We start from the raw sequence: 912,096 nt of genomic DNA, 5'->3' as shown, positions 1-912,096 counted from the left end.
GGGTGCGAATCAGACGATTGACGGTGACGCCCACCTGTTCGAACAGGCGCCGCACTTCCCGGTTGCGCCCTTCGTGCAGCAGCACGTAATACCAGTGATTGACGCCCTGCCCGCCGCCGTCGACGATGTCGTCGAAACGGGCCGGGCCGTCGTCCAGCTGAACGCCGGCGCGCAACTGGCGACGCGCCTCGTCGGAGAATTCGCCCAGCACGCGTACGGCATACTCGCGTTCGATCTCATAGGAGGGGTGCATCAGGCGATTGGCCAGCTCCCCGTCGGTGGTGAACAGGATCAGGCCGGAGGAGTTAATGTCCAGGCGACCGACGACGATCCAGCGGCCGTTTTTCACCGGCGGCAGCTTGTCGAATACCGTGGGTCGGCCTTCGGGATCGTTGCGGCTGCAGATTTCGCCTTCGGGTTTGTTATAGAGCAGGATGCGGCGCGGGGCGAGATCGAGGGTGCGGCGCACCGGCTTGCCGTTGAGCCGGATCTCGTCCTCCGCTTCGACCCGGTCGCCGAGTTTGGCCGGCTGGCCGTTGATTTCAATGCGGCCCTGCTCAATCCAGGATTCGATTTCCCGGCGTGAGCCGTAGCCGGCCTGGGCCAGGACTTTCTGTACGCGTTCGGCCATGGGACGTCAGTGCTCGGCGCTCACTACCCGGGAGGATCGGCTTGCTTCCTGCCCGGTTTCCTCCTCGCTGTCGACATCGGCTTCAAAGTCGGTATCGGCGTCTTCATCCTGCAATGCCGCTTTCGCCGGCTGTTCGGCCTCGGCGACAGTTTTGGCTTCGGCTTCGGCTTCGGTTTCGGTTTCGGTTTCGGCTTCAGCTTCGATGTCGGTGTCGGTGTCGGTGTCGGTGTCGGTGTCGACGTCAGTCTCGCTGTCCGCCCCGGCGACGTCATCCAGCGTCGATGCTTCCGACTCGCTGTCAGCGGCGTCAGCCTGTTGCCCCTCATCGCCCCAGTCGAGTTCGGCGTTGATGGAGTCGATATCCCGCAGCTCGGCCAGCGGCGGCAGATCCTGCAGGCTCTTGAGGTTGAAGTAATCGAGAAACTCGCGGGTGGTGGCATACAGGGCCGGCTTGCCCGGCACATCCCGATGGCCCACCACCTTGACCCATTCACGCTCCTGCAGGGTCTTGATGATCTGGGTGCTGACGCTGACCCCGCGCACTTCCTCGATCTCCCCGCGGGTGATCGGCTGGCGATAGGCGATCAGCGCCAGGGTCTCAAGCACGGCACGCGAATAGCGGCTCGGTTTCTCTTCCCAGAGCCGGGAGACCCAGTTGGCATAATCCTGTTTAACCTGAAAGCGATACCCGGAGCGGATCTCGCGCAGCGCCAGACTGTGTTCGGCGTAATCTTCCTGCAGGGCGGCGATCGCCGCCTTGATCGCCTCGGCGTCCGGCCCGTCGTCTTCGGCGAAGACCGCCTGCAACTGACTCAGGTTCACCGGATCGTCGGCGGCAAACAGTATGGCTTCGATAATGCGTTTGAGTTCCTGTTCAGTCATGGATCGCTTCGGCCCTGTTATTCCTGGTTATTCTCGGCTTGTTTGGCTTTGACATGAATCGGCCCATAGGCTTCGGTCTGGACCATTTCGATCAGGTGTTGTTTGAGCAATTCGAGGATCGCCAGCAGGGTGACGACCACGCCGCTGCGTCCCTCTTCGAGGGTAAACAGCGCATTGAAATCGGTAAAGCTGTCGGACTTGACCGCCCCCAGCACCCGCGACATGCGTTCGCGCACCGACAGCGGTTCCATCTTGATATGATGGTGTTCGTACATGGAGGCGCGGCGCATGACATCGGTAAACGCGGCCAGCACATCCTTGATATCGACCTCCGGCGGCGTGCGCACCACCTTGAGATCGGGCGCCTTGACCTCGGCGGGAAACACATCGCGCCCCACCCGCGGCAGCTCGTCGATATCCTCGGCGGCCTTTTTAAAGCGTTCGTATTCCTGCAGGCGGCGCACCAGTTCGGCGCGTGGATCGCCCTCTTCCTCCTCCACGCTCACCGGTCGCGGCAGCAGCATGCGCGATTTGATCTCGGCCAGCATGGCCGCCATCACCAGGTATTCCGCCGCCAGTTCCAGGCGCAGCTCGGTCATCAGGCCCACATATTCCATATACTGGGCGGTGATGGTGGCGATGGGCAGATCAAGTATATCCAGGTTCTGACGTTTGATCAGATAGAGCAGCAGATCCAGCGGCCCGGCGAAGGTTTCCGCGAGAAAGATTTCCAGGGCATCGGGCGGAATATAGAGATCCCTGGGCAGCGCGGTCATCGGCGTGCCCTGCACCACGGCGAAAGGCATCTCCTGCTGCTCAGGTTTTTCCTGGCTGTCGTGGTGCTCGATGGTCTCGGTCATGAATCAGCGATACTCCAGGCCCATGGCCTGCCGGACTTCCTGCAATGTCTGGCGCGCCGCATCCCGGGCCTTGTCACAGCCTTCGTGGATAATCTTGCGCACCAGCCCCGTATCCTCTTGATATTCCCTGGCACGTTCGTGGATCGGCGCCAGCTCCGCCCGGATCGCGTCGATCACCGGCCCCTTGCACTCCAGGCAGCCGATACCGGCGCTGGTGCAACCCTGCTGTACCCACTCGCGTACCTCGTCGTTGGAGTATACCTGATGGAGTTTCCACACCGGGCATTTTTCTGGATCGCCGGGATCGGTGCGTCGCACGCGGGCCGGATCGGTCGGCATGGTGCGCAGTTTTTTCTCGACTGCGTCGGGATCTTCGCGCAACGAGATTGTATTGTGATACGACTTGGACATTTTCTGCCCGTCCAGACCGGGCAGCCTGGGTGCCGGGGTCAGCAGGCTGTCGGGCTCGGGCAGGATAATGCGACCGCCGCCCTCCAGATAGCCGAACAGCCGCTCCCGATCGCCCAGGGAAATATTCTGCTGATCGTCCAGCAGCGCCCGGGCGGTGTGCAGCGCCTCGTCGTCGCCCTGCTCCTGGTAGCGGCGGCGCAGTTCCTGATAGAGTTTGGCGTTTTTCTTGCCCATTTTCTTGATCGCCGCCTCAACCTTTTCCTCGAAGCCCGGCTCGCGGCCATATAAATGGTTAAACCGGCGCGCGACCTCGCGGGTCAGCTCCACGTGGGCCACCTGGTCCTCGCCCACCGGCACCAGGCCGGCCCTGTACATCAGGATGTCGGCGCTTTGCAGCAGCGGATAGCCCAGAAAGCCGTAGGTGGCCAGATCCCGCTCCTTGAGCTTCTCCTGCTGGTCCTTGAAGCTGGGGACCCGCTCCAGCCAGCCCAGCGGTGTGATCATCGACAACAGCAGATGCAGCTCGGCGTGTTCCGGCACCCGGGACTGGATGAACAGCGTGGCCGAGCCCTGATTGACCCCCACCGAGAGCCAGTCGATGACCATCTCCCAGACACTCTGTTCGATGATCTGCGGATCCTCGTAATGGGTCGTCAGGGCGTGCCAGTCAGCGACAAAAAAGTAGCACTCGTACTCATGCTGCAGTTTGATCCAGTTTTTCAGCACCCCGTGGTAATGGCCCAGATGCAGGGCACCGGTCGGCCGCATGCCGGACAGCACACGTTGTTTCTGATTGGGCAAGGCAGTCAATTCAGGCTCCAGAATCGCAATCGAAGATCAGTTATATGGCACATCAGGGCAACGGTCGGGCCACCGGGGATGCCACCGGGGATGCCACCGGGGATCATGGGGGCCGTCATCATTATCGTTATTCTCGTCTCGGCGCTGCCGATCCCGGTTGCCGGCAGGGCGGGCATTATACCCTGTTGGCCCCGCCGGCAGGCAAATCGGCTTGCTCAGCCCCGCTCGAAGGGTTCGCTCTCGCCCTTGCCGCGGCGCACCACCCGGGGGACCTCGTCGGTCATGTCGACCACGGTACTGGGCTCGAAACCGCAGTGGCCGCCGTCGATGACCAGATCCACCTGGTGCTCCAGCTGCTCGCGAATTTCCTCGGGATCAGTCAGGGGCATGGTCTCGCCGGGGAGGATCAGGCTCGAACTCATGATCGGCTCGCCCAGCTCGGCCACCAGCGCCTGGGCGATGGCGTTGTCGGGGATGCGAATGCCGATGGTGCGCCGCCTGGGGTGCAGCAGCCGGCGCGGCACCTCGCTGGTGGCGTTAAGAATAAAAGTGTACGGCCCCGGTGTGTGGCTGTTGAGGATCCGGAACAGGGTGTTGTTGGTCAGTTTGGCGTAGGCGCTGATCTGGGAGAGATCACCGCACACCAGGGTGAAGTTGTGTTTGTCGTCCACCTGGCGAATGCGGCGGATCCGATCCATCGCCTTCTTGTCCTCCAGATGACAGCCCAGCGCGTAGGCCGAGTCGGTCGGATAGACGATGACCGCCCCCTGGCGCAGCAGCTCCACCGCCTGGCGAATCAGCCGCGGCTGGGGGTCGACCGGATGAATCTGGAAAAACTGGCTCATGCCGCCACCCCGGTGCAACGGGCCCAGGCGTCGCACTCCCAGACCGGTCGGCAGCCGGGCGGCAACTCGGGCAGGCGGCCGATATCCCGGTAGGGATTCTCCGGGCCGTGGTAGTCGGAGCCGCTGGAGGCGGCCAGATTCCAGGTCTGGCTCAACTGGCCAAAGCGCAGCATGTCATCCCGGCTGTGGCTGCCCGAGACCACCTCCAGCGCCGCCCCGCCCAGCTCGGCGAATTCACCCAGCAACTGGCGCAGCCGGGTGGCGCTCAATTTGTAGCGCGCCGGATGGGCGATCACCGCCAGGCCGCCGGATTGCTGAATCCAGTCCAGCGCCTGCGCCAGCGTCGCCCACTCGCCCGGCACGTGACCCGGCTTGCCCCTGACCAGATAGCGCTTGAACACCTGCTTGAGGTCCCGGGCATGGCCCTGTTCCACCAGAAAGCGGGCAAAGTGGGTGCGCCCCACCAGCTCACCGCTGGCGTACTGGCAGGCGCCGGCGTAAGCCCCGGCGATGCCGGCCTTCTCCAGCCGCCGGCCGATCTCCTCGGCCCGCCAGCGGCGAAAGCCCAGCTGGGTCTCAATGCCCCGGCGCATCGCCGGATGGGCCGGATCGATATGCAGCCCGACCACATGCAGGGTCTGGTGCGCCCAGCTCACGGACAGCTCGATGCCGGGGATCAAGCCGATTCCCTGCGCGCGCGCCGCCGCCAGTGCCTCGTCGAGACCGGCGGTGGTGTCGTGATCGGTCAGTGCCAGCTGATCGACGCCCTTCTCCACCGCCGTGGCCACCAGCGCGGTGGGACTCAGGGTGCCGTCGGAGGCGGTGGAATGGGTATGCAGATCGAATCGGTATGTCATGGTGGCCTGTCGCAAAGGTCTGATCCAGGTCGGGACAATCACGCCCGACACCGGTGTTCAACAACGGGCCTAGTGTAACGCGTCCGCCCCCCAAAGCGAGACCCCCATCGATCCGGGCCCACCGGACGTCGGCTGCCGGGAGCGCGTGCCTGTGTTAAAATGGTTGACCTGATGAGTAAGCGAAATGCGAACCGCGAATGAGTGTTGTCGAGATCGATCTGAATGCCCTGGCCGACGTAGTGGATGAAGTCACCGCGGCGCTGGAGCAGGCCTATGCCGAAAATCCGATCCGCCCCAGCGATCTGGCGGATCCGCACCAGATCGGCGAGAACCTCAAGCAGTTCGCGCAAACCGTCCAGCAGGTCGATGCCCAGTATCATGGCAACAGCGATGGCAAATCCCGCGAGGCCCTCACGGATAAGCTCGACGATCTCGGCCAGCTCGGCGATTACGGCCTCGCCCAGCTCAACGCCCTGAGCCGGTGGGCGGGACTGCTCGAACTGGAAGAATTGCAGGTGACTCTGGACGAGCTGGCGATTCCCATCGCCCTGTGGACCGCACGCAACATCGGCAGCCTGCAGGAGTTGCGCAATGTGGTCGATGCGCTGTCACGCATCGCCAACCAGACCCAGGACCCCGACTTTCTCGCCGAACTAAGCGGCATCATGGATGAGATCGCCAACGCCGCCGCGCCCGTGGTCAAGGAAGACCGGGACAAGAGCCATGCCGGGCGCCCCTGGCGCGTGCTAAACCTCAATCACGGCGTCGTTGCCACCCGGACCCATGATCCGGCGATCATGGAACCGGTCTTCGAACAGATCCTGCTGCGCCTGCCCGAGGACGCCCCGACCTTTTTCCGCGAGGGCATGGAACAGATGGACGTGATCGACTACCCGGGGCATGTGCGGGAAGTCATGGAAAAATATTACAAAATGACCAATAATCCGACGCTGCACTGATACCCTCTTAACCCTGACGCTCATCCAGGCTGGACCGCCATGAAGTTTCTGTTCGATTTTTTTCCCATACTGCTGTTTTTCATCATCTACAAGCTGTATGGCATTTACCCGGCTACCGCCGTGGCGATTGCCGGCTCCATTTTGCAGAACGCCTTCTACTGGTATCGGCATCGCAAATTCGAAAACATGCATCTGGTGACACTCGCGCTGATCATTATTCTCGGCGGCGCCACCCTGCTGTTCCAGAACAAGGCGTTTATTATGTGGAAGCCCACCGCGGTCTACTGGGCTTTTGCCGTCGCCTTTATCGCCAGCCAGTTCATCGGCGAAAAACCGCTGATCCAGCGCATGATGGGGCACGCCATCGAGGTGCCGGCGCGGATCTGGCGTAACGCCAATCTCAGCATGGCGCTGTTTTCGGTGCTGCTGGGGGTGGCCAATCTGTATGTCGCCAACTTCTATTTTGTCGCCGAACAGGCGCTGCTGGCGGCCAGCGATCAGGCCGTCAATCTGGAAAACTGCGCCGCCACCTACAGCGGCGCGGCGGTGGAACTGTGCCAGCAAGCCAAATCCATGGAATCGATCTGGGTAAACTTCAAACTTTTTGGTATGCTGGTACTCAGCGTGATTTTTCTCATCGGACTCGGTGTCTACCTGTCCCTGCACGTCACGGAGCCTGAAGAGGCCAACCCGTCACCCGAACCCGGCAACGACAGCTGAATGTTATACGCCATCATCGCTCAGGATAATGCCGACAGTCTGGAACCACGCCTGGCCGCGCGCCCGGCGCATCTGGAACGTTTGCAACAACTCAAGGACCAGGGGCGTCTGATCCTGGCCGGTCCGCATCCGGCCATCGACAGCGAAGACCCCGGTCCGGCCGGCTTCAGCGGATCGTTAATCGTCGCTGAATTCGCCTCGCAGGCAGACGCCCGACAATGGGCCGATGCCGATCCCTATGTCGCCGCCGGCGTCTATCAATCGGTTACCGTCAAACCTTTCAAGAAAGTGTTTCCGTAACTCCCGTTCCCATCAAGAAAGGAAGATTTATTATGTTTAAACGCAATCTCATATCATTATCCGCCGCCGTCATGGTGTCCGGACTGCTGCTGAGCAGCGGCGCCCGGGCCGCCGATCCCGTTGCCGTCGTCAACGGTGAACCGATCTCGCAACAAACCTACGAGCGCTATCTCAAATACCGTTCACAGCAGCAAAACGGTCAGTCCGGCGAGATCGACCGCGAGGCGCTGATCAATGAACTGGTTAACCGCGAGCTGCTGTTGCAGGAAGCCAAAAAACAGAACCTGGACGAGAATCCGGCTGTCGCCTTCCGTCTCCAGCAACTGCAGGCCGATGCCCTGATCCAGGCGCTGATTCAAAAAGAAGCACAAAGCAAACCGGTTAGCGAAAGCGATCTGAAAAAAGAGTATGAGCAGCGCGTGGCCGCCAGCGATGCCAAGGAGTACAAGGCCAGCCACATTCTGCTCAAAAGCGAGGACGAAGCCAAAGCCATCATCAAGGAACTGGATGGCGGCGCCGTCTTCGCCGACGTCGCCAAGGCCAAATCCACCGGCCCCACCGCCAAAAACGGCGGCGACCTTGGCTGGTTCAACGCCAATCAGATGGTCCCGCCCTTCACTCAGGCCGTGGCCAAGATGAAAAAAGGCGCCTACAGCAAAACGCCGGTTAAAACCCAGTTCGGCTGGCACGTCATCAAGCTGGAAGACGAACGCAAGGTCACCCCGCCCAAGTTCGAAGAGGTCAAGGATCAGCTGCGCAGTATGAAATCCAGCCAGATCATCCAGCAATACGTCATCCAACTTCGACAAGACGCCAACGTCGAAATCAAGTAAACCAAAAAGCCCCGCAATGCGGGGCTTTTTTCTATCCTCAGTCGGTCGCGGCAACAACCGTTTCAATAACGCCTTTTAAAGCGCAAGATACTGATGACGCAGTTCGGTATTATCCAGTACCTCCTGGGCCGAGCCATCGAATACGACCTGCCCCATATCAAGAATGACTGCCCGATCGGCCAGCTCCAGTGCGGCAATGGCATTTTGCTCCACAATGATGGTGGTAATGCCCAGTTCCTTGATACTCTGGACGATCTTTTCGATTTCCTTGACGATAACCGGCGCCAGCCCTTCGTAGGGTTCATCCAGCAGGAGCAGCTTGATGTCGCGGGCCAGCGCGCGGGCCACTGACAGCATCTGCTGTTCTCCGCCGGAGAGCGTGGTGCCCTCCTGCTGGCGACGCTCGCCAAGGCGCGGAAAATGATCATAGATACGTTCCAGCGACCAGCCAACGGGTTTGGCGATCTGCGCGAGTTTGAGATTCTCCTCCACCGTAAAACCGGGAATGATGCGCCGGTCCTCCGGCACCAGGCCGACACCGGCTTGTGCCGCCTGATAGGATTTCATGGTATGCAGCGGCTGGTGATCCAGCCAGACTTCGCCATGACGCAACTGAGGGGAACCGATCTGCGCGATGCTGCGCAGTGTCGAGGTTTTGCCCGCCCCATTACGCCCCAACAGCGCGACGATTTCCCCTTCGCGCACATCGAAGTTGACCCCCTGCACGATATAGCTCTCGCCGTAATACGCATGCAGGTTCCAGCAGGAGAAAAAGGCCGGATCGGAGCCGGTACCGCGAACGGTATGTTTTTCAGCCTGTTTACTCATTGTGGGTACCTCCCAGATAGGCTTCCTGGACCCTGGGGTTGCCACGGATCTCATCCGGTGTTCCTTCGGCGATAATCTGGCCCTGTGCCAGTACCGAGATCTTGTCCGCCAGGGAAAACACCACCTGCATGTCGTGCTCGATGATCACCTTGGTCATCCCCCGCTCCTTGATGTGCTGCAAAGAGGCGATGGTCGCATTGGTGTCGGCGCGCGACATGCCGGCAGTGGGCTCATCCAGCAAAAACAGTAGCGGATGCTGCACCAGGCCCATGGCCAGTTCCAGGCGACGCTTGTCGCCGCGCGACATGGTGGCCGCGTGCATGTGCTTTTTCTCGAGCAGGTTCATCTCCTTGAGGGCCTGCTCCGACTCGTGCAGGATATCGGTTTCGGCATCCATGCGCACAAACGGATTGAGTTTGAACGAGCCATCGCGTCTGGCCAGCGCCGGAATCATCACATTCTCCAGTACCGTCAGATCGTGGAAGATCTCCGGCGTTTGAAACACCCGTACTACCCCGGCCTGATTGATCTCGTGAGCGGATTTGCCGGTAATGACCTCGCCGTTAAATGTCACGGTACCGCGATCCGGTGCCAGCCGACCGATACAGACATTCAACAGGGTGGACTTGCCGGCCCCGTTGGGGCCGATAATGGCGTGGGTCTTGCCTTTTTCCACTTGCAGATTGACATCTTTCAGGGCATGCAGCCCGCTGAAGCTCTTGTCCACGTAGGCAATGTTTAAAACGATATCCGATGCCATGGGTCAGTCCTCCACCTGTGAGCTGTCCGCTTCATCGGACCCATGTTTTCTCGCTCGCCAGCGTCTGGCGATACGTGACAGACCATCCATCAGCCCCCCGGGCAAAAAGATCACGATAATCATGAACAGCGCACCGAGTGTCAGATGCCAGCCTTCGCCAACAAAGGGGTGAACGATGGTGACAAGGAAATTCTCGATAAAGCCCGGCAGGAACGAGAAAGCCTCGTGCAAGGCGGACTCATTGAATGCGGAAAAGATATTTTCCGAGTATTTAATCAAAGCCGCACCGATGATCGGGCCGAGCAGGGTTCCCGTTCCACCGAGGATGGTCATCAACACCACTTCACCGGAGGCGGTCCACTGCATGCGCTCGGCTCCGGCCAGGGGATCGGTCACGGCCAGCAGCGAGCCGGCCATCCCGGCATACATGCCGGAGATGACAAACGCCCACAGCAGATACGGCCGGGTGTTGTAGCCGGTGTACTGCATGCGGCTTTGATTGGATTTGATCGCACGCAGCTTGAGACCGAAGGGTGAGCGGAAGATCAATACCGAAAGATAAAATCCTAAAATCAACATCACCGCCGAAAAATAAAAGGCCGGATAACCCTGCATGCCGATGCCAAACAGCGAACCGATGGGTGAACCATCATGAGCAGTGCCCAGCATGTTGTCGATGATCCGCGGATCGTCGCGCAGCACGCGCAGTCCGGTTTCACCATTGGTAATGGGAGTCAATACCGAATAGGCCAGTTTGTAACTCATCTGCGCGAAGGCCAGAGTGAGGATGGCAAAATAGATGCCACTGCGGCGCAGACTGAGAAAGCCGATCACCACCGCAAACAGCCCGGCCAGCAGGGTGGCCAGGATCACCGCCGGAATGACATTCAGCGAGAGCAGCTTGAAAGACCATACCGTTGTATAGGAGCCTACCCCGAGAAAAGCCGCGTGACCGAAGGAGAGGTAACCGGTCAGGCCGAACAGGATATTGTAGCCGATCGCAAACAATCCGAAGATGGCAAACTTCTGCAGCAGATCGGGATAACCCGCACCGAAGGGTTGCAACCACAACGGCGCCAGCAGGACCACGGCGGTGAAGCCCAGCATCAACAACCTGTCATTACGTGAAAGACTGAACATCTTCACCGCTTAATCCTCCATTACACCTTTCTGGCCCATCAACCCGCGCGGGCGAACCAGAAGCACAATTACGGCAATTAAATAAACAATGATCTGATCCAGACCGGGTAACAGAGACTTGATCTCGTTCATGGAGGCAAAGGACTGGAGAATGCCCAGCAGAAAACCGGCTGCTACCGCCCCGGGCAGGGAGCCCATGCCGCCCACTACCACCACAACGAAGGACAGCACCAGAAACTCCATGCCCATGTGATAGTCCGGTGGCACGATGGGTGTATACATCACACCGGCCAGGCCGGCCACCACCGAGGCAATACCGAATAATATGGTAAATCTCCGCTCCACATTGAGCCCCAGCAGGCTGACCGTCTCCCGATCCGACATGCCGGCACGCACCACCATGCCAAAAGTGGTATAGCGCAGAAAAGCAAATACCAGCCCGATAACCAGCAGGGAAAACAGGAAGTACACCAGCCGCCAGTACGGATAGGCCACCGATTCCCCAAGGCCCAGCCAGACACCAATCGGCGCGGTACCCGACAACATTGCCGGTGCCGGGGTGGGAATGGGGTTGGCACCGTAAAAGGTCTTGATGACCTCCTGTATCACGATGGCCAGACCGAAGGTCACCAGGATCTGTTCGGCATGCGTGCGCTTGTAAAAGAACTGATACAGACCACGCTCAAGCACCAGACCAATCAGCAACATGACCGGTATAGCCAGAAAAATCGACAGGGGCACCGCCCAGTCGATAATCATGCTGCCGGTATCGCCCCACCATATCTCCAGGTAGGGGACCTCCTTGTAGGCATCGAAGAAGGTGACGCTCTCGTCCTTTACCTTCCTGGAGATGGTCAACAGCTGCTGGAAACTGACAGCGCAAAACGCCCCCAGGGTGAATTTGGCGCCATGGGCAAAGTTAACCACACCCAGACTGCCAAATACCAGAGTCAGCCCCAGTGCGATCAGGGCATACGCACTACCCTTGTCCAGGCCATTGAGGATCTGCAGTACAAATGCATCCACGTTACATTTACCGATTTCGTTAAGCTGACAACGATGACCTGTCGGCTTATACCGGCAGGTCGCAAATAATCAGACACCGGCCCGCAAATCGGGCCGGTGCCTCGGGGTAAGACCGCAAACGTTTTATTTGCAGCTACCCAGTTCCCCGCCGAAGATGGAGGGATCGTACATGACCTGCTCGGTCGGTACCTGTTTGACCACCTTCAACAGGTCGAACTGGTTGGAGGGGTTATCGTTACCCTCTACCACCAGCACCGGCTTGAAGCACTGATGGTCAGCACCACGATACAGCGTCGGGCCGTTGCCCAGGCCGTCGAACTGGAAGTCCTCCAGCGCACTGATCACCTCACAGGGATAGAAGGTGCCTGCGGTTTCCACGGCATTGGCATACAGCAAGGTCTGCACATAGCAGGTATGCGCCGCCTGCGAGGGCGGAAAGCCATACTCCTGGCCGAAGGACTTGACGAAGGCCTGTGAAGCCGCGTCCTGCAACGCCCAGTTCCAGTTAGTACTGCCAAGGATCCCCTTGATGTTCTCGCCGGCACCCTGTGCCATCAGACGTGAGAACAGCGGGACCACGATCTGGAAGTCCTTACCGTTGACCTGCTTGTCGCGCAGACCGAACTGCACGGCCTGGGTCAGGGAGTTGACCATGTCCTTGCCGTAGTGGTTGAGGATCAGCACGTCCGCACCGGAGTCCAGCACCGGGGTAATGTACTGGGAGAAGTCACCGGCACCCAGCGGCGTGCGAACGGTTTCAACCGTCTGCCAGCCCAGCCCTTCGGTAGCGTTCTTGATGGACTCCTCCTGGGTCCAGCCCCAGGTATAGTCGGCCGTCAGATGGTAGGCCTTGCGATCAGTGCCGTAACGCTCCCCGAGCACCGGTGCCAGGGATTGGCCGGACATATAGGCATTGAAGAAATGACGGAAGCCGTATTTACGCTTGTCCTTGCCGGTGGTGTCATTGGAATGGGTCAGACCGGCCATGAACATCACCCCGGCCTCGTGACACAGGGACTGTACCGCAACGGCCACGCCCGACGAGGAACCACCGCTGATCATCAGGGCGCCGTCTTTTTCGATCATGCGCTTGGCCGAGGCACGTGCCGCGTCCGACTTGGTCTGGGTATCGCCGGTCACATAATTGACCTTCTTGCCCAGGATACCGTTGCCCTGCAGGGCCATCGGTTTCATGGTATTGAGCATACCGCCGTCGCCTTCACCGTTGAGGTGTTTGACGGCCAGCTTGAAGGCGCGCAACTCGTCAGCCCCCTCATCGGCATAAGGCCCGGTCTGCGGAACATTAAAGCCCAGGGTGATCGCCGCGGCTTTGCCGGGGTTATTGACGAAATCCTGCGCCCAGGCATTGCGAACAAAAACGGTTGGCGCCATACCCGCGACACCGAGTGCTGCCGTTGACTTGAGAAAGTCACGACGCTTCTTGTTGAAATCATCACTCATAGTCTGGTTCTCCTCCAGCTGATGTGGATTGGTAAATATTTCCTCCTGCCCCGAGGTCACGAGAAATACAAGCGACGAGCCCCGGTGTGTGGCGATATTGCTCCGCAACTGTAGAGCGGCCTGTAAACTAAAGCAATAACTGTTTGATATAAAAGCCAATACATTGTAAATTGATGGCTCGAATTTTCGACTCTTATGTAAATAATTGACAACTTTCGCGAGGCGATACCGCTCATGACTGCAGCTGCGATTGGTTACAAGATCCGCGAGCGACGCAAGGAACGGGGTATAACCCAGGCCGCCCTGGCCAGTGAGCTGGGAATTTCCGCCTCTTACCTGAACCTGATCGAGGCCAACAAGCGCGCGGTCGGCGGTCGACTCGCCACTCGACTTGCCGCCGCCCTGGGCCTGGAGGTGGGGGAACTGACCGGCATCACCGAACAGCGCCTGCGCGATGATCTGCATGAACTTGCCGCAGACCCGGTGCTGGGTCATATCGATCTCGAGAGCAACTATGCCGATCAAATCATTGCCCGTAATCCCAACTGGGCCCGCCTGATTCTGGCACTGTATCGCGCCTACCTGGACAGTAACCAGGCGCTCTCCCTGTTGAACGATCGCCTGAACCAGGATCCGTGGTTGCAAGCCACCATGCATACCATCCTCACCCGGATCACCAGCCTGCGCTCCATCTCCGAGATCCTGGTCAGTGACGGCACGATTGACCCGCCGCAGCGCAACCGGTTTGAAACCATGCTGCATAACGAGAGTACCCGCCTGACCGACACGACCCAGGAACTGGTTGCGCATTTCGAAGAGCAAAACAATCTGGATCCCTCGCTGGCCGCTGCCGAGCAGGTGGACGATTTCATCATTGGCGAGCGCAATTACTTTCCGGCAGTGGAAGAGGCCGGGCTGCAACTGCGAAGGGAACTGGAGCGCCTCGACAGAAGCAACATTGATGCGGCACTGGTGAAGTATCTCGAAGAGAAGTTTGCTATCCGAATCCGGACCAGCGCTTATGATCAGTCCCCTGACGCACTGTGGCACAACCAGAGCTATTTCGATAAAGACAACCGGGTGCTCTGTTTTCTGGCCAACGCTCCGCCCACCACCCGGCGTTTCCAGACCATGCGGGTTGCCGCGCAACTGAGCTTTGAGGATACCCTGAATTCTCTGGTCGCCGACCCCAGACTGACCACCGACGCCGCCCGGGCCCGGGCGCGGGGGGCGCTCGCCAGCTACATGGCCGGTGCCGCGCTGTTCCCCTACACACCCTTTTTGGAAGATGCACAAACCCAGCATTATGACATCGAGATACTGCGTCAGAAATACGAAGCCGGCTTTGAGCAGATATGCCACCGGCTGACCACACTGCGGGCGCCCGGGGCCGAAGGGGTGCCGTTCGCGTTTTTGCGCGTCGATCCCTCGGGCCATATTTCCAAACGTTTCCCCCTGTTTGGTCTTTCCCTGCCGCGCTTCGGTCATGCCTGCCCGTTGTGGCCCGTGTTCAGCGCCTTCCAGACACCCGGTCGGGTGGTTCGTGAGCTGGGGGAGTTCCATAACGGCAACCGTTTTTTAATGATCGCGCGGACGGTCACCAAACGTGCCGCCACCTTCCGCGCCCAACCGGTGATGTTCTCGGTCATGCTGGCCTGTGAAGTGCTGTATGCCGATCGGACGATCTATGCCGAGGGCATCGACCTGCGTGCCCCCGGGGCGGCCGTGCCGGTGGGGTCAACCTGTCGCCAGTGCCAGCGGCTTGACTGCCAGCATCGCCAGGAACCTCCCATCACGTCGGGGCGTGGGGCCGCCCAGGCGGGCTGAACAGGAGTTCCCAAGACCGGCGCGGAGAGATTACATCTTCACGTTGTGACTGCAGTGACACCACTATTTTCGGACATCGTGCGCGAGGCCAAAGCTATCTTTTGAACAAAGTCTTCGGGCATTCAAATCGAACGCGGTTGCTGATAGATTATGTTGACAGACACCCGCCTTTGGCAGGTCGATCGCAAAAGCAAAATAAAATCGAATAATGATAATTCAAACAGGGAGACCGTGTGTGAGCGGACAAATACTCATTGCTGAAGATGAACCTTATATCGTCGATGCACTCAGCTTTATCCTGCGTCAGGCCGGCCACACGGTGACCGCCGAATCCGATGGCAGCGCGGTGCTGGAGGCGTTGCGCAAGACCCGGCCCGATCTGCTCATCCTGGATATTATGCTACCGACCAGAAATGGATTCGAGATACTCAAGGAACTCAAAGCCGACGAGGAATTCAGACAACTACCGGTACTGGTCCTCACAGCCAAGGGGCAGGCCAAGGATCGCGCCATGGCCGAGCAACTCGGCACTGATGCTTTCATTGCCAAACCGTTTTCCAACGCCGAGGTACTGCAGTGTGTGGAACGACTGGTCGGACAGTCACAGAGCGCGGCGTATGATCACTAGAGCCCCCAAAAGTGCGGCATCGCTCCTCGCGCTGGGTATTGTGCTGCTGCTGCCGCCGCTTGCGCTGATTTTTGCCAGACAGATTACTCTGTGGGGGATCCCGTTGCCTGTATTTTATATCTTCGGGCTCTGGCTGGTATTGATCATCGGGATATGGCTGATATCGCGACAGCTGAAGTCCGACTCCACCGGCTAAGCAGTTAGCAGAACATGCTCAGTACCAACTTCGTCCTGCTTATTGCTCTCGCCTATGTGGTGATATTATTCGCTCTGGCGTTTATCAGTGAACGTCGGGCCCGGGCCGGCCGTGATCGGCTGTTGCGTTCCCCCCTGGTGTATACACTTTCAATTTCTGTCTATTGTACGTCCTGGACGCTGTTTGGTGCCGTCGGCTCCGCGGCCCGCAACGGACTGGAATTCGCCACGATCTATCTGGGACCAACACTGGTGTTCGTCGGCTGGTGGTTCCTGCTGCGAAAGCTGGTGCGAATCGGGCATGCATACCGCATCACCTCGATCGCCGACTTGATCTCTTCGCGCTTTGGCAAAAGCGCCGTACTGGGCGTTCTGGTGACCTGTATTGCCGTGATTGCTGCAACCCCCTACATTGCCCTGCAGCTCAAGGCGGTAACAGCCAGCTTCGAAGTATTCAATCTGGCCAGCGACAACAGTGCTTCCACTTCCATCATTGCCGATACCGATCCGGGTTTTTGGGTCGCACTGACCATGGTACTGTTCACCATCCTGTTTGGAACTCGAAACCTCGATGCCAATGAACATAACCCGGGAGTAGTGGCGGCCATTGCCTTTGAAGCGATTGTCAAACTCTTCGCCATTCTGGCCGTGGGCCTGTTTGTTGTTTTCGGGATCGCCGGCGGGGTGAATGAGGTCTTTCAATTGCCCACGGCCGAGCGCATCATTTATGACAATGAGCTGTTCGGCTGGCGCTGGATTAACATGATGGTGCTCTCGGCCATCGCCATTGTTTGCCTCCCGCGCCAGTTTCAGATTACCGTGGTGGAAAATTCCGATGAAAACCACCTGCGCACCGCGGCATGGGCCTTTCCCCTGTACCTGTTTTTAATCAGCCTGTTCGTGTTGCCCATCGCCATTGTCGGGACCGCCCTGCTGCCGCAAGGAACGAACCCGGATATGTTTCTGCTCACTCTGCCATTGTCGGCTGATCAGAATCTGCTGGCATTACTGGCCTTTATCGGCGGCTTCTCCTCGGCCACTTCCATGGTCATCGTCTCGAGTATCGCCCTGTCCATTATGGTCTCCAATCACATTATCGTGCCACTCCTTCTGCGTATGCCACGCCAGAACCTGAATACCAGTGGAGACATCAAACATCTCATGTTGATTACCCGACGCATCTCTATCGCGGTGATCCTGTTACTCGGTTATCTTTATTTCCATCTCAGCGGCGAATCCGACGCGCTGGCGGCCATGGGACTGATCGCCTTCGTCGGTGTCGCCCAGTTCTTCCCCGCCATGCTGGGTGTGTTGTACTGGCGTAATGCCACCACCAGAGGAACGATTGCCGGCCTCTCGGTCGGCTTTATCCTGTGGATCTATACCTTGTTCATCCCGAGTCTCAGCGAAGCCGGCGGTGCGCTGGCCTCACTGGTCGAATACGGTCCATGGGGGATTGAACTGCTCAAGCCCCAGGCGCTGTTCGGACTGGAAGGCATGGACCCGCTGGTTCACTCGGTATTCTGGAGCCTGGGCAGCAACGCCGCGCTGTTTGTCCTGGTGTCGGTGTGGACGACGCACCGGCCACTTGAGAAACTGCAAAGCGCATTATTCATTGATGTATTTCGCAATCTGGTGGGCAGCGAAGCCCAGGTGATACACCGCCACGCGGCAATCAAGGATCTATACAAACTCACCCAGCGCATTCTCGGCCCGGCGGAGACCCACAAGCTTTTCGAGGAACTCACCGGCGGCGAGTTGATCCTGCAACAACTCCCCCCCCTGGATGCCAAAGGCATCGCGACTATCGAGCGGCGTCTGGCCGGTAATATCGGCGCCTCAACAGCGCACGCACTGGTCTCCCAGATTGCCACCGGTGAAACTATCAGCATGGACGAGATCATCAAACTGGTGGATGAAACCCAGCAGGTCGTCGAGTACAGCCACCGCCTGGAACAACAATCAATACAACTGCAAGCCACCGCCGATGAGCTACGCAGCGCCAATCTGCGCCTGCATCAGCTCGACGCCCGGAAGGACGAATTTCTCAGCCAGGTCAGCCACGAAGTCCGCACCCCAATGACCTCCATTCGTTCTTTCGCCGAGTTGTTGTTGAACAACGACACGCTGTCCAACGAACAATCCCAACGGTTCATCCGCATCATTCATGAGGAAAGCCTGCGACTCACCCGACTTCTGGATGAAATCCTTGAAATGAGCCACCTGGAACAGGGCCATCTGCAGATCGAATCGACTCCCATCAACCCGGAAACCATCATCGATCGCGCACTGGAGACCTGCCACGGCCTGGCAGAACAACATCGGGTAACGCTCAATAGCGGTGAACGCGCCACGGTTGCACAGGTGCGCGGCGATGCCGAGCGACTCTATCAGGTACTCATCAATCTGTTAACCAACGCCGTTCTGTATAACACCACCCCCCGGCCCTGGGTCCTGGTGGAAAGCCGAAACACCGGCAGTCACTACGAACTGGATATCAGCGACAACGGCCCGGGCATTGCTGATACAGAACAGGTATTCGAAAAATTCAGCCGCGGAAGCGAAAATGCCGCCAATCAGAACGGCAGCGGACTCGGCCTTGCCATCAGCCGCCGCCTCGTCCAGAAAATGCACGGTGAGTTGGCTATCGTTAACAGCAGCAACCAGGGAACGCGTTTCAGATTGCGACTCCCCCTGGTCGACGAGAATACCAACGACCCCTGATATTTTTGAACAATCCCTGGCCAAGCCCAGGCCCTTCGGGCAGTGGCGAAGAACGAGTGGCGAGGAAAGGCAAGAGAAAGTAATGCCAGCCTACTCACTTGGGCCGGGCAAAATTAATCAGGCACGTTAGTCGTCAGCCATTATCGGCTAAACGGTCCTTCAGGGTAAAGGTTCTGTCGCATCCGGCTTGCCTGTTTTGAGTTGCCAGAACATAAACAGAAGTGCACCCACCAGCAATATCGCGGCCAGCGCGTGAAAAAATGCACCTATCGCTTCGGCCCGGTACAGAACACCCCATTTCGCAAACAGGAAATTCCAGTCATGCACGCCGCCACCGACCAGCGGGATCCGCATGTCACGCGCATCGCTCATGTAGTGTGCTGCATACATGAGGCTCTCCGCGAACCAGACACCCCCGATACCGGCCTCGAAGGCTTTGCCATGTCGCCAGAAGTAGACCGCAATCGCCACCGGAAAAAACAACTGACCTATCGTGCCACCAAGAAAATGCCAGGTCTTCCCGAACGGCGTAAGGATCAGATGACCCGCCTCGTGGAACGCCAGATTGACATTATCGATAAAATGGTACTCATAGGAAAATATCAGCCAGATCGAATACGGCAATAACGCGATAAAAACAATCCAGCGAAACATGGCTTGTCCATAACTTGTTTATAAATGAACAGCGAATCCGGACAGCATACCTGTCACCATCCAGGTACAGCTTCGTGTCAAGAAATAAGTATACTATCCGGAATTCACATGTAATTTAAAATCAAAAAAGGCAAAAAGAAAGACCTGCCCCTGGCTCTCTGCAAGTTTTAAATGCAAAATTATGCAACAACACCAAAAATTCTGCCTACTCCTGCCGTCAGCGCCATTGCGAGTGCACCCCAGAATGTAACTCTGATAGCACCGGCAGTTATTGATGCGCCACCTGCACGCGCCGCAATACCGCCAAGAAGAGCAAGAAAAACCAGAGAAAACACAGCAACAAGAAGGATCAGCAAGTTAACCGGCGCCACCCATGCAACAACTAACGCAAGCGCGGCACCAATTGAAAAGGTTCCTGCTGAAGAAAACGCGGCTTGAACTGGCCGCGCATTACCACTCTTTGAGATACCTATTTCATCTCTAGCATGCGCCCCAAGAGCATCATGCGCCATAAGCTGCTCAGCCACTTTTTGTGCCAGCAATGGCTCAACACCTCTTCCTTCATATATTGCGGCAAGCTCATCTTTTTCAAACTCGATATCTTCTTCTAATGATTCTCTCTCAAGTTCAAGATCTGCATTTTCAGTATCAGACTGGGAACTGACGGATACGTACTCACCAGCAGCCATAGACATAGCGCCTGCAACCAGGCCGGAAACACCGGCTAAAAGAACTCCTTCATGTGCAGTGTTTGCAGCTGCAACACCAATAATAAGACTTGCAGTTGAAACTATTCCGTCATTTGCCCCGAGCACGGCCGCACGCAACCATCCTACTCGGTGTGATCTGTGGATTTCTGCGTGACTCATATGATCTCCCGTTGATTATAATCACAGCTAACAGCAGTTAAACAGACACCTGTCTTTTACGGTTACAGGCAGACGTCCGCCTATCAAGATTATTGTTACATTCAGGAATCTATTAATACTAGCAACTGATCATGGGATCTTCGAGGCAAGCATTGATGATCTGGCTGGATATCAGCAGTTTCCCTCACGTCGGCTAATCGGTTTTTGATCCCGGCTGACGCCGCCGAGCATCGCAGTGGAAAGAGGATTAGCCCGTCAGGGTGCGCGCAGGGTGCCCTGACCTATCGAAGACAGGTAGGGTTGCCCTGACGCTGTAAGCGCAGGGTACTCGCAATGAACCCGGAGGGGTTCTATGAGACAAGCCGCGCACTCACCAGTCGACACACGGAGGTGCCATCTGGCGAGCCCGACTGGAACGAGAAGCGCAGGGAACCGGTTCAGCCATTGGAAATGGCTGGACCGGCGGCGTCTTTCGGGCGCGTTTCCCTGGTTCGTTTCGTTGTCGCGTGACAAAGACAAATTCGTCGGGAACGAATTTGGGCAGCCGGAGGCTGCACGAAGTGCGAAGACCATGGACGGTCTTCGTCAGATAAACCCGAGGCACGCTGGCGGGTCAGCGCTTTCAAAATTTAGCCCGCCCGGAGGGCGATCATTTAGATAGAAGCTGGATGCTTGATCGCCCCTCCCCCACATCAAGTGCGGGACAGGCTCTAACCTTTATGCCCTCGGGTGTTCCCTTGGTGGGGAGGGAGTAAGATGAAAGCCCGATACCGCTTCGCTATATCGGGCCTACTCCCCCTTCGGGGAGGAGCGAGATACGAGGAGCGAGTAACGAGGTGTGTATCAGCTTATGCCGGCATACTGTTAACTGAGCAACCTGTCTACGGCTTCACGTGAATCAATGACTGTCGTCGTCTTCATGCAAATAACCAAAATAGTCATAAGCCATGAATTCGTCGACACCTTCTTCGTTGATCGCCTTTAATGCGGTGTTTATTGCATTCTGTGCTGACGAAAAGTTTTCATCCCAGTGGGTCGTCACTCCTTTTTCATTCTGAACGGATAATGACCATTGAGAATCGCCCTCGAAGCAGGCGTGGACAGTCAGCAAATGGCCTTCAATATATAATTTCTTTTCAACATCTTTGCTGTTGTTACTAACATCATCCATGATTAACCCCCTTTCAGCTCCCTATAGAAACGAAGTCTAGCTTATCAGTTTCTGAAACGCTCCCTCGTCCAGAATCTCCACGCCCAACGATTCCGCTTTGTCCGCTTTGGAGCCGGGATCCGCTCCGACCACCACGTAGTCGGTCTTTTTGGAGACGCTGCCGGTGACCCTGGCGCCCAGCGCCTGCAAGGCGGCCCTGGCCTCGTCACGGCTCATCTCCTCCAGCGTGCCGGTCAGCACGAACGTCTTGCCATTGAGCGGCAGCTCTTCGGCGGGTTTGACCTCGATGTCTTCCCAGGTCACACCCGCACGGCGCAGTTTGTCGATGACCTCCTGATTATGCTTTTGCTTGAAGAAGGTCAGGATACTCTCGGCGACGATCGGCCCGATGTCTGGCACCGCCATCAACGCCTCCTTATCAGCATTCATCACGGCCGCCAGTGAACCGAAGTGATTGACCAGCGAGCGCGCGGTTGCCTCGCCCACATCGTGAATCCCCAGAGCATAGATAAACCGTTCCAGGGTCGTCTTGCGGCTTTTCTTGAGTGCATTTTTCAGGTTCTGCGCCGACTTGTCGGCCATGCGTTCCAGCTTTACCAGTTGGTCTTTCTCCAGGCAAAACAGATCGGCCGGATCATGCACATAATCTTCATCCACCAGTTGATCCACCAGCTTATCACCCAGTCCCTCGATATCCAGGGCACGACGTGAGGCGAAGTGTTTGAGCGCCTGCTTGCGCTGGGCGGCACAATAGAGGCCACCGGTGCAATAGGTGACCACCTCGCCTTCATGACGCACGGTTTGCGAGCCGCAGACCGGGCAGGTTCTGGGCAGGTGGTATTTTTTCAGCTTACCTTCACGTTTGGACGTGACCACGCTGACCACCTGCGGAATCACATCCCCGGCGCGGCGAATGATCACCGTGTCGCCGACGCGCACATCGAGACGATCGATCTCATCCTGGTTATGCAAGGTGGCGTTGCTGACGGTCACGCCGCCGACATGTACCGGTTCGAGGCGCGCAACCGGGGTCAATGCCCCGGTGCGCCCGACCTGCACGTCGATACCAACCAGTCGGGTCATCTCCTCCTGGGCGGGAAACTTGTGGGCAATAGCCCAGCGTGGCGCTCGGGAGACAAACCCCAGTTGTTCCTGCTGATCCCGGCGATTGACCTTGTAGACCAGCCCGTCGATTTCGTAATCGAGCTTGTCGCGTTTTTCCTGCATCGTCTGGTAGTAATCCAGGCAACCCTGGATCCCTTCGACTACCCGGGTCTCGGGGTTGGTGCGCATGCCCCATTCACGTAACTGATCCAGAGTTGCACTGTGACGATCCGGCAGCTCGGCGCCCTCCACCAGCCCCGCGCCGTAACAATAAAACGACAGCGGCCGTTTGGCAGTGAGTCGCGCATCGAGCTGGCGCAGACTGCCGGCGGCGGCGTTGCGCGGATTGGCGAAGGTTTTTTCCCCGGCTTGTTCGCGCGTTTTGTTGAGCTGCTCAAAATCCTGTTTGGCGATAATGACCTCGCCGCGTACTTCCAGGCGTGCCGGGTAATCGGAACCCCGCAGCTTTAACGGAATGGTCTCGATCGTGCGCACGTTCTGGGTGACGTCCTCGCCGGTGGTGCCGTCACCGCGGGTGGCCCCGCGTACCAGTTTGCCGTTTTCATACAACAAACTGATGGCCAGTCCATCGAGCTTCGGTTCCACGGCATATTCAATGGTCTCGACCTGCAGCTTCTCCCGGGCCCGGCGATCGAATGCCCGGACCTCGCCCTCATCAAAGGCATTGCCCAGCGACAGCATCGGCAGTTCGTGTTTGACTTCCTCAAAGGCGGATAACGGCGTGGCACCAACCCGCTGGGTCGGGGAATCGGGGGTAACCAGATCGGGGTGTTCGGCTTCCAGCTCCTCGAGCTCGCGCATCAGGCGATCATATTCCGCATCCGGGATCTCGGGATCGTCCAGCACGTAATAGCGATAATTGTGATAATCAATCTGCTCGCGCAGCTCGTTGATCCGTTTTTTGACTTTCTCACTAGCACTCATAACAGACCGCACTTAAATTCTAGAAAAGATTCACCGCAGAGACGCAGAGAACGCAAAGTTAAATTACAAGTTTATTAAATTTAAAATAAACCAATATTCATATAGCTCTAAAAGTTTGATGATTTTTTCAATCAAACTTGTGTAATTTTTATATAAATACTCTGCGTCCTTTGCGTCTCTGCGGTAAGATTTCTTTTTGGCTTATTTGCGGACCTTATCAGACCGCTGTTTCTGGATGCTGGCCATTTTGCGACGGAATAAAAAGGACTCGATCTGTTCCTTGAGGTGGCCGATGGTTTGCAGGGTGAGGACGTTGCGCCGCTCGTCGCACAGATCGCCGCCGAGCTGTTCGGCCAGGTTGCGGCCGGTTTTGAGCATCAGCTCGAAGGCTTCGCGTGAATCCATTGGCCCGGGCAATTGCATGAACAGCGACAGACCGGGCGTCTGGAGCTGATCGAGGGTGTTCAGATCGAAGGTTCCGGGCTCCACGGTGTTGGCCAGGCTGAAAACGGGTCGCCCATTTGCGGCGCCATCGGGATAGCGGTGGAAAATCTGCATCTCGCCGTGCTGCAGCTCGTCGGCGCGCAGGGCCGCGAGTACGTCGTTGCCGGGGAAGTAGTGGCCGGATTTGGCCATGATGTTGAGCACGATCACCAGCGACTCGCCCGCCTCTTCGTCATCGGCGTCGACCGCGCTCAGGCCACCCAGGTTGGCCATGTCGACGTCCTCATCACGCCGGGCGTGCCACGACATTTGCGACAGGGCCTGCAGATCCTCGTCATCCAGATCCTCGTACCAGGTGTCGCGTGAGTTTTGTTCGGGAAAAGCGTTTTCTTCCTCACCGGCGGGACGCCGCAGTGAGGGTAAACGCAGGGCGGAAAAACGCAGAAAACCGGGCCAGTGCAGCCCCTGACCGGAGCGGATACGCATCACCAGATAGAAAATCGCGATAAACGCGACACCGATTGCAAGCAGGGTCAGCCGCAGCGGATCCATATCAGCACGACCTTATCATCATAATTTAAGTTGAAGCGCATGCCTATGCCGTCCCCTGGAGTAGCTCGTCAGAGACAGAATAAAGCATAAACCACCGAAAACACTGAGCACACCGATAAAACCGCCCATGCAGTGGTTCTTTCAGTGCTTTCGGTGTCATCGGTGGTTCTGTTTTCAACCAGCCGACAAACCATCCCACCCGAGACGTTTCAGGCAGAAGCCAGTTTGGCCGCCTCGTCCACGTCCACCGCGACCATCCGCGACACACCCGGTTCGTGCATGGTGACGCCGCTCAGGTGGTTGGCGACTTCCATGGTCACTTTATTATGGGTAATGAAAATAAACTGTGTCCTGTCCGACATGTGCTGCAAGAGATCACAATAGCGGGTGACGTTGGCATCATCCAGCGGCGCATCGACCTCGTCAAGCATGCAGAACGGCGAGGGATTCAGCTCGAAGATGGCGAATACCAGGGCCACCGCGGTCAGGGCCTTTTCGCCGCCGGACAGCAGGTGAATGGTACTGTTGCGCTTGCCGGGTGGACGCGCCATGACGGTGACGCCGGTCTCCAGCAGATCCTCGCCGGTCATCTCCAGATAGGCGTGCCCGCCGCCGAACAGGCGCGGGAAAAGATCCTTGAGCCCGCTGTTGACCTTGTCGTAGGTCTCCTTGAAACGGGTGCGAGTCTCCTTGTCGATCTTGTGGATCGCCTCTTCCAGGGTCTTCAGCGCCTGTACCAGATCCTCGTTTTGCGCATCCAGGTAGGCCTTGCGCTCTGACTGCTGCTCGAACTCCTCGATGGCGGCCAGGTTGATGGGACCCAGACGCTGGATCTTCGCCTCCAGCTGTTCGACATGCTCCTGCCACTGGCTGACTTCGGCCTCCTGCGGCAGCTCTTCGAGCAACTGGGCCAGGGCAAAGCCCGATTCGTTGATCTGCTCTTCCAGGGTCTGACGACGAACCTTGAACTCCTGTTGGCTGATGCGGATCTGTTCCAGCTCGCCGCGCAGGGTTTGCGCCGCCTGCTCGGCGGCGACCCGCTGCTCTTCGAGCTCGCGCAGTTGATGCTCGATCGCCTCCATCGCCTGGCGCGCTTCTCCCAGTTCGGTCTCCACCGCCACACGCTTGTCGAGTTTGTCCGCCAGCTCCTGCTCCATCTCCCTGAGCGGCGCCTCGCTTTCGCCCAGGGCCTTTTGCAACTCGTCACGGCGCCCGGAAAGCTGGGTCAGTTGGTTGTCCAGTCGCTCCAGCGCCTGGCGGGTGGAGCTAAGTTCGGTGCGCTGTTTTTCCGCCCGCAGTTTGATCTCATGCGCTTCGCTGCGCACCTGCCGGGCCTGGGCGCGGGCCTGTTCCAGGGCCTGGCGCAGTTCATCACGCCGGCTGTTGAGCTGTTCACGTTGCTGTTCCAGGCCGGACATGGTGTCCAGATGTTCCTGCAGGCGACCGCGGCTGGCTTGCAGCTCCTGTTGATCCCGTTCCAGTTCCGCGCGCAACTCCTGTTGTTCATTTTGCAGTGCCTGCTGGCGGGCCTGGACCTGTTCCATCTGACTCTGGCGCGCCTTGAGATCCGTTTGTTGCTCTGCCTGGCGACGGCTGGCCTGATTCAGTTGCCCCTGGGCATCGTCACGTTCCTGCTCCAGCTCGCGCAGGCGTTCGCGCTCCTGTTCCATCTGCTCCTGCAGCGCCTGGACCCGGGCGTTCTCCTCCTGGATCTGGCTGTCCAGGGTCTTGAGTTCCTGTTCGCGCTTGAGAATGCCGGTTTTTTGATCCTGCGCCTGATCCTTGACCACCCGCAGCCAGTTGGCACCCAGCCAGATCCCCTCGCGGGTCACCACCGATTCATGTGCCGCCAGCTGTTCGCGCAGTGCCAGCGCTTCGGCCAGGGATTCGGCGGCATAGATGCCGCCCAGCAGGGCATCGAGTTGCCACGGCGCGCGGACCTTGTCCAGCAACGGCGTGCCGTGTTGTGCGGCACCGGTCGGACCGGAGACGTTAGTATCGAACAGGGTCAGGGTACCTTCCTGGAGGCTACCGAGCATGTCAGCCAGCGGATCGACGCCGGCCACGCAGACCGCCTCCAGGTGCGCGCCCAGTACGCACTCGACGGCCCGCTCCCAGCCGGCATCCACCTCCATCTCCTCGGCCAGGCGCGGCGCATCCTGGAGTTGCTGGCCGCTCAGCCAGTCATTCACCGCGCCCTCGTCCTTGCCCAGGGCCGCCTGTTGCAGCGCCTCGAGCGAGGCGCTGCGTCCGCGCAGATCCTGCAAGCGGCTGCGGGCCTGATCCAGATCGGTATTTACCTGATGACTGGACTCGCGCAGCGTGGTGATCTGTTCCTGTTTGTCCGTCAGCGCCTGCTGGGCCTGGCTGACCTGTTCGCCGGTCTGTTCCAGCTGCTGTTGCAGCTGATCGACTTCCTGCTGCAGCCGTTCGGGAGACTGCTGTTGCAGATCCTGCTCGACCTTTTCCAGCCGCTGCTGCAACTGGGTCAGTTTCTGGTCCAGATGCTGGATGCGGGTGCGTTCCACCTCCGCCTGGCGCGCCGGCTCGGCGGACTGCTGATTGAAGTCGTCCCACGCCTGTTGCCACTCCTGCATCGCCTGTTCGGCGCGTTGCAGGCTTTCGTTGGCGCTCTGTTCGCGCTGCTCGGCGCTTTGCAGATCCGGTTCGATCGCTTTTAAGCCGGCTTCCAGTTCTTCAATGCGCTGCTTGTCGGCATTGACGTGGATCTGGGCGTCGTTCCAGTCTTTTTCGATCTGCTGCAGATCCTGGTCCTGCTGGGTGCGACGCTCCCTGGCGTGCTGGATAGACTGCTCCAGCCGGGCGATGTCGGCGCCGATGCTGTAAAAACGGCTCTGCACCTCGTTAAACTTGTCGCTGGCCTCGGTATGCAGACCGCGTTGCTGTTCGATCTCGGTTTCGATATGCCGCTGTTTGGCCACCGCCCCTTCCAGCGCGGTCTCCTGTTCGCGGATTTTGTTGTCGCTCTGCGTCGCCTGCTCATCGATGCCCTTCCAGCGCAGGGCTTGCAGCTGGGCGCGCAGCAAACGCTCCTCCTCTTTCAAGACCTTGTAGCGCTCGGCGGTCCTGGCCTGGCGTTGCAGACGGGAGAGCTGTTTGTCGAGCTCCTCGCGCAGATCGTTGAGTCGATCCAGGTTCTCGCGGGTGTGGCGAATGCGGTTTTCGGTCTCGCGGCGGCGCTCCTTGTACTTGGAGATACCGGCGGCCTCCTCCAGGAAGACCCGCAGCTCTTCCGGCCTGGCCTCGATAATACGCGAAATGGTGCCCTGTTCGATAATGGCGTAACTGCGCGGCCCCAGGCCGGTACCCAGAAAGATGTCGGTGATGTCCCGGCGACGGCAACGGGTACCGTTGAGATGGTAAATGGACTGCCCGTCGCGGGTGACCGTGCGCTTGATGGAGATTTCGCTGTAATTGGCGTACTGCCCGCCCAGGCTGCCGTCGCTGTTGTCGAACACCAGCTCCACCGTGGCCTGACCGACCGGCTTGCGCGAGGTGGAGCCGTTGAAAATGACATCGGCCATGGAATCCCCGCGCAAATGCTTGGCGGAAGACTCGCCCATCACCCAGCGCACCGCGTCGATGATATTGGATTTACCACAACCGTTGGGCCCCACCACCCCGACCAGCGAGCTGGGCAGCGGAACGGTAGTCGGGTCGACGAAGGATTTGAAGCCGGAGAGTTTGAGTTTGGTCAGTCGCATCGGGGAAAGATACAGTAACCTTATATAAACAGGCAAGATTGACAATCGCACAAAACCGGCGCCCAAATTTTCCCGCCGTGCGGAGCCTGAAGATGACTTCACCGCAGAGATGCAGAGATGCAGAGGGGCGCAAAGGATTTCAATGCGTTAGCGAAACAGGCCCGAGGTACGAGTGACGAGGGACGAGGGACGAGGGACGAGGGACGAGGGACGAGGGACGAGGGACGAGGAACGAGGAAAAACTCTCAAAATCAGACATTGTGGGAGCGCCTTTGGCGCGATGGTCGTCTCGGGCTCAAAAGATCTATCGCAGCGCAGCCGCTCCTACCAAACCCTCGATGTTTCTCTTCCTCGTTACTCGTCCCTCGTACCTTGGCCCTCCCGCCCGGGCGGGCTTGCCCGGGCGGGCAGGTTGGGGTATGGTTTCGCGCCATGCCCAGCCAGCCCAGCAAAACCCTCGAAACCTTCGACAATCCGATGCCGGAACGGGATTATACCATCCGCATCGAGGTGCCGGAGTTTACCTGTCTGTGTCCCAAGACCGGCCAGCCGGACTTCGCCACGCTCTATCTGGAATACGTACCCGAGGCCAAATGCGTCGAGCTCAAGTCGTTGAAGATGTACGTCTGGACCTATCGCGACGAAGGCGCCTTTCACGAAAAAGTCACCAATACCATTCTCGATGATCTGGTCCGGGCGACCGAGCCGCGCTTCATGCGCCTGACTGCAAAATTCAATGTGCGCGGCGGTGTCTATACTTCCGTCATCGCCGAACACCGCCAGCCCGACTGGCAAGCACCCGAGGCCGTCAAGTTACCTTGACGGCAGTGCCGAGGGACGAGTAACGAGGTCCGAGGTATGACTTCTTCACATTCCGACAACCGTCACACTGCACTCTATGTAGGGATTGATCTGGGGACGTCCGGTTGCCGGGCGACGGCGATCAATCGGGACGCCACGATACTCTACACGGCCAGCACCGATCTGCCTCCTGCCATTGCCGAGGGCAGTGCTCGGTTTCAGGATCCTTTGCTCTGGTGGCAGGCAGTGGAACGGGTGCTGGATGAACTGTTTGAGCAGATCGATCCCACCCGGGTAAAACGCATCGCCGTGGACGGCACCTCGGGTTCGGTGCTGGTGACCAATGCCGCCGGCGAGCCGTTACGCGAGGCGTTGCTCTACAACGATCAGCGCGATCCGGTTTACGTCGAACACCTCAAGGCGATGGCGCCGCCGGATAACCCGGTGCTCAGCCCCAACGCCGGGCTGGTCAAGCTGTTGTGGCTGAGCATGCACGTCGATAAAAGCGCCCTTGCCCACTGTCTGCATCAGGCCGACTGGATTGCCGGCAAACTCACCGATCGTTACGGCATCAGTGATGTCAACAACTGCCTCAAAACCGGCTTCAATGCCGAGCACCATACCTGGCCACGCTGGATGGATACCCTGCCGCTGGACAACGCCTGGTTGCCGAAGGTGCAACAGCCCGGCGCGCCGGTCGGCCCGATCAGCGATCATATGGCCAAACGTTTCAATCTGTCAGCGGAGACATTGATCGTCAGCGGCACCACCGACAGCACCGCCTCGTTTATCGCGACCGGTGCCGGCAAGCCGGGCGAGGCGGTAACCGTGCTGGGCTCCACGCTGGTGCTGAAAGTCCTCGGTCCCACGCCCATTCTCTCGGCCGACTACGGTGTTTACAGTCAGCCGCTGGGCGACTTGTGGCTGGTGGGCGGCGCCTCCAACAGCGGCGGCGCGGTATTGAAACACCATTTCAGTGATGTACAACTGCAGGCGATGACGACACAACTGGATCCGCAACAGCCAACCGAACTCAACTACTATCCCCTGCCGGCTCAGGGGGAACGCTTTCCCATCAACGACCCGCACCTGAGCCCGCAACTGGAACCGCGTCCCGACGACGATGTCACGTTTTTTCAGGGCATGCTCGAAGGTATCGCGCGCATCGAAAAACAGGGCTACGAGCGGCTCGCCGAACTCGGCGCGCCCTTCCCCAAACGCATCCTCACCGCCGGCGGCGGCAGCGTCAACGAGGCCTGGACACAAATACGCCAGAATCTGCTGGGTATCCCGGTGGAAACCGCACCCAACACCGAAGCGGCCTACGGCAGCGCACTCATCGCTCTACATTCTGAAGAACAGTGCTAACCACCAAGACACTAAGACACTAAGACACCAAGTAAAATAATCAAATACTACCCGCAAAGCGGGTAGTATGATGAAAGCCCCTGTAGGGGCTGTATAAGAAATTTAATTACTTGGTGTCTTTGTGTCTTGGTGGTAAAGCTCTTCTCTGTCAGGAGGTACTATGATCAGTAATCCATTTACCGGCGCCGGTTATCTGCTGCGCGGCCTGAGCCTGATTGGCAAGCCCGGCGTGAAACGCCATGTTGTGTTTCCCCTGATTATCAACATTCTGATCTTTGCCGGTTTGATCTGGCTGCTGGCCGCGCAATTCGAAATACTGCTGGAGTGGCTGATGCCGACGTTGCCTGACTGGCTGGCCTGGCTGGACAGCCTGCTCTGGTTTATTTTTGCCATCACCACAGGCATCGCGGTGTTCTTCAGTTTTACCGTGCTGGCCAACCTGATCGGCTCGCCGTTCAACAGTTTTTTATCCGCCGCGGTGGAGAAAAACCTGACCGGACATTCGCCCATCAGCGAGGTAGGGGTGTTCGAGGAGACTGTCAAGGCCCTGACCGGTGAGGTCAAAAAGATGCTGCTCTTCGCCGGCATCGCCATCGTATTGTTGATCATCACCCTGATTCCGGTAATCAACCTGGTTGCGCCGGTGCTGTGGGTGATCTTCAGCGCCTGGATGCTGAGCATCGAGTACCTCGACTACCCGCTGGGCAATCAGGGATTGAGTTTCCCGGACATCCGTCGGGTAATCCGGCAAAAACGTTTTTTATCACTGGGCTTCGGTGGCGCGGTGATGCTGGCCACATTGATTCCGGTATTAAACTTTCTGGTGATGCCGGTTGCGGTTGCCGGGGCGACGGCTTTGCGGGTCGAGCAATTCAAACGTCATCCGGCGGGATAGCAACAACACTATTTGTAGATGACCGGATCGGGCTTTCGGTGAAACGAACGACACCTTTACCCGCTACCCGACCATGGCAGGTTAATCAAAAAAGCCGGACAATTGTCCGGCTTGTATCAAGTTATCTGATGCCGTGTTCTCCGGCGTCCTTTTGATCCTGGTACTGGTTATAAGCGATCTCGCTCTGTTTTCTGGCTTCCACGGCCAGATCGATCGCCTTGCCCAGCTCACCTTCACCCGCGGCCTTTTCGGCAGCCTTCATCAGATCTTCCGTATCCCGCCAGGCGTATTCCACTTCACGAACTCTCTCATAAGCGGCTTTGGCGGCGGACATTTCTTGCTGATATTGCTGTTGTTTTTGTTCAGAGGACATTCCGCCGGCACAGCCTGCAACCAGCCATGCCGTTGCAACAAAAACGATCAAAGTCTTGATATTGCTCATCGGTCTTCTCCTTTACTCTCCCGGTGATAATTCTGCTGATCTCAATGTCAGTTCCAATCCAACCAATCCGAAACTGGCTGGGTAACATATTATTTAGACCATAGTGGAGTAAGGAATATTCATCCGATTCACATTTCACGCGTTTATTTTTTACTCGTGACAATCGAATATTACGATTGATAAATAATATTTATTTGTCCCCATAAACAAAATGGCCTGTTTGGCAACTTACTACTTCACCTCGTTGGGCAACTTCTCGGGTTTCAGGACGATCTCAGTGTCCTCAATTTTCTTGTAAATTTCCTCTTCCACCAACGAGCGTTTATTCACTGTCACCGTCTCGCCCTCCTTGATCATTTTACTGGTCAGAGAGTTGTGAATCTGCTCGCCCTCGGCATCCTTAAAGTTAATCGTCACCATGGTGTAGTAGACTTCCTCGCATTGATTACGAATCCGTGCTTGCCACTCCACCCAGATTTGACCATAACTGGATTCATCCGAAACGATTTCATGATCCACCGCCTGCAGGCAATCGGCAACAGCCTGCCCGCCAGCAGCGGCCAGCATTAAAACCCCGATAATCTGTCCAATTCTCATTTCAACTCCGGTCCAATCGGCAAATTTTTGCGTTAAAAATTATAATAAACGACTCATTCATTAATGTGACCCATAGAGGGGCAATTCCCATGCCAGTACGCGCCACGTGGACGGATTATTAATTATCAACGTACTGATCATGTCGTGCCGCGCGACTTGCCGGGATTCCAGCTCGGTTCAGCATGCCGCACATGATAAACTGACCGCGACAAACAGCGAGAAGGCGCAGGGTGAAAGCGGGCTTTTCCCGCCGAAAGACGCTCATGTGCCAAAACGACTCACTCAAAACTTTGCGAGGCATTGTGTCGCCACGACGTTATAACCTGCGTACCGCCCTGCTGATGTTTGTCCTGTTGCCCTTGCTGGCGTTCAGTGCCATCGCCGGCTGGTATTCCTTTCGCGTCCTCGAATCCCAGACCCAGGAGCGCATGGAAGAAGAGATCGAGCTGGTGGCCCGGGCGATTCGCCAGCCGTTGATCTATGCCATAGAGCAGGGACGGGAGGGTGCGCTGGTCCAGGCACTGGAGTCGACCCTGCGCATCAGCCGCGTTTATGGCGCCTATGTCTACGATGCCGACGGCAACCGCCTCGGTACCAGCGGTCCGACCAAGCCGGCCGCCACCAGCGGCCGGGTCGCGCAGATGGTCACCGAAGGCGATCGGCGTGAAGAGTACAACCGCGTTACCGGCGGCGAGGATGTCTATTCCTATTTTTTACCCTTGTCCAACGATGCCGGACAGATCACCGGCATGTTGCAGGTCACCCGCCGGGCCAGCGAATTCGAATCCTATATTACCCGCCTGCGTTATCAGGGTCTGGCCGTTTTGATCATTACCGCGCTGCTGTTGACCGTGGTGATCTATTACGGCCATTACAAGGCCTTCGGTTCTCATATCAGTGCCATGCTTAAAACCATTGGCCAGATCGGCGCCGGCAAGCGAGAGCAACGGGTGCCCACCGACGGTCCGCGTGAGCTGCAGGAACTGGCCGTCGGCCTGAACCGGATGCTGGAAAATCTGATCAGCCAGGAGGCGGTGGTGGTACGCCAGAAACAGGAGCAGGCGATACTCGAAGACCGCCTGCAACGCTCGGAGCGCATGGCGGCCATCGGCCAGCTGGCCGCCGGCGTGGCCCACGAACTGGGCACACCTTTGAATGTGGTCGACGGCAAGGCCCAGCGTGCGCTGCGCCACACCGATCTGGAGCCGGCAGTCACCGAATCACTGCAAGAGATTCGTCATGAAGTGCGACGCATGAACTTTATCGTGCGCCAGCTGATGGACTTCGGGCGCAGCAATCCCTTGCAGTGTCAGCCCGAACGCGCCGATCGGGTGATTCGGTCCGTCCTCACCCAGGTCGCCAGCGACGCCCGTTACCGGCATATCGATGTCAGTATGACCGAACATGCACCCGCGCCGACACTGATGATCGATCGCCTGCGGATGGAACAGGCGCTCTCCAATCTGCTGCACAATGCCGTGCAATCCGCGACACACCGCGTACAAATCGGCTGGTTCGCCAATGAGGAACAGGTCGGCTTTATGATCGATGATGACGGTCCGGGTATTGCCGACGCGGATCGGGAACGTATCTTCGAGCCGTTTTATACCACCAAGAGTGTCGACGAAGGCACGGGACTGGGGCTGGCCGTCGCCCATGCCGCGGTCAGCGATCATGACGGCCGGATCGAAATCGAGACCAGTCCGCTCGGGGGCGCCCGTTTTCGCGTTGTGCTGCCCCGGCCACAAACCGGAGATGACAATGACTGACACGACAAATTCGCCTGACATCCTGGTCGTGGAAGATGATGCCTCGTTGCGCAAATTACTGATCGAGGAGTTACAGGATGCCGGCTATCAAACAGCAGGGGCCCCCGATGCCGAGCAGGCCTGGCAATGGCTCAGGGACAGGCCGGTGGATCTGGTTATCAGTGATCTACGCCTGCCCGGCGCCGACGCCATGGCCTTGCTGCAGCAGACCCGACAGCTGCAGGTGGCACCGGGGTTTATCATTATCACCGGCTTTGGCACTGTCTCCCAGGCCGTGGATGCGCTCAAGGAAGGCGCCGACGACTTTTTGACCAAGCCGGTGGATTTGCAACATCTGATAATGAGCGTGCAACGGGTCAACGAAACCCGCCGCCTGCGTCTGGAGTTGACCCGCTACCGCGAACTGCTGGGTAGCGGTGACTTTTATGGCCTCATCGGCCGCAGCGCCCCGATGCAACGCCTGTATACCCAGATCACGCAAATCGCCCGGGCCGCCGGCCCGGTGTTGATAGAAGGTGAAAGCGGGGTTGGCAAGGAGCTGGTCGCACGCGCCCTGCACGCCGAAAGCGAGTATGCCGACGGCCCGTTTATCGCCGTCAACTGCGCCGCGATTCCCGCCGAACTGCTCGAAAGTGAACTGTTCGGCCATGCCGCGGGCGCCTTCTCCGGCGCGCAAAAGGCACGCCGCGGGCTGTTTCTGGAAGCCAGTGGCGGCAGCCTGTTACTGGATGAGATCGGTGAGCTGCCGATCGGCATGCAGGCCAAGTTATTGCGCGTCTTGCAGGAACAGCGTCTGCGACCGGTCGGGGCCAATCGTGAGGAGCATGTCGAGGTACGGATTCTGGCCGCCACCAACAGCGATCTGGAACGTGAAGTCAGTGAAGGTAACTTCCGCGAGGATCTGTTTTATCGGTTGAACACCTTTACCCTGCATGTTCCGCCATTGCGCGAACGCGGCGAGGATCTGGGGCTGCTGACCGCCCGCTTTATCGACGAGTTCAGCGCCCGCTTCGACCATCCCATTCAGGGCATTACCGATCGCGCCCTGCAACAACTCAAGGCCTATCCGTTTCCGGGGAATGTGCGTGAGCTGTCCAACATTATCGAGTGGGCCGTCACGTTTTGTCATGCCAGTCAGATCGATACCGAACACCTGCCCGACCGCCTGCTCAAAAGTACCGAGATCAAAATTGACGCACGACTGCCCGACATGCTGGCCGGCAATGAGACGGAACTGTTGCCACTACAGGAACTCGAGCGTCGCTATATTGAACACGTTATCAAGCACGTTGACGGCAACAAGCGACGAGCCGCGGAAATCCTCGGCATCGGTCGGCGCACCCTTTACCGTCGTCTTGGTGAAAATGATGAGAACTGAGTCCACCCTGTGCGCTCGACACCTCGACACATGTGTCAAATCGTCACACCAGACCGGCCATCGTTAGCGGTAATTAATCTTCTTAACGCCCGCTTTGATTCCCTGGCTCGTATGCCAATGTAAAGACAAACTTTACACTCCTGCCAGGTAACTGGTGTGCCTCAATTTTTTTAGCTTTACGCGGTTTTGCAAAAAGTTCCCGATCACCCGGCATAGTGCTTGCAACCTGTTCGGGCGTAAGCAATTAAACCGAGGAGTTTGTATTATGTGGATTAACAAAAAATCACTGTTGGTTGCACTGTTTGGGATGGGCCTGACCTTCGGCGCCGGCACCACTGCCTACGCCCAGGGCGGCGCGCAGCAAGGACAGCCCCCGCAGCAACAGGGTGGTCAGGCCGCCGAGGTAGATGACGCATCGCTGAATAAATTCAAGGACGCTTTTGCCGAAGTCAACAGCATTCGTGAATCCTTTGCCGGCAAGCTGGAAAATGTTGAAGATCCGCAGAAGGCCCAGAAACTGCAGCAAGAGGCCCAGAAGAATATGGTCAGCGCTGTCGAAGACGCCGGTCTGTCTGTTCAGGAGTACAACCAGATCTTCGCGGCAGTTCAGCAGAACCCGGAACTGCAGCAGAAGGTACTTGGCGATCAGTAATTTTCCTCGCCACTGACCTGAAGACGATAAAATGCCCCGCACCGCGGGGCATTTTTTATCGGCTGAACAAAGCTATCGCCAGCGCAATGATCAACAGCAGCAGTATGGCTGTCTCCCAACGTGCAAGACGGGTCTCCAATGTCTGCCAGAGCGTCAATTGACCCAGTCGCTGCCAGCCCTGCTGTACTCGCAACATCAACATACCGCGCCCGCGTGGTAAAACAATCTCTCCCAACCAGTGCCCTCCTCGCACGAGGCGATTCAGAACAGGGCGTATCACCACCAGAATGTCACCCGGTGGCAGGTTCGCCCGGCCACGCCCCAACCTGCCGATCAACCATCCCGCCAACGCCGCGCCGAACAGCCAGCCGATCGCCGGCCACACTGTTTCAAGTGAAAGGCGCAGCCCACCAGCAAGCCAGCTCACCGCGGCCGCATTGAGCAGTAGCCATACCGTGATCGCGGTTCCGCGGGGCATTGCCCGGGTCGTCAAGCGTTGCACAGTGAGCGCCTGCATGGCGAGTATCACCACCGCCATCCCGCCAGTGTAAAGCGCAACGCTGGATAGATCACCGTTCGCCGGAACGACCGCCAGCAGGATCAACACGGCCATGACGAGGTTCACCACGGCGAAGACGGCTAGCGTTGCCGGCGCGCGGTACTGGCCGATCAGTGCCAGCGCTCCCAGCGCCGGCACGCAAGCGAGCAGGACAAAATGCCAGACCGGTGCGAAGGCCGCGATCGAGCCGGGCCGGGTCAACAGCATCGCCAGCACGGCAAGCCACAAGCCGATCCACAACAGCACAACATGGGCCCAGCGTGCCGCCTGCCGCGATTGCATCAGTCCCGTGATAAGGGCATAGCCAATCATGACCAGCACCAGCCACGGCAAGAGCTGCCCGGCAGCCGGCCAATGCAGTTGCCCCAGCGGCAGCAGACGCAACCACGCCAGCAACCCGGCGCACAACATGAATGCCAGTACCGCCAGTCGCAGCAAGGGTCTTGCAGTCACCCAGACAGGAGCGAGCCAGAAATGCAGACCGACCACCCCCGCCTTGATGCCGATCCCCGTCAGCATCAGTATGATCAGTGTACTCTGCTCGCGCATGCCGGCCAGTGCCTGGCGCAGTTGCACAAATGCCAAAGTGACATCGAATTTCGCCAACAGCAGCAACAGCTCGAAGATCACCAGATCACTGATTACCAGCAACACCACCAGCACATGCCCGGCCCGTCGCCCGGCCGTTGACGCGCCACACACCAGCATGCCGTAGAGGGCATAACCGGCCACCGTCGCCGCGGTGAAAAACAGCAATACACCGGCGGACAAGACCAGCACCTGCAACCCCGTGATAAACAGCAGCAATAGCAGTTCAAATAACAGGCGCCTGTCATGCGAACCTTGCGCCGCCGGCACCTGCAGGATAACCGGACTCAACAGCAATACGATCACAAATAAAAACAGCCGCGCCGTGGCGTCACGCGCAAGTGCACTGTCCAGCAACACACCGGGCAGAGGCAATACGCTCCCGGCACCCGGCAACAGTACCAGCAACACGGCCGGCAACAAGGTCAGCGGTAACAGGCGACGCGCCAGCTGACAGGTTGGCGGGTACACCAGCAACAGTCCCAGCACGATCGGCCACAACAATGCCAACGCCATCAACATATCAAGTAACAGGGTCATGGCAGATAGAACTCCCGTTCGGCGATGAGTGTGGCCCAGGCCAGCGGACTGAATGGCGTGGCCGCCAGTATCCCCACCAGCAACGCACTGCCGGCCGTCACCAGCGCGGGGAGCAACAATGCCCAGGCGGTTTCACGGCGTCCAAAGTCACGCGCCTGCGGCCATTGTTCGGGAGGCGGCCCGAACCAGGCGGTATACAACACCGGCAGAAAATAGGCGGCATTGAGCAGGCTGCTGATCACCAATACCCCCACGACCCAGTCATGTCCGCTCTCCAGCGCACCCAGACTCAGATACCATTTGCTAATAAACCCGGCCACCGGCGGCAAACCGATCATGCCAAAGGCGCCGATGGTAAACGCCGCCATGGTCCAGGGCATGCGCCGCCCCACCCCCGACATCTCGCTGATCTTGTGAATGCCCAGGGTTTCGGCCAGGTTGCCGGCGCAGAAGAACAGGGTGATCTTCATCAGCCCCTGATGCACCAGATGCACCATGCCGCCGATGGTGGCGAGCGGTCCGGCAATCGCCACCCCGATCACAATGTAGGAAACCTGACTCACCGTGGAAAACGCCAGCCGCCGTTTGAGATCGTCCTGAAACAACGCTCGCACGGAACCATAGATAATGGTGATCGCCGCAACGATCGCCAGCGGCACGGTGACCCCCAGCGTGGCGGCAAACTCCACGCCGAACACTTCATACACCACGCGCACTATCCCGAACGCCCCGGCCTTGACCACCGCCACCGCATGCAACAGTGCGCTGACCGGCGCCGGCGCCACCATCGCCTGCGGTAACCAGCCATGTAACGGCACCAGTGCCGCCTTGACCCCCAGTCCGGCGATCAACAGAATGAAAATCAGTATCAGCGCCGGGTGATGGCTTGCATCCAGATCGGCCACGAAGCCACGCGGGGTGAACTCCAGATTCCCGGTCAGGGTGTATAACCAGACCGTGCCCAGCAACAACAACACGCCACCGACGATGGTGTAGATCAGATAGCTTTGTCCCGCACGGCGTGCCCTGTCGCTGCCGCGGTGCACGACCAGAGGATAAGTGGACAGGGTCAGCAGCTCGTAAAACAGCAGGAAAGTAAACAGATTGCCGGCCAAGGCCACCCCGACGGTGGCGGTCACGCACAGGCTGAAGAAGCCAAAAAAGCGGCTGCGATGCGGCGCGCCTTCCAGGTAGCCGATGGCATAGATCGTGGTTAACAACCACAATACGCTGGACAGGGTCACAAACAGCATGGCCAGCGGCCCGACCCGCAATACCAGATCAAGCCCGGGCAACAGGCTCAACCGGGTTTCAAAACTCTCGGCATAATCGAAATAGACATGCCGCAGGATCCAGGCCACCAGCAGGATCTTGAACACCGCACCGGACAGGTTGAGAATCGTGCGCAGGCGTACGCTGCGTTCCGGCAAAGCAAAGATCAACAGACCCGGCAACAGCGAGCTGCCCAGCAACCACAGCGGGATCCAGTCATTCCATTGGGTCATGATCCCGCTCCGGTAACCGGCGGCAGACCCAGCGGCGTGCCAATCGCCAGCCAGCCCAGCGGCCCGCTCACCATCAACCCCAGCAATACCGTTCCTAACGCGAGCAGCAGCGCGATCCACTCCATTCCTGCCGGCACGGCATTCGCCTTGTGGGATACCGGCGCCCGGGTAAAGGCGAAACCGACCACCCTGAACAGATAGGCCGCCGCCAGCATGCCACCAAGCAGGATAACCGCCACCCACCACCACTGGCCGGCTGCAATCGCCGCCTGCAGCAACAGCCACTTGCCGATAAAGCCGCCGCTCGGTGGCAATCCCATGATACTGATCCCGGCAATCGCAAACGCCGCCAGACTCACCGGCAAACGCTGCACCACCCGGTCCAGATCGGCGATGCGATCATGACCGCCAAACTGCAGGATATTGCCGGCCGCCATGAACATGGCCGCCTTGGCCAGAGCATGGGACAGCGCCAGATAGATCACCGCCTGCCAGGCCGCGGGACCGACCGCCGCCGCCAGCGGAAAGCCGAGAAACAGATACCCCAGCTGTGCCACCGTCGAATAGGCGATCAATAATTTGAGGCGGGTCTGGCGCAGCGCCTGCAGCGAACCCCATAACACGGCGACACCGCCCAACAGCCCGAGCAGTTGTGTGAACCCCCAGCCGAACTCCAGCGGCTGGAAAATCTCCAGCCACAGGCGAAGCAATATATAAAAAGAAGCCTTGACCACCAGCGCCGACAACAACGCGCTGACCGGCGAGCTGGCACTGGCATGCGCCGGCGGCAACCAGAAATGAAACGGAAACAGTGCCGTCTTGAGTATCAGCCCGCTGGTCATGAGCACCAGCGCGGCCAGGCTCACCGGCTGTGCGCTTATCCGTTCGCCGAGGAGCGCAATATCCACGCTGCCATAAGCGTGATACAACAGCGCCACCCCCAGCAGATAGAGCAACGATCCCAGCAGGCTGACCAGCAGATAACGCATCGCCCCGCTCAGGGCCGCGGCGCCCCCGCCCAGTGCCGCCAGCGCCACCGCCGACAGGCCGAGCAACTCCAGGGTGACATACAAATTGAAAATGTCCGCGGATAAGAACAGCCCATTCAGCGCGGTCCACAGGCCCAGCCATAGCGGCCAGAACGCGCGCGCAATTTGCGGCTTGCTATAAAAATAATAACCGGCGTACAGGCTGATCCCCAGACCGACCGTGGCGCTCATCAGCAACATGATCAGGCTCAGCCCGTCCACCACCAGATCGATCCCCAGCGGCGCGCCCCAGCCGCCGACGGGATAGCGTTGCGGCTGCGTCAAACTGAACGCCAGCGCGACGGCGATGACAAACACGCCAGCGGCGCTGGCGATACCCGGCCAGACGGCCTGACGGCGAAACACGAAACTCAGCAGCGCACCAGCCAGCGGCAGCAGAATCAGCAGCACAGGCAACAGACTGACACGGGCCGCATCCATGCGCGGTTACTCGCTGTCGGGATCCGGCAGGCGGGCCTGCCCGGTGGTTTCGACCACCCGGCGCAGCAGCACCAGCGCCAGCGCGGTAGCCGCCACCGCCACCACGATGCCGGTGATCACCATGGCGTGCGGCACCGGGTCGGGCATGCCCCCGGGCGCCCGGCGGGCCAGCGCGGTCAATACCAGGAATACCCCGCTGCCCATGATGTTCAGCGCCAGGATCTTGCGCAGCAGATGGGGCTGCACGATCAGGGCATAGAAGCCCAGGCTGAACAGCCCGAGGCCGGTCACGGCATACAGCAGCGCCGCGCTCATTGTGGCGCGCCCGGTTCGCCGCCGAGAAACAGCGCCACCAGCGTGGTGCCGATGGCCAGGGTGGCCAGCGCCTCGATCAGCAGGATCAGGGCGCCCGCGACGGACAGCGGGTAGGCCAGCAGCAGCCCACTCCAGGGTACGACCGCCAGGCCGACCAGCACAAACATCGCCACGCCGCTGACCAGCAGCAAGCGCAGCGGCCAACCCTGCCAGCGCGCAGGCAGGCGCCAGCCCGCCAGCAACAGCAGGACCCCGGCGGCGCCCAGGACTGCGCCGGCCTGAAAGGCTCCGCCGGGCCCGTCTGCGCCGCGCCACAACAGGTAGCCGGCCACCAACACCATCAGGGGCACCAGCCGCCGCGGCAGATTATCCAGCATCATACCCGGCGCCTCCGTGGTTGGCGGCACGGCCGGCGCCAGCGACCAGACGCCCAGCCCCGCCAGCAGCAGCACGGCCAGCTCAAGCAGCGTGTCATAGCCCCGAAAGTTCAGCAGCACGGCCGTCACCGGATGGTTCACCCCGCTGGCCGCCATCTGCGCCGTCACCGCCGGGCGCAGACCGGCACTGTCCGGCGGCAGTCCCAGCACCACCCAGGCCAGGGCAGCGAACAGGGCCAGCAACAACAGCGCGACGCTGATTCGTAACAACGGTGATGGGCCGTACGACGTCATGACGGCTCCTCCGTTGACCCGTCCTCGTCCTGCTTCGCACCGAGGGTATCCAGCCGCGCCAGGGCCGAGAGCAGCAGCGCGCCGGTCAGCCCCGCGCCAATGGCGGCTTCGGCAAGGGCCACGTCCGGCGCATCCAGCCGCACCCAGACCAGCGACAACACCAGCCCGAAAGCGATAAACAGCACCACCGCCTTGAACAGGCCCTCACAGGCCAGGGCGCGCCACGCCAGCCACAGCAGCACCAGCATTAACAGCCCATCCAGCATCCAGGCCAGCAGCGTCGTCATTGCCATGGTCTTACCCCCCGCTGGCGCGCGGTACGCGCGATAAGATGGCAGGCCACGGTCGAGGCCACCAGCACCAGCAGCCAGACCAGCAGCAACTTGCCGGCGCCGCTCCAGGAGTCCGCTTGCAGCATGAGGGCCGCGACCACCAGCCCCAGACCGACGTTATCGGCCTTGGTCAGGGCATGCAGGCGAGTATAGACATCGGGAAAGCGCAACAGTCCGAGGGTCCCGGCCAGAAAAAAAAGGCCGCCGGCGATCAGCAACAGCAGCGTTGTCACATCAATCAAGGTCATGATCCTGCTCCGCATCGATACGCCAGTTACGGCGCACGAAGGTCACCACCGCCACCACGGCCAGCAACGCGAACACCAGCGCCACATCCCGCAGCGCGGGTGCCCCGTCCGCCTCGGCCAGCAGCAACAGGCAGGCCACCGCGGTGGTGCCGAACAGCTGCGCCGCCAGCATGCGATCCGCCGCACCCGGTCCGCGCAACACCCGCCACAGTCCCGCCACCAGGGTGGCCAGCAGGAACAGGGCGACAACCAGGTAGACGGCCGTCACGTGTGAGTCCTGTCGAGCTGGCGTTCATGACGAAACAGCCTGGCGACCTTGCGCTCCAGGACTGTCAGCTCGCCCTGAATATCATTGCGTTGATCCAGAACGTGTACCCACAGTTTGTCGTCCTGCACTTCAACGCACAGGGTCCCCGGCAGCAGGCTGATCACACCGGCCATGAACAACCGCGACTGGGGTAACGTCAGCGCAAGAGGATATTCGATCATGGCCGGTTGCAACGGCATGGCGGGCGAGAAAGCCCGTTTTGCCACATCGACGCCGCCAACCAGGGAGTAACGGACAAAAAACGGCATGAAGCGCAGTAACCCCGATAGCGACCAGCCCACCGGCGGGGCCAGTGACAGACTGAGTGCGGCCCCGACCAGCACCAGCAACGCGCCCATCCCCCAGGCATCGGCCCGGCCCTCCGTCAGCAGCCACCAGATCAGGGCAAACAGCAAGGCACGTTTGACAAATGCCACCGCCCTCGCGCCGGGGGATGCATACACAGTCTGTTGTTGCATCGATTGGACTTCCTCGTCGGTGTGTCTTTGCCGTTATCTGATCGGCTTTATCATAATAGCCCGATCGGATGCAGCCCCGGATACCGTTTACCCTGTCCGACGACCGCACAACCTAGTCGGATTTGAACAGGCGTGGATTACGATCGGTGAATTTGCGTATCCAGTCGACAATAAAAGACCGTTCTCCGCGTTTCATATACCACCAGCCAAACACACTGATCAACAGGCCGCCCAGCGCATCCACAATCAGATCCCACATGGTGTCGGTCAGTCCCGAATCGTCGCCGAGCATCGGTTTTTGCATATTGGTACCGACAAGCTGATCCATGGAAAATTCAAAAATTTCCCAAAGCGCCCCGGCCGTCACCGCAAACAGGAAGGCAAACAGTGCCATAAAACCCGGACGCAAATGCAGTTCGATACGCCGGTTCTCATTGAGCACGTAAATCAGCAAAAAACCGAGCAGACCCAGCAACAGTCCCGAACTGGTATGCAGCGCGATGTCCCACCACCAGATCCGATCGTAATAGCGGCGTATTTCCCCTAAAAATAACGATGCGAAGACAAACAACACGGCAAGCAACTGAAACTCCGGCGGGACCGTGACTTGAAAATGGCGTCCCACTACCGCGGGTGACAAAATAACTATCATGATCGCCATGACCAGAACGGCGTTGATCCACAAACCGTTATACAGGGTCAGCAGCAGTTCCACGGCCATCAAGAACAGCAGCACGATGACCGTGCGCCGATAAATTCGCGCCGAGCGTTGATCCCTGTACGGGGTAACCGGATTTGTCCGAGAGGCATCAGCCATCTGGAACCAGCCGTTTTTGCAAGCGGCGTACGCCCTCTTTCAGTCGATCCAGCGAGTTCGTATAGGCAAAGCGCACATGCCGTTCCGGTTGGTTGTCACCAAAATCGTTGCCCGGGGTGATCGCCACGCCGATCTCCTGCAACAGGCTCCGGGCAAAGACAAAACTGTTATCGGTAAACCGACTGCAATCGGCATACAGATAAAACGCGCCTTGCGGCTCGACCTTGATATCAAAGCCGATTTCGCGCAACGCCGGCAGCAGAAAATCGCGGCGCTGTTCGAATGCCTCGCGCCGCTGCTCGAGAATCGCCAGGGTCTGCGGTTCGAACGCCGCCAGGGCAGCATGCTGGGCCGGTGTCGAGGCGGACAGGAACAGGTTCTGCGCCAGCTTGTCGAGTGCGGGAATCTGATCGGCCGGCGCGACCAGCCAGCCGATGCGCCAGCCGGTCATACTGAAATATTTGGAGAAGCTGTTGATCACAAAGACCCGATCGCCACAGGCCAGCGCGGTGGGCGGCGCGTCGCCATACACCAGGCCGTGATAGATCTCATCGACAATGACCGTGCCCCCCTGGTGCTCGACCCAGTCGATGATCGCCCGAAGCTCGTCGGGCGGGATCAGGGTCCCGGTGGGATTGGCCGGCGAGGCGAGCATCACCACCCGGGTGTCGGTCTGCCAGTGCTGCTGCACCTGCGCCAGGCTCAGCTGATAGCCGGTGTCAGCCTGCACCGGTACCGGCTGTACGCGGGCATCGAGAAAATGGGCGAAGTTGCGATTACAGGGATAACCGGGATCGGCCAGCATCACGCCCTGTCCCGGTTCCAGCAATACCCCGAGGGCCAGCAGCAACGCCCCGGACGCCCCCGGCGTGACCACGATCCGTTGCGCCGGCAGCGACACGCCATAGCGGTCCTGATAAAAACCGGCAATGGCCTCGCGCAGGGCAGACAGACCCACCGCGGGGGTGTAGTGCACCTCGCCCTCGGCGATGGCCCGGGTGGCCGCGGCGATCACCGGCGCCGGGGTCGGAAAATCGGGCTCGCCGATCTCCATATGCACAATGTCCCGGCCCTGTTGCTCCAGCTCGCGCGCCTCACCCAGCAGGGCCATGACCCGAAAAGGCTGGATACGATCGATACGACGGAATGGCGTTTCAGACATAGCTGAACTGTAACCTTGTTACAAGCGCACCGAAACCCCGGACAAATGCGCCGCCATGGTACCTCGATGAGACGGCAATCCGGTTAACACCGCAGACATCGAACTTTTCCTGACAGACTACCTGCATCACACGACGACTGAGTCGGTAAGTTCGGTGTCTTCAGTGTGTTCAGTGGCTATTGCATGGCTTCGTTAGCCACAATGCACCCGTTTAACCAGCGCCATGTCCAGGTACTCGGCACCATTCAGAATAGCCGGCGCTCCGAACAAGACCCGAAACGGCTGTTGTGGTTCACCGAAACTGTCCAGCACCAGCTCGGCATTGTCAAAATCGTGATCACGGGTGTAGTCGTTCACCGTGATGATGGTCTTCAGCCCGGCGCCCTTGCTCGCCAGTATGCCGTTATGCGAATCCTCGAAGGCGAGGCACTGCGCGGGGGTAAGAGCCATTTTTGCCATGGCGTAATCATAAATATCCGGGGCCGGTTTTTTTGCCGGCACCACGTCACCGGCGGCGATGACCTCGAACCACTGTACCGCGTCGGGCCCCACGGCGTTCTCCAGCAGGGCGGTCACATTGGCCGGGGTGGTGGTGGTGGCAATCGCCAGCCGGTAACCGGCTTTGCGCGCCTCGCGCAATAGCCGCTCGACACCGGGGCGCAACGGAATGCCGCCTTCGCCCAGCAATGCTTCGTAATGCCGGGTCTTGGCCTGGTGCAGCCCGGCAATCCACTCGGCCGGATCGCCCGGCAACCGCGCTGCCGGTTGATACTGTTCGAGGTAATGGCGCATCCGCTCCTTGCCGCCGGTGATGCTCAAAAGTTCCCCGTAGGTGGCCACATCCCATTCCCAATCGAGTCCGGCCTCAGCGAAGGCCCGGTTGAAGGCCACCCGGTGACCATCCCGCTCGGTATCCGCCAGGGTGCCGTCCACATCAAATAACAGTGCTGTCAGTTCCGCCATCGTTCTTTGCTCGCTGCTCCAAAAGCGCGCCAGCTTACCTGAAAGCGGCGCTTTTGCCACCTGTCACGGCCGGCACATTTCCATGAATTTCATGCGGTTAAACATTTCCCTGGCCTCGCGGATCAAAAAAACCGCACCGGGAAGCGCCGGCTTTATTGCACCCCGGAGCGGATTCTGGTAGAAAAGCGCGTTATTTTTACGGAAGAGTGTCCGCCAGGAGACAATTGCACATGGCCGCAAAGAAAAAGACCGCGAAGAAGAAGACCGCCAAGAAAGCGACGGCGAAGAAAAAAATCACCAGGAAAAAGACCGCCGCGAAAAAATCCACGGCGAAAAAGAAAACCGCGGCCAAAAAGAAGACCGCCGCGAAGAAGTCAACGGCCAGGAAAAAGGCGGTAACCAAGAAAAAGCCCAGCGCCAAAAAGACCGCGAAGAAAACCGCGAAGAAAACCGCTAAAAAGAAGGCTCCGCGCAAGTCGGTTACCGAACATGCCGGTGAGATTACGCCCTACCCGATAAAAAAGGGCGAGGAGTACATGAACGAGCCGATGTCGCAGCACTTTCGTGAAATATTGCAAAACTGGAAACGCGAGCTGATGGAGGAAGTGGACCGGACTGTGCATCACATGCAGGATGAGGCCGCCAACTTCCCGGATCCCAACGATCGCGCCAGCCAGGAGTCGGATTTCGCCATGGAGCTGCGCACCCGGGATCGCGAACGCAAGTTGATCAAGAAGATCGACGAGTCGCTGGTCAACCTGGAAAACGGCGAGTACGGTTACTGTGAAGAGTGCGGTATTGAAATCGGCGTACGGCGTCTCGAAGCCCGCCCCACCGCCACGCTCTGTATCGACTGCAAGAGCCTGGATGAAATCCGGGAACGTACCCGCGCATAACCAACAAAGGGGCCACCGGCCCCTTTTTTACCTCTCTTTTCACCGTTTTGATCACAAACGCGGAGTTCGCGGAGCCGTTTATGCCCGTCGTTTGGGTGCAAAGACGCAGAGATTTAAAATCTGTTTCTTGTGTTGTCAGCGCAGGAGTGCGGCATCCTGGAATACACAATTTCAATACCCGGGACGAACAGAAAAATTTATCTTCTCCGCGCCTTTGCGCCTCCGCGTCCTTTGCGTTAATTTACCGATAATCATTTTTACTCGAACCTGGTATCTGTGACATGTCTGTAGCCGTTTATGAAGCGATTCGCCAGCGCCATTCCATCCGCGCCTATCTGGACAAACCGGTGGCGCGCGAAACGATCGAGGCGATACTGGATACCGCCCGCTGGGCGCCTTCCGGGGTCAACACCCAGCCCTGGCAGGTCTGCGTCGTCCAGGGCGACACCAAGCGTCAACTCGGCGATACTATTATTAAGGCCCGCGACAGCAGCCAGAAAGAGAACCCCGATTACCAGTATTACCCGCGCGAATGGGTGTCACCTTACAAGGATCGGCGTAAAGCCTGTGGCCTGGCCCTGTATCAGGCGCTGGATATCGGCCGCGAGGATCGCGACAAACAGAAAGCCGCCTGGTATCGCAACTACCGGTTTTTCGACGCCCCCGTCGGCCTGTTGTTTTTGATCGATGCCCGACTGGAAAAGGGTTCCTGGCTGGACATGGGAATGTTCATCCAGAACGTCATGATCGCCGCCAAGGGCCTTGGCCTGGACACCTGCCCCCAGGCCTCGCTGGCCGAGTACCCGGACATCGTCCGCCAGCAGCTCGATCTTCCGACCGATTTACAGGTCGTCTGCGGCATGGCCCTCGGTTACGCCGATCCTGATCACCCAATCAACCAGTATCGCCTTGAGCGATTGGCCGTCGACGAATTTACCCGGTGGTATAAGTAACAGGTCCGAGTGACGAGGGACGAGTAACGAGGGAAACAACCTGTTTCATTCCGGTGTGTAATTCGCGCTCAACGATGAATCAGCATCTTCCGACATGACTGACACGCAATCTTCCTCTTCTCCTCGTCACTCGTCCCTCGGCCCTCGTCCCTTTTTTTATAGAGGGCGCTTCGCGCCTTCCCCCACCGGCCCGCTCCATTTCGGCTCGCTGATCGCCGCTGTGGGCAGTTATCTGCAGGCCCGGCAGCAGGGGGGACAGTGGTGGTTGCGAATCGAGGACATCGATCCGCCACGCGAGGTGGAAGGCGCGGCCGAGGCGATCATTGCGTTGCTTGGCGCATATGGCTTCGAGTGGGATGACCTCCGTTACCAGAGTCGGCAACAATCAATCTATGCCGAGGCGCTGGCCCAGTTACAACATCAACATCTTACCTACCCCTGCACCTGCACCCGACGTCAGTTGCGTGAGCTGCAGGGGGATAACCCGGGACCGTTGATTTATCCCGGTACCTGCCGTTCGCGCCGCTTTCCCTGTCAGGAGCGACATGCCATACGCCTACTGACGACAGACACGCTGATTGAATTTACCGATCGCCTGCAGGGGACGCAGATCTGCGAGCTTGGAAAAGAGGTCGGCGATTTTGTGCTGCGCCGGGCCGACGGCTATATCTCCTATCAGCTGGCGGTCGCCCTGGATGATGCCGAACAGGGAATGACCGAGGTGATGCGCGGCAGCGATCTGCTGGATTCGACGCCCCGCCAGATCCATGTGCAACAGCAACTGGGCCTGCGCTCACCGGATTATGCGCATCTGCCGGTGGTACTGGGCCCCGATGGGCAAAAACTGAGCAAACAAACCGGCGCAAAACCGCTCCCTCCCGGGCAACCGCTTGTCCCGCTCGTCAACGCCATGCAGTTTCTCGGTCATCCGGTCCCCGAAGAGATTCAACATGGCAGTTTGCAGGGTTTCTGGGACTGGGCGATCGGTAACTGGTCGCCGGTTCAGATACCGACGAGCGGCACAGGCCACTATGAACCCGATAACCCTCTTTCTGTTCCGGAACGTTGATCGCTCGCCGCTTCTGCAGTAAGGATCCCGGACGCCGGTCGTCTGATTTAATGTTAAAATTCCATCCGTAATGCTGATATTAAGGAAACGTATGACAGAATCACAGCCCACATACCTGCAGGCCTTTCGCGGCAGCTTCACCAGCATGCTGCGCTGGCCGCAGCTGGATCAGTTATGGCAAACCCTGCGCAATCAGGAGAAGGCCTGGTACATCTATGCCGTGGGCGAAGTCCCGCCGGAACAACCCGTCGATACCCGACAACTCGACACCTTTATTAATGAAATCGACAAATTGTTGCGCACCGAACATGACGAGGATTACTGCGGCATTGTTTATGTCGACCAGCCGGACGATCCGGGCTTTATAAAAATCTACGATCCCAACAATCTCGGTGTCTCCTGCGGCTTCAGCAACAATCCCCCGCTACCCGGCTGGGTGCTGTCGTTGATCAAGCCGGTTGATCTCAAGGCCGCCTTACCACCGCCGGGTAATCGTCGCCGCTGGTGGCAAACACTGTTCAAGGCCCGGGATACGGCGAGTTAACGATTACAGCCTTATCGGGTTCAACCGACTTTGCCGGGTGGTCCGCCAAAGCTTCTCCGGATAGCGTTGCCAACCCCGTATTCGCATCCATTTGCAAGTTGCTGTTTTGTGAAGTCCTTCCCCGACTTGCCGCAAACACCTTCATCCGCCACAAAGTATTAGTACATTACAATTTTCCGAAATACTTAACCGCTTGTTAATTATTGCTGGGGGATTGCGAAATAACTGCTAATGTTGAATCATGCACTATGGCTTTTACTTTTGCCCCAGGGATGTGCATAGTTAAGGCAGAAAATTCGGACTGCAACGGTCCTTGAACAACAACAATCCACCATACCTACTATAAAAGGGGGTAACGTAATATGGATGCGAAAATTATTTGGCTATTCATATTCGTTGCACTGTACTGGGGTTACTGCATCTTCTGGGGTATCAGGGGTGCAATGACCGCCAAAACCGCGTCGGACTACTTCATCGCAGGACGAAGTATTTCGTTGTGGGTTTTTGTACTGGCTGCAACGGCAACATCCTTCTCCGGCTGGACCTTCATGGGCCACCCCGGACTGCTGTATCGCGACGGGTTCCAGTATGCCTACGCCTCGTTCTATGCCATTACCATTCCCTTCACCGGGGTGCTGTTCCTCAAGCGGCAATGGATCCTGGGCAAACGCTTTGGCTTTGTGACACCGGGGGAAATGTTCGCCAACTATTTCAAGACCGATTCGATCCGGTTACTTGTTGTACTGGTCGCCCTGATCTTCTCGGTCCCCTATCTGGGTCTGCAGCTGCGCGCTTCCGGCTTCCTGTTCAACGTGCTGACCGACGGTATGCTGGGCGTCGAAGTCGGGATGTGGCTGTTGTCCGCGGTGGTGCTGATCTACGTCGCCTCCGGCGGGCTGCGCGCGGTGGCCTATGTGGATACCCTGCAGGCCATTATGCTGGCGGTGGGGATCGTCGCCATTGGTCTTATTGCGCTCAATTATGTCGGCGGCTGGGATCGCCTCAACGACGGGATCGCGGCCCTGTCGCAGTTTGATGAGACGCGAACACCGGCGGGCTACAGTCACTACATTGCGATTCCCGGCGTGATTCAGTTCGTCTCGGGACTCGGGGTGGAAAACCCGGTCGGCGGCGCCTGGACCGCGATTATGGTGCTGACCTACATGTTCGCGCTGATGGGGATCCAGTCCTCGCCGGCGTTCTCCATGTGGGCCTTCTCCAACCACAATCCGAAGCCGTTCGCCCCGCAACAGGTCTGGGCCTCGTCCTTCGGGATCGGCATCATCCTGATGGTCTTCACCGCCATTCAGGGCCTGGGGGGCCACTTCCTGGGTGCCGATACGGCGTTCCTCGCCGCCCATCCGGAATTGGTCAATAACGCCATGGCCGAAGGCCTGCACGGTGTCGACCTGATGGACTCCGAGGGCAAACAGGGCATGCTGATACCCCAGTATATCTATCTGCTGGGTGAAGCGACGCCCTGGTTTGCCGGCCTGCTGGCGGTCTGTGCACTGGCGGCCATGCAGTCCACCGGCGCGGCCTACATGTCCACCGCCGGCGGCATGCTGACCCGCGACCTGCTCAAGCGCTATGTGCTGCCCAACGCCACCCATGCCCAGCAGAAACTGTGGGGCCGGATCGGTGTGGCCATCATCGTGCTGGCAGCTCTGGCGGTCGCAACTACCGCAACTGATGCCCTGGTGCTGCTCGGTGGTCTGGCAGTGGCCTACGGCTTCCAGATGTGGCCGGCGCTGATGGCGGTCTGCTACTTCCCGTGGCTGACCCGCCAGGGTGTTGTGCTGGGGCTGATCGCCGGTCTCATCGCCGTGACCCTGACCGAGAAAATCGGCGCGGATCTCATGCCGTGGGGCCGCTGGCCGTGGACCATCCACTCCGCCGGCTGGGGTATCATCTTTAACCTGGGCATTGCCGTCATTGTCTCCTTCTTCACCCAGAACAAGGCAGACCATGACCACAAGATGACCTACCACAGCTTCCTGCGCGAACATGCCACCATCCCGGCCGCCAAGAAGAAGCTGGTACCGACGGCCTGGATCATCACCCTGGTCTGGTTCTTCTTCGGCATCGGCCCAGGTGCGGTGATCGGCAACACCATCTTCGGCAACCCGAACGATCCCAGCACCTGGCTGTTTGGCATGCCCTCTATCTGGGCCTGGCAGATTCTGTGGTGGGCACTGGGCGTGTTCATGATGTGGTTCCTGGCCTACAAGATGGAAATGTCGACCGTTCCCAAGAAGGAAGTCGAAGTCCTGCATGAAGACATCGGCGATATTCATATGGACGTGGATAAACCGTAAACTTCATTACAGGCAACAGACAAAGGGAGGGCTTTTGGCCCTCCCTTTTTCTTTCCCCTTCCCGATTTTTGTAATACGATGTGATGCGTATGCTCTATTTTATTATCTCAGTACTGGTACTTGCCGGCCTGCTGTTTATTCCCGTCAGCAAACTGATCTGGGTGTTCAGCGTACGGCGTCTGCAACGCAAGACCAAAACCAAATTGAGCCAGGCGGAGATCGACGGGCAGCTCAATCGCGCCCGGTTTCTTAGTATTTTTCTCTGCCTGATATTTTCTTTCCTGTTTAATCTGCAAATCACAGGACTACCGACCAATGGATGATCCGGTTTACCGCACCCTTAAAATGCTCGCTATCGGCCTGGGACTGCTCTGGCTGGGCTGGATGGTCTACGAAGGGCTGGCGCGCGAACATGTGCCCGGCGAGAAGGCCTACGAGGCGGCCAGCCGCCATTTTGAAGACGGCCGTTTTGACGACGCCATTGCCGAATATGATCATGCGCTGCAGGAAAACAGTGAACTGTTACCGGCCCTGCGTGGCAAGGCGCGCAGTCTCATGCAACTCAAGCAATACGACAAGGCTCTTCCCCTGTTCAACCAGGCTATCGAACAGGATCCCGAGTTTGCCCCAACCTATGCCAATCGCGGCATCCTGCACGATCGCATGGGGCGCTTCGAAGAAGCGATCAAGGATTATGAAAAGGCGCTCGAACTCATGCCGGAACTGGCGGACGGGCCCAGCTGGATCACCCGTTTTTTAAGGCTGCAGCCGGATAAACCGCCGACCATCGACGATCGGGCCAGCTATCTGAAAGAACAACTGGCACTACCGGAAGAAGAACGCAAACTGCGCGATCCCGAACAGGATGAACAGCAGCGCAGTTACAAGATGTGAGCTTCAGACAACCCCGATAATATCGACCAGCAACACCCGCACGCAGAACAGCAGGGCGATGGAGCCGAACAGCAGATGGCCAATCTCCGTCTCCCCGCTTTCATCCCGATACGTCAGACCGTGATAGGCGATCAACGCGGTAATCAGGACAAAAAACCAGTCAAGCATGGGTAACCCCCGTGAATTATTATTCTAAGTCTGCCCGGGCAACAATACACCGTTCAAGCCAATACGACCAGCCTGGTAACAGCCTTTGTCATCCGCCCGCGTCGTGACTTTAGCGGAACTGGCTATATTGAATTTTTTCGGCTCTGACAAACAGCCGTGTCATAATCGTCGAAGTCACTGAAACAACCCTGCCACCGCCAAAGCGGCTATTCATCCCGCTGTTTTCAGCGCATTCAGTGCTATAAAACCTGCGTACACTTACGAGGTAGTGGTCTTAATAACAGGGCGGGAAGTGACACTCCTGGCCGAGCAGCATCCATTCAGGGGAGTGGCTGGCGAGGACGATGAGAAACACCAGCAGGAAAACCAGGCCTGAAAACAGGCGCAGTCCCCGGCGTAATCCGGCGCGGCTTGCCGGCAAACAAGCCCCGCCCATTACTGACGTATCCAGCTGGCGTCGATCTGCGGCTTTTAATACGCGCCGGGCGTAATGCCGGACCCAGAAAGGCACCTCTTCCCGGTACATATAACGGGCAAACGCACATTCCAGCTTTTCAGGACTCGCCGGCTCGCCATACCAGGCCTCATAGGCCAGCTCAAACAACCTGAATTCACTGATATCCAGCAACCCGACGGCATCCAGCAGCACCTGCAGATCCGGGGGAAGCGGTTTGTCAGGGAAAAGAAACATGCGGGCACCTGTGCGGCCGGTTTGGTCATGTTTCTGTCAGTATAGTATATTCAGTTAAAATTACCGGTGACCGAGTGCATGGGCGATCCTGCCAAGACACAACTGAGTACCTTGCCATTGCTGCGCGATTTGCCCGGCGAGGATCGGGGCGCCTTGCAACGCAAGGGCTCCCGACACCGGCTCGAGGGCGGTGCTATCCTGTTCCGGGAAGGCGATGCCTATCCGGGCAGACTCTATTTGCTGATCGAGGGACGCATCGGGATCCGTCGTCAGGACAACCTGCAATTTGAAGTTGCCCCCGGCGAATTGCTCGGTCTCTCCAACTACCTCGACAAGAGCCCTTACCACTCCACCGCCACCACCCTCACCCCGGTGGAACTGCTGGAAATTCCGGATACGGCCCTGAAGCAACTGGAAAACAGCCATCCGGCTATTGCCGATCTGATCAGCCGGACCATTGCCGAGCGCATTCGGACCCGTTCCTGGCGCAGTCAGGTCGAACAGGGGCCGCTCGCCCAACCGGTGCGAACCATCATGAAATCCCCGTTGTCGACCTGCCACACCGGCCTGAGCCTGCGTGAAGCCTTTATGATCATGCAGGATCGCAAAATCGGCAGCCTGGGCGTGCTCGACGACAATAACGAGCTGTTCGGTGTGCTGACCTATGCCGGACTGGCCGAGGCCCTGGCGCTGAAAGGCGCCAAACCTGATCACCCGCTGGATGAAGCGGCTTGCGATACACCACGCACCATCGCCGCCACGGCGCCCGTCTGGCAGGCCCATGATCTGCTCTCAAGTTACAATACCAAGTACCTGATCGTGACCGAAAACGCGCGCCCGGTGGGCCTGGTCTCCCAGACCGATCTGCTGCGCTCGCTGATCAATGCCGACAACAGTCTGCTCGAGCGCATCGATCAATCCCGGACGCTGGATGAATGCCGCCGGCACTATGATAATCTGTACCAGTACGCCAGTCAGTGCCAGCAGACCAACCGTTATGCCAGTCAGGCCGTGCGCCTGTTAAGCCATGCCCACCTGCATCTGCAACGCCGGGCCGTGGAACTGACCCTGGCCGAGATGGCGAGCGAACAGGGTCCGCCGCCGTGTCGTTATGCCCTGCTCATTATGGGTTCCGGCGGCCGGCAGGAGATGCTGCTCAATCCGGATCAGGACAACGGTCTGATCATCGACGATCGCGACGGGCCTCCCGATGCCAGGGCCCTTAAATGGTTTGAACAATTCGCCGAAAAGCTCAATCCCAACCTGGATCAGGCGGGCTACATTCTCTGCCCCGGTGATATCATGGCGCGTAACCCGCTGTTTCGTAAAACGCTCTCCCAGTGGCAACAGCAATTCAGTCATCTGGTGAACAAACCCAATCTCAAGGGCGCCGTCTGGTCCAATATCGTGTTTGATTTTGACACCCTGTACGGCGATGACAGTCTCACCTATACCCTGCGCCGGCATCTGTTGAGTTCGCTGCAGGAAAATACCCGATTGCTGGATTACATGGTCGAACACGATGCCGAGGGCAAGCCGGCCATCGGGCTGTTCAACCGACTGGTGACCTCGGACACGGAACAGGACAAGGGCAGTATCGATATCAAACGCAATGGCCTGCGGATTATCGCCGATGCCGCCCGCGTCTATGCCCTGGCTAACGGTATCACGCAGTGCAATACCCTCGATCGGCTCAAGGCACTGGTACACCGTGGCGTACTCAGTGCCGATCTGGTGGATGCCGTAAGCTTTGCCTATGAGGAGCTGCTGGATATGATTCTGCAAAACCAGATTCGGCAGAAACAGACACAACAGCCACTGGATAAACGTATTTATCCGGAGCAACTCACCGACCAGATGCGCTCCATGCTGCGCATGTCCATGCGCGCCATCAAACGCCTGCAGGACCGCTTGCAGGGTCAGTTCGGGCGCGCCGCGTTCTAGACATGGCCACGCCCTCGCTACTGCAGAGCCTGTATCAAAAGCTGTTCGGCCGCCGGGGCCCGCCGGAAGATCCCCGCTTGCGCCGGCTGTGGGATGCCTGTCGCCTCACGACCCGCCGTTCGCTGCTGAATACCCCCGTCAACCAGTGCCGATTTGTGGTGATGGATACCGAAACCACCGGCTTTCATGCCTACGCCGGGGATGAAATTGTCTCCATCGCCCTGCTCGAATATGACGGCCTGCAACCGACAGGCCGGGAATATTACCAACTCATCAATCCCCAGCGCCCGATTCCGGATGAATCGCACCGGATTCACGGTATCAGTGAAACGGATGTCAAAAATGCCCCCACTATCCGGCAGGCGCTGCCCGAGATTATCGAATTCCTGCAGGACAGTGTGCTGGTGGGACATCATTTACAATTCGACCTGCGCTTTCTAAACCGCACGCTGCACGAATGGTTGGGGTGCAAGCTCCGCCACCCCACCCTGGATACCATGTTGATGTATCAGGCCTGGAGCGGGCGCCTGGCCCATTACGAACTGGAGCAGGTTGCCAAAGCCTGTCATATCGAAGTCCTGCAGCGGCACACGGCGCGCGGCGACGCGCGCACCGCCGCCGGGATTTTCGAAGCGCTGGCCGGACGCCTGGTCGACCCCGGGGCTCCGGTAAAATCGCTTATCAATCAACAGATTACAAACGAATAACGGTTTCTGCCCCGGACCGAAACGCTTGAAGCGCCGGAGCAGTCCTGTTAAAAAGAATACATGAGAATGTCACTCACAGAGACGCTCTTGCACCATCCGTTGAGCCGGCGAGTCGGCTGGATCGGGTACGCCATCGTGTTCTATATGAGTGGCGAAAGTTTCGTCATCTGGTTGCTGGAGCCGCACAACTTCGAATAACAATTATCAGGAGTCACTCATGTCCCAAGAGAAGATATATGACATCCCCGCTGAGTTCGCCGCCCAGGCCAACATCAGCGAAGCCGATTACCAGGCCATGTATCAACGCTCGATCGATGATCCGGAAGGCTTCTGGGCCGAACAGGCGGAAAAGTTTCTCAGCTGGTACAAGCCCTGGGACAGGGTACTGGACTGGAGTTATGACGCCGACAACCTCTATATCAAATGGTTTGAAGGCGGCAAACTGAATGTGGCTTACAACTGCATCGATCGACACCTTGAGCAACGCGGCGATCAGACCGCGATCATCTGGGAAGGCGACGATCCGAACGATGCCAAACACATCAGCTACCGTGAACTGCACGAACAGGTGTCAAAACTGGGGAATGTACTCAAAGAGCGCGGTGTCAAAAAGGGCGATCGCGTCTGTATTTACATGCCCATGATTCCCGAAGCCTGCTATGCCATGCTGGCCTGTGCCCGTATCGGCGCCGTCCATTCGGTCGTGTTCGGGGGCTTCTCCCCCGAGTCGCTCAAGGATCGGATTCTGGACTCCGACTGCCGGGTGGTGATCACGGCCGACGAAGGCGTGCGCGGTGGCAAGGCCGTCCCGCTCAAGGCCAATACCGACAAGGCACTGGAAGCGTGCCCGAATGTCCACACGGTCCTGACCGTGCGACGTACCGGCGGCAAAACCGACTGGCACGAACAACGCGACATCTGGTATCACGAGGCGGTTGAACAAGCCTCGGCCGACTGTCCGCCGGAAGAAATGGATGCCGAGGATCCGCTGTTCATTCTCTATACTTCCGGCTCCACCGGCAAACCCAAAGGGGTGCTGCATACCACCGCCGGCTATCTGCTGTTCACCGCCATCACGACCAAATATACGTTCGATCTGCATGAAGGGGACATCTACTGGTGCTCGGCCGACGTCGGCTGGGTCACCGGCCACAGTTACCTGGTCTACGGGCCGCTGGCCAACGGCACCACCACTCTCTCTTTCGAGGGCGTGCCCACCTATCCCGATGCCTCGCGTTTCTGGGAGGTGATCGACAAACACAAGGTGACGGTTTTCTATACCGCCCCGACCGCCATCCGTGCCCTGATGCGTGAAGGCGAAGCGCCGGTCAAGAAAACCTCGCGCCAGTCCCTGCGTCTGCTGGGCACGGTGGGTGAACCCATCAATCCCGAAGCCTGGGAGTGGTATTACAAGGTAGTCGGTGACAACCGTTGCCCGATTGTCGATACCTGGTGGCAAACCGAAACCGGCGGCCATCTGATTACGCCCCTGCCCGGCGCCACCCGGCTCAAACCCGGCTCCGCCACCCGGCCCTTCTTCGGCGTCAAACCCGGGATCATCGATACCGAGACCAACAAGTTGATCGAGGGCGACGGCGAAGCCACCGGTGCGCTGGTGATCACCCAACCCTGGCCGTCGCAGATGCGCACGGTGTATGGCGATCACCAGCGTTTCGTCGACACCTATTTCAAGACCTATCCCGGTTATTACTTCAGCGGTGACGGTGCCCGGCGCGATGCCGACGGCTATTACTGGATCACCGGGCGCATGGATGACGTGCTCAATGTCTCCGGCCATCGTATGGGTACCGCCGAGGTCGAATCGGCGCTGGTATTGCACGAGAAAGTCGCCGAGGCCGCGGTGGTCGGTTATCCCCATGACATCAAGGGCCAGGGGATCTATGCCTATGTCACCACCATCAAGGGCGTGGAACCCAGCGATGAACTGAAGGCGGAACTGCTGGATCTGGTGCGCCAGGAGATCGGTCCCATTGCCAAGCCCGATGTCATCCAGTGGGCACCGGGACTACCCAAGACCCGCTCCGGCAAAATCATGCGTCGTATTCTGCGCAAGATTGCCGAAAACGATCTGGATAACCTGGGCGATACCTCAACCCTCGCCGATCCGGCCGTGGTCGACGATCTGATAGAAAATCGGGCCAACAAATAGTCACATACGGATTATTTGCATCCGCGAACAAACGTTTATGCCCTTTGGGTGCGAATGGCCGCAAATATGAACTACGCATTTCTTTTCTATTGGCGTCCATTCGCGTACATTAGCGGACTGTTCTCTTGCCGGGCAAATGGCGCGCAAATGTCGAAGAACCCGCATCTTACGTTGTTTGCGAGCTGTTTGCTCTGTCTGCTCACGCTTCCGGCCGCGGCCATCGACAGAAACAGTCTGCCGGACAAACTCGAACTCAGTGAGTGGGAAGTACCCTGGGACGGGCGTCCCCGTGACCCTTATGTGGTACCGAACGGCAAGGTCTGGTTCTAATGAAATTATTCAACCGGGCACAGGAATATCTGTTCAATACCCTCTGGGAGGTTGATTCGGAAAGCCTCTCACCCTGGCGCCAACGCGGTATCGGCGTGCTGCGAATCGCCTACCTGATCGGCCGGGATCTGGCCACCGGCGAACTCAATCTGCGCGCCATGAGTCTGGTCTATACCACCTTGCTGGCGCTGGTCCCGCTGCTGGCAGTCAGTTTTTCGGTACTCAAGGGGTTCGGGGTACACAATCAGCTGGAACCCATATTGCTGAACCTGCTGACTCACCTGGGCGATCGCGGTCCGGAGGTCACCGAACGGATCATCGGTTTTGTGGAGAACGTCAAGGCGGGCGTGCTCGGTTCGGTCGGAATGGTCTTCCTGCTGTATACAGTGATCTCACTGATGCAGAAAATCGAACGGGCCTTCAATTATACCTGGCAGGTGAGTGAAAACCGCTCCATGGCACGGCGCTTCAGTGACTATTTCAGTGTCATTCTGATCGGCCCGTTGCTGATATTCACCGCGATAACCCTGACCGCCTCCATTACCAGCAGCACCCTGTATACCCGTCTCGAACAGACCCCCATCATCAGCTGGCTACTGCAAAGCTTTAACCAGTCGTTACCGTATCTACTGGTTATTCTGGCTTTCAGCGTGATTTATGTGTTGGTCCCCAACACCCGGGTACGGATACGTTCCGCCCTGGTCGGTGCGATCGTCGCCGGCATCCTCTGGCAGACGGTCGGCTGGGGTTTCGCCGAACTGGTCACCTCATCACCTCGCCACATCGCCATCTATTCGGCCTTTGCCACGCTGTTCATGTTCATTATCTGGCTCTATATCAGCTGGTTAATCCTGCTGATCGGTGCCAGCATCGCCTTCTACCACCAATATCCGGAGCGACGCTGGCGCGAATCCCGTCAATTGCGGCTAAGCAACCGGCTCAAGGAGAAACTGGCACTGGCGGTTATGATCAACATCGGTCGTCGCTATTACCAACAGCAAGCGGAGTGGACTCTGCCGGAACTGGCACGTCGGCTGAATATTGTTGAACAGAGCCTGCATCCGATCATGGACAAACTGGTCGAGGCGCAACTGCTGCTTCGCACCGACCACGATCCTCCCCGCTATATCCCCGGTCGCACACTGGAACAGATCGATCTATCAACCATTATCGACTGCATTCGCCAGGCCGATGAAGACAAGATCGCCAATCCCCAACGCCTGCCGGCGGATCCGGTTATTGATCAGGTCTTCGACGACTATCAACGCGCCGCGACCGATGAACTCAAAAGCAAAAGCCTGCACGATCTCGTCAGCACCAATTAGCGGGAGCTTGTGGCAACCTGATGCATTCCCCTCTATTTATGATTTGTGTTAATAACGTGGAGACGGCAAAAAATGGCACAAAAAAAGGCCCGAAGGCCCTTTTTTATTCAGCAAGTGACGGTCACCCTTACTGACCGACGGCCTTCATGCTCAGGCGGATGCGGCCCTGTTTATCGATCTCCAGGACCTTGACCTTGACCATCTCGCCTTCCTTGAGCTTGTCGCTGACGTTCTCGACCCGCTCCTCACATATCTGCGAGACGTGGACCAGACCGTCCTTGCCGGGCAGGATGGTGACAAAGGCCCCGAAGTCCATCAGTTTGGCCACCTTGCCTTCGTAGACCTTGCCCACTTCCACATCGGCGGTGAGCTGCTCGACCTGGCGGCGGGCCTCCTCCGCGGCGGTCTGATCATTGGAAGCGATTTTGACCACGCCGTCATCGGTAATATCGATGCTGGTGCCGGTCTCCTCGGTAATCGCCCGAATGGTCGCGCCACCCTTGCCGATCACGTCGCGGATCTTGTCCGGGTTAATCTTCATGGTGATAAAGCGCGGCGCGTAGCTGGAGAGCTCCTCACGCGGCTTGTCGAGGACCGCATTCATCTTGCCCAGGATGTGCAGGCGGCCTTCTTTGGCCTGCTCCAGAGCGGCTTCCATGATTTCGCGGGTGATGCCGTCGATCTTGATGTCCATCTGCAGGGCGGTGACACCGCTCTCGCTGCCCGCGACCTTGAAGTCCATGTCCCCCAGGTGATCCTCGTCACCCAGGATGTCGGTCAGCACGGCAAATTTGTTCTCTTCCTTGATCAGACCCATGGCGATACCGGCCACCGGCGCCTTGAGCGGCACCCCGGCATCCATCATGGCGAGACTGGAACCGCAGACAGAGGCCATGGAGCTGGAACCGTTGGATTCGGTGATCTCGGAGACCACGCGCAGGGAATAGGGATACTCTTCCATATCCGGCATCACGCCCATGACGCCCCGTTTGGCGAGACGCCCGTGGCCGATTTCACGTCGACCGGGCGTGCCGGTACGACCGGTTTCGCCCACGCAGTAGGGGGGGAAGTTGTATTGCAGCATGAACGGCTCCCGATAGGTGCCTTCCAGCGCGTCAACGACCTGGGAATCGCGATCGGTCCCCAGCGTGGTCACCACCAGTGCCTGGGTCTCGCCACGGGTAAACAGAGCCGAGCCATGGGTGCGCGGCAACACACCGGTTTTCACGGTGATATCGCGCACGGTGCGGGTATCCCGACCGTCGATACGCGGCTCGCCGTTGATGATCCGGCCACGGACGACCTTCTTCTCCAGCCTGCCGATGGCGCCCTGGACGTCCGATTCGCTGTAACCGCCCTCCTCGTTGGAGGCCAGTTTTTCCAGTATCTCTTTACGAATTTCACTCAGGCGATCATAACGGGCCATCTTTTCCTTGATGGTGTAGGCTTCGTTGAACCTGGCCTCGCCCGCTTCGGCGGCCGCTTTATGCAGCGCTTCGTCCACGACCGGCGGCTGCCAGTCCCAGGCGGGGGTTCCCACCTCGGCGGCGAGTTCCTTGATGGCCTGAATGGCGGTCTGCATCTGCTCGTGACCGTGCATCACGGCCCCCAGCATGACCTCTTCGCTGAGCAGCTGGGCTTCGGATTCCACCATCAGCACAGCGTTTTCGGTGCCGGCGACCACCAGATCCAGCTCGGAGCCTTCCAGCGCCTCGGTGCCCGGATTCAGCAGGTAGTTGCCGTCCCGGTAACCCACCCGGGCGGCACCGATCGGGCCGTTAAATGGCACACCGGAGACGGCCAGCGCGGCCGAGGTGCCGAGCAGGGAAACGATATCGGGCGCCGCATCCGGGTCCAGCGAGAGGACCGTGGCGATAACCTGGACTTCGTTGGCAAAACCTTTGGGGAACAGCGGGCGGATGGGGCGATCGATGAGGCGGCAGGTGAGGGTTTCGGTTTCCGACGGTCGTCCCTCGCGTTTGAGGAAGCCGCCCGGTATTCTGCCCACCGCGTAGGTTTTTTCCTGGTAGTTGACCGTCAGCGGGAAAAAGTCGCGGCCTTCGATGGCCTCTTTTTCCACCACCACCGTGACCAGCACGACGGTCTCGCCCATGGTGATTTTGACGGCACCAGTGGCCTGGCGGGCAATTTCCCCGGTTTCCAGCGTTACGCTGTGATCACCATATTGGAATTCTTTTTTGATAACTGCCATGAATAGTCCTTCTGCTGGCGTGATTACTTGCGCAGACCCAGATTCGAAATCAACTGACGATAACGTTCCAGATCCCGGTTCTTCAGATAGTCGAGCAATTTACGCCGCTTGCTGACCATGCGCAGCAGCCCCTGACGGGAATGGTGATCCTGCTTGTGTGTTTTGAAGTGGTCGGACAGTTCAGTAATCCGCGCCGTCAGCAGGGCAACCTGGACTTCCGCAGAACCGGTATCACCGGTAGAACGGGCGTATTCGTTCACAATCGTGGACTTATGTTCGGCGCTTAAGGCCATTCGCAAGCTCCTGTTATACAATCATTTTGTCTAAAAATCAGAGCGCGTATTCTACCCGCGCCCCAGCCGGTTGTACAAGTATTCGTGAACAAAAATGCCCGCTTTTTTAATTCAGCGTCGCTGTCATCAAAAACCGATAAACGCCTCAACCGGCGTGGCTGACCAGCCGCTGCGGCGCAACCCGGCCATCGGCCAGAACCCGGCCGACACCGATAAACCGGTGCTGATCCCCGACGAACAGCCGCACCAGGCCGCTGGTCGGCGCCTGGGGAATCTGAACCGCCTGCCCCTGACGCAGGTAATAGGCGGTATTGTCGGTCAACACCAGCTGTGGCCAGTCTCCCAGCGCCGCCTCGACCGGCAACAGCGCCTGATCCAGCGCCGCCAGGCCGGACTCCGCCAGACGTTCCAGCTCGTTCAGCGCAACGGCCTGCTCGATAGAGAACGGCCCGGCACCGCTACGTCGCAGCGCCGAGAGATGGGCCCCGCAGCCCAGCTGACGGCCGATATCCTCAGCCAGGGTGCGGACATAGGTCCCCTTGGAACAACGCACATCCAGGACCAGCTCATCGCCGTCCAGGCTCACCAGTTCCAGTGCATAAAGGGTGATGCGCCGCGGTTCCCGGGCAATCTCCTTGCCCTGATGGGCCAGCTTGTATAAGGGCTGGCCGTTGACCTTGATCGCCGAGTGCATGGGCGGAATCTGCTCGATATCACCCACAAATCCGGCCAGTACCGTCTCGACCTCGGCCCGGCCGTAATGCCCGACCGGTTTACGCTCCAGCACCTCGCCTTCGGCATCGGCACTGGTGGTGGTCACGCCCAGTTTGCAGGTGCCGATATAGTGTTTGTCGGAATCCAGCAAAAAGGCGGAAAACTTGGTCGCTTCGCCGAAACAGAGCGGCAGCAGACCGCTGGCCAGCGGATCCAGGTTGCCGGTGTGACCGGCCTTGGCGGCCTTGAACAGCCGTTTAACCTGTTGCAGCGCGGCGTTGGAGGTCAGTCCGACGGGTTTATCAAGTAACAAAATGCCGTTGACGGGACGGCCCTGGGGACGACGTCTTGCCACGCACTACCTCACTCGTCGTGTTGTTTGTCGGATTTGACGGCTTCATCGATCAAGCGTGACAGTTCGTTGCCCCGGGCCATGGATTCGTCATACACAAAACGCAGCGCCGGCACCGTACGTAAAGTCATGGACCGGGCCAGTTCGTGACGCAAAAAGCCGCTGGCCCGGTTGAGAATATCCAGGCTGACAGCGATCTCCTGCTTATCGTCAAAAACGGTAATAAAAACTTTGGCGTGCGACAGATCCCGGGCGACCTCGACCGCCGAGACAGTCACCATGCCAAGGCGCGGATCCTTGATCTGTTGCTGGATCAAGGTTGCCAGCTCGCGCTGCATCTGCTCGCCAATACGCCGGGTGCGGCTGAAGTCTGCCATGATGCGTGTTTATCTCCGGGTATCAGATTGGCGGCTGATCAAAGCTGACGGGCGACCTGGGTCCGTTCATAGACCTCGATCTGATCGCCGGTTTTAACGTCGTTATAGTTCTTGACACCAATACCGCACTCCATGCCCTGTTTCACCTCGTTAACGTCATCCTTGTAGCGTCGTAGCGACTCCAGCTCGCCTTCATAAATCACCACATTGTCACGCAGGACGCGGATCGGACTGTGTCGCTTGACCACACCCTCGGTCACCATACAGCCGGCAATGGCGCCAAGCTTGGGCGAACGGAACACATCGCGCACTTCGGCCAGCCCGATGATCTCTTCTCTGGTCTCGGGCGAGAGCATACCGCTCATGGCCGCCTTAACCTCGTCGATGAGATCATAAATGACGCTGTAGTAATGCAGATCGACGTCTTCTTCATCGATCAACCGTTTGGCGACCGCATCGGCACGCACGTTAAAGCCGACCAGGATGGCGTTGGAGGCCACCGCCAGATTGACATCGGATTCGGTAATGCCGCCCACACCGCTGGCGACGATCTTGACCTTGACCTCGTCGGTGGACAGTTTTTCCAGCGCGTCGGTAATGGCTTCGACCGAACCCTGCACATCGCCCTTGAGCACGACGTTGACAACACCAACCTCGCCCTCTTCCATTTGCGAGAACATGTTTTCCAGCTTGGCGGCCTGTTGCCGGGCCAGTTTGACGTCCCGGGATTTGCCCTGACGGTACATGGCCACTTCACGCGCCTTGCGTTCATTGGGTACCACGACCGCTTCATCACCGGCATTGGGTGTACCGGACAGGCCGAGAACCTCGACCGGAATCGAGGGGCCGGCCTCTTCCACCTGTTCGGCCTTTTCGTTGAGCATCGCCCGCACACGGCCGTATACCAGACCGGCCAGCAGGATATCGCCTTTGCGCAGCGTTCCCTTTTGTACCAGCACGGTCGCGATGGGACCGCGGCCCTTGTCGAGGCGTGATTCAACGATCACCCCTTGCGCGTTACCCTCGCGGGTCGATTTGAGCTCCAGAACTTCGGAGACCAGCAGGATCGCTTCCAGCAGACTTTCGATGCCCTCGCCGGTTTCGGCGGAAACATGGACAAACATGGTGTCGCCGCCCCATTCCTCGGGAATAACGTCCAGCTGGGCCAGTTCATTCTTGACCTGGTCGGGATTGGCTTCGGGCTTATCCATCTTGTTGACCGCCACGATCAGCGGCACGCCGGCCGCCTTGGCATGCTGTACCGCTTCCTTGGTCTGCGGCATCACACCGTCATCCGCGGCAACCACCAGGATAACGATGTCCGTTGCCTGGGCGCCACGGGCACGCATGGCGGTAAACGCCGCATGGCCCGGGGTATCAAGAAAGGTGATATCGCCGTTTTCCTGTTCAACATGGTAGGCACCGATGTGCTGGGTGATACCACCCGCTTCGCCGGACGCCACCTTGCTGCGTCGAATGTAATCCAGCAGCGAGGTTTTACCATGATCGACATGGCCCATAATGGTCACGACCGGCGCACGGTGAACCGCTTCGCCTACTTCATCCTCGACGACCAGATCTTCTTCAATCGCATCGGCCTTGAGCAGCTTGACGTTATGCCCCATTTCATCAACAACCAGCGCCGCAGTATCCTGATCCAGCACCTGGTTGATAGTCACCATGGTGCCCATATTCATCAGCACCTTGATGACTTCGGCAGCCTTGACCGACATCTTCTGGGCCAGTTCGGAAACGGTAATCGTCTCCGGCAGGGCGACTTCATGCACAATGGGCGCGTTCGGACGTTGAAAGCCGTGTTCCCCGGAGGGCGTCGCCGAAGGCCGGGGTCTGCCGGCGCGTTTTTTGCGCTTGCCTGATTTGTCGGCAGTAACATGCAGTTCCTGGCGGCCGTAGCGGGTTGCCCGATCCTCTTCTTCACGGGTGCGTTCCTTACCCTTTTTGGCCTTGCTCGGACGCGCGCCCGGTTTGGTTTCCTTGGCTTCTTCAGCCTGCTTGCGGGCGATCTCTTCCTGCTGGAGGCGCGCGGCTTCTTCTTCCTCCGCCTTGCGCTTGGCCTCGGCTTCACGGGCCTTACGCTCTTCTTCCTCGGCACTGCGTTTGGCCTGCAGATCCGCCTCACGTTGTTTTTCAGCCTCTTCAGCCTGACGGCGTTCATCTTCCAGCTTGGCTCTTTCCGCCAGAACCTGCTCGGCCTTTTCATGCTCCTGTTCAAGTACGGTGCTGCGCTTGACATAAGTGCGTTTCTTGCGCACTTCGACAGTGACTGATTTACCTTTACTGTGTCCGCCGGTCTGCCTGAGCTCGCTGGTGGATTTGCGACTCAAGGTGATTTTCTTCGGCTCTTTAAGGCCATCGCCTTCAGCGCCGTGTTTGTTACGCAGAAACGACAACAGTTCCATTTTTTCGGCATCCGTAATCGTCGCATCAGCATCGGATACCGGGAGGCCTGCCTCTTTAAATTGATCCAGCAGCCGATCTACCGATATGCCTACTACTTCAGCGAACTGTCGGACGGTTACATCTGCCATATACTCTCTCTCCTGCTCCTCAGCGTTCCGGTTTGTCTCAGTTACTCTGTTCTTCGGCAAACCAGGGTTCACGCGCTTTCATAATCAGTTGCGCTGCTTTTTCTTCATCCATCTCGTCAATTTCCATCAGCTCATCCACTGACTGCTCGGCCAGATCTTCCATGCTGCAGATTCCCTTGGCGGCCAGTTTGTAGGCCAGGTTCTGCTCCATGCCTTCCATGTTAAGCAAGTCTTCGGCCGGCTCGGTACTGTCGACGGTTTCCTCGCTGCTGATGGCCCGGGTCAACAGGACATCCTTGGCCCGACCGCGCAGCTCTTCGACAATCGAGTCGTCGAACTCCTCAATTGCCAGCAATTCATCCATCGGCACATAGGCGACTTCATCAATGGTGGTAAATCCTTCCTGCACCAGGATAGATGCCACTTCTTCATCCACATCCAGCAGTTCCATAAACTGTTTCTGAACGCGCACCGACTCCTCTTCGCTCTTGGATTCCATATCCGCGACGGACATGACATTCAAGGTCCAGTGCGTCAATTCACTGGCGAGTTTGACGTTCTGGCCACCGCGGCCGATTGCCTGGGACAACTGTTCCTCGGCAACGGCGATATCCATGGTGTTGGTATCTTCGTCCACCACAATGGACTCCACATCGGCCGGCGACATGGCGTTGATAACAAACTGGGCGGGATTCTCGTTCCACAATACGATATCGATGCGTTCGCCGGCCAGCTCGTTGGAAACGGCCTGAACCCGTGATCCGCGCATGCCGACACAGGCACCGACGGGATCGATGCGTGAATCATTGCTGCGTACCGCGATCTTGGCCCGTGAGCCGGGATCGCGCGAGGCCCCCAGAATGTCGATCAGGCCTTCACCGACTTCCGGAACCTCAATCTTGAACAGCTCGATCAAAAACTCGGGCGCGGTGCGACTGACAAACAGCTGCGGGCCGCGTGCTTCCGGACGAATCTCCTTGAGATAACTGCGGATGCGATCGCCGGGACGCACGGATTCACGCGGGATCATGTCCTCGCGCGGAATAATGGCGTCGGCGTTGCCACCCAGGTCAAGGTACACGTTACCGCGCTCGACCCGTTTGACGACCCCCATCACCAACTGACCGATCTTGCTTTCGTATTCCTCAATGACCTGCGCTCGCTCGGCTTCACGCACTTTTTGCACGATAACCTGCTTGGCGGTCTGCGCGGCGATACGGCCGAATTCAATCGAGTCGACCTGCTCCTCGACAAATTCGCCAAGCTGGATATCCGGATCTTCATACTGAGCGGCGCTCACTGTCGTCTCGCGTTCCGGATGCTCCATAGCATCATCTTCCACCACTTCCCAGCGACGAAAAGTTTCATAATCACCGTTGGATTTATTGATGCTGACGCGCAAATCGACATCGGTGTTGTAACGTTTCTTGGTGGCAGTTGCCAGTGCACCTTCGATGGCCTCAAAAATGACGTCCTTGTCCACGCCTTTTTCGTTGGACACTGCATCAACTACCATCAGAATTTCTTTGTTCATAACCCAGCCTCTAGAAGCAAATCAAAATGCATACTTAACTGTTCGAGTTCATTGTCAATCTTTTTCCGCCAGCGATTAATGACTGTGAATAATCGCATCGTAATCCGGCACCAGATTGGCCTTTTCGATCTCATCCACTGTCAGCTCATATGTCTGACCGGCATCGTCCGTTATATGGATAATCTCGCCTTCCACCTTGTCGATACGCCCGGCCAGCTTGCGGCGCCCCTCAACGGCCTGGCGCAGCCGCAGCTTCACCTTCTCACCCAGAAACCGGGTATAGTGTTCCGGCGTAAACAAGGGCCGATCCAGTCCCGGTGAGGAAACCTCAAGATTATACTGGCCGCGGATCGGGTCCTCGACATCGAGCACACCACTGATCTGGTGACTGACCCGTTCGCAATCGGCCAGGGTAACGCCCTCTTCCGAATCGATGAAAACCCGGACCACGGAATGCTTTCCCTGGGCCTGATGCTCAACCCCCACCAGCTCGTAGTCCAGCGCCTGCACGGCGGAGGCGATCAGCGTGGTCAGCCTGTCTGTTGCCTGTCCCATTTTTCGTTACACCCGTAAACAAAAAGTGGGCGCGAGGCCCACTTCCTGAATAACACCAAATTCGTGCCGGATTGTAACACCTTATATATAAGCCAGGCAATCCTGCGGGACGAAATTTAACGCGTCAGGACGCGTCCCGCAAGGGCTCAGGGCGGATACCCGTAACCCGGTTACTGTTGGGTTGCCCCGTTTTCGGCGGAAGCCGGATCGCCGCCCGGCGCACACCGGGCGCCCCAAGACAGCGTTTCAGGGAAAAGCCGGGATGGTCGGTTCTACGTCGCGGATCTCGGCTTCGGGGTGGTGCTCCTTGACCCGCGCCGAAATGGTTTCCACCTGTTCCACCGGCACATCCACCATCATCAGCAGGCGGCCCTGCTCAAGCTGGCTGGAAAATGCCCTCAATCGGCTGTTGGGGATATTCACAGCCACCATGGTGGAGGCAAACAGACCGATCAGCGCACCACCAACGGTGATCGAGCCGACCGACCAGACCTCCAGGCCGGAGACGATATAGCCCAGCATGACCGCCAGCGTGCCGAGCAGCACCCCGGCAAAAGCGCCGATAATCGCGCCCAACTGGGCACCATGAACCAGATCGCTCTTTTGCAACAGGGATGCTTCGGGCAGATCGGCCAGATCTACATCCTCGCGCGCCAGCACGTGAATGTGCCGTTCCTCGATTTTCGACAACAACAACTCATTATGGACCGTCTGGGCCGACTTGACGTCGGGGAGAATGAAATACATCCGCCTTCTCATCGCGCACCTCCTTCCTCAGGATTTGAGGGTTGGCCGGGCGGAGAACCCGGGCATTGGAGAAGGAACCTGTCTATTAAAATCAAGTATAGTTGACAGCAGCGCTTTGCATAGCCTCAGCGGGCGCCTGATTATTATTTTTTTATCTTTTCAATCAATATGATAGGCTGTTTTTATGGCAAGTTTACAATTTCTCGGCGCCACCGGCGAAGTCACCGGCTCGGCCTATCTGCTGCGCAGCGCGAAGACTACTATCCTGCTGGAGTGTGGTCTGCATCAGGGCCGGGGGGCCGACGAGGCCAATCAGGCGCCCTTTGAGTTCAGCGTGAATGCGATCGATGCAGTGGTGCTCTCCCATGCCCATCTGGATCACAGTGGTTTACTTCCCCGTCTGGTCAAGGAAGGTTATCGGGGTCCCGTTTATATGACCCGCGCAACCCACGATCTCATCGATATTATGCTCCACGATGCCGCCTTTTTGCAGATGAAAGACACCGAGTGGGAGAACAAGCAGCGCCACAAGGCGGGCAAGACACCGCTTGAGCCGCTGTATACCGACCAGGACGTCGCGGCCACCCTGCAGCTGCGCCAGACCCTCGACTACCGGCAGCACACCCCGATTACCCCGGATGTCCAGCTCCGGTATCATGATGCCGGCCATATCCTCGGCTCGGCGATTGTGGAGCTCAGTGTCGAGGATGCCGGCACCACCCGGCGACTGGTCTTCTCCGGCGATCTGGGCAACATCCACCATCCGTTGCTACAGAACCCCGAATATCTACAGCAGGCCGATACCCTGCTGCTTGAATCGACTTACGGGGATCGCAACCACCGTAGTTACGAGGAGACGGTGGAAGAGTTTCACCAGGCCCTGCAGGCGGCGGCCGACGCCGGCGGCAATGTCCTGATCCCCGCTTTTGCCGTCGGGCGCACCCAGGAGATCCTGTTCTGGCTGGGCAAGTTTCATCGCCAGGGACGACTGCCCCAGCAACAGATTTTTCTCGACAGCCCGATGGCCATTGCCGCCAGCGAACTCTATTTTCGCTATCTGCACCTGTTCAACGACGATGATGCGCAAGCCTTTGTCGATACTGTCCGGCATCGTTGGGAGGAATGGCTACCCAATCTGCGCTGTACCCGAACGGTCGAGGAGTCGATGCAGATCAACACGATCCACGGTGGCGCAATTATCATCGCCGGCAGTGGCATGTGTACCGGCGGACGCATCAGCCATCACCTGAAAAATAACCTCTGGAAAAACAATACGCACCTGATCATCGTCGGCTTCCAGGCCGCCGGGACCCCCGGCCGCGCCCTGGTCGACGGGACAGAACGGCTCAGGCTGTTCGGTCGCGAGGTCAATGTCAAAGCCCGTATCCATACCCTTGGCGGGTTCAGCGCCCACGCCGACCAGCAACAACTGCTCGAATGGGCCGGCCACTTCCATCCCCGGCCCAGGCTCTATCTGGTGCACGGCGAACAGGATAAACGCGAAATCCTGCAGGAACAGTTCCGGCAACAATACGACTGGAATGCCCACCTTCCCGCCTTCAAGGAAAAAATCGAGCTGTAGATCTAATCCCTTTTCCCGCACACGAAAAATAACGCAGAGTTCGCAGAGTCGCAGAGAACGCAAAGGAACAATTTATTGCTTGCTTGATTCCACTATCCGCCGAGATAACAATGCCTGTCCGCATGCCTCATTATGCGTCCCTTGCCACTGTCCGCAAGGATGGTGCGTGGTGCGTATCCTACCCTGTCTTTTAAATCGCGGCGCAGCCGCTCCTACCGCTGTCAACTGCCATCTGATATCTGCCAACTTTTACAAATTTTCTCCGCGCCTCTGCGACTCTGCGAACTCCGCGTTTTATTCCAGAGCGTTTGAAAAGTGGCCTGCTGCAGGAAGATTCTCATTGCCGGCCCGGCTGTGCTAAGTTAATAACATCATTTTCAAACGGACGGGAATACTCATGCGCATTGCACTGATTGGTCTGGGCAAGATGGGGGCCAATATGGCCCGGCGGCTGTTGCGTCAGGATATCGAGGTGGTCGGTTATAACCGCTCGCCCGATATCGTCAACCAGCTGGCGGAAGAGGAAAACCTGCTCCCCGCCGAGAGCCTGGAAGCGGCCATCGCGCAGCTGTCGGCACCGCGTATCGTCTGGCTGATGCTGCCGGCCGGCGAGGTCACCGAGCAAACTATTCAGGCCCTGCCCGGCCTGTTGCAACCGGGGGATATCGTGGTCGATGGTGGCAATGCCAATTACCACGACAGCCAGCGCCGCGCGGCCATGCTGGCCGAACACCAGATTGGTTTTGTCGATGCCGGGACCTCCGGCGGGGTCTGGGGCCTGGATGAAGGCTATTGCATGATGGTCGGCGGCGAACGGGCTCACGTGGAACCCCTGCTGCCGGTACTCAAGACGCTGGCGCCTTCCCCCGATAATGGCTGGGCCCATGTCGGCCCGCCCGGCGCGGGCCATTTCACCAAGATGATTCACAACGGGATCGAATACGGCATGATGCAGGCCTATGCCGAGGGCTTTGCCTTGCTGCAGGGCAAAAGCGAGTTCGAACTGGATCTGGCCCAGATCAGCGAGCTGTGGCGCCACGGCTCGGTAGTGCGCAGCTGGCTGCTGGATCTGAGTGCCGATTTCCTGCAACAGGATCAGCAGCTGGCGAACATCACCCCCTATGTCGCCGATTCCGGCGAAGGACGCTGGACCGTCATGGAGAGCATCGATCAGGGGACCGCCGCCCCGGTGCTGGCGTTGGCACTGCACATGCGTTTTGCCAGTCAGGACGACACCGCCTATGCCAACCGGATTCTCGCCAAGATGCGTGAGGCCTTCGGCGGTCATGCGGTGAAATCAGAATGATCGATCTGGATCCCTGTACCTTTATCGTCTTCGGCGCCACCGGCAATCTGGCGCGCACCAAATTACTGCCCGCACTTTATCATCTGGAGGAGGCCAATCGCCTGCCCGCCGACATGTGTATCGTCGGCTTTACCCGGCAGGCGATAACGGAAGCGCAATGGCATGCCGAGGTCACCGAACTGCTGCGCGAGCGGGCCCGGGACGGACTCAACAACGAAGTACTGCAACGGCTGATCGAGCGACTGCATGTATTCAGCGGCGACATGACCAGCCGCGAGTCATTGCAGGATCTCAAGGCGTATCTTGAATCCAGTCCGCAAATCCCCACCAATCTGGTGTTTTACATGGCGATCCCGCCCTCCTATTACTCGCGCGTCAGCCAGGCGATCGCTGGTGCCGGGTTGAATAACGAGGATCAGGGCTGGCGCCGGCTGGTGATTGAAAAACCCTTCGGCTATGACGTGCAAAGCGCCACCGTGCTGGATGAAAATCTGCAAAAGTGCTTTCACGAAAAACAGATATTCCGCATCGATCATTACCTCGGCAAGGGCATGGTGCAGAACGTCCTGGTATTCCGTTTTGCCAATCTGCTGCTGGAGCCGTTATGGAACCGCAATTATATCGATCATGTGCAGATCACCCATTCGGAAACACTGGGGATTGCCGGGCGCGCGGCATTTTATGATCAGGTCGGCGCCATGCGCGACATGATCCAGAGCCATCTATTGCAGATGCTGACCCTGGTCGCCATGGAACCGCCTGCCAACCTGGACGCCGAGTCGCTGCGTGACGAAAAAGCCAAGGTGCTCAAATCCATTCGCCCGATTCCCAGGCGGGCTATCAATGCCCAAGCCTATCGTGCCCAGTATACCCAGGGCATGCTGGACAAACAGAGCGTCCCCGGTTATGTGGACGAAGATGGCGTGCCATCCAACAGCACCACTGAAACCTATGCCTCACTCAAGCTCTATATCGATAACTGGCGCTGGCGGGGTGTGCCGTTCTATCTGCGTACCGGCAAGCGACTGGCCCAGAACAGTTCCATGATCAGTATTCGTTTCAAGCACCCCCCCCAACAGCTGTTTCGCAAGACCCAGATCGAAAAACTCAAGCCCAACTGGATCCTGCTCGGCATCCAGCCCCAGGAATGCCTGCGCATGGAGCTGCAGGTTAAGGAACCCGGCCTGGAACTGCAGACCCATACAACCCGACTGGATGCCAGCTATTGTGGCGTCCAGGGTTACTCACTGGACGCCTACGAAACCCTGCTGCTGGATGTAATTGAAAACGACCGCTCCCTGTTCCTGCGTTACGATGAAATTCAACTGGCCTGGGAGATCGTCGATCCCATCGTCAAGGCCTGGGACAGCGAAAGTGAATACATTCACACCTACCCCGCCGGCAGCTGGGGCCCGCCCGAAGACACCCGCCTGTTCGACCACGAAGACCACTACTGGCGCAACTCGCTGGATGAAGAGTAAATCCCCACAGTGCACATTCACCTACAGTTCGGGAACTGTTCCTGCACGGTGGAATATAACGCAGAGGACGCGGAGCCGCAGAGACGCGGAGGAGAAATGATTTTTTAAATACCCCTTTTTATATCTTCTCCATTCCCTCTTATACGAAACCCTATCATACATAGAGTACTTATCATGCATCGTGCTCCCACTTGGAACGCGTTAGCAGCGCATGGAAAACATCTAATCTGCTGATCAAAATACCAAAACTCTGCGACTCCGCGCCTCTGCGTTCTCCGCGTTGGTTACCAGTCTGCTGAAAAAAGAACGCTACACATGAGAGTACAAAGTAATGTTTATCGGTTTCCGGCATACCACGCGGCGCCGAGCAGGCCGGCGTGTGGATTGGTAATCACTTTAACAGGCATGTTTTGTAATAATTCGCTCATGGGTGGCTTGTTGTTAAAGGCGGCGACAAACCCGCTTTGGCCGAGCGGCTTAACCAGGCGGGCGGCCATTCCACCGGCCAGATATACCCCGCCGGTCGCCAGACCGATCAGCGCCAGGTTGGCGGCGCAACTGCCGTAAAGGCGAAAAAACAGTTCCAGGGCATGCGCGGCCAACGGATCCTCACCACTTAGCGCACGACGGCTGATCGCTGCTGCCGGATCAGTTGCCTTGCTGACCATCCCGGTATCGACCTGCTGGCGGCTGGCAACATAACGATAGATCCGCAACAACCCGGGACCGGACAATACATGCTCATAACTGACTCGCACGAGTTCCTGATGCATAAAATGCAGCAACTCGTCCTGCTCTTCGTCGACAGGCGCGAAATCCATATGCCCGCCCTCGGACGCCCGGACCTGAATTTTCCCCTGAACATCCGCAAGCAATGCCATGCCCAGACCGGTCCCCGCCCCCAGGATTACCCGGTTGCCGGAAAGGGACTCGCCTGCCTGTATTTCGTAATAATCCCTCTCACCAAGCACAGTCAGACTGTAGCCGTTGGCCGCAAAATCGTTGATCAGATGCACTTGCGAAATGCCAAAGCGCTGTTGTAACTGCTGACTGTCCAGTGTCCAGGGCAGATTGGTTAATGTCGCCCGCTGTGAGCGGATGGGACCGGCGATGGCAAAACAGGCTGCTTCAATGGTCTCACCAGCAGCATGCTCCTGAATAAATTGTCCCAGTGCCGTTTCAAAGTCCGGAAAATTCTGCGCGGGATAGTCAATCTGCTGGCGGAGAGTAACGCTACAGGCATCGACTTGCGCCAGGGCCAAACGACAATGGGTCCCGCCAATATCACCGGCGATAATCTGTTTCATGTCGATTCGGACAGCTGGCTCGCTGCCGCCTGATCCAGGTACCACTCGGCCCGGCCTTGTGGTGCCAGCTTCTGGACCGGGTAATTCTCGTCACCGTCCCCCCCCAACACCTGTGCGACAATCGGCGCCTTGGCCTCGCCGGTCACCAGCAGCATCAGATTCCGGGCGGCATTCAGTACCGGGTAGGTCAGAGTCACTCGCCAGCTGTTGAGCTTCTCCACATAGACACTGACTACCGCGGTATCGGCGACTGTCAATGCTGAACTTTCGGGAAACAACGAAGCAATATGGCCGTCATCCCCCATACCGAGCATGACAAGATCAAAACAGGGTAAGCCGTTGGGACTGCGGTGTACATTGCCCAGAACCTGGCGGTATTCCTCGACAGATTTTTCAATATCCGCCTGGACCCCGATCGGGTGAACATTATCGACCGGAATGGGAACATGATCGATCAATGCCTCTTTTACCATCAAATAGTTGCTCTCGGGATGATCTGCGGGAACGTCCCGTTCGTCACCCCAGTAAAGATGGACCTTGTCCCACTCAAGCTCCTCTTGCTGTAACAAATGATAAACCGGCTTCGGCGTCGAGCCGCCGGCCAGCGCCACATGAAAACTGTTGCGGGCACGGATAGACTCCCGTGCCAGTTCCACCCAGCGCCGTGTTGCGGCGCGTTCGAGTTGCCCGGGTTCGAGATAAATCTGATAGTGGTACTGTGATTTCAAAACGCCCTCTTGTGTGCGTTGCTTCGCTGCTCAAATCGACATAAACTGTAATGCAAATCTATAGCTATAACTTGGCGAGATCCCACTACAATGTCAAGGCAGCAAAACCAGAATAAAAACCAGGCGCAGGGTTACCAAAAAGCCTGCGAACTGCTGCATCAATGCCGAACCCGGGTCGGCTTTCTTGCCAGCCCCAACGATAGCGACAATTACCGACGTATATGGTCCCGTGACGGAGTCATCCTGTCCCTCGCGGCCCTGTTGACCGACGAACCGGAATTGGTCGAATCAGCACGCGAAACACTGGATACCCTGGCCCGCAACCAGGGACCCCATGGTGAGATTCCCAGCAATGTGGATCCGGCCTCACGACGGATCAGCTATGGCGGTACCACCGGCCGGGTTGACGCGAGTTTGTGGTTTGTAATCGGTTGCGGGGAATACTGGAAAGCCACAGGGGACAGGCAATTTATCGAAAAGATGGTGCCGGTACTGGAGAAAGTCCGTTTCTTGTTGGGTGCCTGGGAATTCAACAATCGCGGATTGCTTTACGTGCCGCAGGCCGGCGACTGGGCCGATGAATACCTGCATTCCGGTTATGTGCTCTATGATCAATTGCTCTATCTACAGGCTCTGCGGACACTGCGAACCGTGCATCAGGATCTGCAAGCTACCGTCGACCACACCTTGCAGGAGCGCCTTGCCCATCTCAAGCACCTTATTCAGGCCAACTACTGGCTGCATGACGGGGACGGCATTCCCGATGATGTCTATCATGAAATCCTGTATCAAAAAGGCCGCGAGGCGGCACCCGGCTGTGCCGGGCTCTACTGGATGCCCTTTTTCTCGCCCACGGGCTACGGTTACCGGTTTGACGCCTTTGCCAATATCCTGGCCTCATTATTTGATATCGCTGACACAACCCAGTCCGAAGCTGTAGACCACTTCATCAAAGAGATTACTCCGCAGGATCTGGCCCTGGTCCCGGCATTTCATCCGGTCATACACCCGCCAGACAAGGACTGGAAAGAGCTGCAGATAACTTTCTCCTACACATTCAAGAACAAACCCTATGAATACCATAATGGTGGATTATGGCCGATGCTGACCGGATTTTATGTGGCCGATCTGGTCAAACGCGGCAAACAAAACCTGGCGAATGACTACCTGCACGGAATTCACCAGGCCAATGCACTCGCCTGTGACGAACAGGAATGGTGTTTCCCGGAATTTGTTCACGGCAAGAAACTGACTCCCGGGGGAACTCATCTGCAAGGCTGGAGTGCCGCCGCGGCGATTATCGGCAGCCAGATGCTACAGGGCAAAAATCTGTTTCGTATCGACCATGACTGAACCTGTTCTAATCTGCACTGATCTGGATCGCACCCTGATCCCCAATGGCCACTATCCGGAATCCGCCAATGCACGACCGTTATTTCGCAAAATAGTGGCAAGAGACGATGTCTTTCTGGTGTATGTCTCCGGACGTGACCAGGTCCTGCTTGAGGAAGCCATAATCGAGTGGAAACTGCCGCTACCTGATTATGCCATCGGTGATGTTGGCACCTCGATATACACAGTTCATAACGGTAACTGGGAACTTCTGGAGAGCTGGCGAAATGTAATCAGCCGGGATTGGGGAAGCTACCAGCGGGGTGACATTGCACAGTGGCTGGCGGGAATCGATATTCTGACATCCCAGGAAGAAAGCAAACAAAATGATTTTAAACTCAGTTATTATGCTCCTGTCGGCGTGACGGTTCCAGCGCTGTTGGAGGATATCCATCAGCGCCTGAACAAGCACCCGATCCGCTATAATGTTATCTGGAGTATTGATGATACCAAACAGATCGGCCTGCTCGATATCCTCCCGCAACGCGCCAACAAGCTTCAGGCCATCCATTTCCTGATGCAACAACACAGTTTCGATTCGGCCAACACCGTCTTCTCCGGTGACAGCGGTAATGATCTGGAGGTCCTCTGCAGTGATATCCGGGCCACGCTGGTTCATAATGCAAGTTATGCGATCAAACAACAGGCCCGCCAGCTGGCTGATGAAAAGGGGTATGCCGATCGCCTGTATATCGCCCAGGGCGGTTTTCTGGGCATGAATGGCAATTACGCCGCCGGCATCCTTGAAGGTCTTGCGCATTACATCCCGCAAACTCTCGGATGGATGACGGAAAGTTCTAATTAGCCCAGCGGATAATGAGCTTATTCACCACAGAGGTCACAGAGTATCTTATTCAGAAACCTCCGTGCTCTCTGTATCCTCTGTGGTTAAATATTTCAATCATTAGGTATGCGGATTTTGTCCAGGAAGTTGTAGTATTCGATCCCTTCAATAATCCCGTCGGCATAACTGTTTTCGCTGAAATAGATCCGCGGCTTGTCGCGTAGCTTATCCAGTTCCGGGCTGTGGTTGGCAACAACCACGCCGAGGGTGCTGCCCTGCAGCATCTCTTCATCATTACCTGAATCTCCGACCACCAGGATCCGATCCAGCGGAATTCCCCATTTCATTGAAAGATAACGTATCGCCAATCCCTTGGAAGCACGGATGGGCAATAAATCCAGATGGGTTTTCTCCGACAGAATCGCCTTGGCATGCAGATCGTGGCGTCGCAAGTGGCGCTTTATTTCCCGCACGCTCGGAGCCTTTTCGGGATCGATCTTGTAGCTTATCTTGTGTTCGCGTTGTTCACTTTCCGGTGCCAGTTTAACGCCCGGACATTTACGCATGGCCTTGCGCAAGACTCGCGGCTCCCAGCGATAATCCAGATTCCGTCGCCAGAGATTGTCTTCTACAATACGTTCATTCTGATGTGCGTAATGAATTTCCGTACCGACCGATGTCACCAGAATGTCCGGCGTCGGCAGGTTATAACGCTTGAGAAAATTCAGCGTCGAGTCCAGGGTTCGTCCGGTAGCCAGTCCCAAGCCGATATATTTGCCGTTTTCTTTCAGGTAGGCCAGCAGGTGCTTGAGTGCGTTTTTGTCGCCGAACAGGGCATTGTCGATGGCGGTGAACCCAATCCGATCCAGTGAAACCAGACGCGTTTTGCCTGTTGGCACAAAAGGCGCACGATAATGGTGCTCACGAAAGCCGCTGATTTTCTCCAGATAGGTTTTGGTATGGCCTTCCCAGCTATAGTGCCGATGGGATCCTTCATAGCCCTGTTTTGACCAGTGACGCCATTGTTTGCGGTCCGCGAGAACCGTGAGCAGCGCATCGGCAATCCCCTGGCTGTCATGGGGATCGATCAAAACGCCATTCTGGCAATTGGTAATGATCTCGCTCGGTCCGCCGTCATTGGTCGCTACAATCGGCAGGCCACTGGCCGCTGCTTCTATCAGGGTCAAGCCAAACGGCTCGGTCAATGCCGGATTAACAAATATTCCGTATGTCTGTGCCGCCAAGCGATAGAGTGCCGGTACATCGTCGGAACTGTGATGTTTGGGATAAGCAACCTTGCCGTAAAGATCATACTTGTCAAACAGCAACAGCAGCTCTTTGAGCACCTCTCTTGGACCTTTTTCCATCTGGGTAATATCATCCCGGTTGCCGGCGATAATCACCAGATTGGCTTTTTTCTGCAGTTCCGGTGACTCCCCGTATGCCTTGACCAGTGTTGTAATGTTCTTACGTTCATCAGCACGAGAGAGTGCCAGTATCATGGGTTTGTCGGACTTGAACAGAAAACGCTCGAGTTGTTGAAATATTTTCGGCCGTTCTTCGTTCTTTTTTGGCGGGCGATAACGACTGATATCCACACCTGGGGGGATCACTTCCATCCGTGAGGGATGATAATTGTCGTACTTGGCGTACTGCTCCTCGACCTCCTGATGTGTACTGGCCACAATCATCGCCGCCGTGCCCAGGGCAACTTCCTCGGCCTCAATCCGTTGACTGAGATTGTACTGGGATTCAATCTTTTCCGGCTTGATACCCTTACTCAACAACTGCCGATGCTTCTCGCGACCCAGAGAGTGTCCGGTAAAGATCATCGGCGATCCCAGCAGACCGGCCACCCGGGCGGCAACCAGCCCGGCATCAGCATAGTGTCCATGAATAAAGTCCGGCACCTGACCAATCGAACGAATATGTTGCAGGGCATGATCGATAAATTCATCCAGATGGGGCCACAGAACCTCCTTTCTAAGATAACGCCGGGGGCCGCAACGCAAACGGATCAAATTGGCCTTGTCCGATAATTTCTCTTGTGGCCGGGTGTAATCAGACGAAACCTTTGGGTCTTCTACCAGCCGGGTAAACAGATCAACCCGGGCAACATCATCGCGAGCGGCCAGCGCCCTGGCCAGCTCAACCACATACAAACTTTGTCCGCCGGTATCGGCATCCCGTCCAAGCTCAAGGTTTTTGGCCCTGATCAGACCATGTACGCTGATCAACACAATGTAAAGCTGGTCTGAATTATCCGTTTGATGGTTCATAACATCCAGTGATAGTGATAATAGTGATAAAACTCTTTATCCTGGCTTACAGCACCGCGCAGCTGGCAAATTGCCGCCGAGAATTCGACCGCCCGTTGCAGTGTCAGCTCATAGGACCAACCCCGGAGCAGGCCCGCCAGCCAGATAGCACTGAATCCGTCACCCGCCCCCACCGTATCAACCAGGCGATTCACCTCGACGGGGGCGACATTCAGGCTCTTCCCGGCGGTCATCAGCATGGCACCCTCTGCGCCACGGGTCACAATCAGTGCCTGCAGATTATATTTTTCAAGAATAGCACGTGCGCTCTGCTCAATAAGTTGATTTTCATCAATGGAACCGCCGGTCAAGGTTTGCAGTTCCGTCTCATTAAGCTTGAGCCAGTTTATGCCCTGCAAGAGCTCATCTATTTTCTCTTTGCTCCACCAGGGGGCACGCAAATTGATATCGACAAAAATCGAAGGCGTCATCTGACGCAACAGGGAGAGACTCTGTGCCGAGGTCGGCATTCGGTATATGAGCGAGCCATGATATAGCATGGCATAAGCGGAATTAGCATACAGGCGCCTGACCATCGCCGCTTCGATATGGTCGTAGGCGACGTCCTGTACGATATCGAAGGAAGGCTGCCCGTCCTGCAGACTTACCTGCACGCGGCCGGTGGGATGATCGGGGTCCTGGAAAACCGCCGAGGTGTCCATCGTCCATTCATCCATCGCCTGCAGGATCCGGTCACCCAGCTTGTCCTGTCCCACGCGACTGATAAACAGCGGCGACAGCCCCAGTCCTTGCAGGTGCCAGGCGACGTTGAACGGCGCCCCGCCGAGCACAGCGGTGCCGTCCGAAAACAGGTCAAACAGCACTTCACCAAAAATGACAGGGCGCCGAGAGCCTGATAACCTCGTCATTGCCTGCTCCGACCACGAATCAGACAATCAATACCGGCATACGACGCGCACACGGAGCGTTTCCTTTGCATTCCATTTTTCTGGCACAATAATTGTAAGGTATTTGCGATAATCGAACACGTCGTTATAATCATAAATCATTCAATTCCTGACCACTCGATTCAAGCATCCATATATGTCCATAGAACACATCATAGAACGCGCTTACGATATTCTCAATCAGTCGATTGTCCATTACCAGGGCAAACCGATCGGCACGGTGGCGGCGCTGAAACATACACACCTGGCCGCCGCCAACTACGAGGAGTGCTTCATTCGCGACTTTGTCCCGTCCGCGCTGGTATTCCTGGCCGATGGCAAGCCCGAGATCGTCAGGAATTTTCTCGAAGCGGTGCTGGAACTGCGGACCAGCGAGCGCACCGTCGCGGGCCACGAAATTCAGCCCGGCATCATGCCAGCCAGTTTCACCGTCGCCACCGATTTCGATGGCAATGAGCACCTGCAGGCCGATTTCGGTGAAAAGGCCATCGGACGGGTCGCCCCCGTGGATTCCATGATGTGGTGGCTGATCCTGCTGTTTATCTACACGCGCAGCACCGGCGATGACTCGCTGGCCAAGCGGCCGGATTTCCAGCAGGCCATGCGGCAGATCCTGCATCTGTGCCTGAAGGACTCTTTTGAAGTCAGCCCCGCGCTGCTGGTTCCCGACGCCTGCAGCATGATCGACCGTCGCATGGGAATCTACGGCCACCCGCTCGAGATTCAGTCGCTGTTTTTTGGCGTGCTGCGCATTATTCATTCCCTGCTTGAGGAAAAAGATCCGGAAAGTGATTCCTCGCTTGTCAACACGGCCATGGCTCGCGAACATGCCCTGCAAAGTTATGTCCGTCTGTTTTACTGGCTGGATCTGCAACGTCTGAACGAGATCCATCGCTATACCACCGAAGAATTCGGGCACGACAGTGTCAATGTACTGAATGTCTATCCCGAATCAATTCCCGACTGGGTCATCGAATGGATGCCGAATGACTGTGGCTATCTGGTGGGCAATATCGGTGTTGGTCGTATCGATTTTCGCTATTTTTCCCTGGGCAACCTGCTGGCCATTATGTTTGGTCTGGCCTCCGAGGAGCAGTCCGAACGGATCATCCGCCTGTATGAATTGCGTTGGCCGGATCTGGTCGGCGCGATGCCCCTCAAAATCATCTACCCCGCCATGGAGGGGCTGGAGTGGCAGGTGCGTACCGGCAGTGATCCCAAAAACGTACCCTGGTCCTACCAAAATGGCGGAAACTGGCCGGTCCTGTTGTGGCCCTTTGTTGCCTCCACGCTGAAGGCCGGGCGTGGTGACCTGGCCGAACGAGCCTTCCAGATTGCGCTGAATAAACTACCGCTGGATGAGTGGCCGGAATATTACGACGGACGTTCCGGGCGTCTGATCGGGCGACGCTCCAACAAACACCAGGTGTGGACGGCCGCCTCCCTGATTATCTCCTACAAGATGCTGGAAAACCCGAAAATGCTGGATCTGTTCCCGCACTGAGCCGGTTCCGGACAAATTGCCCCCGGGCGGGGAGCGAGTCTGCTAAACAGCATCCAGGATGCTGTCCACTCCTTCCCTCGGGACAGCGCCGGTCACATCCGGTATAATCCGTTTTTTTCGGAAAACAAGCTCGTTGTGATGTCAGATAAACCGGTTGAACTCAATGCCACTGAACTGCGACAGAAACTGAACCTGGAGACCGGGCAGTTACCCTGGTCCGAACTGCAGCGTTATTTCGCCCGTGGCGTGGTGGTGGTTGCCGATTCGCAACTGGATCTGATCGAGGTCGCTGCCGCATTCGCCGAAGACGACAAGGCCCGCATCGAACAGTGGATTCAGCACGAGCAACTAGCCCGCGCCAACGACGAACACGCCCTGAACTGGAGTGAGCAGCAACCGGATTTCTGGAGTGTGGTCGTGGCGCCCTGGGTGATCGTCCAGGCGATCACACGGCACTGAGAACGCCGCCCGCAGGCGGTCTATACCCGATACTCAATGTCCTCGCGCAATACCTGTTTAAGTACCCCGATCACCTGCTCGAGCAAGTCAGCATCATAGGGACGGGCGGGAACTTTGCCCCACACCGGTGCCGGCCAGGCCGGATCCGACCGATGACGCACAATGTGATGCAGATGCAGTTGCGGAACAACATTACCCAGCGCCGCGATATTCAGCTTATCCCCCATAAACCCCGTCATCAGGGATTCGCCCAGTAGAGATGACTCATGCAGCAATTGCTGCTGATCTTCGGAGGATAATTGATAGATCTCCTGAATATTCACCCGATCCGGCACCAGAATGAACCACGGATAATTGGCATCCTGCATCAACAGCAGATATGAGAGAGGAAATTTACCCAGCAACAGACAATCGTCTGCCAGTTTCGGATCGATATCAGTCATAAGCGACATCCACTGTCGGGGATGTGGACTGCGCAATCAGGGCCAGTTTCTGCGTCCGGCTGAGTTTTTTTATCGCGGCCTCACGACTTGCGGCCGTTGTGCGACTGGCGCAATACTCCTGATACACCAGGGTAACGGGCCGTCGTCCGCGAGTATACCGGGCCGCCAGCCTATCATCTCCATTGTGCTCTTCCACTCGCCGCTGCGGCTCGACAGTGATACCGGTATACAAGCTGTTGTCACTGCACTGCAGGATATAGACACACCACCGATGCGCTCTATCATTATTGTTATCTTGCTGCATGAATAAAACGATTCGCTAATACGCTAATACATTGGTTCGACGCGAGATCGATTATGCCTTATCTTACTGACTCTGGCACGCACACAAACCAGACATATCCCTGCCAGCTCAACTGACTGTCAGGCATCCGCCATTTCAGGCAAGTGGGCATTGGGTGCGGACGACTCTTCAAAACGGCCGAAGAGTTTCTCCTTGGCCTGTGCGTATTGAGCCTGAGCGATGACCCGGTTTTTGCTCAGACGCCTTAACATGCGCAGTTCGCCGGATAACTGTTGTTGCGTGGACAGTTCGAAGTCATTGGCCAGTCTGGTGATACGCTGTTCCAGGTGCTGGACAAATTGTTCAAATTCGTTGCGCGAAGGTTGATTCACCTGAAGCTTTAACAGAGGTATGTTGGCATGTCGGGACACGAAAACCTGTTGCCGGCTACTGTATTTCCAGAACAGATAGAGTTGTCCCATTATCAACAAACTACCCCCCACCAGGGTCAGGAGTAAATAGCCGTCGGCAGTGTCGGGCAGATAGCGCGGGAACCACCAGAACAGAAAAAGCACGCCTAACAGGGTCAGTCCACTCCCCATCAACCAGGGCCGGGACAAAGCAAGTTGGCGCTGGCTGCCTGGAGCCAGCGCCAACAGGTCAATACTATATTCGCACTGTCGTTTATTGCGTTTTTCGCGGATCCGCAGCGCGCGATCGTCCAGCAGTTGAATCTTCCGTTGTTGGCCTGACAGGTCGGTCTGCGCAAACTTCATCGTAATCTGATGCGCCATAAGATCCTCTCACTCGAAGGTTTCGCAATACCTTGACCCTGGTAACCCTCACCCCACTGTCAAAATCAGTGCATTGATCTCGGGTCAGCGTCCGCGGCGGCCGCTCACGGTATCAATTATCAAGTATGGCAGGAGATCAAAATAATTCCAGAAAAAAAGAGTGATTACATCGGCAGTTTTGCGCGCGATAGCTTACACACTGTAAACGCGATACCCCTTCAAATAACCTGAGAATTCAGCCAGCACCGCGATGCCGGTCCGTTCGGCCTCGGCACACCATTGCTGCAGCCAGTGCAGGCGCAGCGCGGGAGTCTCCGCCGAGCGGATCCAGAGCTCCTTGAGCCGCTGCTTGAAGCGATAGACCGTCTCCAGGGTCTGGTTTTGTTCCAACGCCGTGGCCAACACCTGGTTATCATAGGCATCCAGCTGCACATCCTCACGGGTCATCCAGCGACGCAGACGCCGATACAGCTTGCGATAGGATTGATGATCCAGGCTGCCGCGTTCGGCCCGCAATACCGGTTTGACAACCTGGTGGCCGTAGAGCTTGAGAATATGAAAGCGGTTGCGCACGATCGCGCGAACCGTCTCCATGTCCAGACCGTGCTGGTCCGCCCGGCTTTCGGCGCGCGGCGCCACACTGCGCACCCGGGCGAGTCCGAAAGCGCTTAACAAGCGAATATAGACCCAGCCGATATCCAGTTCCCACCATTTATTCGACAACCTGGCCGAGGCGGCATAGGCATGATGATTATTGTGCAACTCCTCCCCGCCAATCAACACACCCCATGGGACGATGTTACGCGAGGCATCAACGGTTTCGAAATTGCGATAACCCCAGAAATGGCCGATCCCGTTAATTACGCCAGCAGCCCAGATCGGAATCCAGAGCATTTGCACGGCAAAGATGGTGAGGCCGAGCGGTCCGAATAGCATGATATTGATCAACAGTAACAGCATGATGCCGGCAAACGGATGGCGGGTGTAAACATGGCGTTCCAGCCAGTCATCCGGGGTGCCCTTGCCATACTGTTGCAGGGTTTGCTGATTGATCGACTCGGCGCGATACAGCTCACTGCCCTCCAGCAACACCTTACGAATACCCCTGGTCTGCGGACTGTGAGGATCTTCCTCTGTTTCACATTTGGCATGATGCTTGCGGTGAATTGCCACCCACTGACGGGTCACCATCCCGGTGGTCAGCCATAACCAGAAACGGAAAAAGTGGCTGACCAGGGGATGCAGCTTCACACTGTTATGTGCCTGGGCGCGATGCAGGAAGATTGTCACACTGGCGATGGTGATGTGGGTAACGATCAGCGTCCATACCACCAACTGCCAGGGCTGTAGTGGCCAGATGCCTTCAAGATAATTTGTCATAACATTCTCTCATCAGATGGCACGAAGAGTTAGGCGACGGACAACGGAGTAAACCCCGGTAATCCTGTACTAAACGGGATTTGAAAAAGGCTTTATTAACAGGCAGATAACCATTCATAGACGCATCAGAGATGAAAAGCGGGTACAGAAAAGCGGGTTAAATAGTATATCTTCAATACTGCAAACTCTGGACTGTAAATATCGTTTAACCTGACCTTTTAACAATATAGCGCCCTGCATACCAAAAACAACCACCTGGCACAGAGAATTTTTATCAATATAAAACAGCTTATTTACCACGCCACTGGACATTGTAGAGGTCGTGACGACGATCATGCAGATTCTGGACCGTGCCGCTGTTGCGCGCTACCTGCAGGGTTTCCGGTCGCAAATCGGCGATCGCGACTGTCTCGACATTGGGGGTAGTATCGGCGGCGATCCCGTCGCGGGCAAACGGGAAATCACACGGTGTCAGTATGCAGCTCTGGGCATACTGGATATCCATATTATGGACATTCGGCAGGTTACCCACATTGCCGGACATTACCACGTAAAACTGGTTTTCCACCGCCCGGGCCTGGCAACAATAACGCACCCGCAGATAACTCTGGCGCTCGTCGGTGCAAAACGGCACAAACAGGATCTGCACACCCTGATCGGCCAGATGGCGGCCCAATTCCGGAAACTCCGAGTCATAACAAATCAGGACACCAATGGGGCCACAGTCCGTCTCGATGGCATTGACCGCCCGGCCGCCTTCGATATTCCACCAGTAAACCTCATTGGGTGTGGGGTGGATTTTGGCTTGTTCATACACCCGACCATCCCGCAAAAAAACATAGGAGATATTTTCCACGCGCCCGCTTTCGACCCGGGTCGGGTGGGAGCCTCCGATAATATTGATGTTGTAACGCAGCGCCATCTCGCGCAAGGCCTGCACAAAGTGCGGCGTATACTTGGTCAACGCCTCGATGGATTCGGACGGACGCAGCTGCTGATCTTCGATGGAGAGTAATTGCAGGGTAAACATCTCCGGAAATACCACGAAATCTCCCTGATAGTCTGCCACTACATCGACAAAGTATTCGACAATCCCGAGAAACTCCTCGAAGGAACGCACTCGCCGTTGCATGTACTGCACCGTGCCGATGCGTATCGTGTCGGGCAGGCGTTCGCCGTAGCGCTTGCTGCGTTCCTGCTCTTCCTCCTGCTGAACTTTGGGATTATGCCAAGCCAGATGAACGGCATAACCTAATGAATCGCGATCCGAGTCGAGGTAATTCTTGATGATTCCGATAATCTCAAAACCGTTGCGCAGTTGAAAAGAGAGTACCGGATCGCGCAGCTTCTTCTGCTTGACCTGCTCAACGTATTCTTCGACGGAACCAAAACGCTTGATACGCTTTGCCAGTGTCGGCAACCGACCGGCGAATACAATCCCTTTCAGCCCCAGGGATTCGCAAAGTTTCTTTCGTTCGTTATAAAGCCGGTTGCCGATTCGATATCCGCGATAATCGGAATCGACCACAACTTCCATGCCATACAGCCACTCCCCCTTCGGATCATGCCGCGAGGCATAGCCGTTACCGGTAATTTCCGCCCAGGTATGCGGGCGCAACGCCACCTTGCCGGCAATCCGGAAGGTGGCACAATAACCCACCACCTTGTCGTCCACCAGCACCACAAACTGTCCGTCCGGATAGTTGTTAATCTGGCCCCGGATCGAGCCTTCCGAATAGCCCGACTGGCCGGTGCTGCTGTTGTAGACCCGATCCGTCAGGGCGGCGATTGCCGGCACATCCTGATTGGTCGCGTTGCGCACCGTCAGGTGACTGCGGGGATTTTTAAACGGGGTCGAGCCGCCTTTTTTATCTGCCATAAATTGAATACCTGTCAATGCCGTTGGGGGATATCATGCCCCCGATTTCGTTTCGGAATTATTGCATGTAGGCATAGTTCTCTTCCCGTTGCAGGCGAATGATCTCGGCATCGGCCATCGGTACCATCTGGACAAACCCGTGAATATCTTCCGGGTCATAACCATGCCCCCGGGCGGCAATCCGGCACATGCGAATCTCGATCACATCGCCCACTGTCAGGCTCTGGGTACGGGTAACCAGCTCCTTGTTCTTGAGATAGTTCTTAATCGCAAAAAACGAAATTTCATCTCCATGCAGGACCAGCACGATCGAGGCGGCAAACGGATCGGCATGATAGACCTGGCTGAGATAACTGGCGCGGTCCAGTACCTGTTCGAACTGCTTGCGGCTCGATACAGACACATCATAGACAACCTTTTGTGGTTGATAATCGTACTGCTGTGCCTCGGCCCTGCCCCATGGCGCCTGTTCGGCGGCAACAACATGCCAACTGGTTAATAACAGCACGATTAGCGGTAGCATTCGATTCATAACAGGTTCCTTTCGCTGATATACCGTGAATGATTCTAGCATCTTGAGAAAGTCGGAAGACATGGACAACGGTGTCGATTTCAATAGCCTGTCAGGCCCGGGGCAAAGTCCGCTTGTACATTCGTCAGGACGGCATCGACTCACCCACACGGGCGTTTTCACGGCGTGTCCTCGAAGGCTCAACGGCACTTCTGAATGACAAAGGGATCGCGTATTCCAAACACCTGATTTAGCCGTACCAGGGTGGACATTCGGCCGGCGCCCGCTCACCGGCCAGCTCCTGCAGGCGGGCCTGCCAGTCTTCCAGGCCGGCTTTCCAGTCGGCCACAAACTGTTCCAGCGATTCGACAAATTCGGGCTCGTGCTGCTGTCGGTTGATAGTGCAATGAACCACGACCTGACCCGGGCGTCGGTCCGCGTCGGCGGTCACGGTCCATTGCAGGACATTTGGACAACCCGGCAGGGTGAAACGCACGCCGTCACGTAGAATTTCCTGGTGAATGGCAAACTCGCCCCAGAGGCAATAAATACGTCCCCGCTCTCCCTGGTGGGACAGTACCGTCTCGATCGACGCACACCATGATGGCAGGTTGTCGATACGCAAATAACGTTGCAATTCGTTAGGAGTAAACGGCAGGCGGGCAGTAGCGTAAAATTCCATAATACCCTGTCTGAACAGTCGAAAGTGTCGTTGTTGTTATCCGGTCCGGGCGACCGCGTTCATCATAACAAAGCCGCTCCCAAATACCAGCCTCGACCAATGCCCCCTGCGCGAATTACCGGTAAAATAAATCCCGCACAGACCTTCAGGGACTGCCCGCAACCGGGCATTAAAGGGTAAACTACCCGCTTTTTCAGCGGTTTAACCCATCATGTCCGATTACGCCCTGTTCGTCACTGCCCCCCTGCACCTGGAATCGCTCCTGACCGAAGAGCTGCACGCGCAGGGCATCGACCAGGCCCGGGAAACCCGTGGCGGGGTCAGCTTCCACGGCACACTCGAAGAAGCCTACCGGGTCTGTCTCTGGAGCCGGGTGGCCAATCGTGTCCTGCTGGAACTGGGCAGCTTCACTGCCGATTCACCCGAGGCCCTGTACCGGGGCATGCAACAGATCGACTGGCGCGACCATTTCGGCGTTGCCAATACCTTCGCCGTCCAGTTTCAGAGCAGCCAATCCACAATCACACATAGTCAGTATGGTGCGCTCAAGGCCAAGGATGCCGTGGTCGATCAATTCCGGGATCGGGACGGCGAGCGTCCGTCGATCGATACCGGCTGGCCCGATGTACGGATCAATGTCTATGTGCATCGCGACCAGGCCAGCGTCAGCCTGGATCTCTCCGGCGATTCCCTGCATCGACGGGGCTATCGGCGCGCCGGTGGCGCGGCACCGCTCAAGGAGAATCTGGCGGCGGCAATTCTGTTGCGTGCCGGCTGGCCGCAGATAGCCCGGGAACAGGGCACTCTGCTCGATCCCATGTGCGGTTCCGGCACCTTGCTGATCGAGGGCGCCTGGATCGCCGCCGATATTGCTCCGGGGCTGCTGCGCGAGTACTGGGGATTCAGCGGCTGGCGCCAGCATGATCCGACGCTTTGGCAAAACCTTTATGACGAAGCCCAACAGCGCCGCCAACAGGGTCTGGCCCGCCTGCCGGCGATCCACGGCTATGATATCGATGCGCGGGCCATTGCCGGTGCCGAACAGAATGTGCGGGAAGCGGACCTCGCCGGGCTGATCCAACTCGAGTGCCGTCCTCTGGAGGCCATTCGCCCGCCGCTGGATGCCGTTCCGGGGCTGGTGGTGGTCAATCCGCCCTATGGCGAGCGACTGGGCAGTGATTCGGACCTGCCGCTGCTCTACCGACAGCTCGGCCAGACCCTCAAACAGCATTTCAACGGCTGGCAGGCGACGCTGTTTACCGGCAACCCGGAGCTCAGTGGCCAGTTGCAACTGCGCACGCTGCGCCGTCACAGCCTGTACAACGGTCCCATCGAATGCAAGTTGTTCCATTACCGGATAGAGCCGGATTATGACATCACGCCGCGCGGCTACCCCCGGCCGTTACAGCCGGCGGAGTTCACGGACAATGCGCGCATGCTCGCCAATCGGTTGCAAAAGAACACCCGGCAACTGTCCCGCTGGCTCAAACAGGAAAATATCAGTTGTTATCGCCTCTACGACGCCGACATGCCGGAATATGCCCTGGCCATTGATGTCTACGAGACGGAACAGCGTTACGTGCATGTGCAGGAATACGAGCCGCCGCGCAGCGTCGACCCGGAGAAGGCCCGGCAACGCCTGCGTGAGGCACTGGGGGTTATTCTCGACACGCTGGCGATTTGCGAACAACAGCTGTTTTTCAAGGTCCGACGCCGGCAAAAAGGCAGCGCCCAGTATGAGAAGCTGGCCGAGGAGAAACATTTTTACAGCGTCCAGGAAAACGGCTGCCGGTTCTGGGTCAACTTCGAGGATTATCTCGACACCGGCCTGTTCCTGGATCACCGCCTGGTGCGCAGGCGGATCGGCAAGCTGGCCGCCAACGGCGACTTTCTGAATCTGTTTGCCTATACCGGCACGGCCAGCGTCTACGCCGCCCATGGCGGCGCCTGCAGCACCACCACCATCGATATGTCAAAGACCTATCTCGACTGGGCGCGACGCAACATGCACCTGAACGGTTTTGACGGGGGCGAACATCGCTTTATTCAGGCCGATTGCCTGTTCTGGCTTGAAGAAGGCGTTAACGCTCAACAATATGATCTGATTTTTCTCGATCCCCCCAGCTTCTCTACCTCCAAGCGCATGCAGGCGACCCTGGACATCCAGCGCGATCATGTCGCGCTGATCCGCCAGGCGATGAAACGGTTACGTAAAAATGGCGTACTGCTGTTTTCCACCAACTTGCGTAACTTCAAGCTGGATGAAACATCCATTGCCGCTTTGGAAATAACAGATATCAATCGTGAAACGCTACCCCGTGATTTTGAGCGCAACCCGAAGATCCACCACTGCTGGGAGTTTCGTCATCGCCGCAAAACAGTATTGTCGTTGAAGAACACTGACGATAAATGAGTGTTCCAGATCGCCGATCATTTGGACTATTCGGGCGTTATTTTTGCGCCTGCAGAACCGTCGACCAGAGAGATGAGCATTGAACCTGCAGGGCGGATTCACGGCGTGTCCCGAAAGGCGCCGGGGTATTTCGCACCGGTACTGGTATCAGGAATGCCCGGATTTAGCGCATGCCTGCCTGATTCTCACAATGGCCGATCTCTTCACTGCTCTTGCCAAATGCCTCTTGCAATCCGTCAAACACGCAACTGGCATATCCTACGGCAGAATCATTAAAGTTGTCCGCCGTGAGAATGGCGGGTAATGCCGCACTGCATGTCTCGACCAGCTGATTGACCTGTCGGGTACATTGCGCTTCAGTGGTGCCAAGACAGTTGACAAATGCCTCACTCTGACAGGGCGCCAGCAAATCGTCGTGTGATTGCGCCACATACTGGTCACGACTCATCTGTTCCTCGGCAACCAGTTCCACTGACGCTCCAAGCAATATCAGGCACAGCATTATCCCGAATATTATCAGGGACCTCGCGGGGAAACGGCTCGTCGACAACCCACCGTCGATGTCATGTTCTTGTCTCATTCGTTTTTCCATGGTTTTTTTTCTGTCCGGTACCTGTCGGTCGAAAACAGCGGCCGGAGCGGCTATGCTTGGTGAAGGAATTTGCGAGTAACCTTCAACATGTGGAAAGCCGCTCAACGATTATTGTCTCTGCTTTTGCTGCTTATAATAGCCGCACCGGCGATAGCTTCGGACACCTCATCGGCCCGAACCGTACTTCAACTCAGCATCAATGATGTCATCGGTCCCGCCACGGAGGATTATATCACCCGGGCCATCGACAATGCGCCCGCTGAACAGGCCGGGTTGATTCTCATTCGCATGGACACCCCGGGCGGACTGGATAGCGCTATGCGGGGCATTATCAAAAGTATCACCAGCTCGCCGATTCCGGTTGTGACCTATGTCGCACCCACCGGCTCACGCGCCGCCAGCGCCGGCACCTATATTCTCTATGCCAGCCATATCGCCGCCATGGCGCCCGGCACCAACCTGGGGGCCGCCACGCCGGTGAAACTCGGCGGTCCCGGTCAACCAGATGACGAGAAACCGAAATCGGAGCAAGAGCAAGAGCAGGATCAACCGAGCCAGGGAAAATCCGCCGGCGAACGCAAGGCGATCAATGATGCCGTCGCCTATATCCGCGGCCTGGCCGAATTGCGCGGTCGCAACGCCGACTGGGCGGAACAGGCCGTACGCGAGGCTGCCAGCCTCTCCTACCGTGAAGCTCTGGAGAAAAACGTTATCGATCTGGTGGCGCGCAGCAATGCGGATCTGCTACAGCAGCTGGATGGCCGCGAAATCGAGATCTACGGCCAGCAACAGGCTCTCAACACCCTGGATATGCGCATCCAAGTCCAAAATCCGGACTGGCGCAGCCGTTTACTGAGCGTTATCACCAATCCCAACATCGCCTATATATTGATGCTCATCGGTATTTACGGGCTGATTTTCGAATTTTCGAATCCCGGCGCGATTGTCCCGGGCACGGTCGGCGCCATCGCCCTGCTGCTGGGCTTGTATGCCCTGCAATTACTCCCCGTCAACTATGCCGGTATGGCTCTGATAATACTTGGTATTGCATTAATGATTGGCGAGGCCTATCAACCCAGTTTCGGCGTCCTGGGTATCGGTGGGGTAATTGCGTTCGTATTCGGCTCGATCATCCTGATCGACACCACTGCGCCCGGCTACGGAATCAATCCCGGTGTCATCGCCGCCTTCGCCCTCAGCAGTGTCTTGATGTTTGTCATCGTAATCGGTATGGCATTACGCTCCCGACGACGACCGGTCGTCAGCGGCATGGAGCAGCTTCTCACCGGAACCGGCAAGGTGATCAGCGTCGATGATCATCGAGCGACGATTCTGATTCACAGCGAACACTGGCAAGCGGTGAGTGATCAACCATTGCAACCAGGCCAACGAGTTCGGGTTACCAAGGTTGACGGTCTTACTTTAACTGTCGAGCCCCTGAACGATTCTATCGAAGAGGAGAAATAACATGACGGATTACACGCTCTATATCATTATCGCCCTGGTCGTCATCTTCCTGTTCAGTGCGATCCGCATTCTCCGCGAATACGAGCGGGGAGTGATTTTCACCCTGGGACGTTTCTGGAAAGTCAAGGGACCCGGCTTCATCATTGTCATCCCGTTAATCCAGCAGATGGTCAAGGTAGATCTGCGGATTATCGTCATGGATGTCCCCAGCCAGGATGTGATTTCCCAGGATAATGTCTCGGTGCATGTCAATGCCGTGCTCTATTTCCGGGTCGTCGATCCGGAACGGGCCATCATTCAGGTAGAGGATTACTATTCGGCCACCAGCCAGCTGGCCCAGACCACCCTGCGTTCCGTGCTGGGGCAGCATGAACTGGATGAGATGCTCTCCGAACGCGACAAGCTTAACGCCGATATCCAGAAAATCCTGGACGAACAAACCGACGCCTGGGGTATCAAGGTTAATAACGTGGAAATCAAACATGTCGATCTGGATGACAGTATGATCCGCGCTATTGCCAAACAGGCCGAGGCGGAACGGGTGCGGCGCGCCAAGATTATTCATGCCGAAGGCGAGCGCCAGGCCGCGAATGAACTTGCCAACGCCTCCGAGATACTGGCCAAACAGCCGTCAGCCCTGCAGTTGCGTTATATGCAGACTCTGACCGAGATTGCCGGCGACAAGACCAGCACTATTGTCTTCCCCATGCCGATGGATATGCTTGAAACACTGAGCAACGCGCTTAAAAAATAGGCACCGGGAATCCGGCAATCTTTCCACCCGACTCAGTTTCAGGATGAGATTCACACGCCTCAGGGACGATTGGCACGACATTGAAAGGCCCCGGACACACTGAAGCACTGAATACAAAAACCGGAAAGTCACACTGTTCCTGTTCAGGTGCTTTCCGTGCCATTGAACTCTTTGGAGTTCCCTTGCCGGTTTCTCCACGGGATTCCATACACGGGATCATGAAAGTCACGGTCGTCAGAAACGCGATTTGCACAGTGTCTCGTATGCCGCATTGATAGTCTGTAGACGCCGCGCCTCACCGCCCCTGTCAGGATGGTGCAGCATGGCCAGACGCCGATAAGCCTGTTTGATTGTCGTTTCATCCACCGGATCAGCCAGGCCCAACTCGGCCAGCGCCGCCACCCGGTTATCAAAACGGGTGTATTCACGCCAGAAGGTGGCAAGTAATGCTTCAACATCCTCTGTAGATGTATTATCCAGATTAGCCAGATCCAGATAATAGGCGGCGAGATTGTCCGGTGTGGTCAGCGCAGCCTCACCGGGTTGATAATCCCGTAAACAGATATTCAGTGGCCCGATATCGATAAAAGCCTTTTTCTCGAAATAACAGGTTTTCTGCAATCGATAGAGCGCATGAAACAACAGAAAGTGCGCCTTGAATAACGCATCCGGTGCCGCCGGCCTATCTGATAAAAAAGCAAAATAGCCGCGGGCTTTCAGCTCTTTTAGCAGGGCATATTCACTGATACCGTCGGGATAGCGTTTAAGCTGCACTTCCAAATCGATATAAAAGGCATCCGGAAGGCGCCCTTCGGTACTGGTGTGATGAACAGGCATCTGACCGGTGCGCAGCTATTTTTGATCCAGCTTCAATTGCAAGTTAACCCCCTGCGGATTATGGTCGATCTGAACAGTGTTAAGTGCAGGTATGCGTTGTGCCAGATAGGCAAAGGCCGCGGTAATCATACCCTGATCATCCTTCTCGAATGCCTGTAAAAGATGCATAGCGACATAACGGGCACGTTGCAGACTGTCCGGTTCCGGAACATACTTTTCCGCCAGGCGGATACCCTGGCTCATATCCTCGTCCATTTTGTCCAGAAATTCCCGCTGCCTGCCTGGCAGACGGGTATTGCGATCAAATTCCAGCATGATCTTGCCGTCGATTTTAAGAGTCAGTAATGATTGCATAACTTTATCTTGTCAGCACAATACGACGGCACCGGCCTGATCCTCCGCTGCGCGGCCGCTCAGGCGTTGACGTTCATGTCCCAGAAAGCATGTTGTTTATCCAGAAACTCATCATAGGGGATATAGTGCGAACCATCACAGGAGAATGTCAGACCGACCAGACCATTGAATATATTCAGAGTCCCTGAACGTAAATATAATGTTTCATCCATAAAGCGCAACTGTTTGAACGCCTTCAATACTTCACTGATCTGGGAGGCCGGTACCGCGGCCTCGGTCGAATAGGCCTGATGCGGGTAGGCCAGACAGATATCAGGGTCGATCAACGAATCGATATCAAGCAGCCGGTAACGATAGGGGTCCTCCATTTGCCAGATAATGGCACGACTGCTGGAAAAATGCAGAATCACATGAAATACGCCATGCCCGGTCATCAACTCCTCGACAACTGACAAAATCGTGTCTAACTGCTTGTCCATTTCACTATCGACCCGTGACTGATGAAACACCGTGCCACGAATGGAAGGATCCCCCTTGATTTGTTGCCAGTAACGCGGCTCCTCGTAAAGTTCACGGGTCAGCGGCAGATCACGCAGATCGAAGTCGGCACCAAGGAAACCCAGTACCTTGCCGTCACTGTTTCTCACCAGCTGAATTGCCGTCAGTGAGGGCCGCATGGCGCGCAGGCTGATATAGGCATCGGACAACAGGAAACCGGAGCTGGGTACCGCTTCACACATATAGGGACGCGAGGAACGATCCCGGCCGTAATCATTTTCAACAACCCCGTCAGGCGAGACATTGTCGCTGATCTGGATAGCATCGGTGTCCAGGACATACAGGAATTTGCAGTGGGGCACCGTCTCCAGTTTTTCCTGCAAGACCGCATCCAGTGCCCGCCGATCCCCCCAGACGCGGCTGCAGGCCTCGGCAATGGCATACAAGGGAGATTGCAGCAGTTTTGTCAGCGATTCGCGCTGACGAACAATACTCTCTTTAAGAGCGGCTTTGGGATCAGTCACAACACTATCCGGTCAGGTTATTAAAATGATGATTCAAGCTGGCGCAGGCGTGAGCGTAATTCGCTGACCTCGTCCAGCAGCTCCAGGGCCAGTGCCACGCCGGCCAGATTGAGTTCCAGATCATGATACAGATGCATGGCCTTGCGCACACGAGGCAGCTGCGTCGCCGGAAATTGCCATTCGACCGTTCGGCTTTCCAGCGGTTCGATAATCCCCTCTTCGACCAGGGCCACGATCAGATCGACCTGTACCTCGCAGGCACCACTGAGCTCATTCAGACTCAAGGTCGTGCTCTCGTCAAGAATAATACCGGATAGGGTTTCCTGATGCTCCGTCATGCTTCACACTCCCAGACCCGCCCGCGGGTTGAAATCAAACTCCTCGGCCATTTTCTGATAAAACGCCTTCGCCTTGTCGCTGTCAGCCGCCGGTTGGACGATGTTCAGGATGACATAGAGGTCCCCGGGTGTTTTGCCCGGAATGCCCCGTCCCTTCAATCGCAACTTGCGTCCGCTTTGCGAATTGGGCGGAATCCGCATATCGACTTCGCCATCGGGGGTTGGCACCTTGACCCGGGCACCCAGCGCCGCTTCCCAGGGCGCCAGGGGCAGATCCAGATAGAGATCCCGCCCCTCGACGCGGTACAGGGGGTGCGGCTTGAAGTCGACCTCCAGATAGAGATCCCCCGCCTGGCCGCCCCCCATACCGGGATGGCCCTGTCCACTCAGCCGGATGTGCTGGCCCTGACGCACCCCTTTTGGGATGCGCACATTCAGGTTGCGTTCACGGGTGCGCACATGCCCCTGCTCATCCACTTCCGGCGCATGCAGGGTCAGATTACGCACCGTGCCCTGAAAAGCGTCCTCCACATCGATCAATACCCGGGCATGGTGATCGTCGCCGCGGCTGCGAAAGCCGCCGCCGCCCATGCCTCCCATTCCACCGCGCTGGCCGAACAGGGTTTCGAAAAAGTCACTGAAGGACGCGGCATCGGCGGCGCCACCACCGAAGCCGCCACTGTATTCGAAGCCGGCATCCCAGTCCGGCGGCGGCCGAAAATCCTGGCCGCCCTGCCAGTTGGCGCCCAGCTGATCATAGGCGGCACGCTTTTCGGGATCCTTGAGCGCTTCGTAGGCTTCCGCCATCTCCTTGAAACGATCCTCGGCATCCGCTTCCTTGCTCACATCGGGGTGATACTTGCGCGCCAGCTTGCGATAGGCGCGTTTGATCTCATCCTGTGTGGCGTCCCGCTCGACGCCCAGTATCTGGTAATAATCCTTATATTCCACCTTCGGCTCCCGTTAAATACATACAGCTTTCTTATGACTAGGGGGCGCAGGATGATTTTTCAAGCAATCGCGGCATTATTCTCAAGACCATTGTCGACAGCAGTGTCAGGAAGAGTCCTTCACTCTGGCAAACGCGGCGGCTATAGCGGTATTGGCCTGTTTGCTGTCCGCTCTGGCAGGCTTTTTGGCAGACGCGGACTTGCCCCGGGGTTTGCTCTGCCGCGGCTTTGGTGTCGCCGGCTTGCCGGGCTCATCGGCCAGGCGCATCGACAATCCCACCCGCTTGCGGTCAATGTCCACCTCCATTACCTTGACCTTGACCACCTGACCGGCCCTGACCACCTCGCGGGGATCGCGCACGAACCGATCGGCCAGGGCCGAGATGTGGACCAGGCCGTCCTGGTGGACGCCGATATCGACAAAGGCCCCGAAGTTGGTCACGTTGCTGATCACCCCTTCGAGCAGCATGCCCGGTTGCAGATCCCTGAGGGTCTCCACCCCGTCCCTGAAACTGGCAGTCTTGAACTCGGGGCGCGGATCCCGTCCCGGCTTGTCCAGCTCGGCGATAATATCGCGCACCGTCGGTTCACCAAACTGATCATCGGTATAGTCATTGGCCGCCAGCGTGTTGAGAAAAGCACTGTCGCCGATCAGCGAGTGAATATCCCGGCCGCTGTCCTGCAGGATGCGTTCGACCACCGGATAGGCTTCGGGATGCACCGCCGAGGCATCCAGCGGATTGCTGCCGTCGCGAATCCGCAAAAACCCGGCGGCCTGCTCAAACGCGCGGGGTCCCAGGCGCGTCACCTCGAGTAACTGCTGGCGATCCGCGGATGCGGATCGCCTCTTGCTCGGCGCTCTGGCCACCAGCCGGCCCCTGTCCCAGAGCCATTCGCGCAGTTGTGCGACCAGATCCGCCTGCTCGGCGGCGCGCTCCATGAATATCTGCCGGGCCCCTTCCAGCGCCGCTTCGGCTTCCGCCACCCCGGCCTCGGGATTGAGATACGCGTCGGCCAGCGGCAACGGATCCCGCGTGGGATCCTCGAGCAGCGCCTCGAGCAACGGCTCGAGTCCGGCTTCGCGCGCGATCTGTGCCCGGGTCCGGCGTTTGGGTTTGTAGGGCGCGTAAAGATCTTCCAGCCGGGTCTTGGTCTCGGCCTGCGCCAGGGCTGCCTGCAACTCCTCGCTCAGCTTGCCCTGTTCGCGAATCGATTCGATGACGCTGGCACGGCGATCCTCCAGTTCCCGCAAATAGCCCAGACGCTCGTCGAGTTGGCGCAACCGGGTATCGTCGAGGCCGGCAGTGGCCTCCTTGCGATAGCGGGCAATAAACGGCACCGTCGCCCCGTCGCCCCGTCGTCCCGTCGTCCAGTAAACGTACCGTGGCCTCGATCTGGGCCGGCCTGACGCCGAGCTCTTCGGCAAGTCGTTGGATAATGTTCATGCAGCAGACAACCCTGGTGAGATCAGTGAAACAACACACGTCGATCTTAACAAAGCCACCTGCGGTGCAGGTTTTTAAATCCGCTTGATCTGATACCCCAAACACGCTAGCTACAAGACGCCACATGGCTTGAAAGACGCCGGGTGTTGATCTAGATCCGGGATAGTGGCGATACACAGTGCCAAGTAAGGAGGTGCACCATGACAGAAGAAACCAATAGCCTGACGCTGCGTCCCGGAAAACACGACAAGCTGGGCCTGTATCATTGTGGCGTGACTTATGAGGGTTTTATTGTCGCCGGTGGCGAGCCGCGTAACATCGAAGACGGCGAGGAGATCACCATCCAGCGCGTGCCGCTCAAGGTGAAGCGCAACGGCAGTGACTACACCTTCAAGCGCGCGGCCTGATCCGATCCGCTGCCAGGCGAGGTTGCCAATATTTCAGATTACAGGCCGCGAACATACTCGCTCATTCGCCGGCGCAGCTTCGCATCCGGCAGGCGTCCGTAACCGGCCCCCATGTTCTCGCGCATATGGGCCACCTTCGAGGTGGCCGGAATCGCACAGGTGATGGCCGGGTGCGAAATAATGAATTTGAGGAAAAACTGGGCCCAGTTTTCGCAGTCGATCGCCGATGCCCAGTCCGGTAACGGTTGTGAAGCAAAACGACTGAACAACCCGCCGCCCTGAAACGGCCGGTTGGCCAGCACGGCAATGCCACGCTCCTGTGCCAGCGGCAACAGATGTTGCTCCGCCTCCCGGTCTAGCAGATTGTAGGTCAGCTGCACAAAATCGAGCGGCTCCGTTTCCATAATCCTGGCCAGTTCCGAATGACGCCGCCCGTGCGACGTGGTCACGCCCAGATAACGAATCCGTCCCGCCGCTTTCCACTCCTTGAGCGTTGCCAGGTGCGTCTCCCAGTCGAGCAGATTATGCACCTGCATCAGATCCACTCGCTCGACACCCCAGAGCACACGCGAGCGCTCCATCTGCCGCACACCGGCGCGCCAGCCCGAGGTCCAGACCTTGGTGGCGGCAAACAGATCGGGCGTCTCGTCAAGGCGCGCCAGACATTTTCCAACGACCTCCTCCGCCGAACCGTACATGGGTGAGGAGTCGATCAGCTCCCCGCCCAGTTCGAAAAAGGTATGCAGAATTTTCTCCCGCACGCGCATTTGCGAAGCGTCATCCGGATCGATACCAAAGGTCAGCCAGGTTCCCATGCCGATCGCCGGGACAGTTTCATTATTAGAAGGTATTCGCCGCAGAATTTTTTGCGATGTATCGGCCCACCCCGTGCGCGGCAAGTTCAGGTTAAAACCCAGAGCCAATGCAACAACCTGTTGTAACAGGCGTCGCCGGGTCAGGGAAAAGTTGCGGTTTTGCATCGACACACCTTTAGCCGGGGTTTCAATACACCGGCATCACTGATTGCAAAAGTTCTTCCTGCAGATGATCGATCCTGGCCAGGCGCTCGCGAGCGATCGCCTCCACCGGGGCGCGAACAGGTGCCAGTTCCGCGCCCGCCGCCAGCTGCAGTCGGACTTCCAGTAACCAGGGCTCACGGATCGGCTGGCCGATCCGACTGACCAGAAAACACTCCGCTGCTGCCACCTCCGGCAAGGCGTCCACCAGATCACGGGCCATCGCCTGAGCGGTCAGGTTATACAGTTTACCCACATGGGTGACCGGATTTTTTCCCGCTGCCGCTTCCATATTCATCGGTCGACAGGGCGTAATCAGGCCGTTGGTGCGATTACCCCGGCCGACTTCACCGTCATCCCCGGCCTCGGCGGAAGTCCCGGTCACGGTCAGATAGAAACTCCCCTGCTCCGGCGCATCGGCCATGTTGACATTAACCTGCAACGGCAGTTCGCTAATTCCGACCGCCTTGTTGCTGACCAGTTCCGCGATCGTTTTCTTGTGAGCCAGATACTCATCGGCATCGCGGACATGGCGATCCACCAGTGCGCAAGCAATCGTCAACTCGATGCACTCTCGCTGTCGAACCCCCATTACCTTGATATCCTCGCCGAACGCAGGATAACGGAGTTTGATTTGCGAACTGTTGAGATGCCGCTCTGTGGCGTAAACCAGCTGCTCGAGTTCATCCAGCGGCGCATAGCCGACACCGCAGGACGTATCATTCGCCAGGGCCACACCGGTGCGCTGTTGGCGTTCGTACAGATCCACCAGTTCCACGGAACCAGATCGGACAAGGTGATGAATCACCGGTGCCGGTTCATGCTGCAGGGCATGCAGATTCTCCTGCAACCAGCGCTGCACCGTCTCCTCGGCCAGTTCGCCAATTGGCACATTGACACCTTTATAGCTGGAGGTTGCCCGGCCGGCCAGAAAAATCTCCATCGGCGCGACAATCTCGCCACCGCCGAAAGCGGGATTGGATTCACCGCCCCATAACAGCGCCTTGTCCACGTTATGGTGCAGAATCAGGCCGAAATGATCACGATAATAACGACACAGGGCCAGGCTGAGCTCCTCGGCCAGCGCGTCGCAGATGGTATCGGGATGGCCCTGCCCCTTGCGTTCAACCATCTCCACGGCAAACCCGGCCGGGCTCAGATCCTCCCGGGTTGTTATCACTGTCTCAACCATCCTCGCCTCCTGTTATCTGCTTCGAGATCATCACCGTAATGGGCGGATGGCTGCAATAAGATTAAAACGCCGTCTTGAACGCCTGAACAAATGCGTCGTATTGCTCTTCCGGCAAGTGATTGATGCCGGCCGCCGCCTTACGTCCGCCACCGGTATCAAACTGTCGACACAATTCATCCGCGCCGCGCTTGTTGTTCAGCGGTGCTCGCAGACTGACCAGAAACCCGCCCTCGGGCCGAATGCTCAGCATGGCGTGAGCGCGATCCGGATACTGTTGTGCCAGATCATTGGCATAGATCCCGCTAACCCGGCGCGCCCAATGAGCATCCGGCAGTACATACAGCGCATGATGTGCATCGACATAGTCGGGCGTAAGCGCCTTCACACGCTCAAAGTCCGAGTAATAGGCCTCCTGCAAACGGGCGTAGCCGGGTTCCTCGTGAATAAAGGCGAACGGATCGGCGTAGCCGGCGACAAGCCGATACAGATCATCCGGCGTATAAACCAGATCCGACAGGTTTGCACCGTAACCATTATAGTTCAGACAGGTTCCCAGTAACTTGAGTTCTTCCAGCTGTTCGCCGTTCAGATTCAACGGCGACGCCGCCTGTTGGGCCGCAGTGAACAGGTTATCACCAAAGGCGGCGACAACCGCCCAGGGCAGATAGGCGTTTTCCAGATAACGATTTACCAGCAAGCCGCTGCATATGTTGGCATCGGTATCAATATGGGTCTCGAGCGCGGAATGTTGCGGTATCTCGCCGGCATAGTGGTGATCAAAATAGAGAACCCCGGCACCGGCATCGAGAAGTCGAATCAGCTCGTCGCGATTTTTATCCAGCGAGATATCCAGTATCGTCACCTGGTCACCGGTGACGGCTTCGACTTTTTTCAACAGTTCAATATCTCGCTTGATGCCGGTTACCAGCTGGCTTTTCTTCGGGTTCGCCAGACGCAACTGCTGCAAAGCACAGATGCCATCGGCATCACCGTTAAAGACGTCGATATACGCCATAATGTTCCTTTTTTGTTATTAGCAGATAAAATCAGTCGGCAAGCGACTATTCAAAAAATTCTCGTTCCATTTCCCGATAAATATAATTAACGTTGGCGCGATGGTTCTCTTCATATAACCGGGTGCCCTCCCAATCATCAAAGTGACTGTTATTGACCGCATCCTGCAGGGACACTCCCTGTTCCACCGCTTCGCGCATTTCCCTGCGCAAGCGTTGTACGTAATCGCGGGTTTTGTTCACCATCGGAAACGGTTCAGTCTGCGGCCCCCCGTGGCCGGGGATCATCAACCGCGCATTGGCGAAGTTATCCTTCAACCACTTCTGCCCTTCCAGGATCTGCTCACTGTCCCCGTCACCCATGTAGGTCGTACGCTGGTTAAATGCCAGATCGGAGATCCAGACAAGCTCCTCGGCTGGTTGGTAAATCACCAGATCACCGTAAGAATGATGCCGGCCGGTATTGTAGATTTCAAATCGTTGCTCGCCCAGCTCGATAACCTTTTTGTCAAACCGGGACTGCTCGATATACTGGTCCGCCTCGGGCGGTGAAAAACCCTGCATGTCCTCAGCCAGCTGTTCACGCCGATAGGCTACCGACTCTTCCAGTGTCGAGGAATTGTTGTATTCGCGGGTACCCGGATGGGCAATGATCGTTACCGCATCCAGTGACTGGAAAGCCGCGGCACCATAGGCGTGATCGGGGTGATTGTGGGTAATAATCAGGTATCGGATCGGTTTGTCCGTTACACTGCGTACGGTGGCAATCAACCGCTGGCCCAACCGCGGTGTTCCCAGGGTATCGATCACGACCACGCCCTCGTCGGTGACGACAAAACCGGCGTTACCATTCCAGCCCCGGTTATCCTCATTCAGAGTCGAGATCGTCCCGAACAGAAAATAGGTGTGCCGGGTCAGCTGATATACCGGCAGCGGTGTGTCAGCGTCATTCTCGCTTTGCAGCGAAAAACGCGGCAACTGCCGGGTATCGATCACGTTTTTTGGAAAATTCCACGTCGGGACCACACTCTCGGGATTGGCCAGTTCGCCCTGGAGCATTTCGGCCCCGGCGGTACCTGCCAGACAACCCATCAGAAACAGCACGCCGGTCAATTGCCGCATTTTCCAATATCCTTTGCACATAATACTTCTCTGATTTGATGGTTCCTGATGACAGGGTCGTCTCGCAGCCGGAGAATTTCAAGCGCAACAAGCCAGAATCACCCCATTGTCACCATGAGGATTCTTGTTAAACTGAGGCGAAACGGCCCAGGGCGAGCAGCCCGGGCGAGACAGATAGCCTATATTCGTAGAGTGGATTCAGAATACGGGCAGGAGAAAACATGCATATCAAACAACTGTTAAATGAATGGGCCGGCAGCGCACGCCCCGAAGAACCGGTAATACGCAGCACAATTGAATTACCGCTGGAACAGGGCGCCCGGCTGCTGGCCTTGCAGGAGATGTACCCCGGTCGCACACAGGAGCAACTGTTGCTGGATCTTCTCACCACCGCACTGGATGAGCTGGAAGCCGCCCTGCCCTATGTCCCCGGTGACAAAGTCATCAGTGAAGACGATTACGGCGATCCAATTTACGAGGATATCGGGCCGACTCCCCGCTTTCTGGCGCTGACCCGCAAGTATCGGGAGCAGCTACAAAACCGTGACGCCGATACGTCGCCGCCGGCTCGCGGTTAAAACCGCGCGTTTATCTGTTGCGGCGTCATCTCGACCACCATATTTATAGTATAGTGTACTGTGTGACAGTCCACCGCAGTTTACGATGCCGCCGCCTCCCCGCAACGTCCAGTCCCGATAACCATGTTTGCCAACGAGCTTACCACCACACAGATTATCGCCATTGCCATTTTACCGACCCTGTTCGGCATCGTGGTACACGAGGTCGCCCACGGCTGGATGGCCAATCGGCTCGGGGATCCGACGGCCGCCATGTTGGGCCGACTCACCTTAAATCCCCTCAAGCATATCGACCCGGTCGGCACCATCCTGGTCCCGCTGATACTGATCCTCACCGTCGGCTTCGCCTTCGGCTGGGCCAGGCCGGTCCCCGTTAACTGGGATAATCTGCGCCATCCCCGACGGGACAGCGCCTGGGTGGCCGCCGCCGGTCCCGGCGCCAACTTTCTGATGGCCATTGGCTGGGGCATTATCGGCAAACTGGCCACGCTGTTGCCGGCCGGGCTGGAGAGCATCGCCCTGCCGCTGATCTATATGGGCATGTTCGGCATGTTCATTAATATTCTGCTGATGGTGTTCAATCTGATCCCGTTACCCCCGACCGACGGGGGCCGCATTGCGACCAGCCTGCTGCCCCCGCCGCTGGGCAATGCCCTGAGCCGGGTGGAACCTTTTGGTATTCCGATTCTGCTGGTACTGCTGCTGACCGGCGTGTTGTGGCGAGTCATCACCCCGTTTATCAGTGCCATACTGGGGTTGATTCAGCGCCTGCTTGGTGGTTGAGTAGCAGGGGGTAATAGGCCGCCGCATCACGCCAGCCGTTGATTCCTACACACCCCTTGTTTTCAACGCCAGCGTCCCGATATTGATCACACGAACTTTTATCAGGAGAGTATCCATGGCAACCCAGGCACATTTTACCCTCGGCCAGGTCGTTCATCACCTTAAATTCGACTATCGTGGCGTCATAGTGGACGTGGATCCGGTGTTCGAGGGCAGCGACGAATGGTACGAACAGGTCGCCCGTAGCCAGCCGCCCAGGGATCAGCCCTGGTATCACGTTCTGGTGGATAACGGTGACCACATGACCTATGTGGCCGAACGCCATCTGGAAGCCGATGAGAGCGGGGATCCGATCCGCCATCCGGCGCTGGAGAGTTTCTTTACTGATTTCAACGGCAGCAGCTATCGGCCCCGCCAATCGCTGAACTGAATACCACCGCCGGACGCGTCGCCGTGAACGATGCCAATACGCACACCCTGCGTCGCGCCACGGCGGCGGATCTGCCGGCAGTCAATAGCGTGATCGAGGCGGCCGTGATGGGCTGGGCATTGCCCGAACGGGTCAAGCGTCTGGCAATGCCCAGTTATCGTTATGACACCCATGATCTGTCCCATCTGCAGCTCTGGGTTGCCGAGACAGCCCGGGGTATCGTCGGCGTGGCAGCACTGGATACACCCGGGCCGCGTGAATTGCCCGCCACCGCCACCAGTGGATTGCTGTTGCACGGCCTCTATGTGCATCCCGATCACCAGCAGCGGGGCATCGGCGCACAGCTTTTACAGACGGCCGAACAACAGGTCCAGACACGCCGGCTCGACGGCCTGCTGGTGCGCGCACAGCGCGAGGCCGGCGACTTTTTCATCCATCAGGATCTGCAGCCGCTGGATACGGACGATCATGAACAGGATTATCAGCATCGCTACTGGAAACCGCGTCGTGCGTAACTCCGTTTCTTTATCTCCCTCAGACAGTCTCATTCCGACGCGTTGAACAGTGCAAAGACCTTTGGACATAAAGGGCAAATATTTTGCCCTCGAGGCGGCGCACAACTCCCCTTGCGGCAGGCTGATTTGTTATGCTGAGCGCCGTTTAAAACCCCGGTATCTGTAATAATGAAATGGTTGATTCGTTCCTTTTTCAAGACCCTGCGCGCGGTGCTTGCGCCCGTTATCCTGCTGCTCAATAAACTGACCACCCCGCGTGGCATCATCCGCGATCCCGAACAGCAGCAACAGATCGACGCGGCCACCCGGCAGCTGGCGCTCTATCAGTTTCGCAGTTGTCCGTTTTGCATCAAGGTGCGCCGCGCCGCCAGGCGCCTGTCACTGAACATTGAACAGCGGGACGCCCTGCACGATCCGACCCATCGCACCGCCCTGCTCGAAGGCGGCGGCGAGGTCAAGGTCCCCTGCCTGCGCATCACCGAAAACGATGGTCAGGTGCGCTGGTTGTACGAGTCGGACGACATCATCGCCTATCTACAGACCCGCTTTGCCGCCTGAGTCTGAACAAACTTCCACTACGGCGCCGAACGCCCGGCATCGTCGCCATTCTCGATCCCGTCATCAATGAGGGGCACAAAGGCGACCCCGAGCACCTTGCGGTGCTCGATTTTGCCGGCCGCATCGCGGCTGACGATCATTAATACCTGATAACCATAGGGCGGGCCAACCGGGATCACCAGCCGGCCGCCCGGTTTGAGCTGTTCCACCAGTGCCGGTGGAATTTCCCGGGCCGCGGCGGTGACAATGATCCCATCGAACGGAGCTTTCTCCCGCCAGCCGTTATAACCGTTGGCACAACGCACTTCGATATTGGTGTAACTCAGTTGCGCAAACCGCTCCTGCGCCGCCTCGGCCAGTGTGCAGAATCGCTCCAGGCTGTAAACCTGGCGGGCCAGTTGCGCCAGTACCGCCGCCTGATAGCCCGAGCCGGTGCCGATCTCCAGCACCACGCTGTCGGGCGTCAGATCCAGCAGATCGGTCATCAATGCCACGATATAGGGCTGGGAGATGGTCTGGCCGTCACCTATCGGCAGCGGGCCGTTGTCATAGGCACGATCCCGGTAGGCGGGCGGCACAAACGCCGCCCGATCCACCCTGGCCAGCGCCTGCATCACCGCGGCACTGAACCGGCTGCGCCCGGTATAGTCGGCGGTGTAGCGCGCCTCGGCCGCGATGGTATCGAGCATCTGTTGTTGGGCATCCTGCATTGTCAGCTCGCTCAGGTACCTTCCTGCCAGCTGGCCAGATAGGCCTGCTGGATCGGTGTCAGGGTATCGATTTAAATTTGCATGGCGGCCAGTTTGCGTCGGGCGGCATGAATGTGCCGGTAATACGCGTCGTGCGATTCCCCGCGCCAGGCGAAGACCGGAATATGCTCATGCTGCACCAGAGAGGCCGCCACATCATCCTGGGTACTCAGTGGATTACTGGCGCACAGCACCCGTTCGGCGCCGGCGGCCTTGAGCGTGCGGGCCAGGTTGGCGGTTTCGGTGGTAATGTGCAGACAACCGCTAAGACGTAAACCCTGCAAGGGTTTTTCCTGCGCCAGCTCCTGCATCAGATCCCGGATAACCGGCATCTCGGTCAATGCCCAGTCGATACGCGCGCGACCGACATCAGCCAGATCCGGATTGGCAATTTCCGCCATGGGTTATTCCCTCGCCTGTTGCCCCAATCTTTTTGAGTATAGCGGCTTGACCGATCTGTGCCCAAAACGCCGCCTGTTTGACTGCAATTCGTTGCAATAACCCGGTTGCGTTTTACGTTATCGGTTGCCGCCATCGCCGCAAGACAAATCGACGGCAAAAGCGAACTGTGACTATCAAATCCCACCCATAATACCGATACTTGAGATACACCGTGATATCCCCCAAATAGACATAGATAAAGCGGTCAATTTAATCTTTAATTTACTTACCGGAGTAAAACTCCGACAACCCGGGTTAAACATGGTCAGTGTCACGCGCAAACATCCCGAAATCGCTGCCGACAGTCCGGTGGATATCGACGCGTGGCTGGACAGTTTGCAGGCCAACTACAGCGCTGCGGAACTGGACCAGATCCGGCAGGCGGCCGCCCTGTCACGCCAGGCTCATGAAGGCCAGAGCCGGGCCTCGGGGGAACCCTATTTCATGCACAGCCTGGCGGTCGCCCAGATCCTGACCGAGCTGAATCTCGACGCCAGCAGCATCAGCGCCGCCATTTTGCATGATGTCGTGGAAGATACCCGTTTTACCCTCGAAGAACTGCAAGCCCGGTTCGGCGAGGATGTCGCGCATCTGGTCGACGGGGTCACCAAGATGGATATCATCGCCACCCTGCGCGGCGGCGATCTGCAGGAACAAAAAGAGCACCTGCAGGCCGAAAACCTGCGCAAGATGCTGCTGGCCATGGCCGAGGACGTTCGCGTGGTGCTGATCAAGCTGGCCGATCGCCTGCATAACATGCGCACCCTCTCCGCCCTGCCTGGCGAAAAACAGCGTCGTATCGCCCGCGAGACCATGGACATCTTCGCGCCGCTGGCCAATCGCCTCGGCATCTGGCAACTCAAATGGGAGCTGGAGGATCTCGCCTTCCGTTATCTGCACCCGGCCGACTATAAACAGATCGCCGCACATCTGGCCGAGCGTCGCAATGAACGGGAACACTATCTGACCCGGTTTGTTCATCAGCTGCAAGCGGAATTGGACAGGGCCGGGATTCAGGCCGAAGTCAAGGGCCGGGTCAAGCACATCTACGGCATCTGGAAGAAGATGCAGCGCAAGCAACAGGCCTTTCACCAGATTTACGACGTACGTGCCGTCCGCGTCTACGTGGAGACGCTTCCGGCCTGTTATGCGGCACTGGGGATTGTCCACACCCTGTGGAATTATCTGCCCGGCGAATTCGACGATTACATCGCCACCCCCAAGGAAAACAACTACCGCTCGATCCACACCGCGGTAATCGGTCCGGAAGGCAAAACCGTAGAAGTCCAGATCCGTACCTGGGATATGCACCAGGAATCGGAATATGGCGTGGCGGCGCACTGGCGCTACAAGGAAGGCATCCGGAGCAATCAGGCCTTCGATGAGAAAATCGCCTGGCTGCGTCAGTTGCTGGAATGGAAGGAAGATATTGTCGAGGCCGGCGAATTTGTCGATCAGTTCAAGTCCGAAGTGTTTACCGATCGGGTTTATGTCTTCACCCCGAAGGGCAACATCATCGATCTGCCCGCCGGCGCCACGCCGCTGGACTTTGCCTACCGGATTCATACCGAAGTCGGTCATCATTGTCGCGGCGCCAAGGTCAACGGTCGCATGGTCTCCCTGATTCATCCGCTGCATACCGGCGATCAGGTGGAAATACTCAGTGTCAAAAAAGGCGGACCCAGTCGCGACTGGATGAATCCGCAGCTGGGCTACCTGGTGACCAGCAAGGCGCGCCAGCAGGTGCAACGCTGGTTCCGGCTGCAGAATCTCGATCAGAATATTGCCGATGGCCGCAGTATTGTCGAGCGGGAGCTCAAACGGCTCGGCTTCAGCGATATTGGCTATGAAAAGCTGGCCAACCAGATGGGTTACAAACAGGTGGATGAGTTTCTCGCCGCGCTGGGGCGGGGGGATATCAAACCCGGACGCATCGCCACCGCGGCCCACCACCTCAGCGAACCGGCACCACAAAGCGAAACCGAAGCGCCCCTGCTGCGCAAACCCCGAGCCCACCCCGGCACCTCGGACATCGAAGTCCATGGTGTCGGCGATCTGCTGACCAAATTCGCACGCTGCTGCAAGCCGGTCCCCGGTGACGCCATTGTCGGCTTCATTACCCAGGGACAAGGCGTCTCCATACACCGACGTGACTGTCACAACGTGCTGCGCGCTATCGCCGAGCACCCCGAACGCTTCGTCGAAGTGGAATGGGGACGACGCTCCAGTGGCAGCTACCCGGTGGATATCGAAATCCAGGCTTACGATCGCCAGGGGTTGCTGCGCGACATCACCACTTTACTGGCCAATGCCGGTGTCGATGTCACCGCGGTCAACACCCAGTCACACAAACAGAGACACACCGCCACCTTGACCATCACCGCCGAAGTCCCCGACATCGACGCCCTGAGCACCGTACTGGCCCGCATCAACCAGCTCAATAACGTCACCGAAGTCCGGCGCAAGACAAAGTAAAATTATTCACCGCAGAGACACAGAGGAACGCAGAGAAATATTAAATAATCTGTAATCAGGTTCCCTGCACTTGTATCCGTCAGGGTAAAAGCCGGAAGCCCGTTACGCTGGCAAAAAGGCTTTTAATTCAACATTCACAATTCAAAATTCAACATTAAAAATATCTCTGCGTCTCTGCGGTGAATATTTTTTCAGAACAGCCCCATCTGGTCCCCGCTTCTGGGCGGAACCCGGAATTTCGAGCAGTCCAGTTCCAGAGTGCGCCGGTTAAGGCCGTGTTTTTTGCAGGCCAGCGCGAACCGTTTCGCGATCAGATCGGCATACTGCCCGCTGCCGCGCATGCGCTCGCCGAATTCGCTGCGATACGCCTGCCCGCCGCGCAGATCGCGGATGCGGCTGATCACATGCTCGGCCTTGAGGGGGTAGTGTTCCTGCAACCACTGAACAAAAAGATCTTTGATCTCATGCGGTAAACGCAGAATGACATAACTGGCTGATTCGGCGCCGGCCGCGGCACACTGGCCCAGCAACTGTTCGATCTCGTTATCATTGAGCACCGGAATAATCGGCGCCATCAGCACCCCGACCGGGATACCGGCCTGGCGCAAGCGGCGCACGGTCTCCAGGCGACGTTGCGGTGCGGCCGCACGGGGCTCCAGTCGGCGCCCCAGCGCCCGATCCAGGGTGGTGACCGAGATAAAAACCTTGACCAGCCCCGTTTCGGCCATCGGCGCAAGCAGATCGATATCCCGCTCGACCAGTGCGGATTTGGTAATAATCGACACGGGATGCTGGTGTGCTTTCAAAACCTGGATGATCTCACGGGTAATACCCAGCTGTCTTTCCAGCGGCTGATAGGCATCAGTATTGGCACCCAGGGCAATCACTTTGGGAACATAACTGTGCTTGCCAAGCTCTTTTGTCAGAAGCCCGGCCGCATCGGGTTTGGCAAAGATTTTACTTTCAAAGTCCAGCCCCGGCGACAGATCCAGATAGGCGTGAGTAGGCCGGGCAAAACAGTAACAACAGCCGTGCTCGCACCCCTTATAGGGATTGATCGAGTAAGTAAAAGGCACATCCGGGGAGTTATTCGAACTGATGATGGTACGACTGGTATCGGTAAACAGCTCGGTGCGTAGCGGCGTGCGCTCCGCCGGTTCCCAGCCATCATCGACGGCTTCCCGTTTGAGCTCAACAAAGCGTGAGACAACATTGCTGCCGGCGCCGCGCCCTTTGGGATGTGAGGAGGTATTCGATGACATCGTTAATCGGTTTATAATTCAAAGCTGCAACAAGATTCTTCAGCGCTGTGTCGCATCCGCCAGAGCCTGCAGCGGCTCGCCGCGCAGACGGAATATCTGCCACTCTTCCTTGGCAGTGGCACCCAGTGCTTCATAAAAGGCAATCGCTTTTTCATCCTCTCCCAATACCCACCATTCAAGGCGGCTGCAACCGCGCTGCAATGTCAGCCAGGCCAGATACGAAAGCAGACGCTTGCCGATGCCATGCGCGCGCCACTGCGGCCGCACATACAAATCTTCCAGATGCAGGCCACAGCGCCCCCGAAAAGTGGAGTAGTTGTTGTAAAACAGGGCAAATCCGGCCGCCGTCTCATCAATGTACGCCAGGACAACTTCCGCCTGGGGTTGCGGACCAAACAGCGCATTATGCAGATCCTGCTCGGTTGCCACCCGTTCGTGACCCAGCTGCAAATGCATCGCCAGATCGTCGATCATGGCGTGGATAATGGAAATATGCTCTGGCCTGGCCTCTACAATCTGTATGTCTGTGCCATGAGTCATAACTCAATCCTGCCGGCCGCTGAAGCGTCAATCACCGTCAGTTTTCCTGAGCGGCCTGGACCTTGTGCTTGGTTTTCAGCATATCCTTGTGCGAGACATACAACAGATCGGAGATTTTACGGATCAGATACTCTTCATGGGCATCCAGTTCATTGTCCGCATAGGCAATCGTCCAGAGATACTCCACCACCTTGATCTTTTTTTCTTCCGGAAAATGGCTGTGTATCAGGCGGGTGAACTGATGAAAGTCCGTCGCCTGTTTCGCCTCTTCCCGCGCCAGGTCAAACAGGGTCCGGGTCTCCGACTCGCTCAGCTCGAATTTGATCCCCAGCGCGGACTTGACTGCCTGAATCTCATCTTCGGTGGTTCGGCCATCCTGCTGCATCATCTCGATCAGCAGTGCGGCGGTCGCCAGCTTCAACTGGTGTTCGGTATCGTCCGGTTGTTCCGGCGAAATATTCTGTTCAAAAAACTGTTTTATCGCATTAAGCATGGCATATCGACTTTATTAATAACCCGGATAAAATTTGACCGTACTCGAGGTCTTAACTCAGTCTATCAAAGGTCTTACACCAGAAAAAGTAATCCAGCAAAACCCCTGTGTCGCTTTTGACGTGTTCTACATGGACTATACTGGGTATATCTGACTATTTGCCGTATACACAGAGGTGTATCATGACAATGGCACGCACGCTGCAGGAGTATCTCGCCCACAAAGGTATCGCCTATGATCTGCTGCCACACAGACGCACGGATACGAGTATCAACAGCGCCCACAGTGCTCATATCCCGGCTGATCGACTGGCCAAGCCGGTGATTCTGGAGGATGAAGACGGTTATGTCATGGTGGTAATCCCGGCCAATCGACATGTGCGGATCGGGCGACTCAATCAACTGCTTAACCGGCGCATGGGACTCGCGACCGAGGCCGAGTTAACGCCGTTATTCGGCGATTGCGACCCTGGCGCTGTGCCGCCATTGGGGGATGCCTACGGCATTGCCACGGTGGTGGATGAAAGCCTCGACCAGTGCCCGGATGTGTATCTGGAGGCCGGGGATCACGAGGATCTGATCCATTTAAAAGGTTCGGCCTTTCGTCGACTGATGCGCGGTTCTCAACACGCCCGTCTTTGTAAACCCAGAGAAACCTAAAGAAAATAAGGAAAAGGCGGGTATTGGGGCAAACGGCAAGACTGGCAGCGAACGCCGCCAGCCTGCCTACGGTTTAATATACGATAGCACGCGCCAGGACGATCATCAGCACAAAAAAGCCAAACAGGCCGGCGAAAAGATAGGTCAGGGTGCGTTTAACGGCTTTATCTTCCATTGGCAAATCCTCATTATTAAATAGTTACGGTTCACCGACACGCGTAACACGCATCCCGGAACCCCTTGAAAGCGGTCATCAGTTTAGGGATTGTCTCCTGACAAGGACACTTCATATATTTAATTCATGGATAAGCCAATTCTTGAGTAAAATACTAGGGTATTTTATGGGGAATTGCATCTTCAAGGGAAAGCACTACACTGTGAATAGCCAACCACAGAAATTCAATCAGGAGGAAACATGAATCCAAACATGGGGACTGTTGACCGGACCATCCGGATCATCATTGCCGTCGTTATCGCCGCGTTATATCTGACTGAGGTTATCTCCGGTACCCTGGCGATTGTACTGGGTGTTATTGCGCTGGTGTTCCTGCTCACCAGTATCATCGGCTTCTGCCCCGTTTATGCACCACTGAAGATATCCACCAAAGGCAAGAATTGAACATTCCAGCGATGCCACTCTACTGAGAAGATTCTGCTGACGCGGGGCACGCTTTGCCCCGCCCGGCGGACTACTTCACCACCAGTTCGATAGTCGCATCGACTGTCACACGCAAGGTTTGTTTTCCCGGCTCTAGCTGCGGTGCCGCCACCTGACTCTCCTGCATCACCGACAGACTACGCATTCGCGTCGGGCGAATCGTTTGCTCCTGCGTATTGATATTCATCGGGATGGTCGAGGGCAGCACCGCCCACCGCCAACGCTGGCTGCGGAACATGACCCGCCTGGGACGGGCAGCTCGCTAGCGGTCCAATATATTGCCCGCCCCCTCTTTTCCGACTGCGGGGTATGCTATCATCGCGCCCCTCTTTGTACACTCTTTACCCCGGAAGCCTCCCTTGATTACAACCGCCAATATCACCATGCAGTTTGGGGCCAAACCCCTGTTTGAAAATATCTCTGTCAAATTCGGCAACGGCAATCGCTACGGCCTGATTGGCGCCAACGGCTGTGGCAAATCCACGCTGATGAAAATACTCGGCAACGATCTGGCTCCCAGCTCCGGCAACGTCTCGGTGGATGAAAACGAGCGGGTCGGCAAGCTGCGCCAGGACCAGTTCGCGTTTGAAGAATACACCGTGCTGGATACGGTCATCATGGGCCATGACCGGCTGTGGCAGGTGAAGCAGGAGCGGGATCGCATCTATTCCCAGGCGGAAATGAGCGAAGAGGACGGCATGCAGGTGGCCGAACTGGAGGTCGAGTTCGCCGAACTGGACGGCTATACCGCCGAGGCCCGGGCCGGCGAATTGCTGCTGGGGCTGGAGATTCCCGAACAACAGCACACCGGCCCGATGAGCGCCGTGGCCCCCGGCTGGAAACTGCGCGTGTTGCTGGCCCAGGCGCTGTTTGCCGATCCGGACATCATGCTGCTGGACGAGCCGACCAATAACCTGGATATCAACACCATTCGCTGGCTGGAACGCGTGCTCAACGAACGCAACAGCACCATGGTAATCATTTCCCATGATCGTCATTTTCTCAACAGCGTCTGTACCCACATGGCCGATCTGGACTACGGCGAACTGCGTGTCTATCCCGGCAATTACGACGAGTACATGACCGCAGCCACCCAGGCCCGCGAGCGGCTGTTGAACGAAAACGCCAAGAAAAAGGCCCAGATCGCCGAACTGCAGACCTTCGTCAGTCGCTTCTCGGCCAATGCCTCCAAGGCCAAACAGGCCACTTCGCGTGCCAGACAGATCGAAAAAATCGAACTCGAAGAGGTCAAACCCTCCTCCCGACAAAGCCCGTTCATCCGCTTTGACCAGGCCAAGAAACTCTATCGCAACGCGCTGGAGGTCAATGATCTGAGCAAGGGTTTCGATGACGAAATCCTGTTCGAAAACCTGAATCTGCTGATTGAAGTGGGCGAACGCATCGCCATAATCGGCCCCAACGGCATTGGCAAGACCACCCTGCTGCGCACCCTGGTCAATGAGCTGACGCCTGACAGCGGCACTGTGAAATGGTCGGAGAACATCAACATCGGTTACTGTGCCCAGGATCATACCAGTGACTTCAGCCACGATCAGTCGCTGTTTGACTGGATGAGTCAGTGGAAACAGACCGGCGATGACGAGCAGGCCGTACGTGCGGTACTGGGCCGGATGCTGTTCTCCCAGGACGAGATCAAAAAATCGGTCAATGCCCTCTCCGGGGGCGAACAGGGTCGCATGCTGTTCGGCCAGCTGATGCTGCAAAAACCCAATGTGCTGGTGATGGACGAGCCCACCAACCATCTGGACATGGAATCCATCGAAGCACTGAACCTGGCGCTGGAGAATTACACCGGCACGTTGATCTTCGTCAGCCACGACACCGAGTTCGTCTCCTCGCTGGCGACCCGGATCATCGAACTATCCGCCAGGGGCGTGACAAATTTCAGTGGTACTTACGATGAATACCTGCGTGATCAGGCTGACGCCGGGGTAGCACCCCGGCAGGGGCTAGGGGCCAGGGGCTAACCTTGTCGATCACGCTGGCGATAGCCTGCGTGACACCCCTGCCGATGCGGAGAATGTCAGGTAGCGCTGTGCGCAACCTGACATTCTAAATCGAGTCACACATGATCTCTGGGTTTTGTGCGTACTTTAAGTTCATCGGATAATTCTTGGATATCCACCTCATCAAGAAATCCTTCCTGGCGTAGCATCATAAGTTGTATTTCAGCTTTTGACCGACTATGGTCATCAAAGAGTAAAGCAACCTGCTTATTGTAGTTCACAATTGTTTTATACAAATAAAGATATTTTCCATGGCTTGTTGGAATATCACTACTCGCCAACCCCTCCGAAATATCTTGTAATATACCCCCGCAGAAGCGCTCCAAAGCCGCTTCTTTTATTGTCTTGAATTTCTTCCAGTCCGATTCAGAGATCATTGTGTGTTTATATGCGTAACGTTAGAATTGTGAGGGCGGATAAAGCGCGCGGCGCTTTAGACGGTCCAACACGAATGACTTGTTATGCAACTGTGTTTCGATAACATGAGATCTTATATTTACTTGCATAGTTTAGTGTAAATTTCAACAAAGCGATCAATATCATTTACAGTTGCTGCCCCTGTAAGTAAAAGCGCAGCAAAATCTTCTTCGCCTGCTTTTTGCGCACTCTTTTGTAATTGCTTTTTTTCTTCGAGAGTTTGTTTAAACTCATTAACTAATGAAACGCAATATTGATTTATAAACTGATCAGCCTGTTTTTTAGTGGTTATTTCAGCGAATGAATTTCCACTAAGAAAAAAATAACAGAATGCGACGAAAAATATTTTTTTTATTATCTGATACCTCAGTCAATATAAGGTGCATAACAGTGATTTAGACAGACGTCTGTCTTTTACGGTATTAGGCAGACGTCTGCCTATCCCAGGCTAAAGCCTGAAAATACAGATACCCCTAATCCTAGCAAGCATTCCCCGGTTTTTTCGACACACGACACACGAGACACGAATTTTCTCGTGATATCAGGGTTTTCCCCTACTATCGCTAGACTGTTTTGGTCCCGTCAGACGCCGCCGAGCATCGCAGTGGAGGGAGGATCAGCCCGAAGGGTGGCGGCAGGGATGCCGCCACTCGGCAGTCGGCACACGGAAGTGCCGTCTGCCGAGCCCGACTGGAGCGAGAAGCGCAGGGAACCGGTATAGCAATTGATAAATTGCTATACCGGCGGCGTCTTTCGGGCGCGGTTTCTTTGGTTCGTTTCTTTATCGCGTAATAAAGAAATGAACTCGCCGCGCGGGCGCGAGAGCCCGCTTTCAAGATTCAGCTCGCCCGCAGGGCGATCATTTTAGTGAGGATTGGGGATCAGCATCGGGAGATTGCTTCGCTTTGCTCGCAATGACCACTCATAGTCAGATTATTGCGAGGGATAAGCTGACGAGGCCATCGTTTTGAACAAGGATTCAAAACTTTTATTCAGGCACGCGGGCAAACCAGATGATGTGCCGCGCCCCCTTTTTGCCGTGGGCGCGCACCTTGACCTCGTCCACCTCGAAGCCGACCTTGTGCAGTCGCTGCATAAACTCCGGCGCCGCGCCGGCCGACCAGACCGCCAGCACCCCGCCCGGGCGTAATGCGCCGTACATCGCATTCAGGCCATCCATGCCATACAGCCAGTTATTCTTTTTATGGGTCAGTCCTTCCGGGCCGTTATCCACATCCAGCACGATCGCGTCATAATACTGCTCGCCACGCGTTATCTGTTGCGCCACATCCCCTTCCTGCACGCTGACCCGGGGATCCCGCAGGGGATAGCCGGCACAGACGCCCAGCGGCCCGCGATTCCAGGCCACCACCGCCGGCACCAGCTCGGCCACCGTGATCGCGGCCTGCTCGCCGCAATGGGCCAGTGCCGCGGCCAGGGTAAAACCCATGCCCAGACCACCAATGAGTACACGGGGATTGGCCGTCCCCAGGCGGGAACAGGTCTGTTCGGCCAGCGCCTCTTCGGAGCCGTGGACCCGGCTGCTCATCAGCTCGCCGCGACCGGCAAGCTTGATCGAGAATTCATCGCCGCGCTGATACAGCTGCAACTTACCGCCATTACCGGGCACGGTGGCGCTGTCGAGCAGCTTCCAGGGCGTCACAGAAAACGTGTCAGGTCAAAGACACGGGGACGAAACTCGCTACTCATTTTTATCGTCCAGCAAGGACTTGAGATCGGCGAAGGGATTGTATGTGGCACCGGCAGTCCTGTTACTCGAGCCGGAACCGGTCCCCTGTTGCGCCTCCAGCTGCCGCTGATGTTCATTATCGTGGCAATACAGGCACAACAACTCCCAGTTGCTGCCATCGGGCGGGTTATTATCATGATTGTGGTCGCGGTGATGGACTGTCAGCTCACGCAGATTCTTGCCGCTGAACTCGCGGCCGCAACGCCCGCAAACATGGGGATACATCTTCAAAGCCTGTTCGCGATAACCCTGCTCGCGCTGCTCGCTGGCACGGCGTGCCTCGGCCACGATCTGTTCCAGTTTACTGTTGTCTGATTTTGCCATCAAATTCTCCATCTATCGGGAAAGCCGGGTATGCTTGCCACCCGGCAGACTGACTATAGTCAGTCTGCCCGATAACAATCAACCTCATCACACCGCCCCAGAAGCATGTTAATAAAAGTATGACGGACCCCGGCGCTGCTGTCACGGAAGAAACGGTAATCGACATGCTGCTGTGGCTGTTTGGGATCGATCACGATGCCCCACAACGGCCGAACACTGTTGGGCAACATGCTGTAGCGCATATCGCCGAGGACATTCTCCTGCTGTGGATCGAACGCAACGAAACCATCGGAAAACCGTTCGAAACGGCGGATATCCCCGGCCAGGGTTGTCTGCGGTTCCAGTTGCGGCAGATCGCGATGTTGAATGAAGCGGGCCACCGAATCGCCGGGAAAAATCAACCTGTCGGCCAGCAGGCCGACCCGTACCGCATCCACATAAATCCGCCCATCATGCACATACACCGAACGCCATAACAGCAGGTTGCCCATGGTCGGTTTCACCACCTGTCGTTGCGGCACGTGGGAGCGCGCGGCAGTCACTTCTGCCATCACATTCTGCGCACGCTGTTGTTGCACGCCGGCGAAGCCCAGATAACCGGCACCCAAGATCAGTGCACCCAACGCCAGCCGCCGCTCGGGGAGTCTGAGACCCAGCAATAGTCCCAGCAGCAGGATCAAGGTAAATACCGGATCGACGATTGCGATGAGATTCAGCGCAACCCGCTGTTCGGAAAAAGGCCAGAACAGCATTGTACCGTAGCTGGTCAGTGCATCCAGCACCCCGCTGAGGCTGAAGCCGGCAAGGCAGAAAAGATAGAGTCGCTTGAGTGATAGATGGCGACGCAGCAACGGCCACAGAATCAGAGCAGCAATAGCCCCACCGGGGGGAATGAACAACAGCGAATGGGTAAAATGGCGATGAAACTCGATATTCAGCAGCGGATCGTCTGCCGAATGGATCAGAATATCCAGATCCGCAAGCAGACCGGCAAACAGGCCGGCCAGTGTCGCCACTTTTTTCTCGCCTTTGCGGGCGATCGACTGCACCAGCACACCGCCAAGCAGACCCTGGGTCAGAATATCCATAGCCGGTAACTATACCTGAAAGTCTTAATGCCGTTAATGTCAGATACTCTGCAAATACCTGATAACATATGATTACCATCATCGGTCCAAATGACGCTTGAGATCGACCCGACCTGCTGTGCTCACACCAGCTTGCATGTCGGACTGACTGATAAAACAGACCAGCACCGTTAGTTATGCCGCGCCCTCACGCAAGGTGGCAATCGGTGGGTGGGTTAACACGCTGCGAGTCCCGAGCAGACCTGCGCTCGCGACGATCAGGATACCGCTGACAACGCCAATCAGTACGATGCTGATGTCAAACCGATAATCAAACCCGAACAGAAACTCGGCCAGCACCCAGGCCAGTGACGTCGCGGAGAGGCCCGCCAACAGCCCCGACAGCGCACCCAGGACAGTAAATTCGGAAAGCAGTCCAAACATCAATGTGCGTTGCTTGGCTCCCAGGGTCCGCAACACCGCATTTTCGAAACGCCGCTCATCCTGGTTGGCCTGGATCGCGGCGTACAGAACAGCCAGCCCTGCCAGCAGGGTAAACAGAAAAATAAATTCGATCGCCTGCGATACGCGATCCATAATGTTGCGTACCCGCAACATGATGGTTTCCACATCGATCAAGGTCACATTTGGAAATTCACGCACCAGTGTTCCCAACTGTTGACGCTGCTCCTTATTCAAGTACACACTGGTGATCCAGCTGGCCGGTTTGTCTTCCAGAAAACCGGGTGCAACCACGGTAAAGAAATTGATATTGAAACTGTCCCACTCCACCGCGCGCAGATTATAGACAGTCAAGTCGACTAGCTCCCCATTGACATCAAACCCCATGACATCATTCACACCGAGTCCCAGGGTCTCGGCCAGGCCCGCTTCCAGTGAAATCAGCGGTTGACCAATATCCTCCTCGCCCCACCACTGCCCCGCCACCAGAGTATTGTCCCGTTGCATTTTCTCTGCCCAGGAAAGATTAAACTCACGGCTCACCATGCGTTGTGCACGGTCATCCTCATAATCCGAACGCTCTACCGGTTCGCCATTAATTTCCACCAGCCGCGCACGCACCATGGGATATAAACGGGTATTTTTGACACCGCGCTCGGAAAAAAACTGTTGAATTTCCTCGGTCTGATCCGGCTGGACGTTAATAACAAAATGATTGGGCGCATCCGCCGGCAAACTGCGTTGCCAGTCTTCCAGCAGATCGGAGCGTACAGTGGACAACAGTAACAACACCATGATTCCGATACCAAACGCCACGATCTGGACAACACTGCTGGCGGGACGTCGGGAAATATTGGCAAGCCCAAAGCGCCACGCGACGCCGACCTGCCCGCGCAAACGATTCACCAGACGAATCAATCCATATGCCGCGCCAGTCAGTACCAACAATGTCACCAGCATGCCGCCAAACACCAGCGCCACCAGTTTGAGATTACCAATCTGCCAGTACAGCAACAACACCATGCAGATCACCACCGCCAGATAGAGTATCCAGCCGCTCACCGGTTGAGGCATCATCTCCTTGCGCAATACCCGCAATGGCGGCACGGCGCGTAGCGCCAGCAGTGGCGGCAGGGCAAAGCCCATCAACAGGACAATACCGGTCGCATAACCCGGCAAAATCACCTTGAAGGAGGGAGGCGGCAGCCGGGCGATTAACAACTGATCCAGTAATTCGGTAATCACATACTGGGTGAAGAACCCCAGCACACAACCAACCGTACTGGCCAGCAGAGCCAACCAGATCATCTCCAGACTGAACAGTGCAATGATGGTACGTTGCGCCGCACCCAGGCAACGTAACATGGCACTGGTATCCAGATGCCGACGGGTAAAACGGTACGCCACGGTGGCAATCGCCACGCCGGCCAGCAGTACGCTGATCAGCGCCGCCAAACCCAGGAACTGCCGGGCCCGTTGCAAGGCGGTGTTGAGCTCAGGGCGCCCCTCTTCGACCGTTAATAGTCGCTCGTTGTCACGCAGGCGTTGCTCCAGATTCCGACGATAATCCTCAATCTGCTCACGCGAACCGGCAATCAGTACACGATAGCTAACCCGCGAACCGGTGCCGATCAGACCGGTAGCATCCAGATCCCGACTATTCATCAACACCCGTGGTGCCACGCTGAACATATCGCCACCACGATCCGGCTCGTAGCGTAGTACTTTGCGCAGGGTAAAACGCTTGTTCCCGAGACTGACCTTGTCGCCCATCTCAATATCCAGCAGTGGCAACAGGCGCGCATCCACCCAGATATCCCCTTGGGCCGGAATTGTGGTTGTCGCCTGATCCGCGGCAAAGGGCGTATCACTGACGCGCAGAGTCCCGCGCAGAGGGTAACCTTGCGAGACCGCCTTGACTTCAACCAGTTGCGGGGTATCAGTACTCAATATCACACTGCGAAACTCTTGGGTTGTCGCAACCTGTAGCTGGCGTTCACGGGCGGATTCGAGGTAGTCAGTCACCCGGACCTGTCGTGAGCGGATTACCAGATCAGCGCCGATCAGTTCGGCGGATTGTTCCTGCATACCACGTTCTATGCGATCGGTAAAAAAACCCACGGCAGTGATGCTGGTCACCGCAATCACCAGTCCCAGCGCGAGAATACTGAGTTCACCACCACGCCAGTCACGCCACAACATGCGCCATGAGTTGAACCAGTAGAATGCCGCTCCCAGAGATTTCTCAGTCATGCGGATCAATTGCAGGCGAGTCAATGATGTGTCCGGCATCCAGGTACAAGCGCCGGTGACACATTTTCGACAAATTGTGATCATGAGTGGCCATAATCAATGTAGTACCGTGCTCACTGTTGAGTTCAAACAACAGCGCGATGATCCGCTTGCCGGTCTTGCTATCGAGATTGCCGGTCGGTTCGTCGGCGAACAGGCAGCGGGGTTGCGTGGCAAAAGCGCGGGCAATGGCACAACGCTGTTGTTCGCCGCCGGATAATTGATTGGGGTAGTGGTGCAGGCGCTCGCCAAGCCCGACGCGCACCAGCAGTTCACTGGCCGTTTCGCGCGGATGCGGCGTCTGTGCTAATTCAAGGGGCAACATCACGTTCTCCAGTGCGGTCAGACCAGGCAACAGCTGAAAGTTCTGGAACACAAAGCCGACCAGCTCAGCCCGTAGTTGAGCACGACCGTCTTCATCAAAGGTATTCAGGGCCTGACCATCGAGGATTACCTCACCTTCGGTCGGTGTATCCAGGCCCGCGAGCAACCCCAGCAAGGTAGTTTTGCCCGAGCCCGAAGTACCTAAAATGGCCAATGACGTTCCCGCCTCGACGCTAAAATTGATATCATGCAACAGAGTCAGTACCCCGTCGCGGGTAATGACCTGTTTACCCAGGTTCTGAGCTTCGACAAAGGCACGGGAAATACGTTCTGACATGATGACAACAATCTCTCGATTAATTCTGCCCGCACTGGTTTGCGTGCTAATGGCCGCCAACCATAGCGCGTACAGCGAAAATAAAAAACAGGAAAATATTCTGGTCTTGGGAGATAGCCTTAGCGGCGCTTACGGCATCGACCGGGAACAGGGCTGGGTCGCGCTGTTGCAGAGAAAACTGGCAAATCAAGGCTATGATTATACAATTATCAATGCCAGTGTCAGTGGAGACACAACCCGGACCGGACTCAGTCGTATTGATTCGGCCTTGCACAACCATAAACCGGCGATTGTCATTATCGCACTTGGCGGCAATGACGGCTTGCGCGGCCTGCCCTTTTCCGAGATCAAAACCAGTCTGGCGAACATTATTGAACGGAGTCAGGAACAACACGCCCGGGTCCTGCTGGCCGGTGTGCGCCTGCCACCTAACTATGGTGCCGCTTATAATGCCCGATTCGCGGCACTGTATCAGGAACTCGCCGAACGCTACAACATCCCTCTGGTTCCCCGAATTCTCAATCAGGTTGCCGACGACGCCTCACTGATGCAAAACGACGGCATTCACCCGACGGCAGAAGCCCAACCGAGCATCATGCGCAATGTCTGGGAAGAACTGGTGCCGCTGCTGGAACCGACCCACTGATGCATTATCCCGGCTGGATAACAGACCTGCTGCAGCAACCTGACCTGGCGCCCGGCAACGCCAGGCAATTCATGCCACAGACATTGTTCGATGTTTTTTGCGAAAGTTGCCAAAATTCAAACAGGAGCGTGCAATGAGCCTGGCCCTGCTGGTCATCGTCATCAGTCTCGCGTTATTAATCTGGAGCGCGGACCGATTCGTGGAAGGCTCGGCCGCGGCGGCCCGCTACCTTGGCATGCCGCCGTTACTGATCGGTATGGTCATTATCGGCTTTGGGACCTCCGCACCGGAGATGGTAGTCTCGGCCCTGGCTGCCTGGCAGGGCACTCCGGGGCTGGCACTGGGCAACGCCTACGGCTCCAATATCACCAACATCGCCCTGATCCTGGGACTGACGGCTCTTCTCAGTCCAATTGCGGTGCACTCTCAAGTTTTACGCAAGGAACTGCCGATTCTCACTCTGGTTACCGCGCTGGCCGCCTGGCAGTTGTGGGATGGCAGGCTGAGTCGACTGGATGCGGGAATATTGCTACTGGTATTCGGCGGCCTGATGGGCTGGTCCATTTACCAAGGACTGCGAGCGCGTAGTGACCCCCTTGCAAATGAAATGGAGGCCGAACTGGCTTCTCATCCTTTGCCGCTTAAGCGGGCACTAATCTGGCTTTTTATCGGTCTGGTGCTGTTGATTGTCAGCTCCCGGGGACTGGTATGGGGAGCCGTGGAGATCGCCCGGGGATTTGGTGTTAGCGATCTGATCATCGGTCTGACGGTTGTCGCAGTGGGAACCTCTCTGCCGGAACTGGCCTCATCCCTTGCCGCGGTGCGCAAAGGCGAGCATGACCTTGCGCTGGGCAATGTACTCGGCTCTAACCTGTTCAATACTCTGGCGGTAGTCGGCATAGCGGGGATGATTCAACCGATGGCGATCCCGGGCGAGGTTCTGACACGTGACATACTGGTCATGGGAGTGTTGACTCTATCGCTGTTTCTATTCGGATATCGTCTACACGGTGGCGGTCGCATTAACCGGCTGGAAGGAGGGCTGCTGCTAACGGCATTTGGGGGATATACAGGCTATCTTGTCATATATGTGGCAGGAGCCGGCTAACAAGACGGTTGACAGTTACTCCTGTTCGCCCCTTGCCAATACCACCCGGTTTTTGCCGCCACGCTTGCCCTGGTACATCGCCTTGTCGGAAAATTGAATGGTTTTCTCGACACCCTGCGCATCACTGTACTGGCACGCGCCGAAAGTAATCGTTGCTGCATGCATAACGCAAACTCCTTTAACAACACATCGCCGGTATGATGGCCAAAACGGTCATCAATATTCTTGAAATCATCGATATCACCCAGCGCCAGAACAAAGGGCTTTTTGAACCGACGGAAACGACTGACCTCATCTTCTATCGCCTGCATCATCGCATGACGATTAAGTAATCTTGTTAGTGAATCATACGTAGCAAGCTCTTTATACGCTTCGGTCAGCTTCTGGAGCTGCCTTTCCGAGTCATTGACCCCCTTGGAGTAATAATGCGCCAGATAGGCCACCAGCGCCACGGTGGCAATTAGATTACCGATATGCAACAGGTGAATAGCACGAAAATCCAAATGATATACCGGGAACATTCCAAGCGGGTCGGTATAAAGCACAATCATCAACCCGACAGGAACAGCGGACAGAATAACTTCAAAATCACCTCGATGTAGGTCAACCACAAGGCCAGATAATAATGGCCATTGCGGTTGAGATAGAGCGCCAGGGAAAATATTACCAGGCTGAAAGATTAGAACATTTTAATCGTTTTCGACAGGCACTGACCGAAATTCCACTCAGAAAAAACCTATGTAGTTGCTCGGTAAACACGCCGCCGTGGCAGCAACCCGCCTCCTGTGCGGCGCCGATCAGCCGCGCTTGCTGTAGTCGCCGTTGTCGGATAACCCGCCAGTCACCCGGCAACGGCACTGTTCCGCCTCCCTGTTCCCAATCACACCCATCGATCGCGCCAGGCAGCGCTGATCGCGCAGTGCGTCACCAACTTCACGATCAGCGGGAGTCGTGGAGTGCGCCTCCTACTCACTGACTCGCCTGGGTAGCAGCCAAATGGTCTTTTTCACCATACAGCGACAGATAAAAAGATTGAAAAAGCGCCGCGTGTCGCGGCCAATTTTGACATGATTACCGCATAGATAGAGCGGTTTTTGTTCTTCGCACCATTAGCGTGCAGGAAAGTCCGGAACGTTCCAGGCGGGTGCGAAAACCTAACACCGGGCGAGTCAATTCAAATAAATCAAACCCGGAGCAATAATGTATTTCATTTAAATACAGTGACTTGCCTCAATGAAGCACTACGGTCATTCGGCTGGCATGATTGTTGAAAGAGGTTTGTTGTAGCGCGTGTTCACAAGACTCAATCAAACCCTGGAGGTGAGCCGTCATGAACAGTCAGTTTAATTACGCCACGTTCGTTGAGTTATTTTTGAAGTCCGACGAAGACCATGAGCCTTACGGCGTTAGCCAATCCGTCCCGCCAGCGGCCACGGAGCCGGTTGCCGCTGATAACGTGTTATCTCCTCCCGCCTGATGGTGGAAACCTCGATGCGGATTCAACTCCGCCTTTGGCGCAGTCTTCCCCGGGCTGTGCCTTTTCTTTTTCCGGAATCCGCAAATCGGGTCTATACTTTGCCTTCCCTTACCGGGTTTGCCACATGGATGGCATAACCCGGATCCAGACTTGTCCATAACGGGTCGCTCAGGAGATAAGCTATGCAAATACAGGATATCCGGCAAATCGCCAAACAGCACGGTCTGAAGACCTCGCGCCAGAGCAAGGTTGAGCTGGTACGGCAGATCCAGTCGGCGGAAGGCAACTTCAACTGCTTTGCCACCGCCGTCAACGGGATCTGCGACCAGCAGAGCTGCCTGTGGCGAGAGGACTGTTTTGCCGCAGCGAAGAAACGTCTGAATTAAAAAGCCCGCAAAATCAGGGCGTACGACTATCCCGTAGAGCCTGTTCGTACAATTCGGTGTAGGCCGACGCACTGCGTTCCCAGGAAAAATCCCGTTGCATGGCAAACTGTTGCAGCTGTCGCCAGCTCAGCGGGGTCTGATAGCGCCGTACAGCCCGCTGCAGGCTTGCCTGCAGTGCCGCTGTGCTGACCTCCCGCATGACAAATCCGCTGGCCTCACCCCGTTGCAGCGCCTCACCCGCGGCATCAATAACGGTATCCACCAACCCGCCGACAGCGGTGACTAACGGCAGGGTGCCATAACGTTGACTGTACATCTGGTTGAGCCCGCAGGGCTCAAAGCGCGAGGGCATTAAAAACAGATCGGCACCCGCTTCGATGCGGTGAGCCAGTTTCTCGTCATAGCCAATCGTTACTGCTAACTTTCGGGGATATTGCTCTATCGCCTGTTGTAGTACCCGTTCATATCGTTTGTCGCCACTGCCGAGTATCACCAGTTGCACAGGAAGGCTGAATAACCGTGGCAGGCTGTCGAGGACAAGATCAATCCCCTTCTGTTCCACCAGGCGGGAAACCATACCTATCAACATGGACTCGTCGGTTTGCGGCAGCCCAAAGTGCGCTTGCAGGGCTGCCTTATTGGCCTGTTTGTCTGCCAGATGCCGCCGGTTGTAGCGCTTGACAATAAAGCGATCGGTACCCGGGTTCCAGGTACGGGTATCAATTCCGTTGAGTATACCACTGAGCCGATCGGACCTGTGTGCCAGAACGCCTTCCATACCATGACCGAATGTTGCAGTCTGGATCTCCCGGGCATAGGTCGGACTGACGGTGGTAACCCGATCGGCATACACCAGTCCACCTTTGATGAAGGAAAAGCGGCCGTAATATTCGAGACGGCTGAAGTGCCACAGGGACTCGGGCAGGCCGAGTTCTTCAAAAGCTGGACGATCGAAAATACCCTGATAAGCCAGATTGTGTATGGTAAACACGCTGCCGGGTCGGTCGGGCTGCGATTCAAGATAGACCGGAATCAAACCGCATTGCCAGTCATTGCCGTGGATAATATCCGGCTGCCAGTCGAGACCGGGTTGACCGACAGCCAGGCGAGCTGCTACTTGATCAAACAGTGCAAACCGCTGCGCATTATCAGGCCAGGGTTCGCCATCGGCATCATGATATGGATTACCGGGACGATCGAACAGCGGCGGGCAATCCACCAACCAGGTAACAACCCGACTGCCGGGCAAGGTTGTCTGCCATAGCACCACCGGATAGTTATCAATCGTCAATTCAATCAGGTGACGTGGTCGATGAGAAAGATTCTGCAACAGGTCACGATAAGCCGGTAACAACAGACGCACATCGTGCCCCAGTTGTTGCAAAGCGCGCGGCAGACTGCCGGCCACATCGCCCAGACCACCGGTTTTGATCAGCGGGTAAGCCTCACTGCTGCAATACAGAATGCGCCTTGAGACCATTAGTCAGCGATATATTCAAGTATAATCCCGGCCAGCGGCGGCAGGGTCAGTGATAGTGAATCTGGCCTCCCCATCCAGCTCACGCCGGTGGTATGCAACTCACCCAGATTGCCGACATTACTGCCAGCGTAAAATTGTGAATCGGAGTTATGAATTTCACGATAACGCCCCGCCTGCGGCACGCCAATGCGGTAGCCCTCGCGTGGTATCGGGGTAAAATTCAACAGCACGATCACAAAACGATCGTCACTTTTACGAATAAAACTGATAATTGATTGCTCCGAATCGTGGCAGTCGATCCAGTCAAATCCCTGATAATCAAAATCGTAAACGTGCAATGCCGGTTCACGCCGATACAGGCTATTGAGATCGCCAACCAGTTTTTGCAACCCGTGATGTACCGGGTATTCGAGCACATACCATTGCAACTGTTCTTTGGCATTCCATTCGGGACCCTGACCGAACTCACAACCCATAAACAGCAATTTCTTTCCCGGATAGGCGTACATAAAGGTATATAACAATCTCAGATTGGCGAATTTCTGCCATTCGTCACCGGGCATTTTGTATAGCAATGACGACTTTCCATGCACGACTTCGTCGTGGGAAAAAGGCAGAATAAAGTTCTCAGTAAACAGATAGAGCAGACCAAAGGTCAACTTGTCGTGATGATAGCGGCGATGGATCGGGTCCTGGGCGAAGTATTCCAACACGTCATGCATCCAGCCCATATTCCATTTCATGGAAAAACCCAGCCCGCCCAGCTCCACGGGTCGGGTCACCTGCGGCCAGGACGTCGACTCCTCGGCCATGATCAAGGTACCGGGGACTTCCCGATGGGTCACGGTATTCATTTCACGCAAAAACTCCAGGGCCTCGAGGTTTTCGTTACCGCCGTGGATATTGGGCAACCACTCCTCCTGCTTGTCCTTGGAATAATCGAGATACAGCATCGAAGCCACAGCATCGACCCGTAGCCCGTCGAGATGATACTCCTGTAGCCAGAAAACGGCGCTGCTGATCAGAAAATTACGCACCTCGTTGCGCCCGTAATTGTAAATCAGTGTCCCCCAATCCGGATGCGCGCCACGTCGCGGATCTTCGTGTTCGTACAGGGCGCTGCCGTCATACTGTGCCAGGGCAAAGGCATCACGCGGAAAGTGAGCCGGTACCCAGTCGAGCAACACCCCGATACCGTGTTGGTGACAGTAATCGACAAAATAGCGAAACTCATCAGGACGACCAAAACGGACGGTGGGCGCAAAATAGCCGGTAGTCTGATAACCCCAGGAGTCATCGAAGGGATGCTCGGTAATCGGCAACAGTTCAATGTGGGTAAAACCCAGCTCGCTGACATAATCGACGATCCGGTGTGCCAGCTCCCGATAATCCAGATAACCGCCCTGTTCATTACGCTGCCAGGACCCGAGATGAATCTCATAGATGCTCATCGGCCGGTGCAACCAGTCATGGGCCTGACGTTGCGCCAGCCATGTGTCGTCCTGCCAGCGATACTGGCTCTGGAATACGACTGAAGCGGTACTTGGCCGCAGTTCCGCTTGTTGCGCGTAGGGATCGAACTTCTGCTTTACCTCGCCGCTGTCGCGATTGCGAATTTCGTATTTGTACAGCTCGCCGACCGACAGCCCGGGAATAAACAGCTCCCATACCCCGCTGCTGTTTCGCGAGCGCATTGGATGACAGCGGCCGTCCCAGCGGTTGAAGCTGCCAATGACGCTGACCCGTTCGGCATTGGGCGCCCAGGTAGCAAAACGGATGCCGTCGATGCCGTCGATATTGCAGGCATGGGCCCCCAGGATACGATAGGCATGCAGGTGTTTACCTGCTGAAAACAGATTGAGATCATAATCGGACAATAATTGACCAAAAGCATAAGGATCATGAATCAGGCGAGTAATGCCGTCGCTGTCGATCTGTCGCAGGCGGTAATAACGGGGCACCTGGGTGGCATCGCCCCGCCACTCAAAAATATCACTGTTACCCACCCGTTGAAAAAGCGCGTCATTATCATCCAGTCTGAGCTCCCGGGTATGCGGCAGCAGAACACGAATAAACGTCTCTCCGCCCTGTTCATGGCGTCCCAGTACAGCAAAGGGATCGTGATGACGGGCCTGCAACAGGCGCTGCAGATCGGCAGTGACGCCTGACTGCTTATCGGCTCGCATACCCGTATTCGATGTATTTGATATCATTCAATGCCCGGAATTGCCTGCTGCATTGGCACAGCCACGTTTCCATTAAAGCATAGGTGATTCGGTGGCGAAACGAAATCCGGATCATCGCCGGGCGGATACCGTCATATTTCTGTCAATTTTGACTCACTTGAATATGCCTTTTCGGCCTCCACCCGGGTTAACAGGCAAAAAGCCGGATAATCTGCTTTTCAAGCCGCGCAATGGCGATTATGCTTGAATTGTATGCCGCTATGGTGATGCCGTGCGCATGGCAATACAGCACCTCAGCCCGGATGCGCTGGTCGATCGTCTCGGTTGGCTTCCAGCTGGCGCATGAATTGCTGTGAGGAATATCGGCAGGCAACCGGAGGCGCGCTGCTGGACCGGGAAAACCGGTTTAGGGGGTCAATCATCGAATAAGGAAGCTGTTATGCGTCAAGGCCGTTCACCCCGTTTTGTCAGTCGTCTCACCCGTGACACCCTGGCGTTGATTATGGCCGGAGGGCGCGGCAGTCGGCTCAAGCAATTGACCCTGTGGCGCGCCAAACCGTCAGTCCCTTTCGGGGGCAAGTTCCGGATTATCGATTTCCCGCTTTCCAATTGTATCAATTCCGGTATCCGCCGTATCGGGGTTCTGACCCAGTACAAGGCCCATTCACTGATTGTCCATATCCAGCAGGGCTGGGGGATGCTGCGTGGCGAGTTTGGCGAGTTCGTCGAACTGCTGCCCGCCCAGCAACGCATCGAGACCTCCTGGTACGCCGGCACCGCCGATGCCATCTACCAGAATATCGACATCATCCGCAATCATGACCCTGAATATGTCCTCGTTCTGGCCGGCGACCATATCTACAAGATGGACTACGGCGCGATGCTCGCCTTTCATGTGGAACAGCAGGCCGATATTACCGTCGGCTGCCTTGAGGTTCCGATCGAGGATGCCTCCAGCTTCGGGGTCATGGATATCGATAAGGAGCATCGTATCCACCACTTTCTGGAAAAACCGGAACATCCCCCCGCCCTGCCCGACGACCCGAGCAAATCGCTCTGCTCCATGGGCATCTATGTCTTTAACAAGGACTTTCTGATCGAGCGCCTGCTGGAAGATGCCGACGATGTCCAGTCCAGTCACGACTTTGGCAAGGATGTAATTCCCGGCCTGATTGACAACTACCGGGCCTCAGCCTATGCCTTTCGCGATCCGGTCAGTGGCAACAAGGGCTATTGGCGGGATGTCGGAACAGTGGACGCCTTCTGGGAGGCCAATATGGAACTGATTGGCATTACCCCGGAACTCAATCTGTATGATCTGGATTGGCCCATCTGGACCTATCAGGAACAGCTACCTCCCGCCAAATTCATATTCGATGAGGACGGGCGCCGCGGTGAGGCCATCGACTCGATGGTTTCGGGTGGCTGTATTATCTCCGGGTCGACCGTACGCCACTCGCTGTTATTCTCCAGCGTGCGAGTGGAGTCCTACTCCCTGATCGAGGACTCACTGATTCTCCCCGAGGTTGAGATCGGCCAGCATTGCAAGATTCATCACGCGATCATCGAAAAGGGCTGTGTCATTCCCGATAACACCCAGATCGGAGTCAACCCAGAGGAAGACGCCAAACACTATTATATTACCCGAAAGGGCGTGGTACTGGTCACGCCGGAGATGCTGGGACAACAGATTCATCATGTCCGCTAAGCCCATCAATGTTGTCATCTACTGGCATATGCATCAGCCTGAATATCGTGATCTGCGCACCGGTCACTACCACCTTCCCTGGACCTATCTGCATACCATCAAGGATTATGTCGATATGGCGGCACACCTGGAAGTCAACCCGGCAGCACGGGCGGTGGTCAACTTCACTCCAACCTTGCTGGAGCAGATCGACGACTATGCCGAACAGATAGAGAATTTTTTCCTGCATGGAACACAAATCCGGGATCCGTTGCTCGATGCGCTCGCCCAGCCGATCATGCCCAGCGACCGGGAACAGCGTCTATCGCTGATCAAACAGTGTTTGCGAGCCAATGAAACCCGGCTGATCAATCGTTATCCCAACTATCGACGCCTGGCGGAGTTCGCCAGCTGGCTGGATGAGCACCCCGATGCCATTCTTTATCTCCATGATTATTTTTTGACGGATATTCTCACCTGGTTTCACATCGCCTGGCTGGGCGAGACCGTGCGCCGCAATAACCCGCAGGTACAGACCCTGATCGACAAGGGCACCAGTTTCAACCAGCATGACCGTCGCACTCTGTTGCGAATTATCGGCGATCTCTGCCGGGATGTGATCGGACGTTATCGCCGGCTCGCCGAGCAAGGCCAGGTAGAACTGTCGATGACCCCCTACGCCCACCCGATTGTCCCCCTGCTTCTGGATATCCATTCCGCCCGCGAGGCACTGCCGGATGTTGAACTCCCGACAGTGGAACAGTATCCCGGTGGCAAGGAGCGGGTTGACTGGCACATAGAGAAGGGGTTGGCGGTATTCGAGCAACACTTCGGTTTTCGACCTGCCGGCTGCTGGCCGTCAGAAGGCAGTATCAGTGAGGCGACCATTCACACTCTCAGTGATAAGGGGTTTGCCTGGCTGGCCAGTGGCGATACAGTCCTGCATAACAGTCTCCAGTCATCCGAAACACGGATTGACACACAATGCCTGCATACCGGTTACCGCTATAACGACACCTCGACCTGTTGTTTCTTCCGCGATGACGGCCTGTCCGATCTGATCGGATTTGATTACGCTACCTGGCATGCCGACGATGCGGTAGCCAACCTGATTCACCACCTGGAAAATATCGCCGGGGCTTGTCAGCAACACGCCAATCCGATCGTCTCGATCATTCTGGACGGGGAAAACGCCTGGGAGTTCTATCCGGAAAATGGCTATTATTTTCTGGATGCCCTGTATGCCGGCCTGGCTGAAAACCCGGCTATACATCTGACCACCTACAGCGCCTATCTGACGGATCAACCCGAGGTCACACCCCTGGATCGCGTGGTCGCCGGCAGCTGGGTCTATGGCACCTTTTCCACCTGGATTGGCGAAGCCGGAAAAAACCGCGCCTGGGAACTGCTGGTAGACGCCAAGCAGGCCTGCGATCAGCAATTGGCTGCCCGGGAGTTCACGCCTGAGATCCGGGAGCAGATTGCGATTCAGCTGGCAATTTGTGAAGGCTCTGACTGGTTCTGGTGGTTCGGCGATTACAATCCGGCCGAGTCGGTACGCGACTTTGATCACCTGTATCGTATCCAGCTATCCAATCTGTACAACTTGCTGGGTCTGGAACCCCCGGAGAGTCTGGGCGAGCCGATCTCCCTTGGCGGTGGCCAGCCCGCCGCCGGTGGCACCATGCGACGCGGCCAGGAAGAAAACTGAGTGCATCCGTTGTACCGACAACGTCGGGGCGGTGTTCTGCTGCATCCGACATCACTGCCCGGTCCGTTACCCCGCGGTCAGATCTGTCATGACGCCTATCGCTTTATCGATTTTCTGCAGCAGGCTGGTATCACTATCTGGCAAATGCTGCCACTGGGCCCTACCCATGCTGACGGTTCCCCCTATCTGGCACTCTCGGCACATGCCGGTAATCCCGAGCTGATCAGTCTTGACTGGTTGCAGGACCGCAAGCTGCTGGACAACCCGGCGCAGGTCACGGACTTCGTGCAACACCGCCAGCAACTCGAACAGGCCTGGAAGCGGTTCAACAGGCAAAGACCACGCGAGCTGTTTGCGGCCTATGAAGCGTTTGTTGCCCAGCAGGCCCACTGGCTGAATGATTACAGCCTGTTCATGGCCATTCGTGAATCACAACAGCATCGCGCCTGGACCGAATGGCCGCCTCCCTTGCGAGACCGCGAGACTTCCGCCCTACAGCGTAGCCGGAGCGAGCTGGCAGAAAGAGTCGAGTTCCAGTGCTTTTGCCAGTTTATCGTCTCTCAACAGTGGCGCGATCTGAAACAGTACGCCAACGAGCATGATGTAAAACTACTGGGCGATATACCGATTTATGTCTCCCTCGACAGCGCCGATGTCTGGGCGCAGCGGGAGCTGTTTACCCTGGACTCCGCGGGTCATCCGCAACAGGTCGCCGGTGTACCACCCGATTATTTTTCAGAAACCGGGCAACTCTGGGGGAACCCGCTTTATCGCTGGGCTGTCATGCAACAGGATAACTTCCTCTGGTGGCGGCAGCGCCTGCAGACCCAGTTGGCGCTATTCGATATCGTACGCATAGATCATTTTCGGGCTTTACGCGCGTTCTGGGCTGTCCCTGCCGGTGCAACAACCGCCATGGAAGGGCACTGGGTCGAAGCCCCCGGGGACGCACTGTTGGAGACACTGCACGAGAGCTTCCCCGAGCTCCCGCTGGTTGCCGAGGATCTGGGGATGATCACCGAGGAGGTCCATGCGCTGCGTAAGAAGTTCGGCCTGCCCGGCATGAAAATTCTGCAATTTGCCTTTGATGGCGACCCCAACAACCACTACCTGCCCCACCAGCACGAATTCGAATCATTGGTCTATACCGGAACCCACGACAATGACACCACCCTCTCCTGGTATCGACAGCTGAATGAACAGAGCCGCCGTCATGTCCGGGAGTATCTGGGACTGAGTGACGATACAACGATGCCCTGGCCATTAATCCGCAGCGCACTGGCCTCGGTCAGTTGCCTGGCGATCGTTCCAATGCAGGATCTCCTGGGGCTGGGCAGTGAACATCGCATGAACACCCCCGGCACACTGGAAGGCAACTGGCAATGGCGCTTCGACTGGGAACAACTACCCGTCGATCTCACCCAAAAACTCCGCCACCTATTACATTTGTATGGGCGACTGTGACCTGCAAAGAAGAGAATGACGCAGAGGCGAAAAGAAAGTAATAATTTTTAATTTTAAATGTTGGATTTTGAATGAAACCCTGTTCTGAAACTCAAAATTTAAAATTCAACATTCAAAATTATATCCTTTCGTCTCTGCGTTAATACTCTCAGATCCAGAGCATATACCCCATTTCAAAAGAATGGCTTAACAGTTCGTGCCAGGGATAGATTCGAAGCTTATAGTGATTCAGGCCGGGATTATTCGGTTTTAGATTCAGCTCGAAAACATGCTCATCATCCTGCAAGCCAGTATGCCTGAACTGATGTTGCTCGGAGGAAACAAACTTTCCGTCGTCATCCCTGTTTCCCACAATACACTCGACAACAACATCCTCGGCAACCAGTCCGTTGAGTCTGGCATGGACGATAATCGGTAAAGACTCGCCGTCGTGTATTTGTTGACGCACTTCGTCAACTCGACGAATACTGATGCCTTTCCAACTCTCGCGAATTTTTGCCTTCCATTCAGACAGTTTCCGTGCCGGGGCGCAATTATCATCGGATAAACGTGAATATTGATAACGCGCTGGAGCGTAAAAGTTTTTCACATAATCCACCACCATTCGCTGTGCATTAAAGCGCGGCAGGCAGCTTTTCATGGAGGCCTTCGACAGCCTCACCCAGCCCGACGAGTAACCCTGACTTCCATAGTCGTAATATAAGGGAATAACCTCGTTTTCCAGAATATCCAGCAGATCCGCAGATTCTTCCTGATCGCGCAAAGTGTCATCGGCATTACTGGCATGGGGATGAATCGCCCAGCCGTTCTCGCCATCGAAACCTTCGCCCCACCAGCCGTCCAGCACACTCAGGTTTATTACGCCATTGATCGCGGCCTTTTGCCCTGAGGTTCCACTGGCTTCGAGGGGATACTCCGGCGTATTGAGCCAGACATCGACACCGGTAACCAGCTTGCGGGCCAGCGCCATATCATAACCCTCGAGCATAATGATCTTGCCGATAAACTCGGGACGCAGGGAGTATTCATGTATGGTGCGGATCAGCTCCTGGCCGGGATTGTCCCGGGGATGGGCCTTGCCGGCAAACACAATCATCACCGGACGCTTTGGATTGTTCAGCAGTCGTGCCAAACGCTGTATATCGGAAAATAACAGGGCAGCGCGCTTGTAGGTCGCAAAACGACGGGCAAACCCCAGCACCAGGACATTTTGTTCCGGCTCACTGGTATAGCTTGTCAGGCGTTTCAGCTGTGCTTCGCTGAAGCCGGCGCGCTGGAAGCGCCGACGCGTACGCTTGTTAACATCCTCCAGCATCTGTGCTTTCAGCTCCTGGCGCAGACTCCAGTACCGATGGTCAGGAATGGAATCGATACATTCCCAATATTCCGGTTTATTCAGTTCACTGCGCCATTCACGAAAGCGCATGTCAAACAGATTGACCCATTCCCGGGCCAGAAAGGTGGGCACATGCACACCGTTTGTCACATAGGAAATCGGATTTTCATTGGCCGGTATCTGTGGCCAGACATACCCTTCCATATTTGAGGCCACGCCACCGTGAATCCGGCTGACACCGTTATGATAACGTGACCCACGCAGTGCCAGTGCGGTCATATTGAAGCTGCCGTTATTATTGGGTGAATCACCCAAAGCGAGAAATGTTGCCGGTTCGATATTCAACGATTTCACGTAATTCCTGAAATAACGGGTCATCTGATCAGCGTCAAACATATCATGCCCTGCCGATACCGGTGTGTGAGTCGTAAAAACCGTCCCGGCCGCAACCAGTTCCAGCGCGCTGTTGAAGTCCATGCCTTTATCAATATATTCCCGACACCGCTCTGGTATCTGAAATGCAGCATGTCCCTCGTTGATATGCCAGATTGTCGGCTCAATACCCATCGCCCGCAGGGCACGCACCCCGCCGATGCCGAGCACGATTTCCTGCTGAATACGTGTCGTACTGTCGCCGCCATACAGTTGGAAGGTGATACTGCGATCTTCGGCGCTATTCACTTCCAGATCGCTGTCGAGCAGATACAACTGGATATGACCGGCAGATGCCACCCATACCTTGAGTTTGACTCTACGTAACTCTATCTCCACCTGGACGCAAAACTCGTTCCCATCACTGTCACAGGCCGGCTGAACGACCAGTTCGTCAAAATTGGTTGGCGTATACTGCGCCAATTGGCTGCCACTGCCATCAATAAACTGGGTAAAGTAGCCTTGCCGGTACAGCAGCCCGACGCCAACAAACGGCACCCCCAGATCACTGGCGGCCTTGCAGTGATCACCGGCAAGAATCCCCAGCCCTCCGGAGTAAATCGGAAAACTCTCATGCAAACCGAACTCGGCACAAAAATAGGCAACCCGATCCTTTTCCGAATCCAGGTGCGCGGTTATTTCCGGGCTGACACCTTTTTCATGGTAGGTTCGAAAGGACGACATCACCCTTGAGTACTCTTCCATGAACAGATGATCCTTGATGGCCTCATCCAACTTGTTCTGGGCGATGCGGCGCAAAAATACCTTGGGATTATGATTGCAGGTTTCCCAGAGTTCATCATCCAGGCGATAAAACAGTCCGCGCACGTCGCGATCCCAGCTATACAGCAGATCATTGGCCAGATCCTGCAGCCCGCGGAGTTTCTCCGGCATATTGGGTCGGACTTCCAGCTGGAATAGTGTCTCGCTCATAAAGGGGTTCCTTACCTTTTATCGTAAAGGTGAATTTTCCAACAAGTATAGAACATCAGGTAATCACATTCGGTCCGCTGCGGCCGGTTTTTCGGCAGACCGGCAGCAGGCTTTCTCCTGCCTCCACCAAAGGTTGCAGAAATTCTTCCGTGAACAGACCCAGTTGGCCGGTCGGTGGCTCATACTGCTCGAAATAGAGCCGCAAGGTCGCCCCTTCGGTACCGGTGCCCGACAAACGCACCACAATCCGCGCCTGCTCACCGAAGAACAGGCGGATGCCCTGGTGCTCACTGAGGCTACCGTCCACCGGGTCCTTATAGCAGAAATCGTCCGCCCGGGTGATGACAAAATCGGCAATCCGCTGTCCGGGCAACTCCATCAGCCGTCCACGCAGCTCGCTGACCAGCTGTTCGGCAATAGCACTGTCGATATTTTCATAATCGTGCCGGGTATAATAGTCCCGGCCATACTCTTGCCAGTGTGAGGCGACGATCGCCGCCACCGATTGCTTGCGAACCGCCAGCAGATTCAGCCAGAACAGAACGGCCCAGAGCCCGTCCTTTTCGCGAATATGCCCGGACCCGGTGCCGAAGCTCTCCTCCCCGCAAAAGGTAATCCGTCCGTCATCCAGCAGGTTGCCGAAAAACTTCCAGCCGGTGGGCGTCTCGTAACAGGTCACACCCAGCCGTTCGGCAACCCGATCAACCGCCCGGCTGGTCGGCATGGAGCGGGCCACACCGAGGATGCCGTCGCGATAGCCGGGGATCCGATGCGCGTTGGCCACCATCACCGCGAGGCTGTCACTGGGCGTGACAAAAAATTGACGACCCAGAATCATGTTCCGATCACCGTCTCCGTCCGAGGCCGCACCCAGCTCCGGGGCGCCTGAATCCCGGTTCATGATAGCCAGCAGCTGATCGGCATGGACCAGATTGGGATCCGGATGTGCGCCACCAAAATCGGGCAGAGGATCGGCGTTTAACAGGCTGCTTTGCGGGGCGCCCAGGCGCTGTTGAAAAATCTCGCGGGCATAGGGACCGGTAATGGCATGCATGGCATCATAGGCGATATGCAATTCTCCGGCGGCAAACTGCTGGCGGATAAGTTCAAAATCAAACAGTTGCTCCATCAGGTCGCTGTAATCACCGACCGAGTCGATAATTTCGATGCAACTGTCGCCAAACTGATAGGTTGTGCACTCGTGGAGTGGCACGGCATCCAGCTCGGCAATATGGTATTGCTCCAGAGTGGAAGCCAGCTGGTAAATCCGGTTGGTAATATTCTCCGGCGCCGGCCCCCCGTTACGGGTATTGAACTTGATACCGAAATCGCCCTGCGGCCCACCCGGATTGTGGCTGGCGGAGAGGATAATACCGCCATCGAGCTGATACTTGCGGATCAGCAGTGACGCCGCCGGCGTGGACAAATAGCCGTGCCGCCCCACCACTATCCGGCGAAAACCGTTACCCAGCGCCATGCGCAAGATGGTCTGAATCGCCGTATCATTGTAATAGCGGCCGTCACCGCCGATCAGCAGGCTGCGGCGCTGATCCGGTGCCAGGCTGTCAAAAATCGACTGGGTAAAGTTCTCCAGATAATGGGCTTGTTGAAAATGCGTCACCCGCTTGCGCAAGCCCGAGGTGCCGGGGGCCTGATCCTGATAGGCTCGGGTATTCACCGTTTTAATTTGCATACACTCATCTCTGGCTGGGTAAATTTCAGGACCGGGATCCGACCGGGAACCGAGGACGCTTTATAACACGATTTGCGCGCAGGCACCCTATCCGTACCGTCGGGGGAACAGAGTGCTGAGCACCGTTCTGCGCCCTGTTCGGGAGGGTCCCAGGGCCCCACAAGCCCCCGGGCTCGGCTCCGGCAGAGACGTTTTGCCAGACCGGGAAGCTACCGCCCCCCCCCTGAAATCCGTTTCAGTCTGTGCTAGGATCGCGCATTATTAACGCAATCGGGCTTCTTTCATTCCCACTTCGCAGGCTCCCTGACCGTATTGGTGTTTGAACGACAGTACCTCCAAAAATCAACAGAATTTCCAAGGAATACCTATGCAAATCTCCGAAAACAAGGTCGTCACAATCGACTATACCCTCAAAGATGACACCGGCAACGTGCTGGATTCCTCTCAGGGCGGCCCCGGCCTGGCCTATCTGCATGGCGCTGGTAATATTATTCCCGGCCTGGAAAACGCCCTGGTGGGCAAGAGTGAAGGTGATTCACTCAACGTCAGTGTGCAGCCGGATGACGCCTATGGTCAGCGCGATGACAGCATGATCCAGACCGTCCCGAATGACATGTTCGAAGGCACTGAAGTCCAGGTTGGTGCGCAGTATCAGGCCATGACCCCGGAAGGCCAGCCGCTGACCATTACCGTGATGGACATCAAGGATGACGGTGTGGTCATCGATGGCAACCACCCGCTGGCGGGCCAGGCCCTGCACTTCGACGTGACCATCACCGAAGTCCGTGAACCCACCCAGGAAGAGCTGGACCACGGCCACGTCCACGGTCCGGGCGGTCACGAGCACGAATAAATCAGCCGACTGCGACCATGAAAAAAGCCGGGCACTGCCCGGCTTTTTTGTTGTAGGGTGAGTCCAGGCTGTGGAGAAACCACTGAAGACACGGAAAACACCGAAGTCACCGAAGAACTCAACTACCCATTTCAGTGTGTTCAGTGCTCTCGGTGTGTTCGGTGGTAGGCTTTGACGTACCTGGGAACTTCAATCAGGCGGAGACCTGCTGACTGGCCTTGAGTGCCCGAACCTGCTGTTTCATCAGGTCGACGATAGCATAGATACCGACATGACGGTTTGGCGAGAGGTGTTCATCGAGCTTGAGCTTTTCAAAAAACTCGTCCACATCCAGCGCCTCGATCTCGTCCGCCCTGCGATCCTCGACAAGTTGGATTAACAGAGCCAATACCCCCTTGATAATACTGGTATCGCAATCACCATGGAAACGAATCAGTTCGGGATTGTCCGGGCTGGGATAGGCGTGGACCCAGACCTGGCTCATACAGCCCTTGACCTTATTGTCCTCAATACGGGCTTCTTCCGGCAGAGGTGGCAATTTTTCACCCAGCTCGGTCAGGTATTGATAACGCTGATCCCAGTCCCCCAGTAATTCAAAGGTATCGACGATATCGTCAAGCGACGTCATGCGTGCTCCTGCCGGTGGGTTCAGACGCTGAAGGATTCACCGCAACCACACATATCCTTGATATTCGGGTTGCGAAATTCAAAACCTTCGTTAATGGCATTGGTTTTCATGTAGTCCACTTCTGTCCCATCGATATTACCCAGGCTCTGCTTGTCCACAACAACCTTTACACCGTGACTTTCGAAGACGACATCGTCATCACTGACCTCGTCGGCATAATCGACGACATACGCAAAGCCGGTGCAACCCGATTTGCGGGTAGCCAGACGCAGTCCGACGCCACTGCCGCGCTTGCCCAGCATGGCTTCAACGTGTTTGGCGGCACTTTCGGTTAATGCAACAGCCATAAATTACCTCCTGTTTACAACAAGCCCAATGTTAAACGTGCTTCTTCAGTCATGCGATCGATGGTCCACGGTGGATCCCAGACCAGCTCGACTTCGGCATCGTTGACACCTTCAACACTCTTGACGGTTTGTTCCACCTGCCCCGGCATGGAGCCGGCAACCGGACAACCCGGCGTAGTCAGGGTCATAGTGACAAAAACCTTGTTATCCTGATCGATATGCAGTTCGTAAATCAACCCCAGCTCGTAAATATTCACCGGGATTTCCGGGTCATAAATCGTCTTCAGTGCTTCGACGATTCGCTCTTCCAGGGGGGCGTCACTGTCTGCAACGGGACCACCTCCGCTTGTCTCGACCTGTGGCTGGAACAAAACTCGTCTGGCGCTCATTATGCCACCTCTTCAGCTTGCAACTGTTCATTTACCACCTGCTCCAGGGCTCCATGCAGTCTTTCCTGTACATGCTGGCGCAGGGGCTCGATTTCAATGGTATCGATAATTTCGTCTGCAAAACCGAGGCACAGCATTTTCTGTGCCGTGGCGGTCTCGATGCCGCGTGAACGCATGTAGTAGATCTGCTGCGGATCCAGCTGACCAACGGTAGTGCCGTGACTGCACTTGACGTCATCCGCATAGATTTCCAGCTGGGGCTTGGTATCCACCTCGGCGGTGCGGGTCAGCATGAGATTGGCGTTGTGCAGATGGGCATCGCTCTTCTGGGCGTTCTTGTCGACCAGAATACGGCCATCGAAAACGGCCCGGCCTTTGCCATACAGAAGACCGCGAAAATTCTCCTCACTGGCACAATGCGGCCTGGCATGATCGATATCCAGATGAAAATCGGTCAATTGTTTCTCACCCACTGTATACAGCCCGTTGAGACGGCATTCCGCTTCCTCATCAAGGAATTTAACCTTGTATTCGGTCCGCGCCCAGGCACCACCCAGTGCCACTGCCGTGCCACGGTAGCGGCTCCGTTTCTGTTGGGAGAGAAACAGATTACTCAGATGATACGCCTGGCTGCTTTCGTCCTGAACCCGATGATGAGTCAAGGACGCGGATTCATTGAGAATGATCTCGCTCAGATTGTTGTTGAAATAAACGGACTGGCCGGTGCTGACAAAGCGCTCGATCAGGGTCGCCTCGCTGCAGGCGTCCATCACCACCAGATTACGGGGATGGGCAACCACGGCATCTTCCAGCGCCAGACTGAGATACAGAACCTCGATGGGCTTGTCCAGCTTCACATTGGATTCGACATGAATAAAGACGCCATCGTTGATCAAGGCGGTATTCAGAGCCGTGAACAGATGTTGAGAGTGATTGGCCGTTTGACCGAACCAGGTTGCCAGCAGATCCGGATCGGTCGTCAATGCCGCGCGCAGGCTGCCGACGCGCACACCTTCGGGTAATTCGCTGGTCCGGGAAAGGTGCGGAACACAACGGCCGTTGGCGAAGACCAGCCGATAACAATCCATCTCCGGCAGCAGCCAGTCCTCCAGATCCACCGACTGCAGCGCGGTAAACGGGTCATTGGCCGGCTGGAATTCCTGCTTCAGCAGGCCATCGATGCTGGTATAGCGCCACTCCTCCTGCTTGCGATACGGCACCGGCAGGGTGTTGATAGCCTGACGCGCCTGTTGCCGGGCATCGTCGAGCCAGCCGAGCTTTTCGCTCGGCAGCTCAACCTGACCGGATTGTGCCAGTTTCTCAAACCATTGACGGGACTGTTCGTTGCCTGCACTCATGCGGCTGCTCCCTCTTTGAGCCAGCTGTAGCCTTTCTCTTCGAGTTCGTGCGCCAGCTCCTTGCCGCCGGACCGTACGATGCGACCTTCGGACAGTACATGCACATAATCCGGCTGGATGTAGTCCAGCAGACGTTGATAATGCGTGACCAGCACCACGGAGCGTTCCGGGCCTCGCAGTGAATTGACCCCTTCTGCAACAATCCGCAAGGCATCGATATCCAGTCCGGAGTCGGTTTCATCCAGCAGCGCCAGCTTTGGCTCCAGCAGGGCCAGTTGCAGAATTTCGTTACGTTTTTTCTCACCACCGGAGAAACCGGCGTTGACGCTGCGCTTGAGCAGTTTCTCGTCCAGCTCGACCAGTTTGGCCTTTTCCTTGACCAGTTGCATGAACTTGACCGAGTCCAGCTCTTCTTCACCGCGTGCGCGGCGAATCGCGTTCAGCGACTCTTTGAGAAACACCATGTTATTCACGCCGGGTAATTCCACCGGGTATTGCATGGCGAGGAACACGCCCTTGTGGGCCCGCTCCTCGGTTTCCAGTTCCAGCAGGTCTTCACCCTCGTACAGGATCTGCCCGTCGGTAACTTCATAGCCTTCGCGCCCGGAAAGGACGTAAGACAGGGTACTTTTTCCGGAGCCGTTGGGGCCCATGATGGCATGGACCTCGCCAGTACCGATTTCCAGGTTGAGGCCGTTAAGTATCGGCTTGCCTTCGATACTGACGTGCAGGTTTTTAATTGACAACATGTCGTTATCCTCCAAACTTGATTGGGTTAACCGACGGCACCTTCCAGGGTGACGTTGAGGAGCTTCTGTGCTTCGACAGCAAACTCCATGGGCAATTCATTGAAGACTTCCTTGCAGAATCCGTTGACGATCATCGACACGGCGTCTTCTTCAGACAGGCCACGCTGCCGACAATAGAACAACTGGTCTTCACTGATTTTCGAGGTGGTCGCTTCGTGTTCCATCTTGGCGGTGGGATTACGCACCTCGATATACGGATAGGTATGCGCCCCGCAGGTATCGCCAATCAGCAGCGAATCACACTGAGTGTGGTTGCGCGCGTTCTCCGCCCTGGGTGTCATGCGTACCAGCCCGCGATAGCTATTCTGGCCCTGGCCGGCGGAGATGCCCTTGGAGACGATGGTGCTTTTGGTATTGCGCCCCATGTGAATCATCTTGGTGCCGGTGTCAGCCTGCTGGCGACCCCGGGCCACGGCCACCGAGTAAAACTCGCCGGTGGAATCGTCACCGCGCAAAATGCAGCTGGGATACTTCCAGGTGATGGCCGAGCCGGTTTCCACCTGGGTCCAGGAGATGTGCGAACGATCGCCGCGGCAATCGCCACGCTTGGTCACAAAGTTGTAGATCCCGCCCTTGCCTTCGGCATTGCCGGGATACCAGTTCTGGACGGTCGAATATTTGATCCTGGCGTCGTCCATGGCAACCAATTCGACCACGGCGGCATGCAGCTGGTTCTCGTCGCGCATCGGCGCGGTGCAACCTTCCAGGTAACTGACATAGCTGGCTTCTTCGGCCACGATGAGGGTGCGTTCGAACTGGCCGGTGTTGGCCTCGTTAATCCGGAAATAGGTGGACAGCTCCATCGGGCAACGCACGCCCTTCGGGATATACACAAAGGTGCCGTCGGAGAAGACCGCCGCATTCATGCAGGCGAAGAAATTATCCGTATGCGGCACCACAGTACCCAGGTACTGCTTGATCAGATCCGGATAGTCCTGAACGGCTTCAGACATGGAGCAGAAGATCACGCCGGCTTCGGACAGTTTCTCCCGGAAGGTGGTGGCCACCGAGACGCTGTCGAATACCGCATCGACGGCGACCCCGGCCAGAGCCATCTGCTCTTCCAGCGGAATCCCCAGCTTGTTGTAGGTTTCGATCAGCTCCGGGTCGACCTCGTCCAGACTCTGGGGGCCGTCGCCGGCTTTTTTCGGCGCGGAATAATAAGAGATAGACTGATAGTCGATCGGCGGATAGTCCAGATGAGCCCAGCTGGGCTGCTCCAGGGTCAGCCAGTGCCGATACGCCTTGAGGCGCCACTCCAGCATCCACTCGGGCTCGTTCTTCTTGGCCGACAGGGCACGAATGACGTCTTCATTGAAACCCGGCGGGAAGGTGTCGGACTCGATCTCGGTGATAAAACCGTGCTCGTAACCACGATCAATGAGTTCATCCACTGTATTGGGTGTCGCCGTCATCCTCGATAACCTCCGGACTATTTCCGAGTAATTTACTAGGTTTTATACTGGCCTGGTGATGAAATTTCAACGCCTTATCTTGTAAGGTTATATGTTGAGTATTTTACTTGGTTTTTAACCGGAAAGCAGCCTCACCAGGACAATTTCTTGATCTGGGGGCGACACACGCCTGTTTAAAGACGAGAGCACCCTGCAAAATCGAGTCATTTATCCGGTAGCAACAGGAAGCCGACTCGGTAAAGGTATCGGCCCATTGACGACGGGGCTCCTCCAGTCGCGATATGCAAAAGCTATTTTACCTTGGGGAAAGCATTATTGCGAATACACGAAGCGGCTTTGTCCCGCCTGGCGCGTGGCTAGCGAGAACAACAGTCCCCGTTTTCCAGACTTACACTCTTTGGCCAAACGAGTGGCCGATCATCAGGGTCAACGAACCCACTTCCAGTGCAAGATAACAATGAAACCCAACCGCCAGAGACAAAGAAAGCCGGAAAAACCGGCCTTTTTGTTGTTTGGTAGCGGGGAGAGGATTTGAACCTCTGACCTTCGGGTTATGAGGGGTCCCGGTTTTTCTTTTTCATCAATGACTTAGAGCGTTTCTTTTGGGGAAAACCAGTACTATATTTCCCCATTTTATGCGGGTTTCCGAGTGCTTTTGGGGAAATCAAATCGTGCAAATATGGCGCCCTCTCCCCGACCATAATCCCTTATAAAAAAGTTTTGTGATATCTGATTCAATCCTCCCAGATCGACACCTACTCTTATCAGCCGTTATTATTATTTTGCTCTGGGACGGAATCCACCAGCCAGGACCGCCTTCCCCTTCTTGCGGAGAACGACCCACCTATTATCCGCGCAATATGCGGAGAATAGTGACTGGTCGCATCAATTAGGCCACCGCGTTATGCGGAGGAATACCAACCCGCAGTTGAAATACTACGGCATCGGCGCGGCGATGCTTCAATGAGGCCTCCGCGTTATGCGGAGGAATACCTGCCGGCCGGTTGTATAAGCTGGGAATCGATCCGGAAGCTTCAATGAGGCCTCCGCGTTATGCGGAGGAATACCTTTCGCCAGGGTGTCGGCATCGTCGAATTGCTGGCGGCTTCAATGAGGCCTCCGCGTTATGCGGAGGAATACAACAACGGCTGGTGCGCCCACTGCTCAACGCCAAGATGCTTCAATGAGGCCTCCGCGTTATGCGGAGGAATACAATACTGACCAACCGTGACATAGCCACCTTTGACCTTGCTTCAATGAGGCCTCCGCGTTATGCGGAGGAATACATACGTCCACGATTAAAAGAAAGCACAATATAGCCATGCTTCAATGAGGCCTCCGCGTTATGCGGAGGAATACCTACCTCCTAAACCACAAATTTCCTACAGAGCAGCAGCTTCAATGAGGCCTCCGCGTTATGCGGAGGAATACCAGATATGCAATGCACTATTTGGGAGGTGGGACGATGCTTCAATGAGGCCTCCGCGTTATGCGGAGGAATACCTCATTCGCTCATCATGTGTCTGGTTCGTATGCTCGCTTCAATGAGGCCTCCGCGTTATGCGGAGGAATACCTGGCACAGGAGATGGCAAAATGAATGATGTAGTGATGCTTCAATGAGGCCTCCGCGTTATGCGGAGGAATACTTGACCAGCCCCGCACCCTTGCTGTTCTTGATAGCGCTTCAATGAGGCCTCCGCGTTATGCGGAGGAATACTTAACCGGCTGGTGGATGGGTTGTGTGTGCAATGCCGGCTTCAATGAGGCCTCCGCGTTATGCGGAGGAATACCAGCGGCGTATTTTGCCGGAGGACGATGAAATACGGGCTTCAATGAGGCCTCCGCGTTATGCGGAGGAATACGGAAATCGAGGGCGGACTACCAAGAGACCAGGCCGAGCTTCAATGAGGCCTCCGCGTTATGCGGAGGAATACATGACTCACCTCCGTCTTTCTTGGTCAGCTTCTTACGCTGCTTCAATGAGGCCTCCGCGTTATGCGGAGGAATACGGGACACTTGCTGCTGAAGGGTACTATTATTCTGACGCTTCAATGAGGCCTCCGCGTTATGCGGAGGAATACGAAGGCCGTATCCAGACAGACAAGTGGACTGACAAGGCTTCAATGAGGCCTCCGCGTTATGCGGAGGAATACGAAGCCTACTTCGACCGTATCGTTGACGCCGGACAGGCTTCAATGAGGCCTCCGCGTTATGCGGAGGAATACCTTCCTCACTCATGCCGATCCAACATATCCACGATTGCTTCAATGAGGCCTCCGCGTTATGCGGAGGAATACCTTGAGGCGCTGGCCGACGAGGTAGGGGCCAACAAGCTTCAATGAGGCCTCCGCGTTATGCGGAGGAATACGTCCATCATCGCCATCGCATTCACATGCACACCACGGCTTCAATGAGGCCTCCGCGTTATGCGGAGGAATACAACAGCACACGCCAGTTGTCGTGCTGCGCCAGATCGCTTCAATGAGGCCTCCGCGTTATGCGGAGGAATACAGTCCCTTTGCAATCCCTTGCGCCAGGCGGCTTTGCGAGGCTTGGTGCGAGTAGTGATTAATCCTATACTCAACCCTGCCGCTATTCAAATCCATAACCATTTCTACCCTGGATTTCATACTGGTAATCAACAGGTTACACATCGCGAGCGCTCCCCGGGGTTTTGGCCAGCGTCCCAGCCCTCGCGACGCGCCGGCACAAAATTTACACGACGATCGGTTCACGCTGTACCGGCTCGAAGCCCGATTTGCCGAGGCTGACAACTTTGGGCGTGACAGCCGTCACCAGTCCCAGGTCCATCAGCAAAACATGATCTTCCTTGTGATGAATTATCTCGTCAAGCGTGGCCACCAGATCGGCGTGCCGCTGGCGGGTCAGCCGGCATTGAAAAACGGATAGTTGCAGCCATTCGCCATAGCCTTCCATCAGCTTGAAGACCGCGCGCCACCGTTTCGGGCAGGCAATGTCGTAGGTAATGATATAGATCCGTTCATCCATTGTGTTCACCGTGTCGTAAAGTTCGGATAGTCGTCCAGATCGTCCAGTAGATAGCGCCCCAGCAGTCGCGCCTGTAGTTCCAATAAGCGACGATAACTGACTTTGTAACCAAACAGCGGATGGGTCACTTCCTGGGCCATGCGTCGTTCGAAGGCGGTGATGAAGCGCTTGCGCCCGTCCGGTGTCAGGTTGACGCTGCCGGCGGCGCTGACAAAATCACTGGGACGTACCTCGCCGTTGTTGATTGCGGTCAGCACACTGGAGTCGGCCAGCAGGGGCCGAAACGGCTCCATCATATCCAGTGCCAGGGCCGGCCGACCGTAACGGGGTTGATGATAAAAACCGCGATAGAGGTCGAACCCCACCGCCGTCAGGGCCACCGACCAGCTCCGGGTCAGCAGACTGTAGGCATAGGAGAGCATGGCATTGACCGGGTCGGCCGGCGGACGACGGTTACGGCGGGTGAAGTCAAAGGCGAAACTGGCCGCGTCGCTCTCTTTTTTGATCAGATGCGTAAAGGCGCCGAAGTAGCGCGCGGCGGCCGTGCCTTCAATGCCCAGCAGTTCCGATAATGCATCGACCCGCAACGCCGCGTCGGCATCCCGCTTGAGCGCGGCGACAATCTCGTCCGGCAATTCCTCGCCCCGCCAGTTACGCCGCAATAAGGTCCGACTGTTGAGGATCTTGGCCCGCACCAGGCCTCGGGCCAGATGCAGGCAGGTTTTGTGGTCGAAACTGGTTTTGTATTGCGCGGTGCGCAGCTCGACGTTCTTGTGCCCCAGGCCCACCGTATGGCCGAGAAACCAGCCGCCGTAGGAGTGCCAGCTTATTGGTATCTCCCGGCGCATGAGTTCGTGCAGGGTCGGGGTGGTCACATAGACATTGCCCATCAGCACCAGTTGGGATACCTCGCCGAGACGGGCGTCGGTGACCTTTTTGTCATCCACCGACACCTCCAGCCGCTCGCCTTTTTTGGAGACCTTGGCGTGGGACGCCTGCACGTACAACGGCAGGGCGTGATCGTGGCCCACCGACATGGGCCGCGGCTCGATTTGCTGACCCTGGCGCAGGTAGTTGACCTCGTCGGGCAGGCAGATACTCACCAGCGAACAGCGCGGGCATTTGGGGCTGTCCTCCAGCGGCGGCGGCATCTGCCCGCCGGCGGCGATCAGCCGCAGGCCATCCACCGCCGCCATGGTTTGGGCGCGCAGCTCCTCGTCGAACACCACTTTGACCCGTTCCTTCGAACCGGCGAAGTAGAGCACCCCTTCGGGGCAGTGGTAGCCATGCTCTTCGAGAACCAGCCCCTGGATACAGAGCTGCACCCGCTCCGGATCGTAGGCCCCCTTCGCCACGTGGGGCCGCTTGCCGCGCTTGTAATCCACGGGAGTCACCGTGTCCCCCTCGGCCTCGACCAGATCCATTTTGGCGATCAGCCCCAGGCGGTTGGATGAGAGCGTGATGGAGCGGGCATGGAGTTTCTCCCCGTCGCCCTCCTCCTCCTCCCCGGCCGCAGGCAGATCGCCCGAGGGCTTGTCCACCCGTTTGTGCACATGTCGCCCCTGAACCGTGTCGGCCGAGTCGGCCCACTCGCCCTGCACCCACTCCAGATAGGCCAGCCGGGGACAGTAGCTGTACTCGTTCACCATCCGCGCCGGCAGCAGCGGCAGATCCCCGCTCAGTTCGGGAAACGGCAGCGGCAGTTCGCTTTGTTGCTCATCCATACCCGGCTCCCTGTTTGGCCAGTAACCTCTTAAAATATCGGAGAAATCGTCCCTCTCTTTAATATTCTGATCTTGAGGAAGCCCCGCTAGCCGTCCACAAACCCCATGACGCTGGGTAACACTTGCTCACGATCATTGTTTGCGCTAAATTATGTAATACATATCGTCATACATGGTGAACCACATGAGCGCAATCAGCCTCCGCCTGCCGGAAGAAATCGAAACCCGTCTGGCCGAAGAAGCCCGCGCCGAAGGCCGTCCCCGTTCCGAAGTGATTCGCGAGGCCATCGCCGAGTACCTGACCCGCCACGAGCGGGAACGGTATATGACCCGGATGGTCGAAGCCGCCCGGGCAATCGCCGAAGACCCCGCCGCCGGTGCCGAGACAAAGGCACTCGCGGAAGAAGCCATTGAGTCAGGCAACGAGGCGATGGATAGCGCGGAAGGCCGCCAACCGGGTGCGCCCTGGCCGAAGGAATCCGATGAAAACTGGTGGCGCTGATGCGCCGGGGCGAAATCTGGATCGCCAGGCTCAATCCCAATCAGGGCGCCGAAGCAGGCAAATTGAGGCCGGTCATCATCCTGCAGGATGATGCCCTGCTCGCCAGCGAACTGCCTACCGTCATCGTCATTCCGCTTACGACGCAATTCCGTCCCGCCTTCGAGCCTCTGCGGCTGCGGATCGCCGCTCGCGACCGGCTACTCAAGGATTCCTACGCCATGGTGGAACAACCCCGCGCCCTGGATCGCAGCCGCTTCGGCGATGGGCCACTGACCACACTCAGCCCGGAAGAAATGGCCGCTGTCGAAAAAAGCCTCAAGGCCGTACTGGGGATAGCAGAAACAGCATATTTACAATGAGGCCACCGCACCCCGCCCCGAAGGTGCGGTGGAAAATTTAGATTCCGAATTGTTAAAGAGCGTTCAAACCTTATTCGGTTGGTTTGAACAGACCCAGACCGAAGTGGCAGCCAAAACCGAGTGCCAGTGGACCTTCGATCGGTTCCGCAAAGATCAATCGCCAGAACCCGCCAAGCCGATCCGGTTGCTGCAGTCCCCGTTTGGTGCGAAAACGCTGGAAATGAATTGGCCCTCGTTGACGTCGACCAACTCGGATACTTTCAATTCGTTGTAATTCGACTAGCTCCGGAAGTCCCCGCTTGCGGCATTCGCGACGCATCTGCTCCTCGACGCCGAAGCCTTTTTTTGCATGCCACGGGTGCAGATATGGTGTTAATGATATCCAAGCAGCTGATTGCGAAGATAACGGTTCTGTAGAGCTATCGTCACCGATACTTTCCAGTATCAGCCGCCATTCATGTCCGCCTGGCTGCCAGATTTTGCGTAATCCCTCAATAGTATGCCGGGCTTCGCTCCCAAATCCTGCAGGCACATGAATCAGCACGCGATCGATTCGACCATCGCCATCGGCATCCCAGGGCAAATAAAAGGCATGTTCGTGGCGACTATCCGCGGGCAACCCGTGACCAGAGAATTGCGGTGGCGCCAGATGATTTCCTTTTTCATCCTTGCCGAAGCGAGACATCACCGCACGGCGGACAAGCTCCCCGATTCGCACACTTTCTTCTACACGTGGCAACGGTTTACCCACCACCAAAAAGCGCGCGGTCGTAACTGTCGGTAACGTTGTCTGGCGTGGACGACGAACCGGCCGCAATGCATCGGTAGGCCTCACATAACTGATCTTTTGCGCCGCTGGCGGCAGGTTCCAGCCTGCTTTTTGTAAATCGGCGTTTTCCACGCAGAGGGCGTTGAGCCATTGCTCCGGCAAGGTCACGACAAGTTTCTTGGACTGTTTTTTACCCGAAAGAAAATGTTGCCGTCGTTCGTTATAATTTGCAGGGGATAATGCTGCCTGCAATTCAATCACCTCCCCAAGCAATTCTCCCGTACTGCGGTCAACGGTATTATCGCCAGGAACACAATTGGGCTCGGGCGGTTCCTCAACGCGTTGCGCCTCCACCCAGGATTCTGCCCGCCCCAAATAACCGAGGTTTTCCAACAGTCTGTCGAGCAGGCCGAGTTGATCTTCCGATAATTCAAGATCCGGCCAGATGCAATACAACGGCGAGTCCCGACCCACCACTGCAAAAGCATCGAATACCAGCGAAGTATCCCCCGCTTTCCATTGCGGCAAATAGTGCCGTGTATGGCTATGACTGGCGGGTGGCAGTGCATACTGTGGCGGTGTGGTGGCAAGCTGCTCAAGCAATGCGATGAGAGTTTGCTCATCGTCTTGCACCTGATTTGCAAGCTTGTGGTGCCAGGTGGCGATCAGCGCACGAAGCAGCCGCCAGGGTTCCGGCGGCCACGCCACATCGCCTTCATTGACATGCCGACCCCAGGGCGTGGCGTGGTAGCGACCGGCCGGGAAAGTAAAACGCAGCGCGAGCATGAGTTATTTCCGGTAGGTGACGGTGGTGGTCTTAAAATCCGCCCCGGCCTGGCGTGCTGCCTCGATCATGCCCGGTAACTCGGCCTCAAGGGTTTCCAGTTCGGGCAACACAAAACCCTCGGGGCGCTGCACTTCTACCTGTTCACATTCCAGATCACAGGCAGTGCGCAAGCGAAGGCCCGTGTTCAGAAAACGCCGCATCTTGAACAGGGACAGTGCCACCAGTAGATGATAAATCGGTTCGGCGAATCCATACCCCCGCAACTGGGCCAGATCCAAGTTGAAATAGGCATTGATGGAGGGTGCCACATATTCGTCTCGGGAAAAGGGCACGTTACCATAGCCTTTTGACGTATCGCCGCTCGGATTGACCACGTCATTTTTAACGCCGCCACTGGCTGCGACTTTCACATTCTCCGCTTCGATGAAGCCTGACAGCGCGCGCGGCAGACGCAATCGTCCACCCGCCAGATCTTTCTTGGCCAAAAACACGCCATGCAGCAGTGCATTAGAATCAAGCATCAGCAGAACCTCACCCAATCGGCGTATATTCACGATCCCCTCTTCCATCGAGGCCAGTTCCGATTTCAATTGGTCAAAAACCGATTTGTCCTTCCCTTCCAGTATGTAAGGGGAATTGATGCGGTGTGCCTCGAGCACGGAGTTAGTCAGCGTCTTGCCATCCTTGTCCAGCACCTTGACAACGGACAGGCCCTTGAGTGGGGCAACCCAGTCATCTTCAACGGTATCCCAGCAGACCGCCTCCAGCCGGTTGGCAATGCTCTGGGCCGATTCGACCAGCAACATCGGTGTGCCATCGGGCCCCTCGTATTCGGCCGCGCCGATTTCGGGGAAGCCGGTCGGTTGGAAGCGCGTTCCCTGCACGGGCCGTAAGGCGGCCCTGAGCAACAGGCGGGGGCTGTTATCGAGGTTATTCAGTTCAAGGCTCATGATGTTCTCCTGTGTAATAATCTAATGTATGTTTTTCAGGCCGACTCGGCGACTTCAGACTGTTTGAGCTCAAGTAGTGTCCTCGCCAATTTGCCAGTAGCGCCATAACTGAGCGGAATGAGCAACGCCGCTGCCACTCGACGCGGGTCGATGCCATTAAGTTGCGGGCAGTTTGTCAAAGGCATGGCAGGGGCCAGACCGGAGCCGCGCAAGCGACGCCAGGCCGACTGTACCGCGCGCTGCGCCTGAGCCGGGTTGCCACTTTCAAGCAATCCCACCAGACCAGGTGGGACCGGCACCTTTTGGTCTTTTGGAAGAGAAGCAACGCCGCGTAACTTTTTGTCAGCGGTAAATACAAGCTTGAGCAACCCGAAGGCCGCCGGCAGCGTCTCGCCACCTGCAGTTTTTTCCGTCTCCGGAATCTCACTGATTAGAGAAAAACCAGGTAATAGGAAGGCAATGGTCTGATCCATATCCGATTCCACCAGGAAGTCATGCAAATCATCCAGCCCAACGCCAGCAGAGGCATTCAAAGGCTTGTCGTCCAACTCCAACTGCTCTGCCAGCCACAACCGACGCTCCAGTAGTTGACCAAGCGATCTGACAAACCGGCCGCTCCAGGGAGTCGTCAGACGAACACGACAGGCCGGATCCTTGTTTGATCCGTTGGCATTGCAGGCTGATTCAATCCAGTCATACCGAGAGGGGTGAACAGGGAAAAGCTGTGCCCGCAACGATAAAGGTCGATTTTGCTCGCCATGCAACGAAGCCAGCGCCCGAGCGATACGGTAAGCCGAGCTCCCATCATCCGCTCCCATAATCCAGCGTGCCGAGAGCAACGGGACAGGACCCACATTCGCCTCATGCGCTTTGGTACTTTGTGATAGAGCAAACTGAATTTCGCCGAGTAAAGCAAGCAGTGACTGCACCTGTGTCGGGAACGCATGCTTGCCGGCAAACTCAAACAGGGCATCTTCCAGACGTTTGCGCAGCATAATAAAGCGCCGAGCCACCTGCTCGCCCTGGGCAAACCGCCGAAAGCGGGAGAGCCACTCATGTTGTTCGAGTTCATCGATCCATTCCACCTGGGCGTTTGGTCGCACTGAAACGCGCTGCAAAGGGGTGGCGATATAGGCCTTGCCTGATCGCCTTAGCAAGCCATAGCGCTGAAAACGATCCACACCACGATAGGCCCCCAATTGATGCACGGCGCGAATAAAATCGAGTGCATCCCGAGCCTGTCGGCGTCCGACCGCTACACGACCTTCTGAAAGCAACGTACGAATCTCGGAAAATGTGGTGAATGCAGACCAAAGGGGCATCCACAATTCACCACGCGACGAGTCAGCGTCCTCGACACCAAGATTCCCGGCACCGGCGGCCACGGCGCGCACAGTGAAGGGATAACTCAATACACCCGGTCCTTCCTCGGCAGCGCGACGAACCACGGCTGCCGCAAACCCCAGCGCACCTTCTATCATCAGAACAAAATCCCAAGGATTGATTCGTCCCTTGTCTTCATAACCGGTGGTTGAATTCGGGCCACCTACCTGCCCGGGTGAGAATTGGCCGATCGCGCTTTTGATCATTGCGGGTGCAGGTTCGGCGAAAAGCGACATGGCGAGCCAGTCACCAGACTGCGACGTGGGCGCGCCGCTTTCGACGTCCATAATATCGATAATCCGTTGCATGAAATTGTTGGTAAAGTCGAGTCGCCCATCATTGCCTCCGGTTCCCAACAGTGGCGGAAACTTGAGACCATCGCCCGAAATCATGACCGCCGCATCAAGCCAATCCAGAACAGTGTCCGGCAGCATGCCTCGCAGGCGTGTCAACAATCCTTGCTTTTCTTCATTTTTTGGACTCTCACTTCGATTAACACCTTCCAGAGCTGTCTCAACTGCTTTCAGTACCTCTCTATACTCCGCCAATCGCGCTGAATGGCCTGATTGAATCGCCTGCAGTGCTCCTTTGTTGTCTTTTTCGTAAAAACCGCTTCCGCCATTCCATGGCGCCAGGATGGGCGTAGGTTGATATTGATGCAGCAGATAATCGCATATCTCTTCAGAGGTTATTTTTGTGCGAATAACAAAATGTTCGCCCAGCCAGGCGCCACGTAATGTTGCATCGGCGCCTGTCAATATTCTCAACAGACCAATCGCCTTGAGGTAGTTTGAAAGCGGAGTCGCGGTGCAACCGGACAGGACAATCTCATTCATCTCTCTTCCCCTTTTTGCTCATTGGCTGAGGCACGCCAATCGGACAGTCGCACCAGCGTCTCCAGCCAGGCCAGCCGGAACGGACCGTGTTCGGACAACAACACCTGGACCCGTTCCGTCCAGGAATGGCCCTGCTCGCCTTCGCCAAGTTCCATCAATGCCAGCCGCAGCGTGGTTGTATCACTATGCTCGCCGTCAAAATCCAGGGCCGGGAGGACGTCCCCTTCCCACACACCGCGCGCGAAGCGCTTCATGTCCGGGGCCGCTGCTTCTGTGGGCATGGCACGCAGACTCATGCGCACCTTGCCATGGTGTGCGACTATTAAATAGGCAATCAGATCGGCATCTTCTTCGCCGTCGTGCTGATCCAGCCAGGCCAGCATGGAGGCCAGTTCATGCCGAAAATATTTCCGATCGTGGCGACCCCGACAAGGCGATTTGGCCAGATATCCTTCGGGGGCCTTGTCACAGCGATGCATGGTGGCATCGAATACGTCATGAGCCTTGCCCAAATCATGCCAGCGCCCCGCTCTGACAATGGTCTCCTGTTTCACCGACTCACCAACTGCTTCACACAGCTGTCGTGCCTGCTCCGCGACATGGGCAAGATGCTCGGGCAATCTGACCGGTACAGATTGTTGCGAACGCCAGTCCTCGTCATAAACTTCAGGTGTCGTTCCATTCTCTGGAGTAATGATTTCAACCGGCAACTTGTCGAGACCGATATTAAAACCAATCTGTGAGTCATAACCACCATCGATGGCGCGCAACAGCAACGTCATTCCTGGTCGCGGTTCCCGGTTCATTTTGACCCAACGTCCGATAAGAGTGTCCCAGCGCCAGGCACCATGCTTATGCAGGCCCTTGGCCTGGGCGATGGAGATGGGACACAACTCGTGGCGATCCGGTGCCGTCTGGGCTTGCGACTGATTGGGATCGTCGAACTCGCGCCAGTACACCTGCAGACCGGGCACACCACTGTCGCGGATATAATCCGACACATCGATATCATAACCAGACAAATCCGGTTCGGTATTGAACAGCTCGAGTATATCCTTGCGACGCAGAACCGCATTGAGAGGCCGTTGATTATCAGTTGGCGGCAGGTCACCGGGGCTAGCACTGGTGATTTTCGAGACTTTGTCCCGTGCCGCCTTCAATGTTTCATCCTGATAGGGAAGAAGATCCGCATCGTCTTCAATATCGATCCAGATTATGTTTGCACCTCCGGTGGTATTATGTTCGCCATAGCGATTACAACGGCCAAAACGTTGGGCCAGTGACGACCACGGCGCCAATTCGGTAAACAGTATCTTGGAAGAGACATCAACACCGGCCTCAATCGCCTGGGTTGCAACGATAATCCGGTCTGTGCCCGGCTCATTTAACAAGCATCGGTTTTTTGCCTCGCGTTCCGCGCTGCGGAACCGGGCGTGAATCAACATATCCCTCGATTGAGGCCTCCGTTCCCTTATCAGTCGAAACAACCCTTGCGCGCGCTCCACCCTGTTAACAATAACCAGGGTTTGAGTTGATTCGTCGTGATTTTCCAGTACCGCATCACACAGTGCTTTCAGGTAGGCATCCAATCCCGTCTTGTTGCCGGCACTTTTATCAAGGATGAATGGTGCCTTCTTGACTTTCTTGATGGCATCGAGTCGATCACCGGCCTGTTCTCTATCCATATCGCCTATCATCAAGCTATTAAATGACGGGATATGCGGCTTGAGATCGACGGTCGTCAACCAGTCGGGGTTCAGCGTGGCTGAAAGCCACAACGAGTGACTGCCTGAGGCTATGGGAAACGTTCGCCGGAAGGCCTCCAGTTGAGCGGAGGTGGAAATCCCCGCTCCCATCAATTGCACCTCGTCAAATACCCATAGTGCGTCGTTATGCAACAAGGCAAAGTGCATTGGCCACTGGTAACGGCTCATCCCGTAGCCCCGCATCAACGCACGGGAGAGCAACATATCCTGCGTGCCAATAAGGATCATATCGGCTTCCGGGTGCTCCGCCCACTGGGCTTTTGTTACCGCTTCACTTCCCCCCATAAGGACATGGACAGATATTTTTCCGTGCTCTCCCGCCTCACCCAGCAGTCCGAGATTGCTCAGCCATGTCTCGATACTGCTCTGCGTCTGCTCGACAAGCACTCTCATCGGCAGACACCAGATCAGACGCCGGGGCGTATCCGAATTGTGTTTTATCTTGCGCTTGTAAACCCAGGCCAGTGTCGCCGCTGCCGTTTTCCCCATACCGGTAGGCACATTCAGCAGTTCTGGCCAGGGCTCATTCGCCAGTCTGTTCTGGTAGGGATATGGTTCCGAAGAGATACCCGTTGCTTTTCTAAAAAAATCGTCAAATTCCATGCCCAATATGCCTATTTATTATTGTGCCAAAACAGCTGTTTATTAATTAAACTTAAAGGCAAATCCTTATCGCAGCATTAAACATTAACAGTCGATAAAGGTTTCCAACTAATAATATACGACCATCTATTCGCACCTTTCACACTTACCTACCTCATGCCATACGTTAAATATTCCATATTGCATGAAATTGTCTATCGATATTATTCATAAACTTGCACCGTTTTTTTGAGTATCCCCCGTACCCGCACACGGAGATTTTTTGGTTCAAGGACTTCCACATCCGGTCCAAATTTCAGAATATCCATCAGCAACTCCCGTGGATCGCTAAACGGAACGCTCAACTGATAGTAACCCGCCTCATCAAATCTACCTTCCTGATCTGGATGCCATTGTTCCTCGGCCACCCAGCGCGCCCGCTCTGGACTAAACCGTAACACGGCCCGCTCATGCGGTGAGCCGGCGAAGATACCGTAGCTGTCGCCCAGTTGCCCGTCGAGCAGCTCGGGGGCCATCTCCTCGGCCGGTTCGCTGCCCAGGCGCACCTGGCGGATGGATTCCAGGGCAAAGCGGCGGAACTCCTGGCGGGTGTGGCACCAGGCATCCAGGTACCAGTTGTCCCGGTAGTACAGCAGCCGCTGGGGCGAGAGCTCGCGCTCGGTGGTTTCGTCCCGGGCCCGCACGTAGTAGCTGACCGTGAGCCGGTGGCGGGCCAGCACGGCGCTGCTGATGATCTCGAAATAGCGCGGCTCGACCGGCCGCCGCCCCTGCGGCAGGATCCGGATGCGCTGGCGCACCTGTTCATACGAATGGTCCCCCGAGTCCAGCAAGGTATGCAGCCGGGTCATCAGCGGCTCGATGTGCGGGGTCAACAACCCCGGCTGGACCTGGCTCAGCAGATGCTGCATGGTCAGCAGCGCGTGCAGCTCCGTGGCGTTGAACCACAGCCCCGGCAGCACATAGCGATCCCCGTCCGCCAGATCGTAGCGGTAGCCGCGGCGTACCGGATCGTAGACGATGGGCGCCTGGAGGCGATCGCGCAGGTACTCCAGATCGCGCTTGAACGTCGCCTCGGAGACGGCCAGCTCCTCCAGAAACCGCGCCTTGCTCACCGCCCGCTGGCTCTCAAGTAATTGCTGAATTTTGTAAAAGCGTTCTGTGCGATCCACCGGCTGACTCCCCTCATTCCCCCATCCTGACGCCCCTGCTGGCTCACAGCATGAGCTACCGGTCACTGTATCCAAGTCGAACACGTTATTGTATTGGGGGATTCCCCTAGAAACGGGGAAATATTAAGCCATGATCGGCAGACACAGCGGATTGAGACGAGACAGCGTGTCAAAGCGCCCTGCGCAAACCCGGTAGATTATCCCGGCCTGTTTGCGGACTCAAACACCTGCTTGAGATACGCGACAGCCTGGGCGTGAATCCCCGGACAGCGATGCTCACCGGGGCCGGCAATGTTCAGGGTTTGAATGGCGTGGGTCGTGGCCCAGGCGTGGACCGCTTCGGGGTCCCCGCTCTGCTCGAGATCGATGATAAACAGCGGCTTGTGATGCTTGCGGGCCAGATTGGCTGTCAGGCGGCTGCCGCCGGCGAGCTCGCCCCGGTTGAGGATCAGGGTGCCATCGGCCATTTTGACGTTTTTCACCGTGCGGACCCGATAGCCCCCGGAAACCTCACGCAATGGGTAATGTGCCGCTATGGGGCCATCCTCCGCCATCCGACCCTGTGGGCACCATCCACCACAGGCCAGGCCCAGTTCGAGCGCGACATCCAGGGCGGCGCGGTCCACGCCTGTCTGGCCGCCGGATATCAGACAGTTGAGGTAGCGTATGGTCAAAACAAGCTCATTTGCTGTCGCTGCCCCGCTATCACCAGCCACGCTTCAATGGCATCCCAATCCAGGCGATGTTCCTGCAGTAGTGCGTCGGCGAGCACCTCGATACGTTCCCAAACACGACTGTCCATCACCCAGGTTTCGACTTCGCCCTGTAATCCCAACAGCCCCTGCGGGACGTGTTTGTCGAATAATTCCCGGACATGCGCCTGCGCCAGAATCTCATTGATCATGTCATGATCGACAAAATAGGCCGTACCCGGACCATAGTGCGGTAATTTGCGCACTTCATATTCCGCGGCAGGTCCCGCCAACAGGACATAAATACGTTTGAGAATGCAATGCAGTCGTTCAACGGGCGATACAACCGCCTGCGAACCGGTTTGACAGTGCAGATAGGGTACGTGTGACTGGCGCATTGTCACATACCCCGTCGATGGCGTAATCACTGCGATTTGTGCTATCGAAAAATTACACTCGAGCGCCATCACGGCATGCCCTGCTTCATGATAGGCGGCAACCAGCATGTCATAGCGCATAACAGGTTCCTTGCTGACAGTCAGGACTGCTGCTTGCACGCCGATCTGATTTTTCGTCTCCAGGCATCATAGTCTTTGTACAATTCAGCATAGTCGGGGTTATCCAGGAACCAGATACACCCGTCTGCCTCGAAAAAGTAACAAAACAGCCGCAATTCTCGGGTGTCGCATCCCGGCTCGAACCAGTATTTTGCCGCCGTTATCATCGCAGACCAGTATGATATAGGACCACCCAGGCGCTCTATCATCCAGTGTTTGATGGGCCCAACGCCGGTCAGTACCGATGGATGTCTGTCACCGCTTGGGGGATACTGATAGTCAGGGTGCGTGGCCAGATACTCCTCAAGCAAGTACTCGATACCTGTTTTTTGTGTCACCGTATCATCCCCCGCTTCTCGCTTTGCTCGCCGATATCTTCCCCAAGGTTTTATCCCTGATTAGACAAACGGTCAATATCGAGACCAGGGCTGCGACGGCCAGACACCTTTTACTCGGGATGTTAAATCGTCCGGAGTCACGATACTGCCCTGACAGGCTCATGGGGTGAGACAGGGCCCATGCTGCCGAAATGGAGGCACACTGGATATAGGGGGTTTCCCCTACATTAGTAGTTGGCAGCCCCGGAGCCTAATATAGATAGAGTAACTGCCTCTTGGCGTGCGCCGGGTTGACGGAAAATCCAGATACAGAAGCAACGGCATAAAAACCCGGGCAGGCAGGGCTTTAAGTTCTGACAGAGGGGGAAGCTGAAACACTGGACCCCGGCCCCGGCTTAGAGCATGCCGGGGCAGGCTCTAAGTCGGGTGACAGGAAATCCAGGTGTCGAAGCCGAAGCCATAAAAAAAGCCCTGAATATCAGGGCTTTAATCAATGTTTGGTAGCGGGGAGAGGATTTGAACCGCTGACCTTCGGCCCATGATTCGATCCAGCGAGCCCGACGAGCGCATCGCGAGACGGGTTCATGACCCGAAGCCATAAAAAAAGCCCTGAAAATCAGGGCTTAATCGAATTTGGTAGCGGGGAGAGGATTTGAACCGCTGACCTCCGGCCCATGATTCGATCCAGCGAGCCCGACGAGCGCATCGCGCGGCGGGTTCATAACCCGAAGGCATAAAAAAAGCCCCGATAATCAGGGCTTTAATTCATATTTGGTAGCGGGGAGAGGATTTGAACCTCTGACCTTCGGCCCATTAGAGAACCAGCGAGACCGACGAGCGTGTAGCGCGTCGGGTTCATAACCCGAAGGCATAAAAAAAGCCCCGATAATCAGGGCTTTAATTCATATTTGGTAGCGGGGAGAGGATTTGAACCTCTGACCTTCGGGTTATGAGCCCGACGAGCTACCAGGCTGCTCCACCCCGCAATCGATGGCGCGTAGTCTAACCACTGCTCAGGATCTTTTCAAGAAAAGATGCAAAAGTCCCTGAATAAAAAAGAAATTTCCGTATTGACCCGGGTCGCCACCGGCGTGAGCGCCGATCCTTCTTCGCAGCTGGTCCGGGGTTGGTTGCGGTACGGATTCTGCAACCGGGTGCGGTGCAGTTTGCAGTCCCTATTCCCCATTTTCATAACGGTATTTTTCTATCTCGTTGTTTTTACTGGAGTATAAAACATGGCATGAAAGCTGCACATAGATATTCATAAATTATGACACAACACGCGATACACCATCATGAGGATTAAATTTATGCAGCATACACGTCGTCTCTTCCTCAAGGGTACGATGGCAGCCGGCACCCTGGCCGTCGCCGCGGGCGCCAATCTGCTGACACCAGGCAAAGTTCTGGCGGCCTGGCCGGAAAAAGCCTTCACTGCCGAGAAAATGGACTCTGCCCTGTCAGAGATGGAAGGCAAAACCGAACTGGTTAACAGTGACAAGATCACCGTCAAAACCCCGGATATCGCCGAAAACGGCGCGGTAGTCTCGGTAACCGTACGGACCGAACTGCCTGATGCGGAGAATATCTCGATTTATGTCCCGGTCAACACTTTCCCGTTGACCGCCAGTTATGAGCTCACCGACAAGTTTGGCGGTGAGATCACCGGCCGTATCAAGATGGCCAAGACCTCCGATGTGATTGCCGTGGTCAAGGCCGGCGGCAAACTCTACACCGCGAAAAAAGAGGTCAAGGTCACTCTCGGCGGTTGTGGCGGTTGATCCCGCGTCAGACTAAACAGATTTCAAGGAGTCCATACTAATGGCAAACGACATCAAAATCCGCGCCTGGATCGACAGCGGCAAGGCCAACGTCAAGGCGATCATCTTCCATCCAATGGAAACCGGTTTGCGCAAGGATAAGAAAACCGGCGAAAAGATTCCGGCACATTACATCACCGAAGTCCATTGCGAGCACAACGGTAACGTCGTACTAAAATGCAACTGGGGACCCGGGGTCTCTAAAAACCCGTTCATGGCATTCACCTTCAAAGGTGCCAAAGCGGGGGATACTTTCAAACTGCGCTGGAAAGACAACCAGGGCACATCCGGCAGCGAAGAAACCAAGATAAGCTGACCCACGCTTTACCGCTCTTCTTCAGGTGAAGTTCTGGCGTACCTTTCTCTCCGGGTACGCCTCTTTTATAACAGGGGCGAGGGGCGAGGGACGAGTAACGAGGAACAATCTATTTTTCGACCTCTGTACGAATTACCGTTACACCATCATACTTCAAAATATAATCCCTGTATCTTTTACCCTTCCGCGTAACCTGCAGGGATGTACTCATGTCACAGATTGATAAAAAAACGGGCGCCGATGGCGCCCGTTTTTTTCGTTGTTAAGCCTGTTACTTACGGCTTAACGTACAGGTAACCCTTCTGCTGCAGGTGGGCAACGTGCGCGACACCGGAGGGAATAACTTCCGCATAAGAGCTGACCTTGTTCTTGTCGATCTTCTTGCCCCGAATGGTGTTGGCGCAGATCTGGAACTTCACACCACGGTTGGCCAGGCCGGCGACGGTATCCCGGAAGTCATAGACCTTGCCATCACTGTCTTTCTTGCCCATGGAACCGTCGACCAGTGAGAAGGCACCGCTGCTATGGGTGACCACGATCAGTTCAATGTTTTCGTCGCCAATGGCGTTCAGGTGATTTTTGACGTTACGCAGAGCGCCGGTCGCTGTGTGGATATTATTAACATGGTAGACGACCTGTTGCTTGTCATAACCGTTTTTAGCGCTGCCCGCCTGGGCGGTGGCAGCCAGTCCCAGCAGGGACACACCCAGTACCAGGCTCGTTGAGAGGCTAGATTTCATCATACTCGTTCTCCTCATGGTTTTAGAGTAGTTATGTGTACTCTATACATAGCAAGTATCATTCCATCTGCGTCAAAAAGTAGCTTGTTCATTGTTTTCAACAACTTATATAAAAAGCATATTGCTATACAATAATTTACTTATAACCATATGTTGCAGAATGCAGAATAAGAAGAGCCGGGAGAGTGTAATTTACACCGCTTCTTCGGTCTCGATGCGGCGCAACTTCCGCCACAGCGTCGTTTTGTCAATTCCCAACACTTCGGCGGCCTTGGTCTTTTTGCCATTGAAGCAGCGCAACACATGGTGAATGTACTCTTGTTCCAGTTCATTGAGTGAAAAGAACTCCTCCTCGGAGAAATGGACCGGCAATTGCGAGTCGGACTTCTGCGTATTCCCGCCTTCCCAGGACAATATCGGGCCCTCTGCCAGAATCACACTGCGCTCAATGGTATTGCGTAACTCGCGCACATTACCCGGCCAATCGGCATCACACAGACGCTGCAGGGAAGCCTTGTCATAGCCCTGGACCTGTCGGCAATAACGATCGGCAAACTCCTGCACCAACGCTTCAACCAGTGCCGGAATGTCCTGACGCCGTTCGGAGAGAGACGGAACATGAATATTGACCACATTCAGACGGTGATAGAAATCGTGGCGCAAGTGCCCCTCTTCCACCATCTGCTCCAAATTGCGATTGCTGGCGGCAATCACCCGCACGTCCACCGGCACCGGGGTATTGGCGCCGACGCGCGTCACGTTACCGCTTTCGAGTGCACGCATCAGCTTGGTTTGCATGGTATCCGAGATGTTGCATATTTCGTCGAGAAACAGCGTGCCACCGTCAGCCTGTTCCATCAGGCCGTATTTTCGTTGGGTGGCGCCGGTAAATGCGCCCTTTTCGTGACCGAATAATTCGCTCTCCAGCAAGGTGGTGGTCAACGCGCCGCAGTCAACTGCAACGAAGGGGGCATCCTTGCGCGGACTGTAATCGTGCAAGGCCTTGGCAACCAGTTCCTTACCGGTACCGGAATCACCGGTAATAATGGCGCTACAACTGACTTCGGCGACTTTCTCGATGGTGTTAAACAGCGTTTTCATTGCCGGGGTGTCGCCAATCATGCCAAAGTGATGACGCTTGTCACCCAGCCGTTTTTTCAACAGTCGATTTTCATTGCGCAGGCGTGCCGATTTGAGTGTGCGCTCCACCAGCAGCCGCAACTCGGTGAAATCAAACGGTTTTTTGATAAAGTCCGAGGCGCCACGTTTCATGGCCTCGACCGCATTCTCCACGGAAGAATAGCCGGTCATCACCAGCACCGGTACATCGCTATCGACTTTGCGAATTTCACTTAACAATTCAAAACCGTTCATCCCCGGCATGCGCAAGTCGGTAATGACGACATCCGCACCTTGCTTGTTGAACAGCGCGAGACAATCCTCGCCATTTTGAAAAACTTCACAAGCATAATCGGCATTGACACAATTACGCTGCATGACCCGGCAAGTCACCATGTCATCATCGACAAACAGAATCTGTGGCGCCTTATCCGACATGTCTCGCCTCCAGTATTTCAAAGGTATCCAGTTCCTGAAGTTCACTGTGTCTGGGTAATTTGATATGCACACGCACGCCGGCATGCCGGGAGTTTTCCAGCGTAATGCTGCCTCCATGGCGTTTTATGATGCCGTAACTGACAGACAGCCCCAGACCGGTCCCCTTACCTTCCGGCTTGGTGGTGAAAAACGGGTCGAAGATCTTGGAGAAGTCTTCAGCCTTGACCCCCTCACCTTCATCGATAATCTCGATATCGATATGCTCATCGCTCGAACGGGCAGAGATGTGTAATCGGCATTTAGGCGGCGTGGCCTGAATCGCATTGAGAATGATATTGACCAGCACCTGCTGCAACTGACGTCCATCGCCTTCCATCATCAACGGCGTTTCTATCAAGCTTTGCAACTCGATCTCCTCTGACTCGAGGCGATGGCGCAGGAGTTCCAGCGTCTCGTTCAACAACACCGCCATATCAAATTCTTCAAACTTCGGTTCGCTCTGGCGTGCAAAATTCAGAATCCCCTGGACAATACGGGCGCAACGTTGTCCTTCTTTTTGCAACAACTTCAAATCGTTGCGTTTCTCGGCGTCGCTCTCGGGCAATGACTCTTCAACCAGGGAAGCGAGTGACATGATGTTCATCAACGGATTGTTGATTTCATGACCGATTCCGGCCGCCAGCTGTCCAAGTGCCGCCAGCCGTTCCGACTGACAGGCGGCACGCACGGCGGTTTCGCGTTCTTTTTCAGTACGATCCAGGCTCTCGGCCAGATAGTTGAACGCCTTGCCGGCCTGGCCGATTTCATCGGCGCGACCGGCGTTGACCCTGACCCTGGCTTCACGCTGGCCATCGGCAAAACGCCGGATAATCTCGGCCAGTTGGTGAACCGGGGCGGTCAGACGGCCCGATGCCCAGACGGCGAGTAACAGGCTGATGAATACCAGCGCACCGAGCAGAAGCCAGATGGATTTGCGCATGTTATTAATCGGCGCAAACACTACCGCAGGATCCGCCTCGATCACCAGTAACCACTGAGTCGGCTTGTCCGGATACGGTGCCAGTTTCTGATAAAACAGCATGCGCTGACTGTTACGCAACAGCGATCCGCTCTTCTCCCCTGCCTTGATCGTCTGCCAGTCGGCCGGGTCCAGTTTACTGGTCAAGCGGTGCTGAGAACCGAGCTGATCGGCGAACCGCTTGTCATCATCGGGATGATAGAGATAAATCCCGTCGCGCTTGGCATTGGGTGACAGCTCGACAATATAGGTCTTGCCGGGAAATCCGCCCAGGGAGGAGGTCATGGTGGAATCGAGCCGGGAACCCCACATGTTGACCACCAGAACTCCCTCAAAGTCCCCCAGTTCGTCCAGCAACGGCACCGAGTAGCGCACCATGGCCGGACAAAAATCCGCATCCTTGGCCACCTGTCCCAGTTCAAAATCAGACATAATCACCCGGTTACCGGCTGTTTTCGCCTCCTTGAAAAACGGCCGGTTGGACTGGTCGGCAATAAACCTGTGTCCGGCGTCCTGTTCGGAATAGACCGGCTCGACCGACTTGCCTTCCTTCACCTTGACCAGAGTTTTGCCGTCGGTATCAATAAAGCGCACCGCCTGGATACTGGGAACGGAATCCTGATAACCGAGCAGGAACTGCTCCAGCGCCTCGGCACGCTGCTGGTAGGTGTCGTTATCAAACCGCTGCGGATAACGGGCCACCGCAGCGAATTGCCGCACGACCGGGATCCGACCCAGACCGCTGGCCACCGATTTCTGGTTTTCCAGAATCAACTGCAGTTCGCTGGCCATCTTGTCGAGGGAGCCGTGCAACTGGGTTTCAGTGCGAATGGTCACTTCCCGTTCCATGCGCTCAACCACGCCAAACAGCAGGATCAGCAGGGGAATGCTGGTCAGCAGGGAAAGAACAATAAAAAACTTATGTCGCAGATGCATGGCTGCAAATTACCAAATCCGGTGCAGGATGCAGTAATTATGACAGAACCGCCACCGACGGCAAGTTCAATCTGGGGAAATTTTGTACATTAACAAGCGCTAATGTACTGGTGATGGCAGAGTCTGTTGCAGAATGCACCTATCTGGGGTGATGACGTTGCAACAACGGCCGAAGCTGATAGCGATAGACAAAACCGGGGATCGCAAAGACCACGAACAGGCAAAGGGTAACGACATAAAACTCCCAGTCCTGCGCATAACGCTCACCAGTGGCTTTCTGCTCCAGGCCGACCGCGACCAGTCCGACCAGCACATAGAGCACCAGCCATTCGAGCAGCCGCATCCAGGCCCGTTTGTCCTCACCGCCCGGCGGCTTGAAAAAGAAGAAGAACCGCTCACCAATCCAGGGCAGGTTGGCGGCGACGATGGCACTGATGAGTAAAATCCAGATGAAAACTGCTGACATAAGACCGCCTGCGAAAGTGAGCCGCCATTATGACCCAGACAGCGCGGCCAGGCAAAGGGCCAGCAGACCGCCGGGGAAGAGTCCCAGCAACAGGACACCCAGTCCGTTGGCACTGAGCAGCAGGCGCATGTCCAGCGCAACTTCCAGCCTGGCGGTATCCACGGGCTTGTCGAAATACATCAGCCGGATCACCCGCAAATAATAGAAAGCCCCGATAATCGAGAAAAGCACCGCCACCACGGCCAGCCACACCATGTCCGCCGCGATCACTTCCTTGAGCACGGACAGTTTTGCCCAGAAGCCGATGAACGGCGGTACCCCGGCCATGGAGAACATGACTATCAACATCATGAAGGCGAACCAGGGACTGCGCTGGTTGAGGCCCTTGAAATCATCCAGTTTGTCGGCCTCGAAGCCCTCCCGGCTCAGCAGGATAATCATGCCAAACCCGCCCAGGGTCATCAGGACATAGGCCAGGGTATAGAACATCGCCGCGGCATAGCCTTCGGCGGTGCCGGTCAGCACACCCAGCATCAAAAACCCGACATGTGAAATGGTGGAGTAGGCCAACATGCGTTTGATGTTGCTCTGGGCGATGGCGACGATATTCCCCACGCCCATGGAGAGCACCGCCAGAATGATGAGGATGTCCTGCCACTGGGCATGCAGGCCGCCCAACCCGTCCACCAGCAGACGCATCAGCATCGCAAACGCGGCGATCTTGGGCGCGCTGCCGATAAACAGGGTCGTGGGGGTGGCCGCGCCGTGATACACATCCGGCACCCACATATGAAACGGCACCGCGCCGAGCTTGAACGCCACCCCGACGATCAGAAAGACCAGCCCGAAAGTCAGTAGCAGCTGTTTTTCCGTATCGGGGATCTGCCGGGCCACTTCAGCCAGATCCAGGGTGCCGGTCACGCCGTAGATCATGGAAATGCCGTACAGCAGCATGCCCGAGGCGATGGCGCCAAGAACGAAGTACTTCATCGCCGCCTCGGAGGCGGTGACCGAGTCGCGCTGCATGGCGACCATGGCGTACAGCGACAGCGACAGCAGTTCCAGACCCAGGTAGATGGTCAGGAAGTTGTGCGCCGAGGTCAGGATCATCATCCCCAGAATCGCAAACAGGCCCAGGACAAAGAATTCACCTTTGAATATCTGGCGAGTCTGCAAATAATCGCGGGAATAAGTAAACGTCACCAGCCCGGCAATGAAGATACAGGCCTTGAGCACATCAGCCATGGGATCGCGGACAAAGGTGTCGCTGAAGGTCAGCACCCTGCCCTGACTGAAATCCGTCACAATCAGAATGAACGCCACCACCAGTGTCGCCTGGGTCAGCAGATAGGTCACGAACCGCTGGCGATCCGTCAAAAACAGATCAATCACCAGAATCAGGCATGCCATCGAGAGAATGAATATCTCGGGCAGTGCCGGGGCAATATTGGGCATAGTAAAAGTCATCATCACTCTTGCCGTTATTATTGAATGACCTTGGACTGGGTCATATGCAGTAACAGGTTCTCGACACTGGCATCCATCACTTCGAGCAACGGCGCCGGCCAGATCCCCAGGGTCAGGACCGCCACGGCCAGTATCGCCAGGATCAGGAATTCGCGCCGGCCGATATCCTGCAGCGCCGCCACCTGGTCATTGGCCACGGCCCCGAAGATCACCCGTTTGACCATCCACAGGGTATAGGCCGCACCGAGGATCAGGGTCAGTGCCGCCAGGAAGGCATACCAGAAATTGGCCTTGAAACTGCTCAGGATCACCATGAACTCGCCGACGAATCCGGAGGTGCCCGGCAGCCCGGCGTTGGCCATGGCAAACAGCACCATAAAGGCGGCGAAGACCGGCATGGTGTTAACTACACCGCCGTAATCGCTGATCTGCCGCGAGTGCATGCGGTCATACATCACGCCGACACAGAGGAACAGCGCTCCCGAAACAAAGCCGTGGGAGATCATTTGCACAATACCGCCGGAGATCCCCATCGCCGCGCCGCTATAGCTGCCGGTATTGTCGTAAATCTGCCAGGCGATAAAGAAGCCGAGCGTCACGAAGCCCATGTGCGAAATCGAGGAATAGGCGATGAGCTTTTTCATGTCCTGCTGCACCAGCGCGACAAAGCCAATATAGACCACGGCGATCAGCGACAGGGTAATCATCAGCCAGGCCAGCTCCTGGCTGGCATCCGGGGTAATCGGCAGCGAAAAGCGCAGAAAACCGTAGGCACCGAGTTTAAGCATGATCGCCGCCAGGATCACCGAGCCGCCGGTGGGCGCCTCCACGTGCGCATCCGGCAGCCAGGTATGCACCGGCCACATAGGCACCTTGACCGCGAAGGCGATCAAAAACGCCAGGAAGATCAGTATCTGCGGCGTCATGCCCAGCGGCTGTTGATGGAAATCGAGAATCGCAAAACTGCCGGTCTGAAAATAGAGATACAACAGCGCAACCAGCATGAAGACCGAGCCGAAAAAGGTATACAGGAAAAACTTGATCGTCGCATAGATGCGATTCTGCCCGCCCCAGACACCGATGATAATGAACATCGGGATCAGCATCGCTTCCCAGAACACGTAAAACAGCGCCGCATCCAGTGAGGCGAACACGCCGTTCATCAGCCCTTCCATAATCAGGAATGCCGCCATGTACTGGGCGACGCGCTCCTTGATCACTTCCCAGCCGGCGATCACCACCAGCACGGTCATGAAGGTCGTCAGCAGGATCAGGGGCATGGAGATGCCGTCGACGCCCAGGTGGTAGTAAATCCCCCAGGATTCGATCCAGCTGATTTTTTCGCTGGTGAACTGCATGGCCGCGGTGCCGGTATCAAATTCGGTATACAGCGGGATCGAAATCAGGAAGGTCACCACCGACCAGAATAGCGCCGTCAACCGGGCCAGCGGCGCCTGCTTGTCACTGCCCGTAACCAGTACCAGGATCCCGCCCAGAATGGGGATCCAGATCACAAGGCTTAACAATGGCCAGTCTGAGAACATGCGTACGACCCTTTTTATTTATTCTTTATTGGTTAAGAAACACAAACAGCCCGAGCAACACCACCACGCCGATAATCATGGCAAAGGCATAGTGATACAGATAACCGGTCTGGACATGACGAATACGTCCGGCGAACCAGCCCACCAGCGCAGCCGAACCATTGACCACCAGGCCATCGATCAGTTTGACATCACCGATGCGCCACAGCTTCTGGCCCAATTGACGCCCGCCACCGGCAAACACGATCTCGTTGAAACGATCCGCGTAGTATTTGTTATCCAGCAGGGTATGCAGCCACTGGAAGCGATCCTGAATCCGACCGGGAATGTCCGGGCGTTTCATATACAGGAACCAGGCGGTAAACACGCCGGCGGCCGCCAGCCAGAACGGCCAGGTCACAAAGGCATGCAGCGCCATCGCCCACCAGCCGTGGAATCCGGCGGCCCACTCGCCCAGTGCGTCGTGCTCGGGCAGTACGAAGATCGCCTCGCCAAAGAAATCTCCGGCGATCATGTCGCCCATGAAGATGGCACCGATGATCACCGAGGGGATCGCCAGCAGGATCAGCGGGATAGTCACCACGGGCGGGGTTTCATGCAGGTGCTCGCGAGTGTGTTCGTCCATGCGCTCCTTGCCATGGAACACCAGAAAGTACATACGGAAACTGTACAGCGCGGTAACGAACACGCCGGTCAACACAGCAAAGTAGGCAAAGCCGGAACCGGCAATCTGCGAATGGGCCACCGCCTCGATGATCGAGTCCTTGGAATAGAAGCCGGCAAACAGCGGTGTGCCGATCAGTGCCAGCGAACCGATCAGCGAGGTGATCCAGGTAATGGGCATGTATTTACGCAGCCCGCCCATCTTGCGCATATCCTGCTCGTGATGCATGGCGATGATCACCGAGCCGGCGGCCAGGAACAACAGCGCCTTGAAAAAGGCGTGGGTCATCAGATGGAAAATCCCGGCAGCATAGGCCGAGGCGCCCAGCGCCACGGTCATGTAACCCAGCTGCGACAGGGTGGAATAGGCCACCACCCGTTTGATGTCGTTCTGCACCAGCCCGAGGAAACCCATGAACAGCGCGGTAATGGCACCGATCACCAGCACCACGGTCAGCGCGGTCTCGGAAAACTCGAACAGCGGTGACATGCGCGCCACCATGAAGATACCCGCGGTGACCATGGTCGCGGCATGAATCAGTGCCGAGATGGGGGTCGGGCCTTCCATGGAATCGGGCAGCCAGACATGCAGCGGGACCTGGGCCGACTTACCCATCGCGCCGATGAACAGCAGGATGCAGATGACGGTAATCACCGACCAGGCGTTATCCCCGAACAGGGTGATGGTCTGACCGTCAACCTGCTCCACCTGGCCGAAGACGGTCGCGTAATCGAGCGAGCCGAAGTACATCAATACGGCGGCGATCCCCAGCAGAAAACCGAAATCCCCCACCCGATTGACCAGAAAGGCCTTGAGATTGGCGTAGATGGCGCTGTCGCGGGTATACCAGAAACCGATCAATAAATAGGAGACCAGGCCCACCGCTTCCCAGCCGAAGAACAGCTGCAGGAAATTGTTGGCCATCACCAGCATCAGCATCGAAAAGGTGAACAGGGAAATATAGCTGAAAAAGCGCTGGTAACCGGGATCCTCGTGCATATAGCCGACGGTATAGATATGTACCATCAGGGAGACGAAAGTTACCACCACCATCATCATGGCAGTCAGGTTATCGATCAAAAAGCCGATCTCAAAACGAATGCCTTCACTCACCATCCAGGTATAGAGCGACGCGTTATAGACCTCGGCGCCGTCGATCACCATGTGTTTGAAAGTGATCGCGGAGAGTACAAAGGCGACGGCCACGCCGATGATGGTCACCCAGTGGGCACCGGCGCGACCGACTTTTCTGCCGAACAGACCGGCGATGATCGCCCCGATTAACGGTGCCAGCACGGTCCAGAGATAGACATTTTCCATATTATTCATCAGCCTAGCCTTTCATGCTGTCCAGTTCGGTGACGTTGATGGTGCGCTTGTTACGAAACAGCACCACCAGGATCGCCAGCCCGATGGCCGCCTCGGCCGCCGCCACCGTCAGAATAAAGAACACGAACACCTGGCCCGCGGTATCGCCCAGAAAATAGGAAAAGGCGATGAAATTCATATTCACCGCCAGCAGCATCAGCTCGATCGCCATCAGCAGGATAATGATGTTTTTGCGGTTAATGAAAATCCCGGCGATGCTCAAACCGAACATCACGGCACCCAGAATCAAAAAGTCGGATAACGCTAGCATCGCACTCTCACCTATTTCTTCTCTTCGGACTTCATTTTGACCATTCGTACCCGGTCATCGCGCTTGACCGAAACCTGGCTGTCCGGATTCTGGTATTTGGTTGTGGGCCGTTTGCGCAGCGTCAGGGCAATCGCGGCAACGATTGCCACCAGCAGAATGACCGCGGCAATTTCGAAGGGGTAGACGTACACGGTATACAGGACGTTACCCAGTTCACGGGTATTGCTGTAATCGGCGCCATGGCGTTCCGGCGCCGCCATCTTGTCCAGACTGAAGTTGTCCGGTCCGACCACGCCAACCAGCATCACCACCAGGAGGATGGCGACGCCAATCCCCACCGGCAGATAGCGGATGAAGCCTTCCTTGAGCTGGGCCGTGTTGATATCCAGCATCATCACCACGAACAGGAACAACACCATGACCGCCCCGACATAGACCAGCACCAGGGTAACGGCGAGGAATTCCGCTTCCAGCAACATCCAGATGGCGGCACTGGCGAAAAAGGTCAACACCAGAAACAGCGCCGCCCGCACCGGGTTGCGCACGGTGATCACCATGGTGGCGCCAAAGACCATGATGATGGCAAATACGTAAAAGATTAATTTTTCAACCATATCGTTATTATCTTTTAATTGTCTTTCATCGTTAGCGGAGCTTAACGGTAAGGCGCATCGTCGGCCCGGGCCGCGGCAATTTCTTTTTCGTACTTGTCACCGACCGCCAGCAGGCGATCCTTGGTCATGTAGAGATCACCGCGTTTTTCGCCGTGATACTCAAAAATATGCGTTTCTACGATGGAATCCACCGGACAGGACTCCTCGCAATAGCCGCAGAAAATGCACTTGGTCAGATCGATGTCATAGCGCGTGGTGCGCCGGGTGCCATCGTCCCGTTGTTCTGACTCAATGGTAATCGCCAGCGCCGGGCAAACGACTTCGCACAGTTTGCAGGCGATACAACGCTCTTCCCCGTTGGGATAACGGCGCAGGGCATGCAATCCCCGAAAACGGGGTGACAGCGGGGTGTGCTCTTCCGGATATTGCAGGGTGACCTTGCGTACGAACAGGTGTCGCCCGGTCAGTCGCATCCCCCTGAACAACTCCAGCAGGAACAGACTTTTGAGAAACCGTACTGCGGTGTTCATCATGAGCGCCTCCTGTTCCTAGTCAAACCACCAACCGAAACCGGTCAGAATCATCAGGCCCACCACCATCAACCAGACGATAGTGATCGGAATAAAGACCTTCCAGCCCAGACGCATGATCTGGTCATAGCGATATCGCGGGAAGGTGGCGCGGAACCATAAATAAAAGAACAAGAAAATAGCCGTTTTAATCAGCAGCCAGTGGACACCGTGTCCCAGTAACCAGCCGATACCGATGATTTCAAACCAGGCCTCGGGTACCCAGCCTTCAAACGGCGACAACCAGCCGCCCAGGAACAGCACCGCGGCCAGGACCGAAATCAGAATCATGTTGGCGTATTCGGCCAGGAAGAACACGGCGAATACCATGCCCGAGTATTCCACATGAAAACCGGCTACGATTTCCGATTCCCCCTCGGCCACGTCAAACGGGGCGCGGTTGGTCTCGGCCACGCCGGAGATAAAATAGATCACGAACATCGGCAATAGCGGCAGCCAGAACCAGTGCAGCGGACTGCCGGCCTGGGATTCGATGATGGTGCCGATATTCAGACTACCGGCAGCCATGACCACCGTGACCAGCGCAAAACCCATGGCGATTTCGTAGGCGACGATCTGCGCGGCGGAGCGCATGGCGCCCAGCAGCGCATATTTGGAGTTGGAGGCCCAGCCGGCGATGATGACGCCGTACACCCCGACCGAGGTAATTGCCAGAATATACAACAGACCGGCATTGATATCCGCCAGTACGTATTCCGCATTGAAAGGAATCACCGCCCAGGCGGCCAGGGCCGGCCCAATAGACAGAATCGGGGCAATCACGAACAGCACCTTGTTGGCGCCGGTGGGAATGATAATTTCCTTGAAAATCAGCTTGAGCGCATCGGCAATGGGCTGCAGCCAGCCGCGCGGACCGACCCGGGTCGGTCCCATGCGCACCTGCATGGCACCGATAATCTTGCGCTCGGCAAAGGTCAGATAGGCTACCGCCAGCATCAGCGGGCCGACAATCATGACGACCTGCAACAAAATCAGCACCGCCGGCTGGGAAAACCACCAGACCGTGAAATCGGCAACTGATTGATATGTTGAATTAAGCCATTCCATTTGTTTCGTCTTAACCCCGTTGCAATTCAATCGGCCCATAGGCGCGGGTCAATGTTTCGCTGCCGGCGACGCCATAGGGAATCAGCACACATTGCGCGGGTACCGCCTCGTCAATCACCAGAGGCAAACGCACTTCGCTGTTGTCCTGTCGTACCAGAACATACGCCCCATCACTGACCCCGGCCTCATTGGCGGTTTGCTCATTCATATAGGCCGCCGCGGCAATGGCATCGACCGAGTCCTGAAGCGGTTGCGCCCGACGCACCAGAGAATCCACCGCATAGATGGGCAAGTGCCCGATGCGCTGTAAACCGGAACCAGACGGTGCCAGTTGCGGACATTGCCAGGCACTTTGATTGTCCATGGGCGGCTGGCCGCTGATACCCCGCAGCTCGTCGCGCACCTCCTCGGAGGTCACCTGGTCGAAGCCGTCAAACTCAAACAGATTGCCCAGCACGCGCAGAACCTTCCAGGCGGGCTTGGCTTCCTCCACTGGGTCGACCGCGGCAGAGAAACTCTGCCAGTTACCCTCGACATTAATAAAGGTTCCCGACATCTCGATAAACGGGGTTATTGGCAGGATGACATCGGCACAGGCTTTGAGACTGTCACTGACGTAAGGCGACAGCGTCACCACAAAATCACTCTCCTGCATGGCCTTGAACGCCTGACTGCCATAGGCCGAGTCGAATTCAGGCTCGACATTCAGCAACAACATGGCGCCCTGGGGTTGTGAAAGCATCTCGCCGGCGTGGCGTCCCGGCGAAGCAAGCGTTTCGCCACCGGCCTGACGATGCGGCACGGCACCGGCCAGCCAGGCGCCGGCGCTGTTGGCCCCTTCGGTCAGATAACCGAACTTCGCGCCGGCCAGACGTCCGATCAGTTCGGCCAGATTCTGCAGTTCGCCGAATTCGATCTGACCCATGGCCTGTGTCCCAAGCAGCACGAGCGCGTTGTCGGCACTGTACAGGTGTTTGGCGATCGCCAGATGATCATCGTGGCTGGTGATATTTTCCAGTTTGGCCCCCAGATCCGCCGGGGCCGATTCGCCGCTCAAGGTCAGCAATGCCCTGGCGATCCCGGCCAGGGTTTGTGGCATGTTAGCCGGTGCGGTCACAATGGATTCGGCCAACGGGAAGTTGACATCATAGTCGATCGCGTTGACCGACATGATGTTGGCCCCGTTGAGGGCCGCCTTGCGCAGCCGATGGGCGATGATCGGCTGGTCCTTGCGCACACAGGAACCGATTAATAATCCCGCCTCGATCTGTTCCAGTTCGGCAATCGTGCAACCCAGGGAGGGATAACGCGATGCTATATCACTCTGGGAGAAATCGAGCTGACGCAGTCGGTAATCAATATTGTGACTCCCCAGACTGCGCAACAGTTTTTGCAGCAGATACATCTCTTCCAGGGTCGCACTGGGCGAGGTCAGCGCGCCGATCTGTTCACTGCCACTACCCTGTTGCACCGTTTTGATGCCCTCAACGGCGTAATTCAGCGCAATCTGCCAATCCACCTGCCTCCATTGATCGCCCTGTTTGATCAGGGCATGACGCGTCCGTTGTTCGTGATACAGACCGGTATAACTGAATCGATCCCGATCCGACAGCCAGGTCTCATTGATGGCTTCATTCTCGCGTGGCAGGACACGCATTACCGTATTACGGCAAACTTCCACTTCCAGGTTGGAACCGACACAATCGTGCGCGGCAATACTGTCGCGTTGCTGATTTTCCCAGGGGCGGCCACGATAACGATACGGTTTGGAGGTCAGCGCCCCGACCGGGCAGAGATCGATCACATTGCCGGACATCTCTGAAGAAACAGCGCTCTCCATATACGTCCCGATTCGGACATCCTCGCCCCGTCCGTAGGCGCCCAGCTCCATGATGCCGCCGATTTCCTGACCGAAACGCACGCAACGGGTGCAATGAATACAACGCGTCATGTCGGTGGCGATCAGGGGGCCGATATTCTTGCTCGGCACCACGCGCTTTTTCTCGGCAAAGCGCGACACATCCTTGCCGTAGCCCATCGCGATGTCCTGCAGATCGCACTCGCCACCCTGATCGCAAATCGGGCAATCCAGTGGATGGTTGATCAGCAGAAACTCCATCACGCTCTTTTGCGCCTCGAGAGCGAATTCGGACTTGGTGAAGACTTTCATGCCCTCGGTGACCGGCGTGGCGCAGGCGGGCAGCGGCTTGGGCGCTTTTTCCACTTCCACCAGACACATGCGGCAGTTGGCCGCCACCGACAGTTTCTTGTGATAACAGAAACGCGGAATGGTGATCCCGGCCTCATCAGCCGCCTGGATCACCATCGTGCCCGGCGCCACCTGAAGCGGCATTCCGTTGATTTCAATGTTGATATCGTCTGACATTCAAGCGTTGCCTGTTAACGTTATGAGCGTCCACCGACCAGGCATTTGCCATGATCGATGTGATACTGAAATTCCTCGCGAAAATGCTTGAGAAAACTCTGCACCGGCATTGCCGCCGCATCCCCCAGGGCGCAGATAGTTCGCCCGGCAATGCGCGAGGCGACATCATCTAGCAGTTCCATATCTTCCTGTTTACCCTGACCGTGTTCGATGCGATGTATCACCCTCGACAACCAGCCGGTGCCTTCGCGACAGGGTGTGCACTGGCCGCAGGACTCTTCGAAATAAAAGTGTGACAGCCGCGCCAGCGCGTCCACCATGCAGGTGGTTTCATCCATCACGATCACCGAGCCGGCGCCGAGCATACTGCCCGCCTTGGCCAGCGAGTCGTAATCCATGTCGGTGTCCATAATGATCTCGGCGGGCAGCACCGGCACCGAGGAGCCACCGGGAATCACGCCCTTGAGCTTGCGTCCGTCGCGCATGCCACCGGCCAGCTCCAGCAGTTTGGAAAACGGCGTCCCCAGCGGCACTTCGAAGTTGCCGGGGTTATTAACGTGGCCGGTGACACTGAACAGCTTGGTACCGCCGTTGTTGGGCTTGCCCTGCTCCAGGAACCACTGACCGCCGTGTTGCAGGATCACCGGGACCGACGCCAGGGTCTCGGTATTATTAATGGTAGTCGGCTTGCCATACAGCCCGTAACCAGCTGGAAACGGCGGCTTGAAACGCGGCATGCCCTTCTTGCCTTCCAGGGATTCCAGCAGCGCGGTCTCCTCGCCGCAAATATAGGCACCGGCACCCAGGTGATTGTGCAGCTCAAAATCAAACCCGCTGCCCAGAATATTCTTGCCCAGCAGGCCGGCGGCGCGGGCTTCTTCCAGGGCCGCTTCAACCCGCTCATAAGGCTCCCAGAATTCGCCGCGAATATAGTTGTAACCAACCGAGGCGCCGATGGTATAGCCGGCGATAATCATGCCTTCGATCAACTGATGCGGGTTATAGCGCATGACATCCCGGTCCTTGCAGGTGCCCGGCTCGCCTTCATCGGAATTACAGACGATATATTTCTGGCCGGGCGCATTGCGCGGCATGAAGCTCCACTTGAGTCCGGTAGGGAACCCCGCCCCGCCGCGGCCACGTAACGAGGAGGTTTTCAGCTCCTCGATAATCTGTTCCTGCGGCGTCTGCTCGGCGAGGATTTTTTTCAGCACCTCGTAGCCGCCGACACTGCGATAATTCTCCAGTGTCCAGGGCTTGTCGAGGTGCAGCGTGCGGAAGCAAACTTCATTTGCCATCTGTCACTCCCCCACCCGGTTGATTGTTATTGTAGTCATCATGTTCCGGTTTCAATCGAGGCCTTCGAGAATTTCATCAATACGTTGTGGTGTCAGTTTGCCATAGTAGTTGTCCTCAAGCTGGAACATCGGCGCATCGACACAGGCGCCGAGGCACTCCACTTCCTTGAGTGTGAAACGACCGTCATCGGAAGTTTCACCCAGACCGATACCCAGTCGTTCCTGCAAATGCTTGACCACATCGTCCGAGCCGCATAACTTGCAGGAGATATTGGTACAAACACAGATCTTGTGGCGCCCGACCGGCTCCAGTTCATACATGGAATAGAAGGTGGCCACTTCATAAACGGCGATCGGCGGCATCTCGAGATATTCCGCAGTCGCCTCGATCAGATCGTTATTCAAATAGCCCTTGTTCTGATCCTGTAAAATACGCAGTGCCGCCATTACCGCCGACTGTTTCTGATCCTCGGGGTATTTGGCAATCCACCGGTCAATTTCGGCGCGCGATTCGTCATTAATCAGGTGCAGTTTGCTCGCGGATTTTTTATGTTGCGCCATCATCGATCGATCTCTCCGAATACAATATCCATGGTGCCGATAATCGCCACCACATCCGCCAGCATATGCCCCTCGCTCATTTCGTCCATGGCGGCAAGGTGAGAAAAACCGGGGGCACGGACCTTCAGTCGATAAGGCTTGTTCGCCCCGTCGGAAACCAGATAGACACCCAACTCGCCCTTGGGATGCTCGATGGCGGTATAAACCTCGCCGGCCGGGAGCGTGTAGCCCTCGGTAAACAGTTTGAAATGATGGATCAACGCTTCCATGTCATCCTTCATTTCCTCCCGTTTGGGTGGAGTGAATTTGTGATCGTCGAGGATCACCGGACCGGAATTATTACGCAGCCACTCGATGCACTGCTTGATGATCCGGGTCGACTGGCGCATTTCCTCGATCCGCACCAGATAACGATCGTAGCAATCCCCGTTAACACCGACCGGAATGTCGAAATCCATCCTGTCATAAACTTCATAAGGCTGCTTCTTGCGCAGGTCCCATTCGATCCCGGAACCCCGCAACATCGGACCGGTAAAGCCAAGTTGCTGGGCGCGCTCGGGAGACACCACGCCAATGCCGACGGTGCGCTGCTTCCAGATGCGATTGTCGGTCAACAGCGTTTCGTATTCGTCGATGTTGACCGGAAAGCGCTGTACAAACTCCTCGATAAAGTCGAGCAGCGATCCGCTGCGCGCTTCGTTCAGTCGTTTGGTCTCGGCTTCGTTCTTGTACTTGCTGCTCTGGTACTGCGCCATCTTGCCGGGCAAGTCGCGATACACACCGCCGGGACGGTAATAGGCGGCATGCATGCGTGCGCCGGAGACCGCTTCGTACATATCCATCAGATCTTCGCGTTCGCGGAAGCAATACAGGAACATGGTCATGGCGCCCACGTCGAGTGCATGGGTACCCAGCCACATCAAATGATTCAGAATCCGGGTAAGCTCATCAAACATGACCCGGATGTACTGCGCACGTATCGGCGGTGTGATATCCAGCAATTTCTCGAGCGCCAGCACATAGCCGTGCTCATTACACATCATGGAGACGTAATCGAGCCGGTCCATGTAGGGAATGGTCTGGTTGTACGGCTTGCTTTCCGCCAGCTTTTCGGTCGCGCGATGCAGCAAACCGACATGCGGATCGGCGCGTTGAATCACCTCGCCGTCCATCTCCAGTACCAGACGCAACACGCCATGCGCGGCCGGATGCTGGGGCCCGAAATTCAACGTGTAGTTTCGGATCTCGGGCATGAATTACTCCTCTTCTTCCTGCAGCAGACGATCGGCATAACGATGATCGTCACGGATCACCCGTTGTTGGGCAACCCGCGGCTCGATACTGACCGGCTGGTAGACCACACGCTGTTTTTCCGGGTCGTAGCGCATTTCCACGTTCCCGATCAACGGGAAATCCTTGCGGAACGGATGGCCGATAAAGCCATAGTCGGTCAGGATGCGGCGCAGATCGGGATGGCCTTCATAGACGATGCCGTACAGATCGAAGGCCTCGCGTTCGAACCAGTTAGCCGAGGCCCAGACGTCCACCATGGATGGAATCACCGGCGGTTCGTTATCCAGCATAACCTTCAGACGCAGACGGTGATTGTGTTCAATCGATAACAGGTGATAGACCGACGCAAAACGCGCCCCCTGCCACTGCCCTTCGCCGCCATACTCGCTGTAATCCACGCCACAAACATCGATCAACTCGGCAAATGCGAATTCGGGATCATCACGTAAGGTCACAGCCACATCCAACAGTTTATGCCGGTCGGCAACGATCGTCAGCTCACCCCAGTCCACGTCACAGGACTGGATGCGATTGCCAAATTTTTCCCGGACCTGCTCGGCCAGTTGTTTATAGTATCTGGACATATATAAGGAATCAGCGCGCTATGGTGTTGGTTCTTTTTATTTTGTTCTGCAACTGCATGACGCCATACAGCAACGCCTCGGCCGTGGGCGGGCAGCCCGGGACATAAATATCCACCGGTACAATCCGATCGCAGCCGCGGACCACGGAATAGGAATAGTGATAATAACCGCCGCCGTTGGCGCAAGAGCCCATGGAGATCACCCAGCGCGGCTCGGCCATCTGGTCATAGACCTTGCGCAGGGCCGGCGCCATCTTGTTCACCAGGGTACCGGCGACGATCATCACATCCGATTGCCGTGGGCTGGGCCGGAAAATCAGACCCATGCGATCCATGTCGTAACGAGCCGCTGCGGCATGCATCATCTCCACGGCGCAACAGGCCAGACCGAAGGTCATGGGCCACATCGAACCGGTGCGCGCCCAGTTAATCAACCGATCAGCCGTGGTCGTAACGTAACCTTCTTTGAGTAACCCTTCTATTCCCATTCCAGGGCTCCTTTTTTCCATTCATAAATGAAGCCGATAACCAGAATCCCCAGGAAGATCGCCATGGCAACGTAACCGAACATACCAATGTCCTCGAGAACCACGCCCCATGGAAACAGAAATGCAATTTCCAGATCGAAAATAATAAACAGAATCGCAACGAGATAATAACGCACGTCGAACTTCATGCGGGAATCCTCGAACGCCTCGAAGCCGCACTCATAGGGAGAGAGTTTTTCACTGTCAGGACGGCTCGGCGCCAGGACAAAGCCAAGCACAATCATGACGACGCCGACGGTCAAACCGACAATCATGAATATGAGAACCGGCAGATAGTTCTCTAACATCGTTGTGCTCCTCCGCCGCATCCCGCAGTGGCTGCGGATGTATTTAAAACCGCCCCGTCGGACGATTTTGTTTATTATTGTTTTGCTCTGTGATCATCATTGATCAAAGCCGAACCAGTCTAGGCTAGCCGCAAACTTTGTGTCAAGTTTGTATAAAGCGCGAAAAACCTTGCATATCAAAATGTTAGCTTAATTTTAGGGGTCTATAAAAAGATTCAGGGGCTAGGGGCTAGGGGCTAGGAACTAGGGGCTAGAAAAAGCGCAGAACCGTAAAACTGGTAAAATCGCTAAAAGTGTCTAGAACTAAACTCTTTTCCTAGAACCTAGCCCCTCGCCCCTAGAACCTCACAAACAAAAAGGCCTCCCGGGCATGCGCCCGGGAGGCCTTTTTGTTTGTGTTGGTGCCGAAGGCGACGCACAGGGATGTGCGAATGCCGCGGGAGGCAGGATGCCGGGAGCGGCCGGACATCAAAACAGGGCCGGTTCGACCAGAAAAAAGCCGTGTATGCAACCCATGCACGGCCTTGATTTGAAAGATGGTGCCGAAGGCCGGACTCGAACCGGCACGGCTTACGCCACTACCCCCTCAAGATAGCGTGTCTACCAATTCCACCACTTCGGCAAGGATTTGCGGATCTACTCCGACTTCGGCACGTCCACCGGCGCGCCGTCTTCCGGAGCAGCCGATTCGGGCGCGGCCGGCACGGTGCTTTCCTGCGACTGCCGCTCGGCCTGATCCACGATGCTTTCGGGTTTGCTGACATCCCCGGCCAGGGTAAACAGCGCCAGGGACAGGCCGAAAAACAGAAACGCCAGCACCGCCGTGAAACGGGTCAGAAAGTTCGCCGCGCCACGCGAGCCAAACATGGTGCCCGAGGCGCCGCCACCACCGCCGCCACCAAACGCGGCGCCGGCATCGGCGCCCTTGCCCTGTTGCAGCAGCACCATCACAACCAGTGTCACGGCAACAATGACATGCAATACCAGAATAATGTTATACAACATACTTTCAGAGTCTCCCGGATTTATCCTAACCCGCTGCCTGGCAGATGGTCAGAAAATCCTCCGCTTTGAGTGAGGCGCCGCCGATCAGGCCGCCGTCGATATCCGGCTTGGCCAGCAGTTCGGCGGCATTGGCGGCGTTCATGCTGCCGCCGTATTGAATCCGCAAGCCTTCAGCGACCGCCGCATCGTGTTTGACAATCTGGCCGCGAATAAAGGCATGGACCTCCTGGGCCTGTTCCGGAGTCGCGGTCTTGCCGGTGCCGATGGCCCAGACCGGCTCATAGGCGATCACGCCGTCGGCCAGCGCCGTTACCCCGGCGTGCTGGATCACTGCGTCGATCTGACGAGCCACCACCTGTTCGGTGATCCCCTGCTCCCGCTCCTCGAGCGATTCGCCGACACACAAAATCGGCTTGAGGCCGGCCTGACGGGCCACTTCGAATTTCTCGGCCACCAGCGGGGCATCTTCGCCGTAGAGGCTGCGGCGCTCCGAGTGACCGACGATAACGTATTTGCAGCCGAAATCGAGCAGCATGGCGGCAGAGATTTCACCGGTAAAGGCGCCCTTCTCTTCCTTGCTCAGGTTCTGGGCGCCCCAGGCGATGGAGGTCCCCTCCAGCTGCAGCTGGACATCCGCCAGATAGACATAGGGAACACAGACGGCCACTTCCGCTGCTTTGACGTCGCCGATGCCCGCCTTGATCCCGTCCAGCAGGACCGTGTTATCCGTGCGCGAACCGTTCATTTTCCAGTTGCCGGCGATCAGTGGCTGACGCATGCCCTCTCCTTCTTCTCGTTCGGTTGACCTTATAAAAGAGCGCGAAAGCTTACCGTTCAGGCCGCAATAAATCAATGAAAAACCGGGTTATTTGGCGGATGAGAAGGGGTCAAGGCCCCATTCCAGGCGGTCCGTGGCGTAAGTGTCGGAGCGCGCTCAGCCGGGACCGAGCGCCCGCTCCACGACGCCGGCCAGCTCGTGTGCCACCCGCGTCACCTGGTCGGCATCCTGGCCCTCGACCATCACCCGCAGCAGGGGTTCGGTACCGGAGGCGCGCAACAGTACCCGGCCGCGGGTGGCCAGTTCCGACTCGGCGGCGGCCACCGCCGCCTGTACCTCGGGCGCGCCCAATACGTCGACCTTGCGGGCCAGGCGGACGTTGATCAGCTGTTGAGGGTACTTGTGCATGCCGGCCACCAGATCGGTCAGGCTTCGCCCGGACTCCACCACCGCCGCCAGCACCTGCAGGGCGGCCACGATCCCGTCACCGGTGGTGGTCTTGTCCAGGCAGATCAGGTGCCCGGAGCCTTCCCCGCCCAGTTGCCAGCCTTGTGCCTGCAACTGCTCCATCACATAGCGATCCCCGACCCTGGCCCGCGAGAACGGAATGCCGGCCACCTGCAGGGCATGCTCCATGCCCAGATTGGTCATCAGGGTCCCCACCACCCCGCCTTCCAGGCGCCGCGTGCGCTGACGATGGGCGGTGATCACGTACAGCAGTTCGTCGCCGTCGACGATCGCGCCCTGACTGTCGATCATCAACACCCGATCCCCGTCCCCGTCGAAGGCAATGCCCAGATCGGCGCCCTGCAACTGGACATTTTTCTGCAACCATTCCAGGTGGGTGGAGCCGCAACCGTCGTTGATATTGAGGCCGTCGGGATCGTTGCCGATCACCGTCAGTCTGGCGCCCAGTTCGGCGAAGACCTTGGGTCCAATCTGGTAGGTGGCGCCGTTGGCGCAATCGAGCACGATATGCAGGCCGTTGAGATCGAGATGCTCGGGAAACGTGCTTTTGCAAAACTCGATATAGCGCCCGGCCGCGTCGTCCACCCGGGTGGCACGGCCGAGTTTATCCGGTGCGCTGGTGACCAGCTCCTGGTCGATCATCGCCTCGATCGCCAGCTCCACCTCGTCGGGCAGCTTGGTCCCCTCGGCGGAGAAGAACTTGATGCCATTGTCCGGATAGGCGTTATGCGAGGCACTGATGACGATCCCGGCGCGGGCGTGCAGGGTGCGGGTCAGATGGGCAATGCCGGGCGTCGGCATCGGGCCCAGCAGACAGACATCCATGCCGGCGGCCGCCAGCCCCGCTTCCAGGGCCGATTCGAAAATATAGCCGGAGAGCCGGGTATCCTTGCCGATCAGCACCTTGCCGCCGCCATTGCCCAGCACCCGCCCGGCCGCCCAGCCCAGCTTGAGAATAAACTCCGGCGTGATCGGGAACTCCCCGACCCGCCCGCGGACCCCGTCGGTACCAAAATATTTACATGACATAAAACAACATTCCCCTTGCCGCCGGCACGGGCCGGCCAGGCCCTGTTTCAGCGATTATAAAGCAATCACCCCGCCGATACTCAGGCCTGTTGCACAGCCCGGCACATCGCCAGGGCATCGGCGGTCTCGCGTACATCATGCACCCGCAGGATGGCCGCCCCCAGCCAGCCGGCCAGGGTTGCCAGGGCGAGACTGCCCGCCAGGCGCTCTTCCACCGGCCGCTCACCCAGCAGTTTGCCGATTAACGATTTGCGCGAGACCCCCACCAGCACCGGGTAGCCGGTCTCGACAAAACGGCCCAGCTCACGGAACAGGGTCAGGTTATGCCCCGCCGTTTTTCCGAAACCGAAGCCGGGATCCAGAATCACCTTGTCCGGCGTAATCCCCACACCCTGACAGGCCTCTATCCGCTGCAGCAAAAACGCCAGGACCTCTTCGACCACATCCTCGTAATGCGGATTGGCCTGCATGGTCCGCGGCTGGCCCTGCATGTGCATCAGGCAGATCGGCACACCCAGTTCGGCCGCGGCTTCCGGCGCGCCGGGTTCCTGCAACGCCCGCACATCGTTAATCAGGCTGGCGCCGGCGGCCACCGCCGCGCGCATCACCGCCGGCTTGCTGGTATCCACCGAGATCGGGATGGGACTGTCGCGACGGATCGCCTCGATGACCGGAATCACCCGTGCCAGTTCATCCTCTTGTGAAACGGCCGGCGCGCCCGGGCGGGTAGACTCGCCGCCGATATCAATCATGTCGGCGCCCTCCTCGATCATTCGCCGCACCCGTTCGATCGCCGCCGAAGGCTGATTAAAATGCCCTCCATCGGAGAAGGAGTCCGGGGTCACATTGAGTATCCCCATGATCAGGGGCCATTGTTCGGGACTGAGATCTATCGCCATGCTTGATTCATTCCGGGTATCTGCTGCCGTAGTTTAACAACATTCGACGACGGCGACCGGCAAGCAAACCGGATCCATTCACGCGCCACAACCACCGGCTTGTCGAAAACGGCTCCTGGCGGGCGTTACATGACCGCCACTGGCAATCGTTGCCGGGCAAAACGAAAAACGCCCCGTCAAAACGGGGCGTTGATTGTACTTAACGGCGGGATGGCTCAGTGTTCACCGGCCGGACCGCCGATCTTGCCTTCCCCCTTGTCCGCGCGGGAGGGTTTCTTCTCCTCGTCATCGGAGGGGCTGTGCGGCGGCTCGTGATCATCCCAGTCGGCGGGCGGCGGTGGCTCGTTACCGCTCATGATGGCATCGATCTGCCGCTTGTCGATGGTTTCATACTTGATCAGCGCCTGTGCCATCAGGTGCAGCTTGTCCATATGATCGGTCAGCACCGTCTTGGCCCGCTGGTAGTTGCGATCGATGATGGAGCGAATCTCTTCATCGATAATATGCGCGGTCTCATCGGAGAGGTTCTTGTGCTGGGTCACCGAATGACCGAGGAACACCTCGCCTTCGTCCTCGCCGTAAGTCATCGGACCGAGGCGTTCGGACAGACCCCACTTGGTCACCATGTTGCGAGCGATCTCGGTGGTGCGCTGAATATCGTTGGAGGCACCGGTGGTCACGTGTTCGTTGCCGAAGATCAGCTCCTCGGCCAGGCGCCCGCCGAACAGGGAGGCGATGGAACTTTCCAGCCGCTCCTTGGTATAGCTATAGCGATCCTCTTCGGGCAGGAACATGGTCACACCCAGCGCCCGGCCACGCGGAATAATACTGACCTTGTAGACCGGATCGTGCGACGGTACGCTCAGGCCCACGATGGCATGGCCGGCCTCGTGATAGGCGGTGAGCTTTTTCTCTTCCTCGTTCATCACCATGGACTTGCGCTCGGCGCCCATCATGATCTTGTCCTTGGCCTTTTCGAACTCTTCCATACAGACCAGGCGCTTGTTGCCGCGCGCGGCAAACAGGGCGGCCTCGTTGACCAGATTGGCCAGATCGGCCCCGGAGAAGCCGGGTGTGCCGCGGGCAATCACCATCGGTTCGACATCATCACCCACCGGCACCTTGCGCATGTGGACCTTGAGGATCTGCTCGCGGCCCCGCATGTCGGGCAGCGGCACGACCACCTGGCGGTCGAAACGACCGGGACGCAGCAACGCCGGATCCAGCACGTCGGGACGGTTGGTGGCGGCGATCACGATCACGCCCTCGTTGCCTTCGAAGCCATCCATTTCCACCAGCAGCTGGTTGAGGGTCTGCTCACGCTCGTCATGACCGCCGCCCAGGCCGGCACCGCGATGCCGACCGACCGCATCGATTTCGTCGATAAAGATAATGCACGGCGCCTGCTTCTTGGCCTGCTCGAACATGTCGCGCACCCGCGAGGCGCCGACACCGACAAACATTTCCACAAAATCGGAACCGGAGATGGTAAAGAACGGCACCTTGGCCTCGCCGGCAATCGCCTTGGCCAGCAGGGTTTTACCGGTACCGGGCGGGCCGACCATCAGCACACCGCGCGGGATCATCCCGCCCAGCTTCTGGAACCTGCCCGGGTCACGCAGGAATTCGACCAGTTCCTGCACTTCATCCTTGGCTTCGTCACAGCCGGCCACATCGTTGAAGCGGATATTGACCTGATCCTCACCCAGCATGCGCGCCTTGCTCTTGCCGAACGACAGGGCACCGCGGCCACCGCCGCCACCCTGCATCTGGCGCATAAAGAAAATCCACAGGCCGATGATCAGCAGGAACGGGAACCAGGAGATGAATATCTGAGTCCAGATAGACTGCTCCGGCGGCTTGGCCTTGATGGTCACGTTATGCTTCATCAGGTCGCCGATCATGGCGGTGTTGTCTGTTTCAGGACTGAAGGTCTTGAAATTTTCACCCCCTTGAGTACGGCCGGTAATATTACGCCCCTGAATAGTGACTTCCATCACCTGGCCGCTTTTCACATCCTGCATGAATTGTGAATAGGGCTTTTCAGTCGCGGGAGTTGTCGTGCTCAGATTCTGGAACACCGACATGAGGATGATCGCCACGATCACCCACAACAGGATATTCTTGGTCAAGTCGTTCAATGGTCTACCTCATGGCCTGCCATCACAGGCGTTTGCTGTCATGCAAAATACACTACTACACATTATAGCCCCTCGCCAGCAGATAAATCTCGGGAGAACGGGGCCGTGAAGCCTTCGGTTTTCGGACAACCAATTTCGCGAAATGTTGCCGGATTTCGCGTTTAAATTCATCCAGACCCTCGCCGGTAAACGCCTTGATCAACATATCCCCGCCCGGCTTGAGGACTTTTTGCGCCAGCTCCAGACTCAGCTCGGCCAGATACATAGCGCGCGGCTGATCTACCGCCTTCATACCACTCATATTGGGGGCCATATCGGACATTACAAGGTCTACCGGCCGCCCCTCGAGCACCGCCAGCAAGCGCTCGTAGACCGGCTCTTCGCGAAAATCCCCCTCGATGAATTCGACGCCGGCAATCGCGTCCATGGGCAGCAGATCCAGCGCAATCACCCGCCCCTTGTCGCCGACTTTACGCGCGGCATATTCCGACCAGCCCCCGGGGGCCGCACCCAGATCCACTACGGTCATACCGGGTTTGAGCAGGCGGTCCCGCTCGTCAATTTCGATCAGCTTGTAGATGGCGCGACTGCGCCAGCCCTCCTGCTGAGCTTTTTTGACATAGGGATCGTCAAAATGCTCGGTGAGCCATTTTTTGCTGGTTCTGGAACGGGCCATGGGAATTCCAGTCGTCAGTTAGCAGTTGGCAGTCGTCAGTGGGGGTATGAATTGGTACAATTTACGGCCTTCACCATCCGGATTCCGCTTTCATGTCCCTGACCAGCAACCAGAAAAAATTCCTGCGCCAGCGCGCCCATCACCTCAAACCCGTGGTCATTGTCGGCCAGCATGGGCTGGGCGAGAACATCCTCGCCGAGGTCGACATCGCGCTGGCCCATCACGAGCTGATCAAGGTGCGGGTCAACGCGGCGGATCGCGAAGAGCGCCAGCAACTGATTGAACAGATCAGCGAGCACAGCCAGGCCGAACAGGTGCAGCTGATCGGCCATGTCGCGGTCTTTTACCGTCCGGCCGACGAGCCCAAAATTCAGCTGCCGCGCTGAGTATCCGGCTCCAGCCCGAAGATCACCAACACCAGGCCCGCCAGGCTGTTAAACAGAAACAGACTCGAAGAGAGGCCATGCAACATGCCAAAGCGCTGTTGCGCGGCGCTGCCCTCGTCCAGTCCCAGAGCCTTGAGCTCGGCCATCATCGGCTGCAGCACAAACTCACCCATCACGATCACCAGCAGCATAGCCAGCAAAACCCAGCGGCGCCACTGGCGCCAGCCGTTGAGCCAGTTTTTTTGAAAATGGGTCAGTAACAACAAACCGACGCAGACCAGCCCCACATAACTCATCGCACTGAACATCCTGCCCGCCAGCATCCCGGCCAGCGCTCGTTCCTCCAGCACCGAGAACAGCATTGGCGCCACCAGATACCCGGTAATCCACATCCCCCCGACCCACAGGGTCAGGGCAATGCGTTCAGGAATCGCGTAATTCATGGACATCATCCTGTAGAGAGTTCACTGGAAAATAACGCGGAGGGCGCAGAGGCGCAAAGACGCAGAGAAAACAAAATCATTTTAAACATTTTGATGTTGGGCACTGAAGTAATACTGAACCGCGATTCAAAATTTAAAATTCAACATTAAAAATTATCTTTCTCCGCGCCTCTGCGCCTCCGCGTCCTCTGCGTTCATTCCCAGAAGCACATCTACACGTATTTAACAGACACGATTTCGTAGTCGCGGTTGCCACCCGGCGCCTGGACGGTGACTTCGTCGCCTTCCTGTTTGCCGATCAGGGCGCGGGCGATCGGGGAGGTGATGGAGATCAGGTTCTGTTTGATGTCCGCTTCCTGTTCGCCGACGATCTGGTAGGTCACTTCCTTGTCGCCATCGATGTCGTACAGTTCCACCGTGGCACCGAATACGACCTTGCCGCCGGCGTTTTTGCCCACCGCCTGGACGTCGATGATTTCGGAGTTGGACAGGGCCGCCTCAATCTCCTTGATCCGGCCCTCGATGAAACTCTGTTGCTCGCGCGCGGCATGGTACTCGGCATTCTCCTTGAGATCGCCATGTTCGCGCGCGACCGCAATCGCTTCGATCACTTTCGGACGTTGCACGCTTTTCAGATCCTTGAGCTCGGCGCGCAGTTTATCGGCGCCGGCAGCGGTCATCGGTTGACGACTCATGCATTCATCTCCTGATGCAGATCCTGCAAACAATGTACCTTGATGTTGTTCAGATAGCGCAACGCCTCGCAGGTCGCTCGCGCGCCGGCCACGGTCGTGGTATAGCCCACCTTGTGATTCAACGCCTGGCGGCGGATTTCGTAGGAATCGGCAATCGCCTGCTGGCCTTCGGTGGTATTCACGATAAAGTTGATTTCGTCGTTTTTGATCATGTCGACGATATGGGGACGGCCCTCATTGACCTTGTTGACCCGTTGATTGGGCACACCGGCTTCGTTTAACGCGTCCGAGGTGCCACTGGTAGCCACCAGGTTGAACCCATGTTCGACCAGCTCCCGGGCCACCTCGACCGCCGCGCTCTTGTCGACATCGCGGACGCTGACAAAGGCGGTACCGGCGGCCGGCAGGGCCACGCCGGCGCCCAGCTGGGCGCGCCCGAAGGCTTCACCAAAACTGCGTCCCACTCCCATCACTTCGCCGGTGGACTTCATCTCGGGACCCAGCAGGGGATCCACGCCCGGGAATTTGACAAACGGGAACACCGCCTCCTTGACCGAATAATAGGGCGGAATACGCTCGCTCGTCATGCCCTGCTCCGCCAGGGTCTTGCCGACCATGCAGCGCGCGGCGATCTTGGCCAGCGGCAATCCCACGGTCTTGGAGACAAACGGCACCGTGCGCGAGGCGCGCGGATTGACCTCGATGACAAAGATCTTGTCACCCTGCACGGCAAGCTGGGCGTTCATCAGACCAATGACCTTCAGCTCGATGGCCATGGCCTTGACCTGTTCGCGAATCCGATCCTGAACTTCCGCGCTCAGACTGTAAGGCGGCAGGGAACAGGCCGAATCGCCGGAGTGCACACCGGCCTGCTCGATATGCTGCATGATGCCGCCGATCACCACACTCTTGCCATCGCACACCGCGTCCACATCCACTTCGATGGCATCGTTCAGGAAGCGGTCCAGCAATACCGGCGCGTCGGGGTAGACCTCGACTGCCGTGCGCATATAGCGGTCCAGATCCTCGGGCTGGTAGACGATCTCCATGGCCCGGCCACCGAGCACATAGGAGGGCCGCACCACCAGCGGGTAACCGATCTCCTCGGCCAGTTTCATGGCCTCGGCCTCGCTGCGCGCCGTGCGATTGGGCGGCTGTTGCAGATTGAGTTTGTCGATCATTGCCTGGAAGCGCTCCCGGTCCTCGGCCAGATCGATGGAGTCGGGTGAGGTACCGATAATCGGCGCGCCAGCCTCTTCCAGGTCCCGGGCCAGCTTGAGCGGGGTCTGGCCGCCGTATTGCACGATGACCCCGATCGGCTTCTCGATTTCGATCAGCCCCAGCACGTCTTCGAGTGTCAGCGGCTCAAAATAGAGCCGGTCCGAGGTATCGTAGTCGGTGGAGACCGTCTCGGGGTTGCAGTTGACCATAATGGTCTCGTAACCGTCCTCGCGCATGGCCAGTGCGGCGTGCACACAACAATAGTCGAACTCGATCCCCTGCCCGATGCGGTTGGGCCCGCCGCCAAGCACCATAATCTTCTTACGATCGGAGGCCTCGGCCTCGCACTCTTCTTCATAGGTGGAGTACATGTAGGCGGTATTGGTCGCGAATTCAGCGGCACAGGTGTCGACCCGTTTGTAGACCGGGCGAACATCCAGCTCGTAGCGATGCTGGCGCAGCACTTTTTCGCTGACCCCGACCAGTTTGGCCAGGCGGGTGTCGGCAAAGCCCTTGCGTTTGAGCTCGCGCATGCGTTCGGCGGTCAGCACCTTCATGCCCCCCTCGCGAACCTGCGCTTCGAGCTGAATGAGCTCTTCGATCTGGACCAGAAACCACGGATCGATCGCCGTCATCTCGTGCACGTCTTCCACGCTGAAACCGGCCCGGAAGGCATCGCCCACATACCAGATACGCTCGGGTCCGGTATTCTTTAACTGGGTACGGATCTTCTCCAGCGCATCGTCATCGTTGAGATCCACCATTTCATTGAAACCGTCGGCGCCGGTCTCCAGACCGCGCAGAGCCTTTTGCAGCGACTCCTGCTGGGTACGGCCGATGGCCATCACCTCGCCCACCGATTTCATCTGGGTGGTGAGTCGCGCTTCGGCCTGGGGGAATTTCTCAAAGGTGAACCGCGGTATCTTGGTTACCACGTAGTCGATGCTCGGCTCGAAGGAGGCCGGCGTGGCGCCGCCGGTAATCTCGTTTTGCAGCTCGTCCAGGGTATAGCCGACCGCCAGCTTGGCGGCCACCTTGGCAATCGGAAAGCCGGTGGCCTTGGAGGCCAGCGCCGAGGAGCGGGAGACCCGGGGATTCATCTCGATGATGATCATCCGACCATCGTCGGGGTTGATGGCAAACTGCACATTGGAGCCGCCGGTATCCACCCCGATCTCGCGCAGCACCGCCAGCGAGGCGTCGCGCATGATCTGGTATTCCTTGTCGGTCAGGGTCTGGGCCGGTGCCACGGTGATCGAGTCACCGGTATGCACCCCCATCGGGTCGAGGTTCTCGATGGAACAGATGATGATGCAGTTGTCCTTGTGATCCCGCACCACCTCCATTTCGTATTCCTTCCAGCCCAGTGCCGACTCCTCGATCAACAGTTCGTTGGTCGGCGACAGCTCCAGGCCACGCTCGCAGATCTCGACGAACTCTTCCTTGTTGTAGGCGATGCCGCCACCACTGCCGCCCATGGTAAACGAGGGACGGATGATGGTCGGAAAACCGATCGTCTTCTGCACCTCGTTGGCCTCGTCCATGCTGTAGGCCACTTCCGAATGGGGGAACTCGAGCCCGATCTTGCTCATCGCCTTGCGGAAACGATCCCGGTCCTCGGCCTTGTCGATGGCATCCATGGAGGCCCCGATGAGTTCCACGCCGTACTCCTCCAGCACCCCTTCGCGATCCAGATCCAGGGCACAGTTCAGCGCGGTCTGGCCACCCATGGTGGGTAACAGGGCATCGGGACGTTCGCTGGCGATAATGTTGCGCACGGTGGTCCATTCCACCGGTTCGATGTAGGTGCGGTCGGCCATCTCCGGATCGGTCATGATCGTGGCGGGATTGGAGTTGACCAGGATGACACGGTAACCCTCTTCCTTCAGCGCCTTGCACGCCTGCGCGCCGGAGTAGTCAAACTCGCAGGCCTGACCGATAACAATCGGCCCGGCGCCGACGATGAGAATGCTTTTGATGTCGGTACGTTTTGGCATAAGTCTTTTTAACCACCAAGGCGCCAAGACGCCAAGTTTAATGAGTTTTCCAGAATCATTGCATCACGCGGGATATCGCATAACACATGCATTTGCTTGCAACAAAAACCAACAAGTCACTTCTTGGTGTCTTCGTGTCTTGGTGGTTCACGCTTTTTGCTTTTTCAGCATATCAATGAACTTGTCGAACAACGGCGAAAGATCGTGCGGCCCCGGGCTGGCTTCGGGGTGCCCCTGAAAACTGAACGCCGGACGGTCGGTGCAGGCCACACCCTGTAGCGTGCCGTCGAACAGCGACCGGTGGGTCGCCTGAACGTTATCGGGCAGGGAGTCCTCGTCGATGGCAAAACCGTGGTTCTGGCTGGTAATCATCACCTGCTTGCTCTGCAGATCCTGGACCGGATGGTTGGCACCGTGGTGACCGAACTTCATTTTGACGCTTTTGGCGCCATTGGCCAGCCCCAGCAGCTGATGGCCGAGACAGATACCGAATAGCGGAACGCCTTTTTCGAGGATATGTTGTATCGCCTCGATAGCATAGTCACAGGGCTCAGGATCGCCCGGTCCGTTGGAGAGAAAGACCCCGTCCGGGTCCATGGCCAGCACCTCCTCGGCCGGGGTCGTCGCCGGCACCACGGTTACCCGGCAGCCACGATTGACCAGCAGGCGCAGGATGTTGCGTTTGACGCCATAGTCATAGGCCACCACCCGGTAGGGCAGCGCCTCTTCCACCATGGCGGGGACATTGGGATAGCCTTCCCCGGGGTTCCACACCCCTTCCAGCCAGTCATAGGCCGTGCCGGTGCTGACCACTTTGGCCAGATCCATGCCCTTGAGGCCGGGGAATTCACGCGCGGCCGCCAGCGCCTGTTGCTCGTCGATGCTGCTGCCGGCCATGATGCAGCCGTTCTGGGCCCCCTTTTCGCGCAGGATACGGGTCAGCTTGCGGGTGTCGATATTGGCAATCCCGACCACGTTGTTGCGCTGCAGATAGTTGTCCAGGGTCTCCTGGCTGCGCCAGTTACTGGCGGTGAGCGGCAGATCGCGAATGATCAGGCCATCGGCGAATACGGCGCGGGATTCTTCGTCTTCATGATTGGTGCCAACATTACCAATGTGCGGATAGGTCAGCGTAACGAGCTGTTTGGCGTAGGAAGGGTCGGTCAGAATCTCCTGATAACCGGTCATCGCGGTGTTGAACACCACCTCGCCCACGGTCTGACCGTCTATGCCGATAGACTCACCGTGAAAAATGGTACCGTCTTCCAACGCCAGCAGTGCCGGTTTTTTCAAGAGTCCTCCCTTGCGCGTGGCGCCTGCAAAAAGCGGGAGATACCAAACTGGAGTCTCCCGCTATGCAAAAATTCGCTTCAATTGTTCAGTCCGAGTTTAATTCAGACCTTCTTTATTCTAACCAAGTGGTCTTACGACCACAAGGAACGAGTGACGAGTCACGAGTCACGAGGGCAACCATAAAGCCGGCTAACCACCTGATTTTATTCCTAATATAAACAAACAATCATACCCGCAGAAAATAGAGTCGACTCACAAGTTCTCCTCGTCACTCGTCACTGTATGTGACGAAGGCCGAGGACGTCCTGCATGTCAAATAGCCCTGATCATGCTGCATGATCCAGTTGGCGGCGCGTACGGCGCCGTTGGCGAAGGTCATGCGGCTGGAAGCCTTGTGGGTAATCTCGACCCGCTCGCCCGCACCGGCAAACATAACGGTATGCTCGCCGACGATATCGCCGGCCCGGATCGTCTCAAAACCGATGGTCTGGCGATCCCGCTCGCCGGTATCGCCTTCGCGGCCGAACACGGCGCATTCCATCAGATCCCGACCCAGGGCATCAGCCACCACCTCGCCCATGCGCAGGGCCGTGCCGGAAGGCGCATCCACTTTATGCCGGTGATGGGCCTCGATGATCTCGACATCCACGCTGTCACCCAGTACCCGGGCGGCAATATCCAGTAATTTAAACGAGAGATTGACCCCGACACTCATGTTGGGGGCGAAGACGATACCCATGTGTTTGGCAACATGGGCAATCTGTTTTTTCTGCTCATCAGTAAAACCGGTGGTGCCGATGACCATGCGCTTGCCGGCGGCGCGGCAGATCTCCAGATGCAGCATGGTGGCTTCGGGACGGGTAAAATCAATCAGCACGTCAAACTGATCCGCCACCCGGGTCAGACTGTCATCCACCTTGATCCCAATCTTGCCGAGACCGGCCAGCTCCCCGGCATCCACGCCGACCATGCTGCTGCCCGGCCGATCCACCACTGCGCGGATCTCGGCCTGTGTATCCTGGTGTGTCGCTTCGAGCAGCACCCGTCCCATGCGCCCGGAGGCACCCACAATTGCAACCCTGGTCATGAGAAAACCCCTTTTTCAGAACCTCATATCTTCGAAGAATTTTTTCACCCCATCCAGCCAGGAGGCGGCACGCGGGCTGTGTTTGATGCCGTCTTCCTGCATGGCCTCATCGAGCTGCTGCAGCAGCTCTTTTTGCCGGTTGGTCAGGTTGACCGGGGTCTCCACCGCGATCTTGCACAGCAGGTCGCCCACCGCCCCGCCGCGGACCGACTTGACGCCCTTGCCGCGCATGCGGAACTGCTTGCCCGACTGGCTTTCCGGCGGCACCTTGAGTTTGACCCGCCCGTTCAGGGTGGGCACTTCCAGCTCGCCGCCCAGCGCCGCGACACCGATGCTGACCGGCACCTCGCAATGCAGATCGCTGCCGTCGCGCTGGAAGATGGGATGTTCCTTGACGTGAATGTGCACATAGAGATCACCGGGCGGCCCGCCGTTCTCGCCCGCCTCACCTTCACCGGCCAGACGAATACGATCGCCGTTGTCCACCCCGGCCGGCACCTTGACCGACAGGGTCCGGGTTTGCTCGACCCGACCGTGACCGTGGCAGGCGGTACAGGGATCGGTGATGATCTTGCCCGTACCCTGACAATGCGGGCAGGCCTGTTGGAGCGAGAAGAAACCCTGTTGCATCCGCACCTGACCGAGCCCTCCGCAGGTCGAACAGGTTGTCGGAGAGGAACCCTTTTTCGCCCCGCTGCCGTCACATTCTTCACAGGCGACATGGGTGGGAATGCGTACGCTGACGTCGCTGCCCTTGACCGCCTCTTCCAGGGTCAATTCCAGGTTGTAGCGCAGATCGGCGCCGCGATAGACCCGCTGGCCGCCGCGTCCGCCGCCCCCGCCGAAAATATCGCCAAACACGTCGCCGAAGATGTCGCTGAAGCTGGCGCCACCGAAGCCACCACCAAATCCGGCACCGCCACCGGCCGACCCCTCAACACCGGCGTGGCCGAATTGATCATAAGCCGCCCGTTTTTGCGGATCGCTCAGCACATCATAAGCTTCGCGGGCCTCCTTGAATTTTTCCAGGGACTCTTCATCATCCGGATTGCGATCCGGATGATATTTCATCGCCATGCGCTTGAAGGCTTTTTTGATCTCGTCATCACTGGCGTTTTTGGAAACACCCAGTGCGTCGTAATAATCCTGTTTGGCCATAATCGTTATTACTTTGTAGTGAGTGTGTTCGGTGTTTTCAGTGGTTTCGCTTTTACCGTACTACAACGCCGAAACTTACACAGTAATTGGCTGGATGCAGTTACCTGCATCCAGCCAGGGTAGTGACAGCCGAAAAAGTGACGACTTATTTCTTGTTGTCGTCCACTTCCTCGAATTCGGCGTCGACCACGTCTTCCTCGGCCTGGCCACCTGCTTCCGAGGCGGCTTCCGCACCGGCCTGAGCACCGGCACCGGCGGCACCCTGTTCAGCGTAGAGCCGTTCAGCCATCTTGGCGGATGCCTCGGTCAGGGCCTTGGTCTTGGCCTCGATCTCGTCCTTGTCGTTGCCGTTCATGACCTCTTCCAGATCCTTGATGGCCGCCTCAATCTTCTCCTTCTCATCGGCTTCCAGCTTGTCACCCAGCTCTTCCATGGACTTGCGGGTGGCATGAATCAGGTTATCGGCCTGGTTGCGGGCATCGACCGTTTCGTGGAACTTCTGGTCCTCGGCCGCATGGGCTTCGGCATCCTTGACCATCTGTTCGACTTCCTCCTCGGACAGACCGCTGGAAGCCTTGATCACGATCTTGTTCTCCTTGCCGGTCGCCTTGTCCTTGGCCGACACATTCAGGATACCGTTGGCGTCGATGTCCAGCGTGACTTCAATCTGCGGTACGCCGCGCGGGGCCGGCGGAATATCCTGCAGATCGAACCGGCCCAGCGACTTGTTGGCGTCGGCGCGTTCGCGTTCACCCTGCAGGACGTGGACGGTCACCGCATTCTGATTATCATCCGCGGTCGAGAACACCTGGGTCGCCTTGGTCGGGATAGTGGTATTTTTCTCGATCAGCTTGGTCATGACACCGCCGAGGGTTTCGATACCCAGTGACAGCGGGGTCACGTCGAGCAGCAGCACGTCCTTGACGTCGCCGCCCAGAACACCGGCCTGAATGGCTGCGCCCAGGGCCACGGCTTCGTCCGGATTCACGTCCTTGCGCGGTTCCTTGCCGAAGAACTCCTTGACCGCTTCCTGAACCTTGGGCATACGGGTCTGACCGCCGACCAGAATGACATCATCCACATCGGAGGCGGACAGGCCGGCATCCTTGAGCGCGGTCTTGCACGGCTCCAGGGAACGGGTGATCAATTCCTCGACCAGCGATTCGAGCTTGGCGCGCGTGATCTTGACGTTCATATGTTTCGGACCACTGGCATCGGCTGTGATATATGGCAGGTTGACATCGGTCTGCTGCGCGGAAGACAGCTCGATCTTGGCCTTCTCCGCACCTTCCTTGAGGCGCTGCATCGCCAGCGGATCGCCCTTGAGGTCGATGCCCTGTTCCTTCTTGAACTGTTCGGCCAGATAATCGATCAGGCGCTTGTCAAAATCCTCACCGCCGAGGAAGGTGTCACCGTTGGTAGAGAGCACCTCGATCTGGTGCTCGCCGTCGATGTCGGCGATCTCGATAATGGAAATATCGAAGGTGCCGCCGCCCAGATCATAAACCGCCAGTTTCTGGTCACCGCGCTTCTTGTCCATCCCGTAGGCCAGGGCGGCCGCGGTCGGCTCGTTGATGATGCGCTTGACGTCCAGCCCGGCGATCTTGCCGGCGTCCTTGGTGGCCTGGCGCTGGGAGTCGTTGAAATAGGCCGGCACAGTAATGACCGCTTCGGTCACTTCCTCACCGAGATAGTCCTCGGCCGATTTTTTCATCTTCTGCAGGACCTTGGCGGAGACTTCCGGCGGAGCCATTTTCTTGCCGTTGACTTCCACCCAGGCGTCGCCGTTGTCGGCCTTGATGATGTTGTAGGGCACCATGTTGATGTCCTTCTGGACTTCATCATCCTGGAATTTGCGGCCGATCAGGCGTTTGATGGCAAACAGCGTATTTTCCGGGTTGGTGACGGCCTGACGCTTGGCGGACTGGCCCACCAGGGTTTCGTTGTCCTTGGTATAGGCCACGATGGACGGCGTGGTGCGGTCACCTTCGCTGTTTTCGATTACCTTGGCCTTGCCGCTTTCCATAATAGCGACACAGGAATTGGTAGTACCAAGGTCGATTCCGATTATCTTACCCATTGTTCAGTTCTCCACATTTTGCGCGTTGTTCGATTCTCAAAAACTGTTAGTGACTTCATAGATAGGGGCATTAGCAGTGAGATCAAGCCTGCTGATCCCCCTTTGTACCCTTGTCGTCCGTCTCTGGCGCCCGGGAGACAATCACCATGGCCGGGCGAATCAAGCGATCATTGAGCATATAGCCCTTTTGCATCACGTTTATGACGGTATTGGGGGCCTTGTCCGGGGTTTCAACCGTCGACATGGCCTGATGTTGCTCCGGATTGAAGGGTTCATCCAGCGGGTCGATGGGCTGGATATTGAACTTGTCCATAGCGCCCTCGAGCATGCGCAGGGTCAGCTCGGTGCCCTCCTTGATCTTCTCGACGCTGGCCTCTTCCTGCTCGGCGGCGGCCACGCCCATTTCCAGACTGTCGCGCACCGCCAGCAGCTCCTGGGCGAAGCGTTCCAGGGCGTACTTGTGGGCATTTTCCAGCTCCCGCTCGGTACGGCGGCGCAGGTTGTCCATCTCAGCATTGGCGCGCAGCAGGTTGTCCCAGTTCTCCTGGGCGCGGTTTTCGGCCTCGGTCAGTTTGGCCTGCAACTCCTCGACGCTGTCGGCCTCCAGGGGGGCGCGGGACTCGCTCTCGTGCCGGGCCTCCGTGTCGCCGGGGTGGTCCTGGGACTGTTGATCGGTCACGTCTGTGTCACTCATGCTCTACTCCGAAGCGTTGCGATTACCTGAAAATTGTTCGAATCTGTGTGGAATTATGGGGGAATATGGGGATGATTATTCCGAGGTCAAGAGTGACCCCAGTAATTTGGCGGTCACATCCACCACCGGAATCACCTGGTCGTAGGCCATGCGGGTCGGACCGATGACCCCCAGTACCCCCACCACTTCATCCTGCATCTTGTAGGGCGAAGTCACCACCGAGCACTCCCCGAAAGCAGCATAGCCGGACTCCTCGCCGATGAAGATCTGCATCCCCTCGGCGTGAATCGACTTGTCCAGAATATGCAGGATGTCCTGCTTGGTCTTGAGCGCCTCGAACAGCTGACGCATACGATCCATGTCACCCATTTCGGCGTAACTCATCAGATTGGTCTCGCCGTGCACCACATAGTCGGCACTCTGGCTGGTCTGGATCACCTCGTCGGCCATCTGCACCGCCAGTTGCATGATCTGGTGCATGTCGTCGCGAATCTCTTCCATATGTTTGAGGACTTGCGAGCGGATACCTTCGAGATCGTGGCCGGCGAATTCGCTGTTGAGATAGTTGGCGGCCTGCTGCAGTTCCGACGTCGTATAGCTGCGGTCCGTGTGAATGATGCGATTCTGGACCTGTTGATCATTGATCACCAGAATCACCAGCACCCGGTTGGCCGACAGCGGCAGAAATTCGATATGTCGTAACTGTACCGCGCCGGGACGCGGCAGCATGACCAGCCCGGCCATACGGGTCATGCTGGAAAGCAGATTGGAGGCCTGATCGATTAACACCTCGGGATCGTCGATACGATACAGCTCATCCCGAAACTGCTCGATCAGGCTGCCGCGCAACGGGCGCACGGTCAGCAGATTATCGACAAACAGGCGATATCCGCGTACTGTGGGAACGCGACCGGCGGAAGTATGCGGCGCCTTGACCAGCCCCATATCTTCCAGATCCGCCATCACATTGCGCACGGTCGCCGGGCTGAGATTCATCCCCGACTCACGGGACAATACCCGCGAGCCGACCGGCTGACCGTCCTGGATATAACGTTCTATCAGCGTTTTTAGCAGCAACTGGGCGCGATCATTTATAATCGGATCGTTCGTCACGGCACATCCCGGTCTGGTCAAATGGAGGTATGATTAGCACTCGTCAGAATAGAGTGCCAGTCGCGAATTTGCAACTGGCCGCGACCGCAGTCAGGCCCGCCCGACTGCCGTGCCGGGGGAATCGAAAACGGGAAGAATAACAATGAACAACGCTTTCAATACCATTGGACTGATTGGCAAATACGCCGACCCGGCGGTCAACGCCGCCATTCTCGAACTGGGCCGGATACTGGAACAGCGCCAGTGCGAGATCCTGATTGAAGAGAGCACCGCCCGGGATTTACATCAATGCGATTATCCGCGGATCAGCCTGGCCGAACTGGGACAACGCTGCGATCTGGCCATGACCATCGGCGGTGACGGGACCCTCCTCAACGCCGCCCGTTCCCTGGTGGGATACAACGTGCCCTTGCTGGGCATCAACCTGGGGCGACTCGGTTTTCTGGTGGACGTCTCGCCCGATGAGATGGATACCCGGATCAACGAAATCCTCGATGGCAAATTCGAGGAAGAGCACCGCATCATGCTGACCACGGTGATCCACCACCACGAAGGGCCGCCCAGCCAGAGCGACGCCTTTAACGACGTGGCCCTGCACAAGTGGGAGGTGGCGCGCATGGTCGAGACCGAAACCTACATCAATGGCCGGTTGCTCAACAGCATGCGCTCCGACGGGCTAATCATCTCCACGCCCACCGGTTCCACCGCCTATGCCCTGTCGGCCGGCGGTCCGATTCTGGAGCCGGACATGGACGCCATGATCATCGTCCCGATCTGTCCGCACACCATGAGCTACCGGCCCATCGTGGTCGACGGCGACAGCGAGATCGAGGTGGTGGTCAAAGAAGATCCCCACTCCCACGCTCAGGTCACCTGCGACGGCCAGATCAACCTGGGTGTCGTCTCGGGCGAGCGGATTCTGATCCGCAAAAAGGAGACCGTGGTCCGCCTGATCCATCCCCGCCAGCATAATCATTATGAGATACTGCGCCGCAAGCTGCACTGGGGCGAACATTTCTAAGCTGTGCCGGTAATGATGGTAAAAAGGATGAGCAAAACCCCATGCTGACGCATATCCATATCTGGAACTTCGCCATCGTCGAAAAACTCGACCTGGCCATGGACAACGGTCTGACGGTATTCACCGGCGAGACCGGTGCCGGCAAGTCGATCCTGCTCGACGCCCTTGGCCTGGCACTGGGGGATCGGGCGGACAGCGCGGTGATTCGCCACGGCGCCGACAAGGCCGAGATCAGCGTCACCTTCAGCACCGTCGATGCCCCCGACGCCGAAGCCTGGCTGGCCGAACGGGAACTGGCCAGCGAAAACGAGTGCATCATTCGCCGTACCATCAGCAATAACGGTCCTTCCAGAGCGTTTATCAACGGCAAGCCCAGTCCGATCCAGAGCCTGCGTGAGCTGGGGGAGATGCTGGTGGATCTGCACGGCCAGCACGAACACCAGTCGCTGCTCAAACGCGATATCCAGCGCCAGTTACTGGACGACTACGCCGCTCATCAGGGACTGTTGCAACAGCTGCGCGAGGTCTATCAACGCTGGCAGCAACACAAGAGCGAGCTGGACAATCTGCTCAAGGCCAGCGACGAACGTGACAGCCGGCTGGAGCTGCTGCGTTTTCAGGTCAATGAACTGGAAGCTCTGGCGCTGGGCGAGCAGGAGCCGGCACAACTGGAACAGGAACACAAGCGTCTGGCCAATGCCAGCCGTCTGCTGGAGACCAGCGAACGGGTCAGCCAGTTGCTACAGGACAATGACGAAACCAATGCCAGTCAACTGCTCAGTCAGTGCAGCAGCGAACTGCAACAACTGGCCGACACCGATTCACAACTCAAGGCGATCGCCGAGCTGCTCGACAGCGCGCTGATCCAGGTACGCGAGGCCGGCAGCGAACTGCGCCACTACCTCGATGCGCTGGAACTGGATCCCGGACGTCTGGGTTGGGTCGAACAACGCCTGGCCGACATGCATGCGCTGGCACGCAAACATCACGTGGCCGTCGAGGAATTGCCCGGGGTACTGCCCCAGCTGCAACAACAGCTCGAATCCCTGGAACAGGCCGACGTACAGCTGGGTCAGTTGCAACAGGCACTGACGGAAGCCGAGGCTGACTACCGCCAACTGGCACAGCAGCTAAGCGATGGCCGCCAACAGGCCGCCGGCCGACTGGCCGAACAGGTCAGCCAGAGCCTGCAGACCCTGGGCATGGAAGGCGGCCGTTTCGATGTGCAGCTGGAACCCCGCGAGGACGGCTTCTCACCCAACGGCCTGGAACGGGTGGAGTTTGTGGTCAGCGCCAACCCCGGTCAGCCGCTACGCCCGCTGAGCCGGGTCGCTTCCGGCGGTGAGCTGTCGCGCATCAGCCTGGCGATTCAGGTCATTACCGCGCAGGACACCCGTATTCCGACCCTGATCTTCGACGAGGTGGATGTCGGCATCGGCGGCCGCGTCGCGGAGATCGTCGGTCTGCAACTGCGCGAACTGGCCAGCCATCGCCAGGTGATCTGTGTCACCCACCTGCCGCAGGTCGCCGCGCTGGGCCAGCACCACTTCCAGGTCAGCAAACGGGCCGCCTCCGACGTCACCATCAGCGAAATCGTCGAACTGACCCCCGAACAGCGCGTCGACGAAGTGGCGCGCATGCTCGGCGGCATCGAAATCACCGACCAGACCCTCTCCCACGCCCGCGAAATGATCGATCGCGCCCAGGCGGGTTAAACCACTTTTTCAAAATTTACCGGGAATAACGCGGAGGACGCAGAGTCGCGGAGGCGCGGAGACATATAATTTTTAATGTTGAATTTTAAATTTTGAATTGCGGAGAAGCATTTAATTCAGAATTCAACATTAAGAATTCAAAATTGCTTTGCGACCTCCGCGTCTCCGCGCCTCTGCGAACTCCGCGTTAAAAATCGAATCCCGAAAAGGTTACTTGTCTTTTTTCTGACAGTCGGGGCAGATGCCGTATATATATAAAGAATGGTCGGTCATGGTGTAGCCGAGTTTGTCGGCGATGGCGTGCTGGCGCTCTTCGATGATCTCGTCCATGAACTCATCAACGCGGCCGCATTTGACGCACAGGAAGTGGTCGTGATGGGTGCCTTCGTTGAGCTCGAACACTGACTGGCCGCCTTCGAAGTGGTGACGGGTCACCAGGCCGGCGGTCTCGAACTGGGTCAGGACGCGATAGACCGTTGCCAGGCCGATTTCATCCCCACTTTCCAGCAGGGCTTTGTAAACCTCTTCGGCCGTCATGTGCCGCACTTCGCTGGCTTCAAGGAAATTCAATATCTTGAGTCGCGGCAGGGTGGCCTTGAGTCCGGCTTTTTTCAGATCCTGGCTTTCCATATCACTCTCGCTACAACCTGTCTGGCGCATGATGTATCATGCAAGCCAAGTATAACCGTATCCGGGATAAAAATGCGAAGCCTTCTCATTATGATTTTGCCGGCTCTGCTCCTCGCGGGAGCTGGCGGCTGCTCGATCTACAAAATCGACATCCAGCAGGGCAACACCCTGGAAGCCGAACAGGTCGAGCAACTCAACACCGGGATGACCCGCGAACAGGTCGCCTATCTGCTCGGGACGCCGCTGATTCAGGATCCGTTCCATGCCAATCGCTGGGACTATGTCTACAGCTTCAAGCCCGGTGGCAGCAAGCCGAAGAGCCAGCACCTGACACTTCACTTCGAGAACGGCAGCCTGGCCAGAATCGACCGCGACCAGTTCCAGGATTATAAAAAGCTCTACACGCCGACCAACCGGGGGCTGCCCGATACCGCCAGCCAGAGTACCGGGGTCGGCAACACTGGTCCTGCACCACCACGCCCCCCCCCAGGCGGCGATCTGCCGATGCCCTGAGGGGCCCACAGGGCGTCCGCAGCGGAGCCGCTTACTCGGCCCCTTGCTCCGTTTCGCCCGGCGCGTCTTTTTTGGCCGCGCGACGTCGGCGGGACTCCTTGGGATCGGCAATCAGCGGCCGGTAGATCTCGACCCGATCCCGCTCCTGCAGTTCGGTATCGCCGCGAGTGATCTTGCCGAAAATGCCCAGCTTGTTTTGCGCCAGATCGATTTCAGGAAACTGCTCGAGAATCCCTGACAGCTCAATCGCCTGCTGGACGGTCGTCCCCGGCGCCACTTCCAGGGGGATGATCTCCTGTACATCCGGCCTGGCATAGGCCACCTCGACCTGCAATTTCTTGCCCTGCTCAGCCATACACCACTTTCGCCCGCTCGATAAACGAGTCCACCAGGGTGCCCGCTATTTTGTTGAACAGGGGACCGAAGGTCATCCCCATTAACCTGCTGGAAAATTCAAATTCCATCTCCAGCGACACCTTGCAACCGGCGTCACCCAATGGCTCAAAACGCCAGACGCCCCGGAGACTTTTGAATGGCCCTTTCACCAGGCTCATTGCAATCTGATCATGGGGCCGCAGTTCATTGCGGGTGGTAAACGATTTGTGCAGACCGCTATGGGCAATCTCCAGACTCGCTTCCACCTGTGCCTCGGTACGGTGGTGCTCCTCGGCATGATGACACCAGGGCAGAAATTCCGGATAGGCGGTAATGTCATCGACCAGAGCGTACATCTGATCCGGGCTGTAAGGCACCAGCGCGCTTTTGTTAATAGTCTGCATGAGACTTTGATTTATCTCCGGTTTGGTGTCGGGACTTAAATAACGCCGATCAAGTTCAGGAAGACCAGCAGGATCGCCGCCGGCGTCACAAATTTGACCAGAACGCGCCACAGATTGTAGCGCACCCCGTCGCCCAGTCCGAGCTCATCCCGACTGGCCTCCCGGCTCATGAACCAGGCGGCGAAGATAGCGATAAACAGCCCGCCCAGCGGCAGCATGATATTGGTGGTCAGAATGTCCAGAATATCAAAAACCCCGTTCTGCTTGAGCTGGCCGGCAAACTCGAATTCGAAGGCCCAGTCACTGAAGGAGAAGACGCTGACCACACCCAGCAACCAGGTGAGGATCCCGGCGTACAGCGTTGCCGTGACCCGGCGCCAATGGAACGTTTCCACCAGCCAGGTGACCACCGGTTCCAGCAACGAGATGCTCGAGGTCCAGGCGGCAAAACTCAACAGCACGAAAAACAGCGTGCCGAACAAGACACCTGCGGGCATGTGACCAAAGGCCAGGGGCAGACTGATGAAAATCAGCCCCGGCCCGGCGCCCGGCTCCATGTGGTTGGCGAAAATAATCGGGAAAATCGCCACCCCGGCCAGCAACGCGACGCCGGTGTCGGCAATGGCAATCATGAAGGTCGTGCGGGCAATCGACGCCGAACGCGACAAATAGGATCCGTAGACCATAATCGCCCCCATCCCCAGACTCAGGGTGAAAAAGGCCTGGCCCATGGCGGTCAGCACCCCGCCCCAGCTCAGGGCGGAAAAATTAGGCCGGAACATGAAGTTCAAACCGCGCATAAATGCCTCGCCCTGACTCATGGCGTAACCCACCATCACCAGCAGCAGCAAAAACAGCGCCGGCATCAGAAACTTCACGGCCGACTCCAGCCCGCTTTTCACCCCGCGGGCAACGATAATCAGGGTCATCGCCATAAACAGCGTGTGCCAGAACAACAGGGTTTCCGGATGGGATAAAAAACGCTCCAGAAACAGACTTTCCACCCCGTCGGCCGTGGCGCCGGTAAAGGCTCCGCTGGCCGAGCGAAACACGTAGGCCAGCGACCAGCCGGCCACCACGCTGTAATAGGAGAGAATCAGGAACCCGGCCAGCACCCCCAGCCAGCCCAGCCATTTCCAGTTGGGATTGTGCCCCGACTCCACGGCCAGATCGTACATGGTGTTGATCGGGCTCTGGCGGCCGCGCCGACCCAGCATGATCTCGGCCATCATTACCGGAATCCCGATCAGCGCAATGCAGGCCAGATAAACCAGCACAAAGGCCCCGCCGCCGTTCTCCCCGGTGATATAGGGAAACTTCCAGATATTACCCAGCCCAACGGCCGAACCGGTTGCCGCCAGGATAAACGCCCAGCGCGACGACCACTCGCCATGCATTGATGTCCGTGCCATGAGTTACGCCCCGTTATTGTCGTTGTTGTGTCCGGATTTTCGGTGAATTCGTCCCCCGGCTCAACCTTGACGCCAGCTTTTGTGTCCGCGCGGCTATCTGCCCCGCTCCCCCTCCGCTATAATGCGCGGCCATGGCCAAACAGCAGAAAAAATCCGCCCGCCCCGGCAGCACCATTGCGCTGAACAAGAAGTCCCGCCACGACTTCACCCTGGAGGATCGCTTCGAGGCCGGGCTGGAATTGCAGGGCTGGGAAGTCAAAAGCCTGCGCGAGGGCCGGATTCAGCTGCGCGACAGCTACGTGATTCTCAAGGGCGGCGAGGCCTGGCTGCTCGGCGCCGTGATCAGCGCCCTGCCGACCGTCTCCACCCATATCCAGCCCGAACCGCAACGCACCCGCAAATTGCTGCTCCATCGCGAGGAGCTGAACAAGCTCATCGGCGCCGTCGAACGCAAGGGCTACTCACTAATCCCGACCGCCATGTACTGGAAAAAAGGCCGCGCCAAACTCGAAATCGCCCTCGCCAAGGGCAAACAGGCTCACGACAAACGCGCCGCCATCAAGGAACGCGACTGGCAGCGGGACAAACAGCGCATTATCAAGAACAGGGCCTAGGGACGAGGTACGAGTGACGAGGAAAACACACCTTCCTTCCCGGTCCGGCCCTCGGCCCTCGTACCTCGTCCCTTGTTAATGCCCGCAGACCCCCTATATATACCCGGAACTATCCGCTAGAATAACTGTCAGATAAATAGTACCAAGGGGGCGACCTGGATTCGACGTGGGTTGCGAAACCGGAGGTGCATGCCGAGGATGCAGGTTTCCTCGTAAATCCATCTGCAAAAATATAGTTGCCAACGACGACAACTACGCACTCGCCGCTTAAAACCCGGTAGGGTGCCCTCTGACTGAAGCCGTGCCTGTGCGTTCAGATTCTAGGGGTCATATCTCACAGGATCGCGTCAAAGCTCGTCCGGGGCAGCGACGTTAAAACCTAACCGGAATCGCCGTCAGTTGGCCCTGCCCGTCGGGTTGCTGCCGGTTAAAACAATAGACGTGGATAAGCATGTAGAGCCAATGGCAGAGGACTTGCGGACGCGGGTTCGATTCCCGCCGCCTCCACCAAATAAAAAAGGGTTGCCAACAGGCAGCCCTTTTTTATTTGTGGCGGCGGTGTAGATGAGAGCCCGCGCTTCGCGGGTTGCCGAAGCGCAGGCACCTCCACCAACAAAGGAAAAGCGGGATCAAGGTTCTGGCCGACGATTCGCCAGCTCCCAATCCAGCAGCTCCTGAAATTCCACGGCAGGGACGGGTCGACTGAAATAATGGCCCTGGGCAATCTTGCAGTCTTGCTCCCTTAACAGTCGGCAATGGGCCTCTTCTTCCACGCCCTCGGCAATAACAGTAAGCTGAGGATTTTCCGCCATGGCCAAAATCGCCTTGACGATTGCCGCATCATCGGCATCGTTGACAATATCGCGGATAAAGCTTCTGTCAATTTTAATCTTGTTAACAGGAAGACGCTTGAGATAGCCAAGCGATGAATATCCGGTACCAAAATCATCAATCGTAATCGAGGCACCATATTCCTGCAGTTCAGTCAGAATACGGATACTCTGTTCCGCGTCATCCATAAGCACGGATTCGGTAATCTCCAGCTCCAGATCCGCTACTGATAACTGATAAAATTCACAGCTGTTGAGCACATAACTCACCAGGTCACCACGCTGTAACTGAATGCCCGATACATTGATCGCAATTTGCGGAACAATATACCCTTGATCACGCCAGAGGCGTAATTGTCGGCAGGCCTCGGTGATCACCCATTCCCCGATCGAGACAATCAAACCGGTCTCTTCGGCAATGGGAATGAAATTTTCAGGGGGAATCTTTCCCAGCTCGGGATGTCGCCAGCGCAGTAACGCCTCGGCCGAAAGAATTCGCCCGTCTTCAATCCGATTCTGCGGCTGATAATAGAGCTCCAGTTGTTCCTTTTTGATGGCATCGCGCAGATTGGTTTCCAGTGTCAACCTTTCATGTGCCCTGAGCGAAAGATCCATGGTGAAAAACTGAAACCCGTTACGCCCCTGGTCCTTGGCACGGTACATGGCCGCATCGGCGTTTTTAAGCAGGGTTTCGACATCCGTGCCATCGGCGGGGCTGATACAAATCCCCATGCTCAGAGTCAGATGCAACTGATTATCACTGACGGTAAATGGCTCAACAAAAGCCCTGTTAAGTTTCTCGGCAAAATAGGCTACATGGTCTTCGGACTCGATATCCTCCAACAATACAATAAACTCATCGCCGCCCAATCGCGCAACAGTATCGACCTTGCGCACATTGTTTAGCAGGCGCAATCCGGCATCAACCAGCAATTGGTCACCAAATGCATGACCAAGCGTGTCGTTAATGTTCTTGAATCGATCCAGATCGATAAAAATGATCGCCAGGCGATTATTCTCACGTCGGGACTTCTCCAGTGCCTGGGTGAGCCGATCCGTGAACAATACCCGATTGGGCAGCGTGGTCAGCGGATCATGGTATGCCAGAAAATCGAGTTTCTCCTGCGATTGTTTAATGGCACTGATGTCGGAAAAAATCGAGACATAGTTGATAACTTCCCCCGCCTCGTTACAGATGGTATTAATCGTCTGCCAGGCGGGGAATATCTCCCCATTCTTACGCCGATCCCAGATTTCCCCCCACCATACACCTGCTTTTTCGAGACTGTTCCAAAGCTCGGCATAAAACTCCCTGTTGTGAACCCCGGAGCTGAATATCCGGGGATCACGGCCCAATAATTCCTCTTTGTGATAACCTGTGATATGGGTAAGGGCGTCATTGGTTTCAACAATATGGTTATCCTTGTCCGTGATCACGACGCCTTCACTGGTGCTCTCGAACACCACCGCGGAGAGCCTCTGCCGGTTGTATTCCTCATGCCGGCGGGTGACGTTGAAAAACATAAAAATGATTTTACTGGCATGCCCCGCCTGATCGGCGATGGGTGTGACCGTTACATCGTAATAGTCAGCCTCGATAACAAATTCAGTATGGGTTTCACGCCGCCCCTGTTCGACCAGCTTTTTCAGCTCGTGCTGATTGGTTTTGTAGGGGCAGTTTTTGATCCAGTTAAAGAAAATATCGCCAATGACCTGGTACTCATCACCCAGCAGCAGCTTCTTCGCCCGTTCGTTGTACATCTCGACCCGCATGCTGTCATCGGTGACGATAATGGCGGCACCCACGGTATTCAGGACTTCACTGATCTCCGCATAAGCAATACGTAACGCTTCGGCATTCGCCTGCTGATGCTCCAGCATGGTCTGAAAGGCGTCCGCCACCCTACCGAGCGGATCCTGACTGATCAGGGCGTCATCATCGAGTTCGGCGGGATTCGGGGAGGTCGCACCCACCAATGGCAGGAGCCGCTGCAGTCTGTCACGCAAGTAGTCGATGGCATTCATCGATCAGTACTCCAATCGCCACGTTGCGGCTTTATTATCGGCAACCCGACGCGACGGCCCAGAACTGGCTGAGGGTATATGAGCTTAAATATTACCATTCACACAACCAGACTAGCTTAAAGCCCACATGGACTCAAAGGGATTATAATCGACCCGCCAGAAGACTCCCGATCGATAGCGTTCAAATACCTGATGATTCAGCTCGGATAAAACACGACATAAACATCCGTGCCGCTTATACGGCCAAACCGCAAGCGACTTCAAGCAGCTTCGGGGTTGAATGGGGAAACAATCGCTTCAATCATTGACACAGGAGCCGGTATCCCAGCGAAAGTATCGGGCGTGGGCCTTTTTGTGCAAATAGACGCCAAGCAGGATCCCCACCATGGTCATCACCGCGGGAATCTTGCCGGCACCCAGCTGGACAAAGACCATGCTCGGACAGGCCCCGCAGACCGCCCAGCCGAAGCCGAACAACATGCTGCCGGGAATGGTGCCGGGTTGAAAAAATTTTTCCTGTTTGGGGATTCGCCGGGCCAGCAGGATAAACGCCAACATTGACAGCGCAACGGCACCGGCAAAGGCATACAGCATACGCAAGTCATCCAGCACGAACATCTGGTGTAACTCGTCATAGTCTCCGAAGCCGATACGACCGACCACGTAGCCCATCAAACCGCCAATCAGCCCGTAAGACAGATACATTTTCAGTCGGGATTGCTTCATGGGATCGCCGCCTCCATCAATAACGACAGGCCGATGGCACTGAGCATAAAGACCACGGTGGATAACAGACTGGCGGGAATCAGACGCGAGCAGCCGCTCAAGCCGTGACCGGAGGTACAGCCACCGGCCATCTGGGTGCCAAACCCGACCATCATGCCGCCGAACAGCAGCGCCAGCCAGATTTCCAGCGGCCCGCCGAAGATCCGGCTGTGGGTATCACTGAGTTGAAACTCGAGCTCGAACTGACCGCTGGTCAGTGCCGCGATCAAACCGCCGCCGAACATCGCGAGCAAAAAAACCAGATGGGCGGTCCAGGGGGTGTAGCTGGCGGTTGAAGCCGCCGCCGGCGCAGCGTTATCCGGCTCATTCCCGTCCTGCCCGGCGCTTTTCTCGTCCATGGCGGAGGCACCAAACTCGGCCAGCGTTGCCGCCAACAGGGCATTTTCGATCTCGCCGTCGTCGGCCTGCTCCAGCTCGGCGGCGGAACGGCCCAGCTCGCGATCCTCCTTCCAGCCGACCACCTTCGCCCAACTGCCGGAGACGCCCAGCAGTTTACCGATCAGCAGAAAATAGCCGATGCTGACACCCCCCAGCGCCAGTGCACCAATCCACCAGGGCCAATATGCCATGCTCAGGCCTCCCTGGAGCGAAAGGGATTCAGCCGGCGCAAGAAGCCGACGACTTCCTTCATTTCCGGTTCGGCTTCCTCCGAAGCCACCGCCGCGGACGGTGCGTCACCGGGCGGGTGGGTCGCCATGTATTTGTTCAGGATATCGCGGCATTCGGTCAAACCCGATTCCTGGGCCATATCAATGGCGCGTTTCCCCTCCCGGTTTTTGGCGTGGGGATCGCAACCGTATTCCAGCATCAGTTTGACCAGCTCCGGGTTCCCGACCGCCACCGCGGCCATCAGCGGCGTGAAACCCTCTTCGGTCTTGAGCTCATAGGAGGACATGCCGGTCTTGATCAGGGAACGGACGACCCCGACACGCTGTTTCTGAATAGCATTAAACAGGGCCGAGGCACTGATCTGCTCCCTGGAGCGCCGCTCGACTATTTTGCCGTTGGGTAACAGGGTCAACGGTACCGGCTTGCCCTCCAGCGCGAGCTGATAGCGCGCGCACTGATCAAACACACCCTCGCAATAGTGTTGTTTCCATAACTTCAGCGACGCATCGGCGGCAAACTGGGCATATAGCTGACAGTTGCTGCTATGTGAACATGCCATGGTTCATCCCCTCGTAAAGCGGGTAACGGGCTCGACTCCTGAAATTGGCCCGGAATTAACTCTCCTGGGTAAAGTTGTCGGCGCCAAAAACATGATCTTTAGCACACTTTCTGAGGGAGATTAGTCCAGAGTGCGCGATTCAGGCAACCCCATGGGACGGATTTTGGAAGATTTATGCGATCGATACCGGCCTGAACCCGGCATAACCGGCTGTCGCTGGCACGATTGATCGGGGCGTGGGTCTTCTTGGTAAGCTTCGGGCGAGGAGCCGCTCAGCGGCACGTAACGTCCCTGCAGCTCGAAAGGCGGGCCGACACTTGCCAACCCCCAACCCCGGCTTTATAAAACTGTCGCGGTTTTGTCAGGTTGCCGGTAGTAATTCATGAACATGGTCAACCAGTCGTGCAACAGCAGATTTGCCTGACGTTTTTCGTCGGGATACAGCATGCCGGAATTGGGCAATTCGTAACGTGCCAGTAACCGCTCGACCCCCTGATAGCCAATCACCTCGGCCAGCCTGGCATCGTGATAGACGCGCACGCTCATACGCAGATCACTTACCAGCGAAGAGGCCCCTTCAAAGCACTGAGACAATCGCAAAAGCTGGGTATAGGGACCGAACTCAACCACCTGGACATCCATCCTGTGCTGTTCATGCCGGATTTGATAACGACCGACATGCTCCTGAGGGAGTTCGGGGAGCAACTGACGCAAAAACCGGTAGTTCTTTTCATAGAACCACATGGGCTGCCGCCGGCGATGCTGTGCAATGGTATGACTCATCAGAATATTTCCACTGTCTCTCCGGGTCTATTATCGGCCCTGTGAGCCGGAACTTGATTGAGTCAGATTACCATCGGCAATGGCGGATGTGTAGATCGGCGGAAAGAATTTAGCGGAGCAGAATGAGAGCCGGAAAACCGGGGTAAATCACAAGAGAGCTGTCAAGAGATAAAAAAACGGGCCAGCGGAAGAACCGATGGCCCGCCTGAGAGTAGCAATGAAAATCAATCAAACTCCATTACCGACTCCAGCCGTTCCATGTCATTGACGACCTTCCACTGGCCACCGCCTGACGTGACCCGCTCTTCCCACTCGGCCAGTCGGTCCATATATTCCCGCGGGTCTACATTGTCACTGGCCAGCTTTATAACGTTTAACGCAACCACATTAAATCCGTCCAGTTGTAATGGAATATCCCGCACGTAACCTTCTTTTATATCCTCTTTCATATCCGAAAAGATCAATATGGTCTTGTTACCCGGACCGACCTCATTGATATGCTCAACGGCTTGCAGAATGCCACCGGTGATATCCGTATAGGAACTCGGTTTGACGTTTTTAACAAATTGATCGATGGTTTCCCGAAAAATACGTCGCTGGGCATTGGCCTGACTCGGGCGTGTATCGAAAGTTTGCCGATGCACGATATCTTTTTCACTGAAACTGCCCGTATCAATGCGAGCAACCGCAAAGGTATCTCCCGGTTCCAGTTCGCTCAGCACATAATTGATGATTCGCTGCGCTTCTCCCAATTGCTCGGTATAGGTCCCGGAGGTATCCAGTAACATGTAGACACCGTGATCCAGCGCCTTGTTGTGTCTTGAGCAACCACCGACAACGGCCAGTGCAACCACCGTCATCAGAATAAACAGATAATTCTTTTTCATTTGTCCCCCTTAATACGCGGACGCAGTATCGATTTTTTTGCCTTTGTCGCCGGAATTCTTCGGTTCACGACTTACGGCGACCACTCGTTCAATCAAAAGAGGCGCGAAAATCACCAGATCATAAACATTCTCCAGCACCTTCGCGGCGTAACGGGAGATATTCCCGACAAACCGAAGCAACCATGCCAGACTGCGCAACAAGGCAACACCAATAATCCCCAGTACAGTACGCAGTGAATGAACAAAGGACTCCAGCGGGATCGCCACAAACACCAGGGCAAACGGCAACATAAAGCCGAGTCCCATCTGTGCGGCCGTGGTAATCCACAGATAGCCATCCTGCACGGCTTCTTCACCACCTGTCAGCATCGAGGCCTGTTTCATTTCAACCAGCCATTCGCGCATATAGGCCAGGCCGGCTTCGACGGAGGCCAGCACAAACAGAATAGTGAAAGTTATCCAGATCATGCGCACACGCATCTTGTCCGGCAAAGCGCCAATGATGGGAAACAGGCGGGTAATGCGCAATGACTCCATCAGGAACAGACCCATGGCGACCTCAACAAGTATGATCACCAGGGCAGCGACATCCGAGGTTGGCATGCCGATAATCTGACTTTTAGCACCGACCATTTCCGACATGGGCAAGGCGATAAGATTAAAGTTAATCATGGCGCCGCCAGTGGCGATGATCAAGACAAAGGCCGAGATAAAAAACTGGGTGATGGCGGACGATGACAACATCTCCAACGCACGGTTACTGCGTTTCTGGATATTTTCATACTCCTCCATGTGCCGGTCGATTGTCACAGAACGTTGCAGCAGGCTATTGACGTTCTTGTCGACCTTGCCCAGTATCTGCTTAACATTGCGCCAGTGCGGCATCATGTTGTTCAGCAGTTGGTGCCGCTTGTGGCTGGCCTTGCGGTATTCTTCCAGCGCACGGGTGTTGGCCTTGACCAGCGACTGATGAATATCCTCGAGCACATTGCCCACCATCGGATCCCCTTTGGTTGCGGGGATCTTGGCCACCGCTTCAACTGCCTTGACCCAGGCGGGGGGCTCCGGCGGGACCTCGGTGCTTTCCTTGTAGTCCTCGTCGATCTTGGTGATCTCTTCACTCAATTGACGATGCAGGGAGGGATACTCGGCCAGATCCTTGCGCACGGTCGCATCAATGCGATCAAACTCTCTTTCAACAATACGCTCGGCAGCCTCCCGCCCCTGATTCAGCAAGACCTCGCGATTGCGTTCCAGCAGGCGACTTTCCGCGCGCATGATTGCCGCAGCGGTCAGTCGCATCGCGCTATGTAGGATCTGCCCGAATGAGCGGATGGTGCGATGCGCATGGATACGTGCCGCCCATAAAACGAAACTCAGAATAATAAACCAGATCAGCCCGCTCAGAAAAATACTCCCCGGTACAATCATAAATATCTCATTTAACATTATTATCTCCTCACATCACAGCCGGTCAGAACAAGGCAGCTCCAACCCGGGCATGGTAACGGTATTCAGCAGGGCAAAACCGATAAGCGGATCACAGATTGTCCGCGGTTATTTTAGTTATCAGTCACTTAACTTAAAAGAGAGTATAGAGTATTCCGCTAAGGATGCGACATAAAGACGAATGCAGCACGCCGGTGGCTGAAAGATTTGTGCGCCATGTCCGCAAAATCCCCGCGCATTACAGAAAATGCGAACTTTGTTGTCTCCCGGTCCAGACGGACTTGTATTAGACCATCACCAGCGTGGCCGCTGTTTGCGCAACGCGCGATACGGCGACACTGTCGCGTAGTTGGAATTCGAAGAAAGGGTATATTCAGATCGATGAGGGATCAATCCCGACTGCGTTGGGTTCCCTTCCCGGCAGTGCTACAATCAACGCCATTTGCCCCGATAGCTCAGCTGGATAGAGCATCCCCCTCCTAAGGGGAAGGTCTCAGGTTCGAATCCTGATCGGGGCACCAGAAATTCAGCGGCAATACGGGTTGTTCCTCCACATTCCGCCATATTATAAGGACAAGGAAGCCGGCGATTAACGGGGGACGAGACGAAGCTCACCGACTCCCTTGTGTACTCGTTGGAACAAGCGGCACAGGCCGGCTCGAATCAGCCGGTACTCCAGGCCCGCGGCTTGATCATGCCGGCCACCTTGCAGGCCTGTTTGACATACCCGTAGGGAAACAGCTCGAACAGATGGGCCTTGGCCGTTTTCTTGTCAAACCCCTCTTCCTTGACCAGATAATCCACCACATGGCGTACGTCCGGGGCGACCTGATGCTCGGCCCAGTAGCGGCGCATGAAAGTGAGCACCGCCAGATAGGTCTCATCCAGCTCCAGCCCCTCTTCCTCGGCCAGTTCCCGGGCGACGGCTTCATTCCACTGCTCCGGATCGATCAAATAACCTTCATTGTCCCGTTCCAGTTCTGTCGCGGTCGTCATCGGAGAACTCCTTCTTGCCTGCTGTTAATGGTGTAAAAACGATATAAGTATCGCTTAATACAGTCAAACGATATTATTTGGACTATAATATCGATATTTTCGATATATAGAGGATCATCATGGACATCGACCAGGCTCGCACCTTTCTCGCCATCACCGCCAACGGCAGCTTTCTGGAGGCCGCCAGGCAGCTGCACCTGACCCAGTCGACGGTCAGCGCCCGCCTGCAGCGGCTGGAGCAGGCGCTGGGCGCCCGGCTGTTCGTACGCAACCGGGCCGGCGCCAGCCTGACCCCGGCCGGCCGCCGCTTCCTGGATTACGCCAAACGGTTAGTGCTCACTGCGGATCAGGCCCGTGCCGAAGTGGGACTGCCGGAGCGCTACCGGGCCAGCATCCGGATCAGCGGGCGCATTGCCCTGTGGGAAGGCTATCTGCCCCAGTGGGTCGGCTGGATGCGGCAGCAGGCCCCGGATGTGGTGATTCGTAGCGATATCGGCTTCGAGGAAGACATCATGCGCGGCCTGATCGAGGGCAGTCTGGATATCGGGCTGATGTACACCCCGACCCACAGTCCCGGGCTGGTGGTCGAGGCGCTGTTCGACGAAACCCTGATCCTGGTCAGCACCCGGCCCGACGACACCGGCCCCGGCGAGGATTACGTCTATATCGAATGGGGTCCGGGCTTTTATGCCCGCCACGCGCAGAGCTACCCGGATCTGGAGGGGCCGCCACAGATTGCCAACATCGGCTGGCTGGGAGTGCAGTTGATCCTGACCAACGGCGGTAGCTGCTTCCTGCCGGCACGCATGGCCATCCCGTTTATCGACGCCGGCCAGCTTTACCGGGTGGCGGATTCACCCGAGTTCCGCCACCCGGCCTATATGGTCTATCCCCGTCACAGCGATCACCCGGTCCTGGAACAGGCGCTGGCAGGATTGCGCGAATTGGGCGCCAGCCAGCATGTGATCGAGTGACAACGCCCGGCAAGCGGTTGAGACGAAATCGGGGACAACTGTCATTTGATGAACGCGGTTCTGCCGCGCCGTTTTATTCATAGAAAAGCCCGTGTATGCTAAGAGTTAGCAATAACAACGATAATCATGTCTGAACACGCCACGCTATTAATTTCCCTCGGCGCCCTGTTGCTGCTGGGTATGGCCACCGACGGTGTCGGCAAGCTTACCCGTCTGCCACGCGTGACGCTGCTGTTGCTATTCGGGTTTGTGGTCGGTCCCGGCGGGCTGGATCTGCTGCCCGAGCGCAGCGAAGCGTGGTTCGAGCTGATCACGACTATCGCCCTGACCATGATCGGTTTTTTGCTCGGCGGCAAACTCAGCCGCCAGGGCATCTTCCGGCACGGTCGCGCGGTGATGGGCTATTCGGTGCTGATTGCCCTGCTCACGACCGGCGGGGTAATCCTCGGACTGCTGCTGTTGAATACGCCACCCCCTCTGGCGGTGCTGCTGGGCGCCATCGCGGCCGCCACCGACCCGGCCACCACCATCGAGGTCATTCGCGAAAGCAACAGGGATAACCGTATCACCCGCACCCTGCTGGGGATCGTGGCGGTGGATGATGCCTGGGGGCTGATTATTTTTTCCGTGGCGCTGGCCGTGGTCGCGGTGTTGACCGGCAACGGTTCGCTCTATCAATCGATTCTGCACGGGGTCTGGGATATCGGCGGCGCGTTGTTGCTCGGGCTGGCCATCGGCATCCCGGCTGCATTGCTGACCGGCCGACTGCGGCAGGGCGAGCCGACTATTCTCGAAGCGCTGGGCGTCGTGATCCTCTGCGCGGGACTCACCGACTGGCTGGCGGTCTCGCCGTTTCTGGCCGCGATGACCCTGGGCATGGTGATCGTAAATCTGGCCCGGCATCATACCCGCCCCTTCCATGTTATCGACGATTTCGACCGGCCCTTCCTGGTGCTGTTCTTCGTGCTGGCCGGCGCGCAACTGGATCTGCTCAGCCTGCTGGAAATCGGCCTGCTGGGAACCGCCTACGCCCTGTTGCGGATTGTCTCCCGCTTTGCCGGCGCCTGGAGCGCCGGTGCCTGGCTGCATACGCCCGTCAGTGAAAGCAACCGGCTGGCCCTGTCACTGATGCCCCAGGCGGGTGTGGCCATGGGCATGGGGCTGGTCGCGGCCGAGCGCTATCCGGCCTTTTCCGAAACCCTGATCAGCGTGGTCATTGGCAGCACCGTCCTGTTTGAAATCCTCGGACCGATCCTGACCCGGCGGGCATTGAGCACACTGCCAGAATCAAACGCTGCCAAGGAACACAACTGAACCAGAAGCGCTGTTAGAGAACCTTTTCAATCAGCCTTACACAGCTATCCTGTAAAGCCAGAAGCAAACTGACAACTCACGCGTCACAGTCATAACCATGCAGGCGCAGCCCTTCTTCGAGATAGTCGGCGATATAGGGGATAGCAATGATCTGTTCGGGGGAACTGGAGAGCAGATTCTCCCCGGCCGTCTGCAGCGCGGTGTCCCACTCCTCCAGGGCATAATCCTCGCGGCCCAGCCAGCTGAGCGCCAGCAGCTGGGCCTGCTGATCCGGTTCCATATCCCCGATGGCATATTTCAGTTCCCGGTAAACAGGATCATCCCGGTGATCGGCCAGCACCTGCAATGCCCAGTCGTCACCGGGATTGTTCGGCATCTCGGGAATCACTACCGCTTCCTTGGCATGAAACTCACGGGCCAGCTGAATAATGTTGCAAACCCGTTCTGGATTGAGTTCAAGCATCGTTGTCCCTCCTCTCGTTCAGTACCCGGGCCGGATACAAAAAGTGTCGTTAGTGAACCGCCCTCAATGGCGAACGCCCGGTGTTTCAATCGGCAATCCGTTGCCACGGGCGCTCATATACACTTCCAGATCGATATATTCCTGTGAACCCGGTTCGTAAGGCATCGCCCGCAAGGTGCCATAACAGCCAATAAACTTTTCGTGCAGGCTCATGATACTTCCATCGGTAATACGATAAATGGGAAACCCATTAATCTGGGCCTGATTGAGTATCTGGCCGCGCAAGCGCTGGCCGACATACATCTGATGACAATGCACGCAGGCCATGTCACGCTGTCCGATACGGGTATGAAAAATTTCCTTTCCCGCTTCGTAATGCTTGCGCATCGGTCCGCTGATATCCACGTTCACCTTCTCACCCCGTGCACGATGACGTACGAAGGTCTCCAGGGCAATCAGTTCATCAGCATCATAAAGCATCGGAAACTCTTCCTGGCGATCGGCGTAACACCGGTTGATCTGACTTTGTAACGTCACCGGCCCGCGTTGTGAATCATACTTTGGATAAGCCGCGATCTGTTCGGGATCGAGCTTCTCGCCATCATCACCGTGACAACTGGCGCAGGACTTGCCATTAAAGCCCGGTTTCTGGAAAAGCTCGCGTCCGCGATCGACGGTCATCATGCCCGGATTGGCAAAATCATCATCCTGCATTTCTTTCAGCTCATCACTCAGCAGTTCATAACTGGACTGCGGTTCCAGTGCGAACAGCGAGCCGGACATCATTAACAAGGCGAAAGGCACAATCTGCATAAACCACCTTGTCATCATGCACCTCATTTGAGCGTCATCAGATAGGCAACCACATCCTCTACTTCCTGGGCGGTAAGCACCGTGGTTTTGTAAGCTGGATGGGGTCGGTGGTAATCGCCGGATCGCTTATAGAAAGCCGGCATGATGGTGTCGGGGTTGATCCGTTGCTCGTTAACGACCCGCAGGCGCAACTGGCCCTCGCTCAATCGGAAACCGACGCCGTCGAGCGGCGGCGCAACGGTACCGTGCATGGGTTCCTCGGGAATCGGCATGTGATGGCAGGCCAGACAATTACCGCTATCGCGATCGACCACTATCGCCTTGCCCCGCTTCGGATCGCCCTGCAGGCCGCCAAGCGGTTCGGGGATGGCAAAGCCCTCGGCCTGCCACTCGATATACTCCTCGCCATGTATCGGTCCTGACAAGGAGAGACCGGCAATGCCAACAAGTGCTGTCAATACCGACCTGAGATTGAAAAGTTTTACTATCACACTAACCATCAGAACAGTTTGAAATTATAGTAGCTCACTAACTCCAGAGGGTTGATCTGCATCAACATTGGCACGTTACTGCTTCGGATTAATCATTGCGCCATCGAGCTTTCGAGTCCGTTTGTATGCTGAAAGACCGATGCGCCACCCAGAATAACTCATTAAGCCAGAATCTCAACAACCCGATGGGTGATGCGTTTGATCGGGTTACGGCTCGCTCGCCAATTACATCGTTTTGAGCTCTGCCGAATCACGCAACCAGCCGTCCAGCCAGCTCACCAGCAAGTGCCGGGCAATATCCGGATCACGTATCTGCCCGAGTACTGCGCCGGCCGGCGCATCAAGGAGCTGGCCCGGCTCGTCGAGGAACACTCGTCCCACGCGGTGCGTCGCCTCATCACTCACATAATCCAAATAGATCTCGCCGAGCGGCGTCCCTTCTACGGTCACCAGTCGCAAACCGATACGAAATAGCTCGCCGACATAAGTCAGCTCGGCCATAGCCTGCCGCTCATGATCGGGGCCGGTGATCCCCAGATGCCGTCCCGCATGGTGAAGCTGCGATACAAACGCCCAGTATTCATTATCGAACTGCCTGTAGAGCCGCGCCACCCGATGGATGCGCTCTGATACTTCGTCATGTTCCATTCCTTGCCTCCGGTTCGCCGTCTGTTCAGTTTCAGCATAGACCCGGGATAAGCTTCTGTCCCGGAATCATTCAAGTTCGAATCTGACAGGAGGGGTAACGGATAAAACAATAAAGTGCCACCTGACAGTGACCTTTTTGTTTTATATGGCGCGCCCGGAAGGATTGCTCGGCGCATCCCTGCGCCTCGCCGCTTCGCGGCCAGCCTTGCTACGCTCGGCTGTCCAAATTCGCTCCCGGCGAATTTGTCGAACACTATTTTTAATTCGGCGGTCGGAGGTTCGAATCGCCATATCAGAGCCATATAACGACAAAAGCCCGCATAAAGCGGGCTTTTGTCGTTATATGGCGCGCCCGGAAGGATTCGAACCTCCGACCGCCTGGTTCGTAGCCAGGTACTCTATCCAGCTGAGCTACGGGCGCTTTAGAACAGGGGCTAGGTGCTAGATACTAGTTGCCAGGAAAACCACCCAAATCCTGAAGAAGGCGCAATATACTGATTATCCGGGCTGTTTTCAAGCCGAATAACTTCTAGCCCCTGGCAGCCAGAACCTGGAAACTGAATAAAAAGGCCGCCCCCAGGGCGGCCTTTTTATTCGATCTGGCGGAGAGAGAGTCCGCTGTATTTATCTACAATAACGTCCATGGCAATCAACATTAACATTTCTTAACAAGCACTTACTGTTCGACACAGTCCGAACTGATCCGGTAAAATCCAGTGAGATTGGGGGGCCCGATGGGGGACTACCCAGAAACTCTGGATTAGGATATGGCCATTCACAAGCTAACCCCTCGCAAGATCGCGACCACCAGCCACGGCAAATACGAAGACGGCGGCGGCCTGCGTCTGGTGGTGTCAAAGGCAGGCGCAAAGAAATGGGTGCTACGGTTCACCATCAACGGCAGACGTCGTGAGATGGGGTTGGGTAGCTACCCCGATGTTTCCCTGGCTGACGCACGTCTCAGGGCCACTGAGTGCCGCTTGCAGGCCTCATCAGGGGTCGATCCCATTGAGGTGCGCAGAATCGAGCAAGAGACCGTGCCCAGCTTTACCACCTGTGCGGCACGGTACATTCGGGCTCACAGACGCGGATGGAAGAACACCAAGCATGCCCGACAGTGGGTCAGCACCCTGAAAACCTATGCCCGGCCCGTGGTAGGTTCAAAACCGGTAGACGCTATAACCACCGAGGACATACTGGCGATTCTTTCCCCAATCTGGACCAGCAAGACAGAAACTGCCAAAAGGGTTCAGGGCCGCATCGAAAATGTCCTGGACTATGCAGCTGCTCACAAGTACCGGGATCCACTGAATCCAGCCCGCTGGCGCGGTCACCTGAACAAGTTGTTGCCGAAGCCCTCAAGGGTGATGGAAGTCAATCACCACCCTGCTATGCCGCATGCCGAAGTTCCTGCGTTCATGGCGGAGCTCTCAGAAAAGCAGAACGTATCGGCTATCGCCCTGCAGTTCCTCATCCTGACTGCAACGCGCACCAATGAGGTTTTGAAGGCCATGTGGGATGAAATCGATCTGGAAGGGGCCGTCTGGACAATACCTGCAGCCAGAATGAAAACGCGAAGGGAGCACAGAGTTCCACTATCGGATGCAGTCATCGATATTCTCAACGCTCTACCACGCATTGAGGGCAATCCCTATGTCTTCCCAGGTAGTCATCATGAGCGCCCCCTATCGAATATGGCACTACTGCAACTGATGCGCGGGATGGGATATGGAATCAATGGTGCTCGTGGCGACTACGTACCGCACGGTTTTCGTTCCAGTTTCCGAGACTGGTCCGGCGAGGTGTCAAGCTTTCCTCGTGATGTGGCGGAAATGGCACTAGCACATGTCATCGAGAACAAAGTGGAGGCCGCCTATCGGCGTGGCGACCTGTTCGCGAAGCGCGGAAAGATGATGCAGGAATGGTCTAATTTCGTGACCAAGAAACAGGCCACCGTGATTAGAATTACCAAGAGAGCCTAATCTGATTATATGATTTTCTTTTATCCGGGATTTATTTAGACGGCACTATTGATAAAAGTCCATTTTCAAAAGCCACCCCAATAAGATTGCATAACTCTGCTGCAGTAAGCCTTACTGTACCAGTACGATAATAATTTGTCTGGGAGGCATACAGGATTCCTGATTCGGACTCGACTGTCAATTCAAGATTACCATTCACAATGCTGCAAGTTCGAATCTGACCTTCAGACTCCATTATCTTACCTTTTGACTCTCTCGCATGATATTCATCTGAATTGACTGATTGCACTGAAATATACATAACTCACTCCTTGCTGAAATTTATTCAGAGAGATTAAATATCTCTCTCATCTCAGGGTATTTTCTGAGCTCACCCAATGTTTGTTCATCAAGATACTCAACTGGAACAAACTGACACCCGGCCAAGGCCATTGATCTGAGATGCTTTTTGTCTATCCTCTCTGCCTCGAACAACTCACGAAGACTCATCGTTTTAGCAGTTGAAATATCATCTTCATCTAACACAAAGAACTCATCCTGGTTTTCTGAAATAGTCTTTTCTTCTGTCATAACATCACCTCACAAGCTATCACGTCCCTAAGAGTAAAGATAAGATTGAAACTTGAATCGCCCCGGGTTTTGAGGAGGCTCCAAAGTCTGAGAGAATGGAGCTATGAACAAGTCAAAATCAAACCGATTTTCCCCTGAAGTCCGCGAGCGTGCCGTGCGCATGGTACTGGAGCACCGTGGTGAGCATTCGTCCTTGTGGGCGACCATCGAGTCGATTGCCCCGAAGATCGGCTGTGTGCCCCAGACCTTGCATGAGTGGGTCCGCAAACACGAGGTCGATACAGGCCAGCGCGACGGGGTTGCCAGCGAAGAGCGAGACCGCATCAAGGCCCTGGAACGCGAGGTCAAGGAACTGCGCCGGGCCAATGAGATCCTGCGTACCGCCAGCGCTTTTTTCGCCCAGGCGGAGCTCGACCGCAAACTGAAGTCATAAACGCCTATATCGATCAGCACCGGGATGTCTACGGGGTCGAGCCGATCTGCAAGGTATTGCAGGTCGCCCCGTCGGCCTACTGGCGTCATGCGGCCCGCCAGCGTCATCCCGAACAGCGCAGCGCGCGTGCCCAGCGCGACGACGTTCTGATGCTGGAGATCAGACGGGTCTGGGAGGCGAACCTGCAGGTCTACGGCGCCGACAAGGTCTGGCGTCAACTCAACCGCGAAGGCATTGTCGTGGCCCGTTGCACCGTTGAACGACTGATGAAGCGCATGGGGCTGGCAGGCGTGCGGCGCGGCAAGGTGGTGCGTACCACCGTCCCGGACCCTGCCGTACCCTGCCCACGTGATCGGGTGAACCGGCAGTTCAATGCCGAGCGGCCCAACCAGCTGTGGGTATCGGATTTTACCTATGTGTCCACCTGGCAAGGCTGGCTGTACGTGGCTTTCATCATCGACGTGTTCGCCCGACGCATCGTGGGCTGGCGGGTCAGTACGCGTATGCAGACGGACTTTGTCCTCGATGCCCTGGAGCAGGCGCTGTATGACCGACAGCCGACCGACGACCTCATCCATCACAGTGACCGTGGCTCACAATACGTCTCCATCCGTTACACTGAGCGTCTCGCCGAGGCCGGTATCGACCCCTCGGTGGGCAGTCGTGGAGACAGTTACGATAACGCCCTGACATAGACCGTCAATGAGCTTACAATACAGAGCCGATCCATAAACGAGCGTCCGGGAAGACCCGGGAAGCCGTGGAACTGGCCACCCTGGAATGGGTGCACTGGTTCAATCATCACCGGTTGCTGGAGAGCATCGGGTATGTATCGCCGGCGGAAGCTGAGGCAAACTACGAGCAGCAGCTCAGCGAATCGATCGCTGTAGCGGCTTAACTTAAACCCAACAGCCTCCGCGAAACCCGGGGCGATTCATTTTTGAGGTTTTCGGACTCTTGTCCAAACACCTGTAATGTTAAGAGTTTCCCACTCGCTCATAGCATCCCCCGAATCCCTTCCAGAATTTCCTCGCTTTCTTTGTCCAGTGTCTCGATCTCATTGATGATGACCTCCGGATCGCGCAGGGGATCTTCCTCGGCCTTGTTGGGATTTTTCACCGACAGGTCCCAGGCTTACTGATCGATGTCCTCGATATTTACCGTCCAGGATTCCTCCGAGTCGGCAAAGCTCGCCTGCAGTTCGACGAACTCTTTCAGGTCGCTGTCATTGAGCGGGTTGGTCTTGCCCAGGCTGCGGCCGGGGTCGAGGTGGTAGTACCAGATGTTTTGTGTCGGCGCGCCTTTCTCGAAGAACAGCACTACCGTTTTGACCCCGGCGCCAAGGAAGGTGCCGCCGGGGCAGTCGAGGATGGTGTGCAGGTTGCAGTTCTCCAGGAGCTCTTTGCGCAGGGCGCGGGAAGCGTTGTCGGAGTTGGAGAGGAAGGTGTTCTTGATGACGATGGCCGCCCGGCCGCCGGCCTTGAGGTACTTGATAAAGTGCTGCAGGAACAGAAAGGCCATCTCGCCGGTTTTGATGTCGAAGTTCTGCTGGATCTCCTTGCGCTCCTTGCCGCCGAAGGGCGGGTTGGCGAGGATGACATCGAAGCGGTCCTTCTCCTGGATGTCGCTCAGGTTCTCGGTCAGGCTGTTGGTGTGCTGGATGTTGGGTGTCTCGATACCGTGCAGGATCATGTTCATGATCCCGATGACGTAGGGCAGACTTTTCTTCTCCTTGGCGTAGAAGGTGCGGGTCTGCAGCGTCTCCAGATCTTTGGTGGACAGTTTGGACGGGTTGTTACCTTCAGGCCCTCTGGCCCGTAGCGCAGGTAGTCATGGGCCTCGCACAGGAAGCCCGCCGAGCCGGCGGCGGCGTCGTAGATACGCTCGCCGATCTTCGGCTTGGTGACTTTGATCATGGCGCGGATCAGCGGGCGCGGGGTGTAGTACTCGCCACCGTTGCGCCCGGCGTTGCCCATGTTGCGGATCTTGGCCTCGTACAGGTGTGAGAGCTCGTGCTTCTCCTTCTGCGAGCGGAAGCTCAGTGAATCGATCAGCTCCAGGGCATCGCGCAGACTGTAGCCGCTCTGGAACTTGTTGCGGATCTCGCTGAAGATCTCGCCGATCTTGTACTCGATGGTATCCGGTCCGGAGGCGCGCTCGCGAAAGCCCTGCAGGTAGGGAAACAGCTTGGTGTTGACGAACAGGATCAGGTCTTCGCCGGTCTCGGCATTGTCATGATCGAAACTGCCGTCGTCCTTCTTCGGCGCCGCCCAGCTCGACCAGCGGAAGTCCTCGTCGATGATGAAATCGTAGGACTTGCCTCGCAGCTCGGCCTCCATGGCCCGCTCCCGTTCCAGGTCGTCCAGGTATTTGAGGAACAGCATCCAGGAAGTCTGCTCGGTGTAGTCCAGCTCGGTGGCGCAGCCGGCCTCTTTCCAGAGCACATCGTCGATATTTTTGAAGGTTTGTTCGAACATCTGACTCGGTAATTTTATTTGTTATCAGGAAATTATCGTCAGTACTGGCGAATGATTGACCAGTTCTGGCACGCGCTGCCCTTTGTTACAGGAGGGTGCTCAGGAATAGTACCCTGTAGCGTGGGGCCCTGACCACAACAGGCTGTATCGGCAGGTCACGCCGTTCTTTCAACCTGGCTGGCGGCCGGCAGCCACCATGACTATAGTTGGGCTTATGCGCGGCCCCGATTACATAAACCAGCTTCAACAGCTCAAAGTCCCCCAAAATGTCGACCTGGGTCTGCTCTTGCATCTGCACCGCAACGGACCTGATAACGCCAGCAAGGTTATAGCCGGGCGTGAACTGGCGCGCTATATCTTCCGGCACAGTGATGATCCCGAACTACTCCGGCGGGCCAGGACTCTGTTGCTTACTGCTGCGCATAGCGCCGACAGAGCCGCCTCCTGGTTACTTGCGCTTTACTACCGCGACGGCCGGTATGGGTTTGATCAGTATCCGGAAAAAGCCCGGTTCTGGCGGGAGCGCACCGAGCGGCGGTTAGAGTCGGACGCGCATTTGATCTACGATGATGAAGAGCTGAAAAGGCAGGCCGTCAGGCGCTACCGGATCTGGAAGCAATACTGGTCGAAAGAACGGATTCGGGGAACCACGCCCGGGGATGAGCAAACTTGCTGACATCGGTGGGCAAAACAGAGAGGCTATTTGAATATGAGTGAGAAACCGACGATCTACAAGAGTGGAAACGTCATTTGGTTGCAGACGCCGGGCATCGCGCTCTCGACCTGGACTCCACCGCCACCGTACCGGACAGCAGACAACGAATCGCGCGTTACGCCCCTGTCTACGGTAGTCACGTTCCCTCATGAAAGAGTGAAAGACAGGCAGGAACAGGACATAAAAAAAACAGCAAAAGACGAAATCGTCCCCCTGGATGCGGAATCTGAGAACTGGACGTTGGACGGCAAACTGGGCGGCGAGAAGACCTTGAGACAGTTGGCGGACGAGTTCCCCGACAAGCCCGGACTGCAGCAACTCGCGCAAGCGTGGGAGGATGGCGAATTGTTCTAGCTTTGCCTCGTCGATATTTTGATAGGTGGTTTCCAGTTCCTGGCGCAACAGTTGAGACTGTGTACTTTAAGCACTAATCATATTAATGGTTTAATCGGCTCAAGCAGGTATTTCAGATAATTTGTGGCCAGATCATAGATACCGGGGTGTCGACGTTCGCTGGGCCCCGCCATGTTGATCGTTTGTATGGCATGAGATTCCAGCCAGGCCCACACATCGGCCACTTCGCGAGGATGGTCGAGGTCGATAACAAGCAGGGGCTTTTGATGCTTGTCGGCCAGGTTCGCGGTCAGGCGACTTCCTCCGATGAGTTCACCACGATTGAGAATCAGGGTCCCATCGGCCATTTTGATGTTCTTTTCAGTACGGACCCGATAACCGCCGGATACTTCGAGCAAGGGGTAGCTCGCCGGGATGGTTCCATCCTCCGCAGCCCGACCCCTGGGGCACCAGCCACCGCAAGCCATACCCACCTCTAGGGCGACATCCAGTGCGGCGCGATCAACGCCAGTTTGACCGCCGGAAATGATCATTAAATCGCGCATCATGTAATGACTAATCTACACTCTAGAGGCCGGGAGTGCTTCGAATCATGCCACGTTTATTCGCGGGACACTGGCGGGGCACTTCGCCACAAAAAACAGCGATATGGGACAATTCACGGCAAAACCCATGGTTTTTAACCCGTTGATTTTATTGTTGTCGAGTATTGCGGGTTGTCGTAAGTTATTGATTTATTGAGACTCTGACTCCGTTAGTCTAGGTTCGAATCCTAGGTCCCCAGCCAATAAAAACAAAGGCTTAGCGAAGTTGCTAAGCCTTTTTTGTTTCTATGGGGCAGTCATGGGGCAGTCATGGGGCATTATGATGCGAACATCCAGCTCACACGCCATAGTTCAGCTAGCCCTTAGCGCCTTGAAATGCCCGAATATTAGCTTTTCAGTATCACCCTCCCCAGGATATGGACTTGAAATTTGAGGGGCTGAACCCCATATCCAGTGTTTAAAGAGCAAATAAAGAGTCCTGCTCACTAGATATTGTGGCCGGATGGAGGGTGGCATGTGAATATCCTTTCGATTGATGGGGGCGGTATTAGGGGGATTTATGCCGCTCATCTTTTGAAGCAAATTCAAGATGAAATCGGTATCCAATATACCGATCATTTTGACCTGATTGCTGGTACGAGTACCGGCTCAATCCTAGCTGCCGCATTAGCCACCAAATATCCTCTCGAGAAAGTAGTCGCTCTTTATGAGCAACATGGTAAAGAAATCTTTTCTCGCCGTCCGGCCAGCTGGCTTGGTGTTCTGCGGGCGAAATACAGTAGCTCAAGTCTGAAAAAGCAGTTAGAGAGAGTATTTGAAGAGAAAACTCTCTCCGATACCGACACGAATTTACTCATTCCAGCTACTGACATTGGTAATGCCGGTGTACACGTTTTTAAGTCCCCATACGATCCTGAGTTTGTTAGGGATCGAGATATTCGCATTGCAGATGCTGTGCTGGCTTCATGTTCCGCGCCTTTGTATTTTTCACCGCATAGGGTCGACAAGTATCTGCTAGCTGATGGTGGAATGTGGGCAAATAATCCATCCCTTGCATGCCTTGTTGAAGCCCAAAAACGGTTTAACATAGAAATCAGTCAGGTAAGGTTGTTGTCAATCGGATGTGGAATTGGACATCGTTACTACAAACAAAAAAATCGAGACTCCCGTGCCTGGGGGCTTGTTTCAGGATGGGGTGGGCCGAAACTCGTAGACACAATATTAAATCTTCAGTCTCAGACCACAGCAAACATGGTTGAGCTTCTTTTGGAGCCCGAGCAGTACTTGAGGTTGAATTTTGAACACGCGGAAAAACTGACTTTGGATGATGTTGGAGTGATTCCTGAGCTGCTGTCCAAAGCCGATCATGATTTCGCACATAATGCAGCTAAAGTTCGTAAATTCCTTCAACAGGAATATGCTAATAAGGAGGGCGCTGTATGAGTCGTAACGAATTAACGCTAGAGCAGAAGCAACAATCTGCTGGCATTCTTGAGTTTGTATGCCAAGAGCTCGAGATCACTGCAACACAATATAAAGATGCGGAGAAAAAATACAAAGCAGTAGGAGACTGGCTCAGTGATAGCGATGATCTGAGGTTGGCAGATTCATCGATCTACTCGCAAGGCTCAATTCGAGTCGGCACAACTGTTAAGCCTTTATATCGTGAAGAGTTTGATGTGGATCTCGTTTGTTATGTTCCGCATGTAGAATCACCGACGCCTGCTCAAATTCGTGATTTGGTTGGCCGCCGGCTAATTGGAAACAAAACATATGAAGATCTTCTTGAGCCTCTCAACCGGGCTTGGCGAATTAACTATGCCAATAAATTCCATCTTGATATTACACCTGTTATTAGGAACCCCGGGTGTGATAATGGCGGGGTGTTAGTGCCGGATAAACAATTAAACAATTGGAAGCCAAGTAACCCGAATGGTTATGCTGAATGGTTTGATGCCAACGCAGCTGTCCAGCCATCTTATCAACGGGCGTTTTTTGAGTCAGGTATTGCTTCTCGAGATATTCAGCCTCTTCCTGACCAACAGCAACTCAAAGGAGTGTTGAGACGTAGTGTTCAACTGATGAAGCGGCATCGCGATGTTTACTTCAGCAATAAGCCAGACGCTGAAAAGGCATGCTCTCCTATATCGGTAATTATTACGACATTGGCAACACATGCATATCAGAATCTGGTTGGCTCAGACAGCTTCGATAATGACCTTGATTTGCTTATGGCTGTATTAAGGTCGATGCCTAGATATATCCAGGTGACTGACTTCGCTGGTCGAAACATGTATTACATTATGAACCCCAGTACTGACGGCGAAAATTTCGCAGAAAAATGGAATGTTCATCCTGAACGTGCTGATTGGTTTTATGCTTGGCATAAGGCAGCAGTGAATAGTCTTGAAGAATTCGTATATGGTGAACTTCAGGGAATTGACAAAGTTCAAGATCTGCTTACAGAAACCTTTGGCGCTTCTGTTTCAAAACGAGCACTCGAACATTATAGCAATGTGGTCAGCGGTGCACGGAGCAAAGGAGCCCTTTCTATGGGAGCGACAGGTGGGCTGACTACTGGTGCAGGCAGGGAAATTCCCAAGAATACATTTTACGGTGAATAACGTTTAGTTAAATGTCGAAGTTCCGTCGACCACCACTAAGTTTAGCGCAACAATTTCTCGCATTAAAGAGTGATGTGCCTGGACAAGGTGAGCTGAGTCATAAAAGATTAAGGTGGAATTTCGTATTACAACCTACTCCTCTTAGTCGTGCTTATGAGCTTATGCTTACTTATAGGCTACATGAGTCTCCAAACGTCTTTGTTGTAAACCCTGACCTAAACGAATTAGCAGAGGGCAAACCTATCCCGCACCTCTACGATCACAAACGGGTAAGACTTTGTCTGTATCTACCGAAAACAGGGGAATGGAATAAGTATATGTTGTTACGGGATACTATTGTCCCGTGGTCATCTCTGTGGCTTTATTACTTCGAGGATTGGTTGCATTCTGGTGAGTGGAGGGGTGGGGGTATCCACCCAGAGTCCAATGGCAGCAAGGATGATAAGAATGATCGTAAGAAAAAAAGGAAAAAAAAGCGGTGAATATTTGTACAACTTCTGAAGCCATGCCCCATTAGTGCCCCTGGAACTTCATTATCTAAAAAAAAGGCAGCTAAAACAGACAATTAAAAAATAAAATAAAGGATTATTCATCCGTTATTGTGGAAAAGTGGGTTTTTCGGTAGATTTTCCCTTTCTGTCGTGTATTTTTGTCGACGTCTGTTTTGGAGGGAACGATGGCCTCTATCGAGAAGAGGAAAGACCGCAAAGGGGAACCTACCTACCGGGTGAAGGTGCGTCTGAAAGGCTGCCCGACCCAGACCGCCACTTTCGAGCGCCTCACTGACGCCCGCAAATGGGCCCAGCAGACCGAGGCGGCGATTCGGGAGGGGCGTCACTTCAAAACCATGGAGGCGAAGCGACACACCGTCTCGGAGATGATCGACCGCTACGTGGCCGATGTCCTGCCCCACAAGAAATCCGGTAAAGACCAGCTCAGGCACCTGCAGTGGTAGAAGTCCGAGATCGGGGATTATCTCCTGGCTGACGTGAATCCGCCCCTGATCGTGGAGCAGCGGGACAAGCTCAGGAGCGGGACGACCAAGCGGGGAGGGCCGAGAAGTACCTCGACCGTGAATCGGTACCTGGCCGCCCTGTCGCATGTCTTCACCGTAGCGATGAAGGAGTGGGGCTGGGTCGATGACAGCCCGTTCCGCCGGGTAGCGACCCTCAAGGAACCCCGCGGCCGGGTCCGCTTCCTGTCTGACGAGGAGCGCAAGAAGCTACTTGAAGTATGCAGATCGCATAGTGATCAACTGTATATCGTAGTGGTGTTGGCTCTCAGTACCGGAGCCAGGCTCTCTGAAATCATGGCGCTGACCTGGAAGCAGGTGGACCTGGAGCGGGGCCGCATTACCCTGGAGGACACCAAAAACGGCGAGCGGCGGGCTTTGCCGCTGATGGGTCATGCCCGTGAGCTGCTCCAGGAACAGGCCAAGGTCCGTCGCATTGATACCGACCTGTTGTTCCCCTCTCGCCGGAATCCACAGAAGCCTGTGTGTATCCAGAGCATTTTCAAGCGGGCCGTGCAGACTGCCGGCATCGAGGATTTCCGGTTCCATGACCTTCGTCACTCAGCCGCCTCGTACCTGGCCATGAATGGTGCGAGCCTGGCGGAAATTGCGGACATTCTGGGACACAAGACGCTGCAGATGGTGAAGCGGTATGCACACCTTTCCGAGCAGCATACGGCCAAGGTCGTGTCAGCAATGAATGAGAAAATATTCAGTTGAGAGTAAGTTGATATATATGTTGGATACATATTTTAGCCATATAGTTAACAAAGCAATGGATGATGCCGAAAGCGTGTTAAGCGACCATGGTATATCAAAAGATGAACTTGAGGATTATCAGGCCGTATTTACAGAACATGGGATTGGGTTTGTAGGGAGCAGGCTACCTGAAAAAATAGAAAATATTATGTTCGGCGATACAGTTACGCCAATTGACGATGGCTTGCTAGAAGGTAAATATATCAACCCAATTGAAGAACCTGATAACGATCAAGAAACAATTTTGCTTGCGGCTGCGCAATTATTAGCGGTTTGCCGGTTTCTGATGAGGAAGAAAAATATTTCGAGCTATGAGGCAAGTTGTGGTGGCTATTCTGTAGGCAGATTGCGGCTCGCTATTGAGTTTCCGGAAATTGCAAAAGAAGTAGTATCAGACCATCACAGAAAAAAAGCCGACAAAACAAATAAGCCTTTTGAGGATGCGAAAGGTCGTGCGCGCCAAGAGGCGAAGAAGAGTTGGTCAGAACCACCTTATTTGAATAAAGCCAATATGATAAAAAATATCAGGGTTAAGTTAGTGGACCAAAAAGAACAGATTGGATTGCCAAGAATTCCAGCAGATATAAAAATATGGGAATGGATAAAGGATCTTGCGCCAGATGAGGTTACAAAGCCTGGCAGACCCAGAAAAAATGACCTTTGAAATCTATCAATCCGTAGCGGAAAACCATATTTTCGCTTCGAGTTGAAATATATCTGAGACTAGATAACTCACAAAATACCACCTGTTAGCAAAACAACTGGCCGCGGTCAGTAATTACAGGAGGTATTTTGTGAGCCAAGAAAAATTACCCACATCACGATTAATCCCAATCCCAAAATGGAATGAGTATCATGACTGGCCACCACCTGGCGGGCTACGTCACTTGGTTTTTTATGGAAAAACAAACGGATTCGACGCTGTAGTCAAACGTGTTGGGCGCAGGGTGCTCATCGATGAGCAGGCCTTCTTTGAATGGGTCGAGAAAAACCAAGGAGGTGCCAAGTGAGAATGTCCGACTGCCCAAAATTCCACCGCTGCAACGCCCCTGTTTGCCCCCTGGGTCCGGATGCGGCCTCGCGCCGCTATCTGGATGGGGAGCCGGTCTGCTTATACCTGCTGGAATATGCCAAACCCGGTTCTGAAGCCAGATTACAGGCTGCCATGGCTGCCGAACACTACGATAGCCTGTCCAAGGTCTATGCTATGGCAGTTAATAGCTATGGTGGTCTCAGACGCCGCCTGAGCAGGGCCAGCAAGACCGGCTCCCGTTTGAATATTCAGATTCAGGGAGGCGGCAATGATTGATCATGGATGGCTCACTGAGCTGCAGATGATGGTTCACCGCAATCCAGAGCTGGGAGTGGAGTCTGACCTACAGTCGATGACTCTGGAAGAACTCTGGGGTCTCTACAACTGGCTGAAACGCGTTGGTAACTAGGGTATGGGGGCTTCATACCAAAAATCGAAGGGCCGTCAAAACGGCGGCTCCTTCGCCAGGCTCCCTCATGCCATCATGGAGCATTGGAATTTCATCAACCTGTCATACCGGGCAAAAGCGCTCCTGCTGGATTTGTTGTTCCAGTATAGGGGTAGTAACAACGGCGATCTGACAGCGGCGATGAAGATCATGCAGAAGCGAGGTTGGACGTCGAAAGATCAGCTTCAGAAAGCAAAAATTGAACTTATGCAAAAGGGGTGGATCGTTGAAGCGAGGAAGGGAGGAAGAAATATACCAACATTGTATGCGCTGACATTTTTTGCCATCGACGAGTGTGGAGGAAAACTGGATAGGCGGGCCACCACAACATCACTGGGATACTGGAAATATGGTAGCAACCCGGAAATTTAATTCCCTGCCCCGCCTGACGGGGCAAATTGGTCCGCGACACGGGGCAGTGAGGATAAGGAAGCTTAACTTGTTGCCCCGCCAGGCGGACCAGTATGGGCACGAATGGGTGATTTTCTTGCCCCGCCACACGGACCCCTTTATAGATATATACCATGTGATCCGGGGTAAGAGTGAGTTTCGTTACCACCACGCACGCGGGCGCGCGCGTCATGGGGTTCGGTGATAATGCCGGGCAGAGCCAAGCAATTCTGTAGGGCGAGGACTCGCGACGGCACAGCCTGTCGCTGCAAGGCGCTGAAGAATGGCCGCTGTCGGTTGCACGGCGGATTATCAACGGGCCCAAAAACTCTTGAGGGGAAGGTGCGGGCGTTATCGAATCTAAAACAATATTGCGCAGACAGATTTTAAATTTATGGTGGGTTAATAATTACTGTTATCCTAGTAGAGGTCGAGCATAATTTTAGCTACTATATCCGCTTCATTTTCCGCTTCATGAACATCTCGCGACATGTCATTTTTTGTTCTCAAGTACTCTATTAATCTTCTGTCTTTTTGTGATATTTTGTTGATCATGAAATCATGGCGATATTGTTCTGAATGGCATATAACACATAGAGGCTTTAAGTTGGATGGATCGTTGTTTTTTTTGTCGCGGTCAATGTGATGAGCATGTAGTAAATGGCTGTGGTTTCTTAGAACTACATAACATTGGCTACATTTGAAATCAGTTTTTTCTTTCGCGGATAGAGATATGAATTTCCAGTCTAAGTGGTATCCGTCTTCGTCGTAGAAGGTGTTATTTCTTGATTCTATATTTAAAGCTCTAATCCTACAGTTTATTGCGTCAGCTTCTTCATTTAAAGATTTTAAATTATCTTTGTCATTGCTGGTTAGCTTTGAAATTTTGCTATGTATTTGTAGTCTTCTTTTTTGTAAAGACCGGAGCTCTTCGCGAATCTGATATATCCTGTACCAAGTTTTAAGTTCTTGATCTTCTAGCGTCTCCTCATCAATATCCAGATAATATCTAGAATTCTCTACTGGATCTGGATAGTAACATTCACCATCGATTTCATATTGGTCTGGCTCATCAGTTACATCTTCATAATATTCGCCAATATCTTCGTCTTCAATATCCATTATTCATCTCAACAATATAGGCTGCTTTAGCTCGATTCCTGCGGGGCATACAGGTATTCCTGGAATTCGACGAAGACCTGCCGGATATTACTGACGTTGCCCAGCTCGGCAATGGCATCGCCGACACTGTAGTATTTCAGTTCGATGAGCACGGGGAGCTTTTCGGTATCCAGCTCGCCGACGCCGTTTTCAATGTAATGATTCAGCACGAAATCCAGGAATTCTTTCTGGCGGTAGTCATAGCGGGAGAAAATGAGCTCTTTGTGTGACTCCACCCGCTCGGCACGGGATACAGGCTGCTTTGAGTAAGCGATATAGGCCAGCACGTCGTACAGGTCGCTGTTCTCGGCCTCCACAGCCTTACCGATTTTGCGTAATTGCTCCTCGCCATAGCCTTTCTCTTCCAGTCCATCCAGAAGCTTTTTGCGGGTATCCGGCCGGCTCCACAGTTCGCGCAGCTCATCCTCATTCTTGAACAGTTCGGGTATGTCGCCGTAGAGCCGTTTCACGAATTCGGCGGCGGAAATCGGCTTGCCTTCGGGGCTCCAATAACTGGTGGCGCTTATGTGCTGGAGGGTACGTTCCTTGCCGTCGGCCAGTTTTACCTTCACCTTGCGCGGCGTCTCGCAGACACAGGGGTATTCACCGCATATGGGGCATTCCTCCGGTTCCGGCTTTTCGCACACGCAGGGAACCTGGCCACAAACCTGGCAGGGCTGTGGCGGCTCGACGATGCAGGTACAGGGCAAGTTGCCGCAGCGCGGGCAGGGCTCGGGATCCAGCGGTTCGCCGTCCCATTCCGGGTCATTGAAGTGCTCGTACGCTTTCACGAAGTCATGGATGGTGAAGTAGTCCTTGCCGTCGAACAGCCGGGTGCCCCGGCCGATGATCTGTTTGAACTCGATCATGGAGTTGACCGGCCGCATTAGCACGATATGGCGAACGTTGCGCGCATCCACGCCGGTGGAGAGCTTCTGAGAGGTTGTGAGAATCGTCGGAATGGTCTTGTCGTTGTTCTGAAAGGCCCGCAGCCAGTGCTCGCCCTGGGCGCCGTCGTTGGCTGTGACACGCTCGCAGTAGTGCGGGTCCTTGATGGTTTTCATCTGATTGATGAGATCGCGCACGGCCAGGGCATGCTCCTGGGTAGCGCAGAACACCAGGGTCTTTTCGAGCGGGTCGATGCTCTCCAGGAACAGCTTGACGCGGTATTTTTCCCGTTCCTTTATCTCGATGACGCGGTTGAAGTCCTCCTCGGTATAACGCTTGCCTTCCTCGATCTCACCCTCGATGATCTGATCATCCGAGGTATAGACGTAATCATCCAGGGTGGTGATGATCTGGCGGACCTTGAACGGAGTCAGATAGCCGTCGTTGATGCCCTCCTTGAGCGAATAGATATACACCGGGTCGCCGAAGTAGGCGTAGGTATCGGCGTTGTGGGTACGCTTGGGCGTGGCGGTCAGTCCGAGCTGCACGGCCGGGCTGAAGTGCTCCATGATCTTGCGCCAGTTGCTCTCGTCATTAGCACCGCCCCGGTGGCATTCGTCGATGACGATGAAATCGAAAAAGTCTTCCGGGTAATCGTAAAAGTTGTACTGCGGGTTGCCCTCGGCATCGCGCCCGGTCATGAAGGTCTGGAAGATGGTGAAGAAGATACTGCCATTTTTCGGCACCCGGCCTTTCTTGCGGATGGTCTCCGGGTCGATGCGCACCAGTGCGTCATCGGGAAAGGCCGAGAAGTCGTTGAAGGCCTGGTTGGCGAGAATGTTGCGGTCGGCCAGGAACAGGATGCGCGGCTGGCGTCCCGGCTCGCCACTCTCCCTTGCTGCCAGGCTCCATCGGGCATGAAACAGCTTCCAGGCGATCTGAAAGGCGATGGCCGTCTTGCCTGTGCCGGTCGCAAGAGTCAGCAGGATCCGGTCACGGCCATTACCAATGGCCTCCAGCGCTTTGTTAATCGCATTGTGCTGGTAATAACGCGCCTGCCAGAAACCGCCCTTGTCCTCGAACGGCACGGCACCGAAGCGCTCGCGCCAGACATTGCCTTCGGCAAAGGCTTCCTGCCAGAGAGCATCCGGTGACGGAAAGGCTTCCGCATAGCCTTCCTCGCCGGTGTGCCTGTCCACCCGGTAGATACCGACGCCATTGGTAGAGTAGGCGAAGCGGGCCTGCAGGCGTTCGGCGTAGCGCTTGGCCTGCCCCAGCCCTTCGGTGTCAGGCAGGCTGCGCTTCTTGGCCTCGATGACCGCCAGCTTCTGGCCTCGGTACATCAGCACATAGTCGGCAATGTCCTGCTTGCCACGCCGGCCGCCACCAATTAGCCGTCCTGGTGCAATTACCTCGCGCCGCACCCGGCTGCCGTCCACCACGCCCCAGCCGGCCTCCTTCAGAGCCGGATCGATGAGTTCAGCGCGGGTCTCGGCTTCATTCATGCGACGGCCTCTTCAACCTCTTTTTCTGTCGCTGCAGACAGTTCGCCTGAGAAAGCCTTTTGCAGCAGGGATTGTTTGAGTTCTTTGAGAGCTGCAAGTTTTTGGTTATAGATCAGCTCTAATCGTTGGATTTCATCAGATAGAGTATCTAATGTATCTACGATTTGTGTTCTTTCAGGTTCTGGCGCTAAAGGAATTGAATATTCTCGCAAGTCTTTAAGATATATATGTTTTAGAGCCGCGCCCTGAGGATTCATCTTATCCTGGATTAAGGGTGACTCTAGAGCATATTTTAAATATGGGGAAAGCTTTTTATCTTCGGGTTTAATAAGAGCTACTGAAACAAAAATGGAAAACTCCACATCGGTATCAATAATTCTTACGACACCAATAGTTCCATCTTTTGTTATTAAAATGTCGCCTTTTTCAGGATTTGTACGCTTGGTAAATTCTTTGTGGTCTTTTTCTGAAATATAGCTCACACCGTCAAATGAAATTCCTGGCCCTGAAGTTAGATTATTGATTTTTATGAATGGGATACCATTGTCGACATATGTTGGTTTTTTATGAACACCATCGGTTATCTTTTCGCAAAGCTCTTTAAGCTTTCTAACTTCCCATTTTTGGCCTACAGAATCTTGTGGGATTTGATAAAATTTATTTAGATAAGATTTATATAGTTCTTCTATGTTGCCTAAGTTTTTTTTGGTGTTTGCAATTGCGTCATTAATGTTACTAAATGCTTCATTCAAAAAATCAATCACATAACTTTGGTAGTCCAAATCAAACAGTGGAATCAGTATGGATTTAAACTTCTTAAGAGATACGCCACCAATTAAGCCTGCTTTTAACTCTGAGAACTGTGCAAAAAATTCATTACTGAGAGTATAGTAGTAAAGATATTTACTACGGACCCTGTCCATTGGAACTAACGCGAACAGCTTATTTCCAAAATGTACATCCCGATCAGTATGGGCAACTTTGCGACCGGCGCTCCCACCCTCGGCACATATTAGAACTGAATTCTTCGGGGCAATTTTGAATTCACTGCTTTCTGAGTCTGGTATAAGCACCCCATTTTCATAATCTATTGAGTGATCGAACCCTACATCTTTCGTGGCGATATATGAGGTACCTTCATCTAGGCCTATATATTTTTCCTGCTTTTCCTTTTTTGAAATACTATTGCCATTATAGACAGTAGCGATTTCTGAAAATGCTATACATTTAGCTGCATCCTTCATAGCATCCCCCTAATGCCTTCTAAAATCTCTTCGCTTTCCGTATCGAGGGTCTCAATCTCATTTATGATAACCTCAGGATCGCGCAGGGGATCTTCTTCGACCTTGCTGGGGTTTTTCACCGACAGATTCCAGGTTTCCTGATCGATGTCCTCGATGTTCACCGTCCAGGATTCATCAGAGTCGGCAAAGCTGGCCTGCAGCTCGACGAACTCCTTCAGGTCGTTGTCGTTGAGCGGGTTGGTCTTGCCCAGGCTGCGGCCGGGGTCGAGGTGGTAGTACCAGATATTTTGCGTCGGCGCGCCTTTCTCGAAGAACAGCACCACTGTTTTGACACCAGCACCTAGAAATGTACCGCCCGGGCAGTCGAGGATGGTGTGCAGGTTGCAGTTTTCCAGCAGCTCCTTACGCAGGGCTCGGGAGGCATTGTCGGAGTTGGAGAGGAAGGTGTTCTTGATGACGATGGCCGCCCGGCCGCCCGCCTTGAGGTATTTGATGAAGTGCTGCAGGAACAGGAACGCCGTCTCGCCCGTCTTGATGTCGAAGTTCTGCTGGATTTCCTTGCGCTCCTTGCCGCCGAAGGGCGGGTTGGCGAGGATGACATCGAAGCGGTCCTTCTCCTGAATGTCGCTCAGGTTCTCGGTCAGGCTGTTGGTGTGCTGGATGTTGGGCGTCTCGATGCCGTGTAGGATCATGTTCATGATCCCGATGACATAGGGCAGGCTCTTTTTCTCCTTGGCGTAGAAAGTGCGGGCCTGCAGCGTCTCCAGATCTTTGGTGGACAGTTTGGGCGGGTTGTTACCCTCGGGACCGTCCGGTCCGTAGCGCAGATAGTCATGGGCCTCGCACAGGAAGCCCGCCGAGCCGGCGGCGGCGTCGTAGATGCGCTCGCCGATTCTGGGCCGGGTTACCCGGATCATGGCGCGGATCAGCGGGCGCGGGGTGTAGTACTCGCCACCGTTGCGCCCGGCGTTGCCCATGTTGCGGATCTTGGCCTCGTACAGGTGCGAGAGCTCGTGCTTCTCCTTCTGCGAGCGAAAGCTCAGTGAATCGATCAGTTCAAGGGCATCGCGCAGGCTGTAGCCGCTCTGGAACTTGCTGCGGATCTCACTGAAGATCTCGCCGATCTTGTATTCGATGGTGTCGGGGCCGCTGGCGCGCTCGCGAAAGCCCTGCAGATAGGGAAACAGCTCGGTGTTCACGAACAGGATCAGATCGGCACCGGTCAGGGCATTGTCATGGTCGAAACTGCCGTCAGCCTTCTTCGGCGCGGCCCAGCTCGACCAGCGGTAGTCCTCGTCGATGATGAAATCGTAGGACTTGCCTCGCAGCTCGGCCTCCATGGCCCGCTCCCGTTCCAGGTCGTCCAGGTATTTGAGGAACAGCATCCAGGAAGTCTGCTCGGTGTAGTCCAGCTCCGTGGCGCAGCCGGCCTCTTTCCAGAGCACATCGTCGATATTTTTGAAGGTTTGCTCAAACATGAACGGGCGAAACTCTTAAGTTATTGTTTTTAATTTATTTTTCTAATCCTGAAGATTAACGTCTGGTCAGAGACTGTAATCTCGGCGCCTACTCATACGGCATCGTCCTACGCCTCTGTAATTGCCTATCAATTCACCATTATGGACTTCACTGGCACCCTAGATATACTACATTGGATGTGGATAGACAGAAATAGACAGATCTGTTTATCACCCTGATCACCAAAGATGGACTCAAGGAAAACCCTTAGCCTTGTCGGTACTGTCCCATGACAAGTAGCGTCACCAAAGAACGGGATGACGGCCTGGAGATTTACCGAAGGCTTTCCAATGCCTGGCAAATGGCCGGTATTGATCGGGAAGTGAGTTATCGGGAGCTTGTACTGGCCCCGATTTTTGACGGTTTTGCTCCGGTAGGCGCGGCTATCTATCTGTCGGTTCTCTGTTATCCGGAAGATCAGGCCAAACGCTCGAGATTTGTCGATGCCATCAGTGCCCGGATGTTCAAAACAGGCACGAAACCAAGGAGCGCTGAACGAAAGGAACTGAGGGCTACCCCCGGGATTTCATCCCTCCTCGATATGCCTAACAAACGAATTGAGCAGATTCTGAACGACGGGCTACGCCAGTTTCACTCCAGGATGCGAGCCGGCTGGGTACTTGGCCAAAAATTAACCTCGAGTGGAGACCCGAACACGCAGCTTCCCCTCAAGGATCTCATGCTCAAGGCTGCCCGGCAAAATACCCGCCACTATCCGGCTTTCTACTCGAGCGCTGATGAAGAAGAAGAAGAACAGATCATCACCAGCTTCAGACAACGGGTCATGAGCCCGGCCCGCCCTGTGGCCCATCTGGCCCTGGAGCTCCACAGCCTGTTTACCAAACAGCAAACAACGAACATCGGCTTGTTAGAACTGGTCAACTCAGCCGAGGGCTGGCTGGCTAGAACCATCGAGAACGCCGAAATACACCGGGTAATGTTTGGAGACATTTTTCCTTCACATGAGAGCACTTACCTTCCCGGCAGGGCCAAAAACTATTACGTCCCGCCAGAGGAAATGATTGCGGTACTACCCTATATCGATCCCATTACCCCACAAACGGGCTGGGATACCCTGAAAAACCTGGAAAGGCTGTATCAGCCACCTGCGCAAAATTAACTGTTCCTTTACTGTTCCTACGATTCGTCTTCCCTCTCCCCTAACCTCTCAGGCATGGACTTCTTGGTAACCCATGAGGAGGTATTAGACGATGAAGACCATCCTTCGACTTCCGACCGTAATCAGCCGTACTGGCCTGTCTCGCAGCACGCTGTATTTGCGCATAGCAGAAGGCCGGTTCCCCAGGCCCATTTCACTGGGTGGGAGGGCTGTCGGCTGGCTTGAATCCGACATCACGGAGTGGATCGAAACCCGGATTGAAGAAAGCCGCAAAGGGGGTGTGGCATGAAGGCACAGAATCCCCTTTCCAAAGGCCTGCACTCAATCTCTCTGCGAGCCTCCGTTGATGCACATTGCTACATGTGCATGGGTGGCGAAAAACAAGACACAAGGACCCAGAAAAATGTCGTCGAACTGATCCGGGGGTGTAACAGCGATATTTGCCCTTTGTGGTCTGTGAGACCGTTTACCCGTCCAAATCCGGAGGATAAGGCGGGTAACTGATGGGCATTGTCGAGAGGAAGCGACCAGAGGATCAAACCACGGAGGAATGGCTGGCGGAGTTCGCTGGATCAAGCTGCAAACCTCCGAGAAGAGGCGTCCAGATTGAGGGTGTTCCCAAAACAGAGAACAGTGCCGACGAAGAAGCTCGCCAATTTCGCTATATCGGCCACCGAACAACAAGGACTGGCAGTGTCGCTCTGGAGTTTGAAGCCCTGGACGGGCAGCTACAAGCCGTGAAGTTTTTCAATGTGGGTCTGAAAAGCCGGCAGGGGAACAACTACCCAGCGGGTAAGAACGGGCAATTCAATCCACCAGAGCGTGGGAAATTCCGGCAGTTCTGGATGGAAGCTGTGGGCGAACCACCCAGCAGGTGGTGCCGCGTCCATAAATCCCTCCGTAGTAAGCTGGGCAAGCTTGTTTTCACCGGCGAGATTGAACATTGCCTAGATGGCAAGGGAGCTGGTTATTACAAAATCACGAGCATCTCCCTGAATAAGGAAACATGACCGATCACAACTCTGGCACATTTCCGGCACAATCTGGGCACAAATTGAGCACAAAGATCGGGCACACATACTGGGCACAGCATCAGGCCAAAACCCTTGCAGTGACTGGCTTTCCGGTGATTTCACTGCATAGGGAAATGCTACATAGTGAATAAGTGCACAAAAACACAGTCACCCAGGCACACAAAACACATAAGATATATCTATATCTCTATCTATGTTCAGGTAGTGATGACTTGCATGACAATCGAATTATTGCCATTACCGCTGTTTAATGCGCAGTCAGGAAAATGGGGTTTTGCAACCAGTACGCGCGCGGGCGCGTGATATGAAATCAGCAGTTACATTCAATGACTATCGCCGGGCCAAGTCCTGAGCGAACAACCTTAGCAATTCTGAGCATTGAGGAGATTTATCGAGAATGGCGCGCGCCGCCTACTCCGCAGCCCACAACAACAGCCTTAATGCTAGCACCCCCTTATTTTTTTTATGTAAGACTCGGGGTCCTCAATCACACTGTCATATTCAGACTTATGTATTCGTTTTGAATCGAAATCAATCTTGACATCCTTGATAAATTGCCTGAAGTCATCATTTTGCTCAGACAATTTATTCATCGTTTCCCAATCCAACTGAGGCCTATATTTGGCATGATAGAGAATTCCCGATGAATCAATATCATTAAGATCAAGGTGAATCACACCAATTCCGAATGACATAGATAACCGCTCAAGCTCTGACAACAACTCATCATCTTGTTTTATTTCTGCAGCAATCAGATACCCTTCGTTTGCCCACGATGAATTGGAAACAGCCTGGAAAAAAGCTTCTCTGTAATTACCTTTAGTTATCGATTTTTTAAGCTCGAAAGAGAATAACTTTAATGCATTGTTGTCTGATATACGATTGAACTCTATTAAGTCGGGGTTCCAGTCCTCCAAAGGAAGATGAAAACCTACGAGATCCGGATGGCTCCACTCACTATACCCATGCTTCTTTGATTTCTCATGAAAGATGGTTTTGGTAAGTATGCTTTTTCCCCGGCTAAATGTGGGATTCGTATATGCAAAATAACTCAGCAGCGGATGAAGATCTCTTTCAGTATATTTGGATTTAGGCTCTCTTTCTTTTCTTTCTGATACTTCGATTTTTTCTATGATGTCATCTGGCAACTGGCTAGCCCTTGCCTTAAGAAAAAATCTGGCGGGCCTGCTTCCAATTTTAATAAATTCAGTTCTAGGATTATCTCTTACTTCCACAAACAATCTGGCACCAAGTGTTTGCCAAGGAGTTTTACCTGTAGTGTTTAACCGTTGATCTAAACCCTTATTCTTACCAATTTCCCATATTTCCTGATAGGTTAGCGGCTTGTCTGCATCCACCAGAACTTCTACAGCGTAATCTGTAAATGTAAAACTCATCCCCCATCTCCCTCGAAAACCAGCAGTTCGTTATCGGTTTATGGTTGTATCTTGTTTATCCAAGAACGCAGACAATTTTGGCGTTCCATTAGCCAGCCGTTTAGGTAGCCTGTAATCTTCGGTCGGTTCAGCTGGTGCCAGCAAATATCTCAATTCGCCTTCCTGGTTTAACAAAATTTTTGATAGCTCATCACCAAAATTCATTTTTTTCTTATTGGCTTTAACCAGACAAACCATGCCGCCCAGCATGAACTTATACAATCTGACATTTTGTTTCTTAAAATTCAAAGGTGCTCGGTATGCAAAAACCTCATCATCTTGCTTATGGATCAGCAATCGCACTAAAGCGACATCAAACCATGAGGGAATTTGTATTTCACCGAATGCAATTTTCTTAATTTGATCTTGATAGCTGTAAAGATCAATTTTTCCATATTGCTCAGAGGTAATACTGTATTTCCAGAGAATTCCTGCACAGAATCTTAAAATTTTATCTTTGTCGATACCGTGACATTCTTTTATGCCAAATCCTCTATTAATTGAGCCTTTTCTTATATTAGCAAACACAATAGCGGCATATTCTTCCAGTCTACCCAACTCCCCATCGCAGGTTGCACATAGTATGTTTTTATCGAATGTGCCTGATTGAGTAGGATGAAATGATCCATCTGTCTTAACCGATGTAGCATGGCTTTTCCCAGTCTGCACTTCTTTACAAAACACTTGAGGAATTAAATGTGCTCGAATGGTGTTTTTTTCACCGCATTTGCTACATGGCATCCGATTCCACCTGATTCACTATTTTAGGAAGATAGCCTCAGGCCTCTAACACACTAGAGCTCAAGGCTAGAGGCTTTCTATCAGTGCGATTTGATTTGCAGAAAACGAATGATTCTCAGCAACCAGACATTTTTGAAATTATAGAAAACTATGATCACAGTAACCCGAAGGAACTGCTACGGCTACAAAAGGGGGCCAAATGGGGGACTATGCGTATGAATGCAATATTAAGTTATTGTTTTTTATAGGATTATAATTATAAATTGGCGGAGAGAGAGGGATTCGAACCCTCGATGGAGCTATTAACCCCATACTCCCTTAGCAGGGGAGCGCCTTCAGCCACTCGGCCATCTCTCCGAAACCCCGTTTTCACCGGGGAGCAAAGGATACTAGGGCCGGGGGCCGAGGTAAAGTCTCAGCTGCCGGACTCCTGGGTGCTGCCGTCTTCTTCGCTCTTGATCCGCTCGTAAATCTCTTCGCGGTGGACGGAAACGTCCTTGGGCGCATTGACACCGATACGCACCTGGTTGCCCTTGACACCCAGGACTGTCACGGTGACTTCGTCGCCAATCATGAGTGTTTCACCCACCCGTCTGGTCAAAATCAACATGTCAATCTAACTCCTTTTCGGATAATTCGCTCATTTCTGTCCTTCGGTTGGCCTGATTGCGGGCAGGCTCCCCGTAGGTATCGTCAACCCATTACTAAACTTTAATAAATCAAAACCGGTAAAAAACCATTATTTTACGATCTTCGAACTTTTACAAAGTCATTTCCTGCTCGAGCTGGAAGGCGCCATGCAGAGCCCGCACACCCAGTTCAAGATACTTTTCCGCGACGACAACGGAGATTTTAATTTCCGAGGTGGATATCATCATGATATTGATCCCTTCCCTGGCCAGGGTTTCAAACATCTGACTGGCGACACCGGCATGGGAACGCATGCCGACGCCGACCAGGGAGATTTTAACAATGGATTTATCGCCTGCAACCTCACGTGCGCCCAGTTTGCCTGCAACGTCCTGCAACAATTTAAGGGTTTTTTCATAATCGTTGCGATGCACGGTAAAGGTAAAGTCGGTCGTTCCGTCGGCACCAACGTTCTGGATAATCATGTCGACTTCGATATTGGCATCACCAATCGGGCCCAGAATACTGAACGCCATACCGGGTTGATCCGGAACGCCCAGGATCGTCAACTTGGCTTCATCGCGATTGAAGGCGATGCCGGAGATGACAGGTTGTTCCATATCCGTTTGTTCCTCGTAAGTAATCAGTGTACCGGGCCCCTCTTCAAAAGAGGAGAGCACCCTTAGATTGACATTATATTTGCCAGCAAATTCCACCGCACGGATCTGCAGGACTTTCGACCCGAGGCTGGCCATCTCCAGCATCTCCTCGAACGTGATGCGCTGCAGGCGCCGGGCGTCAGCGACGACGCGGGGATCGGTGGTGTAAACACCGTCCACGTCGGTATAAATCTGGCATTCATCGGCCTTGAGGGCCGCCGCCAGCGCCACCGCCGTGGTATCGGAGCCCCCGCGGCCAAGCGTGGTGATATTGTTTTCCTCATCCCGCCCCTGAAAGCCGGCGACCACCACTACCCGTCCCTGATCCAGATCGGTGCGCATACGGCTTTCATCGATATCCAGAATCCGCGCCTTGGTGTGCGCACTGTCGGTCAGAATATGCACCTGCGAGCCGGTATAGGATCGGGCCGGGTAGCCGCGCGCATTCAGTGCCATGCTCAGCAGGGCAATGGTCACCTGCTCGCCGGTAGAGACCAGTACATCGTACTCCCGCGGTTCGGGCTGGTCACTCACCTGGTTAGCCAGTTCGATCAGACGGTTGGTCTCGCCGCTCATGGCGGAAACGACCACCACCACATCGTGGCCGCCCTGGCGACTGGCGATGACCTTGTCGGCGACATTTTCGATTTTCTCGACCGTGCCGACCGACGTACCGCCGTATTTTTGAACAATAAGAGCCATTAAAACCTTTACACTGTGCCCAAAGGGCGCAAATTAAACACTAGTTAGCAGGAGATTGAAAGGCGCCAGGGCATCCGCGTTATAAAAAAGCCGCCGATCGTGCAGCGAATTTGGCGGGCGAAGAGAGGTTCTTCATCACTCTCCCCCGGGCGGAACGGACAGAGTCGCAAGCGGCGGCGCGCGCATTATGCGCCGCCAAGCTGCCCACGCACCCAGTCGGGCACGCTGGCCAGCGCGGCATCCAGGGCTTCAGGCTGGCTGCCCCCGGCCTGCGCCATGTCCGGGCGACCGCCGCCCTTGCCGCCCACCTGTTGCGCGACCATATTCACCAGTTCACCGGCCTTCAGCTTGCCGGTGCTGTCCTGGCTGACCCCGGCAACCAGGGACACCTTGCCGCCACTGACGGTGGCCAGCACCACGGCCGCCGAGCCGAGTTTGTTCTTGAGCTGATCCACTGTGTCGCGTAGCGACTTCGGATCGGCCCCGTCCAGGCGTGCCGCCAGTACCTTGAGCCCGTCGATCTCCCGGGCCTGGGCGGCGAGATCGGAGCCCTGGCTGCTGGCCAGTTTGGCCTTGAGCCGCTCCACCTCTTTTTCCAGCTGACGGTGCTGTTCCAGCGTCTGGCGCACCCGTTCAGCCAGTTGCTCGCGCGCGCCCTTGAACAGGCCGGCGAGCTCCTCCAGCTGGGTTTCGTTCTCTTCCACCCACTGCAAGGCCCGCTGGCCGGTCATCGCTTCGATGCGACGCACGCCGGCGGCCACACCGCCCTCGCTGACGATCTTGAACAGGCCGATATCGCCGGTACGCTCAACATGGGTGCCCCCGCACAGCTCCATGGAAAACTCGCCCATGCGCAGCACCCGCACCGCTTCCCCGTATTTCTCGCCGAACAGGGCCAGCGCACCGGCGGCGATCGCGGCCTCCGGCGCCATCACTTGCGTTTCGACGGGGTGGTTGCGCCGGATATGCACGTTGACCAGCGTCTCGATCTGCTGCAACTGTTCGCGGCTGATCGGCTCGAAATGGGAGAAGTCGAAACGCAGGCGATCGGCGTCCACCAGCGAGCCCTTCTGGGTGACATGCTCGCCAAGTACCTGGCGCAGCGCGGCATGCAGCAGATGGGTGGCCGAATGGTTATAGGCCGTGGCCTGACGGCGCTCGGCATCCACGCTGGCCTCGACCTGCTCGCCGGTCTTGATCGTCCCTTCGCTCACCTTGCCAAAATGCAAAAAGACCTTGCCGCCCTGCTTGCGGGTATCCTCGACCGTGAACTTGCCCCCTGCCGACTGCAGCCGGCCGCGATCGCCCACCTGGCCACCGCCTTCGGCGTAAAACGGGGTGCGATCCAGCACCAGCATGCCGGCCTGGCCCTGGCCCAGTTTCTCCACCGGCTGACCGTTTTGATAAATCGCCTCGACCGTGGCCGGGCCGGCCAGCTGCGCGTAACCGGTAAACTCGGTCTCGCCTTCCACCTGCACGGCTTCGCCGTAATCGACGTCGAACTGGCTGGCGGAACGGGCCCGCTCACGCTGGGCGGCCATGGCCTTGTCGAAACCGGCCATATCCAGTTGCAGACCGCGCTCGCGGGCGATGTCGTTGGTCAGATCCACCGGGAAGCCGAAGGTGTCGTACAGCTTGAAAATAGTCTCGCCGGGGATCGTCTGATCGGGCAGATCGGCGATCGCCTGATCCAGGATTTGCATGCCCTGATCCAGGGTTTCGGCAAAGCGTTCCTCTTCCTGCTTCAAGACTTTCTCCACCATGGTCTGCTGTTTGACCAGTTCGGGATAGGCCTCGCCCATCTCGTTGGCCAGAGGTTCAACCAGTTGATGGAAAAAGCCCTGTGCCGCCCCCAGTTTGTGACCGTGACGAATCGCCCGGCGAATGATCCGCCGCAGCACATACCCGCGCCCTTCGTTGGAGGGCATCACGCCATCGACGATCAAAAAGCTGCAGGAGCGGATGTGATCGGCGATGACCTTGAGGGAATTATCCTGCTTGTCCTTGCAGCCGGTCACTTTCGCCGCGGCATCGATCAGGTTCTGGAACAGATCGATTTCGTAATTGCTGTGCACGCCCTGCATGACCGCAGCCAGGCGCTCGAGTCCCATGCCGGTGTCCACCGACGGTTTGGGCAGCGGATTGAGGGTACCGCTCTTGTCCCGATCATACTGCATGAAGACCAGGTTCCAGATCTCGATATAGCGATCGCCGTCTTCGTCGGGACTGCCGGGCGGACCGCCGGGCACCCCGGGGCCGTGGTCGTAGAAAATCTCGGTACAGGGCCCGCAGGGGCCGGTGTCGCCCATGGACCAGAAGTTGTCGCTTTCGTAACGCTTGCCGCCCGGCTTATCGCCGATACGGGTAAAGCACTGTTCGTCCACGCCGATCTCCTTGAGCCAGATATTGGCGGCGTCTTCGTCGTCCTGATAGACGGTCACCCATAACTTGTCCGCCGGCAGTTTCAGTATCTCGGTGAGAAACTCCCACGCATAGCCGATTGCCTCGCGCTTGAAATAATCGCCGAAGCTGAAGTTGCCCAGCATTTCGAAAAAGGTGTGATGGCGGGCGGTATAGCCGACGTTTTCCAGATCGTTGTGCTTGCCACCGGCACGCACGCAGCGCTGGGAACTGACCGCCCGTTTGTAGGGACGCGGCTCCTGGCCGAGGAAGGTCTCCTTGAACTGCACCATGCCGGCATTGGTAAACAGCAGGGTCGGATCATTGGCCGGCACCAGCGGGCTGGAGGCGACGACTTCGTGGCCCCGCTCGCGAAAGTATTCCAAAAAGGCTGTACGTAATTCAGCACTGCTGTTCATCATGGGTATCCAAATCTCAGTCATCATCCCGCACTACGTTCTGAATCTGCTCGGTGGTAAACCCGCGCTGCTGCAAAAAGCGCATCTGCCGGGCTTTTTCCCGGTATTCCTCGGGTAAAGCGGCCCCGAATTTCCTGACGCGCACCTCCCTGGCCAGATCTATCCAGACCGGGCTGCGTTCATCCAGATATTGGGAGATCAGCGTCTCGCTGACACCTTTTTGCGACAGTTCGGCAATGATCTTGCGCGGCCCGGAGCCCCGGGTCTGCCGGGAATGCACGAACGCTTCCACGAACCGTTCGTCACTCAACAGGTTTTCATCCGCAAGGCGCTGCAATGCCGAGTCGACCTCCTGTTCGGCATACCCCTTGCGCACCAGCTTTTGTTGCAGCTCGCAGGTGCTGTGTTCGCGGCGGGACAACAGATCCATCGCCGCTTCACGAACGCTTTTAGCCATCTCGAAACGGCGTCACCGGGTTCAGGCTTCGGCTTCGGCCTCTTCCAGCGCGCTATCATCGGAAGTCTCGGCCGGCGTGTCGCCCTGGCTTTCGGCCGGCTTGGGCAGCAGCTTATCGCGGATCTGGGCTTCGATCTCCTGCGCCATCTGCGGATGCTCCTTGAGGAAATTCCGCACGTTATCCTTGCCCTGACCGATGCGCTCACCGTTATAGCTGTACCAGGCCCCGGATTTATCCACCAGCCCTTCCTTGACGCCCAGGTCAATGATCTCGCCCTCGCGGGAGATGCCTTCATTATACAGCAGGTCGAATTCCACCTGTTTGAACGGCGGCGCCACCTTGTTCTTCAGCACCTTGACCCGGGTCTCGTTACCAATGACCTCGTCACCCTTTTTGATCGAACCGATACGCCGGATATCCAGTCGCACGGACGCATAGAACTTGAGCGCGTTACCGCCGGTGGTGGTTTCCGGGCTGCCGAACATGACCCCGATCTTCATGCGGATCTGATTGATAAAAATCACCAGGGTATTGGAGCGCTTGATGTTGCCGCTCAGTTTACGCAGTGCCTGGGACATCAGCCGTGCCTGCAGGCCGACATGGGTATCGCCCATATCGCCCTCGATTTCCGCCTTGGGGGTCAGTGCCGCCACCGAGTCAACCACCACCACGTCCACCGCGCTGGAGCGCACCAGCATGTCGGTGATCTCCAGCGCCTGCTCGCCGGTATCCGGCTGGGAAACCAGCAGATCATCCACGTTAACGCCCAGGCGGCCCGCATACTGGGGATCCAGCGCATGCTCGGCATCCACAAAGGCCGCCGTGCCGCCGTGTTTCTGGCATTCGGCGATCACCTGCAGGGTCAGCGTCGTCTTGCCCGAGGATTCCGGGCCGTAGATCTCCACCACCCGGCCCTTGGGCAGGCCGCCCACGCCCAGGGCGATATCCAGCCCCAGCGAACCGGTGGAAATGACCTCCACATTGCGCACTGCCGAGGTATCGCCCATGCGCATGACCGAACCCTTGCCGAACTGTTTTTCGATCTGGCTCAGTGCCGCACTGAGTGCCTTTTTCTTGTCTGCATCCATGGTATTTCTCCTGTAACTTATCGAATGAAATCGCTCCCTGTGTCCTGGCTCACGTCTAATGGCACCTTCAGCAAGGCGTCATTAGACGTGAGCCAAGACACGATCCCACGCCCACTCGTAACCCGGCGCCATTATTTCACACAACCGAGGCCACGGCCTAGCCTCGATTTGCCCCGGCCCGTCACCCCCCGGGAGCCTCCTTTATCAGGGGCCAGCGTTGCAGGATGCGGTATTGGGCCCCACGCGGCAGGGTTTGGGATTCGACCAGCACGAATTCATCAACCGCCCACAGCAGCGGTTGTTCAAGTGCCTCACTCAGCGGCGGGCGGCGCAACTTGCGCAACAGGGTCAGGTGCGCCTGCCAGGGTCGGGGATCGATTCGAAAGCCGCATTCGCCCAGTCCCGGCTGCAACCGGCTCACCAGGGCGATCAGCGCCGGGGGAGATTCATCGGGCGCAATCCAGCCGACCCGGGGACGGGGCCAGTGGCCCAGGCGGGACAGGGCCAGGGTAAAGGGCGGTGCCTCGACCGTTGCGGCAACCCGCTCGGCACAGCGGTGCTGGTCGGCGTCCGACGGCCCCAGATAAAATAGTGTCAGATGGATCTGTGCCGCCGTCAAACGACGGGCATGCCGAGCGGCGAACTGCTGGCCCGCCACCCGGTGCAGCCGGCGGGCTAACTCCGGCGGCGGCCAGAGGGCAAAAAACAGCCGTTGGCGGGCCTCAGTCACCGGTCAGTTCGAGCACGCCTTCGAGCGCCCGGGCCACCGCCTGGCGACGGACAGCATCCCGATTACCATTGAACTGCCGGGACTCACTGCGCACGTCCGGATTGCCCGGCGCAGCCTGTTGCGCCCAGCCGAACCAGATCAGCCCGACCGGCTTGTCGGGGCGACCGCCACCGGGCCCGGCGATACCGCTGACCGACAGCGCCAGGCTGGCCTCGCTGTGTCGCAGCGCCCCGTCGGCCATGGCGCGCACCGTCGCCTCGCTCACCGCGCCGTGATCGCCTAACACTTCGGCCGGGACACCCAGCAGATCCTGTTTGGACTGATTGGTGTAGGTGACAAACCCGCGCTCGAACCAGGCGGAACAGCCCGGCACATCGGTCAGCAGCTTGGCAATCCAGCCGCCGGTGCAGGACTCGGCCGTGGCCAGTTGCAGGCCGGCATCACCCAGCCGCTCAGCGATCCGGTGCGCCAGCGCCAGCAGCACCTCGTCGCTCGGCACCCGACTCATCGGCCGCACCCGGGCAGCCTGTCGGCCGGCTCACTCTTCATCCAGGACACTGGTAATAATGGCGCCGATCTCATAACCGTCCCCGCGACGCTGTTTGGCCATGCGCACGACCCGCACCACGGCATGCAGCGGTGCATTGATCTGCTGGTCCGATTCGACATAAATCTCGACCTGCGTATCCACCGGTATCTCGTTGGCGGCAATAAACATCAGCCCCCGTCCGCTGAGATTGGCCAACCGCCCGATCGTCTCCTGCTCGCTCCCTTGCGGTTTGAAGCGGATAGCACAATCCATCTCCACCCGCATGAAATCGCGCTTTTCGTCATAATCCCTTGGCATCCGATCTCTCCTCCATCGCTTACGCCGGTTCACCGACGTTTTATTATTGGAGAAACTGTATGGCAGCCGCCGAATCGGCGCAAGACCGCAGGGTATAGTGATTTCACAGAATAAAACGCAGAGTTCGCGGAGGCGCAGAGACGCGGAGAAAAATAATATTCCAGACCCTGGAACCAATGAGTGGAATTTAATCAAGTTGGATTTAGGTATACCAATCTGTAAGCTGGCGTCGATATTCCAGGGAATGGAAAGTCCCAAAAGTGTCAAACCTGATTGATCTACTCCGCGACTCTGCGCCTCCGCGAACGCCGCGTTAATTTCCAGGGCCCGAACGCCGGAGCAGTTTCCCGTCAAGAACAAAGTCGATAAACTCCCAGCCCATGTCGAGCACCGCGCCCAATTCCCAGCATACGCCGATGATGCAGCAATATCTGCAGATCAAGGCCGAGTATCCGGATATTCTGCTGTTCTATCGCATGGGCGATTTTTACGAGCTGTTCTACGACGATGCCAAACGCGCGGCCCGGCTGCTCGACATTACCCTGACACAACGCGGCCAGTCGGCCGGCGAGCCGATCCCGATGGCCGGGGTGCCCTATCACGCGGTGGAAAGTTATCTCGCCCGACTGGTGCGCCAGGGACAGTCCATTGCCATTTGCGAGCAGATCGGCGATCCGGCCAGCAGCAAGGGGCCGGTGGAACGCAAGGTGGTGCGCATCGTCACCCCCGGCACCCTGACCGACGAGGCCCTGCTGGAAGAGCGTCGCGACAACCTGGTCGCCGCCCTCTATGCCCGCCAGGATCACTACGGGCTGGCCTGTCTCGATCTCAGCAGCGGCCGCTTCAGCGTACAGCAGCTGCAAGGCGACGAGGCGCTGCACTCGGAGCTGGTGCGTCTGCAACCGGCCGAACTGCTGGTCGAGGAGACCTTCAACAGCGACCCGCTCGCTGCCCGGGTTCTGGCCATCAAAACCCGCCCGCCCTGGTCTTTCGATCACGACAGCGCCTATCGCCTGTTGTGCGAGCAGTTTCAGACCCGACACCTGGCCGGTTTCGGCTGTGACGACTGGCCACTGGCGATCGCCGCCGCCGGAGCGCTGTTGCGTTATGTGCAGGAAACCCAGTGCGGCCTGCTGCCGCATCTGCACAGTCTGGCCAGCGAACAGCGGGAACAGAGCCTGCTGCTGGATGCCGCCACCCGCCAGAACCTGGAGCTGGAACAGAATCTGGCCGGCCAGCACGCCCACACCCTGGCGGGGATCATGGACCGTTGCGTCACCCCGATGGGCAGCCGCCTGCTGCGCCGCTGGATCAATCGCCCGCTGCGGGACCAGGCCCGGCTGCGCCAGCGCCAGGCGTTGATCGGATTATGGCTGGACGCAGAGCGTTACGCCCCGCTGCGCGAACTGCTCCATCAGGTTGGCGATATCGAACGGATTCTGACCCGGGTGGCCCTGAAGTCGGCCCGGCCGCGGGACCTGCTGCAGTTGCGCGTGGCCCTGGCGGTGCTGCCCGGGCTGCAGCGGCAGCTGGGCGAGCTGGCCACAGAAAATCCGCTGCTGGACGAGCTGGGCGAACAGGCCCGGCCGTTTCCGCAGATCGTCGCCCTGCTCGAGCAGGCGCTGGTGGAACAGCCGCCGCTGCTGATCCGCGACGGCGGGGTCATCGCCACCGGCTATGACAACGCGCTGGATGAGCTGCGCGATCTGCAACACAACGTCGGCGATGTGCTGGCCGAGCTGGAGCGGCGCGAGCGGGAACAGTCGGGCATTCCCAATCTCAAGGTCGGTTATAACCGGGTCCACGGCTATTACATCGAGATCAGCCGCGCCCGGGCCGAATCGGTGCCCGCGCATTACCAGCGCCGCCAGACCCTGAAGGCCGCCGAGCGCTATATCACCCCACAGCTCAAAGAACTCGAAGACAAGGTATTGAGCGCCAACGAACGGGCGCTGGCCCGCGAAAAGGCGCTGTACGATCAACTGCTGGATCGGCTCAACGCCGATCATCGGGATCTGCAGGCGTGTGCCGCCGCCCTGGCCCAGCTGGATGCGCTGGGCAACCTGGCCGAGCGCGCGGCGGCACTGAATCTGCGCTGCCCGCAACTGGTGGCCGAGGAAGGGCTGCAAATCACCGCCGGCCGCCACCCGGTCATCGAACAGGTGCAGTCGACCCCGTTCACTCCCAACGATCTCGATCTGGATGATCAGACCCGCATGCTGATCATCACCGGCCCCAACATGGGCGGCAAATCCACCTATATGCGCCAGATCGCCCTGATCACCCTGCTCGCCCATATCGGCAGTTATGTGCCGGCCGAGTCGGCGCGGATCGGCCCGGTGGATCGCATTTTCACCCGCATCGGCGCCTCGGACGATCTGGCCGGGGGACGCTCCACCTTCATGGTGGAAATGACCGAAACCGCCAACATCCTGCATCACGCCAGCCGTCACAGCCTGGTGTTGATGGACGAGATCGGCCGCGGCACCAGCACCTTCGACGGCCTGGCCCTGGCCTGGGCCAGCGCCCGGGATCTGGTCACCCGGATCCAGGCCTGTACCCTGTTCGCCACCCACTATTTCGAGATGACCCAGCTGCCGGAGCTGCTGCCCCATTGTCGTAACGTGCATCTGGACGCCCGCGAGCACGGCGAGCAGATCGTCTTTTTGCACCAGGTCAAACCCGGCCCGGCCAGCCGCAGTTACGGCCTGCATGTGGCCGCCCTGGCCGGCGTGCCGCGCGCGGTGCTCGAACAGGCGCAGGCCAAGCTGCGACAGCTGGAACAGGGCGAGCATTTTTCCGCCCCACCGTCGACCGACCCGGAACCCGCCGAGCATCCTGTCTTGTCCGCCCTGCGCCAGTTGGACGCGGACGAGCTGTCACCCCGTCAGGCCCTGGAACAGATCTACCAGCTGAAAAAGTTACTCGAGCCGTAAGCCCGGGCTCGCACCTCGGCCGCGTTTCACGCTACCATACTCTTATTAAATTGCCCGTCGAACCGCATCCTGGAACGGAACCCGGGTTCGACCTTGCTGAACAGACTAAGGAGCATGCGCATGACTTACGTAGTCACCGACAACTGTATTAAATGCAAGTACACCGACTGCGTTGAGGTGTGTCCTGTCGACTGCTTTCACGAAGGTCCCAACTTTCTGGCGATCGATCCCGAAGAGTGCATCGACTGCACCCTGTGCGAACCGGAGTGCCCGGCCGAAGCCATTTTCGCCGAGGACGATGTCCCCGCCGGGATGGAAAACTTCATTGAACTCAATGCCGAGCTGTCCAGGGAGTGGCCGGTGATCGTGGAAATCAAAGATCCCCCGCCCGACGCCAAGGAGTGGGACGGCGTACCGGACAAGCTCCAGTACCTCGAACGCTGAGCCCGCGTCCGGGCCAGTTTCCATGACGCCCGACAGCTCACGTGACCGCGTGGTGATCCTTCCCTACCACGCCGATCCCCTGCAACAACTCGCCCGGGATCTGATCCAGGAGCACCGTGAGCAGCTGCCGGATCTCACCGGCGTCACGCTGCTGGTCGCCGATCCCCAGGTCAGCGGTCCACTGCGCCGACAGTTACTGGATGCCGCCGCCGAACAGGGGGTCGGCGGGCTGGTGGGACTGGCGATCCAGCCCCTGCGCGACTGGGTGTGTACGTTTGTGCCCGACGGCGTCCGGGTCTGTTCCACGGTCAGCGCCGAATTGTTACTGGTCGACGCGCTGCGCCCCTATCAACACCTGTTCAACCAGGCCAACCCGTGGCTGCTGGCCGGCGAGCTGCTGGAGCTGTTCCAGGCCCTGACCCTGGGCGAGATCGGTCTGCCGGCCGATTGCGACAGTTTCATCGACCGGCTGCAAAACGCCTACGGGGTGCGCGACAACCTGCGCCAGACCCTTGGCCGTGAGGCCACCATCGTTCACACCCTGTGGCACGCCTGGCATGGACAACTGCGGGCCCAGAACCTGACCGACGCCGACTCCGCCCACCTGCTGGCCCTGCGCCGGAGCCTGGCATCGCTCGATTCGCAACAGCAACTGTGGCTCGCCGTGGCCGACCCGCTCGCCCCGGCCGAACAACAATGGCTGCAAAGCCTGTTGCAGCGCGATCAACTGCACCTCTATTTGCAGGGAGAGATAGCGCCAGAGCCCGCCGGTTATCCCGACCAGCATCTGTGGCCGCTGGCCCGGCGGCTCGCACTGCCCGCCGCGCCCCGGCCCGCGACCCCGTATACCCGGCTGCTGGCAACGGTCTTCGACCACGGCGATCAGCCCCTGCAGGAGAGTGCCCGGCAACTGGCCCGGGCGGCCCCGGACAGCCCGGCACAGGCGCGGCTGGCCGTGCTGCTGGCCGACAATGCCGAACACGAGGCCCGGGCCATCGATCTGCAGGTGCGCCAGTGGCTGCTGGCAGGCAAGACCCGGATCGCCCTCGTCACCGAAAACCGGCGCCTGGCCCGGCGGGTGCGGGCCCTGCTCGAGCGCGCCGGCATCCAGCTGGCCGACGCCGCCGGCTGGGCGCTGTCCACCACCAGCGCCGCGGCAGCTCTGGAGCGCTGGCTGGAATGTCTGGAAGAAGACTTTGCCCACCTGCCGCTGCTGGATCTGCTCAAATCACCGTTCGTCTTCGCCGATACCGATGCCGAGCAGCACAGGCTGGCCACCTGGCGGCTGGAGCAGGACATCATTCGCCACGAGAACATCGCCCGCAATCTCAACCGCTATCGCGCCCACGCCCATGACCGGCGCAAACGGTTGACCAACCAGGCGGATATCACCCCACTGCTGGATCTGTTCGATCGGCTGGAGGCCGCCGCCGCGCCCCTGCTGGCCCTGCGCCGGGGCCGCCACCCGGCCGCCCGCTGGATCACCGCCTTGCAACAGAGTCTGCAGCGGCTGGCGATGGACCGGGCGCTGGAGCAGGACGCCGCCGGCAGCCGCCTGGTACAGCTGCTGGAAAAACTCACCGGCGGGGTCGACGAGGGCGCCTTCGAACTGGCCTGGGGCGAGTTTCGTACCTGGCTGGGGCGGCACCTGGAGCGCACCTATTTTCGGCCCCGCCCCACCCAGCAGCGTGTGCGCCTGCTGGGGCTGGCCCAGAGTCAGCTGCAACACTTCGACGCCCTGATCCTGGCCGGCGCCGAGCAGGAGTCGCTGCCCGGCCATCCGGCCATCAGCCCGTTTTTCAACCAGCAGGTGCGCCACGAGCTGGGACTGCCACAGCGCGAGGCCCATTACGCCGAACGCTTCTATCATATCCGCCGCCTGCTGGAGGCTGCACCGGCGGTGCTGGTCACCGCCCGCGCCGAACAGGATGGCGAGCCGGTGGTCATCAGCCACTGGCTGGAACATCTGCTGACCCTGCACCAGCAGGCCTGGCCCGGGCAGTCACTGCTCGCCACCTCCCTGACCGCCCAGGCCAACGACGCCGAGGCGTATCAGGTGCAGAGCGAACCGGCCGTGCCCCTGCCGCCCCCAAGCCAACAGCCGATGCCGGCGCTGGCGCCCGGCCTGCTGCCGCCGGGGTTCTCGCCCAGCGATTATCAGCAGTTGCTGGACTGTCCCTATCAGTACTACGCCGCGCGCGCCCTGCAGCTCAAGCCGCCGGAGGAGATCCGCGAGGCCCTCTCCCGGGCTGATTACGGCGAGCGGGTGCATCGCTGTCTGCAGGCCCTGCACACCCCGGTCGCCGGACTGCCCGAACCGTTCGACGCCCCGTTCGAGCCGGCCAACCGCGCTGCCGCCATCGCCCGGCTGGAGGCGATTTCAGAGGCGGTGTTTGCCGATGTGCTGGCCGACAACTTCGAACATCAGGCCTGGCTTGGTCAGTGGCGGGCGTTTATTCCCGGCTATATCGACTGGCAGATCGCCCGCCGCCAGGCCGGCTGGCAGGTGCGCGAGACCGAGCAGCGTTGCGAGGGCCAACTGGGCGCGGTGGCGATCCGGGGACGGCTGGATCGCATCGATCGCGGCAACGCCGGTGTGGCGATCCTCGATTACAAGACGGGCGGTACCATTCCCAAACCGGCGCAGGTCACAAGTGGTGAAGCGATCCAGCTGCCCTTCTATGCCCTGCTGCAACAGCAACAGGATCCGGACCCGCCGGTGGCCGAGGTGGCCTATCTGCATTTTGACAAAGCGGACAAGCCGCTGAAACTCAACTGTTCGCTGAAGGCGGCCCAGCTGCAACCGCTCGGCGAGGCGGTCGGCGAACGCCTGCAAACCCTTGTAAAGCAGATCGAGGCGGGCCAGGGTTTGCCGGCCTGGGGGGACACGGACACCTGCAACTATTGTGATATGGCACTGTTATGTCGAAAACCGGTCTGGCAGACATAAAAAAACCCGGGCAAACCACCGGCGCGGATAATCATCCGGCCCGGCAGCCGCCCCGGTTCAGGTCCCTGCGGGCACTCCGGCCCGTCGTTTGTCCGGGCAGTCCCGGTCTACGCCCCGGCGTGCGCCGGCGCGCTCGACATTTCCGTGTCACTGCAACAGTCGTCCCTGCGGTTCATCCTGAGTGGGCGCTCCCGCCCCCGACACGTCTCCCTGTGCAACTTCCACTTGGCGGCGGGCGCGCAGGGCGCACGCCGCCGATGGGTGTTTCAAGCCTAGCCATCCACAGCGTGATCGCAAGGTTCGGGCCGGTCTGTGCGCCCCATCACAGGAGCCTGCCATGAGCGGCGCCGCAAACCCCGCCCTGCAGGGCAATATCACCGTGCAGGCCTCGGCCGGCAGCGGCAAAACCTATCTGCTGGTCAGCCGCCTGCTGCGCCTGCTGCTCGAGGGCGCCGAACCGGGCGCGATTCTGGCCATTACCTTCACCCGCAAGGCGGCGGCCGAAATGCAGCAGCGGCTGTTGCAGCGCCTGCAGCAGCTGGCGCTGTGCGACGACGTCACGCTGGATAAACAGTTGCAGGCCCTGCAGCTGGAGCCCAATCCGGCCCTGCGCCAGCAAGCCCGGCAACTCTATCAGCGGCTGTTGCAAACGCCCTACAGTGTGCGCACCACCACCTTCCACGCCTTTTGCCAGGAACTGCTGCGCCGCTTTCCGCTGGAGGCGGATGTGCCGCCCGGCTTTGAACTGCTGGAGCGTACCGCGGCGCTGCTCGACGAGGCCCGCGAGGCGCTGATGGTCAGCGCCGCCCGGGAACCGGACAGTCTGGAGGCCGTCGCCCTGCGCCAGTTGTTCGACGAGCTGGGCCTGCACAATACCCTCGGCGCCCTGCGCCAGTTCGTCGGGCATCGCAGCGACTGGTGGGTGTATACCACCGGGCAGAAAGATCCGCTGGGCTGGGCAGCGGAACAGCTCAAACAGCAACTCGGGATCAATCCCGAAGAGGATCCGCGCGAAGACTTTCTTGATGATCAAACACATCAACAACAACTGGCCCGTTTCACCGAGCTTCTGTCCGGTCATCCCAATAAAACCAACAACGCGTTCATCGATCAGTTACAACTCGCCCTGAATAGCGAGCAACCGATGGAATCAAGATACAGGGCGGTCTACCAGACCTTTTTCACCCAGGCCGATGAACCGCGCAAACGTGAGGCCAAGACGGCCGTGCGCAAAAAACTGGGGGATGCCGGTGCCGAGGAACTGATCGAGTTGCATCACCGCTTATGCGACGCGTTGCCGAATGTTCAGCAACAACTGGCCGCGCAACGCAACTACCGGGTTAACGGCGCCTGGTGCCGGGCCGGTGTCGCCCTGCTGGATCATTACCAGCGCATCAAGCGCGAACAGCGACTGCTCGATTTCACCGATCTGGAATGGAAGGCGTATCAGCTGCTCAACGATGGCGACAATGCCCTGTGGGTGCAGTACAAACTCGATCAGCGCATCGCCCATCTGCTGGTGGACGAGTTCCAGGACACCAACCCGACCCAGTGGCAACTGTTGTTGCCGCTGCTCGAGGAGCTGGCCCAGGAGAGCGAACGCCAGCGCAGCGTCTTTTTAGTCGGCGATACCAAGCAATCGATCTACCGCTTTCGGCGGGCCGAACCGCGGCTGTTCGACACCGCCACCGAGTGGCTGGAACGCCGCCTGGGCGCGCACCGTTATCCGCTCAACACTTCCTGGCGCTCGGCCCCGGCCATCATGGAATTCGTCAACCGGCTGTTCACCGGCGATCCCCAACTGCAACAGCAGATCCCCGACTTCCCCGAACACCGGACCCATCACCCGTCGCTGTGGGGCGAGGTGATCCTGCTGCCGCCGGCCAGAGATCAAGAGCAAGAGAGCGAGCCCGAGACAAGCCCTGAAGAGCCGCTGCGCAACCCGTTGTTGACCCCGCGTCCCGAGCCGACCCAGACCCGCCATCGCCAGGAGGCGCAGGCAATCGCCGACGAAATCCGCCGCCTGATCGACGCTCGCCTGCCGGTCCAGGAGATCCCCGACGCGCCGGCCCGGGCGATCGATTACGATGACATTCTGTTACTGGTGCGCTCGCGTACCCACCTGCCCGAGTACGAGCAGGCGCTGCGCGAGAGGGGCATCCCCTATCTGAGCGGCAATCGCGGCACCCTGCTGCAAAGCATCGAGGTGCAGGACGTGCTCAACCTGCTTAACTGGCTGAGCATGCCGTTCGACAACCTGGCGCTGGCCGGCATCCTGCGCTCGCCGCTGTTCGCCGTTGACGACCGCGATCTGATGCAACTGGCCGCCGAGGCGCCGGGCAACTGGTTCGAGCGCCTGGCCGCTCTGGCCGCCGCTCAGCCACCCGACGCCCCGCTGCGCCGCGCCCACGATCACCTGCGCCGCTGGCGCGCCCTGGCCGGGCACATTCCGGTGCACGATCTGCTCGATCGCATCTACAGCGAGGCCAATGTCCTGGCCCGTTATCGGGCCGCCTTCCCGGCCCATCTGGTGCCGCGGGTCATGGCCAACCTGGTCCGCTTCCAGGAGCTGGCGCTGGAGATGGACAGCGGCCGCTATCCCAGCCTGATGACCTTCGCCCAGTGGCTGCAGGAGTTACGCCAGAACGACGACGATGCCCCCGACGAGCCGGCCGACGCCGGCCAGCAGGCGCGGGTACGCATCATGACCATCCACGGCGCCAAGGGGCTGGAAGCGCCGGTGGTCTTTTTGATCGACAGCGCCCGCGCCGAACCGCGCGGCAAGGCCCACGAGGCACTGATCGAGTGGCCGGCCAACGCGCCCCGCCCGACCCATTTTCTGCTGCGCCCGGCGAAGAGCTGGCAGGATCCGCTCAGCGAGGCGGTGATCGAGCGCGCCGAAAGCGCCGCTCGCCGCGAAGAGGCCAACCTTTTATATGTGGCGCTCACCCGCGCCCGGCAGCGGCTCTATATCTCCGGCAGCCTGCCCAAACGGGACGAAACCAGCAGCTGGTATCAGCAGATCGCCGGCGCCTTCGATCGCCCGCCCGACGAAATCAACAGTCCGCAAATCCTGGTCACCCGCAACGAACCCCCGGCGCCGGTGACACCGACACACGCTGCCCCGGCTGACGTCACACCCGAACCGGATCCCCGCCTGCACCGACCGCTGCCCCTCGCCGCCGGGGACGCGGCGCTGGCACCCAGCCAGCAGGATGAACCGAGCGGCGGCATCGGCGATGAGGACGGACGGACGCGGGGCATTGTCATCCACCGCTGTCTGGAATGGCTGTGTCAGGAACCGGATCTGCCCCGCGAACGCGCGCTGCAACGCCTGGCCGGCGAGGCCGGCGCCACGCAACTGGCCCAGTGGTGGGACGAAGCGCTGGCCGTCTTTTGGGCCCCGCAACTGGACAACGTGTTTCGCCCCGCCGCCGACGTGCAATGCCGCAACGAACTGCCGCTGCTCTATCGCCAGCAGGGGCGGACGATTAACGGCGTCATCGACCGGCTGTTGGTCGAGCCCGGCCGGCTCCGTCTGATCGACTACAAGACCCATCGCGCCGCGCTCGAGGATCCCGCCACCGTGGCGGCCGGTTATCAGGAACAGATGCGGCTCTACGCCGAGGGTATTCGCCAGCTGTGGCCGAATCATGAATTGCAGGTCAGCCTGCTGTTTACCGCCTCTGCGCAATTGTGGCCAATGCAGGTATAATTCGCCGCGCGTCCCGCCCGTCCGGGGACGTTTCCATCCTTACCCGCTAGCAACCGACAGGACAGACTATGAGCCAATCGCAGTACAGTTTCGATGTCAGCGCCCAGACCTTTCAGTCACAGGTGATCGATGCCTCCCATCAGGTCCCGGTGCTGGTGGATTTCTGGGCCACCTGGTGCGGCCCCTGCCAGAGCCTGATGCCGGTGCTGGAAAAACTGGCCACGGAGTATCAGGGCCGGTTCCTGCTCGCCAGGGTGGAGATCGATCAACAACAGGAACTGGCCACCCACTTCGGGGTGCGCAGCGTGCCCACCGTCAAGCTGGTCAAAAACGGCCAGATCGTCGACGAGTTCACCGGTGCCCGGCCCGAAGGCGAGATCCGCGTCCTGCTCGATAAGCATATGGAAGGCAAAGCGGACACACCGATGCAGCAGGCCATCGATCGCTATGACGCCGGCGAGCGGGAGCAGGCCCTGCAACAGATGCAGCAGATTATTCTTGATGATAAAGAAAACATGCAAAACCGGGTGCGCTTCGCCGAGGTGCTGATCAAAGAAGAGCGCTACGACGACGCCCGCCAGTTACTCGACAGCCTCTCTGTCGACTTCCAGATGAGCCCGGAAGTCTCCGCGCTCTATTCCAAACTGGAACTGGCCGAAACCCTGTCCGATTCCGACGACATCGAGACCCTCGAAAAACGGATCGAAGCCGATCCCAAAGACAGCGAGGCCCGCTATCAACTCAGCGCCCGCTACGCCGCCGAAGGCCGTCACGAAGACGCAATGCAACAGCTGCTGGAGATCGTCAAACGCGATCGCGCCTACAACGACGACGCTGGCCGCAAGGGACTGTTAAGAATGTTCGAACTGCTCGGCAACCAGGGCGAACTGGTCAGCAAATACCGCCGCCTCTTGGCCCAGGCCCTGAATTAGACGTTCATTTCAACGCAGAGGCGTTTATGCCCGTCGTTTGGGTGCAAAGACGCAAAGGACACGGAGAACGTAATAATTTTGAATTTTAAATGTTGAATTTTGAATGGAACCTGGCTCTGCAACTCAAAATTTAAAATTCAACATTCAAAATTATATCGCCTCAGTTCGGCATTTTGCCGTTGAGGATCGCGGCGAGGCGTTTGGGGGGCACGAAGCCGGGGACGACCTGGCCGGATTCGAACACCAGCGCCGGGGTACCGGAGACGCCGATCGCCTGGCCCAGCTGGAAATGACGGGTGACGGGATCGTCGCAGGTCTTGTTCGGAATCGCCTCACCCTGCTTGGCTTTGGTCAAAGCCGCTTTTTGATCGTCGGCGCACCAGGCGGAAACGGCCTTTTGATAGGAGCGGGATTCGAGGCCGGCGCGGGGGTAGGCCAGGTAACGGATCCGGATCCCCTGCTCGTTGTACTCATCGACCGCTTCATGCAGCTTGCGGCAGTAGCCGCAATCGATGTCGGTAAATACCGTCACGGTATGTTCGGCGTCTTTCGGGCCGAAGACGATCATCGACTCCTCGCCCAGCGCCTCAATGGCCGCGACCACCGACTGTTGACGGTACTCACGGGTCAGGTTGCGCTTGTTCTCGAGATCGATGACTTCGCCATCTACCACGTAACGCGCATCGGGGGATATATAAAACACCTGCGGCGGGATCGTGACCCGATACATGCCTTTGATCGGCGAGGGCTCGACATTCTCGGCTTTGACATCATCAAAACGATCCATGATCGCCTTGCGCGCCTGCTCGAGCTCATCGGCACCGGCGTGGGACATCAGCCCCAACAGGGCGGCGACAGCAACAACACGGGAAAATTTCTGCATGGGGAATAACAACCAGTAATAGTGAGAATAACGCGTGAGAGTATATCCGATTCACGCCCGACTATGGGCTATATGATGCGCAAAACGGGCAGAAGTTCCTTAAAGTCAGTGCTGAGTGCTGAGTGCTGAGTACTCAGAACTCGGAACTCATTAGCCCCTGGGATGATGTTGGGCGTGGAGTTCCTGTAAACGGACTTTGGCAATGTGGGTATAGATCTGGGTGGTGGAGAGATCGCTGTGACCGAGCAGCATCTGCACCACGCGCAGATCGGCGCCGTGGTTGAGCAGGTGGGTGGCGAAGGCGTGGCGCAGGGTGTGCGGGGAGAGCGGCTTGTCGATCCCCGCCCGGCGCGCGTAATCCTTGATCAGATACCAGAAGGTCTGGCGGGTCATGGAGTGGCGGCGATTGCTGACAAACAGCGCCCCGCTGAGCTGATCGCCGAGCATGGCGGGCCGTCCCTCCTGCAAATAGCGCTGCAACCAGCCCAGCGCCTCCTCGCCCAGCGGCACCAGCCGCTCCTTGTCGCCCTTGCCGGTGATCCGTACCACGCCCTGCTGCTGATTGAGCTGCCCCAGCTGCAGATTGACCAGCTCCGAGACCCGCATGCCGGTGGCGTACAGCACCTCCAGCATGCAGCAATCCCGCAGGCCCTTGGCGGTGGCGGTATCCGGTGCCTGCAACAGGGCGTCAACGTCCGCTTCACTGAGACTTTTCGGCAGCGGCCGCCCCAGACGGGGGGCCTCGATCAGGGCGGTGGGATCCTCGTCAATGCGCCGCTCGCGCCGCAACCAGGCATAAAAGCGGCGCAGGCAGGACAACAGCCGGGCGGTGCTGCGCGGACTGCGTTTGCATTCCAGCCGGTGGGCGAGATACCCCTGGATCTGTTCGCGGCGCACATTGAGCAGCGAATCGCGACAATGCTGCTGCAACCACTGGCCGAACTGACCCAGATCGGAACGGTAGGCCGCCAGCGTATTCTCGCGCAGCCCCCGCTCCATCCACAGGGCATCGAGAAACTGCTCGATCAGGGCCTGCTGTTGTACCGAATCACTCATGCGGACAGCGCCACGCCCTCGTGTTGCAGCAACCAGCGCTTGAGCCGGATCGGCTGACCGGCGGTCTTGCCGGCATAGCCGCCGATCCCCTGGCGCGCCACCACCCGGTGACAGGGAATATAGAGGGGAATCGGATTTTGCCGACAGGCATTACCCACCGCCTGGGCGCAACCGCCGATCTCCGCCGCCAGCTGGCCATAGGTTTTGACCGTCCCGGCCGGAATGGCCCGTAACGCCCGCCACACCCGTTGCTGAAAATCGCTGCCCTCAAACTGTAGCGGCCAGCCCAGCGGTGCCGCGGCATTGACAAAATAGGCATTCAGCTCGGCAGCCACCCGTTTTTCCAGTTGACTGCCCGGCCCCGGCAACGGTTTGCGCGCCCGCGCCGGCAAATCAATCCCCGTGATGAGCTCCCCGCTCAAGGTAACGGCCAGGGCGCCCGGCGGCACGGTGATCTGAAAGCGGGATGTGGTCATAGGTAAATACCCGAATTTACTCTGGTGATAACAAACCGTATTCTCCGCGGATAAGTGAACGGATGCCAGTTTAACTGGGATATTTCAAATATAGTTCAGGGGCGAACAGGATGGAACCACAACACACCCTGGAGGCCTGTGAGTCGTTCAGTCTTCATCGATCGTCGAAACGCAAAGGGGTAATCACAGCGATGCGAATAACCGGCCTCAAGCGCGATGCCTCATCCACCCGCAAGCATCCCGCTCTGGCGGTATTCCTGCTGCTATTGAGCACGACGGTTCACGGTCAGGTTTACAAGTATCAGGATGAAGACGGCGTCTGGCATTTCAGTGACAGTCCACCGGGGCAAAACGCAACCGATGCGACAATCGCTGCCGATGATTCACCCGCCATGCAACAGCAGGTGATCATTCACCGGCTTGGCAGCGACGAGGCGCCGGTTTTTGAAGTGACCAATACCCTCCCCGCACCCATTGAGCTGGCGTTCTCGGCGCGGGAAATGCAAAACATGCGCGCCGATCCGCCGTTGCCGCTGCGCAAGGTGATTGCCTCCGGGACCCGGGAACCGCTGACGCGGTTCGAGAAGATCGATCCGGCGCGACCCTGGGGTTACGCCTATGCCAGCCGCTATGTCCTCGGCGATCCGCAAGCCCAACATCGAAGCGGCAAACCCTATCTGCCACCCTATCCGCGGCAGAAGGACTTTGCCATCGGCCAGGCCTTCGATGGCGAGCGCAGTCACCGCCAGCACCCCCTGACCCGTTATGCTGTGGACATCCCCATGCCGGCACAAAGCGATATCGCCGCCGCCCGCAGTGGCCACATCGTCGAGATCAACACCGGCAAACTCGCCCCCGTGCGCCGCCAGCAGACTCACTATGTGCGAGTCCTGCATCAGGACGGCACATTCGGCCTGTATGCCCATCTGGATCCCGCCTCGATCAGAATGCTGCCGGGCACGCCGGTCGATCGCGGCCAGGTCATCGGCCAGCTGGCGGCCTCCGCCGACGGGGAAATACCGCACCTGCATTTCGCGGTACAGAAAAACACGGGGATGAAGCTCGAATCGATCCCCTTCGACTTTACCAGTCTGGAAGGGACGCCGGTGGAACCTAAAACGGATTTGCCTCTGCATCATCCGTTGTGAGCGCGGGGGTGTGATCGCCGCTGCGCCCGCCTTCCAGCAGCCACAGTTTTTGCAGCTCCTGACGCAACACCGCCTTGCGACTTTTATCCTCGGTCACCCGCAGCAGGTGATTGAACAGCGCCCGCGCATCCTCCACCAGGCCGGCCCGCGACAGGGCCACGCCAGCCTGATAGCGGGCGGTCTGCGCCCAGGGATCCATGGCATCGGCACCGATCAGCATGGCGGATTTAAGATAAAGGCGAGCCGCCTCGGCAAACTGTTCCTGGGACTGACGGGAATCGGCCATCCAGTAATAGAGTTCGCGTTTGCGGTTGCTGTCGGCGGTCAGCTCTTGCAGGCGGGCAAACAGATCCAGCGCCTCGTCGTGCGCCCCGGCGGTCTGCAGATCGAACACCACTTGCAACACCTGATCCAGTTGTTGCTCCTGTGGCTGCGTCATCGACGCCAACAGATCGTACAACGTCTGATGGCCCTGGGTGATTTCTCCCCCCAGCACCAGAATTCGCGCGCGGCGTAACTGCCAGATAAACGCCTCTTCGTCTTCGGGCACCTGTTCGATACTGGCCATCAGGGCCGAGGCACGCTCGATCTCCGAGCGCGCCAGCGCAATGTCCACCAGCTCCAGTCGCACGCTGAGCGGGATAGCTGCGAATTGCCGATACTGTTTGCTGTCGAGAAACAGCGCTTCCAGCAGCGCGGCGCCGTGCGAACGCTGGCGCATCAGGGCAAGGAACGCTTTCGCCGCGCGCTGGCGGCTGGCCGCGGTCTGTCCCTTGAGCATTAACACCGCGTAATAGGATCGGGCGCGCACCGGCTGCTTGCGCCGCGCCTGGGCCGCGGCCTCGAACCAGGGATCGTCGTCGCCGATCAGAAACTGTTGCTGATTCCCCAGATAGGTGGCCAGATCCACATAGGCATTCCAGAGGCTATCGGCGTTATAGTCGAACAGACCGGGCGGCAGCGGTCTGGAAGCCTGGGCGGCCAACACATGCTCCAGGGCGTTGGCCGTGGTGATCCGATCCCCGCTGCGTCGGGCCGCCTCGGCGATCACTGCCCATAAATGGTGCCGGTTATCGACCTTGACCCATTTGCCGCGCAAGTGGCGCAGGCCGGCCTGCATGACCGTCTTCGGCGCCCGCATGTCACCGCGCAACTGGGCCAGCAGCGTCAGCATGCCGGCTTCGGCATCCGCCTCGCCGGCCAGCAGTTTTGGCACCGACTCGGGCCGATGACTCATCAACAGAATCCGCGCCTGCAACAGGCGGTCTTCCCGGTTTTTGGGGGGATAGTCCTGATAAAACTGGCGACTGGCCAGATAGGCGTCTTCGGCCAGTCCCAGACGGATATAACTGGTCATCACCAGCTCCCGCCAGCGACGCAGCCACTCGTCCTCGATCGGCTCCATGAGCCAGATCAGCTCCTGCAACACCGACAGGGCCTGTTGCGGTTCATCCAGTTTCAGAAAAGCATTGGCCCGCTCGGTCATCGCCCAGCGTACGGCCTGCTGCGGCATGTTGCGCGGGAAACCGGTCAGCCGGCTGGCCAGTCGCTGCCATTGGCCGCTCTGGCGATAGATGCGCACCCGCTCGCGCTCCAGCGCCAGCCACTCGCTCTGTTGGGAAGGGATAGTCGGTTGCAACTCATCGAGCAGATGCAAGGCCAGGGTGGCGGCGCCGCTGTCGGCCAGGGCGCGCACCTCCTGCAGGGCTTCGTCGGCCGCCAGCGACGGCGCAATCAGCAACAACCACGCGACGAGCATGCCGCGCCAGCGCCGGGCCGGTCGAACAGCGGATTGCCGGCGCCGACGCAAAAAAACGGATAACCCGCCAGGGTTACCCGTTTTTGTGATTACCGGCGCGCGGTGGTTCAACCGGACAGCCATGCCGTAGCGGCTTACCTGGACAGCTTTTCCTTGATACGGGCGGACTTGCCGGAACGCTCGCGCAGATAATAAAGCTTGGCGCGACGCACATCACCGCGGCGCTTGACCTGGATTTCGGCCAGGGTCGGGCTGTAGACCTGGAAAACACGCTCGACCCCTTCACCGTAGGAGACCTTGCGCACGGTGAAAGAGGAGTTGAGGCCGCGGTTACGCCGGGCGATGACCACGCCTTCATAGGCCTGCAGACGTTCGCGGGTCCCTTCCTTGACTTTCACCTGAACCACAACGGTATCGCCGGGACCGAACTCCGGGATCGTCTTGTTCATCTGTTCCGCGTCTAACTGATCGATAATGTTACTCATGCTCGTCGCTCCCAAGCTCGTGCCTTGTTATTCAATATCCTGCTCGTGGATAAATTCCGCGAGCAAAGTCTGTTTGTCCTCATCCAGTTCGAGCGTCTCGAGTAAATCGGGACGTCGCAGCCAGGTTCGACCCAGCGCCTGTTTGAGCCGCCAGCGCTCGATGGCCCTGTGATCGCCACTGAGTAATACCGGCGGGACTTGCCTGCCTTCTATCGTCTCCGGCCGGGTGAACTGCGGAAAATCCAGCAATCCGTCCGAAAAAGAATCCTGTTGCGCCGAGTCTTCGTGGCCCAGCGCGTCGGGCAATAACCGGGTGATCCCGTCCATCATCACCATGGCCGCCAGTTCGCCGCCGCTCAGCACGTAATCGCCGATGGACCACTCCTCGTCGACCTCGGCATCAATCAACCGCTCGTCGATCCCTTCGTAGCGGCCGCACACCAGTATCAGATGCGAGTGGCGCGATAACTGTTCGAGCCCGGCCTGATCCAGTTTGCGCCCCTGCGGCGACAGGTAGATTACCCGTCCCGCGCTGTCGCTGCTGCCACGTGCATCACGAATCGCATCACGCAGTGGCTCGACCATCATTACCATCCCGGGGCCGCCGCCGTAGGGCCGATCGTCCACGGTCTGGTAACGGTCCGCGGTATAGTCGCGCGGATTATAAAACCCGACTTCGACCAGACCGCGACTCAGCGCCCGGCCGGTAATTCCGGACCCGATGACCGCGCTGAACATCTCCGGAAACAGGGTGACGAAATCAAAGCGCATGTCACTTTACCTTCATACCGTTGTCCGGCATGAATCAAAAATCCGGATCCCAGTCGACGCGTATCACGCCCTGCCCGATATCCACGTTTTTGATCACCTGTTCCCGGATGAACGGGATCAACCGTTCGTGTTTCTCGCCGTCGCCTTGCGACTCGACCACCAGCACATCATTGGCGCCGGTTTCCATCAGATTCGTGACCTGGCCCAGATCCACGTCCGCCAGGTTAATGACCCGCAAGCCCAGCAGATCCCGCCAGTAATACTCCCCCTCCTCCAGCGCCGGCAGTTGCTGGCGGGTGACGGCGATCTTGCAGCCCACCAGGGCCGCCGCACTGTCGCGATCCGGACACTGTTCCAGTTGCGCAATCAGGGTCTTGCCATGCTGCTTGCCCTGCGCCACCGGGTAGGGCCGCCATTCGCCCTCGATCGACAGATACCAGGGTGAATAACGCAGAATGTTGTCGCGAGGTTCGGTATGGGAATAGACCTTCACCCAACCCTGGATACCAAACAGGCCACTGATATGCCCCAACACCATCATGTCATCGGCATGTTGCATGGCCTGTTGCAGTCCTCCGCCCGGCACTGCCCGTCACCGGAATCCGGGCGGTATTACAGCATGTTACGCCGCAGTTGCCTGTTTCTGTTGTTCCTTGACGAGCTTGCTGACCCGTTCAGAGGCCTGGGCGCCCTTGCTGATCCAGTGCGAAATGCGTTCACTGTCCAGATTCAGACGCACCTCGTTACCGGTGGCCACCGGGTTGAAGAACCCCAGGCGTTCGATATAGCTACCGTCCCGGCGGTTACGGGAATCCGTGACCACGATGTGGTAGAAAGGGCGTTTTTTAGCGCCAGCGCGTGCCAGACGTATGGTTACCATCGCGACTTATAACCTCTTGAACCAAATAAATTGAGGCCGTCACGACTCGCGGCCGGACAGCCTTCCCGAAAAGAGGTGGGCATTGTACTGAAAATGGCGGAAAAGTGAAGGGCTTAGCGCCATTTTGCGGGGAAAATTTCACCGCCCGTGCGTATCGGGAATACTGGCAATCCCGGGGGAAGGGGGCCACCAAATAATATCCTCCTGTTGGAGCCGAGCCCCCTCGGCGATTCAACTCCGATGATTGCCCCCTCGCCCACCAATCGGCCAGGGGGCTGGCCTCCTACAACACCCCAACCAATCCCCCGTGGGAGCCGAGCCCCTCCGCGATTCAACTCGCCCGCTTACATCAGCCCCGGTGGCAGCTGGCCGCCCTTGAGGCCGCGCATCATCTTGGCCATGCCGCCGCCTTTCATTTTTTTCATCATCTTCTGCATCTGGGTGAACTGCTTGAGCAGGCGGTTGACGTCCTGGATCTGGGTGCCCGAGCCCCCGGCGATGCGCCGCTTGCGCGAGCCCTTGATCAGATCCGGCTTGCGCCGCTCGGCAGGCGTCATGGAGCGGATGATCGCCTCCATGCGCTTGATCTGCTGCTCACCGGCCGCCGCATCCAGCGCCCCCGCAGGCACATTGGGCATGCCGGGCAGCTTGTCCATCAGACTGGCCACCCCGCCCATTTTTTTCATCTGCTGGAACTGGGCGAGAAAGTCCTCCAGATCGAAGCCCTTGCCCTTTTTGAGCTTGGCCGCCATCTTCTCGGCCTCGGCCACATCGATCTTGCCCTGTGCCTCCTCGACCAGCGAGACCACATCGCCCATGCCCAGGATGCGCGAGGCGACCCGATCCGGATGAAACGGCTCCAGCGCGGTGGTCTTCTCGCCGGTGCCGAGGAACTTGATCGGTTTACCGGTGATCTGGCGAATCGACAGCGCCGCCCCGCCGCGGGCATCGCCGTCGGTCTTGGTCAGGATCACCCCGCTCAGCGGCAGCGCGTCGTGAAAGGCGCGCGCGGTATTGGCCGCGTCCTGGCCGGTCATGCTGTCGACCACGAACAGGGTCTCCACCGGATGGACCGCCTCATGCAGCCGACGCACCTCGTCCATCATGCTCTCGTCGATATGCAGCCGGCCGGCGGTATCGACGATCAGCACATCCTTGTGCTGGACCTTCGCCTGCTCCAGCGCCCGTTTGGCGATGACCACCGGGTCCTCGTCGCTGGCACTGGGACAGAAGCTGGCCTCCACCTGCCCGGCCACGGTCTGCAGCTGATCGATGGCCGCCGGGCGGTAGATATCGGTACTGACCAGCATGACCGATTTTTTCTGATTCTCCTGCAGCCAGCGGGCCAGCTTGCCGGCGCTGGTGGTCTTGCCCGAACCCTGCAGGCCGGCCAGCAGGATCACCGCCGGCGGCGTGACGCTCAGATCCAGGCCGTCGTTGGCCGCGCCCATCAGCGCCACCAGCTCGTCGTTGACGATCTTGATCAGCGCCTGGCCGGGGGTCAGGCTTTTGAGCACATCCTCGCCCAGCGCCTTGTCACGCACGTGGTCGGTAAATTCCTTGACCACCGGCAGGGCCACATCGGCCTCCAGCAGGGCCATGCGCACCTCGCGCAGGGTGTCCTTGATATTCTCCTCGGTCAGGCGGCCGACACCCCGCAGGTTGCGCACCGTCTGGCCGAGCCGCTCGCTCAGACCATCAAACATACTGCCTCACTTGAATTGAATCCGACCGCCGTGCAGGGCGGTCACAGGAGGATTATAACGTGAAACGACTACCCGCCGAGAGGCGATTGAGGTGACAGGTGGTGATGGCGCGGCGACATTCGTCGAAAATCTCGTCCTCGTCGCCCGGCTTGTTGTGGGAGATGTATATCTCGGGCCGGTGCTGCAGCTTGGCAATGTCCGCCGCCAGCAGCGAGGGGCAGTAATGGCCGGCGCGGCGGCAGATGTCGATATCGCGGTCCGGGAAGGCCGCCTCGACGATCAGCATATCCAGGCGGTCCAGCTGGTTGAGCCGTGCCCAGAAGGTGTCGTTGGTGGTGGTATCGCCACTGAAGGCGAACACCTGCCGGCTGTTACGCACGATATAGCCGACCCCGGGCACCGCGTGATTGACCGGCACCATCTCAAACTGAATCTCCCCCAGTTGCCGGGTTTCACCCGGCTGCATCGGCTGATAACGCAGCACCGGGCGATCGGGATGCGGCAGCGCCGCGAAGTCGGGCCAGATCACGTTGTTGAAAATGTGCGTGCGCAGGGCATCGAGGGTCTCATCCAGGGCGTGGATGGTGATCGGTTCATGCAGATGCTCGAAAACACTGTCGACCAGCAGGGGAATGCTGGCGATATGATCCAGGTGCGAATGGGTGAGGAAGATATGGCGCAGACCGCTCATCTGCTCCAGGGTCAGGTCGCCCACACCGGTACCGGCATCGATCAGAATAGCCTGATCCACCATCATGGTGGTGGTGCGCAAGCCGTCGCCAACGCCGCCGCTGCAACCTAAAACCTGCAACTCCATTTAAGCTTTAACTCCGCCAGGTTGAATCACTTTGTGCCCCTTTATATAACGATGCCAATGATGCCATGGCCAAGTAAATCAAAATGCTACCAGGGTCACAAGTCTAAGAGCTTGATAATCAGCCGTTTTATACGCTTAACGCCAATTCAAACCGGCAAACAGAACAAACCGCCCCCGAAGACAACCGGGCAGCCAGGCAAAGCGAACGGCAACCGCCGAATCGGTGTCGCCGGCAACGATGAATACTTCCTTCACCGATCGAGCTGTGCGATGATTTGCCCGTGATGAATTCCCTTGTACTGAATCTGTTACTGCCCGGCGTGGCCGGCATACTCCTGTATCTGCTGGCAGGCGGCCTGTTATGGCAACGTCTGCTCGGCGGCGCCGAGGCCCGGCAGGCAGCCCGTTCCCGCCCGTTACTGGTCGGTCTGGTGGCAGTGGTGCTGCACGGCATTATGCTCGGGCAACTGTTGTGGACCGATGCCGGCCTGGATGTCGGCTTCTACACTATTTTCACCCTGGTAGGCTGGCTGGTGGCACTGTTGCTGCTGCTGTCGGCGTTCACCCGCCCCGTCGAATCGCTCGGTATCATGGTCCTGCCGTTTACCGCCCTGACCGTGCTGTTGCGTCTGCTCAGCGATGAGCATCAGCACCTCTCCCATACGCTGACCCCCGGCCTGGAATTTCACATCCTGATCTCGATTCTGGCCTACAGCCTGCTGAGTATCGCCGTGGTGCAGGCCATCCTGTTGTATTTCCAGGAAGCGCATCTGCACAACAAACAGCCGGGCGGTATCCTGCGCGCACTGCCGCCGCTGGAAACCATGGAGACCATGCTGTTCCAGATGATCGGGCTGGGCTTTATCGTGTTGAGCATTTCGCTGATCAGCGGCGGCTTCTATCTGGAGGATCTGTTCGCCCAGCAGCTGGTACACAAAACCGTGCTGTCGATCATCGCCTGGATACTGTTTGCCATCCTGCTCTGGGGACGTGTCCAGTTCGGCTGGCGCGGACGGGTGGCCATTCGCTGGACTATTGCCGCCTTTATTGCCCTGATGCTGGCCTATTTCGGCAGCAAGTTTGTCATCGAACTGGTACTTAACCAATAGCAGATAGCAGGCAACGTGCCAGGCCCACGCGCCTGAAGCCTTGACACTCCCGGCCATGTCCTTCGTAATTCACTTACTCCCAATTCCGCAAGAGGTATCGCGTTCTTGAACGAATTACCCCTTGGTATGCTCATCGGCATACTCATCTTCCTGTTGATCATGTCCGGGTTTTTCTCCGGCTCCGAAACGGGGTTGATGAGCCTCAATCGCTATCGGCTGCGCAACCTCTCGGAGAAACAGCACAAGGGTGCGCAACTGGCCGAACGCCTGCTGACCCGACCCGATCGCCTGATCGGGGTCATTCTGCTGGGCAACAACTTCGTCAATATTCTGGCCTCGGCGATCGCCACGCTGATCGGCATCCGGCTGTTCGGCGAGTCGGGTATCTGGATCGCCACCATCGCCCTGACCATCGTGGTGCTGATCTTTTCCGAAGTCACCCCCAAGACCCTGGCGGCCTTTAACCCGGAACGTTACGCCCTGCCCGCCTCCTATCTGCTGGCACCGCTGCTGAAGATATTTTATCCGCTGGTCTGGGTAATCACGCGCGTATCCAACGGCCTGCTGCGGCTGTTCGGTGTCCGCCTTGATGAAGCCGGCCGCATGACCCTGAGCAGCGAGGAGCTGCGCGTGGTGGTCAGTGAAGCCGGCAGCATGATCCCCCAGCGCCATCAGGAAATGCTGCTGAGCATACTGGATCTGGAGAAGGTCAGTGTCGACGACATCATGGTGCCGCGCAACGAGATCGCCGGGATCGATCTGGCCGACGACTGGGAAGAGATCGCCAGGCAGCTGACCGAAAGCCAGCACACCCGCATGCCGGTCTACGAAGGCGATATCGATCACGTGATCGGCATGGTCCATCTGCGCCGTGCCGTGCGCCTGTTCCAGCAGGACGAGCTGAACAAGGAGAGCTTCCGGCAGATCATTCGCGACGCCTATTTCGTCCCCGAGGGCACGCCCCTGCACACCCAGTTAATCAACTTCCAGCACGAGCGCCGGCGCATCGCCCTGGTGGTCAATGAGTACGGCGACATTCAGGGGCTGGTGACGCTGGAGGATATTCTCGAGGAGATCGTCGGCGAGTTCACCACCGACCCGGCCGCCTCCAGTCGCGATATCCATATTCAGGACGACGGCACGTATCTGGTGGATGGCAGTATCACCATCCGCGAACTCAACAAGGCGCTGGAGTGGGATCTGCCCAGCGAAGGTCCCAAGACCCTCAATGGCCTGATCCTCGAATACCTGGAACATATTCCCGATCCGGGTACCAGTTTGCTGATCGCCAACTACCCCATCGAGATCGTCCAGACCACCGGCAACGCGGTGAAGACTGTGCATATCGATCCCAACTGGAAAATCGTCCCGCCCGCCACGGGGAAACCCGGCGCGAGCTGAAAACGACGGGCGTACCGCACCAGTCCGGCGAGTGGCTGCAAGGCCACAAATTGCCCACAGACGGTCAAAATCGGGACTATCCAGCGACGCAGTTGTATAATAACATTAATAACCAACTATAATTCTACGATAAATATAGATTTTTTATTTACCCAACCACGCCGGGAGTCGTGTCGTACGTGTCCAAGCTGACGCTGTCATTCAAAGGAAGCATTCTGCGTGTCTACCCGGTACTCAAGGGCAGCATGTTGATCGGTCGCGATCCCGGCTGCACCATCCATATCGACAGCCTGGCGGTCTCGCCGCAACATGCGCGCATCGATACCCGGGATCAGACTTCGGTGCTGGTAAATCTCGACAGCGAAGGCGGCACCCACGTCGGGCAGAACAGGATCGACAAGCATCTGCTCAAGGACGGGGATGTGATCCGCATCGGCAAGCACACCCTCGCCTACAAATACGAAAACGATCCCGACATGGCCAGCGTGGAGCAGCCGCCCGAGATTGAGGAGATCGCGCCGCCGCAACCGGCCGAAACCAAAACCGGCCATGAACCGCGTCAGGGCTGGCTGCAGATCCTCAATGGCCAGAATCTGGGCAAGACCCTCAGTCTGAATCGTTCCATGACCAACCTGGGCAAGCCCGGCGTCGCCACGGCGGTCATTACCCGGCGCAACGACGGTTACTTTCTTTCGCACCTGGAAGGCGATCATCCGCCGCAGGTGGACAACAAGCCGCTGGGCGAACACAGCCACAAACTGCAGGACGGCAACACCATCCAGATCGGCAACATCAAGATGCAGTTCTTTCTGGACTGAACATGACCGACTCCTCCGAGCGGCGGCACTTTACCCGGATTCCCTTCGACGGCGAGGTGCAGCTGATCGATCCCGCCGACCACCGGCAGTGGCAAACCGACGTGCTCGACATCAGCCTGCGCGGCGCCCTGATTAAACGGCCCGCCAACTGGACGGCGGATCCCGCACGAATGTTTATTCTGCAACTGCCGCTGGGCAACGAAGTCCAACTGGCTTTCAACGTCCGGGTTGTCCACACCGACAGCGAACAGCTCGGTCTCCACTTCGAGCAGATGGATCTGGACAGCGCCAGTCACCTGCACCGCCTGCTCGAACTCAACCTCGGCGACCCCGCCCTGCTCGAACGCGAACTGGCCGAACTGCTCGAGTCTGATTAATAGACGGTAATCGGGAATAAAATCTCACCGCAGAGACGCAGAGCACGCAAAGATAGATTTAACAGTGCAGATTGTGTACCACGCTTACCGCTGACTCAATCACCAAAGCACTGATGTCACCAAACTACACCGATTCAGTGCATTTAGTGTCTTCGGTGGTTATCGCTTGCCGCCCCGGGGAATAACGTGGAGAGGAATAATTTTAAATGCTGAATATTGAATGGGGGCTATCATTCAATTCAGAATTTAAAATTCAACATTCATAATTATTTTCTCTGTGTCCTCTGCGCCTCCGCGAACTCCGCGTTAATTAACCGAATCGTTTAAAAGAGATCCAACAGTTCTTCGAGGCGACTGACCGCGGTGATCTGCAGGCCGTCGATGGGTTTGCGCGGGGCGTTGCCTTTGGGGACGACGGCACGTTTGAAGCCGTGTTTGGCCGCCTCGTTCAAGCGGTCCTGGCCGTTGGGCACCGGGCGGATTTCGCCGGCCAGGCCGATTTCGCCGAACACCACCAGATCCTGCGGCAGAGTCTTGTTGCGCAGGCTCGACACCACCGCCAGGATCACCGCCAGGTCGGCGGCGGTCTCGGTGACCCGCACGCCGCCGACCACGTTGGCGAACACATCCTGATCGGCGCACACCACGCCGGCGTGACGATGCAGCACCGCCAGCAGCATGGCCAGGCGGTTGTGTTCCAGCCCGGTGGTCACCCGGCGTGGATTACTTAACTGACTGTCATCGACCAGCGCCTGCACTTCCACCAGCAACGGGCGGCTGCCTTCGAGCGTGACCAGGATGACACTGCCGGGCACCGCCTCGTCGTGGCGGGACAAAAAGATCGCCGAAGGGTTGTTCACCTCGCGCAATCCCTTATCGGTCATGGCGAACACGCCCAGCTCGTTGACCGCGCCGAAGCGGTTTTTCATCGCCCGCACCAGCCGATAGCGGCTGCTGGAATCGCCCTCGAAATAAAGCACCGTGTCGACCATGTGCTCCAGCACCCGCGGCCCGGCCAGGTTGCCCTCCTTGGTCACGTGCCCGACCAGAAACAGCGCAGTGCCGGTCTGCTTGGCATAGCGCACCAGTTGCGCCGCCGACTCGCGCACCTGGCTCACCGAGCCGGGCGCCGAGGTCACCTCGTCGGTATAGACCGTCTGAATGGAATCGATCACCAGCACCCGCGGTTGCTCCTGCTGGGCGATGGCCAGAATATCCTCGATGCGGGTCTCCGCCAGCAGACGCAGCTCGCCGGCCGCCAGCCCCAGCCGCTGCGCGCGCAGACCGACCTGCTGCAGCGATTCTTCGCCGGTGATGTACAGGGGCGCGAGCTGCTCGGCGAGACTGACCACGGTCTGCAACAACAGCGTCGATTTGCCGATACCGGGATCGCCGCCCAGTAACACCACCGAGCCGGGCACCAGCCCGCTACCCAGCACCCGATCGAACTCGCCGATCCCCGTGGCCACCCGGCTCACATCCTCGGCGCCCACCTCGGCCAGCCGCTGCACCCGCTGGCCGCTCGCCTCGCCGGTAAAGCCGGTAAAGCGTGCGCCGCGACTGCCGCTGCCCACCGCGGTCACCTCCACCAGGGTGTTCCACGCCCCGCAGTCGCCGCACTGCCCGGCCCATTTCGGTGCCTGGCTGCCGCATTCGGTGCAGGAATAGACGATCTTGCTCTTGGCCATCGTGGGTTATATATCCGCTCTTGAGATCAGGGGACATGGTAACATGAGCCAGCCTGTCGCGATCCCCACAGCCCGGCGCACTTGCCGCTTGCGGCAAGCGTCATCCGCCTGTCATGGCACACGAGGACAATCGACGGCACACTATTTGAATACCGGTACTGGAACAGAAAAACACGACAACCACATGGATGGAACTTTATGTCAGCCTTCAAGGATCGCATCGCCCATCAAAAAAAGCAGCTGGCCAGCCTCGCCGCCGAGCCGCTGTCCGCCCTCGCCGTCGAGGCGGCCGCCGTCTGGGAAGATCCATCTCAATTGGATCAGGTACTGCTGCGCGGCCTCGGCCAACTGCCCCACTGCCACATGCTCTACGCCATCGACACCCATAACATTTTGATCTCCGCCAACGTGGAGAACGACCAGCTCGATACCCAGTGGCGTGGCCTGGATCTCACCGGCCGGCCCTATTTAAACCGAACCCTGCCCTGGCAGGGCTTTACCCTGTCGGGCGTCTATACCAGCCGCCACAGCCTGCGTCCCTGCATCACCGCCATCCAGGCCGTGCGCGACGGTGACGCGGTCCTCGGCTTCATCGCCGCCGACTACAACGTCGACGATTTACACAGTCAGCGCCGCAATCCACCGGCCTCGGCCGGCTGGAGCCAGTACAAGGGCGACCCGGCGATCCGCGGCACCGTGTTCCAGCAACAGCGCACCATCAGCGCCATGGACAAGGTACTCGACGAAGTAATGAACAGCATCGCCGACATGCTGCGCCACCACGGCATCTTTCATGTCAAGATTCATTTCTCCAGCTCCCGCGCCTCTTTCTGGTCGCTGGACGATCCCTACGACTACAACATCCACATGCTGGATGAGATCGTCGATCCCGAACGCTGCCTCGCCTACCCGCGCCGCCCCGCGCACGAACGTACCCAGGTCAGCTTTGGTGACATCGGCCGCGTGCTGGATCAGTTCAAGGCCCTGCGTCACGCGGACGAAACCATCTACCTGCGATCCGCCTCCTTCAACGTCATCAACGGCATGGTCGGCCTCACCTTCTCCTGCGACGGCTCGCACTACATCCACTTCCAGCAGTTTCTGGACATGGACACCAGGTTCTGGTTCGGGGAAACGGCCGAAGCCGTTTGATAGAAAAGAACATTAACGCAGAGGCGCGGAGACGCAAAGGAACGCAGAGGTAGATTAAGCAAAATTGGCGGTTAGCAGTTCAATATTGTGGTGAGAAATATGCATACTGTCACCATAACTCCCCAAACAAGGGTTATTGCTGAAATGTTAAATGAGGAATATTAAAGTCGGTTGAGAATCGTTTGTATCATAAGCTGAGCTTCTCATCCGTATGAGCACAATTTCGGAGGTAATGATGCGATTAAAACTGTCCCTTCTGTCCCTGGTATTTTTCTTTATCACCGCATGCGCAGGCAACCCCGAGAGTACGGCTGCCCTGCAATGTGAACGTGGTTTGGAAACCGCCTACAAAGAGCTCGACTTTGCCAAGGCCAAGGGTCTTGGCGGCACGATGGAATACACCAAGGCTGCCAGCCTGCTGACAGCTGCCAAGGTACAGTTTGAGTTTGGAAAATACCCAAACTGTATCGACAAGGTTAAACGTGCCCGTGCCTATATCCGGGTATCACAGCAATAGTCCTGTTTTGACGTAAAACGCTTCACCTCAGAAGGATAGTTGTTTAATCAGGGAAGTCGTAAATCAGAAATCGGCCGATCAGGGTTGCGTGGGGCAACAGACATACTGTCGCCGGGCCTGCAAACCCGTTTTAGTTCGGCGGCGACGCGTTCGGGACGGGGGGCAAACATGGCGCCAATGACGCTGTAGACCTGATCGAAGCTGTCATCCTCGTAGGGAAGGGATTCGGCATCGCCCACCTCAAAGTGTATCGACAGTTCCTCCCGAGCGGCTCGGTCTCGGGCCTGCTCGATGAGGTTCTCGGCGATGTCGATGCCGTAGGCCTCGGCGCCGGCCCGGGCCGCCGGGATCGCCACCTGTCCTGCGCCACAGGCCACATCCAGGACCCTGGCACCTCGCCGAGCGGGATGGCGTTCGAGAAACTGAAGCGTACTGGGCGCCAGGGTCTCCGCCACATCCGCGTAGTTGCCGGCGCTCCAGGTCGCCTTAAGTTGCTGTTTCAGTTGCTCAAACTCCGGGAGCCCTTTTTCAGATACTCTGCTCATGGTCTTATCCTCCAATTCGCGCTGGATGGAGAGTATAAGAAGAATAACGCACTATTTTGCCAAGTCCAGCGGTAGCCAGACGTCAGTAACCCGCCTCGTCATGCTTCGATCACCCAGAATTCGCCCTGTATTCAACGCCTGAAAACCGGGGTCAAGGAGAGAGCAGTTGGCAGTTGGCAGTTGGCAGTTGGCAGTTAAATTGTGGCTGTAAATAAGTATCCTGCCACAGGAATTCATCTCTTTCCGCTCAACGGTTAAGCCAGGGGAAGCACAAGGCGCCAGCCTGTTTGAGCGCCTTATGATATGGGCTATATGGGGATCAGTTTAACGATGAAATATGCTCAATCACCTTGTTCTGGGTCTGGATAAGCTGATCGATCATTTCATTTTCATCACGCAGATCGCCGACCGCCTCAATCAAACCGGCCTGTATCGCTTTAAACAATTTAATAAGCTCAGATCGTTCAACCTCTCCGTCGCTTAACTTACACACCCAGATATCGGCGCCAGTGGCCGAAAGCTCCATCATCCGCTCCAGGCTCAAACTATCATTTGAAAAATATTTTTTAATTAACACATCACCACCTTCTATCATGAATGATGCAGTTAAAAGCGCCTCTTTGACCTCGCCGTGCGCATCTTCAGCTGCCGACGCATAGACCGGCGAAACAGATTCCAGCAAGTCCGACCACTTGCTACTCTCTTCCCCGCTTAACATGATTGCCGCCATCGGCGCTGTCACCAACAGCCTGTAGCTGGGGGCGCTCATTTTTTCCAGGTTTATTTCAGTATCTTGTGTTTCCATCTTGTCCTTCTTTTATCATCTAACAACGACACTGAGTCGAGGCACTAGCGACCGGGATAATATGAGGTCGATAGCGAATTGTAATGCAAATAGTTCTTTTTTGTCACCGACCTCTTTTACGAAATTGTAAATCAGAAGTCGGGAGTCGATAGTTTACGTTGGCAGTTAAAAACTTTGGCGGGTAGTAAGCAGACTGTCCACGGGATTGAGTGCAGCCAAACCCACCACTTCTCTATTGAAAAACGTCTTTTAAGCAGAAATTTCAATCGGAACTTCAGGAGATCATATTGTGTTAAGAATTTTCGCCGGCCCGGAGACTGTAAATTAAATTGTGTAACTGCTCAAAGTCCCATACCCTTGATAATAAAGGAAAAGACACATGAGCAGAAGAACAAAAACCAAAACCGATATCGACCCGCAGCTTGAAGCCCTGGTGAACAGTATCAAAACACCGGAGGAACTCGAGGACCTCACCCGCTTGCTGCGCCAAAAAACCTTTGAAGCTATGCTCGAAGGCGAGATGGATGACCACCTTGGCTATCCCAAGCATGACAAAGCCGGTCAGCATAGCGGCAACAGCCGTAACGGTTACAGCAGTAAAACCTTGAAGGGCGAGCTTGGCGAGCTGCCAATTGCCATTCCCCGGGACCGCAACGGGGAATTTGAGCCGCTCATTATCTCCAAAAACCAGACCCGGCTACCGATTTTCAACGACAAGATCATCATGCTCTACAGCAAGGGCATGAGCACGCGGGACATAGCTTCCACCTTGTTGGAACTGTACGGCGTTGAGGTCTCTCCTACGCTGATTTCACGGGTCACCGAGCAGGTGCTGGAACAGGTCCAGCAATGGCAATCCCGACCCCTGGATGAGGTCTATCCCATCGTCTATCTCGACTGCATCCGGGTGAAGATCCGTCAGGACAAACGCGTCATCAACAAAGCCATTTACCTGGCGCTGGGCATCAACCTGGACGGCCAGAAAGAACTGCTGGGGCTGTGGCTCGCGGAAAACGAGGGTGCCAAGTTCTGGCTGTCCGTGCTCACCGAACTGCAACAACGGGGCCTGAAGGACATTTTCATCGCCTCGGTGGATGGGCTGACAGGCTTCCCGGAAGCCATTAACACCGTTTACCCGAAGACCCAGATCCAGCTATGCATCGTGCATATGGTGCGCAACTCGCTCAAATTCGTCTCCTGGAAAGAACGCAAGACCGTTGCCGCTGACCTGAAAAAGATCTACGCCTCCCTCACTGTCGAGGAGGCCGAGCGAGAGCTGGCCGCCTTTGCCGAGCGCTGGGATGAGAAGTTTCCGTCCATCAGCACGGCCTGGCGCAAACACTGGCCGAATCTCATCACCCTGTTTAACTACCCGGATGATATTCGTAAAGTAATTTACACCACCAACGCTATCGAATCCCTCAATAGCGTTATCCGTAAGGCCGTCAACAACCGTAAGGTCTTTCCGAATGACGACGCGGCACTCAAGGTCGTCTATCTGGCCATGCAGGCGGCCTCCAAGAAATGGACCATGCCCATTCACCATTGGAAGGACGCCTTGAATCGTTTTATGATTGAGTTTCCGGATAGAATGCCGGAGCAGTTCTAACCGGGCAGTTACACAGAATTATTTACAGTCTCCCGGCCCGACCCGTTGGACAACTAAATCACGTTGAGAAATTAGTATACTGCCCACAGAATTCTGAACACTACCCTTATAACCGCCATTTCCTCGTCAAAAAACGCGTTTTAAGCTGATATTTCAGTGACAATCTTGAAATTTATATTTTCCCATCAAGTGCTTACGCTGGTCCGACCCCGCCAGACTATGAGCTGATTTAATGTGTCCGTGAAACTGGGGGAGGTTCATACTGTCCCCATATTTCCGTATATATAGCTCTTCGTACATTACTTGTCTCTCTTGATTTATTTTTTCTTGAAACGCGTTTACTTTTTCTCGTTACCAAGTTACTACATTGCAAGTCACATAATTAAAGGGTTCGGTGACAAGCTATAATTATTCGTATCTCCATGTGTCGCCAATCTTTTTTTATTTATATTTTATATTCTCACCATCTCTTTTTGGAATACGGTGTTTTTCAAGATAGTTGTCGCCTTTTCCGTTCTTAAGCCGCTTGCTGCACCCGCTCAGGGTTGAGGGCCGTCGGTCCTACCGCTACCCAGTTTCTCGTTCTGCCGGACCATCGCTGCGGGTTCCGCACCTTGGCCTGCTCGTAGATCCGATCACGCTGTTTCAGGATATCCCGGTCGTCGCCTCGATGCCGCTGCGCCGGCGTCACAAATTTCAGCGCACTGTGGCAGTGGCGGTTGTTGTACCAGTCGACAAATTTCAGCATCCAGTCACGAGCCTCTTCCAGCGTGGCAAATCCCTGCGATGGCCAGGCCGGACAATACTTCAGTGTCCGAAACAGCGACTCGGAAAACGCATTGTCGTTGCTCACTCGCGGCCGACTGTATGACGGCGATATGCCCAGATCCGCCAGCTTGATCCGCAGCGTCTGCGATTTCATCGGGCTGCCGTTGTCCGCATGCAAGACCAGCGGTTGGCGAAAGCACCGCTCGGCCAGCACGCTGCGCTGCACCAGCGGTGCGGCCAACTCGCCGGCCTCTCGCTCGTGGACTTCCCAGCCGACGATTTTGCGGCTGTAGATGTCCTCAATGAGGTACAGGTACCAAAACAGTCCACGCACCCGGCTGGGCATCCAGCTGATGTCCCACGACCACACCTGGTTCGGCCCGTCGGCCACATGCGTGGTCGGCGCCTTCGTTTTCTTCGGCGCCTGGGCCCGGCCCCGGTGATGCCGCTGGCCCGCCGCATGCAGTACCCGGTAGAAGCTCGACTCACAGGCGATATATTCACCCCGGTCCGCCAGCTTCGGCACGATCTGGCTCGGCGGCAGTGACGCAAACTCGGGTTCATTGCACACGGTCAGGATACGCTCGCGCTCCTCGGGCGTGAGCTTGTTCGCCGGCTCGGGCCTGATAGCATCAGGCCGTCGGTCGGCATGAACTTCCCCACCCTGGGTCCATCGCTGCAGAGTGCGTACAGTGATGCCGATTTCCTTGCAGGCCCGCGCCTTGCGGGCTCCAGCGCTCACCGCCTCCTCAATATAACCCACCAGTTTGCGCCGCTCCGGGAGCGAGGTCATCCTTCCTCGTCGTCCCCCCAGAGGGCGTTCAACTTTTTTCGCAGGGCCAGCAGCGCGGCGGTCTCTGCCAGCGCCTTGTCCTTGCGCCGCAGTTCCCGCTCCAGCTCCTTGATACGCTTTTTATCCTCGCGGGCCTGGGCCTTCTCAGCCTGTCGCCGACTGGCCGCCTGGTCCGCTCCGGTCTCACAGGCCGTGCGCCAGGCCTTCACCTGCTCGGGGTATAACCCCTTACCACGGCAATACTCACTCAGCTCCGCTTCACTCAGGCCGGCGGTCTCCACCACCACCGCCAGCTTCGCTTCACCCGACCAGTCGTCGCTTTGTTTTCCGTTTCCCGGCACCGGGACCCCCTGTTCTCTGGCTTGTTTTCGCCAATTATACAGGGTCATTTCGCTGATCCCTTCCTCTCGAGCCACATCGGCTACACTTCGGTTTTGCGGGGGCAACAGCATGCACATCACGGCAGCCTTGCGTTCTTCTGAATAACGGGGCATTTCTCGTCGCTTTCCACCCCCTGTCTTGGTTACTTTCTGATTCAGAAGAGGCGACAACTATCCTGACACAGGGGGGAGGCGACAACTATCCTGACACAGGGGGAATACGTCTGACAAAAGTAGCAACATATTTTGCGTAAACTCAATATGATTATCTATATCTACAGCTGATAAATCTGGATCATCCCCATGCGCAACACCATGCCTCCAACCAACAAGCTCTTTATCTATTCTAAGTCTCAATGTGTTAAATGGCGCCACATTGAAGCCGAGAAAATCAAAATTGCTACGTAACTTTTCATAATTCAAATTAGACCGAGATGATATAACTTCAGAATCGAAATTATCAAAGTTTTCGTCAATCAGATTTTTCAAATTATTAACGAAATCATATTCTGCCTTAGGTGAGTGATTTCTATCTCTCAGCCTTTGAAGTTCGGGCCTTAATATACCAACAAGCATTGGCCATGAAATATCACTAATTTTTTTATCTATACCCTTAAGTAGATTGACATAGATATTAATACACTCATTATAAAAACCTTCCCAGTGAGCATAAGACAGGACAATTGTCGCCTTTGAATTAACCCCATAACGCGAAAGATATGCTGTCTCAGTCATACGAACTTTTAGCTCAGAAAGCTCCTTAGCTCTTCTTATACGGTTTGCGTCAATCTCATCAATATAAAAACTTACATTATTCATCCGGTTTAAACCAAACCTCACCAAATGGAATAGTTCTCTGTATCCGAGTAGTACCTCTAAGCCCAGACTCACTTAAATTTACAACTTCTTGTTGTCTCCAAAATTGACCGATTTTTTCTTTTATATATGAATCTGGATCTTCCAAATTTTCTATATCTTCTTTGTTCCTAGCAACACCAACAAGAATCCCTTCTAACGCCCTAAGTGAAAAGCGTTTGGCAATTCCCTCATACGCTTCATCATGCGGAATAAGTGCGTCTTGCCCATTAACTTTGTATAAAATGTTTATAGCCCAAAAAACTTTATCAATTACGGGGTTTGGATCTTGGTCTATTAATATTCTCAATATTCCATGATCTAAAAATTCTTGCACATCAGAACCAGGCTCAAAATCCTCTGCTACGTGCACAATCGCCCTAACAAAATATTCGACATCCTTTTGTCTTGCTTTCTGTTCATCTGTTATTTTAAAAATTTTCGAGAAAGCATCTGATTGAGCAATCTCTCTTATCCTCCTGGTTGCATCGGGATTACCCAAAACCATAGAACAAGTGCGCACCTCTTGTTCATTTGCGTATTCACCGCCACGGTTCAAGCGTTGAAATAAATCAAACTTTGTCTTTGCGTCGCTAGGGTGCTTTAAAACCTGAAAATCAAGCCGTGCACGCCTAAAAAACAGCTGCAATGACTTCTCCAGTGAATTTTCGCCTTGTTCACCTGACCAACTAATTCCCTCAAGTGACGGAAGATAGGTAGATGAACTGAGAATAGATGCTGGGAGGGTTTTATCTGTCTTTTCTGGGTCACGTAGAACGCCCATAAATTCAAGAATAGTTGAAATTCTCTGAAGCCCATCAATTAGCTCCCATGTACCATCTTCTTTTTCGTACGCAAACGCAGGGGGCACAGGGATTCCTATAAGTATTGACTCTATAAAAGCTGTTTTTTTATCTATTGACCATCGAAATAGAGACTGTAAATAATTCTGTGTAACTGCCCGCTTAGAACTGCTCCGGCATTCTGTCCGGGAATTCAATCATAAAGCGATTGAGCGCGTTCTTCCAATGGTGAATGGGCATGGTCCATTTTTTCGATGCCGCCTGGATGGCCAGGTAGACGACCTTGAGGGCGGATTCATCGTTAGGGAAAACCTTGCGATTTTTGACCGCCTTGCGGATCACGCTGTTCAGTGATTCGATGGCGTTGGTCGTGTAGATCACCCGACGGATGTCATCCGGATAGTCGAACAGGGTAATCAGGTTGGGCCAGTGTCGCCGCCAGCTGGCACTGATCGACGGGAACTGATCATCCCAGCGAGCCGCAAAGGCGTCGAGCTCCTGCTCGGCTTCGGCCACCGTCAGGGAGGTGTAGATCTTTTTCAAATCCGCGGCGACCGCCTTGCGCTGTTTCCAGGCCACGAACTTCAGCGAGTTGCGCACCATGTGGACGATACACAGCTGGATTTTTGTTTTGGGGTAGACGGTATTGATCGCCTCGGGGAAGCCGGTCAGACCGTCCACGGCGGCGATAAAGATATCCCGGACACCCCGCTGCTGGAGTTCGGTCAACACGGACAACCAGAACTTAGCCCCCTCGTTCTCATTGAGCCAGAGCCCCAGCAGTTCTTTCTGGCCGTCCAGGTTGATACCCAGCGCCAGATAGATGGCCTTGTTGCTGACCCGCTTGTCCTGGCGGATCTTGATGTGGATGCAGTCCAGATAGACGATGGGATAGATCTCGTCCAGCGGTCGGCACTGCCACTGCTGCACTTCCTCAATCACCTGCGCGGTGACCTGGGAGATGAGCGTAGGGGAAACCTCGACGCCGTAGAGCTCTAGTAGCATGGCAACGATATCGCGGGTACTCATGCCCCGACTGTAGAGCGCCAGGATTTTATCGTTGAACATCGGCAGACGCGTCTGCCCCTTGGGAATAATGAGCGGCTCAAACTCGCCGTTACGGTCTCGAGGCACATCGAGGGTCAGTGCGCCCTGTTCGCCTTTGAGGGTTTTGGCGCTATACCCGTTACGGCTGTTGCCGGTGTTGTGGCCGGCTGTGGCGTGCTTGGGATAGCCGAGATGGTCAGTCATCTCGCCTTCGAGCATGGCCTCAAAGGCTTTTTGCTGAAGCTGCTGGGTCAATGCGGCAAGCTGTTCTGGCGTTTTGACTGCCTTGACCAGTTCTTCAAGCTGCGGGTCGATATCGGTTTTGGTTTTTGTTCTTCTGCTCATGTGTCTTTTCCTTTATTATCAAGGGTATGGGACTTTGAGCAGTTACACAATTTAATTTACAGTCTCTCGAAATAGTCTTTGAAACTCAGGGATAATATCAAGCTCTTCCTGAGAATACATTGAAGCAATTTCACCAATCGAAATCTGAAGACTATCTGTAGTCACAGATCTCTTTGCTGTTTCGAGTTCATCTCTTAGCATTAATTATTCCTTGTATGTATGACTTACACAGTCATGCTATATAAACAGTCCCATAATCCTATCAATCCTATCAATCCTACTTGTAATTACCATCCCCCACCGCTGAGAAGTCTGTGCCACCACAAACATACCATACGGGTTCAGATCTTGCCTTTTGCGTTACTGATTGAACCCCAGACATTCAACACATCATTCTAACTCTCATCTACTGGCTGACTCTCTTCAGCCACATCCTCTGAAGCAGTATCTTCGTCCAAATTACCTTCATTCGAGCTCACTTCCTCATTCTCCAGGGCCGGATCCGTTTTTCTGATTTTTGGCGGTGGCGCAACCCATGCCTGGAGTCGCTGGCCTGCCATCTCATAGAAATATGGGACAATTTTCTCGATCTCGTCTATAAACACCTTGTTTTTGGCGAATTTCCCGGCCAAATCCGCCATGTAAAAGACTTCAAATACTGTGGGAACAACATCGGAATTACTTGAGTTTAATACATCAGGATTTTCCATAACCTCAGATAGCGGAGCCTGCGTATCTTCCGCCCGACCGGGACGCAATGCTTTTATATAAATATCTTTATCGTTGATATTTTTAAGCTGTCGGGTCAACCAGTTTACTCGTGCGCTTGCACGTTTTTTATCCTGCGGGGCGCCTAATCGCATGGCACATATTATCGTCCTTGTCGCCAGATCGGCGGTAACATCAAGGTCGGCTGCTGCATCGGGTATTTCAAGATCACAGCTCAGAGTCTTATGCTTGACCAGATCCTCGACATCATCTCGCAATCTTTGCTGGGGGTCTGTTCGGTGAGAACGGGACAATCGCAATTTTACCGGTCGACCGAGTTTACGGCTCATTACAAGACATAAATCACGCTGTTCCTGATGCCAGCTTGAAACGGTATTTTCCACCTCGTCTGACGACTTGTTCAGGGTGGCATTACTCTTGACCTTTCCGATCACATCCTTCCATTCACGGTTCATGCTTGTAAACCGGCTGACGCCGCTCTTGTCATGACTTAGATAGCGAACCACCTCTTCGAGCACAAACTTTTGATCCTCTGATTCGATCTCGTCGCTATCAAGAAGCAATGTCGCCTGAGTCAACAGATACATCCAGGACCAGTGATACAATCCGACACTTCGGGTAAGCGTTTTCGGGATTTTGACGGGATGATGCTCAGGCAGTGCGACAAACTGATTTGTAATCGTAATTACGGCATCGATATTATTTTGTTTTGCCAGCTGTAAATACGCGGAGAGCTGTTCCTCGTTCACCTCGGCATTTCCAATTTTCGCCTCAATCAGCGCTTTCCATTGGCTTTTTCCGGTATTGAGGACCAGTAACCCGTCGGGCCTGTCTTTCTTGTCTTTTATATTTTTGACTGAGGTATTGTCTTTGAATACGACCTCTGTCCAGGTATCAAGATCTGCACGATTACCAACCCTTACACCCACAGAGCCCAACATCACCTTGCGAAATTCAAAAACCCCGCGCATTGCCGCCAGGGCAATTGAAGCCGCACGTTGTTCTCCATTGGAATCAGCGGTAACAGGGATCAGGCGAGCTCTTTCACCTGTTTTCAGGAACTCAGGTAACTTGCTCATTATGATTTTCCCCAGTTGAGAATTTAAGGGTGTGAACCCTGCATGGCTTCGGTATCGGTCCTGTTCGAGCAGAGCATGAGTCTATGTCCTGACAAAGTGTAGATCATTCTGAACGCCTATGCTGCCCTTGGCTCACCAGAATTTCCGCATATTTAGGGTTTTCCCGGTTCTATCTAGTCTGTTCCCCATCCCGTCAGACGCCGCCGAGCATCGCAGTGGAAGGAGGATAGCCCGCAGGGTGCGCGCATGGACGCGCGCACTCGCCAGTCGGCACACGGACGTGCCGTCTGGCGAGCCCGACTGGAATGAGAAGCGCAGGGAACCGGTGTAGCAATTGGTAAATTGCTACACCGGCGGCGTCTTTCGGGCGCGTTTTCTTTGGTTCTGTTTCTTTGTCGCGTGACAAAGAAATGAACCCGAGGCGCGCTGGCGGGTCAGCGCTTTCAAGATCAAGCTCGCCCGCAGGGCGATCATTTAGATAAGGGGTTCGTTTCCGAGAGTTCGTCGCCGACGGAGTCGCCTCCCACAAGCCCCCCACACACAAGTTGCCTCCCACAAATGCCTTCCACAAGTTACGATGAGGCGATCCGATTCAAGCCCCCTCTCCCTAACCCTTTCCCCAAAGGGGACAGGGAACAGGATCAGCTTCACTCGTGAGTATATTCAAACCCCACCCGCGAGGTCACCTTGCACAACAACTCATAGCCAATCGTCCCCGCCGCTTCGGCGATCGCCTCCACCGGCAGCCCCTCGCCCCAGAGGATCACCTCATCGCCGATGGCCGCCTTGGGACAGTCGCGCAGATCCAGGCAGAGCATGTCCATGGAGACCCGTCCGACGATGGGTACCCGCTTGTTGTTCAGTAACACCGGCGTGCCGCTGGGTACGTGGCGCGGATAGCCGTCGCCGTAGCCGATAGCCACCACCCCGACCGGCATCGGTTCGGGGCAGCGCCAGCTGCCGCCGTAACCGATCGGCTCGCCCGCTTTGTGCGTGTTAATCGCGATGAGCTGCGCGCGCAGGGTCATCACCGGGCGCAGATCGTGCTGTTCGCCGATACTATTATTAAAGGGCGAGACGCCATAGAGCATGATCCCCGGCCGCGCCCAGTCGCTGGCGCTCTGCGCCCAGCCGAGCAGCCCGGCCGAATTGGCGATGCTGCGCGCCGCGACACTCAGCTCATCGAGGCTTTCGAAGCGGCGGATCTGCTCCAGGGTGTAATCGTCGTCGCGATCGTCGGCATTGGCCAGGTGGGTCATCAGTCGCACCGCCCCGACCCGCGGGCAGCTGAGCAGGCGGGTGAGGATCGCTGGCACCTGTTCCGGTGTGACACCCAGACGATGCATGCCGGTGTCGACCTTGAGCCAGACGGTCAGCGCCGGCCCCGATGACGCTTCCAGCATGTCGATCTGCGCGGGATGATGGATCACCGGCTGCAGCTGAAAGCCGTCGATCAGCCGCAACTCGTCGGCCCGGACGAACCCTTCGAGCAGCACGATCGGTTGCGGGATCCCCGCCTCGCGCAGGGCGATCGCCTCGTCGAGACAGGCGACGCCAAAGGCGTCGGCATCGTTCAATGCCTGGGCGACCTCGATCATCCCGTGGCCGTAGCCGTTGGCCTTGATGATCGCCATTAACTTGCTGTCCGGGGCGTGCCGGCGGGCGATGGTCAGATTGTGTTGCAGGGCGCGCAGGTTGAGGGTGGCCCGGGTCGCTCGGGTCATCCACCGGGTCCTTCGAGGTAGTTGTCCCCGGAGATGTAGTTTTCGAATTTGGTGTACTGACCGAGGAAGGTCAGCCGGGTGGTGCCGATGGGGCCGTTACGCTGTTTGGAGATGATGATCTCGGCGGTGCCCTTGTCGGTGCTTTCCTCGTTGTAGACCTCGTCGCGATAGATAAACACGATCACGTCGGCGTCCTGCTCGATGGCGCCCGACTCGCGCAGGTCCGACATGACCGGGCGCTTGTTGGGCCGCTGCTCCAGCGAGCGGTTGAGCTGCGAGAGCGTGATCACCGGCACGTTGAGCTCCTTGGCCAGCCCCTTGAGGCCGCGCGAGATCTCGGAGATCTCGGTGGCGCGGTTTTCGGTGCTGCCGCCCACCTGCATCAGCTGCAGATAGTCGATCACGATCAGGCCCAGGTCGTGCTCGCGCTTGATGCGCCGCGCGCGGGAGCGGATCTCCATGGGAGTGAGTCCCGGCGTGTCATCAATAAAAATCGGGGCCTCGTTGAGTATGCCCACCGCCGAGGTCAGCCGCGGCCAGTCGGCGTCGTCCAGCTTGCCGGTGCGGATCTTGTGCTGATCGATGCGTCCCAGCGAGGACATCATGCGCATTACCAGTTGCTCGCCGGGCATCTCCATACTGAACACGGCCACCGGCGTCTGATGCTTGATGGCGGCGTTCTCCACCAGGTTCATGGCGAAGGAGGTCTTGCCCATGGAGGGGCGCCCGGCGATGATGATCAGATCGGAATTTTGCAGCCCCGAGGTCATGTCATCGAAATCGGTGTAGCCGGTCGGTACCCCGGTATAGGCCGAACTGCTCTGGTAGAGGGTGTCGATGCGATCCACCGCCTTGACCAGCAGCTCCTTGATACCGACGTAACCTGAGCGGTTGTGGGCGCCCTGCTCGGCGATGTCGAACACCGCCTTCTCGGCCTGATCCAGCACCTCGGCGCTGCTGCGCCCCTCGGGGTTATAGGCCAGGTTACCAATCTCGGTGGCCACCCGGGTCAGCTGGCGCAGCACCGAGCGCTCGCGCACGATGGCGGCGTAGGCCTTGATGTTGGCGGCGGTGGGGGTGTTCTTGGCCAGCCCGCCCAGATAACTCATGCCGCCGGCGGCATCCAGCTGGTTGCGCTGTTGCAGCCATTCGGAGAGGGTCACCACGTCGCAGGGGTTGGCTTCTTCGGCCAGGGCGGCGATGGCGCTGAAGATCAGGCGGTGATCCCGGCGGTAGAAGTCGCTCTCGTTGACCTGCTCGACCACCTGATCCCAGCTGCTGTTGTCGATCATCAGCCCGCCGAGCACGGCCTGCTCCGCCTCGATGGAGTGCGGCGGTACCTTGAGTGCGTCTGTCGCCTGATCCGAGCCGGCGACCGAATAAATAGCGTCAGGCATGATGATTAATCGTTATAGTCCCATCGCCTTCGGGCCGCCGGGGCGTGAGCGCCCGGACCTGCCGAAGAAAAATTTAGCCGGATGATTGACCCTGCCTCCGCATCGCGGAGGCCCTGAGCATAGCACAACCCCGCCGCCGATCGGATCGCTTCGAAAGGGGTTTATTTGGGTTGATGGGCTTGACAGGCGATGGCGCACGGCAGCGTTGTGCCGTGCGTCACAGAAGACCTCAAGACGGGCGGGACGGGCCCCGCCCGGGGATCGCCTATTCGGCTTCGACCACCAGGTTGATCGGCTGCATCACCTCGGCGTGCAGCTGCAGCTCGACCTGGTATTCGCCAGTCAGACGAATCGGGCCTTCGGGCAGGTTCACTTCGCGTTTTTCCAGCTCGACGCCGGCCGCGGTCACCGCGTCGGCGATGTCGGCCACGGCCACGGAGCCGAATAGCTTGCCTTCCTCACCGGCGTGAGCCTGGATGGTCACCTGACCCAGTGCGGCGATCTGCTCGGCACGGGCCTGGGCGGCGGCCAGCGCTTCGGTGGCGGCTTTTTCCAGCTCGGCGCGACGCGCTTCGAACACCTCAATGTTCTCTTTGGTGGCCGGGACCGCTTTTTTCTGCGGTACCAGATAGTTGCGGCCATAGCCCGGGCGAACGTTAACCTTGTCACCCAGGGTGCCGAGGTTAGCTACGTTTTCCAGCAGAATCACTTCCATTTTTATTACCTCAATACCTGTCGCTAATGTTACGTCGGTTAGATGTTATCGTTTGTTCAGCTCGCCGCCCCGGGTAGCCGGCGGCGAATATCAATCCAGTTATCCAGTATGCCCAGCATGGCGACGGCGATCGCGCCATAGGGCAGTGTAAACAGTAAAACGATATACAACGCCACCACCCAGGGCTGCCCGTTCGCGGTGCGGGCGGCCAGTTGATGGCCGATGGCCAGTCCCTGAAACAGAAATACAGTCAACACCACGATGGCCGCGTTGACCAGCCACTGCCCCGCCAGGCCACCCACAAACTGGGCCAGGGCCACGATCACCAGGCCAATGCCGGCGGCCAGGGTGCCCAGACGCAACTGGTGGAACTCGTGCGGGCTGCCAACTTCGAACAGCCTGGCCTGCCAGTAACGCCCGATCAACACCCCGATTGCGGCACTGAGCACCAGCGAGGCCAGCAACGCACCGGTCATCACCCCGGCCACCTGCTGCAACAGTGCGCGAAACGCCGCCTCGTCCGGAAACTCGACCCCCGCCTCCTTGAGATCCGGGATGATCCGCTGATCGAAATAGGCGCTCCACCACTGGGCGGGATCGCCCAGCAACAGGAACATCAGCCCGATCCCGATCAGCCCCGCCAGTCCGGCCAGGCCCAGCGTCTGGGAGAGAGACTGATGCTGGCGCAGCCACTGGGCCGCCAGCCAGGCCGGCAGCCAGACCGACAGCGCATAACCGATGCCGTAATGCGGACTGCCGATCCCCATTCCCAACAGCGCCAGCGCCGCGGTGGCGCCAAACACAATCAACAGACTCTCGCGGCTGGCCTGGGTCAGGGCCACCAGGGCCACGACCCCGGCGCCGAGATAGCCGAGCGGCCAGCTCAGCGGGAAAAACAGCAACGATACCACCGCCAGTCCGACCACCGCCAGGATGGCCTGGAGCGGACCGCGCATGGCATAACTGGCCAGCGACTGCAGCATCATCACAGGGCCTGTTCGCCAGCGAACAGCGCCAAATCAGTTCTTGTGCGCGTCGCTATACGGCAACAGGGCCAGATACCGGGCACGCTTGACGGCCGTGGACAGCTGGCGCTGAAACCGGGCCTTGGTGCCGGTAATGCGACTGGGAACGATCTTGCCGCTTTCGGTGACATTGGCCTTCAGCAGGCCGAGATCCTTGTAATCGATCTCCTTGATGCCTTCGGCGGTAAAACGACAGAATTTCTTGCGACGGAAAAAACGGGCCATAGTATGAATCCTTAAGTGTCAGCTGATGAATCGTGAGGCAATGCCGGCTCAGGCCGCGCTTGACTCGCTGCTCTCTTCTTCCCGCTCATCTTTGCGGGCCATCGGCGAAGCTTCGGTAATCGCTTCGTCGCGACGGATGATCAGATTGCGAATCACGGCGTCGTTGAAGCGGAAGCCGCTCTCCAGCTCATCGCGGGTTGCCTGATCGCATTCGATGTTCAGCAGCACATAGTGCGCCTTGTGAACTTTTTGAATGGAATAGGCCAGCTGACGACGGCCCCAGTCTTCAACGCGGTGGACCTTGCCACCGTTGCCTTCCACCAGATTGCGATAGCGCTCCAGCATGGCGGGGACCTGTTCACTCTGGTCAGGGTGGACCAGAAACACGATTTCATAGTGACGCATCGACATCTCTTCCTTTCGGTTAAAAGCCCCCCGTCGAACCTCTCGGCCGTGGTGGAGCAAGGAAACCCGCCGGCCTGTCGCAAGCGGGTTGTGTAAAGGTGGCGCATTTTACGCAAGCGGGGGACGCTTTGCAAATCAAGGAGCTAGAGTTCTGAGTTCTGAGTCCTGGAACCTGCACTCCCCCTGTGGGAGCGGGCTACGACCGCGAGCCCCACCCTCGGCCAGAGTCGCGCCCGTGGGGCGCTCCCACCCGCCCTTCGGGCAGGGACGAGGCCCGAGTTACGAGGGACGAGGAAAAGATTGCCGGATCCGCTTACGCTTGATCCGGCCTACCTCACCTAGAAACCACCCCCTGGAACCTAGCCCCTCCTTTGTCGCAACGCCTCATAGAGACAAACCCCGGCACTTACCGACACATTCAGACTCTGTACGGTGCCGATCATCGGCAGTTTGACCAGCTGATCGCAGTGTTCCCGGGTCAGCCGGCGCAGGCCGCGCTCCTCGGCGCCCATCACCAGGGCCAGCGGACCGCGCAGATCGGCCTGATAGAGATCCTGTTCGGCGTCCAGATCGGTGCCAACCAGCCAGATCCCCCGTTCGCGCAGCGCGCGCAGGGTGCGGGCCAGGTTGGTGACCTGGATAAACGGCACCACCTCGGCGGCGCCGCTGGCCACCTTGCGCACGGTGCTGGTCAGGCCGCAGGCGCGATCTTTGGGGGCGATCACCGCCTGCACCCCGGCGGCGTCGGCGGTGCGCAGGCAGGCACCCAGATTGTGCGGATCCTGCACGCCGTCCAGCACCAGCAACAACGGCGGGGTGTCGAGCCGCTCGAGAAGCGCCGTCAGGCTGCGCTCGTCGCCGGGGCCGGGCAGACGGGCCACGGCGGCCACCCCCTGATGGCGGCCGTGGTCGGTCAGTTCGTCCAGGGTCTGACGTTTGACCCGCTCCAGCGGCAGGCCCGCGGCGCGCACCTGCTGTTCCAGCTGCCGGGCCCGCTCATCGCGCCGATCCTGCTCCAGATAGACCTGCTCGATGGTCTCGCTGTCCCGGCTCACCGCCGCCTGCACGGCATGCAGGCCGAAGATCACGTGTTTGTCGCTCATCTGGCGTGCAGATCAGTCCGCCTGGGGGCTTTTGCCGGCGCCGGTTTTCTTCTTGCCGCCGCGCCGGCGGCGGCGGGACGATTTCTTGCCGCTCTTTTTGCCGGGCTCGTCGGCGGCTTTTTTGCCGACCGACTTCTTGCCCGAGGTCTTTTTCTTGCTGGCGGTTTGCTTCTTGCCGGCCGATTTCTTGCGCGAGGTTTTCTTGCCCCCGGCGCCTTTTTTGCCGCCGCCCTGACGCTCGGGCAACTCGCCGCGGAAGGTTTCGCCGCTGAGGCTTTCCAGCAGGGCGAAATCCATCTTGCGCTCTTCGAGATCGACCCGCGCCAGTTTCACCCGCAGGCGATCGCCGAGGCGGAACATCTGCCGCTGGCGTTCGCCGATCAAACGGTGATGGGCCGGATCGAAATGGTAATAGTCATTTTCCAGACTGGTGACATGCACCAGTCCCTCGACAAAGACCTCATCGAGTTCCACAAACAGGCCGAAGCTGGTCACACTGCTGATGGTGCCGGTGTACTCCTCGCCCACCTTGTCCAGCATGAACTCGCACTTGAGCCAGTCCACCGCATCGCGGGTCGCCTCATCGGCGCGCCGCTCGGTCTGGGAGCAATGTTCGCCCAGCCGGCCCATGGCCGTGTGGTCGTAACGAAACTCGCCGCTCTTTTTGCGTTTGAAGAAGCCGGTCTTCTTGTGTTGCAGGACATGGCGAATCGCGCGATGCACCAGCAGATCCGGATAACGGCGGATCGGCGAGGTAAAGTGAGCATAGGCATCGAAGGCCAGACCGAAGTGGCCGAGGTTGTCGGGAGTGTAGACCGCCTGCTGCAGGGTGCGCAGCATCACCGTCTGGATCAGATGCGCATCGGGGCGTTCGGCGATCTGTTCCAGCAGTTTGGCGAAATGCTTGCTTGCCGGTTTGTCGCCACCGCCCAGCTTGAGGCCGAACTCGCCGAGAAATTCACGCAGAGCCTCGAGTTTTTCCGGCTTGGGGCCTTCATGGACGCGGTACAGGGCGGGAACCTTGCTTTCCAGCAGGAACCGGGCCGTGGCCACGTTGGCGATGATCATGCACTCCTCGATCAGCTTGTGCGCGTCATTGCGCTGGGTGGGCACGATGGATTCGATCTTGCGCTCTTCACCGAAGACGATGCGGGTCTCGGTGGTCTCAAAATCGATGGCGCCGCGCTTGCTGCGCCGTTGGCGCAGGGCGTGATAGAGCTGATAGAGGTTATGCAGCGCCGGCAACAGATCCGCGTATTGACGGGACAGTTCCGGATCCTCGTCCTGCAGAATGCCCCCCACTTCGGTATAGGTCATCCGCGCATGGGAGTGCATCACGGCCGGATAGAAGCTGTAACTTTTGAGGGCGCCCTGCTTGTCGAGCTGCATGTCACACACCATGCACAGGCGATCCACCTTGGGCTTGAGCGAGCAGAGGCCGTTGGAGAGGATCTCCGGCAACATGGGAATCACCCGCTCGGGGAAATAGACCGAGTTGCCGCGCTCGATGGCATCCTTGTCCAGCGGTGTTTCGGGTTCGACATAATGCGAGACGTCGGCGATCGCCACCAGCAAACGCCAGCCCTTGCGGTTGGGTTCACAGTAAACCGCATCGTCAAAATCGCGCGCGTCTTCACCGTCGATGGTGACCAGCGGCAGATGCCGCAGATCCTCGCGACCCTGCTTGTCCTCCTCGCGCACCTCTTCGCGCAGTTCGGCGATCTGCGCCTCGGTTTGCGGCGACCAGACCTGCGGCAGGCCGTGGGAGCGAATGGCAATATCGATCTCCATGCCCGGCGCCATATGCTCGCCGAGCACTTCGACCACCTGGCCGATGGCCTGGCGAAACGGGGTGGGTGGCTGGACGATCTCCACGCTGACGATCTGGTTCTGTTCGGCCGGGCCCATATTCTCTTTGGGCACCAGAATATCCTGGGTAATGCGCTTGTTGTCCGGGACCACAAAGGCGACGCCCCCTTCGACAAACAGGCGCCCGACCATGGTCTTGTGGGCCCGCTCCAGCACCTCGACCACCGCCCCCTCGCGGCGGCCGCGGCGATCGATGCCGGCCACACGGCCCAGCACCCGATCGCCGTGAACGGCGACCCGCATTTCGCGCCCGGAGAGGAACAGATCGTCGGAGCCGTCATCGGGGATCAGAAAGCCGAAGCCGTCGGGATGGCCCTGCACCCGGCCGCGGACCAGGTCCATTTTACTGATCAGGCCGTATTCGCGTTTGCGGTTAAACAACAGCTGGCCGTCGCGCTCCATGGCCCGCAGCCGGCGGCGCAGGCCCTCGAGCTCATCGTCGCTTTCCAGCTTGAGCGCCTCGGCGATGGCTTCACGCGACATGGGGTGCCCGGTTTTTTCGAGCAGATCCATGATGTATTCACGGCTGGGGATGGGGTTTTCGTATTTTTCTGCTTCGCGTTTAGCGTAAGGGTCGTGCTTGTCGGAACGTTGAGTCATGTAATCTTCTTTCTCTCGTTATTTTGTATTCGGTGAGACAATTGGTCTCGTCACCGGCGAATTATGCGTCATTTATCGGAGCAGTGCTCGTGATTGACAATCCCGGGGACTCTCTGTAAAGTGCGCGGCTTCTGAGCCGAGGTGGCGGAATTGGTAGACGCGCTAGCTTCAGGTGCTAGTGGGGGTAACCCCGTGGAGGTTCAAGTCCTCTCCTCGGCACCAATTCTCTCATAAAAGCCCCCTTTCGGGGGCTTTTTTGTTTCTTCCGAAACAAAGTACCATTCTCCCTGTTTGTCTTTCGGGCAAGCATCCCCCCCGGTGCTACACTTTGATAACCTCATTCTCACAGGACGCATAGCGAGCGATGCGCGAATCGGATTTGCACCATATTATTATCGTCGGCGGCGGCGCCGGCGGCCTGGAACTGGCCACCCGCCTGGGCAAGACTCTGGGTAAAAAAGGCCGCGCCCGGATCACCCTGGTGGACGCCAATCGCACACATATCTGGAAACCGCTGCTGCACGAGGTGGCCGCCGGGACCTTTGACGCCTATGAAAACCAGATCGAATACCTGGCCCAGGCGGCGCGCAACCATTTCGAGTTTCGCCTCGGGCGCATGGACCGGCTGGATCGCGCCGCGCGCACCATTTATCTGGCCCCGACCCTGGATGCCAGCGGCAACGAAGTCATTCCCCGACGCGAGTTTCAATACGACACCCTGATTATGGCTGTCGGCAGCGTGAGTAACGATTTCGGTATCGAGGGCGTGCGCGAGCACTGCCTGTTTCTGGATACCAAGCAACAGGCCGAATCGTTCCAGCACCTGCTGCTGGAGAACTTCATGCGCGCCAGCACCCATCCCGATGCGACGCAACAGGGCCAGCTGGATGTGGTGATCGCCGGCGGCGGCGCCACCGGCATCGAACTCTCCGCCCAGTTGCACAAGGTCTCGCGGCTGATTACCGCCTACGGTATCGATCAGATCAATCCGGCCGATGTGCGCATTACCATTGTCGAAGCCGCCGATCGGATCCTGCCCGGCCTGCCGCCCCGCCTGTCGCAGGCCACCGAGATGGAACTGGACAAACTCCATATCGCCGTGCTCAAGGGCGAACGGGTGGTCAAGGTCAGCGCCGAAGCGCTGTATACCGAAAGCGGGCGCGAGATCCAGGCGCCAATCAAGGTCTGGGCCGCCGGCATCAAGGCGCCCGATTTTCTCGCCGACATCGACGGTCTGGAAACCAACCGCGCCAATCAACTGGTCGTCGACCAGACTCTGCAAACCACCCGCGATGAGAATATTTTCGCCTTCGGCGATTGCGCCGCCTGCCCCTGGCCACAGATGGAGACCAATGTGCCGCCCCGGGCCCAGGCCGCGCATCAACAGGCCGCCGTGCTGATCAAGAGCATGAAGCGTCGTCTGGCGGGCACACCGTTGCCGACATTTCACTATCGCGATTACGGCTCGCTGGTCTCGCTGGGCAAGTACAGTACCGTGGGCAACCTGATGGGAAATCTGACCGGCAGCATCATGGTCGAGGGCTTTGTGGCGCGGATGGTTTACCTGTCGTTATACAAGCTGCACCAGTTCGCGCTGTTCGGTTTTTACCGCACCATGATGATCTCCATCGCCAACCGCTTCCGGGCCACGGTCGAGCCGGAGATCAAGCTGCACTAGGTACAAAGCGGCAAACGGCAGGGCTCCTTACTTTTTAAATTCTACTGGAAATAACGCAGAGGGCGCAGAGGCGCAAAGGACGCGGAGTAAAGCATTGTTAAAAACGTCATTGACCATCATCGTTAAACAAACTGGTCGTGTCGCGCTAATAGTCATTCTGCTGAGCGGCGCCCTGATTCAACAGGTCAATGCGGAGACCCTGCGGGTGGCGGTGGCGGCGAATTTCAAGACCACATTGGAGGCATTGGCCCGTGACTTTGAAGCCAACAGCGAACATCGGCTGGTACTCGCCAGCGGCTCGACCGGCAAGCATTACGCGCAGATCCTCAACGGCGCGCCGTTTGATCTGTTTTTTGCCGCCGATGTGCGCCGCCCCGCGTTACTCGAGGAACAACAACGCAGTGTCCCGAACAGTCGTTTTACTTACGCGCTTGGCAAACTGGCGTTATGGAGTCCAAAAGCGGATTACGTGGATCGCGAAGGCGCGATACTGGCGAGCGGCGATTTCCGGCGGCTGGCGATGGCCAATCCGCGCCTGGCGCCTTACGGACTGGCGGCGAAACAGGTGCTGAAACGACGCGGTTTGTACGCGACATTGCAGCCTCGAATTGTGCGCGGCGAGAGTATCGCCCAGACCTTTCAGTTTGTCGCCAGCGGTAACGCGCAGCTGGGCTTTGTCGCGCTGTCGCAACTGCAAGGCACGGGCATAAGCAAACAGGGCTCGAGGTGGACCATTCCCCAATCGCTGTATGATCCGATCGAACAGCAGGCGTTGATGTTGAACGACACGCCGGCCGCCCGGGCGTTTATCACTTATATAAAAAGTGAACCCGCCGGCCGGATCATGCGCCGGTTCGGCTACGCCGCCCCGTCACAGGAGAGGGAATGATCAGCGCTAACGACCTGCAGGCCCTGTGGATCACGCTCCAGCTGGCCACCCTCACGACGCTGATATTATTGCTGCTCGGCACGCCGCTGGCCTGGTGGCTGGCCCACAGTCGTCGGCGTTTCAAACCGGTGATCGAGGCGGTGATCGCCCTGCCGCTGGTGCTGCCGCCCACGGTGCTCGGGTTTTATCTTTTGCTGGCGCTGGGACCGCGGGGGATCTTCGGCCAGACCGCCGACGCGCTGGGACTGGGTTCGCTGGCCTTTACTTTCAGCGGGCTGGTGATCGGTTCGGTGTTCTATTCCCTGCCGTTCGTGGTACAGCCGCTGCAAAATACCTTTGCCGCCATCGGTCGCCGGCCGCTGGAGGTCGCCGCCACCCTGCGCGCTTCTCCACTGGATCGGTTTGTCAGCGTGATCATTCCCCTCGCGCGCCCCGGCTTTATTACCGCCGCGATTCTCGGCTTTGCGCATACGGTCGGGGAATTTGGCGTGGTGCTGATGATCGGCGGCAACATTCCGGGCGAAACCCAGGTGCTGTCGATTGCGATTTATGATCATGTCGAGGCAGTGGATTACGCCAGCGCCCACTGGCTGGCCGGCGGGCTGCTGCTGGCCTCGTTTGTGCTGTTGTTGCTGGTTTATCGCTATAACCGGCGTCTGCAGGTACTGCCCGCATGACGCTGCAGGCCCGCTTTCAACTCACCCGCGGAGATTTCACGCTACAGGCCGAATTCAGTGCGCCGGCGCAGGGCATCACCGCCCTGTTCGGCCCGTCGGGCTGCGGCAAGACCACCCTGTTACGCTGCATTGCCGGCCTGGAGCCGATGGCCCGCGGCAGCGTGAAACTGGATCATACCACCTGGCAGGACGAAAACACCTTTGTGCCGGTGCACCGGCGCGGCATCGGTTATGTCTTTCAGGAGGCCAACCTGTTCGCGCATCTGTCGGTGCGCGACAACCTGCTCTACGGCTATCGCCGTAGCGGCGGCGAACAGGCCGGCGTGGATCCCGACCACATTGCCGACCTGTTAGGTATCGACAGATTACAGGCACGTTCTGCGACAAATTTATCCGGGGGCGAACGCCAGCGGGTGGCGATCGGTCGCGCCCTGCTGTCGGCGCCGCGATTATTATTAATGGATGAACCGCTGGCCGCGCTGGATCGCGACAGTAAAAACGCCATCATGGCCTGCCTGCAGCAGCTGTCGCAGGCGCTGTCGATCCCGGTGCTGTACGTCAGCCACGATCACAGTGAAGTGGCGCAACTGGCGCAACAGATGATCATGTTAAACGGCGGCCGGGTCCAGGCCACCGGCAGCGTGATCGAGTTGTTAAACCGGCTCGATCTGCCCCTGGCCCATGCGCCCGATGCCGAGACCATCGTGGAAGCCACGGTCGACGCGCACGATGATCAATACGGTTTGAGCTATCTCGAGTTCGCCGGCGGAAGACTGACCGTCACACAGGCCGACTTGCCGGTGGGTCAAGCGGTACGGGTGCGTCTGCAGGCGCGGGATATCAGTCTGACCTTGGCGCAACAAACGGACACCAGCATTCTTAACATCTTTCCTGTCACCGTCGAGGCCGTCGCCGAAGAGCCCCCGGCCCAGCAACTGGTCAAACTCAATGCCAACGGCGCCAGCCTGCTCGCTCGGATCACCCGCAAGTCCGCCGAGCATCTGGGATTGGCAGTTGGCAAGCAGGTTTATGCGCAGGTGAAAAGCGTTGCACTGGTATAAGTTCTGAGTACTTAGTACTTAGTACTTAGTACTTAGTACTTAGTACTCAGGGTGTAGGTCAGGTTGCGCATAGCGCTACCTGACATTCCATCTATCGGGCTATTTTTTACTACGAAGACACGAAGTCTCGAAGTGGATTAATTTTTTCTTCGTGCCTTCGCGTCTTCGTGGTAACGCTTTTATAAAAATTCATACACGGTTTACCGTGCCAACCCATCACATCTCTGCAGGAGCGGCTGCGCCGCGACAGACCTCGCCGATTGCACGGGCTTTTATCGCGCCAAAGGCGCTCCTACGGTCCATGAGACAGGCTTTATTCTTTCTATCTCGGTATCGACCTTAAGGGATAGTATCTAGCTATTTTTACCACGAAGACACGAAGTCTCGAAGCGGATGAATTTCTCCTTCGTGTCTTCGCGTCTTCGTGGTGAGATTTTTTATAAAATCCAGGCATCATGCAGGCCTCGCCAGACCGGATTGCCGGACACCGCTTCGCTATGTCCGGCCTACCTCTACTGTTTAACGGCCGTGAAGCCGTTAAACATCGTACGGATGACGGAGAATGATGGTTTCGCTGCGTTCGGGGCCGGTGGAGATGATGTCGACCGGGGTGCCGGTGACCTCCTCGATACGCTTGAGATAGGCCCTGGCGTTGGCCGGCAGGTCGTCGTAGCTTTTCAGACCGACGGTGGATTCCTGCCAGCCCGGTATGGCTTCGTAAACCGGTTCGCAGCTTTCAAATGCTTCGGCGCCGACCGGCGGGGTGTCACGGACTTGACCGTTACAGTTGTAGCCCACACAGATCTGAATCTGATCCAGACCGTCCAGCACGTCCATCTTGGTGATGCACAGTCCGCTGACACTGTTGATCAATACCGAACGGCGCAGCGCCACGGCATCGAACCAGCCGCAACGACGCGGGCGACCGGTAGTGGAGCCGAATTCGTGACCGCGTTCGGCCAGCCGCGCGCCGACTTCATCCATTAACAGATTGCCGTCGTACAGTTCCGTGGGGAACGGGCCGGAGCCGACCCGGGTGGTATAGGCCTTGGTGATCCCGAGCACGTAATCGAGATTGCGCGGGCCCATGCCGCTGCCGGTACTCGCGCCGCCGGCGGTGGTGTTGGACGAGGTGACAAACGGGTAGGTGCCGTGATCGATATCCAGCAACGCCCCCTGGGCACCTTCGAACATGATGTTGTTGCCGGCCTGCATGTGCTGGTTAAGCAATTCGGGAATATCCGCCACCAGCGGTTGCAGCTCTTCGCGCATGGCCAGGCTCTGGTCCAGCACTTGCTGGAAGTCGACCGGTTCGCTCTTGAAGTAATGTTGCAAGGCAAAATTATGATAATCGAGTACTTCGCCGAGCTTGGCCGCAAAACGTTCGCGGTGAAACAGATCACCGAGACGCAGGCCACGGCGGGCGACCTTGTCCTCGTAAGCCGGGCCGATGCCGCGGCCGGTGGTGCCGATGGCTTTTTTGCCGCGCGCCACCTCGCGGGCATGATCCAGTGCCACATGATAGGGCAGGATCAGCGGACAGGCTTCGCTGATGCGCAGTCGCTCCCGGGCCGGGACGCCTTCGTTCTCGAGCATCTTCAGTTCATCGAGCAACGCTTCGGGCGAGAGCACCACGCCGTTACCGATCAGGCACTGCACGTTTTCGCGTAGCACGCCCGACGGGATCAGGTGCAGCACGGTTTTCTTGTCGCCGATCACCAGGGTGTGGCCGGCATTGTGCCCGCCCTGGAATCGCACCACGGCGGAAGCCCGATCGGTCAACAGATCGACGATCTTGCCTTTACCTTCATCTCCCCACTGGGTCCCGATAATGACGACATTCTTGCCCATGACTTCAGCCTGTTGTAGTTATCAAATCGTTGTAATCTGCCATGCCTTGCCGTCCCTGACCAGCTTGCGATCACAGCCCAGTTGCTGCGGATCACTGTTGTCGCCCGGCAGGGCGCTGATCACCCGCTCTCCCTGCCGGCGAAGTTGTTCAATCGTGTCACGCAAACCGGCGTCATTGTCACCCGGTGCGTAAATCGCACCGGGCGTTGCGCTTTGATCTTCGCCCAGATCGATCAGCGTCTTGAGATCCGTGCTGAAACCGGTTGCCGGCCGAGCACGACCAAAGACCTGACCGATATCATCATAGCGTCCGCCCTGGGCGATGGACTGGCCACAACCCGGTACATAGGCGGCAAACACGACACCGGTGTGATAATTGTAACCGCGGAGCTCCGCCAGATCGAAATGCAGCGGAATGGATGGCTCGCAGCTTTTGATCTGTTCGGCCACGGCCTGCAGGTTATCCAGTGCCTGGCTCACGCCCTCGCCGGCGAAGGCCAGTAGACGACGCGCCTCCCCGATGACGCTCTCATCACCGTTCAGTTGCGCCAGTCCCAACAGCCCTTTGGCAATCTTCTTGTCGACAGCACTTTTGTCCAGCAACTGTTCGATCTCGGGAATGGCCTTGCGTTGCAAGGCATCGAACAGTTCACTCTCCTGTTCAGCCGACAACTGTGCCGCGCGCACCAGTTGCCGGTAGATACCCACATGACCCAGATCAAAATAGAGATCACGAATATTGCTTCGCCGCAGGGTCTCCAGCATCAGGCGGAACACTTCGACGTCGCTTTCGCTGCCGCTGTGGCCATAGAGTTCGGCGCCCACCTGGATCGGGCTGCGCGAACCGGCGAAGCCGTCCGATCGGGTGTGCAACACCGAGCCGATATAACACAGCCGGGTGGGACAATCTTTTTTTAATGTATGGGCATCGATGCGCGCTACCTGCGGCGTCATGTCGGCGCGCAGGCCCATCAGTTTGCCGGTCAGCTGATCGGTCAGCTTGAAAGTCTGCAAATCGAGATCGTGGCCGGTGCCGGTCAGCAATGAATCGAGGTATTCGATCATCGGCGGCATCACCAGCTCATAGCCCCAGCCGGCATACAGATCGAGCAGCCGCCGACGCAACGCCTCGAGCCGGCGCGCCTGTTGCGGCAGGACCTCCTCGATCCCTTCCGGTAACAACCAACGATCGGATTTCATTCTGTACTTAACCCTTGATCAGATAGATCAACAACGCCCCACCTGTCATGGCGGCCAGCCCGATACGCCGCAAGACGCGGTCGCTCATCTGGGCCACCATTAACAGACCACGACGAAAAGAGGCGGGACTGAGCGCCGGTGATATCCCCTCGATCACCAGCACCAGCGCGATTACCAAAACCAAGTCCTGCCACATGAACGACGCCCGAAAGAATGGTTAGTCAAACGTTATCGGCGTGTCACTTGCCAGCGGGATTGTTGTTCTTGAAATATTTGAAGAACTCAGAGTCCGGTTCCAGCACCATCATATTGCCGTCACCCACCAGCGATTTGCGATAGGCATTGAGGCTGCGGTAGAACGAGTAGAACTCTTCATCCTCCGAAAAGGCGTTGGCATAAATGCCTGCCGCTTTGGCATCACCCTGACCACGAATAGCCTGGGCCTCGCGATAGGCGTTGGCCAGCATGACCGTCTTCTGGCGTTCCGCCTCGGCGCGGATGCGTTCCGCCTCACCTCGACCGGAAGCGCGCAGTTCCTTGGCTTCCTTCGCACGCGCCGAGCTCATGCGTTCGAAAATATTCTCGAACACCCGTTCGGTCAGCTCGATGCGCTTGAGACGGACATCGACGATCTCGATACCGAAACTCTGAACCCGTTTATCGGCCTTCTTGGTAATACTGCGCATGATGTTATCCCGCGCGTCGGAGATGACTTCCTGCAAGGTGCGCTCACCAAAGGCGTCCAGCAAGCCCTTGTTGACAATCGACTGAAACTGCATCCGAGCACGACTCTCCATGCCCTGCATGGTCTTGTAATAGGTCTCGACATCATCGATGCGCCACTTGACGTAGTAATCCACGATCAACGGTTTCTGTTCCTGGGTCAGATAACGCTGCGGGGCGGTATCGGCGGTGATAATCCGCTTCTCATATTTGCGCACGTTATTCACGAAAGGCCACTTGAAATGCAGCCCCGGTTCAAAGTCAGCTTTTTTCACCTTCCCCAACGCAAACTGGATCGCCAGTTCGCGTTCGCTGACCGTGAACATGGAGTTACTGGCGATCAGGCCAATGACAGCCAGCACGACGATAGCGGCGATAAGTTTCGGGCTCATTGGCGTACCTCCCGCGAGCGGTTATCACGCTCACGCATCTGATCCAGTCCAAATTCCTCGACTTGCTCCTTGAAGGGACCGGAACCGGACTGTGAGTTCGTATCACTGTTTTTCGAACGCTGCATGATCTGATCCAGCGGCAGATACATCAGGTTATTGCCGTTTTGCAGGTCGATCATGACTTTCGGATTCTTGCCGAGTATCTCTTCGATCGCCTCCAGGTACAGACGCTCGCGGGTGACCACGGGGGCCTTCTTGTACTCGACCAGAATATCCGAGAAGCGTTCGGCATCACCTTCAGCCACCGCGATTTTCTGATCCCGGTAGCCCTTGGCCTCTTCCAGGAAGCGCTGTGCCTGACCCTCGGCACGGGGCAGAATGTCGTTCGCGTAGGCCATGGCCTGGTTCATGAACTTTTCCCGATCCTCGCGCGCGGCCGCCACATCATCGAACGCCGCCATAACCTGGCTCGGTGGTTGGGCCTTCTGCATGTTGAAACCGCGTACCTGCAGACCGGTTTCATAACTGTCGAGAATGCCCTGGATGCGGTCCCAGGCTTCGGAGGCGATCTTGTCGCGTCCCTGGGTGATGATGTGTTCCATGTTGTTGTTACCGACGATCTCGCGTACGGCACTTTGCGTGACGTGTTTTAACGAGATTTCCGGGTCACGAACGTGATACAGGAAACGGCGCGAATCGCGCACGTTGTACTGCACCACGAATTCCATATCGACGATATTCTCGTCCTGGGTCAGCATCAGGGCTTCCTGGCTGCCTTCACCGATATGCACCGAGCGCACATTGGACACGTCGACGATCTCCACAGTGTCGATAAACCGCGGATACCAGTGCGGGCCCGGCGGCTGGATGCTCTCGAATGCACCAAAGCGCAGTACCACGGCCTCTTTACCTTCGTTGACGATGTAGATACCGGACAGGGCCCAGATCGCCACCAGCACCAGGGCAATGAAGCTCAGGCCGATCGAGCCGCCCGCACCGGGGATGCGGGGGCCACCGCCACCGCCTTTACCGCCGAACAGACCGCCGAATTTGGCCTGCAGCTTTTTGATGACTTCGTCGAGATCCGGGGGACCGCCCTGCGGGTTATTGCGATTACCCCAGGGGTCCTTGTTGTTTGAACCACCAGGTTCATTCCAGGCCATGTGATGCTCCGTGATATGTGTTCTGAATCAGCGTGCGGTTTAATTCAGGGATTGTGGATTTTCAATGTGACCGAGGGGCAATTCTATGGGGCTTCGCTACCTGCCGCAAGGCGTAACGCCTCTTCGTCCTGCGCCAGATAGGTCGCTATGCCGTGGTGTTTGTCCAGCGACTGCCACTCGGGCCGGGGCATTTCCACCGTCATCAGCCAGTTACCCTGCTCGTCCACCTGCTCGCGGTGCACCTTGCCGACTTCATGCAACAGGGCATGCAGTCGGCCCTGGGTCACCGGCAACAGCAGCTCGTGGCAGATCCGGCCCCGGTCCAGTCGCGCGGCCAGCGCCTCGCGTAACTGTTCCAGTCCCGCCCCGCTTTGCGCCGAGATCCAGACCCGCCAGGGCAGGCCCCGCTCGTCATACTCGATGTGCGGCGGCGTGTCTTCCAGGCGGTCGATCTTGTTGTAGACCAGCAGCTGCGGCACCGCCCGGGCCTCGATCTCGCTCAGTACGGCGTTGACTTGCTCAATATTGGCCTCCCGCTCGGGGCTGGAGGCGTCCACCACATGCAACAGCAGATCCGCGTCGCGGGTTTCCTGCAAGGTGGAACGAAATGCCGCCACCAGATCGTGGGGCAGATGGCGGATAAAGCCGACCGTGTCGGCCAGGATTAGCTTCTGCCCGTCGGCCAGCTCCAACCGGCGCAGGGTCGGATCGAGAGTGGCGAACAACTGGTCGGCGGCATAGACATGGGATTCGGTGAGCCGGTTGAACAGCGTCGATTTACCGGCATTGGTATAACCGACCAGCGAGACCGACGGAATCTCGGCCCGCTTGCGGGCGCGGCGGCCCTGCTCGCGCTGGCGCTGGACCTTTTCCAGGCGCTTGTTGAGCTGGCGAATGCGATCGCCGATCAAGCGGCGGTCGGTCTCCAGCTGGGTTTCGCCCGGACCGCGCAGGCCGATGCCGCCCTTCTGGCGCTCCAGATGGGTCCAGCCGCGCACCAGGCGGGTGGACAGGTGCTTGAGCTGCGCCAGTTCAACCTGCAGTTTGCCTTCGTGGGTGCGGGCGCGCTGGGCGAAAATATCCAGGATCAGGCCGGTACGATCCAGCACCCGGCAGTTGAGCAATTGTTCGAGGTTGCGCTCCTGCACCGGTGACAGGGCATGGTTAAACAGCACCAGATCGGCGTCGAGCGCCTTGACCGTGTCGCGAATCTCTTCAGCCTTGCCGCTGCCGACAAAATAGCGGGGATGGGGAACAGCCCGGGAACCGGTCACCACAGCGACCGGCTCGGCGCCGGCGGAGAGAGCCAGTTCCCGGAATTCCTGCGGTTCTTCCTGCTGCTGTTCGGCTTGCAGGGCCAGGTGAACCAGAACCGCCCGTTCACCGGCTTGTGGACGTTCAAACAATCATTACCACCCTCACCAACACCGGGTTGGTGACTTCAAGCATTACCTTCATGCTCCTTGATTTCTTCCGCCACGGGCAGCTTCACATTGCGCGCCGGCACCACGGTGGAGATCGCATGTTTATAAACCATCTGATTAACCGTATTTCGCAACAACACCACAAACTGGTCAAATGACTCGATCTGTCCCTGCAACTTGATTCCGTTTACCAGAAAGATTGAAACGGGAACGCGTTCCTTACGCAGTGCATTGAGAAACGGATCTTGTAAGGACTGTCCTTTACTCATCGTTATTATCTCCGAATTTTATAGTTATTTTCTCAGACGATCGGGTCTGTTCTTATAACCTTATAAATAATCAATCAAAATACAAATTCATCTTAGCACACTCATTCTGTATCAATGGGTGAGCAACGTAACCATTTCAAGACCTGATCCCCGCTTTTTTGATCCAGGGCGTCGAATGTCCGGACCCCCGGCTCGCTGCGCAGCCAGGTCAGCTGGCGCTTGGCCAGCTGGCGCGTCGCCGCCACGCCCTGCTCCTGCATTTGAGTATAGTTGATCCTGCCCTGCAAGTAGTGCCACAGCTGGCGATACCCCACGGCCCGGATCGCAGGCATCTGCTCGTGCAAATCCCCGCGCGCAAAAAGGGCTTCGACCTCGTCGACAAAACCCTGCTCGAGCATCCGGGCAAAACGGGCGGCGATGCGTTCATGCAATACCGCCCGATCCGAGGGAATCAGTGCCAGTTTGACAAACTGCCAGGGCAACGGTTCATTTTGTTGCTGAAGATCGCTCAGGGGCACGCCGGTCAGCTCAAAAACTTCCAGGGCGCGTTGAATACGCTGGGGATCGTTGGGATGAATGCGCCCGGCGGCCTGCGGATCCACCTCCCCCAGCCGGGCATGCATCGCCGCCCAGCCCCGTTCAAGCGCCTCCTGCGCCAGCCGCGCGCGCAGCGCGGCATCGGCCGCCGGCAGGCGGGCGAGGCCGTGGATCAGGGCGCGAAAATAGAGCATGGTGCCGCCGACCAGCAGGGGAATGCGCCCGGCGGCGGTGATCTCGGCCATTTCCCGACGGGCCAGTTCGGCAAAGCGGGCCGCCGAACAGGCCTCGGCCGGATCCAGAAAATCGATCAGCCGGTGGGGCGCTTCGGCCAGCACCTCGGGTGCCGGCTTGGCCGACCCGATATCCATGCCCCGGTAGACCATCACCGAATCGACGCTGACGATCTCCACCGGCAATTCCCGCACCAGGCGCACGGCGAGCTCGGTCTTGCCCGAGGCGGTCGGCCCCATCAGAACGATCGCCGTTGGCCGTTCGCGCGTCGGGGCCATCAGCGCGCGAACAGTCCCTGCAACATGCGGCTGTCCCAGCGCACCCAGTAACGAGCCGGGCGCGCGTGCGGCTGCCAGCGCAGGGCATCGCGGACCAGCGCCTGTTGCTGTGCCGCGCTCCAGGTTTGATGGCGACTGATCGCCTTTGCCAGCGCCTGCGCCGCCGGTTCCCCCGCCCGGGCGGCGGCGACCAGGTCGGGCAACAGGGCGGCGAGGTCAGTCTGCGCACCCAGCGCCGGGATCTGGCGCACCCGCACCGCCGTCTCGCTGATCACCGTCAGATCAAAACCGCAGCCGGCCAGCCACGCCTCCTGCTGCTCCAGCCACTGTACCGCCGCCGCTGACAGTTCCAGCGTTTGCGGGATGAGTAACGGCCGGGCGGGCAGCGGCGTGTCGGCGAGCCGTTCGGCCAGTTGCGCGCGGCGCACCGCCTGACCGTTCACCAGCAGCAGCCCGCCCTCTTCCGCCACGACCAGATAGCCCTCTGCCAGCGCGGCAACGATGTTCCAGTCGCCGGCGACCTCGCGCGTCTCGTCCTCACCGGACCCGGCGGGAGCCGGCGAGCCGTCCGCGACCGCTTCGCGGATTTGCCACGTCGCAGGAATATTGCCTTCCGCCGGGGTATAAAAATCCTCCCGTTTCGCTCCGGACGCCGGCGCCGGGGCGACGGCCGCCGGCGCGGCGCGATCCAGTGCCTCGCTGACCGCGTGCGCCAGAAAATCATGAATCCGGCGTGCTTCATGGAAGCGGACTTCATGTTTGGTGGGATGCACATTAACGTCCAGCTTGAGGGGATCCAGTTCCAGATAGAGCACCCAGGCGGGATGGCGGCCGGGATAGAGCCGCGGCTGACAGGCCTGGCGCAGTGCATGGTTGATCAGCTTGTCGCGCACGCTGCGCCCGTTGACATAGACATACTGCAGATCGGCCTGGGCCCGGGCCGCCTGCGGTCCCCCCAGCCAGCCGCTCAGGCGCAGCCCCTCCTGGGAAAAATCCAGCGCCCAGGCCTGGCGATAAAAGGCCTTGCCGCACAGCCGCTCCACCCGGCGGGCACGCTGCGCCGGCTGCGCGGCCGGCGGCAGACGGAAAATTTCCCGCTGGTTGTGCGTGAGGGTAAAACCGACCTCGAAACGGCTCAGGGCCAGGCGCTTGAGCATATCCTCGATGTAGCGATACTCGGTGCGTTCGGTACGCAAAAAGCGCCGCCGCGCAGGGGTATTATAAAAGAGTTCCGAGACGCTCACGCTGGTGCCGACCGGATGCGCGGCCGGCGCCAGCTCGGGCGGCGTATCCCGTCCGCTGAGACTCAGACGCCAGCCCGACTCGGCCTCGCTGACCCGGGATTCAATCGTCAGGCGGGCCACCGAACCGATACTGGCCAGCGCCTCGCCACGAAACCCGAGGCTGGCGATATTCTCCAGATCCGCCAGCGAGGCAATCTTGCTGGTGGCATGCGGACTGACTGCCAGCTCCAGCTCGTCGGGACGAATGCCGTAACCGTCATCACTGACCCGGATCGCCTCCAGCCCGCCCTGGCGAATCTGCACCTCGATCCGGCTGGCCCCGGCATCCAGGGCATTTTCCACCAGCTCCTTGACGATCGACGCCGGCCGCCCCACCACCTCCCCGGCGGCAATCTGGTTGGCCAGGGTCGACGGCAGGCGCTGGATCATCGCATCGGGCTGATAACGGCGGGCGGGTTGCATGCGAATAGCTTAACCGCGTTATTTAAAAAGGGGAACTGGCTTCGTGACGAGACCGGGTTTAAAAACGCGGATGACGCAGAGGCGGGAGATATATAATTTTGAATTTTGAATTTTGAATTTTGGATTGTGGATCTGTTAATTCAGAATTCAACATTCAAAATTCAAAATTGCTTTTCAGATCACGGGGATCTGCAGCACCTCGCCGACGCGCAGCAGATTATCAGAGAGGCCGTTGTGCTGTTTGATGGACGAGACGCTGACCCGGTAGCGGGCGGCGATACCGGACAGGGTGTCGCCACGGTCGATCCGGTGACGTTGCGGCTTGCGTTCGGCCAGCACGGTCCCGGCCGGGGCATGGCGGGCAAAGTAGCGTTTCACCCCGGCGAAGATGGAGCGGGCCAGTTCGCGCTGATGGGTGGGGCTGCGCAGTTTACGCTCTTCGGCGGGATTGGAGATGAAAGCGGTTTCCACCAGGATCGACGGCACATCGGGCGCCTTGAGCACCCGGAAACCGGCCTGTTCCACCTGCCGCTTGTGCAGACGGTTAACCTGCTTGAGACTGCCGAGCACTTCGCTGGCGACCCGGTGACTCTCTTCAATCGTGGAGTTCTGCACCATGTCCACCAGCACCATCTTCAGCAGATCTTCCTTGTCGTCCAGACTGACCCCGCCGATCAGATCCGCGCTGTTTTCGCTTTCGGCCAGGAAGCGGGCTGCCTTACTACTGGCGCCGCCGTCGGAGACCACATAGACCGAGGAACCGTGCGCACGACGATCATGGAAGGCATCGGCATGGATAGAGATAAACAGATCGGCCTGGGCGCGCCGCGCTTTTTCCACCCGTTCGCGCAGGCTCAGATAATAGTCACCAGTGCGAATCATGACCGGTTTCATCCCCGGCGCCTGGGCCACCATCGCTTCCAGCTTGCGGGCCACGGCCATGACCACATCCTTCTCACGCGTGCCGCGCCGACCTAGCGCGCCCGGATCCTCACCGCCGTGACCGGCATCGATGGCAATGACGACATCCCGCGGTTTGCCGTCATTGACCGACTTGGTTACCGTCGGCGCACTTTGCTCGCTTTGCGGCTGGTGCAAGTCGATCACCAGCCGGTGACCGTATTCGCGCTGTGGTTTGAGGACAAAACTTTTGGGTTTGACCCGGGATTTGAGATCCAGCACAAAGCGCAGCTGATCATTCTCGCGGTGGGCATAACGGATATTTTTAATCAGCGCGCCATCATAGGCAAAGCCCGGCAGGGTGCCGGGAAAACGGGCCTTTTTCAGATCCACGACCACCCGATCCGGGCCTTCCAGGGAAAACAGGCTGTGGTCCACCGGCTCGCTCAGGTCCAGCACCAGCCGGGTATGATCCGGGGCCGGCCACATACGCACGCCTTCCACTTGCACCTCGGCCGCTGTCGCGGTGAACGGCACAATCGAGAGCATCAGCAGTAGCAACGCCTGAGCTGGACGCATTTTCCCCTCCCGTTTTACCTGTCTTTAATTATTGTGCCGGGCCGGGAAAGAAATCAAGTAAAAAATGATATTTATTATGAAGATAGCCTGGTTTTCTAGAGTTTTTTCGAGAAAATTCGGTCAAAACGGCTCCAGCCGGGCCAGCAGTGCCTCACCGGCCTGGTCGTGAGCAATCAGCCGCGCCTGGCGACCCTCGCCGCTGGGTTCCAGATAGACCTCCACATCGGGATGGGGCAGATGGCCCGCGCCGCGCTCGGACCACTCCACCAGACAGAGGGAGTGACCATCCAGGTAATCCCGAAAGCCGAGGTATTCCAGCTCTTCGGGATCCCCGAGCCGGTACAGATCGAAGTGAAAAACCTTTTTATGATCAAAGTAATAGGGCTCGACCAGGGTATAGGTCGGGCTTTTGACCGGACCTGAGTGCCCCAGCTCCTGCAGCAGGCCGCGCACCAGGGTGGTCTTGCCGGCCCCCAGCTCGCCGTGCAAAAACAGCAGACAGGGCGCCACGCAGAGGCGGGCCAGCCGCCGGCCCAGTTGCAGCGTGGCCGCTTCGTTTTCGAGGTACTGTTCCATTGATCCAAGCTTAGCGGAATTTATCGCCCAACGGCATGCACCGACGGTAAAGAATTTATTCGTCGCAATCACCCATTGACGAGCCGCCGCAACGGGCCGAACAGATCCCCGGCCAGCAGGCCACGTTCACCGGCGGCTTTGGCGCCCTGATCCGCCGCCGAGGCATGCAGGCAGACGCCCAGTTGCGCGGCCGTCGCCGGCGCCAGCCCCTGGGCCAGCAGGGCGGCGATCACTCCGGTGAGCACATCGCCCATGCCGGCGCTGCTCATACCGGGATTGCCGGCAGTGCAGACGCTGTTACCCGCGTCAGTGCTGACTAACGTTCCGGCCCCCTTGAGCACCACCGCCCCGCCGAACTGCGCCTGCAGGCGGCGCACCGCCGCCAGCCGATCGACCTGCACCTCGGCCGGGGTCAGGTTCAGCAGGCGCGCGGCCTCGCCGGGATGGGGGGTGAGAATCCGCTGCCCGGCCCACTGCGGGTTCTCGGCCAGCAGATTCAGCGCATCGGCATCCACCACCTGCGGCGTGTCGCGCGCCGCGATCGCCTGCCAGATCATCCGGCCCCATTCGCCCTGCCCCAGACCGGGGCCCACCGCCAGCACCGTGGCCTGATCGATCAGCGCCTGCAGCGCCTGGCTGTCTTCCACACCGTGGCACATCAGTTCGGGCCGGCCGCTGTTGAGTGTGGCCGCATGGACGGCGCGGGTGGCAATACTCACCCGCCCGGCGCCGGCGCGCAGAGCCGCCTCGCCGGCCAGCCGGGCCGCGCCGTTCATACCCTGCTCCCCGCCGAGGATCAGCACATGGCCGTACAGCCCTTTATGGCTGTTGCGCGGCCGGCGCGGCAGGTGCTGGCGTAAGGCTTCAAAGTCGAGCCGCCGGGCCACCGGACTCACGCGCGCCCGCACGCTGGCTGGCAGATTGAGGGAGGTGAATACCAGCTCGCCGACATAATCGGATGCATCACCGGTCAACAGCCCCGTCTTCAGACCGATGAACGTGAGGGTCGCATCGGCGCAAACCGCCCGGCCGCCTGCCTGACCGGTGTTGGCGTCCAGACCGGAGGGGACATCCAGCGCCAGGACCGGCTTGCCGCTGGCATTAAGCCAATCGATCGCCGTGGCGTAGGGCTCATTCACCGGCCCCTGGACACCGGTTCCCAGCAGGGCATCGACCAGCAGATCGAGATCCTCGATCGGTTGCGATGCAAACGGCTCGGGAACCACCTCCATGCCCTGCAGCCGCTGCAGGGCAGCCAGGGCGTCGCCGCGTAATTTGTCCGGATCCCCGACCTGCAGCACGCGGACCTCGCGCCCGTCGGCCTGCGCCAGCCGGGCGACCACGTAGCCATCGCCACCGTTATTGCCGGTGCCGCATACCACGGCGATGCGGCGCGCCTCGGGCCAGCGCCGCGTGAGCAGCCGCCAGGCGGCCTCGCCGGCGCGCTCCATTAATATTGAACCGGACATGCCCTCTTCCTCGATGGCGATGCGATCGAGTTCGCGGCACTGGTCGGCGGTATAAAGATCATGCGGCAGATGAGTCATAAGGCTATGATTATGATCATGAGTCAGCAGCAAAACAAGCAAGCCGCGCACAAACCCGACTGGTCGACGCTGGCGGCTGAGATCAAACAGTGGGGCGCCGAGCTCGGTTTTCAGCAGACCGCCATCACCGATACCGATCTGGGCGAGTATGAAACGCGTCTGCAGCGGTGGCTGGCCCGGGATTACCAGGGCGACATGCAATGGATGGCCGAACACGGGACAAAACGCAGCCGGCCGGGCGAACTGGTCCCCGAAACGTTGCGCATTATCAGCGTGCGCCTCGATTATCTGCCCGAGGAGACGCTCGATCTCAAGGCGCTGCTGGATCACCCCGACAAGGCTTATGTCTCGCGCTATGCGCTGGGACGCGATTATCACAAGCTGATGCGCAAGCGCCTGCAACAGCTGGCCGATCGTATCCAGCACCGGATCGGGCCCTTCGGTTATCGCGCCTTTGTCGACAGCGCGCCGGTGATGGAAAAAGCCCTGGCGGAAAAAGCCGGCCTGGGCTGGATTGGCAAGCACAGTAACCTGCTGCAACGGAATACCGGCTCCTGGTTTTTTCTCGGCGAGTTGTATACCGATCTGCCCCTGCCGGTGGATGACCCGGCCAGTAACCATTGTGGCACCTGCCAGGCCTGTATCGATGTCTGTCCCACCAACGCCATTGTCGAACCCTATGTGGTCGATGCGCGACGCTGCATCTCCTATCTGACCATCGAGCTGAAAGGCTCGATCCCGGTGGCATTGCGCAAGCCGATGGGCAACCGCATTTATGGCTGTGATGACTGCCAGCTGTACTGTCCCTGGAACCGGTTTGCCGACACCAGTCGTGAGCCGGATTTCGATCCGCGCCAGCGCCTGGATGATGCGCGCCTGGTGGAACTTTTCCAGTGGGATGAAGTCACTTTCAATCAGAACCTGGAAGGCTCGGCGATTCGCCGTATCGGCCACGAACGCTGGCTGCGCAATATCGCCGTGGCACTGGGCAACGCGGCCACCTCGCCGGAGGTAATCGCCGCCCTGCAGGCCCGCACCGACCACCCTTCCGAACTGGTGCGCGAACATGTGCTGTGGGCATTACAACAACATCAACCAACCGCCATTGAGGACTAAACCACCATGAAACGCTATCTTGCTTTCGTCCTGCTTCCGGCTTTACTGCTGAGCCCGATCGCCGCCGCCGAGCCGGCCTATGTCACCACCCGGGTCCTCTCCTTCGAGCTGGCCAATCAGCTGGCCGTCGAGTCGGCCCAGGCCTGTCGCAAACAAGGCTATCAGGTCACCGCCAGCGTGGTCGATCGCAACGGCAAACTGCTGGCCATGGCGCGCGACCCGCTGGCCGGCACCCACACCATCGACGTCAGCCGCTTAAAAGCGCAGACCGCCGCCAGCTTTCAGACCTCCACGCTGGACATGCAGGAAGGCAACTTCGACAACCTGCGCTTTGCACCGGAGGTCTTGTTGATCGGCGGCGGTGTGCCGGTACGGATCGGTGGTCATTTCTACGGTGCCGTCGGCATCTCCGGCGCCCCGGCGAAAAAGATCACCGGTGATGTGGATGACGAATGCGCCAGAGCCGGCATCGACGCCATTCGTGAGGCGATCGAGTTTGCCGAATAAAACAACAAATGCTTAACCACGAAGACACGAAGACACCAAGAAAAATTATTCAAGGAGCCGGAACGATCACTCCAGTTTACCAATGTCAGCGACGACAGACAGTCTTCGTCGCTAGTAGAAATAGGTTTCAAGAAATACAGAAGATTTACTTGGTGTCTTCGTGTCTTGGTGGTGAATCACTTTCAAGTGGTGAAATCCCTTTCAAGCTGCGATACTCTGCAATATGAATTTTCCCGAACCGACTGAGGTGACCGGCATTGTCCTGGCCGGCGGCCGGGCGCGGCGCATGCAGGGGAAGGACAAGGGGTTGTTGCTGTATCAGGGACGCCCGTTGATCGAACAGGTCTGCGAACGGTTGCGACCGCAGGTCGCGCGCCTGTGCATTAACGCCAATCGCCATGCAGAGAGTTATCGGCGTTACGGTTATCCGGTCTTTGCGGACCAGTGGCCCGATTATGCCGGTCCCCTGGCCGGCTTTTACAGCGCGCTGCAACAGTGCGAGGGTGACTGGTTCTGTTTCGTCCCCTGTGACACGCCGTCCCTGCCGAACGATCTGGTCGAACGACTGTGTGCGGCAGCCCGCCGTGAACAGGTGCCGCTGGTCTCGGTCAGTGACGGACAGCGGCTGCACGGCACCTTCTGTCTGCTGCACCGCTCTTGTGAAGCTGCACTGCGGAGCTATTATGAGCAGGGCGAACACCGGGTACAGGAGTGGATTCGCAGTCAACCGCACGCCGTGGTGGATTATGCCGATCAGCCCCGGGCGCTGCTCAATATCAACGAACCGCAACAACTGGATATCTGAATCACATGATCGATGCTCCCTGCCCGTTACTCGGTTTTGTCGGCTACAGCGGCAGCGGTAAAACCACCCTGTTGACCCAGCTGATCACGCTACTGCGGGATCACGGTTATCGCATCGGGGTGATCAAGCACGCCCATCATCAATTTGATATCGATCACCCCGGCAAGGACAGTTATGAACTGCGCCATGCCGGCGCCGATCAGATGCTGGTCGCCTCGCAGTACCGCTGGGCCTTGATCACCGAAACGCCACAACAGGATCACGATCCGCAACTGGGCGAACTGATCAACAAGCTGGACTGTGCCAATCTCGATCTGATTCTGGCCGAGGGATTCAAACATGTTGCCTATCCCAAACTCGAGGTCTATCGTGAGGTGGTCACCCACTCGCCGCTGCATCCGCAGGATCCCGATATCATCGCCCTGATCACCGAATTGCCCGCGCATGCGGCAGGTGATTTACCCCTGCTGGATATCAATGATCCCTCTGCCATTGCAGACTTTGTCGAGGCATACATTCAGCAGAACCGCGGCTGATATGGCATAATCCGTCGTCCCAATGGCAACCCCGTTTATCGAGTAACCGACTATGTCCGCCAAACCCTCCTGCGACGAATTTGATCCCAACAACCTGCGCGTGGAACAGGCGCTGGAGCAGATTCACCAGAACATCACCCCGCTTGTCGACACAATCGAACTGCCGCTGATGCAGGTGCATAACCATGTATTGGCACAGGATATCCGTTCCCCGCTGAATGTCCCCGCGTACACAAACTCGGCCATGGACGGTTATGCCCTGCGCGCGGCGGACCTGCCTGCCGAGGGAAACGTGACCCTGGATATGATCGGCACGGCCTATGCCGGCACCCCGTTTAATCATGCGGTGCAGGGCGGACAGTGTGTGCGCATCATGACCGGGGCCAAGCTGCCCGACGGCGCCGACACGGTGATCATGCAGGAACACGCCAGCGCCGACGGCGACCGGATCACTTTCGCTGCCGCTCATAATGAAGGTCAGAACGTACGCCATCCCGGCGAGGATATCGCCGTCGATGAGGTGGTCCTCAAACAGGGGCAACGTCTGCAGGCTGCCGAACTGGGACTGCTCGCCTCACTGGGCGTGCCGCAGATCAAGGTACGGCGCAAACTGAAGGTGGCGTTTTTCTCCACCGGTGATGAACTGCGTCCGGTCGGTGAAGCACTGGAGGAAGGGCAAATCTATGACAGCAACCGCTATACCCTGTTCGGTATGCTGCGTCAGCTGGATGTGGAGATTCTCGATCTGGGGGTGATACGGGATGTGCCCGAAGCGATCGAAGCCGCATTTGAACAGGCCGCCGATCAGGCCGATGCCGTGATCACCTCCGGTGGCGTCTCGGTCGGTGAAGCCGATTACGTCAAGCAGACCCTGGATAAACTGGGTGAAGTCAGCTTCTGGAAGATCGCCATGAAACCGGGCAAGCCGCTGGCTTTCGGCCGCGTCAAACAGGCCTGGTTCTTTGGCCTGCCGGGCAACCCGGTGTCGGTGATGGCCACCTTCTACCAGTTTGCCCTGCCCGCCCTGCGGCACCTGATGGGCGAGACGGCCGAACCGCCGTTGACCTTCCAGGTCCCCTGCAGTGAAGCCCTGAAAAAACGCGCCGGGCGCACCGACTTTCAGCGCGGCATCCTGCACCGCGATGAACAGGGCAAGCTCACAGTCAGCGCCGCCGGCATGCAGGCCTCGCATATCCTCAGCGGCATGAGCCGTGCCAACTGCTTTATCATCCTGCCGCTGGAAGCCGACAACATCGAGGCCGGCACCCTGGTCGAGGTGCAGCCGTTTCGCGGGTTAATGTGAAAAAAAGATATTCACCACGAAGACACCAAGACACCAAGACACCAAAAGGAAAACTTTAAAGTATCTTTCCTTGGTGTCTTCGTGTCTTGGTGGTGAGAAATTTTAAAAGATCAGGACTGGGCCTGTTGTTCCTGTTCCTGCTGCTGTTTGGCCACTTCCTGATGGACTTTTTCCATATCCAGGGCCTTGGCATCCTCGATCAGTTTTTCAAACGCGGACTGCTGCACTGCGCCGGCTTCGGAGAAGAGGATAACCTGCTCGCGGAAGATCATCAGGGTCGGAATGGAACGGACATTGAACATGCCGGCCAGTTCCTGCTGTTCCTCGGTGTTGACCTTGGCAAACACAACGTCGTCGTGCTTTTCGGATACTTCATCATAGACCGGGCCGAAGGACTGGCAGGGACCACACCACGGCGCCCAGAAGTCGATAATCACAAAATCATTCTGCTCGATCACATCTTTAAAGTTTTCAGTCGTCAGATCTACGGTCGCCATGGATTTCTCCTGAGATTTGGAAATTTAAAAATTTAGCTTGTCGGAAAATATAGGGTCGAATTTTCGCGATACAACCCCGTCACCGCCGCAGCGGCGGGCTCTCGCCGGTGGCCAGAAAATGCCGATAGTCAGCGAGTATAAGTGCATGATCAAAGGCGAGATTCTCCGGCAGATCCGTCAGGCTCACCAGTTTGATGGCGCGGGCATCGTCCGCCGCCTGCGGCTGTCCCGTGGCGCGGGCAATATAAACCGCGCTCACGGTGTGGCCGCGGCTGTCGCGGGCCGGATCCGAATAGCAACCGAGCAATTGCTGCAATTCGATCTTGAGGCCGGTCTCCTCGTGCGCCTCGCGCACCGCCGCCTGTTCCAGCGTCTCGCCGATATCGACAAACCCGCCGGGCAGGGCCCAGCCCGGCGGCGGATTTTTACGCTCGATCAACACCAGCGGTTCATCGGGCCGATCGATCAACCGTATGATAGTGTCCACGGTTAATAACGGTGTCTCGGGACGGCTCATGAACTCTCCTGATCGTACTTGTTGACGAAGCGGATGATCTTGCGCCGTTCGCGTTTATCCGGTTTGCGTTTGGGGCGCGGGTTGAGCCGCGCCTGTTCCTTTCTGGCCGCCTGCTCCGTTTCACGCCGGACAATGCTCTCGGCATGCTCTTTATATAACTGTTGCGCGACATTGGCCGGTCCGCGGCGTTGCGACAGTGCCTGTACCGTCAGTTCAAACCTCAGCGACGGCTTGCGCACGGTGATCTGATCGCCGATTTGCAGCGCTGCGCCGGGCTTGGCGCGCTGACCGTTGAGCCGCACATGGCCACCGTTGATTGCCTCCATTGCCTGTGCGCGGGTCTTGTAAAACCGTGCCGCCCAGAGCCACTTGTCCAGACGCATGCGCGTGGCTTGTAATCCCGACATATGTATTGTTCCGATAACCCATCAGCGCTAGGCTGTAACCATGAACCCGATAACCTCAGTGTAGCAATGAGTGACCCGCAGACTCCAGCCTGGCTGACGGCGTTGCAACACCCGCAGGCCTATCCGCATCCGGTCGACACTATCCAGCTGATTGAAACCCATATCTCCTGGGTCCTGCTTACCGGGGAATTCGCCTACAAACTCAAAAAGCCGCTGGATCTCGGCTTTCTCGATTTCAGTACGCTCGACAAACGCCATTACTATTGTCAGGAAGAGTTGCGCCTTAATCGTCGCCTGGCCGCGCCAATTTATCTTGATGTGCTGGCGGTGATCGACAGCGCCGAAGGCATGGTGATCGGCGATCCCGAAGCGCATGAAGGATCGGTGATCGAATATGCCCTGAAGATGCGCCAGTTCGATCCCGAAGAGGGGTTTGACAAACTGTTACAACAGCAACAACTGAGCGAACAACACCTCGATCAGCTGGCGCAGCTGATCGGTGAGTTTCATCAGCAATTACCGGCGGCGCCGGCGGACAGTGATTACGGCAGCCTGGCGGCGGTGCGCCATCCCTGCGAGGAGAACTTTCGCCAGATCCGCCGGCAGGCGCCGCAACTGGCCGACGATCCCCGGCTGACCGAACTGGAGCAGTGGAGTGAAAAACAGCTCACGCAGCAGGCGGAACGTTTTGAACAACGCCGCCGTGACGGCTTTATCCGCGAATGTCACGGCGATCTGCATCTGCGCAACATCGCCTTGTGGCAGGACAGGGTCATCGCCTTTGACTGCATCGAGTTCGATCCCGCCCTGCGCTGGATCGATACCCTGAACGAAATCGCCTTTTTGATCATGGATCTGGATGCCCATGCGGCCAGTGGCCTGGGCTGGTATTTTCTCAACCGTTATCTGGAGCAAACCGGCGATTATGCCGGGCTGGACCTGCTGCCCTTCTACCGGGTCTATCGCGCCATGGTGCGGGCCAAGGTGGCCGCCATCGAGCTGGCCCAGCACGATGAAGCGACCCATCGAGAGGAACTGGCCCATTATCTGGATCAGGCCAGGGCCACTATCCGCGCCGACAGTCCCGCCCTGCTGATCACCCTGGGTTTTTCGGGCAGCGGCAAGAGCACCGTCACCGATCAGTTACTGCAACAGCTCGGCGCCGTGCGTCTACGCTCGGATGTGGAGCGCGAACGCCTGTTCGGCAGTGCACCCGACGAACAGGGAATCGGCACCGGCAAATATTCAGCGGCCGCCAGCGACCGGCTCTATCGACATCTGCAGGAACAAAGCCGCCGCCTGTTACAGGCCGGCTACACGGTGATCGTCGATGCCGCTTTTTTGCAGCGGGCCCGGCGCGCCCCGTTTGTTGCGCTGGCCGACACGTGCGGGGTGCCGTTGCATATCCTGGCGCTGGAGGCGGAGCCCGAGGTGCTGCGCCAGCGGATTCGCCAGCGCCAGGCCGCCGGACGGGACGCCTCCGAGGCGGATCTGGCGGTACTCGAGTCCCAGCTGCAACACCACGATCCGCTGGATCCGGCCGAAAGCCGCTACGTTCTGCGGATCGACACCCGGCAGCCGCTGGACCCCGCCGGACTGGCCGCCACTATCCGGGCACGGTCGAACACCCGATAACCTCGCCTTTGACGCGGAAAAAGCACGGCAAAGCCTTGCCAAATACCCGAGTCTTTTGCTAAGGTTATAAACATGTTTTGGGTTAGCCCCAAAAAACAAATTCTCAATCAAGAGGTAGGACAACAGTGGAACTGAATCTGGATGGCGAAGGCTTTCTGCTCGATCGTGATGACTGGTCGGAAGAGGTCGCCAAAGAACTCGCCAAGCAAGACGAAATAGAAATTGATGATCAAATCATGGACCTGATCCATCAGGCACGGCATATGTACGAAGAAGACGGCGTGGTCCCGCCGATTCGCAAATTTGCCAAACAGACGGGCGTCTCCTCCAAGGAGCTGTATGACATTTTCAAGCGAGGCCCGATGAAACTGATTTGCAAGTGGGGCGGACTGCCCAAGCCGACCGGCTGCGTCTGACCCTGCAAGGTTACTTCCCAGGGCTCAAAGACCGGCAGTGCGCCGGTCTTTTTTTGTGCCTGAAAATCAGCCGGCAATACGTGCCAGATAAACACACTGGGTGAATTCCTTGCCCTGATACGGATTGTAAAAACTCACCGGCTCGGCACGGGCTTCGGCAAAGACACCGGCCAGTTGCGCGGTAAACGCGGGATCGGGCAGTTCATTGGACCACAGACCGAACACGCCACCCGGGCGCAGATGTCGCGCCAGCGCACGCAACCCGTCAGGGGCATAGAAGCTGTCATGCCGGGCATCCAGTCGATGATCCGGCGCGTGATCGATATCCACCAGGATCGCGTCGAATTGCCGGCCGGGCTGCTCGGGATCGAAACCGGTCTCACTGGCGGCCAATGCAAAGAAATCGCCCGACACAAACCGGTTACGCGGATCATCACGCAGGCGTTCGCCCAGTGGCAACAGGCCCCGCTGGTGCCAGTCGATCACCGGCGCCAGCGCCTCGACATTGAGCAGTGCGCGTACCGTGTCATGGTCGAGTACCGCCTGCGAGGTGTAGCCCAGTCCGAGTCCCCCCACCACGATGTCATGCGCCGTCCCGTCGAGTTCCGCCAGCCCCAGATTCGCCAGGGCGATCTCCGAGGCGGTAAAGTGACTGGTCATGAGAAAGTCCTCACCCAGCTTGATCTCGTAGACCTCGGCTTCCAGCCGCGGATCATAACGCCGGCGCAGACTCAGCTCACCGATGGGCGTGGTGCGGTAATCCAGCTCTTCAAATAACATCATCATTCCAACAGGGTATTGGGCGCTCAGATAATAACAGACTCGCCTCCCGTCGCTGCGACAAATAGCTTTATAATGTCGTGAACCCTGACCTAACATGGATACCATGCCCATTGAATTCAGCAGTCAGCCCGGCCCCCGCGAACGGCACTTGCAACGCAAGTACCGCAATCCCCTGTTTGCGGACGCCGATACGATCGACGCGGCTCAGGTCCGCCAGGCGCGCGAACAGGACGAGGCGGAGCTCGAACACTTCCTGCGCTATTTTCGCGATCTGGTACAGGAAGCGGTCGAACTGGAGCCCAACAGCGAGAGCGACGTGATCCTGGATATCAAGGAGCGCCTGGATCAAAGTTATGTCCAGTGCTGTGCCCTGCCGGGCAATCACAACGAGATCAAACAGGCGGTCAACCGGCTGATCGAGGTAATCATGGCCGCGGTGCGCCAGGGCGCCGCCAACGATCCGGTGGCGCTGGGCAAACTGGAGGAGGAAGATCAGGCCCGCCAGCTGCACAACCGGCTGGCCGACGAGGTCTTCGTCGCCGATTTGATCCTCCCCGAATCGCCCATCGGCCAGAGCGAACTGGTGCCTTCCCTGTTGAGCGAATCGCAACAGGCCGTCGCCGCCGCCCTGCAGCTGTTCGATGCCGAACAGCTCAGCACGATCTACCCGGAGGCGAAAACCCTGCTGGAACAGACCCAACAACAGGGGCACGCCCTGCCCGAGGCGCAACAGCGGTTACAACAGATTGAAGCGGCGCTGGCCGAGGCCACATCGCAGGTGACGATCAATTGAATACGATCAACTGTTACGTCTATCGCAGCCGTCGCAAACCCGGTTTATACATCTACCTGCCAGAACAGGATGACTGGTCCGCCGTGCCGGATAATATTCTGGGTCTGCTGGGGGAAACCGAACGGTTTCTGGAACTGGCACTCACGCCGGAACGCCAACTGGCCCGCTGTACCGGCGCCGACGTGATCGCCACGATAGAACAACTGGGTTTTTACCTGCAAATGCCACCAGGAGAACCAGATACTAGATTCTAGGGGCTAGTTGCTAGAAACAACATCACATGCCGCAACGCTCCCAAAAGTGGGGCAGCCGGATAGTCCCGTAATACTAGCCCCTAGTAACTAGCACCTAGCACCTTATTTACCCCCACCATGACACGGTGGGGAGTCGGGCGCCTGGCCGGTCTCCTGCCATTCGTCCGGCGCGTAGGTATGCAGCGCCAGGGCGTGGATATTGTTCTGCAACTCCTCGGCCAGGACCTCGTTGATCATCCGATGGCGGGCGATCAGGGGTTTACCGTCAAAACTGTCGGCGACGATCACCACCTTGAAATGGGATTCGGAACCCGGCGGGACATTGTGGTTGCCGCTTTCGTTGATCACCTGCAGATGCGAGGGATGAATCTGTTGGGCGAGTTTTTCCTCGATGACCGCTTGCATGCTCATGTTCTGGCTCCGTTGTCGCTTTAACCCGGCTGGATGCCGGGATCACATTTGATATAACGAATCATTGTAACTGCGGCTGTTATAGGCGCGTCCCGATAGATTTCAAGCCTGCAGTCTGTGGTGTCTTTATCCGCCCGCTCAGGCACCGGGGCTCACCCGGGTTTGTGATCCTGGTTCTCCCGATCATCCTCGTCGTCTTCATCACCGTCGCCCGGCCTGGCGAATTCATGACGGGTTTCGGCAAAGTCTTCCAGTCGCCGTTTGACCTTGTCATTCACCGTATCTTTGGGATACTCGCCCTGCGCGTCGATAGCGCCGGCGCTGATGCCGGTCAGCACCTCGATGGCCTCATCCACGGTGGCCACCGCATAAATATGAAACTGCCCCTGCCGGGCCGCTTCCACCACGTCCTCGCGTAGCATCAGATGTTCCACGTTGGTCGCCGGGATCACCACGCCCTGCTCGCCGTTCAGCCCCCTGGCACGACAGACGTCGAAGAAGCCCTCAATTTTTTCGTTAATCCCGCCGACCGGCTGCAACTGGCCGCGCTGGTTGGCCGAGCCGGTCACCGCCAGGGACTGGCGGATGGGGAGATCGGCCAACGCCGATAACAAGGCACACAGTTCGGCAACGGTGGCGCTGTCGCCCTCGATGCCGCCATAGTTCTGTTCGAACACCAGGGTGGCGGCCAGCGACAGCGGTTTGCTGCCGGCAAAGCGCGCGGCCAGATAGGCGCTGAGGATCATCACGCCCTTGGAATGGATCGAACCGCCCAGATCCACCTCGCGTTCGATATCCACCACCTCGCCCTCGCCGACCCGCACCGTGGCCGTTACCCGGGCGGGATGCCCGAAGGCAAAGCGGCCCAGCTCGTTGACCACCAGCGCATTGACCTGGGCGGTCACCCCGCCCTCGGTATCGATCAACAAGGTACCGCGGCGAATCTCTTCGACGACATGCCGCTGCATGCGATCGGCGCGATAGATCTGTTTGTCGATGGCCTGTTGCACATCCGCCCGGCTGACCCGTTCGCGCCCGCCCTGGCGGGCCCAGTAATCGGCTTCCTGCAACAGATCGTTGATACCGCGCATATGCACCGAGAGTTTCCGGGTATCTTCCACCGCCCGGCGACTGTGCTCGACGATCCGGGCCACGGCGTCGCGCTCGAAATGCAGCAGCTGGTCCTTGCGGATCAGCGTGGCCAGCAGCCGGGCATACAGATTCTGGTTGTCGTCATTACTGTCGATGCTGTTTTCAAAATCGGCCTGCACCTTGAACAACTCGGCAAAGTCGGGATCGTAGGCCTGTAACAGATAATAGAGATAACGCTCCCCGACCAGTACCACCTTGAGCTTGAGCGGAATCGGTTCCGGCTCCAGGGTCACGGTACTGATCAGGCTGTACATCTCCGCCGGCGACTCGATATAAATCTCACCGGCATAGAGCATGCGCTTGAGCGCTTCCCAGGCAAACGGCTGGGTCAGCAGCCGATGGGCATCCAGCACCAGATAACCGCCGTTGGCCTCATGCAGGGCGCCCGCCCTGACCAGCATGTAATCGGTGACCAGGGTCCCCATTTGCGAGACATACTCGATGCGTCCGATCAGGTTCTGGAAGATGGGCAGATCCTCATACACCACTGGCGCCCCGCTGGCCTGACTGTTGTCCACCAGCACATTGACCTGATAACGCCTGAATGACTGCCCGGCCTTGCCGGTCTCCCACTGCAACACCTCCTCTTCTTCATCACGAAAGGCATTGAGATTGTCGATCACATCCTCCTGTACTTCGGAGAGGTACTCGCTGATCGCCTCGACGTCATGGTATTTTTCGCGCAGGTCCTCGATCAGGTGCCCCACCGCGAACATGCCGACCTCGCGGTTCAGCGCCTTGATCGCCTCGCGCAGTTCCCGCTGCCACTGACTGCGCTGATGGAGGATGCCGCGCAACTTGTCTTCCAGACTGCTGATCACCGCCGACAGTCGCTGCTGCTCCTCTTCGGGCAACGCATCGTATTCATCCGTTTTCATCGGCCGGCCATCCTTGAGCGGCACAAAGCTGAACTCGTCACGGGCGCGCAACACGGTCACGCCGTGTTTTTCCGCCTCCTCGGCCAGTTCAATAAACACCTGTCGCGAACGGTCCTGAAAGTTGCCGTGCAACTCCTGCAGGCGGGCATGGTACTGCTCGGTTTCGAAGGCATTGGGAATCGCCGAGCGCAGATCCTCCACCAGCTGGCGCATATCATGGGCAAAAGTGCTGCCCCGTCCGGCGGCCAGCTCGATGGCCCGCGGCTTGTCCGGGTGGGCAAAGTTGGCCACATAGATCCAGTCGCTGGCGATCGGCTCCTCACCGGCACACTGGCGCAGAAACTGGCTGACCATGGTGTGTTTGCCCATGCCGCTGGGCCCCAGCACAAACAGGTTGTAGCCGTGCTGGCGGATTCCCAGACCGAAGTGCAGGGCCTCCTCGGCCCGATCCTGCCCCAGCAGGCCTTCCAGATCGGCCAGTTGCGACGTGTCATCAAATCCGAATCGGCTCGGATCGCAAGCGGTATAGAGGGCGTCCGCGTCGAGTGCTTTCATCAATAATCTGCGCCTTGGTTAAATATCGGGTTTCACAGGGGCCGCCACCCGGCCGACGGGATTCCATGGTACACGATGCACCACAAAGCGTCGCCGGGGCGGGAACCATCGGGATTTTTGTGTGCCTAAGAAAATACAGTAATAGCTTGGCAAGATACTCTCAAGTTATTGTTTTTAATGGGTTAATTCTCATTGACCACATCTACTACAGGGTTGAAGTTTACAATTGTTCACAGCATACACATTGTCAAGCTATGGGAATAATCCTAAATTAAACACTAAGTAAATTGACAACACCCGACCAGAACGAACCCAAACCATCAAGAGGCCAAACCATGAAACTTTCATCCCGAGCAGACTATGCCGCCAAGGCAATGCTGGAACTGACGATGAGCCCGGACCGGCCGGTGACGCTGGCGTATCTGGCGCACACGCAGAATATCTCCATCTCTTACCTGGAACAGATTTTTGCCCTGTTGCGCAAGCACGGGCTGGTCCGCAGCGTGCGCGGTCCCGGCGGCGGCTATGTCCTGAACAAAAACATCGACGAAATCTCCGTCGGCGACATCGTCAAGGCGATCGACCTGCCGGAAAAAGAAAAAGCCAAAGACAATGTCCCCACCGGCCACGGCGCCCCGGAAAGCGCCCACCTTTGGAAAGAGCTGTCCAACATGGTGTATGACTATCTGAGCAGCGTCAGCCTGCGGGACATCCACGAAACGAGCAAAAAACACTCCGGCGACAAATCCAGTCAGGCCGCCTGAGTCACTACGACAAGCTGAAATCAGCGCGCCGCTATCGAAAGATGGCGGCGTGTTTTTATTTTGGGAGCAGCTTTTCACCGCAGAGGCGTCTGCGTCTATGCCCGTTGCCTGGGTGCAGAGGCGACAAAGAAACAGAAATAAATATGTCCGTGAAACCAGGGGAGGTTCAGTCTGAACCTCCCCTGGTTTCACGGACACATTAAATCAGAGACAATCTAACCCGCCTGGTCAAAATTTAATCCCTCCGACACCTATTTAACAAGTCATTGGGACACTCCTTCTGGGAGACCATTGCCTCCGATTTAAAGTGTCCGTTAAACTGGGGGAAGTTCACTACGTCCCCTTTTTCCGACCTCCTCTTTTTCCGTTGATTCCCACGCCCTTCAACACCTTTTCCTTCTAATTGATATTTGGTTTAAAAAATATAAGTCGGGCGCAAGCTATTAAAATAATTATATTAAAAGCATATGAAGCCACTGTAACAATGGTAATAATCTTTATGTCAGCTTCAATAACACTAACCAATACAGAAATACCTCCTACAGACCCTATTATTCGATTGATTATCACAATATTTCGAATGTCTTCCTTCAGGTAAAAACCTGATCCGTACCAAAACATAGCCAAAATTATAAATATACCTGGCAAATTAACAAAGCCTACGAAAATTATAGCTAATAAGTACATGACACCAGCAAAAATGGCGAAAACTCGAAAAATCATCTCAATGTTAGACATTATTTCTATATCCTACATGAGGTCAAAAATGGGATCTCTATTTCTTGCATTGTTGTATGCTGGTAGCCCAGCTCCTCTTAGCGCTTGATAATATGCATCGGATACAGAAAAACATAGTGCCCCTTCACCAGCCGCAATGCATGCCTTATTCATATTATCACGTAATTCTTTGTCGCATTGTTTTCTAGATTTTCCGCATTCTTTTCCTTTATCGCCATAGCAATCATCGTGTTTTCTACAAGCATCGGAAAAATCAGCTTTCCCATAATAATCTGGCACCCAACTTGCAGTTGCGCCTGAGCCACATATTAGCCCCTGTCTTCTTCGGGGCAATGATGGTATTGGCATATCTTCCCAAACATCCAGCCCATATAAATCAAAGTACTTATTTGGATTGTGCATGGCATACCCATACGTATTCAACCCGCCTTCCAACCCAATCGGATCACTGGTCATATACCGCCCGGTACTCGGATCGTAGTACCGGTAGTAATTATAGTGCAGCCCGGTCTCGTGGTCATAGTACTGCCCCGGGAAACGCAAATTAAACACAAATTCCTCGTCGCCCCACCCCTCACTGACCGGCTGAGTTTGCCCGAACGGGTCACTATCCCAGCGCCAGACAACATCATTGGCTTCACTGGTCACAATTCTCGGCGTGCCCAGGTGGTCGGTGTGAACGTAGTAGATCGCGTCCTCCTCCCGCACGCTGGCAATCGGCACGCCGTTAAAATAGATCAGTTCCTCTTTCAGCCTGCCTTTGTGATTATAGACGCCGATGATCTGCCCTGCCTCGTTGTAGGCGAACAGGCGGGTGTGGCCGTGTTTGAATCCTGCTGCGCTGTGGCCTTTGCCTTTGCCTTTGCCTTTGCGGTTGCCCTTCCCCTGAGCGGGCGTCAGGAACCGTTTGCTGACCCGCTGGCCCAGAGCGTTGTAGTCGTAGAGAACCTGATTGTCCACCCTCGCCAGGCGGTTGGCGGTATTGTAACTGTAGGTGCGGGTCCGACCGTTGACGGTCTTGGTGAGGATGCTGCCGTTGGCGTCGTACTCATAGGTGACGGCATTGTTGCCGGTGATACGTTGCAACCGGTTACTGTCACTGGCGATGGTGTAATTCGCCTGAAGTCCACCAGTGCTGTCGTCGAAGGCTGTCCGGTTGCTGTTGGGATCGTAGTCGAAGCGCTGGTCGAACTCGCCCGGTTGCTCTCCGCTAATCAGCCGATTGAGGGCATCGTAACCATAATGCTGATCCAGTTCGCTGCCTTCGATGCCGGTGATGTTGTTGCGCCGATCAAACTGGTAGTGGCGTCTGTCACCGGCCAGGGTCTGTTCATACAGTCGCCCGTCCAGATCGTAGCGGTCGCTGTGCACGCTGCCGTTGCCCCAGGTCCACCGGGTGACGGGACCGAAGGCCGACCAGCGGGCGTTCTTCAGGATCGTCTTGCCGTTGACCGCGATACGGTTGACCTGCCCGTCGGTATAGGCATAACTCACGGTCATCCCGGACGGGTAGGTCTCCTCGACCAGCTGGCCGGTCGCATTGTAGGTGTAGCCGTGGGTCAACGTGATGTCATCGATGATCTGGCTCTTTTCGATCACCCGGCCATACTGATCATAGCGGTAGACAGTACTGCCGCTGGCGTCATCGATGCGGCTCAGGCGGCCGATACTGTTCTCGCCCTGATCGTAGGTGTATCGGGCCTCGCTGCCATCGGCATAGCGAATGCGGATCACCCGGTTCAACGCATCATAGTCGTAGTTTGTCGTCTGGCCCTTCGCGTCGGTTTTGCTGATGACATTGCCGGCCGCGTCATGATTGAACGTGGTGATTCCACTGTCGGGGCTGTGCTGTTCCAGCAGGTTCCCCAGCCCGTCATAGGTATAGGTCGTGGTGTTGCCGTTGTAGTCGGTGACGCGGGTCAGGTTGTCCCGGGCATCGTACGCGTATTGCGCCGCCTGCCCGTTGGCATTGGTCTGGCCGAGCATCCGGTTCAGCGCGTCGAAGGCATACTGCGTGGCATTCTGGTCGGCATCGGCGCGCTGGATCCGGTTGCCGTTGGCATCGTACTGGTAGGTGGTCTGCTGGCCGTTGTTGCCAAATACCGCGGTCAGCTGGTTGAGATCGTCATAGGCCCGCGAAACGGCGCGGGTCAGCGTGCCGTCGGCATCATTGACCTCTTCCTGTGTGATATTGCCTGCCGCGTCACGGGTATAGTGAAGGGTATTGCCGCGGCTGTCGCTGATGGACGTCACCCGGTGGGCGTTGTCATAGCCATACGTCAGGCTCTCGCCGTCCGGCGGGGTAACGCGGATCAGGTTGCCCGCCGGGTCGTAATCGAACTTGGTGGTCTGGCTGCCGACCGTGCGAGTTTTCAGACGGCCGCGGGCATCATAGCTCAGGGTGGTGACCAGGCCATGGGGATCGACCATCTCCAGTGGCCGGCCGCTGCCATCGTGCCGGCTAATCCGGGTCACGTGCCCCAGCGCGTTGGTGATCCGGCTTCGGGTGCCATCCGGGTTGTAGGTGTAGGTGGTGATGTCCTCGACAGCGATGCGCGGGCCGTCCATCTGGATCAACTGTCCCGCGGTATTGTAGACATAGTAGGTGCGACGCTGCTTGCCGGTGTCCGGATCGGTGACGATACGGGTTACACGGTTGCCCTGGCTGTCGTAGTCATAGTCGGTGACCCGCCCCGGCTCGCTGATGCGCACCGGTTTGTTCCACGCGGGATGCCACTCGGTGGTAATCGTACGTTCGACCTCGGTGCCCACCGCTTCGGTACGCGCGATCTCCAGGCCGCGATCGTTATGCTCGTAGTTTGTGACGTTGCCGTTGAAGTCGGTCTTGCGCTGGACAAACCCGTTGGCATCGTAGCTCACGTCCCTGGCATCACCCCCGCAACGGGTGCAGGGCCCGTTGTCAATTTGGGTGACCTTGCTAACGCCGTGCAGGGTCTCGAAATGATAGGTGCGTTCCCGACCGCCCGGATCGGTGACGGTAGTTGTGCCGTCACCGTTGTATTGCAGGGTGTAGCGATCAGCCCCCTCTGCGTGCTCGGTCAGGATGGCGCGGCCCTCATTGTCATAGCCATAGGTGGCATAGCGCTGACCATTGGCATCGATAATCCCTGTCAGGTGATTGGGATAACCGGTATTTTCATACAGATAACCCCGGCTGCTGGCGTCGGGATAGACCACATTGTTCAGGTTGTCATTATCGTCATACAGATACTGATACTGTCTTCCGTCAGGATCGCTGAAGATCTCGAGCCGGTCGTCTGAATCATAGGTAAAACTCAGCGTACGGTCGAAGGGTCCGGTCACCGTCTGCAGCCGACCGGTACTGTCATAAGTGAGATCGGTGGTACGGCCGTTCGTAGTGGTGATGCTCATGAGCTTGCCCTCGGCATCATAGTTTTCCACCGTGCCACTGGCCAGGGTCAACGACCAGCCCCCGTCGCCGTCCCGGGACAGGGTTGAAGTCACATCCGGATCGGTCGTCCAGGTGCCGCTGTTCCGTGTATAGGTATAGGTCTTGCCGTCGGCACGAATCACCGCGGCGGTCGTGCCGCCCGATTCGAGCACAACCGAGCGCTCATAGCTATGACGCCAGCCTTTGCCCATGACACCGGGCCGATCGTCCAGGCTGTTGTAATAGCGCACAAAACTCAGTGAAGCTACCGGAGAACTGTAATCGGATTCACGCTCGAATTTGTTGCCGGTGCCGGCATGGACGGGATTGCTGACATATGGGCTGGGACTTTCGCTTGAATCGCAGGAACCCAGGTTTTTTGCGAGCCCCTCATCGACAGTCGGTTCTTCCCCACCAGGACATACCGATACACTGAAATCACCCGTGAAGGTATCATCGAACGGCGCCTCGCTGATCTCCCCGACCGGATAGGCGTCGTTGTTGAAATCAACCGTTACCGGATTCCCGTTCAGGCTGTTGGAAACACTTCCACGGAAATCCTTGTGAATAAAATAGTAGGCACTGTGGCAGGGTGTACCCAGCCCACGGAAGTTAGAGGTATCAATTAAACCATAGGCGCCTGATGATACATCATCAGGCCTCATGTCAGCTCGGTAAAAATAATTCGCTCAACCACCCCGTCGTTGGTCGAACTGTTTGTCACCCTGCAGCGCAGGGTCGCGAAATAGTAACGCACGTAGGAGCCGCTGGACGAGGACATCTCCTGGGCAACCACCTCATTCCCAATGGTTGTAATATATCCATCAGTGTTACAGGTGTATTCAGACCGGGCCACGGTTGAAAATGCGAGCAGCATGACGACAGCGATAAACTTCAGAAATTGAGTCCCTTTCATGATCATATCCTTGATGATTTTTTATATTATCAACACCGACTTTCCGCAATTATCTACCACATAGCGTCAATTCGGGGGTGAGGATGTTTGCTCCGCGGGTTACACGCCCGGGACGACAAACCGGTAAGGTATTGAGGCAGGTTGCAGAAGCACGGAATACACGACTACCGCCAACCCCGGGTAGTCGCCAGGGCATTTGCGTAAAACAATTGACTGTGAGGATGTACGGTAGTCGACTCGCCCCGACCAGGCGCCTAACCGACAGGGGAACACGTGTGAGTAATGAATGGTGTATGTGGCAGCTTGTGTTTTTCAAGTCATCATCCATGACGGCGTCCCTGTTCCCTGATTATCTTTATTTAACGCTCATCCCTGACCGGTTAGCGCAATTTTTTATTTGTTAATCCACTTGATTTTCTGTAAACCTAGCTGACCTGTTATCAGTTTTCAAGACCCGGGAATCCCCTTATCATCGAATATGTACTAACAGACAAATATAGGCCAATAAAGTCAATGACTTGCTTCGATTTCTTATCGAACATCTGTAACATTTCGACCCGAACTTGACTCTGCGCAATACACACAGGAGTCTTTCACCTGGTTTCACCGACGCTCAACCGAGCCTGCGATACAACGGATCAGACTGAAATTTATATAATTAGTATTAACTGAATTTCTTATTTTTATTGAGTTTGATCTCGATCAAACTTTTCTCCCGACATGCAGGTTAAACCTATTGTCACCTCACTATCAATCTGGAGGAGAGAGCCATGCAACAAGGTGACAAGGGGATCGCGCTGAATGCGGGCAAGACGGTGCTGGTGTTGTTCGGCTTTATGGTGTTTTTGATCGTGGTGTCGAATGTGATTGCCTGATGCCCTGCGGGCAGGTGCTGAGTGCTGAGTTCTAAGTGCTGAGTTCCGAGTGCCAGATGCAGGTCAGGTTGTGCGCAGCGCTACCTGACATTCTGTCTGTCGGACTGTTTTTTTACCACGAAGACACGAAGTCTCGAAGTGTATTCATTTTTCCTTCGTGCCTTCGAGTCTTCGTGGTAACGCTTTTATAAAAATCCAGACGAGGCCGGAACCCGGCGGTGGGCGTTTGTAGAGAGATTGGATCCCGGCTTGCGCCGGGATGACAGTTTCAGCCGCTGAGTTCCTGCAGCAGGCGGTTGACGCGGCTGACGTAGGCGACCGGGTCTTCGAGCTGGCCGCCTTCGCTGAGCATGGCCTGTTCGAACAGGATCAGACTCCAGTCGTTGAAGTCCGCTTCCTGCTCCACGTTCTGCAGGCGTTTGACCAGCGGGTGGTCGGGGTTTATTTCCAGTACCGGTTCAATGTTGGGGACGTTATGCCCGGCCTGCTTGAGTAGTTTTTGCATGCTCATGGCCATATCATTCTCCGAGACCACCAGGCAGGACGGTGAGTCGGTCAAACGGTGGGAGACCTTGACCTCCTTGACCTTGCCGTCCAGCACTTTTTGCATCCGCTCCAGCAGTGACTGGTAATCCTTCTCGGCCTGCTCGGCTTTCTCTTTTTCTTCCTTATCTTCCAGCTCGCCGAGATCCAGCGCGCCCTTGGCCACGGAGACGAACGGCTTGCCGTTGTATTCGTCCATGAAGGACATCATCCACTCATCGACGCGATCATACATCAACAGGACCTCGATGCCTTTCTTGCGGAACAGTTCCAGATGGGGGCTGTTTTTGGCCGCAGCATAGCTTTCGGCGGTAATGTAGTAGATCTTCTCCTGCTTGTCCTGCATGCGTTCGAGGTACTCATCCAGTGAGATATTCTGCACATCGCTGTCGTTATACGTGGAGGCGAAGCGAAACAGTTTTGCGATCTTATCCTTGTTGCCAAAATCCTCGGCCGGACCTTCCTTGAGCACGTTGCCGAAGGCCTGCCAGAACTCACTGTATTTCTCCGGCTCGTCCCTGGCCAGTTTTTCCAGATGGGCCAGGATCTTTTTCACCGAGCCGTTGCGGATGGTGTCGATCTGGCGATTGCGCTGCAGGATCTCGCGCGAGACGTTGAGCGGCAGATCGTCCGAGTCGACCACGCCGCGCACGAAGCGCAGGTAGTTGGGCATCAGCTGTTCGGCATCGTCCATGATGAACACCCGCTTGACGTAGAGCTTGATGCCATAACGCTTGTCGCGATCGTACAGATCGAACGGCGCACGTTTGGGGATATAAAACAGCGTGATATAGGACTGGGTGCCTTCGACCTTGTTGTGCAGCCAGGAGAGCGGATCCTCGAAGTCGTGGGCGACGTGTTTGTAGAACTCGGTGTACTCGTCGTCGCTGATCGCATCACGCGGACGGGTCCACAGCGCGGAGGCCTTGTTAACGGTCTCCAGCTCGTCGGTGGGCTTGCCCTCCTCGTCCCGCTTGGCCATCAGGATCGGCAGGGAGATGTGATCGGAGTATTTTTTGATAATGCTGCGCAGACGAAAGTCGTCCAGAAACTCGTCGGCATCCTCGTGCAGGTGCAGGGTGACGCGGGTGCCCCGCTCGGGCCGTTCGATGGTTTCCAGAGTGTATTCACCCTCGCCGGTCGATTCCCAGCGTACGCCGTGCTCGGCCCCGAAGCCAGCGCGGCGGGTCTCCACGGTCACCCTGTCGGCGACAATAAACGAGGAGTAGAAGCCGACCCCGAACTGGCCGATCAACTGGGCGGTCTGCGACTGATCCTCGGAGAGGGCTTCGAGAAACTTGCGGGTCCCCGAGCTGGCGATGGTGCCGATGTTGTCCATCACCTCCTGGCGGTTCATGCCGATGCCGTTGTCGGTGACGGTAACGGTGCGCGCCTCGGGATCAAAGTCGACCCGCAGCTTGAGATCGGTGTCCCCCTCGTAGAGGGCGTCGTCTGAGAGGGCCTCGAAGCGCAGCTTGTCGCAGGCGTCGGAGCCGTTGGAGATCAGCTCGCGCAGGAAGATCTCTTTGTTGGAATAGAGCGAATGGATCATCAGCTGCAGCAGCTGCTTGACCTCGGTCTGGAAACTGAGTGTCTCCTTGTGGGCGTCGACTGTCATGTTCTTCTCACCTTTATATATATGCGTGTTGTCATCAGATGACACAATTTGCAAGTGGTAATGGGGACAAAGGGGGAATTTTTCAAGCCCTGCGCCCTTCGGGCGAGGGCCGAGTTACGAGGGACGAGTGACGAGGAAAAGCGGTAGGGTGCGTTCTACGCACCTTCTTTTTCAGCTCGTACCTCGTTACTCGTCCCTCGGCCCTCGCCCGAAGGGCGCAGGCTAAAGTCGACGGTGGTCCAGGCTGGTCGCCTTGAGGATATAGGTGGCAATCTCCTCGATGGATTTGCTGGTCACATCGAGATACTCGATGCGATTGTGACGAAACAGCGCCTCAACCTGGCGCACTTCGTACTGGCACTGATGCAGGGCGGCGTAACGGCTGGCGGGGCTGCGTTCCTGGCGGATCTGCTGCAGGCGTGCGGGCTGGATGGTCAGGCCGAACAGTTTGTCCCGCCAGGGCTTCAAATCGGCCGGTAACCGGCTGTCTTCCAGCTCCTCGTCCACCAGCGGGTAATTGGCGACAAACACACCGTAATGGATCGCCAGAAACACACTGGTCGGGGTCTTGCCGCTGCGCGAGACGCCCACCAGGATCAGATCCGCCCGTTCGTACTGACGGATACTCCCACCGTCGTCATTTTGCAGGGCGAAATTGACCGCATCCATGCGGTGACGATAATGCTCCTGCGTGACCACCCCGTGGGTATGCCCCACCGACGCGACCCGCCGGGAGCCCAGCTCGTCTTCCAGCGGCGACAGGAACGAGTCCATAAAATCGATGAACAGGCCTTCACTGGAGGCGACGATTTCATGGATGCTGGAGACCACCAGGGTGCTGAAGATGATCGGACGCAGCCCCTTTTCGCGATGGGCCGCGTTGATCCGGTCCCGCGCCTCACGGGCCTTCTCCACGCTGTCGATGTAGCGCAGGGTCAGATAGTCAAATGATTGCCCCGCGAACTGGGTCAGCAGGCTGTGACCGAGGGTCTCCGCCGTGATGGCGGTACTGTCGGAGACAAAAAACACCGCGCGTTTACCGGTCATGATTCTCTCACCAGATTTATCGTAAGGATAGTTGAAAAGCAGGCAAACCTGCCTGTAACCTGCTCGATAACCGGTTACACTCTGCTATGAATCCTCCTGACAAGCAAGGGGCAACAAGGTGGCACAACATCTGATCTGGTTCGATGAACTGCGGCTCGACGATGTTCCCCGGGTCGGTGGCAAAAACGCCTCGCTGGGCGAAATGATTCACCAACTGAGCGATGCCGGCGTCCGGGTGCCGGGCGGTTTCGCCACCACGGCCGACGCGTTTCGCGAATTCCTGGAGTACGAGGGGCTGGCCGATCGCATCTACACGGAACTGGACCAGCTGGATACCAACGACGTGGTCGCGCTGGCGAAAAGCGGCGAACGTATCCGTCAGTGGATCATCGACACCCCCTTCCCGCCCGAGCTGGAACAGCAGCTGCACGAGGCAATCAGCAAACTGCAGCAGGAAAATGGCGACGAAGTCTCGTTTGCGGTGCGCTCTTCCGCCACCGCCGAGGATCTGCCCGAAGCCTCTTTCGCCGGCCAGCAGGAAAGCTATCTGAACATCAAGGGCGAAGCCAACCTGATGGATGCTATCCGGCATGTCTTCGCCTCGCTGTTCAACGACCGCGCCATCACCTATCGGGTCCATAACAAATTTGACCACCGCCAGGTGGCGCTCTCCGCCGGCGTACAGCGGATGATTCGCAGCGATATCGGCGCCAGCGGGGTCATCTTCACCATCGATACCGAATCGGGCTTCGAGGATGTGGTCTTTATCACCGCCGCCTACGGCCTGGGGGAAACCGTCGTCCAGGGGCAGGTCAATCCCGACGAATTCTACGTCTTCAAGCCGATGCTGGAACAAGACAAACAGGCCGTCATCCGCCGCAACCTCGGTCAGAAAGCCATCCGCATGGTCTATGGCGCGGATAGTGCGCATGCCGGCTCGACCCGTACCGAAGAAGTGCCGCTGGAACTGCAGCGCGAGTTCAGCATAAATGATGAAGAAGCCATGGAACTGGCACGTCAGGCGGTGACCATCGAGAAGCACTACGGCCGGCACATGGATATCGAATGGGCGCGGGACGGCCTGGACGGCCAGTTGTATATCGTGCAGGCGCGCCCGGAGACAGTAAAAAGCCGCAGTGATCGCAACGTGCTGGAGCGCTACGAAATGCAGGAGTACGGCAAGGTACTGGCCACCGGGCGCAGTATCGGCCAGCGCATCGGCAGCGGCGTGGCACGCACCATCATGAACGTCAAGGAGATGGACAGGCTGCAAAAGGGTGACGTGCTGATTACCGATATGACCGATCCCGACTGGGAGCCGGTGATGAAACGCGCCTCGGCGATTGTGACCAACCGGGGCGGACGCACCTGTCACGCGGCGATCATTGCCCGCGAGCTGGGTATTCCGGCGGTGGTCGGTTGTGGTGATGCCACCGAGGCGATCACCGACGGCAATGAAACCACCGTTTCCTGTGCCGAGGGCGATACCGGCTATATCTACGACGGCATCCAGCCGTTCGAGGTCAAGCGGGTCAGCCTCGACAGCATGCCCGAGCTGCCGTTTAAAATCATGCTCAATGTCGGCTCCCCGGACCGCGCCTTTGATTTCAGCTATCTGCCCTGTGCCGGCGTGGGACTGGCCCGGCTGGAATTCATTATCAACCGGATGATTGGCGTCCACCCCAAGGCCCTGCTCAACTACAACAAGCAACCGGATGAGATCAAACAGCAGATCGACCGCCAGACAGCCGGCTATCCCGACCCGGTCAGTTTCTTTATCGAAAAGCTGGCCGAGGGTATCGGCACCATCGCGGCGGCGTTCTGGCCCAAGCCGGTTATCGTGCGCATGTCCGACTTCAAGTCCAATGAATACCGTAATCTGATTGGCGGCGAAGCCTATGAGCCCCATGAAGAGAATCCGATGATCGGCTTTCGCGGCGCCGGGCGCTATATCGCCAAATCCTTCCAGGACTGTTTCGAACTGGAATGTTTTGCTCTGAAGAAAGTTCGCGACGAAATGGGTCTGACCAATGTCGCTATCATGATTCCTTTTGTGCGAACCGTGGAGCAGGCCCATGATGTCATCAGCCTGCTGCATGACAATGAACTGCAGCGTGGTGTCAATGATCTCAAAATCATCATGATGTGCGAAATCCCCTCCAATGCCCTGCTGGCCGACAAGTTCCTCAAATACTTTGACGGCTATTCCATCGGTTCCAATGACCTGACCCAGCTGACGCTCGGGCTGGACCGCGACTCGGAGCTGGTCGCCGACCTGTTCGATGAACGCAACGAGGCGGTCAAGATGCTGCTTTCCATGGCGATTAAAGCCTGTCGACTGCAAAACAAATATATCGGCATCTGCGGTCAGGCGCCCTCGGATCACCCGGATCTGGCCTTCTGGCTGATGGAGCAGGGCATCAACAGCGTGTCACTGAACCCCGACAGCGTCATCCCCACCTGGCTGTATCTGGCTGAACACCTGCAGGAAAAAAACGCCTGACATGACGCGACTGTTTGTTTTTCTGATTATCGTCGCCGCTTTCGCTATCTGGGCCGGCTTCGCCCTGCGCAGCATTGATCGCCGCTATTCCAATATCGCCTTTGTCATTGGCGGGATACTGGCGTTTTTGGCGGTCGGGGGTTTTTACGGGCTGCTATAGAGTAAGCAGATATTGTTATTGAATCAGGACAAATCATCCGGTGTATGCCCGCAGGGGTATTGCCGCAATACGGCCCGGCTTCCCCCGGCCTGTCCGTTCAGACAATACCACGACGAACACCATTTAACATTACAAGGATTTACAGACTGATGAAACTCTGGCCGTTCATTCCCCTGTTAGCGGTTTTTTCACATGTCGCTATAGCCGCCGGCGACATCGAATCCGGCAAGCGGCTCGCCATGCAAGGCAACAACCAGGGCGCCACGGCGTGTGTCGCCTGTCACGGCGCCAATAGCGAAGGCAATGCCTCGGCGGGGTTTCCACGTCTGGCCGGGTTGAATGCCGACTATCTGGCCAAACAACTGCGGGATTATCGTAAAGGCTCGCGCACCAATCCGACGATGAACCCGATCGCCGCCGCGCTGGATGCGGCGGCGAGTCGGGATGTGACGGCCTACATCAACAGTCACGAACAGCCACAGGATCCGCGCGATAAAGGCGACCTTAAAAAGACCGACAAGACCTACCACAGCCACCAGTGTCATTACGGGGACAAGATCGACGACGCGGTGCTGGGTAGCCGGGCCCACCCCAGCCCATTTGAATAGACCTATGGGTCACGACACGATTCGAAACAGCGGTTCGACCAGGAGTGTGACGCAACCGGGGGCAACCGGTTTGCTCGGCCGACTAAGGGCCGCGACACGGCCGGCCCATCAGGCACTCGAACAGCACCCGATTTTGCGACCGCTACCTGGCCCGGCGCTGACTGGTGAGGACTACCTGCGGGTATTGAACGCTTTTGCCGATTTTTATCGGGTACTGGAACCCTCGCTGCTTAATGAATTCACGCGACTGGCCGATAAACAGGATACTGTCTATCGTTACCAACAGCGGTGGCCGCTATTACGAGATGATTTGCGCGATCTGCACACCATGACCAGCATCATCCCGCCTGAAATACCAAATTTGCCATCGATATACGATACAAGCAGGCTGCTGGGTGTTCTTTACGTACTGGAAGGCGCCACCCAGGGTGGGCGAATCATCGCACCACATCTTGCCAAAACATTGGGATTAAAAGCCACCTGTGGCGCCCGCTACTTTCATCTATACAAGCAAGGAATGTGGCAACACTTCAAGGTTCTGCTGGCATGTTACGACGGGGTACTGGACGACATAGCCGCTACTCACAGTGCAGTACAAGTTTTTGACGTTTTATATCAGCATTTTGATCATTATCTGCCACCCGACAGGACCGAGCCTTGAGCGAGACTACCGACAACGAGTTTCAAAAAGCCCTGGAATCATGCGCCCAGGAACCTGTGCATATCCCCGGGGCGATCCAGCCCCATGGCTGTCTGATCAGCATGGATGATACTTTTAATCGAATTCTTCAAGTTAGTGCGAATATCCATCACTGCCTGGCTGTCTCGCCTGAACAGGCGCTGCAAAGCTCGCCGCAACAACTGCTAGGCAAACAGCTTGTCCAGCGCTTGCAACGTGCGTTAAAAGACGCCGTATTTTCAACCACGGCTTTGCGCACGACTCGCCGCTTTGGTGATCAGACACAACGCTATAATGTTCTTGTCTATCGCAGCGGCACGCGGCTGGTATTGGAATTCGAACAGTTGCACCACAGCAGCCGTCATCACCTTCTGCCGGCCGTGAATGACTGGCTCGACCGTTTTGCGCAAGCAAACGATAGCCAGGCACTGCTCGATACTCTGACCGAGGGAATACGCGAGCTGACCGGGTACGAGCGAGTCATGGTCTATCAGTTTGATAACGATTGGCATGGTACCGTCATTGCCGAGAGCGTAAATGATCAGGCCCAAAGCTTTCTGGGACACCATTTTCCCGCCAGCGACATACCGCCCCAGGTGCGAGCCCTGTACGATATCAACCCGGTACGCAGTATCCCTGATTCGAGTGTTGCAAACGTGCCTCTGATACCGGCCGAGGACCCCGACAATGGCCCCTTGGATCTGTCGCAGGGGGTTTTGCGCGCGGTCTCTCCCATTCACCTTGTCTATCTACAGAATATGGGTGTGCAGGGTGCACTCTCCATCGCGCTTTACAAGCAGCAACAACTATACGGTCTGGTTGCCGCCCATGCATTACAACCCCGCTCATTGTCACCCGACGTGCGCGATGCCGCCCGCTCCCTGGTCCAGGCCGCCACCCAGCGGCTGTTTTTGATCAAGGCTCACGAGGAAGCACGGTTTTTACAACGGGTACGCGACAGTCAGGCATTGCTCGCCGAGATTCGTGGCCAGTTGCGCGAACCGGCAATTATACTTCAGGAGCACGGTTACGACTGGCTGGAACTGTTCCGGGCCTGCGGTTGTGCCCTGGTTTATCCAAAACATACCTTCGGTCTGGGCAGGGTACCGGATCGACCGACCCTGAAGAAAATCGCCGCCTGGTTGGATCATGAATCCCAAAGCCACGGCACCTGGCAGAGTAACGAACTGCAACTCACCGGACTGACGGGATTGATCGATAAACAAGACGCCTGTGGCTTGCTGGCTACCCCGTTACCATTGGGCCCAATGAATACAGGCTGGTTACTGCTACTGCGCACCGAGCATATCAAAACCCAACTGTGGGCCGGCAATCCGGAAAAACCGCTGCACGATGACAAAGACGGCATACAGCTTTCACCCAGGCACTCTTTTGCGACCTGGGCACAGCAGGTAACCGGCCAGAGCCGGGCATGGAGCGCAATAGAACAACGGGCAATCACCGATCTGGCCGAATATCTCACGGTCGCCATTTCCGCCCATGAAATCGCCCAACTTAACGAACAGCTCGAACACCTGGCCCATACCGATGCCTTGACCGGGATCCGTAACCGATTATACACCGAGCAAACCATCGACAGAGAGATCAGCGCAGCTAAACGATATGGCCGACCCTGCAGCATACTGTTGTTCGATATCGATCATTTCAAACAGGTCAATGATACTCATGGTCATGATGCAGGTGACAAAGTTCTGATAACCCTCAGTGATATTATCACCCGGAATCTACGGCCTACCGACTACTTTGGTCGCTGGGGCGGCGAAGAATTTATGGTGGTTACAGGTAACTGCGATCTGGAGAATGCCACGCAACTGGCAGAACGCTTGCGCCAGGCCATTGAAACCTGCGATTTCGGCCCGATTGGCAACATCACCGCCAGTTTTGGGGTAGCCACCTGGGCCATCAATGATACCCCTCGTACGCTGGCTAAACGGGCGGATCAGGCCATGTATCGTGCCAAAGAGGCAGGCCGCAACCAGGTGATGATCGAAACCGTTATCGAAACAACGTCTGATTGAGCAATACGCGGCTTTTGCGCCAACAGCGAAGGCTGATGGTCGGTGCAGGATACAGCCTGCAGATCATTATCCGGTCCGAAACTGTTCACCAATTCAATAACAAACCACGAAGCCTCGAAGCGAATTAATTTATACTTCGTGTCTTCGTGGTTACGTTTTTATAAAAAATTCTCTCACATCATCGCCCGACTGGGCCATACACAAGACATTTTTTACTCTGCGTCCTCGGCGTCTCTGCGGTGATATGTTTTATCCCTTATCGTCACAACAAGAAAGCTGTCACGCAGGCTATCGCCAGCGTGACCTACGACTATTCGGGTTAATTTGCGGATTAACACACCGGCAAACAAAAAAGGGCGACCTGATGTCGCCCTTTTCTGTTTCGTTAAACGGATCGTTTAACTGGCCTGCGCCGCGCCTTCCAGCACCGCCTTCGCCGCGGGCACGGCCACGCCGCTTTTGATCGGCGCGTTCATCTTGCTCAGCACCTCATCCAGCGACTTGAGGCAGTACTCGATGTTGGCCGGGTTGCTGGCGTGGCCCATCAGGCCGATACGCCAGACCTTGCCGGCCAGGTTGCCGAGCCCGGCGCCGATTTCCAGGTTGTAATCGTTCAACAGAATGGAGCGTACCTCGGCATCATCGGCACCTTCGGGAATGCTGACAGCGTTGAGCTGCGGCAGGCGATCGCCCTCCTTGACCACGAAAGTGATGCCCATCGCTTCCAGGCCGGCCTTGAGCGCCTGATGATGATGCTGATGCCGGGCCCAGGCGTTTTCCAGTCCTTCTTCGTGCAGGATCAACAGCGCTTCATGCAGACCGTAAAGATTATTGATCGGCGCGGTATGGTGGTAGGCGCGTTTGCCGCCGCCGCCCCAGTAGCCCATGACCAGGGTCAGATCCAGAAACCAGCTCTGGACCTTCGTCTTGCGATTCTTGACGACCTCGGCGGCGCGCTCACTGAAGCTGACCGGTGAGAGCCCCGGCGGCGCGGAGAGGCACTTCTGGGTACCGGAATAGATGGCATCGATCCCCCATTCGTCCACTTTCAGGGGCGAGCCACCCAGCGAGGTGACCGCATCGACGATGGTCAGACAATCGTGCTGTTGGGCCAGTTCGACCAGGGTCCTGGCATCGGACTGGGCGCCGGTGGAGGTTTCGGCATGCACGAAGGCGACAATCTTGGCATCGGGATGAGCCTTGAGCGCGTCCCCCAGTTTGGCCGGATCCACAACCGTGCCCCACTCGTCCTCGACCATGACCGCCGTGGCGCCGCAGCGTTCGACGTTCTCCTTCATGCGCCCGCCGAACACGCCGTTTTGACACACGATTACCTTGTCACCGGGCTCCACCAGGTTGACGAAACAGGTCTCCATGCCGGCCGAACCGGGTGCGGAGACCGGGAAGGTCAGCTCGTTTTTGGTGGCAAAGGCGTACTGCAACAGTTCTTTCATCTCTTCCATCATGCCGATAAAGGCCGGATCGAGATGACCGATGGTCGGGCGCCCCAGGGCTTCCAGGACCCGCGGGCTGACATCGGACGGACCCGGCCCCATCAGGGTCCGGTGGGGAGGAATGAATGATTTCATAGACAACACCTGTTCTTTTGCTCCGGGAAGCTCCGCGGAAGGTTAATAGCCGAGTAAAAACGTCCAGTATAAAAGGTTTGCGACGGCTTGTCCCGGGCTGATTGACCGTCAGGCCACAGAAAAGGCCCTACTCTGCGTCGGCCCGGGCGGGCGTCCCCAGGGTTTGTTGCCACTGTTTGAGACGATGGCGCATGCGCCGCACATGACTGCCGTCCCAGTAGACCTTGTTACAGGTGGGACAGTATAGCGTGCCAGCCTGCCGGCGCACATCCGCGGGCATGGCCGCCCGGCGGGTCTCGTCAGCCGGGCGCAGTTCGGTATTGCAGACCAGGCAGCGGGTGAACGGGCGGTATAGCCAGTCGATGGGCAGCTGGCGGGAGAGGCTCGCCGCGCACTGTTCGAGATTATTGCCTTCCAGCAGGATGACATGGCCCGGGGCGCGGCGGTATTCGAGCAGTTTGCGATCCCGGGTGATCAGTTGGCGGCGCTCGGCGATCGCTTCACGCAACAGCTGGTAATCGTCACGCCCGTTGCTTTCGATCAGGGTGTCATAACCGGCGGCCCGCAGCCAGCTGCCGAGCCGTTGCAACATCTCATCACAGAGAAACTTCACACGCGGGGCTCAGTCGGCCGAACGGATGACTCCCGAGACAATCCCCAGAATCTGCACATCCTGGTTTTTGAGATAAATCGGCTCCATCTCGGGGTTGGCCGGTTGCAGACGAATACCGTCGTGCTCGACGAAGAATTTTTTCAATGTCACGCTCTCGCCGTTAATCATCGCCACCACGGTCTGGCCGTTTTCGGCCGTCTCGCGCTTTTCGATGACGATGATGTCGCCGTCCTGGATGTTGTCGTCGATCATCGAATGGCCGCGCACCCGCAGGGCATAGGTATTGCGGCGCACCATGTTGGCCGGCACCGAAATCCGCTCGTCCTGCTCGCACAGATCCATGGGCAGCCCGGCGGTCACCTCGCCCAGCAGGGGAATACTCAGCATGCCGTCGGCGAACACATCCAGCGCTTCAAGCTCCGGGGTCCAGATGGGGCGTTCGCCCTTTGGGATCATATAGTTAACATTTGACATTGAGGTAATTCCTTAGGTATTTTTCCTAACCTTAGCCGGGATAGGCAAAAAGTTCAAATCCCGTCTATCGATGTCGGAACCTTTACTTTCCCGCTGAACCTGAACAGACTCTGTCGTCGCCCAATTCATGAGATAATGTTGCCATGTCCGATACCCGCATTCCCAAGTTCGTCAGTTATCCGCTCATCGCCCTGGTCGCCGTTGTCGCCGTCTGGCTGGGCGTGTGGCTCTCCCTGCAGGATACCGGCCGGGGCATCCCCGAGGAGATGGAAGCCACGGTGCTGCCCGAGGCGCGCCAGCTTCAGCCGTTTGCCCTGCAGGATCACCATGGCCGGCCTTTTGGCCTGCAACAGCTGGAAGGCCAGTGGAGCTTCCTGTTTTTCGGGTTTACCAATTGTCCCGATATCTGCCCGGCGACCCTGCACACCATGAAAAGCGTCTGGCAAAAACTGCCCACCGAGCCGGGTGAGCCGGGCCATCCGCAACTGTTTTTTGTCTCGGTGGACCCGGATCGGGACAGCCTCGACACGCTCAAACAGTACGTGACTTATTTCGATCCCTCGTTTGTCGGTGTCACCGGGGAGCTGGACGAAATCGACAACCTCACCGGCCAGGTAGGCGTGTTGTACGGTTACGACGAGAAAAAGAACGACAACCCGCTCGACTATACGGTCAACCACAGCGGCCAGGTGCTGCTGATCGATCCACAGGGTCGGATGCGGGCCGTCCTGTCCCCGCCCCATGACTCAACGACCCTGGCGCGCAATTACCAGACCATTATTAACTACTACGGAGATTAAACCATGTCGCAGTTTCGCCCGTTTCTGATGTTCGCACTGCTGGCCGGTTCCCTGATGGCCGGTCCGGCGTCTGCACAGACCCTGGAATTCGAAGGTGCCTGGTCCCCCGAGGCGCCCCCTGTCGCCCCGGTCATGGCCGGCTATGTGCGAATCACCAACCCCGGCACCGAGGATGTGGTGATAACCACGGCCCGTTGTCCCGACTTCGGCAAGGTGGAAATCCATGACATGCGCCATCAGGACGGCATGATGCGGATGATCAAACAGGAGAGTCTGACGATCCCGGCCGGCGAACAGATCGCGCTGGCACCGGGCGGCATGCATCTGATGCTGATGAAGCCCCAACGCGCCATCAAGCGCGGCGAAACCCTCGATGTGACGTTTGAAACAGCCGCGGGCGAGTCGATCAACGTCCCCTTCGAGGTCAAGCCCCAGTCCGCACGGGAACAGGGCGGTCAGCATCACTAGCCCATGACACTGAACCCGGTAACCCTGCTACGCCGCGTGCAGGCGGCCGCCTTTGTGGCCCTGCAATATGCGCTGCCCCATCACCTGCTCTCGCACCTGATGGGGCGCCTGACGCGCCTGCGTATCGGTTGGTTGAAGGATCTTTGCATCACCAGTTTCATTCGTCTGTTCAATGTGAACATGGCCGAGGCGGCACAGCCCGATCCGCGCGCCTATCCCGACTTCAATCACTTTTTCACCCGGGCCCTGGCCGCCGATGCCCGGCCGCTGGCCGTCGGTGACGGGAATGTGATCTGTCCGGTCGATGGCACAGTCAGCCAGCTGGGCCGGCTGCAATACGAAACCCTGTTGCAGGCCAAGGGCCATCGCTATGTATTGTCCCAGCTGCTGGCGGATCACAGTGCGGCTGTGCGAATGTTTCAGGACGGCCACTTCGCGACCCTCTACCTGTCACCGCGGGACTACCACCGGATTCACATGCCGCTGGCCGGCACCTTGCGCGAAATGATTTATGTTCCGGGACGACTGTTCAGCGTCAACCCGACCACGGTCAATCGGGTGCCCGATCTCTTCGCCCGCAACGAGCGGGTAATCTGCCTGTTCGACACCGAGCTCGGCCCCATGGCGATGATCCTGGTCGGCGCCATTTTCGTCGCCAGTATCGACACCGTCTGGCACGGCACCGTCACCCCGCCGCGCGGCAAAACCGTGCAGTACCGGGATTACCGCCAGCACCCCGTGCATCTGCAACAGGGCGAGGAAATGGGCCGCTTCAACATGGGCTCGACGGTGATACTGCTGTTCGGCAAGGACGCGGTAACCTTCAGCGACGAACTGGCCGCCGAAGATCATGTGCAGATGGGGCAGCTGCTCGGCACACGTAATAATGTTGAATTTTGAATGTTGAATGTTGAATTTTGAATTAAATGGCCTGCCCACAATTCAACATTCAACATTCAAAATTCAAAATTGCTTTATGTACTTTGCGTCCTCCGCGTTTATAAAATCATTCTATCTAAGCACGCTCAATGCTGAAGCTGAGCACGTCGCGGATGTCATCCTTGCCGGTCGCGATCATCAGTAACCGATCGATCCCCAGGGCAACGCCGGCGCAGTCGGGCAGGCCGTGTTCGAGGGCGGCGAGAAATTTTTCATCGAGCTCGGGCACGAACCGTCCCTGCTGCCGGCGTTGCTGTTGATCCCGTTCGAAGCGCCGGCGTTGTTCGACCGGGTCCTGTAATTCATGATAACCGTTGGCCAGTTCCAGGCCGTTGATATACAGCTCGAAGCGGCTGGCGACGGTAATGTCGTTCTGTTGCTGCAGGCGGGCCAGTGCACCCTGGCTGGCGGGATAGTCATAAATGAAGACCGGCCGGTTGGCGGGCAGTTGCGGTTCGATCACATGGGTCAATAACAGGTCCAGCCAGCCGTCGCGATCCAGTTCACTCTGCCCGGCCAGTTCGATCCGGTATTGCCGCGCCTGTTGTTGCAGATCATTGACCGCACAGGTAAAGGGATCGACTTGCAGATATTGCTGGAACAGCCGGCGATAGCTGAGCTTGCACGTTTCACCCAGAGAGACGTCATCGGCCAGCAAGGCTCTGACCAGCTGTTCCAGTTCGTGCATCAGCACGTGATGATCGAAACCGGGCCGGTACCACTCCAGCAGGGTAAACTCCGGATTGTGGCGGTGCCCCGCCTCGCCGGCACGAAACACCTTGCAGAGCTGATAAACGGGACCACTGCCGGCGGCCAGCAACCGTTTCATCGGGTATTCGGGAGAGGTGTGCAGATAAGCGTCTGTGCCGGCCAGCGGGACACCCAGACTGTCGATATGCACATCGGTGACGGCATGGCGTTGAAGGATCGGCGTCTCAACTTCCAGCACCCCGCGTTGCGCAAAAAAGGCCCGCAGCTGTTGTAGCATGCGGGCCCGTTGTTGCATCACCGCCAGAGCGGCGCCCGGCCGCCAGGAGGTGTTGTCCGCTGTCATCCGCGCAGGCCGTTAGTCCTTGACGCGACCTACGTATTCACCGGTGCGGGTGTCCACCTTGATCTGTTCGCCTTCCTCGACAAACAGCGGCACCCGCACCACGGCACCGGTATCGGTGGTGGCCGGTTTGCCGCCGCCGCTGGCGGTATCACCCTTGACGCCGGGATCGGTCTGCACGATGGTCAGCACCACATGGTTGGGCGGCATCACACTGATGGGGTTGCCGTTCCACAGGGTTACGGTGCAGACGTCCTGCTCCTTGAGCCACTTGGCGGCATCGCCCACGGCCTTTTCATCCGCGGCAACCTGTTCGAAGGTTTCCGGATGCATGAAGTGCCAGGCCTCGCCGTCGTTATACAGATACTGCATATCGGTATCCATGACATCGGCCGCCTCGACCGAATCGTTGGACTTGAAGGTTTTTTCCAGCACCCGGCCGGTGAGCAGATTGCGGATCTTGACCCGGTTGAAGGCCTGGCCCTTGCCGGGTTTGACGAACTCGTTTTCAATAATGGTGCAGGGATCCCCGTCGAGCATGATCTTGAGACCGCTTTTGAATTCATTGGTACTGTAGGTTGCCATGGACTTCCTCGTTTCCTGCTGCGCCTGATATCCAATTCACCGGACTATCCCGTAAACTGGGGACACGACAATTAAGACAATAACGATAAATACATTAAAACAGAATCCGCCTATGATAACGCGAACTCCCCCCCTGTGGCATACCGCAGACTGGCAAAAATCCCTGGCCCGGGCCATCCGTGATCCCCGCCAGTTGCTGGAACAGCTGGCGCTGCCCGCCGATTTGCTGCCGGCGGCCCGGGCCGGTGCCCGGGATTTTCCGCTGCTGGTGCCGCACAGCTATGTGGCGCGCATGCAACCGGGTGATCCGCAGGATCCCCTGCTGCGCCAGGTCTTGCCGCTGGAAGCGGAGCTGCAGCACGTTCCCGGCTATGTGGCCGATCCGGTCGGCGATCTGCCGGCCATGGCCCGGCCCGGCCTGCTGCACAAGTATCACGGCCGCGCACTGGTGGTCACCACCGCCGCCTGCGGGATTCATTGCCGCTACTGCTTCCGGCGTCACTTTCCGTATCAGGACGCCAACCCCATGCCGGATCGCTGGCAGCAGGTTCGCGACTACCTTGCCGCCGATGAGAGCATCGAGGAACTGATTCTCAGCGGCGGGGATCCGCTGAGCCTCTCGGATCACCGCCTGGCCGGCTTGCTCGACGCGGTGCAATCGATCCCCCATCTCAAGCGGCTGCGCCTGCATACCCGCTATCCGATTATCCTGCCGGAGCGGCTGACCGATCGGCTGTTACACCTGCTGCAGCAAGCGCCCCAGGCCGTGATCATGGTGATCCACGCCAATCACCCCAACGAGCTGGATGCCGGCGTCAGAGACGCGCTGGCGCCCTTCCGTCAGGCGGGTATGACGTTGCTTAACCAGGCGGTGCTGCTGCGCGGGGTCAACGACAGCGCGGCGGCACTGGCCGGGCTGAGCGAGGCACTGTTCGCCGCCGGCGTCCTGCCCTATTACCTGCACCAGCTCGACCCGGTGCAGGGTGCGGCTCATTTCGCCGTCCCCGAGGACCGCGCCCGCGCGCTGCATGCGGCGCTACGGGCGCGGCTGCCGGGCTATCTGGTCCCCCGCCTGGTGCAAGAGATCCCGGGCGAAAGCGCCAAAACACCCCTTATCTGAGGACGGCCGCCGGCGATCAAATTTTGCCCGCCAGCCCATGGCGAGCCCCTGCCAGCTGGCATACCCTCCCTGATAACAAGCCTTAATCGGCGTGTAAGGTGTGACAGTGCACACAATTTGTGTTATTTGGGTCCGTGCAGACAAGGAAATCAACAATAATATAAGGAGTCGATCGTGAGCCGATCACCCGGATTGGAAATCCCCGCACAACGCAAGCCGGGGCGGCAGGACTTCAGCCTGCGCCCCAAAAAAGTGGACGCCTGGCTGGACAGCCTGCCCAAAGCCAACCTCGGCGAGACGGCGCGGCTGATTTACCGCACCCTGAACCAGACCAACCGGCTGCAGTATCCATTTATGGACCGGTTTCGCTTTCTGGAACAGATGCGCGAACCGGTTCAATATGTCACCGACTCGATGCGCAAGCACTTTTTGGCCATGACCTTTCCGCTGCCGGAGAAGAACCGTCGGATCGCCGTCGCCACCCGGGAAATATACGCGGCCATGGCCACCGGGTACAAAATCGCCATCGAGGAGATGACCCGCTCCCACCCGCTGTTTCAGGACAAAAAACTGCTGGCCTCGCTGCTGCAACGGGCGCTCACTTATACGGGACGCAACCTGCTCACCGCCTACCAGATCTACGCCCCCTGCGCCCCCCGGACCTGGCAGGAGCTGCATAAACTCTATGCCTACGCCGAATCCCGCAGGCTGCACAAAACCGTGGTCAGCGACGATCAGCAGCTTGCCACGGATAAAACCACCCTGCAGGCGGAATACCTGCGCCTGCTCCTGCTGGCGCTGGCCTCGCCCTACCAGTTGCGCCAGGGTGAAATTCTCCGGATTTACCATGCCCTGGAGCGCTGGGCCCGGCGGCTGGAGCTGCGCCCCCTGAGCGTGCAACCGGCTGGCGATACCCAAACCCGTTTTCTGGTTTGCCTGGATCAGGATACCCCGCCGCGCCCTGCCGCTTACGCCATCATCCGGGAAAAGCACCGGTCACGCTACCGGCAGCTTGAGACCGAAACACTGACCCATCTCCTGCAGGAGGAAATTCGCGCAAACGAGGAAGTTATCGCGACCACCCTGACCAGCGTGGATTTGGCTCGCCCGGATCTCTCCCACGATCTGATGCGCCGACTGCTGGTGGCCTGGGGCGCCGAAACCAAACGCAGCTTCCCGCGCAGCCCGAAGCAGGAGTCCGTCGAGGTCACCATCGGGCTGAGCGCCACTCACCGGTTTCTCAATCAGCTGGCCCGTCACCAGAGCGATCGGGATCTGTTTGAACACCGGGCCCGGTACGAAAGCCAGGAAATCAAAAGTATTAACGAACCGCAGCACGACGTCTGGGACATGATTTACACCACCGATACCACGGCTTTTGACAGCCCCGGCATTCTGCCCCTGGTTGATACGGAACTGGCACGGCATGACGCCCCCGCGTTCGGCGACGCGGAGGAACTCGCCTCAAGCGATCCGGCGCAACACTATCGGGCGGGCAGCTGGCTGATCCTCAATGAAAGCGCCAGTGGTTACTGCCTGGAATACCATGAGGCGGCCACGACCCAGGCCCAGGTCGGCGAAGTGGTCGGCATCCGCCACGGCCACAACGGCAAGACCCTCAAATGGGGAATCGGCGTCATCCGCTGGCTGAAATTCGCCGGCATCCAGGCCGAGGATCCGACCGGGAAAACCGTGCAAATGGGAATTGAGATGCTCAACCCCGCTGCGGCGGCCGTGGGTATCCGGCCCGCCGTCGCCAGCAATCACCCGGAAAACTACCAGCGGACCCTGATGCTCCCCGAAATCCGCGCCATGCACCAGCCCGCCACACTGATTACCGGCCCGGTGCCCTGGCGACCCGGCCAACATGCGGTGCTCAACATCCTCGGCAAGGAACTGCCCGTGGTCCTCACCCACGCCCTGCAAAATACCGGACTGTTTGCCCAGTTCCAGTTCCAGTCCACGGCGCCGGACTCGTCCCGCGACAATGCCCCCCATCAGGATGACGCCCTCTCCGAGGTCTGGTCGAGCATCTGACCCTTTCAAGCCCGGCACATTCGGCCAATAACCGTATCTGCGGCGAGCGCTCTACTTGCCCTGCGCGCCTGAACGGTGACATGATACGCTTACGGGATACGCCGTTAATACAAGAAAAATCAAAAGGGTAAGGACTCACGGTGAGTGACGCGGAACTTCTCAGACTCCTGACTATTTTCGACAATCCGGAAGAGGCCGAAAGCCTGATCAACACCCTGCGCAACGCCGGGCATATCATCCGCGACATCCGTGTCGAGGATGCCGAGGATCTGGAAAAAGCCCTGGAAGAGAACCCCGTCGATATCGTGCTGGCCAAACAGACCACCCCCCTGATCAGCGCCAAACAGGCGGTCGACTATATTGTTAAATCCGGACGCGATATTCCTGTCATCGTGGTGACACCTGCAGGTCAAATGGATGATGCGATTGATGCCCTGCAGGTTGGCGCACGGGACAGCATCGAACTGGGCAAGAACGAACGGCTCAAGCATCTCATCAAACGCGAAGTCAATGATCTGAACAACCGGCGGGATAGGCGGCGCAATGAAAAAATGCTGCACGAATCGGAAAAGCGTGCCCGCGATTTGATCGACAACTCCCGGGACGCCATTTCATACGTCCATGACGGCATGCATATCTACGCCAATAACGCCTACCTCAAGATGTTTGGCTACGACACTCTTGAAGACATCGAAGGCGTGCCGATACTGGATATGGTCAGCAGTGAAGACCACACCAAACTGAAAGACTTTCTGCGCAAGTACGCCAAAGGTCAGAGTACCGACGATACCCTGGACGTCCACGGGCAGACTCTGGAGGGGGCCAAATTCAAGATCACCATGGAGTTCTCCACTGCGAGCATGGAGGGCGAAGTCTGCTCGCAAATCATTATTCGCGATCAATCCAATACCAAGGAACTGGAAAAACAGCTCAATGTGCTGAGCAAGCAGGATCTGCTGACAGGTCTGTACAACCGCAACTACTTCCTGGAGCAGGTTGACAAAATCGTCGCCAAAACGGTTGGCGACAAGGCGCAGGGGGCATTGCTCTATATCGTCATCGATGAGTTCGAGAAACATAAGGAAGAACATGGCATTTCCGGTGCCGATCTTCTGCTCACCGATCTCGCCGGTATGCTCAAGAGCAAAGTCGGCTCAATGGGGACCCTTGCCCGTTTTGAAGGCCATCATTTCACCTTTTTGCTCACCGACACCGACATAAAGCGGGCGGAAAAGATTGCCGGCGGACTGATCAAGCTGATTCAGGACCACTCCTCGGACATCAATGGCAAGATTGTCAGCGCCAAGGCCTGCATCGGGGTGGCGCATATTAACGAAACGGTAAAAAACACCCAGGAAGCGGTTAATCGCGCCATCAAGGGTTTCCATGCCGCGGAAAAAGAAGGCGGCAATCGTTATTATATTTACAACCCGGCAGTGGAAGACCTGGAAGAGCAGGAACAGATCGCTCATTGGTCACACAGCATTAAGGAAGCACTCAAAAAAAATCGGTTCAGACTGTTGTACCAGCCGATCGTCAGCCTGCATGGCGAAACAGGCGAACATTATGAAGTGCTGGTGCGTATGCTGAACGAGAAGAACGAAGAGATTCCGCCTTCTGAATTCATCCCGCCCGCCAATCAGACGGACCTGATGAAATATATCGATCGCTGGATAATCGCCAATACTTTCAAGGTTCTGAGCGAACGCATGCAGCAGAAAAAACAGACTCGTTTTTTCATAAAGCTGTCACAGGGCTCTTTGATCGATCCTGAGTTTTTACCCTGGGTAACGGAGCGCATCAAGTCAGTACGCCTGGATGCGACTCTGCTCACCTTTGAAATCAGCGAAGACACCGCACTGAACAACCTTAATGCGGCGAAGAAACTTGTTGACGGTTTCAGACAGCTTAATTGCCGCACGGCCCTTGAAAACTTCGGCATGGAGCAGAATACTTTCCAGTCCATGAAACAGCTGCCGGTCGATTATATCAAGATACACGCCAATCTGATTCAAAACCTTGCCCAAAACGTCGAGCATCAGGACAAGGTCAAGGAAATTACCAGCGAATCCGGCGAGCGCAGCATTCTGAGTATCGCGACCAGCGTTGAGGATGCCAACAGCCTCGCTGTGCTATGGCAATGCAGTATCGATTTCTTCCAGGGCCACTTCCTGCAGGAGCCCAGCCCGGAGTTGAATTACGACTTCGAAGAAGGCTTCTGACAGGAACAGTTATTTAGCGACTCAGGGCTCGGTAATCCCGTAACGCTTCATTTTCCGCCACAAGGTGGACTTGTCGATTTGAAGTATTTCGGCCGTCATTGCCCGATCCCCGGCTTGCTCGCGTAAGGTTTTCTGAATAAAAAACGCCTCCAGTTCTTCCAGGCTCTGTGGCGGCATACAATCCAGCGCACGTGTTGGCGATTCGACACCCTCACGAAACTCGGGAGGCAAGACATCTTCATTCAAATTATCTTCCGTGCTCAGAATCAACATCCTCTGAATCACATTTTCCAGTTCCCGGACATTACCGGGCCAGTCGTGACGCATGAGCGCGCCAAGGGCTTTGGTACTAATATCTGTTACTGGTTTACCCAGGCGTTGGGAATGTTTATGCAAAAAGTAGTGAGCCAGCACCGGTATATCCGAACGGCGCTCGCGCAAGGAGGGAATATCGATTTCTATCACTTTCAACCGATAGTACAGGTCCTGACGAAATTCCCCGTTATCAATAAGTTCCTGAAGACTGCGATTGCTGGCTGCCATCACTCGCGCATCCATCTCCCGTAGTTCGGTGTCGCCAATACGGTAATAGGTTCCGTCCTGAAGCACCCGCAACAGTTTTGCCTGAAAACCCAGTGAAGCATTGTTAATTTCGTCAAGAAACAGCGTTCCCCCGTTTGCTTTTTCCAGCAATCCGGGTTTATTGCGATCAGCACCGGTAAATGCCCCTCGTGTATAACCAAACAATTCACTCTCGATAATATTTTCCGGAACAGCGGCACAGTTCAGAGCAACAAAATTTCCCTCTGATCGCCCTGAAAGATTATGGATTTTACGCGCCACCATTTCCTTGCCACAGCCGCTCTCGCCACTGACAAGTACACCACAATCATACGCCGCAGACGCATTAATCAGTCTATCGACTTCGTCCATAGAGGCCGATCGACCCACAATTTCAATATCATCGGCTATACCACTTTTCTGTCGCAGGCTCCTGTTTTCGCGGGCCAGACGATTGTGCTCGACAGCCATCTCCACTGTGTGGCGTAATTCCGTATTATCAAACGGCTTGCTGATATAATCAAAAGCCCCGGCCTTGAGGGAATCTACCGCGGACTCAACCGTCCCATAACCGGTTATCAAGATAACCTGGGTAAGGTGATCATGTTGACGCGCAAACCGTAGAACTTCAAGCCCATCAACCTTGGGCATACACATGTCGGTGACCACCACGTCAATTCGTTCGGACTCTATATAGTCCAGCGCCTGCTGGGAACTCGTTGCCTGAATGACCCTGACCGGCATATCCTCAAGCATTGTCGCTATGAGTTTACGCATATTAATATCATCTTCGGCAATCAGTACTACAGGCCGCACGTCATTCGGCGCCTCATGTTCTTCCAACGTCATTGATAACGCCTCACTCATTTTGCTTCTCTATACAGCCGGATGACAAACCGGGCTCCGGTTGAACATGAGGAATCAAGTCGCAAACTTCCGCCACGACGACCAATCATTGCCTGACTTATTGCAAGTCCCAGCCCGCTTTCATGTCCCATTTCACCGGTGGTAAAGAAAGGATCAAAGATTCTGCCGCGGATCTCGGGTGAGACGCCCGGCCCGTTATCCTCCACTGTCGCCAGAACTTCCTTGTTATTGACTACCTGGGTACGGACGCGTATCAGAGGTTCTTCACGACCCTCCAAAGCAGACAGCGAATTAATTATCAAATTTGTAAACACAATGTCCAGCTCGCCACAACCACCGTTAACCAAAGGTTCGTTTTCATCCAGATCAAGATCAATATCAACCGGTTGCCGTTGCAACCGACAGCTTGAGAATGTATCGAGTAATTCGCGGATTAACTGATTAACGTTGCACCCATCACCATAGCATTGATCTTTGCGCCCATAATTCAAAAGATCCTGAACGATACGCGAACATCTTTTCGCCTCGCTGACAATAATGCCGGTGTAATGTGTTTGCTTTTCCAAATCAGATACGTTATCCGATAATACCTGGGAGTAGCCAATAATGTTCCCCAGCGGCGTATTCAGCTCATGGGCGATACCGGCGGCCAACTGTCCCATTGCAACCAGTTTTTCACGATAATAGACGGATTCCTGCAGGTTTTTATAGTCGGTTATATCCTGAAAGATAAGCACGGCGTCCATACCCACATCTTCTTCCGTCAAAAAAGACATGTTCAGCGCCAGCCAGAGCTCACGATTGTTAAGCCGTGTATGTAGAACATGGTTATGTATTTGGCGCTTGTACAGGAACGCATCACGTAAAATTTCCCGATCACGCTCGTCGACTACCAGCAAATCAAACAGATTATGATTTTCCAGCTCGGCCGATCGACAACCGAACAGGTCTTCTGTCTGGCTGTTTATTGCAGTAACACGCAAGTTATCATCAATCGAGAGCAGCGCGCCGGGCAGACTTTGCAGCAGGGCATTCATCTTGTTGCGCTCATTCATTACGCGCATTTGACACTTTTCAACGGTATCAAACATTGAGCGCAGCGCGCCCATCATCACGTTGAAATCCTTGACCAGGGCATTGAGCTGATTATTCGGCGGGACTTCCACCTTGAGCGGCTCGAGGGTTCCTTCCTGGGCATCCAGGATGCTCTCGTGCAAGCGTGCAAGTATCAGCCGATCACGGACATAGAGCACCAGTACAACGGCAAGCACAGCCGCCAGGATCACAGCCAATACGACAATCCCGCTCATTTTCTACCTGTTGGCCCCTCGTGCGTCATTGACGCGGCTATACAAACAGTACCGGCAGCGGTTGATACCACCGCCCGTACCATGAAAGCACGCTATCCGCCATGGTATACCATGGCAGATAGCGTATTCAATCAATCTGATTTGATGCAGGAAAATCCGCATTCTGCAACTCGCCGACTGACGCGGCCTGGCGTCAGTCAGCTTGTATACATCTACTATTACTAGAAGATCATTTGCAGACCTACGGTCGTCTGGTCGTAGTCCTGAAGCGCCGGATTGGTTGCATGCTGCTCGTCGAACTCGATAGAGGCATGTTCAAATGTGAGCTTCAGGGATTGACCATTGAGATAGTAATTGGCGCCGACGCTGTTCCAGCTTCGATCGGACAGGCCGAGTTCCTCGCCGTATTCCGTCTCTTCGGCCCGGAGGAAGAACTGCAGACGCCCCAATCCGACCGGGTTCGGAAGCAGGTAACCCGCCTTGGCATACATCCCTTCACGTTCCACATTGGCATTCAACTCGGGATCCGGATCCGTCGGAAAGCCGTCAACCGAGTAGTCGAATACCGCACTGGAGAGCGTTAGCGTACCGAAGTCGAAAGGCTGTTCATAGAAGATATCCACCGTGGATGCCGAGTAATCCTTGGGATCCTCGCGGGTCGAGTAACTGCCATATGCAATATCATCCTGTTGGTCGAAACTCGCACCAATCGTCAGCACCTGTTGTGTCCCCAGATAAGTACCCCGGTAGCCGTAGTCGTATTCAGGATCCAGCAAGCTGAGGTGAACACGCCCCGTCAGTCTCGGGCTGTCGGACACTGTTTCTTCGCCTTCGCGACCGTCGGATACCATCACCCGGTACTGGAACATACCGTCTGCCAGATTACCCCACATGGCAACACCTGTATCGCGTGTCCCGCCATAAGGCGTATAAGTCAGCGACTCAGATCGATCCAGGGTCAGCGGCTCAAGACAGGCCTCCAGGTTTTCACGACTGAAGGTGTTCTTGAAGCGCCCGGCAATAAACCGGATAGGATCCGAGTAGTCCAGGGTCAGGTAAGCATCCCGATAGTAAACCGCACGATCATCATTCCCGCCCTTGCTGTCGTTCCCCGCTTCCAGCTGGGCATAATAACCGACATAGTCGTTATATTGCCCCATCAGTGTTATGCGGTTGCGGCGCAGGAAGAAATCGTTGGTATCGCCATCGTCTGTCGCCGAGGTATAACCCCGGCTCTGCCCCCAGAATTGCACGGCATAGTTGAATTGAAGGAACCCCTGTTCCCCGTACTGCAGTGTGGGGCCTGCCTGGGCACTGCCGCCGAGGGCAAGACCCAGTGTCAGAAATCCGGCAGTCAAGCCTTTGCGGCTTTGCAAATTATATTTGATTATATTCATCTGCTCTCTCCTAAATGATCGAATATCATTCTTCAGCGTAAATTTTCAGGAACTCGACAACTTCTTTTTCACTATGACAACTTGCACAGGTTTCCCCCGATTCCTTGCGTGGATCATTGACTAACCCTCTGTGCGCCATACTTTCTCGCATCAAACGGTCATTCCCGGCGTGACAGCCCGTGCAGGAGTAGTTCACCTCTGCATGCTGGCTGTGCCACAGATTGTCTCCGGGTTTCTCGGCCCGTCTGCCGCTATGGCATTTAAAACAGGAAGATGCCCCCAGACCACAGGCATTGGCGATGTTAATCGGCGCGGTCATCACGATACCTTCGTGAATTTGTGAAATCGTATCGGCCCCCCAACCATGGTATTCCGTCCCTTCGGGATTGTATGTCGTGGCATCGACCGCAATCATGCTCCAGACTGTCGCGACCCCGATCGCCAGCACACTCACTGACACACCCCACTTCAAGCGGTGCCCCAGCTTTTTCATGATGTCTTTCATACGGCCTTTCATCGTTTGCTCTCCTCACTTTTACTCTTGGTTATTTGATTCGTCCCTGTCACCACCACGACCTTCCCTGTTTGGACGATCCTGTTGCTTGCGAACATGTTCGAGTCGGGATTGTCGCGCCTCGTTGGCCCGGCGGATATCGTCCTCGGTCAACCCGCCGTTGGCGCACATGCAAACAGGCCCCTTGCCCTTGAATTTGAGCCGGGGCCCGTCGGCCTCGGCCGCCGTCGACAGGGTGGCAAACATGACGGCGGCACACCCGGTTACCAGGATTCGGCAAATTCGTTTGTGCATTACGTTTCCCATCTCATTTGTTTTCTTGTTTGTTTTCTTGCAGATGCCATGCCAAGTTTTTAAGTCATTATATATCAACCGCTTACAGCCAACCCATACCCATAGCGCGTTGCAGAGTGAAATCGGGCCCGGGCCCGGCCTCAATTTGCAACCCGGGCCGGATAACGCGCCAGGATGCGCTGATAATGGCTGTTTTTTGCCTCGGCAATGGACAGGGTCAGCAGCGCGCGCACCGCCGGGTCAAGTTTGTCGCCCTGCCGTTGCTGGTAGTCCTCGAAGGTCCGCTCGTATAACCGCCGCGGCGCGACCGCCATCACCAGCTCGAGCGATTCGTTTTGTGCCAGCGCCGGGGACAGATCGGCCTCAAGCTCCCGCGTCTCGCCGCTTTTGATCCGGGTGTCGAACAGCTCCTCGGTCAACGCCAGGTTGGTGCGCCAGGCGATGATCTCGCGGGCAAGCGCTTGCCGCTTGCCATCCGCGGCGACCCGTTCCAGGCGCAGTTCGATCTCCGGCACCATATAGGTGGGAAAATGGTGGCCCGCACCCGTATTGCTGACCGCCGCCACGACCCGATCGTCGCTCACCTGAAAGGTCGTCTCCAGGGCCGAGGCGGTCATCGCCGGATCGTGAATGCCGCGCCACTGATGGCGCCGACCCGGCATGTGACAACGCTGGCAGGTGCGGCCCTCCTCGGCATGGCGCGACTGCTGCCATTGCACCACCGTGTTCTCGCGCAGCTTGCCGTTGACCCGCGGCCCGTCCTCGGGAAACTGATGACAGGCGGCACAAAACCGGCTGTCTTTGAAGGCGGCCTTCGCGGTAAATCCGCCATGCGGGCCCTGCTCGGGATCGATGTTCGGATCGCGCGGCGGCGGTCCCACGCGCTCGTGCTTTCGCACATGGCAGGCGGCACAGGCCAGTCCCTGCTCGTGCAGATCGCGGGGAATATGCGCCGGCGGCGCCTCCGCCGGCGCACCGGGCCAGCCCCGTTCGGCCGCCACCAGGGTCACCTGTTCGCTCATCGGGGCATGGCATTGCAGACAGCTCTTGCCCTGCTCGGGGGTCATTAATTGCAGCTGCCAGCGCAAACCCGGCGAGAAGGTCTCGCTGTGCAGACTTTGCTTCCAGTCGGCATGCTGTTCGGCATGGCATTGCGCGCAGCTTTGCGGATCCAGCGAGGCCTCCAGATCACTGAATGCGGCTGGCGGAGGCCCCTGAAACGGAATCGGGCGCTCCCAGTGATGCCCGAGAAAGCTTTCAACATCCTCCTGCGGCGGCACCAGCAAGCGGTACAGCAGCAGACCGACGCCAATCGCGCCGGCCAGAATCAGGAGTGTCGTTATTCTGTTCACGCTTTCTCTCCCTGCAAAAAAAACAGGCCCGTCAGAGACGGGCCTCAAGTGGGAGGTTCATATATGTTGTACGGTCAAACTTGCCAACCGCTGTTATCCCCCACACGGATTGGGGGGCAGCGCGCCACCGCCGTCATCGTCGCCACCACCGTCACTATCACCACTACCGGAGATCTTGTAGGCCCGATCTTCATTGATAATAGCATTGGTGTTATCGGCGTAGGGGTCATCGATCCGACGGGGCTCCGTCAGGGACTGCTCGTTGTATGCGAAGTACGAGACACTGTTCTTGTCGGCCCGCCACGGGGAATCCCCCGGCAGGAGCTGATTACCGTACTTGTCATAGGCGTTGGACAAAGTGTGCCACTCGACCATGGCCCCGTCGTAGAAACGGGTGGGCAGTCCGAGGATACCGGCAGTCGCAAAGCCGGTCACCATGGCGCGATAGGTCGTCTCGCAGTAGGTCCAGACCTCCTGCCCGTCCTGGTAGGCATTCCCCAAACCCAGGGCACCGTTCAGATCCTGGAACCGGGCGCCATTGATGAGGCCACCATCCATCGCCGTCTCGAGTTCCGACTTGGAGCGCCAGGCATACGAGGGGTAGTAGCAATCCCCGTTACCGGGAGCGGCCTCGGTCAGGTCATACGTGTCGTCGCCGGGGCAATCGCCGCTGTCGTCCTGATAGCCATACAGGAATCGAGGTGTCTGCGTAGCATCCGAAATGAGCAGATTCGAGTAATTGAGTTCCACGGCCCCGTTCGGATGGCCCTGAGCGGAACCGCCATTCTGGAACGGATCCTCGGTCGCATTGTACTGCTCGATATTCCGGGCGTCCCAGATGAAGACATCCCCGGTGGCGTTGCTCGCCTCCTGGATCATCTCTTCCAGGGTCACCTGAAGGGCGGTATTGTCCTGCTCGAGTTCGCGGACGCTGAAATCACCGGGCGCCGAGGGGAGGTCGCTGGCCGAGGGCCCCATATAGTTCTCGGCCATCACAGCTTGCGCCCCGCCATTGAGTACGGCGAGATGCTCCTTCTCCACACCCCAGTAGCGCATGGTGTACCAGCCGCGCCCGAGCTTCATGGCCTGGAAGTTTCCGCCCTGCCCGACCGCGAAGACAATCATGTCCTCCGTGGGGTCGATCTGATGGTCCTGCAGGAAGCCGTCGATAGTCGGACCATCCGCCACCATGCTGCGAGTGGTCAGCACCCCGTTGGAGCGGTCCATGCGCAGATCGTTGTGATCCACTGAATAGACGCGAACACCCCCGGCTTCGTTCGGAGAGATATACGTCAGATCGTTTGTCTCGTCGTACCCAGCAACCTCGTCAGTATCCTGCGTGTAACGCGCCATCCCGGGATGGATTTGCAGAATGACCAGGTGTCCACTGATCCCGCTGGGCCGATTGGTCTCCCAGTCATCGATCCAGCTCTCCAGCGTCGAGCCGGAAATCAGACCATTGACGTTGTCGTCGTAACTGTCAGCAGATTCCTGGGCGATATCCGCCGCGGAATTTGTGGTGACATTATCACTGCTGTTGACTGAATCTTCGTCGCTGTCGACACAACCGGCGAGCCCCATCACGGCAACCAGTGCCGCGCCTCTTGCCAGTATTCGCCAGCTGTTGATTGTCTCATTGAGCTGTGCTTCTGTTTTTTTCATGATCTCATCCTCTCTCCTGAATGTCGGCCACTGTCTCAAGCCTGCTTCGTCAAAACTGTTTGCATGTAACGTGCCAGAACAACATTTCTCTTTTTTATCAATCTGTTAGCTTAAAAAGCCCGAACCGGGTACATTGCAGTTACGCAAACAGGCGATGGCCGGTGGTAAATTGCAATCAGCGCGGGGCGGGTTTGAGCACCACCGGCATGGCGCCGCTTGCGAGCGTATCCAGCACCCGTTCCAGCTCACTGTCCAGGTCAAACCGGGCACAGGTGAGCCCCTCATCCTGCAAGGCACGGTACAGCGTCTCGTCAAAATCCGGCTGACCGCCCGCCACGCTAATCAACATCACCTTGTTCTCGTTTTTCATACTATGTACACCACATTTGCCTGGTTGATCATCCCGGTCAGTTTCGCGGCCATGTTGGTCGCCAGCTCGGTCACCGGGACATCCGAAAAATCCAGGGCTTCGAGCTGCATCGCCACCTCGTCGTCATCCCGATCCAGCTCGCCCCAGACGGCCACATTCACCACGTCGTCAAGCAGGGTCAGCCCCGTGGCCATGCGCAACGCCTCACTCTTGCGATCCCGGGCAATGACCAGGATCTCTTTGGTCTCACTCATCTCATCTCCTTCAAAGAACAATCACCTGATCACTGTTTTTGACCAGCTCCGCATCCTGGTACTGGCCGCCGATGATGACCCGATCGGCCAGCCCGGCCTCGTGGGGATCCGCACCGGGATAGCGATCCACGGACAATTCGCACAGGGACACATGCGCCTCGCTGCCATCGAGAAACGCCCGAAAAACCTCATCCCCGAGTAATTTCACCCCCGAGTCGGTCAAAAAACAGCGCAGTTGCCAGCCACGGGCCTGCGCGCCCTTGAGCAGGGCAATCGCCTGTTGCGCGAATTGTCCATCTGTGACAACAACACCCAGCCGCATCAGGCCGCCCCTTTGCGGATCTTCCAGACATAGGTGCCGGCATCTTCATCGCGACTGAACAGATCATTACCTTCGGATTCGCACATCGCCATGATCGACTCCCCCGAGGAGGGATTGTCGAACTTCAGCGTCAGCACATCGCCGCCGTCCATCTTCTGCAGGGCCTTCTTGGTATACATTTGCGGATGCGGGCAGACATAGCCGGTCACATCCAGCAGGTAATCACCTTCATCGACTTTTTCAAATTTAATTGCCATGGTTACTTCCTTCCTCTTCCTTACGTCAATATTCGACGGACAGTTCGAGACTGTCCGCCGCTACAGCTTGTTACAATTCCAGGTCATCATTACGGGACATGCGATACATCAGCCACTTGTTAAAGGTCCGCACGCCGATGTAGCCGCCAATCACCATGCCGGCCAGGAAAAGCCAGCCCGTCAGATCGCCATTGGTGACCGCCGCGAAGAATGCGCCGACATTACAGCCCATGCCGATACGCGCGCCGATCCCCATGATGGCCCCGCCGACAATGGCGAAAATGGCCGTTTCCATATCCGGTATTTTCCATTTGAACTCGCGGCGCGCCAGGGCGAGCACGGCGGCCCCGAGGATAATGCCCGCTGACATAAGCAACGGCGCATTGATTTCCGGACTCGGCAGACCGTTATTCAGCCCGAAATAGACGTTATCCATGTTTTCAACGCCGGCCTTGTTGAGCACCCAGCCGCCCAGCTGGGCTTCCTGGGTGGTGATATACCAGTAACCCGGGTCAAAAACCGTACCCTGAATGGAAAGCCCGGAGGTATGCCCCATCTTCTCCAGCAGCTCGCCAAAATTGAAAATGCGATAGTGCTCCCGCAAGGAACCGGTGACCCACATATGCAAGCCGGCGAATACCCCCAGACCGATGCCGGCCAGGGCGGTATTTTTCGATGAGGTAATCATTGCCCAGATACCGCGCAGCTCGAAACCCATGCCCGGCGTATCCTGTTTGTGCCGGCGCAGATAGCCCTTGCGATAGGCAAAGATATAAAGCAATAAAACGAGTACCAGAACAGGAAGAATTGCGCTGAGGAAGGCGTTGCCGATAAACGCGTCAATCCACTGATTGCCGGAATCCAGCCATTGGCCGACCGTGCCGCCCGAAAGATCCCAGATATAGCCGGCCATAAACTGGTCAAACCAGCCGTCGGTTACCGACAACTCCGCCGGCATGCCCTTTTCGGCCGCGGATTGTGCCCATGACGCCGGTGCAAAGGCGTTGGACCAGGAACCGAGATCGACGAACAGTGCCTGGGAGAAGGAGATACTGGCCACCACCAGCATGGAGCCGACATTGCCCTCGCCGCTCTTGTAGAGCGATCCGGAGGCACAACCCCCGGTAAAAATCATACCGAAGCCGAAAATCAGCCCGCCGATGATGATGTGCCAGCCCAGCGGGTGGGGATAAAAGGTACTGGTGCCGCTGACGGTCACCAGTGCCGCGGTCAGTGAAAAGAGCGCCGTGGCAATCATGATCCCGACCGCCATCCTCGGCACCTGCACGGCAAACAGATCCCGCACCGCGGACGCCATGCAAAACCGCCCGTATTGCAAAAGCAGACCGTAGATCAATCCGAACCACGCATAAACCAGCAGATAGATCCAGCGCGTGTCAGCGGATAACGCGATTGCCGAGGCAATCGCCACCAGCGCCACGATGATAATCGACCAAATACTGCCACGATGCAGCAGCCCTTCTCCTGAATTTTCAATTTTTGTTGTTGCCGTTGCAGTGTGTTCGCTCATCAATCCCCCGCAGGATAATCCAGTTACTACTTAGCTGGTCAGAATTCCAAACCAGAACCGCTTGTCAAACTTGCTCTGCTGCACCGTCCGCCAGGCGTTGTATGTAAACCCGCCAGACTCCCTCGTCACGTTCGGTTGCAAGGTATTCCCCGTCAGCCAGATTCATCATGGCCGAGATGGTCTCCGCGGCGGTGACACTGTCGGTCACCAGTTCCACCACTTCACCGGGCTCGACCAGCGATAACGCCTTCAGCGTCAACAGTTGGGGTTTGGGACAACCGTCGCCCAAACACTCCACCCGTTGGCGGACATTGACCCTCCGTCCATCCGTCAGTTCTACTTCGCGCGACTGCTCGGTGATCTGCCGATTCTGTCGCCGTTTCGGGCCGCGGAATAAATTGAACAGCATCATCATGATGTTTACCTCCTCCCGTACCCGCTGGAACATATAATGCAGGTTACATGCCAGGCGGGTAACTTTTTGATATACAAGATATTTATTGATGTTTTCGACTTTCGCCAAACTGCAAATTGCAATTTGGCGACCCAGGGCCTCCGGCAGTGAGAATTTGCAATCCTGTTGTCATCCTCGACCATTCAACGCGGGGCTGACCGGGTGCACAAATTGTTCAGCCAGAGACCCTCCCCTGCATCGCGTTATTTTACAACGCCCCATACTTTGCCCCTCACCAGGCAGGCCAGAACAATCAGGGAAGTTTAACTATAGGAGATCACTCCGTTGCCGCTGTCAAGAAAGGCGGCCATTGCCGCGGGAGAAACTGATACAAACAGTATGTCGACAACTTCCGGACGAAAAGAAAGATCGCAAGAATTCGGGAACCCGAAAGCGGGGCTGCATACAAACGATATGACGGCTTTTCATAAGCAGTCAGCTTGAAGGCTTGTTTGTTTCAGCCGGTCTATGGCGGGTCGGCGACTTAACGCACCAGCTGGTTGATTTCGAAAATCGGCAGGAGAATGGCCAGGACGATGGTGAGCACGACCAGCCCCATCACCAGTATCAGGGCCGGTTCGAAGATGCCGAGGATCATGCCGGTGCTCATCTCCAGTTCCTGTTCCTGACTTTCGGCGGCCCGTTCGAGCATGGTGTCGAGATTACCGCTGGCCTCGCCACTGGCGATCAGATGCACGGTCATCGGCGGGAAGTAACCGCTGCGCTCCAGGGCACGGGCCAGTGAGCCGCCCTCGCGCACTTCCCGGGCGGCGGCGGAGACGGCCTCGTGCATGGGGACATTATTGACCACCTCCCCCGCGATACGCAGCGCCTCGAGAATCGGCACCCCGGAGGCGGAGACAATCGACAAAGTCCGGGCGAACCGCGCGCTGTTACTGCCGCGTACCAGATTGCCCATCACGGGCAAATGCAGCAGCAACCGGTGCCACTTGCGTCGGGGTTCCGGTCGCCGCAGCAGGCGCGTCAGTAAAAAAACACCGACGACAAGCACCCCGGCAATCGCCAGGCCACTGGATTGCACGATCTCACTGACGGCGATCAGGCCCACGGTCAGCGCCGGCAGCTCCTGATTGATATTTTCAAAGACCTGTACCACCTCGGGGACCACATAGCCCAGCAAGGCAACGGTTACCAGCACCGCCATGACGGTCAGGATGGCCGGATAGAACAGCGCCAGCTGGACTTTCTGGCGCATCTGTTGCCGTTTTTCGGTGTACTCGGCCAGGCGCTCCAGGACCACATCCAGGTGACCGGACTGTTCGCCGGCGGCCACCGAGGCGCGGTAGATATCGGGGAAAACATGGGTAAACTCGCTCAACGCGCCGGCCAGATCATGGCCTTCGGTAATACGGGTGCGTACCGCGACCAGCACACTCTGCAAACGCGGTTGCGAAGTCTGGCGGGCGACGGTGCGCAGCACCTCCTCCAACGGCAGGCCGGAACGCACCAGTGTGGCCATCTGTCGGGTCATCAGGGCCAGATCGCCGGCGCGTACGCCGCGACGGGGTAACAGACGAACCCCTGCCTGGCGTTCATTTGCGGTCACTTCCGCCACGCTCAGCGGGGTCAGTCCCTCTTCTCTTAACCGCGAACGTATCTGGCGGGCACTGTCACCCTCGAGGACGCCCTTGCGAGCGCGCCCGTCACCCTCCAGCGCCTGATATTCGAATGCCGGCATGGGAACAGATCCTAATTCACAGGCCGCGGCGGCGCATAAACCCGGTCAGCCCCCTCCCGACCCGGCGGGCCGACGCGATCCTCAAAGTCCGGTGGCAGGGTCATTAATTCCGAGGAAGATCGCAGCACCGGGATCATTTCATCGTCCAGAAAAGCCAGCCCACGCTCGCGGCTGGCCAGCTGCTGGGCGCGAATCAACTGGTATTTGGCGCTGCTGATCGCGCGAGTGTCATCCCGATCCTGAACGATTCGTGGCCGCAAAAAGACCATCAGATTGCGTTTTAGCACAGTAGAGCGGTCGTAACGAAACAGCCAGCCCAGCCCCGGTATGCTGCCCAGCCCGGGAACCCGCTGGTTACGCGTAGCCGCCTCTTCGGAGGTCAGCCCGCCGAGGACGATGATCTGCCCATCATCCACCATCGCGGTGGTCTTGATGCTGCGCTTGTTGGTGATCAGATCTTGCGCCCCTGCCAGTGATTCGGCAACCGAGGAAACCTCCTGTTCGATATTCAATTTGATGGCATCGCCCTCGTTAATCTGTGGCCGGATGAGCAACTTGATACCGACATCCTGGCGCTGGATGGAATTGAAAGCCTGGCCGGAATCCTCGATCGCGCGGCCGGTCACGAAGGGGATATTCTGGCCCACCACGATCTCGGCTTCTTCGTTGTCCATGGTCATCACCGACGGGGTCGAAAGCACGTTGGTGCCCGTATCCGCCAGCAGGGCCCGCAACAGGGCGCCGATCTCGCCTTGCGAATCGGTGGCGCCAACGGTTGCACCGTCAACATTCGGAATACCGCCGGCCTCCACCGCCGCGCCGATATTGGCCAAAGAGCCGGCGCCTGCCACCCCAAAGTTCAGCATCCCCACGGCAGTATCCCCGAAGGCGCCCCACTGAATGCCAAACTCCTGCAAGCGTTCCATGGAGACCTCGGCGATGATCGCTTCCACCAGTACCTGGGCGCGACGAATATCCAGGCGTTTGATCACCGAGCGCAGATCGTCCACCTCGCCAGATGGCCCGCTGATGACCAGCGCGTTGGTACTCTTGTGCGCCTGGATACTGACATCGCCGTCAGAAGACGCAACCCGGCGCGACGCGGCTCCGTTTTTACCGCCGCCCGCCGCGCTGCTCGAAGTGCTGACTGTCTGCTGTGAGACGACGCCTTGCAGAACGGGGACCATCTCCTCGGCATCGGTATAACGCAGATAAATCACGGCAATGCCTTCGTCTTCAGTACCTTTTTCATCCAGCCGGCGAATCAGGGAGCGCACCGAGGAACGCCGAGCCGGATCGCCACCGATGAGTATACGATTGGCGCGTTCATCGGGAACCAGCAGCAGGCGGCGACCGTTGCGCTCCTCGTTTTCAACGGACTTTACCATGCGCACCACTTCGGCCGCCGAGGCATGCTCCAGTTCCACCACTTCCGTGACACCGGTTGTATCGCGATCAATCTGCCGGATGAGCTTGCGAACCCGCTCGACGATACCGGCGGAATCGGAAATGATCAGGTGGTTATTATCCCCATAGGCGGCAAGATGGCCGTCCTTGGTCAACAGCGGTCTTAACACCGGCACCAGTTTGGCCGCCTCAACATACTCGGTTGCCAGCACCCGGGTGACGAACTCGTAACCCCTGCCGCCATCCTCGTCGCGTTCCAGCACCTCGGTCTGATCCCCGCGCGCCAGACTCATGGGTATGACCCGATCCCCGCCCTCGCCCGACACGACCGTGTAGCCGTGAAGCTGCAAGGCGGAAAGAAACACTTCATAGAGCTGATGTTGATCCACCGGATGCTGGGAAATGATGGTCAGCTTACCCTTGACCCGGGGGTCGATGATAAAATTGCGCCCGGTCTGCTCGGAGACCAGCGCAATTACCGAGCGAATATCCGCCTCTTCGAAGTTCAGCGTAATCTTGTCGCCGGCGGCCTCACGACTCTGGGCCGGTGCCAATCCCGGAGCCGAAAGCGCCAGTACCAGCAAACAAAGCGCTACACGCTGCAGCCAGATATGATATTTTTGTACTTGCATACATCCTCGCCCGAGGGGAATGATTAAAATTATGATAAAAATCGCCTACCAACGTATCGCTTGCAACCTCATCGCGGTCATCGCACTGGCGGCGCTCTCATCCGGCTGCAGCGTGCTCGGGGGAGACCAGCGTCAACATGACGAGGCCGTTGCACTTTACCAGCAGGCGATGGCCGCTCGCGAGGACGGACAGCTTGAGACCTCGCTGGCTCACCTGGATACCCTGTTGTCCGATTATCCGAACACGCCGCAAGGTCAACAGGCCATGCTGGAAAAAGCCTACACCCATTACCACCTGAAAAACTACCCTCTTACCATTGAACAGACCAGTACCTGGCTTGAACAGGGCAGCGAGGCCGATACCCCGGAGCGTGCCTATGCCCGTTTTCTGCGCGCCGAAGCCGCCCGGGCGCTCTGGAATGCAGACACTTCTTCCCCCCGAAAGACCTCATTGGCCCGCCAGGCCTTCGCCTATTATCGCAAGGTGGTGGAATACCATCCCGAAAGTAAAGAAGTAAAAACCGCGTTTCAACGCATGCAACAGCTGCGTCGGGATCTGGCCGCCGAGGAATTGCGCCGCGCCCGTGAGGACATGCAAGCCGGCGATTTTGCCACCGCCGCCGAACGCGCCGCCTGGGTGGCCGAACAGTACCGGGATGTCCGCCACGCCGCGGATGCCCTGGCGCTTCAGGCCGAAGCGCTGGAAAACCTGAATCGGGATCGTGAAGCCGCGGCCACCTTGAGAATGCTGCAAATTCTCTATCCGGATCATCCCGCCGTGGAATGATGACGCCATTTCAAAAACTCGCTGTTCATTCTGGTAGAAAAAAAAATACCGGCGTCGCGCTGATCACCGCCCTGTTGATCGTCTCTCTGGCCACGGTCGCCACCGTCTCGTTGACCGCCAGCCATCAGCTGGATCTGCGCCGCTCCCTGACCACGTATAATCTCGGTCAGGCCCAGCTGTATGGCCGCAGTATCGAAGCGCTGGCCAGCGAACTCATTATTACCTTACGCAACGATGCCGAACTCGCCGAGGAGCTGACCCGAACCTGTCAAACCCCGCCGTTACAACTGGAAATGGGCGGCTTTCAAATTCAGGCCCGCCTCAGGGATCTGCATTGTCGTCTTAATCTTAACAATCTGCTGGATCCTGAAGATAAGGCAACGGAGGCCGGCTTTATTCGCCTGGTCGATGCGCTTAACCGGCGTCATAGCGACATGGCGCTGGAATCCCGGGCAATTATCAGCGCACTGCGTGACTGGGCAAATCCCGAGGTCGACGATGACTGGTACACGCGTCAATCGCCGCCTTACCGATCCGCCAATCAACCGCTGTTCTCGACCAGTGAGTTGCTGCTGATCCGCGGCATGAATCCGACCGCCTACCATTATCTGGAACCGTATGTGACAGCGCTGCCCGAAAGCGGCACCACGCTTAATGAAGCCTCGCTGCCGCCCCTGCTGCGCGATGCCTACGAATTCCCGCCGCAAGAGGAAATGGATAGCGAAAAACAGGGCGCCTGGGGTCGCTACATCGAACTGGCCATCGCCATCCGACAGGACACGTTCCTCTACAGCCAGTGCGCGGTGATCGACGGCGACCGGGGAACGGTACTGCAACGCTATCAGCAACCCTGTCCGCGATCGCCGACGTCCGATTTGGCCACAGCCCGGTAATGTGGGGTACACTCGGTCTTATCGAGAGCAGGACAACGATCATGCCAGAACAGCTCATTCTCCATCTGCCCGCCGCTTCTGATGGCTCATACGAATATGCCGTTATCAATGTCCGGGGTGAACTGGAACACCAGGCACGCAGCGGCAGCGACAATCTGCACCAGGCCCTTGCCGGCCGTCGTTGTTTCGTCGTCGTACCGGGAACGGATGTGCTGATCACGCGAGTCAATCTGCCAACCCGGCGTCGCGATCGCATCGCCCAGGCCTTACCCTATACCCTGGAAGATCGACTCATCGGTGACATCAACGACTTCCACTTTGCCAGCAGCCTGACGACGAAAGGCCCGGGCCTGACCGCGGCGGTGGTGGACCATGAACGAATGCAAACCTGGGAGCAGGCGCTGGCACAACTGGCGATCACCCCGATCGCCCTGATCCCGGAAAACGGCATTCTTCCGCTGGATACGCAACAATGGCACATTCTGGCCGATGAACAGCGGGTGTTGTTGCAACTGGGTAACGGCAGTTACACCCTGGAGCCGGACGCCGCACTGCTGACCCTGGAAGCCGCCCTGCAGGAAATGGACGACGACGATCTCCCCGCTCACCTGGAAATCGAAGCGCCGCAGACAGTGATAACCCGTTTACAGTCTGTGCTGGCCGCCCATCCCGAAGTCGAAGACAACGTCGCCATTAACACCACCACCAGCGACATGCCGCTGTTACCACGACTGGCCTCGCGCCTGAACGAACGCCAGGTGGTGAATCTCCTGCAGGGCGCGTATGCCCGTCAGGCTCGCTGGGACTGGGTCTGGCGTCCCCTGCGACCGGCCGCGGCGCTGTTGGTCGTGTGGCTGCTGGCCCAGTACAGCGTGCAATTTGCCCAGACACAACGTTTGCAGGCCGAACGGGATCAACGGCAAACAGCGATCGAAACCATTTATCGAGACACGTTCCCCGACAGCCGGGTGGTCAACCCGCAGGTGCAGATGCGTCAACACCTGGCCGCCCTGGAATCGACACAAGATGACGATAATAACCCGCGCCTGAGCAATCTGCTGGCGCTGGCCGGTCCGGCACTGGCGGGGGATGACACCCAATTGCGTTCCCTGCGTCTGCGTGACGGCCGGCTGGAGGTGGACCTGAGCGCACCCTCGATCGAATCGCTGGAACGGATCCGGGAAAAACTGGCCGCCTACGAGGGTCTGGTTGTCGAACTGCGCTCGGCCAGCACACGGGGTAAGCGCGCGGACGGCCGCTTACTGATCCGCGGGGAAGCGACATGAACCTGCGCGCGCAAATTGATCAGCAACTGGCGCCACTGAAACAGCAAATCACGCTCTGGTGGCAGGCGCGCAACCTTCGCGAGCGCTGGATTCTTGCCGTCGGCGGCGGGCTGGCCGTGATCGTGTTTGCCTATGTCGGACTCTGGGAGCCGCTGGTAAAACAACGCGCCGCCCTGGAACAGGAACTGGTCGAACTGCGCGAAACCCATGCCTGGATGAAACAGGCCGCCGCCACGATCCGTGCCCGCACCAATCAGTCGGGCACGCTTCCCGCCAGCGAAGATCGGTCGTTGATCGGTCTGGTTGACCGCAGTGCGCGCAATGCCGGCCTGGGTGAACAACTCAACCGGGTTCAGCCGCAGGGGGATTATGGCGTGCAGATATGGTTCGAACGGGTTGCCTTCGATCGACTGATAACCTGGATCGATGAGCTGGAACGCAGCAGCGGCGTGCGCGTCAGTGCCTTGCAGGTCGAGGCCACCGGTGCTGGCGGACTGGTGGATGTGCGGCTGAATCTGGAGATGACCCAATGAACCGGCTGCGCTCCCGCCTGTCGCGCCTTCCCTGGTCAACGCTCGGGTTGCTGGGGCTCGGTCTGCTGTTTTATCTGATTTTTCTGCTCGCCCGCTGGCCGGCCAACCATGCCTGGCAACAGATCGACGATCGGGGGATGTTACCGCCCGGGGTACAGGTCGACACGGTGGCCGGCACCATCTGGCACGGCGAATTACGACAGCTGAACGTGGCGGGCATGGCGATAAACCGGCTGCGTTGGCAGGTACGCTTTGGCACCCTGCTTGGTGGCCGACTTGGAGTGGATATTGACGCCGCCACCGAAGGCGGGTTTCTGCGCGGGCGAGTCCATCTCTCGCCAATGCGCCTGGGCGGCGAAAAGATCAGCGGGCGGCTGCCGGCCAACCGGCTTGAGCCGATCATTGCCCGCTACAGCCCCATGCCGACGCAAGTGCACGGCCAGCTCGCGCTGGCCGTGGAAAATCTGGCGATGAATCATGACGGCACCATCCAGCGTCTCGACGGCCGCCTCGCCTGGCAGGAGGGCCGCGTCGAGGTCGATAACACGGTGTTTGAACTGGGCGGCCTGATCAGCGACCTGCAGGCCAACGACGGTATCATCCACGGCAAGCTGAGTGATGATGGCGGGCCCCTGGCGCTCGACGGCCAGTGGCAACTGCGCCCCGACGGCCACTACCGGCTGGATGCCCGGCCCCGTGCCCGCGATCAGGCCAGTGACGCCTTGCGTAACGCGCTGGCCCCGCTGGGCAATCGCCTCCAACTGGAAGGCCGCCTGAGGTAACCCGCTTGCAAAGCAAACGCCAACCCATGACACTAATCATCTGAAAACTGTTCCAGGTCAATACGATGTTCAATCCCAACCAATGAAGCTGACATGACAAAACGATCCCAGCGTGGCTTCACGCTTATTGAAATTATGGTGGTGGTGGTGATTCTCGGTATCCTCGCGGGTATCGTCGTCCCGCGCATCATGGACCGTCCGGACAGCGCGCGGGTCAATGCCGCGGCCCAGGACATTCGTGCCATCGAGTCGGCACTGAATCTCTATCGTCTGGACAACAGCGTCTACCCCTCCACCGATCAGGGGCTGGAGGCACTGGTGGAAGAGCCCGGCGGCCAACCCGAGCCGCGCAACTGGCAGGGCTATCTGGACAAGATGCCGCGCGATCCGTGGGGCAACCCTTACCAGTATCTTAATCCCGGGCAACATGCCGAATTCGATCTCTACAGTCTCGGCGCCGACGGCAAGCCGGGAGGCGAAGGCGTCAATGCTGACATTGGCAACTGGAATCTGGACTGACCGCCGCCAACACGGTTTCACCCTGCTGGAACTGCTGGTTGTTATCGCTATCATGACCATTCTCGCGGGTCTGGTGGTTCTTTCGATCGACGTCTCGGACCCGAACCGCGCACTGCGCGAACGCGGCGAACGCCTGGTGGCGCTGATCAATCTGGCCCACCATGAGGTGATGCTCGGCGCGCCTCCCATCGGTATCGCCTTTACCGCCGAGGGTTATCACTTTCAACGCCAGCAGCTGATTAACAACGAGGTGCTGGAGTGGCGCGACATTCCCGACGACCGCACCCTGCGACCGCGCTCCCTGCGCGACGCCGGGCTGGAGCTGGAACTGCGGGTGGAAGGCCGGCCCGTCGAGCTGGAATGGGCCCCGGAACATCCCTCGCCCAATATATTTCTGGAGCAAAATGGCACCCTCACCCCTTTTGAGCTGGTGCTGCGGGATCGCGACCAGCCCGAACGCCAGTTGCGACTGATTGGCGAGATGAACGGCCGCCTCACGCTGGAACAGGATCGGGGTTAACCATGGCGGACAGCACCCAACGCGGTTTTACCCTGATGGAAGTCCTGGTGGCCGTCGCCGTACTGGCCATCGCCCTGGCGGCGGCCATCCGGGTGGGCAGCCAGACCGCGATCAATACCGTTGAATTGCGCGAGCGGACCTACGCCGGCTGGGTGGCCGACAACGTCCTGGCCCGAATCGAGGCGGGGATCGAACCTGTTATGGGACCGGGGAAACGGCGCGGCAAAACGGAACTGGGCGACCAGGCGTGGGAGTGGCAACTCACCGCCGAGGCGGCCAGTCCGCCGCTGCCCATGGCGATCGACCTGCCCGGCCTGCTGCGTCTGGAAGTGGCGGTCTATCGCGCCGATGCCGCTGACGAGCGGGCCGTGGTGAGGCGCGAAATCTGGCACAGCCTGCCCCGCAGCGCAACGGCGAGTGAAGAGGAGGCGGCGCAATGATCCACACCGCCCGAACAACCGGTTTCACCCTGCTGGAACTGCTGGTCGCCCTGTCCATCTTTGCGCTGGTCTCGACCATGGCTTACGGCGGCCTGCAGGTGGTACTGGAAAACCGCAGCCGCGTGGTCGCCGAAGGGGAGCGGCTGGGCGAGCTGCAACTGGCCGTGGGCGTCATCGAACGCGATCTCTTGCAACTGGCCCAACGCAACTGGCGCGATCAATGGGGCGAGACACACCCGCCGCTCACCTACGATGTACTGAATATGGCCCCGCGCCTGGAGCTGGTCACCAGCGGCGGACGCCCCGGCCCGCAACGCAGCCGGCTGACCCGAATCGGTTACCAGCTCGAAGACGGCGTACTCTATCGGCTGATCTGGAGCCATCTTGACGGCAGCCCGCAGGAGCCGACTTACCGAACCCGGCTGGCCGGCGATACCGGGGAGACCCGCCGGTTCGAGGCGCTGGAATTCGAATTCTATTATCGCGAACGTGGTGCCGTGGACCCCGCTGCCACGCTGACCACCGACAGCTGGCCGCTCAGAGGACAACAGGGGATCAATCCCGAGTTACTGGCCGTCGAGTTGACACTGGAACCGGCCCGGGGCGGTACGATTCGCCGCCTGTTTGCCATGCCGTCGCAACCCCGGACTCGACGGCAAGCCCCCGCCGATGGACAATAGCGCCCATGAACACGCTTAACGAACGCCTCGGCAGTCTGGCTTCAGCGGAGACCGGTGCCCCGTATGTACGCCGTCTTGCCACCTTGCTCAAGGCCCTGGTGGTGATCCTGCTGGCGTCAACCGCAGCACAACTGACCTGGTTTTTTCTGGCCGATCCGCCCGTGCCGCTGAAAAGCGCCGGCGTCACCGCCCCGGTCGGTGCAACAAAAACCGAAACCCTCCGCGGCAGCTCCCTGCAGAATCCGAAAACCACGCTGTCGGATCTGGCAAAGAGCCACCTGTTCGGCACCCCGCCCGCCACGGAACAACGTCAATCGGCGGTACCCACCGAGGCACCGAAAACCCGCCTCAATTTACGCCTGACCGGGATCCTGGCCATCGGCGGGGACGGCCAGGGGGTCGCCATCATCGCCCGCGGCAACGAGCAGCGGGTCTATACCACCGGCGCGAATCTGCCCGGCAACGCGATACTCAAATACGTTCATCGGGATCGGGTCATCCTCTCGCGTGCCGGGCGCTTCGAGATGCTCCTCCTGTCGCGCGACAAACTGGAACTGTCCCAAACCGATGCCGGGGTCCAGGCGGCATCGCCGGGTGAATTTCCGGTCGACGGTTCAGCGCGCGACCCCGAACCCGTCGAAACCGAACAAAGCCACATCCCGCGCAATGAACTGACCCAATTGCGGGAAGAGCTGAATAACGATCCCCGGCGGCTTGCCGATCTGATCCAGTTCACGCCGATCATGAGCGAGGACGGTATTCGCGGCTTTCGTATTCAGCCGCGATCTGCAGGGCGGGACTATTTCCAGCGCGCCGGACTCGAAGAGGATGATATTGTGACCGCAGTGAACGGTATCCCGGTCAGCGACATGCAACAGATGAGCGGACTGGTCAATCAACTGGAAACCGTTCGCGAACTGCGCCTGCAGGTGGAACGCGGCGGACGCGAACAACAACTGGTAGTAGGCATTGACTGACCATGGCTGACAATCTCGTTCCAAATTCCATTTCCTACTCTTTTGCCCGCCAGCACGGACTGGTGCCGCTGCCCGATGACGTTTCAGAAGGCGATAACGCGGAGGAAACCGCCGGCCCGGTCCGTGTTGCCTGCCGTGCCAATGTCCATCCCGGCGCGATCGCCGAGCTGCGCCGTCATCTTGGCCAGCCGTTGATGCTCGAGTCGGTCAGCACGGAGGATTTCGAAACCCTGCTGCGCAATCTGTATGAACGTACCTCCGGCGATGCCGCCTATGCCATTGCCGGCATGGACGAGGGCATCGATCTGGCTCGCGTCGCCAGCGAACTGGGTGAGCCCACGGATCTGATGGAGTCCGAGGATGATGCGCCCATTATCCGCCTCATCAATGCGTTGCTGACCGAGGCGATCCACGAAGACGCCTCCGATATTCACATCGAAACGTACGAAAACCGTCTGGTGGTGCGTTTTCGGGTGGATGGCGTATTGCGCGAGGTACTGCAACCGCCGGCCGGACTGGCGCCCCTGCTCACCTCGCGCATCAAGGTCATGGCCCGGCTGGATATCGCGGAAAAACGTCTGCCCCAGGATGGCCGCATCTCCCTGCGCCTGGCCGGACGGCCGGTGGACGTGCGCGTCTCCACCCTGCCGACCGGCCAGGGGGAACGGGTGGTAATGCGTCTGCTGGACAAACAGGCCGGGCGGCTCGATCTGACCCATCTTGGCATGCAGGCAGGCGACCTTGAGCGGCTGGAACGGATTATTCACCACCCCCACGGCATTTTACTGGTTACCGGTCCCACCGGCTCGGGGAAAACCACCACCCTGTATGCCGCCCTGGCCGCCATTAATGATCGCCAGCGCAACATCATGACGGTCGAGGATCCGATCGAATATTATCTGGACGGCATTAACCAGACCCAGGTGAACCAGAAAGTCGACATGACCTTCGCCCGCGGCCTGCGCGCCATCCTGCGCCAGGATCCCGATGTCGTCATGGTGGGTGAGATCCGGGATGTCGAAACGATGGAAATTGCCATCCAGGCCTCCCTGACCGGCCATCTGGTACTCTCCACCCTGCACACCAATACCGCGATCGGTGTCGTCACCCGCCTGCGCGATATGGGGATCGAGCCGTTCCTGCTGGCCTCCAGTCTGGTGGGGGTCATGGCCCAGCGGCTGGTACGCGTGCTCTGTCCACACTGCAAATCCCCGTTCGAGGCCGGACCGATCGACATGAAGCATATGGGACTCGATCCCGCCAAAGATACCACGCCGACGCTCTACCAGGCGGTCGGGTGCGAGGCCTGTAACGGACTCGGTTATCGGGGCCGTACCGGCATCTACGAAGTCATCGAGGTCGACAACACCTTGCGCCAGATGGTCCACGACGGCAAGGGCGAACAGGCCATGGAACGCTACGTGCGCAAGCAGGCCACCTCGATTCACGCCGACGGACTACGCCGGGTCCTGGCCGGTGATACGACTCTGGAAGAGGTCTTGCGGGTCACCCAGGAAGCCGAGATTCAGGAAGACTGAATAAAAGTTTCGAATATCCGAGCGCCCCCTGCAGGGTGAAACAGGTGAAGCGGTTCCACCTGAGCCTGATCCTGTAAGTCACGCTGGCGTCAGCCTGCGTAACACCTCTGCTGGTACGCAGAATATCTTCGCCGGTTCGGGTTATCAATCCAGCACGTGCGAAACCAGCCCGTCGGCCAGTTTGGGCTCAAACCAGGTGGATTTGGGCGGCATGACTTCGTTGGCGTCGGCAACCGCCATCAGATCCGACAGGCTGGTCGGATACAGGGCAAACGCCACCTGCATCTCGCCGCTGTCGACCCGCCTTTCCAGTTCCGCCAGGCCGCGTATCCCGCCGACGAAGTCGATGCGCTTGTCGCGGCGGGGATCATCGATCCCCAGTACCGGATCGATGAGATTGTTCTGCAACAGACTGACATCGAGCCGCCCTACCGGATCCGCCTCGGGGATGCGGTCCGGATCGATCGTCAGCCGGTACCATTGCCCGCCCAGATACATGCCGAACTCGCCGGATCGGCCCGGCTTTACTATCCCCGGGCTGGTCTCGACGCGGAAGGTCTCCTCCAGCTTACCCAGAAACGTCGCCTGATCCAGTCCGTTCAGGTCCCGAATAACCCGGTTGTAATCGAGTATCATCATCTGGTTATCCGGAAAGATCACCGACAAAAAATAATCGTGATTTGCCTCGCCGGCGGGTTTTCCCGTACCGGCACGCATTTCGGCGACCCGCGAAGCGGCGGCGGAACGATGATGACCGTCGGCGATATACAAACAGTCCATCGCTTCAAACGTCGAGGTAATCGTCTCGATATCCGTCGGATCATCCACCCGCCAGAGCACATGACGAACGCCGTCATCGGCGGTGAGATCATATAATGGCGGGGTTTGACCAACAGCCTCGGCCAGATCATCGATCGTTGTGTTATGTCGATAGGTCAAAAAGACCGGACCGGTCTGGGCATTGAGAGCATCGATCTGTCTGACCCGGTCGTTCTCCTTGTCAGGACGGGTATATTCGTGTTTTCGAATACGATTGCGATCGTATTCGGCGACCGAAGCGACCGCCACCAGGCCCATCTGGACATGCTCGTCCATTTGCAACTGATAAAAGTAATAACAGGGCTGCGCTTCGCGCATCAGGACTTTATTATCGCTCAGGTTCTGCAAATTTTCCGCACCCCTGGCATAAACGCTGTCCGCATAGGGGTCGGTATCCCCGGGCAGGTCGATCTCCGGCTTGGAAATATGCAAAAAACTGTAGGGCCGGCCCTGTGCCTTGTCTCGCGCTTCCTCGCTGTTAAGCACATCATAGGGTGGCGCGATTACATCACCGGCATGTTCAGGTACTGGCCGCAAACCGGCAAAAGGACGAATCAGGGACATGGTGGCTCCTTGGCTATTGTAGGTATTGTATTTATTCTTTAATGGCACGTTCAGCCGGATACGGGTTTGATCATGCCTGCTTCAAATACCCGTATGCAAGGCCTGCAGCCTTTCGTGCAGGGCGGGATGACTGTTAAACAATTGGGTGAAGCGGAATTTAAGCCGGTCGGATAAGCCAAAGGCGGCAAGTTGCCGGCGCTGCGTAGCGGCTGTCATAACATCCAGACAACGCAGTGCGCCACGCATCTGTTTTATACCCACGAGCTGTGCCGCCCCCTTATCCGCCCGGTATTCACAGTCCCGGCTAACATGCATAATCAACAAACTGGCCAGCCAGCCACCGGCCAGTTGCAGCAGCACCATCGTCCAGACATAGATCAGCCCGCCGGAGGAATAGCCCCGCCAGCAGCGCGCTACAATGTCATCCAGCAAGCGGGCAGGTGCATGAATAAAAATCGTCAGCACGCCCTGCAGGAAGGCCAGGATCTGCACGTCCCCGTTGGCGATATGACTGATCTCATGCGCCAGAACGGATTCCAGCTCCCCGGGCTTCAGACTGTGTACCAGTCCCTCGCTCAGCACGATCGTGGCATGCTGTCGATGCAGGCCCAGAGCAAAAGCATTGAGTTCACGTGAAGGATAGATCGCCACCCGCGGCGGGTTGATTTGTCGCCGCAGGGCCAGGCGGAACGTCGTGATATGCAACCACTGTTCCAGGCCGCTTAACGGTTGCTGTAACAGGCGGGCCTTCAGAATTCGTCGGCAATAAATCTGCATCCCGAGCAGAGACGACAGCCCGGCGAACAGGACCAGCCCGGCAAGTATCAGCAATAACAGCAGATACTCCCGGGCAGAATCGTGTGCAACCAGCAGTCCCAGCCAGGGCAGACAACCCAGAAACAGCCCTACGGGGGTCAACAGCAGCAAGATCGGCGATTTGACAAGCGCCATTTTTCCACATCTGCGCCTGCTGCGGCTCAGTGTAGTCCTCAAATGCGTCTCCTCCGCCGGCTTGTTATATGACATGGTTCACAAAATAGCGGTCCCGGATTCGCCATCTCATCCACGGGCACAAACCGTGACATTTTGCTTAAATATACCGATAATTACAGGCATTGGGGAGGGTGAATTCTCAAAACGGCAATTTCCGGCAACGATATAATGCCCGCCCCGATCCTCCATCCCGGACTCATTGCCTGGTAATATAAAAAATATGGGAATACTGTCAGGACAGCGATCGGTGATACGTCAATTGAAACATTGGCGAACGCGCCTCCAATCCCGACTGCGGCGATTTGTCAAAAACCATATCCCGGAATATTTTCCCATCGCCTATAAATTGTCGCTGACCATTACCTTTTTGATCAGCGGCGGGATGATTCTTCTGGGACTGGTGATCGTCACCAATCAGACCGAGCTGCTACGCAGTCAGATGGATGAATTTGGCCAGGCGATGGTCAACCAGCTGGCCGAGTCCTCCAAGGAACTCGTTCTATCCGATGATACCCTGAGCCTGATGGTCGTGATCAGCAATCTCGGCAGCAACGAAAGCATTCTCGGTGCCGCGATTTATTCCGATAACGGCGAGACCCTGGCCTCTTCCGGCGCCGGCCCGGTCAGGGACATTATCAATCTGTATGGCCAATCCAATGAGATTGGCAATAACAGTTACAGCATCTCCTGGCAGTCCTCCAATGAAGCGGGGGAAAAGATTGATGCCGTCTCGTTTATTACACCCATTCGCTTCCAGGGCGTTATCGCCGGTCACGCGATGGTCAGTTTCAGCGAGGAGACGCTGAATCAGTCAATACAGCACACCATCAGCGCCATCGCGGCCGCCACGATTCTGATGATCATTCTGGGGATCATTATTGCCTTCATCATGGGCGATCGTCTGTCTCGCCCCATACACAGGCTGATGGACGCCAGCAGGGCTATCGGTAGCGGCAATTACGGTTACCGGATCAATGAACGCCGCAACGATGAAATCGGCTATCTGACTTCCTCGTTTAACGATATGGCAAAGGGACTGCTGGAGAAATCCCAGGTTGAAAACGCATTCTCACGCTATGTCTCCCCCAATGTAGCCAGGCAGATACTGTCCAATCTCGATGAAGTTCACCTGGGCGGTAAACATATTGAAGGCTCGGTGCTGTTTGCCGATATTGTCGGTTTTACCAGCATGTCGGAGAAACTTCCGCCTGATGAAGTTGCCAATTTTCTCAACGAATACTTCTCTTACATCGCCATGGTCAGCGAGCTTTATCACGGCACAATCGATAAATATATGGGTGATTGTGCGATGATAGTTTTTGGCATACCGGATTATGATGAGGAACACAAATTCAATGCGATCGCCTGTGCCGTGATGATTCAGCGCCTGGTTGATCGGCTGAACGCCCGCCGAATCAGAGAGGAGAAACAGCCGGTCTATTTTCGGATCGGCGTCAACACCGGCGTCATGCTTGCCGGAAACATGGGATCACCGGAACGCATGCAATATACTGTCGTCGGGGAAGCCGTCAACCTTGCTTCCCGGCTTCATTCTGTCGCTGACAAAGGCCAGGTCGCCATTACCGAACTGTTCTACAAAGACAAGGATATAAACTGGCGAGTTATTGCAAAAAAACACAAGTCGATTCAGTTGCGCGGCATCGCCGAGCCCGTTTCGACCTATATAGTCAATGACGTAGCAAGCACCTACCGCAGCACCATGGATTACCAGCTCGATGAAATACTGGCAGGAAAATTTGTGGCATGACTTTTTTACGTGTCGTTTCTGTCATCGCGCTATCCCTGTTGCTGAGTAACTGCGCCTACCTGCATTCCTTTGATGCCAATCTGCCGGAGAAAATCGACCAGTGGGTCGAGGAAGAGAAATATCAAAAAGCACTCAACACGCTTGAACATGTCAAACCCGATAATGACAACTATGCGCTGCTAATGCGGAAAAAAGAGCAGATTCTGCATCTGGCTGACAAGCTGGAGCAGGAAACCATTGCCAGCGCAAACCGGCTTGTTGCCCGAAACGAATGGCACAAAGCATCGCAGCTCTATGAAGAAACCCTGAAGAAAATCCCCGAGCACGAAAAACTGCGCCAATCACATGCCGGGTTCCTTGATAAAAGACAGGCCTATCTTGAAGACCTTGAGTTACGACTGTTGATAAAAAAAGGCGCCTGGCTGGGTAACAGTTCCGATCTGTACAGGCAGATAAAAAACACCGTCCCCGGAAACTACCAGACTGTTTCCGGCATTCGCGACTATGAGCGTGATCGGCAACAAGCATTACAGGCACTGATCGAATGTGCACAGACCGCAAGCGCGGCCGACAAACTTGATTTGACGCGCACATGCCTGACACTGGCGCAGCGTATTGACAGCCGTGTTCAGGATGACCCGCGTCTGGCCTCGGCACGCAAAAAAATCAGCCGGGCAAAAGAGGCCAGCCTGAGACAATACAAACAGCAGACAACGGACTTACTTGCCAACCTCAGAAAGGGCTACAGTCTTGATAATCTGCAACGTTCTCACGATCATCTGAAGAACTCGAATGACTTTTCGACCCTGGATTCGGAGGCGCTGGATCTTCTGGATGATCTGGACAAACATTTAAAAACCGGTATAGAACAGCGCATGGAATCCGCAAGGCGGCTTTATAGTGCCGGCAAGATTGAGCATGCCTTGAAAATCTGGGAGTCACTGCAAACCATCGCGCCTGACAACCAGAAACTCGAGGCGTATATCGAACGGGCACACCGGGTTTTGAAAAAACTCCGGCAACTGCAGGAAAAAGGCTCGGTCATTCCCTATCCGCAGCAGCAAAACTGATTCCCTGATCTTCAGGTTTCGCCGCTACTCACCCACCGGTTCCATGCGGGTCACGCTACGAAAACCCTGAGGCAGTTTTATCCCACGTTGCGCGCGCTCACCCTCGTAAGGCTCCATCTCCTCGGGCTTGAGCACCTTGTGTCTTTTGCCCGAGTAAATCTTGAGGCTGTCCTGTTCCTCGAGTACTGTCACTGCCGTGGCATATTCCTGGCCGCTTTTCGCCCTGGCGGAGGGAACATTCATGATTTTGACACCCTTGCCCCTGGGCAATACCGGGAGCTCGGCAACATGGTGAATTAACAGCTTGCCTTCGTTGGAGACCATCGCGACCCAGTAGGTCTCCATGTCAGTTACCGGTACCGGCGGCAGAACCTTTGCCCCCTCGGGGACTTTGAGCATGGCCTTGCCCTTCTTGTTACGGGTAATCATGTCCTCCAGCTTCGTAACCAGCCCGTAACCATGGCTGGTCGCCAGCAGCACCAGTTGGTCGGCGCTCCCGGTCACCACACCACAGAAGGTGGCTCCGGGCGGCGGGCTCAGACGACCGGTCAGCGGCTCGCCCTGGCCTCGTGCCGACGGCAGAGTGTGTGCGGGCAGGGCATAGGTGCGCCCGGTGGAGTCGATCACCACGGCCAGCTGGTTGGACTTGCCCCGGGCGCTGTTGAGATAAGCGTCACCCGATTTGTAATTCAGTTCGGTGGGGTCCATTTCGTGACCCTTGGCGGTACGGATCCAGCCTTTTTCCGACAAGACAATCGTCACCGGATCGGCGCTGAGCAGTTCGGTGGCATCCAGTGCCTGGGCGGCCTCACGGGAGACGATTGGCGAGCGGCGCTCGTCCCCATACTCTTTGGCCACTTCCTTGAGCTCTTTTTTGACCAGCGTCTTGAGGCGTTGTTTGGAACCCAGTATCTTCTGCAGCTCGGCCTGTTCCTCTTTCAGTTCTTTTTGTTCGGTGCGAATGCTCATCTCTTCGAGCTTGGCAAGATGTCGCAATTTGAGCTCGAGGATCGCCTCGGCCTGTTCATCCGACAGTTTGAAGCGTTTCATCAACACCGGCTTGGGCTTGTCATTCTCGCGAATGATCTTGATCACCTCATCAATATTGAGATAGGCGATCATCAGGCCGTCGAGGATGTGCAGCCGCTTGCTGACCTTGTCCAGGCGATGTTCCAGGCGTCGGCGCACGGTGGCGGTGCGGAAAGTCAACCAGTCGTTAAGCAGATCCTTCAGGTGACGAACCCCGGGGCGGCCATTGAGACCGATGACATTCATATTGACCCGGTAGGTCCGTTCCAGATCCGTGGTCGCAAACAGATGGGTCATCAGCTCGTCGGCATCGACCCGGTTAGAGCGCGGCACGATGACCAGACGGGTCGGGTGCTCGTGATCCGATTCATCACGCAGGTCCACTACCATGGGTAATTTTTTGGCCTGCATCTGGGCGGCAATCTGTTCCAGGATCTTGGCCGGCGAAGTCTGGTGAGGCAAGGCGGTAATGATGATGTCATCTTTTTCCCGCTCGTAACGGGCCCGCATGCGGATCGAACCGTGGCCGGTTTCATACATTTTCACCAGATCGGCTTTCGGGGTAATAATCTCCGCATCGGTGGGATAGTCCGGCCCCGGCAGGTGCTTGCAAAGCTCCTTGATGGTGGTTTTAGGGTTTTCCAGCAGGTCGACCGAGGCGTTAAGCAACTCGGTCAGATTGTGCGGCGGAATATCGGTACTCATTCCAACGGCAATGCCGGTCGTCCCGTTCATCAATACATGCGGAACTCTGGAGGGCAAGACCTCCGGCTCATTCATCGTACCATCGAAATTGGGCACCCAGTCAGCCGTCCCCTGTCCCAGCTCGGACAACAGCAGATCCGCGTAGCGGGACAGACGGGCCTCGGTATAACGCATGGCGGCAAAGGACTTGGGATCATCCGGCGAGCCCCAGTTGCCCTGGCCTTCCAGCAGCGGATAACGATAGGAGAACGGCTGCGCCATGAGCACCATCGCTTCATAACAGGCGCTATCGCCATGGGGGTGGAACTTACCCAGCACGTCACCCACCGTGCGCGCCGATTTTTTGAACTTGGAGCCGGCCTTCAGTCCGAGATCGGACATGGCATACACGATGCGCCGCTGCACCGGTTTGAGACCATCACCGATATGCGGCAACGCCCGATCCATGATGACGTACATCGAGTAATCGAGATACGCCCGCTCGGTAAACTCCTTCAGCGGCAACAGTTCAATATTTTCTTCGAATTCCACACTCATAGATTATTGTCACTTGTTAAAGCGGTTTAATAAACGCGGAGCACGCGGAGGCGCAGAGCCGCAGAGTTTATAAAGCAATGTTGAGTTTTGAATGAATGGCCGGTTCACAATTCATAATTTAAAATTCAACACTATATTCTTCACTCCGCGCCTCTGCGCCTCCGCGTCCTCTGCGTTCTTTTCCAGTGATATACCTACTAGACCTCGATATCCGCCAGGTCGCCTTTTTTCTCCAACCAGGCCCGGCGATCGCCCGCCCGTTTTTTGGCCAGCAACATATCCATCATCTGTTGGGTACCGTCACCGCTTTTAATCACCAGCCGTGCCAGGCGCCGGGTATCGGGGTCCATGGTCGTCTCGCGTAACTGCAGGGGATTCATCTCGCCCAGGCCCTTGAAGCGGGTGACCTGCACTTTGCCTTTGATTTTTTCCGCCTCGATGCGGTCCAGGGTACCCTGGCGCTCGGCGTCGTCCAGTGCATAGTAGGTTTCCTTGCCGACATCAATCCGGTACAGCGGCGGCATGGCGATATAGACATGCCCCGCGTCCACCAGTGGCTTGAAGTGGCGCAGGAACAGCGCGGTCAGCAGTGTGGCGATATGCGCGCCGTCCGAATCGGCATCGGCCAGCACGATCACCTTGCCATAACGCAGGCTGGAAAGATCGTCGGAACCGGGATCGACCCCCAGGGCGACAGAGATATCGTGCACTTCCTGGGAACCGAGTACCTCGGCCGGCTCCACTTCCCAGGTATTGAGAATCTTGCCCCGCAGCGGCATGATCGCCTGGAACTCGCGATCCCGCCCCTGCTTGGCGGAGCCCCCGGCCGAATCCCCCTCGACCAGAAACAACTCGGTGCGGCTCAAATCCTGGGCCGAGCAATCGGCGAGTTTGCCCGGCAACGCCGGTCCCTGGGTCACCTTTTTGCGCACCACCTTGCGTCCGGCGCGCAACCGGCTCTGGGCATTGTTAATAGCCAGTTCGGCGATCTGCTCGCCCAGGTCGCTGTGCTGGTTAAGCCATAAACCGAAGGCATCCTTGACCACCCCGGAAACAAACGGCGCCGACTCCCGCGAGGAGAGCCGCTCCTTGGTCTGGCCGGAAAACTGGGGATCCTCGAGCTTCACTGAAAGGATATAACTGAGTTTCTCCCAGACATCCTCCGGCGCCAGCTTGACACCCCGCGGGATCAGGTTGCGAAATTCGCAAAACTCGCGAACTGCCTCGGTCAGGCCGGTGCGCATGCCGTTGACATGCGTGCCACCCTGGGCCGTCGGGATCAGGTTGACGTAACTTTCGCTGACATTGATTGAACCATCGGGGACCCAGGCCAGGGCCCAGTCGACGGCTTCCAGATTACCGCTGAAGCTGCCGATAAAAATATCCGGTGGCAGTAGCTCCACGCCGCCCAGTTCGCCCTTGAGATAATCGCGTAGCCCATCCTCGTAATACCACTCCTCTTCTTCCTTGCTGGCTTCATCCTTGAAGGTCACCAGCAAGCCCGGGCACAGGACCGCCTTGGCGCGCAAAACGTGTTTGAGTCGCGGCACAAAAAACCTGGGTGAATCGAAAAATTTGGGATCAGGCCAGAAGCGCAGGGTGGTGCCGGAATTACGCTTGCCCACCGAACCGATCTCTTCAAGATTGGATTTCTTGTCGCCGTTGGCAAAGGCGATGTTGTACTCCTTGCCGTCACGTTTGATCCAGACTTCCAGATGTTTGGACAGGGCATTGACCACGGAGACACCAACACCGTGCAGCCCCCCGGAGAACTGGTAATCCTTGTTGGAAAACTTGCCACCGGCATGCAGGCGAGTCAGGATAACTTCCACGCCCGGCACCTTTTCTTCCGGATGCATATCCACCGGCATGCCACGGCCATCATCGCTTACCTGCAGGGAACCGTCCTTGAACAGCACCACATCAATGCGTTTGGCATACCCGCCTATCGCCTCGTCGACACTGTTATCGATCACTTCCTGGGCAAGATGGTTGGGACGTTCGATCTGGGTATACATTCCGGGACGTTTGCGCACCGGTTCCAGTCCGGTCAGAACCTCAATGGACTCAGAAGTATATTTCTTATTCATAGGTTACCGTTATATCGCGATGGTACTCGCCGGCGTCATCCCCGGCCGATTTGTTACGAGTCGATTCTACGGATGAATACGGCATTGGGCAAAATGAATCGTGCCGGATATGTGCGCGATTTTGCACTGCGCTGACACCGGTCAAAACAGGCACACTCAGCCCAGTTCAATACCCAGGCGCTGCGCCACTGCCTCGTAAGCTTCCACAACGCCGCCCAGCCCCTGGCGAAAACGGTCCTTGTCCAGCTTGTCACGGGTGGTCGCATCCCACAGGCGACAGCCGTCGGGGGTGAACTCATCGCCCAGTAACAGCTCACCGTCAAAGCGCCCGAACTCCAGCTTGTAATCAACCAGCAGCAAACCGGCATCCAGAAAAAGTTGTTTGAGAATATCGTTCACCTGAAAAGTCAGTCGCTTCATGGTGTCGATTTCGTCCGCCGTTGCCCAGTTAAATGACAGGATATGATAATCGTTGATCATCGGATCATGCAGGGCATCATTTTTAAGGAAAAACTCGAATACCGGCGGATTGAGTTGCTGGCCTTCTTCGACACCAAGGCGCCGGCACAGGCTGCCGGCGCTGAGATTACGCACCACACATTCGATCGGCAGCATTTCCAGCTTCCTGACCACCGACTCCTCGTCGGACAGCAGACTTTCAAAATGTGTCTCCACACCACCCTGTTGCAGCTTTTGCATAATAAAGGCGTTAAACTTGTTGTTTACCATACCCTTGCGATCCAGTTGCGCCAGCTTTTCGCCGTCAAAGGCGGAAGTGTCGTTGCGAAACTGCAGAATCAGCTTATCGGGATCATCGGTGGTATAGACTGTTTTCGCCTTTCCCGAATACAGCTCCTGTTGTTTTTGCATGATGCTTATCCTCGCAAGGGGTTATGCTTTTATCGCTGTTAAACCTGACGCCAGTCAGTGCCCTGTTCCTGACAGGCCACCTCGATCTCCCGTGGCGGACATCCCAGAATATCAGCCAGGGCCTGAGAGGCCAGTGCAGGTGTATTGTTCTTGTCGCTCAAGTGCGCCGCGACCAGATACTGCAAATCATCGGTGTCGAGACTGGCCAGTATTTGCGCGGCCTGTGCATTGCTCAGGTGGCCGTAACCGCCGCCGACCCGCTGCTTGAGGCTGACGGGATAGGGGCCTTCTTCCAGCATCTGCGGATCGTGATTGCATTCCAGGATCAGGGCATCACAACCGGACAGGCTGGCATGAATATGCGGCGTACTGCTCCCGGTATCCGTTAACAGGCCCAGGCGCCGATCGCCGTTACTGAATACAAACTGACAGGGCTCGCGGGCATCATGCGGCACAGGAAACGGCTGGATTTCGATCTCGCCGATCGCCAGCGTCTGGTGGACGTCAAACAGATTCAGTGTCGGCACCTTGCCGGGTTGGGAACCGTTGATGGTGCCCCGTGTTGCCCACACCGGCACCCCGTAACGCCGCGCCAACAGTCCCACGCCGCGAATATGGTCCCCGTGTTCATGGGTCACCAGCACGGCATCCAGACTTTGTGGATCGCAATTGAGACGCTGCAGCCGGGCTTCGGTATCACGCAGGGAAAACCCGCAATCGATCAGGATCCGGGTACGGCCATGTTCGATCAAAGTACCGTTACCCTTACTGCCACTGCCGATCAGTGCAAATCGCACGTGTTCTCCCTGACCAGTATGTTCATGGTGCCAGATTAGCGCAAGTGGACTTCGATTTCCTCGAGGATACGTTTGGTCAACGCCGAACCGGTTTTGTCGTTATTTCGATCGCGCAAGCGGATGTCTGTATAACCACCCTGTTGACTGACTCGAAGTAACAGCGCATCGACCGTGTCATCCCGGCCATCATCCTCCAACAAACCGGCCCAGAAACCTTTTTTCTCTTTTGCCTTGAACTCTTCAGTCAGCTTGATGTAATAGAGACCTTCAGAACGGTCGCGGTCTTCCACCAGCAGCCCCACGCGATCCAGCGCCAGTCCGACTCGCCGCCAGGTACGCGGAAAGGTTTCGTTGACCCGCAGCAGCAATTCATCCTGTGCCTGTTTGAATTCGGTACGTTTGGCCGGTTCGGCTGTCTCTACCTCCCGGGCGGCCTCCTCCTCGTCACCGCCGAGCGCAATCAAAAAGCGTTGCAACAGCTCCACTTCCAGATCGCGATCCCGATCGTTGGGTACCCAGGCGGTTTCCACCACCTCGGTACCGCCACCGCTGACGACGATCTCTTTCAGTCCGCGATGGACAATAAACACCCGCGTTCCCCCGTTATCGGTGCGCTCCAGACGCACCCGATAGCGATCCTGATAGCCACTGGAACCGATCGCATCGACGATGCGCTCGAACCAGTTGCCCGGCACCCGCTCGCGTCGTTCCTGCCAGTTGGTCTCCAGGATACCGGTTTTTCTGTCCTGTTCGGCAATCTCGAAACCGAGGGACGCCACGAATTCCTGTGCCGCATTCCAGACCTGTTCCGGCGACAGATTGACTTCCAGCCAGTGCATGTCGCCCTGGCGCACGAAACGGACATCCTCGACGGTGGCCACGACGGCATCCGGTTCACCGGCCTCGCCCCCCTGCCCCTGCGTACCGGAATAACTGGCCTGTTCACGACCGATTCCGGGGATCTGCATCTGTTCTCCCAGAGGAGGACGATCGAGATCGGGCGGGACCTCCAGCGGTTGTTGTTTGCTTTTTGTTTCAATCTGATCGGCATAAAGCGCCCGATAATCCTTCTCGGGGCTGCTCGAACAGGCGCCGAGCATCAGGGCCGACAGAGCCAATACAACCACTTCAATGCCATAACGGCGATTCATGCACGGTTCCTCTGCAAAAACTGAAAAAATTACTGGACCAGACCGAGTTTGCGCAGCTCGTCATGCACAATGGTCTGGTATTCGCTGGAGAGCACGGTCAACGGCAGGCGGATTCCCGCCGGAATCAATCCCATATCATACAGGGCCCATTTGACCGGGATCGGGTTGGCTTCGAGAAACAGGTTCTTGTGCAGGCCCATCAGCTGATCATTGAGGCGGGTCGCACTCTCCCGGTCGCCGGCGATCGCGGCCATGCACATCTCGTGCATCATTTTCGGCGCCACATTGGCGGTGACGGAAATATCGCCATGGGCGCCGGCCAGCATCAACTCCATCGCCGTGCCATCGTCACCACTGTAGACCTCGAACTGCGGGCCGCACAGGGCGATGATATCCCGCGCGCGCTGGACGTCCGCAGTGGCGTCCTTGATACCAATAATATTCTCGATGGCCGCCAGCCGGGCCACCGTCTCCGGCAGCATATCCACGGCGGTGCGCCCGGGGACATTGTAGAGAATCTGCGGGATATCAACGGCCCCGGCGACCGCCTTGAAATGCTGGTAGAGGCCTTCCTGGGTCGGTTTGTTGTAATAGGGAGTCACCAGCAGGCAGGCGTCGGCACCGACCTCTCTGGCGCAGCGGGTCAGCGTAATCGCCTCGCGCGTGGAGTTGGAGCCGGTTCCGGCAATGACGGGAATCCGCCCGCGCGACAGTTCCACGACCCGTTTGACGACGTGGCAGTGCTCCTGTTCGTCCAGCGTGGCCGATTCACCGGTGGTACCCACGGCAACGATGGCGTCGGTCTGGTTCTCGACGTGAAACGCCACCAGCGCCGCCAGCGCGGCCTCATCGAGACTGCCGTCCTCGTGCATGGGGGTGGCCAGCGCCACCATACTCCCCTGAAACATACCCCTCTCCGTAAAAAACGCTCATGTTACTTGGAGCCACCGGCCCTGACAAGCGGCCCGCCACCTGGCTCAAACCGGGTTTTGCCCCAAAATTTGCCTGTTTCCATGCCGTGGCCGCCCGTCCCGGCAATGCCGGAACCACCGAATACGCTGAAAACACCGAGATCACCGAACAGAAATTCACCATCCACAGCGCCGTGTTTCGGCGTTTTCAGTGGGTTCGGTACTCTCGGTGGTCAACAGACCTGACCCACAACCTCGCACAGCAGTTCGAATATTAAGCCACCCTGTAGGGCCATAAAATATAACTGCTCAACAAGCCGGACAAATCCCGGTATTTTCATGCCAAACAGCCAGCATATTATAAAGGAGCCGGGCATGTCCGAGACAGAAAAGGCGATCCGGGAAATCCGCATCAATCCCATCGTACCCAGTGAATCGGTGCTCATCGCCACCGCGCGCAGCATGCGTCCGCGCAAGGAAGAGGCGCCGGCCCCCCGGGACACCCGCCAGCATGTGGAAACCTGCCCGTTCTGCCGCGGCAACGAGGACAAGACCCCGCCGGAACTCAAGCGCTACGAGGTGGACGGCGAGTGGGCGGTGCGTATCGTGGAAAACCTCTATCCGGTCCTGGGCGACGATCGGGACAAATCCGGGCTCGTATTCGGCCTGCAACAGGCCATCGACGGCTACGGCCGCCATGAGGTGATCGTCGATCATTATGCCCACGGCATCGCCATTCACGAAATGGCCGAGGACCACCTGACGACCCTGTTCCAGGCCTATCAGTCGCGTACCGCCGAGCTGTATGCCCTGGACGAACGACTCAAGTATATCCTGATTTTCAAGAACTTCGGCCCCGCCGCCGGCGCCAGCATGGCGCATACCCACAGCCAGTTGATCGCCCTGCCCGTGGTCCCGCAAAACCTGCATGAAGAACTCGAATACAGCCGTGACTATTACAAAAAACACCACCACTGCATCTTCTGTACCCTGATCGACGAGGCACTGACTTTCGAAACCACCATCTATGACCGGGATTCGGGCAAGATCGTGCGCCGTATCAATGTCGGCCAGTACGTCGTGGAACGCGGGGAACGGTTTATCGCCATCAAACCCTTCGCCAGCCGCTACGAGTGGGAGATCCATATCCTGCCGCTGGAACACAACAGCGATTTCCTCGAGACCTCGGCAGACGATATGGCGGATCTGGCGCGGGTGCTCAAACGCACCATGGCCCGGCTGGATGCCGTAATCGGCGGGGCGCAATACAACTATTTTCTGCACTCACGCCCGCGCAGCGACGATTACGGCGACTGCCGCAGCAGCTATCACTGGCACCTGGAGATCTGCCCCCGGACCAGCATTCCTTCTGGGTTTGAACTGGGCTCCGGGCTGTTCGTCAACACTATCAGCCCGGAAGAGGCCGCCGAGCAACTGCGCTCGGTCGAACTCGACTGACCCGTGCGGCACCCTGAACCACTGACAACACCGAAGGCACCGAGCTCACTGAAATTGCAGGGTAAGAATATAAAAATTGCTTTTCTGTTGGTGCATTCAGTGTCTTCGGTGGTTCCTTTAACATGATTTGCTCTTAACGCCGGCTTGCGGCTACTATAATTTCCAGGGCCATTTGTTAGCAGGGAGAATCAACCTATCAAGCAACTCAACTAAATTAAGTGTTCCGAATACCCGAACATGTTGTTCAAAAGATTGCTTCGCTTCGCTCGCAATGACCGAAAATAGTGCTGTCATTGCGAGGAACAACGTGACGAAGCAATCTCTCCGGACTGGTATTCGGAACACTTATTTAAACCAGGATCCGGCAACGGGTCTTCGTTTGCATGCGGCTTAGCCTGTATTCCAGGGTATGAGGAATTTAACCATCGATGACGCTGAAAAATATTCCAGCAAAAAGCTCCACTATCGGTGACATCGGTATATTCGGTGTTTCGGTGGTTATATTTCAAATTCGGACCAGCGTACTTCATTGCCCGAAGCGGGCATCCCTTCACTCTTACAACCAGGTTGTCATTAATTTATGAGTAAACGTCTGTTCGTTGTGGATTCCAACGTGCTGATGCACGATCCGACCTCGCTGTTCCGCTTTCAGGAGCATGATGTATTCGTGCCGATGATGGTGCTCGAGGAGCTGGACAACAACAAAAAAGGCCGCACCGAGGTGGCACGCAACGCCCGTCAGGCCAGCCGTTTTCTGGATGAGTTGCTCGCCGACGCCAGTCATGAAGAGATCGAGCAGGGCCTGCCGCTCAACGCCCATCTTAACGCGCTGACCCAGCACAAGATACAAAACGGCCACAAGGAGCTGGCCGGGCAACTGAGCGGGCGCCTGTTCTTTCAGACCCGGGCCTATCCCGACAGCCTGCCCCGCCATCTGCCCGGCAACCTGCCGGACAACAATATCCTCGGGAGCGCCCTGGCACTGCAGCAGCAGGAAGAGACGCCCCGGGTCACGCTGGTCACCAAGGATATCAATCTGCGCATCAAAGCGGCGGTGGTCGGCATCCACGCCGAGGATTATCGCAGCGACCGGGCGCTGGAAGATGTCGATCTGCTGTATACCGGCCATTACCAGCTGGAACAGGCGTTCTGGGACCGGCACGCCCGGGAGATGGAATCCTGGATCGACGCCGGCCGTACCTTTTATCGCATCAAGGGCCCGGATATCGAAAACTGGTCGCCCAACGAATTTATTTTCAGTGATCAGGAGGCAACCCCGTTTGATGCCAGCGTACGCAAGATCGAGGACGACAGCGCTATTATCGAGACGGTCCAGGACTATCGCAGCGCCAATCGTGCAGTGTGGGGGATCAATGCCCGTAACCGCGAACAGAATTATGCGCTCAACCTGTTAATGGATCCGGAAATCGACTTTGTCAGCCTGCTGGGCATGGCCGGTACCGGCAAGACCCTGCTGACCCTGGCCGCCGGCCTGGAACAGACCCTGGAACAAAAACGTTACAGCGAGATCATCATGACCCGCGTCACCGTCCCGGTGGGCGAGGATATCGGCTATCTGCCCGGTACCGAGGAAGAGAAAATGACCCCGTGGATGGGGGCTTTAATGGACAATCTCGAAGTGCTGACCAACACGGAAGTCGGTGGCGAGTGGGGTCGCCAGGCCACCAACGATCTGCTCAGCAAACGGATCAAGATCCGCTCGGTCAACTTCATGCGCGGGCGGACCTTCCTCAATCGTTATATTATCATCGACGAGGCGCAAAACCTGACCTCCAAGCAGCTCAAGACCCTGATCACCCGCGCCGGCCCCGGCACCAAGGTGATCTGCCTGGGCAACATCGCCCAGATCGACACCCCCTATCTGAGCGAAACCACCTCCGGCCTGACCTACGTGGTGGATCGTTTCAAGGGCTGGGAACACAGCGGTCACATCACCCTGGTCCGCGGCGAACGCTCCCGCCTGGCCGACTACTCATCGGAAGTGCTTTGATTCTGGTAACAAAACCCAACGCAGAGGCGCGGAGGTCACAAAGCAATTTTGAATTTTTAATGTTGAATTTTGAATTTTGAATGAAATGTCAGCTCACCATTCATAATTTAAAATTCAACATTCAAAATTATATTCCCTATCTTTGCGTCCTCCGCGTCTTTGCGTTCTTGGCGTTACTTTCACAACGCTCTCACTGCTGGGTTTGCTGGGCCTGTTGTTCGCGTTGTTCTTCTTGGTGATGGATGCGTTCGGAGGCGCGGGGCCAGGCGCTGAGGGAGGCCTTGACCAGGGTGGCCAGCGGGATGGCGAAGAACACGCCCCAGAAGCCCCACAATCCGCCGAACACCAGTACGCTGACGATAATGGCAATGGGATGCAGGTTGACCACTTCGGAGAACAGCAGCGGCACCAGCACATTGCCGTCCAGCGCCTGGATAATAGCGTAAGCCACAACCACCCAGGCGAAGTCCGGGCCGATACCCCACTGGATATAGGCCACGATCGCCACCGGAATGGTCACCACGGTCGCGCCGATGTAGGGGACCACAACGGAGACACCCACCAGCGCCGAGAGCAGGATGGAATACTTGAGTCCCAGCAATTCAAAAGTCACGTAGGTGGTAATACCCACGAGCAGAATTTCCCAGAACTTGCCGCGTACGTAGTTACCCAGTTGCTGATCCATTTCCTGCCAGATCTGGTTGGCCAGCGCCCGTTCCCTGGGCAAAAAGCTGGTCGCCCAGGCCACAATGGGTTTTTTGTCCTTGAGAAAGAAGAACACCATCAACGGCACCAATACGGCATAAACCATCAGCACGACCAGGTTGGTCAGCGAGGCGAGTGACAGACTGACGATCTTCTGCCCCAGCGAGGCAATCTCGCGATTGACCACCTGGGTCAGATCCTTGACCTGCTCTTCGGAAATAAACGCATAGTGCTCGGGTAACTCCAACAGAGATTGTTGCAGGCGATAGAAATGCCGGGGCAACTCCTGAAACAGTTCCTGCAGCTGGGAGGTAATCACCGGCGCCACGCCCAGGAAGAGGAAAAACAAAAAAATCAGGAAAACGGTAAACACCAGAATCACGGCCCACAGACGCGGTGTGTTGTGATCTTCCAGCTTGTGGACAATCCCTTCCAGCAGATAGGCGATGACCAGTGCCGCCAGAACCGGTGCCAGCATATTGCCGAGGGTCAGGACCACGGTAAAACCGATGATCAGGATGAACGCCAGCAGGACCGCCTGGGGATCGGAAAAATAACGGTTGTACCAGCTTTTCAGCAGTTCCAGCATGGGGTTTATTCTTCTTTTCTCAGTGACTGGTAGTGACGTTCGAAAATCATTTCCAGTTCGTCAATCACCTCAACGGCATCACGTCCGTGCATCATATGGTCGGTCACCAGACCGGCGGTTTCATGCAACAATTTATCCTTGTTCAACATCGGGTAGGTTCGGGACAATCGCTTGATAGCCGCAATGACGGTCTCATTCTCCGGCCGGGGCAATTCCAGCGGCTCGTTTACAGTCGCCGGCGCGGCGGGATACTGCTGGGCCAGAAAGCGGGCATAATCGAGCAGGCCCTGCCGGCCTTCGGCAGACAGCTGGTAAAAATAATCCAGGAGTTGATTTTCCAGTTTACTCACCGGTCCGTACCGTGTTGACAGTCACAGACCGATGATAAATCAATGCGGGTGGGACTTGCAGTAGGCACGGGCGAAACTGAGCAACTCATCCATCGCGCGGATCTTGAATTTCTGCTTCTGATGCACGAAGGAAAAGGGCCGTTCCACCGGCGGATCGAGCCTGACCGCCACCAGGGTGCCCAGCTTGAGCTCTTTTTCGATGGTGGCGCTGGAGAGCACCGAGACGCCCATACCGGCCTCGACCGCGCCCTTGATCGCCTCCAGACTGCCCAGCTCCATGGACAGGTTGAGATCCGAGGCGCTGATGCCGGCCCGGGTCATGCTCTCCAGCATCACCTCACGCGTCCCGGACCCCTCTTCCCGGCAGATAAACGGGTAGTCGGCGATCTGCTTCACCGGCACCACCTCCTGCCGGGCCAGGGGATGGTCCGGCGGCACGATCAGCACCAGCTTGTCGGTACGGCATTCCTCCACCACCAGGTTCTTGTTGGTGACCGGGGCCTCGACCACCCCCAGATCGATGGCGTTGTTCTCCACCATGCTGACGATACCGTCGGTATTGGCGACCCGCAAACGGATGGTGACATCGGGATACTGTTTTTTGAAATCGCGCAGCAACTCGGGGAGCATGTATTCGGCAATGGTCGAGCTGGCGCCGATAATCAGCACCCCGCTGACGTCCCCGGTCAGCTCGCGGACCGAGTTATCCATTTCGGCGTAAAGCTCGAAGATCCGATTGGCGCACTCGTACACGCGCTGCCCCGCCTCGGTCAGGCTGATGCGGTTGTGGGTCCGATCGAACAGGCGGGTATTGAACTGTTCCTCCAGCTGGCGTACCTGAAAGGTCACCGCCGGCTGGGTCATGTGCAACTCTTCCGCCGCCTTGGTAAAGCTCAGTAACCGGGCAACTGTCTGAAAAACCTGTAATCTTCTGTCCGCCATCCGACCTCTCGCCGCCTATTGCAATAATAATCTTTATCTATACATGCATCGGTAAAACTAAGGGGCGAAATGGTAGCAAGTCTGGCGCCAAAACAAAACTGGTTTTGCCGCCGGAAGCGGATTTAACCTGCTGAATTTCAGGATTTTTCAGTACAAAATCAGCTTTCCATGCGCTTGTACATGAAGGCGTAATAGAGCACCGGAATCACCACCAGGGTCAGCACCGTCGAGACCAGAATCCCGAAGATCAGCGACAGGGCCAGCCCGCTGAAGATGGGATCATCCAGAATGAACATCGCCCCCAGCATCGCCGCCAGACCGGTCAGGACGATGGGCTTGGCCCGCACCGCCCCCGAGCGAAGTACCGCGTCCTGGAACGGGACCCCCGCCGCGACCTCCTGATTGATGAAATCCACCAGCAGGATCGAGTTGCGCACGATGATCCCGGCCAGGGCGATCATGCCGATCATGGAGGTGGCGGTGAACTGGGCTCCCCACAGGGCATGGCCCGGCATCACCCCGATGATGGTCAGTGGAATGGGCGCCATAATGATCAACGGTACCAGGTAGGAGCGGAACTGCCCCACCACCAGCAGGTAGATCAGCAGCAGCCCGACCGAATAGGCGATGCCCATATCGCGGAAGGTCTCGTAGGTGACCTGCCACTCGCCGTCCCACTTGATGCCGTACTGGTAGGGATTGTCGGGCTGACTGATCAGAAACTGGTTGAGCGGCCGCCCCTGGTCAATGTCCATCTCCCCCAGGCTGCCATACATGTCGAACATGGCATACAGCGGGCTGTCGAGCTGGCCGGCGGCATCGCCGGTGACAAACACGACCGGCAGCAGATCCTTGTGGTAAATGGCATGCTCGCGCTGGGTCGGCACGATCTCGACAAAGTCGGACAACGCCACCAGATTGCCCTCGCGGCTGCGGATGGGCAACAGCAACAGACTGTCGAGTCGCGCCTTGTCGGCGACCTCAAACTCCATGCGGATCGGCAGCGGGTACTTGAGATTACCCGGATGCAGGTAACTGGCATCCTCGCCACTCAATGCCGCCGACAGGGCGGCGACCACCGACTGCTGACTGACGCCCAGCAGGGCCGCTTTTTGCTGATCGACCTGCAGGATGTACTTGGGCGAACGGACTTCGATACTGTCATCCACATCCACCACCTCGTCGGTCTGCTCAAAGACCTGACGGATCTGCTTGGCTACGCGGATCTGGCCTTCGTAATCCAGCCCGTAGACTTCGGCCACCAGCGGCGACATTACCGGCGGGCCCGGCGGGACTTCGACCACCTTGACGTTGGCATTATGCCGCTGGCCAATCGCCTGCAGCGGACCACGCACCGCCAGGGCGATCTCGTGGCTTTTGCGATCCCGGTCGCTCTTCTCGGCCAGGTTGACCTGGATATCCCCGACGTTGGCCCCCTCGCGCAGATAGTACTGGCGCACCAGGCCATTGAAATTGATCGGCGAGGCATTGCCCGCATAGATCTGGTAATCACTGACTTCGGGCACTGTGGCCAGATAACGACCCAATTCGCCCAGCACCCGGTTGGTCTGCTCCAGGCTCGTCCCCTCGGGCATGTCCACCACCACCTGGAACTCGGACTTGTTGTCAAACGGCAGCATCTTCATGACCACCAGCTTGAACCCGGCCAGGCTGACCGACAGCACAATCAACGCCATGATCACATAAAACATCGTGCGCCGCCGCGGTGCGCCCTGATCGCGATTGAGAAACGGTCCGACATATTTTATAAACAGCCCGTGCAGCCGTTCGGTGATGCGATCTTCCTGCTGCTCGTGGGCGATATGCTGGCGCCCCAGTACCTTGTTGGCCAGCCACGGCGTGACCACGAAGGCGATGATCAACGAGATCAGCATCCCGATGCTGGCATTGATCGGGATCGGGCTCATGTAGGGCCCCATCAGGCCGGTCACAAAGGCCATCGGCAACAGCGCCGCGATGACGGTAAAGGTGGCCAGAATCGTCGGCCCGCCGACCTCATCCACCGCCACCGGAATCGCCGCCAGCAGTTTCTTGCCGCCCATCTGCATATGCCGGTGGATGTTCTCCACCACCACGATGGCATCATCGACCAGAATCCCGATGGAGAAGATCAGCGCGAACAGCGAAACCCGATTGAGGGTAAACCCATACGCCCAGGAAGCGAACAGGGTAATCGCCAGCGTGATGACCACCGCCGCGCCGACGATCAACGCCTCACGCCAGCCCAGTGCCAGCAACACCAGCAGCACCACCGAGGCGGTGGCGAAGACCAGCTTGGTGATCAGGGTCATGGCCTTGTCATTGGCCGTCTTGCCGTAATTGCGGGTCACGGTGACGTTAACCCCGTCGGGTATAAAAATGCCCTTGATCTGGTCCACCCGCTCGATCACATTCTCGGCGATGTTGACCGCATTGGTGCCCGGCTGCTTGGCGATGGCCACGGTCACGGCCGGGAACTCGCCCTGCGCCGTGATGCCCTTGTCCGCCGCGGCCGGGCCGGTGCCCAGACGCACATACTGCTCGGGCTGATCCGGGCCGCGCCGTACGGTTGCCACATCCCGCAGGTAAACCGGCTTGCCTTCATGTACGCCGACGATCAGGTTCTGTACCTCGCCCTCGCTGCTGAGGAACGTGCCGGTCTGCACCGGGATTTCCCGGTTTTCGCCCACCAGCGACCCGGCCGGCCGGGTCGCATTGCTCTGTTGCAGGGCATTGCGCAGATCGGAAACCGCCAGGTTGTAGGCCGACAGGCTGGCCGGATCCAGCAGCACATGCACCACCTGATCCGGGCCGCCCAGGGTATAGATATCGCGGGTACCCTTGACCCGCTTGAGTTCCGATTCGATCGAATGGGCGACCTTGCCCAGATCCTCGCCGCTGTAACTGGCGTCCTCGCTCCACAGGGTCAGGGAGACGATAGGTACATCATCGATGCCCTTGGGCTTGATGATCGGCTGGGCCACACCGAGACCCGGCGGCAGCCAGTCCTGTTTGGAGTACAGCGCGTTATACAGTCGGACGATCGCCTGGGTACGATCCTCGCCCACCTTGAACTGCACGGTGATGGTGGACATGCCCGGGCGCGAGACCGAATAGACATGCTTGAGTCCTTCCAGCTCGGAGAGGATCTGTTCCGCCGGGGTGCTGACCAGCTCCTCGACCTCTTTCGCCGAGGCGCCGGGAAAACCGATAAAGACGTTGGCGAAGGTGACATTGATCTGTGGCTCTTCCTCGCGCGGCGTCACCAGCACCGCAAACACGCCGAGCAGGAAGCCGACCAGTGCCAGTAACGGGGTGATCTCGGAAGTGAGAAACTGTTTGGCCAGTCCCCCGGAGACGCCCAGCTTCTCAGTCATTGGCGCTCACCTGCCTGCTGTTCCTTGTAATATGCCGTGGCGCGGATGGGATCCAGGGCCACCTGCTCGCCCTCCTCGAGTCCCGCCAGCACCTCGACCATGCCGTCATCGAACTGCTCGCCGATACGCAACTGACGCAAATGCAAACCGCCCTGCTCATCGAGCACGTAGGCGCCCGTGACTTCACTGCGATGGACCACGGCCTGCCTCGGAATCAACAGGCGCCGGGCTTCATCCACCACAAACGCCACCTTGACGAACATGCCGGGATAGATCCCGTGATCCCCCTCGGGCAGCCGGACCCGGACATTGAAAGTATGGCTCCGGGTATCGGCGTAGGGGGAAATGCGCAGCGACTCGGCATCGACACTGCTTTGACCGTTGCGATCCAGCAACACCCGTGCTGCTTGCCGTTGGCGCACTACCCGTACCATCTCCTGCGGGATATCGACCGACGCGCGCAACAACTCCAGCGAAATACCGGTAAACAGCGGCTGCCCCACGCTGGCCAGCTCACCGACCTCCACATGGCGCTTGACCACAATCCCGCTGTAGGGTGCGCGCACCCGGGTATGCTCCAGCTCCTCGCTGGCCTGTTCGAAAGCCGCTTTGGTCGATTTCAGTCGCGCCTCGGCCTTGTCCAGCACCGATTTGGCGACCAGCTGTTTCTCGTAGATATCCTTGACCCGCTCAAACTCGGCCCGGGCCTCGTCGTAATTGGCCTTGGCGGCGTTATAACGCGCGCGCTGATCCTTGTCGCGAAACTGCAGCAGCAGTGCATCCTTTTCCACATAATCGTCGACATCGTAATGGATCTCGACCACCCGCCCGGAAGTCTGGGCCGACACGGTTGCCTCATGAACCGCTTCGATGCGCCCATCCAGCACCCGCTCCAGCGGCCGGGTTTGCAGGCTGGCCGTGGCGCTTTCCAGTTCCGCCGCCAGCGCTGACGACAATCCCGTGATCGCCATACCCCAGACCAGGGCGGTAGTGTGTAATGCAGCCCGCATGAATCGACTCCTCAAGATCAGCAATGAGTTAATCATATCAACATCGGCGGGACAGGAAACCCCTATTCGCAAGGGACGCGGGACGAGTAACGAGTGACGAGGAATTGAAAATCATCATCACCCGGCACCGGGACGTATCACCCTGGCAGGCGATTCCGTTACAATGGCGAGTCAGTAACACGCTTTAAATTCTGGAGAAACATATCCCCTATGGCTCAGTATATTTACACCATGAACCGCGTCAGCAAGGTGGTTCCACCCAAGCGCACGATTCTCAAGGACATCTCCCTGTCATTTTTCCCCGGCGCCAAGATCGGTGTGCTGGGACTCAACGGGTCGGGCAAATCCACATTGCTGCGGATCATGGCCGGGCTGGATACCGAGATCGAGGGCGAGGCGCGGCCGCAGCCGGGGATCAACATCGGCTACCTCTCCCAGGAGCCGGAGTTGGATGATACCAAGAGCGTGCGCGAAAACGTGGAAGGGGCGCTGCAACACATCAAGGACGCCCAGGCCCGGCTGGAAGCGATCTACGCCGCCTACGCGGAACCGGACGCCGACTTCGACGCCCTGGCCGCCGAGCAGGGCGAGCTGGAAAACCTGTTGCAGGCCACCGACGGCCACAACCTGGAACGGACCCTGGAGATCGCCGGCGACGCCCTGCGCCTGCCGCCCTGGGATGCCGAGGTCAGCAAACTCTCCGGCGGCGAGCGCCGCCGCGTGGCACTGTGCAAACTGCTGCTCTCCAAGCCCGACATGTTACTGCTCGACGAGCCGACCAACCACCTGGATGCCGAGTCGGTCGCCTGGCTGGAGCGCTTCTTACATGATTACAGCGGCACCGTGGTGGCGGTAACCCATGATCGCTATTTCCTCGACAACGTGGCCGGCTGGATCCTGGAACTGGATCGGGGCGAAGGCATTCCCTGGCAGGGCAACTACTCCTCCTGGCTGGAGCAGAAGGAAAAGCGGCTGGAGATGGAAGAGAAGCAGGAACAGTCGCGGATCAAGACCATCAAGGGCGAGCTGGAGTGGGTGCGCACCAACCCCAAGGGGCGACAGGCCAAGAGCAAGGCGCGCCTGGCCCGCTTCGAGGAGCTCTCGTCAAAGGATTACCAGAAGCGTAACGAGACCAACGAGCTGTTCATTCCGCCCGGCCCCCGGCTGGGCGATCTGGTGGTCGAGGCCAACCACATTCGCAAGGGCTTCGACGACAAGCTGCTGGTGGACGATCTGAGCTTCAACCTGCCGCCCGGCGGGATCGTCGGCATCATCGGCCCCAACGGGGCCGGCAAGACCACGCTGTTTCGCATGCTGGTTGGCCAGGAACAGCCCGATGACGGCGAACTACGCATCGGCGACACCGTGCAACTGGCCTACGTGGATCAGAGCCGCGATGCGCTGGATGGCAGCAAAACCGTCTGGGAAGAGATCTCCGACGGCCAGGACATCATGCGCGTGGGCGATTTCGAGATCAATTCACGCGCCTATGTCGGCCGCTTCAACTTTCGCGGCAGTGATCAGCAAAAACGGGTTGGCGATCTCTCTGGCGGCGAGCGCAACCGCGTCCATCTGGCCAAACTGCTCAAAAGCGGCGGCAACGTCCTGCTGCTGGACGAACCGACCAACGATCTCGACGTGGAAACCCTGCGCGCGCTGGAGCAGGCGTTACTCGAATTTCCCGGTTGCGCGGTGATCATCTCGCATGATCGCTGGTTCCTGGATCGCATCGCCACCCACATCCTGGCGTTTGAAGGTGACAGTCAGGTCACCTGGTTCGAGGGCAATTACGCCGACTACGAAGCGGATCGCAAACGCCGGCTCGGCGACGAGGAGCCCCATCGAATCAAATACAAACGTCTGGATAAATAAGCCGTAAAGGTTCAGAGGCCGGGTAACGGCCCTTACGACCATTCGGGGCTGGGGTGATAATCGTCCGCCAGGATATTTAATTCATCATCGAGTTCGTCAAACGGTCCGCTACTGTCACTGGGTTCGGCGATCGTGGTCACCGCCAGTTCAGCCCAGACTTCCCAATCCACTTCTTCCACATCCCCGTCAAAAAACTGAATATCGATACTCTCTTCATCACTGGCCACGACTTCAAAAATCCGGTTGTCCCTGTCCAGATACCACTGACCAATCACGGGTTCATACGGTTTTTCCTGCATACGCCCCTCCCTCCGAATCTGCCTCGGTGCGGGAAACCTGTATCGAAGTCGCGCGGTAGCAGGCCGCTCTTATACAGTAGCAGGGGTGCTCGAAATGTCATCCTGAAACGGGGGAATGTCGCAAGGCCCTCACAAATGTGAAAGGCCTTGAACATTATTTTGCGAGTCGTTGAATAAAGGCGGTTTTAGTCCTGCATGGGCGAACTGGCGTCCGGTGTCATGTTGTCAGAGCCCGCTTCCCCGGCGGACGATTCTTCAACATCATTTTCGGCCGGCGCGGCTTCAGCCTCCCCGGCGGGCATCGCCCCGGTATCATCGGCGCTCGAAGTGGCTTCAACATAGCTAACGCTGTCGGTGGCAATCACCTCGTCGGCGGCATTAATCACCGACACGGTCCACTCACCGGTCCAGTCCGGCAGAATGCGTTTGCTGGACCAGACCCGCCAGCGCGGCCCTTTGACGTTGAACTCCACTTCCGCCATCACCTCGCCCTGGTATTCCCAACGGTGTCTGGCAGTCTGGCCTTCCATATCACGCAGTTCGGTAAAGTAATAGACTTCCCGGGTTTCGTTATCCAGCTGAGCGACATCATCCACCGGTTCACGATCCTCGATCCGGGTGGTAAAGGCCGAACGCATCACGCTGCCCGAAGAAAACCCGCTTTGTTCCCTGGCCGCGCCCTGCGTGTCGCCGGCTTGCTCTTCCTGTTCAGTCGTCGGCATGGCGGGCGAGGTCTCCTGATCCTCGTCCGTCGCCTGTTGGGCAATTGCCAGCTGACTGACGCCAAGCAGCATGGCCAGCAGTAATCCGTGTTGTTGCTTCATGATTTCACTCCCTTAGAGTCGCTTGCGTGTGTCCGTGGCCGGGCAGGATTCGTTCGCTGCCGTACCACGTGATTGTCGGGCGCTTATGAAACGGTGTTTTGGCGGTTCTATCTGTGATGTCAATCACAGGCCCACCACGACCTGTGTGACGGGTTTTGCAAGCTGCCCGAAAAAACGGTTTTAAACGACCGCATTACGCAGCGGCCCACCGCGCAAATAGCTGTCGATATTCCGCGCCACCTGATCGAGCAGCCGTTGCCGGGCGGCCCGACTCGCCCAGGCGATGTGCGGCGTCACAATGAGATTCTCCAGCCTGGCCTGTAACAGCGGGGTCTTTTCATCCGGAGGTTCCCGCTCCAGCACATCTATCCCCGCCCCGCCGAGGCGGCCGTTGGCCAATGCCCGATACAGTGCCGATTCATCGACGATACCGCCGCGGGCCGTATTGATCAAAATCGCATCCGCTTTCATTAACGCCAGTTGGTCGGCGCCGATCAGCTGACGGGTCTGTTCGCTCAGCGGACAATGCAGGCTGACCACATCGGCCTGCTGCAACAATTCGTCCAGATCGACCCGGCCCCGACGTTGATCCCGCCGGTCGCGCCGCGCGATCAACGAACGCATTCCGAACGCCTCGCCCATCCCGGCCACGGCCCGGCCGAGTTCGCCATAACCAATGATGCCCAGTGTTTTGTCCTGCAATTCCTCGATGGGGTAGTCGAGCAGACAAAAATGCGGACTCTGCTGCCAACGTCCCTGTTCCAATGCCGTGGTATAGGCCGGCAGACGGCGCAACAAACAGAGTAGGAGCATAAACACATGCTGAACCACCGAGGGGGTGGCATAGCCGGTCACGTTGCAGACGCCGATACCCTGATTGCGGGCCGCCTCCAGATCCACATTGTTGACACCGGTGGCCGCGACCGCGATCAATTCGAGATCCGGCAGTCGGGCAAGCCGTGATGCATCCAGTACCACCTTGTTGGTCACCACAACCGCGGCCCCCTGCAAGCGTTCGACGACCTGGTCAGGATTGGTCGCCGGATTGTACTGCCAGTCAATCGGCAACGCCCTGATGGCGGCAAAATCCAGATCGGGCGCATTCACTGCGCCGGCCGTCAGGCTGCCGGTATCCACAAATACCCCGCACCGATTCGCTGCCATGTATGCCCCGCCCTGCTGCTAAACCGATCCGGAGTATATTTGCCACTTTTGCCAGCGCGCAAACTCCGCGATAATCCCCGCTACACTCATTAACAAGGTTTGGCGCATGACATTCAAGGGCACGCCCGGTTTCACCCACGATCAGCCCGATCAGATCGGTATCCTGCTCACCAATCTCGGGACCCCGGACGCGCCGGACAGCGGTGCGGTACGCCGTTATCTGGCCGAGTTCCTCGCCGATCCGCGCATCGTGGAGATGCCTCGCTGGTTATGGCGAATTATCCTGCACGGAGTCATTTTACGTATTCGCCCGCCGCGCGTCGCCCACGCCTATGCCAGCGTCTGGCGCGAGGACGGCGCCCCACTGCTCGCCTATACCCGCAAGCAGGCCCGAGCCCTGCAACCGGTGCTGGAAACGACGTTTCAACAGCCGCTTAAAGTGGCTATCGGAATGCGTTATGGCAATCCGTCGCTGGCGGACGGCCTGGCCGAACTGCAGGCCGCCGGGGTACGTCGAATTCTGGTGCTGCCGCTCTATCCACAATATTCGGCCACCACCACTGCCTCGACCTTCGACGCCATCGCCGACGAGCTGAAGACCTGGCGCTGGCTACCGGAACTGCACATGCTGACCAGCTACCACGATCATCCCGGCTATATCGGCGCTCTGGCCGACAGTATCCGGCAATACCAGCAAGAGCACGGCACACCGCAAAAACTGCTGTTCTCCTTCCACGGTCTGCCCAAACGTTATCTGCTGGCCGGCGATCCCTACTTCTGCCAGTGCCACAAAACCGCGCGTCTGGTCGCCGAACAGCTCGGTCTGCCCGACGACGCCTGGCAGGTCACCTTCCAGTCCCGCTTCGGCCGGGAGGAGTGGCTGCAGCCCTACACCGACTTCACCCTCAAGGCGTTACCCGATGAAGGCATTCGTCACGTGCAGGTGATCAGCCCGGGCTTTTCCAGCGACTGTCTGGAAACCCTGGAAGAGATCGACATGCAGAACCGGGAATTTTTCCTCGAGGCCGGCGGCGAACGGTTCGCCTACATCCCGGCATTGAACGACCGTCCCGAACACATCCGCTTTCTCGCCGATCTGATCGGCGAACACACAGGCGCCTGGCAGTCTTTACCCGTAGCCAACACGGCCACTCGGAGACAGCTGGCAAAAAAAGAAGGTGCCGAAGAATAACCCGGAGCACGCAGCACATGCATACGACAATCATTCCAGGTTGATTTTTACCACGAAGACACGAAGGCACGAAGTAAGGCTGTTCACCTTGAATCCGTAATGAGTCTGTCTGCATGGCTGCAAAAACTCTTCGTGACTTCGAGCCTTCGTGGTTTGGGTTTCATACCCCAAAAGCGTAGACAGTTGCTCGTTTAGGGGCCAGGACCTAGGACCTGGATCCTGGAAACAGAAAAGTCACGTAGGCTTCGCCAACGTGACCTACCCACTTGATAAAAGAAATTAACGCAGAGGCGCAAAGGCGCAAAGGCGCAGAGAACGCAAAAATTTTATTCAATTAAAAAAGGGGAGCTAACGCTCCCCTTTTTTATCGTGATACGACAAGCCGATCAGGCGTTATAGTCCGCCAGGCCGGGATTATCTTTCACATTAACCAGCTTGGGTGTGTTGAGTTTCTTGACGGTTGCCACTTTCTCGGCCCGCAGATACTCGGCCACCACGTCCCAGATATCCTTGCCTTCGCGCGGATTGGCTGAAACCGAGGCCCAGCCGGCGACGCTGTACTCCTTGTCAGCCTCGATCGGGGTACCGTCATCCAGGCGCATGTCCTTGATGCGATTGCCGATCTTCTTCGTGGGATCGATGGTGTAATCCAGGCCGCCGACGCGCACCATGTCCCCGCCCTGCTGGCGATAGGGATCTTCGTGGAAGATGTTGTCGGCCACGTCTTCGAGAATCAGCTTGATGTTTTCACCGCTGATGTTGTCGACATAGGTTTCCGGATAGGTCAGACAGGTCTGGGTCATGACATGTTCCATGGTGATCGGCTGACCCGGCAACACGGAAACACCCCAGCGGAAGCCCGGTGAGAAGGAGATCTGGGCGCCGCCCACTTCGCGCAGGGCATCGCAGATAAGCTGATCGAAGGTGCCATTGAAGTTGCCGCGGCGATAGAGCAGATCATCCGCCACCGCCAGCTCTTCATTGAGCGTGTCCAGATACGGCTTGCGGACCTCTTCAATGTAGCTGGCCATTTCCTGATCCGGCTCCAGGAAGTTGGAGAAGACCGGCAGCAGTTTGTAGTCGTAGCCCTGTACCTTGCCGTTACGGACGTCAAACTGCATGACGCCGAGGAACTTGCCGTTGGAACCGGCATTGGTCACCAAGGTGGTGCCGCCCTTGTTCTTCACTTCCAGGGCGCCCGGCATGCCGTCATGGGTGTGACCGCCAAAGATGGCATCGATACCGCTGACCTGGGAGGCCATCTTGATGTCCACATCCATGCCGTTGTGCGAGAGTACAACAACCGCATCGGGTTTTTCGGTTTCACGCACCTGGTTAACGATGGTCTGCATCGCTTCGTCACGAATACCAAAGGTCCAGTCGGGGATAAAGCGCTCACCGGGGTTGGCGATCGGGGTATAGGGGAATGCCTGGCCGATCACGGCGACACGAATCCCCCCCTCCATTTCCTTGATGGTGTAAGGCTTGAAGGCGCGCAAGGAAGATTCATTGTAATGCTCAAAATCCTCGAATTTGTAATCAAAACTGGCTTCAGCTTTGACGAACACGTTTTGACAGACAAAATCACCGTCGAAATCCTTGACGTTGGAGATCACTTCTTTCTCATGGTAGGTGAATTCCCAGTGACCGGTCATCACATCCACGCCCAGCAGGTTGGTCGCACCAACCATGTCCTTGCCGCGCGTCCAGTAGGCGGTCCCGGAGCCCTGCCAGGTGTCGCCGCCGTCCATCATCAGTGTACGACCGGCACCGTGGTCGGCACGCAGTTTTTTGATCAGCGTGCGCAGATGGGAGAAGCCCCCGACCTTGCCGTATTTTTCCGCCGCCTCGGCGAAGTTCAGATAGGTAAAGGCATGCGCCTCGGGCGTGCCGGGTTTGATCCCGTAATAGTCGAGCAACTCGTTGCCCACAATATGCGGCGGCCGACCACGGGCATCGTGCAGTCCCAGATTGACGTTCGGCTCGCGGAAATAAACCGGATTCAACTGCGCGTGGCAGTCGGTCATGTGCATGAACGTCACGTTCCCGAATTTGGGTACGTTGTACATATCTTCGGGGGCTATACCCTGGCCGGTTTTGGTCACCCCGGCTGTACCGCTTGACTTGTTGTCGCAACCCGGCAACATGCCCGCAGCCGCAGCCATACCCATGACCTGGATAAATTCACGGCGATTAATAGACATTCAGTCCTCCTCGTATATCTTCAGTTAAGTCTTTGTTTTTACTGTAGTAATTGTTTTTTTCTTATCGCCCGTCTGAGCAGGCTGTTCACCGGAATCACATTCTGTGATCTCACAGCGGCATTTTGTCATGATAGTACAAACCTTTCCTCCGATGCATGTGTTTACATGCGCCGGTCGACAAAACCGCGATCAGACATGCGGATTGCAGCCCTTTTTCCTCTCCCGCAACGTCAGGTTGCAGATTGCATCAATGGCCCGTCTCCATCGCCCCGCTCGGGCCCGCAGCCCGACCATGCAGGCGATAACCCAGCAACAGAACCAGGATGACGGCATAAGCCAGCGGCTCGCGAATATCGGCTTTCACCAGCAGGAAAAATACAGCACGCCCAGCGGGGCAATATTTTGACATGGAAGCTCCAGAGCCTGGGGGATTAGCCTTATGACACCCCACCACCGGGCAAGTTCATCCACATAAGCAACGGCTAATTTAAGCCATCCAACGGCTGTCGTGGGGTCAGAGGCTGAGCTATGATGCACCACGCAGAATCAAAACAAGACAGGCTTGATGAGCGCCACCGACCCGACCACATCCCCCGCCGGCAACCGGCGGATTAACACGGTACTGTCCCAACAGTCACGCAGTATGGGACAGTTACGGCGTATCGAAATCTATAATGACAAGTTCGTCAAAATCACCAATCAGGATCTGTTCGGACGGCAAAGCTATCATCTGAACCTGGGTATGCTGGAGCCCTGGCCGGTACGTCACCGGCGTATCGCCTGGCGCTGGTTGCTGGGACTGGTCTATTTTGCGCTGACCACTCTGGCGTTCGGCTATTATCTCTGGCTGCATCAGGAGCCCGAGACACTGAACCGCCTGTTGCCGTTTATCGTTACTTTTATATTACTGACCTGCGGTTTTCTGATCCTGTTTATCTACTACTCCCCCAATGTCACCGAGTTTCGCAGCCGCTACGGCAGTTGCCCGCTGTTGCGCCTGCTGTACAACAAGCCCGATCCCGAAAGTTTTCGCCACTTTGTGGCCGAACTGCGCACCCGCATCCTGGCCGCCAGCCAGGCGATTACGTTTGATAAAAAAGAGATGCTGGCGATCGAGCTGAAAGAACTGCGCCGCCTGTCGGACGAAGGCATCATCGCCCGGGACGACTACCGCCGCGCCCGCCAGCGCATCATGAACATGCACTTTTAAAATAAAATAATCACCACCAAGGCTCCAAGACACCAAGACACCAAGACACCAAGACACCAAGACACCAAGACACCAAGACACCAAGAAACACAGTAATAATATTTCGTAATACTGCAAACAGATCATGCGTACATAAAAATGCCGGCTTTCGCCGGCAAATTTATTTCTAACTTGGTGTATTTGTGTCCTGGTGGTGTGCTCTTATGCCGCCGAGGCCTTGCGGTCGGATTTGCCGAACACGAACCGGTCGTCTTTGACATCGACCTTGATCACATCCCCTGGTACGAACTTACCGGAGAGTATCTCCTGCGCCAGGGTGTTTTCCACCTGTTGCTGTATCGCGCGCTTGAGCGGCCGGGCACCGTAGACCGGATCGAAGCCGGCCTCGCCGATCTTGTCCAGTGCCGCCTCGGTCAGTTCGACATCCATGTGCCGATCCTGCAGCCGCTGGCGCAGGTAATCGAACTGAATACCGGCGATGGCACGGATCTGTTCGCGGGCCAGCGGATGGAACACGACGACTTCGTCGACGCGGTTGATGAACTCGGGCCGGAAGTGCTGGCCGATGATCTCCATCACCGTGGCTTTCATCGCCTGATAGTTCTCCTCGCCGGCCATCTCCTGGATCTGTTGTGAACCCAAATTGGAGGTCATGACGATAACAGTGTTACGAAAATCCACGGTCCGCCCGTGACCGTCGGTCAGGCGGCCGTCATCCAGCACCTGCAACAAAATGTTGAACACATCGGTATGGGCCTTTTCCACTTCGTCGAGCAAAATTACTGAATAGGGTTTGCGACGTACCGCTTCGGTCAGGTACCCCCCTTCCTCGTAGCCGACATACCCCGGCGGCGCACCGATCAGTCGGGCCACCGAGTGTTTCTCCATGAACTCGGACATGTCGATGCGTACCATGGCCTCTTCGGTATCGAACAGGAAGGAGGCCAGCGACTTGGTCAGCTCGGTCTTGCCCACCCCGGTCGGGCCAAGGAACAGGAACGAGCCGTTGGGTCGGTTGGGATCGGAGAGGCCGGCGCGCGAACGGCGAATGGCGTCGGCCACCGATTTGACCGCCTCGTCCTGCCCGACCACGCGCTGGTGTAACGCCTCTTCCATGCGCAGCAGCTTGTCGCGCTCGCCCTCGAGCATCTTGGAGACCGGGATGCCGGTCCACTTGGAGACCACTTCGGCAATCTCCTCTTCGGTCACCGAAGTGCGCAGCAGGGTGGTTTCCTGTACCTCGGCCTGGGAGGCCATCTCCAGTTGTTTTTCCAGTTCGGGGATCTTGCCGTACTGCAGCTCGGACATGCGGGTCAGATCGCCGGCCCGGCGCGCGGTGTCCAGTTCAATGCGGGCCCGCTCCAGTTCTTCCTTGACATGCTGGGAACCCTGCACCGCGGCTTTTTCCGAATTCCAGATCTCTTCGAGATCGTGGTATTCGCGTTCCAGCTTGCTGATCTCCTCTTTCAGCTTGCCGAGACGTTCCAGCGAGGCTTCGTCACTCTCTTTTTTCAACGCTTCATGTTCGATCTTGAGCTGAATCAGCCTGCGATCGAGTTTATCCATGGATTCGGGCTTGGAATCGATCTCCATGCGAATCCGGCTGGCCGCCTCGTCCACGAGATCAATTGCCTTGTCGGGCAACTGTCGCTCGGTAATATAACGGTGTGACAGCATGGCGGCGGAGACAATGGCCGGGTCGGTAATATCCACCCCGTGATGCACTTCGTATTTCTCTTTCAGGCCGCGCAGGATCGCCACGGTGTCTTCCACGCTCGGCTCGTCCACCTGCACCTTCTGGAAACGACGCTCCAGGGCCGCGTCCTTCTCGATGTACTTGCGGTACTCGTCCAGGGTGGTGGCGCCGATGCAGTGCAGTTCGCCACGCGCCAGGGCCGGCTTGAGCATGTTGCCGGCATCCATCGAGCCTTCCGCCTTGCCGGCACCGACCACGGTATGTATCTCGTCGATAAACAGAATGATCTGGCCTTCCTGTTTGGAGAGATCACTGAGCACACCCTTGAGACGCTCCTCGAACTCGCCGCGGAACTTGGCGCCGGCCAGCAGCGAGCCCATGTCCAGGGAGAGCACCCGCTTGTTCTTCAGACCATCGGGCACCTCGCCGTTAATAATCCGTTGCGCCAGCCCCTCGACGATGGCGGTCTTGCCCACGCCGGGCTCGCCGATCAGCACCGGATTGTTCTTGGTACGCCGCTGCAACACCTGGATGGAACGGCGGATTTCATCATCACGCCCGATAACCGGATCCAGCTTGCCTTGCTCGGCCCGCTCGGTCAGATCGATGGTGTATTTTTCCAGTGCCTGGCGCTGTTCCTCGGCGTTGGGATCATCCACCTGTTGCCCGCCGCGCACATTCTCGATGGCTTTTTCGAGAGCACCCTTGTCGGTGCCGGCCTTGCGCAGCAGTTCGCCCAGGTTGCTCTTGTCGTCCACCGCCGCCAGCACGAACAGTTCACTGGTGATGTACTTGTCCTGACGCTTTTGCGCCAGCTTGTCGGTCAGATTCAGCAGTCGCGACAGCTCGTTGGAGACGTGCACCTCGCCGGTGGCATCCTCGATCTGCGGCAGATGATCCAGCGCTTCACCCAGCTGGGAGCGCAGCAGATTGACGTTGACGTCGGCCTGGGCCAGCAGATGCGAGACGCTGCCGCCTTCCTGATCCAGCATGGCGCTCATCAGATGCACCGGCTCGATCATCTGGTGATCGCGGCCGACCGCCAGGCTCTGGGCATCGGCGATCGCCATCTGGAATTTGCTGGTGAGTTTGTCCATTCGCATGAGTCGTTTTCCCCTGTACGGATAAAATTTCAGATACTCCAACAAAAATAGGGCCGGTTGCGGGGGATTCAAGGCTCAACGGCAAAACAGGTCCTCAACGATAGACCCGATCAGGCTCAAGGCCACTGTCCTGCCCGTGTAAATTAAGTATTCCGAATACCCGATCACTTTGTTCAAGAGATTGCTTCGCTTCGCTCGCAATGACCGAAAATAATAGTGTCATTGCGAGGAACAACGTGACGAAGCAATCTCTCTGGATGGGTATTCGGAACACTTATTTAGCCGGCGAATAAACGCGGAGAGAGACGCTAATTTTGAATGCTGAGTTTGAAATGTTGAATCGTAAACGGGCATTGCATTCAAAATTCAGCATTAAAAACTCAAAATTGCCTTCCGAACTCTGCGTTTTATTACCGCCTTGCAAATCATTGTTCGCTGGCGCTGGCGCAGCGGATGCAGAGGGTGGCGGCCGGATCGGCATGCAGGCGGGCGGGGGCAATTTCTTCTTCGCAGCGCAGACAGTAGCCGTAGTCGCCCGCGTCCATGCGCCGCAGTGCCGATTCAATTCGCACCAGCATCTGCTGACGCCGCTGGCCGGCGGCCCGGGACATGGCCTGCCCCTGCAGGGCGTCCATGCGCGACAGGCGGCCGACGCGGGTCTGATCCAGCTCGACGGTGGCGCTGGCCTCGGTATTGGCAGCGCGGCTTTCATCCAGCGCGGCCCGCTGTGCCAGCAGGGCAGTGCGCAGTTGTTCGAGTTCGGTATCTGTCAGGCTCATAGGAGGATGATACGCCTTAATCGGTCGGCAGCACACCCGCCGTGCCTCGCCCCGCGTTTTGTGCTATAGTACGCGCCGCGTTTGCCCCCGCACCCCTCACGCAACTACCGACTTTCTGTCCGGTATTGCGCACCGGCCGTGCCCGCCAATGCTTTCATTCTCCTGACTTGATCAAGTCGTTGCCGCCACTGGCGGCTGTGTTGCGCCGGCCTGTGCCTGCGCGTGGCGCACGACAATTGCGAACCGGAATACCGACAACATGTACCAGACCCTGAAAACCAACTGGCTCAGCAACCCGCGTGGCGATCTGCTCGCCGGCATCGTGGTGGCCCTGGCGCTGATTCCCGAGGCCATTGCCTTTTCCGTCATCGCCGGAGTCGATCCCAAGGTCGGCCTCTATGCCTCGTTCTGTATTGCCGTGGTCATCGCCTTTACCGGGGGTCGTACCGGCATGATCTCCGGCGCCACCGGGGCCATGGCGCTGCTGATGGTGACCCTGGTCAGTCAACACGGGCTGGAATACCTGCTGGCCGCCACCCTGCTGACCGGCGTGCTGCAGATTGGCGCCGGCTATCTCAAGCTGGGCTCGCTGATGCGTTTTGTCTCGCGCTCGGTGGTGACCGGTTTCGTCAACGCGCTGGCGATTCTGATCTTTTTGGCCCAGTTGCCGGAGCTGAACCCGGCCACCGCCGGGGTGACCTGGCATGTCTACGCCATGACCGCCGGCGGACTGGCGATCATCTACCTGTTTCCCTATCTCACCAAATCCATCCCCTCGCCGCTGGTGACCATCGTGGTGCTGACCGCGCTGGCCATCTGGCTGGATCTGGATATTCGCAACGTCGGCAGCATGGGCGAGTTGCCCGACACCCTGCCGGTCTTCCTGTGGCCCGACCTGCCGCTCAATCTCGAAACGCTATGGATCGTTCTGCCCTACTCGATCTCGCTGGCCGTGGTCGGCCTGCTGGAGTCACTGATGACTGCCACCATCGTCGACGATCTGACCGACACAACCAGCGACAAGAACCGCGAATGCAAGGGCCAGGGCATTGCCAATATCGGCGCCGGCCTGCTGGGCGGCATGGCCGGTTGCGCGATGATCGGCCAGTCGGTGATCAACATCAAATCCGGCGGCCGCACCCGGCTCTCCACCCTGATGGCCGGGGTATACCTGTTGCTGATGGTCGTGTTTCTCGGCCAGTGGGTGGCACAGATCCCCATGGCCGCGCTGGTGGCGGTGATGATCATGGTTGCCATCGGCACCTTCAGCTGGGAGTCGATCCGCAACCTGAAAAAACACCCGATGAGTACCAACATTGTTATGGTTGTCACGGTCATCGTCGTGGTCGCGACCCACAACCTGGCGTATGGTGTATTCGTCGGCGTACTGCTGGGCGCGCTGTTTTTCGCCAACAAGGTGGGCCAGTACAAGTACGTGGTTTCGGAACGGGATGAGCAAAACGCGACCCGCACCTACCGGGTGGTAGGACAGGTCTTTTTCGCCTCGGCGGACAAATTTGTGGAGTCCTTCGATTTCAAGGAAGCGCTGAATAAAGTGGTCATCGATCTCTGCCAGGCCCACTTCTGGGATATCACCGCCGTGGCGGCGCTGGACAAGGTCGTGCTCAAGTTCCGCCGCGAAGGCACCGAGGTGGAAGTGATTGGCCTCAACGAGGCCAGCGCCACCATCGTGGATCGCTTCGCGGTCCATGACAAACCCGACGCCGTCGACAAATTGATGGCCCACTGACAGGATACGCCTTATGCCCAATGTCATTGCCTGTATCGACGGTACCGCGGTCTCCACCGCGGTCAGCGACTGCGCCGCCTGGGCCAGCCTGCAACTGGATGCCCCGCTGGTCCTGCTGCATGTACTGGACAAGTCGGAATACCCGGCACAAACCGACCTGAGCGGCAACATCGGCCTGGGCAGTCGCGAAACCCTGCTTCAGGAACTGGCGGAGCTGGATGAAAAGCGCGGCAAGCTGGCCATGGAACAGGGCCGGCTGATGCTCGAGTCCGCCAAACAGCGCGCGCTGGAGGACGGCGTCAGCGAACCGATCACCCATCAGCGCCACGGCAGCCTGATCGATTCGCTGCTGGCCATCGAACAGGACACCCGCCTGCTGGTGCTGGGCAAACACGACGAGAAGCTCAAACCCCACGTCGGCAGCCGCGTGGAAAGCGTGGTGCGCAGCCTGCACTGCCCGATCCTGGTCACCACTGAAACCTTCAGCGCGCCACGCAAAGTCATGCTCGCCTTCGACGGCAGCGAGACCACCCGCAAGGGCGTCGAGATGGTCGCCAGCAGTCCGCTATTTAAAGGGATTCCCTGCCACCTGGTGATGGCCGGCAATGACACCAGGACCCATCGCGAGCAATTAGACTGGGCGCGAAACACACTCGAACAGGCCGGCTTCGATGCCCCGGCCACGATCATCAGCGGGGATGTTGAGCGGGTGTTATGTGACTACCGCGCGGCCAATGACATCGACATGCTGATCATGGGCGCCTGGGGCCACTCGGTGATTCGCCGGTTCCTGGTCGGCAGCACCACCACCAGCGTGGTGCGCAACGCCGCCGTGCCGGTGTTGTTGCTGCGTTGAGAAACGCGCTAATGCAGGGTTGAGTGCGCCAGATAAATGACCACGACCCCCAGCAAAATAAGAACAATCTGCTGGACGGTTTGACTGAACTCGACGCGCTTGTGCAGGCCCGGAATCAGATCGGCCACGGCGATATAAATAAAGCTGGAGGCGGCGATCGCCAGCACATAGGGCAGAGCCTGTTGCATATCGGCCAGGCTGTAATAGGCCAGACCGGCGCCGATCAGCGTGGTCAGGCTGGCCAGGACGTTAAACACAAACGCCTTGCGCTTGCTGAAGCCGCTTTGCAACAGCACGGCGAAGTCACCGACTTCCTGCGGGATCTCATGCGCCGCCACCGCCAGCGCGGTGACAATACCCAGGTGAATGTCGGTCATGAAGGCCGCAGCAATCAAAACCCCGTCCACGAAATTATGCACCCCGTCGCCGATCAGGATCAGGGTCCCCGCCGCGTTATGGTTCTCATGCGCATGCGGTTCGGGGGTATGCGCCTCGCAGACTTCGTGATGGCAATGGCGCCACAGCACCATCTTCTCCAGCAGGAAAAACCCCAGCACCCCGAACAACACGGTCATGCCCAGCAGATGAAAGTCGTCCGTGCCGGCCAGGCTGTGGGGCAAGAGGGCCAGAAAAGCCGCACCCAGGAGGGCGCCGATGGCAAAGCTCACAAAATGGGGCAGCAGCCGATCCCGGGTAAAACCGGGGATCAGCAAAAACAGCGCGGCCGCCAGCACACTCAGCACCCCGCCGAGCAGACTGAACAGCAAAATCCAGGTAAATAACGACATCAGATTTCCAGGTCGGCAAAAAACTTTAGCATGATACACAGGGTGGCGCTGGTTTGGGAGGCAGGAGACCCGCCCTCTGGCCGATTGTCTGGAGCGGTACGATCGGCGAGGTTATATCGCCGACAGGGCTCGGCTCCCACAGGGGTACTGGTTTTCGGGTTGCCGGAACCGGGTTGGCAGCTGCCCTGAAGACCAGGTAGGCCCGATCTAGCACCCTTCGGGCATAAACTCCGCGGTATCGGGCACTCTTCGGGTTGCCGGACACCGCTTCGCTATGTCCGGCCTACCTGCAAGAAGAGTCACTAGCACCTGGTAACTAGCACCTAGCAACTGTCATCCGGCGCCAGCCAGATGACACTGGCCATGCGCCCGGTCACGCCGTCCCGGCGATAGGAATAGAACCGTTCGGCATCGGTAAAGGTGCAATACTCGCCGCCATTGATCTGCTCGACGCCGCGCTGCTGCAAACGGCGCCGCGCCAGCGCGTAGATATCCATCAGCCAGTGATCGGGTCGGGTCGGCGTGAACGCCTCGTCGCTATCGGGATCGGGCCCGACAAAGGCCCGGCGCACCTCGTCGCCGATTTCATAGACCCCGGGGCCGATGGCGGGACCGAGCCAGGCCAGGATCTGATCGGCCGGGGCCTGAAACTGATCCAGTGCCGCCTCGATCACCCCGCTGCTCAGGCCGCGCCAGCCGGCATGCACCGCGGCGACTTCCCGGCCATTGCGATCGCAGAGCAGTACCGGCAGGCAATCGGCGGTGAGCACCGCGCAGATCACCCCCGGTGTACGCGTATAGGCCGCATCGGCCTCCAGACCGATCCGGCCGTTGTGTTCCAGCACCGCCACCCGGGTGCCGTGGACCTGTTGCAACCAGCCCGGTTCACCCGGCAATCCCAGTCGGGCCCGGTTAGTGGCCACGGCCTGCGGGGCGTCGCCCACGTGGGATGCCGGATTCAGTGAATCGTACGGCGGTTCACTCACCCCGCCCTGACGGCAACTGGTGCCGGCCTGCACTGTCGACGGGGCCGCCCAGTCCGGGGTAATAAACCGATCCCGATTCATTCGCGCTCCCCCGCCCCGCCCAGATCCTGTTGCAGCACGTCGATCAGCTGCGCCATATCCGTCGGCAACGCCTGTTCCCACTGCATCATCTCGCCGCTGAGCGGGTGCTGCAGCCCCAGCTTGCTGGCATGCAGGGCCTGGCGTTTGAAGCCACGCAAAGTCTCACCCAGCACCTCGTTCGCCCCCTTCGGAATTCGCAGGCGGCCGCCGTAGGTCGGGTCGCCCACCAGTGGATGGTGAATGTGCGCCATGTGAACCCGGATCTGGTGGGTCCGCCCGGTTTCCAGCGTCACGCGCAGCCAGGTATGGGCGCGAAAGCGCTGCGCGACCCGATAATGGGTGATGGCCGGCTTGCCGTTCTGGACCACCGCCATGCGTTTTCGCTGGGTCGGATGGCGGGCAATCGGCGCGTCCACCTTGCCGCCGCCGGTCAGCACGCCGTTGACCACGGCCTGATACTCGCGCAAAAAACGCCGCGCCTGGAGTTGTTCCACCAGCTGTTTCTGGGACCCCAGGGTGCGCGCCACCACCAGCAGGCCGGTGGTCTCCTTGTCGAGCCGATGCACGATACCAGCGCGCGGTACCGTGGCCAGCTCCGGATCGTGGTGCAACAGCGCATTGAGCATGGTTCCCTCGGGGTTGCCGGCCGCCGGATGGACCACCAGCCCGGCCGGCTTGTTGAGCACGATCAGCGCCTCGTCCTCATACACAATATCCAGCTTGATCGGCTGGGCCTGCCACTCGCCCTGCGCCTCGTGTACCGCCTCGATCTCGACCTGCTCGCCCCCGACGACCTTATCCCGGCCCCGCAGCTGACGGCCATCCACCCGCACGCAGCCCTGCTTGAGCCACTGCTGCAGACGCGAGCGGGAATACTGGGAAAAGAGCCGGGCCAGAGCCTGATCCAGTCGTTGGCCGGCCAGGCTGTCGGGCACCTCGCCGCTGAGATATTCTGTCCGTTGTGTCGTCATTAACCTGTTTCAGGGTATAATCGGCAATTGAACCCGATCGTACTACAAATCCACTGCCACCTTATCCGGAATCATCATGGCTGTTCGATACCTGCTTTTAATCCTGCCACTGCTGTGGTTATCCGGCTGCTCGTCTTCACCGGATGCAAACGATCCCACTGCCGGCATGTCGGTGGAGGAGCTCTATGAAGCGGCCCGCGAAGCGCTGGATAATACGAATTATGAAGAGGCTATCAACCTTTATGAGCGGCTGGAATCGCGCTTTCCCTACGGCCCCTACGCCGAACGAGCTCAGCTGGAGATAATCTACGCTTATTATAAATACAATGAACCGGAGACGGCGATCCTCTCGGCCGATCGGTTTATCAAACTGCATCCGAACCATGCGCATGTGGATTATGCTTATTATATGCGCGGCCTGGCCAGCTTTCGCCTGGAACCTTCCTTCATCAATCGCTGGTTCAACCAGGATATGACCGAACGGGATCCGCGCCCGTCACGCAAGGCGTTTCGCTATTTCTCCGAACTGGTAGAGAAGTTTCCCGACAGCCGCTATGCCAAAGACGCCATCGGGCGCATGTATGCCCTGCGCAATGCCCTGGCCAAACATGAAATGCACGTCACCAATTACTATTACAGGCGCGGCGCACTGATTGCAGCCGTCAATCGCGCCAAATATATCGTGGAGAATTACCAACAGACCAAGCAGGTCCCCGAAGCCCTGGGCATTATGGTGCGTGCCTACCGGCAACTGGAAATGAACGACCTCGCCGCCGACGCGCTGGAAGTGCTGGAACTCAACTACCCCGATCACCACGAAACGAAACAGGCCAAAACAAGATCCTGAAAAGCATTTACCACGAAGACGCCAAGACACGAAGAGAAAAAATCAATTTAAGAACGTGTTGCCCGGCGGGTAACCACACAAAGTCACCCTGTTCCAATCTTCGGGCCTTCGCGTCTTCGTGGTAAAAGCCCTTCCTCGTCCCTCGTCCCTCGTAACCCGGCCCTGCCCGCAGGACGCTAGATCGCTTCGTTACCTTCCTCGCCGGTCCGGATCCGGATCACCCGCTGCACGTCGGTGACGAAGATCTTGCCGTCACCGATCTTGCCCGTGCGGGCGGCGTTGGTGATGGTCTCGAGGGATTGATCGACCAGTTCATCGGCCACTACCACCTCGATTTTGACCTTGGGCAGAAAATCGATCACGTATTCGGCGCCACGATACAGCTCGGTATGGCCTTTCTGCCGGCCGAAGCCCTTGACCTCGGTGGCGGTCATGCCGCTGACCCCGATCTCCGACAATGCCTGACGCACATCATCCAGCTTGAAGGGTTTAATAATCGCTTCGACTTTTTTCATAACACGGTTCCCCGGATTTGTTACACAACATTACGGTGCGCAAAACGCACCCTGCATCTTAAAAAAACATTCACCACGAAGACAATATCATAACACTTCGTGTCTTCGTGCCTTCGTGGTAAAAGCTTCTCCTCGTCACTCGTCCCTCGTCCCTCGTCCCTGATCTGGCAGGGCGTAACCGGAGGTGATCGGATAACGCCGATCGCGACCGAAGGCGCGCTGGGTGATCCGAATCCCCGGTGGTGCCTGACGGCGTTTATATTCGTTCCGCGTCACCATCTGCATGACTTTTTGCACGATCTCCCGGTCATAACCGTGGGAGACAATATCTTCCAGTCCCATGTCCTTTTCCACATACATTTCCAGGATCGCATCCAGCACCTCGTAGGGCGGCAGGCTGTCGGTATCCTGTTGATCCGGCGCCAGCTCCGCGGACGGGGGACGGTCGATCACCCGTTGCGGGATCACCGCCGAGAGGGTATTGCGATAATTGGCCAGTTCGTAAACCAGTGTCTTGGGCACATCCTTGAGCACATCGAAGCCGCCGGCCATGTCGCCGTAGAGGGTGGCATAGCCCACCGCCATCTCGCTCTTGTTGCCGGTGGTCAGGACCATCTTGCGCTTCTTGTTGGAGATCGCCATCAGCAACACACCGCGGCAACGGGCCTGGATATTTTCTTCGGTGGTATCCACCGGCAGGCCGGCGAATTCATCGGCCAGGATCTCGAGAAAGGCGTTGAAGGGTTGTTCGATGGCGATGACCCGGTAATTGACGCCCAGGGTGCGTGCCTGTTCGGCGGCATCCTCGACGCTCATGTCGGCGGTATAACGTGAGGGCATCATCACCGCCTCGATCTCCTCACCACCCAGCGCATCGACGGCGATCGCCAGCGTCAGGGCCGAATCGATCCCCCCGGAGAGGCCGATCACCGCGCCGTTGAAACCGTTCTTGCGTACGAAATCGCGCACCCCCAGCACCAGGGCCTGATAGACACTGGCGGTGGTCGACAGCGGTGCCGGCAACACATCGGCCTGCACCGGTTGCCAGCCCTCCTCGCCCTTTTTGAACCGCACCGGTTCCAGTTTTTCGCTAAACGCCGGCACGCGCTGGGTCACACTTCCGGCACCGTTCATCACGAACGAATCGCCGTCGAACACCAGCTCGTCCTGACCGCCGACCAGGTTGACGTACACCACCGGCAGGCCGGTTTCCCGGCAACGATCCGCCACCGTCTGTTCACGTTCGTAACCTTTGTTCAGGTGATAGGGCGAGGCGTTGATATTCAGGATCAGATCGGCGCCGGCTTCCCTGAGCCGTTGCGGCGGTTCGGGAAACCAGATGTCTTCGCAAATGGTGATCCCCACCTGCGCTCCGGCAATTTCGACCACACAGGTATGATGCTCCGGCACAAAGTAGCGCTTCTCGTCGAACACGCTGTAGTTGGGCAGGTTCTCCTTGCGGGCATGGGCGATGATCCGGCCTTCGCGAATCACTGCCGCCGAATTGTAGACCCCTTCGGGTGTCTGCTCGGGATAACCGAGCAGCAGATCGATCCCGGTGACCTGCTGTTGAATCTGCAACAGGGTCCGGTCGATACGCTCGTACATGCCGGGACGTAACAGCAGGTCCTCGGGGGGATAGCCGGTGAGGGCCAGCTCGGGCGTCACCAGCACATGGGCCTGAAGGTTATCACGTGCTTCATGCATCACTTCGATGATGCGCCGGGCGTTGCCCTCCATGTCGCCGACCAGCAGATTGATCTGGGCAATCGCGATCCGTAGTTCCTGCTCTGGCATGCTCGCATTAATCTCCCTGTTCAATCTCGCAAAAAACGTCGGCTAAAATCATACGGCCCTGCAGGCGCCGCGCCCCTCGGCGATTCTTCTGCGACGATCGCACCATCCTCAACCAATCGGCCAGAGGGCTGGCCTCCTACAGTTGTTCCTGCATCAGCCGCCCCATTTCGGCCGGGGAGCGACTGACAATAACCCCGGCCTCCTGCAAGGCGACGAACTTGCCCTCGGCGGTGCCCTTGCCGCCGGCGATGATCGCCCCGGCATGGCCCATGCGTTTGCCCGGCGGGGCGGTGACGCCGGCGATGTAGGCCACCACCGGTTTGCTGACGTGATGACGGATAAATTCGGCGGCTTCCTCCTCCTCGCCGCCACCGATCTCGCCCACCAGGATCATGCCGCGGGTGGCGGGATCGTTTTCAAACAGCGACAGGCAATCAACGAAATTCAAGCCGTGGATCGGGTCGCCGCCGATGCCGATGCAGGTGCTCTGCCCCAGGCCGTTGCGGGTGGTCTGATGGACCGCCTCATAAGTCAATGTACCGGAACGCGAGACAATACCGATCCCGCCCGGCTGATGGATCGCGCCGGGCATGATACCGATCTTGCACTGGCCGGGGGTGATGATGCCGGGACAGTTGGGGCCGATGAGATAGCTGTCGCTGTCCTTCAATGCCGCTTTCACCCGAAGCATATCCAGCACCGGGATGCCCTCGGTGATGCAGGCGATCACCTCGATGCCGGCATCGGCGGCCTCCAGGATCGCATCGGCGGCAAAGGCCGCCGGCACATAGATCATGCTGGCATTGGCACCGGTCTCGCACACGGCATCGGCGACCGTATCGAACACCGGCCGATCCAGATGGGGGGTGCCGCCCTTGCCGGGCGTGACGCCACCGACGATCTGTGTGCCGTACTCGATGGCCTGCCCGGCGTGAAAGCTGCCCTGCTTGCCGGTCAAGCCCTGCACGATCACCCGGGTAGTTTTATCGATCAGTACTGCCATCAGGCCTGTCCTCCGGCCGCTTCGACCACCCGGGTCGCCGCATCGCTCAATCCCTCCGCCGCGATGATGTCCAGGCCGCTTTGCTGCAGCAGCGCCTTGCCCTGTTCCACGTTGGTCCCTTCCAGACGCACCACCACCGGCAGCGCGAGTCCGGTCTCTTTCACCGCCTGAATGATGCCCTCGGCGATCAGATCGCAGCGCACGATGCCGCCGAAGATATTGACCAGAATCGCCTTGACCTTGCTGTCGGAGAGGATCAGCTTGAACGCCTCGGCGACTTTGTCGGCGGTGGTGCCGCCACCCACATCGAGAAAGTTGGCCGGCGCCCCGCCGTGCAGCTGGATCAGATCCATGGTCGCCATCGCCAGCCCGGCGCCGTTGACCATGCAGCCGATATTGCCGTCGAGGCTGACGTAATTAAGACCGTGCTGGTGGGCGCGGTTTTCGCGTTCATCTTCCTGGCTGGCATCGCGCAGGGCCTGTAAATCCGGGTGTCGATAAAGGGCGCTGTCATCAAGATTGATCTTGGCATCCACCGCCAGCAGCTCGCCGTCACCGGTCAGCACCAGCGGGTTGATCTCCACCAGGCTCAGATCGTTGTCCATGAACAGCCGGTACAGGCCCTGCATGATGGCCGTCAGGGACTTGAGCTGTTTTTCCAGCCCCAGGCCGAAGGCCAGTTGCCGGCATTGATACCCCTGCAGCCCGGCGGCGGGATGAACCGGCACGGTAAGAATTTTCTCCGGCGTCTCGCGGGCCACCGCCTCGATGTTCATGCCGCCGGCGGCGGAGGCCATGAACACCACTCTGGAGAGGGCACGATCGATCAGCATCCCCAGGTAATACTCCGCGGCGATGTCGCCCGGGCGTTCGATCAACAGCTGGTTGATCGGCTGCCCGTCGGGGCCGGACTGGCCGGTGACCAGCCTGGAACCCAGCAGCCGGTTCGCCGCGGCTTCCAGCTCGTCCGCCGAGGCGGCCCTGACCACCCCGCCGGCCTTGCCCCGGCCGCCGGCATGCACCTGGGCCTTGATCATCCACGACCCGCCGCCCAGTTCACGGGCGGCGGCCCGTGCCGCCTCGACCGAGTCGGCGACGCACGCCTCGGGCACCGGGATGTGATAGCGGGCAAACAGCTGCTTGGCCTGAAATTCGTGAAGATTCATATTGTTATTCGGCAGGGAACCAGCGTCTATTCTGGAACATTCGGGGGGTGGACGCAAAACCTTGTCCGGGGCTAACGACTCGCCCGGCAGGCGTCACCGGTTGCCGGGGTTTGGGATGCAATCTGTTAGGTTGTAGGAGGCCAGCCCTCTGGCCGATGGGTTGAGGATGGTGCGATCGTCGAGGGTGAATCGCCGAGGTGGCTCGGCTCCTACAAAATACGCCCGGGGTATCCCGCCCTGATCTGGGTTATCATGGGGCAGTTACAAACTTCGATACAGGATATTCCATGCCCGGACTTCTGCGCGTTATCGTCCTTGCCCTGCTGATCTGGCTGGTCATTCGTCTCTATCAACGCTTCAAGGCCCTGGCCCGGGCGCGCAGCACAAATTCGTCGAAGCCCGGCCGGCCCGTTGAAAACCCCGTTGAAAACATGGTGCGCTGCGAGCAGTGCGGCACCCATGTCCCGGAAAAAGAGGCGCTCAAGCGGGACGGTCATTACTATTGCAGCCGCGCGCATCTGCCTCACGACAGCTGACATCCCCCCGGCCTATGCGCACAGACACCGACGATCAACCTTTCCCGTTTGCCCATGCCGAGAGTGAGGCGCAGATCTGGCAACCGCTGGCCCTGCTCAATCTCTACCGCCTGCTGATCAGCGGGCTGTTCACCGGGCTGTTCTACAGCGATTATCTGCTGCCCCCGCTGGCCAGCCACGATCCGGTGCTGTTTTATGCCGTTTCGCTGATCTATTTTGCGCTGGCGATCATTTTCATTGTCCTGATCAGTAATCGCTGGCCGCGGTTTGAACTCCAGATCTACCTGCAGATTGGCACCGACATCCTTGCTACCACACTGCTGATGCATGCCAGCGGCAGTATCAGCAGCGGCCTCGGCACCCTGCTGATCGTCACCGTGGCCGGCGGCAGCATCGTCATGGGTGGCCGGCATCCGCTGATGTTCGCCGCGCTGGCCACCCTGGCGGTACTGGGCGAACAGTTTACTGCCCAGTTTGTCGGGCTCGGGGAGCCCAACACCTACACCCAGGCCGGCATTCTGGGCCTGACGCTGTTCGTCACCGCCCTGGCGGTTCACGGCTTTGCCCGCCGCATCCGGGAAAGCGAGGCGCTGGCCCAGCGCCGCGGGCTGGACCTGGCCAACATGTCGCAGCTGACCGAACACATCATCCAGCGCATGCAAACCGGCATCATGGTCATCGATGAGGCGGATCGGATCCGGCTGATGAACGAATCGGCCTGGTACATGCTCGGCATGCCCTCGGCTACCCACTACAGCCGGCTGGCCGATCTCTCGGCACCACTGGCCGATCAGGCGCAACGCTGGCGGGCGGATCCGGCCGCCGAGATCGAGATGATCCAGCCCTCGGCGGAGCACCCCCGGGTCATGCCGCGGTTCGCCCGCATCGGTCAGGCGTCGGGCAGCGGGACCCTGATCTTTCTGGAGGATGCCACCGCCATGGCCCGCCACGCGCAGCAGTTGCAACTGGCCGCGCTGGGGCGCCTGACCGCCAGTATCGCCCACGAGATCCGCAACCCGCTGGGCGCCATCAGCCACGCCGGGCAGTTGCTGGGCGAATCGCCCCAGCTGGACGAGCACGACCGGCGCCTGACCGGCATCATCGGCGATCAATCCCGGCGTATGAATACCATCGTGGAGAACATCATGCAGTTGAGCCGCCGCGATCATTCCACTCCGCGGCTGATCGAACTGAACCATTTTTTGCCGAATTTCCTCCGCGAGTTCGTCGCCGGGCAGGGGCTGCGCCCGGAGCTGATCGGCCTCAACATCGATTCAAGCCCGTTGCGAGTCCGGTTTGATCCGAGCCAGCTGGAGCAGATCCTCACCAACCTGTGCCAGAATGCGGTGCGCTACAGCGAGGACTACCCGGGATTTCCCAAGGTGGTGATCCACGCGGCCCTGACCGGGGAATCGGCCCGGCCGTTTATCGATATTCTCGATCACGGCCCGGGTATCGATCCGCAAATCGCCGCCCACATCTTCGAGCCCTTTTACACCACTGCCACTTCGGGCACCGGGCTGGGGCTGTATATCTCACGGGAACTGGCCGAAGCCAACCAGGCCCATTTAAACTATGAACCGGTCGCTACCGGCGGCAGCTGTTTCCGGATTACCTTTCAGGATCCGCGCCGGCAGATGCACTGACGACACAGGGACGAGTTACGAGGAACGAGTGACGAGGAAAAACAACAGGCGTCATTCCGGGCAAGCCAGTGTCTGACGACACAGGGGTGAGTAACGAGTGACGAGGTCCAGAGCTGTATCCCCTCCCCTTCCAGGGGAGGGTTAGGGAGGGGTGATCAATTCAACACCTCAGTAAATAAAACGATTTCAAGGATTACCGTGACCGAACAACCACTGGCACTAATCGTCGACGACGAACCGGATATCCGCGAGCTGCTGGAGATCACGCTCTCGCGCATGGGCGTGGACTGCCTCAGCGCGGAAAATCTGGGGCAGGCGAAAACGCTGCTTACGCAGAATACGTTTGATCTCTGTCTGACCGATATGCGCCTGCCCGACGGCAACGGCATCGATCTGATCCGCCATATCCAGCAACAGTACCCTGATCTGCCGGTGGCGATGATCACCGCCCACGGCAATATGGAATCGGCCATCGAGGCCCTCAAGGCCGGGGCCTACGACTTCGTCAACAAGCCGCTGGACATCAACGATCTGCGCAGCCTGGTCACCACCGCCCTCAAGCTCGAACGACGGCCTGCCTCTAAAAGCCCGGCCGAACCGGGGCAAACCACCCTGCTGGGCGACTCGGCGGTGATGCAGCAGATTCGCCAGACCATTGCCAAGCTGGCCCGCAGCCAGGCGCCGGTCTATATCAGCGGCGGCTCGGGGGTCGGCAAGGAGCTGGCGGCGCGCCTGATTCACGAACAGGGGCCGCGCCGCGACCAGCCCTTCGTGCCGGTCAACTGCGGCGCCATTCCCGCCGAGCTGATGGAAAGCGAGTTCTTTGGCCACAAAAAAGGCAGCTTCACCGGGGCCAACGGCGACAAGGCCGGCCTGTTCCAGGCCGCCCAGGGCGGCACCCTGTTTCTCGACGAGGTGGCCGACCTGCCCCTGCACATGCAGGTCAAACTGCTGCGCGCCATCCAGGAAAAGGCCGTACGCCCCATCGGCAGCCAGCAGGAGATCCATACCGATGTGCGCATCCTCAGTGCCTCGCACAAAGATCTGGGCCAGCTGATTCACACCGGCGAGTTTCGCCAGGATCTCTATTACCGGATCAACGTCATCGAACTGCACCTGCCGGATCTGGCCGAGCGGCCCGGGGATATCCCTTTACTGGCGGACCATTTTCTGCAGCGCATCGCCGCCGACTGGCAGGTGGACGTTCCCCGCCTGAGCGACGATGCCCTGCAGGCGCTGCAAAGCTATTCCTTTCCCGGCAACGTCCGGGAACTGGAAAACCTGCTCGAGCGGGCCATGACCCTGTGCGAGGACAACCGGATCGACGCTGCCAGTCTCAACCTGCCTGCCAACCACACCGCCACGACCAGCAACCCCGCCCCGCACGCTGCCGAAGAGCGACCGCTGGACAATTCCCTGCAGGAACAGGAAAAAGAAGCCATCCGCCAGGCCCTGGAACAGACCCGCTACAACAAAACCGCCGCCGCCCGGCTGCTGGGACTGAGCTTTCGCCAGTTACGCTATCGCATCAAGAAACTGGGCATCGAATAACCCGTGACCTGACACGAACTGACCGTTCGTGTCAGAAAGTGACAAAACCGGTCACCTCGAAGTGACATAGCGGTGAAAACATCACCACTCAGACCACATCGCCAGGCGCCCGGATTTTTTACAAGTCATTGTAATTAAAGAACAAAATACGCCATCAAAAATTTTGTGATCGGGTCGATACCCATGTGGCACGCATACTGCTACAAGATACCCAACAAACGGCAAGCAATTGCCGCATACGGTTTTAAAACCTACCACCTGAAATATGGGAGAACGAAATGAAAGCGAAAAAAGCTATGAAGGGCTTCACCCTGATCGAGCTGATGATCGTTATCGCCATCATCGGCATCCTGGCCGCCGTGGCCATTCCGCAGTTTAACGAATACCGCGCCAAGGCCAATGACTCTACGGCCCAGGCTGACGCTAAAAACATGCTGACCGTGATGCTTGCCAGCAAACGGTAAACAACACAGTACTGTCAGAGAATCTTAAGGAGATTGATCATGAAAAAATTACTCATTACGCTTGGCGGCATTGTCGGCATTGCATTTTCAACATCTGTTTTCGCCGCAGACGATACTGATGAAGCCATTGCCGCTGACCAGATCGGAAACGGCGAAGGGACACAACAAACAATTCAAGTTGGTGACTGCTCACTGTTGACTGAAAATGTCTCAATTAACCTTTCCAGCGGTGTCGCCGGCGGCTACCACTGTGCTACAGCCAGCAACATTATTGCTGTGGGTACCTGTCATCCCAATGGCCGTAACGATGCCAGCAACAATAACTACATTTACACAGGCAGCTCTGCAGGTGGCTCAGTAGTTGGTTCTCAGGATGCAAACTGCGATTCAGCAGGCAGCGCTGCAGCAGGTGCAGCTGGTACGGTGGCCACATCGAGCTGATATAGTCAGTAACAACTGTTCGTGATATCAAATCAAAGGGAGGCACTTGCCTCCCTTTTTTTTATGAACAACGATTTTTGTGATACATTTTGCTTATGAAATACTTGGCCCCTGACTTCGTAACCGGCCTTTGGCTTGCGTGGCGTGCGCGTTTATTCACAGTCCTCTTCTGGATTGGCATGGTCCTTGTGGTTGCAACATTACTCGGCGCGCAATTCAGCGGTCGCCAGCCAGCTACTGTCGCATTGGATATTGGCCTGTCTGTCATACGACTGGGATTACCGTTACTGATCATATTGTTAATGCAGGAGCTATTCACACGAGAATTTGATCGACGCTACTATCTTACTTCACTAACAGCACCGCAACCTCGTTCTCATTTTTTACTCGGACGCTTCTCCGCACTAATTATTCTCACATTTGGCGCAATAATAATACTCGGCATTATTCTTGCCGCCCTCGTCGGTTATCTAAGTTATTATGGTTACCAACAGTCTACACCCGTAGATCTGGGCTTAGGATATGTAGTTACACTTGTATTTACAGCTATAGACCTATTCGTGATCGCCACGTTGGCTCTGCTGATTTCGATAGTAGCTGTAACACCCAGTTTCGTACTCATAGGCACCCTGGGTTTCCTGCTGGTTTCCCGCTCTTATTCTGGCATTATTGCCTTGCTAGAGAACGAACGCTACGTGGTAGATAACCCCGAGCTATATCGGGGCTCATTAGGCATTTTATACTACTTGTTACCTGATCTTGGCGCTTTAGATGTGCGGCGTATCAGCTTGTACAGCAAATGGGAGTTTCTGCCGGCAGACTGGCCTGGTTTAGTATTAAGCACACTTGCCTATGCACTTGCATTGCTGGCGCTATCAATCTGGTTACTTGGACGTAAACAATTTAACTAACTTATATGTGGCAACATCATTTATCTTTACTCGCCAGTATTCTGTTTGCGCTAATATTTTTTTTTGGCAATATAACGGGACCAGGCGACATATCTCGTACGGAGCACTCTCTCGAAGGACAAGTGGTAATTACTGCCCCTGTACAACTACTAATATTTGCTGGTGACCGCTTTCTGGCAGCCAATTTGGAGGCGATACGCAGCGCAACCATTACTCTTGACGACAGTAATGATCGGGAACGTGCTGTTTATCGTCTTCGTTCACATAGAGTGGTCGCCCAACTTAATCCCTGTCATGAAGACAACTATTACATGGGTAACGCTGTACTTACCTGGGGAGGAATGGAAGAAGCAGGAAACGACTTATTACAACGTGCGACTGAATGCCGTTTCTGGGATGAATATCCACCTTTTTTTCTCGGCTTTAATCAATATTTCTTTTTTCATAATATCGAGGAAGCACAAAACGAATTAGAAAAGGCCGCCAAACGTTCAACGAACAATTCTTCAGTCTTTCGCAAACTGGCGATTATGATTAACGCCGAAGAAATGAATGATGAGCAAATGGCTATTAATTATCTTAGTAATGAAATTAGAACAGCCCAAGATCCCAAGTTGCGGGAGATGCTCGAAAAACGCCTAGTTCGGTTACAGGGGCTCGTCACACTACGTAAAGCTCAGAATACTTACGAAGAAGAAACCGGCGAATCATTGGACAACCCGAAACAGTTAATAACTCAAGGTATTCTACATAATTTCCCTCAGGACCCACTCAATTTAGGCTATGAATTTATCAATGGTGAATTTCGTCTGCGGACCCATAAGATTCAGGGGATAAACGAGGGAGACTTATGACTTCAGTATTGGAATTCGACTCCGTCTCTAAATCATTCAGCAAGGGCCGAAAAACCGTCCATGCTTTACGTGATGTTAGCTTTTCTATCCCTAAAGGTGAAGTCTTTGGTTTTGTTGGCCCTAATGGTGCAGGCAAATCTACCACTATCAAAATCATGCTCGATATCATCAATAACTATCAGGGAGAAGTTCGGATCCATGGTATTTCTGCTCGCCTCGCTGAATCCCGTAGTGGTGTATCTTACCTGCCCGAGTCACCATCATTATATGAACAATTTACCCCTTTAGAAATCCTGCGTATGGCGTTGCGCCACTATGGTATAAAACGCAGCGATGATAAGGAATGGTGTGGATACTGGCTGGAACGTTTATCCTTGACGCCTTACGCCAACCGGCGAATTCGACAGCTTTCCAAAGGTAATGTGCAACGTACTGCTATAGCCCATGCAATGGTAGTAAAACCCCGTTTACTCGTGCTTGATGAACCGTTATCCGGACTTGACCCGATAGGGCGAAAGGATGTGATCGAACTATTGTTTGAATATAAACAGCAGGGTGGCGCAATATTTTTTACTTCTCACGTATTACATGACGTCGAACGCATCGCTGACAGATTCGGGTTCATTAATGAAGGTACTCTTGTAACTACACGTTCACCGAAGGAGCTTTTGTCAAGTTATACAGCCCGCTTTATTGTCAGGTACCAGATTGACGAGAACATAACCAGCGGGGAACAATTACGAAAAGGCGAATATGAAGAGGAAATTGAACAGGCAGATATGGCTGCTTGGCTCGTCGCACTAAACCAAAAAGGCGGGCAACTGATTGAAGCCAGGCCAGCAACATCCCTTGAAACTACTTTTTTTCGTATTTTAGAGGAACCAATACAGAAAAATAACCAGAAATCACAAAATGATCGTCACAACAGCTAGATAAAAAGTACATCCAAAATATCAGCTTCATGGATAGCACTAGAATATAATCTTACAATTCATAATACTCAACGACGAACTGAAAATCAGCCACAGCTAGAATCATAAGTAACAGCAAAACAAAAAACAGCAGCCCGTAATAAACTAATCGGCCATCTTCTTTGCGTACCCCATCTGATTTCAAGTCATCTTTAACAGGCATCATCATTGCTAAAAATAATGCAAAAAACATCAGCGAGTAACGTTGATACAATATCCCGTCATATCCTGAGGCAACCAGCAACATCAGCACTCCCCACAAAGGGATTAATGCATATGATTCACCTTCCTGAGCTGCGTTGACATTCATGAAAGTCCGCCACAGCATAGCCCCGCCTAACAAAAAAAATGCCACTGCACCCGGTATCCCCCACTCTAGCGGCGCCTGGATATGCACACCATGCGGATGGAGAGTCAGCGGAAACCCTTTGCCACAGCCATATCGAAAATTGTTCTGCCCTATCCCGAAAAAAGGATTATTTTTTATCTCATTCAAACAGGTCAGCCACATCTCTATCCGCTTCGACGGTGTTTTTTCCACTTCTATCAACGTCGAAAAGTCTTCTGGTACCCACAATAACTTCCCTATTAAATAATCTATACCATAACCGCCGGGGATAAGCAGTGATCCGAAAGCGCCGATGAAACAGGTGATAGCCACAAATAGTAAAAGTTGTTTGCTTTGCCTGAATCCTCCGTTAAGAAAAATAATTAACCCTAATGACACAAAGAATGCGACCAGCGGCCCCCTTCCTCCTGCCCAAAAAATCAAAGCCCATGCAACAACAGACAATACAGCCCCAATCCATAATGCTGCTTTCCCATAATAATGCCCTAAACCCACTCCCATACCAGTCGCCACAACTAAACCGATGGCAAAATAATATCCCAAATGACGAATATTTCTAAATCCGACTTCATCAAATGTTGCAGCAAAATTGATTTCTGGATTATAATTTTCGAACAGAAAATACGACCCACCAAAAAACAAACAATAAAAACAAAACCCTAGAAGAATAACCCATAGCAATATTTCTCTGCTGTATTTAAATTTCCGGATGAGCGCGTAAACCGAGAAACTAAACAACACTAAAGTTAAATGCTCTGCATATGTATACAAAGCCAAGAGCGGTCTTATAGCATCAACTGCAGAAAATAATGACCACACTCCCCAGTACGCAGCTAATGCAACCAAAAGACCAGGAAAGTTTTTCACAGAAGGGAAAGTGATCTCGCGATTTAAAATCACTAACACAACAAACGCGAGTTCCAAAAAAAATAGTTCTCTTTTATAAATAGTCTTAACATGAGGTTGATGTAACCCCTGCATCTCAGCAAAAAATGCCACGATCAGCACAAGCACGGTTATTGAGAGGAAGAAAAGCGGTTGTTTTTTTAATTCTTCTGCCAATCGCATTAAATAATCTGCCTTGTATAACTGGCCGTTAACAAAATAGCGACTCGTATAGTGTCTGTACTGGCCCTCGCCCAGCATGCCCGCCGCTTTCACGTACAAACCAGGGGAAACACGGAAAATTAATTCTCAATTTGCCGCCAGCGATGCCGATTTTACGGGATAGTAGTTTCCGCAGATTTCACAGAAAATTACCACAAAATATTATAATATTAAAAACAGGGTATTACACTATCGAGGCACACCCCCTGTGTCAGGATAGTTGTCGCCTCTTCTGAATCAGAAAGTAACCAAGACAGGGGGTGGAAAGCGACGAGAAATGCCCCGTTATTCAGAAGAACGCAAGGCTGCCGTGATGTGCATGCTGTTGCCCCCGCAAAACCGAAGTGTAGCCGATGTGGCTCGAGAGGAAGGGATCAGCGAAATGACCCTGTATAATTGGCGAAAACAAGCCAGAGAACAGGGGGTCCCGGTGCCGGGAAACGGAAAACAAAGCGACGACTGGTCGGGTGAAGCGAAGCTGGCGGTGGTGGTGGAGACCGCCGGCCTGAGTGAAGCGGAGCTGAGTGAGTATTGCCGTGGTAAGGGGTTATACCCCGAGCAGGTGAAGGCCTGGCGCACGGCCTGTGAGACCGGAGCGGACCAGGCGGCCAGTCGGCGACAGGCTGAGAAGGCCCAGGCCCGCGAGGATAAAAAGCGTATCAAGGAGCTGGAGCGGGAACTGCGGCGCAAGGACAAGGCGCTGGCAGAGACCGCCGCGCTGCTGGCCCTGCGAAAAAAGTTGAACGCCCTCTGGGGGGACGACGAGGAAGGATGACCTCGCTCCCGGAGCGGCGCAAACTGGTGGGTTATATTGAGGAGGCGGTGAGCGCTGGAGCCCGCAAGGCGCGGGCCTGCAAGGAAATCGGCATCACTGTACGCACTCTGCAGCGATGGACCCAGGGTGGGGAAGTTCATGCCGACCGACGGCCTGATGCTATCAGGCCCGAGCCGGCGAACAAGCTCACGCCCGAGGAGCGCGAGCGTATCCTGACCGTGTGCAATGAACCCGAGTTTGCGTCACTGCCGCCGAGCCAGATCGTGCCGAAGCTGGCGGACCGGGGTGAATATATCGCCTGTGAGTCGAGCTTCTACCGGGTACTGCATGCGGCGGGCCAGCGGCATCACCGGGGCCGGGCCCAGGCGCCGAAGAAAACGAAGGCGCCGACCACGCATGTGGCCGACGGGCCGAACCAGGTGTGGTCGTGGGACATCAGCTGGATGCCCAGCCGGGTGCGTGGACTGTTTTGGTACCTGTACCTCATTGAGGACATCTACAGCCGCAAAATCGTCGGCTGGGAAGTCCACGAGCGAGAGGCCGGCGAGTTGGCCGCACCGCTGGTGCAGCGCAGCGTGCTGGCCGAGCGGTGCTTTCGCCAACCGCTGGTCTTGCATGCGGACAACGGCAGCCCGATGAAATCGCAGACGCTGCGGATCAAGCTGGCGGATCTGGGCATATCGCCGTCATACAGTCGGCCGCGAGTGAGCAACGACAATGCGTTTTCCGAGTCGCTGTTTCGGACACTGAAGTATTGTCCGGCCTGGCCATCGCAGGGATTTGCCACGCTGGAAGAGGCTCGTGACTGGATGCTGAAATTTGTCGACTGGTACAACAACCGCCACTGCCACAGTGCGCTGAAATTTGTGACGCCGGCGCAGCGGCATCGAGGCGACGACCGGGATATCCTGAAACAGCGTGATCGGATCTACGAGCAGGCCAAGGTGCGGAACCCGCAGCGATGGTCCGGCAGAACGAGAAACTGGGTAGCGGTAGGACCGACGGCCCTCAACCCTGAGCGGGTGCAGCAAGCGGCTTAAGAACGGAAAAGGCGACAACTATCTTGAAAAACACCGCACATCATGTACTACAAAAAACTGTTCGCCTCCACCTCGATCAAACTGATGATGAATGTCGCCATCATCGGGATTCTGTCCGGGATCGCGATTCCTGTCTACAACAGTTCTCTCACCGAGAGCCGGATGACAAATGCGTAGTAAAACATGGCCGCGCTCGAGCTGGTCCATGAGGACTTTTATCTTGACTACAACAGCGACTTCTCCGGGAACAGTAACGCGCCCTGAAAACCGCCAGCGGTGGACCGTGGGAAGTCCAGGGCACGACTGGGAAGTGAGTTTTGATTACGAAGTGGATGTCAACAGCAGCACCTAATACCATTCCCACCACCGACAAGTCCGACACCCCGGTCCAGGTAAAACGCTCACCGACAGCCACTAGTAATCCGATAAATACAATTAAAACAATAACTTGGGGTTCACTTGCTTGATATTATTCACCACCGCTCCCGGCCAACCCCGTCGCGCGAGGATAAATTGGGCTTGACAGGTAGACCTGCCTAAATTAATACTTTTCCATCAATAACTTATAATTATTATTTCAGGCTGTTTCATTGGGCCTGTATCACGTTTTCCGCACACGGCCTCAAGCCTGCGCCGATCGGCGTCGATACAGTCTGACGAAACGGATATACTGATTACCCTGCTGTCATACCGGATTTGAAAAATATGGCCACCCCCGGCGTACAAATGCAATTAAGCGGCCTGGCCCGCAAGCTGGTGCAGGACGGGATCCTCTCGGATGCCGATGCCCAGAAAGCGTCCACCGATTCCATCCAGCAGAAGATGCTGTTCGTCAGCTATCTGGTACAGAAAGGGATGGCAGACGCCAGAAAAATCGCCCAGGCGGCGGCCGACGAGTTCGGCGTGCCGGTGATGGATATCGATGTCGTCGACATCGAGCCGGACACCATCAAACTGGTCAAGGAAGAGCTGATACGCAAACACCATACCCTGCCGCTGTTCCGGCGCGGCAACCGCCTGTTCGTGGCGGTCTCGGATCCCACCAACCTGCAGGCGCTGGACGAGATCAAGTTCCACGTCGGCATGACCACCGAGCCGATTCTGGTCCAGGACGACAAGCTGAGCAAGACCATCGACCGGGCCATGGAAGCGGCCGATACCGGCCTCTCGGCGCTGGCCGGCGACGATGATCTCGATGATGTGGAGTTCAGCGATGATGAGGCCGCCGCCGGCGAAGCCGTCACCGAATCCGATGCCGACGACACTCCCGTGGTGCGTTTCGTCAACAAGGTCCTGCTGGATGCCATTAACAAGGGCGCCTCGGATATCCATTTCGAGCCCTATGAGAAAAGCTTCCGGGTCCGTTTCCGTCAGGACGGGATATTGAAAGAAGTGGCCGCCCCGCCGGTGGGGATGGCGCCGCGCATCGCCGCGCGCCTCAAGGTGATGTCACGCCTGGACATCTCCGAGCGCCGCCTGCCCCAGGACGGCCGGATCAAGCTGAATCTTTCCAAGACCCGGGCCATCGACTTTCGTGTCAATACCTGCCCGACCCTGTTCGGCGAGAAGATCGTCATGCGTATCCTCGATCCCACCAGCGCCCAGATGGGGATCGATGCGCTCGGTTATGAGGAAGAGCAAAAACAGCTCTATCTGGAAAATCTCCATAAACCCTATGGCATGATTCTGGTCACCGGCCCGACCGGTAGTGGTAAAACCGTCTCGTTGTATACCGGGGTCAACATCCTCAATCAGCCGGATGTGAATATCTCCACGGCCGAGGATCCGGTGGAAATCAACCTGCCGGGGGTCAACCAGGTCAACGTCAATACCAAGGTAGGTCTTGATTTTGCCCGAGCCCTGCGCGCCTTCCTGCGCCAGGACCCGGACATCATTCTGGTGGGCGAGATCCGTGACCTGGAAACCGCCGAGATCGCGATCAAGGCGGCCCAGACCGGCCACATGGTCCTTTCCACCCTGCATACCAACGACGCGCCCCAGACCCTCAACCGCCTGATGAACATGGGGGTGCCTCCCTACAACATTGCCTCGGCAGTCAACCTGATCATCGCCCAGCGCCTGGCCCGGAGGCTATGCAACAACTGCAAGGAGCCGCAGGATATCCCCCGCGAGACGTTGCTGGAGGAAGGCTTCACAGAAGAAGAAATTAAGACCGGTTTCAAAATTTACGGTGCCAAAGGCTGCGATCAATGCACCAACGGCTACAAGGGCCGACTCGGGATCTATCAGGTGATGCCGATCTCCGATGCCCTGAGTCGACTGATCATGGAAGGGGCCAATGCCATGCAACTGGCCGACCAGGCGGAAAAAGAAGGTATACCGGATATCCGCAAATCGGGGCTGAAAAAAGTCAAGGACGGACTGACCAGTCTGGATGAGGTCAACCGTGTCACAAAAGACTAACAAACTAAGGTTAAAACACCATGGCACAGGCTGCTGCTAAACAGGATACCTTCCTCTGGGAGGGTAAAGACAATAAAGGTCAGACAGTCAAGGGCGAAGTCACCGGTCAGAGTATCGCCCTGGTCAAGGCCAACTTGCGCCGCCAGGGGATCAACCCGAAAAAAGTCAAAAAGAAACCCAAACCTCTCTTTGGCGGTGGCGGCAAAGTCAAGGCAGCGGATATTTCCATCTTCAGTCGCCAGCTGGCCACGATGATGTCTTCGGGGGTACCGCTGGTACAGGCGTTCGATATTATCGGCCGGGGTCATGAAAACCCCGCCATGCAAAAACTGCTGCTCGGCGTCAAGGCCGACATCGAAAGTGGCAGCAACCTGTCCGAAGCCTTGGCCAAGCATCCTTATCATTTTGACGATCTGTTCTGCAACCTGGTACGCGCGGGGGAACACGCCGGTATTCTGGACGATATCCTGGACAAGATTGCCCTCTATAAGGAAAAGACCGAGGCGATCAAGGGCAAGATCAAAAAAGCTATGTTCTATCCCACCGCGGTCATCGTGGTCGCCTTCCTCATCACCGCAATTTTGATGCTCTTCGTTATCCCTGAATTCGAGAACCTTTTTTCCGGTTTCGGCGCCGATTTGCCCGCCCTGACCAAATTCGTGGTCAATATGTCGGAAATTTTCCAGCAATACTGGTGGGCGATATTTGGCGGCATCATCGGTGGTGTTTACGCCCTGATACAGGCCAAGAAGCGATCGAAAAAATTCAATGTTTTTCTCGACAAGGTATTGATCAAGATGCCGATCCTCGGCCCGATCCTGAACAAGGCCGCCATCGCCCGGTATGCCCGGACCCTGGCCACCATGTTTGCCGCCGGTGTCCCCCTGGTCGAAGCCATGGAATCGGTGGCCGGCGCCGTCGGCAATGTAGTCTACGGTAACGCGGTATTACGCATGCGCGATGAAGTCGCCACGGGAACCCAGCTGAACGTCGCCATGAAGTCCGCCAACCTGTTTCCCAATATGGTGATACAGATGACCGCCATCGGCGAAGAGGCCGGCTCCATGGACACGATGCTGTCCAAGGTCGCCGACTTCTATGAAGAAGAAGTCGATAATGCCGTGGACAGTCTCAGCAGCCTGCTGGAGCCGATCATCATGGTCTTTCTGGGAGTGCTGATCGGCGGCCTGGTCATTGCCATGTACCTGCCGATCTTCCAGATGGGTAAGGTCGTCGGCGGCTAATTCAACTTCATGAGCTATCTCCAGCTGCTGCAGGACAGCCCGGTGTTATTTTTGGCCGTGGTGTTTCTGCTCGGCCTGATCGTCGGCAGTTTTCTGAACGTAGTGATTCTGCGTCTGCCGTTGATGCTGCACCGCCAGTGGCAGGGTGACTGCCTGGAGTATCTGACTGAACATCACCCCCACCAGCTCAAAACCGGGCAGCCGCCGGCGGAAAGCGGCCCGTATAATCTACTGACCCCCGCCTCGCGCTGCCCGCATTGCGGCCACGCCATCCGCGCCTGGGAGAACATCCCGGTCATCAGTTATCTGCTGCTGCGCGGGCGCTGCAATAATTGCCAGACCCCCATTTCAGCCCGCTACCCGATCATCGAACTGGTCAGTGGCCTGCTGGCGGCGCTCACCGCCTGGCAGTTCGGTGTCACGCCCACGGCCGTCTTCGCCATAGTACTGACCTGGGCGCTGATTGTGCTGACGATGATCGATTACGATCATTTTTATCTGCCCGACAATATCGTGCTGCCGCTGTTGTGGCTCGGGCTGCTGCTCAACAGTCAGGGGCTTTTTACCGATATCACTTCGGCCCTGTTCGGAGCCATGGCCGGGTATCTGGCACTGTGGAGCGTTTATCAGCTGTTCAAACTCGTGACCGGCAAGGAAGGCATGGGCTATGGCGATTTCAAGCTGCTGGCGATGCTCGGCGCCTGGCTGGGCTGGCAGATGTTGCCGGCCATTATCCTGCTCTCCTCGCTGGTCGGCGCCGTGGTCGGCATCGCGCTGATTCTGTTCAGGCAACATCAGGCCGGCAAACCGATTCCCTTTGGTCCCTATCTGGCGGCCGCCGGCTGGATCGCCCTGCTCTGGGGGCCGCAACTCAATCAGGCCTATCTGAACTGGCTTCAGGGCTAGTACCGTGACCCATGAGGCACGGAACTAGAATGTTGATCGTGGCGCTGACCGGCGGCATCGGCAGCGGCAAATCGACCGTCGCCGATGCCTTTGCCCGACGGGGTGTCCCGATCATCGACACTGATGTCATTGCCCGGGAGCTGGTCGCGCCCGGCCAGCCGGCGCTGGCACAAATCGCGGCGCACTTCGGTGACAGTATACTGACGGCGGACGGCCAGCTCGACCGGGGCGCGCTGCGCGCTATCGTCTTCGCCGATCCCGCCCGGCGCCGGGCGCTGGAGCAGATCCTCCACCCGCGGATCCGCGACGAAGTCCGGCGCCGGCTCGACGGGTTGCAGGGGCCATACTGCCTGGTGGTCATTCCCCTGCTGGCCGAAACCGGCGACTACCCCTTTGTTGATCGGGTGCTGCTGGTGGAGGCGGACGAGGAGACCCGGGTCCGCCGCACCATGGCCCGCGATCAACTCTCACGCGAGCAGGTCGCGCAGATCCTGGCCAGCCAGAGTAGTCGCGACCAACGTCGCGCCCTGGCCGATGACCTCATCGATAACAGCCGCGACCTGGAACAACTGGAACAGCAGATCGATACCCTGCACGAAAAATATCTGACGCTCGCCGGGACACACTGAATATGCACCGCGAATACCCAATCATCACGTCCAAAAGATTGCTTCGCCTGGCTCGCAATGACCAAAAATAGTGATGTCATTGCGAGGAACAACGTGACGAAGCAATCTCTCTGGACAGCCATTCGGAACACCTATTTAGATCCCCCGTTTTCGCCACCGGGGCTTTCCAGTAAGATAAGGCCACATTCATCCTCAAGCGGTTGATCATTTCACGTGGATAATCCGATCGTTTACGAGCAACCCCTGAACGAACGCATCCGCACCTACCTGCGGCTCGAGCACCTGTTCAAACAGGCAGCCTATACCCTGCGCGGCTTTTCGGTCTGGGACTCGCGCGCCACCGTCAATGCGTTGATCGATATCCTGGAGATCGTCTCCCGGGGCGAGCTCAAGGCGGAAACCCTCAAGGAGCTGGATCGACTCCAGGCCGCGCTCTCCCGTCTGCGCGACATGCCCGGCGTGGATCGCGAGCAACTGAATACCATCCTCTCCCAGCTGGATGCCGCCCAGAAGGAACTGCATGGCCTGCAGGGCCACCCCGGGCAAAGCCTGCGCGACAATGAACTGATAGCCAGCCTGCGCCAGCGCGGGACCATCACCGCCGGCAGCTGCAGTTTCGATCTGCCCGGCTATCACTACTGGCTGCAGCAGGATCCCGAAGTGCGCATTGCCAAACTGGAGACATGGTACGAGGAGCTGAACACCATTCTCAAGCCGGTCAGCCTGATCCTCGGGATCCTCCGCGAGTCGGCCGACTCCCGCGAGGTGGTGGCGGAAAAAGGCTTTTATCAGCAAAGCCTCGACAGCCAGACACGGGCGCAGCTGCTGCGGGTCACGCTCGACAATTCGCTGGACTGCTACCCGGAGATCAGCGGCGGCAAACACCGCTTCAGTGTCCGTTTTGTGCGCCCCGGCGACAGCGGGCGCCCGGTACAGATGGACGGGACGGTCAACTTCCAGCTGACCTGCTGCACCCTATGAGCCGTCTGGTCGTCAAATGCCCGACCTGCGGCAAGCCGGTGAGCTGGGATGAAAACGCCAAATGGCGTCCCTTCTGCAGCGATCGTTGCAGGCTGATCGATCTGGGCGAATGGGCCAGCGAAAGCCACCGCATTCCCGGGGATCGCAAACTGCCCGATGAGTTCATCGACGAACAAACCGATCCGGACGAAGATAAGGACTAATGCTGAATTTTGAATTTTGAATTTTCAGCTACTGAGTGCTGAAAGACCGGGAATCATCACATAGGCTTCGCCAATGTGACCTGCGGCTGATTACTAAGTACTGAGTACTGAGTTCTGAGTTCTGAGCCGGTAGGGTGCGTTCTACGCACCGATTTCATCGCAGAAACGGGTGAAAAGGTGCGTAGAACGCACCCTACAGATGTTTTCCTCGTCACTCGTACCTCGCCCCTCGTTACTGTTGCGGGGCGCGCGTAACGTTTAATGGAAACACCGCTTCATAACGTCGCTCATCCCTGTCCAGTTGCACCGTTACTTGCCAATCCACGCGCCCCGTAACACAGAGGGGTAACAGTAACTCGCCCTGCCAGATCCCGTCTCCGGCCGGCGACAGGTTGAAGCGGTTGCGTCCCATGTCCATGCCGGTCATCGCCAGGTCCAGCGTGACCCGATCGAGTTGCGTGGCCCTGGCCAGGCGCAGCTCGGCCGCGAAGCGTTGCATGTAATACGCCCCGTCGGGAAAGCGCAGAGTGATGTCGCCCAGATCCGGATGCGTGGCCCGACAGGCCCCCGTTGTCTCCCGGCAGGCGATCGCCGTCACCGGCATCGACACAGTTTTGGCCGGTGTGGCCGGAGCAGTATCACGGTCAGTGTGGTAGATAGCGACCCAGCTGTAACCGCCGGCAAGGGCGATCAGCACGACCAGCAGCAACAACCCACCTGTTTTGACCCACGGTGACATTTACGCGTCTCCTTCAACAAACACTCGAATTCCGGCGATGCCCTGCCCGCCATACTGTCGGGCCAGGATCACATCACGGCGCTGCATGCCGCCCAGGGCGTACACCGGAAACGCGGCCGCGTCGGCCAGTTCCGCAAAGCCGGCCCAGCCCAGTGGCACCGCATCGGGATGGGTTCGGGTCGCCTGCACCGGGGCCACAAATGCGAAATCCACCTCCAGCCGGGTCGCCTCGGCCAGCTCGGCCCGGTTGTGAACCGAGGCCGACAGCCATTTGTCAGCTGCAACCGGCCGCGAGCTATAGCGTGACAATGTTGCCGAGGGTAAATGAAAGCCATCCACCGGCAGATGGGCGAACTGCGGCGGATCGGCATTGAGCAGGACCTGGCAACCATGGGCATGGCACAGGGCCAGCGCCTTGCGCGTCAGGGCATCGATCCGATCCGCGGCCAGCTCCTTGAGCCGTAACTGAACCAGGCGCACGCCCTGTTGCAGGCTTTTTTTGAGCACGGACAACCACTGTTCCTCGCTCTCGAGCGGCGGGGTAATCAGGCACTCGGCAGGCAGGCGCAGGGCGTTCACGATCGGCCGGTTGGCGGCCGGCATGGCATAGTCGTTCAGCCGGGGTGGCGCCACCCAGCGCACCGGCTGCCCCTCGCGCCCGTGCGCCTCGCCGCTAAAGGCCCGCACCGCACGGACATCCAGCACGACCCTGCGATCGGCATAATCATGCGGGATGCGAATCAACGGCTCGCTGTGACTTACCGTAATCCCCACCTCCTCATGCAGTTCGCGGGCCAGAGCCTGTTCCACCGTCTCGCCGGCTTCGATCTTGCCGCCGGGAAATTCCCACAATCCCCCCTGATGACGATGCTCCGCGCGCCGGGCCAGCAATACCTCGCCGGCCGCGTTGTAAATCACACCTGCAGCGACATGAATCACTTCAGACATCGTCGTGAATAACCGTTCCGGGAAGCAAGTCGCCCCATTTTTTCAGAGCGGGAATTAAACGCAGAGGACGCGGAGTCGCAGAGTCGCGGAGTAAAAGGGTTTCTGGCGTTAAAAAAATTACCTCATTCATTAGTATTTGACTGAAATTTTGAGAAGCTTGCAGGTGTTTCAACTTGGAATTCTCCGCGCCTCTGCGACTCCGCGTCCTCCGCGTTATATCCAGCGCCGCTGGCCAACATGACCTGATCGACGGATTGCTAGGTTCGGTATTCGGCGTTGATGCGCACGTAGTCGTAGGAGAAGTCGCAGGTCCAGACGGTGGCCGTGGCATCGCCGCGCTGCAGATCCACGGTGACGGTGATCTCGTCCTGATTCATCACCCGCTGGCCCTGTTCCTCGGTATAGCCGGCGGCGCGTCCGCCCGCCTCGGCCAGCAGCACGTCGTCCAGCCACAGGCTGACGCTTTCGACATCCAGTTCCGCGAGTCCGGCCCGGCCGACCGCGGCCAGCAGTCGGCCCCAGTTGGGATCGCTGGCGAAAAAGGCGGTCTTGACCAGCGGCGAATGGGCGATCGTATAGGCCACAGCCAGGCATTCGGTCTCGTCGCGTCCGCCGTTGACCACGAGATTGATCAGTTTGGTAGCCCCTTCGCCGTCGCGCACGATGGCCCGGGCCAGTGCCACACAGACATCCTGCAGGGCCTCGGACAGCGCTTTGGCCTCGACACTGCCGGCGGTCACGTTGACGCCGCTGGCCCCCGTGGCCGCCAGCAGACAGGCATCGTTGGTGGAGGTGTCACCGTCGACCGTGATCCGGTTGAAGGAGTGGTCCACCGCCTGCTGCAGCAGTTCCTGCAGCAAGGGCGCCTCGAGCGCCGCATCGGTGGCGATAAAGGCGAGCATGGTCGCCATATCCGGGCGAATCATGCCGCTGCCCTTGGCCATCCCGGTGAGCGTGACCGTGCGCCCCGCCAGGGTGAGCTGGCGGGAGACGAGTTTGGGGACGGTGTCGGTGGTCAGGATGCCGTGGGCCGCCTGGTCCCAGCCCGCCGCACCCAGCGCCGCACAGGCCGCCGGCAGGCCCTCGGTAATCCGTGTCACCGGCAACGGCTCGCCGATCACCCCGGTGGAGAACGGCAGCACCTCCTGAGTCTGACAACCGACCTGCTCGGCCAGCGCCGCGCAGCACTGACGGGCATCGGCCAGGCCGGCCGCGCCGGTGCCGGCATTGGCGTTACCGGTGTTGATCAGCAAATAGCGCGGCTGGCGCTGTTGCAAATGCTCGCGGGCGACGCTGACCGGGGCGGCGCAAAAAGCGTTGCGGGTGAAGACCGCGGCCGCCGTGCTTCCCGGGGCCAGCGCCATCACCACCAGATCGCGACGGCCCGGTTTTTTGATCCCGGCGCACGTCGTACCCAGCCGGATGCCGGGCACCGGTTCGAAGGCGGGATTGTGGGCATCAGCCATCGACGCGACTCCGTGACGGCGTCAGCTCAGCTTGCCGTGGCACTGTTTGTACTTCTTGCCCGAGCCGCAGGGGCAGGGTTCGTTGCGCCCGACCTTGCGCCCTTCCCGGACATAGGGAGTGGCGGCCGGGGCCGGCGCGGCGGCGGGCTCTTCCTCGCTCATGGCGCTGATCTCCCGATGCTGGAACTCCATGGCGTCGGCGTGTTGTTGCTGGCGGCGTTGCTGCTCCAGCGCATCCACGTCATCCTCGCTGCGTACCCGCAACCGGCTGAGAATGGTGATCGCCTCCTGCTTGATGCGATCCAGCATTTCCGTAAACAGCTGGAAGGATTCACGCTTGTATTCCTGCTTGGGGTTCTTCTGCGCATAGCCGCGCAGATGAATGCCCTGACGCAGCTGATCCATCATGGCCAGGTGTTCACGCCACTGCCCGTCCAATACCTGCAGCATCACCGCCTTTTCAACCTGGCGCATGACTTCACTGCCGACGCTCTCTTCCTTGGCGGCATAGGCCGCTTCGATCTCGGCCAGGACTTTCTCGCGCAGGGACTCTTCATGCAGACTGGCGTCCTCTTCCAGCCACTGGCGGACCTCCAGCTTGAGGCCGAACTCCGCTTCGATCATCTCTTCCAGGCCCGGCAGATCCCACTGCTCCTCGAGGCTCTGCGGCGGCACATACGGAGTGACCATGTTGTAAACCACGTCCTCGCGAATCGCCTTGACGGTGTCGCTGATGTCTTCGGCCGACAACAGTTCGTTGCGTTGCTCGTAGATCACCCTGCGCTGGTCGTTGGCGACATCGTCATATTCCAGCAGCTGCTTGCGCAGATCGAAGTTATGGCCCTCGACCTTGCGCTGGGCATTTTCGATCGCCCGGCTGACCCATGGATGTTCGATGGACTCGCCCTCTTTCATACCCAGACGCTGCATCAACCCGGAGACCTTCTCCGAGGCGAAGATGCGCATCAGGCTGTCTTCCAGGGACAGATAAAAGCGCGAGGAGCCGGGATCGCCCTGGCGTCCGGAGCGACCGCGCAACTGGTTGTCGATACGCCGCGACTCGTGGCGCTCGGTGCCGATGATATGCAACCCGCCGGCGTCCACCACCTGATCGTGGCGCTGTTGCCAACCCTGGCGATGCTGTTCCAGCGCCTGTTCGTCCGCGGCTTCGAACTCCGCCAGTTCCGCGTCCAGGTTACCGCCGAGCACGATATCGGTACCGCGGCCGGCCATGTTGGTGGCGATGGTCACCGCGCCGGGGCGCCCGGCCTGGGCGATGATCTCGGCCTCGCGGGCATGCTGCTTGGCATTCAATACTTCGTGCTGAATCTGCTCTTTTTGCAGCACACCGGAGAGCAATTCCGACACTTCGATCGACGTGGTGCCGACCAGCGCCGGTTGGCCGCGCTGCTTGCAATCGCGAATGTCATCCAGGATGGCCTGAAACTTCTCCTGCTGGGTAAGATAGACCTTGTCCACCATATCCTGGCGAATCATCGGCTTGTGGGTCGGGATCACCACCACTTCCAGCCCGTAGATGGTCTGGAACTCGTAGGCTTCGGTGTCGGCGGTCCCGGTCATGCCCGACAACTTGTCGTAGAGCCGGAAAAAGTTCTGGAAGGTAATCGAGGCGACGGTCTGGTTCTCGCGCTGGATCTCCACCCCCTCCTTGGCTTCCACCGCCTGGTGCAGCCCGTCGGACCAGCGCCGGCCCGGCATGGTGCGCCCGGTGAACTCGTCGACGATGACCACTTCGTTATCCTGCACGATGTAATCCACATCTTTCTGGAACAGCACATGCGCGCGCAGCGCGGCGTTAACATGGTGCAGCAGGCCGATGTTGGCGGCATCGTAGAGACTCTCGCCCTCTTCAAGCAGCCCGACTTCGGTGAGCAACTCTTCCACATGCTGGTGGCCTTCCTCGGTCAGGTAAATCTGCTTGTTCTTTTCCTCGACGCTGTAGTCGCCGGGACCGTCTTCCTCTTCCTGTTTGGTCAGCTTGGGAACCAGCGCGTTGATCTTGTGATAATGCCCGGAACTGTCTTCGGACGGCCCGGAGATAATCAACGGTGTGCGGGCCTCGTCGATGAGAATCGAGTCCACTTCGTCGATTACGGCAAAGCCCAGCTGACGCTGGAATTGCTCCTCCTTGCTGAACGCCATGTTGTCGCGCAGATAATCAAAACCGAACTCGTTGTTGGTGCCGAAGGTAATATCCGCGGCGTAGGCGGCTTTCTTGTCTTCAAACGGCATGCCGGAGCCGATGGTGCCCACCGACATCCCCAGAAATTCGTACACCTTGCCCATCCACTCGGCATCACGGCGGGCCAGATAATCGTTGACGGTCACCACATGAACGCCGGTTTGTGGCAGGGCATTCAGATAGCAGGCCAGGGTCGCCATCAGGGTCTTGCCTTCGCCGGTGCGCATTTCGGATATCTTGCCCTGATGCAGCACCATGGCACCGATCAACTGCACATCGAAATGGCGCATCCCCAGCGTCCGCACCGCCGCTTCGCGCACTACGGCGAAAGCCTCCGGCAACAGGTCGTCCAGTTTCATCCCGTCGGCCAGCCGCTGGCGAAATTCGACAGTTTTGTTTTGCAGCTCGGCATCGGAGAGGGCCTGCATGTCCGCTTCCAGCGCGTTGATGCGCTCGACGGTTTTACCCATCTGCTTGACCAGGCGCTCGTTACGGCTGCCGAAAACTTTTTTCAGGAATGGTTTGAACATAAATTTGCCTGTTGCAAGCTTTGGTGTAAGGGCTCACTTACTGGTTGGAGTATTGTGCCTGGAAAAATCTTTTTCCTGCTTTAAAACCGGGTATTGTACCGATCGTCGCGGGTTTTGTCCGCTTTCAGCGCAAACGGAACGGACAGGGGATAGAGATGGCCCCGGTGATCGAAGGCCAGCGAGGCGCGCGGGAAATCCTGCTGCGACAGGCGTGCGATCAGCCCCGCGGCACGCCGCTGCGCATCCCGGACCGGTCCCTGCGGGCGCTGCTGGACAAACGAATGAATCCGCCCCTCGATAAAGCGGCCCCGCGAATCCAGCCGCGCCTCGAGTAACGGCGCCAGACCCTTGCGGCCGCTCACGCTCATCCCCTGATAGGTGGCGAAATTCCCCAGGCTGTAGGCAATCAACCGGCCGCGGTAGAGCTCCATTGCCCGCGGCACGTGGGGACCGTGGCCGATTACCAGATCGGCGCCGGCCTCCACCGCCCGACGCGCAAAGGCGACCACATCCCCGCGCCGTTCGCCGTAATAGTGCTCTTCGGCAAAGGGCAGATGCAGGGCCTCCTCCCCCTCGGCGCCGCCGTGGAACGAGACCAGCACAATATCGTGCCGACGCTTGAGCGCATTCACCAGGGCGACCATGCGCGCCGTATCCAGCATGTCATGCGAGTCGATAAACGGGGCAAACGCGATGGCCGCCACCCGCAGTCCGTTAACCGTCCAGCTGGCGACATCCCCCCGGCGACCGGTATGCCGGATGCCGTGGCGGCGCAAGATCTGCATACTCGCCTCGCGGCCCGCCTCGCCGAAATCCCGGGCATGGTTGTTGGCCAGGCTCATGAGGGTAAAACCGGCTTGTTGCAGGTGCGCGGCATAGCGCGCGGGGGAGCGAAACAGGTAACAGGCCGCGGGATTCTGACAGGTTTTCACCGGCTCGCCGCCGTCCATCAGCACCCCTTCCAGGTTGCCAAAGGCAATATCGGCCTCACGCAGCACCGGTGCGACCTCGCGTAACAGCTCGGCGCCGTCTTCGGGCGGCAATCGGGGGTACGGAAAGTCGGTGCCCAGCATCACATCCCCGACCGCCGCAACGGTCAATACGCTGCGAGACGGCTGCGGATGCGGCTGCGGTTCGGACTGTATTTCACGGGTCGGTTCGGAGGGTGTTGTCGAGCAGGCCGCCAGCAACAACGCCGGCAGGAGGGCCCAAAACGGCAACAAACGACTGGCGGACATACGGATTAGCCGTCAGCAGGACGCAACACAGCTTAATTGCTGGCCATGATGTATTTTTTGGGATCGACAGTACGGCCGTTGAGCAACACTTCCAGGTGAACGTGCGGACCGGTAGAACGCCCCGAACTGCCCATTTTGGCAATCACCTGGCCCTTTTTGATGGTGTCACCGACTTCCACCAGGTTTTCCTTGTTGTGCCCGTAACGGGTCACATAGCCCTTGCCGTGGTTCACCTCGACCAGTCGGCCGTAGCCGGAGCGCTTGCCGGAATAGGTGACCACCCCGGCCGCCACGGCCACCACCTCGGAGCCTTCCTTGCCGGCGAAATCGATACCCGAATGATGGGTGCGTCGGCCATTGAAGGGATCGGTGCGCATACCGTAATAGGACGACAGCCAGCCGCGTTTGATAGGCCGCCCTGCCGGGACCACTTCGGCCTGCAGGTTGCGGGTCATGATCATCTCTTCCAGTACACCGAGCTGCTGGCTGCGGTCGTCGATTTTCGAAGACAGTTCTTCCAGCGATTCAATGAAATCCGGCACATTGATCGAATCAGCGGACAGCTGTTCGCTGCTTGATACAGGCCCGCCCTGGGCCGGAGCCTGCTCGAAATTGAATTCGCCGCCATCCAGATTGGCCATCTGGGTCAGGCGCTGTCCCAGCGCATCCAGCCTGACCACATGGGACTGCAGATTGCCCAGACGCAGTGCCAGCGCGTCCATGCTGTCCTGCGCGTTGCGGGTCACTTCCTCGATTCGCAAGCGCTGGGCATCGAGTTCCGATTGCAGGGCCAGGTTCAGATCGTCCGGGTTCGCTTTCATATGCGCGACGCCCAGATAATAGCCCACACCCATGAACGCCGCCGGCATCACAATGGCAGTGCTCAGAACAAGGCTGATCAGGCGATGTTTACTCAGGGTCCACAACCCCGAACAGCCTTTTTTCCGTCTCAGAACAACGATATTCATAGTGACAACACAGCTCTTGTTATTTTAATGTGAGGTTAAAGTGAATTTTCCGATTAACCGGGCAAACCCTTCATAATCCAGTATGAATACTCCCAGACCATTGTACAAGCTCCTGCACGGAGAAAAGACCCGGCTTGCGGACCTGGTCACAACCACCCGCCAGTTGCGGCGACTCAATCAGCATCTGTTAGCGGTGCTCGCTGCGCCGCTGACGGATCATTGCCAGGTGGCCCGCTATGATACCGAACAACTGATTATCCAGGTGGACTCACCGGTCTGGGCGTCGCGTTTGCGTTATTACGTTCCCACCCTGCTGCAAGAGCTTAAGCAAAATATCCCTGATTTACAAGGACTTAAATCCATAAAAATCCATGTCGCCCCGGCCACGCCGACGCCGGTCGAAAAGCCCCCGGACAAACGCGAGATTACCCCCGCCGCCAGCCGAAATATCCAGGCCATGGCCGAGGCCATTGACGATCCCGTCCTGCGCGAGGCCCTGCAACGATTAAGTCGGCCCCGTCGGACCGGGGATAAATAAGTAACTCTTATACATTCGACTCGAATGATAAGCTTTTCGGGTCGCGATCTTCCGGATCCGCGCACCAGTCCCACATGATTCGTCCCGCCCAAATAAAAACACCGGCGATTGCCGGTGCTTTTGGGGTGTCACAACGCGGTTTCAGGTGACCTGAACCGGCTGGACAAAGGAGATGGGCGCCTTGGCCGGATCCTCGAAAGTTACCTCTTCCCAGGCTTCTTTGTTGGCCAGCAACTCGCGCAACAGGCGGTTGTTCAGGGCATGGCCGGATTTGTGGCCGCTGAAGGCACCGATCAGGCTGTGTCCCAGCAAATAGAGATCGCCGATGGAATCCAGAATCTTGTGTTTGACGAATTCGTCCACATAGCGCAGACCGTCCTCATTCAGTACCCGGTATTCATCCACGACAACTGCATTGTCGAGGCTGCCGCCCAGCGCCAGATTATGGGCCCGCAGGTTCTCAATCTGGCTCATGAAACCGAAGGTCCGGGCCCGGCTGACCTCCTTGACGAAGGAGGTAGTGGAAAAATCGATCATCGCAGTCTGATTTTGATCCTTGAACACCGGGTGGTCAAAATCAATGGTGAACGACACTTTGAACCCCTCGAACGGTTCAAAGCGCACCCATTTATCGTCTTCTTCAATCACGATCGGCTTTTTAATCCGGATGAACCGTTTTGGTGCCTTTTGCTCCTGAATGCCAGCCGATTGCACCAGAAACACAAAGGGGCCGGCACTGCCGTCCATAATCGGTACTTCCGGCGCATTCAGATCAATATAGGCGTTGTCGATGCCCAGCCCGGCCAGAGCCGACAGCAGGTGCTCCACGGTGGAGACCCGAATGCCGTCCTTGATCAGGGTGGTAGACAGGGTCGTATCCCCGACATTCTCGGGAACGGCCGGGATTTCAACCGGTTCCGGCAAGTCCACGCGTCTGAAAATAATGCCCGTATCCGCTGCAGCTGGTCGAAGGGTGAGGTAGACTTTTTCACCGGTGTGCAGACCCACGCCGGTGGCGCGAATGACATTTTTCAGTGTACGCTGGTTAATCACTAGCCGTTTTCTCCTTTTTGATTCTCAGGTCTTCCTGGGCGATGCAAAATTCAGGCCTGCTTCACTACGAACGAGTGCGTGGGCGTAAGTATAGCACCGCGAGAAAACCCGCATAATAAAACAAGTTCACATCTTACAGCAACTTATGGCGATAAACGGCGATTTCAGGGAAAACTTGATACCTCTATCACAGATAAATCCGCTACCTCCGTCACAGAAGCGTCCCGCCTCTGCGGCGGCAGCAGCATTCAGTCCGCCTGACGCCGCAGGAACGCCGGAATATCCAGATACTCCATATCCCCGTCACCCTGGCGAGAGCCTTTGCCTTCGGCCGCCCCCTTGTTGCGCATGACCGTCGGGCGATCCAGCTGATTGTAATCCACCTCGCCATCGCTTTTCTTGTTGACCACCAGTTTCGGCTTGTCGCCCTGTTTCAACTCGTTGCCCAGACCGGTTGCCACCACGGTAACCCGCAGCTCGCCGGACATCGCCGGATCAATCACGGTTCCCACCACGACCGTGGCGTTCTCGGAGGCAAACTGCTTGACCGTGTTACCCACCTCTTCGAACTCACCGATGGACATGTCCATCCCGGCGGTCACGTTGACCAGAATCCCGCGTGCCCCGGCCAGGTTGACGTCTTCCAGCAAGGGACTGGCAATCGCCGCTTCGGCCGCTTCGCGGGCCCGATCTTCACCGGAGGCCCGACCGGAACCCATCATGGCCATGCCCATTTCGGACATGACGGTTCGCACATCGGCAAAGTCGACGTTGATCAGACCCGGACGGGTGATCAGCTCGGCAATGCCCTGCACCGCGCCAAGCAACACATCGTTGGCCGCCTTGAAGGCATCCAGCAGGCTGATGTTCTTGCCCAGCACGCTGAGCAGTTTTTCATTGGGAATGGTGATGAGCGAATCGACGTACTGCTTGAGCTCATCCATCCCGGCCATGGCCACTTCCATGCGCTTTTTGCCTTCAAAGGGAAACGGCTTGGTGACCACCGCCACGGTGAGAATGCCCATGTCGCGGGCAATCTGCGCCACGATCGGCGCACCGCCGGTGCCGGTTCCGCCACCCATGCCGGCGGTGATAAAGACCATGTCGGCGCCTTCCAGCACTTCCTGGATGCGTTCACGATCTTCCATCGCCGCATTACGTCCGGTTTCCGGATTGGCCCCGGCCCCGAGTCCCTTGGTGACACCGCCACCCAGTTGCAACAGGGTCTTGGCAGAGCTGTTTTTCATGGCCTGGGCATCGGTATTGGCGCAGATGAAATCCACCCCTTCGATACTCTGGACCACCATGTGTTCGACGGCATTACCACCACCGCCACCTACACCGATCACTTTTATCACGGCGTTCTGACTGTAAGTATCCATTAGTTCAAACATTTCTTTACCCCTCCTCACTGACAACGCAGTTGGTTGTTACATTGTGTCTACGTCACAAATCCTTTAGAAATTTCCCTGAAACCAGCTCTTCATCCGTCGCAAGACGGTTGTAAAACCACCGCCCATGCGTGTTTCCGCTTCACGCAAGGCACGATTCTGATAACCGAACAGCAGTAACCCGACCCCGGTGGAATAAATGGGATTACGCACCACATCCACCAGCCCGCTGACATATTGCGGCAGGCCCTGGCGCACCGGCATGTGGAAGATCTCCTCGGCCAGTTCCACCGTGCCTTCCATCTTGGAACTGCCCCCGGTCAGTACGATGCCGGCGGCACACAGATCCTCGAATCCGCTGCGACGCAACTCGGCCTGAATCAGCGTGAACAGCTCTTCGTAACGCGGCTCGACCACCTCGGCCAGGGTCTGGCGGGCAAGACGTCTTACCGGTCGTTCACCGACACTGGGCACTTCAATGGTTTCATCGGCGCTGGCCAGCTGGGTCAGCGCACAGGCGTATTTGATTTTGATCTCCTCGGCATGCTGGGTCGGCGTGCGCAGAGCCACGGCAATATCATTGGTCACCTGATCGCCGGCGATGGGAATCACCGCGGTGTGGCGAATCGCCCCCTCGGTGAACACAGCAATGTCGGTGGTGCCGCCGCCGACATCCACCAGGCAGACCCCCAGTTCCTTTTCGTCCTCGGTCAATACCGAATGGCTGGACGCCAGCTGCTCGAGAATGATGTCGTCCACTTCCAGTCCGCAGCGACGGACGCACTTGATAATGTTCTGCGCAGCACTCACCGCACCGGTCACCATGTGTACCTTGGCTTCCAGGCGCACGCCGGACATGCCGATCGGCTCACGGATGCTTTCCTGATCGTCGATAATGAATTCCTGCGGCATAATGTGCAGCACCTTTTGATCGGCCGGTATCGCGACCGCCCGCGCCGCATCGATCACCCGTTCGACATCGTACTGGGTCACTTCCTTGTCCCGGATCGCCACGATGCCGTGCGAGTTAAGGCTGCGGATATGGCTGCCGGCGATTCCGGCATAGACCGAGTGGATCTGACAACCGGCCATCAGTTCCGCTTCCTCCACCGCGCGCTGGATCGACTGCACCGTGGATTCAATATTCACCACCACACCCTTTTTCAGACCGCGGGACGGATGCGAACCCAGCCCGATAATTTCGATATCATTCTCCGGGGTAACCTCACCGACAATCGCAACCACCTTGGAGGTGCCGATATCGAGTCCGACGATCAGGTTTTTTTCTGTTTTCTTAGACATTCAATGTCACTCCCGAACGCGTTTTCATGTCCTGTTCTGTTCCCATGCCACCGCCATGCCGTTGGTGTAGCGCAAATCAATCCGTGTCACGCGACCTTTGTCCAGCGAACTAAGCCGGGGGTAAACCCGGACGAAGCGCGCCAGACGTTCAAATTCATGTTCACGCCCCAGTTTCAGGTGAATGCCGTTATCCAGGCTGATTCGCCACGCCTGGCGTTGATCCAGTTTCAATTTCACAATCTGCATTCCCAGTGGTGCCAACAATCCGGAAAAACGTTGATGGGCATCCCGCATTTTGCCGCTCAATTTTTCCGGCCCCTGGAAAACCGGAAGATCCGGGGGAAAGGTTGATGCAGCCGGTTTGAATATGTCGCCGTTCCGGTTTAGCAACCCGCCAGCCGCCCAGACAGCCAGGGGTTGTTGTTCAATAAAATGGATTGCCAGCGTATCGGGCCAGATGCGTCGCACGGTCGCATGTTTAATCCAGGGCAGACTCTCGACCTGTTGCTGCACGGCGGCCACATTGATATCGAAATAACCGACACCGGATAAACTTTTCGAAAGCGGATTGAGCATGGCCTCGGTTACATTGACAAAGCTCCCCTGCACGCGAATTTTATCCACCGGTACGTTCAGCGGATTAACCAGGCTCTGGATACCCCAGTACAGCAATACCCCCGACAATATCACCGACAGAATCAGCAACAGTCGCCCGGGGCGAAATTTGAAAAGCTCCCCGCCTTGCATAAGTACTGCCTGGTTAGCCCGCGCCGACATGGCCACCTCCATGCTGATGGTCGCCGTTATGGCCTTCCAGTGTCTGGGCAAGAATTGCGTAAACCAGCTGATCGAAGTCCATACCAATAGCTCTGGCCGCCATGGGAACCAGGGAGTGATCGGTCATGCCCGGCACGGTATTCAGTTCAATTACCCAGGGCTTGCCGTCTTCCGAGCAAAGAATGTCAACCCGTCCCCAGCCACGCGCTCCCACCGCCTTGAAAGCCGCCAGAGCCAAACGCTGCAATTGACCTTCCTGTTCGGGATCCAGTCCGCAGGGACATAAATAACGGGTCTGATCCGACTGGTATTTGGCCTCGTAGTCATAAAACTCATTCGGGGTTTCGAGTTTAATCACCGGCAACGTCTGTTCGCCCAGTATGGTCACGGTATATTCGCCGCCCTCGATCCAGCGTTCGGCAATGACCGCGCCGGGAAATTGCGCGGCCGTCGTATAAGCGTCACGCATCTGCTGCGGCTCATTAACCCGGGTCATGCCGATACTTGATCCTTCCAGCGCCGGTTTGACCATCAGCGGCAAGCCCAGACTGGCGACCACATACTCCGGATCGGTATCGTCATCCAGCACCATGTAATCCGGCGTCGGCAACCCGGCGGCCTCGAGAATCATCTTGCTGCGCAATTTGTCCATGGCCAGTGCCGAGGAGAGCACGTCGCTGCCGGTATAGGGGATATCCATCACCTCAAGGACCGCCTGGATTCGACCATCCTCACCGCCGGGACCATGCAAGACAATAAAGGCGCGATCGTAATTACCCGCTTCCAGCGTCTGCAGGACAGTCTCTTTATTAACGTCAATACCCTGCGCATCGACACCACTGCGCAACAGGGCATCCAGTACCGCCTGACCGCTGCGCAACGAGACCGCCCGTTCGGCGGACCAGCCACCCATCAATACCGCGACCTTGCCAAAGGCCCGCGGCTCGATAGTTTTGTTGTCCTCAGTCACGCTCATGCGGTTCTCCGACAATCTGCACTTCCCTGACAAGTTTGATGCCGCTTGCCTGTTGCACTTCATCGGCAACCCGTTCAATCAACAGTTCAATATCCCGGGCCGTGGCCGTCCCGGTATTGATAATAAAATTGGCGTGTTTTTCCGACACGCAGGCCCCGCCGACGCAGGTGCTTTTCAAGCCGCACTGTTCGATCAGGCGGGCCGCATAATCCCCCGGCGGATTGCGGAACACCGATCCCGCATTGGGCTGACTGGTCGGCTGCGTCGCGCCGCGCCGGGCCAGATGCTGTTTAATCTGTTGCAAGCTCTGGCTGGCATCGCCGGCTTCAAGCTGCAACGTGGCACCGACGAACCACTCATCCACTCGGCCGCGAACATGACGATAACTTGTCTCGAATTTATCAGCCTGACGGAGCCTCAGATTGCCCTGGCGATCGATCATCTTCACCGATTCAACGATGTTCCAGGTTTCCCCGCCCATGGCACCGGCATTCATGGCCAGAGCCCCGCCAAAGGTGCCGGGAATACCGCAGAGAAATTCGGCGCCGTGCAATCCCCGCCGGGCCGTTTGTCGGGCCACCTGCGGGGAGGCCACACCAACTTCCACATACACCCGGTTATCTTCCAGCCACTCGATACCGTTGAGCACACCACTGGTACAGATCACCGTGCCGCGAATACCGCCATCACGCACCAGCAAATTACTGCCCAGCCCCAGCCAGAACAGCGATTCCCGGGCCGGCAACTGCTGCAACAACTGCTGCAGATCGGCGACATCCGCCGGCCGATAGAAATGCTCGGCCACGCCGCCCACGCGCCAGGATGTATGGCGGCTCATCGGTTCAAGCTGTTTCATTTCGCCCCGCAGTTGCATGGTCCCGGTCTCTATTGTGTCCATCTGCATCATGTTGTTACTGCCCGCTCAACTGCTGCTCGAGTCGGGCCGCCGCGGCGCCAATGTTCCCGGCCCCGAGTGTCAGTACAATATCCCTGTCCTGTAATACCCCGTTCAACACCGCCGGCAACTCATCCAGCTCTTCGACAAAAATCGGTTCAACCTGGCCCCGCGTCCGAATGGCGCGGGTCAATGAGCGTCCGTCGGCCCCGTTAATGGGTGTCTCACCGGCGGGATACACTTCCAGCAAGACCAGGGCATCCACTTCCGACAGTACCCGGGTAAAGTCTTCAAACAGGTCCCGGGTACGGGTATAGCGGTGCGGTTGAAATACGACGACCAGGCGCCGTTCGGGCCAGCCGGCGCGGATCGCCTGAATGGTTGCTTCCACTTCGCGCGGATGATGACCGTAATCATCAACATGAATCACCCGCCCCTGGGCAAGTTCATACTCCCCATAGATCTGGAAACGGCGGCCGATCCCCTGGAAATTATCCAGCGCCCGGGCAATATGCTGGTTTTCGATGCCGATCTCATGCGCGACCGCGATCGCCGCCAGCGCATTCAGAACATTGTGATGTCCCGGCATATTCAACGTGACATCAAAATGTTCACCTGAATCGCGCTGTACAATTGTAAAATGAGTCTGGTTTGCCACCTGGGTAATATCGACCGCGCGCACATCCGCGTCCTCGTTCAGCCCATAGGTAATCATGGGCCGACTGATGTGCGGCATCAGATCGCGAATTTCCTCGTCATCAATACATACCACCGCCAGGCCGTAAAACGGCAGGTGATGCAGAAACTCGACAAAGGTCTGGCGCAGTTTTTCAAAATCCCCGCCGTAGGTTTCCATATGATCCGCATCGATATTGGTTACGATGGCCATCATCGGTTGCAGATGCATAAACGAGGCATCGCTTTCATCGGCTTCCGCCACCAGATAGCGCCCGCTGCCCAGACGTGCATGGGTACCGGCACTGTTGAGACGCCCGCCAATCACAAATGTCGGGTCCACGCCGCCTTCGGCCAGGACGCTGGCAATCAGGCTGGTTGTCGTGGTTTTGCCGTGGGTTCCGGCTACGGCAATGCCGTAACGAAAGCGCATCAGTTCGGCGAGCATCTCTGCGCGCGGTACCACCGGAATACGCTGCTGGTGCGCGGCCCTGACCTCCGGGTTATCCGCAACAATCGCGCTGGAGATCACCACCACATCGCAGTTGCGGATATTTTCCGCGGCATGTCCCTGAATAATAGTTGCCCCCAGTTGGGCCAGATGACGGGTCACGGCATTTTCATGAATATCCGAACCGGTAACCTCGTAACCGAGATTGATGAGTACTTCGGCGATCCCGCCCATGCCGACACCACCGATGCCGACAAAATGAATACAGTTAATCCGCCCCATACCCGGTTCACCCTGACCGGAGGGCAGATCGGTGAAGCGTCTCAGCTGTTTAGCCATGCATCACCTCCAGACAGCGCTGACCCACGATCCGGGTGGCATCGGGCATAGCCAGTTGACGAGCCCGTTGTGCCATATCCAGTAATCGGTCCCGGCCCTGTTCCAGCAATTCCCGTAATACTGAGGCCAGGCGTTCGCTGTTGAACTCGGCGGCCAACATTACTCTGGCCGCACCGGCCTTCTGCAAATAGCGGGCGTTGGCCGTCTGATGATCATCCACTGCATAGGGGTACGGCACCAGGATGGAAGCCAGACCTGCAGAAGCGAGTTCAAAAACGGTCAGGGCGCCGGCGCGGCAGATCACCAGATCCGCCCATTCGAACGCTTCGGCCATATCCTCAATAAACATGACGGTCTGGGCCTCGACACCGGCCGAGGCATACGCCTGCCGGGCCGACTTCAGTTTATCCTTGCCGGCCTGATGTCGAACCGTGACCGGCATCTGTGCCGGTAGCCGGCTGAGTGCTTGCGGCACGGTTTCATTCAGAACCTGCGCACCAAGGCTTCCGCCGACAACCAGAATACGAATTGCCCCCTCGTGTCGGGCAAAGCGTTGTGCCGGTTGCGGTAAATCCACAATGTCCTGACGCACCGGATTACCGGTGTGCAGGACTTTGTCATTTTTAAAGCTACCCGGAAACGCCTCCATCACCTGCAAGGCCAGATGGCTGAGCAAACGGTTGGTCAGTCCCGGAATGGCATTTTGTTCGTGGATCAATAATGGCCGGCGTAACAACCAGGCGGCCAGCCCCCCGGGGCCGGTGACGAAGCCGCCCATTCCCAGTACGGCATCCGGTTTGAGTCGCAGACAAATCGCTACCGCCTGTAACAATGCATAGGAGAGTTTAAACGGTGCGAATAATAATCCGGACAGACGTTTGCCCCGCAAGCCACTGACGGAAATAAATCGGATACTGAAACCCGCCTGCGGAACAACCCGTGACTCCAGCCCCCGGCGTGTACCCAGCCAATAGATCTCCACACCCTGGTCCTGGAGGTAACGTGCAACAGCCAGTGCCGGGAAGACATGCCCTCCCGTGCCGCCGGCCATAATCAAAATGCGTCGGGGATGGCGATTCATGAACGCCTCCCTTGCGGCATTTGATTACGACGATCATATTTTCGGGTTTCATAATCGATGCGAAGCAGCAAAGCCACGGCAATACACATGACCAGCAAACTGCTGCCGCCATAACTCATCAAGGGTAGTGTGAGACCTTTGGTGGGCAATACACCCATATTGACACCGATATTGATAAACGCCTGCACACCGATCCAGATTCCCAGGCCATAGGCCACATAACCGGCGAATGGCTGCTCACGTTTCTCGGCACGGCGACCGATACTCAGCGCCTTGTAAATCACAAACAAATACGCCACTACCACCAGTATTACCGCAAACAGTCCCAACTCTTCGGCCATGACAGCGAATAAGAAATCAGTATGTGCTTCGGGCAGATAAAACAGTTTCTGGATGCTCGATCCGAGCCCCACGCCGAACCATTCACCACGACCAAAGGCAATCAGGGCCTGGGTCAGCTGAAAGCCGCTATCATAAGGGTCAGCCCAGGGATTCAGAAATGTTGTCAAACGCTGTAACCGATAGGGTGAAGTCAGAGCCAACAAGGCCAGCGCACTGGTCAAAGACATCAGCAATAATATGAACTGGGTAAAGCGCACGCCGCCAAGCCACATCATGCCAAAAGCCGTCAGAAACAGGACCACGACTGCGCCATAATCGGGTTCCAGCAACAACAACAGACCCAGCAGGGTCAGCAGGATAAGCGGCCGTAGAAATCCGACAACCCGCGAACGTACTTCCCCGTGATGACGGACCAGATAACCGGCCAGATAAATTACCGAAAATAGCTTGACGAATTCAGAGACCTGCAAGGAGAGTGGACCCAGCATAATCCAGCGTTGACTGCCATTGACCTCACGTCCCAGTCCGGGAACGAAAACCAGCATCAGTAACAGAATGCTTAGCAATATAAGCGGCATTCCACTCTTTTCCCATATTTCCATCGGCACGCGTATTATGGCACCGGCGGCAATCAGCCCGATTATCATGTAGCCCAACTGACGCCAGAAAAAATAGAAGGGATCATTGACCATTTTTTCAGCGATTGAAGTTGATGCCGAACCGACCATCACCAGCCCAAGACATAACAGGGACAGAACGACAAGTAACAATGGCTTGTCAACCACATCCAGCAGACGCACTTGCTCATTCCGGTTATCCGGCTTTTGAAACAAGCTGGCGATGTGAGTTGCTGTTATCACTGACACAGGCTCCTGACACACTCGATAAACGTATCGCCGCGATGTTCAAACCCGTTAAACATGTCAAAGCTGGCGCAGGCCGGGGATAACAATACCGCGTCATTCGTTCGGGCCATTTGCGCCGCTTTATTAACGGCTTCCTGCATGGTGCCGGCACTTGCAACCGGTATCACATCACCCAATGCGTTTCGCAGGGATGGCGCATCCTCGCCAATCAGAACAATGCCCCTGGTTCGCCGCGCCACAACATCGCGCAAAACACTAAAATCCTGTCCCTTACCCTGGCCGCCCATAATCAGGACCAGTTTTTCACCCGGGATCCCTTCAATGGCGGCAATCGCCGCACCGACATTGGTCGCCTTCGAATCATTAATCCAGGTCACGCCGTTGTGTTGTCCCAGCCACTGGCACCGATGCGGCAGTCCGGCAAAATTCCGTAGCGCATCAGTCATAACCTCTGACGTCAGACCGGCTGCCTCCCCGAGAGCCAGAGCCGCCAGGGCATTGGCCAGATTGTGTTCACCGGTGATTTTCAGATCATCGACGGCAATCAGCATCTGGTGACCCCGGCATAACCAGCGTTCCGCATCCTGCTGACAAATCCCGTAGTTATCGCCTTCAGGCATCCCCAGACTGAAACTGATCTGCTTACGCCCGGCACAAAACAGTCGAGCGGTTGCCATCACTTTTTCATCATCGGCATTGACCACCAGCACACCGGAGCCATAGAAAATTCTGGCCTTGGCCGCCGTGTAGTCCGCCAGGGTGTCATAACGATCCAGATGATCTTCGCTGATATTGAGTAATGCTGCCGCGACCGGATCCAGTGACTCGGTGGTCTCAAGCTGAAAACTGGACAGTTCCAGCGCGCAGATCTGATTGTCTTCTTTGAGCAGTTCCAGTGCCGGCTTCCCGATATTGCCGCCGACACCCGCCTTGATACCGGCCTTGTGAAACATCTCGCCAACCAGGGTGGTCACCGTACTTTTTCCATTGGAGCCGGTAATCGCCACCACCGGCACATTGACAAACCACGCAAACAACTCGATATCACCAATAATTTTTGCGCCTCTGGCACATGCCTCAACAATCAATGGCTCGCGTAACGATATTCCCGGACTGACCAGGATGATATCCGCACGACGGAACGCCAGCTCATCAAAACCACCGACAAACACTGCCATATCGGGCAATTCTTTCTGCAATGCAGACAGGCAGGGCGGCTCGCCCCGACTGTCTGTGATCGCAATATCAATCTCATAGGCCGACAAAAAGCGAGCACAGGAGAGACCCGTCTGGCCCAGACCGACGATCAGGACCTTCTTGTCTTGCAAGTACTCTGCTGCCTGTCTGCTCATTGTCATGTGTGTTGCCAGCATTAGTTATCGAATCTTCAACGTTGCCAAACCGATCAACACCAGAATGACGGTAATAATCCAGAAGCGGACGATCACTCGCGGTTCCGGCCAGCCTTTTAACTCAAAATGATGATGTAGCGGTGCCATGCGAAATATTCGCTTGCCGGTCAGTTTGAATGATAAAACCTGCAAAACAACCGAAAGGGTTTCCACAACAAAAACGCCGCCCATAATAAATAAAACAAGCTCTTGTCGGACAATTACGGCCAAAACTCCCAGTGCGGCACCGAGGGCCAACGCACCAACGTCACCCATAAATACCTGCGCCGGATAAGTGTTAAACCAGAGAAATCCGAGGCCGGCACCAACCAGCGCCCCGCAAAAGATCACCAGTTCACCGGCACCGGGAACGTTGGGAATCTGCAGATATTCAGAAAAGCCGGCATGTCCGGATGCATAGGCGAATATCCCCAACGCCCCGCCAACCATGACCGTCGGCAATATGGCCAGGCCATCCAGACCGTCCGTCAGGTTTACCGCGTTGCTTGACCCGACAACGACAAAATAGGTCAACAGCACATAAGCGATCATACCCATTTCGATGGAGATGCTCTTGAAAAACGGCACAATCAATTGTGTCTCAACCGGCAGTGCCGTCTGGTATAAATAGATGCCAACGGCAATAGCGATAACCGACTGCCAGAAGTACTTCCAGCGTGCGACCAGACCACGCGGATCTTTTTTAACCAGTTTTTTATAATCATCGATCCAGCCGATCACGCCAAACAGGAAAGTAGTCAGAATAACCACCCAGACATAGCGATTACCCAGATCCGACCACAGAAGCGTGCTGATCGCGATAGCAATCAAAATCAGGGCACCCCCCATAGTCGGTGTGCCCGCTTTGATTAAATGGGTTTGTGGGCCATCATCCCGAATCGGCTGACCGAGGCTGAACGTTCCCAGACGACGAATCATCCATGGCCCAACGAGCAAGGAGATAACCAATGCGGTCAAGACACCCAGAATGGCCCGCAGCGTCAAATAATTAAACACATTGAAGCCGCTGTAAAACTCCTGCAGGTATTGTGTCAGATGGTATAGCATCAGTTTTTCCTGTTATGACCTGCTTCACACGCCGCAACAATTTTTTCCATCTGCATGCGCCGCGAACCTTTAACCAGAAGTGTGACATCGGATGTCAGATCGCTGCTGATCTGTTCAATCATCTCGTCGTGATCCGAGAAACTGTGCGCAGACTCGCCGAAAGAAGCGCCGGCATGACGCGCCAGCGATCCCAGGGTATACAGCCGTCGCACTCCACTTTCTCTCGCCTCCCTGCCGGCGTCACTGTGCAATGATTCGGCCTTGCCGCCCAACTCTTCCATATCCCCGAGTGCCAGGTAATGCTGGCCCGGAAATTCACGCAGAACATCCAGTGCCGCATACAGGGAAGTTGGGTTGGCATTGTAAGTATCATCAATAATCCGACTGCCCTTGATGCCGTCCTTTAGCTGTAAACGCCCACTAACCGGGCTCAGACTTTCCAGCCCCGCCTTGATTGCTGTCAAAGGCACATCCACGGCAATCGCGGCGGATATTGCCGCCAGGGCATTCATGGCATTATGTTTACCCAGTAATTTCAGCGTGACGCTCATATCGCCCGCCGGTGTAACAATCTCCATGCTCTGGCCATCTTTTTCGATCTTTATTTCGGCCCTGACATCCGACCCCGGCAGTGTGCCAAAACTGATAATGCGCCGCTGCTTATTCAGCTGTTTCCAGTAATCGGCATAGGTATCTTCATTGTTAACAACGGCAATGCCATCATCATCCAGACCCTGGTAAATCTCGCCCTTGGCATGTGCCACGCCTTCAACACTGCCAAAGCCTTCAAGGTGGGCCATACCGGCATTGGTGATCAACGCCACATCAGGCTGTGCAATCCGGGTTAAGTAGCCGATTTCACCGGGATGATTTGCTCCCATCTCGATAACTGCATAGCTATGTCGCGCATCAAGCTCCAGCAGCGTCAGGGGCATGCCAATGTCATTATTCAGATTGCCGCGAGTGGCCAGGACTTCACCCTGCCCGGACAATATACCGGCCAGCATCTCCTTGACCGTGGTTTTGCCATTGCTGCCGGTAATACCAATCAATCTGACGTTTAATCGCTGGCGCCATTGCGCTGCGAGTTCACCCAGCGCGAGCCGGGTGTCATTTACGACAATACAGTTCAGGCCCTCGACAGGCTGCTCGACCAGACAGGCTGCTGCACCGGTTTCAGCCGCCTGTTGTACAAAATCGTGCCCGTCAAAGTTCGGTCCTTTGAGTGCAATAAACAGCTGGCCATCGGCAATTCTTCGCGTATCCGTGGACACCCCGCGTATTTCAACATCCACGCCAATATAATCCGCCGCCAGCAGTTCGGCGATTTGCTTTGCCTTCATCTGCAGGCCGCGACCTATAATCTGTTCTGAATGCAGATTCATGCCTTTCGCCGTTTAAGCTGTAATTGTGCCTCGGCCAAATCACTGAACGGCCGCCTTTCATCGCCGACTTGCTGATAGTTCTCATGGCCTTTACCGGCCACCAGGATGACATCTTTTTCATCTGCGCCCTGAATGACGCTCTCGATAGCCTTTTGCCGATCCCGCTCGACATAGGCTTTGTCAGAGTCCGACATGCCGGACAGAATCTGCTCGATAATATCCACCGGGTTTTCATGCCGTGGATTGTCATTGGTCACGACAACCCGATCCGCATAAACTTCCGCAATCTTTCCCATCAGGGAACGTTTTTGTTTATCTCGTTCGCCGCCACAGCCAAAGACACACCACAGTGTTCCACGGGTATGCTCACGCAGGGCTTCCAGGACGTGTTGCAGGGCGTCGGGAGTGTGGGCGTAATCAATCACCACCAGTGGCTGACCGTTCCCACCCAGAGTTTCCATCCTTCCGCTCACAGTCCTGACGCTGGCCAGTCTGGTCAGTGCATCATCGAAGGCCAGCCCTTTGGCGAGCAATGCACCAAGTGCGGCCAACAGATTACTGATGTTAAAGCGCCCCAATAACTGTGTTCTGATCTCGCCGGTACCGTAAGCTGACTCGACCTTGAACTGCAGGCCGTCAGCAAGAATACGAATGTTCTGCGCCAACAGTGTCGGCTGGTATTCCGACTGCATCCCGTAGCTGATAACCTTGATCGAGTTATCCAGCGCTGCTTCAAACTCACGCCCATAGGCATCATCCCTGTTGATAACTGCTGTCTTCAGATCCGGGGTTCGAAACAGCTGTTGCTTGACACTGGCATAGCTTGCCATCTCGCCATGATAGTCCAGGTGTTCATGGGTCAAATTGGTAAATACGGCACAATCGAATTGCACCTGAGCCACGCGGCCCTGATCCAGAGCATGCGAGGAGACCTCCATCACAACGCTGGTCGCGCCCTGATCGCGCATTTTTGCCAGCCAGCAGTGATTGGCAATGACATCCGGTGTGGTGTGTCCGGAATCCTCCAGCTGTCCATACAATCCGCGACCCAGGGTGCCGATAATGCCGCACGGTTTTTCCTGCTTCAGCGCCTGTGCCACAAACTGGCTGCAGGATGTTTTGCCATTGGTGCCGGTAATGCCGACAACAAACAACCGCGACGAAGGGCTGCCGTAAAACCGATCGGCCAGTGTGCCCACTTGGCGGGACAGGTCTTTCAGAGTGACCACCGGCACCGTTTGGCCCGTGGAGGATGTTTTCCAGCTCAATGGCGTAACGCCGATCTCATCGCCGATACTCTCCCGCAAAATGGCGACCGCACCCTGCTCTATTGCCGTATCGATATAATCCGCGCCATCGACCTGACGCCCTTTCACTGCAACAAACAGACTTCCCGCAACCACTTGCCGTGAGTCCATGGTCATGTCCTTGATGGGACAATCCAGACTGGCGGGGATAGCCACGCGACCCTCGAGCAGCTCGCCCAGATACATCGCGGAATGTGTGCTCGGTACAGTCATCATGGGTGCTCTCCTGCTGCCTTGTCGCGCAGTGAAGCAAATTTGATATTGTCATTCACCAGGTTATCCGGTGCGATGTCGAACAGACGCAACGCGCCACCCATGACCCGGGAGAAGACCGGCGCGGCAACCTGACCACCGTAATAATCCTCACCGGAGGGTTCATCAATTGTGACAACCATGGCAATACGCGGATTGCTGGCAGGTGCCATACCGGCGAATACCGCGATATATTTTTCCGCAGTGTAGCCGTCACTCATCACTTTTTTGACTGTTCCGGTTTTCCCGGCCACCCGGTAGCCGGGAACCCTGGCACGTGTGCCGGTACCGCCCTCATTGGTAACGGTCTCCAGCATGTTCACCATATTTCTGGCCACTTTTGCATCGATAATGCGCTTGCCCTGCACAGGTTCATTGACCCGCACGAAGCTGACCGGCTTGATAACCCCCTGATTGGCGATCGCGGCATAAGCTCTTGTCAGTTGCAGCGGTGTCACTGCAAGCCCATAACCAAATGCCAGCGTCGCCTGTTCGATATCACCCCAGGTTGCGGCGGGCTTCAGTACGCCACCGGCTTCACCGGGAAACCCGCTGCTGGTGACCATACCAAACCCCAATTGATCGAAAACGCGCCAGATCTTTTTGGGCTCCAGCGACAAGGCCAGCTTGCTGGCACCTACATTGCTCGACTTCTGGATGATTCGGGTCAGATTGATGCGGCCGTAGTTACGAACGTCGCGTATCGTATTCCCGCTCACCTGATAATAACCGGGAGCCGTGTCGATCAGGCTGTCGGGGTTATAGTTCCCGCTCTGCAGGGCAGCGACCACGGTAAAGGGCTTGATGGTCGAGCCCGGCTCAAACACATCCGTAACAGCACGATTACGGACTTTTTGGCTCTGGAGGTTACCGCGATTGTTCGGGTTATAGGCGGGCTGGTTGACCATCGCCAGCACTTCACCGGTTTTAACATCCAGAATCACGGCGGAGCCGGATTTGGCCCCACTACCAATCACCGCGCGCTTTAATTCACGATAGGCCAGATATTGCAGACGCCGGTCGATACTCAGGGCCAGATCCTGGCCTGGCCGGGGCTTTTTCAATAGTTCCACATGCTTGACCACCCGACCCAGGCGATCCCGGATCACACGCTGGCTGCCTGCTTCACCGCTTAACCATTTGTCGAAGGCCAGTTCCAATCCTTCCTGGCCCTGATCATCGATATCCGTGAATCCCACAACATGGGAAACCACTTCAGCCATGGGATAATAGCGCTGATACTCACGCTGCAGGGAAACACCCGGGATGCCCAGATCCATGACCCGTTCCGCCCGCGCGGGTTCTACATGCCGTTTTATATAGACGAACTCCTTATCCTGGCGTTGTGCGATACTTGTCACCATATCCCTGACATCAAGATTGAGCAGCTTCGCCAGCTTCGGCCACTGTGGCTGGGCCACGGCAAACTCGGCCGGGTTGACCCAGACCGAATCAACCGGTGTGCTGATTGCCAACGGCTCGCCATGGCGATCGGTGATCATGCCGCGATGAGCCGCCAGGGGCAGTTCACGCAGATAGCGGGCATCACCCTGATCCTGCAGAAAGGCTTTTCTGACCACATGCAGATCGACAGCGCGCCACACCAGGACAAACGTCACCGACAGCAATACCAGCATGACGGTAATCAGGCGAAAGGCCGAAGCCGGTTTGTATACCTGCACGTTCATGGCTTGAGGATGATTACCTGTTTATAGTCGAGCGGTTTCATATTCAGTTTCTTGCGCGCCAGTTCCTCGATACGTCCGTGCGTTGCCCAGGTACTCTGTTCCAGTTGCAACTGCCCCCATTCCACGTTCAGATCATCCCGAACCTGCTTGAGCTCGGTCAGTTCCACGAACAGCTTGCGACTGTAATGGGTCGAATACACGACGCCCACAGCCGAGGCGAGCACGGCCAAAATCAGCGGAATCAGCATCCATTCAGCTTTCATGACAGCTTCTCCGCAATACGCAATACAGCGCTGCGTGCACGTGGATTTTTCGCAACCTCCTCATCACCGGCCTGCTGCGCCTTGCCGATGAGCTTCATCTTCGGCTTGAGCTGACTCTGCATCACCGGCAGATCGGGCGGAAAATCGTCCCCCTTGCTCTGCTTGCGCATAAACTGCTTGACCCGGCGATCTTCCAGTGAGTGAAAGCTGATCACCACGAGTCGTCCCCCCGGCACGAGCAGATCGATGATCTGCGACAGGCACTCATCCAGCTCGTCCAGCTCCTGGTTGATATAAATACGAATCGCCTGAAAGGCGCGGGTGGCCGGATCCTTGCCTTTTTCCCAGGCCGGGTTGGCCGCCGCGACAATCGCGGACAGTTGTTTGGTGGTGGTAATCGGTTGTTCATTGCGTGCGGCAACGATCGCCCGGGCAATACGCCTGGCAAAGCGTTCCTCGCCATATTCCTTCAATACGCGGGCAATTTCCTTTTCGCCGGCGTCGGCCAGCCACTGGGCGGCCGTCGGGCCGCGGCTGGTATCCATACGCATGTCCAGCGGACCCTCTTTCTGGAAACTGAAGCCGCGCGTGGCATCGTCGAGCTGGGGTGAAGAGACCCCCAGATCCAGCAGGATACCGTCAACCTGTTCCCAACCCTGTTCGGCGATATGGGGCGCCATATGGGCAAAGGAATCCTGGACGAGATGAAAACGTGAATCGTGTGAGAATTTATCCTGCGCGGTGCGCAGGGCTTCGGGGTCCTTGTCAAAGGCGAGCAGACGACCGTCGTCACTCAGGCGCGCGAGAATAGCCGCACTGTGGCCACCGCGCCCGAAGGTGCCGTCGATATAACGACCGTCCGGTTTGATATTCATACCCCTTATCGCCTCTTCCAGCAGAACGGGCAAATGGTCCTGTTTGCCGTTCATGGTTTCATAAAGACAGTGTTTCCAGCTCAGCGGACAGCTCTGACTCCTCCTCGTTTTCCTGGCTGATCCAGCGATCGCGTTGCTCGTTCCAGGTCTGTTCGTCCCAGATTTCGAACTTGTTGCCTTGCCCGGTCAGGGCAATGCGTTTATCCAGTTTGGCGAATTCACGAAGTGGCGGCGGGATAAGGATGCGGCCGTGACTGTCCAGCTCCAGCTCGGTGGCATGGCCGATCAGCAGACGCTGCAGGCGGCGGGCGGTGGCGTTGAGGTTCCCCAGCCGAACGAGCTTGCGCTCGATCTCTTCCCATTCGGGCAACGGATACAGTAACAGGCACGGATCACTGCGATCGACAGTAATCACCAGTTGCCCGTCGGACTGCTCGAGCACACCATCCCGATATCGACTCGGCATGGCCATGCGGCCCTTGGCATCCAGGCTGAGTGTGTTGACGCCACGAAACACGTTGGTTTCCCCGGGGATGAAATCCCATTAATTCCCACATTGATCCACTTTGATACACTATAGGTAGCAATATGCCCAAGTGTCAAGCAAACAGCGCCACAAAAGCGGGAATTCTTTCTTGTCTGACAGTAACTTAGCGGCACTCAACCGTGGTGGGAGGGGTACAAAAACACTTTTTGATGGGGGTGAGTATAACGAAAAAACAAGAGGTTACAGACGGGATTTAATGTGAATCAATAAGAAAGAGTCGGCCGTTAAGCCGGGTTCTGTCGTGGACAGTCATTCATCTGGGATGCGCGTCACCGCGCACCTCTAGCGACCTACCCGGGAACCGTGTGGGCCACACGCGGCCTTGCGGCCTGCTCCCCTATTTGGTCTTGCTCCGGATGGGGTTTACCCTGCCGCCGGTGTTACCACCGACGCGGTGCGCTCTTACCGCACCATTTCACCCTTACCGGCCGCTTGCGCGGCTTGGGCGGTATATTTTCTGCGGCACTTTCCGTAGGCTCGCGCCTCCCAGGCGTTACCTGGCATCCCGCCCGATGGAGCCCGGACTTTCCTCCCCGCCAGGGGCGGAGCGACTGTCAGGCCGACTCTTGCACCTATTATATAATAAGTATGTTCCTGGCGGGTGAAACCCCGGCTGATTAATTTTTCATCACCAGCGCCTGTTGATAGAGCTGGTTCTTTTTGACCCCGGTAATCCGCGCGGCCAGCGCCGCCGCCTGTTTGACGGGGAGTTCCTCCAGCAAGACTCCCAGAATCCGCTCGACTTCGGGATCCAGGACCGCCTCCACCGCCGGCGCGCCCGCCACCAGCAACACCATCTCCCCTTTTTGCTGATTGGCATCGCGGCTGACAAAGGCATGCAGCTCGTCCAGGCTGGCGCCCTGCACGGTTTCGAAGGTCTTGGTCAGTTCCCGGGCCAGCACGGCGTCCCGATCCCTGCCCAGGATCTCGCCCATATCCGCCAGGCTCTCCAGAATCCGGTGTGGCGACTCGTAAAACGCCAGCGTGCAGGGCTCGGCGGCCAGGGCCGCCAGCCGTTGACGGCGCGCGGCGCCTTTGGCCGGCAAAAAGCCGATAAACTTGAAACAGTCGGTGGGCAGCCCACTGACCGACAGGGCCGCGATCACCGCGCTGGGGCCGGGCACCGGGATCACCCGAACACCCTGCTGGCGGGCCTGCTGGACCAGATGAAAGCCGGGATCGCTGAGCAACGGCGTGCCGGCATCGGAAATCAACGCCACGCTCTCGCCATTGGCAAGACGCTCTAACAATCTGCTACTCTGTTCCCGCTCGTTATGTTCATGCAAGGCCACGCACGGGGTGGACACCGCATAATGCTGCAGCAAGCGGGCGCTGTGCCGCGTATCCTCGGCCGCAATCAGCGCGACCTGTTGCAGGATTTCCACGGCACGTTGTGACATGTCGCCGAGATTCCCGATCGGTGTTGCGACAATATAGAGCGCACTGTTTTCAGAGTTCACGGTATAATTTCCGTCAGGATCAGGTGCCGTCCGCCTTTTATACAGCAAAAACAGGAACCCGATGAAGTGATGATGCCACGCCGATTGTTTTCCCTCTGGGTCATGATTGTAACGCTTCTGCTGGCCGGTTGCGCCGGCGTGCCGGAAAAAGAAGTGGTGAAGGAAAAAGATCCGGTTATCGAAGCCGAACGCCTCTTTGCCAGCGGTGAATACCGGTCAGCCACCGAAGCCTTCAACGAGCTTGCCAAAGAGAGCAGCGGACCGCAGCAGACCAGCTTTTTGCTGCGCACCGCCGCCGCCCTGGCCCGCGATGATCGCGTCCACCAGAGCCGACAGATCCTCGAAACCGTTCAGCTGGATCCGCGTAATGTACAGCAACGGTTTTTGCTGAATCTGACCGAGGCCCACATCGCCCTGATGGAGCGCCGTGCCGAGGATGCCCTGCGTATTCTGCAGCAGTCGCCGTCAGGCCAGATCGACCATGCCTATCTGGCCGATTATCACCTGTTACGCGCCGATGCCCGCACCATGCTGGGAGACCGGATTGACACGGCCAGCGAACTGGTCAACCGCGAACAATATCTGCAGAACCCGCAACTGATCGAGGAAAACCAGCAGGCGATCTGGGAAGCCCTGGCAAGAATGAATGAACGCACCCTCGCCCGGATGCGCATAGCCGTCGGCAAGAATGTGCTCGGCGGCTGGATGGAACTGGTCCAGATCGCCAAGACCTACCAGCTGGACCCGGAAGTACTGAAGCGGCGCGTGGACGAATGGCACCAAAGCTACCCCGATCATCCCGTTCAGGAGAACATACTCAAGGGGTTACTGGAACGACGCCTGGAAGACATTATCCTCCCGCAGCGACTCGCCGTGTTGCTGCCGTTTGACAGCCGCTTCGGCCAGGCGGCCGAAGCCATACGCGACGGCATTATCGCCGCCTATTACTCGCGCCCGCATCACGCCGATCAGCGCATCCGTTTTTACGATAGCGGCTCCGACCCGGCAACGGCACTGGCGGCCTATAAACAGGCCCTTGCCGAGGATAGTGACTTTGTTATCGGCCCCCTGAACAAGGAATCCATCGAGTGGATTGCCGACAAAGGCACCTTCCCGGTCCCCACCCTGGCGCTCAACTACACACTCGAGCAGGACGCCCCCGACACGCTCTATCAGTTCGGCCTCTCGCCCGAAGAGGAAGCGCGCCAGGTCGCGGAGCGTACCTGGCTGGATGGTCACGTCAACAGTGCGGCGCTGATTCCGTCCGGCAGCTGGGGCGAACGGGTCTATACCGCCTTTCAGCAACGCTGGGAACAACTCGGCGGCCAGGTGATCGAAATTCAGCAATACAACGCCGAGCAGCAGGATTTCTCCGCCCCGATCCAGGATCTGCTGAACATCAACGAAAGCCGGCGCCGGGCCCGTAGTCTGCGCCAGTTACTGTCACAGGACATCAAGTTCGAACCACGCCGTCGCAAGGATATGGATTTTATTTTTCTCGCCGCCTATCCGCGTCAGGCCCGCCAGATTCGTCCGCAGCTGAAGTTCTATCACGCGGCCGATGTACCGGTGTATGCCACCTCCCATGTCTTTGCCGGTGGCCTGAATCAGGAACGGGATCGCGACATGGACGGCCTGATGTTTGGCGACATGCCCTGGGTACTGGCCGGCAGTACCGCCCATCGGGGGCTGCGCCCGACGATCGAACCGTATATCTCCCGTGCCGGCAACAGCCTGCAACGGCTTTATGCCCTGGGTATCGATGCCTACAACATTATCGCCGCCCTCAATACGCTCAAGGCCTATCCCTATGAGCGTTATGATGGCGAAACCGGCAGCCTCAGTCTGGATCCGCAGCAACGGGTCCAGCGCCAGCTGACCTGGGTCAAATTTCGCAGCGGCCGCCCCGTTGCCCTGGATGAAGGGTTATAAGGAATGTGGGCGGGGCTCAGGCGTGATCAACGCGGGAGCCGGGCCGAACAACTGGCTCGCCGCTATCTGGAACAACAGGGATTGCGCTTCGAGCAGGCCAACTTCCGCTGTCGTCGCGGCGAAATCGATTTGATCATGCGCGACAAGGACACGCTGGTATTTGTGGAAGTCCGTTATCGCAATAACACCCGTTACGGCAGCGCCGCCGAAACCGTGGATCGGCATAAACAGCGAAAACTGGTCACCACCGCGCTATTCTATTTGCAAGGTAACCCGGAACTGGCCCGGCTGGCCAGCCGCTTCGATGTAATTGCCATCAACGGTAACAGCGACTCGCCGCATATCGACTGGCATCCAAATGCCATACAAGCTCAGGATCTGACCTCATGAGTATCAACGACAACATACAGCAATTGTTCCGTGCCAGTATCGACACCAAGCAACAGGCCCAGGCCGTCGTCACCGAACCAATCGCCCGCAGTATCGGCTTGATGGTCGCCGCACTGCGTCGGGGCAACAAAATTCTCAGTTGCGGCAACGGCGGTTCCGCTGCCGATGCCCAGCATTTCGCCGCGGAACTGGTCTGCCGCTTCGAGCGCGAGCGGCCGGAACTGGCCGCCATCGCCCTGACCACCGACACTTCGGCGCTGACCGCCATTGCCAACGATTACGATTTCAGTCACGTGTTTGCCAAGCAGATCCGGGCGCTGGGCCAGCCCGACGATATCCTCCTGGCTATCTCGACCAGCGGCAACTCCCCCAGCGTGGTTCAGGCGGTCGAGGCGGCACATCACAAGGGCCTGCAGGTCGTGGCCCTGACCGGCCGTGACGGTGGACAGATTGGTAAACTGTTGCAAGGCAGTGATATCGAGATCCGGGTTCCTTCCGAGGTCACCGCCCGAATCCAGGAAGTACATTTGCTGGCAATTCACTGTTTCTGTCACCAGATCGATGAAGAGTTGTTTGGTTAATGCCTTTACCCGACGCGTTTGTTCGGCGCTTGCAACAGGAGCTGGGTAGCGAAGGCCTGTTGAGCGATCCCGCGGAAACCTGGAACTATGGCTACGACAACAGCCGTCGCCACGCCGCGCCTGAACTGGTTGCCCTGCCGGCCGACCACGACCAGGTGGCTGCCGTCGTGCGTCTTTGTCACGAATTTGTCGTACCGCTGACCGCTCGGGGCCGCGGCACCGGCACCACCGGCGCCAGCGTACCCATCAACGGCGGCGTGATTCTTTCAACCGAAAAAATGAACCATGTCATCCGGATCGATCCCGCCAACCGCTACATGGTGGTGGAGCCCGGCGTCACCAACCAGCAGGTCCAGGATGTCGCCGCCGAACACGGTTTTTTCTGGCCGCCCGATCCCACCAGTGCCGCCTACTGCTCGATCGGGGGCAATCTGGCCTACAACTCGGCGGGACCGCGGGCCATCAAATACGGCACACCGCGGGAAAACACCTTCGGCCTGCGCGCGATCACCGGTGACGGCAAGAGTATCCGCACCGGGGTCTACACGACCAAGGGGGTGGTCGGCTACGATCTGACCCGCTTGCTGATCGGCTCCGAAGGCACGCTGGCGATCATCACTGAAGCCACCTTGAAACTGACCCCCTTGCCCGAAAGCAAACGCACCCTGCAAGTCATCTACCGCGATATCGACAGTGCTGCCCGTGCAGTCTCCGCCATTATGGCCCAGCCGGTCGTCCCCTATGCGCTGGAGTTTATGGATGCCGGGGCGATCAACATGATTCGCGACTACTCCGAAGCCGAGCTGCCCCGGGATGCCGGCGCCCTGCTGATGATCGAGGTGGACGGGGCCGAGAACAATATTCAACACGCCGTTGACGCCATTTGCCGTGCTGCCGACAACGACGGCCTGTTAAAACTGACCCGCGCGAAAACCGCCGCCGAAATCCAGGCACTGTGGCAGACCCGCAAGGCGCTCTCCCCGGCCCTGCGCACCATCGCCCCGAAAAAGATCAACGAAGATGTGGTGGTGCCGGTTTCCCGCATTCCCGAACTGATCAACGGCCTGAACCGGCTCGCCGAACAGTACGCCATTACCATCGTCAACTTCGGCCACGCCGGTAACGGCAATATCCATGTCAACCTGCTGGCCAACCCCGACGACCCGGACGAGATGCTGCGGACGCATCAATGCCTCGATGCCGTCTTCTCCCTGGTCCTGGAGCTGGACGGCACCCTCTCCGGCGAGCACGGGGTCGGTATCGAAAAGCAGGAGTTCGTCGGCCGCGAGATCGAACCGGTCACGCTGGAACTGATGCGGCGCATCAAGCAGGACTTTGACCCAAAGGGCATTTTGAATCCGGGGAAAATGTTCCCGACGCGGTGAAAAATTTAGCAGGTTATTTCACAAGTTTGAGGTTGGGCTTGCCGGATTTGCTGTCGTCGTCCGGGGTATCGTCCGGCGGCGGCATATCGTCGGATTCGTTGAATACCATCCCCTGGCCGTTTTCCTTGGCGTAGATCGCCAGTACGGCATTCACCGGAAAACTGACCTCCATAGGCTTGCTGGCGAAGCGGGCATTGAAGGCAACGTAATCGTTGCCCAGATCCAGGGCGTTGACCGCAATCGGACCGATATTCAGGACGATCTTGCCGTTTTCCACGTAATCGCGCGGAATATAGGCATAGTCGTTTTCAGCATTGACCAGGACATAGGGTGTCATCTGGTTATCGACGATCCAGTCATAAATCGCACGAAGCAAATACGGCTGGCTGGGCGTCATAGACATGGCATTACCTTTGGGACTTATTCTTCTTTCAGTTCCTTCTCACCCTCGGTGAGACTCTGTTTGAAGGATTCACGTTCAAACATCCGTTCGGCGTAGTTAATCAACGGCCTGGCCGCGGCGGGCAGCTCGATGCCGTAGGACGGCAGACGCCACAACAAGGGGGTGACGCTGCAGTCAATCAGGGAGAACTCGTTACCCAGGAAAAACGGTTTCTGATCGAAAATCGGTGAAATCGACATCAGGCTGTCGCGCAGCTCCTTGCGCACGGCATCACTGGCCGTCCCGGGGTTGGTCAACTGGTGGGCCAGGCGATACCAGTCACGCTCAATGCGGTGCAGCATCATCCGGTTGCGCGCCCGCGAGACCGGATCGACCGGCATCAAAGGCGGATGCGGAAAGCGTTCGTCGAGGTATTCCATGATGACCTGGTGTTCGAATAACACCAAATCCCGATCCACCAGCGTCGGCACCTCATTGTAGGGATTCAAATCCTTGAGATCTTCCGGCGTGTCGCCAAGATCGACGTTGTGAATATCGTAGTTGATACCCTTTTCCGCCAGTACGATGCGTACCATGTGGCAGTACGGACAGGTATTGCCCGAAAACAGAGTCATTGCCAAACGTCGATTGGCCATTTGCGCCATGCTTTTCCCCATTGCTATATGTTCAGAAACGAAACAGGGGAAACCCGGAGGGCTTCCCCTGTTGATTATACCGAACTTATCGCATCGTTTGGCGCTTCCGTTGGGAAAAATCGGCCTTTGTGGTGCGCAAGTGTCTGATTTGGCGCTCTCAGCCCGCGAAGATCCCCGGGCGTGGCCCGCTGCGGCGGGGCGTAGCGCCCCGCCTCACGCGCTTTAATGGATGTCTTTCCAGTATTCCTTCTTCAGGGCATAGGCAAAGAAGAACAGAACGACCAGGAACAGAATCACCCAGACGCCGATCTTGTAGCGATCCAGCTTGGCGGGCTCGCCGGTGTAGACCAGAAAGTTCACCAGATCCCGGACCGCGTTGTCGTATTCGGCCGGGCTCATGGAACCTTCCTTGACCATTTCGTAATCGACCAGTTCCTTGACCTCTTCGCCGTCTTCACCCTCATGGGTCTCATAGACCGGTTTTTTCAGGCCTTCGAGCTCCCACAGGACGTGCGGCATCCCGACCAGCGGAAACGCTTCGTTGTTGACGCCCATCGGGCGGGAGTCGTCCACGTAGAAGGTCTTCAGGTAGGTGTATAACCAGTCAGCTCCACGTGAACGCGCGATCACGGACAGATCCGGCACCTTGGTGCCGAACCAGTTGGCGGCATCCTCGGCGGGCATGGCGTTCTCCATCAGCGAGCCCATCTTGGGGAGCTCCCCGGTGGATGATGTGGAAAAATCGGACACGAACATCAGATTCTGCGCCACCTGTTCGTCGCTCAACCCGATATCCTGGCCCATACGGTTATAACGCATGGAAGAGAGGGAGTGACAACCCATGCAGTAATTGACGTACAACTGGGCACCCCGTTGCAGGGAAGCCTTGTTATTCAGGTCAACATCCGCGTCCAGCAGCTTGATGTTCCCGCCGGCGGCCAGGGCCGCAACCGGTGCCAACATCAGCAGAAATGCAGTTATTTTTTTCATCATTTGTCAATCACCCTCTCCGGAACCGGTTTGGTCTTGTCGATTTTGGTGTACCAGGGCATCAGCAGGAAAAACGCAAAGTACAGCGCGGTGAAGATCTGCGCCAACAGCGTTTTAACCGGTGTTGACGGCTGTACCCCCAGATAACCCAGCACGACAAAACTGATAACAAGGACGGCCAGGGCAACCTTGAACAACGGACCACGGTAACGCACTGATTTGACCGGGCTGCGATCCAGCCAGGGCAGGAAGAACATCACCACAATCGCGGCACCCATGACCACAACGCCGGGGAACTGCGAACCGAACATCGGCGGAATCGCGCGCAACATGGCGTAGAACGGCGTGAAGTACCAGACCGGGGCTATATGCTCGGGAGTCTTGAGCGGATCCGCCGGCACAAAGTTGGCGTGCTCAATGAAGTAGCCGCCCATCTCCGGTGCAAAGAACACCACCGCGAAGAAGAAAATCAGGAACACCACCACACCGGCAATATCCTTGACCGTGTAATACGGATGGAACGGAATGCCGTCGATCGGCTTGCCGTTGGCGTCCTTGTTCTTCTTGATTTCCACGCCATCGGGGTTATTGGAACCGACTTCGTGCAGGGCGAGGATGTGGGCTACCACCAGGGCAATCAGCACCAGCGGCAGAGCAATCACGTGGAAGGCAAAGAAGCGGTTCAGGGTCGCATCGCCGATAACATAGTCACCGCGAATCCAGACCGACAGCTCCTCACCGACGAACGGCACAGCGGAGAACAGATTGACGATAACCTGCGCCCCCCAGTAGGACATCTGCCCCCAGGGCAGCAGATAGCCGAAGAAGGCTTCCGCCATCAGCGCCAGATAGATCAGCACGCCGAAGATCCAGATCAGCTCGCGCGGGTTCTTGTAGGAACCGTACATCAGCCCGCGATACATATGCAGATAGACCACGATGAAGAACGCCGAGGCGCCGGTGGAATGCATATAACGGATCAGCCAGCCCCAGTTGACATCACGCATGATGTACTCGACCGAGGCGAACGCCATGCCCGCGTCGGGCTTGTAATGCATGGTCAGGAAGATACCGGTGACGATCTGGATGACCAGTACCAGCAAGGCGAGCGAACCGAAAAAGTACCAGAAGTTGAAGTTTTTCGGCGCGTAATATTCGGAAAGATGCTCCTTCCACATCTTGCTCATGGGGAAACGGGCATCGATCCAGTTCATAAAGGCTTGTGTTTTACTCATCAGGCTGCCCCTCCGTCTTCACCGACCAGCACGACCGAATCGCTCAGGAATTTGAACGGCGGCACCACAAGGTTGGTCGGCGCCGGCACACCGGCATAAACCCGGCCGGCCATATCGAATTTGGAACCGTGACAGGGGCAGAAGAAACCACCCTTCCACTCCTTGCCGCCCATGTCCCTGGCACCCGGTTCCGGTCGATAGGTGGGCGAGCAGCCCAGATGGGTACAAATTCCCACCAGCACAGCGATTTCGGGACTCTTACCACGGGAGCGGTGAAGATTCTGCGCATATTCCGGTTGCTGAGGCATTGTCGATTGCGGGTCCGCCAGTTTTTCGTTCAGGGATTCCAGATCAGCCATGTTTTGCTCGGTACGGCGTATCACCCAGATAGGCTTGCCGCGCCATTCGACGGTCACCCGTTCGCCCGGCGACAGCTTGCTGACGTCCACTTCCACCGGCGCGCCGGCCGCCTGGGCACGGGCACTGGGGTTCATGGAGTGAATAAACGGAATCGCGATGCCGACCACGCCTACTGCACCCACCACACTGGTAGAGGCAAGCAGAAATCGGCGTCGGCTGGTATCAATGCCATCGGTACTCATTTAAATAAATCTCCCCGACTCAGGTATAAAAGGATCACAGCCGACAACCGGCCATCATCGAAAAATCGTGCTAGTGAAATCGCTATGCCTAAATGAGAGTTTCAGAATGTGGTAAACATCCAGGATTTCAGGCGGGCATAGTTTCGCGTATCAGGCAGCCGGGGTCAAGAAAGCCGGCTATATACCCTAGCGCATCAATAAGTTATATCATCTCCTTGTTAACTTTAGCCTAATCCGACGGTTAAGCCGGGTTGTCGATATCAATAAACCGTTGTTCCAGCCCAAAGTGGCCGCCCAGATGCTCACCCAGGGCCCGGGCACCGTAACGCTCGGTAGCGTGATGGCCCGCCGCGTAAAAGTGGAGCCCGTTTTCCCGCGCCAGGTGGACTGTCTGTTCCGAGACCTCACCGGTCAAATAACCGTCCACCCCGAGGCGGACCGCTTCCTCGATCAACCCCTGGGCACCCCCGGTACACCAGGCCAGCGTGCGCACCGGCGCCATGGCCTCACCCACATGCAGCGGCGCACGGCCCAGCCGGGCGCCGATCTGCTCGGCCAGCGCCGCCCCGGAGAGCGGCTCGGCGAGGCGGCCATAGAGGCCAATGGCCGGATTGCCCGCCGGGCCGAAGCTGCCTTCCACATTCAACCCCAGCACCTGCGCCAACTGCACGTTGTTGCCGTAGACAGGATGGGCATCCAGCGGCAGGTGATAGGCCAGCAGGCTGATGTCGTGTTCCAGCAGGCGGGCGATACGCTGTTTTTTAATGCCGACGATCGGCGCCGCCTCGCCCTTCCAGAAATAACCGTGATGCACCAGCAGGGCATCGGCCCCGGCTTCGATCGCCGACTCGATCAGCGCCTGCGAGGCGGTCACGCCACACACCAGTCGGCCGACCGAGGCCGCGCCCTCGACCTGTAAGCCGTTGGGGCAGTAATCCCCGAACCGTTCCACCTCCAGCAGGTCATCCAGATAGCGGACCAAATCTTTCAGATGCACCATGCGAATCCCGTCTCCATCAGTTATTATCCGGTGAAATCCTCACAGTGTAACCAATTCCTTATCATGATGCGCCTGACCCGTTCGCTCAAATTCATTCTCCAGTTTGCCGTGCTCGGCCTGGCCGTGGCCTTCGTCGTCATCTATCTGCTGCCCGACAATGCCCTGCGCCCGGGCGGCAACCAGGTGGTCGAGGTCCGCGAAACCCCGCCCCGCGAGCAGCTCCCCCGCAATGCCGGCCCGGTATCCTATGCCAACGCGGTGGAGATTGCCGCGCCGGCGGTGGTCAATATTCATACCAAAAAGCTCATCACCCGCGAGGCCCATCCCTTACTGGACGATCCCATGTTTCGCCACTTTTTCGGCGACGACTTCGGCGGCCCGCGCGAGCGCGAAGAGACCAATCTCGGCTCCGGCGTCATCATCAGTCAGCAGGGCTACATCCTCACCAACAACCATGTGATCAGCGACGCCGAAGAGATTCAGATCGCGCTGCGTGATCAACGTACAGCCAACGCCACCGTCGTCGGCACCGATCCCGACACCGATCTGGCCGTGCTCAAAATCGAGCTGGACAACCTGCCGGTCATCACCCTGGGCCGGTCCGATCAATTACGGGTCGGCGACGTGGTGCTGGCCATTGGCAACCCCTTCGGCGTCGGCCAGACCGTCACCTCCGGCATTGTCAGCGCCACCGGGCGTAACATGCTCGGCATCAACACCTTCGAAAACTTCATCCAGACCGACGCGGCCATCAATCCCGGCAACTCCGGCGGCGCCCTGATCACCGCCAGCGGCGATCTGGTCGGCATCAATACCGCCATCTTCTCGCGCAGCGGCGGCTCGCAGGGCATCGGTTTCGCCATCCCCACCAGCCTGGCCCGCGATGTCATGCACCAGATCATCGAACACGGCGAGGTCAAGCGCGGCTGGCTCGGCGTTGCCATTCAGAACATCAATGATAACCTCGCCGAGTCCCTGAACCTTGATGAAGATCAAAAAGGGGTCATCATCACCAGCATTCTCAATAACGGACCGGCCGACAAGGCCGGTCTGCAGCCCGGGGATGTCATTACCCGTATCGATGGCCAACCGGTCACCGATGTTGCCACGGCACTGGACCTCATCAGTGGTAATCGACCCGGCAGTAAAATCCGTATCCAGGGCCTGCGTCAGAACGACGCATTCGACAAAACCGTCAAAGTGGCCCAGCGGCCGAAACAGGATGAATAAGAAACGCCCCGTCGCCAATCGGGCGAGGTTTTAGCAATCAGGAACGAACAAGGCGCCCTCCGATCACTCAGGTTCCGGCATTTTCCAGGGTTGACGCAGCGCCAGTATCACCAGCGGGATCAGTGCCAGGCTCAACACCAGTGGCCCATAGACCAGCAGACTGATGCCATAGGCTTCGGTCGGCACAAAGCGCACGACAGCGACCATCCAGATATGAATTGCCAACAACACCACACCGTGTAGTGTCACCAGCGCACGGTCCATCAACGCCACCGCCAGGGAATAGACAAAATAAGGCAATAACCCGACCAGCAGGATGCCGGCATGCAGGTAATACCCCTCCGCCGCTTGCGGCTCGAACGCCGCGATAAACGCCACGACGACCCCGGTGGCAATCATCAGGTACTCCAGCACTTTTAAATAACGCCTCGTCATCGTCATACCCCTGTATCGTTTGTGAGCTCACTGCACGTCCTGACACCAACAAGTATAGTCACTGCATCCTGTTATAAAAGGAGCGGCCGTCGACGAGGTCACAGTTCACTGACCACAATTCATGAGTATTTACAGGGTTTTTAGCCGTTTCTTTTCGTGCAGGCGAAAACACCGCCTCCGGTTGGGAGCACGACAATCGATCGGTGAGTCGTTTATTGTCGCCCGGGTACGGGTCATCACCTTGTCTGTGGCGAGTCTTCAACGAAGAGGTTCAAAAACGTCTATGCTTAAAATGGTAAACTATGGATAACGACGGCCAGACCCGACATCAAAGGTACCCCCATGACGCAATACATCCAGGCCGGCGAACTGCAGATCGACAGCCAGCTACATGCCTTTATTATGGATGAAGCGCTGCCCGGTTCCGGAATTGAACCCGAACAATTCTGGAGCACACTCTCGGAAACGGTTCACCAATTCGGCCCGCGCAATCATGAACTGCTTGAACAGCGCGATAATCTCCAGGCCCGGATCGATGCCTGGCACCGCGAACATCCCCGCTTTGATGCCAAAGCCTACAAACAGTTTCTGATCGACATCGAATATCTCTTACCCGAAGGTGATGATTTCAGCATCACCACCACCAACGTGGATGACGAAATCGCCACGGTGGCCGGCCCGCAACTGGTGGTGCCCGTCACCAACGCCCGCTACGCCCTGAACGCCGCCAATGCGCGCTGGGGAAGCCTGTATGATGCCCTCTACGGCACCGATGTAATCGACGAGTCCGACGGCGCCGAACGCACCCCCCGGTATAACCCCCGGCGCGGTGAAAAGGTAATCGACTGGGCCATGGACCTGCTCGATTCGGTCGCCCCGCTGGCCAAAGGCAGCCACCATATCGCAAGCAGTTACAGCATAGACAACGGAAAACTGACAGTCACTCTGACGGATGGGACGTTAACCACACTCCAGCAGGCCGATCAGTTTGCCGGTTTCGATGGCCACAGTGACGAGCCACAAGCCGTGCTGTTGCGCCACAACGGTCTGCACATCGAGCTGCAGATCGATCGCGAACACCCCACCGGCAAGACCCACCCGGCCGGCATTAAAGACATTCAGCTGGAAGCGGCGCTCACCACCATTCAGGATCTGGAAGATTCGGTTGCCACGGTCGATGCCGAGGACAAGGTGCTGGCCTATCGTAACTGGCTGGGACTGATGCAGGGCAACCTGACGGAGACCTTCTCCAAATCCGGCAAGATGCTCACCCGCCGCCTCAACCCGGATCGCCAGTACCAGACCCCGGGCGGCGACACCCTGACCCTGCCCGGACGCAGCCTGTTACTCATTCGCAACGTCGGCCTGTTTATTCATACCGACGCAGCAGTGACCCACTACGGCGCACCAATCCCCGAGGGTATCCTCGATGCACTGGTCACCACCTTGATCGCGCTGCATGATATCCGGGAAAACAGTTCACTCAGCAATTCCCGCCGCGGCAGCATTTATCTGGTCAAACCCAAACTGCACGGCCCCGAGGAAGCCGCCTTTACCAATGAACTGCTCGACTTTATCGAGGATCAACTGAACCTGGCCCGGCATACCCTCAAGCTGGGCATCATGGACGAAGAACGCCGCACCTCGGTCAACCTCAAGGAATGCATCCGCGCCGCAAAGGATCGCGTGGTGTTCATCAATACCGGCTTTCTGGATCGCACCGGTGACGAGATCCACACCGGCATGGAAGCCGGCCCCATGGTGCGCAAGGGGGCAATGAAAGAGAGCATCTGGATCCAGGCCTATGAAAAGATCAATGTCGAAACCGGTCTGGCCTGCGGCTTCAGCGGCAAGGCGCAGATCGGCAAAGGCATGTGGGCCATGCCGGATAACATGAAGGCGATGCTGGCCGCGAAGATCGACCACCCCCGAGCCGGCGCCAACACGGCCTGGGTCCCCTCGCCCACCGCCGCTGTGCTGCATGCCATCCACTATCATCAGGTGAACGTCTTCGAGCGACAAGGGACAATCGCCAAAAGCAAACGCACCCCGGTCGATGATCTGCTGGTCATTCCGCTGCTCGGTAACGACCGGTCCGATGCCGACGGCATCACCCGGGAACTGGAAAACAACGCCCAGGGCATCCTCGGTTACGTGGTGCGCTGGATCAACCAGGGGATTGGCTGCTCCAAGGTGCCCGACATCAACAATATCGGTTTAATGGAAGACCGCGCCACCCTGCGTATCGCCAGCCAGCACATCGCCAACTGGCTACACCACGGCCTATGCGATGCCGAACAGGTGCTGGAAGTGATGAAGCGCATGGCGGAAAAAGTCGACCGTCAAAACGGCGGCGATCCCACCTATACCCCGATGGGGCCGGATTTCAACAACAGCCAGGCCTTCCGGGCCGCCTTTGATCTGGTCATCAAGGGGCGCGAACAGGCCAACGGCTATACCGAGCCGTTACTCTATACCCACAGACGCGCAGTCAAAGAAAAAGGGAAAGAATAATCAAGCGTACTGTTTGAATTCCGGGTACCTAATCCGATTTTAAAACCGCGGAGAGCCTTCAACGCTATTATCGGTCGGTTACGCCGGAATGACGCGCCTCACATCAGGAGCACACATGGATATTCAAGCCGCGGTGGCACGACTGAATTCACAACTCCCTCTCAAGGCCCGACAGACACAGTTGTCGCCTGCGTTAAAAAACCTGCATCAGGCTATTCTGCGCAGTTTTATCGAACACGGTCGGGCACCAACCGGGGCCGAACTCGAGATCGGGCTGCACGGAGAGGACCTGGGAGCAAGTTTACACAAGCTGGGGGAGGCTGATCTGATCGTACTGGATAAACAGGAGCAATTACCGGTTGGTGCGTATCCCCTGACCAGTGAGCAAACCCCGCACCAAATCGCCGTCAACGGCCATACGATCCATGCCATGTGCGCCCTGGATGCCCTCTCCGTGGCACCGATGTTTGACGAAACGGTGAACATTACCTCCAGGTGCCATATAAGCAACAGCCCCATCAAGATTCGGATGCAGGGCGATACCCTGCTCGAGGCCCGGCCCGACGACGCCATCGTCGGGATTCGCTGGCAAATGCCCACCACCGTGGCGGCGCACAGCATGTGCATGGAGATGGTCTTTCTTGAAAACCGGGCAACGGCCGAACACTGGCAAGACGGCGATACGGAAAATATTTCGCTTTTCACCCTGCCCGAGGCTGTGGCGTTTGGCAAAGGGTTCTTTTTGCCGTTAATGGAGTGATGTTGGCCGGCTAACCGCCAGTTGTAACACAAAGTACGCAAGAGGCCGCTATTCAGCTTGTGCCAATCGGATAAATTTACCTGCTATCGGTCCTTTACAGATGCTTCGTTTAGCAACTCGATAAATCCGCACGGATAATGAACCGCATAGCCTTGCGCAAAATCCACGCCCATCTCTCGCAACAGCTTCAGCGTGGCTTCATTTTCGACAAACTCGGCAACAACCCTTTTTTCCAGTGACCGGCCAATATCGCTAATTGCGTTCACCATCACCCGATCGGTATTATCCGTGGCGATATTGCGTACTAAATTTCCGTCGATCTTGATGAAGTCCACCGGCATTTGACGCAGATATCCGAATGACGACAGACCCGCGCCGAAATCATCGAGCGCAAAAGTGCAACCGAGCTCACCCAGGCGCTCCATAAAGACACGCGCGTCACTCAGATTCCTGACTGCTGCGGTCTCGGTAATTTCAAAGCATATTTTTTCCGCCGGAATGGCGTGTTGTTCCAACAAGGTAACAACGAAATCGAGAAAATCCCGGTGACCAAACGACCGACCTGAAATATTGATGTGGCAGGCGTCCAGCTTATCAAGATGCCGCGGATGATGATCGAGTTGAGTCACCACATTCTCAATCACCCAACGATCGATCAGGTGAGCCATTTCGAACCGCTCTGCCGCCGGCAAAAATGCCTCCGGAAACAGGATTCGCCCGTCCTCATCCTTCATGCGGACAAGCACTTCATAGCGGACCTGATCCGGGTGCGACAGCGAGGCGATAGACTGCGCATCCATGAATAGCCGGTTATTATCAAGTGCCGCCCGAATGCGACCAACCCATTCCATTTGCTCGCGATGTTTGACAAGTTCCTTGTCGTCATCATGGACAAGATGAATACGGTTCCCCCCCTGTTCCTTGGCCAGATAACAGGCCGCATCCGCCATCCGTAACAGGTTGTCCGCATCAACATTAGCAGAAGTAATCGGTACAATCCCGATACTGCAACCAACATTAAAACTGCGTTCTTCCCAGGCGAATCTTGTCTCGACCAGGGTTTTGCGCAGTTTCTCGGTCACGTTTATTGCCATGTCCAGATCGCAATATTCCAGAATCAGCGCAAACTCATCACCACCGAGACGCGCCAGCACATCGCCCTTGCGAAGATGCTGGCTCAGGATATCCGCCACCTGTTGCAGCAGATAGTCCCCAACAAAATGTCCCGAGGTATCATTAATGATCTTGAACTGGTCGAGATCGATAAAACACAACGCGTGAAGTGAGTCTTCATTACGTGCCCGACTCAATGCATCTTCCAGGTAACGCCCGAAGGCGCGCCGGTTGATCAGCCCGGTCAGTTCATCATGGCTCGCCTGATAACTCAACTCCGCCGACAAACGTTGAGCTTCCGATATGTCTTCCAGAATGACAAGATAGCAAACTTGCGAATCAGACAGTTCGGCAACCCGGGTTAATGTCAGCCTGGCCCAGGCTGTCGAACCATCTCCACAGATCATACGCTGCTCAAACGTCCGGGCGGCAAACGGTTCGGGGACCGGATACAGCGGATCATCCTCTCCGGCTTCCTTGTCCTCTGGATGGAGAAGTTGCGCGTAATTAAGCTTGAGAATGTCTTCTCTGGGATAGCGTAAAATCCCGCACAACGTCGGGTTCACCTCCAGCAGGCGACCGTCTTCGGCCACCTGGGCAATCCCTACCCCGGCCTGCTCAAAAGTTGCGCGGAATTTGCGTTCCGAGTTGCGCAGTGCCCGGGTCAGCCTTAGCGTGAAAGTCATGGCAATCACACCAAACACAATAAAAAACACGACACTGGCCAGTGACAATATGCTGGGCATCAGGCGTGCCAGTCGGGTCATGGCACTGCGAAACGTTGCAACCTGGATGTCCAGCTTGTCACTGGCCGTGACCAGTTGTTCCTTCAACTCAGCCAGTCGCCGGGAGGAGGGTTCTTCGGACTGCCATTCGCGCGCCAGTCCCTCGGCAATTTCCCCCAGCGCCAGAATTTGCCGATCACTGTCCTGCCATGCCCTCACTGCGTCACGAAAATACGGGGCATCGGAAAAAAATCGAAACAATACGATAACGCGAGGAATGTCCGAGGGATGAAACTGGCCGCGCAGAAATCCCTCACGTGCCGCCGTATAGTCGAAAGGCTCATTCTCCATCGCCCTGCGGGCCTGGAGATCGCCCAGTGGAATATCGTACCAACGTCGCGCCAGTTCCAGCATTTCAGGCTCGCCGGTTTCGGCATACTCAGACAAATAATAGACCGTCTTGACCTGACCCCGGGACCAGATAGTTTGTCCGGACAGATAGGCCGCCACCCCCGACTGAATCTGGACCACCGCCACCGTGAAAGCCGCAGCCAGTATGGCCAGGGCAAAAAGCCCGCCAATCAGTCCGACATAACGCACACCGTGGCGTGGAGCGGGGCGGGGCTGCCGTCGATTAGCCAAATGACATTCCTTTTGTAGCTAAAACGGGAAATAAGCTCGGGACAGGATTCCTCCCTTCTCTAACTTATTTCGACATGCAAACATATATCTTTAATTTCCATGCGAATATAAGGGTAAACCCTAATCACAAACCACAGAATAACCTTTCATATCATAGGAAAATCTTGCTCGACATGACGGAATAACGAATCAGCACCCATTCACCACAGGCTGTCAGCAGCACACAGATACGACTCAGATGGGACTGACCGCCAATTTCCTGAAACCTGTCACAAAATTAATTGCGACAGCATTCCCGGCAAACGCAATCAAAACCGGCCGCTCGGAAATACTCTCGGGTGCGGCGGGGGATAAAACTCAAGACAGAGGCTGAGAACACAGCCGGGAAGACACAATACTTTGTCAGCAATGCGACCCGAAAACCGGGTACAGGGGAAACCGGGAGACCGTGGTGGAGACTAACCGGATCAGAACATAAAAGTCAGGCTGGCGCTGAACGCCTCCTCGTCGACAACGCGCCCCTGGATATCGATGGCAAGCCGATCGGCCGGTAACATTGTCAATCCGAAAAACGCACCAACCAGGCTGTCTTTCTCAGTTGAACCGGCATCATAAGTTGTACCTCCCCATGTTGCATTTGCCGAATAATCCGACCCGACAAACTTTATTCCGGCATAGGGTGTAAAACCACTGAACTTGTAGCTAAGACCAAGTGCAGCGTGCCATTGTGTATATTCGGCATCTGTTGCCCCTCCTAACTGGTCTCTGGAGTAAAATACATCATTGATGGTAATACCATCATAATCGATACCTTGAACTGTTTGATATTGCAGATCAGTGATGATCGACAAGCCACTCTCATCTTCATAGAGCACAGCCGCAATCCCTGCACCCCAGGCAAATTCATCCCTCAAATCAAACTCGAAATCATCTCCCTGACTTTTGCCCCTATATTTCAATCCGCTGGCAACGCCGAACTTGGCATAAAGATCCACTCTGTTGGCCACAGAATAAACAATTTTGACAGTACTGATATTTCCCTCAACCTCACCATCCAAGTCTTTTAATTCCGCCTTGTCAATAATGTTAGTTTCAATCCCCAGTCCCACCCTGGCTCTGGCCCAGGAGGCGCGCTCCTGGTAGACCGTCCCCTTGATACCGGTTGCCCCCAACGGCAATGTTACCGGTTCGGCATTGGCAGGTAATGATAGAACAGCAATGATCGGCAACAGAGCCAGCGGGGTGACGGATGAGCGCATGGTTTATCTCTTGTTTTTATTGGTGAATTTCCAAGAGAATAATGATTATTTTCTGCACAATCAATGGGGTTACAGGCATCTGGCAATGTGTATTGCCGTGATCCAACGCCCTGGCACATCCGGCACAGGCTTCCCGATATACCCCCGGAAGATATATTTTGACCCGGCGGCTATCTTCCGCTGCTCGCGGATGTCCCCACGCATTGCACGTTTTACAAGCATAGTTCATAAGCAATCATTCCTATTTGTAATATCGATATTTCCCTATCAGTGATACCGATACACTTGCCTGAGTTGTGAGGCGGGAGCCCCAGCCCGCTGCTGAAAGACGCGGCGGTTCATCAGCCAATCAGACAGGAAGGGCAGGCTCGTGGGTTTCCCTTGCAGACGAGACGCAAACCTTTTCCTGGTAACAGGTGAGAGACAGCATGGAACAGATCATCGTACTGATAGCGGGGGTACCGATCCTCTCGGCCTTGCTGACGCATCTGCTGGGCCCGCGAATGGGACGGCGCGTCGCACACCTGAGTATGATCGGTACGGTACTCACCTTTGGCATCTCCGTCGCCGCCCTGTGGCTGGTCCTTGCCGGGCACGGTCCGAAAACCGTCAGCCTGTTCGGTTCCGGTGCGCTGTTGTTACTCGAACCGCTGAGCACCCTGATGGCCGTGGTCATTGCCGGTATCAGTCTGGTCGTGCATGTCTATTCCCTGCGTTACATGGCCGAAGAGATCGGTTACAGCCGCTTCTTCGTGCTGCTCGATCTGATGACCGCCACCCTGCTGGTGATGGTGTTCGCCGGCGATCTGCTGACTCTGCTCATTGCCTGGCAGCTGGTCGGGGTCCTGCTCTATTTTCTGCTCGGTCAGAATACCCGGGATGTTTCAGCCTATCGCTATGCCTTCTGGACCAAGATCACCTACCGCATCGGCGACTTACCATTACTCATTGCCGCGGTGTTGCTCTACCAGGCCTACGGCACCGGCTCGTTGCCGGCGATTTTCGAGCAAATCAGTACCGATCCGGGCGCGCACCAGGTGCTGGGCTGGCCATTAATGGATGTGGTCGCGGCGCTCATCGCTTTGGCCGCCTTTGCCCGCTCGGCGCAGTTTCTGCTGCACACCTGGCTGCCCTATTCCATGTCCGGGCCGACGCCGGTCTCGGCATTGATGCACGCGGGCATCGTTAATGCCGGGGGCTTTTTGATCAATCGCTTTGCGCCGGTGTTCGTGCACAGTTCCGGCGTGTTGCACTGGGTGTTCATTGTGGGTCTGTTCACCGCCGTGATTGGCTCAATCCTGATGCTGACCCAGAACGACATCAAAAAGTCCCTGGGTTACTCCACCATGGGCCAGATGGGCTTTATGATCATGGAATGCGGCATCGGCGCGTTCTCGCTGGCCATTTATCATCTGATTGCCCACGGGCTGTTCAAGGGCACGCTGTTTCTGGGCGCCGGCAGCATCATCAACGCCGCGCGCAAGGATGATGGCGTGCCCAAGGACGATCTGTATACCTTCGTGGTGGAACGCCGTCCGGTGCGACAGCGCTTGCCCTGGCGGCTGATGGCCGCCATTACCCTGGCGGTCCCGATCGCGATTCTGGTGGCCGCCCACTGGCTGGTTGCGGAAGATTATTTCCAGAAACAAAGCGCCATCGTGTTGCTGTTCTTCGGCTGGATCACCGGGGCGCAACTGATCTTCACCACTTACCGGATGCGGACCCGGAATCTGCGCCGGCTGATTACGCTGAGTATCTTCTCCTTCGCTGTGGTCGTACTCGGCTACACCTTGATCAGTCACGCTTTCGATCTGTTTTTGTATCCCGATCCGGTATTTCGCGAACAAATCTATGCGGCGGCCGATTTTGATCTGTTCTGGTTCGATCTGCTGATGGGATTGATTGCCCTGGTCATCATTTTTGGCTGGATCATCATCAGCTTCACCGATCAAAACGGCAACCACAAAAGCCAATACCGCCGCCAGCTGTGGTTGTCAGTCTATGCATTGATCTCGCGCGAGTTTTATCTCACCGATCTCTATACCCGATTCAGCCGGGCCCTGCTGGCCTTCGCGGGACGGCTCAATCTCTGGTTGAGGTGGATCTGAGATGCAGACAGGATCCTATCTGCTGATCGGCATTTTTCTGCCGTTGTTCCCGCTGAGCGTGGGCTTCAACTTTATGCTGGGTCGAAGCCGTTCTGCCCTGTTGCGCATTGTGTTGTTGCTGCTCTGGCCACAGATCGGCCTGACCCTGTTGCAGACCCTGGACAGTCCCCTGCCAAACTGGATAGTCCCGCTGGCCCTGTTCACCGCTGCCCTGTATGCCTTGCGCACCCTGGCCCTGCGCGATGTGGGGCAGTGGAGCGGGTTTCTGGCCACTTCGGCCTGGGCCTTGCTGTGGATTGCGGCCCAGGGTGATGTCCCGGCGCTGGAGTTGCATCTTTTTGCGCTGGGCTTCAGTGCGCCCCTGGTTTTGCTGGCACTGCTCGGCGCGGGACTGGAACGCCGCTTTGGCGCCGCCTATACCGGCCTTTACGGCGGGCTGGCTGAATCGATTCCCCGCTTCAGCACGATACTCGTGCTGGTGGTGCTGGCGATTATCGCCACACCGCTGTTCCCGACGTTCTTCATCATGCTCGCCACCCTGGTACAAGCTGTCGCGGTCACGCCGCTTGTGGCCGTCGCTGTCGTCCTTGTCTGGTTATTGTGGAGCTGGGCGGGCGCGCGCCTGTTGCAGGGATTAATTGTCGGCCCGGCGGGCGACGATGAAGTGATTGATCTGAATCGCTTCACCACCGGGGCTTATGCGCTGGCATTAACCCTGCTGATGGTGAGCGGGCTGTACGGCATCGGAGTCCTGTCATGACATTGCCATTGGGACAACAGCTTAAAATTCGCACCATGATCTACGTGGCCGGCGAACCCATTCCGTTTTTCTGGCCCATGCGTTCGTTCATTCACCATAACCCGCTGCACGGCCTGGAACATCTCCCCTTTCCCGAAGCCGTGGAAACCGGCGCGCAACTGTTTCATGGGCGGGGCTTTTTGTCCCGGCGGGAATACCAGCGTTATCTGACGCAAAACAAAGTGGAGCATGCCGCGCTGGCAGCCGGGATCGATGACTTTCTGGCGCAGCAGCCGGCAATCACCGGCATCGATCTGTCGCACTGGTTAATGACATTACTTACCCGGACCGACCAACCGGTCATGCGGGTCACGTCTTTGGCCGACGCGAACGATGTGTATGCCGTTATCCAGCGAACAGAGCAACCCGAAGCGACGGTCGATCCCGACACCCTGACGGCGACGCTGCATGAAACTTTGCTGGACACCTGTCCTTTATATGAAGCGGTGGACCGGCTCTATGGCACCGGGATCGGCGCCGAGCTGGATGAGCTGGTGATCAAAAGCTGTCTCGATTTCTTCGACGAGGGCCAGTCTGTCTGGCACATGCCCGGTCGCAAAAATGGTCTGTTCAGCGCCTGGCGCGAGCTGGCCCTGCGCAACGCCCGGCTGTTTATGCGCGGCCTGCATATCGAGCGGATTCTGGAAAATGAACCGCACCCCGAAGGCGTGATTGCCTCGGTGATGAGTGAGCTGGGTATTCCCGAGGATAAATGGGTCAGCTGTTTCTCCCGCGAATTATCCCGCCTGCACGGCTGGGCCGGCTTCATCCGCTGGCGGGCCAACGCCAAGCATTATTACTGGAGTCAACGTTATCCCGCCGACCTGGTCGATTTTCTGGCGATACGCCTGACCCTGGCCCTCGCTCTGCTCGCCGAACGCGGTCGCCAGCAGATCGCCACCGATCGGGCCGCGCTGGAAAGCCTCATTCAAACCCGGCCCCGGGAGACCTGGCTACGCCATGAATTAAACAGCGGCGCGATACTGCCGGCCTATGCCCGACGCGTGGAGCAAACCCTGGCCCGCGGGCGCGCGGCCGCCATTGAAAAATGCTTTGATGACTATGTGCGTGCCAAACGCCGCCACGACGCCGAAGACCAGGCCACCCGCCTGCGTCAGCTGGCCGCCAGATCCAATGCCAGATCCGATGCAAGCGCCGACGCGACCGCCGCACTCGAAGCCATAACACCCGGGCAACTGGGCGGGCTGATGCTGCTGCTGCAACAGTTCGAAGGCGAGGAAGGCATGCTCTGGCTGCGCGCAATGGAGGCCCATGCCATGGAAAATATCTTGCGGGACGTCAATCTGACCCCGCCGGCCCCGCGCGACAAACGCCCCTTTGCCCAGGCCCTGTTTTGCATCGACACCCGCTCCGAGCGGATTCGCCGTCACCTGGAAAGCGCGGGGGATTACCAGACCTTCGGCATCGCCGGTTTCTTCGGCATTCCCATCAGCTTCATGGAACTGGGCAAGGGCAGCGAGATCCATTTGTGTCCGGTCTTGCTCAAACCGAAAAACCTGGTCCTGGAAATGACCGCCACGGAACCGGAGGATGTGGCCGCCACCACCGCGCTGGAGAAGGTGCTGCACGAACTGAAAGAATCGGTCCTCACCCCGTATGTCACCGTCGAGGCTATCGGCATGTTGTTCGGCTTCGACATGATCGGCAAAACATTCATGCCGCAAAGCTACACCCGCTGGCGCCAGCACCTGTACCGCGACAAGCCCCCGACGCATCTGCTGCTCGACAAGCTGGATCGCGAGCAGGCCGACTCCATCGTTCGCGCCGTGCAACGGGCGGTCGTGGCCAAGGCGGTGGAACAGGAGTTCGAGCTCGAGCCCGAAGCGATTACCGACGCCATGGTCCGCGAACTGCGTGAAGCCGCCCTGGGCCATGTCGCACAGGCCCCGGCAGTGCGCGAAGCACTGGGCCTGACTCAAGAAGCCGAACAGGCCTTTATCCAGCGCCTGCGCTCTGTCTACCGGATTGAACCGGCCTTCGCGCAACTGCAAAGGGAACAGCTGGGGCGGATCGGTTTCAGCCTCGAGGAGCAGACCAACTTTGTCAGCCAGGCGCTGCACTCGATCGGCCTGAACCGGACGTTCTCACGCTTTATCCTGCTGGTTGGCCACGGCAGCACGTCTGAGAATAACCCTTATGAGTCGGCGCTCGATTGTGGCGCCTGTGGCGGCAATCAGGGCATAGTCAATGCCCGCGCGCTGGCCCAGATGGCCAACAAGTCCCAGGTCCGCCAGCGCCTGCGTGCCCGGGGGATCGATATTCCCGACGATGCCTGGTTCCTGCCGGCCCTGCACGACACCACCACCGATGAGATCAAACTGTTCGATCTCGATCGGCTGCCGTCCTCGCATGTGGTCTATCTCGATCGCCTGCGCAGCGGTCTGACCGGCGCCTCGCGGCTGTGTGCCCGGGAACGGCTCCCCGAACTGCAACTGACGCCGGGTCAATGCGACCCGGCCGAGGCCAATCACCATGCCCGACGCAATGCCATGGACTGGTCACAGGTGCGCCCGGAATGGGGCCTGTCCGGCAACGCCTATTTCATCATCGGCCGCCGCAACCTGACCCAACACCTGTCACTGGAAGGCCGTGCGTTTTTGCATTCCTATGATTACCGCGCCGATCCCAAACGGCGTCTGCTGGAGAGCATCCTCACCGGCCCGCTGGTGGTCGGCCAGTGGATCAACATGGAACACTATTTTTCCAGCGTGGATAACGAACGCTTCGGCAGCGGCAGCAAGGTCTATCACAACGTGGCCGGACGCTTCGGCGTGATGACCGGCAACCTCAGCGATCTGCGCACCGGCCTGCCAGCCCAGACCGTGCTCGATCAGGGACAGCCCTATCATCAGCCGATCCGGCTGATCACCGTCATCGAGGCGCCCTACGAACATGCCCGTCAGGCCATCGAGGAAGTGGCCACGGTCAAGAACCTGGTGCGTAACGGCTGGGTGCGCATTGTGATCATCGACCCGGAACAGAACACGGCCCATATCTACGACCACAACGCCTGGCAGCGCCGGTCGTTAACTGGCGACAGTCAGCAGGAACAACCCACGGAGTCCACTGCATCATGAAAAACCTGAACTTCAGTCCGTTGAAAAAACTCGAGATCATCCTGGGCGGCGAACACCAGAGCTTTGCCACCGACGTGCTGGATCGGGCCGGCGTCAAGGGCTACACCATTATCAACAACCTCTCCGGCAAAGGCAGCCACGGTTTTCATGAAGGCCATCTCATGTTTAACGAGGATGACGTGCTGATCATGATCATCGCCGCAGTACCCGAGGAGCGGGTCAAGCCGATACTCGAAGGCCTGTCGCCCTTCTACAACGAGCATTCGGGCGTGGTGTTTATCTCCGACATTCAGGTGACACGGCTGGTGAAATTCAGCGGTTAAGCACCGATGCCAGCACGTAGAAGTCATTCAGGCCGGCAATAATCCGGTTCAGGCGCCCCTGTTCGCCTTCGTCACCCGGTGTCGCATGGGCATTGGCGGCCGCACGCGCTTCATCCTCAATACGGGTGATATATTGTTCATTACAGGCACTGACGGTCTGCTTGAGCGTCTCCAGCAGAGGCGGTGATTTGCAAAGGTTTAATTAAAGGACGCCGTTTCCATTTCCAGGTAAATGCGATAGGCATTACCCCGGTTACTGGCATCAAAAGCCGGCATGTCTTCGTACTGTGACCAGTCTGTATTGCGATACGCCTCGTCAAACGGGACAAAATTCCCCGCCGCCGCGCCCATTTTCCGGCGCACGTATTTCAGATAGCCCTGGGTAAAGCTGATCGCCTCATGCACATCGTCGGAGGCATCACCATGCCCGGGAATGATAAAGCGCGGGGTCGGGTACATCTTGTCGAGATAGGCCAGCCCCTGCAGCCAGCGCTCGATATCCGTATCCGGGCTGTCCAGAAAGGGAATCCGCCCCTTGTAGATCACATCACCACTGAACAGCACGCCCAGCTCTTTGACCAGCATGATGCTGTCGCCCGGTGCATGCGCCGGCCCCATGTGCCGCACTTCGAAGGTCAGCCCGCCCTGCTCGAAGGTATAGTCTTTTTCAAAAGTCGTATCCGGCGCCACCAGGTAGGTATTCTCGTCGACCCAGGGAAACAACGCCTCGCGACGCTGCTCCAGCCGGCGCTGTGCCGCCTCGCCCTGGCTGGCGCGATCGCCGCCGATATAACCCAGCGCCAGTTGCTGGGCGATCACCTCGGGACTGCCGGCATGCTCGTCGAAGGCCTGCAGGCCGTAAATATGATCGGCATGGTAATGGCTGATCACCACGTGGGTGACCGGCTTGTCGGTCACCTCGCGGATCCGCTGCAGCATCCGGTAGCCCAGCGCCGGTGTGCCCAGCGCATCAAACACCACCACGCCCGCGTCGGTCACCACAAACCCGCCGTTAGAGGTATGCCCCTCGTTCACCGAATCGGGCACGCCCGACTCGCCGATAAGGTAATACACCGGCGCCTCCGGCACCTGGTGCAGCTCAAAGGGCAGACTGACCGCGCCGTAGGGTGTCTTGACCGGTTCGGCCAGGACCGAAAAGCTCATCAGAGCCAGAACAAATACAACCATACCACGCACGTTATTCACTCCCTTGCCCGGCGAACCGCCGGGACAACACATTTTATATAGTATAGGCCTAAACGTCCCCGCCCCCATACAGGCGAAGCGGGGTGATGCGGTTTGAACAGGGAGATCGCTGCCGTCACGACGCAGTGCCAGTAGGTTAGGCCTTATTTGAGTGCGTCATACACGGAAAAGAACTGGCTGCAACATTCCTCATTACCCTGATCGTAATAGAGCGCATTGAGCACAAAATCGACCGGCGGATCGAGCAGCTGGCCCTCGAGCAGGGTGTGATAGGAGGCCCCGCCGAGCAGGCGGTGGACCTGGGTCAGATACAGCCGGTTAATCACCCCGGCGGTCACCAGCGTCTCCAGCACCCCTGTGCCGGCGATCGAATAAATACAGCAAAAGCCCTCGGCCCGCAGCGCCTCGATCAACGCCCGGCCCTCCACCTTGCGCCCCTCCCCGGCGATCAACACTGTCGCCCCGGCAGAGCGCAACGTCCTGATCCGTTCGGGATCCGCCTGCGCCCCGGTGGCCACATACACCGGCCGCTCCAGCTGTTCGCACAACACCTCCAGTGGCAGATCCAGGCTGGCACTCAAAACCACCACCGCCGGCTGCGGCGCCAGCCCCTGCGCCCGGCGCCATTGGTGCAAATCCGCATAGGCCGGATCGTCACTCAGCGGCAACGCATCCTGCGCCTCCCCGGCGGCAAAATCCCGCACATAGCGCGCACTGGTCACCAGAATATCCGCCTGCGCCGCCAGCTCCTGGTACAACCGCCAGTCGCGCGGATTGGTAATCGCCGCCGGCACCCCCTTCTCCCCCGTCTCCGGGTGCGCAATCGCAATCCGCCCGTCCAGGCTTTCAATAAAGTTACTGTACACCAGCGGCGTCTCCTGCAACTGCGCCCGGTGCAGGGCGTGCTGCAGATACAGCCCCTCCAGGGCAACATCCTCCTCGCGGGAGGGAAACAGGCGGGTGAGAGAGTTACTGGTGTGCAATGTAGGGTTTCCGCGTGATATTGAAAAGGTCATTAGAATTTAATCCCTTCGCCATCTTTTTTCCAATTCATTTGATGCCGCCTGTGCTCGACGAGGGCAAAACCCAGCAGCAGCCAGAAGCCACCAACAAGGAAACCGGCCGCAATGTCACTCGCGTAATGCAGACTCAGGAGCATGCGACTGAAACCAACCAGAGCAATAAGCACAGCGGTCCAGTAGCTCACCTCGAATCGCTGGCGCACGCCGGAGAGATGGACAGCGAGGAGATAAGCGATAAAGCCATACACGGCCATAGCGCTTGTCGCATGGCCGCTGGGGAAAGAAGGCGTTACGGCAACAACGTCCGTGACGAATTCCGGTCGTGGCCTTGCGATCGCGTACTTGCCCGCATAAGTGGTAATCTGCGATCCGAGCAGGATCAGCCATAGCGGAGCGATCATATAAATGTGACTGTGCGCCCATAGCAGGCCTGTCGTAAAGAGCGCTACCGCGACCAGGGTCGCTGATCCGCCCAGATCGGTGATCCAGGCGAATAATGTGACAACCACATCCGTGCGAACTGTAGCCAGTTGCTGATTAAATCCCTCATCAAAGCGGACAAGTTCGTCCGCCTCGAAAAGTTCTTCTACCAATCCACCGAGCAGGGCGGCAATGTAGAGCGCCGCTATCACAACGAGCATCAGAGAAAGACCTGTAAACCGCTCTGGTGTCAGCCTGGCTTTCCGTAACTTTGTCGTCGCAGGAAACTTTGCCTTGATCTGCGATCCCGCGGCTGAGATATCATCTTGTTCCCGGGCTTGTTTGAGAAAAATTACCGTTTTGTCGAAAAAATGTGTAAAAAACCGGAGTCCCCACCAGGCAAGTAGACGAAGCACGAGGATCATCACAAGCATCGACAGAAAAACAACCACTGTCCAGGTCATCCATATCTCCGCCGGTTAATCCGGAAACGAAAAAGGTTATCACTCTTTTCTACGATAAATATCCATAATCCGTTTGCACATCAACCTTACCTTAGCGCAGGCGCTTCTTTGCATCCAGCGCCAGGGTGCTGGCATAAATGCTTCGCACATTCCTGGCAAACTGTTCCACGGAGAAATCAGCGGCGAAACCGAGTGCCTGTTTAGCCAGCTTATCGCGAAGCTCGTCATCTTCCAGCAATTTTTTCACCTGCGCACGCCAGAGATCCTGTTTTTCCGGCGTTTTAAAACCATTGAACCCGTGGCGAACCACGTCATCTATACCGCTGGAGCGTACAGTGACCACCGGCAGTCCGGCTGCCATGGCCTCCAAGATCACCATACCCTGAGTTTCGGATATGGAAGCAAAGAGGAACGCATCACCAAGCCGATACCAGATTGCCATATCCTCGGGCGGAACAGGACCCACAAGGGTGAACTGTTGTTTAAGCCCACGTTGATCTATCTTATTCTGCAGGCGATCTTTCTGATGACCGTCTCCGATCATCAGAAACCGGAAGGGAATATCCGTCTCCCTGCGCAGGACATCGATCGCCTCAATCATGAAGTCAATATTTTTCTCGTTGGATAACCGGGAGACGCTTATAAAGACCTTTTCATTTTCCAGACCCAGCTTCTTGCGTAATTGTTCAACATCTTTTTGGCTAACTTCCTGAAAGCGTTCGAATTCAATACCCGTTGGCTGAACAAAGGTCGGGGTCTTGACGCCAATCATCCGCAGGTATTCTTCGGTTGAATAAGTAGGCACAATCACGCCATCACATTTGTTCGCAAAGCGTTTGATCAGCGCGTGGGAGATCAGGTTGCGGAACAGCATGCCAGGTAGCGGAACAAAGTGAGCGTAGTGCTCCAGGCGGGTATGGTAGGTATAGATTGCCGGTATTTTTATCCGCCGGGCGATGAACAGACCCAGCGAGCCCAACCAGAACGGGTGGTGCAGATGAATAATATCCGGGTGGAAAGCACGAATACCCTTGCGGATATGTCCAGAAAAGATATTGGCCAGCCTAAACTCCTGCTTCTTTCCCAAGGCCAGCAGTGATGGTACTCGCAGGACATGATTTTCCACTTCCGGTTTCCGCTCGTATTGTGGCGCGACGATCAACAATATATCCCCGAGTTCCTGCAGCCCCCGCCGCAGCCGTTCTATCGAAAGAGGGACGCCTCCGATAAACGGCAGATAATTGTTGGTAAACATGGCCACTCGCAAAGGATGCTCCAGCCAGGGCGTCGGGTCCAGATCGTAATCAGGATAGTAATCCTTCCCAATGAAGATAACGCTATGGAGCTTGAGCGCGATGGCACCGAACATAGCCACAATTAGCAGAAAGTTAATATAGCCGGTATAAAACAGGGAATAGATAAAGAACCAGAAACTTTCCAGCTGCTTGAAAACAGGATGCAGGCCAACGTCCAGGCGCTCCAGGCTGTGACTCACCTTGCCTTTTTGGCTTACATTCACCCGGACCATATGATAGAAGCTGCTGTCATTGTTCATGACCAGCCCTCCTGCACCACCGGTAGTAATAAACCAGGTATTCCCAACGGCCTTTTCCGAGTACACGGACAGGTTGGAGGAAAAAACCCGGTCAATGTTGTGCTTATCCACGGCCCGAAGTAAGGCCTCCCGGAATTCCGGCGGGCCCAGGTAGTCCTCCGGTTGATCAAACGGGATATCTTTTTCAGGCTTGAACAACGGGTGACTAATGAACAGGAACCGGGCACCGGAGGCGTCCTGGTTCAACAAGTCGTTAAGCCAGCGAATCTGCCAACGCCATGGCGTTTTACCCGTGCTGTCCAGAAAAATCAGTCGGCTGTTACCAACCTTAATGCTATAAAAATGGGGGCCAAAATGGTCATAAAAACGGTGACTTCCGAAATCCTCATACTCATTGGCACCAAAGGTGAGAAGATAGGGGATGTTAAGGTGGCCCAGCGAGCCATGGAGGGCCTGATATTTATCTTCGCCACCACCGCTGACCGCATTCCCGGCTGAAACAAGAAAATCAATGCCAGAGGCATTCAGTTTGGGAATGATATAATCCTCAAAGACACCCACCGAATTATTGATATTACCCACCACCGCAAAGCTAAATGGCTTGTCATCCGTAATTTCACGATGAATTTTCTCAACCTGCTCTGTGTGCGCCCCCTGGAAATCTTCAACAAACAGATTCAGATAGGTTTTGTAGCCAACCAGCAAGAACACGGCCAGGAGACTGAGGTAGTACAACAACTTGAGAGGATTTCGAAAATTCACCTGACTCTCCGTTGATTAATGACAAGCTCCTTTTGCAATACTACCAGCCCAATGATCATACCCAGATAAATAGTCAAAAATCGCCAGCTCACGATCACCAGAAGCAGGTGATTACCGGATAGAATACCCTGGAAGAAGCTGCCGAAAACCCCCTCGGAAATACCCGCAGCACCAGGCGTTGGAGAAAAATACATGATAAACGTCGTTACTACCAGAAGACCCAGCGACACCAGATAATCCACATTGTAATCAAGACTATACATCAGCAGTGCAGGGAAACTGAACAGACTGAGCAGGAAAACCGCAGTAAACAGAATCGACAAACCGATAAACAGAAGTCGACCACGAATATAGTCACTGAAACTTTGGGAGAATCGCAGCATTTCTCTGCGCGCTTTGAATTGCCAGCGGCGGTGCCGCGTCTCACTGATGATATGAAACCGGCGAGCCCCCCGCAAGAGCGCACTGAGTGGTCCGATAAGCCAGTGAGCACGTAACAGCAGAACGATGAAAAACCCCAGATAAAGGACAATAAAAAAGGCCAGTGCAGTCTCTACACCTCCCGCGATCATATTCCCTTCCAGCGGTTTGAGTGTTAGCAAAAAAAATGGGGTCAGGGAAAATATGAATAGTATGGCAAGCACGGTTCGAATGGTTGTCGCGGCAGTAGCCCTGCCAACCGGGACCCCATGATTGTGCAAATACCAGATCTGGGCAAATCCGCCGCCGGTAGCCATGGGCGTGATATTTGAAAAAAACAGGTTGATAAACACCAACCGAAATATAGCCCTGTAAGCGAGGTGATGACCCAGGGCCCTGAGAGTAAAGTGCAGCCGCAACCCGTCTGACACGAAATAAACCAGCAATAACCCAAATAGCGCAATGAGGGTCTCAGGGGCAACAAGCCGGGTATCAAAGGTCATGCTGCGCCCGGCAAACTGCTCATAAACGGCATACAAGCCGGCAGCGGTCAGTACAACAAAGAGCAGACTGAATACAATCAGCCTTTGCCGGGACGCCCGTCTCGAATATTCAATCTCGCCAGAGTCAACCATGGGCTACATATCGGTATTCGAAACGAACAGCATAGGTTTCCCTGCTTTATATATGATGATGGATCAGGTTAGTGCAATAAGGGCTAATAAAATTTACTCATACCCGATCACCTCCCTGTAGGGTGGAACAAGCGAAGCGGTTCCACCTGAACCCGGGCAAAGCCTGGATCCGTTGCGTTGCTCCTTAATCCAGGCGACTCAGTAAAATGGACTGGTATTCGGAAAGCTTATTGAGATTTCAAATATTAACGCACATAGTTCTCGTTTGTCATCGCCCCTTTCTTGCTATTTATCCTGACCCGGAATTTAGCTTATAGTTCGATTAGCCAGCAAATTTGAGAACCACATGCAAATTGGTATTTTAATTATCGGTGATGAACTGTTGTCCGGCCGGCGCCAGGACAAACATCTGGCCCACGTGATAGGCGTACTGGCACAGCGCCACCTTGACCTGTCCTGGGCCCGCTACGTGGGCGACGATGAAACCAACCTGGTTGACAGCTTCCACGATATCGCCACCCGTGGCGATTTGTGCTTCAGCTTCGGCGGCATCGGCGCCACCCCGGACGACATCACCCGCCAGTGCGTGGCCAGGGCATTGAACCTGCCCATCGTCCGCCACCCCGGCGCCGTAAAAGAAATCGAGACCCAGTTCAGCGAGCGCGCCTATCCCAACCGTATCCGGATGGCCGACCTGCCAGAGGGTGCCGGACTCATTCCCAATCCCCGCAACCGCATCCCCGGCTTTTCCGTGGGCCACATCCACTGCCTGCCCGGCTTCCCGGAACTGGCCTGGCCGATGATGGAGTGGGTGATGGAGAACCACTACCCCGATCTGCACGGCGCCGAGACGACGCAGTATGTAATGAAAATCCACGACGGCCAGGAAAGCGAGCTGATCGCACTGATGGAGCAAATCCAGCGCGACTACCCGTCGCTCAAGGTGTCCAGCCTGCCGAGATTCCTGGCGAACGGGAAAAGTGAGATCGAAATGGGGATCAAGGGTGAGAAAGCCGAGGCGCAAGCGGCTTGCGAGGCGATCAAAACTGAACTGCTGGGGCGTGATCTGGAAGTAACGATGTTGTGAATTAAAAACTGAATTGAAAGCAATGTTTCGCTGGTGACGGGTTAAGCTTCACCCCCTCTTTCACCTTTTTCTCTGTTTTACAACGGATTGTCCGACCCGAGCCAGAAACCGAGATTCTTGTCCAGGAACTCCGACCACGGCATGTAATGGGAACCGTCACAGGAGAAATTCAACCCCACCATGCCATTGAAGATGTTGAGCGAGCCCGCGCGCAGATAGATGTTTTCGTCCATGAAGCGCAGATCCCGAAACGTGCGAAACACCTCCTTCACACGCTCCGCCGGGATCACCGCCTCGTCAGAGTAGCTATGCTGCGACCAGGCCAGGCAGATCGCCGGATCGGTGAGATCCTCGATATCCAGGATACGGTAACGGAAAGGGTCTTCGATCAACCACAGGGTGGCCCGGGAACTGGAGAAATGCAGCTTGCATGGAATACCCCATGGACCTCCACCAGCTCCGTTACCAGCGGCAGGACTTCATCGATACGCTGATCCATCAGACTCTCGGCACGCTGTTGCAGGAACAGTCCGCCCCGAATCGCCGGATCGCCCTTGATCTGCATCCACTGCTCCGGCTCTTTATAGACCTGCCGCGTCAGGGGTAATTCACGCAGATCGAAATCCGCCCCAGGTAACCCAGCAACCGGCCCTCGGCATCAAGGATACGCTGAACCGCAGTGAGTGACGGGCGCCGGGCGTTGCGGCTGATATAGGCATTGGACAGTGAGAAATCCTCACCATTCAGCGCCTCGGCCATGTACGGCCGCTCGCTGCGATCGCGCCCGAAACTCTCCGGCAACAGCCCGTCGTAGCTCACATTGGACGTGACCTGGTGTGCCTTCTCATCCAGGATGTAAAGGTATTTACAATAAGGCAACGCCTCGTAGCCCCGAACCAGGCAGGCCTCCAGCCTCTCGCGATCCGGCCATACCGCCCGGCAGGCGTCCGCCAGATGATCCAGCCGCCCCGACAGACGGCTGCGCAGCAACATGCGCTGGCTGGCAACGGCAGTTTGTAATGCTTCACCCATAGCGGGACATACTAAAGATAAACCGTGCCGAAAGGCAATATTCTCTAATAGTGGAAATGGCCAATCTTTAACACCTGGTTCCCCTGCTTAGTAACCGTACCCACCAAGGCCACCCATAAAGCCGGCAATAAGTGCAAATAATAAGGCAAGTATGATAATCGCAGGGATAGACGCGATTGCCCATTTCACCATAAACACCACCATAGAGATGAAAGGCATCCTGATATCTATAACAACAACGTTTTCCTTCTCCATTTTGACCTCCTTCTTATGCTATTTATACTTGATAAAGCAATAGCGCTTTAACAAGACAACTTTCTTTTACAGTTGTAGTTATGAGCCAAGAAAATAAATCTGTCACCTTTTTTCTCTTTTTTAGGGTGAGCTCACTTCGTTCTCGCTCGCCCACTTGACAGGCGACGACTTATGGGCGACCCCTTTCTTGATATCAGGATCAGGTATTTCTTTTGACTTCAGATAGGCAAAAGGCAAGACCTGACCCCGTTAGCGGGCCACCCCTTTTGCTTTACCTCTTATGCATCTCTTCCAAGCGCTTTAGAATGGCTGCCTTTGCCGTCTTGTGGCTATCAGGAATTTTTTCAACCTTAGCTTCTAGTTCATTGAGCTCTTGCACTCCAATCTGGTCGCCAGATTCCTTTAATAAATCAAGGGATTCATTAAGAATATTTATCGCGCCTGAGATTTTCCAATCGTAACCAATTGATATTGCACAATCGATAAGATTACCACTTACACTTACGGCATTGATTGGTACAGGACGTTTTTGCCAACGCTTAACATCGGCAGATAATGATTCATATTGAAGATCTAATACATCAGCCGATAATCGTCTTATTCTTCCGCGGACTTTACTGATCTTTTCTTCAGATACTTCACCAGCCACTTTCCGCAGATTTTTATCCACTTCGGCTAGCTTTTCATCTATGCGCTCAGAAAGCTCCCTTGATGAATCTCTAATAGATCCCTCAAGATCATTCTTGATAGATTTAATCTCATTTTTCAATACTCTTGAGCTCTGAACCCAGTTAAACCCAATTAAAACAACTGTCAATGCACCTAAAGCACTTAGAGCCCATATTACAATAGACAAAAAATCGTCATTATAATCACGAATTACTGCAAATTGGCTTTCTAACTTGTCAATCTGACGCGTATCTTCCAATGAAACATCTTGAGTCGGTACATGTTCAGTTGGCTTTATTTCAGTTTTACTATTGGCAGTCTCTGCAAGACATAACAAGAGAAGCGAAACCATAAATATTCTCATAACCTCCCCCTTTATATACAAAAACAATTATATATATGAAAAATAAATCTGCCCCCTTTTTACTATGTTCTAGACATTGGTTTCTGAAATGTATTTCACTGTGTTGAGAATAACGAGCATTTTTCACCAGCACCTTATATTCTTTCGTAACTATTCTATAGAAAAACCAGAATTATGCTTATTTAAAGGGTTATTTTCGCCATAAACGATTTTAAGGTAATTATCTTCCGTACAGTAAATCTTATTTTGTGTTTTTAACTCGTGCGGCCAAGAATATTCTGACACGGCCAACTGCCTAATCGCGCCATTAGCTGTACACTTCAAATTGTAAAGAAAGGTGTCGGAGGGATTTAATTTTAACCAACCCTAGAGAATTGTTCATTTTTTAATCTCTCCGACACCTTTTTTCTAGAAGTGTTTGACGCGTGTGTTTTTGCGCGTCGAACTCGACCCTTTTGCTGGAGGATTCAGTTATTTGTTTAGTGGTATACATTGATACTTACCAGGCAATGTTGACAAAGAAGGAGCTGCGTTGTAAACCTTGACCAAGGCTTCACATACCGCTTTATCGTCAGCATACCCATGAATAGTAATCGAGTGATCTTTACCTGCGACCCCATCCTTGACAAAAGCATAATCTGGTGAATTACCAACCTTATTTTTAGAGAAAAATTGTTGAACATCCTCCTGATCGGCAGCAGTAGCAGGTAAATAAATACTTGAAATAATCACTAGTGAGATAACACAAGAGATAGTTTTTAGTAATCGCATCATTATTCTCTTATGTCCTCTAACGATTTGCATAAATTGCAGAGGGGTACGCAATGTCCCCGAGAAGCGAGTGAGAGATAGCGAACGAATTGATGCAGTTGTTAGTAATTATTCGCATGACGATTTAATAACGTAGTTGTTAGCGTCAAACCTGAACGTAATATTGTTTTTGGGCGACTTTTCATCAATGACAGTGCGATCTGATTGTACAAAATTGTGGCCCATTTCATCAAATTGGCATGACAAAGATGTGCCGCTATCTAGGCCGTAAAATATTAGTGAACACTTGTACGTTGTGCCCGGTAGTTTAAAGTGCTTTGTTTCACCAGATGCTTTCACAGGAAGATTAAATTCTTCTTGAATTGTATATTTTGTATCCCTTACAACGTCATATATTCGAACAAAACAGTTCACCGCATCAGACCAGCAGGGAACTGATATTGAAAATAAAAAGAAAGTAACAATAAGTCGGTACATTTTCTATCAATTCTACCTAACAAGTTAAATAGACGGCCGTTCATCTAAATCTAGATAAAGCTGAAATTACGAACGAAATCCGAAAAATATGAGAATTGCCCCTAATCCTAGCAGGGCCGAAGAGCTTTTTCGAGGTTGGCAGGGAATCGTTTTGTCGAGACATCAGGGTTTCCCCTACCTTATCCAGTCTGTTTTTGATCCCGTTAGACGCCGCCGAGCATCGCAGTGGAAGGAGGATCAGCCCGCAGGGTGGCGGCAGGGAAGCCGCCACTCGCCAGTCGGCACAGGGACGTGCCGTCTGGCGAGCCCGACTGGAGCGAGAAGCGCAGGGAACCGGTTTAGCCATTGGAAATGGCTGAACCGGCGGCGTCTTTCGGGCGCGTTTTCTTTGGTTCGTTTCGTTGTCGCGTTACAACGAAATGAACCCGAGGTGCGCTGGCGGGTCAGCGCTTTCGAGATTCAGCTCGCCCGGAGGGCGAACATTTAGATAGGAAGGTGGATTCGGCAACAATCGCCGACACAGTCGCCTCCCACGAGAGCCCGCTTTCAAGATCAAGTCCGCCCGCAGGGCGAACCTCTTGGACAGACTGGATTGTCTCGCCACATCCCTGTAGCTCGCCCTGCGGGCGCACTAAAGTGCGACCAAATTTGTTCCCGACAAATTTGTCCGGCCTGCGCCGGAGTGACGGAGCCCCAGGGCGATCATTTCCGGATTACCCGCGACGTGCTTTATCGGGGCTACATGCTATGTATACAAAGTCAGGTGCGTAGAACGCACCCTACATTGTCCCCTTTGCGTTCTCCGCGCCTTTGCGCCCTTTGCGTTATTTCCAGAGGCATGCGGACACAGGAACTGCCCGATACCGCTTTGCTCTATCGGGCCTACGTACTTCGCTGCGCTCGCAATGACGGGGCAAATTCGGGAGATTGCTTCGCGCTGCTCGCAATGACAGCGAGTATTAGAGAACCTTCTTCAACGCCGCGAGAAACGCCGCGTTCTCTTCGGGCGTGCCGACGGTGACGCGCAGGCAATCCTTCAACAGCCCGCCGGCCTTGTCGAGGTTTTTGATCAACACACCCTCGCCTTTCAGCCCCTCGAAAATCGCCGTGGCTTTGCCGGGTCGGGTGCGGAACAGGATGAAGTTCGCCTTGCTGGGATAGACGGTCAAACCATCAATCTTGTTCAGCTCGGCATACAACGTTTCCCGATCGGCACAGATCTGATCGGTCTGGGCATCTAAAACATCCCGATTCTGCAATGCGAATTCGGCGCTGGCCTGGGTGAGGCTGCTGATGTTATATGGCAGGCGCACCTTGTCGAATTCGTTGAGCCACGCCGGGTTGCCGGCCAGCAGGCCCAGCCGCAAACCGGCCAGGCCCATCTTGGAGACGGTGCGCATCACCAGCATGTTCTCGTGCTCGGTGACCTCGCCCATGAACGAGTCGCCGGCGAAGGCGTGATAGGCCTCGTCGATGATCACCAGTCCCGGCGCGGCGTCGATGATCTTTTTAATATCATTCTTGTCGAACAGGTTACCGGTCGGGTTGTTGGGATAGGCCAGGAACACCACCGCCGGCTGGTACTGTTCGATAGCGTGCAGGACCTCGAAGCTGTCCAGCGCGAAATCGTCCTGCAGCGGCACACCGATGTACTGCATGTCGGTGAAGGTGGCGATCATGTGGTACATGACAAAACCCGGCTCTACCGACAGCACGCTGCGTTGTTCGTCGGCCAGGGTCATGAGGATCATCTGGATGATCTCATCCGAGCCGTTACCAAGTAATATCTCCGCCCCGGCGGGCACGGCCATCGCCTCGCGCAGGTGTTGTTTCAAACTGGATGCGGAGGGATCGGGATAGCGGTTGAGTTCTACCTGGCGCACGACGTCCAGCCATTGATCGAGCAGCGCATCGGGCCAGCGATAGGGGTTTTCCATCGCATCGAGTTTGATGAAACCTTTGGCCGGCGGCACGTGATAGGCGTGCAGGCCGCGGATCGCGGGGCGGATCCATTTGTCGATGCGCGAGCCGGTCATGGGTTTGAATCAGTCCTTGATGCGGTATTCGGCGGAACGGGCGTGGGCGGTGAGGCTTTCACCGCGCGCCAGCACCGAGGCGGTCTTGCCCAGTTCGGACGCGCCGTCGGCCGAGCACATGATAAGACTCGAGCGCTTTTGAAAATCGTACACGCCCAGCGGTGAACTGAAACGCGCGGTGCGCGAGGTGGGCAGCACGTGATTGGGCCCGGCGCAGTAATCGCCGATCGCCTCGGCGGTATAGCGGCCCATGAAGATGGCGCCGGCGTGGCGGATCTGTTTCGCGGCCGCTTGCGGGTTGTCGATGGACAGTTCCAGATGTTCCGGCGCGATGTAATTGGCCACTTCGATCGCTTCGTCCATGTCTTTTACTTGAATCAACGCACCGCGATCGGACAGGGAGGTTTCGATGATGGCCTTGCGTTCCATCTCCTGCACCAGGCGATCGATGCTCGCTTTCACCTGGTCGAGAAACGCCGCATCGGGGGAGACCAGGATCGCCTGGGCGTCTTCATCGTGCTCGGCCTGCGAGAAGAGATCCATGGCGATCCAGTCGGGATCGGTTTTGCCGTCGCAGACCACCAGGATTTCCGAGGGTCCGGCGATCATGTCGATGCCGACCCGGCCGAACACCATCGACTTGGCGGTGGCGACATAGATGTTGCCGGGGCCGACGATCTTGTCCACCGGCGGGACCGTCTCGGTGCCATAGGCCAGCGCGGCCACGGCCTGCGCGCCGCCCAGGGTGAAGACCTGACTCACCCCGGCGATACGCGCGGCGGCCAGCACCATCTCGTTCACTTCCCCGTCGGGCGTCGGCACGACCATGATGATTTCTTCGACCCCGGCTACGTGCGCGGGGATGGCGTTCATCAGTACCGAGGAGGGATAGGTCGCCTTGCCGCCGGGCACGTAGAGCCCGACCCGATCCAGCGGCGTCACCTGCTGGCCGAGCAGCGTGCCGTCGGCCTCGGTATAGGACCAGGACTCCATCTTCTGGTGCTGGTGATAAGTGCGCAGCCGCTGCGCGGCGGTCTCCAGTGCTTCACGCGTTTCGGCGGGAATGTTGTTCAGCGCCGCCTCGAGACGATCCATATCCAGGGTGAGATCGGCCATGCTGGCGGCGGACATACGATCCAGTTTATTGGTGTATTCCACCACGGCCGCGTCGCCCCGGGTTCTGACATCCTTGAGGATGTTTTTCACCGTGGTGTTGACCGCCTCGTCGGAAACGCCCTCCCAGTCGAGCAGGGCATCCAGCTCGGACCAGAAGTTACTGTCGTTTTTATTAAGCCGCCTGATATCCATTTTAATTACCGATTATTGATTACCGATTTTAGATTACCGATTCTACTTCACTGCCTCGCCGATGCGATCGATCAGCGCCTTGACCCGGACGTGTTTCATTTTCATCGACGCCTTGTTGACGATCAACCGCGAGCTGATCTCGGCCATGTGCTCCAGCGGTTCCAGGCCGTTGGCCTTGAGGGTGTTGCCGGTGTCGACCAGATCGACGATGAAGTCGGACAGCCCGACGATGGGGCCCAGCTCCATGGAGCCGTACAGCTTGATCACTTCCACCTGCTTGCCCTGCTCGGCAAAATAACGCCGCGCGACATTCACGTACTTGGTACAGATGCGCAGGCGCCCTTCGGGGACTTTCGCGCCTTTGGGCCCGGCGATCATCATCTTGCACCGGGCGATTTTGAGATCCAGCGGTTCGTACAACCCTTCGCCGCCGTGTTCCATCAACACATCCTTGCCGGCCACGCCGATGTCGGCGGCACCGTACTGCACATAGGTCGGCACGTCGGTAGCGCGGATGATCACCAGCTTGATGTCGTCGTGGTTGGTGTCCAGGATCAGCTTGCGGCTGGTTTCGGGATCGTCCAGCGGCTCGATGCCGGCGTGCTTGAGCAGCGGCAGTGTCTCTTTATAAATGCGCCCCTTGGACAGGGCGATGGTCAATTGTTTACTCATAATAATGTAATGCCGGCACCCGTCGAATCTGTGCCCCCAGTTGTTGTAGTTTTTCCTCGATACACTCGTAACCGCGATCGATATGATAGATACGATCCACAGTGGTGGTGCCCTCGGCCACCAGCCCGGCGATCACCAGGCTGGCCGAGGCGCGCAAGTCGGTGGCCATCACCGGCGCGCCGGTCAGATGTTTGACTCCCGTGGAAAACGCGGTGTTACCTTTTAACTGGATATCCGCGCCCATGCGTTGCAACTCCTGCACGTGCATGAAGCGGTTTTCAAACACGGTCTCGGTGATCGTCCCCGAGCCTTTGGCGATCGCGTTCAATACCGAAAACTGCGCCTGCATGTCGGTCGGAAACGCCGGGTACGGCGCGGTTTGCAGATCCACCGCTTTGGGCCGTTTGCCATGCATATCGATCGTGACGGAGGTGCTGTCGATATCCAGATGGGCGCCCGCCTCTTCCAGCTTGGCCAGCACCGCGTCCAGCAGGCTGGCATCGGTGTTCTTGAGTTTAACCTTGCCGCCGGTGATCGCCGCCGCCACCAGGTAGGTGCCGGTCTCGATGCGATCGGGCAGCACGTTGTAATCGGTACCGTGCAACCGCTCGACGCCGTGGATCACGATTTTGTCGGTGCCGGCCCCTTCGATATCGGCGCCCATGCTGTTCAGGCAGTTGGCCAGATCCAGCACTTCGGGTTCGCGCGCGGCGTTTTCGATCACCGTGGTGCCTTTGGCCAACGTTGCGGCCATCATCAGGTTCTCGGTACCGGTCACGGTGACCATGTCCATCACCAGTTTGGCCCCCTTGAGCCGTTTGGCGCGCGCCTTGATATAACCGTTTTCGACGCTGATCTCGGCGCCCATCTGTTGCAGGCCATGGATGTGCAGGTTGACCGGGCGCGAACCAATAGCACAACCGCCCGGCAGGGAGACCTCGGCCTCCCCGAAGCGGGCAACCAGCGGACCCAGCACCAGAATCGAGGCGCGCATGGTCTTGACCAGCTCATAGGGCGCCACGTATTCCTTGATCGTGGAACTGTCGACCTCGACGCCCATATTGTCGGTCATGGTGATCTGCACGCCCATGCGCCCGAGCAATTCCATGGTGGTGGTAATGTCGTGCAGGTGCGGAATATTGCCGATTTTGACCGGCTCGTCCGCCAGCAGCGTCGAGGCAATGATCGGCAAGGCGGCGTTCTTGGCGCCGGAAATACGAATCTCACCCTGCAGGTTGGCACCGCCGGTGATTAAAAGCTTGTCCATCGGGTCTGTTTTGTCCTAAAAAGCACCGCTCACGCGGCGGGCCGCATCACTCAGGATGAGATCTGCAGTTCGCGTGCCTTCTCCCACTCGTCGGGGGTATAGGCCTTGATGGTCAGGGCATGCAGCTCGCCGGAGGTGATCCTGTCGGTCACCGTGCCGTAGACCATTTGCTGTTTTTTCACCGGGCTCAGGCCTTCGAAATCGGGGCTGACCACGATCGCGTCGAAGTGGCTGCCGTCGCCGGTGACAGTGGCTTCGCAGCCGGGGATCCCGGCTTCAATCAATTGTTTCACTTCGTCTGGGCTCATGGTTCCAACTCGCATCGCGCTGTGTATGAGACCGCCTATTGTATCCGCTCAACCGCCGGCCGCACAGGGCAAAACCGGACCGGATTGGAAATTCAGCAAGAAAACCACGGACTTGCTCACCCCGGCGCCAGGCCCCGAGAGCTGGATTGTCTCGCCACATCCCTGTGGCTCGCCCTCCGGGCGCACTAGAGTGCGACCAAATTTGTTCCGGACAAATTTGTCCGGGTCGCGCCTCCGGCTTGCCCGGAATGACGGGGTAAGGGGTTATTTTCCTCGTCCCTCGTAACTCGTCCCTCGGCCCTTTTTCATGAGAGTTGTAGGCCAGGTTGGGCGCAGCGCTACCTGGCAACCCCTGCTTTCGGATCAACTGGATTCCGGGTTAAGAGGTTGTTTTCCTCGTCCCTCGTAACTCGTCCCTCGGCCCTTTTTTTCATGAGAGCGGCAGGAGATCTTCGAGGCCGCTGATCCGGGCGATATCGCGCAGCTGATCCGGCAGGTTGCGAAAGGTCAGTTTGCGATCCTGCTGGCGGGCGAACTGCAGCCACTCCACCAGCAGGGCCAGGCCGGCGCTGTCGCTGCGGCTGACCGCCTGCAGATCGAAGCAGACCTCGCCCTGGCTGCGAGCCAGGATCGGCTCGACCTGCTGCAACAGGCTCGGCACGGTCTGCATGTTCAATTCGCCGCTGATCAGATAGCTACTGTCATCCTGTGGCTGAATGGCTGTTTCGCTCATTGCAGGGCTTCCCCCTTGAGGTTGTGTTGTTCCAGACGCGCAATCAGGGCGTCCAGCCCCCGTTCCCGGATTTCGGCCGCATAACTGGTGCGAAAACTGGCCACCAGGCTGATGCCATCGACACTGAGGTCATACACCTGCCACTGGCCGTCACGCTCCCACAGGGTATAGTTGAACGCCACCGGCGCGCGGCCCGGCTGCAATACCCGGGTGCGCACGGTCACCTCGCCGGCGGCCGGGTCGGCGCGCAACGGCAGGTACTCGATACGCTGCCCCCGGTATTCCAGCAGCGCCACCGCGTAGGTGCGTACCAGCATCTGGCGAAAGGCGCGCACGAAGCGCAACTTCTGTTCCGAGCTGGCGGTGCGCCAGTGCTTGCCCAGCACCCAGCCGGCCATGCGCACGAAATCAAAATGGGGCAGCACGATCTCGCTGACCAGTTCGTCGATCAGCGCCGGGTTCTGTTCGAGCTGCGGTGCCTGTTGTTCCAGGGTCACCAGCATGCGCTCGGTGGTATCGATCACCAGCTGTTGCGGGCCTTGCGTGACCGCACCGACCCCGGCCAGGGAACCGGCCAGCATCAGCAGCAGTCCCGCTGCGAGGCGCCGCCACCGACGGGCGCCGGAGATCACTTATTGATCTCCGCTGTCATCCATAAAGCGGCTGATGAACTGGCCGATCAGTTTTTCCAGCACCAGCGAGTCCTGGGTCAGCTTGATTTCGTCGCCCTGCCCCAGCGCTTTCATCGCCCCGCCCGGCTCCAGTCCCACGTACTTTTCGCCGAGCAGACCGGCGGTATAGATGCTGGCCGAGGTATCTTTGGGCAGGGTCTCGCGATACTGATCCTCGATGCGCAGGGTGACCACCGCCTCGAAGGTTTGCTCATCGAAACCGATCGACTTCACCCGGCCGATGGTCACGCCGGCCATGGTCACCGGCGAACGCACCTTGAGACCGCTGATATCCTGGAAGCGGGCGCTGATCTCGTAGCCTTCGCCATTGCTGTAGGTGCTCAGGTTGCTGACCTGCATGGCCAGCATGAACAGCGCCGCCAGTCCCGCGGCGACAAAGATCCCGACCCAGATTTCAACCAGACGCGAATTCATCATCTTTTATTCTCCAAACATGAGCGCAGTGAGCACGAAGTCCAGCCCCAGTACCGCCAGCGAGGCATGCACGACGGTACGGGTGGTGGAACGACTGATACCTTCCGAGGTCGGCTCGGCATCATAGCCTTCAAACACCGCAATCCAGGTGACCACCACGCCAAAGACCAGGCTCTTGATCACACCATTATAAATATCGTCATACACATCGACATTGGCCTGCATTTGCGACCAGTAGGCGCCCTGGTCCACTCCGAGCAGGCCCACGCCGACAAAATAGCCGCCCAGCACCCCGACCGCGCTGAAGATCGCCGCCAGCAGGGGCATGGACAAAAAACCGGCCAGAAAACGGGGCGCCAGTACCCGGCGAATGGGATCCACGGCCATCATCTCCATGGCGGAGAGCTGTTCGGTGGTTTTCATCAGACCGATCTCGGCGGTCAGCGCCGAGCCGGCCCGCCCGGCGAACAGCAGCGCCGTGACCACCGGCCCCAGCTCGCGGACCAGGCTCAGGGCGACGATCACGCCGAGCGACTCCTCGGCACCGAAATCCACCAGGGTATTGTAACCCTGCAGGCCCAGCACCATACCGACAAAGGCGCCGGAAACCAGGATGATGAGCAGCGACCGCACACCGACCGAGTAAACCTGCTGAATCACCAGAGCGAATTTCGGTACCAGCGCCGGCAGCCCTTCGAGAATGCGCAGCAGCAGCAGATGACCACGCCCCAGACGCTGGAAAAAGCCCAGCGCCTTGTGTCCCAGTAGTTGCAAGGAAGAGAGCATCAGTCGCGCGCCCCGCTGTTATTGACCAGATCATCGGCATAGCCCGCGGCCGGATAGTGAAACGGCACCGGCCCGTCGGGCAGCCCCTGCATGAACTGCTGGGCCCATTCGGAATCGGAGTGGCGCAGATCCTCCCGGCTGCCGTGCGCCACCACCTTGCCGCCGGAGAGCAGATAGATGTCATCGGCAATCTCGGCCGTCTCGGCGATATCGTGCGAGACGATCACGCTGGTCAGTCCCAGCGCGTCGTTGAGATCCTTGATCAGGCGCACCAGCACGCCCATGGAGATCGGGTCCTGCCCGGTGAACGGCTCGTCGTACATGATCATCATCGGATCCAGGGCGATTGCCCGGGCCAGCGCCACCCGTCGCGCCATGCCGCCGGAGAGCTCGGCCGGCATCAGCTCCCGCGCGCCGCGCAGGCCGACGGCTTCGAGCTTCATCAGCACCAGGGTGCGGATCAAGCGTTCCGGCAGGCGGGTATGCTCGCGTATCGGAAAGGCGACATTGTCGTAAACGTTCATGTCGGTGAGCAGGGCACCGTTTTGAAACAGCATGCCCATGCGCTTGCGCAATTCATACAGGGCACCGCGTCCCAGCCGGTTGACGTTCTCGCCGTCGACCACAATGGTGCCGGCCTCGGGTTGCAGTTGGCGGCCTATCAGACGTAACAGGGTGGTCTTGCCGGTGCCACTGGGCCCCATGATGGCGGTGATGCTGCCGCGGCGGATATCGATATCGATATCGTCGAAAATGAGATTACGCCCCCGGCAAAAAGTGAGGTTACGGATTTCGACCAGATTGTCATCAACTGCCATGCGTAACGAATTCCTTTTTTACAGTGTCGGCATTGTGACCCAGCCCCGCGCCCATGACAATGCTTGCCGGCTTGTCGGTGTCGTTCATTAACGCCGGGCTCACAGCAACTCCTCGATCTGTTTCGCCTGGCGCAGGGTTTCCACGTCGGGCGGTTGCCCGTCGATCACCAGCGCCACGTCCCGCGTCGGGCGGCTGACAGCCAGTCCGGCTTCGAGATAATCACGCAACTGCCGGGCGGAACAGTCGCCGTCCACCCGGATCACCGCCAGGGGGCCGAGTGCCAGCCCGTCGGCATCACTGTGGGAATTCCAGCTCCAGCCGATGCTCCGTGCCCGTAACGCGTCGCGCCACGCCTCGTTCAGCAACCGGACGGGATCGACACAAAGCGGCTGGCCGTTGAGCCGGGGCGCGATCTGCGCCAGCCATGCGTCGGGATCGCGGCACGCTGCCGGATCGACCTGCAACAACACCCCGCCCTGACGGGGCAGCTGCTGCAACAGGTCGACCGCCGACTCCAGCCCGGCGTCATTCGTAACGCTAACCAGCACCCACAGATCCTCGCGGCAATCGGCCATCTCACCGGGCAGGTCCTCCGCCTGCGCCCGTTCGCGCTCGGTGACCACCGCCAGGGGGAACTCGTTACTGTAATAGCCCAGGCGCCACTCCGACGGCAGATCGGCCGGGTAGTAGCTGTCCTGCCAACCCTCATGCTGCCAGCCGCAACTGCCGATCAGTATGCGATGTGTCTGTCCCGTCATCTCCACTCCCCGTGCTGTTCAGACAACAAAGCTGACAAACATACCCATTCACGGTCATAATTGAAACGGTCAGCGTAACGGATATCCATCATGGCGGACATTCTCCCGTTTAAACGACCCCGGGCCAGCGACAAGCACCGCGGCAAAGCCCTGTGCAAAAGCGGCTTTCACAAATGGGAAGCGGTCAAGGACAACCCCTTTGACGTCAAACAGGGTAAAATGGTCAGCCGTTACCGGTGCCGTCGCTGCGGCGCCACGCGCACCGAGGCCAAATAAAAACCACAGTAAACCACCGAGGTCACAGAGGTTCACAGAGAACGATGCTTATCCCCTCTCTGCCGAAGCCCCGCTTTTATATGATGAAAAATAACAACCGATCCCGTTCCCGCCTGCATGTCGCGTTGATTACCGCTACCCTGCTGCTTTGCGGCTGCGCCAGTACCAATGGCCCGGCCGATGAAGGTCAAAGCGATCCGCTCGAGTCCTATAACCGTGCCATGTACAAATTCAACGACGCGGTGGATCGCAGCATCGCCCGGCCGACCGCCCGGGCTTATAAAAACAACGTGCCGCAACCGGCGCAGACCGGCATCTCCAACTTCTTCAGCAACCTGGATGATGTCTGGGTGATGGTCAACAACCTGTTGCAACTCAAGTTCACGGATGCGGTCTCGGATTTCTCCCGCGTGGCCTGGAACTCGACCGTGGGCCTGTTCGGTTTGATCGATGTGGCTACCCCGATGGGCCTGCCCAAGCACAACGAGGACTTCGGCCAGACACTGGGCAGCTGGGGGGTCGGCGAAGGCCCCTATATCGTCTTGCCGTTTCTCGGCCCCAGCACCCTGCGAGACACCGGCGGACTTGTTGTCGACTGGGAATATGAGCCGTTGCAGGAAATTGAGGACGACGAAGCCTACTGGAGCGCGGTAGTGCTGCGCGCCATCAATTCCCGCGCACAACTGCTCGGCGCCAGCCGTATGCTGGAAGAGTCCGGCGCCGATCCCTACACCTTCATGCGCGACGCCTATTTGCAGCATCGGCGCAACCGGGTGTATGACGGCAATCCGCCGCGGGAGGAACGGCCGCAATTTGAACCGACCGAGGAAGATCGGGCGCTGGAACGCGAGCTGGAGATGGAGCTCGAACGCGAACTGCAGTAGAAAACCTGTTTAACGCAGAGGCGCAGAAATATAATTTTGAATGTTGAATTAACTGCCTGTTTGCAATTCAAAATTCAACATTCAACATTCAACATTCAAAATTACACACCACCGCCCTCGCGCGCCGGTGACAAGCTGGTATCATACGCCGCCGAACACTCTGGCCCATAACCCTGACCTGAGTTTTATGCCGACTGACATGCTGCTTTCCGTTATTGCCGTGATTCTCGGCTTTGCCGTTGTGATCAAGGGCGCCGACTGGTTTGTGCAGGGGGCCGGCGCCACGGCGCGCAATCTGGGGGTTTCGCCGCTGGTCATCGGCCTGACCATCGTCGGTCTGGGCACCTCGGCGCCGGAGATGCTGATCTCCGCCATTGCCACCCTGGAAGGCAACAGTGGTCTGGCGGTGGGCAACGCGCTGGGCTCGAACATTACCAACATTGCCCTGGTGCTGGGGATCACCGCCCTGGTGGTGCCGCTGGTCGTGCGTTCCGAAACCCTGCGCCGCGAATACCCGGTGATGTTTTTGATCATGCTGGTGAGCCTGATGCTGGTAGCCGATGGGGAGCTGGGGGTGCTGGACGGGCTGATCCTGCTGGTCGGAATGGTATTGATGCTGTGGTGGATGGTGCTGCTGGGCAAGCGCAAGGACCACGATCCGCTGGAGGCGGAATACGCCAGTGAAATCCCCGCCATGACCACACCCCGTGCCCTGCTGTGGCTGATGATCGGCCTGGTGCTGTTGCTGGCCAGTTCGCGGGCGCTGGTCTGGGGCGCGGTGAACATCGCCCACTTTTTCGGGGTCAGCGATCTGATCATCGGCCTGACGATTGTGGCCATCGGCACCAGCCTGCCGGAACTGGCCGCCTCGCTGATGGGGGCGCTGCGCAAGGAGCCGGACATTGCCATCGGCAATGTGATCGGGTCCAATATGTTCAATCTACTGGTCGTACTGGGTATCCCGGGCCTGCTGGGGCCGGTGGCGCTGGAGCCCGAGGTCCTGAGCCGGGATTTCCCGGTAATGATCGGCCTGAGCATCGCCCTGTTTGTGATGGCTTACGGCTTTCGGGGCGACGGCAAAATCAACCGGTTTGAAGGCGGGCTGTTATTACTGGCCTATGTGGCCTATCTCACACTACTTTATTTCAATATCCAGCAAGCTTGATACAGGAGCGGACGCGGATGAGTGACACATTGCAAATTACGGCACAGAACATCAAATGCGGGGGCTGCGTCGCCGCCATTGAAAACGGCCTCAAGGCCCTGCCCGGAATCGATCAGGTGGAAGTGACCATCGACAACGGCCGGGTGCGTATCGAAGGCGAGGATCTGTCGGAACAGGTGATTCGCGACAAGTTGGCGGAGCTGGGTTATCCCGCCGCCGAATAACGCATTACCCACCGTGTCAGACAGTTTACAGACAATCAGCCAAACCCGACCGGACCGACTGTTATGAAAGATATCCTGGCCCGTGCCGCCCAGATCGAGCTGGTGGTTTTTGATGTGGATGGCGTACTCACCGACGGCAGTCTGTTTGTCGGCGACGACGGTCAGGAATACAAGGCATTTCATTCGCGTGACGGTTTTGGCATCAAGCTGCTCAAGGAGAGCGGCGTTGAAATCGGTGTCATCACCGCACGCAGTTCGAACGTGGTCCAGCATCGCATGGACAACCTCGGCATCGAACACGTCTATCAGGGCCAACTGGAGAAACTGCCGGCCTTCGAGGAGCTGGTAGGCAAGCTGGGCCTGACGCTGGAACAGGCCGCCTACGTGGGAGACGATGTGGTCGATCTGCCGGTGATGCGCCGCGCCGGCCTGGCCATCGCGGTGCAAGATGCCCATCCCCTGGCCAAACAGCATGCCCACTGGCAGACCCCGCACGGCGGGGGGCACGGCGCGGCGCGCGATGTCTGCGAACTGATCATGGAAGCGCACAATACGCTGGATGCGCAGTTGAATAAATTCCTCTATGAATAAGCTGCAAATCATCAGTATTATTCTGCTGGTCATCCTGATCGGCGCCTTCAGTAACTGGCTGCTCACCGGCCTTGAAACCCAGCCGAGAATGATTCCCCGCGAAGTCCGCCATGATCCCGATTATTTTCTGCAGAACTTCACCGCCACCCGCATGGATGAAAACGGCGTGGCGCGCCACCGGCTGGTAGCTGATTATCTGGAACATTATCCCGATGACGACACCCTCGTGATTCAGCAACTGACGCTGGATCTGTATCGCGAGGATCTGCCGCCCTGGACCGCGCAGGCCAACCAGGGCGTGGTCTACGAGCAGGGGGAACGCATCGAGCTCAGCGGCGAGGTGGAACTGCATCGCCCGGCCACCGCGCACAACGAGGCGCTGACCCTGGTGACCGAAAAACTGACCGTTTATCCCCAACGGGAATACGCCGAGACCGATGCGGCTGTTACAATCACCAGCGATAGCAGCGAGACCCGGGCGATCGGAATGCGGCTGAACGTGGCCCGGGGCCTGCTTGAACTGTTGTCGGATACCCGAGGAACCTATGTTATTAACCCGCGCTAAATCGTTGCTGCTGATGACCCTGCTGGCCAGCATCCCGGCGTCCGTCTGGGCGCTGAGCAGCGATCGCGACCAACCGGTCAACATCACAGCTGATCGCATGCGCGCCGACGAACGCCAGGGAATCAGTCACTATGAAGGTGAGGTGTTTCTCAAACAGGGCTCGCTGGAGATCCGCGGCGATGAACTCACCGTTCATTTACAAAAGGGTGAAGTCAGCCGGATCATCGTGATCGGTAAACCGGCCGAGCTGCAGCAGCAACCGGATAATCGGGAAATGGTCTATTCCGAGGCCCGACGCATGGAATACAACACCCAGAGCGGCGAACTGCTGTTGATCGATGACGCCAGGGTCAAACAGGGCACCAACCGCATCAGCGGCACACGCATTCACTACGACACCCGCAACAGTATCGTCGCGGCCAATAGCGACTCCCCGTCGAAACAGCCAGACGACCCGCAAAGCGACGGTCGGGTTCGCGTCATTATCGAGCCGGGCGACAAACCACAGGATCCGGGTGAATGAGCACCCTGAGCGCCAGCCAGCTGGGCAAGTCCTACAAAGGCCACAAGGTGGTCAAGGATGTCTCGCTGACCGTGGACAGTGGCGAGATTGTCGGGCTGCTGGGTCCCAACGGCGCCGGCAAGACCACCTCTTTTTATATGGTCGTGGGGCTGATCAAGGCCGATCAGGGCGAAATCCGGCTGGATGACGAGGATCTCACCCCCCTGCCCATGCACCTGCGGGCCCGGCGCGGCATCGGCTATCTGCCGCAGGAAGCCTCGGTGTTTCGCAAACTGAGCGTGGCCGAGAATATCCTGGCGATTCTGCAGACCCGCAAGGAGCTCGCCCCCTATCAGCAACAGCAAAAACTCGAGGAGTTGCTGGAAGAGTTGCACATCAGCCACATTCGCCAGACCACCGGCATGAGTCTGTCCGGCGGCGAGCGCCGCCGGGTGGAGATCGCCCGCGCTCTGGCCACCGAGCCGCGATTTATTCTGCTCGATGAACCCTTTGCGGGGGTGGATCCTATCTCCGTGCTGGATATTCAGAGTATCATTCGCCATCTGAAAGACCGTGGCATCGGCGTGCTGATAACCGATCATAACGTTCGGGAAACCCTGGGGATCTGCGAGCGGGCCTATATCATCAATGCCGGTGAGGTCATCGCCCAGGGCGAGCCGGAGCAACTGCTGCAGAACAAACAAGTTCGCAAGGTCTATTTGGGTGAAAATTTCCGTCTCTAGGGACTCTGCACTCAACATGGAAATACGCTAAAATGAAAGCCAGCCAGAGAGCTGGTTGACTGGCCCGTTCCCAACCATAATATGAAGCAAACCCTACAACTCCGACTCGGTCAGCATCTGACCATGACCCCACAGCTGCAGCAAGCCATTCGGCTGCTACAACTATCGACGCTTGAGCTGCAGACCGAGATTCAGGATGCGCTGGATTCCAACCTCATGCTGGAGATGGATGAGGAAGGCGACAGCACCGAGAATAACGAGCCGACGGACAGCTATACCGTCGCCGAGGCACCACCCGGCGCGGAAAACCAGGAAACTCCGCAAAATGTGGCGGAGAGTGACGAGACCGAATCCGCCGCGAGCGAGACACCGGGCGAAATTCCCGATGACCTGCCGGTCGACAGCAACTGGGACGATATCTATGACAATGTCGCCACAGCGCAGGCAAGCAGCCCGGCCGAACCCGGCCCGGATTTCGAAATCTCCGGCTCCACCGATGAAACGCTGCAGGATTACCTGCGCTGGCAGATGGAACTGAGTCACTTCAGCGACACCGACCGGGCTATCGCCGAAGTCATCATTGACTCGATCAATGATGACGGCTACCTGGGTTGCAGCATCGAGGAGGTGCAACAAGCACTGGGTGATGAGGAGATCGAGCTGGATGAAATCGAGGCCGTGCTGCATCGCGTTCAGCATTTTGATCCCCCGGGCGTGGGAGCCCGCGATCTGCGCGAGAGTCTGACCCTGCAACTCAAGCAATTCCCGCTGGAACACGCCCACCTGCAGAAGGCCATGGAACTGGTCGATCAACACTTTGAACTGCTGGCCCACCGCGATTACGCCCAGTTGCAGCGCAAGCTGAAACTGGACGAAGCCGAACTGCGGGACGTCGTGCAGCTGATCACCTCCCTCAACCCGCGTCCCGGCGGTCGAATCAACACCGGGCAACCCGAGTACATTATCCCCGATGTCATCGTCAACAAGGTGAAGGGCCAGTGGCGCGTCGAGCTCAACCCCGACGCCGCGCCGCGGTTGCGCATCAATCCCCATTACGCCAGCCTGATCAAAAAGGTCAAAAACGATGAAGATAACGCAACGTTGAAAAACCACCTGCAGGAAGCTCGCTGGTTTCTCAAGAGTCTCACCAGTCGCAACGAAACCCTGCTCAAGGTGGCCACCAGCATCGTCGAACGGCAAAAGGACTTTCTCGAGCACGGCGAGGAAGCCATGAAAGCCCTGGTGCTGCACGATATCGCCGAAGAGGTCGACATGCATGAGTCCACCATCTCACGGGTCACCACCAAAAAATACATGCATACGCCGCGCGGGATCTATGAGCTGAAATACTTCTTTTCCAGCCACGTCTCCACCTCCAGCGGGGGCGAGGCGTCGGCCACGGCCATTCGGGCCCTGATCAAGAAGCTGGTAGCTGCCGAGAGCCCGAACAAACCACTGAGTGACAGTAAAATCGCCACGATACTTTCGGATAAAGGGATTAATGTCGCCCGCCGAACCGTCGCTAAATACCGAGAGGCCATGGCGATTCCACCTTCCAATGAACGCAAACGTCTGGCATAACCAGGGAGAAAACCATGCAAGTCAATATTACAGGCCATCATGTCGATATCACCGAATCCATGCACGATTACGTCATCAGCAAACTGGAACGGGTCGAACGACACTTTGACAATGTCACCAATGTCCACGTCATCCTGAGCGTGGAAAAAAACCGTCAAAAAGCCGAAGCAACCGTGCATATCAGCGGTGGTGAGCTGTTTGCCAATGCCGAAAACGATGACATGTATGCAGCTATTGATGCCATGGCCGACAAGCTTGATCGGCAAATCAAAAAACACAAGGAAAAACTGACCGATCATCATCGCGCCGAAGGCGGTCTGAAGAAACAGCCCGTCGAATAATCATCCAGCAGGCATAGTTATGCAATTATCAGATTTTCTCAGTTCGGACCGCATTATCTGCAACTCCGATGCATCAAGTAAAAAACGCGCTCTGGAACTGCTCAGTGAGCTGTTGGCCGCCGATCAACCGAACGCCACCGACACCGATATTTTTGAAAGCCTGATATCAAGAGAGCGTCTCGGGGGAACCGGCATCGGTTATGGTGTCGCCATCCCCCACGGGCGGCTGAAAAATTGCGACCATGCCACCGCCGCTTTTATCCAACTGAAACAAGCCATTGATTTTGACGCCATCGACAAGCAGCCGGTGGATCTGTTGTTCGCCCTGGTTGTGCCGGAAGAATCCAGCGAGGATCACCTGAAGCTGTTGGCGTTGCTGGCCGGGATGTTCAATGACGATGAGTTCCGGGAACAGACCCGCCAGTGTCAAAGCGGCCAGGATCTTCACCGGCTATTCACCGAGCAGGCCGGGAACTAAAAAACATGTCCGGCCCGATCTCCAGCAACGATATCTTTCAGGCACATCAGAAAGAACTCGGCTTGAGATGGGTTGTAGGCGAACAGAATAAAGGCAAGCTGACCGAGGTGGATGCCCGGCTGTCCGACAGCAGTCTCATCGGCCACCTGAACCTGGTCAGACCCAACTATATTCAGGTGCTGGCCGACACCGAACTCGAGTATCTGGACAATCTGGGGAAAAACTCGCTGCAGGATACACTGCAACGTCTGTATGACTCCAGTCCCCTGATGGTCATCATTGCCGGTGGTATCAGCCCGCCGGAATCCCTGCTCGAATTTGCCCGGCAAAACGGCACACCGTTAGTCACTGCCAGCGAAAGCAGTCACAAGATTGTCGATCATCTGCATTATTACCTGAGTAACCAACTCACCGAAAAAACCGTCTTCCACGGCGTATTCATGGAAGTCTTCGGCATCGGCGTGCTGCTGACCGGACCCAGCGGCGTCGGCAAAAGCGAACTGGCGCTAGAACTGCTCAGCCGCGGCCATCGACTGGTAGCCGACGACGCCCCGGAATTCCGGCGCACCGCCCCGGATGCCATCACCGGCAGCTGTCCCAGCCTGCTGACCGATTTTATCGAGGTGCGCGGGCTGGGCGTGTTGAACATCCGCGCCATGTACGGCAACAATGCCATCCTCGATCACAAACGTCTGCGTTTGATTGTTCGCCTCGACACCGAGCCGGATTTGTCGAATGAACCGATTGAACGACTGGACCATACCGGTCGCAGCCGACGCCTGCTGGAAGTGGATATTCCGGAAGTCCGGTTACCCGTTGCGCCGGGCCGTGATCTGGCGGTCATTATTGAAGCGGCCGTGAGAAATCATGTACTCTACCTCAACGGCTATAATGCCGCACAGGACTTCATCGAACGCCAGCAGGAACTTATCAAACGGGCCCGTTCTTCATAATGAGGCTAATCATCGTTAGTGGACTTTCCGGCTCGGGCAAGAGTGTGGTCTTGCATGTTCTGGAGGATCTTGATTACTACTGTATCGACAACCTGCCGATCGGCATGCTCCCATCGCTGGCCGATGAGATCGTACGCGCCAACCGGCATGGCGAGCAGTGGTTTGCCGTCGGCATTGATGCCCGCAACCTGTCCGGCGAATTAATCAGTTTTCCGGATGCGCTTCACTCTTTGAACGAGGCCGGAATTCAGTGTGAGATTTTCTTTCTTAAAGCCGACAATCTCACTTTACTGAAGCGCTTCAGCGAAACCCGGCGCAAACATCCCCTGAGCAACGACGAAGTTCCGCTGAATGAGGCGATCCTGCAGGAACACCAGTTACTGGAGCCGATATCATCACGGGCCGATTTGCGAATCGACACCAGTATGACTAACATCCACCAATTGCGGGACATCATCCACAGCAGGGTGCATGGGGCGGCCAGGACACAGTTATCGATCCTGTTCCAGTCCTTCGGCTTCAAGCACGGCATTCCGGTGGATGCCGATTTTGTTTTTGATGTTCGCTGCATACCCAATCCGCACTGGGTTGCCGAATTGCGCCACCTGAGCGGCCAGGACAAGGCCGTGGCGGACTATCTGGAGCGGCATGGCGCCGTACACGATATGTATAACGATATTCGCCAGTTTATAGAGAAGTGGATCGGCTGCTTCGAAGCGGATAACCGAAGCTATATGACGGTCGCTATCGGTTGTACCGGCGGGCATCATCGCTCGGTTTATCTGGTAGAGCGCCTGGCTGTGTATTTCCATCCACAACGTGATGGGGTTCTCGTCCGGCACAGGGAGCTGACATGAGCGTCGCGGTGCTGCTTATCACGCACGACAAGATCGGCCAGGCCATGCTGGATACAGCCGGCAAAATCATCGGTGACATGCCGCTGACAATCACGCGCATGGGCGTGGGCATGAATGCCCGACTCGAGGAAACACTGGATAAGGCCCATCAGCAGATCGACCAGCTCGATGAAGGTGAAGGCGTTCTGATCCTCACCGACCTGTTCGGCGCCACACCCAGTAATATCGCCCGGCAACTGCAATCCGGCAACATCGCGGTGATCACCGGACTCAATCTGCCCATGCTGATCCGGGTCCTCAATTATCCCCGATTGAGCCTGCCCGAAATGGTGGAAAAAGCCGTCTCCGGCGCGCATGACGGAATTATTGTCATTCAACCCGCCGGAGACTGACACTTGCTGGAACATTCTGTCGAAATCATCAACAAGCTTGGTCTGCATGCCAGGGCAGCGGCCAAATTTGTTACCCTGGCGTCCGGGTTTGACGCCGAGATACTGGTCGATTACAACGGCCAGCAGGTCAACGGCAAAAGTATCATGGGTGTGATGATGCTGGCCGCTAGCAAGGGATCCACCATCCACCTTGAAATCGACGGTCCCGACGAGGAACAGGCCAGCCAGGCTCTGCTTGAACTCATCAACAACCGGTTTGATGAACCTGAATAACCCTGTTTTTCCGGCTTTGCGCAATCCATCTGCTGACCAATAAAAGTCCCCCGGACAGTTCCCAACTTAGCATCGGGCTTGTTAAACTTTCAGGCGGGTGGATACGGGAATGGACTGATGGCCGAAGTGGAAACAAAAGAGGAATATCGTGACGTTTTGCAGTCACTTCTCGCTATCCTCCACGCCGAAGACGAAGATCATGAACAGATCGAGGATTTTCTGGAGGAGATGCATCCCCAGGAAATCGCCCATCTGCTCGAATCCCTCCCCTCCGCTGATCGCCAGGTAGTCTGGGAGCACGTCCCCCTTCATTCCGAAGGGGAGATCTTGGTCCATCTCGCCGATGATGTGCGCAGCGCCATCATGGACCGGATGGACACCGACCAGCTGGTTGCCGCCACCGAGTCCCTGGATACCGACGATCTGGCCGACCTGCTGCCGGAAATGCCGCGTGATATCGTCCAGGAGATCCTGCTCTCCATGGAGCAGCAGGAGCGCGAGCGGCTGCGCTCGGTCCTTTCTTATTCGGAGGATTCCGCCGGCGGTTTGATGGATCTGGACATGATCACCGTCCGGGCCGATACCAGCCTGGATGTGGTCCTGCGTTATCTGCGCCGCCGCGGCAGTATTCCCGAATCGACCGACAGTCTGTTCGTCGTCGATCGCGAAGGCCGCTTTCAGGGTCTGCTGCCCCTGACGATCATCTTGACCAGTGATCCGGAGATGAGCGTCGCGGAGGTCATGGAGCATGATGTCATCGGTATCCCGGTCGACATGCCGGCCCGCGACGTGGCCAACCTCTTTGAACGCCGCGACCTGATCACCGCCCCGGTCATCACCGAAGACGGTCAGTTGATGGGGCGTATCACCATCGACGACGTGGTCGACGTTATTCGCGAAGAAGCCGACCACTCCCTGATGAGCATGGCCGGTCTGAACGAGGAAGAGGACATGTTCGCACCGGTGCTCACCAGTACCCGGCGGCGGAGTGTCTGGTTGGGCATTAACCTGCTTACCGCCCTGCTGGCCGCCTGGGTCATCGGCCTGTTCGAAGGCACCATCGAAAAACTGGTGGCGCTGGCCGTGCTGATGCCGGTAGTCGCCAGCATGGGCGGCATCGCCGGCAGTCAGACCCTGACCCTGGTTATTCGCGGCATGGCGCTGGGTAAGATCAGTGCGACCAATGCCAAAACGATCCTGAGAAAAGAATTCGGAGTAGGTATCTGGAATGGTTTGATCTGGGCCATCGTTATCGCCAGTGTCGCCGGGTTCTGGTTCGACAGCTTCAAGCTGAGCCTGGTCATCGCCGCCGCGATTCTGATCAACCTGATCATGGCCGCCATCTCCGGCGCCGTGATTCCACTGCTCCTCAAGAAACTGGGCGGCGACCCGGCCCTGTCCGGCTCAGTAATCCTCACCACCGTCACCGACGTCGTCGGCTTCTTCGCCTTCCTCGGCCTGGCGACGCTGTTTCTGATTTAAAGGATTTTCACCGCAGAGACGCGGAGGCGCAGACTAATTTTGAATTTTTAATGCTGAATTTTGAATTAAATGCCTGTCCGCAATTCAAAATTTAAAATTCAACATTCAAAATTGACTTAGTCCCCGGCGACGGTCAGGTTGTCGATGAGCCAGGAGCCGGTGATGATGTTGCCGCGGGCGTCAACGTCGTTGCCGACGGCCTGCAGCCCGAGGTACATATCCTGTAACCGGCCGCCCAGGGTAATCTCTTCAACCGGATACTGGATTTCGCCGTTTTCCACCCAGAAGCCGGAGGCGCCGCGCGAATAGTCACCGGTCACGTTGTTAACGCCCTGCCCCATCACTTCGGTCACCAGCAGACCGTTGCCCATCTGTTGCAGCAACTGCTCGCGACTGAGATCGTCATGATTAATATATAAATTATGCACGCCGCCGGCGTTGCCGGTGGTCTGCATGCCCAGCCGACGGGCGCTGTAGCTGTCGAGCACATAGCCCTGCAACACGCCCGCTTCAATCAGGGTCCGGGGTGCGGTCGCCACGCCTTCGTTATCAAACGGCGCACTGCCCAGCGCACCGGGCAAGTGGGGGCGTTCATCAATACGCACCCGCTCGGGGAACAGCTGCTGGCCGAGTGAATCCACCAGGAAGCTGGCGTTGCGATACAGGGCGCCGCCGCTGATGGCGCGCACCAGGTGCCCGAGCAGCCCCCGGGCCACATCGGCCTCGAACATCACCGGCACCTGACGGGTGGTGAGTTTACGGGCGCCAAGGCGTGAAACCGTGCGCCGGGCCGCACGTTCCCCGACCGACTCGGCGCTGTCGAGCTGCCCGGGATCCCGGGCCAGGGTGTACCAGTAATCCCGTTGCATGCCCGACTCGTCCTGGCCAATGACAGTACAGCTCATGCTGTGCCGGGAACTGGGATAGGCCCCGACAAAACCGTGACTGTTGCCGTAAACCCGCAGCCCGCTGTGGCTGGTAATGCTGGCCCCCTCGGAGTTGGTGATGCGCGCATCAAAGCCCCGCGCCACAGCTTCACAGGCCAGGGCCCGTTCGATCGCCTCGGGGGCGCCGATCGCCCAGGGATGGTAGAGCTGCAGATCCGGGATACTCGCCGCCATCAATGCCGCATCAGCCAGGCCGGCGCTGGCATCCTCTTCGGTATAACGGGCGATATCGCAGGCCGCCTTGACAGTCTCGCCAATGGCGGCCGGACCAAAGTCGGAGGTACTGGCCGAGCCCTTGCGTTGACCGAAATAGACCGTGATCCCGAGACCCTTGTCCCGGTTGTGTTCCACCGTTTCCACCTCGCCCAGACGAACCGTTACCGACAGGCCGGACTCGAGACTGACCGCCGCCTCCGCGGCGCTGGCTCCCAGCCGCTTTGCTTCACCGAGCATGTCGGCCACCATCTGCTGATAACGTTCGGCGTCGAACAGCGCCGTGACGTCGCTGGTACTCACATTCTTGTCAGACATGGATCTCTCATTTTCTGCTAATTAAGCCATTCTACGGGCCCGCGGGAAATGGAACAAACGCCCCTTGGGGCCGGCAGAGCGTATTTTCTGGTCGACTCCCCGTCATTAGCGGGTAAAATAGCCGCCATGACTTACGATGAGCATGACGAACAGTGGATCAGTAAATCCCAGCGCAAGCGGGAATGTCACGCCCTGCAGGATCTCGGCAGCGAACTGACCAAACTGTCACCAGCGGATCTGGACAAAATCCCGCTGGATGATGAGCTGCGCCAGGCCATCCTCGAGGCCCGACGCATCAAACAGCACGGCGCCCTCAAACGCCAGATGCAGTTTATCGGCAAGCTGATCCGCCAGCGTGACGCCGAGGCCCTGCAACAGGCCTATGATCGGGTCATGCATCCCTTTGAGGAAGACATCAAACACTTCCACCAGCTGGAGAAGTGGCGCGAGCGGCTGCTAACCGACGGCGACGCCGCACTGGAATCACTAGTGGAAGAACAGCCCGACACCGATCGCCAGCACGTCCGTCAACTGATCCGCAGCGCCCACAAAGAAAGAAAGGACAACAAGCCCCCCAAAGCCGCCCGTGAACTGTTCCAGTACCTCAAAAACCTCATGGCCCCGGACTGAATCACTTTTCTCACACCGCGATGATTAACGCAGAGGACGCGGAGGCGCGGAGGCGCGGAGGTATAATTTTGAATGTTGAATTTTAAATTTTGAATTGCGGACAGGCGTTTAATTCAAAATTCAGCATTAAACATTCAACATTACTTTGTATCCTCTGCGATCTCTGCGTCTCTGCGGTGAAAAGTTTTTCAAGCTGTCCCGCCGACGGTGATGCTGCTGATCTTGAGGGTCGGCTGGCCGACGCCGACGGGGACGCTCTGGCCTTCTTTGCCGCAGACGCCGACGCCGCTGTCCAGTTGCAGATCGTTGCCGACCATTTCCACTTTATTCATCACTTCCGGGCCGTTGCCGATCAGGGTGGCCCCCTTGACCGGGCGGGTCACCTTGCCGTTTTCGATCAGATAGGCCTCGTTGGCGGAAAAGACGAACCGGCCCGAGGTGATATCCACCTGGCCGCCACCGAAGTTGACCGCGTAGAGGCCCTTCTCCACCGAGGCGATGATCTCTTCGGGATCACTCTCCCCGGCCAGCATGTAGGTATTGGTCATGCGCGGCATGGGCAGGTGGGCGTAGGATTCGCGCCGGCCGTTGCCGGTGGAGGCCGTGCCCATCAGCCGGGCGTTCATCTTGTCCTGCATGTAGCCTTTTAAAATCCCGTTTTCGATCAGCACGGTATGCCCGGTCGGGGTGCCCTCATCGTCGACGTTGAGCGAGCCGCGGCGCTCGGCCAGGGTGCCGTCATCGACCACGGTGCACAGGGTCGAGGCCACCTGCTCACCCATACGCCCGGCGAAGGCCGAGCTGCCCTTGCGGTTGAAATCGCCTTCCAGGCCGTGGCCGACCGCCTCGTGCAGCAGCACGCCGGGCCAGCCCGGGCCCAGCACCACCGGCATGCTGCCGGCCGGGGCGTCGACCGCTTCCAGGTTGACCAGTGCCTGGCGCACCGCCTCGCGGGCATAATCCAGGCCGCGCTCCGCCTGCTGAAAATAGTCGTAACTGACCCGACCACCGCCGCCGGCGCTGCCCTGCTCGCGACGGCCGTTCTGCTCGGCAATCACCTGCACATTGAGGCGTACCAGCGGGCGCACATCGGCGCCCAGGGTGCCGTCACTGGCAGCAACCAGCACCACCTCCTGCACCCCGCCCAGGCTGACGATCACCTGCTTGACCCGGGGGTCCTGGCACCGCGCCTCCTTGTCCAGGGCCTGCAACAGAGCGATCTTGTCCGCCGTGGCGAGCGAGTCGATGGGATCAGCCGGGCGATACAGCGCATGGCCGGCGCGGCGCTGCCAGCCCTGGACCTGGCCGGACTGGCCGCTGTGGGCAATGGCGCGGGCGGCATTGGCCGCCTCGGTCAGGGCCGGCAGCACGATTTCGTCGGAATAGGCGAAGCCGGTTTTCTCGCCACTGATGGCGCGAACCCCGACCCCCTGATCAATGTTGTGACTGCCTTCGCGGACGATGCCGTCTTCCAGCACCCAGGACTCCTGGCGGGCAAACTGGAAATAGAGATCCGCGTTGTCGACGCTGTGTCCCAGCAGTTGATCGAGAGTGCGTTGCAGTTCCTGTTCCCCCAGACCGGCGGGAGCAAGTAACAGATCCTGTGCGATATCGAGTGCGGGTTGTGTCATAAGGCCACTTTACAAGGTATTTTGCGATGTTGCAGCGCCGGGAAATTGCGCCGGGTATCGGCGATGCGCCTGGGATCCAGCTCGGCACTGACAAAGCCGGAACCATTAGGTAATTCGTCGAGCACCATGCCCCACGGGTCCACAATCATGCTGTGGCCATAGGTTTCGCGCCCGTTAACATGGTAACCGCCCTGGGCCGCCGCGACCACGTAGATCAGGTTTTCGATCGCGCGGGCCCGTACCAGCACCTCCCAGTGAGCCTTGCCGGTAATGGCGGTGAAGGCCGACGGCAGCGCGACCAGATCCACACCCTGATCAGCCATGCTCCGGAACAGTTCGGGGAAACGCAGATCGTAACAGACCGCCATGCCCAGGCGACCAAAAGGCGTATCCACTACAGTGGCTTCGCGCCCCGGCTCGATGGTTTGTGATTCGTTATAGATTTCGGCATTCTCTGCCAGGTGCACATCAAACAGATGCACCTTGTCATAACGCGCCACCTGATGCCCCTGATCATCGATTAACAGACAGGCGGCGCGAATACGCTGTTCATCATCGGATTGCAGCGGCAGCGTACCACCGACAATCCAGATACCGTGCTTGCGGGCCTGTTCGGCCAGAAAGTCCTGAATCGGCCCTTTGCCCGGTTGCTCACCCACCTTGACCTTGTCGACTTCGTGCATGCCCATGATGGCGAAATTTTCCGGCAGCACGATCAATGCCGCACCGGCGTCCACCGCCCGGTTGATCAGTCGGCCGGCTTCGGTCAGATTAGCGCCCACGTTGGGCCCGGAAGCCATCTGGATAGCTGCCACACGTTTCATGCTTGTACCTCGTTCACACTGGGGAAAAGGCGTAATACTCAGGGGTTATTCGCCGCGGGGTCATCGGGCAGTATCGTCATAATCGGCGCGGTTTTCTGGCCATCGGAAATAATCTCCAGCTCGATAACATCGATATTGGCGCTACCGGCGCGCATTTCAAGAGCGGTGGAGGGAACCCCCAGGGCGATCAGCCAGGTCCGCAGTTCCGCCGCCCACACACTGCCCTGTTCACCCCCGGGATAATGAACCCGCAGACGGGCGCCGGGCGTTGCCTGAAAATCCTGCATGGCCCGGGACAGTGCCGGCATGGCCACCACCGATTTGGCGCTGCGGGGCACCGACCATTGCTCCAGGCTCAAACGGTGCGCGGCATCGGCCACCACAAGGTGACAAACACCGAACAGGATGACTGTCAGAAGGGATTTGATCATAGGCCAAGAATATCATTAAACCGGCGCCCGGATCAGTGATGTCGAAAACTGACAGTTCTGCGCCGATCACAAAACCGGCGCATTATACAGTTCGGAGATCGTCCTTGGGGTTATTCCGGGACACTGTCCAACGGTGTGATAACGGGGTCTTCCCAACTGCCGGTCACGTGATAACGCTTCGCCGACGCCTTGTCGATCCCGCCCCCGAACAGTTTTTCCAGAAACAGGATTGCCGCCCCGACCTGGGTTCCGAACAGCAGGCCCCCGGCTATCGGCAAGCTGTCACCGACCCGGGGGGTCACGGTGACCCGTTGATCGAAGTCGCGGGCGGCCAATCCGGTGCGTCCCCGAATCCGGATTTCCGCCACCGGCGAGCTAATTCGCAGATTATCGCTGTAGGCGTTGCCGTCACGGAGCTGGACGCGTCCGCGCATCTCGTCGAAGCTGAAACCCTCCTGAAAGGTATCACGAAAATCCAGCATTAAACGCCGCGGCAGGGCCGACAAACTGAACAGCCCCAGCAAACGACCGGCGCCGGGTTCGACCTGGACGAAACTGCCGTCATCCACCTGCAGCTGAATCGTGCCGTTCAGCAACCCCGCTGTCACGGCGGCCGGGGGGGCCGCCCAGTGCAAGTCGCCGCGGAGCAGCGTATCGCCCCCCTTGATGATTGCCGAATAACCCAGCTCTTCCAGAAACCTGCCCAGATTGGGACTGGTCATTTCGAAATTGACCTTACTGGTATGTAGGCCCGATTCATATAACCAGTCACCACTGGCATGCAGGCGCAGGTTTTCACCTTGTAACAGCAGGCGCCGCAAACTCAGCCCTTTTTGCAGCGATCGGAGCTCAAAATCCAGACGCCCGAGCCTGTGCTCGCCGTATTGCAACTGATCAATACGGCCGCTGATCTCCGGAAACTTGTCCGGCGGCGGCGAGTAACCGGCCGATGACCCGGCAGACTCTTCATCCGACTGCTTTGCTGCCTTAACCACGACCAACCGTTCCATATCAAGCCGGATCGGCAGATTCAAGCCTCCATCCAGGATATCCGCTTGTTGTAAGTCCTTTATTAATGCCTCCCAGGCGGAAGGATCGAAACCATCCAGTGCACCGTCGATCAGCAGGACACGATCCGGTGGCAGTTGTGCCGATGCCGAACCAACGTGCAGCACACCGCGAGTCAATCCTGTGTGGCGTTCGGTCTGCTCCAGTTCCAGCCGGGCATCCAGCTTGTTTCCCAGGTTGACCGAAATGCGGCTCTGTCCATTATCATGAAATCGTATTTCAGTGCTCAGCCGGGCGCGTTCCCCCGCCCCTTTATTCAATGGTGACGGCAGCTCCGAGCGGACCCCCTCCAGATCGGACCCGATCCGGACAAGTGGCGGCTGGCCCAGCTCCGTGCCACTTTCCACGATCACCGCACCATGCCATGAACTTTTGCCCTCCACCACAGCGGACCACGGCAAGGCAAAACGTTCCGCCAGTCGACCGGCATCCAGCTGACCATCGGCTAAGAGGCTGATTTGCCGGTTGCCCTGTTCCAGTTGCCGGCTATCGAGCGCCAGCTCGATCGTCTCCCCAAGCAGTTGAGAATGCAGACCATTGGACGATAAACCGTCCTGATCAAAGGTAACTTGACCGTTGATCTCAACAAGTTCCAGCTGACCGTCCAACAGATGCAACTGACCGTTGGCCAGGTTTAACTCGCCCTGATAGCGAAGGGGTGACTGTGCCTTGACACGCGAGTTCAAAGGAATCATCGCCTCAAACCGGGTATGCGCCCTGCCTTCGATCCCCGAACGCTGCACAAAGGCGCGTCCCCCCGGCGCCAACGGGCTCGCCGTTAAAATCCGTGCGACATCAACCAACTTACCGTTGGCATCTACCTGCAACTGCAATTTCGGTGATCTAAAATCTGCGATACGTACCCGGGACGGGGAAAGCCGCATATCAAACAGTTTGCCGCGCTGGACCAGCAATTCCACCCCCCGCCCGGTCAAAACAGCTGACAGGTCAACTCCGCTGAGCTCGGGCCATTGTTCCCGATAGTCCAGCGTCGCATCCCGGACATCAAACTCGACCTTGAACTGTCCCTGATGGTCACGAAACGGAAAATCCTTCAAGCGACCGTTAAATACCATGCCACCCTGGCTGACATGACCGTCGACAATACCGCGATCCAGCCAGTTGACCAGCTCGCTTTTCATGATACCGGTCGGATAATAACGCTCGGCAGATGCCGCCTTGCCGTTTTCAAAGCTGACTTGCAAATCGAGATAAGGCGAGATCGATGATTCCTTGGGAAAACTCAGCAGCAGATCACCAGCCACTTCGATATCATCTGTGTCGACCTGCAGCTCGTTACTGTGTATGCGCCAGCTATCGCCTTCATCGTGCCATTGCACATCGCCCTCTAAACGGCTCACCTCCAACGGCTCACGGAACAGCCGCGGTAAATCCAGTGCCCCGGAAGCGGATGTCAGTTGCAGGCGGCCCTGCCGTTCATCTGCAATAATCCGCCCTTCCAGGCCGTCAACACCCGGCAAGTTACGCCACGGACGGGTAGAAAGCTGATCAAACTCGGCCTGAAGCTGATAAGCCGCCCGCTCCTGTGCATCCTTCCTGTGATAAAAATGTAGACTCCGCATATCACCGGCCGGTTTTGCCGTTTTCAGAAACCCGGACTGTTGTTCATCCAGCAAATTGGTCTGCAACAACAGGTTTGCGACATCCTCAAGGCGAAAATAGTCGGTATCCACACGCCAATCTGATACGCCTTCTTCACTGTTCTGATGACTGATACGGAAGCGCGTCTGAGGCCAGACATCACCGCCGCTCATATACTGAAAACGATCGACATTGAGCCGCCAACCGTTACCCCGGTTATCGACATCGAACAACCCGCCCATGAGTTGAATATCGTAGGGTTTATCCATTACCGGCAGAGACAGTTTGAGATCATAGGCAGTCAAATCACCGCTGATCTTCTGAATCGCATTATTCTCCCAATCTCCCCAAATCTGAAAATCCGCCATACCGGAGTGCAAGCTGACGCCCATATACGCGGGTTTGACGCCCCATTTATCGAGCTGCACGGCATCACCGCGCATATAGATTTTGCCTTTCATCTCACGCGGATTAAGAATATTGCCTCGCACATCCATGGCAACATCAAAACGCTCACCCATCCGCTGCGGCAGATTGACCTGGACATTGAGCTGATGCCGCTGGTTATCGTTTCGAAGTATCAGATTCACGTCATCGAAGCGCAGTGTTTCACCATCCTGCTTAAGGTCTTTCCACAAAATCGTGCTGTTACGCAATGCCAGGCTGCTGCGTTTGAACAACCAGTCTGCCAGCTCAGCAGAACCACGTGCTCGATCGGGCTGGAAGGTTTTTTCGAGGTCCTGGACATCCACACCCTGTAGCAGAAAACGCCCGTCTTCCTGCCGGGTAATCGCCAGCTGGATTCCGTCGATGGTAAAGTTTCGGGGTACCACCTGGCGTTGGCGAATCGAATCGAACAAGGCTACACCGAGCCGGGCCTGTTCAAAACGTACCAGCTCTCGCTCGCCGGTTTTATCCAGCATGTAGACGTCATCGAAGATCAACATCGGTGTAAAACCGACCAGGCGCGCGTCCATGGATTCGATTCTGACGGTATGATCCAGAAACGCACTGGCAAACTGTTCCAGATCGGCACGGTAAGCGGTCAGATCGGGCAGAAATATTCGAAACAGGGAAACCAGCACGGCCAGGGTAACCAGCAAAGCCGCCAGGCTGTACCAGAGGGTACGCCGTGCAATACGCAGGTATTTTTTTACAGTAGACACCTAAACTATCATCACTCTGTCAGTTTGAGGCAGACATTCGTTACATGAGCACTACATCGAACTGTTCCTGGGTATACTCGGACTCAACCTGGAACTTGATTGGTTTGCCGATAAACTCCTCCAGTTCGGCCACACTGGTGGACTCCTCGTCCAGCAGCATATCCACCACCGGCTGTCCCGCCAGGACCAGAAACTGCTGTGCATCGAACTGACGCGCCTCGCGCAGTATCTCACGAAAAATCTCGAAACAAACTGTTTCCGCTGTCAGCAGTGTGCCGCGCCCGTTACAGGTAGAACAGGGTTCGCAGAGAATATGTTCCAGACTTTCCCGGGTTCGTTTGCGGGTCATCTCAACCAATCCCAGGCTCGAGACTTCGCTGATATGGTTTTTGGCGTGATCCCGCTCGAGGTTTTTCTCCAGCGCCCGCAGCACCTGCCGTCGATGCTCGATATCCACCATATCGATAAAATCGATGATAATAATTCCACCCAGATTGCGCAGTCGCAACTGGCGCACGATCGTCTGGGTGGCTTCAAGATTGGTCTTGAAAATCGTTTCCTCGAGATTGCGATGTCCGACAAAAGCGCCGGTATTGACATCAATGGTAGTCATCGCCTCGGTCTGATCGATGATCAGATACCCTCCTGACTTGAGTTGCACCTTGCGTTCCAGTGCCCGGCGGATTTCATCCTCGACACCATAAAGATCGAAAATCGGTCGTTCGCCCGGATAGTATTCAATCTGATTGACCAGATTGGGAATAAACCGGGAAGCAAATTTTTTGACACGCTCATAGGTTTCATTGGAGTCGATGCGGACTTTTTCGATATCGCTACCACTCAGATCGCGCATGGTGCGCATCACCAGCGGCAGATCTTCGTAGAGAAGATTATCGTCTTCACCATTACTTATCTGACTGCGCTCCTGAATGGCCGTCCACAATTTTTGCAAAAAGCGCATATCATTGAGTATAGCCTCCTCGGAGACCCCCTCCGCCACGGTACGCACAATATAACCGCCAGGTTCAAACTCCGACACACGGCGAGCAACGATCTCCTTCAGGCGCTGACGTTCGGCTTCCTCATCGATTTTTTGCGATACACCGACATGCTCGGCGCCCGGCATGTAAACCAGATAACGCGAAGGAATTGATAACTGGGTGGTCAGGCGCGCGCCTTTGGAACCCATCGGATCCTTGATCACCTGAGCAATAACTTCCTGGCCTTCACGCAACAGTTCCATAATGGTCTGCGAGTTTTTTTCATCGTTACCGTCCCCATGTACCGCGATATCGGAAACATGTAAAAAGGCGGTGCGATCCAGTCCCATATCGATGAATGCCGCCTGCATCCCGGGAAGAACCCGACTGACCTTGCCGCGATAAATATTGCCGACCAGACCCCGTTTACGTGCCCGTTCGATATGCACTTCCTGTAACATTCCGTTTTCCACATAGGCGACGCGAGTCTCTTGCGGCGTGACATTGATTAACAGTTCTTCACTCATCCTGGCTCCACTCAGTCCCGATCGGAAAACAGATCTATCCCGACCTGTTGCAGTAATTGTGCTGTTTCATACAACGGTAATCCCATCACCCCCGAGTAACTGCCGCACAACTCGCGAACAAACGCGGCGGCATAACCCTGTATGGCATAGGCGCCTGCCTTGCCCTGGCTTTCGCCGGTTTGCCAATAGCGTTCACACTCCGCCCGGTTCAATCCCCGAAATGTCACCTGGCTGACATTGAGTGCCTCGTATTCTTCGCGATCGATCAGCGCCACGCCGCTGAGTACCTGATGGGTCCGTCCCGATAGCCGCTGCAGCATGGCGATCGCTTCGGCCCGATCCTGCGGTTTGCCCAGTACCTCGTCGTCAATGACGATGACCGTATCGGCGCCGAGTACCGCTCGCGGCGGTTTTTCATCGATCAGCGCCAGGCCGGCGCGTGCCTTGTCCCGCGCCACCCGGCGGACATACGCCTCGGGCGCTTCGTTATCCAGCCGGGTCTCGCTGATTGCGACATCCAGCAACCGGTAACGGACGCCGATCTGCCTCAGCAATTCGCGACGCCGCGGCGAGGCCGATGCCAGATAGATATCAAAAGGTTCCATACCTGTGAGTGTACCCTGTTCCGGCCCCGGGTTTCAGTGTCCCCCACGGTCATTCAGGGGGGACCGGTTGTCAGGTTATTTATGGTATGGATGGTGCTTGAGTATGCTCATCGCCCGGTACAGCTGTTCTGCCACAATAATGCGCACCAGCGGATGAGGCAAGGTCAGGGGGGAGAGGGACCAGTGGCCGCTGACCTGTTGCAGGCAATCACGGGACAATCCGTCCGGTCCGCCGATCAGCAGGGCAACATCCTGCCCGCCCTGCAGCCAGTCGCTCAGTTGCCCGGCCAGTTGTTCGGTGGACCAGCTCTGGCCCTGGCTATCCAGGGCCCAAACAGCGGCACTTTTCGGCACCGCCGCCAGCAACTTTTCGCCTTCCTGCTGTTTGAGTTGTTCGACGGCACTGGTTTTGCCGCGTTTGGCCAGTGGAACCTCGACCAGATTCAGCCGACACTCGGGCGGCATGCGCCGGGCGTATTCGGCATAACCGTCCTGAACCCAGCCGGGCATCTTGCTGCCTACCGCCAAAAGATGAATCTGCATGCCTGCCTGCGGGTTATCGTAAAAGGATCCGTGTATTCAGATTTGTCCGGATTCGATCAGCAGAGGTGAATGACCACCGAAAACACCGAATGCACCGAATGCACCGAATGCACTGAAGACACTGACAAACCACTTTTTAGCTTCGGTGTGTTCGGTGCATTCGCTGTCGTCAGTGGTTATCCTGCACTTGCCCAGGCCTCTCGCACCGTTGCATTCCGATCACCCGGGTTATTTTTCAGCTGCCGAGGGACTGTCCTCGCCCCAGAGCTTTTCCAGGTTGTAAAAGTCACGAATCGGCGGTTGCATGATATGCGCCACCACATCACCGAGATCGACCAGAATCCATTCGGCATACTGTTCACCTTCCATGCCCAGGGGTTTGACGCCGGCCGCCTTGGCCTTGACAACAATACTGTCGGCAATGGCCTTGGCCTGTCGTGCAGTATTGCCGGTGGCTATGACCATGATATCGGTCACGCTGGATTTACCGCTGACATCGAGCACCTTGATGTCGGCACCTTTGACGTCCTCGATCGCGTCCACCACCAGTTGTGTCAGTTGTTCCTCGTTCATCATCGTGCCTGTTTACCCGTAGATGTGTTGCGTTTTGATAAATTCGTGGACGGTATCCGGCAGTAAATAGCGAATATCCCGTCCTCTTGCCAACTCCTCGCGAATGCCACTGGCGGAAATATCCAGTTGGGTCACCGACTGGAAAGCGAGCTTGCCGGCCGGCTGGCGGGCCAGTTGTTCCGGTTCGCTGTAGCGCGTCTGGATCTCCCTGGCCAGAATCGAGTCCGTACGCATGTCGCGCAGCGACCAGCCGGGCCGGTGGGTGATCACCAGATGGGTGTAATCGAACAGATCCTGCCAACGGTGCCAGCCTTCCAGCCCCAGAAAGGCATCCAGACCCAGAACCAGGCACAACGGAGTTGAGGTACCCAGCTCTTCGCGCAGGCTGTGCAGGGTATCGACCATGTAAGAGGGGCCGCTGCGGCGCAGTTCCCGATCGTCGATCACAAAACCGGGCTGCCCGGCAATCGCCGCACGCACCATCATCAAGCGTTGCAGGGCCGACGCCTGGGGCTTGTCCCGGTGCGGCGGCTCACCACTGGGAATAAAGCGCAGCTCCCGCAGTCCCAGGGCCTGATAGATCTCCAGCGCCGGTCGCAGATGGCCGAAATGGATGGGATCAAACGTCCCGCCAAGAATCCCAATCATAAGTACAGGGCCGAGGGCCGAGGGACGAGGGCCGAGTGGATTGGTATCATGACCTCTAAATGCACGCTGGTTTCCTCGTCCCTCGTAACTCGTCCCTCGTCACTTGCGGATATGACCATCACCGATCACGATGTATTTCTGCGAGGTGAGCCCCTCCAGGCCGACCGGGCCGCGGACGTGGATTTTGTCGGTACTGATGCCAATCTCGGCGCCCAGGCCGTATTCGAAACCGTCGGCGAAGCGGGTCGAGGCGTTAACCATCACCGAACTGGCATCCACTTCGGCAAGAAAACGCCGCGCGCGGCCGATATCCTCGGTCAGGATCGCCTCGGTATGCCCGGAGCCGTGGGCGTGAATGTGCTCGATGGCGGCATCCAGATCGTCCACCACCCGGATCGAGAGGATGGGCGCCAGATACTCGGTATCCCAGTCTTCCTCGCTGGCGGCTATGGCCTGCTCGAGGATCGCCCGGGTCGCCTCGCAGCCGCGCAGCTCCACCCCTTGCTCCTGATAGAGCCGACCCAACGGCGGCAGGACGGTAGCCGCGATGTCGCGTTGCACCAGCAGGGTTTCCAGGGTGTTGCAGGTGCCGTAACGCTGGGTCTTGGCATTGAAAGTGACCTGCACCGCCTTGTCCACATCGGCCTTGTCGTCGATATAGACATGGCAGACGCCGTGCAGATGCTTGATCACCGGCACCCGGGCATCGGCGGTGATGCGCTCGATCAGTCCCTTGCCGCCGCGCGGCACGATCACATCTACATATTCGGGCATGGTGATCAGTTCACCGACCGCGGCGCGATCGGTGGTCTCGATCACCTGCACCGCCTCGTCCGGCAGGCCGGCCTGCTGCAAACCCTGATGAATACAGGCGGCAATCGCCTGGTTGGAATGTTCGGCCTCGGAGCCGCCGCGCAGAATCGCGGCATTGCCCGATTTGAGACACAGGGCGGCGGCGTCGGCGGTGACGTTGGGGCGCGACTCGTAAATAATGCCGATGACGCCCAGCGGCACCCGCATCTTGCCCACCTGGATCCCCGAAGGCCGATAGGCCATGTCGCTGATCTCACCCACCGGATCGGGCAGCGCGGCGATCTGGCGCAGGCCCTCGGCCATGGCGGCGATGCGCTCGTCATTGAGTTCCAGGCGATCCAGCAGGGCCGCGTCCAGCCCCTTGTCGCGTCCGGCCTGCAGATCCTCCCGGTTGGCGGCCAGCAGGGCCTCGCGCCCGGCCTCCAGCGCCTCGGCCATCGCCTGCAGGGCGGCGTTTTTCTGGTTGGTGCCGGCGCGCGCCATCGCCCGCGAGGCCTGGCGGGCCTGGCGGCCCAACCGGGTCATGTACTGCTTGATATCGACTTTCGCGTCCATCGTTTTTTAGTTTTGCCTGTCGGTGAGTGATCAGCCGGTGGCCCGCCCCGACTCGAACAGCGGGGTACCAGCCAGCGCTGCGGTTAATTGTAACAACTCCGCCCACTCGGCGCCTGCCGCCTGGCCCTTGATGCAAAAATCGATATGCCGGCAATGACGCAGCAGCGCCTGCCAGTCGGCGGCGCGGGGATAGCGCCGCAGGGCGGCCCCCACCGGGGCCTTGCGTTTGTCCCAGACCCGGTGTTGTTGCATCACCGCGGCAATCGGCCGGCCTGTCTCCAGCTCCGCCGCCATCGCCGCCAGGGCGCGGATCTCGCGACTCAGGGCCCAGAGCACCAGAATCGCCTCGACCCCTTCGGCGCGCAGGCCGGATAACATGCGCTGGGCCCGGCCGAGATCCCCGCTCAGGGTCACATCCACCAGCGAGAAGAGATCATAGCGGGCACTGTCGGCCACCGCCGACGCCACCTGCTCGGCATCGATGGCCCCGCCGCCAGTGAGCAGGCGCAGTTTTTCCAGTTCCTGATCGGCGGCCAGCAGATTGCCCTCGACCCGATCCACCAGCAGTTGCAACGCCGCTTCGCTGGGCTGCATTTCGCGCAGGGCCATGCGCTGCTTCAGCCAGGCGGGCAGCCGCGCCGCCTCGATGGGCCAGATCGCCACCGTCACGCCGGCCCGATCGATGGCCCTGTACCACTTGCTGTTCTGTTGCTGTTTATCCAGCTTGGCACTGATGATCAGCAACACGGTATCCGCCGGCGGGTTGTCCAGATAGGCCAGCAGGGCCTTGCTGCCCTCGGCCCCCGGTTTGCCGGTGGGCAGGCGCAGTTCGATCAACTGTTTTTCGGCGAACAGCGACAGATTGGCGGCCGAGGCCCCCAGGCTGTGCCAGTCAAAGCGGGCGTCCGCGTGCAATACCTGGCGATCGGTATGCCCCTGCTGCTGGGCCTGCCGGCGAATGGCACCCACGGCCTGATCCAGCTGAAACGGCTCATCGCCGCTGATCAGATAGACCGGGGCCAGGCCCTTTTGCAGGTGGGCGGGGATCTGTTCAGCGCGCAGTTTCATCGTCACATTCGGCCAGGCTATCTGGCATCGAGGGTCGTCGGCAATGTGGTCTCCGGGGGATGGCGCAACTGGAAGGTGATCCGGCGCAGCATCTGCACGGCCGCCTCCTCGGCCAGGATCCGCTTGAGCCGCGCCTCCTCGTCCGCCATGGCCAGACTATTATCGGCATTAAACTGATAGGCCCGATTCACACTGACCGACTGGCTCTCCAGTAACGGTTCGCCGCTGGCATCGATCAGCTTGAAATCCACGTTGTAAGTCAGCTGATATTCATTCGGTCGTCCGGCGCTGTCCACCGACAGCGTGCGGCGCGATATGTCGTCGCGCGTGATCACCAGCCGGGTACGGGGCGGCCCGGCATCGGCATCAAAATCGAGCCGGCCCCCGGACTGTTGCCAGGAGCGGACCAGTGCCCCGCCCAACGGCGAATACTGCCCCACGCCCTCAGCCACAACGTGCTCCATCGCGGGCGGCAGATCGACCGCGCCGCGCAGGCGAAACCCGCAGGCCGGCAAGGCGAGGCTCAGCATCAGCAGCGCCAGCAGCGCGTAACGGGATCCGCTCGGTAGCGTAGGCATCTATTTCACCACGATATTGACCAGTTTTCCGGGCACCACGATCAGCTTGATGATCCCCTTGCCTTCGATAAAGCGTTGCACATTTTCCTCCTGCTGGGCGGCCTGTTCGATCTGGTTGCGTTCGGCATCCACCGGCACACTGATGCGCCCGCGCAGTTTGCCGTTGACCTGCACCACCAGCTCGACTTCCTCGCGCACCAGGGCCGACTCATCCGCCTGCGGCCACCGCTGTTCGATGGCCGCCCCCGTGTGGCCCAGCGCCTGCCACAGTACATGGGTGATATGCGGCACGATGGGCGACAACAACAACACCACCGTCTCCAGAGCCTCCTGGACCACGGCCCGCCCTGCCGGGGAATCATCCTCGAACTTGCCCAGTGCGTTCATCAGCTCCATCACCGCGGCGATGGCGGTATTAAAAGTATAGCGCCGGCCCATGTCATCGGTGCACTTGGCGATGGTCTCGTGCACCTGACGGCGCAGCGTTTTCTGTTTGTCCGACAGGCTGGCCGGATCGAGCGCAGCGGCCGGGCCGCCTTCGACCTGTTGCTGCACCCGCGCCCACAAGCGCTTGAGAAAACGGTAGGCGCCGTCGACCCCGGCGTCGGACCATTCCAGGGACTGTTCCGGCGGCGCGGCGAACATCATGAACAGCCGCGCGGTATCGGCGCCGTACTTGTCGATCAGCGCCTGGGGATCCACCGTGTTGCCCTTGGACTTGGACATCTTGGCGCCGTCTTTGAGAACCATGCCCTGGGTCAGCAGATGGGTAAAGGGTTCGGCGGGTAATGTGCCAACATCGGCCGCTCCCGGCTTCCCTGCCTCCCGCGGCACCAGGACATCCTGTACGTCGCGCATCAGCTTGTTGTAAAAACGCGCGTAGAGCAGATGCAAAATGGCGTGCTCAATGCCCCCGATATACTGGTCCACCGGCAGCCAGTAGTTGGCCCGTTCATCCAGCATCGCTTTGTCGTTGTCCGAACTGGCGTAACGGGCGTAGTACCAGCTCGATTCCATGAAGGTATCGAAGGTATCGGTTTCGCGCTCGGCCTTGCCACCGCATTGGGGACAGCGGGTGTTATAAAATTCCGGCATCTGCTTGAGCGGCGAGCCGACCACGCCCTCGAAGTTCACCTCTTCGGGCAACACCACCGGCAGATCCTTTTCCGGCACCGGCACCTCGCCACACTTTTTACAGTGGATGATCGGGATCGGCGCGCCCCAGTAACGCTGGCGCGACACGCCCCAGTCGCGCAGGCGGTAGGTCACCCGCTTCTCGCCCCGCTTCTGTTGCTTGAGATGTTCCGCAATCTTTTCAAACGCGTCGTCGGAAGTGAGCCCGTCAAAGTCGCCCGAGTTGATCAGCCAGCCCTTGTCGGTAAAAGCGCCCTGGTTCAGATCCGGCAATTCACCTTCCTGCGGCGCGATCACCGGGGGGATCGGCAGGCCGTAGGCACGGGCGAATTCCCAGTCGCGCTGATCGTGCGCGGGCACGGCCATGACCGCTCCCTCGCCATAACTCATCAGCACGAAGTTGGCCACATAGATCGGGATCCAATCCCCGCTGATCGGATGCACCGCCTTGAAACCGGTGTCGATGCCTTTTTTCTCCAGGGTCTCGAGGGTGGCCTCGGCGGTACCGGTCTGCTCGCACTCTTTTATAAAGGCGGCGACATTGGCATAGCGCTCGCCCGCTTCCTGCGCCAGCGGATGCTGCGCCGCCACCGCCATGTAGGTGACACCCATCAGGGTATCCGGGCGGGTGGTAAAGACTTTCAGACGCTGCTTGCGCTCGGCCAGGTCGAAGGCAATTTCCACGCCGTGGGATTTGCCGATCCAGTTGCGCTGCATGGTGCGCACCTGCTCGGGCCAGCCCTCCAGATTGTCCAGCTCCTCGAGCAACTCGTCGGCATAGGCGGTGATCTTCATGAACCACTGCGGAATATCCTTGCGCTCCACCGGCGTGTCGCAGCGCCAGCACTTGCCCTCGATCACCTGCTCGTTGGCCAGCACGGTCAGATCGTTCGGACACCAGTTGACCGGCGAGGTCTTCTTGTAGACCAGCCCTTTTTTATACAATTTGGTAAACAGCCACTGCTCCCAGCGGTAATAGTCGGGATCGCAGGTGGCCAGCTCCCTATCCCAGTCGTAACCGAGCCCCAGGCGCTTGAGCTGGGCGCGCATGTAATCGATGTTCTGCCGGGTCCAGGCCGCAGGGGCGACCTGGTTCTGCATGGCCGCGTTTTCCGCCGGCAGGCCGAAGGCGTCCCAGCCCATCGGCTGCAGCACATTCTTGCCCTGCATGCGCTGGTAACGGCTGATCACATCCCCGATGGTGTAATTACGAACATGGCCCATGTGCAGGCGACCGCTCGGATAGGGAAACATGGACAGGCAATAGAATTTTTCCCTGGCCGGATCCTCGCTGACCTTGAAGGATTGCTGCGCTTCCCAGTACTGCTGGGCGGCCTGTTCGATCTGTTCGGGGCGGTATTGTTCGTCCATTCGCTCGCTGCTTCGGTTGATCTTCGGATAGGGATAAGCGGCCTATTCTACTCCGCCCGCCCGCCGGGCAAAACCGCCATATTCGGCCCGGGGGCTTGCAAGTACCGGCCAGCCGACCCAAGATAGCCTTATTCGGTTGGACAAAATAAGGAATCGACACCATGAACGATACCCAGGACCGGCTGCTCAAGGCCTATCACGACATGATGCACCACCTGCGCGACGCGTGGACGGATGTAGAGGAAAAAGCATTGCCACCGCTGCGGGAGCGCCTCGACAAGGCCATGCAACAGGCTTCGGAAATGGGCGAGCTCAGCCGCGAGGAGGCCGAAAGAGTCCGCGAATACGTGCGCCGTGACGTCGAAGAAGCCGCGGATTTCATGAGCGAGAATGGTCGCCAGCTCAGGGAGTGGCTACAGTTCGATCTACAGTTCGCCGAATCCAAATTCGCCGAAATGTTCGCCGCGGTGGCCGACCGCACCCGGCTGGAACTCGATGCATTGGCCGAGCGGGCCCGCCGGGTCGGTGAGTGGCACACCGGGGAAATCACCGGAATCGGCATCCTGCAGTGCAAGCAATGCGGTGAAATACTGCACTTTGAAAAGCCGGGTCACATTCCGCCCTGCCCCAGGTGCCAGGGCACCGTATTCAAAAAATACTTCGGTCCGCAGCAGCAGGCCTGATCACACAACGATGTAGACCAGGGACGGTACCCTCATGAAACAACTTTTTCAGGTGTCAAAATTCAGGCCGGCAACAATCCGGTTCAGGCGCCCCTGCTCACCTTCATCATCCAGGTTTCCGTGGTCATGCCGGGCGGCATTGAGCTCGGCCTGAATACGCTTAATATAACGCTCGGTACAGAGTTTGACGATCTTTTTGAGCTCCTCGAGCGAGGGTTCAACCTCTTCCGGTTTACGTACCCAGGTCTCGATGATCAGGCCCACATCCGGTTTGATTTTAGCCGAATAGGTCTTCTTGGCCATCAACTGGTTAAAATCATCACACCATGCCTTCGGGGCGGCATGATTGAGTTTGAAAAACAGATTGATATACGGCCCCTTGAGCAGCCGTGGCGGACGATTTTCGTCAATGCCGACAATCGCAATATCACTGATACCTTCCATATTAGACCTCGTACCCGGTTGAGTGAAGGAACGTCCCGGCCGGTTCGCCGCAACACGTGGTTGTAGTGGATTTCAAAAACACTTTCAATTTTGTCGACGCGATCTCAGCACCAGAAAAAGTATCAACCCGCCGGCGATCGACAGCAACATCAGCACCGGCAGGTTGCCGAAGCGGATATAGAGGGTACTGCCCCGCCGTGGCTGGATTTCGCCACTAACGACGTCGGTTTCAAACTGCCTGGAGCGCGCCATCACCTCCCCCTTGTGATTCACCAGTACGCTGATACCGTTGGTCGTGGCGCGCAACAGCGGCCGCCCGCTCTCCAGCGCGCGCAGACGGGCGATTTGCAAATGCTGGTGTGGTGCAAACGAGTTGCCGTACCAGGAGTTGTTACTGCCATTAATCATCAATGTCGCTTCGGGCAGATGCCGAATCACCTCCTCACCGAATACATCCTCATAGCACACAGTGGTGGCAACAGGCTGACCGGCCGCCTGCAATAACGGCTGGTCAAGATCGCCGGGACTGAAACCGGACATGGGCAGGTCAAAAAACGCAATCGTTCCACGCAGCATCGACTCCAACGGCACATATTCACCGAACGGTACAAGATGGACTTTGTGATACATACTGGGGGTGCGCCCCACACTGATCATACTGCTGTAATAGACGTGTGTTTCCTGATCCATCACCGGCAGACCCAGCACAATATCCGTACCATGCTGACGCGCGCGGCGCTGCAATTCCGCCAGGTAGGTATCCTCGACGTAATGATAGAACGTACTTACCGCATTTTCCGGCCAGACAATGAGATCGCTGTCCCAGTGCTGTTCGGTAAGCTCCGCATACAGCGTTAATCGCTCTTGCAATGCTTCGGGATCCCAGCGGGTCTCCTGAGGCAGGTTGCCCTGAATCAGCGTCGCCTGTAACGGTTCACCGTGGGGTTCGGTCCACTCCAGCTGTTTTAAGCCGAAACCCAGCAAGTGCAACCCGACAAAGATCGCCAGTAACCCCAGCTGCCTGGCCCGGTTTCCCGAGAGGAGCAACACCAGTAACAATCCCGCCGCAAGCAGGGTCAGCCAGCTCAGACCATATACCCCCAGCAAGGGGGCAAATCCGCTCAGGCCGCTGTCGATCTGGCTGTAGCCCAGATTAAGCCAGGGAAAGCCGGTCAGGAACCAGCCACGCACCCATTCCAGCACTACCCACAGGGCGGGGAATAGCAGTAATAGACTGATTAAACGCTGATGACGCAGTCCGGCCAGACGACGATGCAGATACCCCGCCAGATAACCCAGCAACCCGTAATAGAGGGCGAGGAAAGCGACAAACAGAGCAGTCAGAAACGCGGCCACCGGCGCCGACGCATAACCGAAGTCGTGCATGGCCACAAACACCCAGGAGACCCCGATGCCGAACAGTCCCAATCCGAACAGATAACCGCTGCGCAGCGCCTCACGGGGTGTCGCATCAAGCCACAAATAGAACAGCAAGGCCGGCGCCAGAAAAGCCAGGGGGATAAAAGCGAACGGCTCAAAGGCCAGCGGCAAGCTGGCGCCGGCCAGCAGCGCCAGCAGATAGCGCAGGTTTGACAGCTGTTTAACTACCACTGGCGGAACCGGTGCCGGCGGTTTGCCCGGTATCCGGTATATCGAGCTGGCAAACTTCCAGCAGGTGCACCTGGCGATTGGTGGCCCGCAACACCCGGAATTGCAAATGCCCCAGCTCGATCACTTCGCCTCGTTTGGGCAAATGACCCAGTTGATTGATCACCAGCCCACCGATGGTATCGAACTCCTCGTCACTGTAATCGGTACCGAAATGGCGGTTGAAATCCTCGATGGGCGTGATGCCCTTGACGGTGGCGGTATGGTTCTCGTGCTGCAGGATCTGTGTATCTTCGTCGAAGTCGTGTTCGTCCTCGATCTCGCCGACGATCTGCTCGAGGACATCTTCAATCGTTACCAGGCCCGCAACACCGCCGTATTCATCCACCACGATCGCCATGTGATTACGGTTGGCACGAAACTCCTTGAGCAAGACATTGAGGCGCTTGCTTTCCGGAATAACCACGGCCGGACGCAGGATGTCGCGGATATTCAGGCGCGGTTGTTCACCTTCCAGAAAATAAGGCAGCAGATCCTTGGCCAGCAAAACCCCGATCACATCGTCCTTGCTCTCGCCGACCGCCGGAAAGCGCGAATGCGCCGACTCGATCACTGTGTTGAGAATATCCTGCGGAGCGGCATCCCGTTCGATAACGGTCATCTGCGAGCGGGGAATCATAATGTCGCGTACCTGCATATCGGAAACCTGCAGGACACCCTCGATCATGGCCAACGCATCGATATCGATCACCTGGTTGCGGTGTGCCTCATGCAGGACTTCCAACAGCTGGTCCATGTCCTTGAGGTCACCTTGCAGGGCCTGGCCAAGGCGTTCCAGCCACGATTTTTGCGCTTTGGTTTCTTTGTCGGAACTACCCGATCGGTCTTCGTTCATTGCTCTTCATCCTGTCGGTAAGGGTTTGCATACCCCAGCTCTTTCATGATGCTGATTTCCCGATTCTCCATCTCTTCTGCCTCGTCCTGTTGCAGATGATCATACCCCAGTAAATGCAGGGTGCCGTGTACTACCATGTGGGCCCAGTGGGCCATCTCCAGCTTGCCTTGCTCCTGTGCCTCGCGTTGTACCACCGGGGCACAGATGACCAGATCACCCAGCAAATCCAGTTCCACCTCGGGCGGACACTCGAACGGAAACGACAACACATTGGTCGGCCCGCTTTTGTGCCGGTACTGCTCGTTCAGTTCGGCGCTTTCAGCCTCATCGACGATACGCACTGTCAATTCAGCGTCCTGGCGCTGCTCGGCCTGCAAGGCCGCGCTGACCCAGCGCTGGATATCCGCGTCGCTCGGGCCGGTCGCAGCGATCCGCTGCACCTCCACCTCGATACTCATGGCAGCGGGTCTTCGCCGCGCGCCTCGTAGGCCTGGACAATACGTTGCACCAGCGGATGGCGCACCACATCCTTGGCGTTGAAAAAGGTAAAGCTGATGCCGTCCACATCCTTCAACACTTCGATCACCTGGCGCAGCCCCGATTGCTGGTTGCGCGGCAGATCCACCTGGGTCACGTCCCCGGTCACTACCACCGTGGAACCAAAACCGATCCGGGTCAGGAACATTTTCATCTGTTCCGCCGTGGTGTTCTGCGCCTCGTCCAGGATGATGAACGATTCGTTCAGGGTCCGCCCGCGCATGTAGGCCAGCGGCGCCACCTCGATCACATTGCGCTCCATCAGCCTGGCCACCGTTTCAAAGCCCAGCATTTCATACAGCGCGTCGTAGAGCGGGCGCAGATAGGGATCGATCTTCTGTGCCAGGTCCCCGGGCAAAAAGCCGAGCCGTTCGCCCGACTCCACTGCCGGGCGGGTCAGCACCAGGCGCCGCACTTCCTCGCGCTCCAGCGCCTGGACCGCGGCAGCCACGGCCAGATAAGTCTTGCCGGTGCCGGCCGGGCCGATACCGAAATTGAGATCATTATCCTTGAGATTGCTCAGGTACTGCTTCTGGTTGGGGCCGCGGCCGCGCACCGTGCCGCGCGGCGTGGTCATGATCACCTCGTCCTTCGGCGTGATGTCCGCCACCAGCGCATCCACGCCCGACTCCTGTAAATGGAGGTTCACCCGGGACGGATTCAAGGTCTGGTGTTCGGTTTCGGCATACAGATCCCGCAGCACCTCGCCGGCCGCCCCGACGGAGCGACTGTCGCCGATCACCCGGAAGTTGTTGCCGCGATTGTTCACCTCCACGCCCAGGCGCCGTTCGATCTGGCGCAGATGTTCGTCGAACTGGCCGCACAGGTTGGCCAGCCGCTGATTATCAGCGGGTTCGAGAACGATATCGGTGGAAAAAGCGTGGCTGGTCAAGATGGGATCTTGGGTTTCTTATCCGGGGAATAGGCAATCAGGCACAGCGGACGGACTGGCTGAGCAGTTCGCCGCGCAGGGAATTGGGCAGAGCTTCGGTAATGTTCACGTCGACAAACTCACCGACTAATTCGGGGCTACCCCTGAAGTTTACCACACGATTATTGGCCGTGCGGCCACTGAGTTGGTCCGGATCTTTCCGGGAGGGGCCGCTGACCAGGATCTGCTGCACGGTGCCCACCATGTCACGGCTGATTTGTGCCGCCTGCTGATTGATACGATCCTGCAAAATCGCCAGGCGCTGTTTTTTGACCGCCAGCGGCACATCATCGGGCAACGATGAGGCCGGTGTACCCGGCCGGGCACTGTAGACAAAACTGAACGAGTGATCGAACCCGATCTCGGCGATCAGATCCAGGGTCGCCTCAAAATCCGCATCGCTCTCGCCGGGAAAGCCGACGATAAAATCCGAGGAAAGGCTGATATCCGGGCGCACCTCGCGCAGGCGACGGATGGTGGCCTTGTATTCCATGGCCGTGTGCTTGCGTTTCATCAGCGCCAGCACCCGATCCGAGCCGCTTTGCACCGGCAGGTGCAGGTGGCTGACCAGCTCCGGCACCTCGGCATAGGCCTGGAACAGGCTCTCGTTCATCTCCAGCGGATGGGAGGTGGTATAGCGAATGCGATCGATGCCGTCGATGGCGGCCACATACTGGATCAGCAGGCCCAGATCGGCGATATCGCCATCATCCATGACACCCCGATAGGCGTTGACGTTCTGCCCCAGCAGGGTCACCTCGCGCACGCCGCGCTCGGCCAGCTCCGCCACTTCGGCAATCACATCATCGAATGGCCGGCTGAACTCCTCGCCCCGGGTATAGGGCACCACGCAGAAACTGCAGTACTTGCTGCAGCCTTCCATGATGGAGACAAAGGCGCCGGGGCCGTCGGTGCGCGGCTCGGGCATGTGGTCGAACTTTTCGATCTCGGGGAAGGAGATATCCACCACCGAGCGCTTGCGTGCGCGCGCATCGTCCAGCATCTGCGGCAGGCGGTGCAGGGTCTGCGGGCCGAAGACCAGATCCACGTAGGGCGCGCGCTTCAAAATGGCCTCCCCTTCCTGGCTGGCGACACAGCCGCCGACGCCGATCACCAGCTCCGGGCGGGCCAGTTTGAGCTCGCGCCACATGCCCAGATGGGAGAAGACCTTCTCCTGCGCCTTCTCGCGCACCGAGCAGGTGTTGAGCAGCAGCACGTCGGCCTCGTCGACCTGGTCGGTCAATTCCAGGCCGTGCGAGGCCCGCAGCACGTCGGCCATCTTGGCCGTGTCGTACTCGTTCATCTGGCACCCAAAGGTGCGTATGTGCAGCTTGCCCATTTTTTAACCAGTCACAATTCGGGAGCGCAAAGGTAGCATTTTCACCTGCGGGTTTCCAGTCATGTATTCCTCCGCAGCCGACCCCGATATCAACGGTTTCGCGTACAATGCCACAACGCGCAGCACCGCCATCCAGCCGCGTCTGCCGTGACAGGGAACACACACATCGGGGTTAAGCATGTTCGAGAATGTCTTTGTCCAGTTCGGAGTCATTATCGGGGTCGCCGCCGCAGCCGGGGCCCTGGCCCAGTGGCTGCGCCAGCCGCTGATCGTCGCCTTTATCGCGGTGGGCATCCTGCTCGGCCCGTCCGCGGCGGGCTGGGTAAGCGACAGCGACGAGATCGATCTGTTTGCCCGCCTCGGTATCGCCCTGCTGCTGTTCGTGGTCGGTCTCAAACTCGATCTGCACATTATTCGCTCGGTCGGCCCGGTTGCGCTGGCCTCCGGCCTGGGACAGGTGATCTTCACCTCGGTGATCGGTTATCTCATCGGCCTGGCGCTGGGCATGGAGCATATCACCGCCCTGTATGTGGCCGTGGCACTGACCTTCTCCAGTACCATCATCATCGTCAAGCTGCTGTCGGACAAACGCGAGGTGGATTCCCTGCACGGGCGCATCGCGGTCGGCTTTTTGATCGTCCAGGATATCGTGGTGGTGCTGGTGATGATCGGCCTGACCGCCTTCGGCCAGAGCAGCACCGACCTCAACATGGTCCAGGAGGGCCTGTTCATTCTGCTCAAGGGCGCACTGATGCTGGTCACGGTGGCAGTGCTGATGCGCTACGTGCTGCCGCCGTTGCTACACCGCCTGGCCCATTCGGCGGAACTGCTGATGCTGTTTGCCATCGCCCTGGCGATACTGGGCGCGGCGGCCGGCGATGCGCTGGGCTTCAGCAAAGAAGTGGGGGCCTTTCTGGCCGGGATCTCCATCGCCTCGACCCCCTACCGGGAACTGGTGGCGGCGCGCCTGGTCAGCCTGCGCGATTTTCTGTTGCTGTTCTTCTTCATCGAGCTGGGCGCCGGCCTGGAACTGGGCACGCTCGGGGCACAACTGGGCGCGGCAAGCCTCTTCTCGGTCTTCGTGCTGTTCGGTAACCCGCTGATCGTTATGGCCATCATGGGCTACATGGGCTATCGCAAGCGCACCGGTTTTCTGGCCGGCCTGGCGGTCGCCCAGATCAGTGAGTTCTCACTTATCCTCGCGGCCCTGGGCCTGAGCCTGGGCCACCTGCAGCAGGAGACCGTTGGCCTGATCACCCTGGTCGGGCTCATCACCATCAGTCTTTCCACCTATATGATCCTCTACTCGCACCCGCTGTATGAACGGCTCGCCCCTTACCTGGGACTTTTTGAACGCAAGATACCCTACCGGGAAGCGGGACAGCCGGACGGCGAGGCGGAAAACGCCGATATTCTGTTGTTCGGACTGGGGCGTTTCGGCGCGGCGGTGGCCGACAACCTGCGCAACCGCGGCTATCGGATACTGGCGGTGGATTTTGACCCCGAGGTGGTGCGTCTGCACACCCGCGAGGGCTATGCGGCCCGTTACGGGGATGCCGAAGATCCCGAGTTTATTGCTACCCTGCCCCTGAATCAGGTGCGCTGGGTCATCAGCACCATTCGCGATCGCGGTATCAACAGCATGCTGCTCAGCGGCCTGAGCCAGCAGGGCTACAGCGGCCGGATTGCCCTCTCCAGCGCCCACCGCCACGACGCGAAACTGTTCGAACGCGACGGCATCGATCTGGTGCTGGTGCCCTATGCCGACGCGGCCAAAGAAGCCGCCGAACGGATCCAGGCCGCCGACGCACCGCCCGGCAACCGATCGCGCTGATCCGAAACCTCAGTCGATCACCGACTCCGAGGCAATCTTGTGGATACTCAGATCGGCACCGCGATACTCCTGTTCCTGAGTGAGACGGATCCCGATCGTCGCCTTGAGTACGCCATAGACCAGTAAGCCGCCCAGCAGAGCGATACTGACCCCGATCAGGGTCCCGACCAGCTGGGAGAGAAAACTCACTCCGCCCATGCCGCCGAGCGCCTCCAGACCGAAGATCCCGGCCGCCAGCGCGCCCCAGACACCACAAAGTCCGTGCAACGGCCAGACCCCGAGGACATCGTCGATCTTCCAGCGATTCTGCGCCTGCGTGAACGCCCAGACGAATAATCCCCCGGCGACCCCGCCGGTGACCAGCGCACCAAGTGGGTGCATGATGTCGGAACCAGCACAGACCGCGACCAGCCCGGCCAGCGGGCCGTTGTGTACGAAGCCGGGATCGTTCTTGCCCACGATCAGTGCCACAAGAATGCCGCCGACCATCGCCATCAGCGAGTTGGCCGCCACCAGGCCGCTGATATCCCCCGCCTTCTGCGCCGACATCACGTTGAAGCCGAACCAGCCGACGGTGAGTATCCAGGCGCCCAGCGCCAGAAACGGGATGCTGGAGGGCGGATGGGCGGCGGTAGCCCGGCCATCCTTGCCGTAGCGGCCGTGGCGACTGCCGAGCATCAGCACCGCGCCCAGCGCGAGCCAGCCGCCGACCGCGTGCACCACCACCGAACCGGCAAAATCATGGAAGCCGGCGCCGAAGGTGGATGCCAGCCAGGCCTGCAGGCCGAAGTTGCCGTTCCAGGCCATGCCTTCGAACAGGGGATAGATCAGCGCCACGATGATGAAGGTCGCCGCCAGCTGCGGATAGAAGCGGGCCCGCTCGGCGATGCCACCGGAAATGATGGCCGGAATCGCCGCTGCGAAGGTGAGCAAAAAGAAGAACTTGACCAGCTCATAGCCGCTGGCGGCAGTCAGTGCCGGGGCCGCCTGAAAAAAGCCGCTACCGTAGGCCACCGCGTAGCCGATGAAAAAATAGGCGATGGTCGAGGCGGCGAAATCGGTAATGATCTTGACCAGCGCGTTGACCTGGTTTTTCTTGCGCACCGTGCCGACCTCGAGAAAGGCGAAGCCCGAATGCATGGCCAGCACCATGATCGCACCCAGCAATATGAACAACACGTCAGTGGCGGTCTGAAAATGTTCCATCTTGTTATCCTGAATCTGCGCAAAGTTGGTTCAGGATGTAGCAAGATGCGCACCACTTCAGCGCTGCCCGATTTAACAGTAACTTGAGAGCACTGCAGGACCTACAGCCGGAACAAAACGCCCTGTTTGCGTGCACCGGCATACCGCCACGCACCAGATTGGATCAGCCCGCTCCATCCACACCCGGCCAAAACCTCAAAATACAGTTTCCCCTATTCACCCGCCTCTTCACGGCGCCTGGCCAGGCTCAGTTGCGCCATCTGACTCACCTCGGGCAGCGGATCGTCCCGCAGCTGGCGAAGGGTCGCCGGCGAGGTATTCCAGTTGCGGGCCACCTCGTAGCGGATCTCGCCCTCGGCATCCCCGGCCAGGATCGCCAGCGCCGAAGCCGGCACATACTCAAACCGCGCCACCACGCTGCGCACCGAAGGGTCCGGATCGCGGGCCAGTTTCAAAAACGTCCGCTCCTCGGTATCAAGATGGGTCGCCACGCCGATACGGACCTGCGGGTGGGCATCCCCGGCCAACCGGTGTAGCAGATCGGTGGGCGTGCGGCGATTGCGGCTGACGCGCTGGCGCACCTCCCAATCGGCATCGCGGGCCAGTTCCTGCAAACGCGCCACGCCGGTGGCAGGATGCGCTGCCTCACGCCGGCGCTGTTCCAGTTCGTCGGCCGGCAGACTCTGCGTAGCGAGGATCAGCATCAGTCCCCAAAGAGCGGGATAGTGGTAAGTCACAGCCATGGCGCGCTCCTGTTTGGCAAAACAACCGAATTCGTTTTCATCTTCCAGGGACAACCGGCATCAAGGTTTTACCAGGCCTGCCGACAACCAGAGTGAACCGGCATGGCGCCACAAGGCGGACGAATTGCCCTTTACCCACGACAGAGTATCCGGATATGCTTGCTTGGCAAAGCAGGACCGGCATGATAATTCCAACAACGATACCACTGCATGGCTGACGAGAATAACACCCCCCGTATACTCGCCGTTGATGATTCCCGCGTGATGCGCAGGGCCATGACCAAGGTCCTGGGTACCGCCTATCACGTGATCGAAGCCGAACACGGTGAGGATGCCTGGACCTATCTGACCAACGATCCCGACATTCAGGTGGTCTTTACCGACCTGTCGATGCCCTACCTGGACGGTTTTGGCCTGCTGGAGCGCATGCGTTCTTCCGACGATCCCCGCCTGCAGGAACTGCCGGTCATTATTATCACCGGCAAGGAAGATGATGACCAGACCAAGCAGCTGGCCCTGGACAAGGGAGCCTCGGACTTTATTACCAAACCGTTTGATTCGGTACAGTTGCAGGCTCGCGCCAAAGCGCATGTCAATTTCAAACAGACCACGCGCAAGCTCACCGAAACCTCCGACAAGCTGGAGCAACAGGCCGCGGTCGATCAGGTCACCGGACTGGGCGGTCAAACCTATTTTTGCCGCGCCGCGGACGAGTGCCTGGCCTACTTCAAGCGTCATGGCGGCCAGTTCACCCTGCTGCGCATGGACATTGATGATTTCAATTCCCTGTTTATCAACAATGGCAAGGCGCTGGTCGATCAGATACTGCAGAAAATCGGCGCGACACTGACGCCGCTGGTGCGCAAGGAGGACATGCTGGCCCGGATCGGCCTGGCCAAGTTCGCCATGCTGCTGCGCGACACCAGCATCGAGGATGCCACCCAACTGGCGGAGCGTATTCGCAAGGAGATCAATGCGCTGAGCTTTGATACCGGCGGGCAGCAACTGCATGCGACCGTCAGCATCGGCCTGTTCGAGCCGCACCTGACCGAAGAATCGGATATCAAAACCCTGATCGCGGACACGGAGAAGTATCTCAACAAGGCTATCGAGGCCGGTGGTAACCAGACGGTGATCAAATCCCTGCGCAAGGTCAGCGGCGCGGCACATCTGGATCTCAAACAGGCGCTCAAGCTGATCGGGGAAGGCAAGGAGGATCTGCTCAAACCCCATCTGGGTAGCCTGATACAGCAGGTTTTGCCCCTGTTGAACTACATCAGTCAGCAATCCAGCGATGACATGGCCCAGGCGGTTCAGGCACTCAAGGAAAAACTGGAAAAGTAGAACAGCGCCATTACCTCAACGACGCAACTCAATCAACCAGCCACATACGCAGACGTAATCCCCATTCGGTGATGTAACCCACTTCACGAAAGGCGATCTCGCCATCACTGTTGATCAATAACGTGGTGGGCACGCCGCGTACGCCAAAGCGGCTCGCCAGCCGACCTTCCTCATCCAGCAGGGTCATGAAATTCAGTCCCTGTTCCTGCAGGTAATCCCGCACTTTATCCCGGCCCCCGGATTGCATGGCAACGCTGACCACCCGGTGATCCCGGCTCAGGGCCTGGATAGTGTCCTGCTCAAAACGACAAACCGGACACCAGCTGGCCCAGAAGTGCAAGACATACGGCTTGCCGGCCAGATCCCGCGAATCGAAATAAGCCCCCCGCAACAGGGGCGCGCTGTAATCCGGCGCCCTGCCGCTGACCAGGTTCCGTTTTTGATACTGCTGGGCACCAAAATAGACCAGTGCAAACACCAGTAACCAGAGCAGAAAGCGGACGGGTTTGGGAAGTTTTTTAAGTGGCATGGCGATAATTCCGGTTTCCAACCGTCGTCAAAGGCCGGTGAATTTAAACCACCGAAACACCGAAGACACTGAACTCACCGACTTCGATGATTATTCAATAGCTTCAGGAACAGATATTCAGGAATAGACCGTATTCAGCTTTGTAGGTCACGTTGGCGAAGCCTACGTGACTGCCTCCGTGCGACAATTACACCGGTTAATTTTTACCACGAAGACAGGCAGGAACGAAGCTAAAATGTCAGGTAGCGCGGTGCGCAACCTGATCTACGCCAGTGCGCACCTGTCAGGAACAGTTATTTAGTTGTCGGAATAGCGCTGAAAGACCAGCGTGGCGTTGGTGCCGCCGAAGCCGAAGCTGTTGGACATGACGCAGTTGATACTGGCGTCGTCCTGGCGTTCGCGAACGATGGGATAGCCTTCGGCGCCGGGATCCAGTTCCTGGATATTGGCCGAGGCGGCGAGGAAGTTTTCCTGCATCATCAACAGCGAATAGATCGCCTCGTTGACCCCGGCGGCGCCCAGGGCGTGACCGGTCAGGGATTTGGTCGAGGCGATGGCCGGCATGTTGTCACCGAACACCTCCTTGACGGCTTCCAGTTCGCGGATATCGCCCACCGGGGTGCTGGTGCCGTGGGCGTTGATATAATCCACCGGTGTTTTGACTTCCTGCAATGCCTGCTGCATGCAGCGCACCGCCCCTTCGCCGGAGGGCTGCACCATATCGAAGCCGTCGGAGGTGGCCCCGTAGCCGACCAGCTCGGCGTAGATGGTCGCGCCGCGGGCTTTGGCGTGCTCGAGCTCTTCGAGCACCAGCACCCCGCCGCCACCGGAGATGACAAAACCGTCACGATCGACATCATAGGTGCGCGAGGCGGTCTCGGGCGCATCATTATATTTGGACGAGAGCGCGCCCATGGCATCGAACAGCACGGACAGCGTCCAGTGCACTTCCTCGCCGCCGCCGGCGAATACGATGTCCTGCTTGCCCATCTGGATCAGCTCGTAACCATTACCGATGCAATGGGCCGAGGTGGAGCAGGCGGAGCTGATGGAATAGTTGACACCCTTGATCTTGAACGGCGTGGCCAGACAGGCGGAGTTGGTGCTGGACATGGTCCGCGGCACCATATAGGGGCCGACCTTGCGTACCCCTTTTTCCCGCAGTATATCGGCGGCCTGTACAATATTCTTGGTAGAAGGTCCGCCGGAACCGACGATCAGGCCGCTGCGCGGATTGGAAATCTCCTTCTCTTCCAGGCCGGCATCGGCGATGGCCTGTTCCATCGCCAGATAGTTGAATGCCGCGCCATCACCCATGAAGCGCTTGAGCTTGCGATCGATCATCTCGTCGAGATTCATATCGATCGGCCCGTCAATCTGCGAGCGGAATCCGAGTTCGGCATATTCGGAATTGAAACGGATACCGGAGCGGCCCTGACGCAGGGAGTCGGTAACCTCCTGCCGGTTATTGCCGATACTGGAGACAATCCCGAGACCGGTAATAGCAACGCGTCGTAATGGCATGTTCAGATAAACAGCTTAAAGTTGATCAGTGGAGGTAAAAAGCCCGACCCGCAGGTCCTCGGCAGTATAAATTTCACGGCCGTCGACTTCCAGACTGGCATCGGCGATGCCCATGTATAGCTTGCGCATAATCAATCGCTTGAGATTCACCCGGTAAGTCACCAGCGTGCAATCCGGGGTAACCTGTCCCGTGAACTTGACATCCCCGGCGCCCAGCGCACGACCGTGGCCCGGGCCCCCCATCCAGCCGAGGAAAAACCCGACCAGCTGCCACATGGCATCCAGCCCCAGACAACCCGGCATCACCGGATCCCCTTCAAAATGGCATTTAAAGAACCACAAATCGGGCTGGATATCCAGTTCGGCGATGATCTCGCCCTTGTCGAACTGGCCCCCGCTGTCACTGATGCGGGTGATGCGATCGAACATTAACATCGGTGGTAACGGCAGCTGGGCGTTACCCGGGCCGAACAGTTCCCCATGACCGCACTGAATCAGTTCGTCATAAGTGTAACTGCCCTTCTTTTCGGCTGTTGCAGCGCTGGCTGAATCCATAAGACTAATATTTCCACTTTTCAATCGGTTACACGCGACACGCGCCTGGCCCGAACCCGGGATACAAAAACTTCGTTAAGCTATTTTAACTGTTGATTGCGCGGAAAATAAAGCCATTGTCCCGCGTATTTGCCCGGCTCACTCCCTGACCCGATGAAACCCACGCTGCGAGTCGGCAATAAAGCCGGCCAGTTCAGCGGCCGGCGCGGGTGACAGATCCTGTAATTGCGCCACCGCCTCGTCCAGCCCTGTCCCGCTGCGAAACAGAAGTTGGTAGGCCTGTTTCAGACTGCGCAGATCCTCGGCCTTGAAGCCGGCCCGCTTGAGCCCGACCACGTTCAGTCCGCGCACCCGGCCCGGCATGCCGTCGGTAATCATGTAAGGCAGCGCGTCCTGGGTGATCTTGCTGTTGCCGCCGATCATCGCCAGCCGGCCGATCCGCACGAACTGGTGAACCATCACCCCGCCGGAGATAAAGGCCCGGTCGGCCACGCTGACAAAACCGCCCAGGGCGGCGTAGGGGGCGATGATCACATTATTACCCAGTACACAGTCATGACCGAGATGGGCCCCGTTCATCAGATAATTGTGGTCTCCCACCCGGGTAACCGCCCCGGCCTGGCTGGCACGATGAATAATCACCGCCTCGCGCAGCACATTGTCGTCGCCGATTTCCACGTAGCTGGCCGTGGCCGGGTCAAAACCCAGATCCTGGGGTAACCCGCCGATCACGGCATGCTCGTGCAGCCGGTTATCATTACCCAGCCGGGTACCCCCATGCAACACCACCCCGCTGTGCAGGACATTGTTATCCCCCAGCACCACATCGTCGTGAATCACCACAAAGGGCCCGATCTCATTCCCTTGCCCCAGCCTGGCCTCGCTCGAAACGATGGCACCTGGATGAATCGTATTGCTCATAGCGTTGTTGATCCGATCACGGTCCAGTCATGACTTGTTGCGAAGATAACCGCGGGGACGAATGGCCACGGTACTTTTGACTGCACTGCAGCGAACCCCGTCAGCCCGATAAAAGGCATACTCAAAGGTGGGCGTGCTGCGCCCCCGCCGCACCAGCTCATCGCGGATATGCGCCTCCAGCTCGGGGGAAAACTCAAAACGTAATTCAAGATCGCTGTTGCCAACCTGCTGAAAATCAATCTCATGTACACGGGTCCAGACGGCGGTATCGGGAAAGCGTTTGGCACAGGCCAGCGCAGCAATCGGATCCGACAACGCGGCCTGATAACCCCCGAACATCGAGCCGCCCATATTACGCGAAATCATGTTCAGGGGTAACAGCAGTCGCAGCCGACGCCAGTCATCACTCAACTCCAGGACCTTCACCCGCATCAGCCAGAAAGGCGGATACCATTGCAGGCGACGCTTCTCCGATAAAAAGCTCAGCCGACTCAGCAGTTTCAGCAAGTTGATTTTCATCACCATCCTGTTGCGATCACACCAACTACTATACACCTAAACTGGGCGACGGGCGCGCGATCCTGCTCGGTGAGGTGCGCAACGGGCAAGATGAAAAATACGACATCCAGCTCAAGGGCAGCGGCCTGACGCCTTACTCACGCGGCGGTGACGGGCGTGCCGTGCTGCGTTCGACCATTCGCGAGTATTTATGTTCCGAAGCCATGCACGGACTGGGCATTCCCACCACCCGGGCGCTGGCCATCGTCGGCAGTGATGCCGAAGTCTATCGCGAACAGATCGAAACCGGCGCGATTCTGGCGCGCATCGCGCCTTCCCATGTGCGCTTCGGCTCCTTTGAAGTCTTTTACCGTCGCCAGCAGCATGATGCCGTAAAACAACTGGCCGATTATGTGATCGAACATCACTACCCGGCCCTGGCAACACATACGCAGCCCTATGTCGCATTGCTCGAAGAGGTCGTACAGCGCACCGCCCGCCTGATTGCCCAGTGGCAGGCGGTCGGCTTTGCCCACGGCGTCCTCAACACCGACAACATGTCCATCCTCGGCCTGACCCTGGACTATGGTCCCTTCGGCTTTATGGGATCGCTATCAGCCCGGCTACATTTGCAACCACTCGGACTTCCACGGCCGTTACGCCTTTGATCAGCAACCGGGGATCGGCTTGTGGAACCTGAACCAGCTGGCCCAGGCGTTGGTGCCGTTGATGAGTGTCGAGGAAGCGCAGGTCGCGCTGGAACAGTATGAATCCCTGTTTGTTGACCACTATCTGGCACAAATGCATGCCAAACTGGGACTGCGGGAGAACAACGACCACACCCGGCTGTTCCGGGCCCTGTGTGATTTTGACAGCCACCCGCAAGCCTCTAACGCAATACTGCGGGATATGTTTGTCGAGCGCGAGGCCTTCGATAGCTGGGCACAGCGCTATCGAAAACAGCTGCAGCAGGAAAAAAGTGACGATGCCTCGCGTCGCGAGGCAATGCGCAGTGTTAACCCCAAATACATCTTGCGCAACTACATGGCCCAGATTGCCATCGAAAGAGCGCGGCAAAATGATTTCAGTGAAGTCGACAAACTACTTGAGCTGTTGCGCGATCCCTTTGCCGAGCATCCGCACATGGCCCTTTACGCGGCTGAACCGCCCGACTGGGCGGATCAGATCGAGGTCAGCTGCTCATCCTGATTGCAGCTGACGCTCGTATTTTTTCAGCAATACGCCTTCATCGCCGCAACAGTCCGAGGCACATTTTTTCACCTCGTGCAGCTTGTCGGGATCCGCGTCCAGATAGGCGTCGACCGGCAGGTTTTCTTCGGCGCAATCGCAACCCTTGTCATCGTACACATAGACCTGCGTAAGTCCGGCTTGCCGTGCCTGATCATGAGCCTGCCACAAACTTTCCGAGGGTGTGGGCGGCACGTCGCCTAACTTGAACGCCGGGAAAAACTTGGTGATATGCCAGGGACTGTCGGCGCCAAGATGATCGTGAATCCATTCGGCGATCTGTTTGTGCATCGCCGGATCATCGTTATAGCCGGGGATGACATTGGTGCGGGTCTCCACATGAATGCCCAGTTGATGGGCCCGTTCCACCGAATCCAGAACCTGTTGCACGGTGGCGCGCGGACAAATCTTTTTATAGAACTCGTTATCCAGGCTCTTGATGTCGGAACACAGCACATCCACCCACGGCGCCATCAGCTCCAGCGCCTCGTCGGTGACAAAGCTGTTGCTGACATAGACGGTGTACAACCCCGCCTCGCGGGCCCGTTGCGAGACATCCAGCACATACTCCAGCCACACCGCCGGTTCCGAATAGGTAAAGGCGATCCCCTCGACACCATGACGCAACGCGGCCTCCACCAGCTGCTCGGCGGTGGCATGCACCGCCGTGGACTCGCCCCGGGCCAGCGCATCCAGCGCGTCGGTGCCCCAGGAGATCTCCAGATTATGGCAGCCACCGCAGCGAAAGTTGCAGCCATAGCTGCCCACCGACATCACCCGGGTGCCCGGCCGGAAATGTTTGACCGGCTTGTCCTCGATGGGGCCGATATCCATGGCCGAGATGATGCCGTAGGAGAGGTTATACAACGTACCGTGGCGATTGACATGGGCCTGGCAAAAACCGCGCTGGCCGTGTTTGAGACGACACTGCCACAAACAGAGATTGCAACGGGTCGTGCCGTCGGCCAGTTTTTCCTGCAGGCGGGTTTCCACAAGTTTGTATTCTTCGGCTGTAGCGGTACTGCTCAATGACGGACTCCTCAGGCGACATGCACCTGGATCAATGGATCGATGACAATTTCCAGACAGGCATGCGCGTCACGCAAGGCCTGTTCGGCCCGGTCCGCATCCGGCGCCCGGGCAAAAATAAAACCGAGATAACTGGCGCCTTCGGGCAAGGGCACGACCTCATAGCCCTCGCGGATCTGGATACTGATCTCTTCAATGTAGGGCACGCGCTGGGCCCGTAACAGGCCCTCGACCCGTTTGAAAACCCCGCCGCGCGGGATCGGGATCATCAGCACTCCGGCGCCACCGGACAGCGGGGCAGTCGCCGCCGGCCGGTTCATGGCATGTTGCAGCACCAGTTGCTCCAGAGTCAGGCCCGTGCCGAACTGCAGCAGGCGCCCGCACATGCCGCCGATGGTGCGCGCCGCCACCTCCAGCACCCAAACGTCCGGGCCATTCACCCGGCACTCGGCATGGATCGGGCCTTCGCGCAAGCCGTAGGCCTCACAGGTCGCCTGGATCACCTCGCACAGCCGATCCTGTTGCGCCGAGTCGATGCGTCCCGGGGTTATATAATAGGTCTCTTCGAAAAACGGGCCGTTCAACGGCTCCGGTTTGTCGAACAGCGCCAGAATTTGTAACCGGCCGTGGTATAACATTCCCTCGACCGCGACTTCCTCGCCGGGAACAAATTGTTCGACCAGCAGGTGCTGACGCAAATAGGCATCAAGGTGCGGTTCACAGGCCAGCATGCGTTCAACCCGCTCGCAGGCCTGCACAAACCGGGCGGCATTATCCACCCGGATGACCCCGCGACTGGCCGAGAGCGCCAGCGGCTTGACCACCGCCGGATAGTCGACGCGGGTCGCCTGATCCGCCAGCGATTCACGCAAATCGATCACCCGGTGTGCCGGTTTGGGGATACCGGCCTGCTGCAAACGCTCGCGGGCCAGATCCTTGCGCCGGGACAGCCGCAGCGCTTCGGGAGGATTGTGGGGTAAATCAAAGGTTCGCGCGGCCGCGGCCGCCAGCTCAACCGTCCCGTCATCGGTGCCGATCACGGCGCTGAACGGCCCCCGGCGTTCGGCCTCCTCGCAAATCAGTGGCAAGGCACGCTCGACATCACGCGGATCAAGGTGCAGACCGCGTGCGTACTCACTGACCAGCGAGTGCCGCCCCTCATCGGAGGCGATCAGCACCGGCACGCCCAGCTGGTGGGCGGCCTCAATAAATGGCGCGGTACGGTAGCTGCCGTGGGGGGCGATGATCAGAATGCGGGGCGTGGCCGCCACAACGGGTCGGCCGGTTTACCCGCAACCGCCGCCGCTGGCACCACAGGCACCACAGGCACCGCTGCCACCGACGCTCTGGAAGACGTTATTAAAGACAAACGACGCATTCAGACCTTCTTCGACATAGTCGATGTCACTGCCCTTGAGATAACTCAGGGCGATGGCGTCCACCACCACCTTGTAGCCGTCACCTTCGAGCACCTTGTCACGCGCGTCGATATTCTCGGCATAGGTCATGCCATAGGTCATACCACCGCAACCCCCGCCGCTGACGAAGATGCGAATGCCTTCCACACCATCCTCGGTATTTTGCAAAATGGCATTCAATTGAGCGCCGGCCTTGCCGCTGATGTGGATATCCTGTTCCCGTATAACCGGTTGAAAAGACATTGCCTGACTCATGCTATTGACCTCCTGTACGGGCGGACCTTGCAGGGCCGCTGTGAATTGCAGATAATAATTGAGTCCTGTATTAAAGATTTTATCACACAACCGTGTCCAGACCAGACACGGAACACCAAGATTCCCGGAGTAATCACATGGCACGCATGGTTTTCTGTCAGGTTCTCAAACGCGAGGCACCCGCCCTGGAAGAAGCACCCTACCCCGGGGAAATCGGAGAACGCATTCTCGAGAATGTGTCCGCCGAAGGCTGGAGTCAATGGCTGGAACGTCTGACCACGATCATGAACGAAAACCGCCTGAGCACCGCCGATCCCGGCAGCCTTGAATTGATCGAAAAACACATGATCGGTTTTCTGTTCGATGAAGGCGATTATGGCGGACTGCCCAGCGGCTTCGTACCCCAGGGTCAAAAGAAATAAGTTCCGTCATGAAGTATTGCAGTGAATGCGGGAATCCGGTGACCAGTCGGGTACCCGAAGGCGATAACCGGCCCCGCTATGTCTGTGATCAATGCCAGACAATCCATTACCGCAATCCCAACATCGTTGCCGGTACCCTGCCGGTATGGGAAGACAAGGTCCTGTTATGCAAACGTGCCATCGAACCGCGCTACGGCACCTGGACCCTGCCGGCCGGTTTTATGGAACTGGGCGAAACCATGGAACAGGCCGCCCTGCGCGAATCCGAAGAAGAAGCCTGCGCCAACGTGGCAATCGATGACATCTACACACTGATCAGTCTGCCGCACGTCAACCAGGTCTATGTCCTGTACCGGGCCCGCCTGCTGGATCTGGACTTTTGTGCCGGCGATGAAAGCCTGGAAGTGCGGTTATTCAGTGAAGCGGAGATCCCCTGGCAGCAACTGGCGTTTCGCACCATCCATTACACCCTGGAAAAATATTTTGCCGATCGTCGACAAGGATGCTTTTCGATCTACACCCACACCATCAACGCCAATAATCGCGCCCCGCACGCCCCGCAGGAAAAGGAATAAGTTCCCCCTCACTCCGGCTGCTGCCATTTGATCCGCGCCAGCTGCCAGTCGCCACCCGACTTTTGCCAACGCATGCTCACTGTATAACGCCGGCCCCGTTCCGGTAGCAGATTCTTGCCGCCGAGCAACAGGGCGTTCAGGGTCACATCGGCCCGATCCCCGTCGATCCGAATAGTCCGATCAGAGGTCACGATCGAAATAGTCGGATAACGGCGAAAATGATAGAACAGCAGCCCGCGTACCTCCCGGCGCCGCAAATCCTCATCGGTGCGAAAGTTCTCGGCCAGCGGCGCCAGTACCGGGCCGGTGCGCTGATCTTCGATCCCCGCTTTCATCGTCTCGATCAACTGTGCAATCCGGCTCGCATCATCCGGCTCGCCGCAGCCGGCCAGCAACAACGCTCCGGCCAACGCCAGAACGGCTGCTGAAAATGTGATACGCATCATTACACCTCCCGACAAATTCGCTATGTTTAGCCCCGTATCTACTAGCTTGGCTCACGCCACGGACCGGCTACACCCGATAGAAGCCCAGGAAACACAAGAACAGGACACCGACAAGATCATGGCTAACGCCGTCTCCCGCCTGCTGAACCGCTTCACGATACCGGTCAATCGTTTCAGCCTGCAGCGCCTGCTTGAACCCCTGGCAACGCGCCAGCCGGTGGGATATCGCGCTCTGGTGACTCTGGTGGCGCTGGCCGGTTATCTGTTGCTGTTGCTGTTTCCGCTGATTGCCCTGGTGTTATTGCGCGAGCTGCCACAACAGGTACGTGCTGCCAGCCTGTGGCAAGAGTGGTTAGGGAGCGGCATTAACCTGCTTATCGCGCTGCTCGCCATCGTCTTTAGTATCCCGTTATTTCGTAACCGCTTTGCCCGGCCTCAGGGGCTGGCGATCAACCGGCAGAACGCGCCGAAGCTCACGCAACAGATCGAACAACTCCGTCAGGAGTTCAAATACCCCGTTCTCGATCAGATTATCCTGCGCGAGGGATTCGGCGTCGAGGTGGTTCGCACGCCGCGCTTCGGACTGCCGCTGCTGTATCACAACACCCTGGTGATCGGGCTCGACGCCCTGCTTACCCTGCCGCCGGGCCATTTCAAATCCCTGCTGGCGCGGCGTATCGGTCAACTCTCCGGGATTCATAATCTGCACATCGGCTGGCTCGCCGGTCTGCGCCAGACCTGGTGCCAGTATCAACGGGCGTTCAAACAGCAAAAGCCGCCGCTGGCCCTGCCCCTGCAGTTTGTTTTCGCCCTTTATGCGCCATTTTACGCCGCTGCGACCTTTTACGCCGCCCGCCAGAATGAACTGGAAGCCGATCGTTATGCGCTGGATATCGCCAATGACGAGGAAATCGCCAGCCTGTTCTCGCAGCTCATCGTCACCGAAGCCTTTTTGAACACCCGGTTCTGGCCCAAGGTCACCCAGCTGGCCCGGCGCGGCGGCACCCCGGAATATCTCCCCTATACCAGCATGACCCGGGTATTACGTCGCGGCCTGACCCGCGAAGACATGCAGGCCTGGATTAAAGAGGCCCTCGAGACGCCTTCCGACACCCGGAACAGCACGCCGTTATTACGCCAGCGACTGGAGAATATCGGCCACCACAAACCGGCCTCGCCCCGGCCGCTCAAGGAGACCGCCGCCGATCACTTCATGGATCCGGACGTCATGCAGAAGATCATCGACAAGTTCGATCAGCGCTGGCTGGCGAAGCTTAAATAAGATCGCACCACAGAGGATTTATGCCCTCAGCGTACCCGGAGGGCGTAAATCCTCTGTAGTAAAAAATCTTACGGGTTCCGGGATACCGGCATGAACTGTTGCAGAGGCAGCTGGTGGGATTGCAGGAACCAGCGATCGATGACCACCTTGCGGGTAAACCAGTGGGTTTGCATCAGCTTGCTGGCCAGCCGCTGTTTGACGCCCTGCGGTAACCGTTCGAGCAGTGACGGCGCCGGCTGGCGTTCGCCGAAACGTTCTTCCAGTATCCGTTGATAGGGCTGCAGTTTTTCACGGGCGTAGTCGCCGGCGGCTTCGCGAATCACCCGGGCTGCCAGCAGTGCCGATTCGATGGCCGGGCGGATACCCTCCCCGCTTTGCGGATAAGCCAGACCGGCCGCATCCCCGATCAGCAGCACCCCTTCGTCCACGACCTGGCGCAGGGCATGGGGATACAACAGATAGGCGTGCCCCTGAAACTTGTCGGTAATATCAAAATCGAGCCGGCCTGACTCACGCAGGAAATCGCAAAACGCCTGCACATGTTCCGACAGGCGATGATTGTCTTCCCGGCCGAGACCGACATTCAGATAATCCCCCTTGCGGAAGATCCAGCCATAGCCTTTCAGGTCCGGGGTAAAAAACAGTTCCGGGACTTCCCGCTCGGCGTGACAGCCGGCTTTTTGTTCGGCGGTCATTTCAAATTCGATCTCCTGGGCAGTCACCGCCTGCTCGCTGCTGCCCAGTTTGGCGCCGATGCGCCGGGCCACGGGACAAAAATGGCCGCCGGCACCGATCACCAGCGACGCCCGGATATCTCCGTTGATCAACCAGCCGTCCCCATCGCGCGCCATGGATTTGAAAGCGCTGCCGAGAATCAGCTGCGCACCGCTGCGCTGTAACAGGTATTCATCGAATTCGCGCCGACGAATGCCGTAACTGACCGGTCCGTCCCGATAATGGGTCTCGACCTGTTGCTGACCCAGCTGGCTGACCCGAAAACCGCTGATCGGTTGCAGGGTTCGTCCCCCCTGGCGATAGTCATCCAGATCGATCGCCAGCGCATTCATCACCGCCGGGGTGACCCAGCCGGCGCAAACCTTGTCGCGCGGGAATTCACGTTTGTCCATCACGGCAATCCGCAGCCCGCTATCGTGCAACGCCCAGGCCAGGGAAGAGCCGGCGGGTCCGCCGCCGACGATCAGGATATCCACATCCGTCATTATTGCCTCGCCACCCCGCTGTCCTGTTGATACAGATAAGCCCGCGACCAGGGCAGATCGTTATGTGCCGCCCGGTTGAACACCACCTGGAACAGCTGCAATTCACCACTGGTAAAGGCAGCGATGGAGCCGCACAGATAGAGGCGCCAGGCGCGGACGAATTCCTCGTCAAACATCTCCCGCACCGTCTCGACATTCTCCTCGAACCGGTCCAGCCAGTGCCGCAGGGTTTGGGCATAATGCAGGCGCAGATTTTCCACATCCTGAACCGAGAAGCGGTGCGGTTCAAAGATGCCCATCATCTCGCGTAACGAGGGCGGATAGGCACCCGGAAAAATGCGCCGCTCGATCCACGGATTCATCGGCCCGGCCACATTGCGGCCGATGGTATGAATCAGTCCTCGCCCGTCCGGCTTGAGACAACGATCAATCACATCCCCCAACGCCGTATAGTCCGGGGTGCCGACATGCTCCAGCATGCCCACCGAGACGAACACATCAAAGTCGCCGCGGATGTTGCGATAATCGTCTTCGATATACTCTACCTGATCGGCCAGCCCCTGTTTTTGGGCCTGTTCACGGGCAAAGCGCAGCTGCTCGCGGGAGATGTTATACGCCTTGACGGTCACACCGTAATGCCTGGCCATAAAGCGGGCCAGCCCGCCCCAGCCACAGCCGGCTTCCGCCACCGTATCCCCCGGCTTGAGTTGCAGCTTGCGGCAAACGTGGTGCAACTTGGCGGTCTGCGACTCCTCCAGTGACATCTGCGGATCGGGGAAATAGGCGCAGGTGTACTGCATGGCGACTTTGTCGAGCCACAGCTGATAGAAATCGTTGCTGAGATCGTAATGGTGATAGATGTTGTCCCGCGCCCGGGCCAGCGAGTTGGCAATACGCCGATGCCCGAGCCATTTCAACAGGCGGCGGAACCAGCCCTGTTGACCGTTTTGCTTGAGTCCCGAATAGACCTCTTCGAGAAAACGGACCGGATCCCCTTCAAGACTGATACGTCCGGCACTGTAGAGATCGCCAAAATGCAGTTCGGGATTGAGCGCCAGTTTCCAGATGGCCAGCCGATCGTGAAACCGTAGCGTCGCCACCGGCTGTTCCACGCTGTTGAGCAGTTTGCCATCCCACAGGGCGACATTGATCGGCGGGTGGGCCGCCACCTCCAGAATCTTCAGAATAAACCAGCGATCCAGGGCGGTCACGGTACCGAAAGGATGACCGCCGTCCTGTTGACGCTTGCCCGCCTTAATTCCGATACGCCGTGCGCCCTCGTCCTGTTCATCAATCCCCCAGGCCCGCTTCTTGCGCTCAGTCACCGAGAGTTCTTTACCTGGAGGCGTTTTTTCTGTTTTTTGTTCCTGTTCGCGCATCATGCACCCGTTGCCTTAAGATTCAATAATGGTATCAGGAATCCAAATAATATAGCAGGCTGCAGAAAAATCACCCTGCCAAGCCTGCTATTGACTATGCCGCATATTGTCGCAATTATCCAGTGCTCCACTTTGACGAGTAGAGCCAATTCATGTCGAACTTTTTAGCCGCTGTACGGCGTCCCCTCCACCCTCTGCGAGGGTTATTATTGATCGCATTCAGCGGCCCCGCCTCGGCCGCTTATCCACCGGGCGAACTCGAATTGTCATTGCAGATCGAACATAACGAAACCCGCTGGCAATATAGCGGCGAAACCCTGACCAGCAAGAGCGCCATTCTGGGCGTCCAACTTCAGGAGACGCTGGCGCCGCGACTGCGCGGCCGTCTGCATGCCGGCTATCTGGATCTCAGTCAGCCGGACAATACGCTGGCCGCGGCACGGGTCACAACCGGGTATTATGCCGGGATCGAGCTGGCGTTACTGGTGCTGGATACAAGCCGACTGAAGCTGGAATTGAGCAGCGGTTATCGCTATCAGTATACCGAAGGCCATACAGATAGTACGGACGTCAGCCTGGTCTGGCACGACACCTACGCGCAACTCGGCGTGACACTACCGCTCTCCGAACGCCTGGATCTGCACGCAATAGGCGGTGCCTCCCGCACCAGCGGCGAACAACGGGTCGGCGGTGATACCGACCAGCTGCTCACCTTCGACGAGAAGGAACAGCGCTATTACGCCGCCGGCCTGTCATACCGGGTCGATGAGACAGGTTATCTGAGTGTCAGCTGGCTGGGCGGCAATCGCGACGGCTTTCGGCTCGGTTTTCATCGCGGTTTTTGAACGGGCTGGCGGGGTCATAAATAACCCCTTTGTGAGGACTATCACAACATACAGCGCCATATTGGTCTAAATTTTATACACCCCTTATGTTGCGCCCAAACAGGCCGTTAGCACGGGGGCAAATCCGCCACCCGGAAAGAAATGACACAGCTATGGCCAGCAAAACCAAACTCGATAAAACCCTCCTCAAGGGCCTGGAACCGCTGGGCAATCTCGCCCATGACAAACTCGGCGAGCTGGTCAGCAAGGCGACCGTTGAGGATCTGCCGGCCGGCCGGGTGCTGTTCCGCGAAGGCGAGAAAGACAACCGCACGCTTTATCTGATCCACGGGCAGGTCGAACTCCGCCACAACGGCGACAAAAAAGCCCGCCTCATCAAATCCAAGAATGCCGAGGCCCGCAAGCCGCTGGACAACCACCAGCCGCATACCGGCACTGCCCGGGCCAAAGGGCCGATCACCGTCGTCAGTATCGATTCGGCACTGCTTGAAATCATTCTCAACGACACCCCGCTGGATGCCTATGAGTTCGAGGTCACCGAGATCTCGGGCGACGACACGACCGACTGGATGCTGCGCTTCCTCCAATCCCGGGCTTTCCTCAAACTGCCGACCGAGAATATTCAGGCCATCCTGATGCGCATGGAAGAGCTGCCGGCACAAAAAGGCGAGGTGATCCTGCGCCAGGGTGACAAGGACGACTATTACTACATTGTGCAAAGCGGCAGTTGCGCCGTATCCCGGCGCCCCGCGCCCAAGGCCGGCGAGATTCCGCTGGCCACACTGCACGAAGGCGACGGTTTTGGCGAAGAGGCCCTGATCACCCATGGCCGACGCAACGCCAACGTCACCATGCAGGAAGACGGCGTCCTGATGCGGCTGAAAAAAGCGGACTTTCTCACCTATCTCGCAGAGCCGTTGATCACCCGCTTTTCCGAAAACGACACCGCCGCCAAACTCGACAGCGGCGCCCTGCTGATCGATGTGCGCACCCACGAAGAATTCAATCATCAACACGTAAACGGCTCGATCAACATTCCCCTGTCGATGCTGCGTCTGAAACTCGAGGGCCTGAATCCCGAACGCGAATATATCCTGGCCAGTGCCGACGGGACCCAGAGCGCCGCGGCCGCCTTCCTGCTCACCCAGCACGGTTTTCAGTGCGGCATACTCGATGGCGGGCTGCAGGCCGCCAGTTTCCAGCTGACCGGCGGCAACGACGCGTCGGGCGCCGCGGTCACTGCCGCCCCCGCCAGTAAACGGACCGCTGCTGCGGAAAAAACCCGTCAGGCCGCCGAAGATCGGGCACGCAAAATCAGCCAGGAAGCCGACACCGCCCGCCAGGAAGCGGAACAACTGGCCCAACAAACCGCCAGCGCCGAGCAGGCCAAAAACCAGGCCGAACAGGCGATCCAGCGCCTGACCGAGCAACAGGGCAAACAGGCCGAACAGGCCGCGCGTGAAAAAGCCGAGCAGGCCCGTCGTCAGGCCGAAACTGAATTGCGTAAAATCCAGGCTGCCAAACAGGCCAATGAAGAGAAACAGCAGGCACTGGATGAATCCCTGAAACGCGCCAGGCAGATTGCCGCCGAAGCAAGCCAGGCCGCGGAACGCTCCCGCCAGCAGGCCGAAAAGGAGGCCGAAGCGATCCGGCGCAAGGCGCGCGCAGAGGCCGAGCAACTCAAACAGGAAATGGAGGCGACTCGCCGCCGCTTCGAACAGCAATCCAGTCAGGCAGAACAGGAAAAAGAGGCCCAGCGCCAGGCAGCCATCGAACAGGCGCGCAAGGAGGCCGAAAGCATCCGGCAACAGGCCCAGAGCGAGGCCGAACGACTGCGCACCGAACTGGAAAGCGCCCGCCAGGCCGTCAATCAGCGCGCGGCCAAAGTCGAACAAGCGGAACGGCAGAAACAGGTCAGCCTGCTGGAACAGGCCCGCGCCCGGGCCATGGAACTGGCCGAGAAAACCACCCGCATCGCCGAACAGGAAGCCGAAGAGATCCGGCGCAAGGCGCTGGAAGAGGCCGAACAACTGCGCCAGGAGATGGAGCAAACCCGCCAGCAAGTGATGGAACACGCCAGCCGTGCCCAGCAAGAAGCCCAACGCCAGGCCGAGGCCAAACAAGACGCTGACTTACAGGCGCAACGCGAGGCCCGGGCTCGTGCCAAAGAGGAAGCCGAACAACAGGCCCGTCGTGAAGCCGAGGCCCATGCTAAAACACAAGCCGAGCAACAGGCCCGCGTAGCTCGCGCCAAAGATAACGCCGTCCAAAAACAGGAACGCGAGCGCGAAGCGCGACGTCAACAAGCGATTCATAACGCCAAAATGCAGCGCCAGGAACACGCCCGGCGGATGGCCGAAGAGATCAAGGCGAAACTGGAGCAGGCGGAGCAACAGCGCCAGAATGAAGAAGATCGGCAACGGGGCGAGGGGCTGTCCATCACCCGGGCCACCATCAAACGCGAGGACGGGCGAGTCATCCTCGAAGGGGAAGAGGATATATTCATCTTCAAGGAGCCCTCCGTCACCCCGGAACAGATCGAGGCGGAACAGGCCAATCAGCGCCACTCGCGGGGCAATGCGTCCAAAAACGAACTCCCCTCCTTTGAAATTGAGGAGGCGGAGAAGCCGGTCTTCAAGCCGGTCAATACCCAGGCCGTGCATGCCCGGCTTGCCGAACAACAGGCCAGTCAGCAACAGCAGCGCAAGAAACGCCATACCTTTGCCCTGGTTGCCACCCTGTTGCTGGCCCTGGGCAGCGGCAGCGTCTACATCTTCTTACATCCGGAACTGCTTAACGAGCACCTGATCGCCCAGTCTGAACCCGGTAAAAGTACCACTGCCAAAGCTTCTGTCGCCCCGATCAACAATCGGGATGAGAAAAATCACGACGAAGAAAAAGAACAAAACGGACAGAAACATGAAAACAATATGCAAGCCGGTCTGCGTGAACGTTTTGAGAATCTGCTGGACGAGTGGAAAGCGATCGTTTCGCCCTGAGGAGCCGACCACCCCTTACCGACCATCCCACGCGACTCCACCCGTATCGCGGTGAGCCCAAGCCCTTTTCAGCTCAACAGATAGTACGCGCCCACCCAGACAACCGCCAGCAACAGCATGAGCGTCCCCGCCAGTGCGCGGGCATTAAACGCCGGGTCTTTCTCAACGGCGTACTCCTCCCGCAACCGGGACACTTCCGGCGTCATAACCTGACGCTTTAATGACTCCCAGCTCTGCCAGTAGGCGGGCGGAACCTCACGAGTCCGGTTCTGCTCTGCCAAAGTGTCCAGTTCATCCATCGAGAGCAGTTTATCCGGCCGGCCCTTGGGAAATCCCACGCCCGGGATAAAGACCACTCGCCCCTCAACCGGCGTCTGTGTTGCATAATTTTTTACCGCCAGAACTTCGCTTTGCAGTTGAGGTAGCGGGTTCGGGAACTTGTAGGTACGGTTGCCCAGGACCTGGGTCCAGTTGTCGATACCGTCGGCGGCAAACACCACACCCTGATAGCGATGCACCGGCAACACCAGCAAACCGTCCGGGGTCAGCAACAGGTTTTCCAGATACATGGCGCCATCGAGCCCGTCGGAGATCACCACCTGATGCAATACATCCGCCCCCACGGCGCGAATCTTTTTTTGCAGGCGTCGATCACGGAGTCCGCTGCACAGCGTCGGCCAGATGAGAAACAACCCCGCCAGTAACAGCGCCACAGCGATGCCCCAGACTATCAGGAGTTCATTATCTTGTGTTAACAGACTTGTCAGCGTATCAATTTGCATATTTGCGCAGGCTTTGTTTGTATCTTCTATAATACGCAAAACAGGCGCCTCACGCCATGCCACAGGTTCGACCTGCTCACAAAACCGGCATATACTGACTAAAGGACCGGAATCAAACGGACTACACCAATCGCCCATGCATCACGATTACGAACAACAACTCAAAGACGCCCAGCAGATCGTCAATGCCTACGGCAAGGTTCTGGCACAACTGGACGGCACCAATTACGGCCATCCGCTGTCGCTGCTGCCCTGCGATCGGGACGAGATAAAAAGCGCGATTCAGCTGTTGTTGTGGGAGCTGGAAGGGGATGAGCAGGATATCTGCAACAGCCTGGCGCAAAGTTATGTCTATCTGGCGCAGTTCATTCCTGATGACGAAGCAGCGATCATCGCCGCCGGACAACGCACTTTATCCTCCAGTAACTTCGACGACGACCATCTGGAAGAGGCGAACGAAGCGGCCCGGATCATCAACCGTATCAAGCTGGAAATGGAAGAGATGATTCTCGATGTGCGCAAATTCATGCGCACCTGAAAACCCAGTTCTGAGTTCTGAGTACTAAGTACTTAGTACTCAGAACTTAGAACTTAGAACTTAGAACTTAGAACTTAGAACTCAATTCATCTTCTCAAGGATCTGCTTGACGTCATTGAACTCCAGGCTGCAGATCCGCACGGGATCGCGTTTACCCTTGATACGTAAATGGTGGGTCTTGCCCTCGAGGAACGATTCAGGCAAATGCCGGTAAGCGGTTTCACTCAACACCATGTCTGAACCGAGGATCTTGGTGGCACTTTCCAGGCGAAAAGCGATATTCACGGCGTCACCCAATGCCGTATTGTCATGACCGATCCCCATTGAGGCAGCCCCGGTGTTGATGCCGACGCCAATTTTGACCGGCTCCGGTAGTTCACTGAAGATATTGTTCAGTTCCCGGGTGATTCCGTTGATCAGTAACGCGGCACTCAGGGCCTGCTTTAAGGTCTTGCTTTGATCCTCATCCGATTCCCAGCGGGCAAATACGCAATCACCGATAAACTTGTCCACCGTGCCGGCATTGTCGAAGATCGCGTTACTCACATTATGAAACCAGCGGTTCATCAGCTTGGTCAGGGTACGGATGTCGACCTGTTCGGAGAGCGAGGTAAAGCCCCGGATATCGGCCACCAGCACGGTGATCTGCTTGATGTCCGGACTGTCGGAGATGACGGTGTCTTGCAGGGAGAGCGTGTTGAATTCGCCGGTCTCTTTTTTACTTTGTTCAAACAGCATTTCGAACCGGCCAATGGTAATCCGATCGCCGTTTTTCAGCAGCCTGGGCATGGCCACCCGCTGGCGATTGACAAAACTGCCGTTGGAGCTGCCACCGTCGATCAGATAATAATCGCCGCTGCCGATGCAGCGAATCATGGCGTGATTGCGCGAGGCGTGCAGATCCGGCAACACCACGTCGCTGTTCATGTCTCGCCCGAGCGTCAGCACCGACTTGCACGGAATCTTGCGAACGACACCATCGAGTTTATAGGTAATAAAGGTCGACATTGGTCATGCCTGCCCCACACAGACCGGGAAAACAGCATACCAAAAATGAGAGATTACGTCCCCGCTTTCAAGTAATCGGGGCCGGGATCAGGCCGACTGCTTCAGCGACGGCAGGCCGGGGCGCATCCGGGTGGCGATGGAGCGAAACAGGGTCACCGCGTCCCCCGCCCGCATGCCGCTGAGAATCGTCTCATAATCCTCGTTTGCGGTCTGCAACGAGTCCTGATACCACTGCTCGCCGGTATCGCCGTATTGCTCGCGGATATAGGCGTCCACCGCCTCGCGGGTCGCCGGTTCGCTGCTGAACTCGGCAACGGTGCGGGCCACCCGGATCAGCCAGGCCTGCACAAAGACCTCGCCCCGGCGCTCGCACTCGGCCCGTGGCTCGATATCCAGCTCTGCCACGAACTGCTCTCGAGCCCGCTCCAGCTGGCGGTAAAGCACGCTGAAGCAATAGCCGGCCACCTGCGGGGCCTGTTCGAGACCGATGAAACGAAATTCCGGCGAGCGGCCGTAACGGCGTGAGACCAGCACCCGGCAATCGAACGCCTCGCAGATCAGGTTCGACAACGCCACTGCCCAGAACGGCGGGTTGTAGCGCATTCCCGAATCGATCACCGACTCGGCCACCCCGGCGGCCAGAATCTGATCTTCGCTGATCCGGTGCTTGCGCATCAGCCGATGGGCCTGACGCAGGGCCGCGGCGGCCTCATTGGGATTGGCGGATTCGGACAAGCGCAGGCACTTGCAAATCTTCTCAATTATTTTCAGGTTATTCATGCACCGTTCCTTGCTGCCTCTTTCCTGTATATTACAAAAATATCAGTCTGTTACAAGATATTTCTAGTAAAATACTTTAATATTCCATGTGAACTGGTTATTTTCTGACCGATATGAGACAGTCGCCTTGTGTCAGCCGCATACGAGCCTTATATAGAAAGTTAACAGTCAAATGGCCGGGTTCTCCCCCATCGGCTATATACCCCCAGAATGACCCCTGTGGGTAAGCTATAGCAGGAAACCGGTCACAAAACGCGTTAACCTCTTGGTGAAGATGATGAATTCCGCCCAGGCTCCAAGCATCGATATCGAACCCATTCGCCAGCAGGCCCTGCTGACCCCGCCGGCCAAACCGCTGAGTGAGGACGAGCGCCAGGCCCTGATGACGCGCATCAAACGGCTGCTCAAGGAAAAGGATGCGGTGCTGGTGGCCCACTACTACACCGACGACGATCTGCAGCAGCTGGCCGACGAGACAGGCGGCTGCGTCTCCGATTCACTGGAGATGGCCCGCTTCGGCCATGACCACACGGCCGGCACCATCGTGGTCGCCGGGGTCCGCTTCATGGGCGAGACCGCCAAGATCCTCAACCCCGAAAAACGGGTGCTGATGCCGACCCTGCAGGCCGAGTGCTCGCTGGATCTCAGTTGCCCGGCGGACCGGTTCAGCGCCTTCTGCGATGAATACCCCGATCGCACCGTGGTGGTCTACGCCAACACCTCCGCCGAGGTGAAGGCGCGCGCCGACTGGGTGGTCACCTCCAGCATCGCCACCAAAGTCGTGCAATACCTGCACGATAAGGGCGAGAAGATCATCTGGGCGCCGGATCGCTATCTGGGCGATTACGTGCAGAAGGTCACCGGCGCTGACATGATCCTGTGGCAGGGGGCCTGCATCGTGCACGACGAGTTCAAGGCCGCCGAGCTGCGCAAGCTGCGCGAGAAACATCCCGAGGCGGCGGTGCTGGTGCATCCCGAATCCCCGGCCGACGTGATCGAGCAGGCCGACGTAGTCGGCTCCACCACCGCGTTGATCAACGCGGTGCACGATCTGCCCAATGAGACTTTCATCGTCGCCACCGACAGGGGCATCTTCTACAAAATGCACGAAGCCGCGCCCGGGAAAAAACTGATCGAAGCGCCCACCGGCGGCATCGGCGCCTCTTGCGGCAGTTGCGCCCACTGCCCGTGGATGGCCATGAACGGCCTGCAGAACCTGGCCGACTCGCTCGAACAGGGGACCAACGAGGTCCATGTGGATCCACAAATCGCTCGCCAGGCCAATATCTCGGTCCAGCGCATGCTCGATTTCGCCGCCGAACTGAAAACCGGCGCCATCGGCAAAAGCAACATCGCCTCCCCCGCCTGATGCCACACCCGCCCTGGCGAGAATAACCACCGAAACATTGAATTCACTGAAAGATCCTTCCATAACTTCTTCGGTGCGTTCGGTGGTCAGCGGTGCAGGTCAGGTTGCGCGGATGCGCTGCCCGACTTCCCGAATCTGACGGATGTCACGCAGGCCCTCGGCAGCGTGACCTTTTTTTACCACGAAGACACGAAGTCTCGAAGTCTCGAAGTATATTCATTTTTTTCTTCGTGTCTTTGTGTCTTCGTGGTAACGCTTTTATAAACATCAGATGTCACGCATGCTATCGCCAGTTCATCACCCCAATCAGAGAAACCGGGCCAGATAACCGGGAACCGCCTCCGTTAACCAGTAGCGCGGCCGCAGCAACGAACCGCCAACAAACCCCACATGCCCGCCCCGCTGACTCACCGCCAGCTGCACGTTGTCGGGCAGTTGTTGCGGATCGGGCAGGATCGCCGGGGTCATGAAAGGATCATCGAACGCCTGGATGATCAATGCCGGCTGCTGAATATAGCCAAGATAGCCGAAAGCACTCGATTGCCGGTAATAGTCATCGGCATCGGCAAAGCCGTGGATCGGTGCGGTAAACCGGTTATCGAATTGCCGAAAGGTTCGCGCTCTTTCGATCTGTTGCAGCGTCAATCCAATCAGTTGTTCGTAATCGTGATCGGCAAACTTGGCCAGCACCTTGGCCACCAGGCTTTTGACCAGGTGCCGTTCGTACACTTTCGAAAATCCCTGGTTGATGCGATCGGCGCAGATGTCCAGTTTCAGTGGAGCCGACACCGACACCGCCGCGCGCAGCGGCGATACGTTGCCCCACTCGGCCTGCAGCTTGAGCAGCATGTTGCCGCCCAGCGAATAGCCCACGGCCGCCAGCGGGGCATGGGGATACTGCTCGCGCAACCAGCTGAGAAAATAACGCGCATCGCCGGTCTCACCGCTGTGATAGGAGCGCGGCAGGCGATTGAGCCGCCCGGAACAGCCGCGAAAGTGCATCAGCACCCCGTGCCAGCCGCGCTGTTCGATGGCGCGCAGTATGTCGCGCGCATAGGACGAACCGAGCGACCCTTCCAGGCCGTGGAATACCGCCACGATCGGCGTCGCCGTGGATGAAGCCGGCTGAGTACGCCAGGCAAGGTCGACGAAGTCGCCGTCGGGCAGCGGCAACGCCTGCCAGGTTACCTCCAGCGGACGGCGATTGATAAACCGGGGCAACAGAGTCTGCAGATGGGGATTGCCCAACCCCCGGGCCGGTATAAAAGCGGACAGGCTGTTGGTTTGAGACTGACTCACATCAATCATTGCTCAGCTTGTTTATCGCACGGTGTCATGGCTGACCGGCCATACCGGCATAAACGATACCCGACAGCCGCGCCATTTCGTAATCGAAGGTCGCCAGATCTTTTTGTTTGAACTGATCAAGCCGCGCATGCCCGCAGGCCCGCGCCATCACCTGCATCAGGCGCGTGGACGATTGCAGAAAGCGCGCCAGCCGATGGGCGCCGTCGTCCACGTCCAGTCGCTTGCGCAGCTCGGGATCCTGGGTGGCCACGCCCGAAGGACACTGGTTGGTATGACAGATACGCGCCGCCACGCAACCGATCGCCTGGATGGCGCTGTTGGCCAGAGCGATGCCATCGGCCCCCAGTGCCAGCGCCTTGATAAAGTCGGCCGGGGTACGTAACCCGCCAGTGATGATCAGGGTCACCTTGCCACTGACGCCCTGTTGATCGAGATAACGCCGCGCCCGGGCCAGCGCCGCAATGGTCGGCACGCTGATGTGATCGCGAAACAACAACGGTGACGCGCCGGTGCCGCCGCCGCGCCCGTCGAGGATCACATAATCGGCACCGGCCTGCAGGGCGAACTCGATATCCCGTTCAATATGATTGGCGCTCAGTTTGAACCCGACGGGAATCCCGCCGCTGATCGCGCGCACCCGATCGGCAAAGCGTTTGAAGTCGGCCGGTTCGCGCAGATCGGCAAAGGTCGGCGGCGAATAGGCCGACTCGCCTTCGGGAATCCCGCGCACCGCGGCGATCTTCTTGCTGACCTTGGCGCCGGGCAGGTGCCCGCCGGTACCGGTCTTGGCCGCCTGCCCGCCCTTGAAGTGAAACGCCTGTACTTTCTCGGGGATTGTTTCGTCATAACCGAAACCGGCACTGCCCAGTTCGAACAGGTATCGGCTGTTGGCCTGTTGCTCCTCGGGCAGCATGCCGCCCTCGCCGGAACAGATCCCGGTGCCGACCTGCTCGGCTCCTTTGGCCAGCGCCAGTCGTGCCTCCTCTGACAGGGAACCGAAACTCATGTCGGAGACCAGTAACGGCGTTTTCAGGCACAGGGGTTTTTGACTTTGCGGGCCGATCACCAGTTCGGTATCAACCTTCGCATCATCGTCCAGTGGCTTGTCATGCAACTGTGCCACCATAATCTGGATATCATCCCAGCCCGGCAGCCTGTGCCGCGGTACGCCCATCGCCGCTACCGGCCCATGTCTGCCCAGCGTCTCCAGGCCGTCTTTCGCCAGCTGATGAATCAGCTCGAGAGTCGGCTCCTCTTCGGTGGCATTCGGATCAGGCTGTTTCGCCTTTTTATCATCTCCCTGCTTGTCATCATCGCTGCCACTATCCGTACCGGGACCTTCCTTGCCGATCATGCTCTCGCCAAACCGGTTATGGCTGCCGTCGCAATAGGGCAGATTGCCGCTGTGTTTGCAGTTGCATAAAAAGGCTTCGCCCTCTTTTTGCGGCGTAAAGGCCAGCGGTTCAAAACCGGTGCCGGCATGCGAGCCGTCGCAAAACGGCTGGTTTTGCGAGCGACCGCAGACGCAAAAATAGTATTCCTGATCGGTGGAAAGGTTAACTTTGGCGGGTTTGTTATCGGCGACGAGCGGTTTATTTGCCATAGGCGCCACAGCTTCCGTGATTCAAAAACCAGAACGCAGTATAGGAATCTGTCGATCCGGGTACAACCGACACAAGCTACTCGTCGGGACGAACCTTGCCGCGATTACGCTTGATTTTACTGCGCTTTTGTTTGATTTCCAGGCGACGCTTGACCGACGCGCGGGTCGGCCGGGTCGGCTTGCGCTTTTTATGCGTCACCAGCACCGAGCGAATCAGCTCGACCAATCGCTCCAGGGCCTCTTCGCGGTTTTTCTCCTGGCTGCGGTAACGTTGCGCCTTGATCACGATCACGCCGTCCGAGGAGATGCGCTGATCGGCGAGCGTCAGCAAACGCTGTTTGTAAAACTCGGGCAGGGATGAGGCATTGATATCGAAGCGCAGATGAATGGCCGAGGCGACCTTGTTCACGTTCTGCCCGCCCGAGCCCTGGGCACGGATTGCCTGCATCTCGATCTCGCTGTCGAGAATCACCACATTCTTTGAAATGCGCAGCATACAGGCTCAATCCGCCAGCACAGTCGCCGTGGTCGCACCGGTGATCCGATCGATACTCAACTGCATCCGGCAATAGGCCGGTTTGTGTACCGGCTCGTCCCCGCAACTGCAGTTGGCGATGATCTCGGTAAAAAAGACCCCGATGCGGGCATGCAGCACCTGATCATCCTGGTCGATACCCAGCACGGTCACTTGCAGATCGCTCGCATCGCTGTAACCGCCTTCCCCGGTGCCCTGATCCAGCGGCAGGTTCGCCCCCACCCCCGATTCCAGCTCCCGTTTCAGGGTCCGGATCAGGGCGTCGGGATCGTGTTGCTCGATGGTGTGCAGCAGTTTCAACATGGCGGTTCAGACGTGGGGTTGGTTGTGGGTGAGGATCCTGTCCAGATGATTGGCAAATGTCTGGCGTTCGGTCTGGCTCATCGCCGCCTGTCCGCCGGTATCCACCCCGCTGGCGCGCAGCGTGTCCATGAAATCGCGCATGTTCAGCCGCGAACGGATGTTCTCGAGAGTAAATAATTCGCCGCGAAAACTCAGCGCCTGGGCCCCTTTTTCGATCACCTCCGCCGCCAGCGGGATGTCACTGGTGATGACCAGATCGCCCGGTTCGACGCGCCGGACAATCTCGTTGTCCGCCACGTCAAACCCGTGCTCGACCCGCAGGGATTTGATATAGCGGGATTTGGGCGCCTTGACGTACTGGTTCGCCACCAGCGTGGTCAGCGTTTGCGTGCGCTGCGCGGCGCGAAACAGAATTTCCTTGATTACCGCCGGACAGGCGTCGGCATCGACCCAGATTTGCATGCTGAATAATTATTTGAAGCGTGAAGTCGCTGATTTGATTGAATCACGCAGATCATCCCAGGCGCTTTCAATACCCGCCTTGAGATCTTCCCAGGCATCTTCACCGGCGTTTTCCAGCTCACGAAGTTTATCGTGTGCGGCTTCCTGTTTTTCTCTTAATGTTTCTATTTGCTTGTAGTATTCCAGCTGCACATCAGCCTCGGCTTTGTCCGCCCGGGCTTTGAGCTTGTCGATTTCGGTTTTCCATTCATCCAGCTGGGCTTTCAGTTTCTGTTCATAAGCTTGCTTGAGGCTCATCGTCTTCTCCTTTTTTCCAGTAGCTTTTGTGTAGTCACAACCTGTTACAACTTCAAGCATTAAGGCTCTTGGAGGCCACCTCGTAGACGTCTTTGGATAACCCTTCCTTGTCCAGAATGCGCTCCAGTTGCTGCTTCATCAGTCCCTGGCGTTTTTCATCGTAGCGCTTCCAGCGGCTGAGGCTTTGCACCAGCCGGGCGGCGATCTGGGGATTGAGACTGTCGAGTTCCAGCACCTGATCCCCGAGGAACCGGTAACCGCTGCCGTCGGCGGCATGGAAGTTGATGGGATTGCCGGCGCAGAAGCGGCCGATAAGCGCTCGCACCTTGTTGGGGTTTTTGATACTGAACGCTTCGTGTTCCATCAACTGCCTGACGTGCTGCAGGGTGCGTGGCAGGCGCGAGCCGGCCTGGATGGCGAGCCATTTTTCCACCACCTGCTGATCCTGTTGCCATTTTTGATAGAAGTCTTCCAACACCTGATGGCGTTCAGGGATCGCAAAGTTGGTCAGCATCGACAGCGCTGCCAGGGTGTCGGTCATGTTGTTGGCCCGGCTGTACTGTTCCATGGCCAGCTCGAACATGGCCTGCTCCTCGGTTTCCAGCAGGTAACTCAGGCAGAGATTGCGCAGGGTACGACGCGCCATTTCGTCGGCGTTGAACGCATAGGCTTTGTCGCTGCTGTTGGCCTGGTAGATCCGCAGCCATTCGTCCTTGAGTTCGAAGGCCAGGGTCTGGCGCATGAAGTGACGCACTTCGAAGATCGCCTCGACATCCACGACCTCGCATTGATCGGCGATATAGCCTTCCGAAGGCAGGCTCAGGGCCTGGGCGATCAGGGCCTTGTCGAGTTCGGGGTTAAGCAGGGTCTTGCGGAACGCGCGAATAAAGGCGTCGTCCAGCATCAGCGGTTTTTTCTGCTGGAACTGCTCGATCAGCCGCAGCAGGATGTTCATTGCCAGTTGCTGACCGGCATCCCAGCGATTGAATTCATCGCTATCGTGGGCGAACAAAAATGCCAGCTGTTCATCATCATAACCGTTCTTGATCTTGATCGGTGCCGAAAAGCCGCGGCCCAACGAGACAACCGGTTTGTGCGATATCCCGGTAAAAGTAAAACTCTGGCGGGCCTCAGTGAGTGACAACACCTGCGTGCGGGCTTCGGCCGGGGCGCTCTCTCCCTCCAGCTGTAGCACCAGATCGTCGCCCTGGCGATCCAGCAGGCCGACCGCCAGGGGAATATGAAACGGTACCTTGTCCGGCTGGCCCGGCGTGGGCGGACAGCTTTGCTCGATATGCAGGGTGCAAGTCTGCGCCTGTTCATCGTATTCCTCGTCGACCTTGAGTACCGGTGTACCCGCCTGGTTATACCAGCGCATAAACTGACCCAGATCGAGATGGTTAGCCTCTTCCATCGCACTGACGAAATCCTCGATCGTGACAGCCTGACCGTCGTGTCGGGCGAAGTAAAGATCGGTCCCCTTGCGAAAGCCCTCGCGGCCGACCAGATTCATGATCATGCGTACGACTTCCGCGCCCTTGTTGTAGACGGTGACCGTGTAGAAGTTGCTGATCTCCATGTAACGGTCCGGGCGCACCGGGTGGGCCATGGGGCCGGCGTCCTGGGCGAACTGATGGGTGCGCAGGATGTTGACATCGTCGATGCGTTTGACCGCGCGCGAATTGAGATCGGCGGAGAACTCCTGATCGCGGAACACGGTAAAACCTTCCTTGAGACTCAACTGGAACCAGTCACGACAGGTGACGCGATTGCCCGACCAGTTATGAAAATATTCGTGGGCGACGATACTCTGGATATTGTAAAAGTCGTGATCGGTGGCGGTTTCAGGACTGGCCAGCACGCAGGAGGAATTGAAGATATTCAGGCCCTTGTTCTCCATGGCACCCATGTTGAAGTCGTTGACCGCCACGATCATGTAGATATCCAGATCATATTCACGGCCATAGGTCTCCTCGTCCCAGCGCATCGCCTGTTTGAGCGAGGTCATGGCGTGATCGCATTTGTGACGGTTTTCTTCTTCCACGTAGAGGCGCAGCACCACCTCGCGGCCACTCATGGTGGTATAAGCATCCTCCTGACAAACCAGTTGCCCGGCCACCAGCGCAAACAGGTAACTGGGTTTGAGACTGGGGTCCTCCCAGCGGGCCCAGTGGCGACCGTCATCGGTTTCGCCGGCTTCCACCCGATTGCCGTTGGAAAGCAGCACCGGGTATTTGGTCTTGTCGCCGACCAGGGTAACGGTATAGCGCGACATCACATCGGGGCGATCGGGGAAATAGGTAATGCGGCGAAAACCCTGCGCCTCGCACTGGGTGCAAAGTATACTGCCCGAGTCATACAACCCTTCCAGCGCGGTGTTGGCAGCCGGGTTGATGCGGGTCTCGACGATCAGTTCAAACGCTTCGGGTATCGGTGAACCGGTTGGAGCAATGATCAGCTTGTCTTCGGTGAGTTCGTACTGTGACTCATCCAGGGGCTCGCCTTCCAGGCGCAGACTCAGCAGTTCCAGCTGATTCCCGTCCAGCTCCAGCGGTGGGTTCGCCTGGCTGCTTTGCGGATTACGCCGGACCTTCAGGCTGGCACGTACCTGGGTGGTCGACGCATCCAGATCAAAATGAAGATCAACTTGATCGATCAGATAGGCTGGCGGGGTGTAATCCGACAGATAGACCACACCGGGTCCGGATTGATTGGCGGCGAGATCGGCCATGAGTACTCCTTAAATATGTGGCGCTACTTTAACGTATTGTAACCCAGGAAGCGTGAGGGCGTGAGGGCGTGAGGGCGTGAGGGCGTGAGGGCGTGAGGGCGTGAGGGCGTGAGGGCGTGAGGGCGTCCAAAGCGTAAACGGCTAGTTTGACACGTCAAACAGACGAATTCTGTATCTGGCCACTAATCATCTCGCGTCTGCTTACTGCCTACTGCCTACTGCCTACTGCCTACTGTTTATTGCCCACTGCTCATCGCCCGGTCCCCGATATTCCTAAGCTTACGACCTGACGACCACCCGCTCTAACGACTTGTAATTCCGCCGCCCCGACGCAACTGCTGCTTGCCGAAACGGTTGTTGATGGCATCGGCCAGTTCGTCGAGTTCCCGTTGTTTGTCCGGGGCCGTCTCCCCGCCGGCAAACAGATCGCCCTGCTGCACCGGCGGCTCGTCGCACAGACCGGTGACACCGACGCCGAGCAGCCGCACCGGCGCTATGGTTGTAGACAAGGCCTCATCCAGTAATCTCAGCGCCGCCAGGCAGATCTCGCGTGTGGAGCGGGTAGCCACATCAAGCGTATGCGCACGGGTCACGGTTTTAAAATCGGCAAAGCGCAGCTTGATCTGCACGGTGCGCCCGTAAAAATCCTGGCGACGCAGACGGTAGGCGACCTGCTCCCCCATATCCATCAGCCAGGCTCGCAATACCGTTTTGTCACCGACATCCGCGGCAAAGGTGTTTTCCATGGAAATCGATTTGGCCTGGTGATCGCTGACCACCGGGCGAGGATCCCGGCCATGAGCCAGTTCCCACAGGTGGGCGCCGAACTTGCCGAACTCACGCTGCAAAAATTCCCGGCTCAACCCGCGCACCTGGGCAATGGTCTTGATCCCGAGGCGATCAAACTCGCCGCCGGTCACCTTGCCCACACCCCACAGACGGGTCACCGGCAAGGGATCCAGAAAGGCCTGAATCCTGTCCGCCGGCACCTCGACCAGGCCGTCAGGCTTGTCGAGGTCCGAGGCGATCTTGGCCAGAAATTTGTTGGGCGCAATCCCCACCGAGGCGACCAGCGACAACTCGTCGCGAATCGCCTGTTTGATCCGCCGGGCAATGGTCACGGGCGAACCGAACAGGGTTTCACTGGCGGTAACATCAAGAAACGCCTCATCCAGCGACAGGGGTTCAATCTCAGGAGTATAGCGGGCAAAAATGGCCCGGATCTGCTGCGATATCTCGCTGTATAAAGCGAGACGCGGCGGCAGTTGCACCGCATCCGGACACAACCGCAAGGCCCGGGCCATCGGCATAGCACTGTGCACCCCGAACTTGCGCGCTGCATAACTGGCCGCCGCCACCACCCCGCGCCCCTCGGCCGCGCCGCCGACGATCACCGGCTTGTCCGCCAGCGCCGGATTCTCGCGCACCTCCACCGAGGCGTAAAACGCATCCATATCGACGTGCAAAATAGCCATACAGCAACCCGCCTAAACTCGACAAACGATCTCAACGCAGAGGGCCGCTCCCGGCCGGTCTCATAGAACCCCTTCGGGCTTCATTATGAGTACCCTACCAATCTCCGATTGGTCAGGGCACCTGCCTCCCGCGACACTTGTACATCCCTGTACATCGCGCAACAAAGACGCAGAGAAATACAAAGTTCTTTAAATTAATTATATCAACCTGGGCTCCGGTTTTCGCCGGTATTACCGGACATAAAAAAGCAGGGTCTTTGCCCCGCTTTTCCTCGTCACTCGTTACTCGTACCTCGTCCCTGTTATCTAGGGCCAATCATTGTAAAACGCGCGTTTTTGCAGGACTTTCTGGACGTATTTGCGGGTTTCGGGGTAAGGCGGGATACCCTGATAATGGTCCACGGCTTCTTCGCCGGCGTTATACGCCGCCAGTACCAGCTTGATACGTTCGGGATAGCGCTGCATCAGATCCCGTAGATAGCGGGTACCGCCTTCAATATTTTGTATCGGACTATAAAGGTCGGTGACACCGTAACGCTCTGCGGTAGCCGGCATCAGTTGCATCAGGCCGGAAGCGCCCTTGTGGGAGGTAGCGTTGGGATTGAAAAAGGATTCGGTGTGGATCACCGCCTTGATCAGGGCCGCATCGATCTTGTGACGCGTGGCCACCTTGTAGATGAGGTTTTCGAAACGCAGGTAGTTGGCCGCTGGCGCGGTATTAAAGCTGCTGTGGCCGGCAGCGTAACGCCCCAAGCCCACCGGATTGCTGCTCTTGCGCACCAGTTTGTGGTCGTCATCGAATTTGGGCCGATCGGTAATGGTGCGCGAGCCGTCGGGCAGCTGGTAGAGATAATACTCGGCAGCCTGGGCGGGCCCTGTTGCCCACAAGAGGCCCAATGACAACACTATGCCTGTCACGCTCGGTTTCATGGTGCGAGATTCCCTGCTTGTTCTTGTTTGCTTTTCAGGTCGGTGGAGAGCTTATCGGTCACCGGTGCCGACAAGTTTAGTGATTTTTACCCGATTCAGGGCCGGGTCAGCCGGTATACCGCCTCCCGAAGCCAGTCCAGCCCCCGTTTGCGAAAGCGCTCGTTCTGTGCCAGCGCGTCATCCGCTTGCAGGCAATCGATCTGATAGCGGTCGCTGTACAGGGCCTGAATCTCCGCCTCGCTCACGGCGAAAGGCGGCCCGTCCATCCTGGCGGGATCATAATCCAGGGTAATGAGCAGATGCGGGGCCGTCGCTGCCACCAGGGTATCGAGCGTCTCGACATAACGGCGACGCAGCTCCGGCGGCAGAGCAATGAGCGAGGCCCGGTCATAGACCGCGTCGATCGCCCCCAGATCCTGTGCGGTCAGGGCAAACAGATCGCCACACAACAGGGAGATCGATTCGCCCCGCCAGATATCGCAGCGCGGGTTTTCGGTTCGGGTCGCCCGCAGGTGGTTCTCGGCAAAAAAATCCTTCACCGCAATCGGGCTGACTTCCACGCCGATTACCTCGTAACCCTGATCGGCCAGCCAGATGAGATCCAGACTCTTGCCGCACAACGGCACCAGCACGCGGCTGCCCGGTTTCACCGCCAGGCTGCCCCAGTGGTCGCGCAAATGGGGATTGACCTCATCGGTATGAAACCCGATCAGGTTATTCTCCCAACGCTCGTGCCAGAACTCCGGTTCCATGCCCTGCTCCATCAATCAAACGGCCCGACAGTTTACCCTTTCCCGGCCCGGATCCGAACCCTTGTCAGCATGATTTTACCACGGAGGACGCGGAGGACACGGAGAATCAACTTATTCAAACCTCTGTGACCTTTGTACCCAAACAACGGGCATAAATGTCCTCTGTGGTAAACGGGTTTTATCCGGCGAGGTGATTGGCCTATGATGGGGCTGATGAATGGAAGAGGAGACAGCCCATGACCCGGATTGTGAACAATGAGCAGTACAGTATCGACGCGCTGGAACTGGGGCCGATGGAGAATTTCATTTATGTAATCACCGATCACGCCAGCGGGCACGCCGCCGTGGTGGACCCGGCCTGGGAAGTGCCGGAGATCCTGGCGCTGGCCGAGCAGCACGGCATCAGCATCAGCGACATTCTGCTCACTCACAGCCATCACGATCATATCAACGGCATCGAACAGGTGCTGCAGAAATACGATGCCCAACTGCACCTGCTCAAACCCGAAGCCGAGTTCTGGGGCCAGCACCTGGCACTGCCGACCCTGCATCACGGCGGCGATACCATCAAGGTGGGCGACACCGAGATCCAGATCCTGCACACCCCCGGCCACACACCCGGCTCGGCCTGTTATCACATTCACGATCAGCTGATCACCGGCGACACCATGTTTGTCTGGGGTTGCGGAAGGTGTGATTTAAGCGGCGGCGATCCGGAGCAGATGTACGACACCCTGAACAAGCTGGCCAAACTGCCCGGCAACACCGTCACCCTGCCCGGCCACAACTACGCGGATAAGACCACCGCGACCATGGAAGAACAGGTCAGGGGTAATCCCTTCATGCACTTTCACGACAGACACAAATTCGTCGACTACCGCATGCACATCCACGACCGCGTCCGCGAAGAGCCCTACCATGCCGAGCCGACGGAAAATTGATAATTCGGTGGGAGTTAACGCGGAGGTCGCAGAGGCGCGGAGTCGCAGAGATAAAAATGATAACTAACTTATCGTTCTGTTTCGACAACGAACAAAGTAATGCCGCTAACAAATATTAACGGAATATGAGAACCTGTTATTCGCTTATGAAATTGCCTGACTCACAATATTAACCGGGGAAACATCAATATTTTTCTCCGCGCCTCCGCGCCTCTGCGAACTCCGCGTTATTTTCCACTACCCCAAGAAATGATCCAACGGCAGATAATACCTGCCGTTCAACGCATTATTTCTCGGCGACGATGTAGATCATCCAGGATTCCTGGTTTTCCACCTCGGTCACTTCTTCGTATTCCCCGGTACCTTCCAGCTCGTCATCATCGTCATCGGAATCTTCGTATTTTTCCCAGTAGACCCGTGACTTGCTGAAGCCGGCTTCTTCGAGGAGTTCGCGGACTTCGGGAATGGCCCACAGGCGCCATTCGTAGGTGAAGGCGTTTTGCATGCGTGAGCCGTCGTCGAATTCAAAATGGATGGCGCATTTCATGTGATGATCGATGGGGTTGAAGGCGACGTGTTCCCAGATGTAGGTGGCCGGCTCGTCCTCGATCTCGGTCTCTTCTTCGATCACGTCCTCGCACTCGGTACCGCCGAACAGATCCAGAATCAACAGGCCGTCGTCCACCAGACTCTGGCGGGCCTTTTTGAAGTAGTCGATCAGTTCATCGCGCTTTTCGAACAGGCAGTAGCTGAAATTGAAGGCGCAGACGATATCCACCTGCGGCTCGGTGACGTTGCGCACGTCGTCGATGTGCAGGGTAATACGCTCAGCCAGGTCGCCGCCTTCGGCTTCGATGTTGTGCTTGCGGCCCCATTCGACGGTCTCTTCGTCATAATCCACGCCGATGGCAGTACGTTGCGGATCCGACTTGCACCACTCGGCGGCCAGATAGGCGGTGCCGCAGAAGTCTTCCTTCATGCTCAGTGCCTTGCGGCCGCGCAACTCGGGGAACACCTGATCAAAAAAGGCCACTTCCGCTTCAGGGGCCTGCACCGACTTCTGGTACAACACATGCCGGTCCGCCTGATCGGCCATGGTCGGTTTCTTGCCTGCCTGTTGTTTTGCCATTTCCTGTCCCCTGTTTCGATTGCGTTGGTGTTCGTATTTCGGGCGCTATTATATAGGGTTTACACCGTTTTTGTATGAACGATTGCGCGGAAATTGCCTGTTTCCGGTGATGGCGCTGGTCGCAGGTTGTTCGGTGCATTCGGTGGTAACCCGATATCCGCTGGCGCCGGCGAAATTTTGTCTCAGGCCCCACTGGTATAAAATGGATATGGTATGATCCTGCCTTTGCGGTCAATGGCTTACAGATAACATGAGCAAATCCGTTCAGCGCCAGCACACGGTTCCTGTCCAGGTCGGCCACGTCACCGTAGGCGGTGACGCCCCGATCGTGGTGCAATCAATGACCAATACCGACACCGCCGACATCGCGGCCACGGTCCAGCAGGTCCGCGATCTGAGCCAGGCCGGCTCCGAACTGGTGCGCATTACGGTCAACAGCGCAGAGGCCGCCGCGGCCGTCCCGCAGATTCGCGAGGCGCTGGACCAGGCCGGTTGCACCACCCCGCTGGTGGGCGACTTTCACTTCAACGGCCACAAGCTGCTGAGCGATTATCCCGAGTGCGCCGCCGCGCTGGCCAAATACCGCATCAACCCCGGTAACGTGGGCAAGGGCAAAAAACGGGACGAGCAGTTCGCCCGCATGATCGAGGTGGCCATCGAGTACGACAAGCCGGTGCGCATCGGCATCAACTGGGGCTCGCTGGATCAAGCCCTGCTGGCGCGGATGATGGACGAGAACGCCAGACTGCCCGAGCCGCGCGAGCCGACCGCGCTGATGCACGCGGCGGTGGTTACCTCGGCACTGGAGAGTGCCCAGCAGGCCGAAGAACTGGGCATGGCCCATGACAAGATCATCCTCTCCTGCAAGATGAGCGGGGTGCAGGATCTGATCAGCGTCTATCAGGATATCTCCTCACAATGTGATTATCCGCTGCACCTGGGCCTGACCGAGGCCGGCATGGGCTCCAAGGGCATCGTCGCCTCCACCGCCGCGCTGTCGGTGCTGTTGCAACAGGGCATCGGCGATACGATCCGGATCTCCCTGACCCCGGAACCGGGCGGGGATCGCTGCCAGGAAGTGGTAGTCGCGCAGGAGATCCTGCAATCCATGGGGCTGCGCGCCTTCACACCGATGGTGGTAGCCTGCCCCGGCTGCGGTCGCACCTCCAGCACCTACTTCCAGCAACTGGCGATGGATATCCAGGGTTACCTGCGCCAGCAGATGCCGCAATGGCGTGAACAATACCAGGGCGTGGAAGAATTATCCGTGGCGGTCATGGGTTGCGTGGTCAACGGACCGGGTGAGAGCAAACACGCCAACATCGGCATCAGCCTGCCCGGCACCGGCGAAAAACCGGTGGCCCCGGTTTATGTGGACGGCGAGAAAACCGTGACTCTCAAGGGCGACAACATCGCCGGGGAATTCCAGCAAATCATCGACGACTACATCCAGCGCCACTACGCTGGAAACAAAAAGTAATCACCACCAAGACACCAAGACACCAAGACACCAAGAAAAAATATTCTATTGTGCGTCTTCGTACCCCTCTGCCTTGTCAAGTGTATAGGGTGCGTTCTACGCACCGTCAACACGTATGAGTGTGGAGTTCGGTGCGTGGGACGCACCCTGCAGTTCTGTGCCACCGGGAATAAACGCAGAGGATACGAAGGCGCAGAGAAATGATTTATGCCATTTTTTCTTGGTGTCTTCGTGTCTTGGTGGTGAGTTTTTTTACTCGTCCCTGCCCGAAGGGCCTAGTTGACCTTGAGGGCCTGCAGCAGCATGTCGTGGTAGTTGCGGATGCGGCGCACGTAACGCACCGGCTCCGAACCGCGAGCGTACCCGTAACGCAGATCCTTGTAGTATTTTTTCTGCGCCAGTAGGGGTAACACTTCACGGAAGTCGTGCCACAAATCGGGATTCTTGCCCAGATCGCGAGCCAGGTTGCGGGCATCGTAGACATGGCCCATGCCCACGTTATACGCCGCCAGGGCGATCCAGGTGCGGTCCGGTTCGCTGATCGCCTCCGGTAGTCGACCGCGCAGGTTCGCGAGGTATTTGGCGCCACCCATGATGCTCTGCTTTGGATCCAGCCGGCTCTGGATCCCGACCTCCCGGGCCGTAATCCGGGTCAACATCATGATGCCGCGCACGCCGGTGGGACTGCGGGCAAGGCGATCCCAGTGGGATTCCTGATAGGCCTGGGCGGCCAGCAAAGTCCAGTCGATATCGTATTGTTTCCCGGCTTCCTGAAACAGCTTCTGGTATTGCGGCAGTACGCGTTCAACCTTGCGCTGAAACGCCCGGGTATCGACATAATCGAAGACTTCGATGAAGCCGTAATACTGATTGATCAGGGCCTGCAGCTGACCATCCTCTTCATACTGTTCCAGCCAGTCATTTACGGCGGCTTGTAATCCGTCCGCATTGGCGGGCATTGCCCAGGCCAGCGGCTGGGGTTCACTAATATCAAAGCGGACTGACAGTTCCGGCATGTAACGCTGGTTTATCGCCACAATATTGGAATCGCCAATGGTGCAATCGAGTTTGCGTTGCCAGACTTTTTCCAGCAGATATTCGGTATCGTGCTCCGGAACAGCCTCCCAGGACAGTTCCGGGATGTCCTGCTGCAGGCGCTCCAGCTGTTCCACATAACTGGTTTCAGCCGGCACCTCGATGGAGAGGCCGACCAGATCTTCAGGCGAGGAAGGACGGGCGCCAAGCCGACGGCACACCACCTGCTGAGTGACTTGTTGATAGGCGCGAGAAAACAGCACGCGCTCCCGGCGCTGTTCGGTGCGGGTCAGTCCGGCAGCAGCAATATCCGCCTTCCCGGCTTCAATCATGCGCAGAATCTCGCTGGGATTATCACTGGTGACCAGCTTCAGTTCGACCCCCAGATCCTCGGCAAAAGTGGAAACCAGAGCGTATTCAAAGCCCGTGGGTCCATCACGGCCCATATAATAGGTGGTCGGGGCGTTGCGGGTAACCACCACCAGCTTGCCCTGTTCCTGAATGCGCGTGATATAAGCATCATCACCGCAGGCGCTCAGCGCTGCAGCCAGCAATAGCAGCACACTGCTACGCCAACCACTCAACCCACGGCGTCGCTCGCGGCCCTGTTGCGCAAATAACGAATCATCCTTTCGCCCCATTGGTATAACCCCATCCCCAGCAGGATCAGTGTCGCGCCCAGATAGAGTTCGAGGCCGATCTGTTCCTGGTTGAATATCCGCCCAAACAGCAGGGCCAGTACCGGTGTCAACAATGTTACCAGCGCCACGCGACTGGCATCAATCTGTTTGAGGACATAAAAGAACATAATAAAGCCCAATACCGAACCGAATACTGCGAGATATAAAATCGATCCGGCCGCGCGCGCCCCGATCTCGGCCGGCCACTGGCCATCCAGCAACAACCAGACCAGCAGGTAACAGGGTGCCGCCACCAGCAAGGCGCCACTGGTGGATTCCAGTCCCGACAGATGTGCATCGATCTTCTTGACCAACACCATACTCAACGAATGCAGACAGACCGCCAGCACTACCGCCGCAATGCCGTAACCGGCCTGCTCACCCAGGTGCAACCCCCGGGCAAACACTACGATCAATCCACCCAGTGCCAGTAATATCCCGATCAGTTTCGGCAGAGTCAAAGCCCGTTCGTGCAGCCATAACGCCGCCATCAAGCCGGTGACGATCGGTGTCAGCCCGAACAGCACCGAGATCAGTCCCGAAGGAATATACTGCGCGCCCCAGTAGACGGAGGTCATCGCGCCGAACACGCCAATGCCACCGGCCAGATAACTTTTCAGCGCCTGACGATCGCGCGGCAGTGTTCGGGATAACAGGGTTAACAGCAGCACGCAGACCAGCGCGCCGATCCACATGCGCGCGGCCACGCCGAACAGAAAGCCCGGCCCTTCCCCGCTCCACTTGATCGCCAACGGCGTGGTCGACCAGATCAACACCACGCCAATATAGGCAGTCGGCACCGACATGCTTCTCTCCCTTGAGCTGTCCAAAACGAAAAAAGCCACAGTTTTCAGGCTGTGGCTCTTCGGAAAATCGCGGTATTGCTTATGTTTAACTGCGTTACAACACCCTCTCCATCCGCCACGCACGACCCATTGCCCAGACACGCAGGCGTAGCGGGCAGGCAGAGATCTTGGCGAAATGCATGGTGTTAAACATGAGATTGAGTTTCCTCATTCTACAACGAAGTGTCAAGCACGAATCACTTATCTGACTCTCTGGGAAATAACGCAGAGGACGCGGAGACGCGGAGACGCAGAGATGTAAACTGATTTGTTTTTTCGACTTTCGAAGTTGATAAAGCCTATAGCCAGTCAAAAGGCTGGACACGGCCGTGTTGGGCAGATGAAATACCCAGCGATAACTCAGAGGGTTCAATTGAGAAGGCCTCGGTCAACCAGATTTACCAAAATAAATTATTTGTTTTCTCCGCGCCTCTGCGTCTCCGCGTCCTCTGCGTTATTTCCCAGAGCGCCGGATAAAGGAAGAAGTCAGCGGACGTAGATGTATTTCCAGTCGACCCCGGTGGCATCGCGCAGGCGCTTGAGAATGCCGTCGGTGGGCACGGCTTCGTAGGGATAGATGTTGTAGAGCTCGATGAACAGATGCGCAAAGGCGCCGGTTTTACGCCAGTTGAGTTCGGTGGCGTGACTTTCGGCGCCGCATTCGGGACAGACGTAGCGGTGGTTATGCGGATCGGTCCGCCAGTCGTCGATGATGGCGGCCCAGTCCGTCTCGCGGTGGCGGCACTGGCGACAATGGACCTGCACCTGCTGCGGACCACCGCGAAACTGTAAGTGTCCGCTGTACAGGATGCCGGCATGACAAAATTGCTCGGAACCGGGGACCTCCGGCTCGAATTCCACCGCCGGCGAACAGCCGAGAAAACTGATGTGCTGCAGGAAACTGGGGCCGGCCGCGTAGCGTTGCCCCGGCAAGTCCTCAACAGCCTCGCCGATCAAACCGGCGTCTTGCAGACTGGCGATCAGAGTCCCGGTGTCCTCCGGACGGTAGTCGGGATTCTGGGGATACAACAGCAATGAAGGCAAGGACGATGACATCAACAACCCCGGTAAATACAAGGGGGCCAGTATACCAGCGCCGTGGCGTGGATTAACCCCATGAATTCTCATGTATGCCGGAATTTTCGGGGCGATCCGGACCCCGCAAAATGCTAGAATCGAAATTACACAGACACGTAATGAATGATGGTGCCAACGAATGAGCCGTGACGACTATTCCAAAGAAGAGCAGATCCTGCAGATGATGCGCAAGGTCCTGACCGATGTGGCCAAGGATACCTATACCAAGCCGGGTCTCAAGCATCCGCTCTCGGAGGAAACCATTATTTCCATTCGTGATTGTTTGGGCCTGATCGCCTCCCGCGAGAAAGAGCTGGCCGATGAAGCCGGCCGACCCAGCCAGAAACGTCCACGCTATGTGGACGAGCCGCAAAAATCCACGGTCATCCCCATCGACACCAGTGGGCTGAAGAAAAAGAAAACGTCCCCGGACGCCGAATCCGACTGAAGGCTATTCCAGCTCTTCCCAGCGCAGGAAACAGGCTTCCAGTTCCGCATTGATCTCATCGAGCCGCTGCAGGGTCTGCGCAATCGTCTCACCGTCCTGCTGATAAAAAGCGGGATCGCCGATCTGCGTCTGTAATTGCTGCAGCTCCTGTTCCAGTTGTTCGATCCGTCCCGGCAGCGCCTTCAACTCCTGCTGTTCGCGATAGCCGAGCTTGCGTTTGGTTGTGACCGGTTCGGTGTCCCGCGGTGACGCCGCGTCACGGCTCGTGGCAGCGGCTTTTCCCGCGGCGCTTACATAGGGATGCTGCTGGCGATAGCGATACCAGTCGTGATAGCCGCCGACATATTCGTTAACCACGCCCTCGTCCTCGAACACCAGCACGCTGGTGACGACATTATCCAGAAAGGTCCGATCGTGGCTGACCACCAGCAATGTCCCTTCGTAATTCATTAACAGATCTTCGAGCAGCTCCAGGGTTTCCACATCCAGATCATTGGTCGGCTCGTCCAGCACCAGCAGATTGGCCGGCTGGGTAAACAATTTTGCCAGCAACAGGCGATTGCGCTCGCCGCCGGAGAGGCTCTTGACCGGGGAATGCACCTGTTGCACCGGGAACAGGAACTCGCGCAGATAACCGATGGCGTGACGCTTACGGCCCTGGACCTCGATCATGTCGCTGCCTTCGTTGAGATTGTTCAGCACCGATTTTTCCGGATCGAGAATCGCCCGGTGCTGATCGAAATAGGCCGTTTCCAGTTTGGTACCCAGGCGGACTTTGCCGCTGTCGGGTTTCAACTCGCCGAGCAGGATCCGGATCAGGGTACTCTTGCCGACCCCGTTGGGGCCGACAATACCGATGCGATCGCCGCGCATGATGCGGGTGGAAAAATTTTTCAAAATAGGCTCGCCGTCGTAGGCAAAGGAGACGTTCTCCACGTCCGCCACCAGCTTGCCGGAACCCTGCGCCTCATCCAAATTGAGCCGGACCTGGCCCTGTTGCTCACGTCGTTGCCGGACATCCTCGCGCATCGCCTTCAGGGCCCGTACCCGGCCCATGTTGCGGGTGCGCCGCGCCTTGATCCCCTTGCGGATCCAGGCCTCCTCCTCGGCCAGCTTCTTGTCCTGACGCGCCCGCTCTTTTTCCTCGGCATCCAGCAGTTGTTCCTTCTTTTCCAGATAGTGTTGATAATCGCCGGGCCAGGAGGTCAGATGGCCGCGATCCAGCTGGATAATACGGGAGGCCAGACTCTGCAAGAAACTGCGGTCATGGGTAATAAACACCAGACAGCCCGCATAGCCCAGCAGGAATTGCTCCATCCAGGTGATGCCCTCGATATCCAGGTGGTTGGTAGGCTCGTCCAGTAATAACAGATCCGGTTCGCTGACCAGCGCCCGTGCCAGCAGCACGCGGCGCTTCATGCCCCCGGAGAGGGTGGCCAGCGGCGTCTGCTCGGGCAGATCCATTTTGCTGATCGCCGAAGCGACCCGCTGTTCCAGTCGCCAGCCGTCCACCGCTTCCAGCTGCTGTTGCAGCTCGGTCAGACGTTCAATCTGTTGCGGCGAGTCATCCAGCTGCTGCAGGGCCTGATGATAGGACGCCAGTAATTCCCCGGTCTCCTGCAGTCCCCCGGCCACCATCTCGAAGACGGTCTGTTCCGAGGTGTGCGGCACCTCCTGGTGCAGATGGGCGATGCGCAGGGTGTCCGGATGCCAGATCTCGCCCTCGTCGGGCTGGATATCGCCGTTGAGCAGATGCATCAGGGTCGATTTGCCCGATCCGTTGCGTCCGACCAGGCAGACCCGTTCGCCCCGCTCCAGTTGCAGATCGACGTGATCCAGCAGCGGCTGCGCCCCGTAACTGAGGCAAACGTCTTTGAAAGTCAGAATAGGCGGCATTAACATCAGCACCGATTTGAAGGGCGCCCAGTATACCGTATTCGACGGCGCTGCTGGGCGCTTCCGCAGCGAACCCGCCTGGGCTAGAATGACAGCTCCCGTCAACAGGTTCCGCGCTATGGATGAACACGAAGCTGCACAATTGCATCACAAGCTGCAGTTACTGGAAACCGAGCATCGCGATCTGGACGATATTATCAACCGCCTGGTCGATGATCCGACCATGGATCAGTTGCAGTTGCGGCGCATGAAACAACGCAAGCTGTTGCTCAAGGATCTCATCACCAGGCTGCGCAGCCGACTGATTCCGGATCTAAAGGCCTGAACGGTCATCGGCCACAAGGGCCTTATATATAGAACCCATCCCGTCCATCTCACTATTCAAGCGACGTTTTTACCATGTCCCGACCTGTCCCAGATGCCGAAATTTTGATCGCCACCGGCTGTGCCCACTGTCCCGCCGTGCTGCAGGCGCTGTCCGATTTAATCAAGGAAGGACTGCTTCGCGAACTGCGGGTCAGCAATATCGTGGTCGATCCCGCCCGCGCGCAGGAACTGGGGGTGCGCACCACGCCCTGGACCCGCATCGGCCCCTTCACCCTGCCGGGCAACTATTCACCGAAAGAGCTGCGCCACTGGGCACAACAGGCCGGCAGCGAGGAAGGAATTGCCGATTACATTCGCAGCCATCTCAAGGACGGGCAGTTGCAGCAGATCGAGGACTTTCTGAATCAGCATCCCGAGTGGCTCGAAACGGTCATTTCCCTGCTGGAACGGGAGGATCTGGAGATCCAGGTTCGGCTCGGACTGGATGCGGTGCTGGAATCACTGGCCGGCAGCGATGCGCTGAAACAACTGACGCCTGAATTTGCCCGACTGTCGGAACATAACAATGCCCAGATTCGGGGTGACGCCACCCACTACCTGGCCCTGACCGGCGATCCCGCCGTTCGCCCCCGGCTGGAGCAGCGGTTGCAGGATGAATCGGCGGAGATTCGCGAAATTGCCCGCGAAGGGCTCGATCGGCTCTCGAAAGTTAACTGAACAGGCGATCCGAATACCAACTACAGGGTGGCGGTGCACCGCGCTCGACGGATTCCCCGCGAACAAAACGGACAATAAACCGACATTTCACTCCGCTGAAGCCAGCCGTTTCAGGGCGGCATCCAGCTCGGCCTGATCGATGGGAAACGGCAGGGCCGCATGAATCGGAAAGCGTTGGGCCACCCGTTCGAACTGGTGTAAATACTCTTTTTCGTAAAATACGATCACCCGGGTCCCGGGCAGGCGCTGGACCAACGCCATCAGGGTCTCCAGACTGCTGGTGCGATCCCGAAAATCCGACTGGAAGTTGAACTCGGTGACGATCACCTGCGGCCGGCGCTTCTTCAACGACTTGGCGGCCTTGCGCATCGAGTCGGCGGTTTCGACCTCAAAGCCGTGCTGTCGATAGAGCGGACTGAAATCGGGATAACCGCCCAGCTCGATAATCGCCAGCAGTTCACGTGTATTCTGTGTGGAAATGGTCGGACTCCCTTGAAAAATTGCGTCGTTGAAACCACATCCATATTAACATAGTGATAGTCAGTTATTGAGCCACCGCTGTACAGGCAGTATGCTTGTCGGCCTTCTTCTGCGTCGTCGTTTCGTGAAGCACACTTCAGACGACGATGATGGCTCAAAACTGTACCGACTTATCAGCACAAGGTGGAGATTATGCCGTATTACCTGTACAAGATGAATGAGGGCGTCAGCTCCATGATCAAGAATCTCGAATGCCTGGATGAGTTCGAGTCGTTCCAGGAGGCCAAAAAGCAGGCCCGCGCCAAGCGCCAGGAACAGGATCCGGATGACAAAACCATCTACAAGGTGATCTTCGCAGCCAATCAACTGGCAGCCGAAGAGATGCTGACCGAAAAACGCGAAGAACCGATCCTGCGGGAATGGGAAAAATAACCCCGCCATCGCTGACTCGTGGAAGAAGACGAATACAGATCCACTTATCACGAGATCAACGAGCGACGCTGCGTCTTCGAAAAAAGCATCAACTCGCGGCGCAGTACCTGCGAGCATGGTCGACGTTTTAATCTGGCGGATCGCGAAGGCGTTGCCTGCAGTTCCGAAGCCGGCAACCAGCGCTGCCAGGTGTTTCTCGACATGATGCGGCGTAATGCCAGCTTCGCCCTGCAGCAACGGCACATCGACGGCCCTCTGCCACATGCCAAGGAAGTGAAGGTTCAGACCGGCGGTTTGTTAGGCCTGCAAGGTCTGTTGCATCCGCAACAGGCGGGGGCCGAGCAGGTAGATAATATCGCGGGGTTGTTGCGTGAGGCGCAGGATCGCTACGGCGAATTTGATCAACTTCCCTATAGCGAACTGGTCAAGACCATCGTCCGCTTCGAAGGCCGTCACAAACGCCGGCGCGACCGACGTTAGGGGTTTATTCGCTACCGGTGCCGGATCGGCTGTCATTGAACCAGTCGTAAGCACAGTCCAGATGAGCACGAATGCGCATTATGCCGTCCAGGCCCTCATCGACCATCACCCGCAAGGGCGTGCGGTCCTGAAACTGTTTGTTACGTTGCTTCATCCACAAAGCCCCCATGGACGGGTTGTGCGGGTAGGTCGTGCGCAGGGCGTCGACAATCCCGACGATATGTTCCAGACGCTCATCCACTTCATTGGTCTGTGGAAACGGAGTATCTTCTCGATAACGACGCAGGGCGCGGGTGGGGGTTTTCGGCGGCAAATTCAACAACTCAACCTGTTGCTGGGCGTTCATGCCCCAGCTGTCCAGAATGGACATGATGACACGGGTCAACTCCACCCGCTCAACAGAGCTCAGTTTGCCTGTGTGAATTTCACTCATAATAATCCTGTTCGCTAACCGATTGCGCACAATCGAGTCTAATTTGTCATCCCCTATTATACAATAAACCGCACAAGCCGTATTCCATTAACCCGGCCGTCAGACGAGGAATTTTCTCCGCGCAACTGTTGGGGACAAATCAAATCCCGGAGAGCTAATGAGGTTAAAAGACCGCAAACGAAAGACGCCGCCACGAGTTCGAAATGGCATCTTGTGCGCCGCTACGACAGGTACCATTGTCATCAAACCCGGAGGCAACTGACACAGAATGTTTCTACGAACCTTTTTGGACTCTGGCAGGTCAGTTTATTATGACTGATTCGCGCACCCCATCCGGTCGACACGCGTCACTATACCGCTATCAGGCGCTTTCGCCGATTGATCAGCCGCAGGTGCATATTCGCTTTGCGGGAACCTTTGAGGGCAACGAGGTGATCTGGGATGCCCGGTTGCACACCCTGCGCTACGAATACGAACAGTCACGCCTGCAGCAGGTGCTCCCGCCCGCAACGTTTCGCCAATATATCTATATCCATCCCGCACAAGGCGAACGCCTTCCAATTACAGTCGCATTAAATGTGCCACAATTTGACGAGCCGGCAATACTCAAAACCATTATCATGATCCATAATTACAAAAGACTCCGGTTTGGTCGACATGAATTCGGTCAGCCGGTCAGCTTCTCCAGCTAGCGCAACAGGCGAATTGACGATGGATCGACTGCTGACAGTTTCTCGCGCGGCACGACTGGTTGGGGTGTCGCGCGGGACCCTGCAAAAACAGATTCAGGACGGCGATCTGCCAAGCTTTGAGGGCATGGTCAGACTCGATGACCTGAACCGGGCCTATCCGAACGTCGAAGTCGAAGACAACAGCATGCTCGAGAAGATCGAGCATATTATCGACAATGCCCTGCAGCGGGCCCGGGGTGACAAGCTGCGCAAGCTGCTCACTCCCGATCTGGGCACCCTTGCGACACGCGTCTCCCAGCTCAGCAAGGAGCTGGCCGCTGCCCGTTATACTTCGGAATATCTGCAACAACTTCTCGACGAGACCCGTCAGCGTCTGGGCGAACTGCAAGAGCACACTGATCCCCGCGATGAGCTGCAACAGCTCACCAGTTGGCTGGATGCATCGCTCAAACATACCGGTGAACCACCAAGCCCCGATCAGCTGTTGACCCAGGACACGCTGCTGCGGGTGATTCTCGCCCAGGTCCACATCATGCCCAGCGGGCATGAATTTTTTGTCGAGGGAAACAATTCCATTCTGGACGCGGCACTGAGTGCCGGCGTGGCACTGAATTACGGATGCAGTAACGGCAATTGCGGTAAATGCAAGGCACGGCTGATTTCAGGTGAAGTCCGCAAGATTCGTAATCATGAATACACGCTTGGCGAGGCGGAACAGAACCAGGGTTATTTACTGGCCTGTTCGAACACGGCAGTCACCGATATCGTGTTGGAAGCGGATGAAGCGCTTGATGAAGAAGATATTGAAGAACAGACCGTCCCGGCCTATATCAAAAAAATAACCCGCCTATCCGATGCGCTGGCTATTGTCTCTTTAAATACCGTACGCCGCCATCGCTTGCGTTTTCTGTCGGGACAAAAAGTTCTGCTCAGCAACGAGCACGGTGACAACAACTGGTATCATATTGCCAGTTGTCCCTGCGACGATCGAAGCCTGCAGTTTCATATCATCCGGGACAACAGCCCGTTCAGTGATTACATTTTCAATCAGGCCAGGGTCAACGACACAATTGAGATTACAGGTCCCCAGGGCCATTTTGTCTTGCAGCGGGACATCGACAAACCGATACTGTTTATCGCCGTCGACACCGGGTTTGCACCGGTAAAAAGCCTGATCGAGCACGCCCTGACCCTGGAGCTGGCGGATCATGTTCATCTCTTCTGGATTACCACCAATCACCGTTCCCATTATCAGCACAATCTTTGCCGTGCCTGGATGGATGCCTTCGATCACTTTCACTACACTCCCTTGTCGCTGACTGATGGTACAGACGAGCAACAGTGGCAGGCGCAATTGAAACAGTTCGGTGACGAGTACCCGGACTTGTCCGACTATGTAGTCTATTTCTGCGGGCCGGAGCAGATGGCGAAAGCCGCGCGCGACTCTTTCACTTCACGCGGTTTGCCAAAGAAGAGACTGTTTACCGAGTATTATCCGGAATGAACAACGGACTATAGCCGACAGCGGATCACTCCAACTCTTTCAGCCATTTTTGCAGGGCGTCAATAATTTTCTGTGCCTGATCGCGGCTCGAGATGTTGAACTTGGATTTTTGCTGGTACTGGCCGTTACGCTTCTGATAACGCCGAATCGTGAACTTGTCCGGCCCGAACTCGCCGGTTTTGCGGTCCATATCCTGGTAACGGAAAATAATGGTCGACCAGGCGCCCTTGGTTAAAACGACCTTGTCCAGCTGTTTGGAAACCAGGTTACCGTCTTCATGGTAGTCCACCGTCAGTTCGTCGATTTCTGCCGACATGGGTATATCCTCGTCTTTCGTCTGCTGAATAATAGCGCCTAGCGTACCACAACAAACCCCGGGAGATTCCAGCACCGGCGCAAAAACCGCCCGACTGGCCGCCAGCGCGTGGCCTGTTCTAGAATAAGCTACTGATCATCTGCCGAGGCCCGCGCTGCTCACACTCAACCGACATCATCTGCGTCTGCTGGCGATTTCGCTGGTACTGGCAGCGGGGCTGTACCTGGGGTTCGCGCTGGTCGGCGGTCTGCCGACGCTGGGGCGCATCATCAATCAGCTCGGTCTCAGCGGCGGTTTGATCCTGCTGGCCGCTTCATTGGGCAATTACCTGTTACGCTTTGCCCGCTGGGCGTTTTATCTCCACAGCCTGCACCACCGACTGCCCGGGCTGTTACATCTGGGGTATTACCTGTCCGGCTTCGCGCTGACCACCACGCCGGCCAAGGCCGGTGAAACCATCCGTTCCTTATATCTGAAACGCCACGGCGTCCCCTATACCGACAGCCTGGCCAGCTTTTTTGTTGAACGCTTTCTGGATGTGGTCGTCATTACCCTGTTCGCCACATTGCTCTTTATCGCCCATCGCGACTATCGGCTGTTTATTGCTCTGGTGTTGCTGACGTTATTGATACTGTTACCCCTGTTGCAAAGCCGTCTGCCGTTGCGACTTTGTCATTATCTGGCGCAACACTTTGCCAATACCCGTTTAGCCGTATTGTTGACGCATCTTGCCAACATGCTGCATCAGGCACATCGCCTGCTGTTACTGCGCCGGCTCTATCCGGGACTGTTACTCGGCGCACTGGCCTGGCTGGTCCAGGGACTGGCGTTCTATTATCTGTTGCAGATCAGCGAGACCTCCCTGCCGCTTGCCACGGCACTGGGCATCTATGCGCTGAGCCTGCTGGCCGGCGCCCTCTCCTTTATTCCCGGCGGGATCGGCGCCACCGAAGCAGTGATGGCGTTGTTGTTACTGGCGCACGGCGTCGAGCGCGACGTTGCCTTCAGCCTGCCGGTGATCAACCGCGTCACCACCTTGTGGTTCGCCGTTGCGCTGGGGTTACTCAGCAATGCCCTGCTGGCGTGGCGCGGGATCCGTCCCGCTGACGATACCCCGGTCAAACCGGCAGCCAGCCATACCACAACGGCAGCGAAATCAGACTGAGCAGCGTGCTCACGGTCACCGCGGCGGCGTAAACCGTGGTATCCAGGCCGTAGCGATCGCAAATCACCACCCCAATCACCATGCTGGGCATGGCCGCCTCCAGCACCACCGGGGCCAGCAGGCGCGGCTCGAGATCCAGCAACAGGGCCCCGCCCCAGACCACCAGCGGCATCAATAACAACTGGATCACCGCCACCACGGCAACCGACGGCAAGCGTTCCCAGCGCAGTACCTCCCAGCGCAGACTCATGCCCAGCACCAGCAACATCAGCGGAATCACACTCTCCCCCAGCAGTGACAGGGTGTTTTGTAACAATGCCGGTGTGGGGACGCCGCCAAGGTTCAACGCCACAGCCAACAGGGCAGCCCACAAGGGCGGGATGCGCATTAACCGATGACCGATCGACTCGCGCACCTCACTCTGACCAAACTGCTGGGCCAACAAGATGCCCAGGGTAAACAGCAACGGCGTGGAAGCGAACAGATCATATTGAATCGCCACGCTGGCGGCCCACTCGCCGAAGACCGACACCAGCACCGGCAGACCCAGATAATTGGCGTTGGGAAACGCCGCGGCGAGAATCACCGCCCCGGTCACCGCCCGGGGCATCCGGCAGCTGCGACAGGCCAGCCAGCCGAGCAGCAGAGCGACCAGTATGCCCAGCGCGGCCAACAGGCTGATCTTGATCGAGGAGATCCCCAGCGGGGCCTGCCACAAGATGGCCAGGATCAACGCCGGCAACAACAGGTTGTAAACCAGGCCGGTGATCACCTGGCGCGCCTTTTCGCTATCGACACCGCCGGGCGCCAGATAGCGCCAGACGGCGCCACAGAGGATGATAATCATCATTGAGAAAAGGGTGTCTAACACGCTTTATCCGCCTCGCTGATCCGTATTCACGTCATCCATCAATAACAAACCGGCCCATTGTTGTCCCTCACCTGGGCAGCCTACCTGTTCCATTCTGGCATAGCCCGGCGGCGGTCATGTTATACTTTCGAGCCTGTCTGAAATCCACTTTATAGCCAAAGCCTGTACCGGAGAAGTTTTATGCGCATACTGCACACCATGCTACGCGTCGGCGATTTGCAACGCTCGATCGATTTTTACACCAACGTGCTGGGAATGAAACTGCTACGCCAGAAAGAATACCCCGAAGGTGAATTCACTCTCGCCTTTGTCGGCTATCAACCGGAAGAGGACGGCGCGGTGATCGAGCTGACCTGTAACTGGGATACCGACAAGTATGATCTGGGCGATGGCTACGGTCACATTGCACTGGAAGTGGATGATGTCTACCAGGCCACCGACGAGATTCGCCAGCGCGGCGGCAAGATCCTGCGCGATGCAGGCCCGATGAACGCCGGCACCACCATCATCGCCTTCGTCGAGGATCCCGATGGTTATCCGATCGAATTGATTGGAGCGAAACAGTAAAGCTGGATTCGCGCACCCTGTAGAAGCCTGAAAAGATAACCACCGAAAACACTGAATACACCGACTGACACCGATTTTTCACACAACGTTCTTTCAGTGTGATTCGGGGATCTCGGTGTCTTCGGTGATCCTTCTCCGATCACAAGAGATGAGGTCAGTCGTTCTGGTATTCGGTATATTTCTTCTTGCTGCCGCGGACTTTGTCAGCCGGGTACTTGTCGGCGTTGATTTTCATTTTCTGCTGCACCGCGTCCAGTAAATCGATATCCAACCGTTCGGCCAGGCGTAGCAGGTAGACCAGGATGTCGGCCATCTCGTAGGCGACTTCCTGATGTTTTTCCGGCGACAGGTTTTTGCTCTCAGACTGCTGCAGCCACTGGAAGTGTTCCACCAGTTCGGCGGCTTCAACGATCAGGGCCATGGCCAGATTCTTGGGCGAATGATACTGCTCCCAGTCGCGCTCTTCGGCAAAGGCTTTGAGCTGGTGCTTCAACTCCTGCAGGCTGGTATCACTCATAGAAGGCAGCTTCCCGGATGGCTTTTATAAACGGTGGCATATTCCGTCGTAGTGCGACTTGAAGCCCGGCATTCAGGTCGAGACGTGACGCTGGGTGATCGAGATCATATCGCGATGTAATTCCAGCGCGTACCAGTCACTGATACTGATAATCTCGCGGTGGCCATCAAGATATTCCAGCAGCAAGGCTGACAGATAGTCATGGCGATAGACCGCCAGCCGGAGTCTGAGCAACTCGCCGTTGCGATTGGTGTACCAGTTCCCCACGACCGGATCTTCGGCAATAGCCATTATCCTCTCCCCCTTGTGTCCACTCGTTACGGCGCCGCGCTAATCCCTGCCGGGCTGCCGCTTTAGCCTGCTGTTGATTCCCTCTCTCGAGAGGGTATACCTATTCGTCGGTGACGCAACCGTGCGAAGCGTCCTTGACGGTCTTGACATACTTGAACAGGGTGCCGCGCCGGGCGATATAGGGCGGCATTACCCACGCCTGGCGCCGTTGTTCCATCTCCGCATCGCTGACGTCCACATCCAGCCGACGGGTTTCGGCATCGATGGTAATTACATCGCCGTTTTGTATCAGTCCCAGCGGGCCGCCTTCCTGCGCCTCGGGCACCACGTGCCCGATGATAAAACCGTGCGACCCCCCGGAGAAGCGACCGTCGGTAATCAACGCCACATCGCCGCCCAGCCCGGCCCCCATGATCGCCGAGGTCGGGGTCAGCATCTCCGGCATGCCCGGTCCCCCCTTGGGGCCTTCGTAGCGGATCACCACCACATCGCCCTTTTGAATCTCGTTGTTCTCCAGCCCGGCCAGCATCGCCTCCTCGCGATCATAGACCCGTGCCGGTCCGGAGAAGCGCAGCCCCTCCTTGCCGGTGATCTTGGCCACCGAGCCGCCCGGTGCCAGGTTGCCCTTGAGGATCTGGATATGCCCGCTGGCCTTAATCGGTTTGTCCACCGACATGAATACGTCCTGCTCCGCTTTCAGTCCGGGCAGTTCGGCCAGGTTCTCGGCCAGCGTCTTGCCGGTCACGGTCAGACAATCCCCGTTGAGCAGATCCTGTTCGAGCAGGTATTTCATCACCGCCGGGGTGCCGCCGACGTTATGCAGATCTTCCATCACGTATTTGCCGCTGGGTTTGAGATCGGCGAGGAACGGCACCTTGTCGCTGATGGTCTGAAAATCGTCGATGGTCAGCGGCACGTCCACCGCGCGGGCCATGGCGAGCAGATGCAGCACCGCGTTGGTCGAGCCGCCGAGTGCCATTACCATGACAATGGCGTTCTCGAATGCAGCGCGGGTCATGATGTCCCGCGGCTTGATGTCCTGCTCCAGCAGATGCCGGATCGCATGACCGGCCTGCAGACATTCATCGAGCTTGCCCGGATCCACCGCGGGAATCGAAGAGCTGTAGGGCAGGCTCATGCCCAGCGCCTCGATGGCCGAGGCCATGGTGTTGGCGGTATACATGCCGCCGCAGGCGCCGGGACCGGGACAGGCGTGTTCGACCACTTCTTCGCGTTCTTCTTCATTGATGCGGCCACTGATGAACTCGCCGTAACTTTGAAAGGCCGAGACGATATCCAGCGTCTTGTCATGCGAGTGGCCGGGCTTGATGGTGCCGCCGTAAATCATCAGCGACGGGCGGTTGATGCGGCCCATGGCGATCAGTACACCGGGCATGTTCTTGTCGCAACCGGGCAGGGAGATGTTGGCGTCATACCATTGCGCGCTCATCACGGTTTCAATCGAATCGGCAATGATGTCGCGCGACTGCAGCGAATAACTCATGCCGTCGGTGCCCATCGAGATGCCATCCGACACGCCGATGGTATTAAAGCGCATGCCGACCAGGCCGGCGGCCTGCACCCCTTCTTTGACCTTGGCGGCCAGATCGTTGAGATGCATGTTGCAGGTATTGCCTTCCCACCAGACACTGGAGATGCCCACCTCGGCCTTGTTCATATCCTCCGGCGTCAGCCCGGTGCCATAGAGCATGGCCTGTGACGCCCCCTGGGATTTGGGCTGGGTAATACGGGAACTGTATTTATTCAACTTCTGTGACATGCAATGCGCTCCTGAACGTGTCCGCAAGTGGCTCTCCCGCGGCAGTAGTACCCCCCCGGGGCACGCAGTATAAAACAATCCGCCCGGCCATGCCGAATCAACGAGCACGGACGCACAAATCCGGCAAAAAAACATCAACCCGGCGCCGCGGGAGTCGATATGCTTGATGATCAGCCCGGTATAGCCAAAACTTTGTCAGTGCCATAGACTGGGTTTACAGATACTTAGCTTGAAAAGCTTTTAAACAGGTTTAACAATCAGGGAACAGGTATGCGGCACAAGCGGGCAATCTGGCGGATCATCACCACCCTGCTGTTAGGCAGCGGGTTGCTCAGCCCGGCGCTGGCCCTGCCCGATGACGACTGGCTTGCGCAACGTTACCAGTTCCAGGAGGCCCTGCAGGCGATCAAGGCGGGGGACAGGGCCCGTTACCGCAAGCTGGCCGCCGAGCTTCAGGACTATCCGCTCTATCCGTATCTCGAATACGGCGATCTGCGTCGCCGGCTGGGCCGCGCCGAGCCCGCCGAAGTCCGGGACTTTTTGCAGCGCCACAGCGACACGCCGATCGCCGGCCTGCTGCATCAGCGCTGGCTCTATACTCTGGCCCGTCAGGGACGCTGGCAGACCCTGGTGGACAATTACTCCATCACCAATGACAAGACCCTGCAGTGCCACTATGCCAATGCCCTCTACCGGGTCAGGCAGCCGGAGCGGGCCCATGCCCTGATGGAAAACCTGTGGCGGACCGGGCGCTCCCTGCCGGACAGTTGTGATCCGGCTATCGCCGCCTGGCACGAGGCCGGCCGGCTGAATAATGAACTGGTCTGGCAGCGGATCCAGCTGGCGATCCGCGCCGGACGGATTCGCCTGGCCCTGTTTCTGGCCGATTACCTGCCGCAGTCGGAACGCTATTGGGTCAATATCTGGTCCAAGATCCGCCGCGATCCGGCCTATTTGAGCGAAGTGACCAATCACTTTGATGATATCGATCACCCGGTACTGCGCTGGATTACCGTCTATGGTCTCACCCGACTGGCAGACCGCGATCCCATCCAGGCCGCCCGTTACTGGGTCGATCTCAAGCCGGCGTATCAATTCACCCCGCAGGAACAGGAACGGGTCGAGCGGCGCCTGTCACTGGCGCTGGTCCGCGCCGAACAGCCCGAGGCCAAAGCCTGGCTGACACGGCTGAAGATGGGCAACGAGCACACCGAGCTCAAGATCGAATACATCCTCTCCGCGCTCCAGGATCGGGACTGGCAGACTGCCCTGGAATGGCTGGATGAATTATCCCCCGAGGTCGCCCACAGCCAACGCTGGCGCTACTGGCGTGCCCGGGCGCTGGAGCAGCTCGGCCGCGAGAGCGAGGCCCGGGCGCTGTATCAACTGACCGCCACTGATCGCAGCTACTACAGTTTCATGGCCGCCGATCGGGCCGGCGATCCGTATCATTTCGCTCACCGTCCGCTGTTGTTCGGCAGCGACGAGCTGAAAAGCCTGCACCAGATCCCGGGCCTGCAACGGGCCGCCGAACTGTATACCCTCGGCCGGGTGGCCGACGCCCGGCGCGAATGGAATCACGTCCTGCCGCAAATGAACGAGGACCAGCTGCTGCGGGCCGCCAAACTGGCCGACGAATGGGGCTGGCACGATCGGGTCATCATGACCCTGGCCCGGGCCCGCCACTGGGACGATCTGGAGATGCGTTTTCCGCTTGCCTATCAACAGACGGTACTCAATCAGGCCCAGAATCAGCAGATCGATCCGGCCTGGGCCTTTGCGGTCATTCGTCAGGAAAGCGCCTTCACCACCGACGCCCGCTCCCATGCCGGCGCGCTGGGACTGATGCAGCTGCTGCCGCGTACCGCCCGGCATGTGGCCCGCTCACTCAGTCTGTCGATGCACGGTCAGCGGGACATCCTCGACGTCAATAACAACATCAAGCTGGGCGTGCGCTACCTGCGCCGGGTCAAGGACCGCTTCCACGGCAACCCGCTCCTGGCCACCGCCGCCTACAATGCCGGGGGCACCAATGTGCGCCGCTGGCTGCCCCGGGACAAAGTGCTGCCGGCCGATGTCTGGGTCGAAACGGTTCCCTTTAACGAAACCCGCAACTATCTGCAACGGGTCCTCACCTACACCGTTATCTATGAACAGCGTCTGGGGCGCCAGCCGGCCCCGATGCTCGAACGCATGCCACCGGTCTCGACCAACCCCGATGTCACGCTCTTGAAATCGGCACCGCCCGATCGCGAATCCTGATCCCCCGCCGAAACGCCGGAACCGGTAACCGGTCACGGTTTTACTGTTCAAGGCCCCTGCGTCGACGCCGACAGGCTTTAGATAACACGCGGAAGGAAAAACCATGTTCGAGATGATTCTGCTGCTGGGGCTGGTCGCCCTGCTCATGTTCCGGTTGGGCTACTATGTCGGCAACCAGGTGGGGCGTACCGAGCACATCCGCAGCTACCTGGCCGAAATCCGGCAGACCCGCCAGTAACTCTTTTGACCGCTGCCTGATTGACCCGCTACCCACCCAGGGTGCCGACCGCGCTGCGCAGTCACTTCTGCGGCAACATATAACGCATGTAACTCTCGTTAATTCATAAAGTTATAGCCTACTCTTGATATTTTTTCTCAATAGAGGTATACCGTTAACCAGCCGTGAGGGAACACGCGGGACAAACCACGTGCGCCATGCCGGCTGCGTTCCCCAAAGGGCCTACCCTCTATTAATATCAATTAGTTATAATTTATACTTGATATTTTACTTTAAGTATATATACTATCTCTATGATTTCTTTCAGGAGGAAAGGCCATGCATGACGAAACGATCCCGCTGTATGAGGTCGAGGAGCTGAGTCTGGAAGAAGCGATTCTGGCTCTGGCGTCGGAGCAGGAAAAACAGCAAACCGTCTATACCCGGGCCTCGGAACGGTTTATGGAACTGGTGGCCTGAAGCCCGACTGGACATTTTTACCCCTTGGGGCAGGGAAGTCCCAGCCTAATACGCAAAAAGGCCGCGCTGGGATACACAGTGCGGCCTTTTTTATTCATTTTGCGTGCTCAATCAGCGGGCGGACATGGCGCGGATGATCTTGTCCTCGTACTGGATACGCTCGGCCAGGACCTCGCCCAGCGCGGCGAGATCCTGGTCCAGCTCCGCGAGGTTGTCGCAGCCCTGCTCCTCGCAGTCGTATTTTTCGTTGAACTTGAGAATCAGCCGGGTGATTTCAACAATGCGGGGGTAATACTGGTCGGTCAGCTCACGCACCGCGGTGCGTTGCTCACTGTCGGATTCGGTATAGGAGTAAAGCTGAAAATGGGCACTGGCGGAATAGTCGACCAGCGATTCGCAAAACTCCTGTAATACCAGCTGGACTTCCGTCTCCGGTTTGAAAGGCCGCATCCCCACCAGGGTACTGAACAGGGCCAGGGTCTCGGTGCGGGTCTCCAGCAAAGTATGGAACTTGTTGCGCACCGTTTGGCGGCGTTCTTCGAGTTGCTCAACGCTCACTGTTTACCCCTTATCCAGCCATACCAGGATATCTAATATGCCCTGTGCATCCGCCTGGTTCAAGTGGGATAACCGACGGATCAGCCGCCGGGCCGTGCCCACAATGGCACCTCGGCCACGGCATCCCGCAACGCCCGATCCCGTTGCCGGTAATCGGGCAGAACGTTTTCCACCTGTTGCCAGTAACGCGGTGAATGATTGGGTTCGCGCAGGTGGCACAGCTCGTGGACCAGCAGATACTCCACCAGCTCCGCCGGCAGAAACAGCAGATTGCGATTGAGGTTGATACGCCCGTTGGACGAGCAACTGCCCCAGCGGGTTTTCTGGGCGCGGATACTCACCCCGGTACAGATCAGACCGAGCCGTTCACTGATCTGTTCCAGCCAAAGCGGCAGGATCGCGCGCGCCCGCTCCTGCAACCACGCCTGCAGCCCCGCGCGGGTCTCGGGGTCCCCGGGCGCCGTGCGCAGTTGCAAGTGCTTCGACTGCCGGCATGCCCGCCAGCGGCGACGTCCCAGGTCCACGGCATACGCCACGGTCCACTGTTCATCGAGCGCCCGGAGATCGATCTGCGGCGGCTGCAGCCCCAGTTGCGGGGGCAGTCCGGCCAGCCGCTCGGCGAGTTCCGCCTGTCGCGCGATGATCCAGGCGTGGTGCCCCGCCACCAGCTCACGGATCGCCCGCTCGGCCAGCGGCCGGGGCAACACCACCACCACCTCGCCGTTATGGTTGACCGTGATCCGCGCCCGCCGGGCGCGACGGTTGACCCGCACCCGGTAATCGAAACCGGTCGATGTCGGTGCGTCATTCATTGTGCTATGTCTGCCTCAACCCCATGATATTCGTGTCATTGTACCCGATGAAATCCGTTATAATTGAGTCCCATACACGGTTAATCAACTTGACTGGTTCATCAATCATGTCGCATCCGGAACTGTTACTGCCCGCGGGAACTCTGCGCAACATGCGCTACGCCTTTGCCTACGGCGCCGATGCCGTTTATGCCGGCCAGCCGCGCTACAGCCTGCGGGTGCGCAACAACGACTTCACGTTGCAGAACCTGGCCACCGGTATCGGCGAGGCCCACGCCCGGGGCAAGAAGTTCTTTGTGGCCAGCAACCTGATGCCGCACAACAGCAAGATCAAAACCTATCTCAAGGACATGGCGCCGGTCATCGAGCTGGGACCCGATGCGCTGATCATGGCCGACCCGGGGCTGATTATGATGGTGCGCGAGCGCTGGCCCGAGGTGCCGGTGCATCTGTCGGTGCAGGCCAACACGGTCAACTACGCCGCGGTGAAATTCTGGCAGTCGCTGGGCCTGTCGCGCATCATCCTCTCGCGCGAACTGTCAATCAACGAGATCGAAGAGATTCGTCAGCAGTGCCCGGACATGGAGCTGGAGGTGTTCGTGCACGGCGCGCTGTGCATCGCCTATTCCGGCCGCTGTCTGCTCTCCGGCTATTTCAACCACCGCGATCCCAACCAGGGCACCTGCACCAACTCCTGCCGCTGGAGTTACGGCATGCACAACGCCGAGGAGGATGTCAGCGGGGATATCCAGAAAATCGAGTTCGATGCCATGGCCGCGATCAATGATCCCGAACTGTTCCCCGAGGAGAAAGTCGAGCGCCACCCCCTGGCTGACCGGGCCTATCTGATCGAGGAGGGCAACCGCCCGGGCGAGCTGATGCCGATCCTCGAGGATAATCACGGCACCTACATCATGAACTCCAAGGATCTGCGCGCCATCCAGCACATCGAGCGCCTGACCCGGATCGGCATCGACTCGTTCAAGGTGGAGGGGCGCACCAAGTCCCATTACTACGTGGCACGCACCGCCCAGCTCTATCGCCAGGCGATCGACGACGCCATCGCCGGACGCCCTTTCGATCCGAGCCTCTATGGCAAGCTCGAGGGGCTGGCCAATCGCGGTTATACCGACGGCTTCTATGTGCGCCATCCGGATCAGGCCTATCAGAATTATCTGTCCGGCTATTCCAGCAGCGAACAGCAGCGTTTCGTCGGCGAGATCACCGAGTTCGATAGTGCACGGGGGCTGGCCAGTGTGGATGTGAAAAACAAGTTTGCCTGTGGCGAGCAACTGGAAGTGATTGCCCCCGGCGGCAACCGCACCCTCACCCTGGAACACATGGAGAACCTTCAGGGCGAACCGATGCAGGAAGCACCCGGCGGCGGCTACAAGGTCCGCATCGCGCTGCCGGCCGGCGATTACAACCAGGCCCTGCTGGCCCGCTATAACCACCAGCCCTGAGCACCGCGCCTCCCGGAAAGTTCGCTCAGGGCGATGGCAGTGCCTGCAACCCGCCGTCGAGCAGCTGCCGATAAAGCGCCCTGTCCACCAGCAGCGCGGTCGCCTGCTCGAGTACCGGATCCCCCTCACCACCCAACTGTCCCGACGCACGGGCGCATTGGCCGGCGGCCGCCACGTCGCCCGCGTTTGGAATCAGCCGGGGCCGGCCGTCATCGAAACAGATATCCGGTATCACCCCGTGCCCGGCAATCGGCCGTTCGCCGGGTCGATAGAGATGCCCACTGACCAGCTTGATCCCGCGCCCGCCGGGCAACTGATAGACCGCGTGGAGTCGACCCGCGCCGCGGCTGCGCTGACCGAGGATCACCGCCCGATGATGATCCTGCAGGGCGGCGGCGATGCTCTCGGCCCCGGCGGCGGTCTCGCCGTTGATCAGCAGCGCCAGCGGCAGCCCCTGTTCCAGGATCTCGGAACGCGGGCGGGCCACATAGTGGGTCGAATCCGATTCCGCACGCCCCCGCAGTGTCAAAATGGTCCCCTCGGCGAGAAACATGTCCGTGAGCTGGACCGCGCTGTCGAGTACCCCGCCGCGATTGTTACGCAAATCCAGCACCAGTCCGCGCGGCGCACGCAGCCGGCGGATCAGACCCAGAAAGGTCTCGTTGAACTCGTCCAGCGTGGTCTGCGACAGTGCCCACAGACGCACGTAGGCGATACCGCGATTCAGCCAGCGGCCTTCCACCAGGGGCAGATCGAGCGCTTCCCGTTGCAGACGGAGGGTGCGGGTATCGCCGTGGTCGAAACGCACCCGCAACGTCACTGTGGAACCGGCCGGGCCGTGCAGGCGGGTCATAATCACATCATGCGGCTGGCCGGCCACCGCCTGCCCGTCGAGAGCAAGCAGGACATTCCCCGGCTTGAGTCCCGCCCGCTCCGCGGGACCGCCCGGAATCACTTCGCTGATCACCAACCGGGCGTCCCGCCTGGCGGTGAGAACGCCGATCCCGGCGGTCTCGGCCGCCGGGCGCTGCAACAGCGCGAACTGGCGGCGATCAAAATAGATGCTCTCGCTGTCGAGTTGGCGCACCACCTGGGCCAGGGCTTTATCCACCGCGGGCAAGATCGGGCGCCCGGGCCTGTGCTGCTGCAGGGTTTTGACGATCTCGCCCAGCGAGGCCTCCTGCAGTGTCGGACGGGATTCGCGCCACGGCCCCCCGGCCAGCTGGCCGGCGAGCTGCTCGACAAACTGTGCGGAGAGCGTTTCGATCCGCATCGGGGTCACATGGTGCCGGGCGATTCGGGCCAGGGTGGTCTCGGCCAGGCGTGTGGCAATGCCCACTTGCGGATCGACCTTGACCGCCGGCTCGGCCGGCGTCGGTTTTGGCACGTCGGGGGGTGGTGTCGGCGCGCGCGCGCAGGCGGCCAGCAAGCATCCGGTGACAAGCAGTGCACTCCACCGCCCTCCCGCACCAATGTATCCTCTCCCTGTCCTGGCCACGCTGTGCAACCCCCCTGAAAACCGCTAGCCTAGCACATCCTCCCGGCCCGTCGGAGCACGCGCGGGAGACGAGCCCCTGAACCGCCCGAGCCTGGAGAATCAAAACTGATGGCAGCCACGACCACCGAGCCGCTTTATCTGTGCCTGGATCAGGGTGGCCATTCGAGCCGCGCGCTGGTGTTTGATCGACAGGGACGACAGATCGCGGCGACCCGCCAGCCCCTGACCGCAAGCCGGACTGATGACGAGCGGGTCGAGTACGACGCCGCCGAACTGATCGATTCCCTGCAGCACTGTCTGCAGGATGCCCTGCAACAACTCGGGGCGGCGCGCCGGCAGCTGGCCGGGGCGGCGCTGGCCACCCAGCGCTCCAATATCGCCTGCTGGGACGGGGCCGACGGGACGCCGTTGAGCCCCGTCATCAGTTGGCAGGATCGCCGCCATGCCCGCTGGCTGCAGCAGTTCGCGGATCGGGCCGACTGGATTCACCAGCGCACGGGCCTGGCGCTATCGCCCCACTACGGCGCCAGCAAACTGCGCTGGTGTCTGGATAACCTGCCCGCCGTGCAGCAGGCACAGCGGGACGGACGCCTGATGCTCGGCCCTATGGCAGCCTGGCTGGTCCGGCAACTGACCCGCGAGGCCGAAGCCCGCGCCGATCCGGTCAATGCCTCGCGCACCCAGCTCTGGTCCCTGCAGGAACGCGACTGGGATCCGGATCTGCTGGCGCTGTTCGGGATCCCCCGCACGCTGCTGCCCCCTTGCGTGCCGAATCTCGCCCCGTACGGCCAGCTGGCCGGAGCCGATGTTGCCCTGCCGCTGAAGCTGGTCAGCGGCGATCAGGCCGCGGCTCTCTATGCCTACGGGCCGCTGCGCCGCGACACCGCCTATATCAATCTGGGCACCGGCGCCTTCGTCTCGCGCACCACCGGCACGCAGCCGCTCCCCGATGCCGGCCTGCTGAGCAGCCTGGTTCTGCAGGATACCGAACACTGCGAGTATGTGCTCGAAGGGACGGTCAACGGCGCCGGCAGCGCGCTCGACTGGCTGGCCCGGCAACAGGGTGGTGACGCCTTCCCCCCCGCGCAACTGGCCACCTGGCTGAACACGCCGCATGCCACCTTGCCGCTGTTTCTCAACGGGGTCTCGGGGCTGGGGGCACCCTACTGGCGGGCCGATTTCAGCTCCCGTTTCATCGGCGAGGGCGAGCCGGATCAACAGGCGGTCGCGGTGCTGGAGAGTATCCTGTTTTTATTGCAGACCAACCTGACGCACATGCACCGGCAACTGGCCCCGGCGTGCCGCCTGCAACTGACCGGCGGCCTGGCGCACCTCGATGGCCTCTGCCAGCGGCTGGCCGATCTCGCCCAGATCCCGGTCTACCGGCCCGCCGAGTGCGAAGCCACCGCCCGCGGCAGCGCCTTCCTGCTTGCCGGGCAACCGGCCGACTGGCCCGAACCGGGCCCAGGGCACCACTTCGAACCGCAGCGGAACCCGGCTCAGCAACAGCGCTATACTAACTGGCAAGCAGCGATGAACAATGCCCTGGGCAGGGGCCAGGGGCCAGGACCTCGCCCCTAGGACCTGATCTGGTAGGCCCGATATAGCGATAGCGGTATCGGGCATTTCCCCGGGTTGCCGGACACCGCATTGCTATGTCCGGCCTGCTCATGAGTACTGAGTGCTGTCAGTCCCGACAAACCCTCCTCGTCACTCGTCCCTCGTCCCTCGTACCTGTTCCAGAGGGAGCCGTGCCGTGTCCTGGCATTCCGCCGGTTCGGGTAACCAGGGCCGCAAATGTTGCATAACCTCCTGGGCCGTAGCCCGGTAGCCCGTCAGTTTGCCGCCGTACAGGGTCAGCAGGCGCGGCAGGGACATATCGATGAGGGTATCGCGCGGGCGGTCGAACAGGCTCGAGTCGCTGTGCGGCAGTACCCGCAACCCGGCGAAGCTCTCCACCACCCGGGCCCCGGCGGCGGGGAAATAGTGACGGTAAACCTGCTGCAGATACGCGATTTCCGAAGCCAGCGGCGCCACCTGCGCCGGATCACCGTGATAGGGGGTTTCGGTGGTGCCGATCAGGGTGCAGCCCTGCCAGGGCATAACAAACACCGCGCGCCCGTCCTGCGGCGCCGGCACATAGAACACTCCTCTCGGCGGCGGATCGGCCACCACGATGTGGGTCCCCTGCACCAGATCAAACGCCTGCCGGCGCGGTGCCGGCTGCACGCCGGCCAGGACACTTTCTATCCAGGGACCGGCCGCGTTGACCAGGACCCGGCTGCGAACCGTCTGTTCCTGCCCGGCCTGCCGATAACAGACAGTCGCCCCCTCAGGGTCGAGGTCAGCGCTGACAAACTGTGCCGGGCACTGCAGCTGCGCGCCGAGGGTTTGCGCCGAGGTCATCACCGCGCGGGTCAGGGCCGCATCGTCGGTCTGCGCATCCTGATAGCGGAAGACCGTGCGCAGCTCCTGCTGCTGCAGGCCGTCCAGTTGCAACCACTGCGCGCGGGGCACCCGGGCAAAGCGGGCCTGGCGATCCAGGCCGCCGAGCAGGGCATAAAGCGAAAGACCGGCGCGCAGGATCCAGGGACCGCGCCGGCTCTGACGATAGACGGGAATATAAAAGGGCGTCAGCTGCACCAGCGACGGGGCAATTGTCAGCAGAATACGCCGCTCGCGCAGGGACTTGCGTACCAGGGTAAATTGCCCCGACTCCAGATAACGCAGCCCGCCGTGGATGAGCTTGCTGGAACGGCTGGAGGTGCCCGCCGCCAGCGCGGACTGCTCCAGTAGCAGCGTCCGGTAACCACAGGCCGCGGCGGCCTGGGCCACGCCCACCCCCTGAATGCCGCCGCCGACAATCAGCACCTCGTAATCCATCGCGCTCAGACGCCTGCCGGTTCCAGTTGTCGACGCATCTCGCCGATGGCGAAGGTTTCCACCAGATCCACGCCCTGTGCCATGAGCCGACGCGCCTGCCCGGGATCCACGGTTTCAAACACCGCCAACCTGGCGCCGGGCAACTGCACCGGCTCATCGGCCGGCAATGAAGAGAGATTGCAGAACAGAAACTCGGGCTGCAGTTCGACGATGGCCGGATCCGCGCGCCCCGCCCACTCATCAATCACCACCCCGATCGGCAGCTCACAACGCTGTCGCACCTGCTGCAGGGCCGGCAGATTGTAGGAGATGACGCAGCACTGCCCGGCCACCGGCTGCAGGATCGGCAGCACCGCGTCCACCACTGCCGTCGCCCCGAACTGCGCCACCGCCACCCGCTTGAGCTCGATGAAGAAACGCGCCGCCGGTGCCGTTTTGATCACCGCCACCAGATCGCTCAGCACCGCCAGCGGCGCCCGGGCAAGCTGCAACGGCTGATCGGCCTCCCCATACAGGATAAATTTTTGCAGTTGACGCCACGCGTAATCATGGACGGCACCGGGCTGGTGACACAGGCGTCGCAGATCGCGATCGTGAAACAGCAGCGGGATACCATCGCGGCTCAGTTGCACGTCCACTTCCACATAACGCGCCCCGACCGCCAGTGCCGCCTGTACCCCGGCCAGACTGTTCTCGGGATAACGGTAGGGATAGCCCCGGTGCGCGACCAGATCGCCTTGTGACATGAATTATCCTGTTGGGTTATCGATCGTCCGCCACGCATTGCGAAGCCGCAACTGCGCAACAAACATGATTCTGCTGTCTGCGTGATCACTGACAACGCCCTTGCAAAGCATAGCCTGAAAATACCACCACTGTCCTGCGGTCATCGTCCGAGACGCGCACGTCCGGAAAGTGTAAAATGCTCCCGCTTCCCTCGGGAAAGCCGATCCGTGCTCCGCCTCACCGTGAACATACTGCAACGGCGGAGCCCCGTTAACAATCTGAAACATGCGATGGAGTGATATGAAGTTCGAATTCCCGACACTCAAAACGATGATACAAATCATCCCGATCAGTCTGATATTGGCCGTGGTCGCCTATTTTGTATTTCCGCTGTTCGCGTTCGAACAGGTCTCCGCTCAACGGCTGTTCACCTATGGCATCCTCGCCGGCGCCCTGCTCGGCATGCTGCTCATCAGCACCCGGATATATCCGGCTTCCAGCACCAAAATCGAATCCATTTTTGTTGGCAATCTGGCCTTCAAGGCCTCGCCCAATGCCCTGCGCAAACTGTTTGAAGACTATGGCGATGTCCACGCCGTCCGTCTGATGACCGACCGCGCCACCCGCCGCCCGCGCGGCTTCGGCTTTGTCGAAATGAAACGCAAGGAAGCCAAAAATGCCATCAAGGCGCTGGACGGCACGGAGTTCTACGGCCGAGAGCTGAAAGTCAATGTCGCCAACGAACGCAAAAGCGACGACTGACAGTCTGTCTGTCTGTGACACCAAAAAAAGGGGAACCCATGGGTTCCCCTTTTTTTGCATAAAGAGCATTAACGCAGAGGGCGAAAAATAATGTTGAATTCTGAATGATGAATTTTGAATTCATCGTGAACCGCAATTCAAAATTCAGAACTCAACATTCAACATTATCCCTTCCTTTCTTACCCCCGCACCTCCATCAGCTCGACTTCAAAGATCAATGCCGCATCGGGCGGAATAACGTTGCCGGCGCCCTTGTCGCCATAGGCCAGCTCCGACGGGATAATGATGGTACGCAGGCCACCGGTCTTCATACCTATCACACCTTCTTCCATACCTTTGACCACAACCTCGGCGCCAAGCGGAATCGTCAGCGGTTCCCGTGAGCGGGAACTGTCAAACTCAAAGCCCTTGTTCTCCTCCGCCTCGTCATCGTACAACCAGCCCTGATAATGGACGGCGACAAGCTTGCCCTTGACAGCTTCCTCACCATCGCCGATTTTTTGATCAATCACTTGTAATTCCTGCGGTAAAGACATCAATTTGCTCCTGCCACATCCGCCGTCATCGGCGGTGCTGTCGTCGTTTGAGTTTGTAATTGGTGATGGTCTCAACTAAATCGGTATAGGGCAAGCTGTCTATACCGCCATACTCCTTCTCCGCCCGGGTCAGCAAGGCATCAATATCCACACGTCCGTCAGGTTCGCTATTGAGGAGTTCCTGCAGGCCAGCCAGGCTCCCGAACTGGATCTTCTGCAGCACACTGTGCGGCATGCTGGTCAGATCATCCTCCACACCGAACACCGGCAAGCTGACCTGCTTGAGCCACTCGAGTACCGCCTCGCAACGGGAACAGGCCCCATTGTCAGAACAGGCCACTTCGGTCCCGCCACGGCGCACGACCTGCTGGCCGAGGTGGCAGCCATATTGCTCGGCGATCTGCGGCGCACTGAAGGCGCAACGGTTTTCCGACATATTCGATACCTCCTTGGCACGACCCTCTTATCCCAACAGACGGCTGCCGGGAATCCGGTCGCCACTTCGGCTGATAGGATAATCGTAGTCAGTTACGCGTCATTTGTAATGCCCCCGGCGCTCAATTATTGCGCTGGTGGGAAATAGCCTCAGTCGCTAACATGCCTGAGATGACGCTTCTACTCTGCCTGTTTTTGCTACTGGTGGCCAATGGCGCGCCGATCCTGGCGCGGCTGTTGCCGGGAATACGCCATTGGAACCGGCCACTGGATGCCTACCGCCAGCTGGCCGACGGCCGGCGCCTGTTCGGGGATCACAAGACCTGGCGCGGGCTGATCGTCGCCGTACTGCTGACCGCCGCGGCGGGCTGGCTGCTGAATCTGCCACTCTGGCTGGGCGCCCTGTTCGGGGCACTGAGCATGCTCGGTGATCTGCTGGCCAGCTTCATCAAACGCCGACGGCAGCTGATGCCGGGGACAGCGGCACTCGGGCTGGATCAACTCCCCGAGGCGCTGCTGCCGCTGCTGATCCTCTACCAACCCCTCGGACTCGGCTGGCAGGAAATGCTGCTCGTCCCACTGCTGTTCATGCTGATTGATTTGCTGGTGTCGCGCGGGCTGTATCGTCTGCCCATCCGTCGTCGCCCCTGGTAAGAGCAACCGTGACTTGCGCTGCCCGGCTCATTATAATCGTCAGCCTTTTGCCGACCCGCACAACCCAGAGATAGCTGACATGCCATCCGATATCTTTACCGTTGATCTGGACGATTTCGATCACAAGGTACTGGCCGCCTCCCACACCCGGCCGGTCCTGATCGATCTGTGGGCCGAATGGTGTCCGCCCTGTATCAGCATTGCCCCGGTACTGGAACAGGTCATTGGTGAGTATGCCGGCCGGGTGCAACTGGCCAAGATCGAAGTGGACGACGGCGAGAATATGAAACTGGCCGGCCGCTATCAGGTCCGGGGCTTTCCCACCATCATCCTGTTTCGCCTCGGCGAGGAACAGGCCCGTTTCAGCGGCGCGCAGAGCGCCGGCTATATCCGGGACTTCATCGAACAACACGCGGGGTTTTAGGGATTAAATATCTCACCGCAGAGAGAAGGAGGGAGAATGTTGAATGTTGAATGTTGAATGTTGAATTTTGAATTTTGAATTACGAATTCGCATTTACTTCAGGATTAAGCATTAAGCATTAAGCATTAAGCATTCAAAATTATATCTTTGCGCCTCTGCGTTGAGATCTTTTCTCCGGCAGGTTAACGGGCTATCGAAGATCAGCGTTTCTTTTTTGTCGTTTTTTTCTTTGCCTTTTTCTTCTTTTTGCCGGTGTAGAACACGCCCGGAATCCAGGTCTTGTAGAGCTCGGCGGTTTCGTCCATCTCGCCATCGGCCTCGTCGACAAACATAAACTGGTTGATGCCGATACGGATAATATCGCCATGCCGCAGTTTATGCAGCGAGATGGCGTGATCGTTCACATAGGTGCGGTTGGTGGATTCCAGATCCTGGATCACAAACTCGATCCGCCCGCTATCATCTGGCGCTTCCATAACCTCGACGACCGCATGTTCCTTGCTGACCAGCTCATCTTCGAGACTGATATCATTATTGCTGTGCCGGCCGATGGTGATCCGTTGCTTGTCGATCGGTAGTTTGATACCCGCACCGTCGTCGGTCTTTTGTAGCAAAAGCGCCATTTATTATCTCTCTTAGTTAACCAGGGCAATGAAATAAGGCAGCCAGGACAATAACAACAAACCGCCGACAACAAGATCCGTATTACGAATGCGCCGATAACGCAGTTGTTCCTCGCCGCTTGTCTGACTGTGCCACAGTGAGGCCATCAGAGCATCCAGCATCATCAACATAAAAAACAACGGCGCCAGAACCGGCACCAGCAGAGTCGACACCATCTCCCAGCCATGATATTCCGGTGACGCGCCACGCTCCGGTTGCAGAACGATGGTCAGCAGGGCGCCGAGGATAAGCACCACCCGCAACGGTTTGAGTTGGATAAGAAACTGCTTCATGTTGAATTGCCCTGCTTTATTAGAAATTAACCGGCAGTTCGGGCCCGGTCAACTGTTCCCGCTCTCCCCCGCCCGGTAATCCGTCACGTATTGATCCGACTTCAGATCGGTTTGAGGCCGACAACGGGGAAAAGACAGTTTCGTGACCCGGTTTCAGTGAAAACTGGTTTTGCTGGCGGACGGGTCGAAATCGACCCGGACCTGATTCTGGTATTCCTGGTCAAAGACCAGATCGATGCTGAAACTGTCTTGCTTGAGATCGGCGCGGACCTGTTTAAGCTCCGGCAGACGGACCGCCAGCCAGGAACAGGTCGCCGCAATACGCGGTTCATCCTCGCTCTGAATCGATTCCAGCAGGGCATTGGCCACAAATTTGGCCCGCTGGATCTGATCCGGCCGGGCGATCGCCTCGCCGGACAGATGGATGCCCTTGTCCATCTCCTGATCCATCTTGTCCAGATACGTTTTTTGCAGATCGGTCAGTGGTTTGTTCCGGTCAAATTCAATCTCTGCCTGGCCATTGACCAGCACGGCGACCTTGTCACTCATGCTCGACTCCCTCGGGTTAACAAACCGCTATTCTAAAGCCGCAGAGATGGCAGAACCAGCCCCGCGGATACGGCCCGTTTGGTCTGTGCAGCACAAATGCAGGATGTTCGAACAGATGGCCGGCGAGCAAGGCCCGTCTCCCGGGATACAGGCTCTTCACCATGCAACCGGGAAGCGCCGGGGGGACAACCGCTCAATCGGTAACCCTGGCCGGCCGGGCGGAATCGCCGATGAAGTCTTCGATTACCTCCACCGGTACGGCACCCACCTGCTGGGCCTTGAGCTCACCGGCGGGATTATAGAGCAGAAAGGTCGGTGTCCCGACCCAGCGGGCGCCGCTCTGGCGCATAAACCAGTCCGCCACCGCCTCGGCATTGCCGATCAGGTTGGGAAACTCGACCTTGTGACGCGCAATGAAATCCGCCGCGTCTTTCCTGCCGGCCCAGCCATCGATCGAGATGCCGAGCATTCGCGCATCCCGGTCCGAATGGACGAAATGAAAATCGACATAATTATGGATTTCGCGATTACAGACATGACAATCCGACGCCCAGATCATGACTACCGTCCATTTGCCATTACCGGTGAATTCCTCGACCTTTCGGGGCTCCCCGGACATGTCCTTGAGTACCGTTTCGGCCGCAGACAGAGTCGGGATAAAGGCAAGACACAACACGAGCAGACGACACAAACCGGAAAAACGTAACAGCATAAATTTATAATCCTTGAACTTGATAATGACAGCCGCGCAATATCCGCATGCTACTACCTCAGACAGAACAACAGACGTCGGGTTCCAGCCAGGCCACACCCATCAAAACAAATAACGCCCTTGCGATTAACAGGGAAATCAACAATTCCCTTATTGTTCAGACAGAATACCCAACGAAAATATTCCATTGACCTGCAACACGGTGTTGGCCAACAATCGCCCGTTGTATCGCCGTGCATCGACAGGCAATATTCACTAAATTCGCCAAAGGGTTCGGGACCCGAGGGAACACGATGACATCGACCGGTTTTGCAACCTCGAGCGACGCCGAAAACGCCTTTTATGCCGCTTTCAGTCGGGGCGATCTGGCGGCTATGCGCGAGATATGGCTGGATGCCTCACATACCAGCTGTGTACACCCGATGGGCGACCGGCTGCTCGGCACCCCGGCGATTCTCAAAAGCTGGGAAACCATCCTTAAAAATACCGGCGATGTGATCATCGAATTGTCGAATCTCTCGGTCCATCAAGGCCCCCGGACCGCCATTCATACCCTGATCGAGAACATCCACGTTCAGGACGAAACCGAGAAAGTGTTTCAGTTTATCACCACCAATGTCTATGAACAGACCTCCGCCGGCTGGAAAATGATCCTGCATCACGCCTCACCCATGCCGCGGGATATCTCGCAGGAAAAAGATCCCCGGCCGGTGGTTCACTGACCGGCGCTTCTGCCGGATCGTATGCCATTCCGGGTAAACAGGCCGGTGCTTGATGTTCTCGCAGAGCTGTTCATGCCCGTAGTACCGGCGCTGGGCCCGCAAAGGAAAATATGCTTCCGCTGCATGTACATCGCCTTCTGGCAAGATCTGAATATTCACTCCGCCCTCTCCATGGCGAGCACCTGCATCACGCCGTTTTGCAGTTGCCATTTGATCTCCAGATCATAGAGGCGCATGCCGAACACTCGCTCGCTGTCGCCAGCTTTGTCCTGATAAGCCGGACGCGGATCCTGTTGCAATACCTGCACAATCAGCGCCTCAAGCCCGGGGTACTGTATCGTAAACTGTTGAAGCTGTTGTTGCGCCGTGTCACTTAAGCGAACCGGTAAATGGCTGTCCGGCGTCCGCGGTGCGAATCCCGCCCGGGCATCGGCAACACAATCGGCGTAGGGCACATAGGGCTTGATGTCCAATACCGGCGTGCCATCGATCATATCCAGATTACTCACCTGCAGTACGACCCCGCCTTTGCCGGTGTGCACACCATCGAGTCTCACCAGGGAGAGACCGATCGGGTTGGGCCGTTCCGGCGAGCGGCTGGCGAAGACGCCGACTCGCCGATTCCCGCCCAGTCGTGGGGGGCGCACGGTCGGTTTCCATGCTTCACGTTTGACATCATGAAACACAAATACCACCCAGATATGGGAGAATCCGTCCAGTTCCCGTACCGCTTCCTCGCGATTATAGGGCGCCAGCAGTTCAATGCGACCGGTCGCTGCCGGCACCAGTTGCGGCTGGCGCGGCACACCGAACTTATCAGGGAAACAGGAATGGACAATGCCGATCGGCGTAAACGAATAATTCACTGATTCATCTTTTGCAATGCGTAATCAAAAAAATGCCGGGCATTGGTCAGGCGGATCTTCTTTTCCACTTCAGGCGACAACTGATCCAGCCAGTGACGATGGTAATTGTATAACCGGGCATAATGATCCCAGCCGTCATCCGCCTCGTGCCAGATATAGACCTCGTGACCGCCCGAGACCGGATCGGTACCGACCATGATCCGATCCTGAAAACGGTGTATCCATTCACGCCAGTCATCCGGAATCGACTCGTTACTTTTGACAAAATCGCCATAATGCCAGGGATCCCGGGCGGACATATCCGCCCAGACATTGGGACAGGCCTCCATCACCGGGGTGATCGCCTCCGGCTGCAGGATGCCGCCGACGTGTGCCCACTGGAACCTCACCTCCGGATGTTGCTCGCAAATCGACAACATGTACTCGTAGCGCGAGGAGTCGGTGTGGATATTCACGGGCACGTTATACTCTTTGGCAAGCGACAATAGCCCGAGGAAAACCGAATTGTCGCGTCGCGGCCCGGCACCTGCCACCAGATGGATTTCACCAAGTCCATAAAATTTGCCGCTGGCCAGCGCTTCCCGGGCCTTGTCCACCACTTTCTCGTCGTAGAACCAGTTCAGGCGATTGCCTGCATCGTAATAAGGCGTGTAAAACGGCACGATCCAGTCCTCTCCCAGCTCCGACAGTTTAAGCGCAAAGTCGGAGGGCACACTGGAAACCACTGCCAGCACCACATTATGTTCCCTGAGATCGTTAATTGCCTGTTCCGGCGTGTAGATTTCATCCTGATCCCAGTTGTAATGCAGATGGATATCGGCAAACGGCGGCCGCTCCGGTTGCGACACTGACTGACAACCTGCCAGGGAGACAGCCCCGAGAACCAGTAATAAAATCATCCGACGCCACATAGCCATCTCCTCATGCGATACGATTGGTACGAAGTTTATGCGGCAAGGCCAGATACGCGTTACTACCCATCTCCCGAATCCGGCTGATGGCGCGTTCAAAACCGAACGCCACGCGTTTGCCGACATAAAGCTCATCGACGGCTGCCTCACCCGTCGCCACAAGCTTGACATTATGATCATATAACGCATCAATCAAGTGAACGAAGCGTTTGGCGACATTATCATGGGCCTCGTTCATGCGAAAAATATTACTTATATATACTGTGTGAAATTGCTGGGCGATCTGAATATAGTCATTGGCCGAACGTGGCGTATTGCACAGCGCATCAAATTCAAACCAGACCACATCATCGGCCAGAGCTCGATACGCGATCGACCGCTGGTTGACCGTCAGTTGCCGATCGTGCTTGAGAGTATCAGGCGCCATCCGTTCGATGGCTGTATGGATGATTTTCTCGCCTTCATCCGCTTCTGCCACATAAAAATTCCGACTGGCCTCCAGCAACCGAAACCGATAATCCGTACCGGATTGCAGATTGATCTGAACGGTATGCGCCTTGAGCAATTCAATGGCAAACAGAAAACGCTCTCTTTGAAGCCCGTTCTTGTACAGCTCATCAATCGAGCTGTTGGAGGTCGCCACCAGGGTCACTCCCTTGTCGAACAGGGCCCTGAGCAGTCCGCCAAGGAGCATCGCGTCGGCAATATCCTGAACATGAAACTCATCCAGACATAATACCTTGAGTTGATCGGCAATCTCATTGGCAATTACCACCAAAGGATCCGGGGATTTGGGCAGGTCACGCAGGCGAGCATGAATATCAACCATGAAGCGGTGGTAATGGACCCGATGTTTATCACGCAACGGCAGACAATCGTAGAAGCTGTCCACCAGATAGGTCTTGCCGCGACCGGTGCCACCCCACAAATACAGACCTTTCACTTCAACTGGCCGCCTGCGCCACAATCGATCCCGCCAGCGCGGCGGGGTATCGGCCGCACGAACCAGTTCCTCATACAAACGCTGGGTGTGTTGAACCGCATGCTCCTGCAGCGGGTCGTGGTAAAACCCCGCTTTTTTAAGATCGGCCTGATAGCGCTCAATCGGTGTGGTCATGTTACCTTGCCGTCACCCCTGTTCTGGCGTCCTTTTAAAAGGTATTGTAATATTATGACAAAACCTGATACATAAGTTCCACGGTGCAAATCGTCCGGACCCCCAGACACGATACCAGTTGTGATGATTATCTACCTGCATGGATTTAACAGCAGCGGCGCCTCCGCCAAGGGTCAGTATCTCAAGCAGCAATTGGACGATATCACGGTCCTGATTCCCTCGTACCATTACGACCCCGCCCGCGCCATCGACATGCTACAGCATCTCATCGAAGCCTTTTTGTCATTGGACAGCAACATTATGCTGGCAGGCTCCTCCCTTGGCGGTTACTACGCCCAGTATCTTGCGCATTATTACAGACTCAAACAGGTTCTTATCAACCCCGCCCTGATGCCCATGTCCACCCTGGATAACTATCTGGGTGAAAACGTTAATTTCTATACAGGGGAGCGTTACGAACTGAAAGAACGGCATCTTGACGCGCTGCGGGCCCTGGGTATGCCGACCCCTTGTATCGAGCCGGTGCCGACTCTGCTGTTGCTCGACAAGGACGACGAGGTGCTCGATTACCATACGGCGGCCGAGCGTTACCAGGCTTGTGCAGAAATCAGGCTATTCAACGGCGGGGATCATGCTTTTCAACATCTGCCTGAGGCCCTGCCGTTCATCCGCGAACTGTATGGCCGGCAATAAACCGGCAATAAACCGGTAAAAAAAAAGAGATCAGACGCCAATGGAAAACAGGGCCTCAAGATCATGCCGGGAAAAGGCCTGGAATGCGAGTATGGTCATTGATTTTCGTGCGCTCGACATTGATGAGAATAATCGATGTGACCATACGTTTTCTCCCGGATTGGCTGCTGGGGTCAGTTACTGGGTTTGACTGTTTGCCTTCTTTAGCCGCGAAAGCCACAGGCATTATGGCTGGCATCGCAAAACGGCTTGTTTTTCGACTCGCCGCAACGGCACAGGGCAGTACGGTTGCGGGTGGAACTTGACCGGCCATCGCGACTCACCAGCATCAACGGACCTTTTACAAGCAACATGGCGTTCTGTTTGACGATTAGCGTCAGACGTCCTCTATCGCTCTCCAGAGGTTCACTGCGGGCATCCTCAAACACCGCCGGGTCTGCAAACCCGCAATGCTTGTGCGTGCCATCGCAATAGGGCTTGTCCCTTGACTGGCCGCAACGGCAGAGCCAGGCTTCGTTACCCTGCAGCAGGACATTGCCGTTGGCATCCTGCAAAGTCAAATCGCCTTCGAATTGCAACGGCCCATTGGGGCGAACGGTCAAAATATTGGACTGGCTCAAATGCTCTCCTTCTCTGTCAGTATCGGAGTATCACTGCCGTCAGGCCGCTTTGCCATGATATTATAAACAGTGATTGCTATGCTACGGTGAAGCTCATGCCTTTTTACGCCATGCGTCACGGCCGCACCAATTTCAATGATCAGGGCCTGTGTAACGATGACCCGAAGCGCGACGTCCACCTGACGGACACCGGTATCGCCCAGATCGAGGCCGCCGCCGGATACCTCCGCGATATACCCCTGCAGCGGATTATCACTTCCGAATTGCCCCGCACCCGACAGAGCGCCGATATCGTCAATCGCCATCATCAGATACCGGTCAGCGCGCACCCCGACCTCAATGATATCCGTTCGGGCTTCGACGGCCGGCCGGTCGCCGACTATTTTGCCGCCATCGGCGCCGATCCGCTGCACACCCGTCCACCCGGTGGTGAATCGCTGCTGGAGCACAAACAGCGCATCGCGCGCTTTCTCGATTGGCTGCGCCAGCAGCCCGAACGGTCTATTCTGTTGGTAGTCCATGAGGAGACACTGCGCGCGTTGAGCGCACTCTTGAACGGACTGACCGATCAGCAGATGACACAACTGCATTTCGCCAACGGCCAGATCGTGGAGTTTGCCTGGTGAACTACCCCGCCGACATGGTACCCCAAAGCTGGTTGTGGATCGCCGGGATCCTCTATGCCGTGATTCTGCTGCTTGCCATCCGGCAGGTCCCCTGGCGCCAGTATCTGGAGCAACCGCACAAGGCCCATGTTTTTCTCGGCGGCAGCGTCGCTCTCATCCTGCTGTGGCAAATCACCACCACCCGCCTGCCGGGGCTGGAATACCACTATCTGGGCGCCACCCTGATGACCCTGATGTTCGGCTGGCAGCGGGCGCTGATCGTTATCAGCCTGGTGTTGCTGGGGCTCGTTTATAACGGCAGCAGCGACTGGCAGACCTACCCGCTCAATGTCCTGGTAATGGGCTTGACCCCGATCCTGATCACCACCGGCATCCTGCGCCTGGCCGAAGCCAGGCTGCCCCATCATGTCTTCATCTATATTTTCATTAACGGTTTTTTTGGCGCGGCCCTGGCCATGGCCGGTGCCGCCAGTCTTGCCGCGACACTGCTGCTGATCGCCGGCGCCTACAGCCCCGGCCAGCTTGCCTACGACTACTTCCCTTATATGCCGCTGATGATGTTTCCCGAGGCCTTTATTACCGGCATGTTCACCAGCATTCTGGTCGCCATGCGGCCTGAATGGATCGAGACCTTCGACGACGCGCGCTATATCCAGGGCAAATAGCACCGGTCGCGCACTGCCCGGCTCTCCCTGTGCGCCCGGACGGCTCTTTTCTAGCCCCCGGCTTTGCGCAAGCCTCTCAATGAAACAGTCACCCATCACGCCCAGCTTGTCAGGCTTTTCCTACAGGGGTGTCTGTCAATTCCTACATAAGATTCAGCCTAAACTGATACCAAGAGTCCGTGTTAACTGACAGACATGTTCTTCCCGCCAACATATCCTCTACCACGTTTTTGGTGAGAGCAGAGGAGTCACAAATGGATTATGTCCGAACTTTAGGAGGAAGTGCTCCTCGTTCAGGCCGCCATGATCGTATCAACAGCGATCGCTATTTTCATGTCATGAATCAGGGCTGGTATGCCCTGACTCGCGAAGGTATCCAGGGCCCGTTTCATAATAAGCGGGATGCCGAAGAATTTGTCGCCAAGGTCATAGCAGGGAAAATTCAGCCGGAGTCCGAGGATACCAATCATGCAAATAAATGAATCCGGGACGGCCCTTGCGAAAACCCGCATCGACGACCAGGGCCCCTCTCGCAATGGTGAGAGCGGCCCCCTACCACCACGGAGTCGCCGCTTTCATTTTAATGGCCGACACGGGTTCTTTTGTACCCGCGAGCGCATCACTTTCGGACCGTACGATACTTTTCGTGAGGCCGAGCAAAACCTGAAGTTGTATCTGCGTCGCTGCGGCATTGTGCACTACGAACAGGAATCCCGCATCCCGCGATAACAATTTTCCTCCTGCGCAACCACAACGGCCACCCGAAGGTGGCCGTTGTATTTTCTGCTGCTGTCATATTCTACTCGATACGACAGGCTTCATCGAAATCCAGCCGTGGTCCACGCGGATAGAGCTTCGACTCATCCCCATAGCCCATGGCGCAGATAAAGATGGACTTGATCTTGCCGTCGGGGAAAAACGCTTCATCCATTTTGGCATTGTCGAAACCCGACATCGGACCACAATCCAGTCCCAGGCTGCGCGCCGCCAGCATCATATAGGCCCCCTGGAGAGAAGCGTCGCGGTGCGCACTGTCCTGAATTTTCTGCGGTTTGCCTTCGAACCAGGTTTTGGCATCAGTATGCGGGAACAGCGTGGGCAGCTTTTCGTAAAACTCCAGGTCCATACCAACAATCGCCACCACCGGGGCCGTCATCGATTTTTCCACGTTGCCTTCGGCCAGCGCCGGTTTCATCCGGGCCTTGGCCTCGTCGGATTTGACGAACACGATACGGGCGGGGCAGGAGTTGGCGCTGGTCGGTCCCCATTTCATCAGATCATAGAGCTGTTGCAGCAGATCATCACTGACCGGCCGGTCCTGCCAGCCGTTGTGACTGCGTGCCTTGCGAAACAGGGTGTCGAGTGCTTCAGCATTCAGGGCTTCTGCCATGACCTTCTCCGTTGATTATCAGTTTGACAACCATTATGAAGGCCACCCCCCTACCCTGACAAATGCGTGGTTATTCTTTCAACAAATCATTAACATCCTTCAGCCCGGCACGCGGTGGCTGACCAGCAGGGCCTCGGGGACGTGAAACTTGATGACTGCCGGTAACTCCAGGCATATCCCCGGCACCGGTTTGACCGAGACCCACAACACGCTGGTTTTTATATTAAAATCGGCAAAGACGACGGTGCGCTTGTACAGTTGCAGAACATAATCAATCCTTCCGATCACCTCCTGACGTATCCGTGCGGATCGCAGGTGCAGACCGGGAATAATCATCATGAAATCTGTAAGGTATTGCCCGTTTTCATCCCGAATCGGCACCCGGGCATACAAGGGTTCGGCCGGTTCCAGGCCTGTCCCGCAAATCAACTCGGTTGAATTCATCGCCCCTCCCCGCCGAGAACCTGTCCATGCGCGGCCGCTGATCGTTTCGTCACCCCGCAAACCCTGCGGGGATATCCTGCATCGTTGATGCTTGCTTGTCTGTAACGGCAGGCCTTGAATTAGTTTTAGCAGGTGCGGGCCGAAATACCAACGCCATGTCCCCAGTTCGAACAGGCCTTTAACCGAATCGGGAGATAATGCAAGGGAAATGTTGACCACCGAAACACTGAAGACACCGAATAGCACTAAAAAAAACATAATGACTGTTCCGTTTCGGTGACTTCGGTGACTTCGGTGTTTTCAGTGGTGCTGCTATGCCGCCGCAGGACTCACTGATCCAAATTCCTGCATACTCCATACTCTGACGAATCTTGCAGGTCACGTTGGCGAAGCCTACGTGACTCTAAGAACAGGGCAACCACATCGATCTCCGGGAATAGCCAAAATGTCAGGCAGCGCGGTGCGCAGCCTGACCTACGCCTTGCGCAACTTTTGGGAACAGTTATTTAGCGACTGCACTGTAACATTCTGCTCCGTGACCGACGCTAACGGGATGAGTGCGGCTTGAAGCCGGCCGCACAATTCGCACTTCTGCTTCTGTTGTTCCATCTCACGTCAGTTCATCCGCCCGGGTCAGATCGATCAACTGGCTGCGGCCTTCGTCAAGCGCGTCGTTGTCCTCGAGCCGGATCCGGACCAGATTCGCGGTAGTCAGCAACTGGCCTTCCTGCGTCCGGGGCAACGGTTCGGCACACAGCCAGCCCAGCAGCTCTTCCAATCCAGGGTTGTGCCCAACCAGCATGAGCGGCCCGTGGGGCTCTCTCCTATCTTCAATAATCCGCAGCAGATCGCCCCGCGAGGCCAGATACAGGCCGGGATCATAATGAATATGGTTGAGGTCAACACCGAGGGCCTGACAGGCTAGCTCTATGGTTTGCCGGGCGCGAACAGCCGGAGAACTGACAATCAAGCCGGGGCGCAAATCCTGCTGCGCAAGCCACTGCCCCAATCGCGTCGCCTGCTCTCGTCCGCTGTGGCTTAGCGGACGATCGATATCGTCCATGCCCTTGTCGCCTGCATCCGCCCTGGCGTGGCGTAGCAGCCAGAGTTGTTGGTCCGTCATATTGATTCTCCTGTAAATACTCTCGTGTATCGGATCACAACGGCTCGTTATCAAAACGGGCCTTGTTGAGACTCACGTTCTGGCGCTCCTGCAAGACCAGTATGCCGGCGCCGGCGATGATCAGCGCGCCGATCACAAACAGGTAACCGACCATCTCGTCCCAGAACAGATAGCCGAACAACGCCGCAAACACCACCGAGGTATAGGTAAAGGCGCCCACCTGCGACGGCGGTGCGATGCTGTAGCCCCGGGTCAACAGCAGTTGCCCCAATGTGCCCACTATGCCAATCAACAGCAGCAATAACCAGCTGTCGGTATCCGGCGTTTGCCAGCTCCAGCTCAGCGGCACGGCCGACACCAGGGTGGCCACCAGGGCAAAATAGAACACAATGCGGGTGGTGGGTTCACTGCGTCCCAGCCGCCGCACGGTCACCTTGGCCACCGCCGCCAGCGCACCGCCCAGCAAACCGATCAACGCCACCGCCTCAAACCCGCCCTGCGGTTGCAGCACCAGGATCACGCCGATAAAACCGAGCACCACGGCCAGCAAGGCGCGGCGGGTGATCCCCTCGCCAAGCCAGGCAATCGCCACCAGCGGGATAAACAGTGGCGAGGTCATCTTCAGCAGCATGCCGCTGGCCAGCGGCATGTTGGCCAGGGCGTAGAAAAAACAGTACATGGCCGCCACGCCGAAGCCAGCGCGCATCACATGCAAATACCAGATACGGGTTTGCAAATGCCGCCAGCCGTAACGCCACAGCAGCGGCAACAGCACCAGGGCACCGAACAGGTTGCGCATGAAGACGATCATTTCGTTGGGCATGTCGGCGGAGACCGCCTTGACCGCTGCGCCCATCGAGGCGAACATCAGTTCGGAGAGGACAATAAACAGACTGCCCAGAATCAGACTCTGGCGATACAACATACTGTTCATGGCATATCGGCGCGAGCGACCACTCCCGGAATAATGGTTGAGCAAATAACAGACGAACCGGTTGGCGGCATGACAATCTCTGACTATTCTATACAGTGTGAGCAGGAGAGCCTGATTGTATAACAGCAATAACCCGACAGGCAGCACCCATGCAGTCCGATAAACCAAAAACCGGCCTGATCATGACCGGTGGCGGCGCCCGTGCCGCCTATCAGGTCGGGGTGCTCAAAGCCGTCGCCGACATTTTGCCCCGTCGGGCCAGCAGTCCGTTCCAGATTCTTTGCGGCACCTCGGCCGGCGCCATCAATGCCTGTGCACTGGCCACCCATGCCTACGACTTTCGCAAGTCGGTACAGCGCATCGCGATCATCTGGTCCAACTTTCATGCCGAACAGGTTTTTCGCACCGATGTCCCGGGCATCCTGCGCACCAGCTTCAACTGGTTCATGGCACTGATGTCACTGGGCATGAGCCACCACAGCCGCGCGCTCTCCCTGCTGGACCGTTCCCCCCTGCAGCACCTGCTCGAACAGTACATTCGCACGGAAGACATTCAGCACTCCATCGACAAGGGGTATCTGGATGCATTGAGTGTCACCGCGTCCGGCTATACCTCGCATCAGTCAGTATCCTTCTTCCATGGCCAGCCTGAACTCGAATCCTGGAACCGTTTCCGGCGTATCGGGATAAGTACCGATATCAATGTCGAGCATCTGATGGCCTCCTCGGCCATCCCGTTTGTATTTCCCCCGCAGAAAATCAACCGGGAATATTTCGGCGACGGCTCCATGCGCCAGATGGCACCGATCAGCCCCGCCCTGCATCTGGGGGCCGACAAGATCATGATCATCGGCAACCACATGGAGAATCAGGAACCGCAACGCACCCGCGAGAGTCGCCCGCCTACCATCGGCCAGATCGCCGGGCATGTGCTGGACAGCATCTTTCTCGATTCACTGGATGCCGATATCGAACGCCTGGAACGTATCAATGATACGGTAGGATTGATCCCGCAAAAGCAGCGTGACAAACACGACTTTCCTCTGCGCCATGTCGACACGCTGGTAATCTCGCCCAGCCAGGATATCGGCGATCTGGCCGAGGAATACATCGACCAGTTGCCGCGCAGCATGCGTCTGCTGCTGCGCGGCATCGGCGCCTACCGCTCGGACGGTTCGGATCTGGTCAGCTACCTGCTGTTCGAACGCGCCTATACCCGTCGGCTGATTGACCTGGGTTACCAGGACACCATGAACAAAAAGCACGAGCTGATGCAGTTTCTGGAAGTCGATCGCATGATTCAGCAGATGGCATCAAAAAAATAGTGACGAGGGTCGAGGAACCAGCGGGATATGCCGGCACTGATTTTAATCATCTCTCACCCGCATCAAGTGTGGGTCAGACTCCGGCCCGCTCCTGAAAGTTCTAAATAACTGTTCCAAATTCATGCGCACCTTTTAGAAACAGTTATTAAGTAGGCCCGATATAGCGCAGCGGTATCGGGCACCTCTTCCCTACAGCCCCAGTTGCCAGTAAATCGTTTCGGCTTCCCGGCCAAGTCGGGCACGCCAGTCGGCGAGGATCTGCTCGCTATCCTGACTTCGCCCGGCGGGTTCAACCATCAACGCGACGATTTCATGCCGCGCTTTTCTGTTGCTGCCACGCCGCCATGGAGCCCAGGTACACATCCACGTTTTTGTACCCGGCGCGCTCCAGCACACTTGCCGCGATGGCGGCGCGCTGGCCACTGGCACACATGACGGTGTAGGCCTTCTCGCTGTCCAGCTCGTTCAGTTTATCGGGCAGTTCACCGACATAGGTATGTACTGCTTCTTGCATGCGACTCGCCTCGACTTCATCGATACCGCGAACATCCAGTAACTGCCAGTCGGCGGGTTGCCTGTTCAGCCGCTGTTCGACGGTGGCCGTGTCAACAAAGTCGATTGACTCGAATGGCTCGCCGGCGGTTACCCAGTCCATGATACCGGCCACGTACCCCTCGACCCGATCCAGACCGATGCGACCGAGATGACGGGCGGCCTGCCAGGCCTGATCGGCATTCTCGGCAATCAGGACCAGTCGCTGTTCCGGTTTGATTAACCAGCCGGCAAATGCCGGGATCATAGCTTCAGGCACGCAGAGGGAACCCGGCAGGTGCGCCGAGGCATAGGCTTCGACAGTGCGCACGTCGATCCGGGTTACCTGATCGCCCAGGCTCTTGATATCGTCGACACCCAGCGCGGCCGGTTCCGGATGCATCGGGCCTGTACCGCTCAGATTCAATTGCTCCATAACCCGGAAATACGGCGGCTGATAATGATGTTCGGCCACCTTCACCTTGATAAATTTATTGCGATCGGCGATCTGCAGGCGGGGATTGTTCTGCCGCTCGTGCCCCAGCGTAGAGAACTCACGATCCGCCATGCCACTGCCGCACACCGATCCGGCCCCGTGCGCCGGCAGCACGATCGCCTGATCGCCCAGCGCCAGAATCCGTTGCAGGCTGTCGTACAGCAGTCCGGCGACCTCCTCGGCCCGCTCGGGATAAAAGTCGGTCCGCCCGACATCACCGATGAACAGGGCGTCGCCGGTGAATACGGCAACAGCGTCCTTGCCACTGGCATCGTCATAGACCGCAATGGAAATACTGTCGTCGGTATGACCGGGGGTTTCCATCACCTTCAGACGCAGATCGCCCAGCTGCACCGCCTTGCCATCGCGAACGGTTTGCGCATAGCGCACCTCGCCGGCCGCATTGGGGCCATGATAAACCGTCGCCCCGGTGCGTTCGGCCAGCAGGCCGGCGCCGGAGACCAGATCCTCGTTGCGATGGGTTTCAAATACGCAGGTGATGCGGGCGTTATTCGCCGCGGCAATTTCTTCATAGACTTCGATATCCCGGCGCGGGTCAATCACGGCCGCCTGGCCGTCGGCGCCGATGACATAAGACAAATGAGCCAATCCGGGGGATTTGATTTTTTCCAGAAACATATGCATCTCCTTTTACGTTTTCTCTCGCCAACCAGTAACCTGACCGGTAATTGCAGTATCAACAGCACGGCCAGATAACGATATCCTTTCGAGTCATATGGTCATACGCGCCGCAACGGTCAGCTTGAGTATAGGAAATGCTGTGAGGATGAGATGGCCCGCTTACAACCCGGGCGAGCGCATCAATAGCGATAAAAATTGTGGCAGTTGATAATTATCAATCAATGCACCCTTCGGGTGCAGGGACGAGTGACGAGGTACGAGGGACGAGTAAAAGCCGATCGTGCAGGCCCGCAGGGTGCTGTGGCCGGTCTGCCAGTTTGCTCGTCAAAAAATTGTTAATTTTCCCCGTAGGGATCATCCATTAGCAAGACGCTGAGATAGGGGGCGTAGGTCAATACCGCGCCCTGCACGATCCCCAGGTCATTGAATGCGTCCACCACCTGTTCCATACAGGATTCATTCTCCGGATCATCCTTCAGTGCTTTCAGGGCAGCGAGCAACGGCTTGATCTCCTCGTCAGCCACATATTGCTCGAGCATCTGGATGGCCTCTTCAAGCCGGGCGGGACGAATGGATTTACCGAGGTATTTTGATCTTGTTGTCTCTGGCTCGTCGAATTCCGGCGGCTTGTCAAAAACATTGCCGGCGATCCCGGCCGGTTGAGTATCTGCCTCGGAATCAGTAAAGCCATTGGATACCTGCACTATCTGTTGCTGCAGCGCCACGACAAACTGGTTAAATTCATCGGCGCTGGGGTTATCCATCAATAACGACAGCAATGGTTCGGGTTCGGCACGGCCATAAAACTCGATACAGGCATTGTTGATAATGGGCTCGGGATCCAGCACCGACAAACCAAGCGTGATCTTCTCTTCTTTGAATGGCGTCTTTATTCGCACATGGATGACGTCATTAATAATCTCAAATTCCCGGGTGCCTTTTAAAAAGCGTTTCTGGACAAGTTTCATGGTCATGGCAGTGTGATTGCTCGTCGATGAAGGGCCGCCAGGCATGATAATGCAAACCGTTCGCGTTTGTCACCGGCCCCGGACCTTTTGAAAATGTCAGGTAGCGCTGCGCACAACCTGACCTGCGCCTCTGCGCACCTTCCAGGAATCGCGTTATTCAGTACAATCCGTAGGCTACTGGATGCGAATGGAGGCGTCCCTGTCCGAACGGGGTTCAACTTTACCGATGATTACCGCCGTCGGATAGCCCATGCTGTGCAGCGCTTCAATGCAGGCACTTACCTTTTCCTGAGGGATGCCGGCGAGCAGGCCCCCGGCGGTTTGCGGATCGTATAACAGAGGATAGGCCGGGTGATGTGAAACCCGCTCGACATCGTCAATGGCACGCCGCAGGCGCAGGTTTTGCGGCTGAAGGGATGAGAGGATACCCGCCTCAACGGTTTGCAGGGCGCCATCCAGTATGGGTAATGCATCCATATACAGCGTGGCATCAACGTCCGAAGCCCGGGTCATCTCGATCAAATGCCCGACGAGACCGAATCCGGTGAGGTCGGTACATGACGTTGCCCCGTGTTGCAGCAAACACCGTGCAGCCTGTTGACTGGAGACCAGCATCGACTGGATGGCCGCGTCGATCCAGCGCCCTTTGGCTTTCGCGCGCATTTCTGCGGCCAACAGCGTTCCTGTGCCGATGGGTTTGGTCAAGACAAGCGCATCACCCGGCTGCAAACCCTGCTTGCGCAAGGCGGTATCGGGATCAAGCAGGCCGTTGACGGTCAATCCAAAAGCCAGTTCCGCGCCCTCGCTGGAGTGTCCGCCGGCCAGCACGGCGCCGGAAGTTTCAAGAACCTGTATGGCCCCGGCCAGTACATCATACAGCGTTTCTTCCACAATACGTTCACGTCCGTAAGGGACGGTGGCGATCGCCAGCGCCGATTGCGGTTCGGCCCCCATGGCAAAAACATCCCCCAGGGCATGGTTCGCGGCAATGGCGCCGAACGTGTAGTTGTCATCGATAAAGGCACGAAAATAATCAACGCTCTGCACCATCACCTTGTCTTTGGGCAGGGTCAGCATGGCGCAATCATCGGGGGAATCCCGGCCGATCAATACATCGTCACGTTGAGTGTCGGGCAGACGCTGCATCACCCGGGACAGCACCGTGGCGCCCACCTTTGCGCCACAGCCACCACAACGCATGGCCAGCGTGGACAGTTCTTTTATCGCTTCTGCATCGGCGATACCACTGGCCAGTTCAGGGCTGTCTTCCTCGTCCATCTCGGGCAGCTCGTTATACTTGAGCATGAAGCGACGATCGATCCAGTCCTTGGCCGTCCATAACCAGGCCGACGCATAGGACCCATTCCCGCGCGATGCCACGGCGTATTGATCGCCGGTGCTGATCAGCCCGAGGAAATTCTTTTGGGGCCGGTAACGACGCAGGCGCCGGCCTGTCGCGGCGGCGGGAAGATTATGCGCGAGTACGGGTCCCTGGCGCACGGCAAACACCCCGGACTTGGGCCGTGAGTCGGGTAATGAGGCGACATCCCCCGCCGCAAACACATCCTGATGAGACAGTGACTGCAGATGCTCATCCACCCTGATAAAACCGGCTTCATCCACTGCAAGACCGGCTTTGGCCGGCCACGTCGGCGCGGAGGCCGAAGTTACCCAGAGTACGGCGTCCGCATCATACGCCCCGCCCTCGGCGGTAAGCACCTTGTCCGCCCTGACCTCGGTCACCCGTGCCCCGGTTTTGACCGTGATATGGCGTTGCCGCAGAATCCGCTCGAAACGGTGCCGCACCCCGGCATTGTGCAGGTACATAATGTCATCGCTGGCACTCAGCAACGTGTAAACCACGTTTTCGGGATCCTTGCCGGCTGCTTTGAGTATTGTCTGCAAACGCAGCTGCGTGGATAACGCCAGCTCCACGCCCCCGGCCCCGCCGCCGACGACCACGATGCGAAACGGCCCCTTGCTCACGCGGACACGCTCGATCAGCTGCTCCCATTTATCCAGAAAGACATCGATGGGTTTCACGGGCAACGCGAATTCATCCACCCCCGGGATATCTGTGCTGACCGGTCGTGAGCCGGTATTGATCGACAAAATATCGTACGCAATCGGTGGACGCCCGCGGGCATGTACCAGCTTGTTATCCAGATCCAGCGATTCGACCTCGGCATGATAAAGGCGCGCACCGGCAAAGCGGGCCAGCGGCCCCAGGTCGATATGACACTCGTCATAGTCATAATGGCCGGCGATGAAACCCGGCAGCATGCCTGAATAGGGCGTATGAATATCCCGTGTAAGCAGGGTAACCCGCAAACCCGGAACCGGCCGCATACCGAGCCGCCTTAAAACTGTAACGTGGGAGTGCCCCCCGCCGATGAGGAGCAGGTCTTTAACAACCGGCGCTTGCGTCTTATGCATAACGATTCAACAGCTCTGTCAGCGTTTGGCGCAGGTCCGAAAACCGGCGAAAACATCGTTGCGTTCAGGACCGTAGTAGGTCCGCCAGGTATTGCGAATCAGCCGTCCGCGGGTCGGCCAGGCGCCGCCGCGCAGGACCCGGGTTATCCCGAACAACGGCTGCGAGTAGTCCCCGTACATATCGGGTTCAAAACCGGGATAGGGTCCAAACGCGTCCCCGGTCCATTCCCAGACGTTGCCGATCATTTGCCGGCAGCCGAAGGCACTGTCGCCTGCGGCATGCGCGCCAACGTCCACCGTGCCCAGGGCATAGCCATCCAGATTGGCCTGATCCGGGCGCGGCGGTTCATCGCCCCAGGGAAAGCGGCGCTTGACCGCTGACAAGCTGCGGCCGTCCTGTGAAGGCTCGGCCGCAGCCGCCGCTTCCCACTCGGCTTCTGTCGGCAGACGCCGGCCGGCCCAGCGACAATAGGCCTGCGCTTCATGCCAGCAGACGTGGATCAACGCGGCATTCATGGGCATCGGCTGCCACTGATCGAATTGTTTGATCTTCCAGCCGTCGGCATCAAGACGCCAGTAGACGGGATGTTCGAGCCGAACCTGGTTACGCCATTGCCAGCCTTCGTCGTCCCAGTATTCACGTTTGTTGTAACCATCGGCTTCGACAAAGCGCAGAAAATCGCCGTTGCTCACCGCCGCCCTGGCGATGGCAAAGGGTTCGAGCTCGACAGGATGCGCCCATTTCTCATTATCAAAGACAAAGCCCTCGGCGGGTCTTGCCCCGAGCATGAATTCACCACCGGGTATTCTGGCGTCGCCTTCCAGACCGCCGGCATCCAGGACACGGTAGCCCGGCCGGCCGATGGCGGGTTCGGGATAATTCAGTGTCTGGCGGGTATAGGTATAGGCCTCATTGTGCATGTCATGATGAAAAACCGCATATTGGGCGAGGTAATCCCGCTGCGCATCCTCGCCGCTGGCCAGAGAGGCTTTTACCTGTTCCCGGACCGTCTGGATATAGTCCAGTGTCTGCGGCATGCCCGGCAGCGGCAGATCCCAGCGATCGTCATGCCCGATCGAAATCGAGTCGTACAGCCGATCGGCATCCTCGCGGATCGGTGATTTTTTCAGGTGCTCTCGCAAGACCCAGAATTCATAAAAATAGGCCGCATGGCCAATCTCCCAGCGCAGCGGGTTAACGGTGGACAGCCGGGGCCCCATCAATTGTTCCGCCGAGAGGCCGTCAATCAGTGCCAGGGTGCGCGCGTGGGCGTCATCGATTTGCTTTGCGATTTGATCCGGATTAAGTTTATACATGCCTGAGTGACTCGGGTTATCATCTTTGATCAGCAAGCAAATCCATGCACAACAAGCAAGACACGATTTTTTGCATGAATAAATTTAGTATAAAGTTGCAAGACCGGGCCCGCAATGCCCTGTCAAAGACAACGCTGTGGCCTGAAAACAATTATTTTTCTAGCGTCTTGACGTAACAAACTTATGCGCATCCTTCTGGTCACCCCCGCACCGCCGAAATCCCGAGCCGGCAACCGGGCCACCGCCGCCCGCTGGGCCGTGATCCTGACCGCGCTCGGTCATCATGTGGCGATCAGCACCGACTTCAGCGGCCAGAACGCGGATATGATGATCGCATTACATGCCTGGCGCAGCGCCGAACCCATCCGGCAGTTTGCCGAAGCATTCCCCCAACGCCCCCTTGTTGTGGCCATCACCGGGACCGATGCCTACCGTTTTATACATACTCACCCCGATACCACCCTGCAATCGATCCGCCTGGCCAGCCACCTGGTCGGCCTGCATGATCTGATCGGCAATACACTGCCACAGGATCAGCGCAACAAGCTGCACGTCATTTACCAGTCGGCAAAACCCGTACCCCGGCGCCAGCCATACAGGCGGTTTTTTCATGTCTCGGTAATGGGGCATTTACGTGAGGAAAAGGATCCCCTGCGACCGGCGCTCGCCGCCCATCTCCTTCCAACCGACAGCCGCATCCAGGTGCATCAGTACGGTAAGGCGCACAGTGACGACTGGGCTGTACAGGCGCGCGCCGAGATGCAGGCCAACTCCCGCTATACATGGCACGACGAAATTCCCCACTATCGAATCCGACAGGTCTACCAGCGCACCCATCTGCTGGTGTTACCTTCGCGCATGGAAGGCGGGGCCAATGTCATTTCCGAAGCCGTTGTGGCCGGCGTCCCGGTCATCGCCTCGGACATCGAAGGGTCGATCGGACTGCTGGGTGAAGATTACCCCGGTTATTACCCGGTGGAAAACGAGCAGGCCCTGGCCGAACGCCTGCACAGGGCGGAAACCGACAGCCCCTTCTACAAAAGACTCGAACAGGCCTGCATTGCCAAACAGCCGTTGTTTACCCCCGAAAACGAGACCCGGGGATGGAAACACCTTTTAAGCGAACTCTGAGCAGCGCGGCCCGACGATGGAATGTGTCAGCGACCTCTGAACATGTTTTTCAACCGGGCAACAAACTGTTCATACCGCCCTGCCGGTTTCACACTTTTGACACAACTCAACGCGAACCGCTCCCGGCGTTCGGACATCCAGTCCGGTTTGTAGGCATCATTGCCTGTCAGAAAGTCGATTTCCTCGACCCGGTCGATGTCGATCACATACGCCATCAAAAACGCGGTCAGGATGGAGCCCGGTGACCAGGGCTTCCAGGCCTCGTCATAGGACAGTCGGAAGATGCTCGCCTTGCCGTGCAATACAAACCACAACTGCGCGGCGACAGGCTTGCCCACGACATACAGCACCGCAAGTCGGGTCCAGCCCGGCCCGGAAAAGCCGGCCACCATCCCGTCAACCAGATCCGTATATTGCTCATTCGCCTTCCAGCTGGCGTCGTAGACCGCATAGTAGTCGGCCATGGCGTCGGGCACCTCGTCGCCACAAAAAAGGCGAATGTCATAACCGTGCTCGCGTTCGAGTTTCCGCTGCTTGCGGGCAATCGTATTGCGCAGCCGGGCCGGGCGTGACGCGATATAGTCCTGATAGGACTGGCCCTGTACGCGATAAATCCAGTTATACAGCCGAAATCGACGATAAAAGCTGAATCCGACCGCTGCCATGGCCCGTTGCAGATCCTGCAACCGGCCATCATCGTCGGCCACCGGCTTCAGAAGCAATGAATCGACCGGCAGCTGCGCCAGCCCCCGGGCCAGGCAATCGAGAACTTGCGGCTGATCAGTATCCGCCAACAGCAGACTGTAAAATGGCGTGTAACGATGACTGAGGGCGTACCAGGTATTGCCGGCACATTTGGCCAGCGGCAGAATGGCCATCACCCGCTCCCCGTCCATCACGCAGGCCAGCAGCATGGTCTGATCCGCATCCAGCCCGAAGGCCGCCAGATTCTCAAACCACACTCGCGAGAGAAAGATGCTCTCCTTCTCCCCCTGCGCGAAAAGCGCATTCGCACTCGCTGGCAGCTCGCCCCAGTCAGCGTAACAGACAAACTTCATCAATAAACCCGGCTGTGGTGGCGATTAGAGGAAACTTATGATGATTGGATGAAGATATTAATGCAATTGGTTATTGTTTTTCACCGACCACTTTTTACATTTTGGCGTCGATGGATGGGCTTGTTATGTTTCATCTCTACCTACCCGGTAGTCCGGCTTCCAATGTTGGTGGGCTACCGCAATGATAAGAATATGATCTTCTTCCACGGAGTACATCAATTTATACGGAAACTTGTGCAGGAGGCACTTCCGTACTTCACCCCGGCTCTATGGACCACACTTTAGGATACGCGGCAATTCGTAATGCAGCCTTTCTCACTTCTTCATTGAATCTGCGCCCAAGTCCTGAATATTCGAGCTCATAGTAACGGGCCGCATCTTCCAGTTCCTGCCTCGCTATTCTGGTGAATATGACCTGCATCATTCTTCCTTAAATATTTCCTCCATCGGGATGCCTTCGAGTTTTCCTTCCCGGTATGCCTTGAGTCTCTTTTCCGATTCTTCAGCCCATATTTCATCGAGCTTTTTGTCCGGCTCATCCAGGCTCTTTATCAGACCCTCAACCAGGATGAACCGCTCCTCTGGCTTCAGTTTCATTGCCTCATCTAACAGCTCTTTCGTGCTCATTGTCTTTACCTCCGATTTTCATAAAACATAACGGTTAGTTAGACAGACATCTGTCAATTTCGGACCCGGTCCTGCTATTACAGAATTCACCCTTAATCCTGGCAAGCATTTATCGTTTTTTCGACTTCTCCCGGCCGGAATTTTACCCGGGTATCAGGGTTTAACCTGATCCTGGCTGGATGATATCTCGCTGAAGCCCGATTGCGAAATTCAGATCGGTTGAAGGACGATCCATTTAGATAAACTAGATGCCAACTTCTGCCGGTATGACAATTAGATGGTGCTGCCCGATACCGCTTTGCTATATCGGGCCTACTGGCTGGCAGGGGCGAGTGACGACCTGATGTTATCAGGGCTTGTTTTGACGCCCCTCTACCCCGCATCTAGTGCGGGGCAGGCTCTGGCCCTCTCCCCTGAGGGGAGAGGAGATTATATTAATCGGGAGTGGCGCCCATTTTTCTGGCGATGGCGGCAATTAACGGTTCGGGGGGATAGTCCGCGTCGGCACTTTGTATATAGGTCTGCCACTGTTCGAACTGCATGGCGAGATCGGGATTGGTTCCCTGGCAGCCCGGCAGGTTGATGACATGGTCACCGATTTTCCAAGGGCCGTCACCTTGTATCTCACCTTCAACGACGTGAGCCTGTTCCCAGGGCTGGCCTTCGTGCCAGTAGAGATCGAAATACAGCAATCCCTTCGGATGCGGAAAGTGGCGGGCGATGACCTTCTCCTCGCCGTCGGGCGTGCGGATCATCAGCGGGGCGGTGATGGTGAACAGATCAGCCATAATTATTAATGCAATGTTGAGTTTTGAATTTTGAATGTTGAATTATACCAGGCGCGCACTTAGAGCGCAGTGCCGAGGGACGAGTTACGAGTTACGAGTTACGAGTTACGAGGGACAAAGCATATTTTATATCCTCTGTGTTATTTACACCCACACAACGGGCATAAACGTCCCCGCGTTCTCCGTATTATTTCCACAAACATGGACAAGTGCCCCATTGACTATCCTCGGAAAACCTTTTTTCAGGGGTGCTGTTAATAACGCCAAGGACGCGGAGGACGCGGAGGACGCAAAGATGTTTATTTTTTACGACATATCAATCTACTTACAATGATCAACATGGATTCAAGATTCGACATACTATCTTACCAGTCAAGAGTATTAACTCTGCGTTCTTTGCACCCACACAACGGGCATAAACGTCTCCGCGTTCTCCGCGTTATTTTCACAAACATAGAAAAATGATCATCCCGCTGGCTGCTCCCAACCCTTGAAAAAAGAGGGTTTTACCAGGGCCGCACGGCGTCGAGGCTGACGACGGGGTCGTCGCCGACGACTTCGGCGCTGTGCACGACACCGCGAGGCACGGCCAGGCTGTCGCCGGGTTCGAGGATGAGGCGCTGCCCTTCCATCTCCAATCGAAAGCGGCCGCTCAGGACGGCATCGATCTTGTCCACGGCGTGGGTGTGCGGCGGGAAGACGGTGCCGGGGGCATAGACATAGCGATTGACGCTGTAACCCTGGCGTTCGAGTTTGTCGATCAGGGCCGCTTCGCTGAGCGGGCCGTCTTCGGTCTCGTTCCAGTGTTGCAGCTGTGGCATGTCACTCCCCTGAACAGTTGATCATCGCTTCGACTACCCCGCTCCAGGCCGTGGCCAGATTATCCAGGTTATAACCGCCACCGCCCAGGGCCAGCAGGCGGCCCTGGCTGTGACGATCGGCCAGTTCACACAGGCGCCGGGTCACGTGGGCGTGAGTGGCTTCGCTGTAGTGCAGATGGGTGATGGGATCGCCCTTGAGGCTGTCGGCGCCGCATTGCAGCAGGATCATCTCGGGCTTTTTCTGCGCCAGGAAGTTTTCCGCCTCGGGCCAGACATCGAGAAACGTCTCATCATCGGCCTGCATCGGCATGGGGATGTTCAGCTTGGTGCCCCCGGCATCGCCCTTGCCGGTTTCATTCGAGGAGCCACTGCCGGGATAAAGGTAACGGCCATCCTCATGCACGTCGACGATAAATACGTTCGGATCGTATTCGAAGCTGTAGAACACCCCGTCGCCGTGATGGGCGTCGATATCGACATAGGCGATCCGCTGGATACCATAGACCTCACGCAGGGTTTCGATGAGCACGCCGCAGTCGTTGAACACGCAGAAGCCGGCAGCGCGATCCCGATAGGAGTGGTGCAAGCCGGCGATAGGAACGAAGGCGCGTTTGTAGTTACCTTGCATAAGTTGGTCGAGCGCCGCCAGGCCGGTGCCGACCACGGTAGCGGCGGCGTCGTAAATGCCCCTGACCGCCGGGGTATCCGGGTCGAGCATGCCGCCGCCGATCTCGGAGGCGGTTCTGACCTCCTCCACATACTCATGGATGTGGAAACGTTCGATATCCTTCCGGCTGGCAGCGGCCGGTTCGCCATGACTCACCTGTCGATCCAGCTGTTTCTGTTTGAAGCGCTCGACAAAGGCGTCATGGCGTTTCGGGCCGAAGGGATGATCGGCGCCGAAATGATAACGGGCCAGTTGTTCGCCGCTATAGACAATCACCTCATCGGACATGGTAAACCTGCCGGGAGCTCCTTGTATTCATTGCCCTGCCCTTCTTTCCAATTCATATTTTTTAGCATGAATTAGCGGCGCGGAAAACCGCCGAGCAACCCATTCAAACAGCGCCGAAACAAAAAACGCGCCGTTCGGCGCGTTTTCTGACAACGACGCGGGGGTTTGAATTCAACAGGCGGTAATATCCGGGTGCAGCCCCTGATTATGCAACACATCCATGATGCTCATGGGCATATTGTGCCGCTCCTCGAACTCGATCAGCATATCATGCTCCTTGCTTGCCTCGACTTCGACATTGCTGACATGGGGCAGTGCCATCAGCTCGTTGCGAAGCTGATCCCGTTGTTGATTGTCCAGTGTATCGTGAAAATGAATCTGGATTGCGCGCATAACTACCTCCCGGCAATGCCGATTAACGCACCTCTTGTTACAAGGTATAGGCAATCGAGCAGGGAACCACAAGGCGACCTGGGAAAAAGATCCTGCGCGGGAGCAGGCGGCTCGCCCGGTGAGGAGTGGTTCAATCCGCCACCCGGCTCACTTATAATGGCTCGACATTCATACGGATAAACAGCCCATGTTGGCACAAGAGCAGTTTTCGGTTTCCACCCGTGGCCGGGGGACCTATGACATTACCGCCAGTGTGCGCAAGGTGGTCGAGAACGCCGGCATCGAGACCGGGTTGTGCCATATATTTGTGCATCACACCAGCGCCTCGCTGATTTTGTGCGAGAACGCCGAGCCGGCGGTGCGCCGGGATCTGGAAACCTTCTGTTAAAAAAACCGGGTGTTTGACCGCTGGTCACCGGGATAGCACCACCCGTCCGGCCTGATTTCCCACTGATTGATTTTTCACCAGCTGTTGGCTATAGGTACTCTATAGAGTTTGCATCACGCACCATTCGAGGAGGAGACAGGTATGAGCGAAATCCGTACACCACGCCACGGGGAAACCCGGCCGGTTCCCTTTCGTAGCGGGCGTTTTTTTAATATCGGCAGCCAATGGTATTTCGCCTGCCGGGAAGGGATGGATCGCGGACCCTTCAGCACCCGGCAGATGGCCGAGCGGGCCCTCTCCCGGTATATCGAAAACTGCAACAACGTCCGACAAGCCACCGGCTTTTAAAGGGCCGCAGCGCGACAATCTTCAGACGGACGTCAACGCCGGACAGCGCACTCCCGTGCCTCCCAGCCCGCAATAACCACCGGGATTTTTGGCCAGATATTGCTGGTGATAATGCTCGGCGTAATAAAATTCCGGTGCCTCACGGATCTCGGTGGTAATGGCTGAGCGGCCCGCCTCCTGCAAACACTGTTGATAACGGTGCCGGCTCTCTTCGGCCGACTCACGTTGTTCTGTACTGTAGGTGTAAATGCCGGAGCGGTACTGGGTGCCGACATCGTTGCCCTGACGCATTCCCTGGGTGGGATCGTGTCCTTCCCAGAACGTCTGCAACAGTTGTCCGTAACCGATCCGCTGCGGATCGAATACCACACGCACCACTTCATTATGCCCGGTCATGCCGCTGCAAACTTCCTGATAAGTGGGGTTGGGGGTGTACCCGCCGGCATAGCCGACCGCGGTGGTATAGACCCCCGGCAGTTGCCAGAAAATCCGCTCCACGCCCCAGAAACAGCCCATGCCGAACAGCGCCATTTGCAACCCCGCCGGATACGGGGGTAACAAGGGAGCGCCATTGACAAAGTGTGCATCGGGAACCGGCATCGGTTCCTCCCGCCCCGGCGGGGCTTCTGCGGGATCGGGCATGGCGGTGTTTTTTATGGCGGCAAACATGGCACTTCCTCCTGGTGACAGGATAAAGTCTGCTACCCACCAAGGAACAACGCAAGCCTGCAAACCATGGGGTTATCCTTGATTCATACATGACCTTGTTTTAAACCGGCATGGTACCCATTTAGATCATTGAGCATAACATAGTATGCTGTGATCTCTTTAGCATGACCACAAGTTGAAAGCATCATGTCCAGAATTTGTATCGAACCGTCCGGACGAACATTTGAAGCCGCCAGCGGTGAAACCGTGCTGGAAGCCGCCCTGCGCGCCGGCATGAATGTGCCCTACAACTGCAACAACGGCAGTTGCGGACAATGTGCCGCCCGCCTGCTCAGCGGCGAGATTGGAAAACATTTACCCCATGATTACGCCTTCCGGCAACATGAAAAGGATCAGGGGCTGTTTTTGATGTGCTCCGCTACCCCCGGCTCCGACATGGTCATCGAAAGCCGTACCATCGGCAGTGCCGAGGATGTACCCCATCAGGAGATCGACGCCAAAGTCTACAAAGTGGATGACGTGGCGGGCAATGTGCGCGTATTACAGCTACGCACGCCGCGCAGTCAGACCCTGCGCTTTCTGGCCGGTCAGTATGTGACCCTGCATATCGATGGCCTGGCCCCGCGCAGCAAGTCCGTCGCCAGTTGTCCCTGCAACGGCATGTATCTGCAGTTTCATGTGCGATACTCGCAGGATGATCCCTTCGCCCGGTACATTTTCAATAACATCACACCGCGTTCTTCCATGCGCATCGCCGGCCCGCACGGCGATTTCACCCTCGATGAAAGTTCCCGTCGACCCATGATCTTTATCGCCAACGATACCGGCATCGCGCCGATGAAAAGCCTGATCGAACATTGCATCGCGCTGGAAAGTTCGCAACCGATGCATTTATACTGGCTGGTTAAAAACAGCAACGAGTACTATCTGGCCAACTATGTCCGCTCTCTGGAGGATGCCCTGGACAACTTTGCCTATACGCCGATATTCCAGGATGAACTGAGCAGCGAACCGCTCGGCTTCGACGAGACCGTGGGAGAACTGGCCGAACAGATAATCACGGACTATCCCGACCTGGAAGAGTATGACGTATACATGAACGGCCCGGCGGATCGCTATGCCGCCCTGACCGGGCGGCTTATCCGACATCGATTACCACAAAACCGGCTGTTTATCGATTCACTGAGGCATTACTGAGTCCGCGCACAACCGCTCAGACGGGTTTCCCGGTTGAGTTTTCAGGAGGTCCGTTGCGCCGCGCCCAACGACGCCAGATCGTCCCGGCCGGACGGTCTTCACCGTACAGGGCATATTCAAGCACATTGAGATTGGCCACCAGCCACTCCACGGACGACTGACTGCCGAAACGGCCGCACAGCAACAACTGATCCCCGGACTGTAGTGGCTCCTGTCCCGCGGGCAGCAGTATCTCCTGCTCCGCCTCGTTACCGGGACGTTTTATCAGCAAGACGATCAGCGGCAAGGTGCGGGGAAAATCGTGCGGATCGGTAATAATATTCTGTACCGTCAACACCTCGCCGGATTCCAACACCGTATGGACCGCCGGGGCGTTTTTCTCATCCAGGGTCAACATCCAGACATGCGGCGCCTCGTCACCGGCGATGCCGCCGATCCGGCTGATCAGCTGATTGGCCCAGTCGTCATCATGGCGACGGGCCAGACGCAGGAAGACGGTCAGTAACGGATAGGTAATCACGGCAAAGATCTTGTGCGCAATAATACTGCCACGCTGCATGATCAAATCACTTTGCACGGCATTGAAAATGACATCATTGGCCCGGCCGTTCTGGCGCAAGACGGTAAACAGATCGGGATTCAGGCTCCTGGCGGTCATCACAATGGACAAATTGTTGGCGTCATCATCGGTGCCGGCCACCAGCCCCACGGCATGCTGAATATCCGCTTCATGCAATGTATCCGCTTCGGTACCCCGTCCCACTACCACGCCGTCACTCGGTGTGCCGGTTCGCTCCGGCGTGGCTTCGATAACCGTGGTGGTGATTCCTTCGGCTTTGAGCCGTTCATGGACGGCCTTGCCAAACCGGCCGTAACCGCACAGGATCCAGCGGCCAGTTGGCGGAAACACCGGCTCGCGTAACGGTTCGTGCGGCACGCTGGTCATCCACTCATACAACAGATACATACCCGGTGAATGCAGCGCCAAAGCGAGACGCCCGGCGAAGGTGTCGAACGGGTTGATAATATGATCCGTGCCGAACGAGGCGATGTTCTTTTCCACGTCGTGGGTTTCGGCCCGGGCAATGGTGCGCAGGCCCGAATTGAGCAGCTTGCTGGTAATGGCGATCTTGAGATTGACCGCGTCATGGTTGGTCAGGGCTACCACGCCGGCGCAATCAAGGTTCTGTAGTCCCGCCTTGATCAGATTGCCGGGCACGGAAGCATCGGCACACAGGCCCGGTACATAGGTATTATAGCCCTCCAGTTCGAGCTGATTGACCCGACCCTGATCGATCTCGACCACCACCGCGCGTATGCCGGCTTCATTCAGCGCCCGTACCAGAAAGTTGCCGGTATCGCCGTAACCGCAAATCAGGTAAAACGGTTCGCTAATGCGGCGTACACCGCGGCGAAAACGATGTTCTGTCAGCAAGTTCCGCAGCGCCGGGTCCTGAACGATGGTCAGCAAATAGCCGATGGCATACAACCAGCTGATAACCGTGGCATAGATACTGAAAGTTGCCCACATGCGCTGGGCGCCGGTAAAGGCATAGGGAATTTCGCCAAACCCGATAGTACTGCCCATATAGCTGACAAAATAGAATGCATGGAAAAAATCCATACGCCAGGGGTTGCCCTGGTCGTCCACCCCGGGGATCAGCACAAAACCGAGAACGGAGATCGCGTAGACGGAGATCAGCACGATCAGCGGAACATGCAGACGACGCAGAAAAACGAACAGAATAGCGTTCATCAACCCGGCCCGTCAGCGACGCATCATCGCTGTTTCGATTACAAACAGCACCACCGAGGTAATATTGGCCAGCAGCGCCCCGCCGGACAGAGAGACGATGGCCGCCATGACATGGGGGTTCATCCCGGTCTGGGTAACATGTTCCACCATTCCCCAGATGACCGCGGCAATAATCAACTGCACATCCGCCACCAGACTGGTGGCCAGCAGTACCGCGCCGATATGGGTGCGATCGCCGAACTTGAGCACGGTGGCGATCAGGCTGATGACCAGTGCCGCAAACAGCTCGTAAACATTATGATGGTCGGGGTTGTCGATATCGCCGATAAAAAACCCGAAGTTGATGGTCAGGGCAAGCACAATAAAAAAAGCAAAAATGACTTTCTCAAGATTCATCCGCGGACTCCTGGTTGGCTGATGCGGGCGAAGGCCCGTTATTTATTATTATCGAGCATGAAAATTACCTGGCGCTTCTGTTCAGTCTAGCAGCACAGGACCAGTCGCCAAGTCGCCAGGCGTTTATTCTTTAATCGATTGCCTGGCGGTATGTGCGCACTTCGGCCTGCATCTGATCGAACAGCTCAGCGACCCGCGGCGGCGCCCGCCCGAACAGGGTGATCACCACAATCAGAAGCGAGGCGACCAGCACGCCGGGGACGATCTCATACAGGTCAAACATACCGCCTTGCAGGGGTTTCCACCAGACCACGGTGATGCCGCCGCCCAGCAGCCCGCCCAGCGCCGCCCAACGGGTCATGCGCCGCCAGTATAACGAGAACAGCAACACCGGCCCGAAGGCCGCGCCGAAACCGGCCCAGGCATAGGCCACCAGATTGAGCACACTGCGTCCCGGCTCCCAGGCCAGCCAGGCGGCAATCACCGTGGTCGCCACCACGGCACCGCGCCCGGCCCAGACCAGTTCCGCCTGACCGGCGCCTTTGCGCCACAGGCCCTGATAAAAATCCTGGATCAACACCGAGGCGGAGACCAGCAACTGGGAGTCGGCGGTACTCATGATCGCGGCGAGGATCGCCGCCAGACAGATCGCCGCCAGCACCGTCGGCAGCATCTGTTGCACCATCTCAATAAAGACTTTTTCGGAATCACTAGCTTGCAGCGGCCCGGGCAGGTAACCGGCCCCGGCAAAGCCGACCAGCAGCGCCCCGATTAGCCCCAGCGCGCTCCAGCTGGTGGCGATGCGTCGCGCCTTGTCGGCGACCGCCGGGGTGCGCATGGCGGCAAAGCGCGCCAGGATATGCGGCTGACCGAAATAGCCCAATCCCCAGCCGAGCAGCGAGAGGATTGCCAGCGTGCCCAGCGGTTCGCCCTGCCGGTCGGTCCATGCCGAGAGACGGGCCGGATTCTGCTGTTGCATCCCGGCCTGCATGGCCTCCCAGCCACCGAGGGAAAGGACCGCCAGCAACGGAACGGCCACCAGCGCCACCGCCATCAATAACCCCTGAATCACATCGGTCCAGGAGACCGCAAGAAAACCGCCGATAAAGGTGTAGATCAATATCGCGCCGACTCCCAGCACCAGCGCGGCGTGATAATCGATGCCGAACACACTGGTGAACAACTTGGCCCCGGCGACCAGTCCGGCGGCGGTATAAAACAAAAAGAACAGCAGAATGAAAAACGCCGACAACAGGCGTAACAGGTGCGAGGGATCGGCAAAGCGTTTTTCCAGATAGTCGGGCAGGGTCAGACTGTTATCGGCCAGCTGGGAATAACAGCGCAGGCGGACGGCCATGATGCGCCAGTTCAGATACGTGCCGGTCAACAAACCCAGGGCAATCCAGGCCGCCTCGTAACCGGCCAGATAGGCGTAACCGGGCAAGCCCAGCAACAACCAGCCGCTCATGTCCGAGGCCCCGGCACTCAATGCGCTGACCCAATGCCCCAGACGTCGACCGCCCAGAATATAATCGGACAGGTTTGCGGTCTGTCGATAGGCCAGTGCGCCCAGCCACAGCATGATTAACAAATAAACGACAAAGACCAGCGCGGTAATCGTTGATTCAGACAACCCCATCCCCTGCGTTATTCTTCTTCGCTACCGGTTTCGGCGTTTTCGGTGTATGCGGTGGTTATTCCGCCCTGCCCTGCAAAATAACCGTGGACCGGCAACGGGGTTATTATGGGCATCTTCACTTGATCATCACAACCGCAACTGACACTATTTGCCCGGCGCAACTGTGCCACGTTTCATTCCAGTAATTCATTCGAACGACGACCGGGGAGCCACAAGCATGAAGGCTGTAGTCATGACCGGGGCGGGTGATCCGTCCGTATTGCAGGTAGTGGAGCAGGATGAGCCGCAATTGCAGCAGCCCACCGATATCAAGGTGCAATTGCATGCCGCCGGGGTCAATCCCGTCGACACCAAGCTGCGTCAGCGGGGCGTGTTTTTCGAGGATGCGCTGCCGGCGATACTCGGTTGTGACGGCGCCGGGACGGTGGTCGAGACCGGAGAGCAAACCACGCGCCTCAAGATCGGTGATCGGGTCTGGTTCTGTCATGGCGGACTGGGCCGGGAACCGGGCAACTATGCCGAATACACCGTGGTGCCCGAGGCAGTGGCCCGACCGCTGCCCGATGCCATCGACTTCACCACGGCCGCCGCCGGACCGCTGGTGTTGATCACCGCCTGGGAAGCCCTCTACGACCGTGCCCGGCTACGCAACGGCCAGAGCGTGTTGATCCATGCCGGCGCCGGCGGAGTGGGCCATGTGGCCATCCAGCTCGCCAAACTGGCCGGCGCCCGGGTCATCACCACGATCAGTGACGACGACAAGGCCGAGTTTGTTCGCCAGCTGGGCGCCGACAAGGTCATTAACTATAAAAAAGAGAATCTGGTCGAGGCGGTCATGGATCTCTCCAAAGGCTACGGCGTCGATGTCGCCTTTGATACGGTCGGTGCCGCGGTATTCAATCAAACCCTGCCGACCATCGCCTACTACGGCCAGCTGGTGACCCTGCTCGATCCCGGCAAGGAGGTCGACTGGAGCGTGGCGCGCCAGCGTAACCTCGGTATCAGCTTTGAGTTGATGCTCACACCGATGCTGGAAGATCTGCCGCAGGCCCGCGCCCACCAGGGCGAGATTCTGGATCGCTGTGCCGGCTATCTGCACAGCGAACAGTTAAAGCTGCACGTCAGCAAGACCCTGCCGCTGGCCGAAGCCGCACAGGCGCATCAGCTCATCGAGCAGGGTCACACCCGCGGCAAGATCGTCCTGCAGACCGGCGCCTGATCAGGCCCGATCAGGCGGCCACCAGCGGGTCCACATCCGCCACCGGATTGGCGGCGCGGCGAACAAATTCACTGGAGGGCATACCAGCCAGCTGACTGTTAAGGTGCATGACACATTCCCGCGCCACCACCCGCGTTTCGCCCAGCGTTCCCCGCCGGTATCCGACAATCGTCGCGGCACCGCCGGTAATCTCATAGCGGTACCAGTTGTCACCACTTTGGCCTTGCGGCGGCGGGCTTTTTTCAATCGAAACCAATGCATAGCGGGACATAACACTCTCCTTACCGATGTTGTGAAGTTACGGGAAAACTGTAGAGTGGCAATATGTCCGGCTTGTGACATTTTGGTGAGAACTTCATGACCGTTTTCGAGACCTTGCAACAACATCAGCGCCGCCTGCGTCGCTGCCGGCGTTGTCCCCAAATGCACGGCCCGCCGGTCACCGGTGAGCCAGTCGCTTCGCCGGTGATGTTAATCGGTCAGGCACCGGGCAATCGCGAGATCGAACTGCATCGCCCCTTCGCCTGGACCGCCGGCAAGACCCTGTTTGGCTGGTTTGAACGGATCGGCCTGGACGAAGAGGCGTTTCGGCAACGGGTTTACATGGCCGCGGTGTGTCGCTGCTTTCCGGGAAAACTCGCCAGAGGCGGGGATCGGGTCCCGGGCAAAGAAGAAATCGCCAATTGCCGAAGCTGGATGGAAGCCGAAGTCGAACTGCTGCAACCGCAGCTGTTGATTCCGATCGGCAAACTGGCGATCAGCCAGTTTATGGCCGTGAACAAACTGGATGAGATCATCGGCCGACGACATCGAATCGCCGTGGAGGGCAAGATGCGGGACATCATCCCTCTTCCGCACCCCTCCGGCGCCTCCACCTGGCACCGTACCGAACCGGGCATCACTCTGTTAAACAAGGCCCTGCAGGCGATCAAACGCCATCCGGCGTGGAAAAAGATCAGTGCTGAGTGCTGAGTGCTAAGTTCTGAGTGCTAAGTTCTAAGTTGGCAAAAATCGTGTAGGCCAGGTTGCGCGCAGCGCTACCTGGCATTTCCCCTATCGACCTGAATAGTGAGTCTGTAGGAGCGCCCCGCGAGCGCGACTGCCGAATCTGGCACCGTCGCGGTCGAAGCCCGCTCCCACAAATAGAAGTTGGCAGTTGGCAGATGGCAGAAAAGAAAGTTTGCAGTCATCAGATGGCAGTTGACAGTAAAAACCCGGGTTAGAATTTCTGCCAACTGCCAACTGCCAACTTTGTAGCTGTCGCCAGCGTGACCTACGCCACTCAGAACTAAGAACTCACGAATTTGATCTTCGTGTCTTCGCGCCTTCGTGATAATGCTTTTATAAAACTCCGATATTATGCAGGCGGTGAAGTAATTACGGTCTCGTAGGGATGACGCCGGCTGATCTGGCCGTCGGCTTCGAACACATCCAGCAGGGTCTGATAGCTGGCCGGGGAAATGTGCGGTGAATCCTGCCAGCAGCCGAGCTTCTGGTAAGCGGCGATGGTTTGGGTCAGCACCTCGGGGTCGATACCGGGAAAAAAGTGTTGTTCTTCTCTAGCCAGTTGTTCTGCCGGTGTCTCGATGACATGGCGCTGGGCGCGACGGTAGGCCCGCATGAAGGTCCGCGCCATATCACTTTGCAACCACTTTTCACTGGCACACAGGCTGCTGAACGCCACCGGGCCGATCACCTCGCCGACCGAGGCGACCACGTGGGCAAGCCCCTCGTGTTCCAGCTGCTGGGGGGCCGGGCCCTGCTGGTGAATATAATCGCCTTCCCCGTCACGAAAGGCCTTGTCCATCGCCGCCACATCGCCGGCGTCGATGATTCCGATCGCCGCCGGCTTAATGCCCTGTTGTTGCAGAGCGTAACGGAACATGGCAATGGGCTGAAACAGATGATCCACCAGCACCCGCTTGCCTTGCAGGTAAGACCAGTTGAAATCCGGTTCGGATTGGCGGGCAGCCAGAAAGAAGCCGTCGCGTTCGTTGATCTGGGCGAAATGGGTATACGGCGGCGATTCGCCTCTTTCCAGATAGGCAAAGCTGGCCGCCGGCGCCGCCTGTGCCACCTGTACCGTACCATCGCGGATACCCGCCTCCAGCGGATGATCGGCGTCGACAACCGTGTATTCGGCCTGCAGTCCCTCCGCTTTCAGGAATCCGGCACTCATGGTTGCCAGCAAGGGGCTGTAAAAGGCGGAGTGTCGCAAGACCCGGATATGAATCGTTTGCATGATCGTTATCCTGTCAGGGTTTGTGGCAGATCACGTGTATATAACGCGCCAGGGATCGAAACGGCTCCTGAGAACTGTAGCGTAACTCCATTTCCAGCAACTCTTCAAAGGGTAGCTTGTCACGCATGCCGCGATCCATAAAGTCCGTGAAAGTGCGCACGCCGGAACAGGCCACGATCTGCAAGCCGCTATCCTCGAGCCAGTCATAGACCTGCTCCGGTATCAGCGGATTATCCGGGGTCAGGTATTTGCCTTCGCCTGCCAGATCGCCGCTGCGTACTCGTTTGAAGTTACCGTTCAGCAGATGCCGGTAAATGAGGCTGTGGCGGTTGAAAAACAGCAGGGACAACCAGCCGCCGGGGCTGATCAACTGCTGCAGTGCGCCAATGCCCTGTTGCGGGTCAGTCAGCCATTCCAGCACCGCATGGGACAATACCAGATCAAACTGCTGATCACTGTCATCGGCAAGTTGCTGAAACGGTTGCTGGACAAAACGAACGCTGTCGGAGGCTTGCGCAGCGGAAAAATTCAGTCGGGCGTCTTCCAGCTGTTTGCCGGAAATATCGCACAACAACAGCTGATGGCCCTGCTCGTGCAGGCGCTGACTGAAATTCCCCATTCCGGAACCGGCATCCAGGACCCGCAATGGCCTCCCCGCCGCCAGCGGTAGAATATGTTGCTGGACATCCTGCCACAGGATCGCCAGCCGCAGGCGACCCTTTAGCGAGGCATAGATATTCTGTTTGAACCGTTGATGGAAGTGATCGAAATTGTGGTCCCGATCCCGGCTCATGGCGCGTCCTGATCGAGCCATTCAACCAGATAATAAAGCCGGGCGCCCTCGGAGGAACGGGAGGGTCCCACCACCATCGCGGCATAGAGGTTCTTTTGCGCATTGGCGCCGGCCAGTGCCGCCTCGGCACTGTCCACCACCTCGACGCTGCCTTCGGGAAAGCGATCCCGCTTGCGACGCGGGCAATAGATCACGGCAAACTGTTCGCGGACAACATCGCTGTCCGGATCCAGATCAATACGCATAGTGTCCTCTTCGCATCCCGCTCTCCTGATCGTGGTTCAGGATTTCATATGTATTGGGGTATTCTAGCACTGTACGTTGCAGTTGGCAGTTGGCAGTTGGCAGTTGGCAGTTGGCAGTTGGCAGTTGGCAGAACCATTGTAGGCCAGGTTGCGCGCAGCGCTATCTGGCATTCCACATGTCGACAATGTGCCTGTTATCTCTCGCAGAGGCGCCAGGGCGCTGAGAAACACCCGCTTTTTAATCCTCAGCGGACTCTGCGTCTCTGCGAGAGTCAGATATCTTTCGTACCAAAATAGCGAGCCTGTGGGAGCGCCCCACGGGCGCGACTGCCGAATCTGGCACCGGTCGCGGTCGAAGCCCGCTCCTACAGCTGCCAACTTTTTCTTCATCACCCGGAATTTCTTTATCCGGCGGTCATAAAACGTTCATCGGGCTGTCAGGGTTTTGTCATCTGCGTGTCCCATCCTTACTGGCAGGATTATATAAAGAGTATCCTGATTATGAATGCCATACGCCACAGTCTGTTTATCAAACGCATGGTGGCATATGAGCTGGCCCTGTGCAGCCAGTTCAACCGTGCCAGCCATATCCGGGTCATCAAGTCGCTGTTTGCCTTTATCAGTCGGCTAGGTGACGGGGTTTTCTGGTACACGCTGATCGCGTTGTTACCGTTGATCTATGGCAGCCAGGCACTGGGGGCAGCGCTGCATATGTCAATCGTCGGGGCACTGGCACTGGCCCTGTACAAGGCCATCAAATCCGTCACCGAACGGCCTCGGCCCTGTGTGGTCAAACAGGACCTGCTGCTGGGAACGGCCCCGCTGGATCAGTACAGCTTCCCCTCCGGACACACCATGCATGCGGTCTCCTTTACCCTGGTGGCCCTGCATTATTACCCCGAACTGGCCATCGTCCTGCTGCCGTTTACTGCACTGGTGGCCCTGTCCCGGGTGGTCCTTGCCCTGCACTATCCGACTGACGTGTTGTGCGGCGCCCTGCTCGGCGGCGGCCTTGCCCTGCTCTCATTCACCATAAGCGGCTAAGCGGGCGGTGGTATGCGGATAGTGATGGTTTCCGATGTGTATTTTCCCCGCATCAACGGCGTCTCCACTTCCATACAGACTTTTCGTGACAGCCTGCAGGCATTGGGACACGATATCCGGCTGATTGCCCCCCGTTACAGCGCTGAGGATCCCGCCCAGGCAGGTATTTCGCGTATCCAGGCGCGCCCGGTACCGTTTGATCCCGAGGACCGGTTGATGTCCGTTACCGCCGTGGATCGGGAAATTGCCAGACTGCATCGGGAAAAGCCGATCGATCTGATCCATATCCAGACGCCGTTTGCCGCCCACCGCAGTGGTAAGCGCATGGCTCGCCGACTGGGCATCCCCTGTATCGAGACCTATCACACCCATTTCGAGGAATACATGCACAACTATGTGCCGTTGATTCCCCGCCGGATATTTCGTCCCCTGATCCGCTTTATAACCCGCCGGCAGTGCCATAACCTGCAGGGGTTGATCGTCCCCTCCAGCGCCATGCTCAAGGTAATTCGCGACTATCACATTCAACTCCCAACCCGGATCCTGCCCACGGGCATCGATCCCGAACGTTTCTCGCGCGGTGACGGACACGCCTTTCGCAAGCGCCATCATATCGAACCGGACCGTCCGGTGATGGTGCATATCGGGCGCATCGGCCACGAGAAAAACATCGACTTTCTGCTGCACGTACACCACCGGGTATTACAACAATTGCCAAAGACCCTGCTCGTGATTGCCGGGGAAGGGCCCGCGCTCGAGCATTTAAAACAACTGAGCGACAAACTGGGGACCCGGGATAATATCCGCTTTGTCGGCTACCTGGATCGCAACACGACGCTGGTTGACTGTTACCGTGCCGGCAATGTATTCGTGTTCTCTTCGCGCACGGAAACCCAGGGGCTGGTACTGCTTGAGGCAATGGCCTGCGGCATACCGGTGGTCTCGACCGCTGAACTGGGGACGCGGGATATTCTCCTGCCCCAGCGTGGCGCGCTGGTCGTCAAGGAGGACGTGGATCAGTTTGCCGCCACGGTACAACAGGTACTGGCGTTGCCCGAGCTGCAACGGCGCATGAGCCGCGAAGGTCAGGACTATGTGCACGAATGGTCGCACAGTGCCCTGGCACACTCCCTGGCGGATCTCTATCGGCACACGATCGACACCTTTGCCACATCAGCCGCCGATTCTGCGCAAACCGAACGTTCGACCACCTGAACAAACCGGCGTGAGAGAAATTACTTCAGGCTCGAAGCCGTTTTTTGTACCGCGGGTTCCGCCCCGGTATTGGGCGCCAGATTGGCATAAAACTGATCCGTGGCCTGATGCCAGGAATGGGATAAACTGTAATCGCGGGGATTTTCCGGGTTGATCGCCAGTGCCCGCTTCGCGGCCCGACCAAGATCCTCGTCCAGACAACCGGTGACTCCGTCGATCACCACATCCTTCGGTCCGGTCACCGGATAGGCGGCCACCGGTACGCCGCAGGCCATCGCCTCCAGCATCACCAGACCGAACGTATCGGTCAGGCTGGGGAAGACAAACACGTCACTGGCGGCGATGGTTCGCGCCAGTTCCTCGCCATAACGAAAGCCGGTGAAGACGACTTGCGGGTATTTTTCCTCCAGCATTGCCCTGTCCGGTCCATCGCCCACGACGTATTGCGTACCCGGCAGATCCAGCGACAGGAAGGCCTCGATATTCTTTTCCACCGCCACCCGGCCGACATAGACGAAAACAGGCCGCGCCTCGTGCAGGTAATCCTTGCCATAGGGTCGAAACAGATTCACGTCCACCCCCCGTCCCCACACCTCGACATGCGTGAAACCGTGCTCCAGCAAACGCTGCTGCATGGACGGCGTTGGCACCAGGGTACGCTCGGCTGGACCGTGAAACCATTTAAAAAAGGCATAGCTGAGACGCAGGGGAACCGGCAGGCGCAGGCGCAGATACTCGGGAAACTGGGTATGATAGGACGTCGTGAATTTGAGTTTCCGCCGCCGGCAATAACGCCGCACCGCCATCCCCACCGGACCTTCGGTCGCGATATGGATCGCCTCCAGGGCATACGCATCCAGCATGGCGGCGATCCGCCGATAGGGAAACAGCGCCAGCCGGATATCCGGATAGGTCGGCAACGACACGGTTTTGAACGGTTCGGGGGTAATCATGGCCACTTCATGACCCGATTGTTCCAGGATACGCCGGGTCGTTTTCAGTGTTGTCACCACGCCATTGGTTTGTGGCGCCCAGGCGTCAGTCGCGATGACAATTCTCATGCGATCTTCTTGTCCGCATCCGTGACCGGATGTTGCTTGATGGGCCTGACCACATCGGACCAGTGCAGGATCTCCAGCATGCCGTCCCGATGCTCGACCATCGCCGTACAGTTTTCCACCCAGTCGCCATCATTACAGTACAGCACCTCACCGATCTGGCGAATCTCGGCATGATGAATGTGACCGCAAACCAGGCCATCCACCCCGGCGCGCCGGGCCTCGTTGGCGACGGCCTGCTCGAAATCGTGAATCACATTAACCGCGTTTTTGACGTTGCTTTTAAGAAACGTGGAAATAGACCAGTACGGGAACCCCAGACGACGACGAAAGGCATTCAGACAGCGGTTGGTATACAGCAGCACATCATAGGACTTCTCACCCAGATACCCGACGAGTTTGCTACAGCGGATGGCATTATCGAATTCATCCCCGTGCAGTATCAGCAGGCGCTTGTTGTCCGCCGTTTCATGGATGTAGCGGTTATGGATTGAAATGTTACCAAATACCATTCCATCCAGCTCCCGGAAATCTTCATCGTGATTACCGGGGATATACACCACCCTGGTGCCGTGTTTGGCCTTGCCCAGTATCTTGCGCATGACATCATTATGACTTTGCGGCCAATAGAGTCCTTTACGGCGCATATACCACAAGTCGAAAATGTCACCGACCAGAAACAGATACTCACACTGCACAGAGTCGAGAAAATCAATCAGATACTCGGCCTTGCAGCCACGATAACCCAGATGGATATCGGACAACCAGACACTGCGGTACCGGAGGGGACGGAGCTGGTGGACGGAATTCATTATCCTGACCTCGGCTGGTTTTTAACAAGCCTAGGGGGTCAGTGTGACAATGCCGCGAAACGCCGATGACAGAATAAAGACAGTTGACAGTTGGCAGTTGGCAGTTGGCAGTTGGCAGTTGGCAGTTGGCAGTTGGCAGTTGGCAGTTGGCAAAAATTGTGTAGGCCAGGTTGCGCGCAGCGCTACCTGACAATCGACCGGGGGAATCGTCACATAGGCTTCGCCAATGTGACCTATGGCTGAATAGTGATTCTGTAGGAGCGCCCCACGGGCGCGACTGCCGAATCCGGCACCGCCGCGGTCGAAGCCCGCTCCCACAAATAGAAGTTGGCAGATGGCAGATGGCAGATGGCAGATGGCAGATGGCAGATGGCAGAAAATTCTGATTCAGGTATTTTGCTGTCAACTGCCAACTGATGACTGCCTACTTTATTCGCGTGGGACGCACCCTACCGGGCTACGACATCATCGCGGCGTAGCCGCTCCTACAGCTGCCGACTGCAAACTGCGACTGCCAACTTTCTCTTCAGACACCATCGCGGCGCAGCCGCTCCTACAGCTGCAAACTGCAAACTGCAACCGCCAACTTTCTCTTCAGACACCATCGCGGCGCAGCCGCTCCTACAGCTACCGACTGCCAACTTTCCCTTCAGAACTCAGCACTTTTTTGTACCCCAGACGGCAAACAGCGGATCGGCGTCATCGAGCTGCTCAATATAGGGATCGTCGGCCGGGCGGGGCCAACCGCGCAGGGATTCGGACGCCAGTTGTTCAAACCGGCCGCCCAGGCGCAGGTAATCGAGTACCAGCTGCATGCGTTCGAAGGCATACAGCTCGCTCCACAATTGAATCGCCTTGGTTGGAAACCAGCGATCGGAGAAGGTAATGACAAAGGGTGCGCCGGGCTTGAGTATCCGCGACACCTCCTTAACCACTGCCAGGGGCTGAATCAGGTATTCGATCGAGGCGGTACAGATCACCGCATCGAAGGCGGCATCATCAAACGGTAAACGGCTGTCCTGGTTCAGGTCCTGCAATGTAGAGTCGTTGATCCGGGGATTGGCCTGTAATTCCTGTGCATTCAGGCCCAGTCCATGGACATCAATATCCGTCGGCTCCGCCGGCAGATGCGAGACCCAGCTCGACATCAGATCCAGCACCCGCATACCCGGCTGCAGGAAACGACCATAGAACATCTGAATATGTTCACGACAGGTGGCGTCAAGATGCTGCACCAGCCGGGGGCTGGTATAGAATTCACTATCCCCGGCTTCATCGATTCGCCGAAAGGCCTCTGCACTGAAAAAATCGGTATCGGTATCCGCCAGGCTGGCCTGCATGCCCGGACCGTTACCGGTACAGGCCGCCAGGATATCCCCGGGTGTGTCGCCCTGATCCCTGCCGGGCTGTGTTTCCCCCAACAGAGTCGCCTGCACATTCAAATGCCGGCCTGCCAGCGGATGGTTGAGATCGATGCGCAGTTCCCGCTCGCCGGCCTGCAGGCAACGCAACGGCCAGTTCGCATCCCTATCCATCTCGATCGCCTCGCTGACAAAGCGACGCGGATAAAACCGGCCGGTGCGGGGGATCACCGGAGGCAGCGGGTGCTTGCTCCGGCGTCGAAACTGTTCCCGGGGCAGGGTCCTGATCAGATTTTGCTGGTATTGCTCCTGCCAGTCGTCGAACAGAATATCCAGCTGTGCGCTTTCGCCGGCAGACCGATCTTGCAGCTGCGAGCCCAGATCGGCCGGGAAACGATCATTGGCCAGATCGACATGCTCGAAGTAATAGCGATCGCGGTGGCGGGCATGAGGACTGTCCCAACCGAGTTCGATTTCCACTGGCGCCATGCGCATCTGTGGTCTGAATCGGATTAAATATCGGCTTTTTGTGCAAATATCGAGCCGCTGCTCTGGATGCGCTCACGATAATCGTCGTTATAACTTGCCTGTACGGCATTGATCACGGACGGCCTTTGCAACAGGGTCTCTGCCCAGCGCGCAATCTCTGGCGCATCTTCATAGACATCCTGCTTCTGCATATCTTCCAGACAACGCAGCATACGGAAGATCGGCGCATAGACGGCATCGACCAGCGAGAACTCCTCGCCGTTGAAATAAGGACCGCCGGCGAAGAACTCATCCAGGGTTTCAAGCCGGTCCCTGACTGTCATCAGGTTCTGTTTGTAACCCATCTCCTCACCGGTGATCGAGTAGGTATAGACCGCGCCCAGCAATTCATTACCAAACTCGATCCAGGCGCGGTTTTTGGCCCGGGCAAACGGATCCTCGGGATACAGGCTGCCGGGCGTAATCTCATCCAGAAACTCGCAAATTGCCATGGATTCGAACAACGGCTCATCATCCACCAGCAGAACCGGCACTTTCTCCAGTGGCGAGACCTCGTGAAACCAGGCCGGTGGATTATCCAGATCGATATATTCGATCTCATAGGGAACCTCTTTTTCCAGCAACGTGATGATCGATCGCTGAACAAAGGGACAGAGTGCAAAACTGATTAACTTGAGTCTGGGTAATGACATGATTGGCGGATCCTGGTTGAATTGATTGCCTTGAGAACGGCGACGCGGCCAGTCGCCGAATCCCGACGCGGATATCCAGTATATCAAGCGTTCGCCTGCTGCGAACACCCTGGAAGAGGTTTATGTAAAACGGCCCTGCTGCAGGAAACGGCAGACCAGTGCGGCCGCTTCGCGGGAGACGAGCATGCTCAGGTGACTGCAGTGAACCGTCCGGTGCTGATGCAGCCCCGGGGAACGGGTTTCACTCACGGCCACGGTCCCGTCGTGCGGCGGGACGAGTTTTCCCGGCGCCAGAAACTGACCGATACCGAAAGAGCGGGTTCCGGCGATCATGCCCGACTCGGTTTCACCCCGCCAGACAGGCGCATCGCCCAGTAACCCGGCCTCGCTGGCGCGCCCGAGCAACACCCGCGAAAGCCGTCGCTGGTACAGATGCCGGGCCACCACGCTGCCCTGCAAGGGTGTCCCCAGCATCACCACACGGCCGACTCGCGCCGGCGCGCCCTGCTCGAACAGATGCGACAGGACAATCCCCCCCAGGCTGTGCGCCACCAGATGAACCCGGGGGACATCAAGCTGCTGCAGGTAAGCCGCCAGGCGGCGGGCATTGTCCGCGGGACGGTGACGCAGACTGGGATAATAGAAATAACGACAGCTATAGCCGCAACGTCGCAGACGCCAGGCGAGCGGGCGCAGCTCCAGCGTGGTCATCCAGATGCCGTGAATCAGGACAACGACGTCAGACATAAACGCTATTTGAAGAAGGTGTAGATCAGGTAGGCGCAGCTGGCCAGAACCAGCCCGGCGCCCCAGAAAGCCAGCCAGAATTGACGCGCCCGAATACCGGCAGCCACAAAGACCACCCCGGTAAACAGCCCGAAGATGGCGGAGCCGACGATCATACCGTCCACCTGCTCCTGTGCTTGCCGGGGATCGCTACCAATTCGATAACGCATCGTTACTCCTGACATGTTTCTGCTTGATGGGCAGGGAGAACTCAAACACGTAACCCGGCCCGCCCCCCGGATAGGCGCGCAGTTCACCGCCCATGTTTTCTATGATACTGCTGGCGATGGACAGTCCGAGCCCTATCCCCTGTTTTTTCGTGGTAACGAGGGGGGTAAAAATCTCTTCCCGCAGCTCCGGCGGCACACCGGCGCCGGTATCGCGAAACGAGACTTTAATATAGTCGCCCTGCTGCTCCGTCATGATCGTCAGGATGCGATCAATCTTGACCTCCTGCATCGACTCGATTGCATTGATCACCAGATTCAATATCACCTGTTGTGTCAGTACCGAGTCGACCAGAATCAGGGGCAGGGACTTGCCAAGCACATAAACGACCTGAACGTTATTGGTTTTTATCTTGTTTTCCACCAGCCGTAATGAATCCTGCAACACTTCATTGATATCCACCGAGGAAAACTTGATGTCCTTGCGATTCACAAAGTCACGCAACTTGTTAATAATACGACCGGCGCGTTCCGCCTCGTCGCTCAGACGCCCGAAGACATCCTGCACATCTGTCTCACTGAGCCTGCCCTCTCTTGAACGGTTCAACCCGCCTTTGGCATAACACATAATCGAGGTCAGCGGCTGATTGATTTCGTGCGCCAGACTGGTCCCCAGCTCACCGACAGAAATATAGCGCGACAATCTGGTACGCTCTTCTTCCTGTTGAATTTTCTGTTCGTCAGCCAGTTTCTTCTCGGTAATATCCTCGGCAATACCGGCCAGACGATAGATGCGACCGGTTTCATCATAGACCGGGAAACCCTTGTCACGCACCCAGCGCACATCGCCATCCGGACGAATAATTCGGTATTTCAGTTCAAATCGGCCGTTGCGTTTGAAGTTTTCAAACTCATCAAACACCCGCTTTTTATCCTCCGGATGCAGCGAGGCTTCCCACTCTCCCGGATTCTCGTAGAATGTTTCGGGCTCCCTTCCCCAGGTATCCCGGCAGGAGGGACTGATATAAATCACATGATTATCATTTACGTCAGCCAGCCAGAACACCTCGTTAATATTCTCGGACAATTGTCGCAAGCGCAGCTCACTTTCCTGGAGCCGCTTGTGGGATTTGCGCAAGGCTTTTTCCGACTGGCGCCGTTCGGTAAACAGGGCGGCCACAACCATCGCCGTGATTGCGGTAATACAGATAAAGATCACCACAATCAAAAGATTGAGCACGTCTTTCGACCCCAGGTAGGGGCCCCAGTCCGGATGATAGGAAAACAGCAGGATGACGCTGACCAGAATCGATGCCAGCGTGGCACCGAATTGCTCAAAACTGATGGCGATGAACACGGTCAGGGGCAAAATCAGATAAAACAGTCCCAATCTGCCGGTTGTATGCATTTCAGCACCGGAAAAACTGTATAGCGCCGCCAGTGCAAGCAATAGCAAATAGGTCGAAAGCTGGCCGATCCGATTGGACTTGATAATATACTGACAATCCTCGCCGATATCCGGATCCAGCGCGCTGTCCTCGGGACCGCCGCGATAATAGAACAGGTTCCGCCAGACCATAATGAATGGAACCAGCAATAAAATACCAGTCCCGTCACCCAGCCACCACATACTCCAGATAAGCCCAAAATCCGACCAATCGATCAGATTGGAAATCACCATGGCGATACCGCCGAACAGACTCGAAACCAGCGGCGCGCTGAAGGCGATCACGGCGAAGTGAAGCACATCGGTGACCCGGCGAAAACCCAGTTTCACCCGAAACCGCTTCACAAGATACCACCCGACCAGGGCTTCCAGGACATGACCGCAGGCCGCCAGAAAAGCCACGACCAGCGGCATTTCATGACGATAGGCCAGCAACCCGATACCGATAAATATTCCGGGCCAGTAGCGGGGCCCATACAGGATGAAGACCAGCAGGGCCAGTCCGGAAGCCGGCCAGAACGGGGTAACGCCGTCGTAACCCGAATCGATACCCAGCCCTGCTTCGCCCAGCAGAAAATAGGCGAAGCCGAACGCGAGGATGATCACCGCGCTTTTGAGCGAACCCGGCCACACCAGCTGTTCGGACAGAATAAAACGGGGCTTCAGATTTAACACCACTATCGCCGTAAGGTCCTGGTTTCCAGCACTAACTGTATGTGATAGATGCACAACCGGCAAGCCTGCTGCAGCCATCTCGGGGGCATCCGTGCTATTCTCCGCGTATGGATCCGAATCAAACCGACAGTCGTTTCGACGAGTATTTCGTGATTCGCATCGAGCGCCAGCTCAGCGCCGAACAGTCCCGGCTTGCCAGGTGCGATATCTTTGTCGGCCCCGACAACCAGCTGGTGCCGATCAAGGAGGCCCTCCGTTTTGAGGATGCCGATCGGGCCGCCCGGCATATCGGGCAGCTGGACGAGCAGGACCGCTATCAGTACATCATTCAATTCTGCAGCCAGAAAGATCGCAACGCCTCACCGAGCGAGCTGGAAACCCTGATCAACGAGATCATGGAAATCCCCTATCCGTACAGGCGCACCGCCTATAACTGGCTGCGGGGCCGGGATGTCCAGGCCCTGCTGCGCCGTGAATCCGACGAAGTCTGTGAGCGACATCGCCGGGTATTGCTCGAACACGATATCGACATCACCCGCAAGAGCGACGTCATCCTGATGAAGCCCAAACGCGGGAAGTTCAACATCAACACCGGCCAGCAGTCCGACACGGCGCCACGCCAGTACTTCGCCTACCCCGGCCAGAAGCCCCTGCCGGTCTCATCCGATGATGAAAGCGAATAAATCCGTCTCTAACAAATTCCTGTCTGATTAACGCGGAGGTCGCGGAGGCGCAGAGCCGCAGAGAAAAAATCCTTTTGAATTCTCTTATTCTATGGTGTTCTACAATTCGGGGTTGTTGCACGAGAAAAATTATAGTTTTTTAGTCGTAGGCCCTATAAAGCAAGGCGGTATCGGGCAACACCTCTGATTGCCGGACACCGCTTTGCTATGTCCGGCCTACCACTCATCAGACGATGAAAGTGAATAAATCCGTCTCTAACAGATTCCTGTCTGATTAACGCGGAGGTCGCGGAGCCGCAGAGCCGCGGAGAAAAAATCCTTTTGAACTCTCTTATTCTATGGTGTTCTACAATTCGGGGTTGTTACACGAGAAAAATTATAGTTTTTTAGTCGTAGGCCCTATAAAGCAAGGCGGTATCGGGCAACACCTCTGATTGCCGGACGCCGCTTTGCTATGTCCGGCCTACCACTAACCTCACTTCATAAATCATCTCATTTTATGGTGTTCGACGAACCGGGTTTTATTATAACGAGGAAAAATTATAGTTTTTTTCACCCTCTGCGGCTCCGCGACCTCCGCGTTAATTATCGTGGCATTAAAAAAATGGCTCAGATGGCGGGGATGACGCAGACGGTCACTTCTTCTCGATCGTGATAGAGCTGTTTACAACGAATCGTCGCGTCGATACCGGCGTGAACCAGTTCGTCATGCAGCAGGGTCAGGCACTGCTGCACTTCCTGGTAGCGTTTTTTCATCGGTAATTTGAGGTTGAAGATCGTATACCGGCACCAGCCGTTGACCAGCCAGCGCGCCATCAGGGCGGTCACTTTTTTTGGCTTGTCGACGATGTCGCATACCATCCAGTCGACTTTCTTTGACGGCTGATAACGAAAGCCGTCTTCGCGAACGTGTTCGAGTTGTCCCGAGTCCAGCAGTTCCTCCTGCATGGGGCCATTGTCGACTGCGATCACAAACAGATGCCGCTGTATCAGTTGCCAGCTCCAGCCACCGGGCGCGGCGCCCAGATCCACGGCTTTCATGCCCGATTGCAGAAATTGCTCGCGCTCATCCTCGAACATCAGTCGCAGTATGCCCTCTTCGAGTTTCAGGGCCGACCGGCTCGGCGCCTGGCGCGGGGCCCGCAGGCGCGGAATGCCCATCAACCAGATCGAACTGTTATCCAGCGGCGCGTAACCGATATAGGCGGCATGGGTGGAAAGAAAACACAGATGCAGTCGATAGTCCGCCTTTGCCCGGTACAGCCCGCCGGCGTCCAGTTGCGACTCCAGCGGACGGGCCAGCGCCCGGCAGAGTTTCTGCAGTTCCTTGCCGGTATTGGTATCCGGGGTTTCGATAAAAAATTCGGCATACTGGCGAGGCTGTTGCTGCAATAACGTCAGGATAGGGGTCAACCGATCGGCCAGCGGCAGATCATTGAGAATTTCGTAGATCGCAAACCACTGACGGGTAAAGATCAGATATTCCAGTCGCAATACGGCAAACAGGTCGACATCGGGATCATGGCTGGCATAAATCACATAGCCGTTATCTGGCCGTGTCTTGCAGTAACCGCTGATGCCCCGTTGCAGCGCCTGGGTCTGGATCTCGGCGGCACATTCGTTCTCAAACCCGGCGCGACAATAAAGTAACCAGCTCGACATGCTTCTCAGCCTGTCTGCCGTTCGAGCCACTGCAGATTATGCAGCGCCTGCGCATCATTATCGCCGCAGATCGAGACCGTCGCACTGAACTGTTCACACACCGCGGGACGCTCTGGCTGGTTGAACAGACGACATCGATTGGCCTCATCGAGCTGGATACAGCGTACGCCGGCCGGTTTGCCCTGCGGCATGCCGGGGATCGGCGAGGAGATGGACGGTGCAATACAACAGGCGCCACAACCGGCGCGGCACGCCATGCTGTCGGTTTGTTGCAAATGACTGATCTTTCCCACTACCCTTCTCCACCGGACATGGCGGCCACCAGGGCCAGGATCCGATAGGCCAGCTCCTCATCGGGCGAGACCAGCGCGGTGATCTGGCGCAAGCCACGCTGTTTCTTGCGCGGCGCCAGCTTGCCGGTTTTTTTCTTGCGCACGGCTTTCTTTTGGGTCTTCTTTTTTGCCGTACTCTTCTTTTTGCTGACTTTCGTTTTCGCTGCCATAGTCCGGATAGTTCTCAGTAATTGTCCGCCCGCCGCATTATCGACCAGCCAGTAAACGCCGTACAGTGAAATTGAAATTTCCCCGGCTGATCTCCTGCGCCAGTGCCGGCACCCCGTTCAGTTGATCGCGCAACAGCTGGCTGGATGAGGGCTGACGTAAAAAGCAGGCAATATAATTTTCAAATGCCGGCAGGGTAAACTGATACCCCTGGGGCAGCGCCCTGCGTAACTTCGCCTGATGATACCAGGCACAATCGCGCAGGCTCTTGCGCGAGACAAAATTCATCACCAGCATCCCGTCACGGCTCAGGTTGCGAGTGAGCAGTTCGAACCATTTTTGATCCGCGCTGATCGCCCTGACCGGTTCGCCCGCCTGTTCGCCGAACAGGTCCTCGATAATCAGATCAAATTTCGGGCCGCGATAATTGCGCAACCACTCCCCCGCCTCCGCCTGGTGCAGCTGTGCACCGCACTGTGCTATCTCGAAATAGTCCCGCGCGACCTGCACATGGATCGGGTTGAGTTCCACCCCTACCATTTCGGTAACATCGGCATAACGCTGTAACTGGTGAAACACCGTCCCCCCACCGACGCCCAGCATCAGTACCCGCCCAAACCGGGGCGGTTGCCGAAAGAACGCCGGTAGCCATAACAGATCCCAGATGCCGCCCGCCAGGCTCCGTTGCGGATGATACTGGCTGTGAAACACCCCGTCGGTATACAGACGGCGGGTGCGTCCCGCGGTGCGCACTTCATAGGTGGAACCCTGGTAAGTCTTTTGCCAGAGAATGGCCATGCCCGCTGATGTCCCCTGTTAACTGCGCAGCCCGGCGGCAGTGGCAGATGAATTGCAATTATCGACGGCTAGTTTACCATAACGGGAAATCCCGTCGCCTTGCGACGGCGTCTTCCCGCCCAGTGACGAGGCAATGCATGTCAAACCGTACCCTGAACCTGACTGACACTGTTTACGATTACCTGCTTGATCATTCCCTGCGCGAGAGCCCGCTGTTAAAACAGCTGCGCGAGGAAACCGCCACCCTGGAGATGGCGCGTATGCAGATTTCCCCGGAACAGGGGCAGCTGCTCAATCTGCTGGTTAAACTGCTCGGTGCCAGACAGGTGATCGAGATCGGTGTGTTCACCGGCTACAGCGCCCTGTGCATGGCCGAGGCCCTGCCGAACGACGGGCGCCTGGTGGCCTGTGATATCAACCAGGAATGGACCGACATGGCCCGACGTTACTGGCAACAGGCCGGAGTCCATAAAAAAGTCGAGCTGCTGCTGGCGCCGGCTGACAAGACCCTGCAAAAACTGATCGACACCGGCAATGCCAACAGTTTCGATTTTGCCTTCATCGATGCCGACAAAAGCCATTATCTGACCTATTACGAACAGTGCCTCAAGCTGATTCGCCGGGGCGGTCTCATCGCCATCGACAATACGCTCTGGAATGGCGATGTCGCCGACCCCGCCGTTAACGACGAGGATACCCGGGCGATCCGCGAACTGAACGACGCCCTGCACAGCGACTCGCGGGTGGACATCAGCCTGCTGCCCATCGGCGACGGGTTGACCCTGGCGCTCAAGCGCTGAAACCGGCCCGACCCGTATGTCCCGTACCCTGATTCTCTGGTTCCGGCAGGACCTGCGCCTGCACGACAACCCCGCCCTGCAGGCCGCACTGGCGGACGCCGAGCGGATCATTCCTTTATATATACACGATGACACTACCGCCTGGGCGCCGGGTGCGGCCAGTCGCTGGTGGCTGCACCATAGCCTCACCGCGCTGGCGGACCAGCTCAAACAGCGCGGCAGCCGTTTGATCCTCCGTACCGGGGAAAGTACCGGGGTAGTGCAACAGCTCATTGATGAAACCGGCGCCGACGCCGTGTATTGCAACCGGATCTATGAACCGGCCCTGCTCAAGCGGGACAAACAACTGCACCGGCAGTTAAAAGACAACGGCATCACCTTCAGCGTTTACCAGGGCAACCTGCTACGTGAACCGGACACCGTGCACAACCTGAGCGGCCAGCCCTACAAGGTCTTCACCCCGTTCTACAAATGCTATCTGCGCGAAGGCTGGGATAACCATATCTACAAAACGCCTGGACAACTGCCCGGCGTCTCCACCCGGATCAAATCCGAGAAGATTGCCGATCTGGACCTGCTGCCCACCATCGGATGGGACAGCGGCTTTTACGACCACTGGCAACCCGGCGAGGCCGGGGCCTGGAAACAGCTGCGCCGCTTTTTGCGTGATGACCTTGCGGATTACCACCAGGCGCGGGATGTGCCCTCATTGCAGGGCACCTCGTGTCTCTCACCACACCTGCACTTCGGCGAGATCAGCGTACGCGCTATCCTGGCCGAACTGGATCGCCAGGGACCGCGCAAGCAGGGCGAAGGCTTTATCCGCGAGCTGATCTGGCGCGACTTTGCCCACTCGGTGCTGTTCCACTTTCCGCACACCACCGACAAACCGTTCGATGAACGGTTCAGGAACTTCAAATGGAAGCAGTCGAAAAAGCTGCTACAGGCCTGGCAACAGGGCCAAACCGGTTACCCCATCGTTGACGCCGGCATGCGCGAACTGTGGCACACCGGATATATGCACAACCGGGTCCGCATGATCGTCGCCTCGTTCCTGACCAAGAACGGCATGATTCACTGGAAACAGGGCGCCGAATGGTTCTGGGACACCCTGGTGGACGCCGATCTCGCCGCCAACAGCATGAACTGGCAATGGGTCGCCGGCTGCGGCGTCGACGCCGCGCCTTATTTCCGGATATTCAACCCCGTCACCCAGAGCCAGAAATTCGACAAGGAAGGGTTATACCTGCGGCGATGGGTGCCGGAGCTGGCCAGCCTGCCGAACAAATACATTCACGAACCCTGGAAAGCGCCGGATGAGATTCAACAAGCGGCGGAATGTATTATCGGCGAGGATTACCCGGAACCAATCCTGGATCTGAAGGCCACGCGGGAAGCGGCGCTGGAAGCCTATAAAAAGCAGATTACCAGGAAGTCATAGTTCCCATTGACTGACACAGAACCAAATGACTGCCCCAAATTCACGCACACTTTACACTCTGGTCAATCCTGTAGGTCACGCTGGCATTAGCCTGCGTGACACCCATGCCGATACGGAGAATGTCAGATAGCGCTGCATGCAGCCTGCCCTGCGCCCCTTTCAGAAATAGATATTACTTATGCTGCTCCGGAAATTTATTCTCAGATCAATGTTATAACTTCTTTTAATTTACCAACCGTTATCGGTAGTCCCTGATTGTAAAAAATATCCAATAGTTCTTCTGCAGTATAAGGTGGTTTTTTGAGCCGTTCTCTTTGTTGCCGAACTACGGCGCAAAATGCCGTTGGATTCAGGTCAAACAAATGACCCAGAAACATATCTGGCGATTGCGCATCTATTTCATATTTGGCAAGCACTTCATCGGGGAAATCTCTCAGATTGTTTGTCACAATCACATCAGCCTGGCATTTTATGGCTGCTGCCAGAACATGCCGATCATCAGGGTCCGGCAGCTCCAGGGAATCAATATAACCTTCATAATTTTCAACAATCGCGTCAGGAACAGCCTGTCGCATAAGCTCTGCTGTGCGATAAAGAGTTTCTTCGGGGATATCAGAACGATCTTTCAGAACATTACGTATCCATTCATTCTGAATCTCAGTGGTCCATTTTGCACGGAACTGATCTGTCAGGGCGACGCTCATCAGGAGATCGCGTAATGGGGCAGGATACAGAACACAGGCATCAAATACGGCAGTAAAATTTGCCATGTGCCTAGTATCCCATTTTTGATTCCTGTGCTTGTACCGCCAGTTCGTCTAATGCCTTGCGTCGTGCATCCATGCGTTGTTCCTTATAGGCTACCAGGTCATGAAAATAGACCCGTCGATGACTTCCAACTTTATGAAAAGGTAATTTCCCTTCCTCGAGTAGTTTTACGAAATAGGGACGGGAAACATTCAGGAAATCGGCTGCTTGCTGGGTAGTGAGTTCTGCATGCTGCGGAATGAGTGTCACCGCCTCACCTTCAGCCATATGGGCAAGGATATCCACCAGCATCCGCATCGCCGATACCGGTACGGTGATCTTTTGGTCTCCATCGACTACCTGAATCTGGGCCTTGTCACCCTTACCGATACAGGCCGCAAGCAAACGGCTGCTCTCGGCCGCGATTTTCATATCCTCTTCACTCGGCGGTCGGCCTGCTTGATCAGATAGCTTGAATGCCTGCTCCATTTCCAGTCCTCAGTTAATAATACATTCCCGACTGTTTATAAGCTTGGCACACAAACGAAATAAACGCAATATACGAAATAATCGAAATTTTGTCATACTAATAGAGGGGTTAATGAATCAGAACGAACTGATCTTATTGATTTGTATAGAGAAAGATAGAGGCTGGTAATTAACCAGGTGCCGCGCCCGTTGCGGGCGCGGTACCCTGGCAGGCGGGGTTTACTGGACCTGAGACTCTTCCAGGTAGCGGAAGAAGTCGGAGTCAGCGCCGAGCATGAGGGTGCTGTTCTCGCCCAGGGCCCGGTAGCTTTCCAGCGTGCGGAAGAAGGAATAGAACTCCGCATCGGCCCCGAAGGCCTCACCGTAGATCCGGGTCGCTTCGGCGTCGGCCTCGCCCCGGATCTTCTCGGCGTCACGCGCGGCCTCGGAGCGGATGCGCCGAAGGTCACGTTCCATGTTGCCGAGGATTTCCTGGCTGCGGCCCCGACCTTCGGAGCGAAAACGTTCGGCGATGGACTGGCGTTCGGCGATCATGCGGCTTTCCACCTGCTTGCGCACGGATTCAATGTAGTTGACCCGCTTGATGCGCACATCGTCCAGCTCGATCCCGAGCGCGGGCATGGAATCCCGGGCCCGCTCCAGAATACCGGCTTCCAGCAGTTCACGACCCAGTTTGGGTTTTTTCTCCAGGTTGACGTCACTGCGTTCGGCCAGCGCAGGATCATCCAGCTCATCGACATCGACTTCCCAATCCTTCGAGCGAACGATCTCTTCCAGCTCGGTTGACGAGACCATGTCGCGCACCACCGAGTCGATGATGTCGTCGAGTCGGGTGCGTGCGCCGGCTTCATCCCGGACACTGGTCAAAAACAGCAGCGGATCGGTGATCCGCCAGCGCGCCGTAGTATCCACCAGAATGAACTCACGGCCCAGTGTGGGGATCTGGGTCACGTCCCCGTCCCAGACCAGCAGGCGCTTGTCGAAATAGCGCACATTCTGCCAGGGCAGCTTGAACTTCAGGCCCGGCTCGTTAATAACATCGCCGATCGGATCACCGAACTGGATCACGATGGCCTGTTCGGCTTCATCCACGGTGTAGAGGGTAACGTAGCCGATTGCGAGGGCTATCGCGGCCACGATGGCAAGCACTGTGGTTTTCATTGGTCACCTCCGGTGGCACGCGCGGCTTTACGGTTGACATCGAGCAAGGGGAGCGGCCCCACCTGCCCGTCCTGTACGACCAGTATCTGTCCGATATTGGGCAGGATCTCGTTGAGGGTTTCCAGATACAGGCGAGAGCGCGTGACCCCGGGCGCCTGCCGGTATTCGCGCAGAACGGCACTGAAGCGTGCGCTCTCGCCGTCGGCCCGGTTCACCCGTTCCGTGGCGTAACCTTTGGCTTCAGCGACGGTGCGCAGGGCGGCGCCCTTGGCGTTGGGGATCTCCTGGTTAACTTGTTTTTGCGCTTCGTTGATCATCCGTTCCCGTTCCTGGCGTGCTTCGTTGACTTCGTTGAACGCCGGCTGCACGGCCGGGGGTGGCACCACGTCCTGCATTTCGACGGTGCTGATGCGAATGCCGGCATCGTATTGGTTGAGTATTTCCTGAATCTCGTCGCCGGCCTTCTTCTGAATCTCCACCCGGCCGATGGTCAGCACCTCGGAGCCCAGCATGTTGCCGACGATACGGCGCATGACCGACTCGGAAATGTCGCGCAGGGTCCGGGTGGGCTCGCGCATCCGGTACAGGAACTTGATGGGGTCTTCGATGCGATACTGGACCACCCACTCCACGTCGATCATGTTGAGATCGCCGGTGAGCATCAATGACTCGTCTTCAAATTGCGCGGCGCTGTAGGTCGAACGTTGACCCTGGCGGGTGCCCTGGGTGCGGAAGCCGAATTCCTGCTTGAGCACACGCTCGGTGGCCACCAGCTGAACCTGGTCGATGCCAAAGGGAAGCTTGAAGTGCAGTCCGGGATCGGTAATCCCCGTGACGGAACCGAATCGCTTCACCACGGCCCGCTCTTCGGGCTGGACAGTGTAAAAAGACGTCAGCGCCGCCCAGGCCAGCAGGAGGAGTACAACGACGCCGATGACGCCGCCGATCCGGCCACGCGGTGAGCCCCCGCCAGTGAATTTTTTCATTATCTCAAACAGGTCGGGCGGGCCCGACGGCCCGTGACCATTGCCTTTCACGGATTGAATCATGCTTGTTCTCCCTTGAATCGTGACAACAGTCTACGCTTCAGGGTCGGTTTTGTAAGCAATTTGGGCGAAAAAATCTGGTCAATCCGTACGCACCGACAGTGGGTGCTGAACGACTGTTCGATAACGGAAACTGCGCTGGAGGTAGACAAGAAAGAGAGCGTTGGGAGATCATAATCCCCTGGATCACAGAGGGTTAGAATGCTGACACCAGAATCGGCAAGTTAGTGTCCGCTTTCGGCCAGAAGCCGTCATTCAACGCCAGCATCAGCGGCGGCGGGTACGCCGTCCGCTGCATGCTGTTGTTAACGCATCTTGTTGTAGTCCCTGCTTAGTTGCCACAACACGTACCATTGTTACTAGCGTCACTTTTCCCAGAGAGCATCTCTAACGCAGCTTCATATACCTTTTTAGCTGGTACATTTTTGACCTTGTTTGCAATCTCAATTGCTTCGTTCAGCTCATGGTCTTCAATGCCTGCTTTCTGCGCGGCAGGAATGTGGTATTCAATACAGGGAATACAGTTGCTGCCTATAGCTGCCCCAATTGCAACTAACTCCTTATCTCTTTCACTTAAGAGTGTCATGCGATTTCCTCCCATCATACAGATCCGAAACCTGAACGGAGATCAACTTCTTCCAATGATTCTAAAGGCCACGAGCATAACAACACCACATATGGCCATCAGCCCTGTCATGATGAGCCAAATAATTTGTAGCACTTCAGGCTCAACGGTATACCCGACAAAAAACAGTAGGATCCCTATAATTACACACACCACAGGACACCACTTACACTGGCTCGTGCACTCCTTCATCATTGACATCTCATTTCCTCCAGAATCATCGGTATTGACTCACAGGCCATACGGCAACGGGGTCAGGTCTTGCCTTTTGCCCGCTCGTCTTTCAGGATGCGGCTGACTCGTGAATAATGCAAGCCCAAGTACTCACCAATTTCCTTCATGCTGTAGCCGCCACTAGCGTATGCCAGACGGATGGCCTCATCACGGCTCATTGCGTGTTGTTCATAATCCGGCAGTGATTTTGGCACAGGTCGTCGCTGGGCCGTCGGAATTTCGCTCAGATCTTATCCGTTTCCAGTTTCCGCTGGAGTTTTTCAACAAAGGCTTCATCTCCCAGGAAAACCTGATTAGTTAGATCGGCCCAGGGTGAAGGTTGATTTTTGCCCTCGAAGACAAAGGTCCGATAGGCATGCATTGCGTCCGATTTTCGGGTACCAAAGGCAGCCAGAATCCAGTCAGTTGTCAGCCAGCCGGGGCGCGTCACCTGACCGGCCGTGGCCCGATAGCTGCTCCAGGGCCATTCCTGCGCGCTGTGTACCATGCGGGCCCGGACCGGGTTGAGGACGATGTAGCGCGCCAGTTCAAGCAAATAGTTCTCTTTTTGCACGATGATGGCCGTGTACCGGCCCTGAAAGACATGCCCGACCCGGTGGTGGCGGCGATTAGTGCGCTGGGTATACACCCCGTTGAGCTGACGCATGCCCGAGGCCAGATTCGCATCCGGAGTCTCGACCAATAAATGGTAATGATTGCTCATCAGGCAATAGGCATGGACTGCCCAGTTAAACCGATCGCAGACGTCGGCAAGGATATCAAGAAAAGTCTGGCGATCGGCGTCATCCAGGTAAATCTCCTCCTGACGATCACCCCGGGAAGTGATGTGATATAACGCACCGGCAAATTCAATCCGTAGTGGCCTGGCCATCTCTGCACCTCCTTGTGCAAGAAATATTTTTGAGTCCAGATATATCTGAGCCAACAAACCATGTTGTGCTGAGAAAACTCTATCGCCATTTCAAGGCAAAAGGCAAGACCTGACCCCGTTGGTGGGACCCCGTTGGTGGTTTGGTTAATCATATATCTCAGAGATAGTTATTAGTTATAAGTTCAGAGACACTCATCGGCTTACCTAATAAGTAGCCTTGAGCCATGTCGATACCGATTTTACGCAGGGCGTCGAGTTCGGCTTCCGTTTCTACACCTTCTGCCACGATCTTGCTGCCTACCGCGTGGGCGAAACCCATGAGACCACGCGCCAATTCGCATCTATTGGCGTCGCGGTCGATATTACGGGTGATACTTATATCGAGTTTGATAATATCGGGCTTCAAAGCCAGGATATGACGGAAGCTCGCAAATCCTGCCCCGGCATCGTCTACGGCAAGCCGCACGCCGTAGTTACGCAAAGGAAGCAAGGCATCAACCAGGTCCTCATAACAATCCACCACGGCATGTTCAGTCAATTCAAGCACCAGGCGCCCATCAGGTTGCGTACAGAGTAATTCTGCAATCTGACCATCAAGCAACGTTTGTGGCGAAAGGTTAACGGAAACGTAGTAATGTGGTGAAATTCGCTCCGCTTCGGCAAGCACACGTCGCAAGGCCATGATCTCAAGGTCTGCACCGAGGCCAACCTGAGCCGCCTCGTTAAACCAGACATCGGGTGTTCGTGCCGGTTCGGCCTTGAATCGCGTCAGTGACTCGAAGCCAATCGGCGTATTCGTTATAATATCGTATATTGGCTGAAACACGGGATTCAGCAACTCATTATCAATGACTCGGCTGATACGGTGTTTTATCTCGTTATGTTTGTCTCGTTCTTCCAGGTCCTGTTCAATTTGCTCTGCTGCAACTTCAGAAAAAGCGTGCATCATCGCCAAATCCCGCTCGTTGAGGCTATGGTCAGGATGAGTACTGAAGCAGCAGAATGTACCGTAGATACGGCCATTTTTAAGCCTTATCGGCACGCTGAGATGAGCGCCTATAGGAAAATCCTCAGTTGCCGCCAGTTTCCGTGCCTCCTCGAGATCGTGAGCGTCTTGAATTAACTCAGGCAGGCGCCCCTCGATGACCTGCAGACAATAACTATCTTCTTCTGGATCCGACCCGCCAACCTTAACCCTGTCTTCTCCTTGTTTGGCATCAACATGGCGGAAATATCGTCGGCCATCGACAAGTTCCGATATAAAGGCAACATCCATCTTGAGGTGACGCCGAATAATGGTAAGCAGACGATTGATGAATTCCTTCGATGTGTAATTTTCAGGCTCTCCCGAAATAGCAATCATATCTCTAATCGGGGCGCTCGAAATCTTCGACATATTCCTTACCTTTACTGCATGTTTATGTTTTGCCTAGAAAGCATAGCAGCGGGAATGTCATTTTTATATCTTTTCGGTATTTTTTATCTGCAGTATATGCGTGTAGTTTAGCTGCTGCCTGGCCATACAACAGTAAAAAGATGACAGATTTATTTCAACTCTCATACAAGTAGATAAATAAATCTGCCACCTCTTCCCGAAACGCTTTAATTTTCTCTGGGCCTAAATATCCGGATTTTCGAAGCCGAACCGTTCTCCGGCTTTCCATGCCTCGCGATTATTGCCTTCGTTCGAAATTCCGTCAGACTCCTTGAGCATCCGCGCGAGATGCATGCAATTCCAGGTCATGATCGTCGTATTCCGCTGCGTAAAGTCATTATCGAAACCGGCACGTCCACCGTTTTCCTGCGCATCACCATACGAGAGGCCAGGACCTGCCTCGCCGACCCACCCGCAATCGGCTTGCGGCGGTATGGTATAACCCAGGTGATTTAGCGCGTAGGCAATGGTCATCGCCGTGTGTTTGATTCCATCTTCGTTGCCGGTGATCACGCTGCCTCCGACTTTTCCGTAATAGATCGACTGCCCCTTGTCATTGAGTTCAGCAGACATCGCGTACAGGCGCTCGATCAGAATGCGGCAGATCGAACTTTCCTCCCCCAGCCAAATCGGCGTCCCCACAATCAGAATTTCAGCCGCTTTTACCTTCTCCCAGATCCCGGGCCATTCGTCTGTCTCCCATCCGTACTCTGTCATATCCGGATAGACGCCCGGGGGTATGTCATGTTCGGCCAGATGCAAGTGTTCGACCGACACGCCGTGCTTTGCCATGATCGACGAGGAAACATTAAGGAGTAATCTCGTATGGCTATCCTCTGGCTTCTTCTTGAGCGACGTATTGATGAACAGGGCGTTGAGTTTCGTAGACATCGTCATGAAATATCCTGGGTTGAGATGGATTTGATCGCTTGAATAAATAAGGATGTCGGCGGGATTTATTTTAACCACCGATCATGCTGACTCATATTTTAGCCTCTTTGCCCCCTTTTGCCATTGCTCGCATACCTCAGCGGTAAATTGCCAGCTCCCGCTCCCGCCGCTCGCCATCGCAATCCTCGATATGCTCGACTGTCTCGATGGCCCGGATATATGCCTCCGGCAGCCCGTGTTCCCTGGCGCCGCGAAGCACGTGGGATTTGTACCAGTCCAGGGGTTTCAATCCCGGGTCGATGCGGATGGCGTAGTAGGTGATGGCCTCGACGACGTCCCCGTCGGTCAGACTCACCCGCACGACCTTCTCGGCATAGCCTCGTCCCAGCCCCTCCGCCCTGTCCAGGGCCGGTTTGTCCTGTTCCGAGAGGGTAAACACCACGCCGTGTACGCAATCCGTCTCATCGCCAGTTTCGCAAGCATCGCATTTGGCCGTGTCGTCGTTGTCGCTGATCTTGTGAAATGCCAGCCGGTGGCCTTCCAGGCGGGCGGTATTCAGCTTCGTGGCCGAGGGGGCCCTGGCCTGAATACGCCGGGTTGACATGTTGGAACCGTAGGCGAAGTAATACATCAATCTTTTTTCTCCTTGCCGTACAGGATTATATATTCAAAATCTCACCACCAAGACGCCAAGACACAAAGTTAATATTTATTCTGTCAAAGACTTATTCAGGAAGTGTTTGTAGACAGTTCAACACGGTAAAGGCTTGTAAACATTATTTTTCTTGGTGCCTTGGCGTCTTGGTGGTGAATATCGTGTCCTGGTGGTTAATCACTTACAGGCTGTTGCGTAGCATCAGCTCTTCGGGATAGGGGTTCATGTAATACTGCTGGTCGATGTAGGGCTGGGGATGTCGGCGCAGGTGGTGTTTGAGCAGGGTGATGGGCACGATCAGGGGGACCTGGCCGAGGCGGTATTTTTCCAGGACTTCGAGCAGTTCCTGTTTGTCGTCGCCGTCCAGCGAGTTTTTCAGGTAGCCCATGACATGCATCAGTACGTTGGTATGCCGCTTGCGCGTGGCGGGAATTTTCAGGGCCTGCATCAGGATGTCGATGTAGCTGCCAGCCAGTGAGTGCAGGTGCTCCTTGCCGGCGTCGGCGACCAGCCGGCCCAGGCGGCGGTAGGCGGGTTCGTCGTGGGCCAGCACGTTGAATTTGTGCCGCGAATGGAAGTCGACCAGTGCCGAGGGGCTCAGGCCGGCTTGCAGCAGCTGTTGCCAGCGGTAATAGATAAACACCCGCTCGATAAAATTCTCGCGTAACACGGGGTCCATCAGTCGCCCCTCTTCCTCGAACGGCAGGTTGGGCTGACACTGCATCAGGGTTTCGGCATAGATCCCGCTGCCGGTTTTGGCGGGAACGTTGTTGTGATCGAACACCCGCACCCGCTCCATGCCACAGCTGGGCGAGTCTTTCTTTAGTATATAGCCGGAGATCTGTTGCAGCTGGCCGGCGACCTCGAAGGCGTAGTCGCGCAGCGCCCCGGTCTTGTCCATGGTCGGGTCTTCAATGCCGACCGCGTGCACGCCGTCTTCGCGGCGCACCAGCCGGATCGGCGGGCGCGGGACGCCCATGCCGATGGCCACTTCCGGGCAGTAGGGGACAAATTCAAAGTATTCGCTCAGGTTGTTTAACACGTACACATTGCGCTTGTGCCCGCCGTCGTAACGCACCTCCTGACCCAGCAGGCAGCTGCTGATACCGATACGAATCGTATGCGTCGGATTACGGCTTTTCACTGCCATCAGCGGACGGTTTGCCCAGCAGGTTTTCCCGCAGCATATTCACGAACAGCTCGCCCTGCTCGCGGGCATCGTCCAGGGCGATGTGGTTATGTTCCTGTTCGGAGAACCAGCGGTTGGGCAGATAGGGTTTGCCGCATTCGCGAAACGGCCGCCTGCGCATGCCCATGGCATAGGAGCGCATGTCGATACCGTGCTCGCCGAAAGCGCGACGGTCGGTGAAGCGCATCAGGTACCAGTAGATCCACATGAAGTCCCAGGTGGCGGGCCAGGCGGTGAAGATCGGATTACCGGGCAGCGCGTCAAGCCAGTCGGCGAATTCGGTCATTACCGCTTGTGGCGGACGGGTATTTTCCCGGCAGGCGGCCCAGGCTTCGGGAAAGTGCTGCCACCAGGCTTCCATGCGGTGATGCGCCTCGGCGCCCTCCAGGGTATCCAGATTGGCACTGTAATGGGCGATCTCCTCGCCGGCCTCGTCATAGGCCACCGCGCCGATGCTGAGCATCGAATGGGGACCGGGAATCGGGCCGTCGGCCTCGATATCCACGCTGACATAGATTTCCGGTTTTTTGGCCATGTTGTTGTTAACGGTTAGCGCACAACGCCGTTAATCCTCCACGTCGTCAATATCGAACTGGCCGCTCAGGCGCCGGCGGATGTGCGACCAGGTCATCCCGATCGCCAGCAAGGCGCTGATGACAAACAGGACCATATAGGCGACCGTCTCGAACGAGCCGCGGGGGATCACGCCCCATTCCCTCAGCAACCACAACAGGGCAGCAAACAGCGCCACCACCAGCAGCATTCCGAAACCGCCCAGCGACCCGAGTGTGGCGCGGATAAAGATCGTCCAGCCGATTATCAGCCCGATACCGACAAAAATCTTCAACGCCAGCGGCCCCTGCGCGGTATTGCCCGCCCAGTGGACAAAGGAATAGCCTTCCGGATTATAGGTGCTCATCACCAGTACCAGTGCCGCCAGAAAGCGCCAGCCCACACCGACCCAGGTAATTTCCTTCCTCGCCATGCTTCTCCCCTTTGCTGATCGTCGCCCTGCCGCGCGGCGATTTGATTCCGACCCCGATATTGGAAACAATACACCCTGTTGTTGTCAGAGGTAGTATCAATGAGTATATCAGAACGCGATCAGCAGATTCGACAAACCCACGCACCGCTCATCCAGCAGACGGTCAAGGCCTGTATCAATGCCGAAGAACGCGAGCGGCTGGAGCCGATGCTGCAAATGGCCCGGGAACAGGGCTGGCACGATCTGGTCGGGCGCATCGAGACGATTCTGCAGGGGCAGCGTGACGAAGCGCTGCTGCTGAACCTGGATGAGGAAGATCGGGTGATCATCGAGGCGATCCTGCAGGGGCTGCAAAACCCCGAAACCCTGCCCGATGCCTCGGTCCAGGCCGATGCCACGGTCGCCGCCCCCGGGCTGGCGCACATGATCCACGCGGCCAGCCACGGTGACCAGGAAGCCCTGCAGGCACTGGGTAACATGGCCGAATACATGATCCAGGTGCCCGGTGACATGCGCCAGCTGGGCGGTATTATCAACCACCTGTTACAGGGCGAACGCGATCCGAAGGTACTCTGCAAGGGGATGGGCCCCAGCGGGGAACAGCTGGTGCTGAATATTCTCGATGAACTGAACCAGCTCTCGCCCCAGTAAACGGCGGGAACTGTTCACGCCATGCCCCCCTCCGTCGAAACAGATGCCAGCCCGATCCCCGCTGATGAGCCGATCTCATCAACGCCGCCACGGGGCTACGGCTGGCCCTATCTGTTCACTGAGGTGTTGCGCCACAAGCGGGAACTGATCAAGGCCAACATTATCGCCGTTCTTGCGGTCATGGCCAGTGTACCCATCCCGCTGATGATGCCCCTGCTGGTGGATGAAGTGCTGCTGGAACAACCCGGCCCCCTGGTCGGCGCCATGCAGCAATGGTTCCCGCCAGGCTGGCACGGACCGGTGCTCTATATTCTGTTTATTCTGCTGGTAACAGTGATGCTGCGCCTCGGCTCGATCATGTTGACCGTCTGGCAGACACGGCAGTTCACTCTGGTCGCCAAGGATGTGGTCTATCGCATGCGCCGGGTTTTGTTGCAACGCCTGCAGCGTATCTCCATGGCCGAGTATGAAACACTCGGCAGCGGCACGGTCTCCTCGCACTTTGTCACCGATCTCAATGCCATCGACGAATTTATCGGCCAGTCGGTCAGCAAAACCCTGATCGCAGGACTCTCCCTGATCGGCGTGACCGTGGTGCTGTTATGGCTGCACTGGCAACTGGCCCTGTTTATTCTGTTTCTCAACCCGCTGGTCATTTACTTCACCGTGACCCTGGGCAAGAAAGTCAAAAACCTGAAAAAACACGAGAACAAGGCCTTCGAGGTATTTCAGGAATCGCTGGTGGAAACCCTGGATGCGATTCGCCAGCTCCGTGCCAGCAACCGCGAGCGCCATTATCTCGGCCGCGTGATCGACGCGGCACGGGGGGTCAAAAACCATTCGGCCAATTACTCCTGGAAATCGGACGCCGCCAGCCGGCTCTCGTTCGGCGTCTTTTTACTCGGCTTTGATACCTTCCGCGCCACCGGCATGTTAATGGTCGTGTTCTCGGATCTCAGCATCGGTCAGATGATGGCGGTATTCGGTTATCTGTGGTTCATGATGACACCGGTACAGGAGCTGTTGAATCTCCAATACGCGTTCTATGCTGCCAAGGCGGCACTGACCCGCGTCAACAGCCTGCTCGATCTGCGCCTGGAGCCGCGCTATCCCCATCACGAGAACCCGTTTCGTGATAAAGCCACCACCGGGATCCGCCTGGACGATATCAACTTCGCCTATGGCGATAACGAACCGGTCCTGCGTCATGTATCGCTGGATATCAAACCCGGCGAAAAGGTTGCCCTGGTCGGTGCCAGTGGCGGCGGCAAGTCGACCCTGGTGCAGGTGGTACTGGGCATTTATCCCTTTGACAGCGGCATGCTCTATTTCGATGGCGTGCCCATAACCCGCATCGGCCTCGATGTGGTGCGCGAGAATGTGGTGACGGTGCTGCAACATCCGGCCATGTTCAACGACACGGTGCGCCATAACCTGACCCTGGGTGAGTCACTGAATGATGAACAATTATGGCAGGCACTGGGCATCGCCCAGCTTGCCGAGACGGTGGCACAACTGCCACGGCAACTGGACACCCTGATCGGCCGCCAGGGCGTGCGCCTCTCCGGCGGTCAGCAACAACGCCTCGCCATTGCCCGCATGATCCTGGCCGATCCCAAAATCGTTATCCTGGATGAAGCTACCTCAGCGCTTGATACCGAAACCGAAGCCCGGGTTCATCGGGCCCTGCATGACACGTTGCGGGATCGCACCACCCTGATCATCGCCCACCGGCTCAGCGCGGTACGCCAGGCCGATCGGGTCTATGTGTTCGAGGACGGGCATATCATCGAACACGGTTCGCACGACGAGTTGATCGAAGCCGGCGGGCTGTATCAACGGCTATACGGAAAACAGGCATAAAATCGGAGTTGGCAGTTGGAAGAGAAATTTTAAATGATGAATTTTGAATGTTGAATTTAAACCCGGCAGCGTAGACCGGGATTCGTCACATAGGCTTCGCCAATGTGACCTACGGCTGAATAGTGAGTCTGTAGGAGCGCCCCACGGGCGCGACTGCCGAATCTGGCACCGTCGCGGTCAAAGCCCGCTCCCACAGGGATTGTGTCGAGAGTTGGCAGTTGGCAGTTGGCAGTTGGCAGTTGGCAGTTGGCAGTTGGCAGTTGGCAGAGAAATTTTAAATGATGAATTTTGAATGTTGAATTTAAACCCGGCAGCGTAGACCGGGATTCGTCACATAGGCTTCGCCAATGTGACCTACGGCTGAATAGTGAGTCTGTAGGAGCGCCCCACGGGCGCGACTGCCGAATCTGGCACCGTCGCGGTCGAAGCCCGCTCCCACAGGGATTGTGTAGAGAGTTGGCAGTTTTTACCACGAAGACACGAAGTCTCGAAGTATATCAATTTTTTCTTCGTGCCTTCGTGCCTTCGTGGTGAAGCTCTTATAAAAATCCAGCCTAACGAATATAACGCAGGAAGTTTTCCAGGTGTTGTTCGATAAACTTCTGCCGATCCCAGCGCTGGGAGGAGAGCAGGCGGCTTTTCTCATCCGGAATCACGTAAGCCAGTGCTGCCAGTTCCCGACCGTCGTCAAGCTGGACCGTGACCTCGCGCTTTTCGTAGCAGGTGTCCTCATAGTGATCGATTTTTTTATGCGCCGCTGCATCCAGATCGGGGTATAACGTCCCCTGAAGTGATTCCCCCGGCATCGCGACAATACCGGGATAGACTTCGCCCTGCAGGCGGTAACGGGCATAGCCGGGTAACTTCGCCGCTAACCCTGTGATTTTCCGGCCGGTAATTGCCGCAAAGACCTCCGGCAGTTCGAGGGTTCCGTAAGTAAACAGATGCGCGGACATAAAATAACCTTTTCAACCACTTTGCGGATAACACCTCAATTTTAAGGTAATCCACCGAGAAGTTTCTGCTTATCTGTGCCCATGCCGATAGCGCGCAGGTGCTGGACAAGTACCTGCGCGAGCGGATCGGTCTGCGCAGTGCGGTGTTTCATGAATATCTGTCCATTATCGAACGCGATCGGGCCGCCGCCTATTTTACCGATCCGGAACAGGGTGCCCGGCTGCTGGTCTGCTCGGAGATCGGCAGCGAGGGTCGCAATTTTCAGTTTGCCCATCACCTGCTGATGTTTGATCTGCCGGGCCATCCCGATCTGCTCGAGCAGCGTATCGGCCGGCTGGATCGGATCGGCCAGACGCAGCCGGTGCTGGATGCAGCACGGGTTCTGATCGTCGGTTGACCCGAACGCCGGATTTGACGAACATGCAATCGACAACTATAAATTATAGATTGTCAACTCAATGAACTGGAGACAAGGTATGCACTCTCATCGTCGCGGCGAGCAGGGCGCCGTTCCGTTTCGCAGCGGGCGGTTTTTCAATATCGATTCAAACTGGTATTTCTCCTGCCGGGAAGGCCGGGATCAGGGACCGTTTGACAGTCGGGATGACGCCGAAGCCGCTCTGACGCTCTATATTCGGGATATCAACACCCTGGATCAGCGCCTCTACAACTGATCCCGGGTAACGGACCCTCAGGCAGGACTAGGGGATAGCCAGGGAACGGCTTCGCCCGTGCCTCCCCTCTTCAGCCAGTGCCGCAATTCGGCCTCCGGGAGGGGTTTGCAGATATAATAGCCCTGCGCCAGATCGCAACGCAGAATCTCCAGCAAGTCATAGGCATCGCGATCCTCGACCCCCTCGGCAATCACCTGGCGCCCCATGTTATGCGCCAGATCGATCGTGGTCCGGACAATCACCGCATCATTGTCATCACGGGTCATGTCACGAACGAAGGATTTATCGATCTTGATTTCATCCGCCGGAATCTGTTTGAGATAGGCCAAAGAGGAATAACCGGTCCCGAAATCGTCGATCGCCAGACTCACCCCCATTTCATGTAACTGCTCAATCACCATCCGGACACTGCGCGAATCGGTCATCACGCTGCTTTCGGTAATTTCCAGAAACAGTCTGGCCGGATTGATCCGATAGCGCTCAATCAGGCTGCGCAGCTTTTCCGGCAACAAGGCATCCTGAATGTCATGCATCGACAGATTCACACTCATACGCAGTTCGATATCATCATCCCGCCACTGCGCCATCTGCTGAATCGCCGCCTGGAGTATATACTGTGACAATGGACGCATCAGATTCGATTGCACCGCCAGAGGAATGAATTCACCGGGCATGACCATGCCCAGCTCGGCATGCTGCCAGCGGGCCAGCGCCTCGACGCCCCAGACATTTTTGCGTCCCAGATCGACGATTGGCTGATAATGCAGTGTAATCTCGTGATTATCCATTGCATCACGCAGGTTACACAGCATATTCAAACGTTCGCTGGTGTATTGATCCGCGCTGGCATCATAAAAAGCATATCCCGTTCCGCTTTCCTTGGCCTGGTACATGGCAACATCGGCATGCTGGATCAGAATATCGGCCGAGGCGCCGTCATCCGGGTAGCGAGCCACCCCGATACTCAGGCCGATGGGTATCTGCCGCCGATCCACCTCAAACGGTTCACGCATGAACTGTACGATGCTCAGGGCCACCGTATTGGCGGTTTTTTCATCCGCACCCGGTAACAGCACGGCAAATTCATCACCACCGAGGCGCACAAAGGTATCGGTTACTCGCAGTATTTTCTTGATACGGGTGGCAACATACTGGATCAGTTTATCGCCGGCCTGATGCCCCATGGAGTCGTTTATTTCCTTGAATTGATTCAGGTCCATCATCAACACAGCGAACTCAAAATGCTGACGATCATTTTCCTTGATCAGGCCGTCCACTTTCTCATACAGAAAATTGCGGTTCGGCAGGCCGGTCAATTGATCATGGTAGGCATAATGCAGCTCAAGTGCGGAGATACGGCGAATATACTCGATACTGGAAAGACTGCTTCGGGTAATCAACAGCACAAACAGGCTGCCGCCAAAAAACACTGCGGTGACCAGCATTTCAGCCAGCCCCGGGACTGACAGCCGGCTCAGCATCACCAGCTGGGCAATATAGCCGGCAATAAATAACATCACCAGCGCAAAGATGAAGTTCCAGGTGAGGTCGGTACACTCTTTTTCCTGGCAGATCTTTCTGACGGGTTGTAACGAGGTGAGCAATAACCCCAGGCCGACAACCATCAGGGAGATCGTTATGTACTTCAGTACCATGACCCCACCTTTTAATGATGCCCACAAAAAACCAGGCAAAAATGAATAATTAATATGCCAAGCGCGCAACCCCGATTGCAGCGTCTTAGATACTTATATTTATTACACGACAGAAAAGCTCAAAAGGTTCCCTGTGGTACCTGATGATCTGCTCAAAAATCGGGCAGCCACTGTTTTAGAAGTATTCAAATAAACCGGATCAAATAACTTATCCTCTCACAAGGTTATTGTTACCGCATCCATCACGCCGACACAAGCCCGACAAATACTAACGGACAGGGGGTGATTAATTTTTCACCGAAAATGGAGTTCTTAGTACTTAGTTCTGAGTGCTGAGTTCAGACAGACGTAATCACGGGCATTGAATCGCGCTGTATGAGGCCGCAGCCCAGTGGCGTATTCATGCAGGAAAATGTCCCGCATGGGAAGAATCTACAGATAATACCCTGCTCCAGCCAGAATATTCCCGTACTGTACAATAAGCTTGCATTACGCCATATAACCTCATATATTTCCCGTACGGGAATAAGGATAGAGAGATGAGCAAAAAATCAGTACATTATGGCGTCGTACACACGGCTTGCGAGATTGGTGCCGTGGCCCGGGCACACCGCAAAGCTCAGGGTGTCACGATTAATACTGTCTCTGGCCTTGGAAACATCAATCCCCGTTTCTTATCTGAATTCGAGCGTGGTAAGGAGACGGCTGAGCTGGGAAAGGTCTTAAAGGCGCTGCAGACCCTGGGCCTGGAAGTCATTATTCGTCCCCGCGGATCCGGGCAAGCCGACCCCGGTACCGTCGGAGATCCGGCAGATGATTGATCCCGATGCATTGCATGTCTGGCACAACCAAGACCTGGTCGGGTACCTCTGGCGGAATCAGTTTGGCTACCTGGGATTTCGCTACGCGACAGACTGGATTGGCCGTGGTGGGTTTCCCGTCTCTCAGTCACTGCACTTGAGGGAAGAACCGCATACCCCCGAATCGGGCAAAGCTCATCATTTTTTTGCCAACCTCCTACCGGAGGGCAATGTCCGGGCACATATTGTTCGGGATCTGAAGATCGCAGATAGCGATTTTGATTTGTTACGCGCGATCGGTGGTGAGTGTGCCGGCGCCTTGTCAATCCTGGCGGATGACCAGGATCCCACTTCGGATTATCATTATCGTCGGCTCGATGAGGCTCAACTGGAGAAGCTCATTCTGCGCCGTGGACAAATCTACGCGGGGGAATCAGAAGAGGATCGTCCCCGACTCTCGCTGGCCGGCGCCCAGGACAAGTGTCCGGTACTATTGCGCGATGACCAGTTTTACCTACCCCAGGAAAACGCCCCCTCCAGTCACATTTTCAAATTCGAAATCACCGACTACCGCCACCTTCCGGCGTATGAAGTCTTCACGAGCTGGTTAGCCCATGCTGTCGGCCTACCTGTCGTAGAGCTTTCCCTGCAGCATGCCCTCAACACCCATTATGCCCTGATTACCCGTTATGACCGCTATTTCGGGACGGACGACAAGGTACACCGCTATCACCAGGAGGATTTCTGTCAGGCTTTGGGCTACAGCGCGGCGCACAAGTATCAGGATGGCCAGGGCCCAACTTTTGCTCAGTGCTTGAGTCTCCTGCGCAAGGTTTCAACCGAACCGGCTGTGGATACGCTGAACCTGCTGCGCTGGCAGATTTTCAATGTCCTGGCCGGCAATTCCGATGGCCATGCGAAAAATCTTTCACTGCTCTATGACAATGCGGGACAAACCCGCCTGGCACCGTTCTACGACCTGGTATGCACTCGGGCCATTGAGCGGGTCGATACCCGCCTTGGTTTCTTCGTCGCGAAAGAACGCTTACCGAGCCGCATCGCTGAGGCGCACTGGCAGGCCTTTGCGAAAGACTGCGATGTCCGGCCCAAATTTTTACTCTCCCTCGTCGAGGAATTGCAATCGGCTCTGTGCGAACAAATTGAACCGGTTCGTCAGGAATTCGAGATGGCTTTCGGTGAATACCCAGCGCTTCAGCGAGTTGAACAAGTCATTAAAAAGCGCTGCACCTAGTCTCCCTTGATCCGCGCATGCCGGGGGCCTACCCTATTCTTCAAGACTGCTCACCCAACCTGCCACCGGGTTAAACTGGTATGTCGTACTTTTGACTTTAGGATACACCTCATTGTACTAAGAAAAATAGAATCAGACTCACAACTACTCTTTAGAGAAATAAATTTCGATGTAGCAGATTTTGAAAATTACACATATCAATATCAAGAATCACCGTACGCGATGCTCAATAAAAGTTAAATATTATGGCTCTTCCCCAATTGTAGTGGGTTTGCCAGGTTAAATCGATGATGGATGAAACGACGTTATATGAAAAGATCCTGGGGATCTCCTCGCCCTGGTTTGTTAGCGGCATCAAATTCATTGAACCGGACAAGACGGTCGAGGTTCATGTTGAGCTCGACGCGGATACACCATTGCATTGCCCGGCCTGTAGCAGGTCAACACCGCGCTACGACAAGCGCCGGCGTCGTTAGCGTCACCTGGATACCTGCCAGTTCAAAACGCAGGTTGAGGCCGATGTTCCGCGTGTCCAATGTCCTGCACGTGGCCGATGACCGCCGTGGCGCGAGCCTCAATGACTTCTATGGCCCGCTGAGCGACGCCCAAAAGGCGCAAATTCAGAGCATTTCGATGGACATGTGGCCAGCTTATATCCGTGCCACCCTCGAACATATCCCCGACGCCGAAGACAAAATCGCCTTCGATAAATTCCACGTCAACCGGCATCTCAACCAGGCCGTCGACGCGGTGCGCAAACAAGAGCACCGGCAACGCATGAAACAGGGCGATGCGACATTAAAGGGCACCAATGCCCGGGCGGAGAGTATTAACAGCAAAATCAAAATGCTCAAAGACAAGGCGCGCGGCTTTCGAAATCGGGCGCGATTTAAAACCGCCATCCTGTTTCATTTTGGTGGCCTATCGCTAATGCCCGAAAAATACGAAATGGGAACCCACTACAATAGGTGAAGACCCTCGAAAATAATCACACATATTCTGTGTTGCATTCTCAGGGCCGCTAATTCTTGACTTCCCTGGCGCAGGCCCTATAATTTCTTGTACGGCAGATTGCCGTACACTAACCTTAATGATTTAGAGTCTATGCCAATGGCACATGAAAGAACCGAGCGTATTGAAATGCGCGTCGAGGCTGAATTAAAGACCCTCGCCGAACGGGCTACCGCTGTCTCCGGTTATGCCTCAATGACAGATTATATCGTCAGCCTGATCCGGGAAAACGCCCCGAAGACACTGGAACAGCACTCTGTCATGACGATACCCAATACGGATTTTGACCGCTTCATGGCGATCTGCAACGAGACCGAGCAACGCCCCAGCACCCGTATCATGCAAGCAGCCAAACGACTGGATGACGAGGGGTACAATTGAGCTTCGCCGAGTCTTTCACCCCACTCGACTCGAAGCTCCACAACGTCAAGGGATTTTCCTGCGGCAAAGCAACCCTTGACGATTTTATCAGCCGGTATGCCGCCAAAAATATGAAACTTGGCGTCAGCAATACATGGGTACTGACCGTCCAACAAAATAAACCCTCCGGCAAAGCCCCGATAGCCGCTTATTACACCCTGACCCCTTCCGCTGTTAAGCCTGAAGTGATTCCTTTCGACAAAAAACTCCCCAACTACCCCGTTCCTGTGATCCTGCTTGCCCGGCTCGCTGTTGATCAGAAATATTCCGGTCAGGGATTGGGCGAAAAGACCCTTATCACAGCACTCAGGAAATCCGTGGATATCACCACGACCGGGCTCAACGCTGTCGGCGTCATTATCGATGTCCTCGATGAGGACGCTCTGAATTTCTACAACCATTTCGATTTATTTTCGCCTTTCACCGACAACCCTATGCGGTTGTTCGCCCCGATATCTGTCCTCAAACAGATTTAAAGCCGAGCCAAGCGTGAATCGCCCCGGGTTTTGAGGAGGCTATATATCTTTATTGGAGCAGGGAACGGGTCATATCTTACGTTAAAAGCAACTTAGCATATTTGGCATGGTCACGAGATGGTCACGAGATGGTCACGAGATGGTCACGAGATGGTCACGAGATGGTCACGACGCATTTTCGGGCTGTTTTCAGGCAGCCCGAAAAGATCGCGATTTGGGAATATGGTGGCAATGGGTGGATTCGAACCACCGGCCCCATCATTATGAGTGATGTGCTCTAACCAACTGAGCTACATTGCCTTTTTACAAATTCGGAATTTGTGAACGGGTCAATTATAACAAAAAATTATTGACCCCGTCAGAGAACAGTCCGACTGGATTCTCTGCTTCCTTCCGGCGATGACCCGTTCCTTATGAGTGATGTGCTCTAACCAGCTGAGCTACGTAGCCATATATCTTGCCGGCCCGGACGGGCCCACGGGAGCCGCGCATTGTCGGCATTTGTGGCCGGGATGTCAAGCCAGCCTTGCTCGTCCGAGGGCCATTCGGCTCAAAATCTTCAAATAAAATCAGTCAGTTGCCAGCTTCAGACATTGAAGCGAAAGTGCATCACGTCCCCGTCCTGGACGATGTACTCCTTGCCTTCCAGGCGCAGCCGGCCGGCTTCCTTGGCGCCGGCCTCGCCGTTGTATTTGACGAACTCCTCGTAGCTGGTGACTTCGGCGCGGATAAAACCTTTCTGAAAATCGGTATGGATCACCCCGGCGGCCTGCGGTGCGGTGGCGCCGACCCTGACGGTCCAGCCGCGGACTTCTTTCTCGCCGGCGGTAAAATAGCTCTGCAGCCCCAGCAATTCATAACCGGCGCGGATCACCCGGTTCAGGCCCGGCTCTTCCAGCCCCATTTCACTCAGAAAGTCGGCCATTTCGGCCTCATCCAGTTCGGCGATCTCCGCCTCGATGGCGGCGCAAACCGGCACCACGGGCGCCCCTTCGGCCGCCGCGTGCTCGCGCACCTTGTCCAGCAGGGGATTGTTCTCGAACCCGTCGTCGTTGACGTTGGCGATATACATGGTGGGCTTGATGCTAAGCAGGAACAGATCCCGGATCAGTTTCTTTTGCTCCTCATCCAGATCCAGCGCCCGAACCGGCTTGCCCTCATCCAGCGCGGCTTTGACTTTCTCGAGGACCGCGACTTTTGCTTTGGCTTCCTTGTCGCCGGATTTGGCCATCTTGCCCAGTCGGTTCAGGGCCTTTTCCACCGACTCCATGTCGGCCAGCGCCAGTTCGGTATTGATGATCTCGATATCGTTGATCGGATCGACCTTGCCGGCCACGTGCACCACATCATCGTTCTCGAAACAGCGCACCACATGCGCGATGGCATCGGTCTCGCGAATATTGGCCAGAAACTTGTTGCCCAGCCCTTCCCCCTTGGAGGCGCCTTCCACCAGGCCGGCGATATCAACAAACTCCATGGTAGTGGGCAGCACTTTTTGCGGCTTGACGATCTCCGCCAGTTTATCCAGCCGCGGATCCGGTACCGGCACGACGCCCACATTGGGATCGATAGTGCAAAACGGATAGTTCTCCGCCTGAATTCCCGCCCTGGTCAGCGCATTGAACAACGTCGACTTGCCGACGTTGGGCAGACCGACAATACCGCACTTGAATCCCATATTCGTTCCTGTTCTGATGAAATTATTTAACGCAGAGGCGCAAAGGCATGAACCAATTTTGAATTTTAAGTTTTGAATTATGAATTAAAGCCCGTGACCTTAATTCATAATTTAAAATTCAACATTCAACATTCAACATTCAACATTCAACATTCAACATTGTCTCCCTGCGCCTTTGCGTTGGGTTTTCTAGCTTCGATGAAGTTCGTTCATCGCTTTGGGCAGTTCGCCGTCGAGCACTTCCGGCAGGACTTTCAGGGCCGCGTCGATGGCGTTCTCGATGGCGATCTTATCGTCCTTGCCGGCCTTTTTCAGTACATGGCCAGTGACCCGGCTTTTATCACCGGGATGGCCGATGCCGATGCGCAGACGCTGAAAGCCGTTGCCCCCCATCTTGCTGATAATGTCGCGCAGGCCGTTATGGCCGCCGTGGCCGCCGCCCTGTTTGAGTCGGGCCGTCCCGGGTGGCAGATCCAGGTCATCGTGAACAACAAGGATATTCTCTGTGCCGATTTTGAAAAAACGGGCCAGGGCCTGTACGGCCTGACCGCTGAGATTCATGTAGGTCACCGGTTTCAGCAACCAGACATCCTGACCGGCATGGCTGAACCTGGCGACCTCGCCATGAAATTTTTTTTCGGGTTTGAAAATGGCGTGATGCTGGCGGGCGACCGCGTCCACAAACCAGAAACCGGCGTTGTGCGGTGTGCCCTCATATTCGGGCCCGGGATTTCCCAGGCCAACAATCAGTTGCACACGTGCAGACAACGCCGGTTACCAGAGTCCGTTGATGCGAAGAAAAAGAGTTAGCTTTCTTCGCCGCCGGTGGCTTCAGTGGCTTCTTCGCCGCCCTCTTCACCACCTTCTTCTTCCTCTTCCTTGGCAGCGCGCGGCAGATGAATACCCACAACCGGCTGGTCATGCTCTTCACCGTGCATCAGTTCCACCAATTCAACGCCTTCCGGCAGTTTGAGATCGGTCAGATGAACGGTATCTTCCAAATCCAGGTTACCCAGATCCAGTTCGATGTACTCGGGCAGGTTCCTGGGCAGACAGGACACTTCCACATCGGTAATGTTATGGGTAATTACCCCGCCTTCCTTGACGCCCGGGCACTTCTCTTCATTCATAAAGTGCAACGGCACTTGCACACGAATCGCTTCGTTGGCGCTGACGCGTTGCAGATCCATATGCAGGATATAGGGCTTGCCGGGATGACGCTGCAGGTCCTTGATAATGGCCTGATCTTTGTCCTTACCCAGCTCGATGGTCAGGATCGAGGAGAAGAACGCTTCATTCTTTAACGAGTTGACCAGGTCGTCATGATCCAGTGCCAACATCACCGGGTCCTTGCCGGCGCCGTACATGACGGCCGGTACTCGGCCCGTGCGACGCAGGCGGCGGCTCGCACCTTTGCCCTGATCGCTGCGGGGTTCTGCTTGCAATACAAAATCACTCATGGTGAATCTCCTGTTACATAGTGCGCAAAATGCGCGATGCCGTCCCCGCGACCAGAGACGGCGTTGCCCGCCGGTAAAAAGGCGGGATCGTCAGCAGTCAGTCGACAAACAGACTGCTGACCGATTCTTCGCTGCTGATACGACGGATGGTCTCCGCCAGCAACTCGGCGATACTCAGCTGCCGAACATTCGGACACTTGCTGGCGGCGGGCGACAACGGAATGGTGTCGGTCACCACCAGCTCGTCCAGCGCCGAGTGAGTAATGTTATCCACCGCCGGGCCGGACAATACCGGGTGGGTGCAGTACGCGACCACCTTGCGTGCCCCGTGTTCCTTGAGCGCGTTGGCCGCCTTGCACAGCGTGCCGGCGGTATCCACCAGATCGTCGACAATGATGCAGGTGCGATCCCGCACATCGCCGATAATGTTCATCACCCGCGCTTCGTTGGCGCGCGGCCGGCGCTTGTCGATAATCGCCAGGTCCGCGTCGTCCAGTCGCTTGGCCAGGGCCCGGGCGCGAACCACGCCGCCCACATCGGGCGAGACCACCATCAGATTCGGATACTTCTGACGCCAGACATCGCCCAGCAAAATCGGCGAGGCATAGACATTGTCCACCGGGATGTTGAAAAAGCCCTGGATCTGATCGGCATGCAGATCCACGGTCAGTACCCGGTCGGTCCCGGCCGCGCTGATCATGTCAGCCACCACCTTGGCGGTGATCGGCACCCGCGCCGAACGCGGCCGGCGATCCTGGCGCGCGTAACCGAAGTACGGAATCACGGCAGTGATACGCGCGGCCGAGGAACGGCGCAGCGCATCGACCATGACCAGCAGTTCCATCAAATTGTCGTTCGACGGACGGCAGGTGGGCTGGACGATGAAAATGTCCTTGCCGCGGACATTTTCCATGATCTCCACCATGACCTCGTCGTCGCTGAACTTGCCCACCAGCGCCTTGCCCAGCGGCATGCTCAGACGCGCGGTAATGTCCTGCGCCAGTTGCGGGTTGGCATTGCCCGCGAAGATCATCATGCTGCGCTCGGCGGCACGGTTCCCGGGGAGATCCAGTTCTGGTCGATTGTTTAGCATCATTTCGCCTGGCGTGGCAGCTTGAAAAACATGTGAACCCTGCAGAACGCTTATCCTGCCTTGTCTTGACCCGTTATCGCCTTGCGATGATCTCACTTGTTAACCGACCATCGCAAAATTAATGGCTGGGGTGGCAGGATTACTCGGCGCTTCCCTGCGCCTCGCCCCTTCGGGGCCCGTGTCGCTGTGCTCCCCGGTTCAAATTTGTTCCGGACAAATTTGTCGAACCTTTTACGGTTCTCATCCTGCCTCGCCTCAGCGTCGTTAGTTCAATACCGGACGCTGTCGATCAGCCTTGCTCACATTTATGGCTGGGGTGGCAGGATTACTCGGCGCTTCCCTGCGCCTCGCCCCTTCGGGGCCCGTGTCGCTGTGCTCCCCGGTTCAAATTTGTTCCGGACAAATTTGTCGAACCTTTTACGGTTCTCATCCTGCCTCGCCTCAGCGTCGTTAGTTCAATACCGGACGCTGTCGATCAGCCTTGCTCACATTTATGGCTGGGGTGGCAGGATTACTCGGCGCTTCCCTGCGCCTCGCCCCTTCGGGGCCCGTGTCGCTGTGCTCCCCGGTTCAAATTTGTTCCGGACAAATTTGTCGAACCTTTTACGGTTCTCATCCTGCCTCGCCTCAGCGTCGTTAGTTCAATACCGGACGCTGTCGATCAGCCTTGCTCACATTTATGGCTGGGGTGGCAGGATTCGAACCTGCGCATGCTGGAATCAAAATCCAGTGCCTTACCGCTTGGCTACACCCCAAATAATAGTTCTCAGTCCTAAGTACCAAGTACCAAGTACTAAGAACTTAGCACTCAGTACTGTATTAAAGGTGATTCGTTGACGCCCCGGGCCACGAATCCCTGCCAGTTTTTGGCCAGTTGCTGCCAGGCGGCGTTGGCGGCCGCCTCGCTTTCGAATGCCGCGAAGACGCAGGCGCCGGTGCCGGTCAGGCGGGCCGGAGCCAGGGCGTCGAGCGCCTCCAGAGCCGCGGCTACTTCAGGGTAGCGGGCGCGGACCGGCGCTTCACAGACGTTGCCCCATTGCGGACTTTCGGGCGCGGCCAGAAAGTCGCGTATTGTAATGGGTGGGCAATCCCGCCGCAAATGCGAATCAGAGAAAATCGCCGCTGTTGAGACAGTTACCGGCGGAATCAATACCAGATACCAGCGCTTTGGCAGATCCAGCGACTGCAATTGCTCGCCGACACCCTCGGCCCAGGCGCTGTGGCCGCGCACGAAGACCGGCACGTCGGCCCCCAGTTGCGCGCCCAGTTCCGCCAGTTCGTCCTCCCCCAGCCGGGTAGCCCACAGGTGGTTGAGCGCCACCAGCGTGGTGGCGGCGTTGGAGCTGCCGCCGCCCAGCCCCCCGCCCATCGGCAGGCGCTTATCGACACGGATATCCACGCCAGTCTCGACGCCGCCGGCCTCCTGCAAGAGGCGCGCCGCACGCACCACCAGATCCTGCCCGGCCGGCACACCCGCCAGCTCCGTCACCCGATGGATCGCCCCGTCATCACGCAGGGAAAATGCCAGCCGGTCGCCGTAATCGAGCAACTGGAAGACCGTCTGCAACAGATGATAGCCGTCATCCCGGCGGCCGGTGATATGCAAAAACAGGTTCAGCTTGGCCGGGGCCGGCCACCACCCAGGATCGGTCAATGCGGATCCGCGCATGCTCAGGCTCCCGGTGGCAACAGGCGCAGCCGCTGCGGCCCAATCAGTTCGTAATCGGGCACGCGCAGGTTCTGCTGGTCGGCCACGCCCGTCTCCCGCAACAGGCGCCCGGCCAGATCGAAACGCGCCCCATGGCAGGGATCGACCCATTGCCGTCGGAGGGCGTCCAGCCGCACCCGGCAGCCGCGCCGGCTCTCGTAGGGCAAAAAGACAAACACTTCGGGATGGCGCGAGCGCCAGGCGGGATTGAGATCCGCCGGCTGACGGCTGCGCCGGGAATCGGGATCCCGCAACTCACCCGGCGCCCGCGCCGCCAGTTGCGCGATCGTCCCGGGCCGCCGGCGATAGATCCAGACCCGCTTCCCGGAGGGCCACTCAACGGCCTGATACTCGCCCGGGGCAATCGCCGACCAGTCCACTTCGAGGCGCCAGGGATCCGCGGCTGTCTGCTGACCGCCGCCTCCGACACCGATACTGGCGATCAGCACCGTCGCCAGGGCGCCGAGTCCCGCGAGGAACAGCAGTTTGACGGCAACAGAAAGATAGAGGCGGCGCGCGGAAGAAGTCATCGGGTGAATTATGGCAGCTGCCAGTCATCCACCACCAGCTTGACCTGCAGATCGTCTTTATCCACCCAGAGGCGATCCGGCAGTACCACCTGCCCGAGCCGGGTATAGCGCCGGAAGTTGACATACCAGCTGCCCTGCTGCACCGAGGCCAGGCGGTCCCGCTCATCGCGGCGCGGCTGCTGTTGATCCTGCTGCGGATCGGTCAGTCCCAGGATCCAGTAGCGCAGGCCGCTTACCGGCATCTTCACCCCGGTATGTTCATAGAGCAGGCTTTCCGGATCGCGGGCGTAATAGGTCCGCCGGTGGGAGTCGACCAGCCGGACACCTTGCGCATCGCCTTCCAGTTGCACCCGACCGCTGCCGAACGGTCCCCACAACTCGATGTGGTATTCATCATCCTGCTGGCGCCAGATCACGTTCAGATGCCAGGCTTCGGTGCCGTTAATAATGGCCACCCGGCCTTTTACCCGCCAGCTGTCGAGCGCGTCGAGCTGTTGTTGACGCGCCTCCCGGTCTGGCGGCGGACCGCGATCCGCCGGCGGCGCGGCACACCCGGCCAGCCAGAGGCCGGTGGCCAACACAAGCCAGTACCTCATCGGGTCAGCCGCTCGATCACGTTGAGCAGCAGCGGGTGCTCGGGCGCCTCGCGCAGGGCCTCGTCCCAGACCTTGCGGGCATCCGCCCGGCGGCCAGTAACCCATAACACTTCGCCCAGGTGTGCGGCGATCTCGCCGTCCTTGAGCTTGTCGAAGGCCCGTTGCAAATAGTCCAGCGCCCTGGCGTGCTCGCCCTTGCGGTAATAGGCCCAGCCCATGCTGTCGATAATCGCCGGTTCATCGGGCCTGATCTTGTAGGCGCGGCGGATATAGCCGAAGCCCTCGTCGATGCGATCGGTGGCATCCACCAGGGTATAACCCAGGGCGTTGAGCGCCTCGGCATTATTGGGTTCGTTGTCAACGATGCGTTGCAAATCGGCGAGGGCCTGTTCCAGGTTTTCCAGCTTCTCGGCGGTCAGGGCCCGGGCATACAACAAGCGGCTGTTATCGGGCATCTGCTCCAGTGCGGCGCTGTACAGCTGATAGGCCTGTTCATATTCGCGGGCATTGCGCAGCAGCTCGCCTTCGGCCAGATAGAAGCGCAGTTCATCGTCCAGGTTGTCGGTGCGGGCCGCTTGCAGATGCTCGCGCCCCGCCGTCAGACCGTCCCGTTCGACCAGAATCCCGGCGGCGCGGATTCGGGCATCCACATAGTGCTTGCCGTCGTCGATCATGGTGTAGAAATCGAGCGCCAGTTCGGTCTCGTCCTGCATCTCGGCCGTCTGGCCCAGATAATAGCGCGCCTCGTTAACCCGCTGTTTTTGCGCAATCAACTGCTTGAAACTGGCCTCGGCCTGTTGGAAATCCTCCAGCTGCAGGGCCAGTAGCCCCTGCGCGTAGAGCGCATCGGCATTACCGGGCTGATGTACCAGCACGGTGTTAAATTCGCGGCGGGCCGCATCGAACTGCTGTTCATCAACCAGCTTGCGGGCCAGGAACATTCGTAGCGCCACATTCTGCGGCCGTCTGTCCAGCTCCGCCTGCAACAACCGGATCAAGCGTTTGGTCTCTCCCCGGCGAAGCAGGATATTGGCCCGCAGCAGGTGCGCCTCGGACCAGTCCGGGCGCGCGGCCAAGGCCCGTTCGACGGCCTGTTCGGCCTGATCCAGGTCGTCTACCAGCAGGGCCAGGTGGGCCAGCGCGTACTGGGCATCGGGGTTGTCCTGCCGATCAGCCACCAGTTTGCGCATGGTTTCCAGGGCCGCCTGCTGGTCTTTTTCCTTGCTCAACAGCGTGGTAATCAGCATATAACGCTGACGCTCCCCTTCCCCGTTGCCCAGGCTCAACAACGCCTCGAAATGCGGCATGGCCTCCTCCCCCCGGCTGGCACGTACCAGCAACGCGGCCAGCACCTGGCGCGCCTCAGGGTTGTCAGGATCCAGCCGCACCCATTTTTCGGCCGCCTGCAGGGCCCGCGCATCATCCCGCGCATAGACGGCGATGCGCGCCGCCCGCTCGGCGATACGCGGATCCTCGGTATGTTCAGCCGCCTTGCTGTAGCCCTCCACGGCCACATCCATGCGGTTGCGCTGCAAGGCGATCTCCGCCGCCAGCAGGTAATAGAGCACTTCACCGGACAACGAGGCTGTCGGCGGCAACGCGGCGTCGGGATCGGGTGTGGCGGCAGGCTCACTGGTCAGCGGCCCTGTTTCGGGGGTATCATCCTGCGCCTTTGGCGGCGCAGGTGACTGGCAGGCGCTCACAAACACCGCCAAGCACATAATAAATATAAGATTTTTCATCAAAATACCGTTACAACCTGGACTTGATTCTGATCATTGTAGATGACATGGGAAACCACTATAACCAACTTTCGCCGGTTTGACGCTGATATAATATAGAATGTTGGGTGAGAGACTCGACAAATCAAGCAACAACCGGCATCACGAGACGGATACGCAGGCATACGACGCGTGGCATTACTGGCATTTGGCATCAACCACAAGACCGCCCCGGTGGATATCCGGGAGAAGGTCTCGTTCGCCCCCGAAAAGCTGGAGGAAGCACTGCGCGATCTACAATCCCGCGGCGCGGTGAACGAATGCGCCATCGTCTCCACCTGCAACCGCACCGAACTGTATTGCGGTTTTGACGAGAACCAGAGCAACGTCGAGAACATCCTGCACTGGTTCCGCGAATACCATCACCTCGACGCCGACGAGGTCGAGCCCTATCTCTATACCCATCTGGACAACCTGGCCGTGCAGCATTTGCTGCGCGTGGCCAGCGGACTCGACTCGCTGGTCCTGGGCGAGCCGCAGATCCTGGGCCAGATCAAAGACGCCTACAACACCGCCAGCCACGCCGGCGCCATCGGCCGCCAGCTCAACCGCCTGTTCCAGCATACGTTTTCCGTCGCCAAGCAGGTGCGCACCGACACCGCCATCGGTGCCAGCCCGGTCTCGGTCGCCTTTGCCGCGGTCAACCTGGGCAAGCGGATCTTCTCCGACCTGGGCAAACACACCGCCATGCTGGTCGGCGCCGGCGACACCATCGAACTGGTGGCGCGGCATCTGCAGGAACAGGGCATCAAAAAGATCATCGTCGCCAACCGCACCGTCGAACGCGCCCACTCACTGGCCGAGGGCTTCGGCGGCGAGGCGATCACCCTCTCCGACATGCCGGCACGGCTAGTCGAGGCCGACATCATCATCTCCTCCACCGCCAGCCAGTTGCCGATCCTGGGCAAGGGCGCGGTGGAACGGGCAGTGAAAAAACGCAAACACCGCCCCATGTTCATGGTCGATATTGCTGTACCGCGCGACATCGAACCGGAAGTGGGCGAACTGGCCGACATCTATCTCTACACCGTGGACGATCTCCACGATGTGATCGAGGAGGGCCGCCAGTCACGCCAGGAAGCGGCCCGCCAGGCCGAGGAGATCATCGACAACCAGGTCGAACACTTCATGGGCTGGCTGCGCTCGCTCGAAGCGGTGGACACCATCCGCAGCTTCCGCGAACAGGCCGATCATATTCGTGACGAGGCGCTGCAAAACGCCGAACGCCAGCTCGCCGCCGGCAAGAATCCGCAAGAAGTCATGCAGGAACTGGCCCGCACCCTGACCAACAAACTCATCCACAACCCCTCGGTCCGGATGAACCAGGCCGCCTTCGAAGGCCGCAAGGATCTGCTCGATACCGCCCGCCATCTGCTCGGCATCAAAGACGACGAAGCGTAACCCCGTAGTCTGATGAAAGCCTCCATCCAAGCCAAGTTGGAAAACCTGGTCGATCGCCTCGAGGAAATCAACGCCCTGCTGGCCGATCCCGGCGTGATCAATGATCAGAACCAGTTCCGCAACCTGTCGCGCGAATACGCCCAGGTCAACCCGATCGTCGCTGTCTTCAAACAGTACCAGGATACCGTCGGCGAGATCGACGAAGCGCGCGCCATGCTCGAAGACGCCGACGGCGAGATGCGCGAAATGGCCGGGGAAGAACTGCACAACGCCGAACAGCGCATGCAAGCATTGGAAGACGAACTGCAAACGCTGATGCTGCCGCGCGATCCCAACGACGACAAGAACCTCTTTCTGGAAATCCGCGCCGGCACCGGCGGCGACGAGGCGGCGATCTTCGCCGGCGATCTGTTTCGCATGTACTCGCGCTATGCCGAACGCCAGGGCTGGAAGCTGGAGATCCTGAGCGAAAGCGAAGGCGAGCACGGCGGGTATAAAGAGATCATCGCCCGCATCGCCGGCAACGGCGCCTATTCCCACCTGAAGTTCGAATCCGGCGTGCATCGCGTGCAACGGGTTCCCGAAACCGAATCCCAGGGCCGCATCCACACCTCGGCCTGCACCGTGGCGGTCATGCCCGAAGCCGATGATGTCGAGCAGGTCGACATCAACCCGGCCGATCTCAAGATCGACACCTTCCGCGCCTCCGGCGCCGGCGGCCAGCACATCAACAAGACCGACTCGGCCATCCGCCTCACCCACCTGCCCAGCGGCATCGTGGTCGAATGCCAGGAAGAACGCTCGCAACACAAAAACCGCGCCAGGGCCATGTCGTTGTTGCAGGCCAAGCTGCAGCAGATCGAAGTCGACAAACAGCAAAGCGAACAGGCCCAGACCCGTAAATCATTAGTCGGCAGCGGCGATCGCTCCGAACGCATCCGCACCTACAACTTCCCCCAGGGCCGCATCACCGATCACCGCATCAACCTCACCCTCTACAAACTCGAGGAAGTCATGCAAGGCAACCTCGATGAAATCATCAACGCCCTCAGCGACGAACACCAGGCCGATCTGCTGGCGGCGATGGCAGAAGAATAAAGCCTCTTTTCTTGTCCTCTGGTAAATAACGCAGAGGTCGCGGAGGCGCAAAGACGCAGAGAAAAAACGACTCTATTTCTCCTCGTAACTCGCCCCTGGTCCCTTGATACTCGCCCAGCCAGAATCAAGGCTAAATTCCGAATTTAACAATAATTTTCACAGGCAGAATCTGCCTGAATCACTGTCGGAGGTTCCGACTCTGGCCGGCCGATAGCCATACATAAAGCCATATTATTATATGGACACCCGGCCGAAATTCGGCTAGGGTTTTGTAATGAGCAGGGAAAGCTTTGAATGGGATCCGGAGAAGGATCTTGTCAATCAGGTGAAACACGGCGTTTCGTTCTCAGAAGCGCAGATCGCTTTCGCTGATCCGGACCGCGTTATTGGGGAGGACACGTCCCACAGTCACGGTGAAAAACGGTATTACTGTTTTGGGAAAGTCGGAGATGGCATCCTGACTGTCCGATTTACATACCGCCATGGTCTCATCCGAATTATTGGAGCTGGCTATTGGCGCAAAGGCAAGCAGATTTATGAGCGAGAAAACCAAATACACTGACGAGCCTCTCGGCCCGGTAAAAGTCGTGCCGGATTTCCTCCCTGCTCCAGAAGAGCTTGTGTTCAAGGAGGATACGGTAAAAGTGACAATTGCTTTAAGCAGGGAAAGCGTCGAATTCTTCAAGCAGGAGGCGGAAAAACATCACACCCAATACCAGAAGATGATACGCCGGTTGCTCGATGCGTATACGCTGGCCCACAAACAACCTGCAGCAAAGCATTCCAGCCGACGCAAGAAACGCACAGCTGGACGGTGACGTTAAGAAGATAAACGGGGCGGGCCCTGGCACGCATAGAAAAGGGCCGAGGGACGAGTTACGAGTAACGAGGAAAACAATCGCGAGTGTTGTTGATGTTCCCGAGGCGAGATATTACTGGTAAGAAAGATTTGTTATGGCAGAGCCGCTCTGCGGGTATGGGGTCAGGGTTTTGATTTTCCTCGTTACTCGTAACTCGTCCCTCGGCCCTGCGTCCGCAGGACGCATTGACTGGCTGACCATCCCCGACAACGAACAGAGCGTGGTCGAGGACGTACAACGCATTCGCAGTCATCCCCTGGTACCGGACGATATTCCGATCTACGGATATATCTACGATGTCAAAAGCGGGAAGTTGAACGAGGTAAAAGAAGCGACAAAAGCAGGCAAGGCGAAATAACCGGGACATCAGATCGGCTTCCCTCCTGCCATCCCCTGCATCGTCATTCCGGGCGAGGCGGAGGCGCGACCCGGACAAATTTGTCAGGAACAAATTTGGTCGCACTTTAGTGTGCCCAAAGGGCGAGCCACAGGGATGTGGCGAGACAATCCAGCCTTGAGACCCGGGCATTCGCCCATTAAATTCCCGCCACACTTCTTGACACTGTTGCGCAACACGCTAAACTGACATTCATGATCAAAACATTCCGCCACAAGGGATTGATGCGGTATTACGAGACCGGGAGTACCCGCGGCATTCAGGCGAAACACACCAAAAGGCTTTGGATGCAATTAGCCGCCCTTGATACAGCCCTGGAAATAACCGATCTCGACATTCCCGGATACAACTTGCACGAACTGAAAGGAAACCGAAAAGGCATCTGGGCTATATCAGTCAGTGGCAACTGGCGACTGACCTTTGAGTTTGTTGATGGCAATGTGTATCAGCTTGATTACGAGGATTATCACTAATGGTTATGAATAACCCGCCCCACCCCGGCGAATTCATCTTTGCGACATATATGGAGCCTTACGGCTTGAGTTGCCGGTATCTGGCGGAACAGCTTGATGTATCACCATCCACGCTTAACCGGATTTTAAAGCAACAGAGTGGAATCAGTCCGGAAATGGCTTTACGCCTTTCAAAAGCGTTGGGACGCAGCCCGGAAAGCTGGCTTGCCATGCAAGATGCTTACGATCTCTGGCATACGGGAAAAACCCTGAAACTGGGCAAAGTCCGTAAAGTTCGGCTAAGCGCCGCGTAATCTTTTAGCTGCAATGTTCAGCTTCCGACAGTCTCGTCACTCCGGCCTTGAGCCGAACAAATTTGTCCGGAACAAATTTGATCGCACTTTAGTGCGCCCGAAGGGAGAGCCACGGGGATGTGGCGAGACAATCCAGTCTTTAAAAAAGGTTCGCCCTGCGGGCGTCCCTGATCTTGAAAGCGCTGACCCGCCAGCGCGCCTCGGGTTCATTTCTTTGTCACGCGACAAAGAAACAGAACCAAAGAAAACGCGCCCGAAAGACGCCGCCGGTTCAGCCATTTCCAATGGCAGAACCGGTTCCCTGCGCTTCTCGCTCCGGTCGGGCTCGCCAGAAGGGCCATCCTTGGCCCTCTGGCGAGTGCGCGCGTCCATGCGCGCACCCTACGGGCAAATCCTCCTTCCACTGCGATGCTCGGCGTCGTCTAACGGGACTCAAGAGCCCACTAGTTGGATCAGGGGTAACCCTGATACCAGACCACGAGCCCCTTCCTGCCTCGAAAAACCGGGAAAGTGCTGCTACGATTAGGGTTAAATTCTGAATTTAACAAAAATTTTTATAGACAGAATCTGCCTATATCCTGAAAAAAAGACAGATTCTGCCTAAATCACTAGGCATCTCAAATGCATACACCGTCATCCATACAGAGCGTCGCCCACATTTCTGATACACGCCCGTCCCCCATTCCGGCTGGCCCAGGTGTGTATGCGTTCTGGTGGATTGGCAATCGTGCCACGCTCCTAACGTCAAACCGGACTATCGTGTTAAAGGGACCGAACGAGGTTCGCGTTAACGTTGAGTATCGAGACTGGTGGCCCGACGGCCTCACCTACCCTTGCCTTTATGTAGGAAAGTCGACCAATCTGCGCAAACGATTCGCACTTCACATCAAGAGCAAGAGTCAAGGTCGTCTTCACGAACCACATCCAGAGCACCATAAGGCGACCCCAGACACCACTTCATGCCAACTTCGCTGGGGCATTGAACACATCTTTCCGAATGAACAGAATCCTCTGAGCATCATCCGAACGTCAGTCGGCTTTTCATACCAAAATGACTTTGAAGACAACGCAATCGCAGAGAGATTCTTTCAAGAAGATAGGCTCGTCGGAACCTGGCGCCCCTGGTTCAATATTGACTCGGAGCGCTGATATGCCTAACCCGCGCTTCGAGAGTGACGCTCCGCCAGCAAGCTTCGCTTGCCGCCTCCGCACCCCTCAAGCTAAACGTTCGACCACCAATATGGAATAAAAAATGCAAAATCAACGTCGCTACTCTGCAATCTCTACTATTAATCACTGGGTAACGGCGCTTCTTGTCGTTGTCATGCTGGCTCTGGGTTATACAGTGGCCGCAGCACCATCAGAGATAATCGAGGATTATGTGCTGGGTATTCATATATCCCTGGGCTTCTTTGTGTTCCTTTTCGTGGCATGGCGCGTAATATTCCGGTTGTATGAGGGGTTTCCAGAGAATGTTGGGGAAATCGTTTGGGAACGCTGGGCTGCTTATGTAGTTCACAGGGCAATATTGCTTTTTTTGGTGCTTATGGTGGTTACGGGTCCGATGTACCTGTTCACGGAAAATGAGTGCGTCGATGTTTTCAATTGGTTTTCTGTTTGCGTGCCTCTTGAAAGCTTGTCGGTCATTCACGAACCAATGGAATGGATTCATGTAAACACTGGCATATATTTGCTACCGGCATTACTCGTTCTGCACTTTATTGGCGGAATTCGTCATTATATAAACAGCGGAAAACGAGAAACGCCTGCAGACATGTAATCGATTAATGGATTCAGGTCTAACAAGACGCGCTAATTAATAAGCTCGGGGTCAGGTCTTGCCTTTTGCCTTTCAAGAAGCAAAACGCAAGACCTGACCCCAGGAATTCCAAGACCTAACCCCAGGAATTCCACCAGGAATTCGGACCCCAGGAATTCGTTAGATTCAACTCGAAAAGCCCCTCCCTCCCTGCTAATATCGTGGCTAATTCTCAACCGCAAATATGACTGAAGGATTAACCGCCCGGCAGTCACAACAATATAATCCCACGGGGCCATTTCGATACTTTAATCAATGACGATGGACTCTCTTACCCTACTACCTAAGGTCATGAACCTGTTGCTGGATGCCGTCTGTGTGGTCGATGACGAGGGCCGGTTTATTTTTGTCAGCACCGCCTGCGAGCGCATCTTCGGCTATACGCCGGATGAAATGATCGGCCGGAACATGATCGAGTTTGTATTTGAAGAAGACCGGGAACGGACTCTGCAGGCCGCCGCGGCCATCATGGGCGGTCAGCCACACCCGCATTTCGAGAATCGCTACGTACGCAAGGATGGCCGGGTGGTGGATATCATGTGGTCGGCCAGCTGGTCGGCGTCTGACCGTCTGCGTCTGGCGGTCGCGCGCAATATCACCGAACTCAAGCGCGTTGAGCACACCCGCAATGCGCTGTACCGGATATCCGAAGCAGCGCATACGAGCGAGGATTTGACAACGCTGTGCCGGCACATCCATCAGATTATCGACGAGCTGGTGCCCGCCGATGACTTCACCGTGGCGTTGTACGATGAGGCGGACGAGCAGGTGTCCTTCCCCTACCTGGCCAATCCCCAGGCAACGCAACCTGAACGGCAATCCCTGGTGCCCGGCAACCCGATTGCCGAGGTGATTCGCTCGAGGCAGGCTGTGTTAATCAATGCCCCGGATGACGGTGCGGCCGGCAAGACAGCGCCGTCGACGACCTCCGAGGCCCTTGACTGGCTGGGCGTACCCCTGCTTAGCGAACAGGGTATTATGGGCGCGCTGGTGATTCAGACAGATTCGGGCAAACGCCGTTACACCGAAGATGACAAACAGTTGTTGCATTTCATCTCGACCCAGGTGGCCTCGGCCATCAGGCGCAAACAGTCGGAAGCCGAGCTTTTTCACAGGGCACATCATGATGTGCTGACAGATCTTCCCAATCGAGCGCTTTTTAATGACCGTTTCGATGTAGCACTGGCCCGGGCACACCGCGAGGGTGAACAACTGGCCCTGCTTTATCTGGACCTGAAAGATTTCAAGCACGTTAACGATAGCTTTGGCCACGAGGTCGGGGATCAACTCCTGCGCGATATGGCGCACCGTCTTATTCAGTGCGTGCGTGAATCAGACACCGTCGGGCGGATGGGCGGCGACGAATTTACCGTGCTGTTAACCAATATCCTGGGACCGGAGTACACCGGTATCATCACCGACCGGATTCGCACCACCATCGCCGCACCTTTCGATATCGCCGGTCAAAAGCTGACAATCTCCGTCAGTATCGGCGTCGCCGTCTACCCGGACCAGGGTGAGGATCGGGAACAACTGTTTCGCCAGGCCGATGCCGACATGTACGCAGTGAAACGGCAATGATTCAGTAGCTCCCCGATCGGGCAAGACAACTTCACAGGGCGAATCCCAACAGCGCTAAGCTGTCCACAGCGCGAATGCCGGGATTGGTCTAACATTTTTCTCTTTACGTTCCTTGTACTCACACAACGTGCATAAACGGCCTGTGGTTCTTTGCATTATCTCCCTTTTAGGAATTTTCACGATACCGTGGAGTTTGTCTGCAGGGTGCTTTACCGGGCCTGCAGGCTGACAGGTTTGTCCGGCTCAAGGCCACAGATACCTCAGGCTCTGCCCCGATTTTTGTCGGAAGCGCCTGCAACCCGCGGATGTCTATAACAACAAGGTATAACCCATACCGATTATTGCACTGGCGGCGATAACCGGGAGGATGCCGATTTTGAACCTGAACAGCGCAACAAATGCCGCCAGGCCAAGCAGAGCGGAAAACCAGTCAAACGTTCCCTCGAACCCTTGCGGCCAGAGCACATGGTAGGCAAAGAACATCGCCAGATTGAGGATAACGCCAACCACGGCGGCGGTAATCCCGGTAAGGGGGCCGGTGAACTTGATATCGTGGCGCGTCGACTCAACAAAGGGCCCGCCGAGCAGGATAAACAGGAATGACGGCAGGAAGGTAAACAGGGTCGCAATGCTTGCGCCGGCGGCCCCCGCCAGGGGCAACAGTTCGGGACCGAAGATCCCTTTTGTCCAGCCGCCGACAAAGCCGACGAAGGCGACGATCATGATCAGCGGTCCGGGCGTCGACTCACCCAGGGCCAGCCCGTCTATCATCTGCGTGGCATTCAGCCAGGCATACTGCTCGACACCGCCCTGGTAGACGTACGGCAGGACGGCATATGCGCCGCCGAAAGTCACCAGCGCGGCCTTGGTAAAGAACCACCCCATCTGGGTCAGGGTGCCCTGCCAGCCATATGTCGCCAGCAATCCGAGCATTACCGCAGCCCACAAGACAAGTCCGACAAGGACAATCACAACCACGCGTCGCCACTTGAACCGGGCATGTTCGGGAACCGGCGTATGGTCATCGATAATCGCCGGGCCGTACGAATGACCGGCTTCCCCGCCATGCCCCTTGCTGTTGAACTTGTCGGGGGCGAAGCGAAAACCCACATAGCCGATAATACCGGCACCGATAACAATATAGGGGAAAGGCACATTTAAAACGAAGATGGCGATAAAGGCCAACACCGCAATGGCGTAGAGCGCGTTATTCTTCAGTGCCCGGGTACCGATCCGATAGGCAGCGAAGACGACAATCGCCGTCACTGCGGGCTTGACACCATACAGTACACCCTCGACGGCCCGCACATCGCCGTATTCCAGATAGCCCCAGGTCAGGCCGCCGATAATAATCAGAGACGGCAGAACAAATAAAGCTCCGGCCATAATGCCACCCCAGACGCCATGCAGCAGCCAACCGATATAAGTGGCCAGCTGCTGTGCCTCCGGGCCCGGCAGAACCATCGTGTAGTTTAATGCATGCAGGAAGCGACGCTCTGATATCCAACGGCGCTTTTCCACCAGCTCCTGATGCATCATGCTGATCTGGCCCGCCGGGCCCCCGAAGCTGATAAACCCGAGTTTGAGCCAGTAGAGAAAAAATTCCCGTAACGGAACGGAGGTGGGCAACTTGTCTGTTTGTTGTTGTTCTATCGACATCCTCTGTTCCTTTTTTTCGATGGCGAATTGTATCATTCATCTCATCCTGTTCAGCGGGATTGTGTTATTCCCCGCTCCGATTTCCCCTTTAAAATAACAAGAATTAACTCGCATCAGGCATTACTTCATGGCCTGTTAGTCAATCTGCAGGGATGAAATATGTACCTCTTACTGGATAACGACCACGCCCCGCGGCCTGATTGCCGGCGAGTACAGACTTCCGGCAAGCGCTTCCCACCATGCGCATCAGCCCGCCGGAAGTCACCGAAGCGGCATGACAGAAGAACGCCGAGAAGATCACCCGTATACGCAACTCACTGATGCAGCAACAGATCGCCCGCTAGCGGGGAGGGGCGGTCTGTTCTGAGGGGCGACGGGGTAAAAAAGGGTATAAAAAAACCCCGCACTGAGGCGGGGCTTTTTGTCGCAATGACCTGATAAGGGTTATTGCGGGGTGACGTTGGTCGCGCTCAGGCCTTTTTGACCGCGTTCGGTGTCAAACGTGACCTGCTGACCTTCCGCCAGGGATTTAAACCCACTGCCCTGGATGGCGGAATGATGAACGAATACGTCATCGCCACCTTCGCTCGGGGTAATAAAGCCAAAACCTTTACTGTCGTTAAACCACTTAACTGTACCTGTGCTCATACGGAACCTCTTTAATATATTAAAAAACAATGTATTACAGACAGTTTGATACTTAGAAATTTCGGGAGAATCTGCTGAATACACTGCAAGAGGAACTTCCGGAACGACTAGATGAAACTGTTACTGATATACATTACAGCATAACCACTCAACAAGCCAGCCAAATCAGTCATTGAATACGATTTTTCCCCCGGTGGGCTCGTCGCAAAACGGCCCGGGACAGCCGGTTTTACCAGAATCGGGGGCGGCCCGTGTCCACGTGGATAAAGTTGGAATCGGGATAATAGCCCACGCCACCGGCCTTCAGACGTAGCGCCGCTTCACGCAAATGCTTGAGATCGGTGCCGGGCAGCCGGATATCAATGGCCTTGCCCCGGGTGTGCAGGCTGCGTTTGGCGACCCCGGTGCTGGTTTTGTTCAGCATGGCGTTGGTTCGGGACGAGCGATAGCCTGAAATGACATGATAAGTGCCAAAACGGCCAACTTCCTGCTGTAAAGCAAACAGCAGATCATACAGCTTGCGGTCCATTTTGGTGGCCTGACCGGTCCGGTGGTCACGCAACAAATGATCCAGCGCGGCCAGCTGTTCCGGGACGTAGTCACCCCCGGCCCAATACGTGGCATCCAGGCTTTCACCGGTGTGCAAATTATGAAAGTGCAGCACGCGTTCGTCCCGGTTTGTCATACGCGCGAAAGCCGTGGGCGCGGCAAGCAGGCCAAGCACTCCGCTGGCGGCGCGCAGAAAGTGACGACGTGTGGTCATGATATTGGACATGGGATGGTAAAGCAGCAATAAGCAATGGTTTTACTATACAGATGGGGTGCAAGGATTTCAAATTACAGTCATCGAACTGCTCACCGATTCACATAATCGGACGAAGACGTATTGGCATCAGGGGTTTGAAGTGAGACAAAACGCGGGATTGGTCTGATCCAGATCGTAAACGTCCCGATAAAACGAGGTGGTGCCATCGCTTCTCCCCCAGGCGGTAAAGTAAACCAGATAGACCGGCAGTGCGTCCGGGATCGGTATCCGCCGGTTCTCCCCGGAGCGGGTGGCCGCTTTTATCGCCTGCTCCGACCATTCGGATTGTGAGCGCAACAAATAACTCACCAACTTGAAAGGTTCCTGCACACGAATACAGCCGGAACTGAATGCACGCATTGCCTGATCAAATTTCCAGTATGACGGCGTATCATGCAGATAAATGTCAAAATTATTGGAAAAAAGAAACTTGAACCGCCCCAGCGCGTTATCGGGGCCGGGCTCCTGCCGCAGGATATACGGGAAGTAATCCTCGTCGGCCTTCGACCAGTCGATCTGTCGGGGATCCAGCTCCTCGCCGTTGGCGAATACGTGTATCCCCTTCGAGGTGAGATACTCCGGATTGCGTTGTTGTTTGGGCAGTACGTCCTCGATAGCGATCGTTCTCGGCAGGGTCCAGTATGGATTGAGAACGAGGGTATGCAGCATACCCTGTATGACCGGCGTCGGACGTTCCGGCTTGCCGGTAATGACCGACATGCCCAGCACGGGTTTGTTCTTGTCGAACGCCAGCAATTCAAAGTTGGCGGTATTGACCATAATATACCGCTCGCCCAGTTCCCCGGGCAGCCAGCGCCAGCGTTCCATGTTCAGCTTGATCTGCTCAATCCGGGTTGAAACCGGCACATTCAACGCCGCCCGGGTTCCTGCTCCGACAAGACCGTCCATTTCCAGTCCATGGCGGACCTGGAAACGCTCCACGGCATACTTCAGCAGTTGATCAAAATATTGCGCATCATGCACTGCCGGCAGTTGCAGATCCCCCTCGGCCATCAGCCGCCGGCGCAAAACGGCAACCTGCGCATGGCGCTGTCCGTATTTGAGGATCGCGCTGGTCCGGATTGTCGGCCACCCCCCCTGTGCGGCCAATTGCCGGTACTTTTTGAGTGCCTCACGCAGCCAGCGATAACCCGGGTGCGGCGGCGCCAGCGCCTGCAAGGCCCGTTCGAAATCGTCTTCTTCGAGCATCGACTCCAGTAACGCGACGGGATCCATCTGCGGTACATCGATATTCCAGAGCGGATCCACCTCGAACGGCGCATAACGCCCCTGTGAGACATGACGGCTGTATAAAAAGAAGGCGTCGGTCAACAGCAGATCCAGCCGGGCCCGTTTTGCGGCATGGATCGAACCCCACTGCCGGGCGATCGACTTCAGGTGATAGCTCTTCGGCTCCAGGCCTTCCCGATCGGCATTTTCCAGAATATCCCGAAATTGTCGGGCGGGGAGGAAGACCCCCGAATGATCGCTCCATGCCGGTTGATAGTGGCGGGAGGCATAGAACTTGCGAAGTTTTTTCCAGTCGAGTTCCGTCGACATGCCGGCGTCGGCCGGGTTTTGCAATATTTCTTGCAGTTGCCCACCGGCATGTCCGGACGCGGCCAGCGCCGTCGCCGGCAACAGGCATAACATGGACCACGCCAGCGTCGACAACAGGGCAACACGGATCATTCTGGCATTCATGTTACAACGAAACCGGCGATGCACTCTCAAGTACCCTTGATTAAATCGATCTCGGACAGAGCATAAAGTACCCAATATCAAAGTAAAACATCCCTGGTTTGGAATATCCACCAGCGGGCATCCCGGTTTTCAGATGAATCCGCGCCGCGCCGGATTGTCGACCCGGCGATTAATGCTATCCTGCATAAAGCGAACAAGCTTTCTGGCAGGCACAGAATATGGCAACCCCGGTCATCGCATTCGATATCTACGGCACCCTGATCGACCCCCACGGGGTGGTGGTTGAACTGGAGCAGTTGATTGGCGAACGGGCGCGGGAATTTTCCCGGCGCTGGCGCGACAAGCAACTGGAATACACCTTTCGCCGGGGACTGATGCGCCAGTACGTGGATTTTTCGATCTGCACCCGTCAGGCGCTGGATTACTGCGACACGGTACTGGGCACCCATCTGAGTGAGGCGGACAAGCAGCGGCTGTTGCAACGTTACGCCAGCCTGCCCGCCTTTGCCGATGTGGACTCGGGACTGTCCGCCCTGCAACAGGCCGGCGTGCGCATGGTGGCCTTCTCCAACGGCACGGCAGCGGGAGTCAACGGCCTGCTGGAACAGGCCGGCATCCGGGATCGATTCAGCGACATCATCAGTGTCGATGAGATCGGCAGCTACAAACCGGATCCGGCAGTGTATCAACACTGCCTGGCCCGAACCGGCGCGGCGGCGGCATCCTGCTGGCTGGTTTCGGCCAATCCCTTCGATATTCTCGGTGCCGCGGCGGTCGGAATGCCGACCGCCTGGGTGCGGCGCGATCCGGGCGTGGCGTTCGATCCGTGGGAGGCCCGGCCCACGGCCAGCATTGAACAACTCACCGATCTGATCAGCGTGGTACAGAACCATGGATGACAAGCTCGCACTCGCCGAACGTGTCCGTCAGGCCTGCCTGCAACACGCCATCGAGGCCTATGAACAGGCCGGCATCAGCGGGCTGTGCGGCGAAGGTCGCTTTGAAGTCGCCATTGATGCGATCCGGCAACTGAATATTGCCAAACTGATCGAATCCCCGCAGGATTAGACAACACTAACAACCGCGGCTGCCGATCGCCCATGCACGAACATATTCTCATTGCCCTGGCCGGTATCGGCCTGATCGGTATTGCCAGTCAGTGGTTGTCGTGGTGGCTGAAACTGCCGGCGATCCTGTTTTTGTTACTGGGCGGTATCATCGCCGGTCCGGTCACCGGCTGGCTCGATCCCAATACGCTGTTCGGCGATCTGCTGTTTCCGTTCGTCTCCCTGGCCGTCGCGGTCATCCTGTTCGAAGGCAGTCTGACCCTCAAGTTCGAACAAATCCGCGGCTTGCAACAGGTCGTGATCAACCTGGTCTCGGTGGGAGTGCTGGCCACCTGGGCCGTCACCGCTATCGCCACGTATCTGTTGCTCGATATTGGCTGGGAACTGGCGCTGCTGTTCGGTGCCATCACGGTGGTCACCGGGCCAACCGTCATCATCCCCATGCTGCGCACCGTACGCCCCAACAGCCGCCTGACCCATATTCTGCGCTGGGAAGGGATTGTCATCGATCCGATCGGTGCCCTGCTGGCGGTGCTGGTGTTCAACTTTATTATTACCGGCCAGGGCAGCGATGCGCTGGGCTCCACCCTGCTCGGTTTCGGCACGATACTGCTGGTGGGCATCGCAATGGGGGCCGTGCCCGGCTATCTGCTGGGTCTGCTGTTGCGCCATCATCTGTTGCCCGAATACCTGCACAACATCACTACCTTGACACTGGTGTTCGCGGTTTTCGTGATTTCCAATTCGCTGTATCACGAATCCGGTCTGCTGGCGGTCACTGTCATGGGCTTGTGGCTGGCCAATATGAAGGGCGTGCATATCCATGACATTCTGTCGTTCAAGGAAAGTCTCAGCCTGCTGTTTATCTCCGGCCTGTTTATTATTCTGGCGGCGCGGCTGGATCTGAGTGCGCTGATCGAACTGGGCTGGCCGGCCCTGTTCGTCCTGCTGGCCATCCAGTTCATCGCCCGGCCATTGAAAGTCCTGGTTTCCACCTTTCGCTCCTCACTGAACTGGCGCGAGCGAACGTTGCTGGCCTGGATCGCCCCGCGCGGTATCGTCGCCGCGGCGGTCTCGGCCCTGTTTGCCCTGCGCCTGCAACAGGAAGGCATGAGTGAGGCGGCATTACTGGTGCCGTTGACCTTCATGGTCATCATCGGCACCGTGGTATTACAAAGCGCCACCTCGCGACTGTTTGCCACCTGGCTGGGTGTCGCCGAGCCGGAGCCGCGCGGGTTTCTGATCATCGGTGCCAATCCGGTGGCCCGCACCATCGGCCAGGCCCTGCAGGAGCAGGAGTTCAATGTGCTGTTGACCGATACCAACTGGGAGAATATTCGTGCGGCGCGCATGGCCGGCCTGCCCACCTATTACGGCAACCCGATTTCCGCGCATGCTGATCAATGCCTGGATCTGGTCGGCATCGGTCGCATGCTCGCCCTTTCCCCGATGGCCGATGTGAACGTACTGGCCGGACTGCGCTTTCGCCGTGAATTCGGCTCCGGTGCGATCTATACCCTGCAGACCGCGCAGGAAAAAGATGCCCCCGACAAGCTCATCGCCGCCGAAGAACACCGTGGTTACCGGCTGTTTGGCGAGGATATTACCTTTACCAAACTCTCCAGCCTGATCAGTCAGGGTGCCGAGATCCACGACACCCGGCTGAGTGACGATTTCAGTTTCGAGGATTTTCAACACAAGTACGGTAAACGGGCCACGCCGTTATTTGCCATCGACCCGCGCGGCCGGATACAGGTGTTTGTCGTGGATGGCAAACTGGCTCCCCAGGCGGACTGGACGATCCTCAGCCTGATCGAACCGAGCGAGGAAGAAAAAGCCAAAGCACAGGAAGAGAAAGAAAAGTAGATAAACGGTGGCTCCGCGGAGTTTATGCCCGAAGGGTGCTTGAGCCACCCTGATCTGTAGTGAAACCCGATTCAGGTATAATGCCGGCATGTGCCATTCGATCCCGTTATTATGTCGTTAACCGTCAGCGAACTGCTGGACGATGCCTATCGACGCCTGCAGGCGGTGTCCGACTCGGCGCGCCTGGACAGCGAGCTGTTGCTTGCCCATGTGCTGCAACAGTCCCGGACCTGGTTGCATACCTGGCCGGAGAAGCCGATCCATGCGAGTCAACAACAAATCTTTGACGCCTTGTTGCAACGCCGGCTTGCCGGTGAGCCCATCGCGCATATTCTGGGGGAACAGGATTTCTGGTCGTTGCGATTGAGGGTATCGCCGGCGACATTGATTCCGCGGCCCGATACCGAGCGCCTGGTGGAACTGGCCCTGGAACGCATTCCAGCCGAGGCCGACTGGACCGTCGCCGATCTGGGTACCGGCTGCGGGGCCATTGCGCTGGCGCTGGCAGCCGAACGCCCACGCTGCCATATCATCGCCACGGAGCAATCGGCTGAAGCACTCGATGTGGCGCGGGCCAATGTCGCACGTCACCGGCTGAACAATGTGCAGTTTATCCACGGTGACTGGCTGAGCGATCTACCGGCATCGCAACGCTTCGAGATGATCGTCTCCAACCCGCCCTATGTCCGCGAAGCCGATCCGCACCTGTCCCGGGGCGATGTCCGCTATGAACCGCGCAATGCCCTGGCCGCTGGCGCCGACGGGCTGGCAGCGATCCGCCTGATTATCAGTCAGTCGTGGTCCCACCTGATGCCTGGTGGCTGGCTGTTGCTCGAACACGGTTATGATCAGGGTGAAGCGGTTCAGGCCCTGTTACGGGAAGCCGGCTATCGTGAAGTGGCTGATTTTATTGACTACGGCGGGAACCCCCGGGTCGCCGTCGGCCAGCGCCCTGCGGCGTAAATCAGCAAACCCTTATTTTCAACCGCACTCTTGACCGCCAGCGCGATGGGGTTAGGATTGAGCTATCTTGAGCTGACACGCCCGACACCTTGATCAAACAACGCGACATACTCTTTCACCCCCTGCAGCCCGAGCCCAACCCGGCCCGGTCGGCCGCCCTGCTGCTGCACAATGCCGACGGGGTCGAACATGTCGAACCGCTGAACGACACCCGCCTGCTGGTGCGCTACGATCTGCGCCGGATCACTCTGGCCGAGATCGAGGAAGCCTTGTGCGAAGTGGGCTTTCACCTGGACAACGCCTTGCTGATCAAACTCAAGCGTTCCCTCTATTACTACACCGAAGAGACCGAACGCGCCAACCTCGGCTGTCCTGCCTGCCAGATCAAGACCACCCGGGAAATCTTTATCAAGCACTACCGTGCACGCGAACACGGCTGCCGCGATCCCCGCCCTTCGCACTGGCGTAACTATCTATAAGAGCAGGGGCTAGGGGCTAGACGCTAGAAAACCCCATAAACTCCTGACTGCCGACTGCTAACTGCCATCTGCCTACTGCCAACTTTTATTTGCCAACTTTCATTTGCCTGTTCAACTCTGTTTGTTTGGCGTATTCTTTCGCTATTCGCTAATGCATAGACTCAACCGACCATGAACGACGAACAACTGCTGCGTTACAGTCGCCAGATCATGCTGCCCCAGGTGGATTTCGCCGGGCAGGAGAAGCTGCTCTCCTCGCGGGTGCTGATTCTCGGTCTGGGAGGACTCGGTTCGCCGGTGGCGATGTATCTGGCCGCCGCCGGGGTCGGACAGCTGGTGCTGGTGGATCACGACAACGTCGATCTCTCCAATCTGCAACGCCAGATCCTGCACAGGCAGAAGGATATCGGCCATCCCAAGATCACTTCTGCCGCCGAAACCTTAATGGAACTCAATCCACAGCTGCAAATTACCGCACTGGATCACAAACTTTCCGACGAGGAGCTGCGTGAAATTGCCGAGCATGTGGATGTGGTGGTCGACGCCACCGACAACTTCGAAATTCGCTTTGCCCTCAACCGGGTCTGCGTGGCGACCGGCACCCCGCTGGTTTCCGGCGCGGCCATTCGCATGGAAGGCCAGGTCAGTGTCTTCATGAACCGGCCCGGTAGTCCCTGTTATCGCTGTTTGTATCGCGAAGAGGGCGAGCTGGATGCCTCCTGCAGTGAAAACGGCGTTCTTGCGCCGGTGGTCGGGATTATCGGCAGTGTCCAGGCGCTTGAGGTGATCAAGATTCTGCTCAACATCGGCTCGACGCTGGACGGCAAGCTGTTATTGCTCGATGCCCTGCATATGGAGTGGCGCACGCTGACCCTGAAGCAGGACAGCGAATGCCCGGTGTGCGGCGCGCGCTGAATTTATTGGCGGGTATCCGGCGCCTGGTAAGTCACTTCCCCGGCAAACAGTTGTTCCACATCCACCGCATCAAACCGGTAGTGCTGGTTGCAGAACTCGCAGGTCACCTCGACGGCGTGTTCTTCTTCGAGGATGGCGCGCACTTCCTCGATACCCAGTTGGCGCAACATCCCGATCACGCGCTCCGTGTTACAGGAACAGCGAAAACAGACCGGTTCTGATTCGAACACCCGCACATCTTCCTCGTGATAGAGCCGGTGAATAATTTGCGCCGGCCCCAGATCGAGCAGTTCCCGCTGGCTGATGGTCGCCGAGAGTTGTTCCACCCGGTTCCAGCCTTCCTGTTCCTCGGCCGTTTGGCTGGCGGGCAGTTTCTGAATCAACAGTCCGGCGGTGCGTCCCTCGCTGACTGCCAGCCAGATCCGGGTATCCAGTTGTTCCGAACGGGACAGATAATCCTCGATCGCTTCGGCGAGCGTGTTGCCACTCAGTGCGACGATGCTTTGATAACGTTCGCTGCTGTCGGCCGGCTCCAGGGTAATGGCCAGACGACCGTCGCCCACCAGTTCATTCAGGCTGGCCGGCTGGATATCTTCCGCGTAATGGGCCATGCCGCGCAGGTTGTGATCGTGCGTGCACTCCACCACCAGAAACGGAATCAATCCGTTGCCCTGGATCTGCATGGTCAGACGGCTTTGGTGTTTGAGTGTCGCCGATAACAGCACTGCGGCGGTCATCACCTCACCGAGCAGATGCAGCACCGGATCGGGATAGGCATGCTTTTCCTGAACCGCCTGCCAGGTGGCATCCAGTTGCACCAGATCGCCGCGGATCGCGAGGTTCTCGAATAAAAAGCGTTGTAAGGTATCACTCATGCTGCATCTTTGGCCGTCATTGGCCGGCCGTGCGTCGTCGGGATCATTTACCGAGTTTATCGCGAAGCATCTGATTGAGCTGGGCCGGGTTGCCCTTGCCGCCGGTGGCTTTCATACACTGGCCGACGAAAAAGCCCAGTACCTTCTCCTTGCCCGCTTTGAACTGCTCGACCTGTTCGGGATTGTCGGCGATCACTTTATCGACGATCGCTTCCAGCTCACCGGTGTCGGTGATCTGCTTGAGACCTTTTTTCTCGATAATGGTGTCGGCATCGCCTTCGCCGCTCCACATGGCATCGAACACGTCCTTGGCAATCTTGCCGGAGATGGTGTTGTCGCTGATACGCCTGATCACCCCGGCCAGCATCTCGGCGCTGATCGGGCTGTCACCGATTGCCATATCCTCTTTATTCAGGTAAGCGGACAGCTCGCCGATCACCCAGTTGCCCGCCAGTTTGGCTTCGCCGGAGACTCTGGCCACGGTTTCGAAATAATCAGCCATCTCGCGACTGGCGGTCAGAATCACCGCATCTTCCGCCTTGAGAGCGTATTCACTAATGAAGCGATCTTTTTTGGCTTCGGGTAGCTCCGGTAATGTCGCGCGGATCGACTCGATATGTTCGGCGGTGATTCCCACCGGCAACAGATCGGGATCGGGGAAGTAACGATAATCCATCGCTTCCTCCTTGGTACGCATGGAGCGGGTCTCATCCCTATCGGCGTCGTACAGGCGGGTTTCCTGAATCACCTCGCCGCCGGTTTCGAGCAGATCGATCTGGCGTTCCACCTCGAAGTTGATCGCCCGCTCCACAAAACGGAACGAGTTGATATTCTTCAGTTCCGAGCGGGTGCCGAATTCTTCCTGCCCTTTGGGGCGCACGGAGACATTGGCGTCGCAGCGGAACGAGCCTTCCTGCATGTTGCCGTCGCTGATGCCCAGGTAGCGCACCAGGGCGTGGATCTTTTTCATATAGGCCACCGCCTCCGCAGCCGAACGCATGTCCGGCTCGGAGACGATCTCCAGCAGCGGCGTGCCGGCGCGATTGAGATCGATCCCGGTCATGCCGTGGTAATCCTCGTGCAGCGACTTGCCGGCGTCCTCTTCCAGATGCGCGCGGGTCACGCCGATGATCTTCTCGCTGCCATCGTCCAGGCGAATACTCACCTGGCCGTGTTCGACAATGGGCAGTTCATACTGGCTGATCTGATAGCCCTTGGGCAGATCCGGATAGAAGTAGTTCTTGCGCGCAAAGATCGATCGCGGCGCGATCTGCGCCTCGATGGCCAGGCCGAACTTGATGGCCATGTTGACCACTTCCTTGTTCAGCACCGGCAACACGCCGGGCAGCCCGAGATCCACCGCGCAAGCCTGGCTGTTGGGCGGCGCGCCATAGGCGGTCGGGGCGCCGGAAAATATCTTGCTCTGCGTCGCCAGCTGGGTATGAATCTCAAGCCCGATAACCGTTTCCCAACTCATCATGTCAGTTCCGAGGTACGAGGGACGAGGGACGAGGAAATAAAGCCATACCTGTCACTGTCCACATGTTTCAACATAATCATTACTAATAACGAATTCTCGAGTCGGGAACGAGACCAATCCTCGTCACTCGTCCCTCGTAACTCGTCACTCGAACCCCGAAGGGGTTCGCCGGTGCCAATCGGTGGCCTGCTGGTATCGATGCGCGACGTTAAGCAGGCGTGCTTCGTCGAAGTAGTTGCCGATGATCTGCAGCCCGACCGGCAGGCCGTTGACGAACTCGGCCGGCACCGACATGGCCGGCAGGCCCGCCAGGTTGGCGGCGATGGTGTAGATGTCCGACAGGTACATGGTGATCGGATCGTCCGCTTTCTCGCCCAGCTTGAAGGCCGGGGATGGGGCGGTGGGGCCCATGATCACATCCACCGACTCGAAGGCCTGCACGAAGTCGTCGCGGATCAGCCGCCGCGCCTGCTGCGCCTTTATATAATAAGCGTCGTAGTAGCCGGCCGACAGGGCGTAGGTGCCGACCATGATGCGGCGCTTGACCTCGGGGCCGAAGGCCTCGCCGCGGCTGCGCTTGTAGAGATCCTCCAGATCCTGCGGGTTCTCGCAGCGGTAGCCGAAACGCACCCCGTCAAAACGCGACAGGTTGGAGGAGCACTCGGCCGGGGCCACCACGTAATAGGCCGGCACCGACAGGTGGGTGTTGGGCAGGCTGATCTCCACCACCTCGGCGCCCAGTTTTCTGTACTCGGCCAGGGCGGCATCCACCGCATCGGCCACGCCGCCATCCAGGCCGGGATCGAAATGCTCCTTGATCAGGCCGATTTTCAGCCCCGTCAGATCCGCACCCAGATCAGCCGTATAGTCCGGCACCGGCCGGTCCAGACTGGTGGAGTCATGCGGGTCGTAACCGGCCATGACGTTGAGCAGCAGCGCGGCATCCTCGGCGGTCCGGGTCAGGGGACCGGCCTGATCCAGACTGGAGGCGAAGGCGATCATGCCGTAACGGGAAACCCGCCCGTAGGTCGGTTTGAGTCCGGTGATCCCGCACAGGGCCGCCGGCTGACGAATCGAACCGCCGGTATCGGTGCCAGTGGCCGCGGGAGCCAGCCGGGCCGCCACGGCCGCCGCCGATCCGCCGGAGGAGCCGCCGGGCACGGTACCGGTATCCCAGGGATTTTTGACCGGCCCGTAGAAACTGGTCTCGTTGGAGGAGCCCATGGCGAACTCGTCCATGTTGGTCTTGCCCAGGGTGACCATTCCCGCCTCGTTCAGGCGGGTGACCACGGTGGCATCATAGGGGGCGACGAAGTTGTCCAGCATTTTCGAGCCGCAGCTGGTCTTGATGCCGTCGGTGCAGAAAATATCCTTGTGCGCCAGCGGGATACCGGTCAGCGGCCCTGCCTCACCGGCGGCGCGCTGCGCGTCCGCCGCCCGCGCGCGCGCCAGCGCCGTGTCGCTCGCGGCGGTAATGTAGCTGTTAAGCTGCGGATCGTGACTGGCGATACGCTCAAGATAGTGTCGGGTCAGCTCCTCGCTGGAGTATGCCCCGCTATCCAGATCCCGGGCCAGTTCCGCAAGCGTTTTGTCGTGCATGCCGTCTCTCTGTAATTTCAGTGTTCTGTAGTGCAGGAAGTTAAGGGGGAAATCCGCCCGTAAGCGGCCTTATTCAACGACCCGGGGAACCAGATACAGGCCGTCATCGACACTGGGCGCCACGGCCTGGAAGCGTTCCCGCTGATCCGTTTCGGTGACCTGGTCCTCGCGCAACGGCTGTACCGCGTCAAGCGGGTGGGCCATCGGGGTCACCGCGGCGGTGTCCACCGCATTCATCTGTTCGACCATTTCCAGGATACTGGAGAGGTTGTCGGCATAATCGGGAATATCGGCCTCGCTGATGCCCAGCCGGGCCAGATGCGCAATCTTTTCGACGTCAGATTTATCCAGTGACATGATTTCCTCGGTAAGCCAAAACTCCGGCCCCGGGCCGGTTGTGATGGGCTAGGCAAATTGGCAACGTTACCACAGATGATTCCTTGCCCAAAGCCCTTCTATTTGATTACAGTACGCGTTTATACTGTCGTGTCCTTTCACCTATAAAGATTACAAACATGTTTGAAAGCTTACGGGGTCTTTTCTCCAACGATATTTCCGTCGATCTGGGTACCGCCAATACCCTCATTTATGTCCGTGGTCAGGGTATTGTACTCAATGAGCCTTCGGTCGTGGCGATTCGCCAGGAACGCGGACCGGGCGGACCCAAATCGATTGCCGCGGTCGGCACCGAGGCCAAGCGCATGTTGGGGCGTACCCCCGGTAATATTGTGGCTGTGCGACCGATGAAAGACGGCGTCATCGCCGACTTTACCATCACCGAGAAAATGCTCCAGCATTTCATTCGTAAAGTCCACGAAACCCGCTTTTTCCGGCCCAGCCCGCGGGTGCTGATCTGCGTCCCCTGCGGTTCCACCCAGGTGGAGCGTCGGGCGATTCGCGAATCGGCCGCCGGCGCCGGCGCGCGCGATGTCTATCTGATTGAAGAGCCGATGGCCGCGGCCATCGGTGCCGGCATGCCCATCGCCGACGCCAGCGGCTCGATGGTGGTCGACATCGGTGGCGGCACCACCGAAGTGGCCGTGATTTCCCTGAGCGGGATCGTCTATTCCTCCTCGGTGCGTACCGGCGGCGATCGTTTCGACGAGGCGATCATCAACTACGTGCGCCGCAATTACGGCAGCCTGATCGGCGAATCCACCGCCGAGCGCATCAAGCAGGACATCGGGACCGCCTACCCCGGCCACGAGGTACGCGAGCTGGAAGTCCGCGGCCGCAACCTGGCTGAAGGGGTGCCGCGCAGCTTCACCCTCAACAGCAACGAGATCCTCGAAGCTCTGCAGGAACCCCTGTCGGGTATCGTCAGTGCGGTCAAGACCGCGCTGGAACAGACGCCGCCCGAGCTGGCCTCGGATATCGCCGAACGCGGCATGGTGCTGACCGGTGGCGGCGCCCTGCTCAACGATCTGGATCGCCTGTTGATGGAAGAGACCGGTCTGCCGGTGATCATCGCCGAGGATCCGCTGACCTGCGTCGCCCGTGGCGGCGGCCGGGCGCTGGAGATGATCGACGAACACGGTGGCGATCTGTTTACTGTCGAATAAGCGTTTCGGCGCATGTCCGGCGGATTCACACTGCCAGGCAAAATCCGCTAACCTCTATTCCTGTCCGACCAGTCGATTCTGTCAGGGAGACTGACCGTTAAACTCTTATTTGTACAAGGTCCGTCCGCCACAATCCGGTTGCTGCTGTTGATTCTCATCTCAGTGGCACTGATGACCGTGGATCATCGCACCAGTTACATCCATACCGTCCGCTCCGGTCTGGCCGTGGTGGTCTACCCGCTGCAATACGCGGTCAACCTGCCTGCCGAGCTCATGGGCTGGGCCTCGGATACCTTCGTCTCCCGCGACGAATTGCAAAAACAGAACACCGAACTGCGTACCCAGAACACACTGCTCAAGGCCCAGTTGCAAAAGCTGACTTTTATCGAGGCGGAAAACATCCATCTGCGCGAGTTGCTGCAATCCTCCAAACGGGCGGGTGAACGGATCCTGATTGCCGAGCTGCTGGCCGTGGATCTCGATCCCTACCGAAAACAGGTCGTGATCAACAAAGGCAGCAACCACGATGAACTGTACGTCGGTCAGCCGATCGTGGACGCCCATGGAGTCATGGGTAAATTGACCCACGTTACCCCCTTCTCCAGCACTGCTTTGCTGATCACCGATCCCAATCATGCCGTGCCGGTGCAGGTGAATCGTAACGGACTGCGCGCGGTGGCGATCGGCACCGGTGAAGGCAGCGTGGAACTGCAGCATCTGCCGAACAACGCCGACATTCAGCGCGGCGATCTGCTGGTCAGCTCCGGGCTGGGTTGTGTTTATCCCGCCGGCTACCCGGTGGCCACGGTGACCGAAGTCACCACCAACCCCAGCCTGCCGTTTGCCGAAATCGTTGCCGAACCGGTCGCGCGACTGCAGCGCAGCCGGGAAGTCCTGCTGGTCTGGCCGGCACTGGCCAACCTGCCAGAAATGGAAAACCCCTGTGAAGCGCATAAACGGAGGGCGAACCAATGAGAAGCGCAGCGCAAGGGGGCGGCGGCGTGATCCTGCTCAGTTTTATCGTGGCACTGGCACTGACCATTGTTCCCTTGCCCGACATGCTGGAACTGATCCGTCCCGAATGGATGATTATGGTCCTGGTGTATTGGGTCATGGCGCTGCCCCAGCGGGTCGGCGTCGGGATCGCCTGGATACTGGGGCTGTTACTGGATGTGATGCGCGATGCGCTGCTCGGCCAGTATGCCATCACCCTGGCACTGATCGCGTTTATCGTGATTCATTTGCATCAACGCCTGCGGGTTTTTCCGATCTGGCAGCAGGCGCTGGCCGTGTCGCTGCTGGTCATTTTGCAATATATCCTGGTTTTCTGGATCAAGGGCCTGACCGGTGAGCTGCCCTCATTCTGGAAAATGCTGTTACCGGCTGTCAGCACACTGATTTTCTGGACCCCGGTTTATCTGGTATTACGACAAATTCGACGCCGTTATCAGCTCAGCTGAATAAACCCATGCCGCGTACTCGACAACCAGCTTTCAAGGATAACCTGCGCGAAACCGCGTTGTTTAATCGACGTCTGCTGGTTGCCGCGATCATGGTGGGCATATTGGCAGCAACATTGGTCGGTCGGCTGTTCTATTTGCAGGTCATCAACCAGATCCATTACTCGACCCTGTCGGAAAACAACCGGGTCAACCTGTTGCCGATCCCCCCGACCCGCGGCCTGATTTATGATCGCAACGGGATTGTCCTGGCCCAGAACCAGCCCAGCTTTACCCTGACCCTGGTACCGGAACACATTCCGGATATGGATGCCACGCTCGAAACATTGAAACAACGCATCCAGTTGACCGATCAGGATATCGCCCGCTTTCATCGCTATCGCAAGCAAAAACGCCGCTTCGAGGGGATTCCGTTACGATTTCGTCTGACCGACGAGGAGGTCGCGCGTATCGCCGTCGATCAATATCGCCTCCCGGGGGTGGAAATCAAGGCCGAGCTGGCGCGTCATTATCCCCTGGGTAAACTGGCTTCCCATGCCATCGGCTATGTCGGGCGCATCAGTGAAAATGAACTGGATGATCTCGATACCGCCAACTACAGCGCCACCACCCATATCGGCAAGGTCGGTGTGGAACGCTATTATGAAGAGCAGCTGCACGGTGAGGTCGGTTATCAACGGGTGGAGACCAATGCCCAGGGGCGCATCCTGCGGGTACTGGAGCGGACCCTGCCCAGGCCCGGCAAGAACCTTTACCTCAACCTGGACGCCCGTCTGCAGGAGGTTGCCGAAGAGAGTTTTGGTGATGAAAACGGCGCCCTGGTTGCCATAGACCCGAACAACGGCGCGGTTCTGGCTTTTGCCAGCATGCCGACCTACGATCCCGGCCTGTTCGTCAATGGCATCGATTCAAAAACCTATCGTGCCCTCACCTCCTCCATGGCACGCCCGCTGTTCAATCGCGCCCTGCGCGGTCAATACCCCCCCGGTTCAACTCTCAAACCGTTTTTCGGACTGGCCAGCCTGGAAACCGAAGCACTGCGACCCGATCATGAAATAAATTGCCGGGGCTGGTACAAGCTGAAAAACGACGACCGGCGTTATCGTGACTGGAAAGCTCACGGCAAAACCGATCTGTCCGAGGCGATTACCGAATCCTGCGATGTCTACTTTTACGAATTGTCCTTTGAACTGGGAATCGACAACATACACAAGTATCTGTCACGTTTCGGCCTGGGCAAACGGACCGGGATCGATATTCATGGCGAGCAGCCCGGGCTGCTGCCGTCACGGGAATGGAAGCGCCGCACGCGCAACCAGCCCTGGTTCCACGGCGAGACCCTGATCACCGGCATCGGTCAGGGCTTTATGTTGGCCACTCCCTTACAGCTGGCCAATATTACCGCCACCCTGAGTCAACGGGGCCAGCGCCAGACGCCGCGCATGCTGTATGCTGTTCAGGATGCCACCACCAACGAGTTTACTGTTCAAAAAAGCAAGCCGCGCGAGCCAGTCGAAAGGATTGACGAGGCGCACTGGCAAACCGTCATCCAGGCCATGCATGATGTAATACACGGCCCCACCGGTACCGCCCGGGGTATCGGATACGGGATGCAATATAAAGCCGCCGGCAAAACCGGCACCTCCCAGGTATTCGGTATTGCCCAGGACGAAGAGTATGTCGAGGAAGACGTCATCAAACAGCTACGCGATCACGGTCTGTTTATCAGCTTTGCACCGCTGGAGGATCCCCGTATTGCCGTCGCAGTCATTGTCGAAAACGGCGGCAGCGGCAGTTCCTCCGCCGCGCCTATCGCACGCAAGGTGATGGACCACTATCTTCTTGAGCGGAATGAGCCTCATGAGCCCGACTGATCAGCACCAGTTTGCCAACGAAAACCGGACCAGCGCCGGCCGCCAGATACTGCAACGCCTGCATCTGGATCTGCCCTTGTTGCTCGCACTGCTGATACTCGCCGTTATCGGCGGCTTTGTTCTTTACAGCGCCTCGGACCGGGATACCGAGCTGCTTGTTCGCCATGCCCTGCGGTTCCTGATCGGTTTCGTAATCATGGTAAGCCTGGCGCAACTGCAACCCGAAACCATCCGTTTCTGGTCACCGTGGCTGTTCAGTATTGGACTGATATTGCTATTCGCGGTCCTGCTCTTCGGCCAATCCGGCGGTGGTGCGCAACGCTGGCTGAACTTCGGCCTGTTCCGTTTTCAACCGTCGGAGATCATGAAAATCGCCGTACCGATGATGATCGCCTGGTATCTGTGCACTGCCGCCATTCCACCGACCCCGGGACGGCTTTTAATCAGTGTCCTGCTGCTGGTGGTTCCCACGCTGCTGATTGCCCGACAGCCTGATCTGGGAACCGCGCTGTTGATCGCCTGTGCCGGCTTTTTTGTCCTGTTTCTCGCCGGGTTACGCTGGCGACTGATGATCGGAGCCCTTATCGCCCTGATTGCCAGTACTCCGCTAATCTGGAACTATCTGCTGCATGACTATCAGCGACAGCGGGTATTGACCTTTCTGAATCCGGAAATCGAGCCGCTGGGTTCCGGCTATCATATCATTCAGTCGACCATTGCCATCGGTTCAGGCGGTATTTACGGCAAGGGCTGGCTGAACGGCACCCAGGCGCATCTGGATTTTCTGCCCGAGCGCTCCACCGATTTTATCTTTGCCGTATTCAGTGAGGAGTTTGGCCTGCTGGGTGTGCTGGTATTGTTGCTGCTCTACGGGATACTCATCACCCGCGGCATCATCATCGCGGCTCGCGCCCAGGACACTTACAACCGACTTCTGGCCGGCAGCCTGATCCTGACATTCTTTATTTATGTGCTTATCAACATCGGCATGGTCTCCGGCCTGTTGCCGGTGGTGGGCGTTCCCCTGCCCCTGATCAGCTACGGGGGCACATCAATAGTGACCTTGCTGGCCGGTTTCGGTATTCTTATGTCAATCCAGACGCATCGGCGGCTTATATCAACCTGACAATAACGCAGTAGGTCGTATGAAAAGGTTTCCCCCTCTCCGTTTTACCCTGTATCTGGCTGGCCTGTGTCTCGGCTTCGCCTCCCCTTCCCAGGCCAGTGACTTTTCCGGTAATGAGCAGTTACAGAGCTTTATTCAGGAGATGAGTCAGGAGCATGAATTTGACGCGAACCGGTTGCAGACACTGTTCGACGATGTCCGCCTGCATCAGAGCATTCTCGATGCCATTTCCCGTCCGGCGGAAAGCAAGCCCTGGCATGAGTACCGCCCCATTTTTGTCACCCGTGATCGGACCCAGGGCGGCGTGCGCTTCTGGCGCCAGAACCGCGCCGCCTTGCAACGTGCGGAAGAAAAATTCGGTGTCCCGCCGCAGATCATCACCGCCATCATCGGGGTTGAAACCCGCTATGGCCAACACGCCGGACGCTATCCCGTGCTTGACGCTCTGGCCACCCTGGCCTTTGCCTATCCACCGCGCAGCAGTTTTTTCCGCAAGGAGCTGAAAGAGTATCTACTCATGACGCGTGAGGAAGATTTGGACCCGCTGGAACAAAAAGGGTCCTACGCCGGGGCGATGGGGATGCCGCAATTTATCTCCAGCAGTTTTCGCAATTACGCCATCGATTTCGATGGTGATGGCAAGCGCGACCTGTGGGATAACCCGGATGATGTCATCGGCAGTGTCGCCCATTATTTTCATAAACACCGCTGGCGAGCGGGAGAACCCGTTACGCACAAGGTCAAGGTACACGGTACGAAATACCCCGGGCTGATCAGCGACAACCTGCGCCCGCGTTTCACCCAGCAGGAATTACTGGATAACGGCGTGATTCTGCCACGCGACATCCCCCGGGATATCAAAGGCACGCTCATCGAGCTGGAAACGGAAGAGGGTCCGGAATACTGGGTCGCCTGGCACAACTTTTATGTCATCAGCCGCTATAATCACAGTGCTCTTTATTCAATGGCGGTGTATCAATTGAGTGAACTGATCGCCGCTGCCAGGGACTAAATCCGACAAGAGGAGGATTGCCCGTGAAAAGCGCGTTTGCACTGATTGTCACCGCAACCTGCCTCCTGGCGGGCTGCGCCGGCGGTAGCGGCTCCCGCTATGCCATGCAGCATGACAGCGCGCCGGACGATGACTTCAACGCCTCGCGGATCCCCGATGCCGTGCCGCGCGTGGAACCCCGCAGCCGTTATGGCAACCCGGACTCCTATGTTGTTCGTGGAAAACGCTATTACGTCAAAACCAGCAGCCAGGGCTATGTTGAACGCGGACTGGCCTCCTGGTACGGCAAAAAATTTCACGGCCATCGCACTTCCAGCGGTGAAACCTATGACATGTACGCCATGACCGCGGCTCACAAGACGCTGCCTTTACCCACCTACGCCGAGGTGACCAATCTCGACAACGGCAAAAAGATTATCGTCAAGATTAACGACCGTGGTCCCTTTCATGCGCAACGCATCATCGATCTCTCCTATGCCGCGGCCAGAAAGCTGGAGATGACCGGCAAGGGTACTGCGCCGGTACAGGTGCGTGCGCTGGATCCGCGTCGGCCTGCGCAACCCACTCGAGTCAAGAGTGAAGCCGGCTCGTCGCGCTATATCGCCGCCCGCATGGGCCGACTGCCGGCGGAGACGAACAACAACGCACAACCGGCTACCGCACAACCCGCCGGCGACGAGAACGATACGATTTTTATCCAGGTGGGAGCATTTTCCAGCCGCGATAACGCCGAACAGTTGCGCACCCGGCTTACTCAACACTTCGACGATTTCGACGTGGCCGCGGCATTTCACGACGACACCCGGCTCTATCGGGTGCGGATCGGACCGCTGGACAGCCGCGAACAGGCCAATCAGCTGGTCGAACGCATTGTCCGCAGCGGACTGGGCATACCCCGCATCGTCACCGACTGACAACTTCACCGGCGCCGGCTCTGGCCCGACTATTGCGGCTGTCTGCGCCTGCTAACACTCAAAATGCAGGTATATCACTCTTTCCATCTCGCCCTTTTGACCTGATTGCCAATTGACTCACTTGCGACGAGCAATAAACTGGCTATTTTGCGACTGAGCGCTGGGTTTTGGGCGCCTCAGCCGTTAAAATGACCGAATTCAACACCTAAATGAGGGATAAAATGCGCTCCGTGTCTCGACTCGTCACCCTGTTTGTCGCCCTGTTCAGTCCCAATCTGCTCGCGGCGCCGGATCTGGTCCCCACGCCGCCACAACTTTCTGCAACAGCCTCACTGCTGATGGATCATCACAGTGGCCGGGTGCTGGTTGAACACAATGCTAACGCCCGCGTTGAGCCGGCCAGCATTACCAAGATCATGACCAGCTATGTGGCGTTTCACGCCCTGCGCAATGGCAGTATTCAACTGGATGACGAAGTACGGATCAGCGAGAACGCCCGTTACAAGCACACTGACGGCTCGCGTATGTTCGTCGAATACAACTCGTTGGTCAGTGTGGAGGATCTGCTAAGAGGCGTGATTATCCAGTCGGGTAATGATGCCAGTATCGCCCTGGCCGAGCACATTGCCGGCAGTGAGGAGAGTTTTGCCAATCTGATGAACCGCCATGCCCGATCGTTGGGCATGCAAGACACTCACTTCACCAACAGTACCGGCTGGCCCGATGAGAATCACTATACCACAGCCGCCGATCTGGCCAAACTCGCCCGCGCGATAATCAATGACTTCCCGGAAAAATATGCCATGTTCGCGGAACGGCGTTTTACTCACAATGATATCCAGCAATCAAACCGTAACCGCCTGTTATGGCTGGATGACCGGGTCGATGGTATCAAAACCGGGTATACCGAGTCGGCGGACTATTGTCTGGTCTCCTCCGCACAAAACGATGGCATGCGCCTGGTCGCCGTCGTTATGGGGGCACCGAGATCCGAGCAACGCGATGAAGACAGTCGCAAATTATTGAATTACGGTTTCCGCTTCTACGAAACCTTCGCCTTGCATGACGCCAACGAACCGTTGACACAAATGCGTATCTGGAAAGGGGAGCAGGAGATGGTGCCGCTGGGTCTGCAAGCACCTTTGCATATTACCATCCCCCGGGGACAGCGCCGCAATGTTAAAGCCCACATGAAAGTCGACTCGATGATCATGGCCCCGGCTCAAAAGGGCCAGGAATACGGTACGGTGAATGTCACCCTCGGGGAAGAGCAGCTGCTCAGCAAACCCCTGGTGGCACTGCGCGATGTCGAGGAAGGTAGTCTGTGGCGCAAGTTGATCGACAATATCAAACTGTTGTTCAAGTGAACGACGGCTAACGGGTATGTCCGACGCAATTTGTTATCTGAACGGCGATTATCTGCCCCTGGATGAAGCCTGTGTTCCGGTGCTGGATCGCGGCTTTATCTTCGGCGACGGGGTCTATGAAGTGATTCCTGTCTACGCCGGCAAGCCCTTTCGCCTGGCACATCACCTGCAGCGGCTGAACGACAGCCTCAATGGCATTTATCTCGTCAATCCGCTGAGCGATGAGCAGTGGGCACAAATAATCCGGCAGGTAATCTCACGCAACACCGGGGGGGATCAATCCGTGTATCTGCAGGTCACGCGTGGCGTTGCCAGGCGTGACCACGGGTTCCCAGGCGAGGCAAGCCCCACTGTTTTCGTAATGAGCAATCCGTTCAGCCCGGTCGATGCGAAATTGCTCGAAGAGGGCGTGGGCGCCATTACCCTGGAAGATATTCGCTGGCAGTATTGTCATATCAAAAGCATTGCTCTGCTGCCCAACATTCTGCTGCGCCAGCAGGCACTGGATGCCGGCGCCGCCGAGGCGATTCTGCTCAAAGCGGACAAGGTCACCGAAGGTGCCGCCAGTAACGTGTTTGTCGTTCTCAACAGCAAATTAGTGACACCGCCCAAGGGCGAATGTCTGCTGCCGGGTATCACCCGCGATCTGGTGGTCGAACTGGCGGACAAACACGGTGTCACCTGCGAACAACGGGAAATCAGCCGCGAGGAACTGTTGCGCGCCGAGGAGATCTGGATCACCAGCTCCACCCGCGAGATTCTGCCGATTACCCGTCTCGACGGCCATCCGGTTGGCGACGGCCTGCCCGGCCCCTTGTGGCAGAAGATGTACGCCATTTACCAGGATTACAAGGACGAGCTGCGTCGCTCTGTCTGAGGTCACCGTGCTTTTGCATCAATGCACCGCGTTTTGTGTTAAAGGTCCCAATAAACCACCGAACACACTGAAGGCACTGAACATGCCCCGTATCGTTTTTCTCAGTGCTTTCGGTGTACAGTCGGTGCATTCGGTGGTTCCATAACATACAAGTAATCGGGTAACGTCATGAGTCAGGATGAAACGTTTCTGGAATTTCCCTGCGAGTTTCCCATCAAGGTGATGGGCCGCAGTGACGTGGATCTGCAGTCGCTGGTTATGGAACTGGTCAGCAAGCACGTACCGGAGCTCAGTGAGAAAAATATCATCCGACGCGACAGCCGTCAGGGCAACTATGTTTCCCTGACGGTCACGGTCACCGCCACCAGCAAGGCCCAACTGGACCGCATCTATCTGGATCTAAACGCCAGCGATGCGGTACTGATGACCCTTTAGCCGTGAGCCAACCGCGATCCGATAACACTCCTCTGATACGGCAGCGTGGCCTGTGTGAGTACGAACCGATCTGGCACGAGATGCAGGCGATCACCCGACAGCGGACAAACACGACGCCCGACGAGATCTGGCTGCTGCAACACCCGCCGGTCTTTACCCTGGGGCGCAATGCCAAACCCGAGCACCTGCTGGATCCCGGCGAGATCCCGGTGATTCCCATCGATCGCGGCGGCCAGGTCACCTATCACGGACCGGGACAGCTGATGGTCTATACCCTGGCGGATCTCAAACGGCTGGGACTGGGAATACGTGAGTTTGTCACCCGTCTGGAACAGGCGGTCATCGATCTGCTCGCCGACTATCATCTCGAGGCGCGCGGACGGCGCGATGCACCGGGTGTCTATGTTGAAGGCGCCAAGATCGCGGCGCTGGGCTTGCGGGTCAAACAGGGCTGTACCTATCACGGCCTGGCGCTGAATATCGACATGGATTTGTCACCCTTTGCCCGTATCAACCCCTGCGGTTACGCGGGCATGGCTGTCACCCAGATGCGCGATCTGGGCGTCACCGACAGTCTGGAAACGATCAGCGATCGATTCGTTGCCCATCTGCTGAGCAATCTGGGCTACAATGGCCGGGAACAGCCGCTGGAATAATCCCATGAGTCATCCGTCCGATACCCATTCACAGGACACACCACCGCGCCCCGCCAATCCGCTCAAGGGCAAATCCAAGACCGATCGCATTCCAATCAAGGTGGTCCCGGCGGACAAACCACTGCCCAAACCGCACTGGATTCGCGCCCGTTCGCCCAACTCGCCGGAAGTGGGTCGGCTGAAACAACTACTGCGCGAACACAACCTGTATACGGTCTGCGAAGAAGCGGCTTGTCCGAATCTGGGCGAGTGTTTTGCCCACGGTACCGCGACCTTCATGATTATGGGCGATCGCTGCACCCGGCGCTGCCCGTTTTGCGATGTTGCCCACGGTCGACCGGACCCCCTGGACGAACAGGAGCCGCATAACCTGGCGGTCACCATCGGCGCCATGCAATTGCGCTATGTGGTCATCACCTCCGTGGACCGGGATGATCTGCGCGACGGCGGCGCAGCCCACTTCAGCCGCTGCATTGCCGCGGTGCGCGAACAGAGTCCGGCGACCCGCATCGAGGTGCTGGTTCCCGATTTTCGCGGACGCATGGACAGGGCGCTGACGGCTCTGGCCGAGGCCTTGCCGGACGTCTTCAACCACAATCTGGAAACCGTGCCCCGTCTGTACAAACAGGCCCGGCCCGGCGCCGACTACCACTGGTCGCTCAAACTGTTGCAGGAATTCAAACAACAGCATCCGGACATACCGACCAAATCCGGGCTGATGCTGGGATTGGGCGAAAGCCTTGATGAGGTCGAACAGGTCATGCAGGATTTGCGTGACCATGACTGTGACATGCTGACCCTGGGCCAGTACCTGCAACCGGGCCCCCATCATCTGCCGGTCAGCCGCTATGTCACACCGGAAGAATTCAAACAGCTGGAAGTGATTGGTTACCGGATGGGCTTCACTAATGTGGCCAGCGGCCCCATGGTGCGCTCCTCCTATCACGCGGATAAGCAGGCCGCCGGCGAATCGGTCGGCTAAAGAATAAAAAATAAATTGCTGTACCCGATACAACCATAACAATGCCGGGGTACTTTCATTGGAAATTCTATTCATACGTCTGATTGAAGCGCTGCTCATGCCGCCGGGTCTGATGATCCTGATGATGCTGCTCGGCACACTGATCATCGGTCGCCTCTTTATTACCGGCAAGATATTGATCATCGGCGGCTTTGTCCTGCTGATCGCCGCCAGCCTGCCGGTAGTCTCCGCTAATCTGCTGGCCCTGCTGGAACAGACCGCGCCGATCACCAGCTCACAGTTAAACCAACGCCAGGCCCAGGCCATTGTGATTCTCGGCGGCGGGCGCTACGCGGATGCGCCGGAATATAACGATCAGGACACAGTCTCGAAACATACCCTGGAACGACTGCGTTACGGCGCCCGCCTGCACCGCCAGTCCGGTCTGCCGATTCTGGTCACCGGCGGCAATCCGTATGGCCGCGAACCCCCCGAGGCGGAGCTGATGCGTCGGGTACTGGAAAATGAGTTCAGGGTACCGGTCAAGTGGGTGGAGACGGCATCAAGCAACACCTGGGAGAACGCCCGCTACAGCCAACAGCAACTGAAACGCGACGGCATCACCCGTATCGCCCTGGTTACCCATGCCTGGCACATGCCGCGCTCGGTTGTTGTCTTCGAACAACACGATCTTGACGTCATCCCCGCGCCTACCGCCTACACCACCAATGCCCGGCCGCTGCTGTTACAGTTCGTCCCCGACGCCCGGGCTCTCGACGATACCCGCAAGGCCCTGCACGAACTCCTCGGGCGATTATGGTATGCCGTGAGGTACTGAAGTAATTTTGAATGTTTAATGTTTTATTTTGAATAAAACACCGCTCAGCCATTCAAAATTTAAAACTCAACATTCAAAATTAAACATAGCCCTTCCCGATAACAGGATAGTCACAAGACAGATGGGGGCGGGCAATCGAGCAATTACTCGCCCGTCGGCAACGGCAGGCGCTCCATCAGATAACAGAGACAATCCTGGCGAATAATCCCGATATCCAGGGTCAGCATCGAGGGCATGACCGGCGCACGGGTGTAGATTTGACCGTCGCGTAACGCAAAATAACGGCCACTGACCTCGTTGCCCAGCTCATCCCGTGCCTCCAGCGCGGTATCGCCGCCATGGCGATAACGGCCAAAACAGGTGTCGACCGGCAATTCACTGAAATTATAATGATCGATCGCCGAACTCAGATCGATATCCGCCCGGGGATCGTCCACGCCGATAGTGAGCTGTTCGGGCACCTTGACGACCGCCACCGTATGAAACAGATCCACATCCTGCGCGGCTACCTCATGCTCGGGAAATGCCGACAGATGCAGTGCCGCTTCCACATACTCGATCACATGGGTCACGCCGTGTGCATCATCGGGTTTGCCGCATTCGAGCGTCACCGCCGGACACAGGCGTGACAGGGCCAGAGACAATACCCCGTCGGGTTTAAGAAAATAGACCACGGTCCGGCTGAACAGCGTGGCCAGATGCAGATAATCATCGTTAAGCCGGTTGATACAGGCATAGTGCGGATTGGTGCCGGTGTTGTTATGAATATCAATCGCGGCAAACAGGGGGCGCTGTTCCAGCCAGCGTAACAACTGCCGGGCCATGGCATATTCGGGGCCGTCGCCATCACCTTTCCAGATACGGTTATAGTCCGCCTGGTGCGGCAGATGCCGCTGCCGCCGGGCCGCCGCGCTGACATTGCCGATCAACAGATACAGCGTGCGCGGCAAGCGGGGGTACTTTTTCAATACCGCGCGCATGGCGTCCCAGCCGGTGGTCTCATTGCCATGCAGTAATACCGAAATAAACAGCGGTCGGGGATCGCTGCCCGGCAGTTCAATCAGGGTCGGTCCCGACAGTTTCTCGTGCAGGCGCTCGGCGGGCAGATCGAGCAGTCCCGGCGGCAGCTGATTCAGTAGTGTCAATGCGCTGTCAGACGCTCCATTCATGCACCGGATCCCCCTGTTGTTGACGTTCCAGATAGGCGGCGGTCAGCGCATGCATGTCCCGGCCGTGCTGTTTGACATAGTCGCGTTGCCATTGAGCGCCGCTACGGCCGCTGGCCACCCGTTGCGCGATGATATCCAGGTACATCTGACTGTCGGCCCCGACCACCCCCAGCTGCGCCAGTCCCTCTTTGGCCATGGGCAACAACACTTTTTTTAACAGTTCGCTGACCGACAACTGCGCCCCGTCGAACCACTGTTGCCGGGCGCGTAACCCGAAGCGGGCCGCGGCATAAAAATTGTCCCGCGCCTTGTCGAACGCCAGGCGGCGCCGCGGCGGCATCGGCATGTTGGCCAGCGCGGTCACGGCGCCGTAATAAAACGCCGCGTTGGCGATGGTATCAATTAAGGTCGGGCCGGCGGGCACCACCCGGTGCTCCACCCGCAGATGCGGCCGACCGTCCTCATCGAAGCCGATCAGCGGACGGTTCCAGCGCCAGATGGTACCGTTGTGCATGCGCAGATGCGCCAGCCGCTCGGGATCCTCGCCCAGATCCACCGGCAGCATGATCGGATAATGGGCCAGGTTGTCCTCGAAACATTCCAGCAGCGACTGTTGCACATAACCGTCGCCGAAGGTAACCCGGCGAATGGGACCGAAACGGGCGGCATCATAGCCGCCGACCGCCACCGCCTGTTCAAACACCGGAATACGGGTCTCGGCCCACAGGTTCTTGCCAAATAAAAACGGGGAGTTGGCGCTCAGCGCCACCATGGGCCCGGCCAATATAATACTGGCATTGAACAGCGGCACCGCGTTTTGCGGGGTCAGCTTCAGGTGGATCTGAAACGAGGTGGCAACGGATTCGAGCATCACATCGCGATGAGTCACCCGCAGGTGCTCTTCGCCATTGATATCGAGCACCAGCGGCTTGCCGTGACGCATGCGCACCACTTCCCGGTTGAGGGCGCGATAGCGCTGCATACCCGACATGTTGGCCAGGGTCAGGGAATCGTTTTCCACCGTTGGCAGAATGCCGATCATGATGACCCCGGCATCCAGCGCGGCGGCGGTCTGTTGGCAATGGTGCCAGGTCTGGGTCAACTCCCGGTGCATGGCGGAGAATACCGATCCGTGCAGCCGCCGCGGGGTGCTGTTGACCTCGAAGTTGAAACTGGCCAGCTCCGGCGAGGCCAGATCCGTATCCAGTCGCTTGAGAAAGGCTTCGTTGATCGGCAGCGGCCGCAACGCCTCGTCAATCAACCAGGCTTCCAGCTCAAAGCCTCCCTGCGGCTCGGTCGCCGCCAGCCGCCCTTCCTGCACCCAGCTTTTGAGCAACGCGGTTTCCTGCTGCAGACGCTGTTCGAAACGAACGTAATCCTGCGCATCGAACTGGCTGTTTTGTATCTCTTCACCCATGCGCGATTATCCGTTGCCCGTCAGTTGCGCGTTCAATTGCGCCAGCCGTTGCGGGGTGCCGATATCCCACCACTGTCCCCGATAATGCTCGCCACTCACCTTGCCCGCCTGCATGGCCTGGCGCAACAACGGTCCCAGCGGTCGCATGCCCGGCGCCAGACCGGCGAACAGTTCGGCGCGATACACCCCGATGCCGCTGAAAGTCAGGCGCGGCTCACCCTGCTCGTCAAGCCGATCCCCCTGCAGGACGAAATCACCCCGCGGGTGGTGCGCCGGGTTGTCGACCATCACCAGGTGGGCCAGACCGGCGGGGGCCTCGGGTAAGCGGGCGAAAGGGTAGTCGCTCCAGATATCGGCGTTGATCACCACAAAGGTTTCCCCCAGTCGCGGCAGCGCCTGAACAATGCCGCCGGCAGTCTCCAACGCCGCAGGCTCCGGCGAGTAGTCCAGGCGCACGCCGTAGCGTTGGCCGTCCCCCAGGGCGGTCTCGATCTGCGCGCCCAGCCAGGCATGGTTTATGACGATCCCGGTGATCCCGGCGGCGGCCAGTGCCTCGACGTGGTATTCGATCAACGTCTTGCCGCCGACCTGCAACAAGGGCTTGGGGCAGTGGTCGGTCAGCGGTCGCATGCGCTCACCACGGCCGGCCGCCAGAATCATCGCCTTCATGCCGACACGCCCCGCGGCGCCATTTGCGCCAGCCGTTGCGGAATCGCCAGCGCGTGCAACAGATCGGCGAATACCGCCAGCTCGGGATAATCCGCGACTACCTCCAGCACATAACCGAGGGTCCGGGGAATGTCCGCCAGGTAGCCGGGCTTGGCGTCGCGGTAGTTGAGCCGGGCGAAAATACCGCTGGCCTTGAGATGCCGCTGCACCCCCATCAGATCAAACCAGCGCTGAAACTGCCCTGCGTCGATGCCTTGCTCAACAATCCCGGCCTGCTGTGCCTGGCGATGATAATCCCGCAGCCACTGTTCGACCTGCGCCCGTGGCCAGGCGATGTAGCAATCGCGCAGCAAGGAGACCGGATCGTAGGTGACCGGGCCGACGACCGCGTCCTGGAAATCGATCACCCCGGGATTGGGCTCACTCAATAGCAGATTGCGGGAATGATAATCACGGTGCACGATCACCTGAGGCTGTTCCAGCGCAACACGGGCCAGGTGCTCAAAGCTCTCCTGTAAAACGCTCTGCTGTTGCACCTCCAGTTCAAGCCCGAGATGGCGTCGCAGATACCAGTCAGCAAACAGCTGCATCTCCTGTAACAGCAACGGCCGATCATAATCGGGCAACCAGTCAGGCGCGGAATGCTGCTGCAAACGCAACAACGCGGCCAGGGCATCGGCGTACAACGGCTCGACACACTGCGTATCCAGAACCGAAAGATAGAGCCGGCTGCCCAGGTCGCTTAACTGCAAAAAACCCTGCCCGGTATCCCGCGCCTGAATCTGCGGGACATGCAGACCGGCCTCGGCAAGCAGCTCTGCCACGCGGATAAACGACCCGGTATCCTCCTGTTCCGGCGGCGCGTCCATCACGATAAAACTGGCGCCGGCGTGACGAATCCGGAAGTAGCGCCGAAAACTGGCATCGGCCGAGGCCGGTTCAAGCTGATAATCACGATAGCCCAGCGTCATCAGCCATTGTTCGAGTTGTTGTAAACGTTTGTCCAAAAGGTTTTGCCTGTCGCATCGCACCGAAGAGAAATTATACCGCTTGTCGCCCGCCCCGGGCGCCCTGCAAAGGCGATTTCCCCGCAATCGGACATGCGGCGATCAACCCGTGACCATGTATAATGCCAAACTATCATAATCCGACCGTCTGCCGCGGCAATCACAATCGATTCGCAAACCCGAGGTCAGCGTTGCGCCAACCCCTTTCTCAGCTTTTGCCCTGCCATGCGCTCAGCCGCACGGGGTTACTGGGCGCCCTGCTGTTCTGGGCCGCGCCGGGGATGAGCCAGAGTCCGGCGCCGGACACACCGGCGGCCGGCCTCTGTCCGCCCGAGACCCACGCCCCCCTGCCCCGGGTTGAAGGCGATCCGGGCGATCTGCGCACCCACGTGGAATCGGACCGCGCCGATATCAGCCTCGAGGGAACCAGCGTCTTTGAGGGCGACGTGGTGATTATCCGGGGTCTCAACCAGCTCAATGCCGCGCGGGCCGAGTACGACCGTCAGCAGGATACCGTGCATGCCGAAGGCGATGTGCGCCTGCTGCGTAACGATCTGCTGATCACCGGTGAGACGGCGGACATGGATCTGGGCAGCAACACCGGTCAGATCACCGCCAGCACCTATCGCACCAGCGAAAACAAACAGGGACAGGCCGGCAGCATCCGCATCCTGGATGAATACCGGACCGAACTGAAGGACGCCACCTACACCACCTGTGATCTGGGCGATCCCGACTGGTTGCTGAGCGCGGGCCATATCATGCTCAACAGCGAAAACCGCCAGGGTTCGGCCCGCAACGTGGTGGTCCGCTTCAAGGGGGTACCGTTCCTCTATCTGCCGTACATGCGCTTTCCCATCGGCGAGGAGCGCCTGAGCGGCCTGCTCTATCCCTCGGTGGGGCGCTCGGATCAGCACGGCACCCGGATCGTCGTTCCCTTTTACTGGAACATCGCGCCACAGATGGACGCCACCATCACGCTCGACAACATGACCCGCCGCGGCCCCATGCTGGAAAACGAATTCCGTTACCTGACCTCGTCCGCCAGGGGCCAGGTGGATTGGCATTATCTGTCCGACGACAAGGTGTATGGCGAGGATCGCGAGCGCTTTCGCTGGCAGCACCAGGGTAACGAAAGCCCCGGCTGGAACAGTCAGGTGGATTACAACTATGTCGCCGATACCGATCACCTGTTCGATTTCGGCGATGATCTCAACGCCTCCAGCACCACCCATCTGGAGCGGCGCGGGCAACTGACCTACAACGCCGAACAGTGGCAGTTCACGGCCCTGGCCCAGAGCCATCAGGTGATCAACGGCAACGAAACCTATCAACGGCTGCCGCAGCTGGGACTCCAGACCCGGCTGCCGCAGCGGGACAATGCGCTCAATTACAATTTCGACGCCCAGTGGGTAAATTTTGACCATCGCGCTAACAAGGTCGTGGGCGAGCGCCTGGATCTGGCCCCCTCGATCAGCCTGCCCCTGCGTGCCGTGTATGGCTTTACCGAGCCGAAACTCGAACTGCACTACAGCCAGTACAATCTGGACCCGACCACCACCGCCGGGGAGAGCGAACCGACCCGCACGGTGCCGATCTTCAGCCTCGACAGCGGCCTGTTTTTCGAGCGCGATGCGCGCCTCGGCGGCCTCGATCTGCTGCATACCCTGGAGCCGCAACTCTTTTACGCCTACATTCCCTACCGGGATCAGCAGGATCTGCCGGTATTCGACAGCAGTTTGTACGGCTTTACCATCAACGATCCGTTTCGTGCCAATCGCTTTGAAGGGGTGGATCGCATCGGCGATACCAACCATCTGACCGCGGCACTGACCACCCGGCTGCTGAGCCAGCAAAGCGGCGAGGAGTTGTTAATGGCGCGTCTGGCGCAGATCTTTTATTTTGATGATCGGCGAGTCACGCTGGGCAACGATGCGCTCGATGACAGCCGGCGCTCGGACATCATTGCCGAACTGGACGCCCGGCCCAACGCCCGGTGGAACTTCGACAGCGATTTGACCTGGTCGCCGGACACCGAAAAAATTACCACGGCCAACGCCCGGCTGCGCTACTCGCCGCTGGACGCGCTTTCCCTCTCCGTCGCCTACCGCTTTCAGCGGGATCGCCTGGAGACCAACGAGACCGGGTTCGACTGGCGGCTCAATCCCCGCTGGCAGTTCCACGGCCGCCGGCTCTACGACCAGCAGAATCAGCGGGAGCTGGAATCGACCCTCGGGCTGCGCTACGACAGCTGTTGCTGGGGCGTCAATCTGGAAGCCCGCCGCCGTTTTCTCAGCGTCGACCGCCCGGAGGAGAACGTCCTGATGCTGATGCTGGAGCTCAAGGGCCTGGCCAGCTTTGGCCAGCAAACCCATGTCGGCCCGCAGTAATCCTGGCATCGGGCCGGGCCGCTTGTGTTATGCTAGTCGGCCTGTTATTAACCACTTGTCTCATATCATGAAACACCTCATTTTCGGTCTGCTGTTCAGCCTGCTCGGGTTGTCCACCGCTCCCCTTGGTGCCGCCACCATCGAAGAACTCGACCACGTGGTCGCCATTGTCAACGACGATGTCATCACCCGGGTTGAGCTGGACGAGCGCCTGCAGCGCATCAAAAACCAGGCCGCCCAGCAACAGCAGCGTCTGCCGGAGAAGGAGGTGCTCGAACGGCAGGTGCTGGAAAACCTGGTGATCGAAAAACTGCAGCTGCAACTGGCGCAGAAAGTCGGGATCCGGGTGGACGATGAAACCGTCAACCAGGTCATCAACAATATCGCCAGCGAGAACGATCTCAGCCTGCCGCAGTTTCAGCAGGTGCTGCGTCGCGACGGCATGAGCTTTGCCGCTTTTCGCGAAAACATCCGCAACGACATCATTATTAATCAGCTGCGCAAGCGCCGGGTCGAGGACAGCGTCAACATCACCGAGCAAGAGGTGGACAACTATCTGACCAATCTCGAGAGCCGCCAGGGCCTGAACGATGAATTTCGGCTCGGCCACATCCTGATCGGTGTGCCCGAAGGCGCCACCCCGGATCAGATTGAACAGGCCGCAAACAAGGCCAGTCAGGTCTATAACCGTCTGCGCCTGGGCGCCGATTTTCATCAGACCGCAGTAGCCGAATCCAGCGGCCAGAACGCGCTGCAGGGCGGCGATCTTGGCTGGCGCAAAGGCGGCCAGCTGCCGACCGCGCTGGCCGAGGTGATCGTCGAGATGCAACCGGGCGATATCAGCGAACCCCAGCGCAGCTCCAGCGGCTTTCATATCATCAAATTGATCGATCGCCGCAGCCCCGAACAACGGCGCATTGTGGAACAAACCCTGGCCCGGCACATCCTGATCCGCCCCAATCAGCTGATCTCCAACGCCGAGGCCCGTCAGCGGCTGGCGCGCCTGCGCGAACGTATCCTCAAGGGTGAAAGTTTCGCCGATCTGGCCCGCGCCCACTCGGACGATACCGGTTCCGCCGCCGACGGCGGCAGCCTCGGCTGGGTCACGCCCGGCAGCATGGTGCCCCGCTTCGAGGAGCAGATGAACAGGCTGCAGCCCGGGCAGATCAGTCAGCCCTTCCAGAGCCGTTTCGGCTGGCATCTGGTCGAAGTCATCTCGCGACGCAAGCATGACGACACCGAACAGTACCAGCGCATGCAGGCCCGCCAGGCCATTCACAAACGCAAAAGCGACGAAGCCATCGAACAATGGCTGCGCCAGCTGCGTGCCGAAGCCTACGTGGACTACCGGCTGAACCAGTGACCCGGCCGCCCTGCACCCTCGCCGTCACCCCCGGCGAACCGGCCGGCATCGGCCCCGATCTGATCATCCAGGCCGCCCAGCAGCCGCGTGAGACGCCGCTGGTGGCCATCGCCGACCCACAGCTACTCGAACAACGCGCCCGGCAGCTGGGCCTCTCCCTCGCTTTGCAGCCCTGGGCACCGGACAACCCCGTTACCGAGGCCGGCCGGCTTTCGGTACAGGCGGTGCCCCTGGCGGAACCGGTCACGGCCGGCCGACTCAACCCGGCCAACGCCGCGTATGTCCTGGCCTGTCTGGATGCGGCGGTCGACGGCTGTGGCAGCGGTCGGTTTGACGCCCTGGTGACCGGGCCGGTGCACAAGGGGGTGATCAATCAGGCCGGTTTCCCCTTTACCGGCCATACCGAGTACCTGGCAGCCGCCACCGGCACCGCCAGGGTGGTGATGATGCTGGCCACGCCCGGGCTGCGGGTAGCCCTGGCCACCACCCATCTGGCCCTGCGCGATGTTCCCGCCGCCATTACCCGCGACAACCTGCAGTCCGTGCTGTGGATCCTGCACAGTGAATTGCGCCGCCATTTCGCGCTGGCCGCCCCGCGAATCAAGGTCTGCGGGCTCAATCCCCATGCCGGCGAACAGGGCCATCTGGGTCGCGAGGAGATCGAGGTGATCACCCCGGTGCTGGAGACATTGCGCGCCGAAGGACTGGATCTGGTCGGGCCCCTGCCGGCCGACACCCTGTTCACCCCGGCCGCTCTGGAGCAGACCGACGCGGTGCTGGCCATGTACCACGATCAGGGGCTGCCGGTGCTCAAACATCGGGGGTTTGGCAAGGCGGTCAACATCACCCTCGGCCTGCCTTTTGTGCGCACCTCGGTGGACCACGGCACCGCGCTGACGCTGGCCGGCCGTGGCGGCGCCGAGGCCGGCAGTCTCGAGTACGCGATCCAGGTCGCTATCGAGATGGTCCACGCCACCCGCCCGGCCTGATCCCCATGTCCCAGCACCGTCCGCGCAAACGCTTCGGCCAGAACTTCCTGCACAACCCGGGCGTCATCCAGCGCATTGTCCAGAGCATCGCCCCGCGCCCCGGTGAGCATCTGGTGGAGATCGGCCCCGGCCAGGGCGCGCTGACCGCCCCGCTGCTGGAAGCCTGCGGTCAGCTGGAGGTCGTGGAGCTGGATCGGGATCTCATCCCCGTCCTCGAAGCCCGCAGCGCCGCAGCGGGTAAGCTGACCATCCATCATGCCGACGCCCTGCGCTTCGACTTCTGCGCCCTGCGCCAGGACCGGGAGAAACTGCGGCTGGTCGGCAATCTGCCCTATAACATCTCCACCCCATTGCTGTTTCACCTGATGGCACAGCTGGCGTGCATTCGGGACATGCACTTCATGCTGCAAAAAGAGGTCGTGGATCGCATCGTCGCCCCCCCGGGCAGCAAAGCCTACGGCCGACTCGGGGTTATGCTGGGCTATTATTGCCAGGCCGAGCAGCTGTTCATCGTCCGCCCCGGCGCCTTCACTCCCGCCCCCAGAGTCGACTCCGCCATTGTCCGGCTGATCCCGCATGCCGTCCCGCCGGTACAGGTCAACGACAGCAAACAACTCGCCTGGCTGGTCAATCGCCTCTTCAGCCAGCGACGCAAAATGCTGCGCCATTCGCTGAAGGGCTATCTGGACGGGACCCGACTGCAAGAGCTGGGCATCGAACCGACCGAACGACCGGAACAACTCGATTTGCCCGCGTTCGCCAGACTGGCGAATGCGCTGTGAACAAAGAAGAATAAAATCGTACTATGACTGTTTCCGCCACCCACCAGCAGGTGATGAGTTGCGCCGACGCCGGTTTGCCGGTGTTGCAACAATTGCTGGCCCCCTACGAGCTGGAGGTGGTGCTGATCGAGGAGCCGGCGCCCCTGCCCGGCAGTTTCTGGGGCGATCCCGAGGCGGGCCTGATCGGCTGGCAGCTGTTCATCCGATCCCATACCCCGCTGCAATCGGCCCTGCATGAGGCCAGCCACTATATCTGCATGGACAGCCTACGCCGTGCCCGGCTGCATACGGATGCCGGGGGCGGCTATGATGAAGAGAACGCCGTCTGCTATTTGCAAATTCTGCTGGCCGATCAGCTGCCGGGCGTGGGCCGGCAACGCATGTGGCAGGATATGGATCGCTGGGGCTACACATTCCGGCTCGGCTCGGCACAGTGCTGGTTCGAGCAGGACGCAGAGGACACCTGTCGGTGGTTACTGGAACAGGACCTGATCGATCGACACGAACACCCGACCGGCCGCCTGCGTCAGGGCGGTTGACGCGCGGTTAAAACCTGTACCGCGTCAGCCGAAATGGGGAAGGGTGATTTGCTGTTGTGACTGCCGGTGGCGCAATGAAGCCGTTACCCGGTTCATCGCCATAATGGCAACGTGGTTTTTAACTGCAACGAACCGTTGCAACACGACAATCGAGAAAGCGGTTATCAAGCGGGCTAAAATGACGGTAGACTAGGTATCAATCAAAACCCGCGATGACCAGCGTCCGGAAACGTACACCAATAGCTAACGAGTCGTTACATGGAACAGACCAACCAGATCTATAACACGCAGGTAGACGTGGAAACCGCCTATATCGAGGAGCAGTCGGATCCCGACCAGAACCGTTACGTCTTCTCCTATACCATCACGATTCGCAATGAGGGTTCGGTAGCGGCCAAACTGCTCAGCCGTCACTGGATCATTACCGATGCCGAAGGCAAGGTCCAGGAAGTCGAGGGCGAGGGCGTAGTCGGCGAACAACCCCATCTCAAGCCCGGCGACGGCTTTCGCTATACCAGCGGCACCGTGCTGGGGACCCCGGTTGGCAGCATGCAGGGCACCTATCAGATGATTGCCGATGACGGCGTCGAATTCGAAGCTGAAATCCCCGCCTTCACCCTGGCGATACCGCGCACCCTGCACTGACGCGATGTCACTCAAGCACAGTTATACGCTGCTCGCGCCTATTTATGATTTGATCGTCAACGGCCCCACCGCCGGTATGCGGCGCAACAGCCTTGCGCGGTTGAGCGAGGCGCGGGATCAAACCATTCTGCTCAGCGGCATCGGTACCGGCCTGGATATTCCCGATCTGCCCGCCGGGCCTAGCTATGTCGGAATCGATCTGACCACGGCGATGTTACGCCGCGCGCAACGCCGCGCCGGACAACGGGATAATATCCGGTTGCATTGCGGCGATGTCATGCGCCTGCCCTATGCCGATGAACAATTCGATATCATTTTGATGCACCTGATCCTGGCCGTCGTGCCCGAACCGGAGCTCGCTCTGCACGAAGCTGCCCGGGTCGTGCGTCCCGGCGGGCGCATCCTGATCCTGGACAAATTTCTGCGCCACGGTGAGCGTGCCCCGGTGCGACGGGTATTGAACACCGTGATCCGCCATATCGCCACCCGCACCGATGTCGTTCTGGAACCGTTACTGGCACAATGTCCGCAATTACAACTGATCGAGGAAACCCGGCTGGCACCGGGCGGCTGGTTTCATCAAATCGAACTGAGAAAAACAGACTAGTTTATGGCTATCTATGCAATCGGCGACCTGCAGGGTTGCCATGACGAGTTTCGTACCCTGCTCGATAAACTGCGTTTCGATCCCGAACGCGATCAACTCTGGCTGGTCGGCGACCTGGTCAATCGTGGCCCCAAATCACTGGAATGCCTGCGTTACGTCAAATCGATTGGCCCCGCGGTCACTGCCGTTCTCGGTAATCACGATTTGCATTTGCTGGCCCTGGCCGAAGGTGTCGGCAGCACCAACGATGCGAGCATGCAGGCGATACTGAATGCAGCGGATGCTGCTGAACTGCTGGACTGGTTACGCCAACGGCCATTACTGCATTACGATGCTGATCTCGATTATTGTATGGTACATGCCGGCATCTATCCGGGCTGGACCCTGAGTGAGGCACAACAGTATGCGAGGGAACTGGAGACGGTATTGCGCGGCGATGACTATCATACGTTTTTTCAGAATATGTACGGCGATCAACCGACACTGTGGGCCGAACAACTCGCCGGCCGGGATCGATTACGCTTTATCTGCAATGCCTTTACCCGCATGCGGTTTTGCCAAAGTGACGGCTCGCTGGAGTTGAAGGCCAAGGGCGGACCCGGCGCCCCACCGAACGACTGCTACCCCTGGTACGACCTGCCGCAACGGGTCGGAATCGACACCACCATCCTGTTCGGCCACTGGGCCGCCCTGGGCCTGCACATAGCGGGTAACGTCCACTCGCTCGACACCGGCTGCGTCTGGGGCGGCCAGCTCACCGCCTACCAGCTCGGCCAGCCCGCCGACCGCCACATCACCACCCGGTGCCCGCAAAACTGCCCGCCCGGAACGCCTTGAGAGAAATTTTGAATTTTAAATGTTGAATGTTGAGTTGAGGACAAACGACAACAGGCAGTCCATCCGTACGCACATACACATTCATTCAAAATTTATAATTCAACATTCAACATTATCTCTTCCTGCCTCCGCGTCCTTTGCGTTAATTCCAGAATATTTTCTATTTGTGATCGAGAATGACGTAGTCGTGGGGATAGGGGTTTTTGTCGTCGGCGGGGTGGTGATGGCGTTCGGTTTCCTGCCATTCATCCGGATCGAATTCGGGAAACCAGGTATCGCCTTCGATGTCGGCATCCACCCAGGTCAGATACAGGCGATCGGCCCGCGACAGGATCTGTTCGTAAAAAGAAGCGCCGCCGATGATCATGATCTCATCCACTTCCCCGGCCGCCTCGATGGCCTCATCAATTGAATGAACCACCACCGCACCTTCGGCCCGGTAGTTTACATCGCGGCTGATGACGATATTGGTGCGTTTGGGCAGCGGCTTGCCGCCGAAGGATTCGAAGGTCTTGCGCCCCATCACGATCGGTTTGTCCAGGGTATGTTGTCGAAACCACTGCATATCCGCCGGCAGGCGCCAGGGCAGGCGATTCTCGATCCCGATCACCCGCTGCGGCGTCAATGCCGCGATCAGCGAAATTCGTGGTGATGTATCCTGTGACATATATCAGCCCCCTGAACAATATTCTTTCTACCGGAGCAGAAGTCAAAATGTTTAACTCTCGCAGAGACGTTTATGCCCGTTGTGTGGGTGCAAAGCCCGCAGAAGATAAAACGTATTGTTTTACTTTGCGCCTCAGCGCCTCTGCGAGAGACTGATTAGAGAATCCGATGCGTGGCACGCACCCTGTATTCTTACGATTTACGATTCACGACTTCTGATTTACGACTGCCTACTGCAAACTGCCATCTGCCAACTTCGCCTTATATAGTCGTGTAGGTCACACTGGCGATAGCCTGCGTGACATTCTCTAACAGCCGGCGTTCTCATACAGAGATATCAGGTAGCGCTGCGCGCAACCTGACCTACGATTTCTGCTGACTGCCTACTGCAAACTGCCATCTGCCAACTTTGTTCTCTATACCGCCACCGGCGCCTTGATGTGCGGATGATACTGATAATCGACCAGTTCGAAATCATCGAAACGAAAATCGAACAGGTTGTCGATGGCCGGGTTGAACTTCATGGTCGGTAACGGATAGGGCTGACGGCTCAGCTGCTCGTCGGCCTGCTCAAGATGATTGAGATAGAGATGGGCGTCGCCCAGGGTGTGGACAAAGTCGCCCGGTTGCAGATCGCAGACCTGGGCCATCATCATGGTCAGCAGAGCATAAGAGGCGATGTTGAACGGCACGCCGAGAAAGATATCGGCACTGCGTTGATACAACTGACAGGAGAGCTTGCCGTCGGCCACATAGAACTGGAAAAAGGCATGGCAGGGCGCCAGTGCCATCTTGTTATTGCGGGCATTTTCCTGCGGTGAGACGGACTCGTCGGGCAAGTCAGCCACATTCCAGGCGCTGACGATGATACGTCGTGAATCGGGTTTGTGCCTGAGCTGTTCGAGTACCTGGCTGATCTGATCGATATGCCGGCCATCGGGGGTCGGCCAGGAACGCCATTGACTGCCGTAGATAGGACCGAGGTCGCCGTTTTCATCGGCCCACTCATCCCAGATGGTCACCTTGTTATCATGCAGATAACCGGTATTGGTATCGCCGCGCAAAAACCACAACAGCTCATGAATGATCGAGCGCAAATGCAGACGCTTGGTGGTCACCAGCGGAAAGCCCTGTGCCAGATCGAACCGCATCTGGTAACCGAACACGCTGAGCGTGCCGGTACCGGTCCGATCGTCCTTGTGCGTGCCGTTATCCCGGACATGCCGCATCAGTTCGAGATACTGTTTCACTACCTGCGCCTCATTCTGAGATGGCCACTATCCACCGATCATATCACGCCTCTCATATCCGGGACTATCATCGGCCAGGCAATAAAAAACCACCGACGACACCCGGGCATAGAAATAGTAGCCTCAAATCGCACGCAGACTCTGCTTCAACTTTTCAGGGTGCGCGGTGGTTTCCCGGCAACACGAGTCAGCCGGACAATTTTCTACCAGCTGTCGCCGCCCGGTGGCCATTCTCCGCCTATGGCCTGGGTGAAGAATTCCTCATAGACATAGGGCAGATCCATCAGCTTGCCGAAGCTGTGCTCGCCAAACATACGCAGATCCGGGAACATGACAGCCAGCCGGAAATGCGCATGCATGGCGATCACCTTGCTGCCGTTGACCATGATTTCATAGGGCAAATGCGGCGTGCGACGCAACGTCTTGTGATCGATGACGCTCATGACATATTCGTCATTGAGAAACTTCTGCTCATCCACATCGGCCTGCAGGCTCAGTCCATACACCACCTGCTGTTTGCCCGGCACCTTCAGCTTATAGACCTGGCCGATACCGAAATTGTTGGTAGCCAGACCTCTCTCGACTTCCCGGATCGCCTTCTCATGACTGCCGTGATCGACGAAATCGTAAAAACCATAAAAGTCCTCCAGCCCGAAGGTGTAGTTATAGCCAGGCAGCTTGTCTTCCTCGATGCCATCACCCCCAAAGTCGCGATCAAAGCCGACAGTCTGACCCAGGCGCTGTTTGGTGCTTTCCAGACGGGTGTTCATATTATAGGCCAGCCCGATATATTCCGGGTTGTTATAAGTGACCTGAACCTGCTTGTTCCCCTTGCCGTCCGTTACCTCGGTCACCGCCACCTTGATCACCGCGCCAAAGCCGCCGTAATCACTGCGGGTAGCCGCTTTTTTCAGTGTCTCACTGGTCACCGCAAAAATCCGGGCGCCGGGATAGGGGTTATAGGTGCCCAGAATCTGAAAACCGCCCCGCTTTAACCGGTTCTCGACATCCTGACTGACACTCTGCAGATCGCTGTTGGCAATCCCTGCCAGTGAGTAGGGTTTGAGAGCCGCGGCGCCGGCAGCCAGACTGAAGCACAAGAGCAGTCCGGCCATCAGCGCACGTTTGATCAGTACGTACATGGTTTATCTCCCTTATAAGGTGGGGGTTACCATGGGTTATCGGTTAACCCCCGAATATTTTTTAGACTTTCATCACATTTTTATATTTTTTTACTATGTTCCGGACGGCCGGCTGTAGGCGAACCCGAGCAGGAGCAGCCCGGCGAGAATCAGCGGCAGGCTCAACAGCTGCCCCATGGTCAACCACCCCCAGGCCAGGTAGCCGATATGGGCGTCGGGGGTGCGGACAAACTCGACGGCAAAGCGGAACACGCCGTAACCCAGGGCAAATACCCCCGAGACCGCCCGTTGCGGTCGCGATCGTGATGAGAACCACCACAGGATCACGAACAGTATCGCCCCCTCCAGCAACGCTTCATAGAGCGGGTTGGGATGACGCGCCTCGGGGCCGGCCAGGGGAAACACCATCCCCCACGGCAGGTCGGTCGGCTTGCCCCAGAGTTCGCCATTAATAAAATTCCCGATGCGCCCGGCACCCAGGCCCAGCGGGACCAGCGGCGCGACAAAATCCAGCGTGGCAAAGTAGGCTTTTTGATACTTGCGGCAAAACAGCCACAAGCCCAGCATCACCCCCAGCAGGCCGCCATGAAACGACATGCCGCCCTCCTTGATCCGAAACAGCATCAGCGGATCGTCGAAAAACGGGCCCAGATTATAAAACAGCACATACCCCAGCCGGCCCCCGAGGATCACGCCCAGACCGGCATAAAACAACAAATCGTCCACCTGTGCCGCCGTCCACCCGGAATCCGGGCGGCGGGCGCGCAAGCGGCCCAGCCACCAGGCGCCGACAAAGCCGATCAGATACATCAGGCCATACCAATGAATGGCAAGGCCGAACACCTCGAAAGCAACCGGGTCAAAATCAACAACCATCGATATTCTCTCTTATCAAGCAAGGGCCGAGGACCCAGGGACGAGGGACAAGTTTATAAAACAATAAATACAGCCTCGTCACTCGTCCCTGTCGACTACATCGCCAGTAATCGACAAAAATAGGCCTTGAGGTAGTCGGTCTCGGGCATGGCCGCATGCACGGGGTGATCCGGTCCCTGGTGACCCTGCTCCAGCACCTGCACCTCCTGCTCCAGCTTGTGGGCCGCGCGGCGGACGTTATCCAGCAGTTTCCTGCGTCCCAGATGATAGGAGCAGGAGGCGGAGATCAGCAGACCATCCTGTTTTAGCAGCCGCATCGCCAGGCGGTTGATACGTCGGTAGGCCAGTTCGCCCTCTTTCATGTCCTTGCGCCGTTTGATGAACGCCGGCGGGTCCAGTACGACGATATCGAACTGTTCGTTGTCCTCGTGCAGCTGGCGCAACACCTCGAAGGCATCACCGGCCAGCGTGGCCAGCCCGCCGGATTTGACCGCGGCTGCATTGGCCTCGGCCACCTGCAGATATTCTTTTGAGGCATCGACGCAGATTACTTCACTGGCCCCGGCGTGCAGGGCCTGCACACCCCAGGCGCCGACATAGGAAAACACATCCAGCACCCGCTTGCCCGGCGCATAGGCCTGGCAGCGCAGGCGGTTGAGACGATGATCAAAATACCAGCCGGTCTTTTGGCTCTCGGCCAGCGGCACCTGGAAACGGACCTTGTTCTCGATCAGTTCCATCTGCGCCGGCAATTGCCCCTTGATCACTTCTACATATTGCTCCAGTCCTTCCTGTTCCCGGGCACTGCTGTCGTTGCGCAGGTAGATCACGGCCGGTTGCAAGACCGTGTCGAGCACTTCCAGAACGGTATCCCGCAGCACGTCCATACCGACGGTGGTGATCTGTACAACCAGGATCTGATCATAACGATCCACGACCAGCCCGGGTAATCCGTCACTCTCCCCGTAGATCAGGCGGTAATGGGGAGCGGCAAACAGATCATGACGAAACTGCAAGGCGCGCTCCAGCCGCCGGCGAATCAGATCGGCATCCAGACTGGCGTCAGGCCGGTGGCTGAACAGGCGAGCGCAGATCAGGCTGTTGGGATTCACGTAGGCCGAGCCCAGCACGTTGCCGCGATAATCGGTGATCTGCAGCTGTTCACCCGGCGCAATCTCGGTCAGGGGCGTCGTTTTGACGTCGACTTCGTTACTGTAAACCCACAGGTGGCCGGTCTTGAGGCGCCGTTCTTCTCGTTTTTTCAGGCGCAACTGGCGCGGGTTGTCATTTGTCACAATTGGTTCATATCCTCGGGGAACAGGTTGCCTAAGCTACAGAATTTGTGGTCCTTTGCGCAAGAGCGACAGACCGGCTGAATTACGATATAGTTGACTATAATTATCGGGTATTAACCCCGCGCAAGGAGTCTCATGAGCACGACAAACCGGCTGATCGACGAAACCAGCCCCTATCTGCAGCAGCACGCCCACAACCCGGTTGAGTGGTATCCGTGGGGCCCCGAGGCCCTGCAAAAAGCCCGTGAGCAGAACAAACCGATCCTGCTCTCCATCGGTTACTCGGCGTGTCACTGGTGCCATGTGATGGCGCACGAGTCCTTCGAAGATCCGGATGTCGCCGAGGTGATGAACCGGCTGTATGTGAACATCAAGGTGGATCGTGAAGAGCGCCCGGATCTGGACAAGATCCATCAGACCGCCTTTCAGCTGCTCAACCAGCGCGGTGGCGGCTGGCCGCTGAACGTGATCCTGACGCCGGATGATCATACGCCGTTTTTTGCCGGCACCTATTTTCCCAAAGACGCCAAACACGGCATGCCGCCGTTCACCGAGGTACTGCAAAAGGTGGAGGCCTTCTATCGTGAGCACGAGAGCGATATCCGCCAGCAGAACCGGGCCCTGCAGGAGGCCATGGCCCAGATGCAGCCGCGGAGCGGCGCCGGTTCGGGTGACCTCGACAGCAGCCCACTGGACGCGGCCCGGCATCAGTTGGCGCAAAACTATGATGCCACCTACGGGGGCTTCGGTCAGGCGCCCAAGTTTCCGCATCCATCCAATCTGGAATTACTGCTGCATCACTGGTTCGCCACCGCGCGCGACGGCAGACCCGATCAGCCGGCGCGCGATATGTTGCGCCTGACTCTGCACGGCATGGGCAGCGGCGGATTGTATGACCAACTCGGTGGCGGCTTTTACCGTTATTCGGTGGACGAAAAATGGATGATTCCCCACTTTGAAAAAATGCTCTATGACAACGGTCCGTTACTGCAACTCTATACCGAGGCCTGGCGGGCACTGGGCGATTCGGCCTTCAAACGTATTGCGCTGGAGACCGGCGAGTGGGTCGTGCGCGAAATGCAGTCCCCCGAAGGCGGCTATTATTCCACTCTGGATGCCGACAGCGAGGGCGAGGAAGGCAGGTTTTATGTCTGGACGCCGGCACAGATAAAAGCCCTGCTCAGTGACGATGAATACGCGGTTGCCACCCCGCATTACGGTCTGGATCGTGATGCCAACTTCGAAGGCCGCTGGCACCTGCATGTCTTCACCGATCTGGAGACGATCGCCAAACGTTTATCCATTTCCATCGAGGCGGCACAACAACGGTTGCAATCGGCCCGCCACAAGTTGTTCGCCGCGCGCGAGCAGCGCGTGCGCCCCGGCCGCGATGAAAAGATCCTCACCGCCTGGAACGGCCTGATGATCAAGGGTATGGCCTGTGCCGGCCGATACCTGGGGCGCCGGGACTTTATCGAATCGGCACAACGCGCGGTCGATTTTATCCACACAACGCTCTATCGCGATCAGCGCTTGCTGGCCACCGGCAAGGATGGCAAGGCCCACCTGATGGCCTATCTGGATGATTACGCCTTTATGATCGACGGTTTGCTGGAACTGCTGCAGGCCGACTGGCGCGATCAGGATCTGGCCTTCGCCCGGCAGCTGGCCGAAACATTGCTGGCCCAGTTTGAAGACCGGGAACAGGGCGGTTTCTATTTCACCGCCGACGATCACGAACAGCTGTTTCACCGGCCCAAGCCGACGCTGGATGAGTCGACGCCCGCCGGCAATGGGGTTGCCGCCAGCACACTTCAGCGTCTGGGACACCTGATTGGCGAAACCCGTTATCTTGAGGCGGCTGAACGCACGCTCAGGATGAGCTGGTCCGGCATTAACCAGATCCCCTATGCCCATTGCGCACTGCTACTGGCACTGGAAGAGCATCGCACACCGCCGCAGCTGATTGTTCTGCGCGGCACCCCGGCCTTGATGCAGCCCTGGGTCGAACGCTGCCATCAGGCTTACAGCCCGGCACAGCTGTGTTATGCCATCCCCGCCGACGCCCGCGAACTACCGGGCCTGCTGGCCGAGCGTCCCGCCAGCGAAGCCGGGGTCATCGCCTACCCCTGCTCCGGTATGAGCTGCCAGGCACCGCTCATCCGCCTGGACGAACTGGCACGATGGCTGAATGATCAGGCGCCTGCCGACGCGGAATAACCCACTAAAACAGTAAATACCTTCCCCGGTTGTGTATAAATTCCGGTAAATGGATTCCCTCCATTTTTCCGGAATGATAAAGTCAAACATCACGCTTACGACATAATATCGACGGGAAGGAGCGATATGGCTAACAATACAAAGAACCCTGTGCGGGCAAATGGCCGACAGATTTTCTTGCAGCAGTTCCTCAAACATCCTCTTCAGGTTGGTTCTATCATACCCAGCTCCCGCTTTCTGGAGCGACGCATTATCGAAACCTCCGGTGCCGATTCCGCCAGGGTCATTGTTGAACTGGGGCCCGGCACCGGCGGTACGACGCGCGCATTACTGGATGCCATGCCCCGGGATGCCCGACTGCTCAGCATCGAACTCAATGACTTCTTTTACAAGGTAATCAGCCAGATTAACGACGAGCGACTCATCCCCCACCTGGGCAGCGCCTGCGATATCCAGGCGATCCTGGCAGAGTACGATCTTGGTGCCCCCGATGCAGTCATCTCCGGCATCCCCTTTTCGACCATGAGCCGCGATATGGGCACCCGGATTATCGAGTCGGTCTCGTCCGCTCTGGCCCCTCAGGGTCGCTTCGTGGCTTACCAGACCCGCGACAGGGTGGCGACATTGTGCCGACCGATTATGGGCTCGGAACAGGCGCAAATGGAATTTTTCAATATTCCGCCGACGCGGATTTACCAGTGGCAGAAGAAAGTCAATGGTGAAGCTCACCAGCCACAGGTCGCGTAACCGGCTTTGCAGCCGGCCTGTCAGACCCGGCGCTTTGTGACCCATGAAGAAACCGGATCGTGACGCAGGTACTGGGGATAGATGGCTGCCGTGCCGGCTGGTTCGTGATAATCAAGCAGGACGCAAGAAGTCGCCCGAGGGACGGGAACAACGCCTGACATTGCTGGCGCCATCCCTGCGCAACGCACGTCAGCTGTTTAATCAGGCGCTTGACCAGTATCCGCGAGCGCAGTTACAGACGGACGATATTCTCGATGCGATGGTGCTGGCAGTGATAGCCGGTTGCCGGGAAACCGACTACTGTAGCCTGCCACAGCCGCCGCCGGTCGATCGCTACGGCATTGCGATGCGGATTGTCTACGCCAGGTAAATCCCCCGGGTAACCAGGCCTCCAGCCACACGTGCAGGTACGGGGTTGCTCAGCCCTTGATCAGGTTGAAAAGCTCGTCTTTGAGCTGGAGGCGACGCATCTTCAACTCTTCGGTATATTCATCGGACGGCGTTTCATTACCCTCTTCAATCCGACGTACCTCGTGTTCGAGTTCATGATACTCATCAAACAGTTTGGAAAAATGTGGGTCATTGAGCTTGAGTTCGTGTATACGCTCCTTGTGTTCGGGAAACTCGTGAATCAAATCATGTTTTTCACCCAGCATGGGGCTCTCCTTTTTAAATTGGCGATGAATGTGTCGATCCGGTTCAGGTTGTCGTACACACCCGCGATGACCGACAGGATAATAAGTCAATCCGGAACATTATATTAACAGAGTAAACTCTGTCTGACATTGAGCCGGATCAGATAACTCAGAAATAACTGGCGCTGATTTCCTGATGCAGTTTGGCCAGCCCCAGCTGGAGCGTATCGACAAAACCATGCAGCTCTTCCTGGTGCAGTTTTTCGGGCTTGGCGGACAGGACTTTTTTCTGCAGGCCGGTCAGGGTCTTGAGTGGCTTGTCGTTGTGCGGCAGATGCTGCAGGCAATTTTCCACCTCGCAAATCGTATGGTAAAACGCCCGCGGGAAACGACGTTCCTGTAGCAAAAAGCGCAACACGTCCGGACGACGCACCCGGATGCGCATTTCACGCCGGTACATCTGATAGGCAGTCAGGGACTTGAGCACGCTCACCCACTGAATATTCTCAAACGGACTGAGGTCCTCGCTCATTTCCGGCAACAGAGAGGCGGAGCGCACATCGACGATGCGCGTGGTCATATCGGCCCGTTCCAGGTTGCGGCCCATGCGCAGAAAATCATAGCCTTCATCATGGGTCATGGTCCCGGCCAGCATGCCGGTCATGGTCTGGGCGCCCAGTATAATCTGGCGCAGAAAGTCATCGCGTTTGCGCCGCCCCAGACTGCTGCCGGCTAATTCGCGGGCCTGCAGATAGTTGTGATTGATTTGCTCCCACGCTTCGCGAGGGATGATATCGCGAATGGTCCGGGCATTTTCCCGCGCCTGGTGCAGCGAGCTGATGATCGAACCGGGGTTGGCCTGCTCGCTGACCATAAATCGCACCACCTGACGCTCATCCGCCGCATCATGACGCTGATAGAACAACTCATGGTTACCCAGGATATCGATAATCGGCTCCCAGCCGAGGCGCACCCGCCTGGGCATATCCAGCAACAGATGACTGTTGACATTGATCAGCCGCGCGGTATTTTCCGCCCGCTCAATATAACGGGCAGCCCAGTAAATGTTGTTGGCAACGCGCGAAAGCATCATCTTCCCGACTCCATGTCGACAATCCAGGTATCCTTGCTGCCGCCACCCTGCGAGGAATTCACCACGGTGGAGCCCTTGCGCAGCGCCACCCGGGTCAGGCCACCGGTAGTGACATCGACTTTCTGTCCACTGAGAATAAACGGGCGCAAATCCAGGTGTCGCGGCTCGACCCGGGTGCCGAACAGGGTTGGCGCGGTAGACAGCGTCAACATGGGCTGGGCGATATAGTTACGCGGATCCCGCCGAATCAGATTGACGAATTTGTCACGTTCTTCCTGACTGGCCTGGGGTCCAATCAGCATCCCGTAGCCCCCCGACTCATTCGCCGGCTTGACCACCAGTTTGGCAAGATTATCGATGACGTAGTCCCGCTCACTCTTGTTAAAACAACGGTAGGTGGGGACGTTGCCGATCAACGGCTCTTCATCCAGATAATAGCGGATCATCTCGGGCACATAGGAATAGACCACCTTGTCATCGGCCACCCCGGCACCCGGCGCGTTCGCCAGTGCCACGTTGCCCGCTTTCCAGGCCCGCATCAATCCCGGGACGCCCAGCATCGATTCATGATCGAACGCTTCCGGGTCCAGGAACATGTCATCGATGCGCCGGTAGATGACATCCACCTGAGACAAACCCTCGATGGTGCGCATGTAAACCATATTATCCTTGCCCACAACCAGGTCCGAGCCTTCGACCAGCTCCGCCCCCATCTGCTGGGCCAGGTAGGCATGCTCGAAATAGGCCGAGTTATAGATGCCGGGGGTGAGTACCACAATTTCCGGCTGCTCAACGCCACGCGGCGCCAGTGAAGCCAGCATGTCATACAGCTGGGAGGGGTAGTCATCCACCGGCAGGATATTGTAATTCTCGAACAGCTCGGGAAAGACCCGTTTCATAATCTGGCGATTTTCCAGCATATAGGAAACCCCGGAAGGCACACGCAGGTTATCTTCCAGAACATAGATCGTGCCATCGCTGTCGCGCACCAGATCCGAGCCGCAGATATGCGCCCAGATACCATGCGGGGGATCGACCCCCACACACTGGGGGCGGAAGTTTTTCGAATCCTTGAGAAGCTCTTCGGGAAAAACCCCATCCTTGACGATTTGCTGCTTGTGATAAAGATCGTTAATAAACAGGTTCAGCGCCTGCACCCGCTGCTTGAGTCCGGCCTCCACCTGCTGCCACTCACTGCGATCAATAATGCGCGGAATAATATCAAACGGCCAGGCACGGTCGATGGAGCCCTCCTCCTCCGAGTAGACCGTAAAGGTAATACCCATGACATGGATGGCGGTCTCGGCAGCCGCCTTGTACTCCTCAATATCCCTGTCCTTGAGGGCGCGCAGATAGTCACACAGTACCTGTGCCGCCGGACGTGGCCGTCCGCTGACCCGAATCAGTTCGTCGTAGACTCCCTTGACCTTGTAACTGCCCCAGCGTATTGCCATTATGTTGTCTATCCTGCTAATTCAGTCGCTTACAGCATAACGTGATGGACAATGTCAGGCAAATAGAGGATCATAAACTTATAACAATAACGCCACTCAGCTGCCAATCATCATGAATGTTCGGATAATAACATGACATATTGTCTTGCTATTCGGGTCAACAAAGGGCTGGTATTTGCCTCCGACTCACGTACCCACGCCGGGGTAGACTATGTCACTACTTATAGCAAGATGCACCGCTTCGCCTGGCCCGGCGAACGTATCTGCGTGATCCTGACCGCCGGGAATCTCGCCACCTCCCAGGCGGTGATCAATCACATCAACAAGGACCTGGAAAATCCGGATGCGGAAATTAACCTGCGCAAGGCAGAGCATCTGTACGAAGTGGCACACTACATCGGTAGACTGAGCCAGGACGAACAGCAACAGCATGCCTCCGCCATGGAGAGCTCGAAAAGTCGTGCCGAAGCCAGTTTTATCCTCGGTGGCCAGATTGCCGGAAAAGATCCGGAGATTTACCTGATCTATCCGCAAGGCAATTACATCAGCGCCTCGCCGGAAACCCCGTTTTTACAAATCGGCGAGAACAAGTATGGTAAGCCGATACTCGATCGCATCATAAGTCCGACTACCAGCCTGGAAGATGCTGCTCGCTGCGCACTGGTCTCGCTCGACTCCACTATGCGTAGCAACATCTCCGTCGGTCCGCCGCTGGAGCTGTCGATCTATCAGGCCAACAGCCTGGAAGAGCCCAAACACCTGACCCTCACTCTCAACTCCCCGATCTACAAATCCCTGCAAAAACGCTGGAACGAAGGCCTCAAACGCTCCTTCAACCGCCTGCCCCGTTTCGACTGGGAAGACGAGTCGTGAAAGCAATTTTGAATTTTTAATGTTGAATGTTGAATTGGCTGGGCCGAAGTAATCAAGGAGAAGCTGCAGAAAACCCACGCTTTAGAATACAAAAATTCAAAATTTAAAATTCAACATTCAACATTCAAAATTATTTCTTCCGGTGATGAGATGATGGACGAAGCGGAGTTTTTCCAGTACCGGGGCTGACAGTACGAAGGGGTAGGCGTCCGGCAGGCCCATGCTGCGATTGAGGGCGTTGAGTCCGATGGTCAGGCTGGCCCAGTCGTCCATCAGAGCGTCGAAATTCATTCCTTTTACCGAAGAGAGATCACTCTCTTCCCTTTCGTCGTTAAGCGCGTGCGGGTCATTCTGGATACGAAAGCCGATATCATTGGCGGTTTCCAGGGTATCCACCATGTGCAAGTAGTGCGCCCATGTTTCCGCCCAGTCTTCCCAGGGATGCGCGCTGGCATAGGCACTGATAAATCCATCCTGCCAGGTGGATAGATTTTTCTGCCGGTAATAGTTTTTTATTGCCTGCTTGTAATCCTGGCGCTCATCACCAAACAGCTCCCGAAAACTTTCAAGCTTGCCGCCTGATCTGATCAGTCGCATCCAGTAATAATGCCCAATCTCATGACGAAAATGGCCCAGCAGGGTACGATAGCCCTCGTTCATCTGCTCCCGCATCTGCTCCCGGGCACTGTCCTCGGCTTCAAGAATATTAATGGTAATCACACCATTATGATGGCCGGTCATCACCTGATTCACTTCCGTCACAGTATTGCTGAACTCATCATAGCGGGTCTGATCCTGCATAAACTTGAATGCCAGGCCTTGCTGTGCATCCTGTTTGCGGTCGACCACCGGTAATTTCAGTTTGTACAGAGTATATAGCAGGCGCCGTTTGGCGATCTCAATACGATACCAGAGTTTGATATTCTGTGATTCAGAGAGATTGGGAATAATCCGGTTGAGTCGACAGGAATGACAATAGGTCTGACTATCTTCGGCGGGAACCAGCCAGTTACAAATATTGTATTGTCGGTAATTGGCACATTGTCGGTAATACCGACCATTGGCGAGCGACCGCCACTGTCCGTTGTCCGCAGGCTCCAGGGCACTGAGTTGCAGATCCTCGTGGATAAAGCCGAGTTGACGACCGCAGGCCATGCAGCGGCTATTCTCGAAATGCAGCGTATTCCCACACTCACAAATAAAGGTTTTCATGGTCGGTCGGACTGAGAAGGAGGTGTTTATCCATGGTAGCCGTTCCCGCCAAAATAAAAAAGCCCGCATAAGCGGGCTTTTTCTGTTACAGGCTCACGCCGAAGCTGTCTTTGTAACGTTGCTTGAACTCGTCCATGGTAAAGCTGTGATTTTGCGGGCCGGTTGACTCGACCTTGATCGCCCCCATCAGCGAAGCGATACGGCCGGTGGTCTCCCAGTCCAGGTCATTCAGCAGGCCGTACAGGATTCCCGCACGATAGGCGTCGCCGCAACCGGTCGGATCGTTAATGCCCTTAACCCGGGCGGTCGGGATTTCATGGCGATGCTTTTTAGTATAGATTTGCGAGCCTTCACCACCGCGGGTAATAATCAGCGCATCGACCATTTCCGCCAGTTCGTGTGGGGACTTGCCGGTGCGTTCTTCAAACAGCTGCGCCTCGTAGTCATTCAGCGCGATATAGCTGGCTTTTTCGGCGAAATCCATCAGTTCATCGCCGCCAAACATGGGCAGCCCCTGGCCCGGGTCGAAAATAAACGGGATACCCTGCTCGGCAAACTGTTCGGCATGCTGAATCATGCCGTCACGGCCGTCCGGAGCAACCAGTCCCACCTTGACGCCATCGGCATCCTGGACCCGGTTTTCATGGGAGAAGCCCATGGCACCGGGATGAAAAGCGGTAATCTGGTTATCGTCCTTGTCGGTGGTAATAAAGGCCTGACCGGTATAGCTGTTGACTTCCTTGATGTGCTTGCGGCTGATGCCGTTTTTGTCCATCCATTCGGCATAGGGACCAAAATCGGTTCCAACAGTGCCCATCGGCAAGGGATCGCCTCCCAGCAGTTTCAGATTGTAGGCGATGTTCCCGGCGCAACCACCGAACTCGCGGCGCATCTCGGGCACGAGGAAGGAAACGTTCAGAATATGAACCTTGTCGGGAAGGATATGATTCTTGAACTGGTCGGGGAAGACCATGATGGTATCGTAGGCAAATGAGCCACAGATTAATGCAGACATAGATTACTCCTGATTTTTCGTTTAATTAGTGATCCGGTCAAAGAGCAGCAGGCCCCAGATAACCAGAAAATTGATCAGCGCGATAAATACCGCCGCCGATCCAATATCCTTGGCCCGACCGGAAAGTTCATGCCATTCACTGCTGATACGATCCACGACAGCTTCAATCGCGGAATTGAACAGTTCGGCCAGCAACACCAGAAACAGGGTGCCGAACAATAACGCATATTCGACGGCATTACGCCCCAGCCAGAATACGCCGGGCGTCAGAATGACAAACAGAATCAGCTCGGTACGCACTGCCGGCTCGTTGGCCGCGGCGGCCTGCAGCCCTTTCCAGCTATATCCGCCGGCCCGCCAGATGCGCCTGATTTCGTTTATCATTCGGCCAGTTTACCCGAATTCATTCTGGTTTCCAGGCGAGATCCAGCTCCTTGGCCGCCTTGACATCATCCAGACGTCGCACCGGCATGGTATGCGGCGCCTGTTTCACCGTCTCCGGCGAATTTTCTGCCTCGCCCTGAATGGCGATCATCGCCTCGATAAAGGCGTCGATATCTTCCTTTGATTCCGTTTCCGTCGGCTCGATTAACAGACACTCGGGCACCAGCAACGGAAAATAGGTGGTTGGTGCATGGAATCCGTAATCGAGCAGCCGTTTGGCAAAATCCATCGCGTTCACACCCAGCTCTTTGGCCTGTTTGCGCAGGGTCACGATGAATTCATGCGTGGCACGGCGTTGCGGATAGGCCAGTTCGAAACCGGCCTCGCGCAGGCGGGCCTGCATATAGTTGGCATTCAATGTGGCAAACTCGCTGACCCGGTGCATGCCTTCCTTGCCCAGCAGTCGGGCATAGATATAGGCCCGCAACAAAACCCCGGCATTACCCATGAAGGTGGACAGCTTGCCGATCGACTCGGGGCGTTCGTTATCCGTCAGCCAGCGATACTGATCGCCTTCCTTGCTCAGCAGCGGCACCGGCAGATAGGGCTCCAGCCGCTGGCTAACGCCCACCGGTCCGGCACCGGGACCGCCGCCGCCATGTGGAGTGGAGAAGGTCTTGTGCAGATTCATGTGAATCACGTCAAAGCCCATGTCGCCCGGTTTGACCTTGCCCAGAATCGCATTGAGGTTGGCCCCGTCGTAATACAACAGCCCACCGGCCTGATGCACGATGTCGGCGATCTCCTTGATCTTGCGCTCGAACACGCCCAGGGTCGATGGATTGGTCAGCATGATCCCGGCGGTCTGCGGACCGACCGCGGCTTTCAGGGCTTCCAGATCCACGTCGCCTTCTTCATTGGTCGGAATCTCGCGCACCGTGTAATTGCACATCACCGCGGTCGCCGGGTTGGTGCCGTGCGCCGCGTCGGGCACCAGGATTTCGGTCCGGGCATCGTCGTTGCGGGACTCGTGATACTTGCGAATCATCGCCACCCCGGTGAACTCACCCTGGGCGCCGGCCATCGGCGCCAGCGAGACGGCTTTCATCCCGGTGACGTCCTTGAGCATCTCCTGCAATTCATACATACAGGCCATGAACCCCTGACTCATGCTGTCCGGACTCATGGGATGGCGGCGCAAAAAGCCGGGCAACATGGCCAGGGTATTACAACCCCGCGGGTTGTATTTCATGGTGCAGGAACCCAGCGGATAGAAATGGGTATCGATGGAGAAGTTCTTCTGCGACAGCCGGGTATAATGGCGCACCGCCTGCATCTCGGACACCTCCGGCAGGCTCGGCTTCGACTGGCGTCGAAACTGATCCGGAATGTCATCGATCGCAACATCCTGCAACGGGGCCTGCGGCGGATTGGTCCGGCCACTTCTCGATTGTTCAAAAATCAACATAATCTCATCTCAAGTTCATAAAACAACGTCTCATCGACGATTTATACAGCGTAGATGTAATGTTGAATTTTAAGTTTTGAATTTTGAATTGCGGAACCACCTATAATTCAAAATTTAACATTCAAAATTCAACATTCCTCAGCTTAGCGCCGCCAGGGCCTTGTCGTAGTCCGGCTCCTGGGCAATCTCGGGCACCATTTCGGTGTAGACCACCTTGTCGTTTTCATCGACCACGACCACGGCACGCGCGGTGATGCCGGCCAGCGGACCGTCCTGGATCAGCACGCCGTAGTCCTTGGCGAAGTTCTTGTCGCGCATCATGGACAGCGGGATCACGTTATCCAGCTTCTCGCCGGTACAAAAACGGCTCATGGCGAACGGCAGATCGGCGGCGATGATCAACATCACCACGTCATCGCGCCCCCTGGCCGCTTCGTTGAATTTCTGGGTCGAGGTGGCGCAGACCGGGGTATCCAGACTGGGCACGATATTGAGCAATTTTTTCTTGCCCGGGTAATTGTCCAGACCGACATCGTCCAGATCGGCCGTGGTCAATTGAAACGCCGGAGCCTTGCTGCCGACGGCCGGCAGGTCGCCGTTGGTATTGATGGTGTCACCTTTCAATGTAATCTGTGCCATAACGCGCCTCCTTACAGGATGGCTTTGGCTTGTGCCGTTTTTGCTTTCATATAACAGTCCGCCGCTTACAGACGGCTGGCGATACGCTCAACCGCGTCGACAAAGGCATCCAGATCGGCCTCGGTCTTGGTTTCTGTTGCACACAACAGCAGACAGTTATCCAGTTCCGGATACTCTTCCGCCAGGGGATAACCGCCCACAATGCCCTGTTCCGACAGGCCGTTCAGAATATCCTGTACTGGCTGTTTCAGGCGCACGACGACCTCGTGAAAGACCGGGCACTCGAACACTTTCTCGGCGCCGTCGAGTTTGCCGACCAGCTTGTCGGCCAGTTTCACGGTGTTGGCATGGCTGTGGCTGGCGACCCGTTGCAATCCCTGGGGGCCGACCAGCGTCATATAAATGGTCGCCGCGGTCACCAGCAGGCCCTGGTTGGTACAGATATTGGAGGTCGCCTTGGAGCGACGAATGTGCTGCTCGCGGGCCTGTAACGTCAGGGCAAAACCTTCCTTGCCGTCCAGATCCACGGTGCGACCGATAATCCGGCCCGGCATCTGGCGCACATAAGCCTGGCGACAGCACATGAAACCAAAGTACGGGCCGCCGGAAGAAAGCGGCGCACCCAGCGGCTGACCATCACCGCAGGCGATATCGGCACCGATTTCGCCCCATTCACCGGGCGGCACGATCAGCGCCAGCGAGGTCGGATTGACCACTGCAATCACCAGAGCGCCATGTTGATGCGCCCAGTCGGTCAATGCATTGACCTCTTCCAGGTTACCGAAGAAATTGGGCTGTGGAATCACCAGCGCGGTGAAATCGCCCGGATCGTTGGGCAGCGAGTCGGGATCGATAATGCCGCTGTTGCGATCGTAGTCGAGCTCTTCGAGCACGATGCCCTGGTTGTGCACGATGGTGTGCGCCACCTTGCGATAGGCCGGATGCACGGTACGCGGCATCAGAATGCGTTTGGCTTTCGATTTACGATTGGCGCGCACGGCCATCAGTACCGCTTCGGCCAGCGACGAGGCGCCGTCATACAACGAGGCGTTGGAGACATCCATGCCGGTCAGACTGGCCATCATGGTCTGGTATTCATACAGCAGCTGCAGCGTGCCCTGGCTGGCTTCCGCCTGATACGGCGTATAGGCCGAATAGAACTCACCACGGGTGGTCAGTTCCCATACCGCCGCCGGAATATGATGCTCATAGGCCCCGGCGCCCAGGAAACAGAGCGTGCGCGCATCCTGATCGGCGCGCTCGTGCATCACCCGGGTGACTTCCATTTCATTGGTACTGGTCGGCACGTCCTGCAGCCCGGCACTGCGCAGGTTATCCGGGATCTCGTCAAACAGCTGTTCGATGCTGTCGGCCCCGATGGCCTTGAGCATTTCAGCGATATCTTTTTCGGTATGGGGTATAAACGGCATTCTGTTTACCTGGTTACATCAAAGTTCAGTTTGAAGACGGATGTTCAATGTTCGTCTTCGGCTACGACCTCGGCATACGCATCGGCATCCATCAGCGCGTCATAGGCGCCTTCGTCTTCGGGCTTGAGCTTGAAGATCCAGCCATCGCCATAGGGGTCGGTGTTGATGGTTTCCGGGGCATCGGCCAGGGATTCGTTGCTTTCGATCACTTCGCCGGCGACCGGACAATAAACGTCGGAGGCGGCCTTGACCGATTCGATCACGGCACAGTCGTCGCTGTCTTTAAAACTGCTGCCGGCTTCCGGGACTTCGACAAACACCAGATCGCCCAGCAGTTGCTGGGCATGGTCGGTGATACCGACAACCAGCGTGCCGTCTTCTTCGCGCTTGACCCACTCATGGGATTTGGTGAACCGCAGTTCCTGGGGAATATTGCTCATGATTTTTATCCTCTGAAATGTTCTGACTTAAACGTCGATACAGGCTTTGCCGTTACGCACAAACGGCGGCTTGACAACCCGGGCGGTCAACGGCTTGCCGCGCACATCCACCTGGCAATGCGTGTCGACCGAGGCCGGAACCCGGGCAAAGGCGATCGACTTGCCCAGGGTCGGAGAAAAACTGCCGCTGGTGATTTCGCCGGCCTCATTGCCGTCGACAATCACTTTCTGATGATCGCGCAACACGCCGCGATCCTCGAGCACCAGCCCGACCAGCTTGTGTTTGACGCCGTCGGCCTTCTGTCTGGCGATGGCGGCGCGACCGATAAAGTCCCGATCTTCCGGCTCCCAGGCCACGGTCCAGCTCAGGCCGGACTCCAGCGGCGTGGTGTTCTCATCCATATCATGGCCGTACAGATTCATGCCGGCTTCCAGGCGCAGCGTATCGCGCGCGCCCAGACCGGTCGGTTTGACACCGGCCTCGACCAGTTGTTGCCAGAAACCGGCCGCCTGATTCGCCGGCAGAATAATTTCATAGCCGTCCTCGCCGGTATAACCGGTGCGCGCGACCTTGAACTCGCCCAGCTCGCGCATGACAAACGGTTTCATGTCACCCAGTTTGTCGGCGGCCTCGCCCCCCAGCACCTGATGGGCCTTGTCGCGGGCATTGGGGCCCTGAACCGCGATCATCGCCATCTCGTCGCGCTCAGTGACGCTGACCTCGAAAGCGGCGGCCTGTTTTTCGATCCAGGCCAGATCCTTGTCGCGGGTCGCGGCGTTAACCACCATCCGGTAAAACGTATCATCCAGATAATAGACGATCAGATCGTCGATCACCCCGCCCTGCTCGTTGAGCATGCAGGTATACAGGGCCTTGCCGGCAGTCTTGAGCTTGTCGACATTGTTGGCCAGCAGATACTGCAAAAACGATTTTACCTTCTCGCCGCTCAGATCGACGATGGTCATGTGCGAGACATCGAACATGCCCGCGTCACGGCGCACCTGATGATGCTCCTCGATCTGCGAGCCGTAATTGATCGGCATGTCCCAGCCGCCAAAATCCACCATCCTGGCGTTGGCGCGAAGGTGTTCATCGTATAACGGTGTACGGTTCCCCATAGGATTCAAATCTCCGCGATTGATTAATTCTGTATCTCTTCGGCATGATAGGACGAACGCACCATCGGCCCGGCCTTGACCCAGCCAAAGCCCAGCGCCCGGGCCTGTTTGCCATAGTCGTCAAACTCGGCCGGCGACAGATAGCGCTTGACCGCCAGGTGATAGCGGCTGGGGCGCAGGTACTGGCCGATGGCGATGCGGCTGACGCCGACCTCGCGCAAATCGCGCAACACCTGCAGCACTTCCTCGCGGCTTTCGCCGAGGCCCAGCATGATAGCGGACTTGGCTTCGACACCCGGTTGCAGGGCGGCCAGGCGCAGCATCTCCAGCGAGCGCTCGTAACTGGAACCCTTGCGCACCTGTTTATACAGTGACGGGACCGTCTCCACGTTATGCCCCCAGACCATCTGCAGTTCGCTGGTCGGATGCACCGCCTCGCGCAGCGCGGCGTTCATGATCTCGATGGACTGTTCCTGACAGCGATGAAAATCGGGGGTCAGCAGCTCGACGCCGATCGCCGGCTTGTCACGGCGCAGCGCCTTGACCGTCTCGGCATAAATAGTGGCACCACCGTCGTCCATGTCATCGCGGTTCACAGAAGTCAGCACCACGTAATCGAGTCCCATATTGCGTACGGCCGTGGCAATGCGCTCGGGTTCCTGATCATCGAACCAGCCGGGACGACCGGTCTTGACCGCGCAAAACCCGCAGGCGCGGGTGCAGGTGTCACCCAGCAGCATGAACGTGGCCGTGCCCTGGCTCCAGCACTCGCCGCGATTGGGACAACGGGCTTCCTCGCACACGGTGTGCAGGGTATTGCTGTGCACATTACGCGCGGTGTGGGAATAATTGACGTGATTACCGAGCGGCTGGCGAATCCACTGGGGCATGCGCCCGGCATTGGGCTCATGGGAGAAATCGAAAACTGGAATGACTTTATTGCTCATGGTGCCCGGTCAACCTTTTTGCTGGTGAAAATAAAAAAGGGCGAAACAGAGCAACCAGTTGCCTTGTTTCGCCCCTCTGTCCTTTCACCTGAGAGCTTCAGCCCCTTCGGTGCCCCGCATTATCGAGGTCTCTCCAGAGTCAGCCTTGTTACCCGCGGTCCTTTTGCCTGAGCGATTCCGGGCGGTTGCGCCTTCGGCGGCAGGTCAAGCCTGCACTCTCCCACAGGATAGTGGCTTATAGTGTGATCTTAACGGGTTGAGCAAGAGAAGCCAAGGTGAATTTTGGTAAATACCGGTGATATTTATTGGGTCTTTAAGTAATTTTGAATTTTGAATGCTTAATGTTGAATTAACACCAGGTCGACGTGGTCGCACGCGGGGAACGATCCTGGAGGAAGCTTAAACTGATTTAATGCGCCATGCATCGAACCCCCAAATTCAACATTTAAAATTCAGCATTCAAAATTGTAGTTATCAGCGCTGTTTGACCGGGCGCATGAGGAACCAGAGCACCGGCAGGGTACCGATGACCAGCATCAGGGCGGCGGGGGCGGCCAGCTCCAGCATTTCCTCGCTGGATTCGATCCAGATGCGCACCGGCAGGGTGTCGAAGCCGGTGGGTCGCAGGATCAAGGTGGCGGGCAACTCCTTGAGGGTGTCGATAAACACCAGCACCCAGGCGCTGATCATGCCGCCGCGGATCATCGGCAGTATGATGCGGCGCAGGTTTTCGAAGGTTCCGGCGCCCAGACTGCGCGCGGCCTCTTCCATCGAGGGCGTCAGTTGTTGTGCCGCAGCTTCCTGGGCCTGGATGGCCAGCGGCAGAAAACGGATCAGCATGGCGATCACCAGCACCGCCAGGCTGCCGTAGAGAATATCCACCTGGCTCAGGACAAAGGCCAGGATGCCCAGCGCGATCACCGGCCCGGGCAGCACAAAGCCGACGCTGGAGACATGCAGGTAGGTCTGACTCAACCAGCTGCGTTCCCGCGCGTGGTAGAGCGCCACCGGCAACGCCACCACCACGGTCAGGCTCGCGGCCAGCACGCTGACCAGCAGCGAGTTCCCCACATAACCCCAGAACCGGTCGCTGATGAGATCCTGCATCCAGGCTTCCCAGCTCCAGATCAGCATCCAGAGAATCGGCAGGATAAAGGCAAACAGGGCGATCAGGCCCAGCCAGAACCAGATCGCGACGATCTCGAAGCGGGTAGCGCGACGGGCGGTATAGCGTTTGGCCTGCGCCGTGCCGTAGTAACGCTGCCGGTTACGAAAGAAGCGCTCCAGGATCAAAAACGTCAGGCTCAGGGAGACCAGCACCAGGGACAACCCGGCCGCCGCGTTGTAATCAAAGCGCCCGGTCATCTGCAGGTAAATACTCAGGGTAAAAGTCTGATAGCGCATCATGCTGACTGCGCCAAAATCGGACAGTACATGCAGCACCACCAGTGCCAGACCGGCGGCGATCGCCGGGCGCATCAACGGCAGATTAACCCGCCAGAAGACCTGGGCCGGGCGCGCCCCCTGAATGCGGGCCGCCTCTTCCAGGTTCTGCTGGGAGCGGGACAGCGAATCCTGCACCAGCAAAAACACATAGGAAAAGCCGGCCAGGGTCAGAATAAAGCTGACCCCGACCACGTTATACAGATCCGGCGCCGAGGTCCCGGCCCCGAACAGCCATTGCCAGGCCCGGCCGATCCAGCCGCTGTCGGCGAACAGCGTGGTATAGATATGGGCAAAGACATAGGTAGGCACGGTCAGCGGCAAGACCATCAACCAGATGGCAATGCGGCGACCGGGGAATTCACGCCGGGTAATCCACCAGGCGGCAGAGACCCCCAGCACCATGCTGCCGATCCCGACCAGTACCGACAACGAGAGGGTATTCCATAACAGACCCGGCAGGCGCTTGCTCCACAATCCCGCCTAGCCGTCGGCATCGAGTTGCAGACTGCTGTAAACCACAAACACCAGGGGAATCGCCGCCAGCAACACCACCAGCAACGACAGACTGCCGCGCAGCGTCATGCGGGGTTTGAACAGCGACAACGAATCGACTCGGGCTGCGGTTAGCGCCTGGTTTCTCAAATCTGAGTTTCCGGTTTGGCCCAGGGCCTGAAACAGGCTCCGGACACGACAGCGAATTCACCCGGCGGGCACGCCGGGTAATAACAGGGCAAGTTTACGGCATCCCGACCTGTTCGATCAGATCCAGGGTCGCATTGCGTTGCTCGCCCAACCGAGCCATGGGCACATCGGCCACCTTGTAGGAATCCAGCGGCGGGACCTCGTCGGCCGCCGGGACACCGGGACGGGTCGGATATTCGCGATTGACCTCGGCAAATATCTTCTGCCCTTCTTCTGAAACCAGAAAAGCAACAAACTTCTGCGCATCCTCCACCCGCTGGCTGTAACGACTGATACCGACACCGGCCACGTTCCAGGCGATCCCCATACCGCCTTCACCCTGATCCGGCACGATCACTTTCAGCGGTGCATCGGGATGCTGATCCAGATGACGGTAGATGTAGTAGTGGTTGACCAGACCGATCGCTTTTTTACCGGCCGCCACGGCATTGACGATCTTGCTGTGCTTGTTGAACACGCTGCCGTCGACGTTCTCCTTCATCCCCTGCAGCCAGTCGCGGGTGACTTGCTTGCCGGCCGTGAGCATATAGACGGTGACCCCGGCAATGTAACTTTCGTTACCACTGTGGGTGATGGCCAGCTTGCCGTCCAGGCGCGGGTCGGCCAGATCGAACACCGAGTTGACGAAATCGGTATCCGACTGCTCGCTGTTGGCGACCAGCATCCGGGCACGGGCGGAGAGTCCCAGCCAGGTATTGTCCGGCGCCCGGAAACTGGCCGGAATCACGCCGGCGATCGCTTCGGGAACCGGGCGGAACAGCTTCATCTCGGAGCCCTTTTGCAAATTACCGGCGTCATTGCTGATATAGAGATCCGCGTCAGTCCGCTTGCCCTCGAGTTTGAGCTTGTTCAGCAATGCCGTGGAGCCGCCGGCGTGCAGCAGGACCTCGATACCGGTCTCTTTTTCAAAGGCCTCGACCACCGGCTTGACGAACTTGTCCGAACGACCGGAATAGATCACCAGCGGATCCGCCGCCGCGACCTGCAGGGCGTATAACCCTGATAAAAGACAGAGCATAAGACGTGATTGCATGATCTCCCACCTACATATATATAGAATGCTTGTCTAGCGAATGATAATTATTATCATTATCAAACGCAACAGGCAATCACGTTGTTATTGACGAACCGCAATCAAACGCACGACCGCCACCGGCTCTGGCCAGGCCGGTTTGCGATTGATCCACGGCGGTGACTTCCAGCCCCTGCCGGGCCAGCCACACCCCGTTGCGTCCTTCGCCCTCGCCGATCAGCAAGACTTTCTGTCCCGGGGTAAAACGCGCCTGCTGGGCCACCAGAAAAGCATTGGGCTCGGTCCCATAGGCAAAGCCTGCTTCGCGATGCGGGTCTCCCGGAATGATTCCTCCAAGACGCGGCTCCTGCTACTCGCCCAGACGACGCACCAGCGTGGCGAAGGTCAACCCCTGCACCACGACGGAAAAAACCACCACCGCGGTCGTGATCACTACCAGTGTATCGCGTTCCATGCCCGCCGGCAGGGACAACACCAGGGCGATACTGATACCACCGTGTAGCCCGCCCCAGCTCATCAACTGGATCGTGCCCGGACTGAACGACCGAAAATAACGCATGATCGCGATCGGCAACCCCGCCCCGAGCAAACGCGCCAGCAAGACAATGGGCAAAATCGCCAGCGCCGCCAGCAGATATTCACCGCGAAAGCCGGCCAGCATCATTTCCAGGATTATGAGAACCAACAATACGGCGTTTACCAGAGCGCCAACCAGTTCCCAGAAATCATGCAAATGCCGGCGTGATTTCTCACTCATTGCCAGCAGCTGCCCATGATTGCCCAGGACCAATCCGGCTATCAGCAATGCCAGCGGTCCGGACAAGCGCCAATGGCTGGCCAACACCAGTCCGCCGGCGACCAGCGCCAGCATAATCAACACCTCGACCTGGTAGTGATCAACACGCCGTAACAGCTGATACGCCAGCAGCCCGATAACCAGACCAAACAACAGACTGCTGCCAACCTGTTGCAATAACAGCTTGCCGGGCGAAGCCATCGCCGGTGTCAGCACCAGCGCCAATAGCACCACAAACACGGCAATTGCCAGGCCGGCACCCAGTAACGACTCGCCGGCCATGCGGGTTTGCAAGGTTTGGGTTACACCGGCACGGGCCAACAAACCGCGCACCGCAATCGGATCCGTCGGCGCAATCAACGCGCCAAACAACAGGCCATAAATCCAGGGCAGGGTCACCCCCAGTCCGGCCAGGATGACCCAGCTGAGTGTTCCCACCAGCAACACGGAGACCGCCACGCCAAACAGGGCCAGAGACAGCACCAACCCCTTCTGGTGCGCCAGATCGGCCAGATTCAGCCGCAACGCACCGGCAAACAACAGCAACCCGAGCAATGCGGAGATCAGCGTGTCGTGAAACTCGCGCTGGCGTAACCAGCCTTGCACCTGAACCGTCAGCCCGCCGCGATCGAAGCCCAGCATCAACGCCAGAAACAGCGCCAGCACCAACGCCACCAGCAACATGCCCAGCGTGGTCGGCAAGTGCAAATAGCGGTGATTCAGATAACCGAACCCCGCCATCAGCACCAGCAACACCGTTGCAATATCAAGAGGACCCATAAGCGATCACAAATTCGTATGATGGATAAGAATATTAAGGGTAAACAAAGGGCTTGGGAAGCCGGACCGGCAGGGTAGAGTTATGAATGTTGAATTTTTAATTTTAAATGTTGAATTGGATCATCTGCAGGGGCAGTCCTGAAAAGAGATTCAACGAATCCTGTAACAAGCCCGCCTTGTCGGACAAATAATTCAAAACTCAACATTCAACATTCAACATTCAACATTCAAAATTACTTCCCCCCCATCGCCTGCTGCATGATTATCTTTTTGATGGGTGCGAGGCGGTTGGTGAGGTTGAGACCGCTGTTGCGCAGCCAGCGCAGCGGACCCCATTGACTGCCGAACAGACGCTTGAAGCCGTCCATGGCGATCAGCATGGCGCGGTTGTCGGCGCGGCGCCAGCGCTCGTAACGGCGCAACACCGGCAGAGCGCCGAAATCCCTGTGTTGCTGTTGTGCCTCACGGATCACCTGGGCCAGGGATTGGGCATCGGCAAACCCGAGGTTGACCCCCTGCCCGGCCAGCGGATGAATGGTATGCGCCGCATCGCCAACCAGTGCCAGACGCGGGCGGATGTAATGTTCGGTTTCGAAAAACCGCAGCGGGAACACGGCGCGCGGGCCGCTCTGTTCAATCTCGCCCAGGGTAAAACCGAAGCTGGCGGCCAGTTCCTGACGAAACAGCGCGTCGTCCATCTGTTGCAGTTGCTGCGCATGCTGCGGCGAGGTAGACCAGACAATCGAGGAGTAGCCCTCACTCAGCGGCAGAAACGCCAGCGGCCCGTCGGGTAAAAAGCGTTGCCAGGCGGTCTCCTGGTGAAACTGCGCGGTTTTCACCCAGGTGACCAGTGCCGCCTGATCATAATCCCAGCCACGCACACTGATACCGGCCTGACGCCGCACCCAGGAGTTGCTGCCATCGGCGCCGATCAACAGTTTCGCCGTCAGCGGCTCGCCTTCTTCCAGAATCAGACGCACCTGCTTGTCATCGAACTCGATCGCGTTGGCCATCACCGGGGCCAGATAATCAATGTTCTGGGCCTCAGCCATTTGCCGATGCAGGCATTTGATCAGAACGCGGTTCTCAACAATATGTCCCAGCGTCGCCTCACCCAGTTCCGCGCTGTCGAAGTGAATCACGCCATCGCCCGTGGCATCCCAGACATGCATCTCACGAAACGGGCTGATCCGCTCCCCCTGATCGCCCGGCCAGGCGGACAACTGTTTTAAAAATGCTTCACTGGCACGAGTGATGGCGCTGACCCGCAGGTCAAAACCCTCTGCCGGCAAGTCGGCTCCGGGCCGCTGCGCGTCCAGCAGCGCGATGCGCAGGCCGCTGTCGACCAGCGCACAGGCCAGGCTGGCACCGACCATGCTGCCACCGACGATGATCAGATCGTATTCCCGGCTCACAGCTTCAATCCTCGCGCCAGACGCGGCAGCTTGCCGACATAGCCCATGGCATGACGCACCAGCTGTTTTTTCAACGGCGGCAGAGTATCCAGCAGCGTCAGCCCCAGATTACGCGCCACCGCCAGGGGCAGAAAATTGTTGGAGAACACACGCACCAGCCCGTCGGTGGCCAGCGAGGTCTGCAGATGATCCCGCCGGCGCCAGCGGGCATAACGCTGCAGGACTGTCAGGTCGCCGATATCTTCGCCTTGCGCCAGCGCCTCGACCAGCACTTGTGAGAGTACCGCCACGTCGCGCAGCCCGAGATTAAACCCCTGTCCCGCCACCGGATGCAGGGTATGGGCGGCGTTACCGATCACGGCCAGACGTGGACGCACATGTTCGCGGGTCTGTAAAAATTTGAGCGGATAAAGGTGCCGTTGGCTGCTGCGGGTAAACTGCCCGGCCCGTTCGCCGAAGCGCTGTTGCAGTTGGGACAAAAAGGTGGCCTCGTCCCAGCCCTGCACCGCCTCCACCTGATCCGGTTTGAGGGTCCAGACCAGAGCAAAGGTGTTGTCGTTGCCCTGCTCGTCGCAGGTCGGCAGCAGCGCCATCGGCCCGCTGTCGGTAAAGCGTTCGTAGGCAATGTTCCGGTGGGGGCGGTCCACCACCACGTTGCTGATCAGCGCACTCTGGTGATAATCGAGTGTAAAGGTAGCAATGCCGCTGTCGTTGCGAATAAACGAATTTCCGCCATCCGCCGCCACCACCAGGGCCGTGGTAATCTCGCCAAGCCCGTCGTCCTGTTTCAGAACCACCTTCGCGTGCGCCGGCGCAAACTGCACCGCCTTGACGCTGGCCGGGCAAAACAGGGTGACATTGGCCTGTTGTTCGAGCTGCCGGGAGAGCACCTGGCCGAGCACCCGGATATCGGCCACGTAGCCCATCGCTTCCAGACCCTGCTCGGCGGCATCCAGGTGCGCGCTGCCGGCGTGACCGCGGTCGGAAACATGAATACGGCGGATCGGCGTCACGCCCTGCGCGGCGATCGCTTCCCACAGACCCATGGCGTTAAAGACCTGTTGCGAACCGGCGGCCAGCGCCACGGTGCGCGCATCAAAGCCGGGATGTTGTTCGATATTGAACGGCTGCGCCTCAACCATCGCGATACGCAGCGGTGTATCGGCCAGGGCGCAGGCCAGGCTGGCACCGACCAGGCCGCCGCCGACAATCACCAGATCAAACTCGTTCAGGTTCGATGCGTTCACCCCGTTATAGCCTCTCTCGGATACGAACAATAAAATACTACCGTTGCGTTTTTGCTACCCATACACATTCGCCTGCCAATCAAATTACCCGATATTACCCGGGCCTGATAATACGCCACCGCCTGATGCACGAGGACAATAACGGAGTTCATCCAACCATCAACGCCTCGATCTCGTCAGGATCTTTGGGCACATCCCGGGTCAGCACCTCGCAACCCTCTTTGGTCACCAGCACATCGTCCTCGATGCGAATCCCGATATTGTGCCACTTCTTTGCCAATTCCGTATGACGGGCCGACAGATACAGACCGGGCTCCACAGTCAGGGTCATGCCCGGCTCGAGTACCCGCCATTCGGTATCCACCTTGTAGTCACCCACATCATGCACATCCATGCCCAGCCAGTGGCCGGTACGGTGCATGTAATAGGGTTTGTAGGCCTGATCCTCGATCAGCTTTTCCAGGTCGCCCTCGAGAATCCCCACATCCTTGAGACCTTGGGTCAGCACCCTGACCGCGGCTTCATGCGGATCGTTCCAGTGATTACCCGGTTTGACCTGTTCGATGGCCGCATGCTGGGCTTCCAGTACGATATCGTACAGCGTCCGCTGCGCCTTGCTGTATTTGCCGTTAACGGGAAAGGTGCGGGAGATATCCGCCGCGTAATAATCGTATTCAGCGCCCGCGTCGATCAGCAGCAGATCGCCATCGCTCAATAGCGAGTGATTATCGATATAATGCAGGATACATCCGTTGGCCCCGCCGCCGACAATGGACGGATAGGCCGGGAAGCGTGCGCCCTGTTGCATGAAGGTGTACAACAGCTCGGCCTCGATCTGGTATTCATACAGCCCCGGTTTGCAGCTTTGCATGGCGCGGATATGCGCCCGGGCGGAAATTTTGGCCGCCTTGCGCATGGCCTTGATCTCGTTACTGCTCTTGTACAGACGCATGTCGTGCAGGTGATGTTCCAGCGAGACAAACTCGCCCGGGGTGTGGATGCCGGCGCGGGACTGTTTGCGCAGTCGATTGACCCAGCCGATCAGCCGCTGATCGAAATCGGGACTGGCGCCCATGGTGTAAAACACCCGCTCCTTGTTCTCCAGCAGCCCGGGCAGAATATCGTCGATGTCATCGATGGGAAACGAATCATCCGCCTGGTAATGTGCCACTGCGCCGTCCTGCCCGGCACGGGCTCCGGTCCACACCTCCATGTCGGGATCGCTCTCGCGGCAGAACAGAATATACTCGCCATGCTCGCGCCCCGGCACCAGCACCACCACCGCCTCCGGCTCGGGAAAGCCGGTCAGGTAGTAAAAGTCGCTGTCCTGCCGGTAATGAAACTCGCTGTCGCGATTGCGCATACGCATCGGCGCCGCCGGCAGAATCGCCACCGAATCGGGTCCCATCAGCTCCATCAGCTGCTTGCGGCGTTTGGTAAATTCCTGAGCATTCATAAATATAGTTACAAGTAGTCAGTTAGCAGTTATCAGTTTCAGTAACGAGGGCCGAGGGATAAGTGACGAGGAAAAGCGTCAAGGCCAAAGGTTGTAGGAGCGCCTCTGGCGCGACAGGCCGTGCGGTCGGCAGGATCTATCGCGGCGCAGCCGCTCCTGCGAAACCTCGGTCGGTTTTACCGTCCTCGTCACTCGTCCCTCGGCCCTGTGTTTAATGTATCGACCCCTCGCCGGCTTTGGCATACTGGCGCCGAAACTCCTCACGAAACAGCAACACCCCCATGCGCAGGTATTCGACCAGTTCGGCATAGGCGGCTTCGTCTTCGCCGTCGTCTTCCAGTTCATAACCTTCGGCACGGGCGATCTCCAGCATGTCCTGGATGATCTCCGGCAGTTCGCCGGGCAGGCTCTCCGGCTGCTGGATACCGCCGACCGCCAGTCCGGCCAAAAAGCCCTGGCACCAGTGTCCGAGGGCTTCGATCCTGACCGCCAGAATCGCCTCATCGTGGGGTAACAATAAATGAAAATCGAACTCGTCGCTGTCGAATTGGCGGCGGGTTTCGTCGAACAGGGTTACCAACGCCTCGGGCGGTTCCGGCGCCAGGGCATCCCGGCCTGTCCCGGACAGAGCAATATCCAGCCAGGCATCGGCCGTCACACCCTCCATGGTACACAACATGGCGCACAGCAGGCCGTGGTTTTCCGCGGCCTCGCTCTCGGCACCCAGCGCCCGCAGGGTATCGGTAATCTGATCAAAATCGGGAAGTGTCTGGCTCATATATATGGAATACAACGGCTGAAAGCCGAGAGGATAAGCCATTTGCCCGGCGAGCAACAGCCACGGGGCAGCGAATCCCGGTTTTTTGCATACACGAGCCCGTTGACCCTGCCCGGCCACCGCTCTATATTGAGCCATAGACTGGATTGACGTCCCGAAGCAGTAATAACAATGACTTATAAGTGATATTTGATGGACGAACTGGATCTGAAAAAGCTTGAAACCCGCGTGGATGACCTTATCAAGGCCGTTGACCGGTTGCAGCAGGAAAACAAAACCCTGCGCGACAGTCAGACGAACCTGATGTCGGAGCGCAATCAGCTGGTGGAAAAAACCGAGCTGGCACGCAGCCGGGTTGAAGCCATGATTGAGAAACTCAAGGCAATGGAAAATGAGTGAAAAGCCGGCCAATACGGTCACCGTGCATATCCTGGACAAGGAGTACCTGATCGCCTGTCCGGAAGAGGAAAAGCACGATCTGATGCGCTCGGCCGATTACCTTGACATGAAAATGCGCGAAATTCGTGACAGCGGGAAGATCGTCGGCACCGATCGCATTGCCGTGATGGCCGCGTTGAATATCTCTCATGAGCTACTGACACAGTCCGACCCTGACAGCAAAATGGACAGTGATGTCAGTGGCCGAATCAAGGGCATTCAGGACAAGATCGAGGATGCCCTGTTCAAAACCCGTCAGCTTGAAATCTGACGCCGACAACCGAGCAATGGGCGCCCCCTGCGGTATGCGTGAGTCGATCGGGATACTCTTGAGCCGATAAATAAATCCCCGGGAGCCGAGATTCGGTGTTGTGTGCAAGTCCGGCCTGGACCGGAAAGCCTGATACGCCGAAAGACGCTCCCACCTTGAACCTCCGGTTCAAGACGAAGATCACCACGGTACAGGCGGGGGCGCGCCCTCCCTATCAACGGCGTCCTCCGGACGCAGGAACGAGGTACCAGGGACGAGTGACGAGGAAGATCAAAACCCGGTCCAAATGATCTGCGCCTACGTTAGCCTCTTCCGACTCCCGACTCCCGACTCCCGACTCCCGACTCCCGTCTCCGCACTCCGCACTCCGCACTCCGCACTTAGAACTCAGAACTTAATGTTTTCGGTGGTTAAACTCCCCAATCCACGACTGCCCCACCATCGGGTGACATAAATTGTTGAAAATATTAGTATCACACCATGACCGACCGAAAATCTCTACGCTTTACCATGCGCGACAAGCGCCGCGCGCTGTCGGCCGAGCAGCAACGCGAGGCGTCGCTGATGCTGGGCGAGCACCTTGCCGCGCACCGGCTGTTTCAGCTGGCGCACCGTATCGCCTTCTATCTGCCTAATGACGGCGAAATCGACCTGAGTTACCTGATGGAGTACGCCTGGCAACAGAACAAACATTGCTATCTGCCGGTGTTGGGGCCACGCAACGGCCGGCGCATGTGGTTTTTGCCCTACCGGTCCGATACGCAACTGATTCCCAACCGCTTCGGCATCCCCGAACCCGTACACAGCCGTCGTGATCGGCTGTTCAGCCCCATGTCCCTGGATCTGGTCCTCATGCCGCTGGTGGCCTTCGATCGCGCGGGTAACCGGGTCGGCATGGGCGGGGGATTTTATGATCGCACGTTCGGTTTTCGGCGTTACCGGCGTCACTGGCAACGGCCCTGGCTGCTGGGCACCGCCTATGACTTTCAACAGGTCGAGCAGATCGATTCCGCCGCCTGGGACGTGCCACTGGACGGTATTGCCACCGAGCAGGGGATACAACGATTCCCTGCGTATACCCCGGATTGATCCCGCGCAGACGCCATGCCCGCCAGGAAAACGCCCTGCGGGGGTTCATGCCGACACCCACAACACAGCGACCTCACGCCACCGAACCTGGTGAAGTCTTTGAACACGCTGCGCCCCGACGCGAGATTTGTGAAATAATTCGGCCACGTTCCAAGAGGAGATCCGCATGAATTACTGGCTGATGAAATCCGAACCCGACGTTTTCGGCATCGATGACCTCGCCGCCCAGCCGCGCAAGACCGACCACTGGGACGGGGTGCGCAACTACCAGGCCCGCAACATGATGCGCGACGAGATGAAAAAGGGCGATCAGGTCTTTTTCTACCACTCCAACTGCAAGGAGCCGGGCATCGTCGGCATTGCCGAGGTGGTCAAGGAGGGCTATCCCGATCACACCGCCTGGGATCCGAAATCCAAGTACTACGACCCCAAGAGCGACCCGGAAAACCCGCGCTGGTACATGGTCAACATCAAGTTCGTGCGCAAATTCGAGCGCACCGTCTCCCTGCAGGAGATGAAACAGGAAAAGGCACTGGAGGAAATGAAGCTGCTGCAGCGCGGCAACCGCCTGTCAGTCATGCCGGTAGAGAAAAAACACTGGCAACATATCCTCAAAATGGAAAAACGCTGAAGTCATACCCCGGATTCAACCTCATCAAAGCGGCCTTCAGGCCGCTTTTTTGTTTATGCCGTCCATTCGTTCCCGCTGACAACCTGTATGCGCACTTTGTTACCCCCGATCATGGCGTATCGATCCCTGACAGCGGCAAAAAATTGCATCATGCAATAATTTTTTATCTTCAATGCGGCTCACGACACCTCCACCACCGAATTTTGCTATCAACAAAGCGCCATGCACAGCGAAAACAACGATGAAATGGCATACACAACCCTGTAAACGGGCACGTATGCCTGTCCAAAGCAAAAAAACCGCGGCTGAAAGCAAAATTTTCTTATTCAGAGGCCGTGTCAGCGTCACTCACGGCCCGTTAATACAACACAGTGGGATGGGATCGCTAAAAGTTTTTAACTCATAAGCCGCGTCAGAGCCGTTCACAAGCAAAAATTTCAGCTTATTGTAAAAATTCAACGCCAAATTGGCGCGGAACAACCTCTTTGACCGCGTTCGAGACGTGTTTCAGTCGGTCAATGCATCGCGATCACCGCTTGTAACGAGCGATCTGCAATGCAAAAAACAAAAACTCTTGCCTAATCCCCCTCTTCACCGGCAAAATTTTCCTTCGCGCGACTAAAAATTTAAAGATTTTCCCCTTCTGCCGTTATACAAACCGAAAATCTGGCGTATCAAAGCCTAAATTCATACAATACAAGCGCTAACAGCAAAAAATTAATTGCATTACTAGCATTTTTATTTTAGTTGGCTATACTTTGCTAAACTCAGTGCTCAACTCGGAGGGTTGTTAACTATGGCAACAAAGAAAAAGACTAGGAAGAAAGTCGCGAAGAAGAAAACCGCTTCTCGCAAAAAGGTAGCGAAGAAAAAAGTCGCTAAGAAACGCGCAACCAAGAAGAAGGTTGCCAAAAAGAAGGCTAAGAAGAAGGTAGCCAAGAAAAAGGCCAAAAAGAAGGCTAAGAAGAAGGTAGCCAAGAAGAAAGTAGCCAAGAAAAAGGCCAAAAAGAAGGCCAAGAAGAAAGTAGCCAAGAAGAAGGCGAAAAAGAAGGCTAAGAAGAAAGTAGCCAAGAAGAAGGCGAAAAAGAAAGTCGCCAAGAAGAAGACCAAGAAGAAAACAGCCCGTCGTAAGAAGAAATAAGCGACATCGGCTGTAGATCGGGAGAAATCCCGTGAAATCGGGGGGTTACCGGCGACGGTAGCCCCCTTTTTTATGCTCTGGCCGCAGGCCAGAGCAGGGCCGAGTGACGAGTGACGAGTGACGAGGAGAATCAAAATCCAGCTGGACCGGGGTTTGTAGGAGCGCCTTTGGCGCGACAGGCCGTGCGGTCGGCAAAGTCTCTCTCGGCGCGTAGCCGCTCCTACGATCAACGAGGCTGCGTGCTGATTTTCCTCGTCACTCGTACCTCGTACCTCGTCACTGCCCTGTTCCTGAAAGGAACAGGGCATTAGCGGGATTATCGGTCTCGTCCCAGTAGCGATAGCCGATCTCGTCGAGGAAGCGCTGCAGCATGGGCTCCTCGTCGGGCGGGACCTGCATGCCGACCAGGACGCGGCCGTAGTCGGCGCCGTGGTTGCGGTAGTGGAACAGGCTGATGTTCCAGTGCGCACCCATGTGATTGAGAAAACGCAGTAATGCGCCGGGGCGTTCGGGGAATTCGAAGCGGAACAGGCACTCGTGTTTCACCCCATCAACCCGGCCGCCGACCATATAACGGATGTGCAGCTTGGCCATCTCGTTGTCGGTCATATCCATATAGGGATACCCGGCCGCATCCAGTTGTCCGAACAGCGCCTGCTTCTCCGGCTCGCCGCCGTGCAGCTGTACCCCGACAAAAATATGCGCCTGGCTCGGATCGGCGTAGCGGTAGTTGAACTCGGTAATGCCCCGCGTGCCGATCGCCTCGCAGAATTTGCGAAAGCTGCCCGGGCGCTCGGGAATGGTCGCGGCAAACAGCAGCTCACGGCGCTCGCCCAGTTCGGCCCGCTCGGCCACATGACGCAGGCGATCGAAGTTCATATTGGCGCCGCTGTCGACGGCGATCAGGGTCTGGCCCTGAACCGATTTTTCCGTCACGTATTTTTTCAGCCCGGCCACCGCCAGTGCACCGGCCGGCTCGGTGATCGAGCGGGTGTCATCGAAGATGTCCTTGATCGCCGCGCAGATCTCGTCGGTGGTGACCAGAATCACTTCGTCCACATAGTCGCGCGCCAGACGAAACGGCTCTTCGCCCACCTGTCGCACCGCCACGCCATCGGCAAATATGCCCACCTGATCGAGTCGCACCCGTTCGTTATCACGCAGGGCAGTGTACATGCTCGGCGCATCTTCCGGTTCCACGCCGATGATTTTGATCGCTGGACGCAGGGTTTTCACATACGCGGCGATCCCGGCGATCAGGCCGCCGCCGCCCACCGGCACGAAGATCGCGTCGATCGATTCGCGCTGGGCCAGCAGCTCCTTGCCGATCGTACCCTGGCCGGCGATCACCAGCGGGTCATCGTAGGGATGGATAAATGTCAGGCCCTGTTTCTCGACCAGTTCCATGGCATGGCGATAGGCGTCGTCATAGGCATTGCCGTGCAATACGGTCGTGGCGCCCAGCGACTTGACCGCATGCTGCTTGATCTCCGGTGTGGTCCTGGGCATGACGATAGTCGCCTCGATACCCAGACGTTGCGCCGCCAGCGCGACGCCCTGGGCATGATTACCGGCGGAAGCGGCGATCACCCCGCAGCGTCGCTCCTCTTCGGAGAGGTGAATAATCCGGTTATAGGCGCCGCGCAGCTTGAACGAGAAGACCTGCTGCAGGTCCTCGCGCTTGAGCAGCACCGTATTGGCCAGTCGTTCGCTCAGACGGGGCGCCGGATCCAGCGGAGAGTGGATGGCCACATCGTAAACCGGCGCGGCGTTAATCATGTCGACATATTGCTGGGTCATAGTTTTCTGCTGTTTTGTGGGCCTGACCAAAATGGTGACTTTCTGGCCTCCGGTTGTGGATACCAGACCGGAATGCCTAATATAATGACCTATTACCCATTCAACAATGTCGCCGGCCCGAAAACACGGCCCCGAGGAGTATTGACAGATGACACAGGATGAATTGAAACAACTCGTCGCCCAGGCCGCGATCGAATATGTAGTGCCGGGGACCATTATCGGCGTGGGCACCGGATCGACCGCCAATTTGTTCATTGACGAGCTGGCCAAAATCAAGGGCAAGATCGACGGCACCGTCGCCAGCTCGGTCGCCAGCGCCGAACGTCTCAAGGGTCACGGCATCCCTGTCTATGATCTGAATGCCGTGGACGGGATCTCCGTCTATGTGGACGGCGCCGACGAGGCCAACGAGCACCTGCAGCTGGTCAAGGGCGGCGGTGGCGCGCTGACCCGGGAAAAGATCGTCGCCGCCGCCAGCCGGAAATTTGTCTGCATCGCCGACGAATCCAAACTGGTCGGCGTCCTCGGCGCCTTCCCGCTACCCGTCGAGGTGATCCCCATGGCCCGCAGCCTGGTCGCCCGCCAGATCGTCAAACTCGGCGGCGAACCGGAACTGCGCCAGGATTTCACCACCGACAACGGCAACATCATCCTTGATATTCATAATCTGGATATCATGGAGCCGGTCAAACTGGAACAGGCCCTCAACAACCTCGCCGGCGTCGTCACCAACGGCCTGTTCGCCATGCGCCCGGCCGACGTGCTGCTGCTCGGTACCAAAGATGGTGTAAAGATGATGGAATAACCGCTTCTCCCGCCCTCTGGGAAATAACGCAGAGGGCGCAAAGACGCGGAGAACGCAAAGAATATCGTTATGCCTGCCTCTTCGAGGCATGCCAGAATCCATAGAGCTTGCCTCCTGCAAAGCTACCAGCGTCCGCCCGGGATGACTCAACCCCGGAATTCGGGTAAAGGGGTTCAAGCCGGGCTTTACATACAGTAAATGCTGCCCTGGATGCCAAGGCCGGGGGATCTTCGACATAACAAACTTCGTGTCCTGGTGTCTTCGTGGTGAGAACTTATGCAGAAACTTCTGATCAGTCTGGGGATCATTCTGGTCATCGCCGGCCTGCTCTGGCCCTGGCTGAGCAAGCTCGGCCTGTTCCGCCTGCCGGGGGATATTTACATCGAGAAGGAGAACGCGCGGTTCTATTTCCCCATCACCAGCGCCATCATCATCAGCCTCGTGATCAGCGTGGTTCTGTGGTTTTTCAAAAAATAGTGCTGAGTGCTGAGTGCTGAGTGCTGAGCAGATTGTCATTCCGGCACCGGCCGGAATCCAGTCCCGCATCGGGGCCCGGCTCCTGGATTGTAATAACGAACCACGAAGGCGCGAAGAATAATTGTTTTTTTACTTCGAGGCTTTGTGTCTTCGTGGTGAAGGTTTTCCTCGTCCCTCGTAACTCGGCCCGGGAACCACAGAGCGTACACGAGATGTCAGAGAAGAGTTTGAAGTTAGTCCGGGAGAATCCGGAGGGGATAGGAAATTGGGCACTGACAGCCTGACCAATCGGTGCCGATCATTCAGGCTGTCAGTGGTTGCCCCCAAAATTCGAGTGACGGGGCCTTGCCTACCCCGTGACTCTGCCTTGCCTTTATTATTGTGTATCGTCCGTGTTGTTTTTTGTTCTTCCTGCTTCACATGGGAGATTTGGCGTCCTCCTCCACTTAATCAGATGACGCGCATACAGGAGACGATGCGGGCCCGGATTTATTCCGTCGATTTGCAAAAAAAATTTTCACATTAATATATTAGATTTTTCTAAACTATTGATATCCCGGCGAAAACGGCTCGTCAGGATTTGCCCCCTCTCGTCGTCGTGCTAGAATTCTTGCTCTCTTATCTAACCGGAATCACGCTGTCATGAATCCGCTGAACTTTTTCTCGCGACATCATCATATAAAGGAACAGCTGGAAGCCCTGCGCCCGCAGCTCTATCGGCTGGCCTACTCCTGGACCAGTAACCCGGCCCTGGCCGACGACCTGACCCAGGAAACCCTGGCCAAGGCCCTGAAAAATGTCGCCCAGCTGAAAAACCAAGACGCGCTGAAAAGCTGGACCTTTGGCATCCTGCGTAACTGCTGGCGGGATCACTTTCGCAGCAACCGCGATATGGATGATGTGGATAACCAGGTGCTGGCCCACGAGCAGACGCCCGAGTACCACCACGAACAACAGAATATCGTCGACAAAGTGCGTGGCGCGGTCTCGCAGTTGCCCGAGGGGCAACGCCACGTACTCACCCTGATCGATCTGGAAGGCTGCAGTTACGCCGAAGTCGCCGACATTCTGGAGATTCCCATCGGCACCGTCATGAGCCGCCTGTGCCGGGCACGCCGCTGCCTGGCCGAGAAACTGCTGGAATTCCACCCCGAGTCCCGGGACAACGTCACCTCAATCAGGAGGGTCGTATGAACTCCCATTTTTCCGACGAGCACCTGAACGCGTATCTGGATAACCAGCTCGATTCGGAAGAGCGCGGTCTGCTGCTCGAAGAGCTGCGCCGCGATCAGGAGCTGGCCGCCCGGGTCTGCAAGCTGCAAAAAGTCCAGGACATGGTGCAGCTGGCCTACCACAACGTCGCCAGCGAACAGAGCGCCCGCCAGCCGGGCCGCCGCTGGCCGCTCTATTTTGCCCAGGCCGCCTCCGCGTTACTGATCATGGGACTGGGGCTGAGTATTGGCTGGTTCAGTCACGATACCTTCAAGCGCCCCACGTCCCTGTTCGAACTGGCCCAGTCCGCCCAGGTGGCCGCCGAACCGCAACCGGATGACGAGCTGAAGCTGATGCTGCACGTCAACTCCGACGATCCCACTCGTCTGAAAACCGTGCTGGACGAGGCCGAATACCTGCTGCGCACCTCGCGCAGCAAACAGCGCAAGCTGCGCATCGAGATCATGGCCAACGGCGAAGGCCTCAAGCTGTTGCAACAGGGCAATACCGCCTATGCCAAAAAGGTACAGAGCCTGAGCAGCAGCTACCAGAACGTGCGCTTCATGGCCTGTCGCATCGCGCTGAACCGCTACCGGGAAGAAAAAGGCATCAGCATCCAGCTGCTGCCCAACGTCGACGTCATCCCCTCCGCCATGCAGGAAGCCCTGCTGCGCCAGCGGGAAGGGTGGACGTATCTCAGGATCTAAAAAACAGGGACGGGTTACGAGGAATACCTTGTCCGAAGGACCCGTAGGAGCGGCTTCGCCGCGATAGCGGTATCGGGCATTTCCCGAATTGCCGGACACCGCGGAGTTTATGCTCGAAGAGTGCTCAGTCCAGCCTACAACTCCGACCACAAAGACATCAAGAAATTAAAGATTATAAAACTTCGTGTCTTGGTGTCTTCGTGGTAAAGGTTTTTCCTCGTCCTTCGTCCCTGATCACTGTTTATAATTCGCATCCACCCAGCATCGGGGCAGCGCTTCGCCGGAGGGAAAGATCAGCTCCTGCTTGGTGAAGGACTGGGTATCCTGCATCTCCTCGCCCGCGTGGTAACGGCCACTGACATCGGCCACGAACGGATCGAACAGTCCTCCCAAATCGATAACCTCCACCAGATCACCATTCTTGCTGTGCTTCAGGTACATACCCCCTCCTGCGCGGTTTTACGGAAATCCTTTCCCAGTATAGTCGGCCCATCCTGCGGGCGCGAATCCCGAACAAACACCGGTCGCGGTCAAAGCCCGCTCCTACACAACAACGAATACCGGCATCTGGCGTGGTAGGAGCGCCCCGCGGGCGCGAATCCCGAACAAACACCGGTCGCGGTCGAAGCCCGCTCCTACACAACAACGAACACCGGCATCTGGCGTGGTAGGAGCGCCCCGCGGGCGCGAATCCCGAACAAACACCGGTCGCGGTCAAAGCCCGCTCCTACACAACAACGAACACCGGCATCTGGCGTGGTAGGAGTAGGAGCGCCCCGCGGGCGCGAATCCCGAACAAACACCGGTCGCGGTCAAAGCCCGCTCCTACACAACAACGAATACCGGCATCTGGCGTGGTAGGAGCGCCCCGCGGGCGCGAATCCCGAACAAACACCGGTCGCGGTCGAAGCCCGCTCCTACACAACAACGAACACCGGCATCTGGCGTGGTAGGAGCGCCCCGCGGGCGCGAATCCCGAACAAACGACCGGTCGCGGTCAAAGCCCGCGCCTACCGGGTGTGGGATTCCATTTCACAACCATATCGCATCCCATAGCGGATAATCTCCGATTTGCCGGACCAGACCTGCCCGCAAGGGATTGGCGATGACATAGCGAGCCACTTGCCGTAAATCGTCTTCACGCCGCAAGGCATGGTCGTGGTATCCCTTTTGCCATAATCGTCCCGAACGGTTCAGATGCCTGTTTATCCAACGGGCGCTGTTCGACTTGATGCTCGAAACCACCGTACTGAGATCATGCCTGTCACCTAACTGCATGACCCAGTGAAGATGATCGGGCATGACAACATAGGCCAGTGTCGTCGTATTGCTTTGATTATCTTTCAGTGCCTGTACCACCAGCCGACCCAGCAAGAAATTCTGAAAGATGGGCTGGCGTTGTTCAGTGACCGTGGTGATGAGGTAAATCCGCCCGGTTTCCGACAGGCGGCCAATACGCAGACGATGTCCGGAAAAATGGTGGGTTGTCATGAAAACACCTCCGTGTGTTCTGGCATGACTGTGCCGTAAAACAGGCATTTGTGTAAAGGATCGCCATGGCGCGGCAGGAGCGCCCCGCGGGCGCGAATCCCGAACAAACACCGGTCGCGGTCGAAGCCCGCTCCTACATAAAACCGGTCACCGGCACAGCCCCGTAGGAGCGCCCCGCGGGCGCGAATCCCGAACAAACGACCGGTCGCGGTCAAAGCCCGCGCCTACATAAAACCGGTCACCGGCACAGCCCCGTAGGAGCGCCCCGCGGGCGCGAATCTCGAACAAACACCGGTCGCGGTCAAAGCCCGCTCCTACATAAAACCGGTCACCGGCACAGCCCCGTAGGAGCGCCCCGCGGGCGCGAATCCCGAACAAACACCGGTCGCGGTCGAAGCCCGCTCCTACATAAAACCGGTCACCGACACAGCCCCGTAGGAGCGCCCCGCGGGCGCGAATCCCGAACAAACACCGGTCGCGGTCAAAGCCCGCGCCTACACAACAACGAACACCGGCATCTGGCATGGTAGGAGCGCCCCGCGGGCGCGAATCCCGAACAAACACCGGTCGCGGTCGAAGCCCGCGCCTACAAGCCTGTTTTAAAGCAGGACCCGCTCGATCCCCCGATCGGAGGCGCGCTTGACGAACTGGTCCTGCCAGCCGTCGCCGAGCAGGTGGTTGGCCATTTCGACCACGATGTAGTCGGTCTGGATACCGGTGTCCTCGGCGTAGCGGGACAGGCCCTGCTGACAGGCGGGGCAGGAGGTGAGCATTTTGACTTCGCTCTGATCGTTGTAGCGCTTGCCGATCATCTGCTCCAGACCGTTTTGCAGTTCTTCCTGCTTGCGGTAGCGCACCTGGGTGGAGATGTCCGGGCGCGCCATGGCCATGGTCCCGGCCTCGCCGCAGCAGCGGTCGGACAGGCTCACGTCCTGGCCCATCAGGTTGGAGGCGACCTTGACCGGGTTATAGCGTTTCATCGGCGTGTGACAGGGATCGTGGTACATGTACTGCTTGCCGGTCAGGTTCTCCAGCTTGACGCCCTTCTCCATCAGAAATTCGTGAATATCCAGCAACCGGCAGCCGGGGAAGATCTTCTCGAACTGATACTTGAGCAGCTGATCCATGCAGGTACCGCAGGAGACGATCACGGTCTTGATATCCAGGTAGTTGAGCGTGTTGGCCACGCGATGGAACAGCACCTGATTGTCCACCGAGATCTCCCGGCCCTTCTCTTCATCGCCGCCGGAAGTTTGCGGATAACCGCAGCACAAATAACCGGGCGGCAGCACGGTCTGCACGCCGGTATCGTACAGCATGGCCAGCGTGGCGAGTCCCACCTGGCTGAACAGCCGCTCGGAGCCGCAGCCGGGGAAGTAGAACACCGCCTCGCTGTTGTCGTCGACTTTTTGCGGATCGCGCAGGATCGGCACCACCTTGTCGTCCTCGATACCCAGCATGGCGCGGGTGGTGCGCGCCGGCAGGTTACCCGGCATCGGTTTTTTCATAAAGTGCACCACCTGTTCGACGGCGCCGGTCTTGCCGGTAGTCGACGGCGGGCGTTTTTTGTTGCTGTCGATGCGGAATTTGCGGGCAATCCGGGAAGCGATATTCTGCGCCCTGTAACCCCACTGGATAAACAGCTTGCGGAACAGCTTGATGGCGGTGGGATCGGTGATGTTCAAAAAGATCATCGAGAACCAGGTGCCGGGATTGAAGTGTTTCTCGCCCTGCTTGCGCAGGATGTTGCGCATCGACACCGACACATCGCCGAAGTCGATATCCACCGGACAGGGACTCAGACACTTGTGACAGACCGTGCAGTGATCGGCCACGTCGTTCATCTCGTCGAAATGGCGCGTGGAGATCCCGCGCCGGGTCTGCTCCTCGTACAGGAACGCCTCGATGATCAGGCCGCTGGCGAGGATCTTGTTGCGCGGTGAGTAAAGCATGTTGGCGCGCGGGATATGCGTGTTGCAGACCGGCTTGCACTTACCGCAACGCAGGCAGTCCTTGACCATATGGTTGAGATCGCCCAGATCGCTGGCCTCCAGGATCAACGCTTCCTGTTCCACCAGACGCAATGACGGCGTGTAGGCATTGGTCAGCCCCGAGCCGGCCATCAGCTTGCCGGGGTTGAAGACCTGATCGGGATCGACCTTTTGCTTGTAACCGGCAAAGGCCTCGACCGTATTGCTATCGAGAAACTGCATCTTGGTGATTCCGATACCGTGCTCGCCGGAGATCACCCCGCCCAGATCGCCGGCCAGTTGCATGATCCGCTCGACCACTTCGTCGGCCTCGCGCAGCATCACGTAATCGTTGGAGTTGACCGGAATGTTGGTGTGCACGTTACCGTCGCCTGCGTGCATGTGGGTGGCGACGAACAGCCGGCTGGAGCGGATTTGCTGGTGGACTTCGTCAAGCCTGGCCCGCACGCCCTTGAGTTCATGGCCGGCAAAAATATCCTTGAGCGGTGCCTCGACCTGCTTGCGATAGGAGATCCGCACCAGACGGCGTTGCAGCAGGTTAAACAGACTCTCTTTATCCTCGGTCTCGATCCCGTCGTTGGGGGTCTGCCACAGATCGCGGTGCCCGGCCGCCGGCTGATCCAGATGGGTCAGGATCGCCTGCCAGCGATCCTTGACCGCCTGCAGCAGTTCGCGCGCGGCATGTTTTTTGGCCGCGATGATCGCCTCGCTCTCCTCGCTCTCCTCGGCATCGGGCACTTCGCCGGCGCGAATCGGATGCAGCTCGGGCATTTCCGAATCGAGATAGTCGAGGACCGCGTCGATCATGCGGATCTTGTTGCGGGTCGACAGCTCGATGTTGAGCCACTCGATGCCGTCGTTGTACTCGGCCAGTTTGGCCAGCGGGATCACCACGTCCTCGTTGATCTTGAAGGCGTTGGTGTGCGAGGCGATGGCCGCGGTGCGCGCCCGATCCGCCCAGAAGCGACGGCGCGCCTCGGCGCTGACCGCAACAAACCCTTCCGCCTCGCGGGCATTGGCCAGCGAAACGATGTGTGACGCGGCCTGGGCCACGGTATCTTCATCCTCCCCGGCCACATCAACCAGCAACACCATCTTCGGCAGGTCCTGGCGCGGCGCCTTGGTGGTGTAGTTGACCGCGCGCACATAGCGCTCGTCCAGATGCTCCATCCCGGCCAGATCCACCTCGGCCAGGCCGTCGAGATAATCCTTGGTCTCGACAATGGCCGGCACGGCCTTGCGCAGATCGTTGCCGAAAAACTCCAGGCAGACGGTGCGAATGAACGGCGGCATGCGATGCAGGGTAAACACGGCCGAGGTGATAATGCCGTCGCAGCCTTCTTTTTGAATGCCCGGCAGGCCGCTTAAAAACTTGTTGGTGACATCCTTGCCCAGCCCCAGCTTGCGCAGGTTGGCGCCGGGGATACGCAGGATCGCCGGCTCGCCGCAGGGCGTCTCGCCGTCGGCCTCGAAGCGACTGAGGCGAAACGCCACCTCTTCCTGCTCGTGGATCTTGGCCAGGTTGAAGTTAAGCCGTTGCACCTCCAGCCATTTGGCGTCCGGCGTGACCATGCGCCAGGAGACCAGATTATCCAGCGTGGTGCCCCACATCACCGCCTTCTTGCCACCGGCGTTCATGGCGATGTTACCGCCGATGCAGGAGGCATCCTGCGAGGTCGGATCCACGGCAAATACAAAACCGCTGGCTTCGGCCAGCTGGGAGACGCGATTGGTCACCACACCGGCCTCGGCGCGCACCACCGCCACCGACTGTTCGCCCTCTTCGCCATCGACAAACAGGCCCTGCCGGCTGACTTTGTCCAGCCCTTCGAGCTTTTCGGTATTGATCACCGCGCAATTTTCCTGCAACGGCACCGCACCGCCGGTATAGCCGGTACCGCCGCCGCGCGGAATCATGCTGATCCCCAGTTCCAGACAGGCGGCAACCACCTGTTGCACTTCCTGCTCGTTATCCGGGTTGATCACCACCAGCGGATATTCCACCCGCCAGTCAGAGGCGTCGGTCACGTGCGAGACCCGCGCCAGGCCGTCGAAACAGATATTGTCCTTGTGGGTGATCTTCTTCAGACGCTTGAAGGCTTTTTTGCGCTGCGCATTTTGTTCGGGGAACCACTTCTCGAACTGGCGGATCGCCTCCCTGGTCTTGATGATCAGCTCCTGGGTCAGCGCATTGCCGGCGGCGCGCTGGGCAATCCCGTCCAGGCGATGATAGAGCGCCTGAACCAGCGACTCGCGGCGCTTGCGGTTGTTCAGCAGATCATCCTGAATGAACGGGTTGCGCGTCACCACCCACATATCCCCGAGGATATCGAACAGCATCCGCGCCGAACGGCCGGTCACCCGCTCCGCGCGCAGCTTGTCCAACACCTGCCAGGCCTCGTCGCCGAGCAGCCGGATCACGATTTCCTTGTCGGAAAAAGAGGTGTAGTTGTACGGGATCTCGCGTATTCGTTCAGTCATATATTTGATTTTCAAGGGGTTTTGAGAGAGCGGACAGGCCGCGAAAGAAGGCTATTCTAACATGCGACCGACAGGCGGGTAACCGGCAATCCGGGCATAATGCCCTTGAATTCAGGGGGTTATGAATAAACAAAGTTGGCAGTCTTCAGTGAGCAGTTGGCAGTGTCTCGAGTGCTGAGTTCTGAGTTCTGAGTAGATTGTCATTCCGGCACAGCCTGCCCCGGCATGCTTCAAGCCGGGGCCGGAATCCAGTCCCGAACCGGGGCACCGCCCTCCGGGATTGAAAAAGCCAACCACGAAGGCGCGAAGTCACGAAGGATTATTGATTTACTTCGTGTCTTCGTGGTGAAGGTTCTTCTCGTAAAACGCCCCTCGCCTTTTTTTGTAGGAGCGGGCTTCGACCGCGACAGCACCCGCTTCGAGATTCGCGCCCGCGGGATTGAAAAAGCCAACCACGAAGACGCGAAGACACGAAGGATTTTTGGTTTACTTCGTGTCTTCGTGGTGAAGGTTCTTCTCGTAAAACGCCCCTCGCCTTTTTTTGTAGGAGCGGGCTTCGACCGCGACAGCACCCGCTTCGAGATTCGCGCCCGCGGGATTGAAAAAGCCAACCACGAAGACGCGAAGACACGAAGGATTATTGATTTACTTCGAGCCTTCGTGTCTTCGTGGTGAAGATTTTCCTCGTCACTCGTCCCTCGCACCCTGGCTCTGTGTTTTTTGTGTTACAATGTGTACATCCGAACATCCCTCAAGGGGGCAATATGTCACAGTCCACTACCATGACCATCCGCCTGGATGCCGAGCTCAAGTCGCGGCTGGACAAACTCGCCGAGGCCACTCACCGGAGTAAATCCTACCTCGCCAGCGAAGCCGTTCGGGATTTTATCGAACTGAACGAGTGGCAAATCCGCGAAACCGAGGCGGCGATCAACGAGGCCGACGCGGGCGACTTTGCCATAGATGAAGAAGTCAGGGCGGTTTTCGACAAGCTGGGGTAATCCATGCGGATAAAATGGCTACGGACAGCGTTGAGCAATCTGGAACAGGAAGCCGCCTATATCGCCAAAGACAATCCCGAGGCCGCCCGGCTCGTTGTCCAGCGAATCGAGCACAGTGTCGCCCTGCTGGCAAACAACCCTGCACTGGGCCGGGCAGGACGGGTTCCCGCCACCCGCGAACTGCTTGTTCCCAATACCCGCTACCTCATCCCCTACCGGGTGCGCCCGCGACTACACCAGATCGAAATACTGCGCGTTTTTCATCTGGCTCGCCGCATTCCCGGTCAGTGGTAATGCTGAGTGCTGAGTAGATTGTCATTCCGGCGAATGCCGGAATCCAGTCCCGCATCGGGGCCTGGCTCCCGGGATTGTAAGAGCCAACCACGAAGGCGCGAAGTCACGAAGGATTATTGGTTTTACTTCGAGCCTTCGTGTCTTCGTGTCTTCGTGTCTTCGTGTCTTCGTGTCTTCGTGTCTTCGTGTCTTCGTGGTGAAGGTTTTCCTTGTCCCTCGTTACTTTTTCAAGCTTGCCCCTCCCCTGCATTACGCCGCAGCCGGGCCATCGGCGTCAGCATGCAAGTGCACGCCCAGCGCCTTGCAAACCCGGCGCACGGTCTCAAAGCGCGGTTGCGCGTCGGGGCGCAGCGCCTTGTACAGACCCTCGCGGGTCATCCCGGCGGCGCGGGCCACCTCGCTCATGCCTCGGGCCCGGGCGGCCACGCCCAGGGCGTGCGCCAGCTCCGCGTCATCGCCCTCGTCAATCACCTGGGTCAGGTAGACGGCGATATCCTCGGGACTTTTCAGGTATTCGGCCATATCAAACTCCGGCAGATCGGAGACTTTCATCTTCTTGCGCATGGGTCAGTCCTCCAGTGTCTTGGCCACTGCAATGGCTTTGGCAATGTCGGCCGACTGGGACGACTTGTCCCCACCGCCGAGCATCACAATCAACGTCTTACCGCGCCGCATGTAATACATGCGCCAGCCCGGCCCGAAAAACTCACGCATCTCAAACACCCCATCACCCACCGGCTGAACATCGCCCAGGTTACCCCGTTGCGCCTTGTCCAGCCGGCGCGCCAGCCGCACCCGGGTTGTGCGGTCTTTCAGTCCATCGAGCCAGGCGGCAAACTCATCCGTGCGTTTGATCGTGAACATGGGACAAGTGTAATCGAACGTTTACAGTCTGTCAACGACCGTTAACTAACAGCCTGCCCGTAACAGTGACGAGTTACGAGGGCCGAGTGACGAGGAAGAACCCGTTTAGCCTCCGCCGGATGGCAGGAGCGCCTCTGGCGCGACAGGCTGTGCGAGCAAACAGGCTCTATCGCGGCGCAGCCGCTCCTACCGGCACTCTGGTCAAAAAATGTTGTTTTTCCTTGTACCTCGTCCCTGGCAATGAGCGGATAGCGAATTGCCTCAAGTTCCGTAGGGTGCGTCCTACGCACCATCACCCCCGAATCGCCGGCAATACATTTGAACCACGAAGACACGAAGAATTGTTGGTTTGCTTCGAGCCTTCGTGACTTCGTGGTGAAGGTTTTCCTCGTCCCTCGGCCCTGTTATTGACAGCTGGATTCCGGGTCGCGCCTCCGGCTTGCCCGGAATGACGGAGGTAAGGATTTTGTTTTCCTCGTCCCTCGTCACTCGTAACTCGGCCCTTTTTTCTAGACCTAGAGTGCGTCCCACGCACCATCTCCCCCAAATCACCGATGCATGTAGGAGCGGGCTTTGACCGCGACAGGGCAGGTTGCGCGCAGGCGCTACCTGCCATTCTCCGCGACGGCAAACTGCACTCTGTAATCTACCAACTTTGCCAGCAGGTAGGCCCGATATAGCAACGCGGTATCGGGCATTTTTCGGGATGCCGGACACCGCGGAGTTTATGCCCGAAGGGTGCTCAGTCTGGCCTACATACTAAGAGGAATCTATTTGAACCACGAAGTCCCGAAGACACGAAGAATTATTGGTTTACTTCGTGGCTTCGTGGTGAAGGTTCTTCTCGTAAAATCGCCCCTCGCCCTTTTTTGTGGGAGCGGGCTTCGACCGCGAACAGTGCCAGCATCGACAGTCGCGCCCGTGGGGCGCTCCCACAGGATTCTGTTCAGCTGCTACATAAACAAAAACACCACCACCGCATAGCGGGCTGTCTTGCCGATCCCGATCAATATCAGACTCAGCAGCAGGCCCTCCGGGCAGTGACGAGGGACGAGTGACGAGGTAAACCATGCCCGCCTGTCAGGTCGGCAGGATATGTTATACGCACCATCACCCCCGAATCACCGATGTCTGAGAAACAGGCCCCATAACGGGTAATCAGGCATCAGTTGGTAATTGAAAGTTGGCAGTTGGCAGTTGGCAGTTAGCAGTTAGCAGTTAGCAGTTAGCAGTATAATGGTGCGTGGAACGCACCCTGCCCTGCCAAGCGGGATTTCCTCGTCACTCGGCCCTCGTCACTCGCCCCTGTTATGAGGCGGTGTCCGGCATCCCGAAAAATGCCCGATACCGCGTTGCTATATCGGGCCTACCCGCTTTGTTTATTGGCGCGCATAAAAAACGGGGCCCGAAGGCCCCGCCGAAGTACTGCTTGATATTGTTATTATTAAGACAAAACTGTCTTAGAAGTCGACGCGCATGGCACCCATGAGAACGTCCTTCGAGAAGGTGTTGGGGCTAAGACTGAAACCGCTGTAGTCGATTTCCGAGGTAGAGTAGGCCAGCATCGCACGGGTGCTCTTGCTGAACTTGTGGGTCATGCCGACACGCATGAAGGTGCCGTCTACCGTTTCACCAGCTGCTTTGACATCAACCTCTGACATGCCGTAGGTGGCGGTGAAGATGTTCTTGCCCATCTTCATGTCGTAGTTGACATACATAACAGTCCCTTCGTTGTCGGCAGTACCGGCACCATAGGGATTTTCATCCGTGGTCATTTCGTACTGGGCGGAGATCTTGTGCGGACCGGTCTTGTACTGGCCACCGACCTTCAGGGCGTCAAAGGCTGAATCCTCGTTCACAACGTTGCCGTTGTCCTTGTCATGAGCCATCGCCACAAAGGCTTCGTAGTTGCTGCCGGCGAACTTCAGACCGGCGGCGTAGTCGCCATCGCGGTTGCCACGCTCGTCCGGGGTGTAGGTCACCCACAGATTGGCACCACCGAAGTCGTTCTGGTAGCTGACGGAGTTGGTCCAGAAGCCGTTGGAGCCGAACTGGCCGGAGGTCATGCCGCCGTAGCGACGGGCTTCGGCCGAGGTGGTCACGAACGGATCGTAGCTGACGCCACCGAAGTATTTGTAGGGCGATTTCAGGGTACCGGCCTTGATGGTCCCGAAGCCGCCTTTCAGACCGACGAAGGAGTTACGATCGCCGTCGTCGGCATCGCCGGTGGAGGTGTCGACCTGGAATTCGAACTGGTAGATGGCAGCCAGACCGCCGCCCAGATCTTCAGAACCCTTGACGCCCAGACGACCGCGCTTGTCATCCTCGAGCTGGGTGCCGTCTTTCAGCCAGCGACTGCTGGTCGGGCCGCCCCCCTGCCAGATGTGACCGTCGGTCACAGCGCCGACAAGGAATCCGGCACTATCATCAAAGTCAGCAGGAACACCACCTTCGTCCAAAAAGTCGGAAGAATGGCTGCCAACTTCCATCTGGACCTGGCCGTACCAGGTGGCTTCGGCCTGGGCGGCCATCGGCGCGGCCATGCCGGCGGCAACGGCCAGTGCAATTAGTTTCTTGTTCATATATGAACTCCTCTTTCTTTTATAGTGAGAGCTGTTTTGAGTTGTGCTTAAGTAAACTCGCTATGTGTTATAACGCACAAATGGCGCGCTCGCAACACTTTTTTTCATAAATACAACATAGTGTGAGTAATGTTGCATTTTCACAACAACGCCCCGGCTCCGGCCGGGGGCAGGGCCGAGTTACGAGGGACGAGTGACGAGGTAAACCATGCCCGCCTGTCAGTTCGGCAGGATATGTTATACGCACCATCACCCCCGAATCACCGATGTCTGAGAAACAGGCCCCATAACGGGTAATCAGGCATCAGTTGGTAATTGGCAGTTAGCAGTTAGCAGTTAGCAGTTAGCAGTTAGCAGTTAGCAGTTAGCAGTAATGGTGCGTGGAACGCACCCTGCCCTGCCAAGCGGGATTTCCTCGTCACTCGGCCCTCGTCACTCGCCCCTGTTATGAGGCGGTGTCCGGCATCCCGAAAAATGCCCGATACCGCGTTGCTATATCGGGCCTACCCGCTTTGTTTATTGGCGCGCATAAAAAACGGGGCCCGAAGGCCCCGCCGAAGTACTGCTTGATATTGTTATTATTAAGACAAAACTGTCTTAGAAGTCGACGCGCATGGCACCCATGAGAACGTCCTTCGAGAAGGTGTTGAGGCTACCGACACCGAAACCGCTGTAGTCGATTTCCGCGGTGGAGTAGGCCAGCATCGCACGGGTGCTCTTGCTGAACTTGTGGGTCATGCCGACACGCATGAAGGTGCCTTCCGCGGAATCACCCCCGGCTCCGCCGACTTCCAGTTCCGACATGCCATAGGTGGCGGTGAAGATGTTCTTGCCCATCTTCATGTCGTAGTTGACATACATAACAGTCCCTTCGTTGTCGTCAGAACCGGCACCATAGGGCTCTTCATTTGTGGTCATTTCGTACTGGGCGGACAGCTTGTGCGGACCGCTCTTGAACTGACCACCGACCTTCAGGGCGTCAAAGGCCGGGTCAAAGGTCGCCACTTCCTCGGTATTGTTGGTATCGTTGTCATGAGCCATCGCCACAAAGGCTTCGTAGTTGCTGCCGGCGAACTTCAGACCGGCGGCGTAGTCGCCATCGCGGTTATTACGCTCATCCGGGGTATAGGTAATCCACAGGTTGGCGCCGCCGAAGTCGTTCTGGTAGCTGACGGAGTTGGTCCAGAAGCCGTTGGAGCCGAACTGGCCGGAGGTCATGCCGCCGTAGCGACGGGCTTCGGCCGAGGTGGTCACGAACGGATCGTAGCTGACGCCACCGAAGTATTTGTAGGGCGATTTCAGGGTACCGGCCTTGATGGTCCCGAAGCCGCCTTTCAGACCGACGAAGGAGTTACGATCGCCGTCGTCGGCATCGCCGGTGGAGGTGTCGACCTGGAATTCGAACTGGTAGATGGCAGCCAGACCGCCGCCCAGATCTTCAGAACCCTTGACGCCCAGACGACCGCGCTTGTCATCCTCGAGCTGGGTGCCGTCTTTCAGCCAGCGACTGCTGGTCGGGCCGCCCCCCTGCCAGATGTGACCGTCGGTCAAAGAGCCGGCAAAGCCGCCAAGGAATCCGGCACTATCATCAAATTCAGCAGGAATAGCACCTTCGTCCAAAAAGTCGGAAGAATGGCTGCCAACTTCCATCTGGACCTGGCCATACCAGGTGGCTTCGGCCTGGGCGGCCATCGGCGCGGCCATGCCGGCGGCAACGGCCAGGGCAATTAGTTTCTTGTTCATATATGAACTCCTCTTTCTTTTATAGTGAGAGCTGTTTTGAGTTGTGCTTAAGTAAACTCGCTATGTGTTATAACGCACCAATGGCGCGCTCGCAACACTTTTGTTCATAAATACAACATAGTGTGAATAATGTTGCATTTTCACAACAGCTCGTTAAGACAGACTGGATAATATCACCTTTTCTATGGTTTTGTCGACGGGAAGGCCCGCCCTTCGCCTCCCTCCCCTTCGGGAAGGACGAGCAAGATCAAAACCCGGGGTCCGATCCCCTGGATCGGTAGGCGCGGCTGCGCCGCGGCTGAAAAGTTGGCAGTAGGCAGTTCGCAGTTGGCAGCCCCCTCGTCACTCGCTCCTCGTCCCTCGGTACTGCGCCCCGGGGGCGCCGGGAGCGGCTGCGCCGCGATGGGCCCTGCCGCGTGGCGAGGTCTATCGCGCCGGAGGCGCTCCTACAACCTTCGGAATAAGGTGTTTTTCCTCGTCCCTCGTCACTCGTCCCTCGTTACTGCGCCCGAAGGACGCCGTGGGAGGGGCTTTCAGCCGCGACAGCCAGGCCTATCCGGCTTGCACGGCCTGTCGCGCCAAAGGCGCTGCTATACGGTGTTTTTACTCGTCCCTCGTTACTCGTCCCTCGTCACTGCGCCCGGAGGGCGCCGGAGGCGCTCCTACAACCTTCGGCGCAAGGCGGTTTTCCTCGTCACTCGTACCTCGTACCTCGTCACTCGGCCCTGTTCTACGATCGGCGTCTTCTTTGCCATTGAACCCAATATCTTGCCTTGCTGTAATTTATAAACTACAGTCATCGTATGAAACGGATTTCATCACAGCGATTCAACCGCTGGATCAAGCGGCTCAAGGATGAAAAGGGCAAAGGGATCATCCTGGCTCGTATTCACCGGCTGATGGAGGGCTTGCCCTCGGATGTAACTCCGCTGGGCCAGGGGCTCAACGAGCTGCGGATTCACTATGGGCCGGGTTATCGGGTCTATTTTCACCAGCGGGGGGACACGCTGATCATTTTACTGTGCGGCGGCGATAAGGGCACACAAAAACGGGATATTGAAATCGCCAGAGAGATACTCGATGAGTGGAGAAAACAAAATGGCTGAGAACTTTACCGATTTCGATCCGGCCGAGCATCTTGATAGCGACGAAACCATTGCCGCCTTCATGGCGGATGCGCTGGAAACCGGTGATGCCGGTTATATCGCCCAATCCCTGGGGGTTGTCGCCCGCGCCAAAGGCATGACCGAACTGGCCCGGGAAACGGGGCTGTCAAGGGAACAGCTCTACCGCAGCTTCAGCGAAACCGGCAACCCGACATTAAAAACCCTGCTCGCGGTCATGCGCGCCATGGGCGTGGATATGACCGCCAAACCCCATCGCCCTTCGGGCAGGGCCAAGTGACGAGTTACGAGGGACGAGGGACGAGGTATGCCCGTCGATTTTGTCGAACTCAGACTAGCGGATGATTAATCATAAAAAATAATCCGTAAATTATTGATATTCATGGCTTTATGTATTCACATATAAATTACGGGACACTCATGGGGCAGAACTTGTAGAGAATACGCAAAAATTGTCCTTTATTGGCTTTTGAGTGTAGCCATTTTGGCCAAATCAATGGCTAGCTCAATTTTGTCGTCACGCTCTGTTGGCCAATTAACAATATTTGCATGTAATTTGTGCAATGTTGTCTCGGGAGTCACATCTAAACTTAAGGATCTTGGTCCTGCAGCTAATAAATCTGCCCTGGCCTTCAGACTTTGCTTGCGGAGTCTAGCAACATGGTTATGTCCAATAGCCCAGACATCATCATCATTCAAATTTGAAATTCTGAAAACTGAGGTTTCATCATTTTTAGGGCTGGGTATAAAAGCGACAGATTTTATACCCTTGGTATTAAAGTGCTTCGAGCTAAAAATATATCTAGACAAGCATTCATCGTCAGATACTTTATTACTGAAGAAATTAAGAAGTTTATTTAGAAATTCTTCTAACACTATCAACAACCACTTTGGGAACATGTTCGCTGTAGCTTTCTATTCCTTTTACTCTGCTGCCAGCTCCCAATAAACCAGCATATGCAATGGAATTATTTCCTTTGACAGTCACAACAAATATTCGATTTTTTCCATAATCCCACTCAAATGCAATTTCACCAGTAGCCACTGGTATCACTTCAGGAATTGGGAATTCTGCAGGCAATGAAACAGCAAATGAAATTGCCTCATTTGTTGTTAGAGAGGATATTCTCTGTGCATCATAGCCATCCCAATTATCTTCATAACATTCACCAGCAACTTCAATAATTTCATCAACGAGAGTTTCAACACTCTGCCTGGAGATAGGCTCCCTCATATATTTAAGAGTTTTCATGAGCGCGTCATCAAGCTCATTAGAACATGCGCTCGACCCAGTATTTCTTGAAGGGATATAAAAGTTCTGAACTGGTGATAATGCCACTGCAGCTGTCATTTGAATAACTCCACTGTTTTCTCAGTTATGCTTTTGAAAAAGGCTTCATTTTTGAAATCATGAAGCTTCTCAAAATCACTCCAGAGTTCCTGACTTTCCACGTCATAATTCGCGTTTATAAATGCATCAATATCGAGAACTATGGTTACCAATTCACTGCCAACAGATTCAAGGTTCTGTGTTATATGACAACTCATACCACTTTCATGTTCATTTATAGTTATACGCGAAAGGAAATTTGATACCCCTTGTGGCAAACCAGGAGGCACGGAAGGGGGAGAAACTAAATAATCCTCAAGTTCTATGTGCCCTTGGGGGATATTTAATGCATTTACATAGCGCACTGCGATTCGTGAGATAGCTTCGGGTTTTGCTATCGAACAATATATACCCCAAAACCTAATCGCAGTATCACGCATTGTCTCCCAGTTTTCATACGGGTCAAGCCTACTAAATGTAAAACCATCAGTACGAAACTGCACAACATATTTTTTATCAGTAGATACATATTTATACCCAATAAGCTGTTGATCTACTGTACTTGATACCTCATTCCCCGGTGCAATCTTCCAACCAAATTTACTATGATGGATCACTTCTCTTGTTGGGTATTCATCCGAAAAATTCTGGTGTTCTTTATCAAGTTCGGAAGCAGCAACTGATGAAGAAACTCTAATATCAATTAGAGCTTCTTTAATGGGAGCTTGATCTAAATGTTGTATTTCAGCCATACAATTCTTATATGTTTATTGTGCTCAACTGTAATCAACTATCTTGGATTTTTCCAGGTAGTCTTCAAATAATCGCACCAGTTGCCATATAGTACCTTATCATTACACATAAATTTCACGCAGGTATTACTGGCTGTTCAACTACCAACCTATGTCGGCACGGTTCACAAATAATTCAAGTAGTGCCCCATAAGTGTCCCGCATAAACAAAAAAGGCCTAGCATCTCTGCTAAGCCTTTGTTTTTATTGGCTGGGGACCTAGGATTCGAACCTAGACTAACGGAGTCAGAGTCCGTCGTCCTGCCATTAGACGAGTCCCCAATTTAAATCAGGGGCTAGCCGCTAGGGACTAGTGGCTAGCTCATTTTGACTACGACCTGTTTTGATAATGGCGAATCAGGCCGTAGAGCATTTTCGATATTTCCTTTGCTTCTCTTTCGAGCTGTTTGCTGCGCTCACTGTCGAGAAAGCCGGCTTCCCGGCCGATTAGCAGCTGGGTCCAGAGTTCGCCGCAGGAGCCTTTGGCCACTTTCAGATACTGGACCTTGCTCCTGGGCGAGTCCCGCTCAAAGCCTTCGGCAATATTCGAGGGAATGGAAAGCGCTGAACGGGTAATCTGATCCCGGAAACCATACTCTTTTGAGTTGGTGAACGCCTTGTACAGCTCCACACTTAACCGGCAAGCCCGTTTCCATACGTCAAGATTCTCAAGTGCTTCCATGCACTCTCTCCTTATGTCGTTCCTAGCCTCTAGTACCTAGCCACTAGCGACTACTCGAAACGTTAATCCGCGACAAGCGGATTAACGTTTCGAGTACTGCGGACGCTTACGCGCCTTGTGCAGGCCGACTTTCTTGCGTTCGACTTCGCGGGCGTCACGGGTGACGTAGCCGGCGCGGCGCAGGGCGGGGCGCAGGGTCTCTTCGTATTTCATCAACGCGCGGGTGATGCCGTGGCGAATGGCGCCGGCCTGGCCGGTGTTGCCGCCGCCCTTGACGAAGATTTTGACGTCGAAGGTGCCGGTGTGGTCGGTCAGCTCCAGCGGCTGGCGAACGACCATGCGGGCGGTTTCGCGGCCGAAGTATTCGTCCAGGGGACGCTTGTTGACGCTGATGCTGCCGTTACCGGGGGTCAGGTAGACCCGTGCGGTGGAGTTCTTGCGGCGGCCGGTGCTGTAATAGGTATCTGCCATGAGGGTTCCTGCTTAGAGTTCCAGTGCCTTGGGCTGTTGAGCCGCGTGGTTGTGATCGGCGCCGCGGTAAACCTTGAGCTTGCGGAACATGGCCCGGCCCAGCGGGTTCTTGGGCAGCATGCCACGCACGGCGGCTTCGATAATCCGTTCCGGGTGCTGGTCGCGCTGCTTGTCCAGGGAGACGGACTTGATCCCGCCCGGATACCCGGTGTGGTGGTGGTACATCTTGTCCCACTCTTTTTGGCCGGTAACCGCGATCTTGTCGGCATTGATGACAATAATATAGTCACCGGTGTCGACGTGCGGGGTGTATTCCGGCTTGTGCTTACCGCGCAGACGACGGGCGATCTCGGTGGCAACGCGACCCAGAACTTTGTCTGTCGCATCAATCACATACCAGTCGCGTTTGACGGTTTCCGGCTTGGCGCTAAAGGTTTTCATCGACTCGAGCCTTAAGTTATTAAACTACTGCAAAAAAGAGGCGGAATCTTACAGAAATCGGGGGCCCCTGACAAGAGCCGACGGGTGCCGGGCGAGACTTTTTGCGGACAAAAAAAAGGCGCGGTAAAAGGGGGAAACCGCGCCACAAATACCACCATAAGGAGGATGGAGGAGTAAACTGTAATTCAGTGTTTGCTAATATAATTAATTGGAAATATTCAGTCAACCCCTGATGCCCGATTTTTTTAGTCAGGAAATACCTTAAATATCATAGGGTTTGATTAGTTCTGAGTTCTGAGTACTAAGTACTGAGTTGGCAGTTGGCAGTTGGCAGTTGGCAGTTGGCAGTTGGCAGTTGGCAGAAAAATGATGGGGTAGGAGCGGCTGCGCCGCGATGGGTCTTGCCTTGCGGCACGGCCTATCGCGCCAGAGGCGCTCCCGGCGCCCTCCGGGCGCAGGGACGAGTGACGAGGGACGAGTGACGAGTGGCGAGGGGAAAATCAAAACCCGGCCTCATCGATCGTAGGAGCGGCTACGCCGCGATGGGTCTTGCCTTGCGGCACGGTCTATCGCGCCGGAGGCGCTCCTACAGCCCTTTGCCCCGGGTTTTCCTCGTCACTCGTCCCTCGTACCTCGGCCCTGAGCTGTATCCGAATGGCTACATCCTTGACCATTCCTCAATTACCGCCTCGCGCACCTCATTCAATCGCCCGTGAAAGAAGTGGCCGGCCCCGTCGAGCCAGATGAGCTGCGGCGGGTTGGCGGTCTGGCGGGCGACCCAGTCGCGGACCTGGTGGGCGTCGATGACCTCGTCCTCGCTGCCCTGGATCACCAGCCAGGGGATCGCGATCTCGGGCAGGTCATCGGTACCGTAGAGCGACAGGGGCGGCGCCGCGACCAGCAGCCGCTCGGCCCCGACCCGCGCGTGCATCTTGAGCGCCACCTGCGCGCCGAAGGAGAAGCCCCCCAGCCACAGCGGGGCGTCGGGGTACTGTTCCCGCACCCACTCGACCACCGCGCGCAAGTCATCCAGCTCGCCGACCATGTTGTCGAACTCGCCCTCGGAGCGGCTCACGCCGCGGAAGTTAAAACGCACCGCCGTCGCGCCCAACTTGTTCATGGTCGCGGCCAGAATATGCACCACCTTGTTGGTCAGGCTGCCGCCGTGCAGCGGGTGGGGATGACACAGCACCGCCACCGGGGCCTGCTGTGCCGGGTTGTCGGGTTTCTCAACCTTCATTTCCAGCTTTCCGGCTGGACCTTCAATTAACTGATTTTGACTCATTAAATATCCTTGTCCCTTCGGGCAGTGACGAGGGCCGAGTGACGAGTGACGAGTGACGAGGAAAACCTTCACCACGAAGTCACGAAGCCTCGAAGTAAACATTATCCTTCGTGTCTTCGCGCCTTCGTGGTTCAATATTCACGACTTCCGACTGCCAACTTTCTTTCTATATCTTTAACCGATCAACAACTCTGCCGTTAAGCAGCCAGGTAGGCCCGATATAACGCAGCGGTATCGGGCATTTTTCTAATGTCACGGGAGGCAGGATGCCGGGAGTGACTTCGACCGCGACGGTGCCAGCTACGACAGTGTCGACTTCGACAATCGCGCCCGCGGGGCGCTCCTACAGCTTTCTGCGCAAGGTGGTTTTCCTCGTCCCTCGTACCTCGTAACTGCGCCCGAAGGGCGACGTGGGAGCGGGCGACGCACAGGGAAGTGCTAACACCCAAAACACTCGCGTTGCTCACGGGGTGGGCTCTGTCACGGGAGGCAGGATGCCGGGAGTGACTTCGACCGCGACGGTGCCAGCTACGACAGTGTCGGCTTCGACAATCGCGCCCGCGGGGCGCTCCCACAAGGACCATCATCCTGCCATCTGCCATCTGCCATCTGCCATCTGCCATCTACCAACTGCCAACTGCCAACTGCCAACTTTCTTTCTATATCTTTAACCGATCAACAATTCTGCCGTTAAGCAGATGTTCCTCGATGATCTCGTCGATGTCTTCCTCGTCGACGTAGGTGTACCAGGTCTCGTCGGGGTAGACGACGATCACCGGGCCTTCCTCGCAGCGGTCCAGGCAGCCGGCGGTGTTGATGCGCATCTGCCCCTGGCCGTGCAGATTGAGGTCCTTGAGCCGCTGCTTGGCGTAGTCGCGCAGGCGCTGGGCACCGAAATTGTTACAGCAGGTTTCTCCTTCCTCGCGCTGGTTGACGCAGAAAAAGACATGGTGCTTGTAAAAGGACATAAACCACTCCTGTACTCAGGGCCGCGGGACGAGTTACGAGGGACGAGGAAAAGCGTCATAACCGGAAACTGCGGGAGCGCCTCCGGCGCGGACAGGTCGTGCAGCCCGATAGACTGTCGCGGCTGAAAGCCCCTCCCACCGGCGTCCTCCGGACGCAGGTACGAGGTACGAGTGGCGAGTGACGCGGTAAATCAAAATCCTCGAGCCCCTGCATTGTAGGAGCGGCTGCGCCGCGATCGATCTCTCCGCGCGGTATGGCCTATCGCGCCGGAGGCGCTCCTACAGCCTTCGGTGTACGGTATTTTTCCTCGTCCCTCGTAACTCGTCCCTCTTATTCGAGATTATGTCATACATCGGGCTGAAACCGGATGGCGGAACAGGGTAGACTTGCCGAACAATGCAGCCCGACGGTTCCAAGCCCTTGCCTCTTTCCCGACAGATCAATCAGCTGGCCGAGCAGTGCGTCAAATGCGGGCTGTGCCTGCCTCACTGTCCCACTTACCAGGCCGATCTGACCGAGAACGAGTCGCCGCGGGGGCGCATTGCCCTGTTGCAGGCGCTGGCCAATGGCCAGCTCGACGCCGGGCCGAAGTTGCGCGAGCACATCGATCACTGCCTGCTGTGCCGCCGCTGCGAGCGGGTCTGCCCGTCCGGGGTGCAATACGGGCGACTGTTCGATCTGGGCCAGCAGCTGCTGGAACAGGATCGCCGACCCACCCGGGCGGCCCGGCTGGGACTGGCGCTGGTGACCCGCCCGCGCTGGCTGCGTCGGCTTGGCCGCTTCATTGTGCTGGCCCAGCGCAGCGGGCTGACGGGGCTGGCCCGCCGGCTGGGGCTGGGCCGGTTATCGCCCTGGCTGCGACGCGGCCTGACCCTGCCGCCGCTGCCCTGGCCGCGCCCTTTTGCGCCGCGCTATCCGGCCTACGGCACCCGCCGGGGTCAGGTGGCGCTGTTCACCGGTTGCATCAGCGCGGCGGCCGATCACACCACGCTGAACGACACCCTCGAGGTCCTGCGCCATCTGGGCTACGAGGTGCTCATTCCCCCCGCCCAGCAGTGCTGCGGCGCCCTGCATGCGCACAGTGGACAACATGATCGGGCCGACGCGCTGGCGGCGCAGAATCGCGGCACCTTTGCCGAACCCGTCGAGGCGGTGATTGCTACGGCCACCGGCTGTGCGATCCAGTTACAGGACTCGCAATTGACCCCGCCGGTCGCCGATGCGGTCAGTTTTATTGCCGGGCAGCCCTGGCCTGACACGCTGCAGCTGCGCGGCGGAAAGGAAACCGTGGCCGTGCATGAACCCTGTAGCGCCCGGAATGTGTTGCGCAACAGCGATGACAGCTATCTTCTGTTGCAACGTATCCCGGGGCTGACAGTCATCCCCCTGGCCGACAACGCCACCTGCTGCGGCGCGGCCGGCAGTTACCTGCTGCGCCATCCCGCCTTCGCCGATCAATTGCGTCAGCGCAAGCTGGACGGGATCGTTCAGCAGCAGCCGGATCGGGTTGTGACCACCAACATCGGTTGTGCCCTGCACCTGCAATCGGGTTTAATCGCACAGCATGACAGACGGAGCGTGATGCATCCCCTGACCCTGCTACGCGAATATATCGAGCGCACCCCATGAACGTCTTGAAACAACTGTCCTGGCTTTTATTGTTACTGGCCGCTGCCACCCCGGCGACAGCGCGGGACAAGGATCACTTTGCGGTCAAGGTCGGGATCCTGGGACACGAGGATCCCGCCTATGAACCGACGTTAAATGTCGGCCTGACCGTCGGCGGCAAGCTGTTACGTGGCGACTCGGCCGCCCTGGGACTGCAACTGGAGATCAGCACCTCGGCGATCGAAGGGGAAACCACCACCGCGCTCGAGGACTGGGAGATGGACAGCCACGCCCTGTACAGCGTCCTGCACCTCGGCCGGAACCACTATTTCAAACTCAAGGCCGGTTACATCGACTGGCAGGTACGTTACGACCGCGGCGGCGAGAGCGAATTCCGCGAGGGCAGCGGCCTGAGCTGGGGCGTCGGTTACGGCTACCCGCTGGAGAGCGGAAACTACTGGGAGCTGGAGTACAGCATGATGAGTGACGAGGAGGAGTTCGGCATCAATTACATCACCCTGGGGTATTATTTTTAATGTTGAATTTTAAGTTTTGAATTTTGAATTGCGCAGCCACGTTTAATTCATCATTTAACATTCAAAATTCAGAATTATTTTGCGTTCTCCGCGCCCTCCGCGTTTTAATGAGTAACCCGGTAAGAACACGCCAGCTTGCAGCCTTAACCGGTCTCGGGTATCGTTATTTTATGGAACAACGTCACTACAGCCCCGTCGATCACCTGCTGATGAACGTCGATCTCGGCCTGCGCACACTGGTGGGCAGGCCGATGGTGACCGAGCGGCCGAACCCCGCCGGGGCGGTCGAGGAGGCGGCGCTGGATGAAGAGCAGAAGGCTCTGGCGGCGCGGCTGATGCGGATCAATCACGCCGGCGAGGTCTCGGCCCAGGGACTGTATCAGGGCCAGGCGCTGACCGCGCGTTTACCGGACGTGCGTGAGAAAATGGAGCGCGCCGCGCTGGAGGAAAACGACCACCTGGCCTGGTGCGAATCACGCATCAACCAGCTGGGCGGGCACAAGAGTTATCTCAACCCGCTGTGGTATGCCGGCTCGGTGAGCATCGGCGCGCTGGCCGGGATCGCCGGCGACAAATGGAGCCTCGGTTTCGTCGCCGAGACCGAACACCAGGTGGTGCGGCATCTCGACAGCCATCTGGCGCAACTGGATGAGCGCGACGCCAAATCCCGCGCCATCTTGGCGCAGATGAAAGAAGACGAAGGCCACCATGCCACCACCGCCCTGCAGGCCGGCGGCGCCGAACTGCCCTTCCCCGTCAAAAAGCTCATGCGGCTGACCTCGAAGATCATGACCCGAACGGCTTATTGGATCTAAGAGATAAACCACCAAGACACGAAGACACCAAGAATAAAAACTTTGTGTCCTAGTGCCCTGGTGATGAGCGTTTTTCCTCGTACCTCGTAACCGCGTCCGTAGGTCGCCAGGAGCGGCTTCGCCGCGACGGGTTTGTCTATCCCGCATGATCGGTCGCCGATGTAATCGCCTCCCACAAAATAAGGGCCTGTTTTGCCATTGTGGGATGGGCTTTCAGCCGCGACGGTCTATCGAGCTACACGGTATATCGCACCGGAGACGCTCCGAAGAAACAAACCATCAAGACACAAAGTTTGTTTTTAATTCTTGGTGTCTTCGTGTCTTGGTGGTGAGGATTTTTCCTCGTCACTCGTTACTCGTCCCTCGGCCCTGTTATTTTGAGAGTTTCGGCATGTTCTGGGCGTAAAAGATTTCCAGCATCTCTTTTTGCAGGCGCTGGTGCAGCTGTTTGCGTTTGTTTTCGGGCAGGTCTTTAGCGTTGACGTCGAACAGGTAGTTGTCCAGGTCGAATTCCTTGAGGATCATCTTGGTGTGAAAGATATTTTCCTGGTACATGTTGACGTCCACCATCTGGTAGAGGTTCTTGGTGTCTTTGGCCAGGAAGTTCTGGATCGAGTTGATCTTGTGATCGATGTAATGCTTCTTACCTCGCACATCGCGGGTGAAGCCGCGCACGCGGTAGTCCATGATCACGATGTCCGACTCGAAGCTGTGAATCAGGTAGTTCAGGGCGCGCAGGGGTGAAATGCGCCCGCAGGTGGAGACATCGATATCGGCGCGAAAGGTGCTGATGCCGTTATCCGGGTGACTTTCCGGGTAGGTGTGCACGGTGATGTGGCTTTTATCCAGGTGGCCCACTACCGATTCGGGTAGCGGACCGGGCGCGGCGTTGGTATCGAGCTCCTCTTCGGGGATGATCGGCTCTTCGGAGATCAACATGGTCACGCTGGCGCCCATGGGCTCGTAGTCCTGGCGTGCGACATTGAGGACATTGGCGCCGATGATGTTGCTCACTTCGGTAAGAATATTGGTCAGACGCTCGGCATTGTACTCCTCGTCGATATACTCGATATAGGCCGCTTGCTGCTCGGCGGTATCGGCGTAGTTGACGTCGTAGATATTGAAACTCAGCGTCTTGGTGAGGTTATTGAACCCCATCAGACGAATCTTTCTGCTGTGCTTTTTATCCAACAGCCTGCCTCTCGTTACGCTTTCGCCAGTGGCGGGTGATAGATCATCTGCACCACGTTGCCATCAGGATCATAACAATAAAAACTGTGCGCACCATCCCGGTGGGTCTTGGGCCGGGTGCGCATCTCCACCTTATTGGCGCGTAAAAATTCATACCATTCGTCCACTGCCCCGGGGGTGTCGAGAATGAAGCCGATGTGATCCAGATGCTGCGGCCCGGTAAATTCATCTTCGCTGCGATGCAGCGCCAGGTTGTCGTTACCGGAGGTGAGATAGACATTGCCGCTGTCCGGGCGCCATTCCACGCGCATACCCAGCAGTTCGACATAAAACTGCTCACAGGCGGCAAATTCCCGGACAAACAGGGCGATATGACGTAATCCGGCAGTGGCGGCGGGGCGTTGCATGGCGTTCTCCTGGTGGGCCGGGCGCTGAAAATCGGCCATTTTAAACGAACCGCCCGGGCGCGTCAGGCCTTTTTCACCCGGCGAAACGAAGGCTTCTCGCCTGCGGGTGTCGATTTCAACCAATTCGTGGGAAATTCAGCCCGGGAAATCAGACCGACGCCGCGGGCTCGGATTGCCCCGGCGCAAAGACATCGTGCTGTACGCTGTCCCAGACGGGGTGACCGAACTGCTCGCGAATCACATGCGACAGGGCGATGGAGCCCTCCGACAGCAGCCGATCGTGGAAGGATTTCGGGTCAAACGGTTTTTCCCGTTGCCCCAGGCGCTCACGGGTGGCGTTGATCAGCGCCCAGCCGGTGGCATAGCCCATGGGCACCGTCGGTGAGCGGGTATACCAGCCCAGATCCGCCATCGCCTGCGCGCGGGTGAAGCCCAGCCAGTGCTGCATGCGCTCGGCCGCGCGCTCAACGGGAAGCCCCCGGGTATGCAGCTCCACGTCCAGCATGATGCGCAGGGCTCGCCACAACCGATCCTTGAGCAGGATAAAACGGGACTCGGGGCTGTCGAGAAAGCCCTGTTCCTGCATCAGCTGTTCACAATACAGCGCCCAGCCTTCATACAACGTGGAAGACGGATTCACCAACCGCGGCAAGCTGCTGGAACGGCGGCCCCGGTTGGCGGTGACAAACTGCAAATGGTGACCGGGCCAGGCTTCGTGGACACAGGTATGCCGCAAGCTGACGAAGTTGTGCTCGCCCAGCGACGCCGCATTCTCAACCGGCGTGACATAATAGTAACCCTGTTGCTCGGGATCGTTGAACGGCGGCTCCAGATAGGCGGCAAACGGAATCTCATGGCGCAGGAAGGGTGGCGTCTCGATCACCTTGAGCGACTCCTGGTCCGGCAAGCTGACCAGATCCTGTTGCGCAACAAACGTCTTTGCCGCCAGCATGTTCTCCCGGTACGTTTCCTGCAACTGTGCCGCGTCCGGATGCCGGGCCTGGATCTTGTCGGTCAGCTGCTGAATATCGTCATTACCCTGCAGCTCATGCGTCACCTGTTTCAGGGCGCTCAGGGTCTCCTCGAAAAGCCGCTCACCCAGGGCATGTAACTGCTCTGCTGAAACCGGCAGGGCATGGCGATGCCGCAACAGCCGCTCAAAGCGGGCCTTGCCGCAGGCAAAGTCACCGGCGGCGTGCGGCTGCAGTTCCGTCTCCATAAACCGGGCGAATTCATCCACCGCATGTGCCGCCTGTTCCAGCTCGCTGTTCAATGCATGCTGTAAAAAGATCGGATGCTTGCGCAGGCTGCGCAGATACTCCGCCCCCTGTACCGCTTCGGTGTGCGCCGCCTCCAGCCACAATGGCGGAATCGCTTCGGGTTCGTTATGCAGATTGGCCTGGGCATTACGCAAATACCGCGGAATCGCTTCCAGACGGTGTTTCAGATGCTGCTTGTTTAACTTGAGATTGTGCAGGGTAAGCTGATAGATGGCATGAACAGGCAGATAGCGGGCTGGATCCCGATAGCGCCAGTCATGCTCGATGGTTTCGGATAACTCGATAACCGCCGCACCGTACATCACTTCACGATCAATGGATTGGGCCGCGGTCAATCCGGATGTCTCGATCTCGTCAAGACTGTCGATCAGTTTTTCATTCAGGGTGTTAAGCGCGCCGATATCGTCATCGGCAAATGGTGTCAGTTGCGATTCAAATCCGCGAACGCCGAGATCTACTGCTGTTTCGGGATGAAAACGAAACCAGGCCTGATAGTAACTGTGCAACAACCCGGGGAAATCAGCCATGATAGACACTCACAATATCAGCTTCCGGCTTCAGCATATAATAGGCAACCAGGGATAAGTCAGGAATAGGGAACTGCGTTATTTCGCATTCATTTGCCGACGGCATTATTGACCTTTTCATTCACTTCCATTCGGGGTTGGTATACGCATTCAATCATCCGCATCGATAACTTCATAATCATGACTGATCTCGACGCCGCCATTGGCGAGCATAATCGAGGCGGAACAATATTTCTCCGCCGACAGCTCCACTGCCCGTTTGACATGTTTGTCACTGAGGTCCTTGCCGGTGATCACAAAATGCACGTGTATGTGGGTAAAGACTTTGGGTTCGGATTCGGCACGTTCGGCATACAGCTCAGCATAACAGTCGGTTATCGACTGACGCGATTTTCTCAGGATGTTCACCACATCGAAACTGGTGCAACCGCCCATGCCGAGCAGCAGCATTTCCATCGGACGAATCCCCAGATTGCGGCCGCCGTGCTCCGGCGGCCCGTCCATCACCACGGCGTGGCCACTGCCCGACTCGCCAACAAATGCCGCCTCCTCAACCCACTTGATCCGTGCCTTCATCGGTCTATTACCCTCCAAATCATGCTGATTTACTATGCAATCGGCCCCGAAATTCCTATACTGAAGCAGGTTGCAACATCGCTGCCATTGTCCCCTATCGCAGGGTGACGGCATTCTCAATTCGACGCTGCGATCCGCCCCCTCTATTGTAAATAGGCACTATTGGTATAACATAGGCGGCAACCGACGTCAGCAAACTATATAAGGAAAAGCATGGTTCAGGCCAAGGTTGAAAATACGGGTATCCCCTCGCTGGATCATTTCCTCGAACACTGCCATCGGCGTCAGTATCCGGCCAAGAGCGTCATTATCTATGCGGAAGACGACTCGGAAGTCCTGTATTACATCGTTGACGGCTCCGTCTCTGTCCTGATCGAGGATGAAGAGGGGCGGGAAATCGTCCTCGCCTATCTCAACAAGGGCGACTTTTTCGGCGAGATGGGACTGTTCGACGAAGAGCGCAACCGCAGCGCCTGGGTACGCGCCCGCACCACCTGCGAGGTCGCGGAGATCAGCTACGCCAAGTTCCGCCAGCTTTACCAGGACCATCCGGACATTCTGTTTGCCATGGCCCGGCAAATGGCCACCCGCCTGCGCGACACCAGTCGCAAGGTCAGCGACCTGGCCTTCATGGACGTCACCGGCCGCGTCGCCCGTACCCTTCTGGACCTGTGCAAACAGCCCGATGCCATGACCCATCCCGACGGCATGCAGATCCGCATCACCCGCCAGGAAATCGGCCGCATCGTCGGCTGCTCCCGCGAAATGGTCGGCCGCGTGCTCAAGGCCATGGAAGAACAGGGACTGATCTACGTCAAAGGCAAGACGATTGTCGTCTTCGGGACGCGCTGAGCAGCACTTTTCAGGGTTTCTGGAAAAATAACGCGGAGGTCGCAGAGGCGCGGAGCCGCAGAGATATAATTATAATTTTGAATTTTAAGTTTTGAATTTTGAATTGCGGAGCTACATTTAATTCAAAATTAAAAATTCAACATTCAAAATTTCTTTGTGTCCTCCGCGCCTCCGCGCGACGTACAGGGACGTACTAGTGTCGCGGGAGGCAGGATGCCGAGAGCGACCCTCCGCGTTATTTTCACAATCCCATCTATTTATTAGTCGAACAGGGCCTTGAGCCGGGTGCCGGGGTCTTCGGCGACCATGAAGGCTTCGCCGACGAGGAAGGTGTGGACGCCGTTGTCGCGCAGGTGTTTGACATCGTCGGGGGTATGGATGCCGCTTTCGGTGACGACGATGCGATCGTCGGGGATCGCGTCGAGCAGTTCGAGTGTCGTCTCCAGCCGGGTCTCGAAGGTCCGCAAGTCACGGTTATTGATCCCGATCAACGGTGTTTCGAGTTTCAGGGCCCGCTGCAGTTCCCCGGCATCATGCACTTCCACCAGCACGGCCATACCCAGTTGACGGGCCAGATCATGCAGCTCGCGCATCCGGGTATCGTCAAGCACGGCGACGATCAGCAAGACACAATCGGCGCCGATGGCGCGGGCCTCATAGACCTGGTACGGGTCGATCATGAAGTCCTTGCGCAGCACCGGCAGGGAGCAGGCCTCGCGCGCCTGTTGCAGGAATTCGTCACTGCCCTGAAAAAAATCGACATCGGTCAACACCGACAGGCAGGCAGCACCGCCCTGCTCGTAAGAGCGGGCAATCTCCGCCGGAACGAACGGGTCGCGCATCACGCCCTTGCTGGGCGAGGCTTTTTTGATCTCCGCGATCACCGCCGGCTGACTGTTCGCCAGACGCTGTTCGATAGCCTGAATAAAGTCCCGTACCGGCGAGGCCTCCGCCGCGCGTTGTTGCTGTTGCGATAATGGAATTGTCGCCTGGCGTTCGGCTACCTCGTCCCGTTTACGGTCGATGATTTTTTTTAAAATATCGGGAGTATTATTCATTTCACTATTTATATTTTTCACCATAGAGAACGAAAATATAATTTTGAATGTTGAATTTTGAATTGCGGAGCCACATCTAATTCAACATTAAACATTTAGCATTCAACATTACTTTGCGTTTTCTGTGGCTTCTATGCTGAATAAGCATTTATGAAAATGATTTGGACAATTTCACCAGTTCGTCGAGCTTGGCGGCGGCGGAACCGTCGGCGATGACTTCGGCGGCACGTTTGACGCCGTCCTCCAGCGTCGGTACCAGATCGGCGGCGTAGATGGCCGCACCGGCGTTGAGCAGGACGATATCCCGGGCCGGACCGGGCTGGTTATTCAGCAGGTTTTTGATCACCGCCAGCGACTCTTCGGCAGTCTCCACTTTCAGTGTGGCCACCTCCGCACGCTGCAGGCCGAACTGTTCCGGAGTGATGGTATAGCTGCTGACCTCGCCGTCTTTCAGTTCCGCCACATGGGTCGGCGCACCGATACTGATCTCGTCCATGCCGTCCTCGGCATGCACAACCAGCACATGTTTGCTGCCCAGTTTTTTGAGCACTTGTGCCAGCGGCACCAGCAACTGCGCGGAGAAGACGCCCAGCACCTGGTACGGCGCGCCCGCCGGATTGGTGAGCGGACCGAGCACGTTAAAGATGGTGCGCACGCCCATCTCACGGCGCGGACCGATGGCGTGTTTCATGGCGCTGTGATGTTTGGGCGCAAACATGAACCCCACACCGACCTCGTCGACACAGCGAGCCACCTGTTCAGGGATCAGGTCCAGATTGACGCCCGCAACTTCCAGCACATCCGCACTGCCGCATTGGCTGGAAACCGACCGGTTACCGTGCTTGGCCACCTGCCCGCCGGCCGCCGCCACCACAAAGGCGCTGGCGGTGGAAATATTAAAGGTACTGGCTGCATCCCCACCGGTCCCGCAGGTATCCACCAGATGCTCGCCCTGAACCGAGACCCGGGTGGCCAGTTCACGCATCACGCCGGCGGCGGCGGCGATCTCGTCCACCATCTCACCCTTCATGCGCAGCCCGACCAGAAAACCGCCGATCTGCGCCGGCGTCGCCTCGCCGGTCATGATCAGGCGCATCACCTGCGTCATCTCCTCGCCGGTCAGGTCGCGGTTTTCAGTTACCGCCTTGATCGCTTCTGTCATATCCATTTCAATATCCCGTTTTTAATTGATATTTACCGCAGAGGCGTTTATGCCCGTTGTTTGGGTGCAGAGGACGCGAAGTAACGCTTAATGTTGAATTTTAAGTTTTGAATTTTGAATTAAAAGCCATGGCCGTAATTCATAATTTAAAATTCAACATTCAAAATTATATCTCTGCACCCAAACAACGGGCATAAACGTCTCTGCGCTAAAACTTATCTTCGGTTCTGTTCCAGAAAGTTCCGTAACATATCATGACCGTGTTCGGTCAGGATCGACTCGGGGTGGAACTGGATCCCCTCGATCGCCAGTTCTTTATGCCGTACACCCATGATCTCATCCAGATCACCATTGTCCTGTCGGGTCCAGGCGGTCACTTCCAGGCAATCCGGCAATGAATTTTTCTCAATCACCAGCGAATGGTAACGGGTCGCCTCCAGCGGGTTGGGCAGCCCTTTAAATACCCCGATATCATAATGATGGATCATCGAGGTCTTGCCGTGCATGATGCTGCCGGCGTGTACCACCTTGCCGCCAAAGGCCTGGCCGATGGCCTGGTGGCCGAGACAGACGCCCAGAATGGGCAGCTTGCCGGCGAAGCGGCGAATCGCCTCCACCGACACCCCCGCCTCGTTGGGCGTACAGGGGCCCGGCGAGATCACCAGGTACGCCGGTTTCAATTCGGCAATCTCATCCAGCGTAATCTGGTCATTACGATAAACCCGCACCTCCACGCCCAGCTCCCCGAAGTACTGAACCAGGTTGTAGGTAAACGAATCGTAATTGTCTATCATCAGCAACATAGAATACTCCCTGCGAAAAACGCAGAGGACGCGGAGTCGCGGAGACGCGGAGAACTACAATTTATTTGCAACACGATATATACCGTTCTTAATCAATGACGTCCTGAAATTAATAAGTAATCCCAATTTTCTGCCTGTCAGCCTTAGATAGGTCAGAACCTGAGATTTATGTATATCTTTAATTTCCTCCAGCGATTTCAGCTCGATAATCACCTTGTTATCCACCATAAAGTCAGCTCTATAAACCTGATCAACCACGATACCCTTGTATTTCAAGGGAATTGGAACCTCTGACTCATATCCGATACCTCGAATCCCAAATTCATGTTTCAGACATTCATGATACGCCGATTCCAGTAACCCGGGGCCCAGTACACGATGTACTTCAATCGCCGCACCGATTATTTCTCCTGCAATCTCATTTTCGTGCATTTGCATCTCCTTTGCATTTTATTTCCTCCGCGTCTCCGCGCCTCCGCGCCCTCCGCGTTAAATACACCGCCTTATCTATGCGCCCCGTCCAGGCCGGCTTCGGCGAGGGCGACGGCGCGGAAGATGGCCCGGCCTTTGTTCATGGTTTCGTCCCATTCGTTGCGCGGGACGGAGTCGTGGACGATGCCGGCGCCGGCCTGGATGTGCAGTTGTTTGTCCTTGATTACGGCGGTGCGGATGGCGATGGCGGTGTCCATGTTGCCGGACCAGGACAGATACCCCACCGCGCCGGCGTAGACGCCGCGCTTGACCGGTTCGAGCTCGTCGATGATCTCCATGGCGCGAATTTTGGGCGCGCCGGAGACGGTACCGGCCGGGAAAGTCGCGCGCAGCACGTCCATGTTGGACATGCCGGCTTTGATTTTGCCGGTGACGTTGGAGACGATATGCATGACGTGCGAATAACGCTCCACGGCCATGTTTTCGGTCACTCTGACGCTGCCGGTCTCGGCAATGCGACCGACATCGTTACGCCCCAGATCGATCAACATCAGGTGCTCTGCCCGCTCCTTGGGATCGGCCAGCAGTTCGGCTTCCAAAGCCCGATCCGCCTCGTCGGTCTTGCCGCGCGGGCGGGTGCCGGCAATCGGGCGCACGGTGACAGTCTCGTCTTCCACCCGCACCAGGATCTCCGGCGAGGAGCCGACGATGTGAAAATCGTCCAGATCCAGATAGAACATATAGGGCGAGGGATTGAGGCTGCGCAGGGCGCGATACAGATCCAGCGGCTGTGCCTCGTAGGGAATCGACAGGCGCTGCGACAGGACGACTTGCATCACATCGCCGTCGATAATGTACTGCTTGGCCTTTTCCACCGCCGACTCGAAGCCCGCCTGGGTGAAGCCGGAGATAAAATCGTCTTCATGGACCTTCAGCGAACGGGTTTTGGCAGGCCGGGGCGGCGTTTGCTGCAAACGGGCGATCAACTGATCCAGCCGCGTTTGTCCCTGTTGATAGGCCCCGCTCTGACCTGGATCGACATACAGCACGACATAGAGCTTGCCGGAGAGATTATCGAACACCACGATCTCGTCGGAGACCATCAGCAGGATATCCGGCAGTTCCAGCGCGTCGTCGTTGGGACAGTTTGCCAGCCGCGGCTCGATGTAGCGAATCGTGTCGTAGCCAAAGTAACCGACCAGGCCACCATTGAAGCGCGGCAAGCGGTCGTCCTCGAAGACCCGGTAGCGGGCATAAAAGGCTTCGATCCAGGCCAGCGGATCATCGGCCTGTTCCTGTTCGATAATCTCACTGTTGTGGTAGAGACGAATATCGTGGCCGTGAATGCGCAGAACCGTCTGGCAGGGCAGGCCGATAATGGAATAGCGGCCCCATTTCTCGCCGCCCTGCACTGATTCGAACAAATAGCTGTAGGGGCCGTCGGCCAGCTTGAGATAGGTGCTCAAGGGGGTGTCGAGATCGGCCAGCACTTCCCGCACCAGCGGGACGCGGTTATAGCCCTGTTTGGCGTACGCCTGAAATTGTGTCTCGTTCATAAACTGTCACCTGAAGAGTTGCCATCATATACCAAAAACCGGAGTCACTGCCTCACCAGTGGCGCCATCGGTTAATGGTATTGTTCATGCGGCGTTGCATCTTCAGGTCACAGTCAGGCCGCGCCACGCGCCGCCTGTTTGAGTAAATCGGGCAGTTCGGCCATGGAGTCGATCACCGCGTCGGGGTTGGCCTCGCGGATATCCACGCCATGGTTGTAGCCATAGCTCATGCAGACAATCTGGAAACCGGCGGCCCGCGCGGCGGTGACGTCGCTGACCGAATCGCCGATCATCAGTGCCTTTTCCGGTTTGACCCCGAAAAAGTCCGCCACATGCAACAGCGGCAGGGGGTCGGGCTTTTTCTTCGGCAGGGTGTCACCGCTGACCACGATCTCGAAATAATCGTACAGACCAAGCGTCTTGAGCAGCGGCACAGTGAACTGCTCCGCCTTGTTGGTCACACAACCCAGCCGGTAACCGGCCTGCTTGAGATACTCCAGCCCCTCCTTGACGCCCGGATACGCCTTGCTGCGCTTGCTGGTATTTTCGGCATACAGTTCCAGATAGATCGGATAGGCTTTGTCGAACAGTGCCTCGTCCGGCTCGCCGTCGAGCCGGCCAATCAACGCGCGACGCACCAGACGCTCGACGCCGTTACCGACCCAATGGCGCACCTTCGGCTCGCCATGTTCCGGCATGCCGAGCTGTTTCATCATCTCGTCCGCGCAATATGCAAGATCCGGCACACTGTCCACCAGCGTGCCGTCCACATCAATCAGTACCATTTCCGGCTTCTTCAACATTTTAGATTCCTGCATAAAAACGCAGAGGGCGCGGAGTCGCAGAGACGCGGAGGAGAATAGAATAATATGCTTTAGAATCAGCACAAAACAATTAATTTCTCTGCGCCTCTGCGCCTCTGCGAACTCTGCGTTACATCATCCGCCCTATGATTAACCGGCCTTGGCCAGTTCTTCCCGCATTTGTTTGATGATGGAATCATAGCGGTTGGGATCGGAATCCTGGCCCTTGCCGAAAATTGCCGAGCCGGAGACAAAGGTATCCGCGCCCGCTGCCGCGATTTCGCGGATATTGTCGGCCTTGACGCCGCCATCGACTTCCAGCTGGATGTCATAACCGGATTCGTCGATCAGTTTGCGTGCTTCACGCAGCTTGTCGAGGGTGGCCGGGATGAAGGACTGGCCGCCAAAGCCGGGGTTGACCGACATCAGCAGGACCATGTCGACCTTGTCCATGACATGCTTGAGATAATCCAGCGGCGTGGCCGGGTTGAATACCAGACCGGATTTACAGCCGCTTTCGCGCACCAGCTGCAGGGAACGATCGATATGATCGGAGGCTTCCGGATGGAAGGTAATGTAGGTGGCGCCGGCTTCGGCGAAGTCGGGAATAATCCGATCCACCGGCTTGACCATCAGATGCACGTCAATGGGCGCGGTCACACCATGCTTGCGCAGGGCTTCGCAAACCAGCGGGCCGATGGTCAGGTTGGGCACGTAATGGTTGTCCATGACATCAAAATGGACAATGTCTGCACCGGCTTTCAGTACGTTGTCCACTTCCTCGCCCAGGCGGGCAAAATCCGCGGACAGGATGGACGGGGCAATTTGATAATCGGCCATAGGTTCGCCTCTTCGCTTGTAATTTAAAGTGTCGTCGCTCGCGCCGTGACGCGACCTGCTGAAAAATGAACCGCAGACTTTACCTGATCGGATCGGATTTTTCAGCCTTTTGTGGCAACATGACTGCGGATTTGCGCCCCGCCCGGCATTTCCCCGGGCGGGCCCGGAAACAAAACCTCTCTGATTACAAGGGATTACCATGCGCGGATTGTGTACCACCCTATTAATAAGTATCGCGCTGATCAGTTCGCCGCTGTCAGCCTCGGACAAGGCCAAGGAACAGCGCTGGGCCGATCAGATCGTCGATACATTGATGGTCGGCGAGGCGATCTGGCTGGAACCCCGCGACGAGCCGGTGCTGGCGCTGGCCACCGAACACACCACCGAAAAAGCCAAAGGGGCCGCCATCGTCGTCCATGGCATCGGCGCCCATCCGAACTGGCCGGAAGTTATCCATCCGCTGCGCAGCCGGTTACCGGACCACGGCTGGATGACCCTGTCTGTCCAGATGCCCATTCTCGAAAACCAGGCCGACGCCCGGGACTATGAACCGCTGTTCGCCGAGGTCGCGCCCCGCTTCGAGGCGGCGATCGCCTACCTGCGCGAACAGGGGATCGAGAATATCGTCATCCTCGCCCACAGCATGGGCGCCGCCATGAGCACCCACTATCTGGCCAGCAATCCCGATCATCCTGTCCGGGGATTCGTCGGTATTGGCATGAATCAGAGCAAAATCGATAAAATGGACAACGCCCACAACCTGGAGAAGATCACCATTCCGGTGCTCGATCTCTACGGCAGCCGGGATCTGGAAGGCGTGATGGCTTCGGTCAAACAGCGCGCCACAGGCGCCGCCCGGGCCGGCAACAATAACTACCGCCAGGTTGAGATCGAAGGCGCCGACCATTTCTTCAACGGCATGGCCGATACAATGGTGAAACGGGTCAGCCGCTGGCTGGATAATCAGGCGCTCGGCGAGGAAGCGGCGAGATAATTTTGAATGTTGAATGTTGAGTTTTGAATTAAGTACAAACTCACAATTCAACATTCAAAATTTAAAATTCAACATTGCGCCCTTTGCCTCTGCGTTAATAATTTATAAATAACGAGGTCAGAAATATGAATATGAACAGTATCTTGATTGCCCTTCACCTGCTCGCCGCCGTCATCTGGGTCGGCGGGATGTTTTTTGCCTATATGTGCCTGCGCCCGGTAGCCGCCACGCAACTGGAACCGCCGGTACGCCTGACCCTCTGGGTTGGCACCTTTGGCAAGTTCTTTCCCTGGGTCTGGGCGTCTGTCATTCTGCTGCCATTGACCGGCTACTGGATGCTGTTTGCCATGTTCGGCGGCTTTGCCAGCGCCCCGATCTATGTCCACCTGATGAACGCCCTCGGCATCATCATGATCCTGATCTACCTGCATGTCTTCTTTGCCCCCTATCGTCGGCTCAAGCAGGCCGTTCTCAGCCAGGACTGGCCGACCGGCGGCCAGAAGCTCGGCCAGATCCGGATGCTGGTGGGACTGAATACCCTGCTGGGGCTTATTACTGTGGCCATTGCCAGCGGCGGGCGGTACTTCGGCTGAAAAATCTTAACCACGAAGACACCAAGACACCAAGACACGAAGTAAAATCAATATTAAATCCTTCGAGATTTTATGTGTTGCAGTTGTTTTATTTCACAATAGTGTTCAGGACCAGCCATGCTTGTCTCACCACAGAGGACACAAAGGTTTAAACAATATTCTTCTTCGTGTCTTGGTGTCTTCGTGGTTTGCTTTTATTTCACAGTTGGTAGGCCGGACATAGCATAGCGGTGTCCGGCAACCCGAAAAATGCCCGATACCGCTTCGCTATATCGGGCCTACCCGGGTCCGCGCGTCCTGCGGAGGCAGTTACGAGTTCCGAGGAAAAACATCTATTGTAGGAGCGCCTCTGGCGCGACAGGCCGTGCGGTACGGTGAAAGATATTAACCACGAAGACACCAAGACACGAAGTGTTCAAATATTTATTTTCTTCGTGTCTTGGCGTCTTGGTGGTTTGCTTTTATTTCTCAAATGCGCGCAAGCTATTTCAGTGCTGGCGTAATTTCTTGATCAGCTCGTAGGCTTCCTTGATCTCCTGGGTCTTTTCGTTGGCGATCTTGATCATCTCCTCGGGCATGCCCCGGGCCACCAGTTTGTCCGGGTGGTGCTGGTTCATCTGCCGCCGGTAGGCTTTTTTGATCTCGCTATCGCTGGCACTTTCACTCACGCCCAGCAGTTCATAGGCCTGCTTTAACTGTTCGGCCGGGGGACGTCCTGCCTGGGCGCCACCACCGGCACCGGCATGTTGCTGGTGGAATTGCCGCTGGGCCTGAACCATTTGCAGCAGTTGCTCGAACGCGCTGCCGCTGAAGCCCAGCCGCTGACCGATATGCCGCAGCACGTTCTGTTCGGTGGGGTGCATGACACCGTCGGCATAGGCGGCATGGATCAGGATCTCCATGAACATCTGCAACACCGTGCGACGCCGGCGCGCTTCCTGGCGGAACTGCTCCAGCACGCCATCCAGATCGAAGTCGGGCTGCTTACCCTGATTGAACAGCTCGATGGCGGCGTGCTTTTGCTGCTCGTCGAGGCGCATCTGCTGCATGACCCCGCGGGCCATCTCGATCTCGTCTTCACTCACCCGCCCGTCGGCCTTGGCCACGTGCCCCATGGTAGAGAACAACGCGGTGAAAAATGCCATCTGCACCCGCTCCGTCTCACCCGGGCGAGACGGACCACCGAGCTGTCTCTGCAAGTTCAGACCCCGATCAAATTGATGGCCGAGCACCCCGCCTAGCAGCGCGCCCAATGGTCCGCCCAGCATGAAGCCGAACGTCCCGCCGACAACCTTGCCCCACCAGCTCATAAGAACAGGGCCGAGGGACGAGGGACGAGGGACGAGGAAATTGACGTTATTAAATCATTTTGTTGTGGCAACACAGCTACCTCACTTTGTTAAAGTTTTACCACTGCAATCGTGAAATAAAATATCGAGGTGAAGATGCTACTATAATGGAGTGTTTTTGCCTCGTCACTCGTCCCTCGTAACTCGGCCCTTCGTCATATGACGATGAGCGTACCACGGTACATCTGCATCTGGCAGGTAAAGTCGTATTCGCCTTTTTCCTGCGGGGTGAGGGTGATCGCTTTGTAGTCATCCACCGGCAGTTCGGCGCTGATGTCGAAGTCGGAAAAAATGACCTGTTCGGCGCAGGGGCTGGCATCCTTGCGCAAAAAGCGCAGGGTAATCGGCTGGTTGACGGGCGTTTCGATCCGCGACGGCGTGTAGACGCCGTCGTCCACCAGGATGTCGACGGTATCGCCCTGGCGTTGGGTGGTCGCGGGTTTGGCGATCCAGAACCACCAGACGATGGCCAGCATCAGTGCCAGCCCCAGAAGATTGATCAGCCAGATCATGATTGGGCTCCTGATTTGAACCAGCGCAGGCGGTTGGCATTGCTCACCACGGTGACCGAGGACATGGCCATGGCGGCGCCGGCGATCATCGGGTTGAGCATGAGCCCCATGATCGGATACAAAATGCCGGCGGCGATGGGGATGCCCAGACTGTTATAGACAAAGGCGCCGAACAGGTTCTGCTTGATGTTGCGCAGGGTGGCGTGGGAGATGGCGATGGCATCGGCCACCCCGTGCAGCGAGCCGCGCATCAGGGTGACGTCGGCGCTTTCGATCGCCACGTCGGTGCCGCTGCCGATGGCAAAACCCACATCGGCCTGGGCCAGCGCCGGGGCGTCGTTGATGCCATCGCCGACCATGGCCACCACCTCGCCGCGTTGCTGCAATTGTTCGATATGCCGGTTCTTGTCCTGTGGCTGGACCTCGGCGATGACCTCGTCGATCCCCACCTGACGCGCCACCGCCTGTGCCGTGGCGGTGTTATCGCCGGTCAGCATGATCACCTTGAGCCCGAGCTGTTGCAAACGCCGCACCGCGGCGGCCGAGTCATCCTTGATCGGATCGGCCACTGCCACGATACCCACAAGTTGCTGCCCCCGGGCGAGGTACATGGGCGTTTCCGCCTGCCCGGCCAGCTGTTGCGCCCGGTCCTGCAGCTCGCCGATATCGATGCCCTGGCTCTGCATCAGGCGAACATTGCCGAGATAACACACGTCGCCGTCCAGTTCAGCGCTCACCCCCTGGCCGGTGATCGCCTCGAACCGCTGGACGTCGGACAGGGTGATCTCGCGCTGTTTGGCCGCCTCGACAATGGCGTGAGCGAGCGGGTGTTCGGAACCCTGCTCCAGGCTCGCAGCCAGTTGCAGCACTTGTTCCTCGCTGTAATCGGCCGCGGGCACCAGGTGGGTGACGCTCGGACGTCCCACGGTCACGGTCCCGGTCTTGTCCAGGACGATCGCTTCAAGCTTGCCTGCCTGTTGCAGGGCCTCGCCATTGCGAATCAGGATGCCGTATTCGGCGGCCTTGCCGACGCCGACCATGATGGAGATGGGCGTGGCCAGTCCCAGGGCGCAGGGGCAGGCGATGATCAGCACGGTCACGGTGGCGACGATGGCGTGACTCAGCAGCACCTCCCCGCCCAGGTTGAACCAGATCAGAAAGGTTGCCACCGCCACCAGCAGCACGGCCGGCACGAACACCCCGGCCACCTTATCCACCAGACGGCCGATGGCCGGTTTGCTGCCCTGGGCACGGCGCACCATCTCGATGATCTGCGCCAGCACCGTGTCGGCACCGATGCGTTTGGACTGGAACAGGAAGCTGCCGCTGACGTTGATGGTGCCGGCCACCACCTCGTCGCCGACCTGTTTGGTCACCGGCAGCGGCTCACCCGTAAGCATGGACTCATCGACACTGGAATGACCGTCGATAATGTCGCCGTCCACTGGGATGCGCTCGCCGGGACGAATCCGCAACGTCTCGCCCAGCCCGACCTCGTCGATGGGTACATCCTGCTCCTTACCCTCGCGCACCACCCGCGCGGTCTTCGGCTGCAGACCGATGAGCCGGCGGATCGCCTCGGAGGTCTTGCCCCGGGCGCGCATCTCCAGCGCCCCGCCCAGATTGACCAGGGCAATGATCACCACCGCCGCCTCGAAATAGGCATGCCGGGCCAGACTCGGCACGGTGTCGGGGAACAGCACCACCACCACGGAATAGACCCAGGCGGCACCGGTGCCCAGGGCAATCAGGGTATCCATGTTGGCGTTATGCACCCGAAAGGCCTTCCACGCCCCGGTGAAAAAATGGCCGCCGGCATAGATCATCACCCCCAGGGTGAGCAGCCCCAGAAACAGCCAGATTGGCTGACCGAGTGAGGTATCCAGTGCGGGCAAGAAGCCGCCCATGTCACCGATCACCAGCGGCACCCCGAGCACCGCCGCCACCGCGGTCTTGCGCAACAGGCGGCGGTAGTGGGCCATCTCGGCCGCTTCCTTGTCGGCCTCGGCATTTTGCCCTTTCATCTCGGCCGCGTCGTAACCGGCCTGTTTGACGGCCTCGACCAGTTTGTCAGCACTTACATCGCCCTCGACCGTGGCGGTGTGCTCGGCGAAATTCACCTCGGCCTGCTCGACGCCGGGCACCGCCTGCAGCGCCTGTTCGACGCTGGCTACGCAGCCGGCACAGCTCATGCCGCTGATGGAGAGTCGGGTTGCTGCCGTCATACCACGCTACCTTATATATTGATTAAAACCGCGTTATCGGGCATCCGCCCGTCTCAAATACCTACTTTAAAATGTGAATATATTCACACAATGCTCGCGTTATCACTGACCGGGACCGCCTATAATCGAAATCAACGGGTCAGGCTGAACCGGGCTCGGCGATTCGCCAACGGATAACAGGATACCTTACCCGACGCCATGGCGCCCGATCCCCAGTCCCTGCTTTATGATCGCCTTGAGCGGATTATGCTGCCGGCCATCGTCGCGCGTCTTGACACACTGATCAACGACCCCGCCTGCAGCGCCGCGGAGATTGCCGAAATCATCAATCAGGATGCCTCACTTTCGGCGCGCGTACTGAAGATCGTCAACAGTCCCTTTTGCGGCGTGTCGTCGCAGATTGACGGCATCTCCATGGCCATCACCCTCATCGGCACCCATGCGTTGCGGGACATCATTATGACCATGACGCTGATCAGACAGTTCAACCAGTTTCCCGAGGGGTTGATCACCCCCCAACAGTTCTGGCGCCACAGCCTCGCGGTGGCCAGCGCCGCCCGAACCCTGGGCGAACGACTGCGGTTCGTTAACACCGAACGTCTGTTTATCGCCGGTTTGCTGCACGACATCGGCAAACTGGTCATGTATTTATTACGACCCGAAGAATCCCGTCAGGTTCTGGCGCGTGCCGCGCAGGGCGAAGACAAGCTGTACCACATCGAGCGGGATGTCTTCGGGATTGACCATGGGGAAGTTGGCGCAGCATTGCTGCATCAGTGGCATATGCCCGAGGCAATAATCGAGGCGGTTGGCCTTCATCATCAGCCCGCCCTGGCGAACCATTACATTCAGGAAACCGGTATCGTGCATCTGGCCAACGCGATCGGCAACACGATCGAGCAAGCCATCAGCCCGGATGATGATCTGCCCATCGATACCCGGGTCTGGCAGATGGCGGATCTGAATCCCACCGAACTGATTGACCTGACCGGCGAATCCCGGCTGACGCTGCAGCATGTCCTGCAGGCGATGCATCCGGAGCTGGCCCCTGGAGTTCTGAGTTCCGATTTCCGACTCGCGACAGGTCGCGGCAATCAAGTAATGTTATGATGTCGCTTTATTTCTTGTGCGAGTGTTGATCTAGATGGATATTGCCCTGGTCAGTGCCTTTATTGTCGGGCTGTTCAGTAGTCTGCACTGCCTGGGGATGTGTGGCGGGATCATCGGCGCGCTGACCTTCAGTCTGCCGCCGGCGGTCCGCGAACACCGCTGGCGGTTGTTTCCCTATATCTCCGCTTATAACCTTGGTCGCATTACCAGCTACACAGCCGCCGGCGCCCTGCTGGGCTGGCTGGGTGACAGCCTGTTCAAGGTGCTCAGTCCCGACACAGGACATCTGATCCTGCAAGGCATTGCCAGCGCCATGATGATTGGTATCGGACTCTATCTGGCCGAGTGGTTTCCCCGTTTTGCCATGATCGAGCAACTGGGCAAACCGTTGTGGAAGCGGTTGCAACCCTGGGGGCAGAAACTCATTCCGGTGCGCTCACCCTGGCACGCCTGGTTGTTCGGCCTGGTCTGGGGCTGGCTGCCCTGCGGGCTGGTTTATTCCGCACTGATTATCTCGGGTACTGCCGGTGACGCGGTCTATGGCGCGCTGTTCATGCTGAGTTTCGGCGCCGGGACTTTGCCTTCGGTAATGACCGCCGGTATATTAACCGGATGGATGGCAAGGCTGTCCCGGTTGACCCAGGTCAAAATGGGCGTGGGTTTACTGCTGATAGTATTGGCTATCGCAAGCTTTTATCTGACCTGGGCGCACGGTCATCAACATGTTTCTGTAGGAAGTTTGCCATGAATGACGCATTCACGCATTTACTGGGCCAGGCTCCGGCCTTTCTTGCCACTCTGCGCTCGGCGCAATTGATTGCCGTGACCGAGGTCACCACCCTGATCACCGGCGAAACCGGCACCGGCAAGGAGCTGTTGGCGCATGGCATGCACCGAACGAGCTCGCGCAACCGGGCGCCGATGATCAATATTAATTGTGCCGCCCTGCCCGATAATCTGGTTGAGGCTGAACTGTTTGGTTACCGGCGCGGTGCGTTCACCGATGCCCACCAGGATCAGCCGGGCAAACTCAAGGCCGCCGACGGCGGCACCCTGTTTCTGGATGAGGTCGCCGAACTGCCCCTGCCGGTACAGGTCAAGCTCCTGCGTTTTCTCGAATCGGGCGAGATCCAGCCACTGGGTCAGACCACGACAGAAAAGGTGGATGTACGGGTCATTGCCGCCAGTAACCGGGATCTGTATACGCTGGTGAAAGAAGGTCTGTTCCGTGAAGATCTCTATTACCGCCTGCACGTGGTACCGCTGCATCTGCCGCCGTTGCGCGAACGTTTTTCCGATATCGAACTGCTGCTGGGCAAGCTGACAGCACGCCTGGCAATCTATCATCGTCTGGATGCACCCCGCTATACCACTGCCGCCATCGAAGCCTTGCAGGCTTACGCCTGGCCCGGCAACGTGCGTGAGCTGCGCAACGTCTGCGAACGCATGCTGGTGCTGCTGCCCGGCAAGACCCTCGATGTCGGCAATCTGCCGGCCGAGATCGTCCGCCCGAACACCGGGCAGGACAGTTCACTGCAACTGCCCGGTACGGGCGTACAGCTCGATGACCTGGAAGCGAGCATGATTCGCCAGGCACTGGCCCGGGTCACCGGCAACCAGAGCAAGGCCGCCCGGCTGCTCGGCATCACCCGCAGCGCGCTGATCTACCGCATGAAAAAATACGCGATCGAATAAATCAGCATCCCTGATTAAAAACGCAGAGGACGCGGAGCCGCAGAGGCGCGGAGATCATGTTTTTTGATCTTCCTGGCAACTTTTTCTATCTAAAATACAGTTCCACTGATTTAGAATTCAAAATTCATTTCTCTGCGTCTTTGCGCCTCTGCGTCCTCCGCGTTCGTCAACCGCTCTTGAATCAATGGATCAAAATACGATATTCACTTTGGCCCAGTAAGATCGGCCCGGTTCGTTGACCTGGATGACAGAGGTATCGCAGGCACATGAAAAACGCCGGCTTACGCCGGCGTCGTCTCCTTATTATGCCATCGCCAGGCTCAGAACTTGATGTTTACGCCGGCATAGATGGAACGTCCCATGCCGGGGACCGGGGTACCCCAGGCAACATCACTCCCGGACATGGTTTTGCCTTCACCCAGATAGGCGCCGCCCAGCGGGTGGTTGTAGAATTCATCGAAGACGTTCTCGATACCAACATCGAAGCGGGCCTGTTTCCAGGTGTAGCTGCTGCGCAGATGGAGCAGGCCGTAGGACTCGGTCTGCATCTCGTTACGGGTGGCGGAGACATCCTCCTTGCTATCCACCAGCTCCACCTCGACGGTGTTCTGCCATGCTCCCTTCTGCTGCACGACGGCCAGCCTGGCATTGAGCGGCATTATGTTGTAGAGGTTGTCACCGGTATCCTCGTTCTCGCCGCGAACGTAATTCAGCATACCGGTCGCGGTGAAGTTGCCGTACGGAGTGTTTTGAGCCAGCGGGAAGTGGCCGGAGATGTCCAGACCGTAGAGGGTGGCCTCCTGGTTGACAAACTGCAAATAGACAAAATCCTCGGTCGCCGTCAGGTTAGCATCAGTACAGACACCGCTGGCCGCCCCCGAGCAGCGCTCGGCATCGATATAGTCCTTGACGCGGGTATAGTAGGGGCTCACCTTCAGCTCCCACTTCTTTTGCGCTGCATCGTGCCAGCTGAAGGCGGCGCTGACGGTGCGAGCAATTTCGGGGTCCAGCTCCAGATTACCGACATAGCCGTTGCCGTCGCCGGCCCAGTTGATCATGCGCATCGCCATGCCGCCGGTCGACCAGGTGTAACGTTCGTAGAGGTTGGGCGAGCGGCTCTTCTGCGCCAGGCCGAACTCGATGGTGCGGCTGGCATCCGGGGTGAAACGGGCCAGCGCGGTGAAGTCGAAGTTGTCGTCGGTCCTGGCGCGGTCGGCATCGTTGAAGGCTGTTTCGTCAGCGAGGTAGGTAGCGTTATAACCCTGTACCTCTCCAGCATCCATTTTCACCTGTTCATAGCGCAGGCCGAGCTGGGTCAGCCAGCGCTCGTCCCACTGCGCTTCCCACTCGCCAAACAACGCCAGGCGGTCGCGCTCGCCGTCGTTGATATTGATAAAGGTGTCGGGCCACATTCCCTTACCGGAGGGATCCATCCAGTCATCCAGACGGTACTGCTGGGCCTCGGTGCCTACCCGCAGCAGGTCACGGCCCGACAGCACGATATCCGCCTTGAGCAGGAGTCCGCTGTTATTGCCCTCGGTATCCATCGGCATGCCTGCCGCACAGCCGTTCATCCCACCTTCCAGAGTACAGGGCTCGCCATCGGGATTGGTGGTGCCGTCATTGGAGCCATACCAGAAGAGCTTGTCGTCATAGAACTGCATGGAGTGACGGGTACGCTCGTGGTAGGCGCGGGCTTCCAGTGTGCCCCAGTCAAGCTCGGCGGTGTGGTTCAGATTGAATTGCGTACTGTCATTGCCGGTCATGTCCATACGCTGGTTGCTCCACCCCTGGTAGGGGATATCCTGCATGCCGATCTTGAATTCGGTGAGGTGGTTGTCGTTGAGCATCGCCAGGCTGAGGGAGCGATTGGTGGATTTGTACCTGGTCGAGCCGACCTCGTCGCTGTCAAGGGAGGGGTCGCCCACGTCATTGACATAGGTTTGGGTCTTGAAATCATCGCCTGCGCTGTAGTTGCCCGACTCGGTAGTGGAGCTGGTGTAGGTCAGGCTGAATTTTTCGTTGGCGGCGGTCGCGCTCAGGTTGTCGCCGTAGGCATTGCCGTTGCTGCGATAGAAAAAGCCGGCCTCGCCCTTTAACAGGCTTTCTTCACCGGGTTGTGCGAATTGCGGCGCAGGTGAATCGACCAGAACGGTGCCCCCGATGCTGTCGCCACCCACGCTGACCGGGCTGATGCCGGCAAACACGGTGGCGCTGTCGACATTGCTCGGGTCGATGTAGGAGAGCGGCGGGTTCATGTGGTTACCACAGGCGGAGATAAGGTCCATGCCATCGACCTTGATGCGCAGGCGATCATCGGCCAGGCCACGGATGACGGGCAGACCGGAGACCCCGCCGGAGCCCTGGATCGTGAGGCCGGGGAGGTTCTTCAGCAGGCTGGCGCTGTCGCTGGTAGCCGGGGCCAGCATCTGCAGGGTCTCCTCACTGACGGTTGTGCGGTTAACGTCGCGGCTCTCTGTCAGAGGGGGGGCGGTGACCGAAATGGTTGGTATGGCCTCTTCGGCGATCGCGGTGCCGTGGGCGAAAGCGGCGATCAGTGTGGCAAGTAAGGTTTTGCGCAAAGGTAATGGTTGCTGATGCATTTTTTTCCCTTGAATGTAGCTTGTTATTAAAGTCGGGGATCAGAACAGGAAAATATTATGCCGTTCTTAATTCAATAGAGTACCTGCACTGCATACTGCTTGCTCCCCATATAAATAAACTACAAAGGAGCAAATGCCGTGCCACAAATCATTTACCACAAAACAACAACTTGCAGTGGGAAATAAATTTGAAACTGTCTGTTATCAGACACCTCGTCTCAAAACAGCCACATTGGCATTTTGATCCCGACTATGTGTCTTACAGTTTTACCCGGCCTGCGGCATTGGAGCGGGGATGATATTACGTTAAAGTTTGCTTATATCAGCACATGCGAAAAACCCACCGGACTGACCTGCTTTTCATGACGCAACTAACGCCTGTCTTCAAACTGACGCTGCTGGTCTCAATCGGTCTGCATGTTGTGGCAATTATTCAGTCCGGCTCGCTCTCGCCGGGACACTATCCGACAGATAATGAAACGCGACTGAGCATCACTCTGAGTCCGGCAACAGAAAACCGGACAACATCCGAACCGTTACCGAAAAAACCACCCGAGAAGGCGCCGAAATCCGAACCTGAACCTGAACCTGAACCTGAACCTGAACCTGAACCTGAACCGAAGCCGAAACCCGTCAAAAAGCCGAACAGGCCCGTAAAAACACAAACTAATGAACCGTCAGAGGAAAAAGCGATAAAACCGTTTAAAGAGGCGTTGCCGCAAGAGGTGGAGCAGCAACGAATGCAGAGCGGGGGTGTCCGCAGCGGGATATCAGCCGATGAATCCTACCAGAGCCGTTTGCTGCGCCATCTGGAACAGTACCAGCACTATCCTTTTATGGCGCGCCGGCGCCAGCTGGAGGGTCGGGCTTCAATCCGCATCACGGTCGCCGATGACGGTCAATTACAAGATATCGAATGTCTTGAAGGTAATGACCTGTTTTGCGAAGCAGCCATCCAGGCCGCCCGCAAAGCCCAACCTTTTCCCCCACCGCCGGCATCTTTATCCAGCAGGGAATTTCAGTACGCGATGGAGTACCGGCTGAGAAATTAATAATCAGGCATGGTTAGTGCTGAGTGCTGAGTACTAGGTGCGGAGTGCTGAGTGCTGAGTGCTGAGTGCTGATGCTATCCCCTGAATTCAACGTCGATACTCTGCTCTTCAAGTCACGTAGGCTACGCCAACGTGACCTACAAGACTATTCTTCGAATTCAACGCCGATACCCTGCTCTTCAAGTCACGTAGGCTACGCCAACGTGACCTACAAGACTGAGGCTATTCTCCGAATTCAACGTCGATACCCTACTCTTCAAATCACGTAGGCTACGCCAACGTGACCTACAAGACTGTTCCAAATTTGTGCATACCTTATACTCTGGCTAATCCTGTAGGTCACGCTGGCATTAGCCTGCGTGACACCCCTGCCGATACGCAGAATCTCAGGTAGCGCTGCACGCAACCTGACCTACGCCTCTGTTCTCTGGTAACCAGTCACCAGCAACTAGCAACTAGCAACTAGCAACTAGCAACTAGAACCTTATTTCGACAGACTGTCGCGCACCCGTTCCAGCCTTGCCTTGACATCCCCGGCCAGCTCATGAATCCCGGGTTGTTGCACCAGATCCAGCACCGCCTGAGGATCCATGAAGGCCACGGTGATTGAGCTATCATCTTCCTCGCGCACGACCACGTTGCAGGGCAGCAGCAGACCGATATCCGGCTCGGCGGTCAGGGCCTGGTTGGCCAGTACCGGGTTACAGGCGCCCAGGATTTTGTAGGGCCGCTTGTCGATATCCAGTTTCTTTTTCATGACTGCCTTAACGTCGATCTCGGTCAATACGCCGAAACCCTCTTCTTTCAGGGCTTCGGTGACTTTCTCAACCGCATCATCAAAACTGCCCGAGACCTTGGTGTTAAATCCGTACATACTCACTCTCCTTTCAGAAATCTTTATAGTTCAGAAAATTACATGTGATTCATAAAATTGTGTCTATTCAGGCTCACGTCCTAGGTACTAGTCTCCAGGAGCTGGTATCTGTTTGATCAGCCAGACGATGGCCAGGAGTACGACAATCCAGATCAGGATACCGAAGCCCCCGTGACCGAACAACCACCAACCGCCACTCCACCCTTCACCGTGCATCATATATTCCTTCTTGCCTATCTGTTTTTTGCTCGTTGATCGTTGCGATACCACTGAGCATAGATATCATCGGGCCATTGCGCCTTGATCCAGGCCAACACATCGGCAATGTCCTGATCGCCAAGCCGGTCTTTCCAGGCCGGCATATTGCCGCCCCGATCCCGCGTGCCGTTTTTAATAATCTCGACCAGCTGGGCCGTCGGGTGGTGCCAGGTGTGTGCCGAGCCATCCAGCGGCGGTGGCGGGAATTTTCCCTCCTCGTCGCGCTGGCGCCAGTTCGACGCCCCCTGCGCCAGTTTGCCGTGGCATGCCGCGCAGTTTTGTTGATAGAGGCGCCCGCCCCGCAGGATCTGCTGCATATCCTGATTACGCGGCGGCACCCCGGTTTTTGTTGAGGCTGATTGGTCAGCTTGTGGTTGACTGTTGGAACTGACCGAGTTGTCACACCCGGCCAGCCACAGACTGCCAATAATACCCAGCACCACAATGTTGAATATCGCTGACATGTTCACACCCCCGGTATCTTGCCTTTTTCAATAAACTGCTTGACTTCAAATTGCTTCCACAGAAAATAAACGGCCGGAATCACGACCAGGGTCAATATGGTAGCGCTGACCATCCCGCCGACCATGGGTGCCGCGATGCGGCGCATGACTTCAGAGCCGGTACCGCCGCCCAGCATGATCGGCAACAGCCCCCCGGTAATGGCCGCCACGGTCATGATAATGGGGCGCACCCGCAACAGGGCACCCTCGATGACGGCCTGCTTGAGTTCTTCCAGGTTCGGCACGTGCACGCGTTCTTTATTGGCTATCTGGTTGCGATAGGCCTGATTCAGATAGACCAGCATCACCACCCCGATCTCCACGGCCACGCCGGCCAGGGCGATAAAGCCCACGCCGACGGCGACCGACATGTTGTAGCCGAGCAGGTAAAGCAGCCAGTACCCCCCGACCAGGGCCAGCGGCAGCGTGCCCATGATGATCAGCACCTCGATAATATTGCGGAAGTTGAGATACAACAGCAGCACAATAATCACCAGCGTCAGGGGCACCACGACCTTCAGGCGCTCCTTGGCCCGCACCATGTATTCATACTGCCCGGACCAGGCAATGGAGTAGCCGGCCGGTAAATCGATCTGCCGGTTAACCACCCGTTGCGCCTCTTCCACGTAGGACCCCAGGTCCCGATCCTTGATATCGACGAAGGTCCAGCCGTTGGGCCGCGCATTTTCGCTTTTGATCATGGCCGGACCCGTCTCGACACGAATATCCGCCACTTCGGACAACGGAATCCGGGCGCCCTGCTTGGTAATCACCGGCAGATCGCGCAGCTTGTCGACCGATTCGCGAACCTCCCGCGGATAACGTAAATTGATCGGATAACGTTCCAGCCCTTCCACGGTCTGGTCGACCTGCATACCGCCTATGGCTGTACTCACTACATTTTGCACATCGGCGATGTTCAGACCGACCCGAGAAGCCGCCCGTCGATCGATATCCACCGTCACATAACGGCCGCCGACGGTGCGTTCCGAATAGGCCGAGACGGTGCCCGGTACCTGCATGACCGCCTCTTCGATCTGTTGGCCGATCTCCTGGATCACGTTCAAATCCGGCCCCGAGACCTTGACGCCCACCGGCGTCTTGATGCCGGTCGCCAGCATGTCGATCCGGGTTTTGATCGGCATCACCCAGGAGTTGGTCAGACCGGGGAATTGCACCCGATCGTTCAACTCCTGTTTGAGTTTTTCGGTAGTCATGCCCTCGCGCCACTCACTGCGCGGCTTGAGCTGGATGGTGGTTTCGATCATGGTCAAAGGTGCGGGATCGGTGGCGGTTTCGGCCCGGCCGATCTTGCCGAAGACCCGCTCGACCTCCGGTACGCTCATGATCAGTTTATCGGTCTGCTGCAGCAGCTCCTGCGCCTTGCCGATCGACAGGCCGGGGAAGGTCGTCGGCATGTACATCAGATCCCCTTCGTCCAGATCCGGCATGAACTCCGAACCGATGTTCATTACCGGCCAGATCGTCATCAACACCACCAGCAGGGCAATACCGAGCACGCTTTTGGGCTTGTTCAGTACGGTATGGATAAAAGGCTGATACGCCTTGATCAAAATCCGGTTGACCGGGTTTTTCTCCTCCGGGCGGATGTGGCCGCGAATGAAGTAGCCCATCAATACCGGGACCAGGGTGATCGACAACCCGGCCGCCGCGGCCATGGCATAGGTCTTGGTAAAGGCCAGCGGCGCGAACATGCGCCCTTCCTGCGCCTCGAGTGTGAACACCGGCAAAAAGCTGAGGGTGATAATCAACAGCGAGAAGAACAGGGCCGGACCGACTTCGCGGGTCGCCTCGCTGATAATGCGCCAGCGATTCTCGTTAGTCAGCGGCTCGCGTTCGATGTGTTTGTGCACGTTTTCGATCATCACGATTGCCGCATCGACCATGGCGCCAATGGCGATGGCGATCCCGCCCAGGGACATAATGTTGGCATTGATGCCCTGGTGATACATGACGATAAACGCCCCGAGGATCCCGATCGGCAGACTGATGATGGCGACCAGCGCCGAGCGCAGGTGAAACAGAAACACCAGACAGACCAGCGCGACGATCAAAAACTCTTCCAGCAATTTACCGGTCAGGTTATCGACCGCCCGGTTGATCAGGGCGGAGCGATCATAGGTCTCGACGATCTCCACGCCGTCGGGCAGGCCGTTTTGCAGCTGTGCCAGTTTGTGCTTCACGCCCTCGATGGTCTTGAGGGCGTTCTCGCCGTAACGCATCACCACAATACCGCCGGCGACCTCGCCCTCGCCGTTCAGCTCCGCGATACCGCGGCGCATCTGCGGTCCCAGCCGGATTTCGGCTATATCCCCCAGCAACAACGGCGTGCCCTGCTCACTGACACCCAGGGGAATGTTTTTGAGATCGTCCTTGCTCTGGATGTAGCCGGTGGCCCGCACCATGTATTCAGCCTCGGCCATCTCGATCACCGAGCCGCCGGCCTCCTGGTTGCCCTGCCGGATGGCCTGGCGGACTTTCGCCAGTGGCAGATCGTAGGCGCGCAGTTTGTCCGGATCGAGGACCACCTGGTACTGCTTGACCATGCCGCCGACCGTCGCCACTTCCGACACGCCGGAAACCGTCTGCAGCTCATACTTCAAAAACCAGTCCTGCAGAGAACGCAGCTGCGACAGATCATGCTGGCCGGTGCGATCCACCAGGGCATATTCATAGATCCAGCCCACCCCGGTGGCATCGGGCCCCAGTGCCGGACGCGCCTGTTCGGGTAATCGTGCCTCGACCTGACTCAGATATTCCAGTACCCGCGATCGGGCCCAGTAGGGATCGGTCCCGTCCTCGAACAGGATATACACAAACGAATCCCCGAACATGGAATAACCCCGCACCGTCTTCGCCCCCGGCACGGAGAGCATCGCCGTGGTCAACGGATAGGTCACCTGATCCTCCACCACCCGCGGCGCCTGGCCCGGATAGGTGGTCTTGATAATCACCTGCACATCCGACAGATCCGGAATCGCATCCAGCGGCGTGTTCTTCACCGCGAACCAGCCCCAGCCGCACAGGATCACCGTCAGCAACAACACCAGAAAACGGTTGCGCAGCGACCAGTCGATAATTCGTTCAATCATTTTGAAGCTCCAAAAATCTCACCACCAAGACGCCAAGGCACCAAGGCACCAAGGCACCAAGACAGTTATAATATTCTTCTTCTGATCCCATCTTTTATGACAGGCACATTGAAATTGATCAGCAGACCAAGCCGTTTATTCGCCAGCTTCAGATAACTCAATAGTTGCGAGTCATGAACTGGCAAAATTGTCTCTACAGACTTCAATTCAACTACAACCTCATCTTCAACAAGCAAATCAAGCCGTAACCCTGCATCTATTTTTAATCCATCATAGATAACCGAGATAGTTTTCTGGCTTTCCACTTTCATTCCGCGTTTTTGAAGCTCGTGCAACATACATGCTTCATAAACTGATTCGAGCAACCCCGGACCAAGCGATTTGTGGACATGAAATGCACTATCAACAACTTCCTTCGCAATCTTGTCAACCTCAGACGATACCTTTATAAATTCCATTTTTTTCTCCTTGGTGTCTTTGTGTCTTGGTGGTTATTCTTTACTCTTTTCGCTTACGCATGGCCTTGATGACATAGCCGTCGTCGCCTTTTTCGAGATCGAATTCGACTTTGTCATCGGGGCTGAATGGTTCGAGGTCGACATCGGGTTTGACCCTGAACGACATGGTCATTGCCGGCCAGTCGATTGCGGGAATCGGATCGTGGCTCATGTTGACGCTGTTTGCTTCCGGCTCCAGCTCATGCAACACGCCGGTGCCGGTGATCGTTGACGAGGCTGATGTACTTTCTGCGGCAGTCTCGTCTGCCGGTGATGTCATGCGTTTGATGCTGGCCTTGAGGCTGGCTTCCGAATCGATCAGGAACTGTCCCGAGGTTACAACCCGCTCACCGGCTTTCAGCCCATGTTTGATCTCGACCCGGTCACCCGAGGCCATGCCGGCGACCACGGTCCGGGGCCGGAAGCGACCTTCCTCCAGTGCCAGGATCACCCGATCTTCGTCTCCGCCGCGGATCAAGGCCTCTTGTGGAATCACCACGGTATCCCGCTTCGGTCCGCCGTAAATACTGATATCGGCGAACATGTTGGGCTTGAGGGTTTGATCGGGATTGTCAAAGCGCAGGCGTACCCGCAGGGTGCGGGTTTTGGGATTAAGGCTCGGGTAGACGTATTCCACTTCGCCTTCCCAGGTGCGACCGGGGAAATAGGAGAGGCTGACATCGGCCGGCTGGCCCGCTTCGACCCAGTCCACCTGGCTTTCGAACACTTCGGCCTGAATCCAGACAGAAGAGAGATCCGCCAGCGCCATCACCTCGGCCTGTGGCTTGACATACATGCCTTCACGCACACCAAGGTTGGCTACAATACCGTCCTGCGTGGCGTAACCTTTGACATACTGGCTCACCTGACGGGTCTGGCGCAGCTTGTCAATTTGTTCGTTACCGATGCCCAGCGCCACCAGCCGTTCCCGGGAGGCGCGAATCAGCGATTTACGCCCGCTGTCCAGGGCCTGAACATACTCTTCCTGCGCATTGACCAGCTCCGGGGCATATACCTCGTAAAGCAGCTGACCTTTTTCGACTCGTTCGCCCTCGGCTTCGACATAGAGCTTTTCGATCCAGCCCTGCGTTCGCAGATGAATATGCGAGATCAGGCTTTCGTCATAGGCGACATAGCCGACCGTATCGATCTTGCGCCACAGGGTATCGCGCTCGGCTTTGGCGGTACGCACACCCATGTTGTTGATCACGGCCGGGGATATTTTCACCGAGCTGCCGCCGCCATCATCATAGACCGGGACAAAGTCCATCCCCATCTCGTCTTTTTTCGGCTCTTTGGAGGTAATCGAGGGATTGTGTGGATGGCGGTAATAGAGGATCTCCTTCTCGCCTTCGTCCTCACTCGCGTCATCCTGCTCTTTTTCGACCAGATCCATGCCACAGATCGGACAGTTGCCCGGCTCATCCCGAATAATCTGCGGGTGCATGGGACAGACATAGTTGGGATCGGTGTGCTTCTTTGCATGCTCCAGCGCGGTTTCCTGTTGTCCCGTTGCTTCGGAACCGGTGTCCGAGCTGGTCTTGTCGTCACCACAGGCGGCCAGTGCCAGCCCCAACCCAAGAATCAGTAATCCTTTCATCAGTTTCATTGTGTGACTCCTGCAAGATAGAGTAACTGCGCCTGCGCCCTGGCGTGATCGGTACGCAGGCGCAGTGCCTTGAGTTCGGTGTCCAGTTGCATAATGCGGGCCCGCATCAGGGCAGTGAATTCCGCATCGCGGCTTTGATAACCCTGCAGGGCGCTCCGGGCGTTTTCCCGCGCCATGGGTAACAAGCGGTCCTGATAACGGGCCAGACGATCGGCCAGATTGTTCCAGCGGGTATGGCTCGCCTGCCATTGCCGGTTCAGTTCTCGTTGGCGATCCTTGAGACTGTAAAGTGCGCCCTGTAATTGCTGCTTGCCGGCAGCCACCTTGCGGTCCTGGTAATTATCGGTAAACAGCGGAATATCCATCAGCACCATGGCGGAGAGAAAATCGCTGCGCCCGCTGCCGTCGGGGTTCAACCCGTCGCGTCCGCCATAGGTCACATCCAGCATCCAGGAGGGTTTGTACGACTGACGCGCCAGGGAAACCCCGTTTTGTTCCGCGTCCACCTCGGCGCGGGCGGCCTGAATCTGCGGATGCTCATCGAGCCGGGGCGATTGCGGACGAGGCAGTTCGGGGAACGGTTGCGGCGGGCTCATGGCGTCGGGCGTGTCGCCCAGATAGCGCGCCAGCGTCGCCCAGGCTTCTTCCATCTGATTGCGAATATCCACCAGGCGATCATCCAGTAACCCCAGTTCGAGCTCCGCGCGGATCACATCCTGCTGCTGTTGCCGCCCGGCGGCATACTGAGATTCGGTCACCCGTACCAGGCTGCGGTACAGATTACGGTTCTCCTGCACCACTTTTTGTGCCCGATGCCAGTAATACCATTCCAGCCAGGCCTGACGTACGTCACGCACCAGTTGCCGACGTTGATCCTCCGATCGATGTTGCTGCACCCGTGAACGGGAGAGGGTGCGTTGGGATTGGTATTTGAGCGAGTCTCCCGCCGGAAACATCTGCTGGATGCCCACCTGTACCTGGGTCATCGGTTCCTGATCCCGTTTGAACGTGTCGGTGGGAAAATTCATCAGCCCCAGCTTCAGCTTGGGATCGGGCAGGGCGTTATCGGCGACCGCCTGTTCCTTCAGGGCCGCGCTTCTGGCTTCGTTAATTCGAAACCCGGGATCATTGTCCAGCGCCAGCCGAATCGACTCCTCGAGTGTCAACGTTGACGCCGCCAACAGCGGCCGGGCTGTCAATGTCGCCAGTACGACACCGCACAACATAAATAGACGTAACATGGTGACACCTCATCATCTGATTCCATACCGATGCCTCGCATCGGCATAACGACAGCAAAGTACACCCGTGAAGGGTGTCAACGTCAGATGAGGTTTCGGGGAGGTCGGAATTGACCGCTCGGGGGCAAGCCGTCAGCGGTCCCGTGCAGGGGAAGCGAATAGTGCAGATCGGGGGTATCGATTTCGGTGTTCAGCACAGAGGCAACCGCGTTGATACTCTGGCAATGAAAACAGTCGCGGCAATTCTGGTTGCAGTGATTGGCATCCTGCTCACAACAGCTCATCGCTTTGGGGGTATCCGCCTGCGCCACCTGCATGTGCTCGCAGACATGATTTGGCGAGGGCACCTGCATCTCGGTTTGCGCATACAACGCCTGCACCGGCAATAACAGCATTGCCAGGGTCAGCAGGTGGACGAGCCCGTGTCGTGTTCGTCTCATGCGCAAATCGGCCTGAACGTCGGTTCAATACATTAATTGACCCCGGCGAACCCGACAGGTTCCTCCGGGGCCGTGCCATGTTAACAAAACCGATCCGGAAAATAACCCCAAAATCAGGCTATTTATATAGTCGGTTTAGAGATTCTTGCTAATCGTAAAGGCGCCGCGCAGATCACCCTGGCTGTAACCGGTCGCCCGATCCTCGGGATAGAGCTTTTCCAGCCTGGCGGAAACCGCCGGATCAAGTTGGGTACCGTGGCATTTCAGGCAGAGCTCGCCGGTCGGGATCGCCTTCATGTAACGAAAGACCTGCTGGCCATTTTGCTCGACGATCGCATGCTTTTCCATTTTCTTCGGGTGCTCACCATCCGCCTTGCGCTGTTCAAACTCCCTGAGCACGGCCTCTTCCCATTGATCCGGGGCATTGCCGGGGTTGCGAGGCTTAAGACTGGTCCGGCCGATCTGCAGCCCCTTATCCTTTGAGACATCGCGAGCAATCGCCGGCGCCTTGTCACTGCACACCTCAATGGCGTTGACCGGCCCGCCGGCTTTCATCCCGGCTTGCAGCTCACCTTTAAGCTGGCCGAAAAATTGCTGAACCGCCGCGCGGCTTTGTTCGACATGTTCAGTGCTCTGTTCGGCTATCGCGGGACCGGCCAACATCGCCATCAATGTGATAGAGACAAGATATTTCATCGTATAGTTACTCCCATGTTTACAACGTCAGTGAGCGAATATTGCATCGGTGTCTGACCACGGCTGAAAAACCCGAACGGGCGAATGATTATAAGTATTGGTAAGTAAATCGATTATGCGCCCGGCGCGGGCAGGACTCAAGCAAGCTGCAAGTGTGCGCGGGAAACCATACCACTGGCCTGGCTCAGAACAAACTCCTTGAAAGCCTGAGCCACAGGCGAGAGCCGTTTGCCCTCACGGTGCACCACATACCAGTGGCGCAAAATCGGAAAATCGGCCATATCCAGTACCACCAGTCGGCCGGTCTCCAGCTCCAGTTCGAGGGTATGAATGGAGACGATCCCCAGTCCCAGCCCGGCTTCCACCGCCTGCTTGATCGCCTCGTTACTGGTCATCTGCATGCCGGTTTTGAGGTTGATGCCATGTTTGGTAAAAAAGCGCTCCATGGCAATAAAGGTGCCCGAACCCGGTTCACGGACCACGAAGGGTTCTTCCTCAAGACGCTTGAGGGAAATCCCCGTTTCGCCGGCCAGCGGGTGATCCGGTGGCGCGATCACCACCAGCGGATTCTCCATGAAGGCCTCGGTCTCCAGCCCCTGATCCTCGGGCGGCTTGCCCATGATCACCATATCCTTGTCGTTCTGCTCCAGCTGCCGCAACAGGGTGGCGCGGTTGGTGACATCCAGGCTGAAACTGACTTCGGGATAGTGGCTGATAAAGCTGGCCAGCAGGCGGGTGGCAAAATAATTGGCGGTACTGGCCACCGAGATGTCCAGGTGCCCGCGCCGCACCCCCTTGAGCTGCTCGATCACCTCTTCGGCCTCGCTCAGCTGGCGGGAGATCGCCCGGCAGTAATGGTGCATCTCCCGTCCCGCTTCGGTCAGATAGGTCTGTTTACCCATCTGCTCGAACAACGGCAACCCCACCGACTCTTCCAACTGCTTGATTTGCATGGAAACGGCGGGCTGGGTCAGATGCAGCTCCTGGGCCGCCTGGGTATAGTTCAGATGCCGGGCAACGGCCTCAAAAACCTTCAACTGACGCAGAGTGACGTGCATAGCGGGCTATCCGTAAGCTGTCGCAGTAAACTATAACTCTCATATTATAGTAAATACGTGATTAATAAAGCATTATTCCACCCTGATGACATGATTTAAATAAGGGACACTTCGGCCTCCCTTGAGTCAATTTGCCTTATCGTCTCGCAGGCGATTCAGATTCAGGCAGCCATTAGGGTTTAAACCGCTTTCACGGGCGCACCAATGAATAAGCTTTACCTTATGCTTCCAATCATTATTATTTAGTTTACTTTATGCATAGGCTGTCTATACTTCCCCGACCACTTGGTACCTGCAGCTATCCACTTTTTAGACCATGGTCGGTCGTGAATGGCTGCAGGCGTAAACGATTATTTGAAACGACTTAGGAGGATATCCTCATGGGCAAGACCTATAGCGCGGGTGTAAAAGACTACCGCGAAACATACTGGATGCCGGAATATACGCCAAGCGAAACCGATCTGCTGGCTGTATTCAAAATCACGCCGCAGGAAGGGGTTCCGCGCGAAGAAGCCGCTGCCGCTGTTGCTGCCGAGTCTTCCACCGGTACCTGGACCACCGTCTGGACCGACCTGCTGACCGACCTGGACCATTATAAGGGTCGCGCCTACGCGATCGAAGACGTACCGGGTGATGACACCTGTTTCTATGCCTTCATCGCCTATCCGATCGATCTGTTCGAGGAAGGTTCTGTTGTTAACGTCTTCACCTCGCTGGTCGGCAACGTATTCGGCTTCAAGGCCGTGCGCGCCCTGCGTCTGGAAGACGTTCGCTTCCCGATTGCCTACGTCTTGACCTGTAACGGTCCGCCGCATGGTATCCAGGTTGAACGTGACATCATGAACAAATACGGTCGTCCGCTGCTGGGCTGCACCATCAAGCCGAAGCTGGGTCTGTCCGCCAAGAACTACGGCCGTGCCTGCTACGAAGGTCTGCGCGGTGGTCTGGACTTCACCAAGGACGACGAAAACGTCAACTCCCAGCCGTTCATGCGCTGGCGTCAGCGTTTCGACTTCGTCATGGAAGCCATTCACAAAGCCGAAGCCGAAACTGGCGAACGCAAGGGCCACTACCTGAACGTGACTGCGCCGACGCCGGACGAAATGTTCAAGCGTGCCGAGCATGCCAAGGAACTGGGCGCCCCGATCATCATGCACGACTATATCACCGGCGGTTTCTGCGCCAATACCGGTCTGGCCCAGTGGTGCCGTGACAACGGCCTGCTGCTGCACATCCACCGCGCGATGCATGCCGTACTCGACCGTAACCCGCACCACGGTATCCACTTCCGCGTACTGACCAAGATCCTGCGTCTGTCCGGCGGTGACCACCTGCACACCGGCACCGTAGTCGGCAAGCTGGAAGGCGACCGTGAATCCACTCTGGGCTGGATCGACATGCTACGTGAAAGCTACGTCAAGGAAGACCGTTCACGCGGTATCTTCTTCGACCAGGACTGGGGTTCCATGCCGGGCGCCTTCGCTGTTGCCTCCGGTGGTATCCACGTCTGGCACATGCCGGCACTGGTCTCCATCTTCGGTGACAACTCCGTGCTGCAGTTCGGTGGCGGTACACTGGGTCATCCCTGGGGTAACGCAGCCGGCGCCGCGGCCAACCGTGTTGCCGTTGAAGCCTGTGTCGAAGCCCGTAACCAGGGCCGCGAGATTGAGAAAGAAGGTAAGGAAATTCTTACCGAAGCCGCCAAGCACAGCCCGGAACTCAAGATGGCGATGGAAACCTGGAAGGAAATCAAGTTCGAATTCGACACCGTCGACAAGCTGGATGTTTCCCACAAATAACAGGGCCGAGTCACGAGGAACGAGTGACGAGGACATACCCCTCGTTACTCGTAACTCGGCACTCGTCACTGAATTCCAGAGCGTTCATTAAAGAACGGTGAAGAATTTGAAACTGAATTTGGAGATAAAGACATGAGCGATATGCAAGACTACAAATCAAGCTTGACCGATACCTCAAGCCGTAAATTTGAGACCTTCTCTTACCTGCCTGAGATGTCCAAGGACAATATCAAGAAGCAGGTTCAGTACATCGTCGACCAGGGCTGGAACCCGGCTATTGAACATACCGAGCCGGAAAATGCCTTTGACCATTACTGGTACATGTGGAAGCTGCCCATGTTCGGTGAAACCGACGTGGACAAGATCCTGGCTGAATCAGAAGCCTGCCACAAGGCGCACCCGAAAAATCACGTGCGTCTGATCGGTTATGACAACTATGCCCAGTCACAGGGTGCTTCAATGGTTATCTTCCGCGGCGAAATAAAGGCCTGATACCAGGCAGGGTTATATACAGGATGTATGGTATGCGGCGGGTGCATGGACGCACAGGAGCCGCGATGTACAGGATGTACGGTACGCCGCGATAATACCATGGTAGGTAAGGTGCGGCGTTTCCAGAACAACGCCCCTGCCCGACTCGTGCGGACAGGGGCTTTTTATTTTACGACCTGAAGTATTATTACCCCGGCAAGCAGAGGGCAAGAACACCTTTGTGCGATAAACATAATCGCGGCGCAGCCGCTTTTGCAATGCCGCGTTAATACTATTTTAAGACACGCAACTCGGGAGTTATGCCATGAGTAAAAACAATGTCGAGCAATACAAAATCACCCAGGAACCGTTCTACAAATCGGTGGAAAACGAAGTCGAACTCTATGAAGCGGCTTACAAGGCCCGCATGCCGATGATGCTCAAGGGACCGACCGGCTGTGGTAAATCCCGTTTTGTCGAATACATGGCCTGGAAGCTGCAAAAACCCCTGATCACCGTCGCCTGTAACGAGGACATGACCGCCTCGGATCTGGTCGGCCGTTTCCTGCTCGACAAGGACGGTACCAAATGGCAGGACGGCCCCTTGACGACCGCCGCCCGTATCGGTGCCATCTGCTACCTGGATGAAATCGTCGAGGCACGTCAGGATACGACTGTTATCATCCATCCGCTGACCGACCATCGCCGTTCCCTGCCGCTGGACAAAAAAGGCGAGCTGATCGAGGCGCATGAGGATTTCCAGCTGGTTATCTCCTACAACCCCGGCTACCAGAGCCTGATGAAGGATCTCAAACAGTCCACCAAGCAACGTTTCGGTGCGCTGGACTTTGACTATCCGGACGAAAAGGACGAAACCGAGATCGTCGCCCAGGAAACCGGCATCGACAGCGAGACCGCCGGCAAGCTGGTCCAGATCGCCCATCGCGCCCGTAACCTCAAAGGGCACGGCCTGGACGAAGGGATCTCCACCCGCCTGCTGGTTTACGCGGGTCAGTTGATCAACAAGGGCGTGGAACCGGTTGCGGCCTGCATCATGACCCTGGTTACCCCGCTGACCGACGATCCGGACATGCGCGAAACTCTGGAAGCGGCGGTCAACACCTTCTTTGTAAAATAAGGTGGCATTGACACCCGGCATTGGTGCCGGTTGTTGAGATACAATGCAATTTTTACCCGTGGCGATGACGCGAAGCGCGAGGAGAAGATATTATTTTTTTCTCTGCGTCTCTGCGACCCTCTGCGTTAATTGAGAGGCCATGAACAGGGAATCAATCGACAAGCTGCGCGAGGACATTGTCTTCAATGCGACCCTGCGCGGACAGCCGCTGACCTTCCACTCCACCTGGGGCACCTTCTCGCCCCGCGAGGTGGACGAAGGCTCACTGCTGTTACTGGATTACGTCGACATCAACCCGGATGATGACTGCCTGGATCTGGGTTGCGGTTACGGCCCCATCGGGCTGACGCTGGCCAGACTGGCGCCGCAAGGCAATACGACACTGGTCGACAGGGATTACGTGGCGATCGACTACGCGCAGAAAAATATTGCGCTCAACCGGATCACCAATGCCGAGGCGCTGTTGAGTAACGGTTTCGACCGGATCCGCGAGCGCCGCTTTGATGTGATCGCCTCCAATCTGCCGGCCAAGGTGGGCAACGAAATGCTGACCCTGTTCATGCATGATGCCCGGCAACAGATGAAACCCGGCGGGCGGTTTTATGTAGTCACCATCACCGGCCTGCGCAAATATATCGAGCGCAACTTTAAAGAGATATTTGGCAACTACAAGAAACTGAAGCAGGGCAAGCACTATACCGTCGCGATGGCAACCAGATAAGGCTTTCATGAGTACATTGTTCGACAAGCTTTTCCCGTTCCTGCTCTGGTGGCCCATGGTGGGTCGGCATACCCTGCGCGCCGATCTTATTGCGGGCCTGACAGGGGCGGTAATCGTACTGCCCCAGAGCGTGGCATTTGCCACCATTGCAGGCCTGCCGCCACAGTACGGCCTGTATACCGCGATGGTCACCCCGATCGTTGCCGCACTGTTCGGATCCTCGCGCCATCTGATATCGGGGCCGACCACGGCTATTTCCATTGTCGTGTTCAGCACCCTGAGCGGACACGCCGAACCCGGGAGTACCGAGTTTATTCAACTGGCATTAACGCTGACCTTTCTGGCCGGCGTCTACCAGTTCGCCTTTGGGCTGGCCCGACTCGGCACGCTGGTTAACTTCGTCTCGCACACGGTGGTTATCGGCTTTACCGCCGGCGCGGCCGTGCTGATTGCCACCAGTCAGATGAAACATATCACCAGCATCCATGTGCCTGCAGGCGAGTCCTTTGTCCATGTCTGGATGGATCTGTTCAGCCACCTGGAACAACTGGATCCGCTGGTGTTCGGCGTGGCCGCCTTCACGTTGATCGTGGCGGTCCTGATCAAGCGGTTTCTTCCGTCCCTGCCCAATCTGTTACTGGCCATGATCGCCGGCAGCCTGCTGGCGCTTGAGCTGGGCGGCGAAGCCGCCGGCCTGGCCATGATTGGCGAGATCCCCGGTCATTTGCCGCCACTGTCCTCACCCGATTTTTCCTTTGCCGCGATTCGGGAACTGGCCCCGCAGGCCTTTGCCGTGGCCCTGCTGGGTCTGATCGAGGCGGTGTCTATTTCCCGCGCGATCGCCGCCAAATCCCATCAGCAAATCGACGGTAACCAGGAATTTATCGGACAGGGCCTGTCCAACATGGTCGGCAGTTTCTTCTCCAGTTACGCCGGATCCGGTTCCTTTACCCGCTCCGGGATCAACTACGCCGCCGGGGCGTACACCCCGATGTCGGCCATCTTCGCCGCGATTATTCTGATGGCGATCGTATTACTGATTGCGCCCCTGATGGCCTATTTGCCCATCGCCACCATGGGCGGGATTATTCTGCTGGTCGCCTATAACCTGGTCGATTTTCATCATATAAAAAAAATCCTGCAGGTCAGTCGCTCGGAAACCGCGATTTTGCTGGTGACTTTCTTCGCCACACTGTTCCTGCACCTGGAATTCGCTATTTATCTGGGGGTCATCCTGTCGCTGGTGATTTTCCTGAGCCGCACCTCCACGCCGGAGGTGATTACGCTGGCGCCGGATCCCGCCACCCCCAAACACAGTCTGACCAATGTCGAGAAAAAGCCGCTGGCCCAGTGCCCGCAACTGAAGATCATCCGTATCGACATGTCGATCTACTTCGGCTCGCTGACCAACATCCAGCGCCTGCTGAACCATATCTCGGATGAGGAAGGAATTAATCATATTCTGATTATCTCCACCGGCATCAACTTTATCGACATGGCCGGCGCCGAGATGCTGGTGCAGGAGGCACAGCGCCTCAAACAACGTGGCGGCGGATTGTACTTTACGGATAACAAAAGCCGGGTCTGCCGATTTCTGCGCAAGGGACACTTTATAGAAGCCATTGGTGAAGATCATTTCTTTGCCTCCAAGCAGGACGCCATTCGACACATTTTTGACAACCTGAACAAGTCAACCTGTACCCGTTGTGACAAACGCATTTTCAAGGAGTGTGAAACTGTGCCCGAAGCCGGGCCGGTTTCCTCTCTTCATCCTGAACCGAAAGAGGGGTGAGTCCCATGTCTATCAATCTTGACGAATATAAAGAATATTTGCAGGAAGCCGCGCCGGAAGTGCGGGACACGTTTGAAAGCACGTTTCACGAAGCGTCCCGTGTCATGTCGCCGGCCGGTTTGCGCGATTACCTGGAAGGTGCCAAGGGCCTGTGCAACCTGGGCCGGGGCAAGGATGTGGTCATATCCTATCTGCAAGAGATGCCCCTGGTGGTCAAGGAGTGCGGCGAGGATGTGATTCCGGAAATCGTCGCCGCCGCCATGAAGCTCTCTTCGATGACCTCGGGCGAGGTGATCTCGCTGATGTTCTCCAGCCTGCCCACCGCCGCACGGCGCCTGGGCGATCCGGAACTGCTGCGCGGCTATCTGGGGCTGCTGCATCAGTTGTCCGCCAAGGCTTCACGCGGCCTGCGTCCGATGCTGCAACATATCGATGAGCTGCTGAGCAAACTGACCCTCTCCGGTCTCAAGCGCTGGGCCCTGTACGGTGCCGAGGCCTATCGCAAGGATCTCAACAACCTGGTCAACTACTTCAACCTGGACACCCAGGACAGTCTGGCCATGCTGCAGAAGGAACGCCGCGGCACGCTGTTCGTGGATACCCAGCGCAAGCTGAACTTCTATCTGCGCGCCCTGTGGGGCCGCGACTTCTTCGTGCGCCCGGCGGCCGCCGATCACGAAGGCTTCAAGCCCTATATCGATCATCATGTGCTGCACCTGCCCGACGCGGTCGATCCCATCGGCGAGATCAGCGGCCTGGAACTGTACCGCGCCATCGCCGCGCACCTGGCGGCGCATGTCTGCTACACCAGCTCGCGCATTTCCGCCGAAGGGCTGAGCCCGGCGCAGATGTTTTTCATCGGTCTGGTCGAGGATGCGCGGGTCGAATATCACGCCATGCAGGCTTTCCCCGGTCTCAGAAATCTGTGGGAGGCGCTGATGTCGATCGAGTACGAGGGCCGGGCCGAACACCCGACCGTGCCGGTGCTGGAACGCTTTGCCCACATGCTGCTGGACCCCGCCGTCAAATCCGACGACGAAGCACTCAATGCCCTGGCGGAGAAATTCCATACCAATATCGAAGAGAACAAGGACAACAACAGCTTCTCCTGGCACATCGGTCTCGAGCTGTTCAATCTCTTTGCCGAACGCAAGGACGTTCCCAGCCTGCGTATTCTGGAGCAGATCCGCATTCCCTATCGTGACGACAACCGTTTCGTCTGGGAATTCGAGGAGCTGAACTGGGAAGAAGGGATCGAATACATTCCGGCCAGCCAGCGCCAGGTCAGAAAAACCGTCAGTGTCATGGAAATGGTCAACGAACTCGACTGCGAGCTGGCCGGTGACGATGCCCAGGAGATCTGGCGCCTGGAAACGCCCTTCTGGCTCGATCAGGAAGGCTGCACCATCAACGAGCTGGAAGGCAAGGAGGCGATCTCCGATCCTTTCCACTATCAGGAATGGGATTACCAGGTGCAGCTGAACCGTCCCGACTGGGTCACGCTCTACGAGCACCGCCCGAAAAAAGGCGATCCCGAAGAGATCGAGGACATTCTGCTCGAATACAAACCGATTGCCTTTCGGATCAAGCAGATCATCGATATGTTGCAGCCCGAGGGCGTGCAGCGCATGCGCAACATGGAAGACGGCGACGAGATCGACATCAATGCCGCCATCGACGCCATGATCGCCATTCGCATGGGCGAGCAGCCCAACCCACGCATCACCATGCGCAATGTCATCCAGACCCGCGACCTGGCCGTCGCGGTACTGCTGGATCTCTCCGAGTCCACCAACGAAACCGTGGAAGGCTCGGACAAGACCGTCCTGCAGCTGACCAAGGAAGCCTGTGCACTGGTAGCCACTGCTATCAACGGTATCGGTGATCCCTTTGCCATTCACGGCTTTGCCTCCGACGGTCGGCATGATGTGCAGTACATGCGCTTCAAGGATTTCAACCAGCACTTTAACGACGAGGTTAAATCGCGTCTGGCCGGCATGCAGGGCGGGCTTTCCACCCGCATGGGAGCCGCCATGCGCCACGCCGGACAACACCTTCTGCGCCAGCAACAGCACAAAAAACTGTTATTACTGGTGACTGACGGCGAGCCGGCGGACATCGACGAGCGCGATCCGCAACATCTGCGTCACGACACAAAGAAGGCTGTCGAGGAGCTGTATACCAGGGGTGTGATCACCTACTGCCTGACGCTGGATCCCGATGCGGACAACTACGTGAAGCGGATATTCGGCGCCAACAACTACACCATCGTCGACCATGTGGACCGGCTGCCGGAGAAATTGCCCATGTTGTTCGCCAGCCTGACCAAGTAATTCCGGCCGGACTCGGGTTACAATACACAGCGCAATTTTGAACCACTGGTGAGAAGCATGAAAAAACCCGTCGTCGGCGTCGTCATGGGCAGCAACAGTGACTGGAAAGTCATGAGCCAGGCCGTTGAGGTGCTGAAAGAATTCGGTATTCCGCACGAGACCAAAGTGGTCTCGGCGCACCGCACGCCGGACCTGTTATATGAGTATGCCGAACAGGCCGCCGAACGGGGGCTGCAGTGCATCATCGCCGGCGCCGGGGGCGCGGCCCACCTGCCGGGCATGCTGGCGGCCAAGACCATCGTGCCGGTGCTGGGCGTGCCGGTCACCTCGCGAGCCCTGAAGGGGCTCGACTCGCTGCTGTCCATCGTACAGATGCCCAAAGGGATTCCGGTGGCCACCTTCGCCATCGGCGAGGCGGGCGCGGCCAATGCCGGGCTGTTTGCGGTCTCCCTGCTGGCCCGTCAGGAGGACAAATACGCCCGCAAGCTGGAAACTTTCCGCAAGAAGCAGCGCACCAGGGTGCGCGCCATGAAACTGCCGAAGGTCTAACGATGCTGTTACCCGGTGCGACTCTCGGCATGCTCGGTGGCGGCCAGCTGGGCCGCATGTTCACCATCGCCGCGCGCAACATGGGCTACGAGGTGGTCGTGCTGGACCCCGATCCCGACAGCCCGGCCGGCATGCTGGCAAGCGACCATGTCTGTGCCGATTATCTCGATACCACCGCGCTGCAGTATCTGAGCGAGACCTGTGACGCCATCACCACCGAATTCGAAAACGTCCCTGCCGAAAGTCTGGAATATCTGGCCGAGCATTGCGATGTCCGCCCCGGCGCCCGCGCCGTGACCCTGACCCAGGATCGGATCAGCGAAAAAACCTTTTTGCACGATAACGGCTTTGCCACCGCGCCCTTTGCGGTGATCCGGGAGCCCGCCGATCTCGACGCGGCGGCCCGCGCCGTCCCCACCCCGGCCATTTTGAAAATTGCCCGCTTCGGCTACGACGGCAAGGGGCAATACCCGGTCGCCTCGGGCGAGGAGCTGGCCGACGCCTGGCAGGAGCTGGGCAACAACCCCTGCGTGCTGGAACAGCGGGTCGATCTCGATCTGGAAATCTCGGTGGTGGTGGCGCGCGGCATCGATGGCGAAACCCGTTGCTATCCGGTGGCCGAGAACGTTCACCGCCACGGCATTCTGGATGTCAGCCTGGTGCCGGCGCGCATCGACACCGACCTGGAACAACAGGTGCTGCAGGCGGCCACCGCCATCGCCGGGACGCTGGATTATGTTGGCGTGCTGGCCGTGGAGTTCTTTGTCTCCCATGGCGAGCTGCTGGTCAATGAAATTGCCCCGCGCCCGCACAACAGCGGCCACTATACCCTGGATGCGACACTCACTTCACAGTTCGAACAGCAGGTACGGGCGGTCTGCGGCCTGCCGCTGGGCGATCCCCGTCTGCTCTCCCCGGTAGTGATGATCAACCTGCTCGGGGATCTGTGGCAGGGTCAGACCCCGCCGGACTGGCGCCCGCTGTTTGCCCGGGCCAACGCCAAGCTGCATCTGTACGGCAAGCGTGAAGCGCGCGTCGGGCGCAAGATGGGCCATTACAACGTGCTGGCGCCCACCCTGGATGAAGCGCTGCAGACCGCGCAGGCGATCCAGCAACAACTCGCCCGCGCAGAAGTAACGCGGGACGAGTAACGAGGGACGAGGAAGATCCGCAGTGTGCGGGTCATGCACCGATTTCGTTATCGCCCGGCTCCCGACCTTATCCTATACTGATCACCCTGTGATCTGAATTTCATGCAACACAAGACGGAATGGAATACTCATGAGTAACCGCAATTCAGCACAACCCAAAAAATATGTCGGCATTTATAACGATATCCATGGCGGCATGACCGATACCGGCAAGATCATTCGTGACGCCTGGGTGTTTGGTCTGATTCCCGAGACGGAAACCTGCGAAGGCTGGCTACCGCAGGGTATCGATGATCTGTGGCGTAAGGCTAACAGCGAATGGGAGAAATACGGTTTTCTGGTGTCCAACCTGCCGGATGACTTGCGCGAGAAATTCATGCGTATTCAGGACGACGCCATCCAGCGCGCCCGCGAGGCAGGCTGGGATCCGCACAGGGATCTGGAAGACGAACACTGAGTTCCGGACCCCGGTGTAAGCCTGACAGTACAGGGCCAGTACAGGAGACACCATGTATCGTCGACTGGATGACGTGCCGGTTTTCGAATACCGCGACGGTGAACTGCCCGCCATTTACTACAACGATGTGCAGGTCGCGCTCAAACGCCTGGGCGAGGATCTGCGTTTTGCCATTCCCCGCCTCAAACACCTGGATCTGATCCTGCAAAAGGACGCCTGGATTATCGTCGACCGTGTCCTCAACGATGTCCCGGTGGTCGCCTGGACCGACTTCCAGACCGCCCACCGCAGCAGCCTGCACGAACCGATTCCCTGCCGCATTCGCCTCTATCATATGCACGGGCCGCTGGTCATGAGCCGCACCCTGGAGGCCATGGAGCTGATTCTGGGCGAGATGCTGGCCGATCATGCGCCCCCGGACGACGCCAGTATTGCTCCGATCAAGAAATAATTGACCCAGATCAATCACCTGGGAACACGCCATCGCTTATAACCTTTAGTTCTAAAGGTTTTTCCCGCCGTGTCGATATTTTAACCATCATAGATGGAAAACCAGTTACGCGATGACAGCGGCCTGCTGATCGATGCCCGGCTCCCCTCGTGGCACCAGAAGGGAACCATCCCCGGCTCCATCAACATCCCCTTTACCGTTTTCGAAAAATCAGATCTCGATCCGGAACTGATCAGTACGTTTAAACGGCTTGGGGTCACAGAACGCCAGAGCAAACCCGGCCTGGTTGAAAAGCTGCTCGCCGCTGGTGAAGTCAATGAAACCTGGGATTTCAGCAACGCCAAGGAGTTAATCCTGTGGTGCAACGGCCCCTGGTGCGGACAATCGCCGCGCGCCATCCGGGGCCTGCTGGACCACGGTTATCCGCCGGAGAAAATCAATTATTATCGCGACGGGATGCAGATGTGGCAGATACTGGGGCTGCTCACCGTCCAGTGACCTGGCAACGTTGTGCATCGAGTCGGTGCCGCAGGGACGCGAGTGCATCATCGGCCTGCAACAACCCCATATAAAACTGGACACGGGCATATCCCCGCCGGGCCGCCGGCGCCCAATGGCGCCGTGCCAGGACATACTCTTCCTGCTCAAACGCCGCCGCGCCGGCCTCGGAGGCTTGCCGGCCCTGCACGGCATTCAGGCCCAAAGCGGGCAGCGTCCCGGCGCCAGCCTCATCTGGGGCCGGGAACGAATACGCCTGGACCGACTGCCAGGCTGACAGGCCAAGACACACCCCCGCCAGCAAACAACGCCGCCACTGGCCGAGAATTCCCCGTTCCGATTGGAATAACACCATGCATCACCTCGCCCGGAAGCATCCCGACACTGCCCTGTCATAACTGGCTTAGCGACACGGCCGGCGACTTCTTGAGCCTGAATCGCCCCGCGTTCTTCTCTGCCGGGTACGCTTCACACTCGGGTGGAGTTTTATTTGCCAGCCAAAATCAATCAGTTAAAATAGGTCCATAACGAGAACGATACCCAAATTCCAACCCGGACGAGCCCTTGAGCGACACCACCCAGTTACCCCTGGCGGTCGATATGGACGGCACGCTGGTGCACAGCGACACCCTGTGGGAAGCGTGCCTGCGGCTGCTGGCCGAGCGGCCCTGGCTGGTGGTGGTGCTGCCCTTCTGGCTGCTGGGCGGTAAAGCGGCGTTCAAGCAGCGGCTCAGCGAACGTGTCCGCCTCGATCCGACAACCCTGCCCTATAACCAGCCCCTGCTGGAATTTCTGCAGGCGGAAAAACAGCGCGGCCGCCCCCTGTGGCTGGTGACCGCCTCCCACCAGCAGAGTGCCGGGGCGGTGGCCGGCTATATCGGCCTGTTCGACGGCGTGCTGGCCAGCGATGCGACACATAACCTCTCCGGCGCGGGGAAAGCCGCCCGACTGGTCGAACAGTTCGGCGAAAAGGGGTTTGTCTATGCCGCCAATGCGACGGTCGACATGAAAGTCTGGCGCCGGGCGGCGGGCGCCATCGCGGTCAACGCCGGTCCGGGGCTGACCCGTCGGGCGGCGGCGGCGACCGAGCTGGAACGCACCTTTCCCCGGCCGGGCGCCGCCGATACCGTCAAGACGCTGTTGCGGGCCATGCGCCTGCACCAGTGGAGCAAGAACGGGCTGATCTTCGTGCCCCTGGTGCTCTCCCACAGCTGGGAAGCGACGGACCTGGTGATGCATACCCTGCTGGCCTTTGTCGCCTTCGGCTGTGCCGCCTCGGCCATCTACCTGGTCAATGACCTGATCGATCTGGAGGCCGACCGGCTGCATCACGAAAAACGTCACCGGCCCTTCGCCGCCGGCCTGCTGCCGCTGTCCTGGGGGATCGCCATGATCCCGGTGTTGCTGGCGGCGGGCTTTGCCATTGCCAGCACGGTCAACGCTGATTTCATGTGGGTGCTGCTGGGCTACCTGCTGCTAACCGTTACTTACTCCCTGTTTCTCAAGCCGGTGGCCTTGCTGGATGTGCTGGCGCTGACCAGCCTGTATACCCTGCGGATTATTGCCGGCGCCCAGGCCATCGAGGTACCGCTCTCCTACTGGTTGCTGGCCTTTTCCATGTTTATCTTTTTCAGCCTGGCATTGAGCAAACGCTTTTCCGAGCTGTACAACCTCAAACAGAAACCGGAAGGCAAGCAGACCGCGCGTGGCTACCATACCGAAGATCTGCCCGTCGTCAGTCTGTTCGGTGTCAGCAGCGGTTATATCGCGGTACTTATCATGGTGCTGTATATCCACGATCTGCAGGCCGACAATCTGTATGATCAACCGTTATGGCTGTGGCCGGTGGCCATCGCGATACTCTACTGGATCAGCCGCATCTGGCTGCTCGCCCATCGCGGTGTGTTGCACGAAGATCCGGTACTGTTTGCCATTCATGATCGCACCAGCTATATCGTGGCCCTGCTGGTCGCCGTCTGTCTGTTACTGGCGCTCTAGTCTTATGTCGCAAGAATATTCCTGGGGACGCTATCCCGACGTGGAGCAACCGCTTTATCCCCTGCGCTGGGAAACCGATCCCTGGCCGCCAACGACCGAGGCCTCGTCCGTGCTGGCTCACGGCCAGGGCCGCAGTTACGGCGATGTCGCCCTCAATCCCGACGGCGTTTTGCTGGCGACCGACGGCCTCGATCGCTTTATCGAGTTCGACACGCAAAACGGCGTATTGCGTTGTGAAGCCGGGGTAACACTGGCCGATATTCTCAATCTGATTGTACCCCGGGGCTGGTTTTTGCCGGTTACCCCCGGCACCAAGTTTGTCTCCATCGGCGGCGCCATCGCCAATGACGTGCATGGCAAGAACCATCACCACGCCGGCACCTTCGGTTGTCACGTCAACCAGCTCGGCCTGCGCCGCTCGGACGGGCAATTGCATGAGTGCAGCCCCGACAAAAACAGCGACCTGTTTGCCGCCACCATCGGTGGGCTGGGGTTGACCGGGCTGATCGTCTGGGCCGAGATCACACTTAAAAAGATCAAAAGCACCGCCATCGAACAACAGGCGCTGCGGTTTGCCAGCCTGGAAGAGTTTTTCACCCTGAGCGATGAATCGGACCGGCACTGGGAATATACCGTCGCCTGGATCGATTGCCTGGCCCGGGGCAACAGTCTCGGACGGGGTATTTTCTATCGCGGCAATCACGCCGACGGGCGTCTTGAACAACCCGAACCCGGGGATTATCGCAAAACCCGTCTCACACTGCCGCTCACCCTGCCGGGCTTTTTACTCAATCGCGCCACGGTAAAACTGTTCAACCGGTGGTATTACGGCAAGCCGTTGAAAAGTGAGGCGCTGGTCCATTTCGATCCTTTCTTCTATCCCCTGGATAAAATCGGCCACTGGAACCGTCTGTATGGCAAACGCGGTTTTTTCCAGTATCAATGCGTCATTCCGCGGGACAGGGCCCGCGATGCCCTGCCGCAACTGCTGCAGGTGATCGCCGACAGCGGCCAGGGATCCTTTCTCAGCGTCCTGAAACAGTTCGGCGATGTTACCTCGCCCGGTATGCTTTCCTTTCCCCGGCCCGGTGTGACGCTGGCGCTCGATTTTGCCAACCGGGGACGTAAAACGCTGGATTTGCTCGATCGGCTGGACGGGATTACCGTCGCCAACGAGGGGGCCGTCTATCCTGCCAAGGACGCGCGCATGTCCGCCGACGCCTTTCAGCATTACTATCCCCGCTGGCAAACCTTTCAACACCACATCGATCCGGCCTTCTCCTCCCGCTTCTGGCGCCGGGTCACACAACAGGGAGTATCCCTATGAAAAGGATCCTGATCCTCGGGGCCACCTCGGCCATCGCCGAACAGACCGCCCGGCTGTATGCCGACCGGGGCGCGCAGCTGATGCTGGCGGCACGCGACAAAGACAAGCTCCAGCGACTGGCTGACGATCTGAATATTCGCGGTAGCGAACAGGTCGACTGGCAAACCCTCGATCTCAATGACACATCAGAACATGAAAACCTGTTAATCAATACCGAGAAACAACTCGGTGGCCTGGACATGGTACTGATCGCCTACGGCACACTTGGCGAGCAGGCGGCCGGGGAACGGGACTTCAACCTCGCGCTTGAGGAGCTGAAAACCAACTGCCTGAGTGTTCTGTCGTTCCTGACCCTGATTGCCAACCGTTTCGAGGCACAACAATCCGGCACCATCGCCGTGATTTCCTCGGTCGCCGGGGATCGCGGCCGGCAAAGCAATTATATCTATGGCACCGCCAAGGGCGCGCTGACGATCTTCCTGCAGGGGCTGCGCAATCGGTTGCACAAAGCCGGCGTGCAGGTGTTGACCATCAAGCCGGGCTTTGTCGATACGCCCATGACCCGGGAATTCGAAAAAGGGCTGTTGTGGGTCAAACCACAGGTCATCGCCGCCGGTATCGTCCGGGCCGTGGACCGGCGCAAGGACGTGGTCTATCTGCCGTTTTTCTGGCGCTATATTATGTTGATCATCAAGCTGATCCCGGAATTTGTCTTCAAGAGGCTGTCACTGTAGTGGACAAGCAGAGCAAAATCGTCATCCCCGGCGCGGCCGGACTGGTGGGCCAGAACCTGGTCGTGTTTTTGAAGCAGGCCGGCTATACCAATCTCGTCGGCATCGACAAGCACCCGCATAACACGCGCATGCTGGCCGAGCTGCACCCGGATATTACCGTGATCGAAGCCGACCTGGCCGAAAGCGGTCCCTGGCAACAACACTTTGACGGCGCCGACGTGGTGATCATGCTGCAGGCGCAGATCGGCGCGCTCACCGAGGAGCCGTTCATTCGCAATAACATTCACTCAACCCGGCATGTCATCGACGCCTGCAAGCAATACGCCGTACCCTACATCGCGCACATCAGCTCCTCGGTGGTCGAATCGGTCGCCAATGACTTTTACACCAACAGCAAGAAGGCCCAGGAGCAGCTGGTCGAGGAATGCGGTATTCCGCACGTCATCCTGCGCCCGACATTGATGTTCGGCTGGTTCGACCGCAAGCACCTGGGCTGGCTGTCGCGCTTTATGCAAAAATCCCCGATCTTTCCCATCCCCTCGCACGGTCGCTTCATGCGTCAGCCGTTGTATGTGAAGGACTTTTGTAACATCATCATCAGTGCCATGCAGCAGCGCCGGCATAATGAGGCTTTCAACATCACCGGGTGCGAGAAAGTCGATTATGTGGATATCATCCGTACCATCAAACGGGTGCAAGGCCTGCGCACCTGGATCGTCCATATCCCGTACCGGCTGTTCTGGTTCCTGCTGTGGTTTTATGCGCTGTTCGACCGGGATCCGCCCTTTACCACCCAGCAACTGGCAGCCCTGGTCGCGCATGACGAGTTCGAGCTGATACCGTGGTGGAATATTTTCGGGGTTGAGGCCACACCGTTCGATGAAGCGATACGGGAGACCTATACCGACCCGACTTACAGTAAGTATGTACTGGATTTCTAGTTGGCAGTTGGCAGTTAGCAGTTAGCAGTTAGCAGTTAGCAGTTAGCAGTTAGCAGAGACAGTGTAGGTCAGGTTGCGCGCAGCGCTACCTGACAATCGACCGGGAATCGTCACATAGGCTTCGCCAATGTGACCTACGGCTGAATAGTTAAGTCTGTAGGAGCGCCCCGCGGGCGCGATTGCCGAATCTGGCGCCGTCGCGGTCGAAGCCCGCTCCTACAGGGATTGTGTAGAGAGTTGGCAGTTGGCAATCTTAAATCATAAGTCCAAAATCGAATCTATTTCTGATTTACGACTCACGAATTTCATTTGACTGCAAACTTTATTAACAGGATTACGTAATGAGCAAAATCGCGGTCATCGGCGCCGGCCCCATGGGTCTGGCCACGGCCTACGAACTGAGCAAACAGGACCACCAGGTCGATCTGTACGAGTTCGATGATCGCCTCGGGGGAATGTCAGCGCACTTTGATTTTGATGGACTGAGTATCGAGCGCTATTACCATTTTGTCTGCCGTCCCGACGAGCCGCTGTTTGATCTGCTCGATGAGCTGGGCATGACCGACAAGCTGCACTGGGTCGATACGAAAATGGGCTACTATTATCACGGTCATCTGCATCGCTGGGGGGATCCCATATCACTGTTGACTTTTCCTCATCTCAATCTCATATCGCGCTTGCGCTATGGTGCGCATATGTTCTTCGCCTCCAAACGGGACAAGGAGAACTGGCGCGATCTGGACGGTCTCGATGCGGTCAGCTGGCTGAAGAAGGGCAGCGGCAAAAAAGCCTACGAGGTGCTGTGGGATCGGCTGTTCCGGCTCAAGTTTCACGACTTTACCGATAACCTCTCGGCCGCCTGGATCTGGGCCCGAATCCGCCGGGTCGGCCAGTCGCGGCGCAGCATCTTCCAGGAGTCACTCGGCTATATCGAGGGGGTTCACAAACCCTGCTCAACGAGCTGGCTGCCCGCATCAAACAACAAGGGGGCAATATTCATCTGTCGACACCGGTCCGCAATGTCCGCATCGAAAACGACCGGGTGACCGGCATTGAACTCAACAGCGGTCTCGAAGCCTATGACCAGATCATCAGTACCATCCCGTTACAGTATATTCCGCGGCTAATCCCCGATCTTCCCGGGGAGCAGCTGGAACGTTACCGGCAGGTGCAGAACATCGGCGTGGTCTGTCTGATCTATAAACTCAAAAAGCCGGTCACCGACAACTTCTGGCTCAACATCAGCGATCCGGATTTCGATATCCCCGGCATTATCGAAATGAGCAATCTGCGGCCGCTGTCCGACAACGTGGTCTATGTCCCCTATTACATGCCCCGCTCCCACCCCAAGTTCAGCTGGAGCGATGAGAAGATCATCAACGAGGCAACCGGCTATCTGAAAAAACTCAACCCCGAACTGGGCGATGAGGACATTATCTCGGTCAATGCCTCGCGCTATGCCTATGCGCAACCCATTTGCCAGCCGGGCTTTGCCAGTCTGCTCCCGCCCATTCGCGGCAACGTCGACAATCTTCTGATCGCCGACACCTCCTATTACTACCCGGAAGATCGTTCCATGGCCGAGAGCGTCAAGCTGGGTAGACAACTGGCGAAAATGGCCCAATCATGAGAAACCAGCCATGACCAAGGCAATCCGAACCGAGTTCATGCAGTTTCTGGTCGTCGGCGGTTTCGCCGCGCTGGTGAACTTTGTCTCGCGGATTATTATTAATGAATGGGTCGGTTATCGACTGGCGGTCATTCTCGCCTATCTGGTGGGCATGCTGACGGCGTTTATCCTGTCGAAGATCTACGTGTTCGAGAAAAGCGGTCGCCATCACTGGCACGAGTTGCGCGATTTCACCCTGGTGAACCTGCTGGCCGTGGTGCAGGTCTGGCTCATCAGCGTCGGTCTGGCCGAATACCTGTTCCCTGCCGTCGGCTACACCTTCTATGCCCCCGAAGTCGCCCATCTCATCGGCCTGGCCATCCCCGCCGTCACCAGTTACCTGGGACACAAATACTATTCATTCCGCAAGTCACCCTGATCGAAAATCTTATTTTCCTCGTCCCTCGTCACTCGTACCTCGTCCCTTTGCAACCCACCGCACAAACAGTGCGTTACTCAATGACCTCCATGATCCGAACCACCTTCGGCCAGGGACGGAAATCGATGGGTTGCAAATTTGCTGTGGCAGGTCACACAGCTTTCCAGCATTTTCGAATAATAGAACAGACTCAGTTCGGCATCGCGTGACTCGGCGGCATGCTGCAGCTTTCTGGCCTGTTGATGAAAGGCCCTGTCTTGCCGGATAAAGCCTTCCGGCAAGGCCTGATGCAGGGTCTTGCGATCTTTGGCAGTCAGCTTCTGCTGAAAAATAAAGCTGTCATGGACCTGGCCGGCTGTTTCGGCCACGCTGCGCCACTCGCCTTGCGGCAGGGCCTGGCTCAGCACCGCCATGGCTTTTTTCAATGCCTGCATTTCCTGCTGCAATAACTGACGTAACTCGGGCTGCCCCGCCAGCACTGGCGCATTTGTCCCGGCCAGGGCAGCGCGCATCGGGATCGATGCGGCAACGACGATAAAGAGCAATAAATAAAGATTATGACGCATTGCGATGCTCCGGTCCGTTCGGACATTGATACTGACATTATTCAACTAATCTTGGACCCTGGCTCAACAATGACCTTGATGCCAATCAAGGCATAGCCCCGATAAACCATTCCTGTTTGCCCATTTGGAAAAAGTTGACTATTCTACTTATATATTACAAACCCGCAAATGCCGAGGCTATCCCCTCGTCGTTGCCCATACAGGAGGTAGCTATATGCCCGCTACAATCCAGAGCGAATATGACGGGGAAGGCGTATTACTCAGGATGAGTGGGCTGGTCAGCGGCCGCGAAATCATTGATCTCAACCGGGAAATTTACGCCCGGGATCCACAAAAGAAACTGCGCTACCAGATCTGGGATTTTACCGAGGCCAAGCGCATGGAAGTCTCGCCCGAAGAGCTCCATATCATTACCCTGGAGGACAAGGAAGAGGCCGCCCTGAACCCCGACCAGCTGGTTGCCCTGGTCGGCTCACCCCGGCAACTCAACGGGGTGGATGTCTCCTACCAGATATTTTCCCGGACCTGGATCGGCGACGGCTTTCAAAGCGAATCGTTCCGTAATCTGCGTGAGGCTCGCCAGTGGATTGAGCGCTTGCTCTCACCCCGATTTGAACCACAAAACAGCCAGGGTTAGAAACTCTCGCGTTCGATCTCCAGGTAAGCCCGGTTGATGTTGATTCCCATCTGCCCTTCGAACTCCTTCATCTTCTTCCACTGTGACAAATCCAGTATCTTGCGTATCTCGCTGTCCATCAGCCCCTGATTGTATCCTGCCTCGATCCCGGCATAGAGATCCGCCATCCGTCGATGCATGGCTTTCACATCGGCTTTGGTCATCAGTGGCCCGTGGCCGGGAATGACCGTCTCGATCTCCCGCTTTTCGATCTGCGCCAGGGTTTCAATCCAGCTGCCGAGATGGGCATCGACAAAACTGGGAATCATTTTCTTGACCAGAACATCGCCGCTAATCAGCAATTTATCCTGTGGCAGGTAAATCATCATGTCACCCGGCGTATGCGAGCCGGCGGGAACCCACATCTCCATGGAGATACCCTGCAGGGTCACGTCTGTATGCGACTCTTGCGGATATACCGTTTGTGCGGGGACCGGCCGGGTATCGGGATGTTCCTTTCCCGTCGTGTTCTCCAGTATTGCGATCCAGTCGTAACCATGTTTTTCAACCAGTTCCCGGCACATTTTCGAACTGACAATTTCCGCATCCGGGAAAGCGGTGTTGCCCAGGATATGATCGCCATGATGATGGGTGTTGATGATGTGGGTCACCGGCTTATCCGTGATACCGGCAATGGTGTTTTTTAAATGCTGACCAATTTCATTGCTGAATCCGGTATCGATCAGAACCACGCCCTCATCGCCAATCAATACCGCGCTGTTGACCATATAGCCATGATTTTCTTTTGAAGGAAAGCCAATCGGTCCCAGCAGCGCGTAGACCCGGTCATTGACTTTCTTGATTTCCGGTTCCGGCAACCTCTCACCAGCCTGCACTCCGGTAACTGGCAACAGCAGTAATAGCAGGACCAGAAGACCGAACTGAATTTTCAAAAAATGATACACATTACTAAGCATGGGCTTTTCTCCTCACAATGAGGAAACATGATAATAGCCGCCATGGTCCACGTAAATCACCTTCTGCACATTACCGACTTGTTCACGTATACAGGTGCGCGAGATCATTCCGGAGCACGATGCCAAGCTCGACTATCAGATTCGGACTGAATCGGTGCTCCAGAGCATATTGTTCCGGTGAAAAAAACGCTAAACTGAATAAAACACTCACCGAGTCATGCAGCATGACACAGACCCTGAACGAAATATTGACCGAAGCGATCGAGGACGAATACAGGGCCCGCGCCACCTACCGCCGGGTCCTCGAAAAATTTGGTGATGTGCGCCCTTTCAGCAACATCGTCGAGGCGGAGCAACGCCATATCGATGCCTTGCTGGTACTGTTCGACAATCATGGCCTGTGCGTACCCGAGGACAACTGGCCAGAGCGTATCAAGATACCCGAAGCCCTTCTGGCCGCCTGCCAGGCCGGCGTGGCCGCCGAGATCGATAATGCCGCGATGTATGATCGTCTCCTCGCTGACAGCAGCGACTATCCGGACGTCCAGAGCGTGCTTCGGAACCTGCAACGCGCCTCCCGGGAGAACCACCTGCCGGCTTTTCAACGTTGCGTGGAGAGAGAAAACAGCCAGCAGGAATAAGGATATATGAAATTCACATTGCGTTGACGCGCAACCGAATACCACAATGAAATTCTGAAAACGATGCCGGAGTGGCAGGATGTCCTTGAACATCTTTGTGGTAGGGCTCGACGATTTCAACCTCGCCCAGTTGACGAACCGGAAGCGGCACCGCCGTTGGTCACCGAGATGATCGAGCCGGAACACCACAACTGGCGCGTGATTCGGGATCTGGATCTCGATCTTTCGACCCTCAAGGTGATCAACGACAGCGGTATTGTCTATATCAGGGACATCGATCTGGCGATGGGCCGCAAGGCACTGGAGTGGTATACCTATCAGGGTGACGACTTCAACTCGGTTCGTGGCGAAACCCTGTGGGAACGCAGTTACCGGCGCGGCGACTGGTTTGTCAAAACCGTCACTCGCACCATATTGACCTCGACCGAAAGTGATTTCTATCTGCGCGCCGAACTCGACGCTTACGAAGGCGATAAACGCGTCTATTCGGCCAACTGGGACACGGTCATACCGCGGGATTTTGTCTAAACGGTCTCAACCGCATAACCGACACTTCATTGCTCGCGGCATGATTGACAGCCGCCCTTTTAATGATAGATAGTTGTCGTCATGGCCCACACGCACCATCACCCCGCCCCGCATAGCTACAACCGCGCTTTCACCCTGGGGATCAGCCTGAATCTGATCTTTGTTGTGATCGAGTTTGTCTACGGCTTCCTCGGCAACTCCCTGGCGTTGATCACCGATGCCGGACATAACCTCTCCGATGTGCTGACCCTGCTGCTGGCCTGGGGCGCCATCTATCTGGCCGGCAAGGAGCCCACGCCCTATCGGACTTATGGCTTTCGTCGCCTGACCATTCTCGCCTCGCTGTTGAGTGGCATGCTGCTATTGGTGGCAGTAGGCGCGATTGCCTGGGAGGCGCTGGGTCGCCTGAGCGAGCCACAACCGGTCGACGGTATGACCGTGATCGTCGTCGCCGCCGTCGGTGTGGTGATCAATACCGTCACCGCGCTGCTGTTCATCCGTGGCCAGAAAGATGATCTCAATATCAAGGCCGCCTTTCTGCATATGGCCGCCGATGCGGGCGTCTCACTGGGCGTGGTAATCGCCGGTGCCGTGATCCTGTTCACCGGCTGGCTGTGGGTCGATCCATTGCTCGGTCTGCTTATCGCGCTGGTGATACTCTACAGCACACTGGATCTGTTGCGTGATTCCACCGGCCTGGCCATCGATGCGGTACCGAAAAACATTGATCCCCACCAGGTTGAGAACTACCTGGCTCAGTTGCCCGGCGTCAGTGAAGTGCATGATCTGCACATCTGGCCCATGAGCACCACCGAAACCGCGCTCACTGCCCATCTGGTCGTCCCGCAATTCCCGGATGACGATTCGCTCGTGCAACGGGCCAGCGACGAGCTGCACCACCGCTTCGGCATCGATCACGTCACCCTGCAGTACGAAACCGGCAACGATTACTGCAAGCTGGCCAGCCCGGGCAGTTTATAACTAACAGAGCCATATCGGCCTGGCCCGTTTTTTCACCACGAAGTCTCGAAGACTCGAAATCTATAAATTATTTTCTTCGTGTCTTCGTGCCTTCGTGGTAAAGCTTTTATAATAATCCTGTTTAGTACCGGCACTCTGTTATAAATCATCCGTAGCTGGCAGTTACCAGAAAAATGGGGTATTCCCCTTCTTCCTTGTTGACCACATGGGCGGTTGTAAATCGGATATCGGTAAAACCCTGCTCGCGCATTAACGACTCGAGGGCGTCGCGCTCGAAACCGTGGTGGAAGACCCCTTCCACGTCGGCCGGGTGGAAGGTGCCGTCCTCCTTGTCCAGATCCGCCAGGGCGACCCGTCCGCCGGGCCTGAGGATATCGGCAAAGCGCCGGAACAGTTTTTCGGTGTCTTCCACATGGTGCAGGGCCATGGCACTGACGATCAGATCAAACTCCCTGTTCAGGGGTTCTTCGAGAATATCCTGACAACAGACTTCCACCTTGCCCTGTAACTCCGGCTTGGCGGCGAGCTTTTCCAGCATCGACTCGGAAACATCCACCGCCGTGATATTGTTGACATGCGGCGCGAGATGCGCGCTGATCAAGCCGGTGCCGGCACCGAAGTCCATGACGGCCATTTCATAATTCAACGGGATACGCTCGACAATCGCCGAGCCGATGCCGGACGACAGTGCTGTAATCATCTCGTTGGTATCCCAATCCCGGGCCTTTTCTTCAAATAGATCTGCCATGATTTACTTCTCTTATAACGTCAGTGTGTGATACTCCAATCTGAGCAGTACCCGGCATGATTTACCGGGGTACCTGATGCACAAGATCGCCAGCACCGTTCAAGAACGGTTATTCTGCCAGCCGTGTGGCGATTTTAACATGGTGGTGTTCCAGCGCCAGATCAAGGGCGGTTTTACCATCGATACTCTGTATTGCCCTGTCTGCACCGTTTTCCAGCAGTATTTCGACCATTTTCCCCCGCCCTTCACTGGCCGCCCACATCAGGGCCGTCCAGCCTCGCTCATCGTCCTGCGCATCAAGCGCAATCCCCTGCTCGATCAGGTATTCGAGCATCGCCACCTGGTTGGTAATGACCACGGCGGTCAGCGCATGGTAGCCATCCTTGTCCTTCACATTGATATCGGCCCCGGCCTGTAACAGGGCCTGCACCACGGCAAGATGGCCGTTTTGCGCGGCCCGCATCAGGGGGGTCCAGAGACAATTGTCCCGGGCATCGACCATCGCGCCCTTGTCGAGCAGGCGCCGGACGGTTTCCAGATCGCCCTGTTCCGCCGCCAGGTATAACGGCGTGCGGCCGCGACCGTCACGCGCCTCGAGATCGACTATCCAGTAATCCAGCAAGAAATAGGTCAACAGCCCCAGAGTCAACAACACCAGGTAAAAGAGGTAAGGGTGACGATAGATCTGACGGATCAGTGAATCGAACATAGTCGTTGGCCGGATTGTCCCGGGGAATTATTGATCCGCCGTGTCGAGCAGTTCAATCCAGTGTTTCACCGGCTTGCCGGCTTTGCTGGCCAGGTGCATCTGACAACCGATATTGGCGGTAGCGATCACATCCGGCTCATCACCTTGCAGGGCGGTGAGTTTGTTATCCAGTAGTTGTTGCGACAGCGCCGGCTGCAGGATCGAGTAGGTCCCGGCGGAGCCGCAACACAGATGGGCGTCGGGTACCGCGGTAAGGGTGAAGCCGGCGTTTTGCAGAATCGTTTCCACCACACCGTGTACCTGCTGGCCATGCTGCAGGGTGCAGGGGCTGTGAAAGGCCACCTTGCTGTAGCCCGAGTTGTTATCCAGCTGCGACAGATCCTCGTCACGCAGCACTTCGCTGATATCCCGGGTCAGGTCACTGACCCGCGCGGCCTGTTCGGCCCAGGCGGGATCATGTTTGAGCAGATCGCCGTACTCCTTGACCATGGCGCCGCAGCCGCTGGCGGTGATGACGATCGCCTCGGCACCGGCTTCAATATGGGACCACCAGGCGGCGATGTTGCTGCGCATAAAATCCAGCCCCTCTTCTGTCGCCGACAGATGATGGCTGACCGCGCCGCAACAGCCCGCCCGCTCGGCGCTGATCAATTCAATACCCAGCCTGTTCAGCACCCGTGCGGCGGCGGCATTGGTATTGGGGGTGGAAACACTCTGCACGCAGCCCTCAAGTACCAGCATCTTGCGCGCATGCGTTTGCTCGGGTCTCGATATGGGGGTTTGCAGTGTCGGTATCTGATTGCGCAGCGCAGCCGGCATGACGTTCCTGAAAAGATTACCGGCTCTGACCAACGGCGCAAAACGTTTTGGATAAGGGACCACCTTGCGCAATAGCCAGCGCTGCAGGGTTTCGAACTTGCCGCGCCCAACCTTCTCCTCGACAAGTTCGCGGCCGATCTCCGCCAGCCGGCCGTAACGCACGCCGGACGGGCAGGTGGTCTCACACGCCCGGCAGGTCAGACACCGATCCAGATGTTGCTGGGTTTTGTGCGTGACCGCATTCCCCTCCAGCACCTGCTTGATAAGATAAATCCGTCCACGCGGCCCATCCAGTTCATCCCCCAGCAGTTGATAGGTCGGGCAGGTGGCGGTACAAAAACCGCAATGCACACAGGCGCGCAGGATGTCGTTGGCTTCCTGTCCCTGGGGGGTCTCTAAATACTGTTGGCTCAGGTTGGTCTGCATGGTTACCTTTGTCTGCCTTGTTGCATCCCCCAAAAAAAGTGACGAGGTACGAGGGACGAGTTACGAGGAAAGCCTTCACCACGAAGTCACGAAGACTCGAAGTAAACCAATAACCCTTCGTGGCTTCGCGCCTTCGTGGTTCAATTTCCGATTCCCGACTCCCGATTACTGATTACTGACTGCCCTCTGCCAACTGCCCTCTGCCAACTGCCAACTTAGATTGTTTTATACATCCGCCCCGGATTGAAAATGCCCCGGGGATCGAAGGCCTGTTTCAGATTGCGCTGCAGTTTCATCAGGCTCTCGGGTAACGGGTGAAAGACGTCCAGGTTGCCGGGCTCGCCGCGATAGAGTGTCGCATGGCCGCCGGCTTTTTCCGCCGCCTTGCGGATCCGCCCGGCCGGCTCGTCGGATACCAGCCAGCGTTGCGCCCCGCCCCACTCATACAGCCATTTGCCCTTTAACGGGATGGGCGGCGTGGTGGAGGCCAGTGACAAACGCCATAACGGTTTGTTGCTGGAGAAAAAGGCGTGTTGCTGTTCCTTGAGTTTGTGCCACCAGGTCCGGGTCGGCGGCACTTCCTCCCCGCCGAGCACCTTGCGCGCAGCGGCAAGGGTCCCTTCAGTGCCGGACAGGCGTACATAGAGACTCGCGCCGTCGTAACAGGTGGCCGAGATGGGCAATGATTGCTGCGCCCACTGGTTCATGCGTTTGATCGCTGTCTCCTCGGAACACTCCTGGACCAGGGTCTGTTCACCTTCGGGACGGGGCAGTACCTTGAGCGAGACTTCGAGCAACACCCCCAGCGTCCCCAGCGCCCCGGCCATCAGGCGCGAGACATCGTAACCAGCCACGTTTTTCATCACCTCGCCGCCGAAGTGCAGGATCTCGCCCTTGCCGTTGATCAGTTTACAGCCGAGGACAAAGTCGCGTGCCGCCCCGGCCGTGGCACGCCGCGGCCCGGACAGGTTACAGGCCACGGTGCCGCCCAGGGTGGCCCCTTCCCCGAACTGCGGCGGCTCGAAGGCGAGCATCTGGCCCTGTTCGGCGAGAGTCTGTTCGATGGCTTCCAGCGGGGTGCCGGCACGCGCGGTCAAGACCAGTTCGGTCGGCTCGTAGGTCACAATGCCCGTGTGATCGGCCAACTCCAGCGGCGTCCCCGAGACATCCTGTCCATAGAACGCCTTGCTGTTGCCGCCGCGAATCGCCAGCGGCTGATGCTTCTCCAGGGCGGTTTGCACCTGCTGTTGTAACTGTTCGCTGATGTCGGCCATGCTCAGAACCGATCCAGTTCGGGAAACGGCAGCTCGCCGTGGTGCACATGCATGGCACCGAACTCGGCACAACGATGCAGGGTGGGAACGGCCTTGCCGGGATTGAGCAGGCCTCTGGGATCGAAGGCGTTTTTAATGGCGTGGAACTGGGTCAGCTCCCGGGCATCGAACTGGACGCACATCTGGTTGATCTTCTCCATGCCGACACCGTGTTCACCGGTGATGGTGCCACCGACTTCCACGCATAATTCCAGTATCTTGCCACCGAACTCCTCGGTGCGTTCCAGCTCGCCCGGTTTGTTGGCATCGTACAGGATCAACGGATGCAGGTTGCCGTCGCCGGCATGAAAGACATTGGCTACGCGCAGATCATACTCTTTGGATAATTCGGCCATCTTGCCCAATACTTCGGGCAGATGTTTGCGCGGGATGGTGCCATCCATGCAATAGTAATCGGGCGAGATACGGCCCACCGCCGGGAACGCCGCCTTGCGGCCCTTCCAGAAATTCATTCGCTCTGCATCGCTGCTGGCGGTGCGCACTTCGGTGGCACCGGTGTGATTCAATATCTCGCGTACCTGATAAACATGGGCCGAAACCTCTTCGTTGGTGCCATCGAGTTCACACAACAAAATCGCGTCGGCACCAACCGGATACCCGGCATGCACAAAATCTTCCGCGGCCTGAATGGCCAGTTTGTCCATCATCTCCAGTCCGGCGGGAATAATCCCGGCGGAGATAATATTGCCCACCGCTTCTCCCGCCCTGACGACATCATCGAAGGCGGCCAGTATCACCTGGGCGCGATCCGGTTTGGGCAGTAACTTCACGGTCACTTCCACGATCACCCCGAGCATGCCTTCGGAGCCGGTCATCAATGCCAGCAGATCATACCCGGGCGCATCCAGTCCGCTGCCGCCGAGGGTCAGCAGCTCGCCGTCAATGGTCACCACTTTCAATTGCTGGATGTTGTGTACCGTCAGACCATACTTGAGACAATGCACCCCGCCGGCATTCTCGGCCACGTTGCCCCCGATGCTGCAGGCAATTTGCGAGGAGGGATCCGGGGCGTAATACAGACCGTGTTGGGCCACCGCCTCGGAGATCGCCAGATTGCGTACCCCCGGCTGCACCCGGGCAATACGCTGCTGGGGATCCACCTGCACAATCCGGTTAAACCGCGCCAGACTCAGCAAAACCCCCTGCTCGTGCGGCAAGGCCCCGCCCGACAGACCGGTACCGGCACCGCGCGCCACCACGGGCACCTCAAATTCGCTGCAGGCTTTTAAAATGGTCTGAACCTGCTCGATGGTATCGGGTAATACCACCGCCAGCGGCAACTTGCGATAGGCCGACAGTCCGTCGCATTCATAGGGGCGCAGATCCTCATCGCTGTATAACACCTGCTCGGCCGGCAACAATGCCTTGAAGCGGCGAAGCAGTTTTTCGCGAATCTGCGGGGAACTGTGTTGTGCGGTGCTGGCGTTCATACTGAACCATCAATGGGTGCAGGGAATAGCCCCTGCAAATACAGGTTATGGATCATAACGAACAGGCATTCTACCCCTGTTACGACAGCGGTGAAACCATGGGTGCAATGTACCCATGCAGGTCCCACTGTTTGTTATCAGACAGGAGAATGATACAAGGCTGATAGTGATTTTTCGGTCTATTTCCCTGCACATGATGGTGTCATCAGGGCGAATTGGGTAACATTCACGGCCAGAAAAAATACCATCAGGGGGAAGCATGTTCGAGGATGTCACCAATTATCTGATCGCCGGCGGCCTGCTGGCCGGTCTCTTCTACGGCCTGGTTGCCAGACACTTTGATCTGGATATGATGCAGGCGGTGCGCAATGTCTATCGCCAGGCCAGTCACCGCCAGTTGCTGGCCGTGGCCACGGCCATGCTGGTGGCGATCCTCGGCACCGGGTGGCTGGAAGCGTCCGGCACGGTGGATATCGCCAGTGCCGGCTATCGCAACGGCCAGTTTGACTGGCTGGGCGTCCTGCTCGGTGGCCTGCTGTTCGGCATCGGGGCCAGCCTCGGCGGGCAGGATGCGGCGCGGGTCTTCGTCAACGCCGCCGGCGGCGATCTGCGGGCCCTGCTGGTGCTGTCGGTGTTCATCATTTTCGCCACCATTACCCAGTTCGGCCTGCTCGAGTCGGTGCGGCTGTGGCTCACCGGCCTGACCGCCATCCACCTGACCGGCGGCGACGCCGGGATCGCCAGCATTCTCGGGCTGCCCGGCTGGCTGGTGGTCCTGGTGATCGGCGCGCTGCTGGCCGGCTATATTGCCCTGCGCTGGAAGCGGGGTGGGCAGATCTCCCTGCTGGTCGCCGGCGGCATCATCGGCCTGATCACCGTGGCCAGCTGGTATGTCACCGGGGTGCTGGCCTTTGACGACTTCAACCCCAGGGCGCCGTCGGGCATCACCGCCTCCGGCCCCATGTCCCGAATCGGCATGCTGGTGATCGCCGGCGACACCCCGCGCTTCTCCTATGCGGTCTCCTTTGTCGTGGGCCTGGCGGCTATCGGCTTTGTCTATTCCGTGGTCCGCGGCCAGTTCCGCTTTACCCCCATCCCCGGCGGCAAGCTGGGCAGCTCGATTCTGGGGGCGGCGCTGATGGGGATCGGCGCCACCGTCGCCTATGGCTGCAACATCGGCCAGGGCCTGACCGGCTTCTCCACCCTGTCGCTGGAATCGCTGCTGGCCGTGGTGGGCATGTTCCTCGGCGTCATGATCGCGGCCAAAAAACGCTGGGAATAACCGCTGCCGACGGGCAAAAACCGGGCGCGGGATGATGTTTTCCCCCGCCCGAATCGGCTATCATTGGGCCACTTTCCATAGATAATAATCGATAGGTCAGGATAGCCAATGCACTCTGCTTGCGATGCCCTGAAACAACTGCGCGAAGGCAATGAACGCTTCACTGCCAATGTTCGCAGTATCGACTCCCTGTTGAGTTATACCCAGCGGGCCAATCTGGCAAAAAGCCCGCAGGAACCCATTGCCATCATCCTGGGTTGCTCCGATTCGCGCGCCCCGGCCGAGCTGGTCTTCGATCAGGGCCTCGGCGATCTGTTCGTGATCCGGGTGGCCGGCAACATTGTCGCCCCCTCCCAGGTGGGCAGCGTGGAATTCGCCGCCGATCGCTTCGGCACCAAGCTGGTGGTGGTCCTGGGCCACTCCAACTGCGGCGCCATTACCGCCACCCTGGACGAACTGCAGCGCCCCACCGAAAACCAGTCCCCGAATCTACACTCCATCGTCAGCCGGGTCAGTCCGGCGGTGCGCAACCTGCTCGACATTAACCCGGACATGCCCCGGGAAGAGCTGATCGACAAGGCCGTGCGCGCCAACGTGCGCGCCTCCTGCGATCACCTGCGCCACGGCTCGGCCATTCTCGAGGAACTAATCGCCAACAACGGCCTGCTGGTCGTCGGCGCCGAATATTGCCTGGAGACCGGCAAGGTCGACTTCTTCGACGACGTGCCGGCGGAGTGTGAATAACGCTCATCTCTCCAGGTCACTGGAAAAAACGCGGAGAGCGCGGAGGCGTTTATGCCCGTTGTTTGGGTGCAAAGGCGCGGAGAAAAGATTTTATAATTTCGCCTGAAAATCCTTTCGCAGATTCAATTCGATAAGGGCTTTGCCCCGAATGGCATTAACCCTTCCGTCCGTCTTCTCCGGTGTTACCCATGATTCTCAGGATTTATGTTTTCTTTGAGTTCATTAGATAGCCCCTGGATGTCCGACTCATCAACCAGTCCTTCCTTTCGTAGCATCATAAGCTGTAGCGTAGCTTTTGACCGACTATGGCCATCAAAAAGCAAAGCAATCCGCTTATCGTAGTTCTCAATTAATTTATATAAATATAGATATTTCTCATGATTTGTTGGCATATCTCTACTCGCCAAACCCTCTGAAACATCTTGTAATATAGTTCCGCAGAAGCGCTCCAATGCCGCTTCTTTTATTTTCTTAAATTTCTTCCAGTCTGATTCGGAGATCATTTTTCGTTATTGATGCGTATTGTGTGAAACAATAACCCAATCCGGAGTGAGTGTTGATTGTTGATCTCTGAAAGTCAAAAGGCAATACCTGACCTCGGTGGTTGCAGGATTCCCGATCCCCGTACCTCATTTTGGCGTCGGCTGGATGGGCTTGTTATGGGAGCTAGGCCTTCTTAATAACACCAATTAAAAATAACAAAATAACAGCGCCAATAGTGGCCATAATGATAGAGCCTAAAAACCCGCCTGTTGTTATGCCAAGCAAGCCGAATACAAAGCCGCCCACTATGGCACCAACAATTCCTACGATCATATTTCCTATGACACCAAATCCTCTTCCCTTAACGATGGTGCCAGCAAGCCACCCAACCAGCGCGCCAACAGCTAGAAATATTAATAAGCTAATAATATCCATGTTTCCTCCAGTATTATTTTTTAGCGAATAGGTAGATGCCAACAACAAAACTTATGGCGCCAGCAATGTAGAAAGTCATTACCTTGTCTGTATCTGAACCTGTTACTGCTTGTGTTATTTCTGATCCGACAGAACCAGATAATTGATACCCCCATATTGCAAGGCCAATTCCTAAAACTACCAGGACAATACCAATAATTTTCATTGTGGTTCCTGAATGCATTTCCATGTTGATCTCCAGTAGCTGAAGAGGTTCAAGGGGTCAGATTACTTGCTTCTATACTTTCATCAAACCGATCTGAGATATTTTCAAGCAGTCTCTTTCCATGGATCACTGCAACTATCAAAACTCTATTCCGTTAAATTTGATATATCAGGCGATAACTGTAAATAAATCGCTCTCGTATGCTCTCGTCATCTATCTCGGGAACAATGCGTCCTATCAGGGGAAATTCACCCGTGCACCGGGAAATCGACAACGTTTCTGTGACAACAGCCCGCGCATAATACTCAGAATCCCGCGCAATATATTCAGCGATGGCCTTAAGATCCTCAATGGCCTCTGGCGACCACCTTACTTCGAGGTCCATTTACTGAACTGCCTCTCAGCTTCAGCCTGGCCAATTGTACCTTCCTTATCGGCGCGTTCGATCCCTCTGTGGATTTTTTCCGCCACGTAAAGATGATACTGAACATCTTCCAATGAACAATCATCCGGCAGCTTATCAATTAGAGCCTTTACTTCGTCTTTTGCAGTATTCATATTTTTTTACCTCTTGTCTTCACGCACATAATGGTGATTTAGACAGAATCTGCCTATCCCAGACCCGGGTCCTGATATTACAGAAATTACCCATAATCCTAGCAGGGAGGATGGATTTTTTCGAGGTTACCCTGTTGTTGTTTTGTCGGTCTATCAGGGTTTACCCTGATACCACTTCACTCAACTCATCCACCACCCACTCAATAAGCTTGTCCGCTTCGCTAGCCTCGAATGCCACCTCCGGCTTGTCCCCGGCATCCAGACCCACCAGGACGAGCTCCTCAGGAAGCTGCCCCATGGCGCGGGCCAGCGCAACCGCCTCGGCCACACCAAAGTTATGGCTGGAAAGCCCTGCCGCCTGTTCACCGACCTGTCCAGCATCCAGCCGGATCACCGTCCCGCGCGGCTTGCCGGCCTGCACCGCGTCAATGAGAACAACCCGTTCGTAACCCTGAAGAGTTTCGATCAGACCGGCACCGGGACGATCCAGTTTGCTGAACTGGCACTGCGACAACATGGCGTCCGCTTGTGAATGCTCCTGTAATGCATCAATCACCTGCCACCCCAGCTGATCGGCGCCGAAGGGCGAGCCGATCCCCGCCACCAGGATGGTTTTCACTGCCGGTCGACCCGGATCTTGAGAAAGTGGGTGGAGCAGGAGATACAGGGATCGTAGTTGCGGATCACGCTTTCGGCGCGCAGGCGCAACGCATCGTCATCGTTGTGCAAACCGTAAGCTTCGAGGGACTGGCGCAGGTCCTGTTCGATGCGCGCCTGGTTCTGGCTGGTGGGCGGAACGATGTTCGCTTTTAACACCATCCCTTCGCCATCCAGATCATAACGGTGCCAGAGGATACCGCGCGGGGCCTCGGTGCAACCGTAACCGGTCCCGGCGTTGGGTTCGATGAACTCGGCGCTTTGTCCGGGGCGTTGATAGTTGTCCAGAAGGCGCACGGCTTCATGGAGGGCGTAATACAACTCGATGGCGCGGGCGATGATCGAATGGAACATGTTGCGGCTGGGGAACGCGATCCCGGTTTGTTCGATCAACGCCTGAACCGGTTCAGGCAGTTTGTCCCGGTTCAGGTTGAGCCGGGCCAGCGGGCCGACCAGGTAGGGTTGATCGTCCAGCAGGGCATGAAAGGAAGTCGAGTGCGGCACCTGGAATTCGCGAAAGTGCTGTTCATACTCGTCGATGGCGATATCCAGCCCGGCATCGGAAACCAGCCGCCCACCATACATGGGATAGTCCTGCTCGTGGCGCAGTGCCACGCTGATAAAGTCCTGCTGATCGTCGGGCAGGGCCAGCCCGGCGGTCCAGTGAACCAGGGCCTCGGCCTCGGGCAGCGCCGCCTGCAAATCCTGGCGCAGACTCTCGACCTTCTCTGGCGCCGGTTCATGATGAAAACCACCCACACAGACGCCGACCGGGTGTACCGAACGGCCCCCGAACAGGCTGATCAGCCGGTTGCCCAGGGCCTGCAGCTGCAGGCCGCGGCGTACGGCATCGGGATGCGCCCCGGCCATTTCGATCGCATTGTTAAACCCGAGAAAATCGGGCGCCGCGAGCAAGTGAATATGCAGGGCGTGACTCTGGATCCATTCGCCGCAATACATGGCCCGGCGCATGGCCATCACCCAGTCACTGACCGGTGTGGCAAAGATATTCTCGATCGCCTGCACGGCGCTCATCTGGTAGGCCACCGGGCAGATACCGCAGATGCGCGCGACCATGTCCGGCACTTCGCTGTAGTTATGCCCTTCGAGAAATTTTTCGAACAACCGCGGGGGTTCGAAGATACGCAGGCGCATTTGCTCGATGCGGCCTTCGCGGGCTTCCAGTTCCAGGGCGCCCTCGCCCTCGACCCGCGCCAGCACCGGCACATTGATGCGAATGTCGCGTTGCTCGTCCATTACTCGTCCTGTTTCCAGTGTTGCCCGGCGGCAGTGAAGGGCTCGGCACCGCTATTGATAAAATGAAAACGGCGACCGACGGTCACAGGCAACAGGCCCAGTTGACGAAACGCCTCACCCAGCGCTTCGGTATTGCTGTTTTCGGCCGGACCATAACAGGCGTAACAGTCACGCCCCAGCGACGGACAGATAGCGCCGCAACCGGTCCGGGTGACCGGTCCCATACACGGCTCTCCCTTGGTCACCATGACACAGACATTCAGCTGGCGTTTGCACTCCAGACAAACCTTGTCCTGTTCCACGACCGGCACGGCGCCATGCAGCAACGATCGAATCGCGCCCATCACCTGACGGCCGTTGACCGGGCAGCCCCATAATTCATGATCCACCTTGACGTGATGCGAAACGGGCGTGGAGGTCGCCAGGCTGTCGATATACTCCGGCGAAGCATACACATCGGCCAGCCATTGCTCGCCGTCGGCCAGGTTGCGCAGGGCCTGCAATCCCCCGGCGGTAGCGCAGGCACCAATGGTAATCAGATACTTCGAATTACGACGGATAGCCTGGATACGTTCCTCATCATGGGCGGCACAGATGCTGCCTTCGACAAAGGCGATATCGACCTCCGCTTCGGGGTTCATCGGCCCCGCCTCGGCAAAATGCACCAGCTCGACCTGCTGCGATAACGTTAACAGCGCTTCGCCGGCATTCAAAAAGGCCAGCTGACAACCGTCGCAGGAGGCGAATTTGTGCACCGCCACTTTCGGTTTATCGCTCATCCTAGAATCCTCTTATCCCCAGCAGCGGTTTGATTTCCGGATAATTGAAGACCGGCCCGTCTTTGCAGACAAAGTTCGGTCCGTGCTGGCAATGGCCGCAATGACCGACTGCGCACTGCATGTTGCGCTCCATGCTCAGCCAGATAGACGGCTCGGGCACCTGGCGCGGTAACAGTTCCTTGAGCGCGGCGATCATCATCCCTTCCGGGCCGCACATCATGACACTGCAGTTTTGCGGATCGAAATCGATCTCGCTGACCAGCTCGGTGATATGCCCGGTCGCCCAGGGCCAGCCCTGCCCGCCCTGACTGGCCGCCAGCACCACCTGGGTATCCGGCATGCGGTTCCAGGTTTCATACTTCTCGCGCCAGATCAGGTCATTGGCATGCTTGACGCCCTGCATGATGATCAGTCGTCGAAAGCGCTCGCGGCGGTTCAGCACATAATTGATCACCGAGACCACCGGGGCGCAACCCAACCCGCCCGTGATAATCACCATATCCTTGTCTTCTGCCTGTTGCATGGGCCAGCCGCGCCCGAATGCACCGCGCACACCGATCCGATCACCCTGTTTCAGTTCAGCCAGAGTATGGGTCACCCGACCCAGACGACGAATGGTGTGATCGTAGGCGTGTTCATCCTCCGGATCCGAGACGATCGAAATCGGGATTTCCCCTACGCCATACACATACAGCATATTGAACTGGCCCGGATCAAACCGGTAGGCCGCATGCATCTGCGGATCGGTAAAGCGCAGGCGCAGGGTAAAAATATCGCGCCCCTCTTCCAGGCGCTCGAATATCTCGGCTTCATGCGGTAAATAGGCTGAACTCATGCGTCATCGCTCCCGCATATGACCTGCAACTCCTCGGTGACATCGATACCGACCGGACACCAGGTGATACAGCGGCCGCAACCGACGCACCCGCTGCGTCCGTACTGATCGTGCCAGCTGCCGAACTTGTGGGTCAGCCACTGACGATAGCGCTCGCGGGTCTGCTGGCGAATCGTCAGGCCATGAATATAACTGTGGCCGGCGGTAAAACAGGAGTCCCACTGGCGCACGTGTTCCGAACTGCCGCCGTCCAGCGGGGCCAGCTCTTCCTCGCTGTGGCAAAAACAGGTCGGGCAGACCGAGGTACAGTTACCGCAGGAAAGACAACGTCCGGCAACCTCGTTCCAGCGTTCGTGTTCGAGATTGGAAAACAGGGCGTCACGCAACTGTCGGCCCGGCACCTGTCTCAACTGTTCATGCGCCTTTTCCTGCTGTATCTCGATGGCCTCCCGATGCCCGTCGGTCACCGGAATCAGGTTGAGCCGCGCCATGACCGCCTCGCCCTCCGCGGTGCCGGCCTGGATCATGAATCCGTCATCCAGTTCGTCGAGCAGCAGGTCATAACCCTGTTTTGCCACCGGGCCGTCACCGGTGGACGCGCAAAAACAGGTCGAGGCCGGATGCGAACAATTGACCGCCACCAGCAGCAGGTTTTCACGCCGCGCGGCATAGGCGGGATCGGGGTATGAGCTCCGCAGAAAATGCTGATCCTGCAAGGCCAGGGCGGCCAGATCACAGGCGCGTACGCCGATGATCGCCCGTCTGGGCGGATCAGGCGGGGTTTCTTCGAAGTTCAGTCGACCGGTTTCATCGCGGTTGACCCGCCACAGGGTCTCGCGCGGAGCAAACAGGAAGGGCTTCAGGGCCTGCGGGCCATTGGCCCAGGCAAAATCGCGCGGGCTATCGTGGACCTCGCCGCAATATTCCGCCGGGTACTGGTTGACCTTGATCCCGCGGGGTAACTGGTCGACGTCGTCGAGACGATCGTAAATGATGGCATCATCACGCCACCGGGGGCCAATGCACTCGTAGCCTTCGGCCTCCAGGGCCTGCAGCAGCATCGGCAGACGTTCACGTAGTAAAAAGGCGTGGTTATCGTTCGCTCCCATCCCCGCATCCCGGCATCCCCAGAGACTTCAAGAGTAGCCACTGCGCCGCGACGGCGTCAAACAATTCCCGCCCGGGAATTACCCTTTTACCGCCTGTTCCATGCGGGCCATAGCGGCCTGCCAGGCTTCGTCGTGGATCCGGTTATCCGCCATCATCTCCATCAGGCCGTAGGCCAGCTGCCGGTTCTCCGGCGTAAACTCCTTGAGCTTGCCCAGCATGTACATATGCCCGGTCTTCTCCACGTTCAGGGTGGAAACCAGCGCGAACAGTAACAACGACTGCCCCGAACGGGGATCGGTCTCGATGATCGACGTCACCTGTTCCAGTACATCATTCGACATAGCTATACCTGATTTATTTTTGTTTTACCGCAGAGACGCCTCGATATAATTTTGAATGTTGAATTTTAAGTTTTGAATTTTTGTATTGGCAGGAGTACTGGCTGGTTCAGTAAACCACGACCGGAACAATCCTTTGCAGACTGCCACTAACTAACTGTCAATTCAAAATTCAGCATTAAAAATTCAAAACTATTTTTGGCGCCTCTGCGGTGAAAAGCTTTTAAACAAAAAAGGCGGGCCGAGGCCCGCCTTTGATACAGCGATAGTCCGTTGACTTAAGCCGCCTTGGACTTGATCTTCGGGTCCAGCTCGCCGGAGGCGTAGCGTTCGACCATTTTTTCCAGGCTGGTCACGTCGATCTTGCTGGCATTGCCGGCACAACCGAAGGCTTCGAAGCGGGCCTTGCAGATTTCCTTCATGGCGGCGGTGGAAGCCTTGAGGAATTTGCGCGGATCGAAGTTGCTGGGGTTGTCGGCCAGGTGCTTGCGAACCGCACCGGTGGAGGCCATGCGCAGGTCGGTGTCGATGTTGACCTTGCGTACGCCGTGCTTGATGCCTTCCTGGATTTCGTGCACCGGTACGCCATAGGTTTCGCCCATGTCGCCGCCGTAGTTGTTGATGATTTCCAGCCACTCCTGCGGAACGGAAGAGGAACCGTGCATAACCAGATGGGTGTCCGGAATCCGCTCGTGGATTTCCTTGATGCGATCGATACGCAGGATTTCACCGGTCGGCTCCTTGGTGAACTTGTAGGCGCCATGGGAGGTGCCGATGGCGATAGCCAGGGCGTCCACGCCGGTCTGGGCCACGAAGTCCGCCGCCTGTTCCGGGTCGGTCAGCAGCATGTCCATGTCCAGCTTGCCTTCGGCGCCGTGGCCGTCTTCTTCGCCCATTTCACCGGTTTCCAGCGAGCCCAGGCAGCCCAGTTCGCCTTCGACGGAAACCCCGCCGGCGTGGGCCATTTCCACGACCTTGCGGGTCACGTCGACATTGTATTCATAGGAAGCGGGGGTCTTCATGTCTTCCATCAGGGAACCGTCCATCATGACCGAGCTGAAACCGGACTGGATGGAACGCAGGCAGACGCCCGGGGCAGAGCCGTGGTCCTGGTGCATGACGACCGGGATATGCGGGTACATTTCCAGCGCGGCGGTGATCAGGTGACGCAGGAACGGTTCACCGGCATAGGAGCGCGCGCCGGCGGAACCCTGCATGATGACCGGGCTGTTGGTTTCATCGGCAGCCTGCATGATGGCATGCACCTGCTCCATGTTGTTGACGTTGAACGCCGGCATGCCGTAACCAACTTCGGCGGCATGATCCAGCAATTGACGCAGTGAAATCAGGGCCATTTTCGGGACCTCCTTAAATGTGTGTTTCCGACTATTTTACTATGTTAAATCTTATCTTATAAGTGCGATTATTCGAGCGTGGCATCCTGATCGATGCCGTCCACATCGCCCACCCGGACGATGGTCATGGCATTGGTGCCGCCCCGAACGCCCATCAGGTCGCCCCGGGTAATCAAGACCAGGTCGCCGTCGCGCACCGCGCCACGGCGCAGCAACTCATCAATGGCTTCCCGGTTAACGGCGGAGCGATCCAGATCGGGCGGTACATCAAAACTGACCGGATAAACCCCGCGGTAGAGAGTCACCTTTCTACGCGTCTCCACATAGCTCGTCAAGGCGTAGATGGGGATCCCCGAGCTGATACGGGACATCCAGCGCGTCGTTGAGCCTGACTCGGTCAGGGCGGCGATCGCCTTCACCCCCAGGTGGTTGGCGGTATACATCGCGGCCATCGCAATCGCCTCGTCGATGCGTTTGAAGCGGGTATCGATGCGGTGGTCGGAGCGCTTGGCGGTGCGCTGTTTTTCGGCCTCGCGGCAGATCCGGTCCATGGCCGCGATGGCGCTGTCCGGATAGCGGCCGCTGGCGGTCTCGGCCGAGAGCATCACCGCGTCGGTGCCGTCCAGCACGGCATTGGCCACGTCGAACACCTCGGCGCGGGTCGGGATATGGCTGGTGATCATCGACTCCATCATCTGGGTCGCGGTAATCACCACCCGGTTCATGGCGCGGGCCTTGCTGATCAGCTCTTTTTGCACCGGCGGCAGGGCGGCATCGCCGATTTCCACGCCCAGATCGCCGCGGGCGATCATGATCACATCCGCCGCCTCGATGATCTCCTCGATCTTGTTCAGGGCATCGGCCCGCTCGATCTTGGCGACCACATGGGCGGTACTGCCCGCCGCCTCGATCAGATGGCGGGCCTCGTTGACATCCGCGGCGTTACGCGGAAAGGAGACCGCGATGTAATCAGCCTTCATGGCTGCAGCGGCCTTGATGTCCTCGCGATCCTTGTGGGTCAGGGCCGGGGCCGACAGGCCGCCGCCCTGCTTGTTGAGGCCCTTGCGATCCGACAGCTCGCCGCCGACCACGACCCGGCAATGCACCTCGGGCCCCTCGATGGAATCGACCCACAACACGATCCGCCCGTCGTCCAGCAGCAAGGTGTCGCCCCGGTTTACGTCCTCGGGCAACTCCTTGTAGGCCATGCCGACCCGCTCATGGGTGCCGGCTTCGGGATCCAGTTTGCCATCAAGGATGAAGATTTCGCCGTCCTTGAGCGTAATCTTGCCGTCCTTGAAACGTTCGATGCGGATCTTCGGCCCCTGCAGATCGCACATGACCCCGACCTGGCGACCGTGGGCGCGGGCCCGGTTGCGGATCTTGTCGGCCCGATCGATGTGCTCTTCCGGGCTGCCGTGGGAGAAATTGATCCGGGCAACATCCACCCCGGCCTCGATGATCTTGTCCATGACCTTCGGATCATCGGTAGCAGGGCCAAGCGTGGCAACAATTTTGGTTCTTCTCATAAGTCTAGTGACGGGTTCCTGTTACCGGCTGGCAAATCCGCCGATTGGATAATTGATAGCAGCTGGCCGCAGTCCGGCCAGCTCTCATACGACTCGTTACTCGTTCCTCGTAACGCGTCACTGTTATTTTTTGGCTCGCTCTTCCAGCATGGCCACCGCCGGCAGGGTCTTGCCTTCCAGGTATTCCAGGAACGCGCCACCGGCGGTGGAGATGTAGGAGACCTTGTCATAGATATCGTACTTCTGGATTGCCGCGATGGTATCGCCGCCCCCGGCCAGGCTGAAGCCTTTGGCGTTGGCGATGGCCATAGAGATGGTTTTGGTGCCTTCGCCGAACTGATCGAACTCGAACACGCCAACCGGACCGTTCCAGACAATGGTACCGGCCTGGGCGATCTTGTCTGCCAGTTGTTTCGCAGAATCAGGACCGATATCGAAGATCATGTCGTCGTCGGCCACTTCATCGACTTTTTTCAGCACGGCCGGTTCGTTTTCATCGAAGTTCTTGCCGACCACCACGTCGGTGGCAATCGGGATACTGGCGCCGGCCGCCTCGGCCTTTTGCATCAGTTCTTTGGCCGTGTCGACCAGGTCATCCTCGCACAGGGACTTGCCCACCGGATGCCCGGCCGCCTTGAGGAAAGTGTTGGCGATACCGCCGCCGACGATCAGCTGGTCCACCCTGGTGGACAGCGCTTCGAGCACGGTCAGCTTGGTGGAGACCTTGGAGCCGCCGACGATGGCGATCATCGGCCGGGCCGGATCGGCCAGCGCCTTGGCCAGCGCTTCCAGCTCCTCGGCCAGCAGCAGACCGGCGCAGGCGGTCGGGGCAAACTTGCCGACGCCGTGGGTGGAGGCCTGGGCGCGATGCGCGGTGCCGAAGGCATCCATCACGAACACATCGCACAGGGCGGCATATTTTTTCGCCAGTGTTTCATCATCTTTTTTCTCGCCGGTGTTGAAGCGCACATTCTCCAGCAGCACGACTTCCCCCCGGCCGGCTGCGGATCGTTTTCCAGGTAATCCTTGACCAGGCGAACTTCCTTGCCCAGCTTGGCGGACATGTCATCGGCAATCGGCGCCAGGGAGTTTTCCTCGTCCGGCACCCCTTCTTCGGGGCGGCCGCGATGGGACATGACCATCACCGCCGACGCACCCGCTTTCAGGCAGTGTTCGATGGTCGGCATGGAAGCGGTAATCCGCGCATCGGAAGTGACCTTGCCGTTTTTTACCGGCACATTCAGATCGGCGCGAATCAGTACTCGCTTGCCGGACAGATCCAGATCCGTCAACTTGATAAATGACATGTTTGTTACTCCGTGTAAATTTTCAAAAACTATTAGCTAAACGGTCGGCGCTTGGCGAATAGCTCTTTGCGTAAACATTCGTAATTAAAACGCGGAGAGCGCAGAGACGCGGAGGCGCAGAGAAACAAATTAGTCTCTGCGACTCTGCGCCTCCGCGTGCTCTGCGTTAATCAACTAACCCCAGCTGATTATTTAGCTGCATGTTCGAGGAAACGCAGCATGTTGCAGGTGTAGCCGTACTCGTTGTCGTACCAGGCGACGACCTTGACGAAGGTATCATCCAGCGCGATACCGGCTTCGGCATCGAAGATGGAGGAATGACCGATACCGCGGAAGTCGGTGGAAACCACTTTTTCGTCGGTGTAGGCCAGGGTCTTGCTGATGTCACCGGATTCGGAAGCGGCCTTCATCGCCTTGCAGATGTCATCGTACCTGGCGCCTTTTTCCAGCTCGACGGTCAGGTCAACCACGGACACGTCGGAGGTCGGCACCCGGAAGGCCATCCCGGTCAGCTTGCCGTTGAGTTCCGGCATGACCACGCCCACGGCTTTGGCCGCGCCGGTCGCGGAGGGGATGATGTTCTCCAGGATACCACGACCGCCACGCCAGTCTTTCATGGACGGACCGTCAACGGTTTTCTGGGTGGCGGTGGCGGCATGCACGGTGGTCATCAGGCCGCGCTTGATGCCCCAGTTGTCATGCAGCACCTTGGCCACCGGCGCCAGGGCGTTGGTGGTGCAGGAGGCGGCAGAAGTAATCGCCTGACCGGCATAGTCTTCATGGTTGACACCGTAAACGAACATCGGTGCACCGTCCTTGGAAGGCGCGGACATCACCACCTTCTTGGCGCCGGCGTCGATGTGCTTCTGGCAGGCTTCCTCGGTCAGGAACAGACCGGTGGATTCGACCACGATATCGGCACCGACGTCACCCCATTTCAGGGCGGCCGGATCCTTTTCGGCGGTCAGGCGGATCTTCTTGCCGTCGACGATCAGGTTATTGCCATCGACCTTGACATCACCCTGGAAACGACCGTGTACCGAGTCGTAACGCAGCATGTAGGACAGGTAGTCCGGATCCAGCAGATCGTTAATGCCGACAACTTCGATGTTGTCGAACTCTTTGGCGACGGCGCGAAACACCATACGTCCGATACGGCCGAAACCGTTAATCCCGATTTTAATTGCCATGTTACTTTCTCCCCTTACTCTAAGGTTTATAAATCAAAATTGTTACAGGACGTCTTCAACGGCCTTGGCCACGTTGTCGACAGTGAAACCGAAGTATTCAAACAGCTTGCCGGCCGGTGCCGATTCGCCGAAGCGGTTCAGACCCACGACCTTGCCATTGAGACCCACGTACTTGTACCAGACGTCGGTCACCCCGGCTTCGACCGCCACACGGGCCGTCACGGCGGACGGAATCACGGACTCGCGATACGCTTCGTCCTGGGCTTCGAACACGTTGACCGACGGCATGGAGACCACGCGGATCTTCTTGCCGGACAGCTTCTCCGCCGCTCCCATGGCCAGCGCGACTTCGGAGCCGGTGGCGATGATGATGGCGTCCGGGGTACCGTCGCAGTCCTTGAGCACGTAACCGCCGCGGGCGATGTTGGCCACCTGTTCGTCGGAACGTTCCTGATGCGGCAGACCCTGACGGCTGAAGATCAGCGAGGTCGGGCCATCGTTGCGTTCGACCGCGGCCTTCCAGGCAATGGCGGTTTCCACGCTGTCACAGGGACGCCACAGGGACATGTTGGGAATCAGCCGCAGGGTTGCGGTCTGTTCGACAGCCTGATGGGTCGGGCCGTCTTCGCCCAGGCCGATGGAGTCATGGGTATAGACAAAGATGCTCGGGATCTTCATCAGCGCGGCCATGCGCAGGGCATTACGCGCATATTCGGAGAACATCAGGAAGGTACCACCGAACGGCTTGAACCCGCCGTGCAGAGTGATCCCGTTAATGATGGCGGACATCCCGAACTCACGAACCCCGTAAGACAGATAATTGCCGTCAGCCACGGTGTTGGTGAGGATTTTCGCGTCCGGCCAGTTGGTCAGGTTGGACGGCGTCAGGTCGGCCGAGCCGCCGAGAAATTCCGGCAGGGCCTTGGCAAAAGCGGTGATCGCACCCTGGGAGGCCTTGCGGGTCGCCGGCGAGTCGGCTTTTTCGATGCATTCCTTGATGAAGCTGTTGGCGACCTCTTCCCAGTTACCGGGCAGCTCACCCTTCATGCGGCGCTCGAATTCGGCGGCCAGTTCCGGGTAATCCTTCTTGTAAGCATCGAACTTCTTGTTCCATTCCGCTTCGGCCTGCTGACCCTTCTCTTTCGCATCCCAGCCGCCGTAGATTTCATCGGGAATCACAAACGGTTCGTGCGGCCAGCCGATGTTCTCGCGGGTCGCCTTGACTTCGTCGTCGCCCAGCGGCGCACCGTGGCAATCGTGGCTGCCGCACAGGTTGGGGGCGCCGAAACCGATGGTGGTCTTGGTGCAGACCAGGGTCGGCTTGTCGTTGACCGACCTGGCCTCGTGTACGGCCTTGTTAACAGCGTCGGCATTATGACCGTCGACATCGCGGATCACGTGCCAGCCATAGGCTTCGAAACGCTTGGGCGTGTCGTCGGTAAACCAGTTATCAACGTGACCGTCGATGGAGATACCGTTGTCATCCCAGAAGGCGATCAGCTTGCCCAGACCCAGGGTACCGGCCAGTGCGCAGGATTCGTGGGAGATACCTTCCATCATGCAGCCGTCACCCAGGAACGCGTAAGTGTAATGATCGACAATGTGGTGACCGTCGCGGTTGAACTGCCCGGCCAGGGTCCGTTCGGCCAGCGCCATGCCCACGGCATTGGAGATGCCCTGACCCAGCGGCCCGGTGGTGGTTTCCACGCCGGCGGTATAGCCGTATTCGGGATGGCCCGGGGTCTTGGAGTGCAGCTGACGGAAGTTTTTCAGCTCTTCCATCGGCAGGTCATAGCCGGTCAGGTGCAGCAGGGAATAGATCAACATGGAACCGTGACCGTTGGACAGCACGAAGCGGTCGCGATCGAACCAGTTCGGATTGCCCGGGTTGTGCTTCAGAAAGTCGTTCCACAGGACTTCCGCGATATCGGCCATGCCCATGGGCGCGCCCGGGTGGCCGGAATTTGCCTTTTGCACCGCGTCCATACTCAGAGCGCGGATTGCATTGGCGAGATCTTTGCGAGATGCCATAAAGTTCCCCTCGGTTCATTAAATTGCAAAAATGCTGTTATCGATACTGCCAGGGGCGAAGCGTTTTCCGATGTTCATGTTTCATCAGAAATGAGCACTCCACCCGCGCCGTCGCTCGGCGCGTCTGAATTCGGTTACTAGCTTCCGTCGGGATTGCCGTAATGATGGAAGTCGAGCATTGTTGTTGTCAGGCGCTGTGTTGCCTGATGAAAATGCCGGTTCGGCTTCCTCCCCGGTTTAACGAGGCCGGGATTTTCCCATTTTTTACCTGTGGCGGGCAAGCGCCGGGTGCGCCAGTGCTCCCGGCGCCTGCCTGGCTTATGGGGCAAACAGTGAATTTTATTGGTAAAAGGGCGGGGTTCCTGGCTCAGTCGCCCTCTTTCCACTTGATGGAACAGCCCATGCCGGGGATCTGCTCGGCCGGCCCCCGGCCGGTTTCGGCCACCTGCACCATCGCCTCGAACAGATCCCGGCGCGCGTCCGCCGGGGCGGTCTCCTTGCGACTGGCATCGAACCGGCCCCGGTACTGCAGCTTGAGATCGGCATTGTAACCGAAAAAATCCGGGGTGCAGACCGCGCCATAGGCCCTGGCGACCGCCTGGCTCTCGTCCAGTAAATAAGGAAAGGGGAAGTCGTACTCGGCGGCCACCTTCTGCATGTTCTCGAAGGAATCCTCTTCGTATTCGGTCGGGTCGTTGGCCATGATCGCCACGGTGTTGATGCCGTGCTTGTCGCGCAACTCGCGGGTATCGCGCACCAGTCGCTCGCGAATCGCCTTCACGTACGGGCAATGGTTGCAGATAAACATCACCAGCAGGCCGTTTTCCCCCGACACTGTTCCAGCGTCCAGGTCTCGCCATCGATCCCCGGCAGGGCAAAATCCACCGCCGGCGCATCAAAATCACAGACCGGTGTTTCAAGACTGACCATCATTTTCCTCCCTATTTTTTCTAAACTTTTGTCACGAACAGGCCGTTAACCCGTGATAGGACAGGGTAACTACTTGTGGCTCTACGGATTAATCCGTATACGAGCTGCGTCCACTGATTGTCACCCGGCGTCATGCAGGAGGTTTTATGCACCCCGTCATCGTTATCCCGCGGCGCATCGCTGTCACTATTGTGTTGGTCCTGTACCTGCTCGCGCCGATCAGCCAGGCCGACAGCTATACCCTGGCCATTACGCCCACGATGCCCAAGGAACAGACCGAGGAATATTACCGGCCGCTGGCCGAGTACCTGGGCACCCGCACCGGCCACGTGTTCCAAATCGAGGCCCACCATAATTATGTCGCTTACTGGGAGGCCATGCGCCGGGAGAATACCGCGGATCTGGTACTGGACGCCCCCCATTTTACCGGCTATCGGGTCGCCAAGGCCAACTACCAGGTGCTGGCCAAAATCCGCGATACCCTCAGTTTCAGTCTGGTCACAAATGAGGATCTGCTGCTGTTCGAGCCCGCCGAACTGATCGGCAAAAAAGTGGTGACTCCGGCCTCCCCCAGTCTGAGCGGCGTCGAGCTGGCGCGGATGTTCCCGCATCAGATGCGCCAGCCGACCATGGTCAGCACCCAGAATTTCAACCAGGCGCTGGAACGCCTCAAATCCGGCCGGGCCAGCGCGGCGCTGATCCCCACCCCGCTGGTCAGTGGGGATACGACCGTCAACACGGTGACCACCACCGAACCGGTCCCGCACCATGCGGTTTCCGCCTCGCCCGATCTACCATCCGAAGTACGCCAGCAAATCCGGCAGGCCCTGCTAACCGCCCATGAGAGCGAGGCCGGTCAGGCCATGCTGGAAAAAGTGAATATCAGCGGTTTCGAGCCGGCCGATAACGATCTCTACCGGCCCTACGCCGCCCTGCTCGAAGGCGTCTGGGGTTACTAGGCCCCTGGATGAATTGGATTCCCGGTACAGGGCGAGTGTAGGAGCGGCTTCGCCGCGATTCGTTCATCATCGCGCTGGAAGCGCTCCTACATCAACGCAGGTTATTACGCCTTGCGAAAGTGCAGGATGCCCCAGCGCAGATAGCCCTTGCTGCCGGCGTCGACCCAGTGGCCCAGGCCGGTGATCATGCGATCGATATAGGCATCGGAGACCTTGTCGGTGATGCTGTCACGATTCTGCTCCAGCTCGCGACGAACCCGGCCGTAGTGCTTGACCAGGTTTTCGGTCATCTCCTCCACTTCGATCTCTTCCAGACCGTTCTGTTTGGCCGCTTCGCGATAAAACTCGATGGACCCCAGTGAGGGCAGGTGAATCCGGTCGTAGACCGGCTGCAACACGCCCTCCGGACAGTCGTCGACCTGCATCGGATCGGTCATGATCAGCTCGCCACCGGGCTTGAGCACCCGCGCGGCTTCGGCGACCACTTTGGCCCGCTCGCTGCTGTGCAGGATGGAATCCTGTGACCAGACCACGTCGAAGCTGGCATCGTCGGCAGCAACCGATTCAAAGCTGCCGTCCCACACCTCGATCAGGTGGTCCAGACCCTGTTCCTGGTTCATCTTGCGATCGCGCTCGTTTTCCCGCTCGCTCAGATTCAGGGCGACCACCTGGCAACCATAGGTCCTGGCCAGGTAGCGGGCCACGCCGCCGTAGCCGGCCCCCATGTCGAGCACCTTTTTGTCGGCGTCGAGCGTGAGTTGGATCTTGGAAGCCATGTACTCGACGGTGCGCCGGCTGGCATCACGAATCGGCTCATCCTCGGACTGATACAGGCCGATGTGAATGTCCTCGCCACCCCAGACGTGGAAATAGAAATTATCGGCATCCTCGCTGTTGTAATAATCGCGGGCCGTTTCTACGACATCGGAATAGCTCTTGCTCATTCGTTCTCCCCTTCGATATAGCGTTTTTCGGCTACGTGAATGAAGAAGTCCGGCTCGGCTTCACGGTAGGTTTCCTTGAAGTCACCGTAGGTGGTCACTTTCTGGAAGCCAACGTCACGCATCAACTTGCGCACATACTCCTTGCGCAGCGGGAACATATTCAGATGGAAAGTGGAATTGTCCGGGAACTCGTAGCGGAAACGGGCCAGAGACTCGTCGATATGCTCCGGACTCGCCTTCACATTATCACCACAATAGTAGTAGTTATGCGTCGGCTGTACCTGATGATCCAGCAGCGCGTCATAGTTACGCTGGTCCAGAATCAGAATACCGTCATGGCGCAAGGTGGCGTAAAACTCGGCCAGGGTCTTGCGCCGATCGTTGTCGCTATGCAGGTGGGTGAAGGAGTTACCCAGGCAAATGACAGCGTCGTACAGGTCATGTACTGACTTGTTCAGATAGCGCCAGTCGGCATGCACGGTACGCAGGATGTGTCCGCGTTTGCGGCCGTTTTCAAACGCCTTGGCCAGCATTTCGGGGCTGCCGTCACCGCTGGTGACTTCAAAGCCGCTCTCCAGCAGGCGCACGGAATGAAAGCCGGTCCCGGCTGCCACGTCCAGCACCTTCTTGGCACCGTGTTCCTGCAGCAGGCGAATAAAAAAGTCGCCCTCGCTGTTGGCGCGGCCGTCCCAGTCGATCAGCTCGTCCCACTTGTCTACGAAGCCGGAGACATATTCGTCTTTGTAGTGATCCGTATCACGGACATCTAAAGGATTCTTACCAAAATCTTGCGTTTTCTTTTCTTGGGTCACGTCGTTTTCCTTATCTTGTTCAACAGATGAAGAGAAAACGGGCCCCTCATGAGCCGTACAGCTATAGCACGTATCCTGTGAACAACCCGGTTGCCACCGTTCAGGCAACGGCAATTTATTACATCCAGTTGTTTCAGGACTTGCGCCCTGGGCAGGGATACGAGCCAGGCTCGTCAGATTGAGCGTGTTTGCGGTGTTCGCAAAACAACGTTTGAATGTTCACCGACAGAAACTTGTTAAAAGTCTTCACTGACGGGATGAGGACCCGTGTTTGCGTATCCCTCTATCTTACCGTGTTGAGCAAAAAACGCCAGTGTTTTCCCTGATTTATTGCCGAATGACTTTCATAAACAGCAAAAACTACCTGATTTTCCGGGAAATTCGCCTATTTTCGGCGGTTGATCAAACGTTTTTTATACATAGATATTATAAACAACTATTTATATGAGTATTAAACAACATTAATACTATTGCTATATAGGGATACTCCCCTTTAATCCGAGGCCGTTTTCTGGCATTATATTAATGATTACTAATCAGGGTTGAATAATACTCCAGACTAACCCGCCCTAGCTTTCGATTATTCACGAAAGCGTCTGCGAATTTAAGCTGTAACTTTAGCGATACCATGCCGCATACGGCGACATTGCGCCACGATATGTATCGGCGAACAAAACTTATAGAAAGAAAGAGAGGACTTTAATGGCTGAGAAATATATCTTTACATCTGAATCCGTATCCGAGGGTCATCCGGACAAGGTCGCTGACCAGATTTCCGATTCCATTCTCGACGCGCTGCTGGAGCAGGATCCCAAATCCCGTGTCGCCTGTGAAACCATGATCAATACCGGCATGGTTATCCTGGCAGGGGAAATCACCAGCACCGCGCAAATCGATATGCCGACTATCGTGCGCGAACGCCTCAAGGAAATCGGTTACAACAGCTCTGACATGGGCTTTGACTGGGAAACCTGCGCCGTCATGGTCGCGCTGGACAAGCAGTCTCCGGATATCGCCATGGGCGTGGATGAAGGCGACGACAAGGAACAGGGCGCCGGCGACCAGGGCCTGATGTTCGGTTATGCCGCCGATGAAACCGACGTTTTGATGCCCGCGCCGATCACCTATGCGCATCGTCTGGTGCGTCGTCAGGCCGAAGTCCGTAAAAACGGCACCCTGCCGTGGTTGCGCCCGGATGCCAAGAGCCAGGTCAGCTTCCGTTATGACAAGGGCGAGCCGGTGGGTGTCGACGCCGTCGTACTGTCCACCCAGCACAATCCGGAAATCGATCTGAAGACCCTGCAGGATGCCGTGATGGACGAAATCATCAAGCCGGTACTGCCTGAAGGCTGGATCACCAAGGACACCAAGTTCCATATCAACCCGACCGGCCGTTTTGTTATCGGTGGTCCGGTAGGTGACTGTGGTCTGACCGGCCGCAAGATCATCGTGGATACCTACGGTGGTATGGGTCGTCACGGTGGCGGCGCTTTCTCCGGCAAGGATCCGTCCAAGGTAGACCGTTCCGCCGCCTACGCCAGTCGTTACGTGGCCAAGAACATTGTTGCCGCCGGCCTGGCCAAGCGCTGTGAAATCCAGGTTTCCTATGCCATCGGCGTGGCCGAACCGACCTCTATCTCGGTTGACACCTTCGGTACCGGCAAGGTCTCCGAGGAGCGCATCGAGGAACTGGTACGCGAACACTTCGATCTGCGTGCCGGTGGCCTGGTGAAGATGCTGGACCTGCTACGCCCGATGTACGCCCCCACGGCAGCCCATGGTCACTTCGGTCGCGAAGACCTGGATTTGCCCTGGGAGAAGACCGACAAGGCCGAAGAGCTGAAAAAAGCAGCCGGTATTTGATAAAATGCGGTTTTCGGGGGAGGTTCGACCTCCCCCTACTATAATGTAACCATCAAGAATTCACTGGGGAGCTGAGGAGCGCTGCAGCCACGCTACTCAATCCGTTTTGTCACACGTCAGACGTGCTGGATGAGACAGGATTGAGTAGCGGGGTCAGGCTCAGACCACCCAGTCTAAATAAACAACGGCGCTCACCGTAAATATATACGGAGCTACAACATGAACGCTGTTCCTAAAGACTTTACAGATTACAAAGTCGCGGACATCAGCCTTGCCGATTACGGTCGCAAGGAAATGGATATCGCCGAAACCGAAATGCCCGGCCTGATGGCCCTGCGCGAAAAATACGGCAAAGACAAGCCGCTCAAGGGTGCCCGCATCACCGGCTCCCTGCACATGACCATCCAGACCGCCGTGCTGATCGAAACCCTGGTTGAACTGGGTGCCGAAGTACGCTGGGCGTCCTGTAATATCTTCTCTACCCAGGACCATGCCGCTGCCGCTATCGCCGCACAGGGCATTCCGGTTTACGCCTGGAAGGGTGAAACCCTGGAAGAATACTGGTGGTGCACCGAGCAGGTACTGACCTGGCCCAACGGCGAACTGCCGAACATGATCCTGGACGACGGTGGCGATGCCACGCTGCTGGTTCACAAGGGTGTGGAATTTGAAAAGGCCGGTGCTGTGCCGGATCCCGCCAAGGAAGAAAACGAAGAATTCCGTGCCGTACTGGGTGTACTGCAACGCAACTTCGAAAAGAACAAGGGTATGTGGACCAGGATGGCCGAGTCCGTCAAGGGTGTTACCGAGGAAACCACGACCGGTGTGCATCGCCTGTACCAGATGTTCAACAAGGGCGAACTGCTGTTCCCGGCCATGAACGTCAATGATTCTGTCACCAAATCCAAGTTCGATAACCTGTACGGCTGCCGTGAGTCGCTGGTGGATTCCATCAAGCGTGCCACCGACGTCATGATCGCCGGTAAAGTTGCCGTGGTCTGTGGTTACGGTGACGTCGGCAAGGGTTCCGCCCAGTCCCTGCGCGGTCTCGGTGCCAACGTCTGGATTACCGAAATCGATCCGATTTGCGCCCTGCAGGCCGCGATGGAAGGTTACCGTGTTGTCACGCTGGACGAAGCGGTAGGTCAGGCGGATATCTTTGTCACCACTACCGGTAACAAGGACATCATCACCCACGACCACATGGCGGCCATGAAAGACCAGGCTATCGTCTGCAACATCGGTCACTTCGACAACGAAATCCAGGTCGAAAGCCTGCGTAAGTACGAGTGGATCAACATCAAGCCGCAGGTCGATCAGATCATCTTCCCCGACGGCAAGCGCATTACCCTGCTGGCCGAAGGCCGTCTGGTGAACCTGGGTTGCGGTACCGGCCATCCGAGTTTCGTGATGTCCAACTCCTTCACCAACCAGGTCGTTGCCCAGATCGAAATGTTCACCAAGCCGGAAAACTATCCGCTCGGCGTGTATGTACTGCCGAAGAAACTGGACGAAGAAGTTGCCGCCCTGCACATTGGCAAGATTGGCGCCAAGCTGACCAAGTTGAGTCAGGAACAGGCCGACTACATCGGTGTCCCGGTTGAAGGTCCGTACAAGTCTGAACATTATCGTTACTAAACACTGAGGGACGAGTGACCGGGGACGGATGACGGAGTTAGAACATCAACTTCGTCTCCGTCCTTTTTTATCTCGTTAACTGGAGCTTATGGAATCACAAAAGAAACATACCCCCGTTTATAGCGTGGAGTTTTTCCCGCCCAAATCGGAAGAAGGGGCGGAGAAACTGCGCAAGGTCCGCAAAAACCTGAACAAAGGCATGCAGCCGCGGTATTACTCGGTGACTTTCGGTGCCGGCGGCAGTACCCAGCAGGGGACGTTTGACACCGTCGTTGAAATCCAGAAATCCGGTGATGACGCTGCACCGCATCTGTCCTGTATTGGTGCGACCAAGGACACGCTGCGCGATCTGCTCGACCGCTACAAGGAAAACGGCATCAAGCGTATCGTGGCCCTGCGCGGTGATATGCCCTCGGGCATGCGTGGCCCTGGCGAACTCCGTTATGCCAATGAACTGGTCGAGTTCATTCGCGTCGAGACCGGCGATTACTTCGAGCTTGAAGTAGCGGCCTATCCGGAGATCCATCCCCAGGCACCGTCTGCCTCGGACGATCTGAAAAACTTTAAACGCAAGGTGGAAGCCGGTGCCAACACCGCGATCACCCAGTACTTCTTTAACCCGGATGCGTATTTCCGGTTTATCGATGAGTGCGAGCAGATGAATATCGATCTTCCGATCATCCCCGGTATCATGCCAATCACCAACTACAAGCAATTATCGCGTTTCTCGGATATGTGTGGCGCCGATATCCCGCGCTGGATCCGCAAGCGTCTCGACGATTTCGGCGACGACAAGGAATCGATCAAACAGTTTAGCGAAGAAGTCATTACCGATCTCTGCCACACCCTGCTCGAGGCCGGTGCGCCCGGACTGCACTTCTATTGTATGAACCAGTCCGCTCCGACCCTGGCGATCTGGAAAAATCTTGGCATCCAGTCCTGAGCGACCCTGACTGGCTGCCGAGGAGCAGTCCTGTCAGCCTTTAGCCACACCTGCTTGACCCCCCTACAGCGGATCGGCATAGTGTGGCTTTCTTCTTTTCAGGGCCCTGATCGCCTATGTCCACAGACAAGCAGCAAATAATCGGCTGGCGCGAGTGGGTTCGCTTACCCAAACTGGGCATTGAGCATATCAAGGCCAAGATCGATACCGGGGCCCGCAGCTCGGCCCTGCATACCTTTGATCTGGAAGCGTATCAGGAACAGGGTGTCAACATGATCCGTTTCAAGATCCATCCTGTACAACATAACTCGAAACAGATCGTCGAGTGCCATTGCCCGATACTGGATCAGCGCACGGTTACCGACTCCGGCGGGCACAAGGAAGAACGCTTCGTGATCAGCACCGAAGCCTGCCTGGGCGACCTGTGCTGGGAGATCGAGATGACCCTGACCAATCGGGACAGCATGCGCTTTCGCATGTTGCTCGGGCGCACTGCCCTGGCCGGGCGGTTTGTGGTCGACCCGCAAGCCTCTTACCTGACCGGACATAGGCCCGCTCGCTAAGACAGGTTACACTATCCAACCGTACTACCTCGAATCCCCGGAGTCCGTATGAAAATTGCGATCTTGTCGCGGAACGCAAAACTCTATTCCAGCCGTCGTCTGGCTGAAGCCGCCAAGGCGCGCGGTCATGAAGTCAGTGTGGTCAATCCGCTCAAATGCTATATGGATATCACCAGCATGCGGCCCGGCATCTATTACCGGGGCGAACAGCTGGAAGGTTTTGATGCGGTGATCCCGCGCATCGGCGCCTCGATCACTTTTTACGGCACCGCCGTACTGCGCCAGCTTGAAATGATGGGCGTCTATCCCGTGAATGAGTCGGTCGCCATCGGCCGCTCGCGGGACAAACTGCGCTCCCTGCAACTGCTGGCGCGCAAGGGGATCGGACTCCCGGTGACCGGGTTTGCCCATGATGTCGACGACACCGGCGATCTTATTCAACTGGTTGGCGGCGCGCCACTGGTGGTCAAACTGCTGGAAGGCACCCAGGGCAAGGGCGTGGTACTGGCCGAGACCAAAAAGGCGGCGGAAAGCGTCATCGATGCCTTTCGTGAATTGAACGCCAACTTTCTGGTCCAGGAGTTCATCAAGGAGGCCGGCGGCTCGGACATCCGCGCCCTGGTCATCGGCGACAAGGTCGTGGCCGCGATGATGCGCACCGCCAAGGAAGGCGAGTTTCGTTCCAACCTGCACCGCGGCGGTTCGGCCAAGGTCATCAAGCTGACGCCGGAAGAGCGTTCCACGGCAGTGCGCGCCGCCAAGACTATGGGCCTGAATGTCGCCGGGGTGGACATCCTGCGCTCCAACCACGGACCGGTCATCATGGAGGTCAACTCCTCGCCGGGGCTGGAGGGGATCGAGCTGGCCACCAGCAAGGATGTGGCCGGCCAGATCATCGACTTCATAGACAAGTCCGCCAAACCCCACAAAACCAAGACGCGGGGCAAGGGTTGAGTCGATGGACGCCGAGTTCATCTCCGTCAATGGTAACCGAATCCCGCGTAACAGCCGGGTCACGCTCGATCTGCCGGTTGCCCGGCTCTATACCCACTCCCAGGTGGCCATGCCGGTCCAGGTCATTCGCGGCAAGAAACCCGGCCCGGTCCTGTTTGTCAGCGCCGCCCTGCACGGTGACGAACTCAACGGCGTGGAGATCATCCGCCGGCTGTTGCGGCTCCCGGCGCTGAAGCGCCTGCGCGGTACCCTGTTTGCCATCCCCATCGTCAATGTCTACGGCTTTATCCAGCAATCGCGCTACCTGCCCGACCGGCGCGATCTGAATCGCAGTTTTCCCGGCTCGGAGCGCGGCTCCCTGGCCGCGCGGGTGGCCTACCAGTTCATGCACGAGATCGTCGAGCAAAGCACCCATGGCATTGATCTGCACACCGGCGCCATCCACCGTACCAACCTGCCGCAGATCCGCGCCAACATCGATGATCCGCAGACCGCCGATCTGGCCCACGTCTTTGGCGTGCCGGTCATCCTCAATGCCGATCTGCGCGACAACTCCCTGCGCGAGGCCGCGGCGGAAAAGGGCATCCCCATGCTGCTCTATGAAGCCGGGGAGGCGCTGCGCTTTGACGAGGTAAGTATCCGCGCCGGGCTCAAGGGCATCACCAATGTCATGCGCCATTTGCAGATGCTGCCGCCCTCCCGCAGCCGGCGTCAGCGCGAGCACAAGCCCCTGTACGCCCGGGCCAGCAGCTGGGTACGGGCCCCGGCCGGGGGCATTTTGCGCACCATGGTGCCGCTGGGCGGCAGTGTGGAAAAGGACCAGTTGCTCGGGATCCTGGCCGATCCCTTTGGTGAGCATGAAATGGAAATCCACGCCCCCTGTGACGGCATCGTGATCGGCCGCACCAACCTGCCGCTGGCCAACGAGGGCGACGCCCTGTTCCATATCGCCCGCTATCGCAAACTGGAGACCGTCACTGCCCGGGTCGAGGAGTTCACCGAACAGCACCAGCCCGACACCGATCCCGGCAGCCCCCCCGATGCCGAGCCGCCCATTGTATAAGAACTTCAACGCAGAGACGGCTGGATGCGATGTTGAATGTTGAATGTTGAATGTTGAATGTTGAATGTTGAATTTTAAGTTAAACATTAAAAATTCAAAACTATTTTTTGCGTCTCTGCGTTTAAATATTTTAAAGTTACGATTTGCGAATAACCAGGATTGAGCACGTACTATGAATAATAGGGAATTAATGCAACGGGATCTGTCGGTGTTGTGGCATCCCTGCACGCAGATGAAAGATCACGAATGGCTGCCGGTGACGCCCATCAAACGCGGCGAGGGCGTCTGGCTGGAGGACTTCGATGGTAACCGTTATATCGATGCGATCAGCTCCTGGTGGGTCAACCTGTTCGGCCATTGCAACCCGCGGATCAACGATCGCATCAAGCAGCAACTGGACACTCTGGAACATGTCATCCTGGCCGGCTTCTCGCACGAGCCGGTAATTGAACTATCGGAGCGGCTGATCCAAATTACCCCGCCCGGTCTGGCGCACTGTTTCTATGCCGACAACGGCTCCTCGGCCATCGAAGTGGCGCTGAAGATGAGCTATCACTACTGGCGCAATATCGGCAAACCCGAGAAGACCAAGTTTATTACTCTGGGTAACAGCTATCACGGCGAAACCCTGGGCGCGCTGGCCGCGGGCGATGTCCCCCTGTACAAGGAGACCTACAAACCGCTGTTGATGGAAGTCATCACCGCGCCCTCACCGGACTGTTTTTACCGCGAACCGGGGGAAAGCTGCCGGGATTACAGCGCGCGCCAGTTTGAACACATGCGCGCCCTGCTTGAAGAACACGGCGATGAAGTCTGCGCAGTCTTCATCGAGCCCCTGGTGCAATGCGCGGGCACCATGCGCATGCATGATCCGGTCTATCTCAAACTGCTGCGCGAGGCCTGTGATGAATACGGCGTGCACCTGATCGCCGATGAAATTGCCGTGGGCTTTGGCCGCACCGGCACCCTGTTTGCCTGTGAACAGGCTGACATCACTCCCGATTTCATGTGTCTGTCCAAGGGGCTGACCGGCGGCTATCTTCCGGTCTCGGTGACCCTGACCCATGAACGAATCTATCAGGCCTTTTATGACGAGTACGACAAACTCATCGCCTTCCTGCACTCGCACAGCTACAACGGCAATCCGCTGGGTTGTGCCGCGGCACTGGCGACCCTGGATATCTTCGAGCAGGATGAGGTGATCGAACAGAACAAACAGCTCGCCCGAACCATGCAGCAGGCGACCGAGCACCTGAAGGATCATCCCCATGTGGGAGAGGTACGTCAGACCGGCATGATCCTGGCTGTGGAGATGGTCAAGGACAAGGCGGCGAACGAACCCTATCCCTGGCAGGAACGCCGCGGCCTGACCATCTATCAACACGCCCTGAAAAACGAGGCCCTGCTGCGCCCACTGGGTAACGTCTCCTACCTGATGCCGCCCTATGTCATTACCCCGGAACAAATCGAGCACCTGGCCCGAGTGATGACCGAAGGCATCGATCTGGCCACCCGCGACTGACATCCGACCGTATGCGCATTCCCCGTCTCTACCAGGATTACCCGCTTGCTGTCGGTACCAGTGTCCAGTTGGATGAAACCGCCACACGTCACGGCATCCAGGTGTTACGCCTGAAGCCGGACGACAGAGTAACTCTGTTCAACGGTGATGGTCATGATTACCAGGCCAGGCTAACCGCCATTTCCAAAAAGCAGGCCACAGCGACGATCGAAAACGCGACCGTGGTAAACAATGAATCGCCCCTGCATACCCATCTGGCTCTGGGGATTGCCAAAGGTGAACGCATGGATTACGCGCTGCAAAAAGCCGTGGAGCTGGGCATCAATCGCCTGACACCGCTTGTCACCGAACGCTGCGTGGTCCAGCTGGATGAAAAGCGCGAGCAAAAACGCCGCCAGCACTGGCAAGGTGTCATCCGGGGCGCTTGCGAACAAAGCGGTCGGGCCCGCCTGCCACAACTCGATACGGTTATCGCCTATACCGACTTTCTTGTCGCCCCAGTGGCCGGACAGCGCATGATCCTCGATCCACGCAGTGACCGGACCCTGTCGCAATGCCCGCAACCGCAAGACCTGATCCTGATGATCGGCCCGGAAGGGGGCTTCACCAGGACAGAGCGGGAACTGGCCTATCAGCACGATGCCATCGGAATCCGCCTCGGCCCGCGCATCCTGCGCACCGAAACCGCCGTCGTCGCCGGCCTCACCGCCGCGCAGACCCTGTGGGGCGACCTGAATTATTCCTCTTCTTGAAAACAGTGGAAGTAACGCAAAGTACGCAAAGGCGCGGCGAACGCGAAGGTATAATGTTGAATGTTGAATGTTGAATTGGCTACCCATCCGCAATTCAAAATTTAAAATTCAACATTCAACATTCAACATTATATTAAACAACCTGCAGGCGCTCGATGCGGGATTCGAGGTCGTCGATGTCGGGGATGACCAGCGAGACGCCGTCGAGCTGAACAAAGCCGGCAATAGACTGCCGATTGCCAATATTGCGTGAATCCGGCGTGATCTGCTCTTCCCGCGCCAGTTTCAAACTGGGGATCCCCTGGGTCACGATGGCAACGTACGGAAGCCGGGGATTACCTTGCAGGGTATTGAGTACGGCGATGCGTGCCCCGTGCAGGGTGCCGGGGTTCTGCCCGCCGCTGGCCACCTCAAACGCGATCAGGGGGACTTTGTGTTCGCGCCAGGCAATCTTGCCCAGATACCACTCCGGGGCATCCGGCAGCGGCTCCGGTTCGAGATAGCCGACCATCTCTGCCACCGCGGCATTGGGTAGCAGTATCGATTCTTCGTACATCGGTATCTGCAGACAGTGAACGGCGTCACTGGCCTGTTTGCCGGTCACCGCCATCCCGTCGCGGCGCGTATTGATAGGGGTAATTTCAGCCATAGTCTGCCTGCCGTTGTGTCAGATATTCTACCAGTTTAGCGGCTAATTGCGCCGGAGTGCCAGTATAGCTGCTGAGTCCGGTATTGCGAACCTGGTCGGGCATGTTGCTGATGACACAGCTGTCCGCCTCCTGGGTCCAGATCGGGCCGCCCATGGCATGCATGGCACGTACACCCAGCACGCCGTCATCGCACATACCGCTAAAAATAATCGCCCCGCTGTTCGCACCGAAACGTAACCCGATATCCGTGATCACTGTATCGATGGAAGGCGTGTAAAAGGACGGGATCGACTGCGCAAGCAACTCGATCACGCCGATGGGATTGATCTTCAAACGCTGGCTGACCGGCACTACAATGACATCGCCATGACGCAGCGTGTGCCCGACCCGGGCCGGCATCACCCGTAAAGGGGTAATTCGATCCAGTTGTTGCGCCAGCAGAGGTTCAAAACTGGAACCCAGATGCTGGGCCAGAATCAGGCTGGCCGGCAAGTCCGATGGCAACTCGGCCAGGAAGTGCTTGACGGCATCGGGACCACCCAGTGATGCCGCCAACACCCAGACCTGACTGGCCAGCGCACTATCCCGCGCCAATAACGTGTCGTTGACAGTATAACTGCCCAGATCAATATCCGGCGCTTCCCATTCCAGCCGACCCGTAATTTCGGCAATCTTGCCCATCAGCGTACCGAACCATTTGCCCTGCCTCCCCGGCTCGTTAAACGCCAGGACGCTGACATCATTAAAAATGATCGGGATGTCGGTCGATTCAAGCAGCTTTTCCAGCAAGGAATGGTGCTTTTCATCCGCCTCATCGAGATCAATCAGCAAAACGTCGATCTTGTTGTGAGGAATTTTGGCGATGAAATTGTCGCTGAAAGGCTCGTTCAGCATGACCCGCAGGCCTGTCCGCTCAAAAACCTGCTGCAGCTGATTACGATGGCGCGAAGAAGCAGTGGCCACGGCGACGCGAATTCCGCGCAACTCATTCTGCTGCAGATTTACTGACATGAATATTTCGCCATCCGTAGAAGCAGGTTTACCGCGACCATCTTGTTAACGCCTGTTAGTATCGCGTCAAAAGCATACCTGGTTATCCATTGTTGCCAGGGGACGGGGGCGGGATAATAACTTAATGATCGATCAAGGTACCGATATTTTCCAGTAATGTTGCATCGTTATAGGGTTTACCCATGTAAACATTGACACCGACATCCATGGCGCGTTGGCGGTGTTTCTCACCCGTACGCGATGTAATCATAATAATAGGTATATCCTGGGTGCGGCCATCACCACGCATGTTAGCCGCCAGCTCGTAACCGTCCATTCTCGGCATTTCAACGTCCAGCAACATGACATCAGGGATCCGATCCTGCAGTTGAGACAGGGCATCGACACCGTCTTTTGCCTGAACCACCTCGAAGCCGTTGCGTTCCAGCAGGCGTGTCGTTACTCGACGCACAGTGATCGAATCGTCCACGACCATAACTACCTGCTTAGTCTGCACTTTCGGCGCTTCTTGCGGCGTGAGGTCGATCACATCTTCTTCATTCTGGACCGAAGCCAGGCGAACCAGTACCGCGAGATCCAGAATCAATACCACACTGCCGTCACCCATGATGGTTGCACCGGATATCCCGCGCAGGGTACTCAACTGCGGGCCGACCGGCTTGACCACAATTTCACGGCTCCCCGTCAGGCCTTCCACCCGAATCGCGGCACGATAATCACCACTACGTACCAGCAACAACGGCAGTCGCTCATCATCATCCGGCACCGCCGGCGCATTACCGCCCAACAGGTTGCCCAGATGTAACAGTTTGTAATCTTCGTTGATCCAGTGATAAACCGGCTCATCGCTTTGCATCAGAGTGCGCAGTTCACTGTTGCTGATACGCTCCACACCCTGAACATTGAGCAGCGGCACGGCATACAACTCATCACCCACATACACCATCAGGGCGCGCGATATCGCCAGAGTCAGTGGCAGACTGATGGTAAAGCTCGCCCCACGCCCCTCTTCCGTGTCGATTTCCAGCAGGCCGCCAAGCTGTTTGATTTCGCTGTGCACCACATCCATGCCAACGCCCCGACCGGCAATCTGGGTAACCTGTTCGGCGGTGCTGAAGCCGGACTGCATAATTACGTTGAGCAGGATGTCTTTGGTAACCTTGTCTTCCGGTTTGAGCAGTCCGCGTTCGATGGCTTTTTTATGGATGGCCTTCAGATCCATGCCTTTGCCATCGTCGTTGACCCGAATAATGATATCCGAGCCCTCGCGCGAAAGGGCCATATTGATTGTACCGGCAGCGGGCTTGCCGGCCGCCTGACGTTGTTCAGGACTTTCAATACCGTGCGCCACGGCATTACGCAGCATATGTTCGATGGGCGGGATAACCCGATCCAGTACCTGGCGATCCAGTTCTGCGTCCATCCCCTCCAGGTGCAATTCCACCTGCTTGCCTATTTCATCGGCGGTCTGACGCACAATACGCCGCAGACGCGGCGCCTGACCCGAGAACGGTACCATGCGGGTACGCATCAGGCCTTCTTGCAGTTCTGTGTTAACCCGGGACTGTTGCAGCAACAG

874 protein-coding genes, 9 tRNA genes, 3 other RNA genes, 15 pseudogenes, 1 CRISPR repeat array, 2 riboswitches and 1 other annotated feature (2 of these 905 cut by a window edge) are annotated in these 912,096 nt (G+C 57.5%); of the genes and pseudogenes, 345 read left to right on the top strand and 556 right to left on the bottom strand.

Annotated features, from left to right (window positions below):
- From rluB to U5J94_RS10145, 6 genes are all read right to left on the bottom strand, one after another.
- Positions 1-631: the 5' portion of a 23S rRNA pseudouridine(2605) synthase RluB gene (gene rluB, locus U5J94_RS10170; RefSeq protein WP_322565534.1), read on the bottom strand. It extends 191 nt beyond the left edge of the window; the window shows 631 of its 822 coding nt (coding positions 1-631); it begins with the start codon at positions 629-631; its stop codon lies beyond the left edge, outside the window.
- Positions 632-637: 6 nt separating this feature from the next.
- On the bottom strand, positions 638-1,513 hold the full coding sequence (gene scpB / locus U5J94_RS10165; RefSeq protein ID WP_322565533.1) for an SMC-Scp complex subunit ScpB: 876 nt from the start codon (positions 1,511-1,513) through the stop codon (positions 638-640).
- 17 nt (positions 1,514-1,530) lie between these two features.
- Positions 1,531-2,373, bottom strand: a complete 843-nt coding sequence (locus tag U5J94_RS10160) for a ScpA family protein (RefSeq protein WP_322565532.1) — start codon at positions 2,371-2,373, stop codon at positions 1,531-1,533.
- A 3-nt stretch (positions 2,374-2,376) separates the two neighbouring features.
- Complete coding sequence (locus U5J94_RS10155; protein ID WP_322565531.1) at positions 2,377-3,594, bottom strand: tryptophan--tRNA ligase; 1,218 nt, start codon at positions 3,592-3,594, stop codon at positions 2,377-2,379.
- A gap of 206 nt (positions 3,595-3,800) precedes the next feature.
- On the bottom strand, positions 3,801-4,430 hold the full coding sequence (locus U5J94_RS10150; RefSeq protein WP_322565530.1) for an L-threonylcarbamoyladenylate synthase: 630 nt from the start codon (positions 4,428-4,430) through the stop codon (positions 3,801-3,803).
- Entirely contained in the window at positions 4,427-5,287 is an 861-nt protein-coding gene (locus tag U5J94_RS10145; protein WP_322565529.1) for a PHP domain-containing protein, read from the bottom strand. The genes U5J94_RS10150 and U5J94_RS10145 overlap by 4 nt, the downstream gene beginning before the upstream one ends.
- 197 nt (positions 5,288-5,484) lie before the next feature.
- Here U5J94_RS10145 and U5J94_RS10140 point away from each other — a divergent pair, with 197 nt between their 5' ends.
- The 4 genes from U5J94_RS10140 to U5J94_RS10125 are packed head-to-tail and all read left to right on the top strand — an operon-like array spanning position 5,485 to position 8,099.
- Positions 5,485-6,246 (top strand): hypothetical protein, encoded by a 762-nt coding sequence (locus tag U5J94_RS10140; RefSeq protein WP_322565528.1) that lies wholly within the window; start codon positions 5,485-5,487, stop codon positions 6,244-6,246.
- A 39-nt stretch (positions 6,247-6,285) separates the two neighbouring features.
- Positions 6,286-6,966 (top strand): inner membrane-spanning protein YciB, encoded by a 681-nt coding sequence (locus tag U5J94_RS10135; RefSeq protein WP_322565527.1) that lies wholly within the window; start codon positions 6,286-6,288, stop codon positions 6,964-6,966.
- On the top strand, positions 6,967-7,266 hold the full coding sequence (locus tag U5J94_RS10130; RefSeq protein ID WP_322565526.1) for a YciI family protein: 300 nt from the start codon (positions 6,967-6,969) through the stop codon (positions 7,264-7,266).
- A gap of 32 nt (positions 7,267-7,298) precedes the next feature.
- On the top strand, positions 7,299-8,099 hold the full coding sequence (locus tag U5J94_RS10125; RefSeq protein ID WP_322565525.1) for a peptidylprolyl isomerase: 801 nt from the start codon (positions 7,299-7,301) through the stop codon (positions 8,097-8,099).
- A 75-nt stretch (positions 8,100-8,174) separates the two neighbouring features.
- Here U5J94_RS10125 and U5J94_RS10120 read toward each other — a convergent pair whose 3' ends face one another.
- From U5J94_RS10120 to U5J94_RS10100, 5 genes are all read right to left on the bottom strand, one after another.
- Positions 8,175-8,927, bottom strand: coding sequence for an ABC transporter ATP-binding protein (locus U5J94_RS10120; protein ID WP_322565524.1), 753 nt, complete (start codon positions 8,925-8,927; stop codon positions 8,175-8,177).
- Complete coding sequence (locus U5J94_RS10115; RefSeq protein ID WP_322565523.1) at positions 8,920-9,687, bottom strand: ABC transporter ATP-binding protein; 768 nt, start codon at positions 9,685-9,687, stop codon at positions 8,920-8,922. Before U5J94_RS10115 ends, U5J94_RS10120 begins: the two co-directional genes overlap by 8 nt.
- 3 nt (positions 9,688-9,690) lie before the next feature.
- Positions 9,691-10,827, bottom strand: coding sequence for a branched-chain amino acid ABC transporter permease (locus tag U5J94_RS10110; RefSeq protein ID WP_322565522.1), 1,137 nt, complete (start codon positions 10,825-10,827; stop codon positions 9,691-9,693).
- Positions 10,828-10,836: 9 nt separating this feature from the next.
- Positions 10,837-11,853, bottom strand: a complete 1,017-nt coding sequence (locus U5J94_RS10105) for a branched-chain amino acid ABC transporter permease (RefSeq protein WP_322565521.1) — start codon at positions 11,851-11,853, stop codon at positions 10,837-10,839.
- A 123-nt stretch (positions 11,854-11,976) separates the two neighbouring features.
- Positions 11,977-13,314, bottom strand: coding sequence for a substrate-binding protein (locus U5J94_RS10100; protein WP_322565520.1), 1,338 nt, complete (start codon positions 13,312-13,314; stop codon positions 11,977-11,979).
- Positions 13,315-13,548: 234 nt separating this feature from the next.
- Here U5J94_RS10100 and U5J94_RS10095 point away from each other — a divergent pair, with 234 nt between their 5' ends.
- From U5J94_RS10095 to U5J94_RS10080, 4 genes are all read left to right on the top strand, one after another.
- Complete coding sequence (locus tag U5J94_RS10095; RefSeq protein ID WP_322565519.1) at positions 13,549-15,141, top strand: helix-turn-helix domain-containing protein; 1,593 nt, start codon at positions 13,549-13,551, stop codon at positions 15,139-15,141.
- Between the two features lie 235 nt (positions 15,142-15,376).
- The gene (locus U5J94_RS10090) at positions 15,377-15,769 is read left to right on the top strand and encodes a response regulator transcription factor (protein WP_322565518.1); all 393 of its coding nucleotides are present in this window, start codon (positions 15,377-15,379) and stop codon (positions 15,767-15,769) included.
- Positions 15,759-15,965 carry a hypothetical protein gene (locus U5J94_RS10085; protein ID WP_322565517.1) on the top strand — a complete coding sequence of 69 codons (207 nt, stop codon included), beginning with the start codon at positions 15,759-15,761 and terminating at the stop codon, positions 15,963-15,965. Before U5J94_RS10090 ends, U5J94_RS10085 begins: the two co-directional genes overlap by 11 nt.
- Positions 15,966-15,979: 14 nt before the next feature.
- Positions 15,980-18,688, top strand: coding sequence for an ATP-binding protein (locus U5J94_RS10080; protein WP_322565516.1), 2,709 nt, complete (start codon positions 15,980-15,982; stop codon positions 18,686-18,688).
- A 159-nt stretch (positions 18,689-18,847) separates the two neighbouring features.
- On the opposite strand, the gene U5J94_RS10075 is transcribed toward U5J94_RS10080, so the two are convergent.
- From U5J94_RS10075 to smc, 6 genes are all read right to left on the bottom strand, one after another.
- A complete protein-coding gene (locus U5J94_RS10075; protein WP_322565515.1) occupies positions 18,848-19,342 on the bottom strand; it encodes a hypothetical protein in 495 nt (164 codons plus the stop codon).
- Positions 19,343-19,521: 179 nt separating this feature from the next.
- Complete coding sequence (locus tag U5J94_RS10070) at positions 19,522-20,211, bottom strand: VIT family protein (RefSeq protein WP_322565514.1); 690 nt, start codon at positions 20,209-20,211, stop codon at positions 19,522-19,524.
- A gap of 898 nt (positions 20,212-21,109) precedes the next feature.
- Complete coding sequence (locus tag U5J94_RS10065; RefSeq protein WP_322565513.1) at positions 21,110-21,382, bottom strand: hypothetical protein; 273 nt, start codon at positions 21,380-21,382, stop codon at positions 21,110-21,112.
- A 36-nt stretch (positions 21,383-21,418) separates the two neighbouring features.
- Positions 21,419-23,431 (bottom strand): NAD-dependent DNA ligase LigA, encoded by a 2,013-nt coding sequence (gene ligA / locus U5J94_RS10060; RefSeq protein WP_322565512.1) that lies wholly within the window; start codon positions 23,429-23,431, stop codon positions 21,419-21,421.
- Between the two features lie 201 nt (positions 23,432-23,632).
- Entirely contained in the window at positions 23,633-24,427 is a 795-nt protein-coding gene (gene zipA / locus U5J94_RS10055) for a cell division protein ZipA (protein WP_322565511.1), read from the bottom strand.
- Positions 24,428-24,636: 209 nt separating this feature from the next.
- A complete protein-coding gene (gene smc / locus U5J94_RS10050; RefSeq protein ID WP_322565510.1) occupies positions 24,637-28,152 on the bottom strand; it encodes a chromosome segregation protein SMC in 3,516 nt (1,171 codons plus the stop codon).
- Between the two features lie 432 nt (positions 28,153-28,584).
- On the opposite strand from smc, the gene queF reads away from it, so the two are divergent.
- The 3 genes from queF to cysZ all read left to right on the top strand — a co-directional run bounded on the left by queF (position 28,585) and on the right by cysZ (position 31,216).
- Positions 28,585-28,974, top strand: coding sequence for a preQ(1) synthase (gene queF, locus U5J94_RS10045; protein ID WP_322565509.1), 390 nt, complete (start codon positions 28,585-28,587; stop codon positions 28,972-28,974).
- Between the two features lie 36 nt (positions 28,975-29,010).
- Positions 29,011-30,321, top strand: coding sequence for an FGGY-family carbohydrate kinase (locus tag U5J94_RS10040; protein ID WP_322565508.1), 1,311 nt, complete (start codon positions 29,011-29,013; stop codon positions 30,319-30,321).
- A 160-nt stretch (positions 30,322-30,481) separates the two neighbouring features.
- The gene (cysZ, locus tag U5J94_RS10035; protein WP_322565507.1) at positions 30,482-31,216 is read left to right on the top strand and encodes a sulfate transporter CysZ; all 735 of its coding nucleotides are present in this window, start codon (positions 30,482-30,484) and stop codon (positions 31,214-31,216) included.
- 121 nt (positions 31,217-31,337) lie between these two features.
- Here the strand turns inward: cysZ and U5J94_RS10030 are convergent, their stop codons facing one another.
- Both U5J94_RS10030 and U5J94_RS10025 read right to left on the bottom strand, forming a co-directional pair.
- A complete protein-coding gene (locus tag U5J94_RS10030) occupies positions 31,338-31,658 on the bottom strand; it encodes a hypothetical protein (protein ID WP_322565506.1) in 321 nt (106 codons plus the stop codon).
- Between the two features lie 231 nt (positions 31,659-31,889).
- Complete coding sequence (locus U5J94_RS10025) at positions 31,890-32,255, bottom strand: hypothetical protein (RefSeq protein WP_322565505.1); 366 nt, start codon at positions 32,253-32,255, stop codon at positions 31,890-31,892.
- A gap of 302 nt (positions 32,256-32,557) precedes the next feature.
- On the opposite strand from U5J94_RS10025, the gene U5J94_RS10020 reads away from it, so the two are divergent.
- From U5J94_RS10020 to U5J94_RS10010, 3 genes are all read left to right on the top strand, one after another.
- On the top strand, positions 32,558-34,024 hold the full coding sequence (locus U5J94_RS10020; RefSeq protein ID WP_322565504.1) for an ATP-binding protein: 1,467 nt from the start codon (positions 32,558-32,560) through the stop codon (positions 34,022-34,024).
- Positions 34,017-35,402, top strand: a complete 1,386-nt coding sequence (locus U5J94_RS10015) for a sigma-54 dependent transcriptional regulator (RefSeq protein WP_322565503.1) — start codon at positions 34,017-34,019, stop codon at positions 35,400-35,402. Before U5J94_RS10020 ends, U5J94_RS10015 begins: the two co-directional genes overlap by 8 nt.
- Before the next feature lie 265 nt (positions 35,403-35,667).
- A complete protein-coding gene (locus U5J94_RS10010; RefSeq protein ID WP_322565502.1) occupies positions 35,668-36,054 on the top strand; it encodes a DUF4168 domain-containing protein in 387 nt (128 codons plus the stop codon).
- A 55-nt stretch (positions 36,055-36,109) separates the two neighbouring features.
- On the opposite strand, the gene U5J94_RS10005 is transcribed toward U5J94_RS10010, so the two are convergent.
- The 11 genes and pseudogenes from U5J94_RS10005 to U5J94_RS09950 form a co-directional block, all read right to left on the bottom strand.
- Complete coding sequence (locus U5J94_RS10005) at positions 36,110-37,741, bottom strand: hypothetical protein (RefSeq protein WP_322565501.1); 1,632 nt, start codon at positions 37,739-37,741, stop codon at positions 36,110-36,112.
- A complete protein-coding gene (locus tag U5J94_RS10000) occupies positions 37,738-39,246 on the bottom strand; it encodes a complex I subunit 5 family protein (protein ID WP_322565500.1) in 1,509 nt (502 codons plus the stop codon). The genes U5J94_RS10005 and U5J94_RS10000 overlap by 4 nt, the downstream gene beginning before the upstream one ends.
- Positions 39,243-40,715 carry a complex I subunit 5 family protein gene (locus tag U5J94_RS09995; protein ID WP_322565499.1) on the bottom strand — a complete coding sequence of 491 codons (1,473 nt, stop codon included), beginning with the start codon at positions 40,713-40,715 and terminating at the stop codon, positions 39,243-39,245. The genes U5J94_RS10000 and U5J94_RS09995 overlap by 4 nt, the downstream gene beginning before the upstream one ends.
- A 6-nt stretch (positions 40,716-40,721) precedes the next feature.
- Positions 40,722-41,030 carry an NADH-quinone oxidoreductase subunit K gene (locus U5J94_RS09990; RefSeq protein ID WP_322565498.1) on the bottom strand — a complete coding sequence of 103 codons (309 nt, stop codon included), beginning with the start codon at positions 41,028-41,030 and terminating at the stop codon, positions 40,722-40,724.
- Positions 41,027-41,988, bottom strand: a pseudogene (gene mbhE, locus U5J94_RS09985) (hydrogen gas-evolving membrane-bound hydrogenase subunit E). Before mbhE ends, U5J94_RS09990 begins: the two are co-directional and overlap by 4 nt.
- Complete coding sequence (mnhG, locus tag U5J94_RS09975) at positions 41,985-42,281, bottom strand: monovalent cation/H(+) antiporter subunit G (RefSeq protein WP_322565495.1); 297 nt, start codon at positions 42,279-42,281, stop codon at positions 41,985-41,987. The pseudogene mbhE and the gene mnhG overlap by 4 nt, the downstream one beginning before the upstream one ends.
- The gene (locus U5J94_RS09970; RefSeq protein WP_322565494.1) at positions 42,268-42,549 is read right to left on the bottom strand and encodes a monovalent cation/H+ antiporter complex subunit F; all 282 of its coding nucleotides are present in this window, start codon (positions 42,547-42,549) and stop codon (positions 42,268-42,270) included. Before U5J94_RS09970 ends, mnhG begins: the two co-directional genes overlap by 14 nt.
- Positions 42,546-43,067, bottom strand: coding sequence for a Na+/H+ antiporter subunit E (locus U5J94_RS09965; protein ID WP_322565493.1), 522 nt, complete (start codon positions 43,065-43,067; stop codon positions 42,546-42,548). The genes U5J94_RS09970 and U5J94_RS09965 overlap by 4 nt, the downstream gene beginning before the upstream one ends.
- Before the next feature lie 112 nt (positions 43,068-43,179).
- Positions 43,180-43,884: a hypothetical protein gene (locus U5J94_RS09960; protein ID WP_322565492.1), complete on the bottom strand. Its 705-nt coding sequence runs from the start codon at positions 43,882-43,884 to the stop codon at positions 43,180-43,182.
- Positions 43,877-45,046 (bottom strand): pyridoxal phosphate-dependent aminotransferase, encoded by a 1,170-nt coding sequence (locus U5J94_RS09955; RefSeq protein WP_322565491.1) that lies wholly within the window; start codon positions 45,044-45,046, stop codon positions 43,877-43,879. The genes U5J94_RS09960 and U5J94_RS09955 overlap by 8 nt, the downstream gene beginning before the upstream one ends.
- Before the next feature lie 192 nt (positions 45,047-45,238).
- Complete coding sequence (locus U5J94_RS09950) at positions 45,239-46,009, bottom strand: HAD family hydrolase (protein WP_322565490.1); 771 nt, start codon at positions 46,007-46,009, stop codon at positions 45,239-45,241.
- 230 nt (positions 46,010-46,239) lie between these two features.
- Between U5J94_RS09950 and dksA the strand changes: the two genes are divergently transcribed.
- From dksA to U5J94_RS09915, 7 genes are all read left to right on the top strand, one after another.
- A complete protein-coding gene (gene dksA / locus U5J94_RS09945) occupies positions 46,240-46,905 on the top strand; it encodes an RNA polymerase-binding protein DksA (RefSeq protein WP_322565489.1) in 666 nt (221 codons plus the stop codon).
- A 281-nt stretch (positions 46,906-47,186) separates the two neighbouring features.
- The gene (locus tag U5J94_RS09940) at positions 47,187-47,858 is read left to right on the top strand and encodes a nitroreductase (protein ID WP_322565488.1); all 672 of its coding nucleotides are present in this window, start codon (positions 47,187-47,189) and stop codon (positions 47,856-47,858) included.
- Between the two features lie 94 nt (positions 47,859-47,952).
- Positions 47,953-48,927 carry a tRNA glutamyl-Q(34) synthetase GluQRS gene (gene gluQRS, locus U5J94_RS09935; protein WP_322565487.1) on the top strand — a complete coding sequence of 325 codons (975 nt, stop codon included), beginning with the start codon at positions 47,953-47,955 and terminating at the stop codon, positions 48,925-48,927.
- A gap of 91 nt (positions 48,928-49,018) precedes the next feature.
- Entirely contained in the window at positions 49,019-49,471 is a 453-nt protein-coding gene (locus U5J94_RS09930; RefSeq protein WP_322565486.1) for a hypothetical protein, read from the top strand.
- Positions 49,472-49,914: 443 nt separating this feature from the next.
- On the top strand, positions 49,915-51,789 hold the full coding sequence (locus U5J94_RS09925; RefSeq protein WP_322565485.1) for a sodium:solute symporter family protein: 1,875 nt from the start codon (positions 49,915-49,917) through the stop codon (positions 51,787-51,789).
- A gap of 89 nt (positions 51,790-51,878) precedes the next feature.
- A complete protein-coding gene (locus tag U5J94_RS09920; RefSeq protein WP_322565484.1) occupies positions 51,879-52,112 on the top strand; it encodes a hypothetical protein in 234 nt (77 codons plus the stop codon).
- A complete protein-coding gene (locus tag U5J94_RS09915) occupies positions 52,105-52,683 on the top strand; it encodes a tetratricopeptide repeat protein (RefSeq protein WP_322565483.1) in 579 nt (192 codons plus the stop codon). Before U5J94_RS09920 ends, U5J94_RS09915 begins: the two co-directional genes overlap by 8 nt.
- A gap of 3 nt (positions 52,684-52,686) precedes the next feature.
- On the opposite strand, the gene U5J94_RS09910 is transcribed toward U5J94_RS09915, so the two are convergent.
- Entirely contained in the window at positions 52,687-52,851 is a 165-nt protein-coding gene (locus U5J94_RS09910; protein WP_322565482.1) for a hypothetical protein, read from the bottom strand.
- Between the two features lie 274 nt (positions 52,852-53,125).
- A complete protein-coding gene (locus U5J94_RS09905; RefSeq protein WP_322565481.1) occupies positions 53,126-53,542 on the bottom strand; it encodes a hypothetical protein in 417 nt (138 codons plus the stop codon).
- Between the two features lie 78 nt (positions 53,543-53,620).
- On the opposite strand from U5J94_RS09905, the gene U5J94_RS09900 reads away from it, so the two are divergent.
- The 6 genes from U5J94_RS09900 to U5J94_RS09875 all read left to right on the top strand — a co-directional run bounded on the left by U5J94_RS09900 (position 53,621) and on the right by U5J94_RS09875 (position 60,018).
- Positions 53,621-55,486 carry a DUF294 nucleotidyltransferase-like domain-containing protein gene (locus U5J94_RS09900; protein WP_322565480.1) on the top strand — a complete coding sequence of 622 codons (1,866 nt, stop codon included), beginning with the start codon at positions 53,621-53,623 and terminating at the stop codon, positions 55,484-55,486.
- Between the two features lie 2 nt (positions 55,487-55,488).
- Positions 55,489-56,193 (top strand): 3'-5' exonuclease, encoded by a 705-nt coding sequence (locus U5J94_RS09895; RefSeq protein WP_322565479.1) that lies wholly within the window; start codon positions 55,489-55,491, stop codon positions 56,191-56,193.
- 66 nt (positions 56,194-56,259) lie between these two features.
- Positions 56,260-56,391, top strand: a complete 132-nt coding sequence (locus U5J94_RS09890; protein WP_322565478.1) for a hypothetical protein — start codon at positions 56,260-56,262, stop codon at positions 56,389-56,391.
- A 19-nt stretch (positions 56,392-56,410) separates the two neighbouring features.
- The gene (gene acs / locus U5J94_RS09885) at positions 56,411-58,363 is read left to right on the top strand and encodes an acetate--CoA ligase (protein WP_322565477.1); all 1,953 of its coding nucleotides are present in this window, start codon (positions 56,411-56,413) and stop codon (positions 58,361-58,363) included.
- Between the two features lie 147 nt (positions 58,364-58,510).
- Entirely contained in the window at positions 58,511-58,693 is a 183-nt protein-coding gene (locus tag U5J94_RS09880; RefSeq protein WP_322565476.1) for a hypothetical protein, read from the top strand.
- A complete protein-coding gene (locus U5J94_RS09875; protein WP_322565475.1) occupies positions 58,693-60,018 on the top strand; it encodes a YihY/virulence factor BrkB family protein in 1,326 nt (441 codons plus the stop codon). Before U5J94_RS09880 ends, U5J94_RS09875 begins: the two co-directional genes overlap by 1 nt.
- A gap of 127 nt (positions 60,019-60,145) precedes the next feature.
- Here U5J94_RS09875 and pnp read toward each other — a convergent pair whose 3' ends face one another.
- The 8 genes from pnp to U5J94_RS09835 form a co-directional block, all read right to left on the bottom strand.
- Positions 60,146-62,230, bottom strand: coding sequence for a polyribonucleotide nucleotidyltransferase (gene pnp / locus U5J94_RS09870; protein WP_322565474.1), 2,085 nt, complete (start codon positions 62,228-62,230; stop codon positions 60,146-60,148).
- Between the two features lie 23 nt (positions 62,231-62,253).
- Complete coding sequence (rpsO, locus tag U5J94_RS09865; RefSeq protein ID WP_322565473.1) at positions 62,254-62,523, bottom strand: 30S ribosomal protein S15; 270 nt, start codon at positions 62,521-62,523, stop codon at positions 62,254-62,256.
- Between the two features lie 145 nt (positions 62,524-62,668).
- Entirely contained in the window at positions 62,669-63,592 is a 924-nt protein-coding gene (gene truB, locus U5J94_RS09860) for a tRNA pseudouridine(55) synthase TruB (RefSeq protein ID WP_322565472.1), read from the bottom strand.
- 8 nt (positions 63,593-63,600) lie between these two features.
- A complete protein-coding gene (gene rbfA / locus U5J94_RS09855; RefSeq protein ID WP_416224216.1) occupies positions 63,601-63,969 on the bottom strand; it encodes a 30S ribosome-binding factor RbfA in 369 nt (122 codons plus the stop codon).
- A gap of 35 nt (positions 63,970-64,004) precedes the next feature.
- Positions 64,005-66,515 (bottom strand): translation initiation factor IF-2, encoded by a 2,511-nt coding sequence (infB, locus tag U5J94_RS09850; RefSeq protein ID WP_322565470.1) that lies wholly within the window; start codon positions 66,513-66,515, stop codon positions 64,005-64,007.
- A gap of 37 nt (positions 66,516-66,552) precedes the next feature.
- Positions 66,553-68,049: a transcription termination factor NusA gene (gene nusA / locus U5J94_RS09845; RefSeq protein ID WP_322565469.1), complete on the bottom strand. Its 1,497-nt coding sequence runs from the start codon at positions 68,047-68,049 to the stop codon at positions 66,553-66,555.
- Positions 68,050-68,124: 75 nt separating this feature from the next.
- A complete protein-coding gene (rimP, locus tag U5J94_RS09840; protein WP_322565468.1) occupies positions 68,125-68,604 on the bottom strand; it encodes a ribosome maturation factor RimP in 480 nt (159 codons plus the stop codon).
- 246 nt (positions 68,605-68,850) lie between these two features.
- Positions 68,851-69,351 (bottom strand): hypothetical protein, encoded by a 501-nt coding sequence (locus U5J94_RS09835; RefSeq protein ID WP_322565467.1) that lies wholly within the window; start codon positions 69,349-69,351, stop codon positions 68,851-68,853.
- Between the two features lie 184 nt (positions 69,352-69,535).
- On the opposite strand from U5J94_RS09835, the gene U5J94_RS09830 reads away from it, so the two are divergent.
- The 3 genes from U5J94_RS09830 (at position 69,536) to zwf (ending at position 73,720) form a co-directional block, all read left to right on the top strand.
- Positions 69,536-70,933, top strand: a complete 1,398-nt coding sequence (locus tag U5J94_RS09830; RefSeq protein WP_322565466.1) for an MBL fold metallo-hydrolase — start codon at positions 69,536-69,538, stop codon at positions 70,931-70,933.
- A gap of 397 nt (positions 70,934-71,330) precedes the next feature.
- Complete coding sequence (gene gnd, locus U5J94_RS09825; RefSeq protein ID WP_322565465.1) at positions 71,331-72,239, top strand: phosphogluconate dehydrogenase (NAD(+)-dependent, decarboxylating); 909 nt, start codon at positions 71,331-71,333, stop codon at positions 72,237-72,239.
- Positions 72,236-73,720 (top strand): glucose-6-phosphate dehydrogenase, encoded by a 1,485-nt coding sequence (gene zwf / locus U5J94_RS09820; RefSeq protein ID WP_322565464.1) that lies wholly within the window; start codon positions 72,236-72,238, stop codon positions 73,718-73,720. The genes gnd and zwf overlap by 4 nt, the downstream gene beginning before the upstream one ends.
- Positions 73,721-74,055: 335 nt before the next feature.
- On the opposite strand, the gene glk is transcribed toward zwf, so the two are convergent.
- A complete protein-coding gene (glk, locus tag U5J94_RS09815; RefSeq protein ID WP_322565463.1) occupies positions 74,056-75,027 on the bottom strand; it encodes a glucokinase in 972 nt (323 codons plus the stop codon).
- On the bottom strand, positions 75,024-75,755 hold the full coding sequence (pgl, locus tag U5J94_RS09810; protein ID WP_322565462.1) for a 6-phosphogluconolactonase: 732 nt from the start codon (positions 75,753-75,755) through the stop codon (positions 75,024-75,026). Before pgl ends, glk begins: the two co-directional genes overlap by 4 nt.
- A gap of 90 nt (positions 75,756-75,845) precedes the next feature.
- Between pgl and U5J94_RS09805 the strand changes: the two genes are divergently transcribed.
- Both U5J94_RS09805 and U5J94_RS09800 read left to right on the top strand, forming a co-directional pair.
- On the top strand, positions 75,846-77,108 hold the full coding sequence (locus tag U5J94_RS09805) for an amylo-alpha-1,6-glucosidase (protein WP_322565461.1): 1,263 nt from the start codon (positions 75,846-75,848) through the stop codon (positions 77,106-77,108).
- Positions 77,101-77,952, top strand: a complete 852-nt coding sequence (locus tag U5J94_RS09800; protein ID WP_322565460.1) for an HAD-IIB family hydrolase — start codon at positions 77,101-77,103, stop codon at positions 77,950-77,952. The genes U5J94_RS09805 and U5J94_RS09800 overlap by 8 nt, the downstream gene beginning before the upstream one ends.
- Before the next feature lie 92 nt (positions 77,953-78,044).
- On the opposite strand, the gene U5J94_RS09795 is transcribed toward U5J94_RS09800, so the two are convergent.
- Together U5J94_RS09795 and U5J94_RS09790 are read right to left on the bottom strand one after the other, a co-directional pair.
- Entirely contained in the window at positions 78,045-80,210 is a 2,166-nt protein-coding gene (locus U5J94_RS09795) for an HAD-IIB family hydrolase (protein WP_322565459.1), read from the bottom strand.
- A complete protein-coding gene (locus U5J94_RS09790; RefSeq protein WP_322565458.1) occupies positions 80,207-81,118 on the bottom strand; it encodes a carbohydrate kinase in 912 nt (303 codons plus the stop codon). The genes U5J94_RS09795 and U5J94_RS09790 overlap by 4 nt, the downstream gene beginning before the upstream one ends.
- 175 nt (positions 81,119-81,293) lie before the next feature.
- Here U5J94_RS09790 and U5J94_RS09785 point away from each other — a divergent pair, with 175 nt between their 5' ends.
- Both U5J94_RS09785 and U5J94_RS09780 read left to right on the top strand, forming a co-directional pair.
- On the top strand, positions 81,294-82,661 hold the full coding sequence (locus U5J94_RS09785) for a glycoside hydrolase 100 family protein (protein ID WP_322565457.1): 1,368 nt from the start codon (positions 81,294-81,296) through the stop codon (positions 82,659-82,661).
- 138 nt (positions 82,662-82,799) lie between these two features.
- A complete protein-coding gene (locus U5J94_RS09780; RefSeq protein ID WP_322565456.1) occupies positions 82,800-83,120 on the top strand; it encodes a DUF2288 domain-containing protein in 321 nt (106 codons plus the stop codon).
- Positions 83,121-83,140: 20 nt separating this feature from the next.
- Here U5J94_RS09780 and U5J94_RS09775 read toward each other — a convergent pair whose 3' ends face one another.
- The 7 genes from U5J94_RS09775 to U5J94_RS09750 form a co-directional block, all read right to left on the bottom strand.
- The gene (locus U5J94_RS09775; RefSeq protein ID WP_322565455.1) at positions 83,141-83,563 is read right to left on the bottom strand and encodes an HIT domain-containing protein; all 423 of its coding nucleotides are present in this window, start codon (positions 83,561-83,563) and stop codon (positions 83,141-83,143) included.
- A complete protein-coding gene (locus U5J94_RS15305; protein WP_416224165.1) occupies positions 83,556-83,867 on the bottom strand; it encodes a GIY-YIG nuclease family protein in 312 nt (103 codons plus the stop codon). Before U5J94_RS15305 ends, U5J94_RS09775 begins: the two co-directional genes overlap by 8 nt.
- A 119-nt stretch (positions 83,868-83,986) precedes the next feature.
- Positions 83,987-84,640, bottom strand: coding sequence for a hypothetical protein (locus U5J94_RS09770; protein WP_322565454.1), 654 nt, complete (start codon positions 84,638-84,640; stop codon positions 83,987-83,989).
- Positions 84,641-84,832: 192 nt separating this feature from the next.
- The gene (locus U5J94_RS09765; RefSeq protein ID WP_322565453.1) at positions 84,833-86,020 is read right to left on the bottom strand and encodes a fatty acid desaturase; all 1,188 of its coding nucleotides are present in this window, start codon (positions 86,018-86,020) and stop codon (positions 84,833-84,835) included.
- Positions 86,021-86,309: 289 nt separating this feature from the next.
- On the bottom strand, positions 86,310-87,899 hold the full coding sequence (locus tag U5J94_RS09760) for a bifunctional GNAT family N-acetyltransferase/carbon-nitrogen hydrolase family protein (protein WP_322565452.1): 1,590 nt from the start codon (positions 87,897-87,899) through the stop codon (positions 86,310-86,312).
- 58 nt (positions 87,900-87,957) lie between these two features.
- Positions 87,958-88,431 carry a hypothetical protein gene (locus U5J94_RS09755; RefSeq protein ID WP_322565451.1) on the bottom strand — a complete coding sequence of 158 codons (474 nt, stop codon included), beginning with the start codon at positions 88,429-88,431 and terminating at the stop codon, positions 87,958-87,960.
- 229 nt (positions 88,432-88,660) lie between these two features.
- Positions 88,661-89,092, bottom strand: coding sequence for a hypothetical protein (locus U5J94_RS09750; RefSeq protein ID WP_322565450.1), 432 nt, complete (start codon positions 89,090-89,092; stop codon positions 88,661-88,663).
- Positions 89,093-89,303: 211 nt separating this feature from the next.
- Between U5J94_RS09750 and rlmKL the strand changes: the two genes are divergently transcribed.
- On the top strand, positions 89,304-91,505 hold the full coding sequence (rlmKL, locus tag U5J94_RS09745) for a bifunctional 23S rRNA (guanine(2069)-N(7))-methyltransferase RlmK/23S rRNA (guanine(2445)-N(2))-methyltransferase RlmL (protein WP_322565449.1): 2,202 nt from the start codon (positions 89,304-89,306) through the stop codon (positions 91,503-91,505).
- Positions 91,506-91,668: 163 nt separating this feature from the next.
- Here the strand turns inward: rlmKL and U5J94_RS09740 are convergent, their stop codons facing one another.
- Entirely contained in the window at positions 91,669-91,977 is a 309-nt protein-coding gene (locus U5J94_RS09740; protein ID WP_322565448.1) for a hypothetical protein, read from the bottom strand.
- Positions 91,978-92,184: 207 nt separating this feature from the next.
- Between U5J94_RS09740 and U5J94_RS09735 the strand changes: the two genes are divergently transcribed.
- Together U5J94_RS09735 and U5J94_RS09730 are read left to right on the top strand one after the other, a co-directional pair.
- Positions 92,185-93,564: a nodulation protein NfeD gene (locus tag U5J94_RS09735; RefSeq protein ID WP_322565447.1), complete on the top strand. Its 1,380-nt coding sequence runs from the start codon at positions 92,185-92,187 to the stop codon at positions 93,562-93,564.
- Position 93,565: 1 nt separating this feature from the next.
- A complete protein-coding gene (locus U5J94_RS09730) occupies positions 93,566-94,318 on the top strand; it encodes a slipin family protein (protein ID WP_322565446.1) in 753 nt (250 codons plus the stop codon).
- Positions 94,319-94,552: 234 nt separating this feature from the next.
- On the opposite strand, the gene U5J94_RS09725 is transcribed toward U5J94_RS09730, so the two are convergent.
- The 6 genes from U5J94_RS09725 to U5J94_RS09700 all read right to left on the bottom strand — a co-directional run bounded on the left by U5J94_RS09725 (position 94,553) and on the right by U5J94_RS09700 (position 99,158).
- Positions 94,553-95,155 (bottom strand): DNA-J related domain-containing protein, encoded by a 603-nt coding sequence (locus U5J94_RS09725; RefSeq protein WP_322565445.1) that lies wholly within the window; start codon positions 95,153-95,155, stop codon positions 94,553-94,555.
- Positions 95,156-95,170: 15 nt separating this feature from the next.
- Complete coding sequence (locus tag U5J94_RS09720) at positions 95,171-95,509, bottom strand: hypothetical protein (RefSeq protein ID WP_322565444.1); 339 nt, start codon at positions 95,507-95,509, stop codon at positions 95,171-95,173.
- Between the two features lie 59 nt (positions 95,510-95,568).
- Complete coding sequence (locus U5J94_RS09715; RefSeq protein WP_322565443.1) at positions 95,569-96,531, bottom strand: PDC sensor domain-containing protein; 963 nt, start codon at positions 96,529-96,531, stop codon at positions 95,569-95,571.
- Between the two features lie 20 nt (positions 96,532-96,551).
- Positions 96,552-96,869 (bottom strand): chaperone modulator CbpM, encoded by a 318-nt coding sequence (locus tag U5J94_RS09710; RefSeq protein WP_322565442.1) that lies wholly within the window; start codon positions 96,867-96,869, stop codon positions 96,552-96,554.
- A 3-nt stretch (positions 96,870-96,872) separates the two neighbouring features.
- Complete coding sequence (locus U5J94_RS09705) at positions 96,873-97,820, bottom strand: DnaJ C-terminal domain-containing protein (RefSeq protein ID WP_322565441.1); 948 nt, start codon at positions 97,818-97,820, stop codon at positions 96,873-96,875.
- Positions 97,821-97,925: 105 nt separating this feature from the next.
- Complete coding sequence (locus U5J94_RS09700; protein WP_322565440.1) at positions 97,926-99,158, bottom strand: S1 RNA-binding domain-containing protein; 1,233 nt, start codon at positions 99,156-99,158, stop codon at positions 97,926-97,928.
- Positions 99,159-99,464: 306 nt separating this feature from the next.
- Here U5J94_RS09700 and U5J94_RS09695 point away from each other — a divergent pair, with 306 nt between their 5' ends.
- Complete coding sequence (locus tag U5J94_RS09695) at positions 99,465-99,671, top strand: hypothetical protein (protein WP_322565439.1); 207 nt, start codon at positions 99,465-99,467, stop codon at positions 99,669-99,671.
- A gap of 38 nt (positions 99,672-99,709) precedes the next feature.
- Here U5J94_RS09695 and U5J94_RS09690 read toward each other — a convergent pair whose 3' ends face one another.
- From U5J94_RS09690 to U5J94_RS09675, 4 genes are all read right to left on the bottom strand, one after another.
- On the bottom strand, positions 99,710-100,651 hold the full coding sequence (locus U5J94_RS09690) for an aldo/keto reductase (RefSeq protein ID WP_322565438.1): 942 nt from the start codon (positions 100,649-100,651) through the stop codon (positions 99,710-99,712).
- Positions 100,652-100,673: 22 nt separating this feature from the next.
- Positions 100,674-101,879, bottom strand: coding sequence for a methionine adenosyltransferase (locus tag U5J94_RS09685; RefSeq protein WP_322565437.1), 1,206 nt, complete (start codon positions 101,877-101,879; stop codon positions 100,674-100,676).
- Between the two features lie 61 nt (positions 101,880-101,940).
- A complete protein-coding gene (locus tag U5J94_RS09680) occupies positions 101,941-102,894 on the bottom strand; it encodes a DHH family phosphoesterase (RefSeq protein WP_322565436.1) in 954 nt (317 codons plus the stop codon).
- A gap of 46 nt (positions 102,895-102,940) precedes the next feature.
- Positions 102,941-104,014, bottom strand: coding sequence for an MBL fold metallo-hydrolase (locus U5J94_RS09675; RefSeq protein ID WP_322565435.1), 1,074 nt, complete (start codon positions 104,012-104,014; stop codon positions 102,941-102,943).
- Positions 104,015-104,235: 221 nt separating this feature from the next.
- Between U5J94_RS09675 and U5J94_RS09670 the strand changes: the two genes are divergently transcribed.
- The 5 genes from U5J94_RS09670 (at position 104,236) to U5J94_RS09650 (ending at position 106,878) form a co-directional block, all read left to right on the top strand.
- Positions 104,236-104,592 carry a pilin assembly protein gene (locus U5J94_RS09670; protein ID WP_322565434.1) on the top strand — a complete coding sequence of 119 codons (357 nt, stop codon included), beginning with the start codon at positions 104,236-104,238 and terminating at the stop codon, positions 104,590-104,592.
- 123 nt (positions 104,593-104,715) lie between these two features.
- Entirely contained in the window at positions 104,716-105,375 is a 660-nt protein-coding gene (locus tag U5J94_RS09665; protein ID WP_322565433.1) for a site-2 protease family protein, read from the top strand.
- A gap of 115 nt (positions 105,376-105,490) precedes the next feature.
- Complete coding sequence (hspQ, locus tag U5J94_RS09660; protein ID WP_322565432.1) at positions 105,491-105,805, top strand: heat shock protein HspQ; 315 nt, start codon at positions 105,491-105,493, stop codon at positions 105,803-105,805.
- A gap of 23 nt (positions 105,806-105,828) precedes the next feature.
- Positions 105,829-106,320, top strand: coding sequence for a GNAT family N-acetyltransferase (locus tag U5J94_RS09655; protein WP_322565431.1), 492 nt, complete (start codon positions 105,829-105,831; stop codon positions 106,318-106,320).
- A gap of 168 nt (positions 106,321-106,488) precedes the next feature.
- A complete protein-coding gene (locus U5J94_RS09650; RefSeq protein WP_322565430.1) occupies positions 106,489-106,878 on the top strand; it encodes a glutaredoxin family protein in 390 nt (129 codons plus the stop codon).
- 17 nt (positions 106,879-106,895) lie between these two features.
- Here the strand turns inward: U5J94_RS09650 and U5J94_RS09645 are convergent, their stop codons facing one another.
- Together U5J94_RS09645 and U5J94_RS09640 are read right to left on the bottom strand one after the other, a co-directional pair.
- Positions 106,896-107,588, bottom strand: a complete 693-nt coding sequence (locus U5J94_RS09645; protein WP_322565429.1) for a protein-L-isoaspartate(D-aspartate) O-methyltransferase — start codon at positions 107,586-107,588, stop codon at positions 106,896-106,898.
- A 101-nt stretch (positions 107,589-107,689) separates the two neighbouring features.
- A pseudogene (locus U5J94_RS09640) lies at positions 107,690-108,028 on the bottom strand (adenosylhomocysteinase); the annotation flags it as partial.
- A 301-nt stretch (positions 108,029-108,329) separates the two neighbouring features.
- Here U5J94_RS09640 and relA point away from each other — a divergent pair.
- A complete protein-coding gene (gene relA, locus U5J94_RS09635; protein WP_322565427.1) occupies positions 108,330-110,543 on the top strand; it encodes a GTP diphosphokinase in 2,214 nt (737 codons plus the stop codon).
- Positions 110,544-110,734: 191 nt separating this feature from the next.
- Here relA and U5J94_RS09630 read toward each other — a convergent pair whose 3' ends face one another.
- The 3 genes from U5J94_RS09630 to U5J94_RS09620 are packed head-to-tail and all read right to left on the bottom strand — an operon-like array spanning position 110,735 to position 112,838.
- Positions 110,735-111,805 (bottom strand): PA0069 family radical SAM protein, encoded by a 1,071-nt coding sequence (locus U5J94_RS09630; protein ID WP_322565426.1) that lies wholly within the window; start codon positions 111,803-111,805, stop codon positions 110,735-110,737.
- A gap of 39 nt (positions 111,806-111,844) precedes the next feature.
- Positions 111,845-112,345: a GNAT family N-acetyltransferase gene (locus U5J94_RS09625; RefSeq protein ID WP_322565425.1), complete on the bottom strand. Its 501-nt coding sequence runs from the start codon at positions 112,343-112,345 to the stop codon at positions 111,845-111,847.
- A gap of 37 nt (positions 112,346-112,382) precedes the next feature.
- Positions 112,383-112,838, bottom strand: coding sequence for a TerB family tellurite resistance protein (locus U5J94_RS09620; protein ID WP_322565424.1), 456 nt, complete (start codon positions 112,836-112,838; stop codon positions 112,383-112,385).
- A 182-nt stretch (positions 112,839-113,020) separates the two neighbouring features.
- On the opposite strand from U5J94_RS09620, the gene U5J94_RS09615 reads away from it, so the two are divergent.
- Both U5J94_RS09615 and U5J94_RS09610 read left to right on the top strand, forming a co-directional pair.
- Positions 113,021-113,497, top strand: a complete 477-nt coding sequence (locus U5J94_RS09615) for a YbaK/EbsC family protein (protein WP_322565423.1) — start codon at positions 113,021-113,023, stop codon at positions 113,495-113,497.
- A gap of 415 nt (positions 113,498-113,912) precedes the next feature.
- Positions 113,913-114,116 (top strand): DUF2892 domain-containing protein, encoded by a 204-nt coding sequence (locus U5J94_RS09610; protein WP_322565422.1) that lies wholly within the window; start codon positions 113,913-113,915, stop codon positions 114,114-114,116.
- Between the two features lie 70 nt (positions 114,117-114,186).
- Here the strand turns inward: U5J94_RS09610 and U5J94_RS09605 are convergent, their stop codons facing one another.
- Positions 114,187-114,342 (bottom strand): hypothetical protein, encoded by a 156-nt coding sequence (locus tag U5J94_RS09605; protein ID WP_322565421.1) that lies wholly within the window; start codon positions 114,340-114,342, stop codon positions 114,187-114,189.
- A 172-nt stretch (positions 114,343-114,514) separates the two neighbouring features.
- Between U5J94_RS09605 and U5J94_RS09600 the strand changes: the two genes are divergently transcribed.
- Entirely contained in the window at positions 114,515-116,143 is a 1,629-nt protein-coding gene (locus U5J94_RS09600) for an ABC-F family ATPase (protein ID WP_322565420.1), read from the top strand.
- A gap of 95 nt (positions 116,144-116,238) precedes the next feature.
- On the opposite strand, the gene U5J94_RS09595 is transcribed toward U5J94_RS09600, so the two are convergent.
- The 6 genes from U5J94_RS09595 to U5J94_RS09570 all read right to left on the bottom strand — a co-directional run bounded on the left by U5J94_RS09595 (position 116,239) and on the right by U5J94_RS09570 (position 123,143).
- Positions 116,239-116,559: a hypothetical protein gene (locus tag U5J94_RS09595; protein ID WP_322565419.1), complete on the bottom strand. Its 321-nt coding sequence runs from the start codon at positions 116,557-116,559 to the stop codon at positions 116,239-116,241.
- A gap of 1,028 nt (positions 116,560-117,587) precedes the next feature.
- Positions 117,588-118,262, bottom strand: a complete 675-nt coding sequence (locus U5J94_RS09590; protein ID WP_322565418.1) for a spermidine synthase — start codon at positions 118,260-118,262, stop codon at positions 117,588-117,590.
- A 39-nt stretch (positions 118,263-118,301) separates the two neighbouring features.
- On the bottom strand, positions 118,302-118,673 hold the full coding sequence (locus U5J94_RS09585) for a YajD family HNH nuclease (protein ID WP_322565417.1): 372 nt from the start codon (positions 118,671-118,673) through the stop codon (positions 118,302-118,304).
- 59 nt (positions 118,674-118,732) lie between these two features.
- The gene (locus U5J94_RS09580) at positions 118,733-119,761 is read right to left on the bottom strand and encodes a metal-dependent hydrolase (protein ID WP_322565416.1); all 1,029 of its coding nucleotides are present in this window, start codon (positions 119,759-119,761) and stop codon (positions 118,733-118,735) included.
- A gap of 174 nt (positions 119,762-119,935) precedes the next feature.
- Positions 119,936-122,455: an ABC transporter permease gene (locus U5J94_RS09575; RefSeq protein ID WP_322565415.1), complete on the bottom strand. Its 2,520-nt coding sequence runs from the start codon at positions 122,453-122,455 to the stop codon at positions 119,936-119,938.
- Complete coding sequence (locus tag U5J94_RS09570; RefSeq protein ID WP_322566483.1) at positions 122,448-123,143, bottom strand: ABC transporter ATP-binding protein; 696 nt, start codon at positions 123,141-123,143, stop codon at positions 122,448-122,450. Before U5J94_RS09570 ends, U5J94_RS09575 begins: the two co-directional genes overlap by 8 nt.
- Before the next feature lie 118 nt (positions 123,144-123,261).
- Between U5J94_RS09570 and U5J94_RS09565 the strand changes: the two genes are divergently transcribed.
- Both U5J94_RS09565 and U5J94_RS09560 read left to right on the top strand, forming a co-directional pair.
- A complete protein-coding gene (locus U5J94_RS09565) occupies positions 123,262-123,801 on the top strand; it encodes an arylesterase (RefSeq protein ID WP_322565414.1) in 540 nt (179 codons plus the stop codon).
- A gap of 133 nt (positions 123,802-123,934) precedes the next feature.
- Complete coding sequence (locus tag U5J94_RS09560) at positions 123,935-124,909, top strand: calcium/sodium antiporter (protein WP_322565413.1); 975 nt, start codon at positions 123,935-123,937, stop codon at positions 124,907-124,909.
- Here the strand turns inward: U5J94_RS09560 and U5J94_RS09555 are convergent.
- Positions 124,906-125,520, bottom strand: coding sequence for a GGDEF domain-containing protein (locus U5J94_RS09555; protein ID WP_322565412.1), 615 nt, complete (start codon positions 125,518-125,520; stop codon positions 124,906-124,908). The genes U5J94_RS09560 and U5J94_RS09555 overlap by 4 nt on opposite strands.
- A 1,048-nt stretch (positions 125,521-126,568) precedes the next feature.
- Here U5J94_RS09555 and U5J94_RS09550 point away from each other — a divergent pair.
- Positions 126,569-126,772 carry a hypothetical protein gene (locus tag U5J94_RS09550; RefSeq protein WP_322565411.1) on the top strand — a complete coding sequence of 68 codons (204 nt, stop codon included), beginning with the start codon at positions 126,569-126,571 and terminating at the stop codon, positions 126,770-126,772.
- Between the two features lie 13 nt (positions 126,773-126,785).
- On the opposite strand, the gene glgA is transcribed toward U5J94_RS09550, so the two are convergent.
- Together glgA and glgB are read right to left on the bottom strand one after the other, a co-directional pair.
- Positions 126,786-128,252 (bottom strand): glycogen synthase GlgA, encoded by a 1,467-nt coding sequence (gene glgA, locus U5J94_RS09545; protein WP_322565410.1) that lies wholly within the window; start codon positions 128,250-128,252, stop codon positions 126,786-126,788.
- Positions 128,252-130,438 (bottom strand): 1,4-alpha-glucan branching protein GlgB, encoded by a 2,187-nt coding sequence (gene glgB, locus U5J94_RS09540; RefSeq protein ID WP_322565409.1) that lies wholly within the window; start codon positions 130,436-130,438, stop codon positions 128,252-128,254. Before glgB ends, glgA begins: the two co-directional genes overlap by 1 nt.
- A 439-nt stretch (positions 130,439-130,877) precedes the next feature.
- On the opposite strand from glgB, the gene glgC reads away from it, so the two are divergent.
- Genes glgC through malQ form a run of 3 tightly spaced genes read left to right on the top strand, consistent with a single transcriptional unit; the run spans position 130,878 to position 135,300 of the window.
- On the top strand, positions 130,878-132,146 hold the full coding sequence (gene glgC / locus U5J94_RS09535; protein WP_322565408.1) for a glucose-1-phosphate adenylyltransferase: 1,269 nt from the start codon (positions 130,878-130,880) through the stop codon (positions 132,144-132,146).
- Positions 132,136-133,836 carry a glycoside hydrolase family 57 protein gene (locus U5J94_RS09530; RefSeq protein WP_322565407.1) on the top strand — a complete coding sequence of 567 codons (1,701 nt, stop codon included), beginning with the start codon at positions 132,136-132,138 and terminating at the stop codon, positions 133,834-133,836. Before glgC ends, U5J94_RS09530 begins: the two co-directional genes overlap by 11 nt.
- On the top strand, positions 133,837-135,300 hold the full coding sequence (gene malQ, locus U5J94_RS09525; RefSeq protein ID WP_322565406.1) for a 4-alpha-glucanotransferase: 1,464 nt from the start codon (positions 133,837-133,839) through the stop codon (positions 135,298-135,300).
- Positions 135,301-135,448: 148 nt separating this feature from the next.
- Here the strand turns inward: malQ and glgP are convergent, their stop codons facing one another.
- The gene (glgP, locus tag U5J94_RS09520; RefSeq protein ID WP_322565405.1) at positions 135,449-138,001 is read right to left on the bottom strand and encodes an alpha-glucan family phosphorylase; all 2,553 of its coding nucleotides are present in this window, start codon (positions 137,999-138,001) and stop codon (positions 135,449-135,451) included.
- A 55-nt stretch (positions 138,002-138,056) separates the two neighbouring features.
- Complete coding sequence (locus U5J94_RS09515; RefSeq protein ID WP_322565404.1) at positions 138,057-139,694, bottom strand: alpha-D-glucose phosphate-specific phosphoglucomutase; 1,638 nt, start codon at positions 139,692-139,694, stop codon at positions 138,057-138,059.
- Positions 139,695-140,061: 367 nt separating this feature from the next.
- On the opposite strand from U5J94_RS09515, the gene U5J94_RS09510 reads away from it, so the two are divergent.
- On the top strand, positions 140,062-140,547 hold the full coding sequence (locus tag U5J94_RS09510; RefSeq protein ID WP_322565403.1) for a peptidylprolyl isomerase: 486 nt from the start codon (positions 140,062-140,064) through the stop codon (positions 140,545-140,547).
- A gap of 193 nt (positions 140,548-140,740) precedes the next feature.
- On the opposite strand, the gene U5J94_RS09505 is transcribed toward U5J94_RS09510, so the two are convergent.
- From U5J94_RS09505 to cas1, 8 genes are all read right to left on the bottom strand, one after another.
- The gene (locus U5J94_RS09505) at positions 140,741-141,175 is read right to left on the bottom strand and encodes a SufE family protein (protein ID WP_322565402.1); all 435 of its coding nucleotides are present in this window, start codon (positions 141,173-141,175) and stop codon (positions 140,741-140,743) included.
- Positions 141,176-141,195: 20 nt separating this feature from the next.
- A complete protein-coding gene (locus tag U5J94_RS09500) occupies positions 141,196-141,522 on the bottom strand; it encodes an iron-sulfur cluster assembly accessory protein (protein ID WP_322565401.1) in 327 nt (108 codons plus the stop codon).
- Positions 141,523-141,536: 14 nt separating this feature from the next.
- Positions 141,537-141,911 carry an SUF system Fe-S cluster assembly protein gene (locus U5J94_RS09495; protein ID WP_322565400.1) on the bottom strand — a complete coding sequence of 125 codons (375 nt, stop codon included), beginning with the start codon at positions 141,909-141,911 and terminating at the stop codon, positions 141,537-141,539.
- Positions 141,911-143,269: a Fe-S cluster assembly protein SufD gene (gene sufD / locus U5J94_RS09490; RefSeq protein WP_322565399.1), complete on the bottom strand. Its 1,359-nt coding sequence runs from the start codon at positions 143,267-143,269 to the stop codon at positions 141,911-141,913. Before sufD ends, U5J94_RS09495 begins: the two co-directional genes overlap by 1 nt.
- A complete protein-coding gene (gene sufC, locus U5J94_RS09485) occupies positions 143,266-144,018 on the bottom strand; it encodes a Fe-S cluster assembly ATPase SufC (RefSeq protein ID WP_322565398.1) in 753 nt (250 codons plus the stop codon). Before sufC ends, sufD begins: the two co-directional genes overlap by 4 nt.
- 26 nt (positions 144,019-144,044) lie before the next feature.
- Positions 144,045-145,493: a Fe-S cluster assembly protein SufB gene (sufB, locus tag U5J94_RS09480; protein WP_322565397.1), complete on the bottom strand. Its 1,449-nt coding sequence runs from the start codon at positions 145,491-145,493 to the stop codon at positions 144,045-144,047.
- Between the two features lie 882 nt (positions 145,494-146,375).
- Positions 146,376-148,005: direct repeats of the CRISPR family, unit length 36 nt; unit sequence GCTTCAATGAGGCCTCCGCGTTATGCGGAGGAATAC.
- Positions 148,006-148,209: 204 nt separating this feature from the next.
- Positions 148,210-148,503, bottom strand: coding sequence for a CRISPR-associated endonuclease Cas2 (cas2, locus tag U5J94_RS09475; RefSeq protein ID WP_322565396.1), 294 nt, complete (start codon positions 148,501-148,503; stop codon positions 148,210-148,212).
- A gap of 5 nt (positions 148,504-148,508) precedes the next feature.
- Entirely contained in the window at positions 148,509-150,227 is a 1,719-nt protein-coding gene (gene cas1 / locus U5J94_RS09470) for a CRISPR-associated endonuclease Cas1 (RefSeq protein ID WP_322565395.1), read from the bottom strand.
- Between the two features lie 184 nt (positions 150,228-150,411).
- Here cas1 and U5J94_RS09465 point away from each other — a divergent pair, with 184 nt between their 5' ends.
- A complete protein-coding gene (locus U5J94_RS09465; RefSeq protein ID WP_322565394.1) occupies positions 150,412-150,729 on the top strand; it encodes a ribbon-helix-helix protein, CopG family in 318 nt (105 codons plus the stop codon).
- On the top strand, positions 150,729-151,088 hold the full coding sequence (locus U5J94_RS09460) for a type II toxin-antitoxin system PemK/MazF family toxin (RefSeq protein ID WP_322565393.1): 360 nt from the start codon (positions 150,729-150,731) through the stop codon (positions 151,086-151,088). The genes U5J94_RS09465 and U5J94_RS09460 overlap by 1 nt, the downstream gene beginning before the upstream one ends.
- 70 nt (positions 151,089-151,158) lie before the next feature.
- Here the strand turns inward: U5J94_RS09460 and csb2 are convergent, their stop codons facing one another.
- The 8 genes from csb2 to U5J94_RS09420 form a co-directional block, all read right to left on the bottom strand.
- On the bottom strand, positions 151,159-152,643 hold the full coding sequence (csb2, locus tag U5J94_RS09455; RefSeq protein WP_322565392.1) for a type I-U CRISPR-associated protein Csb2: 1,485 nt from the start codon (positions 152,641-152,643) through the stop codon (positions 151,159-151,161).
- Positions 152,644-152,646: 3 nt separating this feature from the next.
- Positions 152,647-153,594: a type I-U CRISPR-associated RAMP protein Csb1/Cas7u gene (gene cas7u / locus U5J94_RS09450; protein ID WP_322565391.1), complete on the bottom strand. Its 948-nt coding sequence runs from the start codon at positions 153,592-153,594 to the stop codon at positions 152,647-152,649.
- A gap of 35 nt (positions 153,595-153,629) precedes the next feature.
- Complete coding sequence (gene csx17, locus U5J94_RS09445) at positions 153,630-155,813, bottom strand: type I-U CRISPR-associated protein Csx17 (protein ID WP_322565390.1); 2,184 nt, start codon at positions 155,811-155,813, stop codon at positions 153,630-153,632.
- A complete protein-coding gene (gene cas3 / locus U5J94_RS09440) occupies positions 155,810-158,182 on the bottom strand; it encodes a CRISPR-associated helicase Cas3' (RefSeq protein WP_322565389.1) in 2,373 nt (790 codons plus the stop codon). The genes csx17 and cas3 overlap by 4 nt, the downstream gene beginning before the upstream one ends.
- A 203-nt stretch (positions 158,183-158,385) precedes the next feature.
- Positions 158,386-159,351 (bottom strand): YafY family protein, encoded by a 966-nt coding sequence (locus tag U5J94_RS09435; RefSeq protein ID WP_322565388.1) that lies wholly within the window; start codon positions 159,349-159,351, stop codon positions 158,386-158,388.
- A 197-nt stretch (positions 159,352-159,548) separates the two neighbouring features.
- Positions 159,549-160,025, bottom strand: a complete 477-nt coding sequence (locus tag U5J94_RS09430; protein WP_322565387.1) for a putative molybdenum carrier protein — start codon at positions 160,023-160,025, stop codon at positions 159,549-159,551.
- Entirely contained in the window at positions 160,022-160,561 is a 540-nt protein-coding gene (locus U5J94_RS09425) for a hypothetical protein (protein ID WP_322565386.1), read from the bottom strand. The genes U5J94_RS09430 and U5J94_RS09425 overlap by 4 nt, the downstream gene beginning before the upstream one ends.
- A 1,286-nt stretch (positions 160,562-161,847) precedes the next feature.
- Positions 161,848-161,924: transfer RNA gene (locus U5J94_RS09420), tRNA-Met, on the bottom strand.
- A 324-nt stretch (positions 161,925-162,248) separates the two neighbouring features.
- Here U5J94_RS09420 and soxY point away from each other — a divergent pair.
- Together soxY and soxZ are read left to right on the top strand one after the other, a co-directional pair.
- Complete coding sequence (gene soxY / locus U5J94_RS09415; protein ID WP_322565385.1) at positions 162,249-162,719, top strand: thiosulfate oxidation carrier protein SoxY; 471 nt, start codon at positions 162,249-162,251, stop codon at positions 162,717-162,719.
- A gap of 40 nt (positions 162,720-162,759) precedes the next feature.
- Positions 162,760-163,074, top strand: coding sequence for a thiosulfate oxidation carrier complex protein SoxZ (gene soxZ / locus U5J94_RS09410; RefSeq protein ID WP_322565384.1), 315 nt, complete (start codon positions 162,760-162,762; stop codon positions 163,072-163,074).
- A 275-nt stretch (positions 163,075-163,349) separates the two neighbouring features.
- Here the strand turns inward: soxZ and U5J94_RS09405 are convergent, their stop codons facing one another.
- From U5J94_RS09405 to rlmE, 25 genes are all read right to left on the bottom strand, one after another.
- On the bottom strand, positions 163,350-163,817 hold the full coding sequence (locus U5J94_RS09405; protein ID WP_322565383.1) for a DsrE family protein: 468 nt from the start codon (positions 163,815-163,817) through the stop codon (positions 163,350-163,352).
- A 189-nt stretch (positions 163,818-164,006) separates the two neighbouring features.
- On the bottom strand, positions 164,007-165,371 hold the full coding sequence (locus U5J94_RS09400; RefSeq protein WP_322565382.1) for a sigma-54 dependent transcriptional regulator: 1,365 nt from the start codon (positions 165,369-165,371) through the stop codon (positions 164,007-164,009).
- Positions 165,361-167,325 (bottom strand): sensor histidine kinase, encoded by a 1,965-nt coding sequence (locus tag U5J94_RS09395; RefSeq protein ID WP_322565381.1) that lies wholly within the window; start codon positions 167,323-167,325, stop codon positions 165,361-165,363. The genes U5J94_RS09400 and U5J94_RS09395 overlap by 11 nt, the downstream gene beginning before the upstream one ends.
- 139 nt (positions 167,326-167,464) lie before the next feature.
- Positions 167,465-167,791: a DUF2818 family protein gene (locus U5J94_RS09390; protein ID WP_322565380.1), complete on the bottom strand. Its 327-nt coding sequence runs from the start codon at positions 167,789-167,791 to the stop codon at positions 167,465-167,467.
- Between the two features lie 27 nt (positions 167,792-167,818).
- Complete coding sequence (gene nuoN / locus U5J94_RS09385; protein WP_416224215.1) at positions 167,819-169,258, bottom strand: NADH-quinone oxidoreductase subunit NuoN; 1,440 nt, start codon at positions 169,256-169,258, stop codon at positions 167,819-167,821.
- A gap of 17 nt (positions 169,259-169,275) precedes the next feature.
- A complete protein-coding gene (locus U5J94_RS09380) occupies positions 169,276-170,802 on the bottom strand; it encodes an NADH-quinone oxidoreductase subunit M (RefSeq protein ID WP_322565378.1) in 1,527 nt (508 codons plus the stop codon).
- 25 nt (positions 170,803-170,827) lie between these two features.
- The gene (gene nuoL / locus U5J94_RS09375; RefSeq protein WP_416224214.1) at positions 170,828-172,786 is read right to left on the bottom strand and encodes an NADH-quinone oxidoreductase subunit L; all 1,959 of its coding nucleotides are present in this window, start codon (positions 172,784-172,786) and stop codon (positions 170,828-170,830) included.
- A 13-nt stretch (positions 172,787-172,799) separates the two neighbouring features.
- A complete protein-coding gene (gene nuoK / locus U5J94_RS09370) occupies positions 172,800-173,105 on the bottom strand; it encodes an NADH-quinone oxidoreductase subunit NuoK (RefSeq protein ID WP_322565376.1) in 306 nt (101 codons plus the stop codon).
- Positions 173,106-173,116: 11 nt separating this feature from the next.
- The gene (locus U5J94_RS09365; RefSeq protein WP_322565375.1) at positions 173,117-173,719 is read right to left on the bottom strand and encodes an NADH-quinone oxidoreductase subunit J; all 603 of its coding nucleotides are present in this window, start codon (positions 173,717-173,719) and stop codon (positions 173,117-173,119) included.
- Between the two features lie 41 nt (positions 173,720-173,760).
- Complete coding sequence (gene nuoI / locus U5J94_RS09360) at positions 173,761-174,249, bottom strand: NADH-quinone oxidoreductase subunit NuoI (protein ID WP_416224213.1); 489 nt, start codon at positions 174,247-174,249, stop codon at positions 173,761-173,763.
- A gap of 18 nt (positions 174,250-174,267) precedes the next feature.
- Positions 174,268-175,356 carry an NADH-quinone oxidoreductase subunit NuoH gene (gene nuoH, locus U5J94_RS09355; RefSeq protein ID WP_322565373.1) on the bottom strand — a complete coding sequence of 363 codons (1,089 nt, stop codon included), beginning with the start codon at positions 175,354-175,356 and terminating at the stop codon, positions 174,268-174,270.
- A 10-nt stretch (positions 175,357-175,366) separates the two neighbouring features.
- Positions 175,367-177,742 carry an NADH-quinone oxidoreductase subunit NuoG gene (gene nuoG / locus U5J94_RS09350; RefSeq protein ID WP_322565372.1) on the bottom strand — a complete coding sequence of 792 codons (2,376 nt, stop codon included), beginning with the start codon at positions 177,740-177,742 and terminating at the stop codon, positions 175,367-175,369.
- Between the two features lie 20 nt (positions 177,743-177,762).
- Complete coding sequence (gene nuoF, locus U5J94_RS09345; protein WP_322565371.1) at positions 177,763-179,040, bottom strand: NADH-quinone oxidoreductase subunit NuoF; 1,278 nt, start codon at positions 179,038-179,040, stop codon at positions 177,763-177,765.
- Between the two features lie 51 nt (positions 179,041-179,091).
- Positions 179,092-179,622 (bottom strand): NADH-quinone oxidoreductase subunit NuoE, encoded by a 531-nt coding sequence (nuoE, locus tag U5J94_RS09340; RefSeq protein WP_416223991.1) that lies wholly within the window; start codon positions 179,620-179,622, stop codon positions 179,092-179,094.
- Positions 179,601-180,854 (bottom strand): NADH-quinone oxidoreductase subunit D, encoded by a 1,254-nt coding sequence (locus U5J94_RS09335; protein WP_322565369.1) that lies wholly within the window; start codon positions 180,852-180,854, stop codon positions 179,601-179,603. The genes nuoE and U5J94_RS09335 overlap by 22 nt, the downstream gene beginning before the upstream one ends.
- Before the next feature lie 3 nt (positions 180,855-180,857).
- Positions 180,858-181,478, bottom strand: coding sequence for an NADH-quinone oxidoreductase subunit C (locus U5J94_RS09330; protein ID WP_322565368.1), 621 nt, complete (start codon positions 181,476-181,478; stop codon positions 180,858-180,860).
- A gap of 10 nt (positions 181,479-181,488) precedes the next feature.
- Entirely contained in the window at positions 181,489-181,965 is a 477-nt protein-coding gene (locus U5J94_RS09325; RefSeq protein ID WP_416223982.1) for a NuoB/complex I 20 kDa subunit family protein, read from the bottom strand.
- Entirely contained in the window at positions 181,956-182,312 is a 357-nt protein-coding gene (locus tag U5J94_RS09320; protein ID WP_322565367.1) for an NADH-quinone oxidoreductase subunit A, read from the bottom strand. The genes U5J94_RS09325 and U5J94_RS09320 overlap by 10 nt, the downstream gene beginning before the upstream one ends.
- Positions 182,313-182,849: 537 nt before the next feature.
- Positions 182,850-182,934: transfer RNA gene (locus U5J94_RS09315), tRNA-Leu, on the bottom strand.
- A gap of 14 nt (positions 182,935-182,948) precedes the next feature.
- Complete coding sequence (gene secG / locus U5J94_RS09310) at positions 182,949-183,317, bottom strand: preprotein translocase subunit SecG (protein WP_322565366.1); 369 nt, start codon at positions 183,315-183,317, stop codon at positions 182,949-182,951.
- A gap of 25 nt (positions 183,318-183,342) precedes the next feature.
- On the bottom strand, positions 183,343-184,095 hold the full coding sequence (tpiA, locus tag U5J94_RS09305) for a triose-phosphate isomerase (RefSeq protein ID WP_322565365.1): 753 nt from the start codon (positions 184,093-184,095) through the stop codon (positions 183,343-183,345).
- 156 nt (positions 184,096-184,251) lie between these two features.
- Positions 184,252-185,592: a phosphoglucosamine mutase gene (gene glmM / locus U5J94_RS09300; protein WP_322565364.1), complete on the bottom strand. Its 1,341-nt coding sequence runs from the start codon at positions 185,590-185,592 to the stop codon at positions 184,252-184,254.
- An 80-nt stretch (positions 185,593-185,672) separates the two neighbouring features.
- Positions 185,673-186,491 carry a dihydropteroate synthase gene (gene folP, locus U5J94_RS09295; RefSeq protein WP_322565363.1) on the bottom strand — a complete coding sequence of 273 codons (819 nt, stop codon included), beginning with the start codon at positions 186,489-186,491 and terminating at the stop codon, positions 185,673-185,675.
- Between the two features lie 215 nt (positions 186,492-186,706).
- On the bottom strand, positions 186,707-188,632 hold the full coding sequence (gene ftsH / locus U5J94_RS09290; RefSeq protein ID WP_322565362.1) for an ATP-dependent zinc metalloprotease FtsH: 1,926 nt from the start codon (positions 188,630-188,632) through the stop codon (positions 186,707-186,709).
- Positions 188,633-188,687: 55 nt separating this feature from the next.
- A complete protein-coding gene (gene rlmE, locus U5J94_RS09285; protein ID WP_322565361.1) occupies positions 188,688-189,308 on the bottom strand; it encodes a 23S rRNA (uridine(2552)-2'-O)-methyltransferase RlmE in 621 nt (206 codons plus the stop codon).
- Positions 189,309-189,400: 92 nt separating this feature from the next.
- On the opposite strand from rlmE, the gene yhbY reads away from it, so the two are divergent.
- Positions 189,401-189,694, top strand: coding sequence for a ribosome assembly RNA-binding protein YhbY (gene yhbY, locus U5J94_RS09280; RefSeq protein WP_322565360.1), 294 nt, complete (start codon positions 189,401-189,403; stop codon positions 189,692-189,694).
- Here the strand turns inward: yhbY and U5J94_RS09275 are convergent.
- The 9 genes and pseudogenes from U5J94_RS09275 to hrcA form a co-directional block, all read right to left on the bottom strand.
- Positions 189,679-190,137, bottom strand: a complete 459-nt coding sequence (locus tag U5J94_RS09275) for a DUF4149 domain-containing protein (protein ID WP_322565359.1) — start codon at positions 190,135-190,137, stop codon at positions 189,679-189,681. The two genes, yhbY and U5J94_RS09275, sit on opposite strands and share 16 nt — an antisense overlap.
- Before the next feature lie 212 nt (positions 190,138-190,349).
- On the bottom strand, positions 190,350-190,832 hold the full coding sequence (greA, locus tag U5J94_RS09270; protein ID WP_322565358.1) for a transcription elongation factor GreA: 483 nt from the start codon (positions 190,830-190,832) through the stop codon (positions 190,350-190,352).
- Positions 190,829-194,050 (bottom strand): carbamoyl-phosphate synthase large subunit, encoded by a 3,222-nt coding sequence (gene carB / locus U5J94_RS09265; protein WP_322565357.1) that lies wholly within the window; start codon positions 194,048-194,050, stop codon positions 190,829-190,831. Before carB ends, greA begins: the two co-directional genes overlap by 4 nt.
- A 147-nt stretch (positions 194,051-194,197) precedes the next feature.
- Entirely contained in the window at positions 194,198-195,343 is a 1,146-nt protein-coding gene (gene carA, locus U5J94_RS09260; protein WP_322565356.1) for a glutamine-hydrolyzing carbamoyl-phosphate synthase small subunit, read from the bottom strand.
- 275 nt (positions 195,344-195,618) lie between these two features.
- Positions 195,619-196,430 (bottom strand): annotated as a pseudogene (gene dapB / locus U5J94_RS09255) (4-hydroxy-tetrahydrodipicolinate reductase).
- A 15-nt stretch (positions 196,431-196,445) separates the two neighbouring features.
- A complete protein-coding gene (dnaJ, locus tag U5J94_RS09250) occupies positions 196,446-197,588 on the bottom strand; it encodes a molecular chaperone DnaJ (RefSeq protein ID WP_322565354.1) in 1,143 nt (380 codons plus the stop codon).
- Between the two features lie 145 nt (positions 197,589-197,733).
- On the bottom strand, positions 197,734-199,668 hold the full coding sequence (gene dnaK, locus U5J94_RS09245; protein WP_322565353.1) for a molecular chaperone DnaK: 1,935 nt from the start codon (positions 199,666-199,668) through the stop codon (positions 197,734-197,736).
- Positions 199,669-199,750: 82 nt separating this feature from the next.
- The gene (gene grpE / locus U5J94_RS09240; protein WP_416224212.1) at positions 199,751-200,347 is read right to left on the bottom strand and encodes a nucleotide exchange factor GrpE; all 597 of its coding nucleotides are present in this window, start codon (positions 200,345-200,347) and stop codon (positions 199,751-199,753) included.
- Between the two features lie 90 nt (positions 200,348-200,437).
- Complete coding sequence (gene hrcA / locus U5J94_RS09235) at positions 200,438-201,475, bottom strand: heat-inducible transcriptional repressor HrcA (protein WP_322565351.1); 1,038 nt, start codon at positions 201,473-201,475, stop codon at positions 200,438-200,440.
- 142 nt (positions 201,476-201,617) lie between these two features.
- Between hrcA and U5J94_RS09230 the strand changes: the two genes are divergently transcribed.
- Together U5J94_RS09230 and recN are read left to right on the top strand one after the other, a co-directional pair.
- The gene (locus tag U5J94_RS09230; protein WP_322565350.1) at positions 201,618-202,496 is read left to right on the top strand and encodes an NAD(+) kinase; all 879 of its coding nucleotides are present in this window, start codon (positions 201,618-201,620) and stop codon (positions 202,494-202,496) included.
- Positions 202,497-202,537: 41 nt separating this feature from the next.
- The gene (gene recN / locus U5J94_RS09225; RefSeq protein ID WP_322565349.1) at positions 202,538-204,211 is read left to right on the top strand and encodes a DNA repair protein RecN; all 1,674 of its coding nucleotides are present in this window, start codon (positions 202,538-202,540) and stop codon (positions 204,209-204,211) included.
- A 210-nt stretch (positions 204,212-204,421) separates the two neighbouring features.
- On the opposite strand, the gene fur is transcribed toward recN, so the two are convergent.
- The gene (fur, locus tag U5J94_RS09220; RefSeq protein ID WP_322566482.1) at positions 204,422-204,841 is read right to left on the bottom strand and encodes a ferric iron uptake transcriptional regulator; all 420 of its coding nucleotides are present in this window, start codon (positions 204,839-204,841) and stop codon (positions 204,422-204,424) included.
- A gap of 72 nt (positions 204,842-204,913) precedes the next feature.
- Here fur and U5J94_RS09215 point away from each other — a divergent pair, with 72 nt between their 5' ends.
- Positions 204,914-205,354, top strand: a complete 441-nt coding sequence (locus tag U5J94_RS09215; protein ID WP_322565348.1) for an outer membrane protein assembly factor BamE — start codon at positions 204,914-204,916, stop codon at positions 205,352-205,354.
- Between the two features lie 31 nt (positions 205,355-205,385).
- Here U5J94_RS09215 and U5J94_RS09210 read toward each other — a convergent pair whose 3' ends face one another.
- From U5J94_RS09210 to U5J94_RS09200, 3 genes are read right to left on the bottom strand one after another with little or no spacing between them, the layout of a single operon-like run.
- Complete coding sequence (locus U5J94_RS09210) at positions 205,386-205,709, bottom strand: RnfH family protein (protein ID WP_322565347.1); 324 nt, start codon at positions 205,707-205,709, stop codon at positions 205,386-205,388.
- Positions 205,702-206,133: a type II toxin-antitoxin system RatA family toxin gene (locus tag U5J94_RS09205; protein ID WP_322565346.1), complete on the bottom strand. Its 432-nt coding sequence runs from the start codon at positions 206,131-206,133 to the stop codon at positions 205,702-205,704. The genes U5J94_RS09210 and U5J94_RS09205 overlap by 8 nt, the downstream gene beginning before the upstream one ends.
- A 35-nt stretch (positions 206,134-206,168) precedes the next feature.
- Positions 206,169-207,545 carry a sodium-dependent transporter gene (locus U5J94_RS09200; protein ID WP_322565345.1) on the bottom strand — a complete coding sequence of 459 codons (1,377 nt, stop codon included), beginning with the start codon at positions 207,543-207,545 and terminating at the stop codon, positions 206,169-206,171.
- Positions 207,546-207,676: 131 nt separating this feature from the next.
- Here U5J94_RS09200 and smpB point away from each other — a divergent pair, with 131 nt between their 5' ends.
- Both smpB and ssrA read left to right on the top strand, forming a co-directional pair.
- On the top strand, positions 207,677-208,159 hold the full coding sequence (gene smpB, locus U5J94_RS09195; protein ID WP_322565344.1) for an SsrA-binding protein SmpB: 483 nt from the start codon (positions 207,677-207,679) through the stop codon (positions 208,157-208,159).
- A 146-nt stretch (positions 208,160-208,305) separates the two neighbouring features.
- Positions 208,306-208,669: a transfer-messenger RNA gene (ssrA, locus tag U5J94_RS09190) on the top strand.
- A 119-nt stretch (positions 208,670-208,788) separates the two neighbouring features.
- Here the strand turns inward: ssrA and U5J94_RS09185 are convergent.
- From U5J94_RS09185 to U5J94_RS09155, 7 genes are all read right to left on the bottom strand, one after another.
- Positions 208,789-211,014: an EAL domain-containing protein gene (locus U5J94_RS09185; RefSeq protein WP_322565343.1), complete on the bottom strand. Its 2,226-nt coding sequence runs from the start codon at positions 211,012-211,014 to the stop codon at positions 208,789-208,791.
- Positions 211,015-211,311: 297 nt separating this feature from the next.
- Positions 211,312-211,740, bottom strand: a complete 429-nt coding sequence (locus tag U5J94_RS09180) for a YeeE/YedE thiosulfate transporter family protein (protein ID WP_322565342.1) — start codon at positions 211,738-211,740, stop codon at positions 211,312-211,314.
- Complete coding sequence (locus U5J94_RS09175; protein WP_322565341.1) at positions 211,737-212,369, bottom strand: YeeE/YedE family protein; 633 nt, start codon at positions 212,367-212,369, stop codon at positions 211,737-211,739. Before U5J94_RS09175 ends, U5J94_RS09180 begins: the two co-directional genes overlap by 4 nt.
- Before the next feature lie 2 nt (positions 212,370-212,371).
- Entirely contained in the window at positions 212,372-212,968 is a 597-nt protein-coding gene (locus U5J94_RS09170; protein ID WP_322565340.1) for an ankyrin repeat domain-containing protein, read from the bottom strand.
- Between the two features lie 339 nt (positions 212,969-213,307).
- Positions 213,308-213,751, bottom strand: coding sequence for a DUF1249 domain-containing protein (locus U5J94_RS09165; protein WP_322565339.1), 444 nt, complete (start codon positions 213,749-213,751; stop codon positions 213,308-213,310).
- A gap of 224 nt (positions 213,752-213,975) precedes the next feature.
- Complete coding sequence (locus U5J94_RS09160) at positions 213,976-214,638, bottom strand: hypothetical protein (protein ID WP_322565338.1); 663 nt, start codon at positions 214,636-214,638, stop codon at positions 213,976-213,978.
- Between the two features lie 9 nt (positions 214,639-214,647).
- Positions 214,648-216,087 carry a hypothetical protein gene (locus U5J94_RS09155; RefSeq protein WP_322565337.1) on the bottom strand — a complete coding sequence of 480 codons (1,440 nt, stop codon included), beginning with the start codon at positions 216,085-216,087 and terminating at the stop codon, positions 214,648-214,650.
- A gap of 444 nt (positions 216,088-216,531) precedes the next feature.
- On the opposite strand from U5J94_RS09155, the gene U5J94_RS09150 reads away from it, so the two are divergent.
- A tRNA-Arg gene (locus tag U5J94_RS09150) sits at positions 216,532-216,608 on the top strand.
- A gap of 142 nt (positions 216,609-216,750) precedes the next feature.
- Here the strand turns inward: U5J94_RS09150 and U5J94_RS09145 are convergent.
- Positions 216,751-217,083, bottom strand: coding sequence for a TusE/DsrC/DsvC family sulfur relay protein (locus tag U5J94_RS09145; protein WP_322565336.1), 333 nt, complete (start codon positions 217,081-217,083; stop codon positions 216,751-216,753).
- A gap of 119 nt (positions 217,084-217,202) precedes the next feature.
- Here U5J94_RS09145 and U5J94_RS09140 point away from each other — a divergent pair, with 119 nt between their 5' ends.
- Together U5J94_RS09140 and U5J94_RS09135 are read left to right on the top strand one after the other, a co-directional pair.
- Entirely contained in the window at positions 217,203-218,057 is an 855-nt protein-coding gene (locus U5J94_RS09140) for a LysR family transcriptional regulator (protein ID WP_322565335.1), read from the top strand.
- A 126-nt stretch (positions 218,058-218,183) separates the two neighbouring features.
- Positions 218,184-219,371, top strand: coding sequence for a cation:proton antiporter (locus U5J94_RS09135; RefSeq protein ID WP_322565334.1), 1,188 nt, complete (start codon positions 218,184-218,186; stop codon positions 219,369-219,371).
- A 76-nt stretch (positions 219,372-219,447) separates the two neighbouring features.
- On the opposite strand, the gene U5J94_RS09130 is transcribed toward U5J94_RS09135, so the two are convergent.
- The 5 genes from U5J94_RS09130 to U5J94_RS09110 form a co-directional block, all read right to left on the bottom strand.
- Complete coding sequence (locus tag U5J94_RS09130; protein ID WP_322565333.1) at positions 219,448-219,834, bottom strand: DUF3775 domain-containing protein; 387 nt, start codon at positions 219,832-219,834, stop codon at positions 219,448-219,450.
- A gap of 63 nt (positions 219,835-219,897) precedes the next feature.
- Positions 219,898-220,647, bottom strand: coding sequence for a sulfur oxidation c-type cytochrome SoxA (gene soxA, locus U5J94_RS09125; RefSeq protein ID WP_322565332.1), 750 nt, complete (start codon positions 220,645-220,647; stop codon positions 219,898-219,900).
- A gap of 23 nt (positions 220,648-220,670) precedes the next feature.
- Complete coding sequence (gene soxX / locus U5J94_RS09120) at positions 220,671-221,105, bottom strand: sulfur oxidation c-type cytochrome SoxX (RefSeq protein WP_322565331.1); 435 nt, start codon at positions 221,103-221,105, stop codon at positions 220,671-220,673.
- Positions 221,106-221,363: 258 nt separating this feature from the next.
- Positions 221,364-221,786 carry a hypothetical protein gene (locus U5J94_RS09115; RefSeq protein ID WP_322565330.1) on the bottom strand — a complete coding sequence of 141 codons (423 nt, stop codon included), beginning with the start codon at positions 221,784-221,786 and terminating at the stop codon, positions 221,364-221,366.
- A gap of 344 nt (positions 221,787-222,130) precedes the next feature.
- Positions 222,131-222,207: transfer RNA gene (locus tag U5J94_RS09110), tRNA-Arg, on the bottom strand.
- Positions 222,208-222,553: 346 nt separating this feature from the next.
- Between U5J94_RS09110 and U5J94_RS09105 the strand changes: the two genes are divergently transcribed.
- Positions 222,554-223,768 carry a tyrosine-type recombinase/integrase gene (locus tag U5J94_RS09105; protein WP_322565329.1) on the top strand — a complete coding sequence of 405 codons (1,215 nt, stop codon included), beginning with the start codon at positions 222,554-222,556 and terminating at the stop codon, positions 223,766-223,768.
- A gap of 31 nt (positions 223,769-223,799) precedes the next feature.
- Here U5J94_RS09105 and U5J94_RS09100 read toward each other — a convergent pair whose 3' ends face one another.
- Both U5J94_RS09100 and U5J94_RS09095 read right to left on the bottom strand, forming a co-directional pair.
- Positions 223,800-224,069 carry a hypothetical protein gene (locus U5J94_RS09100; protein WP_322565328.1) on the bottom strand — a complete coding sequence of 90 codons (270 nt, stop codon included), beginning with the start codon at positions 224,067-224,069 and terminating at the stop codon, positions 223,800-223,802.
- 20 nt (positions 224,070-224,089) lie between these two features.
- On the bottom strand, positions 224,090-224,338 hold the full coding sequence (locus tag U5J94_RS09095; RefSeq protein WP_322565327.1) for a hypothetical protein: 249 nt from the start codon (positions 224,336-224,338) through the stop codon (positions 224,090-224,092).
- Between the two features lie 103 nt (positions 224,339-224,441).
- On the opposite strand from U5J94_RS09095, the pseudogene U5J94_RS09090 reads away from it, so the two are divergent.
- Positions 224,442-225,669: pseudogene (locus tag U5J94_RS09090) on the top strand (IS3 family transposase).
- Positions 224,726-224,842 (top strand) — a sequence feature (AL1L pseudoknot). It overlaps the preceding pseudogene by 117 nt.
- 98 nt (positions 225,670-225,767) lie before the next feature.
- On the opposite strand, the pseudogene U5J94_RS15300 reads toward U5J94_RS09090, so the two are convergent.
- Positions 225,768-227,248: pseudogene (locus tag U5J94_RS15300) on the bottom strand (N-6 DNA methylase).
- A gap of 196 nt (positions 227,249-227,444) precedes the next feature.
- Between U5J94_RS15300 and U5J94_RS09070 the strand changes: the two are divergent.
- Positions 227,445-227,924, top strand: coding sequence for a hypothetical protein (locus U5J94_RS09070; RefSeq protein ID WP_322565324.1), 480 nt, complete (start codon positions 227,445-227,447; stop codon positions 227,922-227,924).
- A 33-nt stretch (positions 227,925-227,957) separates the two neighbouring features.
- Positions 227,958-228,317 (top strand): hypothetical protein, encoded by a 360-nt coding sequence (locus U5J94_RS09065; protein WP_322565323.1) that lies wholly within the window; start codon positions 227,958-227,960, stop codon positions 228,315-228,317.
- Positions 228,318-228,394: 77 nt separating this feature from the next.
- Here U5J94_RS09065 and U5J94_RS09060 read toward each other — a convergent pair whose 3' ends face one another.
- Positions 228,395-228,865: a putative molybdenum carrier protein gene (locus U5J94_RS09060; protein ID WP_322565322.1), complete on the bottom strand. Its 471-nt coding sequence runs from the start codon at positions 228,863-228,865 to the stop codon at positions 228,395-228,397.
- A 513-nt stretch (positions 228,866-229,378) separates the two neighbouring features.
- Here U5J94_RS09060 and U5J94_RS09055 point away from each other — a divergent pair.
- The 8 genes and pseudogenes from U5J94_RS09055 (at position 229,379) to U5J94_RS15290 (ending at position 235,518) form a co-directional block, all read left to right on the top strand.
- Complete coding sequence (locus tag U5J94_RS09055; RefSeq protein WP_322565321.1) at positions 229,379-230,305, top strand: CBASS cGAMP-activated phospholipase; 927 nt, start codon at positions 229,379-229,381, stop codon at positions 230,303-230,305.
- A complete protein-coding gene (locus U5J94_RS09050) occupies positions 230,302-231,486 on the top strand; it encodes a nucleotidyltransferase (RefSeq protein WP_322565320.1) in 1,185 nt (394 codons plus the stop codon). Before U5J94_RS09055 ends, U5J94_RS09050 begins: the two co-directional genes overlap by 4 nt.
- A gap of 676 nt (positions 231,487-232,162) precedes the next feature.
- Positions 232,163-233,218, top strand: a pseudogene (locus tag U5J94_RS15295) (tyrosine-type recombinase/integrase).
- 16 nt (positions 233,219-233,234) lie between these two features.
- Positions 233,235-233,921 carry a hypothetical protein gene (locus U5J94_RS09035; RefSeq protein WP_322565317.1) on the top strand — a complete coding sequence of 229 codons (687 nt, stop codon included), beginning with the start codon at positions 233,235-233,237 and terminating at the stop codon, positions 233,919-233,921.
- Positions 233,922-234,051: 130 nt separating this feature from the next.
- Positions 234,052-234,267, top strand: a complete 216-nt coding sequence (locus tag U5J94_RS09030) for a hypothetical protein (protein WP_322565316.1) — start codon at positions 234,052-234,054, stop codon at positions 234,265-234,267.
- A gap of 2 nt (positions 234,268-234,269) precedes the next feature.
- Positions 234,270-234,566: a hypothetical protein gene (locus U5J94_RS09025; protein ID WP_322565315.1), complete on the top strand. Its 297-nt coding sequence runs from the start codon at positions 234,270-234,272 to the stop codon at positions 234,564-234,566.
- A gap of 136 nt (positions 234,567-234,702) precedes the next feature.
- Positions 234,703-235,110 (top strand): hypothetical protein, encoded by a 408-nt coding sequence (locus tag U5J94_RS09020; protein ID WP_322565314.1) that lies wholly within the window; start codon positions 234,703-234,705, stop codon positions 235,108-235,110.
- Between the two features lie 225 nt (positions 235,111-235,335).
- Positions 235,336-235,518: an HGGxSTG domain-containing protein gene (locus U5J94_RS15290; protein WP_416224164.1), complete on the top strand. Its 183-nt coding sequence runs from the start codon at positions 235,336-235,338 to the stop codon at positions 235,516-235,518.
- A gap of 30 nt (positions 235,519-235,548) precedes the next feature.
- Here the strand turns inward: U5J94_RS15290 and U5J94_RS09015 are convergent, their stop codons facing one another.
- Genes U5J94_RS09015 through U5J94_RS09000 form a run of 4 tightly spaced genes read right to left on the bottom strand, consistent with a single transcriptional unit; the run spans position 235,549 to position 241,404 of the window.
- Positions 235,549-236,250: an HNH endonuclease signature motif containing protein gene (locus U5J94_RS09015; protein ID WP_322565313.1), complete on the bottom strand. Its 702-nt coding sequence runs from the start codon at positions 236,248-236,250 to the stop codon at positions 235,549-235,551.
- Between the two features lie 26 nt (positions 236,251-236,276).
- Positions 236,277-238,682 carry an EcoAI/FtnUII family type I restriction enzme subunit R gene (gene hsdR / locus U5J94_RS09010; protein ID WP_322565312.1) on the bottom strand — a complete coding sequence of 802 codons (2,406 nt, stop codon included), beginning with the start codon at positions 238,680-238,682 and terminating at the stop codon, positions 236,277-236,279.
- Positions 238,679-239,926, bottom strand: a complete 1,248-nt coding sequence (locus tag U5J94_RS09005; protein WP_322565311.1) for a restriction endonuclease subunit S — start codon at positions 239,924-239,926, stop codon at positions 238,679-238,681. Before U5J94_RS09005 ends, hsdR begins: the two co-directional genes overlap by 4 nt.
- The gene (locus U5J94_RS09000) at positions 239,923-241,404 is read right to left on the bottom strand and encodes an N-6 DNA methylase (protein ID WP_322565310.1); all 1,482 of its coding nucleotides are present in this window, start codon (positions 241,402-241,404) and stop codon (positions 239,923-239,925) included. Before U5J94_RS09000 ends, U5J94_RS09005 begins: the two co-directional genes overlap by 4 nt.
- Positions 241,405-241,673: 269 nt before the next feature.
- Here U5J94_RS09000 and U5J94_RS08995 point away from each other — a divergent pair, with 269 nt between their 5' ends.
- From U5J94_RS08995 to U5J94_RS08985, 3 genes are all read left to right on the top strand, one after another.
- Positions 241,674-242,564, top strand: coding sequence for a hypothetical protein (locus tag U5J94_RS08995; protein WP_322565309.1), 891 nt, complete (start codon positions 241,674-241,676; stop codon positions 242,562-242,564).
- A 91-nt stretch (positions 242,565-242,655) separates the two neighbouring features.
- On the top strand, positions 242,656-242,853 hold the full coding sequence (locus tag U5J94_RS08990; protein WP_322565308.1) for an AlpA family transcriptional regulator: 198 nt from the start codon (positions 242,656-242,658) through the stop codon (positions 242,851-242,853).
- Between the two features lie 214 nt (positions 242,854-243,067).
- A complete protein-coding gene (locus U5J94_RS08985; RefSeq protein WP_322565307.1) occupies positions 243,068-243,574 on the top strand; it encodes a hypothetical protein in 507 nt (168 codons plus the stop codon).
- 467 nt (positions 243,575-244,041) lie between these two features.
- Here U5J94_RS08985 and U5J94_RS08980 read toward each other — a convergent pair whose 3' ends face one another.
- The 11 genes from U5J94_RS08980 to U5J94_RS08930 all read right to left on the bottom strand — a co-directional run bounded on the left by U5J94_RS08980 (position 244,042) and on the right by U5J94_RS08930 (position 253,708).
- Positions 244,042-244,995 carry a COG2958 family protein gene (locus U5J94_RS08980; RefSeq protein ID WP_322565306.1) on the bottom strand — a complete coding sequence of 318 codons (954 nt, stop codon included), beginning with the start codon at positions 244,993-244,995 and terminating at the stop codon, positions 244,042-244,044.
- A gap of 30 nt (positions 244,996-245,025) precedes the next feature.
- Positions 245,026-245,775, bottom strand: coding sequence for a hypothetical protein (locus U5J94_RS08975; protein ID WP_322565305.1), 750 nt, complete (start codon positions 245,773-245,775; stop codon positions 245,026-245,028).
- 264 nt (positions 245,776-246,039) lie between these two features.
- Positions 246,040-246,132: transfer RNA gene (locus U5J94_RS08970), tRNA-Ser, on the bottom strand.
- Between the two features lie 58 nt (positions 246,133-246,190).
- Positions 246,191-246,385, bottom strand: a complete 195-nt coding sequence (gene csrA / locus U5J94_RS08965) for a carbon storage regulator CsrA (RefSeq protein WP_322565304.1) — start codon at positions 246,383-246,385, stop codon at positions 246,191-246,193.
- A 151-nt stretch (positions 246,386-246,536) separates the two neighbouring features.
- Complete coding sequence (locus tag U5J94_RS08960) at positions 246,537-247,766, bottom strand: aspartate kinase (RefSeq protein ID WP_322565303.1); 1,230 nt, start codon at positions 247,764-247,766, stop codon at positions 246,537-246,539.
- A 185-nt stretch (positions 247,767-247,951) separates the two neighbouring features.
- Positions 247,952-250,585, bottom strand: a complete 2,634-nt coding sequence (alaS, locus tag U5J94_RS08955; protein ID WP_416224211.1) for an alanine--tRNA ligase — start codon at positions 250,583-250,585, stop codon at positions 247,952-247,954.
- Positions 250,586-250,601: 16 nt separating this feature from the next.
- Positions 250,602-251,042, bottom strand: a complete 441-nt coding sequence (locus U5J94_RS08950; protein WP_322565302.1) for a regulatory protein RecX — start codon at positions 251,040-251,042, stop codon at positions 250,602-250,604.
- Positions 251,043-251,063: 21 nt separating this feature from the next.
- Positions 251,064-252,131, bottom strand: a complete 1,068-nt coding sequence (gene recA, locus U5J94_RS08945) for a recombinase RecA (RefSeq protein ID WP_322565301.1) — start codon at positions 252,129-252,131, stop codon at positions 251,064-251,066.
- Positions 252,132-252,312: 181 nt separating this feature from the next.
- On the bottom strand, positions 252,313-252,861 hold the full coding sequence (gene thpR / locus U5J94_RS08940; RefSeq protein ID WP_322565300.1) for an RNA 2',3'-cyclic phosphodiesterase: 549 nt from the start codon (positions 252,859-252,861) through the stop codon (positions 252,313-252,315).
- Positions 252,854-253,360 (bottom strand): CinA family protein, encoded by a 507-nt coding sequence (locus tag U5J94_RS08935; protein ID WP_416224210.1) that lies wholly within the window; start codon positions 253,358-253,360, stop codon positions 252,854-252,856. Before U5J94_RS08935 ends, thpR begins: the two co-directional genes overlap by 8 nt.
- Positions 253,361-253,399: 39 nt before the next feature.
- Entirely contained in the window at positions 253,400-253,708 is a 309-nt protein-coding gene (locus U5J94_RS08930) for a PilZ domain-containing protein (RefSeq protein ID WP_322565298.1), read from the bottom strand.
- Positions 253,709-254,088: 380 nt separating this feature from the next.
- On the opposite strand from U5J94_RS08930, the gene mutS reads away from it, so the two are divergent.
- The 5 genes from mutS (at position 254,089) to trxA (U5J94_RS08905) (ending at position 264,685) form a co-directional block, all read left to right on the top strand.
- Positions 254,089-256,644, top strand: coding sequence for a DNA mismatch repair protein MutS (gene mutS / locus U5J94_RS08925; RefSeq protein WP_416224163.1), 2,556 nt, complete (start codon positions 254,089-254,091; stop codon positions 256,642-256,644).
- A 120-nt stretch (positions 256,645-256,764) separates the two neighbouring features.
- Entirely contained in the window at positions 256,765-257,088 is a 324-nt protein-coding gene (fdxA, locus tag U5J94_RS08920; RefSeq protein WP_322565296.1) for a ferredoxin FdxA, read from the top strand.
- Positions 257,089-257,110: 22 nt separating this feature from the next.
- Positions 257,111-260,038 (top strand): PD-(D/E)XK nuclease family protein, encoded by a 2,928-nt coding sequence (locus U5J94_RS08915; protein WP_322565295.1) that lies wholly within the window; start codon positions 257,111-257,113, stop codon positions 260,036-260,038.
- Positions 260,039-260,375: 337 nt separating this feature from the next.
- Complete coding sequence (locus U5J94_RS08910; protein ID WP_322565294.1) at positions 260,376-263,753, top strand: UvrD-helicase domain-containing protein; 3,378 nt, start codon at positions 260,376-260,378, stop codon at positions 263,751-263,753.
- 68 nt (positions 263,754-263,821) lie between these two features.
- Entirely contained in the window at positions 263,822-264,685 is an 864-nt protein-coding gene (gene trxA, locus U5J94_RS08905) for a thioredoxin (RefSeq protein ID WP_322565293.1), read from the top strand.
- A 160-nt stretch (positions 264,686-264,845) separates the two neighbouring features.
- Here trxA (U5J94_RS08905) and U5J94_RS08900 read toward each other — a convergent pair whose 3' ends face one another.
- The 3 genes from U5J94_RS08900 to U5J94_RS08890 form a co-directional block, all read right to left on the bottom strand.
- Entirely contained in the window at positions 264,846-265,568 is a 723-nt protein-coding gene (locus U5J94_RS08900; RefSeq protein ID WP_322565292.1) for a DsbC family protein, read from the bottom strand.
- Positions 265,569-265,718: 150 nt separating this feature from the next.
- Positions 265,719-266,624 carry a site-specific tyrosine recombinase XerD gene (gene xerD / locus U5J94_RS08895; protein WP_322565291.1) on the bottom strand — a complete coding sequence of 302 codons (906 nt, stop codon included), beginning with the start codon at positions 266,622-266,624 and terminating at the stop codon, positions 265,719-265,721.
- A complete protein-coding gene (locus tag U5J94_RS08890) occupies positions 266,621-267,100 on the bottom strand; it encodes an MGMT family protein (RefSeq protein WP_322565290.1) in 480 nt (159 codons plus the stop codon). The genes xerD and U5J94_RS08890 overlap by 4 nt, the downstream gene beginning before the upstream one ends.
- A gap of 191 nt (positions 267,101-267,291) precedes the next feature.
- Here U5J94_RS08890 and U5J94_RS08885 point away from each other — a divergent pair, with 191 nt between their 5' ends.
- Positions 267,292-268,248: a peptidoglycan DD-metalloendopeptidase family protein gene (locus U5J94_RS08885; protein ID WP_322565289.1), complete on the top strand. Its 957-nt coding sequence runs from the start codon at positions 267,292-267,294 to the stop codon at positions 268,246-268,248.
- On the opposite strand, the gene U5J94_RS08880 is transcribed toward U5J94_RS08885, so the two are convergent.
- The 7 genes from U5J94_RS08880 to U5J94_RS08850 all read right to left on the bottom strand — a co-directional run bounded on the left by U5J94_RS08880 (position 268,214) and on the right by U5J94_RS08850 (position 274,666).
- Complete coding sequence (locus tag U5J94_RS08880) at positions 268,214-270,130, bottom strand: hypothetical protein (protein WP_322565288.1); 1,917 nt, start codon at positions 270,128-270,130, stop codon at positions 268,214-268,216. The two genes, U5J94_RS08885 and U5J94_RS08880, sit on opposite strands and share 35 nt — an antisense overlap.
- An 11-nt stretch (positions 270,131-270,141) precedes the next feature.
- On the bottom strand, positions 270,142-270,492 hold the full coding sequence (gene rplS / locus U5J94_RS08875; protein WP_322565287.1) for a 50S ribosomal protein L19: 351 nt from the start codon (positions 270,490-270,492) through the stop codon (positions 270,142-270,144).
- 27 nt (positions 270,493-270,519) lie between these two features.
- Entirely contained in the window at positions 270,520-271,263 is a 744-nt protein-coding gene (gene trmD, locus U5J94_RS08870; protein WP_322565286.1) for a tRNA (guanosine(37)-N1)-methyltransferase TrmD, read from the bottom strand.
- A 34-nt stretch (positions 271,264-271,297) separates the two neighbouring features.
- Entirely contained in the window at positions 271,298-271,834 is a 537-nt protein-coding gene (rimM, locus tag U5J94_RS08865) for a ribosome maturation factor RimM (protein ID WP_416224209.1), read from the bottom strand.
- Positions 271,835-271,885: 51 nt separating this feature from the next.
- Positions 271,886-272,143: a 30S ribosomal protein S16 gene (gene rpsP, locus U5J94_RS08860; protein WP_322565284.1), complete on the bottom strand. Its 258-nt coding sequence runs from the start codon at positions 272,141-272,143 to the stop codon at positions 271,886-271,888.
- Between the two features lie 344 nt (positions 272,144-272,487).
- Entirely contained in the window at positions 272,488-273,849 is a 1,362-nt protein-coding gene (gene ffh / locus U5J94_RS08855; RefSeq protein WP_322565283.1) for a signal recognition particle protein, read from the bottom strand.
- Between the two features lie 52 nt (positions 273,850-273,901).
- The gene (locus U5J94_RS08850) at positions 273,902-274,666 is read right to left on the bottom strand and encodes a 3',5'-cyclic-nucleotide phosphodiesterase (RefSeq protein WP_322565282.1); all 765 of its coding nucleotides are present in this window, start codon (positions 274,664-274,666) and stop codon (positions 273,902-273,904) included.
- A 284-nt stretch (positions 274,667-274,950) separates the two neighbouring features.
- On the opposite strand from U5J94_RS08850, the gene U5J94_RS08845 reads away from it, so the two are divergent.
- The 4 genes from U5J94_RS08845 (at position 274,951) to U5J94_RS08830 (ending at position 278,371) form a co-directional block, all read left to right on the top strand.
- A complete protein-coding gene (locus tag U5J94_RS08845; RefSeq protein ID WP_322566479.1) occupies positions 274,951-275,775 on the top strand; it encodes a cytochrome C assembly family protein in 825 nt (274 codons plus the stop codon).
- Between the two features lie 105 nt (positions 275,776-275,880).
- On the top strand, positions 275,881-277,176 hold the full coding sequence (locus U5J94_RS08840; RefSeq protein WP_322565281.1) for an HlyC/CorC family transporter: 1,296 nt from the start codon (positions 275,881-275,883) through the stop codon (positions 277,174-277,176).
- A 179-nt stretch (positions 277,177-277,355) separates the two neighbouring features.
- Complete coding sequence (locus U5J94_RS08835; RefSeq protein ID WP_322565280.1) at positions 277,356-277,994, top strand: FHA domain-containing protein; 639 nt, start codon at positions 277,356-277,358, stop codon at positions 277,992-277,994.
- Between the two features lie 2 nt (positions 277,995-277,996).
- Entirely contained in the window at positions 277,997-278,371 is a 375-nt protein-coding gene (locus tag U5J94_RS08830; protein WP_322565279.1) for a PilZ domain-containing protein, read from the top strand.
- Positions 278,372-278,694: 323 nt separating this feature from the next.
- Here U5J94_RS08830 and radA read toward each other — a convergent pair whose 3' ends face one another.
- Positions 278,695-280,059 (bottom strand): DNA repair protein RadA, encoded by a 1,365-nt coding sequence (gene radA, locus U5J94_RS08825; protein ID WP_322565278.1) that lies wholly within the window; start codon positions 280,057-280,059, stop codon positions 278,695-278,697.
- Positions 280,060-280,257: 198 nt separating this feature from the next.
- On the opposite strand from radA, the gene U5J94_RS08820 reads away from it, so the two are divergent.
- Positions 280,258-281,211 (top strand): PDC sensor domain-containing protein, encoded by a 954-nt coding sequence (locus tag U5J94_RS08820; RefSeq protein ID WP_322565277.1) that lies wholly within the window; start codon positions 280,258-280,260, stop codon positions 281,209-281,211.
- A gap of 232 nt (positions 281,212-281,443) precedes the next feature.
- Positions 281,444-281,728 carry a hypothetical protein gene (locus tag U5J94_RS08815; RefSeq protein WP_322565276.1) on the top strand — a complete coding sequence of 95 codons (285 nt, stop codon included), beginning with the start codon at positions 281,444-281,446 and terminating at the stop codon, positions 281,726-281,728.
- Between the two features lie 47 nt (positions 281,729-281,775).
- Here the strand turns inward: U5J94_RS08815 and U5J94_RS08810 are convergent, their stop codons facing one another.
- Both U5J94_RS08810 and U5J94_RS08805 read right to left on the bottom strand, forming a co-directional pair.
- Positions 281,776-282,273 carry a class I SAM-dependent methyltransferase gene (locus U5J94_RS08810; RefSeq protein ID WP_322565275.1) on the bottom strand — a complete coding sequence of 166 codons (498 nt, stop codon included), beginning with the start codon at positions 282,271-282,273 and terminating at the stop codon, positions 281,776-281,778.
- A gap of 319 nt (positions 282,274-282,592) precedes the next feature.
- Positions 282,593-283,078 carry a hypothetical protein gene (locus tag U5J94_RS08805; protein WP_322565274.1) on the bottom strand — a complete coding sequence of 162 codons (486 nt, stop codon included), beginning with the start codon at positions 283,076-283,078 and terminating at the stop codon, positions 282,593-282,595.
- A gap of 379 nt (positions 283,079-283,457) precedes the next feature.
- On the opposite strand from U5J94_RS08805, the gene U5J94_RS08800 reads away from it, so the two are divergent.
- Positions 283,458-284,687 carry an IS256 family transposase gene (locus tag U5J94_RS08800; protein ID WP_322564286.1) on the top strand — a complete coding sequence of 410 codons (1,230 nt, stop codon included), beginning with the start codon at positions 283,458-283,460 and terminating at the stop codon, positions 284,685-284,687.
- 517 nt (positions 284,688-285,204) lie between these two features.
- Here U5J94_RS08800 and U5J94_RS08795 read toward each other — a convergent pair.
- The 13 genes from U5J94_RS08795 to rnr all read right to left on the bottom strand — a co-directional run bounded on the left by U5J94_RS08795 (position 285,205) and on the right by rnr (position 300,549).
- Positions 285,205-286,742 (bottom strand): IS3 family transposase gene (locus U5J94_RS08795; RefSeq protein ID WP_322565135.1). Its coding sequence is split into 2 segments (ribosomal slippage): positions 285,205-286,280 and positions 286,280-286,742, totalling 1,539 coding nucleotides; the frame shifts between segments, so codons are not numbered across the junction.
- A 57-nt stretch (positions 286,743-286,799) separates the two neighbouring features.
- Positions 286,800-287,447, bottom strand: a complete 648-nt coding sequence (locus U5J94_RS08790) for an MAE_28990/MAE_18760 family HEPN-like nuclease (RefSeq protein WP_322565273.1) — start codon at positions 287,445-287,447, stop codon at positions 286,800-286,802.
- Positions 287,440-288,483, bottom strand: coding sequence for a DUF262 domain-containing protein (locus U5J94_RS08785; RefSeq protein ID WP_322565272.1), 1,044 nt, complete (start codon positions 288,481-288,483; stop codon positions 287,440-287,442). Before U5J94_RS08785 ends, U5J94_RS08790 begins: the two co-directional genes overlap by 8 nt.
- Positions 288,449-289,678 carry an IS256 family transposase gene (locus U5J94_RS08780; RefSeq protein ID WP_322565271.1) on the bottom strand — a complete coding sequence of 410 codons (1,230 nt, stop codon included), beginning with the start codon at positions 289,676-289,678 and terminating at the stop codon, positions 288,449-288,451. The genes U5J94_RS08785 and U5J94_RS08780 overlap by 35 nt, the downstream gene beginning before the upstream one ends.
- Positions 289,679-290,073: 395 nt before the next feature.
- A complete protein-coding gene (locus U5J94_RS08775; RefSeq protein WP_322565270.1) occupies positions 290,074-291,486 on the bottom strand; it encodes a hypothetical protein in 1,413 nt (470 codons plus the stop codon).
- Positions 291,487-292,133: 647 nt separating this feature from the next.
- Positions 292,134-293,210, bottom strand: a complete 1,077-nt coding sequence (alr, locus tag U5J94_RS08770; protein WP_322565269.1) for an alanine racemase — start codon at positions 293,208-293,210, stop codon at positions 292,134-292,136.
- Positions 293,207-294,607, bottom strand: a complete 1,401-nt coding sequence (dnaB, locus tag U5J94_RS08765; protein WP_322565268.1) for a replicative DNA helicase — start codon at positions 294,605-294,607, stop codon at positions 293,207-293,209. The genes alr and dnaB overlap by 4 nt, the downstream gene beginning before the upstream one ends.
- Positions 294,608-294,872: 265 nt before the next feature.
- Positions 294,873-295,322, bottom strand: coding sequence for a 50S ribosomal protein L9 (gene rplI / locus U5J94_RS08760; RefSeq protein WP_322565267.1), 450 nt, complete (start codon positions 295,320-295,322; stop codon positions 294,873-294,875).
- Between the two features lie 56 nt (positions 295,323-295,378).
- Positions 295,379-296,308: a DUF2232 domain-containing protein gene (locus U5J94_RS08755; RefSeq protein ID WP_322565266.1), complete on the bottom strand. Its 930-nt coding sequence runs from the start codon at positions 296,306-296,308 to the stop codon at positions 295,379-295,381.
- A 33-nt stretch (positions 296,309-296,341) separates the two neighbouring features.
- Positions 296,342-296,572 carry a 30S ribosomal protein S18 gene (gene rpsR / locus U5J94_RS08750; protein ID WP_322565265.1) on the bottom strand — a complete coding sequence of 77 codons (231 nt, stop codon included), beginning with the start codon at positions 296,570-296,572 and terminating at the stop codon, positions 296,342-296,344.
- Between the two features lie 48 nt (positions 296,573-296,620).
- Positions 296,621-296,977 (bottom strand): 30S ribosomal protein S6, encoded by a 357-nt coding sequence (rpsF, locus tag U5J94_RS08745; protein ID WP_322565264.1) that lies wholly within the window; start codon positions 296,975-296,977, stop codon positions 296,621-296,623.
- Positions 296,978-297,336: 359 nt separating this feature from the next.
- Positions 297,337-298,080 (bottom strand): 23S rRNA (guanosine(2251)-2'-O)-methyltransferase RlmB, encoded by a 744-nt coding sequence (gene rlmB, locus U5J94_RS08740; RefSeq protein ID WP_322565263.1) that lies wholly within the window; start codon positions 298,078-298,080, stop codon positions 297,337-297,339.
- Positions 298,081-298,092: 12 nt separating this feature from the next.
- Positions 298,093-300,549, bottom strand: coding sequence for a ribonuclease R (gene rnr / locus U5J94_RS08735; protein WP_322565262.1), 2,457 nt, complete (start codon positions 300,547-300,549; stop codon positions 298,093-298,095).
- Between the two features lie 135 nt (positions 300,550-300,684).
- On the opposite strand from rnr, the gene U5J94_RS08730 reads away from it, so the two are divergent.
- The 5 genes from U5J94_RS08730 (at position 300,685) to modC (ending at position 304,854) form a co-directional block, all read left to right on the top strand.
- Positions 300,685-300,771, top strand: a tRNA-Leu gene (locus U5J94_RS08730).
- Positions 300,772-300,913: 142 nt separating this feature from the next.
- Positions 300,914-302,227: an NAD(P)/FAD-dependent oxidoreductase gene (locus U5J94_RS08725; protein WP_322565261.1), complete on the top strand. Its 1,314-nt coding sequence runs from the start codon at positions 300,914-300,916 to the stop codon at positions 302,225-302,227.
- A gap of 94 nt (positions 302,228-302,321) precedes the next feature.
- The gene (gene modA, locus U5J94_RS08720) at positions 302,322-303,116 is read left to right on the top strand and encodes a molybdate ABC transporter substrate-binding protein (RefSeq protein ID WP_322565260.1); all 795 of its coding nucleotides are present in this window, start codon (positions 302,322-302,324) and stop codon (positions 303,114-303,116) included.
- The gene (gene modB, locus U5J94_RS08715; protein WP_322565259.1) at positions 303,113-303,793 is read left to right on the top strand and encodes a molybdate ABC transporter permease subunit; all 681 of its coding nucleotides are present in this window, start codon (positions 303,113-303,115) and stop codon (positions 303,791-303,793) included. The genes modA and modB overlap by 4 nt, the downstream gene beginning before the upstream one ends.
- Positions 303,790-304,854 (top strand): molybdenum ABC transporter ATP-binding protein, encoded by a 1,065-nt coding sequence (gene modC, locus U5J94_RS08710; protein WP_322565258.1) that lies wholly within the window; start codon positions 303,790-303,792, stop codon positions 304,852-304,854. The genes modB and modC overlap by 4 nt, the downstream gene beginning before the upstream one ends.
- A 537-nt stretch (positions 304,855-305,391) precedes the next feature.
- Here modC and U5J94_RS08705 read toward each other — a convergent pair.
- The 12 genes from U5J94_RS08705 to U5J94_RS08650 form a co-directional block, all read right to left on the bottom strand.
- Entirely contained in the window at positions 305,392-306,705 is a 1,314-nt protein-coding gene (locus U5J94_RS08705) for an adenylosuccinate synthase (protein WP_322565257.1), read from the bottom strand.
- Positions 306,706-306,726: 21 nt separating this feature from the next.
- Positions 306,727-307,905, bottom strand: coding sequence for an ATP phosphoribosyltransferase regulatory subunit (locus tag U5J94_RS08700; RefSeq protein ID WP_322565256.1), 1,179 nt, complete (start codon positions 307,903-307,905; stop codon positions 306,727-306,729).
- Positions 307,906-307,912: 7 nt separating this feature from the next.
- Entirely contained in the window at positions 307,913-308,101 is a 189-nt protein-coding gene (locus tag U5J94_RS08695) for a DUF2065 domain-containing protein (RefSeq protein WP_322565255.1), read from the bottom strand.
- Positions 308,102-308,144: 43 nt separating this feature from the next.
- Positions 308,145-309,020, bottom strand: a complete 876-nt coding sequence (gene hflC / locus U5J94_RS08690; RefSeq protein WP_322565254.1) for a protease modulator HflC — start codon at positions 309,018-309,020, stop codon at positions 308,145-308,147.
- Positions 309,017-310,183, bottom strand: coding sequence for an FtsH protease activity modulator HflK (hflK, locus tag U5J94_RS08685; protein ID WP_322565253.1), 1,167 nt, complete (start codon positions 310,181-310,183; stop codon positions 309,017-309,019). The genes hflC (U5J94_RS08690) and hflK (U5J94_RS08685) overlap by 4 nt, the downstream gene beginning before the upstream one ends.
- A gap of 83 nt (positions 310,184-310,266) precedes the next feature.
- Complete coding sequence (hflX, locus tag U5J94_RS08680; protein ID WP_322565252.1) at positions 310,267-311,589, bottom strand: ribosome rescue GTPase HflX; 1,323 nt, start codon at positions 311,587-311,589, stop codon at positions 310,267-310,269.
- A 35-nt stretch (positions 311,590-311,624) separates the two neighbouring features.
- Positions 311,625-311,876 (bottom strand): RNA chaperone Hfq, encoded by a 252-nt coding sequence (hfq, locus tag U5J94_RS08675; RefSeq protein ID WP_322565251.1) that lies wholly within the window; start codon positions 311,874-311,876, stop codon positions 311,625-311,627.
- Between the two features lie 101 nt (positions 311,877-311,977).
- Positions 311,978-312,925 (bottom strand): tRNA (adenosine(37)-N6)-dimethylallyltransferase MiaA, encoded by a 948-nt coding sequence (miaA, locus tag U5J94_RS08670; protein WP_322565250.1) that lies wholly within the window; start codon positions 312,923-312,925, stop codon positions 311,978-311,980.
- Positions 312,925-314,631 (bottom strand): DNA mismatch repair endonuclease MutL, encoded by a 1,707-nt coding sequence (gene mutL / locus U5J94_RS08665; protein ID WP_322565249.1) that lies wholly within the window; start codon positions 314,629-314,631, stop codon positions 312,925-312,927. Before mutL ends, miaA begins: the two co-directional genes overlap by 1 nt.
- Before the next feature lie 174 nt (positions 314,632-314,805).
- Entirely contained in the window at positions 314,806-316,110 is a 1,305-nt protein-coding gene (locus U5J94_RS08660; protein ID WP_322565248.1) for an N-acetylmuramoyl-L-alanine amidase, read from the bottom strand.
- Between the two features lie 120 nt (positions 316,111-316,230).
- On the bottom strand, positions 316,231-316,686 hold the full coding sequence (gene tsaE / locus U5J94_RS08655) for a tRNA (adenosine(37)-N6)-threonylcarbamoyltransferase complex ATPase subunit type 1 TsaE (protein ID WP_322565247.1): 456 nt from the start codon (positions 316,684-316,686) through the stop codon (positions 316,231-316,233).
- A gap of 68 nt (positions 316,687-316,754) precedes the next feature.
- On the bottom strand, positions 316,755-318,233 hold the full coding sequence (locus tag U5J94_RS08650) for an NAD(P)H-hydrate dehydratase (protein ID WP_322565246.1): 1,479 nt from the start codon (positions 318,231-318,233) through the stop codon (positions 316,755-316,757).
- An 18-nt stretch (positions 318,234-318,251) separates the two neighbouring features.
- Here U5J94_RS08650 and queG point away from each other — a divergent pair, with 18 nt between their 5' ends.
- From queG to moeA, 5 genes are all read left to right on the top strand, one after another.
- A complete protein-coding gene (gene queG / locus U5J94_RS08645) occupies positions 318,252-319,349 on the top strand; it encodes a tRNA epoxyqueuosine(34) reductase QueG (RefSeq protein ID WP_416224208.1) in 1,098 nt (365 codons plus the stop codon).
- A 6-nt stretch (positions 319,350-319,355) separates the two neighbouring features.
- Positions 319,356-319,856, top strand: a complete 501-nt coding sequence (locus U5J94_RS08640) for a heme-binding protein (RefSeq protein WP_322565244.1) — start codon at positions 319,356-319,358, stop codon at positions 319,854-319,856.
- A gap of 223 nt (positions 319,857-320,079) precedes the next feature.
- The gene (gene mobA / locus U5J94_RS08635) at positions 320,080-320,661 is read left to right on the top strand and encodes a molybdenum cofactor guanylyltransferase MobA (protein ID WP_322565243.1); all 582 of its coding nucleotides are present in this window, start codon (positions 320,080-320,082) and stop codon (positions 320,659-320,661) included.
- Positions 320,662-320,666: 5 nt separating this feature from the next.
- Entirely contained in the window at positions 320,667-321,197 is a 531-nt protein-coding gene (gene mobB, locus U5J94_RS08630) for a molybdopterin-guanine dinucleotide biosynthesis protein B (protein ID WP_322565242.1), read from the top strand.
- Between the two features lie 52 nt (positions 321,198-321,249).
- Complete coding sequence (gene moeA, locus U5J94_RS08625) at positions 321,250-322,500, top strand: molybdopterin molybdotransferase MoeA (protein WP_322565241.1); 1,251 nt, start codon at positions 321,250-321,252, stop codon at positions 322,498-322,500.
- Positions 322,501-322,610: 110 nt separating this feature from the next.
- On the opposite strand, the gene trxA (U5J94_RS08620) is transcribed toward moeA, so the two are convergent.
- The 3 genes from trxA (U5J94_RS08620) to U5J94_RS08610 are packed head-to-tail and all read right to left on the bottom strand — an operon-like array spanning position 322,611 to position 323,921.
- Complete coding sequence (trxA, locus tag U5J94_RS08620) at positions 322,611-323,021, bottom strand: thioredoxin (protein WP_416224207.1); 411 nt, start codon at positions 323,019-323,021, stop codon at positions 322,611-322,613.
- Between the two features lie 55 nt (positions 323,022-323,076).
- On the bottom strand, positions 323,077-323,514 hold the full coding sequence (locus U5J94_RS08615; protein WP_322565239.1) for an NUDIX hydrolase: 438 nt from the start codon (positions 323,512-323,514) through the stop codon (positions 323,077-323,079).
- The gene (locus U5J94_RS08610; RefSeq protein WP_322565238.1) at positions 323,511-323,921 is read right to left on the bottom strand and encodes an RNA-binding S4 domain-containing protein; all 411 of its coding nucleotides are present in this window, start codon (positions 323,919-323,921) and stop codon (positions 323,511-323,513) included. The genes U5J94_RS08615 and U5J94_RS08610 overlap by 4 nt, the downstream gene beginning before the upstream one ends.
- A 66-nt stretch (positions 323,922-323,987) precedes the next feature.
- On the opposite strand from U5J94_RS08610, the gene U5J94_RS08605 reads away from it, so the two are divergent.
- Positions 323,988-325,556 carry an AAA family ATPase gene (locus tag U5J94_RS08605; protein WP_322565237.1) on the top strand — a complete coding sequence of 523 codons (1,569 nt, stop codon included), beginning with the start codon at positions 323,988-323,990 and terminating at the stop codon, positions 325,554-325,556.
- A gap of 125 nt (positions 325,557-325,681) precedes the next feature.
- The gene (locus tag U5J94_RS08600; RefSeq protein ID WP_322565236.1) at positions 325,682-325,972 is read left to right on the top strand and encodes a TusE/DsrC/DsvC family sulfur relay protein; all 291 of its coding nucleotides are present in this window, start codon (positions 325,682-325,684) and stop codon (positions 325,970-325,972) included.
- Positions 325,973-326,038: 66 nt separating this feature from the next.
- Here U5J94_RS08600 and U5J94_RS08595 read toward each other — a convergent pair whose 3' ends face one another.
- Positions 326,039-326,758, bottom strand: coding sequence for a hypothetical protein (locus tag U5J94_RS08595; protein ID WP_322565235.1), 720 nt, complete (start codon positions 326,756-326,758; stop codon positions 326,039-326,041).
- 91 nt (positions 326,759-326,849) lie between these two features.
- Between U5J94_RS08595 and U5J94_RS08590 the strand changes: the two genes are divergently transcribed.
- The gene (locus U5J94_RS08590; RefSeq protein WP_322565234.1) at positions 326,850-327,548 is read left to right on the top strand and encodes a hypothetical protein; all 699 of its coding nucleotides are present in this window, start codon (positions 326,850-326,852) and stop codon (positions 327,546-327,548) included.
- Positions 327,545-327,802, top strand: a complete 258-nt coding sequence (locus tag U5J94_RS08585; protein WP_322565233.1) for a YcgL domain-containing protein — start codon at positions 327,545-327,547, stop codon at positions 327,800-327,802. Before U5J94_RS08590 ends, U5J94_RS08585 begins: the two co-directional genes overlap by 4 nt.
- 102 nt (positions 327,803-327,904) lie before the next feature.
- Here the strand turns inward: U5J94_RS08585 and U5J94_RS08580 are convergent, their stop codons facing one another.
- Both U5J94_RS08580 and U5J94_RS08575 read right to left on the bottom strand, forming a co-directional pair.
- On the bottom strand, positions 327,905-328,213 hold the full coding sequence (locus U5J94_RS08580; RefSeq protein WP_322565232.1) for a BolA family protein: 309 nt from the start codon (positions 328,211-328,213) through the stop codon (positions 327,905-327,907).
- Between the two features lie 152 nt (positions 328,214-328,365).
- A complete protein-coding gene (locus tag U5J94_RS08575) occupies positions 328,366-330,798 on the bottom strand; it encodes a Lon protease family protein (RefSeq protein WP_322565231.1) in 2,433 nt (810 codons plus the stop codon).
- 335 nt (positions 330,799-331,133) lie between these two features.
- Between U5J94_RS08575 and U5J94_RS08570 the strand changes: the two genes are divergently transcribed.
- Positions 331,134-331,562: an Rrf2 family transcriptional regulator gene (locus U5J94_RS08570; protein ID WP_322565230.1), complete on the top strand. Its 429-nt coding sequence runs from the start codon at positions 331,134-331,136 to the stop codon at positions 331,560-331,562.
- 399 nt (positions 331,563-331,961) lie between these two features.
- Here the strand turns inward: U5J94_RS08570 and U5J94_RS08565 are convergent, their stop codons facing one another.
- The 5 genes from U5J94_RS08565 to U5J94_RS08545 all read right to left on the bottom strand — a co-directional run bounded on the left by U5J94_RS08565 (position 331,962) and on the right by U5J94_RS08545 (position 340,711).
- Positions 331,962-332,300, bottom strand: coding sequence for a hypothetical protein (locus tag U5J94_RS08565; RefSeq protein WP_322565229.1), 339 nt, complete (start codon positions 332,298-332,300; stop codon positions 331,962-331,964).
- Positions 332,301-332,312: 12 nt separating this feature from the next.
- Positions 332,313-336,377: an RHS repeat-associated core domain-containing protein gene (locus tag U5J94_RS08560; protein WP_322565228.1), complete on the bottom strand. Its 4,065-nt coding sequence runs from the start codon at positions 336,375-336,377 to the stop codon at positions 332,313-332,315.
- On the bottom strand, positions 336,374-336,628 hold the full coding sequence (locus U5J94_RS08555) for a hypothetical protein (RefSeq protein ID WP_322565227.1): 255 nt from the start codon (positions 336,626-336,628) through the stop codon (positions 336,374-336,376). Before U5J94_RS08555 ends, U5J94_RS08560 begins: the two co-directional genes overlap by 4 nt.
- 1,143 nt (positions 336,629-337,771) lie before the next feature.
- Complete coding sequence (gene htpG / locus U5J94_RS08550; RefSeq protein ID WP_322565226.1) at positions 337,772-339,664, bottom strand: molecular chaperone HtpG; 1,893 nt, start codon at positions 339,662-339,664, stop codon at positions 337,772-337,774.
- Between the two features lie 222 nt (positions 339,665-339,886).
- The gene (locus tag U5J94_RS08545) at positions 339,887-340,711 is read right to left on the bottom strand and encodes a pyruvate, water dikinase regulatory protein (RefSeq protein WP_322565225.1); all 825 of its coding nucleotides are present in this window, start codon (positions 340,709-340,711) and stop codon (positions 339,887-339,889) included.
- Between the two features lie 118 nt (positions 340,712-340,829).
- Here U5J94_RS08545 and ppsA point away from each other — a divergent pair, with 118 nt between their 5' ends.
- The 5 genes from ppsA to U5J94_RS08520 all read left to right on the top strand — a co-directional run bounded on the left by ppsA (position 340,830) and on the right by U5J94_RS08520 (position 346,700).
- Complete coding sequence (gene ppsA, locus U5J94_RS08540; protein WP_322565224.1) at positions 340,830-343,214, top strand: phosphoenolpyruvate synthase; 2,385 nt, start codon at positions 340,830-340,832, stop codon at positions 343,212-343,214.
- A gap of 1 nt (position 343,215) precedes the next feature.
- Complete coding sequence (locus U5J94_RS08535; RefSeq protein ID WP_322565223.1) at positions 343,216-343,374, top strand: hypothetical protein; 159 nt, start codon at positions 343,216-343,218, stop codon at positions 343,372-343,374.
- Positions 343,375-343,523: 149 nt separating this feature from the next.
- Positions 343,524-343,982 (top strand): cytochrome c, encoded by a 459-nt coding sequence (locus U5J94_RS08530; RefSeq protein ID WP_322565222.1) that lies wholly within the window; start codon positions 343,524-343,526, stop codon positions 343,980-343,982.
- Positions 343,983-343,986: 4 nt separating this feature from the next.
- Positions 343,987-344,643: a biliverdin-producing heme oxygenase gene (locus tag U5J94_RS08525; RefSeq protein WP_322565221.1), complete on the top strand. Its 657-nt coding sequence runs from the start codon at positions 343,987-343,989 to the stop codon at positions 344,641-344,643.
- Positions 344,640-346,700 carry a diguanylate cyclase gene (locus U5J94_RS08520; protein WP_322565220.1) on the top strand — a complete coding sequence of 687 codons (2,061 nt, stop codon included), beginning with the start codon at positions 344,640-344,642 and terminating at the stop codon, positions 346,698-346,700. Before U5J94_RS08525 ends, U5J94_RS08520 begins: the two co-directional genes overlap by 4 nt.
- A 398-nt stretch (positions 346,701-347,098) precedes the next feature.
- Here the strand turns inward: U5J94_RS08520 and U5J94_RS08515 are convergent, their stop codons facing one another.
- The 3 genes from U5J94_RS08515 to lexA form a co-directional block, all read right to left on the bottom strand.
- A complete protein-coding gene (locus U5J94_RS08515; protein WP_416224162.1) occupies positions 347,099-348,295 on the bottom strand; it encodes a pyridoxal-phosphate-dependent aminotransferase family protein in 1,197 nt (398 codons plus the stop codon).
- A 121-nt stretch (positions 348,296-348,416) separates the two neighbouring features.
- The gene (locus U5J94_RS08510; RefSeq protein WP_322565218.1) at positions 348,417-348,902 is read right to left on the bottom strand and encodes a Mut7-C RNAse domain-containing protein; all 486 of its coding nucleotides are present in this window, start codon (positions 348,900-348,902) and stop codon (positions 348,417-348,419) included.
- 9 nt (positions 348,903-348,911) lie between these two features.
- Positions 348,912-349,376 (bottom strand): transcriptional repressor LexA, encoded by a 465-nt coding sequence (gene lexA, locus U5J94_RS08505; RefSeq protein ID WP_322565217.1) that lies wholly within the window; start codon positions 349,374-349,376, stop codon positions 348,912-348,914.
- Positions 349,377-349,519: 143 nt separating this feature from the next.
- Between lexA and U5J94_RS08500 the strand changes: the two genes are divergently transcribed.
- Genes U5J94_RS08500 through asd form a run of 3 tightly spaced genes read left to right on the top strand, consistent with a single transcriptional unit; the run spans position 349,520 to position 351,544 of the window.
- Entirely contained in the window at positions 349,520-350,176 is a 657-nt protein-coding gene (locus U5J94_RS08500) for an SCO family protein (RefSeq protein ID WP_322565216.1), read from the top strand.
- A 3-nt stretch (positions 350,177-350,179) separates the two neighbouring features.
- Entirely contained in the window at positions 350,180-350,644 is a 465-nt protein-coding gene (locus U5J94_RS08495) for a copper chaperone PCu(A)C (protein ID WP_322565215.1), read from the top strand.
- Between the two features lie 3 nt (positions 350,645-350,647).
- A complete protein-coding gene (gene asd / locus U5J94_RS08490) occupies positions 350,648-351,544 on the top strand; it encodes an archaetidylserine decarboxylase (RefSeq protein WP_322565214.1) in 897 nt (298 codons plus the stop codon).
- Between the two features lie 115 nt (positions 351,545-351,659).
- On the opposite strand, the gene epmA is transcribed toward asd, so the two are convergent.
- A complete protein-coding gene (gene epmA / locus U5J94_RS08485; protein ID WP_322565213.1) occupies positions 351,660-352,637 on the bottom strand; it encodes an EF-P lysine aminoacylase EpmA in 978 nt (325 codons plus the stop codon).
- A gap of 12 nt (positions 352,638-352,649) precedes the next feature.
- A complete protein-coding gene (efp, locus tag U5J94_RS08480; protein ID WP_322565212.1) occupies positions 352,650-353,219 on the bottom strand; it encodes an elongation factor P in 570 nt (189 codons plus the stop codon).
- A gap of 112 nt (positions 353,220-353,331) precedes the next feature.
- Here efp and epmB point away from each other — a divergent pair, with 112 nt between their 5' ends.
- From epmB to U5J94_RS08465, 3 genes are all read left to right on the top strand, one after another.
- Positions 353,332-354,339, top strand: coding sequence for an EF-P beta-lysylation protein EpmB (epmB, locus tag U5J94_RS08475; protein WP_322565211.1), 1,008 nt, complete (start codon positions 353,332-353,334; stop codon positions 354,337-354,339).
- Between the two features lie 174 nt (positions 354,340-354,513).
- On the top strand, positions 354,514-356,376 hold the full coding sequence (locus U5J94_RS08470) for a hypothetical protein (RefSeq protein WP_322565210.1): 1,863 nt from the start codon (positions 354,514-354,516) through the stop codon (positions 356,374-356,376).
- 140 nt (positions 356,377-356,516) lie between these two features.
- Positions 356,517-358,598 carry an EAL domain-containing protein gene (locus tag U5J94_RS08465; protein ID WP_322565209.1) on the top strand — a complete coding sequence of 694 codons (2,082 nt, stop codon included), beginning with the start codon at positions 356,517-356,519 and terminating at the stop codon, positions 358,596-358,598.
- A 21-nt stretch (positions 358,599-358,619) separates the two neighbouring features.
- Here the strand turns inward: U5J94_RS08465 and U5J94_RS08460 are convergent, their stop codons facing one another.
- From U5J94_RS08460 to gspD, 15 genes are all read right to left on the bottom strand, one after another.
- The gene (locus tag U5J94_RS08460) at positions 358,620-360,008 is read right to left on the bottom strand and encodes a sigma-54 dependent transcriptional regulator (RefSeq protein ID WP_322565208.1); all 1,389 of its coding nucleotides are present in this window, start codon (positions 360,006-360,008) and stop codon (positions 358,620-358,622) included.
- A gap of 14 nt (positions 360,009-360,022) precedes the next feature.
- The gene (locus tag U5J94_RS08455) at positions 360,023-361,336 is read right to left on the bottom strand and encodes a two-component system sensor histidine kinase NtrB (protein ID WP_322565207.1); all 1,314 of its coding nucleotides are present in this window, start codon (positions 361,334-361,336) and stop codon (positions 360,023-360,025) included.
- A gap of 221 nt (positions 361,337-361,557) precedes the next feature.
- A complete protein-coding gene (extI, locus tag U5J94_RS08450) occupies positions 361,558-362,733 on the bottom strand; it encodes a selenite/tellurite reduction operon porin ExtI (RefSeq protein WP_322565206.1) in 1,176 nt (391 codons plus the stop codon).
- Between the two features lie 25 nt (positions 362,734-362,758).
- Complete coding sequence (locus tag U5J94_RS08445; RefSeq protein ID WP_322565205.1) at positions 362,759-363,238, bottom strand: cytochrome c3 family protein; 480 nt, start codon at positions 363,236-363,238, stop codon at positions 362,759-362,761.
- A gap of 30 nt (positions 363,239-363,268) precedes the next feature.
- A complete protein-coding gene (locus tag U5J94_RS08440; RefSeq protein ID WP_322565204.1) occupies positions 363,269-363,541 on the bottom strand; it encodes a hypothetical protein in 273 nt (90 codons plus the stop codon).
- 140 nt (positions 363,542-363,681) lie between these two features.
- Positions 363,682-364,893, bottom strand: a complete 1,212-nt coding sequence (locus U5J94_RS08435) for a multiheme c-type cytochrome (RefSeq protein ID WP_322565203.1) — start codon at positions 364,891-364,893, stop codon at positions 363,682-363,684.
- A gap of 93 nt (positions 364,894-364,986) precedes the next feature.
- The gene (locus U5J94_RS08430) at positions 364,987-366,555 is read right to left on the bottom strand and encodes a hypothetical protein (RefSeq protein WP_322565202.1); all 1,569 of its coding nucleotides are present in this window, start codon (positions 366,553-366,555) and stop codon (positions 364,987-364,989) included.
- Positions 366,556-366,730: 175 nt separating this feature from the next.
- Entirely contained in the window at positions 366,731-366,925 is a 195-nt protein-coding gene (locus tag U5J94_RS08425) for a hypothetical protein (protein WP_322565201.1), read from the bottom strand.
- Positions 366,922-367,179 carry a hypothetical protein gene (locus tag U5J94_RS08420; RefSeq protein WP_322565200.1) on the bottom strand — a complete coding sequence of 86 codons (258 nt, stop codon included), beginning with the start codon at positions 367,177-367,179 and terminating at the stop codon, positions 366,922-366,924. Before U5J94_RS08420 ends, U5J94_RS08425 begins: the two co-directional genes overlap by 4 nt.
- Before the next feature lie 10 nt (positions 367,180-367,189).
- Positions 367,190-367,501 carry a hypothetical protein gene (locus U5J94_RS08415; protein ID WP_322565199.1) on the bottom strand — a complete coding sequence of 104 codons (312 nt, stop codon included), beginning with the start codon at positions 367,499-367,501 and terminating at the stop codon, positions 367,190-367,192.
- A complete protein-coding gene (locus tag U5J94_RS08410) occupies positions 367,501-367,758 on the bottom strand; it encodes a sulfurtransferase TusA family protein (protein ID WP_322565198.1) in 258 nt (85 codons plus the stop codon). The genes U5J94_RS08415 and U5J94_RS08410 overlap by 1 nt, the downstream gene beginning before the upstream one ends.
- A gap of 70 nt (positions 367,759-367,828) precedes the next feature.
- A complete protein-coding gene (locus U5J94_RS08405) occupies positions 367,829-369,289 on the bottom strand; it encodes a YeeE/YedE family protein (RefSeq protein ID WP_322565197.1) in 1,461 nt (486 codons plus the stop codon).
- A 64-nt stretch (positions 369,290-369,353) separates the two neighbouring features.
- Positions 369,354-369,704: a sulfurtransferase TusA family protein gene (locus U5J94_RS08400; RefSeq protein ID WP_322565196.1), complete on the bottom strand. Its 351-nt coding sequence runs from the start codon at positions 369,702-369,704 to the stop codon at positions 369,354-369,356.
- Between the two features lie 523 nt (positions 369,705-370,227).
- The gene (gene gspF / locus U5J94_RS08395; protein WP_322565195.1) at positions 370,228-371,442 is read right to left on the bottom strand and encodes a type II secretion system inner membrane protein GspF; all 1,215 of its coding nucleotides are present in this window, start codon (positions 371,440-371,442) and stop codon (positions 370,228-370,230) included.
- An 11-nt stretch (positions 371,443-371,453) separates the two neighbouring features.
- Positions 371,454-373,481: a type II secretion system secretin GspD gene (gene gspD, locus U5J94_RS08390; RefSeq protein WP_322565194.1), complete on the bottom strand. Its 2,028-nt coding sequence runs from the start codon at positions 373,479-373,481 to the stop codon at positions 371,454-371,456.
- Between the two features lie 31 nt (positions 373,482-373,512).
- Here gspD and U5J94_RS08385 point away from each other — a divergent pair, with 31 nt between their 5' ends.
- From U5J94_RS08385 to gspE, 11 genes are all read left to right on the top strand, one after another.
- On the top strand, positions 373,513-374,268 hold the full coding sequence (locus tag U5J94_RS08385; protein ID WP_322565193.1) for an outer membrane protein assembly factor BamD: 756 nt from the start codon (positions 373,513-373,515) through the stop codon (positions 374,266-374,268).
- Positions 374,265-375,161: a type II secretion system minor pseudopilin GspK gene (gene gspK / locus U5J94_RS08380; RefSeq protein ID WP_322565192.1), complete on the top strand. Its 897-nt coding sequence runs from the start codon at positions 374,265-374,267 to the stop codon at positions 375,159-375,161. Before U5J94_RS08385 ends, gspK begins: the two co-directional genes overlap by 4 nt.
- 41 nt (positions 375,162-375,202) lie before the next feature.
- The gene (gene gspL / locus U5J94_RS08375; protein ID WP_322565191.1) at positions 375,203-376,447 is read left to right on the top strand and encodes a type II secretion system protein GspL; all 1,245 of its coding nucleotides are present in this window, start codon (positions 375,203-375,205) and stop codon (positions 376,445-376,447) included.
- Positions 376,444-376,980: a type II secretion system protein M gene (locus tag U5J94_RS08370; protein ID WP_322565190.1), complete on the top strand. Its 537-nt coding sequence runs from the start codon at positions 376,444-376,446 to the stop codon at positions 376,978-376,980. The genes gspL and U5J94_RS08370 overlap by 4 nt, the downstream gene beginning before the upstream one ends.
- The gene (locus U5J94_RS08365) at positions 376,977-377,762 is read left to right on the top strand and encodes a type II secretion system protein N (RefSeq protein WP_322565189.1); all 786 of its coding nucleotides are present in this window, start codon (positions 376,977-376,979) and stop codon (positions 377,760-377,762) included. The genes U5J94_RS08370 and U5J94_RS08365 overlap by 4 nt, the downstream gene beginning before the upstream one ends.
- Before the next feature lie 93 nt (positions 377,763-377,855).
- Positions 377,856-378,281, top strand: a complete 426-nt coding sequence (gene gspG / locus U5J94_RS08360) for a type II secretion system major pseudopilin GspG (RefSeq protein ID WP_322565188.1) — start codon at positions 377,856-377,858, stop codon at positions 378,279-378,281.
- The gene (gspH, locus tag U5J94_RS08355) at positions 378,250-378,801 is read left to right on the top strand and encodes a type II secretion system minor pseudopilin GspH (RefSeq protein ID WP_322565187.1); all 552 of its coding nucleotides are present in this window, start codon (positions 378,250-378,252) and stop codon (positions 378,799-378,801) included. The genes gspG and gspH overlap by 32 nt, the downstream gene beginning before the upstream one ends.
- 2 nt (positions 378,802-378,803) lie before the next feature.
- Positions 378,804-379,241, top strand: coding sequence for a type II secretion system minor pseudopilin GspI (gene gspI / locus U5J94_RS08350; RefSeq protein WP_322565186.1), 438 nt, complete (start codon positions 378,804-378,806; stop codon positions 379,239-379,241).
- Positions 379,238-379,921: a type II secretion system minor pseudopilin GspJ gene (gspJ, locus tag U5J94_RS08345; protein WP_322565185.1), complete on the top strand. Its 684-nt coding sequence runs from the start codon at positions 379,238-379,240 to the stop codon at positions 379,919-379,921. The genes gspI and gspJ overlap by 4 nt, the downstream gene beginning before the upstream one ends.
- 5 nt (positions 379,922-379,926) lie before the next feature.
- Positions 379,927-380,898 carry a type II secretion system protein GspC gene (gspC, locus tag U5J94_RS08340; RefSeq protein ID WP_322565184.1) on the top strand — a complete coding sequence of 324 codons (972 nt, stop codon included), beginning with the start codon at positions 379,927-379,929 and terminating at the stop codon, positions 380,896-380,898.
- 2 nt (positions 380,899-380,900) lie between these two features.
- Positions 380,901-382,436, top strand: coding sequence for a type II secretion system ATPase GspE (gene gspE / locus U5J94_RS08335; RefSeq protein ID WP_322565183.1), 1,536 nt, complete (start codon positions 380,901-380,903; stop codon positions 382,434-382,436).
- A gap of 144 nt (positions 382,437-382,580) precedes the next feature.
- Here gspE and U5J94_RS08330 read toward each other — a convergent pair whose 3' ends face one another.
- Positions 382,581-383,819 (bottom strand): DUF1015 domain-containing protein, encoded by a 1,239-nt coding sequence (locus tag U5J94_RS08330; RefSeq protein WP_322565182.1) that lies wholly within the window; start codon positions 383,817-383,819, stop codon positions 382,581-382,583.
- Positions 383,820-383,900: 81 nt separating this feature from the next.
- On the bottom strand, positions 383,901-384,770 hold the full coding sequence (locus U5J94_RS08325; protein WP_322565181.1) for a M48 family metalloprotease: 870 nt from the start codon (positions 384,768-384,770) through the stop codon (positions 383,901-383,903).
- A gap of 301 nt (positions 384,771-385,071) precedes the next feature.
- Here U5J94_RS08325 and U5J94_RS08320 point away from each other — a divergent pair, with 301 nt between their 5' ends.
- On the top strand, positions 385,072-386,580 hold the full coding sequence (locus U5J94_RS08320; protein ID WP_322565180.1) for an adenylate/guanylate cyclase domain-containing protein: 1,509 nt from the start codon (positions 385,072-385,074) through the stop codon (positions 386,578-386,580).
- Positions 386,577-387,650, top strand: a complete 1,074-nt coding sequence (locus U5J94_RS08315) for a hypothetical protein (RefSeq protein ID WP_322565179.1) — start codon at positions 386,577-386,579, stop codon at positions 387,648-387,650. Before U5J94_RS08320 ends, U5J94_RS08315 begins: the two co-directional genes overlap by 4 nt.
- A gap of 24 nt (positions 387,651-387,674) precedes the next feature.
- Here the strand turns inward: U5J94_RS08315 and parC are convergent, their stop codons facing one another.
- The 6 genes from parC to dapA all read right to left on the bottom strand — a co-directional run bounded on the left by parC (position 387,675) and on the right by dapA (position 395,737).
- On the bottom strand, positions 387,675-389,921 hold the full coding sequence (parC, locus tag U5J94_RS08310) for a DNA topoisomerase IV subunit A (RefSeq protein ID WP_322565178.1): 2,247 nt from the start codon (positions 389,919-389,921) through the stop codon (positions 387,675-387,677).
- 197 nt (positions 389,922-390,118) lie between these two features.
- Positions 390,119-392,011 carry a DNA topoisomerase IV subunit B gene (gene parE, locus U5J94_RS08305; RefSeq protein WP_322565177.1) on the bottom strand — a complete coding sequence of 631 codons (1,893 nt, stop codon included), beginning with the start codon at positions 392,009-392,011 and terminating at the stop codon, positions 390,119-390,121.
- A 156-nt stretch (positions 392,012-392,167) separates the two neighbouring features.
- Positions 392,168-392,881: a phosphoribosylaminoimidazolesuccinocarboxamide synthase gene (gene purC, locus U5J94_RS08300; protein WP_322565176.1), complete on the bottom strand. Its 714-nt coding sequence runs from the start codon at positions 392,879-392,881 to the stop codon at positions 392,168-392,170.
- 38 nt (positions 392,882-392,919) lie between these two features.
- A complete protein-coding gene (locus U5J94_RS08295) occupies positions 392,920-393,678 on the bottom strand; it encodes an MBL fold metallo-hydrolase (protein ID WP_322565175.1) in 759 nt (252 codons plus the stop codon).
- 35 nt (positions 393,679-393,713) lie between these two features.
- Positions 393,714-394,829: an outer membrane protein assembly factor BamC gene (gene bamC / locus U5J94_RS08290; RefSeq protein ID WP_322565174.1), complete on the bottom strand. Its 1,116-nt coding sequence runs from the start codon at positions 394,827-394,829 to the stop codon at positions 393,714-393,716.
- A 29-nt stretch (positions 394,830-394,858) separates the two neighbouring features.
- Positions 394,859-395,737 carry a 4-hydroxy-tetrahydrodipicolinate synthase gene (dapA, locus tag U5J94_RS08285; protein ID WP_322565173.1) on the bottom strand — a complete coding sequence of 293 codons (879 nt, stop codon included), beginning with the start codon at positions 395,735-395,737 and terminating at the stop codon, positions 394,859-394,861.
- Positions 395,738-395,760: 23 nt separating this feature from the next.
- Here dapA and U5J94_RS08280 point away from each other — a divergent pair, with 23 nt between their 5' ends.
- The 3 genes from U5J94_RS08280 to U5J94_RS08270 all read left to right on the top strand — a co-directional run bounded on the left by U5J94_RS08280 (position 395,761) and on the right by U5J94_RS08270 (position 399,209).
- A complete protein-coding gene (locus tag U5J94_RS08280; protein WP_322565172.1) occupies positions 395,761-396,018 on the top strand; it encodes a hypothetical protein in 258 nt (85 codons plus the stop codon).
- Positions 396,019-396,115: 97 nt separating this feature from the next.
- Positions 396,116-397,198: a DUF4931 domain-containing protein gene (locus U5J94_RS08275; RefSeq protein WP_322565171.1), complete on the top strand. Its 1,083-nt coding sequence runs from the start codon at positions 396,116-396,118 to the stop codon at positions 397,196-397,198.
- Positions 397,199-397,778: 580 nt separating this feature from the next.
- Positions 397,779-399,209, top strand: coding sequence for a PhoH family protein (locus tag U5J94_RS08270; RefSeq protein WP_322565170.1), 1,431 nt, complete (start codon positions 397,779-397,781; stop codon positions 399,207-399,209).
- Positions 399,210-399,399: 190 nt separating this feature from the next.
- Here U5J94_RS08270 and U5J94_RS08265 read toward each other — a convergent pair whose 3' ends face one another.
- The 5 genes from U5J94_RS08265 to U5J94_RS08245 form a co-directional block, all read right to left on the bottom strand.
- Positions 399,400-400,503: an AI-2E family transporter gene (locus U5J94_RS08265; protein ID WP_322565169.1), complete on the bottom strand. Its 1,104-nt coding sequence runs from the start codon at positions 400,501-400,503 to the stop codon at positions 399,400-399,402.
- Between the two features lie 5 nt (positions 400,504-400,508).
- Complete coding sequence (locus tag U5J94_RS08260) at positions 400,509-400,853, bottom strand: hypothetical protein (RefSeq protein WP_322565168.1); 345 nt, start codon at positions 400,851-400,853, stop codon at positions 400,509-400,511.
- 39 nt (positions 400,854-400,892) lie between these two features.
- The gene (locus U5J94_RS08255) at positions 400,893-401,795 is read right to left on the bottom strand and encodes a selenium metabolism-associated LysR family transcriptional regulator (protein ID WP_322565167.1); all 903 of its coding nucleotides are present in this window, start codon (positions 401,793-401,795) and stop codon (positions 400,893-400,895) included.
- A gap of 158 nt (positions 401,796-401,953) precedes the next feature.
- The gene (locus U5J94_RS08250; protein WP_322565166.1) at positions 401,954-405,172 is read right to left on the bottom strand and encodes an efflux RND transporter permease subunit; all 3,219 of its coding nucleotides are present in this window, start codon (positions 405,170-405,172) and stop codon (positions 401,954-401,956) included.
- Positions 405,169-406,182, bottom strand: coding sequence for an efflux RND transporter periplasmic adaptor subunit (locus U5J94_RS08245; RefSeq protein ID WP_322565165.1), 1,014 nt, complete (start codon positions 406,180-406,182; stop codon positions 405,169-405,171). Before U5J94_RS08245 ends, U5J94_RS08250 begins: the two co-directional genes overlap by 4 nt.
- A 210-nt stretch (positions 406,183-406,392) precedes the next feature.
- On the opposite strand from U5J94_RS08245, the gene ettA reads away from it, so the two are divergent.
- Positions 406,393-408,054: an energy-dependent translational throttle protein EttA gene (gene ettA, locus U5J94_RS08240; protein ID WP_322565164.1), complete on the top strand. Its 1,662-nt coding sequence runs from the start codon at positions 406,393-406,395 to the stop codon at positions 408,052-408,054.
- A 32-nt stretch (positions 408,055-408,086) separates the two neighbouring features.
- Here the strand turns inward: ettA and U5J94_RS08235 are convergent, their stop codons facing one another.
- The 3 genes from U5J94_RS08235 to U5J94_RS08225 form a co-directional block, all read right to left on the bottom strand.
- Positions 408,087-408,353, bottom strand: a complete 267-nt coding sequence (locus tag U5J94_RS08235) for a DUF6763 family protein (protein WP_322565163.1) — start codon at positions 408,351-408,353, stop codon at positions 408,087-408,089.
- Positions 408,354-408,538: 185 nt separating this feature from the next.
- The gene (locus tag U5J94_RS08230) at positions 408,539-409,177 is read right to left on the bottom strand and encodes a DUF2914 domain-containing protein (RefSeq protein WP_322565162.1); all 639 of its coding nucleotides are present in this window, start codon (positions 409,175-409,177) and stop codon (positions 408,539-408,541) included.
- Between the two features lie 180 nt (positions 409,178-409,357).
- Positions 409,358-410,341: a 2-hydroxyacid dehydrogenase gene (locus U5J94_RS08225; RefSeq protein WP_322565161.1), complete on the bottom strand. Its 984-nt coding sequence runs from the start codon at positions 410,339-410,341 to the stop codon at positions 409,358-409,360.
- Between the two features lie 106 nt (positions 410,342-410,447).
- On the opposite strand from U5J94_RS08225, the gene hemH reads away from it, so the two are divergent.
- Positions 410,448-411,533 carry a ferrochelatase gene (hemH, locus tag U5J94_RS08220; protein WP_322565160.1) on the top strand — a complete coding sequence of 362 codons (1,086 nt, stop codon included), beginning with the start codon at positions 410,448-410,450 and terminating at the stop codon, positions 411,531-411,533.
- A 386-nt stretch (positions 411,534-411,919) separates the two neighbouring features.
- Here hemH and soxB read toward each other — a convergent pair whose 3' ends face one another.
- Positions 411,920-413,737 (bottom strand): thiosulfohydrolase SoxB, encoded by a 1,818-nt coding sequence (gene soxB / locus U5J94_RS08215; protein WP_322565159.1) that lies wholly within the window; start codon positions 413,735-413,737, stop codon positions 411,920-411,922.
- 247 nt (positions 413,738-413,984) lie between these two features.
- The gene (locus U5J94_RS08210) at positions 413,985-414,146 is read right to left on the bottom strand and encodes a hypothetical protein (protein WP_322565158.1); all 162 of its coding nucleotides are present in this window, start codon (positions 414,144-414,146) and stop codon (positions 413,985-413,987) included.
- Positions 414,147-414,302: 156 nt separating this feature from the next.
- Here U5J94_RS08210 and U5J94_RS08205 point away from each other — a divergent pair, with 156 nt between their 5' ends.
- Complete coding sequence (locus U5J94_RS08205; protein ID WP_322565157.1) at positions 414,303-414,947, top strand: hypothetical protein; 645 nt, start codon at positions 414,303-414,305, stop codon at positions 414,945-414,947.
- Positions 414,948-415,148: 201 nt separating this feature from the next.
- Here U5J94_RS08205 and clpB read toward each other — a convergent pair whose 3' ends face one another.
- A complete protein-coding gene (gene clpB, locus U5J94_RS08200; RefSeq protein WP_416224206.1) occupies positions 415,149-417,740 on the bottom strand; it encodes an ATP-dependent chaperone ClpB in 2,592 nt (863 codons plus the stop codon).
- 431 nt (positions 417,741-418,171) lie between these two features.
- Positions 418,172-418,525: a TraR/DksA family transcriptional regulator gene (locus tag U5J94_RS08195; RefSeq protein WP_322565155.1), complete on the bottom strand. Its 354-nt coding sequence runs from the start codon at positions 418,523-418,525 to the stop codon at positions 418,172-418,174.
- 259 nt (positions 418,526-418,784) lie between these two features.
- Between U5J94_RS08195 and U5J94_RS08190 the strand changes: the two genes are divergently transcribed.
- Complete coding sequence (locus U5J94_RS08190) at positions 418,785-420,275, top strand: SulP family inorganic anion transporter (protein WP_322565154.1); 1,491 nt, start codon at positions 418,785-418,787, stop codon at positions 420,273-420,275.
- A gap of 13 nt (positions 420,276-420,288) precedes the next feature.
- Complete coding sequence (locus U5J94_RS08185; RefSeq protein WP_322565153.1) at positions 420,289-421,131, top strand: universal stress protein; 843 nt, start codon at positions 420,289-420,291, stop codon at positions 421,129-421,131.
- An 8-nt stretch (positions 421,132-421,139) separates the two neighbouring features.
- Here the strand turns inward: U5J94_RS08185 and U5J94_RS08180 are convergent, their stop codons facing one another.
- From U5J94_RS08180 to rluD, 3 genes are all read right to left on the bottom strand, one after another.
- A complete protein-coding gene (locus U5J94_RS08180) occupies positions 421,140-421,919 on the bottom strand; it encodes a ZIP family metal transporter (protein ID WP_322565152.1) in 780 nt (259 codons plus the stop codon).
- Between the two features lie 323 nt (positions 421,920-422,242).
- A complete protein-coding gene (gene pgeF / locus U5J94_RS08175) occupies positions 422,243-422,986 on the bottom strand; it encodes a peptidoglycan editing factor PgeF (RefSeq protein WP_322565151.1) in 744 nt (247 codons plus the stop codon).
- Positions 422,983-423,957 (bottom strand): 23S rRNA pseudouridine(1911/1915/1917) synthase RluD, encoded by a 975-nt coding sequence (gene rluD / locus U5J94_RS08170; RefSeq protein ID WP_322565150.1) that lies wholly within the window; start codon positions 423,955-423,957, stop codon positions 422,983-422,985. The genes pgeF and rluD overlap by 4 nt, the downstream gene beginning before the upstream one ends.
- A 76-nt stretch (positions 423,958-424,033) precedes the next feature.
- On the opposite strand from rluD, the gene U5J94_RS08165 reads away from it, so the two are divergent.
- A complete protein-coding gene (locus tag U5J94_RS08165) occupies positions 424,034-424,804 on the top strand; it encodes an outer membrane protein assembly factor BamD (protein WP_322565149.1) in 771 nt (256 codons plus the stop codon).
- A 176-nt stretch (positions 424,805-424,980) separates the two neighbouring features.
- Here the strand turns inward: U5J94_RS08165 and U5J94_RS08160 are convergent, their stop codons facing one another.
- The 4 genes from U5J94_RS08160 to sucC form a co-directional block, all read right to left on the bottom strand.
- A complete protein-coding gene (locus U5J94_RS08160; protein WP_322565148.1) occupies positions 424,981-425,319 on the bottom strand; it encodes a P-II family nitrogen regulator in 339 nt (112 codons plus the stop codon).
- A 135-nt stretch (positions 425,320-425,454) separates the two neighbouring features.
- A complete protein-coding gene (locus U5J94_RS08155) occupies positions 425,455-427,116 on the bottom strand; it encodes an NAD+ synthase (RefSeq protein ID WP_322565147.1) in 1,662 nt (553 codons plus the stop codon).
- Between the two features lie 136 nt (positions 427,117-427,252).
- Positions 427,253-428,119, bottom strand: coding sequence for a succinate--CoA ligase subunit alpha (gene sucD, locus U5J94_RS08150; RefSeq protein ID WP_322565146.1), 867 nt, complete (start codon positions 428,117-428,119; stop codon positions 427,253-427,255).
- On the bottom strand, positions 428,119-429,285 hold the full coding sequence (gene sucC / locus U5J94_RS08145; protein WP_322565145.1) for an ADP-forming succinate--CoA ligase subunit beta: 1,167 nt from the start codon (positions 429,283-429,285) through the stop codon (positions 428,119-428,121). Before sucC ends, sucD begins: the two co-directional genes overlap by 1 nt.
- A gap of 287 nt (positions 429,286-429,572) precedes the next feature.
- Between sucC and U5J94_RS08140 the strand changes: the two genes are divergently transcribed.
- The 8 genes from U5J94_RS08140 (at position 429,573) to U5J94_RS08105 (ending at position 436,620) form a co-directional block, all read left to right on the top strand.
- Positions 429,573-429,821, top strand: a complete 249-nt coding sequence (locus tag U5J94_RS08140) for a PP0621 family protein (RefSeq protein WP_322565144.1) — start codon at positions 429,573-429,575, stop codon at positions 429,819-429,821.
- Between the two features lie 14 nt (positions 429,822-429,835).
- On the top strand, positions 429,836-431,467 hold the full coding sequence (locus tag U5J94_RS08135) for a sensor histidine kinase (RefSeq protein WP_322565143.1): 1,632 nt from the start codon (positions 429,836-429,838) through the stop codon (positions 431,465-431,467).
- Between the two features lie 198 nt (positions 431,468-431,665).
- Positions 431,666-433,018 (top strand): sigma-54 dependent transcriptional regulator, encoded by a 1,353-nt coding sequence (locus U5J94_RS08130; RefSeq protein ID WP_322565142.1) that lies wholly within the window; start codon positions 431,666-431,668, stop codon positions 433,016-433,018.
- Positions 433,019-433,296: 278 nt separating this feature from the next.
- Positions 433,297-433,482 (top strand): type IV pilin protein, encoded by a 186-nt coding sequence (locus U5J94_RS08125; protein WP_322565141.1) that lies wholly within the window; start codon positions 433,297-433,299, stop codon positions 433,480-433,482.
- A 39-nt stretch (positions 433,483-433,521) separates the two neighbouring features.
- On the top strand, positions 433,522-433,923 hold the full coding sequence (locus U5J94_RS08120) for a hypothetical protein (protein ID WP_322565140.1): 402 nt from the start codon (positions 433,522-433,524) through the stop codon (positions 433,921-433,923).
- Positions 433,924-434,102: 179 nt separating this feature from the next.
- Positions 434,103-434,834 carry a hypothetical protein gene (locus tag U5J94_RS08115; RefSeq protein ID WP_322565139.1) on the top strand — a complete coding sequence of 244 codons (732 nt, stop codon included), beginning with the start codon at positions 434,103-434,105 and terminating at the stop codon, positions 434,832-434,834.
- 5 nt (positions 434,835-434,839) lie between these two features.
- Entirely contained in the window at positions 434,840-435,688 is an 849-nt protein-coding gene (locus U5J94_RS08110; RefSeq protein WP_322565138.1) for a hypothetical protein, read from the top strand.
- Positions 435,685-436,620, top strand: coding sequence for an ABC transporter ATP-binding protein (locus U5J94_RS08105; RefSeq protein ID WP_322565137.1), 936 nt, complete (start codon positions 435,685-435,687; stop codon positions 436,618-436,620). The genes U5J94_RS08110 and U5J94_RS08105 overlap by 4 nt, the downstream gene beginning before the upstream one ends.
- Positions 436,621-436,672: 52 nt before the next feature.
- Here the strand turns inward: U5J94_RS08105 and U5J94_RS08100 are convergent, their stop codons facing one another.
- Entirely contained in the window at positions 436,673-438,169 is a 1,497-nt protein-coding gene (locus tag U5J94_RS08100) for an O-antigen ligase family protein (RefSeq protein WP_322565136.1), read from the bottom strand.
- Between the two features lie 223 nt (positions 438,170-438,392).
- Between U5J94_RS08100 and U5J94_RS08095 the strand changes: the two genes are divergently transcribed.
- From U5J94_RS08095 to yacG, 8 genes are all read left to right on the top strand, one after another.
- Positions 438,393-439,930 (top strand): IS3 family transposase gene (locus U5J94_RS08095; RefSeq protein ID WP_322565135.1). Its coding sequence is split into 2 segments (ribosomal slippage): positions 438,393-438,855 and positions 438,855-439,930, totalling 1,539 coding nucleotides; the frame shifts between segments, so codons are not numbered across the junction.
- Positions 439,931-439,972: 42 nt separating this feature from the next.
- Positions 439,973-440,107 (top strand): hypothetical protein, encoded by a 135-nt coding sequence (locus U5J94_RS08090; protein ID WP_322565134.1) that lies wholly within the window; start codon positions 439,973-439,975, stop codon positions 440,105-440,107.
- A 528-nt stretch (positions 440,108-440,635) separates the two neighbouring features.
- Positions 440,636-442,354, top strand: a complete 1,719-nt coding sequence (gene pilB / locus U5J94_RS08085; protein WP_322566555.1) for a type IV-A pilus assembly ATPase PilB — start codon at positions 440,636-440,638, stop codon at positions 442,352-442,354.
- A 20-nt stretch (positions 442,355-442,374) separates the two neighbouring features.
- Positions 442,375-443,598, top strand: a complete 1,224-nt coding sequence (locus U5J94_RS08080) for a type II secretion system F family protein (RefSeq protein ID WP_322565132.1) — start codon at positions 442,375-442,377, stop codon at positions 443,596-443,598.
- 9 nt (positions 443,599-443,607) lie between these two features.
- Positions 443,608-444,504, top strand: coding sequence for an A24 family peptidase (locus tag U5J94_RS08075; RefSeq protein ID WP_322565131.1), 897 nt, complete (start codon positions 443,608-443,610; stop codon positions 444,502-444,504).
- Between the two features lie 29 nt (positions 444,505-444,533).
- Positions 444,534-445,133 carry a dephospho-CoA kinase gene (gene coaE / locus U5J94_RS08070; protein ID WP_322565130.1) on the top strand — a complete coding sequence of 200 codons (600 nt, stop codon included), beginning with the start codon at positions 444,534-444,536 and terminating at the stop codon, positions 445,131-445,133.
- Positions 445,134-445,346: 213 nt separating this feature from the next.
- Complete coding sequence (gene zapD / locus U5J94_RS08065) at positions 445,347-446,114, top strand: cell division protein ZapD (RefSeq protein WP_322565129.1); 768 nt, start codon at positions 445,347-445,349, stop codon at positions 446,112-446,114.
- On the top strand, positions 446,111-446,317 hold the full coding sequence (gene yacG / locus U5J94_RS08060) for a DNA gyrase inhibitor YacG (RefSeq protein ID WP_322565128.1): 207 nt from the start codon (positions 446,111-446,113) through the stop codon (positions 446,315-446,317). The genes zapD and yacG overlap by 4 nt, the downstream gene beginning before the upstream one ends.
- A 232-nt stretch (positions 446,318-446,549) precedes the next feature.
- Here yacG and U5J94_RS08055 read toward each other — a convergent pair whose 3' ends face one another.
- From U5J94_RS08055 to U5J94_RS08030, 6 genes are all read right to left on the bottom strand, one after another.
- Entirely contained in the window at positions 446,550-447,056 is a 507-nt protein-coding gene (locus U5J94_RS08055) for a hypothetical protein (RefSeq protein ID WP_322565127.1), read from the bottom strand.
- Complete coding sequence (locus tag U5J94_RS08050; RefSeq protein WP_322565126.1) at positions 447,057-448,004, bottom strand: Nudix family hydrolase; 948 nt, start codon at positions 448,002-448,004, stop codon at positions 447,057-447,059. It abuts the gene before it with no gap.
- Between the two features lie 257 nt (positions 448,005-448,261).
- Entirely contained in the window at positions 448,262-449,470 is a 1,209-nt protein-coding gene (gene argJ / locus U5J94_RS08045; RefSeq protein WP_322565125.1) for a bifunctional glutamate N-acetyltransferase/amino-acid acetyltransferase ArgJ, read from the bottom strand.
- Between the two features lie 21 nt (positions 449,471-449,491).
- Positions 449,492-452,203 (bottom strand): preprotein translocase subunit SecA, encoded by a 2,712-nt coding sequence (gene secA, locus U5J94_RS08040; protein ID WP_322565124.1) that lies wholly within the window; start codon positions 452,201-452,203, stop codon positions 449,492-449,494.
- Between the two features lie 80 nt (positions 452,204-452,283).
- On the bottom strand, positions 452,284-453,441 hold the full coding sequence (locus U5J94_RS08035) for a CapA family protein (RefSeq protein WP_322565123.1): 1,158 nt from the start codon (positions 453,439-453,441) through the stop codon (positions 452,284-452,286).
- A 32-nt stretch (positions 453,442-453,473) separates the two neighbouring features.
- The gene (locus U5J94_RS08030) at positions 453,474-454,409 is read right to left on the bottom strand and encodes a M23 family metallopeptidase (RefSeq protein WP_322565122.1); all 936 of its coding nucleotides are present in this window, start codon (positions 454,407-454,409) and stop codon (positions 453,474-453,476) included.
- A gap of 82 nt (positions 454,410-454,491) precedes the next feature.
- Here U5J94_RS08030 and U5J94_RS08025 point away from each other — a divergent pair, with 82 nt between their 5' ends.
- Positions 454,492-454,947, top strand: a complete 456-nt coding sequence (locus U5J94_RS08025) for a DUF721 domain-containing protein (protein ID WP_322565121.1) — start codon at positions 454,492-454,494, stop codon at positions 454,945-454,947.
- A gap of 141 nt (positions 454,948-455,088) precedes the next feature.
- Here U5J94_RS08025 and lpxC read toward each other — a convergent pair whose 3' ends face one another.
- From lpxC to rsmI, 19 genes are all read right to left on the bottom strand, one after another.
- Positions 455,089-456,000: a UDP-3-O-acyl-N-acetylglucosamine deacetylase gene (gene lpxC / locus U5J94_RS08020; RefSeq protein ID WP_322565120.1), complete on the bottom strand. Its 912-nt coding sequence runs from the start codon at positions 455,998-456,000 to the stop codon at positions 455,089-455,091.
- A gap of 248 nt (positions 456,001-456,248) precedes the next feature.
- The gene (gene ftsZ, locus U5J94_RS08015) at positions 456,249-457,394 is read right to left on the bottom strand and encodes a cell division protein FtsZ (protein ID WP_322565119.1); all 1,146 of its coding nucleotides are present in this window, start codon (positions 457,392-457,394) and stop codon (positions 456,249-456,251) included.
- A 63-nt stretch (positions 457,395-457,457) separates the two neighbouring features.
- Positions 457,458-458,693, bottom strand: coding sequence for a cell division protein FtsA (gene ftsA / locus U5J94_RS08010; protein WP_322565118.1), 1,236 nt, complete (start codon positions 458,691-458,693; stop codon positions 457,458-457,460).
- Positions 458,694-458,717: 24 nt separating this feature from the next.
- On the bottom strand, positions 458,718-459,470 hold the full coding sequence (locus U5J94_RS08005) for a cell division protein FtsQ/DivIB (protein ID WP_322565117.1): 753 nt from the start codon (positions 459,468-459,470) through the stop codon (positions 458,718-458,720).
- Complete coding sequence (locus U5J94_RS08000) at positions 459,454-460,446, bottom strand: D-alanine--D-alanine ligase (RefSeq protein ID WP_322565116.1); 993 nt, start codon at positions 460,444-460,446, stop codon at positions 459,454-459,456. Before U5J94_RS08000 ends, U5J94_RS08005 begins: the two co-directional genes overlap by 17 nt.
- Positions 460,433-461,353, bottom strand: coding sequence for a UDP-N-acetylmuramate dehydrogenase (gene murB / locus U5J94_RS07995; RefSeq protein ID WP_322565115.1), 921 nt, complete (start codon positions 461,351-461,353; stop codon positions 460,433-460,435). The genes U5J94_RS08000 and murB overlap by 14 nt, the downstream gene beginning before the upstream one ends.
- Before the next feature lie 4 nt (positions 461,354-461,357).
- A complete protein-coding gene (gene murC, locus U5J94_RS07990) occupies positions 461,358-462,806 on the bottom strand; it encodes a UDP-N-acetylmuramate--L-alanine ligase (RefSeq protein ID WP_416223977.1) in 1,449 nt (482 codons plus the stop codon).
- Complete coding sequence (gene murG, locus U5J94_RS07985; RefSeq protein ID WP_322565114.1) at positions 462,799-463,887, bottom strand: undecaprenyldiphospho-muramoylpentapeptide beta-N-acetylglucosaminyltransferase; 1,089 nt, start codon at positions 463,885-463,887, stop codon at positions 462,799-462,801. The genes murC and murG overlap by 8 nt, the downstream gene beginning before the upstream one ends.
- Complete coding sequence (ftsW, locus tag U5J94_RS07980; RefSeq protein ID WP_416223983.1) at positions 463,884-465,062, bottom strand: putative lipid II flippase FtsW; 1,179 nt, start codon at positions 465,060-465,062, stop codon at positions 463,884-463,886. Before ftsW ends, murG begins: the two co-directional genes overlap by 4 nt.
- 23 nt (positions 465,063-465,085) lie before the next feature.
- Positions 465,086-466,447, bottom strand: a complete 1,362-nt coding sequence (murD, locus tag U5J94_RS07975) for a UDP-N-acetylmuramoyl-L-alanine--D-glutamate ligase (protein WP_322565112.1) — start codon at positions 466,445-466,447, stop codon at positions 465,086-465,088.
- A gap of 24 nt (positions 466,448-466,471) precedes the next feature.
- The gene (mraY, locus tag U5J94_RS07970; protein ID WP_322565111.1) at positions 466,472-467,554 is read right to left on the bottom strand and encodes a phospho-N-acetylmuramoyl-pentapeptide-transferase; all 1,083 of its coding nucleotides are present in this window, start codon (positions 467,552-467,554) and stop codon (positions 466,472-466,474) included.
- Positions 467,554-468,939, bottom strand: coding sequence for a UDP-N-acetylmuramoyl-tripeptide--D-alanyl-D-alanine ligase (locus U5J94_RS07965; RefSeq protein WP_322565110.1), 1,386 nt, complete (start codon positions 468,937-468,939; stop codon positions 467,554-467,556). Before U5J94_RS07965 ends, mraY begins: the two co-directional genes overlap by 1 nt.
- Complete coding sequence (locus U5J94_RS07960; protein ID WP_322565109.1) at positions 468,936-470,462, bottom strand: UDP-N-acetylmuramoyl-L-alanyl-D-glutamate--2,6-diaminopimelate ligase; 1,527 nt, start codon at positions 470,460-470,462, stop codon at positions 468,936-468,938. The genes U5J94_RS07965 and U5J94_RS07960 overlap by 4 nt, the downstream gene beginning before the upstream one ends.
- Positions 470,459-472,186, bottom strand: coding sequence for a peptidoglycan D,D-transpeptidase FtsI family protein (locus tag U5J94_RS07955; RefSeq protein WP_322565108.1), 1,728 nt, complete (start codon positions 472,184-472,186; stop codon positions 470,459-470,461). Before U5J94_RS07955 ends, U5J94_RS07960 begins: the two co-directional genes overlap by 4 nt.
- Positions 472,183-472,449: a cell division protein FtsL gene (gene ftsL / locus U5J94_RS07950; RefSeq protein ID WP_322565107.1), complete on the bottom strand. Its 267-nt coding sequence runs from the start codon at positions 472,447-472,449 to the stop codon at positions 472,183-472,185. Before ftsL ends, U5J94_RS07955 begins: the two co-directional genes overlap by 4 nt.
- Positions 472,446-473,378, bottom strand: coding sequence for a 16S rRNA (cytosine(1402)-N(4))-methyltransferase RsmH (gene rsmH, locus U5J94_RS07945; RefSeq protein ID WP_322565106.1), 933 nt, complete (start codon positions 473,376-473,378; stop codon positions 472,446-472,448). Before rsmH ends, ftsL begins: the two co-directional genes overlap by 4 nt.
- 4 nt (positions 473,379-473,382) lie before the next feature.
- Positions 473,383-473,841 (bottom strand): division/cell wall cluster transcriptional repressor MraZ, encoded by a 459-nt coding sequence (mraZ, locus tag U5J94_RS07940; RefSeq protein WP_322565105.1) that lies wholly within the window; start codon positions 473,839-473,841, stop codon positions 473,383-473,385.
- Positions 473,842-474,080: 239 nt separating this feature from the next.
- Positions 474,081-474,438: RNase P RNA component class A (rnpB, locus tag U5J94_RS07935), an RNA gene on the bottom strand.
- A gap of 50 nt (positions 474,439-474,488) precedes the next feature.
- Positions 474,489-475,331, bottom strand: coding sequence for a 16S rRNA (cytidine(1402)-2'-O)-methyltransferase (gene rsmI / locus U5J94_RS07930; protein WP_322565104.1), 843 nt, complete (start codon positions 475,329-475,331; stop codon positions 474,489-474,491).
- A gap of 69 nt (positions 475,332-475,400) precedes the next feature.
- Between rsmI and U5J94_RS07925 the strand changes: the two genes are divergently transcribed.
- The 4 genes from U5J94_RS07925 to U5J94_RS07910 are packed head-to-tail and all read left to right on the top strand — an operon-like array spanning position 475,401 to position 479,619.
- On the top strand, positions 475,401-477,263 hold the full coding sequence (locus U5J94_RS07925) for a penicillin-binding protein activator (RefSeq protein ID WP_322565103.1): 1,863 nt from the start codon (positions 475,401-475,403) through the stop codon (positions 477,261-477,263).
- A 3-nt stretch (positions 477,264-477,266) separates the two neighbouring features.
- Positions 477,267-477,653 (top strand): YraN family protein, encoded by a 387-nt coding sequence (locus tag U5J94_RS07920; RefSeq protein WP_322565102.1) that lies wholly within the window; start codon positions 477,267-477,269, stop codon positions 477,651-477,653.
- A complete protein-coding gene (locus U5J94_RS07915; RefSeq protein WP_322565101.1) occupies positions 477,650-478,234 on the top strand; it encodes a phosphoheptose isomerase in 585 nt (194 codons plus the stop codon). The genes U5J94_RS07920 and U5J94_RS07915 overlap by 4 nt, the downstream gene beginning before the upstream one ends.
- Entirely contained in the window at positions 478,234-479,619 is a 1,386-nt protein-coding gene (locus tag U5J94_RS07910) for an FAD-binding oxidoreductase (protein ID WP_322565100.1), read from the top strand. The genes U5J94_RS07915 and U5J94_RS07910 overlap by 1 nt, the downstream gene beginning before the upstream one ends.
- A 13-nt stretch (positions 479,620-479,632) precedes the next feature.
- Here U5J94_RS07910 and U5J94_RS07905 read toward each other — a convergent pair whose 3' ends face one another.
- The 6 genes from U5J94_RS07905 to U5J94_RS07880 form a co-directional block, all read right to left on the bottom strand.
- Positions 479,633-480,022: a ClpXP protease specificity-enhancing factor gene (locus U5J94_RS07905; RefSeq protein ID WP_322565099.1), complete on the bottom strand. Its 390-nt coding sequence runs from the start codon at positions 480,020-480,022 to the stop codon at positions 479,633-479,635.
- 17 nt (positions 480,023-480,039) lie between these two features.
- Complete coding sequence (locus tag U5J94_RS07900; RefSeq protein ID WP_416224161.1) at positions 480,040-480,666, bottom strand: glutathione S-transferase N-terminal domain-containing protein; 627 nt, start codon at positions 480,664-480,666, stop codon at positions 480,040-480,042.
- Between the two features lie 213 nt (positions 480,667-480,879).
- Entirely contained in the window at positions 480,880-481,647 is a 768-nt protein-coding gene (locus U5J94_RS07895; protein ID WP_416224205.1) for a cytochrome c1, read from the bottom strand.
- Positions 481,647-482,882 (bottom strand): cytochrome b, encoded by a 1,236-nt coding sequence (locus U5J94_RS07890; RefSeq protein ID WP_416224160.1) that lies wholly within the window; start codon positions 482,880-482,882, stop codon positions 481,647-481,649. The genes U5J94_RS07895 and U5J94_RS07890 overlap by 1 nt, the downstream gene beginning before the upstream one ends.
- On the bottom strand, positions 482,882-483,484 hold the full coding sequence (gene petA, locus U5J94_RS07885) for a ubiquinol-cytochrome c reductase iron-sulfur subunit (RefSeq protein ID WP_322565096.1): 603 nt from the start codon (positions 483,482-483,484) through the stop codon (positions 482,882-482,884). The genes U5J94_RS07890 and petA overlap by 1 nt, the downstream gene beginning before the upstream one ends.
- A gap of 241 nt (positions 483,485-483,725) precedes the next feature.
- A complete protein-coding gene (locus U5J94_RS07880) occupies positions 483,726-484,484 on the bottom strand; it encodes a Nif3-like dinuclear metal center hexameric protein (RefSeq protein ID WP_322565095.1) in 759 nt (252 codons plus the stop codon).
- A gap of 63 nt (positions 484,485-484,547) precedes the next feature.
- On the opposite strand from U5J94_RS07880, the gene U5J94_RS07875 reads away from it, so the two are divergent.
- Positions 484,548-485,714 carry a Do family serine endopeptidase gene (locus U5J94_RS07875; RefSeq protein WP_322565094.1) on the top strand — a complete coding sequence of 389 codons (1,167 nt, stop codon included), beginning with the start codon at positions 484,548-484,550 and terminating at the stop codon, positions 485,712-485,714.
- A gap of 63 nt (positions 485,715-485,777) precedes the next feature.
- On the opposite strand, the gene U5J94_RS07870 is transcribed toward U5J94_RS07875, so the two are convergent.
- Positions 485,778-486,149 carry a hypothetical protein gene (locus U5J94_RS07870; RefSeq protein ID WP_322565093.1) on the bottom strand — a complete coding sequence of 124 codons (372 nt, stop codon included), beginning with the start codon at positions 486,147-486,149 and terminating at the stop codon, positions 485,778-485,780.
- A 342-nt stretch (positions 486,150-486,491) separates the two neighbouring features.
- On the opposite strand from U5J94_RS07870, the gene U5J94_RS07865 reads away from it, so the two are divergent.
- Both U5J94_RS07865 and U5J94_RS07860 read left to right on the top strand, forming a co-directional pair.
- Entirely contained in the window at positions 486,492-488,663 is a 2,172-nt protein-coding gene (locus U5J94_RS07865; RefSeq protein ID WP_322565092.1) for a malate synthase G, read from the top strand.
- 115 nt (positions 488,664-488,778) lie between these two features.
- Positions 488,779-489,423, top strand: a complete 645-nt coding sequence (locus tag U5J94_RS07860; RefSeq protein WP_322565091.1) for an alkylmercury lyase family protein — start codon at positions 488,779-488,781, stop codon at positions 489,421-489,423.
- 83 nt (positions 489,424-489,506) lie between these two features.
- Here U5J94_RS07860 and U5J94_RS07855 read toward each other — a convergent pair whose 3' ends face one another.
- Complete coding sequence (locus U5J94_RS07855; RefSeq protein WP_322565090.1) at positions 489,507-491,903, bottom strand: putative bifunctional diguanylate cyclase/phosphodiesterase; 2,397 nt, start codon at positions 491,901-491,903, stop codon at positions 489,507-489,509.
- Positions 491,904-492,370: 467 nt separating this feature from the next.
- Positions 492,371-493,162 carry a hypothetical protein gene (locus U5J94_RS07850; protein WP_322565089.1) on the bottom strand — a complete coding sequence of 264 codons (792 nt, stop codon included), beginning with the start codon at positions 493,160-493,162 and terminating at the stop codon, positions 492,371-492,373.
- Positions 493,163-493,590: 428 nt separating this feature from the next.
- Here U5J94_RS07850 and U5J94_RS07845 point away from each other — a divergent pair, with 428 nt between their 5' ends.
- Genes U5J94_RS07845 through U5J94_RS07830 form a run of 4 tightly spaced genes read left to right on the top strand, consistent with a single transcriptional unit; the run spans position 493,591 to position 499,490 of the window.
- Complete coding sequence (locus U5J94_RS07845; RefSeq protein ID WP_322565088.1) at positions 493,591-495,270, top strand: NADH-quinone oxidoreductase subunit L; 1,680 nt, start codon at positions 493,591-493,593, stop codon at positions 495,268-495,270.
- 1 nt (position 495,271) lies between these two features.
- A complete protein-coding gene (locus tag U5J94_RS07840; RefSeq protein WP_322565087.1) occupies positions 495,272-496,030 on the top strand; it encodes a hypothetical protein in 759 nt (252 codons plus the stop codon).
- Positions 496,027-499,167, top strand: coding sequence for a DUF2309 domain-containing protein (locus tag U5J94_RS07835; RefSeq protein ID WP_322565086.1), 3,141 nt, complete (start codon positions 496,027-496,029; stop codon positions 499,165-499,167). The genes U5J94_RS07840 and U5J94_RS07835 overlap by 4 nt, the downstream gene beginning before the upstream one ends.
- Positions 499,164-499,490, top strand: a complete 327-nt coding sequence (locus U5J94_RS07830) for a P-II family nitrogen regulator (RefSeq protein WP_322565085.1) — start codon at positions 499,164-499,166, stop codon at positions 499,488-499,490. Before U5J94_RS07835 ends, U5J94_RS07830 begins: the two co-directional genes overlap by 4 nt.
- A gap of 198 nt (positions 499,491-499,688) precedes the next feature.
- Here U5J94_RS07830 and U5J94_RS07825 read toward each other — a convergent pair whose 3' ends face one another.
- The 5 genes from U5J94_RS07825 to U5J94_RS07805 form a co-directional block, all read right to left on the bottom strand.
- Positions 499,689-500,678 carry an MBL fold metallo-hydrolase gene (locus U5J94_RS07825; RefSeq protein WP_322566476.1) on the bottom strand — a complete coding sequence of 330 codons (990 nt, stop codon included), beginning with the start codon at positions 500,676-500,678 and terminating at the stop codon, positions 499,689-499,691.
- A gap of 161 nt (positions 500,679-500,839) precedes the next feature.
- Complete coding sequence (locus U5J94_RS07820) at positions 500,840-501,679, bottom strand: RibD family protein (RefSeq protein ID WP_322565084.1); 840 nt, start codon at positions 501,677-501,679, stop codon at positions 500,840-500,842.
- A gap of 32 nt (positions 501,680-501,711) precedes the next feature.
- Positions 501,712-502,602: a phosphatase PAP2 family protein gene (locus U5J94_RS07815; protein WP_322565083.1), complete on the bottom strand. Its 891-nt coding sequence runs from the start codon at positions 502,600-502,602 to the stop codon at positions 501,712-501,714.
- A 91-nt stretch (positions 502,603-502,693) separates the two neighbouring features.
- A complete protein-coding gene (locus U5J94_RS07810) occupies positions 502,694-504,919 on the bottom strand; it encodes a glycosyltransferase (RefSeq protein ID WP_322565082.1) in 2,226 nt (741 codons plus the stop codon).
- Positions 504,916-505,974, bottom strand: a complete 1,059-nt coding sequence (locus U5J94_RS07805; RefSeq protein ID WP_322565081.1) for a lysylphosphatidylglycerol synthase transmembrane domain-containing protein — start codon at positions 505,972-505,974, stop codon at positions 504,916-504,918. The genes U5J94_RS07810 and U5J94_RS07805 overlap by 4 nt, the downstream gene beginning before the upstream one ends.
- 346 nt (positions 505,975-506,320) lie before the next feature.
- Here U5J94_RS07805 and U5J94_RS07800 point away from each other — a divergent pair, with 346 nt between their 5' ends.
- Entirely contained in the window at positions 506,321-507,061 is a 741-nt protein-coding gene (locus U5J94_RS07800; RefSeq protein ID WP_322565080.1) for a competence/damage-inducible protein A, read from the top strand.
- Between the two features lie 77 nt (positions 507,062-507,138).
- Here U5J94_RS07800 and U5J94_RS15285 read toward each other — a convergent pair.
- The 15 genes and pseudogenes from U5J94_RS15285 to U5J94_RS07715 form a co-directional block, all read right to left on the bottom strand.
- A pseudogene (locus U5J94_RS15285) lies at positions 507,139-508,093 on the bottom strand (PDC sensor domain-containing protein).
- A gap of 87 nt (positions 508,094-508,180) precedes the next feature.
- Entirely contained in the window at positions 508,181-508,348 is a 168-nt protein-coding gene (locus U5J94_RS07780; RefSeq protein WP_322565076.1) for a hypothetical protein, read from the bottom strand.
- Positions 508,349-508,619: 271 nt separating this feature from the next.
- A complete protein-coding gene (locus U5J94_RS07775) occupies positions 508,620-509,381 on the bottom strand; it encodes a hypothetical protein (protein ID WP_322565075.1) in 762 nt (253 codons plus the stop codon).
- 471 nt (positions 509,382-509,852) lie between these two features.
- Positions 509,853-510,155 carry a hypothetical protein gene (locus U5J94_RS07770; protein ID WP_322565074.1) on the bottom strand — a complete coding sequence of 101 codons (303 nt, stop codon included), beginning with the start codon at positions 510,153-510,155 and terminating at the stop codon, positions 509,853-509,855.
- 1,433 nt (positions 510,156-511,588) lie between these two features.
- Positions 511,589-512,665: a histidinol-phosphate transaminase gene (hisC, locus tag U5J94_RS07765; protein WP_322565073.1), complete on the bottom strand. Its 1,077-nt coding sequence runs from the start codon at positions 512,663-512,665 to the stop codon at positions 511,589-511,591.
- Between the two features lie 9 nt (positions 512,666-512,674).
- Entirely contained in the window at positions 512,675-513,973 is a 1,299-nt protein-coding gene (gene hisD, locus U5J94_RS07760) for a histidinol dehydrogenase (RefSeq protein ID WP_322565072.1), read from the bottom strand.
- Positions 513,974-514,015: 42 nt separating this feature from the next.
- Positions 514,016-514,645 (bottom strand): ATP phosphoribosyltransferase, encoded by a 630-nt coding sequence (gene hisG / locus U5J94_RS07755; protein ID WP_322565071.1) that lies wholly within the window; start codon positions 514,643-514,645, stop codon positions 514,016-514,018.
- Positions 514,638-515,912 (bottom strand): UDP-N-acetylglucosamine 1-carboxyvinyltransferase, encoded by a 1,275-nt coding sequence (gene murA / locus U5J94_RS07750; RefSeq protein ID WP_322565070.1) that lies wholly within the window; start codon positions 515,910-515,912, stop codon positions 514,638-514,640. Before murA ends, hisG begins: the two co-directional genes overlap by 8 nt.
- Positions 515,913-515,962: 50 nt before the next feature.
- Positions 515,963-516,220: a BolA family protein gene (locus tag U5J94_RS07745; protein WP_322565069.1), complete on the bottom strand. Its 258-nt coding sequence runs from the start codon at positions 516,218-516,220 to the stop codon at positions 515,963-515,965.
- A 430-nt stretch (positions 516,221-516,650) separates the two neighbouring features.
- Positions 516,651-516,953, bottom strand: a complete 303-nt coding sequence (locus U5J94_RS07740) for an STAS domain-containing protein (protein WP_322565068.1) — start codon at positions 516,951-516,953, stop codon at positions 516,651-516,653.
- Entirely contained in the window at positions 516,950-517,585 is a 636-nt protein-coding gene (locus tag U5J94_RS07735) for an ABC transporter substrate-binding protein (RefSeq protein ID WP_322565067.1), read from the bottom strand. Before U5J94_RS07735 ends, U5J94_RS07740 begins: the two co-directional genes overlap by 4 nt.
- Positions 517,586-518,062 (bottom strand): outer membrane lipid asymmetry maintenance protein MlaD, encoded by a 477-nt coding sequence (mlaD, locus tag U5J94_RS07730; RefSeq protein ID WP_416224159.1) that lies wholly within the window; start codon positions 518,060-518,062, stop codon positions 517,586-517,588. It abuts the gene before it with no gap.
- 3 nt (positions 518,063-518,065) lie between these two features.
- Positions 518,066-518,845, bottom strand: a complete 780-nt coding sequence (mlaE, locus tag U5J94_RS07725; protein WP_322565066.1) for a lipid asymmetry maintenance ABC transporter permease subunit MlaE — start codon at positions 518,843-518,845, stop codon at positions 518,066-518,068.
- Positions 518,845-519,663, bottom strand: a complete 819-nt coding sequence (locus U5J94_RS07720) for an ATP-binding cassette domain-containing protein (RefSeq protein ID WP_322565065.1) — start codon at positions 519,661-519,663, stop codon at positions 518,845-518,847. Before U5J94_RS07720 ends, mlaE begins: the two co-directional genes overlap by 1 nt.
- 99 nt (positions 519,664-519,762) lie before the next feature.
- Positions 519,763-520,422: a hypothetical protein gene (locus tag U5J94_RS07715; protein WP_322565064.1), complete on the bottom strand. Its 660-nt coding sequence runs from the start codon at positions 520,420-520,422 to the stop codon at positions 519,763-519,765.
- A gap of 90 nt (positions 520,423-520,512) precedes the next feature.
- Here U5J94_RS07715 and U5J94_RS07710 point away from each other — a divergent pair, with 90 nt between their 5' ends.
- The 16 genes from U5J94_RS07710 (at position 520,513) to mgtE (ending at position 531,729) form a co-directional block, all read left to right on the top strand.
- Entirely contained in the window at positions 520,513-520,698 is a 186-nt protein-coding gene (locus tag U5J94_RS07710; RefSeq protein WP_322565063.1) for a hypothetical protein, read from the top strand.
- A gap of 80 nt (positions 520,699-520,778) precedes the next feature.
- Entirely contained in the window at positions 520,779-521,582 is an 804-nt protein-coding gene (locus U5J94_RS07705; RefSeq protein WP_322565062.1) for a VacJ family lipoprotein, read from the top strand.
- Between the two features lie 199 nt (positions 521,583-521,781).
- The gene (locus U5J94_RS07700; protein ID WP_416224204.1) at positions 521,782-522,747 is read left to right on the top strand and encodes a calcium/sodium antiporter; all 966 of its coding nucleotides are present in this window, start codon (positions 521,782-521,784) and stop codon (positions 522,745-522,747) included.
- A gap of 17 nt (positions 522,748-522,764) precedes the next feature.
- Positions 522,765-522,971, top strand: coding sequence for a heavy metal-associated domain-containing protein (locus tag U5J94_RS07695; protein WP_322565060.1), 207 nt, complete (start codon positions 522,765-522,767; stop codon positions 522,969-522,971).
- A 63-nt stretch (positions 522,972-523,034) separates the two neighbouring features.
- Positions 523,035-523,562: a 3-deoxy-manno-octulosonate-8-phosphatase KdsC gene (gene kdsC, locus U5J94_RS07690; RefSeq protein ID WP_322565059.1), complete on the top strand. Its 528-nt coding sequence runs from the start codon at positions 523,035-523,037 to the stop codon at positions 523,560-523,562.
- Positions 523,555-524,127 carry an LPS export ABC transporter periplasmic protein LptC gene (gene lptC, locus U5J94_RS07685; protein ID WP_322565058.1) on the top strand — a complete coding sequence of 191 codons (573 nt, stop codon included), beginning with the start codon at positions 523,555-523,557 and terminating at the stop codon, positions 524,125-524,127. Before kdsC ends, lptC begins: the two co-directional genes overlap by 8 nt.
- Positions 524,108-524,650: a lipopolysaccharide transport periplasmic protein LptA gene (lptA, locus tag U5J94_RS07680; protein ID WP_322565057.1), complete on the top strand. Its 543-nt coding sequence runs from the start codon at positions 524,108-524,110 to the stop codon at positions 524,648-524,650. The genes lptC and lptA overlap by 20 nt, the downstream gene beginning before the upstream one ends.
- Positions 524,647-525,372 carry an LPS export ABC transporter ATP-binding protein gene (lptB, locus tag U5J94_RS07675; protein WP_322565056.1) on the top strand — a complete coding sequence of 242 codons (726 nt, stop codon included), beginning with the start codon at positions 524,647-524,649 and terminating at the stop codon, positions 525,370-525,372. The genes lptA and lptB overlap by 4 nt, the downstream gene beginning before the upstream one ends.
- 81 nt (positions 525,373-525,453) lie before the next feature.
- Complete coding sequence (locus U5J94_RS07670) at positions 525,454-526,953, top strand: RNA polymerase factor sigma-54 (protein WP_322565055.1); 1,500 nt, start codon at positions 525,454-525,456, stop codon at positions 526,951-526,953.
- 14 nt (positions 526,954-526,967) lie between these two features.
- Positions 526,968-527,294, top strand: coding sequence for a ribosome hibernation-promoting factor, HPF/YfiA family (gene hpf, locus U5J94_RS07665; RefSeq protein WP_322565054.1), 327 nt, complete (start codon positions 526,968-526,970; stop codon positions 527,292-527,294).
- 19 nt (positions 527,295-527,313) lie between these two features.
- On the top strand, positions 527,314-527,772 hold the full coding sequence (gene ptsN, locus U5J94_RS07660) for a PTS IIA-like nitrogen regulatory protein PtsN (RefSeq protein WP_322565053.1): 459 nt from the start codon (positions 527,314-527,316) through the stop codon (positions 527,770-527,772).
- A gap of 5 nt (positions 527,773-527,777) precedes the next feature.
- Positions 527,778-528,725 (top strand): HPr(Ser) kinase/phosphatase, encoded by a 948-nt coding sequence (hprK, locus tag U5J94_RS07655; protein WP_322565052.1) that lies wholly within the window; start codon positions 527,778-527,780, stop codon positions 528,723-528,725.
- Positions 528,725-529,582 carry an RNase adapter RapZ gene (rapZ, locus tag U5J94_RS07650; RefSeq protein ID WP_322565051.1) on the top strand — a complete coding sequence of 286 codons (858 nt, stop codon included), beginning with the start codon at positions 528,725-528,727 and terminating at the stop codon, positions 529,580-529,582. Before hprK ends, rapZ begins: the two co-directional genes overlap by 1 nt.
- On the top strand, positions 529,579-529,974 hold the full coding sequence (locus U5J94_RS07645; RefSeq protein WP_322565050.1) for a PTS sugar transporter subunit IIA: 396 nt from the start codon (positions 529,579-529,581) through the stop codon (positions 529,972-529,974). The genes rapZ and U5J94_RS07645 overlap by 4 nt, the downstream gene beginning before the upstream one ends.
- 3 nt (positions 529,975-529,977) lie before the next feature.
- Positions 529,978-530,247 (top strand): HPr family phosphocarrier protein, encoded by a 270-nt coding sequence (locus U5J94_RS07640; RefSeq protein ID WP_322565049.1) that lies wholly within the window; start codon positions 529,978-529,980, stop codon positions 530,245-530,247.
- A gap of 117 nt (positions 530,248-530,364) precedes the next feature.
- Positions 530,365-531,729 (top strand): magnesium transporter, encoded by a 1,365-nt coding sequence (mgtE, locus tag U5J94_RS07635; protein ID WP_322565048.1) that lies wholly within the window; start codon positions 530,365-530,367, stop codon positions 531,727-531,729.
- A gap of 116 nt (positions 531,730-531,845) precedes the next feature.
- Here the strand turns inward: mgtE and pmbA are convergent, their stop codons facing one another.
- Positions 531,846-533,207: a metalloprotease PmbA gene (pmbA, locus tag U5J94_RS07630; protein ID WP_322565047.1), complete on the bottom strand. Its 1,362-nt coding sequence runs from the start codon at positions 533,205-533,207 to the stop codon at positions 531,846-531,848.
- Positions 533,208-533,333: 126 nt separating this feature from the next.
- On the opposite strand from pmbA, the gene yjgA reads away from it, so the two are divergent.
- On the top strand, positions 533,334-533,837 hold the full coding sequence (yjgA, locus tag U5J94_RS07625; RefSeq protein ID WP_322565046.1) for a ribosome biogenesis factor YjgA: 504 nt from the start codon (positions 533,334-533,336) through the stop codon (positions 533,835-533,837).
- Positions 533,838-534,025: 188 nt separating this feature from the next.
- On the opposite strand, the gene tldD is transcribed toward yjgA, so the two are convergent.
- From tldD to leuS, 13 genes are all read right to left on the bottom strand, one after another.
- Entirely contained in the window at positions 534,026-535,468 is a 1,443-nt protein-coding gene (gene tldD / locus U5J94_RS07620; protein WP_322565045.1) for a metalloprotease TldD, read from the bottom strand.
- A complete protein-coding gene (locus U5J94_RS07615; RefSeq protein ID WP_322565044.1) occupies positions 535,465-536,292 on the bottom strand; it encodes a carbon-nitrogen hydrolase family protein in 828 nt (275 codons plus the stop codon). Before U5J94_RS07615 ends, tldD begins: the two co-directional genes overlap by 4 nt.
- Before the next feature lie 38 nt (positions 536,293-536,330).
- Entirely contained in the window at positions 536,331-536,723 is a 393-nt protein-coding gene (locus U5J94_RS07610) for a hypothetical protein (RefSeq protein WP_322565043.1), read from the bottom strand.
- Between the two features lie 110 nt (positions 536,724-536,833).
- Positions 536,834-540,559 carry a YhdP family protein gene (locus U5J94_RS07605; protein ID WP_322565042.1) on the bottom strand — a complete coding sequence of 1,242 codons (3,726 nt, stop codon included), beginning with the start codon at positions 540,557-540,559 and terminating at the stop codon, positions 536,834-536,836.
- A gap of 40 nt (positions 540,560-540,599) precedes the next feature.
- Positions 540,600-542,066 (bottom strand): ribonuclease G, encoded by a 1,467-nt coding sequence (gene rng / locus U5J94_RS07600; protein WP_322565041.1) that lies wholly within the window; start codon positions 542,064-542,066, stop codon positions 540,600-540,602.
- An 11-nt stretch (positions 542,067-542,077) separates the two neighbouring features.
- A complete protein-coding gene (locus U5J94_RS07595; protein ID WP_322565040.1) occupies positions 542,078-542,671 on the bottom strand; it encodes a Maf family protein in 594 nt (197 codons plus the stop codon).
- Positions 542,672-542,746: 75 nt separating this feature from the next.
- Positions 542,747-543,214, bottom strand: coding sequence for a 23S rRNA (pseudouridine(1915)-N(3))-methyltransferase RlmH (gene rlmH, locus U5J94_RS07590; RefSeq protein ID WP_322565039.1), 468 nt, complete (start codon positions 543,212-543,214; stop codon positions 542,747-542,749).
- A 228-nt stretch (positions 543,215-543,442) separates the two neighbouring features.
- Positions 543,443-543,787 carry a ribosome silencing factor gene (rsfS, locus tag U5J94_RS07585; protein WP_416224203.1) on the bottom strand — a complete coding sequence of 115 codons (345 nt, stop codon included), beginning with the start codon at positions 543,785-543,787 and terminating at the stop codon, positions 543,443-543,445.
- Positions 543,788-543,799: 12 nt separating this feature from the next.
- Positions 543,800-544,435 carry a nicotinate-nucleotide adenylyltransferase gene (nadD, locus tag U5J94_RS07580; RefSeq protein ID WP_322565037.1) on the bottom strand — a complete coding sequence of 212 codons (636 nt, stop codon included), beginning with the start codon at positions 544,433-544,435 and terminating at the stop codon, positions 543,800-543,802.
- 99 nt (positions 544,436-544,534) lie between these two features.
- The gene (locus U5J94_RS07575; protein WP_322565036.1) at positions 544,535-545,803 is read right to left on the bottom strand and encodes a glutamate-5-semialdehyde dehydrogenase; all 1,269 of its coding nucleotides are present in this window, start codon (positions 545,801-545,803) and stop codon (positions 544,535-544,537) included.
- Between the two features lie 30 nt (positions 545,804-545,833).
- On the bottom strand, positions 545,834-546,871 hold the full coding sequence (holA, locus tag U5J94_RS07570; RefSeq protein ID WP_322565035.1) for a DNA polymerase III subunit delta: 1,038 nt from the start codon (positions 546,869-546,871) through the stop codon (positions 545,834-545,836).
- A gap of 17 nt (positions 546,872-546,888) precedes the next feature.
- On the bottom strand, positions 546,889-547,449 hold the full coding sequence (gene lptE / locus U5J94_RS07565) for an LPS assembly lipoprotein LptE (RefSeq protein WP_322565034.1): 561 nt from the start codon (positions 547,447-547,449) through the stop codon (positions 546,889-546,891).
- On the bottom strand, positions 547,450-549,954 hold the full coding sequence (gene leuS, locus U5J94_RS07560; RefSeq protein WP_322565033.1) for a leucine--tRNA ligase: 2,505 nt from the start codon (positions 549,952-549,954) through the stop codon (positions 547,450-547,452).
- A gap of 161 nt (positions 549,955-550,115) precedes the next feature.
- On the opposite strand from leuS, the gene U5J94_RS07555 reads away from it, so the two are divergent.
- Positions 550,116-550,637: a zinc ribbon-containing protein gene (locus tag U5J94_RS07555; protein ID WP_322565032.1), complete on the top strand. Its 522-nt coding sequence runs from the start codon at positions 550,116-550,118 to the stop codon at positions 550,635-550,637.
- 48 nt (positions 550,638-550,685) lie between these two features.
- Here the strand turns inward: U5J94_RS07555 and U5J94_RS07550 are convergent, their stop codons facing one another.
- From U5J94_RS07550 to miaB, 6 genes are all read right to left on the bottom strand, one after another.
- Positions 550,686-551,081, bottom strand: coding sequence for a hypothetical protein (locus U5J94_RS07550; protein ID WP_322565031.1), 396 nt, complete (start codon positions 551,079-551,081; stop codon positions 550,686-550,688).
- 84 nt (positions 551,082-551,165) lie between these two features.
- Positions 551,166-552,692 (bottom strand): apolipoprotein N-acyltransferase, encoded by a 1,527-nt coding sequence (gene lnt / locus U5J94_RS07545; RefSeq protein WP_322565030.1) that lies wholly within the window; start codon positions 552,690-552,692, stop codon positions 551,166-551,168.
- The gene (locus U5J94_RS07540) at positions 552,682-553,584 is read right to left on the bottom strand and encodes an HlyC/CorC family transporter (protein ID WP_322565029.1); all 903 of its coding nucleotides are present in this window, start codon (positions 553,582-553,584) and stop codon (positions 552,682-552,684) included. Before U5J94_RS07540 ends, lnt begins: the two co-directional genes overlap by 11 nt.
- On the bottom strand, positions 553,581-554,042 hold the full coding sequence (gene ybeY, locus U5J94_RS07535) for an rRNA maturation RNase YbeY (RefSeq protein WP_322565028.1): 462 nt from the start codon (positions 554,040-554,042) through the stop codon (positions 553,581-553,583). The genes U5J94_RS07540 and ybeY overlap by 4 nt, the downstream gene beginning before the upstream one ends.
- Entirely contained in the window at positions 554,039-555,013 is a 975-nt protein-coding gene (locus tag U5J94_RS07530; protein ID WP_322565027.1) for a PhoH family protein, read from the bottom strand. Before U5J94_RS07530 ends, ybeY begins: the two co-directional genes overlap by 4 nt.
- A gap of 37 nt (positions 555,014-555,050) precedes the next feature.
- Complete coding sequence (gene miaB, locus U5J94_RS07525) at positions 555,051-556,391, bottom strand: tRNA (N6-isopentenyl adenosine(37)-C2)-methylthiotransferase MiaB (protein WP_322565026.1); 1,341 nt, start codon at positions 556,389-556,391, stop codon at positions 555,051-555,053.
- Between the two features lie 178 nt (positions 556,392-556,569).
- On the opposite strand from miaB, the gene U5J94_RS07520 reads away from it, so the two are divergent.
- The gene (locus tag U5J94_RS07520; RefSeq protein ID WP_322565025.1) at positions 556,570-558,225 is read left to right on the top strand and encodes a cation:proton antiporter family protein; all 1,656 of its coding nucleotides are present in this window, start codon (positions 556,570-556,572) and stop codon (positions 558,223-558,225) included.
- Positions 558,226-558,234: 9 nt separating this feature from the next.
- Here the strand turns inward: U5J94_RS07520 and U5J94_RS07515 are convergent, their stop codons facing one another.
- Entirely contained in the window at positions 558,235-559,431 is a 1,197-nt protein-coding gene (locus tag U5J94_RS07515) for an ammonium transporter (RefSeq protein ID WP_322565024.1), read from the bottom strand.
- A gap of 212 nt (positions 559,432-559,643) precedes the next feature.
- The gene (locus U5J94_RS07510) at positions 559,644-560,174 is read right to left on the bottom strand and encodes a hypothetical protein (protein WP_322565023.1); all 531 of its coding nucleotides are present in this window, start codon (positions 560,172-560,174) and stop codon (positions 559,644-559,646) included.
- A 210-nt stretch (positions 560,175-560,384) separates the two neighbouring features.
- On the opposite strand from U5J94_RS07510, the gene U5J94_RS07505 reads away from it, so the two are divergent.
- Positions 560,385-561,518, top strand: a complete 1,134-nt coding sequence (locus tag U5J94_RS07505) for a diguanylate cyclase domain-containing protein (protein WP_322565022.1) — start codon at positions 560,385-560,387, stop codon at positions 561,516-561,518.
- 28 nt (positions 561,519-561,546) lie between these two features.
- On the opposite strand, the gene U5J94_RS07500 is transcribed toward U5J94_RS07505, so the two are convergent.
- From U5J94_RS07500 to U5J94_RS07480, 5 genes are all read right to left on the bottom strand, one after another.
- On the bottom strand, positions 561,547-562,047 hold the full coding sequence (locus tag U5J94_RS07500; protein ID WP_322565021.1) for a protein disulfide oxidoreductase: 501 nt from the start codon (positions 562,045-562,047) through the stop codon (positions 561,547-561,549).
- A gap of 297 nt (positions 562,048-562,344) precedes the next feature.
- Positions 562,345-563,571 (bottom strand): beta-ketoacyl-ACP synthase I, encoded by a 1,227-nt coding sequence (gene fabB, locus U5J94_RS07495; protein WP_322565020.1) that lies wholly within the window; start codon positions 563,569-563,571, stop codon positions 562,345-562,347.
- Between the two features lie 15 nt (positions 563,572-563,586).
- Complete coding sequence (fabA, locus tag U5J94_RS07490; protein WP_322565019.1) at positions 563,587-564,126, bottom strand: 3-hydroxyacyl-[acyl-carrier-protein] dehydratase FabA; 540 nt, start codon at positions 564,124-564,126, stop codon at positions 563,587-563,589.
- Positions 564,127-564,264: 138 nt separating this feature from the next.
- Positions 564,265-565,047, bottom strand: coding sequence for an acyl-ACP--UDP-N-acetylglucosamine O-acyltransferase (lpxA, locus tag U5J94_RS07485; RefSeq protein WP_322565018.1), 783 nt, complete (start codon positions 565,045-565,047; stop codon positions 564,265-564,267).
- A gap of 27 nt (positions 565,048-565,074) precedes the next feature.
- A complete protein-coding gene (locus tag U5J94_RS07480) occupies positions 565,075-565,566 on the bottom strand; it encodes a PaaI family thioesterase (RefSeq protein ID WP_322565017.1) in 492 nt (163 codons plus the stop codon).
- Between the two features lie 29 nt (positions 565,567-565,595).
- Here U5J94_RS07480 and U5J94_RS15280 point away from each other — a divergent pair.
- Positions 565,596-566,754, top strand: a pseudogene (locus U5J94_RS15280) (protein adenylyltransferase SelO); the annotation flags it as partial.
- On the opposite strand, the gene amrS reads toward U5J94_RS15280, so the two are convergent.
- From amrS to U5J94_RS07455, 3 genes are read right to left on the bottom strand one after another with little or no spacing between them, the layout of a single operon-like run.
- Positions 566,746-567,822, bottom strand: a complete 1,077-nt coding sequence (gene amrS / locus U5J94_RS07465) for an AmmeMemoRadiSam system radical SAM enzyme (protein ID WP_322565014.1) — start codon at positions 567,820-567,822, stop codon at positions 566,746-566,748. The pseudogene U5J94_RS15280 and the gene amrS sit on opposite strands and share 9 nt — an antisense overlap.
- Before the next feature lie 11 nt (positions 567,823-567,833).
- On the bottom strand, positions 567,834-569,093 hold the full coding sequence (locus U5J94_RS07460) for an ATP-grasp domain-containing protein (RefSeq protein WP_322565013.1): 1,260 nt from the start codon (positions 569,091-569,093) through the stop codon (positions 567,834-567,836).
- Positions 569,094-569,108: 15 nt separating this feature from the next.
- Complete coding sequence (locus U5J94_RS07455) at positions 569,109-569,495, bottom strand: iron-sulfur cluster assembly accessory protein (RefSeq protein ID WP_322565012.1); 387 nt, start codon at positions 569,493-569,495, stop codon at positions 569,109-569,111.
- Between the two features lie 137 nt (positions 569,496-569,632).
- Between U5J94_RS07455 and U5J94_RS07450 the strand changes: the two genes are divergently transcribed.
- Positions 569,633-569,917: an oxidative damage protection protein gene (locus tag U5J94_RS07450; protein ID WP_322565011.1), complete on the top strand. Its 285-nt coding sequence runs from the start codon at positions 569,633-569,635 to the stop codon at positions 569,915-569,917.
- Positions 569,918-569,925: 8 nt separating this feature from the next.
- A complete protein-coding gene (locus U5J94_RS07445) occupies positions 569,926-570,492 on the top strand; it encodes an NUDIX hydrolase (RefSeq protein ID WP_322565010.1) in 567 nt (188 codons plus the stop codon).
- 8 nt (positions 570,493-570,500) lie between these two features.
- Here the strand turns inward: U5J94_RS07445 and U5J94_RS07440 are convergent, their stop codons facing one another.
- Positions 570,501-570,938, bottom strand: coding sequence for a hypothetical protein (locus tag U5J94_RS07440; RefSeq protein ID WP_322565009.1), 438 nt, complete (start codon positions 570,936-570,938; stop codon positions 570,501-570,503).
- 118 nt (positions 570,939-571,056) lie between these two features.
- Here U5J94_RS07440 and U5J94_RS07435 point away from each other — a divergent pair, with 118 nt between their 5' ends.
- A complete protein-coding gene (locus tag U5J94_RS07435; RefSeq protein WP_322565008.1) occupies positions 571,057-572,220 on the top strand; it encodes a hypothetical protein in 1,164 nt (387 codons plus the stop codon).
- Between the two features lie 68 nt (positions 572,221-572,288).
- Here U5J94_RS07435 and U5J94_RS07430 read toward each other — a convergent pair whose 3' ends face one another.
- Positions 572,289-573,440, bottom strand: a complete 1,152-nt coding sequence (locus tag U5J94_RS07430) for an NAD(P)/FAD-dependent oxidoreductase (RefSeq protein WP_322565007.1) — start codon at positions 573,438-573,440, stop codon at positions 572,289-572,291.
- Positions 573,440-574,822, bottom strand: a complete 1,383-nt coding sequence (locus U5J94_RS07425) for a cyclopropane-fatty-acyl-phospholipid synthase family protein (RefSeq protein WP_322565006.1) — start codon at positions 574,820-574,822, stop codon at positions 573,440-573,442. The genes U5J94_RS07430 and U5J94_RS07425 overlap by 1 nt, the downstream gene beginning before the upstream one ends.
- A gap of 206 nt (positions 574,823-575,028) precedes the next feature.
- Between U5J94_RS07425 and U5J94_RS07420 the strand changes: the two genes are divergently transcribed.
- Both U5J94_RS07420 and U5J94_RS07415 read left to right on the top strand, forming a co-directional pair.
- Positions 575,029-575,664, top strand: coding sequence for a hypothetical protein (locus tag U5J94_RS07420; protein ID WP_322565005.1), 636 nt, complete (start codon positions 575,029-575,031; stop codon positions 575,662-575,664).
- Positions 575,665-575,816: 152 nt separating this feature from the next.
- The gene (locus U5J94_RS07415; RefSeq protein ID WP_322565004.1) at positions 575,817-578,663 is read left to right on the top strand and encodes a cyclic nucleotide-binding domain-containing protein; all 2,847 of its coding nucleotides are present in this window, start codon (positions 575,817-575,819) and stop codon (positions 578,661-578,663) included.
- A gap of 68 nt (positions 578,664-578,731) precedes the next feature.
- Here U5J94_RS07415 and U5J94_RS07410 read toward each other — a convergent pair whose 3' ends face one another.
- On the bottom strand, positions 578,732-579,445 hold the full coding sequence (locus U5J94_RS07410) for a nuclease-related domain-containing protein (protein WP_322565003.1): 714 nt from the start codon (positions 579,443-579,445) through the stop codon (positions 578,732-578,734).
- Between the two features lie 136 nt (positions 579,446-579,581).
- Between U5J94_RS07410 and U5J94_RS07405 the strand changes: the two genes are divergently transcribed.
- Entirely contained in the window at positions 579,582-579,983 is a 402-nt protein-coding gene (locus tag U5J94_RS07405; protein WP_322565002.1) for a hypothetical protein, read from the top strand.
- Between the two features lie 81 nt (positions 579,984-580,064).
- Here the strand turns inward: U5J94_RS07405 and U5J94_RS07400 are convergent, their stop codons facing one another.
- Positions 580,065-580,991, bottom strand: a complete 927-nt coding sequence (locus U5J94_RS07400; RefSeq protein WP_322565001.1) for an adenylate/guanylate cyclase domain-containing protein — start codon at positions 580,989-580,991, stop codon at positions 580,065-580,067.
- Positions 580,992-581,078: 87 nt separating this feature from the next.
- Complete coding sequence (locus U5J94_RS07395) at positions 581,079-581,771, bottom strand: DUF2786 domain-containing protein (protein WP_322565000.1); 693 nt, start codon at positions 581,769-581,771, stop codon at positions 581,079-581,081.
- Positions 581,772-582,048: 277 nt separating this feature from the next.
- Here U5J94_RS07395 and nadA point away from each other — a divergent pair, with 277 nt between their 5' ends.
- Positions 582,049-583,140: a quinolinate synthase NadA gene (gene nadA / locus U5J94_RS07390; RefSeq protein ID WP_416224202.1), complete on the top strand. Its 1,092-nt coding sequence runs from the start codon at positions 582,049-582,051 to the stop codon at positions 583,138-583,140.
- 306 nt (positions 583,141-583,446) lie between these two features.
- Here the strand turns inward: nadA and U5J94_RS07385 are convergent, their stop codons facing one another.
- The 10 genes from U5J94_RS07385 to U5J94_RS07340 form a co-directional block, all read right to left on the bottom strand.
- The gene (locus tag U5J94_RS07385) at positions 583,447-584,448 is read right to left on the bottom strand and encodes a hydrolase (RefSeq protein ID WP_416224158.1); all 1,002 of its coding nucleotides are present in this window, start codon (positions 584,446-584,448) and stop codon (positions 583,447-583,449) included.
- A gap of 25 nt (positions 584,449-584,473) precedes the next feature.
- Positions 584,474-586,051, bottom strand: a complete 1,578-nt coding sequence (locus U5J94_RS07380; protein ID WP_322564997.1) for a glutamate synthase-related protein — start codon at positions 586,049-586,051, stop codon at positions 584,474-584,476.
- A 76-nt stretch (positions 586,052-586,127) separates the two neighbouring features.
- Positions 586,128-586,547, bottom strand: coding sequence for an alternative ribosome rescue aminoacyl-tRNA hydrolase ArfB (arfB, locus tag U5J94_RS07375; RefSeq protein ID WP_322564996.1), 420 nt, complete (start codon positions 586,545-586,547; stop codon positions 586,128-586,130).
- Between the two features lie 6 nt (positions 586,548-586,553).
- Positions 586,554-586,889, bottom strand: coding sequence for a hypothetical protein (locus tag U5J94_RS07370; protein ID WP_322564995.1), 336 nt, complete (start codon positions 586,887-586,889; stop codon positions 586,554-586,556).
- Positions 586,890-586,895: 6 nt separating this feature from the next.
- Positions 586,896-587,351 carry a YaiI/YqxD family protein gene (locus U5J94_RS07365; protein WP_322564994.1) on the bottom strand — a complete coding sequence of 152 codons (456 nt, stop codon included), beginning with the start codon at positions 587,349-587,351 and terminating at the stop codon, positions 586,896-586,898.
- Positions 587,352-587,360: 9 nt separating this feature from the next.
- Positions 587,361-587,648, bottom strand: coding sequence for a hypothetical protein (locus U5J94_RS07360; RefSeq protein WP_322564993.1), 288 nt, complete (start codon positions 587,646-587,648; stop codon positions 587,361-587,363).
- 52 nt (positions 587,649-587,700) lie between these two features.
- Entirely contained in the window at positions 587,701-590,379 is a 2,679-nt protein-coding gene (gene pepN, locus U5J94_RS07355; protein WP_322564992.1) for an aminopeptidase N, read from the bottom strand.
- A 302-nt stretch (positions 590,380-590,681) separates the two neighbouring features.
- Positions 590,682-591,854, bottom strand: a complete 1,173-nt coding sequence (dinB, locus tag U5J94_RS07350) for a DNA polymerase IV (RefSeq protein ID WP_322564991.1) — start codon at positions 591,852-591,854, stop codon at positions 590,682-590,684.
- A 306-nt stretch (positions 591,855-592,160) separates the two neighbouring features.
- Positions 592,161-592,757, bottom strand: coding sequence for a lytic transglycosylase domain-containing protein (locus tag U5J94_RS07345; RefSeq protein WP_322564990.1), 597 nt, complete (start codon positions 592,755-592,757; stop codon positions 592,161-592,163).
- A gap of 122 nt (positions 592,758-592,879) precedes the next feature.
- Entirely contained in the window at positions 592,880-593,536 is a 657-nt protein-coding gene (locus U5J94_RS07340; protein WP_322564989.1) for a thiopurine S-methyltransferase, read from the bottom strand.
- Positions 593,537-593,772: 236 nt separating this feature from the next.
- Here U5J94_RS07340 and U5J94_RS07335 point away from each other — a divergent pair, with 236 nt between their 5' ends.
- Positions 593,773-594,477, top strand: a complete 705-nt coding sequence (locus U5J94_RS07335; protein ID WP_322564988.1) for an MBL fold metallo-hydrolase — start codon at positions 593,773-593,775, stop codon at positions 594,475-594,477.
- A gap of 286 nt (positions 594,478-594,763) precedes the next feature.
- Here U5J94_RS07335 and U5J94_RS07330 read toward each other — a convergent pair whose 3' ends face one another.
- Positions 594,764-595,606, bottom strand: a complete 843-nt coding sequence (locus tag U5J94_RS07330; RefSeq protein ID WP_322564987.1) for a class I SAM-dependent methyltransferase — start codon at positions 595,604-595,606, stop codon at positions 594,764-594,766.
- A 250-nt stretch (positions 595,607-595,856) separates the two neighbouring features.
- On the opposite strand from U5J94_RS07330, the gene ispG reads away from it, so the two are divergent.
- Positions 595,857-597,086, top strand: a complete 1,230-nt coding sequence (ispG, locus tag U5J94_RS07325; protein ID WP_322564986.1) for a flavodoxin-dependent (E)-4-hydroxy-3-methylbut-2-enyl-diphosphate synthase — start codon at positions 595,857-595,859, stop codon at positions 597,084-597,086.
- Positions 597,087-597,361: 275 nt separating this feature from the next.
- Here ispG and mltF read toward each other — a convergent pair whose 3' ends face one another.
- The 3 genes from mltF to U5J94_RS07310 all read right to left on the bottom strand — a co-directional run bounded on the left by mltF (position 597,362) and on the right by U5J94_RS07310 (position 600,702).
- Positions 597,362-598,762 (bottom strand): membrane-bound lytic murein transglycosylase MltF, encoded by a 1,401-nt coding sequence (gene mltF / locus U5J94_RS07320; RefSeq protein WP_322564985.1) that lies wholly within the window; start codon positions 598,760-598,762, stop codon positions 597,362-597,364.
- The gene (locus tag U5J94_RS07315; RefSeq protein ID WP_322564984.1) at positions 598,702-599,607 is read right to left on the bottom strand and encodes a DMT family transporter; all 906 of its coding nucleotides are present in this window, start codon (positions 599,605-599,607) and stop codon (positions 598,702-598,704) included. Before U5J94_RS07315 ends, mltF begins: the two co-directional genes overlap by 61 nt.
- Before the next feature lie 525 nt (positions 599,608-600,132).
- Positions 600,133-600,702 (bottom strand): hypothetical protein, encoded by a 570-nt coding sequence (locus U5J94_RS07310; protein WP_322564983.1) that lies wholly within the window; start codon positions 600,700-600,702, stop codon positions 600,133-600,135.
- A 160-nt stretch (positions 600,703-600,862) separates the two neighbouring features.
- Here U5J94_RS07310 and U5J94_RS07305 point away from each other — a divergent pair, with 160 nt between their 5' ends.
- Complete coding sequence (locus tag U5J94_RS07305; RefSeq protein WP_322564982.1) at positions 600,863-601,171, top strand: hypothetical protein; 309 nt, start codon at positions 600,863-600,865, stop codon at positions 601,169-601,171.
- Between the two features lie 3 nt (positions 601,172-601,174).
- On the opposite strand, the gene U5J94_RS07300 is transcribed toward U5J94_RS07305, so the two are convergent.
- Positions 601,175-603,067 (bottom strand): ATP-binding cassette domain-containing protein, encoded by a 1,893-nt coding sequence (locus U5J94_RS07300; protein WP_322564981.1) that lies wholly within the window; start codon positions 603,065-603,067, stop codon positions 601,175-601,177.
- A gap of 118 nt (positions 603,068-603,185) precedes the next feature.
- Here U5J94_RS07300 and U5J94_RS07295 point away from each other — a divergent pair, with 118 nt between their 5' ends.
- Both U5J94_RS07295 and U5J94_RS07290 read left to right on the top strand, forming a co-directional pair.
- Positions 603,186-603,392, top strand: a complete 207-nt coding sequence (locus U5J94_RS07295) for a YdcH family protein (RefSeq protein ID WP_322564980.1) — start codon at positions 603,186-603,188, stop codon at positions 603,390-603,392.
- Positions 603,393-603,466: 74 nt separating this feature from the next.
- The gene (locus tag U5J94_RS07290; protein WP_322564979.1) at positions 603,467-604,111 is read left to right on the top strand and encodes a thioredoxin family protein; all 645 of its coding nucleotides are present in this window, start codon (positions 603,467-603,469) and stop codon (positions 604,109-604,111) included.
- 87 nt (positions 604,112-604,198) lie between these two features.
- Here U5J94_RS07290 and U5J94_RS07285 read toward each other — a convergent pair whose 3' ends face one another.
- Complete coding sequence (locus tag U5J94_RS07285) at positions 604,199-604,480, bottom strand: hypothetical protein (protein ID WP_322564978.1); 282 nt, start codon at positions 604,478-604,480, stop codon at positions 604,199-604,201.
- Positions 604,481-604,783: 303 nt separating this feature from the next.
- Between U5J94_RS07285 and U5J94_RS07280 the strand changes: the two genes are divergently transcribed.
- Positions 604,784-605,023: a hypothetical protein gene (locus U5J94_RS07280; RefSeq protein ID WP_322564977.1), complete on the top strand. Its 240-nt coding sequence runs from the start codon at positions 604,784-604,786 to the stop codon at positions 605,021-605,023.
- 18 nt (positions 605,024-605,041) lie between these two features.
- On the top strand, positions 605,042-605,503 hold the full coding sequence (locus tag U5J94_RS07275) for a hypothetical protein (RefSeq protein ID WP_322564976.1): 462 nt from the start codon (positions 605,042-605,044) through the stop codon (positions 605,501-605,503).
- Positions 605,504-605,507: 4 nt separating this feature from the next.
- Here U5J94_RS07275 and U5J94_RS07270 read toward each other — a convergent pair whose 3' ends face one another.
- Positions 605,508-605,936 carry a hypothetical protein gene (locus U5J94_RS07270; protein WP_322564975.1) on the bottom strand — a complete coding sequence of 143 codons (429 nt, stop codon included), beginning with the start codon at positions 605,934-605,936 and terminating at the stop codon, positions 605,508-605,510.
- Positions 605,937-606,247: 311 nt separating this feature from the next.
- Between U5J94_RS07270 and U5J94_RS07265 the strand changes: the two genes are divergently transcribed.
- On the top strand, positions 606,248-606,628 hold the full coding sequence (locus U5J94_RS07265) for a hypothetical protein (protein ID WP_322564974.1): 381 nt from the start codon (positions 606,248-606,250) through the stop codon (positions 606,626-606,628).
- Between the two features lie 19 nt (positions 606,629-606,647).
- Positions 606,648-608,132 (top strand): 2Fe-2S iron-sulfur cluster-binding protein, encoded by a 1,485-nt coding sequence (locus tag U5J94_RS07260; RefSeq protein ID WP_322564973.1) that lies wholly within the window; start codon positions 606,648-606,650, stop codon positions 608,130-608,132.
- Positions 608,133-608,157: 25 nt separating this feature from the next.
- Here U5J94_RS07260 and U5J94_RS07255 read toward each other — a convergent pair whose 3' ends face one another.
- Complete coding sequence (locus U5J94_RS07255; RefSeq protein ID WP_322564972.1) at positions 608,158-608,448, bottom strand: hypothetical protein; 291 nt, start codon at positions 608,446-608,448, stop codon at positions 608,158-608,160.
- A gap of 139 nt (positions 608,449-608,587) precedes the next feature.
- On the opposite strand from U5J94_RS07255, the gene U5J94_RS07250 reads away from it, so the two are divergent.
- Positions 608,588-609,613 carry a lysylphosphatidylglycerol synthase transmembrane domain-containing protein gene (locus tag U5J94_RS07250; RefSeq protein WP_322566474.1) on the top strand — a complete coding sequence of 342 codons (1,026 nt, stop codon included), beginning with the start codon at positions 608,588-608,590 and terminating at the stop codon, positions 609,611-609,613.
- On the opposite strand, the gene U5J94_RS07245 is transcribed toward U5J94_RS07250, so the two are convergent.
- Entirely contained in the window at positions 609,567-610,484 is a 918-nt protein-coding gene (locus U5J94_RS07245) for an AEC family transporter (RefSeq protein ID WP_322564971.1), read from the bottom strand. The genes U5J94_RS07250 and U5J94_RS07245 overlap by 47 nt on opposite strands.
- 180 nt (positions 610,485-610,664) lie before the next feature.
- Between U5J94_RS07245 and gloA the strand changes: the two genes are divergently transcribed.
- Complete coding sequence (gloA, locus tag U5J94_RS07240; protein ID WP_322564970.1) at positions 610,665-611,051, top strand: lactoylglutathione lyase; 387 nt, start codon at positions 610,665-610,667, stop codon at positions 611,049-611,051.
- A 154-nt stretch (positions 611,052-611,205) separates the two neighbouring features.
- On the opposite strand, the gene U5J94_RS07235 is transcribed toward gloA, so the two are convergent.
- The 3 genes from U5J94_RS07235 to ilvD form a co-directional block, all read right to left on the bottom strand.
- Complete coding sequence (locus U5J94_RS07235) at positions 611,206-611,568, bottom strand: nucleotide pyrophosphohydrolase (RefSeq protein WP_322564969.1); 363 nt, start codon at positions 611,566-611,568, stop codon at positions 611,206-611,208.
- A gap of 72 nt (positions 611,569-611,640) precedes the next feature.
- Complete coding sequence (locus tag U5J94_RS07230; protein ID WP_322564968.1) at positions 611,641-611,859, bottom strand: hypothetical protein; 219 nt, start codon at positions 611,857-611,859, stop codon at positions 611,641-611,643.
- Positions 611,860-611,959: 100 nt separating this feature from the next.
- Positions 611,960-613,639, bottom strand: coding sequence for a dihydroxy-acid dehydratase (ilvD, locus tag U5J94_RS07225; RefSeq protein WP_322564967.1), 1,680 nt, complete (start codon positions 613,637-613,639; stop codon positions 611,960-611,962).
- 270 nt (positions 613,640-613,909) lie between these two features.
- Between ilvD and U5J94_RS07220 the strand changes: the two genes are divergently transcribed.
- The 3 genes from U5J94_RS07220 (at position 613,910) to U5J94_RS07210 (ending at position 616,598) form a co-directional block, all read left to right on the top strand.
- Complete coding sequence (locus U5J94_RS07220; protein ID WP_322564966.1) at positions 613,910-615,901, top strand: transglycosylase SLT domain-containing protein; 1,992 nt, start codon at positions 613,910-613,912, stop codon at positions 615,899-615,901.
- A gap of 103 nt (positions 615,902-616,004) precedes the next feature.
- Complete coding sequence (locus tag U5J94_RS07215) at positions 616,005-616,139, top strand: hypothetical protein (RefSeq protein ID WP_322564965.1); 135 nt, start codon at positions 616,005-616,007, stop codon at positions 616,137-616,139.
- Between the two features lie 318 nt (positions 616,140-616,457).
- Positions 616,458-616,598 (top strand): hypothetical protein, encoded by a 141-nt coding sequence (locus U5J94_RS07210; protein WP_322564964.1) that lies wholly within the window; start codon positions 616,458-616,460, stop codon positions 616,596-616,598.
- Positions 616,599-616,709: 111 nt separating this feature from the next.
- On the opposite strand, the gene U5J94_RS07205 is transcribed toward U5J94_RS07210, so the two are convergent.
- Positions 616,710-617,156: an Rsd/AlgQ family anti-sigma factor gene (locus U5J94_RS07205; RefSeq protein ID WP_322564963.1), complete on the bottom strand. Its 447-nt coding sequence runs from the start codon at positions 617,154-617,156 to the stop codon at positions 616,710-616,712.
- A gap of 80 nt (positions 617,157-617,236) precedes the next feature.
- On the bottom strand, positions 617,237-617,968 hold the full coding sequence (locus U5J94_RS07200) for a SprT family zinc-dependent metalloprotease (RefSeq protein ID WP_322564962.1): 732 nt from the start codon (positions 617,966-617,968) through the stop codon (positions 617,237-617,239).
- A gap of 107 nt (positions 617,969-618,075) precedes the next feature.
- Between U5J94_RS07200 and yegQ the strand changes: the two genes are divergently transcribed.
- Complete coding sequence (gene yegQ, locus U5J94_RS07195; protein WP_322564961.1) at positions 618,076-619,431, top strand: tRNA 5-hydroxyuridine modification protein YegQ; 1,356 nt, start codon at positions 618,076-618,078, stop codon at positions 619,429-619,431.
- 25 nt (positions 619,432-619,456) lie between these two features.
- Here yegQ and U5J94_RS07190 read toward each other — a convergent pair whose 3' ends face one another.
- Entirely contained in the window at positions 619,457-620,860 is a 1,404-nt protein-coding gene (locus U5J94_RS07190) for a S41 family peptidase (protein ID WP_322564960.1), read from the bottom strand.
- 177 nt (positions 620,861-621,037) lie between these two features.
- Between U5J94_RS07190 and U5J94_RS07185 the strand changes: the two genes are divergently transcribed.
- Entirely contained in the window at positions 621,038-622,510 is a 1,473-nt protein-coding gene (locus tag U5J94_RS07185; RefSeq protein ID WP_322564959.1) for an FGGY family carbohydrate kinase, read from the top strand.
- 129 nt (positions 622,511-622,639) lie between these two features.
- Here U5J94_RS07185 and U5J94_RS07180 read toward each other — a convergent pair whose 3' ends face one another.
- Positions 622,640-623,812 (bottom strand): glycerol-3-phosphate dehydrogenase/oxidase, encoded by a 1,173-nt coding sequence (locus U5J94_RS07180; protein ID WP_322564958.1) that lies wholly within the window; start codon positions 623,810-623,812, stop codon positions 622,640-622,642.
- A gap of 5 nt (positions 623,813-623,817) precedes the next feature.
- Positions 623,818-624,558: a glycerophosphodiester phosphodiesterase family protein gene (locus U5J94_RS07175; protein ID WP_322564957.1), complete on the bottom strand. Its 741-nt coding sequence runs from the start codon at positions 624,556-624,558 to the stop codon at positions 623,818-623,820.
- Between the two features lie 280 nt (positions 624,559-624,838).
- On the opposite strand from U5J94_RS07175, the gene U5J94_RS07170 reads away from it, so the two are divergent.
- Positions 624,839-625,300, top strand: coding sequence for a hypothetical protein (locus U5J94_RS07170; RefSeq protein WP_322564956.1), 462 nt, complete (start codon positions 624,839-624,841; stop codon positions 625,298-625,300).
- Positions 625,301-625,479: 179 nt separating this feature from the next.
- Here U5J94_RS07170 and U5J94_RS07165 read toward each other — a convergent pair whose 3' ends face one another.
- Positions 625,480-625,836: an FKBP-type peptidyl-prolyl cis-trans isomerase gene (locus tag U5J94_RS07165; protein WP_322564955.1), complete on the bottom strand. Its 357-nt coding sequence runs from the start codon at positions 625,834-625,836 to the stop codon at positions 625,480-625,482.
- 25 nt (positions 625,837-625,861) lie between these two features.
- Positions 625,862-626,272, bottom strand: a complete 411-nt coding sequence (locus U5J94_RS07160; RefSeq protein WP_322564954.1) for a hypothetical protein — start codon at positions 626,270-626,272, stop codon at positions 625,862-625,864.
- Between the two features lie 161 nt (positions 626,273-626,433).
- On the opposite strand from U5J94_RS07160, the gene U5J94_RS07155 reads away from it, so the two are divergent.
- Together U5J94_RS07155 and U5J94_RS07150 are read left to right on the top strand one after the other, a co-directional pair.
- Positions 626,434-626,925, top strand: coding sequence for a CDP-archaeol synthase (locus U5J94_RS07155; protein WP_322564953.1), 492 nt, complete (start codon positions 626,434-626,436; stop codon positions 626,923-626,925).
- A gap of 79 nt (positions 626,926-627,004) precedes the next feature.
- On the top strand, positions 627,005-627,349 hold the full coding sequence (locus tag U5J94_RS07150) for a thioredoxin family protein (RefSeq protein ID WP_322564952.1): 345 nt from the start codon (positions 627,005-627,007) through the stop codon (positions 627,347-627,349).
- A gap of 200 nt (positions 627,350-627,549) precedes the next feature.
- Here U5J94_RS07150 and U5J94_RS07145 read toward each other — a convergent pair whose 3' ends face one another.
- The 4 genes from U5J94_RS07145 to U5J94_RS07130 form a co-directional block, all read right to left on the bottom strand.
- The gene (locus U5J94_RS07145) at positions 627,550-627,972 is read right to left on the bottom strand and encodes an FHA domain-containing protein (RefSeq protein WP_322564951.1); all 423 of its coding nucleotides are present in this window, start codon (positions 627,970-627,972) and stop codon (positions 627,550-627,552) included.
- A 12-nt stretch (positions 627,973-627,984) separates the two neighbouring features.
- Positions 627,985-628,305, bottom strand: a complete 321-nt coding sequence (locus tag U5J94_RS07140) for a hypothetical protein (protein WP_322564950.1) — start codon at positions 628,303-628,305, stop codon at positions 627,985-627,987.
- Positions 628,306-628,458: 153 nt separating this feature from the next.
- Positions 628,459-628,854, bottom strand: a complete 396-nt coding sequence (locus U5J94_RS07135) for a hypothetical protein (RefSeq protein ID WP_322564949.1) — start codon at positions 628,852-628,854, stop codon at positions 628,459-628,461.
- 193 nt (positions 628,855-629,047) lie between these two features.
- On the bottom strand, positions 629,048-629,566 hold the full coding sequence (locus U5J94_RS07130; RefSeq protein ID WP_322564948.1) for a TlpA disulfide reductase family protein: 519 nt from the start codon (positions 629,564-629,566) through the stop codon (positions 629,048-629,050).
- A gap of 293 nt (positions 629,567-629,859) precedes the next feature.
- Between U5J94_RS07130 and U5J94_RS07125 the strand changes: the two genes are divergently transcribed.
- Positions 629,860-630,288, top strand: a complete 429-nt coding sequence (locus U5J94_RS07125) for a nuclear transport factor 2 family protein (protein WP_322564947.1) — start codon at positions 629,860-629,862, stop codon at positions 630,286-630,288.
- A 155-nt stretch (positions 630,289-630,443) separates the two neighbouring features.
- On the opposite strand, the gene tsaA is transcribed toward U5J94_RS07125, so the two are convergent.
- Genes tsaA through zapE form a run of 3 tightly spaced genes read right to left on the bottom strand, consistent with a single transcriptional unit; the run spans position 630,444 to position 633,182 of the window.
- The gene (gene tsaA, locus U5J94_RS07120) at positions 630,444-631,154 is read right to left on the bottom strand and encodes a tRNA (N6-threonylcarbamoyladenosine(37)-N6)-methyltransferase TrmO (RefSeq protein WP_322564946.1); all 711 of its coding nucleotides are present in this window, start codon (positions 631,152-631,154) and stop codon (positions 630,444-630,446) included.
- The gene (locus tag U5J94_RS07115; RefSeq protein ID WP_322564945.1) at positions 631,151-632,065 is read right to left on the bottom strand and encodes an amidohydrolase family protein; all 915 of its coding nucleotides are present in this window, start codon (positions 632,063-632,065) and stop codon (positions 631,151-631,153) included. The genes tsaA and U5J94_RS07115 overlap by 4 nt, the downstream gene beginning before the upstream one ends.
- A 10-nt stretch (positions 632,066-632,075) precedes the next feature.
- The gene (gene zapE / locus U5J94_RS07110) at positions 632,076-633,182 is read right to left on the bottom strand and encodes a cell division protein ZapE (RefSeq protein ID WP_322564944.1); all 1,107 of its coding nucleotides are present in this window, start codon (positions 633,180-633,182) and stop codon (positions 632,076-632,078) included.
- 123 nt (positions 633,183-633,305) lie between these two features.
- Between zapE and U5J94_RS07105 the strand changes: the two genes are divergently transcribed.
- Entirely contained in the window at positions 633,306-633,875 is a 570-nt protein-coding gene (locus tag U5J94_RS07105; protein ID WP_322566473.1) for a YqiA/YcfP family alpha/beta fold hydrolase, read from the top strand.
- Between the two features lie 203 nt (positions 633,876-634,078).
- Here U5J94_RS07105 and U5J94_RS07100 read toward each other — a convergent pair whose 3' ends face one another.
- On the bottom strand, positions 634,079-634,495 hold the full coding sequence (locus U5J94_RS07100; RefSeq protein WP_322564943.1) for a CDGSH iron-sulfur domain-containing protein: 417 nt from the start codon (positions 634,493-634,495) through the stop codon (positions 634,079-634,081).
- Between the two features lie 95 nt (positions 634,496-634,590).
- Here U5J94_RS07100 and U5J94_RS07095 point away from each other — a divergent pair, with 95 nt between their 5' ends.
- The 4 genes from U5J94_RS07095 (at position 634,591) to U5J94_RS07080 (ending at position 636,515) form a co-directional block, all read left to right on the top strand.
- Positions 634,591-635,121, top strand: a complete 531-nt coding sequence (locus U5J94_RS07095; protein ID WP_322564942.1) for a histidine phosphatase family protein — start codon at positions 634,591-634,593, stop codon at positions 635,119-635,121.
- Positions 635,118-635,786: an energy-coupling factor ABC transporter permease gene (locus tag U5J94_RS07090; RefSeq protein WP_322564941.1), complete on the top strand. Its 669-nt coding sequence runs from the start codon at positions 635,118-635,120 to the stop codon at positions 635,784-635,786. Before U5J94_RS07095 ends, U5J94_RS07090 begins: the two co-directional genes overlap by 4 nt.
- A gap of 254 nt (positions 635,787-636,040) precedes the next feature.
- On the top strand, positions 636,041-636,268 hold the full coding sequence (locus U5J94_RS07085) for a hypothetical protein (protein ID WP_322564940.1): 228 nt from the start codon (positions 636,041-636,043) through the stop codon (positions 636,266-636,268).
- Positions 636,255-636,515: a DUF6316 family protein gene (locus U5J94_RS07080; RefSeq protein WP_322564939.1), complete on the top strand. Its 261-nt coding sequence runs from the start codon at positions 636,255-636,257 to the stop codon at positions 636,513-636,515. Before U5J94_RS07085 ends, U5J94_RS07080 begins: the two co-directional genes overlap by 14 nt.
- A gap of 70 nt (positions 636,516-636,585) precedes the next feature.
- Here U5J94_RS07080 and U5J94_RS07075 read toward each other — a convergent pair whose 3' ends face one another.
- The 4 genes from U5J94_RS07075 to U5J94_RS07060 all read right to left on the bottom strand — a co-directional run bounded on the left by U5J94_RS07075 (position 636,586) and on the right by U5J94_RS07060 (position 639,677).
- On the bottom strand, positions 636,586-637,176 hold the full coding sequence (locus tag U5J94_RS07075; protein WP_322564938.1) for a malonic semialdehyde reductase: 591 nt from the start codon (positions 637,174-637,176) through the stop codon (positions 636,586-636,588).
- A gap of 99 nt (positions 637,177-637,275) precedes the next feature.
- Positions 637,276-637,620 (bottom strand): hypothetical protein, encoded by a 345-nt coding sequence (locus U5J94_RS07070; RefSeq protein ID WP_322564937.1) that lies wholly within the window; start codon positions 637,618-637,620, stop codon positions 637,276-637,278.
- A gap of 610 nt (positions 637,621-638,230) precedes the next feature.
- Positions 638,231-638,743, bottom strand: a complete 513-nt coding sequence (locus tag U5J94_RS07065) for a SixA phosphatase family protein (protein ID WP_322564936.1) — start codon at positions 638,741-638,743, stop codon at positions 638,231-638,233.
- Between the two features lie 34 nt (positions 638,744-638,777).
- Positions 638,778-639,677 carry a DMT family transporter gene (locus U5J94_RS07060; RefSeq protein ID WP_322564935.1) on the bottom strand — a complete coding sequence of 300 codons (900 nt, stop codon included), beginning with the start codon at positions 639,675-639,677 and terminating at the stop codon, positions 638,778-638,780.
- Positions 639,678-639,826: 149 nt separating this feature from the next.
- Between U5J94_RS07060 and U5J94_RS07055 the strand changes: the two genes are divergently transcribed.
- Positions 639,827-641,002: a patatin-like phospholipase family protein gene (locus U5J94_RS07055; protein ID WP_322564934.1), complete on the top strand. Its 1,176-nt coding sequence runs from the start codon at positions 639,827-639,829 to the stop codon at positions 641,000-641,002.
- A gap of 310 nt (positions 641,003-641,312) precedes the next feature.
- Here the strand turns inward: U5J94_RS07055 and U5J94_RS07050 are convergent, their stop codons facing one another.
- The 4 genes from U5J94_RS07050 to senA form a co-directional block, all read right to left on the bottom strand.
- Positions 641,313-642,668 (bottom strand): MBL fold metallo-hydrolase, encoded by a 1,356-nt coding sequence (locus tag U5J94_RS07050; RefSeq protein ID WP_322564933.1) that lies wholly within the window; start codon positions 642,666-642,668, stop codon positions 641,313-641,315.
- A gap of 338 nt (positions 642,669-643,006) precedes the next feature.
- Positions 643,007-643,645 carry a hypothetical protein gene (locus tag U5J94_RS07045; protein ID WP_322564932.1) on the bottom strand — a complete coding sequence of 213 codons (639 nt, stop codon included), beginning with the start codon at positions 643,643-643,645 and terminating at the stop codon, positions 643,007-643,009.
- Positions 643,646-643,813: 168 nt separating this feature from the next.
- Entirely contained in the window at positions 643,814-646,075 is a 2,262-nt protein-coding gene (selD, locus tag U5J94_RS07040) for a selenide, water dikinase SelD (RefSeq protein WP_322564931.1), read from the bottom strand.
- 18 nt (positions 646,076-646,093) lie between these two features.
- Complete coding sequence (senA, locus tag U5J94_RS07035; protein WP_322564930.1) at positions 646,094-647,392, bottom strand: selenoneine synthase SenA; 1,299 nt, start codon at positions 647,390-647,392, stop codon at positions 646,094-646,096.
- 183 nt (positions 647,393-647,575) lie between these two features.
- Here senA and senB point away from each other — a divergent pair, with 183 nt between their 5' ends.
- Positions 647,576-648,523 carry a selenoneine biosynthesis selenosugar synthase SenB gene (gene senB / locus U5J94_RS07030; RefSeq protein ID WP_322564929.1) on the top strand — a complete coding sequence of 316 codons (948 nt, stop codon included), beginning with the start codon at positions 647,576-647,578 and terminating at the stop codon, positions 648,521-648,523.
- Positions 648,524-648,549: 26 nt separating this feature from the next.
- Here the strand turns inward: senB and U5J94_RS07025 are convergent, their stop codons facing one another.
- The 6 genes from U5J94_RS07025 to U5J94_RS07000 form a co-directional block, all read right to left on the bottom strand.
- Positions 648,550-649,581 (bottom strand): GNAT family N-acetyltransferase, encoded by a 1,032-nt coding sequence (locus tag U5J94_RS07025; protein ID WP_322564928.1) that lies wholly within the window; start codon positions 649,579-649,581, stop codon positions 648,550-648,552.
- Between the two features lie 420 nt (positions 649,582-650,001).
- On the bottom strand, positions 650,002-650,208 hold the full coding sequence (locus U5J94_RS07020) for an addiction module protein (RefSeq protein ID WP_322564927.1): 207 nt from the start codon (positions 650,206-650,208) through the stop codon (positions 650,002-650,004).
- Between the two features lie 434 nt (positions 650,209-650,642).
- The gene (locus tag U5J94_RS07015) at positions 650,643-650,996 is read right to left on the bottom strand and encodes a hypothetical protein (RefSeq protein WP_322564926.1); all 354 of its coding nucleotides are present in this window, start codon (positions 650,994-650,996) and stop codon (positions 650,643-650,645) included.
- 506 nt (positions 650,997-651,502) lie between these two features.
- Entirely contained in the window at positions 651,503-651,817 is a 315-nt protein-coding gene (locus U5J94_RS07010; RefSeq protein WP_322564925.1) for a cupin domain-containing protein, read from the bottom strand.
- Position 651,818: 1 nt separating this feature from the next.
- Positions 651,819-652,772: a hypothetical protein gene (locus tag U5J94_RS07005; RefSeq protein WP_322564924.1), complete on the bottom strand. Its 954-nt coding sequence runs from the start codon at positions 652,770-652,772 to the stop codon at positions 651,819-651,821.
- Between the two features lie 171 nt (positions 652,773-652,943).
- Entirely contained in the window at positions 652,944-653,165 is a 222-nt protein-coding gene (locus U5J94_RS07000) for a hypothetical protein (RefSeq protein ID WP_322564923.1), read from the bottom strand.
- A gap of 187 nt (positions 653,166-653,352) precedes the next feature.
- Here U5J94_RS07000 and U5J94_RS06995 point away from each other — a divergent pair, with 187 nt between their 5' ends.
- Together U5J94_RS06995 and U5J94_RS06990 are read left to right on the top strand one after the other, a co-directional pair.
- The gene (locus tag U5J94_RS06995; RefSeq protein WP_322564922.1) at positions 653,353-653,553 is read left to right on the top strand and encodes a YjbQ family protein; all 201 of its coding nucleotides are present in this window, start codon (positions 653,353-653,355) and stop codon (positions 653,551-653,553) included.
- Positions 653,554-653,694: 141 nt separating this feature from the next.
- Entirely contained in the window at positions 653,695-653,901 is a 207-nt protein-coding gene (locus U5J94_RS06990; protein WP_322564921.1) for a DUF6316 family protein, read from the top strand.
- Positions 653,902-653,922: 21 nt separating this feature from the next.
- On the opposite strand, the gene msrA is transcribed toward U5J94_RS06990, so the two are convergent.
- Positions 653,923-654,570, bottom strand: coding sequence for a peptide-methionine (S)-S-oxide reductase MsrA (gene msrA, locus U5J94_RS06985; RefSeq protein ID WP_322564920.1), 648 nt, complete (start codon positions 654,568-654,570; stop codon positions 653,923-653,925).
- A gap of 186 nt (positions 654,571-654,756) precedes the next feature.
- Here msrA and U5J94_RS06980 point away from each other — a divergent pair, with 186 nt between their 5' ends.
- The gene (locus U5J94_RS06980; protein WP_322564919.1) at positions 654,757-655,767 is read left to right on the top strand and encodes a 2Fe-2S iron-sulfur cluster-binding protein; all 1,011 of its coding nucleotides are present in this window, start codon (positions 654,757-654,759) and stop codon (positions 655,765-655,767) included.
- A gap of 16 nt (positions 655,768-655,783) precedes the next feature.
- Here U5J94_RS06980 and U5J94_RS06975 read toward each other — a convergent pair whose 3' ends face one another.
- From U5J94_RS06975 to putP, 3 genes are all read right to left on the bottom strand, one after another.
- Positions 655,784-657,523, bottom strand: coding sequence for a potassium channel family protein (locus U5J94_RS06975; RefSeq protein ID WP_322564918.1), 1,740 nt, complete (start codon positions 657,521-657,523; stop codon positions 655,784-655,786).
- A 12-nt stretch (positions 657,524-657,535) separates the two neighbouring features.
- Positions 657,536-657,919, bottom strand: coding sequence for a DUF6394 family protein (locus U5J94_RS06970; protein ID WP_322564917.1), 384 nt, complete (start codon positions 657,917-657,919; stop codon positions 657,536-657,538).
- 130 nt (positions 657,920-658,049) lie between these two features.
- Complete coding sequence (gene putP, locus U5J94_RS06965; RefSeq protein WP_322564916.1) at positions 658,050-659,552, bottom strand: sodium/proline symporter PutP; 1,503 nt, start codon at positions 659,550-659,552, stop codon at positions 658,050-658,052.
- Positions 659,553-659,775: 223 nt separating this feature from the next.
- Here putP and U5J94_RS06960 point away from each other — a divergent pair, with 223 nt between their 5' ends.
- Entirely contained in the window at positions 659,776-660,777 is a 1,002-nt protein-coding gene (locus U5J94_RS06960) for a zinc-dependent alcohol dehydrogenase family protein (RefSeq protein WP_322564915.1), read from the top strand.
- A 10-nt stretch (positions 660,778-660,787) separates the two neighbouring features.
- Here U5J94_RS06960 and U5J94_RS06955 read toward each other — a convergent pair whose 3' ends face one another.
- Complete coding sequence (locus tag U5J94_RS06955; protein WP_322564914.1) at positions 660,788-661,048, bottom strand: hypothetical protein; 261 nt, start codon at positions 661,046-661,048, stop codon at positions 660,788-660,790.
- Between the two features lie 86 nt (positions 661,049-661,134).
- Here U5J94_RS06955 and U5J94_RS06950 point away from each other — a divergent pair, with 86 nt between their 5' ends.
- Positions 661,135-661,749 (top strand): uracil-DNA glycosylase family protein, encoded by a 615-nt coding sequence (locus U5J94_RS06950; RefSeq protein WP_322564913.1) that lies wholly within the window; start codon positions 661,135-661,137, stop codon positions 661,747-661,749.
- Between the two features lie 385 nt (positions 661,750-662,134).
- On the opposite strand, the gene U5J94_RS06945 is transcribed toward U5J94_RS06950, so the two are convergent.
- Genes U5J94_RS06945 through U5J94_RS06935 form a run of 3 tightly spaced genes read right to left on the bottom strand, consistent with a single transcriptional unit; the run spans position 662,135 to position 664,057 of the window.
- Positions 662,135-663,019, bottom strand: a complete 885-nt coding sequence (locus U5J94_RS06945) for an ABC transporter substrate-binding protein (protein WP_322564912.1) — start codon at positions 663,017-663,019, stop codon at positions 662,135-662,137.
- 13 nt (positions 663,020-663,032) lie between these two features.
- Positions 663,033-663,812, bottom strand: a complete 780-nt coding sequence (locus tag U5J94_RS06940) for a methyltransferase domain-containing protein (protein WP_322564911.1) — start codon at positions 663,810-663,812, stop codon at positions 663,033-663,035.
- Positions 663,809-664,057 carry a hypothetical protein gene (locus tag U5J94_RS06935; RefSeq protein ID WP_322564910.1) on the bottom strand — a complete coding sequence of 83 codons (249 nt, stop codon included), beginning with the start codon at positions 664,055-664,057 and terminating at the stop codon, positions 663,809-663,811. The genes U5J94_RS06940 and U5J94_RS06935 overlap by 4 nt, the downstream gene beginning before the upstream one ends.
- 501 nt (positions 664,058-664,558) lie before the next feature.
- Between U5J94_RS06935 and U5J94_RS06930 the strand changes: the two genes are divergently transcribed.
- Positions 664,559-665,101 carry a phosphatase PAP2 family protein gene (locus U5J94_RS06930; RefSeq protein ID WP_322564909.1) on the top strand — a complete coding sequence of 181 codons (543 nt, stop codon included), beginning with the start codon at positions 664,559-664,561 and terminating at the stop codon, positions 665,099-665,101.
- A 12-nt stretch (positions 665,102-665,113) separates the two neighbouring features.
- The gene (locus tag U5J94_RS06925; RefSeq protein ID WP_322564908.1) at positions 665,114-666,316 is read left to right on the top strand and encodes a glycosyltransferase; all 1,203 of its coding nucleotides are present in this window, start codon (positions 665,114-665,116) and stop codon (positions 666,314-666,316) included.
- Positions 666,317-666,336: 20 nt separating this feature from the next.
- Here U5J94_RS06925 and U5J94_RS06920 read toward each other — a convergent pair whose 3' ends face one another.
- The 7 genes from U5J94_RS06920 to U5J94_RS06890 all read right to left on the bottom strand — a co-directional run bounded on the left by U5J94_RS06920 (position 666,337) and on the right by U5J94_RS06890 (position 673,803).
- A complete protein-coding gene (locus U5J94_RS06920) occupies positions 666,337-667,377 on the bottom strand; it encodes a glycosyltransferase family 1 protein (RefSeq protein ID WP_322564907.1) in 1,041 nt (346 codons plus the stop codon).
- Entirely contained in the window at positions 667,374-668,186 is an 813-nt protein-coding gene (locus tag U5J94_RS06915; RefSeq protein ID WP_322564906.1) for a UDP-2,3-diacylglucosamine diphosphatase, read from the bottom strand. Before U5J94_RS06915 ends, U5J94_RS06920 begins: the two co-directional genes overlap by 4 nt.
- 656 nt (positions 668,187-668,842) lie before the next feature.
- Complete coding sequence (locus U5J94_RS06910; protein WP_322564905.1) at positions 668,843-670,036, bottom strand: methyltransferase domain-containing protein; 1,194 nt, start codon at positions 670,034-670,036, stop codon at positions 668,843-668,845.
- A 23-nt stretch (positions 670,037-670,059) separates the two neighbouring features.
- A complete protein-coding gene (locus U5J94_RS06905) occupies positions 670,060-670,728 on the bottom strand; it encodes a glutathione S-transferase family protein (protein WP_322564904.1) in 669 nt (222 codons plus the stop codon).
- A gap of 120 nt (positions 670,729-670,848) precedes the next feature.
- Positions 670,849-671,475, bottom strand: coding sequence for an alpha/beta fold hydrolase (locus U5J94_RS06900; RefSeq protein WP_322564903.1), 627 nt, complete (start codon positions 671,473-671,475; stop codon positions 670,849-670,851).
- A gap of 5 nt (positions 671,476-671,480) precedes the next feature.
- A complete protein-coding gene (locus U5J94_RS06895; RefSeq protein WP_322564902.1) occupies positions 671,481-671,684 on the bottom strand; it encodes a hypothetical protein in 204 nt (67 codons plus the stop codon).
- The gene (locus U5J94_RS06890) at positions 671,665-673,803 is read right to left on the bottom strand and encodes an MASE1 domain-containing protein (protein WP_322564901.1); all 2,139 of its coding nucleotides are present in this window, start codon (positions 673,801-673,803) and stop codon (positions 671,665-671,667) included. Before U5J94_RS06890 ends, U5J94_RS06895 begins: the two co-directional genes overlap by 20 nt.
- A 107-nt stretch (positions 673,804-673,910) precedes the next feature.
- Between U5J94_RS06890 and U5J94_RS06885 the strand changes: the two genes are divergently transcribed.
- On the top strand, positions 673,911-674,486 hold the full coding sequence (locus U5J94_RS06885) for a hypothetical protein (protein WP_322564900.1): 576 nt from the start codon (positions 673,911-673,913) through the stop codon (positions 674,484-674,486).
- Positions 674,487-675,095: 609 nt separating this feature from the next.
- Here U5J94_RS06885 and rlmM read toward each other — a convergent pair.
- From rlmM to U5J94_RS06865, 4 genes are read right to left on the bottom strand one after another with little or no spacing between them, the layout of a single operon-like run.
- The gene (rlmM, locus tag U5J94_RS06880) at positions 675,096-676,148 is read right to left on the bottom strand and encodes a 23S rRNA (cytidine(2498)-2'-O)-methyltransferase RlmM (RefSeq protein ID WP_322564899.1); all 1,053 of its coding nucleotides are present in this window, start codon (positions 676,146-676,148) and stop codon (positions 675,096-675,098) included.
- Positions 676,149-676,153: 5 nt separating this feature from the next.
- Positions 676,154-676,405 (bottom strand): YkgJ family cysteine cluster protein, encoded by a 252-nt coding sequence (locus tag U5J94_RS06875; protein WP_416224201.1) that lies wholly within the window; start codon positions 676,403-676,405, stop codon positions 676,154-676,156.
- 35 nt (positions 676,406-676,440) lie between these two features.
- Entirely contained in the window at positions 676,441-676,650 is a 210-nt protein-coding gene (locus tag U5J94_RS06870; protein ID WP_322564897.1) for a hypothetical protein, read from the bottom strand.
- 37 nt (positions 676,651-676,687) lie between these two features.
- On the bottom strand, positions 676,688-677,446 hold the full coding sequence (locus U5J94_RS06865) for a hypothetical protein (RefSeq protein WP_322564896.1): 759 nt from the start codon (positions 677,444-677,446) through the stop codon (positions 676,688-676,690).
- Between the two features lie 137 nt (positions 677,447-677,583).
- Between U5J94_RS06865 and U5J94_RS06860 the strand changes: the two genes are divergently transcribed.
- Together U5J94_RS06860 and U5J94_RS06855 are read left to right on the top strand one after the other, a co-directional pair.
- Positions 677,584-678,246, top strand: coding sequence for a class I SAM-dependent methyltransferase (locus tag U5J94_RS06860; RefSeq protein ID WP_322564895.1), 663 nt, complete (start codon positions 677,584-677,586; stop codon positions 678,244-678,246).
- Between the two features lie 16 nt (positions 678,247-678,262).
- Entirely contained in the window at positions 678,263-679,687 is a 1,425-nt protein-coding gene (locus tag U5J94_RS06855; protein WP_322564894.1) for a deoxyribodipyrimidine photo-lyase, read from the top strand.
- Between the two features lie 200 nt (positions 679,688-679,887).
- Here the strand turns inward: U5J94_RS06855 and U5J94_RS06850 are convergent, their stop codons facing one another.
- The 12 genes and pseudogenes from U5J94_RS06850 to U5J94_RS06790 form a co-directional block, all read right to left on the bottom strand.
- A complete protein-coding gene (locus tag U5J94_RS06850) occupies positions 679,888-680,457 on the bottom strand; it encodes a PIN domain-containing protein (RefSeq protein WP_322564893.1) in 570 nt (189 codons plus the stop codon).
- Between the two features lie 4 nt (positions 680,458-680,461).
- Positions 680,462-680,923, bottom strand: a complete 462-nt coding sequence (locus tag U5J94_RS06845; RefSeq protein WP_322564892.1) for a helix-turn-helix domain-containing protein — start codon at positions 680,921-680,923, stop codon at positions 680,462-680,464.
- 219 nt (positions 680,924-681,142) lie between these two features.
- Positions 681,143-682,084, bottom strand: a complete 942-nt coding sequence (gene hflC / locus U5J94_RS06840) for a protease modulator HflC (protein ID WP_322564891.1) — start codon at positions 682,082-682,084, stop codon at positions 681,143-681,145.
- Positions 682,081-683,133, bottom strand: a complete 1,053-nt coding sequence (gene hflK, locus U5J94_RS06835; RefSeq protein ID WP_322564890.1) for an FtsH protease activity modulator HflK — start codon at positions 683,131-683,133, stop codon at positions 682,081-682,083. Before hflK (U5J94_RS06835) ends, hflC (U5J94_RS06840) begins: the two co-directional genes overlap by 4 nt.
- Before the next feature lie 328 nt (positions 683,134-683,461).
- On the bottom strand, positions 683,462-683,716 hold the full coding sequence (locus tag U5J94_RS06830; protein WP_322564889.1) for a carboxymuconolactone decarboxylase family protein: 255 nt from the start codon (positions 683,714-683,716) through the stop codon (positions 683,462-683,464).
- Positions 683,717-684,009: 293 nt separating this feature from the next.
- Positions 684,010-684,860: pseudogene (locus U5J94_RS06820) on the bottom strand (REP-associated tyrosine transposase).
- 157 nt (positions 684,861-685,017) lie between these two features.
- On the bottom strand, positions 685,018-686,256 hold the full coding sequence (locus U5J94_RS06815) for an EAL domain-containing protein (protein ID WP_322564886.1): 1,239 nt from the start codon (positions 686,254-686,256) through the stop codon (positions 685,018-685,020).
- Between the two features lie 222 nt (positions 686,257-686,478).
- On the bottom strand, positions 686,479-687,192 hold the full coding sequence (locus U5J94_RS06810) for a flavodoxin family protein (RefSeq protein ID WP_322564885.1): 714 nt from the start codon (positions 687,190-687,192) through the stop codon (positions 686,479-686,481).
- A 130-nt stretch (positions 687,193-687,322) separates the two neighbouring features.
- Positions 687,323-687,817, bottom strand: coding sequence for a gamma-glutamylcyclotransferase family protein (locus U5J94_RS06805; RefSeq protein ID WP_322566472.1), 495 nt, complete (start codon positions 687,815-687,817; stop codon positions 687,323-687,325).
- Between the two features lie 205 nt (positions 687,818-688,022).
- A complete protein-coding gene (locus tag U5J94_RS06800) occupies positions 688,023-688,991 on the bottom strand; it encodes a DUF523 and DUF1722 domain-containing protein (RefSeq protein ID WP_322564884.1) in 969 nt (322 codons plus the stop codon).
- Positions 688,972-689,565 carry a hypothetical protein gene (locus U5J94_RS06795; RefSeq protein ID WP_322564883.1) on the bottom strand — a complete coding sequence of 198 codons (594 nt, stop codon included), beginning with the start codon at positions 689,563-689,565 and terminating at the stop codon, positions 688,972-688,974. Before U5J94_RS06795 ends, U5J94_RS06800 begins: the two co-directional genes overlap by 20 nt.
- A 30-nt stretch (positions 689,566-689,595) precedes the next feature.
- The gene (locus U5J94_RS06790) at positions 689,596-690,015 is read right to left on the bottom strand and encodes a DUF6524 family protein (RefSeq protein WP_322564882.1); all 420 of its coding nucleotides are present in this window, start codon (positions 690,013-690,015) and stop codon (positions 689,596-689,598) included.
- Between the two features lie 99 nt (positions 690,016-690,114).
- Here U5J94_RS06790 and U5J94_RS06785 point away from each other — a divergent pair, with 99 nt between their 5' ends.
- Both U5J94_RS06785 and U5J94_RS06780 read left to right on the top strand, forming a co-directional pair.
- The gene (locus tag U5J94_RS06785; protein ID WP_322564881.1) at positions 690,115-690,666 is read left to right on the top strand and encodes a hypothetical protein; all 552 of its coding nucleotides are present in this window, start codon (positions 690,115-690,117) and stop codon (positions 690,664-690,666) included.
- Positions 690,667-690,687: 21 nt separating this feature from the next.
- Positions 690,688-692,529, top strand: a complete 1,842-nt coding sequence (locus U5J94_RS06780; RefSeq protein ID WP_322564880.1) for an ABC transporter ATP-binding protein — start codon at positions 690,688-690,690, stop codon at positions 692,527-692,529.
- Between the two features lie 554 nt (positions 692,530-693,083).
- Here U5J94_RS06780 and U5J94_RS06775 read toward each other — a convergent pair.
- Positions 693,084-693,485, bottom strand: a complete 402-nt coding sequence (locus tag U5J94_RS06775) for a gamma-glutamylcyclotransferase family protein (RefSeq protein ID WP_322564879.1) — start codon at positions 693,483-693,485, stop codon at positions 693,084-693,086.
- 59 nt (positions 693,486-693,544) lie between these two features.
- Here U5J94_RS06775 and U5J94_RS06770 point away from each other — a divergent pair.
- Positions 693,545-693,850 (top strand): annotated as a pseudogene (locus U5J94_RS06770) (helicase-related protein); the annotation flags it as partial.
- Between the two features lie 112 nt (positions 693,851-693,962).
- The gene (locus U5J94_RS06765; RefSeq protein ID WP_322564878.1) at positions 693,963-694,160 is read left to right on the top strand and encodes a DUF6316 family protein; all 198 of its coding nucleotides are present in this window, start codon (positions 693,963-693,965) and stop codon (positions 694,158-694,160) included.
- 17 nt (positions 694,161-694,177) lie between these two features.
- Here the strand turns inward: U5J94_RS06765 and U5J94_RS06760 are convergent, their stop codons facing one another.
- Positions 694,178-695,815 (bottom strand): putative bifunctional diguanylate cyclase/phosphodiesterase, encoded by a 1,638-nt coding sequence (locus U5J94_RS06760; RefSeq protein WP_322564877.1) that lies wholly within the window; start codon positions 695,813-695,815, stop codon positions 694,178-694,180.
- A 539-nt stretch (positions 695,816-696,354) separates the two neighbouring features.
- Here U5J94_RS06760 and U5J94_RS06755 point away from each other — a divergent pair.
- From U5J94_RS06755 to U5J94_RS06735, 7 genes are all read left to right on the top strand, one after another.
- Positions 696,355-696,636 carry a hypothetical protein gene (locus U5J94_RS06755; protein ID WP_322564876.1) on the top strand — a complete coding sequence of 94 codons (282 nt, stop codon included), beginning with the start codon at positions 696,355-696,357 and terminating at the stop codon, positions 696,634-696,636.
- Positions 696,629-697,867, top strand: coding sequence for a type II toxin-antitoxin system HipA family toxin (locus tag U5J94_RS06750; RefSeq protein ID WP_322564875.1), 1,239 nt, complete (start codon positions 696,629-696,631; stop codon positions 697,865-697,867). Before U5J94_RS06755 ends, U5J94_RS06750 begins: the two co-directional genes overlap by 8 nt.
- Positions 697,868-698,154: 287 nt before the next feature.
- Positions 698,155-698,343, top strand: a complete 189-nt coding sequence (locus U5J94_RS15275; RefSeq protein ID WP_416224157.1) for a hypothetical protein — start codon at positions 698,155-698,157, stop codon at positions 698,341-698,343.
- A 6-nt stretch (positions 698,344-698,349) separates the two neighbouring features.
- Positions 698,350-698,424 (top strand): hypothetical protein, encoded by a 75-nt coding sequence (locus tag U5J94_RS15270; RefSeq protein WP_416224200.1) that lies wholly within the window; start codon positions 698,350-698,352, stop codon positions 698,422-698,424.
- A complete protein-coding gene (locus tag U5J94_RS06745) occupies positions 698,396-698,839 on the top strand; it encodes an ISL3 family transposase (RefSeq protein ID WP_416224199.1) in 444 nt (147 codons plus the stop codon). Before U5J94_RS15270 ends, U5J94_RS06745 begins: the two co-directional genes overlap by 29 nt.
- 138 nt (positions 698,840-698,977) lie before the next feature.
- A complete protein-coding gene (locus U5J94_RS06740; RefSeq protein WP_322564874.1) occupies positions 698,978-699,259 on the top strand; it encodes a DUF1778 domain-containing protein in 282 nt (93 codons plus the stop codon).
- Positions 699,256-699,774 (top strand): GNAT family N-acetyltransferase, encoded by a 519-nt coding sequence (locus U5J94_RS06735; protein WP_322564873.1) that lies wholly within the window; start codon positions 699,256-699,258, stop codon positions 699,772-699,774. Before U5J94_RS06740 ends, U5J94_RS06735 begins: the two co-directional genes overlap by 4 nt.
- A 223-nt stretch (positions 699,775-699,997) precedes the next feature.
- Here U5J94_RS06735 and U5J94_RS06730 read toward each other — a convergent pair.
- The 10 genes from U5J94_RS06730 to U5J94_RS06685 form a co-directional block, all read right to left on the bottom strand.
- Positions 699,998-700,074, bottom strand: a tRNA-Met gene (locus tag U5J94_RS06730).
- 286 nt (positions 700,075-700,360) lie between these two features.
- Positions 700,361-701,452, bottom strand: a complete 1,092-nt coding sequence (gene ychF, locus U5J94_RS06725; protein WP_322564872.1) for a redox-regulated ATPase YchF — start codon at positions 701,450-701,452, stop codon at positions 700,361-700,363.
- Between the two features lie 189 nt (positions 701,453-701,641).
- Positions 701,642-702,208 carry an aminoacyl-tRNA hydrolase gene (gene pth, locus U5J94_RS06720; RefSeq protein ID WP_322564871.1) on the bottom strand — a complete coding sequence of 189 codons (567 nt, stop codon included), beginning with the start codon at positions 702,206-702,208 and terminating at the stop codon, positions 701,642-701,644.
- 50 nt (positions 702,209-702,258) lie between these two features.
- Positions 702,259-702,912, bottom strand: coding sequence for a 50S ribosomal protein L25/general stress protein Ctc (locus U5J94_RS06715; RefSeq protein WP_322564870.1), 654 nt, complete (start codon positions 702,910-702,912; stop codon positions 702,259-702,261).
- 97 nt (positions 702,913-703,009) lie between these two features.
- Positions 703,010-703,948 carry a ribose-phosphate diphosphokinase gene (locus tag U5J94_RS06710; RefSeq protein WP_322566471.1) on the bottom strand — a complete coding sequence of 313 codons (939 nt, stop codon included), beginning with the start codon at positions 703,946-703,948 and terminating at the stop codon, positions 703,010-703,012.
- A 737-nt stretch (positions 703,949-704,685) separates the two neighbouring features.
- Positions 704,686-704,760, bottom strand: a tRNA-Gln gene (locus U5J94_RS06705).
- A gap of 53 nt (positions 704,761-704,813) precedes the next feature.
- A complete protein-coding gene (ispE, locus tag U5J94_RS06700; protein ID WP_322564869.1) occupies positions 704,814-705,674 on the bottom strand; it encodes a 4-(cytidine 5'-diphospho)-2-C-methyl-D-erythritol kinase in 861 nt (286 codons plus the stop codon).
- Between the two features lie 2 nt (positions 705,675-705,676).
- Complete coding sequence (locus tag U5J94_RS06695) at positions 705,677-706,243, bottom strand: hypothetical protein (protein WP_322564868.1); 567 nt, start codon at positions 706,241-706,243, stop codon at positions 705,677-705,679.
- A gap of 8 nt (positions 706,244-706,251) precedes the next feature.
- Positions 706,252-706,839: a lipoprotein insertase outer membrane protein LolB gene (gene lolB, locus U5J94_RS06690; RefSeq protein WP_322564867.1), complete on the bottom strand. Its 588-nt coding sequence runs from the start codon at positions 706,837-706,839 to the stop codon at positions 706,252-706,254.
- Positions 706,836-708,581 (bottom strand): tetratricopeptide repeat protein, encoded by a 1,746-nt coding sequence (locus U5J94_RS06685; RefSeq protein WP_322564866.1) that lies wholly within the window; start codon positions 708,579-708,581, stop codon positions 706,836-706,838. The genes lolB and U5J94_RS06685 overlap by 4 nt, the downstream gene beginning before the upstream one ends.
- Positions 708,582-708,752: 171 nt before the next feature.
- Between U5J94_RS06685 and hemA the strand changes: the two genes are divergently transcribed.
- The 9 genes and pseudogenes from hemA to U5J94_RS06640 all read left to right on the top strand — a co-directional run bounded on the left by hemA (position 708,753) and on the right by U5J94_RS06640 (position 716,542).
- Positions 708,753-710,021 carry a glutamyl-tRNA reductase gene (hemA, locus tag U5J94_RS06680; RefSeq protein ID WP_322564865.1) on the top strand — a complete coding sequence of 423 codons (1,269 nt, stop codon included), beginning with the start codon at positions 708,753-708,755 and terminating at the stop codon, positions 710,019-710,021.
- Positions 710,022-710,033: 12 nt separating this feature from the next.
- A complete protein-coding gene (gene prfA, locus U5J94_RS06675) occupies positions 710,034-711,119 on the top strand; it encodes a peptide chain release factor 1 (RefSeq protein WP_322564864.1) in 1,086 nt (361 codons plus the stop codon).
- 274 nt (positions 711,120-711,393) lie between these two features.
- Positions 711,394-711,681 carry a BrnT family toxin gene (locus U5J94_RS15265; protein WP_416224156.1) on the top strand — a complete coding sequence of 96 codons (288 nt, stop codon included), beginning with the start codon at positions 711,394-711,396 and terminating at the stop codon, positions 711,679-711,681.
- Complete coding sequence (locus tag U5J94_RS06665; protein WP_322564862.1) at positions 711,656-711,937, top strand: hypothetical protein; 282 nt, start codon at positions 711,656-711,658, stop codon at positions 711,935-711,937. The genes U5J94_RS15265 and U5J94_RS06665 overlap by 26 nt, the downstream gene beginning before the upstream one ends.
- Before the next feature lie 220 nt (positions 711,938-712,157).
- Positions 712,158-712,337: pseudogene (locus tag U5J94_RS06660) on the top strand (carbonic anhydrase); the annotation flags it as partial.
- Between the two features lie 233 nt (positions 712,338-712,570).
- Entirely contained in the window at positions 712,571-712,849 is a 279-nt protein-coding gene (locus tag U5J94_RS06655; RefSeq protein WP_322564860.1) for a type II toxin-antitoxin system RelE/ParE family toxin, read from the top strand.
- Positions 712,849-713,142 (top strand): HigA family addiction module antitoxin, encoded by a 294-nt coding sequence (locus tag U5J94_RS06650; RefSeq protein WP_322564859.1) that lies wholly within the window; start codon positions 712,849-712,851, stop codon positions 713,140-713,142. Before U5J94_RS06655 ends, U5J94_RS06650 begins: the two co-directional genes overlap by 1 nt.
- Before the next feature lie 1,252 nt (positions 713,143-714,394).
- The gene (locus U5J94_RS06645) at positions 714,395-714,922 is read left to right on the top strand and encodes a cytochrome b (protein WP_322564858.1); all 528 of its coding nucleotides are present in this window, start codon (positions 714,395-714,397) and stop codon (positions 714,920-714,922) included.
- A gap of 300 nt (positions 714,923-715,222) precedes the next feature.
- Positions 715,223-716,542: a diguanylate cyclase domain-containing protein gene (locus tag U5J94_RS06640; RefSeq protein WP_322564857.1), complete on the top strand. Its 1,320-nt coding sequence runs from the start codon at positions 715,223-715,225 to the stop codon at positions 716,540-716,542.
- Positions 716,543-716,851: 309 nt separating this feature from the next.
- On the opposite strand, the gene chrA is transcribed toward U5J94_RS06640, so the two are convergent.
- From chrA to U5J94_RS06620, 4 genes are all read right to left on the bottom strand, one after another.
- Positions 716,852-718,201: a chromate efflux transporter gene (gene chrA / locus U5J94_RS06635; protein ID WP_416224198.1), complete on the bottom strand. Its 1,350-nt coding sequence runs from the start codon at positions 718,199-718,201 to the stop codon at positions 716,852-716,854.
- Positions 718,202-718,645: 444 nt separating this feature from the next.
- Entirely contained in the window at positions 718,646-718,849 is a 204-nt protein-coding gene (locus U5J94_RS06630; RefSeq protein ID WP_322564855.1) for a cold-shock protein, read from the bottom strand.
- Positions 718,850-719,078: 229 nt separating this feature from the next.
- On the bottom strand, positions 719,079-719,612 hold the full coding sequence (locus tag U5J94_RS06625) for a DUF882 domain-containing protein (protein WP_322564854.1): 534 nt from the start codon (positions 719,610-719,612) through the stop codon (positions 719,079-719,081).
- Between the two features lie 129 nt (positions 719,613-719,741).
- Positions 719,742-721,358, bottom strand: a complete 1,617-nt coding sequence (locus tag U5J94_RS06620; protein ID WP_322564853.1) for a L,D-transpeptidase family protein — start codon at positions 721,356-721,358, stop codon at positions 719,742-719,744.
- 218 nt (positions 721,359-721,576) lie between these two features.
- Between U5J94_RS06620 and U5J94_RS06615 the strand changes: the two genes are divergently transcribed.
- From U5J94_RS06615 to U5J94_RS06590, 6 genes are all read left to right on the top strand, one after another.
- On the top strand, positions 721,577-722,257 hold the full coding sequence (locus U5J94_RS06615; RefSeq protein ID WP_322564852.1) for a haloacid dehalogenase type II: 681 nt from the start codon (positions 721,577-721,579) through the stop codon (positions 722,255-722,257).
- Entirely contained in the window at positions 722,250-722,426 is a 177-nt protein-coding gene (locus U5J94_RS06610) for a hypothetical protein (protein ID WP_322564851.1), read from the top strand. The genes U5J94_RS06615 and U5J94_RS06610 overlap by 8 nt, the downstream gene beginning before the upstream one ends.
- A 32-nt stretch (positions 722,427-722,458) precedes the next feature.
- Positions 722,459-724,291, top strand: coding sequence for a sodium:proton antiporter (locus U5J94_RS06605; RefSeq protein WP_322564850.1), 1,833 nt, complete (start codon positions 722,459-722,461; stop codon positions 724,289-724,291).
- Between the two features lie 111 nt (positions 724,292-724,402).
- Entirely contained in the window at positions 724,403-725,254 is an 852-nt protein-coding gene (gene prmC / locus U5J94_RS06600; protein ID WP_322564849.1) for a peptide chain release factor N(5)-glutamine methyltransferase, read from the top strand.
- Positions 725,255-725,343: 89 nt separating this feature from the next.
- Positions 725,344-725,733, top strand: coding sequence for a hypothetical protein (locus U5J94_RS06595; RefSeq protein ID WP_322564848.1), 390 nt, complete (start codon positions 725,344-725,346; stop codon positions 725,731-725,733).
- Positions 725,734-725,904: 171 nt separating this feature from the next.
- Positions 725,905-726,648, top strand: a complete 744-nt coding sequence (locus tag U5J94_RS06590; protein ID WP_322564847.1) for a molybdopterin-synthase adenylyltransferase MoeB — start codon at positions 725,905-725,907, stop codon at positions 726,646-726,648.
- Positions 726,649-726,650: 2 nt separating this feature from the next.
- Here the strand turns inward: U5J94_RS06590 and hslO are convergent, their stop codons facing one another.
- The 4 genes from hslO to gatC all read right to left on the bottom strand — a co-directional run bounded on the left by hslO (position 726,651) and on the right by gatC (position 730,959).
- Positions 726,651-727,523: an Hsp33 family molecular chaperone HslO gene (gene hslO, locus U5J94_RS06585; protein WP_322564846.1), complete on the bottom strand. Its 873-nt coding sequence runs from the start codon at positions 727,521-727,523 to the stop codon at positions 726,651-726,653.
- 43 nt (positions 727,524-727,566) lie between these two features.
- Positions 727,567-729,000, bottom strand: a complete 1,434-nt coding sequence (gene gatB, locus U5J94_RS06580; RefSeq protein ID WP_322566470.1) for an Asp-tRNA(Asn)/Glu-tRNA(Gln) amidotransferase subunit GatB — start codon at positions 728,998-729,000, stop codon at positions 727,567-727,569.
- A gap of 147 nt (positions 729,001-729,147) precedes the next feature.
- The gene (gatA, locus tag U5J94_RS06575) at positions 729,148-730,602 is read right to left on the bottom strand and encodes an Asp-tRNA(Asn)/Glu-tRNA(Gln) amidotransferase subunit GatA (RefSeq protein ID WP_322564845.1); all 1,455 of its coding nucleotides are present in this window, start codon (positions 730,600-730,602) and stop codon (positions 729,148-729,150) included.
- Positions 730,603-730,671: 69 nt separating this feature from the next.
- On the bottom strand, positions 730,672-730,959 hold the full coding sequence (gatC, locus tag U5J94_RS06570; protein WP_322564844.1) for an Asp-tRNA(Asn)/Glu-tRNA(Gln) amidotransferase subunit GatC: 288 nt from the start codon (positions 730,957-730,959) through the stop codon (positions 730,672-730,674).
- Between the two features lie 158 nt (positions 730,960-731,117).
- Between gatC and U5J94_RS06565 the strand changes: the two genes are divergently transcribed.
- The 13 genes from U5J94_RS06565 to U5J94_RS06505 all read left to right on the top strand — a co-directional run bounded on the left by U5J94_RS06565 (position 731,118) and on the right by U5J94_RS06505 (position 743,684).
- On the top strand, positions 731,118-732,164 hold the full coding sequence (locus U5J94_RS06565; RefSeq protein ID WP_322564843.1) for a rod shape-determining protein: 1,047 nt from the start codon (positions 731,118-731,120) through the stop codon (positions 732,162-732,164).
- Between the two features lie 60 nt (positions 732,165-732,224).
- Positions 732,225-733,139 (top strand): rod shape-determining protein MreC, encoded by a 915-nt coding sequence (mreC, locus tag U5J94_RS06560; protein WP_322566469.1) that lies wholly within the window; start codon positions 732,225-732,227, stop codon positions 733,137-733,139.
- A complete protein-coding gene (gene mreD, locus U5J94_RS06555) occupies positions 733,136-733,624 on the top strand; it encodes a rod shape-determining protein MreD (protein ID WP_322564842.1) in 489 nt (162 codons plus the stop codon). The genes mreC and mreD overlap by 4 nt, the downstream gene beginning before the upstream one ends.
- A gap of 8 nt (positions 733,625-733,632) precedes the next feature.
- Positions 733,633-735,498 (top strand): penicillin-binding protein 2, encoded by a 1,866-nt coding sequence (mrdA, locus tag U5J94_RS06550; RefSeq protein ID WP_322564841.1) that lies wholly within the window; start codon positions 733,633-733,635, stop codon positions 735,496-735,498.
- The gene (gene rodA / locus U5J94_RS06545; RefSeq protein WP_322564840.1) at positions 735,485-736,624 is read left to right on the top strand and encodes a rod shape-determining protein RodA; all 1,140 of its coding nucleotides are present in this window, start codon (positions 735,485-735,487) and stop codon (positions 736,622-736,624) included. The genes mrdA and rodA overlap by 14 nt, the downstream gene beginning before the upstream one ends.
- Positions 736,625-736,643: 19 nt before the next feature.
- Positions 736,644-737,636, top strand: coding sequence for a lytic murein transglycosylase B (gene mltB, locus U5J94_RS06540; protein WP_322564839.1), 993 nt, complete (start codon positions 736,644-736,646; stop codon positions 737,634-737,636).
- A 23-nt stretch (positions 737,637-737,659) separates the two neighbouring features.
- Complete coding sequence (locus U5J94_RS06535) at positions 737,660-738,550, top strand: septal ring lytic transglycosylase RlpA family protein (protein WP_322564838.1); 891 nt, start codon at positions 737,660-737,662, stop codon at positions 738,548-738,550.
- 221 nt (positions 738,551-738,771) lie between these two features.
- Positions 738,772-739,917: a D-alanyl-D-alanine carboxypeptidase family protein gene (locus U5J94_RS06530; protein ID WP_322564837.1), complete on the top strand. Its 1,146-nt coding sequence runs from the start codon at positions 738,772-738,774 to the stop codon at positions 739,915-739,917.
- A 16-nt stretch (positions 739,918-739,933) separates the two neighbouring features.
- Complete coding sequence (locus U5J94_RS06525) at positions 739,934-740,794, top strand: D-amino acid aminotransferase (RefSeq protein WP_322564836.1); 861 nt, start codon at positions 739,934-739,936, stop codon at positions 740,792-740,794.
- A gap of 168 nt (positions 740,795-740,962) precedes the next feature.
- A complete protein-coding gene (locus U5J94_RS06520; RefSeq protein WP_322564835.1) occupies positions 740,963-741,229 on the top strand; it encodes a DUF493 domain-containing protein in 267 nt (88 codons plus the stop codon).
- Between the two features lie 2 nt (positions 741,230-741,231).
- On the top strand, positions 741,232-741,885 hold the full coding sequence (lipB, locus tag U5J94_RS06515) for a lipoyl(octanoyl) transferase LipB (protein WP_322564834.1): 654 nt from the start codon (positions 741,232-741,234) through the stop codon (positions 741,883-741,885).
- 4 nt (positions 741,886-741,889) lie between these two features.
- Positions 741,890-742,867, top strand: coding sequence for a lipoyl synthase (gene lipA / locus U5J94_RS06510; RefSeq protein WP_322564833.1), 978 nt, complete (start codon positions 741,890-741,892; stop codon positions 742,865-742,867).
- Positions 742,868-742,925: 58 nt separating this feature from the next.
- A complete protein-coding gene (locus U5J94_RS06505) occupies positions 742,926-743,684 on the top strand; it encodes a YdcF family protein (RefSeq protein WP_322564832.1) in 759 nt (252 codons plus the stop codon).
- A gap of 143 nt (positions 743,685-743,827) precedes the next feature.
- On the opposite strand, the gene U5J94_RS06500 is transcribed toward U5J94_RS06505, so the two are convergent.
- Genes U5J94_RS06500 through U5J94_RS06485 form a run of 4 tightly spaced genes read right to left on the bottom strand, consistent with a single transcriptional unit; the run spans position 743,828 to position 747,946 of the window.
- On the bottom strand, positions 743,828-744,853 hold the full coding sequence (locus U5J94_RS06500) for a M14 family metallopeptidase (RefSeq protein ID WP_322564831.1): 1,026 nt from the start codon (positions 744,851-744,853) through the stop codon (positions 743,828-743,830).
- Complete coding sequence (locus U5J94_RS06495) at positions 744,837-746,270, bottom strand: glutamate-cysteine ligase family protein (protein WP_322564830.1); 1,434 nt, start codon at positions 746,268-746,270, stop codon at positions 744,837-744,839. Before U5J94_RS06495 ends, U5J94_RS06500 begins: the two co-directional genes overlap by 17 nt.
- Positions 746,271-746,276: 6 nt before the next feature.
- The gene (gene murU, locus U5J94_RS06490) at positions 746,277-746,939 is read right to left on the bottom strand and encodes an N-acetylmuramate alpha-1-phosphate uridylyltransferase MurU (protein WP_322564829.1); all 663 of its coding nucleotides are present in this window, start codon (positions 746,937-746,939) and stop codon (positions 746,277-746,279) included.
- A complete protein-coding gene (locus U5J94_RS06485; protein ID WP_322564828.1) occupies positions 746,936-747,946 on the bottom strand; it encodes an aminoglycoside phosphotransferase family protein in 1,011 nt (336 codons plus the stop codon). The genes murU and U5J94_RS06485 overlap by 4 nt, the downstream gene beginning before the upstream one ends.
- Positions 747,947-748,137: 191 nt before the next feature.
- Between U5J94_RS06485 and U5J94_RS06480 the strand changes: the two genes are divergently transcribed.
- The 8 genes from U5J94_RS06480 (at position 748,138) to U5J94_RS06445 (ending at position 756,098) form a co-directional block, all read left to right on the top strand.
- Entirely contained in the window at positions 748,138-750,336 is a 2,199-nt protein-coding gene (locus U5J94_RS06480) for an LPS-assembly protein LptD (RefSeq protein WP_322564827.1), read from the top strand.
- Between the two features lie 67 nt (positions 750,337-750,403).
- On the top strand, positions 750,404-751,699 hold the full coding sequence (locus U5J94_RS06475; RefSeq protein WP_322564826.1) for a peptidylprolyl isomerase: 1,296 nt from the start codon (positions 750,404-750,406) through the stop codon (positions 751,697-751,699).
- The gene (gene pdxA, locus U5J94_RS06470; protein WP_322564825.1) at positions 751,696-752,688 is read left to right on the top strand and encodes a 4-hydroxythreonine-4-phosphate dehydrogenase PdxA; all 993 of its coding nucleotides are present in this window, start codon (positions 751,696-751,698) and stop codon (positions 752,686-752,688) included. Before U5J94_RS06475 ends, pdxA begins: the two co-directional genes overlap by 4 nt.
- Positions 752,689-752,693: 5 nt before the next feature.
- On the top strand, positions 752,694-753,470 hold the full coding sequence (gene rsmA, locus U5J94_RS06465) for a 16S rRNA (adenine(1518)-N(6)/adenine(1519)-N(6))-dimethyltransferase RsmA (protein ID WP_322564824.1): 777 nt from the start codon (positions 752,694-752,696) through the stop codon (positions 753,468-753,470).
- A 23-nt stretch (positions 753,471-753,493) separates the two neighbouring features.
- Positions 753,494-754,009, top strand: coding sequence for a hypothetical protein (locus U5J94_RS06460; RefSeq protein WP_322564823.1), 516 nt, complete (start codon positions 753,494-753,496; stop codon positions 754,007-754,009).
- Positions 754,010-754,267: 258 nt separating this feature from the next.
- Positions 754,268-754,654 carry a Co2+/Mg2+ efflux protein ApaG gene (gene apaG / locus U5J94_RS06455; protein ID WP_322564822.1) on the top strand — a complete coding sequence of 129 codons (387 nt, stop codon included), beginning with the start codon at positions 754,268-754,270 and terminating at the stop codon, positions 754,652-754,654.
- Between the two features lie 4 nt (positions 754,655-754,658).
- Positions 754,659-755,261, top strand: coding sequence for a class I SAM-dependent methyltransferase (locus tag U5J94_RS06450; protein WP_322564821.1), 603 nt, complete (start codon positions 754,659-754,661; stop codon positions 755,259-755,261).
- Between the two features lie 3 nt (positions 755,262-755,264).
- Entirely contained in the window at positions 755,265-756,098 is an 834-nt protein-coding gene (locus U5J94_RS06445; RefSeq protein ID WP_322564820.1) for a symmetrical bis(5'-nucleosyl)-tetraphosphatase, read from the top strand.
- Positions 756,099-756,258: 160 nt separating this feature from the next.
- On the opposite strand, the gene folA is transcribed toward U5J94_RS06445, so the two are convergent.
- The 5 genes from folA to U5J94_RS06420 all read right to left on the bottom strand — a co-directional run bounded on the left by folA (position 756,259) and on the right by U5J94_RS06420 (position 761,327).
- A complete protein-coding gene (gene folA, locus U5J94_RS06440; RefSeq protein WP_322564819.1) occupies positions 756,259-756,765 on the bottom strand; it encodes a type 3 dihydrofolate reductase in 507 nt (168 codons plus the stop codon).
- Between the two features lie 415 nt (positions 756,766-757,180).
- The gene (locus tag U5J94_RS06435; RefSeq protein WP_322564818.1) at positions 757,181-758,014 is read right to left on the bottom strand and encodes a thymidylate synthase; all 834 of its coding nucleotides are present in this window, start codon (positions 758,012-758,014) and stop codon (positions 757,181-757,183) included.
- A 203-nt stretch (positions 758,015-758,217) separates the two neighbouring features.
- The gene (locus U5J94_RS06430; protein ID WP_322564817.1) at positions 758,218-759,156 is read right to left on the bottom strand and encodes a hypothetical protein; all 939 of its coding nucleotides are present in this window, start codon (positions 759,154-759,156) and stop codon (positions 758,218-758,220) included.
- 93 nt (positions 759,157-759,249) lie between these two features.
- A complete protein-coding gene (gene lgt / locus U5J94_RS06425) occupies positions 759,250-760,032 on the bottom strand; it encodes a prolipoprotein diacylglyceryl transferase (protein ID WP_322564816.1) in 783 nt (260 codons plus the stop codon).
- A gap of 95 nt (positions 760,033-760,127) precedes the next feature.
- Positions 760,128-761,327, bottom strand: coding sequence for a class I SAM-dependent rRNA methyltransferase (locus U5J94_RS06420; protein ID WP_322564815.1), 1,200 nt, complete (start codon positions 761,325-761,327; stop codon positions 760,128-760,130).
- 135 nt (positions 761,328-761,462) lie between these two features.
- Between U5J94_RS06420 and U5J94_RS06415 the strand changes: the two genes are divergently transcribed.
- From U5J94_RS06415 to U5J94_RS06405, 3 genes are all read left to right on the top strand, one after another.
- Positions 761,463-763,547: a thioredoxin domain-containing protein gene (locus U5J94_RS06415; RefSeq protein ID WP_322564814.1), complete on the top strand. Its 2,085-nt coding sequence runs from the start codon at positions 761,463-761,465 to the stop codon at positions 763,545-763,547.
- Positions 763,548-763,673: 126 nt separating this feature from the next.
- Complete coding sequence (locus U5J94_RS06410; protein WP_322564813.1) at positions 763,674-764,294, top strand: hypothetical protein; 621 nt, start codon at positions 763,674-763,676, stop codon at positions 764,292-764,294.
- 43 nt (positions 764,295-764,337) lie between these two features.
- A complete protein-coding gene (locus tag U5J94_RS06405; protein ID WP_322564812.1) occupies positions 764,338-764,664 on the top strand; it encodes a DUF429 domain-containing protein in 327 nt (108 codons plus the stop codon).
- A gap of 49 nt (positions 764,665-764,713) precedes the next feature.
- Here the strand turns inward: U5J94_RS06405 and U5J94_RS06400 are convergent, their stop codons facing one another.
- From U5J94_RS06400 to U5J94_RS06390, 3 genes are all read right to left on the bottom strand, one after another.
- Positions 764,714-764,950, bottom strand: coding sequence for a YdcH family protein (locus U5J94_RS06400; protein ID WP_322564811.1), 237 nt, complete (start codon positions 764,948-764,950; stop codon positions 764,714-764,716).
- Positions 764,951-765,098: 148 nt separating this feature from the next.
- Positions 765,099-766,022 carry an alpha-E domain-containing protein gene (locus U5J94_RS06395; protein ID WP_322564810.1) on the bottom strand — a complete coding sequence of 308 codons (924 nt, stop codon included), beginning with the start codon at positions 766,020-766,022 and terminating at the stop codon, positions 765,099-765,101.
- Complete coding sequence (locus U5J94_RS06390) at positions 766,019-767,476, bottom strand: circularly permuted type 2 ATP-grasp protein (RefSeq protein ID WP_322564809.1); 1,458 nt, start codon at positions 767,474-767,476, stop codon at positions 766,019-766,021. The genes U5J94_RS06395 and U5J94_RS06390 overlap by 4 nt, the downstream gene beginning before the upstream one ends.
- 132 nt (positions 767,477-767,608) lie before the next feature.
- Here U5J94_RS06390 and U5J94_RS06385 point away from each other — a divergent pair, with 132 nt between their 5' ends.
- A complete protein-coding gene (locus tag U5J94_RS06385; protein ID WP_322564808.1) occupies positions 767,609-768,349 on the top strand; it encodes a proteasome-type protease in 741 nt (246 codons plus the stop codon).
- A gap of 117 nt (positions 768,350-768,466) precedes the next feature.
- On the opposite strand, the gene U5J94_RS06380 is transcribed toward U5J94_RS06385, so the two are convergent.
- The 18 genes from U5J94_RS06380 to U5J94_RS06295 all read right to left on the bottom strand — a co-directional run bounded on the left by U5J94_RS06380 (position 768,467) and on the right by U5J94_RS06295 (position 786,656).
- Positions 768,467-769,561, bottom strand: a complete 1,095-nt coding sequence (locus U5J94_RS06380) for a putative zinc-binding peptidase (protein ID WP_322564807.1) — start codon at positions 769,559-769,561, stop codon at positions 768,467-768,469.
- Positions 769,562-769,646: 85 nt separating this feature from the next.
- A complete protein-coding gene (locus U5J94_RS06375; RefSeq protein WP_322564806.1) occupies positions 769,647-770,576 on the bottom strand; it encodes a carbohydrate kinase family protein in 930 nt (309 codons plus the stop codon).
- 21 nt (positions 770,577-770,597) lie between these two features.
- On the bottom strand, positions 770,598-770,960 hold the full coding sequence (locus U5J94_RS06370) for a diacylglycerol kinase (RefSeq protein ID WP_322564805.1): 363 nt from the start codon (positions 770,958-770,960) through the stop codon (positions 770,598-770,600).
- Positions 770,961-770,979: 19 nt separating this feature from the next.
- On the bottom strand, positions 770,980-772,428 hold the full coding sequence (gcvPB, locus tag U5J94_RS06365) for an aminomethyl-transferring glycine dehydrogenase subunit GcvPB (RefSeq protein WP_322564804.1): 1,449 nt from the start codon (positions 772,426-772,428) through the stop codon (positions 770,980-770,982).
- A 138-nt stretch (positions 772,429-772,566) separates the two neighbouring features.
- The gene (gene tpx, locus U5J94_RS06360; protein ID WP_322564803.1) at positions 772,567-773,067 is read right to left on the bottom strand and encodes a thiol peroxidase; all 501 of its coding nucleotides are present in this window, start codon (positions 773,065-773,067) and stop codon (positions 772,567-772,569) included.
- Between the two features lie 65 nt (positions 773,068-773,132).
- Positions 773,133-774,497: an aminomethyl-transferring glycine dehydrogenase subunit GcvPA gene (gene gcvPA, locus U5J94_RS06355; RefSeq protein WP_322564802.1), complete on the bottom strand. Its 1,365-nt coding sequence runs from the start codon at positions 774,495-774,497 to the stop codon at positions 773,133-773,135.
- Positions 774,498-774,541: 44 nt separating this feature from the next.
- Entirely contained in the window at positions 774,542-774,937 is a 396-nt protein-coding gene (gene gcvH, locus U5J94_RS06350) for a glycine cleavage system protein GcvH (RefSeq protein ID WP_322564801.1), read from the bottom strand.
- Between the two features lie 27 nt (positions 774,938-774,964).
- Positions 774,965-776,056 carry a glycine cleavage system aminomethyltransferase GcvT gene (gene gcvT / locus U5J94_RS06345; RefSeq protein WP_322564800.1) on the bottom strand — a complete coding sequence of 364 codons (1,092 nt, stop codon included), beginning with the start codon at positions 776,054-776,056 and terminating at the stop codon, positions 774,965-774,967.
- 23 nt (positions 776,057-776,079) lie between these two features.
- Positions 776,080-777,003: a lipoyl synthase gene (lipA, locus tag U5J94_RS06340; protein ID WP_322564799.1), complete on the bottom strand. Its 924-nt coding sequence runs from the start codon at positions 777,001-777,003 to the stop codon at positions 776,080-776,082.
- A 145-nt stretch (positions 777,004-777,148) separates the two neighbouring features.
- A riboswitch (glycine riboswitch) is annotated at positions 777,149-777,236 on the bottom strand.
- A 241-nt stretch (positions 777,237-777,477) separates the two neighbouring features.
- On the bottom strand, positions 777,478-778,923 hold the full coding sequence (locus U5J94_RS06335) for an iron ABC transporter permease (protein WP_322564798.1): 1,446 nt from the start codon (positions 778,921-778,923) through the stop codon (positions 777,478-777,480).
- A 6-nt stretch (positions 778,924-778,929) separates the two neighbouring features.
- A complete protein-coding gene (locus U5J94_RS06330) occupies positions 778,930-779,052 on the bottom strand; it encodes a hypothetical protein (RefSeq protein ID WP_322564797.1) in 123 nt (40 codons plus the stop codon).
- A 133-nt stretch (positions 779,053-779,185) separates the two neighbouring features.
- Positions 779,186-780,184, bottom strand: coding sequence for an extracellular solute-binding protein (locus tag U5J94_RS06325; protein WP_322564796.1), 999 nt, complete (start codon positions 780,182-780,184; stop codon positions 779,186-779,188).
- A 76-nt stretch (positions 780,185-780,260) separates the two neighbouring features.
- Complete coding sequence (locus U5J94_RS06320; RefSeq protein WP_322564795.1) at positions 780,261-780,446, bottom strand: hypothetical protein; 186 nt, start codon at positions 780,444-780,446, stop codon at positions 780,261-780,263.
- Between the two features lie 87 nt (positions 780,447-780,533).
- The gene (locus U5J94_RS06315; RefSeq protein ID WP_322564794.1) at positions 780,534-781,760 is read right to left on the bottom strand and encodes a cation:proton antiporter; all 1,227 of its coding nucleotides are present in this window, start codon (positions 781,758-781,760) and stop codon (positions 780,534-780,536) included.
- Positions 781,761-781,993: 233 nt separating this feature from the next.
- Complete coding sequence (locus U5J94_RS06310) at positions 781,994-783,175, bottom strand: UbiH/UbiF/VisC/COQ6 family ubiquinone biosynthesis hydroxylase (RefSeq protein ID WP_322564793.1); 1,182 nt, start codon at positions 783,173-783,175, stop codon at positions 781,994-781,996.
- Entirely contained in the window at positions 783,172-784,422 is a 1,251-nt protein-coding gene (gene ubiH, locus U5J94_RS06305; protein ID WP_322564792.1) for a 2-octaprenyl-6-methoxyphenyl hydroxylase, read from the bottom strand. The genes U5J94_RS06310 and ubiH overlap by 4 nt, the downstream gene beginning before the upstream one ends.
- A 148-nt stretch (positions 784,423-784,570) precedes the next feature.
- Positions 784,571-785,878 (bottom strand): Xaa-Pro aminopeptidase, encoded by a 1,308-nt coding sequence (gene pepP / locus U5J94_RS06300; RefSeq protein ID WP_322564791.1) that lies wholly within the window; start codon positions 785,876-785,878, stop codon positions 784,571-784,573.
- 211 nt (positions 785,879-786,089) lie between these two features.
- On the bottom strand, positions 786,090-786,656 hold the full coding sequence (locus U5J94_RS06295; protein WP_322564790.1) for a UPF0149 family protein: 567 nt from the start codon (positions 786,654-786,656) through the stop codon (positions 786,090-786,092).
- Between the two features lie 192 nt (positions 786,657-786,848).
- Between U5J94_RS06295 and U5J94_RS06290 the strand changes: the two genes are divergently transcribed.
- The 6 genes from U5J94_RS06290 to U5J94_RS06265 all read left to right on the top strand — a co-directional run bounded on the left by U5J94_RS06290 (position 786,849) and on the right by U5J94_RS06265 (position 790,226).
- Positions 786,849-787,055, top strand: a complete 207-nt coding sequence (locus U5J94_RS06290; protein WP_134081070.1) for a TIGR02449 family protein — start codon at positions 786,849-786,851, stop codon at positions 787,053-787,055.
- Complete coding sequence (locus U5J94_RS06285; RefSeq protein ID WP_322564789.1) at positions 787,048-787,365, top strand: cell division protein ZapA; 318 nt, start codon at positions 787,048-787,050, stop codon at positions 787,363-787,365. The genes U5J94_RS06290 and U5J94_RS06285 overlap by 8 nt, the downstream gene beginning before the upstream one ends.
- 21 nt (positions 787,366-787,386) lie before the next feature.
- Positions 787,387-787,569, top strand: a non-coding RNA gene (ssrS, locus tag U5J94_RS06280) — 6S RNA.
- Between the two features lie 276 nt (positions 787,570-787,845).
- On the top strand, positions 787,846-788,454 hold the full coding sequence (locus tag U5J94_RS06275) for a 5-formyltetrahydrofolate cyclo-ligase (protein ID WP_322564788.1): 609 nt from the start codon (positions 787,846-787,848) through the stop codon (positions 788,452-788,454).
- Between the two features lie 166 nt (positions 788,455-788,620).
- Positions 788,621-789,085 (top strand): EVE domain-containing protein, encoded by a 465-nt coding sequence (locus U5J94_RS06270; protein ID WP_322564787.1) that lies wholly within the window; start codon positions 788,621-788,623, stop codon positions 789,083-789,085.
- 796 nt (positions 789,086-789,881) lie between these two features.
- Positions 789,882-790,226 (top strand): hypothetical protein, encoded by a 345-nt coding sequence (locus tag U5J94_RS06265; protein ID WP_322566507.1) that lies wholly within the window; start codon positions 789,882-789,884, stop codon positions 790,224-790,226.
- Between the two features lie 276 nt (positions 790,227-790,502).
- On the opposite strand, the gene ilvA is transcribed toward U5J94_RS06265, so the two are convergent.
- On the bottom strand, positions 790,503-792,242 hold the full coding sequence (ilvA, locus tag U5J94_RS06260) for a threonine ammonia-lyase, biosynthetic (protein WP_322564786.1): 1,740 nt from the start codon (positions 792,240-792,242) through the stop codon (positions 790,503-790,505).
- Between ilvA and rpiA the strand changes: the two genes are divergently transcribed.
- The 4 genes from rpiA to U5J94_RS06240 all read left to right on the top strand — a co-directional run bounded on the left by rpiA (position 792,175) and on the right by U5J94_RS06240 (position 795,227).
- The gene (gene rpiA, locus U5J94_RS06255) at positions 792,175-792,831 is read left to right on the top strand and encodes a ribose-5-phosphate isomerase RpiA (protein WP_322564785.1); all 657 of its coding nucleotides are present in this window, start codon (positions 792,175-792,177) and stop codon (positions 792,829-792,831) included. The two genes, ilvA and rpiA, sit on opposite strands and share 68 nt — an antisense overlap.
- A gap of 276 nt (positions 792,832-793,107) precedes the next feature.
- Positions 793,108-793,308, top strand: coding sequence for a DUF2905 domain-containing protein (locus U5J94_RS06250; RefSeq protein WP_322564784.1), 201 nt, complete (start codon positions 793,108-793,110; stop codon positions 793,306-793,308).
- Positions 793,309-793,950: 642 nt separating this feature from the next.
- A complete protein-coding gene (locus U5J94_RS06245) occupies positions 793,951-794,502 on the top strand; it encodes an RNA polymerase sigma factor (protein ID WP_322564783.1) in 552 nt (183 codons plus the stop codon).
- The gene (locus U5J94_RS06240; RefSeq protein ID WP_322564782.1) at positions 794,499-795,227 is read left to right on the top strand and encodes a hypothetical protein; all 729 of its coding nucleotides are present in this window, start codon (positions 794,499-794,501) and stop codon (positions 795,225-795,227) included. Before U5J94_RS06245 ends, U5J94_RS06240 begins: the two co-directional genes overlap by 4 nt.
- A 234-nt stretch (positions 795,228-795,461) precedes the next feature.
- Here U5J94_RS06240 and U5J94_RS06235 read toward each other — a convergent pair whose 3' ends face one another.
- The 3 genes from U5J94_RS06235 to U5J94_RS06225 form a co-directional block, all read right to left on the bottom strand.
- A complete protein-coding gene (locus tag U5J94_RS06235; RefSeq protein WP_322564781.1) occupies positions 795,462-795,668 on the bottom strand; it encodes a hypothetical protein in 207 nt (68 codons plus the stop codon).
- Between the two features lie 591 nt (positions 795,669-796,259).
- A complete protein-coding gene (locus U5J94_RS06230) occupies positions 796,260-796,718 on the bottom strand; it encodes an REP-associated tyrosine transposase (RefSeq protein WP_322564780.1) in 459 nt (152 codons plus the stop codon).
- 599 nt (positions 796,719-797,317) lie between these two features.
- Positions 797,318-801,190 carry a DUF3683 domain-containing protein gene (locus U5J94_RS06225; RefSeq protein ID WP_322564779.1) on the bottom strand — a complete coding sequence of 1,291 codons (3,873 nt, stop codon included), beginning with the start codon at positions 801,188-801,190 and terminating at the stop codon, positions 797,318-797,320.
- 225 nt (positions 801,191-801,415) lie between these two features.
- Between U5J94_RS06225 and U5J94_RS06220 the strand changes: the two genes are divergently transcribed.
- The 3 genes from U5J94_RS06220 (at position 801,416) to U5J94_RS06210 (ending at position 802,485) form a co-directional block, all read left to right on the top strand.
- Positions 801,416-801,865 carry a hypothetical protein gene (locus U5J94_RS06220; protein WP_322564778.1) on the top strand — a complete coding sequence of 150 codons (450 nt, stop codon included), beginning with the start codon at positions 801,416-801,418 and terminating at the stop codon, positions 801,863-801,865.
- 89 nt (positions 801,866-801,954) lie between these two features.
- Positions 801,955-802,191, top strand: a complete 237-nt coding sequence (locus U5J94_RS06215; protein WP_322564777.1) for a CopG family ribbon-helix-helix protein — start codon at positions 801,955-801,957, stop codon at positions 802,189-802,191.
- Positions 802,192-802,194: 3 nt separating this feature from the next.
- Complete coding sequence (locus U5J94_RS06210; RefSeq protein WP_322564776.1) at positions 802,195-802,485, top strand: type II toxin-antitoxin system RelE/ParE family toxin; 291 nt, start codon at positions 802,195-802,197, stop codon at positions 802,483-802,485.
- Positions 802,486-802,734: 249 nt separating this feature from the next.
- On the opposite strand, the gene U5J94_RS06205 is transcribed toward U5J94_RS06210, so the two are convergent.
- From U5J94_RS06205 to U5J94_RS06190, 4 genes are all read right to left on the bottom strand, one after another.
- On the bottom strand, positions 802,735-803,049 hold the full coding sequence (locus tag U5J94_RS06205; RefSeq protein WP_322564775.1) for an addiction module antidote protein: 315 nt from the start codon (positions 803,047-803,049) through the stop codon (positions 802,735-802,737).
- A 3-nt stretch (positions 803,050-803,052) separates the two neighbouring features.
- Positions 803,053-803,349 carry a type II toxin-antitoxin system RelE/ParE family toxin gene (locus tag U5J94_RS06200; RefSeq protein ID WP_322564774.1) on the bottom strand — a complete coding sequence of 99 codons (297 nt, stop codon included), beginning with the start codon at positions 803,347-803,349 and terminating at the stop codon, positions 803,053-803,055.
- A gap of 1,460 nt (positions 803,350-804,809) precedes the next feature.
- The gene (locus U5J94_RS06195) at positions 804,810-805,931 is read right to left on the bottom strand and encodes a porin (RefSeq protein ID WP_322564773.1); all 1,122 of its coding nucleotides are present in this window, start codon (positions 805,929-805,931) and stop codon (positions 804,810-804,812) included.
- Positions 805,932-806,528: 597 nt separating this feature from the next.
- Positions 806,529-807,674: a porin gene (locus tag U5J94_RS06190; protein WP_322564772.1), complete on the bottom strand. Its 1,146-nt coding sequence runs from the start codon at positions 807,672-807,674 to the stop codon at positions 806,529-806,531.
- An 803-nt stretch (positions 807,675-808,477) separates the two neighbouring features.
- Here U5J94_RS06190 and U5J94_RS06185 point away from each other — a divergent pair.
- A complete protein-coding gene (locus U5J94_RS06185; RefSeq protein WP_322564771.1) occupies positions 808,478-808,780 on the top strand; it encodes a type II toxin-antitoxin system RelE/ParE family toxin in 303 nt (100 codons plus the stop codon).
- On the top strand, positions 808,773-809,078 hold the full coding sequence (locus U5J94_RS06180; RefSeq protein ID WP_322564770.1) for an addiction module antidote protein: 306 nt from the start codon (positions 808,773-808,775) through the stop codon (positions 809,076-809,078). The genes U5J94_RS06185 and U5J94_RS06180 overlap by 8 nt, the downstream gene beginning before the upstream one ends.
- Positions 809,079-809,257: 179 nt before the next feature.
- On the opposite strand, the gene U5J94_RS06175 is transcribed toward U5J94_RS06180, so the two are convergent.
- The 9 genes from U5J94_RS06175 to U5J94_RS06135 form a co-directional block, all read right to left on the bottom strand.
- The gene (locus tag U5J94_RS06175) at positions 809,258-809,674 is read right to left on the bottom strand and encodes a hypothetical protein (protein WP_322564769.1); all 417 of its coding nucleotides are present in this window, start codon (positions 809,672-809,674) and stop codon (positions 809,258-809,260) included.
- Complete coding sequence (locus tag U5J94_RS06170; protein ID WP_322564768.1) at positions 809,652-810,149, bottom strand: hypothetical protein; 498 nt, start codon at positions 810,147-810,149, stop codon at positions 809,652-809,654. The genes U5J94_RS06175 and U5J94_RS06170 overlap by 23 nt, the downstream gene beginning before the upstream one ends.
- A complete protein-coding gene (locus tag U5J94_RS06165; RefSeq protein ID WP_322564767.1) occupies positions 810,146-810,880 on the bottom strand; it encodes a TIGR04255 family protein in 735 nt (244 codons plus the stop codon). The genes U5J94_RS06170 and U5J94_RS06165 overlap by 4 nt, the downstream gene beginning before the upstream one ends.
- Positions 810,881-811,127: 247 nt before the next feature.
- Positions 811,128-811,201, bottom strand: a tRNA-Gln gene (locus tag U5J94_RS06160).
- A gap of 49 nt (positions 811,202-811,250) precedes the next feature.
- Positions 811,251-811,601 (bottom strand): four helix bundle protein, encoded by a 351-nt coding sequence (locus U5J94_RS06155; protein WP_322564766.1) that lies wholly within the window; start codon positions 811,599-811,601, stop codon positions 811,251-811,253.
- 81 nt (positions 811,602-811,682) lie between these two features.
- Entirely contained in the window at positions 811,683-812,072 is a 390-nt protein-coding gene (rpsI, locus tag U5J94_RS06150; protein WP_322564765.1) for a 30S ribosomal protein S9, read from the bottom strand.
- 12 nt (positions 812,073-812,084) lie between these two features.
- Entirely contained in the window at positions 812,085-812,513 is a 429-nt protein-coding gene (gene rplM / locus U5J94_RS06145) for a 50S ribosomal protein L13 (protein WP_322564764.1), read from the bottom strand.
- A 658-nt stretch (positions 812,514-813,171) separates the two neighbouring features.
- On the bottom strand, positions 813,172-813,753 hold the full coding sequence (locus U5J94_RS06140; protein ID WP_322564763.1) for an alpha/beta hydrolase: 582 nt from the start codon (positions 813,751-813,753) through the stop codon (positions 813,172-813,174).
- Positions 813,754-814,457: 704 nt separating this feature from the next.
- The gene (locus U5J94_RS06135) at positions 814,458-814,766 is read right to left on the bottom strand and encodes a (2Fe-2S) ferredoxin domain-containing protein (protein WP_322564762.1); all 309 of its coding nucleotides are present in this window, start codon (positions 814,764-814,766) and stop codon (positions 814,458-814,460) included.
- A gap of 397 nt (positions 814,767-815,163) precedes the next feature.
- Between U5J94_RS06135 and U5J94_RS06130 the strand changes: the two genes are divergently transcribed.
- The 3 genes from U5J94_RS06130 (at position 815,164) to coq7 (ending at position 817,726) form a co-directional block, all read left to right on the top strand.
- Positions 815,164-816,396 carry a (Fe-S)-binding protein gene (locus U5J94_RS06130; RefSeq protein WP_322564761.1) on the top strand — a complete coding sequence of 411 codons (1,233 nt, stop codon included), beginning with the start codon at positions 815,164-815,166 and terminating at the stop codon, positions 816,394-816,396.
- Positions 816,393-816,911: an outer membrane beta-barrel protein gene (locus U5J94_RS06125; protein WP_322564760.1), complete on the top strand. Its 519-nt coding sequence runs from the start codon at positions 816,393-816,395 to the stop codon at positions 816,909-816,911. Before U5J94_RS06130 ends, U5J94_RS06125 begins: the two co-directional genes overlap by 4 nt.
- Before the next feature lie 170 nt (positions 816,912-817,081).
- A complete protein-coding gene (gene coq7 / locus U5J94_RS06120) occupies positions 817,082-817,726 on the top strand; it encodes a 2-polyprenyl-3-methyl-6-methoxy-1,4-benzoquinone monooxygenase (RefSeq protein WP_322564759.1) in 645 nt (214 codons plus the stop codon).
- Between the two features lie 372 nt (positions 817,727-818,098).
- Here coq7 and speD read toward each other — a convergent pair whose 3' ends face one another.
- From speD to U5J94_RS06100, 4 genes are all read right to left on the bottom strand, one after another.
- Positions 818,099-818,884, bottom strand: a complete 786-nt coding sequence (speD, locus tag U5J94_RS06115) for an adenosylmethionine decarboxylase (RefSeq protein ID WP_322564758.1) — start codon at positions 818,882-818,884, stop codon at positions 818,099-818,101.
- A gap of 47 nt (positions 818,885-818,931) precedes the next feature.
- Positions 818,932-819,324, bottom strand: coding sequence for a VOC family protein (locus tag U5J94_RS06110; protein ID WP_416224197.1), 393 nt, complete (start codon positions 819,322-819,324; stop codon positions 818,932-818,934).
- A 148-nt stretch (positions 819,325-819,472) separates the two neighbouring features.
- Positions 819,473-821,131 carry a DUF885 domain-containing protein gene (locus U5J94_RS06105; RefSeq protein WP_322564756.1) on the bottom strand — a complete coding sequence of 553 codons (1,659 nt, stop codon included), beginning with the start codon at positions 821,129-821,131 and terminating at the stop codon, positions 819,473-819,475.
- A gap of 150 nt (positions 821,132-821,281) precedes the next feature.
- Positions 821,282-821,707 carry an OsmC family protein gene (locus U5J94_RS06100; protein ID WP_322564755.1) on the bottom strand — a complete coding sequence of 142 codons (426 nt, stop codon included), beginning with the start codon at positions 821,705-821,707 and terminating at the stop codon, positions 821,282-821,284.
- 213 nt (positions 821,708-821,920) lie between these two features.
- On the opposite strand from U5J94_RS06100, the gene crp reads away from it, so the two are divergent.
- Complete coding sequence (crp, locus tag U5J94_RS06095; RefSeq protein WP_322564754.1) at positions 821,921-822,559, top strand: cAMP-activated global transcriptional regulator CRP; 639 nt, start codon at positions 821,921-821,923, stop codon at positions 822,557-822,559.
- Between the two features lie 260 nt (positions 822,560-822,819).
- Here crp and trpC read toward each other — a convergent pair whose 3' ends face one another.
- The 7 genes from trpC to rpe form a co-directional block, all read right to left on the bottom strand.
- Complete coding sequence (gene trpC, locus U5J94_RS06090) at positions 822,820-823,617, bottom strand: indole-3-glycerol phosphate synthase TrpC (protein ID WP_322564753.1); 798 nt, start codon at positions 823,615-823,617, stop codon at positions 822,820-822,822.
- 148 nt (positions 823,618-823,765) lie between these two features.
- Positions 823,766-824,785: an anthranilate phosphoribosyltransferase gene (gene trpD / locus U5J94_RS06085; protein WP_322564752.1), complete on the bottom strand. Its 1,020-nt coding sequence runs from the start codon at positions 824,783-824,785 to the stop codon at positions 823,766-823,768.
- Between the two features lie 209 nt (positions 824,786-824,994).
- Positions 824,995-825,582 carry an aminodeoxychorismate/anthranilate synthase component II gene (locus tag U5J94_RS06080; RefSeq protein WP_322564751.1) on the bottom strand — a complete coding sequence of 196 codons (588 nt, stop codon included), beginning with the start codon at positions 825,580-825,582 and terminating at the stop codon, positions 824,995-824,997.
- 54 nt (positions 825,583-825,636) lie between these two features.
- The gene (locus U5J94_RS06075; protein WP_322564750.1) at positions 825,637-826,014 is read right to left on the bottom strand and encodes a GxxExxY protein; all 378 of its coding nucleotides are present in this window, start codon (positions 826,012-826,014) and stop codon (positions 825,637-825,639) included.
- A 71-nt stretch (positions 826,015-826,085) separates the two neighbouring features.
- Positions 826,086-827,570 (bottom strand): anthranilate synthase component I, encoded by a 1,485-nt coding sequence (gene trpE, locus U5J94_RS06070; RefSeq protein ID WP_322564749.1) that lies wholly within the window; start codon positions 827,568-827,570, stop codon positions 826,086-826,088.
- A 113-nt stretch (positions 827,571-827,683) separates the two neighbouring features.
- Positions 827,684-828,373: a phosphoglycolate phosphatase gene (locus U5J94_RS06065; RefSeq protein ID WP_322564748.1), complete on the bottom strand. Its 690-nt coding sequence runs from the start codon at positions 828,371-828,373 to the stop codon at positions 827,684-827,686.
- A 150-nt stretch (positions 828,374-828,523) separates the two neighbouring features.
- Entirely contained in the window at positions 828,524-829,213 is a 690-nt protein-coding gene (rpe, locus tag U5J94_RS06060; RefSeq protein ID WP_322564747.1) for a ribulose-phosphate 3-epimerase, read from the bottom strand.
- Between the two features lie 199 nt (positions 829,214-829,412).
- Here rpe and U5J94_RS06055 point away from each other — a divergent pair, with 199 nt between their 5' ends.
- A complete protein-coding gene (locus U5J94_RS06055; RefSeq protein WP_322564746.1) occupies positions 829,413-830,207 on the top strand; it encodes an alpha/beta fold hydrolase in 795 nt (264 codons plus the stop codon).
- Between the two features lie 125 nt (positions 830,208-830,332).
- Positions 830,333-830,800, top strand: coding sequence for a CopD family protein (locus tag U5J94_RS06050; RefSeq protein ID WP_322564745.1), 468 nt, complete (start codon positions 830,333-830,335; stop codon positions 830,798-830,800).
- 488 nt (positions 830,801-831,288) lie between these two features.
- Here the strand turns inward: U5J94_RS06050 and djlA are convergent, their stop codons facing one another.
- From djlA to U5J94_RS06035, 3 genes are all read right to left on the bottom strand, one after another.
- On the bottom strand, positions 831,289-832,110 hold the full coding sequence (gene djlA, locus U5J94_RS06045) for a co-chaperone DjlA (protein WP_322564744.1): 822 nt from the start codon (positions 832,108-832,110) through the stop codon (positions 831,289-831,291).
- A 194-nt stretch (positions 832,111-832,304) separates the two neighbouring features.
- The gene (locus tag U5J94_RS06040) at positions 832,305-832,661 is read right to left on the bottom strand and encodes a cupredoxin domain-containing protein (protein WP_322564743.1); all 357 of its coding nucleotides are present in this window, start codon (positions 832,659-832,661) and stop codon (positions 832,305-832,307) included.
- The gene (locus U5J94_RS06035; protein WP_322564742.1) at positions 832,658-834,886 is read right to left on the bottom strand and encodes a heavy metal translocating P-type ATPase; all 2,229 of its coding nucleotides are present in this window, start codon (positions 834,884-834,886) and stop codon (positions 832,658-832,660) included. Before U5J94_RS06035 ends, U5J94_RS06040 begins: the two co-directional genes overlap by 4 nt.
- Before the next feature lie 198 nt (positions 834,887-835,084).
- Between U5J94_RS06035 and U5J94_RS06030 the strand changes: the two genes are divergently transcribed.
- Genes U5J94_RS06030 through U5J94_RS06020 form a run of 3 tightly spaced genes read left to right on the top strand, consistent with a single transcriptional unit; the run spans position 835,085 to position 837,691 of the window.
- Positions 835,085-835,996 (top strand): HDOD domain-containing protein, encoded by a 912-nt coding sequence (locus tag U5J94_RS06030; RefSeq protein ID WP_322564741.1) that lies wholly within the window; start codon positions 835,085-835,087, stop codon positions 835,994-835,996.
- A 34-nt stretch (positions 835,997-836,030) separates the two neighbouring features.
- Complete coding sequence (locus U5J94_RS06025; protein ID WP_322564740.1) at positions 836,031-836,744, top strand: sulfite exporter TauE/SafE family protein; 714 nt, start codon at positions 836,031-836,033, stop codon at positions 836,742-836,744.
- Complete coding sequence (locus tag U5J94_RS06020; RefSeq protein WP_322564739.1) at positions 836,741-837,691, top strand: sigma-54 dependent transcriptional regulator; 951 nt, start codon at positions 836,741-836,743, stop codon at positions 837,689-837,691. The genes U5J94_RS06025 and U5J94_RS06020 overlap by 4 nt, the downstream gene beginning before the upstream one ends.
- 320 nt (positions 837,692-838,011) lie before the next feature.
- Here U5J94_RS06020 and U5J94_RS06015 read toward each other — a convergent pair whose 3' ends face one another.
- A complete protein-coding gene (locus tag U5J94_RS06015) occupies positions 838,012-840,294 on the bottom strand; it encodes a TonB-dependent receptor (RefSeq protein WP_322564738.1) in 2,283 nt (760 codons plus the stop codon).
- Positions 840,295-840,656: 362 nt separating this feature from the next.
- Here U5J94_RS06015 and U5J94_RS06010 point away from each other — a divergent pair, with 362 nt between their 5' ends.
- Positions 840,657-841,346, top strand: a complete 690-nt coding sequence (locus tag U5J94_RS06010; RefSeq protein ID WP_322564737.1) for a TonB family protein — start codon at positions 840,657-840,659, stop codon at positions 841,344-841,346.
- Between the two features lie 484 nt (positions 841,347-841,830).
- Here the strand turns inward: U5J94_RS06010 and U5J94_RS06005 are convergent, their stop codons facing one another.
- The 10 genes from U5J94_RS06005 to U5J94_RS05960 form a co-directional block, all read right to left on the bottom strand.
- Complete coding sequence (locus tag U5J94_RS06005) at positions 841,831-842,220, bottom strand: DUF302 domain-containing protein (RefSeq protein WP_322564736.1); 390 nt, start codon at positions 842,218-842,220, stop codon at positions 841,831-841,833.
- 87 nt (positions 842,221-842,307) lie between these two features.
- A complete protein-coding gene (locus tag U5J94_RS06000) occupies positions 842,308-842,439 on the bottom strand; it encodes a hypothetical protein (RefSeq protein ID WP_322564735.1) in 132 nt (43 codons plus the stop codon).
- A gap of 14 nt (positions 842,440-842,453) precedes the next feature.
- Entirely contained in the window at positions 842,454-842,942 is a 489-nt protein-coding gene (locus U5J94_RS05995) for a c-type cytochrome (protein WP_322564734.1), read from the bottom strand.
- 2 nt (positions 842,943-842,944) lie between these two features.
- Positions 842,945-846,094 (bottom strand): efflux RND transporter permease subunit, encoded by a 3,150-nt coding sequence (locus U5J94_RS05990; protein WP_322564733.1) that lies wholly within the window; start codon positions 846,092-846,094, stop codon positions 842,945-842,947.
- 65 nt (positions 846,095-846,159) lie between these two features.
- On the bottom strand, positions 846,160-846,552 hold the full coding sequence (locus U5J94_RS05985; RefSeq protein ID WP_322564732.1) for a GxxExxY protein: 393 nt from the start codon (positions 846,550-846,552) through the stop codon (positions 846,160-846,162).
- 40 nt (positions 846,553-846,592) lie between these two features.
- Positions 846,593-848,200: an efflux RND transporter periplasmic adaptor subunit gene (locus U5J94_RS05980; RefSeq protein ID WP_322564731.1), complete on the bottom strand. Its 1,608-nt coding sequence runs from the start codon at positions 848,198-848,200 to the stop codon at positions 846,593-846,595.
- Entirely contained in the window at positions 848,197-849,441 is a 1,245-nt protein-coding gene (locus U5J94_RS05975; protein ID WP_322564730.1) for a TolC family protein, read from the bottom strand. Before U5J94_RS05975 ends, U5J94_RS05980 begins: the two co-directional genes overlap by 4 nt.
- Before the next feature lie 83 nt (positions 849,442-849,524).
- The gene (locus U5J94_RS05970) at positions 849,525-849,881 is read right to left on the bottom strand and encodes a hypothetical protein (protein ID WP_322564729.1); all 357 of its coding nucleotides are present in this window, start codon (positions 849,879-849,881) and stop codon (positions 849,525-849,527) included.
- A gap of 135 nt (positions 849,882-850,016) precedes the next feature.
- A complete protein-coding gene (locus tag U5J94_RS05965) occupies positions 850,017-850,577 on the bottom strand; it encodes a DUF3365 domain-containing protein (RefSeq protein ID WP_322564728.1) in 561 nt (186 codons plus the stop codon).
- A gap of 137 nt (positions 850,578-850,714) precedes the next feature.
- Positions 850,715-851,635: a LysR family transcriptional regulator gene (locus U5J94_RS05960; RefSeq protein WP_322564727.1), complete on the bottom strand. Its 921-nt coding sequence runs from the start codon at positions 851,633-851,635 to the stop codon at positions 850,715-850,717.
- A 380-nt stretch (positions 851,636-852,015) separates the two neighbouring features.
- Here U5J94_RS05960 and U5J94_RS05955 point away from each other — a divergent pair, with 380 nt between their 5' ends.
- The 11 genes from U5J94_RS05955 (at position 852,016) to U5J94_RS05905 (ending at position 862,995) form a co-directional block, all read left to right on the top strand.
- Positions 852,016-853,434, top strand: a complete 1,419-nt coding sequence (locus tag U5J94_RS05955) for a form I ribulose bisphosphate carboxylase large subunit (RefSeq protein WP_322564726.1) — start codon at positions 852,016-852,018, stop codon at positions 853,432-853,434.
- Between the two features lie 132 nt (positions 853,435-853,566).
- Positions 853,567-853,926, top strand: a complete 360-nt coding sequence (locus tag U5J94_RS05950; protein ID WP_322564725.1) for a ribulose bisphosphate carboxylase small subunit — start codon at positions 853,567-853,569, stop codon at positions 853,924-853,926.
- Between the two features lie 304 nt (positions 853,927-854,230).
- Complete coding sequence (locus U5J94_RS05945) at positions 854,231-855,043, top strand: CbbQ/NirQ/NorQ/GpvN family protein (protein ID WP_322564724.1); 813 nt, start codon at positions 854,231-854,233, stop codon at positions 855,041-855,043.
- Between the two features lie 139 nt (positions 855,044-855,182).
- Entirely contained in the window at positions 855,183-855,764 is a 582-nt protein-coding gene (locus U5J94_RS05940) for a class I SAM-dependent methyltransferase (RefSeq protein ID WP_322564723.1), read from the top strand.
- A gap of 7 nt (positions 855,765-855,771) precedes the next feature.
- Positions 855,772-857,556, top strand: coding sequence for a SulP family inorganic anion transporter (locus tag U5J94_RS05935; protein WP_322564722.1), 1,785 nt, complete (start codon positions 855,772-855,774; stop codon positions 857,554-857,556).
- Positions 857,557-857,561: 5 nt separating this feature from the next.
- Positions 857,562-859,889 carry a nitric oxide reductase activation protein NorD gene (locus tag U5J94_RS05930; RefSeq protein WP_322564721.1) on the top strand — a complete coding sequence of 776 codons (2,328 nt, stop codon included), beginning with the start codon at positions 857,562-857,564 and terminating at the stop codon, positions 859,887-859,889.
- Positions 859,890-859,946: 57 nt separating this feature from the next.
- Positions 859,947-860,438, top strand: coding sequence for a 5-(carboxyamino)imidazole ribonucleotide mutase (gene purE, locus U5J94_RS05925; protein WP_322564720.1), 492 nt, complete (start codon positions 859,947-859,949; stop codon positions 860,436-860,438).
- A gap of 2 nt (positions 860,439-860,440) precedes the next feature.
- On the top strand, positions 860,441-861,589 hold the full coding sequence (locus U5J94_RS05920) for a 5-(carboxyamino)imidazole ribonucleotide synthase (protein ID WP_322564719.1): 1,149 nt from the start codon (positions 860,441-860,443) through the stop codon (positions 861,587-861,589).
- 130 nt (positions 861,590-861,719) lie between these two features.
- Positions 861,720-862,046 (top strand): hypothetical protein, encoded by a 327-nt coding sequence (locus U5J94_RS05915; protein ID WP_322564718.1) that lies wholly within the window; start codon positions 861,720-861,722, stop codon positions 862,044-862,046.
- Positions 862,047-862,098: 52 nt separating this feature from the next.
- A complete protein-coding gene (locus U5J94_RS05910; protein ID WP_322564717.1) occupies positions 862,099-862,497 on the top strand; it encodes a hypothetical protein in 399 nt (132 codons plus the stop codon).
- 93 nt (positions 862,498-862,590) lie between these two features.
- The gene (locus tag U5J94_RS05905) at positions 862,591-862,995 is read left to right on the top strand and encodes a rhodanese-like domain-containing protein (RefSeq protein ID WP_322564716.1); all 405 of its coding nucleotides are present in this window, start codon (positions 862,591-862,593) and stop codon (positions 862,993-862,995) included.
- Here U5J94_RS05905 and U5J94_RS05900 read toward each other — a convergent pair.
- Entirely contained in the window at positions 862,982-863,350 is a 369-nt protein-coding gene (locus tag U5J94_RS05900) for a hypothetical protein (RefSeq protein ID WP_322564715.1), read from the bottom strand. The two genes, U5J94_RS05905 and U5J94_RS05900, sit on opposite strands and share 14 nt — an antisense overlap.
- Before the next feature lie 209 nt (positions 863,351-863,559).
- Between U5J94_RS05900 and U5J94_RS05895 the strand changes: the two genes are divergently transcribed.
- The 6 genes and pseudogenes from U5J94_RS05895 (at position 863,560) to U5J94_RS05865 (ending at position 870,043) form a co-directional block, all read left to right on the top strand.
- Positions 863,560-864,993: a UbiA family prenyltransferase gene (locus U5J94_RS05895; RefSeq protein ID WP_322564714.1), complete on the top strand. Its 1,434-nt coding sequence runs from the start codon at positions 863,560-863,562 to the stop codon at positions 864,991-864,993.
- Between the two features lie 4 nt (positions 864,994-864,997).
- Positions 864,998-866,320 carry an FAD-binding oxidoreductase gene (locus tag U5J94_RS05890; protein ID WP_322564713.1) on the top strand — a complete coding sequence of 441 codons (1,323 nt, stop codon included), beginning with the start codon at positions 864,998-865,000 and terminating at the stop codon, positions 866,318-866,320.
- Positions 866,317-867,054, top strand: coding sequence for an SDR family oxidoreductase (locus U5J94_RS05885; protein WP_322564712.1), 738 nt, complete (start codon positions 866,317-866,319; stop codon positions 867,052-867,054). The genes U5J94_RS05890 and U5J94_RS05885 overlap by 4 nt, the downstream gene beginning before the upstream one ends.
- Entirely contained in the window at positions 867,054-867,995 is a 942-nt protein-coding gene (locus U5J94_RS05880; protein WP_322564711.1) for an NAD-dependent epimerase/dehydratase family protein, read from the top strand. Before U5J94_RS05885 ends, U5J94_RS05880 begins: the two co-directional genes overlap by 1 nt.
- Positions 867,996-868,336: 341 nt before the next feature.
- A pseudogene (locus tag U5J94_RS15260) lies at positions 868,337-869,625 on the top strand (NAD(P)/FAD-dependent oxidoreductase).
- Positions 869,626-869,635: 10 nt separating this feature from the next.
- Positions 869,636-870,043, top strand: coding sequence for a GtrA family protein (locus tag U5J94_RS05865; RefSeq protein ID WP_322564709.1), 408 nt, complete (start codon positions 869,636-869,638; stop codon positions 870,041-870,043).
- A gap of 77 nt (positions 870,044-870,120) precedes the next feature.
- On the opposite strand, the gene U5J94_RS05860 is transcribed toward U5J94_RS05865, so the two are convergent.
- On the bottom strand, positions 870,121-870,609 hold the full coding sequence (locus U5J94_RS05860; RefSeq protein WP_322564708.1) for a hypothetical protein: 489 nt from the start codon (positions 870,607-870,609) through the stop codon (positions 870,121-870,123).
- Between the two features lie 214 nt (positions 870,610-870,823).
- Between U5J94_RS05860 and U5J94_RS05855 the strand changes: the two genes are divergently transcribed.
- Positions 870,824-871,246: a hypothetical protein gene (locus tag U5J94_RS05855; protein ID WP_322564707.1), complete on the top strand. Its 423-nt coding sequence runs from the start codon at positions 870,824-870,826 to the stop codon at positions 871,244-871,246.
- Here U5J94_RS05855 and U5J94_RS05850 read toward each other — a convergent pair.
- Complete coding sequence (locus U5J94_RS05850; RefSeq protein WP_322564706.1) at positions 871,243-872,202, bottom strand: MBL fold metallo-hydrolase; 960 nt, start codon at positions 872,200-872,202, stop codon at positions 871,243-871,245. The two genes, U5J94_RS05855 and U5J94_RS05850, sit on opposite strands and share 4 nt — an antisense overlap.
- A gap of 224 nt (positions 872,203-872,426) precedes the next feature.
- Between U5J94_RS05850 and U5J94_RS05845 the strand changes: the two genes are divergently transcribed.
- From U5J94_RS05845 to U5J94_RS05835, 3 genes and pseudogenes are all read left to right on the top strand, one after another.
- Positions 872,427-872,843, top strand: a complete 417-nt coding sequence (locus tag U5J94_RS05845) for a ferritin-like domain-containing protein (protein ID WP_322564705.1) — start codon at positions 872,427-872,429, stop codon at positions 872,841-872,843.
- Between the two features lie 138 nt (positions 872,844-872,981).
- Positions 872,982-873,371, top strand: a pseudogene (locus tag U5J94_RS05840) (peptidase S15); the annotation flags it as partial.
- 81 nt (positions 873,372-873,452) lie between these two features.
- Positions 873,453-874,352 (top strand): cation diffusion facilitator family transporter, encoded by a 900-nt coding sequence (locus tag U5J94_RS05835; protein ID WP_322564703.1) that lies wholly within the window; start codon positions 873,453-873,455, stop codon positions 874,350-874,352.
- Positions 874,353-874,497: 145 nt separating this feature from the next.
- Here the strand turns inward: U5J94_RS05835 and U5J94_RS05830 are convergent, their stop codons facing one another.
- The 5 genes from U5J94_RS05830 to U5J94_RS05810 form a co-directional block, all read right to left on the bottom strand.
- Positions 874,498-875,100: a class I SAM-dependent methyltransferase gene (locus U5J94_RS05830; RefSeq protein ID WP_322564702.1), complete on the bottom strand. Its 603-nt coding sequence runs from the start codon at positions 875,098-875,100 to the stop codon at positions 874,498-874,500.
- 109 nt (positions 875,101-875,209) lie between these two features.
- Positions 875,210-875,809 (bottom strand): ankyrin repeat domain-containing protein, encoded by a 600-nt coding sequence (locus U5J94_RS05825; protein WP_322564701.1) that lies wholly within the window; start codon positions 875,807-875,809, stop codon positions 875,210-875,212.
- 27 nt (positions 875,810-875,836) lie between these two features.
- Positions 875,837-877,054: a glycolate oxidase subunit GlcF gene (gene glcF, locus U5J94_RS05820; RefSeq protein WP_322564700.1), complete on the bottom strand. Its 1,218-nt coding sequence runs from the start codon at positions 877,052-877,054 to the stop codon at positions 875,837-875,839.
- Between the two features lie 215 nt (positions 877,055-877,269).
- Entirely contained in the window at positions 877,270-878,328 is a 1,059-nt protein-coding gene (gene glcE / locus U5J94_RS05815; RefSeq protein ID WP_322564699.1) for a glycolate oxidase subunit GlcE, read from the bottom strand.
- Between the two features lie 2 nt (positions 878,329-878,330).
- Positions 878,331-879,818, bottom strand: a complete 1,488-nt coding sequence (locus U5J94_RS05810) for an FAD-linked oxidase C-terminal domain-containing protein (protein WP_322564698.1) — start codon at positions 879,816-879,818, stop codon at positions 878,331-878,333.
- Between the two features lie 259 nt (positions 879,819-880,077).
- On the opposite strand from U5J94_RS05810, the gene U5J94_RS05805 reads away from it, so the two are divergent.
- Positions 880,078-881,100: a YeeE/YedE family protein gene (locus U5J94_RS05805; protein ID WP_322564697.1), complete on the top strand. Its 1,023-nt coding sequence runs from the start codon at positions 880,078-880,080 to the stop codon at positions 881,098-881,100.
- Between the two features lie 108 nt (positions 881,101-881,208).
- Positions 881,209-881,844, top strand: coding sequence for a carbonic anhydrase (locus U5J94_RS05800; protein WP_322564696.1), 636 nt, complete (start codon positions 881,209-881,211; stop codon positions 881,842-881,844).
- Between the two features lie 182 nt (positions 881,845-882,026).
- Here the strand turns inward: U5J94_RS05800 and U5J94_RS05795 are convergent, their stop codons facing one another.
- The 17 genes and pseudogenes from U5J94_RS05795 to U5J94_RS05720 form a co-directional block, all read right to left on the bottom strand.
- Positions 882,027-882,347: a hypothetical protein gene (locus tag U5J94_RS05795; RefSeq protein ID WP_322564695.1), complete on the bottom strand. Its 321-nt coding sequence runs from the start codon at positions 882,345-882,347 to the stop codon at positions 882,027-882,029.
- A 163-nt stretch (positions 882,348-882,510) separates the two neighbouring features.
- On the bottom strand, positions 882,511-882,762 hold the full coding sequence (locus tag U5J94_RS05790; RefSeq protein WP_322564694.1) for a GlsB/YeaQ/YmgE family stress response membrane protein: 252 nt from the start codon (positions 882,760-882,762) through the stop codon (positions 882,511-882,513).
- A 13-nt stretch (positions 882,763-882,775) separates the two neighbouring features.
- Positions 882,776-882,991, bottom strand: coding sequence for a DUF3185 family protein (locus tag U5J94_RS05785; protein ID WP_322564693.1), 216 nt, complete (start codon positions 882,989-882,991; stop codon positions 882,776-882,778).
- 130 nt (positions 882,992-883,121) lie between these two features.
- Entirely contained in the window at positions 883,122-883,352 is a 231-nt protein-coding gene (locus U5J94_RS15255; RefSeq protein WP_416224043.1) for a type II toxin-antitoxin system RelE/ParE family toxin, read from the bottom strand.
- Complete coding sequence (locus U5J94_RS05780) at positions 883,337-883,525, bottom strand: hypothetical protein (protein WP_322564692.1); 189 nt, start codon at positions 883,523-883,525, stop codon at positions 883,337-883,339. The genes U5J94_RS15255 and U5J94_RS05780 overlap by 16 nt, the downstream gene beginning before the upstream one ends.
- 160 nt (positions 883,526-883,685) lie before the next feature.
- A complete protein-coding gene (locus U5J94_RS05775; RefSeq protein WP_322564691.1) occupies positions 883,686-884,144 on the bottom strand; it encodes a hydrogenase maturation protease in 459 nt (152 codons plus the stop codon).
- Positions 884,141-885,439 carry a Ni/Fe hydrogenase subunit alpha gene (locus tag U5J94_RS05770; RefSeq protein WP_322564690.1) on the bottom strand — a complete coding sequence of 433 codons (1,299 nt, stop codon included), beginning with the start codon at positions 885,437-885,439 and terminating at the stop codon, positions 884,141-884,143. The genes U5J94_RS05775 and U5J94_RS05770 overlap by 4 nt, the downstream gene beginning before the upstream one ends.
- The gene (locus U5J94_RS05765) at positions 885,439-886,218 is read right to left on the bottom strand and encodes a hypothetical protein (RefSeq protein WP_322564689.1); all 780 of its coding nucleotides are present in this window, start codon (positions 886,216-886,218) and stop codon (positions 885,439-885,441) included. Before U5J94_RS05765 ends, U5J94_RS05770 begins: the two co-directional genes overlap by 1 nt.
- 1 nt (position 886,219) lies before the next feature.
- Positions 886,220-887,053 carry an FAD/NAD(P)-binding protein gene (locus U5J94_RS05760; protein ID WP_322564688.1) on the bottom strand — a complete coding sequence of 278 codons (834 nt, stop codon included), beginning with the start codon at positions 887,051-887,053 and terminating at the stop codon, positions 886,220-886,222.
- On the bottom strand, positions 887,050-888,162 hold the full coding sequence (locus tag U5J94_RS05755) for a 4Fe-4S dicluster domain-containing protein (protein ID WP_322564687.1): 1,113 nt from the start codon (positions 888,160-888,162) through the stop codon (positions 887,050-887,052). Before U5J94_RS05755 ends, U5J94_RS05760 begins: the two co-directional genes overlap by 4 nt.
- Before the next feature lie 78 nt (positions 888,163-888,240).
- On the bottom strand, positions 888,241-888,504 hold the full coding sequence (locus U5J94_RS05750) for a hypothetical protein (protein ID WP_322564686.1): 264 nt from the start codon (positions 888,502-888,504) through the stop codon (positions 888,241-888,243).
- Positions 888,505-888,779: 275 nt separating this feature from the next.
- On the bottom strand, positions 888,780-889,856 hold the full coding sequence (fba, locus tag U5J94_RS05745) for a class II fructose-bisphosphate aldolase (RefSeq protein WP_322564685.1): 1,077 nt from the start codon (positions 889,854-889,856) through the stop codon (positions 888,780-888,782).
- Between the two features lie 68 nt (positions 889,857-889,924).
- Positions 889,925-891,385: a pyruvate kinase gene (gene pyk, locus U5J94_RS05740; protein WP_322564684.1), complete on the bottom strand. Its 1,461-nt coding sequence runs from the start codon at positions 891,383-891,385 to the stop codon at positions 889,925-889,927.
- Positions 891,386-891,508: 123 nt separating this feature from the next.
- Positions 891,509-892,692, bottom strand: a pseudogene (locus U5J94_RS05735) (phosphoglycerate kinase).
- A 188-nt stretch (positions 892,693-892,880) separates the two neighbouring features.
- The gene (gene gap, locus U5J94_RS05730; RefSeq protein ID WP_322564683.1) at positions 892,881-893,882 is read right to left on the bottom strand and encodes a type I glyceraldehyde-3-phosphate dehydrogenase; all 1,002 of its coding nucleotides are present in this window, start codon (positions 893,880-893,882) and stop codon (positions 892,881-892,883) included.
- A 42-nt stretch (positions 893,883-893,924) separates the two neighbouring features.
- A complete protein-coding gene (gene tkt, locus U5J94_RS05725; protein ID WP_322564682.1) occupies positions 893,925-895,913 on the bottom strand; it encodes a transketolase in 1,989 nt (662 codons plus the stop codon).
- Positions 895,914-896,280: 367 nt separating this feature from the next.
- A pseudogene (locus tag U5J94_RS05720) lies at positions 896,281-896,843 on the bottom strand (thioredoxin family protein).
- A 146-nt stretch (positions 896,844-896,989) separates the two neighbouring features.
- On the opposite strand from U5J94_RS05720, the gene U5J94_RS05710 reads away from it, so the two are divergent.
- On the top strand, positions 896,990-897,802 hold the full coding sequence (locus tag U5J94_RS05710) for a phosphate/phosphite/phosphonate ABC transporter substrate-binding protein (protein ID WP_322564679.1): 813 nt from the start codon (positions 896,990-896,992) through the stop codon (positions 897,800-897,802).
- Positions 897,803-897,906: 104 nt separating this feature from the next.
- On the opposite strand, the gene U5J94_RS05705 is transcribed toward U5J94_RS05710, so the two are convergent.
- Positions 897,907-898,746 (bottom strand): SAM-dependent methyltransferase, encoded by an 840-nt coding sequence (locus U5J94_RS05705; RefSeq protein ID WP_322564678.1) that lies wholly within the window; start codon positions 898,744-898,746, stop codon positions 897,907-897,909.
- The gene (locus U5J94_RS05700; protein WP_322564677.1) at positions 898,743-899,558 is read right to left on the bottom strand and encodes a class I SAM-dependent methyltransferase; all 816 of its coding nucleotides are present in this window, start codon (positions 899,556-899,558) and stop codon (positions 898,743-898,745) included. Before U5J94_RS05700 ends, U5J94_RS05705 begins: the two co-directional genes overlap by 4 nt.
- Before the next feature lie 702 nt (positions 899,559-900,260).
- Here U5J94_RS05700 and metK point away from each other — a divergent pair.
- The 8 genes from metK to U5J94_RS05660 all read left to right on the top strand — a co-directional run bounded on the left by metK (position 900,261) and on the right by U5J94_RS05660 (position 908,856).
- Positions 900,261-901,421 (top strand): methionine adenosyltransferase, encoded by a 1,161-nt coding sequence (metK, locus tag U5J94_RS05695; protein ID WP_322564676.1) that lies wholly within the window; start codon positions 900,261-900,263, stop codon positions 901,419-901,421.
- A gap of 67 nt (positions 901,422-901,488) precedes the next feature.
- A riboswitch (S-adenosyl-L-homocysteine riboswitch) is annotated at positions 901,489-901,621 on the top strand.
- A gap of 19 nt (positions 901,622-901,640) precedes the next feature.
- Positions 901,641-903,059, top strand: coding sequence for an adenosylhomocysteinase (gene ahcY, locus U5J94_RS05690; RefSeq protein WP_322564675.1), 1,419 nt, complete (start codon positions 901,641-901,643; stop codon positions 903,057-903,059).
- 88 nt (positions 903,060-903,147) lie between these two features.
- Complete coding sequence (gene metF / locus U5J94_RS05685) at positions 903,148-904,002, top strand: methylenetetrahydrofolate reductase [NAD(P)H] (RefSeq protein ID WP_322564674.1); 855 nt, start codon at positions 903,148-903,150, stop codon at positions 904,000-904,002.
- Positions 904,003-904,118: 116 nt separating this feature from the next.
- Complete coding sequence (locus U5J94_RS05680; protein ID WP_322564673.1) at positions 904,119-904,565, top strand: ATP-dependent zinc protease; 447 nt, start codon at positions 904,119-904,121, stop codon at positions 904,563-904,565.
- Between the two features lie 48 nt (positions 904,566-904,613).
- Complete coding sequence (rimK, locus tag U5J94_RS05675; RefSeq protein WP_322564672.1) at positions 904,614-905,519, top strand: 30S ribosomal protein S6--L-glutamate ligase; 906 nt, start codon at positions 904,614-904,616, stop codon at positions 905,517-905,519.
- A gap of 4 nt (positions 905,520-905,523) precedes the next feature.
- Positions 905,524-906,582 carry a succinylglutamate desuccinylase/aspartoacylase family protein gene (locus U5J94_RS05670; RefSeq protein WP_322564671.1) on the top strand — a complete coding sequence of 353 codons (1,059 nt, stop codon included), beginning with the start codon at positions 905,524-905,526 and terminating at the stop codon, positions 906,580-906,582.
- Positions 906,583-906,754: 172 nt separating this feature from the next.
- Complete coding sequence (locus U5J94_RS05665) at positions 906,755-908,104, top strand: adenosylmethionine--8-amino-7-oxononanoate transaminase (protein ID WP_322564670.1); 1,350 nt, start codon at positions 906,755-906,757, stop codon at positions 908,102-908,104.
- An 11-nt stretch (positions 908,105-908,115) separates the two neighbouring features.
- Positions 908,116-908,856 (top strand): 16S rRNA (uracil(1498)-N(3))-methyltransferase, encoded by a 741-nt coding sequence (locus tag U5J94_RS05660; RefSeq protein WP_322564669.1) that lies wholly within the window; start codon positions 908,116-908,118, stop codon positions 908,854-908,856.
- Between the two features lie 133 nt (positions 908,857-908,989).
- Here U5J94_RS05660 and U5J94_RS05655 read toward each other — a convergent pair whose 3' ends face one another.
- The 3 genes from U5J94_RS05655 to U5J94_RS05645 form a co-directional block, all read right to left on the bottom strand.
- On the bottom strand, positions 908,990-909,505 hold the full coding sequence (locus U5J94_RS05655) for a chemotaxis protein CheW (protein WP_322564668.1): 516 nt from the start codon (positions 909,503-909,505) through the stop codon (positions 908,990-908,992).
- A complete protein-coding gene (locus tag U5J94_RS05650) occupies positions 909,498-910,517 on the bottom strand; it encodes a chemotaxis protein CheB (RefSeq protein ID WP_322564667.1) in 1,020 nt (339 codons plus the stop codon). The genes U5J94_RS05655 and U5J94_RS05650 overlap by 8 nt, the downstream gene beginning before the upstream one ends.
- A gap of 121 nt (positions 910,518-910,638) precedes the next feature.
- Positions 910,639-912,096 carry the 3' portion of an Hpt domain-containing protein gene (locus tag U5J94_RS05645; RefSeq protein WP_322564666.1) on the bottom strand. The gene runs 4,263 nt beyond the window's last position, so the window shows 1,458 of its 5,721 coding nt (coding positions 4,264-5,721); its start codon lies beyond the right edge, outside the window; the stop codon is at positions 910,639-910,641.

Origin of the sequence: Thiohalophilus sp., assembly GCF_034522235.1 — a bacterium.
Taxonomy (GTDB): domain Bacteria; phylum Pseudomonadota; class Gammaproteobacteria; order UBA6429; family Thiohalophilaceae; genus Thiohalophilus.
This window is presented reverse-complemented; position numbering and strand designations above follow the sequence as displayed.

What these genes read in the sequence shown, in the direction of transcription:
- scpB (WP_322565533.1), bottom strand. Translation starts at nt 1,513, where the DNA reads ATGACTGAACAGGAACTCAAACGCATTATCGAAGCCATACTGTTTGCC.
- U5J94_RS10160 (WP_322565532.1), bottom strand. Translation starts at nt 2,373, where the DNA reads ATGACCGAGACCATCGAGCACCACGACAGCCAGGAAAAACCTGAGCAG.
- U5J94_RS10150 (WP_322565530.1), bottom strand. Translation starts at nt 4,430, where the DNA reads ATGAGCCAGTTTTTCCAGATTCATCCGGTCGACCCCCAGCCGCGGCTG.
- U5J94_RS10145 (WP_322565529.1), bottom strand. Translation starts at nt 5,287, where the DNA reads ATGACATACCGATTCGATCTGCATACCCATTCCACCGCCTCCGACGGC.
- U5J94_RS10140 (WP_322565528.1), top strand. Translation starts at nt 5,485, where the DNA reads ATGAGTGTTGTCGAGATCGATCTGAATGCCCTGGCCGACGTAGTGGAT.
- U5J94_RS10135 (WP_322565527.1), top strand. Translation starts at nt 6,286, where the DNA reads ATGAAGTTTCTGTTCGATTTTTTTCCCATACTGCTGTTTTTCATCATC.
- U5J94_RS10130 (WP_322565526.1), top strand. Translation starts at nt 6,967, where the DNA reads ATGTTATACGCCATCATCGCTCAGGATAATGCCGACAGTCTGGAACCA.
- U5J94_RS10125 (WP_322565525.1), top strand. Translation starts at nt 7,299, where the DNA reads ATGTTTAAACGCAATCTCATATCATTATCCGCCGCCGTCATGGTGTCC.
- U5J94_RS10120 (WP_322565524.1), bottom strand. Translation starts at nt 8,927, where the DNA reads ATGAGTAAACAGGCTGAAAAACATACCGTTCGCGGTACCGGCTCCGAT.
- U5J94_RS10115 (WP_322565523.1), bottom strand. Translation starts at nt 9,687, where the DNA reads ATGGCATCGGATATCGTTTTAAACATTGCCTACGTGGACAAGAGCTTC.
- U5J94_RS10110 (WP_322565522.1), bottom strand. Translation starts at nt 10,827, where the DNA reads ATGTTCAGTCTTTCACGTAATGACAGGTTGTTGATGCTGGGCTTCACC.
- U5J94_RS10100 (WP_322565520.1), bottom strand. Translation starts at nt 13,314, where the DNA reads ATGAGTGATGATTTCAACAAGAAGCGTCGTGACTTTCTCAAGTCAACG.
- U5J94_RS10095 (WP_322565519.1), top strand. Translation starts at nt 13,549, where the DNA reads ATGACTGCAGCTGCGATTGGTTACAAGATCCGCGAGCGACGCAAGGAA.
- U5J94_RS10085 (WP_322565517.1), top strand. Translation starts at nt 15,759, where the DNA reads ATGATCACTAGAGCCCCCAAAAGTGCGGCATCGCTCCTCGCGCTGGGT.
- U5J94_RS10080 (WP_322565516.1), top strand. Translation starts at nt 15,980, where the DNA reads ATGCTCAGTACCAACTTCGTCCTGCTTATTGCTCTCGCCTATGTGGTG.
- U5J94_RS10075 (WP_322565515.1), bottom strand. Translation starts at nt 19,342, where the DNA reads ATGTTTCGCTGGATTGTTTTTATCGCGTTATTGCCGTATTCGATCTGG.
- U5J94_RS10070 (WP_322565514.1), bottom strand. Translation starts at nt 20,211, where the DNA reads ATGAGTCACGCAGAAATCCACAGATCACACCGAGTAGGATGGTTGCGT.
- U5J94_RS10065 (WP_322565513.1), bottom strand. Translation starts at nt 21,382, where the DNA reads ATGGATGATGTTAGTAACAACAGCAAAGATGTTGAAAAGAAATTATAT.
- ligA (WP_322565512.1), bottom strand. Translation starts at nt 23,431, where the DNA reads ATGAGTGCTAGTGAGAAAGTCAAAAAACGGATCAACGAGCTGCGCGAG.
- zipA (WP_322565511.1), bottom strand. Translation starts at nt 24,427, where the DNA reads ATGGATCCGCTGCGGCTGACCCTGCTTGCAATCGGTGTCGCGTTTATC.
- smc (WP_322565510.1), bottom strand. Translation starts at nt 28,152, where the DNA reads ATGCGACTGACCAAACTCAAACTCTCCGGCTTCAAATCCTTCGTCGAC.
- queF (WP_322565509.1), top strand. Translation starts at nt 28,585, where the DNA reads ATGCCCAGCCAGCCCAGCAAAACCCTCGAAACCTTCGACAATCCGATG.
- U5J94_RS10040 (WP_322565508.1), top strand. Translation starts at nt 29,011, where the DNA reads ATGACTTCTTCACATTCCGACAACCGTCACACTGCACTCTATGTAGGG.
- cysZ (WP_322565507.1), top strand. Translation starts at nt 30,482, where the DNA reads ATGATCAGTAATCCATTTACCGGCGCCGGTTATCTGCTGCGCGGCCTG.
- U5J94_RS10030 (WP_322565506.1), bottom strand. Translation starts at nt 31,658, where the DNA reads ATGAGCAATATCAAGACTTTGATCGTTTTTGTTGCAACGGCATGGCTG.
- U5J94_RS10025 (WP_322565505.1), bottom strand. Translation starts at nt 32,255, where the DNA reads ATGAGAATTGGACAGATTATCGGGGTTTTAATGCTGGCCGCTGCTGGC.
- U5J94_RS10015 (WP_322565503.1), top strand. Translation starts at nt 34,017, where the DNA reads ATGACTGACACGACAAATTCGCCTGACATCCTGGTCGTGGAAGATGAT.
- U5J94_RS10010 (WP_322565502.1), top strand. Translation starts at nt 35,668, where the DNA reads ATGTGGATTAACAAAAAATCACTGTTGGTTGCACTGTTTGGGATGGGC.
- U5J94_RS10005 (WP_322565501.1), bottom strand. Translation starts at nt 37,741, where the DNA reads ATGACCCTGTTACTTGATATGTTGATGGCGTTGGCATTGTTGTGGCCG.
- U5J94_RS10000 (WP_322565500.1), bottom strand. Translation starts at nt 39,246, where the DNA reads ATGACCCAATGGAATGACTGGATCCCGCTGTGGTTGCTGGGCAGCTCG.
- U5J94_RS09995 (WP_322565499.1), bottom strand. Translation starts at nt 40,715, where the DNA reads ATGGATGCGGCCCGTGTCAGTCTGTTGCCTGTGCTGCTGATTCTGCTG.
- U5J94_RS09990 (WP_322565498.1), bottom strand. Translation starts at nt 41,030, where the DNA reads ATGAGCGCGGCGCTGCTGTATGCCGTGACCGGCCTCGGGCTGTTCAGC.
- mnhG (WP_322565495.1), bottom strand. Translation starts at nt 42,281, where the DNA reads ATGACCTTGATTGATGTGACAACGCTGCTGTTGCTGATCGCCGGCGGC.
- U5J94_RS09965 (WP_322565493.1), bottom strand. Translation starts at nt 43,067, where the DNA reads ATGCAACAACAGACTGTGTATGCATCCCCCGGCGCGAGGGCGGTGGCA.
- U5J94_RS09960 (WP_322565492.1), bottom strand. Translation starts at nt 43,884, where the DNA reads ATGGCTGATGCCTCTCGGACAAATCCGGTTACCCCGTACAGGGATCAA.
- U5J94_RS09955 (WP_322565491.1), bottom strand. Translation starts at nt 45,046, where the DNA reads ATGTCTGAAACGCCATTCCGTCGTATCGATCGTATCCAGCCTTTTCGG.
- U5J94_RS09950 (WP_322565490.1), bottom strand. Translation starts at nt 46,009, where the DNA reads ATGGCGGAACTGACAGCACTGTTATTTGATGTGGACGGCACCCTGGCG.
- dksA (WP_322565489.1), top strand. Translation starts at nt 46,240, where the DNA reads ATGGCCGCAAAGAAAAAGACCGCGAAGAAGAAGACCGCCAAGAAAGCG.
- U5J94_RS09940 (WP_322565488.1), top strand. Translation starts at nt 47,187, where the DNA reads ATGTCTGTAGCCGTTTATGAAGCGATTCGCCAGCGCCATTCCATCCGC.
- gluQRS (WP_322565487.1), top strand. Translation starts at nt 47,953, where the DNA reads ATGACTGACACGCAATCTTCCTCTTCTCCTCGTCACTCGTCCCTCGGC.
- U5J94_RS09930 (WP_322565486.1), top strand. Translation starts at nt 49,019, where the DNA reads ATGACAGAATCACAGCCCACATACCTGCAGGCCTTTCGCGGCAGCTTC.
- U5J94_RS09925 (WP_322565485.1), top strand. Translation starts at nt 49,915, where the DNA reads ATGACCGCCAAAACCGCGTCGGACTACTTCATCGCAGGACGAAGTATT.
- U5J94_RS09920 (WP_322565484.1), top strand. Translation starts at nt 51,879, where the DNA reads ATGCTCTATTTTATTATCTCAGTACTGGTACTTGCCGGCCTGCTGTTT.
- U5J94_RS09915 (WP_322565483.1), top strand. Translation starts at nt 52,105, where the DNA reads ATGGATGATCCGGTTTACCGCACCCTTAAAATGCTCGCTATCGGCCTG.
- U5J94_RS09910 (WP_322565482.1), bottom strand. Translation starts at nt 52,851, where the DNA reads ATGCTTGACTGGTTTTTTGTCCTGATTACCGCGTTGATCGCCTATCAC.
- U5J94_RS09905 (WP_322565481.1), bottom strand. Translation starts at nt 53,542, where the DNA reads ATGTTTCTTTTCCCTGACAAACCGCTTCCCCCGGATCTGCAGGTGCTG.
- U5J94_RS09900 (WP_322565480.1), top strand. Translation starts at nt 53,621, where the DNA reads ATGGGCGATCCTGCCAAGACACAACTGAGTACCTTGCCATTGCTGCGC.
- U5J94_RS09895 (WP_322565479.1), top strand. Translation starts at nt 55,489, where the DNA reads ATGGCCACGCCCTCGCTACTGCAGAGCCTGTATCAAAAGCTGTTCGGC.
- U5J94_RS09890 (WP_322565478.1), top strand. Translation starts at nt 56,260, where the DNA reads ATGTCACTCACAGAGACGCTCTTGCACCATCCGTTGAGCCGGCGAGTC.
- acs (WP_322565477.1), top strand. Translation starts at nt 56,411, where the DNA reads ATGTCCCAAGAGAAGATATATGACATCCCCGCTGAGTTCGCCGCCCAG.
- U5J94_RS09880 (WP_322565476.1), top strand. Translation starts at nt 58,511, where the DNA reads ATGTCGAAGAACCCGCATCTTACGTTGTTTGCGAGCTGTTTGCTCTGT.
- U5J94_RS09875 (WP_322565475.1), top strand. Translation starts at nt 58,693, where the DNA reads ATGAAATTATTCAACCGGGCACAGGAATATCTGTTCAATACCCTCTGG.
- pnp (WP_322565474.1), bottom strand. Translation starts at nt 62,230, where the DNA reads ATGGCAGTTATCAAAAAAGAATTCCAATATGGTGATCACAGCGTAACG.
- rpsO (WP_322565473.1), bottom strand. Translation starts at nt 62,523, where the DNA reads ATGGCCTTAAGCGCCGAACATAAGTCCACGATTGTGAACGAATACGCC.
- infB (WP_322565470.1), bottom strand. Translation starts at nt 66,515, where the DNA reads ATGGCAGATGTAACCGTCCGACAGTTCGCTGAAGTAGTAGGCATATCG.
- nusA (WP_322565469.1), bottom strand. Translation starts at nt 68,049, where the DNA reads ATGAACAAAGAAATTCTGATGGTAGTTGATGCAGTGTCCAACGAAAAA.
- rimP (WP_322565468.1), bottom strand. Translation starts at nt 68,604, where the DNA reads ATGGGACAGGCAACAGACAGGCTGACCACGCTGATCGCCTCCGCCGTG.
- U5J94_RS09835 (WP_322565467.1), bottom strand. Translation starts at nt 69,351, where the DNA reads ATGTATTTCATTCTCCCCGACGTCAAGTCGGCCCAGACGGTCCATAAT.
- U5J94_RS09830 (WP_322565466.1), top strand. Translation starts at nt 69,536, where the DNA reads ATGGCAAGTTTACAATTTCTCGGCGCCACCGGCGAAGTCACCGGCTCG.
- gnd (WP_322565465.1), top strand. Translation starts at nt 71,331, where the DNA reads ATGCGCATTGCACTGATTGGTCTGGGCAAGATGGGGGCCAATATGGCC.
- zwf (WP_322565464.1), top strand. Translation starts at nt 72,236, where the DNA reads ATGATCGATCTGGATCCCTGTACCTTTATCGTCTTCGGCGCCACCGGC.
- glk (WP_322565463.1), bottom strand. Translation starts at nt 75,027, where the DNA reads ATGAAACAGATTATCGCCGGTGATATTGGCGGGACCCATTGTCGTTTG.
- U5J94_RS09805 (WP_322565461.1), top strand. Translation starts at nt 75,846, where the DNA reads ATGTCAAGGCAGCAAAACCAGAATAAAAACCAGGCGCAGGGTTACCAA.
- U5J94_RS09800 (WP_322565460.1), top strand. Translation starts at nt 77,101, where the DNA reads ATGACTGAACCTGTTCTAATCTGCACTGATCTGGATCGCACCCTGATC.
- U5J94_RS09795 (WP_322565459.1), bottom strand. Translation starts at nt 80,210, where the DNA reads ATGAACCATCAAACGGATAATTCAGACCAGCTTTACATTGTGTTGATC.
- U5J94_RS09790 (WP_322565458.1), bottom strand. Translation starts at nt 81,118, where the DNA reads ATGACGAGGTTATCAGGCTCTCGGCGCCCTGTCATTTTTGGTGAAGTG.
- U5J94_RS09785 (WP_322565457.1), top strand. Translation starts at nt 81,294, where the DNA reads ATGTCCATAGAACACATCATAGAACGCGCTTACGATATTCTCAATCAG.
- U5J94_RS09780 (WP_322565456.1), top strand. Translation starts at nt 82,800, where the DNA reads ATGTCAGATAAACCGGTTGAACTCAATGCCACTGAACTGCGACAGAAA.
- U5J94_RS09775 (WP_322565455.1), bottom strand. Translation starts at nt 83,563, where the DNA reads ATGACTGATATCGATCCGAAACTGGCAGACGATTGTCTGTTGCTGGGT.
- U5J94_RS15305 (WP_416224165.1), bottom strand. Translation starts at nt 83,867, where the DNA reads ATGCAGCAAGATAACAATAATGATAGAGCGCATCGGTGGTGTGTCTAT.
- U5J94_RS09770 (WP_322565454.1), bottom strand. Translation starts at nt 84,640, where the DNA reads ATGGCGCATCAGATTACGATGAAGTTTGCGCAGACCGACCTGTCAGGC.
- U5J94_RS09765 (WP_322565453.1), bottom strand. Translation starts at nt 86,020, where the DNA reads ATGACAAATTATCTTGAAGGCATCTGGCCACTACAGCCCTGGCAGTTG.
- U5J94_RS09760 (WP_322565452.1), bottom strand. Translation starts at nt 87,899, where the DNA reads ATGGCAGATAAAAAAGGCGGCTCGACCCCGTTTAAAAATCCCCGCAGT.
- U5J94_RS09755 (WP_322565451.1), bottom strand. Translation starts at nt 88,431, where the DNA reads ATGAATCGAATGCTACCGCTAATCGTGCTGTTATTAACCAGTTGGCAT.
- U5J94_RS09750 (WP_322565450.1), bottom strand. Translation starts at nt 89,092, where the DNA reads ATGGAATTTTACGCTACTGCCCGCCTGCCGTTTACTCCTAACGAATTG.
- rlmKL (WP_322565449.1), top strand. Translation starts at nt 89,304, where the DNA reads ATGTCCGATTACGCCCTGTTCGTCACTGCCCCCCTGCACCTGGAATCG.
- U5J94_RS09735 (WP_322565447.1), top strand. Translation starts at nt 92,185, where the DNA reads ATGTGGAAAGCCGCTCAACGATTATTGTCTCTGCTTTTGCTGCTTATA.
- U5J94_RS09730 (WP_322565446.1), top strand. Translation starts at nt 93,566, where the DNA reads ATGACGGATTACACGCTCTATATCATTATCGCCCTGGTCGTCATCTTC.
- U5J94_RS09725 (WP_322565445.1), bottom strand. Translation starts at nt 95,155, where the DNA reads ATGCCTGTTCATCACACCAGTACCGAAGGGCGCCTTCCGGATGCCTTT.
- U5J94_RS09720 (WP_322565444.1), bottom strand. Translation starts at nt 95,509, where the DNA reads ATGCAATCATTACTGACTCTTAAAATCGACGGCAAGATCATGCTGGAA.
- U5J94_RS09710 (WP_322565442.1), bottom strand. Translation starts at nt 96,869, where the DNA reads ATGACGGAGCATCAGGAAACCCTATCCGGTATTATTCTTGACGAGAGC.
- U5J94_RS09695 (WP_322565439.1), top strand. Translation starts at nt 99,465, where the DNA reads ATGACAGAAGAAACCAATAGCCTGACGCTGCGTCCCGGAAAACACGAC.
- U5J94_RS09690 (WP_322565438.1), bottom strand. Translation starts at nt 100,651, where the DNA reads ATGCAAAACCGCAACTTTTCCCTGACCCGGCGACGCCTGTTACAACAG.
- U5J94_RS09685 (WP_322565437.1), bottom strand. Translation starts at nt 101,879, where the DNA reads ATGGTTGAGACAGTGATAACAACCCGGGAGGATCTGAGCCCGGCCGGG.
- U5J94_RS09680 (WP_322565436.1), bottom strand. Translation starts at nt 102,894, where the DNA reads ATGGCGTATATCGACGTCTTTAACGGTGATGCCGATGGCATCTGTGCT.
- U5J94_RS09675 (WP_322565435.1), bottom strand. Translation starts at nt 104,014, where the DNA reads ATGCGGCAATTGACCGGCGTGCTGTTTCTGATGGGTTGTCTGGCAGGT.
- U5J94_RS09670 (WP_322565434.1), top strand. Translation starts at nt 104,236, where the DNA reads ATGCATATCAAACAACTGTTAAATGAATGGGCCGGCAGCGCACGCCCC.
- U5J94_RS09665 (WP_322565433.1), top strand. Translation starts at nt 104,716, where the DNA reads ATGTTTGCCAACGAGCTTACCACCACACAGATTATCGCCATTGCCATT.
- hspQ (WP_322565432.1), top strand. Translation starts at nt 105,491, where the DNA reads ATGGCAACCCAGGCACATTTTACCCTCGGCCAGGTCGTTCATCACCTT.
- U5J94_RS09650 (WP_322565430.1), top strand. Translation starts at nt 106,489, where the DNA reads ATGAAATGGTTGATTCGTTCCTTTTTCAAGACCCTGCGCGCGGTGCTT.
- U5J94_RS09645 (WP_322565429.1), bottom strand. Translation starts at nt 107,588, where the DNA reads ATGCAGGATGCCCAACAACAGATGCTCGATACCATCGCGGCCGAGGCG.
- relA (WP_322565427.1), top strand. Translation starts at nt 108,330, where the DNA reads ATGGTCAGTGTCACGCGCAAACATCCCGAAATCGCTGCCGACAGTCCG.
- U5J94_RS09630 (WP_322565426.1), bottom strand. Translation starts at nt 111,805, where the DNA reads ATGTCATCGAATACCTCCTCACATCCCAAAGGGCGCGGCGCCGGCAGC.
- U5J94_RS09625 (WP_322565425.1), bottom strand. Translation starts at nt 112,345, where the DNA reads ATGACTCATGGCACAGACATACAGATTGTAGAGGCCAGGCCAGAGCAT.
- U5J94_RS09620 (WP_322565424.1), bottom strand. Translation starts at nt 112,838, where the DNA reads ATGCTTAATGCGATAAAACAGTTTTTTGAACAGAATATTTCGCCGGAA.
- U5J94_RS09615 (WP_322565423.1), top strand. Translation starts at nt 113,021, where the DNA reads ATGACAATGGCACGCACGCTGCAGGAGTATCTCGCCCACAAAGGTATC.
- U5J94_RS09610 (WP_322565422.1), top strand. Translation starts at nt 113,913, where the DNA reads ATGAATCCAAACATGGGGACTGTTGACCGGACCATCCGGATCATCATT.
- U5J94_RS09605 (WP_322565421.1), bottom strand. Translation starts at nt 114,342, where the DNA reads ATGAATATCAATACGCAGGAGCAAACGATTCGCCCGACGCGAATGCGT.
- U5J94_RS09595 (WP_322565419.1), bottom strand. Translation starts at nt 116,559, where the DNA reads ATGATCTCTGAATCGGACTGGAAGAAATTCAAGACAATAAAAGAAGCG.
- U5J94_RS09585 (WP_322565417.1), bottom strand. Translation starts at nt 118,673, where the DNA reads ATGGCAAAATCAGACAACAGTAAACTGGAACAGATCGTGGCCGAGGCA.
- U5J94_RS09580 (WP_322565416.1), bottom strand. Translation starts at nt 119,761, where the DNA reads ATGGATATTCTGACCCAGGGTCTGCTTGGCGGTGTGCTGGTGCAGTCG.
- U5J94_RS09575 (WP_322565415.1), bottom strand. Translation starts at nt 122,455, where the DNA reads ATGACTGAGAAATCTCTGGGAGCGGCATTCTACTGGTTCAACTCATGG.
- U5J94_RS09560 (WP_322565413.1), top strand. Translation starts at nt 123,935, where the DNA reads ATGAGCCTGGCCCTGCTGGTCATCGTCATCAGTCTCGCGTTATTAATC.
- U5J94_RS09550 (WP_322565411.1), top strand. Translation starts at nt 126,569, where the DNA reads ATGCAAATACAGGATATCCGGCAAATCGCCAAACAGCACGGTCTGAAG.
- glgA (WP_322565410.1), bottom strand. Translation starts at nt 128,252, where the DNA reads ATGGTCTCAAGGCGCATTCTGTATTGCAGCAGTGAGGCTTACCCGCTG.
- glgB (WP_322565409.1), bottom strand. Translation starts at nt 130,438, where the DNA reads ATGCGAGCCGATAAGCAGTCAGGCGTCACTGCCGATCTGCAGCGCCTG.
- glgC (WP_322565408.1), top strand. Translation starts at nt 130,878, where the DNA reads ATGCGTCAAGGCCGTTCACCCCGTTTTGTCAGTCGTCTCACCCGTGAC.
- U5J94_RS09530 (WP_322565407.1), top strand. Translation starts at nt 132,136, where the DNA reads ATGTCCGCTAAGCCCATCAATGTTGTCATCTACTGGCATATGCATCAG.
- glgP (WP_322565405.1), bottom strand. Translation starts at nt 138,001, where the DNA reads ATGAGCGAGACACTATTCCAGCTGGAAGTCCGACCCAATATGCCGGAG.
- U5J94_RS09515 (WP_322565404.1), bottom strand. Translation starts at nt 139,694, where the DNA reads ATGCAAATTAAAACGGTGAATACCCGAGCCTATCAGGATCAGGCCCCC.
- U5J94_RS09510 (WP_322565403.1), top strand. Translation starts at nt 140,062, where the DNA reads ATGCAAATCTCCGAAAACAAGGTCGTCACAATCGACTATACCCTCAAA.
- U5J94_RS09505 (WP_322565402.1), bottom strand. Translation starts at nt 141,175, where the DNA reads ATGACGTCGCTTGACGATATCGTCGATACCTTTGAATTACTGGGGGAC.
- U5J94_RS09500 (WP_322565401.1), bottom strand. Translation starts at nt 141,522, where the DNA reads ATGGCTGTTGCATTAACCGAAAGTGCCGCCAAACACGTTGAAGCCATG.
- U5J94_RS09495 (WP_322565400.1), bottom strand. Translation starts at nt 141,911, where the DNA reads ATGAGCGCCAGACGAGTTTTGTTCCAGCCACAGGTCGAGACAAGCGGA.
- sufD (WP_322565399.1), bottom strand. Translation starts at nt 143,269, where the DNA reads ATGAGTGCAGGCAACGAACAGTCCCGTCAATGGTTTGAGAAACTGGCA.
- sufC (WP_322565398.1), bottom strand. Translation starts at nt 144,018, where the DNA reads ATGTTGTCAATTAAAAACCTGCACGTCAGTATCGAAGGCAAGCCGATA.
- sufB (WP_322565397.1), bottom strand. Translation starts at nt 145,493, where the DNA reads ATGACGGCGACACCCAATACAGTGGATGAACTCATTGATCGTGGTTAC.
- cas2 (WP_322565396.1), bottom strand. Translation starts at nt 148,503, where the DNA reads ATGGATGAACGGATCTATATCATTACCTACGACATTGCCTGCCCGAAA.
- cas1 (WP_322565395.1), bottom strand. Translation starts at nt 150,227, where the DNA reads ATGGATGAGCAACAAAGCGAACTGCCGCTGCCGTTTCCCGAACTGAGC.
- U5J94_RS09465 (WP_322565394.1), top strand. Translation starts at nt 150,412, where the DNA reads ATGAGCGCAATCAGCCTCCGCCTGCCGGAAGAAATCGAAACCCGTCTG.
- U5J94_RS09460 (WP_322565393.1), top strand. Translation starts at nt 150,729, where the DNA reads ATGCGCCGGGGCGAAATCTGGATCGCCAGGCTCAATCCCAATCAGGGC.
- csb2 (WP_322565392.1), bottom strand. Translation starts at nt 152,643, where the DNA reads ATGCTCGCGCTGCGTTTTACTTTCCCGGCCGGTCGCTACCACGCCACG.
- cas7u (WP_322565391.1), bottom strand. Translation starts at nt 153,594, where the DNA reads ATGAGCCTTGAACTGAATAACCTCGATAACAGCCCCCGCCTGTTGCTC.
- csx17 (WP_322565390.1), bottom strand. Translation starts at nt 155,813, where the DNA reads ATGAATGAGATTGTCCTGTCCGGTTGCACCGCGACTCCGCTTTCAAAC.
- cas3 (WP_322565389.1), bottom strand. Translation starts at nt 158,182, where the DNA reads ATGGAATTTGACGATTTTTTTAGAAAAGCAACGGGTATCTCTTCGGAA.
- U5J94_RS09425 (WP_322565386.1), bottom strand. Translation starts at nt 160,561, where the DNA reads ATGCGCTATGACATGCTGGTTGCCGCCTATCATGAAGCAGGGCATGCC.
- soxY (WP_322565385.1), top strand. Translation starts at nt 162,249, where the DNA reads ATGCAGCATACACGTCGTCTCTTCCTCAAGGGTACGATGGCAGCCGGC.
- soxZ (WP_322565384.1), top strand. Translation starts at nt 162,760, where the DNA reads ATGGCAAACGACATCAAAATCCGCGCCTGGATCGACAGCGGCAAGGCC.
- U5J94_RS09405 (WP_322565383.1), bottom strand. Translation starts at nt 163,817, where the DNA reads ATGATGAAATCTAGCCTCTCAACGAGCCTGGTACTGGGTGTGTCCCTG.
- U5J94_RS09400 (WP_322565382.1), bottom strand. Translation starts at nt 165,371, where the DNA reads ATGTCGGATAAGGCGCCACAGATTCTGTTTGTCGATGATGACATGGTG.
- U5J94_RS09395 (WP_322565381.1), bottom strand. Translation starts at nt 167,325, where the DNA reads ATGCATCTGCGACATAAGTTTTTTATTGTTCTTTCCCTGCTGACCAGC.
- U5J94_RS09390 (WP_322565380.1), bottom strand. Translation starts at nt 167,791, where the DNA reads ATGTCAGCAGTTTTCATCTGGATTTTACTCATCAGTGCCATCGTCGCC.
- nuoN (WP_416224215.1), bottom strand. Translation starts at nt 169,258, where the DNA reads ATGACTTTTACTATGCCCAATATTGCCCCGGCACTGCCCGAGATATTC.
- U5J94_RS09380 (WP_322565378.1), bottom strand. Translation starts at nt 170,802, where the DNA reads ATGTTCTCAGACTGGCCATTGTTAAGCCTTGTGATCTGGATCCCCATT.
- nuoL (WP_416224214.1), bottom strand. Translation starts at nt 172,786, where the DNA reads ATGGAAAATGTCTATCTCTGGACCGTGCTGGCACCGTTAATCGGGGCG.
- nuoK (WP_322565376.1), bottom strand. Translation starts at nt 173,105, where the DNA reads ATGCTAGCGTTATCCGACTTTTTGATTCTGGGTGCCGTGATGTTCGGT.
- U5J94_RS09365 (WP_322565375.1), bottom strand. Translation starts at nt 173,719, where the DNA reads ATGGTTGAAAAATTAATCTTTTACGTATTTGCCATCATCATGGTCTTT.
- nuoI (WP_416224213.1), bottom strand. Translation starts at nt 174,249, where the DNA reads ATGAACACCGCAGTACGGTTTCTCAAAAGTCTGTTCCTGCTGGAGTTG.
- nuoH (WP_322565373.1), bottom strand. Translation starts at nt 175,356, where the DNA reads ATGGAATGGCTTAATTCAACATATCAATCAGTTGCCGATTTCACGGTC.
- nuoG (WP_322565372.1), bottom strand. Translation starts at nt 177,742, where the DNA reads ATGTCAGACGATATCAACATTGAAATCAACGGAATGCCGCTTCAGGTG.
- nuoF (WP_322565371.1), bottom strand. Translation starts at nt 179,040, where the DNA reads ATGGCAAATGAAGTTTGCTTCCGCACGCTGCACCTCGACAAGCCCTGG.
- U5J94_RS09335 (WP_322565369.1), bottom strand. Translation starts at nt 180,854, where the DNA reads ATGCCCGAGATCCGAAACTACACGTTGAATTTCGGGCCCCAGCATCCG.
- U5J94_RS09330 (WP_322565368.1), bottom strand. Translation starts at nt 181,478, where the DNA reads ATGTCCAGATACTATAAACAACTGGCCGAGCAGGTCCGGGAAAAATTT.
- U5J94_RS09325 (WP_416223982.1), bottom strand. Translation starts at nt 181,965, where the DNA reads ATGGGAATAGAAGGGTTACTCAAAGAAGGTTACGTTACGACCACGGCT.
- U5J94_RS09320 (WP_322565367.1), bottom strand. Translation starts at nt 182,312, where the DNA reads ATGTTAGAGAACTATCTGCCGGTTCTCATATTCATGATTGTCGGTTTG.
- secG (WP_322565366.1), bottom strand. Translation starts at nt 183,317, where the DNA reads ATGTTGTATAACATTATTCTGGTATTGCATGTCATTGTTGCCGTGACA.
- tpiA (WP_322565365.1), bottom strand. Translation starts at nt 184,095, where the DNA reads ATGCGTCAGCCACTGATCGCCGGCAACTGGAAAATGAACGGTTCGCGC.
- glmM (WP_322565364.1), bottom strand. Translation starts at nt 185,592, where the DNA reads ATGTCATGTAAATATTTTGGTACCGACGGGGTCCGCGGGCGGGTCGGG.
- folP (WP_322565363.1), bottom strand. Translation starts at nt 186,491, where the DNA reads ATGGCGATAGATCTCAGTCCCGAACAATGGCCCCTGATCATGGGGATA.
- rlmE (WP_322565361.1), bottom strand. Translation starts at nt 189,308, where the DNA reads ATGGCCCGTTCCAGAACCAGCAAAAAATGGCTCACCGAGCATTTTGAC.
- yhbY (WP_322565360.1), top strand. Translation starts at nt 189,401, where the DNA reads ATGTCCCTGACCAGCAACCAGAAAAAATTCCTGCGCCAGCGCGCCCAT.
- U5J94_RS09275 (WP_322565359.1), bottom strand. Translation starts at nt 190,137, where the DNA reads ATGAATTACGCGATTCCTGAACGCATTGCCCTGACCCTGTGGGTCGGG.
- greA (WP_322565358.1), bottom strand. Translation starts at nt 190,832, where the DNA reads ATGAGTCGTCAACCGATGACCGCTGCCGGCGCCGATAAACTGCGCGCC.
- carB (WP_322565357.1), bottom strand. Translation starts at nt 194,050, where the DNA reads ATGCCAAAACGTACCGACATCAAAAGCATTCTCATCGTCGGCGCCGGG.
- dnaJ (WP_322565354.1), bottom strand. Translation starts at nt 197,588, where the DNA reads ATGGCCAAACAGGATTATTACGACGCACTGGGTGTTTCCAAAAACGCC.
- dnaK (WP_322565353.1), bottom strand. Translation starts at nt 199,668, where the DNA reads ATGGGTAAGATAATCGGAATCGACCTTGGTACTACCAATTCCTGTGTC.
- U5J94_RS09230 (WP_322565350.1), top strand. Translation starts at nt 201,618, where the DNA reads ATGAACAACGCTTTCAATACCATTGGACTGATTGGCAAATACGCCGAC.
- recN (WP_322565349.1), top strand. Translation starts at nt 202,538, where the DNA reads ATGCTGACGCATATCCATATCTGGAACTTCGCCATCGTCGAAAAACTC.
- fur (WP_322566482.1), bottom strand. Translation starts at nt 204,841, where the DNA reads ATGGAAAGCCAGGATCTGAAAAAAGCCGGACTCAAGGCCACCCTGCCG.
- U5J94_RS09215 (WP_322565348.1), top strand. Translation starts at nt 204,914, where the DNA reads ATGCGAAGCCTTCTCATTATGATTTTGCCGGCTCTGCTCCTCGCGGGA.
- U5J94_RS09210 (WP_322565347.1), bottom strand. Translation starts at nt 205,709, where the DNA reads ATGGCTGAGCAGGGCAAGAAATTGCAGGTCGAGGTGGCCTATGCCAGG.
- U5J94_RS09205 (WP_322565346.1), bottom strand. Translation starts at nt 206,133, where the DNA reads ATGCAGACTATTAACAAAAGCGCGCTGGTGCCTTACAGCCCGGATCAG.
- U5J94_RS09200 (WP_322565345.1), bottom strand. Translation starts at nt 207,545, where the DNA reads ATGGCACGGACATCAATGCATGGCGAGTGGTCGTCGCGCTGGGCGTTT.
- smpB (WP_322565344.1), top strand. Translation starts at nt 207,677, where the DNA reads ATGGCCAAACAGCAGAAAAAATCCGCCCGCCCCGGCAGCACCATTGCG.
- U5J94_RS09185 (WP_322565343.1), bottom strand. Translation starts at nt 211,014, where the DNA reads ATGAATGCCATCGACTACTTGCGTGACAGACTGCAGCGGCTCCTGCCA.
- U5J94_RS09180 (WP_322565342.1), bottom strand. Translation starts at nt 211,740, where the DNA reads ATGAAGCAATCCCGACTGAAAATGTATCTGTCTTACGGGCTGATTGGC.
- U5J94_RS09175 (WP_322565341.1), bottom strand. Translation starts at nt 212,369, where the DNA reads ATGGCATATTGGCCCTGGTGGATTGGTGCACTGGCGCTGGGGGGTGTC.
- U5J94_RS09170 (WP_322565340.1), bottom strand. Translation starts at nt 212,968, where the DNA reads ATGGCATGTTCACATAGCAGCAACTGTCAGCTATATGCCCAGTTTGCC.
- U5J94_RS09165 (WP_322565339.1), bottom strand. Translation starts at nt 213,751, where the DNA reads ATGAGTCATACCATTGCACAGCATCGCCGGCGGCAGCCCATGTGGTTC.
- U5J94_RS09160 (WP_322565338.1), bottom strand. Translation starts at nt 214,638, where the DNA reads ATGAAAAAGAATTATCTGTTTATTCTGATGACGGTGGTTGCACTGGCC.
- U5J94_RS09155 (WP_322565337.1), bottom strand. Translation starts at nt 216,087, where the DNA reads ATGTTAAATGAGATATTTATGATTGTACCGGGGAGTATTTTTCTGAGC.
- U5J94_RS09145 (WP_322565336.1), bottom strand. Translation starts at nt 217,083, where the DNA reads ATGACGACCGCGACAGAACTGGAACGGGACAATGAAGGTTATTTGATC.
- U5J94_RS09140 (WP_322565335.1), top strand. Translation starts at nt 217,203, where the DNA reads ATGGACATCGACCAGGCTCGCACCTTTCTCGCCATCACCGCCAACGGC.
- U5J94_RS09135 (WP_322565334.1), top strand. Translation starts at nt 218,184, where the DNA reads ATGTCTGAACACGCCACGCTATTAATTTCCCTCGGCGCCCTGTTGCTG.
- U5J94_RS09130 (WP_322565333.1), bottom strand. Translation starts at nt 219,834, where the DNA reads ATGCTTGAACTCAATCCAGAACGGGTTTGCAACATTATTCAGCTGGCC.
- soxA (WP_322565332.1), bottom strand. Translation starts at nt 220,647, where the DNA reads ATGCAGATTGTGCCTTTCGCCTTGTTAATGATGTCCGGCTCGCTGTTC.
- U5J94_RS09115 (WP_322565330.1), bottom strand. Translation starts at nt 221,786, where the DNA reads ATGGAACATGACGAAGTATCAGAGCGCATCCATCGGGTGGCGCGGCTC.
- U5J94_RS09105 (WP_322565329.1), top strand. Translation starts at nt 222,554, where the DNA reads ATGGCCATTCACAAGCTAACCCCTCGCAAGATCGCGACCACCAGCCAC.
- U5J94_RS09100 (WP_322565328.1), bottom strand. Translation starts at nt 224,069, where the DNA reads ATGTATATTTCAGTGCAATCAGTCAATTCAGATGAATATCATGCGAGA.
- U5J94_RS09095 (WP_322565327.1), bottom strand. Translation starts at nt 224,338, where the DNA reads ATGACAGAAGAAAAGACTATTTCAGAAAACCAGGATGAGTTCTTTGTG.
- U5J94_RS09070 (WP_322565324.1), top strand. Translation starts at nt 227,445, where the DNA reads ATGACTATAGTTGGGCTTATGCGCGGCCCCGATTACATAAACCAGCTT.
- U5J94_RS09065 (WP_322565323.1), top strand. Translation starts at nt 227,958, where the DNA reads ATGAGTGAGAAACCGACGATCTACAAGAGTGGAAACGTCATTTGGTTG.
- U5J94_RS09060 (WP_322565322.1), bottom strand. Translation starts at nt 228,865, where the DNA reads ATGATGCGCGATTTAATGATCATTTCCGGCGGTCAAACTGGCGTTGAT.
- U5J94_RS09050 (WP_322565320.1), top strand. Translation starts at nt 230,302, where the DNA reads ATGAGTCGTAACGAATTAACGCTAGAGCAGAAGCAACAATCTGCTGGC.
- U5J94_RS09035 (WP_322565317.1), top strand. Translation starts at nt 233,235, where the DNA reads ATGTTGGATACATATTTTAGCCATATAGTTAACAAAGCAATGGATGAT.
- U5J94_RS09025 (WP_322565315.1), top strand. Translation starts at nt 234,270, where the DNA reads ATGTCCGACTGCCCAAAATTCCACCGCTGCAACGCCCCTGTTTGCCCC.
- U5J94_RS09020 (WP_322565314.1), top strand. Translation starts at nt 234,703, where the DNA reads ATGGGGGCTTCATACCAAAAATCGAAGGGCCGTCAAAACGGCGGCTCC.
- U5J94_RS15290 (WP_416224164.1), top strand. Translation starts at nt 235,336, where the DNA reads ATGCCGGGCAGAGCCAAGCAATTCTGTAGGGCGAGGACTCGCGACGGC.
- U5J94_RS09015 (WP_322565313.1), bottom strand. Translation starts at nt 236,250, where the DNA reads ATGGATATTGAAGACGAAGATATTGGCGAATATTATGAAGATGTAACT.
- hsdR (WP_322565312.1), bottom strand. Translation starts at nt 238,682, where the DNA reads ATGAATGAAGCCGAGACCCGCGCTGAACTCATCGATCCGGCTCTGAAG.
- U5J94_RS09005 (WP_322565311.1), bottom strand. Translation starts at nt 239,926, where the DNA reads ATGAAGGATGCAGCTAAATGTATAGCATTTTCAGAAATCGCTACTGTC.
- U5J94_RS09000 (WP_322565310.1), bottom strand. Translation starts at nt 241,404, where the DNA reads ATGTTTGAGCAAACCTTCAAAAATATCGACGATGTGCTCTGGAAAGAG.
- U5J94_RS08995 (WP_322565309.1), top strand. Translation starts at nt 241,674, where the DNA reads ATGACAAGTAGCGTCACCAAAGAACGGGATGACGGCCTGGAGATTTAC.
- U5J94_RS08990 (WP_322565308.1), top strand. Translation starts at nt 242,656, where the DNA reads ATGAAGACCATCCTTCGACTTCCGACCGTAATCAGCCGTACTGGCCTG.
- U5J94_RS08985 (WP_322565307.1), top strand. Translation starts at nt 243,068, where the DNA reads ATGGGCATTGTCGAGAGGAAGCGACCAGAGGATCAAACCACGGAGGAA.
- U5J94_RS08980 (WP_322565306.1), bottom strand. Translation starts at nt 244,995, where the DNA reads ATGAGTTTTACATTTACAGATTACGCTGTAGAAGTTCTGGTGGATGCA.
- U5J94_RS08975 (WP_322565305.1), bottom strand. Translation starts at nt 245,775, where the DNA reads ATGCCATGTAGCAAATGCGGTGAAAAAAACACCATTCGAGCACATTTA.
- csrA (WP_322565304.1), bottom strand. Translation starts at nt 246,385, where the DNA reads ATGTTGATTTTGACCAGACGGGTGGGTGAAACACTCATGATTGGCGAC.
- U5J94_RS08960 (WP_322565303.1), bottom strand. Translation starts at nt 247,766, where the DNA reads ATGGCTCTTATTGTTCAAAAATACGGCGGTACGTCGGTCGGCACGGTC.
- alaS (WP_416224211.1), bottom strand. Translation starts at nt 250,585, where the DNA reads ATGAACAGCAGTGCTGAATTACGTACAGCCTTTTTGGAATACTTTCGC.
- U5J94_RS08950 (WP_322565302.1), bottom strand. Translation starts at nt 251,042, where the DNA reads ATGGCTAAAAGCGTTCGTGAAGCGGCGATGGATCTGTTGTCCCGCCGC.
- recA (WP_322565301.1), bottom strand. Translation starts at nt 252,131, where the DNA reads ATGGATGCAGACAAGAAAAAGGCACTCAGTGCGGCACTGAGCCAGATC.
- U5J94_RS08930 (WP_322565298.1), bottom strand. Translation starts at nt 253,708, where the DNA reads ATGCCAAGGGATTATGACGAAAAGCGCGATTTCATGCGGGTGGAGATG.
- mutS (WP_416224163.1), top strand. Translation starts at nt 254,089, where the DNA reads ATGTCGAGCACCGCGCCCAATTCCCAGCATACGCCGATGATGCAGCAA.
- fdxA (WP_322565296.1), top strand. Translation starts at nt 256,765, where the DNA reads ATGACTTACGTAGTCACCGACAACTGTATTAAATGCAAGTACACCGAC.
- U5J94_RS08915 (WP_322565295.1), top strand. Translation starts at nt 257,111, where the DNA reads ATGACGCCCGACAGCTCACGTGACCGCGTGGTGATCCTTCCCTACCAC.
- U5J94_RS08910 (WP_322565294.1), top strand. Translation starts at nt 260,376, where the DNA reads ATGAGCGGCGCCGCAAACCCCGCCCTGCAGGGCAATATCACCGTGCAG.
- trxA (WP_322565293.1), top strand. Translation starts at nt 263,822, where the DNA reads ATGAGCCAATCGCAGTACAGTTTCGATGTCAGCGCCCAGACCTTTCAG.
- U5J94_RS08900 (WP_322565292.1), bottom strand. Translation starts at nt 265,568, where the DNA reads ATGCAGAAATTTTCCCGTGTTGTTGCTGTCGCCGCCCTGTTGGGGCTG.
- xerD (WP_322565291.1), bottom strand. Translation starts at nt 266,624, where the DNA reads ATGAGTGATTCGGTACAACAGCAGGCCCTGATCGAGCAGTTTCTCGAT.
- U5J94_RS08890 (WP_322565290.1), bottom strand. Translation starts at nt 267,100, where the DNA reads ATGACCACATCCCGCTTTCAGATCACCGTGCCGCCGGGCGCCCTGGCC.
- U5J94_RS08885 (WP_322565289.1), top strand. Translation starts at nt 267,292, where the DNA reads ATGCGAATAACCGGCCTCAAGCGCGATGCCTCATCCACCCGCAAGCAT.
- U5J94_RS08880 (WP_322565288.1), bottom strand. Translation starts at nt 270,130, where the DNA reads ATGGCTGTCCGGTTGAACCACCGCGCGCCGGTAATCACAAAAACGGGT.
- rplS (WP_322565287.1), bottom strand. Translation starts at nt 270,492, where the DNA reads ATGAGTAACATTATCGATCAGTTAGACGCGGAACAGATGAACAAGACG.
- trmD (WP_322565286.1), bottom strand. Translation starts at nt 271,263, where the DNA reads ATGCGCTTTGATTTCGTCACCCTGTTTCCGGAGATGTTCAGCGCGGTC.
- rpsP (WP_322565284.1), bottom strand. Translation starts at nt 272,143, where the DNA reads ATGGTAACCATACGTCTGGCACGCGCTGGCGCTAAAAAACGCCCTTTC.
- ffh (WP_322565283.1), bottom strand. Translation starts at nt 273,849, where the DNA reads ATGTTTGATGGTCTGAGCGAGCGGCTCGGCCAGACGGTGCGCAACCTG.
- U5J94_RS08850 (WP_322565282.1), bottom strand. Translation starts at nt 274,666, where the DNA reads ATGGAGTTGCAGGTTTTAGGTTGCAGCGGCGGCGTTGGCGACGGCTTG.
- U5J94_RS08845 (WP_322566479.1), top strand. Translation starts at nt 274,951, where the DNA reads ATGAATTCCCTTGTACTGAATCTGTTACTGCCCGGCGTGGCCGGCATA.
- U5J94_RS08830 (WP_322565279.1), top strand. Translation starts at nt 277,997, where the DNA reads ATGACCGACTCCTCCGAGCGGCGGCACTTTACCCGGATTCCCTTCGAC.
- radA (WP_322565278.1), bottom strand. Translation starts at nt 280,059, where the DNA reads ATGGCCAAGAGCAAGATCGTCTATTCCTGCACCGAATGCGGCAGCCAG.
- U5J94_RS08820 (WP_322565277.1), top strand. Translation starts at nt 280,258, where the DNA reads ATGTCAGCCTTCAAGGATCGCATCGCCCATCAAAAAAAGCAGCTGGCC.
- U5J94_RS08815 (WP_322565276.1), top strand. Translation starts at nt 281,444, where the DNA reads ATGATGCGATTAAAACTGTCCCTTCTGTCCCTGGTATTTTTCTTTATC.
- U5J94_RS08810 (WP_322565275.1), bottom strand. Translation starts at nt 282,273, where the DNA reads ATGAGCAGAGTATCTGAAAAAGGGCTCCCGGAGTTTGAGCAACTGAAA.
- U5J94_RS08805 (WP_322565274.1), bottom strand. Translation starts at nt 283,078, where the DNA reads ATGGAAACACAAGATACTGAAATAAACCTGGAAAAAATGAGCGCCCCC.
- U5J94_RS08800 (WP_322564286.1), top strand. Translation starts at nt 283,458, where the DNA reads ATGAGCAGAAGAACAAAAACCAAAACCGATATCGACCCGCAGCTTGAA.
- U5J94_RS08790 (WP_322565273.1), bottom strand. Translation starts at nt 287,447, where the DNA reads ATGAATAATGTAAGTTTTTATATTGATGAGATTGACGCAAACCGTATA.
- U5J94_RS08780 (WP_322565271.1), bottom strand. Translation starts at nt 289,678, where the DNA reads ATGAGCAGAAGAACAAAAACCAAAACCGATATCGACCCGCAGCTTGAA.
- U5J94_RS08775 (WP_322565270.1), bottom strand. Translation starts at nt 291,486, where the DNA reads ATGAGCAAGTTACCTGAGTTCCTGAAAACAGGTGAAAGAGCTCGCCTG.
- alr (WP_322565269.1), bottom strand. Translation starts at nt 293,210, where the DNA reads ATGACCCGAGCGACCCGGGCCACCCTCAACCTGCGCGCCCTGCAACAC.
- dnaB (WP_322565268.1), bottom strand. Translation starts at nt 294,607, where the DNA reads ATGCCTGACGCTATTTATTCGGTCGCCGGCTCGGATCAGGCGACAGAC.
- rplI (WP_322565267.1), bottom strand. Translation starts at nt 295,322, where the DNA reads ATGGAAGTGATTCTGCTGGAAAACGTAGCTAACCTCGGCACCCTGGGT.
- U5J94_RS08755 (WP_322565266.1), bottom strand. Translation starts at nt 296,308, where the DNA reads ATGATGCTGCAGTCGCTGGCCAGTTATGCCATGCGCGGTCCGCTCCAG.
- rpsR (WP_322565265.1), bottom strand. Translation starts at nt 296,572, where the DNA reads ATGGCCCGTTTTTTCCGTCGCAAGAAATTCTGTCGTTTTACCGCCGAA.
- rpsF (WP_322565264.1), bottom strand. Translation starts at nt 296,977, where the DNA reads ATGCGTCACTATGAAATCGTGTTTCTGGTCCACCCTGACCAGAGTGAA.
- rlmB (WP_322565263.1), bottom strand. Translation starts at nt 298,080, where the DNA reads ATGAGCGACAAACACGTGATCTTCGGCCTGCATGCCGTGCAGGCGGCG.
- rnr (WP_322565262.1), bottom strand. Translation starts at nt 300,549, where the DNA reads ATGACTCAACGTTCCGACAAGCACGACCCTTACGCTAAACGCGAAGCA.
- U5J94_RS08725 (WP_322565261.1), top strand. Translation starts at nt 300,914, where the DNA reads ATGCGCGAATCGGATTTGCACCATATTATTATCGTCGGCGGCGGCGCC.
- modB (WP_322565259.1), top strand. Translation starts at nt 303,113, where the DNA reads ATGATCAGCGCTAACGACCTGCAGGCCCTGTGGATCACGCTCCAGCTG.
- modC (WP_322565258.1), top strand. Translation starts at nt 303,790, where the DNA reads ATGACGCTGCAGGCCCGCTTTCAACTCACCCGCGGAGATTTCACGCTA.
- U5J94_RS08705 (WP_322565257.1), bottom strand. Translation starts at nt 306,705, where the DNA reads ATGGGCAAGAATGTCGTCATTATCGGGACCCAGTGGGGAGATGAAGGT.
- U5J94_RS08700 (WP_322565256.1), bottom strand. Translation starts at nt 307,905, where the DNA reads ATGAAATCCGATCGTTGGTTGTTACCGGAAGGGATCGAGGAGGTCCTG.
- U5J94_RS08695 (WP_322565255.1), bottom strand. Translation starts at nt 308,101, where the DNA reads ATGTGGCAGGACTTGGTTTTGGTAATCGCGCTGGTGCTGGTGATCGAG.
- hflC (WP_322565254.1), bottom strand. Translation starts at nt 309,020, where the DNA reads ATGAGCCCGAAACTTATCGCCGCTATCGTCGTGCTGGCTGTCATTGGC.
- hflK (WP_322565253.1), bottom strand. Translation starts at nt 310,183, where the DNA reads ATGGCCTGGAATGAACCTGGTGGTTCAAACAACAAGGACCCCTGGGGT.
- hfq (WP_322565251.1), bottom strand. Translation starts at nt 311,876, where the DNA reads ATGAGTAAAGGACAGTCCTTACAAGATCCGTTTCTCAATGCACTGCGT.
- miaA (WP_322565250.1), bottom strand. Translation starts at nt 312,925, where the DNA reads ATGGCCCCGACGCGCGAACGGCCAACGGCGATCGTTCTGATGGGGCCG.
- mutL (WP_322565249.1), bottom strand. Translation starts at nt 314,631, where the DNA reads ATGCAACCCGCCCGCCGTTATCAGCCCGATGCGATGATCCAGCGCCTG.
- U5J94_RS08660 (WP_322565248.1), bottom strand. Translation starts at nt 316,110, where the DNA reads ATGCGTCCAGCTCAGGCGTTGCTACTGCTGATGCTCTCGATTGTGCCG.
- tsaE (WP_322565247.1), bottom strand. Translation starts at nt 316,686, where the DNA reads ATGGAACAGTACCTCGAAAACGAAGCGGCCACGCTGCAACTGGGCCGG.
- U5J94_RS08650 (WP_322565246.1), bottom strand. Translation starts at nt 318,233, where the DNA reads ATGACTCATCTGCCGCATGATCTTTATACCGCCGACCAGTGCCGCGAA.
- queG (WP_416224208.1), top strand. Translation starts at nt 318,252, where the DNA reads ATGAGTCAGCAGCAAAACAAGCAAGCCGCGCACAAACCCGACTGGTCG.
- U5J94_RS08640 (WP_322565244.1), top strand. Translation starts at nt 319,356, where the DNA reads ATGAAACGCTATCTTGCTTTCGTCCTGCTTCCGGCTTTACTGCTGAGC.
- mobA (WP_322565243.1), top strand. Translation starts at nt 320,080, where the DNA reads ATGAATTTTCCCGAACCGACTGAGGTGACCGGCATTGTCCTGGCCGGC.
- mobB (WP_322565242.1), top strand. Translation starts at nt 320,667, where the DNA reads ATGATCGATGCTCCCTGCCCGTTACTCGGTTTTGTCGGCTACAGCGGC.
- moeA (WP_322565241.1), top strand. Translation starts at nt 321,250, where the DNA reads ATGTCCGCCAAACCCTCCTGCGACGAATTTGATCCCAACAACCTGCGC.
- U5J94_RS08615 (WP_322565239.1), bottom strand. Translation starts at nt 323,514, where the DNA reads ATGAGCCGTCCCGAGACACCGTTATTAACCGTGGACACTATCATACGG.
- U5J94_RS08610 (WP_322565238.1), bottom strand. Translation starts at nt 323,921, where the DNA reads ATGTCGGGATTACAAGCCACGCGCATGCGTCTGGACAAGTGGCTCTGG.
- U5J94_RS08605 (WP_322565237.1), top strand. Translation starts at nt 323,988, where the DNA reads ATGAGTGACCCGCAGACTCCAGCCTGGCTGACGGCGTTGCAACACCCG.
- U5J94_RS08595 (WP_322565235.1), bottom strand. Translation starts at nt 326,758, where the DNA reads ATGATGATGTTATTTGAAGAGCTGGATTACCGCACCACGCCCATCGGT.
- U5J94_RS08590 (WP_322565234.1), top strand. Translation starts at nt 326,850, where the DNA reads ATGGATACCATGCCCATTGAATTCAGCAGTCAGCCCGGCCCCCGCGAA.
- U5J94_RS08580 (WP_322565232.1), bottom strand. Translation starts at nt 328,213, where the DNA reads ATGAGCATGCAAGCGGTCATCGAGGAAAAACTCGCCCAACAGATTCAT.
- U5J94_RS08575 (WP_322565231.1), bottom strand. Translation starts at nt 330,798, where the DNA reads ATGAAAGCACTCGACGCGGACGCCCTCTATACCGCTTGCGATCCGAGC.
- U5J94_RS08570 (WP_322565230.1), top strand. Translation starts at nt 331,134, where the DNA reads ATGAAACTTTCATCCCGAGCAGACTATGCCGCCAAGGCAATGCTGGAA.
- U5J94_RS08565 (WP_322565229.1), bottom strand. Translation starts at nt 332,300, where the DNA reads ATGTCTAACATTGAGATGATTTTTCGAGTTTTCGCCATTTTTGCTGGT.
- U5J94_RS08560 (WP_322565228.1), bottom strand. Translation starts at nt 336,377, where the DNA reads ATGAGGCCTGATGATGTATCATCAGGCGCCTATGGTTTAATTGATACC.
- U5J94_RS08555 (WP_322565227.1), bottom strand. Translation starts at nt 336,628, where the DNA reads ATGAAAGGGACTCAATTTCTGAAGTTTATCGCTGTCGTCATGCTGCTC.
- htpG (WP_322565226.1), bottom strand. Translation starts at nt 339,664, where the DNA reads ATGACAGTCGACGCCCACAAGGAGACACTCAGTTTCCAGACCGAGGTC.
- U5J94_RS08545 (WP_322565225.1), bottom strand. Translation starts at nt 340,711, where the DNA reads ATGACCGGTAAACGCGCGGTGTTTTTTGTCTCCGACAGTACCGCCATC.
- U5J94_RS08535 (WP_322565223.1), top strand. Translation starts at nt 343,216, where the DNA reads ATGACGCGACTGTTTGTTTTTCTGATTATCGTCGCCGCTTTCGCTATC.
- U5J94_RS08530 (WP_322565222.1), top strand. Translation starts at nt 343,524, where the DNA reads ATGAAACTCTGGCCGTTCATTCCCCTGTTAGCGGTTTTTTCACATGTC.
- U5J94_RS08525 (WP_322565221.1), top strand. Translation starts at nt 343,987, where the DNA reads ATGGGTCACGACACGATTCGAAACAGCGGTTCGACCAGGAGTGTGACG.
- lexA (WP_322565217.1), bottom strand. Translation starts at nt 349,376, where the DNA reads ATGTCAAATGTTAACTATATGATCCCAAAGGGCGAACGCCCCATCTGG.
- U5J94_RS08500 (WP_322565216.1), top strand. Translation starts at nt 349,520, where the DNA reads ATGTCCGATACCCGCATTCCCAAGTTCGTCAGTTATCCGCTCATCGCC.
- U5J94_RS08495 (WP_322565215.1), top strand. Translation starts at nt 350,180, where the DNA reads ATGTCGCAGTTTCGCCCGTTTCTGATGTTCGCACTGCTGGCCGGTTCC.
- asd (WP_322565214.1), top strand. Translation starts at nt 350,648, where the DNA reads ATGACACTGAACCCGGTAACCCTGCTACGCCGCGTGCAGGCGGCCGCC.
- epmA (WP_322565213.1), bottom strand. Translation starts at nt 352,637, where the DNA reads ATGACAGCGGACAACACCTCCTGGCGGCCGGGCGCCGCTCTGGCGGTG.
- efp (WP_322565212.1), bottom strand. Translation starts at nt 353,219, where the DNA reads ATGGCAACCTACAGTACCAATGAATTCAAAAGCGGTCTCAAGATCATG.
- epmB (WP_322565211.1), top strand. Translation starts at nt 353,332, where the DNA reads ATGATAACGCGAACTCCCCCCCTGTGGCATACCGCAGACTGGCAAAAA.
- U5J94_RS08460 (WP_322565208.1), bottom strand. Translation starts at nt 360,008, where the DNA reads ATGACGTTGGAAGAACATGAGGCGCCGAATGACGTGCGGCCTGTAGTA.
- U5J94_RS08455 (WP_322565207.1), bottom strand. Translation starts at nt 361,336, where the DNA reads ATGAGCGGGATTGTCGTATTGGCTGTGATCCTGGCGGCTGTGCTTGCC.
- extI (WP_322565206.1), bottom strand. Translation starts at nt 362,733, where the DNA reads ATGAATATAATCAAATATAATTTGCAAAGCCGCAAAGGCTTGACTGCC.
- U5J94_RS08445 (WP_322565205.1), bottom strand. Translation starts at nt 363,238, where the DNA reads ATGAAAGACATCATGAAAAAGCTGGGGCACCGCTTGAAGTGGGGTGTG.
- U5J94_RS08440 (WP_322565204.1), bottom strand. Translation starts at nt 363,541, where the DNA reads ATGCACAAACGAATTTGCCGAATCCTGGTAACCGGGTGTGCCGCCGTC.
- U5J94_RS08430 (WP_322565202.1), bottom strand. Translation starts at nt 366,555, where the DNA reads ATGAAAAAAACAGAAGCACAGCTCAATGAGACAATCAACAGCTGGCGA.
- U5J94_RS08425 (WP_322565201.1), bottom strand. Translation starts at nt 366,925, where the DNA reads ATGAAAAACGAGAACAAGGTGATGTTGATTAGCGTGGCGGGCGGTCAG.
- U5J94_RS08420 (WP_322565200.1), bottom strand. Translation starts at nt 367,179, where the DNA reads ATGAGTGAGACCAAAGAGATCCTGGTCATTGCCCGGGATCGCAAGAGT.
- U5J94_RS08415 (WP_322565199.1), bottom strand. Translation starts at nt 367,501, where the DNA reads ATGCGGCTGGGTGTTGTTGTCACAGATGGACAATTCGCGCAACAGGCG.
- U5J94_RS08410 (WP_322565198.1), bottom strand. Translation starts at nt 367,758, where the DNA reads ATGGCAATTAAATTTGAAAAAGTCGATGAAGGTGATTACCTGCTGGAT.
- U5J94_RS08405 (WP_322565197.1), bottom strand. Translation starts at nt 369,289, where the DNA reads ATGAGCGAACACACTGCAACGGCAACAACAAAAATTGAAAATTCAGGA.
- U5J94_RS08400 (WP_322565196.1), bottom strand. Translation starts at nt 369,704, where the DNA reads ATGATGATGCTGTTCAATTTATTCCGCGGCCCGAAACGGCGACAGAAT.
- gspF (WP_322565195.1), bottom strand. Translation starts at nt 371,442, where the DNA reads ATGCCGGCATTCGAATATCAGGCGCTGGAGGGTGACGGGCGCGCTCGC.
- gspD (WP_322565194.1), bottom strand. Translation starts at nt 373,481, where the DNA reads ATGCAAGTACAAAAATATCATATCTGGCTGCAGCGTGTAGCGCTTTGT.
- U5J94_RS08385 (WP_322565193.1), top strand. Translation starts at nt 373,513, where the DNA reads ATGATAAAAATCGCCTACCAACGTATCGCTTGCAACCTCATCGCGGTC.
- gspK (WP_322565192.1), top strand. Translation starts at nt 374,265, where the DNA reads ATGATGACGCCATTTCAAAAACTCGCTGTTCATTCTGGTAGAAAAAAA.
- gspL (WP_322565191.1), top strand. Translation starts at nt 375,203, where the DNA reads ATGCCAGAACAGCTCATTCTCCATCTGCCCGCCGCTTCTGATGGCTCA.
- U5J94_RS08370 (WP_322565190.1), top strand. Translation starts at nt 376,444, where the DNA reads ATGAACCTGCGCGCGCAAATTGATCAGCAACTGGCGCCACTGAAACAG.
- U5J94_RS08365 (WP_322565189.1), top strand. Translation starts at nt 376,977, where the DNA reads ATGAACCGGCTGCGCTCCCGCCTGTCGCGCCTTCCCTGGTCAACGCTC.
- gspG (WP_322565188.1), top strand. Translation starts at nt 377,856, where the DNA reads ATGACAAAACGATCCCAGCGTGGCTTCACGCTTATTGAAATTATGGTG.
- gspH (WP_322565187.1), top strand. Translation starts at nt 378,250, where the DNA reads ATGCTGACATTGGCAACTGGAATCTGGACTGACCGCCGCCAACACGGT.
- gspI (WP_322565186.1), top strand. Translation starts at nt 378,804, where the DNA reads ATGGCGGACAGCACCCAACGCGGTTTTACCCTGATGGAAGTCCTGGTG.
- gspJ (WP_322565185.1), top strand. Translation starts at nt 379,238, where the DNA reads ATGATCCACACCGCCCGAACAACCGGTTTCACCCTGCTGGAACTGCTG.
- gspC (WP_322565184.1), top strand. Translation starts at nt 379,927, where the DNA reads ATGAACACGCTTAACGAACGCCTCGGCAGTCTGGCTTCAGCGGAGACC.
- gspE (WP_322565183.1), top strand. Translation starts at nt 380,901, where the DNA reads ATGGCTGACAATCTCGTTCCAAATTCCATTTCCTACTCTTTTGCCCGC.
- U5J94_RS08330 (WP_322565182.1), bottom strand. Translation starts at nt 383,819, where the DNA reads ATGTCCCTGATTCGTCCTTTTGCCGGTTTGCGGCCAGTACCTGAACAT.
- U5J94_RS08325 (WP_322565181.1), bottom strand. Translation starts at nt 384,770, where the DNA reads ATGGCGCTTGTCAAATCGCCGATCTTGCTGCTGTTGACCCCCGTAGGG.
- U5J94_RS08315 (WP_322565179.1), top strand. Translation starts at nt 386,577, where the DNA reads ATGACTTTTTTACGTGTCGTTTCTGTCATCGCGCTATCCCTGTTGCTG.
- parC (WP_322565178.1), bottom strand. Translation starts at nt 389,921, where the DNA reads ATGAGTGTGGAATTCGAAGAAAATATTGAACTGTTGCCGCTGAAGGAG.
- parE (WP_322565177.1), bottom strand. Translation starts at nt 392,011, where the DNA reads ATGAATAAGAAATATACTTCTGAGTCCATTGAGGTTCTGACCGGACTG.
- purC (WP_322565176.1), bottom strand. Translation starts at nt 392,881, where the DNA reads ATGCAAAAACAACAGGAGCTGTATTCGGGAAAGGCGAAAACAGTCTAT.
- bamC (WP_322565174.1), bottom strand. Translation starts at nt 394,829, where the DNA reads ATGAATCGCCGTTATGGCATTGAAGTGGTTGTATTGGCTCTGTCGGCC.
- dapA (WP_322565173.1), bottom strand. Translation starts at nt 395,737, where the DNA reads ATGTTTCAGGGGAGTATGGTGGCGCTGGCCACCCCCATGCACGAGGAC.
- U5J94_RS08280 (WP_322565172.1), top strand. Translation starts at nt 395,761, where the DNA reads ATGTTACTTGGAGCCACCGGCCCTGACAAGCGGCCCGCCACCTGGCTC.
- U5J94_RS08275 (WP_322565171.1), top strand. Translation starts at nt 396,116, where the DNA reads ATGTCCGAGACAGAAAAGGCGATCCGGGAAATCCGCATCAATCCCATC.
- U5J94_RS08270 (WP_322565170.1), top strand. Translation starts at nt 397,779, where the DNA reads ATGAGTAAACGTCTGTTCGTTGTGGATTCCAACGTGCTGATGCACGAT.
- U5J94_RS08265 (WP_322565169.1), bottom strand. Translation starts at nt 400,503, where the DNA reads ATGCTGGAACTGCTGAAAAGCTGGTACAACCGTTATTTTTCCGATCCC.
- U5J94_RS08255 (WP_322565167.1), bottom strand. Translation starts at nt 401,795, where the DNA reads ATGGCGGACAGAAGATTACAGGTTTTTCAGACAGTTGCCCGGTTACTG.
- U5J94_RS08250 (WP_322565166.1), bottom strand. Translation starts at nt 405,172, where the DNA reads ATGACTGAGAAGCTGGGCGTCTCCGGGGGACTGGCCAAACAGTTTCTC.
- U5J94_RS08245 (WP_322565165.1), bottom strand. Translation starts at nt 406,182, where the DNA reads ATGCGGGCTGCATTACACACTACCGCCCTGGTCTGGGGTATGGCGATC.
- ettA (WP_322565164.1), top strand. Translation starts at nt 406,393, where the DNA reads ATGGCTCAGTATATTTACACCATGAACCGCGTCAGCAAGGTGGTTCCA.
- U5J94_RS08235 (WP_322565163.1), bottom strand. Translation starts at nt 408,353, where the DNA reads ATGCAGGAAAAACCGTATGAACCCGTGATTGGTCAGTGGTATCTGGAC.
- U5J94_RS08230 (WP_322565162.1), bottom strand. Translation starts at nt 409,177, where the DNA reads ATGAAGCAACAACACGGATTACTGCTGGCCATGCTGCTTGGCGTCAGT.
- U5J94_RS08225 (WP_322565161.1), bottom strand. Translation starts at nt 410,341, where the DNA reads ATGGCAGCGAATCGGTGCGGGGTATTTGTGGATACCGGCAGCCTGACG.
- hemH (WP_322565160.1), top strand. Translation starts at nt 410,448, where the DNA reads ATGACATTCAAGGGCACGCCCGGTTTCACCCACGATCAGCCCGATCAG.
- soxB (WP_322565159.1), bottom strand. Translation starts at nt 413,737, where the DNA reads ATGTCTATTAATCGCCGTGAATTTATCCAGGTCATGGGTATGGCTGCG.
- U5J94_RS08210 (WP_322565158.1), bottom strand. Translation starts at nt 414,146, where the DNA reads ATGTCAAAATATTGCCCCGCTGGGCGTGCTGTATTTTTCCTGCTGGTG.
- U5J94_RS08205 (WP_322565157.1), top strand. Translation starts at nt 414,303, where the DNA reads ATGAGCGCCACCGACCCGACCACATCCCCCGCCGGCAACCGGCGGATT.
- clpB (WP_416224206.1), bottom strand. Translation starts at nt 417,740, where the DNA reads ATGGACAAACTCACCAGCAAATTCCAGATGGCGATCGCCGATGCCCAG.
- U5J94_RS08195 (WP_322565155.1), bottom strand. Translation starts at nt 418,525, where the DNA reads ATGAGCCTGACAGATACCGAACTCGAACAACTGCGCACTGCCCTGCTG.
- U5J94_RS08190 (WP_322565154.1), top strand. Translation starts at nt 418,785, where the DNA reads ATGTACCAGACCCTGAAAACCAACTGGCTCAGCAACCCGCGTGGCGAT.
- U5J94_RS08185 (WP_322565153.1), top strand. Translation starts at nt 420,289, where the DNA reads ATGCCCAATGTCATTGCCTGTATCGACGGTACCGCGGTCTCCACCGCG.
- U5J94_RS08180 (WP_322565152.1), bottom strand. Translation starts at nt 421,919, where the DNA reads ATGTCGTTATTTACCTGGATTTTGCTGTTCAGTCTGCTCGGCGGGGTG.
- pgeF (WP_322565151.1), bottom strand. Translation starts at nt 422,986, where the DNA reads ATGAATCGGGATCGGTTTATTACCCCGGACTGGGCGGCCCCGTCGACA.
- rluD (WP_322565150.1), bottom strand. Translation starts at nt 423,957, where the DNA reads ATGACGACACAACGGACAGAATATCTCAGCGGCGAGGTGCCCGACAGC.
- U5J94_RS08165 (WP_322565149.1), top strand. Translation starts at nt 424,034, where the DNA reads ATGGCTGTTCGATACCTGCTTTTAATCCTGCCACTGCTGTGGTTATCC.
- U5J94_RS08160 (WP_322565148.1), bottom strand. Translation starts at nt 425,319, where the DNA reads ATGAAAAAAGTCGAAGCGATTATTAAACCCTTCAAGCTGGATGATGTG.
- U5J94_RS08155 (WP_322565147.1), bottom strand. Translation starts at nt 427,116, where the DNA reads ATGCCAGAGCAGGAACTACGGATCGCGATTGCCCAGATCAATCTGCTG.
- sucD (WP_322565146.1), bottom strand. Translation starts at nt 428,119, where the DNA reads ATGGCAGTACTGATCGATAAAACTACCCGGGTGATCGTGCAGGGCTTG.
- sucC (WP_322565145.1), bottom strand. Translation starts at nt 429,285, where the DNA reads ATGAATCTTCACGAATTTCAGGCCAAGCAGCTGTTTGCCCGCTATCAC.
- U5J94_RS08140 (WP_322565144.1), top strand. Translation starts at nt 429,573, where the DNA reads ATGCCCGGACTTCTGCGCGTTATCGTCCTTGCCCTGCTGATCTGGCTG.
- U5J94_RS08135 (WP_322565143.1), top strand. Translation starts at nt 429,836, where the DNA reads ATGCGCACAGACACCGACGATCAACCTTTCCCGTTTGCCCATGCCGAG.
- U5J94_RS08125 (WP_322565141.1), top strand. Translation starts at nt 433,297, where the DNA reads ATGAAAGCGAAAAAAGCTATGAAGGGCTTCACCCTGATCGAGCTGATG.
- U5J94_RS08120 (WP_322565140.1), top strand. Translation starts at nt 433,522, where the DNA reads ATGAAAAAATTACTCATTACGCTTGGCGGCATTGTCGGCATTGCATTT.
- U5J94_RS08115 (WP_322565139.1), top strand. Translation starts at nt 434,103, where the DNA reads ATGGTCCTTGTGGTTGCAACATTACTCGGCGCGCAATTCAGCGGTCGC.
- U5J94_RS08110 (WP_322565138.1), top strand. Translation starts at nt 434,840, where the DNA reads ATGTGGCAACATCATTTATCTTTACTCGCCAGTATTCTGTTTGCGCTA.
- U5J94_RS08105 (WP_322565137.1), top strand. Translation starts at nt 435,685, where the DNA reads ATGACTTCAGTATTGGAATTCGACTCCGTCTCTAAATCATTCAGCAAG.
- U5J94_RS08090 (WP_322565134.1), top strand. Translation starts at nt 439,973, where the DNA reads ATGTACTACAAAAAACTGTTCGCCTCCACCTCGATCAAACTGATGATG.
- pilB (WP_322566555.1), top strand. Translation starts at nt 440,636, where the DNA reads ATGGCCACCCCCGGCGTACAAATGCAATTAAGCGGCCTGGCCCGCAAG.
- U5J94_RS08080 (WP_322565132.1), top strand. Translation starts at nt 442,375, where the DNA reads ATGGCACAGGCTGCTGCTAAACAGGATACCTTCCTCTGGGAGGGTAAA.
- U5J94_RS08075 (WP_322565131.1), top strand. Translation starts at nt 443,608, where the DNA reads ATGAGCTATCTCCAGCTGCTGCAGGACAGCCCGGTGTTATTTTTGGCC.
- coaE (WP_322565130.1), top strand. Translation starts at nt 444,534, where the DNA reads ATGTTGATCGTGGCGCTGACCGGCGGCATCGGCAGCGGCAAATCGACC.
- yacG (WP_322565128.1), top strand. Translation starts at nt 446,111, where the DNA reads ATGAGCCGTCTGGTCGTCAAATGCCCGACCTGCGGCAAGCCGGTGAGC.
- U5J94_RS08055 (WP_322565127.1), bottom strand. Translation starts at nt 447,056, where the DNA reads ATGTCACCGTGGGTCAAAACAGGTGGGTTGTTGCTGCTGGTCGTGCTG.
- U5J94_RS08050 (WP_322565126.1), bottom strand. Translation starts at nt 448,004, where the DNA reads ATGTCTGAAGTGATTCATGTCGCTGCAGGTGTGATTTACAACGCGGCC.
- argJ (WP_322565125.1), bottom strand. Translation starts at nt 449,470, where the DNA reads ATGGCTGATGCCCACAATCCCGCCTTCGAACCGGTGCCCGGCATCCGG.
- secA (WP_322565124.1), bottom strand. Translation starts at nt 452,203, where the DNA reads ATGTTCAAACCATTCCTGAAAAAAGTTTTCGGCAGCCGTAACGAGCGC.
- U5J94_RS08035 (WP_322565123.1), bottom strand. Translation starts at nt 453,441, where the DNA reads ATGTCCGCCAGTCGTTTGTTGCCGTTTTGGGCCCTCCTGCCGGCGTTG.
- U5J94_RS08030 (WP_322565122.1), bottom strand. Translation starts at nt 454,409, where the DNA reads ATGAATATCGTTGTTCTGAGACGGAAAAAAGGCTGTTCGGGGTTGTGG.
- U5J94_RS08025 (WP_322565121.1), top strand. Translation starts at nt 454,492, where the DNA reads ATGAATACTCCCAGACCATTGTACAAGCTCCTGCACGGAGAAAAGACC.
- ftsZ (WP_322565119.1), bottom strand. Translation starts at nt 457,394, where the DNA reads ATGTTTGAACTAATGGATACTTACAGTCAGAACGCCGTGATAAAAGTG.
- ftsA (WP_322565118.1), bottom strand. Translation starts at nt 458,693, where the DNA reads ATGTCTAAGAAAACAGAAAAAAACCTGATCGTCGGACTCGATATCGGC.
- U5J94_RS08005 (WP_322565117.1), bottom strand. Translation starts at nt 459,470, where the DNA reads ATGTCGGCGCGGGCTAACCAGGCAGTACTTATGCAAGGCGGGGAGCTT.
- U5J94_RS08000 (WP_322565116.1), bottom strand. Translation starts at nt 460,446, where the DNA reads ATGAGCGTGACTGAGGACAACAAAACTATCGAGCCGCGGGCCTTTGGC.
- murB (WP_322565115.1), bottom strand. Translation starts at nt 461,353, where the DNA reads ATGATGCAGATGGACACAATAGAGACCGGGACCATGCAACTGCGGGGC.
- murC (WP_416223977.1), bottom strand. Translation starts at nt 462,806, where the DNA reads ATGGCTAAACAGCTGAGACGCTTCACCGATCTGCCCTCCGGTCAGGGT.
- murG (WP_322565114.1), bottom strand. Translation starts at nt 463,887, where the DNA reads ATGAATCGCCATCCCCGACGCATTTTGATTATGGCCGGCGGCACGGGA.
- murD (WP_322565112.1), bottom strand. Translation starts at nt 466,447, where the DNA reads ATGAGCAGACAGGCAGCAGAGTACTTGCAAGACAAGAAGGTCCTGATC.
- mraY (WP_322565111.1), bottom strand. Translation starts at nt 467,554, where the DNA reads ATGCTATACCATCTGACACAATACCTGCAGGAGTTTTACAGCGGCTTC.
- U5J94_RS07965 (WP_322565110.1), bottom strand. Translation starts at nt 468,939, where the DNA reads ATGAATCTGCATTCAGAACAGATTATAGGTCGCGGCCTGCAGATGAAG.
- U5J94_RS07960 (WP_322565109.1), bottom strand. Translation starts at nt 470,462, where the DNA reads ATGATGACTGTACCGAGCACACATTCCGCGATGTATCTGGGCGAGCTG.
- U5J94_RS07955 (WP_322565108.1), bottom strand. Translation starts at nt 472,186, where the DNA reads ATGAACGTGCAGGTATACAAACCGGCTTCGGCCTTTCGCCTGATTACC.
- ftsL (WP_322565107.1), bottom strand. Translation starts at nt 472,449, where the DNA reads ATGAAAGCTGAATGGATGCTGATTCCGCTGATTTTGGCCGTGCTCGCC.
- rsmH (WP_322565106.1), bottom strand. Translation starts at nt 473,378, where the DNA reads ATGAACGGCAAACAGGACCATTTGCCCGTTCTGCTGGAAGAGGCGATA.
- U5J94_RS07925 (WP_322565103.1), top strand. Translation starts at nt 475,401, where the DNA reads ATGATGCCACGCCGATTGTTTTCCCTCTGGGTCATGATTGTAACGCTT.
- U5J94_RS07920 (WP_322565102.1), top strand. Translation starts at nt 477,267, where the DNA reads ATGTGGGCGGGGCTCAGGCGTGATCAACGCGGGAGCCGGGCCGAACAA.
- U5J94_RS07915 (WP_322565101.1), top strand. Translation starts at nt 477,650, where the DNA reads ATGAGTATCAACGACAACATACAGCAATTGTTCCGTGCCAGTATCGAC.
- U5J94_RS07910 (WP_322565100.1), top strand. Translation starts at nt 478,234, where the DNA reads ATGCCTTTACCCGACGCGTTTGTTCGGCGCTTGCAACAGGAGCTGGGT.
- U5J94_RS07905 (WP_322565099.1), bottom strand. Translation starts at nt 480,022, where the DNA reads ATGTCTATGACGCCCAGCCAGCCGTATTTGCTTCGTGCGATTTATGAC.
- U5J94_RS07900 (WP_416224161.1), bottom strand. Translation starts at nt 480,666, where the DNA reads ATGGCGCAAATGGCCAATCGACGTTTGGCAATGACTCTGTTTTCGGGC.
- U5J94_RS07895 (WP_416224205.1), bottom strand. Translation starts at nt 481,647, where the DNA reads ATGAAAAAAATAACTGCATTTCTGCTGATGTTGGCACCGGTTGCGGCC.
- U5J94_RS07890 (WP_416224160.1), bottom strand. Translation starts at nt 482,882, where the DNA reads ATGAGTAAAACACAAGCCTTTATGAACTGGATCGATGCCCGTTTCCCC.
- petA (WP_322565096.1), bottom strand. Translation starts at nt 483,484, where the DNA reads ATGAGTACCGATGGCATTGATACCAGCCGACGCCGATTTCTGCTTGCC.
- U5J94_RS07880 (WP_322565095.1), bottom strand. Translation starts at nt 484,484, where the DNA reads ATGGTGCATCTGAAAGATTTGGTCCGCTATCTGGATGACCTGCTGGAG.
- U5J94_RS07875 (WP_322565094.1), top strand. Translation starts at nt 484,548, where the DNA reads ATGATGCGCCTGACCCGTTCGCTCAAATTCATTCTCCAGTTTGCCGTG.
- U5J94_RS07870 (WP_322565093.1), bottom strand. Translation starts at nt 486,149, where the DNA reads ATGACGAGGCGTTATTTAAAAGTGCTGGAGTACCTGATGATTGCCACC.
- U5J94_RS07865 (WP_322565092.1), top strand. Translation starts at nt 486,492, where the DNA reads ATGACGCAATACATCCAGGCCGGCGAACTGCAGATCGACAGCCAGCTA.
- U5J94_RS07860 (WP_322565091.1), top strand. Translation starts at nt 488,779, where the DNA reads ATGGATATTCAAGCCGCGGTGGCACGACTGAATTCACAACTCCCTCTC.
- U5J94_RS07850 (WP_322565089.1), bottom strand. Translation starts at nt 493,162, where the DNA reads ATGCGCTCATCCGTCACCCCGCTGGCTCTGTTGCCGATCATTGCTGTT.
- U5J94_RS07845 (WP_322565088.1), top strand. Translation starts at nt 493,591, where the DNA reads ATGGAACAGATCATCGTACTGATAGCGGGGGTACCGATCCTCTCGGCC.
- U5J94_RS07840 (WP_322565087.1), top strand. Translation starts at nt 495,272, where the DNA reads ATGCAGACAGGATCCTATCTGCTGATCGGCATTTTTCTGCCGTTGTTC.
- U5J94_RS07835 (WP_322565086.1), top strand. Translation starts at nt 496,027, where the DNA reads ATGACATTGCCATTGGGACAACAGCTTAAAATTCGCACCATGATCTAC.
- U5J94_RS07830 (WP_322565085.1), top strand. Translation starts at nt 499,164, where the DNA reads ATGAAAAACCTGAACTTCAGTCCGTTGAAAAAACTCGAGATCATCCTG.
- U5J94_RS07825 (WP_322566476.1), bottom strand. Translation starts at nt 500,678, where the DNA reads ATGGTTGTATTTGTTCTGGCTCTGATGAGCTTTTCGGTCCTGGCCGAA.
- U5J94_RS07815 (WP_322565083.1), bottom strand. Translation starts at nt 502,602, where the DNA reads ATGACCTGGACAGTGGTTGTTTTTCTGTCGATGCTTGTGATGATCCTC.
- U5J94_RS07805 (WP_322565081.1), bottom strand. Translation starts at nt 505,974, where the DNA reads ATGGTTGACTCTGGCGAGATTGAATATTCGAGACGGGCGTCCCGGCAA.
- U5J94_RS07800 (WP_322565080.1), top strand. Translation starts at nt 506,321, where the DNA reads ATGCAAATTGGTATTTTAATTATCGGTGATGAACTGTTGTCCGGCCGG.
- U5J94_RS07780 (WP_322565076.1), bottom strand. Translation starts at nt 508,348, where the DNA reads ATGGAGAAGGAAAACGTTGTTGTTATAGATATCAGGATGCCTTTCATC.
- U5J94_RS07775 (WP_322565075.1), bottom strand. Translation starts at nt 509,381, where the DNA reads ATGAGAATATTTATGGTTTCGCTTCTCTTGTTATGTCTTGCAGAGACT.
- U5J94_RS07770 (WP_322565074.1), bottom strand. Translation starts at nt 510,155, where the DNA reads ATGATGCGATTACTAAAAACTATCTCTTGTGTTATCTCACTAGTGATT.
- hisC (WP_322565073.1), bottom strand. Translation starts at nt 512,665, where the DNA reads ATGACCGGCTCGCGCATCGACAAATGGATCCGCCCCGCGATCCGCGGC.
- hisD (WP_322565072.1), bottom strand. Translation starts at nt 513,973, where the DNA reads ATGGATATCAGGCGGCTTAATAAAAACGACAGTAACTTCTGGTCCGAG.
- hisG (WP_322565071.1), bottom strand. Translation starts at nt 514,645, where the DNA reads ATGAGTAAACAATTGACCATCGCCCTGTCCAAGGGGCGCATTTATAAA.
- murA (WP_322565070.1), bottom strand. Translation starts at nt 515,912, where the DNA reads ATGGACAAGCTTTTAATCACCGGCGGTGCCAACCTGCAGGGTGAGATT.
- U5J94_RS07745 (WP_322565069.1), bottom strand. Translation starts at nt 516,220, where the DNA reads ATGAGCCCAGACGAAGTGAAACAATTGATTGAAGCCGGGATCCCCGGC.
- U5J94_RS07740 (WP_322565068.1), bottom strand. Translation starts at nt 516,953, where the DNA reads ATGAGCGAAACAGCCATTCAGCCACAGGATGACAGTAGCTATCTGATC.
- mlaD (WP_416224159.1), bottom strand. Translation starts at nt 518,062, where the DNA reads ATGATGAATTCGCGTCTGGTTGAAATCTGGGTCGGGATCTTTGTCGCC.
- mlaE (WP_322565066.1), bottom strand. Translation starts at nt 518,845, where the DNA reads ATGCTCTCTTCCTTGCAACTACTGGGACACAAGGCGCTGGGCTTTTTC.
- U5J94_RS07720 (WP_322565065.1), bottom strand. Translation starts at nt 519,663, where the DNA reads ATGGCAGTTGATGACAATCTGGTCGAAATCCGTAACCTCACTTTTTGC.
- U5J94_RS07715 (WP_322565064.1), bottom strand. Translation starts at nt 520,422, where the DNA reads ATGACGGGACAGACACATCGCATACTGATCGGCAGTTGCGGCTGGCAG.
- U5J94_RS07710 (WP_322565063.1), top strand. Translation starts at nt 520,513, where the DNA reads ATGGCGGACATTCTCCCGTTTAAACGACCCCGGGCCAGCGACAAGCAC.
- U5J94_RS07705 (WP_322565062.1), top strand. Translation starts at nt 520,779, where the DNA reads ATGATGAAAAATAACAACCGATCCCGTTCCCGCCTGCATGTCGCGTTG.
- U5J94_RS07700 (WP_416224204.1), top strand. Translation starts at nt 521,782, where the DNA reads ATGCTGCTTTCCGTTATTGCCGTGATTCTCGGCTTTGCCGTTGTGATC.
- U5J94_RS07695 (WP_322565060.1), top strand. Translation starts at nt 522,765, where the DNA reads ATGAGTGACACATTGCAAATTACGGCACAGAACATCAAATGCGGGGGC.
- kdsC (WP_322565059.1), top strand. Translation starts at nt 523,035, where the DNA reads ATGAAAGATATCCTGGCCCGTGCCGCCCAGATCGAGCTGGTGGTTTTT.
- lptC (WP_322565058.1), top strand. Translation starts at nt 523,555, where the DNA reads ATGAATAAGCTGCAAATCATCAGTATTATTCTGCTGGTCATCCTGATC.
- lptA (WP_322565057.1), top strand. Translation starts at nt 524,108, where the DNA reads ATGTTATTAACCCGCGCTAAATCGTTGCTGCTGATGACCCTGCTGGCC.
- lptB (WP_322565056.1), top strand. Translation starts at nt 524,647, where the DNA reads ATGAGCACCCTGAGCGCCAGCCAGCTGGGCAAGTCCTACAAAGGCCAC.
- U5J94_RS07670 (WP_322565055.1), top strand. Translation starts at nt 525,454, where the DNA reads ATGAAGCAAACCCTACAACTCCGACTCGGTCAGCATCTGACCATGACC.
- hpf (WP_322565054.1), top strand. Translation starts at nt 526,968, where the DNA reads ATGCAAGTCAATATTACAGGCCATCATGTCGATATCACCGAATCCATG.
- ptsN (WP_322565053.1), top strand. Translation starts at nt 527,314, where the DNA reads ATGCAATTATCAGATTTTCTCAGTTCGGACCGCATTATCTGCAACTCC.
- hprK (WP_322565052.1), top strand. Translation starts at nt 527,778, where the DNA reads ATGTCCGGCCCGATCTCCAGCAACGATATCTTTCAGGCACATCAGAAA.
- rapZ (WP_322565051.1), top strand. Translation starts at nt 528,725, where the DNA reads ATGAGGCTAATCATCGTTAGTGGACTTTCCGGCTCGGGCAAGAGTGTG.
- U5J94_RS07645 (WP_322565050.1), top strand. Translation starts at nt 529,579, where the DNA reads ATGAGCGTCGCGGTGCTGCTTATCACGCACGACAAGATCGGCCAGGCC.
- mgtE (WP_322565048.1), top strand. Translation starts at nt 530,365, where the DNA reads ATGGCCGAAGTGGAAACAAAAGAGGAATATCGTGACGTTTTGCAGTCA.
- pmbA (WP_322565047.1), bottom strand. Translation starts at nt 533,207, where the DNA reads ATGTCTGACAAGAATGTGAGTACCAGCGACGTCACGGCGCTGTTCGAC.
- yjgA (WP_322565046.1), top strand. Translation starts at nt 533,334, where the DNA reads ATGACTTACGATGAGCATGACGAACAGTGGATCAGTAAATCCCAGCGC.
- tldD (WP_322565045.1), bottom strand. Translation starts at nt 535,468, where the DNA reads ATGACACAACCCGCACTCGATATCGCACAGGATCTGTTACTTGCTCCC.
- U5J94_RS07615 (WP_322565044.1), bottom strand. Translation starts at nt 536,292, where the DNA reads ATGAAACGTGTGGCAGCTATCCAGATGGCTTCCGGGCCCAACGTGGGC.
- U5J94_RS07610 (WP_322565043.1), bottom strand. Translation starts at nt 536,723, where the DNA reads ATGATCAAATCCCTTCTGACAGTCATCCTGTTCGGTGTTTGTCACCTT.
- rng (WP_322565041.1), bottom strand. Translation starts at nt 542,066, where the DNA reads ATGAGTGAAGAACTGTTAATCAATGTCACGCCGCAAGAGACTCGCGTC.
- U5J94_RS07595 (WP_322565040.1), bottom strand. Translation starts at nt 542,671, where the DNA reads ATGGAACCTTTTGATATCTATCTGGCATCGGCCTCGCCGCGGCGTCGC.
- rlmH (WP_322565039.1), bottom strand. Translation starts at nt 543,214, where the DNA reads ATGCAGATTCATCTTTTGGCGGTAGGCAGCAAGATGCCCGGCTGGGTT.
- rsfS (WP_416224203.1), bottom strand. Translation starts at nt 543,787, where the DNA reads ATGAACGAGGAACAACTGACACAACTGGTGGTGGACGCGATCGAGGAC.
- nadD (WP_322565037.1), bottom strand. Translation starts at nt 544,435, where the DNA reads ATGATTGGGATTCTTGGCGGGACGTTTGATCCCATCCATTTCGGCCAT.
- U5J94_RS07575 (WP_322565036.1), bottom strand. Translation starts at nt 545,803, where the DNA reads ATGGACGCGAAAGTCGATATCAAGCAGTACATGACCCGGTTGGGCCGC.
- holA (WP_322565035.1), bottom strand. Translation starts at nt 546,871, where the DNA reads ATGAAACTGCGCGCTGAACAGATCCCCGCCCACCTGCAAAAGGGCCTG.
- lptE (WP_322565034.1), bottom strand. Translation starts at nt 547,449, where the DNA reads ATGCCTACGCTACCGAGCGGATCCCGTTACGCGCTGCTGGCGCTGCTG.
- leuS (WP_322565033.1), bottom strand. Translation starts at nt 549,954, where the DNA reads ATGGACGAACAATACCGCCCCGAACAGATCGAACAGGCCGCCCAGCAG.
- U5J94_RS07555 (WP_322565032.1), top strand. Translation starts at nt 550,116, where the DNA reads ATGAACGATACCCAGGACCGGCTGCTCAAGGCCTATCACGACATGATG.
- U5J94_RS07550 (WP_322565031.1), bottom strand. Translation starts at nt 551,081, where the DNA reads ATGGAAGGTATCAGTGATATTGCGATTGTCGGCATTGACGAAAATCGT.
- U5J94_RS07540 (WP_322565029.1), bottom strand. Translation starts at nt 553,584, where the DNA reads ATGAACGAAGACCGATCGGGTAGTTCCGACAAAGAAACCAAAGCGCAA.
- ybeY (WP_322565028.1), bottom strand. Translation starts at nt 554,042, where the DNA reads ATGAGTATCGAGGTGGAGGTGCAGCGGATCGCTGCGACCGGCCCGAGC.
- miaB (WP_322565026.1), bottom strand. Translation starts at nt 556,391, where the DNA reads ATGGGCAAGCTGCACATACGCACCTTTGGGTGCCAGATGAACGAGTAC.
- U5J94_RS07520 (WP_322565025.1), top strand. Translation starts at nt 556,570, where the DNA reads ATGTTCGAGAATGTCTTTGTCCAGTTCGGAGTCATTATCGGGGTCGCC.
- U5J94_RS07515 (WP_322565024.1), bottom strand. Translation starts at nt 559,431, where the DNA reads ATGGAACATTTTCAGACCGCCACTGACGTGTTGTTCATATTGCTGGGT.
- U5J94_RS07510 (WP_322565023.1), bottom strand. Translation starts at nt 560,174, where the DNA reads ATGGCTGTGACTTACCACTATCCCGCTCTTTGGGGACTGATGCTGATC.
- U5J94_RS07505 (WP_322565022.1), top strand. Translation starts at nt 560,385, where the DNA reads ATGGCTGACGAGAATAACACCCCCCGTATACTCGCCGTTGATGATTCC.
- U5J94_RS07500 (WP_322565021.1), bottom strand. Translation starts at nt 562,047, where the DNA reads ATGCCACTTAAAAAACTTCCCAAACCCGTCCGCTTTCTGCTCTGGTTA.
- fabB (WP_322565020.1), bottom strand. Translation starts at nt 563,571, where the DNA reads ATGCCATTACGACGCGTTGCTATTACCGGTCTCGGGATTGTCTCCAGT.
- fabA (WP_322565019.1), bottom strand. Translation starts at nt 564,126, where the DNA reads ATGGATTCAGCCAGCGCTGCAACAGCCGAAAAGAAGGGCAGTTACACT.
- lpxA (WP_322565018.1), bottom strand. Translation starts at nt 565,047, where the DNA reads ATGAGCAATACGATTCATCCAGGTGCCATCGTTTCGAGCGAGGCCAGG.
- U5J94_RS07480 (WP_322565017.1), bottom strand. Translation starts at nt 565,566, where the DNA reads ATGAAAATCAACTTGCTGAAACTGCTGAGTCGGCTGAGCTTTTTATCG.
- U5J94_RS07455 (WP_322565012.1), bottom strand. Translation starts at nt 569,495, where the DNA reads ATGAGTCAGGCAATGTCTTTTCAACCGGTTATACGGGAACAGGATATC.
- U5J94_RS07450 (WP_322565011.1), top strand. Translation starts at nt 569,633, where the DNA reads ATGGCACGCATGGTTTTCTGTCAGGTTCTCAAACGCGAGGCACCCGCC.
- U5J94_RS07445 (WP_322565010.1), top strand. Translation starts at nt 569,926, where the DNA reads ATGAAGTATTGCAGTGAATGCGGGAATCCGGTGACCAGTCGGGTACCC.
- U5J94_RS07440 (WP_322565009.1), bottom strand. Translation starts at nt 570,938, where the DNA reads ATGATGCGTATCACATTTTCAGCAGCCGTTCTGGCGTTGGCCGGAGCG.
- U5J94_RS07435 (WP_322565008.1), top strand. Translation starts at nt 571,057, where the DNA reads ATGGCTAACGCCGTCTCCCGCCTGCTGAACCGCTTCACGATACCGGTC.
- U5J94_RS07430 (WP_322565007.1), bottom strand. Translation starts at nt 573,440, where the DNA reads ATGACGGATGTGGATATCCTGATCGTCGGCGGCGGACCCGCCGGCTCT.
- U5J94_RS07425 (WP_322565006.1), bottom strand. Translation starts at nt 574,822, where the DNA reads ATGATGCGCGAACAGGAACAAAAAACAGAAAAAACGCCTCCAGGTAAA.
- U5J94_RS07415 (WP_322565004.1), top strand. Translation starts at nt 575,817, where the DNA reads ATGGCCAGCAAAACCAAACTCGATAAAACCCTCCTCAAGGGCCTGGAA.
- U5J94_RS07410 (WP_322565003.1), bottom strand. Translation starts at nt 579,445, where the DNA reads ATGCAAATTGATACGCTGACAAGTCTGTTAACACAAGATAATGAACTC.
- U5J94_RS07405 (WP_322565002.1), top strand. Translation starts at nt 579,582, where the DNA reads ATGCATCACGATTACGAACAACAACTCAAAGACGCCCAGCAGATCGTC.
- U5J94_RS07400 (WP_322565001.1), bottom strand. Translation starts at nt 580,991, where the DNA reads ATGTCGACCTTTATTACCTATAAACTCGATGGTGTCGTTCGCAAGATT.
- U5J94_RS07395 (WP_322565000.1), bottom strand. Translation starts at nt 581,771, where the DNA reads ATGAATAACCTGAAAATAATTGAGAAGATTTGCAAGTGCCTGCGCTTG.
- nadA (WP_416224202.1), top strand. Translation starts at nt 582,049, where the DNA reads ATGAATTCCGCCCAGGCTCCAAGCATCGATATCGAACCCATTCGCCAG.
- U5J94_RS07385 (WP_416224158.1), bottom strand. Translation starts at nt 584,448, where the DNA reads ATGATTGATGTGAGTCAGTCTCAAACCAACAGCCTGTCCGCTTTTATA.
- U5J94_RS07380 (WP_322564997.1), bottom strand. Translation starts at nt 586,051, where the DNA reads ATGGCAAATAAACCGCTCGTCGCCGATAACAAACCCGCCAAAGTTAAC.
- arfB (WP_322564996.1), bottom strand. Translation starts at nt 586,547, where the DNA reads ATGCTGCGCATTTCAAAGAATGTGGTGATTCTCGACAGCGAGATCGAG.
- U5J94_RS07370 (WP_322564995.1), bottom strand. Translation starts at nt 586,889, where the DNA reads ATGTTGAAACTGCTGCACACCATCGAGCAACACGATCCCGACGCCCTG.
- U5J94_RS07365 (WP_322564994.1), bottom strand. Translation starts at nt 587,351, where the DNA reads ATGCAAATCTGGGTCGATGCCGACGCCTGTCCGGCGGTAATCAAGGAA.
- U5J94_RS07360 (WP_322564993.1), bottom strand. Translation starts at nt 587,648, where the DNA reads ATGAGCCTCAAGCAAGCTTATGAACAGAAACTGAAAGCCCAGCTGGAT.
- pepN (WP_322564992.1), bottom strand. Translation starts at nt 590,379, where the DNA reads ATGGCCGATCTCGCCGCCAATCAATCCGGACCCGGTGTGGTCTATCTG.
- dinB (WP_322564991.1), bottom strand. Translation starts at nt 591,854, where the DNA reads ATGGCTATTTTGCACGTCGATATGGATGCGTTTTACGCCTCGGTGGAG.
- U5J94_RS07340 (WP_322564989.1), bottom strand. Translation starts at nt 593,536, where the DNA reads ATGGAACCGGAGTTCTGGCACGAGCGTTGGGAGAATAACCTGATCGGG.
- U5J94_RS07335 (WP_322564988.1), top strand. Translation starts at nt 593,773, where the DNA reads ATGACCCGGATTGTGAACAATGAGCAGTACAGTATCGACGCGCTGGAA.
- U5J94_RS07330 (WP_322564987.1), bottom strand. Translation starts at nt 595,606, where the DNA reads ATGGCAAAACAACAGGCAGGCAAGAAACCGACCATGGCCGATCAGGCG.
- ispG (WP_322564986.1), top strand. Translation starts at nt 595,857, where the DNA reads ATGAGCAAATCCGTTCAGCGCCAGCACACGGTTCCTGTCCAGGTCGGC.
- mltF (WP_322564985.1), bottom strand. Translation starts at nt 598,762, where the DNA reads ATGGGGCGAAAGGATGATTCGTTATTTGCGCAACAGGGCCGCGAGCGA.
- U5J94_RS07315 (WP_322564984.1), bottom strand. Translation starts at nt 599,607, where the DNA reads ATGTCGGTGCCGACTGCCTATATTGGCGTGGTGTTGATCTGGTCGACC.
- U5J94_RS07310 (WP_322564983.1), bottom strand. Translation starts at nt 600,702, where the DNA reads ATGTCATCGTCCTTGCCTTCATTGCTGTTGTATCCCCAGAATCCCGAC.
- U5J94_RS07305 (WP_322564982.1), top strand. Translation starts at nt 600,863, where the DNA reads ATGAGCCGTGACGACTATTCCAAAGAAGAGCAGATCCTGCAGATGATG.
- U5J94_RS07300 (WP_322564981.1), bottom strand. Translation starts at nt 603,067, where the DNA reads ATGCCGCCTATTCTGACTTTCAAAGACGTTTGCCTCAGTTACGGGGCG.
- U5J94_RS07295 (WP_322564980.1), top strand. Translation starts at nt 603,186, where the DNA reads ATGGATGAACACGAAGCTGCACAATTGCATCACAAGCTGCAGTTACTG.
- U5J94_RS07290 (WP_322564979.1), top strand. Translation starts at nt 603,467, where the DNA reads ATGTCCCGACCTGTCCCAGATGCCGAAATTTTGATCGCCACCGGCTGT.
- U5J94_RS07285 (WP_322564978.1), bottom strand. Translation starts at nt 604,480, where the DNA reads ATGCGCAAGGCCGCCAAGTCGTTGAAGAAGCGCCGGCCGCAGGTGATC.
- U5J94_RS07280 (WP_322564977.1), top strand. Translation starts at nt 604,784, where the DNA reads ATGCCGTATTACCTGTACAAGATGAATGAGGGCGTCAGCTCCATGATC.
- U5J94_RS07270 (WP_322564975.1), bottom strand. Translation starts at nt 605,936, where the DNA reads ATGAGTGAAATTCACACAGGCAAACTGAGCTCTGTTGAGCGGGTGGAG.
- U5J94_RS07265 (WP_322564974.1), top strand. Translation starts at nt 606,248, where the DNA reads ATGACTGATTCGCGCACCCCATCCGGTCGACACGCGTCACTATACCGC.
- U5J94_RS07260 (WP_322564973.1), top strand. Translation starts at nt 606,648, where the DNA reads ATGGATCGACTGCTGACAGTTTCTCGCGCGGCACGACTGGTTGGGGTG.
- U5J94_RS07255 (WP_322564972.1), bottom strand. Translation starts at nt 608,448, where the DNA reads ATGTCGGCAGAAATCGACGAACTGACGGTGGACTACCATGAAGACGGT.
- gloA (WP_322564970.1), top strand. Translation starts at nt 610,665, where the DNA reads ATGCGCATACTGCACACCATGCTACGCGTCGGCGATTTGCAACGCTCG.
- U5J94_RS07235 (WP_322564969.1), bottom strand. Translation starts at nt 611,568, where the DNA reads ATGAGTGATACCAGCCTGCAGGAGTTGAAGCACCAGCTCAAAGCCTTT.
- U5J94_RS07230 (WP_322564968.1), bottom strand. Translation starts at nt 611,859, where the DNA reads ATGGCTATTGCCGAAGATCCGGTCGTGGGGAACTGGTACACCAATCGC.
- ilvD (WP_322564967.1), bottom strand. Translation starts at nt 613,639, where the DNA reads ATGTCACAGAAGTTGAATAAATACAGTTCCCGTATTACCCAGCCCAAA.
- U5J94_RS07220 (WP_322564966.1), top strand. Translation starts at nt 613,910, where the DNA reads ATGCGGCACAAGCGGGCAATCTGGCGGATCATCACCACCCTGCTGTTA.
- U5J94_RS07215 (WP_322564965.1), top strand. Translation starts at nt 616,005, where the DNA reads ATGTTCGAGATGATTCTGCTGCTGGGGCTGGTCGCCCTGCTCATGTTC.
- U5J94_RS07210 (WP_322564964.1), top strand. Translation starts at nt 616,458, where the DNA reads ATGCATGACGAAACGATCCCGCTGTATGAGGTCGAGGAGCTGAGTCTG.
- U5J94_RS07200 (WP_322564962.1), bottom strand. Translation starts at nt 617,968, where the DNA reads ATGAATGACGCACCGACATCGACCGGTTTCGATTACCGGGTGCGGGTC.
- yegQ (WP_322564961.1), top strand. Translation starts at nt 618,076, where the DNA reads ATGTCGCATCCGGAACTGTTACTGCCCGCGGGAACTCTGCGCAACATG.
- U5J94_RS07185 (WP_322564959.1), top strand. Translation starts at nt 621,038, where the DNA reads ATGGCAGCCACGACCACCGAGCCGCTTTATCTGTGCCTGGATCAGGGT.
- U5J94_RS07180 (WP_322564958.1), bottom strand. Translation starts at nt 623,812, where the DNA reads ATGGATTACGAGGTGCTGATTGTCGGCGGCGGCATTCAGGGGGTGGGC.
- U5J94_RS07175 (WP_322564957.1), bottom strand. Translation starts at nt 624,558, where the DNA reads ATGTCACAAGGCGATCTGGTCGCGCACCGGGGCTATCCCTACCGTTAT.
- U5J94_RS07170 (WP_322564956.1), top strand. Translation starts at nt 624,839, where the DNA reads ATGAAGTTCGAATTCCCGACACTCAAAACGATGATACAAATCATCCCG.
- U5J94_RS07165 (WP_322564955.1), bottom strand. Translation starts at nt 625,836, where the DNA reads ATGTCTTTACCGCAGGAATTACAAGTGATTGATCAAAAAATCGGCGAT.
- U5J94_RS07160 (WP_322564954.1), bottom strand. Translation starts at nt 626,272, where the DNA reads ATGTCGGAAAACCGTTGCGCCTTCAGTGCGCCGCAGATCGCCGAGCAA.
- U5J94_RS07155 (WP_322564953.1), top strand. Translation starts at nt 626,434, where the DNA reads ATGCCTGAGATGACGCTTCTACTCTGCCTGTTTTTGCTACTGGTGGCC.
- U5J94_RS07150 (WP_322564952.1), top strand. Translation starts at nt 627,005, where the DNA reads ATGCCATCCGATATCTTTACCGTTGATCTGGACGATTTCGATCACAAG.
- U5J94_RS07145 (WP_322564951.1), bottom strand. Translation starts at nt 627,972, where the DNA reads ATGGCGCTTTTGCTACAAAAGACCGACGACGGTGCGGGTATCAAACTA.
- U5J94_RS07140 (WP_322564950.1), bottom strand. Translation starts at nt 628,305, where the DNA reads ATGAAGCAGTTTCTTATCCAACTCAAACCGTTGCGGGTGGTGCTTATC.
- U5J94_RS07135 (WP_322564949.1), bottom strand. Translation starts at nt 628,854, where the DNA reads ATGAGTGACAAGGTCGCCGTGCTGGTCAATGGCCAGGCAGAGATTGAA.
- U5J94_RS07130 (WP_322564948.1), bottom strand. Translation starts at nt 629,566, where the DNA reads ATGCTGTTACGTTTTTCCGGTTTGTGTCGTCTGCTCGTGTTGTGTCTT.
- U5J94_RS07125 (WP_322564947.1), top strand. Translation starts at nt 629,860, where the DNA reads ATGACATCGACCGGTTTTGCAACCTCGAGCGACGCCGAAAACGCCTTT.
- U5J94_RS07115 (WP_322564945.1), bottom strand. Translation starts at nt 632,065, where the DNA reads ATGTGGCGTCGGATGATTTTATTACTGGTTCTCGGGGCTGTCTCCCTG.
- zapE (WP_322564944.1), bottom strand. Translation starts at nt 633,182, where the DNA reads ATGACCACACCGATTGAGCGCTATCAGGCCGATCTTAAAAAAGCGGGG.
- U5J94_RS07105 (WP_322566473.1), top strand. Translation starts at nt 633,306, where the DNA reads ATGATTATCTACCTGCATGGATTTAACAGCAGCGGCGCCTCCGCCAAG.
- U5J94_RS07095 (WP_322564942.1), top strand. Translation starts at nt 634,591, where the DNA reads ATGCCTTTTTACGCCATGCGTCACGGCCGCACCAATTTCAATGATCAG.
- U5J94_RS07085 (WP_322564940.1), top strand. Translation starts at nt 636,041, where the DNA reads ATGGATTATGTCCGAACTTTAGGAGGAAGTGCTCCTCGTTCAGGCCGC.
- U5J94_RS07080 (WP_322564939.1), top strand. Translation starts at nt 636,255, where the DNA reads ATGCAAATAAATGAATCCGGGACGGCCCTTGCGAAAACCCGCATCGAC.
- U5J94_RS07075 (WP_322564938.1), bottom strand. Translation starts at nt 637,176, where the DNA reads ATGGCAGAAGCCCTGAATGCTGAAGCACTCGACACCCTGTTTCGCAAG.
- U5J94_RS07070 (WP_322564937.1), bottom strand. Translation starts at nt 637,620, where the DNA reads ATGAATTCAACCGAGTTGATTTGCGGGACAGGCCTGGAACCGGCCGAA.
- U5J94_RS07065 (WP_322564936.1), bottom strand. Translation starts at nt 638,743, where the DNA reads ATGACGGACCAACAACTCTGGCTGCTACGCCACGCCAGGGCGGATGCA.
- U5J94_RS07060 (WP_322564935.1), bottom strand. Translation starts at nt 639,677, where the DNA reads ATGAACAGTATGTTGTATCGCCAGAGTCTGATTCTGGGCAGTCTGTTT.
- U5J94_RS07055 (WP_322564934.1), top strand. Translation starts at nt 639,827, where the DNA reads ATGCAGTCCGATAAACCAAAAACCGGCCTGATCATGACCGGTGGCGGC.
- U5J94_RS07050 (WP_322564933.1), bottom strand. Translation starts at nt 642,668, where the DNA reads ATGTTTCTGGAAAAAATCAAATCCCCCGGATTGGCTCATTTGTCTTAT.
- U5J94_RS07045 (WP_322564932.1), bottom strand. Translation starts at nt 643,645, where the DNA reads ATGACCATGAAACTTGTCCAGAAACGCTTTTTAAAAGGCACCCGGGAA.
- selD (WP_322564931.1), bottom strand. Translation starts at nt 646,075, where the DNA reads ATGCATAAGACGCAAGCGCCGGTTGTTAAAGACCTGCTCCTCATCGGC.
- senA (WP_322564930.1), bottom strand. Translation starts at nt 647,392, where the DNA reads ATGTATAAACTTAATCCGGATCAAATCGCAAAGCAAATCGATGACGCC.
- senB (WP_322564929.1), top strand. Translation starts at nt 647,576, where the DNA reads ATGCGCATCCTTCTGGTCACCCCCGCACCGCCGAAATCCCGAGCCGGC.
- U5J94_RS07025 (WP_322564928.1), bottom strand. Translation starts at nt 649,581, where the DNA reads ATGAAGTTTGTCTGTTACGCTGACTGGGGCGAGCTGCCAGCGAGTGCG.
- U5J94_RS07020 (WP_322564927.1), bottom strand. Translation starts at nt 650,208, where the DNA reads ATGAGCACGAAAGAGCTGTTAGATGAGGCAATGAAACTGAAGCCAGAG.
- U5J94_RS07015 (WP_322564926.1), bottom strand. Translation starts at nt 650,996, where the DNA reads ATGGCTGATCTGTTCACCATCACCGCCCCGCTGATGATCCGCACGCCC.
- U5J94_RS07010 (WP_322564925.1), bottom strand. Translation starts at nt 651,817, where the DNA reads ATGCCACAGCTGCAACACTGGAACGAGACCGAAGACGGCCCGCTCAGC.
- U5J94_RS07005 (WP_322564924.1), bottom strand. Translation starts at nt 652,772, where the DNA reads ATGTCCGATGAGGTGATTGTCTATAGCGGCGAACAACTGGCCCGTTAT.
- U5J94_RS07000 (WP_322564923.1), bottom strand. Translation starts at nt 653,165, where the DNA reads ATGCGCGCAATCCAGATTCATTTTCACGATACACTGGACAATCAACAA.
- U5J94_RS06995 (WP_322564922.1), top strand. Translation starts at nt 653,353, where the DNA reads ATGTTGGCACAAGAGCAGTTTTCGGTTTCCACCCGTGGCCGGGGGACC.
- U5J94_RS06990 (WP_322564921.1), top strand. Translation starts at nt 653,695, where the DNA reads ATGAGCGAAATCCGTACACCACGCCACGGGGAAACCCGGCCGGTTCCC.
- msrA (WP_322564920.1), bottom strand. Translation starts at nt 654,570, where the DNA reads ATGTTTGCCGCCATAAAAAACACCGCCATGCCCGATCCCGCAGAAGCC.
- U5J94_RS06980 (WP_322564919.1), top strand. Translation starts at nt 654,757, where the DNA reads ATGTCCAGAATTTGTATCGAACCGTCCGGACGAACATTTGAAGCCGCC.
- U5J94_RS06975 (WP_322564918.1), bottom strand. Translation starts at nt 657,523, where the DNA reads ATGAACGCTATTCTGTTCGTTTTTCTGCGTCGTCTGCATGTTCCGCTG.
- U5J94_RS06970 (WP_322564917.1), bottom strand. Translation starts at nt 657,919, where the DNA reads ATGAATCTTGAGAAAGTCATTTTTGCTTTTTTTATTGTGCTTGCCCTG.
- U5J94_RS06960 (WP_322564915.1), top strand. Translation starts at nt 659,776, where the DNA reads ATGAAGGCTGTAGTCATGACCGGGGCGGGTGATCCGTCCGTATTGCAG.
- U5J94_RS06955 (WP_322564914.1), bottom strand. Translation starts at nt 661,048, where the DNA reads ATGTCCCGCTATGCATTGGTTTCGATTGAAAAAAGCCCGCCGCCGCAA.
- U5J94_RS06950 (WP_322564913.1), top strand. Translation starts at nt 661,135, where the DNA reads ATGACCGTTTTCGAGACCTTGCAACAACATCAGCGCCGCCTGCGTCGC.
- U5J94_RS06945 (WP_322564912.1), bottom strand. Translation starts at nt 663,019, where the DNA reads ATGCAAACGATTCATATCCGGGTCTTGCGACACTCCGCCTTTTACAGC.
- U5J94_RS06940 (WP_322564911.1), bottom strand. Translation starts at nt 663,812, where the DNA reads ATGAGCCGGGATCGGGACCACAATTTCGATCACTTCCATCAACGGTTC.
- U5J94_RS06935 (WP_322564910.1), bottom strand. Translation starts at nt 664,057, where the DNA reads ATGCGTATTGATCTGGATCCGGACAGCGATGTTGTCCGCGAACAGTTT.
- U5J94_RS06930 (WP_322564909.1), top strand. Translation starts at nt 664,559, where the DNA reads ATGAATGCCATACGCCACAGTCTGTTTATCAAACGCATGGTGGCATAT.
- U5J94_RS06925 (WP_322564908.1), top strand. Translation starts at nt 665,114, where the DNA reads ATGCGGATAGTGATGGTTTCCGATGTGTATTTTCCCCGCATCAACGGC.
- U5J94_RS06920 (WP_322564907.1), bottom strand. Translation starts at nt 667,377, where the DNA reads ATGAGAATTGTCATCGCGACTGACGCCTGGGCGCCACAAACCAATGGC.
- U5J94_RS06915 (WP_322564906.1), bottom strand. Translation starts at nt 668,186, where the DNA reads ATGAATTCCGTCCACCAGCTCCGTCCCCTCCGGTACCGCAGTGTCTGG.
- U5J94_RS06910 (WP_322564905.1), bottom strand. Translation starts at nt 670,036, where the DNA reads ATGGCGCCAGTGGAAATCGAACTCGGTTGGGACAGTCCTCATGCCCGC.
- U5J94_RS06905 (WP_322564904.1), bottom strand. Translation starts at nt 670,728, where the DNA reads ATGTCATTACCCAGACTCAAGTTAATCAGTTTTGCACTCTGTCCCTTT.
- U5J94_RS06900 (WP_322564903.1), bottom strand. Translation starts at nt 671,475, where the DNA reads ATGTCTGACGTCGTTGTCCTGATTCACGGCATCTGGATGACCACGCTG.
- U5J94_RS06895 (WP_322564902.1), bottom strand. Translation starts at nt 671,684, where the DNA reads ATGCGTTATCGAATTGGTAGCGATCCCCGGCAAGCACAGGAGCAGGTG.
- U5J94_RS06885 (WP_322564900.1), top strand. Translation starts at nt 673,911, where the DNA reads ATGGATCCGAATCAAACCGACAGTCGTTTCGACGAGTATTTCGTGATT.
- rlmM (WP_322564899.1), bottom strand. Translation starts at nt 676,148, where the DNA reads ATGTCGAGCTGGTTACTTTATTGTCGCGCCGGGTTTGAGAACGAATGT.
- U5J94_RS06875 (WP_416224201.1), bottom strand. Translation starts at nt 676,405, where the DNA reads ATGGCGTGCCGCGCCGGTTGTGGCGCCTGTTGTATTGCACCGTCCATC.
- U5J94_RS06870 (WP_322564897.1), bottom strand. Translation starts at nt 676,650, where the DNA reads ATGGCAGCGAAAACGAAAGTCAGCAAAAAGAAGAGTACGGCAAAAAAG.
- U5J94_RS06865 (WP_322564896.1), bottom strand. Translation starts at nt 677,446, where the DNA reads ATGGCCATTCTCTGGCAAAAGACTTACCAGGGTTCCACCTATGAAGTG.
- U5J94_RS06860 (WP_322564895.1), top strand. Translation starts at nt 677,584, where the DNA reads ATGTCAAACCGTACCCTGAACCTGACTGACACTGTTTACGATTACCTG.
- U5J94_RS06855 (WP_322564894.1), top strand. Translation starts at nt 678,263, where the DNA reads ATGTCCCGTACCCTGATTCTCTGGTTCCGGCAGGACCTGCGCCTGCAC.
- U5J94_RS06850 (WP_322564893.1), bottom strand. Translation starts at nt 680,457, where the DNA reads ATGGCAAATTTTACTGCCGTATTTGATGCCTGTGTTCTGTATCCTGCC.
- U5J94_RS06845 (WP_322564892.1), bottom strand. Translation starts at nt 680,923, where the DNA reads ATGGAGCAGGCATTCAAGCTATCTGATCAAGCAGGCCGACCGCCGAGT.
- hflC (WP_322564891.1), bottom strand. Translation starts at nt 682,084, where the DNA reads ATGAAAACCACAGTGCTTGCCATCGTGGCCGCGATAGCCCTCGCAATC.
- hflK (WP_322564890.1), bottom strand. Translation starts at nt 683,133, where the DNA reads ATGATTCAATCCGTGAAAGGCAATGGTCACGGGCCGTCGGGCCCGCCC.
- U5J94_RS06830 (WP_322564889.1), bottom strand. Translation starts at nt 683,716, where the DNA reads ATGACACTCTTAAGTGAAAGAGATAAGGAGTTAGTTGCAATTGGGGCA.
- U5J94_RS06815 (WP_322564886.1), bottom strand. Translation starts at nt 686,256, where the DNA reads ATGTCGAAGATTTCGAGCGCCCCGATTAGAGATATGATTGCTATTTCG.
- U5J94_RS06810 (WP_322564885.1), bottom strand. Translation starts at nt 687,192, where the DNA reads ATGACGATGTCTACGAAACTCAACGCCCTGTTCATCAATACGTCGCTC.
- U5J94_RS06805 (WP_322566472.1), bottom strand. Translation starts at nt 687,817, where the DNA reads ATGTATTACTTCGCCTACGGTTCCAACATGTCAACCCGGCGTATTCAG.
- U5J94_RS06800 (WP_322564884.1), bottom strand. Translation starts at nt 688,991, where the DNA reads ATGGCAGTGAAAAGCCGTAATCCGACGCATACGATTCGTATCGGTATC.
- U5J94_RS06795 (WP_322564883.1), bottom strand. Translation starts at nt 689,565, where the DNA reads ATGGCCAAAAAACCGGAAATCTATGTCAGCGTGGATATCGAGGCCGAC.
- U5J94_RS06790 (WP_322564882.1), bottom strand. Translation starts at nt 690,015, where the DNA reads ATGGCGAGGAAGGAAATTACCTGGGTCGGTGTGGGCTGGCGCTTTCTG.
- U5J94_RS06785 (WP_322564881.1), top strand. Translation starts at nt 690,115, where the DNA reads ATGAGTATATCAGAACGCGATCAGCAGATTCGACAAACCCACGCACCG.
- U5J94_RS06780 (WP_322564880.1), top strand. Translation starts at nt 690,688, where the DNA reads ATGCCCCCCTCCGTCGAAACAGATGCCAGCCCGATCCCCGCTGATGAG.
- U5J94_RS06775 (WP_322564879.1), bottom strand. Translation starts at nt 693,485, where the DNA reads ATGTCCGCGCATCTGTTTACTTACGGAACCCTCGAACTGCCGGAGGTC.
- U5J94_RS06765 (WP_322564878.1), top strand. Translation starts at nt 693,963, where the DNA reads ATGCACTCTCATCGTCGCGGCGAGCAGGGCGCCGTTCCGTTTCGCAGC.
- U5J94_RS06760 (WP_322564877.1), bottom strand. Translation starts at nt 695,815, where the DNA reads ATGGTACTGAAGTACATAACGATCTCCCTGATGGTTGTCGGCCTGGGG.
- U5J94_RS06755 (WP_322564876.1), top strand. Translation starts at nt 696,355, where the DNA reads ATGAGCAAAAAATCAGTACATTATGGCGTCGTACACACGGCTTGCGAG.
- U5J94_RS06750 (WP_322564875.1), top strand. Translation starts at nt 696,629, where the DNA reads ATGATTGATCCCGATGCATTGCATGTCTGGCACAACCAAGACCTGGTC.
- U5J94_RS15275 (WP_416224157.1), top strand. Translation starts at nt 698,155, where the DNA reads ATGATGGATGAAACGACGTTATATGAAAAGATCCTGGGGATCTCCTCG.
- U5J94_RS06740 (WP_322564874.1), top strand. Translation starts at nt 698,978, where the DNA reads ATGGCACATGAAAGAACCGAGCGTATTGAAATGCGCGTCGAGGCTGAA.
- ychF (WP_322564872.1), bottom strand. Translation starts at nt 701,452, where the DNA reads ATGGGATTCAAGTGCGGTATTGTCGGTCTGCCCAACGTCGGCAAGTCG.
- U5J94_RS06715 (WP_322564870.1), bottom strand. Translation starts at nt 702,912, where the DNA reads ATGAGTGATTTTGTATTGCAAGCAGAACCCCGCAGCGATCAGGGCAAA.
- U5J94_RS06710 (WP_322566471.1), bottom strand. Translation starts at nt 703,948, where the DNA reads ATGATGATCTTCGCGGGCAATGCCAACCCGCAACTGGCGCAGGACATT.
- ispE (WP_322564869.1), bottom strand. Translation starts at nt 705,674, where the DNA reads ATGCGCGGATCCGCATTGACCGATCCTGGGTGGTGGCCGGCCCCGGCC.
- U5J94_RS06695 (WP_322564868.1), bottom strand. Translation starts at nt 706,243, where the DNA reads ATGACTTCTTCCGCGCGCCGCCTCTATCTTTCTGTTGCCGTCAAACTG.
- lolB (WP_322564867.1), bottom strand. Translation starts at nt 706,839, where the DNA reads ATGAGGTACTGGCTTGTGTTGGCCACCGGCCTCTGGCTGGCCGGGTGT.
- U5J94_RS06685 (WP_322564866.1), bottom strand. Translation starts at nt 708,581, where the DNA reads ATGAAAAATCTTATATTTATTATGTGCTTGGCGGTGTTTGTGAGCGCC.
- prfA (WP_322564864.1), top strand. Translation starts at nt 710,034, where the DNA reads ATGAAAGCCTCCATCCAAGCCAAGTTGGAAAACCTGGTCGATCGCCTC.
- U5J94_RS15265 (WP_416224156.1), top strand. Translation starts at nt 711,394, where the DNA reads ATGAGCAGGGAAAGCTTTGAATGGGATCCGGAGAAGGATCTTGTCAAT.
- U5J94_RS06665 (WP_322564862.1), top strand. Translation starts at nt 711,656, where the DNA reads ATGAGCGAGAAAACCAAATACACTGACGAGCCTCTCGGCCCGGTAAAA.
- U5J94_RS06655 (WP_322564860.1), top strand. Translation starts at nt 712,571, where the DNA reads ATGATCAAAACATTCCGCCACAAGGGATTGATGCGGTATTACGAGACC.
- U5J94_RS06650 (WP_322564859.1), top strand. Translation starts at nt 712,849, where the DNA reads ATGGTTATGAATAACCCGCCCCACCCCGGCGAATTCATCTTTGCGACA.
- U5J94_RS06645 (WP_322564858.1), top strand. Translation starts at nt 714,395, where the DNA reads ATGCAAAATCAACGTCGCTACTCTGCAATCTCTACTATTAATCACTGG.
- U5J94_RS06640 (WP_322564857.1), top strand. Translation starts at nt 715,223, where the DNA reads ATGGACTCTCTTACCCTACTACCTAAGGTCATGAACCTGTTGCTGGAT.
- chrA (WP_416224198.1), bottom strand. Translation starts at nt 718,201, where the DNA reads ATGTCGATAGAACAACAACAAACAGACAAGTTGCCCACCTCCGTTCCG.
- U5J94_RS06630 (WP_322564855.1), bottom strand. Translation starts at nt 718,849, where the DNA reads ATGAGCACAGGTACAGTTAAGTGGTTTAACGACAGTAAAGGTTTTGGC.
- U5J94_RS06625 (WP_322564854.1), bottom strand. Translation starts at nt 719,612, where the DNA reads ATGACCACACGTCGTCACTTTCTGCGCGCCGCCAGCGGAGTGCTTGGC.
- U5J94_RS06620 (WP_322564853.1), bottom strand. Translation starts at nt 721,358, where the DNA reads ATGAATGCCAGAATGATCCGTGTTGCCCTGTTGTCGACGCTGGCGTGG.
- U5J94_RS06615 (WP_322564852.1), top strand. Translation starts at nt 721,577, where the DNA reads ATGGCAACCCCGGTCATCGCATTCGATATCTACGGCACCCTGATCGAC.
- U5J94_RS06610 (WP_322564851.1), top strand. Translation starts at nt 722,250, where the DNA reads ATGGATGACAAGCTCGCACTCGCCGAACGTGTCCGTCAGGCCTGCCTG.
- U5J94_RS06605 (WP_322564850.1), top strand. Translation starts at nt 722,459, where the DNA reads ATGCACGAACATATTCTCATTGCCCTGGCCGGTATCGGCCTGATCGGT.
- prmC (WP_322564849.1), top strand. Translation starts at nt 724,403, where the DNA reads ATGTCGTTAACCGTCAGCGAACTGCTGGACGATGCCTATCGACGCCTG.
- U5J94_RS06590 (WP_322564847.1), top strand. Translation starts at nt 725,905, where the DNA reads ATGAACGACGAACAACTGCTGCGTTACAGTCGCCAGATCATGCTGCCC.
- hslO (WP_322564846.1), bottom strand. Translation starts at nt 727,523, where the DNA reads ATGAGTGATACCTTACAACGCTTTTTATTCGAGAACCTCGCGATCCGC.
- gatB (WP_322566470.1), bottom strand. Translation starts at nt 729,000, where the DNA reads ATGAGTTGGGAAACGGTTATCGGGCTTGAGATTCATACCCAGCTGGCG.
- gatA (WP_322564845.1), bottom strand. Translation starts at nt 730,602, where the DNA reads ATGCACGACAAAACGCTTGCGGAACTGGCCCGGGATCTGGATAGCGGG.
- gatC (WP_322564844.1), bottom strand. Translation starts at nt 730,959, where the DNA reads ATGTCACTGGATAAATCTGACGTCGAAAAGATTGCGCATCTGGCCCGG.
- U5J94_RS06565 (WP_322564843.1), top strand. Translation starts at nt 731,118, where the DNA reads ATGTTTGAAAGCTTACGGGGTCTTTTCTCCAACGATATTTCCGTCGAT.
- mreD (WP_322564842.1), top strand. Translation starts at nt 733,136, where the DNA reads ATGAGAAGCGCAGCGCAAGGGGGCGGCGGCGTGATCCTGCTCAGTTTT.
- mrdA (WP_322564841.1), top strand. Translation starts at nt 733,633, where the DNA reads ATGCCGCGTACTCGACAACCAGCTTTCAAGGATAACCTGCGCGAAACC.
- rodA (WP_322564840.1), top strand. Translation starts at nt 735,485, where the DNA reads ATGAGCCCGACTGATCAGCACCAGTTTGCCAACGAAAACCGGACCAGC.
- mltB (WP_322564839.1), top strand. Translation starts at nt 736,644, where the DNA reads ATGAAAAGGTTTCCCCCTCTCCGTTTTACCCTGTATCTGGCTGGCCTG.
- U5J94_RS06530 (WP_322564837.1), top strand. Translation starts at nt 738,772, where the DNA reads ATGCGCTCCGTGTCTCGACTCGTCACCCTGTTTGTCGCCCTGTTCAGT.
- U5J94_RS06525 (WP_322564836.1), top strand. Translation starts at nt 739,934, where the DNA reads ATGTCCGACGCAATTTGTTATCTGAACGGCGATTATCTGCCCCTGGAT.
- U5J94_RS06520 (WP_322564835.1), top strand. Translation starts at nt 740,963, where the DNA reads ATGAGTCAGGATGAAACGTTTCTGGAATTTCCCTGCGAGTTTCCCATC.
- lipA (WP_322564833.1), top strand. Translation starts at nt 741,890, where the DNA reads ATGAGTCATCCGTCCGATACCCATTCACAGGACACACCACCGCGCCCC.
- U5J94_RS06500 (WP_322564831.1), bottom strand. Translation starts at nt 744,853, where the DNA reads ATGAATGGAGCGTCTGACAGCGCATTGACACTACTGAATCAGCTGCCG.
- U5J94_RS06495 (WP_322564830.1), bottom strand. Translation starts at nt 746,270, where the DNA reads ATGGGTGAAGAGATACAAAACAGCCAGTTCGATGCGCAGGATTACGTT.
- murU (WP_322564829.1), bottom strand. Translation starts at nt 746,939, where the DNA reads ATGAAGGCGATGATTCTGGCGGCCGGCCGTGGTGAGCGCATGCGACCG.
- U5J94_RS06475 (WP_322564826.1), top strand. Translation starts at nt 750,404, where the DNA reads ATGAAACACCTCATTTTCGGTCTGCTGTTCAGCCTGCTCGGGTTGTCC.
- rsmA (WP_322564824.1), top strand. Translation starts at nt 752,694, where the DNA reads ATGTCCCAGCACCGTCCGCGCAAACGCTTCGGCCAGAACTTCCTGCAC.
- U5J94_RS06460 (WP_322564823.1), top strand. Translation starts at nt 753,494, where the DNA reads ATGACTGTTTCCGCCACCCACCAGCAGGTGATGAGTTGCGCCGACGCC.
- apaG (WP_322564822.1), top strand. Translation starts at nt 754,268, where the DNA reads ATGGAACAGACCAACCAGATCTATAACACGCAGGTAGACGTGGAAACC.
- U5J94_RS06450 (WP_322564821.1), top strand. Translation starts at nt 754,659, where the DNA reads ATGTCACTCAAGCACAGTTATACGCTGCTCGCGCCTATTTATGATTTG.
- U5J94_RS06445 (WP_322564820.1), top strand. Translation starts at nt 755,265, where the DNA reads ATGGCTATCTATGCAATCGGCGACCTGCAGGGTTGCCATGACGAGTTT.
- folA (WP_322564819.1), bottom strand. Translation starts at nt 756,765, where the DNA reads ATGTCACAGGATACATCACCACGAATTTCGCTGATCGCGGCATTGACG.
- U5J94_RS06430 (WP_322564817.1), bottom strand. Translation starts at nt 759,156, where the DNA reads ATGTACGTACTGATCAAACGTGCGCTGATGGCCGGACTGCTCTTGTGC.
- lgt (WP_322564816.1), bottom strand. Translation starts at nt 760,032, where the DNA reads ATGGTTGTTGATTTTGACCCGGTTGCTTTCGAGGTGTTCGGCCTTGCC.
- U5J94_RS06415 (WP_322564814.1), top strand. Translation starts at nt 761,463, where the DNA reads ATGAGCACGACAAACCGGCTGATCGACGAAACCAGCCCCTATCTGCAG.
- U5J94_RS06410 (WP_322564813.1), top strand. Translation starts at nt 763,674, where the DNA reads ATGGCTAACAATACAAAGAACCCTGTGCGGGCAAATGGCCGACAGATT.
- U5J94_RS06405 (WP_322564812.1), top strand. Translation starts at nt 764,338, where the DNA reads ATGAAGAAACCGGATCGTGACGCAGGTACTGGGGATAGATGGCTGCCG.
- U5J94_RS06400 (WP_322564811.1), bottom strand. Translation starts at nt 764,950, where the DNA reads ATGCTGGGTGAAAAACATGATTTGATTCACGAGTTTCCCGAACACAAG.
- U5J94_RS06395 (WP_322564810.1), bottom strand. Translation starts at nt 766,022, where the DNA reads ATGATGCTTTCGCGCGTTGCCAACAACATTTACTGGGCTGCCCGTTAT.
- U5J94_RS06390 (WP_322564809.1), bottom strand. Translation starts at nt 767,476, where the DNA reads ATGGCAATACGCTGGGGCAGTTACAAGGTCAAGGGAGTCTACGACGAA.
- U5J94_RS06385 (WP_322564808.1), top strand. Translation starts at nt 767,609, where the DNA reads ATGACATATTGTCTTGCTATTCGGGTCAACAAAGGGCTGGTATTTGCC.
- U5J94_RS06380 (WP_322564807.1), bottom strand. Translation starts at nt 769,561, where the DNA reads ATGAAAACCTTTATTTGTGAGTGTGGGAATACGCTGCATTTCGAGAAT.
- U5J94_RS06375 (WP_322564806.1), bottom strand. Translation starts at nt 770,576, where the DNA reads ATGTCTGCATTAATCTGTGGCTCATTTGCCTACGATACCATCATGGTC.
- U5J94_RS06370 (WP_322564805.1), bottom strand. Translation starts at nt 770,960, where the DNA reads ATGATAAACGAAATCAGGCGCATCTGGCGGGCCGGCGGATATAGCTGG.
- gcvPB (WP_322564804.1), bottom strand. Translation starts at nt 772,428, where the DNA reads ATGTTGATTTTTGAACAATCGAGAAGTGGCCGGACCAATCCGCCGCAG.
- tpx (WP_322564803.1), bottom strand. Translation starts at nt 773,067, where the DNA reads ATGGCACAGATTACATTGAAAGGTGACACCATCAATACCAACGGCGAC.
- gcvPA (WP_322564802.1), bottom strand. Translation starts at nt 774,497, where the DNA reads ATGCCGTTTATACCCCATACCGAAAAAGATATCGCTGAAATGCTCAAG.
- gcvH (WP_322564801.1), bottom strand. Translation starts at nt 774,937, where the DNA reads ATGAGCAATATTCCCCAGGAACTGCGGTTCACCAAATCCCATGAGTGG.
- gcvT (WP_322564800.1), bottom strand. Translation starts at nt 776,056, where the DNA reads ATGGGGAACCGTACACCGTTATACGATGAACACCTTCGCGCCAACGCC.
- lipA (WP_322564799.1), bottom strand. Translation starts at nt 777,003, where the DNA reads ATGAGCAATAAAGTCATTCCAGTTTTCGATTTCTCCCATGAGCCCAAT.
- U5J94_RS06325 (WP_322564796.1), bottom strand. Translation starts at nt 780,184, where the DNA reads ATGCAATCACGTCTTATGCTCTGTCTTTTATCAGGGTTATACGCCCTG.
- U5J94_RS06315 (WP_322564794.1), bottom strand. Translation starts at nt 781,760, where the DNA reads ATGGGTCCTCTTGATATTGCAACGGTGTTGCTGGTGCTGATGGCGGGG.
- pepP (WP_322564791.1), bottom strand. Translation starts at nt 785,878, where the DNA reads ATGAATGCTCAGGAATTTACCAAACGCCGCAAGCAGCTGATGGAGCTG.
- U5J94_RS06295 (WP_322564790.1), bottom strand. Translation starts at nt 786,656, where the DNA reads ATGAGCCAGACACTTCCCGATTTTGATCAGATTACCGATACCCTGCGG.
- U5J94_RS06290 (WP_134081070.1), top strand. Translation starts at nt 786,849, where the DNA reads ATGGACGAACTGGATCTGAAAAAGCTTGAAACCCGCGTGGATGACCTT.
- U5J94_RS06285 (WP_322564789.1), top strand. Translation starts at nt 787,048, where the DNA reads ATGAGTGAAAAGCCGGCCAATACGGTCACCGTGCATATCCTGGACAAG.
- U5J94_RS06275 (WP_322564788.1), top strand. Translation starts at nt 787,846, where the DNA reads ATGACCGACCGAAAATCTCTACGCTTTACCATGCGCGACAAGCGCCGC.
- U5J94_RS06270 (WP_322564787.1), top strand. Translation starts at nt 788,621, where the DNA reads ATGAATTACTGGCTGATGAAATCCGAACCCGACGTTTTCGGCATCGAT.
- U5J94_RS06265 (WP_322566507.1), top strand. Translation starts at nt 789,882, where the DNA reads ATGGCAACAAAGAAAAAGACTAGGAAGAAAGTCGCGAAGAAGAAAACC.
- rpiA (WP_322564785.1), top strand. Translation starts at nt 792,175, where the DNA reads ATGACACAGGATGAATTGAAACAACTCGTCGCCCAGGCCGCGATCGAA.
- ilvA (WP_322564786.1), bottom strand. Translation starts at nt 792,242, where the DNA reads ATGGTCCCCGGCACTACATATTCGATCGCGGCCTGGGCGACGAGTTGT.
- U5J94_RS06250 (WP_322564784.1), top strand. Translation starts at nt 793,108, where the DNA reads ATGCAGAAACTTCTGATCAGTCTGGGGATCATTCTGGTCATCGCCGGC.
- U5J94_RS06245 (WP_322564783.1), top strand. Translation starts at nt 793,951, where the DNA reads ATGAATCCGCTGAACTTTTTCTCGCGACATCATCATATAAAGGAACAG.
- U5J94_RS06240 (WP_322564782.1), top strand. Translation starts at nt 794,499, where the DNA reads ATGAACTCCCATTTTTCCGACGAGCACCTGAACGCGTATCTGGATAAC.
- U5J94_RS06235 (WP_322564781.1), bottom strand. Translation starts at nt 795,668, where the DNA reads ATGTACCTGAAGCACAGCAAGAATGGTGATCTGGTGGAGGTTATCGAT.
- U5J94_RS06230 (WP_322564780.1), bottom strand. Translation starts at nt 796,718, where the DNA reads ATGACAACCCACCATTTTTCCGGACATCGTCTGCGTATTGGCCGCCTG.
- U5J94_RS06225 (WP_322564779.1), bottom strand. Translation starts at nt 801,190, where the DNA reads ATGACTGAACGAATACGCGAGATCCCGTACAACTACACCTCTTTTTCC.
- U5J94_RS06220 (WP_322564778.1), top strand. Translation starts at nt 801,416, where the DNA reads ATGCTTCAAGCCGGGGCCGGAATCCAGTCCCGAACCGGGGCACCGCCC.
- U5J94_RS06215 (WP_322564777.1), top strand. Translation starts at nt 801,955, where the DNA reads ATGTCACAGTCCACTACCATGACCATCCGCCTGGATGCCGAGCTCAAG.
- U5J94_RS06210 (WP_322564776.1), top strand. Translation starts at nt 802,195, where the DNA reads ATGCGGATAAAATGGCTACGGACAGCGTTGAGCAATCTGGAACAGGAA.
- U5J94_RS06205 (WP_322564775.1), bottom strand. Translation starts at nt 803,049, where the DNA reads ATGCGCAAGAAGATGAAAGTCTCCGATCTGCCGGAGTTTGATATGGCC.
- U5J94_RS06200 (WP_322564774.1), bottom strand. Translation starts at nt 803,349, where the DNA reads ATGTTCACGATCAAACGCACGGATGAGTTTGCCGCCTGGCTCGATGGA.
- U5J94_RS06195 (WP_322564773.1), bottom strand. Translation starts at nt 805,931, where the DNA reads ATGAACAAGAAACTAATTGCACTGGCCGTTGCCGCCGGCATGGCCGCG.
- U5J94_RS06190 (WP_322564772.1), bottom strand. Translation starts at nt 807,674, where the DNA reads ATGAACAAGAAACTAATTGCCCTGGCCGTTGCCGCCGGCATGGCCGCG.
- U5J94_RS06185 (WP_322564771.1), top strand. Translation starts at nt 808,478, where the DNA reads ATGAAACGGATTTCATCACAGCGATTCAACCGCTGGATCAAGCGGCTC.
- U5J94_RS06180 (WP_322564770.1), top strand. Translation starts at nt 808,773, where the DNA reads ATGGCTGAGAACTTTACCGATTTCGATCCGGCCGAGCATCTTGATAGC.
- U5J94_RS06170 (WP_322564768.1), bottom strand. Translation starts at nt 810,149, where the DNA reads ATGACAGCTGCAGTGGCATTATCACCAGTTCAGAACTTTTATATCCCT.
- U5J94_RS06165 (WP_322564767.1), bottom strand. Translation starts at nt 810,880, where the DNA reads ATGGCTGAAATACAACATTTAGATCAAGCTCCCATTAAAGAAGCTCTA.
- U5J94_RS06155 (WP_322564766.1), bottom strand. Translation starts at nt 811,601, where the DNA reads ATGGAAGCACTTGAGAATCTTGACGTATGGAAACGGGCTTGCCGGTTA.
- rpsI (WP_322564765.1), bottom strand. Translation starts at nt 812,072, where the DNA reads ATGGCAGATACCTATTACAGCACCGGCCGCCGCAAGAACTCCACCGCA.
- rplM (WP_322564764.1), bottom strand. Translation starts at nt 812,513, where the DNA reads ATGAAAACCTTTAGCGCCAAGCCGGAAACCGTCAAACGCGACTGGTAT.
- U5J94_RS06140 (WP_322564763.1), bottom strand. Translation starts at nt 813,753, where the DNA reads ATGAAGGTTGAGAAACCCGACAACCCGGCACAGCAGGCCCCGGTGGCG.
- U5J94_RS06135 (WP_322564762.1), bottom strand. Translation starts at nt 814,766, where the DNA reads ATGTCCTTTTACAAGCACCATGTCTTTTTCTGCGTCAACCAGCGCGAG.
- U5J94_RS06130 (WP_322564761.1), top strand. Translation starts at nt 815,164, where the DNA reads ATGCAGCCCGACGGTTCCAAGCCCTTGCCTCTTTCCCGACAGATCAAT.
- U5J94_RS06125 (WP_322564760.1), top strand. Translation starts at nt 816,393, where the DNA reads ATGAACGTCTTGAAACAACTGTCCTGGCTTTTATTGTTACTGGCCGCT.
- coq7 (WP_322564759.1), top strand. Translation starts at nt 817,082, where the DNA reads ATGGAACAACGTCACTACAGCCCCGTCGATCACCTGCTGATGAACGTC.
- speD (WP_322564758.1), bottom strand. Translation starts at nt 818,884, where the DNA reads ATGGGGTTCAATAACCTCACCAAGACGCTGAGTTTCAATATCTACGAC.
- U5J94_RS06110 (WP_416224197.1), bottom strand. Translation starts at nt 819,324, where the DNA reads ATGCAACGCCCCGCCGCCACTGCCGGATTACGTCATATCGCCCTGTTT.
- U5J94_RS06105 (WP_322564756.1), bottom strand. Translation starts at nt 821,131, where the DNA reads ATGGCTGATTTCCCCGGGTTGTTGCACAGTTACTATCAGGCCTGGTTT.
- U5J94_RS06100 (WP_322564755.1), bottom strand. Translation starts at nt 821,707, where the DNA reads ATGAAGGCACGGATCAAGTGGGTTGAGGAGGCGGCATTTGTTGGCGAG.
- crp (WP_322564754.1), top strand. Translation starts at nt 821,921, where the DNA reads ATGGTTCAGGCCAAGGTTGAAAATACGGGTATCCCCTCGCTGGATCAT.
- trpC (WP_322564753.1), bottom strand. Translation starts at nt 823,617, where the DNA reads ATGAATAATACTCCCGATATTTTAAAAAAAATCATCGACCGTAAACGG.
- trpD (WP_322564752.1), bottom strand. Translation starts at nt 824,785, where the DNA reads ATGGATATGACAGAAGCGATCAAGGCGGTAACTGAAAACCGCGACCTG.
- U5J94_RS06080 (WP_322564751.1), bottom strand. Translation starts at nt 825,582, where the DNA reads ATGTTGCTGATGATAGACAATTACGATTCGTTTACCTACAACCTGGTT.
- U5J94_RS06075 (WP_322564750.1), bottom strand. Translation starts at nt 826,014, where the DNA reads ATGCACGAAAATGAGATTGCAGGAGAAATAATCGGTGCGGCGATTGAA.
- trpE (WP_322564749.1), bottom strand. Translation starts at nt 827,570, where the DNA reads ATGAACGAGACACAATTTCAGGCGTACGCCAAACAGGGCTATAACCGC.
- U5J94_RS06065 (WP_322564748.1), bottom strand. Translation starts at nt 828,373, where the DNA reads ATGTTGAAGAAGCCGGAAATGGTACTGATTGATGTGGACGGCACGCTG.
- rpe (WP_322564747.1), bottom strand. Translation starts at nt 829,213, where the DNA reads ATGGCCGATTATCAAATTGCCCCGTCCATCCTGTCCGCGGATTTTGCC.
- U5J94_RS06055 (WP_322564746.1), top strand. Translation starts at nt 829,413, where the DNA reads ATGCGCGGATTGTGTACCACCCTATTAATAAGTATCGCGCTGATCAGT.
- U5J94_RS06050 (WP_322564745.1), top strand. Translation starts at nt 830,333, where the DNA reads ATGAATATGAACAGTATCTTGATTGCCCTTCACCTGCTCGCCGCCGTC.
- djlA (WP_322564744.1), bottom strand. Translation starts at nt 832,110, where the DNA reads ATGAGCTGGTGGGGCAAGGTTGTCGGCGGGACGTTCGGCTTCATGCTG.
- U5J94_RS06040 (WP_322564743.1), bottom strand. Translation starts at nt 832,661, where the DNA reads ATGATCTGGCTGATCAATCTTCTGGGGCTGGCACTGATGCTGGCCATC.
- U5J94_RS06035 (WP_322564742.1), bottom strand. Translation starts at nt 834,886, where the DNA reads ATGACGGCAGCAACCCGACTCTCCATCAGCGGCATGAGCTGTGCCGGC.
- U5J94_RS06030 (WP_322564741.1), top strand. Translation starts at nt 835,085, where the DNA reads ATGGCGCCCGATCCCCAGTCCCTGCTTTATGATCGCCTTGAGCGGATT.
- U5J94_RS06025 (WP_322564740.1), top strand. Translation starts at nt 836,031, where the DNA reads ATGGATATTGCCCTGGTCAGTGCCTTTATTGTCGGGCTGTTCAGTAGT.
- U5J94_RS06020 (WP_322564739.1), top strand. Translation starts at nt 836,741, where the DNA reads ATGAATGACGCATTCACGCATTTACTGGGCCAGGCTCCGGCCTTTCTT.
- U5J94_RS06015 (WP_322564738.1), bottom strand. Translation starts at nt 840,294, where the DNA reads ATGCATCAGCAACCATTACCTTTGCGCAAAACCTTACTTGCCACACTG.
- U5J94_RS06010 (WP_322564737.1), top strand. Translation starts at nt 840,657, where the DNA reads ATGACGCAACTAACGCCTGTCTTCAAACTGACGCTGCTGGTCTCAATC.
- U5J94_RS06005 (WP_322564736.1), bottom strand. Translation starts at nt 842,220, where the DNA reads ATGTACGGATTTAACACCAAGGTCTCGGGCAGTTTTGATGATGCGGTT.
- U5J94_RS06000 (WP_322564735.1), bottom strand. Translation starts at nt 842,439, where the DNA reads ATGATGCACGGTGAAGGGTGGAGTGGCGGTTGGTGGTTGTTCGGTCAC.
- U5J94_RS05995 (WP_322564734.1), bottom strand. Translation starts at nt 842,942, where the DNA reads ATGTCAGCGATATTCAACATTGTGGTGCTGGGTATTATTGGCAGTCTG.
- U5J94_RS05990 (WP_322564733.1), bottom strand. Translation starts at nt 846,094, where the DNA reads ATGATTGAACGAATTATCGACTGGTCGCTGCGCAACCGTTTTCTGGTG.
- U5J94_RS05985 (WP_322564732.1), bottom strand. Translation starts at nt 846,552, where the DNA reads ATGGAATTTATAAAGGTATCGTCTGAGGTTGACAAGATTGCGAAGGAA.
- U5J94_RS05980 (WP_322564731.1), bottom strand. Translation starts at nt 848,200, where the DNA reads ATGAAACTGATGAAAGGATTACTGATTCTTGGGTTGGGGCTGGCACTG.
- U5J94_RS05975 (WP_322564730.1), bottom strand. Translation starts at nt 849,441, where the DNA reads ATGTTACGTCTATTTATGTTGTGCGGTGTCGTACTGGCGACATTGACA.
- U5J94_RS05970 (WP_322564729.1), bottom strand. Translation starts at nt 849,881, where the DNA reads ATGAGACGAACACGACACGGGCTCGTCCACCTGCTGACCCTGGCAATG.
- U5J94_RS05965 (WP_322564728.1), bottom strand. Translation starts at nt 850,577, where the DNA reads ATGAAATATCTTGTCTCTATCACATTGATGGCGATGTTGGCCGGTCCC.
- U5J94_RS05960 (WP_322564727.1), bottom strand. Translation starts at nt 851,635, where the DNA reads ATGCACGTCACTCTGCGTCAGTTGAAGGTTTTTGAGGCCGTTGCCCGG.
- U5J94_RS05955 (WP_322564726.1), top strand. Translation starts at nt 852,016, where the DNA reads ATGGGCAAGACCTATAGCGCGGGTGTAAAAGACTACCGCGAAACATAC.
- U5J94_RS05950 (WP_322564725.1), top strand. Translation starts at nt 853,567, where the DNA reads ATGAGCGATATGCAAGACTACAAATCAAGCTTGACCGATACCTCAAGC.
- U5J94_RS05945 (WP_322564724.1), top strand. Translation starts at nt 854,231, where the DNA reads ATGAGTAAAAACAATGTCGAGCAATACAAAATCACCCAGGAACCGTTC.
- U5J94_RS05940 (WP_322564723.1), top strand. Translation starts at nt 855,183, where the DNA reads ATGAACAGGGAATCAATCGACAAGCTGCGCGAGGACATTGTCTTCAAT.
- U5J94_RS05935 (WP_322564722.1), top strand. Translation starts at nt 855,772, where the DNA reads ATGAGTACATTGTTCGACAAGCTTTTCCCGTTCCTGCTCTGGTGGCCC.
- U5J94_RS05930 (WP_322564721.1), top strand. Translation starts at nt 857,562, where the DNA reads ATGTCTATCAATCTTGACGAATATAAAGAATATTTGCAGGAAGCCGCG.
- purE (WP_322564720.1), top strand. Translation starts at nt 859,947, where the DNA reads ATGAAAAAACCCGTCGTCGGCGTCGTCATGGGCAGCAACAGTGACTGG.
- U5J94_RS05920 (WP_322564719.1), top strand. Translation starts at nt 860,441, where the DNA reads ATGCTGTTACCCGGTGCGACTCTCGGCATGCTCGGTGGCGGCCAGCTG.
- U5J94_RS05915 (WP_322564718.1), top strand. Translation starts at nt 861,720, where the DNA reads ATGAGTAACCGCAATTCAGCACAACCCAAAAAATATGTCGGCATTTAT.
- U5J94_RS05910 (WP_322564717.1), top strand. Translation starts at nt 862,099, where the DNA reads ATGTATCGTCGACTGGATGACGTGCCGGTTTTCGAATACCGCGACGGT.
- U5J94_RS05905 (WP_322564716.1), top strand. Translation starts at nt 862,591, where the DNA reads ATGGAAAACCAGTTACGCGATGACAGCGGCCTGCTGATCGATGCCCGG.
- U5J94_RS05900 (WP_322564715.1), bottom strand. Translation starts at nt 863,350, where the DNA reads ATGGTGTTATTCCAATCGGAACGGGGAATTCTCGGCCAGTGGCGGCGT.
- U5J94_RS05890 (WP_322564713.1), top strand. Translation starts at nt 864,998, where the DNA reads ATGTCGCAAGAATATTCCTGGGGACGCTATCCCGACGTGGAGCAACCG.
- U5J94_RS05885 (WP_322564712.1), top strand. Translation starts at nt 866,317, where the DNA reads ATGAAAAGGATCCTGATCCTCGGGGCCACCTCGGCCATCGCCGAACAG.
- U5J94_RS05865 (WP_322564709.1), top strand. Translation starts at nt 869,636, where the DNA reads ATGACCAAGGCAATCCGAACCGAGTTCATGCAGTTTCTGGTCGTCGGC.
- U5J94_RS05860 (WP_322564708.1), bottom strand. Translation starts at nt 870,609, where the DNA reads ATGCGTCATAATCTTTATTTATTGCTCTTTATCGTCGTTGCCGCATCG.
- U5J94_RS05855 (WP_322564707.1), top strand. Translation starts at nt 870,824, where the DNA reads ATGCCCGCTACAATCCAGAGCGAATATGACGGGGAAGGCGTATTACTC.
- U5J94_RS05850 (WP_322564706.1), bottom strand. Translation starts at nt 872,202, where the DNA reads ATGCTTAGTAATGTGTATCATTTTTTGAAAATTCAGTTCGGTCTTCTG.
- U5J94_RS05845 (WP_322564705.1), top strand. Translation starts at nt 872,427, where the DNA reads ATGACACAGACCCTGAACGAAATATTGACCGAAGCGATCGAGGACGAA.
- U5J94_RS05835 (WP_322564703.1), top strand. Translation starts at nt 873,453, where the DNA reads ATGGCCCACACGCACCATCACCCCGCCCCGCATAGCTACAACCGCGCT.
- U5J94_RS05830 (WP_322564702.1), bottom strand. Translation starts at nt 875,100, where the DNA reads ATGGCAGATCTATTTGAAGAAAAGGCCCGGGATTGGGATACCAACGAG.
- U5J94_RS05825 (WP_322564701.1), bottom strand. Translation starts at nt 875,809, where the DNA reads ATGTTCGATTCACTGATCCGTCAGATCTATCGTCACCCTTACCTCTTT.
- glcF (WP_322564700.1), bottom strand. Translation starts at nt 877,054, where the DNA reads ATGCAGACCAACCTGAGCCAACAGTATTTAGAGACCCCCCAGGGACAG.
- glcE (WP_322564699.1), bottom strand. Translation starts at nt 878,328, where the DNA reads ATGGCCGACATCAGCGAACAGTTACAACAGCAGGTGCAAACCGCCCTG.
- U5J94_RS05810 (WP_322564698.1), bottom strand. Translation starts at nt 879,818, where the DNA reads ATGAACGCCAGCACCGCACAACACAGTTCCCCGCAGATTCGCGAAAAA.
- U5J94_RS05805 (WP_322564697.1), top strand. Translation starts at nt 880,078, where the DNA reads ATGTTCGAGGATGTCACCAATTATCTGATCGCCGGCGGCCTGCTGGCC.
- U5J94_RS05800 (WP_322564696.1), top strand. Translation starts at nt 881,209, where the DNA reads ATGCACTCTGCTTGCGATGCCCTGAAACAACTGCGCGAAGGCAATGAA.
- U5J94_RS05795 (WP_322564695.1), bottom strand. Translation starts at nt 882,347, where the DNA reads ATGATCTCCGAATCAGACTGGAAGAAATTTAAGAAAATAAAAGAAGCG.
- U5J94_RS05790 (WP_322564694.1), bottom strand. Translation starts at nt 882,762, where the DNA reads ATGGATATTATTAGCTTATTAATATTTCTAGCTGTTGGCGCGCTGGTT.
- U5J94_RS05785 (WP_322564693.1), bottom strand. Translation starts at nt 882,991, where the DNA reads ATGGAAATGCATTCAGGAACCACAATGAAAATTATTGGTATTGTCCTG.
- U5J94_RS15255 (WP_416224043.1), bottom strand. Translation starts at nt 883,352, where the DNA reads ATGGACCTCGAAGTAAGGTGGTCGCCAGAGGCCATTGAGGATCTTAAG.
- U5J94_RS05780 (WP_322564692.1), bottom strand. Translation starts at nt 883,525, where the DNA reads ATGAATACTGCAAAAGACGAAGTAAAGGCTCTAATTGATAAGCTGCCG.
- U5J94_RS05770 (WP_322564690.1), bottom strand. Translation starts at nt 885,439, where the DNA reads ATGGACGAGCAACGCGACATTCGCATCAATGTGCCGGTGCTGGCGCGG.
- U5J94_RS05765 (WP_322564689.1), bottom strand. Translation starts at nt 886,218, where the DNA reads ATGAGCGATAAACCGAAAGTGGCGGTGCACAAATTCGCCTCCTGCGAC.
- U5J94_RS05760 (WP_322564688.1), bottom strand. Translation starts at nt 887,053, where the DNA reads ATGAGTTCAGCCTATTTACCGCATGAAGCCGAGATATTCGAGCGCCTG.
- U5J94_RS05755 (WP_322564687.1), bottom strand. Translation starts at nt 888,162, where the DNA reads ATGGGAGCGAACGATAACCACGCCTTTTTACTACGTGAACGTCTGCCG.
- U5J94_RS05750 (WP_322564686.1), bottom strand. Translation starts at nt 888,504, where the DNA reads ATGTCGAATGATGTACTGGAACAGGTGACGTCGATCATCGAGACCGAT.
- fba (WP_322564685.1), bottom strand. Translation starts at nt 889,856, where the DNA reads ATGGCCCTGATTTCACTGCGTCAATTGCTGGATCATGCCGCCGAAGTT.
- pyk (WP_322564684.1), bottom strand. Translation starts at nt 891,385, where the DNA reads ATGAGAAGAACCAAAATTGTTGCCACGCTTGGCCCTGCTACCGATGAT.
- gap (WP_322564683.1), bottom strand. Translation starts at nt 893,882, where the DNA reads ATGGCAATTAAAATCGGGATTAACGGTTTCGGCCGTATCGGACGTATG.
- tkt (WP_322564682.1), bottom strand. Translation starts at nt 895,913, where the DNA reads ATGGCATCTCGCAAAGATCTCGCCAATGCAATCCGCGCTCTGAGTATG.
- U5J94_RS05710 (WP_322564679.1), top strand. Translation starts at nt 896,990, where the DNA reads ATGCACCCCGTCATCGTTATCCCGCGGCGCATCGCTGTCACTATTGTG.
- U5J94_RS05705 (WP_322564678.1), bottom strand. Translation starts at nt 898,746, where the DNA reads ATGAGCAAGAGCTATTCCGATGTCGTAGAAACGGCCCGCGATTATTAC.
- metK (WP_322564676.1), top strand. Translation starts at nt 900,261, where the DNA reads ATGGCTGAGAAATATATCTTTACATCTGAATCCGTATCCGAGGGTCAT.
- ahcY (WP_322564675.1), top strand. Translation starts at nt 901,641, where the DNA reads ATGAACGCTGTTCCTAAAGACTTTACAGATTACAAAGTCGCGGACATC.
- metF (WP_322564674.1), top strand. Translation starts at nt 903,148, where the DNA reads ATGGAATCACAAAAGAAACATACCCCCGTTTATAGCGTGGAGTTTTTC.
- U5J94_RS05680 (WP_322564673.1), top strand. Translation starts at nt 904,119, where the DNA reads ATGTCCACAGACAAGCAGCAAATAATCGGCTGGCGCGAGTGGGTTCGC.
- rimK (WP_322564672.1), top strand. Translation starts at nt 904,614, where the DNA reads ATGAAAATTGCGATCTTGTCGCGGAACGCAAAACTCTATTCCAGCCGT.
- U5J94_RS05670 (WP_322564671.1), top strand. Translation starts at nt 905,524, where the DNA reads ATGGACGCCGAGTTCATCTCCGTCAATGGTAACCGAATCCCGCGTAAC.
- U5J94_RS05665 (WP_322564670.1), top strand. Translation starts at nt 906,755, where the DNA reads ATGAATAATAGGGAATTAATGCAACGGGATCTGTCGGTGTTGTGGCAT.
- U5J94_RS05660 (WP_322564669.1), top strand. Translation starts at nt 908,116, where the DNA reads ATGCGCATTCCCCGTCTCTACCAGGATTACCCGCTTGCTGTCGGTACC.
- U5J94_RS05655 (WP_322564668.1), bottom strand. Translation starts at nt 909,505, where the DNA reads ATGGCTGAAATTACCCCTATCAATACGCGCCGCGACGGGATGGCGGTG.
- U5J94_RS05650 (WP_322564667.1), bottom strand. Translation starts at nt 910,517, where the DNA reads ATGTCAGTAAATCTGCAGCAGAATGAGTTGCGCGGAATTCGCGTCGCC.